At 66.5% G+C, this 744,194-nt stretch carries 724 protein-coding genes, 4 tRNA genes, 1 other RNA gene, 5 pseudogenes and 1 riboswitch; of the genes and pseudogenes, 393 read left to right on the top strand and 341 right to left on the bottom strand.

Annotated features, from left to right (window positions below; all coding sequences use genetic code 11):
• The 4 genes and pseudogenes from AC1DYU_RS05210 to lpdA all read left to right on the top strand — a co-directional run.
• Window positions 1-125: pseudogene (locus AC1DYU_RS05210) on the top strand (succinate--CoA ligase subunit alpha); the annotation flags it as partial.
• Window positions 126-286: 161 nt separating this feature from the next.
• Window positions 287-3,244 (top strand): 2-oxoglutarate dehydrogenase E1 component, encoded by a 2,958-nt coding sequence (locus tag AC1DYU_RS05215; protein ID WP_476790716.1) that lies wholly within the window; start codon window positions 287-289, stop codon window positions 3,242-3,244.
• Window positions 3,245-3,293: 49 nt separating this feature from the next.
• The gene (odhB, locus tag AC1DYU_RS05220) at window positions 3,294-4,586 is read left to right on the top strand and encodes a 2-oxoglutarate dehydrogenase complex dihydrolipoyllysine-residue succinyltransferase (RefSeq protein WP_476790717.1); all 1,293 of its coding nucleotides are present in this window, start codon (window positions 3,294-3,296) and stop codon (window positions 4,584-4,586) included.
• A gap of 135 nt (window positions 4,587-4,721) precedes the next feature.
• On the top strand, window positions 4,722-6,119 hold the full coding sequence (lpdA, locus tag AC1DYU_RS05225) for a dihydrolipoyl dehydrogenase (RefSeq protein WP_476790718.1): 1,398 nt from the start codon (window positions 4,722-4,724) through the stop codon (window positions 6,117-6,119).
• Between the two features lie 123 nt (window positions 6,120-6,242).
• On the opposite strand, the gene folD is transcribed toward lpdA, so the two are convergent.
• Window positions 6,243-7,103, bottom strand: coding sequence for a bifunctional methylenetetrahydrofolate dehydrogenase/methenyltetrahydrofolate cyclohydrolase FolD (gene folD / locus AC1DYU_RS05230; RefSeq protein ID WP_476790719.1), 861 nt, complete (start codon window positions 7,101-7,103; stop codon window positions 6,243-6,245).
• 164 nt (window positions 7,104-7,267) lie between these two features.
• On the opposite strand from folD, the gene AC1DYU_RS05235 reads away from it, so the two are divergent.
• From AC1DYU_RS05235 to AC1DYU_RS05250, 4 genes are all read left to right on the top strand, one after another.
• Window positions 7,268-8,665: a cytosine deaminase gene (locus AC1DYU_RS05235; RefSeq protein ID WP_476790720.1), complete on the top strand. Its 1,398-nt coding sequence runs from the start codon at window positions 7,268-7,270 to the stop codon at window positions 8,663-8,665.
• A complete protein-coding gene (locus AC1DYU_RS05240; protein WP_476790721.1) occupies window positions 8,665-9,246 on the top strand; it encodes an NAD(P)H-dependent oxidoreductase in 582 nt (193 codons plus the stop codon). The genes AC1DYU_RS05235 and AC1DYU_RS05240 overlap by 1 nt, the downstream gene beginning before the upstream one ends.
• A gap of 105 nt (window positions 9,247-9,351) precedes the next feature.
• Window positions 9,352-9,834, top strand: coding sequence for a MarR family winged helix-turn-helix transcriptional regulator (locus AC1DYU_RS05245; protein WP_158484514.1), 483 nt, complete (start codon window positions 9,352-9,354; stop codon window positions 9,832-9,834).
• Between the two features lie 208 nt (window positions 9,835-10,042).
• Window positions 10,043-10,900, top strand: a complete 858-nt coding sequence (locus tag AC1DYU_RS05250) for a DMT family transporter (protein ID WP_476790722.1) — start codon at window positions 10,043-10,045, stop codon at window positions 10,898-10,900.
• Window positions 10,901-10,999: 99 nt separating this feature from the next.
• Here the strand turns inward: AC1DYU_RS05250 and AC1DYU_RS05255 are convergent, their stop codons facing one another.
• The 3 genes from AC1DYU_RS05255 to AC1DYU_RS05265 all read right to left on the bottom strand — a co-directional run bounded on the left by AC1DYU_RS05255 (window position 11,000) and on the right by AC1DYU_RS05265 (window position 14,964).
• Window positions 11,000-12,979, bottom strand: coding sequence for a potassium transporter Kup (locus AC1DYU_RS05255; protein WP_158484512.1), 1,980 nt, complete (start codon window positions 12,977-12,979; stop codon window positions 11,000-11,002).
• 121 nt (window positions 12,980-13,100) lie between these two features.
• Window positions 13,101-14,375: a flavodoxin-dependent (E)-4-hydroxy-3-methylbut-2-enyl-diphosphate synthase gene (ispG, locus tag AC1DYU_RS05260; RefSeq protein ID WP_476790723.1), complete on the bottom strand. Its 1,275-nt coding sequence runs from the start codon at window positions 14,373-14,375 to the stop codon at window positions 13,101-13,103.
• A gap of 28 nt (window positions 14,376-14,403) precedes the next feature.
• The gene (locus tag AC1DYU_RS05265) at window positions 14,404-14,964 is read right to left on the bottom strand and encodes a Fur family transcriptional regulator (RefSeq protein ID WP_476790724.1); all 561 of its coding nucleotides are present in this window, start codon (window positions 14,962-14,964) and stop codon (window positions 14,404-14,406) included.
• A 118-nt stretch (window positions 14,965-15,082) separates the two neighbouring features.
• Between AC1DYU_RS05265 and AC1DYU_RS05270 the strand changes: the two genes are divergently transcribed.
• The 3 genes from AC1DYU_RS05270 (at window position 15,083) to AC1DYU_RS05280 (ending at window position 17,546) form a co-directional block, all read left to right on the top strand.
• On the top strand, window positions 15,083-15,868 hold the full coding sequence (locus AC1DYU_RS05270) for a 3-hydroxybutyrate dehydrogenase (protein WP_476790725.1): 786 nt from the start codon (window positions 15,083-15,085) through the stop codon (window positions 15,866-15,868).
• The gene (locus AC1DYU_RS05275; protein WP_476790726.1) at window positions 15,865-16,935 is read left to right on the top strand and encodes a patatin-like phospholipase family protein; all 1,071 of its coding nucleotides are present in this window, start codon (window positions 15,865-15,867) and stop codon (window positions 16,933-16,935) included. The genes AC1DYU_RS05270 and AC1DYU_RS05275 overlap by 4 nt, the downstream gene beginning before the upstream one ends.
• Window positions 16,936-17,129: 194 nt before the next feature.
• Window positions 17,130-17,546 (top strand): DUF3830 family protein, encoded by a 417-nt coding sequence (locus tag AC1DYU_RS05280; protein ID WP_158484508.1) that lies wholly within the window; start codon window positions 17,130-17,132, stop codon window positions 17,544-17,546.
• 132 nt (window positions 17,547-17,678) lie between these two features.
• Here the strand turns inward: AC1DYU_RS05280 and ybaL are convergent, their stop codons facing one another.
• From ybaL to AC1DYU_RS05295, 3 genes are all read right to left on the bottom strand, one after another.
• Window positions 17,679-19,403, bottom strand: a complete 1,725-nt coding sequence (gene ybaL / locus AC1DYU_RS05285) for a YbaL family putative K(+) efflux transporter (RefSeq protein WP_476790727.1) — start codon at window positions 19,401-19,403, stop codon at window positions 17,679-17,681.
• Window positions 19,404-19,509: 106 nt separating this feature from the next.
• Window positions 19,510-19,830 carry a polyhydroxyalkanoic acid system family protein gene (locus AC1DYU_RS05290; RefSeq protein WP_158484506.1) on the bottom strand — a complete coding sequence of 107 codons (321 nt, stop codon included), beginning with the start codon at window positions 19,828-19,830 and terminating at the stop codon, window positions 19,510-19,512.
• 161 nt (window positions 19,831-19,991) lie between these two features.
• Window positions 19,992-20,204, bottom strand: coding sequence for a hypothetical protein (locus AC1DYU_RS05295; protein WP_158484505.1), 213 nt, complete (start codon window positions 20,202-20,204; stop codon window positions 19,992-19,994).
• A 218-nt stretch (window positions 20,205-20,422) separates the two neighbouring features.
• Between AC1DYU_RS05295 and AC1DYU_RS05300 the strand changes: the two genes are divergently transcribed.
• The gene (locus AC1DYU_RS05300; RefSeq protein ID WP_158484504.1) at window positions 20,423-21,052 is read left to right on the top strand and encodes a hypothetical protein; all 630 of its coding nucleotides are present in this window, start codon (window positions 20,423-20,425) and stop codon (window positions 21,050-21,052) included.
• Between the two features lie 124 nt (window positions 21,053-21,176).
• On the opposite strand, the gene AC1DYU_RS05305 is transcribed toward AC1DYU_RS05300, so the two are convergent.
• Together AC1DYU_RS05305 and AC1DYU_RS05310 are read right to left on the bottom strand one after the other, a co-directional pair.
• The gene (locus tag AC1DYU_RS05305; RefSeq protein ID WP_158484503.1) at window positions 21,177-21,476 is read right to left on the bottom strand and encodes a hypothetical protein; all 300 of its coding nucleotides are present in this window, start codon (window positions 21,474-21,476) and stop codon (window positions 21,177-21,179) included.
• Window positions 21,477-21,636: 160 nt separating this feature from the next.
• On the bottom strand, window positions 21,637-21,897 hold the full coding sequence (locus tag AC1DYU_RS05310; RefSeq protein WP_158484502.1) for a hypothetical protein: 261 nt from the start codon (window positions 21,895-21,897) through the stop codon (window positions 21,637-21,639).
• Between the two features lie 295 nt (window positions 21,898-22,192).
• Here AC1DYU_RS05310 and AC1DYU_RS05315 point away from each other — a divergent pair, with 295 nt between their 5' ends.
• From AC1DYU_RS05315 to AC1DYU_RS05350, 8 genes are all read left to right on the top strand, one after another.
• Window positions 22,193-23,167: an NAD-dependent epimerase/dehydratase family protein gene (locus AC1DYU_RS05315; protein WP_476790728.1), complete on the top strand. Its 975-nt coding sequence runs from the start codon at window positions 22,193-22,195 to the stop codon at window positions 23,165-23,167.
• A gap of 10 nt (window positions 23,168-23,177) precedes the next feature.
• Window positions 23,178-23,939, top strand: coding sequence for an SDR family oxidoreductase (locus AC1DYU_RS05320; protein WP_476790729.1), 762 nt, complete (start codon window positions 23,178-23,180; stop codon window positions 23,937-23,939).
• Window positions 23,940-23,962: 23 nt separating this feature from the next.
• Window positions 23,963-25,390, top strand: coding sequence for an FAD-dependent oxidoreductase (locus tag AC1DYU_RS05325; protein WP_476791301.1), 1,428 nt, complete (start codon window positions 23,963-23,965; stop codon window positions 25,388-25,390).
• A 194-nt stretch (window positions 25,391-25,584) separates the two neighbouring features.
• Entirely contained in the window at window positions 25,585-27,192 is a 1,608-nt protein-coding gene (locus AC1DYU_RS05330; RefSeq protein ID WP_476790730.1) for an ABC transporter substrate-binding protein, read from the top strand.
• Window positions 27,193-27,371: 179 nt separating this feature from the next.
• The gene (locus AC1DYU_RS05335) at window positions 27,372-28,403 is read left to right on the top strand and encodes an ABC transporter permease (protein WP_476790731.1); all 1,032 of its coding nucleotides are present in this window, start codon (window positions 27,372-27,374) and stop codon (window positions 28,401-28,403) included.
• On the top strand, window positions 28,400-29,248 hold the full coding sequence (locus tag AC1DYU_RS05340) for an ABC transporter permease (protein WP_476790732.1): 849 nt from the start codon (window positions 28,400-28,402) through the stop codon (window positions 29,246-29,248). The genes AC1DYU_RS05335 and AC1DYU_RS05340 overlap by 4 nt, the downstream gene beginning before the upstream one ends.
• A gap of 4 nt (window positions 29,249-29,252) precedes the next feature.
• On the top strand, window positions 29,253-31,010 hold the full coding sequence (gene nikE / locus AC1DYU_RS05345; protein WP_476790733.1) for a nickel ABC transporter ATP-binding protein NikE: 1,758 nt from the start codon (window positions 29,253-29,255) through the stop codon (window positions 31,008-31,010).
• Between the two features lie 101 nt (window positions 31,011-31,111).
• Complete coding sequence (locus tag AC1DYU_RS05350) at window positions 31,112-31,432, top strand: hypothetical protein (RefSeq protein ID WP_476790734.1); 321 nt, start codon at window positions 31,112-31,114, stop codon at window positions 31,430-31,432.
• Window positions 31,433-31,546: 114 nt separating this feature from the next.
• Here AC1DYU_RS05350 and AC1DYU_RS05355 read toward each other — a convergent pair whose 3' ends face one another.
• From AC1DYU_RS05355 to AC1DYU_RS05380, 6 genes are all read right to left on the bottom strand, one after another.
• Entirely contained in the window at window positions 31,547-32,533 is a 987-nt protein-coding gene (locus AC1DYU_RS05355) for an OmpA family protein (protein WP_476790735.1), read from the bottom strand.
• 178 nt (window positions 32,534-32,711) lie between these two features.
• Window positions 32,712-33,509, bottom strand: a complete 798-nt coding sequence (gene iolB, locus AC1DYU_RS05360; protein WP_476790736.1) for a 5-deoxy-glucuronate isomerase — start codon at window positions 33,507-33,509, stop codon at window positions 32,712-32,714.
• A 155-nt stretch (window positions 33,510-33,664) separates the two neighbouring features.
• Window positions 33,665-34,549 (bottom strand): myo-inosose-2 dehydratase, encoded by an 885-nt coding sequence (gene iolE, locus AC1DYU_RS05365; RefSeq protein WP_476790737.1) that lies wholly within the window; start codon window positions 34,547-34,549, stop codon window positions 33,665-33,667.
• A 161-nt stretch (window positions 34,550-34,710) separates the two neighbouring features.
• Complete coding sequence (gene iolD / locus AC1DYU_RS05370; RefSeq protein WP_476790738.1) at window positions 34,711-36,561, bottom strand: 3D-(3,5/4)-trihydroxycyclohexane-1,2-dione acylhydrolase (decyclizing); 1,851 nt, start codon at window positions 36,559-36,561, stop codon at window positions 34,711-34,713.
• 172 nt (window positions 36,562-36,733) lie between these two features.
• Window positions 36,734-38,668 carry a bifunctional 5-dehydro-2-deoxygluconokinase/5-dehydro-2-deoxyphosphogluconate aldolase gene (locus AC1DYU_RS05375; protein ID WP_476790739.1) on the bottom strand — a complete coding sequence of 645 codons (1,935 nt, stop codon included), beginning with the start codon at window positions 38,666-38,668 and terminating at the stop codon, window positions 36,734-36,736.
• 123 nt (window positions 38,669-38,791) lie between these two features.
• Window positions 38,792-39,655 carry a MurR/RpiR family transcriptional regulator gene (locus AC1DYU_RS05380; RefSeq protein ID WP_476790740.1) on the bottom strand — a complete coding sequence of 288 codons (864 nt, stop codon included), beginning with the start codon at window positions 39,653-39,655 and terminating at the stop codon, window positions 38,792-38,794.
• Between the two features lie 226 nt (window positions 39,656-39,881).
• On the opposite strand from AC1DYU_RS05380, the gene AC1DYU_RS05385 reads away from it, so the two are divergent.
• Window positions 39,882-40,628, top strand: coding sequence for an aspartate/glutamate racemase family protein (locus tag AC1DYU_RS05385; protein WP_476790741.1), 747 nt, complete (start codon window positions 39,882-39,884; stop codon window positions 40,626-40,628).
• Window positions 40,629-40,794: 166 nt separating this feature from the next.
• Here AC1DYU_RS05385 and AC1DYU_RS05390 read toward each other — a convergent pair whose 3' ends face one another.
• The 3 genes from AC1DYU_RS05390 to AC1DYU_RS05400 form a co-directional block, all read right to left on the bottom strand.
• A complete protein-coding gene (locus tag AC1DYU_RS05390) occupies window positions 40,795-41,598 on the bottom strand; it encodes an SDR family NAD(P)-dependent oxidoreductase (RefSeq protein WP_476790742.1) in 804 nt (267 codons plus the stop codon).
• A 160-nt stretch (window positions 41,599-41,758) separates the two neighbouring features.
• Entirely contained in the window at window positions 41,759-42,778 is a 1,020-nt protein-coding gene (locus AC1DYU_RS05395) for a TRAP transporter substrate-binding protein (RefSeq protein ID WP_476790743.1), read from the bottom strand.
• A 95-nt stretch (window positions 42,779-42,873) separates the two neighbouring features.
• Window positions 42,874-44,742: a TRAP transporter large permease gene (locus tag AC1DYU_RS05400; protein ID WP_476790744.1), complete on the bottom strand. Its 1,869-nt coding sequence runs from the start codon at window positions 44,740-44,742 to the stop codon at window positions 42,874-42,876.
• Window positions 44,743-45,082: 340 nt separating this feature from the next.
• Here AC1DYU_RS05400 and AC1DYU_RS05405 point away from each other — a divergent pair, with 340 nt between their 5' ends.
• From AC1DYU_RS05405 to AC1DYU_RS05415, 3 genes are all read left to right on the top strand, one after another.
• The gene (locus tag AC1DYU_RS05405; protein ID WP_476791302.1) at window positions 45,083-45,916 is read left to right on the top strand and encodes an IclR family transcriptional regulator; all 834 of its coding nucleotides are present in this window, start codon (window positions 45,083-45,085) and stop codon (window positions 45,914-45,916) included.
• Between the two features lie 207 nt (window positions 45,917-46,123).
• The gene (locus AC1DYU_RS05410; protein WP_476790745.1) at window positions 46,124-47,761 is read left to right on the top strand and encodes an acyl-CoA synthetase; all 1,638 of its coding nucleotides are present in this window, start codon (window positions 46,124-46,126) and stop codon (window positions 47,759-47,761) included.
• On the top strand, window positions 47,758-48,612 hold the full coding sequence (locus AC1DYU_RS05415; protein ID WP_476790746.1) for a PCC domain-containing protein: 855 nt from the start codon (window positions 47,758-47,760) through the stop codon (window positions 48,610-48,612). The genes AC1DYU_RS05410 and AC1DYU_RS05415 overlap by 4 nt, the downstream gene beginning before the upstream one ends.
• A 187-nt stretch (window positions 48,613-48,799) precedes the next feature.
• On the opposite strand, the gene AC1DYU_RS05420 is transcribed toward AC1DYU_RS05415, so the two are convergent.
• Entirely contained in the window at window positions 48,800-50,428 is a 1,629-nt protein-coding gene (locus AC1DYU_RS05420; protein WP_476790747.1) for an acyl-CoA synthetase, read from the bottom strand.
• A gap of 141 nt (window positions 50,429-50,569) precedes the next feature.
• Between AC1DYU_RS05420 and AC1DYU_RS05425 the strand changes: the two genes are divergently transcribed.
• The 3 genes from AC1DYU_RS05425 to AC1DYU_RS05435 are packed head-to-tail and all read left to right on the top strand — an operon-like array spanning window position 50,570 to window position 52,106.
• Entirely contained in the window at window positions 50,570-50,830 is a 261-nt protein-coding gene (locus AC1DYU_RS05425; RefSeq protein ID WP_476790748.1) for an AbrB/MazE/SpoVT family DNA-binding domain-containing protein, read from the top strand.
• Window positions 50,827-51,231, top strand: a complete 405-nt coding sequence (locus tag AC1DYU_RS05430) for a type II toxin-antitoxin system death-on-curing family toxin (RefSeq protein ID WP_476790749.1) — start codon at window positions 50,827-50,829, stop codon at window positions 51,229-51,231. The genes AC1DYU_RS05425 and AC1DYU_RS05430 overlap by 4 nt, the downstream gene beginning before the upstream one ends.
• Window positions 51,228-52,106, top strand: coding sequence for a beta-keto acid cleavage family enzyme (locus AC1DYU_RS05435; RefSeq protein WP_476790750.1), 879 nt, complete (start codon window positions 51,228-51,230; stop codon window positions 52,104-52,106). Before AC1DYU_RS05430 ends, AC1DYU_RS05435 begins: the two co-directional genes overlap by 4 nt.
• A 38-nt stretch (window positions 52,107-52,144) precedes the next feature.
• On the opposite strand, the gene AC1DYU_RS05440 is transcribed toward AC1DYU_RS05435, so the two are convergent.
• Entirely contained in the window at window positions 52,145-52,627 is a 483-nt protein-coding gene (locus AC1DYU_RS05440; RefSeq protein ID WP_476790751.1) for a DUF6678 family protein, read from the bottom strand.
• 127 nt (window positions 52,628-52,754) lie between these two features.
• On the opposite strand from AC1DYU_RS05440, the gene AC1DYU_RS05445 reads away from it, so the two are divergent.
• The 7 genes from AC1DYU_RS05445 to AC1DYU_RS05475 all read left to right on the top strand — a co-directional run bounded on the left by AC1DYU_RS05445 (window position 52,755) and on the right by AC1DYU_RS05475 (window position 58,552).
• Window positions 52,755-53,105 carry a hypothetical protein gene (locus AC1DYU_RS05445; protein WP_476790752.1) on the top strand — a complete coding sequence of 117 codons (351 nt, stop codon included), beginning with the start codon at window positions 52,755-52,757 and terminating at the stop codon, window positions 53,103-53,105.
• 16 nt (window positions 53,106-53,121) lie between these two features.
• Entirely contained in the window at window positions 53,122-53,691 is a 570-nt protein-coding gene (locus AC1DYU_RS05450; protein ID WP_476790753.1) for a hypothetical protein, read from the top strand.
• A 132-nt stretch (window positions 53,692-53,823) separates the two neighbouring features.
• Window positions 53,824-55,191 (top strand): ABC1 kinase family protein, encoded by a 1,368-nt coding sequence (locus AC1DYU_RS05455; RefSeq protein WP_476790754.1) that lies wholly within the window; start codon window positions 53,824-53,826, stop codon window positions 55,189-55,191.
• A gap of 258 nt (window positions 55,192-55,449) precedes the next feature.
• Window positions 55,450-55,950: a 5-(carboxyamino)imidazole ribonucleotide mutase gene (gene purE / locus AC1DYU_RS05460; protein WP_476790755.1), complete on the top strand. Its 501-nt coding sequence runs from the start codon at window positions 55,450-55,452 to the stop codon at window positions 55,948-55,950.
• Between the two features lie 2 nt (window positions 55,951-55,952).
• Entirely contained in the window at window positions 55,953-57,062 is a 1,110-nt protein-coding gene (locus tag AC1DYU_RS05465; RefSeq protein WP_476790756.1) for a 5-(carboxyamino)imidazole ribonucleotide synthase, read from the top strand.
• A gap of 169 nt (window positions 57,063-57,231) precedes the next feature.
• Window positions 57,232-57,465, top strand: coding sequence for a 30S ribosomal protein S21 (rpsU, locus tag AC1DYU_RS05470; protein ID WP_054208533.1), 234 nt, complete (start codon window positions 57,232-57,234; stop codon window positions 57,463-57,465).
• Window positions 57,466-57,688: 223 nt separating this feature from the next.
• Window positions 57,689-58,552, top strand: a complete 864-nt coding sequence (locus AC1DYU_RS05475) for a tetratricopeptide repeat protein (protein ID WP_158484338.1) — start codon at window positions 57,689-57,691, stop codon at window positions 58,550-58,552.
• 82 nt (window positions 58,553-58,634) lie between these two features.
• On the opposite strand, the gene AC1DYU_RS05480 is transcribed toward AC1DYU_RS05475, so the two are convergent.
• The 6 genes from AC1DYU_RS05480 to AC1DYU_RS05505 form a co-directional block, all read right to left on the bottom strand.
• Window positions 58,635-59,489, bottom strand: a complete 855-nt coding sequence (locus AC1DYU_RS05480; protein WP_476790757.1) for an alpha/beta hydrolase — start codon at window positions 59,487-59,489, stop codon at window positions 58,635-58,637.
• A gap of 131 nt (window positions 59,490-59,620) precedes the next feature.
• Window positions 59,621-61,027, bottom strand: a complete 1,407-nt coding sequence (locus AC1DYU_RS05485; RefSeq protein ID WP_476790758.1) for an NAD(P)(+) transhydrogenase (Re/Si-specific) subunit beta — start codon at window positions 61,025-61,027, stop codon at window positions 59,621-59,623.
• A gap of 6 nt (window positions 61,028-61,033) precedes the next feature.
• Complete coding sequence (locus AC1DYU_RS05490) at window positions 61,034-61,471, bottom strand: NAD(P) transhydrogenase subunit alpha part 2 (RefSeq protein ID WP_476790759.1); 438 nt, start codon at window positions 61,469-61,471, stop codon at window positions 61,034-61,036.
• A complete protein-coding gene (locus tag AC1DYU_RS05495) occupies window positions 61,464-62,672 on the bottom strand; it encodes a Re/Si-specific NAD(P)(+) transhydrogenase subunit alpha (protein ID WP_476790760.1) in 1,209 nt (402 codons plus the stop codon). Before AC1DYU_RS05495 ends, AC1DYU_RS05490 begins: the two co-directional genes overlap by 8 nt.
• 33 nt (window positions 62,673-62,705) lie before the next feature.
• Window positions 62,706-63,005 (bottom strand): aa3-type cytochrome c oxidase subunit IV, encoded by a 300-nt coding sequence (locus tag AC1DYU_RS05500; protein WP_158484333.1) that lies wholly within the window; start codon window positions 63,003-63,005, stop codon window positions 62,706-62,708.
• A gap of 194 nt (window positions 63,006-63,199) precedes the next feature.
• Window positions 63,200-63,418 carry a DUF465 domain-containing protein gene (locus AC1DYU_RS05505; protein ID WP_158484332.1) on the bottom strand — a complete coding sequence of 73 codons (219 nt, stop codon included), beginning with the start codon at window positions 63,416-63,418 and terminating at the stop codon, window positions 63,200-63,202.
• Between the two features lie 226 nt (window positions 63,419-63,644).
• Between AC1DYU_RS05505 and AC1DYU_RS05510 the strand changes: the two genes are divergently transcribed.
• From AC1DYU_RS05510 to AC1DYU_RS05525, 4 genes are all read left to right on the top strand, one after another.
• Entirely contained in the window at window positions 63,645-63,833 is a 189-nt protein-coding gene (locus AC1DYU_RS05510) for a DUF465 domain-containing protein (RefSeq protein WP_158484331.1), read from the top strand.
• Window positions 63,834-64,003: 170 nt separating this feature from the next.
• Complete coding sequence (locus AC1DYU_RS05515) at window positions 64,004-65,677, top strand: OpgD/OpgG family glucan biosynthesis protein (protein ID WP_476790761.1); 1,674 nt, start codon at window positions 64,004-64,006, stop codon at window positions 65,675-65,677.
• A 130-nt stretch (window positions 65,678-65,807) separates the two neighbouring features.
• Window positions 65,808-66,068: a GlsB/YeaQ/YmgE family stress response membrane protein gene (locus AC1DYU_RS05520; RefSeq protein ID WP_476790762.1), complete on the top strand. Its 261-nt coding sequence runs from the start codon at window positions 65,808-65,810 to the stop codon at window positions 66,066-66,068.
• A 34-nt stretch (window positions 66,069-66,102) separates the two neighbouring features.
• The gene (locus AC1DYU_RS05525; RefSeq protein ID WP_476790763.1) at window positions 66,103-66,582 is read left to right on the top strand and encodes a YidB family protein; all 480 of its coding nucleotides are present in this window, start codon (window positions 66,103-66,105) and stop codon (window positions 66,580-66,582) included.
• 31 nt (window positions 66,583-66,613) lie between these two features.
• Here AC1DYU_RS05525 and AC1DYU_RS05530 read toward each other — a convergent pair whose 3' ends face one another.
• Window positions 66,614-68,242, bottom strand: coding sequence for an acyl-CoA synthetase (locus AC1DYU_RS05530; RefSeq protein WP_476790764.1), 1,629 nt, complete (start codon window positions 68,240-68,242; stop codon window positions 66,614-66,616).
• Between the two features lie 108 nt (window positions 68,243-68,350).
• Window positions 68,351-69,106 (bottom strand): sulfite exporter TauE/SafE family protein, encoded by a 756-nt coding sequence (locus tag AC1DYU_RS05535; RefSeq protein WP_476790765.1) that lies wholly within the window; start codon window positions 69,104-69,106, stop codon window positions 68,351-68,353.
• Window positions 69,107-69,301: 195 nt separating this feature from the next.
• Between AC1DYU_RS05535 and AC1DYU_RS05540 the strand changes: the two genes are divergently transcribed.
• The 3 genes from AC1DYU_RS05540 (at window position 69,302) to AC1DYU_RS05550 (ending at window position 72,266) form a co-directional block, all read left to right on the top strand.
• Window positions 69,302-71,218 (top strand): propionyl-CoA synthetase, encoded by a 1,917-nt coding sequence (locus AC1DYU_RS05540; protein WP_476790766.1) that lies wholly within the window; start codon window positions 69,302-69,304, stop codon window positions 71,216-71,218.
• Between the two features lie 496 nt (window positions 71,219-71,714).
• The gene (locus tag AC1DYU_RS05545; protein ID WP_476790767.1) at window positions 71,715-71,975 is read left to right on the top strand and encodes a type II toxin-antitoxin system ParD family antitoxin; all 261 of its coding nucleotides are present in this window, start codon (window positions 71,715-71,717) and stop codon (window positions 71,973-71,975) included.
• 6 nt (window positions 71,976-71,981) lie between these two features.
• Complete coding sequence (locus AC1DYU_RS05550) at window positions 71,982-72,266, top strand: type II toxin-antitoxin system RelE/ParE family toxin (RefSeq protein ID WP_476790768.1); 285 nt, start codon at window positions 71,982-71,984, stop codon at window positions 72,264-72,266.
• Window positions 72,267-72,303: 37 nt separating this feature from the next.
• Here AC1DYU_RS05550 and AC1DYU_RS05555 read toward each other — a convergent pair whose 3' ends face one another.
• Complete coding sequence (locus AC1DYU_RS05555) at window positions 72,304-73,026, bottom strand: DUF1013 domain-containing protein (RefSeq protein WP_476790769.1); 723 nt, start codon at window positions 73,024-73,026, stop codon at window positions 72,304-72,306.
• A gap of 217 nt (window positions 73,027-73,243) precedes the next feature.
• Here AC1DYU_RS05555 and AC1DYU_RS05560 point away from each other — a divergent pair, with 217 nt between their 5' ends.
• A complete protein-coding gene (locus AC1DYU_RS05560; RefSeq protein ID WP_158484321.1) occupies window positions 73,244-73,444 on the top strand; it encodes a DUF1192 domain-containing protein in 201 nt (66 codons plus the stop codon).
• Window positions 73,445-73,753: 309 nt separating this feature from the next.
• Complete coding sequence (gene rcdA, locus AC1DYU_RS05565) at window positions 73,754-74,284, top strand: protease adaptor protein RcdA (RefSeq protein WP_476790770.1); 531 nt, start codon at window positions 73,754-73,756, stop codon at window positions 74,282-74,284.
• A gap of 116 nt (window positions 74,285-74,400) precedes the next feature.
• On the opposite strand, the gene rpmE is transcribed toward rcdA, so the two are convergent.
• Entirely contained in the window at window positions 74,401-74,637 is a 237-nt protein-coding gene (gene rpmE / locus AC1DYU_RS05570) for a 50S ribosomal protein L31 (protein WP_158484320.1), read from the bottom strand.
• 131 nt (window positions 74,638-74,768) lie between these two features.
• Between rpmE and AC1DYU_RS05575 the strand changes: the two genes are divergently transcribed.
• Window positions 74,769-76,565 (top strand): ABC transporter transmembrane domain-containing protein, encoded by a 1,797-nt coding sequence (locus tag AC1DYU_RS05575; RefSeq protein WP_476790771.1) that lies wholly within the window; start codon window positions 74,769-74,771, stop codon window positions 76,563-76,565.
• Between the two features lie 118 nt (window positions 76,566-76,683).
• On the opposite strand, the gene AC1DYU_RS05580 is transcribed toward AC1DYU_RS05575, so the two are convergent.
• The 8 genes from AC1DYU_RS05580 to AC1DYU_RS05615 all read right to left on the bottom strand — a co-directional run bounded on the left by AC1DYU_RS05580 (window position 76,684) and on the right by AC1DYU_RS05615 (window position 83,998).
• Window positions 76,684-77,538: an urea carboxylase-associated family protein gene (locus AC1DYU_RS05580; protein ID WP_476790772.1), complete on the bottom strand. Its 855-nt coding sequence runs from the start codon at window positions 77,536-77,538 to the stop codon at window positions 76,684-76,686.
• A 34-nt stretch (window positions 77,539-77,572) separates the two neighbouring features.
• Complete coding sequence (locus AC1DYU_RS05585; RefSeq protein ID WP_476790773.1) at window positions 77,573-77,899, bottom strand: c-type cytochrome; 327 nt, start codon at window positions 77,897-77,899, stop codon at window positions 77,573-77,575.
• 8 nt (window positions 77,900-77,907) lie between these two features.
• Window positions 77,908-78,927, bottom strand: a complete 1,020-nt coding sequence (locus AC1DYU_RS05590) for a peptidoglycan -binding protein (RefSeq protein ID WP_158484315.1) — start codon at window positions 78,925-78,927, stop codon at window positions 77,908-77,910.
• Window positions 78,928-79,096: 169 nt separating this feature from the next.
• Window positions 79,097-80,107: a flagellar motor protein MotA gene (locus AC1DYU_RS05595; RefSeq protein WP_476790774.1), complete on the bottom strand. Its 1,011-nt coding sequence runs from the start codon at window positions 80,105-80,107 to the stop codon at window positions 79,097-79,099.
• 134 nt (window positions 80,108-80,241) lie between these two features.
• The gene (locus tag AC1DYU_RS05600) at window positions 80,242-81,027 is read right to left on the bottom strand and encodes an inositol monophosphatase family protein (protein WP_158484314.1); all 786 of its coding nucleotides are present in this window, start codon (window positions 81,025-81,027) and stop codon (window positions 80,242-80,244) included.
• 222 nt (window positions 81,028-81,249) lie between these two features.
• Window positions 81,250-82,197 carry a tetratricopeptide repeat protein gene (locus tag AC1DYU_RS05605; RefSeq protein ID WP_476790775.1) on the bottom strand — a complete coding sequence of 316 codons (948 nt, stop codon included), beginning with the start codon at window positions 82,195-82,197 and terminating at the stop codon, window positions 81,250-81,252.
• Window positions 82,194-82,847: a thiamine phosphate synthase gene (locus AC1DYU_RS05610; RefSeq protein WP_476790776.1), complete on the bottom strand. Its 654-nt coding sequence runs from the start codon at window positions 82,845-82,847 to the stop codon at window positions 82,194-82,196. Before AC1DYU_RS05610 ends, AC1DYU_RS05605 begins: the two co-directional genes overlap by 4 nt.
• Entirely contained in the window at window positions 82,844-83,998 is a 1,155-nt protein-coding gene (locus AC1DYU_RS05615) for a benzoate/H(+) symporter BenE family transporter (protein WP_476790777.1), read from the bottom strand. The genes AC1DYU_RS05610 and AC1DYU_RS05615 overlap by 4 nt, the downstream gene beginning before the upstream one ends.
• A gap of 219 nt (window positions 83,999-84,217) precedes the next feature.
• Between AC1DYU_RS05615 and AC1DYU_RS05620 the strand changes: the two genes are divergently transcribed.
• The gene (locus AC1DYU_RS05620; protein ID WP_476790778.1) at window positions 84,218-86,221 is read left to right on the top strand and encodes a PhoX family protein; all 2,004 of its coding nucleotides are present in this window, start codon (window positions 84,218-84,220) and stop codon (window positions 86,219-86,221) included.
• 223 nt (window positions 86,222-86,444) lie between these two features.
• On the opposite strand, the gene fba is transcribed toward AC1DYU_RS05620, so the two are convergent.
• The 6 genes from fba to tkt all read right to left on the bottom strand — a co-directional run bounded on the left by fba (window position 86,445) and on the right by tkt (window position 92,842).
• Window positions 86,445-87,527 (bottom strand): class II fructose-bisphosphate aldolase, encoded by a 1,083-nt coding sequence (gene fba, locus AC1DYU_RS05625; protein ID WP_476790779.1) that lies wholly within the window; start codon window positions 87,525-87,527, stop codon window positions 86,445-86,447.
• Window positions 87,528-87,617: 90 nt separating this feature from the next.
• Complete coding sequence (locus AC1DYU_RS05630; protein ID WP_476790780.1) at window positions 87,618-87,854, bottom strand: hypothetical protein; 237 nt, start codon at window positions 87,852-87,854, stop codon at window positions 87,618-87,620.
• Window positions 87,855-87,907: 53 nt separating this feature from the next.
• Window positions 87,908-89,101: a phosphoglycerate kinase gene (locus AC1DYU_RS05635; RefSeq protein ID WP_476790781.1), complete on the bottom strand. Its 1,194-nt coding sequence runs from the start codon at window positions 89,099-89,101 to the stop codon at window positions 87,908-87,910.
• Window positions 89,098-89,565: a RagB/SusD family nutrient uptake outer membrane protein gene (locus AC1DYU_RS05640; RefSeq protein ID WP_158484304.1), complete on the bottom strand. Its 468-nt coding sequence runs from the start codon at window positions 89,563-89,565 to the stop codon at window positions 89,098-89,100. The genes AC1DYU_RS05635 and AC1DYU_RS05640 overlap by 4 nt, the downstream gene beginning before the upstream one ends.
• Before the next feature lie 132 nt (window positions 89,566-89,697).
• Window positions 89,698-90,708, bottom strand: a complete 1,011-nt coding sequence (gap, locus tag AC1DYU_RS05645; protein WP_476790782.1) for a type I glyceraldehyde-3-phosphate dehydrogenase — start codon at window positions 90,706-90,708, stop codon at window positions 89,698-89,700.
• Between the two features lie 136 nt (window positions 90,709-90,844).
• Window positions 90,845-92,842: a transketolase gene (tkt, locus tag AC1DYU_RS05650; protein WP_476790783.1), complete on the bottom strand. Its 1,998-nt coding sequence runs from the start codon at window positions 92,840-92,842 to the stop codon at window positions 90,845-90,847.
• Between the two features lie 344 nt (window positions 92,843-93,186).
• Here tkt and AC1DYU_RS05655 point away from each other — a divergent pair, with 344 nt between their 5' ends.
• The 6 genes from AC1DYU_RS05655 to AC1DYU_RS05680 all read left to right on the top strand — a co-directional run bounded on the left by AC1DYU_RS05655 (window position 93,187) and on the right by AC1DYU_RS05680 (window position 96,694).
• On the top strand, window positions 93,187-93,582 hold the full coding sequence (locus tag AC1DYU_RS05655; protein ID WP_476790784.1) for a DUF4164 domain-containing protein: 396 nt from the start codon (window positions 93,187-93,189) through the stop codon (window positions 93,580-93,582).
• Between the two features lie 18 nt (window positions 93,583-93,600).
• Window positions 93,601-93,969 carry a cell division protein ZapA gene (locus AC1DYU_RS05660; RefSeq protein ID WP_158484301.1) on the top strand — a complete coding sequence of 123 codons (369 nt, stop codon included), beginning with the start codon at window positions 93,601-93,603 and terminating at the stop codon, window positions 93,967-93,969.
• Window positions 93,970-94,012: 43 nt separating this feature from the next.
• A non-coding RNA gene (gene ssrS / locus AC1DYU_RS05665) (6S RNA) lies at window positions 94,013-94,169 on the top strand.
• Between the two features lie 7 nt (window positions 94,170-94,176).
• The gene (locus tag AC1DYU_RS05670; RefSeq protein ID WP_476790785.1) at window positions 94,177-94,758 is read left to right on the top strand and encodes a 5-formyltetrahydrofolate cyclo-ligase; all 582 of its coding nucleotides are present in this window, start codon (window positions 94,177-94,179) and stop codon (window positions 94,756-94,758) included.
• A 236-nt stretch (window positions 94,759-94,994) separates the two neighbouring features.
• Window positions 94,995-95,819, top strand: coding sequence for a TIGR00282 family metallophosphoesterase (locus tag AC1DYU_RS05675; protein WP_158484299.1), 825 nt, complete (start codon window positions 94,995-94,997; stop codon window positions 95,817-95,819).
• 128 nt (window positions 95,820-95,947) lie between these two features.
• Window positions 95,948-96,694 (top strand): YebC/PmpR family DNA-binding transcriptional regulator, encoded by a 747-nt coding sequence (locus AC1DYU_RS05680; RefSeq protein ID WP_158484298.1) that lies wholly within the window; start codon window positions 95,948-95,950, stop codon window positions 96,692-96,694.
• A gap of 117 nt (window positions 96,695-96,811) precedes the next feature.
• On the opposite strand, the gene AC1DYU_RS05685 is transcribed toward AC1DYU_RS05680, so the two are convergent.
• Window positions 96,812-97,552 carry a sulfite exporter TauE/SafE family protein gene (locus tag AC1DYU_RS05685; protein WP_476790786.1) on the bottom strand — a complete coding sequence of 247 codons (741 nt, stop codon included), beginning with the start codon at window positions 97,550-97,552 and terminating at the stop codon, window positions 96,812-96,814.
• 233 nt (window positions 97,553-97,785) lie between these two features.
• Here AC1DYU_RS05685 and ruvC point away from each other — a divergent pair, with 233 nt between their 5' ends.
• The 8 genes from ruvC to ybgC all read left to right on the top strand — a co-directional run bounded on the left by ruvC (window position 97,786) and on the right by ybgC (window position 102,338).
• The gene (gene ruvC, locus AC1DYU_RS05690) at window positions 97,786-98,298 is read left to right on the top strand and encodes a crossover junction endodeoxyribonuclease RuvC (protein ID WP_476790787.1); all 513 of its coding nucleotides are present in this window, start codon (window positions 97,786-97,788) and stop codon (window positions 98,296-98,298) included.
• Window positions 98,299-98,311: 13 nt separating this feature from the next.
• Window positions 98,312-98,929, top strand: a complete 618-nt coding sequence (gene ruvA, locus AC1DYU_RS05695; RefSeq protein ID WP_476790788.1) for a Holliday junction branch migration protein RuvA — start codon at window positions 98,312-98,314, stop codon at window positions 98,927-98,929.
• Window positions 98,926-99,414, top strand: a complete 489-nt coding sequence (locus AC1DYU_RS05700; protein WP_476790789.1) for a GNAT family N-acetyltransferase — start codon at window positions 98,926-98,928, stop codon at window positions 99,412-99,414. The genes ruvA and AC1DYU_RS05700 overlap by 4 nt, the downstream gene beginning before the upstream one ends.
• Window positions 99,411-100,457: a Holliday junction branch migration DNA helicase RuvB gene (gene ruvB / locus AC1DYU_RS05705; RefSeq protein WP_476790790.1), complete on the top strand. Its 1,047-nt coding sequence runs from the start codon at window positions 99,411-99,413 to the stop codon at window positions 100,455-100,457. Before AC1DYU_RS05700 ends, ruvB begins: the two co-directional genes overlap by 4 nt.
• Before the next feature lie 35 nt (window positions 100,458-100,492).
• Window positions 100,493-100,717, top strand: a complete 225-nt coding sequence (locus AC1DYU_RS05710) for a type II toxin-antitoxin system HicB family antitoxin (protein ID WP_476790791.1) — start codon at window positions 100,493-100,495, stop codon at window positions 100,715-100,717.
• A 5-nt stretch (window positions 100,718-100,722) separates the two neighbouring features.
• Window positions 100,723-101,268 (top strand): YqhG/Tai3 family protein, encoded by a 546-nt coding sequence (locus AC1DYU_RS05715; protein ID WP_476790792.1) that lies wholly within the window; start codon window positions 100,723-100,725, stop codon window positions 101,266-101,268.
• A gap of 91 nt (window positions 101,269-101,359) precedes the next feature.
• Window positions 101,360-101,923 (top strand): DUF3828 domain-containing protein, encoded by a 564-nt coding sequence (locus tag AC1DYU_RS05720; protein WP_476790793.1) that lies wholly within the window; start codon window positions 101,360-101,362, stop codon window positions 101,921-101,923.
• 10 nt (window positions 101,924-101,933) lie between these two features.
• Complete coding sequence (gene ybgC / locus AC1DYU_RS05725; RefSeq protein ID WP_476790794.1) at window positions 101,934-102,338, top strand: tol-pal system-associated acyl-CoA thioesterase; 405 nt, start codon at window positions 101,934-101,936, stop codon at window positions 102,336-102,338.
• 1 nt (window position 102,339) lies between these two features.
• On the opposite strand, the gene AC1DYU_RS05730 is transcribed toward ybgC, so the two are convergent.
• Window positions 102,340-103,038 carry a hypothetical protein gene (locus AC1DYU_RS05730; protein ID WP_476790795.1) on the bottom strand — a complete coding sequence of 233 codons (699 nt, stop codon included), beginning with the start codon at window positions 103,036-103,038 and terminating at the stop codon, window positions 102,340-102,342.
• A 117-nt stretch (window positions 103,039-103,155) separates the two neighbouring features.
• On the opposite strand from AC1DYU_RS05730, the gene AC1DYU_RS05735 reads away from it, so the two are divergent.
• Entirely contained in the window at window positions 103,156-103,812 is a 657-nt protein-coding gene (locus tag AC1DYU_RS05735) for a TetR/AcrR family transcriptional regulator (protein WP_476790796.1), read from the top strand.
• 27 nt (window positions 103,813-103,839) lie between these two features.
• Here the strand turns inward: AC1DYU_RS05735 and AC1DYU_RS05740 are convergent, their stop codons facing one another.
• On the bottom strand, window positions 103,840-103,977 hold the full coding sequence (locus tag AC1DYU_RS05740) for a hypothetical protein (protein WP_476790797.1): 138 nt from the start codon (window positions 103,975-103,977) through the stop codon (window positions 103,840-103,842).
• Window positions 103,978-104,151: 174 nt separating this feature from the next.
• On the opposite strand from AC1DYU_RS05740, the gene AC1DYU_RS05745 reads away from it, so the two are divergent.
• From AC1DYU_RS05745 to ftsH, 9 genes are all read left to right on the top strand, one after another.
• Window positions 104,152-104,607 (top strand): DUF2852 domain-containing protein, encoded by a 456-nt coding sequence (locus AC1DYU_RS05745; RefSeq protein WP_158484287.1) that lies wholly within the window; start codon window positions 104,152-104,154, stop codon window positions 104,605-104,607.
• Window positions 104,608-104,932: 325 nt separating this feature from the next.
• Complete coding sequence (tolQ, locus tag AC1DYU_RS05750) at window positions 104,933-105,643, top strand: protein TolQ (protein WP_158484286.1); 711 nt, start codon at window positions 104,933-104,935, stop codon at window positions 105,641-105,643.
• Between the two features lie 12 nt (window positions 105,644-105,655).
• The gene (locus AC1DYU_RS05755) at window positions 105,656-106,105 is read left to right on the top strand and encodes an ExbD/TolR family protein (RefSeq protein ID WP_158484285.1); all 450 of its coding nucleotides are present in this window, start codon (window positions 105,656-105,658) and stop codon (window positions 106,103-106,105) included.
• Between the two features lie 28 nt (window positions 106,106-106,133).
• A complete protein-coding gene (gene tolA, locus AC1DYU_RS05760; RefSeq protein WP_476790798.1) occupies window positions 106,134-107,339 on the top strand; it encodes a cell envelope integrity protein TolA in 1,206 nt (401 codons plus the stop codon).
• A 2-nt stretch (window positions 107,340-107,341) separates the two neighbouring features.
• A complete protein-coding gene (gene tolB, locus AC1DYU_RS05765; RefSeq protein WP_158484387.1) occupies window positions 107,342-108,682 on the top strand; it encodes a Tol-Pal system beta propeller repeat protein TolB in 1,341 nt (446 codons plus the stop codon).
• Between the two features lie 225 nt (window positions 108,683-108,907).
• Window positions 108,908-109,423: a peptidoglycan-associated lipoprotein Pal gene (gene pal / locus AC1DYU_RS05770; RefSeq protein WP_476790799.1), complete on the top strand. Its 516-nt coding sequence runs from the start codon at window positions 108,908-108,910 to the stop codon at window positions 109,421-109,423.
• A gap of 132 nt (window positions 109,424-109,555) precedes the next feature.
• Complete coding sequence (gene ybgF, locus AC1DYU_RS05775) at window positions 109,556-110,506, top strand: tol-pal system protein YbgF (RefSeq protein WP_476791303.1); 951 nt, start codon at window positions 109,556-109,558, stop codon at window positions 110,504-110,506.
• On the top strand, window positions 110,503-111,555 hold the full coding sequence (tilS, locus tag AC1DYU_RS05780; protein WP_476790800.1) for a tRNA lysidine(34) synthetase TilS: 1,053 nt from the start codon (window positions 110,503-110,505) through the stop codon (window positions 111,553-111,555). The genes ybgF and tilS overlap by 4 nt, the downstream gene beginning before the upstream one ends.
• Window positions 111,556-111,666: 111 nt before the next feature.
• Window positions 111,667-113,592 carry an ATP-dependent zinc metalloprotease FtsH gene (gene ftsH, locus AC1DYU_RS05785; protein WP_158484281.1) on the top strand — a complete coding sequence of 642 codons (1,926 nt, stop codon included), beginning with the start codon at window positions 111,667-111,669 and terminating at the stop codon, window positions 113,590-113,592.
• A 251-nt stretch (window positions 113,593-113,843) separates the two neighbouring features.
• Here ftsH and AC1DYU_RS05790 read toward each other — a convergent pair whose 3' ends face one another.
• Both AC1DYU_RS05790 and AC1DYU_RS05795 read right to left on the bottom strand, forming a co-directional pair.
• Entirely contained in the window at window positions 113,844-115,604 is a 1,761-nt protein-coding gene (locus tag AC1DYU_RS05790) for a sensor domain-containing diguanylate cyclase (RefSeq protein ID WP_476790801.1), read from the bottom strand.
• Between the two features lie 116 nt (window positions 115,605-115,720).
• Entirely contained in the window at window positions 115,721-117,394 is a 1,674-nt protein-coding gene (locus AC1DYU_RS05795) for a formate--tetrahydrofolate ligase (RefSeq protein ID WP_158484279.1), read from the bottom strand.
• Between the two features lie 307 nt (window positions 117,395-117,701).
• Between AC1DYU_RS05795 and AC1DYU_RS05800 the strand changes: the two genes are divergently transcribed.
• Window positions 117,702-119,210 (top strand): sensor histidine kinase, encoded by a 1,509-nt coding sequence (locus tag AC1DYU_RS05800; RefSeq protein WP_476790802.1) that lies wholly within the window; start codon window positions 117,702-117,704, stop codon window positions 119,208-119,210.
• Window positions 119,211-119,240: 30 nt separating this feature from the next.
• Here AC1DYU_RS05800 and AC1DYU_RS05805 read toward each other — a convergent pair whose 3' ends face one another.
• The gene (locus tag AC1DYU_RS05805) at window positions 119,241-119,927 is read right to left on the bottom strand and encodes a glutathione S-transferase family protein (protein WP_476790803.1); all 687 of its coding nucleotides are present in this window, start codon (window positions 119,925-119,927) and stop codon (window positions 119,241-119,243) included.
• 51 nt (window positions 119,928-119,978) lie between these two features.
• The gene (locus AC1DYU_RS05810; protein WP_476790804.1) at window positions 119,979-120,725 is read right to left on the bottom strand and encodes a haloacid dehalogenase type II; all 747 of its coding nucleotides are present in this window, start codon (window positions 120,723-120,725) and stop codon (window positions 119,979-119,981) included.
• A 104-nt stretch (window positions 120,726-120,829) separates the two neighbouring features.
• Here AC1DYU_RS05810 and gpmI point away from each other — a divergent pair, with 104 nt between their 5' ends.
• A complete protein-coding gene (gpmI, locus tag AC1DYU_RS05815) occupies window positions 120,830-122,344 on the top strand; it encodes a 2,3-bisphosphoglycerate-independent phosphoglycerate mutase (RefSeq protein ID WP_476790805.1) in 1,515 nt (504 codons plus the stop codon).
• Between the two features lie 74 nt (window positions 122,345-122,418).
• Here the strand turns inward: gpmI and AC1DYU_RS05820 are convergent, their stop codons facing one another.
• The 3 genes from AC1DYU_RS05820 to AC1DYU_RS05830 form a co-directional block, all read right to left on the bottom strand.
• Entirely contained in the window at window positions 122,419-123,273 is an 855-nt protein-coding gene (locus AC1DYU_RS05820; protein WP_476790806.1) for an outer membrane protein, read from the bottom strand.
• A 401-nt stretch (window positions 123,274-123,674) separates the two neighbouring features.
• Entirely contained in the window at window positions 123,675-125,018 is a 1,344-nt protein-coding gene (glmM, locus tag AC1DYU_RS05825) for a phosphoglucosamine mutase (protein WP_158484273.1), read from the bottom strand.
• 174 nt (window positions 125,019-125,192) lie between these two features.
• Window positions 125,193-126,230, bottom strand: a complete 1,038-nt coding sequence (locus AC1DYU_RS05830; protein ID WP_158484272.1) for an L-idonate 5-dehydrogenase — start codon at window positions 126,228-126,230, stop codon at window positions 125,193-125,195.
• Between the two features lie 148 nt (window positions 126,231-126,378).
• On the opposite strand from AC1DYU_RS05830, the gene AC1DYU_RS05835 reads away from it, so the two are divergent.
• The gene (locus tag AC1DYU_RS05835) at window positions 126,379-127,146 is read left to right on the top strand and encodes an SDR family NAD(P)-dependent oxidoreductase (protein WP_476790807.1); all 768 of its coding nucleotides are present in this window, start codon (window positions 126,379-126,381) and stop codon (window positions 127,144-127,146) included.
• Between the two features lie 164 nt (window positions 127,147-127,310).
• On the opposite strand, the gene AC1DYU_RS05840 is transcribed toward AC1DYU_RS05835, so the two are convergent.
• From AC1DYU_RS05840 to AC1DYU_RS05880, 9 genes are all read right to left on the bottom strand, one after another.
• A complete protein-coding gene (locus tag AC1DYU_RS05840; RefSeq protein ID WP_476790808.1) occupies window positions 127,311-129,299 on the bottom strand; it encodes a hypothetical protein in 1,989 nt (662 codons plus the stop codon).
• A 54-nt stretch (window positions 129,300-129,353) separates the two neighbouring features.
• On the bottom strand, window positions 129,354-129,779 hold the full coding sequence (locus AC1DYU_RS05845; RefSeq protein WP_476790809.1) for a low affinity iron permease family protein: 426 nt from the start codon (window positions 129,777-129,779) through the stop codon (window positions 129,354-129,356).
• Between the two features lie 111 nt (window positions 129,780-129,890).
• The gene (locus AC1DYU_RS05850) at window positions 129,891-130,190 is read right to left on the bottom strand and encodes a hypothetical protein (RefSeq protein ID WP_158484268.1); all 300 of its coding nucleotides are present in this window, start codon (window positions 130,188-130,190) and stop codon (window positions 129,891-129,893) included.
• A 50-nt stretch (window positions 130,191-130,240) separates the two neighbouring features.
• Window positions 130,241-131,074 (bottom strand): S-formylglutathione hydrolase, encoded by an 834-nt coding sequence (fghA, locus tag AC1DYU_RS05855; RefSeq protein WP_476790810.1) that lies wholly within the window; start codon window positions 131,072-131,074, stop codon window positions 130,241-130,243.
• Window positions 131,075-131,265: 191 nt separating this feature from the next.
• On the bottom strand, window positions 131,266-132,378 hold the full coding sequence (locus tag AC1DYU_RS05860; protein ID WP_476790811.1) for an S-(hydroxymethyl)glutathione dehydrogenase/class III alcohol dehydrogenase: 1,113 nt from the start codon (window positions 132,376-132,378) through the stop codon (window positions 131,266-131,268).
• 24 nt (window positions 132,379-132,402) lie between these two features.
• Window positions 132,403-132,687 (bottom strand): metal-sensing transcriptional repressor, encoded by a 285-nt coding sequence (locus AC1DYU_RS05865; RefSeq protein WP_158484265.1) that lies wholly within the window; start codon window positions 132,685-132,687, stop codon window positions 132,403-132,405.
• 118 nt (window positions 132,688-132,805) lie between these two features.
• Entirely contained in the window at window positions 132,806-133,063 is a 258-nt protein-coding gene (locus tag AC1DYU_RS05870) for a hypothetical protein (protein ID WP_158484264.1), read from the bottom strand.
• 118 nt (window positions 133,064-133,181) lie between these two features.
• The gene (locus AC1DYU_RS05875) at window positions 133,182-134,084 is read right to left on the bottom strand and encodes a hypothetical protein (RefSeq protein ID WP_476790812.1); all 903 of its coding nucleotides are present in this window, start codon (window positions 134,082-134,084) and stop codon (window positions 133,182-133,184) included.
• Between the two features lie 185 nt (window positions 134,085-134,269).
• Window positions 134,270-134,836, bottom strand: a complete 567-nt coding sequence (locus tag AC1DYU_RS05880) for an NUDIX hydrolase (RefSeq protein ID WP_476790813.1) — start codon at window positions 134,834-134,836, stop codon at window positions 134,270-134,272.
• Window positions 134,837-135,182: 346 nt separating this feature from the next.
• Between AC1DYU_RS05880 and AC1DYU_RS05885 the strand changes: the two genes are divergently transcribed.
• From AC1DYU_RS05885 to AC1DYU_RS05900, 4 genes are all read left to right on the top strand, one after another.
• Window positions 135,183-136,175: a TRAP transporter substrate-binding protein gene (locus tag AC1DYU_RS05885; RefSeq protein WP_476790814.1), complete on the top strand. Its 993-nt coding sequence runs from the start codon at window positions 135,183-135,185 to the stop codon at window positions 136,173-136,175.
• 60 nt (window positions 136,176-136,235) lie between these two features.
• Complete coding sequence (locus AC1DYU_RS05890; protein WP_476790815.1) at window positions 136,236-136,754, top strand: TRAP transporter small permease; 519 nt, start codon at window positions 136,236-136,238, stop codon at window positions 136,752-136,754.
• Window positions 136,751-138,070 (top strand): TRAP transporter large permease, encoded by a 1,320-nt coding sequence (locus AC1DYU_RS05895; protein ID WP_476790816.1) that lies wholly within the window; start codon window positions 136,751-136,753, stop codon window positions 138,068-138,070. The genes AC1DYU_RS05890 and AC1DYU_RS05895 overlap by 4 nt, the downstream gene beginning before the upstream one ends.
• An 829-nt stretch (window positions 138,071-138,899) precedes the next feature.
• On the top strand, window positions 138,900-139,253 hold the full coding sequence (locus tag AC1DYU_RS05900; protein WP_158484258.1) for a response regulator: 354 nt from the start codon (window positions 138,900-138,902) through the stop codon (window positions 139,251-139,253).
• Here AC1DYU_RS05900 and AC1DYU_RS05905 read toward each other — a convergent pair.
• Window positions 139,250-140,245, bottom strand: a complete 996-nt coding sequence (locus tag AC1DYU_RS05905) for a sensor histidine kinase (protein WP_476790817.1) — start codon at window positions 140,243-140,245, stop codon at window positions 139,250-139,252. The genes AC1DYU_RS05900 and AC1DYU_RS05905 overlap by 4 nt on opposite strands.
• Before the next feature lie 174 nt (window positions 140,246-140,419).
• Entirely contained in the window at window positions 140,420-140,695 is a 276-nt protein-coding gene (locus AC1DYU_RS05910) for a hypothetical protein (RefSeq protein ID WP_476791304.1), read from the bottom strand.
• 91 nt (window positions 140,696-140,786) lie between these two features.
• Between AC1DYU_RS05910 and motA the strand changes: the two genes are divergently transcribed.
• Window positions 140,787-141,650, top strand: coding sequence for a flagellar motor stator protein MotA (gene motA / locus AC1DYU_RS05915; protein ID WP_158484256.1), 864 nt, complete (start codon window positions 140,787-140,789; stop codon window positions 141,648-141,650).
• A gap of 22 nt (window positions 141,651-141,672) precedes the next feature.
• Entirely contained in the window at window positions 141,673-142,530 is an 858-nt protein-coding gene (locus tag AC1DYU_RS05920) for a flagellar motor protein MotB (RefSeq protein WP_476790818.1), read from the top strand.
• A gap of 72 nt (window positions 142,531-142,602) precedes the next feature.
• On the opposite strand, the gene aceB is transcribed toward AC1DYU_RS05920, so the two are convergent.
• Window positions 142,603-144,222, bottom strand: coding sequence for a malate synthase A (aceB, locus tag AC1DYU_RS05925; RefSeq protein WP_476790819.1), 1,620 nt, complete (start codon window positions 144,220-144,222; stop codon window positions 142,603-142,605).
• 315 nt (window positions 144,223-144,537) lie between these two features.
• Between aceB and AC1DYU_RS05930 the strand changes: the two genes are divergently transcribed.
• Together AC1DYU_RS05930 and AC1DYU_RS05935 are read left to right on the top strand one after the other, a co-directional pair.
• Window positions 144,538-145,818 (top strand): TadE/TadG family type IV pilus assembly protein, encoded by a 1,281-nt coding sequence (locus AC1DYU_RS05930; protein WP_476790820.1) that lies wholly within the window; start codon window positions 144,538-144,540, stop codon window positions 145,816-145,818.
• Window positions 145,819-146,021: 203 nt separating this feature from the next.
• Window positions 146,022-147,296, top strand: a complete 1,275-nt coding sequence (locus AC1DYU_RS05935; protein ID WP_476790821.1) for a TadE/TadG family type IV pilus assembly protein — start codon at window positions 146,022-146,024, stop codon at window positions 147,294-147,296.
• A gap of 24 nt (window positions 147,297-147,320) precedes the next feature.
• Here the strand turns inward: AC1DYU_RS05935 and AC1DYU_RS05940 are convergent, their stop codons facing one another.
• The 3 genes from AC1DYU_RS05940 to ygfZ are packed head-to-tail and all read right to left on the bottom strand — an operon-like array spanning window position 147,321 to window position 149,451.
• Window positions 147,321-147,923 (bottom strand): YfbR-like 5'-deoxynucleotidase, encoded by a 603-nt coding sequence (locus AC1DYU_RS05940; RefSeq protein ID WP_476790822.1) that lies wholly within the window; start codon window positions 147,921-147,923, stop codon window positions 147,321-147,323.
• A 2-nt stretch (window positions 147,924-147,925) separates the two neighbouring features.
• Window positions 147,926-148,570, bottom strand: coding sequence for a DNA-3-methyladenine glycosylase I (locus AC1DYU_RS05945; RefSeq protein ID WP_476790823.1), 645 nt, complete (start codon window positions 148,568-148,570; stop codon window positions 147,926-147,928).
• Complete coding sequence (ygfZ, locus tag AC1DYU_RS05950; protein ID WP_476790824.1) at window positions 148,567-149,451, bottom strand: CAF17-like 4Fe-4S cluster assembly/insertion protein YgfZ; 885 nt, start codon at window positions 149,449-149,451, stop codon at window positions 148,567-148,569. The genes AC1DYU_RS05945 and ygfZ overlap by 4 nt, the downstream gene beginning before the upstream one ends.
• A gap of 154 nt (window positions 149,452-149,605) precedes the next feature.
• Between ygfZ and AC1DYU_RS05955 the strand changes: the two genes are divergently transcribed.
• The gene (locus AC1DYU_RS05955; RefSeq protein ID WP_476790825.1) at window positions 149,606-150,943 is read left to right on the top strand and encodes a dihydroorotase; all 1,338 of its coding nucleotides are present in this window, start codon (window positions 149,606-149,608) and stop codon (window positions 150,941-150,943) included.
• Window positions 150,944-151,416: 473 nt separating this feature from the next.
• On the opposite strand, the gene AC1DYU_RS05960 is transcribed toward AC1DYU_RS05955, so the two are convergent.
• Window positions 151,417-151,926 (bottom strand): 2'-5' RNA ligase family protein, encoded by a 510-nt coding sequence (locus AC1DYU_RS05960; RefSeq protein ID WP_476790826.1) that lies wholly within the window; start codon window positions 151,924-151,926, stop codon window positions 151,417-151,419.
• Window positions 151,927-152,048: 122 nt separating this feature from the next.
• Between AC1DYU_RS05960 and AC1DYU_RS05965 the strand changes: the two genes are divergently transcribed.
• From AC1DYU_RS05965 to AC1DYU_RS05980, 4 genes are all read left to right on the top strand, one after another.
• A complete protein-coding gene (locus tag AC1DYU_RS05965; RefSeq protein WP_476790827.1) occupies window positions 152,049-153,161 on the top strand; it encodes an ABC transporter ATP-binding protein in 1,113 nt (370 codons plus the stop codon).
• A 22-nt stretch (window positions 153,162-153,183) separates the two neighbouring features.
• On the top strand, window positions 153,184-154,314 hold the full coding sequence (locus AC1DYU_RS05970; protein WP_476790828.1) for an ABC transporter substrate-binding protein: 1,131 nt from the start codon (window positions 153,184-153,186) through the stop codon (window positions 154,312-154,314).
• 170 nt (window positions 154,315-154,484) lie between these two features.
• Entirely contained in the window at window positions 154,485-155,315 is an 831-nt protein-coding gene (locus AC1DYU_RS05975; RefSeq protein WP_476791305.1) for an ABC transporter permease, read from the top strand.
• Window positions 155,312-156,127 (top strand): ABC transporter permease, encoded by an 816-nt coding sequence (locus AC1DYU_RS05980; protein WP_476790829.1) that lies wholly within the window; start codon window positions 155,312-155,314, stop codon window positions 156,125-156,127. The genes AC1DYU_RS05975 and AC1DYU_RS05980 overlap by 4 nt, the downstream gene beginning before the upstream one ends.
• 111 nt (window positions 156,128-156,238) lie before the next feature.
• On the opposite strand, the gene AC1DYU_RS05985 is transcribed toward AC1DYU_RS05980, so the two are convergent.
• Complete coding sequence (locus AC1DYU_RS05985; protein ID WP_476790830.1) at window positions 156,239-157,297, bottom strand: sugar phosphate isomerase/epimerase family protein; 1,059 nt, start codon at window positions 157,295-157,297, stop codon at window positions 156,239-156,241.
• A 209-nt stretch (window positions 157,298-157,506) separates the two neighbouring features.
• Between AC1DYU_RS05985 and AC1DYU_RS05990 the strand changes: the two genes are divergently transcribed.
• From AC1DYU_RS05990 to AC1DYU_RS06030, 9 genes are all read left to right on the top strand, one after another.
• Entirely contained in the window at window positions 157,507-158,733 is a 1,227-nt protein-coding gene (locus AC1DYU_RS05990) for an ROK family protein (protein WP_476790831.1), read from the top strand.
• Window positions 158,730-160,241: a sugar ABC transporter ATP-binding protein gene (locus AC1DYU_RS05995; protein ID WP_476790832.1), complete on the top strand. Its 1,512-nt coding sequence runs from the start codon at window positions 158,730-158,732 to the stop codon at window positions 160,239-160,241. The genes AC1DYU_RS05990 and AC1DYU_RS05995 overlap by 4 nt, the downstream gene beginning before the upstream one ends.
• A complete protein-coding gene (locus AC1DYU_RS06000) occupies window positions 160,228-161,241 on the top strand; it encodes an ABC transporter permease (RefSeq protein WP_476790833.1) in 1,014 nt (337 codons plus the stop codon). The genes AC1DYU_RS05995 and AC1DYU_RS06000 overlap by 14 nt, the downstream gene beginning before the upstream one ends.
• A gap of 26 nt (window positions 161,242-161,267) precedes the next feature.
• Window positions 161,268-162,233: a substrate-binding domain-containing protein gene (locus tag AC1DYU_RS06005; protein WP_476790834.1), complete on the top strand. Its 966-nt coding sequence runs from the start codon at window positions 161,268-161,270 to the stop codon at window positions 162,231-162,233.
• A 234-nt stretch (window positions 162,234-162,467) separates the two neighbouring features.
• On the top strand, window positions 162,468-163,646 hold the full coding sequence (locus tag AC1DYU_RS06010; RefSeq protein ID WP_476790835.1) for a Gfo/Idh/MocA family protein: 1,179 nt from the start codon (window positions 162,468-162,470) through the stop codon (window positions 163,644-163,646).
• Window positions 163,647-163,836: 190 nt separating this feature from the next.
• Entirely contained in the window at window positions 163,837-164,637 is an 801-nt protein-coding gene (gene modA, locus AC1DYU_RS06015; protein WP_476790836.1) for a molybdate ABC transporter substrate-binding protein, read from the top strand.
• A 12-nt stretch (window positions 164,638-164,649) separates the two neighbouring features.
• Window positions 164,650-165,348, top strand: a complete 699-nt coding sequence (gene modB, locus AC1DYU_RS06020; protein ID WP_476790837.1) for a molybdate ABC transporter permease subunit — start codon at window positions 164,650-164,652, stop codon at window positions 165,346-165,348.
• Window positions 165,345-166,433, top strand: a complete 1,089-nt coding sequence (modC, locus tag AC1DYU_RS06025; protein ID WP_476790838.1) for a molybdenum ABC transporter ATP-binding protein — start codon at window positions 165,345-165,347, stop codon at window positions 166,431-166,433. The genes modB and modC overlap by 4 nt, the downstream gene beginning before the upstream one ends.
• 52 nt (window positions 166,434-166,485) lie before the next feature.
• Window positions 166,486-166,860 carry a winged helix-turn-helix domain-containing protein gene (locus AC1DYU_RS06030; protein ID WP_476790839.1) on the top strand — a complete coding sequence of 125 codons (375 nt, stop codon included), beginning with the start codon at window positions 166,486-166,488 and terminating at the stop codon, window positions 166,858-166,860.
• Window positions 166,861-166,870: 10 nt separating this feature from the next.
• Here AC1DYU_RS06030 and msrA read toward each other — a convergent pair whose 3' ends face one another.
• The 5 genes from msrA to AC1DYU_RS06055 all read right to left on the bottom strand — a co-directional run bounded on the left by msrA (window position 166,871) and on the right by AC1DYU_RS06055 (window position 170,919).
• On the bottom strand, window positions 166,871-167,620 hold the full coding sequence (msrA, locus tag AC1DYU_RS06035; protein WP_476790840.1) for a peptide-methionine (S)-S-oxide reductase MsrA: 750 nt from the start codon (window positions 167,618-167,620) through the stop codon (window positions 166,871-166,873).
• A gap of 39 nt (window positions 167,621-167,659) precedes the next feature.
• Entirely contained in the window at window positions 167,660-168,151 is a 492-nt protein-coding gene (gene msrB, locus AC1DYU_RS06040; protein ID WP_476790841.1) for a peptide-methionine (R)-S-oxide reductase MsrB, read from the bottom strand.
• Window positions 168,152-168,328: 177 nt separating this feature from the next.
• Complete coding sequence (locus AC1DYU_RS06045) at window positions 168,329-169,825, bottom strand: DUF1236 domain-containing protein (protein WP_476790842.1); 1,497 nt, start codon at window positions 169,823-169,825, stop codon at window positions 168,329-168,331.
• Between the two features lie 103 nt (window positions 169,826-169,928).
• Entirely contained in the window at window positions 169,929-170,354 is a 426-nt protein-coding gene (locus tag AC1DYU_RS06050) for a DUF1236 domain-containing protein (RefSeq protein ID WP_476790843.1), read from the bottom strand.
• 490 nt (window positions 170,355-170,844) lie between these two features.
• Window positions 170,845-170,919, bottom strand: a tRNA-Gln gene (locus tag AC1DYU_RS06055).
• A 183-nt stretch (window positions 170,920-171,102) separates the two neighbouring features.
• On the opposite strand from AC1DYU_RS06055, the gene AC1DYU_RS06060 reads away from it, so the two are divergent.
• Window positions 171,103-171,179: transfer RNA gene (locus tag AC1DYU_RS06060), tRNA-Pro, on the top strand.
• A 203-nt stretch (window positions 171,180-171,382) separates the two neighbouring features.
• Window positions 171,383-171,520: a hypothetical protein gene (locus tag AC1DYU_RS06065; RefSeq protein ID WP_476790844.1), complete on the top strand. Its 138-nt coding sequence runs from the start codon at window positions 171,383-171,385 to the stop codon at window positions 171,518-171,520.
• 95 nt (window positions 171,521-171,615) lie between these two features.
• Here AC1DYU_RS06065 and AC1DYU_RS06070 read toward each other — a convergent pair whose 3' ends face one another.
• Window positions 171,616-172,242 carry a biotin transporter BioY gene (locus AC1DYU_RS06070; protein WP_476790845.1) on the bottom strand — a complete coding sequence of 209 codons (627 nt, stop codon included), beginning with the start codon at window positions 172,240-172,242 and terminating at the stop codon, window positions 171,616-171,618.
• Between the two features lie 177 nt (window positions 172,243-172,419).
• Between AC1DYU_RS06070 and AC1DYU_RS06075 the strand changes: the two genes are divergently transcribed.
• The gene (locus AC1DYU_RS06075; protein ID WP_476790846.1) at window positions 172,420-173,334 is read left to right on the top strand and encodes an MBL fold metallo-hydrolase; all 915 of its coding nucleotides are present in this window, start codon (window positions 172,420-172,422) and stop codon (window positions 173,332-173,334) included.
• A 3-nt stretch (window positions 173,335-173,337) separates the two neighbouring features.
• Here AC1DYU_RS06075 and AC1DYU_RS06080 read toward each other — a convergent pair whose 3' ends face one another.
• Window positions 173,338-174,114 carry a DUF1499 domain-containing protein gene (locus AC1DYU_RS06080; RefSeq protein ID WP_476790847.1) on the bottom strand — a complete coding sequence of 259 codons (777 nt, stop codon included), beginning with the start codon at window positions 174,112-174,114 and terminating at the stop codon, window positions 173,338-173,340.
• Window positions 174,115-174,293: 179 nt separating this feature from the next.
• Between AC1DYU_RS06080 and AC1DYU_RS06085 the strand changes: the two genes are divergently transcribed.
• Window positions 174,294-174,695 (top strand): MarR family transcriptional regulator, encoded by a 402-nt coding sequence (locus AC1DYU_RS06085; RefSeq protein ID WP_158484380.1) that lies wholly within the window; start codon window positions 174,294-174,296, stop codon window positions 174,693-174,695.
• A 27-nt stretch (window positions 174,696-174,722) separates the two neighbouring features.
• Here AC1DYU_RS06085 and AC1DYU_RS06090 read toward each other — a convergent pair whose 3' ends face one another.
• Window positions 174,723-175,244, bottom strand: a complete 522-nt coding sequence (locus AC1DYU_RS06090) for a YkgJ family cysteine cluster protein (protein ID WP_476790848.1) — start codon at window positions 175,242-175,244, stop codon at window positions 174,723-174,725.
• Between the two features lie 184 nt (window positions 175,245-175,428).
• Here AC1DYU_RS06090 and AC1DYU_RS06095 point away from each other — a divergent pair, with 184 nt between their 5' ends.
• Window positions 175,429-176,808, top strand: coding sequence for an aspartate aminotransferase family protein (locus tag AC1DYU_RS06095; RefSeq protein WP_158484225.1), 1,380 nt, complete (start codon window positions 175,429-175,431; stop codon window positions 176,806-176,808).
• Between the two features lie 523 nt (window positions 176,809-177,331).
• Complete coding sequence (locus AC1DYU_RS06100; protein WP_476790849.1) at window positions 177,332-178,192, top strand: metallophosphoesterase; 861 nt, start codon at window positions 177,332-177,334, stop codon at window positions 178,190-178,192.
• A gap of 18 nt (window positions 178,193-178,210) precedes the next feature.
• Here the strand turns inward: AC1DYU_RS06100 and AC1DYU_RS06105 are convergent, their stop codons facing one another.
• Window positions 178,211-178,807: a L,D-transpeptidase gene (locus tag AC1DYU_RS06105; protein WP_158484223.1), complete on the bottom strand. Its 597-nt coding sequence runs from the start codon at window positions 178,805-178,807 to the stop codon at window positions 178,211-178,213.
• A gap of 249 nt (window positions 178,808-179,056) precedes the next feature.
• Between AC1DYU_RS06105 and AC1DYU_RS06110 the strand changes: the two genes are divergently transcribed.
• From AC1DYU_RS06110 to ribB, 5 genes are all read left to right on the top strand, one after another.
• Window positions 179,057-179,986, top strand: coding sequence for a histone deacetylase family protein (locus tag AC1DYU_RS06110; RefSeq protein WP_476790850.1), 930 nt, complete (start codon window positions 179,057-179,059; stop codon window positions 179,984-179,986).
• Between the two features lie 254 nt (window positions 179,987-180,240).
• Window positions 180,241-184,257: a Pls/PosA family non-ribosomal peptide synthetase gene (locus AC1DYU_RS06115; RefSeq protein ID WP_476790851.1), complete on the top strand. Its 4,017-nt coding sequence runs from the start codon at window positions 180,241-180,243 to the stop codon at window positions 184,255-184,257.
• A gap of 49 nt (window positions 184,258-184,306) precedes the next feature.
• Complete coding sequence (locus AC1DYU_RS06120) at window positions 184,307-184,741, top strand: hypothetical protein (protein WP_158484220.1); 435 nt, start codon at window positions 184,307-184,309, stop codon at window positions 184,739-184,741.
• A 194-nt stretch (window positions 184,742-184,935) separates the two neighbouring features.
• Window positions 184,936-186,054 (top strand): chorismate synthase, encoded by a 1,119-nt coding sequence (aroC, locus tag AC1DYU_RS06125; RefSeq protein ID WP_476790852.1) that lies wholly within the window; start codon window positions 184,936-184,938, stop codon window positions 186,052-186,054.
• A gap of 195 nt (window positions 186,055-186,249) precedes the next feature.
• Complete coding sequence (ribB, locus tag AC1DYU_RS06130) at window positions 186,250-187,527, top strand: 3,4-dihydroxy-2-butanone-4-phosphate synthase (RefSeq protein WP_476790853.1); 1,278 nt, start codon at window positions 186,250-186,252, stop codon at window positions 187,525-187,527.
• Between the two features lie 22 nt (window positions 187,528-187,549).
• Here ribB and AC1DYU_RS06135 read toward each other — a convergent pair whose 3' ends face one another.
• Entirely contained in the window at window positions 187,550-188,146 is a 597-nt protein-coding gene (locus tag AC1DYU_RS06135) for a histidine phosphatase family protein (protein ID WP_476790854.1), read from the bottom strand.
• A 150-nt stretch (window positions 188,147-188,296) separates the two neighbouring features.
• On the opposite strand from AC1DYU_RS06135, the gene folP reads away from it, so the two are divergent.
• The 3 genes from folP to folK are packed head-to-tail and all read left to right on the top strand — an operon-like array spanning window position 188,297 to window position 190,027.
• The gene (folP, locus tag AC1DYU_RS06140) at window positions 188,297-189,142 is read left to right on the top strand and encodes a dihydropteroate synthase (RefSeq protein WP_476790855.1); all 846 of its coding nucleotides are present in this window, start codon (window positions 188,297-188,299) and stop codon (window positions 189,140-189,142) included.
• Entirely contained in the window at window positions 189,139-189,513 is a 375-nt protein-coding gene (gene folB, locus AC1DYU_RS06145) for a dihydroneopterin aldolase (RefSeq protein WP_476790856.1), read from the top strand. Before folP ends, folB begins: the two co-directional genes overlap by 4 nt.
• Window positions 189,503-190,027 carry a 2-amino-4-hydroxy-6-hydroxymethyldihydropteridine diphosphokinase gene (folK, locus tag AC1DYU_RS06150; protein WP_476790857.1) on the top strand — a complete coding sequence of 175 codons (525 nt, stop codon included), beginning with the start codon at window positions 189,503-189,505 and terminating at the stop codon, window positions 190,025-190,027. The genes folB and folK overlap by 11 nt, the downstream gene beginning before the upstream one ends.
• A 79-nt stretch (window positions 190,028-190,106) precedes the next feature.
• Here the strand turns inward: folK and AC1DYU_RS06155 are convergent, their stop codons facing one another.
• From AC1DYU_RS06155 to AC1DYU_RS06170, 4 genes are all read right to left on the bottom strand, one after another.
• On the bottom strand, window positions 190,107-190,310 hold the full coding sequence (locus AC1DYU_RS06155; protein ID WP_476790858.1) for a hypothetical protein: 204 nt from the start codon (window positions 190,308-190,310) through the stop codon (window positions 190,107-190,109).
• 9 nt (window positions 190,311-190,319) lie between these two features.
• Window positions 190,320-191,162: an enoyl-ACP reductase FabI gene (gene fabI, locus AC1DYU_RS06160; RefSeq protein WP_158484212.1), complete on the bottom strand. Its 843-nt coding sequence runs from the start codon at window positions 191,160-191,162 to the stop codon at window positions 190,320-190,322.
• 142 nt (window positions 191,163-191,304) lie between these two features.
• Window positions 191,305-192,222, bottom strand: a complete 918-nt coding sequence (locus AC1DYU_RS06165; RefSeq protein ID WP_476790859.1) for a DnaJ C-terminal domain-containing protein — start codon at window positions 192,220-192,222, stop codon at window positions 191,305-191,307.
• A gap of 158 nt (window positions 192,223-192,380) precedes the next feature.
• Complete coding sequence (locus AC1DYU_RS06170) at window positions 192,381-192,842, bottom strand: RT0821/Lpp0805 family surface protein (RefSeq protein WP_476790860.1); 462 nt, start codon at window positions 192,840-192,842, stop codon at window positions 192,381-192,383.
• 129 nt (window positions 192,843-192,971) lie between these two features.
• Between AC1DYU_RS06170 and pdxH the strand changes: the two genes are divergently transcribed.
• The 12 genes from pdxH to AC1DYU_RS06230 all read left to right on the top strand — a co-directional run bounded on the left by pdxH (window position 192,972) and on the right by AC1DYU_RS06230 (window position 201,774).
• On the top strand, window positions 192,972-193,586 hold the full coding sequence (gene pdxH / locus AC1DYU_RS06175) for a pyridoxamine 5'-phosphate oxidase (RefSeq protein WP_158484209.1): 615 nt from the start codon (window positions 192,972-192,974) through the stop codon (window positions 193,584-193,586).
• A 14-nt stretch (window positions 193,587-193,600) separates the two neighbouring features.
• Complete coding sequence (locus AC1DYU_RS06180; protein ID WP_476790861.1) at window positions 193,601-194,377, top strand: SDR family NAD(P)-dependent oxidoreductase; 777 nt, start codon at window positions 193,601-193,603, stop codon at window positions 194,375-194,377.
• Window positions 194,358-194,876, top strand: coding sequence for an NUDIX hydrolase (locus tag AC1DYU_RS06185; protein WP_476790862.1), 519 nt, complete (start codon window positions 194,358-194,360; stop codon window positions 194,874-194,876). Before AC1DYU_RS06180 ends, AC1DYU_RS06185 begins: the two co-directional genes overlap by 20 nt.
• Window positions 194,873-195,295 carry a TIGR02301 family protein gene (locus AC1DYU_RS06190; RefSeq protein ID WP_476790863.1) on the top strand — a complete coding sequence of 141 codons (423 nt, stop codon included), beginning with the start codon at window positions 194,873-194,875 and terminating at the stop codon, window positions 195,293-195,295. Before AC1DYU_RS06185 ends, AC1DYU_RS06190 begins: the two co-directional genes overlap by 4 nt.
• A 215-nt stretch (window positions 195,296-195,510) precedes the next feature.
• A complete protein-coding gene (locus AC1DYU_RS06195; RefSeq protein WP_476790864.1) occupies window positions 195,511-195,780 on the top strand; it encodes a hypothetical protein in 270 nt (89 codons plus the stop codon).
• A gap of 35 nt (window positions 195,781-195,815) precedes the next feature.
• A complete protein-coding gene (locus AC1DYU_RS06200; protein ID WP_476790865.1) occupies window positions 195,816-196,472 on the top strand; it encodes a hypothetical protein in 657 nt (218 codons plus the stop codon).
• A gap of 44 nt (window positions 196,473-196,516) precedes the next feature.
• Window positions 196,517-196,731, top strand: a riboswitch (cobalamin riboswitch).
• Window positions 196,732-197,035: 304 nt separating this feature from the next.
• Entirely contained in the window at window positions 197,036-198,058 is a 1,023-nt protein-coding gene (locus AC1DYU_RS06205) for an ABC transporter substrate-binding protein (protein ID WP_476791306.1), read from the top strand.
• On the top strand, window positions 198,055-199,092 hold the full coding sequence (locus AC1DYU_RS06210) for a FecCD family ABC transporter permease (RefSeq protein WP_476790866.1): 1,038 nt from the start codon (window positions 198,055-198,057) through the stop codon (window positions 199,090-199,092). The genes AC1DYU_RS06205 and AC1DYU_RS06210 overlap by 4 nt, the downstream gene beginning before the upstream one ends.
• The gene (locus tag AC1DYU_RS06215) at window positions 199,089-199,874 is read left to right on the top strand and encodes an ABC transporter ATP-binding protein (RefSeq protein WP_476790867.1); all 786 of its coding nucleotides are present in this window, start codon (window positions 199,089-199,091) and stop codon (window positions 199,872-199,874) included. Before AC1DYU_RS06210 ends, AC1DYU_RS06215 begins: the two co-directional genes overlap by 4 nt.
• A gap of 144 nt (window positions 199,875-200,018) precedes the next feature.
• Window positions 200,019-200,312: a GNAT family N-acetyltransferase gene (locus AC1DYU_RS06220; protein ID WP_476790868.1), complete on the top strand. Its 294-nt coding sequence runs from the start codon at window positions 200,019-200,021 to the stop codon at window positions 200,310-200,312.
• 38 nt (window positions 200,313-200,350) lie between these two features.
• Window positions 200,351-200,659, top strand: a complete 309-nt coding sequence (locus AC1DYU_RS06225; protein ID WP_476790869.1) for a hypothetical protein — start codon at window positions 200,351-200,353, stop codon at window positions 200,657-200,659.
• Window positions 200,660-200,901: 242 nt separating this feature from the next.
• The gene (locus AC1DYU_RS06230) at window positions 200,902-201,774 is read left to right on the top strand and encodes a hypothetical protein (protein ID WP_476790870.1); all 873 of its coding nucleotides are present in this window, start codon (window positions 200,902-200,904) and stop codon (window positions 201,772-201,774) included.
• 60 nt (window positions 201,775-201,834) lie between these two features.
• On the opposite strand, the gene AC1DYU_RS06235 is transcribed toward AC1DYU_RS06230, so the two are convergent.
• Window positions 201,835-202,566, bottom strand: a complete 732-nt coding sequence (locus tag AC1DYU_RS06235; RefSeq protein ID WP_476790871.1) for an N-acyl amino acid synthase FeeM domain-containing protein — start codon at window positions 202,564-202,566, stop codon at window positions 201,835-201,837.
• A 152-nt stretch (window positions 202,567-202,718) separates the two neighbouring features.
• A complete protein-coding gene (locus AC1DYU_RS06240; RefSeq protein WP_476790872.1) occupies window positions 202,719-205,052 on the bottom strand; it encodes a putative bifunctional diguanylate cyclase/phosphodiesterase in 2,334 nt (777 codons plus the stop codon).
• Window positions 205,053-205,245: 193 nt separating this feature from the next.
• Here AC1DYU_RS06240 and AC1DYU_RS06245 point away from each other — a divergent pair, with 193 nt between their 5' ends.
• The gene (locus tag AC1DYU_RS06245) at window positions 205,246-205,530 is read left to right on the top strand and encodes a hypothetical protein (RefSeq protein WP_476790873.1); all 285 of its coding nucleotides are present in this window, start codon (window positions 205,246-205,248) and stop codon (window positions 205,528-205,530) included.
• 54 nt (window positions 205,531-205,584) lie between these two features.
• On the opposite strand, the gene pepT is transcribed toward AC1DYU_RS06245, so the two are convergent.
• The 6 genes from pepT to AC1DYU_RS06275 form a co-directional block, all read right to left on the bottom strand.
• Complete coding sequence (gene pepT / locus AC1DYU_RS06250) at window positions 205,585-206,811, bottom strand: peptidase T (RefSeq protein ID WP_476790874.1); 1,227 nt, start codon at window positions 206,809-206,811, stop codon at window positions 205,585-205,587.
• Between the two features lie 39 nt (window positions 206,812-206,850).
• Window positions 206,851-208,473: an ABC transporter ATP-binding protein gene (locus AC1DYU_RS06255; RefSeq protein ID WP_476790875.1), complete on the bottom strand. Its 1,623-nt coding sequence runs from the start codon at window positions 208,471-208,473 to the stop codon at window positions 206,851-206,853.
• Window positions 208,470-209,300, bottom strand: a complete 831-nt coding sequence (locus AC1DYU_RS06260) for an ABC transporter permease (protein ID WP_476790876.1) — start codon at window positions 209,298-209,300, stop codon at window positions 208,470-208,472. Before AC1DYU_RS06260 ends, AC1DYU_RS06255 begins: the two co-directional genes overlap by 4 nt.
• A gap of 4 nt (window positions 209,301-209,304) precedes the next feature.
• Entirely contained in the window at window positions 209,305-210,282 is a 978-nt protein-coding gene (locus tag AC1DYU_RS06265; protein ID WP_476790877.1) for an ABC transporter permease, read from the bottom strand.
• Window positions 210,283-210,322: 40 nt separating this feature from the next.
• Window positions 210,323-211,921: an ABC transporter substrate-binding protein gene (locus AC1DYU_RS06270; RefSeq protein ID WP_476791307.1), complete on the bottom strand. Its 1,599-nt coding sequence runs from the start codon at window positions 211,919-211,921 to the stop codon at window positions 210,323-210,325.
• 100 nt (window positions 211,922-212,021) lie between these two features.
• Complete coding sequence (locus AC1DYU_RS06275) at window positions 212,022-212,876, bottom strand: VOC family protein (protein WP_476790878.1); 855 nt, start codon at window positions 212,874-212,876, stop codon at window positions 212,022-212,024.
• A 324-nt stretch (window positions 212,877-213,200) separates the two neighbouring features.
• Here AC1DYU_RS06275 and AC1DYU_RS06280 point away from each other — a divergent pair, with 324 nt between their 5' ends.
• The gene (locus AC1DYU_RS06280) at window positions 213,201-214,529 is read left to right on the top strand and encodes an NAD(P)/FAD-dependent oxidoreductase (protein WP_476790879.1); all 1,329 of its coding nucleotides are present in this window, start codon (window positions 213,201-213,203) and stop codon (window positions 214,527-214,529) included.
• On the opposite strand, the gene AC1DYU_RS06285 is transcribed toward AC1DYU_RS06280, so the two are convergent.
• The 3 genes from AC1DYU_RS06285 to pdxR form a co-directional block, all read right to left on the bottom strand.
• Window positions 214,526-215,929 (bottom strand): amidase family protein, encoded by a 1,404-nt coding sequence (locus AC1DYU_RS06285; RefSeq protein WP_476790880.1) that lies wholly within the window; start codon window positions 215,927-215,929, stop codon window positions 214,526-214,528. The two genes, AC1DYU_RS06280 and AC1DYU_RS06285, sit on opposite strands and share 4 nt — an antisense overlap.
• Before the next feature lie 33 nt (window positions 215,930-215,962).
• Window positions 215,963-217,993 carry a molybdopterin-containing oxidoreductase family protein gene (locus AC1DYU_RS06290; RefSeq protein WP_476790881.1) on the bottom strand — a complete coding sequence of 677 codons (2,031 nt, stop codon included), beginning with the start codon at window positions 217,991-217,993 and terminating at the stop codon, window positions 215,963-215,965.
• A gap of 159 nt (window positions 217,994-218,152) precedes the next feature.
• Window positions 218,153-219,715 (bottom strand): MocR-like pyridoxine biosynthesis transcription factor PdxR, encoded by a 1,563-nt coding sequence (pdxR, locus tag AC1DYU_RS06295; protein WP_476790882.1) that lies wholly within the window; start codon window positions 219,713-219,715, stop codon window positions 218,153-218,155.
• A gap of 298 nt (window positions 219,716-220,013) precedes the next feature.
• Between pdxR and AC1DYU_RS06300 the strand changes: the two genes are divergently transcribed.
• From AC1DYU_RS06300 to AC1DYU_RS06370, 15 genes are all read left to right on the top strand, one after another.
• Window positions 220,014-220,787 (top strand): ferredoxin--NADP reductase, encoded by a 774-nt coding sequence (locus AC1DYU_RS06300; protein ID WP_476790883.1) that lies wholly within the window; start codon window positions 220,014-220,016, stop codon window positions 220,785-220,787.
• Between the two features lie 35 nt (window positions 220,788-220,822).
• Window positions 220,823-221,611: a YggS family pyridoxal phosphate-dependent enzyme gene (locus AC1DYU_RS06305; protein ID WP_476790884.1), complete on the top strand. Its 789-nt coding sequence runs from the start codon at window positions 220,823-220,825 to the stop codon at window positions 221,609-221,611.
• A 113-nt stretch (window positions 221,612-221,724) separates the two neighbouring features.
• Window positions 221,725-223,224: a M81 family metallopeptidase gene (locus AC1DYU_RS06310; RefSeq protein WP_476790885.1), complete on the top strand. Its 1,500-nt coding sequence runs from the start codon at window positions 221,725-221,727 to the stop codon at window positions 223,222-223,224.
• Window positions 223,225-223,253: 29 nt separating this feature from the next.
• Window positions 223,254-224,414 (top strand): M20 aminoacylase family protein, encoded by a 1,161-nt coding sequence (locus tag AC1DYU_RS06315; protein ID WP_158484185.1) that lies wholly within the window; start codon window positions 223,254-223,256, stop codon window positions 224,412-224,414.
• Between the two features lie 5 nt (window positions 224,415-224,419).
• Window positions 224,420-225,574: a M20/M25/M40 family metallo-hydrolase gene (locus AC1DYU_RS06320; RefSeq protein ID WP_476791308.1), complete on the top strand. Its 1,155-nt coding sequence runs from the start codon at window positions 224,420-224,422 to the stop codon at window positions 225,572-225,574.
• A 92-nt stretch (window positions 225,575-225,666) separates the two neighbouring features.
• A complete protein-coding gene (locus AC1DYU_RS06325; protein WP_476790886.1) occupies window positions 225,667-227,235 on the top strand; it encodes an ABC transporter substrate-binding protein in 1,569 nt (522 codons plus the stop codon).
• 33 nt (window positions 227,236-227,268) lie between these two features.
• The gene (locus AC1DYU_RS06330) at window positions 227,269-228,210 is read left to right on the top strand and encodes an ABC transporter permease (protein WP_476790887.1); all 942 of its coding nucleotides are present in this window, start codon (window positions 227,269-227,271) and stop codon (window positions 228,208-228,210) included.
• A complete protein-coding gene (locus AC1DYU_RS06335; protein WP_476790888.1) occupies window positions 228,207-229,133 on the top strand; it encodes an ABC transporter permease in 927 nt (308 codons plus the stop codon). The genes AC1DYU_RS06330 and AC1DYU_RS06335 overlap by 4 nt, the downstream gene beginning before the upstream one ends.
• Entirely contained in the window at window positions 229,130-230,770 is a 1,641-nt protein-coding gene (locus AC1DYU_RS06340) for an ABC transporter ATP-binding protein (protein WP_476790889.1), read from the top strand. The genes AC1DYU_RS06335 and AC1DYU_RS06340 overlap by 4 nt, the downstream gene beginning before the upstream one ends.
• A gap of 43 nt (window positions 230,771-230,813) precedes the next feature.
• On the top strand, window positions 230,814-231,593 hold the full coding sequence (locus tag AC1DYU_RS06345) for an enoyl-CoA hydratase/isomerase family protein (RefSeq protein ID WP_476790890.1): 780 nt from the start codon (window positions 230,814-230,816) through the stop codon (window positions 231,591-231,593).
• Window positions 231,594-231,689: 96 nt separating this feature from the next.
• Window positions 231,690-232,751 (top strand): dTDP-glucose 4,6-dehydratase, encoded by a 1,062-nt coding sequence (rfbB, locus tag AC1DYU_RS06350; RefSeq protein WP_476790891.1) that lies wholly within the window; start codon window positions 231,690-231,692, stop codon window positions 232,749-232,751.
• 31 nt (window positions 232,752-232,782) lie between these two features.
• Complete coding sequence (rfbC, locus tag AC1DYU_RS06355) at window positions 232,783-233,340, top strand: dTDP-4-dehydrorhamnose 3,5-epimerase (protein ID WP_476790892.1); 558 nt, start codon at window positions 232,783-232,785, stop codon at window positions 233,338-233,340.
• The gene (gene rfbD, locus AC1DYU_RS06360; RefSeq protein WP_158484179.1) at window positions 233,340-234,248 is read left to right on the top strand and encodes a dTDP-4-dehydrorhamnose reductase; all 909 of its coding nucleotides are present in this window, start codon (window positions 233,340-233,342) and stop codon (window positions 234,246-234,248) included. The genes rfbC and rfbD overlap by 1 nt, the downstream gene beginning before the upstream one ends.
• Window positions 234,245-235,132, top strand: a complete 888-nt coding sequence (gene rfbA, locus AC1DYU_RS06365) for a glucose-1-phosphate thymidylyltransferase RfbA (RefSeq protein ID WP_158484178.1) — start codon at window positions 234,245-234,247, stop codon at window positions 235,130-235,132. The genes rfbD and rfbA overlap by 4 nt, the downstream gene beginning before the upstream one ends.
• Before the next feature lie 5 nt (window positions 235,133-235,137).
• Complete coding sequence (locus AC1DYU_RS06370) at window positions 235,138-235,674, top strand: D-glycero-alpha-D-manno-heptose-1,7-bisphosphate 7-phosphatase (protein WP_476790893.1); 537 nt, start codon at window positions 235,138-235,140, stop codon at window positions 235,672-235,674.
• A 14-nt stretch (window positions 235,675-235,688) separates the two neighbouring features.
• Here AC1DYU_RS06370 and AC1DYU_RS06375 read toward each other — a convergent pair whose 3' ends face one another.
• From AC1DYU_RS06375 to AC1DYU_RS06395, 5 genes are read right to left on the bottom strand one after another with little or no spacing between them, the layout of a single operon-like run.
• Window positions 235,689-236,978, bottom strand: a complete 1,290-nt coding sequence (locus tag AC1DYU_RS06375) for a four-carbon acid sugar kinase family protein (protein WP_476790894.1) — start codon at window positions 236,976-236,978, stop codon at window positions 235,689-235,691.
• 8 nt (window positions 236,979-236,986) lie between these two features.
• A complete protein-coding gene (locus tag AC1DYU_RS06380) occupies window positions 236,987-238,276 on the bottom strand; it encodes a ribulose-bisphosphate carboxylase large subunit family protein (RefSeq protein ID WP_476790895.1) in 1,290 nt (429 codons plus the stop codon).
• Window positions 238,277-238,283: 7 nt separating this feature from the next.
• A complete protein-coding gene (locus AC1DYU_RS06385) occupies window positions 238,284-238,823 on the bottom strand; it encodes a VOC family protein (protein WP_476790896.1) in 540 nt (179 codons plus the stop codon).
• 34 nt (window positions 238,824-238,857) lie between these two features.
• A complete protein-coding gene (locus AC1DYU_RS06390; protein ID WP_476790897.1) occupies window positions 238,858-240,744 on the bottom strand; it encodes a TRAP transporter large permease in 1,887 nt (628 codons plus the stop codon).
• 55 nt (window positions 240,745-240,799) lie between these two features.
• Window positions 240,800-241,816 (bottom strand): TRAP transporter substrate-binding protein, encoded by a 1,017-nt coding sequence (locus AC1DYU_RS06395; RefSeq protein WP_476790898.1) that lies wholly within the window; start codon window positions 241,814-241,816, stop codon window positions 240,800-240,802.
• Between the two features lie 153 nt (window positions 241,817-241,969).
• On the opposite strand from AC1DYU_RS06395, the gene AC1DYU_RS06400 reads away from it, so the two are divergent.
• Window positions 241,970-243,028, top strand: a complete 1,059-nt coding sequence (locus AC1DYU_RS06400; protein WP_476790899.1) for a LacI family DNA-binding transcriptional regulator — start codon at window positions 241,970-241,972, stop codon at window positions 243,026-243,028.
• A gap of 212 nt (window positions 243,029-243,240) precedes the next feature.
• Complete coding sequence (locus AC1DYU_RS06405; RefSeq protein ID WP_476790900.1) at window positions 243,241-243,498, top strand: hypothetical protein; 258 nt, start codon at window positions 243,241-243,243, stop codon at window positions 243,496-243,498.
• A gap of 71 nt (window positions 243,499-243,569) precedes the next feature.
• On the opposite strand, the gene AC1DYU_RS06410 is transcribed toward AC1DYU_RS06405, so the two are convergent.
• On the bottom strand, window positions 243,570-244,829 hold the full coding sequence (locus tag AC1DYU_RS06410) for a WcaI family glycosyltransferase (protein ID WP_476790901.1): 1,260 nt from the start codon (window positions 244,827-244,829) through the stop codon (window positions 243,570-243,572).
• Window positions 244,830-245,453: 624 nt separating this feature from the next.
• On the opposite strand from AC1DYU_RS06410, the gene gmd reads away from it, so the two are divergent.
• The 4 genes from gmd to AC1DYU_RS06430 all read left to right on the top strand — a co-directional run bounded on the left by gmd (window position 245,454) and on the right by AC1DYU_RS06430 (window position 249,039).
• Window positions 245,454-246,530, top strand: coding sequence for a GDP-mannose 4,6-dehydratase (gene gmd, locus AC1DYU_RS06415; protein WP_476790902.1), 1,077 nt, complete (start codon window positions 245,454-245,456; stop codon window positions 246,528-246,530).
• Entirely contained in the window at window positions 246,520-247,482 is a 963-nt protein-coding gene (gene fcl / locus AC1DYU_RS06420) for a GDP-L-fucose synthase (RefSeq protein WP_476790903.1), read from the top strand. The genes gmd and fcl overlap by 11 nt, the downstream gene beginning before the upstream one ends.
• A gap of 87 nt (window positions 247,483-247,569) precedes the next feature.
• A complete protein-coding gene (locus tag AC1DYU_RS06425) occupies window positions 247,570-247,923 on the top strand; it encodes a hypothetical protein (protein WP_476790904.1) in 354 nt (117 codons plus the stop codon).
• A gap of 9 nt (window positions 247,924-247,932) precedes the next feature.
• Window positions 247,933-249,039, top strand: coding sequence for an SGNH/GDSL hydrolase family protein (locus tag AC1DYU_RS06430; protein WP_476790905.1), 1,107 nt, complete (start codon window positions 247,933-247,935; stop codon window positions 249,037-249,039).
• 108 nt (window positions 249,040-249,147) lie between these two features.
• Here AC1DYU_RS06430 and AC1DYU_RS06435 read toward each other — a convergent pair whose 3' ends face one another.
• From AC1DYU_RS06435 to rfaE1, 3 genes are all read right to left on the bottom strand, one after another.
• Window positions 249,148-249,330, bottom strand: coding sequence for a hypothetical protein (locus AC1DYU_RS06435; protein WP_476790906.1), 183 nt, complete (start codon window positions 249,328-249,330; stop codon window positions 249,148-249,150).
• Between the two features lie 252 nt (window positions 249,331-249,582).
• Window positions 249,583-250,557, bottom strand: a complete 975-nt coding sequence (rfaD, locus tag AC1DYU_RS06440) for an ADP-glyceromanno-heptose 6-epimerase (RefSeq protein WP_476790907.1) — start codon at window positions 250,555-250,557, stop codon at window positions 249,583-249,585.
• On the bottom strand, window positions 250,554-252,029 hold the full coding sequence (gene rfaE1 / locus AC1DYU_RS06445) for a D-glycero-beta-D-manno-heptose-7-phosphate kinase (RefSeq protein WP_476790908.1): 1,476 nt from the start codon (window positions 252,027-252,029) through the stop codon (window positions 250,554-250,556). Before rfaE1 ends, rfaD begins: the two co-directional genes overlap by 4 nt.
• A 381-nt stretch (window positions 252,030-252,410) precedes the next feature.
• On the opposite strand from rfaE1, the gene AC1DYU_RS06450 reads away from it, so the two are divergent.
• The 3 genes from AC1DYU_RS06450 to AC1DYU_RS06460 all read left to right on the top strand — a co-directional run bounded on the left by AC1DYU_RS06450 (window position 252,411) and on the right by AC1DYU_RS06460 (window position 256,732).
• Window positions 252,411-254,219 (top strand): acyltransferase family protein, encoded by a 1,809-nt coding sequence (locus AC1DYU_RS06450; protein ID WP_476790909.1) that lies wholly within the window; start codon window positions 252,411-252,413, stop codon window positions 254,217-254,219.
• A gap of 171 nt (window positions 254,220-254,390) precedes the next feature.
• Window positions 254,391-255,257: a hypothetical protein gene (locus tag AC1DYU_RS06455; protein ID WP_476790910.1), complete on the top strand. Its 867-nt coding sequence runs from the start codon at window positions 254,391-254,393 to the stop codon at window positions 255,255-255,257.
• Between the two features lie 581 nt (window positions 255,258-255,838).
• Window positions 255,839-256,732 carry a glycosyltransferase family 2 protein gene (locus AC1DYU_RS06460; protein WP_476790911.1) on the top strand — a complete coding sequence of 298 codons (894 nt, stop codon included), beginning with the start codon at window positions 255,839-255,841 and terminating at the stop codon, window positions 256,730-256,732.
• Window positions 256,733-256,753: 21 nt separating this feature from the next.
• Here the strand turns inward: AC1DYU_RS06460 and AC1DYU_RS06465 are convergent, their stop codons facing one another.
• The 3 genes from AC1DYU_RS06465 to AC1DYU_RS06475 all read right to left on the bottom strand — a co-directional run bounded on the left by AC1DYU_RS06465 (window position 256,754) and on the right by AC1DYU_RS06475 (window position 261,169).
• Window positions 256,754-257,389 (bottom strand): thermonuclease family protein, encoded by a 636-nt coding sequence (locus AC1DYU_RS06465; protein WP_476790912.1) that lies wholly within the window; start codon window positions 257,387-257,389, stop codon window positions 256,754-256,756.
• A gap of 84 nt (window positions 257,390-257,473) precedes the next feature.
• On the bottom strand, window positions 257,474-258,898 hold the full coding sequence (locus AC1DYU_RS06470; protein WP_476790913.1) for a mannose-1-phosphate guanylyltransferase/mannose-6-phosphate isomerase: 1,425 nt from the start codon (window positions 258,896-258,898) through the stop codon (window positions 257,474-257,476).
• Between the two features lie 831 nt (window positions 258,899-259,729).
• Window positions 259,730-261,169, bottom strand: coding sequence for an exopolysaccharide biosynthesis polyprenyl glycosylphosphotransferase (locus tag AC1DYU_RS06475; RefSeq protein WP_476790914.1), 1,440 nt, complete (start codon window positions 261,167-261,169; stop codon window positions 259,730-259,732).
• 259 nt (window positions 261,170-261,428) lie between these two features.
• Between AC1DYU_RS06475 and AC1DYU_RS06480 the strand changes: the two genes are divergently transcribed.
• Complete coding sequence (locus AC1DYU_RS06480) at window positions 261,429-262,559, top strand: AGE family epimerase/isomerase (RefSeq protein WP_476790915.1); 1,131 nt, start codon at window positions 261,429-261,431, stop codon at window positions 262,557-262,559.
• 36 nt (window positions 262,560-262,595) lie between these two features.
• Here the strand turns inward: AC1DYU_RS06480 and AC1DYU_RS06485 are convergent, their stop codons facing one another.
• Entirely contained in the window at window positions 262,596-263,156 is a 561-nt protein-coding gene (locus AC1DYU_RS06485; protein ID WP_476790916.1) for a hypothetical protein, read from the bottom strand.
• Between the two features lie 305 nt (window positions 263,157-263,461).
• Between AC1DYU_RS06485 and AC1DYU_RS06490 the strand changes: the two genes are divergently transcribed.
• Together AC1DYU_RS06490 and AC1DYU_RS06495 are read left to right on the top strand one after the other, a co-directional pair.
• Window positions 263,462-264,673, top strand: coding sequence for a polysaccharide biosynthesis/export family protein (locus AC1DYU_RS06490; protein WP_476790917.1), 1,212 nt, complete (start codon window positions 263,462-263,464; stop codon window positions 264,671-264,673).
• 399 nt (window positions 264,674-265,072) lie between these two features.
• A complete protein-coding gene (locus tag AC1DYU_RS06495; protein ID WP_476790918.1) occupies window positions 265,073-266,569 on the top strand; it encodes an O-antigen ligase family protein in 1,497 nt (498 codons plus the stop codon).
• On the opposite strand, the gene AC1DYU_RS06500 is transcribed toward AC1DYU_RS06495, so the two are convergent.
• From AC1DYU_RS06500 to AC1DYU_RS06520, 5 genes are all read right to left on the bottom strand, one after another.
• Window positions 266,562-267,395: a glycosyltransferase family 2 protein gene (locus tag AC1DYU_RS06500; RefSeq protein WP_476790919.1), complete on the bottom strand. Its 834-nt coding sequence runs from the start codon at window positions 267,393-267,395 to the stop codon at window positions 266,562-266,564. The genes AC1DYU_RS06495 and AC1DYU_RS06500 overlap by 8 nt on opposite strands.
• A 56-nt stretch (window positions 267,396-267,451) precedes the next feature.
• Window positions 267,452-269,497, bottom strand: a complete 2,046-nt coding sequence (locus AC1DYU_RS06505) for a right-handed parallel beta-helix repeat-containing protein (protein WP_476790920.1) — start codon at window positions 269,495-269,497, stop codon at window positions 267,452-267,454.
• A gap of 29 nt (window positions 269,498-269,526) precedes the next feature.
• The gene (locus AC1DYU_RS06510) at window positions 269,527-270,669 is read right to left on the bottom strand and encodes an acyltransferase family protein (protein ID WP_476790921.1); all 1,143 of its coding nucleotides are present in this window, start codon (window positions 270,667-270,669) and stop codon (window positions 269,527-269,529) included.
• A gap of 7 nt (window positions 270,670-270,676) precedes the next feature.
• On the bottom strand, window positions 270,677-271,264 hold the full coding sequence (locus tag AC1DYU_RS06515; protein ID WP_476790922.1) for an LbetaH domain-containing protein: 588 nt from the start codon (window positions 271,262-271,264) through the stop codon (window positions 270,677-270,679).
• A gap of 98 nt (window positions 271,265-271,362) precedes the next feature.
• The gene (locus tag AC1DYU_RS06520; protein ID WP_476790923.1) at window positions 271,363-272,577 is read right to left on the bottom strand and encodes a glycosyltransferase; all 1,215 of its coding nucleotides are present in this window, start codon (window positions 272,575-272,577) and stop codon (window positions 271,363-271,365) included.
• Between the two features lie 391 nt (window positions 272,578-272,968).
• On the opposite strand from AC1DYU_RS06520, the gene AC1DYU_RS06525 reads away from it, so the two are divergent.
• From AC1DYU_RS06525 to wzy, 4 genes are all read left to right on the top strand, one after another.
• Window positions 272,969-273,988: a glycosyltransferase family 9 protein gene (locus AC1DYU_RS06525; RefSeq protein WP_476790924.1), complete on the top strand. Its 1,020-nt coding sequence runs from the start codon at window positions 272,969-272,971 to the stop codon at window positions 273,986-273,988.
• 47 nt (window positions 273,989-274,035) lie between these two features.
• Window positions 274,036-275,295: a lipopolysaccharide biosynthesis protein gene (locus AC1DYU_RS06530; protein WP_476790925.1), complete on the top strand. Its 1,260-nt coding sequence runs from the start codon at window positions 274,036-274,038 to the stop codon at window positions 275,293-275,295.
• 98 nt (window positions 275,296-275,393) lie between these two features.
• Complete coding sequence (locus tag AC1DYU_RS06535) at window positions 275,394-276,251, top strand: sialate O-acetylesterase (protein ID WP_476790926.1); 858 nt, start codon at window positions 275,394-275,396, stop codon at window positions 276,249-276,251.
• Between the two features lie 109 nt (window positions 276,252-276,360).
• Window positions 276,361-277,797, top strand: a complete 1,437-nt coding sequence (gene wzy, locus AC1DYU_RS06540; protein WP_476790927.1) for an O-antigen polysaccharide polymerase Wzy — start codon at window positions 276,361-276,363, stop codon at window positions 277,795-277,797.
• 44 nt (window positions 277,798-277,841) lie between these two features.
• On the opposite strand, the gene AC1DYU_RS06545 is transcribed toward wzy, so the two are convergent.
• A complete protein-coding gene (locus AC1DYU_RS06545) occupies window positions 277,842-279,986 on the bottom strand; it encodes a right-handed parallel beta-helix repeat-containing protein (RefSeq protein WP_476790928.1) in 2,145 nt (714 codons plus the stop codon).
• Between the two features lie 169 nt (window positions 279,987-280,155).
• On the opposite strand from AC1DYU_RS06545, the gene AC1DYU_RS06550 reads away from it, so the two are divergent.
• Complete coding sequence (locus tag AC1DYU_RS06550; RefSeq protein WP_476790929.1) at window positions 280,156-281,520, top strand: hypothetical protein; 1,365 nt, start codon at window positions 280,156-280,158, stop codon at window positions 281,518-281,520.
• Between the two features lie 37 nt (window positions 281,521-281,557).
• On the opposite strand, the gene AC1DYU_RS06555 is transcribed toward AC1DYU_RS06550, so the two are convergent.
• Window positions 281,558-282,235, bottom strand: a complete 678-nt coding sequence (locus tag AC1DYU_RS06555; RefSeq protein WP_476790930.1) for a transglutaminase-like cysteine peptidase — start codon at window positions 282,233-282,235, stop codon at window positions 281,558-281,560.
• Window positions 282,236-282,493: 258 nt separating this feature from the next.
• Between AC1DYU_RS06555 and AC1DYU_RS06560 the strand changes: the two genes are divergently transcribed.
• From AC1DYU_RS06560 to AC1DYU_RS06580, 5 genes are all read left to right on the top strand, one after another.
• A complete protein-coding gene (locus AC1DYU_RS06560) occupies window positions 282,494-283,243 on the top strand; it encodes a metallophosphoesterase family protein (protein ID WP_476790931.1) in 750 nt (249 codons plus the stop codon).
• Between the two features lie 127 nt (window positions 283,244-283,370).
• Window positions 283,371-283,970: a hypothetical protein gene (locus tag AC1DYU_RS06565; RefSeq protein WP_476790932.1), complete on the top strand. Its 600-nt coding sequence runs from the start codon at window positions 283,371-283,373 to the stop codon at window positions 283,968-283,970.
• Window positions 283,971-284,179: 209 nt separating this feature from the next.
• Window positions 284,180-284,791: a hypothetical protein gene (locus AC1DYU_RS06570; RefSeq protein WP_476790933.1), complete on the top strand. Its 612-nt coding sequence runs from the start codon at window positions 284,180-284,182 to the stop codon at window positions 284,789-284,791.
• Window positions 284,792-284,952: 161 nt separating this feature from the next.
• Window positions 284,953-287,151: a polysaccharide biosynthesis tyrosine autokinase gene (locus tag AC1DYU_RS06575; RefSeq protein WP_476790934.1), complete on the top strand. Its 2,199-nt coding sequence runs from the start codon at window positions 284,953-284,955 to the stop codon at window positions 287,149-287,151.
• Entirely contained in the window at window positions 287,148-287,942 is a 795-nt protein-coding gene (locus tag AC1DYU_RS06580) for a hypothetical protein (protein ID WP_476790935.1), read from the top strand. The genes AC1DYU_RS06575 and AC1DYU_RS06580 overlap by 4 nt, the downstream gene beginning before the upstream one ends.
• Window positions 287,943-287,963: 21 nt before the next feature.
• Here the strand turns inward: AC1DYU_RS06580 and AC1DYU_RS06585 are convergent, their stop codons facing one another.
• A complete protein-coding gene (locus tag AC1DYU_RS06585; protein ID WP_476790936.1) occupies window positions 287,964-289,088 on the bottom strand; it encodes an acyltransferase family protein in 1,125 nt (374 codons plus the stop codon).
• A 154-nt stretch (window positions 289,089-289,242) separates the two neighbouring features.
• Here AC1DYU_RS06585 and AC1DYU_RS06590 point away from each other — a divergent pair, with 154 nt between their 5' ends.
• Complete coding sequence (locus AC1DYU_RS06590) at window positions 289,243-290,610, top strand: lipopolysaccharide biosynthesis protein (RefSeq protein WP_476790937.1); 1,368 nt, start codon at window positions 289,243-289,245, stop codon at window positions 290,608-290,610.
• A gap of 54 nt (window positions 290,611-290,664) precedes the next feature.
• Here AC1DYU_RS06590 and AC1DYU_RS06595 read toward each other — a convergent pair whose 3' ends face one another.
• Window positions 290,665-291,792 carry a glycosyltransferase gene (locus AC1DYU_RS06595; protein ID WP_476790938.1) on the bottom strand — a complete coding sequence of 376 codons (1,128 nt, stop codon included), beginning with the start codon at window positions 291,790-291,792 and terminating at the stop codon, window positions 290,665-290,667.
• A 397-nt stretch (window positions 291,793-292,189) separates the two neighbouring features.
• Here AC1DYU_RS06595 and AC1DYU_RS06600 point away from each other — a divergent pair, with 397 nt between their 5' ends.
• Window positions 292,190-293,461, top strand: coding sequence for a hypothetical protein (locus tag AC1DYU_RS06600; RefSeq protein WP_476790939.1), 1,272 nt, complete (start codon window positions 292,190-292,192; stop codon window positions 293,459-293,461).
• Between the two features lie 289 nt (window positions 293,462-293,750).
• Entirely contained in the window at window positions 293,751-294,260 is a 510-nt protein-coding gene (locus AC1DYU_RS06605; protein ID WP_476790940.1) for a WecB/TagA/CpsF family glycosyltransferase, read from the top strand.
• A 23-nt stretch (window positions 294,261-294,283) separates the two neighbouring features.
• Here AC1DYU_RS06605 and AC1DYU_RS06610 read toward each other — a convergent pair whose 3' ends face one another.
• Both AC1DYU_RS06610 and AC1DYU_RS06615 read right to left on the bottom strand, forming a co-directional pair.
• Window positions 294,284-295,738 carry an undecaprenyl-phosphate glucose phosphotransferase gene (locus tag AC1DYU_RS06610; RefSeq protein ID WP_476790941.1) on the bottom strand — a complete coding sequence of 485 codons (1,455 nt, stop codon included), beginning with the start codon at window positions 295,736-295,738 and terminating at the stop codon, window positions 294,284-294,286.
• Window positions 295,739-296,003: 265 nt separating this feature from the next.
• Window positions 296,004-296,369, bottom strand: a complete 366-nt coding sequence (locus tag AC1DYU_RS06615; protein ID WP_476790942.1) for a hypothetical protein — start codon at window positions 296,367-296,369, stop codon at window positions 296,004-296,006.
• Between the two features lie 240 nt (window positions 296,370-296,609).
• Here AC1DYU_RS06615 and AC1DYU_RS06620 point away from each other — a divergent pair, with 240 nt between their 5' ends.
• On the top strand, window positions 296,610-297,359 hold the full coding sequence (locus AC1DYU_RS06620) for an aspartate/glutamate racemase family protein (RefSeq protein ID WP_476790943.1): 750 nt from the start codon (window positions 296,610-296,612) through the stop codon (window positions 297,357-297,359).
• 108 nt (window positions 297,360-297,467) lie between these two features.
• On the top strand, window positions 297,468-298,862 hold the full coding sequence (locus AC1DYU_RS06625) for a DUF2793 domain-containing protein (RefSeq protein ID WP_476790944.1): 1,395 nt from the start codon (window positions 297,468-297,470) through the stop codon (window positions 298,860-298,862).
• Between the two features lie 18 nt (window positions 298,863-298,880).
• Here AC1DYU_RS06625 and AC1DYU_RS06630 read toward each other — a convergent pair whose 3' ends face one another.
• Window positions 298,881-299,630 (bottom strand): FkbM family methyltransferase, encoded by a 750-nt coding sequence (locus tag AC1DYU_RS06630; RefSeq protein ID WP_476790945.1) that lies wholly within the window; start codon window positions 299,628-299,630, stop codon window positions 298,881-298,883.
• A 187-nt stretch (window positions 299,631-299,817) separates the two neighbouring features.
• On the opposite strand from AC1DYU_RS06630, the gene AC1DYU_RS06635 reads away from it, so the two are divergent.
• The 4 genes from AC1DYU_RS06635 (at window position 299,818) to AC1DYU_RS06650 (ending at window position 302,981) form a co-directional block, all read left to right on the top strand.
• Window positions 299,818-300,741, top strand: a complete 924-nt coding sequence (locus AC1DYU_RS06635; RefSeq protein WP_476790946.1) for a transporter substrate-binding domain-containing protein — start codon at window positions 299,818-299,820, stop codon at window positions 300,739-300,741.
• Between the two features lie 85 nt (window positions 300,742-300,826).
• Entirely contained in the window at window positions 300,827-301,492 is a 666-nt protein-coding gene (locus AC1DYU_RS06640) for an amino acid ABC transporter permease (RefSeq protein ID WP_476791309.1), read from the top strand.
• Between the two features lie 20 nt (window positions 301,493-301,512).
• Window positions 301,513-302,178: an amino acid ABC transporter permease gene (locus AC1DYU_RS06645; RefSeq protein WP_158484163.1), complete on the top strand. Its 666-nt coding sequence runs from the start codon at window positions 301,513-301,515 to the stop codon at window positions 302,176-302,178.
• Window positions 302,179-302,195: 17 nt separating this feature from the next.
• On the top strand, window positions 302,196-302,981 hold the full coding sequence (locus AC1DYU_RS06650) for an amino acid ABC transporter ATP-binding protein (protein ID WP_476790947.1): 786 nt from the start codon (window positions 302,196-302,198) through the stop codon (window positions 302,979-302,981).
• 16 nt (window positions 302,982-302,997) lie between these two features.
• On the opposite strand, the gene araD is transcribed toward AC1DYU_RS06650, so the two are convergent.
• The 3 genes from araD to AC1DYU_RS06665 all read right to left on the bottom strand — a co-directional run bounded on the left by araD (window position 302,998) and on the right by AC1DYU_RS06665 (window position 306,488).
• Entirely contained in the window at window positions 302,998-304,728 is a 1,731-nt protein-coding gene (araD, locus tag AC1DYU_RS06655; protein WP_476790948.1) for an L-arabinonate dehydratase, read from the bottom strand.
• 148 nt (window positions 304,729-304,876) lie between these two features.
• Window positions 304,877-305,791: a dihydrodipicolinate synthase family protein gene (locus tag AC1DYU_RS06660; protein WP_476790949.1), complete on the bottom strand. Its 915-nt coding sequence runs from the start codon at window positions 305,789-305,791 to the stop codon at window positions 304,877-304,879.
• On the bottom strand, window positions 305,784-306,488 hold the full coding sequence (locus AC1DYU_RS06665; RefSeq protein ID WP_476790950.1) for a GntR family transcriptional regulator: 705 nt from the start codon (window positions 306,486-306,488) through the stop codon (window positions 305,784-305,786). The genes AC1DYU_RS06660 and AC1DYU_RS06665 overlap by 8 nt, the downstream gene beginning before the upstream one ends.
• 221 nt (window positions 306,489-306,709) lie before the next feature.
• Here AC1DYU_RS06665 and AC1DYU_RS06670 point away from each other — a divergent pair, with 221 nt between their 5' ends.
• From AC1DYU_RS06670 to AC1DYU_RS06685, 4 genes are all read left to right on the top strand, one after another.
• Entirely contained in the window at window positions 306,710-307,681 is a 972-nt protein-coding gene (locus AC1DYU_RS06670) for a Bug family tripartite tricarboxylate transporter substrate binding protein (RefSeq protein ID WP_476790951.1), read from the top strand.
• A 161-nt stretch (window positions 307,682-307,842) separates the two neighbouring features.
• A complete protein-coding gene (locus AC1DYU_RS06675; RefSeq protein ID WP_476790952.1) occupies window positions 307,843-308,556 on the top strand; it encodes a ribonuclease activity regulator RraA in 714 nt (237 codons plus the stop codon).
• A gap of 150 nt (window positions 308,557-308,706) precedes the next feature.
• Window positions 308,707-309,798, top strand: a complete 1,092-nt coding sequence (locus AC1DYU_RS06680; protein WP_476790953.1) for an SMP-30/gluconolactonase/LRE family protein — start codon at window positions 308,707-308,709, stop codon at window positions 309,796-309,798.
• Between the two features lie 165 nt (window positions 309,799-309,963).
• Entirely contained in the window at window positions 309,964-311,517 is a 1,554-nt protein-coding gene (locus AC1DYU_RS06685) for a methyl-accepting chemotaxis protein (protein ID WP_476790954.1), read from the top strand.
• On the opposite strand, the gene AC1DYU_RS06690 is transcribed toward AC1DYU_RS06685, so the two are convergent.
• The 12 genes from AC1DYU_RS06690 to AC1DYU_RS06745 all read right to left on the bottom strand — a co-directional run bounded on the left by AC1DYU_RS06690 (window position 311,518) and on the right by AC1DYU_RS06745 (window position 324,341).
• A complete protein-coding gene (locus tag AC1DYU_RS06690) occupies window positions 311,518-312,555 on the bottom strand; it encodes an NAD-dependent epimerase (protein WP_476790955.1) in 1,038 nt (345 codons plus the stop codon).
• Window positions 312,556-312,715: 160 nt separating this feature from the next.
• The gene (locus AC1DYU_RS06695; protein WP_476790956.1) at window positions 312,716-313,681 is read right to left on the bottom strand and encodes a 2-hydroxyacid dehydrogenase; all 966 of its coding nucleotides are present in this window, start codon (window positions 313,679-313,681) and stop codon (window positions 312,716-312,718) included.
• Between the two features lie 57 nt (window positions 313,682-313,738).
• Window positions 313,739-315,415 carry a gamma-glutamyltransferase gene (gene ggt, locus AC1DYU_RS06700; RefSeq protein ID WP_476790957.1) on the bottom strand — a complete coding sequence of 559 codons (1,677 nt, stop codon included), beginning with the start codon at window positions 315,413-315,415 and terminating at the stop codon, window positions 313,739-313,741.
• A 13-nt stretch (window positions 315,416-315,428) separates the two neighbouring features.
• Window positions 315,429-316,109 carry an RraA family protein gene (locus tag AC1DYU_RS06705; RefSeq protein ID WP_476790958.1) on the bottom strand — a complete coding sequence of 227 codons (681 nt, stop codon included), beginning with the start codon at window positions 316,107-316,109 and terminating at the stop codon, window positions 315,429-315,431.
• A 10-nt stretch (window positions 316,110-316,119) separates the two neighbouring features.
• Window positions 316,120-316,908, bottom strand: coding sequence for an ABC transporter permease (locus tag AC1DYU_RS06710; protein ID WP_158484152.1), 789 nt, complete (start codon window positions 316,906-316,908; stop codon window positions 316,120-316,122).
• Window positions 316,905-317,747, bottom strand: a complete 843-nt coding sequence (locus AC1DYU_RS06715; protein WP_476790959.1) for an ABC transporter permease — start codon at window positions 317,745-317,747, stop codon at window positions 316,905-316,907. Before AC1DYU_RS06715 ends, AC1DYU_RS06710 begins: the two co-directional genes overlap by 4 nt.
• On the bottom strand, window positions 317,744-318,799 hold the full coding sequence (locus tag AC1DYU_RS06720; protein ID WP_476790960.1) for an ABC transporter ATP-binding protein: 1,056 nt from the start codon (window positions 318,797-318,799) through the stop codon (window positions 317,744-317,746). Before AC1DYU_RS06720 ends, AC1DYU_RS06715 begins: the two co-directional genes overlap by 4 nt.
• 129 nt (window positions 318,800-318,928) lie before the next feature.
• Window positions 318,929-319,987 (bottom strand): extracellular solute-binding protein, encoded by a 1,059-nt coding sequence (locus tag AC1DYU_RS06725; RefSeq protein WP_476790961.1) that lies wholly within the window; start codon window positions 319,985-319,987, stop codon window positions 318,929-318,931.
• 177 nt (window positions 319,988-320,164) lie between these two features.
• Entirely contained in the window at window positions 320,165-320,992 is an 828-nt protein-coding gene (locus AC1DYU_RS06730) for a creatininase family protein (protein ID WP_476790962.1), read from the bottom strand.
• 31 nt (window positions 320,993-321,023) lie between these two features.
• Window positions 321,024-321,827 (bottom strand): ABC transporter permease, encoded by an 804-nt coding sequence (locus AC1DYU_RS06735; RefSeq protein WP_476790963.1) that lies wholly within the window; start codon window positions 321,825-321,827, stop codon window positions 321,024-321,026.
• Window positions 321,828-321,840: 13 nt separating this feature from the next.
• On the bottom strand, window positions 321,841-322,797 hold the full coding sequence (locus AC1DYU_RS06740; RefSeq protein WP_476790964.1) for an ABC transporter permease: 957 nt from the start codon (window positions 322,795-322,797) through the stop codon (window positions 321,841-321,843).
• Window positions 322,794-324,341, bottom strand: coding sequence for an ABC transporter substrate-binding protein (locus AC1DYU_RS06745; RefSeq protein WP_476790965.1), 1,548 nt, complete (start codon window positions 324,339-324,341; stop codon window positions 322,794-322,796). The genes AC1DYU_RS06740 and AC1DYU_RS06745 overlap by 4 nt, the downstream gene beginning before the upstream one ends.
• A 219-nt stretch (window positions 324,342-324,560) precedes the next feature.
• Between AC1DYU_RS06745 and AC1DYU_RS06750 the strand changes: the two genes are divergently transcribed.
• On the top strand, window positions 324,561-325,256 hold the full coding sequence (locus tag AC1DYU_RS06750) for a GntR family transcriptional regulator (RefSeq protein ID WP_158484147.1): 696 nt from the start codon (window positions 324,561-324,563) through the stop codon (window positions 325,254-325,256).
• A 5-nt stretch (window positions 325,257-325,261) separates the two neighbouring features.
• Here AC1DYU_RS06750 and AC1DYU_RS06755 read toward each other — a convergent pair whose 3' ends face one another.
• Window positions 325,262-325,954, bottom strand: coding sequence for a flavin reductase family protein (locus AC1DYU_RS06755; protein WP_476790966.1), 693 nt, complete (start codon window positions 325,952-325,954; stop codon window positions 325,262-325,264).
• Window positions 325,951-326,658: a GntR family transcriptional regulator gene (locus tag AC1DYU_RS06760; protein ID WP_158484146.1), complete on the bottom strand. Its 708-nt coding sequence runs from the start codon at window positions 326,656-326,658 to the stop codon at window positions 325,951-325,953. The genes AC1DYU_RS06755 and AC1DYU_RS06760 overlap by 4 nt, the downstream gene beginning before the upstream one ends.
• 251 nt (window positions 326,659-326,909) lie before the next feature.
• Here AC1DYU_RS06760 and AC1DYU_RS06765 point away from each other — a divergent pair, with 251 nt between their 5' ends.
• The 8 genes from AC1DYU_RS06765 (at window position 326,910) to AC1DYU_RS06800 (ending at window position 335,786) form a co-directional block, all read left to right on the top strand.
• Window positions 326,910-328,520, top strand: coding sequence for an ABC transporter substrate-binding protein (locus AC1DYU_RS06765; protein WP_476790967.1), 1,611 nt, complete (start codon window positions 326,910-326,912; stop codon window positions 328,518-328,520).
• Window positions 328,521-328,669: 149 nt separating this feature from the next.
• A complete protein-coding gene (locus tag AC1DYU_RS06770) occupies window positions 328,670-329,662 on the top strand; it encodes an ABC transporter permease (protein WP_476790968.1) in 993 nt (330 codons plus the stop codon).
• Window positions 329,652-330,587, top strand: coding sequence for an ABC transporter permease (locus AC1DYU_RS06775; protein WP_476790969.1), 936 nt, complete (start codon window positions 329,652-329,654; stop codon window positions 330,585-330,587). The genes AC1DYU_RS06770 and AC1DYU_RS06775 overlap by 11 nt, the downstream gene beginning before the upstream one ends.
• A gap of 160 nt (window positions 330,588-330,747) precedes the next feature.
• On the top strand, window positions 330,748-331,944 hold the full coding sequence (locus AC1DYU_RS06780) for an amidohydrolase family protein (RefSeq protein WP_476790970.1): 1,197 nt from the start codon (window positions 330,748-330,750) through the stop codon (window positions 331,942-331,944).
• The gene (locus AC1DYU_RS06785; protein WP_476790971.1) at window positions 331,941-333,446 is read left to right on the top strand and encodes an amidohydrolase family protein; all 1,506 of its coding nucleotides are present in this window, start codon (window positions 331,941-331,943) and stop codon (window positions 333,444-333,446) included. Before AC1DYU_RS06780 ends, AC1DYU_RS06785 begins: the two co-directional genes overlap by 4 nt.
• Entirely contained in the window at window positions 333,443-334,426 is a 984-nt protein-coding gene (locus tag AC1DYU_RS06790) for an ABC transporter ATP-binding protein (protein ID WP_476790972.1), read from the top strand. Before AC1DYU_RS06785 ends, AC1DYU_RS06790 begins: the two co-directional genes overlap by 4 nt.
• The gene (locus AC1DYU_RS06795) at window positions 334,419-335,435 is read left to right on the top strand and encodes an ABC transporter ATP-binding protein (protein WP_476790973.1); all 1,017 of its coding nucleotides are present in this window, start codon (window positions 334,419-334,421) and stop codon (window positions 335,433-335,435) included. Before AC1DYU_RS06790 ends, AC1DYU_RS06795 begins: the two co-directional genes overlap by 8 nt.
• Before the next feature lie 168 nt (window positions 335,436-335,603).
• Window positions 335,604-335,786 (top strand): hypothetical protein, encoded by a 183-nt coding sequence (locus tag AC1DYU_RS06800; protein ID WP_476790974.1) that lies wholly within the window; start codon window positions 335,604-335,606, stop codon window positions 335,784-335,786.
• A gap of 77 nt (window positions 335,787-335,863) precedes the next feature.
• On the opposite strand, the gene AC1DYU_RS06805 is transcribed toward AC1DYU_RS06800, so the two are convergent.
• Entirely contained in the window at window positions 335,864-336,862 is a 999-nt protein-coding gene (locus AC1DYU_RS06805) for an MBL fold metallo-hydrolase (RefSeq protein WP_158484137.1), read from the bottom strand.
• A gap of 270 nt (window positions 336,863-337,132) precedes the next feature.
• Between AC1DYU_RS06805 and AC1DYU_RS06810 the strand changes: the two genes are divergently transcribed.
• Window positions 337,133-338,095 carry a LysR family transcriptional regulator gene (locus tag AC1DYU_RS06810; RefSeq protein ID WP_476790975.1) on the top strand — a complete coding sequence of 321 codons (963 nt, stop codon included), beginning with the start codon at window positions 337,133-337,135 and terminating at the stop codon, window positions 338,093-338,095.
• Window positions 338,096-338,115: 20 nt separating this feature from the next.
• Here AC1DYU_RS06810 and AC1DYU_RS06815 read toward each other — a convergent pair whose 3' ends face one another.
• Genes AC1DYU_RS06815 through AC1DYU_RS06825 form a run of 3 tightly spaced genes read right to left on the bottom strand, consistent with a single transcriptional unit; the run spans window position 338,116 to window position 341,283 of the window.
• Entirely contained in the window at window positions 338,116-338,958 is an 843-nt protein-coding gene (locus AC1DYU_RS06815) for an HTD2 family dehydratase (RefSeq protein WP_476790976.1), read from the bottom strand.
• A gap of 14 nt (window positions 338,959-338,972) precedes the next feature.
• Window positions 338,973-340,130: an acyl-CoA dehydrogenase family protein gene (locus tag AC1DYU_RS06820; protein ID WP_476790977.1), complete on the bottom strand. Its 1,158-nt coding sequence runs from the start codon at window positions 340,128-340,130 to the stop codon at window positions 338,973-338,975.
• A 22-nt stretch (window positions 340,131-340,152) separates the two neighbouring features.
• Complete coding sequence (locus AC1DYU_RS06825) at window positions 340,153-341,283, bottom strand: CaiB/BaiF CoA transferase family protein (RefSeq protein ID WP_476790978.1); 1,131 nt, start codon at window positions 341,281-341,283, stop codon at window positions 340,153-340,155.
• Window positions 341,284-341,532: 249 nt separating this feature from the next.
• Here AC1DYU_RS06825 and AC1DYU_RS06830 point away from each other — a divergent pair, with 249 nt between their 5' ends.
• The 6 genes from AC1DYU_RS06830 (at window position 341,533) to AC1DYU_RS06855 (ending at window position 347,801) form a co-directional block, all read left to right on the top strand.
• Window positions 341,533-342,837, top strand: coding sequence for an ABC transporter substrate-binding protein (locus tag AC1DYU_RS06830; RefSeq protein WP_476790979.1), 1,305 nt, complete (start codon window positions 341,533-341,535; stop codon window positions 342,835-342,837).
• A 161-nt stretch (window positions 342,838-342,998) separates the two neighbouring features.
• The gene (locus tag AC1DYU_RS06835) at window positions 342,999-343,904 is read left to right on the top strand and encodes a branched-chain amino acid ABC transporter permease (RefSeq protein WP_158484131.1); all 906 of its coding nucleotides are present in this window, start codon (window positions 342,999-343,001) and stop codon (window positions 343,902-343,904) included.
• The gene (locus tag AC1DYU_RS06840) at window positions 343,904-344,857 is read left to right on the top strand and encodes a branched-chain amino acid ABC transporter permease (RefSeq protein ID WP_158484130.1); all 954 of its coding nucleotides are present in this window, start codon (window positions 343,904-343,906) and stop codon (window positions 344,855-344,857) included. Before AC1DYU_RS06835 ends, AC1DYU_RS06840 begins: the two co-directional genes overlap by 1 nt.
• Window positions 344,854-345,603: an ABC transporter ATP-binding protein gene (locus AC1DYU_RS06845; RefSeq protein WP_476790980.1), complete on the top strand. Its 750-nt coding sequence runs from the start codon at window positions 344,854-344,856 to the stop codon at window positions 345,601-345,603. Before AC1DYU_RS06840 ends, AC1DYU_RS06845 begins: the two co-directional genes overlap by 4 nt.
• Before the next feature lie 3 nt (window positions 345,604-345,606).
• Window positions 345,607-346,308, top strand: coding sequence for an ABC transporter ATP-binding protein (locus tag AC1DYU_RS06850; protein WP_476790981.1), 702 nt, complete (start codon window positions 345,607-345,609; stop codon window positions 346,306-346,308).
• Window positions 346,309-346,367: 59 nt separating this feature from the next.
• Window positions 346,368-347,801 (top strand): aldehyde dehydrogenase family protein, encoded by a 1,434-nt coding sequence (locus AC1DYU_RS06855; protein WP_476790982.1) that lies wholly within the window; start codon window positions 346,368-346,370, stop codon window positions 347,799-347,801.
• A 103-nt stretch (window positions 347,802-347,904) separates the two neighbouring features.
• Here AC1DYU_RS06855 and AC1DYU_RS06860 read toward each other — a convergent pair whose 3' ends face one another.
• On the bottom strand, window positions 347,905-349,029 hold the full coding sequence (locus tag AC1DYU_RS06860; RefSeq protein WP_476790983.1) for a zinc-dependent alcohol dehydrogenase family protein: 1,125 nt from the start codon (window positions 349,027-349,029) through the stop codon (window positions 347,905-347,907).
• A gap of 341 nt (window positions 349,030-349,370) precedes the next feature.
• Between AC1DYU_RS06860 and AC1DYU_RS06865 the strand changes: the two genes are divergently transcribed.
• Window positions 349,371-350,471, top strand: a complete 1,101-nt coding sequence (locus AC1DYU_RS06865) for a calcium-binding protein (RefSeq protein ID WP_476790984.1) — start codon at window positions 349,371-349,373, stop codon at window positions 350,469-350,471.
• Between the two features lie 460 nt (window positions 350,472-350,931).
• Window positions 350,932-351,254 (top strand): annotated as a pseudogene (locus AC1DYU_RS06870) (cysteine hydrolase family protein); the annotation flags it as partial.
• Window positions 351,255-351,321: 67 nt separating this feature from the next.
• On the opposite strand, the gene AC1DYU_RS06875 reads toward AC1DYU_RS06870, so the two are convergent.
• Window positions 351,322-352,281 (bottom strand): cupin domain-containing protein, encoded by a 960-nt coding sequence (locus AC1DYU_RS06875; RefSeq protein ID WP_476790985.1) that lies wholly within the window; start codon window positions 352,279-352,281, stop codon window positions 351,322-351,324.
• Window positions 352,282-352,539: 258 nt separating this feature from the next.
• Here AC1DYU_RS06875 and AC1DYU_RS06880 point away from each other — a divergent pair, with 258 nt between their 5' ends.
• The 9 genes from AC1DYU_RS06880 to AC1DYU_RS06920 all read left to right on the top strand — a co-directional run bounded on the left by AC1DYU_RS06880 (window position 352,540) and on the right by AC1DYU_RS06920 (window position 361,882).
• On the top strand, window positions 352,540-354,906 hold the full coding sequence (locus AC1DYU_RS06880; protein WP_476790986.1) for a xanthine dehydrogenase family protein molybdopterin-binding subunit: 2,367 nt from the start codon (window positions 352,540-352,542) through the stop codon (window positions 354,904-354,906).
• A 231-nt stretch (window positions 354,907-355,137) separates the two neighbouring features.
• The gene (locus AC1DYU_RS06885; protein ID WP_476790987.1) at window positions 355,138-355,581 is read left to right on the top strand and encodes an Lrp/AsnC family transcriptional regulator; all 444 of its coding nucleotides are present in this window, start codon (window positions 355,138-355,140) and stop codon (window positions 355,579-355,581) included.
• A gap of 342 nt (window positions 355,582-355,923) precedes the next feature.
• A complete protein-coding gene (locus tag AC1DYU_RS06890; protein ID WP_476791310.1) occupies window positions 355,924-356,226 on the top strand; it encodes a thiamine pyrophosphate-dependent enzyme in 303 nt (100 codons plus the stop codon).
• Window positions 356,227-356,250: 24 nt separating this feature from the next.
• Window positions 356,251-357,378, top strand: coding sequence for a saccharopine dehydrogenase family protein (locus tag AC1DYU_RS06895; RefSeq protein ID WP_476790988.1), 1,128 nt, complete (start codon window positions 356,251-356,253; stop codon window positions 357,376-357,378).
• A gap of 84 nt (window positions 357,379-357,462) precedes the next feature.
• Window positions 357,463-358,314: a transporter substrate-binding domain-containing protein gene (locus tag AC1DYU_RS06900; protein WP_158484119.1), complete on the top strand. Its 852-nt coding sequence runs from the start codon at window positions 357,463-357,465 to the stop codon at window positions 358,312-358,314.
• 201 nt (window positions 358,315-358,515) lie between these two features.
• Window positions 358,516-359,178 (top strand): amino acid ABC transporter permease, encoded by a 663-nt coding sequence (locus tag AC1DYU_RS06905; protein WP_476790989.1) that lies wholly within the window; start codon window positions 358,516-358,518, stop codon window positions 359,176-359,178.
• Between the two features lie 10 nt (window positions 359,179-359,188).
• The gene (locus AC1DYU_RS06910; RefSeq protein WP_476790990.1) at window positions 359,189-359,986 is read left to right on the top strand and encodes an amino acid ABC transporter ATP-binding protein; all 798 of its coding nucleotides are present in this window, start codon (window positions 359,189-359,191) and stop codon (window positions 359,984-359,986) included.
• Window positions 359,986-360,741, top strand: coding sequence for an SDR family NAD(P)-dependent oxidoreductase (locus AC1DYU_RS06915; RefSeq protein WP_476790991.1), 756 nt, complete (start codon window positions 359,986-359,988; stop codon window positions 360,739-360,741). The genes AC1DYU_RS06910 and AC1DYU_RS06915 overlap by 1 nt, the downstream gene beginning before the upstream one ends.
• A 13-nt stretch (window positions 360,742-360,754) precedes the next feature.
• Window positions 360,755-361,882: an enolase C-terminal domain-like protein gene (locus AC1DYU_RS06920; RefSeq protein WP_476790992.1), complete on the top strand. Its 1,128-nt coding sequence runs from the start codon at window positions 360,755-360,757 to the stop codon at window positions 361,880-361,882.
• A gap of 39 nt (window positions 361,883-361,921) precedes the next feature.
• Here the strand turns inward: AC1DYU_RS06920 and AC1DYU_RS06925 are convergent, their stop codons facing one another.
• From AC1DYU_RS06925 to AC1DYU_RS06945, 5 genes are all read right to left on the bottom strand, one after another.
• On the bottom strand, window positions 361,922-362,779 hold the full coding sequence (locus AC1DYU_RS06925) for an ABC transporter permease (RefSeq protein WP_476790993.1): 858 nt from the start codon (window positions 362,777-362,779) through the stop codon (window positions 361,922-361,924).
• Complete coding sequence (locus AC1DYU_RS06930; protein WP_476790994.1) at window positions 362,776-363,696, bottom strand: ABC transporter permease; 921 nt, start codon at window positions 363,694-363,696, stop codon at window positions 362,776-362,778. Before AC1DYU_RS06930 ends, AC1DYU_RS06925 begins: the two co-directional genes overlap by 4 nt.
• A gap of 39 nt (window positions 363,697-363,735) precedes the next feature.
• Entirely contained in the window at window positions 363,736-365,385 is a 1,650-nt protein-coding gene (locus AC1DYU_RS06935; RefSeq protein ID WP_476790995.1) for a hydantoinase B/oxoprolinase family protein, read from the bottom strand.
• 3 nt (window positions 365,386-365,388) lie between these two features.
• Entirely contained in the window at window positions 365,389-367,470 is a 2,082-nt protein-coding gene (locus AC1DYU_RS06940; RefSeq protein WP_476790996.1) for a hydantoinase/oxoprolinase family protein, read from the bottom strand.
• 92 nt (window positions 367,471-367,562) lie between these two features.
• Entirely contained in the window at window positions 367,563-369,071 is a 1,509-nt protein-coding gene (locus tag AC1DYU_RS06945) for an ABC transporter substrate-binding protein (RefSeq protein WP_476790997.1), read from the bottom strand.
• A gap of 197 nt (window positions 369,072-369,268) precedes the next feature.
• On the opposite strand from AC1DYU_RS06945, the gene AC1DYU_RS06950 reads away from it, so the two are divergent.
• Window positions 369,269-369,955 (top strand): GntR family transcriptional regulator, encoded by a 687-nt coding sequence (locus AC1DYU_RS06950; protein WP_476790998.1) that lies wholly within the window; start codon window positions 369,269-369,271, stop codon window positions 369,953-369,955.
• A 22-nt stretch (window positions 369,956-369,977) separates the two neighbouring features.
• A complete protein-coding gene (locus tag AC1DYU_RS06955; protein ID WP_476790999.1) occupies window positions 369,978-371,045 on the top strand; it encodes an NAD/NADP octopine/nopaline dehydrogenase family protein in 1,068 nt (355 codons plus the stop codon).
• Window positions 371,046-371,050: 5 nt separating this feature from the next.
• Here AC1DYU_RS06955 and AC1DYU_RS06960 read toward each other — a convergent pair whose 3' ends face one another.
• Together AC1DYU_RS06960 and AC1DYU_RS06965 are read right to left on the bottom strand one after the other, a co-directional pair.
• Entirely contained in the window at window positions 371,051-371,626 is a 576-nt protein-coding gene (locus tag AC1DYU_RS06960; RefSeq protein ID WP_476791000.1) for a peroxidase-related enzyme, read from the bottom strand.
• Window positions 371,623-372,117: a CMD domain protein gene (locus AC1DYU_RS06965; RefSeq protein ID WP_476791001.1), complete on the bottom strand. Its 495-nt coding sequence runs from the start codon at window positions 372,115-372,117 to the stop codon at window positions 371,623-371,625. The genes AC1DYU_RS06960 and AC1DYU_RS06965 overlap by 4 nt, the downstream gene beginning before the upstream one ends.
• 91 nt (window positions 372,118-372,208) lie before the next feature.
• Between AC1DYU_RS06965 and AC1DYU_RS06970 the strand changes: the two genes are divergently transcribed.
• From AC1DYU_RS06970 to AC1DYU_RS06990, 5 genes are all read left to right on the top strand, one after another.
• Window positions 372,209-373,204 (top strand): LysR family transcriptional regulator, encoded by a 996-nt coding sequence (locus AC1DYU_RS06970; RefSeq protein ID WP_476791002.1) that lies wholly within the window; start codon window positions 372,209-372,211, stop codon window positions 373,202-373,204.
• Window positions 373,201-374,676: an NAD(P)-binding domain-containing protein gene (locus tag AC1DYU_RS06975; protein ID WP_476791003.1), complete on the top strand. Its 1,476-nt coding sequence runs from the start codon at window positions 373,201-373,203 to the stop codon at window positions 374,674-374,676. Before AC1DYU_RS06970 ends, AC1DYU_RS06975 begins: the two co-directional genes overlap by 4 nt.
• An 86-nt stretch (window positions 374,677-374,762) precedes the next feature.
• Window positions 374,763-375,725 carry a tripartite tricarboxylate transporter substrate binding protein gene (locus tag AC1DYU_RS06980; protein ID WP_158484105.1) on the top strand — a complete coding sequence of 321 codons (963 nt, stop codon included), beginning with the start codon at window positions 374,763-374,765 and terminating at the stop codon, window positions 375,723-375,725.
• Window positions 375,716-376,204: a tripartite tricarboxylate transporter TctB family protein gene (locus AC1DYU_RS06985; RefSeq protein ID WP_476791004.1), complete on the top strand. Its 489-nt coding sequence runs from the start codon at window positions 375,716-375,718 to the stop codon at window positions 376,202-376,204. The genes AC1DYU_RS06980 and AC1DYU_RS06985 overlap by 10 nt, the downstream gene beginning before the upstream one ends.
• Window positions 376,201-377,685 carry a tripartite tricarboxylate transporter permease gene (locus tag AC1DYU_RS06990; protein WP_158484103.1) on the top strand — a complete coding sequence of 495 codons (1,485 nt, stop codon included), beginning with the start codon at window positions 376,201-376,203 and terminating at the stop codon, window positions 377,683-377,685. Before AC1DYU_RS06985 ends, AC1DYU_RS06990 begins: the two co-directional genes overlap by 4 nt.
• 148 nt (window positions 377,686-377,833) lie before the next feature.
• On the opposite strand, the gene AC1DYU_RS06995 is transcribed toward AC1DYU_RS06990, so the two are convergent.
• The 3 genes from AC1DYU_RS06995 to mnmA form a co-directional block, all read right to left on the bottom strand.
• Window positions 377,834-377,910: transfer RNA gene (locus tag AC1DYU_RS06995), tRNA-Met, on the bottom strand.
• 72 nt (window positions 377,911-377,982) lie between these two features.
• Entirely contained in the window at window positions 377,983-378,654 is a 672-nt protein-coding gene (locus AC1DYU_RS07000; RefSeq protein WP_476791005.1) for a class I SAM-dependent methyltransferase, read from the bottom strand.
• A 48-nt stretch (window positions 378,655-378,702) separates the two neighbouring features.
• Window positions 378,703-379,887, bottom strand: a complete 1,185-nt coding sequence (mnmA, locus tag AC1DYU_RS07005; RefSeq protein WP_476791006.1) for a tRNA 2-thiouridine(34) synthase MnmA — start codon at window positions 379,885-379,887, stop codon at window positions 378,703-378,705.
• 400 nt (window positions 379,888-380,287) lie between these two features.
• Between mnmA and AC1DYU_RS07010 the strand changes: the two genes are divergently transcribed.
• From AC1DYU_RS07010 to flbD, 8 genes are all read left to right on the top strand, one after another.
• Window positions 380,288-381,685: a flagellar hook-length control protein FliK gene (locus tag AC1DYU_RS07010; RefSeq protein ID WP_476791007.1), complete on the top strand. Its 1,398-nt coding sequence runs from the start codon at window positions 380,288-380,290 to the stop codon at window positions 381,683-381,685.
• 16 nt (window positions 381,686-381,701) lie between these two features.
• Window positions 381,702-382,367 (top strand): flagellar hook assembly protein FlgD, encoded by a 666-nt coding sequence (locus AC1DYU_RS07015; protein WP_476791008.1) that lies wholly within the window; start codon window positions 381,702-381,704, stop codon window positions 382,365-382,367.
• A gap of 106 nt (window positions 382,368-382,473) precedes the next feature.
• Window positions 382,474-382,749, top strand: coding sequence for a CtrA inhibitor SciP (sciP, locus tag AC1DYU_RS07020; protein WP_038359348.1), 276 nt, complete (start codon window positions 382,474-382,476; stop codon window positions 382,747-382,749).
• Window positions 382,750-383,395: 646 nt separating this feature from the next.
• The gene (gene fliF, locus AC1DYU_RS07025) at window positions 383,396-385,069 is read left to right on the top strand and encodes a flagellar basal-body MS-ring/collar protein FliF (RefSeq protein WP_158484098.1); all 1,674 of its coding nucleotides are present in this window, start codon (window positions 383,396-383,398) and stop codon (window positions 385,067-385,069) included.
• A 104-nt stretch (window positions 385,070-385,173) separates the two neighbouring features.
• Window positions 385,174-386,163 (top strand): flagellar motor switch protein FliG, encoded by a 990-nt coding sequence (gene fliG, locus AC1DYU_RS07030; protein ID WP_476791311.1) that lies wholly within the window; start codon window positions 385,174-385,176, stop codon window positions 386,161-386,163.
• A 1-nt stretch (window position 386,164) separates the two neighbouring features.
• Complete coding sequence (locus AC1DYU_RS07035) at window positions 386,165-386,770, top strand: FliH/SctL family protein (RefSeq protein ID WP_158484096.1); 606 nt, start codon at window positions 386,165-386,167, stop codon at window positions 386,768-386,770.
• Window positions 386,767-387,117 (top strand): flagellar motor switch protein FliN, encoded by a 351-nt coding sequence (gene fliN, locus AC1DYU_RS07040; RefSeq protein ID WP_158484095.1) that lies wholly within the window; start codon window positions 386,767-386,769, stop codon window positions 387,115-387,117. The genes AC1DYU_RS07035 and fliN overlap by 4 nt, the downstream gene beginning before the upstream one ends.
• A gap of 44 nt (window positions 387,118-387,161) precedes the next feature.
• On the top strand, window positions 387,162-388,526 hold the full coding sequence (gene flbD, locus AC1DYU_RS07045) for a sigma-54-dependent transcriptional regulator FlbD (RefSeq protein ID WP_158484094.1): 1,365 nt from the start codon (window positions 387,162-387,164) through the stop codon (window positions 388,524-388,526).
• A gap of 15 nt (window positions 388,527-388,541) precedes the next feature.
• Here flbD and AC1DYU_RS07050 read toward each other — a convergent pair whose 3' ends face one another.
• From AC1DYU_RS07050 to AC1DYU_RS07060, 3 genes are all read right to left on the bottom strand, one after another.
• Window positions 388,542-388,835, bottom strand: coding sequence for a hypothetical protein (locus AC1DYU_RS07050; protein WP_158484093.1), 294 nt, complete (start codon window positions 388,833-388,835; stop codon window positions 388,542-388,544).
• A gap of 122 nt (window positions 388,836-388,957) precedes the next feature.
• Window positions 388,958-390,436 (bottom strand): MFS transporter, encoded by a 1,479-nt coding sequence (locus tag AC1DYU_RS07055; protein WP_476791009.1) that lies wholly within the window; start codon window positions 390,434-390,436, stop codon window positions 388,958-388,960.
• Window positions 390,437-390,550: 114 nt separating this feature from the next.
• Complete coding sequence (locus tag AC1DYU_RS07060) at window positions 390,551-390,844, bottom strand: hypothetical protein (protein WP_158484092.1); 294 nt, start codon at window positions 390,842-390,844, stop codon at window positions 390,551-390,553.
• 263 nt (window positions 390,845-391,107) lie between these two features.
• Between AC1DYU_RS07060 and flhA the strand changes: the two genes are divergently transcribed.
• The gene (flhA, locus tag AC1DYU_RS07065) at window positions 391,108-393,231 is read left to right on the top strand and encodes a flagellar biosynthesis protein FlhA (protein ID WP_476791010.1); all 2,124 of its coding nucleotides are present in this window, start codon (window positions 391,108-391,110) and stop codon (window positions 393,229-393,231) included.
• Window positions 393,232-393,317: 86 nt separating this feature from the next.
• Window positions 393,318-394,205 (top strand): DMT family transporter, encoded by an 888-nt coding sequence (locus AC1DYU_RS07070; RefSeq protein WP_476791011.1) that lies wholly within the window; start codon window positions 393,318-393,320, stop codon window positions 394,203-394,205.
• A 62-nt stretch (window positions 394,206-394,267) separates the two neighbouring features.
• Here the strand turns inward: AC1DYU_RS07070 and AC1DYU_RS07075 are convergent, their stop codons facing one another.
• Window positions 394,268-395,314, bottom strand: a complete 1,047-nt coding sequence (locus AC1DYU_RS07075) for a lysylphosphatidylglycerol synthase transmembrane domain-containing protein (RefSeq protein ID WP_476791012.1) — start codon at window positions 395,312-395,314, stop codon at window positions 394,268-394,270.
• Between the two features lie 24 nt (window positions 395,315-395,338).
• Here AC1DYU_RS07075 and AC1DYU_RS07080 point away from each other — a divergent pair, with 24 nt between their 5' ends.
• Window positions 395,339-395,584, top strand: coding sequence for a hypothetical protein (locus AC1DYU_RS07080; RefSeq protein ID WP_476791013.1), 246 nt, complete (start codon window positions 395,339-395,341; stop codon window positions 395,582-395,584).
• A gap of 169 nt (window positions 395,585-395,753) precedes the next feature.
• Window positions 395,754-396,368 carry a GNAT family N-acetyltransferase gene (locus AC1DYU_RS07085; RefSeq protein WP_476791014.1) on the top strand — a complete coding sequence of 205 codons (615 nt, stop codon included), beginning with the start codon at window positions 395,754-395,756 and terminating at the stop codon, window positions 396,366-396,368.
• Here the strand turns inward: AC1DYU_RS07085 and AC1DYU_RS07090 are convergent.
• Together AC1DYU_RS07090 and fliJ are read right to left on the bottom strand one after the other, a co-directional pair.
• Window positions 396,365-396,679 (bottom strand): hypothetical protein, encoded by a 315-nt coding sequence (locus AC1DYU_RS07090; RefSeq protein WP_476791015.1) that lies wholly within the window; start codon window positions 396,677-396,679, stop codon window positions 396,365-396,367. The genes AC1DYU_RS07085 and AC1DYU_RS07090 overlap by 4 nt on opposite strands.
• A gap of 76 nt (window positions 396,680-396,755) precedes the next feature.
• The gene (fliJ, locus tag AC1DYU_RS07095) at window positions 396,756-397,160 is read right to left on the bottom strand and encodes a flagellar export protein FliJ (protein WP_158484086.1); all 405 of its coding nucleotides are present in this window, start codon (window positions 397,158-397,160) and stop codon (window positions 396,756-396,758) included.
• A gap of 234 nt (window positions 397,161-397,394) precedes the next feature.
• On the opposite strand from fliJ, the gene AC1DYU_RS07100 reads away from it, so the two are divergent.
• Window positions 397,395-398,624 carry an MFS transporter gene (locus AC1DYU_RS07100; RefSeq protein ID WP_476791016.1) on the top strand — a complete coding sequence of 410 codons (1,230 nt, stop codon included), beginning with the start codon at window positions 397,395-397,397 and terminating at the stop codon, window positions 398,622-398,624.
• On the opposite strand, the gene fliI is transcribed toward AC1DYU_RS07100, so the two are convergent.
• Window positions 398,611-399,951, bottom strand: coding sequence for a flagellar protein export ATPase FliI (gene fliI, locus AC1DYU_RS07105; protein ID WP_476791017.1), 1,341 nt, complete (start codon window positions 399,949-399,951; stop codon window positions 398,611-398,613). The genes AC1DYU_RS07100 and fliI overlap by 14 nt on opposite strands.
• A gap of 344 nt (window positions 399,952-400,295) precedes the next feature.
• Between fliI and ctrA the strand changes: the two genes are divergently transcribed.
• Window positions 400,296-400,997, top strand: coding sequence for a response regulator transcription factor CtrA (gene ctrA / locus AC1DYU_RS07110; protein WP_054209758.1), 702 nt, complete (start codon window positions 400,296-400,298; stop codon window positions 400,995-400,997).
• Between the two features lie 169 nt (window positions 400,998-401,166).
• Here ctrA and AC1DYU_RS07115 read toward each other — a convergent pair whose 3' ends face one another.
• From AC1DYU_RS07115 to chpT, 6 genes are all read right to left on the bottom strand, one after another.
• Window positions 401,167-402,057, bottom strand: coding sequence for a CheR family methyltransferase (locus AC1DYU_RS07115; protein ID WP_158484083.1), 891 nt, complete (start codon window positions 402,055-402,057; stop codon window positions 401,167-401,169).
• A complete protein-coding gene (gene cheB / locus AC1DYU_RS07120; protein WP_158484082.1) occupies window positions 402,057-403,169 on the bottom strand; it encodes a chemotaxis-specific protein-glutamate methyltransferase CheB in 1,113 nt (370 codons plus the stop codon). The genes AC1DYU_RS07115 and cheB (AC1DYU_RS07120) overlap by 1 nt, the downstream gene beginning before the upstream one ends.
• A gap of 95 nt (window positions 403,170-403,264) precedes the next feature.
• Window positions 403,265-403,630 (bottom strand): response regulator, encoded by a 366-nt coding sequence (locus tag AC1DYU_RS07125; RefSeq protein ID WP_108047913.1) that lies wholly within the window; start codon window positions 403,628-403,630, stop codon window positions 403,265-403,267.
• Between the two features lie 30 nt (window positions 403,631-403,660).
• Window positions 403,661-404,170 carry a chemotaxis protein CheW gene (locus AC1DYU_RS07130; RefSeq protein ID WP_158484081.1) on the bottom strand — a complete coding sequence of 170 codons (510 nt, stop codon included), beginning with the start codon at window positions 404,168-404,170 and terminating at the stop codon, window positions 403,661-403,663.
• Window positions 404,167-406,797: a hybrid sensor histidine kinase/response regulator gene (locus AC1DYU_RS07135; RefSeq protein ID WP_476791018.1), complete on the bottom strand. Its 2,631-nt coding sequence runs from the start codon at window positions 406,795-406,797 to the stop codon at window positions 404,167-404,169. Before AC1DYU_RS07135 ends, AC1DYU_RS07130 begins: the two co-directional genes overlap by 4 nt.
• 111 nt (window positions 406,798-406,908) lie before the next feature.
• Complete coding sequence (gene chpT / locus AC1DYU_RS07140; RefSeq protein ID WP_158484079.1) at window positions 406,909-407,550, bottom strand: histidine phosphotransferase ChpT; 642 nt, start codon at window positions 407,548-407,550, stop codon at window positions 406,909-406,911.
• 135 nt (window positions 407,551-407,685) lie between these two features.
• Here chpT and AC1DYU_RS07145 point away from each other — a divergent pair, with 135 nt between their 5' ends.
• The gene (locus AC1DYU_RS07145; RefSeq protein WP_476791019.1) at window positions 407,686-408,552 is read left to right on the top strand and encodes a 3'(2'),5'-bisphosphate nucleotidase CysQ family protein; all 867 of its coding nucleotides are present in this window, start codon (window positions 407,686-407,688) and stop codon (window positions 408,550-408,552) included.
• A gap of 24 nt (window positions 408,553-408,576) precedes the next feature.
• Here AC1DYU_RS07145 and AC1DYU_RS07150 read toward each other — a convergent pair whose 3' ends face one another.
• Window positions 408,577-409,110: a YHS domain-containing (seleno)protein gene (locus tag AC1DYU_RS07150; protein WP_158484077.1), complete on the bottom strand. Its 534-nt coding sequence runs from the start codon at window positions 409,108-409,110 to the stop codon at window positions 408,577-408,579.
• 282 nt (window positions 409,111-409,392) lie between these two features.
• On the opposite strand from AC1DYU_RS07150, the gene AC1DYU_RS07155 reads away from it, so the two are divergent.
• The 4 genes from AC1DYU_RS07155 to AC1DYU_RS07170 all read left to right on the top strand — a co-directional run bounded on the left by AC1DYU_RS07155 (window position 409,393) and on the right by AC1DYU_RS07170 (window position 413,323).
• Entirely contained in the window at window positions 409,393-409,983 is a 591-nt protein-coding gene (locus tag AC1DYU_RS07155) for a DUF1134 domain-containing protein (RefSeq protein ID WP_158484076.1), read from the top strand.
• Between the two features lie 159 nt (window positions 409,984-410,142).
• Window positions 410,143-411,399: a coiled-coil domain-containing protein gene (locus AC1DYU_RS07160; RefSeq protein ID WP_476791020.1), complete on the top strand. Its 1,257-nt coding sequence runs from the start codon at window positions 410,143-410,145 to the stop codon at window positions 411,397-411,399.
• Window positions 411,400-411,500: 101 nt separating this feature from the next.
• Window positions 411,501-412,463, top strand: coding sequence for a sugar kinase (locus AC1DYU_RS07165; protein WP_476791021.1), 963 nt, complete (start codon window positions 411,501-411,503; stop codon window positions 412,461-412,463).
• Window positions 412,463-413,323 carry a TIGR01459 family HAD-type hydrolase gene (locus AC1DYU_RS07170; protein WP_476791022.1) on the top strand — a complete coding sequence of 287 codons (861 nt, stop codon included), beginning with the start codon at window positions 412,463-412,465 and terminating at the stop codon, window positions 413,321-413,323. Before AC1DYU_RS07165 ends, AC1DYU_RS07170 begins: the two co-directional genes overlap by 1 nt.
• Here the strand turns inward: AC1DYU_RS07170 and AC1DYU_RS07175 are convergent.
• From AC1DYU_RS07175 to ribA, 3 genes are all read right to left on the bottom strand, one after another.
• Window positions 413,304-413,582: a hypothetical protein gene (locus tag AC1DYU_RS07175; RefSeq protein WP_476791023.1), complete on the bottom strand. Its 279-nt coding sequence runs from the start codon at window positions 413,580-413,582 to the stop codon at window positions 413,304-413,306. The two genes, AC1DYU_RS07170 and AC1DYU_RS07175, sit on opposite strands and share 20 nt — an antisense overlap.
• Before the next feature lie 52 nt (window positions 413,583-413,634).
• Entirely contained in the window at window positions 413,635-416,028 is a 2,394-nt protein-coding gene (locus AC1DYU_RS07180) for a glycosyltransferase family protein (protein ID WP_476791024.1), read from the bottom strand.
• Between the two features lie 63 nt (window positions 416,029-416,091).
• Window positions 416,092-417,219, bottom strand: a complete 1,128-nt coding sequence (gene ribA, locus AC1DYU_RS07185) for a GTP cyclohydrolase II RibA (protein ID WP_476791025.1) — start codon at window positions 417,217-417,219, stop codon at window positions 416,092-416,094.
• 267 nt (window positions 417,220-417,486) lie between these two features.
• Between ribA and AC1DYU_RS07190 the strand changes: the two genes are divergently transcribed.
• Window positions 417,487-418,068 (top strand): cytochrome b, encoded by a 582-nt coding sequence (locus AC1DYU_RS07190; RefSeq protein WP_476791026.1) that lies wholly within the window; start codon window positions 417,487-417,489, stop codon window positions 418,066-418,068.
• Between the two features lie 13 nt (window positions 418,069-418,081).
• On the opposite strand, the gene AC1DYU_RS07195 is transcribed toward AC1DYU_RS07190, so the two are convergent.
• Genes AC1DYU_RS07195 through AC1DYU_RS07215 form a run of 5 tightly spaced genes read right to left on the bottom strand, consistent with a single transcriptional unit; the run spans window position 418,082 to window position 421,919 of the window.
• Window positions 418,082-418,921, bottom strand: coding sequence for a class I SAM-dependent methyltransferase (locus AC1DYU_RS07195; protein WP_476791027.1), 840 nt, complete (start codon window positions 418,919-418,921; stop codon window positions 418,082-418,084).
• Window positions 418,921-419,985 carry a glycosyltransferase family 4 protein gene (locus tag AC1DYU_RS07200; RefSeq protein ID WP_476791028.1) on the bottom strand — a complete coding sequence of 355 codons (1,065 nt, stop codon included), beginning with the start codon at window positions 419,983-419,985 and terminating at the stop codon, window positions 418,921-418,923. The genes AC1DYU_RS07195 and AC1DYU_RS07200 overlap by 1 nt, the downstream gene beginning before the upstream one ends.
• Window positions 419,982-420,383 carry a 6-pyruvoyl trahydropterin synthase family protein gene (locus AC1DYU_RS07205; protein WP_476791029.1) on the bottom strand — a complete coding sequence of 134 codons (402 nt, stop codon included), beginning with the start codon at window positions 420,381-420,383 and terminating at the stop codon, window positions 419,982-419,984. Before AC1DYU_RS07205 ends, AC1DYU_RS07200 begins: the two co-directional genes overlap by 4 nt.
• Window positions 420,384-420,414: 31 nt before the next feature.
• Window positions 420,415-420,873: a bleomycin resistance protein gene (locus AC1DYU_RS07210; protein ID WP_476791030.1), complete on the bottom strand. Its 459-nt coding sequence runs from the start codon at window positions 420,871-420,873 to the stop codon at window positions 420,415-420,417.
• A complete protein-coding gene (locus AC1DYU_RS07215) occupies window positions 420,870-421,919 on the bottom strand; it encodes a zinc-dependent alcohol dehydrogenase (RefSeq protein WP_476791031.1) in 1,050 nt (349 codons plus the stop codon). The genes AC1DYU_RS07210 and AC1DYU_RS07215 overlap by 4 nt, the downstream gene beginning before the upstream one ends.
• Before the next feature lie 66 nt (window positions 421,920-421,985).
• On the opposite strand from AC1DYU_RS07215, the gene mdoH reads away from it, so the two are divergent.
• The 6 genes from mdoH to AC1DYU_RS07245 all read left to right on the top strand — a co-directional run bounded on the left by mdoH (window position 421,986) and on the right by AC1DYU_RS07245 (window position 428,544).
• Window positions 421,986-423,821 (top strand): glucans biosynthesis glucosyltransferase MdoH, encoded by a 1,836-nt coding sequence (gene mdoH / locus AC1DYU_RS07220; RefSeq protein WP_476791032.1) that lies wholly within the window; start codon window positions 421,986-421,988, stop codon window positions 423,819-423,821.
• The gene (locus tag AC1DYU_RS07225) at window positions 423,818-424,576 is read left to right on the top strand and encodes an FkbM family methyltransferase (protein WP_476791033.1); all 759 of its coding nucleotides are present in this window, start codon (window positions 423,818-423,820) and stop codon (window positions 424,574-424,576) included. The genes mdoH and AC1DYU_RS07225 overlap by 4 nt, the downstream gene beginning before the upstream one ends.
• 6 nt (window positions 424,577-424,582) lie before the next feature.
• A complete protein-coding gene (locus AC1DYU_RS07230) occupies window positions 424,583-425,557 on the top strand; it encodes a hypothetical protein (RefSeq protein ID WP_476791034.1) in 975 nt (324 codons plus the stop codon).
• Window positions 425,558-425,648: 91 nt separating this feature from the next.
• Window positions 425,649-426,455: a 2-oxo-tetronate isomerase gene (otnI, locus tag AC1DYU_RS07235; protein ID WP_476791035.1), complete on the top strand. Its 807-nt coding sequence runs from the start codon at window positions 425,649-425,651 to the stop codon at window positions 426,453-426,455.
• Window positions 426,455-427,453, top strand: a complete 999-nt coding sequence (locus AC1DYU_RS07240; protein ID WP_476791036.1) for a glucokinase — start codon at window positions 426,455-426,457, stop codon at window positions 427,451-427,453. Before otnI ends, AC1DYU_RS07240 begins: the two co-directional genes overlap by 1 nt.
• A gap of 47 nt (window positions 427,454-427,500) precedes the next feature.
• A complete protein-coding gene (locus AC1DYU_RS07245; protein WP_476791037.1) occupies window positions 427,501-428,544 on the top strand; it encodes an acyltransferase family protein in 1,044 nt (347 codons plus the stop codon).
• Window positions 428,545-428,553: 9 nt separating this feature from the next.
• On the opposite strand, the gene AC1DYU_RS07250 is transcribed toward AC1DYU_RS07245, so the two are convergent.
• On the bottom strand, window positions 428,554-428,892 hold the full coding sequence (locus tag AC1DYU_RS07250) for a hypothetical protein (protein ID WP_476791038.1): 339 nt from the start codon (window positions 428,890-428,892) through the stop codon (window positions 428,554-428,556).
• Between the two features lie 133 nt (window positions 428,893-429,025).
• Here AC1DYU_RS07250 and AC1DYU_RS07255 point away from each other — a divergent pair, with 133 nt between their 5' ends.
• Both AC1DYU_RS07255 and AC1DYU_RS07260 read left to right on the top strand, forming a co-directional pair.
• Window positions 429,026-430,834, top strand: coding sequence for an ABC-F family ATP-binding cassette domain-containing protein (locus tag AC1DYU_RS07255; protein ID WP_476791039.1), 1,809 nt, complete (start codon window positions 429,026-429,028; stop codon window positions 430,832-430,834).
• Between the two features lie 174 nt (window positions 430,835-431,008).
• Window positions 431,009-431,755, top strand: a complete 747-nt coding sequence (locus tag AC1DYU_RS07260; RefSeq protein WP_476791040.1) for an SDR family oxidoreductase — start codon at window positions 431,009-431,011, stop codon at window positions 431,753-431,755.
• Between the two features lie 125 nt (window positions 431,756-431,880).
• Here the strand turns inward: AC1DYU_RS07260 and AC1DYU_RS07265 are convergent, their stop codons facing one another.
• Complete coding sequence (locus AC1DYU_RS07265) at window positions 431,881-432,774, bottom strand: metallophosphoesterase family protein (RefSeq protein ID WP_476791041.1); 894 nt, start codon at window positions 432,772-432,774, stop codon at window positions 431,881-431,883.
• A gap of 445 nt (window positions 432,775-433,219) precedes the next feature.
• Here AC1DYU_RS07265 and AC1DYU_RS07270 point away from each other — a divergent pair, with 445 nt between their 5' ends.
• Both AC1DYU_RS07270 and AC1DYU_RS07275 read left to right on the top strand, forming a co-directional pair.
• Window positions 433,220-433,621 carry an NUDIX domain-containing protein gene (locus tag AC1DYU_RS07270; protein ID WP_476791312.1) on the top strand — a complete coding sequence of 134 codons (402 nt, stop codon included), beginning with the start codon at window positions 433,220-433,222 and terminating at the stop codon, window positions 433,619-433,621.
• A gap of 184 nt (window positions 433,622-433,805) precedes the next feature.
• Complete coding sequence (locus tag AC1DYU_RS07275) at window positions 433,806-434,315, top strand: GNAT family N-acetyltransferase (protein ID WP_476791042.1); 510 nt, start codon at window positions 433,806-433,808, stop codon at window positions 434,313-434,315.
• Between the two features lie 105 nt (window positions 434,316-434,420).
• On the opposite strand, the gene AC1DYU_RS07280 is transcribed toward AC1DYU_RS07275, so the two are convergent.
• Genes AC1DYU_RS07280 through AC1DYU_RS07295 form a run of 4 tightly spaced genes read right to left on the bottom strand, consistent with a single transcriptional unit; the run spans window position 434,421 to window position 441,334 of the window.
• Window positions 434,421-436,520 (bottom strand): hypothetical protein, encoded by a 2,100-nt coding sequence (locus AC1DYU_RS07280; protein ID WP_476791043.1) that lies wholly within the window; start codon window positions 436,518-436,520, stop codon window positions 434,421-434,423.
• A 20-nt stretch (window positions 436,521-436,540) separates the two neighbouring features.
• On the bottom strand, window positions 436,541-439,378 hold the full coding sequence (locus tag AC1DYU_RS07285) for a DUF4159 domain-containing protein (RefSeq protein WP_476791313.1): 2,838 nt from the start codon (window positions 439,376-439,378) through the stop codon (window positions 436,541-436,543).
• 6 nt (window positions 439,379-439,384) lie between these two features.
• Entirely contained in the window at window positions 439,385-440,299 is a 915-nt protein-coding gene (locus tag AC1DYU_RS07290) for a DUF58 domain-containing protein (protein WP_476791044.1), read from the bottom strand.
• A 12-nt stretch (window positions 440,300-440,311) separates the two neighbouring features.
• Window positions 440,312-441,334, bottom strand: coding sequence for an AAA family ATPase (locus tag AC1DYU_RS07295; protein ID WP_476791314.1), 1,023 nt, complete (start codon window positions 441,332-441,334; stop codon window positions 440,312-440,314).
• Between the two features lie 287 nt (window positions 441,335-441,621).
• Between AC1DYU_RS07295 and AC1DYU_RS07300 the strand changes: the two genes are divergently transcribed.
• Genes AC1DYU_RS07300 through AC1DYU_RS07315 form a run of 4 tightly spaced genes read left to right on the top strand, consistent with a single transcriptional unit; the run spans window position 441,622 to window position 444,370 of the window.
• Window positions 441,622-442,203 carry a DUF1285 domain-containing protein gene (locus AC1DYU_RS07300; RefSeq protein ID WP_476791045.1) on the top strand — a complete coding sequence of 194 codons (582 nt, stop codon included), beginning with the start codon at window positions 441,622-441,624 and terminating at the stop codon, window positions 442,201-442,203.
• Window positions 442,203-442,847, top strand: coding sequence for a CoA pyrophosphatase (locus tag AC1DYU_RS07305; protein ID WP_476791046.1), 645 nt, complete (start codon window positions 442,203-442,205; stop codon window positions 442,845-442,847). The genes AC1DYU_RS07300 and AC1DYU_RS07305 overlap by 1 nt, the downstream gene beginning before the upstream one ends.
• Window positions 442,848-442,868: 21 nt before the next feature.
• The gene (locus AC1DYU_RS07310) at window positions 442,869-443,126 is read left to right on the top strand and encodes a DUF6111 family protein (protein WP_476791047.1); all 258 of its coding nucleotides are present in this window, start codon (window positions 442,869-442,871) and stop codon (window positions 443,124-443,126) included.
• Window positions 443,123-444,370 (top strand): CCA tRNA nucleotidyltransferase, encoded by a 1,248-nt coding sequence (locus AC1DYU_RS07315; RefSeq protein WP_476791048.1) that lies wholly within the window; start codon window positions 443,123-443,125, stop codon window positions 444,368-444,370. The genes AC1DYU_RS07310 and AC1DYU_RS07315 overlap by 4 nt, the downstream gene beginning before the upstream one ends.
• Before the next feature lie 5 nt (window positions 444,371-444,375).
• Here the strand turns inward: AC1DYU_RS07315 and hemF are convergent, their stop codons facing one another.
• Both hemF and AC1DYU_RS07325 read right to left on the bottom strand, forming a co-directional pair.
• Complete coding sequence (gene hemF / locus AC1DYU_RS07320) at window positions 444,376-445,299, bottom strand: oxygen-dependent coproporphyrinogen oxidase (RefSeq protein ID WP_476791049.1); 924 nt, start codon at window positions 445,297-445,299, stop codon at window positions 444,376-444,378.
• The gene (locus AC1DYU_RS07325; RefSeq protein WP_476791050.1) at window positions 445,280-445,792 is read right to left on the bottom strand and encodes a tRNA (cytidine(34)-2'-O)-methyltransferase; all 513 of its coding nucleotides are present in this window, start codon (window positions 445,790-445,792) and stop codon (window positions 445,280-445,282) included. The genes hemF and AC1DYU_RS07325 overlap by 20 nt, the downstream gene beginning before the upstream one ends.
• Before the next feature lie 141 nt (window positions 445,793-445,933).
• Between AC1DYU_RS07325 and AC1DYU_RS07330 the strand changes: the two genes are divergently transcribed.
• The 9 genes from AC1DYU_RS07330 to AC1DYU_RS07370 all read left to right on the top strand — a co-directional run bounded on the left by AC1DYU_RS07330 (window position 445,934) and on the right by AC1DYU_RS07370 (window position 455,476).
• Window positions 445,934-447,799 (top strand): ABC transporter ATP-binding protein, encoded by a 1,866-nt coding sequence (locus AC1DYU_RS07330; protein WP_476791051.1) that lies wholly within the window; start codon window positions 445,934-445,936, stop codon window positions 447,797-447,799.
• 193 nt (window positions 447,800-447,992) lie between these two features.
• Window positions 447,993-448,544 (top strand): ubiquinol-cytochrome c reductase iron-sulfur subunit, encoded by a 552-nt coding sequence (gene petA, locus AC1DYU_RS07335; protein WP_476791052.1) that lies wholly within the window; start codon window positions 447,993-447,995, stop codon window positions 448,542-448,544.
• Between the two features lie 53 nt (window positions 448,545-448,597).
• Complete coding sequence (locus AC1DYU_RS07340; RefSeq protein ID WP_476791053.1) at window positions 448,598-449,881, top strand: cytochrome b; 1,284 nt, start codon at window positions 448,598-448,600, stop codon at window positions 449,879-449,881.
• Window positions 449,882-449,889: 8 nt separating this feature from the next.
• The gene (locus AC1DYU_RS07345; protein WP_476791054.1) at window positions 449,890-450,774 is read left to right on the top strand and encodes a cytochrome c1; all 885 of its coding nucleotides are present in this window, start codon (window positions 449,890-449,892) and stop codon (window positions 450,772-450,774) included.
• 139 nt (window positions 450,775-450,913) lie between these two features.
• The gene (locus AC1DYU_RS07350) at window positions 450,914-451,792 is read left to right on the top strand and encodes an S-methyl-5'-thioadenosine phosphorylase (protein ID WP_476791055.1); all 879 of its coding nucleotides are present in this window, start codon (window positions 450,914-450,916) and stop codon (window positions 451,790-451,792) included.
• 19 nt (window positions 451,793-451,811) lie between these two features.
• A complete protein-coding gene (locus AC1DYU_RS07355; protein ID WP_476791056.1) occupies window positions 451,812-452,339 on the top strand; it encodes an adenine phosphoribosyltransferase in 528 nt (175 codons plus the stop codon).
• Window positions 452,340-452,352: 13 nt separating this feature from the next.
• A complete protein-coding gene (mtnA, locus tag AC1DYU_RS07360) occupies window positions 452,353-453,462 on the top strand; it encodes an S-methyl-5-thioribose-1-phosphate isomerase (RefSeq protein WP_476791057.1) in 1,110 nt (369 codons plus the stop codon).
• Window positions 453,459-454,103, top strand: a complete 645-nt coding sequence (locus AC1DYU_RS07365; RefSeq protein WP_476791058.1) for a class II aldolase/adducin family protein — start codon at window positions 453,459-453,461, stop codon at window positions 454,101-454,103. Before mtnA ends, AC1DYU_RS07365 begins: the two co-directional genes overlap by 4 nt.
• Window positions 454,104-454,168: 65 nt before the next feature.
• A complete protein-coding gene (locus AC1DYU_RS07370; RefSeq protein WP_476791059.1) occupies window positions 454,169-455,476 on the top strand; it encodes a sensor domain-containing diguanylate cyclase in 1,308 nt (435 codons plus the stop codon).
• 49 nt (window positions 455,477-455,525) lie between these two features.
• On the opposite strand, the gene AC1DYU_RS07375 is transcribed toward AC1DYU_RS07370, so the two are convergent.
• From AC1DYU_RS07375 to AC1DYU_RS07405, 7 genes are read right to left on the bottom strand one after another with little or no spacing between them, the layout of a single operon-like run.
• A complete protein-coding gene (locus tag AC1DYU_RS07375; protein WP_476791060.1) occupies window positions 455,526-456,461 on the bottom strand; it encodes a dihydrodipicolinate synthase family protein in 936 nt (311 codons plus the stop codon).
• Window positions 456,462-456,520: 59 nt separating this feature from the next.
• Window positions 456,521-457,732, bottom strand: a complete 1,212-nt coding sequence (locus AC1DYU_RS07380) for a M24 family metallopeptidase (protein ID WP_476791061.1) — start codon at window positions 457,730-457,732, stop codon at window positions 456,521-456,523.
• Window positions 457,733-457,791: 59 nt separating this feature from the next.
• Complete coding sequence (locus tag AC1DYU_RS07385; protein ID WP_476791062.1) at window positions 457,792-458,511, bottom strand: GntR family transcriptional regulator; 720 nt, start codon at window positions 458,509-458,511, stop codon at window positions 457,792-457,794.
• A 13-nt stretch (window positions 458,512-458,524) separates the two neighbouring features.
• Window positions 458,525-459,379 (bottom strand): ABC transporter permease, encoded by an 855-nt coding sequence (locus AC1DYU_RS07390; protein ID WP_476791063.1) that lies wholly within the window; start codon window positions 459,377-459,379, stop codon window positions 458,525-458,527.
• A gap of 1 nt (window position 459,380) precedes the next feature.
• The gene (locus tag AC1DYU_RS07395) at window positions 459,381-460,424 is read right to left on the bottom strand and encodes an extracellular solute-binding protein (protein WP_476791064.1); all 1,044 of its coding nucleotides are present in this window, start codon (window positions 460,422-460,424) and stop codon (window positions 459,381-459,383) included.
• 58 nt (window positions 460,425-460,482) lie between these two features.
• Window positions 460,483-461,583 (bottom strand): ABC transporter ATP-binding protein, encoded by a 1,101-nt coding sequence (locus tag AC1DYU_RS07400; RefSeq protein WP_476791065.1) that lies wholly within the window; start codon window positions 461,581-461,583, stop codon window positions 460,483-460,485.
• Window positions 461,583-462,449, bottom strand: coding sequence for an ABC transporter permease (locus tag AC1DYU_RS07405; protein ID WP_476791066.1), 867 nt, complete (start codon window positions 462,447-462,449; stop codon window positions 461,583-461,585). The genes AC1DYU_RS07400 and AC1DYU_RS07405 overlap by 1 nt, the downstream gene beginning before the upstream one ends.
• Before the next feature lie 309 nt (window positions 462,450-462,758).
• Here AC1DYU_RS07405 and ggt (AC1DYU_RS07410) point away from each other — a divergent pair, with 309 nt between their 5' ends.
• On the top strand, window positions 462,759-464,366 hold the full coding sequence (gene ggt, locus AC1DYU_RS07410) for a gamma-glutamyltransferase (protein WP_476791067.1): 1,608 nt from the start codon (window positions 462,759-462,761) through the stop codon (window positions 464,364-464,366).
• A gap of 72 nt (window positions 464,367-464,438) precedes the next feature.
• Here ggt (AC1DYU_RS07410) and AC1DYU_RS07415 read toward each other — a convergent pair whose 3' ends face one another.
• The 7 genes and pseudogenes from AC1DYU_RS07415 to AC1DYU_RS07445 form a co-directional block, all read right to left on the bottom strand.
• On the bottom strand, window positions 464,439-465,542 hold the full coding sequence (locus AC1DYU_RS07415) for a TRAP transporter substrate-binding protein (RefSeq protein ID WP_476791068.1): 1,104 nt from the start codon (window positions 465,540-465,542) through the stop codon (window positions 464,439-464,441).
• Window positions 465,543-465,677: 135 nt separating this feature from the next.
• Window positions 465,678-466,574, bottom strand: coding sequence for a ketopantoate reductase family protein (locus AC1DYU_RS07420; protein WP_476791069.1), 897 nt, complete (start codon window positions 466,572-466,574; stop codon window positions 465,678-465,680).
• On the bottom strand, window positions 466,571-467,752 hold the full coding sequence (locus AC1DYU_RS07425; protein ID WP_476791070.1) for an alpha-hydroxy acid oxidase: 1,182 nt from the start codon (window positions 467,750-467,752) through the stop codon (window positions 466,571-466,573). Before AC1DYU_RS07425 ends, AC1DYU_RS07420 begins: the two co-directional genes overlap by 4 nt.
• A 150-nt stretch (window positions 467,753-467,902) precedes the next feature.
• Window positions 467,903-468,916: a MaoC family dehydratase gene (locus tag AC1DYU_RS07430; protein ID WP_476791071.1), complete on the bottom strand. Its 1,014-nt coding sequence runs from the start codon at window positions 468,914-468,916 to the stop codon at window positions 467,903-467,905.
• Between the two features lie 35 nt (window positions 468,917-468,951).
• A complete protein-coding gene (gene ychF, locus AC1DYU_RS07435) occupies window positions 468,952-470,049 on the bottom strand; it encodes a redox-regulated ATPase YchF (RefSeq protein WP_476791072.1) in 1,098 nt (365 codons plus the stop codon).
• 9 nt (window positions 470,050-470,058) lie between these two features.
• Window positions 470,059-470,505, bottom strand: coding sequence for a PIN domain-containing protein (locus AC1DYU_RS07440; RefSeq protein WP_158484011.1), 447 nt, complete (start codon window positions 470,503-470,505; stop codon window positions 470,059-470,061).
• Between the two features lie 121 nt (window positions 470,506-470,626).
• A pseudogene (locus AC1DYU_RS07445) lies at window positions 470,627-470,725 on the bottom strand (ribbon-helix-helix domain-containing protein); the annotation flags it as partial.
• Between the two features lie 153 nt (window positions 470,726-470,878).
• Between AC1DYU_RS07445 and AC1DYU_RS07450 the strand changes: the two are divergent.
• The gene (locus tag AC1DYU_RS07450; RefSeq protein ID WP_158484010.1) at window positions 470,879-471,481 is read left to right on the top strand and encodes a DUF5666 domain-containing protein; all 603 of its coding nucleotides are present in this window, start codon (window positions 470,879-470,881) and stop codon (window positions 471,479-471,481) included.
• Window positions 471,482-471,661: 180 nt separating this feature from the next.
• Here the strand turns inward: AC1DYU_RS07450 and pth are convergent, their stop codons facing one another.
• From pth to AC1DYU_RS07485, 7 genes are all read right to left on the bottom strand, one after another.
• A complete protein-coding gene (gene pth / locus AC1DYU_RS07455; RefSeq protein ID WP_476791073.1) occupies window positions 471,662-472,276 on the bottom strand; it encodes an aminoacyl-tRNA hydrolase in 615 nt (204 codons plus the stop codon).
• A 74-nt stretch (window positions 472,277-472,350) separates the two neighbouring features.
• The gene (locus tag AC1DYU_RS07460) at window positions 472,351-472,983 is read right to left on the bottom strand and encodes a 50S ribosomal protein L25/general stress protein Ctc (protein ID WP_476791074.1); all 633 of its coding nucleotides are present in this window, start codon (window positions 472,981-472,983) and stop codon (window positions 472,351-472,353) included.
• A gap of 473 nt (window positions 472,984-473,456) precedes the next feature.
• Window positions 473,457-475,322: a putative bifunctional diguanylate cyclase/phosphodiesterase gene (locus AC1DYU_RS07465; RefSeq protein WP_476791075.1), complete on the bottom strand. Its 1,866-nt coding sequence runs from the start codon at window positions 475,320-475,322 to the stop codon at window positions 473,457-473,459.
• A gap of 98 nt (window positions 475,323-475,420) precedes the next feature.
• Window positions 475,421-475,999: a VUT family protein gene (locus AC1DYU_RS07470; RefSeq protein ID WP_476791076.1), complete on the bottom strand. Its 579-nt coding sequence runs from the start codon at window positions 475,997-475,999 to the stop codon at window positions 475,421-475,423.
• On the bottom strand, window positions 475,992-476,714 hold the full coding sequence (queC, locus tag AC1DYU_RS07475) for a 7-cyano-7-deazaguanine synthase QueC (protein ID WP_476791077.1): 723 nt from the start codon (window positions 476,712-476,714) through the stop codon (window positions 475,992-475,994). Before queC ends, AC1DYU_RS07470 begins: the two co-directional genes overlap by 8 nt.
• 19 nt (window positions 476,715-476,733) lie before the next feature.
• Complete coding sequence (locus tag AC1DYU_RS07480; protein WP_158484004.1) at window positions 476,734-477,678, bottom strand: ribose-phosphate pyrophosphokinase; 945 nt, start codon at window positions 477,676-477,678, stop codon at window positions 476,734-476,736.
• Window positions 477,679-477,867: 189 nt separating this feature from the next.
• On the bottom strand, window positions 477,868-478,449 hold the full coding sequence (locus AC1DYU_RS07485; protein WP_476791078.1) for a hypothetical protein: 582 nt from the start codon (window positions 478,447-478,449) through the stop codon (window positions 477,868-477,870).
• A 204-nt stretch (window positions 478,450-478,653) separates the two neighbouring features.
• On the opposite strand from AC1DYU_RS07485, the gene AC1DYU_RS07490 reads away from it, so the two are divergent.
• From AC1DYU_RS07490 to AC1DYU_RS07515, 6 genes are all read left to right on the top strand, one after another.
• The gene (locus tag AC1DYU_RS07490) at window positions 478,654-478,908 is read left to right on the top strand and encodes an accessory factor UbiK family protein (RefSeq protein WP_476791079.1); all 255 of its coding nucleotides are present in this window, start codon (window positions 478,654-478,656) and stop codon (window positions 478,906-478,908) included.
• Between the two features lie 343 nt (window positions 478,909-479,251).
• Window positions 479,252-479,758: a YbjN domain-containing protein gene (locus tag AC1DYU_RS07495; RefSeq protein ID WP_158484002.1), complete on the top strand. Its 507-nt coding sequence runs from the start codon at window positions 479,252-479,254 to the stop codon at window positions 479,756-479,758.
• A 160-nt stretch (window positions 479,759-479,918) separates the two neighbouring features.
• Complete coding sequence (gene proC, locus AC1DYU_RS07500) at window positions 479,919-480,740, top strand: pyrroline-5-carboxylate reductase (protein WP_158484001.1); 822 nt, start codon at window positions 479,919-479,921, stop codon at window positions 480,738-480,740.
• A 65-nt stretch (window positions 480,741-480,805) separates the two neighbouring features.
• On the top strand, window positions 480,806-481,561 hold the full coding sequence (locus tag AC1DYU_RS07505) for a TetR/AcrR family transcriptional regulator (RefSeq protein WP_476791080.1): 756 nt from the start codon (window positions 480,806-480,808) through the stop codon (window positions 481,559-481,561).
• 99 nt (window positions 481,562-481,660) lie between these two features.
• The gene (locus tag AC1DYU_RS07510) at window positions 481,661-483,646 is read left to right on the top strand and encodes a methyl-accepting chemotaxis protein (protein ID WP_476791081.1); all 1,986 of its coding nucleotides are present in this window, start codon (window positions 481,661-481,663) and stop codon (window positions 483,644-483,646) included.
• Window positions 483,643-484,011, top strand: a complete 369-nt coding sequence (locus tag AC1DYU_RS07515; protein WP_476791082.1) for a tRNA-binding protein — start codon at window positions 483,643-483,645, stop codon at window positions 484,009-484,011. Before AC1DYU_RS07510 ends, AC1DYU_RS07515 begins: the two co-directional genes overlap by 4 nt.
• On the opposite strand, the gene AC1DYU_RS07520 is transcribed toward AC1DYU_RS07515, so the two are convergent.
• The 4 genes from AC1DYU_RS07520 to AC1DYU_RS07535 form a co-directional block, all read right to left on the bottom strand.
• Complete coding sequence (locus tag AC1DYU_RS07520; protein WP_476791083.1) at window positions 484,012-484,707, bottom strand: alpha/beta hydrolase; 696 nt, start codon at window positions 484,705-484,707, stop codon at window positions 484,012-484,014. It abuts the gene before it with no gap.
• An 85-nt stretch (window positions 484,708-484,792) separates the two neighbouring features.
• Window positions 484,793-486,181 (bottom strand): ATP-binding protein, encoded by a 1,389-nt coding sequence (locus AC1DYU_RS07525; RefSeq protein ID WP_158484351.1) that lies wholly within the window; start codon window positions 486,179-486,181, stop codon window positions 484,793-484,795.
• 65 nt (window positions 486,182-486,246) lie between these two features.
• Complete coding sequence (locus tag AC1DYU_RS07530; RefSeq protein WP_158483998.1) at window positions 486,247-486,975, bottom strand: response regulator transcription factor; 729 nt, start codon at window positions 486,973-486,975, stop codon at window positions 486,247-486,249.
• 56 nt (window positions 486,976-487,031) lie between these two features.
• Window positions 487,032-487,553 (bottom strand): MarR family winged helix-turn-helix transcriptional regulator, encoded by a 522-nt coding sequence (locus AC1DYU_RS07535; protein WP_476791084.1) that lies wholly within the window; start codon window positions 487,551-487,553, stop codon window positions 487,032-487,034.
• A 202-nt stretch (window positions 487,554-487,755) separates the two neighbouring features.
• Here AC1DYU_RS07535 and AC1DYU_RS07540 point away from each other — a divergent pair, with 202 nt between their 5' ends.
• Window positions 487,756-488,643, top strand: coding sequence for a branched-chain amino acid aminotransferase (locus AC1DYU_RS07540; RefSeq protein ID WP_476791085.1), 888 nt, complete (start codon window positions 487,756-487,758; stop codon window positions 488,641-488,643).
• 30 nt (window positions 488,644-488,673) lie between these two features.
• On the opposite strand, the gene AC1DYU_RS07545 is transcribed toward AC1DYU_RS07540, so the two are convergent.
• The 6 genes from AC1DYU_RS07545 to AC1DYU_RS07570 form a co-directional block, all read right to left on the bottom strand.
• Window positions 488,674-489,768, bottom strand: a complete 1,095-nt coding sequence (locus tag AC1DYU_RS07545) for a DUF1176 domain-containing protein (protein ID WP_476791086.1) — start codon at window positions 489,766-489,768, stop codon at window positions 488,674-488,676.
• A gap of 42 nt (window positions 489,769-489,810) precedes the next feature.
• Window positions 489,811-490,899, bottom strand: a complete 1,089-nt coding sequence (locus AC1DYU_RS07550; RefSeq protein ID WP_476791087.1) for a DUF1176 domain-containing protein — start codon at window positions 490,897-490,899, stop codon at window positions 489,811-489,813.
• Window positions 490,881-491,360, bottom strand: coding sequence for a molybdenum cofactor biosynthesis protein MoaE (locus tag AC1DYU_RS07555; RefSeq protein ID WP_476791088.1), 480 nt, complete (start codon window positions 491,358-491,360; stop codon window positions 490,881-490,883). Before AC1DYU_RS07555 ends, AC1DYU_RS07550 begins: the two co-directional genes overlap by 19 nt.
• A gap of 142 nt (window positions 491,361-491,502) precedes the next feature.
• Window positions 491,503-491,802, bottom strand: a complete 300-nt coding sequence (gene moaD / locus AC1DYU_RS07560; RefSeq protein ID WP_158483992.1) for a molybdopterin converting factor subunit 1 — start codon at window positions 491,800-491,802, stop codon at window positions 491,503-491,505.
• The gene (pgsA, locus tag AC1DYU_RS07565) at window positions 491,799-492,416 is read right to left on the bottom strand and encodes a CDP-diacylglycerol--glycerol-3-phosphate 3-phosphatidyltransferase (RefSeq protein ID WP_158483991.1); all 618 of its coding nucleotides are present in this window, start codon (window positions 492,414-492,416) and stop codon (window positions 491,799-491,801) included. Before pgsA ends, moaD begins: the two co-directional genes overlap by 4 nt.
• 68 nt (window positions 492,417-492,484) lie before the next feature.
• Entirely contained in the window at window positions 492,485-493,216 is a 732-nt protein-coding gene (locus tag AC1DYU_RS07570) for a hypothetical protein (RefSeq protein ID WP_476791089.1), read from the bottom strand.
• 26 nt (window positions 493,217-493,242) lie between these two features.
• On the opposite strand from AC1DYU_RS07570, the gene AC1DYU_RS07575 reads away from it, so the two are divergent.
• Window positions 493,243-493,920 (top strand): hypothetical protein, encoded by a 678-nt coding sequence (locus AC1DYU_RS07575; RefSeq protein WP_476791090.1) that lies wholly within the window; start codon window positions 493,243-493,245, stop codon window positions 493,918-493,920.
• A 10-nt stretch (window positions 493,921-493,930) separates the two neighbouring features.
• Here AC1DYU_RS07575 and uvrC read toward each other — a convergent pair whose 3' ends face one another.
• Genes uvrC through AC1DYU_RS07590 form a run of 3 tightly spaced genes read right to left on the bottom strand, consistent with a single transcriptional unit; the run spans window position 493,931 to window position 497,424 of the window.
• The gene (gene uvrC, locus AC1DYU_RS07580; protein WP_476791091.1) at window positions 493,931-496,057 is read right to left on the bottom strand and encodes an excinuclease ABC subunit UvrC; all 2,127 of its coding nucleotides are present in this window, start codon (window positions 496,055-496,057) and stop codon (window positions 493,931-493,933) included.
• Window positions 496,058-496,079: 22 nt separating this feature from the next.
• Complete coding sequence (locus AC1DYU_RS07585) at window positions 496,080-496,973, bottom strand: sigma-70 family RNA polymerase sigma factor (RefSeq protein ID WP_476791092.1); 894 nt, start codon at window positions 496,971-496,973, stop codon at window positions 496,080-496,082.
• Entirely contained in the window at window positions 496,960-497,424 is a 465-nt protein-coding gene (locus AC1DYU_RS07590; RefSeq protein WP_476791093.1) for a carboxymuconolactone decarboxylase family protein, read from the bottom strand. The genes AC1DYU_RS07585 and AC1DYU_RS07590 overlap by 14 nt, the downstream gene beginning before the upstream one ends.
• A gap of 206 nt (window positions 497,425-497,630) precedes the next feature.
• Here AC1DYU_RS07590 and lgt point away from each other — a divergent pair, with 206 nt between their 5' ends.
• From lgt to pgeF, 3 genes are read left to right on the top strand one after another with little or no spacing between them, the layout of a single operon-like run.
• A complete protein-coding gene (lgt, locus tag AC1DYU_RS07595; RefSeq protein WP_476791094.1) occupies window positions 497,631-498,470 on the top strand; it encodes a prolipoprotein diacylglyceryl transferase in 840 nt (279 codons plus the stop codon).
• The gene (locus AC1DYU_RS07600) at window positions 498,467-499,558 is read left to right on the top strand and encodes a class I SAM-dependent methyltransferase (protein WP_476791095.1); all 1,092 of its coding nucleotides are present in this window, start codon (window positions 498,467-498,469) and stop codon (window positions 499,556-499,558) included. Before lgt ends, AC1DYU_RS07600 begins: the two co-directional genes overlap by 4 nt.
• Window positions 499,559-499,588: 30 nt before the next feature.
• Complete coding sequence (gene pgeF / locus AC1DYU_RS07605) at window positions 499,589-500,353, top strand: peptidoglycan editing factor PgeF (RefSeq protein ID WP_158483983.1); 765 nt, start codon at window positions 499,589-499,591, stop codon at window positions 500,351-500,353.
• A 6-nt stretch (window positions 500,354-500,359) separates the two neighbouring features.
• Here the strand turns inward: pgeF and AC1DYU_RS07610 are convergent, their stop codons facing one another.
• Together AC1DYU_RS07610 and AC1DYU_RS07615 are read right to left on the bottom strand one after the other, a co-directional pair.
• Window positions 500,360-500,578, bottom strand: a complete 219-nt coding sequence (locus tag AC1DYU_RS07610; RefSeq protein ID WP_476791096.1) for a type II toxin-antitoxin system RelE/ParE family toxin — start codon at window positions 500,576-500,578, stop codon at window positions 500,360-500,362.
• A gap of 72 nt (window positions 500,579-500,650) precedes the next feature.
• Window positions 500,651-500,902 (bottom strand): type II toxin-antitoxin system ParD family antitoxin, encoded by a 252-nt coding sequence (locus AC1DYU_RS07615; RefSeq protein WP_476791097.1) that lies wholly within the window; start codon window positions 500,900-500,902, stop codon window positions 500,651-500,653.
• Window positions 500,903-501,030: 128 nt separating this feature from the next.
• Here AC1DYU_RS07615 and AC1DYU_RS07620 point away from each other — a divergent pair, with 128 nt between their 5' ends.
• Window positions 501,031-501,660 (top strand): DsbA family protein, encoded by a 630-nt coding sequence (locus tag AC1DYU_RS07620; protein ID WP_476791098.1) that lies wholly within the window; start codon window positions 501,031-501,033, stop codon window positions 501,658-501,660.
• 5 nt (window positions 501,661-501,665) lie between these two features.
• On the opposite strand, the gene AC1DYU_RS07625 is transcribed toward AC1DYU_RS07620, so the two are convergent.
• Window positions 501,666-502,412: an SDR family oxidoreductase gene (locus tag AC1DYU_RS07625; RefSeq protein WP_158483979.1), complete on the bottom strand. Its 747-nt coding sequence runs from the start codon at window positions 502,410-502,412 to the stop codon at window positions 501,666-501,668.
• Window positions 502,405-503,208 carry a glycosyltransferase family 2 protein gene (locus AC1DYU_RS07630; RefSeq protein ID WP_476791315.1) on the bottom strand — a complete coding sequence of 268 codons (804 nt, stop codon included), beginning with the start codon at window positions 503,206-503,208 and terminating at the stop codon, window positions 502,405-502,407. Before AC1DYU_RS07630 ends, AC1DYU_RS07625 begins: the two co-directional genes overlap by 8 nt.
• A 360-nt stretch (window positions 503,209-503,568) precedes the next feature.
• Between AC1DYU_RS07630 and AC1DYU_RS07635 the strand changes: the two genes are divergently transcribed.
• A complete protein-coding gene (locus AC1DYU_RS07635; protein WP_158483977.1) occupies window positions 503,569-504,228 on the top strand; it encodes an outer membrane protein in 660 nt (219 codons plus the stop codon).
• 104 nt (window positions 504,229-504,332) lie between these two features.
• Here the strand turns inward: AC1DYU_RS07635 and AC1DYU_RS07640 are convergent, their stop codons facing one another.
• From AC1DYU_RS07640 to AC1DYU_RS07655, 4 genes are read right to left on the bottom strand one after another with little or no spacing between them, the layout of a single operon-like run.
• Window positions 504,333-504,938, bottom strand: coding sequence for a glutathione S-transferase (locus tag AC1DYU_RS07640; RefSeq protein ID WP_158484350.1), 606 nt, complete (start codon window positions 504,936-504,938; stop codon window positions 504,333-504,335).
• 29 nt (window positions 504,939-504,967) lie between these two features.
• Window positions 504,968-505,819, bottom strand: coding sequence for a 23S rRNA (adenine(2030)-N(6))-methyltransferase RlmJ (locus AC1DYU_RS07645; protein ID WP_476791099.1), 852 nt, complete (start codon window positions 505,817-505,819; stop codon window positions 504,968-504,970).
• 31 nt (window positions 505,820-505,850) lie between these two features.
• Entirely contained in the window at window positions 505,851-506,522 is a 672-nt protein-coding gene (locus AC1DYU_RS07650; protein ID WP_476791100.1) for a ribonuclease T2 family protein, read from the bottom strand.
• Between the two features lie 14 nt (window positions 506,523-506,536).
• Window positions 506,537-506,995 (bottom strand): hypothetical protein, encoded by a 459-nt coding sequence (locus AC1DYU_RS07655; RefSeq protein WP_476791101.1) that lies wholly within the window; start codon window positions 506,993-506,995, stop codon window positions 506,537-506,539.
• Between the two features lie 205 nt (window positions 506,996-507,200).
• Between AC1DYU_RS07655 and AC1DYU_RS07660 the strand changes: the two genes are divergently transcribed.
• Window positions 507,201-507,836, top strand: a complete 636-nt coding sequence (locus AC1DYU_RS07660; protein ID WP_476791102.1) for a pyridoxamine 5'-phosphate oxidase family protein — start codon at window positions 507,201-507,203, stop codon at window positions 507,834-507,836.
• A gap of 66 nt (window positions 507,837-507,902) precedes the next feature.
• Here the strand turns inward: AC1DYU_RS07660 and AC1DYU_RS07665 are convergent, their stop codons facing one another.
• Complete coding sequence (locus tag AC1DYU_RS07665) at window positions 507,903-509,003, bottom strand: TRAP transporter substrate-binding protein (protein ID WP_476791103.1); 1,101 nt, start codon at window positions 509,001-509,003, stop codon at window positions 507,903-507,905.
• A gap of 120 nt (window positions 509,004-509,123) precedes the next feature.
• A complete protein-coding gene (locus AC1DYU_RS07670) occupies window positions 509,124-510,254 on the bottom strand; it encodes an iron-containing alcohol dehydrogenase (protein WP_476791104.1) in 1,131 nt (376 codons plus the stop codon).
• Window positions 510,255-510,395: 141 nt separating this feature from the next.
• Here AC1DYU_RS07670 and AC1DYU_RS07675 point away from each other — a divergent pair, with 141 nt between their 5' ends.
• On the top strand, window positions 510,396-511,097 hold the full coding sequence (locus AC1DYU_RS07675) for a FadR/GntR family transcriptional regulator (protein ID WP_476791105.1): 702 nt from the start codon (window positions 510,396-510,398) through the stop codon (window positions 511,095-511,097).
• 2 nt (window positions 511,098-511,099) lie between these two features.
• Here the strand turns inward: AC1DYU_RS07675 and AC1DYU_RS07680 are convergent, their stop codons facing one another.
• A complete protein-coding gene (locus AC1DYU_RS07680) occupies window positions 511,100-512,005 on the bottom strand; it encodes a DMT family transporter (RefSeq protein ID WP_158483970.1) in 906 nt (301 codons plus the stop codon).
• A gap of 147 nt (window positions 512,006-512,152) precedes the next feature.
• Here AC1DYU_RS07680 and AC1DYU_RS07685 point away from each other — a divergent pair, with 147 nt between their 5' ends.
• Entirely contained in the window at window positions 512,153-512,470 is a 318-nt protein-coding gene (locus tag AC1DYU_RS07685) for a metalloregulator ArsR/SmtB family transcription factor (RefSeq protein ID WP_158483969.1), read from the top strand.
• Window positions 512,470-513,051 (top strand): SRPBCC family protein, encoded by a 582-nt coding sequence (locus AC1DYU_RS07690; RefSeq protein ID WP_476791106.1) that lies wholly within the window; start codon window positions 512,470-512,472, stop codon window positions 513,049-513,051. The genes AC1DYU_RS07685 and AC1DYU_RS07690 overlap by 1 nt, the downstream gene beginning before the upstream one ends.
• Window positions 513,052-513,127: 76 nt before the next feature.
• Here AC1DYU_RS07690 and AC1DYU_RS07695 read toward each other — a convergent pair whose 3' ends face one another.
• From AC1DYU_RS07695 to AC1DYU_RS07710, 4 genes are all read right to left on the bottom strand, one after another.
• Window positions 513,128-513,658: a winged helix DNA-binding protein gene (locus AC1DYU_RS07695; protein WP_476791107.1), complete on the bottom strand. Its 531-nt coding sequence runs from the start codon at window positions 513,656-513,658 to the stop codon at window positions 513,128-513,130.
• A gap of 274 nt (window positions 513,659-513,932) precedes the next feature.
• Window positions 513,933-514,847 (bottom strand): TRAP transporter substrate-binding protein, encoded by a 915-nt coding sequence (locus AC1DYU_RS07700; RefSeq protein ID WP_476791316.1) that lies wholly within the window; start codon window positions 514,845-514,847, stop codon window positions 513,933-513,935.
• Between the two features lie 115 nt (window positions 514,848-514,962).
• The gene (locus AC1DYU_RS07705; protein ID WP_476791108.1) at window positions 514,963-516,273 is read right to left on the bottom strand and encodes a TRAP transporter large permease; all 1,311 of its coding nucleotides are present in this window, start codon (window positions 516,271-516,273) and stop codon (window positions 514,963-514,965) included.
• A gap of 6 nt (window positions 516,274-516,279) precedes the next feature.
• Complete coding sequence (locus tag AC1DYU_RS07710; RefSeq protein WP_158483964.1) at window positions 516,280-516,828, bottom strand: TRAP transporter small permease; 549 nt, start codon at window positions 516,826-516,828, stop codon at window positions 516,280-516,282.
• A gap of 219 nt (window positions 516,829-517,047) precedes the next feature.
• Here AC1DYU_RS07710 and AC1DYU_RS07715 point away from each other — a divergent pair, with 219 nt between their 5' ends.
• Window positions 517,048-520,647 carry a hydantoinase B/oxoprolinase family protein gene (locus AC1DYU_RS07715; protein WP_476791109.1) on the top strand — a complete coding sequence of 1,200 codons (3,600 nt, stop codon included), beginning with the start codon at window positions 517,048-517,050 and terminating at the stop codon, window positions 520,645-520,647.
• Between the two features lie 24 nt (window positions 520,648-520,671).
• On the opposite strand, the gene AC1DYU_RS07720 is transcribed toward AC1DYU_RS07715, so the two are convergent.
• Together AC1DYU_RS07720 and AC1DYU_RS07725 are read right to left on the bottom strand one after the other, a co-directional pair.
• Window positions 520,672-521,097 carry a type II toxin-antitoxin system VapC family toxin gene (locus tag AC1DYU_RS07720; protein WP_476791110.1) on the bottom strand — a complete coding sequence of 142 codons (426 nt, stop codon included), beginning with the start codon at window positions 521,095-521,097 and terminating at the stop codon, window positions 520,672-520,674.
• Window positions 521,094-521,336 carry a type II toxin-antitoxin system VapB family antitoxin gene (locus AC1DYU_RS07725; RefSeq protein ID WP_476791111.1) on the bottom strand — a complete coding sequence of 81 codons (243 nt, stop codon included), beginning with the start codon at window positions 521,334-521,336 and terminating at the stop codon, window positions 521,094-521,096. The genes AC1DYU_RS07720 and AC1DYU_RS07725 overlap by 4 nt, the downstream gene beginning before the upstream one ends.
• Window positions 521,337-521,492: 156 nt before the next feature.
• Here AC1DYU_RS07725 and AC1DYU_RS07730 point away from each other — a divergent pair, with 156 nt between their 5' ends.
• Window positions 521,493-522,188 (top strand): SDR family oxidoreductase, encoded by a 696-nt coding sequence (locus tag AC1DYU_RS07730; protein WP_476791112.1) that lies wholly within the window; start codon window positions 521,493-521,495, stop codon window positions 522,186-522,188.
• 5 nt (window positions 522,189-522,193) lie between these two features.
• Here AC1DYU_RS07730 and AC1DYU_RS07735 read toward each other — a convergent pair whose 3' ends face one another.
• Window positions 522,194-522,811, bottom strand: coding sequence for a LysE family translocator (locus AC1DYU_RS07735; RefSeq protein WP_476791113.1), 618 nt, complete (start codon window positions 522,809-522,811; stop codon window positions 522,194-522,196).
• 91 nt (window positions 522,812-522,902) lie between these two features.
• Here AC1DYU_RS07735 and AC1DYU_RS07740 point away from each other — a divergent pair, with 91 nt between their 5' ends.
• Window positions 522,903-523,487 carry a GNAT family N-acetyltransferase gene (locus AC1DYU_RS07740; protein ID WP_476791114.1) on the top strand — a complete coding sequence of 195 codons (585 nt, stop codon included), beginning with the start codon at window positions 522,903-522,905 and terminating at the stop codon, window positions 523,485-523,487.
• A gap of 6 nt (window positions 523,488-523,493) precedes the next feature.
• Here AC1DYU_RS07740 and AC1DYU_RS07745 read toward each other — a convergent pair whose 3' ends face one another.
• A complete protein-coding gene (locus AC1DYU_RS07745; protein WP_476791115.1) occupies window positions 523,494-524,372 on the bottom strand; it encodes an alpha/beta fold hydrolase in 879 nt (292 codons plus the stop codon).
• 61 nt (window positions 524,373-524,433) lie between these two features.
• Window positions 524,434-524,691: a hypothetical protein gene (locus AC1DYU_RS07750; protein ID WP_476791116.1), complete on the bottom strand. Its 258-nt coding sequence runs from the start codon at window positions 524,689-524,691 to the stop codon at window positions 524,434-524,436.
• Between AC1DYU_RS07750 and AC1DYU_RS07755 the strand changes: the two genes are divergently transcribed.
• The 4 genes from AC1DYU_RS07755 to AC1DYU_RS07770 all read left to right on the top strand — a co-directional run bounded on the left by AC1DYU_RS07755 (window position 524,654) and on the right by AC1DYU_RS07770 (window position 528,299).
• The gene (locus tag AC1DYU_RS07755; protein WP_476791117.1) at window positions 524,654-526,336 is read left to right on the top strand and encodes a methyl-accepting chemotaxis protein; all 1,683 of its coding nucleotides are present in this window, start codon (window positions 524,654-524,656) and stop codon (window positions 526,334-526,336) included. The two genes, AC1DYU_RS07750 and AC1DYU_RS07755, sit on opposite strands and share 38 nt — an antisense overlap.
• A 95-nt stretch (window positions 526,337-526,431) precedes the next feature.
• On the top strand, window positions 526,432-527,523 hold the full coding sequence (locus AC1DYU_RS07760) for an ATP-dependent DNA helicase (RefSeq protein WP_476791118.1): 1,092 nt from the start codon (window positions 526,432-526,434) through the stop codon (window positions 527,521-527,523).
• Between the two features lie 79 nt (window positions 527,524-527,602).
• Window positions 527,603-527,959 (top strand): hypothetical protein, encoded by a 357-nt coding sequence (locus AC1DYU_RS07765; RefSeq protein ID WP_476791119.1) that lies wholly within the window; start codon window positions 527,603-527,605, stop codon window positions 527,957-527,959.
• On the top strand, window positions 527,949-528,299 hold the full coding sequence (locus tag AC1DYU_RS07770) for a type II toxin-antitoxin system PemK/MazF family toxin (protein WP_476791120.1): 351 nt from the start codon (window positions 527,949-527,951) through the stop codon (window positions 528,297-528,299). Before AC1DYU_RS07765 ends, AC1DYU_RS07770 begins: the two co-directional genes overlap by 11 nt.
• A 3-nt stretch (window positions 528,300-528,302) precedes the next feature.
• Here the strand turns inward: AC1DYU_RS07770 and AC1DYU_RS07775 are convergent, their stop codons facing one another.
• Complete coding sequence (locus tag AC1DYU_RS07775; RefSeq protein ID WP_476791121.1) at window positions 528,303-529,049, bottom strand: anti-sigma factor; 747 nt, start codon at window positions 529,047-529,049, stop codon at window positions 528,303-528,305.
• Complete coding sequence (locus AC1DYU_RS07780; RefSeq protein WP_158483953.1) at window positions 529,046-529,606, bottom strand: sigma-70 family RNA polymerase sigma factor; 561 nt, start codon at window positions 529,604-529,606, stop codon at window positions 529,046-529,048. The genes AC1DYU_RS07775 and AC1DYU_RS07780 overlap by 4 nt, the downstream gene beginning before the upstream one ends.
• Before the next feature lie 195 nt (window positions 529,607-529,801).
• Here AC1DYU_RS07780 and AC1DYU_RS07785 point away from each other — a divergent pair, with 195 nt between their 5' ends.
• The 3 genes from AC1DYU_RS07785 (at window position 529,802) to AC1DYU_RS07795 (ending at window position 533,517) form a co-directional block, all read left to right on the top strand.
• Window positions 529,802-530,614 carry a DUF4394 domain-containing protein gene (locus AC1DYU_RS07785; protein WP_476791122.1) on the top strand — a complete coding sequence of 271 codons (813 nt, stop codon included), beginning with the start codon at window positions 529,802-529,804 and terminating at the stop codon, window positions 530,612-530,614.
• A 198-nt stretch (window positions 530,615-530,812) separates the two neighbouring features.
• Window positions 530,813-532,264: a DUF1800 domain-containing protein gene (locus tag AC1DYU_RS07790; protein ID WP_476791123.1), complete on the top strand. Its 1,452-nt coding sequence runs from the start codon at window positions 530,813-530,815 to the stop codon at window positions 532,262-532,264.
• A gap of 5 nt (window positions 532,265-532,269) precedes the next feature.
• Window positions 532,270-533,517, top strand: a complete 1,248-nt coding sequence (locus AC1DYU_RS07795; RefSeq protein WP_476791124.1) for a DUF1501 domain-containing protein — start codon at window positions 532,270-532,272, stop codon at window positions 533,515-533,517.
• Between the two features lie 109 nt (window positions 533,518-533,626).
• Here AC1DYU_RS07795 and leuD read toward each other — a convergent pair whose 3' ends face one another.
• The 11 genes from leuD to AC1DYU_RS07850 all read right to left on the bottom strand — a co-directional run bounded on the left by leuD (window position 533,627) and on the right by AC1DYU_RS07850 (window position 539,545).
• Window positions 533,627-534,229, bottom strand: coding sequence for a 3-isopropylmalate dehydratase small subunit (leuD, locus tag AC1DYU_RS07800; protein ID WP_476791125.1), 603 nt, complete (start codon window positions 534,227-534,229; stop codon window positions 533,627-533,629).
• 244 nt (window positions 534,230-534,473) lie between these two features.
• The gene (locus AC1DYU_RS07805; RefSeq protein WP_476791126.1) at window positions 534,474-534,950 is read right to left on the bottom strand and encodes a DUF6644 family protein; all 477 of its coding nucleotides are present in this window, start codon (window positions 534,948-534,950) and stop codon (window positions 534,474-534,476) included.
• A 6-nt stretch (window positions 534,951-534,956) separates the two neighbouring features.
• Window positions 534,957-535,301: a DUF6152 family protein gene (locus AC1DYU_RS07810; protein WP_158483947.1), complete on the bottom strand. Its 345-nt coding sequence runs from the start codon at window positions 535,299-535,301 to the stop codon at window positions 534,957-534,959.
• 145 nt (window positions 535,302-535,446) lie between these two features.
• On the bottom strand, window positions 535,447-536,082 hold the full coding sequence (locus AC1DYU_RS07815) for a LysE family translocator (RefSeq protein WP_476791127.1): 636 nt from the start codon (window positions 536,080-536,082) through the stop codon (window positions 535,447-535,449).
• The gene (locus AC1DYU_RS07820; RefSeq protein WP_476791317.1) at window positions 536,083-536,550 is read right to left on the bottom strand and encodes a metallopeptidase family protein; all 468 of its coding nucleotides are present in this window, start codon (window positions 536,548-536,550) and stop codon (window positions 536,083-536,085) included.
• Between the two features lie 17 nt (window positions 536,551-536,567).
• Window positions 536,568-536,807, bottom strand: coding sequence for a hypothetical protein (locus AC1DYU_RS07825; protein ID WP_476791128.1), 240 nt, complete (start codon window positions 536,805-536,807; stop codon window positions 536,568-536,570).
• Between the two features lie 2 nt (window positions 536,808-536,809).
• Entirely contained in the window at window positions 536,810-537,076 is a 267-nt protein-coding gene (locus tag AC1DYU_RS07830) for a DUF2442 domain-containing protein (protein ID WP_476791129.1), read from the bottom strand.
• On the bottom strand, window positions 537,048-537,293 hold the full coding sequence (locus tag AC1DYU_RS07835; RefSeq protein WP_476791130.1) for a DUF4160 domain-containing protein: 246 nt from the start codon (window positions 537,291-537,293) through the stop codon (window positions 537,048-537,050). The genes AC1DYU_RS07830 and AC1DYU_RS07835 overlap by 29 nt, the downstream gene beginning before the upstream one ends.
• Before the next feature lie 44 nt (window positions 537,294-537,337).
• The gene (gene leuC / locus AC1DYU_RS07840; protein WP_476791131.1) at window positions 537,338-538,756 is read right to left on the bottom strand and encodes a 3-isopropylmalate dehydratase large subunit; all 1,419 of its coding nucleotides are present in this window, start codon (window positions 538,754-538,756) and stop codon (window positions 537,338-537,340) included.
• A 102-nt stretch (window positions 538,757-538,858) separates the two neighbouring features.
• Complete coding sequence (locus AC1DYU_RS07845; RefSeq protein WP_476791132.1) at window positions 538,859-539,032, bottom strand: hypothetical protein; 174 nt, start codon at window positions 539,030-539,032, stop codon at window positions 538,859-538,861.
• 60 nt (window positions 539,033-539,092) lie between these two features.
• Window positions 539,093-539,545: a GNAT family N-acetyltransferase gene (locus AC1DYU_RS07850; protein ID WP_476791133.1), complete on the bottom strand. Its 453-nt coding sequence runs from the start codon at window positions 539,543-539,545 to the stop codon at window positions 539,093-539,095.
• 159 nt (window positions 539,546-539,704) lie between these two features.
• Here AC1DYU_RS07850 and AC1DYU_RS07855 point away from each other — a divergent pair, with 159 nt between their 5' ends.
• Entirely contained in the window at window positions 539,705-540,103 is a 399-nt protein-coding gene (locus tag AC1DYU_RS07855) for a hypothetical protein (protein ID WP_476791134.1), read from the top strand.
• 200 nt (window positions 540,104-540,303) lie between these two features.
• Here AC1DYU_RS07855 and rplS read toward each other — a convergent pair whose 3' ends face one another.
• On the bottom strand, window positions 540,304-540,699 hold the full coding sequence (rplS, locus tag AC1DYU_RS07860) for a 50S ribosomal protein L19 (protein ID WP_476791135.1): 396 nt from the start codon (window positions 540,697-540,699) through the stop codon (window positions 540,304-540,306).
• Between the two features lie 216 nt (window positions 540,700-540,915).
• Between rplS and AC1DYU_RS07865 the strand changes: the two genes are divergently transcribed.
• The 3 genes and pseudogenes from AC1DYU_RS07865 to AC1DYU_RS07875 all read left to right on the top strand — a co-directional run.
• Entirely contained in the window at window positions 540,916-541,704 is a 789-nt protein-coding gene (locus tag AC1DYU_RS07865) for an SDR family NAD(P)-dependent oxidoreductase (RefSeq protein ID WP_476791136.1), read from the top strand.
• Window positions 541,705-541,889: 185 nt separating this feature from the next.
• A complete protein-coding gene (locus AC1DYU_RS07870; protein ID WP_476791137.1) occupies window positions 541,890-542,360 on the top strand; it encodes a peptidoglycan-binding domain-containing protein in 471 nt (156 codons plus the stop codon).
• A 140-nt stretch (window positions 542,361-542,500) separates the two neighbouring features.
• Window positions 542,501-542,623 (top strand): annotated as a pseudogene (locus AC1DYU_RS07875) (SDR family oxidoreductase); the annotation flags it as partial.
• A gap of 771 nt (window positions 542,624-543,394) precedes the next feature.
• Here AC1DYU_RS07875 and AC1DYU_RS07880 read toward each other — a convergent pair.
• A complete protein-coding gene (locus tag AC1DYU_RS07880) occupies window positions 543,395-543,793 on the bottom strand; it encodes an Imm8 family immunity protein (RefSeq protein WP_476791138.1) in 399 nt (132 codons plus the stop codon).
• A 63-nt stretch (window positions 543,794-543,856) separates the two neighbouring features.
• Here AC1DYU_RS07880 and AC1DYU_RS07885 point away from each other — a divergent pair, with 63 nt between their 5' ends.
• From AC1DYU_RS07885 to AC1DYU_RS07900, 4 genes are all read left to right on the top strand, one after another.
• Complete coding sequence (locus tag AC1DYU_RS07885) at window positions 543,857-544,597, top strand: contact-dependent growth inhibition system immunity protein (protein ID WP_476791139.1); 741 nt, start codon at window positions 543,857-543,859, stop codon at window positions 544,595-544,597.
• Between the two features lie 983 nt (window positions 544,598-545,580).
• Window positions 545,581-547,665: an elongation factor G gene (locus AC1DYU_RS07890; RefSeq protein ID WP_476791140.1), complete on the top strand. Its 2,085-nt coding sequence runs from the start codon at window positions 545,581-545,583 to the stop codon at window positions 547,663-547,665.
• A gap of 156 nt (window positions 547,666-547,821) precedes the next feature.
• Window positions 547,822-549,531 (top strand): AMP-binding protein, encoded by a 1,710-nt coding sequence (locus AC1DYU_RS07895; protein ID WP_476791141.1) that lies wholly within the window; start codon window positions 547,822-547,824, stop codon window positions 549,529-549,531.
• Between the two features lie 120 nt (window positions 549,532-549,651).
• Window positions 549,652-550,764 (top strand): sulfite oxidase, encoded by a 1,113-nt coding sequence (locus tag AC1DYU_RS07900; protein ID WP_476791142.1) that lies wholly within the window; start codon window positions 549,652-549,654, stop codon window positions 550,762-550,764.
• Between the two features lie 3 nt (window positions 550,765-550,767).
• On the opposite strand, the gene mtaB is transcribed toward AC1DYU_RS07900, so the two are convergent.
• On the bottom strand, window positions 550,768-552,042 hold the full coding sequence (gene mtaB, locus AC1DYU_RS07905) for a tRNA (N(6)-L-threonylcarbamoyladenosine(37)-C(2))-methylthiotransferase MtaB (RefSeq protein WP_476791143.1): 1,275 nt from the start codon (window positions 552,040-552,042) through the stop codon (window positions 550,768-550,770).
• The gene (gene dapF, locus AC1DYU_RS07910) at window positions 552,042-552,926 is read right to left on the bottom strand and encodes a diaminopimelate epimerase (protein WP_476791144.1); all 885 of its coding nucleotides are present in this window, start codon (window positions 552,924-552,926) and stop codon (window positions 552,042-552,044) included. The genes mtaB and dapF overlap by 1 nt, the downstream gene beginning before the upstream one ends.
• Before the next feature lie 144 nt (window positions 552,927-553,070).
• Between dapF and AC1DYU_RS07915 the strand changes: the two genes are divergently transcribed.
• Window positions 553,071-553,970 (top strand): GyrI-like domain-containing protein, encoded by a 900-nt coding sequence (locus AC1DYU_RS07915; RefSeq protein ID WP_476791318.1) that lies wholly within the window; start codon window positions 553,071-553,073, stop codon window positions 553,968-553,970.
• A gap of 155 nt (window positions 553,971-554,125) precedes the next feature.
• Here the strand turns inward: AC1DYU_RS07915 and AC1DYU_RS07920 are convergent, their stop codons facing one another.
• The 5 genes from AC1DYU_RS07920 to AC1DYU_RS07940 form a co-directional block, all read right to left on the bottom strand.
• Window positions 554,126-555,184, bottom strand: coding sequence for an MBL fold metallo-hydrolase (locus tag AC1DYU_RS07920; RefSeq protein ID WP_476791145.1), 1,059 nt, complete (start codon window positions 555,182-555,184; stop codon window positions 554,126-554,128).
• Window positions 555,185-555,231: 47 nt separating this feature from the next.
• Complete coding sequence (locus AC1DYU_RS07925) at window positions 555,232-555,831, bottom strand: class I SAM-dependent methyltransferase (protein WP_476791146.1); 600 nt, start codon at window positions 555,829-555,831, stop codon at window positions 555,232-555,234.
• A 17-nt stretch (window positions 555,832-555,848) separates the two neighbouring features.
• The gene (locus AC1DYU_RS07930) at window positions 555,849-556,475 is read right to left on the bottom strand and encodes a LysE family translocator (RefSeq protein WP_476791147.1); all 627 of its coding nucleotides are present in this window, start codon (window positions 556,473-556,475) and stop codon (window positions 555,849-555,851) included.
• Window positions 556,476-556,559: 84 nt separating this feature from the next.
• Window positions 556,560-557,135 (bottom strand): CAP domain-containing protein, encoded by a 576-nt coding sequence (locus AC1DYU_RS07935; protein WP_476791148.1) that lies wholly within the window; start codon window positions 557,133-557,135, stop codon window positions 556,560-556,562.
• 75 nt (window positions 557,136-557,210) lie between these two features.
• Window positions 557,211-557,639, bottom strand: coding sequence for a hypothetical protein (locus AC1DYU_RS07940; protein ID WP_476791149.1), 429 nt, complete (start codon window positions 557,637-557,639; stop codon window positions 557,211-557,213).
• Between the two features lie 375 nt (window positions 557,640-558,014).
• Here AC1DYU_RS07940 and ffh point away from each other — a divergent pair, with 375 nt between their 5' ends.
• The 7 genes from ffh (at window position 558,015) to trmD (ending at window position 562,538) form a co-directional block, all read left to right on the top strand.
• Window positions 558,015-559,607 (top strand): signal recognition particle protein, encoded by a 1,593-nt coding sequence (gene ffh / locus AC1DYU_RS07945; RefSeq protein ID WP_476791150.1) that lies wholly within the window; start codon window positions 558,015-558,017, stop codon window positions 559,605-559,607.
• Complete coding sequence (locus AC1DYU_RS07950) at window positions 559,604-559,867, top strand: hypothetical protein (RefSeq protein ID WP_103875756.1); 264 nt, start codon at window positions 559,604-559,606, stop codon at window positions 559,865-559,867. The genes ffh and AC1DYU_RS07950 overlap by 4 nt, the downstream gene beginning before the upstream one ends.
• An 8-nt stretch (window positions 559,868-559,875) precedes the next feature.
• The gene (locus AC1DYU_RS07955) at window positions 559,876-560,136 is read left to right on the top strand and encodes a hypothetical protein (RefSeq protein WP_476791151.1); all 261 of its coding nucleotides are present in this window, start codon (window positions 559,876-559,878) and stop codon (window positions 560,134-560,136) included.
• Between the two features lie 14 nt (window positions 560,137-560,150).
• On the top strand, window positions 560,151-560,510 hold the full coding sequence (rpsP, locus tag AC1DYU_RS07960; RefSeq protein WP_476791152.1) for a 30S ribosomal protein S16: 360 nt from the start codon (window positions 560,151-560,153) through the stop codon (window positions 560,508-560,510).
• A gap of 150 nt (window positions 560,511-560,660) precedes the next feature.
• Window positions 560,661-561,188 carry a ribosome maturation factor RimM gene (gene rimM / locus AC1DYU_RS07965; protein ID WP_476791153.1) on the top strand — a complete coding sequence of 176 codons (528 nt, stop codon included), beginning with the start codon at window positions 560,661-560,663 and terminating at the stop codon, window positions 561,186-561,188.
• Window positions 561,178-561,855, top strand: a complete 678-nt coding sequence (locus AC1DYU_RS07970; protein WP_476791154.1) for an HAD family hydrolase — start codon at window positions 561,178-561,180, stop codon at window positions 561,853-561,855. Before rimM ends, AC1DYU_RS07970 begins: the two co-directional genes overlap by 11 nt.
• Window positions 561,852-562,538, top strand: a complete 687-nt coding sequence (trmD, locus tag AC1DYU_RS07975) for a tRNA (guanosine(37)-N1)-methyltransferase TrmD (protein WP_476791155.1) — start codon at window positions 561,852-561,854, stop codon at window positions 562,536-562,538. Before AC1DYU_RS07970 ends, trmD begins: the two co-directional genes overlap by 4 nt.
• A 122-nt stretch (window positions 562,539-562,660) precedes the next feature.
• Here trmD and AC1DYU_RS07980 read toward each other — a convergent pair whose 3' ends face one another.
• Entirely contained in the window at window positions 562,661-563,083 is a 423-nt protein-coding gene (locus AC1DYU_RS07980; RefSeq protein WP_476791156.1) for a rhodanese-like domain-containing protein, read from the bottom strand.
• Window positions 563,084-564,286, bottom strand: coding sequence for a pyridoxal phosphate-dependent aminotransferase (locus tag AC1DYU_RS07985; RefSeq protein ID WP_476791157.1), 1,203 nt, complete (start codon window positions 564,284-564,286; stop codon window positions 563,084-563,086).
• Between the two features lie 159 nt (window positions 564,287-564,445).
• Here AC1DYU_RS07985 and AC1DYU_RS07990 point away from each other — a divergent pair, with 159 nt between their 5' ends.
• Entirely contained in the window at window positions 564,446-565,396 is a 951-nt protein-coding gene (locus tag AC1DYU_RS07990; protein ID WP_476791158.1) for a hypothetical protein, read from the top strand.
• Window positions 565,397-565,488: 92 nt separating this feature from the next.
• On the top strand, window positions 565,489-566,301 hold the full coding sequence (locus AC1DYU_RS07995) for a transglutaminase-like domain-containing protein (protein WP_476791159.1): 813 nt from the start codon (window positions 565,489-565,491) through the stop codon (window positions 566,299-566,301).
• Between the two features lie 74 nt (window positions 566,302-566,375).
• Here AC1DYU_RS07995 and AC1DYU_RS08000 read toward each other — a convergent pair whose 3' ends face one another.
• From AC1DYU_RS08000 to AC1DYU_RS08015, 4 genes are all read right to left on the bottom strand, one after another.
• Entirely contained in the window at window positions 566,376-566,573 is a 198-nt protein-coding gene (locus AC1DYU_RS08000; protein WP_476791160.1) for a hypothetical protein, read from the bottom strand.
• Window positions 566,570-566,698 carry a hypothetical protein gene (locus AC1DYU_RS08005; RefSeq protein WP_476791161.1) on the bottom strand — a complete coding sequence of 43 codons (129 nt, stop codon included), beginning with the start codon at window positions 566,696-566,698 and terminating at the stop codon, window positions 566,570-566,572. The genes AC1DYU_RS08000 and AC1DYU_RS08005 overlap by 4 nt, the downstream gene beginning before the upstream one ends.
• A gap of 502 nt (window positions 566,699-567,200) precedes the next feature.
• Window positions 567,201-567,434 (bottom strand): hypothetical protein, encoded by a 234-nt coding sequence (locus tag AC1DYU_RS08010; protein ID WP_158484610.1) that lies wholly within the window; start codon window positions 567,432-567,434, stop codon window positions 567,201-567,203.
• A gap of 14 nt (window positions 567,435-567,448) precedes the next feature.
• Window positions 567,449-567,667 (bottom strand): hypothetical protein, encoded by a 219-nt coding sequence (locus AC1DYU_RS08015; RefSeq protein ID WP_476791162.1) that lies wholly within the window; start codon window positions 567,665-567,667, stop codon window positions 567,449-567,451.
• A gap of 129 nt (window positions 567,668-567,796) precedes the next feature.
• Here AC1DYU_RS08015 and AC1DYU_RS08020 point away from each other — a divergent pair, with 129 nt between their 5' ends.
• The 4 genes from AC1DYU_RS08020 to AC1DYU_RS08035 all read left to right on the top strand — a co-directional run bounded on the left by AC1DYU_RS08020 (window position 567,797) and on the right by AC1DYU_RS08035 (window position 571,710).
• Window positions 567,797-568,291: a YaiI/YqxD family protein gene (locus AC1DYU_RS08020; RefSeq protein WP_476791163.1), complete on the top strand. Its 495-nt coding sequence runs from the start codon at window positions 567,797-567,799 to the stop codon at window positions 568,289-568,291.
• 98 nt (window positions 568,292-568,389) lie between these two features.
• Complete coding sequence (locus AC1DYU_RS08025; RefSeq protein WP_476791164.1) at window positions 568,390-569,364, top strand: Bug family tripartite tricarboxylate transporter substrate binding protein; 975 nt, start codon at window positions 568,390-568,392, stop codon at window positions 569,362-569,364.
• 147 nt (window positions 569,365-569,511) lie between these two features.
• Window positions 569,512-570,480, top strand: coding sequence for a phosphatase PAP2 family protein (locus AC1DYU_RS08030; RefSeq protein WP_476791165.1), 969 nt, complete (start codon window positions 569,512-569,514; stop codon window positions 570,478-570,480).
• 105 nt (window positions 570,481-570,585) lie between these two features.
• Window positions 570,586-571,710, top strand: a complete 1,125-nt coding sequence (locus AC1DYU_RS08035; RefSeq protein WP_476791166.1) for a PQQ-dependent sugar dehydrogenase — start codon at window positions 570,586-570,588, stop codon at window positions 571,708-571,710.
• Window positions 571,711-571,864: 154 nt separating this feature from the next.
• On the opposite strand, the gene AC1DYU_RS08040 is transcribed toward AC1DYU_RS08035, so the two are convergent.
• The 3 genes from AC1DYU_RS08040 to AC1DYU_RS08050 all read right to left on the bottom strand — a co-directional run bounded on the left by AC1DYU_RS08040 (window position 571,865) and on the right by AC1DYU_RS08050 (window position 573,369).
• Entirely contained in the window at window positions 571,865-572,629 is a 765-nt protein-coding gene (locus AC1DYU_RS08040) for a class I SAM-dependent methyltransferase (protein ID WP_476791167.1), read from the bottom strand.
• A 79-nt stretch (window positions 572,630-572,708) separates the two neighbouring features.
• Window positions 572,709-573,065 carry a DMT family protein gene (locus AC1DYU_RS08045; RefSeq protein ID WP_158484624.1) on the bottom strand — a complete coding sequence of 119 codons (357 nt, stop codon included), beginning with the start codon at window positions 573,063-573,065 and terminating at the stop codon, window positions 572,709-572,711.
• A 43-nt stretch (window positions 573,066-573,108) separates the two neighbouring features.
• Entirely contained in the window at window positions 573,109-573,369 is a 261-nt protein-coding gene (locus AC1DYU_RS08050; protein WP_476791168.1) for a SemiSWEET family sugar transporter, read from the bottom strand.
• A 130-nt stretch (window positions 573,370-573,499) separates the two neighbouring features.
• Here AC1DYU_RS08050 and AC1DYU_RS08055 point away from each other — a divergent pair, with 130 nt between their 5' ends.
• From AC1DYU_RS08055 to AC1DYU_RS08080, 6 genes are all read left to right on the top strand, one after another.
• The gene (locus AC1DYU_RS08055) at window positions 573,500-574,684 is read left to right on the top strand and encodes a lytic murein transglycosylase (RefSeq protein WP_476791169.1); all 1,185 of its coding nucleotides are present in this window, start codon (window positions 573,500-573,502) and stop codon (window positions 574,682-574,684) included.
• A gap of 125 nt (window positions 574,685-574,809) precedes the next feature.
• On the top strand, window positions 574,810-575,199 hold the full coding sequence (locus AC1DYU_RS08060) for a RidA family protein (protein ID WP_476791170.1): 390 nt from the start codon (window positions 574,810-574,812) through the stop codon (window positions 575,197-575,199).
• Window positions 575,200-575,283: 84 nt separating this feature from the next.
• Window positions 575,284-576,393, top strand: a complete 1,110-nt coding sequence (leuB, locus tag AC1DYU_RS08065) for a 3-isopropylmalate dehydrogenase (protein ID WP_476791171.1) — start codon at window positions 575,284-575,286, stop codon at window positions 576,391-576,393.
• A gap of 180 nt (window positions 576,394-576,573) precedes the next feature.
• Window positions 576,574-577,530 (top strand): protein-methionine-sulfoxide reductase catalytic subunit MsrP, encoded by a 957-nt coding sequence (gene msrP / locus AC1DYU_RS08070; protein WP_476791172.1) that lies wholly within the window; start codon window positions 576,574-576,576, stop codon window positions 577,528-577,530.
• Between the two features lie 163 nt (window positions 577,531-577,693).
• Window positions 577,694-578,260 (top strand): methylated-DNA--[protein]-cysteine S-methyltransferase, encoded by a 567-nt coding sequence (locus tag AC1DYU_RS08075; RefSeq protein WP_476791173.1) that lies wholly within the window; start codon window positions 577,694-577,696, stop codon window positions 578,258-578,260.
• 82 nt (window positions 578,261-578,342) lie between these two features.
• Entirely contained in the window at window positions 578,343-578,897 is a 555-nt protein-coding gene (locus AC1DYU_RS08080) for an NADPH-dependent FMN reductase (RefSeq protein ID WP_476791174.1), read from the top strand.
• Window positions 578,898-579,338: 441 nt separating this feature from the next.
• Here AC1DYU_RS08080 and AC1DYU_RS08085 read toward each other — a convergent pair whose 3' ends face one another.
• The 3 genes from AC1DYU_RS08085 to AC1DYU_RS08095 all read right to left on the bottom strand — a co-directional run bounded on the left by AC1DYU_RS08085 (window position 579,339) and on the right by AC1DYU_RS08095 (window position 582,436).
• Window positions 579,339-580,229, bottom strand: a complete 891-nt coding sequence (locus AC1DYU_RS08085) for a LysR family transcriptional regulator (protein ID WP_158484637.1) — start codon at window positions 580,227-580,229, stop codon at window positions 579,339-579,341.
• 143 nt (window positions 580,230-580,372) lie between these two features.
• The gene (trxB, locus tag AC1DYU_RS08090) at window positions 580,373-581,338 is read right to left on the bottom strand and encodes a thioredoxin-disulfide reductase (protein WP_476791175.1); all 966 of its coding nucleotides are present in this window, start codon (window positions 581,336-581,338) and stop codon (window positions 580,373-580,375) included.
• Between the two features lie 75 nt (window positions 581,339-581,413).
• A complete protein-coding gene (locus AC1DYU_RS08095; RefSeq protein WP_158484641.1) occupies window positions 581,414-582,436 on the bottom strand; it encodes a mitochondrial fission ELM1 family protein in 1,023 nt (340 codons plus the stop codon).
• A gap of 58 nt (window positions 582,437-582,494) precedes the next feature.
• On the opposite strand from AC1DYU_RS08095, the gene AC1DYU_RS08100 reads away from it, so the two are divergent.
• The gene (locus tag AC1DYU_RS08100; RefSeq protein WP_158484643.1) at window positions 582,495-582,959 is read left to right on the top strand and encodes an Lrp/AsnC family transcriptional regulator; all 465 of its coding nucleotides are present in this window, start codon (window positions 582,495-582,497) and stop codon (window positions 582,957-582,959) included.
• Window positions 582,889-583,419 carry an N-acetyltransferase family protein gene (locus tag AC1DYU_RS08105; RefSeq protein WP_476791176.1) on the top strand — a complete coding sequence of 177 codons (531 nt, stop codon included), beginning with the start codon at window positions 582,889-582,891 and terminating at the stop codon, window positions 583,417-583,419. The genes AC1DYU_RS08100 and AC1DYU_RS08105 overlap by 71 nt, the downstream gene beginning before the upstream one ends.
• Here the strand turns inward: AC1DYU_RS08105 and AC1DYU_RS08110 are convergent.
• The 4 genes from AC1DYU_RS08110 to AC1DYU_RS08125 all read right to left on the bottom strand — a co-directional run bounded on the left by AC1DYU_RS08110 (window position 583,404) and on the right by AC1DYU_RS08125 (window position 589,416).
• Entirely contained in the window at window positions 583,404-583,913 is a 510-nt protein-coding gene (locus AC1DYU_RS08110) for a hypothetical protein (RefSeq protein WP_476791177.1), read from the bottom strand. The genes AC1DYU_RS08105 and AC1DYU_RS08110 overlap by 16 nt on opposite strands.
• A 200-nt stretch (window positions 583,914-584,113) precedes the next feature.
• Window positions 584,114-584,590 carry a transcription elongation factor GreA gene (gene greA, locus AC1DYU_RS08115; RefSeq protein WP_158484649.1) on the bottom strand — a complete coding sequence of 159 codons (477 nt, stop codon included), beginning with the start codon at window positions 584,588-584,590 and terminating at the stop codon, window positions 584,114-584,116.
• A gap of 101 nt (window positions 584,591-584,691) precedes the next feature.
• On the bottom strand, window positions 584,692-588,054 hold the full coding sequence (gene carB, locus AC1DYU_RS08120; RefSeq protein WP_476791178.1) for a carbamoyl-phosphate synthase large subunit: 3,363 nt from the start codon (window positions 588,052-588,054) through the stop codon (window positions 584,692-584,694).
• Between the two features lie 147 nt (window positions 588,055-588,201).
• Window positions 588,202-589,416 (bottom strand): MFS transporter, encoded by a 1,215-nt coding sequence (locus tag AC1DYU_RS08125; RefSeq protein WP_476791179.1) that lies wholly within the window; start codon window positions 589,414-589,416, stop codon window positions 588,202-588,204.
• Between the two features lie 109 nt (window positions 589,417-589,525).
• Here AC1DYU_RS08125 and AC1DYU_RS08130 point away from each other — a divergent pair, with 109 nt between their 5' ends.
• Both AC1DYU_RS08130 and AC1DYU_RS08135 read left to right on the top strand, forming a co-directional pair.
• Window positions 589,526-589,939: an ArsR/SmtB family transcription factor gene (locus tag AC1DYU_RS08130; RefSeq protein ID WP_476791180.1), complete on the top strand. Its 414-nt coding sequence runs from the start codon at window positions 589,526-589,528 to the stop codon at window positions 589,937-589,939.
• Window positions 589,940-589,999: 60 nt separating this feature from the next.
• Window positions 590,000-590,404: a GtrA family protein gene (locus tag AC1DYU_RS08135; protein WP_476791181.1), complete on the top strand. Its 405-nt coding sequence runs from the start codon at window positions 590,000-590,002 to the stop codon at window positions 590,402-590,404.
• Window positions 590,405-590,423: 19 nt separating this feature from the next.
• Here AC1DYU_RS08135 and AC1DYU_RS08140 read toward each other — a convergent pair whose 3' ends face one another.
• The 5 genes from AC1DYU_RS08140 to AC1DYU_RS08160 form a co-directional block, all read right to left on the bottom strand.
• The gene (locus AC1DYU_RS08140) at window positions 590,424-591,281 is read right to left on the bottom strand and encodes an Ivy family c-type lysozyme inhibitor (RefSeq protein WP_476791182.1); all 858 of its coding nucleotides are present in this window, start codon (window positions 591,279-591,281) and stop codon (window positions 590,424-590,426) included.
• Between the two features lie 118 nt (window positions 591,282-591,399).
• Window positions 591,400-592,092: an aspartate/glutamate racemase family protein gene (locus AC1DYU_RS08145; protein ID WP_476791183.1), complete on the bottom strand. Its 693-nt coding sequence runs from the start codon at window positions 592,090-592,092 to the stop codon at window positions 591,400-591,402.
• Window positions 592,093-592,103: 11 nt separating this feature from the next.
• Window positions 592,104-592,823 (bottom strand): class I SAM-dependent methyltransferase, encoded by a 720-nt coding sequence (locus AC1DYU_RS08150; RefSeq protein WP_476791184.1) that lies wholly within the window; start codon window positions 592,821-592,823, stop codon window positions 592,104-592,106.
• Window positions 592,824-592,916: 93 nt separating this feature from the next.
• Complete coding sequence (locus tag AC1DYU_RS08155; RefSeq protein ID WP_476791185.1) at window positions 592,917-593,255, bottom strand: hypothetical protein; 339 nt, start codon at window positions 593,253-593,255, stop codon at window positions 592,917-592,919.
• Between the two features lie 29 nt (window positions 593,256-593,284).
• Window positions 593,285-593,548 carry a PilZ domain-containing protein gene (locus AC1DYU_RS08160; RefSeq protein ID WP_476791186.1) on the bottom strand — a complete coding sequence of 88 codons (264 nt, stop codon included), beginning with the start codon at window positions 593,546-593,548 and terminating at the stop codon, window positions 593,285-593,287.
• A gap of 148 nt (window positions 593,549-593,696) precedes the next feature.
• Between AC1DYU_RS08160 and AC1DYU_RS08165 the strand changes: the two genes are divergently transcribed.
• Window positions 593,697-594,950, top strand: coding sequence for a class I SAM-dependent methyltransferase (locus tag AC1DYU_RS08165; RefSeq protein WP_476791187.1), 1,254 nt, complete (start codon window positions 593,697-593,699; stop codon window positions 594,948-594,950).
• Between the two features lie 4 nt (window positions 594,951-594,954).
• Here the strand turns inward: AC1DYU_RS08165 and AC1DYU_RS08170 are convergent, their stop codons facing one another.
• The 4 genes from AC1DYU_RS08170 to AC1DYU_RS08185 form a co-directional block, all read right to left on the bottom strand.
• Entirely contained in the window at window positions 594,955-595,473 is a 519-nt protein-coding gene (locus AC1DYU_RS08170) for an N-acetyltransferase family protein (protein WP_476791188.1), read from the bottom strand.
• On the bottom strand, window positions 595,466-596,020 hold the full coding sequence (locus tag AC1DYU_RS08175; RefSeq protein WP_476791189.1) for a DUF1697 domain-containing protein: 555 nt from the start codon (window positions 596,018-596,020) through the stop codon (window positions 595,466-595,468). Before AC1DYU_RS08175 ends, AC1DYU_RS08170 begins: the two co-directional genes overlap by 8 nt.
• A 101-nt stretch (window positions 596,021-596,121) precedes the next feature.
• Window positions 596,122-596,535, bottom strand: coding sequence for a VOC family protein (locus tag AC1DYU_RS08180; protein WP_158484673.1), 414 nt, complete (start codon window positions 596,533-596,535; stop codon window positions 596,122-596,124).
• A gap of 56 nt (window positions 596,536-596,591) precedes the next feature.
• Complete coding sequence (locus AC1DYU_RS08185) at window positions 596,592-596,927, bottom strand: cupin domain-containing protein (protein ID WP_158484675.1); 336 nt, start codon at window positions 596,925-596,927, stop codon at window positions 596,592-596,594.
• 160 nt (window positions 596,928-597,087) lie between these two features.
• Here AC1DYU_RS08185 and AC1DYU_RS08190 point away from each other — a divergent pair, with 160 nt between their 5' ends.
• Window positions 597,088-597,648: a MarR family winged helix-turn-helix transcriptional regulator gene (locus AC1DYU_RS08190; RefSeq protein ID WP_476791190.1), complete on the top strand. Its 561-nt coding sequence runs from the start codon at window positions 597,088-597,090 to the stop codon at window positions 597,646-597,648.
• A gap of 34 nt (window positions 597,649-597,682) precedes the next feature.
• Here AC1DYU_RS08190 and AC1DYU_RS08195 read toward each other — a convergent pair whose 3' ends face one another.
• On the bottom strand, window positions 597,683-598,582 hold the full coding sequence (locus AC1DYU_RS08195; RefSeq protein ID WP_476791191.1) for a DMT family transporter: 900 nt from the start codon (window positions 598,580-598,582) through the stop codon (window positions 597,683-597,685).
• An 89-nt stretch (window positions 598,583-598,671) separates the two neighbouring features.
• Between AC1DYU_RS08195 and AC1DYU_RS08200 the strand changes: the two genes are divergently transcribed.
• Window positions 598,672-599,604 (top strand): LysR substrate-binding domain-containing protein, encoded by a 933-nt coding sequence (locus AC1DYU_RS08200; protein WP_476791192.1) that lies wholly within the window; start codon window positions 598,672-598,674, stop codon window positions 599,602-599,604.
• A 3-nt stretch (window positions 599,605-599,607) separates the two neighbouring features.
• Here the strand turns inward: AC1DYU_RS08200 and AC1DYU_RS08205 are convergent, their stop codons facing one another.
• From AC1DYU_RS08205 to carA, 4 genes are all read right to left on the bottom strand, one after another.
• Window positions 599,608-600,036 (bottom strand): group III truncated hemoglobin, encoded by a 429-nt coding sequence (locus AC1DYU_RS08205; protein WP_476791193.1) that lies wholly within the window; start codon window positions 600,034-600,036, stop codon window positions 599,608-599,610.
• Window positions 600,037-600,284: 248 nt separating this feature from the next.
• Window positions 600,285-601,907, bottom strand: a complete 1,623-nt coding sequence (locus tag AC1DYU_RS08210; protein WP_476791194.1) for an ABC-F family ATP-binding cassette domain-containing protein — start codon at window positions 601,905-601,907, stop codon at window positions 600,285-600,287.
• Window positions 601,904-602,767, bottom strand: a complete 864-nt coding sequence (locus tag AC1DYU_RS08215; RefSeq protein WP_476791195.1) for a prephenate dehydrogenase/arogenate dehydrogenase family protein — start codon at window positions 602,765-602,767, stop codon at window positions 601,904-601,906. The genes AC1DYU_RS08210 and AC1DYU_RS08215 overlap by 4 nt, the downstream gene beginning before the upstream one ends.
• Window positions 602,768-603,120: 353 nt before the next feature.
• Entirely contained in the window at window positions 603,121-604,329 is a 1,209-nt protein-coding gene (carA, locus tag AC1DYU_RS08220) for a glutamine-hydrolyzing carbamoyl-phosphate synthase small subunit (protein WP_476791196.1), read from the bottom strand.
• A 153-nt stretch (window positions 604,330-604,482) separates the two neighbouring features.
• Between carA and AC1DYU_RS08225 the strand changes: the two genes are divergently transcribed.
• The 5 genes from AC1DYU_RS08225 to rpoD all read left to right on the top strand — a co-directional run bounded on the left by AC1DYU_RS08225 (window position 604,483) and on the right by rpoD (window position 610,500).
• On the top strand, window positions 604,483-604,944 hold the full coding sequence (locus tag AC1DYU_RS08225; RefSeq protein ID WP_476791197.1) for a GatB/YqeY domain-containing protein: 462 nt from the start codon (window positions 604,483-604,485) through the stop codon (window positions 604,942-604,944).
• 32 nt (window positions 604,945-604,976) lie between these two features.
• Window positions 604,977-605,792 carry an RNase A-like domain-containing protein gene (locus AC1DYU_RS08230; protein ID WP_476791198.1) on the top strand — a complete coding sequence of 272 codons (816 nt, stop codon included), beginning with the start codon at window positions 604,977-604,979 and terminating at the stop codon, window positions 605,790-605,792.
• A 10-nt stretch (window positions 605,793-605,802) separates the two neighbouring features.
• Window positions 605,803-606,087: a contact-dependent growth inhibition system immunity protein gene (locus tag AC1DYU_RS08235; protein WP_476791319.1), complete on the top strand. Its 285-nt coding sequence runs from the start codon at window positions 605,803-605,805 to the stop codon at window positions 606,085-606,087.
• Between the two features lie 257 nt (window positions 606,088-606,344).
• On the top strand, window positions 606,345-608,255 hold the full coding sequence (gene dnaG, locus AC1DYU_RS08240) for a DNA primase (RefSeq protein ID WP_476791199.1): 1,911 nt from the start codon (window positions 606,345-606,347) through the stop codon (window positions 608,253-608,255).
• Between the two features lie 205 nt (window positions 608,256-608,460).
• A complete protein-coding gene (gene rpoD, locus AC1DYU_RS08245; RefSeq protein WP_158484686.1) occupies window positions 608,461-610,500 on the top strand; it encodes an RNA polymerase sigma factor RpoD in 2,040 nt (679 codons plus the stop codon).
• 57 nt (window positions 610,501-610,557) lie between these two features.
• Here the strand turns inward: rpoD and AC1DYU_RS08250 are convergent, their stop codons facing one another.
• Together AC1DYU_RS08250 and AC1DYU_RS08255 are read right to left on the bottom strand one after the other, a co-directional pair.
• Window positions 610,558-611,040, bottom strand: coding sequence for an SRPBCC family protein (locus AC1DYU_RS08250; protein ID WP_476791200.1), 483 nt, complete (start codon window positions 611,038-611,040; stop codon window positions 610,558-610,560).
• Window positions 611,037-611,381, bottom strand: coding sequence for an ArsR/SmtB family transcription factor (locus tag AC1DYU_RS08255; protein ID WP_476791201.1), 345 nt, complete (start codon window positions 611,379-611,381; stop codon window positions 611,037-611,039). The genes AC1DYU_RS08250 and AC1DYU_RS08255 overlap by 4 nt, the downstream gene beginning before the upstream one ends.
• Before the next feature lie 267 nt (window positions 611,382-611,648).
• Here AC1DYU_RS08255 and AC1DYU_RS08260 point away from each other — a divergent pair, with 267 nt between their 5' ends.
• From AC1DYU_RS08260 to AC1DYU_RS08280, 5 genes are all read left to right on the top strand, one after another.
• Complete coding sequence (locus tag AC1DYU_RS08260) at window positions 611,649-611,900, top strand: hypothetical protein (RefSeq protein ID WP_476791202.1); 252 nt, start codon at window positions 611,649-611,651, stop codon at window positions 611,898-611,900.
• A 1-nt stretch (window position 611,901) separates the two neighbouring features.
• Window positions 611,902-612,513 (top strand): LysE family translocator, encoded by a 612-nt coding sequence (locus tag AC1DYU_RS08265; RefSeq protein ID WP_158484691.1) that lies wholly within the window; start codon window positions 611,902-611,904, stop codon window positions 612,511-612,513.
• A gap of 11 nt (window positions 612,514-612,524) precedes the next feature.
• A complete protein-coding gene (locus AC1DYU_RS08270) occupies window positions 612,525-612,950 on the top strand; it encodes a secondary thiamine-phosphate synthase enzyme YjbQ (protein WP_476791203.1) in 426 nt (141 codons plus the stop codon).
• 84 nt (window positions 612,951-613,034) lie between these two features.
• On the top strand, window positions 613,035-613,322 hold the full coding sequence (locus AC1DYU_RS08275; RefSeq protein ID WP_476791204.1) for an HlyU family transcriptional regulator: 288 nt from the start codon (window positions 613,035-613,037) through the stop codon (window positions 613,320-613,322).
• A gap of 93 nt (window positions 613,323-613,415) precedes the next feature.
• On the top strand, window positions 613,416-614,015 hold the full coding sequence (locus tag AC1DYU_RS08280) for a type 1 glutamine amidotransferase domain-containing protein (protein WP_476791205.1): 600 nt from the start codon (window positions 613,416-613,418) through the stop codon (window positions 614,013-614,015).
• A 59-nt stretch (window positions 614,016-614,074) separates the two neighbouring features.
• Here AC1DYU_RS08280 and AC1DYU_RS08285 read toward each other — a convergent pair whose 3' ends face one another.
• Complete coding sequence (locus tag AC1DYU_RS08285; RefSeq protein ID WP_476791206.1) at window positions 614,075-615,061, bottom strand: quinone oxidoreductase family protein; 987 nt, start codon at window positions 615,059-615,061, stop codon at window positions 614,075-614,077.
• Between the two features lie 114 nt (window positions 615,062-615,175).
• On the opposite strand from AC1DYU_RS08285, the gene AC1DYU_RS08290 reads away from it, so the two are divergent.
• The 6 genes from AC1DYU_RS08290 to AC1DYU_RS08315 all read left to right on the top strand — a co-directional run bounded on the left by AC1DYU_RS08290 (window position 615,176) and on the right by AC1DYU_RS08315 (window position 621,485).
• On the top strand, window positions 615,176-615,541 hold the full coding sequence (locus tag AC1DYU_RS08290) for an ArsR/SmtB family transcription factor (RefSeq protein ID WP_476791207.1): 366 nt from the start codon (window positions 615,176-615,178) through the stop codon (window positions 615,539-615,541).
• A 102-nt stretch (window positions 615,542-615,643) separates the two neighbouring features.
• The gene (locus tag AC1DYU_RS08295) at window positions 615,644-616,906 is read left to right on the top strand and encodes an MFS transporter (protein WP_476791208.1); all 1,263 of its coding nucleotides are present in this window, start codon (window positions 615,644-615,646) and stop codon (window positions 616,904-616,906) included.
• A 126-nt stretch (window positions 616,907-617,032) separates the two neighbouring features.
• Complete coding sequence (locus AC1DYU_RS08300; protein WP_476791209.1) at window positions 617,033-618,058, top strand: methionine synthase; 1,026 nt, start codon at window positions 617,033-617,035, stop codon at window positions 618,056-618,058.
• Between the two features lie 90 nt (window positions 618,059-618,148).
• Entirely contained in the window at window positions 618,149-618,562 is a 414-nt protein-coding gene (locus AC1DYU_RS08305; RefSeq protein ID WP_158484699.1) for an acyl-CoA thioesterase, read from the top strand.
• A 311-nt stretch (window positions 618,563-618,873) separates the two neighbouring features.
• Window positions 618,874-621,276, top strand: coding sequence for a methyl-accepting chemotaxis protein (locus tag AC1DYU_RS08310; protein ID WP_476791210.1), 2,403 nt, complete (start codon window positions 618,874-618,876; stop codon window positions 621,274-621,276).
• Between the two features lie 133 nt (window positions 621,277-621,409).
• Window positions 621,410-621,485 (top strand) — tRNA-Ile (locus tag AC1DYU_RS08315).
• A gap of 35 nt (window positions 621,486-621,520) precedes the next feature.
• On the opposite strand, the gene AC1DYU_RS08320 is transcribed toward AC1DYU_RS08315, so the two are convergent.
• Genes AC1DYU_RS08320 through AC1DYU_RS08340 form a run of 5 tightly spaced genes read right to left on the bottom strand, consistent with a single transcriptional unit; the run spans window position 621,521 to window position 627,210 of the window.
• Window positions 621,521-622,603 (bottom strand): ABC transporter ATP-binding protein, encoded by a 1,083-nt coding sequence (locus tag AC1DYU_RS08320; RefSeq protein ID WP_476791211.1) that lies wholly within the window; start codon window positions 622,601-622,603, stop codon window positions 621,521-621,523.
• Window positions 622,603-624,111 carry a lyase family protein gene (locus AC1DYU_RS08325; RefSeq protein WP_476791212.1) on the bottom strand — a complete coding sequence of 503 codons (1,509 nt, stop codon included), beginning with the start codon at window positions 624,109-624,111 and terminating at the stop codon, window positions 622,603-622,605. Before AC1DYU_RS08325 ends, AC1DYU_RS08320 begins: the two co-directional genes overlap by 1 nt.
• Window positions 624,112-624,130: 19 nt before the next feature.
• On the bottom strand, window positions 624,131-624,982 hold the full coding sequence (locus AC1DYU_RS08330) for a carbohydrate ABC transporter permease (RefSeq protein WP_158484703.1): 852 nt from the start codon (window positions 624,980-624,982) through the stop codon (window positions 624,131-624,133).
• 1 nt (window position 624,983) lies between these two features.
• Window positions 624,984-625,916 carry a carbohydrate ABC transporter permease gene (locus AC1DYU_RS08335; protein WP_476791213.1) on the bottom strand — a complete coding sequence of 311 codons (933 nt, stop codon included), beginning with the start codon at window positions 625,914-625,916 and terminating at the stop codon, window positions 624,984-624,986.
• A 10-nt stretch (window positions 625,917-625,926) separates the two neighbouring features.
• Window positions 625,927-627,210, bottom strand: coding sequence for an extracellular solute-binding protein (locus AC1DYU_RS08340; RefSeq protein ID WP_476791214.1), 1,284 nt, complete (start codon window positions 627,208-627,210; stop codon window positions 625,927-625,929).
• Between the two features lie 153 nt (window positions 627,211-627,363).
• On the opposite strand from AC1DYU_RS08340, the gene AC1DYU_RS08345 reads away from it, so the two are divergent.
• The gene (locus AC1DYU_RS08345; protein ID WP_476791215.1) at window positions 627,364-628,485 is read left to right on the top strand and encodes a substrate-binding domain-containing protein; all 1,122 of its coding nucleotides are present in this window, start codon (window positions 627,364-627,366) and stop codon (window positions 628,483-628,485) included.
• A 70-nt stretch (window positions 628,486-628,555) separates the two neighbouring features.
• Window positions 628,556-629,641: an aldose epimerase family protein gene (locus AC1DYU_RS08350; RefSeq protein ID WP_476791216.1), complete on the top strand. Its 1,086-nt coding sequence runs from the start codon at window positions 628,556-628,558 to the stop codon at window positions 629,639-629,641.
• Window positions 629,642-629,656: 15 nt separating this feature from the next.
• On the opposite strand, the gene AC1DYU_RS08355 is transcribed toward AC1DYU_RS08350, so the two are convergent.
• Window positions 629,657-630,967: an aspartate aminotransferase family protein gene (locus AC1DYU_RS08355; protein ID WP_476791217.1), complete on the bottom strand. Its 1,311-nt coding sequence runs from the start codon at window positions 630,965-630,967 to the stop codon at window positions 629,657-629,659.
• A 60-nt stretch (window positions 630,968-631,027) separates the two neighbouring features.
• Here AC1DYU_RS08355 and AC1DYU_RS08360 point away from each other — a divergent pair.
• From AC1DYU_RS08360 to AC1DYU_RS08370, 3 genes and pseudogenes are all read left to right on the top strand, one after another.
• Window positions 631,028-631,914: pseudogene (locus AC1DYU_RS08360) on the top strand (LysR substrate-binding domain-containing protein); the annotation flags it as partial.
• A gap of 370 nt (window positions 631,915-632,284) precedes the next feature.
• On the top strand, window positions 632,285-632,713 hold the full coding sequence (locus tag AC1DYU_RS08365; RefSeq protein ID WP_476791218.1) for a MerR family transcriptional regulator: 429 nt from the start codon (window positions 632,285-632,287) through the stop codon (window positions 632,711-632,713).
• Window positions 632,685-633,068, top strand: coding sequence for a carboxymuconolactone decarboxylase family protein (locus AC1DYU_RS08370; protein WP_476791219.1), 384 nt, complete (start codon window positions 632,685-632,687; stop codon window positions 633,066-633,068). The genes AC1DYU_RS08365 and AC1DYU_RS08370 overlap by 29 nt, the downstream gene beginning before the upstream one ends.
• Before the next feature lie 21 nt (window positions 633,069-633,089).
• Here AC1DYU_RS08370 and AC1DYU_RS08375 read toward each other — a convergent pair whose 3' ends face one another.
• From AC1DYU_RS08375 to AC1DYU_RS08400, 6 genes are all read right to left on the bottom strand, one after another.
• Window positions 633,090-634,763 (bottom strand): hydantoinase B/oxoprolinase family protein, encoded by a 1,674-nt coding sequence (locus AC1DYU_RS08375; protein WP_476791220.1) that lies wholly within the window; start codon window positions 634,761-634,763, stop codon window positions 633,090-633,092.
• A 13-nt stretch (window positions 634,764-634,776) separates the two neighbouring features.
• Window positions 634,777-636,828, bottom strand: a complete 2,052-nt coding sequence (locus AC1DYU_RS08380) for a hydantoinase/oxoprolinase family protein (protein WP_476791221.1) — start codon at window positions 636,826-636,828, stop codon at window positions 634,777-634,779.
• A 62-nt stretch (window positions 636,829-636,890) separates the two neighbouring features.
• Window positions 636,891-638,252 carry a TRAP transporter large permease gene (locus AC1DYU_RS08385; RefSeq protein ID WP_476791222.1) on the bottom strand — a complete coding sequence of 454 codons (1,362 nt, stop codon included), beginning with the start codon at window positions 638,250-638,252 and terminating at the stop codon, window positions 636,891-636,893.
• Window positions 638,249-638,890, bottom strand: a complete 642-nt coding sequence (locus AC1DYU_RS08390) for a TRAP transporter small permease (RefSeq protein ID WP_158484713.1) — start codon at window positions 638,888-638,890, stop codon at window positions 638,249-638,251. Before AC1DYU_RS08390 ends, AC1DYU_RS08385 begins: the two co-directional genes overlap by 4 nt.
• The gene (locus tag AC1DYU_RS08395) at window positions 638,887-639,951 is read right to left on the bottom strand and encodes a TRAP transporter substrate-binding protein (RefSeq protein ID WP_476791223.1); all 1,065 of its coding nucleotides are present in this window, start codon (window positions 639,949-639,951) and stop codon (window positions 638,887-638,889) included. Before AC1DYU_RS08395 ends, AC1DYU_RS08390 begins: the two co-directional genes overlap by 4 nt.
• A 150-nt stretch (window positions 639,952-640,101) precedes the next feature.
• Window positions 640,102-641,082 carry a LysR family transcriptional regulator gene (locus tag AC1DYU_RS08400; protein WP_476791224.1) on the bottom strand — a complete coding sequence of 327 codons (981 nt, stop codon included), beginning with the start codon at window positions 641,080-641,082 and terminating at the stop codon, window positions 640,102-640,104.
• A 427-nt stretch (window positions 641,083-641,509) separates the two neighbouring features.
• Here AC1DYU_RS08400 and AC1DYU_RS08405 point away from each other — a divergent pair, with 427 nt between their 5' ends.
• The 9 genes from AC1DYU_RS08405 to AC1DYU_RS08445 all read left to right on the top strand — a co-directional run bounded on the left by AC1DYU_RS08405 (window position 641,510) and on the right by AC1DYU_RS08445 (window position 649,095).
• Window positions 641,510-642,013: a hypothetical protein gene (locus AC1DYU_RS08405; protein WP_476791225.1), complete on the top strand. Its 504-nt coding sequence runs from the start codon at window positions 641,510-641,512 to the stop codon at window positions 642,011-642,013.
• A gap of 16 nt (window positions 642,014-642,029) precedes the next feature.
• Window positions 642,030-642,665 carry a L,D-transpeptidase gene (locus AC1DYU_RS08410; RefSeq protein ID WP_476791226.1) on the top strand — a complete coding sequence of 212 codons (636 nt, stop codon included), beginning with the start codon at window positions 642,030-642,032 and terminating at the stop codon, window positions 642,663-642,665.
• A 73-nt stretch (window positions 642,666-642,738) separates the two neighbouring features.
• Window positions 642,739-643,746: an amino acid ABC transporter substrate-binding protein gene (locus AC1DYU_RS08415; RefSeq protein ID WP_476791320.1), complete on the top strand. Its 1,008-nt coding sequence runs from the start codon at window positions 642,739-642,741 to the stop codon at window positions 643,744-643,746.
• Window positions 643,747-643,845: 99 nt separating this feature from the next.
• On the top strand, window positions 643,846-644,598 hold the full coding sequence (locus tag AC1DYU_RS08420; protein ID WP_476791227.1) for a cupin domain-containing protein: 753 nt from the start codon (window positions 643,846-643,848) through the stop codon (window positions 644,596-644,598).
• The gene (locus AC1DYU_RS08425) at window positions 644,598-645,461 is read left to right on the top strand and encodes a GNAT family N-acetyltransferase (RefSeq protein ID WP_476791228.1); all 864 of its coding nucleotides are present in this window, start codon (window positions 644,598-644,600) and stop codon (window positions 645,459-645,461) included. The genes AC1DYU_RS08420 and AC1DYU_RS08425 overlap by 1 nt, the downstream gene beginning before the upstream one ends.
• 14 nt (window positions 645,462-645,475) lie before the next feature.
• The gene (locus AC1DYU_RS08430; RefSeq protein ID WP_476791229.1) at window positions 645,476-646,402 is read left to right on the top strand and encodes a 2-hydroxyacid dehydrogenase; all 927 of its coding nucleotides are present in this window, start codon (window positions 645,476-645,478) and stop codon (window positions 646,400-646,402) included.
• A gap of 232 nt (window positions 646,403-646,634) precedes the next feature.
• Window positions 646,635-647,054, top strand: coding sequence for a helix-turn-helix transcriptional regulator (locus AC1DYU_RS08435; protein WP_476791230.1), 420 nt, complete (start codon window positions 646,635-646,637; stop codon window positions 647,052-647,054).
• 47 nt (window positions 647,055-647,101) lie between these two features.
• Entirely contained in the window at window positions 647,102-648,496 is a 1,395-nt protein-coding gene (locus AC1DYU_RS08440) for an aminotransferase class III-fold pyridoxal phosphate-dependent enzyme (RefSeq protein ID WP_476791231.1), read from the top strand.
• Between the two features lie 122 nt (window positions 648,497-648,618).
• A complete protein-coding gene (locus AC1DYU_RS08445) occupies window positions 648,619-649,095 on the top strand; it encodes an Lrp/AsnC family transcriptional regulator (RefSeq protein WP_476791321.1) in 477 nt (158 codons plus the stop codon).
• Window positions 649,096-649,246: 151 nt separating this feature from the next.
• Here AC1DYU_RS08445 and AC1DYU_RS08450 read toward each other — a convergent pair whose 3' ends face one another.
• Window positions 649,247-650,122, bottom strand: coding sequence for a GNAT family N-acetyltransferase (locus AC1DYU_RS08450; RefSeq protein WP_476791232.1), 876 nt, complete (start codon window positions 650,120-650,122; stop codon window positions 649,247-649,249).
• Between the two features lie 195 nt (window positions 650,123-650,317).
• On the opposite strand from AC1DYU_RS08450, the gene AC1DYU_RS08455 reads away from it, so the two are divergent.
• A complete protein-coding gene (locus tag AC1DYU_RS08455; protein WP_476791233.1) occupies window positions 650,318-651,595 on the top strand; it encodes an NAD(P)/FAD-dependent oxidoreductase in 1,278 nt (425 codons plus the stop codon).
• Between the two features lie 157 nt (window positions 651,596-651,752).
• Here AC1DYU_RS08455 and AC1DYU_RS08460 read toward each other — a convergent pair whose 3' ends face one another.
• The 6 genes from AC1DYU_RS08460 to AC1DYU_RS08485 all read right to left on the bottom strand — a co-directional run bounded on the left by AC1DYU_RS08460 (window position 651,753) and on the right by AC1DYU_RS08485 (window position 657,823).
• Window positions 651,753-652,541: an ABC transporter permease gene (locus tag AC1DYU_RS08460; protein ID WP_476791234.1), complete on the bottom strand. Its 789-nt coding sequence runs from the start codon at window positions 652,539-652,541 to the stop codon at window positions 651,753-651,755.
• The gene (locus AC1DYU_RS08465) at window positions 652,541-653,404 is read right to left on the bottom strand and encodes an ABC transporter permease (RefSeq protein WP_476791235.1); all 864 of its coding nucleotides are present in this window, start codon (window positions 653,402-653,404) and stop codon (window positions 652,541-652,543) included. Before AC1DYU_RS08465 ends, AC1DYU_RS08460 begins: the two co-directional genes overlap by 1 nt.
• A gap of 162 nt (window positions 653,405-653,566) precedes the next feature.
• Window positions 653,567-654,631 (bottom strand): ABC transporter substrate-binding protein, encoded by a 1,065-nt coding sequence (locus AC1DYU_RS08470; RefSeq protein WP_158484726.1) that lies wholly within the window; start codon window positions 654,629-654,631, stop codon window positions 653,567-653,569.
• A 37-nt stretch (window positions 654,632-654,668) separates the two neighbouring features.
• Window positions 654,669-655,982, bottom strand: coding sequence for an NAD(P)/FAD-dependent oxidoreductase (locus tag AC1DYU_RS08475; RefSeq protein ID WP_476791236.1), 1,314 nt, complete (start codon window positions 655,980-655,982; stop codon window positions 654,669-654,671).
• Window positions 655,983-655,986: 4 nt separating this feature from the next.
• Window positions 655,987-656,688 carry an HAD-IA family hydrolase gene (locus AC1DYU_RS08480; RefSeq protein ID WP_476791237.1) on the bottom strand — a complete coding sequence of 234 codons (702 nt, stop codon included), beginning with the start codon at window positions 656,686-656,688 and terminating at the stop codon, window positions 655,987-655,989.
• Window positions 656,689-656,737: 49 nt separating this feature from the next.
• The gene (locus AC1DYU_RS08485) at window positions 656,738-657,823 is read right to left on the bottom strand and encodes an ABC transporter ATP-binding protein (protein WP_476791238.1); all 1,086 of its coding nucleotides are present in this window, start codon (window positions 657,821-657,823) and stop codon (window positions 656,738-656,740) included.
• Between the two features lie 227 nt (window positions 657,824-658,050).
• On the opposite strand from AC1DYU_RS08485, the gene AC1DYU_RS08490 reads away from it, so the two are divergent.
• The gene (locus AC1DYU_RS08490; RefSeq protein WP_158484730.1) at window positions 658,051-659,001 is read left to right on the top strand and encodes a LysR family transcriptional regulator; all 951 of its coding nucleotides are present in this window, start codon (window positions 658,051-658,053) and stop codon (window positions 658,999-659,001) included.
• 10 nt (window positions 659,002-659,011) lie between these two features.
• On the opposite strand, the gene AC1DYU_RS08495 is transcribed toward AC1DYU_RS08490, so the two are convergent.
• From AC1DYU_RS08495 to AC1DYU_RS08515, 5 genes are all read right to left on the bottom strand, one after another.
• Window positions 659,012-660,481 (bottom strand): aldehyde dehydrogenase family protein, encoded by a 1,470-nt coding sequence (locus AC1DYU_RS08495; RefSeq protein WP_476791239.1) that lies wholly within the window; start codon window positions 660,479-660,481, stop codon window positions 659,012-659,014.
• A 4-nt stretch (window positions 660,482-660,485) separates the two neighbouring features.
• The gene (locus AC1DYU_RS08500) at window positions 660,486-661,154 is read right to left on the bottom strand and encodes a haloacid dehalogenase type II (protein WP_476791240.1); all 669 of its coding nucleotides are present in this window, start codon (window positions 661,152-661,154) and stop codon (window positions 660,486-660,488) included.
• Between the two features lie 156 nt (window positions 661,155-661,310).
• A complete protein-coding gene (locus AC1DYU_RS08505; RefSeq protein ID WP_476791241.1) occupies window positions 661,311-662,633 on the bottom strand; it encodes an NAD(P)/FAD-dependent oxidoreductase in 1,323 nt (440 codons plus the stop codon).
• 72 nt (window positions 662,634-662,705) lie between these two features.
• Window positions 662,706-664,049, bottom strand: a complete 1,344-nt coding sequence (locus AC1DYU_RS08510; protein WP_476791242.1) for an amidase — start codon at window positions 664,047-664,049, stop codon at window positions 662,706-662,708.
• 70 nt (window positions 664,050-664,119) lie between these two features.
• Window positions 664,120-665,448 carry an NAD(P)/FAD-dependent oxidoreductase gene (locus AC1DYU_RS08515; protein WP_476791243.1) on the bottom strand — a complete coding sequence of 443 codons (1,329 nt, stop codon included), beginning with the start codon at window positions 665,446-665,448 and terminating at the stop codon, window positions 664,120-664,122.
• Between the two features lie 231 nt (window positions 665,449-665,679).
• Here AC1DYU_RS08515 and AC1DYU_RS08520 point away from each other — a divergent pair, with 231 nt between their 5' ends.
• The 4 genes from AC1DYU_RS08520 to AC1DYU_RS08535 are packed head-to-tail and all read left to right on the top strand — an operon-like array spanning window position 665,680 to window position 669,988.
• The gene (locus tag AC1DYU_RS08520; RefSeq protein WP_476791244.1) at window positions 665,680-667,383 is read left to right on the top strand and encodes a peptide ABC transporter substrate-binding protein; all 1,704 of its coding nucleotides are present in this window, start codon (window positions 665,680-665,682) and stop codon (window positions 667,381-667,383) included.
• Window positions 667,384-667,416: 33 nt separating this feature from the next.
• On the top strand, window positions 667,417-668,373 hold the full coding sequence (locus AC1DYU_RS08525) for an ABC transporter permease (RefSeq protein ID WP_476791245.1): 957 nt from the start codon (window positions 667,417-667,419) through the stop codon (window positions 668,371-668,373).
• Window positions 668,370-669,260, top strand: a complete 891-nt coding sequence (locus AC1DYU_RS08530; protein ID WP_476791246.1) for an ABC transporter permease — start codon at window positions 668,370-668,372, stop codon at window positions 669,258-669,260. The genes AC1DYU_RS08525 and AC1DYU_RS08530 overlap by 4 nt, the downstream gene beginning before the upstream one ends.
• Window positions 669,257-669,988, top strand: a complete 732-nt coding sequence (locus AC1DYU_RS08535) for an MOSC domain-containing protein (protein WP_476791247.1) — start codon at window positions 669,257-669,259, stop codon at window positions 669,986-669,988. The genes AC1DYU_RS08530 and AC1DYU_RS08535 overlap by 4 nt, the downstream gene beginning before the upstream one ends.
• 9 nt (window positions 669,989-669,997) lie before the next feature.
• Here the strand turns inward: AC1DYU_RS08535 and AC1DYU_RS08540 are convergent, their stop codons facing one another.
• The 3 genes from AC1DYU_RS08540 to AC1DYU_RS08550 form a co-directional block, all read right to left on the bottom strand.
• Window positions 669,998-671,980: a hydantoinase B/oxoprolinase family protein gene (locus tag AC1DYU_RS08540; RefSeq protein WP_476791248.1), complete on the bottom strand. Its 1,983-nt coding sequence runs from the start codon at window positions 671,978-671,980 to the stop codon at window positions 669,998-670,000.
• Between the two features lie 2 nt (window positions 671,981-671,982).
• Entirely contained in the window at window positions 671,983-674,034 is a 2,052-nt protein-coding gene (locus tag AC1DYU_RS08545) for a hydantoinase/oxoprolinase family protein (RefSeq protein ID WP_476791249.1), read from the bottom strand.
• A gap of 90 nt (window positions 674,035-674,124) precedes the next feature.
• The gene (locus AC1DYU_RS08550) at window positions 674,125-675,036 is read right to left on the bottom strand and encodes a LysR family transcriptional regulator (RefSeq protein WP_476791250.1); all 912 of its coding nucleotides are present in this window, start codon (window positions 675,034-675,036) and stop codon (window positions 674,125-674,127) included.
• 492 nt (window positions 675,037-675,528) lie between these two features.
• On the opposite strand from AC1DYU_RS08550, the gene AC1DYU_RS08555 reads away from it, so the two are divergent.
• From AC1DYU_RS08555 to AC1DYU_RS08580, 6 genes are all read left to right on the top strand, one after another.
• Window positions 675,529-677,115, top strand: coding sequence for an ABC transporter substrate-binding protein (locus tag AC1DYU_RS08555; protein ID WP_158484743.1), 1,587 nt, complete (start codon window positions 675,529-675,531; stop codon window positions 677,113-677,115).
• 190 nt (window positions 677,116-677,305) lie between these two features.
• Window positions 677,306-678,319 carry an ABC transporter permease gene (locus tag AC1DYU_RS08560; RefSeq protein ID WP_476791251.1) on the top strand — a complete coding sequence of 338 codons (1,014 nt, stop codon included), beginning with the start codon at window positions 677,306-677,308 and terminating at the stop codon, window positions 678,317-678,319.
• 13 nt (window positions 678,320-678,332) lie between these two features.
• Entirely contained in the window at window positions 678,333-679,265 is a 933-nt protein-coding gene (locus AC1DYU_RS08565) for an ABC transporter permease (protein WP_476791252.1), read from the top strand.
• A gap of 153 nt (window positions 679,266-679,418) precedes the next feature.
• Entirely contained in the window at window positions 679,419-681,122 is a 1,704-nt protein-coding gene (locus AC1DYU_RS08570; protein ID WP_476791253.1) for a dipeptide ABC transporter ATP-binding protein, read from the top strand.
• 162 nt (window positions 681,123-681,284) lie between these two features.
• Window positions 681,285-681,665 carry an oxalurate catabolism protein HpxZ gene (gene hpxZ / locus AC1DYU_RS08575; protein WP_476791254.1) on the top strand — a complete coding sequence of 127 codons (381 nt, stop codon included), beginning with the start codon at window positions 681,285-681,287 and terminating at the stop codon, window positions 681,663-681,665.
• 95 nt (window positions 681,666-681,760) lie between these two features.
• Entirely contained in the window at window positions 681,761-682,447 is a 687-nt protein-coding gene (locus tag AC1DYU_RS08580; RefSeq protein ID WP_476791255.1) for a GntR family transcriptional regulator, read from the top strand.
• Between the two features lie 42 nt (window positions 682,448-682,489).
• On the opposite strand, the gene atzF is transcribed toward AC1DYU_RS08580, so the two are convergent.
• The gene (gene atzF / locus AC1DYU_RS08585) at window positions 682,490-684,361 is read right to left on the bottom strand and encodes an allophanate hydrolase (protein WP_476791322.1); all 1,872 of its coding nucleotides are present in this window, start codon (window positions 684,359-684,361) and stop codon (window positions 682,490-682,492) included.
• A 269-nt stretch (window positions 684,362-684,630) separates the two neighbouring features.
• Here atzF and AC1DYU_RS08590 point away from each other — a divergent pair, with 269 nt between their 5' ends.
• The 4 genes from AC1DYU_RS08590 to AC1DYU_RS08605 all read left to right on the top strand — a co-directional run bounded on the left by AC1DYU_RS08590 (window position 684,631) and on the right by AC1DYU_RS08605 (window position 688,687).
• Window positions 684,631-685,317 (top strand): cysteine hydrolase family protein, encoded by a 687-nt coding sequence (locus AC1DYU_RS08590; RefSeq protein ID WP_476791256.1) that lies wholly within the window; start codon window positions 684,631-684,633, stop codon window positions 685,315-685,317.
• A gap of 156 nt (window positions 685,318-685,473) precedes the next feature.
• Complete coding sequence (locus AC1DYU_RS08595; protein ID WP_476791257.1) at window positions 685,474-687,078, top strand: regulator; 1,605 nt, start codon at window positions 685,474-685,476, stop codon at window positions 687,076-687,078.
• Complete coding sequence (locus tag AC1DYU_RS08600; RefSeq protein WP_476791258.1) at window positions 687,075-687,299, top strand: DUF4089 domain-containing protein; 225 nt, start codon at window positions 687,075-687,077, stop codon at window positions 687,297-687,299. The genes AC1DYU_RS08595 and AC1DYU_RS08600 overlap by 4 nt, the downstream gene beginning before the upstream one ends.
• The gene (locus AC1DYU_RS08605; RefSeq protein WP_476791259.1) at window positions 687,296-688,687 is read left to right on the top strand and encodes an AtzE family amidohydrolase; all 1,392 of its coding nucleotides are present in this window, start codon (window positions 687,296-687,298) and stop codon (window positions 688,685-688,687) included. The genes AC1DYU_RS08600 and AC1DYU_RS08605 overlap by 4 nt, the downstream gene beginning before the upstream one ends.
• A 142-nt stretch (window positions 688,688-688,829) precedes the next feature.
• On the opposite strand, the gene mbfA is transcribed toward AC1DYU_RS08605, so the two are convergent.
• Window positions 688,830-689,822 (bottom strand): iron exporter MbfA, encoded by a 993-nt coding sequence (gene mbfA, locus AC1DYU_RS08610; RefSeq protein ID WP_476791260.1) that lies wholly within the window; start codon window positions 689,820-689,822, stop codon window positions 688,830-688,832.
• A gap of 155 nt (window positions 689,823-689,977) precedes the next feature.
• Window positions 689,978-690,724, bottom strand: a complete 747-nt coding sequence (locus AC1DYU_RS08615) for a superoxide dismutase (RefSeq protein ID WP_158486261.1) — start codon at window positions 690,722-690,724, stop codon at window positions 689,978-689,980.
• Between the two features lie 271 nt (window positions 690,725-690,995).
• Here AC1DYU_RS08615 and AC1DYU_RS08620 point away from each other — a divergent pair, with 271 nt between their 5' ends.
• The 14 genes from AC1DYU_RS08620 to AC1DYU_RS08685 all read left to right on the top strand — a co-directional run bounded on the left by AC1DYU_RS08620 (window position 690,996) and on the right by AC1DYU_RS08685 (window position 704,165).
• Window positions 690,996-692,450, top strand: a complete 1,455-nt coding sequence (locus AC1DYU_RS08620) for a methyl-accepting chemotaxis protein (protein WP_476791261.1) — start codon at window positions 690,996-690,998, stop codon at window positions 692,448-692,450.
• Between the two features lie 95 nt (window positions 692,451-692,545).
• Entirely contained in the window at window positions 692,546-693,013 is a 468-nt protein-coding gene (locus AC1DYU_RS08625) for a response regulator (RefSeq protein WP_476791262.1), read from the top strand.
• A 225-nt stretch (window positions 693,014-693,238) separates the two neighbouring features.
• On the top strand, window positions 693,239-693,520 hold the full coding sequence (locus AC1DYU_RS08630; RefSeq protein ID WP_158486258.1) for a hypothetical protein: 282 nt from the start codon (window positions 693,239-693,241) through the stop codon (window positions 693,518-693,520).
• A 5-nt stretch (window positions 693,521-693,525) separates the two neighbouring features.
• On the top strand, window positions 693,526-693,885 hold the full coding sequence (locus AC1DYU_RS08635; RefSeq protein WP_054210774.1) for a response regulator: 360 nt from the start codon (window positions 693,526-693,528) through the stop codon (window positions 693,883-693,885).
• A 12-nt stretch (window positions 693,886-693,897) separates the two neighbouring features.
• On the top strand, window positions 693,898-696,276 hold the full coding sequence (locus AC1DYU_RS08640; protein WP_476791263.1) for a chemotaxis protein CheA: 2,379 nt from the start codon (window positions 693,898-693,900) through the stop codon (window positions 696,274-696,276).
• Window positions 696,273-696,788: a chemotaxis protein CheW gene (locus AC1DYU_RS08645; RefSeq protein ID WP_158486256.1), complete on the top strand. Its 516-nt coding sequence runs from the start codon at window positions 696,273-696,275 to the stop codon at window positions 696,786-696,788. The genes AC1DYU_RS08640 and AC1DYU_RS08645 overlap by 4 nt, the downstream gene beginning before the upstream one ends.
• 72 nt (window positions 696,789-696,860) lie before the next feature.
• Window positions 696,861-698,810, top strand: a complete 1,950-nt coding sequence (locus tag AC1DYU_RS08650) for a methyl-accepting chemotaxis protein (RefSeq protein ID WP_476791264.1) — start codon at window positions 696,861-696,863, stop codon at window positions 698,808-698,810.
• Window positions 698,811-698,815: 5 nt separating this feature from the next.
• Window positions 698,816-699,682: a CheR family methyltransferase gene (locus AC1DYU_RS08655; RefSeq protein WP_158486254.1), complete on the top strand. Its 867-nt coding sequence runs from the start codon at window positions 698,816-698,818 to the stop codon at window positions 699,680-699,682.
• The gene (locus AC1DYU_RS08660; protein ID WP_158486253.1) at window positions 699,679-700,272 is read left to right on the top strand and encodes a chemoreceptor glutamine deamidase CheD; all 594 of its coding nucleotides are present in this window, start codon (window positions 699,679-699,681) and stop codon (window positions 700,270-700,272) included. The genes AC1DYU_RS08655 and AC1DYU_RS08660 overlap by 4 nt, the downstream gene beginning before the upstream one ends.
• A 5-nt stretch (window positions 700,273-700,277) precedes the next feature.
• Window positions 700,278-701,360, top strand: coding sequence for a chemotaxis-specific protein-glutamate methyltransferase CheB (gene cheB, locus AC1DYU_RS08665; protein WP_476791265.1), 1,083 nt, complete (start codon window positions 700,278-700,280; stop codon window positions 701,358-701,360).
• Window positions 701,361-701,370: 10 nt separating this feature from the next.
• Window positions 701,371-701,760, top strand: coding sequence for a response regulator (locus tag AC1DYU_RS08670; protein WP_158486251.1), 390 nt, complete (start codon window positions 701,371-701,373; stop codon window positions 701,758-701,760).
• 160 nt (window positions 701,761-701,920) lie between these two features.
• Window positions 701,921-702,493, top strand: a complete 573-nt coding sequence (locus AC1DYU_RS08675; protein WP_158486250.1) for a glutathione peroxidase — start codon at window positions 701,921-701,923, stop codon at window positions 702,491-702,493.
• A 96-nt stretch (window positions 702,494-702,589) separates the two neighbouring features.
• The gene (locus tag AC1DYU_RS08680; RefSeq protein ID WP_476791266.1) at window positions 702,590-703,519 is read left to right on the top strand and encodes an N-carbamoyl-D-amino-acid hydrolase; all 930 of its coding nucleotides are present in this window, start codon (window positions 702,590-702,592) and stop codon (window positions 703,517-703,519) included.
• Window positions 703,520-703,523: 4 nt separating this feature from the next.
• Window positions 703,524-704,165, top strand: coding sequence for a flavin reductase family protein (locus AC1DYU_RS08685; RefSeq protein ID WP_476791267.1), 642 nt, complete (start codon window positions 703,524-703,526; stop codon window positions 704,163-704,165).
• Between the two features lie 14 nt (window positions 704,166-704,179).
• Here AC1DYU_RS08685 and AC1DYU_RS08690 read toward each other — a convergent pair whose 3' ends face one another.
• The 5 genes from AC1DYU_RS08690 to fliK form a co-directional block, all read right to left on the bottom strand.
• Window positions 704,180-705,163, bottom strand: a complete 984-nt coding sequence (locus AC1DYU_RS08690) for a tripartite tricarboxylate transporter substrate binding protein (protein ID WP_476791268.1) — start codon at window positions 705,161-705,163, stop codon at window positions 704,180-704,182.
• Window positions 705,164-705,326: 163 nt separating this feature from the next.
• The gene (gene mog / locus AC1DYU_RS08695; RefSeq protein ID WP_476791269.1) at window positions 705,327-705,872 is read right to left on the bottom strand and encodes a molybdopterin adenylyltransferase; all 546 of its coding nucleotides are present in this window, start codon (window positions 705,870-705,872) and stop codon (window positions 705,327-705,329) included.
• A gap of 75 nt (window positions 705,873-705,947) precedes the next feature.
• On the bottom strand, window positions 705,948-707,093 hold the full coding sequence (locus AC1DYU_RS08700) for a GNAT family N-acetyltransferase (protein ID WP_476791270.1): 1,146 nt from the start codon (window positions 707,091-707,093) through the stop codon (window positions 705,948-705,950).
• A 2-nt stretch (window positions 707,094-707,095) separates the two neighbouring features.
• Window positions 707,096-707,395 (bottom strand): EscU/YscU/HrcU family type III secretion system export apparatus switch protein, encoded by a 300-nt coding sequence (locus tag AC1DYU_RS08705; protein WP_158486245.1) that lies wholly within the window; start codon window positions 707,393-707,395, stop codon window positions 707,096-707,098.
• Window positions 707,392-708,912, bottom strand: a complete 1,521-nt coding sequence (gene fliK, locus AC1DYU_RS08710; RefSeq protein WP_476791271.1) for a flagellar hook-length control protein FliK — start codon at window positions 708,910-708,912, stop codon at window positions 707,392-707,394. Before fliK ends, AC1DYU_RS08705 begins: the two co-directional genes overlap by 4 nt.
• Window positions 708,913-709,146: 234 nt before the next feature.
• Here fliK and AC1DYU_RS08715 point away from each other — a divergent pair, with 234 nt between their 5' ends.
• Window positions 709,147-710,160 (top strand): aldo/keto reductase, encoded by a 1,014-nt coding sequence (locus tag AC1DYU_RS08715; protein WP_476791272.1) that lies wholly within the window; start codon window positions 709,147-709,149, stop codon window positions 710,158-710,160.
• A 90-nt stretch (window positions 710,161-710,250) separates the two neighbouring features.
• Window positions 710,251-712,068 carry a monovalent cation:proton antiporter-2 (CPA2) family protein gene (locus AC1DYU_RS08720; protein ID WP_476791273.1) on the top strand — a complete coding sequence of 606 codons (1,818 nt, stop codon included), beginning with the start codon at window positions 710,251-710,253 and terminating at the stop codon, window positions 712,066-712,068.
• A 15-nt stretch (window positions 712,069-712,083) separates the two neighbouring features.
• Here AC1DYU_RS08720 and AC1DYU_RS08725 read toward each other — a convergent pair whose 3' ends face one another.
• Both AC1DYU_RS08725 and AC1DYU_RS08730 read right to left on the bottom strand, forming a co-directional pair.
• Window positions 712,084-712,413 (bottom strand): hypothetical protein, encoded by a 330-nt coding sequence (locus AC1DYU_RS08725; protein WP_476791274.1) that lies wholly within the window; start codon window positions 712,411-712,413, stop codon window positions 712,084-712,086.
• A gap of 124 nt (window positions 712,414-712,537) precedes the next feature.
• Entirely contained in the window at window positions 712,538-713,362 is an 825-nt protein-coding gene (locus AC1DYU_RS08730) for an MBL fold metallo-hydrolase (protein ID WP_476791275.1), read from the bottom strand.
• A gap of 160 nt (window positions 713,363-713,522) precedes the next feature.
• On the opposite strand from AC1DYU_RS08730, the gene AC1DYU_RS08735 reads away from it, so the two are divergent.
• Both AC1DYU_RS08735 and ettA read left to right on the top strand, forming a co-directional pair.
• Window positions 713,523-714,068 carry a hypothetical protein gene (locus tag AC1DYU_RS08735; protein ID WP_476791276.1) on the top strand — a complete coding sequence of 182 codons (546 nt, stop codon included), beginning with the start codon at window positions 713,523-713,525 and terminating at the stop codon, window positions 714,066-714,068.
• 130 nt (window positions 714,069-714,198) lie between these two features.
• A complete protein-coding gene (gene ettA / locus AC1DYU_RS08740; protein WP_476791277.1) occupies window positions 714,199-715,851 on the top strand; it encodes an energy-dependent translational throttle protein EttA in 1,653 nt (550 codons plus the stop codon).
• 3 nt (window positions 715,852-715,854) lie between these two features.
• Here ettA and AC1DYU_RS08745 read toward each other — a convergent pair whose 3' ends face one another.
• The gene (locus AC1DYU_RS08745) at window positions 715,855-716,763 is read right to left on the bottom strand and encodes a LysR family transcriptional regulator (RefSeq protein WP_476791278.1); all 909 of its coding nucleotides are present in this window, start codon (window positions 716,761-716,763) and stop codon (window positions 715,855-715,857) included.
• Window positions 716,764-716,850: 87 nt separating this feature from the next.
• On the opposite strand from AC1DYU_RS08745, the gene AC1DYU_RS08750 reads away from it, so the two are divergent.
• From AC1DYU_RS08750 to AC1DYU_RS08765, 4 genes are all read left to right on the top strand, one after another.
• On the top strand, window positions 716,851-718,191 hold the full coding sequence (locus AC1DYU_RS08750; protein ID WP_476791279.1) for an acyclic terpene utilization AtuA family protein: 1,341 nt from the start codon (window positions 716,851-716,853) through the stop codon (window positions 718,189-718,191).
• Between the two features lies 1 nt (window position 718,192).
• Entirely contained in the window at window positions 718,193-718,573 is a 381-nt protein-coding gene (locus AC1DYU_RS08755) for an AtuA-related protein (protein ID WP_476791280.1), read from the top strand.
• On the top strand, window positions 718,570-719,526 hold the full coding sequence (locus tag AC1DYU_RS08760) for a Bug family tripartite tricarboxylate transporter substrate binding protein (protein ID WP_476791281.1): 957 nt from the start codon (window positions 718,570-718,572) through the stop codon (window positions 719,524-719,526). The genes AC1DYU_RS08755 and AC1DYU_RS08760 overlap by 4 nt, the downstream gene beginning before the upstream one ends.
• A 220-nt stretch (window positions 719,527-719,746) precedes the next feature.
• Window positions 719,747-720,916: a hypothetical protein gene (locus AC1DYU_RS08765; RefSeq protein WP_476791282.1), complete on the top strand. Its 1,170-nt coding sequence runs from the start codon at window positions 719,747-719,749 to the stop codon at window positions 720,914-720,916.
• Window positions 720,917-720,946: 30 nt separating this feature from the next.
• Here the strand turns inward: AC1DYU_RS08765 and AC1DYU_RS08770 are convergent, their stop codons facing one another.
• Window positions 720,947-722,104, bottom strand: coding sequence for an alpha-hydroxy acid oxidase (locus AC1DYU_RS08770; protein ID WP_476791283.1), 1,158 nt, complete (start codon window positions 722,102-722,104; stop codon window positions 720,947-720,949).
• 122 nt (window positions 722,105-722,226) lie between these two features.
• Window positions 722,227-722,856, bottom strand: a complete 630-nt coding sequence (locus tag AC1DYU_RS08775) for a DUF6198 family protein (protein ID WP_476791284.1) — start codon at window positions 722,854-722,856, stop codon at window positions 722,227-722,229.
• Window positions 722,857-723,051: 195 nt separating this feature from the next.
• On the opposite strand from AC1DYU_RS08775, the gene AC1DYU_RS08780 reads away from it, so the two are divergent.
• The 3 genes from AC1DYU_RS08780 to AC1DYU_RS08790 all read left to right on the top strand — a co-directional run bounded on the left by AC1DYU_RS08780 (window position 723,052) and on the right by AC1DYU_RS08790 (window position 726,283).
• Window positions 723,052-725,289: a glycoside hydrolase family 3 N-terminal domain-containing protein gene (locus AC1DYU_RS08780; RefSeq protein ID WP_476791285.1), complete on the top strand. Its 2,238-nt coding sequence runs from the start codon at window positions 723,052-723,054 to the stop codon at window positions 725,287-725,289.
• A 133-nt stretch (window positions 725,290-725,422) separates the two neighbouring features.
• Window positions 725,423-725,626 (top strand): cold-shock protein, encoded by a 204-nt coding sequence (locus tag AC1DYU_RS08785; protein WP_158486232.1) that lies wholly within the window; start codon window positions 725,423-725,425, stop codon window positions 725,624-725,626.
• 48 nt (window positions 725,627-725,674) lie between these two features.
• Window positions 725,675-726,283 (top strand): MOSC domain-containing protein, encoded by a 609-nt coding sequence (locus AC1DYU_RS08790; protein ID WP_476791286.1) that lies wholly within the window; start codon window positions 725,675-725,677, stop codon window positions 726,281-726,283.
• Window positions 726,284-726,285: 2 nt separating this feature from the next.
• Here AC1DYU_RS08790 and AC1DYU_RS08795 read toward each other — a convergent pair whose 3' ends face one another.
• Window positions 726,286-727,149, bottom strand: a complete 864-nt coding sequence (locus AC1DYU_RS08795; protein ID WP_476791287.1) for a DMT family transporter — start codon at window positions 727,147-727,149, stop codon at window positions 726,286-726,288.
• A gap of 112 nt (window positions 727,150-727,261) precedes the next feature.
• Between AC1DYU_RS08795 and AC1DYU_RS08800 the strand changes: the two genes are divergently transcribed.
• The 6 genes from AC1DYU_RS08800 to AC1DYU_RS08825 all read left to right on the top strand — a co-directional run bounded on the left by AC1DYU_RS08800 (window position 727,262) and on the right by AC1DYU_RS08825 (window position 735,441).
• Window positions 727,262-728,704 carry an aminotransferase-like domain-containing protein gene (locus AC1DYU_RS08800; RefSeq protein WP_476791288.1) on the top strand — a complete coding sequence of 481 codons (1,443 nt, stop codon included), beginning with the start codon at window positions 727,262-727,264 and terminating at the stop codon, window positions 728,702-728,704.
• Between the two features lie 51 nt (window positions 728,705-728,755).
• Window positions 728,756-729,769, top strand: coding sequence for an ArsR/SmtB family transcription factor (locus AC1DYU_RS08805; protein ID WP_476791289.1), 1,014 nt, complete (start codon window positions 728,756-728,758; stop codon window positions 729,767-729,769).
• On the top strand, window positions 729,769-730,680 hold the full coding sequence (metF, locus tag AC1DYU_RS08810) for a methylenetetrahydrofolate reductase [NAD(P)H] (protein WP_476791290.1): 912 nt from the start codon (window positions 729,769-729,771) through the stop codon (window positions 730,678-730,680). Before AC1DYU_RS08805 ends, metF begins: the two co-directional genes overlap by 1 nt.
• 171 nt (window positions 730,681-730,851) lie before the next feature.
• Window positions 730,852-734,607 (top strand): methionine synthase, encoded by a 3,756-nt coding sequence (metH, locus tag AC1DYU_RS08815; RefSeq protein WP_476791291.1) that lies wholly within the window; start codon window positions 730,852-730,854, stop codon window positions 734,605-734,607.
• 80 nt (window positions 734,608-734,687) lie between these two features.
• Window positions 734,688-735,005 (top strand): alkylphosphonate utilization protein, encoded by a 318-nt coding sequence (locus tag AC1DYU_RS08820; protein WP_158486225.1) that lies wholly within the window; start codon window positions 734,688-734,690, stop codon window positions 735,003-735,005.
• 10 nt (window positions 735,006-735,015) lie between these two features.
• Complete coding sequence (locus AC1DYU_RS08825) at window positions 735,016-735,441, top strand: N-acetyltransferase family protein (RefSeq protein WP_476791292.1); 426 nt, start codon at window positions 735,016-735,018, stop codon at window positions 735,439-735,441.
• Between the two features lie 68 nt (window positions 735,442-735,509).
• Here the strand turns inward: AC1DYU_RS08825 and AC1DYU_RS08830 are convergent, their stop codons facing one another.
• Window positions 735,510-737,222, bottom strand: a complete 1,713-nt coding sequence (locus AC1DYU_RS08830; protein ID WP_476791293.1) for a Na/Pi cotransporter family protein — start codon at window positions 737,220-737,222, stop codon at window positions 735,510-735,512.
• Between the two features lie 322 nt (window positions 737,223-737,544).
• Here AC1DYU_RS08830 and AC1DYU_RS08835 point away from each other — a divergent pair, with 322 nt between their 5' ends.
• Entirely contained in the window at window positions 737,545-738,114 is a 570-nt protein-coding gene (locus AC1DYU_RS08835; RefSeq protein WP_476791294.1) for a flavodoxin family protein, read from the top strand.
• Between the two features lie 187 nt (window positions 738,115-738,301).
• Window positions 738,302-739,087 carry a fumarylacetoacetate hydrolase family protein gene (locus tag AC1DYU_RS08840; RefSeq protein ID WP_476791295.1) on the top strand — a complete coding sequence of 262 codons (786 nt, stop codon included), beginning with the start codon at window positions 738,302-738,304 and terminating at the stop codon, window positions 739,085-739,087.
• An 18-nt stretch (window positions 739,088-739,105) separates the two neighbouring features.
• On the opposite strand, the gene AC1DYU_RS08845 is transcribed toward AC1DYU_RS08840, so the two are convergent.
• The 4 genes from AC1DYU_RS08845 to gstA all read right to left on the bottom strand — a co-directional run bounded on the left by AC1DYU_RS08845 (window position 739,106) and on the right by gstA (window position 741,509).
• Window positions 739,106-740,056, bottom strand: coding sequence for a diguanylate cyclase domain-containing protein (locus AC1DYU_RS08845; RefSeq protein WP_476791323.1), 951 nt, complete (start codon window positions 740,054-740,056; stop codon window positions 739,106-739,108).
• 206 nt (window positions 740,057-740,262) lie between these two features.
• Window positions 740,263-740,487 carry a tautomerase family protein gene (locus tag AC1DYU_RS08850; RefSeq protein WP_158486218.1) on the bottom strand — a complete coding sequence of 75 codons (225 nt, stop codon included), beginning with the start codon at window positions 740,485-740,487 and terminating at the stop codon, window positions 740,263-740,265.
• Between the two features lie 24 nt (window positions 740,488-740,511).
• Window positions 740,512-740,892, bottom strand: a complete 381-nt coding sequence (locus tag AC1DYU_RS08855) for a nuclear transport factor 2 family protein (protein WP_476791296.1) — start codon at window positions 740,890-740,892, stop codon at window positions 740,512-740,514.
• A 5-nt stretch (window positions 740,893-740,897) separates the two neighbouring features.
• Window positions 740,898-741,509: a glutathione transferase GstA gene (gene gstA, locus AC1DYU_RS08860; RefSeq protein WP_476791297.1), complete on the bottom strand. Its 612-nt coding sequence runs from the start codon at window positions 741,507-741,509 to the stop codon at window positions 740,898-740,900.
• 121 nt (window positions 741,510-741,630) lie between these two features.
• On the opposite strand from gstA, the gene AC1DYU_RS08865 reads away from it, so the two are divergent.
• Complete coding sequence (locus AC1DYU_RS08865) at window positions 741,631-741,996, top strand: winged helix-turn-helix transcriptional regulator (RefSeq protein ID WP_476791298.1); 366 nt, start codon at window positions 741,631-741,633, stop codon at window positions 741,994-741,996.
• Between the two features lie 4 nt (window positions 741,997-742,000).
• Here AC1DYU_RS08865 and AC1DYU_RS08870 read toward each other — a convergent pair whose 3' ends face one another.
• Together AC1DYU_RS08870 and AC1DYU_RS08875 are read right to left on the bottom strand one after the other, a co-directional pair.
• Window positions 742,001-743,233: an ABC transporter permease gene (locus AC1DYU_RS08870; RefSeq protein ID WP_476791299.1), complete on the bottom strand. Its 1,233-nt coding sequence runs from the start codon at window positions 743,231-743,233 to the stop codon at window positions 742,001-742,003.
• Complete coding sequence (locus AC1DYU_RS08875; RefSeq protein WP_476791300.1) at window positions 743,230-744,018, bottom strand: ABC transporter ATP-binding protein; 789 nt, start codon at window positions 744,016-744,018, stop codon at window positions 743,230-743,232. The genes AC1DYU_RS08870 and AC1DYU_RS08875 overlap by 4 nt, the downstream gene beginning before the upstream one ends.
• Window positions 744,019-744,194: the final 176 nt, after the last annotated feature.

The raw sequence follows: 744,194 nt of genomic DNA on the forward strand, positions 1-744,194 counted from the left end.
CGATCATCTCGGGCGGCAAGGGCGGCGCCGAGGACAAGATCGCCGCCATGGAAGCCGCCGGCATCAAGGTCTCGCCCTCGCCTGCGCGCCTTGGAAAGACCTTGGTCGAAGTGTTGAAAGGCTGAGGCCAGCCACGGGCGTCGTGGTCGGGTTTGACCCGGCCATTTCATCCCGGCCCAGCCACCCCCAGATAGGGTCGGACCCAAGCCCGACCACGACGGACAGACAAGCGATGCCCGGGACAGGCCCGGGCATGACGCGGTGACAAGACAGGACGGATCAAGCCATGGCTCGCCAGGACATCAACGAGGCTCTCGCGCAGACGGGTTTCCTCTATGGCGGCAACGCGGCCTATATCGAGGATCTCTACGCCCGCTATCAGGCCGATCCGAAGTCGGTCGACGAGCAGTGGCAGGGTTTCTTCGCGGGCCTGAAGGATGAGGGCTCGGCCATCATCCAGAACGCCAAGGGCGCGTCCTGGACCAAGCCGAACTGGCCGGTCCATGCCAATGGCGAACTGGTCTCGGCGCTCGACGGCAACTGGGCCGTTGTCGAGAAGGTCGTCTCCGACAAGCTCAAGGGCAAGGCGCAGGCCGCCGGCGCCGCGATCAGTGCGTCCGACGTGCAGCAGGCGACGCGCGATTCCGTGCGCGCCATCATGCTGATCCGCGCCTACCGCATGCGCGGCCATCTCCACGCCAAGCTCGACCCGCTGGGCATCGAGACCGTCGACAATTCCGACGAGCTCTCGCCGGCCGCCTTCGGCTTCAGCGAGGCCGATCTCGACCGCAAGATCTTCATCGACAACGTGCTCGGCCTCGAATTCGCGACGATCCGCGAGATGACGGCGATTCTGCAGCGGACCTATTGCAGCACGGTCGGCATCGAGTTCATGCACATCTCGGACCCCGAGCAGAAGGCCTGGCTGCAGGGCCGGATCGAGGGGCCGGACAAGGAGATCGCCTTTACCAAGGAAGGCAAGAAGGCGATCCTGAACAAGCTCGTCGAGGCCGAAGGCTTCGAGAAGTTCATCGACCTGAAGTACACCGGGACCAAGCGCTTCGGCCTCGACGGCGGCGAGTCGCTGATCCCGGCGCTGGAGCAGATCATCAAGCGCGGCGGCGCGCTCGGCGTGCGCGACATCGTCTTCGGCATGGCCCATCGCGGCCGCCTCAACGTGCTCACCCAGGTGCTGGGCAAGCCGCATCGCGCGCTGTTCCACGAGTTCAAGGGCGGCTCGTTTGCGCCCGATGACGTCGAGGGCTCGGGCGACGTGAAGTACCATCTCGGTGCCTCCAGCGACCGCGAGTTCGACGGCAACAACGTCCACGTCTCGCTGACGGCCAACCCGTCGCATCTCGAGATCGTCGACCCTGTCGTGCTCGGCAAGGTGCGCGCCAAGCAGGACCAGTTCGGCGACATCGTCGAGCGCTCCAAGGTGCTGCCGCTGCTGCTGCATGGCGACGCCGCCTTCGCCGGCCAGGGCGTGGTCGCGGAGTGCCTCGGCTTGTCCGGCCTGAAGGGACACCGCACCGGCGGCTCGATCCACTTCATCATCAACAACCAGATCGGCTTCACGACCTATCCGCGCTATTCGCGCTCCTCGCCCTATCCGTCCGACGTGGCGAAGATGGTCGAGGCTCCGGTCTTCCATGTGAACGGCGACGATCCGGAAGCGGTGGTCTTCGCCGCCAAGATCGCGATCGAGTTCCGGCAGAAGTTCCACAAGCCGGTCGTGGTCGACATGTTCTGCTATCGCCGCTTCGGCCATAACGAGGGCGACGAACCGGGCTTCACCCAGCCGCTGATGTACCGCAAGATCCGCGCGCACAAGACGACGCTGGAGCTCTATTCCGCCAAGCTGGAGGCCGAAGGCGTGCTCCAGCCCGGCGAACTCGACGAGGCCCGCGCCGCCTGGAAGGCCAAGCTCGAGGTCGAGTTCGAGGCTGGCCAGGCCTTCAAGCCGAACAAGGCCGACTGGCTCGACGGCCGCTGGGCCGGCATGAAGGCGATCCGCGCCGACGAGGACGATCCGCGCCGCGGCGCCACCGGCGTCGATGCGACCGTGCTCAAGGAGATCACCGAAAAGATCACCTCGGTGCCGCCGGGCTTCAACGTCCACAAGACGATTCAGCGCTTCCTCGACAACCGCCGCAAGGCCGTCGAGACCGGCAAGGGCATCGACTGGGCCACCGCCGAGTCGCTGGCTTTCGGCTCGCTGCTGCTCGACGGCAACCCGGTGCGCCTGTCCGGCCAGGACAGCGAGCGCGGCACCTTCTCACAGCGCCATTCGGTGCTGATCGACCAGGAGACCGAGGCCCGCCACACCTCGCTGAACCATATCCGCGACAACCAGTCCCGCTACGAGGTCATCAATTCGATGCTCTCGGAGGAGGCCGTGCTCGGCTTCGAATATGGCTACACCCTGTCGGAGCCTAACGCCCTGACCTGCTGGGAAGCCCAGTTCGGCGACTTCGCCAATGGCGCGCAGGTGCTGTTCGACCAGTTCATCTCGTCGGGCGAGCGCAAGTGGCTGCGCATGTCGGGCCTCGTCTGCCTGCTGCCGCATGGCTATGAGGGCCAGGGTCCCGAGCACTCCTCGGCCCGTCTCGAGCGCTTCCTGCAGATGTGCGCCGAGGACAACATGCAGGTCGCCAACTGCTCGACGCCGGCGAGCTACTTCCACATCCTGCGCCGGCAGCTGAAGCGCGACTTCCGCAAGCCGCTGATCCTGATGACGCCGAAGTCGCTGCTGCGCCACAAGCGCTGCGTCTCCGATCTGTCGGAGTTGGCCGAGGGTTCGACCTTCCACCGGGTGCTGCATGACGACGCCGAGCGCGGCAACTCGACCACCAAGCTGGTCAAGGATTCGAAGATCCGCCGCGTCGTGCTGTGCTCGGGCAAGGTCTATTTCGACCTGCTGGAGGAGCGCGAGAAGCGCGGCATCGACGATGTCTATCTGATGCGCGTCGAGCAACTCTATCCGTTCCCGCTGAAGTCGCTGGCTCAGGAGCTGGCGCGCTTCAAGGGCGCCGACGTCGTCTGGTGCCAGGAAGAGCCGAAGAACATGGGCTCCTGGACCTTCGTCGAGCCCTATCTCGAATGGGTGCTCGGCCATGCCGGATCGAAGTCGAAGCGGCCGCGTTATGTCGGGCGTCCGGCTTCGGCTGCGACCGCGACCGGCCTGATGTCGAAGCATCTCGCCCAGCTCAACGCCTTCCTGGACGAGGCCTTCGCGGCCTGACCGTCCAGCCACCTGACCGCCAGACAAAGACACGAAACAGAGGCCTGACATGGCGACCGAAATCCGCGTACCCACCCTCGGCGAATCCGTTTCCGAGGCGACCATCGGCAAGTGGTTCAAGAAGGCGGGCGACGCCGTGAAGGCCGACGAGCCCTTGGTCGAGCTCGAGACCGACAAGGTGACGCTCGAGGTCAACGCGCCGGCGGCCGGCGTGCTTGGCGAGATCGTCGCCAAGGAGGGCGACACGGTCGGCGTCAGCGCGCTGCTGGGCATGATCACCGCCGGCGACGGCAAGGCCGCCGCGGCTGCCCCCAAGGCCGAAGAGAAGAAGGCCGACACGGCGGTGGCGCAGGCCTCCGGCAAGGCCGGCGAGTCGACCTCGGCCGCCGCCGAGAAGAAGACCGGCGAGGTTGCCGGCGACACCCCGATCAAGCCCGCGACCAAGGCCGCCGATTCCGGCCCGGCGGTCTCGCGCCTGGCCGCCGAAAGCGGCGTCGATCCGTCGACCGCCAACGCCTCGGGCAAGGATGGTCGCGTTACCAAGGGCGACATGCTGGCCGCGATCGCGACCGGTCCCGCCGTAGCCACCGCTGCTCCTGCCGCCCCGGTTCAGGTCCGCGCGCCGTCGGCTCCCGACGACGCCTCGCGCGAAGAGCGCGTCAAGATGACCAAGCTGCGCCAGACCATCGCGCGCCGCCTCAAGGAAGCCCAGGCGACCGCCGCCATGCTGACCACCTTCAACGAGGTGGACATGTCGGCGGTGATGGCGCTGCGCAACCAGTACAAGGACGTGTTCGAGAAGAAGCACGGCGTGAAACTCGGCTTCATGGGCTTCTTCGTGAAGGCCTGCGTGCAGGCGCTGAAGGAGATCCCCTCCGTCAACGCCGAGATCGACGGCACCGACATCGTCTACAAGAACTACTACCATGTCGCGGTCGCGGTGGGCACCGACAAGGGCCTCGTCGTGCCCGTCGTGCGCGATGCCGACCAGCTCTCCATCGCCGGCATCGAGAAGGCGATCGGCGCGCTCGGCAAGAAAGCCCGCGAAGGCGCCCTCAAGATCGAGGACATGCAGGGCGGCACCTTCACCATCTCGAATGGCGGCGTCTATGGCTCGCTGATGTCGACGCCGATCCTGAACGCGCCGCAATCGGCGATCCTGGGCATGCACAAGATCCAGGAGCGCCCGATGGTCGTCGGCGGCCAGATCGTGGTGCGCCCGATGATGTATCTGGCTGTTTCCTACGACCACCGCATCATCGACGGCAAGGAGGCGGTGACCTTCCTCGTCCGCATCAAGGAGGCGCTGGAGGACCCGGCGCGTCTGGTGCTGGATCTCTGATCGCTTTTAACCGGCGGTCCATTCAGGCGTCATGCTCGGGCTTGTCCCGAGCATCCACGACTTTCCTACCGGCCATCCGAAGACGTGGATGGTCGGGACAAGCCCGAACATGACGGGCATTGCGAGGCTTTTTAGATGTCCTACGATCTCGTCATCATCGGAACCGGCCCCGGCGGTTATGTCGCCGCCATCCGCGCTGCCCAGCTCGGGCTCAAGGTCGCCGTCGTCGAGAAGCGCAAGACCTTCGGCGGCACCTGCCTGAATGTCGGCTGCATACCCTCCAAGGCGCTGCTGCATGCTTCCGAGATGTTCGAGGAGGCTTCGCACACCTTCCCGGCGCTCGGCGTGATCGTCGGCAAGCCCAAGCTCGATCTCAAGCAGATGCTCGTCCACAAGCAGGAGACGGTCGATGCCAACGTCAACGGCGTCGCCTTCCTGCTGAAGAAGAACAAGATCGACCCCTTCATGGGCACGGCCAGCATCCCGGCCGCCGGCAAGGTCGTGGTCACCGCCGAGGACGGCAAGACGCAGGAACTGGAAACGAAGAACATCGTCATCGCCACCGGCTCGGAGGCCACCGGCCTGCCCGGCGTGACGATTGACGAGAAGACGGTCGTGACCTCGACCGGCGCGCTCGAACTGACCTCAGTTCCCAAGGAATTGCTGGTCGTCGGTGCCGGCGTGATCGGGCTCGAGATCGGCTCGGTCTGGAGCCGGCTCGGCGCCAAGGTCACGGTCGTCGAATATCTCGACCGCATCCTGCCCGGCATGGATGAGGAGATCGCCAAGCAGTTCAGCCGTATCCTTCAGAAGCAGGGTTTCGAGTTCATCCTCGGCTCGAAGGTGACCAAGGTCGAGACCGGCAAGAAGGGCGCGACCGTCACGGTCGAGCCGGCGGCCGGCGGCGAGGCCAAGACGCTGTCGGCCGACATCGTGCTGGTCGCGATCGGCCGGCGGCCGAACACGGACGGGCTCGGGCTCGATGGCGCCGGTGTCGCGATGGAGCGCGGGCGCGTCGTCATCGACGACCATTTCAAGACCAATGTCGCGGGCATCTATGCCATCGGCGACGTGGTGCGCGGGCCGATGCTGGCGCACAAGGCCGAGGATGAGGGCGTCGCGGTCGCCGAGATCATCGCCGGCAAGGCCGGGCATGTGAACTACGACGCGATCCCGAGCATCATCTACACGGCGCCGGAAGTCGCCGCGATCGGCAAGACCGAGGAAGAGCTCAAGGCCGCAGGCACCGCCTACAAGGTCGGCAAGTTCCCCTTCACCGCCAATGCCCGCTCGCGCGCGATCCGGCACACGGAAGGGTTCGTGAAGTTCCTGGCCGATGCCACGACCGACCGCGTGCTCGGCTGCCACATCATCGGCCCCCATGCCGGTGACCTGATCGCCGAGGTGACGGTGCTGATGGAATTCGGCGGCTCGTCGGAAGACCTCGCCCGCACCTGCCACGCCCACCCGACCCTGTCGGAAGCGGTCAAGGAAGCGGCAATGGCGGTCGACAAGCGTCAGATCCATATGTGAGGAGCGCCACGCGGCGACAGAAGCGTCATTCTCGGGCTGCGCGCAGCGCGGACCCGAGCATCTCTTTCAGGAGTAAGCGCCTTCTCGTCCTGAGATGGTCGGGTCAAGCCCGACCATGACCTCCTAGCCGCCCCGCCTTGCCTTGAACGCCGTCAGCGTGTTGCGAAGCAGGCAGGCGATGGTCATCGGGCCGACGCCGCCGGGCACAGGCGTGATTGCACCGGCGACCGCCACTGCCTCGGCGAAATCGACGTCGCCCGCGAGCTTGCCGTCGGGCATGCGATTGATGCCGACATCGATCACGGTGGCGCCGGGCTTGATCCAGTCGCCCTTGACGAAATGGGGCCGGCCGACGGCGGCGACGACGATGTCGGCGCGGCGGACCACGGCGGGCAGATCCTTGGTGCGGGAATGGGCGATCGTCACGGTGCAGTCGGCCTGGAGCAGCAGTTGCGCGACGGGGCGGCCGACCAACTCGGAGCGGCCGATCACCACCGCCTCCAGCCCCGAGAGCGCGGGCAGCACGCTCTTCAGCAGCAGCATCGAGCCCAGCGGCGTGCAGGGCACAAGCCCCTCCTTGCCGCCCGCCAGCAGCCCGGCATTGATCGGATGCAGGCCGTCGACATCCTTGGCGGGATCGATCGCGTCGATCACCGCGGCGGTGTCGAGATGCTTCGGCAATGGCAGCTGCACCAGGATGCCGTCCACCGCGTCGTCGGCGTTGAGATCAGTCAGCTTTGCCAGCAGCTCGGCCTGGGTCGTCTGCGCCGGCAGGCGGTGGGCGACCGAGTTCATGCCGACCTCAACCGCCAGTTTCTCCTTCGAGGCGACATAGACGCGGCTTGCCGGATCGTCGCCGACGAGCACGACATGCAGGCCGGGAACGAGGCCACTTGACTCCTTGATGCCGGCGATTTCGGCGGCGATCTGCGCGCGCAACTGCGCGGCAATGGCCTTGCCATCGATCAGGGTGGCCTGCGGCATGGGACGCGTCTCCATCGGTGGAGCCGCCCTCATGCGCGATCGTCGCGCGCGCGACAAGCCCGGATGCGACGCGAGGATGCCGAAGCGCGCCGTCACTGCCTTGCCCGCGGTCGTGGCGGCCGGTATCCATCGTGCATGGCCTTGCCGATGGAGACACACACCCCGTGACGCGCGGATTCGCCCCGATTCCGAACATCCCGCGCTACTGGATCACCGGGGCGCGATGCCCTGCGTCGCTGATCACAGTCCCAAGCTCGGAATATCAGCTTGATGACGATGGCCTAGCCCGGATCGATCTGCTGATCGAGAACGGGATGATATCCGCGATCGAGCCGGGCTGGTGGGGGCTGCCGCAGGACATGGATGGTAGAATCGAGAGCTATTACCATCTCGATGGCGGCATCGTGCTGCCCCGCCTCGTCGATTGCCATGTCCATCTCGACAAGGGCCATATCTGGCCGCGCCAGCGCAATCCCGATGGCAGTTTCATGGGAGCGCTCAACAGCGTCATGGCCGACCGCGAGGCGAACTGGTCGGCATCCGACGTGCGGGCGCGGATGGATTTCGGCCTGCGCTGCGCCTTTGCCCATGGCACGGCTGCGCTGCGGACCCATATCGACTCGCTCGGCAAGCAGATCGGGATTTCCTGGCCGGTTCTGGCGGAACTGCGGGCGGAGTGGGCGGGGCGCATCGCCATCCAGGCCTCGCCGCTGTTCGGCATCCAGTTCGCGCTCGATCAGGCCCATATCCGCGATGTCGTCGCGGCGGTGAAGGCGCATGGCGACGGGATCTTCGGCTGCGTCAGCTACATGATCCCGGAGCTGGACGCGGCGCTCGACATTGTCTTCCGCACGGCGCTCGAGAACGGCTTCGATCTCGACTTCCATGTCGACGAGACCAATGATCCCGCCGCCCGCTCGCTGGAGCACATCGCCGATGCGGCGATCCGGCATCGCTTCGCGGGCAGGATCCTCGCCGGCCATTGCTGCTCGCTGGCGTTGCAGGAGCCCGACGTCGAGGCGCGGATCATCGCCAAGGTGCGGGAGGCCGGGATCGCGGTCGTCAGCCTGCCGATGTGCAACATGTATCTGCAGGACCGTGCCCCCGGCCGCACGCCGCGCTGGCGCGGCGTCACGGCGCTGCATGAGCTCAAGGCAGCTGGCGTGCCGGTGATGATCGCCTCGGACAACACCCGCGACCCGTTCTACGCCTATGGCGATCTCGACCTGATCGAGGTTCTGCGCGAGGGCACCCGCATCCTCCAGCTCGACCATGCCGGAACGGACTGGGCCAATGCGGTGGCGCGCACGCCGGCCGCGGTCATGGGGCTGGAGGGCAAGGGGGCGGAAGGTCTGGGCGTGCTGTCGCCCGGCGGCCCGGCCGATTTGATCCTGACCCGTGCCCGCGATTGGACCGAGTTCTTTGCGCGACCCCAAGCCGACCGCACCGTGCTTGTCGAGGGCCGCGCCATCGACACGACGCTGCCGGATCATCGCGAGCTCGATCATCTCGTGGCTGCTGCCAGTTTCGTCCCGGTCGATTCCGTGTCCGAGGCACCCTGATGCGCGTGCTGGTGCTCTATGCGCATCCCAACCCAGAGAGCTATGGCGCGGCGCTGCACCAGGCGGTCGTCCAGAGCCTGCGTGAGGGCGGCCATGAGGTCGATGACTGCGACCTCTATGCCGAGGGCTTCGATGCCGTGCTGAGCCGCGAGGAGCGCCTTGGCTATCATGACCTTGCCGGCAACACACTCCCCGTTGCCGGCTATGTCGCGCGGCTGCGTGCTGCCGAGGCGCTGGTGCTGTGCTTCCCGGTCTGGAATTTCGGCTATCCCGCGATCCTGAAGGGCTTCTTCGACCGCGTCTTCCTGCCCGGCGTTTCGTTCAAGCTGGTCGACGGCAAGGTCGCGCCCAATCTCTGGACGATCCGCAAGCTCGTGGCGGTGACGACTTATGGCGGATCGCGCTGGCGCGCCCTGCTGATGGGCGATCCGCCGCGCAAGCTGGTCTGCCGGGTCCTGCGTGCGGTCTGCCATCCCACCGCGCGGCCGCGCTACCTGGCGCTCTATGACATGAATCGCGCGACGCCGGAGCGCCGTTCCGCCTTCCTGATCTCCGTAGCGGAAAAGATGCGCTCTCTGTGACACCGCTCGCATTCATGTCATCACGTTGTCATCTTGGCGGGCGAACAGCCAGCCGGCGAAGCGTCTTCCTTATCCGTCCAAGCATCTAGCCAAGGATCGAGCGAGATGACCAAGGCACTCGAAAAGAGCGTAGGTCGAGCCTTGCTCGTCACGGCGAGGCTGCACCGCGCCCGCATGGGCGAGCGGCTGAATGCGCTGGGATTGTTTCCAGGGCAGGAGCAGGCGCTGAAGGCGCTGCAGCCGGCGCCGATGACGATGGGCGAGCTTGCGACGCTGCTGCGGGTCAAGCCGCCGACGGTGTCCAAGACGATCGGCCGGCTCTCCCTGCAGGGGCTGGTGACGCGCGAGGGCGGCGGCCGCGACGGCCGGCTCGTGCAGGTCGCGCTGACCGAAGCCGGCCACAAGACGTCCATGGCGCTCGACGCCGTCTGGACCCAGGTCGAGGAAGAGCTGCTCGACAAGCTCGACGGCAAGGAGCGCAAGCAGCTGCGCCGGCTGCTGCGCAAGGCGGCCAAGGGCCTGTCGAAGGCCGGCGTCGAGATCGACGATCCGGAAGCCGACGGCGACGAGATCGACAGCGACGCCTGAGCCGCTACCGACTCCTGATCTTTCGCTCCATGCCGTCCAGTTCATGCCCTGACGGGCGCATGGAGCTCATGCGTTCGGCCGCTGGTCAGAGGCGGTAAATCGTTTAAATCTGCCATTGTCATTCTCCCCGCGCATGACGGGATCTGCCTTGGCCGTCGCTTCGTCCCATCTTCCGGAAACCGGACGGTCGCGCCTTGCCGCGATCGGTTTGATCTGTAGCGCCGTTCTGTTCTTCGCCCTTCTGGACACCAGCGCGAAATGGCTGTCGGGCTATATGGACCCGGTGCAGGTCGTGTTCGCGCGCTATGCCGGCAGCATGGCGCTCGTCCTGATGCTGCTCAACCCGTGGAGTCATCCCGGCGTCCTGCGCACCAAGCGGCCCTGGCTCCAGGGCGTCCGCTCGCTGCTGCTGCTGGGCGCGACGGCGCTGAACTTCGTCGCGCTCCAATACCTGCAGCTCGCGGAGACGGTTTCGATCATGTTCGCGGGACCGCTGCTCGTGGCGCTCGTCGCGGGACCGATGCTCGGCGAATGGCCCGGCCCGCGCCGGCTGGCGGCGATCGGCGTCGGCTTTCTCGGCGTGCTCGTGATCACGCGCCCGGGCATCGGCGGCATGCATCCCGCCGCCCTGCTCTGCGTCTTCGGCACCGTCTGCTACAGCTTCTATGCGCTGGCCACCCGGCGGCTCGCGGCCTATGACAAGCCGGAGACGACGATGGTTTATTCCGGCGTCGCCGGGACGGCGGCCGTGCTGCCTCTGATCCCGTTCTTCTGGACGACGCCGCAGACGCCGTTCGTCTGGCTCGTGATGTTGGGCACCGGCCTGTTCGGCGGCTTCGGGCACTGGCTCCTGATCCTGGCGCACCGGCTGGCCCCGGCGACCGTGCTGGCGCCGTTCATCTATTCGCAGATCGTCTGGATGATCCTGCTCGGCTGGTTCGTCTTCGGGCAGTTCCCCGATCGCTGGACCTTCGTCGGCGCGGCGATCGTGATCGCGTCGGGGCTGTACCTGCTCTATCGCGAGCGGGTGCGGAACGTGCCCGAGGGCTCGGCGCGGATCGATTGAGACCTACGGTCATTCTCGGGCTTGACCCGAGAATCTCTTGCAGGAAATGCGCTGGTTTCCGAGATGCTCGGGTCAAGCCCGAGCATGACGGTCTCTGCCTTACACCGTGACCTGCGTCCCGACCTCGACGACCCGGCCGGTCGGGATCTGGAAGAAGCTCGTGGCGTCCGTCGCGGACTTGGTCAGCGAGATGTAGAGATTGTCCTGCCAGACCGGCATGCCCGATTGCGGCGAGGCCTTGATCGAGCGGCGCGACAGGAAGAACGAGGTCGACATGATGTCGAACTTGAAGCCCTGCTTGCGCAGGATCGCGAGCCCCTTGGGCACGTTGGGGCTCTCCATGTAGCCATAGACCAGATCGACCCGCCAGAAGTCGTCGGTGATGCGCGAGAGGCGCACGCGCTCCTCCTCGGCGATGCGCGGCGTGTCGGCCGAGCGCACGGTCAGGATAACGTTGCGCTCGTGCAGGACCTTGTTGTGCTTGAGGTTGTGCAGCAGCGAGGCCGGGGCCGTCTCGGGGTCGCTCGTCAGGAAGACGGCCATGCCCTTGACCCGGACCGGCGGGCTCTTCGAGAGCATGCCGACGAGTTCGAGCAATGGCACGTCGGTCTTGCGCGTCTTGTCGAACAGGATCTTGGTGCCGCGCACCCAGGTCCACATCAGCATGACCAGCGCGATCGCCAGCAGCACCGGCATGTAGCCGCCGCTGAACAGCTTCAGCATGTTGGCGGCGAAGAAGGCGACGTCGATGATCAGGAAGGGCAGGATCAGGGCTACGGTCGCGGTCAGGCTCCAGCCCCAGACGCGGCGGATCACGATGAAGGCGAGCAGCGAACTCACCACCATCGTGCCGAAGACCGCAATGCCATAGGCGTGCGACAGGTTCGACGAGGTCCGGAAGGACCAGACCAGGATCAGGACGATGACCAGCAGCAGCCAGTTGATGCGGGGTATGTAGATCTGGCCGGAGGTATGCTCCGAGGTGTGACGGATCTCCAGGCGCGGCAACAGGCCGAGCTGGACCGCCTGCCGCGTCAGCGAGAAGGCGCCCGTGATCACCGCCTGGCTCGCGATGATGGTGGCGATCGTCGCCAGGATGACCAGCGGCAGGATCAGGAAGTCCGGAGCGAGCTTGTAAAACGGGTTGTCGATGGCGGTCGGGTCGGAAAGGATCAGCGCGCCCTGGCCGAGATAGTTCAGCCACAGCGAGGGGAAGACCAGCCAGATCCAGGCGCTGCGGATCGGCCCGCGGCCGAAATGGCCCATATCCGCATAGAGCGCCTCGGCGCCGGTCACGGCCAGGCAGACCGAGCCGAGCACGGCCAGCGACACCGTCGGATGGTCGATGAAGAAGCGCAGGGAGTAATACGGGTTGACCGAGGTCAGAACGCTCAGATCGTCGGCGATATGGTAGATGCCGAGCCCGGCCAGTGCCAGGAACCAGACCAGCGTGATCGGGCCGAAGAAATTCGCGACCCTCTCGGTGCCGCCGCTCTGGACCAGGAACAGTGCGATCAGGATGACGGAGGCGATGGTGACGACATAGTCGTTCAGCAGCGGCGTCACCAGCTTGATGCCCTCGACCGCGGAGAGCACCGAGATGGCCGGCGTGATCACCGCGTCGCCATAAAACAGCGCCGCGCCGGCCATGCCAAGGAACAGCACGACGCCGCCGCGCGCCCGCCCGAGGCCACGCTGGGCCAGCGCGACCAGCGTCAGGATGCCGCCTTCGCCATTGTTGTCGGCCCGCATCAGGAGCAGGACATATTTCAGCGTGACGACGATGACGAGCGACCACAGGATCAGCGAGAGCACGCCGATGACGATGTCGCGCGGCACCGGCGCGCCGACAACCGCGGCGCTCAGCTCGCCATGGGCAGCGGTCGCCGCCAGCACGGTCTCGCGCAGCGCATAGAGCGGGCTCGTGCCGATATCGCCATAGACGACGCCCAGCGCGCCGAGCGCCAGCGCGGCATAGCTGCCATGGCCGTTCTTGGCCTCGGCGGCATGGCCGTCATCGATGCCGAAACGGGAATCCTCCGTTTTTTGAGCCGGGGGATTCGTCTGGTCATGCCCCATAGGGGATCTCCGCGCGCGCTGCGGTGCAGCGAAAGGCCGGGGCCTCTAACACAATGCCGTCAGCACGCAAAGGCGCTGCCATGTGTCCGCTGCGGGGCCACGCAACGCAAGGTTGTGAAATTCACTCGGCCGCATCGGCGCGCCTGCCGTAACGCTGCGCCACATAATCATCGACCATGGTCTTGAATTCGGCGGCGATGCCGGGCCCGCGCAGGGTCTTGACCTTCTTGCCATCGACGAAGACGGGAGCCGTCGGCTCCTCGCCGGTGCCCGGCAGGGAGATGCCGATATCGGCGTGCTTGGATTCGCCGGGGCCGTTGACGATGCAACCCATCACCGCGACGTTCAGCGCCTCGACGCCGGGGTAGCGCGTCTTCCAGTCCTGCATCGAGCCGGCGATCCAGTCCTGGATGTCGCGGGCGAGTTGCTGGAACACGGTCGAGGTGGTGCGGCCGCAGCCGGGGCAGGCGGCGACCTGCGGCACGAAGGCGCGGAAGCCCATGGTCTGGAGCAGCTCCTGCGCCGCCTTGACCTCGAGCGTGCGGTCGCCACCAGGCTCGGGCGTCAGCGAGAAGCGGATCGTGTCGCCGATGCCTTCCTGCAACAGGATGCCGAGCGCGGCCGAGGAGGCGACGATGCCCTTGGAGCCCATGCCGGCCTCGGTCAGGCCGAGATGGATGGCGTAGTCGGAGCGAGCGGACATCATCCGGTAGATCGTGATCAGATCCTGGACGCCCGAAACCTTGGCGGAGAGGATGATCTTGTCCCGGCCGAGCCCGATCTCCTCGGCACGCCCGGCCGAGAGCAGCGCCGACTGCACCATCGCCTCGCGCATGATGGCGCGGGCATCGAGCGGGCGAGGCTGCAAGGCATTCTCGTCCATCAGCGTGGTCAGCAATTCCTGGTCGAGCGAGCCCCAGTTGGCGCCGATGCGCACGGCCTTGCCATGCTTGATCGCGAGTTCGACGATCTGGCCGAACTGGCGGTCCTTCTTGTCTTTGAAGCCGACATTGCCGGGGTTGATGCGGTATTTCGCCAGCGCCTCGGCGCAAGCCGGATGATCGGTCAGCAGCTTGTGGCCGATATAGTGGAAATCGCCGATCAGCGGCACGTCGACACCGATGCGGTCGAGCCGCTCCCGGATCTTCGGCACCGCGGCGGCGGCCTCGTCGCGGTCGACGGTGATGCGGACGAGTTCGGACCCTTGCCGCGCCAGTGCCGCAACCTGCGCGACCGTGCCGGCGATGTCGGCGGTGTCGGTATTGGTCATCGACTGGACGACGATCGGCGCGCCGCCGCCGACGGCGACGTTGCCGACCATCACGGGAACGGTGAGGTGACGCGCCAGCGGGCCGGAATGCTCCGCTGTCAGGCAGGGGAAAGCCCGCTCGTTCATCGGATGCGCCCCAACTCGTCTTTGCCGATCATGCGCTTGCGTTCCGGCAATGCTCGCAGCGGCCGACGATCTCGACCACCTGATGGACGGGGGAGAATTGCCTGACCTGGGCGATCGCCGCAACGGCCTTCTTCATGGCCGGCGAGGAATCCTCATCGACGCCGCCGCAGACCTCGCAGATCAGGAAGGCGACAACCTCGTCGGCGCCATGGCCGTGCAGGCAGGCGACATAGGCGTTGCGCGAGGAGAGCCGGTGGACGAAGCCCTGCTCGACCAGGAAATCGAGCGCGCGATAGATCGAGATCGGCGCCAGCCGCCGGCCACCGGCCGGCGAAATCCGGTCGGCGAGGTCATAAGCCCCGACCGGGCGATGGTCGGCATGGAGCGCCTCCAGCGCCTTGGCGCGGATCGGCGTCAGGCGCAGGCCGCGCTCCCGGCAGATACGCTCCGCCCGCGCCAGCGCCTCGGCGGCGTGGATGCGGTGGTCATGGGCGTGCCGGCAGCCGCTCTCGCCGCCAGCGTCGTGCGCGTCATGCACATGCTCGTCATGGGCGCCATGCGCGTGTAGGTTTTGCTGCATTGTGGTCATGTTGCGCTGCAATAGGACATCGGGCAACGTGCCGCCATGGCCTTGATGTGGTGGCGGCATTGCCCTGTTCGGACCCGAACCTAAGCATTTTCTCATCGATTGTCAGGAGCCTTAGCCGATGTTCCTCAAAGACCGCGCGGCCGCCATCACAGGATCGACCTCCGGCATCGGGCTTGCCTATGCCCGAGCGCTGGCCAAGGAAGGCGCCCATCTCGTCGTCAACGGCATCATGCCTCCCGCGGAAGCCGAAAAGCTCCGCTCGGACCTCGCCAGCGAGTTCGGGGTCAAGGTGCTGTTTTCAGCCGCCGACATGACCAAGCCCGCCGAGATCGCGGATTTCATCGCGCAGGCCGAGGCCGAATTCGGCGCGGTGGACATCCTCATCAACAATGCCGGCATCCAGTTCGTCTCGCCGATCGACGAGTTCCCGATCGAGAAATGGGACCAGATCATCGCGATCAACCTGACCTCCGCCTTCCACACGACGCGTGCCGCGCTCCCGAAGATGAAGGCCAAGGGCTGGGGCCGCATCATCAACACGGCCTCGGCGCATGCCTTCGTCGCCTCGCCGTTCAAATCGGCCTATGTCGCGGCCAAGCATGGCATTGCCGGGCTGACCAAGACGGTGGCTCTCGAAGTCGCGACCAAGGGCATCACCGTCAACGCCATTGCGCCGGGCTATGTCTGGACGCCGCTGGTCGAAAAGCAGATCCCCGACACGATGAAGGCGCGCGGCATGACCAAGGAGCAGGTCATGAACGACGTGCTGCTGACGGCACAGCCGACGAAGGAGTTCGTCACCGTCGAGCAGGTCGCGGCGCTCGCCGTGTTTCTGTGCACCGACTCGGCGAAGTCGATCACCGGCACGACGCTGCCGATGGATGGCGGCTGGACCGCCGCGTGACCGGGCGCAAGAAGGCGGCCCATCATCTGCTCGGGCTCGCCGGCCCGAAGGCGGAGAAGTCCGTCTCGCTGGCCTTGCAGGGCGGCGGCGCGCATGGCGCCTTCACCTGGGGCGTGCTCGACGCGATCCTGGAGGATGGGCGGCTCGCGATCGAGGCCTTGTCGGGCACCAGCGCGGGCGCGATGAACGCGGTGGTGCTGGCCGAGGGCTGGATCGAGGGCGGGGCAGATGGGGCCCGCGCCAAACTCGAGGCGTTCTGGCGGGCGATCAGCGTCGATGGCAAGTATGGCGGCTCCGAGCGCTCGCTGATCGACACGCTGCTGGGCGCCTGGGGCGGTTCGAATGGCGTCCCGCCCGGCATGCTCTGGTTCGAGATGTTCTCGAAAGTGGCGAGCCCCTACGACGTCAACCCGCTCAACATCAATCCGCTGCGCGGCGTGATCGCCGACCTCATCGATTTCGACAAGGTGCGGGCCTGCACGCAGCTGAAGCTGTTCATCGCCGCGACCAATGTCCGCTCGGGCAAGATCAAGCTGTTCAACGGCCCGGAGCTGACGGCCGATCATCTGATGGCCTCGGCCTGCCTGCCGATGCTGTTCCAGGCGGTCGAGATCGGCAAGGAGGCTTACTGGGACGGCGGCTATATGGGCAATCCGGCGCTCTACCCGCTGTTCTACGAGGCGGCGGGAGATGACATCCTGCTGGTTCAAATCAACCCGCTCTTGCGCCGGGACCTGCCGACCAAGGCGCGCGATATCCAAGACCGGGTCAACGAGATCACCTTCAACGCCTCGCTGCTGCGCGAGCTGCGAGCCATCGACTTCGTCAACCGTCTGATCGACGGCGGCAAATTGCCCAAGGACGAATACAAGCGCGTGCTGATGCACCGCATCGACGGCGGCCCGCCCTTGGCCGAGATGACCTCGTCGTCGCGGCTGAACTCGGACTGGGATTTCCTGCTGCAGCTGCGCAATATCGGCCGGGCGGCGGCCAAGCGCTGGCTGAAGCGCAATTACGAGGCGATCGGCAAGGTCGGGACGCTCGACCTGAAGGCGGCGTTCTCGTAGATAGCGCGGCGATATCTCTCCAGCCCTCATCCTGAGGAGCGGGCAAAGCCCGCGTCTTGAAGGATGCTCCAGATGGTTCCGGCGCCTCCTGGAGCATCCTTCGAGACGCCGCTTCGCGGCTCCTCAGGATGAGGGCTCAAGATCACATCCCATTCGCCTTATCCGGTCTGGCGAACTACGCGAAAGGTCGTCCCATGTCCCAGCAGCTCATCGTCACCGCAGGCCCGTTCACCTTCGAGGCCAAACTGGAGCTGGAGGCCGCGCCGAAGACGTGCGCCGCCTTCCTTCGCCACATGCCCTTCGCCAGCAAGATCGTGCATGTGCGCTGGAGCGGCGAGGGCGTCTGGATGCCGCTCGGCGAGCTTGATTTCGGCGTCGGCTACGAGAACCATACGAGCTATCCGGCACCCGGCCAGATCATCCTCTATCCCGGCGGCATCAGCGAGACCGAGATCCTGCTCGCCTATGGCGGCGTGCATTTCGCCAGCAAGATGGGCCAGCTCGCCGGCAACCACTTCATCACGCTGACCTCGGGGCTGGAGAACCTCTACACGCTCGGCCGCAGGACGCTCTGGGAAGGCGCGCAGGACGTCAGGTTCGAGCTGGTCTGATCTGGTTCGCGACTGAACCACCGTCGTCATGCTCGGGCTTGACCCGAGCATCTCGCAAACCAGCCACCTCTCGTCCTGAGATTCTCGGGTCTGCGCTTCGCTTCGCCTGAGGACGCGCGTTCCCGCGCGTCCTCAGGCTGGCTGAGGCTCCGCCGCCGGAGGCGGCTCCGGGGCTGCGCAGAGGGCCAGCATCGCGCGGGCGATCTCGGCCTCGCCCATGATCGTCAGCGTCGCGCCGCATTTGGTGAGATGCTCGACCTCGGCATCGGAATGGGCGCGGGCGACGATCGGCAGCGCCGGATTGTCGCGGCGCGCCTGCTCGCAGACCTGCCCAGCCTCGAAGCTCTGCGGAATGGCAACGAAGAGCCGCCGCGCCCGGCCAAGACCAGCGGCCGCCAGCACGGCGGGATCGGCCGCATTGCCGAGCAGGAGCTCGGCGCCGTGACGCTTGGCCGCGGCAACCGCATCGCCCTGTTCCTCGATGACCAGGACCTTCTCGCCGCGCGCCAGCAGGCCGGCGCCGAGCAGTGCGCCGACCCGGCCATAGCCGACGACGACCATGTGGTCGGACAGTGCTGTTGGCACGATGTCGAGGTCGGGCTTCGTTTCGGGGTCGGCTGCGCCCGGCGTCGGCTTGGGTTTCGCCATGCTCGGCTCGCCGATAAAGTGGTCGACCAGGGCAAACAGCACCGGGTTGAGCAGGATCGAGAGGATGGCGCCGGCCAGGATCAGGTCGCGGCCCTGCTGCGGCAGGATGCCGAGCGAGACGCCGAGGCCTGCCAGGATGAAGGAGAATTCGCCGATCTGGGCGAGCGAGGCCGAGATCGTCAGGGCCACGCCATTTGAGCGCCCATAGGCGCGCATGATCAGCCAGGCGGCGAGCGACTTGCCGATCAGGATGATCGCCAGCGTCGCGAGCAGCGGACCGGGCGCGCGCAGCAGGATCGCCGGGTCGAACAGCATGCCGACCGAGACGAAGAACAGCACCGCGAAGGCATCGCGGAGCGGCAGGGATTCCTCCGCGGCGCGCTGGCTCAGCGGCGATTCGCTCAGGATCATGCCGGCGAAGAACGCGCCGAGCGCGAAGGAGACACCGAACAGGGTCGCGGCGATGAAGGCGACGCCGAGCGCCACCGCGAGCACTGCCAGCCGGAACAGCTCGCGCGAGCCGGTATGGGCGACCCAGTGCAGCACCCAGGGGATGACGCGGCGGCCGACGACGAGCATGAAGGCGATGAAGGCGACAACCTTCATCAGGGTCAGGCCAAGCACGCCCCAGAGGCCGAGATCGAACTGGCCCGAGAGCGGCGACGGTACGCCGGGGCGCGCGCCGTTGAGCGCGTCGGCGACGGCCGGGATCATCACCAGCGCCAGCACCATGGCGAGGTCCTCGACGATCAGCCAGCCGACCGCGATCTTGCCCTTCTCGCTCTGGACGAGCCGGCGCTCCTGCAGCGCGCGCAGCAGCACGACGGTGCTGGCGACCGAGAGCGCCAGGCCGAAGACGACGCCGGCGACCCAGTTCCAGCCGAGTGCAAGGCCAAGACCCGTGCCGAGCAAGGTCGCCGCCGCGATCTGAACGAGCGCACCCGGCACCGCGATCGCCTTGACCGAGAGCAGATCCTTCATCGAGAAATGCAGGCCGACGCCAAACATCAGCAGGATGACGCCGATTTCGGCGAGCTCATTGGCGAGGTTCTGGTCGGCAACGAAGCCCGGCGTGAAGGGCCCGACGGCGACACCGGCGACGAGATAGCCGACGAGAGGGGAGATGCGGAGTTTCTGGGCGAGCGCCCCGAAGACGAAGGCAAGGCCAAGGCCCGCGACGAGGATGGCAATCAGCGGGCCGTGATGCATGGTTCTCCCGGATGGATGCGCGATGAAAGCGGACGGCGGAGCGTGCCAGACCATGCCGGCTGCGCCTCGTGATTTCAACCGTGGGGCTGTCGCAGAGAGCCTCTGCTCAGGCCTTGGGCTTCTCCAGCAGGATCTGGCCCTGCTTCTCGACGCCGATCTTGAGCTTCTCGGCGAAGACGGCGAGCACCCAGGGCAGTTGCATCTCGACGCGGACCAGCGATGGCTCGACATCGAGCCGGCCGCGCACGGTGTAGCCCAGCGCAGCCACGCCGAAATGCAGGCTGTCGCCCTCCCAGCGTTCCTCGACGAGCTGCATCTTGACCATGCCGAGGCGGTCGCGGATGCGGTCGATGCCGTCCCGCAATCTTGCGACTGCGCCCTCGCGGCCAAGATCATGCGAGACGGTGATGCTGACGGGCTTGGCCATGATGCTCCCTGAGCGGGTCGAATTGCGATCAGGTTCAGAATGGGGACGGGGGAAGCGGATTTCCAGATTGCCATCGGCCGCAGGGCGCCAGCCAAAACGAAACCGGCCGGCGCGATGGAACGCGGCCGGCCGGCGGTGTTGGAGAATGACTCGAACTCAGCTCAGCAGTCGCGGTCGTGCAACCTGCGCTGGCCGCGCTCGGTGATGTGCCAGCGCTCGCCGGTAGACTCGACGAGGCCCCGGCCCTTGAGGATGTGGAGCACCGACACGTCGAAAACGAAGTGGTTGGTCTGCTCGTCAATGCTTTCGAGAGCGATCCATTCCGGATCCGACATCACGCATGGATGTTTGATCAGGAGTTGCTGGGCTTCCATGAGCGTCTCCTTGGTCAGCGGATGAGAAGGTGAATCGCATCCAATCTTGGCCGTGTGATGGCTGCGGGAGGCGGATCGATGGCCGAATGGTTTCCGGTTTTCGCCGGCCGCAGCTTTCTCGGCCCGGCGCGGAACTCTCGTGGCGGTGCCTCGTTCACTCTCATGAGAATTCAGTGAGCTCCAAGCTCACGACCGCGCTTGCAAATGGAGACTTCGCGATGGCGACCATGAACACTTTCCCGCCTGACGTGCCCAAGGATTCCGACGAGGCCCGCGACGAGATCGCGAACGCCGCCGGTACGGTGCGCGCCAAGGCCTCCAATCTCGCCGAGAAGGCGACCGAGACCGTCCGTGACGGCTACTATCGAGCCAAGGATGCGATCACCGAGACCGATCCGGTCGAGCTGGCCCGCGAGGGCGGCGAGGCGATGCGGAGCGCCGTCGAGCGCCATCCGCTGGCGGCCTTCGGGCTCGGTGCGCTGAGCGTCGGCTTGATCGCCTGGGCCAGCCTGCGCGGCTCCTCGACCTCGCGCTTCGAGCGCTATGAGCCCGATTACGGCCGGCTGCGCAGCCTGTTCAACAGCTACCGCAGCGAGGCCGCCGATACCGGCGAGAGCGCGTTGAAGAGCGGTGAGAAATGGCTGCGTGCCAACAGCGATACGGCCCGCGACTATGCCGGGCAGGCGCGCGACTATGCCGATTATGGCAGCCGCCTGCTGGCAAAGCGTGCGGAGCGCGAGCCGATCGCTGCCCTGCTCGGCGTCGGCATCGCGGTCTATTTCATTGGGTCGCTGTTGACCTCGTCGAGCGAGCCGGCCCCGGCGCGCAAGCGCGTGGCCAAGCGCTGAACAGTCAGGCGGAGCAACCTACCGCAGCGCGGGCGACCGCCTGACACAAAAAAGCCCTGCCGCATCGCTGCGGCAGGGCTTTCTGGTTGTGCGTGGTGCCGCGAGCGGCGACCGCGCCGAAATCTCAGTACCAGTAGCCGCGGCGGCCGTAGTAGCCACGGCCATAATAACCGCGATCGGCCGAAGCCGCGATCGCGCCGCCGATGACGCCGGCGGCAACACCTGCGGTCACCGCGCTGGCGGTCTCGTTCGAGGTGCGGCGGTTCTCGACATAGTTCGCCGAACGGCACTGCTGATAGGCGCGCGTGCCGGGGCGGAAGCCCTGCGATTCGCAGGTGACTTCGGCATCGGCGAGCGACTCCTGCGCAGTCTGGCAGCCGGCCAGCACCGCCGCCAAGGCTCCGACGATCAGAATGGTACGCATTTGTGGTCCCTTTTTGCAGCCTCCCAATGGCTGTCCCGGACTAAAATGCAGGAGGCATGGCAGGTCAAGCAAAACAGCGGCGTCTGGGTTAAATCCATGTGCGAAGATGCTGCAAAACCGCATCAATCGACATGAGTGCCAACCCGTTTGACAGGTGGGCTCAGCCGAATTTGCGAGCCGGCTTTTCGATAGCCTTGGTACCCGAGCGCTCCAGCGAGACGATATCGAGCGGCGGCATGCCGGATTTCTCGGCAATTAGGCGATCCTGCTCCATGATGGCGTCGCGCGCCGGCTCGTCGCCGTCGAGGCCGCCGAGAAGAGCCGTCGGGACGCGGCGGTTGGACCGGCGCGAGCCGTCGGCATAGACGACATCGAACATCACGAATTCGGCATCGAGGGGCTTGGATTTCTTGCGGGCCATGATCGGCTCCTTTTCGACGTGGCAGAACCGGTGTCGCCCGGCGAGATCGCGACGGCGTCTCGCGGGGCATGGCGCGAGGCGGAGGCGAAAAGCGGGCCCGGAGGATGATGCCGCGACGCCTAGACCATGGGCGGTCGCTGTGCAATGCGGCATGTCCAGCCGAAATCGCAGTCGATCCTGCAGGTTCCGGGCTTGCCGAAGCCTGCGCGAGGCTCTTTGCTCGTGCGGATCGGCCCATCGGGCAAGGTGCCGTTCCTGCAAATCCTGAAATGCGTCCTGCCTTGAAAGCCCTGTCGTGAAAGTCCTGATCTTCGGCGGCGCCGGCTTCGTCGGTCTCAACATCGCGGAGGCGATGCTGGGTGCGGGGCATGATGTCGTAGCGTTCGATCGCGTGCCGGTGCCGGATGCCGCAGCCAAAGCCTTTGCCCAGCTGCCCGGCCGGTTCGAGACCATTCTCGGAGATGTGACCGATAAGGCGGTGGTGACCGAGGCGGTTCGCCCCGGCACCGATCTCGTGGTGATGGGCGCCGCGATCACGGCGGGGCGCGAACGCGATGCCAGCGAGCCAGGGCGGATCCTCGAGGTCAACCTGCTGGCGCAGGTGCCGATTCTGACGGCTACGCGGGCGGCCGGCGCGCGCCGCGTGATCAATCTGAGTTCGGCTGCGGCCTATGGAGCTGCCGGCGAGCGTGTCGATGAACTCGCCGAGGAGATTCCGGGCGATCCGGTCGGGCTCTATGCCATCACCAAATGGGCGAGCGAGCGGGTCGGCGCGCGGCTGGGCTCGCTGTGGGGGCTCGACATTGTCAGCCTGAGGCTCAGCGGCGTCTTCGGCCCGTGGGAACGCGCCACAGGCGTGCGTGACACGCTTTCCCCGCATTGCCAGATCCTCGCGGCTGCCGTCGCGGGCGAGTCCGCGATCCTGCCGCGGCCGGGCCTGCGCGACTGGATCTATGCGCCCGATGTCGCGGACGCGGTGCTGGCGGTGGCCGGCGCATCGACGCTCGGGCACGGCGTCTACAATGTCTCGACCGGCCGGCGCTTCACCCTGCTGGACTGGGGGACGCGGCTGGCGGCCTCCTTCCCCGGCTTCGTCTGCCGGCTGGCGGAAGCCGGCGAGGCGGCGACGATCGATTTCCACGGGCCGTCCGACCGGGCGCCGCTGACGGTTTCGCGGATCGCCAGCGATCTCGGCTGGTCTGCGAAAACCGACGGGCTGGATTCTGCCGACCGGCTCGCCGCCTGGTGGCGAGCTGACGGGCGAGGATGAGGAGATCGTGATGAAGCTCGAAGGCAAGATCGCGCTGGTGACCGGCGCCGGTTCCGGGATCGGGCGGGCGATCGCGCAGCTTTTTGCCGGCGAGGGCGCGCGCCTGGCGCTGGTCGATCGCGACGAGGCGGGCCTGGCCGAGACGGCGGCGCTGATCGCGGCAGCGGGTGGGGAGGCGATTGTCCAGTCGGGCGATGTCGGGCTGCCGGGCTTCGCCGATGCTGCCGTGCAGGCCTCCGCGACTCGCTTCGGCGGCGTCGACGTGCTGGTGACGGCGGCGGGCTTCTCCTGCGGCGGCACGGTGACGACGACCGCGCCCGAGGATTGGGACGCGGTCTTCCGCGCCAATGTCGGTGGCACCTTCCTGTTCGCGCGGGCGGCGATCCCGCTGATGCAGGCGCGCGGCGGCGGCGCGATCGTGACCTTCGCCTCGCAGCTCGCGCTCGCCGGTGGGCGCGGCAACAGCGCCTATATCGCCGCCAAGGGCGCGATCCTCTCGCTGACGCGGACGATGGCGCTGGACTATGCGGCCGACGGCATCCGGGTCAACGCGATCGCGCCCGGCGCGATCGACACACCGATGCTGCGCCGGAGTTTCGCCCGCCATGCCAATCTCGAACCGCTGCGCGAGGCTTCGCGCAACCGGCACGCACTGAAGCGTTTCGGCCGGGCCGAGGAGGTCGCGCAGGCGGCGCTTTATCTCGCCAGCGATGCCTCCTCTTTCAGCACCGGCACGACGCTGGTCGTCGATGGCGGCTGGCTGGCGGCATGAACGCTGCATCGGACGCGGCCATGATTCACGATGGCCTTTCCGTCCTCGAAAGCCGCATCGCGGCCGATCTGACCCGCACGGCGCATCCGCGGGCGCCCTGGCTGAAGCCGGTGACGGGGCCCGACGGCACGCCGGCCCATGACGTCATCATCGTGGGCGGCGGCCAGTCGGGGCTTGCTACCGCGTTTGGCCTGCTGCGTTCGCGTGTCGACAACATCCTGGTGCTCGACAGGGCGCCGGCGGGCCAAGAGGGGCCGTGGCGCTCCTATGCGCGGATGCACACGCTGCGCAGCCCGAAGGACTTCACCGGCCCCGATCTGGATATGCCGAGCCTGACCTACCAGTCCTGGCACGAGGCGAAATTCGGCATCGAGAGCTGGGACGAACTCAATCTGATCCCGAAGGGGCATTGGGCGGATTATCTCGCCTGGTTCCGCCATGTCGTCGGTATCCCCGTTCGCAATGAGGCGGAGGTCATCGACATCGCGCCTGCAGACGGGCTGCTGGCGCTGACAGTGCGCGAGGGCGGCGGCGTCTCGACGCTGCGTGCCCGCAAGCTGGTGCTCGCGACCGGTCAGGAGAGCATGGGCAACTGGAGCGTGCCGGCCCCGCTCTCCTGCCTGCCGGTTTCGCGCCGCGCGCATTGCGCGGAAGCGATCGATTTCGACGCGCTCGCGGGAAAGCGTGTCGCGGTGATCGGGGCGGGCGCCTCGGCCTTCGACAATGCCGCGACCGCGCTCGAGGCGGGGGCGGCGAGCGTGCATCTGCTCTGTCGCCGGCCGCAGGCGCAGGTGGTGCAGCCCTATCGCTGGCTGACCTTCCGCGGCTTCCTGCGCCATCTCGGCGATCTCGACGATGCCTGGCGCTGGCGCTTCATGAGCGCGATCATGGCGCTGCGCGAGGGCTTCCCGCAGGCGACCTATGATCGCTGTGCGACCCATGCCGCCTTCCGCCTGCATCTCGGTGCGCCGGTGCTGAGCGCGATCGACGGGCCGGACGGGATCGAGCTCGTCACACCGGCCGGCCCGGTGGTGGCCGATTTCGTGATCTGCGCCACCGGCATCGACATCGATCTCGCGGCGCGGCCGGAGCTTGCGCGCTTTGCCGGCAACATCGCCTCCTGGGCCGATCGCTACACGCCGCCCGCAACCGAACGGGACGAGAGGTTGGGACGCTTCCCCTATCTCGCCGACGACTACGCGCTGTGCGAGCGCGTCGCGGGCGAGACGCCGTGGATGGCCGACATCCATCTGTTCAGCATCGCCTCGACGATGAGTTTTGGCGCGTCGGGCTCCTCGATCAACGCCATGACGACCGCCGTGCCGCGGTTGGTCTCGGGGCTGACGCGCGGACTGTTCCGGGCCGATGCCGGGCGGCTCTGGGCGGAATTCCAGGCCTATGACGAGCCGCAGGCTGTGGTGCGGAAGCCGGCATGCGAGCCCTCATCCTGAGGAGCGAGCCCGCAGGGATCGCGTCTCGAAGGATGGTTCAGGAGGCTCCCGAACCAGCTGGAGCATCCTTCGAGACGCCGCGTGCCGCGGCTCCTCAGGATGAGGGCTGAGAGGGCACATGGCACCACGCTTGCATCCTGTCCCGTTCGGAACCAACCTGTCGATCGCGTTCAAAAAACAATGAGGGGAAAAGCATGACCATCGTACGGACGGCCTGCCTTGCGGTGGCGCTCCTGGCCTCGACGGCCCTGCCGGCGCTGGCCCAGACCCGCGCCGAGACGCTGCGCCATGTCACCGGCGCCGCGATCAACACGCTCGACCCCAACATCCCCGGCTCGACCCGCGAGGCCTTCGGCCTGTCGCTTCTGACCTATGACCGCCTGCTCTCCTTCGGCAAGAAGCAGCTCGACGGCAAATGGGTCTTCGATCTCGACAGCTTCAAGCCGGAGCTCGCCGAGAGCTACACGGTCAGCCCCGACGGGCTGAAGATCACCTTCAAGCTGCGCCAGGACGCCAAGTTCCATGACGGTACGCCGGTCACGGCCGATGACGTCAAGTGGTCGCTCGACCGCGCCGTCACCGCCAATGTGCTCGGCAAGGGCCAGCTCCTGACGGGATCGCTGACCTCGGCCGACCAGTTCAAGGTGATCGACGCCCACACCTTCGAGGTGACGCTCCCCAAGCCCGACAAGCTCGCGCTCGCCAACCTCGCCGTGGTCTATCCGGTGATCTTCAACTCCAAGCTCGCCAAGTCGAAGGCCACGGCGGAAGACCCCTGGGCGCTGGCTTGGCTGAAGGAGAACACCGCCGGCTCCGGCGCCTATATCATCGAGAGCTTCAAGCCCGGCGAGACCACGATCCTGCGCCGCAACCCCGACTGGAATCGCGGCTCGGCCGAGAAGCCCGCGAGCTTCAAGCGCATCATCACCCAGACCATTCCCGAGGCCGCGACCCGCGCCAATCTCGTCGAGAAGGGCGATGCCGACATCGTCATCGACCTGCAGGCGACGGATGCCGCCGAGCTGGAGAAGAAGGGCAAGCTCAAGGTCATCTCGACGCCGCAGTACAACTCGATCACCTTCGTCTCGTTCAACAACCAGACGCCGCCCTTCGACAAGCTCGAGGTGCGCAAGGCGATCGCCTATGCGCTGCCCTATGACGACATGTTCAAGGCGGCGCTGTTTGGGCGCGGCGCGGCGCTCTACGGCGCCAACTGGGCGGACGGCAAGGCGCCGACCGGCGCGACCTTCCCGATCCCGCAGCCGCTGAAGACCGATCTCACCGAGGCCAAGAAGCTGCTGACGGCGGCGGGTTTCCCCGAGGGCTTTTCGACCACCTTCTCGTTCAATGTCGGGCAGGCCGGCACGGCCGAGCCGATGGCGGCGCTGCTGAAGGAATCGCTCGCCAAGATCGGCATCAAGGTCGAGATCCAGAAGCTGCCGGACGCGCAGATGTCGACGCTGATCAACGAGAAGAAGGTGCCGTTCTTCACCGAGGGCATCGTCGCCTGGCTGCCCTCGATGGATTACTTCTACCGCAACTTCTACATCGGCCCGATCCGCTGGAATTATTCGTCGCTGAATGACGAAAAGATCACGGAATGGGCGCAGGCGGCTCGTTTCGAGCCGGACATGGCGAAATACGCCGCGCTGGGCAAGGACCTGAATATGCGGCATTTCGAGCTGATGCCGCAAATCCCACTCTGGCAGCCCTCGCAGGACGCGGTGATGGCGTCCTCGATCGACGGCTACGTCTATCAGTTCCACCGGCAGATCGATTTTCGCGATCTGAGCCGGAAGTGATGAGCCTCCGCCACTGACACCGAACCACCTGCCGTCATCCCGGGCGCAGCGCAGCGAAGACCCGGGATCCATGCCTGACCATTTCGGGATAGGCTCCGGCATGGATCCCGGATCGGCGCGGCTTCGCCGCTTGTCCGGGATGACGGCGCGGGTTTGAAGCAGGGCGAGCGAGACAACTGATGTCCCAACTCTCCACCACCGCGAAACGGGCCGGCTGGCGCTTCGCCTCGTCGCTGCCGGCGCTGTTTGGCGTGCTGGTTTTCACCTTCCTGCTGATGCGCGTGCTGCCGGGCGATCCGGCGGTGTTCTTTGCGTCTGGCCCCAGCGCCGGCAAGGAGGAGATCGCGATGATCCGCCAGCAGATGGGGCTCGACAAGCCGGTGCCGGAGCAACTCGTGCGTTATCTTGGCGATATCGGCTCGGGCAATCTCGGCCGCTCGCTGACGACCGGGCAGCCGGTGCTGGCCGATCTCAAATCGCGGCTGCCGGCTTCGCTGGAGCTCACTTTCACGGCCCTGCTGATCGCCCTCCTGACCGCGATTCCGCTCGGCGTCGCGGCGGCGCTGCGGCAGGGCTCGTGGATCGACCATGTCGTGCGCTTCATCTGCGCGCTCGGGGTCTGCGTGCCGACCTTCGTCTCGGGGCTGCTGCTGATCTATGCCTTCTACTACCTGCTGGGGATCGCGCCCGACCCGACCGGCCGCGTCGATATCTTCACCTCGCAGCCGCCGCGGGTGACTGGCTTCCTGCTGATCGATTTCGCTGTTGCCGGCGACTGGGAGGGTTGGCGCGCCGCTGCCTCGCAGCTCGTGTTGCCGGCCTTCACCATGGCGCTGTTCGTGGTCGCGCCGCTGGCGCGGATCACGCGCGCCGCGATGCTTGCCTCGCTCGGCAGCGATTTCGTGAGAACGGCGCGCTCGCTCGGCCTGCCGCCGCGCAAGGTCATCGTCACCTATGCGCTGCGCAACGCGCTTCTGCCGGTGCTGACCATTGCCGGCATCGTGTTCTCGACCATGCTGGGCGCCAATGTGCTGGTCGAGAAGGTGTTCTCGTGGCCCGGCGTCGCCTCGTACGCGCTCGATGCGCTGCTCGCCTCGGACTATGCGCCGGTGCAGGGCTTCGTGCTGCTGATGGCCTCGATCTTCGTCGTGGTGAACCTGACGGTAGACGTGCTCTACGGCATCGCCGATCCCAGGGTGTCGGTGGAATGACCTCCGCAACCCTCCGCCACACCGTCTGGATCCTGCGCGGGAACCCGGTGACGGCCATTGCGGCCGCCGGCGCGTTCATCCTGTGCCTGCTGGCGATCATCGGCCCGTGGATCGTGCCGTTCGATCCGATCGCATCCGACGTGCCCAACGCGCTGCAGCCGCCGAGCGCAAAGTACTGGGCCGGGACCGACCAGCTTGGCCGCGACGTGTTCAGCCGGCTGATCGTGGCGGCGCGGCTCGACCTCGCCATCGCTGCCTCGGCGGTGACCTTGTCGTTTGCGCTCGGCGCGGTGGTCGGGGCGCTGTGCGGCTATACCGGCGGCCGGCTCGACCGCTATGTCGGGCGCTTCGTCGATGTGCTGATGGCATTTCCGCTGTTCGTGCTGGCGATGGCGATGGTGGCCGCACTCGGCAACCGGGTCGAGAACATCGTCATCGCGACTGCGATCATCAACCTGCCCTTTTATATCCGCTTCGCGCGGGCCGAGGTGAATGTGCGGCGAAATGCGGGGTGGGTGGAAGCTGCCCGCGCGTGCGGCGACAGCCATGTCTCGGTCGTGCTGCGCTTCCTTTTGCCCAATGTGCTGCCGGCGATGGCGGTGCAGGTCTCGCTCAATCTCGGCTGGGCGATCCTGAACGCGGCGGGCTTGTCCTTCATCGGGCTCGGCGTTTCCGCGCCGACGCCGGAATGGGGGATCATGGTCGCGGAGGGAGCGCGCTTCATCTCGACCGGGAAATGGTGGCTGGTCGCCTTTCCCGGTCTGGCGCTGATGCTGACCGTGCTGTGCTTCAACCTGCTCGGCGACGGCCTGCGCGACATCCTCGACCCGCGCATGCGGACGTGAACGCATGACCATGGCTGAAGGCGGGCCGCTGCTCGCGATCGAGGATCTGCATGTGACCTTCTCGACCCGGCGCGGGCTGGTCGAGGCCGTGCGCGGCGTGTCGTTCTCGGTCGCCGCCGGCGAGACGCTTGGCGTCGTCGGTGAGAGCGGGTCCGGCAAATCCGTGACGGCCTTCGCGGTGACGCGTCTGCTCGACGCCTCGGGCCGCGTCAGCCAGGGCCGCATCCGCTTCGGCGGCGAGGACATCACCAAGGCTTCGTCGAAGCAGTTGCGCGCTCTGCACGGCGCGGCAATCTCGATGATCTTCCAGAACCCGCGCGGCGCGCTGAACCCGATCCGCACGGTCGGCCAACAGATTGCTGATGCGCTCAGTGCGCATGAGCGCATCTCGGCGGGCGAGGGCCGGGCGCGGGCGCTCGATCTGCTCAAGGCGGTGCTGATCCGCGATCCCGAGCAGCGCCTCGACGCCTATCCGCATGAATTGTCGGGCGGCATGTGCCAGCGCGTCATGATCGCCATGGCGATCGCCTGCGCGCCCAAGCTCCTGATCGCCGACGAGCCGACCACGGGTCTCGACGTCACCACGCAGAAGACGGTGATGGACCTGCTCTCGAAGATCACCGCCGAACGCGGCATGGCGATGATCCTGATCACGCATGATCTCGGCCTCGCCTCGCGCTACTGCCAGCGCGTCTGCGTGATGGAGCAGGGCAAGGTCGTCGAGGAGGCGCAGCCGCTCTCGCTGTTCAGCGCGCCGCAGCACGCCTATACGCGCCGCCTCGTCGCCGCCTCGCCGACCGCGACCTCGACGATTGCTGACCTCGCGCCTGAGACCCTCAGCCCTCATCCTGAGGAGGCCGCGTCAGCGGCCGTCTCGAAGGATGCTCCAGTGCGCTCTGAAACATCCTTCGAGACGAAGCCTGCGGCTTCTCCTCAGGATGAGGGCTCGGGTGGGGAATCGAAAAAGCGCGCGCCCGGCACGCCGCTGCTGCTCGAGGTCCAGAACCTCGTGAAGCGCTATGACCGCGGCGTCGTCGCGGTGAACGATGTCTCGTTTGCGATCCGGGCCGGCGAGAGCCTCGGTCTCGTCGGTGAATCCGGCTCGGGTAAGAGCACGATCTCGCGGCTGGTTTGCCGGCTGATCGATGCCAGCGAGGGCGAGATCCTGTTCGACGGGCAGGCGATCGGCACGCTGCCGGCGCGCGATTTCCACCGTTCGGCGTTCCGGAAAGATATCCAGATCGTCTTCCAGGACCCGACCGACAGCCTCAACCCGCGCTTCAGCGCCTTCGACTGCATCGCCCATCCGCTGCGCCGCCTGCTCGGCATGAAGGACGGCGCGGCGCTGACCGCCCGCGTCAGCGAATGCGCCGAGCGTGCCGGCCTGCCGAGCGGATTGCTGGAACGCTTCCCGCATCAGCTTTCGGGCGGGCAGAAGGCGCGTGTCGGCATTGCGCGGGCGATCGCCTGCCGCCCGCGCCTGCTCATCCTCGACGAGCCGACGGCGGCGCTCGACGTCTCCGTGCAGGCGGTGATCCTGCAACTGCTCGACAGGCTCAGGCGCGAGGACGATCTGGCGCTGCTCTTCGTCAGCCACGATCTCAACGTCGTCAGGATGATGTGCGAGCGCACGGTGGTGATGCAGAACGGCCGAATCGTCGAGCAGGGCGAGAGCCTGGCACTGTTCGGCGCGCCGCAGACCGATTATGCGCGCACGCTGCTGGAAGCCGTGCTGCATTTGGGTGGGCCGACGGCACGCTGAGGTTCGGCGCATCGAGATTCGGTTGGCGCAGCCTTGAATTTGCGGCAAAGCGGTCGATCATGGCGCCTGCCGCTTTTGCCATCATTCGAGGACAGTTCCCGATGCCACGACATCTCCTGCTGCCCGCCTTGATGATGCTGGCCCCGGTGCTGGGCGCCTGTGCGATCGCGACCTCGCGTTCGAACATCGTGGTGTTGACCGACAACAAGGCGGTGATCGAGCCCTGCACCAAGCTCGGCGAGATCGATGGCGCCGCCGAGCTCCATTCGATCCTGGTGCTCGACAAGGCGCGCGATGCGACGATCGCGCGGCTGAAGATCCGGGCCGCCGATCTGGGCGGAACGCATGTCTTCACCACGGTCGCCGACATCAAATGGAAGGGGCCGTCGACTGCCGGCACGGTGTACAAATGCGGGACGTGAAGGGGCCGACGCGTCATCATGGTCGGGCTTGACCCGACCGTCTCGTGACGAGCTAGCCAATCGGTCATGAGATCCTCGGGGCAAGCCCGAGAATGACGCCTTTGCTCAGGCCGCTCAGCGCCGGACCAGCTCGACCCTGCGGTTGAGGGCGCGGCCGGCTTCGTCGGCGTTGGAGGCGACGGGCTGGTCGAGGCCCTTGCCGAGCGGGTTCAGCCGGGCGCGGTCGATATTATAGCGCAGCGACAATTCGGCGACGACCGAGAAGGCGCGCATGTCCGACAGCTTGAGGTTGTAGCCCGCCCCGCCGTGGTTGTCGGTGTGGCCGACGACATCGAGCTTGAGGGCCGGATTCCTGGTCAGAAGCTCAGCGATGGCGGCGAGCTGCGGCTGCGATTCCGGTTTGACCTCGGCCTTGTTGAAGTCGAACAGGATGCCGTAGACATTGGTGCGGCCCTTGTCGTTCAGGTCTCGGCCGAGCTGGCTCGCATCTGTGACCTTGATCATGCCGGTGTCCATCTTGCCGGTCTCGATGATCCGGGCGATCACGACGCGGCCGCGGTTGGCATCGTCGGAAAAGGCCAGGCTGGCATGGACGACGCCGCCCGGCCGGTTCAGCCGGGCATAGAGATAGCGGCCATTGCCGTTGCCGAAATAGTTGCGGACGACATCGCCGAGCTGGAGCTTGGGCATGTCGGTCTTGCCGTCGAGCGCCAGACCGAGGAAGATGCCGGGATAGCCTTGGCCTTCGGTGAAGCAGTTGCCGGCTTCCGTCGAGCAGGTGAAGGCGATCTCGAAGCCGTTGTTCTTCAGGCTCGCTTCGTAATTGCGCAGTGCCTCCAGGCTCGAGCGGCCGTCCGGCAGCCTGTAGTAGAGCGTCGTGACCTTGCCCTCGACCAGGGTCCAGCCCGGCCCCTGCTGCTCCGTCTTGGTGCGCTCGTCGAAGGGGCCGGTGATGATGCGGGCTTCGTCATAGGCATCGACCTTGTAGCCGACCTGCTTCGAGTCGGCGTAGCGGCCGAGCAGGGGATGGTCCTGGGAGGAAGCCGCGACCGGCGCGAGCCATGACAGCGCGAAGGCAAGCAGAAGAGAGGTTGTCTTCATCGGAGTTTCCGCATGCTTGCGGGACGGCCGCCTGCGACCTCAAACGGCGTCCCGAACTTGAGCTGCGGCGACGATGGCAAGGGTGCCCGCCCCTCGCATCATTCATTTGGGGGAGCAGGGTTTGTCGCGCCGGTCTGAGGAGCCCCTTAGGATGAGGGCTCAATTGTGGCCCGGCTTCTCAGAGCTTCATCAGCCACTCATGCTCGGGCGCATTGTGGAATTTCCAGATCCGCTTCGGCCCGGCCATGACGTTGAGATAATAGAGGTCGTAGCCATGGCAGGTGGCGCAGGGGTGGTAGCCCCTCGGCACCAGCACGACGTCGCCATCCTCGATCGCCATGGCTTCGTCGAGGCTGCGGTCGTCGGTGTAGACGCGCTGGAAGCCGAAGCCCTGCGGCGGGTTGAGCCGGTGGTAATAGGTCTCTTCCAGATAGGATTCGCGCGGCAGGTCGTCCTGGTCGTGCTTGTGCGGCGGGTAGCTCGAGGTGTTGCCGGCCGGCGTGATCACCTCGACCACGAGCAGCGAATCCGCTGGCTCGGTCTCCGGCAGGATATTGGTGACGTGGCGGGTGTTGCTGCCCTTGCCGCGCACCTCCTGGCCGAGATCGTCGGGGGCGATGACGCGCACCGGCAGGCCGCCGCTTCGGCCGGGCGCTGTACAGACCGCGAGTTCGAGATCGGTCGTGGCGGTGACCGACCAGTCCGAGCCCTGCGGGACATAGACCGACCAGGGCTTGCCCTCGAAGGGCGACATGCGCTGGCCGAGTTCGCCCAGAGCCTGCCCGCCAGCCGTGACCTCGCCCTTGCCGGTGACGAAGACGAGGCAGGCCTCGCGATCGCCGGTTGCGGCGGAGACCGTCTCGCCCGACTTCAGGCGATGCAGATCGAAACCGACATAGGTCCAGCCGGCACTCTGCGGCGTGACATGGCTGACATGGCCATGGACGCCATTGGGCTTGATCAGGAGGTGGGACACGGGTCTTCCTTCGAAGCGTTTTCAAACTCAGCCCTCATCCTGAGGAGCGCTCGTAGAGCGCGTCTCGAAGGATGCTCCAGATGCTTCCGCAACCTCCTGGACCATCCTTCGAGACGCCGCTTCTCGGCTCCTCAGGATGAGGGCTGTGGATGGGATCAGCCCAACTCCGCTTCCTTGATGAAGCGCGTCAGGTTGGCGTGACCGAGTTTCGCGTACGTCGCCGGCTCCGCCTTCTTCGGGTCCTGCTCGGCCTCGACCACGATCCAGCCGGAATAGCCCTGAAGCTCCCGGAGCACGCGGACATAGTCGATCAGGCCGTCGCCCGGCACGGTGTAGACGCCGGCGAGCACGGATTCGAGGAAGGACCAGTCCTCCTTGTTGGAGCGCCACATCACATCCTCGCGGATGTCCTTGCAGTGGACATGGTGGATGCGCGGCTTCCAGTGGCGGGCGATGCGGGCCGGGTCGCCGCCGCCCCAGGTGGCGTGGCCGGTGTCGAGCAGGAGGCCGACGGGCTCGCCCGTGACGGCCATGAAGCGGTCGATCTCGGACTCGGTCTGCACGACCGTACCCATATGGTGGTGGTAGACGAGCTGCAGGCCGTATTCGGCCTTCAGGCTTTCAGCAAAATGGGTGTAGCGCGCGCCGAAATCGGCCCAGCCTGCCTTGGCCAGCACCGGACGGGCCGAGAGCGGCACGGCGATGTCGGAATGGATCGCATTCGAGGTTTCGGCCGCGATCAGCACCGAGCAGCCCATGTCGCGTAGCAGGGTCGCGTGGGGTTTGACCGCGGCCATCTCGGCGGCGACGTCGCGGATCAGCAGTTCGGTCGAATACCAGCCGGAGACCAGCGCGTGGCCATGGGCGTCGAGGATGGGCTTGAGCTTGCTCGCCTCGCGCGGAAACTTGTTGCCGAGCTCCATGCCGGTGAAGCCGGCGGTGCGGGCCTCGCTCAGGCAGGTTTCGAGCGGGGTGTCGCCGCCGATCTCCAGCATGTCGTCATTCGACCAGCCGATGGGGTTCGCGCCGATGCGGATCATGTCGTTGTTCCTTCAATCAATCTCAGCCCTCATCCTGAGGAGCGCTTCGCAGAAGCGCGTCTCGAAGGATGTTCCAGAGGCGTCGGAGCTGACTGGAGCATCCTTCGAGACGCTGCCTTCGGCAGGCTCCTCAGGATGAGGGCTCGAAAACAAATCTCAGTTCACTCACCGACGCGCTGCCTCTTCCGGCTTGTCTCGTAATTCGCCCGTGCCGCGCGCACCTGCGCCCGCTCGCTGACCTCCGGCACCGCGACATCCCACCAGGTGCCGCCGGCCTCCGTCGAGATCAGCGGATCGGTGTCGATGACGATGACGGTCGTGCGCGGATTGCTCTTCGCCTGCGCCAGCGCGGTTTCCAGTTCGGCGATCGAGGCGGCTTTGGTCGCGATGGCGCCAAGGCTCGCGGCATGGGCGACGAAGTCGATCTGCGGCAGAGTCTCGTGGCGGGCGTCCTTGAGGAGGTTGTTGAAGGAGGCGCTGCCCGTGGCGTTCTGGAGGCGGTTGATGCAGCCATAGCCGCGATTGTCGAGCAGGACGATGGTGAGCTTCAGGCCCAGCATCACCGAGGTCGCGATCTCGGAATTCAGCATCAGATAGGAGCCGTCGCCGAGCATGACCACGACCTCGGTGTCGGGCCGCGCCATCTTGGCGCCTAAGCCCCCGGCGATCTCGTAGCCCATGCAGGAGAAGCCGTATTCGCCGTGATAGGAGCCGGGCGGGCCGGCCTGCCAGAGCTTGTGCAACTCGCCGGGAAGGCCGCCCGCCGCATGCAGCAGGATGATGTCGGAGCCGAGCGTTCTCTGGACCGCGCCGATGACCTGCGCGTCCGAGGGCGGGGCGGCGTTGGTCGCGGCGGTGACAGCATCGGCGGCCTTGCGCCAGTCGGCCTTGCCGGTCTTTGCGTTGTCCGTCCAGCTTTCCGGCGCCTGCCAGTTGCCGAGCGCGGCGAAGAGTTCGGTCAGGCCCTCACGGGCGTCGGCGACAACAGGCAAGGCGCGATGCTTGCCGGCGTCGAAGGGCTGAACGTTGAGGCCTATCAGCGTCTTGTCGGTAGCGCCGAACAGGGCCCAGGAGCCGGTGGTGAAATCCTGCAGGCGCGTACCGACGGCGAGGATGACGTCGGCCTCGGCGGCGAGCCGGTTGGCGGCCGTGGTGCCGGTGACGCCGACGGCGGCCATGTTGAGCGGGGCGTTGTCGGGGAGCGCGGACTTGCCGCCTTGCGTCTCGCAGACCGGGATGCCGGTCGCGGTCGAGAAGCGGGCGAGATCGTCGCAGGCGCCGGAATAGAGCACGCCGCCGCCGGCGATGATCAGCGGCTTCTTCGCTGTCTTGAGCGCTGCGGCTGCCGTTGTGAGCTCGCTCCGGTCCGGCCGCGGGCGGCGCGGGCACCAGAGGCGCTCCTCGAAGAAGCTCTCGGGATAGTCGTAGGCTTCCGCCTGCACGTCCTGGCAGAGCGCCAGCGTCACCGGGCCGCATTCGGCCGGGTCGGTCAGGACTTGCATGGCGCGGGCGAGCGCCGGGATGATCTGTTCGGGGCGGGTGATGCGGTCGAAATAGCGCGAGACCGGCCGGAAGCAGTCATTGGCCGAGACCGTGCCGTCGCCGAAGGCCTCGACCTGCTGGAGCACGGGGTCGGGGATGCGGTTGGCGAAGACGTCGCCCGGCAGCAGCAGCACGGGCAGGCGGTTGACATGGGCAAGCGCCGCGGCCGTGACGAGATTGGTCGCGCCGGGGCCGATCGAGGTCGTCGCGGCCATGAAGCGGCGGCGCATGTTGGCCTTGGCATAGGCGATCGCGGCATGGGCCATCGCCTGCTCGTTATGGGCGCGGAAGGTCGGCAGGCGCTCGCGCTCGTGCCAGAGCGCCTCGCCGAGGCCCGCGACATTGCCATGGCCGAAGATCGCCCAGATGCCGCCGATGATCGGCAGGCGATGGCCGTCGATTTCGGTGAACTGGCGGCTGAGGAAGCGCGTCAGCGCCTGCGCCATGGTGAGGCGGATGGTGGCGGTCATTTTGGATTCCGAATCTCTGCAGCATAACCAGATGTCATCCCGGGCGACCGAAGGGAGACCCGGGATCCATTCCGGAACCTCTCCGGCAAGCGTTCCGGAATGGATCCCGGATCGGCGCCGCTGACGCGGCTTGTCCGGGATGACCCGCGCTGGGCGATCGGCCGCATGGAAGCTATGCCGCCTTGCGGCCGCGCGTGGCAAGCCAGAGGCGGGTGAGCGCCTCGAAGCGCCGGGCCATGTCGGCGATGGCCGCCTCGTCGGTCAAGCTGCCCGACAGCCAGCCTTCGGCGGCGGTCATGAAGATGGTCCGGCCGACCGCGAAGCCCTTGACGATGGGGCTCGACGCAGTCGCGACGAAGCCGGCTTCGAGCTCCGCCTGTGGTGCGTCGAGGCCGAGCAGGAGCACGCCGCGGCACCAGGGATCGTTGTCGATGATGACGCCCTCGATCGCGGCCCAGGCAACGGGTGAGGCCTGCGGTTCGAGCTTCCACCAGTCCGGCTTGATGCCGAGCGCGTAAAGCTCCTGCATGGCGCGGGCGATGGTGTCGTCGCGCATTGGGCCGTTCTTGCTCGCGATGATCTCGATGAGCAATTCGCGGCCGACCTTGCGGGCGGCCTCGAACAAAGCGCGCAGCTTGTCCTGCTGGGCCTGCTTCAGCTCGGGCGCGTCGTCGGGGTGGTAGAAGCACAGCGCCTTGATGCAGTGGTCGACCGGCCATTCCGGCAGGAGCGACCCGATGTCCTGGCTGGTCTCGAAGCGCAGCGGCCGCGAGCCCGGCAGTTCGACCGGGCGGCCGAGCCAGGAGAAGGGGTGGCGGGCGAATTCGAACATCGCCTCGCGGCCATGGGTTTCGTCGAGCAGCATGCCGTAGCCCGGCCGGCCGGCGGCGACGCGGGCCGCGGCCTTGACGGCGAGCACCTTGAAATCGCGGATGCGGGCGGGATCGGCACCAACCTTCTGCGCAACGTCCTCCAGTTGCGAGCGATGGTCGCAGGCGAGCGCCATCAGCGAGGGGATGTCGCGGCGGCGCGTCGTCGCCCAGTGGACGTGATTGATCGCCTCGTCCTTGCGCAGGGCGCGATGCGAGCTGCCGTTCTTGAGGAAATACTGCAACTCCTCGAAGGTCGGGCTTTCCGGCGAGCAGAGCAGGCGCGAGACGGCGAAGGCGCCGCAGGCATTGGCCCAGGTCGCGGCGGTCTGCAGGGTCTCAGCCCCGAGCCAGCCGCGCAGGAAGCCGGACATGAAGGCATCGCCCGCGCCCAGCACATTGTAGACCTCGATCGGGAAGCCCTTGCCGATGATGCCGGCCTCGAGATCGTCGGAGATGTCGCCGTCATAGACGATGCAGCCCATCGGGCCGCGCTTGAGCACGATGGTGGCGGAAGACAGCGCGCGGATCGTCTTCAGGGCGGGCAAAAGCTCGCTCTCGCCGGATGCGATCAGGACCTCTTCCTCGGTGCCGACGATCAAATCGCAGTCCGGCAGCACCGTCTTCATCCGGGCCGAGACGTCAGCCGAGGCGATGTAGCGGGTGTCGCCTTCGGCATGGCCGGCCAATCCCCAGAGATTGGGGCGGTAGTCGATGTCGAGCACGACCTTGCCGCCCTGCGCCCGCATCAGGCGCATCGCCTTGCGCTGGGCGGCCTCGGTGTTGGGCTTCGCGAAATGGGTGCCGGTGACGACGACCGCGCGGGCAGTGGCGAGGAAGGCCGCGTCGACGTCGTCCTCCTCCAGCGCCATGTCGGCGCAGTTCTCGCGGTAGAACAGCAGTGGGAAGCTCTTGTCGTTCTCGACCGAGAGGATGGCGAGCGCGGTGAGGCGGGTCGGATCCGTCTTGAGTCCGTCGAGATTGACGCCCTCGCGGCCGAGTTGCTCGCGCAGGAAGCGGCCGAACTGCTCGTTGCCGACGCGGGTCAGCAGGGCCGAGCGCAGGCCGAGGCGGGCCGTGCCGATGGCGATATTGGCGGGGCAGCCGCCGACCGATTTGGCGAAGGAGGTGACGTCCTCGAGCTTTGAGCCGATCTGCTGGCCGTAGAGATCGACCGAGGCGCGGCCGATGGTGATGACGTCGAGCGCCTGCGATGGTCCGCCTTGCGATCCCGTCATATCGTCCTCCCGGCTGTCCATGCCCATGCCCCACCGGTTGCCCGATGGCTCCGGCGGTGTCGTGCTTATGAAATGATAATTCTACCGAACAGTCAATTCGGAACGTCTGTTCCTGATCGCCGTTCAGCCTCGGCGGTCCTTGCCGGGCTTGCGGTCGCGGCGGGCGTCGCCGATGCCCACGGCCAGCGCCATCGACAGGGCCATCGTCGCGGACAGCGTGCGGAAGCCGCCGAAATCGGCCTCCGCGACCTCGAACCAGATCCTGGCGAACTGGACCAGCGGCGAAAAGGCGCTGTCGGTGATGGCGATGACCGGGACATTGCGCTCGCAGAGCACGCGCGCCTCGTCGATCGTCTCCGCCGCATAGGGCGAGAAGCTGACCGCCAGCGCGATGTCCCGCTTCGTGGCGAAGGACAGGATCTCGGGGCTGAGACCCGCCGCCGATTCGACGAGCTGGTAGCGAACGCCGAGCTTGCCGAGCGCATAGGCCATGTAGCTCGCGACCGGGTAGGAGCGGCGCCGCGCGAGGATGTAGATCGTCTCGGCGCTGGCCAGCGCCGCAATGGCGCGGTCGAGGGCCGCTTCGTCGAGGGAGCGCGCCAGCAGGTCGAGCGAGGTGCCCGACGCGGTCAGGAAGCCTTCGAGGATGCGGTGGTTGGCGCCGTTGCCGCCGACATCGGCGCGAAGCTGGCTGAGGCGCTCCTCATAGCTCGAATTGCGCTCGCGCAGGCGCTCGCGGAACACCGTCTGCAGGCTGGTGAAGCCGTCGAAGCCGAGATGCTGGGCGAATCGCACCAGCGTCGAGGGCTGGACGCCGGCCGCGATCGCGATGCTGGCGGCGGTCCCGAAGGCGATCTCGTCGGGATTGTCGAGTGCGTAGGCCGCGACCTGGGCAATGCGTTTCGGCAGCGACTGGCGGCGGCTGAGGATCAGCGCCCTCAGCCCGTCGAAATCGCGCGGGAGCCCGGGGGCCGTCCCGTCATCCATCAGAATGCGTCTCCCGGTCTCCGGAATGTCCATTGCCGTTCTGGCAGCGCGGGCGGAATGGATCAAGTGTTCCATGGCTGGAATATCGCTCGCGGCCTCGGCGGCCTGTCCGAGCCGGCGGAGCCGGTTATGGCACGCAAGCTGCTACTCTCGCGCGCAAGCGTGGCACGGTGTCTGTCGTGGCGCGGACAGCCGGCACCGGCCGGCTCGCCATGGACGGTGACCGATGAAGATCCTGCTGCTCAACCCCAACACCAGCGAGAGCCTGACCACGCTCCTCGTCGACGCGGCCGCGCAGGTTGTCGCGCCGGGCACGGAGATCGTGCCGGCGACGGCGCCGCGCGGCGTGCCCTATATCTCGACGCGGGCGGAGGCGCAGATCGGCGGCGCGATCGCGCTGGAGATGCTGGCCGAGCAAGCGGGAAGCTATGACGCGGCGGTGATTGCCGCCTTCGGTGATCCCGGGTTGATGGCGGCGCGCGAATTGTTCGAGGTTCCGGTCGTCGGCATGGCGGAGGCGGCGATGCTGACCGCCTGCATGCTCGGGCGGCGCTTCGCCATCGTCACCTTCGCGACGGCGCTTGGGCCCTGGTACCAGGAATGCGTCGAGATGCATGGCATGGCCGATCGTTGCGCCGGCATCCGCATGCTGGACGGCGCCTTCCGCTCGATCTCCGATGTCCAGGAAGAGAAGGAGGAGCTGCTGGTGTCGCTCGCCAACGACGCTGTCGCGAGCACGCAGGCTGATGTGGTGATCCTGGCCGGCGCGCCGCTGGCGGGGCTCGCCGCGAAGGTACGCGAGCGCATCTCGGTGCCCGTGATCGACCAGGTCCAGGCAGCGGTGAAGCAGGCCGAGACGCTGGCGCTGCTGCGCCCGCTCAAGGCGCGCGAGGGCAGCTTCAGGCGGCCGGCGGGCAAGGAGAGCACGGGGTTGGCGGGGCCGCTGGCGGACTGGATCGCTCGGCGGGGGTGAGGCCAGAAACTGGCTCGGAACCTCGCCGTCATCCTGGACGAGCCGCGCAGCGGCGCAGCTCCGGGATCCATCAAAGGGCAATGTCGATCCCTATGATGGATCCCGGGACGACCTCCGGTCGCCCCAGGATGACGGCGTGTTTCAGAGCGTCAATTGAAGCCGAAACCTACCCCATGACCCCGATCGAGCATGTCTGGCCGCCATCGACGGGCAGGCAGACACCGGTGATGAACTTGGCCTCGTCGGAGGCCAGGAACACCGCCGCATTAGCGATGTCCCAGGCGGTGCCCATCTTGCCCATCGGCACCAGCGCGTCGCGGGCGGCGACCATTTCGTCGGCCGAGGCGTATTGCCCGGAAATCTGCTTGTAGATCATCGGCGTGTCGATCAGCCCGGGCATGATGCAGTTCGCCCGGATGCCCTGTCGGGCATATTGCATCGCGAGCGCGACCGTCGCCTGGTTCACCGCCGCCTTGGTGGCGTAATAGGCGAAATAAGGGTAGCCGACCCAGCGGATCGCGGCGATCGAGGAGATGTTGACGATCGCGCCGCCGCCGCCTGCCAGCATATGCGGGATGACGGCCTTGGAGCAGCGATAGACCGGGCCGAGATTGAGGTCGATCGCCGCCTTGAACTGCTCCTCGGAGAGTTCGACCGGCCCGCCCATATGGGTCACGCCGACATTGTTGTGCAGGATGTTGATGCGGCCGAAGCGCGTCATCGTGGCGGCGACGACGGCGTCGATCGAGGCTTGCTGCGTAACGTCCGCCGCCAGCGCGATGGCAACGCCGCCCTCGCCATTGATGATCGCGGCGGTCTCGTCGGCGGCTTCCTGGCTGATGTCGATGCAGGCGATGCGGGCGCCTTCGCGGGCATAGGCGACGGCCGCCGCCTTGCCGTTGCCCCAGCCTTCGCCGGAGGAGCCGGCGCCGAAGACGATGGCGATCTTGCCCTTGAGCCGGTCGGCCATGGTGCAGTCTTTCGTGTCGTGGTGGAACCGAGCCGTCATCCTGGGCGGCCGCAGGCCGTCCCGGGATCCATCATAGGGTGCCGACGTCGCCCTATGATGGATCCCGGAGCTGCGCCGCTACGCGGCTCGTCCAGGATGACGGCGCGGGTGTTCAAAAGCCTCAGCTCAGCGAGCCGCCGACGGCCTTTTCCAGGATTGCCCAGGCCTCGTCGCCATACTTCTTCTTCCATTCGGCGTAAAAGCCCGCCTTGCGCAGGGCGTCGCGGAAGGGATCGGCCTTGGTGTCGTTGAAGACCATGCCCTTGCCCGTGAGTTCCTCGCGCAATCCGGCGTTGAGCTTGGCGACATCGGCGCGTTCCAGCTCGGCGGCGTCGTTGAGGTTCTTCGCCACGATCGCACGCAGATCCTCCGGCAGACGCTCCCAGGCGCGCTTGTTGCCGAGGAACCAGAAGCCGTCCCACATGTGGTTGGTGACGGAGAGATATTTCTGCACCTCGAACAGCTTGGCGGTCGAGATGATCGCGAGCGGGTTCTCCTGGCCGTCGACGATCTTGGTCTGCAGCGCGGTGTAGACCTCGGCGAAGTTGATCGAGGCGGGAGCAGACTGGAAGGCGGTGAACATCGAGGTCCAGAGCGGCGAGACGGGCACGCGGATCTTGAAGCCCTTCAGGTCGTCGGGCGTGTTGATCGGGCCCTTGGACGAGGTCATCTGGCGGAAGCCGTTGTCCCAGATCTTGTCCATGACGACGAGGTTGGCCTTGCCGATCTGGCCGCGAACATAGGCGCCGAGTTCGCCATCCATCGCCTTCCAGACGGCGTCATAATTGGGGAAGGCGAAGCCGATGCCCGAGACCGAGGCGTTGGGCACGAGCGTCGAGAGGATCAGCGGCGAGAGCGTGAAGAACTCGACGCCGCCGGAGCGGACCTGGCTCAGCATGTCGGTGTCGGAGCCGAGCTGGTTGTTCGGGAAGATCTGGATCGCGACGCGGCCCTTGGTCTGCTCCTTGATCTTCTCGACCGCCTCGTTGGCGCGGATGTTCATCGGATGCGCGACGGGCAGGTTGTTGGCGTACTTGTAAGCGAACTCGGGCGTCTGCGCGGAGGCTGAGCCGATGTGGAAGGTCCCGATCGCGGAGGCTGCGGCTGTGCCCTGCAGCAGGGTGCGGCGTGAAATGGTCATGGTCGTTTCTCCCGGAAATGCGTTGTCGTTCGTGAATCCACCCGGTCGTTGCCGGGAAGTGGTTGTTCGGGTGCCGTCGGTGTCGCGTGTCTCCGTCACAGCACCCAGGTCGAGATGCCCGGCACCACCGCGATGATGACGAGGCCGGCCAGGAGCGCGATCAGATAGGGCCAGATCGCGCCCATCGCCTCGTCGGGCGAGACGTTGCCGATCTTGCAGGCGATGTAGAAGCCGATGCCGATCGGCGGCGTCATCAGGCCGATATTCATGGCCGTGACCACCACCATCGAATAATGCACGTCGTTGATGCCGAGGTTCTTGGCGATCGGGAACATCAGCGGCGCCATCAGCACGATGGCAGGTAAGCCCTCGAGCACGCAGCCGAGGATCATGAAGACGACGATCGTCACCGCCATGAAGGTCAGCCAGCCGCCCGGCAGGCCCACCATGAAGTTCGCGAGGTCGCGGGCAAAGCCGGTCTGGGTCAGGGCCCAGGCCATGGCGAGCGCGGTGCCGAGGATCATCAGGATCGCGCCCGACAGCGCGGCGGTCTCGACGAACATCGCGTAAAATTTGCGCCGGCTGATGCCGCCATACAGGATCATGCCGATGATCAGCGCGTAGAGCACCGCGATGGTCGAGACCTCGGTGGCGGTGGCGACGCCGCCGCCGACCGCGCCGCGGATGATGAAGGGAAGGACGAGCGCCGGGCCTGCGATCAGCGCGGTCTTGCCGATGACGGCCAGCGAGACGCGGCGCACGCCCTGCATGTCCTCCTTGCGCGCCTTCCAGCGGGCGAGCACCGCCAAGGCCAGCAGCAGCACCATGGCGATGGCGAAGCCGGAGTTGAACAGGCCGGCTATCGAAACGCCGGCGACCGAGCCGAGCACGATCAGCACGATCGAGGGCGGCACGGTGTCGGCCATCGCCGCGCCGGTGGCGAGCAGGGCGATCAGCTCCTTGGGCTGGTAGCCGCGTCGCTTCATCTCGGGGAAGAGCGCGGGCGCGACCGTCGCCATGTCGGAGACCTTCGAGCCCGAAATGCCCGAGACCAGGAAGAGCGAGCCGAGCAGCACATAGGACATGCCGGCGCGAACATGGCCGAGCATCGAGGCGAGGAAATCGACGATCGCCTTGCCCATGCCGGTGGCATCGAGCACGCAGCCGAGCAGCACGAAGATCGGCACCGAGAGCAGGATGATGCTCGACATGCCTTCATCCATGCGGCCGACCATGACGATCATCGGCACGCTGGTGGAGAAGGCGAGGAAACAGAGGGTGCCCATGCCGAAGCAGAAGGCGATCGGCACGCCGGCCACCAGACAAAGCGCGACGACGCCGAGCAGGAAGATCAGGATGTTGCCGTAGCCCAGCCCCTTGAAGGTCGGCGTCAGCAGCCAGAAGGCGATGCCGATGGCGACGACCAGCGCAGTCGCCAGCACGAGATCGCGCAGGGTCGAGGTCCTGATCGCATGCCGTATCGCCAGCAGCGTCATCAGGATGATGCCGGTGGCCAGCGCCGAGACGCGCCAGCTATTGGGGATGTTCAGAGCCGCCGAGGTGACGAAGCTCTCCTCGATCGCATAGTCGATCGCCGGATAGACCATCGCCAGCAGGAAGGCGGCGATGACCAGCAGCGCAAAGGTGTTGGCGAAGCCGCGCAGGCGCTCCGGCATCATGCCGACGAAGAGCGTCAGCCGCAGATGCTCGTTGCGGTCGATCGCGATGGCCGAGCCGAGCATGGCGAGCCAGAGAAACGAGATCGAGGCGACCTCGTCGATCCAGATCACCGGCAGCGAGAAGACATAGCGCGAGGTGACGCCGAGCAGCAGCACGCCGATGATCAGCGCGACCAGTACCGCGGCGATGAACTCGACCGGGCGCATGATCGGGGAGCCGGGACGGACATCCTCGATATCCGCAAGCCCTTCGGGCAGGGCGATCCTGTCGGCGACGTCGACCATCGTCCGGCTCAGCCCCGAGCGATGGCGCAGAGCGTGCCGACCATCAGGTCAGCCAGCGGCGCAGTGGTGGCGGGCACGGAGCCGGCGCCCTTGCGGGTTGCCTGCGTCGACATCGGTTCATCCTCCCATGCGCGCCGATCTTGGGTGGCTTGTCGAGCAGCCGTCGGCGCGGTCCATACTGTGACCGAGATCACATCAGGTTGGCGCGGAGATTACACGACAGGCACCGCATTGCAATCCGCAAAGGGGCGATCTAGGCTTCAGAAACAAGAACAAGGTCCATATCGTGGATCGGCTTTAGGAAGCCAAGGTGGAAGCCATCAACCAGCCGCGCGCCGCAATGTCCGGCTCGCAGAGCGTCGACCGCGCCCTGCGGCTGCTCGCGCTGATCGGCCGCGAGCCGGCTGGCGGGCTGCCGCTGGCCGAGATCGTGACCGGCAGCGGGCTCAACAAGCCGACGGCGCGACGGCTGCTGCTGGCGCTGATGCGGGCAGGCTTGGTCGAGCAGGAGCCGCAAACGCGGCATTACTGCCTCGGCGAGGAGGCTTTCGTGCTCGGCGTGCTGGCGGCGCGGCGGCACGGTCTGCTCGAACTGGCGATGGAGAGCCTGCGCCGGCTCTCGACTGTTACCATGGATACGAGCTTCCTGTCGGTGCGGCGCGAAAACTACTCCGTCTGTCTGCATCGGGAGGAGGGCACCTATCCGGTGCGGACCCATGCGCTTCAGGCCGGACTGCAGCATCCGCTCGGGGTCGGTGCGGGTTCGCTCGCCATGCTGGCGGCGCTGCCCGACGATGATGTGGACCGGATCATCGCCGCCAATGCGCCGGTCCTGCTGACGCGTTATCCGGGCTTCGCGCCGGAGCTGATCCGAGGCGATCTTGGGCTCGCGCGGCAGCGCGGTTTCGCGGTCAATCCGGGCCGGCTGGTCGCCAGTTCCTGGGGTATCGGCGCGGCGTTCCGCTATCCCGACGGGCGCGTCGCTGGTGCGCTGAGTCTGGCCGCGATCGACAGCCGCATGCAGCCGGAGCGGCAGCAGGAACTCGCCGGTCATCTCGCGCAGGAGGTCGCCCGGATGGAGCGGTTGCTGGTCGAGATGTTCGTGTCGGGGCGCAAGACGACGGGCGGGATCGGCCGGCCCGCGGCTGTGCCGATCGAGGCAAGGCGGGCATGACGGGGTGGAGCGTATCGGTTCGAACCGCTGCCGGGGCTGGACCCAAAGCGCGAGTCATCCCGGGCGACCGCAGGGAGACCCGGGATCCATTCCGGAACGGTTCAGGCATGGATCCCGGATCTCCGCTTCGCTGCGTCCGGGATGACGGCGCGGTTGTTCGCGATGGCTGGGCTGAGCTGAAGCAATTTCGACATGGGAGCGCCTGACATGGCTGAATCGTTGTCTTCAACCGTTCCGCCCGGCGGCGTCATCCCGATGACGCGGCGGGTGATGAATCTTGGCCATATCGCGGCGCAGAATGCGCGGCGGTTCGCCGGGCATCCGGCTTTCGTCTGGGGCGACCTGACGCTGGGCTGGGCTGATCTCGACGCGCAGGTCTCGGCGCTAGCCGCGGGCCTGCGGGCGCGCGGCATCGGCAAGGGCGACCGCATCCTGGTTCACTCCAAGAACTGCGACGCGATGTTCGTGTCGATGTTCGCAACGTTCCGGCTGGGCGCCGTCTGGGTGCCGACGAATTTTCGGCTGCTGCCCGACGAGGTCGCCTATCTCTCGACCTCGTCGGGGGCGAAGGCCTTCCTCTGCCATGGCGACTTCCCGGACCATGCAGCGGCCGTCGCGGCCGCTTCGCCTGCGCCGGAGTTCACCTGGCGGATCGGGCCGGGCGGCTTCGGCGAGGACGAGGTCGGCGCCGTGATCGCGCGTCATCTCGGCGAGCGCGTCACGGATGTGGCGGTCGAGCATGACGACCCTTGCTGGTTCTTCTTCACCTCCGGCACGACCGGGCGCTCCAAGGCCGCCGTGCTGACCCATGGCCAGATGGGCTTCGTCATCACCAACCATCTCTGCGATCTCGTTCCCGGAACGACCGAGGCGGATTCCTCGCTGGTGGTGGCGCCGCTGTCGCATGGCGCGGGCGTGCACCAGTTGATGCTGGCGGCGCGCGGCGCGGCCTCGATCCTTTTGCCGACGGAGCGTTTCGACATCGACGAGGCCTGGCGGCTGATCGCGCGCCACCGCGTCACCAGCCTGTTCACGGTGCCGACGATTCTGAAGATGCTGGTCGAGCATCCGGCGGTCGACATGCACGACCATTCGTCGCTGCGCTATGTCATCTATGCGGGAGCGCCGATGTATCGCGAGGATCAGAAGCGGGCGCTGGCGAAGCTCGGCCCGGTGCTGGTGCAGTATTTCGGGCTGGGCGAGGTCACCGGCAACATCACGGTGCTGCCGCCTTCGCTGCACGATGCGGAGGACGGGCCGCATGCGCGCATCGGCAGCTGCGGCTTCGCGCGCACGGCGATGCAGGTGCAGATCCAGGACGAGGAGGGCCGAGAAGTCGAGCCGGGCGTCCAAGGCGAAATCTGCGTCATCGGGCCGGCCGTCTTCGCGGGCTATTACGACAACCCGGAGGCCAATGCGAAGTCGTTCCGCGATGGCTGGTTCCGCACCGGCGATCTCGGCCATGTCGACGGGCAGGGCTTCGTCTACATCACCGGGCGCGCCTCGGACATGTACATCTCCGGCGGCTCGAACATCTATCCGCGCGAGATCGAAGAGAAGATCCTGACCCATCCCGCTATCGCCGAGGTCGCGGTGCTGGGCCTGCCCGATCCGGTCTGGGGCGAGATCGGGGTGGCCGTCTGCGTCTGCCGGGGCGGTGCGCAAGCGAGCGAGGCCGAGATCGCCGGCTTCCTCTCCGAGAAGATCGCCCGCTACAAGATGCCCAAGCGCTTCTTCTTCTGGGACGCCCTGCCGAAATCGGGCTATGGCAAGGTGCCCAAGCGCCTGGTGCGCGACGAACTCGAGGCGCGCGGACAACTGGACTGGCTGAGGAGCGCTTCTTGAGACGCATCGAACAGCCCGGTCCCGCAGCGCCCGAGCGCATCGTCTTCGTCGAGAGCCATGGCCTGCGGTTCCAGATGACGCTTCAGGCCGGCCTGCCGCTGCTCGAGGCGATCAGGCGCAGTTTCGCAGCGGCGGGTTTCACCAGCGGCGTCGCACGGATCGACGGTCTTGCGCTTGGCCCCTTCGCCTATGTCATGCCGGCGCTGTCGAAGACACCCGAGCACGCCGCCTTCTACAGCGAGACCTTCCGCCCGCCCGGCATCACGCGCGTCGAGGCGGGAGCGCTGACCTTCGGGCTACGCGACGATCTGCCATTTTTCCACTGCCATGCCCTCTGGAGCGAAGCCTCGGGCAAGCGCAGCGGCGGCCATATCCTGCCCGAGGAGGCGATGGCGGCGGAAGAGATCACGCTGGAGGCCGTCGGTCTCGATGGCGCGGGTTTCGTGGGCGAGCCCGACCCCGAGACGAATTTCAAGCTGTTCGGCCCGGTGCTGGCGCCGCTGCTCGGCGCGACGCGGGAGGGACGTTTCTTCGCGCTGCGGGTCAGGCCGAACGTCGACCTCGCGACCGCGCTGGAGCAGTTCTGCACCGAGCGCGGCATTCGTCGCGCCACGATCCATGGCGGCGTCGGCTCGACCATCGGGGCACGGTTCGAGGATGGCCGGGTGGTCGAGAACTTCGCCACGGAGGTCGCGATCACCTCGGGGCGTGTCGCGGATGATGGTCAAGGCCTGCAGGCCGAGATTGACGTGGCGCTGGTCGATTTCACCGGGGCGACCGCGAGCGGGCGCCTGAGCCGCGGCGACAATCCGGTGCTGATGACGTTCGAGCTGGTGCTGGAGGTGGGGTAACTGACCGCTTGTTTGTGAGGCGCGGGGAACCCTCTCCCGGAGGGAGAGGGCAGGGTGAGGGGTCGGCCGTTGGACACAGTGGCCGAGACCTCACCGCCGCGTCGTCGCGAAGCGCTTTGCTGGTCCAGGGGCCGACACTTCCCCCTGCCCCTCTCCTTACAGGAGAGGGGTTCCCCGCGCTTTTCCTTCAGTCTTCCAGTTTCCTCTCGATCTCCATATCCCGCAAATCCTTGCGCCTGATCTTCCCCGTCGCCGTCATCGGCAGTTCCGTCACGAATTCGACCTCGCGCGGGTACTGGTAGGCCGCCAGCCGCTCGCGGACGAAGGCCTGGATTTCGGCCGCCAGTGCGTCGGAGGGCTCGACGCCCGGCTTCGGCAGGACGAAGGCCTTGACCAGCTCGGTCCGCACCGGATCGGGCACGCCGATGACCGCGACCATCAGCACGGCGGGGTGGCGGATGATGCAATCCTCGATGTCGCCGGGGCCGATGCGGTATGAGCCCGAGGAGATGATGTCGTCGTCGCGGCCCTTGAACCAGAGATAGCCGTCCTCGTCGCAGGTGCCGGTGTCGCCGGTGAGGAGCCAGTCACCGGCGAATTTCGCAGCGGTGGCCTCGGGCTGACGCCAGTATTCCAGCATCATCACCGGATCGGGCTGCGCGACCGCGATCAGCCCGGCCTCGCCGGGCGGCAGGATATCGCCTTCGGGCGAAACGACCGCGACGCGATGGCCCGGCACGGCGCGGCCCATCGAGCCCGGCTTGATCGGGAAGAGATCGGCGCAGTTGGCAACCAGCAGATTGGCTTCGGTCTGGCCGTAGAACTCGTTGACGGCGAAGCCGAAGGTGTCGCGGCTCCAGTCCAGCATATCGGCGCCGAGCGTTTCGCCGCCGCTGCCGATCGAGCGCATGGCATAGCCGAAGCGGCGGGGATCGCGGACCTGGCGCATCAGCTTCAGCGCGGTCGGCGGCAGGAAGGCGTTGCGGACCTTGTGCCGTGCGATCAGGTCGAAGGCGGTTTCCGGATCGAATTTGCGGGCGCGCGAGGCCAACACCGGCACCCCGCAATACAGGCTGGGCAGCAGCACATCGAGCAGGCCGCCGATCCAGGCCCAGTCGGCAGGCGTCCAGAACAGGTCGCCGGACTGCGGGAAGAAGGCCTGCGGCATCTGCACGCCCGGCAGATGGCCCAGCAGCACGCGATGGGCATGGAGCGCGCCCTTCGGCTTTCCCGTCGTGCCGGAGGTGTAGATGATCACGGCCGGATCGTCGGCGCGGGTATCGACCGGCATAAAATCGTCGGAGGCCTTCGCCATTTCGGTCGCGAGATCGAGATGACCGCCTGCGCCATCGACGACGAAGATCATCCGCAGATCAGGCAATGCGTCGCGGATCGCCTCGATCTTGGGGAGGTTTTCGGCATCGGTGATTAGGGCTGCGGCGCCACTGTGCTGGAGCCGGTGTTCCAGCGCCTCGGGGCCGAACTGGATGAACAGCGGCAGCGCGATGGCGCCGAGCTTGTAGACGGCGAGATGAGCCATCGCCGTCTCGGGCCGCTGCGGCAGCAGGATGCCGACCCTCTCCCCTCCCGCAACGCCATGGCCGCGCAGCATGTTGGCGATGCGGTTGCTGGCACGTTTCAGGTTGTCGAAGCTGAGCGTCGCGACGCCGGTCGCCTCGTCCTCATAGATCAGCGCAGACTTAGCCGTGCCGTCGGCATGGCGGTCGCAGCAGGCGACGCCGATGTTGAAGCGCTCGGGAATCTGCCAGCGGAAGCTGTCGAAGGTCTCGGCATAGGTCGCGCGGCGTTCGAGCATCGGCTTCTCTGACTCATGAACGAGGGTGATTAGACGTGCGACAGGATGGATTGGCAACGGTGGGAGAATGCGCCACGCCAATCATGACAAGTGCCATCTTGTCGTGTTATACGTTATGTATAACCTGTTTGGAGGAGTGCCGTGAACGAGATCACCAAGCCGGAAACCGACGCCGCCGCCATCCTGCAAATTCGCAAGATAGGGAATTCACTCGGGCTAATCCTGCCTAAAGAACTGCTGGCGCAACTCGAATTTTCCGAAGGCGATAAGCTGCAGGTCATCCTGCAGCCGGGAGGTGGTGTCCGCCTGAAGCACTACGATGATCTGCATGCGCGCACGATGGCGATCGCGCGCAAGGCCATGAAGCAATATGCGGGAGCGCTGCGCGAACTCGCAAAATGAACGCTGCGTCCGAGCCCATCTGGCTCGTGCTGGAGGCGGTTGTCGATATCCATACCGAGCAGCTTGCTCTGTTCGGCGGGCCTGACGGCGTTCGTGATGTCGGCCTGCTTGAATCCGCGCTAGCGCGCCCAATGAACCGCTTTGCTTACGGCGAAAGCGAACTTGCGGCGCTGGCGGCAAGCTATGCCTTTGACATTGCTCGCAATCACCCTTTTTTCGACGGCAACAAGCGCGTCGCGCTGCTTGCCATGGTCACCTTCCTCGGTCTGAACGGTGTCGCTCTTGCCGTTTCGAACGCGGATGCCGCCGCCGCCATCCTCGCGCTCGCTGCCGGCGAGGTCGATGAGGACGGGCTGACGCGCTGGCTTCGCGACAACTGGCCCAAGGATGCGCCGGCATGAACAAGCCGATCTGGATCGAGGCCGCGATCAACGGGCCCTGGGGCAAGGCGCGCCAGCCGGGCATTCCGATCGCGATTCCCGACATCGTCGCGGACGGAATCGCGGCGGTCGAGGCCGGAGCAGCGATCGTGCATCTGCATGTCTACGACGTCGAGACCGGCCGGCAGCGCGACGACTGGGAGCTTTATGCGCAGGCGATCGAGGGCATCCGCGCGAAAGTCGACGCCATCATCTATCCGACGATCCCGATCCTCGGCTCTGCTTACGCCGGCGACATGATCGGCTCGGGCCGCTATACCCATCTGGAGGAGCTTGCGAAGCGCGGGCTGGTCGAATGGGGCGTGCTCGATCCCGGCTCCTGCAACTGGACGACCTTTGCCGGCATTCCCGAAGGCGAGCCCGGCTTCATCTACCAAAACCCCGGCGAGCATATCCGCGAGGGCATGGCGGTGGCGCAGGCCCACAAAATCCATCCGAGCTATGCGATCTACGAGCCCGGCTTCACCCGGCTGGGCGCCGCGCTGGCCAAGGCCTATCCCGGCCTGCCGGTGCCGATCTACCGGCTGATGTTCTCGGATGCCTTCGCCTGGGGCTTTCCGCCGCGCGACTGGGCGCTCGACGCGCATCTGAAGCTGCTGGCGGAGGACGCGCCCGATGCTCCGGTGATGATCGCGGGGCTCGGCGTGGATCTGACCTGGCTGATTCCGGCGGCGGTGGCGCGCGGGGTGCATGTGCGGGCGGGGCTGGAGGATGCGCCGTTCGGCTGCGGGCTGACCAATGCGGCGCTGGTGGCGGAGACGGTGCGGTTGGTCGAGGCGGCGGGCGGGCGCGTGGCGACGGTGGCGGAGGTGCGGGGAGAGTTGGCTGGGCGGTAGGGGTGTCGAGGGCCCGGTGGGTAGCGACGCTGATGCGCTCAGCGGCTATATCCCATGATCCGGATTCCGCCCTCCACCGGCACGACGTGACAGCCCAATTGCCCGGCGACCTTGGCGACGATCTCGACGTCCCGCCGAACCACGCGCGCCGGAACGTTGTTTGGCCGGGGGATGCTGATCTCGGCCGCGAACTCCAGCCATTCGATCGATCGTAATGGTGTCTGGCCGTACTGCGTTTCGACCCATGCCCACGGTGGGTGAAGGAAGGGCAGTTCGATCGGCATCGGCTCGGGATTTGTGACAAACTTGGCGATAAACTCACTTTCCCTATGTGCTTTGCTGAAGCCCCAGCATTGCCGGAGCGCGACAAACAGCTTCCGCCATTTCGTGTCGGACATATGGGCGTGCGAGAACTCCCGCCGCGCGATGGCGGAATGCCGCGCCAAGTCGTCCGGCCCATGCACGCGTGGCGACGGATAGCGACGCTTTCGGAGTTTGGTCGGCTGACTTGTTTCGGTCATCTCGCGGCTTGCGTGGCTCCGTTACGATGCGCGCGCATCTTGCCCGTTCTGCCGCCATCTCTCAACATGCACATTACCGACTAAAAGTCGGTCGCTTGGTGGCATCGGTGCAACGGAAGGCCGTCGCTTGGCTAAAATCCTCTATTGCTGGCGATGCCGGGCCGACATTCCGATGCTCAACGAAGCGGAATGGGCGCAAATTCATCCCCTGCTGATGTGGCACGTCGAGAACATCCAACGCTATCGGGCCAGCCATGGCGTCGATCTCGCCGAAGCGCGGCGAAAGGTTCCCGACAGCGATGCGCTGGACCGCTATTTCGAACTGACGGGCGTTCGGGAAAGCGACGTGGACGCGATCTGGCATCACAGGATAAGCCGCCATGGGCCTCCCTGTCGCGTATGTAGCAAGCCCTTGCGCAGCCCACAGGCCAATTTCTGCGCGGCCTGTGGCGCCAGCACTGAACCGGCAGATCACTAATTGAGAGCAGGACGCGATGACATCGCTCATGAATGTGCGTCGTTTGCAGACCGCCGCGCTTCTCTTGCTCGCCGGCGCTGTCCCGGCGCTCGCGCAGATGAAGCCTGTACCCTGCCAAAGCGAGACCTGGCAGGTCTGGCGCGGCTATACCATTCCGACGCTGACAGGGAAGGCGCCGATGGAACTGGACGTGCCAGGTGGCCGTCTGGTCGGCATGGACAGGGGAGAGTGGATCGGTCGGCTGCTGTTTCGCGGGCTCGATGGTCAAGAGTTCAAGATTGCAGACGGCAACGTCAAAGGGATCTTGCCCTGGGACGACGGCGTGATCGTTCTTTTCGGTTTGACCCACCGCAATGTGGATTCCGGCCATGCGATGTTCTTCAAGGAAGAAGCTGGACGATGGTGGTCGAAATTTATCGGGGATCTGGGAGGCGCCCCACGCGCCGTCACCGTCATCGACGATAAAACGATCGCTGTTCTGGCAGGCCACGGCTTCTGGAGCCCGATAACCGTCAGAGTCCAGAGCATACGTGGCTTCGATGCTGCGATCTGCGTCAAAGCATCCGCTGTGCGGCCAGAACGCTAAGAGCGGTTGTTCCGCGCTGCTGGCGTCGGGTCGCAGCCGGCCGTCATCGCCTGCGAGACCCTCCGTCACATTGGCCCCGCGCCAGCCCGATCCTACATAGGAGACTGGCCCGACCAGAAAGCGCCCAGCCCCATGTCCGAGCACGACTCCGAAGCCAACCGCTTTTCCGCCCGTGCGGCGCGCTATGCGCGTGTCGGGGCCAATGTCGGTGGGGTGGCGGCCCGGATCGCGGGTGCCCGGCTGTTCGGGATGGAGGGGCGCAATGCCTCCAATGCCGAGGCGCTGGCCAAGGCGCTGGGCGGGCTCAAGGGCCCGATCATGAAGGTGGCGCAGCTCGTCGCCACGATCCCCGATGTCGTGCCGCCGGAATATGCCGCCGAATTGCAGAAGCTGCAGTCGCAGGCGCCGCCGATGGGCGCGGCCTTCGTCAAGCGCCGGATGATGGCGGAGCTAGGCGCCAACTGGCGCGAGCGCTTCGGCAGCTTCGAATTGCAGCCGGCGGCGGCGGCGTCGCTGGGTCAGGTGCATCGCGCGACCACGCAGGACGGCGCGGCGCTCGCCTGCAAGCTGCAATATCCCGACATGGAATCGGCTGTCGAGGCCGATATCTCGCAGCTCGACATCCTTTTTGCGCTGCATCGCCGGATGGACCCGGTGATCGACACCAGCGAGATCGCCAAGGAGATCGGCGCCCGCGTCCGCGAGGAGCTCGACTACCAGCGAGAGGGCAAGCATATCGCGCTCTATCAGGAGATGCTGGGCGATACGCCCGAAGTGCGCGTACCGGCGCTGGAGGCCTCGCTGTCGACGCGGCGGCTCCTGACGATGCGCTGGCTCGAGGGCGACGGCATCCTGACCCACAAGCAGGACGAGCAGCAGGCGCGCGACCGGATCTCGACGGCGATGTTCAAGGCGTGGTGGCGGCCCTTCAGCCATCACGGCGTCATCCATGGCGACCCGCATCTGGGCAACTACACCGTGTTCTCGGAAGGCGGCGCGGCTGAGGGCATCAACCTGCTCGACTATGGCTGCATCCGCATCTTCCCGCCCTCCTTCGTCGGCGGTGTTGTCGATCTTTATCGCGGCCTGCTGGAGGGGGACGATGCCCGCGTCGTCCATGCCTATGAGACCTGGGGCTTCCAGGGGCTGACCAAGGAGCTGGTCGATACGCTCAACATCTGGGCGCGCTTCATCTACGGGCCGCTGCTGGAGGATCGCGTCAGGCGCATTGCCGAGGGCGTCAGCCCGGCCGAATATGGCCGGCGGCAGGCCTTCGAGGTGCATCAGGCCCTGAAGAAGCGCGGGCCGGTGAAAGTGCCGCGCGAATTCGTCTTCATGGACCGGGCCGCAATCGGGCTCGGCGGCGTCTTCCTGCATCTCGATGCGGAGCTGAACTTCCATCGCCTGTTCGAGGCGGAGATCGAGGGCTTCAAGGTCGAGACCGTGGCGGCGGACCAGGCCTCTGCGATGGCGCGGGCGGGGCTGGTGGCGACGGGTTAGTCATCGCTGCTTGTCGTAGCCGCGCCGTCGTCCCGGACAAGCTGCGTAGCAGCGCCGATCCGGGATCCATTCCTGAGCCTTTCAGGAGTAGCGTTCCGGAATGGATCCCGGGTCTCCGCTTCGCTGCGCCCGGGATGACGGCGCGGGGTTCTTTCTGGTTCATTCAGGGCGCCAGACCTGATTCGGCGCTTGCCTGTGCGGCATCGAGCAGTCTAGATCGCGCGCTTCCTCTCCAGCGTTCCGGAAGCGCTTACCGTCATGGCCACCACATCTGCGCCCGTCGCCATCATCATGGGCAGCCAGTCCGACTGGGCGACGATGCGCCATGCCGCCGAGACGCTCGACGCGCTCGGCATCGGTCATGACGACCGCATCGTCTCCGCCCACCGCACGCCGCAGCGCATGGTCGAATTCGCCACCGGCGCGAAGGCTGCGGGTTTCAAGGTGGTGATCGCGGGCGCCGGCGGCGCCGCCCATCTGCCGGGCATGACGGCTTCGCTGACGCCGCTGCCGGTCTTCGGCGTTCCCGTCGAATCCAAGGCGCTGTCGGGGCAGGACTCACTGCTCTCGATCGTGCAGATGCCGGCCGGCATCCCCGTCGGCACGCTCGCCATCGGCCGGGCCGGGGCGGTCAATGCGGCCCTGCTCGCGGCCGCCGTGCTGGCGCTGTCGGACGAGGCGCTGGCGGAACGGCTCGACGCCTATCGCGCCCGCCAGAGCGCTGCCATCGCCGAGCGCCCGGCCAAGGACGAGGCGTGAGCATGCCGGCCTTCGAGGGCGTGCCTTTCGAGGGCATGGCGCCCGGCGCCGTCCTCGGCATCATCGGCGGAGGGCAGCTCGCCCGGATGATCGCGCTGGCAGCGGCCGATCTCGGCATACCCTGTCATATCTTCGCGCCCGAGACCGAGAATCCTGCCTTCGACGTCGCGGCGGCACGAACCGTCGCGGCCTATGAAGACGAGGCGGCGCTGGCCCGCTTCGCCGATGCCGTCGATGTCGTGACCTACGAGTTCGAGAACGTGCCGGCCGCGACCGCAGCCTTCCTCAGCCAGCGCAAGCCGCTGCATCCCGGAGCGCGGGCGCTGGCGGTGACGCAGGATCGGCTCAGCGAAAAGAGTTTCGTTGCCGAGCTCGGGCTTGCTGTCGCGCCGTTCCGTGCCGTCGATTCGCTTGATGATCTGGAGGCAGCGGTCGCCGCGCTCGGCCGCCCCAGCGTGCTGAAGACGCGCCGCTTCGGCTATGACGGCAAGGGCCAGGTCAAGATCCTTGATGGCACCGATCTCGCGGAGGCCTATGAGGCGATCGGCCGCCAGCCTGCCGTGCTCGAAGGTTTCGTCACCTTCGCGCGCGAGGTCTCGGTCGTCGCGGCGCGCGGGCACGACGGGGCTTTTGCCGCCTTCGACCTCTGCGAGAACGAGCATCGCGACCACATCCTCGCCTTTACCCGGGTCCCCGCACAGGTTTCGGCCGCGACGCAAGTCGCCGCGATCGAGGCGGCCCGGTGGATCGGGGAAGCGCTTGGCTATGTCGGCGTCTTCGCGGTCGAGCTGTTCGTGGTCGGCGAGGGCGCGACCGAGCGCGTCGTCGTAAACGAGATCGCGCCGCGCGTGCATAACTCTGGACACTGGACCAGCGAGGGTGCGCAGACCTCGCAGTTCCACCAGCATGTCCGCGCCGTCTGCGGCTTTCCGCTGGGGTCGGCGGCGCGGCGCGGCCGCATCGAGATGGAAAACCTGGTTGGCGAGGCGGCCCTGCGCTGGCGCGAGCTGCTGGCCGAGTCCGGCGCGCATCTGCATCTCTACGGCAAGCGCACGGCGCGGCCGGGCCGCAAGATGGGTCATGTCACGCGGGTTTGGCCGGAAGCTGGCTGAGCCTCGCTGGTAAAACGTGGCGGGCACGTCGTTTTCAGCGATTTTCCGGCTTTTCCAGCGTGGACAGCCAGACTGAATTCTGGTATCCGCACGATCCTTCGGAAGGCCTGCGTCGCAGTGTCGCCCGCCCAAACCATTTAGACCAACCCGCTAAAGACGGACACTCACGGTGCAGGTTCTCGTTCGCGACAACAACGTCGATCAGGCTCTCCGCGCGCTCAAGAAGAAGCTGCAGCGCGAGGGTGTTTTCCGCGAGATGAAGCTTCGCGGCCATTACGAGAAGCCCTCCGAGAAGAAGGCCCGCGAGAAGGCGGAAGCCGTCCGCCGCGCCCGCAAGCTGCACCGCAAGAAGCTCCAGCGCGAAGGCCTGCTGCCGGCGCCGGTGAAGCCGAAGCGTCCCTGATTTCGATCGTTTAGCGGCGGCGTTTCAGCCACGCGGCGAGAGCATAAGATTTGACCGCGCCTGGAGTTCGCTCCGGGCGCTGTTGCTTTTCCGGCGGCGTTAACCAACTCTTGGCACAAAGCGGGCGTTCTCTTTCGAGGGGCGCTGTCGGCTGGGGAGCGCGAATGATGCGGCGGCGGTCCAGCTTCGGGCGACGGCGCAGATGAGGCACGGAACCGGACCGATGGAACAGAGCATGATGCGTGGCAGGAACTGGCTGGCGGCGGCGGGCATGGCGCTCGCGCTCGCAGGTTGCGATACCCTTTCCAGCGTGACAGGCCAGCAGGCGGTCGCGGAACTCGATACCGCCTCGGCCGCGGATGCCAGCGTCAATATCGGCTCGCTCTCGGAAGTGATCAGCCGCAACCCCAACGATCCCGGCGCCTACAACACGCGTGGCAGCGCTTATGCCCGCGTCGGCCGCTTCTCGGATGCGATCGCCGATTTCACCAAGGCGGTGCAACTCAATCCCAACCTGGCCTCGGCCTATACGAATCGCGGCCTCGCCTTGCGCCAGAGCGGCCGCAACGACGCGGCGCTGGCGGATTTCAACAAGGCGACCACCGCCTCCCCGAACTACGCCCCGGCCTATATCGCGCGCGCCAACTTGCTGCGCGCCCAGGGCAACAGCCAGCAGGCGCTGGCCGACCTGAACACCGCGATCCGCCTGAACCCGGAATCTGCCGAGGCCTTCCATGCGCGTGGGTTGGTCTACCAGAAGGAAGGCCAGCACCAGTACGCGATCTCGGATTTCGACTCGGTGATTGACCGCAACCCCTACAACGCGCCGCCCTATATCGCGCGCGGCCAGAGCCTGAACGTGGTCGGCAAGTTTGACGCCGCGCTCGAGGATTTCACCGCCGCGCTCAATGTCGACAACCGCAATGCCGATGCCTGGGCCGGTCGCGGCTTCGCGCAGGAGAAGCTCGGCAAGAAGACCGAAGCGAGCGAGAGCTACCAGCGCGCGCTCAGCCTCGACGGCAACAACGCTGCCGCGCGCTCCGGCCAGGCGCGCATGGGCGGCGGCGGCGGGCTGTTCCGGAGTTGAGGCCAAGGGCCGTCATGCTCGGGCTCAACCCGAGCATCTCTTGCCGGAGATTCTCGGGTTGAGCCCGAGAATGATGGATGGTTCACTCCCCCACAACCCGGCTCTCGGACCCTGACGTTCCGCCCCTTGCGACCTCGGCGAGGAAGCGCCTGATCTCCGGTACGGAGCCATGGGCGGGGAGATCCTCGTGCCCGCCGCGCGGAAACCGGATGAAGCGCTTGGGGTCGTTTGCAAAGCCGTAGAGCGCGAGGCCATGGGCGAAGGGGACGACCCCGTCGCGTTCGCCATGGATGACGAGCAGCGGCACGCGCACGCTGCCGATCACCGTGTCCGAGCGGAACTTGTCGTGCATCAGCAGGCCGATCGGCACGAAGGGATAAATCTCCTGCGCCACGGCGGCGGTGGAGAGATAGGGTGCCTCCAGCACGAGCCCTGCGAGGGGAACCTCGGCTGCGAGCTTCAGTACGACGCCAGTACCGAGCGATTCGCCATAGCCGACCAGCCGGCCCGCCCCGAAGCGCTCGACGGCGCCGCCATAGGCGGCGCGGGCATCGAGATGCAGCCCGTCCTCGGTCGGGCTGCCGGTCGAGCCGCCATAGCCGCGATAATTGACCGCGAACAGGCCGGTGCCATCCTCGGTCAGCGCCTTGAAGCGTGCCTGCCGGATCGGCCTGCCGAAATTGCCGGCATTGCCATGGAAGAACAGCAGCACGGGCTTGCTCTCGCGCGGCGGCACCACCCAGGCGACCAGCCGTTCGCCATCGGCGGCTGTCAGCGTGACCTCCTCCAGAGCCGGAAGATCGACGCCGGCAATCTCGGCGCGGGCGGGATTGCGCGGATACATCATCTCGCGCTGCTTGACGTAGAGCATGGCCAGCACGCCGAGATAGGTGCAGAGGCTGGCGATCAGGCCATATCTCGCGATGAGCGCGATCATGGCAGGTCCCTAGTGGGAAACGGGGAGGAATGCTTTTTCGTCGGAGCCATGTCCGAATCCACCGCCACAAACGAAAAGGGCCGGCATCAAGCCGGCCCTTTGCAGCGTTCTGATGACGGAGCGAAAAGGCGTCAGTGCGCCATCGCCTTGACGATGTCGTCGGTGACCTTCTTGGCGTCGCCGAAGAGCATCATCGTGTTGGGCCGGAAGAACAGCTCGTTCTCGACGCCGGCATAGCCTGCCGCCATGCCGCGCTTGATGAAGAGCACGGTCTTGGCCTTCTCGACGTCGAGGATCGGCATGCCGTAGATCGGCGAGGCCTTGTCGGTCTTGGCGGCCGGGTTGGTGACGTCGTTGGCGCCGATGACGAAGGCGACGTCGGCCTGGCCGAATTCGGAGTTGATGTCCTCGAGCTCGAAGACCTCGTCATAGGGCACATTGGCTTCCGCCAGCAGCACGTTCATGTGGCCCGGCATGCGGCCTGCCACGGGGTGGATGGCGTACTTCACTTCGACGCCTTCCTTCTTGAGCAGGTCGGCCATCTCGCGCAGCGTGTGCTGGGCCTGCGCCACCGCCATGCCGTAGCCCGGCACGATGATGACCTTGGCGGCGTTCTTCATGATGTAGGCGGCGTCGTCCGCCGAGCCCTGCTTGACGGGCCGGGCTTCGACCGCGCCGCCAGCGCCGGCAGCCGCATCGTCGCCGCCGAAGCCGCCGAGGATCACGGAGATGAAGCTCCGGTTCATCGCCTTGCACATGATGTAGGACAGAATCGCGCCCGACGAACCGACCAGCGCGCCGGTGATGATCAGCGCCATGTTACCGAGCGTGAAGCCGATGCCGGCGGCGGCCCAGCCCGAATAGGAGTTGAGCATCGAGACGACGACGGGCATGTCGGCGCCACCGATCGGGACGATCAGCAGCACGCCGAGCGCGAAGGACACCAGAACGATCAGCCAGAAGACGACATGGCTCTCGGTCTTCAGGAAGATCAGCAGCAGCACGACCAGCGCGATGCCGAGCCCGATATTGATGCCGTGGCGCTGTGGCAGCATGATCGGCTTGCCGCTCATGCGCCCGTCGAGCTTGAGGAAGGCGATGATCGAGCCGGTGAAGGTGATCGCGCCGATGGCGACGCCGAGCCCCATCTCGAACAGGCTCGCGCCGCTGATGCGGCCGACATTGCCGATGCCGAAGGCGCTCGGCGCATAAAGCGCGGCCGCTGCCACCAGCACGGCGGCAAGGCCGACCAGCGAGTGGAAGAAGGCGACGAGCTGCGGCATCTGCGTCATCTGCACGCGCTTGGCCATATAGGCGCCGATGCCGCCGCCGATGGCGATGCCGCCGATGACCAGCAGCCAGCCGGAGAAGCCTGACGGTGGGAAGAAGACGATGGTCGTGGCGATGGCGATGCCCATGCCGACCATGCCGTAGAGATTGCCCTGGCGGGACGTCGTCGGATGCGACAGGCCCCGCAGGGCCATGATGAACAGGACGCCGGAGACGACGTAGAGAAGGGCAGACAGGTTCGCGGCCATCGGCGCTCAGCCCTTCTTCTTGTACATGGACAGCATCCGCTCGGTGACGAGGAAGCCGCCGAAGATGTTGACCGAGGCGAGCACCAGCCCGATGAAGCCGAAGATCTTGGCCCAGACCGGCCCGTCGCCGAGCGCGGGTGCCGCCTCGACCCCGACCGCCAGCAGCGCGCCGACGACGATGACGGAGGAGATCGCGTTGGTGACCGACATCAGCGGGGTGTGCAGGGCCGGTGTCACCGACCAGACGACGTAATAGCCGACGAAGACGGCGAGCACGAAGATCGCGAGGCGAAACACCGTCGGATCGACGTAGCCACCGGTCGCGGCGCTGGCGCCGGCGGCGAGGCTGTCGGCGTGCTGGGCGGCCAGCTCGGCGGCCTGTCGCGTCGCGGTGGCGAGGGAACGCGCCTGGTCGAGCGCCTGATCAGGTGTCGCATTAGCCATTGGTGACGCTCCCCTCGACGACAGCCACGGGCTCAGGCGCGGGCTCTGGTGCAGGCTTGGGCTCGGCCTTGGCCGCGAAATTCGGATGGATCACGGCGCCGTCCCTGGTCAGGGCTGTCGCCTTGACCAGCTCGTCGTCCCAGTTCACCGCAAGCGTCTTGGCGGTCTTGTCGATCAGGGTCTCGACGAAGGCGAAGAGGTTCTTGGCGTAGAGCTGCGACGAGGTCGCAGCCAGACGGCCGGGCACGTTGAGATGGCCGACGATCTTGACGCCATTGGCGGTTACCGCGATCTCGCCGGGCTTGGCGAGTTCGCAGTTGCCGCCGCGCTCGACCGCGAGATCGACGATGACGGAGCCGGCCTTCATGCTCTCGACCATCGCCGCCGAGATCAGTTTCGGCGCGGGGCGGCCGGGGATCAGCGCGGTGGTGATGACGATGTCCTGCTTGGCGATGTGGCTGGCGGTCAGTTCCGCCTGCTTGGCCTGATATTCCTTCGACATTTCCTTGGCGTAGCCGCCGGCCGTCTGGGCCTGCTTGAACTCGTCGTCCTCGACGGCGAGGAACTTGGCGCCGAGCGATTCGACCTGTTCCTTGGTCGCGGGGCGGACATCGGTGGCGGTGACGATCGCGCCCATGCGGCGGGCGGTGGCGATCGCCTGCAGGCCGGCGACGCCGACGCCCATGATGAAGATGCGCGCGGCCGGCACGGTGCCCGCCGCGGTCATCATCATCGGCAAAGCGCGGCCATACTCGGCGGCGCCGTCGATCACGGCGCGGTAGCCGGCGAGGTTGGCCTGCGAGGACAGCACGTCCATCACCTGGGCGCGGGTAATGCGCGGCATGAACTCCATGGCGAAGGCGGCGACACCGGCCTTCGACAGCGCCTCGACGGCGGCCTCGTTGCCATAGGGGTCCATGATGCCGACGACGAGCGCGCCCTTGGGCAGGCCGGCGATCTCGGCCTCGGACGGCCGGCGCACCTTGAGCACGATGGCGGCGCCCGCGAGCGCTTCAGCCGCATTGGCGGCGATCGTCGCACCGGCGGCCTGGTAGTCGGCGTCGCCGATGCCGGATGTGAGGCCGGCACCCGTCTGGACGACGATCTCGGCCCCGAGGCCTAAGAACTTGCGGACGGTTTCCGGCGTCACGGCGACGCGGGTTTCCGCCCCTTGCGTTTCGGCTGGCACGGCGATGCGCATGGCGGCGTAACCTCTCGAACGCTTGGAGCAGATTTAGTGGGCTGCGGGCAGGAGCAGCAGCGCGGCCATCAGCAGCCCGAAGGGAACCGCCGGCGCACGCCAGCCGATCGACTTCGAGGCGATGCCGACACCGGTGCCAACCAGTGCCAACAGCGTGCCGATGATCGCGAAACCCCAGGCGTGCTTCAGGCCGCCGACGGCAAGCGCCGCCACGAAGGCGAGGCAGGCGACGGTGCCGACCTCGGCGAAATGCACGAAGCCGACATAGGTGCGTTCATGCTCCGCATAATCCATCTGCGGAATATCGTCGGCGTGGTGTCCGTGGCTGGCCATGGTCTGATCCCAAGAAAGCATCTCTTACGTTGCCTGTAGCGCACCTGCGGAAGGTCGGCAACGGAGTGCCGCAAGAGCCCTTCCGCAAGGGGACGTCGCGCATAGGGGCGGTGGGGCTCTACCGCGCGTTTAGGGCGATGTAAATCGATTTAGATGGATAAAATCGTTCTCCGATGCCGAGGATTGAATAGCTATCACGCTATAATGTCGGGAGTCAGCGCGTCCTCGATCTGGGCGATACGGTCCTTGAGATAGAGCTTGCGCTTCTTCAGCCGCTGCACCTGGATCTGGTTGATCGTGCCGACGCGTTCGAGCGCGTCGATGGCGCTGTCGAGGTCGCGGTGTTCCTCGCGCAGGCGTGCCAGTTCCGTGGTGAAGGCCTCGACCTCGTCCGGGCTCAACTCGAATCCCATTGCCGTCCCATCATTGCCGCGATTGGCCGCGACTATGCGGAGACGCCGGGCGCCCCGCAAGTGCGGGAACGACCGGCGCCTGCGCGGTGTGTCGTATTCGCGCTGTCGCGGAAAGGGGCCGGTTACGATCACAGAATGTCATGCGGCACTGCGAGACAGCCCCGCAGACGTGAAGCCGGCTCTATGTCACACTCGCTTCTGTCAACCGCTCATCAGGAGGATCCAGATGTCGCTGCAGACCCATCTCGTCGAACTCGAACGCAAGCATCGTCAACTCGAGGAAGCCATCGCCCAGGCGGCGGCCCGACCCTCGTCGGACGATCTCACCGTGGTCGAGATGAAGCGGAAGAAGCTGCTGCTGAAGGAAGAGATCGAGCGGGTGCGGCAGACGATGCCGGACCGAACGCTGCATTGAGGGCGTCAGCGGGCAAGATGCGGCCCGTTTCTGTTGCGTGAGTTCCGCCGGTCCCGAAAGGGGCCGGCTTTTTTGTCGCATATGTGGGATGGCGTGGTGACGGGCCTTGGCGTTTCGCGGGAACTTCTGACGCGGGGCCTTGTTGGGCCTGCGCAGGCACAGGAGCGACCATGCGAAGCCACATCATCGAGCGCCCGATCGGGGCAGGGGAGGTCGTCAAGGTCTCCAACGCCCCCGCGCCCGCGGGCCGTTCGCGCCGGAACGCGCTGGCTCTGTTGCTGTCCTCCTGCGCCATCGGGCTGTACCCCGCCGCCGCGCAGACCCCGCCGGCAGGTGGCACGCAGCCCAAGAGCTTCGGCTATGACGATGTGGTGCGGCTGGCGCGCGTTCTCGGCGAGCGGCCGTTCGACGCGGAAAGCGCCACCATTCCCGCCGAGCTGTCGAAGCTGACCTATGACAGCTATCGCGAGATCCGGTTTCGACGCGACAAGGCGATCTGGCAGGAGGGAGGCTCCGATTTCCGGCTGCTGCCGTTCCATCTTGGCTTCCTGCATGACAAGCCGGTGCAGTTGCACGTCATCCGCTATGGCGCGGCGATGCCGATCCCGTTCACCACGGGGCTCTACGAATACGGCAAGGTGCCGGTGCCCAAGCAGATCTCGCCGTCGCTCGGCTTCGCTGGCTTTGCGATCACGACCAATCTTAACGATCCGAAGGTGCAGGACGAGGTCATCTCCTTCCTCGGCGCGAGCTATTTCCGGCTGATTGGGCGCGGCCAGCGCTATGGGCTCTCGGCCCGCTCGCTGGCGCTCGATGTCGGCGGCGAGCAGCCGGAGGAGTTCCCGTTCATGCGGGCGCTCTGGGTCGAGGAGCCGTCGCGGGATTCCACCGAGCTGGTGATCTATGCGCTGCTCGATTCGCCCTCCGTCGCCGGCGCCTATCGCTATGTCGTGACGCCCGGCCAAACGACGAATGTGGAGGTCACGGCGACGATCATCCCGCGCAAGGGCATCGCGCGGCTCGGCATCGCGCCGCTGACCTCGATGTTCCAGGCCGGCGAGGGCGATTTGGCGCTGCGCACCGATTTCCGGCCCGAAATCCATGATTCCGACGGGCTGATGATGCAGACCGGCAGCGGCGAGTGGATCTGGCGCCCGATCAAGAATCCCAAGGCGCTGCGCGTCTCGAGCTTCGGTGACAAGAACCCAAGGGGTTTCGGCCTGATGCAGCGCGACCGCGAATTCGGCCATTACCAGGATCTCGAGGCACATTATCACGCGCGCCCGGGATACTGGGTCGAACCGCATGGCGAGTGGGGCGAGGGGCGCGTCGAGCTGATCGAGATCCCGACCGACAACGAGGCCTTCGACAACATCGTGGCCTGCTGGACGCCGAAGGACCCGCTGCCCGCCGGCAAGCCGGCCGAGTTCAGTTACCGCATCACCGCGCTGTCGACGACGGACCGCCTCCATGCCTACGCCCAGACGCAGAACAGCTTCAGTGGCTCCGATATCGAGGACGGGCATGCCGACGGGCTCGGCAAGAAGCGCTTCATCGTCGATTTCGCCGGCGGCGACCTGCCCTATTTCCTGTCCGATCCGGGCCGCGTCGAGATCGCCGCGAACACGACGGGCGGAACGATCACCGCGACGATCCTCTCGCCCAACCCCGATGCAAAGGGCTTCCGTGCCATCGTCGATGCGACGCTGCCCGATGGCCAGACGGCAGAGCTGCGCATGTTCCTGAAGGCGCGCGGCCGGACGCTGTCGGAGACTTGGACGAGCACCTGGTCGGTGCCGGGCGCGCCGGGGGCAGGGTCGCCCGCCAAGGCGATCAAGAACTGAGGCGACGGTTTCGCGCGACCCTCTGTCGTCGAGGCTTCATGCCTTTGCGGTACGTCTTCTCGCCTCGGGCGGAACCTTGGGGCTGCGCTGGCGGTTCAGCAGGCTGGAAACTCGGCTGCGGAGGGACATCATGGGCATTCTCGGGACAATCATCATCGGATTCCTGGCGGGCATCATCGCCAAATTCATCACACCGGGCTCCAACGAGCCGTCCGGCTTCATCCTGACGACGATCCTCGGCATCATCGGCGCGTTCGTCGCGACCTATCTTGGCCAGGCGATGGGCTGGTACGGACCGGGCGAGGGCGCAGGCCTGATCGGCGCCGTCGTCGGCGCGATCATCGTTCTCGTGGTCTGGGCCGCGCTGTCGAACCGCAAGAGCACGGTCTGATCCGTTTTCATCTCGACCATCAGGAGTCATGTCCATGGACAACAACTCGAATAGCGGCTTTCCGTCGCTGACGGCGCTGCTCGGCCTGCTGGCCGTCGCCGGCTACCAGAACCGCGACAAGATCGGCGAATGGCTTGGCGGCGTGACGCAGACCAATAGCGGCGCCAATGCCGCGCCCGGCCAGACCGGCGCACCGGCAAGCCAGGGCGGCATTCTCGGCAATCTCGGCGGCATGCTCGGGGCCGGCGGCATCGGTGGCATGGTCGGCGAACTGGTCGACCGGTTCCAGCGGGCAGGCCAGGGCGAGAAGGCCGATTCCTGGGTCCGGCAGGGTCCAAACCAGACGGTCGAGGCCCCCGAAGTCGAGCAGGCGCTCGGCCCCGATCTCATCGAGGCATTGACCCGGCAGACCGGCCTCTCGCGCGAGGATCTGCTCGCGCGGCTGTCGCGGGTGCTGCCGCAGGCGGTCGACAGCTCGACGCCCGACGGCACGCTCAGGCGCGCCGGAGCCTGACGCTACTGCGTCACGAAGATGGCGCGGTGCGTTAGAGCGCCCGCGCCATCTCGCGCAGCCGGAATTTCTGGATCTTGCCCGTCGAGGTCTTGGGGACTTCGGTGAAGACCACCGTCTTCGGGCATTTGAAGGCGGCGAGATGCTGCCGGCACCAGGCGATGATCTCGGCCTCGGTCGCGGTCTTGCCCGGCTTCAGCTCGATGAAGGCGCAAGGCGTCTCGCCCCATTTCTCGTCGGGCCTCGCCACCACGGCGGCGGCCTGGATGGCGGGGTGCTTGTAGAGCGCGTCCTCGACCTCGATCGAGGAGATGTTCTCGCCGCCCGAGATGATGATGTCCTTGGAGCGGTCCTTAAGCTGGATGTAGCCGTCGGGATAGCGCACGCCGAGATCGCCGGTGTGGAACCAGCCGCCGGTGAAGGCGGCTTCAGTCGATTTCGCGTTCTTGAGATAGCCCTTCATCACGACATTGCCGCGCATCATGACCTCCCCCATCGAGGTGCCGTCGCGCGCAACGGGCACCATCGTGTCGGGGTCGAGCACGTCGAGCCCTTCCAGCGCGGGATAGCGCACGCCCTGGCGAGCCTTCAGCGCCGCCTGCTCGGGGCCCGGCAGGGCGTTCCAGTCGTCGTTCCAGTCATTGACCACGGCTGGGCCGTAGCATTCGGTCAGGCCGTAGAGATGGGTGACCTCGAAGCCGGCCTGCTTCATGCCGGCCAGCACCGCCTCCGGCGGCGGGGCTGCGGCGGTGAAGAACGAGACGGTCTGCGGGAAATCGCGGCGTTCGTCCTCAGGCGCGTTGAGCAGGGCCGACATCACGATCGGTGCGCCGCAGAGATGGGTCACGCCATGGTCGGCGAGCGCGTCATACATCGCCTTGGCCCGGACCTGGCGCAGGCAGACATGGGTGCCGGCGACGATCGAGAGCGACCAGGGGAAGCACCAGCCATTGCAGTGGAACATCGGCAGCGTCCAGAGATAGACCGGGTGCCTGCCCATGTTGCCCGTGATGATGTTGGAGGTCGCGAGAAGATTGGCGCCGCGATGATGGTAGACCACGCCCTTCGGGTCGCCGGTCGTGCCGGAGGTGTAGTTCAGCGCGATCGCATCCCACTCGTCGGCCGGCATCTGCCAGTCGAAACCGGGGCCGCCGCCGGCGATGAAGTCCTCGTATTCGATGCTGCCGAGCCGCTCGCCGGGCCCGTCATAGACCGGGTCGTCATAGTCGATGACCAGCGGCTTCGCCTGGCTGAGCTTAAGCGCCTCCTGCATCGTCTTCGAGAATTCGCGGTCGGTGATGACCACCTTGGCCTCGCCATGGTCGAGCGAGAACGCGATGATCGCGGCATCAAGGCGGGTGTTCAGGGTGTTGAGCACGGCGCCGCACATCGGCACGCCGTAATGGCATTCGAGCATGGCCGGGGTGTTGGGCAGCATGGCGGCGACGGTGTCGTTCTTGCCGATGCCATGGCGGGCAAGCGCCGAGGCCAGCCGGCGCGACCTTGCATAGAACTCCGCATAGCTGCGCCGCAGCGGCCCATGGATGATCGCCGTGTGGTTCGGGAAGATGGCGGCTGCCCGTTCGAGGAAGGGCAGCGGCGTCAGCGGCTGATAGTTCGCCGGGTTGCGGTCGAGATCGGTGTCGTAAGCTGAAATCGTCATGCGGCTCGTCCCCCTCGCGCGGCAGGCTTAGCCTCTGCGGGCTTTCACCGTAATCCATCCCTTTGTCCGATGGTGCGCAAGGGCGAGCGCTTTGGGCGCATCTGAGGACTAGAGGAGGCTGCGCACTCCATCGACGATGAGCTTGAGGCCGACGGCGAGCAGCAGCCAGTAGATGATCGTGTAGAAGCGTTCGGCCGGCACGCGACGGACCAGCCAGACGCCGGCCATGGTGGAGGCGATGGCGACGGGAAACAGCGCCAGCGACGCCGTGAGGTTCTGGGCCGAGAACTGGCCGAGGGCGATATAGGGGCCAAGTTTGATCAGGTTGATCAGCGCGAAGAAGATCGCGCCGGTGCCGACGAAGACGCCCGGCGGAAGGCGCTGCGGCATGATGTAGATCTGGAAGGGCGGCCCGCCGGCATGGGCGATCATGCTGGTGAAGCCCGACACTGCTCCCCAGAACGTGCCGGCGCCGTAGCGGGCGCTCGCGACGGGTCCCGATGTCTTGCCACTGGCCAGCATGCGCCGCAGGGCGAAGCCGATCGAGATGACCCCGACCGCGAAGCCGACGGCGGCGTCGGAGACCCTGGCCGCGAGCAGGTAGCCGGCGAGAATGCCGAGGATCGCGCCGGGCAGCAGGGTCGCGAGGTTGCGGCGGCTGAACTCGCGGCGATAGGACCAGACCGTGACGACATCCTGCGAGATCAGCAGCGGCAGCATGATCGCCGCAGCCTGGATCGGCGGGACGAGGAGCGCCATCAACGGCAGCGAGAGCAGGCCGAGGCCGGAGAAGCCGCCCTTGGCGAGGCCCATCAGGATGACGGCTGGCACCATGACGGCGAAGAAGGTCAGGTCGAATGTCACGGCTGGAGACAGTTCGACGGCGCGTCATGACGACGCGGGGACCGGCCGCACGTGCTCCCGCTGGGCGAAAGTCTGACAGCCTGGCGCTTGCGCCTGCAGGGTCGAACGACCACGATCCCGCGCAAAATGAGCCTCCGTCGCTGCCGGTTCCGGAGCGCGGTGTAGGCCAGAACGCACGCAAGAGGAACGCCGCCGATGAATGCCCTGCATGCACATGGCTATATCTCGACCTATGCGCGCTGGCAGGCCGATCCCGAGGCGTTCTGGCGCGAGGCGGCCCAGGCGATCGACTGGATCAAGCCGCCCGACGCGATCTTCGATGCGAGCCAGGGCGCTTATGGCCGCTGGTTCCCGGACGCGACCTGCAACACCTGCTTCAACGCGCTCGACCGCCATGTGGCCGCCGGGCGCGGCGGGCTGCCCGCGCTGATCCATGACAGCCCGGTCACCGGCACCAAGACGGTCTACTCCTACGTGCAGATGCTCGACGAGGTCGCGGCGCTCGCCGCCGTCCTGCAGGATCTCGGCGTGGCCAAGGGCGATCGCGTCATCATCTACATGCCGATGATCCCCGAGGCCGCCTTTGCCATGCTCGCCTGCGCGCGGATCGGAGCGGTGCATTCGGTGGTGTTCGGCGGCTTTGCGGCCAAGGAGCTGGCGACGCGGATCGAGGATGCGGAGCCCAAGGTGATCCTGGCCGCGACCTGCGGCATCGAGCCGAGCCGCGTGGTCGAATACAAGCCGCTGCTGGACACAGCGATCTCGCTCTCCTCGCACAAGCCGGAAGCCTGCCTGATCCTGCAGCGCCCGCAGGTCGAGGCCTCGATGCATGCGACGCGTGACAGGAACTGGCGCATGCTGGTCGCCGCCGCCAAGGCCAATGGCCGCAAGGCGGAGTGCGTCGAGGTTGCGGCGACCGACCCGCTCTACATCCTCTACACCTCCGGCACGACGGGACGACCCAAGGGTGTGGTGCGCGACAATGGCGGCCATCTCGTCGTGCTCAAATGGACAATGGACAATCTTTACGGGGTGAAGCCCGGTGAGGTGATGATCACGGCGTCGGATGTCGGCTGGGTCGTCGGCCACAGCTACATCGTCTATGCGCCGCTGTTCCAGGGCGCGACCTCGGTGCTCTATGAGGGCAAGCCGATCGGCACGCCCGATGCCGGTGCCTTCTGGCGGCTGATTGCCGAGCACAAGGCGGTGGTACTGTTCACGGCGCCCACGGCCTTCCGCGCCATCCGCAAGGAGGATCCCGACGCGAAGCTGCTGGCGGGCCATGACCTCCAGCATTTCCGCGCGCTGTTCCTGGCCGGCGAGCGGGCCGACCCCGACACGCTGGTCTGGGCGCAGGACATCCTCAAGGTTCCGGTCATCGACCATTGGTGGCAGACCGAGACCGGCTCCTGCATCGTCGGCAACCCGATCGGGCTGGAATTGCTGCCGGTGAAGCCGGGCTCCCCGACGGTGCCGATGCCGGGCTACGAGATCGCCTGTCTCGACGAGGGCGGGCAGTCGGTTCCGGCGGGCACGATGGGCGCGATCGTGCTCAAGCTGCCCTTGCCGCCCTGCGCGTTGCCGACGCTGTGGCAGGCCGACGAGCGCTTCGCCGAATCCTATCTCGCGGCGTTTCCGGGCTACTACAACACCTCGGATGCCGGCTTCATCGATGCCGACGGCTATGTCTTCATCATGGGGCGCACCGACGACATCATCAATGTCGCCGGCCACAGGCTCTCCACCGGCGGCATGGAGGAGGTGCTGGCCTCGCATCCGGCCGTCGCCGAATGCGCCGTCGTCGGCATCCGGGATGCGATCAAGGGCGAGCAGCCCTGCGGCTTCGTCGTGCTGAAATCCGGCGTCACGCAGAACCCGGATGTGATCGAGCGTGAGCTCGTGGCGCTGGTGCGCGAGAAGATCGGCCCGGTCGCGGCCTTCCGGCTGGCGCTGACCGTCGGGCGCCTGCCGAAGACACGCTCGGGCAAGATCCTGCGTGCGACGATGAAGAAGATCGCCGATGGCGAGGATTACGCTATGCCGGCGACGATCGAGGATGCGTCGGTGCTCGACGAGATCGGTGTGGCGGTGAAGGCGAGGGGATTGGGCTGACGATTGTTGCGCTCAGCCTTGGTATAACGAGGAGCCGTCATGGGAATTATCACTCTGATAAAATTTCGGTTCACTTGCGATAATTGCGCGAGTGAGTCCGATTTCTTGGCGCAGTCTAGAACGCCGAAATATCACAGTCCAGACAGGGTGCGGTCCGATGGGCGGGATGATTTTTATCAAATTGGCGATGTCATGGAATGGCATGACGATGCAGAAAGCGAAATGGACTGGCCAAGTGACTATGCATTTGTTTCAAGACTCCAGGGATACGCTGTTTATGTAATCGAGAAATGCTGGGGCCAGTGCCCGGCATGCCGATCGTGCTATAATTTCTACTTCTATATCAAGGATCGGCAGATCATGCGGCTGATTGGGCATGAATCCGCAGACTTGAACTATAACTCGATCGTGACAAGAGACCCCGTCGCCTCAGCGCCTATGCGTTCTTGTGAGGGATTGTGAGGTTTGCTAGATTGCGGCCATGAAACATGATGCCATGCGCCCCCTCACCATCTCTCTGTCGCCGAAGCAGTTGTCGCGGCTGAGCCAGGCCGTCGAGAGCGGCGCCTATGCCTCCAACAGCGAGGTCGTGCGCGACGCGCTGCGTCTCTGGGAACAGCGCGAGGAGATTCGCGCGCTGGAGTTGGCGCGGTTGAAGCAGGCCTATGAGGAGGGAATCGCGAGCGGGGAGCCGGTCGATGGCGACGAGGCCTTCGCACGCATTCGCGCCAATGTGTTCGGCATGCGGGACGCGTGACCAACGATGGGCTTTCGCGTTCTGCCGCAGGCGATCAGCGATATCTCGGCGATCGCAGCCGGCATCAATGTCGATAGTCCTTCAGCGGCACGGCGCTGGATCGACGCGGTCTACCGACGCTTCGCAAATCTTGGCGATATGCCGGGCATGGGCACGTCGCGGCCGGAGCTTGGCCAGCGGGTGAGACTGTTTCCGCTCGGCCATTATGTGATTTTGTATCAGGACGCGGCGGACGGGGTCGATATCGTCCGCGTCGTCCACGGAAAGCGCGATCCGGAGACCTGGCTCTAAGCGCCAGGCCTCAAATGCAAAGCCTCCGGGAGCAGTCTCAGGCCTCGTCGTCCTCGGCCGGACGCTTCATCTGCTTCAGCTTGGAGAAGACGGAATCGACGTCGATCGCCGCTTCTTCCTCGCGCTTGGGCTTGCCCATGTCGGCGAAAGTCTGGTTGAGCGGCGCGGGCTCCGGCGCCGTGGTCTCCTCGGCCGGAAGCAGGGTCGAGCCGGTATCGACGATCGCCGCCGGGCGATCCTTGGCGGCGCGGCCGACCTCGAAGTCGAGATCGATCTGCGAGCACAGACCGAGGCTGACGGGGTCGATCGGGGTCAGGGTCTGGGCATTCCAGTGGGTGCGGTCGCGGATCTGGGCGATGGTCGACTTGGTGGTGCCGATCAGGCGGATGACCTGCGCATCCTTCAGCTCGGGATGGTTGCGCAGCAGCCAGAGGATCGCGTTGGGACGGTCCTGGCGCTTCGAGACCGGGGTGTAGCGCGGCCCCTTGGTGCGCTTGATCTCGGGCACCTTGACCTTGCGCTCGGCGAGCTTGAGGTGATGGGCGGGGTTGGCCGCGGCACGCTCGAGCTCCTCGCGGGTGAGCTGCCCCGAATTGATCGGGTCCAGGCCCTTGATGCCGGCGGCGACTTCGCCATCGGCGATGCCGCGCACTTCCAGCGGGTGGAGTTTGCAGAACTCGGCGATCTGCTCGAAGGTCAGGGACGTGTTCTCGACCAGCCAGACCGCGGTGGCCTTCGGCATCAGCGGGGGATTCGACACGGACTGTCTCCTGAATGTCGCGGACAATAGCTCTCGGACGCCGACCGGCCTTTTCGGCCGGCCATCCAAATCATCGACGATGAACAGGATGGCGCGGCTTATAAGCGAGGGTACAGCGGCTGTCCAAGAAAAAGCACGTCGCTTCGTCTGGGGCCGGCAGTGGCGCCACGGCGCCATCGGCATTAATCTGCGCGCTCTTGCGCAGATGGAGGCGAGGATGTCGCTCTTTTCCGACGATGACCGTCCGAAGCCCAAGACGGTCCACGAGATCGGGCAGGATCTGTCGATGCTGTCGCTGGCGGAGATCGACCTGCGGGTCGCAGCGCTGCAGGCTGAGATCGAGCGCCTGGCCGAGGCGCGGCTCAAGAAGACGGCGTCGCGCTCGGCCGCGGATTCGTTTTTCCGCAAGCCCGACTGAAAACGGATGCTGACTAAAAATGCGGCCGGCCTGGCCGGCGTTAAGGGGTCATTAACGATTCCAATGTATGAATCGAGGCGTCCAGATTGTCTGGATGTGAGTGGCTCCTGCCCGCTCTGTTTGACGCCTCCCTGTTGACCTTCGAGCCGCCTCCGGGCGGCTCTTTTTTTGTGGTCTGTATCTCCGTTAAGGTTAACCACACCTTACCGGCGCGGGAGCAGCCCATCGGCGCTATCCTTGCGACATAGGCGGCATGAACCGTGACGCGTGCCATGTGGATACGGGGTTGTGCCGATGGGAGACACCGCAATGAACGACGTGCTGATGCTGGAGCGGAATGCCGAAGAGGGCGCGATCTCGTTTGCGCGTGGCTTCGTCAAGTCGGATGCCTTCATGGCGCTGTTTCGCGAGGGGATGGGGCTTGTCGAGCAGACGGCGGCCTATCTCGACGGCGACGGCCGCAAGGAATCGGCGGCGCTGCCGCGCGAGGTCGCGTTGTCCTATGCGACCGAGAGCATGCGCCTGACGACGCGGCTGATGCAGATCGCATCCTGGCTTCTGGTGCAGCGGGCGGTCGCCGAGGGCGAGATGACCGCCGAGCAGGCGCGGGCCGAGAACGACAAGGTCAGGATCCCCGAGCCGATGATGCCGCCGGCCCAGCCCGAGGCGGTGCTGCTGCCGCAGGGCCTGCGCGACCTGATGGACCATTCCTTCCGGCTGCAGGGCCGGATTCGCCATCTCGAGGGCCAGATGTCGGGCAAGGCGCCCGCCACCGAGCAGGCCAATCCGGTCCAGGACCAGCTTGCGAGCCTGAAGGCGCGGCTCGGCGTGGCGCTCTGAGCGGTCTGCGACGAAGCGCCGCCCCTCCAGCGACAGCTCAAAACACGAAAGGCCCGGTCGCTTCGACCGGGCCTTCTTGATTCAGATCAGTGCGGGCGAAACCGCCCGCTGCCAGATCACTTCTTGCCGAGCGAGCCGATCGCGGCGAAACGCGTGTTGAAGCGCGAGACGCGGCCGCCACGGTCCAGCATGTGCTGCGTGCCGCCGGTCCAGGCCGGGTGCGTCGTCGGGTCGATGTCGAGGTTGAGGGTGTCGCCCTCCTTGCCCAGCGTCGAACGGGTGAAGTATTCGGTGCCATTGGTCATGACGACCTTGATGGTGTGGTAGTCGGGGTGGATGCCGGTCTTGGCCATGGCTAAATCCTCAAACGTCGATAAACGGGCGTGGGCGACAAGCAGGCAAGCCTGCCCGGCCCGTCGAATAATTCGTATGAGCCTGTCGTGAAGTCGCGAGCACATATCTCACAGCGGCCGACAGCGCAAGCATGACAGGACAAAGACGCGTGGCCGTTGCCGAAAAAGACGAGAAGACCCCGAGGGCCGATCTGCGCCTGCTGGCATCGTTCTGGCCCTATGCGCTGAAGCACAAGGGGCGCATCGGGCTGGCGCTGCTGGCACTCGTCGTCGCTTCGGTCGCGACGCTGGTTCTGCCGGTGGCGGTGCGTCGGGTCATCGATGTCGGTTTTTCGGCCGGCGAGCAGAGGCTCGCCAACAGCTATTTCATCCTGCTGATCGGCGTCGTCGCCGTGCTGGCGCTGGCGAGCTCGGCCCGGTTCTACCTGGTCATGACGGTCGGTGAGCGCATCGTTGCCGATCTGCGCTCGGATGTGTTCGCGCATCTGACGCGGCTGGAGCCGGCCTTCTTCGATTCGAGCCGGGCGGGCGACCTGGTCTCGCGGCTGACCGCTGATACGACGCAGATCAAGTCGACCTTCGGCTCGACGGCCTCGATCGCGCTGCGCAACGCGATCATGACCATCGGCGCGCTGGGGCTGATGATCGTCACCAGCCCGCAATTGTCGGCGATCGTGATCGGCGCGATCCCGCTGATCGTGCTGCCGCTGGTGTTTTCGGGCCGGTCGGTGCGCAGGCGCGCGCGCGCGGCGCAGGACCGGCTGGCAGACGCCTCGGCCTTCGCCGCCGAGGCGGTCGGCGCGATCCGCACGATGCAGTCCTTCGGGGCCTCCAGGCAGACGGCCGCGCGCTTCGCCTCCGCATCGGACGAGGCCTATGACGCCTCGCGTGCGGCGACGGCCTCGCGCGCGCTTCTGTCGGGCGTCGCGATCTTCCTGGTCAGCGCCAGCGTCGTCTGGGTGCTCTGGACCGGCGCGACCGAGGTCTTCGAGGGACGCATGACCGGCGGGCGGCTGTCGCAGTTCGTGCTCTATGCCGTGCTGGCGGCGAGCTCGCTCGGTCAGCTCTCCGAGGTCTATGGCGAGATTTCCGCCGCTGCCGGCGCCGCCGGCCGGCTCGGCGAGATCCTGGCGATGACGCCGGCCATCGCCGCTCCACCCCATCCCAGACTGATGCCGGAGCCGTTGCGCGGCGAACTCGCCTTCGAGAACGTCTCGTTCAGCTATCCCGGCCGCAGTGTCGGGGCCTTGTCGGAACTGAGCTTCACGGTGCGGCCGGGCGAGCGCGTCGCGCTGGTCGGGCCATCCGGCGCCGGCAAGAGCACGGTGCTGCAACTAGCCCTGCGCTTCTTCGATCCAGCCTCCGGCCGCGTCGTCGTCGATGGCGTGGCCGGGCCGGAGGCCGATCCGGAGGCCTGGCGGCAGCGCTTCGCGCTGGTGCCGCAGGAGCCGACGGTGTTCGGCGTCTCGGTCCGCGACAACATCGCCTATGGCCGTCCCGACGCCTCGCAGGCCGAGATCGAGGAGGCTTCACGGCTGGCGGCTGCCGACGATTTTATCCGTGCCCTCCCCAAGGGCTACGACACGATCGTCGGCGAGCGCGGCGTGACGCTGTCGGGCGGACAGCGCCAGCGGCTGGCGATCGCGCGGGCGGTGTTGAAGGACGCGCCGATCCTGCTGCTCGACGAGGCGACGAGCGCGCTCGATTCCGAAAGCGAGCGCGCCGTGCAGGATGCGCTCGATGCGTTGATGAAGGGCCGCACCACGCTGGTCGTGGCGCATCGGCTGGCGACGATCCTCTCGGCCGACCGCATCCTGGTGATGGAGGATGGCCGCGTCGTCGAGGAGGGCACCCATGCCGAGCTCAAGGCGCGCGGCGGGCTTTATGCCCGGCTGGCGGCGCTGCAATTCGGGCTGGAGGCGGCGTAGAGCGCGCGAGTCCGTCATGCTCGCCCTTGTGGCGAGCATCCACGTCTTGGTCACATCGCTCTACGACGGGTGACGTGGATGGTCGGCACAAGGCCGCCCATGACGGAGAGGGCTTCGTTCACCCCGTCATCCCATGCGTGCGTGGATAGGCGCTCGGCTCCGGCGACACCCAGCCCGCCAGCAGCTCCGGCTCGGTTCGATAAATCTCGACCTTGAGCGGGTGGCAGGCGGCCGCGTCGCTGGAATGCGTGGTGCTGCAATCGCCGCCGGGGCAGGCGGAGAGTGCGCCGAGCAGGTCGATCTCGGCGAAGAGTTCGAGATAGTCGCCCGGGCGGACCGGGCTCGCCTTCATGAAGTACTGATGCGTGTCGCGGGTGAAGCCGGTGCACATGAAGACGTTGAGCACGTCATGGACATGCATTTCGGCCTCCTTCACCGGCATTCCCTTCGCCTTGGCAAGCGCCCGCGTCAGGTTGGAATGGCAGCAATGGTGATAGTCGCCGCCTGAAAGCAGGCGATTGGTGTAGGGGTCGCAGCGCGTGCCGATGACATCGTGGATGCCGCCGCCATCGTCGTCCCAGCCATACCAGCCGAGCGTGTCATGCGTGATCGTCGCCATCGGCCGTAAGCAGGGCAGGCTGCTCCAGAGCCGGTTCCCGGTCGTGACATGGGTCGCGTGCAGGGCACGGGTCTTGCCGCTGAAGAAGCGCTCGGAAAGGTCGTTAGCATTCCAAAGATTGAGATCGCCGACCTGCGGACCCTCGACGCTGACGATGCGGACGAAATGCCCCTTCGGCACATGGAAGGCCGAGGCATCGCGCGGCGCGACGACGACCTCGTCGATCTTCGTCAGGTGCTGCCGGGCGCGCCCGAGCAGCGCCATGTCCGGCGCCGGCAGGGTCTCGACGGGGTAGCAGACCGTCAGGGGCATGGCCCGGCGTTGCGCGGCGTCGGCGGGTTCGGTTGTCGGCATGGCATCTGTCCCCGTTTCTCGTGGTGGCCGCGGCTCAGCGCGGCGGCAATGCCGCATAATAGGCGGCGAGTGCCGCGATCTCTTCGGCGCTCATATTTCGCGCCATGTAGCGCATCTCCTTGTGGACGCGCTTGCCGGAGCGGAAGGCCATCATCTGGTTGAAGAGGTAGCGCTCGTTCTGGCCGGCGAGGTGGGGCACCTCGGTGTCGCGGGCGATGCCGTCCTCGCCATGGCAGCGGGCGCAATCCTCGACGGTCGAGACGCGCGGCTCGGCAAGCGCGGGGCCGCCGGCAAGGGCGAGCATCAGCGCCAATACCTTCCAGCGGGGGGAGCGCCGGCGATGGCCGCGATCGTCAGGCATCAAGTGCCTCACCGCTCGGTGATCTTGAACTCGATGCGGCGGTTGCGGCGCCAGGCGTCGTCGGTGTTGGCGACGTCGAGGGGCTGGTTGTCGCCGAAGCCGGTGGCGGCGATGCGGTCGGCCGGGATGCCCTTGGTAATCAGGTACTCGACCACCGCGATGGCGCGCCCGGACGAAAGGTGCCAGTTCGACGGGTAAAGCGGGTTGTTGCGGATCGGCCGGTTGTCGGTGTGCCCATCGACGCGCAGGATCCAGGGGATGTCGGGCGGCATCTCGCGGCCGAGATCGGCGATGACGGTGCCGAGCTTGTCGAGCTCGCCGCGGCCTTCCGGCTTCAGCACGGCCTGGCCGGCATCGAAGAAGACCTCCGACTGGAAGACGAAGCGGTCGCCGACGACGCGGATGTCGGGCCGCGTGCCGAGAACCTGGCGCAGGCGGCCGAAGAAGTCCGAGCGGTAGCGCGCCAGTTCCTGCACGCGCTGGGCCAGCGCCACGTTCAGCCGCGAGCCGAGCTCGGAGATGCGCGCCTGCTGCTCCTTGTCCTTGGCCTCGGAGGCGCCCAGCGCCTCCTCCAGCGCCGCGAGCTGGCGGCGCATCGCGACGATCTGCTGGTTGACCATGTCGACGGTCGATTGCGCGCGGGCCGAGAGCTGCTTTTCGGCTTCGAGCGCCTTCTGGGCCTCGCCGAGCTGGGCGGCCGTGTTGCCCGGCTGGGCGTTCAGCATGTCCTGGATGCGGCCGCGCTCGCTCTGCTCGCGGGTCAGCGAGGATTGCAGCAGGGTCAGGTTCTCCTGCGCCTGCCGGTTCGAGGAGCGCTCCAGCGCCAGTAGGTCGGTCAGCTCGGAGATCTGGCGGTTCAGCCGGTCGAGCGCGGTGTCCTTGCCGGTCAGCTCCTGCGAGAGGAAGAACTGGCCGAGCACGAAGACCGAGAGCAGGAAGACGATGCCGATCAGCATCGTCGACAGCGCATCGACGAAGCCCGGCCAGAAATTGACCTCGTCGCGGCGGTGGGAGCGGGAGAGGGCCATGGTCGTTCTCTCTCCTAGAGCCGCGCCCGGCAGTTCAAGCACGCCGTCATCCCGGGCGAAGCGTAGCGCAGACCCGGGATCCATTCCTGAACTGTTCCGGAATGGATCCCGGGTCTCCCTGCGGTCGCCCGGGATGACGGCACAGTCGGGGCAGGATGGAGAAGCACGATCATGGCTCCATCACGTTGTCGGCGGTAAGACGTTCCAGCAGCCGCTTCAGATCCTTCTCGCGGCCGGCCTGCGCCTCGACCCAGTCGCGGATGAGCTGCTGCTCGGAGCGCATGTGCTGGACGAGGCCCTGGATGCCTTCGGCCAGGCTGGCGAGCGCCTGGGTCGCGGCGCGGTTGTTGGCGCCGCTCTCGGCCATCGCGGCACCGAGCCGGTCGAGCCTGTCGGCGAGCGGGTCGCCGGTGAGCGGCTGGAGCCCCGAGCCGGCGAGGGTGGCGATGCGGGTGCCGAGCCAGCTCTCGACCTCGTTGCGGAAGCGGCGCTGGGCCTGTGCCACCTGCAGGTCGAGGAAGCCGAGGATCAGCGAGCCGGCGATGCCGAAGAGCGAGGACGAGAAGGACAGGCCCATGCCGGCGAGCGGGGCGGCGAGGCCGGCCTTGAGTTCGTCGAACAGCACGCCGGCCTCGGCGCCGGTGCGCAGCGACTTGATGACGTTGCCGATCGAGGAGACCGTGTCGAGCAGGCCCCAGAAGGTGCCGAGCAGGCCGAGGAAGACCAGAAGCCCGCCGAGATAACGCAGCACCTCGCGCCCGTCGTCGAGCCTGATCGCAATCGATTCGAGCACGGTCGCGGCCTGGGACGGTGCCAGGCTGCGGGTCTCAAGCGACGCCAGGACGGGGCCGAGCGGCGCGATGACCTGCCCGCGCCTGATCAGCGCCTGGGCCGGCGCTGCAGCCAGCCGCGTCACGGCGCGCGCTTCCGAGTGGATGCGCCAGAGTTCGCGCAGCGCGATCAGCACGCCGACCAGCAGCGAGCCGAGGATCAGGCCGTTCAGGCCCGGATTGGTCATGAAGGCCGTGACCAGCCCGGCCTGCAGGATGAAGCCGAGGAAGCCGATCAGCGCGAGAAACAGAACCGAGCGGATGACGTAGCGCAGGGGCCGCGAGAAGCGGGTCTCCTCCCGGGCCGGCGCGACCGTTTCTCTCTCGGCCGCAAAGTCCTCATTCGCCATGCTTCGTCTTCCGTTCGCCACCCTGCCGGGTCGGGACTGTCGCTTCCCATGCCGCGATGATCAAGCGCGAAAGATCAAAGACATATGACGAGATGTCGACGGCGCGGCGTTCGGCGGCGTCGCAGCCGCGCCGTTCAGGCCGTCTTGAGTGCCGCCCGCAGGGCCGGCTCGCCGATCTCGTTGCCGCAGATGATGTCGCGCGCCATCGTCGGCTGCTTGCCGTCGAGCGTGCCGAAAGTGCCGCCGGCCTCGCGGATCATCACCGCGCCCGCCGCGAAATCCCAGGTGTTGAGGTCGCGCTCCCACCAGGCGTCGAAGCGGCCGGCGGCGACATAGGCGATGTCGAGCGCGGCGCAGCCCATGCGCCGGACATTGGAGAAGCGCGTCATCACGGCACCGAGCTCGCGCAGGAAGAGCGGGTGGCCGCCCTTGCCGATATGCGGCACGCCCATGCCGATCAGCATCTCGGTCGGCTCGCGGCGGCCGGAGACGCGCATGCGGCGGTTGTTGACATAGGCGCCCTTGCCCTTCTCGGCGATGAAGAGCTCGTCCTTGGCGGCGTCGTAGATCACGCCGGCGATGAACTGGTTGTCGCGCTCGAGCGCCACCGAGATGTTCCAGTGCGGGATGCCGCGCAGGAAGTTGTGGGTGCCGTCGAGCGGGTCGATATGCCAGCGGTTGCTCTCGTCGGTGCCGGCGACGCTGCCGGCCTCCTCCATGACGAAGCCATAGCCCGGACGCGCCTTCTCCAGCGCGCCACGGATGATCTCCTCGGCCTTGGTGTCGGCCTTCGAGACGAAGTCGCCCGGACCCTTGGCGAGGACCTGCAGGTTCTCGACCTCGCCGAAATCGCGCTTCAGCGAGCGGGACGCCTTCATCACGGCGTCGGTCATCACGGTCATCAGAGGGGAGCGGATCATCAAAAACCTCGTTCGCGCCCATCAGACGCCCCGGCCGGTCTCTCTGCACGAGATGCCGGCCATAAAATCGAGCCCTCATCCTGAGGAGCCGCGAAAGCGGCGTCTCGAAGGATGCTCCAGATGATTCCGGAGCCTCGGCGAGCATCCTTCGAGACGCGATCCCTGCGGGCTCGCTCCTCAGGATGAGGGCTTTTCATGTTCAACCGGTCACTTGCTCGCCTGTCAGGGCGACGTCAAGGCCGCACCCTCGATGCGGTCGGCGGCGAGACGGGCGGCGCGGCTCTGCTGCTCGGGTGTGAGGCGGTCGAAAAGCTGTCCCAGCGCCGGGTCGTCGAGGCCGCGCGCCCGTGCCGCCAAATGCCAGGCCGCGGCCTCGATCGAGTCCGGCGGGATGCCGCGCCCGATCTGGTAGAGCCGCGCGATGCGGTTTTGCGCGATCGGGTTGCCCTTGCCTGCGGCGCGCAGGAAGAGCCTGGCGGCGGCGGTCTCGTCGCGGGCGACGCCGGTGCCGTTGAACAGCATGATCGCGTATTCGACCTCGGCAGGGATGTTGCCGGTCTGCACGGATTTCGCCATCCACTCGGCAGCGACGACATCGCTCTTGGGCAGGCCGCGTCCCTGTTTGGCGAGCGTGCCGAGCGCATACATCGCGTCGCCGATGCCTCCCTTCGCCGCGATCTCGAGGCTTGCCACGGCGCGCGAGTCATCCTCGGCCTGCCCGGTGGCGAGCAGGGCCAAGGCGAGATTGTAGTTGGCCGCGGCATTGCCGGCGGCGGCCGCCTGCCGCAGCAATGTGCCGGCGCGGGCCGGGTCGCGGCGGCTGCTGGCGTCGTCGAGCAGCGCGATCGCCAGGGCATAGGTGGCGTTGATGTCGCCGCGCGCGGCGGCGCGCTCATACCATTCGGTCGCGACCTTCTGATCGGCCGGCACGCCGAGCCCCTGTCGGTAGATCTCGCCGACCAGCGTCATCGCGGCGGCGTCGGTGCTGTCGGCCTCGATGCGCTTGAGGGCTTCGGACAGCGCGCGGCGGTAATGGCCGGTCTGGTAGGCGGCATAGGCAAGATCGCGCTCGGCGGCGGTCGCAGGAAGTGTCAGCGAAGAGAAGCCGGCGAGCAGCAGCAGGCCGCTCGATAGCAGACGGCTTGCGAGGCCGCGGCGCGCGCGCCTCATCTGGCTGCTTTTCGCGCGACGCGGGCTGCGATGGCCTCGTTCGCCTCCGCGACGAGGGCGCGGATGTCGCGGCTCTCCTCGAAGGCCCAGGCCCCGAGCGCGACGAATTCGGCGCCGGTCTCGACCAGGGCGGCGACGGATTCAGGGTCGGGCGCATAGGCGACGCAAGGGGTCTCGAAGATTTCGGCCCACCAGCCGGCGCGCTCGATCACAGCCGCCAGCGGCGGCAGGCTGCCGTCCGGCCGCGGCTCGCCGAACATGACATAGTCGACGCCTGCCTCGCCGATATCCATGGCGTCGTGGCGGGCGCGAATGCCGCCGGCGCCGATGATGCGCTCGCCCTTCAGGCTGGAACGCGCCTCGGCGATGGCCTCGGGGCCGCCGGTCAGGTGCACGCCGTCGGCGCCGCCGCGCGCGGCGACCATCGCGGAGGCCTCGACGACCAGCGCGACATTGGCGGCCTGGACCGGGCCGGCGAGCCGCTTGACGCGCTCGATGCGGCTGCGCTCGTCGCCTTCGGTCAGGCGCAGGAGCACGGCTGCGAGATCGCCGCCGGCCTGGGCCTGCATCAGCTTGAAGGCCATCGCATCGGCATCCGCCACAGGCGGGGTGACGAGCATCAGGCGGGTGGGTGGGTTCTGTGTGGTCATGATGATGCGCGCAAACGGCCCGCGACCGCGTCCAATGTCAAGACGCCGAGGCCGGCAACGAGGCTCCAGAAGGCCGATCCCACCCCAAACAGCGTCAGGCTGGAGGCGGCGACGGCAAAGGCGATGACGGCGGCGAAGCGTTCCCTGTCGGAGGACATCGCCTGGCCGAGCGCGCCGGTGAGCGAGCCAACGAGGCCCAGCCCTGCGACCGCGACGATCAGCGCCTTGGGCATCGCGACGATCAGGGCGAGCAAAAGCCCGGCGCAGGCGGCGACGGCGAGATAGGCTAGCCCATAGAGCACGCCGGCCTTCCAGCGCTGGGCCGGATCGGGATGCGTGTCGGGTCCGGTGCAGATCGAGGCTGATATCGCGGCCATATTGACCATATGGGCGCCGAACGGCGCCGTCAGGAAGGAGGCGAGGCCCGTGACGAAGAGGCTGGCCGCTGTCGGCGGCTGATAGCCAGCCGCACGCAGCACGGCAAAGCCAGGCAGGTTCTGCGCCGCCATGGTGACGAGATAAAGCGGAATACCGACGCCGAGCATGGCTGCCATATCGAGGCGCGGTGTGACGAATTCGAGGCCGCTGAGTGTGAACGCGCCGGCAGGCCAGCTCGCCAGACCGAGGCCGAAGCTCAGGGCAATGCCGGTCAGGAGCGCCGCGATGACACCAAGGAACGGGCTGATCAGCCGCGCCACCAAAAAAACCGCGAGCAGGGGCAGGACGAGGCCGGGCGAAAGCCGCATCTCGTCGAAGACCGCGACAACGAAGCGGAAGATTACGCCGGCGAGCATCGCGGCGGCGACCGGCATCGGAATCCGCTCGATCAGCGCGCCGAGCGGACGGAAGGCGGCGGTCAGCATCATCAGCACGGCCGCCAGCAGGAAGGCGCCGACGGCGGCAGCCATGTCGAGCCCGCTCGTCGCGGCGATCAGCGCGGCGCCCGGCGTCGACCAGGCGCAGATGATCGGCATCCGATAGCGCCAGGACAGCCAGATGCCGGCGCCGGCCTGGGCAAGAGCGAGGCCGGCGATCCAGGAGATCGCCTGGGCGGGCGTCGCGCCGACGGCTTGCGTCGCGGCCAGCACGACCGCGACGGAAGCCGAGAAGCCGACGAAGGTCGCGACCAGCGCTGAGAAGACGATCGACATGCAAGACCTATCGACAGGCAAGACTTGCGGCGGGAGCAGCGGTAAGCGGCGAGGCGGGTGCCCCTTCAATCAGAAAGCGCCCCCGGCCGGAAGGGCCCTGGCGGAAGGCCGGCATGTCGGGCGCGCCTTGCGGCGGGAATTGTCACCGCAGCGTCACCGCTGCCTCCTATCGCTGGATTTCCTCCAATGCCAATCTGAAGCTTCGTCAGGAACGACCCCATGAGCGACGAGACGCAATACGAATCGACCTTCGGCGCCAGCATGCTGGAGCACGAGGATGCCGAGCCACGGAACCTGAGCGACAACGCGACGATGGGCGAGCTGATCTCGCAGCGCTTCTCGCGCCGCGGGCTGCTCAAGGGCGCGCTCGCGGTTTCGGCGATCTCGGCGACGGTGGGTACGCTGGCGCTTGAGACAGCCGATCAGGCGCAGGCGCAAGGTGCGAAGTCCGCCTTCGCCTTCAAGGAGGTCGAGGTCGGCGTCGATGCCGACCACCATGTTGCCGAGGGCTATGACGCCGATGTGCTGCTGCGCTGGGGTGATCCGATCACGGCGGATGCGCCGGCCTTCGACCCGGCAAAGCAGACGCCGGAGGCCCAGGCCAAGCAGTTCGGCTACAACAACGACTTCGTCGGCTACCTGCCGATGCCGGGCGCCGCCGACCCATCCGGGCATGGCGTGCTCTTCGTCAATCACGAATACACCAACCCGCATCTGATGTTCCCCGGCGTCGTCGAGATGAAGGACGGCAAGCCGGTGCTGAAGAACGCGACGCCCGAGCGCTTCAGGATCGAGGCGATGGCGCATGGCGCCACCGTCGCGGAGATCCGCCGCACCGACGGAAAATGGGCGCTGGTGAAGGATTCCAAGTACAATCGCCGGATCACCGTGGCGACCGAGATGCAGCTCTCGGGGCCCGTCGCCGGCCACGACCGCGTCAAGACGAGCGCCGACGCCAGCGGCCGCAAGGTCTTCGGCACGCTCAACAACTGCTCGGGCGCGATGACGCCCTGGGGCACCTTCGTCACCGGCGAGGAGAACGTGCATGGGTATTTCTCCGGCAAGCTGCCGGACGGCCATCGCGAAGAGGCCAATTACAAGCGCATGGCGATTCCGTCGGCTCCCTATGCCTGGGGCCGATTCGAGGAACGCTTCGAGCTCTCGAAGGAGCCCAACGAGGCCAACCGCTTCGGCTGGGTCGTCGAGGTCGATCCCTTCGATCCGAATTCGGTGCCGAAGAAGCGCACGGCGCTCGGCCGCTGCAAGCATGAAGGCGCCGACAATGTCGTGGCCAGGGACGGGCGGGTGGTCGTCTATCTCGGCGACGACGAGCGCTTCGACTATGTCTACAAATTCGTCACGACGGGGCGCTTCGACCCGAACAACCGCGCCGCCAATCTCGACCTGCTCGATTCCGGCACGCTCTACGTCGCGAAATTCTCGGCCGACGGCGCCGTGGAGTGGCTGCCGCTGGTCTTCGGCCAAGGGCCGCTCACGGCCGCCAACGGCTTCCAGAGCCAGGCCGACGTGCTGATCGAGACCCGTCGCTCCGGCGACCTGCTGGGCGCCACCAAGATGGACCGCCCGGAGGACATCACGCCGAATCCGATCACGGGCAAGGTCTATGTAATGCTGACCAACAATACGAGCCGCAAGGACGAACAGATTGACGCGGCGAACCCGCGCGCGAAGAACGCCTTCGGCCATATCATCGAGATCAGCGAGGATGGCGGCGACCACACCGCGACCAAGGGGCGCTGGGAGATCCTGCTGAAATGCGGCGATCCGGCTGTCGCGACAGTCGGAGCCAGTTTCTCTACCGACACGACGAAGAATGGCTGGTTCGGCATGCCCGACAATGCCGTGGTCGATTCCGCCGGGCGGCTCTGGGTCTCGACCGACGGCAACGGCCCCGACGTGACCGGCCGCACCGACGGGCTCTGGGCGGTGGATACAGACGGCGCTGCGCGGCGCACCTCGAAGCTATTCTACCGCGTGCCCCACGGCGCAGAACTCTGCGGACCTTGCTTCACGCCCGACGACACGACGGCCTTCGTGGCCGTGCAGCACCCCGGCGACGACGGCCCGGACTGGCCGGCCTTCGGCCGCCGCTCCTATTACGAGGATCTCTCGACGCGCTGGCCCGACTTCAAGCCGGACATGCCGGTGCGGCCGTCCGTGGTGGCGATCACCAGGAGGGGCGGCGGGAAGATCGGGGTTTGACGCGGCAGGTCTTGTCGTTGCGCCTGTAAGGTCGAGCGCGAGGAACCCTCTCCCATAGGGAGAGGGTAGGGTGAGGGGACGGCCGTTGGCCGCTTTGACCGTGACCTCGCCGCCTCTTGTTTTCGGGGCAGGGATCACACTGGTTCAGCGGCCGTCACCTCTCCCCTGCCCCTCTCCTTACAGGAGAGGGGTTCCCCGCGCTCTAACCGCGATGTGTCGTGCCTCAAGCCGCCTTCGGCGAGCCGAAGGTCGGGTTAAGCTCGCCCTTGGCGTAGCGCTTGGCCATTTCGGCGGTGGTCGCGATGCGCTTGATCTTGCTGGCCTGGCCGGCGGTGTTGAATTCCTTGAGGCGCAAGCTGCAGAGCTTGGTCATCGCCTCCATGGCGGGCTTCAGGTACTTGCGCGGGTCGAACTCGCCGGGGTTCTCGGAGAGGATCTTCCGGATCTGGCCGGTCATCGCCATGCGGTTGTCGGTGTCGATGTTGATCTTGCGGACGCCGTGCTTGATGCCGCGCTGGATCTCCTCGACCGGTACGCCCCAAGTCTGGGGCATCTTGCCGCCATACTGGTTGATGATGTCCTGGAGATCCTGCGGCACCGAAGACGAGCCGTGCATGACGAGATGCATGCTCGGCAGCTTCTTGTGGATCTCCTCGATGACGTTCATCGCCAGGATCGCGCCGTCGGGCTTGCGGGTGAACTTGTAGGCGCCGTGCGAGGTGCCCATGGCGATGGCGAGCGCATCGACCTTGGTCTCGGCGACGAACTTCACGGCTTCGTCGGGGTTGGTCAGGAGCTGGTCGTGGGAGAGCTTGCCCTCGAAGCCGTGGCCATCCTCCTTTTCGCCCTCGCCGGATTCCAGCGAGCCGAGCACGCCGAGCTCGCCCTCGACGGAGATGCCGCCGAGATGGGCCATCTCGACGACCTGCCGGGTGACTCCGACATTGTAGTCCCAGTCGCCCGGGGTCTTGCCGTCGGCATGAAGCGAGCCGTCCATCATCACCGAGGTGAATCCGGCCTGGATCGCGGTCATGCAGGTCGCGGCCTCGTTGCCGTGGTCGAGATGCACGCAGACGGGGATATGCGGGTAGATCTCAGTGACCGCGTCCATCATGTGCTTGAGCATGATATCGTTGGCGTAGGAGCGCGCGCCGCGCGAGGCCTGGATGATGACGGGGGCGTCGGTGGCGTCGGCTGCGGCCATAATGGCCAGCGCCTGCTCCATGTTGTTGATGTTGAAGGCGGGCACGCCATAGTCGTTTTCGGCGGCGTGATCGAGCAACTGACGGAGCGTGATGCGGGCCACGATGGTACTCCCCTTGAGGCAATGGATATGGGGAGCGTTTAAAAGCCAACTGCGACAAAGGTAAAGCGAAAGCGGAAAAGGCCCTTAAAATCAGCGGCCGCGCGCTTCCAGAACCCGCACACGCTCCTCGATGGCTGCCAGTTCCTCGTCGAAATTACCGGTGACGGATTTCGCCATGACGAGGAGGCCGGCGGTGTCGCGGCGCTGCTTGCGGACGAGGTCTTCGAGCAGTGCGAAACGATCATTCGTTTCAACCCTGAACGACGTCAGGTCTGCCTGAACTTTCTTCAGGATTTCAAACATCGCTGTTTGCACATTCTCGCTCATGTGCGAGAACATAGCATAAACACGCCCTACCGCAAGGACAGAGCGAAAGCCCGTCAGCGCTTCCGCAGCGCTTCGACACCCGGGAGGGCCTTGCCTTCCATCCATTCGAGGAAGGCGCCACCCGCTGTCGAGACATAGGTGAGGTCGTCGGCGACGCCGGCATGGTTCATGGCGGAGACGGTGTCGCCACCACCGGCGACCGCGACCAGCGTGCCGGCCTTGACGCGCTTGGCCGCCGCCTTGGCGACGGTGACGGTGGCGGTGTCGAAGGGAGGCAGTTCGAAGGCGCCGAACGGTCCGTTCCAGACTAGCGTTTTCACCGAATTCAGCTTGAGCACGACCTCGGCGACGCTGAGCGGGCCGGCGTCGAGGATCATCTCGTCGGCGGCGATCTCGCCGATCTGGATGACGCGGTGGCCGGGATGGGCCTTGAATTCGCGGGCGACCAGCGCATCGACCGGCAGCATGATCTCGCAGCCGGCGGCTTTCGCCTTCTCCTCGATCTCGCGGGCGGTGGCAGCCAGGTCATGCTCGCAGAGCGACTTGCCGACATCGACGCCGCGCGCGGCGAGGAAGGTGTTGGCCATGCCGCCGCCGATGACGAGGACGTCGACCTTCCGGACGAGGTTGCCGAGCAGCTCGAGCTTGGTCGAGACTTTTGCGCCGCCGACGATCGCCATGACCGGGCGAGCTGGGTTGTCGAGGCCGGCCGAGAGTGCTTCGAGCTCGGCCTGCATCGTGCGTCCGGCGAAGGCTGGCAGCACATGGGCGAGGCCTTCGGTCGAGGCATGGGCGCGATGGGCAGCCGAGAAGGCGTCGTTGACGAAGAGGTCGCCATTGGCGGCGAGCGCTTTCACGAATTCCGGATCATTCTTCTCGTCGCCGGCATGGAAGCGGGTGTTTTCGAGCAGCAGGACTTCGCCGTTCTTGGCGCCGGAAACGGCTTTGGCCACATCCTCGCCGATGCAATCGGACACGAAGGTGACGGGCTGGCCGAGCGCATGGGCGAGCGCCGGGACGACCTGCTTCAGGCTGTTCTTGTCGTCACGGCCCTTGGGCCGGCCGAAATGGGCGAGCAGGACGACCTTGGCGCCCTTGGCCGACATCTCGCGGATGGTCGGCAGGATGCGGTCGATGCGGGTCGTGTCGGTGACCTTGCCGTCCTCCATGGGGACGTTGAGGTCGACGCGGACAAGCGCGCGCTTGCCGGCTAGGTCGGCGTCGTCGAGCGTCTTGAACGCGGTCACGGCAGCAGCTTCGGCATCAGGCCGGGCACGCCGAAGCGCAGCACCAGGATCGTCAGGATGACGGTGAGGACGGCCGTGACGATCGCGGTGGTGAACAGGGTGGCGACGCGTGGGGTCGCATCGACGCGGTCGCGCAGGCTGGCGATCTCGCCGCGGATCGCAGCGAAGTCCATGGTGCCGGCGGCGGCGTCGACCTTGTGAGCGCTGCGCTCCAGCGATGCTTCGGCGCGGGTCAGGACAGCCTCGTAGCGGGCGAACTTCTCCTCGATGCGCGCAGCCTTCTCCTCGATGCGAGACAGCTGGTCGAGCTGGCGCGGATCAGAGGCCGGCGTGGCCTCGCTCGCAGGCGCGACGCTGCCGACGACATAGGGCGTGCCGTAGGTCGGGGCGGTCGGGGTAGGCGTGACGGTCGTCGGTACGGATGCGTCGGCTGTCGATGCGACGGTCGGCTCGATCTTGGCCATGGTCGTTCCGTTCGATTCGAGGGGAGTTGAACGAGGCCGTGCCGCTGCGGCGCGGCCTCGAAAGGCTTTTAGTGTCGAGAGTATTGCCGATGCGAAAAACCGGTTTCCACTTTTTCGCGCAATGCTCTCAGGTCAGATCAGCTTGGCCATGGCGACGGCGGTGTCGCTCATGCGGTTCGAGAAGCCCCACTCGTTGTCGTACCAGGCGACGACGCTGACGAATTTGTCGTCCATGACCTTGGTCTGGTCGAGCGCGAAGGTCGACGAGGCGGGATCATGGTTGAAGTCGATCGAGACGTTGGGCTGGTCGGTGACGGCCAGGATACCCTTGAGGGGACCGCGCTTGCTGGCCTTGACGATCGCCTCGTTGATCTTCTCGACCGTGGTCTTGCGCTTCGAGATGAACTTGAAGTCGACCATCGAGACGTTGGGGGTCGGCACGCGGACCGAGGACCCATCGAGACGGCCCTTGAGCTCGGGGATGACGAGGCCGATCGCCTTGGCGGCGCCGGTCGAGGTCGGGATCATCGAGAGCGCGGCGGCGCGGCCGCGGTAGAGATCCTTGTGCATCGTGTCCAGCGTCGGCTGGTCGCCGGTATAGGCGTGGATCGTGGTCATGAAGCCCTTGTCGATGCCGACGGCGTCATGAAGCACGCGCACGACCGGCGCGAGGCAGTTCGTGGTGCAGGAGGCGTTCGAGACGACGACATGGTCGCTGGTGAGCTGGCCGTTGTTGACGCCGAAGACGACGGTCAGGTCGGCGCCGTCGCAAGGGGCGGAGACCAGGACGCGCTTGGCGCCCGCCGCGAGATGGGCCGAGGCCTTCTCCTTGGTGGTGAAGATGCCGGTGCATTCCAGCGCGATGTCGACGCCGAGCGCCTTGTGCGGCAGATCCTTGGGGTCGCGCACGGCGGTGACCTTGATCGGGCCGCGGCCGACATCGATCGTGTCGCCGGAGACGGTCACCGTGCCGGGAAAGCGGCCATGGACGGAGTCGAAACGGAAGAGATGGGCATTGGTCTCGACCGGGCCGAGATCGTTGATCGCCACGACCTCGATGTCTTTGCGCTTCGATTCGATGATCGCACGCAGGACGTTGCGCCCGATGCGGCCGAAACCGTTGATCGCCACCTTGACCGTCATCTCAAACCTCTCCTTCGCCGGATCACGGCGCTTGCACGCCATTCATGCGGGCAATTCGGCCAAAGCGTGGCCGAACGCAAGCGTTTCTGCAGGAAAATCCGCTCGTTTTGGGAATACCCGTCCCGCTTGGCCGATATCAGCCGTTGTGCTTCTTCATCGCGGCCTCGGCCACGGCGTCCGCCGTGATGCCGAAATGCTTGTAGACCTCCTTGTAGGGGCCGCTGGCCCCGAAGGAGGACATGCCGACGAAGACGCCGTCATGGCCGATCACGGCATCCCAGCCGAAGCGCACGCCGGCCTCGATCGCGATCTTGACCGGGGCTGTGCCGATGACGGCGGCCTGCGTGGCCTCGTCCTGCGCCAGCAGCAATTCGAGCGAGGGCACGGAGACGACGCGCGCCTTGATGCCCTTCTCGGCGAGCAGCTTGCGGGCGGCCACCGCGATCTCGACCTCGGAGCCGGAGGCGAAGAGCGAGACCTGCGCCTTGCCGCCTTCGGCCGCCAGCAGCTCGTAGCCGCCCTTGGCCGAGCGGTTCGTCGCGGTCGCGTCGGTGCGCAGCTGCGGCAGGTTCTGGCGGGAGAGGGCGAGCACGGTCGGGCCCTTGGTATGCTCGAGCGCGAACTGCCAGGCCTCGGCGGTCTCGATCGTGTCGGCCGGGCGGAAGACATGCATGTTCGGCATGGCGCGCAGCGAGGCGATCTGCTCGACCGGCTGGTGCGTCGGGCCGTCCTCACCGAGCCCGATCGAGTCATGTGTCATGACGTAGACGATCGGCAGGCCCATCAGGGCTGCGAGCCGCATCGAGGGGCGGGCATAGTCGGCGAAGACGAGGAAGGTGCCGCCGCCGGTGCGGAAGCCGCCATGCAGGGTGATGCCGTTCATCGCGGCGGCCATGCCGTGCTCGCGGATGCCGTAGCGGACATAGCGGCCCTTGGGGGTCTTGGGCGTGAAGTCCAGGGCGGCCTTGGTGCGGGTGTTGTTGGAGGGCGTCAGGTCGGCCGAGCCCATTACGAGCTCGGGCATGATCGGCGTGATCACCTCCAGCGCCAGCTCCGAGGCCTTGCGGGTGGCGATATTCTGCGGCGCGGCGATCAGCGCCTTCTTGTGGGCGAGGATCGCCTTGTCGAGCTTGGCGGGCACGGTGTGGGCGAGGCGGCGGGCAAACTCGTCGCGCTTACGCTCGGACAGCGCCTCGTAGCGGCCCTTCCAGTCGGCATGGGCGCCGGCGCCGGCCCGGCCGTAGCCGCGCCAGGCCTTGAGGATGTCGGCCGCGACCTCGAAGGGGCCGCCGGTGATGCCGAGGTTCTTCTTGGCGGCGGCGAGTTCCTCGGCGCCCAGCGCCTCGCCATGGGCCTTGGAGGTGCCCTGCTTCTTGGGCGCGCCGAAGCCGATCACCGTCTTGCAGGCGATCATGCTCGGCTTGTTCGACTTCTGGGCGCGGCGGATCGCGGCCTCGATCGCGTCGGGATCATGGCCGTCGACGCGCTCCGCGCGCCAGCCGCAGGCCTTGAAGCGCGCGACCTGGTCGACATTGTCGGAGATCGTCAGCGGGCCGTCGATCGAGATGCCGTTATCGTCCCACATCACGATCAGCTTGTTGAGCTTCTGGTGGCCCGCGAGCGCGATCGCCTCGTGGCTGATGCCCTCCATCAGGTCACCGTCGGAGGCCAGCACATAGGTGTGGTGATCGACGACCTTCTTGCCGTATTCGGCGGCGAGCATGCGCTCGGCCATCGCCATGCCGACCGCCGTGGCCAGACCCTGGCCGAGCGGGCCGGTCGTGGTCTCGACGCCTGCCGTCATGAAGTTCTCGGGATGGCCGGGGGTCTTCGAGTCGGTCTGGCGGAATTTCTTGAGGTCGTCGAGCTCCATGCCGGGCACGCCGGTGAGATAGAGCAGGGCGTAAAGCAGCATCGAGCCATGGCCGGCCGAGAGCACGAAGCGGTCGCGATCGGGCCAGCGCGGATCGGCGGCATCATAGCTCATGACGCGGGTGAACAGCACGGTCGCGACGTCGGCTGCGCCCATCGGCAGGCCGGGATGGCCGGAATTCGCCTTCTCGACGCCGTCCATCGCAAGGGAGCGGATGGCGTTGGCGAGCTTGTCGTGCTGGGCGCGGTCGATCGTGGTCATGATGGTCTCAGGCTCCGTCTGGCGGGAGGACGAGGCCGCGGCCACATCCTGCGTGGGCGGCAGGCCGGGGGCGGTCCGAATTCCGATGTCGCTGTATCGCTTCGAATGGTGGCTCGATTAGGCCGCTGGTCCGCTTCGAGTCAATTCGCCCGGCCGGTTCTCTGTGCGGGGTGCGCTTGCCCCGCTTTCGCCTTGCTGCAAGTGCGAAGACAGCAAGCGGGTCCAAGCCCTTGGGATCGACGGGCATCTTTGCCGCGGCGATTCCCAGCCGATTCCCGTTTTTGGACGACATGGGCTAGGGTCCCGAATCGTGTGAGCCGGCTTCGATCTGAAGGAGAGCGACGGTGGCGAGCCTGATGCTGGAGAATGCCCTGGCGCGTCTCGACGGTGCGCTGGCGCAGCTTGAGGCCGCGGCGCGGCGGCGCGTCGAGGCCGAGCGCGGACGGGCCAATCTGGAAACGGAACTGGCGCTGATGCAGGACGACCGGGCAAGGCTGGCAGCCGAGCTCGACGGGGCGACCGCGCGGCTCGGCGATGTCGAGACGGCGGCCGCCGATGTCGACCAGCGCCTGCAGCGCGCCATGAACGTGATCGGCGCCGTGATCGCTCGTCACCAGCCCGATCCCGACGTCGATGCCGAGCCGCAGGACGTGACCGGCGAGGAACTGGGCGAACCTGAAGAAGCCTATCCGGAGCGGGCCGCAGCCGGTCCGGATATCCGGGAGCCGGGTCTTCGGTAGAATCAAGCGGGGAGCGCCATGCCGCAAGTCAATGTCACCATCGCCGGCAAGGCCTATCGCATGGCCTGCGGGGAGGGCGAGGAGCCGCATCTGGAGGGTCTCGCCCGCGTCTATGACGGCAAGATCCAGGAGATGCGCGAGGCCTTCGGCGAGATCGGCGACATGCGCCTGCACGTCATGGCGGCGCTGATGGTCGCGGACGAAGCCTCCGAGCTGCAGCGCCGCATCGCCAGGCTGGAGGCCGACCTCGCCTCGATCCAGGGCGATGCCGGAGCGGCCGACCGGCGCCTCGGCGAGGTGGAGGACAGGGCGGCCGAGGCGCTGGCGGCGGCGGCCGAGCGGATCGAGGGTATCGCGAAGAGCCTGATTCCGAGCGCGGTAGGCTAAACCGCCACTGGCGCTTTGCCGGCGCATTCCCTACATTGGTCGGGCTGGGCTGCCTGGTGCGTGCGAGGAGTGTATTCCCGGGCCCATACGACTCCCTAGGGAGCTGTCCCTGACTGGGTCCCTGGACCCAGACACACGGCGCCCACCTACTTTAGTAGGTGTCCCGGGATCGAAATCTCCACGGCCAAGGTGGCTCAGCACTTCCCCATGACCGATACCTCTTCCGACAGCGCCGCACCGAAAAAGACCGCCCTGCGCGAGGCCGCGCTGGCGTTGCGCGACCGGCTCGAGATCGACGACAGGCTCGAATGGGATCCGCTGATCGCCGAACGCGTGCTGGCGCTGCCGGTCTTCAATGACGGCGCCGGCCCCGTTTCCGCCTATTGGCCGATGCGCTCGGAAGCCGATCCGCGCCCGATCCTCGAAGCCTTGCACACGCTGGGCCTGCCGATCTGCCTGCCGGCTATCGTCGGCCAGCGCATGCTGTTCCGGCGCTGGGCGCCTTATGAGCCGATCGTGCCCGGCGGCTTCGGTACGCTGGTGCCGCAGCCGGAGCAGCCCGAGGTCGTGCCGACGATCCTGATCGTGCCGCTCGCGGCCTTCGACCGGCGCGGCTACCGCATCGGCTACGGCAAGGGCCATTACGACGCCAAGCTCACCGAACTCGGACCCCTCATCAGCATCGGCATCGCCTATGCCGCGCAGGAGATCGACGCGGTGCCCGACGAGCCGCATGACCGGCGCCTCGACTGGATCGTGACCGAACGCGAGACAATCGCCTGCGGTTGAGGCGGACAAGACGACTTCAAACACTCCGCCGTCATTCCGGGCAAGCGAAGCGCAGACCCGGAATCTATTATAGGGCAATGACGGCGCTCTATGATGGATTCCGGATCGGCGCCGCTTCGCGGCTTGTCCGGAATGACGGCGCGGATGGCGCATAAGGTGGATCATCCGCGCGCTGCGGTTGATTCCCGGCGGCATTCGCGCGACGGAGAGGCTTTGCCGTCTCCGGAATCCCGTTCATGCGTTTGCTTTTCCTCGGTGATGTCGTCGGCCGCCCCGGCAGGATTGCGGTGCAGGATCGTCTGCCGGGCCTGCGCCGTGCCTGGGCGCTCGACTGCGTCGTCATCAATGGTGAGAACGCCGCCGGCGGCTTCGGCCTCACCGAGGCGATCTGCGACGAGCTCCTCGCAGCCGGTGCTGACGCTGTCACGCTCGGCAATCATTCCTGGGACCAGCGCGAGGCACTGGTCTTCATCGAACGCCAGGACAGGCTGGTGCGCCCGGCGAATTATCCGAAGGGGACGCCCGGGCGCGGTGCGGCCGTGATCGAGGCCCGCAACGGCGCGCGCGTGCTGGTCGTCAATGTGATGGGCCGGATCTTCATGGACGCGCTGGACGATCCGTTCGCGGCGATGGAGCGGGAATTGTCGGCCTGCCCGCTGGGCGAGGTGGCGGATGCCGTTATCGTCGATTTCCACGCCGAAGCGACGAGCGAGAAGCAGGCGGCGGGTCATTTCCTCGATGGCCGCGCCAGCCTCGTGGTCGGCACGCATACCCATGTGCCGACCTCCGATACCCGCATCCTGCCCGGCGGCACCGCTTACCAGTCCGATGCCGGCATGTGCGGCGACTATGATTCGATCCTGGGCATGCAGAAGGAGGAGCCGATCAGGCGCTTCCTGCAGAAGACGCCCGGCGCGCGGCTCGAACCCGCCACCGGCCAGGGCACACTCTCGGGCGTCGCGGTCGAGATCGACGATGCCACCGGGCTGGCGAAGGCAGTCTGGCCGGTGCGGCTCGGCCCGCATCTATCCGAGGCGGTGCCGCCCTGGGCCCAGGGCTGAGGCCCGTCGCAGCCGCGCCTCGTTTGCGTCGGCCTCTGTCACAGGCCCGTCTTGCACCGGGGCGGAGGCGACGCCTATAAGGCCCGCTTCCGGAGATTACGCCGCAGCATCAGAGGCAAAGAATACCCATGGCCGGTCATTCCCAGTTCAAGAACATCATGCACCGCAAGGGCAAGCAGGACGCCGTGCGCGCCAAGCTGTTCTCGAAGCTCGGCCGCGAAATCACGGTGGCCGCCAAGATGGGCATGCCCGACCCCGCGATGAATCCGCGCCTGCGCATGGCCGTGCTGGCGGCGCGTGCCGAGAACATGCCCAAGGACAACATCCAGCGCGCGATCAACAAGGCGGCCGGCGGCGAAGGCGATAATTACGACGAGGTCCGCTACGAGGGCTACGGGCCGGGCGGAGCCGCTGTCATTGTCGAGGCGCTGACCGACAACCGCAACCGCACCGCATCGGCCGTGCGCTCCTACTTCACCAAATCGGGCGGGGCGCTGGGCGAGAGCAACTCGGTCTCCTTCATGTTCAACCGCGTCGGCGAGATCAGCTATCCGCCCGAAGCCGGCGATGCCGACACGATCATGGAAGCGGGAATCGAGGCTGGCGCCGACGACGTCATCTCCGACGAGAACGGCCACACCATCCTGTGCGCCTTCGACTCGCTGAACGAGGTCTCGAAGGCGCTGGAAGCCGCGCTCGGCGCGCCGGCCTCCGCCAAGCCGGTCTGGCGGCCGACGACGACAGCCCCGCTCGACGAGGAGAAGGCGGCCTCGATGATGCGGCTGATGGAAGCGCTCGACAATGACGACGACGTCCAGAACGTCTTCGCCAATTTCGAGATCGCTGACGAGGTGATGGCGAAGCTCGGCGCCTGAGGCGTTGCCCTCGTCGTCATGGTCGGGCTTGTCCCGACCATCCACGTCTTCGTTCGGCGAAGGCGGCGTTCAAGACGTGGATGCTCGCCACAAGGGCGAGCATGACGAGTTTGGCTTCTAACGCCCGACCACCGCGTCCCAGAGCGGCAGGCTGACCACCGCGCTGACGAAGATCACCGCATAGGCGATGCGGCGGAAGGTGATCTCGTTCGCCAGCCGGAAGCCATGCGTGCCCGCCCACATGCCGGCGCCATAGACCGCCATCAGCGGCAATGCCATCTTCAGTGCGGTCATCGTCAGGATGTCGTTGCGCCAGAGGATCGCGCCCGAGACCAGCGTCGAGATGCCGAAGAAGGTCTGGAGGTTGGCACGCGTCTTGTGGCGGTCGTTGCGCTGGGCGCCGAGCCAGAACACGGCCAACGGCATGCCGCCGATCGAGGCCATGCCGTTGAACAGGCCCGACAGGACACCGACGCCAAGCGAGAGCGGAATGCCCGGCCGGCCGTGATAGCGCCAGCCCGAGGCCATCACCGCAACGGCGGTGAGGATCAGCCCAGCGAGAATCCAGCGCATCGTCTCGCGGTCGAGCCAGATCAGCAGCCAGATGCCGGCAGGCAGGGCCAGCGTCGCCGTCAGCAGCAGGGGCGCCACCTCGCGCCATTCGGCCTGTTTGGCATTGCCGGCGGCGATCGGCAGCGCGAAGGGCGCATCGATGCACCAGATCAGCCCGAGTGCCGCCACGGGGCCGAGAACCATCGAGGCCAGCGGCATGAACACCATGGCGAAGCCGAAGCCGGTGAAGCCGCGCACGAGCCCGCCGAGCAGCGTCGCCGCCAGCAGCACGGCAAGGCCTGTCATGGAGACGCCGGGAAAGAGGAGGACGAGGAGATCTGACATCGGCCGGAGGAATAAGGGAACGAGGTCCCTGGGAAGGCAGGAGCATCTGCACCAACAACCTGATGCGCGCAGGGGCAACCCCTTTCCTTGTGATGCGACCGATGCGCAGCGCTCATCGATGGCTGTGGGCTGGAGAGGGATCGTTAGGACACGCCATGGAACAAAGCGTGTCCAAGGTTTAGGCTGTGCCCGACATGAACCCACCGATTCGCATTCTCGGCATCGACCCCGGACTTCGGAAGACCGGCTGGGGCGTCGTCGTCAGCGAGGGCAGCAAGCTCGGCTTCGTCGCCTGCGGCTGCGTCGAGAGCGATGGGACACTGCCGCTGTCGGAGCGGCTGCGGCAATTGCATGACGGGCTGTCGCGGATCGTTGCGTCGTTCTCCCCCGACGAGGTCGCGGTCGAGGAGACCTTCGTCAACCGCGATCCGCAATCGGCGCTGAAGCTCGGCCAGGCGCGCGGCGTCGCGCTGGTCGTGCCGGCACTGGCGGGGCTGAGCGTCGCGGAGTATGCCGCCAACCTCGTCAAGAAGACGGTGGTCGGCGTCGGCCATGCCGACAAGAAACAGGTCCAGATGATGATCCGCGTGCTGCTGCCCAAGGCCGAGACCCGGTCGGCCGATGCGGCGGATGCGCTGGCGGTCGCGATCTGCCATGCCCAGCATCGCGGCATGCGCGCGCTGGTGGCGCAGATGCGCGTGGGCTGAGGGGACGAGGACGATGATCGGCAAGCTCAAGGGGATCGTCGATTCCTATGGCGAGGACCACGTCATTCTCGACGTGCAGGGCGTCGGCTATGTCGTACAATGCTCGGCCAAGACGCTGCAGCGGCTTCCCAAACCGGGTGAGCCATCCGCGCTGTCGATCGAGACGCATGTCCGCGAGGATGCGATCCGGCTCTACGGCTTCATGTCCGACAATGAGCGCGACTGGTTCCGGCTGATGCAGGCGGTGCAGGGTGTCGGCGCGAAGGTCGCGCTCGCCATCCTCTCGACGCTGGAGCCCGGCGCGCTCGCGACCGCGCTCGCCACCAACGACAAGGCCGCCGTGGCACGCGCACCCGGCGTCGGCCCCAAGCTGGCGCAACGTATCTGCGCCGAACTCAAGGACAAGGCGCCTGCCTTCGGCCATGTCGATCCGGGCGTGGCGCAGCTCGCCGGCGCTCTGGAGGATCGCAAGCTGCCGCAGCCTGTCGCGGACGCGGTCTCGGCGCTGAGCAATCTCGGTTATCCGCAGGCGCAGGCCGTGGCGGCGGTGGCGGCTGCGGCGCGTGAGGCGGGCGACGGAGCCGGGACGGCGCAACTGATCAAGCTGGGCTTGCGGGAACTGGCGAAGTGAGCCGCAGCGGCGTTTTGACCATCCGCCCGGTCGAGGACAAGTCCGCGTTCCTCGCGCTGATGCTGGCAAGCTGGGGCTCGCACAGCATGATGATCGACCTGACGGTCTATGATTGCGCGGAACTCGATCTGCTGGGAATCGCCGGCAAGGACGGGGCTTTCCTAGCCTATGCGAGCTGGACGATGCATGATGATGTCGCGCTCCTGTGCGCGCTGCATTCGGTCGCGCCGGGGCAGGGCGCGGCGATCCAGCTGCTCGAAGCGGTCAAGGCTGCGGCGCGGGCGCGCGGGGCCGTGAGGCTGAAGGCGATGCTGACCAACGACAACATGCCCGGCATGATCTTCTACCAGAAATGCGGCTTCCGCTTCTCGCGCCTCCACATGGAGGCGATCGACAACTTCCGCTCGGTGGTTCCGGGCATCGTGCGGACGGGCTACATGGATATCCCGATCCATGACGCGCTCGAACTGGAGATCGCATTGTGAGCGATCCCCGCCGCCCCGGGCTGCTCTCCGCCGAGAAGCGCGACGATGACAGCGAGAGCTCGCTGCGGCCGCTCTCGCTCGTCGATTTCACCGGCCAGGCAGCGGCGCGGGCCAATCTCCAGGTTTTCATCGAAGCGGCGAAGTCGCGCGGCGATGCGCTCGACCATGTCCTGTTCGTCGGCCCGCCGGGCCTGGGCAAGACGACGCTGGCGCAGATCGTCGCGCGCGAGCTCGGCGTCAACTTCCGCTCGACCTCGGGGCCGGTGATCGCCAAGGCCGGCGACCTCGCGGCGCAACTGACCAATCTCGAAGAGCGCGACGTGCTCTTCATCGACGAGATCCATCGGCTCAATCCGGCGGTCGAGGAAATCCTCTATCCGGCGATGGAGGACTACCAGCTCGACCTGATCATCGGCGAGGGGCCGGCGGCGCGCTCGGTCAAGATCGACCTGCCGAAGTTCACCCTCGTCGGCGCCACGACGCGCGCGGGCCTGCTGACGACTCCGTTGCGCGACCGCTTCGGCATCCCGATCCGGCTGCAGTTCTACACCGTCGTGGAACTGCAGAGCATCGTCGCGCGCGGCGCGCGGGTGCTGGGTGTGCCGATGTCGGATGACGGCGCCAACGAGGTTGCCAAGCGCTCGCGTGGCACGCCGCGCATCGCGGGGCGGCTGCTGCGGCGGGTGCGCGATTTCGCCATCGTCGATGGCGATGCGATCGTGACGCGGGCCGTGGCCGACAAGGCGCTGAAGTTGCTCGATGTCGATCCGATCGGCCTCGACCAGATGGATCGGCGCTACCTCACCACGGTGGCGATCAATTTCGGCGGTGGCCCTGTCGGGATCGAGACCATCGCCGCCTCGCTGTCGGAGCCGCGCGACGCGATCGAGGAGATCATCGAGCCCTTCCTGCTGCAGCAGGGCTTCATCCAGCGCACCCCGCGCGGCCGCATCCTGACGCCGCATGCCTTCCGGCATCTGGGTCTGCCGGAGCCGACGCGAGAGGGTGCGCAGTTTGGGCTGTTCGGGGATGGGGAGGCGTGAGTGGCCGTGATAACCTCTGCACCGGGGAGGCAGCCATGACCAAGCTCGCGTATCGGATCGTGATCGAGCCCTTGTCCAAGGACGATGGCGGCGGGTATTTCGCGACGGTTCCGGATCTGCCGGGCTGCATGTCCGATGGCGAAACCCCCGAAGACGCCTGGCTCAATGTGCAAGACGCGATCCAGTGCTGGATCGAGGCGGCCCGAGAACTGGGCCGGGACGTGCCGCAGCCGACCCGCACGCTGGCCGCCGCGGAGTGACGACCATGCCCGCGTCGAAGCGCGATTTTGCCGCGTGGCTGATGCTGTCGGCCATGTTCGGCCTCAGCCCCGCATCCGCCGCCGAGCCCTCGCCCGAGGCTCCCATCCGCGAGGCCTACGCGATCACCATCCGGCAACTCGCCGGCATCGATTCGGGCAAGGCGGTGCAGCCGCCCTTTCGGCCGCCGCACCGCCAGCGACTGATGACGAAGGAACTCTCCGCGCTGTTTGCGCGCGACGAGCTGTTCATGAAGGAGAGCGGCGATCAGGGTAATATCGCCGCCGACCCCTTTATCAGCGGGCAGGACGGCGAGGTGAAGAACCTGCGCGTCACGCTTGGCGAGCGAACCGGCGAGCGCGCCACGGTCTTCTCCGATTTCATGAGCTTCGGCCCGGTTCGCGTCACCTTCAGGATGAAGCTGGAGGATGGACGCTGGCGCATCGACGACATCATCAACCGCGTCGACGGCAAGGATCACATGGTTCGCAATTGGCTCTCGCAGCCCTATGAGTGCGGCTCCTTCATGAAGAAGCCCTGCAAGAAGCCATGAATTTTTGGGCGTGAATCGCACCGGGGATCCGCGGCGCATGTGTGCGGCGCGGCAAACGGGGGGGCGTGGTGTCAATTGAGAGCTGATCGTCATGAGCCGACCCAATCATATGACCCTGCGGATGCGACATGCTCTGTACGTTGGATTGGGTGCGCTGGTGTTTGCCGTGACTTCTGTTGCAGAAGCGGCCGCGATCTCTCCAGATGCAATCATCCGCGAAGCCTACGCAGTCAGCATCCGCCAGGTCGCGCCAAATGTGCGTCACGCTCCGCCGCCTTGGGGGGCACCTCATCGCGACAAATTCATGAGCAAATCCTTGGCCGTTTTGTTCTCGCGTGAAGAGCTGTACCGAAGGGAAACCGGCAAGATCGGCAATCTCGATGTCGACCCGTTCATCGGCCGCCGGCGCCATGTCGAGCGCCTGCGCGTGAGGGTGACCGAAAAACCGGCAAACGGGAGGGCGCTCGTGACCGCTTCGTTCGGCGACCCTGAACAACCGGTCAGCGTGCGTTTCCCTATGGTCGAGGAGAGCGGGGCCTGGAGGATCGACAACATCGTCAACCGCTTCGAGGGCAGGGATTATCCCGTGCGGGAGGCGCTGTCGCAGCCCTATGAGTGCGGCTCGTTCATGAAGAAACCCTGCAGGAAACCTTGACCAAGTCGCCATGACCGCCTCTCACAGCCTTCCCGTCCGGGTCTATTACGAGGACACGGATTTCTCTGGCGTGGTCTATCACGCCTCCTATCTGCGCTTCATGGAGCGGGGCCGCACCGAGCTGATCCGCTCGCTCGGCATCGAGCAGCGCGAACTCTTCGACGGCGAGACGGCGCTGGGGTTCGCGGTGCGGACGATGACGATCGAGTTCCTGAGGCCCGCTGTCATGGACGATCTCCTGACCATCGAGACCCGCTCCGTGGCGGCACGCGGCGCAACCATGGATGTCGAGCAGCGCGTGCTGCGCGGCGAGGAGGTTCTGGTCACGGCAAAGGTCAAGGTCGCCTGCGTCGGCGGCGGCCGGGCGCGGCGGATTCCCGATGGCCTGCGGCAGCGGCTGGGGATCGAGGACTGAGCTATTTCTGATTGGTCTTCAGGAAGAAGATCATGATGGTGAGGATGTACATCAGCGAGTTGCCGATGCTGAGGATCATCGTCTTCAAGGCAGTGGCGGCATCGATCTGTGCGGAGACGCCGTTGATGCGTTCCTGAAGCGTGGTGAGCTGCCGGCTGGCATCGGCAATCATGCCGCTCTCGAAGGATTGCAACTGCTGCACCGTATCGGGCTGGTCGTAGTCCTGCTGGACGATTTCCTCATAGGGCGCCATGCGCGTCTTCCAGGCATCCGGATAGAGCGTCGCCGCGACGCGGCGCATCGAACCCTGGGCATTCAGGCGAAACAGCTTGTCGAGGGCGTAGCGCAGCTTCGCATCGCTGTCCTGGCCGGCCATCACCAGCAGAAGCGAGCCGCGGTCGAGCTGGAAGCGCTCGACGTCGCGGGTAAAGCCATCGAGCTGCCGCGAGGTCTCGGTCATCTTGTCGCGCTGCTGGGTCAGGGCCGCGATCTCGGCATCGACCGAGCGCGACATTGCGAATGAGCCGATGGCGGTCAGGATCGCCGGCGAGGACAAAAGGACCGCGCTGAAGGTCGCGCGATTCCAAACCAGACGCCGGAAGGTGAGCCGCGCCGGATTCCAGAGGCGGCGGCGGAATGCGCGCACCACCCGGTTCCAGAGCCGGCGCGGGGCGGAGACCGTGCGGTCTGTGGTAGCCATGGCGAAGTCCCAATTCGGCCGACGGCCGGCCCCCTCTCAGGATGCCCTTGAGGAAGGATGGCGTCGAGATGCCCGGCGCTGTCGACGCCCGCATGGCGCCATGTTAGCGCTCGTCACATGAGCTGGAAACGCGACAAGCCCGAGCCGCCGCCACGCGGCTACCACCATGGCAACCTCAAGGAGGAACTGGTGCGCGCGGCGCTGGGGCTGATCGGTGAGAAGGGCCCCAACGGCTTCACCTTCGCCGAGGCCGCACGGCTTGCGGGGGTAAGCCCGGCTGCGCCCTACCGGCATTTTCGCGACCGCGACGACCTGCTCGCCGATGTCGCGGCGCGGGGGTTTGCCGTGTTCGAGGCGGCTCTGGCGCGGGCCTGGGACCAGGGGCGCCCGGACCCCGAGACCGCGTTCCACCGGCTGGGGCGGGCCTATCTCACCTTCGCCCATGACGAGCCGGCCTATTATTCGGCGATGTTCGAGGCCGGTGTCGCACTCGATGCCAGCCCCGAATTGCGCGCTGCGGCCGATCGCGCCTTCCAGGGCTTGCGGGCGGCGTCCGAGGCGCTGATCGCCCTATTGCCGGCAGGCAAGCGCCCGCCGGCGCTGATGATGGCGCTGCATGTCTGGTCAATGTCGCATGGCGTCGCGGCGCTGTTTGGCCGGGCCGATGGCGGGCGACGGCCATTGCCGATGTCGGCGGCCGAACTGCTCGAGGCCGGCATGCTGATCTATCTGCAGGGGCTGGGGCTCAATTCAACGAAGGATGCGAGCCCGTAAGGTCCAGTCGGGCGCTACCGCGCGATCCTAATGGCAGACGATCCTGATCTTGCCGTTGCGCGCCGTCTCGCTTTCGCAGAGCCCTTGATCGGCGGGCGCGCTGCGCTGCGTGACGCAGCCGGACATAATCAGCAGGCCGAGTAAGGCAGCAAGCATGTGGGTCATGTCGCCATTTTATCGGAGCGGCCGCCGTCCCGCCATGGGGTGGTCGACGCCTGCGCCAGGCACCCTTCACGACCGAACGCCAAGCAATTTTGAGGTGGTTCTTGACAAACCGCCAGCCGTCATCCACTTATGTAAATGTGATTTACATTCACGCTCTGTCATGGTGAGGGAACGATGCCGATCGTCGAGAAGCTTGACGAATATGGGAAGGGAGCCTGGATCGCCTTCGCGGTTCTCGGCTTCATCGTGTTCTGGCCGCTGGGTCTGGCGACCCTGGCCTTTCTGTATTGGAGTGGACGCATGGGTTGCGGATTTGGCGGCGCTGACCGCTACGAACACAGGATGAGCCGCCTGCAGGGCAAGATGGAACGCCTGCGCGAGCGGATGGGTGGCAGCGATCGCGGTTTCGGCGGCGGCGGCTGGCACCGGGGCCCGTCGAGCGGCAACAGCGCCTTCGACGAGTATCGCGCCGAGACGCTGCGCCGGCTGGAGGATGAGCAGAAGGAATTCCAGGGCTTCCTGGGCCGGCTGCGCATGGCCCGCGACAAGGCCGAGTTCGACCAGTTCATGGCTGATCGGCGTAGCGACCGCCCGGCTGGCGATCAATCGTCGCCGCCTAGCGCCGCCTGACGCAGCACTCGACACCGCGCACGATCCAGCGCCCGCCCCGGTCATCCGGGGCGGGCGTTTTCGCATGTCCGGCGGGGCCAACGGTCGCAGGTGCTGCCGCGTATACCCGGCATTAACCTTGCTGGAGGCTTAACTCGATCGCGAGCATGCGTTTCGCAGGAAACCCCGTTTGCGCCCATCTTTCGCCGGATTCAAAGGCGATTGAAGGCCACGGCATTTCCCCGGATCGCGGATCGGGCGGCGTCGCGGGGTCACCCGCGGCGCGTATGGCGGGGCGTTGGCCGGAGAACCGGCCCCGAGTCGCCAGGGCAAAAGGATGACATAGATGAACCCCGCCGACCTCGCGCAGGCCGCGCCGCCGATCGACATGTCGTTCTGGACCCTGTTCTGGCACGCCCATATCGTCGTCAAGCTGGTGATGATGGGGCTGCTCGGTGCCTCGATCTGGTGCTGGTCGATCATCATCGACAAGACGCTGCTCTATCGCCGCACGCGCAAGGACATGGACGCCTTCGAGGAGGTGTTCTGGTCGGGGCGTTCGCTGGAGGAGCTTTATCGCGACCTCGCCGCCAAGCCCGCCAACGACATGGCCGCCGTCTTCGTCGCCGCGATGCGCGAATGGAAGCGCTCCTTTGAGAATGGCGGGCGCTCGGTCGCCAGCCTGTCGCAGCGCATCGACAAGGTGCTCGACGTCACGATCCAGCGCGAGACCGAGCGGCTCGAGAACAAGCTGCTGGTGCTCTCGACGATCGCGTCGTCGGCACCATTCATCGGGCTGTTCGGCACGGTCTGGGGCATCATGCACTCCTTCACCGCGATTGCTGTGTCGAAGAATTCCTCGCTCGCCGTGGTGGCGCCCGGCATCGCCGAGGCACTGTTTGCCACCGCGATCGGCCTGTTTGCCGCGATTCCGGCGCTGATGGCCTATAACAAGCTCCAGGCCGAGGTCGCCAAGGCCTCGAGCCGTCTGGAAGCCTTCGCCGACGAGTTCTCCGCGATCCTGTCGCGGCAGATCGACGAGCGGCTGGCGGCTTGAGGGAACACTGACATGGGCATGTCTGCAGCATCCGGCGCCAAGGCCGGTGGAAGACGCGGCCGGCGCGGCCGCAAGCACGGCGCCATCGCCGAGATCAACATGACGCCGTTCATCGACGTGATGCTGGTGCTGCTGATCATCTTCATGGTCGCAGCCCCACTGATCGCGACCGGCGTGCCGCTCGACCTGCCGCAGACCGGCGCCAAGCCGATCAATGTCGACCAGAAGCCGGTCACCATCGCGATCGACGCCAAGGGCCAGATCTTCCTGCAGGACCAGCCGACGCTGGAACCCGATCTGGTGACGCGCCTCCAGGGCCTCGCCAAGCAGGGCTTCGACGAGCGCATCTATGTACGCGGTGACCGCATGGTCGATTACGGCCGCGTTGCCTCGGTGATGTCGACGATCACGTCGGCTGGCTTCAAGCGGGTCGCGCTCGTCACCGAGCCCGCGGCGCGCTGAACCAAGTGGAAGCGAGGGCTCAAGGGCTGTGAAGCTGACGACCTCCGAACCGGGCATGGTGATGTCGGCGCTCGGCCACGCGACGTTTCTCGTCGCGGGGCTGCTTGCGTTCTCTTCGCCTGCGCCGCTGCCGGAGAACGAGGAGGCGATCGCGGTCGAGATGGTCGATGCGAGCGCGCTGAACCAGGTGACGCGCGGCGAGCGCAAGGCCGAAAAGGTCCAGGCGCAGCCGATCCAGCGCGCCGAGCGCAAATCCGAGATCGTCGAGCGCAAGGAGGAGGGCGAGGCCAAGCAGGACGCGCCCGCGCCGCCGACCCGCCCGGCCGAACTCAAGACCGCCGACGACAATGCCTCGGCGCCGATGCCGCCCTCGCGCGCGGCCAATCTGCCCAAGACCGAGCCGAAGGTGACGCCGCCGGAGCCGGTGAAGCAGCCGCCGCAGAAGACCGAGGCTCAGGCTCAGGCGGAAGCCCAGCAGCGCCGCGAGGAGCTGGCCAAGCTTGCCGAGGATGCCGAGATCGCCTCCAAGGCCAAGCAGGCCGAGGAGCAGGCGAAGGCCGCCGCCAAGGCGAAGACCGAAGCCGAGGCGCAGGCTCGGCAGGAGGCTGCCGCCAAAGCCAAGGCGGAAGCCCAGGCCAAGGCCGAAGCCGCCGAGGCTGCGAAGGAAAAGGCCGAACTCGCCGCCAAGGCGAAGGCCGAAGCGGATGCCAAGGCCAAGATCGCGGCGGCCGCCAAGGCCAAGCAGGAGGCCGAAGCCAAGGCCAAGCGCGAGGCCGAGATCGCCAAGAACTTCAACCCGAGCGACATCTCCAAGCTGCTGCAGTCGAAGGAGCAGGCCCAATCGACGGGTTCCGCCGCGCCGCAGGTGAACCGGACGGCATCGCTCGGGACCGAACGCGGAGCCTCGCAGAAGCTCAGCCCCTCGCTGCGCGGCCAGTTGATCGGCATCATCCAGGACCAGTTGATGAAATGCTGGAACGTGCCGATCGCGCTCGCCAATGCGCGCGGCTCGGTCGTGCCGCAGGTCCGGATGAAGCTGAACACGGATGGCTCGCTCGTCGGGCAACCGGGCGTGGTGAATTCCTCCTCCGATCCGCTGTTCGCGGTGGCCGCCAGTTCGGCGCTGACCGCGACGCGCCGCTGCGCGCCTCTGCGCATTCCGGCTCAATTCGCTGCCTATTATGACGACTGGCGCGATGTCGTCGTCAATTTCGACGCAAGGGACGTCCTGTGACCCTGATCGACCGCAATCCTCTTCCGCTCCTGCCGGCCGCGCCGACGCGCCGCCGGCTGCTCGCGCTTGCCGGCGCCTCGCTGCTCGCGCCTGCGGCGGCCCGGGCCGAACTCGTCATCGACCTGCGCGGCGGCTCGTTCCAGCCGCTGCCGATCGCCATCGCCGATTTCGCCGGCGAGGGCGGGGTGCTGGTTTCCGGTGTCATCACCAACAACCTGAAGCGGTCCGGCTATTTCGCGCCGATCGACAAGGGCCGCCACCCGGACAAGAATCCGCCCTTCGATGCCGCGCCGGAATTCGGCGCCTGGAAGGCTGCCGGCGTGCAGGCTCTCGTGACCGGCCGCGTCTCGCGCGACGGCTCGGGCCGGATCAAGGCCGAGTTCCGGCTCTGGGACGTCACCACGGGCACGCAGACCGACGGGCAGCAGTATTTCACCGACCCGAACAACGCCCGCCGTGTCGGCCACATCATCTCGGACGCGATCTTCACCAAGATCACCGGCGTCGGCGGCTTCTTCGACACCCGCGTCGTCTTCGTCGACGAATCCGGAACGAAGGAGAACCGGCGCAAACGGCTGGCCATCATGGACCAGGACGGCGCCAATGTGCGCTACCTGACCGACGGCTCCGTCTCGGTGGTGACGCCGCGCTATTCGCCGGTGTCGCAGGAGGTCACCTACATGTCGCAGCGCATGGGCGAGCAGCCGCGCGTGCATGTGCTCAACATCGAGACCGGCCAGCGCCAGATCGTCGGCAACTTCCCCGACATGACCTCGAGCCCGCGCTTCTCGCCCAATGGCGCGCGCGTCGTGCTATCCCTGCAGCAGGGCGGCAACGCCAATCTCTATGCGATCGACATCGGCTCGCGCACGACGCAGCGGCTGACCTCGACGGGCGCGATCGACACCTCGCCCTCCTATTCGCCCGACGGCACGCAGATCGTTTTCGAGAGCGACCGGGGCGGCTCGCAGCAGCTCTATCTGATGGGTGCGGGCGGCGGCGAGGGCAAGCGCCTCTCCTTCGGCCAGGGCTCCTATTCGCAGCCGTCCTGGTCGCCGCGCGGCGACCTGATCGCTTTCACCAAGCGCACCAGCGGCGGCTTCGCCATCGGCGTGATGCGCTCGGACGGCTCGGGCGAGCGTCTGTTGACCGAAGGTTTCCATAACGAGGCGCCGAACTGGGCGCCCAATGGCCAGTACATCATGTTCTTCCGCGATCCCGGCGGACAATCCGGCGGCAAGCTTTACATGGTCGACATCACCGGCCGCGTCGAAGTGCCGGTCCCGACGCCGGCCTTCGCCTCGGACCCGACCTGGTCGCCGCTGCTGACGGCGGCGCGCTGAGGCGAGATGACAGCCAAATCCGGTGCAAAAGCGCCACATCGCGCCGAAACCGAACTTTCGCAGGATTTGGTTAACCATATGCCGCAATGCCGCCACTTCGCCTTGTTCTGGCAAGGTCTCGTTTAGGTTGACGCTTCATTGATGAGCGTAAGTTCATCGCAGCCTTCTTCTTTCAACGTCGTCCGTGAAACGCGCCTCGCACAGATCGAACGCCCGGAGTCCATCATGCTCGCCACTCTTTTCGCCGGCGGTCGCGCCATCCGCTTCGCCGCCGCCATCGCCGCCACGCTCGCGCTCGGCGCCTGCGCCAAGGACCAGAACGCCGACGCCAACGGCTTCGGCGCCGGTGGCGCCGCGACGCCCGGCAGCGCCCAGGACTTCGTCGTCAATGTCGGCGATCGCGTCTTCTTCGAAACCGATTCGACCGACCTGACCCCGACGGCGGTCGCGACGCTCGACAAGCAGTCGGCCTGGCTGCAGCGCTATCCGCGCTACGGCTTCACCGTCGAGGGCCATGCCGACGAGCGCGGCACCCGCGAATACAACTTCTCGCTCTCGGCGCGCCGCGCCCAGACCGTGCGCGACTATCTCGCCTCGCGCGGCATCCAGGGCAACCGCATGCGCATCGTCTCTTACGGCAAGGAGCGGCCGGTCGCGGTCTGCAACGACATCTCCTGCTGGTCGCAGAACCGCCGCTCGGTGACGGTGCTGGACGGTGCCGGCGGCGGCGCCGGCGTCTGACGCGCGGCATCAGTAAGACTTGATACAGGGCCGGCGCTTTCCTCTCGGGAAGGCGCCGGCCCTTTCATATTTTGGCCGTGGTCATGACGTGTTATACGGCCAGCCTTCACGCTCAACCCCGGTTCTTAGATGATGCTCCGACAGTCCCGCCTCGATCATTGGGTTCTCCCTCGCAGGGCCCTTGCCGGACTGGCCGCGTTCGCGTTCGGCGCGGTCGTGTTTTGCCTGAGCCTGCCCGCGCAGGCGCAGGACGCGGCCGATCTGGTGGTGCGGACCTCGCGGATGGAGAACCAGATCCGCCAGCTCTCAGGCCAGATCGAGCAGTTGCAGTTCGAGAACAAGCGTTTGAGCGACCAGCTCCGCAAGTTCCAGGAAGATGTCGATTTCCGCCTGAACGAGCGTGGCGGCGCCCGGCCGAGCGGCGCGGCTGCGCCGGGCAATGTCGCGCCGCCCGCTGGGGCCGCGCCGCGGCCTCAGCGCCGGGGCGATGCCTTCGATCCGAGCGTGCAGCAGGGTGCGGCCGGTGCGCCGCGTCCGCTCAATGGCGGCATCAGCGGCATCATCGAGGACGAGTTCGCCGAGGGCGGCGCGGGCCAGGGGCCCCTCGACCTCCAGGGCGTTGGCCGGACGGTGCCGCAGGGCGCGTTGCCGCCGTCCGTTCCGCGCGGCCCGAGCGTCGCCGCGGCCAGTGGCCCGGCGAGCGCCAAGGAGGCCTATGACCTCGCCTATGCCTCGATCCTGCGCAAGGAATACGAGCAGGCCGAGATGGGCTTCCGCCAGTTCCTGCAGAGCTATCCGCGCGATCGCCTTGCCGTTGATGCGACCTACTGGCTGGGCGAGAGCTATCTCCAGCGCAAGCGCTATCGCGAGGCGGCCGAGCAGTTCCTGAAGGTCAGCAACGACGCCCCGAAATCGACCAAGGCGCCCGAAAGCCTGCTGCGGCTCGGCATCGCCCTGAACGGTCTCGGCGCCAAGGACCAGGCCTGTGCGACTTACGCCAAGGTCGGGGTCGATTACCCCTCCGCGCCGAATTCGGTGCGGCAGGGTATCGAGCGCGAGCGGCGGCGTTCCGGCTGCGCTTGAGCGCGGTCCCGCAGACGAATCCGGCTGATCTCCCGGTCGGACGCCGCGAGGCAGCCGAACTGTTTGCAGGTCTGGCCGGGGAGGTGAGGCTGCTCGTCGCGGTCTCAGGTGGGCCCGACTCGGTCGCCCTGCTTGCTTTGCTGGCCGAATGGGCGCGAGAACCGGGCCGCCCGGCGCTTCATGCCGCGACTGTCGATCACGGTTTGCGCGCGGCCTCCGCCGCCGAAGCTGAAGACGTCGCCGCGCTCTGTGCGCAACTCGGCGTGCCCCACAGCATCCTGCTCTGGGACGGAGCCAAGCCTGCGACCGGCCTGCAGGAGCGGGCGCGCACGGCCCGCTACGCGCTTCTGGCTCAGGAGGCGCAGCGGCTCGGCGGTGCGCTGCTGGTCACGGCTCATACCCAAGACGACCAGGCCGAGACGCTGCTGATGCGGATGGCGCGGGGCTCCGGGCCTTCCGGCCTCGCCGCGATGCGGGAGCGCGTTCGCAAGGGGCAGGTGATGTTGGCGCGGCCGCTGCTCGGCATCCCGAAGGCGCGGCTCGTCGCGACGGCGCAGGCGCGGGGCCTGTCCTTCGCGACCGATCCGAGCAATGGCGACCCTCGCTTCGAGCGTGTGCGTTGGCGCGCCCTGATGCCAACGCTTGCCGAAGAAGGTTTGAGCGCGGAGCGGCTGGCGTTGCTTGCCCAACGCATCGCGCGGCTCGACGAGGCCGCGGCGCAGCGGGCGAAGACCCTGCTGCCGGAACTGCTGCTGGCCGACAACGCTCCGGTGCTGCGGCTGCGGTTCAGTGCGCTGCTGGCGGAACCGGAGGAGATTATGCTTCGCGTCGTCGCGCTGGCGCTGGAAGAGGTCGGCGGGGAGGGCAATGCTGCGAACCGGCTTGAACGCCTCGAGGCCTGCGTCGAAGCGCTCCGCGATGCCGCGCGCCAGGCGCTTGCGACGCGGCGGACCTTGGCCGGCTGCGTGCTCTCGCTCGGGGCTGACGGCATCCTGACCTTGCGGCGCGAAGGCCCACGCAGACGCGGTGTTCACCCTGCGATGTCATAGCTTGGGCGTCTTGCCTTGTTTCCCTTGGCAAGGGCCCCTGTCGCACCTAGATTAGTCTTTGCAAACTCTTGGCCTCTTCCGGTTGGTCCGGCAGGCCCGATCGGACTGGTGATGAATCCGAACTTTCGCAATTTCGCCCTCTGGGTGGTGATCTTCCTGCTGGTTCTGGCGCTCGTCACGCTGTTCCAAAGCCCGAGCCAGCGCGCCAGCACGAATGAGATTCCCTACAGCCAGCTTATCAACGAGTCGGATGCCGGGCGCATCTCGAACGTCGTCGTGGCGGGGCAGGAAATTTCCGGCACCTTCTCGGACGGCCGCAGCTTCGTCACCTACGCGCCTTATGGCGATCCGGCATTGCTGAAGACCCTGGCCCAGAAGGGCGTGCAGGTCTCGGCCCGCGCTCCCGCCGAGGGCACGCCCTGGTTCGTGGCGCTGCTGGTCAATTCGCTGCCCTTCGTCATCTTCATCGGCCTGTGGATCTTCATGTCCCGCCAGATGCAGAACGGCGCCGGCCGCGCCATGGGCTTCGGCAAGTCCAAGGCCAAGCTCCTGACCGAGGCGCACGGCCGCGTCACCTTCGAGGATGTCGCCGGCATCGACGAGGCCAAGGAAGACCTGACCGAGATCGTCGAGTTCCTGCGCGACCCGCAGAAGTTCCAGCGGCTGGGCGGACGCATCCCGCGCGGCGTGCTGCTGGTCGGCCCTCCCGGCACCGGCAAAACCCTGACGGCGCGTGCCGTCGCGGGCGAGGCCAATGTGCCGTTCTTCACCATCTCGGGTTCGGACTTCGTCGAGATGTTCGTCGGCGTCGGCGCCAGCCGCGTGCGCGACATGTTCGAGCAGGCCAAGAAGAACTCGCCCTGCATCATCTTCATCGACGAAATCGACGCGGTCGGTCGTCATCGTGGCGCCGGTCTCGGTGGCGGCAATGACGAGCGCGAGCAGACGCTGAACCAGCTCCTCGTCGAGATGGACGGCTTCGAACCGAATGAGGGCGTGATCATCATCGCGGCCACCAACCGGCCCGACGTGCTCGACCCCGCTCTGCTGCGTCCGGGCCGCTTCGACCGCCAGATCGTGGTGCCGAACCCCGACGTCGCCGGCCGCGAGAAGATCCTCAAGGTCCATGTCCGCAAGGTGCCGCTGGCGCCGGATGTCGACCTGCGTATCCTCGCCCGTGGCACGCCCGGCTTCTCCGGTGCGGACCTGATGAACCTCGTCAACGAGGCGGCGCTGCTTGCTGCCCGCCGCGGCAAGCGCATGGTCACCCATGCCGAGTTCGAGGACGCCAAGGACAAGGTCATGATGGGCGCCGAGCGCAAGTCCATGGCGATGTCCGAGGAAGAAAAGAAGCTGACCGCCTATCACGAGGCCGGCCATGCCATCGTCGGCCTGTATGTCCCGGCGGGTATCCCGGTCCACAAGGCGACGATCATTCCGCGCGGCCGCGCGCTCGGCATGGTCAAGTTCCTGCCCGAGGGTGACCGCTACTCGATGAAGTACAAGGAGTTCACCTCGCAGCTCGCGGTCGCCATGGGCGGACGCGTGGCGGAGGAGATGACCTTCGGCCGCGAGAATGTCACCTCGGGCGCGACCGGCGACATCCAGCAGGCGACCAAGATGGCCAAGGCCATGGTCACCCAGATGGGTTACTCCGACGAGCTCGGCATGGTCGCCTATGGCGACAACCAGGAAGAAGTCTTCCTGGGCATGTCGATGGGCCGCAGCCAGAACATCTCCGAGTCCACGGCGCAGAAGATCGATGCCGAGGTCAAGAAGCTGGTCGACACCGGCTACCAGGACGCCAAGAAGATACTCACCGACAATCACGAGCAGTTCGTGGCGGTGGCGGAGGCGCTGCTCGAGTTCGAGACGCTGACCGGCGAGGAAATCCGCGACCTGATCGCCGGCAAGCGCCCGACGCGCGATCTCGACGATACGCCCTCCGCACCCCGCGGCTCGGCCGTGCCGAGCGCCGGCAAGGGCCGCAAGCGCGGCGAGCCCGATGCTGGGCTGGAGCCGCAGCCGCAGGTCTGAGGCGGTCGCGATCGGCCGGACTGGTTCGGAAAGGGCGCCTCGCAAGGGCGCCCTTTTTCGTTGGGGGTTGGCATTCAATGAGCGCGACGTGTTTGCACGCCGAACGCCGTCATCCCGGCCGAAGCGCAGCGGAGCGCCGGGATCCATCATAGGGCAATGCGGAGCCTTATGATGGATCCCAGATTCTGCGCCGCTTCGCGGCTTGTCTGGGGTGACGGAGTGTTTCCCCGGGAAATCAGCACGCTCTAGCGTCAGCGGGTGGCGCTCGGCTCGCCCTGATGCGCAGCAACACCGTCGATGACGAAGGTATTGCGGCCGCCCTGCTTGGCGGCGTAGAGCGCCATGTCGGCATGGCTGGCGGCGTCGGCGAGCGTCGCGCCCTCCGCCACCAGGCAGGCGCCGATGCTGACCGTGACCGGCAGCGACAGGCCATTGGCGAGGCTGACCGGTGCGGCCCGCACGGCCTCGATGATCTTGGCTGCGACCGATGACAGCGAGGCCGGGCCGGCATCGCCGAGCAGCACGATGAACTCGTCGCCGCCCCAGCGTGCGCAGATGTCGTAATTGCGCAGGAGCCCGGTCAGGCGCGCCACGATCTCGACGATGACGGCGTCGCCGGCATGATGGCCATGGGCGTCGTTCACCGGCTTGAAGTCGTCGATGTCGACCAGCAGCAGGCCGGCCTGCCTGGCACTGCGCCGCGCCCGGTTCTGCTCGGTCTCGAAGGCGCGCTCGAAGCCGCGCCGGTTGGAGATGCCGGTCAGCGGGTCGAGATGTGCGAGGCGGTCCAGGGTCTGCGTGCGTTCGCGGACCATCTGTTCGAGCCTGTCGGTGTTGTCGCCGACCGTCCTGGCCATCTCGCTGAAGGCCTGCGAGAGCCGGCCGATCTCGTCGTCGCCGCGATCGGTCGCGACATCGTCGAAGCGGCCGGCCTGGACCTGCTGCACCGCGCCCTCGACGCGCGCCAGCCGGTCGAGCACGCTGCGCTTGAACAGCAGCGTCATCAGCGCCGCCGCGGCCAGCAGCATCACCGCCAGCAGCAGGGCGATCGGCACGAACAGGCGCCGGTCGATGATCTCGTCGACATCCATGATGGTGATGTTGAACCAGCCTAGCCGGTCGAGATAACCGACGCCCACGAGCGCCTGACGGCCATCGATCTGCATGAAGCGCGAGCGGACCAGCGCACCGCCGGCCGCGACCTGTTCCATCATCGCAGCCAGCGCGCTGCGGTCGCGCTCGCGGTCGAGCAGCGTGAAGATTGTGGTCTTCGCCTTCATGTCCTTGGTCAGGCTGTGGAAATCGACCAGCTTCGGGTCGCGATGCGCCTGCACGGCGCCGTTGCGGTCGACGAACATGCTCTGCACCCCGGTCTGCGGGATATCGACGACCTCGCGGATGAACTGGGTGAGATCGACGCCCGTGCCGATGACGCCCAGAACCCGTTCGCCCCGGCGGATGATGCAGTTGATCCAGACCTTGGTGACCTTGAGGTTGTCGTCATTGTCGACATTGAGATGGCAACCCGAACCGAGCGTCACCGTCTTGTAGTACCAGCCGTCCCGGGGGTTATCGCGCGAGAGGACGTAGCGCTTGCGATCGTGCTCGTAGGTGTTGTCCTTGTCGTTGAAATAGTAATTTCCCGTGCCGTCGAGCACGGCGAAATAGCTGCGGTCCTTGAAGGAGAGCCGGTAGTGCTCGAGCTCGGCCAGGCCGCGTTGCGCCTTGGCGGGGTCGGTCTCGTCCTGCGCCCATTCGAGGATGGCCGGCGAACGCGCCACGGTCTCGGCGAGCGAAACCTCGCGCATCAGCGAATCCAGCCCGCGATAGCGGTCGAACAGGATCTGCTTCTCGGCGAAGAGCGTGCCGAGCTTCACGACCGTGGTGTCGACGAGCCAGATGAAGGCGCCTGCCGCCGGCAAGGCGATCGCGATCAGGATCGCCAGCGTCCAGCCCAGCACCCTGGCCCTGAGGCCCCGGGGCAGCAGCGCGGCTGCGGTGGCCGATCCCATCGTCGCGACATCTCCTTGAGGCCGCTGCAAAACCGGTCGAGCCTCCCGGTGGAGAACCCTGTCGGGGAGGACTTAAAAATCCGCCAATATGCAGCGGAGTCGGCGCGGGTTTTCGCTCAGAACAGGCCCTCGATCCGCCCCTGCGCATCGATATGGATGCGCTCGGCAGCGGGTGCGCGCGGCAGGCCGGGCATCGTCATGATGTCTCCGCAGATCGCGACGACGAAGCCGGCGCCGGCCGAGAGCCGGACCTCGCGGACGGACACGATGTGTCCGCTCGGCGCGCCGCGCAAGGTCGGGTCGGCGGAGAAGGAGTACTGCGTCTTGGCCACGCAGACCGGCAGATGGCCATAGCCGGCCGCCTCGAGCTCGGCGAAGCGGGCGCGTACCTTGGCATCGCCGGCGATGCCATCGGCGCCATAGATCTGGCGGGCGATCGTCTCGAGCTTGGACCAGAGCGGCATGGCGTCTGGATAAAGCGGCGCAAAATCCGCTTCGCCGCCTTCGGCTAGCGCGACGACCTTCTGAGCCAGTTCCTCCGTGCCGACACTGCCATCGGCCCAGTGCCGGCAGATCACCGCCTCGACGCCGAGATGGTTGCGGCAGTAATTCGCGATCAGCGCATGCTCGGCCGGGGTGTCGCTGGTGAAGTGGTTGATCGCGACGATCGGCGGCACGCCGAACTTTCTGATATTGCCGACATGGCGGGCGAGATTGGCCAGGCCGGCTTCGAGCGCGGCGAGATCCTCCTGGCCCAGCACCTCCTTCGAGGCGCCGCCATGCATCTTCAGCGCGCGGACGGTGGCGACGATCACAGCGGCGGCGGGCTTCAGCCCGGCCTTGCGGCACTTGATGTCGAAGAACTTCTCGGCCCCGAGATCGGCGCCGAAACCTGCCTCGGTCACCACATAGTCGGCGAGCTTCAGCGCGGTGCGCGTCGCGACCACAGAGTTGCAGCCATGAGCGATGTTGGCGAAGGGGCCGCCATGGACGAAGGCAGGCGTGCCCTCCAGCGTCTGCACCAGATTGGGCATCACCGCGTCCTTGAGCAGCACGCTCATCGCGCCCGTCGCCTTGAGATCGGCGGCCGTCACGGGGCGCTTGTCGCGGGTGCGGCCGACGACGATCTTGCCGAGCCGGGCCTCGAGATCGTCGAGGTCGGTCGCCAGGCAGAAGATCGCCATCACCTCCGAGGCGACGGTGATGTCGAAGCCGTCCTCGCGCGGGAAGCCGTTGCTGGCGCCGCCGAGCGAGGAGACGGTCGAGCGCAAGGCGCGGTCGTTCATGTCCATGACGCGCCGCCAGGCGATGTGGCGGGTGTCGAGGCCGAGGCCGTTGCCCCAGTAGACATGGTTGTCGATGAGCGCGGCGAGCAGGTTGTGCGCGCTGGTGATGGCGTGAAAATCGCCGGTGAAATGCAGGTTGATCTGCTCCATCGGCACGATCTGGGCATAGCCGCCGCCGGCGGCGCCGCCTTTCACGCCGAAGCACGGACCGAGGGACGGTTCACGCAGGGCGATCATGCAGTTCTTGCCGATGCGCGAGAGGCCGTCGCCGAGACCCACCGTCGTCGTCGTCTTGCCTTCGCCGGCGGGCGTCGGATTGATCGCGGTGACGAGGATCAGCTTGCCGTCGGGCCGCCCAGCGAAATCCGGGATCTCATGCGTATCGACCTTGGCGATGAACTTGCCATAGGGATTGAGGGCTGCTGCGGGAATGCCGGCCTTGGCCGCAATGTCCGCGATTGGCTGAAGTGTCGCCGCGCGCGCAATCTCGATATCGGTCGGCATCCATGCCCCTCTGCTGAGCCTCGTCCGGCGGCTGTCATCCGCACGGAATCGTTTTCGCGACACTGCCGCGAAACCGCGCGTGCTGCCACTGCTTTTGCGGCACGCAAGCGTTGTGACGGGAGCGCGAAGCTTTGCAAAGATCGCCATGTCTTTTGATGTGCCTGGAGGCGGCGCGGCCTGCTAGTGCTGCGGGCACGTCGGCACGGGCTTGCCGGGCGCTGCAGAGGCTGGCATCAGCATGCTGGCGTCGCAATGGACTGGACTCGGAAACACCAAGCGCATGTCGGTCGGCTCGGGGAAAAACGGCATGGCTGAGCGATCGTGGCCGGTCGGCGGCGGCGAAGTCGGGGCCAAGTTGCGCGCATGGGCCGGGGGAGAGACCGGGCTCGGCCCGCCCCCGCAATGGCCGGAGCGCCTGAAATCGGCGTTGCAGGTCGCGCTCGCTTCACCGACTCCGATGGTGCTGTTCTGGGGACCGTCGGGCATTCTGCTCTACAACGATGCGTATGGCGTCATCGCCGGCGCCAAGCACCCCGCCATTCTCGGCCGCAGCGTGTTCGATGCCTGGCCGGAGGTGGTCGACCTGCATCGCGAGGTGATGCAGGTCGTCTTCGGCGGCGAATCACGGTCCTATCGAGACCTGCCGCTGGTTCTGCACCGCAACGGCGTGGCGGAGGATGTCTGGCTGAATGTCGATTACAGCCCGATCTTCGACGACAGCGGGGCCGTGCTCGGCGTGCTGGCCGTCGTCATCGAGACGACGACGCTGGTCGGCGCCCAGCGCGAGCGCGACGCGGCCGAGCAGGCGCTGCGCCGCCGCGAGCGGGAACTGGCGCAGGTCCAGAAGATCGGCAAGGTCGGTGGGCTGGAGGTCGATCTCCGCGACGGCTTCCGCAACAGGCGCTCGCCGGAATATCTGCTGATCCACGGGCTGCCGCCCGAAGCCGAGCATGAGAGCCATGAGGATTGGGTCCGCCGCATCCATCCGCAGGAGCGGTCCATGGTCGAAAGCCATTTCCTCGAGACGGTTTCGGGGACGGCGCGGGATTACCAGATCGAGTACAGGATCGTGCGTCCGTCGGACGGGGCGGTGCGCTGGATCTCGGCGCTGGCGCAGATCGAACGTGACGAGAGTGGGCGGGCGACCCGGCTGATCGGAGCGCATCTCGACATCACCGAGCGCAAGGAGGCCGAGGCGCAGCAGCGGCTGCTGATGCAGGAACTGGCGCATCGCGTGAAGAACACGCTGGCGATGATCCAGGCCATCGCCTCGCAGACCCTGCGCGGCGCCACCTCCCTGGAGGCCGCCAACGAGACGTTCAGCGCGCGGCTAGCGGCGCTGTCGCGGGCCCATGACCTGCTCGTCGCCGGCCAGAAGGCCAATGCCCCGATGGCGGGCATCGCCGAGAGCGTCGTCGGTATCCAGGGCGATTCGCAGCGCTTCACGATCGGCGGTCCCGATATCGTGGTCGGCCCGAGGCCCGCGCTGGCGCTGACCCTCGTGCTGCATGAACTCGCGACCAATGCCGTCAAATATGGCGCGCTGTCGAACCAGACGGGCAGGGTCACCCTGTCATGGCGCATCGACGAGATCGAGGGCGTGTCGCATTTCCGCCTGCGCTGGCAGGAGAGCGGCGGGCCGCCTGTCGCCCCGCCGTCCCGGCGCGGCTTCGGCTCGCGCCTGATCGAACGGACCTTCCCGTCGCAAGGGGGTAGGGCGGAGAGCGCCTATCTGCCGACCGGCCTCGTCTTCACCCTCGATGCACCGCTCGACGCCCTCAAGGACGGCGATGGCGAGAACGGGGAGCAGGGCTGACACCAGCGCCTCTGCTCCCGCCGGGGGGCGCTATACAGCGAGATGAGCGTTCTGCGGGAACAGGAACTTGCGCGCCTCGTCGTCGAAATCGGTCTTGAAGGCGAAGGCGTCCTTCAGCGCGACGGCGCGCTGGGCTGCCGGGCGGGTCGAGATCTCGTCGAGATGGCGCTTCACATTCGGGAATTTCGCGGCCCAGTCCTCGCCGACGGCGAAGGACAGCCGCGTCGCCCAGCCCCAGACCGACATGTCGATCAGAGTGTAGGCGTCACCGAGCATGTAGCGGTGCTTGCCAAGCTGCGCATCGATGATCCCCCAGTGACGCTCGGCCTCGCGGGCATAGCGGTTGATCGCATAGGGGAGCTTTTCCGGGGCGAAGCGGGAGAAATGGACGGCCTGGCCACAATAGGGACCGATGCCGGTGGCGACGAACATCAGCCAGGAGAGCATCTCGCCGCGCGCCTTCGGCGTGTTCTCGGGAAGGAACTGGCCGGTCTTCTCGGCGAGGTAGAGCAGGATCGCGTTGCTGTCGAAGATCGTGGCGTCGCCGTCGGTCAGGGCAGGCGTCTTGGCGTTGGGGTTGATCGCCAGGAAGTCCGGCTTGAACTGCTCGCCCTTGCGGGTGTCGACCGGCACCATCTCGTAGGGCAGCCCGGTCTCTTCGAGGAAGAGGGCGATCTTCGCCGGGTTGGGCGAGGGGTGGTAGTAGAACTTGATCATCTGCGGGCTCCTTGGACGGCTGGCTCACCGCAAGACGGCTCATCCTGAAGCTCAGTCGCCGTGAGCGGCGGCATAGGAGACGAGATCGGTCAGGGCGGCAATGGTCAAATCTGCATCGAAGCCCAGCTGTTCGGGCCGCATCCGCAGGGCCTTGAACATCAGGCCGGGCCCGATCGTGCCGGCGCCGTCGAGCTCGCTTTGCAGGGTCCCCTGGGGAATGCGCGCGATTCGGGCGACGCGGAAGCCATGGGCCTTGGCGCCGGCGATGTCGAAGCCGTTGGAGGAGACGAAGAGGATCTCATCGCGCTCCAGTCCCAGCCGCGTCTCGACATGGCGGTAGCCGCGCGGGTCGGGCTTGTAGACGCCGATCTCGTCGACGCTGATCACGGTCTCCAAAAGCTCCGCGATGCCGGCCTGGGCGACGAGCCGCTCCAGCATGGCCGGGCTGCCGTTGGAGAAGATCGCAAGCCGCAAGGGCGCCAGTTGCTCGAGCGCTTGCCGCGCCTCCGGATAGAGCGCCAGCGCGTCATAGGCCTCGGCGATCGTCGCGACGAGTTCCGGCGTCGCGGTCAGGCCCAGCGTCTCCAGCGTATAGGCAAGCGAGTCCTGCGTGATGGTCCAGAAATCCTCGTAGCGACCCATCACGGCGCGAAGCCAGGTGTATTCGAGCTGCTTCAAACGCCAGATCTGGGTGATGACCTCGCCATGGCCGGGGAAGGCGGCAGCGATGACGCCGGCGACCGACTGCACATCGAAGAGCGTGCCATAGGCATCGAAAACCAGAGCCTTGATCGCCATGCCTGCTCTCCCAAGGGGTCTCGCCTGTTTTCTTAGCACTCGCATTCCCGCTCGGCGGCATGATACTCGCACAACAGTTTTCACGAATGCTCACAGGTCGCTCGATGTCGCTTCGCCCCGTCATGCTGATGATCCTCGATGGCTGGGGCTGGCGCGAGGAAACTGAGAACAACGCGGTTCGTCTGGCGCATACCCCGAATTTCGACCGGCTCTGGGCCAGTTCGCCGCGCGCCTTCCTGAAGACCTCTGGGCTCGATGTCGGCCTGCCGCCGGGCCAGATGGGCAATTCCGAGGTCGGCCACCTGAATCTCGGCGCCGGACGCGTGGTGATGCAGGACCTGCCGCGCATCAACCAGGCGATCGAGGACGGCTCGATCGCCGGAGCGCTCGACGCCTCCGGGCTCATCGCCGCGCTCAAGGCGAGCGGCGGCGCCTGCCATCTGCTCGGGCTGGTCTCGCCCGGCGGCGTGCATGCGCATCAGGACCACGCGGTTGCGCTGGCCCGTATCCTGATCGAGCAGGGCATCCCGGTGCGCGTCCATATCTTCACCGACGGGCGCGATACGCCGCCGCAATCGGCGGCCGGCTTCATCGCCGACTTCATCGCCGCGCTGCCGCCGCAGGCGGTGATCGCGACGGTGTGCGGCCGCTATTTCGCGATGGACCGTGACAACCGCTGGGAGCGCGTCGAGCAGGCCTGGCGTGCGATGGTGCTGGGCGAGGGCCACGCCTTCGCCGACGCGCCTGCCGCGATCGCGAGCGCCTATGCCGGAGCCGTCAATGACGAGTTCATCAAGCCTGCCGTAATCGGTGGATATGGCGGCATGCGCGATGGCGACGGGCTGATGAGCTTCAACTTCCGCTCCGACCGCATCCGCGAAATCCTCGATGCGGTGCTGTTTGCCGATTTCGCCGGTTTCGCGCGATCGCGCCGGCCGCTGCTGGCGAAGGCCGTCAGCATGACCTCCTACAGCGCCGAACTCGATACCATGATGCCGGCGCTGTTTGCGTCGCAGACGCTGGCGAACGGGCTTGGCGAGACGGTGGCGAAGGCCGGCCTGGCGCAGGTCCATATGGCGGAGACGGAGAAATATCCGCACGTCACCTATTTCTTCAATGGCGGCGAGGAGACGCCCTATCCGCGCGAGGACCGCATCATGGTGCCGTCGCCGAAGGTCGCGACCTATGACCTGCAGCCGGAGATGTCGGCGCCGGAACTGACCGACCGCGCCGTCGAGGCGATCGAGTCAGGCCGCTACGACCTCGTCGTGCTGAACTTCGCCAACCCGGACATGGTCGGGCATACCGGCATCCTGGCGGCCGCGATCACGGCGGTCGAGACGGTCGATGCCGGGCTCGGACGGATCGCTGACGCGATCGCGCGGGCAGGCGGGGCGATGCTGGTCACCGCCGATCATGGCAATTGCGAGTTGATGGTCGATCCGGTGACGGGCGCGCCGCACACGGCCCATACCACCAATCCGGTGCCGGTCATGGTCGTCGGCAGCGCCGCGGCCGGGCTTGCGGATGGCCGTCTCGCCGATGTCGCGCCGACGTTGCTGGCGCTGCTGGGCATCGCCCAGCCGGTCGAGATGACGGGCCGGTCGCTGCTGCGCTGAGTGCGTTGCCGATCAGCGGAAACGAAAAACGACGCGGACCGGGGTCCGCGCCGTCGGGATTGTCTGCCGTCGTTTCAGTATTTGCGGACGGTCGGCTGAGGCGCGTAGATCGGGCGCTCGACCGGGCCGCAGCAATCCGGATCGCCGAAGTTCCAGCGCATGCCGATCTTGATGTCGTGGCTCTCGATGTCCTTGGCCTTCAGCGGGGCCTGGACCTGCCCGGTAAAGGCATTGATCAGGCGACCGGACTGAGCATCGCCGAGGTTGAGGTAGCGATAGCCGAGTTCGAGCGTGAGGTTCTTGTTCACCTCGTAGCCGACGCCGGCCATGAGCGCCCAGGCGAGATCGGTCTTTGTGCCGCTGTTGGCGTAGCCCAGCGTCGCACCGGAGAAGTTACCCAGCAGCGCGCCCTGATCGGTCAGTCCGCTGATGCGGTTCTGCGTAAAGCCGATACCGGCGCCGATATAAGGCGTCAGGCAATTCCAGGTGCCGAGGTCGAAATATCCGTTGAACAGCGTGACCAGTGAGGTCAGGTTGCCCTTGTAGGTGTTGGTCTGGTTGCCGTTGTTGAACGGGTTGAAGACGATGTCGTTTACCCCGATCGAGCTCGATCCGCGAAACTCGCCGGTCACGTCGAAGCGCAGCCAGTTGTTGAAGCGGTAGCCGACGCCGAGCCCGCCGAAAAAGGCGGCGTTGTCGCTTTTGCCGAAGAAATGTCCGCCGAACTGCGCGACATCGTCCTGATGATATTTTCCGATGCTCTGCGAGCCGACGCCGATGTCGCCGCGCAGATAGACGCCGCTGCTGATCGTGCCCCGCAGTGCCGGCGCCTCGGGTGGCGGCGGCGGATAAGCGAGATCGGCGGCGGTGGCGGCGGACGCCCCGAGCGCCAAGGCGCCTGCCAGCGCAAAAGTTTTCAGGCTGCCCATGGCAGTGTCCCTCGAGTTTGCGCGGCGCAGAGAACGCAGCCCGCGCGTGTTACCGACAGGACAACCATGCTCGCAATTTCTTAAACGAGGCTTAACCTTAGGAATTAACCTCAAGAAAGTCTGAAAGGGCCCCGAATACCTGCTGAGACGCTAGGGCGGACGGGGATGCCGCAGGGGCTTGCGTGCTCGGACGCTATCGCGTCTCGTAAAAGATGCCATCGTCCTGGGCGCGGCCCTCGGGTCCGATCTTTGATCGGCCCAAGGATAAACTCCGCGGAGGTCCGGGAGCCATTCCGGAGCTTTTCTGACAAGGCCTCAGGCATGGATTCCGGATCGGCGCCGCTGACGCGGCTTGTCCGGGATGACCCGCGCTTTTTAAGATCCGCGTGGGGCAGGGCGTATCAGGCCGCCGCCTTCGTTACGGCGTCTACGATGTCGTCGACGGCGCGCATGACCAGGTCGCGATCGTCGCCTTCGGCCATGACGCGGATCACCGGCTCGGTGCCTGAAGGTCGGATGACGAGGCGGCCGCTCTCGCCCAGCATCTGCCGCGCCGCCTCGATGGCGGTCACGACCGGCTTTTCCTTGAGGGGCTGGCCCTGCTTGTAGCGGACGTTCTTGAGGATCTGCGGCAGCGGCTCGAAGGCGTGGCAGACCTCGGAGACCGGGCGGTCCTGGCGCTTGACCGCGGCCATCAGCTGCAGCGCCGCGACGAGACCGTCTCCTGTCGTGCCGAAATCGGAGAGGATGATGTGGCCGGACTGCTCGCCACCGAGATTGAAGCCGTGGCTGCGCATGTGCTCGAGCACATAGCGGTCGCCGACGGCGGTGCGGGCGAGGCTGAGGCCCAGCCCCGAAAGATAGCGTTCCAGACCCAGATTGGACATCACCGTCGCGACGATTCCGGGTTGCGACAGGCGCCCGTCCTCCTGCCAGCTGCGGGCGATCACCGCCATGAGCTGGTCGCCATCGACGACCTGGCCCAATTCGTCGACGATCAGGACGCGGTCGGCGTCGCCGTCGAGCGCGATGCCGATATCGGCGCGCAGCTCCCTCACCTTGGCGATCAGCGCGTCGGGTGCGGTCGAGCCGACATCCTTGTTGATGTTGAATCCATCAGGCTCGACGCCGATGGAAATGACCTCTGCGCCGAGTTCCCAGAGCGCCTCGGGGGCGACCTTGTAGCCGGCGCCATTGGCGCAATCGATGACGATGCGCAGGCCTTCCAGGCTCATATTGCGGGGCAGGGTCCGTTTGGCGAACTCGATATAGCGCGCATGGGCGCTCTCGATGCGCTTGGCGCGGCCGAGCGTCGGCGAGGTCGAGAGGCGCGGCGAGAGGTCGGAATCGATCAGCTTGGAGATCTCGCTCTCGACCTCGTCGCTGAGCTTGTAGCCGTCGGGACCGAACAGCTTGATCCCGTTGTCCTCGTAAGGATTGTGCGAGGCGGAGATCATCACGCCGAGATCGGCACGCATCGAGCGCGTCAGCATGGCCACGGCCGGCGTCGGCATCGGGCCGAGCAGCATCACATCCATGCCGACGGAGGTGAAGCCTGCCACCATTGCGTATTCGATCATGTAGCCCGAGAGCCGGGTGTCCTTGCCGATCACGACGCGGTGGCGGTGGTCGCCGCGATGGAAGGCGAGGCCCGTCGCCTGGCCGACCTTGAGGGCAAGATCCGGCGTGATCACGCCATTGGCGCGGCCACGGATGCCGTCGGTCCCGAAATATTTGCGTGTCATTCTGCTTGTCCAAATCGGGCGGTGAGCCCGTTCCGGCGCGATTTATAGCGGGGAATTGGTTTCTGCCTTCTCACGATTTGTGACGGATCGTAGACGGCGGGGGAGAAGAGGCCTCCGCCTTGCCATTCCGGGCTCTTCGCTGCGCGAAGCCCCGGAATGACGGCGGGGTTAGCTTCACCCGAAGGCGAGCTGCACCTTCATCGCGCGCGACTTGTCGGCAGCGAGGTCGAAGGCCTCGATTGCGCGCTCAACGGGGATCGTGGCGGTCAACAGTGGCGAGAGGTCGATCGTCTTCGAGCCGATCATCGCCACCGCCCAGTCGAACTCCTCATGGAAACGGAACGAGCCGCGCAGGTCGAACTCCTTGGCGACGACGACGTTCATCGGGAGGGTGAAATTGCCGCCGACGCCGATCTGCACGATCGTCCCGCCCGAGCGCAGCACGTCGAAGGCGCCGGTCAATGCGTGCTGGTTGCCCGAGGCCTCGAACATCACGTCGAAGGCGCCTTTCTCGGCGCCGTACTCCGCCTTCAACCGGTCGGGCTCGGCCATGACGTTGATCGCGCGCGTGGCGCCCATCTTCAGCGCGGTCGGCAAGGGTCCATCGACGACGTCGGTCGCGACGATCTCGGCGGCTCCGGCCGCCTTGGCGGCGACAATGGCGAGGATGCCGATCGGGCCCGAGCCGGTGACGAGCACGCGCTTGCCGAGCAGCGGGCCGGCGCGCTTGGCTGCGTGCAGGCAGACCGCCAGCGGCTCGGCGAAGGCGGCTTCTGCCGCCGTGACATGGTCGGCGACCTTCACCGCCTGCCGCTCCTCGACGACCAGCATCTCGCGGAAGCCGCCCTGGACATGGGGGAAGCGCATCGCGCTGCCATAGAACAGCATGTCGGTGCAGTGCTGCTGCAGGCCCATCTGGCAGTAGCGGCAATGGCCGCAGGCGCGGCTCGGATTGACCGCGACGCGGTCTCCGACCTTCACGCGCGTCACCTCGGCGCCGATCGATTCGACGCGGCCGGCGATCTCGTGGCCGAGGATCAGCGGCTCGCGAACCCGGATCGTCCCGAAGCCGCCATGCAGGTAATAGTGCAGGTCGGAGCCGCAGATGCCGCCGGCCTCGATCTTGACGCGGACCTGCTGGGGGCCGGGTTCGCCGATGGCGACCTCGTCGACGCGAAGGTCCTTCTCGGCATGGATGACGACGGCGCGCATGGCGGCTTCTCCCTGAGAGGGGTGGCTGCCGCCCCTCCTCATTGTCCTGGTTCGATTGTCTAATCGTTTGAAAGATGCTTACCGAAAGCAGCGGCTCCGGCGCAAACCCAAACTGCCGCGCACGCATCGTCTCAAGCGAGGATCGGCCATGTCTTTGTCGCTGTTCAGTCTTGAGGGCAAGATCGCCCTCGTCACCGGCTCAGGCCAGGGCATCGGGCTGGCGCTCGCAGACGGGCTGTCGGAAGCCGGCGCGCATGTCGTGCTGAACGGCCGCGACAGGGCCAAGCTGGAGCGGGCGGCCCAGGCGATGTCGGCGGCGGGCCGCAAGGTCTCGGTCGCGCCCTTCGATGTCACCGACCACGCTGCCGTCGAGGCGGGCGTCGCGAAGATCGAAAGCGAGGTCGGGCCGATCGACATCCTGATCAACAATGCCGGCATGCAGATGCGCGCGCCGATCACCGAGTTCCCGGTCGAAGGCTGGCATCAGGTGATGGCGACGAACCTGCATTCGGTGTTCTACGTCACGCAGGCCGTGACCAAGCGGATGGTGCCGCGCAAGCGTGGCAAGGTGATCAGCATCGGCTCGGTGATGAGTGAGCTCGGTCGCGCCACCATCATCCCCTACACCGCCTCCAAGGGCGCGGTGAAGATGATGACGCGCGGGCTCGCCGCCGAACTCGGCAAGCACAACATCCAGGCCAATGCGATCGGGCCGGGCTATTTCACCACCGAGATCAACAAGGCCCTCATCGCCGACGAGGCCTTCACCGCCTGGGTCTGCAGCCGCACACCGGCCGGACGCTGGGGCGAGACCAAGGAACTGGTCGGGGCGGCGATCTTCCTGTCCTCGGCGGCGTCGGATTACGTCAACGGCCATCTGCTGATGGTCGATGGCGGGCTGACGGCGGTGGTGTAGCTCTCCGGCGATCCTTGGTTGGGAAGCTCTTCGTCATCCTGGACAAGCGGCGCAGCCGCGCAGTTCCGGGATCCATCGGAGGGCGCAGCGCTCTACGATGGATCCCGGGACGCCCTTCGGGCGCCCAGGATGACGGGGTGGTTCCGAGGCCAAACGGGGACCGTTCACTGCCTTTTCCCCTGCGGATCGGGGTGACCGTCGATGCGCATCTGGAACAGGAAATAGGTCGGCGAGCAGAAGCCGTAATCCTTGACGACACTGGCCGCGCCCGGCACGTCGTCGGGGATCGCCTGGCACATATAGTCCTCGCGACAGAAGCTGGTCGCGCTGCAGGTGCCGCGGTTGCCGCGCGTTACGGCCTTGGCGAGGCAGGAATCGAAGTCATTGGTCGCGACGCAATCGTCGAAGGCCTTGCCGCCGGCGAGCCCGCAGATTTCGGGCGGGACCTTGCCGCCGGCAAAGCCCGAGAAGCTCCGGTCCGCGGCGCTGCACTGGCGATAGGCCATGCCGCCGGGCACGCCGATCTTCGCGGGGCGGCAGTTGAAGGCGGTCTGCGAGAAGCCGGGTGCAAAAGCGCCGAACTGGCCGGTCTGCGTGTAGCGGTCGAGATAGGGTTTGCCCGTGGCCGTGCTGATCAGACCGGTCAGGCAGGGCTGGCCGGAAAAGTTGCGGGCTTCCTCCAGCCGCAGGCATTGTCCCAACTCCAGCCCGACGGACGGGTTGGCGACGATCGCCTTGCAGGTGGTCCCGCTGCCGCAGGTCCAGCCTTCGCCGAAGGTCGCGCGCGCAGCGTCCGTCAAACAGGGCATGGTCGCCGCCGCCGGACGATAAGAGAAGGCGCGTCCTGGCTGCCATTGCGCCGGCGGGGCGAAGGAGAGCGGGCGGTAGCGATCGGGCTCGCGGCCGGCGGCGACCGCCTCGATATAGGCGGCGCGGCGGAAGCTCTCGGCGTGGGCATGCGGCGAGACGCCGGTCTTGATCCGGTTCAGCGCCGAGGTTGAGGCATCGTCGAGCCCGAACATATGGAAGCCGGCCGTGGCGTTGGCCTGATGGCAGCCAATGCAGGTGCCGTTGTCGAGCCGCTCGATCACGGCTCGCGTTGTCCTGACCAGCCGCGTGCCGCCGAGATCGAGACCGGCCAGCGCATCCGCCGCGAGCGCCTCGGTGAAGGGGTGGTTGGCGAGCCTGGCGCTGCCGAAGGTCGAATAGGAGATTGCCTTCGTCGCGAGGAAACGGTCGGGCAGGAGATAGACGCCCTGGTCGATCGCCGGGATGTGATTGTGGACGTAATCGACGAGGTCGCGGCGCAGCGCCTCGTCGCTTTTGAGGCGCACCACGTCGGGCGTGTTCTCGAGCGACTTCGGTATCAACGTCACAGTGCCGCCCGCCTGCGCGGCCGAAAAGACGCGCATCAGATAGGCCGCCTGCCCGCCGAACTGCGTCTCCATGCCGGAGGGGAAGCGGATGATCTGAGCATTGATCTCGATCTGCTTCAGCCTGAGCCGGCCGGGGGCGAGCGGGCCCTGGGCGAGCGCTTTGGCCTGAGCGGCCGGACCGGCGCCGTCCTGCGCGTGCAGCCAGAGAGCTGCGGCCTCCGCGCAATCCTGCGCAGGGCCTGCCGCCACGGAGAAGACCGCGTTCAGCGTGAAGGGCAGGCGCGAGGCGAGACGGCGTTTCAGCTTCGGGCTCTCGAAACTGTAGGCCAGCCGGTAGATCAGGCGCATCTCGCCGCAGCCCGCCTCGCCGCTCAGTGCTGCTATGTCACGCCGGTCGAGCCGGTTGACGACCGCCGTCAGGCGGAAATGTGCGATCGGCGAGTTCAGCCAGCCGAGATCGATGATGCGGCCGACATTGCCGTCGGTGACCTCATGGAGTTTGCGTCCATTGGCGGCCATCTCGGCCCGCAACGCGGTGACGTCGTCACGTACATGCTGGGCGAGCGTGCGATAGCCGGGACTGCTGCCGGCGAGATCGGCCGTCGTGGCGGCGGTTGGACTGCCGAGGATTGCGCCGAGAGAATAACCGTCGGCCTCGATCCGCCTGAGCGTGTCGGGATCCTGCAGGTCTGTGCGCACGGTGGGCGCCGCCTTCGTGGGTGTGCCCAGCGCACAGAGCGCCGCCAGCACGATCCCCAGCCGTCCCAAGCCGCGCATCCCAGGCTCTCCGCGCCATGGCCGAACCCGCCAGGCGCGCGACGATAGCCGGGGTCAGGAGTTGCCGTCCATAGTCGGTGGCGGGCCGGGATCGACGCCGCTGCGGGCCTTGCCGGCACGCGCCTCGAACTCCTTGCGGATCGCCTCGATCTTGTCCTCGTCGAGTTCTTCCAGATCCATCAGCTCCTCGCGGGCGCCCTCGATCTTCGACAGCAACTCATCGAGCTTGATCTGCATCGCAGCCGTATCGCGATTCTGGCTGTTCTGGATGATGAAGACCATCAGGAAGGTGATGATCGTGGTCGAGGTGTTGATCACCAGCTGCCAGGTGTCGTTGAACCCGAAGATCGGGCCCGAGGCGGCCCAGAGCACGATGACGGACAGCGCCACGAAGAATGTCTGCGGTTTGCCCGCCCAATGCGACGTCGCCTGAGACAGGCGCGTGAAGAGCGAGCGGCGCGGCGATTGCTGATTGGCCATGGCATGTCCTCTGGAGCGCCAGGTCGGCGTGCCGGATCAACCCGTGCGGGGCCGCTTGCGTTCCTCGGGCGGCTCAGGGCGCCATCAGCCGCGCCGAGAGCCTGTGTTCGATCATGACAGGTTGCCACCATAGAGCATCAGGACGCCGATGAAGAAAACGCCGCCGATCGCGGACAGAGCAAATCCGTGGCGCTGCCTAGCCTCGTCCTTATGGAAGCAGGCGATGACCAGGGTCAGGAGCGTCCATGTCCCAATGAAAACAAGCGTCAGGATCGTGACGACCAAGTTTTCGAGATCATATCCGCCACCGCCGATGGAGGGTGGACGAGGGGCTTCGGGCCAATGAACGATCAATGACAGGACAGCCAGCGGGACGACGAGCGTCGATAGCCAGACAAGAAATCCTCTCATTCTCACAACCGAAACTCCCAGACGGCAATTCTTCCAGGCGCACCGGGCCCCTAGCGAAGCCGCTCGGCATGCCAGGCGATGTGCTGGGCCATGAAGGTCGAGATGAAGTTGTAGGAGTGGTCGTAACCCTCGCGCATCTGCAGTTCGAGCGGAATGCCGGCAGTGGCGCAGGCGACATCCAGAAGCTGCGGCCGCAGGCCCTCATCGAGAAAGCCGTCGGCGGTGCCTTGGTCGACGAGCAAATCCCTGACGCGATGGCCGTCGGCGATCAGCAACGTCGCGTCGTAAGGACGCCAGCTGCGTTCGTCCGGCCCAAGATATTTCTCGAAAGCCGGGCGTGACCAGCCGGCGGTCGACGGCTGGGCGATTGGCGCGAAGGCGGAAACCGAGGTGTAGCGCTGCGGGTTCTTCAGCGCGAGCGTGATCGCGCCATGGCCGCCCATGGAATGGCCGAAGATGCCCTGGCGGCCCATATCGACCGGGAAATGCCTGGAGACGAGGTCCGGCAATTCGTCGCGGATATAGCTCTCCATCCGGTAATTCCTGGCATAGGGCTCCTGCGTGGCGTCGAGATAGAAGCCTGCGCCCGAGCCGAACTGCCAGTTATCCGGCTCGTCGGGAACGCCTTCGCCGCGAGGACTCGTATCCGGGCAGATGATGGCGATGCCGTTGGCGGCGGCGGCCGCGCGGTACTCGCCCTTGTCCATGACGTTCTGGTGCGAGCAGGTCAGCCCCGAGAGATACCAGAGCAGCGGAACCGGGCCGTCCTCGATCTGGTGCGGCAGGAAGATCGCGAAGGTCATCGGGCAGGCGCACGCCACGCTGTCATGGCGATAGACGCGCTGCGAGCCGCCGAAGGCTTTTGAGCTGGATAGGAGTTCCATGAGGGTGTCCTTTCGCTGGGCACGCAATCGCACCCTCCACCGTCATCCTGGCCGTAGCGAAGCGGAGTGCCGGGATCCATCATCGGGCTCCGAGGCGCCCGACGATGGATCCCGGAGCTGCGCGGCTTCGCCGCTTGTCCAGGATGACGCCGTGTTTCCGTGCCTTATGGATAAGGCCAGAAAGCGGCGTCTCAGTAGACCACCACGCTCCGGATCGACTTGCCCTCATGCATCAGGTCGAAGCCGGTGTTGATCTCGTCCAGGCTCAGCTTGTGGGTGATCAGGTCGTCGATGTTGATCTTGCCCTCCATGTACCAGTCGACGATCTTGGGCACGTCGGTGCGGCCGCGCGCGCCGCCGAAGGCCGTACCCTTCCAGACACGGCCGGTGACCAGCTGGAACGGGCGGGTGGCGATTTCCTTGCCGGCCTCGGCGACGCCGATGACGATCGATTCGCCCCAGCCGCGATGGCAGCATTCCAGCGCCTGGCGCATCACGTCGGTGTTGCCGGTGGCATCGAAGGAGAAATCCGCGCCGCCGCCGGTGAGATCGACGATCGCCTGCACGACCTTGTCGTTGCCGATCTCGCGCGGGTTGATGAAGTCGGTCATGCCGAACTTCTTCGCCATCTCCTGCCGGGCGGGATTGATGTCGACGCCGATGATCTTGTCGGCGCCGACCATGCGCGCCGCCTGCAGCACATTGAGGCCGATGCCGCCGAGCCCGAAGACGACGACATTGGCGCCGGGCCAGACCTTGGCCGTGTAGATCACCGCGCCGATGCCGGTCGTCACGCCGCAGCCGATATAGCAGATCTTGTCGAAGGGGGCATCCTCGCGAACCTTCGCCAGCGCGATTTCGGGCAGAATGGTGAAGTTCGCGAAGGTCGAGCAGCCCATATAGTGGAAAACCTCCCCGCCATCGCAGGAGAAGCGCGAGGTGCCGTCGGGCATTACGCCCTGGCCCTGGGTGGCGCGGATCGAGGTGCAGAGGTTGGTGCGGCGCGACAGGCAGCTTTTGCAACTCCGGCATTCCGGTGTGTAGAGCGGAATGACGTGGTCGCCGGCTTTCAGCGTGGTGACGCCGGCGCCGACCTCGCGCACGATACCGGCACCCTCATGGCCGAGGATCGCCGGGAACTTGCCTTCCGAATCGAGCCCTGACAGCGTGTAGGCGTCGGTGTGGCAGATACCGGTGGCCATCACCTCGACCAGGACCTCGCCGGCCTTGGGCCCGCCGATGTCGATGGTCTCGATGGTGAGCGGCTTGCCTGCTTCCCAGGCGACGGCGGCGCGGGTCTTCATCGGGTTTTCCTTCTTCTCGCGGCGTTATTTCAAATAGGGGCGGATGATACGCATGATCTGGGCGATTTCGGCGTCGCCATCCGCGATCGCGGCGGATCGATCGGTCGGAGCGTGCAGCGTCTCTCGCAGATGGCTTTCCAGCACCTCCGCCATCAGGCCGGTTGCCGCGCCACGCAGGGCCGCGATCTGCTGGAGCAGCGCGCCGCATTCGGCGCCGGCCTCCACCGCAAGCTCCAGAGCCTGGGCCTGGCCCTTGATCCGGCGCAGCCGAGCGATGGCGCGCCGCTTCTCCGATGGGGTATGGGGCATGGCGTCCCTATACTGGGAGGGAGTATCCTGCCGCAGGTTTAGGGCGTCGGGTCCGCGCCGTCAACGGAGCCTCGCGCAAGTGGTCGCTGCCCGACGCATTGCGATCTCGGCAAAAGGCTCAGCTCTGCCGCCTCGCGTCCAGAAAGGCTTTCCGGCGGCGGTATGATACGAAGGAGCGGGCGGCATAGCCCACCAGAATGCCGGCCGGGAGCAGTAAGAAGGCGCCCAACGGCCGGGCGAGCGCGGCGCCGACGACGATGCCGACCACCAATGTGGCGAACGCGTAGACCATCACCGTCTTGCGGGGATCACCGCCGGCAATGTGCGAGACCAGCGCGATGCGCGTTTGGTCGAGCCAGGTCTTGAAATGCTGCATGCTGCCCTCGGTCGAAGGACAGGCTTCTAACAGGCAGGTCTCGTTACTTCAATTTGGACCTATCAAGATCGTAAAGAGGGCTTTCGTTCAATCGTTGGCAAAAAGCCCTCTCCCATCTTCAGAAGCTGTAGGCCGCTTTCACCTTGACGAGATGCTGGCTGAAATTGGTCAGGTCGAGATCGCCGGGCTGGCCCTTCGCCTTGCCCGCGACCTGGATGTTGTAGGCGGCCGAGATCGCGAACTGCTTGCTCGCCTGCCAGAACACGCCCGGGCCGGCGAAGGTCGCGTAGCCGGCTTCCTTGCTGAAGCCGAGCGTGTTGTGGGCGCGCTGGTGGCGAACCTCGCCACTGAGATAGACGCCGTCGAGCACCTGCCAGGCGAGCGAGCCGCCGATGGTGAAGGTCGAGGAGCGGCCATAGGGGTCCGGACCCGTCCAGGTCAGGTCATGCGAGAGGTTGAGCGCGGCGTAGAGCTTGCCGGGGATCAGCGTCTTGTCGATGAAGAGGCGCAGGCCCGTGTTGTAGGTGGTGAAGCGCCCGGCGCCGTCGGGATCGGCGCGGTTGAAGCTCGGATCGATCACGGCGGTCAGGCCGATGCCGTGCATGTCGCGGCCGAGAATCTTGTATTTGGTCTCGATGCCGGCGCCGAAGCTGCGCTCATCGGCGCTGACGCCGCCGAAGGAGGCGTTGCTCATGCCACCGAGCAGATAGGGCCCGACCTCGAGGCAGGGCGCGAGGCCATAGGAACCCTGCAGCATCAGGCCATGGCTGTTGGAAGAGCCCAGGCGCGTGCCATAGGCGCCGCCATAGGTCAGGCTCGGGCCGAAAGAGCCGGGATCGGCGACGTCCGAGCCGGTGGTGAAGCCGAAGGCGTCGGTCGGGATACCCTCGCTCTCGGTGCAGGCGGAGACGGCCGGCGGCGCGGCTGGCGCCCCCTTGCGCGAGGGCAGGTCGGCGGCGAACGACAGGGTGGCCAGTGATGCCGAGGCGGCGAGAGCAAGGGCGAACGGCTTCAGCGGCATGGTCGGGCTCCAGTTGAGGCAGGCATTCTTATGCTTATGCAAATCATTTGCAATAGCGTCGTCGCGCTTTGATGGAGTGAAGATGCCTCAGAGCGAGGCCGTTCGCGAGAGCCGCGCGGTCGATTGAATGTAATAAAGTTACATGTTGCGGCAGTGCAACATCTCCGGCGCCGCAAGCGGGATCGTCAGGGTGGGCTGATGCCGCGCAGCCTCGCGAAGGCCGTCGGAGCGATTGCGGCGAGTTCGTCGACCGGCTTCCAGGCGGCAGCGTGGACCTCCTCGATCTGGGCGACGAGGGCTGAGGCTGGATCGGCGATGAACAGATATTGCAGGTCGTGATGGATATGGTCGGGCTCGCCCCGCGCCGGCTTGCCCGGCACGTCATGGCTGTCGATGGCGAAGGGCAGATCGCCGCCCCTGTGCCAGGGATGCAGGCGCAGACCTTGTACGCCGGTCTCCTCGACCGCCTCGCGCGCGGCGGATTCATGGAAGGTCGCCGCGTCCTCCCAATGGCCGCCCGGCTGGAGCCAGCGGCCGATCACGACATGGTCGATCAGCAGGATGCGGGCGTGGTCGGGCGAGAGCACGAAGGCGCTGGTCGTGACATGGCCGGGGAAGGTGTCGCGCCGGTCGAGCGCATGACCTTCCGCGATCTGCCAGCGCAGCAGCGAAAGATGCTCGCGCGGGGAGGCGATCTGCGCGCGGTAGCGGGTGACGGCCTCGATCAGGCGCGCGGGGAAGGTTGCGATCATGACTTTCGGGATAGCCGATTCGGCGAAGCCTTGCAGGCTTCCCTGGCTGAAGCCGGTGGATTTGCTTGATTCTGGCCGGGAGTTGTGGCTTTGAGCGCCGCTTGCTTTCAAGGCTACCCATATCCCGTGCCCGAAACCGGCCTCCCTGCCGCAGTCTCCTTCCGCCCGAGAGTCTCGGGCGCTGCGCTTCGCTCCGCCCGCGAACGACGCCCACGCCAAGTAAGTCCGGACGCGAAGTTACGTCTTCTCGGCAATTCCGAGTTCAACAAAGATGGCCAAAGCAGACTCGGTCTGACATTCTATCGGGAGCTCCCATCAGAGGGGCGTCTAGGGAGAGGAATGTGCCATGGAACGCAGAGATTTGCTTAAAGGCATCGGTGCGGTTGCAGCCACCATTGCCGCCCCGGCCATCGGTCGAGCCCAGTCCGTGCCGACGCTGGTCGGCGCCGTGCAGTTTGGCGACGCGCACCCCTTCACCCAAGGGCTGCTCAAATTCGAGGAGCGCGTGAAAGCGCTCTACAACAAGCCGATCAACTTCACGCTGCACAAGGATTCCTCGCTCGGGCTCGAGAAGCAGTATTTCGAGTACATGGCGCAGGGGAAGAACGTCGACTACGCGGTGGTCTCGCCCGCCCATATGTCGACCTTCGCCAAGGCCGCGCCGTTCATCGACGCGCCGTTCGTCTTCCGCGATTTCGCCCATATGGAAGCGGTGGTGAACAAGGGCCTGCTGACCCCGATCGCCGACGAGATCGAGAAGAAGGCCGGCGTGCGGCTGATCGGCTATGGCGGCGGCGGCGTCCGCAACCTGTTTGCCAGCAAGCCTCTGAAGAGCGTCGCGGAGATCAAGGGTCTCAAGGTGCGCGTCCAGGGTGCTCCGATCTGGTCACGCAGCTTCTCGGCCATCGGCATGTCGCCGACCGTGATCGCGTATAACGAGATCTACAACGCCATCCAGAACAACGTCATCTCGGCTGCCGAGAACGAGGCGGCCGGCATCGAGCAGATGAAGTTCTTCGAGGTCGCACCGAATATCCTGATGACCCAGCACGCCGTCTCGGTCAGGCCGATCTGCTTCTCGATGAAGACCATGGCGACCCTGCCCAAGGACCTGCAGGACGCCGTGATCCAGGCCGGCAAGGAAGCGGCGGATTACGAGCGCAAGGTCGAATCCAGCGGCGATTCCGAAATCCTCGTCAGGCTCGAGGCGGCAGGCCGGTTGAAGCGGATTCCGTTCGAGGACCGCGCCACCATGCAGAAGCTCGCCGAGCCGGTCATGCAGGCCTATGCGAAGGAAGTCGACGCCAGCGGCATCCAGACCGCCATCGCCGGCGTCTGAGCCCGTCAGCCCTGGGCGCGGCCGCGTCCGGGGCCTTCCCTTCCTGTGCGGGACCTCTCCATGAATGCCACTCTGTCTGGCAGGCTGAGCCTGTGGCGGCGCATGACGGCTGCCTATTCGCAGTTGCTGTCTGGTGTCGTCGTCTTGTCCGTCGGCATCCTGGTCGTGCCGGTGATGCTGCAGATCGTGTCGCGCTACACCGATCTGATCCCCTCCTATATCTGGACCGAGGAGTTGGCCCGCTTCCTGTTCATCTGGACGGTGATGATCGGCGCGATCCTGGGCGTGCGCGACTCCGCGCATTTCGACGTCGACCTGCTGCCGGATCTCGGCGAGCGCGGCAATGCCCTGATGCGCATCGTCGCGAAGCTCGGCATCCTGGCGATTGCCGTCATCTTCGTGATCGGCGGCATCGAGTTCACCAAATTCGCCTGGAACCGCACCTCGGAGCTCGCCGAGCTGCCGCTTTGGCTCATCCATATCGCCTGGCCGGTCGCAGGGCTGAGCTGGATCGCCTTCCTCGGCGAGCAGTTCCTCGATGATCTCCGCGTTCTCCTCGGAAAGGCCTCTAACCCATGACCGGCAGCGTCCTCTCCTCGGGGCAGGCTGCCTCTATTCTCTTCGGCTGTTTCTTTCTCGGCCTTTTCCTGCGGATTCCCGTCGCCTTCGCGCTGGGGCTCGCCTGTCTGCCGATCCTGATCATCGAGCCGCGGCTCGATACGATGACGCTGATGAGCGAGACGTTCAACGCGTTCAACTCCTTCATCCTGCTGGCCGTGCCGTTCTTCCTGCTGACGGCCAATCTGATGAATGTCGGTGGCGTCACCGACCGGCTGATGAGCCTGTCGCGGGCGCTGGTCGGGCATTTTCCCGGCGGCCTCGCGCAGATCAATGTGGTGCTGTCGATCTTCTTCGCCGGCATTTCCGGCTCCTCGACGGCGGATGCCGCGAGCCAGTCGAAGATCTTCATCGAAGCCCAGCGCAAGGAAGGCTACGACGACAGCTTCTCGGTGGCGATCACTGCCGTCTCGGCCGTGCTGGCGGTGATCATTCCGCCCTCGATCCTGATGATCGTCTGGGGCGGCATCCTGACGACGTCGATCGGCGCGCTGTTCCTCGCCGGCGTCATACCCGGCCTGCTGATCGGCGTCGCGCAGATGGCGACGGTGCATGCCTATGCCGTCAGGCGCGGTTACCCGACTTATCCGCGCTCCACCATCCGGCAGGTGCTGAAGGCGTTCGAGCATTCCGTCCTGGCGCTTCTGACGCCCGGCATCATCATCGGCGGCAAGGTCTTCGGCTGGTTCACCGCGACGGAATCGGCGGCGATCGCGGTGGTCTATGCGGCGTTCCTGTCGCTGATCGTGTATCGCGAGATGAACCTGAAGGGGCTCTACGCGGCCCTGCTGGACACCGGCAAGCTCGCCGGCGTGACGCTGTTCTGCGTCGGCACGGCGTCCGCCTTCGGCTGGCTCATGGCCTATTACAAGATGCCGCAGGCGATCCTGTCCGGCGTCTCCGCCTGGGGCATGGGCTTTTACGAAACCGGCTTCTTCATCGCCGGCATCTTCCTGCTCGTCGGCTGCTTCCTCGATGCGATTCCGGCGATCATCATCGTCGGGCCGATCCTCGCCCCCCTGGCCAAGACGGTGATGATGGACCCGGTCCATTTCGCCATGATCGGCATCGTCAGCCTCGCCTTCGGACTGGTGACGCCGCCTTACGGGCTGTGCCTGATGATCGCCTGCTCGGTGGCCGGCATCAGCATGCGCTCCGCGATCAAGGACACGATGATCATGCTGATGCCGATGCTGGTCGTGCTCGCCTTGATCATCATGTGGCCGAAAGTCTCGCTGTTCCTGCCCAGCCTGATCTCGCCGGAGTTTTTGAACTGATCGCTTAGTCGGGGAGCGAAGGGCGCCGTCATGCTCGGGCTTGACCCGAGCATCTCAGGACGAGAGGGCTCCGGTGCTGCCGCCTCGTCGTCCTGAGATTCTCGGGTCTGCGCTTCGCTTCGCCCGAGAATGACGCGGGCACACCAAATCCCCGCCCGCGCCGTCAGGCGCGGGCGTTCAAGATGAGGGGCAGCGGAGCGCCGCGAGGCGCGAGGGTATCAGTCCGCAACCATTGAGCCAGGCTGCGGCGCGGATGGATTGAGCCACCATCCGCACGCCCCGTGGCGCTCCGCTCATCGGCGATTTCAGTCTCCGGGCCGCGCTTATTAGGTCGGGCGGGCCTGCCCTGCCGTCCTGCGGCCTCAACGCCCCATAGGGTGCGCCACACCGCGGTGTCGGACCTGACCGCTTCCGCCGTCCCGTCCAGCGAGCTCCTCGCACAGGGGCCGTAGTACCCCCAGGGCGGTGCCCCGAAGCCTCCCGAGCCTGGCTTGTAAGACCAGCCGCAGGCGCCGACCCCATCCCCACCAACGGCATACCTCCGGATGGCTGCCCCTCGGGGACGAGGTGGTGGCAGGATAGGGCGAGTTAGAAGGGGCGGGGATATAAAAAGCGGATGGCGTCTCGCGCCAACATCGGGCCATGGGTACGCCATGCGAGTGGCATGCAATTTTCCGTTCGCCGGTGCACCGCCTTTTTGCAGGTGCGTGCATTCGCTTATGACGCGATAAATAAACTGGGAATTTTCGGCTGATCGATATTGTTAGAAATTTTGGCAACCATTCCGCGCGGCGGCAGTTCATCTTGCTCGGCCAACCGAAAGCTCGCAATGACAAAGACCATCCTGGTCGTCGAGGACGAGCCCATCATCCGTATGAACGCAGTCGCTATGATCGAGGACGCCGGCTACGACGTCCTGGAAGCCTCCAACGCGGACGATGCCATTACCTTGCTGGAGACCCGCCCGCAGATTCGCGTGGTATTCTCCGACATCGAGATGCCGGGATCGATGGATGGCCTGAAGCTGATTCACGCTATCCGGAAGCGATGGCCGCCTGCGGTCCTGATCCTGGCGTCTGGCCGCGTCTCGCCATTGGTCGACGACATGCCGGAGCGAACCGTCTTCCTCAGGAAGCCCTATGTCGACAACGACCTATTGAAGGTCTTGGCGGAGGTCGACTAGGCAGAGAGCTTGCCGGCCTTGAGCAGCAGGGTCGCGACCAAGCCTTCCTCTGCCCAGTCGTATTCGATCGAGCCGCCAAGCTGGCCAGAAACGCTGCGCTCGACCAGGCGGCTGCCGTAGCCTGTGCCGCCAGTGCCCTTTTGCACCTGGGGTCCGCCGCGCTCGGCCCACACGATCCTGACATCGTCGCCCTCGGAGCTACCCGAGATATCGAGCGTTCCGGTCTCGGCCGACAGCGCCCCGTATTTGAGCGAATTGGTCGCGAGCTCATGCATGACGAGGGCGAGCGTGGTCGCCGCTCCCTCGCCGACGCCCATGCGAGGCACCGCAACGCGGATGCGGCCGCTGAATGCGCCCAGATCTTCGTAAGGCGAGAGCAGGATCGACAGGAGGTCACCCAACAGCGCGGCCTTGCCCTGGTGGCCGGGGAGCGGACGAACCAGGTCGTGGGCACGCCCCAGCGATGTCAGCCGAGCGGTCAGCTCGACGGCCATCTCCTTGGCCGTGGTCGTGGATCGGGAGGAGATCTGCGTAAGCCCCGAGGCGATGGCCAGCAGGTTCTTGACCCGATGGCTCATTTCACCGGCGAGGAGTTCATGGCCTTCCTCGGCTTGCTTGCGGCCGGTCACGTCCAGGAAAATGCCGTAGGCGAGATTGTCCTGCGCCACGGTGTCATCGCCGATGCCGCGGGCCGAGACCCAGCGGATGTCATCACCAATGATCAACCGGAAATCGATCTCGTAAGCGCCGACGATGGCACGGGTTGCCGTGAAGGCCGCCCTGACCCGATCCCGGTCGGCCGGATGGATGCGGGCCGACAGGTCCTCGAACTTGACGCTCTCGCGCCGCTCCAGGTCCCATAGCTCGAACCCCCGATCGTCCATGGCGAACGCGTCGGTTTCGACGTTCCACGACCACAGGGCGACGCCCGCCGCGCTGATGGCTCGGCGCAGCGCTGTCGCGCTCCACGCGTTCGGGTTCGATGCGGGCACGAGAAAATTCCTGATGGATGGGACAGAACAAGCGTCCTCACTATAGAATATGCTGCGCCTTCACTATGTCTTAAGAGGTTGCTCACCGGAGCGTCTGGATCGAACCAGCCCCGGCGCAAGGCGTGAAACAAAAAAGGCGCCACCTCACGGCGGCACCCTCGAGACCTCAACCCCTCACAGCGTCCCGTAAGCCGGCACGGTCAAAAACTCCTCGAACTCCCGCGCCAGTGACAGCTTTGAGGACAGCTCGATCGCATGAGTGATCATGTTGTCAATCGGCACGGCGTCGCGGCCGCGCAGCCAAGCTTCGAGATAGTGCACGCTGACGCGGATCTTCTCGCGAACGCCCCTTTTCGAGCGGGTGCCCTCGGGAATTTCGAGGAGGTCCCTGGTGGAGACGCTGACATCCTCGCGCCGCGTGTCGAGCTGATTGGCTGTGGTCCGATGAATCTAAACTCGCCGTTAACCCCGATCGGTGATTTGTCGGACCAGTAGTGGCTTCGCGCGGGCTATACCTGCTGCGGCGCAAGAGTGGCAAACCATGCGGCTAATCGTCGGCTCAATCATCGTCTTCGCCTGCGTCTTCGGCAGCTACGTCGCTATGGGTGGCCACCTCGAGGTCCTCTGGCAGCCGTTCGAGTTCGTTATCATCCTCGGTGCAGCGATCGGCGCCTTCATCATCGGCAACCCCGCGCCGGTGCTCAAGGCCGTGCCGGGCATGCTCGGCACGATCCTGAAGGGCTCCAAGTACAAGCAGGAGTGCTATGTCGAACTGCTGGGGATGCAGTATTCATTATACAAACTTGTGAAGCAGAAGGGCCTGCTCGCGGCCGAGCAGCACATTGAGAATCCGAGCGAGTCGACGCTGTTCAATGCCTTCCCGACTTTTGCGGCGAACCATCATGCGGTCGAGTTCGTCTGCGACTACATGCGCATGTTGACGCTGGGCGCCAACAACGTCCACGAGATAGACGCTCTCATGGACGAGGAACTGGAGACGCACCACCAGGAGCAGGAGCGTCTCATTTCGGCCATGCAGTCGCTCGCCGACGGAACGCCGGCGCTCGGCATCGTCGCCGCCGTGCTCGGCGTGATCAAGACGATGGGCGCGATCAAGGAGCCGCCGGAGGTGCTGGGACATCTGATCGGCGGCGCGCTCGTCGGCACCTTCTTCGGCGTCTTCGTCGCCTACGGCTTCTTCGCGCCCATGGCGGCGTCGCTCAAGAGCACCTTCGACGCGGAAGCCAAGTACTATCTTTCACTCAAGGCTGGTCTCCTCGCTCATATCAGCGGCCAGCCGCCGGTGATGGCGGTCGAATTTGCCCGCAAGGCCCTGATGAGCGAGGTCCGCCCGACCTTCAGCGAAGTCGAAGCCGCAACCGCCGCTCTGCCCGCCAACATCTGACCCGATATCCAGCAGGACCTCGATGGACAAGCCCATCCAGCCGATCATCATCAAGAAGGTCAAGAAGGCCGCGCATGCGCACCATGGCGGGGCCTGGAAGATCGCCTATGCGGACTTCGTGACCGCCATGATGGCGTTCTTTCTGCTGATGTGGCTGATCAGCATGACGACGCAGGAGCAGAAGAACGGCCTGGCGGAATACTTCGCGCCGGGGGCTACGAGTCCGACGACCAGTGGCGCAGGCGGCGTCCTGATGGGCACCGCCCTGGACAAGTCAGGCAACAAGTCGGCGGTGCCCCGCGACGCGGCGACGGAGGCCACCGGGCAGGACGACGGGCGCTCGAACTGGTGGGGTAACGCCCGCGACCGCGCGGCCGCCAGCGAGCAGGCCAACCACAGCGCCATAGCCAGCATCCGGCAGGCGCTCCAGAACATGCCCGACATCGCCGAGCTGTCGCGCAACATCGTGATCGAGCCGACGAAAGAGGGGGTGGACGTTTCCCTCGTGGACCAGGACGGCCGCTCCATGTTCCCCGAGGGCTCGGTCGACCCCTACGAGCGCACCCGTCGCGTGCTGGAGGCGATCGCGCCCACCCTGCGCCGGCTGCCCAACCGTCTGCGTGTCACCGGCCACACGTCAGCCTCGCGCCCGGGCTCGATGCGGGCCGGCGAACCCTGGAGCCTCACGACCGGGCGCGCGCTGGCCGTGCGCGATATCCTGTCGGGTGCCGGGCTTCCCAGCGACAACTTCTTCTCCGTGGTGGGACGCGCCGACACCGAGCCGGTCTTCCCCGACAATCCCTACCTCTCGCCGAACCGACGGGTGACGATCACGCTGCTCAATGCGGAGCCGACGCTGCCCCCGAACCTTCTGCGCTGACAACGGACTGCCTTGAAACAAAAAGGCGCCGCCTCGCGGCGGCGCCCTCGCAGCCTCAGAAACCTCAGCCTGTCACAGCTTCCCGTAGGCCGGCACGGTCAGGAACTCCTCGAACTCCGGCGCCAGCGACAGCTTCGAGAACAGCTCGATCGCTTCGGGGAAGCGGCCCTTGTCGTAAGCTTCCGCGCCAACTTCGCCCTTCACCCGCTCCATCTCCTCGGTGAGGCAGCGCTTGAAGAGGTCGGGGGTGACCTTGGTCTTGCCGTCGACCTCGACGCCATAGCTGACGAACTGCCAGATCTGGGCGCGGCTGATCTCGGCGGTCGCGGCGTCTTCCATCATGTTGTAGATCGGCACCGCGCCGCGGCCGCGCAGCCAGGCTTCGAGATATTGCACGCCGACGCGGATGTTCTCGCGGAAGCCCTCCTCCGAGCGGGTGCCCTCGGGGATTTCGAGCAGGTCCCTGGTGGAGACGCTGACGTCCTCGCGCAGTGTGTCGAGCTGGTTTGCCTGCGGCATCAGACGGTCGAACACCTCCGTGGCGACGGGGACGAGGTCGGGATGGGCGACCCAGGTGCCGTCATGGCCGTTGCCGGCCTCGCGCTCCTTGTCGGCCTTGACCTTGGCGAAGGCGGCGGCGTTGGCCTCCGGGTTGTTCTTGACCGGGATCTGCGCCGCCATGCCGCCCATCGCGAAGGCGCCGCGCTTGTGGCAGGTCTGGATCAGCAGCAGCGAATAGGCGCGCAGGAAGGCCTTCGACATCACCACCTGCGCCCGGTCCGGCAGGACATAGGCCGGGTTGCGGGCGAGCTTCTTGATGAAGGAGAAGATGTAGTCCCAGCGGCCGCAGTTCAGGCCGGCCATGTGGTCGCGCAACTCGTAGAGAATCTCGTCCATCTCGAAGGCGGCCGGCAGGGTCTCGATCAGGACGGTGGCCTTGATCGTGCCGAGCTTGAGGCCTAGCGCGTTCTGGGCGGCGACGAAGACGTCGTTCCAGAGCCTGGCCTCGATATGGCTCTCGAGCTTGGGCAGGTAGAAATACGGGCCCGAGCCCGCCGCGATCGACGCCTTGGCGTTGTGGAACATGTAGAGCCCGAAATCGACCAGCGCGCCTGAAGCCGTCTCGCCGTCGATCTCGATATGGGCCTCCGGCAGATGCCAGCCGCGCGGGCGGACGATCAGCACGGCGGGGTTGGGACCGATCTTGTAGGCCTTGCCGGTGTTGGCGTCGGTGAAGTCGATCGCGCCGGCCCAGCGGTCTTTCAGGTTGATCTGGCCCTCGATCATGTTGGTCCAGAGCGGCGAGGAGGCGTCCTCGAAATCGGCCATGAAGACCTTGGCGCCGGAGTTCAGCGCATTGACGATCATCTTGCGGTCGACCGGGCCGGTGATCTCGACGCGACGGTCCTGGAGGTCGGCGGGGATGGCTGCGACCTTCCAGTCGCCTTCGCGGATGTGGCGGGTCTCGGCCAGGAAATCGGGCGTCTCGCCGGCGTCGAAGCGCTTCTGATGCGCGGCGCGAATCGAGAGCAGGCGCTTGCGGGTCTCGTTGAAGCGGCGCTGCAGATCGGCGACGAAGGCGAGCGCGTCATGGCTCAGGATCTCGTCATAGCGAGCGGCCAGCGCGCCCTTGACGACGACGCCTTTCGGCAAGGCCAGGGACTGGGGGAGGTTCAGCGAAGGCTGCGACATGACCGTTTCCTTTTCGAGGCGGTGCCGGTTGCGGCGTTGGCGTGCTTATGCCGCGAAACCGGGCTTCTCGAAATCCGCAAAAGAGTGAGATCACCTTTTCCGATCTGGAACAGGTGAGGGGAGCGAGGTGCGCCGCGTGGTCTGTCGAGGGGCTCATCGCCAGGTTTGCCTGATCGGCGAGGTTTGCCCGACTGGCCAAAGGCTTCGTTCAGCATAAGACAGGGTATTGCGCCCGCAACGGCAGCGATTCACCCGATCGTAACCGTCTGCGGCGCGATGCTGGTATTGGGCTCCGACAGGCGGAGGTCCGGGACGATGGCGATGATCGATATCAAGACAATCGCAGGGCGGCTGGGCGCGTTCGCGGGCGACCGGGCCGGCGGCGTTCTGCCATTCTTCGCCTTCGCGCTGGTGCCGCTGATCGGCCTCGGCGGCGGGTTCGCCGATTATGCCCGGGCCATGTCGGTACGGACCCAGCTCAATGCGGCGGCCGATGCCGCAGCGCTTGCCGCCGTCGGACAGATCGTCATGACGAAGCCGCTCGCGGACGCCAAGGCCGAGGGCGAGCGCTTCTTCGACGGTGATTCCGCCAAGTACAAGAGCATGCTGTCGAGCCGCACGGTCACGGTCACCGCCAACGGGCTGCGCCGCTCCGTCGAGGTGACCTATACGGCGGCGGTGCCGGTCTATTTCATGAACCTGTTCGGGATCACGAAGATCGACGTTGCGGGCAGGGCGTCTTCGACGGGCATGCGGGCGCCCTATATCGACTTCTACCTGATGCTGGACAACTCGCCCTCGATGGGCGTGGCCGCGACGCAGGCCGACATCGACACGATGGTCGCCAATACATCCGACAAATGCGCCTTCGCCTGCCATGACCTGTCGAACGCGAATAATTATTACAAGAAGGCCAAGAAACTCAACGTCCAGATGCGGATCGACGTGGTGCGGCAGGCCTCGCAGCAACTCATGGATACCGCCAAGACGACGGCGACGCTGCCGGGCCAGTATCGGATGGCGGCCTATACGCTCGGACCGTCCTGCGACGGCAAGAAGCTGACCGAGATCCAGCCGATCACCTCCGACCTGACCGCCGCCAAGAGCGCGACGGGCAAGATCGACCTGATGACGATCCCCCATGACCAGTTCGACAAGGACCAGTGCACCGATCTCAACCAGGCGATGACCGCCATGAACGGCGTCATCTCGTCCACCGGCGACGGTTCGAGCCCGGCCTCGCCGCAGAAGGTGATGTATTTCGTCTCCGACGGCGTGGCCGACTATGCCAATCCCCAATGCTCGCGGAAGAAGGTCTCGGGGACACGCTGCCAGGAGCCGATCGACATCAGCTTCTGCAAGGCGATCAAGGATCGCGGCATCCAGATCGCCGTGCTCTACACGACCTATCTGCCGCTGCCGACGAACTCCTGGTACAATGACTGGATCAAGCCGTTCTCGGCCGACATCCCGAAGAAGATGGAGGCCTGCGCCTCGCCTGGCCTGTTCTTCGAGGTCAGCATCAACCAGGGCATCGCAGAAGCGATGAATGCGCTGTTCCAGCGCGTGGTCAGCAAAGCCTATCTCTCAAGCTGAGGCCGCTTCCCTCCGGTGCGGCTCGCCGCTTCTCGCGGCGGCCACGCCGCGCCGGCGGAGCGGTGCCTCCCATCGCGAGGCGTCCGGCGCGAAAAATGCGCAGATTCGGCGGATTGCAACAAATTGAAGGAATTCGTTTCAACCTCGCGAAAGCCCTGCCGATGCTCTCTTGATGGCTGCAAGGTCACAAGAGTATCCAAGCCATGGGTCTGCGACGTTTCCTGATCCGACAGTGGCGTGCGTTCGCATCGAACGAGCGCGGCAACGTCCTGGTGATGTTCGGTTTCGCGATGGTTCCGGTGATCGGGCTGACCGGCGCGACGATCGACTACTCCCGCGCCACGAACGCCCGCCAGGTGCTCAACGCAGCCGTCGATTCCGCCGCGCTGATGGCCGCACGCGATGCCGCCAAGCTCTCGGACACCGAGGTGCGCGATCGCATCAACAAGTGGATCAAATCGAACCTGCGTGGCGACTCCGCCCGGAGCTTCACCTCGGCGACGATCGGCATCAACCGTGTCGCGCGCACGATCACGGTCGAGGCGTCGCTTGCCATCGACACCAGCCTGACGCGGCTGATCGGCCAGGACACGCTGACCATCAAGAGCAGCTCCCAATCGACCTGGGGCACCAACACGATCGAGCTCGCGCTGGCGCTCGACAACACCGGCTCGATGGCGTCCTCCGACAAGATGACCGCGCTGAAGACGGCCTCGCTCAATCTCATCCAGATCATGAAGGACGCGTCCACCGAGACCGACCAGATCAAGATCTCGGTCGTGCCCTTCGCCACGCAGGTCAAGATCGGGACCGCCCTCAAGGACGAGGCCTGGCTGCGCTTCGACCAGACCAAAACCACCTGGACGCAGGATCGGTGGGGCAACTGGATTCCCAATACCGTCACGATCACCAAGTCGACCTGGACAGGCTGCGTCAGCGACCGCGACATGTCCAACGACGTGAAGGACAACGAGACGGTGTCGGCCTATGACACGCTGTATCCAGCCGATTTCTGTGCCCAGTCGACGCTAGCGCCGATCCTGCCGCTGACGGCGGACTGGACGGCGCTGACGAACGCGATCAACGGGATGACGCCGGTCGGCAACACCAACGTCACGATCGGAGCGACCTGGGGCATGGCGACGCTGACGCCCGGCGTGCCCTTCACCGGCGCGCGCGCTTTCGCGACGCCGCGCCTGTCGAAATACATGATCCTGCTGACCGATGGCGAGAACACGCAGAACCGCTTCACCAGCAATGGCAGCCAGATCGACGAGCGCACGAAGCTCGCCTGCCAGACCGCCAAGACGGCCGGGATCAAGGTCTACACCGTGCGCGTCATCGACGGCGACCGCACCCTGCTGCAGAACTGCGCCAGTGATCCGAGCATGTATTACGAGGTCAGCAATGCCGCGCAGCTGACGCCGGTGTTCCAGCAGATCGCGCGCGAGATCAGCCAGGTTCGGCTGACGCAGTAATCCGACTGACACAGTAAGGCACGCTCAACTGGAGCTGAGCGCGGCGAAGCGCTCAAGGAAGCGGTCCTGCGCGGCTTGCGTATCGAGCGGCGCCAGCAGCGCGGTCACGGCCCGCGGCAGGGCCTGCGGGCGGCCGAAATACCGCAACGCCTCCTCGCGTGCGAAGCCGGCAAGCTGCGTCGCCTCGAGGAAGGCGGCGATGGTGTCGGCCTCCTTGGTCTTGCGCTTGAGGGCAGCCGGTGGGGTCGCTGGCAAGCCGAAGCGCAGATGGATCGCGCCGAGCAGGCGCATTTCCACCGCCTTGTAGGCGTCGCCCATCACCACTTTGAACGGCGAGATCATGTCGCCGATGACGTATTCCGGCGCATCGTGCAGCAGCGCGGTGAGGCGCCAGGCATCGGACCAGTCCGGATTGAGATGGCCGGCGATGGCCTCGACCAGCAGGCTGTGCTGGGCGACCGAGAAGGAATGGGGTCCTTGCGTCTGACCGTTCCAGCGCGCGACGCGGGCAAGGCCATGGGCGATGTCCTCGATCTCGACATCGAGCGGGGAGGGGTCGAGCAGATCGAGCCGGCGCCCCGACAGCATGCGCTGCCAGGCCCGGGGCGGTTCGGGAGCGCGGGCCATGCTCAGGCGGCCGGCCGCACATCGCGGGCGAGCGCGGCGCATTCCTGCCAGCGGAAACAGCCGGTGAGATGGTCGTTGACCAGGCCGCAGGCCTCCATGAAGGCGTAGACGATGGTCGGGCCGCAGAAGGTGAAGCCGGCCTTCTTCAGGTCTTTCGCCATCGCCTCCGACAGGGCGGTCTGCGTCGGGACCTCGCCTTGCGCGCGGAAGCTGTTCTGCAGCACGCGGCCGTCGAGACGCCTCCAGAGGAAATCGGCGAAGGGCTCGCGTTCGCTGATGGCGAGATAGGCGCGCGCACTCTTGATCGTGCCCTCGATCTTGCCACGATGGCGGATGATGCCGGGGTCGGCGAGCAGGCGGGCGACATCGGCCTCGGTGAAGCGCGCGACGGCCTCGGGATCGAAGTTCGCGAAACCGGCGCGGAAGGCGTCGCGCTTCCTCAGGATGGTGATCCAGGACAGGCCGGCCTGGAAGCCGTCGAGGATCAGCTTCTCCCAGAGTGCGCGGGAATCGTACTCCGGCACGCCCCATTCGGTGTCGTGATAGGCGAGATAGAGCGGATCGGTGCCGGGCCAGCGGCAGCGGAACTTGCCGTCCGGTCCCTGGATCGCGATGCGCTCCTCGCTCACGGCATTGGCCTCGCTCATGCCGCGACCCCGAAGCCGGCCTCGCCGGGGAAGGGGAAGCGGATGAAATCGGGCTTGGCGAGCGTGAAGGCGAGACCTCCGCCGAGCAGGGGCTCGCCCGCGGCCAGCGCATCGGCGACGCGGTCGAGCCGCAGCATCGCAAGGGCGCGGCCAGCAGCAGCCGAGCCGATCCGGCCCAGCGTCTTGCCGCCGGCCGTCGCTTCGGCTCCCGTTTCCGCCGCGATGCCGTCCGTGAAGACGACAGGGACGATGCGGGTGCGGGCTGTGCCGCGATGCTGCATGCGCGAGACGACCTCCTGGCCGATATAGCAGCCCTTCTTGAACGAGACGCCGCCGAGCTGGTCGAGCAGCGCCTCATGCGGGAAGGCGTCGCCATAGGCGAAGTCGCGCCCGCCATCGGGGACGCCGAACGCGATGCGGCGGACGTGCCAGGCATCGGCTTCAGGCGTCGCGATCTCGGCTGCCCCAGTGCGGTCGGTCATGGCGCGCTGGCCGAGGCCCGGCAGGCGCGGATCGGCATAGACGAGCCCTGCATCATCGGGGAGGGCTGCGCCGTCGGATGAGGCGATCACGGCTGTGGCGTCGGTCAGGTCTTCGAGCGCGATTTTGGCGCGCAGCTTGTAGAGCTTCAGGCGTTTCATCAGATCGGCGGTCTGGAGCAGGGGCGTGTCGAGCAGGAAGCCGCCGCCCTCGCTCTCCGGGACGGCGACAATCAGGAAATCGCAGATGATCTTGCCCTGCGGTGTCAGCAGCGCGCCATAGCCGGCCTGGTCCGGCGTGACGGTGTCGAGGTCGTTGGTGACGAGGTTCTGCAGAAAGTCGCTGGAATCCTCGCCGCTGACGCGGATGACGCCGCGATCGATGAGGTGGGTTGCTGTCATGATGGCGTCCTCGGTCGCCGCCTCTTATCCTCCAGCCCTCATCCCGAGGAGCCGCGTCGGCGACGTCTCGAAGGATCAGGGCTGCGGTTTTCAAGCGGCCTTCGACCCGATAGGTAGGCTGCTTCAGCCGCTTGCTCAACCACCGGAGACCGCCATGCCGCAGACCTTCGACGTCATCCTCAAGGGCGGTACCGTGGTGAACCATGACGGGCGCGTGCAGCGCGACCTCGGCATCACGGCTGGCAAGATCATGGCGCTGGGCGATCTGTCGCAGGCCTCGGCGGGCGAGACCGTGGATTGCACCGGCCTGCATATCCTGCCCGGCGTGATCGATTCCCAGGTGCATTTCCGCGAGCCGGGCCTGGACCACAAGGAGGATCTCGAATCCGGCTCGCGCGCCGCGGTGATGGGCGGCGTCACCTGCGTCTTCGAGATGCCCAACACCAACCCGCTGACGACGAGCGAAGCGGCGCTGGCCGACAAGATCAGGCGCGGCCGGCACCGCATGCATTGCGACTTCGCCTTCTGGGTCGGCGGCACGCATGAGAACGCGAAGGACGTGCCCGAGCTGGAGCGGCTGCCGGGCGCTGCCGGCATCAAGGTGTTCATGGGTTCGTCCACCGGCGACCTGCTGGTCGAGGACGATGCAGGTGTCGCCGAGATTTTGAAGCGGACGCGCCGCCGCGCCGCCTTCCATTCCGAGGACGAGGGCATGCTGCGCGAGCGCATGGGTCTGCGGGTCGAGGGCGACCCGTCGAGCCATCCGGTCTGGCGCTCACCGGAGGTCGCGCTGACCTGCACGACGCGGCTGGTGCGGATTGCGCGCGAGACGGGAGCACGGGTGCATATCCTGCATATCTCGACCGGCGAAGAGATGCTCTTCCTCCGGGATCACAAGGATGTCGCGACCGTCGAGGTGCTGCCCAACCATCTGACGCTGGTTGCGCCCGATTGCTATGAGCGGCTCGGCAATTACGCCCAGATGAACCCGCCGATCCGCGACGACAGCCATCGCCAGCGCATCTGGTGGGGGGTGGAGCAGGGCATCGTCGATGTCCTCGGTTCCGACCATGCGCCCCACACCCATGAGGAGAAGCACCACGCCTATCCCGCCAGCCATTCCGGCATGCCCGGCGTGCAGACCCTGGTGCCGATCATGCTCGACCACGTCAATGCCGGGCGGCTGACGCTGGAGCGCTTCGTCGACCTCTCCAGCCATGGGCCGCAGCGCATCTTCGGCATGGAGGGCAAGGGCCGGATCGCGGCGGGCTACGATGCCGACCTGACCATCGTCGACCTGAAGCGCAAGGAGACGATCACCAATGCCTGGAGCGCCTCGAAATGCGGCTGGACGCCCTATGACGGCGTCAGCGTCACCGGCTGGCCGGTCGGCACCTATGTGCGCGGCAACAGGGTGATGTGGGAGGCTGAACTGGTCACGCCGTCGCAGGGCGAGCCGGCGCGGTTCCTGGAGGCGCTGCCGCGTCCCTGAAAGGGCTTGGGCGAGACGCGCCGGATGCTCAGGGCCGGCGTGTCTCGTCCTGCTGGGCGGCCGCCTTCGAAGCTGCCTCGTCAGCGCTGTCACGTTGGTGCATCGCTGCGGCGAAGGTGACGACAAAGGCGAGCCATCCGACGATGAGTACGAGGCCGGTTGCCCAAAGGGGGGCCAAGACCCAAGGCCAGGGCCAGTCGATGACCCCGCCAAGTCTCATCGTCAGAAGCACGAGGGTCAGCGCTGCTATCGCAGCCGCCACCGCTCTCACCATTTCCTGCCCCGGCTTGCCGCATCTCGCCACGAACGAAGCTGACGCGTGTTCTTATGGGAGCAAGCATAGCCGCTTTTGCACGGCCCGCGATACGTCTCCTTAGTCACATAATGAATGGTCCGCCGGTGTCAGAGGCCGTTACGCTCGATCGCGATCGCGATCTCGAACACGCTGCGCTGCCGCGCCAGCCCTGCTTCGCTCAGGTGAGCCAGGCCGTCTCGACCACGCGCCACTGCTCGATCGGGACGTCCTGGCCGGAGGTGACGACGCAGAGGCGGTCGAAGCGGATGGCGCGGCCGATGAGCGTGCTATCGACCTCAGCGGCGGCCTGCGCCTTCGGCCCGGCGGGGACAGGCCCGTAAAGCAGCGAGACATGCGGCATGAAGGCCTCCGTGGCCTGGCCGTCGAGACGCCGTTTCAGTGCGGCAAGCGGCGGGGTGACGGCAAAACGCGCATAGAACGAGCGGAAGAAGGCCTCGCTCGTCTCGATCGCCGCCACGCTTTCCGAGAAGGCGCTGACCTCGCGCGCCGCCTCCGCGATCGCGGTGGCGAGCGTCGTCACCGGCCTGTCGGTGTCGCCGGCTACCGTCAGATGCGGCGTGAACAGTGGGGTGCCGAAACGGTCCGAGAGGTCCGCGACGAGGCCGGAGAACAGCGCGGCATCCTCAGGCGCAGGCATCAGCCAGATGGAGTGGATCGGCGCTGTCATCAGAGGTTCACAAACCTATTGCACACGGTCGCTGCGGAGCGTTATGTTTGATCCAAGCGTATCGGAAATGGAAGATGTATTCCATTCATTCCGCATAAGATCGCGACCGGGGAGATGGCGTCTTGCCAACGGATTTGCCGAACGGGCCGCGCAGCGGCGCGTCGATTGCGGTGCGCGATCTGCACGTCGCCTATGGCGGCACGCGGGTGCTGCACGGCGTCAGCATCGATTTCACGCCTGGCAGCTTCACGGCGCTGCTGGGCTCGTCTGGCTGCGGCAAGACCACGCTGCTGCGCTCGCTGTCGGGCTTCGTCCCGGTCCAATCCGGGTCCATCGTCGTCGGTGGTCAGGACGTCGCCTCGCTGCCGCCGGAGAAGCGCGGCATGGCGATGGTGTTCCAGTCCTATGCGCTCTGGCCGCATATGACCGTGCTGCAGAACATCGGCTACGGGCTGAAGCTGCGCGGCGTCTCGCGCGCCGAGATCGCGACCAAAGTCTCGGCGATGCTCGCGATGCTCGGGCTCTCCGGCTATGAGGACCGCAAGGTTACGGCTCTGTCGGGCGGCCAGCGCCAGCGCGTTGCGCTCGGCCGGGCTCTCGCCATCGACCCCGGTATCCTCCTGCTCGATGAGCCCCTGTCCAATCTCGACGCCAAGATCCGCATGGTGATGCGCCACGAGATCCGGGCGATCCAGCAGCGGCTCGGCCTCACCGCCGTCCATGTCACGCATGACCGCGAGGAGGCCATGACCATGGCCGACCGGCTGGTCATCATGCAGGCCGGCACGATCGCGCAGGTCGGCACGCCCGAGGAGGTCTATGACCGCCCGGCGAGCGCGTTCGTCGCGAATTTCATGGGTGCGGAGAATGTCCTGCCGTTGCGCGTCGCGCGTTCGGAAGCGGGAGCCTCGCTGAGCACCGGCGATGCGACCGCGCATCTGGCAGCCGGCCCGGCGCAGGCCCTGCCGGCAGGTGAGGCGGTCGCCTATTTCCGCGACGATGTCGCCCGGCTCGACGCCACGGACGCTGCCGCCGGCGCCGATCTGCTGGTGCCCGCGCGGATCGCGGCGCGTGCCTATCCCGGCGGGGTCTATCGCTACCGCGTCGAGGCTGCCGGCCGCCAGATCACGGTCGACGACGCCGACCGCCACGAACTCGGAACCACGATCGGCCTGCGCATTCCGCTGCAGCGCCTCCACATCTTCCCGGCATCCGAGGCCGGGATCGCCGCCTGACAACCGACTAAGGAGCCACCCCATGCGCATCCTCACGATAGCCTGCTCGCTCGCGGCGCTGATGGCGGCCTCGCCGCTCTCCGCACAGACCCTCAACGTGGCTTCGGCCGGCGACCAGAACATGGTCGACTACGTCAAGGACTATCTCGGGCCGATGTTCGAGAAAGCCAATCCCGGCGTGAAGGTCGTTTCGGTGGGCACCGGCGCGGGCGATTCCGGTTCGCAGAAGATCTACGAGAAGCTCGATGCCCAGAAGGGCGCGGCGACCACCGATTTCGACGTCGTCGTGATCCATCAGAAGGCTGCCGGCCTGATGGTCAAGGAAGGGCTGCTCGACAAATACACGGGCAATGTCGCTACCGCCAAGCTGGCGACGGGCGATTCCACGAAGAACGCGCTCGGCACCGACGTCTCGGGCTACGTCATCCCGATGTTCCAGTCGCAGACGGCGCTCGCCTACAACGCCGACATGGTCAAGACGCCGCCTGCGACCTTCGCCGAGCTCGCCGACTGGGCCAAGAAGAACCCCAAGCAGTTCGGCTATAACGGCATCAAGGGCGGCATGTCCGGCGTCTCCTTCGTCGCGGGCTGGGTCTATGCCTTCGGCGGCGACGCCGACAAGCTGATCAAGGGCCCCTATGACGCGGCCACCAAGGCGAGCTGGGACAACGCCTTCGCCGGTCTCAAGGAGTTCAACAAGAACGCCGTGATCACCCCCGGCAATGCCGGCACGCTCGACATGCTGAACCGCGGCGAGATCGCGATCGGCCCGGTCTGGGTCGACATGTTCTATTCCTGGCAGGCCGACGGCAAGCTGCCGCCGAACATGAAGCTCAAGCTGGTCTCGCCCGGCATGCCCGGCCAGCCGATGTATTATGCGGTGCCCGGCAAGTCGTCCCAGAAGAAGCTCGCCGAGGCCTTCATCGCGCTCGCCACCAGCCCGCAGGTCCAGGCCGACGGCATCGTCAAGAAGTTCAACTGGTATCCGGGCATCGACGCGAAGAACCTCGAGGGCAAGCTCGACAAGGCCGCCTGGGACAAGCTCTTCACCGACGTCACCCCGGCCGATCTTGCCAAGAACGGCAAGGCCTTCCCGATCGCGCCCTACTTCAACGACATCCTCGAGGGCTACGAGAAGAAGGTCTCGAACTGAGACTTGAGTTCGATAGCTGGGGTGACGGAATACGCCGTCATCCCGGACAAGCGGCGAAGCCGCGCCGATCCGGGATCCATTCCTGACCCGTTCCGGAATGGATCCCGGATCTCCGCTTCGCTGCGCCCGGGATGACCCGGAACACCTTGAAGAAACGCATTCGAATGAGCCTGTCACAACGCCATCTGGCGCTGATCCTGATCGCTCCCGGCCTGATGCTGGTCGCGGCGCTGTTTCTGTATCCGCTGTGCTTCTCTCTGATCTCGGCCTTCAGCGGTCCCGACGGCTCCTTCACGCTGCAATGGTTCGCCAAGGCGTTCGAGCTCTACTCCACCGACATCGTCTTCACGGTGGTGATCGTGCTGGCCTCCTGCGCGCTGACGGCGCTCGCCGCCATCGTCATCGCTGGCACGCTGACGCTGGGGGAGAACCGGATCATCGTGGGGGTTTTGAAGGCGCTCTATCGCTGGCCGCTGTTCATTCCGTTCATCGTCGCGGCGCAGTGCATGCGCACCTTCCTCGCCAAGAACGGGCTGATGAACAACACCTTCGTCTCGCTGGGGCTGATCGAACCGCTGCAGGCGGTGAGCTTTCTGGACTGGCGCGGCATCATCGCGACCTTCGTCTGGAAGCAGACGCCCTTCGTCGCTCTGCTGCTGGCCGGCGCGCTCGCCTCGATCGACCGGGCGACGCTGGAGGCCGGCCGCAATCTCGGGGCTTCGCGGGTGCGGGTGCTGATCGAACTGGCGCTGCCGCAGGTGATGCCGACGCTGCTGGTGGCGCTGGTCCTGTCCTTCGTGACGATGCTCTCGGTGCTGTCGGTGCCGATGATGGTGTCGGGTTCGCAGCCGACGATGCTGACCGTCGACATGGCGTTCCGGATCAATGCCTATGGCGACTACGCCACGGCCAATGCGCTCGGCGTCATCACCTATCTGATCTCGGCAGGCGCCGCGATCCTCTACCTCAAGCGCGGCATGTCCGAGGGCGCGCCGCGATGACCCGGATCGCTTCCTCCGCGCGCATGGTGCTGGCGGTCTCGCTGCTCGCAGCCTTCGCCTTCGTCCTGATCGGGCCGCTGCTCAACCTCGCGCTCTGGTCCGTAGCCGAGCGTTGGTACACGCCCTACAAGCTGCCGGTGACCTATGGTACGCGCTATTGGGAGCAGGTGTTCCGGCCGACCGGCGATGCGATGGTCTCGCTGGGCACCAGCGTCTGGATCGCCGTGCTGACGGTCATCTTCGCGCTCGCGCTGTCGATCCCGGCCGGCTACGCGCTGGCGCGGCTGAAGCTGCCGATGCGGGCGCTGTTCATGCTGATGTTCCTGCTGCCGCAGGCGTTTCCGTCTGTGGCGATCTATATCAACGTCGCCAGGATCTTCTACCAGATCGGCATCAACGGCACGATCTTCGCCGTCGTGCTGGTCCATGCCGCCCATGGGCTGGTCTTTTCGGTATGGATCGCGGCGGCGGCCTTCGCCGCCGTCGACCGCGATCTCGAGCTCGCGGCGCGCAACATGGGGGCCTCGCCGCTGCGGGCCTTCTTCACCGTGACGCTGCCGCTGGCGGCGCCCGGCATCATCGCGAGCGGCATCTTCGTCTTCCTGGAATCGCTCGACGAGTTCACCGGCACCTTCTTCGTCGGCGTCCCGCAGGTCACGACGCTGCCGCTGCTGCTCTACAATGCGGCGATGGGCGGCAATTATCAGGTCGCCTCGATCACGGCGCTGATCCTGCTCGTGCCGTCAGTGCTGTTCATGCTGTTCATCGAGCGCTTCCTGCGCGCCGACGTGCTGGCGAAGGTCGGCGCGTAGGACCGCTTGAGGTATCTTCAGCCCTCATCCTTCGAGACGCACTTCTGCGAAGTGCTCCTCAGGATGAGGGCTCAAATTCTCAAACGGGTTTTGGGGCGAAAAGAGTTCGGCTTACCGGATCAGGCCCAGCATGCGGCGGGCGAGGTCCGGATCGCCGCCGCCGGCGAAATCGTCGAAGGCGGTTTCGGTGACGCGGATGATGTGGCTGGCGATGAAGGGCGCGCCCTCGCGTGCGCCGTCCTCGGGATGCTTCAGCGCGCATTCCCATTCGAGCACCGGCCAGCCGTCGAAGCCGTATTGCGCGAGCTTGGAGAAGATCGCCTTGAAGTCGACCTGGCCATCGCCGAGCGAGCGGAAGCGCCCGGCCCGCTCGATCCAGGGCGCGAAGCCGGAATAGACGCCCTGCCGGCCATTGGGGCGGAACTCGGCATCCTTCACATGGAAGGCGCTGATCCGCTCATGGTAGATGTCGATGAAGGCGAGATAGTCGAGCTGCTGCAGCAGGAAATGCGACGGGTCGTAATTGATCCGGCAGCGCGGATGCCCGTCGAGACGCTCCAGGAAAAGCTCGAAGGTTGCCCCGTCGAAGACATCCTCGCCCGGATGGATCTCGAAGCCGATATCGACGCCGTTGTCCTCATAGACGTCGAGGATCGGCCGCCAGCGCTTTGCCAGCTCTCCGAAGCTTTCCTGGACGAGGCCGGCGGGGCGCTGCGGCCAAGGATAGACGAAGGGCCAGGCCAGCGCGCCGGTGAAGCTCACCGAACCGGTCAGCCCGAGCCGCCGAGAGGCCTTGGCCGCGAGCTTGAGCTGGTCCACCGCCCAGGTCTGCCGTTCCACCGGGCGACCGTGCAGGGCGGCGGGCGCGAAGGCATCGAAGGCCGCGTCATAGGCCGGATTGACCGCGACGAGCTGGCCCTGCAGATGCGTCGAGAGTTCGGTGATCGCGACGCCGTTCTCGGCCGCGATGCCGGCGATTTCGTCGCAATAGCTTTGCGATTCGGCGGCGCGGGCGAGATCGATGAAGCGGGCGTCCCAGGACGGCAATTGCACGCCGCGATAGCCGAGGCCGGCCGCCCAGGCCGTGATGGACGGCCAACTATCGAAAGGCGCCTTGTCGCCCGCGAACTGCGCCAGGAAAATCGCGGGGCCCTTCATCGTTGCCGGCATCGTCTCGTCCCTTTTCATTTCGCGGCAAGATGGCGCGGGACGAGGCGATCGGTCCAGAGCGGATGGGTGTCGCGGCATGTTCGCCTTCATCCAGACATCTGCCTGATTTAGGCTTAAGTTCGGTCTTGAGGGGCCGGGCGGTTCGCCCCTAGCTTTCGGGCAACGGCCGAAACAGGCCGATCGAGGAAGCGCAGGAGGCCGCCATCGCATTGCCCTGGCACGCTTTGAGTCCCGACGAGCTCGCGCTGCTGGAAGCGGCGTTCTGGGCCGGCGGGGTCGCGCGCCACGCTCTCTCCGACACGCTCCAGTTCTCGCGCAGCAAGACCAACGCGCTTGCCGCCGGTCTGCTCGACCAGGGCCTGCTCGACGAGGCCGGCGTCCAGCATTCGACCGGCGGCCGGCGCCCGGAGACGCTGCGGGTGCATGGCCGCATCGGCGTCCTCGTCGGCGTCGATATCGGCGCGACCAGTCTCGACGTGGCGCTGCTGCGACCCGATCTCAGCGTCATCGCCCGCCACTCGCAGGAGGCCGACGTCCAGGCCGGTCCCGGGCCGATCATGGCGCGGCTGCGCAGCCTGCTGCCCGCCATGCTGGCGCAGCACGGCATCGCGCGCGACCGCGTGCTGGCGGTCGGCATCGGCGTGCCCGGCCCGGTCAATTTCACTGCGGGCCAGCTCGTCAATCCGCCGCTGATGCCCGGCTGGGACAGCTATGCGATCCGCGACGATCTGCGCGAGATCACCGAGGCGCCGGTTTTCGTCGACAACGACGTCAACCTGATGGCGCTCGGCGTGCTCTGGCGCCAGCGCCGCCAGATCGAGAATTTCCTCGTCATCAAGGTCGGCACCGGCATCGGCTGCGGCATCGTCTGCCATGGTGAGCTCTATCGCGGCGCCAGCGGTTCGGCCGGCGATGTCGGCCATATCTGCGTCGATCCCGAGGGTCCGCTCTGCCGCTGCGGCAATCGCGGCTGCGTCGAGGCGATGGCTGCTGCACCCGCGATCGTGGCGATGGGCCGCGAAGCGGCCGAGAGCGGGCGCAGCGCCGCGCTGGCGCAGCGCCTCGCCGAGACCGGGCAGCTCGAGGCCAGCGATATCGGTGCCGCCTGCCGCGCCGGCGATGCGGAGGCCGATGCGATCGTGCGCCGCTCGGGCCGGCTGATCGGGCAGGTGCTGGCGGCGCTGGTCAATTTCTACAACCCGTCGCACATCTTCATCGGCGGTGGCGTCTCGCAGATCGGGCCGATGTTCCTCGCGGCGATCCGCCAGAGCGTGAACCAGCGCTCGCTGGCGCTCTCGACCCGCCATCTCGAGATCACCTCGGCGCCGCTGGGGCCGGAGACCGGGCTGATCGGCGCGGGCGTGCTGGCGATGCGCGAGGCCATGCGCGGCCAGACCCTGCGCAGCCAGACCTTGAACGGTGGAGGCCGGCGATGACCACGCAAGGTCGCGGGCTCTCCGTCGCTTTCGAGGGCATCGTCAAGCGCTTCGGCCCGGTCGAGGTGCTGCACGGCGTCTCGTTTTCGCTGGAGCCCGGCCGCGTCTACGGCCTGCTCGGCGAGAACGGCGCCGGCAAATCGACGCTGATGAAGATCCTCGCCGGCTATGAGCAACCGAGCGAAGGCCGCGTGCTGGTCGAAGGCAAGCCGGTCGCCTTCTCCGGCTCGCGCGACGCCGAGGCGCGGGGCATCGTCCTGATCCATCAGGAGTTCAACCTCGCCGAGGATCTGACGATCGCCGGCAACATCTTCCTCGGCCATGAGCGCCGCAAGGGCTGGTTCCTCGACGAGGCGGCGATGCGGCAGGAAGCGGAGGCCGCGCTGGCGCAGGTCGGCCTGGTGCGGGCGGCCGACACGCCGGTGCGGCGGCTGATCGTCGCCGAGAAGCAGCTCGTCGAGATCGCCAAGGCGCTGTCGCGCAAGGCCCGCCTGCTGATCATGGACGAGCCGACGGCGACGCTGACGCCGTCGGAGGTCGCCAGGCTCTTCGCCCTGATCGAGCGGATGCGCGCCGACGGCGTCACCATCGTCTACATCTCGCACAAGCTCGACGAGGTCGAGCGCATCACCGACGAGGTGATCGTGATGCGCGACGGCAACCTCGTCGGCCGGGCGCCGACGCCATCGCTCTCCCGCCACGACATGGCGACGATGATGGTCGGCCGTGAGATCGCCGATCTGTTCCCGGAGAAGGTGCCGTTCGACGAGGCTGCGGCGCCGGTGCTGGCGGTCGAAGGCTTCACCGTGCCGGGCTGGGCGCAGGGCGTCTCCTTCGCGGTGCGTCCTGGCGAAATCCTCGGCTTCGCCGGGCTCGTCGGCGCCGGTCGGACCGAGCTGTTCGAGGGCATCCTGGGCCTGAGACCGGGCACCGGGGATGTCGAAGTCGCGGGGCGATCGGTGACGTTGCGGACGCTTCGGGACGCGACCCGGCATGGGCTGAGCTATCTGAGCGAGGACCGCAAGGGCAAGGGGCTGCATGTCGACTTCCCGCTGGCGCCGAACCTGACCCTGATGGCGCTGGAGCGCTATGCCCGGCCCTGGCTCGACCACGGCGCCGAGCGCCAGGCCATGGAGCGCGCCGTCGAAGCCTTCGGCATCCGCGCCGGCTCGCTGTCGATGCGCGCGGCCTCCCTGTCGGGCGGCAACCAGCAGAAGCTTGCGCTGGCCAAGGTGCTGCATCCCGAGCCGAAGGTGGTCGTGCTCGACGAGCCGACGCGCGGCGTCGATGTCGGCGCCAAGCGCGAGATCTATTTCCTGATCCAGAAGCTCGCCCAACAGGGGCTCGCGGTCGTGGTGATCTCGTCGGAGCTGATCGAATTGATCGGGCTGGCGCATCGCGTCGCGGTGATGCGGGCCGGCCGGCTGGTCGCGACCGTCGCGGGCGCCGATATGACGGAGGTTGAGATGATCGCTCATGCCACGGGGACGCGCGATGTCGCAGCCTGAACCTGCAGGCGTCGCCGCCGATCTGCGCCGCCCGACCGGCACGCCCTGGGCGGAACGCCTCGCCAGCGTCGGCCCCATCGTCGGGCTCGTGCTGCTGTGCGTTGTCGGTGCCGCCCTGAACGGCGATTTCGCCACGCTCGACAACGCGCTCAATGTGCTGACCCGCACCGCCTTCATCGGCATCATCGCGGTGGGCATGTGCTTCGTCATCATCCTCGGCGGGATCGATCTCTCGGTCGGCTCGATGGCGGCGCTGATCGCCGGCTGCGTGATCATGTTCATCAACTGGGCGGCGGGCTCAGGCGTCTCGCCGCTGCTGGCGGTGGCGGCCGGGGCGGGGCTGGCGGTGCTGCTCGGGGCGGTGTTCGGGCTCGCCCATGGCGTGCTGATCGCGAAGGGGCGGATCGAGCCCTTCATCGTGACGCTGGGTACGCTCGGCATCTACCGGGCGTATCTGACCTATTTCGCCGATGGCGGCGCGCTGACGCTGCAGAACAACCTCGCCGACCTCTATGCGCCGGTCTATTACGGCAGCGTGCTGGGCGTGCCGATTCCGGTCGTCGCCTTCCTCGTCGTTGCGCTGATCGGCGCGGCGATCCTGAACAAGACGGCCTATGGCCGGCATGTCCAGGCGATCGGCTCCAACGAGACCGTCGCGCGCTATGCGGCCGTCAACGTCGAGGGCGTCAAGATCCTGACCTATATGCTGCTGGGCGTCTGCGTCGGCATCGCCACGCTGTTTTATGTGCCGCGCCTGGCCTCGGCCTCGCCGACCACGGGCCTGCTCTGGGAGCTCGAGGCGATCGCGGCGGTGATCGTCGGCGGGGCCGCGCTCAAGGGCGGCCAGGGCAGCATCATCGGCACGGTCGTCGGCGCGATCCTGCTCTCGGTGATCAGCAACATCCTCAATCTGACGAGCCTGATCAGCGTCTATCTGAACGCCGCCGTGCAGGGCTTCGTCATCATCACCGTCGCGTTTTTGCAGAAAGGCCGCCGCTAGGGCGTGCCAATAAAGGGAGAGAACCGATGTCCATGCAGACCAGACGTTCCATCATGCTCACTGCCGCCGCAGCGGGCCTTGCCTTCGCGGCGACAAGCGCCGCCGCCGAGCCCGTCAATCTCGGCGTCTCCATCCCCGCCGCGACGCACAGCTTCATGGGCGGCATCAACTACTGGGCCAACCAGGCCAAGAAGGATCTCGAGGCCAAACACAAGGACCTCAAGATCACGATCCGCACCGCCGCCAATGCGACAGAGCAGGCCAACCAGCTCCAGGATCTAAGCACGGTCAACAAGATCAACGCGCTCGTCGTCTTCCCCTTCGAGTCGGCGGCACTGACGCGACCTGTGGCGAATGTGAAGGCCAAGGGCGCCTATGTCACCGTGGTCGATCGCGGCCTGACCGACACCTCGGCGCAGGATGCCTATGTCGCCGGCGACAACACCGCCTTCGGCAAGGTGCCTGCCGAGTACATCGTCAAGACGCTGGGCGGAAAGGGCAATGTCGTGGCGCTGCGCGGCATCCCGACCACCCTCGATACCGAGCGCATGGATGCCTTCAACGCCGTGCTCAAGGCCAATCCGGACGTCAAACTGCTCGACGCGAAATTCGCCAACTGGAACCGCGACGACGCCTACAAGGTCACGCAGGACTTCCTGACCCGGTTCAAGGAGATCGACGCCTTCTGGGCGGCCGATGACGACATGGCCTTCGGCGCCATGCGCGCGATCGAGCAGGCCGGCCGCAAGGACATCAAGGTGATCTTCGGTGGCGCTGGCGCCAAGGACATGGTCAAGCTGATCATCGACGGCAAGGATCCGCGCATTCAGGCCAATGTCAGCTACTCGCCCAAGTTCATCTACGACGCGGTCAAGCTGACCGCGGAGGCCCGGCTCAAGGGCGAGAAGCTGCCGGCGACGACGATCATACCCTCGGTGCTGATCGACAAGGCCAATGCCAAGGACTTCTACTTCCCCGACTCGCCGTTCTGAGGCGAAAGATCGACTGCGGCTGTCCAGGCGGTGCCCGGACAGCCGCTTCTTCATGTGGCGACTTGATATCTCCCTCAGCCCTCATCCTGAGGAGCCATTCCGCAAGGAATGGCGTCTCGAAGGATGCTCCAGGAGGCTCCTGAAAACCCTGGAGCATCCTTCGAGACGCAGCCTTCGGCTGCTCCTCAGGATGAGGGCTGAGGGGCACCAGGTCTTTCGAAGATTGGACGCATCATGAGCGAGCAAACCCCGCGCCGGCTGCGCTACGCCATGGTCGGTGGCGGGCAGGGCGCCTTCATCGGCGCCGTGCATCGCCACGCCATCGCGCTCGACGGGCTGGCTGAACTCGCAGCCGGCGCGTTCTCCTCGACGCCCGAACGGGCGCTGGCATCGGGCCGCGCGCTTGGCGTGCCCGACGCGCACAACCACGCAAGCTGGCAGGCGCTGCTCGAAGCCGAGCTGAAGCGCCCGGCGGATGAGCGCGTCGATGCGGTGGTGATCGTCACGCCGACCGACAGTCATTTCCCGATCGCGCAGGCCTTCGCGGATGCTGGCTTCAATGTCGTCTGCGACAAGCCGCTGGTGCATACGAGCGAGCAGGCGAACGCGCTGGTGGCGACGGTCGCCAAGCGCGGCACCATCTTCGGCGTGACCTATAACTACACCGGCTATCCGATGGTCCGGCAGGCGCGCGAGATGGTGCGTTCGGGCGCGTTGGGGACCATCCGCAAGGTCGTGGTCGAGTACAATCAGGGCTGGCTTGCCACTGCGCTGGAGGCGACCGGCAACAAGCAGGCCGGCTGGCGCACCGACCCCGCCCGCAGCGGCATCGCCGGCGCGCTCGGCGATATCGGCTCGCATGCGGAGAACCTCGTCTCGACGGTGACGGGACTTGCGATCGAGGAACTCGTCGCCGATCTCGGCGCGCTGGTGCCGGGCCGGGCGCTCGACGACGATGCCAGCATCCTGCTGCACTATGAAGGCGGTGCGCGCGGCGTGCTGATCGCGTCGCAGATCAATGCCGGGCTGGAGAACGATCTGCGCCTGCGCGTCTCTGGTGAGCATGGCACGCTCGAATGGCGGCAGGAGGAGCCCAACCGGCTCGTCCATCATCGCGGCGACGGCCCGACGCAGATCCTGACGCGCGGCGCACCCTGGCTGTGCGAAGCGGCGCGCCGCGCCGGCCGGATTCCGCCGGGCCACCCCGAGGGTTTCATCGAGGCCTTCGCCAATGTCTATCGCGGTGTCTTCGCGGATATCCGCGCCCGCAGCGCAGGCACCGGCGCCGATCCGCTCGACGCGGACTATCCCCGGGTGACCGATGGCGCGCGCGGCGTGCATTTCATCACATGCGCGGTCGCGTCATCCGCCGAGCGGCGCTGGCGGCGTTTCGAGGATCCGGGCAGCGTCTAGACCGTCGCTTATCGCTATAGCTCCTTGAATATAGAGAAGCGACTGTTGCCGGGCCTGCCGGTAGACGGCGAGCTTCAGCTGTGGCGTGTTGAACCTGTCCGGTTTCGCCCCGGGGCACTCGACCTTCCGGCCTGTTGGCTATATCCAATGGAACAGAGCGCAGGGTAAGCCGGGGAGGACGACAGCCGTGATGATCCGCCGCCATGTGATGGGGCTTGCCGCTGGGCTTCTCCTCGGGCTCGCGCCTGCGATCGGCGTGGCCCAGGCCGAGCCGAGGGATCTCGTGATCTTCGCAGCCGCCAGTCTGAAGACCGCGCTCGATGAGGCGGCGGCCTCCTGGGTCAAGGAGACCGGAAAGCCCGCGCCGAAGATCTCCTATGCCGCCAGCAACGCGCTCGCCAGGCAGCTCGAACAGGGCGCTCCCGCCGACCTGTTCCTCTCGGCCGATCTCGACTGGATGGACTATGCGGCCGGAAAGAACCTGATCAGGCCGGAGACCCGCGTCACCCTGCTGGCGAACCGGATCGCCCTGATCGCCCCCTCGGATTCGACCGCGACAATCGCGCTGGCGCCGGGCCTCGATCTTTCCGCCGCGCTGGCGGGCGGCAAGCTCGCCATGGGCAATGTCGATTCCGTGCCGGCCGGCAAATACGGCAAGGCCGCGCTGGAGAAGCTCGGCGGCTGGGACAAGGTCAAGGACAAGGTCGCGCAGGCAGACAATGTCCGCGCCGCGCTGCTGCTGGTCTCGCGCGGCGAGGCGCCGCTCGGCATCGTCTATACCACCGACGCCGCCGCCGATCCCAAGGTCAAGGTCCTGGCGACCTTCCCGCAGGATTCACATCCGCCGATCCTCTATCCCGTCGCGCTGACCAGGGATTCGACCCATCCCGATGCGCAGGCCTTCCTGACCTATCTGCGCGGGGCTGGGCCCAGGGCAGCCTTCGAGAAGCAGGGCTTCACGGTGCTCAACAAGGCCGCAAATGCCAGTTGAAGTCCCGGATCAGTGAGCGACTGGCTCTCTCCCGAGGAATGGACGGCGGTCAGGCTTAGCCTGATCGTCGCGACCACGGCGATGCTGGCGAGCCTGCCTTTCGGCCTCGCCGTGGCGTGGCTTTTGGCGCGCGGACGCTTCTGGGGCAAGTCGATCCTCGATGCCGTTGTGCACCTGCCGCTGATCATGCCGCCCGTCGTTACCGGCTATCTGTTGCTGATCTGGTTTGGCCGGCGCGGGCCGGTCGGGCAGTTCCTGGACGAGTATTTCGGCATCGTGCTGTCGTTCCGCTGGACCGGGGCGGTGCTGGCGAGCGCGGTGATGGGTTTCCCGCTGATGGTGCGGGCGATCCGGCTCTCGATCGAGGCGGTCGACCGCAAGCTCGAGGATGCCGCCGGCACGCTCGGCGCCAACCGGGCGTGGGTTTTTCTGGTGGTGACGCTGCCGTTGTGCCTGCCCGGGATTCTCGTCGGGATGATCCTGTGCTTCGCCAAGGCGATGGGCGAGTTCGGCGCGACGATCACCTTCGTCTCAAACATTCCCGGCGAGACGCAGACCCTGCCCTCGGCGATCTACACCTTCACCCAGGTGCCCAACGGCGATGCTGGCGCGATGCGGCTGACGCTGATCTCGATTGCGATCTCGGTGGCCGCGCTGTTCGTCTCGGAATGGTTGGCGCGGCTGGTCGGACGCAGGATCGCCGTCGAATGAACCCGGTCATCGAGATCGCGGTCCGGCATCGCCTTGGCGCCTTCGAGCTGGATGCGAGCTTCGCTTCGGCTGGCCGGCTGACGGCGCTGTTCGGGCGCTCCGGCTCCGGCAAGACCTCGCTCGTCAACATCATCGGTGGACTGATCGCGCCGACGGAAGGCCGCGTCGTCGTCGACGGGCAGGTGCTGGTCGACACGCAGGCCGGCGTGTTCGTGCCCAAGCACAAGCGCCGGATCGGCTATGTCTTCCAGGAGGCGCGGCTCTTCCCGCATCTCACCGTGCGCCAGAACCTGCTCTTTGGCCGCTGGTTCGCCCCGCGTGACGCCACGACCGGTAGCGAACTGCCCGGCGTGCTCGACCTGCTCGGCATTGGGCATCTTCTGGAACGCCGGCCCGGCGCGCTGTCGGGCGGCGAGAAGCAGCGCGTCGCGATCGGCCGCGCCTTGTTGTCGAAACCGCGCCTCCTGCTGATGGACGAGCCGCTGGCCTCGCTCGACGAGGCCCGCAAGGCCGAAATCCTGCCCTATATCGAGCGGCTGCGCGACGAGATCGGCGTGCCGATCGTCTATGTCTCGCATTCGGTGGCCGAGGTGGTGCGGCTGGCAACGACGCTGGTCACCGTCGACCAGGGCCGGGTCACCGCCTGCGGATCGACCGGCGAGGTGATGTCGCGCCTCGGTGTTGGCGGGCTTTCGGGTGCCGTGGAGGCGGGCTCGATCATCGAGGCGCGCGTCGCTGGCCATGACGCGGACTATGACCTGACGCGGCTTGCGACGCGGGCTGGCACGCTTCAGGTCGCACGCAGCGCGATGCGGCCTGGCGGGCGGGTTCGGGTCCGCATCCTGGCGAGCGATGTGCTGATCAGCCTGGGACCGCCCGTCGGGGTCAGTGCGCTCAACGTCCTGCCCGGCAGGATCGTGGCGATCGGCGAGCGCGCCACGGGCGGCGCCGTCGAACTGCTGATCGATTGCGGCGGGGAAAAGCTGCTCGCCCGCCTGACCGCCAAATCGGTCGATGCGCTGGGTCTCGCACCCGGCAGCGCCGTCCATGCCGTGATCAAGAGCGTCTCGATCGAGGGGCCGTGACGATGCGAGCGCAAAAAATGACCAGACCGGGAGCAAGCCAAGGGACGCCGCCATGCCTGTGACCTCTCCGCAGAAGCCGGTGATCAGCGTCAGGGTCGACCTGGCGCCCGCCGGCCGGCTCGGGCCGGGCAAGATCGACCTGCTGGAGGCGATCGAGGACTCAGGTTCGATCTCGGGGGCGGGACGGGCGATGAAGATGTCGTATCGGCGCGCCTGGCTCCTGGTCGACGATCTCAACCGGATGTTCCGGCAGCCTCTGGTCGAGGCGTCGCCAGGCGGCGCCAAGGGCGGCGGCGCCCGTCTGACGGCAATGGGGCGCGAGGTCGTGGCGCATTATCGCGCCATCGAGAGCAAGGCGCTGAAGGCGGCCTCACTGCACATCGACGCGTTGCAGGACGCCGCTGCGGAACCCGCTCCCGTGTCATGAGCCCTGGACTCTATAACCCGCCGGCCTTGGCGACCAGCGCCGGCTCGGGGCGGTAGAGCGTCGGATAGAGGCGCTTGAGGCTCTCGATCTTCGGCAGGTCGTTGACGACGATATAGGGGTGGCGCGGGTTCTTCGTCAGGAAGTCCTGATGATAGGCCTCGGCCGGATAGAACGGCCGGTCGGGCTCGATCTTCGTCACGATCGCCGCATCGAACGCCTTGGCCTGATCGAGCTGCGCGATATAGGCCCTGGCGATCCGCGCCTGCTCGGCATTGGCCGGGAAGATCGCCGAGCGGTACTGGGTGCCGATATCCGGTCCCTGGCGGTTGAACTCGGTCGGGTCATGCGCCGCCGAGAAATAGATCTGCAGCAGCCGCGCATAGCTGATCTTGCGCGGGTCGTAGGTAATCTTCACCGCCTCGGCATGGCCGGTCCGGCCCGTGCCAATCTGGTCGTAGCTCGCCGTCGCCTTCTCGCCGCCGGCATAACCGGAGACGGCGTTGCTGACGCCCTCGACATGCTGGAACACGCCCTGCACGCCCCAGAAGCAGCCGCCGGCCAGGACCGCGATCTCGGATGTGGCCTGCGGCGCGGGTTCCTCGACCGCTGCAGCGGGGATGGCACGCGGCGCGTTCTCGGCCGTCGATGGCGAGACCCAGACCCCGAATCCCATCAGTCCGAGCACGGCCAGCGCCGCGAGGGCAGGACGGCCGTAGCGCGATGTTGATGGGCTTGTCGTCTTGTCGCGAGCGCGCGTCATGTCCGGTCTCCGTGGGTCGGAAGGTGGTGTGCGCCGGTCTCAGGCCGCCGCTGGCTTGAAGGTCATCGAGACGCCGTTCATGCAGTAGCGCAGCCCGGTCGGCTTGGGTCCATCGTTGAAGACATGGCCCTGATGGCCGCCGCAGCGGCTGCAATGCACGCTCGTTCGCATCATTCCCAACGTGCTGTCGGATTCTGTGCCGACGGCCTTGTCGAGCGGCGCCCAGAAGCTCGGCCAGCCCGTGCCGCTGTCATATTTCGTGGTCGAGGCGAACAGCGGCAGATCGCAGCCCGCGCAGGCGAAATCGCCGCGCCGCTTCTCGTTCAGGAGCGGGCTGGTATAGGGCCGCTCGGTGCCACTCTGCCGCAGGACGGCGTATTGATCGGGCTTGAGCAGGCTGCGCCATTCGGCGTCGCTGCGCTGGACCGCGAAGGTTTCCGTGGAGCGCGCGGCCGGCATCAGCCAGGAGACCGACGACGCGGCGACGCCCGCACCCGCGCCCGCCAGCAGGACATGCCGTCTTGTGATCATGGTGCCGCTTCTCCGCGCCCAACCGCCTTCGCGATCGTTGGTCAAGCTAATGCTTCGACCGCTCGCGTCCTATGGGCGACAGCGCCAACGTGCGACCCTGTGATCGACGCGTGATCGGCCGAGCTACGGCACGGTCCGCCGCTCGGGCCGACCGTGCCGTCACGAGGCGGTCGAGCGTCATTCGATGACGTCGATGATCCGCCGGCTTGTCGGATCGACGATCAGGACGTCGTCGCCCAACAGCGTATAGTGCTGACCGCGCAATTGCGGATCTGCCTCCGCGGCCTCCGCCGGGATCGGCCGCAGGATCATCTGGGAGGGCAAGACCACTCCCTTCAGCCCTTCGACGCCCATGATGTCCCCTGGCTGCGCGTCGTTCAGGATGATCCGGACGATCTGGTGCCGGCTTCCGGAGGCCTGCGGCTGAGACTGGGTGCCAGCCGTTCTTGTGGAACCGGCCTTGTCGACGACTTCGACGACGCGCCGACTCGCCGGCTCGACGATCGCGACCTCATCGCGCTCGGTCATCACATAGCGATAGCCGCGCCAGTTGGGATTGCGCTCCACGATCTCCGGCGGCAGGTCGTAATAGGGGGCATCGTCGGGCAGGACCACGCCTGCCTGGAAAACCACGGTATCGGGCCGCTTCCAGCGCCTGAGATCGCGCCTTTGCTCGAACACCGCATAAATCGTCTGGCTGGCGCCCCGATCGTCGCGCTCGATGACCTCGACGATCCGTCGCGTGGTGGGATCAACGATGACGATTTCCCGGTCGGAGACTGTATAGCGATAGGCGCTGTAGTCCGGCCGGATCGCGGCAATATCGCGCGGGATCGTCTGCAGTTGCACCCGGGCGGGCAATTCCGCTCCAACCGAAACAGTCACCCCGAGGTTCTGGACAGGCCGGATCTCGTTTCGCTGCACGCGTTCACGCACCGTGTCGGCAATGCGCCGCCGATCCGGTTCATCCTGCTGCTGGTCAGCCGGCTGGGCCGTGGTTGCACCGGCTGCCGGGGGCGCGCCTGCGGTATTCGGCGACGGGGCGGCCGGGGCAGAGCCCGGCGCCGCTGCAGCTGGACGCTGGGCCGTCGTGCCGGCCTGTCCGGCTGCGGGAGCCTGGCCAGGTGCCGGCGCCTGTCCAGCCGCTGGAGCCTGTCCCTGCTGCGCTGGCGCGTCAGCCCGCTGCCGCTGCCCCGCAGTGCTGGGCTCATCCTGCGAGCGCTGCGGCTGCGCCGATTGCGGCGAGGACGGACGCGTGGTGTTTCTCTGCTCGTCCGGCGGCCGCCGGGTGTCGGGAGCCTCCGGCCGCTCGCGCTGAGCCTGCTCGCGCTGAGGCCTCTCTACCGGTTGCGACCCTTGCCGCTCGCCACGCGGATCCTGGCCTTGCACGCGCTGCTGCGGCTGTTGCGTCGGCTCGCGGAGACCCTCGCGAGACCTGTCACTGGGCGGGGCGTTCTGAGCTCCGCGCGGCTGCACTCTCGGGCCGTCGGATCGAGGGTCCTGCGCGTCCCGCTGGCTTCCGCCGGACGAGCGCCCTGGGGTCCCCTCACTGGGGGCCCCCCGTTCGGCGCGGCCTCGCGGCATGTCGTCCGAGGGAATCACGACCGTCTGCGCCGTCGCAAGCCCCGATTGGGCAGCGAGCGCGAGCGCTGCAACTCCGATGAAGCGTTTCATGGTTCTCTCCCATTGAACATAAGAACCGGCTCGTCGACGGCGCGCATGGTCGCCGGACTCGAGGGCCTGCCTCCAAGGGCAGGCCCTCGACGTAACGAGCGGATCATTCGATGATCTGGACGATCCTGCGGGTCCTCGGCTCGACCAGGACGGTCTTGTCATTCACGACCGTGTAGCGGTACTCGGTCTTGCCGTAGCGCGCCGGCACCTCGCGATAGGTCACCGTTTCGGGAAGCGTCGTCCCAACCGCGACCTCCTCGCGATACCGGACCGAGGGAACGCGCTGCTGCGTCACATAGGTCCGGAATTCGGTGCGCTGGTCCGCCGCAATGCCGCCGGTGATCGCCCCGGCGGCGGCTCCGCCGACCGCGCCGGCTGCTGCGCCGACCGGCCCGCCGATCACGGCCCCGCCAACCGCGCCTGCCGCAGCGCCGCCCGCGGCTCCGCCGGCGGCCCCGGAACTGGATTGCGCCATGGCGGCGGCCGGCATAATGGCCAGGCTGGCTACCAACACAAGGTTCTTGATCATGGTTGATCTCCTTTTAAAGTAAGCCCCGCACCCAAAACGACGCCACAGCGTCATCGTTCCATGAACGTTTGTTCAGTTGTGCGGCGTTGCCACGAAGCCTTTGAGAATGGGGTGCAATCAGGCGCTGGCAGTGAAGATTTGTTGACCGTGGAGGGATTTGATTGCGGTTCTGCTTACGGTTGTTGTTGCAGGGTCTTTCTTGCCGAGATCGTCGCCACAGCGACAGGGCATATGCGAGCGCGGCGGGTTGATCGTGTGACGGCGTCGGGCATGCCGACTCCGGTCGAAAAGCGCTTCAAGCTGAGATTGCTGCCGCGACCGCGCTACCGGAACTCATCGGTCAAGGCGCCGAGCATGGACGATGCGGCTGCGCTGAACGATATAGGGGGAACGCCCAGCAAGGGCCGTTCTGCAGCGAGCAACCCGGCAAACGGCGTTGCCGACGTGATCAGGGCAGACGAACCGCCGCAATCAGGCGCTTGGGAGAAACTGGCTGGGGCGGGAGGATTCGAACCTCCGAATGGCGGTACCAAAAACCGCTGCCTTACCACTTGGCGACGCCCCAATGCGCCGCGCCTTCTAGAACGCGTCGGGGCCTTGCGCAACCTGTCAGGCGCGCGATGCGGATCCCAAGTTCAGCCGCGCCGGAATGCAACGGTAGCAGGTGTTCCAGATAATTCGTCATCGAGAGGCGCGGCGCCTGTTGCGCGGCGGCGCAGCGCTGGCTATAAGCCCGCCACCAGTCAATCGGAGTGTGGCTCAGCCTGGTAGAGCACCTCGTTCGGGACGAGGGGGTCGCAGGTTCAAATCCTGCCACTCCGACCAAAATTTCCCGCTGATCTTCAAGACCTGCCAAATCAGCCCTTCGGGGCTTTTTTGTTGTCTGGAGCTTGCCGCTGCGCCCCGCCATCGTCGGTCGTGGCGTGAAAGGTCGAGCCCGCACGGCGGCTTGTCGCGACCAGCGAGCCCATGTGGCCATCTCGGCACTTGCCCTCTAGGGTAGGCCAACACGACCAGCGGAATCGATCATGAAGCGCGCCTTGCAACTCCTCGGCATTCTCGGACTGGCGACGCTGCTCGCGGGCTGCGACAAATGCGGCAATCTCGGCCCCTTCTTCAGCGGGCCGCAGCCGACGACCTGCAGCGGTTCCAGCCCCAACGGCTGACGGGCACTTGGCCGACCTGTCTTTCCGACCACACCGGACATGAAAAAGGCCGGGGCGATGCCCCGGCCTGGTGATGGTGTGTCGTGCGGTCGAAATCAGCCGCGGCGCTGCAGCACCGACCAGCCGGCGCGGGCCAGGCAGGCGACCAGCGCGAGCTTGACGATATCGCCGAGGATGAAGGGCTGGACGCCATAGGCGAAGGCCTTGGCGAAGCCGACGCCGGTCGTGCCGGCGGCCATCTGGGCGCCGAAGGCGAGCCAGCCGAAGCCCATCAGCATCATCACGACCTCGGCCGCGACGAGACCGCCGATCAGGCGCGGGAGCGAGGCATCGCGAGCGGCGGCCCAGCCGGCGATGGCGGCAGCCGCCACGAAGCCGACGAGGAAGCCGCCGGTCGGGCCGACGAGATAGAGCGGGCCGGCTGCAACCGGCGGCGTGTTGGTGAAGACCGGCAGGCCGGCAAGGCCATAGGCGATGTAGAGCGCCACCGTCGCCGCACCGAGACGCGAGCCATAGGCTGCGCCCAAGCCGAGCACCGCGATCGTCTGCAGTGTCATCGGCACCGGCCAGAACGGCACCTTGATCTTGGCGGCGAGAACCAGCAGCAGGCTGCCGGCAACGGCGAGGGCGACATTGCGCAGCAGGGCCGCGCGCGAGCCCGAGATGGCAGGCAGGGCCGCCCCGGCCAGCGTCGGGGCTTGAAGGGGAAGCATATCGGCCATGGGCGTGTCGTCCTGTTCGCGAAGGCCGCGCTGCGCGACCGTCTTTTCCGTCTATAGAAAATGCCGCAAAGCCCGACAAGCCGCATGCGCCCGCATGCAGGGGCAGGCCGGGTTGCAGGATCACCCATGAACCAGGATCACCCATGAACCAGGATCGCGCATGAGCCAGGATCAGATATGAGCGACGACATCGCCTTCGACCGCAGCGTGACGACACCGCCGGGCGAGATCGTCAGGCTCTCGCCGCTGGTGCGGCGGCTGATCGCCGGCAATGGCGGGCCGATGACCTTCACCGGCACCTGCAGCTACATCGTCGGACAGGGCACGGTCGCGATCATCGATCCCGGCCCCGATGATGCGGCCCATGTCGCGCGGTTGCTCGCGGCGGTCGGGGGCGAAACGGTCAGCCACATCGTCGTGACGCACACCCACCGCGACCATTCACCGGCCGTGCCGGCGCTCAAGGCCGCCACGGGTGCGACCGTCGTCGGCTGCGGCCCGCACCGCGCCGCGCGCGAATTGGCGGAGGGTGAGGTCAACCGGCTCGATGCCGCCGCCGACCGCGACTATGCGCCGGATTTCGCCATGGCGGATGGCGATGCGATTTCAGGACCGGGCTGGTCGCTTGCCGCCGTCGAGACACCTGGCCACACCGCCAACCATCTCGCCTTCACGCTTGCCGAGGAGGCCAGCCTGTTCTCCGGCGACCATGTCATGGCCTGGTCGACCACGATCGTCGCCCCGCCCGACGGCTCGATGGCGGCTTATATGACCTCGATCGACAAGCTGCGCGGCATGGAGCACGGCGTCTACTGGCCCGGACATGGCGGCCCCGTGATCGAGCCGCAGCGTTTCCTGCGCGGGCTGGTGCAGCATCGCCGCCTGCGCGAGGCCGCGATCCTCGGCCGGCTGCAGGCAGGCGACGAGACCATCGCGGCGATGGTGCCGCCGATCTATCAGGGGCTTCCACCGGCGCTGCATGGCGCGGCGGCGCTGTCGGTGCTGGCGCAGCTCGAGGATCTGGTGCTGCGCGGCGTCGTCCTTTGCGACGGGCCGTTGGCAGGGCTGGAGAGCCGCTACCGGCTCGCGTAAGGGTCAGCGCGTCTCGAGCAGCAGTTCGACCTCGTCGGCGAAGGCCGCGATCCTGTTGGCGTTGACGCCGAGATCATGCGGGCCGATTCGGGAGGCCGAACGGATGTCGATACGGCTGCCATCGGCGCGGGGGCGGACCCGGATGGTGATGTCCTCGGCCGTGCGCAGGATGCGCGAGCGCGCCACGGCCTCGATCCGCCCGGCGCCGCTGCGCCCGCCCGGCCGCGACGATTCGAGCACCTGCCAGCCCCGCGCGAGCGCGGCGCGGCGGGCGATGTCGAAAGCGGTCTCGGCCGGTACCTCGAGCACGATCGGCACCGCCTTGGGATAGGCCTGGCGCTGGAGGCGGCGGCGGTCGGGGGGAACGTCGGGCGGCACACGGCCGGCGCGGGCATCGAGCGCCACGCGCGAGCGGCTGAAGCCCGGGGGATCGTCGATATCGGTCGAGACGTCGGCCAGTGCCGGCCGGGTCGCCAGCCGGAAGCCGACATAAGCAGCGGGTGCCAGCATCAGCATGCAGAGCAGGAAGGCGCCCGAGGCCATGCCGACGCCGCGATGGCCCGACTGCCAGATCCGCATGAAGGCCAGCAGTGCCAGCAGCAGCGCCAGCAGCACGACGACATAAGCCGCGGCCACCGGTGCCAGCCCCTGGAGGCTTGGCTCGCCCATCCGGAAGACCAGAATCGCCAGCAGCAGCACCGCGAGCGAAAACCAGGCCAGCCGCCGGCTCCACACAGCGGCGCGCGAGACGGGCTCCTCGAAGACAAGACGGCGATGCATCGGCCATAGGTGACGCTGCGGCGGGCTTAAGGCAAGACCAAGCGCCGCAGCCCTCGCCTCTGCCGGCGAGATGGTTTAGGCGTGATCTTTCCGTTTCCCGGGGTTTGCGGACCGTGCCAGACTCGAAGACAGCGCAGCGCGCAGACGCGACCGAGCCGGACCGCGTCTGGTTCCGTTTCATGCGGCTGCATCAGCGCATGCTGATCCAGATGACGGCGCGGATTCGCGGACTTGGGCTCTCGATTCCGCAATTCGACCTGCTCTCGACCCTGACCGAGCGCGAGGGCATCAGCCAGAACGAACTGGCAGAACGGCTCTATGTCACCAAGGGCAATGTCTCGGGCCTCGTCGACCGGCTGGTGCAGGCAGGCCTTGTCGAGCGCCGCGCCATCACCGGCGACCGGCGCTCCTATGCGATGCATCTGACGCCCGAAGGCCGCCGGCTGGCGGAAGCCGGCATTGCCGCGCAGCGCGATTTCGTCGCGCAGACGCTGGGCAAGCTGCCGACAGCCGATCTCGTGGAGCTCGACCGGCTCGTCCTCGAGTGGCGCGAACTCGCGCGCGCGGCCGACGAGGCTTAGGGCAGGCCCGATTGTCAGCCGCCTCGCTCAGGCACCGACGCGCAGCTTCTCCACCACCTGGCGCCCGCCGGGCAGGTTGCGCAGGACGAGGCGCTCATCGGCTCCGATCTCGCCCAACGTCGTCTCGCCATTGGTCGTGATCGCGATGGCGAGCTTCCTCACGAAAACGACGACGGGCCGGTTGCCGGCCGCCGCCCAGCGCTTGAGCTGGCTGTAATAGGGCTCCTTGCGCCAGGCCTGCGCGGCACCCGGATCGACCTGCACGAAAATCCAGCGCGTCGTCCCGTCCATGGTCAGGACGAAGCGGGCCTTGTCGGGCTTCCAGTCGGGGCCGAGGAAATCCTGCGTTATCCAGAGGCAGTTGAAGGCGCGGCATTGTTGCGGCCGCACCTCGTAGATCTTGCAGCCACGTCCGGGTTGGCAATTGGGACACCAGTTGCCGGCGGTGGCTCCGGCTTCGGGCACGTCATAGACCTTGCAGCAAAGGGTGCAGCTTCCGCAGGTCCGGCCGGGGGCGGGCAGGCTCGTCATCGTCGCCGGATCGATCATGAAACCTCTCTCACGCTCCGCACCGTGGAGAGCGTGACCGGAAATGGCAAGCGGCTGCCGGCTTGCCGTTTTCGCCCCGTCCTGCGGCAGAGTCTGCGCCGATCCGCGTGAAAATCGCTCAGCGCTTGCGCGGTCGCCGGGCTATGGTCGTATAAGCATTCCATAAAGACCGGGAGCCTGAGCGATGCTGTCAAACCTCGCCGTCCGCGACATCGAGACCCTCGTCCACCCCTATACGAACCTTGCGACCCATCGCGAGGTGGGCCCGCTCGTGATCGAGAGCGGCAAGGGCATCTATGTCTACGATTCCAGCGGCAAGGAATACATCGAGGGCATGGCGGGCCTGTGGTGCACGGCGCTCGGCTATTCCAACCAGGAACTGGTCGAGACCGCCTATGAGCAGATGAAGAAGCTGCCCTTCACCCATATCTTCGGCGGACGCAGCAACGACCCGGCGATCGAGCTGGCCGAGAAGCTGAAGGAGATCGCCCCGGTGCCGATCTCGAAGGTGTTCTATGGCGCCTCGGGCTCCGACGCCAACGACACCCAGGTCAAGATCGTCTGGTACATGAACAATGCGCTCGGCCGGCCGCAGAAGAAGAAGATCATCTCGCGGCTGAAGGGCTATCATGGCGTCACCGTCGCGTCGGCCTCGCTGACCGGCCTGCCCAACAACCATATCGACTTTGACCTGCCGCTGCCCGGCATCCTGCACACCTCCTGCCCGCATCATTATCGCTTCGCCGAGCCCGGCGAGAGCGAGCAGGACTTCTCGTCGCGGCTCGCAGCCGAGCTCGAGGAGATGATCCTGCGCGAGGGGCCCGATACGGTCGCCGCCTTCATCGCCGAGCCGGTGATGGGGGCGGGCGGCGCGATCACGCCGCCCGAGGGCTATTTCGAGAAGGTCAACGCGATCCTGGCGAAATACGACATCCTCTTCATTTCGGACGAGGTCATCACCGGCTTCGGCCGCACCGGCAACATGTTCGGCACCACGACCTATGGCATGGCCGCCGACACGATCTCCTGCGCCAAGCAGATCACTTCGGCCTATTTCCCGCTCAGCGCTGTGATGATGAACGACAAGGTCTATGACGTTCTCGTCGACCAGAGCCGCAAGATTGGCACCTTCGGCCATGGCAACACCTATGCCGGCCATCCGGTCGGCTGCGCCATCGCGGTCAAGACGCTGGAGATCTACCAGCGCGACAAGATCGTCGAGCATGTTCGCGCCGTCGCCCCGACCTTCCTCAGGCGGCTGGACAAGCTCGCCGAGCATCCGCTGGTCGGCGAGGCGCGAGGCGTCGGCCTCATCGGCGCGGTCGAACTCGTCAAGGACAAGCAGACCAAGGCCGCCTTCGAGACCAAGAAGGGCGTTGGCGCCAAGTCGGTCACCTTCGCGCTGGAGGAGGGCCTGATCACCCGCGCCATGGGCGACCGCGTCGCGTTCTGCCCGCCGATGATCATCACCGAGGCCGAGCTCGAGGAAATGTTCGACCGCTACGAGCGCGCGCTGAACAAGACGCTGAATTGGGCCAAGGCGGAGGGTCTGCTCGCCGCCTGAGGGCGAGCCCGGCAGCATGTGTTCCGGCATGGCGGCTTTCGCCTGCCGGAGCGTGCATCTGTGCCGACGCAGCACTTTGTTCATGATTGTGGCGACAGGCTGCAAAGCGACACATATCGCCTTGAACAGATCATGATGGCGCCGCGGCGCCGTCCCGATCGCCGGTCATGGTGCACACATGCCGATGGCCAGGAACCATCGGCATGTGTGCAGCCAACCCAAAACCGGAACCCATGAACCCGTCTCATCCGCGTCGCCAGACGCAAGCGAATGCGAGCTTCCACGATGCCACGGCGAAAGAGGCCTATGCCTCCTGGTTCCGCCCGATCGCCCTGCCGGCCGTTGCCGCCGGAACAAGACGCCCGGCTGCGGCGTTGGATACCCGTACGAAGGATGTACCATCCCGGCCCGCCGGTGTCCTTCGCCACGATTTTGACGACTGACCTCCCTAGACCTCGTTTTGAGACCCTCCATGTTTGACCGGCGCAGAGTTCTTCAAACTCTCGCCGGTCTTTTTTTGGCCATGGCGGGGACGGGCGCCTATGCAGCTGCCTGGGAGCCGGGGCGCCAGCGTCTGACGCGCTATCGGCTGAAGCCGAGAGGCTGGCCGGCAGGCCGCCGATTGCGGCTGGCCGTGATCTCGGATCTCCATATCGGCTCGCTGCATGTCCCGCTCTCGCGCGTCACCGAAATCGTGGCGGCGACCAACGCCCTGAAGCCGGATCTCACCCTGCTGCTCGGCGATTTCGTCGCTAGCCGGAGGCCGGTGGCCTCGGATCCACCGATGCAGGACTGGGCCGCCGAACTGGCGCGGCTCCAGGCCCGCGATGGCGTCTTCGCCGTGCTCGGCAATCACGACTGGTGGCATGATCCGCAGACCCAGGTTGCGCGGGCAGGACCCACCAAGGTCGGGGAGGCGCTGCTGGCGGCGGGCATTCCGATGCTGGAAAACCGCGCGCTCAGGCTGGAGACGGTCGACGGCCCGCTCTGGCTCGCGGGGCTGGGCGACCAGATCGCGTTCCTGCCGCGCTACCGTGGCCGGCCTGCCGGGGTCGATGATCTTGCCGGCACCATGGCCCAGATCGCCGATGATGGCGCCCCCGTGATCATGATGGCGCATGAGCCCGACATCTTCGCGCGGATGCCGGATCGCGTTTCGCTGACCCTGTCGGGCCATACCCACGGCGGCCAGGTCAGGCTATTCGGCTGGGCGCCGATCGTGCCGTCGCGCTATGGCAGCCGCTATGTCTACGGCCATATCCAGGAGGAAGGGCGCGACCTCGTCGTCTCGGCCGGTATCGGCACGAGCCAGCTGCCGATCAGGTTCGGCATTCCGCCGGAGATTGTTCTGATCGAGCTGGGCGAACCCGGCGATCGGGCCTGATCGGAATCGACCGCCTGATCAGGTGACGATCACCTTGGTGCCGGCCGGAACCCGGTTGAACAGGTCGATCACGTCGATATTGCGCATCCGGATGCATCCCGACGAGGCCGAACGGCCGATCGTCTCGGGCTCGTTGGTGCCGTGGATGCGGTAAAGCGTGTCGTGGCCGTTCTGGTAGAGATAGAGCGCGCGGGCGCCGAGCGGATTGTCGGGGCCGCCTTCCATCCCGCCAGCGCGGGGCGCCAGATGCGGCCAGCGCGCGATCATCTCGGCCGGAGGCGTCCAGCGCGGCCACTCGGCCTTGCGCTGGATCACCGCTTCGCCGGTCCAGCCGAAGGCCTCGTCGCCGGTGGCGACGCCGTAGCGGATCGCCTTCTTGTTCGGCAGGACGTAGTAGAGATACTTCTCTTTGGTATCGACCACGATGGTGCCGGGAGCCTGGCCCGTCGGATCGGTGATCTCATAAGGGAGGTGCGTGATCTGATGCTCGAACTTCGGCACCAGTGCGATGTACTCGGCGTCGCGGGCAGACAGAGCCGGAGCGTTCACGCTCTTGTATTGGCAGGCGCCGAGAGCGGCAGACAACGCCAAGGCAAGGATCACGGTCTGTTTCATGCTGTCCACCAGAGCGGCCCGAAGGCGATCTTTATGCTGAATGCGGGGTTAACGCTTCGTATCAACCGGTCCGGCAGGAGCGTCGGCGACATGCCGATGCTCTAGGCCCGAAACAAACATGGCGCAATCAGGTTCCGTTTATGGCGGCGGAATCGGGTATTTCGCAGTGCACCGTGGCATGACGGCCACGCTTCGCGCCCGCCGATCGCTGAACTATCCTTCGATTTTCCAAACCAGAGAGGCCTGCCGGTGACGACCTTGCTGATCACGCATCCCTCAGGCCTCCGGCATGAGACGCCGCCGGGGCATCCCGAGCGCCCCGACCGGCTGCGCGCCGTCGAGGCGGCGCTGGAGGATGAGCGCTTCGCTTCGCTGATACGCGAAAGCGCGCTGCTGGGTACGCTCGACCAGGTGGCGCTCTGCCATCCGCGCGAATTCGGAGAGGCGATCGTCGCCGCGTCGCCGCAGACAGGCCTCGTCCAGATCGACGGCGACACATTGATGTCGCCGGGAACTGTCGAGGCTGTGCTGCATGGCGTCGGCGCGGCGGTGCAGGCAGTCGACGAGGTGATGTCGGGGCGCGTTTCGAACGCCTTCTGCGCGATGCGTCCGCCAGGCCACCATGCCGAGAGCTTCAAGGCGATGGGGTTCTGCTTCTTCAACAACGCCGCCATAGCGGCCCGCCACGCGCAGCGGCAGCATGGCGCGCAGCGCGTGGCGATCATCGATTGGGACGTGCACCACGGCAACGGCACGCAGGAGATCTTCTGGGACGATGCCAGCGTTCTCTACGCCTCGACCCATGAAATGCCACTCTATCCCGGCACGGGCGCGGCCTCCGAGCGCGGACAGCACGGCACCATCGTCAACGCGCCGCTGCGTGCAGGCGACGGCTCCGAGGTCTTCCGCGACGCGATGGAGACGGCGCTGCTGCCGCGCGTCGAGGCCTTCGCGCCCGACCTGATCGTCATCTCGGCCGGGTTCGACGCGCATTGGCGCGACCCGCTCGCCAATCTCAATCTGAAGGAGCCTGATTTCGCCTGGGCGACGCAGAAGCTGATGGCGATCGCGGACCGGCATTGCGCGGGGCGCGTCGTCTCGATCCTCGAGGGCGGCTACGACCTTGAAGGGCTGTCCCGTTCCGCCGCCGCTCATGTGACGGCGCTGATGCGGGGCTGAGTCCAGCCTCGCTCCCCGATGCTCCCGACATCGCGTGGCGTTCATCGCGGGTTCAGTCGTGTCCTCGCATCACAAACGTGCTAGTGGGACGCCGTGTTGCGGCGGGTTGCTCGGCCGGGGGGCTCGGCTCGCGAATCGCATGAGGCTGCGATTCCGGGTTTAAATTAAAGGTGCGTGACAGGTTTTCACCGCATGACGGAGGGCGCGAGGCGGCGCCGATCCTAATGCGCCTGGCCTGGTCGCAGCGGGGCGCGATGAACGACATGAGCAAGCTGTCGGCGACGACAGATATCGCGGCCGCGAATCCGCTCGCCATGCTGGCGGGCGAGAGACGGCCGGACCTGCTTCGCGATGAAGTGCTGGGCGAGATTTTCGCGGCGACTGTTGAGGCGCGGGCTGCGCATCCGGCGCTGGTCGATGCATCGCGGCGGCTGAGCTATGATGAGGTCTGGGCGGCTGCAGGCCGGCAGGCGCGCGGGCTTGCGCTGGCGGGCGTCGGGGCGGGCGATCTGGTCGGTTTGTGGATGCCGCGCGGCATCGATCTTTTGATCGCGCAGATCGCGATCACGCGTGCCGGCGCTGCCTGGGTGCCGTTCGACGCGGAGGCGCCGGTCGATCGCATTGCCGTCTGCCTCACCGATGCCGAGGCCAAGGGCATCGTCACCTCATCAGACTGGCAGGGACGCGCCGCGGCGACGGAACGCACCGTCTGGACGCCCGAGAGCCTGGCAGCCGGCGACGATGGCGTGGACATGCCGGCCCGCGCGGCCAGGCTGACCAAGGACCACCCAGCCTATCTGATCTATACCTCGGGCTCGACCGGCACGCCCAAGGCGATCGTCATCAGCCATCGCAACATCTGCCATTTCCTGCGCTCCGGGAATGCGCTTTACGGCATCGATGGCGACGACATCGTCTTCCAGGGCGCTTCCGTCGCCTTCGACCTGTCGATGGAAGAGATCTGGACGCCCTATCTCGCAGGCGCGACGCTGCATGTCGCCTCGCCGGAGATGATGGGCGACGCCGAGAAACTGCCCGCGCTGCTGACTGAAGCCGGTGTCACCGTGATCGACACGGTGCCGACGCTGCTCGGCATCCTGCCCGCCGACGTGCCCTCGCTGAAGCTGATCCTGCTCGGCGGCGAGGCGTTGCCGCCGGCGATCGTGCAGAAATGGTCGAAGCCCGGCCGCCGTATCCTCAACACCTATGGTCCGACCGAGGCGACCGTGGTTGCGACCGCGACCGAAGTCGTTCCCGGCGAGATCGTCACGATCGGCCGGCCGATCCCGAACTACACCGCCTATATCGTCAACGAGGCGATGGAGGTGGTCGGTCCCGGCGAGCAGGGCGAATTGCTGATCGGCGGCCCGGGCATCGCCAGGGGCTATCATGGCCGGCCTGAGCTCACGGCCGAGAAGTTCATCGCCAACCCGTTCGGCAATCCCTTTGGCTATGGCGACGACCCGATCCTTTATCGCTCGGGCGACGCGGTCAGCCTCGACGGCAACGGCAACATCGTCTTCCACGGCCGCATCGACGACCAGATCAAGATTCGCGGCTTCCGCGTCGAACTGGGCGAGATCGAATCGAAGCTTGCTGACGAGCCCGGCGTCAACCAGGCCGCCGTGGTGCTGCGCATTGATGACGAGATCGAGCGGCTGGTCGCCTTCGTCGTCGCCGAGCCCGGCGTCGCGGTCGACGGGGCAGCGCTGCGCGCCTCGCTGCGCGACCAGCTGCCGCCCTATATGGTGCCTGCGCATTTCGAGGCGGTCGGCTCGCTGCCGCGCATGGTCTCCGGCAAGATCGACCGCCGGATGCTGAAGGCGGCGCCGCTGACCGCACCGAGCGCTGCAGGCGAGCAGGAGCCGCCGCGCAACGCCACGGAAGCCGCGCTGCTGGAGGCGGCCAAGCGCGTGCTTGGTGCATCGAGCCTGCCGCTGGATGCGGATTTCTTCGTCGATCTCGGCGGCCATTCGCTGCTGGCGGCGCGCTTCATCTCGATCGTGCGCGAGACGCCGGCCTTCGCCGGCATCACGCTGCAGGATGTCTATGGCGCGCGGACGCTGCGCGGCATGGCCGCGCTGCTCGACGGGCGCGGCATCGCCGAGACGGAAGACCTCTCCTTCACACCGCCGCCCTTCATGCGGCGCTTCCTCTGCGGGCTGGCACAGGCCGTCGCGCTGCCGGTCATCATCGGCCTGTCGACGGCGCAGTGGCTCGGCATCTTCGTCACCTACATGATCCTGTCCGGCGAGGATCTGCCCCTGCTCGGCCAGATCGCAGCGCTGCTCGGCGTCTATGTCGCCATCACCATCGTCACCGGCCTGATTGCGATCGCGCTGAAGTGGCTCGTGCTCGGCCGCACCAAGCCAGGGGTCTATCCGCTCTGGGGCGTCTATTATTTCCGCTGGTGGTTCGCCGCCCGCGTCGCGGGCCTGGTCCACATCAAATGGCTCCAGGGCACGCCGGTGATGCGGATGTACTGGCGGCTGCTCGGCGCGAAGGTCGGGCGTGATGTCATCATCTCCGATTATGAGGCCGGAGCGATCGACCTGATCGAAATCGGCGACAATTCGACCTTCGGCTCCAAGACCACCTTCGCCAATGGCGAGGCGATCGGCGACAAGCTGATCATCGGCCGCATCACCATAGGCAGCGACGTCTGCGCGGGCGCATCGGTTGTACTCGGGCATGGCAGCGTGATCGGCGACCACGCCGAAATCGGAGACCTGACCGCAATCGCGCCCGACACGCGCGTCGGCGAGGCCGAAATCTGGGACGGCTCGCCCGCCCGCAAAATCGGGATGGTCGATCTGGCCTCCCTGCCTGAGCAGGCCCAGGCCAGCCCGCACCGGCGCGCCGCGATGACGGCGTTCTATGCGCTGATGCTGATCGTGGTGCCGCCGATCAGCCTTCTGCCGATCTTCCCGGCCTTCTGGCTGTTCGACCAGATCGACGACTGGATCTCGAGCTGGTCCGAGATCAGCTATCTCTGGTATCTGCCGATCCTGACCTGGCCGACGGCGATCGGGCTCATCGCCTTCACCGTGCTGCTGATGGCGGGGCTGCGCTGGGCGATCCTGCCGCGGGTAACCTCGGGCTCCTACTCCATCCATTCCAGCTTCTATGCGCGCAAATGGACCGTGGCGCTGGCGACCGAGGTGACACTGGAGACGCTGTCGTCCCTGTTCGCGACGATCTACATGCGGGCCTGGTACCGGCTGATGGGCGCGCGCATCGGCCAGGGCGCGGAAATCTCGACAAATCTGTCGGGCCGCTATGACCTGACCGGTATCGGCGCGGGGAACTTCATCGCCGACGAGGTCGTCTTCGGCGACGAGGACATGCGGCGCGGCTATATGCGCCTCGACATGACCAGGACCGGCGAGCAGGTCTTCGTCGGCAACGACGCTGTTGTGCCGCCCGGCGCGATCATCCCCGACCGCGTGCTGATCGGCATCAAGTCGAAGCCGCCGGCCAACGATCAGATGCAGCCCGGCGACACCTGGTTCGGCTCGCCGCCGATCCGGCTGCCGACGCGGCAGAAGGTCGATCTCGGGGCCGACTGGACCTACAAGCCCTCGCTACGCAAGCAGGTCGCGCGCGGCGTGTTCGAGGCGCTGCACACCTCGTTCCCGGCGATGCTCTTCATCACCTTCGGCACCATCGCCGTCGATCTGGTGCTGCAGCGGAAGATCAACGAGCAGGACTGGATCGGGCTGGTCCTGTCCTTCATGGGCGTCGCGATGCTGATCGCGATCACCCAGGCGCTGATCTGTGCAGCGATCAAATGGCTGATGATGGGCGTCTACAAGCCGGTGATGAAGCCGATGTGGTCGTTCTGGGCCATGCGCACCGAGGCCGTGGCGGTGATGTACTGGGGACTGGGCGGCAAGGTGCTGTTCGACTATCTGCGCGGCACGCCCTTCCTGCCCTGGTTCCTCATGCTGTTCGGCGCGAAATACGGCCGCGGCGTCTGGCTCGACTCGACAGATATCACCGAGTTCGACTGCATCAATGTCGGCGATTTCTGCACCATCAACGCCCATTCCGCCCTGCAGACGCATCTCTACGAGGATCGCGTCATGAAGGTCGGCCGGGTGAAGCTCGGCAAGGGCGTCTGCGTCGGCGCGGGCGCGACCGTGCTCTACGACACCCATGTCGGCGACTACGCGCAGGTCGGGCTGCTGACGGTGATCATGAAGGGCGAGAACCTGCCGGCGCATACGCGCTGGGAAGGCGCGCCCGCCGTGCCGGCGAAGCAACACTGACGAAAGTTCAAGGCTTTCCGGCCGGGGGTGGCTTGCAGGGCATTGTCAGATGACGTCGATTATCTCTTGGGCGGCTTCCGCTCTGGGGGTGATAATGACGACAAGACTTGCTATCGGCTGCGCTTTGCTGGCTACCGTTCTGGCCGGCTGTAATGTCCAGACACGGACGACCAAGGTTAACACACCGGTCCTCCTGCATGCCTACGGGCATTATGACCATCATTGCTCGACATGGGAGCCGCCCGAGGCGAGCCTCTGGTCGCCACCGGCTCATGGCACTGTCACGCACGGCCTGGCCAAAGGGGACCTCGGCCCGGCTGGATTCGGTTGCACAGGCAAAAAGATCGATTACCGCGTATCGGTCTACAAGCCCAATCCGGGCTTCCGGGGACAGGACAAGGTGACGCTCAAATATGATTCGATCACCAATGACGCCGGCGGTCGTGCGACCCGGACCTGGGACTTCATCATCGACGTGAAATGAGGCGTATCGGCCGTGTCGCGAGCGACTGGCTCTCCCGCGACACGCATTTCGCGACATGGCGTCCATTGGGAGCTTTTATGAACAAGCAAGTTGCAATGCTGACGTGGTCGACGTGCAGTGAACGATTCTGGTCAGGGTTCCGCCGCTGACGAAATCTCGCTAAGAGCCTGACGCAACCGCGTCAGGCTCAGTCCATGTCCCATAACAGCTTCGGCCATCTCTTCCGCGTCACCACCTTCGGCGAGAGCCATGGGCCTGCGATCGGCTGTGTCGTCGATGGCTGCCCGCCGCTGCTGCCTTTGAGCGAAGCCGACATCCAGGGCGATCTCGACCGGAGGCGGCCGGGGCAGTCGCGCTTCACCACGCAGCGCCAGGAGCCCGACCAGGTCCGCATCGTCTCGGGCGTGTTCGCGCGCGAGCATGACGGCGTGCAGGTCACGACCGGCACTTCGATCGGTTTGATGATCGACAATGTCGACCAGCGCTCGAAGGACTATTCCGAGATCAAGGACAAGTACCGGCCCGGCCATGCCGATTTCACCTATGACGTGAAATACGGCATCCGCGACTATCGCGGCGGCGGGCGTTCCTCGGCGCGCGAGACGGCCATGCGGGTGGCCGCGGGCGCGATCGCGCGCAAGGTGGTGCCCGGCATGGTCGTGCGCGGCGCGCTGGTGCAGATGGGCCCGCACAAGATTGACCGGGCGAACTGGAACTGGGACGAGGTCGGCAACAACCCGTTCTTCTGCCCCGACGCCAAGGCCGCAGCGCTGTTCGAGGGCTATCTCGACGGCGTGCGCAAGTCGGGCTCGTCGATCGGTGCCGTGCTCGAGATCGTGGCCGAGGGCGTGCCGGCGGGGCTGGGCGCGCCGATCTATGCCAAGCTCGATGCCGAGATCGCGTCGGCGCTGATGAGCATCAATGCGGTCAAGGGCGTCGAGATCGGCGACGGTTTCGGAGCGGCCGAACTCTCCGGTGAGGAGAATGCCGACGAGATGCGCGCCGGCAATGACGGGCGGCCGCTGTTCCTGTCGAACCATGCCGGCGGCATCTTGGGCGGTATCTCGACCGGTCAGCCGATCGTCGCGCGCTTTGCCGTCAAGCCGACCTCCTCGATCCTGGCGACGCGCGCGACCGTGACGCGCACCGGCGGCGAAGCCGAGATGTTCACCAAGGGGCGCCATGACCCCTGCGTCGGTATCCGTGCCGTGCCAGTCGGCGAGGCGATGGTGGCGTGTGTGCTGGCCGACCAGTATCTGCGGCACCGGGCGCAGGTGGGCGTGGTCGAGCCGCGTTGGCCGTTTCAGGAATAGAGGTGCGTCATTCTCGGGCGGAGCGAAGCGCAGACCCGAGCATCTCCCGCCGGAAGAGTCGCCGGCAAGGCCGCCTCATCATCGCGAGATGCTCGGCTCAAGCCCGAGCATGACGGGGTGGCTTGCATTTCAGCAATACTGAAAATGTGCGTGCGCTTCATTGCAACTGAAGCGTTGCCGCATTAGCTTCCCCTTATGAAACTCGACGCCTGGCTCAAGCAGACCAACACCGGCCGCAGCGCCTTTGCGCGCCAGGTCGGCCTGTCGCCGGCGAGCGTGACGGCGCTCTGCAATGACCAGAGCGCCTGGATCTCGCGCGAAAGCGCCGAGCGCATCGCCGCCGCCACCGGTGGTTCCGTCACTCCCAATGATTTCCTCGGCCTTGTCGGGCCGCGCGAGGCTGCCATGTCGAACAACGTCACCGCCACCATCGAAGCCTTCGCTCGCGGCGAGATCGTCATCGTCACCGATGACGACGACCGCGAGAACGAGGGCGATCTGATCGTCGCGGCCTCGCTCTGCACGCCGGAGAAGATGGCCTTCATCATCCGCAACACCTGCGGCATCGTCTGCGCGCCGCTGACATCCGCCGAGGCGCGGCGTTTGCGGCTCGACCCGATGGTGTCGTCCAACGATGCCCCGCTCGGAACCGCCTTTACCATCACCGTCGACGTCAAGCACGGGCTGACCACCGGCATCTCGGCCGAACAGCGCTGCAACACGGTGCGGGCGCTCGCCAATGGCAATATGGGCGCGACCGATTTCGTGCGGCCCGGCCATGTCTTCCCGCTGATCGCCAAGGATGGCGGCGTATTGATGCGCTCGGGCCATACCGAAGCCGCCGTCGATCTGTGCAAGCTTGCTGAACTGCCGCAGGTCGGCGTGATCTGCGAACTCGCCAATGACGACGGCACCGTGATGAAAGGCGCTCAGATCACTGCCTTTGCCCAGAAGCACGGGTTGCAGCAGATCACGGTCGCCGATCTGATCGCCTATCGCCAGTCGCGCGAGAAGCTGGTCGAGCGGGTGCATTCCTTCCCGGTCAAGACCGCCTTCGGCGAGATGACCGGCCATGTCTACATCACGCCCTTCGAGGACACGCAGCACTTCGCCTTCGTCATGGGCAAGATCGGGGATGGCGCCAAGGTGCCGGCACGGTTGCACCGGGCCAATGTCGTGGAGGATGTGCTGGGCGGCGCGCCGTCGATCCAGTGCGTGCTCAAGCGCTTCCAGCAGGACGGGCGCGGCGTCCTGATCTACCTGCGCGACGGCTCGGCCGGCGTGCCGATCAAGAGCGTCGAGGATGGTTCGGATGCGCTGCGCAACCAGCAATGGCGCGAGGTCGGGCTGGGCGCGCAGATCCTGCGCGATCTCGGCGTTGGCTCGATCGTCAACCTGGCCTTGTCGCCGCGCTCCTTCGTGGGCCTGAGCGGCTTCGGGATCGAGATCGCGGACACGCAGCCGCTGGAGTGAGCGGCCGTCGAGGCGGAGTGAGCTAGACCCAGTCGGCCCGGTTGCCAGAGACGACCAGGATCTTGCCCTGCCAGATCTCGACCAGCGAGGCCTTCTGCGGCGGCACCGCGCCGACCAGCGCCAGGATGGCGCGGGCGACGCCGCCGTGGCTGACGATGACGGTCTCGCGCCGGAGTTCCTCCAGCACGGGTCGGACGCGGTCGGCGAGCATGCCATAGCTTTCGCCCCCGGGCGGCACGAAGCTCCATTTGTCGCGCTCGCGGAGTTGCGCCTGCTCGCGCTCGGCCTTGCGGATGTCGCGCCAGGTGAAGCCTTCCCAGGATCCGAAGGTCAGCTCCTTCAGGCGGTCGTCGAGGCGATAGGCTCCGGGCGCCAGGTCCAGTTCGGCGCGCAGGATGTCCATCGTCTCGCGGGCGCGGTGCATCGGCGAGCCAATGAAATCGAGCGTCGCGAAGCCCGGCACGAGGGTGCGCAGCCGATCCGCCGCCTCGGCCGCCTGCTTCCGGCCGAGATCGTTGAGGGGGATGTCCTGCCCGCCCTGCAAACGGCCCTCGCGATTCCAGTCGGTCTCGCCGTGGCGGACGAGGATGAGCCGGTGCGGAAGCGTGATCGGGACCATGGCCGGGCTTCTGCACGCTGCCGGCGGCGGCGTCAAAGCGTCGTGCCGGATCGGGGCCATGCGCCGCGGCCATGGCGCCGGTGTCGTTTCCATTGGCCTGCTGCGGGCGGTCAGTCTATAGGCGGCTCTCCGCCCTTTCGGATGGTCTTCATGCCGCCGGCTCTCACCTTGCCCGATGGTCGCAGGCTCGCCCTCGACGCCGCGCCGCTGCTGATGGGCATCGTCAACATCACGCCGGATTCCTTTTCCGACGGTGGAATGCTGCGCGACGCCGATGATGCGATCGCGCATGGCGAGAGATTGGCCAGGGATGGCGCCGACATCATCGACATCGGCGGCGAATCGACCCGGCCGGGGCATGCCCCGCTCGATGCCGCGACCGAACTTGCCCGGGTGCTGCCGGTGATCACCGGCCTGCGCGAACGCATCGCGACGCCGCTCTCGATCGATACATGGAAAGCCGAGGTCGCCGACGCCGCGCTCAAGGCCGGTGCCTCGATCGTCAACGATGTCTGGGGCGCGCAGCGCGATCCGGCCATCGCCGGCGTCGCCGCCCGGCACGGCGCGCCGATCATTCTGATGCACAACCGCGAGACCATCGATCTTGAGCTCGACATCCTGTCCGACGTGATGCGTTTCCTCGAGCGTTCGATCGCGATTGCGCAGGCTGCCGGCGTGCCGCGCGAGCAGATCGTCGTCGATCCCGGCATCGGGCTGTTCGGCAAGACGCCGGAGCAGTCGCTGCGGCTGATCCGCGAACTGGCGCGCCTGAGCGAACTGGGCTGCCCGATCCTGCTTGGCGCCTCGCGGAAATCGGTGATCGGCGTCATCACCGGCCAGAGCGTCCCGGCCGAGCGCGTCATCGGCAGCGTCGCCGCCCATCTCTATGGCGCGACGCAGGGAGCGGCCATCATCCGCGCCCATGACGTCAGCGAACATGCGCAGGCATTCAAGGTCTGGGCTGCCATTTCACAGCCCCTGGAGTCCCGCTCGTGAGCGAAACCGGCATCATCCTGATCGAGAAGCTCGATATCTATGCCTATCATGGCTTCTTCTCGGAGGAGGAGCGGTTGGGCCAGCGCTTCGTGCTCGACCTCGCGCTGGAAACGGATCTGCGGGCCTCGGCGATCAGTGACGCACTCGCCGACACGGTGAATTACGGCAAGGTCGTCGGTGTGGTGACGGAGGTCTTCACCACGCGCCGCTTCAACCTGCTTGAGGCTGCGGCGCGGGCCGTTGCGCTTGCGATCCTCGACGGCTTCCCGCCCGTCACCCGCGTCGAGGTCACCCTGCGCAAACCGGCCCCGCCAATCCACGCCACGCTTGCCAGCGTCGGCATCACGTTGAGCTACCGGCGTGAAGGTTGAGGCCGCGCTCGGCTTCGGCGGCAATCTGGGCGATCCCGTCGCGGCCTTTGCCGCGGCGCTGACGCGGCTGACGCTGCATCCCGACACCGCCCTGGTGAGACTATCCAGCGTCTACCGCACGGCGCCCTGGGGCAATCTCGACCAGCCCGAATTCCTCAACATGGCGGCGCTGATCGAGACGAGCCTGCCGGCGCGCGATCTTCTCGCTCTGTGCCTGTCCCTCGAACGCGAAGGCGGCCGCGAGCGCCGCGAGCGCTGGGGGCCGCGCACGCTCGACATCGACATCCTGAGCTATGGCAGCGAGACTCTCGACGAGCCCGGCCTGCAAATTCCCCATCCCCGCATCGCCGAGCGCGCCTTCGTGCTGGCGCCGCTAGCGGAAATCGCGCCGGGGCTGGTGATTGGAGGGCGGACGACCGCGGCCCTGCTCGATGCCGTCTCAGACGAAACGATCCGCCGCGACGGTGTCGCGACGGATCGTTTGAAGGCTCTGCTCGGGATCGAAGCCAAGTAGCTTCCGCAAGAACCGGAACGTCATCCCGGACAAGCCGCGAAGCGGCGCTGATCCGGGATCCATCGGAGGGCTCGGAACTCTATGATGGATCCCGGGTCTGCGCTTTGCTTGCCCGAGATGACGGTGCCTTTTCCGATTGATCGTCAGGCACGTCCCAGACGAGATCATGATCGCCGTCGTTGGCGAACTCAGGCCACACCAAAGCGTCATCTTGGGCGGCGGCGAGACGCATGGAGTCCTTGGCCCAGCCCTGGCGCGGTAATGGTGCGTCAGGATCGGCCATCGCGCTACCTCACTCGCCCTTGTCGAGGGTGATGTCGGGCGCGGTCGGGACCTTCATGCCGACGACGTGGTAGCCGGCATCGACATGCAGGATCTCGCCGGTGATGCCGCGCGACATGTCGGAGACGAGGAACACCGCTGTCTCGCCGACCTCCTCGATCGTGACCGTACGGCGCAGCGGCGAATTGTATTCGTTCCAGCGCAGGATGTAGCGGAAATCGCCGATGCCCGAGGCCGCCAGCGTCTTGATCGGGCCGGCCGAAATGGCGTTGACGCGGATCTTCGAGGGGCCGAGATCGGCGGCGAGATACTGCACGCTCGATTCGAGCGCGGCCTTGGCGACGCCCATGACGTTGTAATGCGGCATCCACTTCTCGGCGCCGTAATAGGTCAGCGTCAGCATCGAGCCACCATCGGTCATCAGCTTCTCGGCGCGCTGGGTGACGGCGGTGAAGGAGTAGCAGGAGATCAGCAGCGACTTGGTGAAGTTGGCCTCCGTGGTCTCGACATAGCGACCGGTCAACTCGTCCTTGTCGGAGAAGGCGATGCAGTGGACGACGAAATCGAGCTTGCCCCAGAGCTTCTCGATCTCGGCGAAGACCGCATCGATCGAGGCACCGTCGGTGACGTCGCAATGGCCGACGACATGGCCGCCAAGCTGCTTGGCCAGCGGCTCGACACGCTTCTTCAGGGCATCGCCCTGATAGGTGAAGGCGAGCTCGGCGCCGGCGTCGGCGGCTGCCTTCGCAATGCCCCAAGCGATCGAGCGGTTGTTGGCGACGCCCATGACGAGGCCCCGCTTGCCCTTGAGCAGATTGGCGGTCGGCAGGGCGGCGGCGTTGGAATCAGGCATCTGGGACCCGCGAATTGGATAAAGTTGAGGGTCTCTTAGATCATGACGGCGAAAAGGGGAAACCGGTTTTCGGGGCGCCGAGGCACAGCGTCGTCATTCCGGGCGCAGCTCGGCGCTTGTCCGGAATGACGGAGTGTATGTGTTACTCCGCCCGCGCCTTCATCAGCGCAATGAGCTCCGCATCGCTCTCGGGCATCTCGATGTCGATGGCAACGAAGAGGTCGCCGACCGCGCCGCCCTCGCCCTTGAGCCCCTTGCCGCGCAGGCGGAAGGACCGGGTGGTGCCCGTCAGCGGCGGAATCTTCATCTCCACGGTGCCGGTCAGGGTCGGGACATGGATCGGCCCGCCCAGCACCGCCTGCGCCAGCGGGACGGTGACGCGCGTGCGCAGATCGTTGCCTTCGGTGACGAAGCGCGAATCCGGCTTGACCTTGATCGTCATCAGCACGTCGCCGGCCTGGCCGGAGAACGGATCGGTCTGGCCGAGCCCGCGCAGGCGCATCACCTTGCCGTCGGCGACGCCTTCGGGAATCGTGACCTCGACCTCGCGCCCGCCCGGAAGCCTGACGCGGCGCGATGCGCCGGAGACCGCCTGGGCCAGGGTCACCTCCAGCGTGAAGCTCTGCTCGGGCGGCTTCTGCGCCTCAGGCCGTGCGCGTCCCTGGCGCCGCGCGGCATCGCCGAAGAGCGAGCCGAAGATGTCGGCGGGGTCGAAGCCCGCACCGCCAGCGCCGCCGGCACCGAAGGGCTGGCCGCCGCCCTGGCCGAAATTGAACTCGAAGCCGCCGGCGCGGCCGCCGCGCCCGGCGCCCATGCCCTCGAAACCCTGGAATTTGGGCTTGCCTTCGGCGTCGATCTGGCCGGCGTCGAACTGCTTGCGCTTGGCTTCGTCGCCGACGATCTCATAAGCGCCGTTCAGCTCCGAGAAGCGGTCCTGCGCCTTCGGATCGTCCTGGTTGCGGTCGGGATGCAGATCCTTGGCGCGGCGGCGATAGGCCTTCTTGATCTCCGCCTCGCTCGCCGTGCGGGCGACACCCAGAATCTGATACGGGTCGCGCATTCATGAACCCCATTGGCAATGCTGAAAGGCCGGCTGCGGCGCAGGCGAAGGCCGACCCTGATCTCCAAGCCTTATCTGGGAATGGTGTGGCTTGAACGCAACAGCTCGCGACGCAGGAATCGAGAAATGGCGGCGACCGCGTCAGCTCTTGCCCGCGATCAGCTCATGCCCTTCCAGGGCTCGATATCCTTGACCAGCCATTCTCCGCCCGAGGGCCGGCAGGCGGTGCCCTGCAGTTTCGCGGGCTTGGTCTGCGTCTGGACGCTGGCGATGAAGGCGCGGCAGATTTCGTCGGAGCGCAGGAACGGGCCGCCGACCGGGATGAAGGAGCCCTTCACGCCGCTTTGCGGGTTGTCCCAGGAGACGGCTGCGCCATTGCCCTGCGGATCGAGCGCGACCGCCATCGCGCCATCGGCCCGGCGCATATCCTCGGGGCCGAGTTCGGAGGAGAGCGAGGCCAGTGCGCCCGGCTTGGTGGAGCCCCGTGCCGGCAGGACAGAGGAGGTCGTTACGACCTCGTCCTCGGCCTTGCTGGAGAGCCCCAAAATCGGGAAGGAGACGGAACATCCGGCGCTGATCAGGCCAAGGCAGGCGGCGCCTGCGGCAGCGAGCCGGCGCATGGCGGCAGCGCGCTGCGGAAGGCTTTGGAACGCTCCCGTCGCTGCCCTATATAGACACCCTGACTTGACCAAGTTCACCGACAGCGCTCGCCCAAACGCAAAACCCCAGCTTCTCCAAGGATTAGACACGTGGAACGGTTAACGAGCGGTGACTTCACGGGGGAACAGGACCCTTTCGCGCTGTTTCAGGCCTGGTTCGAAGAAGCAAAGACCTCCGAACCCAACGACCCCCATGCCATGGCGCTGTCGACGGTCGATGCCGAGGGCATGCCCAACAGCCGGATGGTGCTGCTGAACGGGCGCGACGGCGAGGATTTCGTCTTCTACACCAACACGCAGAGCCAGAAGGGCGAGGAACTGCTTGGCCAGCCCAAGGCGGCTGCCCTGTTCCACTGGAAGAGCCTGCGCCGCCAGATCCGCATTCGCGGCCATGTGACGATCGTCAGCGACGAGATGGCGGATGCCTATTTCCAGTCGCGGCCGCGCGACAGCCGCATCGGCGCCTGGGCCTCGCAGCAGTCGCGCCCGCTGGAGAGCCGTTTCGCGCTGGAGAAGGCGGTCGCCGTCCAGGCCGCAAAGTTCGGGCTGGGCACGATCCCGCGCCCGCCGCACTGGACCGGTTTTCGCATCACGCCGGTCTATCTCGAGTTCTGGAAGGACGGCGCCTTCCGGCTGCATGACCGCGTCGTCTTCCGCCGCGCCTCTGCCGGCGAACCCTGGGCGCGCGCGCGCCTTTATCCTTGAGGATCAACAGCCAGATGGCGATGCCAAAATTCGATTTTCCCAAGACCGAGGCGGGCAAGCGCCCGGTCATGCTGCTGACCGGGGCGAGCCGCGGCATCGGCCACGCCACCGTGATGCAGTTCGCGATGGCGGGCTGGCGCATCCTGTCCTGCTCGCGCCAGGCCTTCTCCGACAAATGCCCCTGGCCGTCGGGCGCCGACGACCATGTCCAGATTGATCTCGGCGACCCCGAGGACACGATGCGCGGCATCGCCGAGATCAAGAAGCGGCTCGCGGCCGAGGGCGGCAAGCTCAATGCGCTGGTCAACAATGCCGGCATCTCTCCGAAGGGGCCGAAGGGCGCGCGGCTCGGCGCGGCAACGACCTCGTTCAACGACTGGCACAAGGTCTTCCAGGTCAATTTCTTCGCGCCGATCATGCTGGCGCGCGGCCTGCTCGACGAACTCACCGCCGCCAAGGGCACGATCGTCAACGTCACCTCGATCGCAGGCTCGCGCGTCCATCCCTTCGCAGGCGCCGCCTATGCGACCTCGAAGGCGGCGCTCGCCAGCCTGACGCGGGAAATGGCCTCGGATTTCGGCCCGCTTGGCATCCGCGTCAATTCGATCTCGCCGGGCGAAATCGACACCGCCATCCTCTCGCCGGGGACCGAGAAGATCGTCGCGACCCTGCCGCTCGGGCGCCTCGGCAAGACCGAGGAGGTGGCGCGCGCGATCCACTTCCTGTGCACCGACGCGTCGAGCTACGTCACCGGCGCCGAGCTGCACATCAATGGTGGGCAGCACGTATGAGCCTGGGCTGTTCCCGATGAGCGGCGAGGGCGGCCAGGTCATCCGCTTCCCGGCGACCGGCAAGGCTCCGGCCCGTCCGGTGCTGGCGGCCTCGGTCGCCGTCTTCCGCGACGGCAAGGTCCTGCTCGCGACGCGGACCAAGCCGCCTGCCGACCAGCTCTGGTCGCTGCCGGGCGGCAAGGTCGAGGCCGGCGAGACGCTGGAGCAGGCCGCCTTGCGCGAGCTTGAGGAAGAGGTCGGCGTCACCGCGCGGATCGTCGGCTTCAACCGCCATGTCGAGATCTTCGGCCGCGACGCGGCAGGCGAGATCACGCATCATTTCGTCGTCGCGTCGTTCGTGGGCGAATGGCTCTCGGGCGAACCCCGGACCGGCCCCGAAGCCGGCGCGGTGATGTGGGCCGACCCGCTCAAGCTCGGCGGGCTCGCGACGACGCGCGAGCTTGCCGATGTGCTGCGCAGGGCCCGCACCATCCTGCTTGCGGCCGGGGACGGTGCATGAGGCGCGCTGCGCTGTGCCTGCTCGCGCTGCTGACGGGCGCGCTGCCGGGCGTCGCTCCGGCGCAGCAGCGCCCCCCTGCCGCTGCCAAGCCGGCGGAGCCTGCGCCTGAGCCACCGCCGCCGCCCTATGAGCCGCAGCTTCTGAAGCTCGCCGAGATCATGGGGTCGCTGGCCTATCTGCGCACGCTCTGCGCCGGCAAGGAGGCGCAGGACTGGCGCGACCGGATGACGGCGCTGGTCGAGGCCGAAGGCCGCACGCCGCCGCGGCGCGAGCGTTTGACGGCTGCCTACAACCGCGGCTTCCGGGCCTATTCGCTGACGCACCGCGCTTGCACCGAGGGCAGCCAAGAGGCCTCCACGCGCCTGGCGGGGGAGGGCGAGCGCCTCGCCCGGGTGCTGGCCGGCCGCTATGGCGGATAGGTGACAGAGCGCGCCGAACTGCGGCTTTCCGTGGGATTTGTCCGGCCGCGTTAACCTTTCTTAAACGCGGCGGTAGCGTCCCGCTCTGGCACGGCCTATGATTCAGGCAACGTCGATCGTCGCGAAGCGGGCCGGAAACGGCACGATTCGTGCCAGGAAACCAGCTTCGCGCGACAACAAGCCGATCAAAAGCAAGCCGCAGAGTTCTCGCCTTCATGTCCATCATTTCAGACGACCTGCCGCTTGACCTGGCCATGGCCGAGGACAGCCATGACGCGCGCCGCGTCGCCTATGGCTATGTCGAGGACGCCTTCACCGAAGCGCAGCAGGATGGGCTCGACAGCGACGCGCTGGCCCATGCCGCGCTGTTTGCCGCCTTCCGCACGCTGGTCGAGACCTATGGCGAGGAGGCGACCGCCGTCTTTGCCGAGGGTCTGGCGGACAAGGTTCGCACTGGTGCCTTCAGCAGCGGCACGCGGCACTGAGCCGGACTGCGCAGCGGGCGTAAGGACGCGGCGGGATGGCGTGCCGCATCGCAATCCCGTTCTTCGCATCGGTTCTCGCGTCATTGCCGGCTTTCGTGCAGGCGCAGGAGATCGGGCCGGTCCTGACCTGCGACGGGCCGATCTCGCGACAGGCCAGCCATGCCTCGCTCGCCAAGGCTTTCGGCGCGCGCAATGTCTCGAGCCGGAAGCTCTCCATCGGCGAAGGCGAGACCGAGCAGGGCACAGTGCTCTTCGCCGCCGACCCGGCCCGCCGAATCGAAATCCTCTGGAACGACCGCGCCAAGCGCAGCAATCCGCGCATGGCGATCTTCGGCCGGACCACTGATGCCAGCGCCGCGCCGCCGGCCTATCGCTGGCGGCTCGCAGCCCGCTCCGACGCCAAGCCGCTCAGCCTGCGCCAGCCGCTGACACAGGTCGAAGCGATCAATGGCAAACCCTTCGAACTCGCCGGCTTCGATTGGGATTATTCCGGCACGGTGAGCGACTGGCGCGGCGGGACGCTCGACGCGCCGCCCGGCGGCTGCCGCATGCTGGTGCGCTTCGCGGCGGCGAAGACCGCTCCCGGTGCGGCGCAGGATGCGGTTTCGGGCGATCAGGCCTTCTCCTCGGACGATCTGAAGATGCGTGCCGTGGCTCCGGTCATCTACGAGCTGGGCTTCACCTGGGAGTAGGTGACGCATCGCAACGCGCCCTTGACGGCGGCTGTGAGCGCTCTATCGTCAACGGTGATCAAGGTTCTTCGGTCGTTTTCGGCCGAAGCTAAGAGGGAATTCGGTGAGGCGCCTTGTGCGCCAATGCCGAGGCTGCCCCCGCAACTGTAAGCGGCGAGCTTTCCGCCCATCGTCCACTGGCGCAGCCTGCGCTGGGAAGGCCGGGCGGAGTTGGCGTCGACCCGCGAGCCAGGAGACCTGCCCTGATCGACTGAACGGTCTTTCGGGCGGGGTGTCCTGATCGGTCGTGCGCGAACGGGCCGGATTTCACATCCGCCAATCCGTCGCGCGCGTCCGTCGTGCGCCCCTTAATCATCACGGGGCAAACGATGATGCAGAGATTTTCCACCACCCAGCTTCACCACGGCGCGGCATCGCGCTTGACCCGGCCGTCCACGGAGGGCCATGAAAATTGTGATGTTATTACATTACGGTCTTTCGACGCCGCCATTGCGGTGCCTGCCGTTTCGTTTTCCCGCCGTCCTCACAAGCCGGACCATGCCATGACCATTTCGACCCGCGGCCTGCGCCGTCTTGCGCGCTCCGTCGCGCTCGCTCTTCCGCTGCTGGCTCTCGGCATGGGTTTCGCCAGCGCGCAGGCGACTCGCTATCCGGTGACGGTCGAGAATTGCGGGCACCAGGTCACCTTCGACAAGGCGCCGAAGCGCGTCGTGGCGATCGGCCAGACCCAGACGGAGATCCTCTATGCGCTTGGCCTGGGCGATCGGGTCGTCGGCACGGCCGTCTGGTTCAGCCCGGTGGCGAAGCGCTTCGAGACGGCCAATGCCAGGGTCAAGAAGCTCGCCGACAACGACCCGAGCTTCGAGGCGGTGGTCGCGCAGGAGCCCGACCTCGTCACCGCGATGTTCGAATGGCATGTGGGCCCCAACGGCATCGTCGGCAAGCGCGACCAGTTCGCCAAGCTGAAGGTGCCGGCCTATGTCTCGCCATCGGATTGCGTCGGCAAGGACAACACGGGCGGCGGAGACGGCGTCCGCACCCAGATGTTCACGATGGAACTGGTCTACCGTAACATCCGAGAGTTCGGGCAGATCTTCGATGTCGTGGACCGGGCCGAGGCGCTGGTCGCGGAACTCAAGGCGCGCGAGGAGAAGGCTGTCGCGGCGGTGGCCGGCCGTGCCGCCAGGGACATTCCGGTGACCGTTTGGTTCTCCAGCAAGGACGTCAAGGGCGATGCCTTCCTGGCCGGCAGGAACGGCGTGCCGGCCTATATCCTGTCCAAGCTCGGGGCGCGCAACATCATCGCCACGAACGAGGAGTGGCCGCTGGTCGGCTGGGAGAGCGTGGCGGCCGCCAACCCCGCCGTGATCGTGGTGGTGAAGATGGACCGGCGCCGCTTCCCGGCCGACGACATCGATCTCAAGCTGAACTTCCTCAGGACCGACGCGGTCGCCAGCAAGCTCGACGCGGTCCGCAACAACCGCATCGTCGTGATGGATGTCGGCGCGACACGGGCGGGCCTCGACACGGTCGACGGCATCGAGGCGCTGGCCAAAGCCATCGAGAGCTTCGGGCTGTCCAAGTGAGCCACGCGCCGATCAAGCCCAACTGGCCGGCGCGGATCGCGATCGCGCTGGCGGCGCTGCTGGCGCTGGTGACCGCGATCGCGCTGGCCGTGACCATCGGCGAGATGAAGATCCCGCTGTCGACCGCCTTCCAGGCGCTCGGAAACGGGGTGTTCGATCTCGACTATCCGGTCAGCCCGATCCAGCAGGGCGTCATCTTCGACTACCGCCTGAGTCGCGCGCTGCTGGCGGCGCTCTGCGGGGGAACGCTGGCGCTGTCGGGCGCGATCCTGCAGGCGCTGCTGCGCAATCCGCTGGCCGAGCCCTATATCCTCGGCATCTCGGCCGGCGCCTCGACCGGCGCGGTGGCGGTGATGATCCTCGGCTTCGGCGGGGCTGCGTTGACGATCTCGGGCGGAGCCTTCATCGGCGCGGTGGTGGCGCTGCTGGTGGTGGCGCTGCTGGCGACGGGGGCGGGCGGTTCGAGCGACCGCGTCATCCTCGCCGGCGTCGCGGGATCGCAGCTCTTCAATGCGGCCACCGCGACCATCGTCACGACGCTCGCCAATGCTGAGCAGGCGCGCGGCGTGATGTTCTGGCTGCTCGGCAATTTCGGTGGCGTGCGCTGGCCCGATGTCTGGGTGGCGACGCCGGTGGCGCTGATCTGCTTTGGCGTCTGCATGCTGCACGCCAAGGTGCTCGACGCCTTCGCTTTCGGGGCGGATGCAGCGGCCTCGCTCGGCGTCGCGGTGACGCGGGTGCGGATCGTGCTGTTTGCGACGACGGCGGTGATGACCGCGACCATGGTCTCAATCGTCGGCACGGTCGGCTTCGTCGGGTTGGTCATCCCGCATGCGGCGCGGTTTCTCGTGGGGCCGGCGCATGCGCGGTTGCTGCCGGCCTGCCTGGTGATCGGCGCGATCTTCATGATTCTCGCCGACATCCTGTCGCGCATCCTGGTGCCGCAGCAGATCCTGCCGATCGGTGTCGTCACCGCCCTGTTCGGAGCGCCGGCCTTCGCGCTGATCCTTTACCGAGCGAGGCGCGCGACATGACGCTCGCTGCCCATGACATCCGCTGGAGCGCGGCGCGGCGGATGATCGTCGACGGCGTGACGCTGCGCGCCGAGCCAGGGCGAATCCTCGGGCTGATCGGCCCCAACGGCTCGGGCAAGTCGAGCCTGCTGCGGCTGCTCTGCCGCCTGCGCAAGGTCGAGAGCGGCGTCGTCACGCTCGACGACCGCGACCTCGCCACGATAGCGCGGCGCGATCTCGCCAAGCGGCTTGCCTTCGTCGAGCAGCAGGCCTCGACCGAGGTGCAGCTCTCGGTCTGCGACGTGGTCAAGCTCGGGCGAACGCCGCATCGCGGCGCGCTCGCCTCCTGGACTGACGCCGACGAGGAAGCCGTCGAGGCGGCGCTGGAGCGTGTCGACATGGCTGCGCGGCACGACCAGCTCTGGCATACATTGTCGGGCGGCGAGCGTCAGCGCGTCCATATCGCCCGCGCGCTCGCTCAGGAGCCGCGCGAACTGATCCTCGACGAGCCGACCAATCATCTCGACATCCAGCACCAGCTCTCGATCCTGTCGCTGCTGCGACGGCTCGGCGTCACCTGCATCCTCGCTTTGCACGACCTCAATCTCGCATCGCTGTTCTGCGACGAGATCGCGGTGCTGCATGACGGCAAGGTTGTCGCGTCGGGGCCGCCGCCGGAGGTGCTGACCGAGGATCTGATCGCGCGTGTCTTCGGCGTTGCCGTCAGCATCCGCGAGGGCGCCTCAGGCCGGCGGCATATCGAATATCTGATCGACCTGCCGGAGGAGGGGACTGCGCGATGAGAGGGATGACGCAGGCGGCGTGCCGATGTTCGTGCTGACGGCGCGGGGATAGCGCGCGCCGGGTTGGCCGATGCCGACATCATCCCTATCTGGTGGTGCCTGGAATAAGCGCTGATGCGTGCCGGTTCCCGCCCGGAGAGGATGATGATGGACGTGGATCAGGTCGAGCCCGTAATCGAGAACGTCGCCGGAAACCGGTTCGAGATGGCGTTTCCCGGTGGGACCGCCTTCGCGACTTTCCGCTGCGATGGCGATTGGCTGATCGTGACGCATGTCGAGGTTCCGCCTGCGTTCAATGGCCAGGGATTGGGCTCGCGGTTGGTTTCCGGCATCTTCGAGATGGCCCGGGCCAGCGGCCGCCGCGTCGTGCCGGCGTGTTCCTTCGCCGCCGACTGGGCGCGCCGCCATCCGGAATTCTCCGACGTGCTCGCGCACTGAGCGATGCCATTTCCAATATCGAGACACGGGGGCGGACGATGACCCGGCCGACCGGTCAACAGGAGCTTCGCGCCGCGTTCAAGCGGCTGGAGCGCGACCTGCCGACGCGCCTGGCTTCGGCTCTGCGCTGGCTGCGCCATCCCGCCTCGCGCTGGGCGCGGTTGCCGGCTGGCCTCGCCTTGATTCTCGGTGGCATCTTTTCGTTCCTGCCGATCCTGGGCGCCTGGATGTTGCCGCTCGGCTTAATGCTGATCGCGGCCGACGTTCGGTTCCTGCAGCGGCCGATGGCCCGTTTCACCATGTGGGTAATCGACCGGGTCGAGGGCTTCAGAAAAAGGCGCGGCTAGCGTACCGCCAGTGCGATCGGGCGGCTTTGTCAGGCCGGGCCGCAGTCCGCCCAGTGTGATCGCGCTGTGCCAGTCTATTGGCGCGGAACATCTTGGCCAGCCCTGCGGTTATGCGGCACACGCGCCTCGGCGCTCTTCTGTGAAAAAGGGGCTGTCATGGACAGTATCATCTATCTCGTGGGTCTCGTCGTGGTCGTTCTGGCCATCCTGTCGTTCCTCGGTCTCCGGTAAGGGGTACGCCCATGTCACTTGGCTCAACCGACGTCGTCGTCGTCACCCCTCCCGGCTCCGAAGCCTCGTCAGGATCCTATCTCGAATGGAGCCCGATCCTCGGGGGCGCGGTGGTTTCCGCCGCGATCTCGACGATCATGGCCGCCTTCGGATCGGCCATCGGCCTCTCGCTGGTCTCAGCCGAAACCTCGCGCTCGACCAGCATGGTGGCGCTTGCCATCGCGGCTGCCCTCTGGGCGCTCTGGGTGACCGTCTCCGCCTGCGGCGCCGGCGGCTATCTTGCCGGCCGCATGCGCAAGCCGCTCGCGGATTCCAGCTCGCATGAACGCGGCGTCCGCGACGGTGCCCATGGCCTCGTCGTCTGGGCGCTGGGAGCGCTTCTGGTCGCCTTCATTACCTCCTCTTCGATCATGGGTGCGGCCAGGACGGCCGTGACGGGCGCTGCCGCGGCGGCCGGTGGTGCGGGCGCGCTCATCAGCCAGCAGGCCGACCCGCTCGGCATGGCTCTGGACAATGTGACGCGTTCGACCGGCACGACGCCGGTGACGCAGGGCGAGCGCGAGGAAGCTTCGCGCATTCTCGTCCGCAGCCTGGCGAATGGCAGCCTCGATGCATCGGACCGGCAATACATCGCCTCGCGGATGGCGGCGCGGATGAACATCCCGCAGGCCGAAGCCGAGAAGCGCATCGACGAGACCTATGCGCAGCTCAACCAGGCGAAGGAGACCGCCAAACAGGCGGCCGAGAAGGCGCGCAAGACCGCCGTCATCGTCGCTTTCATGACCGCTGCCGTGCTGCTGGTCGGCGCTGCCGCCGCCTATCTCTCCGCCATGCTCGGCGGGCGTCATCGCGACGAGGAGATCGATCTGTTCGGGCGTGGCTGAGCCACGGCACACATGGTCACGACGTGAAGAAGGCGCCTTCCGGCGCCTTCTGAGTCCTGATCAGACCAGAACCGGCCGGGCCGCCGGAGTGCCGGTGATCGCGGGCAGCCACGCCATTCCGCTTCCGCCGAAGATCGCCGCGCGCTCGCCCTTGCGGGGCCGGAAGAAGGGATAGAGCGCCTCGACCCGGGGCGCCGCCTTGGCATAGTCGAGCTGCGACAGCATCACCGGCTTGGTGAGGCCTGGATAGAGGCGCGGCGGGCTGACGACCGTGTTGCCCCAGAGTCGGCGGTAGAACGGGTAATGCTCTGGCCGCACTGCCGCCAGCATGATGTCGGCGCTGAAATACTCCATCGCCAGCCAGGGCAGGCGCAGCGTCAGATAGGCCAGCTCGGGCAGCTCGCGCGACCAGCGGGCATCGGCGACGAAGCGGGTCGGATCGACGAGCACGCGGCCGGCCTCGATCTGCGGCAGGACGGTTTCCGGGAAGACCTTGGCTGTCGGGACATCTGGCATGCCCGCTCCGGAGATGCTGAGGCGGATGGCGCCTGCGAGTTCGCCATCGGCGTAGACGCCGAACATGAAGCAGTTCGGCTGGTCGTCCACCGGATCGGTGAAACGCTCGTCAGCGCTCGGAGCGATCGCGCCTTCGCGGAGATAGGCATGATAGCGCAGTGCGAAGATGCGTTCGCGATCCTGCTCGGTGACGGCGAGACGGTAATCGATCCGGTCGAGCGCCCGCATCACCCTGTCGGTCAGCGACAAAGTCTGATGAGCGATGGCCTGGACCATGATGCAACCGTAAGCAAAGGTTAATTTAAATTAACCTTTGCTGCCGCGCGGCTGCACCGTCAAGCCGTGGTATGCACAAGAATTAATCGCTGGTCGTTTATTGCAGGCAATGTTGCAGGACGTGGCCTGTCCCTAGCCAGCGGCGGTTTTGGTCAGGGCGCGTGACGGCGCAACGGGATTCGCTCGACTGTCGCGGTGAGCGAGCGCACCGCGAAAGCCTTGATCAGGTCGCGCACAAGGGGCGTCGCCTGGGGGCGGGCGAGCAGATAGCCCTGAACCTCGTCGATTGCCCCCATTCTCGTCAGGCCGTCGAGCTGCTCGACCGTTTCGACGCCTTCGGCCACGACCGTCAGGCCGAGCTCCTTGCAGAGGCGCGCGATCCCGACCAGCAGGGTCTGGTCCTTTTGCGTCTCGCGCCCACCCGAGACGAAGGACCGGTCGATCTTGATCTTGTGCAGCGGGAAGGACTGCAGGTAGCTCAGGCTGGAATAGCCCGTACCGAAATCGTCGAGCGCAATCTGCACGCCGAGATCGCGCAGCCGCGTCAGCGTCGAGAGCGCCTGCGCGTCGTCATGCATCAGCGCCGATTCCGTCAGCTCGATCACGAGCCGGGATGCGTCCAGTCCCGACCTGGCGAGCGCCTGGGCGACATCGTTGACGATGATGTCGCCGCGGAAATGGATCGCCGAGATGTTGACCGCGACGGAGACGCTGGTCGGCCAGAGCATTGCCTCGCGGCAGGCCTTGTCCAGGACCGTGCGGCCGATCTGAGTGATCAGCCCGACCTCCTCGGCTATGCCGATGAAGTCGCCAGGCGCGATGATGCCCTTCTCGGGATGACGCCAGCGCAGCAAGGCCTCGCAGCTCGTGATCCTGCCCGAACCGATCGCGACGATGGGCTGGTAGAACATCTCGAACTGGTCGCTCGCCAGCGCTTCGCGCAGGTCGAGCTCGACGATGCGCCGCGTGCGCGCGGCTTCGATCATGCTGCTGTCGTAGAAGCGCGCGCAGCCACGTCCGCTCGACTTGGCCGCGTAGAGCGCGAGGTCGGCATTGCGGATGACGATGTCGGGGTCGCGCCCGTCATCGGGGCTGATGGCGATGCCGATGCTGGCGCTGCTGACGATGGCGTTGCCTTCAACCTCGTAGGGTTGGATCAGGCTGGCGCTGACGCGCGCGGTGATCTGCTCGAGCGCCCGGCGGTCGACGAGATCGGGAATGACCACCACGAATTCGTCGCCGCCGAGCCGTGCGATCAGGGAGGCCGCATCCAGCAGCGTGGTCAGGCGGCGTGCGATCTCGATCAGCAGGGCGTCGCCATAGGGATGGCCCAGCGTATCGTTGACCTTCTTGAAGTGGTCGAGGTCAATAAACAGGATCGCGAAGCTCTGATCCGCCCCCGCCATCAGGGTCTGCAGATGCGTTTTCAGCAGGCTGCGGTTCGGCAGACCGGTGAGCGGGTCGTAATGCGCGAGCTGGCGGATCGTGTCCTCCTGCAGGCGCTGTTCGGTGACGTCCTCGATTACCACGACGGTGCCGGTAACACCCGATGTCCGGAAGGTCAGATCGAGGACGCGGCCATCGGCCAGGCGGGCATTGAGCCTTGCCTCGCTGTGATCTCGCATGGCGAGGCGAGCGGCCAGCACGAGGCTGCGCAATGGCGCGCGGCCGATCAGCCCTGCGCGTTGGCAGCGAACGAGGAAGCGCCCGATGCCGCGGCCCGGCTCCGCCAGTCCTGCCGGCAGTCCGACGATCGCCGGCAGCCGACGGTTAACGAGCGACAGCTGGCCATCTCGCTCGAACATGCACAGCCCATGCGCCATGTTGTCGAGTGCGGCTTCGAGCCGCGCGGCCAGCAGGCGCTCGCGCTTGGCCGAGACGACGGCCGTGGTCAGGGTCGCGCGGAGCTTGTCGGCGATGCTCTTGAAGCTCAGCAGGAACGGCCCGAGCACACAGGCGACGACAGCGTAGTGCGTGTTGCCCGCAAGCACGAGACCGGCGAGCAGCGGCAGACCCGCGCAGGTCAACTGGGTGGTGACCAGCAGGCGGCTGCCATAGTTGCGGCCGGCGACCCCGATCAGGTTCGCAAGCGTCATCGAGAAGGCGAGGAGCTGGACCGGTGGGCTGGCGGGGATCGCGAAGGTCAGGAAGGACCAGATTCCAAGAACGAAGACATAGATTGAGGCGAAGATGGTGTAGCGCCTCTCCCAGCGCGCCGCGTCGCCACGGTCGCACATCTTGTGTCCGGCCGCCTTGAATTGAGCGACATCGGCGGCCCTGGCCAGCGTCAGGCACAGCAGAATGGCGGCGGACGCATAGAATGCGGGATGGCCGGTCAAGACGGCGCTGAGCACAGCCGCGAGCACGGTCCCGCTGGACCCAATGATCAGGGTCCGCGGGTCGGCGTAGAGCGAGCGCACCAGCGAAATATAGACCTCGTCGCGCAAGCCCTGATCGACAACGCGAGGGGAGGTTTTGGACGGCATCACGAATCCCTTGTAGGGCAGCTTGCGGCAACATCCGCCTTTACCGTTAAGATGTTCTTGTGATCTGGCAGGCTGCCCGTCGTGGCACTGGGTTACGTTGCCGATTATCGCGCAGATAGAATTAACAACCCGGTGAGGCTTGCCGTGCAACGGTTGCCTTTGACGCTGACCGCGGCAAACCGGAACCTGATCCATGCCTGCTTCGACGGAACCGTCCGGGATCCTGCTGGAACTGCGGGCAGGCCTGCCCCGCATCTCAGCTCTGCCCTGCGCGTCATGCCTGTTCGACCTCGGGGGCGCCTCGGGAATGGTGGGCGGCGAGCCCTGTCCGCTCAAGGCGGCGCTCCTGCGCCGATACGCCGGCGAGGGATCGGGTTCCGCCGATCCAGCTTGCGCGGGTTTCGCCCCGGGCTATGCCGAAGCTGGCGACGATTGGGCATCGGATTTTGGCGGCGACGTCACGCGCACCCTGTCCTGATCCGTTTAGCGCCTTCCCGATCGATCCCGCGCTTCGAGGGCACGAGCGTCGCAGTCAGGACGCGGTCGCCCGCAGGCAGATCATGCGCGCGACTTCGAATGACTTTTCGAAAGCCGGGATGGGCAGGAATTCGAAGCGCGAGTGGAAATTGTAGGCGCCGGTGAAGAAGTTGGGGGTGGGGATGCCCCGGGCCGAGAGCGCCGCGCCGTCCGTGCCGCCGCGCATCGGGATCAGTTTCGGTTCGATGTTCAGCGCCGCCATGGCCGACAGCAACAGATCGACGGAGCGGCGGTCGTCGCCGAGGCTGTCGGAGATGTTGCCATAGGTGTCGGTGACGCGGCATTCGACCCGGCCCTTGGGATAGCGCGCCGCGATCAGATCGGCGACCTCGCCGATCCGCCGCTTGCGCTGCTCGAAGCGCTGCCGGTCGAACTCGCGGATCGCAAGCTTGAGGCGGGCCTGGCTGGCATTGGCGGCGATCTCGGTAAACCAGACATAGCCTTCGCGGCCTTCGGTGCGCTCGGGCGTCTCGGCGCGATCGAACTCAGCCATGAAGTCGTGCGCCATCAATAGCGGGTTGACCATCACACCCTTGGCCGACATCGGATGGGCGCTGACGCCGGTGAAGACGAGTTCGCCGGCTGCGGCGTTGAAGTTCTCGATGACGACTTCGCCGACCTCGCAGCTGTCGATCGTATAGGCGAAATCGCAGGGGAAGCGCGCGAGATCGAGCGCCTTGGCGCCGCGCAATCCGATCTCCTCGTCGGGAACGAAGGCGACGAGGATGTCGCCATGGGTGTCATCGGGTGAAAGCGTCGCCAGCAGCGTCATGACGACGGCAATGGCGGCCTTGTTGTCGGCGCCGAGCACGCTGGTGCCATCGCTGAAGATGATGTCCGCCCCGCTCCAGCGTTCGATCTCGGGATGCGCGGCGACGCGCAGCCAGATGTCCTGCTGCGGGTTGAGGCAAAGATCCCTGCCCTCGAAGTGCAGGATCTGCGGGTCGATGACCGGCGACAGGCCTGAATCGACGGTGTCGAGGTGGGCTATGAAGCCGATCCTGGGCGCGCCGGGACGGTTGCCGCGCTTCAGCGCGGTGACGGTCGCATGCTCGTCGATGACGATGTTCTCAAGCCCGAGGCCGCGCAGCTCGTCAGCGAGCAAAGCGGCGAGGCGCTGCTGGCCGGGCGTGCTCGGCAGGGTCGTAGCCCCAGCATCGCTCTGGCTCTCGACCGCGACATAGCGGAAGAAGCGCTCGATCAACTGCTCGCGGATGCTCATGGTCTCTCCGATGCTGTCCGTCGGATCGGCTGTCCTGCGTCAGACGGCCAGTGCCTGATCCCGCATACCGAACTCGCGGCCGGGAATCGAGGCGAGCAACGCCTTGGTATAGGCATGCTGGGGATTCCCGAAGACCTCACCGATCGGACCGGCCTCGACGACCTCGCCATTCTTCATCACCGCGACGAGGTCGCAAACCTGCGCCGCGACGCGCAAATCATGCGTGATGAAGACGATCGAGAGGCCGAGACGCTGGCGAAGATCGGCCAGCAGCTTCAGTACCTGCGCCTGGACGGAGACGTCGAGCGCCGAGACCGGCTCATCGGCGACCAGCACGCGCGGCTCCAGCGCGAGCGCGCGCGCCAGGCCGATGCGCTGGCGCTGGCCGCCGGAAAATTCATGCGGGTAGCGGTCGGTCGCGGCCGGGTCGAGGCCGACCAGCGCGAACAGCTCGCGGGCGCGCGCGAGCGCCTCGGCGCGCGGCGTGCCATGGACGATCAGACCCTGGGCGACGGCGTCGCCCGCCTTGCGGCGCGGGTTGAGCGAAGCGAAGGGATCCTGGAACACCATCTGGATATGGCGCGTCGCGGCGCGAAGCTCGGCCTTGGTCAGGCTGGCGAGATCGGTGCCCTCGATCCGGATCGCGCCGCTTTCGGGATCGATCAGGCGCACGAGGCAGCGCGCCAGCGTCGATTTCCCGGAGCCGGATTCGCCGACGATGCCGAGCGTCGCGCCTTTTGGCAGGGCGAGCGAGACATCCTTGACCGCATGGGTGACGCGCTGGCCGCGTCCGAGGAAGCCGCCGGTGCGATAGGTCTTCGAGACATGCTCGATGGTGAGGATCGCTTCAGGGGCGAGTTCGCGCGGCGGCGGCGCTTTCAGCGCCGGCACGGAGGCGATCAATTGCTTCGTGTAGGCATGCTGCGGGTTGCCGAGTACGGCCTCCGCCGTGCCCTGCTCGACGACGCGTCCCTGGCTCATCACCGCGACGCGGTCGGCGATTTCGGCGACGACGCCAAAATCATGGGTGATGAACAGGACGGCGGTGCCCTTGCGCTTCTGCAGATCGCGGATGAGTTCGAGGATCTGGGCCTGGGTGGTGACGTCGAGCGCGGTCGTCGGCTCGTCGGCGATCAGCACCTTGGGATCGAGCGCCAGCGCCATCGCGATCATGGCACGCTGGCGCTGGCCGCCCGAGAGCTCGTGCGGATAGGCTTTTGCCGCCGAGACGGGGTCGGGGATCCGCACTTCTTCAAGCAAGGCCTGGACCTTGCCCTTGATGGCTGCCTTGCCGAGGTCGGTGTGCAGCTCGAACATCTCCCCGATCTGGTCGCCGATGGTGATCAGCGGGTTCAGCGCCGTCATCGGCTCCTGGAAGATCATGGCAATGCCGGCGCCCCGGACCTTGCGCATCTCGGCTTCGCCGAGGCCTGCGAGATCGCGGCCCTCGAACAGGATGCGGCCGCCATCGATGGCGACGCCGGGCGGCAGCAGGCGCATCACGGCATTGGCCGTCATCGACTTGCCGGAGCCGGACTCGCCGACGACGCAGAGGATCTCGTTGGCCTGGAGCGCGAGCGACACCTCGCTCATCGCATGGGGGCGGTCGGCGTTTTTGGGCAGGCTGACGCTGACCGCGTCGAGGGTGAGGATCGCGCTCATCGGCCCTTCAGTCTCGGGTTCAGCGCATCGTTCAGCCCCTGTCCGACGAGCGACACAGCCAGAACCGTGACGAGGATGGCGACGCCGGGAATGGCCGAGACGTACCATTGCACCCGCAGCACATCGCGACCGGCGCCGATCAGGTTGCCCCAGGAGGCGACGTTGGGGTCCGACAGCTTGAGGAAGGCCAGCGCGCTTTCGAGCAGGATCGCGATTGCCATCACCACGCTGGCATAGACGATGACCGGCGGCAGCGCGTTTGGCAGGATCTCGCCGAATATCAGCTTGGCATCCCTGAGACCCAGCGTGCGGCCGGCCTGGACGAATTCGCGGTTGCGCAGCGATAGGAACTCGGCCCGCGTCAAACGAGCCGAGGCCGGCCAGGAGACGATGCCGATCGCGACCGTCACCGTGGTGATGGTCGAGCCGAAGACCGCGACGAGCACCAGCAGCAGGATGAAGTTCGGCAGGGTCTGGAAGGCCTCGGTGACGCGCATCAGCGCGGTATCGACCCACTCGCCGTAATAGCCGGCCAGAGCGCCGATGGTGATGCCGATGAAGACCGAGATGGCGGTGGCGACCAGCCCGATCAGCAGCGAGATACGGGCGCCGTGGAAGATCTGGGCGGCGATGTCGCGGCCGGAATTGTCGGTGCCGAGCAGGAAGCGCGGATTACTGAGCGGCCAGATCAGTGGTCGCCCGGCTAGTGCCAGCGGGTCGCGCGGATAAAACCAGTCGGCGGTGGCGGCCATCGCCAGGACGAGGATCAGCAGGACGAGGCCGATGATCGCCGGCGGGCTGCGGAAATAAAGTCTGAGGAAGGACATCGCTTCAGCCTCCCGTCGTGATGCGCGGGTCGAGCCGGGCATAGAGCAGGTCGACGATGAAGTTGACGGTGATGACCAGCAGCGCCGAGACGAAGACGATGCCGAGCAGCGTGTTGAGATCGCGCTGGATCACCGATTCATAGGCGAGGCGGCCGAGGCCCGGCAGCGAGAAGACGCTCTCGACCACGACCGAGCCGCCGAGCATCGTGCCGGCCTGCAGGCCGATCAACGTCACCATCGGCAGGAGCGCGTTGCGCAGGACATGGCGCACCACAACGCGCGTCTCGTCCATGCCCTTGGCGCGGGCGGTGCGGACGAAATCGAGCGTCAGCACCTCCAGCATCGAGCCGCGCATGATGCGCAGATAGATCGCCATGTAGAACAGGCCGAGCGTCAGCGTCGGCAGGACGAGGTGGCTGGCGATGTCGAGCGTACGGCGCCAGCCGGTCAGCCCGACCGTGATGTCCTCGAATCCTCCCGCCGGCAGCCATTGCAGGTAGATCGAGAAGACCACGATCGCCATCAGCCCGAACCAGAAGGTCGGCATCGCATAGAAGACGAGGCCGAGCGTCGAGATCAGCGTGTCGGGCCAGCGATTGACGCCGCGCGCGGCGATGACGCCGAAGATCAAGCCGAAGACAAAGGCCAGCGAGAGCGATGCGGTCATCAGCAGGATCGTCGCCGGCAGGCGCTCGGCGATCACGGTCGCGACCGGCTTGCCGTAGATCGCCGAGAAGCCGAGATCGAGCCGGACCAGGCGCCAGAGGTAGTTGCCGAGCTGGGCCCAGGCCGAGACGTCGAGCCCGTAATAGGCGCGCAACTGCCGGGCGGTCGTGGCATCGCCGCCGCCCATCTGCGCCATCAGCGCATCGACGGTGTCGCCCGGCGCGAATTGCAGCAGGACGAAGACCCCGATCAGGATCAGCAGCAGCGTCGGGATCGAGGCGGCCAGACGCCGCCCCGCGAGGGTCAGGATGCGCATAGGGTCCGACTGTAGCAGGCCGTTTCGGAAGGCGAAGCGATCACTCCGCCAACCACAGATCGTGCCAGGAGGATGAGCCCCAGCGCGGCGTGTTGGAGTGGTTGCGTGCCTTGGCGCTGATCGCGGTCAGGAAGATCTGCTCGATCGGCGTCCAGATCGGGATCTCGGTGTTGGCGAGGCGCACGAAATCGCCATAGAGCGCCTTGCGCTTGGCGACATCGACCTCGGTCGCGGCGTCGTCGATGATCTTGTCCATCGCAGGGCTCGTCCAGTCCCACTGGTTGGTCCAAGGCGCGCCCTTGGGCTGGCCCGAGCGATACCAGACCGTGGTCGAGACGGCGGGGTCGTTGCGGTACTGGTGCCAGCCCGTGGCAAGGTCGAAGGCGTGGTCGTCATAGACCTGCTTCAGGAAGCCGCCGCCATCGGTTCTGACGACCTCGACCTTGATGCCGACATCGGCCAGCGACTGCTGGATGAAGGTGGCGAAGAGCGTGATGTCCTCGCCCCAGGGCGCGGGCAGCAGGCGCAAGCTGAAGCGCGTGCCGCCTGCGCCCGCCTTGAAGCCGGCCTCATCCAGCAGGCTGGCGGCGAGCTTTTTGTCGAAGGGATATTGCGGGCCGTTGTCGGCGGGATAGAAATCGGTCGAGACCGAGGGGACTGGGCCGGTGCCGCGCTTGGCGAAGTCGCCGAGGAAATTCTCGATGAAGAACGGGATGTCGAGCGCATGCGCGATAGCGCGGCGCACGCGGATGTCGGCGAGTTCCTTGCGGCGGAAGTTGAACTCGACGGTGTTGGTGCGGGCGTTGCCCTCATTGCCCTTGGTCGAGACGATGAAGCGCGCGTCCTTCGACAGGCGCGCCGAGTCCGAGATCGTCAGTCCCGAGAACGGGCTGTAATGGATCTGGCCGGCTTCCATCTGGGCGGCTGCCGCCGCGCGGTCGGTGACGACGCGCCAGACGATCCGGTCGAGATAGGGCGCGTTCGGGCGCCAGTAATCGGTGTTGCGCTCGGCGATGACGTGCTGGCCGCGCTCATAGGCGACGAACTTGAACGGGCCGGTGCCGATGGGCGCGAGGTTGACCGGGTTCTGGCGGATGTCGCCCTTGCCCTCGTAGAGGTGACGCGGCGAGACATAGCCGAGATCGGGCAGGGCGCGCAGCAGCAGGCCGAGCGGCATCGGGCGCTCGTAGCGGAACACGGCGGTCAGCGGATCGGGTGTGTCGACGGCGGTCAGGAAGAGCTGCAGCGTGGTGCCGTAGTTCAGGATCTTCTTCCACATCTCCATCGCGGTGAACTGCACGTCCGCCGAGGTGAAGGGCTTGCCGTCATGCCATTTCACGCCGTCGCGCAGCTTGAAGGTGATGGTCTTGCCGTCGGGCGCCGCTTCCCAGCTCGTGGCGAGCACGCCGACCGGGTTGCCGGCCGCGTCGAGATCGACGAGCTGCTCCTGGATCTTGCCGCCGATGATGTAGACGCCGGTCGAGGCCTGCAGGCTCGGGTTCAGCTGGCGCTGCTCGGCGCCGTAGTGGACGGTGAAGACACCGCCCTTGCGCGGCGTCTGCTGCGCGAAGGAGCGCATCGGAAACGCGACGCTGGAGGCGATGGCGGCGCTGGTCAGGAGCGCGGCGCGGCGGGTCATGTCCATGGCGGGATCCTCAGGTCGTGCGGTCACGTTAGGGAAACGATGCGGGCGGCGGCGCGGGGCGTCAACGCTTTCGCCGCCTCAAAAACAGGCGTGGTTATGATTGCGGCACGAAGCTGACGACGATGCCGTTGGCCGCGCTCGCGGCGACGCTGACGGTGCCATCATGGGCGATTGCGCGGGTGCCGAGCGCGGCTGTGGCGCGGCCGAGATCGCCGGTTGCCAGAACCAGCCCGGCCGCGCCTTCCGTTGCCGCGCCATCGCGCACGGCTTCAGGATAGCGTCGGGCGAAGCCGGCCGCGTTGTAGAACAGGAAATCGCCGCGCTTGCCGCCCGAGGGCACGCGCCAGCCATCGCCATCGGCATGAACCGGCTCGTCGATCAGGCCGGCCAGATGCTGCGCCGCGGCCTTGGGATCGGCGGCGAGCACCTCGAGGCGCACGATTCGGGTGACGCCATTGGCATGGCTCTGGAGCTCGGGAAACCAGACCGTCTCGCGCGTCAGGTGCTGGCAGGCGAAGATGCGCAAGCCACCCGGGTTCTGGTCGAGCGGCCAGCGGAAGACGTTGAACCTGGCCTCGCCGATACCGCCGCCGGGCAGATCGACCGGCCGGCCGAAATGGATCGGGCCCAGCGCCGCCAGGCCACGGTCCTTGAGTTCTGTGGCGCCGGCTGCGGCATCGTCGGTGGTGAAGGCGGCGCGTTCCAGGCCCTCGCGCTTGGCGAGATAGTCGCGGGTCGGCTTGTTCTGCTCGGTCTCGGTGAGGATGCCGAGCAGTTCGACATAGTCCTCGCCGAACATGATCGTGTAGTTGCCGGTGCCGAGGATCGGCGAATGCGTGCCGCGTGGCGAAACGGTGAAGCCGAGGTTCTTCCACTGGACCGCTGCGGCGTCGAGATCGCGAACGGTGACCACGACATGGTCGAGGCCGAGAATGTGCTTGAGCGGCATGACAGGCCTTTGATCCGAAGTCCGTTGGAGCGCGAGTTCAACCGAAGCCATGGCGCGATGCAATCGCCCGCTCCGCGCTTTCCAGCCGCCCGCTGTTGCGCTGCACACATAGCGGGGCGGGGATGAAAATTCCAAGCGCAGAATGATATATCGCAAGTTTTGGAAGATATTGTTCGCCTCGATGATCTTTAGTGGAAGATCGATCTCCTGCTTGCCGTCAGCGTGGGAAGCTCCTCTTGCCCTGGCCGGACGAGGCGGCAAGGATAGGTTCGAACGGCTCACCTCATCCTGCGCCGGCTGATCTCCATCCGGAAAGAGAACGCAATGCCCGCTTCCGCCTCCGTCACCTGGCCGCCCTCGCTCTGGGCTGCGACGGCCCCGGCCGGTCCCGCGCTCCCTGCGCTGGAGGGCGACATCCAAGCCGATGTGGTGGTGATCGGCGCGGGTTTCACCGGGCTGTCGACGGCGATCCATCTGCGCGAGAGCGGCGTCGGGGTCGTAGTGGTCGAGGCAGCCGAGCCGGGCTGGGGCGCGTCAGGGCGCAACAATGGACAGGTGATCCCGACGCTCGCCGGACACGACCCTTCGGCGATGGTCGCGCGCCATGGCGAGGCGGGCGAGCGCTTCAATGCGGTGCTGCGCGACAGCGCGCAGTACCTGTTTGATCTCATGCGCAAATATGATGTGCCGGCCGAGGCCGAGCAGGCCGGCTGGGTCCAGCCGGTGCATTCGCCGGGGCGGTTCAAGATTGCCGAGAAGCGGGTGCGCGAATGGTCGGCGATCGGGGCGCCGGTCGAACTGCTGGACCGTGCGGCAACGGCAGAGATGACAGGTTCGGACGCCTGGTTCGGCGGCTTCTGGAACCGGACCGGCGGCCATATCAATCCTCTGGCGCTGGCGCGCGGGCTTGCCGAGGTCGCGCGCAAGCTCGGCGCGACGATTTATGCGCGCTCGCCTGTCGCCAGCATGGCGCGCGAGGGCGACCGCTGGGTGATCAAGACTGCAAAGGGCTCGGTGACCGCGCGCGCACTGGTGCTGGCGACGAATGCCTATACCGGCGAGTTCGAGCGCGGGTTGGCGCCCGAGGTGGCCGAGGAGGTCATCCCCGTGCTGTCCTGGCAGATGGCGACACAGCCGATCAGCGACACCATCGCCAAGACGATCATCCCCGGCCGGCAGGCGCTGTCGGACACGCATCGCGAGCTTTATTTCGCGCGTTGGGATGCGCGCAACCGGCTCGTCACGGGCGGCGCCGCAGTGTTCCCTGGAGCCGGCGGGGACAATCTGCGCGGGCCGGTGGCTGAGCGGCTGAAGCGGCTCTGGCCGCAGCTCGGCGGGGTCTCGTTCGACTATGTCTGGTCAGGCTATATCGGCATGACGCCGGACGACGTGCTGAAGCCCCAGGTGCCGGGCTATCCGCGCATCCACCAGCTCGGGCCCAACGGCTTCGGCTGGGTCGGCTGCAATGGCCGCGCCGTAGCGCTCTCCATTTCGCTTGGGCGCGAACTGGCGCAGGCGACGCAAGGGACGCCGCTGGGGACGCTCGGCCTGCCGCTGTCGGAGCCGAAGCCGCAGCCGATGCGCAGTGTCGTCCGGCGGATCGCGCCATTCGCTCTACCGCTCTACCGGGCTCTGGATGCCAAGGAGATTTAGGGAAGAGCTGCGAAGGGCCGCGCGGTCAGGAAGGCGCGCGCGGCCCGCATGACCAGCGGATCGGCGAGGCGCGAGCCGACGATCTGGAGGCCAATCGGCAATCCGTCCGGCGTCAGTCCGCAGGGTACCGAGACGGCCGGGCAATGCGACAGGTTGAAAGGGTAGGAGAACTCGGCCCAGACCAGCCAGTCCCAGGGATGGGCCGGCCAATGATCGGGGACCTGCCGGCCCTGTGGGAAGGCGGCGACCGAGGCCGAGGGAGTCAGCAGTAGATCCCAGCCCTCGGCGAACCAGCGCCCGACCGCGCCGGCATAGGCGTGGCGTTGCGACTGCGCGGTGTGCAGGGCACGCCAGGACGCCTGGCCGGTCTCGCGCAAGCAGGCGACGAAGCCCGGGTCCATCGCGGCCTCGGCCGTGGTATCGGCCGGGCAATAGGGCAGGAGCGGCGGGCCCCAGAGCGCACGGATCAGCTCGGGGCCGAGCGGCCCCCAGGCCGGTGTGACGCGCTCGACGCTTGCGCCCAAGCCTTCGAAGACGCGGGCCGCGGCCTCGACCGAGACGGCGATCTCGGGATCGACGCGGGCATGGCCGAGATCGGGACTATAGGCGATCCGCAGGCCGGTGAGATCGGGGCCAGCGGGATCGCGCCGAAAACCGCCCGGCAGCGTGGTGTGATCGGCGGGGTGAGCGCCCGCCATCACCTCCAGCATCAGTTCCGCATCGGCGGCGTCGCGCGCGATCGGGCCGATATGCGAGAGCGCGCCATTGTTGGGTACGGGCACATAGGGGACCGTTCCAAAGGTCGGCTTGAAGCCGACGACGCCGCAGAAATGCGCCGGCAGGCGCACGGAGCCTGCGCCATCCGTGCCGAGATGCAGCGGGCCGCAACCGGCGGCGGCCAGTGCGGCGGCTCCCGACGAGGACCCGCCGGCGGTATAGCCCTGTTTCCACGGGTTATGGGTCGCGCCGGTCAGCGGGTTTTCGCTGACGGCGGTCCAGCCCTGCTCGGTCGTGGCGGTCTTGCCGAGGATGACGGCACCGGCCGCGCGAAGCCTGGCGACGGCGGGGGCGTCGTCGATTGCGGGGGTGGTGTCGGAAAGCCTGGAGCCCCGCCGCGTCGGCAGTCCCGCGACGGCCTGCACGTCCTTGATCGTGACGGGCACGCCATGCAGGGGGCCGAGCGTGTCCCCGCGCATGACGGCGGCCTCCGCCTTGTGCGCCGCTGTCCGTGCGCCCTGTGCGTCCAGCGCGACGAAGGCGTTGAGGCCGGGTTCGAGGGCGGCGATGCGGGCGAGTACGTCCTCGACGATCTCGACCGGCGAGGCCTGCTTCGTCCGGACCAGTGCCGCCAGTTCATGGGCGGAGAGGCAGGATAGCTGGCCGGTCGTGGTCGTGCTCATCGCCGGCCCTCCGCTTGCCGTTGGCTTCTACCGTCAGGCGCGCTTCTCCCAGGCTTCGACCTCGAGGAAGGTGCTCTGGTAGGAGGCGCCTTCGCCGATATCGGTGAGACGGTCGGAGCAGAGCATGTTGACGGTGCCGTCGACCGCCTCCGTGCCGGGGCGCTGGCCGGGCACGAGGATGACGCCGGGCTGGATCTCGTCTGCGACACGCAGCACGAGGCCGATCGCGGCACGCTGGTTGAACAGCCTGACCTTGGTGCCGCTTTCCAGCCCGCGCCGTGCGGCGTCTTCCGGGTGGAGCACGCAGAAGGGTTCGCCCTCGCGCTTGCGCAGGAAGGAGACGCCGGAGAAGGCGGTGTGCGGCTGGAAATAGGAGGGCGCCGTCAGCAGGCGCAGCGGCCAGGCTCCGGCATCGGCCACTTCCTGCGCGTCGGGTTGCCAGTCGGGCATCGGCGAGACGCCCTGGTCGGCGAGCGCCTGCGAGTAGATCTCGAGCTTGCCCGACGGCGTGCCGAAGTTCTGCCCGGCGGGCGGGGCGACCTTCACCGGCACGCCGTCGAACAGGCTCGTCGGATCGACGGTGGCGACAGCGCCGGTCGAGCCCTTGAAGAATTCCGGCAGGATTTCCTTCTCGCTCTTCGAGAAGATCGGGTCGGTCACGCCCATGCGCCGGGCGAGTTCCTGCGCCAGCCGGAAGTTCGACCACGCCGCGCCCTGCGGCGCGACGGCGGCCGGCGAGTACTGCATGTAGTAGTTGCCGTAACCGCGGTAGAAATCCTCGGTTTCCAGATAGGTCGTCGCCGGCAGGATGATGTCGGCCAAGGCTGCCGTATCGGTCATGAACGGGTCGTGGACGACGGTGAAGAGGTCGTCGCGCGACAACCCCTCGCGGACCTTGCCGGCTTCCGGGCAGGTCACGGCGGGGTTGTTGGCGGCGACGAAGAGTGCGCGCAGCGGCGGATCGCGCATTTCGAGTAGTTCGCGCCCGAGCAGGCTCTGGTTGACGAGCCGCGTCGTGGCCGGCCCCGAGGGCTTGCGCACGGCCGAGAAGTTGAAATCCATCGAGCCAGCGGTCAGCAGCAATGCGCCGCCGCCGGGGCGGCCATAGGCGCCGGTGACGGCGGGCAGCGTGGCCACCGCGCGCAGGGCCTGGCCGCCGCGGGCGAGCCGTGTCATGCCCTCGCCGATGCGGATGAAGGAATGCTTCGCCGCGCCATACATCGCCGCGAGCTTCTCGATGTCGGCGACTGGCAGGCCGGTAACATCGGAGACGTAAGCCGGCGTGAAGCGCGGCACGGTCTCGCGCTCCCACTGCTCGAAGCCCAGCGTGTTGGCGGCGAGATAGGCGCGGTCGCAGAGCCCATCACGGACGAGGATGTGGACGATGCCGAGCGCGAGCGCGGCATCGGTGCCGATGCGGATCGGCAGGTGCCAGTCGGCGCTCACCGCCGTGCGGCTGCGGCGCGGGTCGATGACCACGACCTGGACGCCCTTCTTGCGGATGGTGTCGAGCTTGGCCCAGAAATGCACGTTCACCGCCATCAGGTCGCAGCCCCAGGCGATGACGAGATCGGAATCGACGACGGATTCGGGGTCGGCTCCGCCGACCGGGCCGAGCGTCAGGTCCCAGGCCGTCTCGCAGCAGGAGTCGCAGACCGTGCCGGCCTGCAGGCGACTGGTGCCCATGGCGTAGAACAGGCCGTTGATGATGTGGCGGTTCATCTGGCCCTGATGGGCACTGTAGGCATAGCCCAGCAGGGCGAGAGGGCCGGATTCGGCGATGATCGCCTGCCATTTGGCCGCGATCTCGTCGAGCGCCTCGTCCCAGGTGATCGCCTCGAACTGGCCGGAGCCTTTCGGGCCGGTGCGGCGCAACGGGGTCTTCAGGCGCTCCGGCGAATGCACCAGCTCGGCGTCGCGGTTGACCTTGGCGCAGGCGAACCCGGCGGTGAAGGGCTGGTCCGGATCGCCCGAGATCTTGGTGATCCGGTCGCCTTCGACATGGGCGATGAGGGAGCACATGTCGGGGCAGTCATGGGCGCAGGCCACGCGAACGGTCTTCATCGGACATCCTCGATCGAGCACGGCCCCGGACATATTCCGGACATGCATGCGCTCATCTCAAATACGAACTGGAACAGGTTCAATGACCACTTTGCACAGAGCCGGCGGACCAGTTTTTTGGGTGCCGCGACGAACCCGATACGATGGGCCGCACAAAACCTAACTGCGGATCGCGGCCGGGAGAGATGCTGTTTCGCGAGCGGTGGAGCGCATGACCTCGCTGGTTGCGCCATCACTGATGGCCCGTGCGATGCGGCCGAGTTCGGCTGCGCCGGCGCGCAGCTTGTGGTTGTCGAAGCCGGAATAGCCGAGCACCAGCCCCTGACGTGGCGTCGCGGCAACGTAATGCGGGCTGACCGGCTTGACGATCAGGCCCTGGCGGCGCGCGGCCTCGGCGACGGCGATGTCGGACAGCCCGTCGCGGAAATGGATCACGAGCTGGATGCCGCATTCGGGCACCTCGATGTCGACGAGATCGCCGAGATGCCGGTCGATCGCCTCGACGACGACGTCGCGCGCCTCACGGTAGCGCTGTCGCATCCGCCGGATATGGCTGGTCAGGAAGCCCGCGCGCATGAACTCGGCCGTCATCGCCTGCTGCAGTGTGGGCGGCGAGCGGTCGCTGAGGAAGCGGGCGCCGCGGAAGACGTCGATCAGATGGTGCGGCACCACCGCGAAGCCCAGCCTGATGCCGGGAAACAGCACCTTGCTCAACGTGCCGACATAGACGACGCAGCCGCCGCGATCGAGACCCTGCAGCGAGGCGAGCGGCCGGCCGGCATAGCGAAACTCGCTGTCGTAATCGTCCTCGACGATCCAGGCGCCGGTCTGCGAGGCCCAGGCCAGCAGTTCGAGCCGGCGCGACATGCTCATCGCGGCGCCGGTCGGATATTGGTGCGACGGCGTGATGTAGACGGCGCGGGCCTGGCTCGCGGCCGCGATGCCGGCGGCGACATCAAGCCCGTTCTCGTCGACCGGCACGGGCACGAGCCTGGCGCCCGCCGCCGCCAGCGCCTCGCGCGTCGCGGCGTAGCCTGGATCCTCGACCCAGACCGGGTCGCCGGGGTTGAGCAGCGTGCGGATCGACAGGTCGATCGCCTGCTGGGCGCCCGACAGCACGATGACCTGATCGTCGTCGCACTGGACGGCGCGGGCGGCACGCAGATAGGCGGCAATCTCGCGGCGCAGGGAGGGCTCGCCGCTCGGGTCGGCATAGGACAGGTTGACCGGATCGAACTGGCGCATCTGCTCGGCGCCGATCCGGCGCCAGGCCTCGACCGTCTTGGCGTCGACGGAGCAGCAGCCGGCCGCGAAGGGCAGGCTGCCGGGCGGGACGAGATCCGCCGCGAAGCGGCCATAGCGGGCACCCGCCACGGAGACCTTCTGGCGCGGCGCGGTGCCGTCTGCGCCCGCGACGCGCGCCGGGGTGACGATGGCTGAGGGCACATCGTCGGAGACATAGGTGCCGGAGCCCTCGCGGCCGACGACATAGCCCTCGGCCAGAAGCTGGTCATAGGCCGAGACGATCGAGGTTCGCGAGACTTTCAGGCGCAGCGCGAGGTCGCGGCTGGAGGGCAGCTTACTGCCGGGCGCCAGCGTGTTCGCCACGATCGCCTCGCGCAGCGAGAGGTAGATCTGCTGGAAGATCGGGCGGGCGCTCGCCTGATCGAGCGTCAGATCGAAGAGGTCCGCCCATTTGGCGCGTGACGGCGGTTGTCGCATCGCACTGGCTCCACTGAAACAGTTCCAAGCAACCGCTATGCCATGTCAAGCGGCAGGGCCCCCGAAGTGGTCTGCAAGGAAGCCGGCCAACTGGCTCTTTTGCAATCCACTCGCCCGTGCATGTTTCCGACCCTGATCGATCCCGCTGTCCCCCAGCAGGTCGGCATGGCGGCCATGACGACAAAGAAGGCATGCGACGGCTTGCGTTCGACGCCCGCTTCGCAGAGGAGTGGCCGCGCATCGCCGGGAAGGGCAAGCAAGCGCGGATACGAAACGGGTTGGACTGAAAGAAGCGAGCATGAGCAATCAGTATGTCGAGAAGGTCCTGTCGGTTCATCACTGGAACGACACGCTGTTCAGCTTCCGTACGACCCGCAATCCCGCCTTCCGCTTCGAGGCCGGCCAATTCGCGATGATCGGCCTGATGGTCGAGGGGCGTCCGCTGCTGCGCGCCTACAGCATGGCCTGCGCGCCCTATGACGAGGAGCTCGAGTTCCTCAGCATCAAGGTTCAGAACGGCCCGCTGACCTCGCGGCTGCAGAAAATCGTGCCCGGCGACGAGGTGCTGATCGGGCGCAAGGCGACCGGCACGCTGCTGCACGACAACCTCGTGCCTGGCCGCAACCTGTATTTCCTGTCGACAGGCACGGGGCTGGCGCCCTTCATGAGCCTGATCCGCGACCCCGCGACCTATGAGCGGTTCGAGAAGGTGGTTTTGGTTCATGGCGTCCGGCTGGTGTCGGAGCTCGCCTATGAAAATTTCATCCGCAAGGACCTGCCTGCCGACGAGCTGATCGGTGAGATGGTCTCGTCGCAACTGATCTATCATCCGACCGTGACGCGCGAAGAGTATGTCAATCGCGGCCGCGTCACGGAGCTGTTCGCCTCCGACGACTGGTTCGCGTCGCAGGGCCTGCCGACTGTCGATGCCGAGCATGACCGGGTGATGCTCTGCGGCAGCCCCGCCATGCTTGCCGACATGAAGGTCATGCTGGAGGCTAAAGGCTTCGTCGAGGGATCGAGCTCGACGCCGGCGACCTATGTCGTGGAACGCGCCTTCGTCGAAAAGTGACGCGAGGCGTCGCGGAGCGCTAGGAAGGGGAACCGATGGATCAGGCTGGTGATCTCGACGCGGAGATCCGCTCGCGCTTCGGTGAGGATCCAGAGCGGACGCTGCGCGACAATCTAGCCGCCGTCGAGGAGCGAATCTCGTCAGCCTGCACCCGGGCAGGGCGGCCACGCTCGGCGGTCGAGTTGCTGCCGGTCAGCAAGACCGTCCCGGTCGAGGTCGTCAGGCTCGCCGTCGGCATCGGCATGACCACGCTCGGCGAGAACAAGGTCCAGGAGGCGCAGGGCAAGGCGCAGGCTCTGGCCGGGCTTGGCGTGAGCTGGAGCGTGATCGGCCATCTCCAGACCAACAAGGCCAGGGCGGTGGTCTCCTTCGCCTCGGAGTTCCAGGCACTGGACAGCCTGCGTCTGGCGGGACTGCTGCATGAGAGCCTGGTCGCGGCCGGGCGCACGCTCGACGTCTTCGTGCAGGTCAACACATCCGGCGAAGAGAGCAAATACGGCATCACGCCGGAGGAGGCGGATGCTTTTGTTGGCGAGCTCGGACGCTTCCCGTCGTTGAAACCCAGGGGGCTGATGACGCTGGCGATCCTCAAGGGCGGTCCCGATGAGGTCCGGGCCTGCTTCCGCCGGCTGCATGCGGTTCGGGAGCGTCTGCAGAGAACCCAGCCGGCTTGCGGCATCGATCTACTCTCGATGGGCATGACCAGCGATTTCGAGATCGCGATCGAGGAGGGCGCCGACATCGTGCGCGTCGGGCAGGCGATCTTCGGCAAGCGCCCGACAGCGGATGGGCATTTCTGGCCGGGACTGCTGCCGACCGCCTGAGGCGGCGGCGATGCTGCCGATCGATTGGGCAGCCGGCGAGATTTCGCCCTTGGAGGGCTGGACGGGCCGTGGTTACCTGAGCCGACTCGCTGTCCGGTCGGAGCCTTCGCCTCATGTCGCCACGCATCGCTTTCGGCGGTTTCCTGCACGAGACCAATACCTTCGCACCGAGCAAGGCACCGCTGGACGCCTTCATCCAGGGCGGCGGCTGGCCGGCGCTGGCACGGGGCGAGGCGATCTTCGCCGCGGTCGACAAGGTCAATGTCGGCGCGTCGGGCTTCGTCGAGACCGCGCGCGGGCTCGGCTGGGAGATGGTGCCGACGCTGTGGTGCGCCGCCAGCCCTTCGGCCGAAGTCACCAACGAGGCCTTCGAGGCGCTGCTGGGGGAGTTGGTCGCGGCAATCACCGCCGCGCTGCCGCTCGACGGCGTCTATCTCGATTTGCATGGTGCGATGGTCGCGGAAGGCTTTCCGGATGGCGAGGGCGAGACGCTGCGTCGGGTGCGTGCCGCGATCGGGCCCGATGTGCCGCTCGTCGCCAGCCTCGATTTGCATGGCAATGTCACGCAACTCATGGTCGACAGCGCGGATGGGCTCGTCGCCTATCGCACATATCCGCATGTCGACATGGCGCTGACCGGCAGCCGCGCCACGACCTATCTCGCCGGGCTGATCGGCACGACCAAGCGCGATGCCAAGGCCTTCCGCCAGATCCCCTATCTGATCCCGATCGCCTGGCAGGCGACCGCGATGGAGCCGTGCCGGACGATCTATGGCGAACTCGCCGCGCTGGAAGGCGAGAGCGTGCCGACGCTGTCCTTCCTGCCGGGCTTTCCGGCTGCCGACTTCGCCGATTGCGGGCCGACCGTCGTGGCCTATGGCGCGACGCAGGCCGATGCCGACCGGGCGGCGGACGTGGTTGCCGCTCGGGTGATGGCAAGTGAGACGGCGTTCAACGGCAAGGTGTTCGAGCCCGATGCGGGCGTGCTGGAGGCCATGGCGCTGTCGGCCGGGGCGACGAAACCGATCGTGATCGCCGACACCCAGGACAATCCCGGCGCCGGCGGCGATTCCGACACGATGGGGATGGCGCGCGCGCTCGTTCGCAACGGCGCGATGCGGGCCGCGATCGGGCTGATCGTCGATCCGGCCGCGGCGGCCATGGCGCATAAGGCGGGCGTCGGCGCCACGATCACGGCGTCGCTTGGAGCGAAGTCGGGCATTCCCGGCGATGTGCCGCTGGAGGGCGATTTCGTCGTCGAGCAGCTGTCGGAAGGGCGCTTCATTGCGCCGGGGCCGTTCTTCGGGGGCTCGCGGATGAATCTCGGGCTTTGCGCGGCGCTGCGCATCGGCGGGGTGCGCATCGTCGTGGCCTCGCGCAAGGCGCAGATGGCCGATCAGGCGATGTACCGCCAGGTCGGCATCGAGCCGACCGAGCAGGCCATCCTGGTCAACAAGAGCTCGGTGCATTTCCGCGCTGATTTCGAGCCGATCGCGCATTCCGTGCTGGTCTGCGCCGCGCCCGGCCCGATGCCGGTCGATCCCTCCGTCCTGCCGTGGAAGCATCTGCGGCCCGGCCTGCGTACCGCGCCGCTCGGCCCCGTCTTCGGCTGACCACCTCCCCCTTCCGGAGTTCATCCCGCATGCCCGCGCTTCCCGAGATCGATGCCTTCAAGGATGACCTCATCGCCATCCGTCGCGACATCCACGCTCATCCCGAGATCGGCTTCGAGGAGGTCCGGACCTCGGGCATCGTCGCCGAGAAACTGACCTCCTGGGGCATCGAGGTGCATTGCGGCATCGGCGGCACAGGCGTCGTCGGCATTCTCCATGGCACTGGCGGGCCGGGCCGGCGCATCGGCCTGCGCGCCGACATGGACGCGCTGCCGATGGACGAGACCACGAACCTGCCCTGGCGCTCGACCATTCCCGGCCGGATGCATGCCTGCGGCCATGACGGCCACACCACCATGCTGCTCGGCGCGGCGCGCTATCTCGCTGAGAACCGGGGCTTCGCCGGCACGGCCGTGTTCGTGTTCCAGCCGGCGGAGGAGGGGCTTGGCGGGGCTCGCGCCATGCTCGCCGACAATCTGTTCGAGCGCTTCCCCTGCGACGAGATCTACGGCATCCACAACGCGCCCAATCTCGACCCCGGCCAGATTGCGGTGTTTCCCGGCGCGGCGATGGCGGGTGCCGATTTCTTCGACATCAAGATCACCGGCAAGGGCAGCCATGGCGCGATGCCCCATGTCGGGCGCGACCCGGTGATCGTCGCGATCTCGCTGGCGGCGGCGTTGCAGACGATCGTCAGCCGCAATGCCGATCCGCGCGAGGCAGCCGTGCTCTCGATCACGCAGATTCATGCCGGCTCGGCCTACAATGTGATCCCGGAGGAGGCCGCGCTCGCCGGCACGGTCCGTACCTTCTCGCCGGAGATCGCCAAGCTGATCCGCGAGCGCATGCGCGAGATCGCGGCCGGCATGGCGCTGAGCTTCGGCGTGCAGATCGATGTCGATATCCGCGGCATCTTCGACGTGCTGGTCAACCACCCGGCGCAGGCGGTCGCGACCGCTGCCGTCGCCGCCGAGATCGTCGGCGCGGAGAATGTTCTGACCGAGCCCAAGCCCGTGATGGGCAGCGAGGACTTCGCCGACATGCTGCGCGTGGTGCCCGGCGCCTATGCCTGGGTCGGCCACGCCGGCAGCGTCCCGGTGCACAACCCGGCCTTCGTGCTCGATGACGGCATCCTGCCGGTGGGGGCGAGCCTGCTGGCGCGGCTGGTCGAGACACGGACGGTGGCGTGAACTCGATGACGATGCCTGCCGATTTCCGCCCTGCCGATCTGCCGCTCGATGCCGATACGCTGCTTGCGGGCTTGCGTCCCTGGATCGAATGCGAGAGCCCAACCTTCGACCCCGCCGCCGTCAACCGGATGATGGATCTGGCTGCTGCCGAACTGGCTGCCGCCGGTGCGGTGGTGACGCGCATTCCCGGCCCGCCGGGTCTTGGCGATTGCGTGCGCGGCGATTTCCCGCATCCGCGTCGGAGTGAGCCCGGCATCCTGGTGATGTCGCATCTCGACACGGTCCATCCGGTCGGCACGCTGAAGATGCTCCCGTTCAAGCGCGACGGCTCGCGGTGCTACGGGCCGGGCATCCTCGACATGAAGGGTGGCGCCTATGCCGGCCTGCAGGCGATCGTCGCGCTGGCGAAGGCCGGGGTCGAGACGCCGCTGCCGATCAGTGTGCTCTTCACCAGCGACGAGGAGATCGGCAGCCCCGGCACGCGCGAGATCATCATGGCGGAGGCGCGCAAACACCGCTTCATCCTGGTGCCGGAGCCCGGCCGGCCGGGCAATGGCCTCGTCACCGGCCGCTACGCGATCGCGCGCTTCAACCTGCTCGCCGAGGGCAGGCCGAGCCATGCGGGATCGCAGCTGAAGAATGGGCGCTCGGCGATCAGCATGATGGCGACGCAGCTTCTCGCGATCGAGGCAATGACCGACGAGGACTGCACCTTCAGCGTCGGCGTGATCTCGGGCGGGCAATGGGTCAATTGCGTGCCGACGACCTGCCGGGCCGAGGCGCTGAGCATGGCAAAGAGGCAGGAGGATCTCGACCGTGGCGTCGAGCGCATGTTGGCGCTGACGACGCAGAATGAAGACGGGACGCGCTTCACCGTGACGCGCGGCGTCACCCGCCCGGTCTGGGAGCCGAACGCGGAGACGCTGAAGCTGTTTGGGCTGGCGCGCGGGATCGCCGGCGAACTCGGCTGGACGCTGGAGCATGGCTCGGCCGGGGGTGGCTCCGACGCGAATTTCACTGGCGCCGAGGGCATTGCCTCGCTCGACGGGCTCGGTCTGCTCGGAGCCGGCTACCATACGCTGGAAGAGCATATCGAGGTCGAGAGCCTGGCGCAGCGGACAAGGCTGATGGCCGGGCTGCTGGCGCGGTTGACCGCATGAGTGCTGCGGGCCAGCATGGCTTGCTCGTGGCACAGAGCCTGCATGCATCGGCGGACGAAATATATCACTGAAACGGGTGAGGGGATCGCATCATGGCATGGCGTTTGAAATCACTGGTGGCAGCGGCGGCAATCATTGCCGGCGCCTCGCTCGCACAGGCGCAGACCACGCTGAAGGTGGTGATGCACTCCGACGTCAAGATCGTCGATCCGATCTGGACGACCGCCTATATCGTCCGCAACCACGGCTACATGATCTACGACACGCTGTTCGCGATGGATGAGGCCGGCGCGATCAAGCCTCAGATGGTCGACAGCTTCACCGAGTCACCGGACAAGCTGACCTACAAGTTCACGCTGCGCGACGGTCTCGTCTGGCATGACGGCAAGCCGGTGACGCCGGAGGACTGCATCGCCTCGATCAAGCGCTGGTCCGCCAAGGATCCTGTCGGCCAGAAGCTGATGACCTTCGTCGACACGATCGCGGCCGACGATGCCAAGAGCTTCACTGTGAAGTTGAAGTCGCCGACCGGACTGCTGATCTTCGGCCTCGGCAAGCCCTCGTCCAACGTGCCGTTCATGATGCCGGAGCGCGTGGCGAAGACCGATCCGAACACGCAGATCTCGGAGTTCATCGGTTCCGGCCCCTTCGTCCTCAAGCAGGACGAATGGAAGCCGGGCGACAAGATCGTCTACACCAAGTTCAAGGACTACAAGCCGCGCGCCGAGCCGGCCTCGGGCCTCGCGGGCGGCAAGGTCGCGAAGATCGACCGCGTCGAGTGGCTCGCTGTGGCCGACCAGCAGCAGGCCGTGAACGCCCTGCTTGCCGGCGAGATCGACATGGTCGAGCAGCCGGCTTTCGATCTGATCCCGCTGGTGCAGGGCGATAAAAACATCAAGCTGTGGAACTACAACCCGCTCGGCCTGCAATACACGATGCGCTTCAATCACACCCAGCCGCCCTTCGACAATCCGAAGGTGCGCCAGGCCGTGACCTATGCGCTCAACCAGAAGGACTTCCTCGAAGCGACGGTCGGCAATCCCGACTACTACGACGCCTGCAAGGCGATGTTCGTCTGCAAGACGCCGCTCGCCAGCGAGAAGGGCATGGAGGGATTGCTCGAGTCGAACTTCAAGAAATCGCAGGAGCTGTTGAAGGAAGCCGGCTACGACGGCAAGCCGATCGTGCTCCTGCATTCGACCGACCTGCAGTCGCTGACCAACCTCGGCCCCGTCGCCAAGCAGCTTCTCGAGAAGGGCGGCTTCAAGGTCGATATGCAATCCTCGGACTGGCAGACGGTGGTATCGCGTCGCGTCCGCAAGGACCCGGTCGACAAGGGTGGCTGGAACCTGATGCAGACCTCCTGGGTCTCGGCCGACATCCTCAACCCGGTGATGGCCGGCTTCTTCAATGCGAGCTGCGACAAGGCCGCCTTCGGCTGGCCCTGCGACGAGCAGATGGAAAAGCTGCGCGACGATTTCGCCCGCGAGCCCGATCCGGCCAAGCAGAAGGTCATCGCCGAAGCCGTGCAGATGCGCTGGCGCGAGGTCGTCACGCATGTCCATCTCGGTCAGTACAATGTGCCGATCGCGGCGCGTAAGAACCTGTCCGGCATCCTGACGGCGCCGGCTCCGGTGTTCTGGAACGTCGAGAAGAAGTGAGGTGGCGACGCTGATCGCACGGAACCGGCGCTGATGCTCGGCTACATCCTGCGGCGCCTGCTGGCGACGATCCCGGTCCTCGTGATCGTCGCCGTCCTCGTCTTCCTGATGCTGCGGCTGACGCCGGGCGATCCGGCGGCGGTCATCGCCGGCGACAACGCCACGACCGAGCAGATCGCGCTGATCCGCAACCGGCTCGGGCTCGACCAGCCGATCCTGGCGCAGTTCGCGATCTGGGCCGGCAACCTGTTCCAGGGCAATCTCGGCGAGAGCTTCTTCTTCAAGAAGCCGATCGGGGAGCTCATTGTGGGGCGGATCGAGCCGACCCTGTCGCTCGCCTTCGCGACGATGCTGATCGCGATCAGCGTTGCGATCCCGCTCGGCGTGCTCGCCGCCTACAAGCACGGCTCCTGGATCGACCGCGTCGTGATGGGCTTCTCGGTGCTGGGTTTCTCGGTGCCGGTCTTCGTCATCGGCTATGCGCTGATCTATGTCTTTGCGATCACGCTTGGCTGGTTCCCGGTGCAGGGCTATCAGCCGCTCTCGGGCGGGTTCGGCGGCTTCCTCCAGCGGCTGGTGCTGCCGGCGGTGACCTTGTCGGTGATCTACATCGCGCTGATCGCGCGGATGACGCGCGCCAGCGTGCTCGAGGTGCTCAGCGAGGATTATATCCGCACCGCCCGTGCCAAGGGGCAGGTCGAGCGCAAGATCCTGTTCCGCCACGCTTTGAAGAATGCGGCGGTGCCGATCGTCACTGTGGTCGGCATCGGCATCGCGCTTTTGATCGGCGGCGTGGTGGTGACGGAGAGCGTGTTCTCGATCCCCGGCCTCGGGCGCCTCACCGTCGATGCCGTGCTGGCGCGCGACTATCCGACGATCCAGGCCGTCATCCTGCTGTTCTCGGGCGTCTATGTCGGCATCAACCTGCTGATCGACCTCGCCTACAGCCTGTTCGACCCGAGGATCCGCTATTGAGCGCTGAACCCAGCCTTCTCGCCCCAATCGCGGCCGAGCCGGTGGCTCCGGCCCGGACCGTGCTGATGCGGCTTATCCGCAACCCGGTCGTCGCGATCGGCGGTACCGTGCTGATGCTGATGACGCTGCTCGGCCTGTTCGCGCCCTGGCTCGGCACGCTCGACCCGACCGCGATCAACCCCAGCACGCGCAACCGCGTGCCCGGCTTCGAGCGGACGATCCGCGCCGATGACGGCTCGACGACGACCTTCAAGCACCGCATGGGCACGGATTCGCTCGGCCGCGACGTCTATAGCCGCGTCGTCTATGGCGCGCGGGTCTCGCTGCTGATCGCCGTCTCGGTGGCGTCGGTCTCGATCGCGATCGGCCTCGTGATCGGGCTGATCGCAGGCTATGTGCGCCCGCTGGACGGCGTCATCATGCGCTTCATGGACGGGCTGATGGCGATACCGGGCATCCTGCTCGCCATCGCCGTGGTCTCGCTGTTCCGCAGCGGCCTGACCGCTGTGATCATCGCGATCATCGTGCCGGAGATCCCGCGCGTCGTGCGGGTGGTGCGCTCGATCGTGCTGTCGGTGCGCGAGGAGCCCTATGTCGAGGCTGCGATCATGGCCGGCACGCGCCTGCCCCAGCTGATGGTCCGCCACATCCTCCCCAACACGATCGCGCCGCTGATCGTCCAGGGCACCTTTATCGCGGCCTCGGCGATCCTGGTGGAGGCGATCCTGTCTTTCCTCGGCATCGGCATACCCCCGGAAATCCCGACCTGGGGCAACATCATGGCCGAGGGGCGCAACCTGTTCCGCGTCTTCCCGCACAACATCCTCTATCCCGGCATCTTCCTCGGCATCACCGTGCTGGCGGTCAACATGCTCGGCGACGGCCTGCGCGATACGCTCGATCCCAAGATGGCCGGCCGATGAGCAACGCGCAGACACCCGTTCTCGAGATCGCGGGCCTCAGCATCGCGCTGCCCGGCGGCGGCGACCGCGCACGCGCCGTCGACGACGTCTCGCTCAGCGTCGCGGCCGGCGAGATCGTCTGCGTCGTCGGCGAGTCCGGCTCGGGCAAGTCGGTCACCGCCTTTTCCGTGATGGGGCTTCTGGCCAAGGCGCTGAAGCCGGTCGCCGGCGCGATCAAGCTGGAGGGCGAGGATCTGCTGACGGCGTCGCCGCAGCGGCTGCGGGCACTGCGCGGCGACCGCATGGCGATGATCTTCCAGGAGCCAATGACGGCGCTGAACCCGGTGCTGACCATCGGCGACCAGATCGAGGAGGTGCTGCGCATCCATACCGATCTCGGGCCCGACGAGCGGCGCGCGCAGGTTCTCGCCATGCTGGAATCGATGCGCTTGCCCGAGCCCGAGCGGATGCACGCCTCCTATCCGCACCAGATCTCCGGCGGGCAGCGCCAGCGCGTGATGATCGCGGCCGCGCTCATCCTCGACCCCGCTCTGCTGATCGCCGATGAGCCGACGACGGCGCTCGACGTCACGACGCAGGCGCAGATCCTGCGGCTGATTAAGGACATGCAGAGCCGGCGCGGCACCGGCGTTTTGTTCATCACCCATGATTTCGGCGTCGTTGCCGAGATCGCTGACCGCGTCGTGGTGATGGAGAAGGGCCGCGTCGTCGAGCAGGGGCCGGCCGCAGACATCCTGACCCGTCCGCAGCATCCTTATACGCAGATGCTGATCGCTGCGGTGCCCAGCCTCAAGCCGGCCGATCGCAAGCCGGCGCTTGGGCCGCTGGCGCTGGAGACGGTCGGTCTTGCCAAGACCTACGGCTCCAAGACGCTGTTTTCGAAGGCGCGCATCGTGCATGCGGCAAAGGACGTGGCGATCAGGGTCCGGCGCGGTGAGACCGTCGGCATCGTCGGCGAATCCGGCTCGGGCAAGACGACGGTCGCGCGCTGCGTCGCCCGGCTGATGCCGCCGAGCGAGGGTTCGATCCTGGTGCCGGACATCGATATCGCCAAGCTGTCGGAGGGGCGGTTGCGACCCTATCGGCGCAAGATCCAGGTCGTCTTCCAGGATCCGTTCCGCTCGCTCAATCCGCGCCGCACGGTCGGGGCCTCGATCGTCGAGGGGCCGATGAATTTCGGTCTGGGCGCCAAGGAAGCGATGCAGCGGGCGCGTGACCTGATGGCGTTGGTCGGCCTGCAACCCAACGCGCTTGAACGCTATCCGCATCAGTTCTCCGGCGGCCAGCGCCAGCGCATCGCGATTGCGCGTGCACTCGCCATGGAGCCGGAGATCCTGATTGCCGACGAGGCCGTCTCGGCGCTCGACGTCTCCGTGCAGAAGCAGGTTCTGGCGTTGCTGGCGGATGTGCAGGAGCGCTTCAACCTGGCGATCCTGTTCATCACCCATGACCTGCGGGTCGCGGCGCAGATCTGTGACAGGATCGTGGTGATGGAAAAGGGCGTCATCGTCGAGCAGGGTGCGACCGCGCAGGTGTTTTCCGCGCCGGCGCATGCCTATACGCGCGCGCTGATCGAGGCCGCGCCGGGCCGGGATTTCGCAACCGGCCTTGCGGCCGTTGACGCCGTCCAGGCCTGACCGGATAGTCCCGCTCCTTTCCGGCCCGGGAGAAGCGAGCGCCATGGACGACGAAATCCTCTATTCCGTCGACGCTGGCATCGGCACGATCACGCTCAACCGCCCGCAGGCGCGCAATGCGCTGACCTTTGCGATGTATGAGCGGCTGGCAGCGATCTGCGGCGATCCTGCCGCCTATGGCTCGCCAAAGGTGCTGATCGTCACCGGCGCGGGCGAGCAGGCCTTCGCGGCGGGCACCGACATCTCGCAGTTCCGCGCCTTCGCCACGCCGGAGGATGCGCTCGCCTATGAGGGCGAGATCGAGCGCGTCATTACGGCGATTGAGAGCTGCCCGATCCCGACCATCGCGGCGATCTCCGGCGCCGTGACAGGTGGCGGCGGCAGCATCGCCTGCGCCTGCGACATCAGGATCGCGACGGTGTCGGCGCGCTTCGGCTTTCCGATCGCGCGGACGCTCGGCAACTGCCTGTCGATGGCGAATTATGCCCGGCTCGCGGCGCTGCTTGGGCCGGCGCGGGTCAAGGACATCATCTTCACGGCGCGGCTGGTCGGGGCCGATGAGGGCCATCGCCTTGGCCTCTTCAATGAAATCGTCGCCGATCATGCCGCGTTGATGGCGCGGGCGCGGGAACTCGCCGCGACCATCTCCGGCCACGCGCCGCTGACGATGCGGGCGACGAAGGAGGCGCTCCGGCGGCTCGCGAAGGCCGCAGTACCGGACGATGGGGATGACCTCGTGGTGATGTGCTACACCAGTGCCGATTTCCGCGAGGGCATGGAAGCCTTCCTCGGCAAGAGGCCGCCACAATGGCAGGGCAAGTAAGCTGCAAGCGAGCGCGCTGGCTGCCGCGGCCGCGGTCGGGTTTACGATCAGCGAGGGAATCCCCTATATCCCCGCCGAACGGGAGCGAGAGCGGTATTGCCGGCATCTTTGAGATTTCTGGTCACCGGGGGCGCGGGCTTCATCGGCTCGGCCGTGGTGCGCAAGCTGATCGCGGAGACCAGCCACAGCGTCTGCGTCGTCGACAAGCTGACCTATGCCGGCAACATGGCATCGTTCGCCTCCGTAGCGGGTGATGCGCGTTTTCGCTTCGAGAAGACCGATATCGGCGATGGCGAGGCGATGCGGGCGATCTTCGCGTCGTTTTCGCCCGACATCGTCATGCATCTGGCGGCCGAGAGCCATGTCGATCGCTCGATCGACGGGCCGGCCGCCTTCATCGACACCAACATCGTCGGCAGCTTCGTGCTGTTGCAGGAGGCGCTGCGCCATTGGCGCGGGCTCGAGGGCGAACGCCGCGAGCGCTTCCGCTTCCACCACATCTCGACCGACGAGGTCTTCGGGTCGCTGGGGGCGGAGGGCTTCTTCCGCGAGGACACGGCCTACCAGCCAACCTCGCCCTATTCGGCCTCGAAGGCCGCGTCCGACCATCTGGTGCGGGCTTGGCAGCACACATACGGCCTGCCGACGCTGGTCACCAACTGCTCGAACAATTACGGGCCGTATCATTTCCCCGAGAAGCTGATCCCGCTGATGATCATCAACGGGCTCGAGGGTAAGCCGCTGCCGGTCTATGGCAACGGCGCCAATGTGCGCGACTGGCTTTATGTCGACGACCATGCCGATGCACTGCTGCTCGTCGCCGAAAAGGGCAGACCCGGCGAGACCTATGCAATCGGCGGGCACAACGAGATGGCCAATCTCGATGTGGTCAGGACGATCTGCGCGCTTCTGGACGAATTGCGCCCCGATCCGGCCGGTCCGCATGAGCGGCTGATCACCTATGTCACCGACCGGCCGGGACACGATGCCCGCTATGCCATCGACGCCGGCAAGATCGGGCGTGAACTCGGCTGGGCGCCAAAGCAGAGTTTCGAGAGCGGCTTGCGCCGCACGGTGGAATGGTATCTGGCCAATGCCGGCTGGTGGGGCGATATCCGGTCCGGCGTCTATCGCGGAGAACGGCTCGGCGCGGGCTGAATGGCCCCGGGCCGCCAAAGGAAGGCAAAGCATGCTGCATGTCGAAGCGACCGCGCTGCGCGATGTGAAGATCATCCAGTTGAAGAAGTTCGGCGACCATCGCGGCTTCTTCTCGGAGACCTATAGCCGCAAGGCCTTCGCCGAGGCCGGCATCGACCATGACTTCGTGCAGGACAACCACTCGCTCTCGCCGGTCGTCGGCACATTGCGCGGCCTGCATTTCCAGTCGCCGCCCTTCGCGCAGGACAAGCTGATCCGCGTGCCGCGCGGGCGTATCCTCGACATCGCCGTCGATATCCGCGCGTCCTCGCCGGATTTCGGCAAGGCCGTCGCCGTCGAACTTTCCGCCGAGAACTGGCTGCAACTGCTGGTGCCGGCGGGTTTCGCACATGGCTTCGTGACGCTCGAGCCCGATACCGAGGTGCTCTACAAGGTCAGCGCGCCCTATGCGCCTGCCCATGATCACGGTCTCGCCTTCGACGATCCCGCACTCGGCATCGACTGGCGGCTGCCGGCCGAGCGGCTGACCCTGTCCGACAAGGACCGCAAGCATCCGCGCCTCGCCGATCTGCCGCGGTATTTCGACTGATGACACTTCGCATCGCCGTCACCGGTTGGACCGGCCAAGTCGTCTGCGCCATGCTGGAGCGCGTACCCGTGGGCGTCGAGGTTATCGCGCTGCGCCGCCCGGACCTTGACCTCGCCGTCCCGAAGACGGTCGCGCCGGCCTTGCGCGCGGCCAGGCCCGACGTCATCGTCAACACGGCGGCCTACACGGCCGTGGATCAGGCCGAAAGCGAGTCCGACCTCGCCATGCGCGTCAATGGCGAAGCGGCCGGCGAAGCGGCGCGGGCCGCGGCCGCGCTCGGCATTCCCGTCATCCAGCTCTCGACCGACTATGTTTTCGACGGCGTGCTCGACCGGCCCTATCGCGAGGATGACGCGACCGGCCCAATCTCGGCCTATGGCGCGAGCAAACTCGCTGGCGAGCAGGCGGTCGCGGCGGCCACCAACAATCACGCGATCCTGCGCACGGCCTGGATCTACAGTCCCTTCGGCAAGAACTTCGTCAAGACGATGCTGCACCTTGCCGAAACGCGGGACGAGATCGGCGTCGTCGCGGACCAGGCGGGGTGTCCGACCGGTGCGCTCGACATCGCCGATGCGATCTTCGCTGTTGCGCGCAACCTGACCAGCCGGACGGACGACGCTTCGCTCCGTGGCGTGTTCCATATGAGCGCAGCGGGCGAGGCCGTCTGGGCCGATGTCGCCGAAGCGATTTTCGCCGAACGGGAACGGCATGGCGGCAAGCCGGTTCGGGTCAAACGTATCGCGACGGCCGATTATCCGACACCTGCACGCCGGCCCGCGAATTCCAGGCTGGACTGCCGCAAGCTCGCGCTCGCCCATGGCGTGCGGCTGCCGGAGTGGCAGGGATCGCTGCGGGCTTGCGTGGCGCGGCTTCTCACCGAAGAACGGGCAGGGCAGGGATCATGAAGGGCATCATTCTGGCGGGAGGTTCCGGCACCCGCCTGCACCCGATGACGCTGGCGATCTCGAAGCAGCTTCTGCCCGTCTACGACAAGCCGATGATCTATTATCCGCTGACCACGCTGATGCTGGCGGATATCCGCGAGATCCTGATCATCTCGACGCCATCAGACCTGCCGCATTTCCAGCGGCTGCTGGGCGACGGTTCGGAGTGGGGGCTGAGCCTGAGCTATGCGGAGCAGCCGCATCCGGGCGGACTGGCGCAGGCCTATCTGATCGGCGCGGATTTCGTTTCAGGCGAGCCCTCGGCGCTGATCCTCGGCGACAACCTCTATTACGGCCACAGCCTGACCCAGATGATGCGCCAGGCGCGGAAACGCGAAAGCGGCGCCACCGTCTTCGCCTATCAGGTGCGCGATGCCGAGCGTTATGGCGTGGTCTCCTTCGATGCACAGGGCAAGGCGATCTCAATCGAGGAGAAGCCCAAGGTTCCGCGCTCGAACTGGGCTGTGACCGGGCTCTATTTCTACGACGCGCAGGTCGTCGAGATCGCAGCCTCGCTGAAGCCCTCGCCGCGCGGCGAACTCGAGATCACCGACGTCAACCGGGTCTATCTCGAACGCGGCCAGCTTTCGGTCGAATGCATGGGCCGGGGTTTCGCCTGGCTCGATACAGGCACGCCCGACAGTCTGCTCCAGGCCGGGGAGTTCGTCAGGACGCTGGAGAGCCGACAGGATTTGCGGATCGCCTGCCCCGAGGAAATCGCCTGCCGCCGTGGCTGGATCGATGTCGGCCAGCTCGAAGCACTGGGCTCCAGGCTCGCCAAGAGCGATTATGGCCAGTATCTGCTGCGGATGGCGGCCGAGATCGCCCTGCTGCCGAAGGGCTAGAGGCGATGACGGTGGTTGCCATTCCGGAGGCTGGCGCGCTTGCGCCGATGGTGTTCTTCGACCGCGACGGCGTCCTCAACGAGGATGTCGATTATGCCTTTCGCATCGACCAGATCGTCTGGGTGAAGGGCGCCTTTGCGGCAGTGCGCCGGCTGAACCAGCTCGGTTACCGCGTCGTCGTGGTGACCAATCAGTCAGGCGTCGGGCGCGGCTTCTATACGGAGGAGGATGTCCGCGTTCTCCATGTCGAGATGAACAGGATCATGGCTGAGAACGGGGCGCGGATCGACGCCTTCTACTATGCGCCGCATCATCCGCAGGCGACGGTTCCCGCCTATTGCATTGACCATGAGGATCGCAAGCCGCGACCGGGCATGCTGCTCAAGGCGATGCAGGCATTTCCGACCGACAAGCAGCGCTCCTTCCTGATCGGTGATCGCGCGACCGACCTCGAAGCGGCGCAGGCGGCGGGCGTCGCTGGATTCCTGTTCAAGGGCGGCGATCTCGATGGCTTCGTGCAGGAGTGTCTTGCGAGCCTATGAAGTGCCTCGCCAGCCTATGAGGCGGCGACGGCGTCGAAGAAGCCGACAGGCCCCATCTGACCGCCCTTCAGGACGATGTCGAGACCGTCGAGGCGGGGATCGTCGCTGTGGGTCCGGCAGAGCGGGGCGCCCGGAACCAGCGCGGCGCGATAGGACAGTCCCCAGATATCAAGCGACTTGACCGCAAGGCTCGACGTATCGCCGCCGGCGACGACGAGGCGCCGGATCGCGGCCGTGGTCATGATGCCGCGCAGCAGTCGGCCTGTCGCGAGCGCGACGTTCTCCATGTTGCCCGGTGCCTGTGACGGCCTGTCGGTGACAAGCATGACATGCTGGCCGGCCGAGAGGCGGGCATGCGCCTCCTGCTCCAGCGCGAGGCTGTAGGCCGGCTCCGACAGTAGGCTTGCGGTGTCGATGCCGATGCGCTCATAGGCCGCGGAGGCCTCGACCTGCGCGCGCGTCACCGGCGAGAGACTTCCGACGAGGGCGAGGACCGGGCCGGGACGCGGCGCTGGGGCGTCCGACACGGCTGCAGTCTGCCGGGCGCTAGGCCAGGAGGTGGCCAGCGCCTGGGCGACGCTGCTCGGGCCGATGGCGAGCATCGGGCCATTGTTCATCTTCCGCCGCAGCAGCCGGCCGATGACGGCGAGGTCTTCGGTTCGCGAGACATCCAGAAGGACGGCGTCCCGGTCTGCGGCGAGGCCGGCCACGAGTCCATTCTCAGCGTCCGTGCCCTCATAGCTGCGGTAGTCGATGAGCTCGATCCGCTCCAGTCCCTGAGCCGCCAGATGCCGGCGCAGATCGGCTTCGGCCATCGGCGTGACCGGGTGGACGCTCATGGTCGGGTGGCGGTCGATGCGATGGACCGGGCCGCCGCTGCCGGCGGCCGCGAAGAGATTGCCGAACAGGCAGTAGCGTCCGAGATTGGGCTGGCCGCCGACGATCGGCAGGAAGGGGTTGGCGAAGTGCGGGCGTAGCGCCCGCACGGCCGCGCCGATGCTGCCGACATGCGGGGCGCTGTCGAAGGTCGAGCAGCACTTGTAGTGGAGGATGCCGACGGCCTGATCGGCGAAGAAGCGGCCTGCGGCGCTCAATTCGGCGGTCATGGCATCGGGCGCCATCGAGCGCGTCGCGCCTGCGATGCCGATCGCGTCGAGCGGGCCGGCGGCTGCGAGCTGCTTGCTTGTTGGGATGCGCAGGAAGAGCAGCGCCCGGACGCCGTATTCGGCGAGCGCGGCCAGCGTATCAGTGGCGCCGGTAAAATCGTCGCCATACCAGCCATAGGACGGGCGCGCCGCTGCCATCGTCGGACTCACCCAGTGACCTTGCCGAAGAAATCCAGCGCCTGGCGCAGTTCAGGATGCATGCTAGCGGCGTCCGTCAAGGACTGGCCGGCAGCAACCGCCTCCCAGGCTTGGCGGATGCTGGCGACGCCGGCCGCCGGGCCGCCGGGATGGGCGAGGATGCCACCACCCGCCATGAAGAGCAGGTCGGCATGGCCGATGGCATCAAAGGTCGGCTGTGCCGTACCGGCCCATTGGCCGGACGAGAACGCCGGCAGGACGCGGTCGTCGATGCCTTTGCCGCCGGGGCCTTGGCTCAGCGGCGTGACGCAATCCTTGGCCGAGGACACGACCTCGTCGTCCTCCTGCGCGAATTTCCCCTGCAGGCCATGGACATGCATGTGGTCGACGCCCGCGAGCCGCCAAAGCGTCTGATAGGCTTGGAAGGAGATGCCGAGCAGGGGATGGCGCGATAACGCGCCGAAGCCGTTGCGGTGACCGTGCAAAGCGAGATCGGTCGCGCGGCGCAGTGTCTCGATGGCGGAGAAGCCGCACCAGTTCAGGCTCGCCATGACGCAGGTGCCGCCCTCGCGCGCGACCAGATCGGCGTGGCGTTTCATGGCGTCAGTCTCGTCGGTGATGTTGAAGGCGATCATCACCGCCTTGCCGGTGCGGTCCTGATGCCGGCGCACGACATCCATCACCGCCGGCACGCGCTGCGCCAAGGGGGCGTGGACGGGATCGGCGGAGATCTCGTCGTCCTTGATGAAGTCGAGTCCGGCGGCGCAGAGCTTGCCGACGAGCGCGGCGGTCTCTTCGGGGCTCAGGCCGACATTGGGTTTGATGATCGAGCCGACCATCGGGCCTTCCATCACGCCGGTCAGGGTCCGCGTCCCGGCGATACCCTGGCGCGGCATCGCAAAGCGACTGCGGAATGCGGCCGGCAGGGTGATGGTGTCGAGCCGCAGGCCGGTGACCTCGCCGAGATCGTAGAGATTGCCCGCGACGATCGAGGCCAAAGTCGCGAGATTGGCGCCGACATTGTCCACGGGGAACGAGATCGCGACATGGGCGCGACGCCAGGGGCCGGTGACGCCCTTCTTCGCCAGCCAGGAGTTGGGCAGGCTGGGCGCGGCAACGGTTTCCAGGTCCTCGACGCTTGTCACGACGGCGCGGGTGCGGCTGCGCAACTCGTCGGTCTCGCCGGCGACGCGGGTGAAGGTCCCGCTCGACTGTTCGCCGGCCATGACCTCGGCGACCTTCGCCGGGTCGAGGGGGGTCTCGATCAGATAGGTGGCCTGGAAGCGGTCTGCGGTCATGTCGCCGTCACAGCTTGCTCAGATCCGGGAACGGCCGCACCGGGTCGCTGCCGTCCCAGGTCTCGCTGGCCTCGCGGATCAGCCGGAACATCTCGCCCTTGGGGCCGGCGACCTCGGAGAGTTCGATCACGGTGCCGGGGTGATAATAGGTGTCGAAATAGCAGAAGCGGCCACGCTCGCCGACTTCGCCCGACATCACCACCTTGAAGCCCTGCGCCGTCAGGCGTTCGAGATCGGCATCATAGTCCGAGGTCCAGTAGGCGACGTGCTGCAGGCCCGAATGGCCGGCATCGGTGAAGTCCTTGTACATCGACGGCACGGCGTTGCGGCACTGGATCAGCTCGATCTGGAGCGGCCCGGAATTGGCCAGCGCGACCGAGTTGTGCGGCTCATAAGCCTCGCCCTTGTAGCGGTAGTTTTTGATCGGAACCTTCGGATTGTAGAAGAACGGCCCGACGCCGAGCACGCGGCTCCAATAATCCATCGCCACCTCGATATCGGGGACGACATAGCCCGCCTGGCGGATCTGGCCGAAGAAGCGGCTCATGGCGATACCCTTGTGCTTGCGCGTTGGTGAGACATCAGAATTTCAGGAAGCCGGTCGAGAACCACGGTACGGCGGCGACGACGAGCAGGCCGAGGAACAGCGCCAGCATGTAGCCGCCGATATATTTCAGGCCCTCGTCGGGGTTGACCTTGCTGATCGCGCAGGCGCCGTAATAGCCGACGCCGAAGGGCGGGGCGAAAAGCCCGATGCCCATCGCGAAGACCACGACCATGGCGTAGTGGACCTCGTGGACGCCGATCTGCTTGGCGATCGGGAACAGCAGCGGGCCGAACAGCACGATCGCCGGGATGCCCTCGAGCACGCTGCCGAGGATGATGAAGGCGACGATCGAGATCGCCAGGAAGCCCCAGGTTCCGCCGGGCACGGCCGCCATGGCCCGCGCCAGATCCTGCGAGAAGCCGGACTGGGTCAGCCCCCAGGCCATGGCCGTGGCGCAGCCGACGATGAAGATGATCGCGCCGGTGAGCGAGGCCGTGTCCGCGAGCATGCGCGGCAGGCGGCGCCAGTCGAACTGGCGGTAGAGCAGGAGCCCGGCCAGCACCGAATAGGCGATACCGATGGTCGAGACCTCGGTCGCGGTCGCGACGCCCTCGACGACGGCGGCGCGGATGACGAAGGGCAGGGCGATGGCCGGCAGCGCGATCAGGCTGAGCTTGCCGATTTGGCGCCAGGAATGCCGGACGACATGGCCGAGATCCTCTCCGCGATTGCGCCACCAGACGACGAAGCAGAGCGCGATGCCGAGCACGAGCGCGGGCACCATGCCGCCGGTGAACAGTGCCGCGATCGAGACGCCGGTGACCGAGCCGATGGTGATCAGCACGATCGAGGGCGGGATCGTCTCGGTCTGCGCGCCGGTCGCGGCGAGCAGGGCGACGAGATCGCCGGGCTTGGCGCCGCGCTTCTTCATCTCGGGGAAGAGGACGGGGGCGATCGCCGCCATGTCGGCGATCTTGGAGCCGGAAATGCCCGAGACCAGATACATCGCGCCGACCAGCACATAGGACAGGCCACCGCGGACATGGCCGAGCAGCGAGGCGAGGAACTGGATCATCGCCTTGGCCATGCCGGTCATCTCGATCAGCGCGCCCAAGAAAATGAAAAGCGGAACGGCGAGCAGGATGAGATGGCTCATGCCCTCGTCTAGGCGTCCGACCATCACGATCATCGGCGTCGTCGTGGTGCAGGCGAGATAGCCGAAGGTGGCGAGCGCGAAGGAAAAGGCGATCGGCACGCCGGAGAAGACGTTGAGCGCGACGACGCCGACGAAGAAGACGACGAGGTTGAGCTTGCCGAGCGGCTTGAGTGCGGGGCCGGCGAGCCAGAACAGCAGCACGAGGGCCGCGGTGATGCCGATCGCGAGCAGGACCGGCTTGAGCGAGCCGAAGCGCAGCAGCCGGAAGCTCGCCGCCAGCAGCATCAGCCCCATGCCGACGGGGATTGCCGCTGCGCGCCAGGCATTGGTGATCTCGAGCGCCGGGGTGACGATGAAGCTCTCTTCCTCGGCGTATTCGAGCGCGTGCGGCAGGATGAGAAGGAGAAAGGCGATGGCCGCCGTGATCGCCAGCGCCTCGAGCAGAGCCTGTGTCGCTGGCGAGACGCGGCTGACGAGGCCGGTCATGCGCATGTGCTCGCCGCGCCGGAGCGCGACGACGGCGCCGAGCATCGAGAGCCAGAGGAACAGGATCGAGGCCAGTTCGTCCGACCAGACCAGCGGGGCGTGGAAGACGTAGCGAGCGGTCACGCCCGCCGCGAGGATGCAGATCTCGACCAGGACGAGCGCCGCCGCGATGGCCTCCACGCCAGTGCCGGCGACGTGGTCGAGGCGGTTGGCCATCCGGCCGATCCCGGTCGTCGGGATCGGCGGGGGGGCGTGCAGTGTCGCGGTATGGGCGTCCATGGCAGCGGCGCTTTCGTGTGATGGGTCTTTTGCGCCGTGCAGGCTCGATGAGCGCTCAGGCGAGCTTGCCGACGGCGCCTTCGAGCAGGCCCCAGGCTTCGGCGCCGAAGCGCTCCTGCCACTCCTTGTAGAAGCCGGCATCGCGAAGCTTGGCCCGGAACGTTTCGGGGTTGGTCTTGTTGAAGGCGAGCCCCTTGGACTGGAGATCGGCCTGGACCGTCTCGTTCAGGCTCTTGATGTCGCCGCGCTGCTTGACGCCGGCCTCGTTGATGGCGTCGCCGACGATCTTCTGGATGTCGGCCGGCAGGCCGCGCCAGGCCCGGCCATTGGCGATGAACCAGAAGCCGTCCCAGATATGGTTCGAGACGGCGCAGTTCTTCTGGACCTCGAACAGCTTGGCGACCTGAATGATCGGCAGCGGATTCTCCTGCGCATCGACGACCTTGGTCTGGAGCGCGGAATAGACTTCCGAGAACTGCAGGCTGGCGGGGGCGGCGTCGAGCGCCTTGAACATCGAGATCGAGAGGGGCGAGACCGGCACGCGGATCTTGAGGCCGGCCATGTCCTTGGCGGTTTCGATCGGCTTGCCCGAGGTGGTCATCTGGCGGAAGCCGTTGTCCCACATCTTCTCGAAGGCGAAGAGGTTGACCTTGGAGATCGCCTCGCGGACATGGGCGCCGAGCTTGCCGTCCATCGCCTTCCAGACCTGGTCGTAATCGGCGAAGGCGAAGCCCACCGCGTTGATCGCGGCGACCGGCACCAGCGTCGCGATGACCAGCGCCGAGGGGGTGAAGAAGGTGATGCCGCCATTGCGGACCTGGCTCAGCATGTCGGTGTCGCCGCCAAGCTGATTGTTCGGGAAGATCTTGATCTCGACCCGGCCGTTGGTCTCCTTGGCGATGCGCTCGGCCGCCTCCTGGGAACGGACATTGAGGGGATGGCTGAGCGGCAGGTTGTTGCCGTATTTCAGCTCGAACTCGGCGGCGCGGGCGATGTGCGGCATGCCGATGAGGGGGATCGCCGTTGATGCGGCGAGCGTGTGCAGAACCTTGCGGCGCGTGAATTCAGTCATCGAACCCTCCCTGGATCGCGTTGCGATCTGATTGATTGCCGTCTTCTTGCGCAGACGATAGAAAGGTGCCGTGATGTCCGTCAAACTCAATTCTTGATGCTTTTTGATGTGATTTGAATGGACAACCAGAATCGTCCGCCTTCAGCGGTTGCATTGGACGCGACTTTCGCCGAGGGGGCGCCGCGCCGCCGTGCATCGGCGCGGATCGACGACGTCGCCGCACGCGCCGGTGTCTCGACTGCCACCGTCGACCGGGTGCTGAATCAGCGGACGGGGGTCCGCGCGGTGACGGTGCAGCGCGTGCTCAAGGCCGCCAGCGAGATCGGTTACACGATCGACGACGCCCTGCCGGCCGGGGCGCTCACACCGCTGCGGCTGGCGTTCCTGTTGCCGGCCGGAACGAACCGCTTCCTCACAATGGTTGGGCGCCAGATCGCCGGCTCGCAAGACCAGCTCGCTTCGTTCAACATGCGGGCGCGGGTCGACTATATCGAGAGCTTCAAGCCCGAACTGCTCGCCCAGCATCTCAAGAAGGTCGGGCGCGATGTCGACGGCATCGCCTTCATGGCGCTGGAGCATCCGACGGTGCGCGAGGCGGTGGACTGGCTGGCCGAGCGCGGCGTGCCGGCCGTGACGCTGATCTCCGACATCGCGAACACGAAGCGCGTCGCCTATGTCGGGCTCGACAATCGCTCTGCCGGACGCACGGCGGGCTATCTGCTGGCGCGCTTCATCGGGCCCAGGCCTGCCAAGGTTGCGATGATCGCCGGCAGCCTGAGCTACCGCGCCCATGAAGAACGGGAGATGGGCTTCCTGCACCTGTTCGAGGATCTGTTCCCGGCGATCCAGGTCGTCGGCCTGCGCGAGGGCCATGATGAGGAGGCGCGCAACTACCGCCAGACCAAGACGCTCCTGGCACAGCATCCCGACCTCGCCGGCATCTACAATATCGGCGGCGGGCCGGAGGGCATCGCCCGCGCGCTGAAGGAATCGGGGCGGCAGCACGAGGTTGTCTTCGTCGGCCACGGCCTGACGCCCGATACGCGCAGCCTGCTGATCGAGGGGGCGATGGATGCCGTCATCACCCAGAACCCGCAGGCCTCGATGATGGACTGCGTCTCGATCTTCGCCAATCTGCGCGCCGGCCGCCCGGCCTCGCAGGGCGTCGAGCGGCCGCGCACCGAGATTGTTCTGCGCGAGAACCTGCCGTAGAGGGAGCGAAGAGAGAGTGAGGTCTGACGGCGGCACGAAAGCGGCCGGCGCCTGAACATGCGGCAGATGGTGCGGAAAGATGCGCCCATCTTGAAGTCATCGTGGCCAGGAGAGCCAAAACCGGTCGATCTGTGCCAGATTCAGGCAGCTAAGGTTGGCCCCGATATTGCTGTCTCACATTTTATCGATTGACCGGCAGTGGGGAGCGTTCCATGTCCAGCTTGCCTGCGAGAGCCGAATTCGCCTGTTGCGAATGCGGTTCTCCCTCGATCACGATTCCGGCGGACCTTGCCGACGACGCGCCGGTCTCCTGCGGCGGCTGCAACAACGTCATCGGCTCCTGGCTCGGCTACAAATCCTTCGTCAGCCGTTCAATCACGCTGGAAGCCCATGGCTTTCCGAACACGCCGCTGATCTGCATCGACCCGATCATGATGCAAAGCTTCGAGGATGCGCTGGCCGATCGCTGAGTGTTGGGTGGGGCGGCCGGAGTGCCCTACCGGACCAGGTTCGGTGTTCTGACGGCGTTGGCGTTTAGCCGTCAGCTCTTTGCGGTCACGGGCTGGCTCTTCTCGGCCACGCCGAGATCGACTGTGACCTCGGCCCGGATCTGCTCCAGGCAGACATTGTGGGCGAAGATCTGCGCGAGCTTGCGACCATCGCCAAGCTGGGGATGGGAGCCGCTATCGGCCAGGACGGCGATCTCGCGGGCCATTGCCGCCGTGTCGCCCGCCGGCACCAGAATCGCCGTGCCGTCGAGGACGTCGTAGAGTTCGGTGCCCTTGTCGGCGGTGACGAGCACGGGCTTGCCGCTCGCCAGCATGCCGGCGAGCTTGGAGGGGAGAACGAGATCGGCCATGCCGGCCTGCTGCGGCAGGATGTGGACATCGGCCAGGCTCAACAGCTCTGAGAGCCGCTCGGCCGGTTGCAGCGGCAGGAAGCGGACATTGGGCAGGCTGCCATAGCGCGCGAACAGGCTCTTCTTCTCCGGGCCTTCGCCCGCCACCACGAAGAGGATGTCCGAGCGTTCGGCCAGCAGCTTTGCCGCCTCGAAGGCAACTTCGAGCGCCTGCTTGGCGCCGATATTGCCGGAATAGAGTGCGACCTTGGTGTCGGCGGCGATGCCGAGTTCGGCGCGGTAGCTGTTCTCGCCCTGATGCGGCTTGATCCGGCCGAGATCGACCCAGTTGCGGATGATGGACATACGGTCGCGCGGCACACCCTTGTCGGCGAGCCGGTCGGCCATGCGATGCGAGATCGCGATCACACGGTCGAAGCCCTTCAGCGTCAGGCGCTCGAATAGTCCCGCTGCCTTCTGCAGGAGGCCGGATTTCAGATGGCCGACCGCGAAGGCCGCATCGATCTCGAGATCCTGGACATGCAGGACGAGACGCGAGCCAACGAGCTTGGCGGCAAGGATCGCCGCCGGCGCCGAAAGCAAGGTCGGCTCGACGCAGAAGACCGCGCGGGGGCGCCGCCACAGGATCTGCCAGATGATCACCGGCAGCGACGACACGGCAAAGGAGATCGGTGGGACCAGCCGCCAGAAGCCGCGCATCTCATCGCGCAGCAGCAGCGGGCAGCGGATGACCTTGACGCCGGCCACAGTCTCCGAGGCGTAGCGGGAGGCGGAATGGGGTGCGGCGACGCGCCAGCCGGGGTAATGCGGCGGCGCGGTGACGACCAGCACGTCCTGGCCCTTCGCGGCCAGGAAGGCTCCAATCTCGCCGGAATAGAGTCCGACGCCCGTGGGTTCCGGCGCGTAGTTCATTCCGTAGAACAGCGTATCCAGCCGAGCCATCTTTCACTCCGTCCGGCAGGCAAGACAACCCGCTGACAAGCGCATCGACGCATCTGCCATGGCAGCGCAACGTTCGACCGTCGGGACACATGTCCCGACCCCCTTGCGATGGCTGGCCCAGGCGCGTTTCGCGCTGCACAATTGCAAATCTATCGCCGCTGCCGATTAGTAATGCAAGTCTCGTGCTGGCCCTCCAGGACGTCCCTGGGCCGTCGCAGGCGTTAACTAAATGGCTAAAGTGGCGAGAACCTGACAGCTTCGCGACGGCGATGCCGCTCCCCCTTCTATTGGCGACCATCGCCGGAATATCCCGGATTCGGCCGGATTCTGGCGCACTTCTGCGCCGGATGGCATTGCACGGTCTGACCGCATGTCGCGATATGTCAGCTTCGGGGGCGGTTGCTTTTCCGGTTTGCGGTGGCATGCCGCGCGTGCCGGACGGTAACCCTAATACATCATTACCCATCGGCATTGGGATCAGGCGCCCTAGACGATTGCCTCCCGCAACGGGATATGTGATTTGTGCAATGCAGCGTCAGGCAAGGCCCGATCAACCGGGGCAGCCATCGTTGGCATTGGTCAGGCTCGTGCGCGACTGCGGACCAGCGGAATCTGGAGGACGGCATGGACAGGTCTGGGGTTGGTAAGGTCGCGCTCATCACGGGCGTGACGGGTCAGGACGGCGCGTATCTTTCCGAGCTGCTGCTCGAGAAGGGCTATATCGTCCACGGCATCAAGCGCCGCTCCTCCTCGTTCAATTCAGGCCGCATCGAGCACCTCTACCAGGACCCGCACGAGAAGGATCAGCGCTTCATCCTTCACTATGGCGACATGACGGATTCGACGAACCTGATCCGCATCGTGCAGGAGGTTCAGCCCGACGAGATCTACAACCTTGCGGCCCAGAGCCATGTGCAGGTCTCGTTCGAAACGCCGGAATACACCTCGAACGCCGACGCCACCGGCACGCTGCGCCTGCTCGAGGCGATCCGCCTGCTCGGCCTGACCAACAAGACGAAATTCTACCAGGCCTCGACCTCGGAACTCTACGGCAAGGTCCAGGAGATCCCGCAGAGCGAGAAGACGCCGTTCTACCCGCGCAGCCCCTATGCCGCTGCGAAGCTCTACGCCTACTGGATCGTGGTGAACTACCGCGAAGCCTACGGCATGCATGCCTCGAACGGCATCCTGTTCAACCATGAGAGCCCGCTGCGCGGCGAGACCTTCGTCACCCGCAAGATCACGCGCGCCATCGCGGCGATGCATCTCGGCTATCAGGACAAGCTCTATCTCGGCAATCTCGACGCCAAGCGCGACTGGGGCCATGCCCGCGAATACGTCCGCGGCATGTGGCTGATGCTGCAGCAGGATGAGCCCGACGATTATGTGCTTGCCACCGGCGAGACCACTATGGTGCGCGATTTCGTCAGCCATGGCTTCAAGCAGGTCGGCATCGACATCACCTGGAAGGGCGAGGGCGTCGAGGAGCAGGGCCTGGATGCCAAGACCGGCAAGGTGCTGGTCGAGATCGATCCGCGCTATTTCCGCCCGACCGAGGTCGAACTTCTGATCGGCGATCCGACCAAGGCGCACACCAAGCTCGGCTGGAAGCACGACACCAAATGGCAGCAGCTCTGCGAGGAGATGGTGGCGTCCGACCTGAAGGTGGTCGAGCAGGAGCGCCGCCGCAATGCCGAGTGACGCTTCGCCGAGTCAAGGCGGCTACGATCTCGCCGGCAAGCGCGTCTGGGTCGCGGGACATCGCGGCATGGTCGGCGCGGCGCTGGTGCGCCGCCTGAAGAGCGAGAACTGCGAGGTCGTCACGGCCGGCCGCAGCGACGTCGACCTGATGCGTCAGGACCAGACCGAAAGCTGGCTGGCAAAGAACAAGCCGGACGTCGTGATCGTCGCTGCCGCCAAGGTCGGCGGCATCCTCGCCAACGACACCTATCCGGCCGATTTCCTCTACCAGAACCTGATGATCGAGGCGAACATCGTCGAGGCCTCGCGGCAGGCGGATGTCGGCAAGCTGCTCTTCCTCGGGTCGAGCTGCATCTATCCGAAGCTCGCGCCGCAGCCGATCCAGGAGGATTCGCTGCTGACCGGGCCGCTCGAGCCGACCAATGAGTGGTATGCGATCGCCAAGATCGCCGGCATCAAGCTCGCGCAGTCCTATCGCAAGCAGTATGGCTGCGACTATATCTCGGCGATGCCGACCAATCTCTACGGGCCGGAGGATAATTTCGACCTCCAGTCCAGCCATGTCATGCCGGCGCTGCTGCGCAAGGCGCATGAGGCGAAGCAGCGCGGCGACAAACAGATCACGATCTGGGGGACCGGCACGCCGCGGCGCGAGTTCCTGCATGTCGACGATTGCGCCGACGGGCTGGTGCACCTGCTCAAGACCTATTCCGGCTTCGAGCATGTCAATATCGGCTCGGGCGAGGATGTGACGATCCTCGAACTGACCGAAGCGGTCTGCGACGTCGTCGGCTTCAAGGGCGAGATCGTCAAGGACACCAGCAAGCCCGACGGCACCCCGCGCAAGCTGATGAGCGCTGACCGGCTCCGCGCCATGGGCTGGGCACCGAAGATCGGGCTCAAGGATGGCATCGCCCAGACCTATCAGTGGTTCCTGGCCAATCGCGCCTGAGCACGCCGCTTCCGCGTCACCGAGGGCATCTTATCCCCGTTCTCCCATCATGGCGTAGGCTCGTGCCTCGCTCGACGGGAGAATTTCATGCGCGATTTCTACGAAGCCTTTCCCCATAGCTCGGCACGGCTCGCGCTGACGCCGACCTTCTCGGACCATGTCGAAGACGTCGCGCTCGAAGCGGACGTCCTTGTCCGCGTCGCGCTGCCTGCACGCGCGCGCTTCGTCCTGCTCAGCTTCGATGGCTTCTTTCGTGCCAGGCCCGGCACGGCAACGACGCCGCTTGCCCTGCCGTCCGTCTCGACCGGCGACGGTTCTGGCAGCGAACTCAACCCGAGTGGCCGCCGCATCCCCGAGACGCTCGCCGACGGCTCCACCGTCACCCATCTGTGCCTGCGCGCGCCTGCGGCGTGCAAGGGTTCGCTCGCCTTCTATGCGTGAGGACAAATCATGAACATGTTCAACTGCCAGCCGATTACGGCCCTTCCCGACGCGATTGTCCTGGCCGTGAGCGGACCGGGTCCCCTGATCTACGGCCCGACCAGCAACGCCGTCTGGTTCGATCTGATGAAGCCACTCGTCCTGCCTGCGGGCACGATCCAGCCGGGCGCCGTGCTGGAGTTCGATGCGCTGTTCGATTTCCAAGGGGCCAATGCAGGCCGCGCGCTCAGGCTCAACGTCAACGCAGCCTCGATCGGGCAGTCCTTTCCGACGACCACCAATCTGGCAGGCAACGTCAAGTTCCTGTTCTACGTGGCCAATGACGGCAAGTCGCTGCTGGCCTATTCCCAGAACTTCAATGACGTTCTCTCTCCGACGGCAGGGCAGGGTGCGCCGTTCTCGGTGCATACCAGCGCGGCGCCCAATGTTGTCGTCGATCTGACGGGGGCGGTGACGGTCAGCCTCCAGGCCCGGCCACAGAACGGCGATTCGATCCGTATCCTCGGTCTTTCGCTGGTCCAGCGCCGCATGGCGGCGGGAGCCGGGGCGATTCTTCCCGCCAATGCCGTCTCCTGCTGGGGCGACAGCCTGACGGCTGGCACCGGTTCGTCCTCGCCTTCGGGCGGTTACGTGACCCGCCTGCGGCAGGCGCTGACGGGCCGGGGCGTCAGCAATCTCGGGATCGGCGGGCAGACGTCGCTGCAGATCGTGGACCGGATGCTCGCGGACAAGTCGATGGGGCGCCGCGGCATCATCGTTTCCTGGATCGGGCGCAACGATGTCGGCATCTCGCCTGACCTTCAGGTGACGGTCCTCGCCCAGCATGCAAGGGCGGTCGCCAATCTGGAGGCCGGGACAGCCTATCTGCCCTGCACGATCACGCCGTCGGCGACCGAGACGACGGGAACCTCCAACCATACCGCCATCCTCGCGGCCAATGCGGCGCTAAAGGCGATGTACCCGGTTACCTGCGTCGATCTCTATGCCGCGCTGTCGACCGAGCCCGACGGCACCATCCCGGCCAGCCTCCGGTTCGATGCGGTGCATCTGAACGATGCCGGCTACGAGGTCGTCAAGACCACCGTGCAGGCGAAGCTGACGTCGCTCGGGTTGTGATGCGACGAGCGCCCGCCACAGGCGGGCACCTATGAAAAAGCCATCCGGAACCGCAGGGGACCGGATGGCTCATGATGTCGAGACGGGGCTGAAAGGCGTGCGGCTCGATCAGAGAATGATCAGCTTGACCGCAACGAAGGCAACGAGCGCGACCCAGCCGACATTGAGAACGGCCCCGACGCCGATCAGGGCAACGGCCCAGTTCGGACCCTGAGTGGCCGGAAGTGCTTCCGAAGGGCCGATTTGCGCGGCCTGCGACCAGGCAGAGGCATCCATTTGCGACGTCGTCATGTGAAATCTCCTCTGAGGCCCGACTCGACAGCTTTTGCATCGCTGCCGGGGCGACGGCCCGGATCATTTCAATGCCTGCATCTCAGCAAGTATTGTGCCATGCGGTAGTTGGTTTTGTTGCACTGCAATATGGCGGCTTGATGACGTTTCCGGTCGAAAGCGTTTCCGATGCGGCGCATGCGGCCGGCAGCGCAGCGCAACGGCAGCGTCACTCTGAGCCGGCTCGCGAAGAGAACGTCGGCGAAAGGGAGGTCAGCGATAGGCGTCCGAAGTCAGGAGATGATTGCCGACATAGTCGGCGACGCCCTGTTCCAGCGTCTGAAACGGCTTGTCGTAGCCGGCCTGGCGCAGCTTCCCCATCTCGGCCTGGGTGAAATACTGGTAGTTGGCGCGGATCGAGAGCGGCATGTCGCGGTATTGTACGCTGAGCGGCTTGCCGGCTGCCGCGGCGGTCGCCTCCATCAGATCCTTGAAGGAGCGGGCGGCGCCGGTGCCGAGGTTGAACACGCCGCTCGTTCCGGCCTGCTGCCAGAGCCAGAGCATCACCGCGATGCAGTCGGCGACATAGACGAAGTCGCGCAGCTGCTCGCCGTCGGCATAGCCGTCCTTGTGCGAGCGGAAGAGCGTCACCGGGTCGCCCGCCGCGATGACGGCCGCATTCTTGGCAACGAGGCTCTGCATGTCGCCCTTGTGGTATTCGTTGGGGCCGTAGACGTTGAAGAACTTCAACCCGGCCCAATGCGGTGGGCTTCCGCCGCCGGCCTCGGCGGCCAGCGCCCAGCGGTCGAAGGCGTGCTTCGACCAGCCATAGAGGTTGAGCGGGCGAAGGGCGTCTAGCCTTTCGACGTCGTCGAGGAAGCCTTGGGCGCCGTCGCCATAGGTCGCGGCCGAGGACGCGTAGATCAGCGGCGTCCGCGTCTTGGCGCACCAGCGCCACCATTGCATCGAGGAGCGCAGATTGGTGCGCAGGATGCCGTCGGCGTCGGTCGCCGTGGTCGAGGAGTTCGCGCCCATGTGGAAGACGGCATCGGCGCCGGAGAGCCCGGCGAGGAAGGCCTCGACCTCTTCGGGGAAGATGATGTCGAGGAAGCGGCTCTTGGCGATGTTGCGCCATTTGCCTTCGGTCCCGAGCACATCGACGATGACGATGTCGCTGCGGCCCTGCGCATTCAGCGTCGCGACGAGATTCGAGCCAATGAAGCCGGCGCCGCCGGTAACGATGATCATGCCAGGACTTTCGTCTGCGCCGCGGCGCCGTTCTGTCCGCCGGCCGCGAGCCGGGTGGTGGAGTGGCCGGGCATCAGTTGCGCCAGCACGACGCGGCCGCCGCGCGCCTTGACGATATGGCCGCCGACGACCTGATCCTCGGTGTAGTCGGCGCCCTTGACGAGGACATCGGGCTGCAGCGCCTCGATGATGGCGAGCGGCGTGTCCTCCTCGAACAGGATCACGGCGGCGACGCCCTTCATCGCGCCGATGACCTCGGCGCGGGCCTCTTCGTTTTGCAGCGGGCGGCTCGGCCCCTTCAGGCGCTTGACCGAGGAATCGGCATTCAGCGCCATGATCAGGCGGTCGCAGGAGTTCGCGGCTTGGCGGATCAGCGAGACATGGCCGGGATGGATCAGGTCGAAGCAGCCATTGGCGAGGCCGACGCTGAGGCCCTGCCGCGCCCAGGCGGTGCGCAGCGCGACGGCCTGGTCGAGCGAGAGCGGGCGACCATCGGTGGCGTCCTCAAGGGCGATCGACGGCTCGACGGCCTCACTGATCTCGCGGCGCGAGACCGTCGCGGTGCCGACCTTGCCGACAACGATGCCCGCGGCATGGTTGGCCATCTTCATGGCCGATCCGATCTCGAAACCGGCGGCGAGGCCAGCCGCGAGCACGGCGATGACGGTGTCGCCCGCGCCGGAGACGTCGAAGACATTGCGCGCGACGGTGGCGAGATGGATCGGCGTGCCCGTCACCGGGATGAAGGACATGCCTTTCTCCGAGCGTGTGACGAGAATGTCGGCGCCTGTCGCGGCATGAGCGCGGGCGGCGGCTGTCACGACCTCGCTGTCGCTGTCGCAGGGGAGGCCGGTCGCCTCGCTCAGTTCGCGGCGGTTGGGCGTGAGGATCGAGGCACCGGCATAGATCGACCAGTCGCGTCGCTTGGGATCGACGATGATGCGCCGTCCCTGCGCCCGCGCCGCCGCGATGGCGGCCGCGATCACCGCGTCGGAAAGCACGCCCTTGCCGTAGTCGGAGAGGATCGCGATGTCGCAGGCGGCGATAGCGCTGGTGGCGGCCTCCGCCAGGGCCGCCTCGACCGCAGGCGGCACAGCTCCGGTCTCTTCGTAATCGACGCGGATCATTTGCTGGCCGCCGGCGAGAATGCGCAGCTTGCGTGTGGTCGGGCGGTCCTTGTCGACGACGAGGCCGGAGGTGTCGACGAGGCCTGACATCGCCAGGGTAGCAAGCAGGCTGTCGCGGGCGTCGTCGGCGCCGGTCAGCCCCACGGCCTGAACGCGCACGCCGAGCGAGGCGATGTTGGTCACGACATTGGCGGCGCCGCCCGGCACCTCGCGCTGGTTGCGGGCCCGCACCACCGGTACCGGCGCCTCGGGCGAGATGCGATCGACCGCGCCATGGACATAGCAGTCGAGCATCACGTCGCCGATGACGGCAATGGCGATCTGATCGAAGCGTTCGAGAGCCATTGTTAAACAATCCAAGGAGATGCGGGACCGCCGCGCGATGACGTCTCGTCATCTTCGTATCTACGATTTCGGGCGAAGAGCAAATCCTTCGCACCTGCAGGATTAATGCCGCGCGCCCATGCCGGAGCGTCGCTGCGCCCGGACCTTCCTGTCCTGTGCGGTGCCGCTTAGAGAGGGCACGGGCAGCGCGCGGAGGCCCTTTGTCGGCCAAAAATACTCCATCCCGCCTCCGGCGATAACCATAGCGGCAAGCAGATCGGGGAACGGATCGGGCAGATGTGCTCTGGGGCACGTTGATGTTGCATCGCAGCGCTTTTCGGTTCAGGCAGTCTGTGTGACCGTCCCTGACGCTTGGGCACGTAGCGGTCGCCGGAGGATTCATTGGCGTCGACGCAGTATCGGCGGGATATCGACGGGTTGAGGGCCATTGCGGTTCTCGCGGTCATCGCCGCTCATGCCGGCGTTCCGTCCATGGCCGGCGGAATCCTCGGCGTCGACATCTTCTTCGTGATCAGCGGCTATCTGATCACCGGCATCCTCCAGCGCGAATTCAGATCGGGCCAGTTTTCCCTGATCGGCTTTTATGACCGCCGTATCCGGCGGATCCTGCCGGCGCTGAACGTCATGCTGCTGTTGTGCACGCCGGTCGCGTTCGTGCTGATGCTGCCGGGCGACCTCGAGAGTTACGGTCAATCCCTGGTGGCAACCGTGTTGTTCGCCAACAATATCCTGCTCATGCTGACGGCGGGCTATTTCGACCTCGAGAGCAAGCTCAAGCCACTGCTGCATAGCTGGAGCCTCGGCGTCGAGGAGCAGTACTACATCTTCGCGCCATTGCTGATGTGGGCCAGCTACAGGTTGATGCGGGAGCGCGGCCTGCTCGCCTTCGCCTGCATCATGACGCTGGCCAGCTTCGTGGTCTCGCTCTGGCTGTCGCCGACCCACCCCAACGCGAATTTCTATCTCGTCTTCTCGCGTGCCTGGGAGCTTGGAGCCGGCGCCATCGTCGCCCTGGTCGAGCCCCGGCTGCGGACTTTATGGGGCGGGCATGAGGGACGCCGGGCGGCGCTTATGCTGACCGGACTGGTCGGCTTGCTGGCCTCCATCGTCCTCACCAATCCGACGAACGCGATGCCGAACTGGCAGACTCTCGGGCCCGTGCTGAGCACCTGCATGCTGCTGGCGCTAGGCTCTTCGGCTGGTCTTGCGGGCCGCGTGCTGAGCGCGGGACCGGTCGTTTTCATCGGGCTGCTCAGCTACAGCGCCTATCTCTATCATCAGCCGGTGCTGGTCTTCGCGCGGCTGACCTCCTTCTCGGAGCCGCCGCTCTGGCTGATGGCGTCGCTCTGCGTGCTGGTCTTCGGCCTGGCCTATCTGTCCTGGCGCTTCGTCGAGACGCCGTTTCGCGACCGGCGCCGCGTCCCGTTCCGGCAGGCCCTGGCTTTCGCGGCGATCCCGTCCGTGCTGATCGTCGGGATCGGGCTCTCGATGTATGTCAGTTCGGGCTTCCAGGCGCGCTGGCCGGAGTTGGCGGCCGGGGATCCGCATTTCGGGCCGCGCCAGAACAAATCCTACAACAGCGATCCCCGGCGCTTCATCGGTGCGGCGCTGCCTGCAACAGCGGAGCGCAAGCGCGTGCTGGTCATCGGCAATTCCTTTGCCCGCGACTTCGTCAATATGGGGCTCGAGGCCGGGCAACTGGTTCCGGGCTATCTGAGCTATGTCGAGGATACCGACAGCAGCGACTGCGCGCCGATCTCGGCTTCGGTGCGCGAACTCGCACGAAATGCCGACCTGATCGTCTGGGGGACGGACCTGCATGTCGACCGCATCGGCTGTATTCGCGATCGTGTCGCGGAACTCGATGCGCTCAAGCCCGGCGTGACGCTGGTGCTGGGGACGAAGAGCTTCGGCTGGAACAACAATGCGGTCATGCTCTTGCCGGAAAAGGACCGCTACGCCTACCGCACGCAGCCGTTGCGCGAGGTCGATGAAGCGGACCGGCTCGCGGCGAAGACGTTCGGCAAGCGCTTTATCCCGGTCCTTGACCTGATCCAGGATCAGCAGGGCACGGTTCCGGTGTTCACGCCGGAGAAGATGTTCATCAGTCAGGATACGCGGCATCTGACCAAGGCCGGGGCTCAATATCTCGGCAAGCTGGTCTTCGCGGATCCGAGGCTGCAGTCATGACCGTGCCAGCGCATGGTGCGGTCCGGCCCGGCCGATGCTCGGGCTCCACGGGAGCAGCGCGTGCCGCCGGCGTTGCTGCGACAGCACCGCTGCGGCCGAAAGAGCCGGGCCGATCCGATCAGGGTTTCACCGATCCGGGGGCATGCCTCCGCCAAAAGCAAGGGATTTGAGATGAGTTGGCGCAGCGCGCTTTTACGATCGGTCAACGGCGTCATCGGCGCGGCGGGATGGCAGCTTCAGCCGCGATCCTTCGATTTCGACGATAGGCTCGAGAGTCCGGCCCATCTGGCGGCCATGCATGGCGCGATGGCCGCGCAGATCGCGCCATGGCTCGAGCGGCAGACCCTGTTTGCGGCCAAGCCGCTGCCGGATCTGACGGCGGAGATCGCGGCGTTCTATGCCGCTTTCCTGGAGTCGCCCTTCCGGAGGCAGCTGGGCGAGAGCCGCTACAACAATTGTCTGTGGCTCTATCTTCTCGCCCGCAGCATCGAGCCCGACCTGATTATCGACAGCGGGACCTATACGGGCGCGAGCTCCTGGGCCCTGTCGCGCGGTGCGCCGGCAGCGAAGGTCGCGAGCTTCGACATCGACCTGTCGAACCTGAAACTGCGCCTGCCATCAGTGACATATGTGGAGGCGGACTGGACGACCTTCGACCTTGCTCCCTATTCCGGCAAGACAGTGCTGGTGTATTTCGACGATCATGTCGATCAGGCGCGGCGGCTGCTGGAGGCCCGGGCCCGCCGGATTCCCCTGGCGATCTTCGATGACGATTTCACGCTCGGGGCCTTTCCGGCCATGGCCCATGACGGGGCGGCGCTGCCGAAAGTCGAATTCGTGCTCGACGAGACGCTCCGGGACGGCGAGGAGATCGTCTGGCGCAATCGTGGCCAGCTTGCCCGCTGGCGGATCGACCGTGACTATCTCGACCGTGCCAGGGCGACCGTGCGCGCCACCGAGCGGGTTCCCAATACCTCACTCGTGACCGGGATTCACCAGACTCCCTATCGCATCGTCGCCCTGCATGAGGAGGGGTGAGCGCAGGGGAGGGGCGCAAACCCTTGCGGGACATGGCGGCAGGTTTTCGGGTTGACAGACGACTTGGCTGCCCGCCCGAATGTCACCTTCATGCGACCTTCGTCATTGAGGCGCTAGGATAGCGGGGGCCGCCATCGAACTGAGGACGGGCCGGTTCTTGCATCGTGGCACCGGCCTATGTGAAACGGCGTTGCGTCCATCGGATTGGCGGGGAACATATGGTGCCGCGTCGATGATGGTGGAAATGATCTTGATTGGGGCTTGAGGGCGGCCGCATACCTCTGAAAGATTAGACGTGGTCGTGGATAACAAGATCAGCAGGTACAATTTTTCCGGGGGGAAGAGGGAAACCGTTGGTCTGGCGAGCTTTTTGATGGTTCAACCGGAGCGCTGATGCGGGCCGTGTTTGACGATCTGAGCTCCCCGACGTCGATGTTTGACGTCGGTTCGTTGATGCTGTTTCGAGCTGGGGAAATACAAATGACTGTTATGGGCGAAAAACCCGCAAGGCACGCCCTCCCCGTGGACATGAACCGCGTTTCGCCGAAATGAATCCGTCTTCGTCCAACAAGCTTGCTGTCGTGCTCTTGACCTTCAACGAGGCAAAACACCTGCCGCGGGCCTTGGCTGCCGTTCAGGATATCGCATCCGAGATTTTCATCATCGATTCCGGATCGACAGACGGGACTCGGGAGATCGCACGTTCGCTTGGCGCGACCGTGCTGGAGAATCCGTTCGTCAATTACGCCCAGCAGTTCCAGTGGGGGATCGAAAACGCTCCGATCACGGCCGAGTGGATCATGCGTCTCGACGCTGACGAGATCATCGAGCCGGACCTGGTTGCGGAAATCAAGGCCAAGCTGCCGCAGCTTCCCCCCGAGGTCACCGGCATCAACCTGAAGCGCAAGATCATCTTCATGGGCCGGTGGCTGCGCTATGGCGGGCGCTATCCGCTGATCCTGCTGCGCATCTGGCGGTCGGGAAAGGGTCGTATCGAGCAGCGCTGGATGGATGAGCACATGTTGCTCACCGAAGGCCGTGCGGTGACGTTCACGGGCGGGTTTTCGGACCACAACCTCAACGACCTGACCTTCTTCACCAACAAGCACAATCGGTATGCGACCCGCGAAGCGCTCGACATCCTCAACCAGCAGCTCAACCTGTTCCCGCGCGACGAGGCGCTCGGCAGGGAGAACACCTCGATGCATGCCGCATCGATCCGTTTCCTGAAGGAGCGCTTCTACAACAAGCTGCCCTTCGAGCTCTCGACGCTGGGCTATTTCGTGGTCCGGTATTTCCTGCAGCTGGGCTTTCTCGATGGGCGCGAGGGCGCGATCTATCACTTCCTGCAGGGCTATTGGTACCGCTTCCTCGTCGGCGCCAAGGTCGAGGAACTGCGCCGGGGAATCGCGCATCTCAGCGACCCTGCCGAGATCCGCAAAGAACTGGCGAGCCTGACCGGGCACACGCTCTAAGCTAAAACCGACGGCGCCGGATCACGGGTTCTGCCGGATCTTCCAGCCGCCGTTCCAGAGGCCGGCCTGTGCGTCGCGAGCCTTGCGCATCGCGGCGTCCAGCCGCTCGTCCTGTCCCGTCGGTCGGACCCAGCCAGCGCTGACCAGCGCTTCCGCGAGATCGGCGTTGCCGACGGTGCAGGACGCTTCGAACCGGCCATGGATCGGCGGCAGCCGGACATGGCAGTTGACCCTGCCCGCACGCAGCAGGTTCGAGAGCGCGGCGCGCGCCTGAAGCCCGCAGGCGAAAAGCTCGTCCTTCCGGTCGATACAGACCGCATCGCGATGCGGGCCGAGCACATCCTGGACGGAGATCGCCCATTTCCCTGCAGTGAAACGCTGCCCATCAACAATCATGAAGGGCGGGTCGAGTTCGATGTCGTCGTAGCTGGCCTCCGGTTCAGGCGCAGCGGGAATGCTGTCCTGAAGCTTGGCTGCCTGCTCCTGCGCAGGCGGGCCGGGGGCTGCGAGTTGCGTCGCTTGGGCTGAAGGCGCGGGCGGCGGCGCTTCGACCGGCTGAGACTGCATGACGGAGGCAGCCGGGGGTGCCAGCGCGGCCGGATCGAGCTGCTCAAGAGCCATCACGACGACGCCGGCAGCCAAGGCCGCGATTGCCATGGTTGCCAGCAGCCGAGGCCATCGCCCCCTTCGCCATCGTCCGCCGAATGCCATGCCCAATCCGTCCCGGATAACCGTCTCTGATCAGGCCCGGTTGTAGACATCCTCGAAGCGGATGATGTCGTCCTCGCCGAGATAGCTGCCGGTCTGGACCTCGATGATCTCGACATCGATCCGGCCAGGATTGGCCAGCCGATGAACTGCCCCGCGTGGAATATAGATCGATTCGTTCTCGGAGAGGTCGCGCACGCTGTCATCCACGGTGATGCGGGCTGTGCCCTTGACGACGACCCAGTGCTCGGATCGGTGCAGGTGCTTCTGGAGCGAGAGCTGGCCGCCGGGATAGACCACGATGCGCTTGGCCTGGAAGCGATCCTGCTGCTCCAGCGTGCGGTACCAGCCCCAGGGCCGATAGACGCGCGCATGGTGCGTCGCCTCGATGCGGCCTGCCTTCTTGAGCTGGTCGACCAGGCCCTTGATCTCGCCTGAGCGCGCCTTGTCGGCGACCAGGACGGCGTCCCTCGTCGCGACGACGACGGTGTCGGTCATGCCGAGCACGGCGACGAGCTGGCCTTCGCTCGAAACATAGCTGCCGGTGGTGTCGATGAAGGTGACGTCGCCGGTTGCTGCGTTGAGCGAGCCGTCCTGCGGCGAGACGGCCCAGAGCGCATCCCAGCCGCCGATGTCAGACCAGCCGAAATCGCCGCCGACGACGACGGCATGCGTCGTCCGTTCCATCACGGCGTAGTCGATCGAGATTTTCTTGGCCGTCAGGAAGCTGGCTTCGTCGAGGACCGGCACGCCGAGATCGGTCTTCGCAGCGGCGATCGCGGCGCGAACGCCGGCGACGCTGTCGGCATCATGGCCGGCATATTCGTCGATGATCGTGGCTGGCTCGAACAGGAAGTTGCCCGAGTTCCAGAGATAGCCGGAGGCGACATAGCGCAGCGCGGTCTCGTGATCAGGCTTCTCGACGAAGCGGGCGACCTCGCGAGCCTCGCCGGCGACAGTGGCGCCGGCCTCGATATAGCCGTAGCCGGTGGCCGGGCTGCTGGGGATGATGCCGAAGGTCACGATCTTGCCGGCGCGCGCCGCCTCGATGCCCGATGCCACCGCCGCGCGAAACGCCGGGACGTCGAGCACGACATGATCGGCGGCCAGCACGAGGACGAGCGCATCGGGGCTGTGCTCGGCAATATAAAGGCTCGAGGCCAGGATCGCCGGGCCGGAATCACGCGCCACCGGTTCGAGCAGGATGTCGGCCTCCAGCCCGATCTCCGCGACCTGACGCTCCACCATGAAGCGGTGGATCTTGTTGGTGATGACCAGCGGCCTGCCGAACAGAGCGGGGTCGTTGACGCGCGCCAGCGTCTCCTGGAAGGTCGAGAGCTCCCCGATCAGCGGCGCGAACTGCTTCGGAAACGCCTCGCGCGAAGCGGGCCACAGGCGCGTGCCCGAGCCGCCGCACATGATGACCGGGCGAACCAATCCCGTTGCATTTGAAGCCATCTCTTCTCCTTATCGACGATAGACCGCCGGAAGCGTTTCCAGCGCCGGTTCACGCGAGCCTGACGCAAACCGCGGGACCACTGCCACGGGACATATCACTGGCGCCGCCATGTGACAGGCGGGAGTAGACGAGGTTGCCTCGGAGCGCGATCCGGCAAGAGACATCCGACCTTGTTTTCCGTCACAGCCACGGCACGCAAAGGGCATGTTTCGTGCCACCGACCCCCGCAAACCGTAGGATCGAAGCACCTCCCCGTTTCAAAGGGCGCAGCCGTCGAGACGCGATGGCGCGGCAACGAGGGACCGTGTCGTCGCGTGACCGATCAAATCATACGGTGCTGCCGGTGATGACTGCGGCGAAGCCAGTTCTTTCAAGCTTAAACCTCACAATAAACCAATCGTCAACCTTCATTTGAAGCACTAAATCGTTCGAGTATGTCTAACATTAATCATGCTGCGTCGGATAAGCCAATCGCGACGGTACAGTGAATTATCATTTCGTTTTCCATCGCTAGGCATGCCGAATTCGAGGAGTTATTTGTTAAGTCACGCCGATCTAGTTTCGCCACGTTATTTGACGGCGCGTGGCGCCCGACGAGCCCCGGCGGCCCGTTCGTTCCTCAAGATGCCAGGACGGCGTCATGACTGTGGTGATGTGGTTGGCCATCGTGAATCTGGCCTGCGTGGCGGTGTTCCTGGAGATGGCCGACGCCGCTCCGGCGATCGACTAGATCGCGTCGTATCCGGACGGAATCGTCCGGATACGACAACATGATCGTCGATGCCGGGTGGAGCATAGCGATCGCGAAGAACCGGCCTAGGTGCCGTTTTTCAGTAGGTGTACTTCACGTTCAAAAGCGCCGTGAAGGTCCGCAGGATGATCCGCAGATCGAGCCAGATGCTCGAATTCTCGACATACCAGATATCGAGCCGCACCCGTTCGGCCATGCTGTCGGTCGTCGGCGTCTCGCCCCGGCTGCCATTGACCTGAGCCCAGCCCGTCAGGCCGGGCTTGACGTGCTGGCGATAGGGATAGTCGCCGATCAGCTTCTCGAAATGGGCGTCGTGCGCCAGGGCGTGCGGCCGCGGGCCGACGATCGACATCTCGCCGCGGAGCACGTTCCAGAGTTGCGGCAACTCGTCGATGCTGAGCCGGCGGATCAGCCGGCCGACGCGGGTGACGCGGTCGTCATGGCGTGAGGCCTGCCGGACGACGGCGCCGTCCTCCATCACGCGCATGCTGCGGAATTTGAGAATCCTGAACGGGCGGTTGTTGAAGCCGTTGCGGGTCTGCCGGAACAGGACCGGGCCGGGGCCGTCGAGGCGGATGGCCGCCGCCGTCAGGATCAGCAGCGGCGAGATGAGAAACAGCGCGGAACTGGCGATCGCGACGTCGAGCGCGCGCTTGGCGCCGCGCTCGGCGAGCGTCATCGGCGCGCGATGCATCTCGACGGTGACCAGGTTGCCGAAGCGCTGCGTCGGACGTGAGACGATGTCGCCCAGCCGCTGATCGAGCGCGAGACGGATCGGCAGCGGCAGAATGCGCAGGCCCGCGATGAAGCGGCCGGCGAGGTCGAGGCGGCTGCTGTCGAAAGAGACCACGACTTCCTCGACATTCGAGCCGCGCAGCGACGAGGCGGCCTGGGCGATGAGGCGCTGCACGGTCTCGTCGTCGAGTGGTTCGTCGAGGGGAAGGGCTACGCGGGCCACCACGGTCAGGCCGAAGGGGGCGAGCCGGTGTGCCAGCTTGCCGTCATCGAGATGGGCCGCATCCCCGACCAGCGCGATGCGGCGGGTGGCGAAAGCGCCACTCTCCAGCGCGCGGGCCATCAGCCCGCGCCAGAAGAAGCGCAGGCCGGCGACCAGCGTCGCGCCGCAGACGATGAAGGAGATTGTCGCGCCCCGCGAGACGGTGTGGCCCATCTTCAAGGAGAAGCCGACCAGCATCAGGAAGCCGGCCACGGTCGCCCACAGCGTGAACACGCCGGTGACCTGGCGCAGGGGCTTGAGCAGCTCGATCGGCCGATAATGGCCGCGCAACTGCATGAGGAGGACGAAGAGCGCGGCGAACAGGACGCCCAGCGCCAGAAAATCGCTGACCTCGCCGGCCATATCCGACATCAGTTCGCTATAAGCGACCCCCGTCAGCACGCTGGCACAGACGATCGCGATGATGTCGACGGCGACGACGAACGACCCGATCGAATCGTAGCGAAACCAGCGGCTCCGGGCGCGGCCGGTAGCCGCGGCGGCGGTAAAATCGATCGCCATGGGGCTCCTCAGCAGTGGCCGGTGTTAACGGGTCGTCTACGGTGTTTCGATTTTGCTTTCAACCGCCATGACGTTTCGTCATTCTGTTAACCTTCTAGAAAGTTTCGGCTTCGTGCCTTGCATGAAACGCGCCAGATCGGATGTGCGGCCCAGCCTGTACAGGGCCGATATGGCGGAGGCTTGACCATTTCGCGCGGGCCGCGCCCCAATCACAATCCGCATCGGCAGGCGATGCGGCTGGATGCACAAAGGGATCGCAATGCCTTCGCCGCGTTCGACACTGGCCCGCTGGCTTTGCAGCGATGCGTTGCCGCTCTGGGCCTCGGCCGGACGAGACACGGTTTGCGGAGGCGTGCATGAGCGGCTGCGCTGGGACGGCAAGCCCGATTTCGGCGTTCCCAAGCGCGTCCGGGTCCAGGCGCGCCAGATCTACTGCTATGCTCATGCCTCCGATCTCGGCTGGTTCGACGGGCTCGGGTTTGCCGGCGATGTGCTCGACTGGTTGGTCGACAAGGCGTATGCCGCCGATGGAAGGCCGGGCTTCGTGCATCTGCTCCAGGCGGATGGCAGAGTGGCGAACCCGCTGCGCGACACCTACGACCACGCCTTCGTGCTCCTCGCGCTTGGCTGGTATGCAAAGGCGAGCGGCGACACGCAGGTCCATGGTCTGATCGGCCAGGTCATCGCCTTCCTCGACGAGGCGATGCTGGCGCCGGACGGTTCCTATCGCGAGGGCGTGCCGCCCAGCCTGCCGCGCCGTCAGAACCCGCATATGCACCTGTTCGAGGCGATGCTCGCGCTGCACGAGACCATTGCCTATCCGGGCGCGCTGGAACGGGCACACCGGCTTCACGCGATGCTGGAGACGCGTTTCCTGCAGCCGACGCCGATGCTGCGCGAGTTCTTCGACGATGGCTGGCAACCGGTAGCCGGCGAAGAAGGCCGCATCGTCGAGCCCGGCCACCAGTCGGAATGGTGCTGGCTGCTGCGCCGCTACGAGGTGGCGGCGGGGCTGCCGGCGGGGCCGCTTGCCTCGGCCCTCATCGACGCTGCCGAGGCCGGCAGCGGGACGGGGGGCGGTTTCCTGGTCGACGAGGCGGATGTCGACGGACGGCCGCGGCGGTCTAGTCGCCGGCTCTGGCCCCAGACGGAATGGGCCAAGGCCTGGCTAGCGGAACAGCGGATCGGTCGCGAGGGTGCCGGTGCCAAGGCGCAGCACGCTCTGGCGATGTTGATGGAGGGCTATCTCGGCAAGCCCGTGCCGGGTGGCTGGATCGACCAGTTCGACGAGGCCGGCAAGCCGATGCTCGACACCATTCCGGCAAGCTCGCTCTACCACATCTTCGGCGCGGCCGTTGAGGCTGAGGCTGCCTCACAGGCCATGGCGTGATGGACTTGGTGCCGTTGCGGGAAGCTCGTTGCTGTCCTAGCGCGGCTGCGAGCATTCGGTCTGAAGGCGGGCCAAAGCAGGAGCGGCATAGAGCTTCGCGATGCGTCCGCTGAAGCGCCTGCGGCCCTCGTTGATGACGAAACTCAGATCCGCCATCGTCTTTTCCGGCGCACCGAACAGGGACAGCATGTCGCGCGGCACGAGGAGCCCGGCACCGGAGGGCAGCACGGAGGCTTGCGTCTCGAAACGGAGGCCGCCCAGGTCGATCGCGATCGTCGGTTTCGCTGCCGGGCCGAAAGGCGACAGCACGATGAACAGGGCATCGGTGCCATTCTCGGCGCAACGAAACATCAGCCCCGCCACTTCGACATCGGAGTTGCCGGGATCGGCGGTTCGCAGAATCGAGGCGGTGGCGCCGCCGCCCGGTGCGCTCGATCGGGTCAGTCGCCATCCGACGCTTTCCGCGCTCGCTGGAGCGGCGATGGGTGCGGTGCGGTCCAATCTCGGCTGAGCATGGGCGGCCGTTCGCAGCTGCGGAATCGCGACGGTGGACAGGCAGAGCAGGGCGAGCGTGAGCAGACGCAACTGTCCAAACATGGTAAACATCATCATCGAAGCTGACTAACTTTGAAAATGGCTAATGATCGTGGCGCGGTGCCCCAGGGTGGCCTGCAGGTCGTCTCAATACTGGTGCTGATATGGTAACATTCAATTTTCGAGACTGGAAAATCGAAGGCTGGCATTCGTCGCCTATTTTTTAGGCTGCCAGAGAGGCGTTTGGCGAGCCGATGTTGCCCGAAAGCAACAAATTATTAAGCATAACATTCTATCATGGGATTGTGGTCTCCTTTGCTTGGAGATAGGTCGTTCCAACGGCGGTGCAACATTCGAGTGCGTTTAACATGATCGATATCAAGAGCCTTGCCGTCGCGGCCTTCGTGGCCTCGCTTCTAGGTGCATGCTCGACCCTGCCGAGTTCCGGTCCGACCGCCGCTTCGATGCGGGACGATGACACGTCGACCGATGCCGTCCCATTCGCTTACGTCAATTTGAACCAGAACACCGTCGACACCCTCGGACGCTATGAGCCCAAGGGTCTGGCCGGCGCCTTCACCGACCGGCGTCCGTCGGCCAACATCAAATTCGGCATCGGCGACGTCGTCACCGTCACGATCTTCGAAGCGGCCGCAGGCGGTCTCTTCATTCCCAACGAAGCCGGCGTGCGCCCCGGCAATTTCGTCGCTCTGCCCGAGCAGGCGATCGACAGCGACGGCAACATCAGCGTGCCCTTCGCGGGCTCGATTCCGGCTGCCGGAAAGACCAATGTCGAGGTGCAGCGCACCATCGTCGACCGGATCAAGAACCGCGCCATCGAGCCGCAGGTCATCGTCGCGCTCGGACAGCAGCGCACGGGCCTGGTCACGGTGCTCGGTGAAGTCAACAATCCGGTCCGCTTCCCGGCTCCCGCATCGGGCGCCGGCGACAAGATCACAGACGCGATCACGCGCGCTGGCGGCATCAAGGCCCAGGGCTACGAAACCTGGGTCGTGCTCGAGCGTGGTAAAAAGAGTGCGAAAGTTCCGTTCGAGAACCTGATCGTCAGCCCCGAAAACAACATCTTCCTGCAGCCAAACGACCGGATCTACGTCTACCGTGAAGCACAGAAGTTCCTCGCCTTTGGCGCGGCCGGCCAGCAGGGTGAATTCAACTTCGACGCCTGGCGCATCACGCTCGCCAATGCGGTCGGCAAGGCCGGCGGCCTGCTCGATTCCCAGGCCGATCCCGGTTCGGTGTTCCTCTATCGCCGTGAAAGCCGCGACGTCGCTCGCCGTCTCGGCATCGACGTGACCAAGTTCACCGGCGACCAGATCCCGGTGATCTACGCGACCGATCTGCGCGATCCGAGCGGCTTCTTCGTCGCCTCGAAGATGCAGATGCGCAATGGGGACGTGATCTTCGTCGCCAACGCCCAGTCGGTTCAGGTCACGAAGTTCCTCCAGATCCTCAACCTGGCTCTCTCGACCACGAACGGCGCGGTCTCGACAGGCAACAACGCCCTGATCCTGCGCTACAACGTCCGCAACCTGTCGAGCGCTTCGCCGATCGGTCTGTAAGCCGACTTGCCCGGCGGCCAACGGCCGCCGGGAGCCTGCGAGAAGGTCATGGACGACGCCGAAGGTCAGGCAAAGACTGCGACACAGACGGTGCATCCGGCCGCGAAGCCTTCCGGGGAAGTGCCGCGACCGCGCCGGGCTGGCTCATCGCCTGCCCGGCCATCCAGGCGCAAGCCGGCCAGTGGCGACCAGACGGGCCATCCGCCGCTTCCACTGCCGCGGAGTCCCGAGCCTTCGCTGTCCGCACCTGCGGTCGCTGCCGTTCGTGCCGAGATTGGCGAGCCTTCAGCCATTCCACCGATCGGCAGAGGTCAGCGTCCTCGCAAGGGTGGACCGACCGTCCGGCCGCCCAGGCGCAAGCCGGCAGGCGACAAGCAAGCCATCCCGGCGGCTCCCTCGTTGGCGATCCCGCAGTTCCTGACGTCAAGCCATATGGCTGTGCCGGGGCTCTCCATTCTTCCGGACATCGAGGAGCCCCAGACTCCCGCTCCGGATCGCGGCGCCGAAGCGCTGGTCGAGACCGGGTCCATCTGGCGGCAGCAGGCCTCTCACGCGATGCTGGTCGGCGCGCTGGTGCTGGCGCCTGCGCTGTTCGGCTCGCGTGACGGGGCGACGATCGCGTTCTGGTGCGCCTGGCTTTCGGCTGGAATCCTGATTGCCCCATCAGTGGGGCTGACGCTTCGGGTGGCGGGCTGGCTCTGCGGCGTCATGGTCGTGGTCTGCGCCTGGCTGTTCGTGCTGCACGAGCAGCTGGGCGCCAATCCGCTCCTGGCGACGGAGCATCCTCTCTGGCGGCAAACGGGGATCCTGCTGGACACGCCTTCGCAGGGGTATGTCGGAGTCCAGCGCAACCAGGCCTTCTATGCGGTCGGCGTGCCGATGGCGGCGCTGCTGGCCTTCGTGCTGGGCCTGCTGGCCTGCGGCCAGGAGCGCCAGCGGGAGCAGTTGGTCAGGGCACTCGGCTATAGCGCGGCGGCCTATGCGATCTTCGGGCTGGTCTCGATGATCGTCGATCCCGGCATGCTGCTCTGGCGCGAAAAGATCGCCTATATCGGCGCCGTCACCGGCACCTTCGTCAACAGCAACACGGCTGCGGATTATTTCACGGCCGGAGCTATCGCCTGGCTGGCGGTTCTCGTTCGGCGCCAGGCCCAGCAGCGGCGCGGGTCGTCGCGGAATACCAATGATGCGTGGCGTTGGCGCGTGCGCAGGGGTGATGCGAAAGTCATCGCGGCGGGGCTTTGCTGCGTGCTGGCCGTCATCCTGACACGGTCGCGGCTGGGCGTGGCGTTGGGCGGGCTTGCGCTGGTCGGCACCTATCTGGTGCTGGACCGCAGGCCGGGGGGCTTTCTGCGCCGGCTGGTGGCGATCGCGATCGTCGCCATCGGCCTGCTGCAACTTGTCGGCGCGTCGCTGTTTGCGCGGTTCGACTTTCTCGGCTTCTCCGATGGCGGGCGACTGGAGACCTATCGCAACACGTTGCGGATGATCCTCGATCATCCCTGGTTCGGGGTCGGGCTCGGCTCGTTCGGGGCAGCCTATCCCGCCTATCGCGGCGATGGCGGCCTGTGGTGGATCTGGGATGCCGCGCACAGCACGCCGCTGGAGCTTGCAGCGGAGATGGGGCTGCCGCTGGCGGGGCTGATGATGCTGTGCTGGCTCGTGCTGCTGATCGCGTTGGCGCGCCGATTCGTGGTGTCGCAGGAGACGCTGACGGCGATCGCTTTCCCCGTCGTGCTCGTCGGCGCGGCGCATTCCCTCGTGGATTTCAGCCTGCAGACCGCCGGGTATGCCATTCCAGCGCTGGCGCTTGCTGGCGCGGCGCTGCGCGCCGAGCCAGGCCGCGCGAAGGCTGTTCAGCCAGCCAGCGCCGAACCGGGGCCGGACGTCATCTGAAGTTGGCTGCGACCAGCTTGGCGTAGCGGACGGCGAAGTTCAGCGGCCAGATCGGTCCGCCATGCCGGCGACAGAAATACAGCCATTCGCGCCAGGGCACGCCTTTGGGGTGCAGCAGGATGAAACGCCAGTTCGCGAGAGTGAGCTTCGAGAGCTTCAGCTTCTGGGCTTCGTTGTATTCCTGGAAGCCGACCGGCTTGTCCATCTGGATGATGGTGTATCCGGCCTCGGTGGCGCGCAGACCGTAATCGATGTCGCCGAACGTGTGGCGGTAGTGTTCGCTGAGCAGGCCGAGATCGTCCTGAACGCGCGCCGGCAGCAGGACGAGGTTGCCATTCATCGTCTTGGCGATGGTCTCGTCCTTCCGCAGGCGGCGGAAATGCAGGCGCGACAGGCCCTCCTTGACGTTGAAGCCGCCATAGGTGTCGGTGCCGGTGCTCGGGCTCACGGTCTTCCCGACGATGATGATTTTCTCGCCGTAACGCGCCTTCGCCTGCGCATGGCAGGCGAGCATGTCGGCCAGCGCCGTCTCGTTCATGGCGAGGTCGTCGTTCAGCCAGAGGAAGAAATCGGGCTGCGTCGTCGCCGATGCCGCCTTCCAGGCCGTCAGCATGCCCTGGTTCCAGTAGAGGTTGCCGTCGCCGACGATGATATGGGCGTCGGGAAATTCGGCGCGGACAGCGTCGCCGGTGCCGTCGGTGCTGCCGTCATCGGTCAGGAAGATGTTGGTCTTGACGCCCTCCGGCGTCGCGGCCTTGAGCGCCCGGAGCGCAGACAGCGTCAGCTCGCGGCGGTTGTGCGCGGTGACCACGACGGAGAGCGTCACGGTTTGCGCCACAGCATCGCTATGCCGCGGGTCACGTTCGGTGCTGTCTGCAATCGTCATTTGGGGCCTTGCTGGCTTGTCGCGACCGGCGCGAAGGTGAGGTCGCGCAAGGCGGTGGCCCTGTCGGCGACGACGAGATTGAGGGCTGCGACGGCGGGGCTGGCGGCGGAAAGGGCCTTCAGCAGGTCCGCGGTGCCGGCATCCGGGCTGAGGCCGGTCGGCATCGCGACCTCGATCGTGTCGGTCGCGGACAGGAACGGCCGCGAACTGGCGAACTCGTATTCGATCATGGTCCGGCCGAGCAAGACGTTGCGCTTCACGACATTGTCGACGGGAGAGCCGAGCTGGTTCTCGGGCAGCGTTGCCAGAGTCGGGTAGCGGCTGGCCCAGAGCGGCTGGCGGAAGGGCATGGCGTTCAGCTTGGTATTGAGATCGCCCGTCAGCGTCATCGTCCTGTGCTTGTGCAGGCCGCGATCGTCGAACAGCACGGCGGAGCGCTGCGAGGCGAGGAACGCGTTGCCCTCGACCAGATTCTCGCGCCCGCCGCCGAGTTGGACCGGGACATTGACGCGATGGAAGACGTTGCCCGTGATCGTTGCGCCGCTGAACTGGTCGTCGAGATAGATGCCGATCAGGGCTCGGTGGCCACCACGCTGGCCGCCGCCGATGTCGTGCAGGTAGTTGCCGGTGAAGACGTTGCCGCGCGCGGTGAAGTCGCGGCCCATATAGATCGCCCCGGCGTCGTTGGTCTCCTTCACGACGTCGGAAATCTCGTTATCGGCGACCTTGTGCTCGTTGCCATTGACCAGGATCGCCGAATGGGGGCCGTCGCGGAACAGCGAACCGGTCACGCTGTTGCCGACGCCCTGGATCTCGACGGCAGGCCTGTAGGTCGGAGAATCCTGGCTGAACCGGACGAAGATCGAGTCCGTCACGGCATGGCGCGCAGGCGTCAGCGCCTTGCGGTCGCCGCCGGCGAGCAGCAGGCCGGTTTCCGCGGTATCGGCGATGACGCTGCGCTTGACGACGACGTTGCGGCCGCCGGTGGCAGTGATGCCACGATTGCCGCTGTTGCGAACCAGGCAGTTCTCGATGACGATGTTCGATGCGTTCTCGATCCTGACGGGCGTGCCGAGCGTGCGCTCGAACCCGATATTGCGCAGGACCACGTTCTGCACGGTGGCCAGCACGAGGAGTTCACGCGCCACGGCGACGTCGAATTTGGCGGCGGCTCCAGGCAGCGGAACGATGAAGGCGCGCCGGCCTGCCGGATCGAGGACGTAGCGCCCGGGCGCGTCGAGCTCGCTCATCGCATTGAAGACACGCGCACGGATCACGCGCCTTGTCGGAAGCGGGGCGACGAGCCGGCTGACCAGGAGTTCGCCGGTTTCGGCATCGGCAGATAGCATCGACTGCGCTTCATAGGCCCAGTCCGCGACCCAGTAGCCGGCGATCTGGAGGTCCTTCTGCGCGCGGAAACGCTCGAACATCGGGCGCGGCAGCTTGACGCGGACGCCCAGCGAATTGGGATCGGCCCTCGCCTCGACGCCGTCGGCATAGCCGCTGCGAGGCCAGACCGAGGGGCGGAAGCGGGTGTCGCCCTGGAAAATCTCGAATTGCGAGGTCGGCGTGCCGTTATAGGCGCCGCGCGCCACCAGTCCGAGCGGCTGCGTGCCGCGCGCACCCGACAGGTCCACGACCTGCACCGGCTGCGGCGGCGCTACCAGGCCGGCGAGATCGGCTGCGCTGGCGGGGCGAGCCTCGGCTTCGACCGAGCCATAGATCCGGGTGGAGCCGTCGGCTGCGCCCTCGATCACGAAAGGTGCGTTTGGACGCCCGGAATCGCGCGGCTCGATAATGATCGGCATCTGCAGCCGGTAGATGCCGCCCGACAGCCGCAGGGTCACGGTTTCATTGGGGGTGGTCTGGCGGATCGACCTGACTTCGTTCATGCCCGCCTGGATCAGTTCCGAGGCGGACGGTCCGCCCGGCGCCGGTGCCTTGACCTCGACGACGCGCGCGAGCGCAGCGCCGGGGGCAACCGCCCAGAGCATCAGCAGCAGAGTTGTGACGCGAGCTGCCGCGACCTGTGATCCGAACATGTCTTCTCCTGCTTTACGCGTTTTTCGCGTCAAGCGTGCCTGAGGCCGCCGATGCGTTTCATGCGCCGCACCAGCGGTCCCTCGACCAGCAGATGGATGGCGACCCCGACGACGAGCGCCCCCAGGATCACGCAGACCATCGCCAGCCCCCAACTCACCTGCGGCGCGAAGCGTCGCAGCAGAGACAGCAGTACAAGCATGACCGGAATATGGGTGAGGTAGATCGCATAGGACGCATCACCCACCAGTCTGCCCGCGCTGACGACCGCCCCGCGAGCATCGGGATGTCGGGATGGCACCAGGATGCCCAGTGCAAGCATGATCGATGCCAGAATACCGGCAATGATCGCCGTCCGGATCGTCATGATGTGGAGGTCCAGCGCGTAGCCGGTCGCCATCAGGCCCAGGGAGAGCAGGGCGAGAACCGCCAAGCCCCGGAAACCGCGCAGGAACGGCGCGGCTGCACGCGACCATGAGGCGGCATGGCGCGCCGCCAGGAGCCCGACGGCGACGCCGAAGCCGAACTGGAGGTTGACGGGATTGGCGATGAATTCGAGCAGGTCATGCGCCTTCTCCAGCGTGCCGATCGGGCGGATCGCATTGAGGAGGAGAGGGGACACAGCCCAGAGGGCGAAAACGAGGCGCAAGCCCGGCCGCATGAGGAAGGTCAGGGCGAAGACCGCGTAGAACAGCGCTTCATGCCGCAATGTCCAGATCACGTCCGGCTTCAGCTCGCCCACGGGCCAGAGCAGCATCGCTCGGAGATAGGACATCATCGGGAAATCGGCGCCGCGTCCGGCCAGGCGAAGCAGCGCATAGGCGACGATGCACAGCCACATGAACGGGACGATGCGCATGAAGCGGCGGGCGGCGAAGTCGCGCACCGTCATGATGGCCCTGCCGGTCGCCGGATCGAGCGTGGTGTAGGTGATGATGAAGCCGCTGATGACGAAGAACAGATCGACGCCGAGATAGCCGTAATCGAACAGCGCCGGGCCATGCCGGCCGAGGATGGCGGGGTCGGCGATATTGGCGCTGGCGTGGAAGGCAACCACGAGCAGGGCGGCGAAGCCGCGCAGATACTGCACGCCCGGCAGCGTCGCGCTGTCGGCCGCCTTGACGGCGGCGCCGTGGCGGCTCCCGGCATCCATGCTGGTATCGAGGGCCGCCATGCCCTGCCTAGTGCCCGGCCGCTGGGGCCGTAAACTGCTTCCGCTTGCGCAGCGGCTTGGCCGGGTTGCCGACATAGATCGTCCAGGCTTCCATATCCTTGAAGGCGACGGCGCGGGCGCCGAGAACGGCGCCCGCTCCCGCCGTGACGCCGGGACCGACGAAAGCCTCGGCGGCAATCCAGGCATAGGGCTCGATCCGGATCGGCTTGGCGATCAGCTGGAAATTCGGATCGTCGACATCATGCGTGCCGGCGCAGAGATGGGCGCCCTGCGAGATGACGGCGAAATCGCCGATGGTGATCGGACCCTGGCAGTAGCAGTTCACGCCGGGGCCCATGACCGCGTGTTCGCCCATGACGAGGTTAGACGGCAGCCACACATTCACCGAGCGGTAGACCCGCGCCGTCGCGGCGATCCGTGCCCCGAAGAGCTGCAGGAGGAGGCGGCGCCAGGCATGCAGCGGCGGCGGCGTCCAGGACGCCAGCAGCAGCCAGGCCAGATACCAGACCGCGCGGATCGCCCGGTTGGCGCGGCTGAAGCTGGGCGCGCCGACGACCGAGGATGCAACCGTGGCGTCCAGTGGCTCTGCCGTCATTATGGGAACCTCATGCGAAAGCGCTCATGCCAAAGGAATTCATCTCAGCGGGCCGATGCACAAAATCTGCCGTTGCCCAAAATTTCACGCGCCTGATCTCAGGCGGCGGGCTCGCGCAACGCCTTTGCGATCGCGGCAGTGATCGTCTTCGAGGTGTTCTTCACATCGAAGTTGTTCTCGAAGCAAGCGCGTGCCGCCTTGGCCATATCATCGCGCGCGGCCGGTGACAGGGCGATGAAGCGGCGGATCAGCGACACCGTCCCGTCCACATCGTCGCTTGCTACGAGGCCTGCGCCATCACGCTCGACCTCGCGCCAGATGTTGATCTTGTTGGAGATCAGCACCGGACGGCCGCAGGCCAGCGCCTCGGCGACCGCGATGCCGAAATTCTCCTGGTGGGACGGCAGGATGAAGGCCTCGCAGGCGCGGTAGGCGCCCCATTTTGCCGCACCCTCGACCATGCCGAGCCAGTGGACCCGCTTGTCGATGCCGAGTTGCTCCGCCATCGTCTCGAGGGAGTGGCGCAAGCCCACCTGATCAGGACCGGCGATGACGATGTCCGTATCGGGAAGCCCGTCCGCGATCTGAGCGAAGGCTTGCAGCAACAGGTCGCAGCCCTTCTTTTCGTGGATGCGGCCGAGGAACAGCAGGAAGCGCCGGCCGCGCAGCATCGGCGCGATCGCATCGAAAGCCTGCGCTTGGGCCGGATCGGCCGGCGGCACATCCTCGGTGCCGTAGCTGATGACCTGCTCGCGGACCTTGTAGGGAAAGAAGGTCTGGCGGGCGAGCAGGCGCTCGTCCTCCGTCGTGAAGAACACGGCGCGCGCATTGCGCAGCAGGGCGGCCTCGCTCCACCACCAGAGCAACTGCTTGACCAGATGCTTGAACGGATAGGCCTTGCGGAACCAGGGGTCGAGCATGCCGTGCGGGAAGACGAAATAGGGCACCTTGCTGACCTCGAGGGCCTTTCGCGCCGCGAAGCTGGCATAGTTCCAGAGGCCGTTGACGATCACCGCATCGTATTTCGGGGTGTTCTCGGTGAGCCATGGCACCATGTGGCGGGTATAGCCGTAGCGCTCCCGAAACGGCCCGCCCAGATGGCGGCTGTAGGAGGTCTCGCCGAGCGCGATCACCTCGATCGGACAGCTCTTCACCCAGGGATCGTCGGGAAGGTCGAGGCTCGCGATAGTGCAGGAGAAGCCCATGCTCTCATTGCTGAGCGAGGCGCGCAGGACGCCCTCCATCAAGCCTCCCGACACCGCCGAGGCGGTCGGCAGGATATGCAGGATTCGCATCCCGGGTTGAATCGTCATGGGGCTAGAAGGCGTGGGGACAGGAGGCGTGGAGTCAGAAGCATAGAGACGCCTCAGTTGCGGAACGCGTCGATTATGGCCGGAGGAGCGAATTTCTCGTGAATCATTCTGATTTCTGGTTCCTGCGAGAAATCTGGTCATCATCCGGCGCCTGCCGCCTGCCGTATCTGTCCGAGGTCGATCGGACGGGAGTTTCTGCGCTCATACTTGTGATGGAGCGCTCCAACGTTCCATGCGAGAGCGGTTCCAGGCGCATTGGTTGACTTGTTCTTCGACGGCATTCAGAGGATAGGTATCGTCAGGACGTCAGCCATCCTCAGCATGTTCATTATCTCATTGAAAGCAGGGCAATGGCGAGCGTTATTCTTGAACGAGGTTATCGACTGAAGCGATGAGTGTGCGGCACATCGTCGTCTTTAGGCTGGGCAGTCTCGGCGACGCGGTTGTGTCGTTGCCATGCTGGCACCAGATCCGCGAGCGGTTTCCCGATGCGCGGCGGACGCTCCTGACCAATATGTCGATTTCGGCCAAGGCCGCCGGCGTTCCTGCCGTGCTGGGCGGGGGCGGCTTCATCGACGATTTCGTCGAGTATCCCATCGGCGTCCGCTCCGTGGGCTCGCTTTGGACCCTCGCTTCGCAGTTGCGCGCCCTGCGCGCCGATATGCTGGTCTACATGGCCGAGCCGCGTGGCCTGCCTTCCGTTTATCGCGACTGGGCCTTCTTTCGATTCTGCGGCTTCAAGACCATCCTGGGCCTGCCGTGGCGTGACGACGACCGCAATAGCCGCGTCGATCCGGCAACCGGGCTCGAAGAGCTGGAATGCCTGCGGCTGGGGCGTCAGATGGCTGCGCTGGGGCCGATCGACCCCTCGCTGCCTGGGGCTTTCGACCTGCGCCTGAGCGCCGACGAGATGAGCGTCGGTGCGCAGGCCACCGCCGTCTTCGGCAAGACGCCTTTCGTCGCCATCAACATGGGCGGCAAGGACAAGGAAAAGGACTGGGGCCAGGCGAACTGGGAACGGCTGATCGCCGACTTCGGCGCCGCGGTCCCGGGCACCGGCCTGCTGGCGGTAGGGGCGCCCAGCGACTCCGCACGCGCGCTGTCGCTGCGCCCATACTGGCCCGGGCCGATGGTGGATGCCTGCGGCGTGCTGTCGGTGCGCGAATGCGCGGCGGCGCTTGGGCGCGCCCGGATCTTCATCGGCCATGATTCCGGGCCGATGCATCTTGCCGCGTCGCGGAACGTGCCCTGCGTCGGGCTCTTCGGCGATTTCAACCGGCCGGCCAAATGGCACCCCTATGGCGGCGCTCATCGGATTCTCCACCGGATGGACGGGCTTGCGCAAATCTCGGCCACTGAGGCGCTCGAGGCGGCGACATCCCTCTGGCATCGCGCCGCGACGGCGGCATGACTGCGGCCGCCCCTCGCGAGAGGAACTGGCGTCGTGTCGCGGGCACGATGAGCGCCCAGGTTTCCAACCAGGTCGTCACGGTCGCGACGCAGGTCCTGCTCGTGCCGGTGCTGCTGCATGCATGGGGGGTGGACCGCTATGGCGCCTGGCTGCTGCTGGCGGCGATCCCGACCTATCTCACCCTGACCGATTTCGGCTTCACCGCGATCGCCAAGAACGAGATGACGATGAGTGTGGCGCGTGGCGACCGCGACGCGGCCCTGCGGACCTATCAGAGCGTCTTCGTCCTGTTGTGCGGCATCGGCATCCCGACGATGGCCGTGGTCGCGGTCGTCGCCGATTGGGTCCACCTGACAGCCCTGTGGCCGCTGGCTGGCACGAGCGAGACCGATGCGGGCAGGGTGCTCGTCATTCTCAGTCTCGGCGTCGTGCTGTTCCAGTTCATGCTGCTTGGCACAGCCGGGATGCGCGCGCTCGGGCGTCCGGCCGAGGAGGTGCTGTGGGGCGCGACGGCGCGGCTGACCGAGGCCGCCTTCGCCGGGGCCGCGGCGTTGATGGGCGGCGATTTCGTCGCCGCGGCGCTGGCGATGCTGGCGGCCCGCCTGCTCCTCACCGTGGCGCTGTTTGCCCGCCTGTTTGGTCTGGCGTCCTGGATGATGCCGTGGGGCCGGCATCTTTCGGTGGCCGAGATGTTGCGTCTGCTCGGACCCTCGCTCAGCTACATGTGCTATATCGGCGGCGTGGCGGTGATGGGGCAGGGGCCGGTGCTGGCGCTGGGGGCGATCGGCTCGCCCCGGGACATTGTCGTCTTCTCGGCGACGCGCACGCTGACGCGGCTGGGCGTCGCGGCGGCCAACGTCCTGACATTCTCGCTGTCGCCGGAATATTCGCGGCTGTTCGGCTCCGGCGAGCATCGCCGCTTCGCGCGCTTCGCCCTGGCCGGAATCGGCCTGATCGCCGCGATGGCGCTGGTCTATGTCGGGGCGCTCGAATGGCTCGGTGGCACCATCCTCGCCTACTGGACCTCGGGCGAGATCGTGGCGATCCAGCCTTTCTTCCGCCTGCTGCTGGGGGCGGTGGCCTGCGAAATGATCTGGAGCGCGGGTTTTGCGCCGCTGGCATCGACGAACCGCCATGTCGCGGCATCGCATGCCTTCCTCGCGATCAGCCTGGCCGCGGTCGGGGCCTGCTTCCTGCTGCCGCCGGCATCCGCCCTGACCGGCATCGGCATCGTGCTGTTCATGGTCAATTTTACGATGATTCTCGTTATCGCTTGGCTTGCCCGGCGACATTGGCGCATCAGATAAGCGCCGGCTACGGCGTTTCCTGCGGGTTTGACCGGTTAGCCGGGGCCGGCAAGCGTCTTGCTGGTGGCCGATCTCAGCGAGCCAGCAGCGGAAACGTCATGCGCATCATCTTCATTCTGCTTCTCCTGGCCTCGCTCGGGGCGAATGTCGCGATGGCCGGCTTCATCACCGTTGGCGTCGTGACGCGCGCGTCCTTCACGGACATGATGCGAAAGGGCGCGAAGTTCCTCAAGCTGCCGCCCGTGGGCCGCTGGCAGCCGAACCGGGACTATCAGAGTGTCCAGCCCTGCGACCTCAAGCTGAGTTTCGTCGTGCTGGTGATCGGCCAGAGCAACGGCGCCAACGCCGCCTTTTCCTATACGCGGTCGCAGGATCCCGGCGCGCGCGCCTTCTATGATGGCGCCTGCTACGGCCTCTCCGACCCGGTCGTCGGCGGCGACGGGACCCGCGGGAGCCAATGGCCGATCTTCGCCGATCTGTTCAAGGCTCGCTTCGGACGGTCCGCGACCGTGATCTCGGCAGGGTGGGGCGGATCGGAGATCGCGGATTGGACCGACAAGGGCTATGACCGCTTTGCCCTGTCGCAGGTCCGTGCGCTGCGCGAAGCCGGCCGCAACGTCGACGCCGTGTTCTGGCAGCAGGGCGAGCAGGATTTCGCCACGGATCCGGCGACCTACAAGGCGAAGTTCGCGGTGGTGATGCAGCGCCTGCGGGAGGCCGGGGTGAGCGCGCCGATCTTCGTCGCGCGGGCGACGCTCTCAGCCGGCTGGGTCAATGAGCCGTTGCGCAAGGCGCAAGCCGAACTCGCCGCCCAGCCGGGCTTCGTGCCTGGCCCCGATGCCGACAGCATCACCGAGCGGTTCGACAAATTTCATCTGACGGCGAACAGTGTCGCCGAAATGGCAAGGCTCTGGCTCGATGCGGTCATTGCCTGTGACTGCATCGCCAAGGATTGAATTTTAAGCGCTTCGGGCTTTGAGTGGCGCCATGAGCAGCATTGCGGGGACATGGCGGCGCGGAAGGGCGCGGATCCGGTCGACGGGCCCGAGCGCGGACGACGATGCCGTGGTCGCAGCCGGCCTGATCTATGCGCTGCTCGCCGCCCTGGCCTGGGTGATCCAGAGCGAGCTCGGAATCCGGACGCCCTGGCCGGTCGCGAGCGTGACCGGCCTGTTCGCCGTCCATCTGCTGCTGATCCGGCGATCCCTGAACGATCCGGTCGTGATCTTCGTGATCGTGATGTTCATGTACAGCTATCTGCCGGCGATCGCCGACATCTCGGCGCCGGGATCGACGCTCGGCTTCGATCTCGCACTCGCCCATGACCTGTTCAACGTCGGCCAGATCGCGACCATGGTGGGCGTTGCGATCAGTTGCTCGTTCATGCGGCGCAACGGCCCACCGCCGGCCCCGTTGCCCGTCGATTCCACCGCATGCCTCGTGGGCGGCATCGTCAGCGGCATCCTGGCGATCATTCTGATCTCGGCGGCGATCGCCGCGCGCGGCTTCGTGCTGGGCGGCAGCGTGAGCTATGGCGAAAGCTTCACCCAGCAGACCGAAGCCGGCAACGGCATCTACATGCTGTGCATTCCGTTCTGCCTGGCCTCGATCGGGCTGATCCTCGCCAGCCGCCACCCGCTCTCCGGCTACGTCCTAGCGATCCCGGTGTTCTGCTTCATCGAGATCGCCGTGGGCATCGGCCAGCGCAAATATTTCATCCAGCCGGCACTGTTCATTTTCGCGTTCTACTGGACCTCGAGGCGGCTCTACCAGACCGTCGCGATCATTGCCGCGGCCGTCTTCGGCTTCCTGTTCTTCTGCTATCTCGGCTTCCTGCGGATCAACGCGCTCGGGATCGAGGCGTTGCTCAGCCCCGCCGAATGGAGCAATTTCTTCTCCGAACTCGGCGTCTATGTCGGCAGCGAGACCGTCTATCTCTATGCCACGGCCGCCTCGGCCGTGACCGGGTTCGTCAAGCCGCTCGACTATGGCGCCGATTATCTGATGGCCTGGGCGCTCAGCTTTCCGCGCTTTCTGATGACGGATGCGCTGGCCGACCTCTACACATCCGCGAACGACCGGTTCACCTATACCTATGACGCGCTCGCGGCCGATTTCGGCCAAGGATACGGTTTTTCGTTCCTGGGCGAATCCTATCTTGTCGGAGGGCTTCCGGGGACGGCGCTGATGGTGGTCATCCAGATCTGCCTGTTCCGCTATGTCTATCTGCGTGGCGGGGGAAACAGGCCGACGGGCGTCTGGGGCGCCGTCTCGCTGCTGTCGCTCTATTTCGCCATGTGGACGCAGCGCAATGCGCTCGGCGTCATCATCCGCGAGTTCGTCGTCTTCACCGTCGGCGCCATCGTGGTGATGTATCATGCGGGGCATATCACCAGCCGGATCGTGCTGCCGACGATGGCCAAGATCCATCGCGACACCAAGCGCTCGCAAGACGGCGCCGCAGCGCCGGCCCATGCCCAGCCGACGCGCATCCTGCGCTGAGTTTGCGGCCCTGCTGCTGAAACGGACCGACGGCCGCCTTCAGCTCAATCGAAGACGCGCGGATAGGCCGGCATGTCGGAAAGCAGTTTCTGGTCGCTGGTGCGGCCGGCGCGTCCGGGGTCAAAGACAGGGAAGCCTAGGAGTTTCAGCGCCGGCGAGTCCGGCTTGAGCCGATAGTCGTTGGCGGCGGCATCGACGAAGAGCGGGTCGGCGATGATCGAGTTCACGTCGCGGCCGAGCCGTCCGCGCCAGTCCTGCCATTTGGTTCCGTCGGAGAACTGCGGCGACTGGTCGTTCATCGTCCAGTAGAGATTGCGGTCGGAGCGCAATTCGGAATTGGTCCAGGGGCCGCGAAACAGCGCGCCCTGTCGTCGCCAGACGATGATGTTCTCGTTGATCTGCTGGTCCTTCCGGTACTGTTCCAGCGGATCGACGCCGATCGCCCCGGTGGGACCGGCATTCACGAAGATATTGTGCCGCAACAGCAGCTCCTGCCCATAATGCAGGAAATAGCTCTCATGCGAGGTGTCGTAGACGAGGTTGCGCTCGAACACGATGTTGCTCGACCCCTCGTCGGGGTAGAGCCCCCAGCCGCCATAATCATAGGCCTTGACGTCGTGAATGACGTTCTCGCTGACGACCGAGCCCGGCGAGATCCCCATCGTGTAGATGCCGCCCATGTCGGACAGGACGTTCTGGCCCAGGCCGTGAATCAGGTTGCGGAAGAGCGTGTTGCCGCGGTTATGGCTGACGCCGAAGCCCAGCGTGCCGCCGATCTGGATGCCGGTGTAGAAGGTGTCGCGGATCTCGTTGTTCCTGACGACATTGTAATGGGCATTGGCGATCCAGATCGCTGTGCCGGCGGGGTCGAGGCGCCCGAGCCCGAACATGAGGTTGTTCTCGACCAGGTTGCTCGCCGTGGTCTTGTCGCCCTGGAAGGTCAGCAGATTGGCATAGGCGACCGAGGCGGCGCCGGTCCCGATCTCGATGGCGCCGGCGCCCATGTCGCCGAACTCGCTGTTGACGACACGGCTGAACATCGTGCCCGGCCCGAAGGAGACGCCGTAGCCCGCGGTATTGCGGACGGCGATCCTGTCGAATGTGATGTTGCGCACGCCGGCCATGACAATGACCGATGGCATCCCGGTCGCGCCCGCGCTGTAGGTCGAGCCCTCCGGCGGCGTGACCCAGTTGTTGTGCGCGAAGGTCAGGTTCTCGAAGCGCAGATGCGCGGTGCCGGGCCTCAGGATGATCGCATGCTCGAAGCGCGGGGCGACGACCTCCGTCCGCTGTGGATCCTCGCCGGGCCTGGGGAGGTAGGTCAGGATGCCGGACTGCCGGTCGAGATAGAACTCGCCGGGCTCGGTCAGCGCCTCGCGGACATTGTCGACACGATAGCGGAAGCCCTTCGTCAGCTTGTACCAGTTCTCCCGTGTCTTGCCTTTCAGCCAGATTTCGCCGGTTGCCTCGTCGATCCGGCCGGGTCGGAGCCGCGAGACGCTCCAGTTGTGCAGGATCAGGATCTCGATGTCGGGTGAGTTCTGCCAGGCGGCGCGCAGGTCGCCCCGGGCGAAGCCGAAGCGGTCGAAGCCGCGCCCGCGGACCTCCTCGGACGGCGCCACCTCCCTGTCGATGCGATAATAGCCCTTCTTGGGCAGATGCGGCCGGTTGCGGCGCACGCCATCGACATAGAGCTGGGTGAAGTTCCAGTTCTTCTCGACGACCTCGGGCAGCTTCAGTTCCCAGGTGCCCTGAGGGGACTGCGTCCAGCCGGTCAGCCTGCGTCCGGCGCTGAAGACCGGGCGCTCGCCCGGATAGGCCGTGTAGGTGATCGGCTGGTCCGGCTTGCCGCTATCGGCCGGTGCGAAGACCACGGGCGCGTCGAGATGGTAGGTGCCGCCGCGGATCATCACGGTCAGCGGCCCCGGCTTGCGGTCCATCGCGAATTTTTTGCTGCGCGCGATCTCGACTGCGCGGCCCAGCGTCGCGACCGGGCCATCGGCCCCCTTGGGCGCTTCGATGCTGCCCGACCAGCTGTCATTGCCCTGGGGTGATACGAAGATGTCGGCTGTCGGCGCGGCGCTGACGCCCCCCGCTGGAACCAGAGCGAGGAGCCCTGCGAACAGGAGCAGCCGGGACCCTGCCGAAATTATCCGTGCCGCCTTGCTCTCGCAACTGCGAACGGCCATCATCATCGTCCGGCAGAGGCGCTTTACTGGATTCAACATGATTACCTGGGGATCGAGCCCGTTCGCCAGGCGATAATAGCCGCCGCTGAGCTGTAATTGAAGGGGTGCGGATATGCGTGCGTCTTTCATGTCTCCTGCGCGCCGGCTTCCGCATGTCGTTCTCGATGCAGTGCAGCACGATCTTTCTATCAGGGCCGCACCGTCCCTTGCAGACACTGCCCAAAGCGGGCAGGACGCCACCATGACGATCGCATCCGGTTTCCTGTTCGCCGTCATCGGATTGTCGGCAGCGTTCCTGGTCGCGAGCGGCAACGCGCTCACCGGTCTGCTCCTGATCGCGGCGGCGACGGGCGCGACCTTCGCGCTTGCCGGGCTCAGCTCCCGGGATGCCGGGCGGTTCACCGCTGCCGTCCGCCTGCCCGTTATGGCTGGTGGTGCGCTGGCGGCCTTCTGTCTTCTGCAGAGCCTGCCGCAGCCGATTCTCGTTCATCCGGTCTGGCTGAGCGTTTCGTCGGCGCTGGACCGTGCGTCGGTCATCGGCAGCATCACGATCGATTCTGGAGCGACGCTGCTCGGCGTGTTTCAAATCGCGGGGCTTCTGGCGGCTTTCTGCCTTTCGGCGGCTGTGGCGACCGAGCGGTGGCGCGCACGGGCACTGCTGTATGGGCTGGTGGGGCTATCGGGCCTGATCGTTGCCGTGGCGCTGACGGCGCGCTTCTTTCCCGGGCTGGGGATTTCGGCGCTGGCGGGCGTGCGGGCACGCGCCTGCCTGCCCGCCGCTGCCGTGATCGCGGCGGCAGGGCTTGTCGATGTCATGGTGTTGCGCCGGTTTGAGGGTGAGCTCCGCCGCGAGGCGAGGTATCGCGCTGTCGTGCGCCTGGCTGCTCCATTTTGCGCCGTCGTGCTGGCCCTTGCCCTGATCGCCGGGCTGTCGTCACGTGGCGCGCAGTTCCCGCTCATGGTCCTGGGTGGGGTGACGCTTCTGATCGCCCCTCTGGTGACGCGGGCGTTCAAGCTGGGCGTTCCCGGCTTCGTCGCGCTGATCGCCACGGCCCTGGTCGCAGGCGTCGCGCTCGCACAGCCGGGCGGTTTCGAGACCGCCGGGACCTTCCGCAGCATCGGCGCAGGCGGCAGCGCCACCGATGCGGTCCAGCAGGTGATCCGCGATGCGCCTTGGCTCGGCACGGGGCTCGGCACATTCGACAGTATCGCGATGCTCTACAGCCTGCCCGGCGACCAGACGAGCGCTCTTGGCCACGCCTCCCTGGCCGTTCGTCTGGCCGTGGAACTCGGCTTGCCCGTGTTTCTGGTGTTGATGGTCTGTGCGCTGGCTGCCGCGGCGCGTCTCGCCTGGGGGGCCTTGCAGCGCGGCCGCGATCAGGTTTTCCCGGCGGTCGGGGCGGGCGTCATCGTGACGCTGCTGCTCGATGCCGTGGCCGCACCGGCGATGCCGGGCCTTTTCCCGGCCCTGCTTGTCGCGCTGGTCGGCGGGCTTTCCTTCGCGCAGGCCTCCACCCGTTCCCGGGTGGAGTGAAGCGTCGCGGCCCTCAGGGCTCCGCAACTTGTTTTTGTCAGCTCAGCAGATCGCCGCCGCGCCGCCGGAGCGTCTGCCAGATATGGCCTTCGGTCGCCGACTGCATGCGGACCCAGCGATAGGGCGACTTGGTCCAGTTCCGGACGGCTCCCGACAGATTGTCGAGAACGACGTCCTCGTCGTCGAGCCGGACCACCAGCACGAGATGGTGCTCGCCGGAGGGGATCTGGACTTCGGCGAGCAGCAGCCGGTCCGCCGGCCAGCCGCTCTGGCGCAGCAGCGAGCGCTTGGTGATCGCGTAGTCGTTGCAGTCGCCGGCCTCGGGGGCGATGGTCCAGCTGTCGAACGCTGCCGCTCCGACGTAACGGCGCGGGCTGATCGTGCGGTTGACGAGGCGATTGACCTCGATGAGCTGCGCCTTGCCGGAGAAGTCGGAGACGAACGGGCCGAAGACGTCGGGGGGCGGCGGCTGATCGACGCTCTCGATCTTCTCGACGTTCTCGGCCTTCTCGATCTCCGCCGGAGCCTTGCGGCACTCATCTTCATAGCGCAGGCAGAAGCGGGTATAAGCGAGGGGCGCGAGCGTCGGGGCGTCGAATTCTACACGACTCTGAGCAGTGCTCTTGTATTCGCGATAGGAAGCTTGGCTGTCTTCACTAATACAAAATGCCGCAATCGTTGTCAGAGCTGCGACGAGGATGCGAAATGTCTGCATTGGTTGGCCCCCGACTTCGTTCGTAGGACCGGTTCTACATGAGGCATCATAGGATCACGTTTGCAAATTGCGTCGAATATCGGTATCGCTCTTCACTGGCCGTTCACCATGGTGATTCTCGTTGGGAGAGGTGCGACATTGAGAGTCGTTTTTTCGCGAGAATCCTGTTCTAGCCCTGCTGTGGAAGGCGGTTTCGCCTTCGCGCCGGGCCGTTTTGCGGTCCGGTTCGAGGCTGGCCGGCTCTAGGAAACGCGTCTGGTGTCTTTCTTTCGGAAGTCGGCTCCCGCGCCGGTCGTCGCACGGCAGCCCCGTCTGCCGGCGGGTCTGCGCGTCTATGCCATCGGCGATGTGCATGGCCGTCTCGATCTGCTCGACGAGGCTTTCGGCAAGATCGACCGCATGGAACTGGATCGTCCGAGCGAGCGCAACCTGACGATCCTGCTCGGCGACATGATCGATCGCGGGCCCGATTCCCGGGGTGTGGTCAGCCATGTCATGACGCGCAGCAAGCGCCATTGGATGCTGGCGATGCGGGGCAATCACGAGCAGTACCTGCTCGATTTCCTCGACGACCCCGACATCCTCGAACCATGGGGGCCGCTGGGTGCATTCAATACGCTGTTGTCATATGGCCTGAAGCCGAACCGCGCACCGACGCCGGAGCAGCGCCGCCAGTTGTCCGGGGATCTGCGGGCGGCGCTGCCGCCCGGGCATCTCGATTTTTTCCAGAACCTGCCGATCTCATTCTCGTGCCACGGCTACTTCTTCGCGCATGCGGGTATTCGCCCGGGCGTCGCGCTGGACCGGCAGTCTCCCGAAGACCTGCTGTGGATACGCGATGAATTCCTTGGCCATCGTGGCCCCTTTGAGCGCGTGGTCGTTCATGGCCACACGCCGGTCGTCGCGCCGGAACTCCTGCCGCACCGCATCAACGTCGATACCGGGGCCTATGCGACGGGCCGGCTGACCTGCGCGATGCTGGAAGGGGACGACGTGGTCTTGCTCTGAAGCGTTGGTTGCGAAAACCATGCCGGGCTGTTGGCATGAACTTGGCTTCCGACAACTTGCCGCCGCCACCATGGCTTCGACAGGTTGGACGGCATCTCGCTGGCGATCTTTCGATTTCGGATGGCACATGATTCTGCGCAGGGCGAACGCGGCGGATTTTGGTGTGGCTGCGCTCGGGCTCGGCCTGATCGCCCTGGCGGGGCTTTGGCTGCTGGTCTCGGAGGCCCTGCTGAGCCGGGACAGGCGGGATGCCGGCGGAACGTGGCTTTCGACAACCGTGGCGGGCTTCCGGGGCGACGTCTGGGCAGAGCGGCTGCGCGCGACCCAGACCGGCTATCAGCCTCCGGACATGGCCCGTCGTTTCGCGGTTCGCACGGTCACGCGCTCGCCCATCGCCCCGGAGGCCTGGCTGACGCTGGCTGAGGCAGCGCCGGAAGAGGGCGGGCAGAAGCTGGCCGCGATCGCAATGGCCTGCGCCACCGGGCCGGCCGCCGTGGCTCTGATGATGAGGCGCATTGCACTGGCCGTCTCGGCCAATGCAATCACCGATACGCTCGTCGAGCAATGCGTCCGCAGCGATGTGCGCCACATCCTGCACCGCGAGAGCGGCCTCAGGGCGGCGTTGATGGAGATCGATCGCGCCGCCCCTCCCGCCGGGCGCGACAGGTTGCGCGCGATCATCCGTGACATCGATCCCGCAGTTGCAGCATCGCTTCCGAGCGGCTGAGGAGCACCGGGCGCGCCGACATCTATGAGCTTGGGCTGCCTGCCCAATTTCTGTCATGAGTTCGGGAGATAACCGTAACAGCTGTGCTATAGTGACACGTATATGCCTCTGCAGCTGCCGCCCCCGTTAACGAAATGGCAAGTTTCATGTTGCGCTTGCGAACGAGTGCGGCCAGAGACATACAAGGTGTTCGTTTGAGGTTGCGTGTCATGTTGCATCACCATCGGTGGCTCGTCGCTGCGCTCCTGCTCGGGCAGGTGACGGCTGTATCGGCAGAAGTCTGCCTTCCGCCCAACCAGCCGGCCCCCACGGCTCTCATCAACGCATTCCGCGACAATCCGCGGAAGATGCTTTTGGAAGACACACCGCGGAACATGCTTCAGAGCGTCGTCAACTCGATCGTGGCCGCCGATACGACGCTTGCCCCGCAAGTGGTCGCGTTGTTGTCGGGGCTGCCGGGAGAACAGAGCAGCTCGATCGGTTCGGGCCTCGGCATGGCGGTGCTCGGCTGCCGGCAGAACTATCCGGGGGATCAGACCAAGATCGAGGCGGCGACGCTGGTCCAGCAGGCGCTGGCGGCAACGGACAACACGACCGCGCTCGCCTCATACAACACCGCGGCGCAGAACGTGGCCACGGCGGCCGTCGGTACTGCGGCGGCGGGCGGCGGCCTCGGCAGCGCCAGCAATGGCGGCATTCCGACAGGCGGCGCAAATACGGGTGGGGTCACGTTGGCGGGAGGGACGCGGACGACGGCACCGTCCTTGCTTAATCCTCCAGGCTTTGGCGGATTGTCGATTTTGCCGTCGAGTGCTCGCTGATACGCAATCATCCGGCACTCGCGGATGCTTTTACTGGCCGGGCTTGAGGTGACCTGCACGCGCGCCCGGCGATGCACGATGATGGAGGTTGATCGCAGATGCTGCAATCCAAGATCGATGCCCCGGGATCATCGTTCCCCATCGCCTCATCGCGGGAGGCCTTGGATGCGCTTGTCGGCATCGTCCGCAGGCAGCTGCCGGTCTTCATCATCACGATCGGCTGCATCGGGCTGCTGGCGCTGGCCTATCTGCTGACGACGCCGTCGAAATATGCGGCATCGGGGTTGATGCTGATCGACACCCGCAAGGTGCAGCTCGTGCAGCAGCAGCAGCAGGTCGTCGGCGACGCGCCGATGGACGCAAGCTCGGTCCAGACCCAGATCGAAATCCTGAAATCCGAGAACATCAGTCTCGCTGTCATCAAGAAGCTGAAGCTCGACGAGGATCCGGAATTCACCGGCACGGGCGGTGGCCTGCTGAGCAGCGTGCGGGGCGTCTTCTCCCAGTTCCTGCCTCCTCCGGAAGAGCCCTCGCAGTATCGGCTGCAGCGCAATGCGCTGCGCTATTTCGAGCAGCAGCGGCTGATCGCGCGCGTCGGTCTGACCTATGTGATGGAGCTGCGGTTCACCTCGACCGATCCCGAAAAGTCGGCGCGGATCGCCAATGCCATCGCCGACGCCTATTCAGTCGATCAGCTCGAGGCGAAATTCCAGGCGACGCGCAATGCCAGCGTCTGGCTGCAGGAGCGCATCCAGACCTTGCGTTCCCAGGTCGCGACGGCGGAGAAGGCTGTCGTCGACTTCAAGGCCCAGAACAATCTGGTGTCGTCCAACGGGCGTCTGGTCAACGACCAGCAGCTCTCCGAGATCAATACGCAGCTGGTGACCGCCCAGGCCGCGAGCGCCGAGGCCAAGGCCCGGTTCGACCGCATCCAGGAGGTCCTGGCCAATCCGCTGGCGGAGGGCATCGTCAACGATGCGCAGCGCAACGAAGTCATCGTCAAACTTCGGCAGCAGTTCAACGAATTGCAGAGCCGTGAATCGATCTGGGCCCAGCGCTATGGCCGCGACCACCTGGCGGCGATCAACCTGCGCAACCAGATGCAGGAAATCAGGCGCAACATCAGCGAAGAATACCAGAAGATCGCGCAGGGCTACCGCAGCGACTACGAGATTGCGGCCTCGCGCGAGTTGGCGTTGCGGGCAAGCCTCGCCACCGCGATCGGCGAGACGCAGTCGACCAGCCAGTCGCAGATCCAGCTGCGCGAGCTCGAAAGCAACGCCCAGACCTACCGGACGCTCTACGACAACTTCCTGCAGCGCTACATGGAGTCGGTGCAGCAGCAGTCGTTCCCGATCACCGAGGCGCGGCTGATCAGCCCGGCCGCCGTGCCGCTCGTCAAGAGCGAGCCGCGCACGCTGATCATCGTCGCGATCGCCGGGGCGCTTGGCGTCATTGCCTCTTTCGGCATCGCGTTCCTGCGCGAGTTCAGCGACAGCGCCTTCCGGACGACGGCGCAGGTCGAGGAGACGCTGAAGGCAACCTGCCTCGGCATCCTCCCGGCCCTGTCGCTCAAGGCGGCCAAGCGACCGGCCCCGGCGCCTAAGCCGGACCAAAGGCTGATCTCGCTGGCCGAGCCGATCAACAGCTATGTCGTCGATGCGCCGTTCTCGCCCTTCACGGAGACGCTGCGCTCGCTGAAGGTGAACGTCGATCTTGCGCCCCACCGGCAGAGCAACAGCGTGCTCGGCTTCACCTCGACGCTCCCCGGCGAAGGCAAGTCGACGATTTCGTCGAACTTCGCCGAACTCGTCGCGCATGGTGGCGCCCGCTGCATCCTGATCGATGCCGATTTGCGCAATCCGACCCTGACCCGCAGCCTCGGGCCGCATGCGAGGAAGGGCCTGGTCGAGCTCGTTGCGGGGACCGCCAAGCTCGAGGAGGTGCTGCTGCGCGACGACCGCACGGGCCTGTTCTTCCTGCCGACAGGCGATACCCGCCGGATCGTGCATACCGCCGAGTTCCTGGGCTCGGAGGCCATGCATGCCGTCGTCCAGGACCTCCGCCAGATGTACGACTACGTCATCATGGACCTGTCGCCGATCGCGCCGGTCGTCGATGCGCGGATGACGACGCGGTTCATGGACTCCTATGTGTTCATCGTGGAGTGGGGAAAGACCAAGGCGGACGTGCTGGAGCACGCGATCCAGAACTCGCCCGAGGTCTACGACAAGATCCTCGGCGTCATCCTCAACAAGGCCGACATGCGCAAGCTCGGTCGCTATGAGCGCGGGCGCAGCGACTATTACATGCAGAAATATTACGGCCGCTACGGCTATCTGACCAACGACCAGGCATGACCGCGCCGGCGCTGCCGTGGCCGGCGCGCGCGCTGCTGCGGGCGTTCCTGTCGGGGCTCGCCGTGACCTGCCTCGTCTGGTCGATCGGCGCGTTTGCGGGGTTCTGGACGCAAGGCGGCATCGCACGGATGGCGGAGCAGATCCTGCAGGGCCAGACCTTCCGGCCCGACGCGATCAGGGCCTTGCTGGCGGAGGGGCGGACGCCGCCCTTGCTGCGCGCCGCGCCGCCGCCGCGCTTCGCATCCCGCCCCGATCACCTGCGCAATCTGGCTGTCCTCGAAATGGCGCTGGCCGAGCAGGCCGCTCAAAGCAGCGAGGCGGATCTGCTTGCGGCCCTGCCGCGCCTGCAGCAGGTCACGATGACGGCATTGCAGGCGGCGCCGGGCGATTCCTTCCTGTGGCTGATGCTGTTCTGGGCCAAGAGCGCCTCAACGGGCGTCACCAGCAACACGATTCCCTTGCTGCAGCGTTCCTATGAGCTGGGGCCCAACGAGGGATGGATCGCGCTGAAGCGCATCCGGTTCTCGCTTGCGTCGCTGCAATCCCTGCCGCCCTCGCTCGGCGAGCGCGTCAAGACCGAGTTTCGCGCGCTGGTGGCGTCGGGCTTCGAGCTGTCGGTCGCCGAGATCCTGGCCGGATGCGAGCCTGCGATCCGGCAGAGGCTGGTCGACACGGTGGCCGGCCTGCCCGAGATCAACCGGCGCAAGCTGGCGGAGAACCTCGTCGCCAAGGGCCTCCACGACCTCATCGTGCCGGGGATCGAACGCGCCGAGCTGCGCCCCTGGATGTGAGCTTCTGGACGCGCCGCGCCCTTAGCGAGGCCGCGCCAGCGCCGGACGCAATCGCAGCGCCGAGAGCGCGGCATTGCCCAGCGCGATGCCGGGCAATTCGATCCAGCGATAGCTGAACAGGGCGAGCGGCAGGGTCAGCGCCAGCGTCGCCAGCATCAGGGTGAGAGCCGAAAGCGGCCAGAGGCTGAACGCCCAGAAGCCCAGCATGCCGCCTCCGACGACCGCCACGGCGGCCATCACCGGGAAATGCAGCAGGTAGACGCTGTAGGAGATGTCCCCGAGGACGACCAGCGGGCGGGCGGCGAGCCAGCCGAAGGCCTCGCGCCGCGTCACGACGAGCGCGATCAGGATGGCGGCGGCAACGCCCTCGGCAAGGGCCGGGACGGGGGCGGTATAGGCGATGGCGAAACTCCAGTCGCCGAGCAGGCGGAAGGCCGCCATGACGACCAGGCAGGCCGTGGCGGCGATGCGGGCGTGTCCGACTCCGACACGGGCCAGCAGCCCGATCCATTGGGGGATCGAGGCGCCGATCGCGAAATAGACCAGATAGGTCGCGGTCTCGGCGGCCCGGCCGTTCTGGACCATGACGAGGCTCAGGGCCGCCAGCAGGAGGACTGCGACCAGCATGCGGATCGCCTGGCCGCGGACGAGGAGCGCCAGCGCCACGACGACGAAGGAGCCGATCAACTCGACGGTGATCGACCAGAGCGGTGGCACCAGATAGATGCCATAGCCTGATAGCGAGAGCAGGACGCTCTTCATGCCGCCATTGGCCGGGAGGTAATAGCGCGCGGCCCAGGCCGATTTGCCGGGCACGAGCATGTCATGGTCGAGAACGGCGAGCAGGGCGAGCGACAGGGCGCTGGCGAACCAGACTGCCGGATAGATCCGGAAGCCGCGCCGCAGCAGGAAGCCGGCGATGTCCTGCCCGCTCAGCGTGCTGCGCGTCAGCGAGAGCGTCAGCACATATCCGCTCAGCACGAAGAAGGCGATGACGGCCGCATGCGCGTTCAGCAGCGTCTCGGCCGCCGGATAGAACCCCTGCGGCATGGCAAAGTAGAACAGGCAGTGATGCAGCAGCACGACCAGCGCGGCGATGCCGCGGATCGACTGGAGCTCGGGAAGATGGTGGTGCCGTGCCGCCATTGCGTTCTCGCACTGCAATATGCTTTAGAGGGGTTAGTGATCGAACGCAGGAAAGACAACGCTCCCGCTTCGTCATGCTGCTGTAAAATCTAAATTTTCGTCCTTTCTGCCGTGCCGGCAAAGGTTCGACAGGACGGGCAGGGAGCGACGTTCCATGAGCGCGGGGCTTCGCCAGCAGATCAGACAGACGATCAGGGACAAGATCGTCGCGATTCGTACCTCGCCAGTCGCGCGCACGACGTTCCTCGCCGCGCTGACGGATGGGCTCAATGCGGTTGCCGGACTCGTCTACGTCATCGTGTCGACGGGTTTGCTTTTCCGCTATCTGGGTCCGGCGAAGTTTGGCGTCTGGGCGACGGTCTTCAGCCTGACGGCTGCGCTCGCCTTTATGGATTTCGGCCTCGGGAACGCTGCGATCGGCGCTCTGGCGCGAGCCAAGCGCCGCGGCTCAGCGACCTTGGTGAGGACAGTGCTGATCGCGCTGATCATAGCGTCGATCGGGAGTGGTCTGCTCATTCTCGCGCTGGCGCTCACGGCTCTGCATTTCGGCAGTGTCGATGCGCTGTTCGGCTTCAAGCCGTCAGAGATCAGCGCGGAGCTGCGCGCTTTTATTACGACCTTCGCAGTGCTGCTGGCGGCGAGCTTTCCGATCAACGCCATGGGCCAGGCGATGCGTGGCCTGCAAAAGGCATGGGTTTTCAACTGTTCGCGGATGACCGGCTATATCGCCGCGACCTTTGGGGTATGGCTCGGTCAGTCAGCGGGCGCCAGCCTGATGACGCTCCTGCTGCTCAGTTTCGGTTTGCAGTTGCTGTGCAATGCGCTGGTCTGCTCCGTGGTTCTGGTCTTGCAGACCCGGCACGCAGGACATCTGCGTCTGTCGCGCATCCGGCTCTTCATTCGACGCATGCTGAGCACTGGCGGATCCTATGTGCTCTTCAATCTGGCGCGGACCTTCGGCTGGCTGCTCGACTACGTGCTGGTGATCCGCCTTATCGGTCCCGAGGCGGCAGCAGGACTGGCGATCATCCAGCGGATGTATCAGGTCGTCACGATCGGTTACTCCATTCTCAGCAGCGCCCTCTGGCCGGTCTATGCTTATTTGATCTCAGGCCATGAGTGGCGGCGTCTCAGGACGCTGTTCCTTGCCGGATTCTCAGGCACGGTCGGTTATGCCGTTCTCGCGTCGACGCTGATCTTCACATTCCGGGAGGAGATCGCGCAGGTCTGGCTGCACAACTCGGTTCTGTCGCTGACGACAGCCTATGGGCTCTTTGCGATCTGGTACTGCGTCGAAGCGGCAGGATCATCTTTCAGCGTGCTTCTCAACGCCAAGGGCGTCGTCGCGCGCCAGGCGACGGCCGCCGTCGTCTTCGCCTCGGTTTCGTTTGCGCTCAAGCTCTGGTTCGTGCCGCTTTACGGGCTGACCGGGCTCGTGTCCTCGACACTCGCCGGCTATGCGGTCGGCTTCGTCACGCTGCTGCTGCTGATCCGCAGGATTCCGCTGTTCCGCGGCAAATGAGCCGCTGCGCCGAGCCGGCCCCTCAGTCGTGGCGCGCCTTAGCTCTGGCACATCCTAGGCTGGGCGCGCCTTGGTGCGGAGCATTTCGGCGAGCTTGAGGGCTGCGACGGAGACGTCGTAATTGTCCATGAAGCCCTTATGGGCGGCGACGCCCATCGCAGCCTTGGCGTCCTCGTCGAGCGCCAGGAAGCGGGCGATCAGGGAGGTGATGCCGGCGACGTCGTCATTCTCGACCAGCGCTGCGCCGCAGGCCTCGACCTGGCGCCAGATATTGACCTTGTTGGTGATCAGGACCGGCTTGCCGCAGGCCATCGCCTCGGCCACGACGATGCCGAAATTCTCCTGGTGGGACGGCAGGATGAAAGCTTCGCAGCCGTAATAAGCGCCCCATTTGGCATCGCCCGCGAGCATGCCGGGCCAATGCAGCCGATCGGCGATGCCGAGTTGGCGGGCCCTGCCCTCGAGTTCGGGGCGCCACCCGGATTCGTCGGGGCCGGCGATGACGAGGTGGAGGTCGGTCTTGCCGGCCGCGGCGGCAAAGGCCTCGATCAGGAGGTCGCAGCCCTTCTTCGGGTGGATACGGCTCAGGAAGAGCAGATAGCGGTGGCCGGCAAGGTCGGGCAGCTTGGCCTGGAAGACCTCGTTCTGCCGGGCGGCGACCGGGGGCGACAATGTGCCATAGCCGACGACCTCCTCGGTGTAGCCCTGATGGCCGAGGAAGGAGCCGCGCGCCATGTCGCGCTCTTCCTCGGAGGTGAACAGCACCGCCTCCGCGTCGCGCAGCACCCGGCCCTCGAACAGGCTCCAGAAGACCTGTTTCACGATGTTCTTGGCCGGCTTCGCCTTGCGGAACCAGGGGTCGAGCATGCCATGCGTGAAGACGGTGTAGGGCAGGGCGCCTGCCAGGCCGCGCCAGGCTCCGAAGGAGGCGTAGTTCCAGAGGCCATGCACGACGGCGATATCGAAGCGGTCGCGGTTCGCCTTCAGCCACGGAACCAGCTTGTCGGTGTAGCGGTAGGGACGGGTCCCCGGGCCGAGCGCGTGGACGGGCACCTCGAACAGCGAAAGCCAGGCCGAGCCGGGTTCATCGAGGCAGACGATCTCCGTTTCATGCCCCGCTGCCGTCAGCACGGCCGTGCTGAGCCGAAGGCCCTCGCTGGGACCGCCGAAGCGAGGGTCCACACTGGAGATGACACGGAGAATTCGCACAATCTCATTCCATGGCTGTCTTAAGATGAAGAATCGACGAGCAAGGCAGTAAACCATAGCAGCGTGACACTCGCTGAAACCTGTACTGTACCGGTCTGCGCGCGTCACCTCCCGCCTTCCTGCATTTTTTATGCTATAGGATCCTCAAATTTCCCTTTCGGCGGGTGGCGCCTCATTCACGACCTGTTGACGTGCGACTGGGAGCTTCTCCCGCGTATGCGGGGCAGAGAGAATTTGGTCGGAACGCATCTTTGCTGCGCTGCGGTATCGGGCTGGCATGGATGGCCGGAGTCGGTTAGTTTGGCGTCAATGTCAGCCTGACCATGGAACGCCGCCAGCATCCGGCTGGCCGATGGAGACGGACGAAACCGTGGCATATCTGCTCGCGTTCCTTGTTCTTCCGTTCCTGCAGGTCGGAGTCTCCTTCTACATCTCCGGCATGACAGTCGTCGCACTGCTCATGCTGGTAAAGTTTCGCGGGCAGATCGTCGTGTCGATCCTGACGCATCCGATGCGGACGCTGCTATGCTGCCTGTCCGTCATCATGCCCTTGATGTTCCCGTTCGAGATCGATGGACAGGATATCGGACGCGTTCTGCGCGAAGCGCTGTTCATCCTGCTGATGGTGTCGTCGTTCGGCGTCGTTGCGGAAACCATGGACAGCGCCACCGTCAGGAAGGTGACGAGTTACATCTATATTCTGATCGGCTTTTATCTTTGCCTGTCGCTGGTGCAGACCGCGTTTCTGTCGCGACAGGTCTATTTCGGATTGCCGAGGACGCTGTTCGTCGCCAACGAGGGCACCCTTCCGGGCGATCTGGACCTGCTCTACTCGAAGATTCGTGCGACGGGGACATTCGGCGAGCCGTCCTATCTGGGCTTCGTCCTGACGTCCCTGGCGTTCGCACTGTTCCCGCTGGCCCGGAAATGGGTCGTACCCAGATTGGCGATCATGGTCGTCGTGCTGATCGCCCTGATCTGCCAGAGCCTGTCCTTCTTCATCGCGATAGCCCTGCTCCTGGCCTATGAGCGCCCCGGCTTCAGGGAACTCAAGGTCTCGTATGTGCTGCCCGGCGTCGTGGTGCTATGCGTCATGGGAATCTATTTCTCCGAGGTCATCGAGAACTTTCTGTCCCGTGTCACGTCGCTGTCGAACAGCGCGGCCGAGCCCTCGGGCTTCGTCCGGATCTTCGGTCCGATCTCGATCCTGCCGGACTTTCTGGCCGAGTTTCCCACCGGAGTGCCGTTCTACAAGCTCTATCCGATCCTCGAGGCCTATGTGCCGGTCGGCCTGCGCCCGCTGAGCTTTTACGACAACGGCCTGATCAACTTCGTCCTCGACTTCGGATTCTACGGCTTCCTGTTGCTGTATCTCTACTTCACCAGCGTGAAGGACGGCGCATCGCGGATCTATCTTTTCGCGGCCGGCATCTTCAACGGCGCCTTGCTGTCGCCCGACAAGCTCGGCGTCATGATCCTCGTCTTCTCGCTCTACAACTCCTTCGCCATCTATGTCCGGAACGGCGGCAGGCGGAGTGCTTCAGCCGAGGCGGCCCCGGCCATGTCGTCACCGCGATCACGTGGCAGGCCGGCACCGGCTCCCTCGCAATCACTGCGAACGCGCCGCATTCCCGACGCGTGAAGCAGCGATTTTGCCGGCCCGTCGGGGAGTCTCGCACTGGATGGGGGCTGCGCCGCTGCATTGACCGTCGGTTCGGTTATGGTTAACGTTTTGCTTGTAATTGTCCGTCATGCGGTCGATGTGCCGTTCGTCAGAACGGTTTCGGAGCGGTGGCGCGCGAAGCTTTTCCTGCCGTTCGATATTCTGCGACCGCTCTCGTCGCATTCGGTCTGGAGCCCTCTCCTTGTCACGCAGCAGGTCATCGCCAGACTGTGAATCCGCGGCGGCGCAGAAGCCGCATGACCAGCGTGTGCGGCTCTCTGATCTGCTGGCCCGTTCCCAGGATGCCGGGACGACGGTCTTCTTCTTTGGAAGCGAAGCCCGAATCGTCTACGCCCTGCGCGACAAGGTCGCCTCGGACTTCCCGCGGCTGGCGATCGCCGGCATCTGCGATGCGGATTTCAGCGGGGCGGTCTCGCCTGCAATCGTCGGGTTCATCGCTGCCGCCAAGCCGGGGATGATCATCGTCGATATGGCCGAGCGGGAGTTCTGCGCATTTGCCCGGGCGAACGAACACCGTTTCCCCGATGCGTTGCTCGTTCATCTCGATGGGGCCTTCGGCGCCTATGTACACCGGCAGGGCAGGCAGGCCATTCTGCCGCTCAGGTCGCAGCGGTCGGGTGTGCCACTGCTGCGCTTCGTCGGTCACGGGCTCTCCGCAGCCCGCTTCTGCGGCATCATTCTCGCCCAGGTCCTGCAGGGCGGCATGTCGCGGGTGCGGGTGGCGCGATCGGGCGCGGCGATGCGGCGCGACGGATAAGGCCTTTCGGCGTCCGTTGCAGCTCAACCCGCGTTCATGAAGGCTTTCTTGCTCAGGACAGTCCGGAACAGGATCGCGATGTCGAGCCAAAACGACCAGTTGTCGATGTACCAGTGGTCGAAGGCGACACGCTTGGCCATCTTCTCGTCGGTGTCGGTCTCGCCGCGCAGGCCGTTGACCTGCGCCCAACCTGTGATGCCCGGCTTGACGTTGTGGCGGCGGGCATAGAGCGCGATCTTGCGCTCGAACTCTCGGTCATGGGCCAGCGCATGGGGCCGCGGCCCGACCAGGGACATCTGCCCGGCGATCACGTTGAGCAGTTGCGGCAGTTCGTCGAGGTTGTAGCGCCGCAGCACGCGGCCGATACGGGTGATACGCGCATCGTTGCGCGTCGCCTGGACGATGACGTTGCCATCGTCGGTTGTCGTCATGGTGCGGAACTTGAAGATGCGGAAGGCCTGCTGGTTGAAGCCGTAGCGGCGCTGGCGGAACAGCACCGGGCCCGGCGAATCGAGCCGGATAGCGGCGGCGACGATCAACAGCAGCGGCGCCGTCAGGATCAGGATCAGCGCAGCCGAGACGATGTCGAAGGCACGCTTCAGGGCAATTTCCGCGATCGACAGGGCAGGCCGCGTCAGGCGCAGGCTGGAGAGCGAGCCCGTGCGAACGATATGGGGCGTCTCGAAGCGGTCCATGATCCGCTCCGGCGTCAGATGAATGGCGACGGGCAGGTTCATGAAGGCATCGACGCAGGCGTCAATGGTCTCCTGGTCCGACCAGGGCAGGGCGATGAAGACCGAGTCCGGACGCTTCATCCGGCAGTTGGCGACGGCGTTGGCGAGATCGGCCGCCAGCGCCGCCGCGGGATCGTTGATGCGGCGCTCGTCGCCGCTGCGCAGGAAGGCGACGTCGACGATGGCGAAGCCGATATTCCAGGGCTGATGCCGGGAGACGAAGGACATCACGTCAGGTTCCCTGCCGATCAGGAAGACGCGCTCGCTGGTGATGCGACCGGTCTTGCTGGCCAGCGAGATGGTGCGGACCATCCCTGAACGGGCGAGCGCGATGACTGGAATGCCGGCGAGGTAGCTGGCGAGGATGACGGCGCGCGAATAATGCTCGACGGTCTTGGTCAGGAAGAGAATGGCGATGAAGGCCACCATCGTCACATTCCAGACCGTGAAGGCCGAGGCGATCTGGCCCTTGGTGGCGAGGTAGTTGGCGATCTGGTAGCGGCCGCGCATGGCGTTGATGAAGACGAAGATCGCCGCGAACATCGTCGCCAGCTCGAGCGTGGTCTGGTCGGCCGGGACCCCGCCATAGGCCTGCAGATGATAGATCAGCGAGACCAGCCCGACGGTGGTCATCACGACCAGCGCGTCGGTGGCCGCCGTGACCAGGCCGAGCCAATGCCGCCATGCGTTGGCGCGATCTTCGGTTGCGGCGCCTGCGGCGAGATTCAGTTCGTTCACGGTCATCTTGGCTCGATCGCTCCGCATCGGGCGCAGGCTGGAAGGCCCACACCTCTGTCGGCGCTCCCATCCGGCACAATCGGCCGTGTCGGGGCGCTTCGGGGAGACGGATCGCAAGCGGCATGCCGCTTGGGCATGCTTCAAAATGGGTATGACTGCTGAAAACCCGGCTTGATTCAACGATCGGCGTTGGGCGCCGGGCACCGCGCCATCGTTCTGGAAAGGAGCCGCGTGCCATTTCGGTACAGCTTCGACCCCGCGTCGCGGCGGATCAATGAGCCCGGCGCAGCCCGCGCGAGAGCCTGTCCATCACGACTGCGAAGGCGATCCCTGTGATGGCACCCAGACCCTTGATGACCGCGTCATGGGGCCTTCCGTGGCGCGTCGGCTCCAGGAGTTGGGCGCTCTCCAGGCCGATCACGAGCCCGATCGTCAGGAGCAGGACGATGCCACGGTGCCGCGGGTAGGCGGTCGCCAGCGCGCCCGCCAGCAGAAGGAAAGCGAAGAAGCGCTCGATGTCGGGGCCGGCGTCCGGCAGGTGCGGCCGGCTTCCGATCGGGGCAAGGGTCGCGAATGTGATGATCAGCGCCGCACTCCAGCCGACGGCGATCGCGATCCGTCGGGTGGTTCTGTTCACGTCGTTCAAGTGCTGCGCCTCATTCATGCCGTTCCCGCCCGATGCAACTATCGCACCGCCCCAAAATGGCCCGAAGCGGGCAGGCCGGATCGCTCCGAGCGGGAAGGCCGTCTTATGGGCATGTCGCGCGGGATGATCAATCGGACCGCCTGGCGTGGGGCGGGTCTGCCAGCGGAGCATGGCGCTAGGCCCGCTTCCGCGCTACCTCTCGAAAGCCGACCATCACGAGACGCGCAAGCCATGACGATCACCGCTGTCACCCCTCATAGCCGGCGGATCGCGCGCGGCGGCAAGGCGATTTACGGGGCGCCGCTCGGCATCCTGATGCTGGAGGCCCGGTTTCCGCGCATCCTCGGCGACATGGGCAATGGCGCGACCTGGCCCTTCCCGGTGCTTTACCGTGTCGTCGGCGGTGCCAGCCCGGACAAGGTCGTGCTCAAGGGCGCGGCCGGTTTGCTACCGGATTTCATCGCGGCGGCGCAGGATCTCGTGCGGCTCGGCGCGGAAGCGATCACCACGAATTGCGGCTTCCTTTCGCTGTTCCAGCGCGAGCTTGCTGCGGCCCTGGGCGTGCCGGTCGCGACCTCCTCGCTGATGCAGGTGCCCTGGGTGCAGGCGACGCTGCCGCCGGGCAAGCGCGTTGGGCTGGTCACGGTCTCGGCGGGCAGCCTCACGCCCGCGCATCTCGAAGGCGCCGGCGTCCCGCTCGATACGCCGGTTGCCGGCACGGAGAACGGCAAGGAATTCTTCCGCGTGCTGATCAAGGCGGAAAAGGACGATATGGACATCGACCTGGCCGAGCGGGATGTCGTCAATGCGGCCCTGGACCTCGTGCTGCGGCATCCCGATGTCGGGGCGATCGTGCTCGAATGCACCAATATGCCGCCCTATGCCGCGGCGGTGCAGGCGGCGACGGGGCTCCCGGTCCACGACATCTATTCGATGATCACCTGGTTTCATGCTGGGCTGCGGCCCCGCGTGTTTGGCTAGGACGGAATTGGGCTGAGCGCGGGGACAAGCCGGCGGATTTATCCCCGTCGGGCGGGGCAGGGCGGATAGTACGGCCTTCAACCGCCACCCCGATCTTCGCGAGGCCCCATGACCGCAACGCCGCGGCTATCCCTGCCCCTGCTCGCCGCCGGGCAGGCGCAGAAGCATGTCACCCATAACGACGCCCTGACGCGGCTCGACGCGCTGATCCACCTCGTCGTCGACAGCCGCTCGGAGTCGGCGCCGCCGGCCATACCGACCGAGCTTTCCGCCTATATCGTGCCCGAGGGCGGCAGCGGCGTTTTCGCCGGGCGCACCGACCAGGTCGCGCTGTTCGAGGATGGCGGTTGGAGCTTCCTGGCGCCCCGGCCGGGATGGCAGGCCTGGATCGCCGACGAGGCCGAGCATCATCTCTGGACCGGCACCGAATGGCGGCGCGACAGCCCGCTCAGCGGCCTCGGCGCCACTCTCTGGGGCGTCAACGGCACGGCCGACGTGACCACGCGCTTCGTCGTCCAGGCGCAGGCGAGCCTGTTCAACCATGCCGGCGCCGGCCACCAGATCAAGCTCAACAAGGCGGCTGCCGGCGACACGGCGAGCTTGCTGTTCCAGGACGGCTATTCCGGCCGCGCCGAGATCGGGCTCGCCGGCGACGACGATCTGCACGTCAAGGTCAGCGCCGACGGCTCGGCCTGGGCCGAGGCGATGGTGGTCGACCGGGCCACGGGCGGCGTCTCCCTGCCGGCGACGCGCTGGGCCTGCGCACCGAACCTGCTGGTCAATGGCGATATGCAGATCAACCAGCGCGGTTTTGCCGGGGGCGTATTGGCGGCGGGAACCTATGGTTTCGACCGCTGGAAGGCGGGTCCGGCCGGAGCAACGCTGTCGCTCGCAGGCTATGATCTCACCTTGAGCGCAGGCGCGCTTATCCAGCCGGTCGAGCCGGCGCTGTGGGGCGTCGCTTCCTTCGCCGGCCTGCCGCTGACATTGTCGGTCGAGGGGTTGTCGGGTGGCGATCTCGCGGTGTCGATCGGCAGCGTGTCCGGCACGATTGCGGCCGGGGACGGCCGGCGCGGCGTCACGTTGACGCCGGCCATAGGCGATACCGGCGTGCTGGCGGTCTCGATCGCGCCCGCATCCGGCCCGGTGACGCTGCGGCGGATCAAGCTCGAATTCGGCCATGCCGCCAGCGGCTGGAGCGCGCGTCCGGCGACGCTGGAGGAGGCGCTGTGCGCCCGCTATCACTGGCGGCACGAAGGCGCGCTCGCGCTCGATGCCTATCAGGCGGCGGGTGGCGCGGCGCAGCAGACGCTCGTGCTGCCGACGCGGATGCGGGCGGTGCCCTCGGTGGCCTTCACCGTCTCGGGGACGGTCAATGTTGCGGGCGGCAGCGCGGCAATCGCGGTGCTGTCCCGCCGAGAGGCGAGGGCCAGTGTCTTGGCAGCCGCGACCGGGCGCGTGCAGGCGGCGTTCGGCAGCGTCGCATTCGACGCGGAGCTCTAACTGGAGCGGGGCGCCGCTTCAGTCCTGGTAGATGCTCTTCACATGGGCGTTGATGGCGGCGATCTCGGGCAGGACGCCGCCATTGCGCTCCCTGAGATGGTCCTCATGCCAGTACCAGTCGTCGAAGCCGACATTGAGCCGCTGATAGCCGGCTTCGGCCAGCAGCACGCGCATGGTCTCGCGGCGCGGCTCGACGAAATTATGCTCGATGGTGAAGAGCGCGATCCTGTGCCGGGTGAGATCGATCGTTCTGAGGATGTCGAGTTCCGAGCCTTCCGTGTCGAGGGAGACATAGTCGTAGCCGTCGCCAGCCCGGCCATCGGCTGCATCCATCCCGTCGAAGGTGATGGTCTCGACCGTGATCAGACCGTTCTCGCTGATCGCCTCGCGGCGATGCTGGGCGTAGCCGTCGCTCTCGGCATATTCGGCCAGCGTCCCGATCTCCTGCGAGGCGACGAAGGACAGGAACTGCCCGCCCTCGCGATGCACCGCCCGCTCCAGGCAGGTCGCGCTGCGGCTGGCTGCGAGCTCGGCGAACAGGATCGGATTGGGCTCGACCAGCACGCCGCTCCAGCCGTGATCGCTCTCCAGGAAACAGGTGTTGCTGTGCAGCACGCCGTCGAAGGCGCCGATCTCGGCGAAGCGGCCGTCGCGCCGGCCCAGGCACATCGCCAGAACCCAGCGCTCCTGCTCGATCTGCGAGTTCGTCGGTGTCTCAAAGGCGGCCTGCCAGGAGAGGCGCGGCGAGGGGGGCGGCGTTTGCGGCAAGGCGGTGGTCTCGCGGGTCGAGGCGGTCGGCGGTGCGCGACCATGCCCTGCAGGGGCCCTCCGGTCGAGGGCCGCTCGCGCCCTTTCCAAGTCTCGATGCGAGCTCGGCTGGCCCACTTCTTGCTGAGGTTTTTCGGTGCCGACCTGTCGATCAGCAGGCGCGCGCAGACCGGACATGGAGGGAATCATGGGCGTTCAGGACGACATCTCTTCCACTGAGGATCAGGGCTTGAGCCTCGAGCGGCGCAGCCTGTTCGGGCTCGGCCTCGCAGGGGCAGCGATCGGTGGCGCCGCGGCGGCAAGCCTGCTCGCGCCCTCGGCCGCGCAGGCGCAGACCGTGGCGAAGAGCAAGCTCTACACCATCAAGGAGCGCGGCAAGCTGATCGTCGGCACCGGCAGTACCAACCCGCCCTGGCATTTCCAGGATGCCACCGGCAAGCTCGTCGGCATGGACATCGACCTCGCCCGGCTGCTGGCCAAGAGCCTGTTCGACGATCCGGAGAAGGTCGAGTTCGTGCTGCAGGGCTCGGACGCCCGCATCCCGAGCCTCGTGACCGACAAGGTCGACATCGTCGTGCAATGGATGACCGTGACGGCGGGCCGGGCTCAGCAGGTCGACTTCACCATTCCCTATTACCGCGAGGGCGTCGGCCTGATGCTGCTGGCGCGCGGCGGCAAGTACAAGGACTATGCCGAGATGAAGGCGGCCGGCAAGGCGGTCACCGTCGGCGGCATGCAGAACGTCTTCCTCGAGCAGTGGGTCCACATGGCGTTGCCGGAAGCGAAGGTCGACGCCTTCGACAGCCCGGATTCGGCGATGCAGGCGCTGAATGCGCGTCGCGTCGATGCCTCGATGCAGGACCAGTCGGCAATGCGCTGGCTGATGCAGCAGGCGCCCGGCCGCTTCGCCGATGCCGGCTTCGGCTGGATGCCGAACTCCTATGCCTCGGCAGTCAAGCCCGGCGACCCGACCTGGCTGAACTGGGTCAACACCGTCTACAAGGAGGCGATGGTCGGCGTCGATTTCGACTATTTCGCCGCCTCCTACAAGAAATGGTTCGGCATCGAACTGCCGATCCCCAAGGTCGGCTTCCCGCAAGAGTTCGCCTGATCGTTTCCGCCCTATCCGGGCCGGGCGGGGCGTGCTCCGTCCGGCCCGGCCTTGCGTCGCGTCGGGAACAGTCGCCGCCATCATGATCGACTACCATTTCGACTGGTCCGTCATCGCGCGAAATTCGGGCAAGCTGGGCGATGCCCTGCTGCTCGGACTCTGGCTTGCGGTCGTCTCGCTGCTGATCGGCTGCGTGATCGGGCTTCTGGCGGCTTATGCCCGTGTCTCGGGCAAGAAATGGCTCTCGGCGCCAGTCTGGGCCTATGTCGAGTTCATCCGCTGCACGCCGCTGCTGCTGCTGATCTTCTTTTTGTATTTCGGCCTCCCCGAATTCGACATCTCCTTCCTCGACAAGACGCAGAGCTTCGTTCTGTCGCTCTCGCTCTATGCCGGGGCCTATATGTGCGAGGTGTTCCGCGCCGGGCTCGCCTCGATCCCGAAGCAATATGTCGAGGCGGCGAAGGCGATCGGCATGCGGCCCTGGCAGCGCCAGGTCTATGTCGTGCTGCCGGTGATGTTCCGCATCACCCTGCCGTCGATCGGCAACAACCTGATCTCGCTGTTCAAGGACACCTCGCTGGCGGCCGCGATCGCAGTGCCGGAGCTGACCTTCACGGCGCGGCAGATCAACACCAACACCTTCCGCGTGATGGAAGTCTGGCTGACTGCGAGCGCGCTGTACCTCGCCAGCGCCTATCTCATCGCCATGGTTCTGCGGCTGCTTGAGCGCCGCTACGCGTCGATCCGGTAGGGGCCGCGATGGATTTCTCGATGGCACCCGGCACCTTCCTGTTCGAGGCTTGGCAGGCGCGGCAATCGCTCCTGTCGGGGCTCGGCGTGACCATGCTGAGCTCGGCACTGAGCATCGTCATGGCGACGGTGCTGGGGATCGCGATGGGCGTGGTGCTGACCTTCGGCTGGTGGTGGCTGCGGCTTCTGGCACGGCTTTATGTCGATGTGATGCGCGGCCTGCCGCTGCTCGTGCTGATCCTGTTTACCTATTACGGGCTGGCGCTGTTTGGCATCAACGTGCCCGCGTTCTGGGCCGGGGTGATCGCGCTCGGCGCCTTCGCGACTGCCCATGTCGCCGAGAACTTCCGGGGCGCGGTCCAGTCGGTTCCGGCCGGGCAGATGGAGGCGGCCAAGGCGATCGGGCTGACATTCGGCAAGCGCCTGACCCATGTGATCCTGCCCCAGGCGGTGCGGCGCATGCTGCCGCCCTGGGTCAACACGGCGCTGGAGATCGTCAAGGGCACGACGCTGCTCTCGATCATCGGCGTGGTCGAACTGCTGCTCTCGGCCCAGCAGGCCATGGCGCGCAACTACATGATCATCGATTTCTACCTGCTGACCGCGGCCTTGTATGTCGCGATCAATTTCACGCTCGCCCAGCTCGGCGCCACGCTGGAGCGGCGGTACTCCTATCTGCGCTATTGAGACAGGACGCGCCCGCGATGAACGAGCCAGCCCTTCTGCAAGCCCGCGAGGTGCGCAAGACCTTCGGCCAGATCGAGGTGCTGAAGGGCATCGACCTGATCGTCCAGCAGGGCCAGGTGGTGTCGCTGATCGGCGCTTCGGGCTCGGGCAAGACGACCTTCCTGCGCTGCATCAACCTCTTGGAAGAGCATGATGGCGGCGAGATCCTGCTGGACGGCGATCCGGTCGGCTACACCCTATCCGGCACGCGCCGGAAGCGCCTGAGCGAGACGAAAATCTCGGCGCAGCGGGCGCGGCTCGGCATGGTCTTCCAGCAGTTCAACCTGTTCCCGCATCTGACCGCGATCGACAACGTCATGCTCGGCCTGACCAAGGTGCAGGGCAAGAGCCATTCCGAGGCCAAGGACATCGCGCAGCACTGGCTCGGCCGCGTCGGGCTGGCCGAACGCAGCGGGCATTATCCCTATCAGCTCTCGGGCGGCCAGCAGCAGCGCGTCGCGATTGCGCGCGCCGTCGCGATGCAGCCGCGCCTGCTGCTGTTCGACGAGGTGACCTCGGCGCTCGACCCCGAACTCGTGGCCGAGGTGCTGGGCGTGATGCAGGGGCTGGCCGAGTCGGGCATGACGATGCTGCTCGTCAGCCACGAGATGATGTTCGTGCGCGACGTGTCAAACCACGTCGTCTTCCTCGACCAGGGCAAGGTCGCCGAAGCCGGGCCGCCCTCCGAGATATTCGGCAATCCGCAGAACGACCGGCTCAAGAGCTTCCTCGGCCGGTTTCACGGGCTGTTCGGGCGGGGCTGAAGCGGCGCGGTCTGCCTCAATGAATCTCCGGCTCCGGAATCTTCGCCGTGCCTTCCAGATAATCGAAGTCGCAGCCCTTGTCGGCCTGGCGGATATGGGCGGCGGACATCTTGCCATAGCCGCGTGGATAGTCGCGGTCGGGCGGCGTCCAGGTCTTCAGGCGCTCGGTGATCTCGGCGTCGGTCAGGTTGACCGAGATCGTGCGGGTCTCGACATCGACGCTGATGATGTCGCCGGTCTGCACCGCCGCGAGCGGCCCCTTGATATAGGCCTCGGGCGCGACATGGAGCACGCAGGCGCCGTAGCTGGTGCCCGACATGCGGGCGTCCGAAATGCGCAGCATGTCGCGCACGCCCTGCTTCAGCAGCTTGCGCGGGATCGGCATCATGCCCCATTCCGGCATGCCGGGGCCGCCGACGGGGCCGCAGTTCTTCAGCACCATGATGTGGTCGACCGTGACATCCGTATCCTCGTCGTTCACGGCGCGCATCATCGCGTCGTAGTCCTCGAACACGATCGCGGGACCCGTGTGCTTGAGCAGGCGGGGCTCGGCGGCGGAGGGCTTGATCACGCAGCCATCGGGCGCGATGTTGCCCTTGAGGACGGCGAGCCCATTGGCCGTCGAGACGGCCTTGTCGAGCGGACGGATGACGTTGTCATCATAGACGGTGGCGAGCGCGATCGTCTCCGAGATTGGCTTGCCGGTCACGGTCATGGCGTCGGTGTGGAGCTTGCTCTCCAGCTGCTTCAGCAGCGCCGGCAGACCGCCGGCATAGAAGAAATCCTCCATCAGGAAGTCGCCGGAGGGGCGCAGGTTCGCGATCACCGGGACGGTGCGGGAGAACTTGTCGAAGTCGTCGGGCGTCAGCGAGACACCGGCGCGGCCGGCCATGGCGATCAGGTGGATGATGGCGTTGGTCGAGCCGGCGACCGCCATGTGAACGGTTAGTGCGTTCTCGAAGCTCTTGCGGGTGAGGATGCGATCGGGCGTTAGATCTTCCCAGACCATCTCGACGATGCGCTTGCCCGACGCTGCGGCCATGCGCGGATGGGCGGCGTCGGCGGCCGGGATGGCGGATGCGCCCGGCAGGGTCAGGCCCAGCACCTCGGCATGGCTCATCATGGTCGCGGCGGTGCCCATCGTCATGCAGGTGCCATGCGAGCGGGCGATGCCGCTCTCCATGTCCTTCCATTGGTCGTCGGTGATGTTGCCGGCTTCCTTCTCGGCCCAGTATTTCCAGACATCGGCGCCCGAGCCGAGGATCTTGCCGGCCCAGTTGCCGCGCAGCATCGGCCCGGCCGGCACGAAGATGAAGGGCAGGCCGGCGCTGCAGGCGCCCATGATCAGTGCCGGCGTGGACTTGTCGCAGCCGCCGAGCAGCACCGCGCCGTCGAGCGGGTGGGAGCGGATCGATTCCTCGGTCTCCATCGCCAGGAAGTTGCGATAAAGCATGGTCGTCGGCTTCTGGTACTGCTCCGAGACCGACATCACGGGGATCTCGACGGGAAAACCGCCGGACGCCCAGACCGCGCGCTTCACCGCCTCGGCCCGGTCGCGCAGATGGGTGTGGCAGGGGTTGATCTCGGACCAGGTGTTGATGATGCCGATGACCGGCTTGCCCATGAACTCGTCATGGCCGAAGCCCATCTGCAGCGCCCGCGAGCGATGGCCGAAGGAGCGCAGATCGCTGGCGCCGAACCAGCGCTTCGAGCGCAGGGTGTCGGGCGTCTTGCGGGGGTGGGACATCGGCATTTCCTTACTAGTCTTATTCGAAGGGCCGCTTTCGGGCCATTGACGCGTCATGGTCGGGCTTGACCCGACCATCTCGGAAACCAGCTAGCTGGTCATGAGATTCTCGGGTCTGCGCTTCGCTTCGCCCGAGAATGACGGCTTGTTACTCCGCCGCCGCGCGCTGCGCGCCCCAGCCGGAGACGATCTGGCGCAGTTCGGCTTTTTCGGCTGCGTTCAGCTCCGGCAGGCCGGGCAGGCGGACGGGGCCGACATTGGTGCCGAGCAGGCCGAGCGCTTCCTTGACCACGGTGACATTGGCGCCGTTGCCGTATTTCGTGCGCAGCGTCTCGAAGCCGGCGATGGCGTCGACCTCGACACGCGCGGCGGCATAGTCGCCCTTCTCCAGCGCATGCCAGACGGCCAGCGAGCGCTCCGGCGCGACATTGATCAGGCCGGAGGTGAAGCCGCGGGCGCCGAGTGCATAGAAGGGCGCGGCCCAGCCCTCGGCGAGACCGCAGATCCAGTTGGCTGATGTCCCTTGCGTGGCACGGACGCATTCGGCCAGCAGCATCATGTTGTTCGAGGCGAATTTCACGCCGGCGACGTTGGCGTGCGTCGCGACGCGGACGAGGTCCTTCACGCCGATGGCGTCGGAGCGGATATAGGCGACCAGCGGGATCGTCAGCGCCTCTGCGATGGCGATGATGTAGTCGGCCTGGGATTGTGGGGCGGCGAAGGGGTCGAGCGGGTGGTGGACCATCACCGCATCGCAACCGGCCGTCGCCGCGAGCTTGCCGGTGGAGACGGCCTCGCGCAGCGAGCGCCCGATGCCGGCCGTGACGAGCGCCTTGCCGGCAGCGGCTTCGGCTGCGACCGCATGGCTGCGCACGACCTCGTCCGTCGTCATCGGATAGAACTCGCCGGTGTTGCCGGCCGAGACGATGTTGTGGATGCCGGCCTGCGCGATGCGCGCGACGATCCTGCCCGTCACCGCCCAGTCGGCCTCGCCATCGGCGCTCCAGGCGGTGACATGCACGCCCGAAATGCCGCGCAGGCCGCTGCGAATCTTGTCATTCATCATAGTCCAACCCTTCCGCATCGGCGCCGAACACCTGCCGCACATGGGCTTTCGCCGAGCGGACGATGTGGCGGCGCATCCGTTGTTCCGCGAGCGCCGGCTCGCGTGTCCTCAGCGCGTCGAAAATCGAGCGATGTTCCTCGAAGCCCTGGCCCCGCTCGGAAGGCTCGGACAGTAGCGCGATGCGCTGGGCGTGATCATACATGCGCTGCCCGTCGAGCCTTCTCTCCAGATAGGTGCAGCCCGAAATCCGGTGGATGGCGCCGTGATAGGCCTCGTTCAGGGTGACGAGATCTTCCAGCGCGCTGTGCTCGGTCGCATGCGCCATCTCCTCGACCAGCCGTGCCATCTCGGCGATGTCGGCATCGCTCACCCGGTTGGCGGCAATATGGGTCATGACGCTTTCGAGCGCGGCGCGTCCGAGCGCCATCTCGAGCGCCTGACGGGCCGAGAACTCGACGAAGACGCCGCGCCTTGCCTCGGTGCGGACCAGCCCCTCGCTTTCGAGCCGGCGCATCGCATCCTTCACCGGCGTCGTGCTGACGCCGAGCATTTCGGCGAGATGGCGCTCGTTCAGCTTTTCGCCATTGCGGAAGCGGCCGGCGACGATGGCGCGGCGCAGCCGCTCATGCACATGCTCGCGCAGGGAGCGCAGCAGATGCGGGGCGACAGGTTCGATCAGGAGCGTCTCTGACATCGCGATTCCGGTGGTGGCACCAGCATGAGTCGAATCCGTTGGTGGGCCGCTCGGCCCTGACACCATCACCGCACCAGACACCACAAAGGGCAAGCCGCGACAAGTCTGAAATTTCAGATTTCAAATCTGGAATCCTGTGCTATGCCGATAGCAAGGGTTCGGGAACGGACCACGCCGGCAGCAATACGCCGGCTCAAGGAAACGGAACTGGAGGGAACACCATGACGATGACGCGCCGGGCGATGATCGCCGCCGCATGCCTGCTGAGCGCCCCTGCGGCGCTGGCGCAGGCCGATTATCCAGGCAACAAGGTGGTGACGATCGTCGTGCCCTTCGCCGCAGGCGGCACGACCGATCTGCTCGGTCGCGTGCTGGCCGACCGGCTGGGCGCCCGGCTCAACGGCAAGTTCATCGTCGAGAACCGGCCGGGCGCTGGCGGCAACACCGGGTCTGCCGCGGTCGCGCGCTCCGAGCCCGACGGCTACACGCTGACGATGGGGACGGTCTCGTCCCATGCGATCAATCCCGGCGTCTATGCCAAGATGCCCTACGACCATATCAAGGATTTCACGCCGATCTCGCAGGTCGCCAGCGTGCCGAACATCCTGATGGTCAATCTCGATCTGCCGGCCAAGACGGTTCTGGAGCTGATCGCGCTGCTCAAGGCCAATCCCGGCAAGTATTCCTTCGGCTCGTCGGGCGCCGGCACTTCGACCCATATGGCGGCCGAACTGTTCAAGGTGGAGACCGGGACGGACATGGTGCATGTGCCCTATCGCTCGAGCGGGCAGGTGACGCAGGACCTGCTGTCAGGCCAGATCCAGATCACCTTCGACAACATCACCATCGCCTGGCCGCATGTCGAAGCCGGCAAGATCCGGGCGCTGGCGACGGCGACCCCGGAGCGGCTCGCCGTGGCCAAGGATCTGCCGGCGCTGGCCGAGTTCATTCCCGGCTACGCGGCTGCGTCCTGGCACGGCTTCTTCGCACCATCGGCTGTGCCCAAGGCGATCACCGCAAAACTCTCGGCCGAGGTCCAGGCGATCATGCGCGAACCCGCCGTCGTCGAGCAGATGAAGAAGCTCGGGGTCGATCCGGTCGGCTCGACCCAGGAGCAGTTCACCGCCTACATCGCCTCGGAGACCAAGCGCTGGGCCGAGGTGGCGCGGAAGGCCAACGTTCGCATCGAATGATCGAAGGGCCGATCATCCCGCCAGCGCGGCCGCCTGACGCGGCGGTCTGCGCTTCCGGTGCTGACGGACCGATGTCCGCTCCGCTCCGGTTCTCGACCACCACGCCATTCGTCTCACGCTGACGACATGCTCGACCCTTCGCTGGAGCTTTAGCCAAGATCATGACAGCCCTCACCGACGAAAACCGCGCCAAGCTCAAGCGTGTCTCGACCGCGACGCTGACGACGGCGCTGTTCAAGCGCGGCTTCCGGAACCAGTTCATCCAGGATGTGCGGCCGCTGGGCCAGAAGACCGAGTCGATGGTCGGGGAGGCGTTCACGCTGCGCTATATCCCGGCCCGCGAGGATATCGACCATCTCGGCACCTTCGAGGGCACGCAGCATCCGCAGCGGCGCGCGGTCGAGGACTGCCCGCCGGGCCATGTCATGGTGATCGACTCGCGCAAGGACCCGCGCGCGGCCTCGGCCGGCGGTATCCTGGTGCAGCGCCTGGCGCAGCGCGGTGTCGCCGGCATCGTCACCGATGGCGGCTTCCGCGACAGCCCCGAGATCGCGCAGATGACGATTCCGGCCTATCACAACCGCCCGAGCGCGCCGACCAACCTGATCCGCCACCACGCGCTCGACATCAACGCGCCGATCGCCTGCGGCGATGTCGCGGTCTATCCGGGCGACATCGTCGTCGGCGACGGCGAGGGCGTCTGTGTGATCCCGGCGCATCTCGCCAACGAGATCGCTCCGGAGGTCTATGAGCAGACCGCCTATGAGGATTTCGTCGCCGAGCGTGTACGCGGCGGGCAGGGCATCTTCGGGCTCTACCCGGCCAATGCCGAGACCAAGGCCGAGTTCGCCGCATGGCGGCCGAGTTGGTCCTGACCGCGGGCCGGGCTTTCGGCTGCCCGGCTTTTACCTGAACGACGGCGAAGCCGGCCGCGAGACGGGCTGACCGGGACGCTGCCTTTGCGGCGCGTCCTCGTACGACCAGAATCACAAAAACCAGAATCATAAAAAGATTTGGAGGGAACAATGGTTGAAACGTCGCGTCGTCATGTGCTCGCAGGCGGCCTCGCCGCAGCGGGTGCCGCATTGGCCGGGCCGGCCCTGGGGCAGGCCTTTCCGTTCAAGCCGAACCAGCGCTATCCCGACCCGTCGGTCGAGATCCTCGATCCGAGCTTCGGCAAGTACCGGATCTATTCGAGCACGGTGGAACAGGTCGCCACCGGCATGCGCTGGGCCGAGGGCCCGGTCTATTTCCCGGAAGGCCGCTACGTCCTGGTCAGCGACATCCCCAACAACCGGATCATGAAGTTCGACGAGGCCAAGAACAGCTTCACGGTCTTCCGCGAGAACGCCAACTTCGCCAATGGCAATGCCAGGGACCGCCAGGGCCGGCTGATCACCTGCGAGCATTCGGTGACGCGGCGCGTCACCCGCACCGAGAAAAACGGCAAGATCACCGTGCTGGCCGATGCCTTCGAGGGCAAGCGCCTGAACGCGCCCAACGATGTCGTCGTCAAATCTGACGACACGATCTGGTTCACCGATCCGCTGTTCGGCATCAACGGCGAATGGGAGGGCTCGCGGGCCAAGTCGGAGCAGGCGACCACGAACGTCTATCGCATCGGTGCTGACGGCAAGCTGACGGCGGTGATCACCGATCTGCTCAACCCCAACGGGCTCGCCTTCTCGCCGGACGAGAAGAAGCTCTATGTCGTCGAGTGGCGCGGCACGCCCAATCGCAGCATCTGGAGCTTCGACATCGACGCGCAGGGTAAGGCCTCGAACAAGACGAAGGTGGTCGATGCCGCCGATTTCGGAGCGCTCGACGGCTTCAAGGTCGATCGCGACGGCAATCTCTGGTGCGGCTATGGCAGCAACGGTGCGCTCAACGCGGAAGCCGTCGATGCCGGAGGCCGAAAGGTCTTCAGCTTGAGGGGCAAGCCGGAAGACCTCGACGGCGTGATGGTGTTCAGCCCGGCAGGCAAGCCGCTGGCCTTCATCCGCCTGCCGGAGCGCTGTGCCAATCTCTGCTTCGGCGGCCCCAAGGGCAACCGTCTCTACATGGCAAGCAGCCACTCGCTTTATGCGCTCTATGTCGAGGCGCACGGCGCCGTCTGAGCGGTGCCGAGGCCGGATGCGGCTGCTGTCGCATCCGGCCAGCCATTTGTCCGCGATGCGACACGCGGCGGCGTTAACCGCCGCTTGAGACCTCTCTGCAAGGGTCGAAGCTCATCCATGCGCGCTGGAGTTGAGCGTGGCCATGACGAAGCAGACCCTCCGGCCATGACAGCAGGCGCGACCTGGCCCACGCGCTACGATGCCTGGGTCAACCGCCAATTCGGCATGGCCCGGCTGGACGACGCCGACGCGGCCGCGCTGCGCATGGCGCAGGCGGAGATGTTCGCGCGGGTTCTTCCTGCCATCCTGATGTCCAATCTGCTCTCCGCGGTGCTGGTCGCGATCGCCGCGATGTTCCATGGCTGGCTCTGGTTTCCGCTGGTGTGGAGTGGCTGGGTCGTCGCCAGCGGCTTGCTGGGGATGCTGCGGATCGCGCGGATCAGGGAACGCAGGCGCGAGGATGCGCCCTCAGCGAAGTTCATCGACCGAATTCTGGTCGATACTGCCATCATGGCGGCTCCCTGGGTGGTGATGGCCGTGGTGATCAGTCCCACCGCAGTGCCCCAGATGGAGGTGCTGACTGCGACCCTACTGGCGGGACTGGTCTGCGCCGGCACCTTCACCATGGCGAGCATGCCTTCGGCCGCATTGCTCTTCGCAGGGTTGATCCTGGGAGCGCGCATCATCCATATCGTTCTGTCGCCGCTCGATCATCTGCTGGAGAACCTGGTCTTTCAGGTGATCTACGGCTCGGTCATGCTGGTGTCCTTGCGCAGCATGGCGCAGCTTTTCATCGATCGCGTCCGCGCCGTCAGCAGCGCGCAGATGCTCGGTCTCGAGGCGCAGGCGCAGGCGCGCATCGAGGAGGCGCGGCGCGAGCAAGTCGAGGGACAGGCTGAAGCGTTTCGGCGCGAGATCGGCGCCATTCTCCAGCCTGTGTTCCAGTCCGTCGATCAGATGGGCGGTGCGGCCGAGCAGCTTGTCGCGATTTCACAGAGATCGCAGGACAAGCTTGCCGGCGTGCTGACCAAGGTCGACGAGGCCAGGACCGACATCGTCTCGGTGGAACTCTGCTCGCATCGTCTGACCGAGACCATTTCCCTGATCCGCAATGAAGCGGACCGGACGACCGCACTGGTGCGAACGGCCGCGTCCGACGTCGCGGCCTCGATCGGCGTCAAGACGCAGCTCATACAGGCGGTGCGGGATATCGGAGAGGTCTCGGAGCTAATCCGGGAGATCGCGGCCCAGACGAACCTTCTGGCTCTGAATGCGACGATCGAGGCGGCGCGCGCCGGCGTGGCGGGGCGCGGATTTGCCGTCGTCGCGACGGAGGTGAAGGGGCTGGCGGCGCGGACGGAAGCGGCGACGCAGGAGATTTCGGAGCGTATCGAGGACGTGCGGTCCGCAACCGAGCGCTCGCTCGCAGCGGTCATGAGCATCAGCGTCTCGACGGATGCGATCGTGGGTGCGACCAGCGGAATCGTCGTGGCGGTGGATCAGCAGGCAGATGCCATCCGCACCATGGTGGAGCTGCTCGCGCGGACGGTTCAGGAAACAGAGCAGGCGGCAGGGGCGATCGATCTCGTCGTCGCCGACGCTGCACGCACCATGGACAATGGCCGACAGGTGTCCGAGGCGGCAAACGGCGTCGATGTCTCGGCGCGACGTCTCGACGAATCCGTCGCCCGGTTCTCGCGCGAGATCGTCAGGGGCTGATCACGTGGCCTGCCCGGTGCCGTAGAACTCGCGATACCAGGCGACGAAGCGGGCGATGCCGGTCTCGATCGGGGTGTCGGGCCTGAAATCGACCCTCGCCATCAGATCAGAGACGTCGGCATAGGTCGCGCGCACGTCACCGGGTTGCATCGGCAGATGGCGCTTGATCGCGGCCTTACCGCAGGCCTGCTCGATCACGGCGATGAAGCGGTCGAGCCGAACCGGCGTGTGGTTGCCGATATTGTAGACGCGGTAGGGCGCGGCAGCCGTCGCCGGGTCGGGCGAGGCGGCGTCGAAGCCGGGATCGGCCACGGGCGGCAGCGCTGCGAGCCGGACGATCGCCTCGCTGATATCATCGACATAGGTGAAGTCGCGGCTCATCTCGCCTTCGGCGTAGACGTCGATCGGCTTGCCTTCGAGGATCGCCTTGGTGAACTTGAAATAGGCCATGTCCGGCCGGCCCCACGGTCCGTAGACGGTGAAGAAACGCAGGCCCGTGGCGGGGATGCCGTAGAGATGCGAATAGCTGTGCGCCATCACCTCGTTGGCGCGCTTGGTCGCGGCATAGAGCGAGACCGGGTGGTCGGCGCCGTCATGCTCGCTGAACGGCACCTTGGCGTTGGCGCCATAGACCGAGCTCGACGAGGCATAGACCAGATGCGCCACCGGGTGATGCCGGCAGGCCTCAAGCACTGAGAGGAAGCCGTCGAGGTTCGAGTGGGCATAGGCGCGCGGATTGTCGAGCGAGTAGCGCACGCCTGCCTGCGCCGCGAGATGGATCACGACATCGGGCTTGAAGGCGGCGAAGGCGGCTTGCAAAGCATCATAGTCGGCGATGTCGATCGGTTCGAAGCTGAAACCGTTGCGTGGCAGCAGCTGGTCGAGCCGGGCTTGCTTCAGCGCCGGATCGTAATAGGGCGTCAGATTGTCGATGCCCAGCACGGTCGTGCCCCGGGCCAGCAGCGCCTGCGTGACGTGGAAGCCGACAAAGCCGGCGGCGCCCGTCAGCAGCACGCGTTGCGGTGAAACACTGGTCATGAGGCCCGTGCCGCCCTGTCAGGGGAAAGAGGGCAGGAGCTGCCGAAAACCAACTCCCGCAAGGCCAAATCCAATGTTTCAGATCGCGACGCGTGTCAATCGAGCGGGGTCCGGGCGGCCCTGGGGCGGCCCGGTGCTGCGTCTCCGAGGGCCGCTTGCCTCAGACCACGAAATCCTTCTCCGGGACCGGCTCGCCGCGCGAGACATGGGCCATGTTGGCGAACATACGCGAGACGGTCGGGGCGAAGGTGTCGGCGGCCATTGCGGCCAAGTGGGGCGTGACGACGAGGTTGTCGAGCGTCAGCAGGTCGCTCTCGGGGGGCAGCGGCTCGATCGAATAGACATCCATCGCGGCGCCCGCGATCACGCGATTGCGCAGCGCGACGACGAGCTCGGCTTCGTTGACGACGCCGCCGCGCGCGACATTGACCAGCACCGCGGTCTTCTTCATCGCGGCCAGCGCCTTGGTGTCGATCAGGTTGGTGGTCTCCGGCGTCAGCGGGCAATGCAGCGAGACGATGTCGGACTGGGCCAGGATCTCGTCGATCGAGGCGTAGCGGACGCCGAGGGCTGCTTCCTCGGCAGCACTCAGGGGCTGGCGCTTGGAATAGAGGATCGTGCAGCCGAAGCCCTTGAGCAGCTTGGCGACGTTCTGGCCGATCGCGCCGAAACCGACGATGCCGACAGTCTTGCCCGACAGCAGGAAGGTCTCGCCCGGCATATGTCCCGTCGCCCAATGCCCCTTTTTCAGCTCGGCATGGCCATAGCCGATGAAGCGCAGGGACGAGAGCATCAGCCCGAGCGCGAATTCGGCGACGGCGAGCGCATTGCTGCCGGTAGTGCGCGCCACGCCGATGCCGAGCTCCTTGGCCGTGACGGTATCGATATTGTCGACGCCGACGCCCCATTTGTGCAGCAGCTTCAGCTTCTTCGCCGCGCGCAGCACGTCGCCGGAGACCGCGACCTGGCCGGCGATGGCATAATCCGCCTCGGCGATAATTTCCTTCATGTGCTCGTCGCCGCGCGCGGTGCCATGGGTCAGCACGAAGCCCGGCGGCAGCAAAGCGCGCAGCCTGTCGGCGCGCTCGGGGGTGGTCAGGTCGAGGAGGACGATGGTCTCGGTCATGGGCGGTTTCGTCTCTGGCGTGGTGTCGTTGAAGAAGCGATAGCGGATTGTGCGGTCTCAGATGGTGAAGCGGGCCCCGGCACGGGCGAGCCCGCCCGAGATCGCAACCGGCGTGCCATCGGCGCGCCAGCAGGCGGCGCCGGTCAGCGTGCCATCATCGTTGAAACGGATCGCGTTCATGCCGCCGGCGATGCGCGGCATGCGGATGATGCGATGGCCGCGTGCCCGCAGCGCCTCGGCGACGGCCTCGGGAAAGGCCTCTTCCAGTTCGAGCGCGCCGCCTTCGGTCCAGATGCGCGGCGCCTCGACCGCCTCCTGCAGGCTCATGCCGTGGTCGATCAGGTTGACGATTGCCTGCAGGGCCGAGGGGAAGATGCGCAATGCGCCGGGCAGGCCGAGCGCGAAGGCGAGCTTGCCATCCTTCAGCACGATCATCGGCGCCATTGAGGTGAAGACGCGCTTGCCCGGCGCGATCGAGAGCGCGCGCCCGGGATGGGGATCGAAATTGAACATGTAGTTGTTGGTCAGCATACCCGTGCCGGGGATCTGGGTGCAGGCGCCGAACAGGCCGTTGATCGTCTGCGTCGCGGTGACGACGTTGCCGTCGGCATCGGCGACCGTGACATGGGTGGTGTCGGCGGATTCGCCACCCGAGAGACCGGCCGTCCAGCTTTTGGCCTGATCCATCGCGATGAGCGCCCGGCGCTCGTCCGCATAGGCCTTGTCGATCAGTCTGATGACCGGGACCTTGACGAAGGCGGGGTCGGAGGTCGCCACCGCGCGGTCGGCGAAGGCGATCTTGAGCGCTTCCGCCAGCAGATGGACGCTGTCGGGCGAGCCGAAGCCGAGCCCGCCGATGTCGTAGCCCTCGAGGATGTTGAGCATCTGCGCGATATGGACGCCCGACGAGGCCGGCGGCGGCGGGCCGAGAATCTCGTGGCCGCGATAGTGGCCGCGGATCGGTTCGCGCGTCTCGACCTTGAAGGCGGCGAGATCGTCCTGGCCGATCAGTCCGCCATTGGCGGCCATGAACTCTGTCAGCGCCTTGCCGAGCGGGCCGTCATAGAGGGCGGCGGGACCGCTCGGCGCGATCAGGCGCAGGCTCTTGGCATAGTCGCTCTGGACCAGCCTCGCGCCGGGTTGAAGCGCCTCTCCGCCGGGCAGGAACAGCGCGGCGAGGCCGGGATCGCGGGCGAGGTCGGTGGCGTTGTCGGTGATGCAGTTCGAGAGATAGGGCGTGACGACGAAGCCGCGCTCGGCCAGCACGATGGCGGGTTGCAGCACGTCCGCCAGCGGCAGCGTGCCGAATCGGGCCAGCGCCTCGCACCAGCCGGCGAGCGCGCCGGGCACCGCCACGGCCTTGGGTCCGACGACGTTCTCGCGGTCGCGGACATCGCGCTGCTTGCCGATCTCGTCGGAGAGGCAGTCATACATCTCAGGCGTCGCGCGCAGCGGCGCGGTCGAGAGCCCGTCGAGCACGACATGGCGACCATCGGCCATGCGGATATGGCTCAAGCCGCCGCCGAGGATGCCGACCATCATCGGCTCGACCACGGTGAGGGCGAACAGTGCGGCAACCGCTGCATCGACGGCGTTACCGCCGGCAAGCAGCATCTGCGAGCCCGCTGCCGAAGCGAGCGGATGGTTGGTCACGACCATGCCGCGCGAGCCAGTGGCCGGCTGCTTCTCGCAGGCGAAGGTCGTGAGGCGCGGGATGGGGGCGACGGCATTCATGGTGGGGACGTCCTCAACCGTTCTGCTGCGCGAGCGCGTCGAGCACCATCTTGGTGGCGCCGGAGATGTCGCCGAGCTTTTCGCCCAGGCGGACGCGGTCCTGCGTGCGCTCGCCGCGCTCCTGCCGGGCGATCGCTGCGTCGGCAATGGCCTCGGCCTCGTCGCGCGGCAGCACGAGCACGCCGGATTCGTCGGCGAGGATGACGTCGCCGGCCATGACCGGGACGTTACCGCAGGAGATCGGCAGGTTCAGCGTGCCGCCGAGATTGTAGAGCCGCGTCGTGATCGGCGACATGCCCCGGCACCACATCGGGAAGTCCGAGTCCTCGATCTCGGTCAGGTCGGTGCAGGGGCCGTCGACGATGCCGCCGATCGCGCCGGCAGCCTTTGCCGCGACTGTGACGCCGCCGCCCCAGCAGGCATGCTTGTCGTCGCCGAGCCGATCAATGACGAGGATGTCGCCGGGACGCAGCAGGCCGAGCGTGTGGTGCAGCAGCGTCGAATCCTGGCCGGGAATCGCCAGCGTCACGGCGGCTGCGGCGATGCGCTTGCCGCGCAGCAGCGGCTGTATGCGGCGATCCATGAAGCCCCAATGCCGGGAATGGCCGACGGTCGCCGTCTCGACCTTCTGCAGCTTTTCGACGAGGGCGGCCGGGAGCTGTTCCGGCATGGGGGCGATACGGTAGTCGGGCATTGGTTTTCTCCTATTTGCCGACGGCGCGGGCGACGCCGACAAGGCGTTCGACCGCGACGACGACGATCAGCGTGGCGACGATGAGGACGACGGACAAAGCCGCGATCAGCGGGTCGGTACGCCCTTCGACATAGCGCACCATCTCGACCGGCAGCGTTGCCGCGCGCGGGCCGGAGATGAACAGCGAGATCACGGTCTCGTCGAAGGACAGAAGGAAGGACAGGCAGGCGCAGGCGATCAGCCCCGGCGTCGCCAGGGGCAGCGTCACCCGCCGCACCACGCGCCAGGGCGTGGCGCCGAGCGTCGCGGCGGCGGCCTCGATGTCGTGAGGCAGGTTGGACAGAGCCGTCGTCATCATTCGGATGACGAAGGGCACCGTCACGGTCATGTGGCCAAGCACGAGGCCGGGCAGGGTCGCGGTCAGCCGCAGCGGCGTGAAGAACAGCAGCAGGGCAAGCCCGGTGATCAGGGTCGGCAGCAGCAGCGGCGCCAGGAAGAAGCCGGTCAGCGCGTCCTTGCCAGGGAATTCGCCCTTGGCCAGCGCCAGCGCGGCGGGGACACCGATGGCGAGCGAGAGCAGCGTCACGACGCAGGCGGTCTGCATGCTGAGGCCCAGCGCCGAAAGCAGCGGCGCATGCGCGGCAAGGGCCTGGAACCAGCGCAGCGAATAACCCGAGGGCGGGAACAGGATGAAGCTGTCGGCGGAGAAGGCGAGCATCACCACGACGACGATCGGCGCCAGGATCAGCGCATAGACTAGCGCGGCGAGGCCGGAGAGGACGGGACCGGCGCCGTTCATCGCCTCAGACTCCGGGCCAACAGGTTGGACAGGACGAGCAGGAGGAGGAGCAGGCCGAGCGTGTAAATCGCCAGCACGGCTGCGACCGGCCAGTTGGTGTTGGTCGTCGCCTGCTCGAAGATCTCGGTCGCCAGCACGAAGACACGCCCGCCGCCGAGCAGCTTCGGGGTGATATAGGCGGACATCGAAAGCACGAAGCCCAGCCCCGCCGCGAGCACGATCGCCGGCAGGCTGAGCGGCAGCGTCACGCGCCAGAAGGTGCGGACGGGCGAGGCGCCGAGCGAGCGCGAGGCTTCCTCCAGCGTGCGGTCGAGCTGGCCGAAGCCGGCGAGCAGCGCCAGGACCATATAGGGCATGATGCTTTCAGCCAGCCCGATGGTGACGCCGGTCCAGTTGAAGACGAGCTTGATCGGCGCCGAGATCAGGCCGAGCGACTGGAGCAGCGTGTTGACGAGGCCGCGATCGCCGAGAATGGCGAGCCAGCCGAAGACGCGCACCACGCCCGAGATCAGCATAGGCAGGATCGCGATGACGGCGAGCAGCCCACGAAAACGCGAATCCGTGCGGAACAGGAAGAGCGAGAGCGGGTAGGACAGCACCAGCGCGATCGCCGTCGCACTCAGCGAGAGCTGCAGCGAGTTCAGCGTCAGCTCGAGCGTGAAGCCGTCGGCGAAGGTCTCCGTCGCCGTCTTCAGCGACCAAGCCTCGACCATCGCGCCGGTGGGGCCGACCTCGTTGAAGGCGTTGCGCAGCAGCAGCAGCGTCGGCCAGGCATAGATGGCCAACACGAAGAGCCCGGCCGGCAGCAGCAGGAGCGGACGTCGGCGGGAGCCGGTCATGCCGCCTCGCGTGCGAAGGGCAGGCTGTCGCGCGCCTGCCAGATCACCGCTACCTCGGCGCCCTCGGCCGGCGCGGGCGTGCCCGACGGCATCTCGACGGCGAGCTGTCCGCCCGCGCCCTCGACCAGCACCTCGACATGGTCGCCGACGAAGACGCTGCGCAGGACGCGGCCGGTGACACGTACCGTCTCGCCGCCGGCGGGTTCGGACGCCGGGACGATCCGCATGCGCTGCGGGCGCACGAACAGGTCGAACTCACCTTGCGCCGGGGCCGCGACCGGCTGGGCCGCGCCCCAAAGCAGCACCTTTCCGTCGCTGTTGCGCGTGGCCGGCAGGGCGTTGGCTCGGCCGACGAATTCGGCGACGAAGCGGGTGGTGGGGCGCTCATAGATGTCCTCGGCCGTGCCGATCTGCGCGATGCGGCCGCGATTCATCACCGCGATGCGGTCGCACATCGTTAGTGCCTCGACCTGATCATGGGTGACGAAGAGCGTGGTGATGCCGAGCGAGCGCTGGATCGAGCGGATCTCGTGACGCATCGTGTCGCGCAGCTTGGCGTCGAGATTGGAGAGAGATTCGTCGAGCAGCAGCACCGAGGGGTGGATCACCAGAGCGCGTGCCAGCGCGACGCGCTGCTGCTGCCCGCCGGAAAGCTCGCGCGGGCGTCGGCCGCCGAGGCCGTCGAGCCTGACCAGCGCCAGCCCCTCCTCGACCTGCCGTGCGATCTCGGTCTTGGCGATGCCGCGCTCCTCCAGCCCGAAGGCGACGTTGCGCGCCACCGAAAGATGCGGGAACAGAGCATAGGACTGGAAGACATAGCCCATATTACGCTTGTGGGCCGGCAGCCTCGTGATCTCGGCGCCGTCGACCCTGATCGTGCCGCGATCGGGCGCGATCAGGCCTGCGAGCATGCGCAGCGTCGTGGTCTTGCCGCAGCCGGAGGGGCCGAGCAGGGCGACGGATTCGCCCTTCGCGACCGTCAGCGAGACGTCATCGACCGCGACCGAGCCGCCATAGCGTTTCTGCAGGCCGGCGAGTTCGAGATAGCTCATGGCCAAGAGGTTCCGGGCTGTTCCGTCATGGCCGGGCTTGTCCCGGCCATCCACGTCTTCCTTCGTCGAGGGCGTGTTCGAGACGTGGATTCTCTCCACAAGGGCGAGAATGACGCTGTGGGCCTCTGTTCATCGCGCGGCCGAAATGACTTCGCGGCGCCAGCGGTTGTTCCACTGGTCGCGGACCTTGAGGATGTCGTTCCAGTCGACCGGGATCATGCTGGCGCGGCTTTCCGGTGCTGCTGCCGTGCGCGCCACGGCCTTCGGATCGACCTGCGCCTTGGCATTGGTCGGGGCGTAGAACATCCGCTCGGTGAAGGCTTTCTGCGCCGGCTGCGACAGGGCGTGCTTGACGAAGGCGGCGGCTGCCACGCGGTTCTTCGAACCGGCGGTCAGGTTGATCGTGTTGATCTGGAAGACCGAGCCCTCGGGTGGCAGCAGCGTGCCGATGCGGCCGTTGGACTGGTCGCCATAGAGCTGCGAGCGGGCGTTCCAGCCGGTCGCGACCTTCACCACGCCGTTGAGGATCAGCGAATAGCCGTCCGGATTGGGCTCGAAGGTGTTGACCGAGGGCGCCAGCTCCTTGAGGCGCTTCATCGCCGCGTCGATCGACTTGCGGTGGTCGCCGCCCTCCATCTTCTCGACCATGGCGGTCAGCGCCAGACCCTGGATGTTGGGCGGGGCCGACAATGCGATCTGGCCCTTCAGGTCGGGCCGCCAGAGATCGGCGAGCTTGGTGAGCGGCGGCTTGAGGTTCTGCGTGTCGTAAACCAGCACGAGATGGTCGAAGGTCACGGCGGGGCCGAATTCGCCGCCGGCCGCGCGGGCTTCAGGCGCCAGTTCGTCCAGTACGGGGAATTCGGCGGGGGTGAGCTTCTCGAACAGGCCCTCGATATTGCCGATGCTGGAGGTGGTGACGTCCATGATGGCGACGTCGATCTGCGGATCGGCCTTCTGTGCGCGCACCGACCCCACCATCTGCGCCGAGGTGCCGCCGGGCGCGTAGTTCACCTTGACGCCGGGGTTGGCGGCCAGGAAGGGCTCGATCACGGCCTTGGTGTAGTTGTCCTGGAAGATGCCGGTATAGGACATCAGCGTGATCTGGCCGCTGAGGCTTTGAGCGCGCAGGACGGCCGGCATGGCGATGGTGGCGAGACCCGTCTGGAGAATGAGGCGGCGTGTCGGCATGGGAACCCCTCGTTACTGTTGGGCGCGGCTAGGCGCGGTTGGACAACACATCAAGTTCTCGCCGTCATCCCGGGCAACCGGAGGGAGACCCGGGATCCATGCCGGAACGGTTCAGGCATGGATCCCGGATCTGCGCTTCGCTCCGTCCGGGATGACGGCGCGGTTTTGGCCTTCAAGTCAGGCCGGGACCTTGCTGGCGAAATGCGCGATGAAGCGGGCGCAGATATCGGTCAGCTTCTCGGTCAGTGCGACGCCGGTTTCCGCCGAGCACAGGCGCGGATCGCCCTTGGCGACGCCGAGATTATAGGTCTCGTCATACTCGTTGGGCATCGCGACCTCGTGGCCCTCGAAGCTGGCAAGCCCCAGGCCCGTGAAGGGCAGGTCGAGCACGGGGTCCTTCTTCAGCGGCTTGCCGTCCGGGATCAGATCCTTGCGGATCAGCTCGGGGAAGAGATGCAGGCCGATCGAGGTCAGCGGGTCCGAGCCGTGGCCGGCGACGGCGGCGGCCTTGTCAGCGCCGCCGAGGATGCCCGGCAGCAGGCCGTAGCCGATGCGCCAGAGATAGAGGCTCGGCAGGACGATCTGCTCGCGCAGATAGAGCTCGCGGGCGACCTCCGAGATCGGGCCGACATTGCCGCCATGGCCGTTGATCACGATGATCCGGGTCAGGCCGTTGCGATGCAGCGAGTCCACCATCTCGCCGATGACGGCGGTCAGTGTCGCCTGTGAGATGGCGATGCCGCCGATCATCGAGCCGAACCAGTCGGCGCCGCCGAAGGGCAGGACGGGCGCGACCAGCGTGCGCGTGCCGGCCTTGCTGGCGCGGATCGCGGCCAGCTCGGCGATCTTCTCGGCGAGGAGATAGTCGCCCATGGGGGCGTGCGGGCCCTGGTCCTCCTGGCTGCCCATCGGCAGCAGGATGACGGGATTGTCCTTGTAGATCTCGCGGGCCTCGCCCCCGGTGATCGTGCCCATATGGACGAGTGGATCGGTCTTGGCAGCCATAGGCTTGGTCCTTGCTGTTTTTGATGAAAGATCAGCGGCCGGCGGTGCGCGGATCGAGCGCGTCGCGAAGGCCATCGCAGAGCAGGTTCATGGCGAGAATGGTCAGGGTCAGCGCCGCGCAGGGCCAGACCAGCAGCAGCGGAGCCTGCTCCATGGTGGCACGCGCGCCGCGGATCATCAGCCCCCAGGACGGGGCAGGCGGCACGACGCCGAGGCCGAGGAAGGAGAGCCCGCTCTCCAGCACCACGGCCGCTGCCACCGCGAGCGACAGCTGCACCAGGATCGGCCCGGCGATGTTGGGCAGCACGGTGCGCAGCAGCAGATAGGAAGGCCGGGCGCCCAGCGCCCGCGCCGCCTCGACATAGTCGCGCCCCTTGACCGAAAGCACCTCGGCATGGGTGACGCGGGCGAAGCCCGGCAGATAGAGCACGGAGAGGACGAGGATCAGCGTCGCGGCGCCCGGCCCGAGCAATGTGACGACGAGGAGGGCGAGCAAGATCGGCGGGAAGCAGAGCACGACATCCATGCTGCGCACCGAGAGGAAGGCCGCGGCACCCTTGCCCCAGCCGCCGATCAGCCCAAGCGTGACACCGATGATGCCTGCGACCAGTGCCGAGGCGAAGGCGACGCCGAGACTGGTGCGCGCGCCCCAGACCAGCCGCGAGAACACGTCGCGGCCGAACTCGTCGCGGCCGAGCCAGGAACCGGCCATCGGCCCGGCGAGCCGGTTGGCGACGTCCTGCCGGATCGGGTCGGGCAGGGCAAAGAGCGGGGCGCAGAGCGCGGCCAGCACGATCAGCGCGACGAAGCCGCCGGGGAGCCAGAGCCGCTTCATGAGTGGGCCACCGTCATGAGTGGGCCACCCTTGGATCGAGCCAGGCGTGGATCATCTCGACGAGGAGGTTGATCAGCAGGAACAGCACCGAAATCGTCAGCACGATGCCGACCACCATCGGGTAGTCGCGGCCCTCAACGGCGCGCAGCAGCGGCGTCGACATGCCCGGCCAGTTGAAGACGTATTCGACCAGAACCGTGCCGCCGAGCAGCGTGCCCATATGCAGGCCGAGCACGGTGACGACCGGGTTCAGCGCATTGCGCAGGACATGGACGAAGATCACGCGGTTGGGTGAAAGGCCCTTGGCGCGGGCGGTGCGGACATAGTCGTTGGCGAGCGCGTCGAGCATTGCGGCACGCGTCATGCGGAACAGCACGGCGGCAAGCCCCTTGGCGATGGCGATGGCCGGCAGGGTCAGGAGTTTCAGGTGCTGCGCCGGATCCTGCGAGAAGGCGACGAAACCGCCCGCCGGCATGATCCGCAGGGTCTGTGCGAAGAGCAGAACCAAAAGCGTGCCGACGACGAAGACCGGCACGGCCAGAAGCAGCGCGGTGACTCCCGAGGCGACGCGGTCGAACCGGCCGCCGCGGTCGAGCGCGGCGAAGACGCCGGCGGGCACGCCGATGAGGATGGCGAGAACGGTGCCGGCCGCGATCAATTCGAGCGTGCGCGGCAGCCGCAGGGCGATCTCGCTGAGCACCGGATAATCATCGACCAGCGAGGTGCCGAGGTCGCCGCGCAGCAGATTGCCGAGGAAGGTGCCGTACTGCACCAGGATCGGCCGGTCGAGACCGAGCTTCTCGCGCAGCTCGGCCACGGACGCCGGGTCCGGCGAGACGCCGCCGGTCGAGAGAAGGAGTTCCGCGGGATCTCCCGGCACCATGTGCAGCGCCAAGAAGACGATCGTCGCGACGAGCCAGGCGAGGCCGATCACCGTCGCCAGCTTGCGCGCGAACCAGGCGGCGCTCATCCGAAATAGGTCTCTTCGAGCATGTTGCCCGAGGAGTTCGAGAGTGCGCCGGGCAGGTTGGTGAAGCCCATCACACCCTTGTCCATGCCGTAGCCCTGTGAGCGCCAGGCGAGGCCGACGAGCGGGACCTCCTCGAGCGCGGCGCGCTGCATCTCCTTGTAGATCTCGACGCGCTTGGCCTGGTCGAACTCGGCGCGGCCCTTGGCCAGCGCCGCGATCGTGCGGGGCGCCGCGACCTGGAAGGAACGGCCATGGCTCGGCGACAGCGTGGTGTCGAGCACCACCGTCAGCCCGTCAGGGTCGTTGTTGTCGGAGGAGACGCCGTGGATCGCCATGTCGTACTGGCCCTTCGAGCCGCGCGCGACCCGCGTCGACCAGTCGGGAAGCTGCAATTCGCACTGGATGCCGATGGCGGCGAGGTGCTGCTGGACGATCTCGGCGGTGTCCTTGTGCATGCCGAACTGGGCGGTGGCGAGCAGCGTCGTCTGGAAGCCGTTGCCGAAGCCTGCCTCGGTCAGAAGCGCCTTGGCGCGGGCGGGGTCATAGTTCCAGCCATGGGCCAGTTCCTTGTCCCACCACGGCGTGCCTTCGACGATCGGCAGGCCTTCAAGCACCTTGCCCCGGCCAAAGAAGGCGACCTTGACGATGTCGTCGCGCCTGACGGCATGGGCGACGGCACGGCGCACGCGCGGGTCGTTGAAGGGCGGCTTGGAGCCGTTAAAGAGCACGTCCATGAACGGCCCTTCCTGGTTGTCGAGCTTCAGGCGCGGGTTGGCCTCGACTGCGGCCATCGACTGCCACGGCACGTATTCGATCATGTCGACGTCGCCGGACTGCAGCGCGGCATAGCGCAGGTTCTCGTCGGCATAGGTGACGAACTTGATGCCCTTCAGCTTCGGGATGCCGGGCTTGTAGAATTTGTCAAAGGCCGCGATCTCGACCGAGGAGCCGCGCTCCTGCCCGACGAGGCGGAACGGGCCGGCGCCGATCGGCTCGGTCGGCGTCGACTTCCGCGACAGGATGAAGGTGTTGTAGTTGCCGAACCAGCTCGGCAGCGTCGCCTGCGGCGTCTTGGTCACGAGCCGGATGGTCGTCGGATCGGGGATCTCAATACGCTCCACGCTCTGGAACTGCGCGCGCATATAGGCCGTCGATTTCTCGCCGGCGATCTGCTCGATCGACCACTTCACGTCCTCGGCCGTGACGGGGTCGCCATTGTGGAAGAGGCAGCCCGGTCGCAGCTTGAAGACCCAGGCGCCGTCGCCGTCGAGCGACCATGAGGTCGCGAGCTCGCCGCGCAGTTCGCCACCCGGACCGTAGGAAACCAGGCTGCGATGGATCAGCATCTTGACCGTGCCGGCCGAGGCGCCAGTCGAGACCCAGGGCTGGAGGTTCGGCGGGAAGGCCGACAGCCCATAGCGCAGGATGCCGGCGGCGCGCTGGGCGCGGGCGGGGCTGGAGAGGACCGGCAGCGTCGCCAGCGGGGCGGCAAGGCCGGCTCCGAGCACGGTGCGGCGCGAGATCGTCAGACGTGAGTCACTCATGGGCTTTCTCCTCGCTGGCGTCGTTTGCCGATGCGCTTTGAGCGTCTGTCCGGCGTCCCCGATCTGGCAAGAAAAGCGCCATTCGCGTCCGGGTGCCAGTCCCTCTGCGCATATGTGTCATGCGCCATGTATACGTGGCGGATTTTTGATGTCGGCACAAGAAGGGTTTATGGTCGAAGTCAAGACCAACAGGCGGAAGGCCGCGATCCCGTGAATGTCATGACGCCGCCGCTCACGGCGCAGCAAGCCGAGGCGCGCCCGGCGCGCGAACGCGTCTACGCCTATGTCCGCGAGCAGATCCTGCGCGGCCTCTTCGCGGGTGGCTCCTTCGTCGAGGAGGAGGAAATCTCGTCGGCCATGGGCGTGTCACGCACCCCGGTGCGCGAGGCTTTCCACCGGTTGGAGGCCGAGCGCTTCATCGACCTGCTGCCGCGCCGCGGGGCGCTCGTCCGGCAGGTCACGGCGCAGGAATTGGCCGATCTCTACGAGACACGCCGGATGATCGAGGGCTATGCGGTCGCCCGCATCTGCCGCGAGAAGATCGTGCTGCCTGACAGCATGGATGCGATTCTCGACCGGCTCGACGAGATCGCCGGCAGCGACCATTTCGCCCGCGTCGAACTCAACCGAGAGTTCCACTTCGTGATGGTCCGGGCGCTGGGCAACGAGGTGCTCTCGGAGCTTTACCAATCGCTCGGCGCCCGCCAGCAGCGCGTGGCGATGCGGGCACTCGCGGCCGACCCCGCCCGGATCGAGCGAATCCGCCGCGAGCATCGCGACTTCCTCACGGCGTTGCGTGACCATGACGAGACTCGCGCGCGGGCCGTGCTCGACGAGCATCTGCGCCCGGTCGCGGGCGTGCTCTCGCGGCTGCCGGGCTATGTCCTCACCGGAGGAGCCGACGAACTGGCCTGACCCGCTCAGCGCCGCCGGTTGGCGGCTGCCGGGTCGGCTGCAAAGGCTGCCACCGACAGGCCCGGCAGGTCGAAATAATCGCGGGTCGTCGCATAGCCATGGCCGCCCATCCGGCCGATCGCGTCGAGCGCCGCGGGATCGACATGGAGATTGCCGGTGTCGATCGTGTCGGCCCGGAAATGCGCGTAGACGACTTCGCCCAGGATGATCTCGCGCGAATTGCCGATGCCGAGCGTGGTGTGGTGGCGGCATTCGAAGGCGGCCGGCGCCTGTCCGATCCAGGGGCAGGGCACCTTGACGCCGGGCATCGCGGTCAGCCCGGCCTGCGCCAGTTCATCGACGCCCGGCTCGAAGGGCACGCCGCAGATGTTCATGCCTTCGAGCAGCGCATCCGAGACGATGTTGACGGTGAAGGACAGCGTTTCGCGGACATTGCGGCCGGTGTCCTTCTGCGCTCCGGTCTGGCGGTATTCGACGCCGAGCGCCAGGATCGCGGGGTCGGCCGAGAGGCAGTTGAAGAACGAGAACGGCGCCGCGTTGACGACGCCTTGCGCATCGACCGTGGTCACCAGCGCGATCGGGCGCGGGACGACAGCGCCGATCAGCAGCTTGTAGCGCTCGCGCGGCGTCAGCTTGGCGAAGTCGAAGGTCACGGTCGGCGCCGTGGCAGCGTCGGGGCGGGTCGGCGCGTCGGTCACGGCTGGGTCAGTCCTTCGCTGAGGGCATAGGGCGCCAGGACCTCGCGGATGTCGCGCTCGCCGCGCGGCGTCAGCAGGGCCCGCGTCACCACGGCCTGGAGATGATGGTCCATGAGATGGGCTGCCCGCGCGCCGTCACCCGTCCGCAGCGCCTCGATCAACTGGCGATGCTCGGAGACGGCGCATTCCGAGGAATGCGGCCGGCCATAGATCGCCAGGATCAGCGAGCAGCGCGACGAGACCTCCTGGACATAGCGCAGCAGCAGCGCATTGCCGGTCATCTCGGCGAGCCGGATGTGGAATTCGCCGGCGAGCCGGATCGATTCCGGCCCGTCGCGGCCATGGCTCTTCTCCTCGAGGCCGACATGGGCTTCGAGCTCGGCGGCCTGGGCTCCGGTCAGATTGCCGGCGAGCGTCTCCGCGACCATGCGCTCGAGTCCGCGGCGGACGTCGAAGACATCGCGCGCCTCTTCCAGCGTCGGATAGGCGACCGAGGCGCCGCGGTTCGGCTTCAACTCGACCAAACCTTCGACGGCGAGGCGCCCGAACGCCTCGCGCACCAGCGTGCGGCTGACGCCGAGTTGCTCGCCGATCGAATCCTCCGGCAGCTTCATGCCGGGCTTCAGGGCCTGCTCGATGATGGCGCGGCGCAGGGCCTTGTAGACCGATTGCGCGCGCAGGCCGGGCTGGCGGGTGTCCTTCATCGTCGCTCGTCTCTGCTCTGGTTGTGCCGCTCGCGGCTCACTCCATGTCACGCGCTTCGACCCCGCTCCAGTTTTTCGCTTGTCTTCAATAATCGTATACAATACGCTTCTTATATCGCATGCAAGATTGATTATTAATCGCACACGAACTGGCGTAAAAATCGCCATCTCGATTGAAGAAGCGGCAGCGATGAGGGGTTTTCCGTGAGGCGCCAATGATGCCGCTTCCGGACTGGCAAAGGGAGAGCGCGATGACGAAGGCAAGCCTGGCAACCAAGAGCCGCCTGACGCTCAAGAGCTGCTTGCTGGCGGCGGTTGCTCTGACCGGCGCGGTGATCTCCGGCGCCGCCGAGGCGAAGACCCTGAAATGGGGCGCTGCCCGCGAGATCGCTTCGCTCGACCCCTATTCCTATGGCGACACCTTCACGCTCTCGGTGCTGAACCATGTCTATGAGGGGCTGGTGCGCTACACCGGCGATCTCAAGATCGAGCCGGCGCTGGCGGAAAGCTGGGAGACGGTCTCGCCGACCGTCTGGCGCTTCAAGCTGCGCCAGGGCGTCAAGTTCCACAACGGCAACCCGTTCACCGCCGACGATGTCGTCGCCTCGCTGGAGCGCGTGACGCATGCGGATTCGCCGCTGAAGGGCAATCTGCCGGCCTACAAATCCTCGAAGAAGGCCGACGACTTCACCGTCGAGATCGAGGTCAACGGACCCTATCCGCTGCTGCTGAACGACCTGACCAACATCTTCATCTTCGACAAGGAATGGCTGGTTGCCAACAACTCGCTGCTGCCGACCGATTCCGGTAAGGGCGTGAAGGGCTACGCCACCGACAACGCCAACGGCACCGGCCCTTTCATCGTCGAGAGCCGCCGGGCCGATTCCAAGACGGTCTATGTCAAGAACCCGAACTGGTGGGACAAGCCGCAGCACAACATCGACACGATCGAGTTCCTGCCGATCGCCTCGGCCTCGACCCGCGTCGCGGCGCTGCTCTCGGGCGAGATCGACTTCACCAATGTCGCGCCGCTGCAGGATCTGCCGCGCCTCTCAGCCTCGCCCGACGTCAAGGTGCTGCAGACCAATGAGCTGCGCACGGTGATCTTCGCCTTCAACCTCGGCGACAAGCTGTTCGAGAGCGACGTGAAGGATAAGAACCCGCTCAAGGACATCCGCGTCCGCGAGGCGCTCTACCGCGCCATCGACATCGACGCGGTGCAGAAGCGCGCCATGCGCGGCCTGTCGCGCAACACCGGCGCGCTGATCGCGCCCGCCATTCCCGGCTACGAGCCGTCGCAGGATGTGCGCCTGCCCTTCGATCTCGACGGCGCCAAGAAATTGCTGACCGCTGCCGGCTATCCCGCCGGCTTCAATTTCCAGATGAACTGCCAGAGCGACGGCCTCGTCAACGAGGAGGAGTTCTGCCAGGCGGTCGCGGCGATGTGGTCGCGCGCGGGCCTGAAGCCCAATCTCAGCCTCGCCCCGCGCAGCCAGCAGACGCCCAAGCGCGTCAAGGGCGAGTTCGACGTGATCTCCTTCGGCTGGGCCAACGAGCCGATGATCGACGCCTATTCGATCCTGATCCAGGTGATGCGTTCGAAGAGCGGTTCGGGCGGCGTGTTCAACTGGGGCAATTGGGGCGACCCGCGCATCGACGCGCTGATCGACAAGGCCGGCGTCGAGCTCGATACGGGGAAGCGCATCGCGATGATGCAGGAGGCCCTCAAGATCGCCAAGACCGAGCACCTGTTCATTCCGATGCACCAGCAGCCGATGGCCTGGGCGATGCGCAGCACGGTAGCCCAGACCGTGCAGGCCTCGGACAACAAGCCGCGGCTGTGGCTGACCACGCTGAAGTGAGTTTGGGACCGTGCCGTCATTCTCGGGCGAAGCGAAGCGCAGACCCGAGAATATCGTGACGAGAAGGCAGCACCACCAATCTGGTCCTAGATGCTCGGGTCAAGCCCGAGCATGACGGCGCGGGCAACCGAGAGCTGGAGTTAGCCACCATGCCGGCCTTCCTCCTCAAGCGTCTTCTGAACGCGGCCGGCGTGATGCTCGCGGTGGCGTTCATCGCCTTCCTGATCTTCCGCTTCGTCGGCGATCCCGTCGAGTTGATGCTGAACGAGCAGGCGAGCCAGGCCCAGCGCGACGAACTGCGTGCCCGGCTCGGCCTCGACAAGGGTTTCCTGCTGCAATTTGCGACCTTTGTCGGCAACGCGCTGCGCGGCGATTTCGGCATCTCCTATCGCAACCAGCAGGAGGTTTTCACGCTGATCGCGGAACGCTTCCCGGCGACCTTCGAGTTGGTGCTGGTCGCGACTTTCCTGTCTCTCGCCATCGGCATTCCGCTGGGCGTCTACACCGCGATCCGGCGCGACAGCCTGCTCGCCAAGGCGCTGCAATTCATCTCCGTGCTCGGCGTCTCGCTGCCGAGCTTCGCGCTCGGTATCCTGTTCATCCTGGTGTTTTCGGTGACGCTGCAATGGCTGCCGGCCTTCGGGCGCGGCGAGACCGTGCAGCTCGGCTGGTGGAGCACCGGCCTGCTCACGGCATCGGGCCGCAAGGCGCTGATCCTGCCCGGCGTGACGTTGTCGCTGTTCCAGATCACGCTGGTGATGCGGCTGGTGCGGGCCGAGATGATGGAGACGATGCGGACGGATTTCATCCGCTTCGCCCGCGCACGCGGCCTGACGATGCGCTCCGTCCATTTCCGCCACGCGCTGCGCAACTGCCTGATGCCGGTGATCACCGTCACCGGCCTGCAGATCGGCAATCTGATCGCCTTCGCGCTGGTGACCGAGACGGTCTTCCAGTGGCCGGGCATGGGGCTGCTCTTCGTCCAGGCGGTCACCTTCGTCGATATTCCGGTGATGGCAGCCTATCTGATCGTGGTTTCCTTCATCTTCGTCTCGCTGAACACGCTGGTCGACCTGACTTATGCTTACGTCGACCCGCGCCTGCGCGAGGATGCATTGTCGGGAGCCGCGAATGCTCGCTGAAAAGGTTCGCAAACCCTCGCTGATCGCCCGCTTCCTCGACAGCGACATCGGCTGGAGCTTCCGGCGCACACCCGCCGCATGGCTGTCTGCCCTCGTGCTGGCGTTGCTGATCCTGACGGCGCTGTTTTGCCCGCTGATTGCGCCGCAGAACCCGCATGATCTCGCACAGATCTTCATCGACAAGGCCGAGATCCCGCCGATCTGGGCCGCCGACGGGGAATGGCCGTTCCTGCTCGGCACCGATCCGCAGGGGCGCGACGTGCTGTCGGCCATCCTCTACGGCACGCGGGTCTCGCTGATCATCGGCTTTGCGGCGGTGGTGGTCTCGATGACGCTCGGCGTCACGATCGGGCTCGTCGCCGGCTACCATGGCGGGCGCATCGACAACCTCTTGATGCGGCTGGGCGACACGGTCCTCTCGATCCCGACGCTGCTGATGGCGATCCTGGTCTCGGCGATCTTCCGGGAATTGCTGCCGCCGAACCTGCGGGAGCCTTTTGCCGCCGTCGTGCTGGTGATGTCGATCTCGCTGACCAACTGGGTGCAATATGCCCGCACCGTGCGGGCCTCGACCATGGTCGAGCGGCGCAAGGAGTATGTGCTGGCGGCGCGCATCATCAAGGTGCCGGCGATCCGGATCATGGCGCGCCACATCCTGCCGAACACGCTGACGCCGGTGATGGTGGCCGCCACGCTCAATCTCGGGCTGGCCATCCTGTCGGAGGCGACGTTGTCGTTTCTGGGGGTCGGCATGCCGATCACACAGCCATCGCTGGGCACGCTGATCCGCATCGGCAACCAGTATCTGTTTTCCGGCTCCTGGTGGCTGGTGGTATTCCCCTCGCTTCAGCTCGGGCTGATCGTGCTGAGCGTGAATCTGCTCGGCGACTGGCTGCGCGATGCACTGAACCCGAAGCTGCGGTGAGAGGCGATGGTGCGATGCCATTCCCATCATGGTCGGGCTTGTCCCGACCATCCACGTCTTCGCCCGTCGCAGATGTTCAAGGCGTGGATGCTCGGCACAAGGCCGAGCATGACGAAGCGCCAAGCCCGACCATGACGCACTGAAGAAGGATACGCCTGCGATGACCGCCTCCCTGCTGCTGCGCAATGTCCGTCCCTATGCCGGCCCCGCCGTCGACATGCTGATCGAGAACGGCAAGATCACGCGGATCGCGTCCGGGATCGAGGCGCCGGCCGGCGTCGCGGTCGAGGACGGGCGCGGCGAGATCGTCATTCCCGGCCTGGTCGAGGCGCATACCCATCTCGACAAGAGCCTGTGGGGCCTGCCCTGGTACACAAACGAGGTCGGGCCCAAGCTGCTCGACAAGATCGACAACGAGCGCGAGAACAAGAAGCGGCTCGATATCGACCCGGCGCGGCAGTCGGCGCGGCAGTCGATCCAGTCCTCGCTGATGGGTTCGACCCATATCCGCAGCCATGTCGATGTCGATACCGAGCACGGGCTCTGGGGCGTCGAAGGCGTGATGGCGACGCGCGACGGCTATCGCGACATCGTCGACATCGAACTCGTCGCCTTTCCGCAATCGGGCCTGCTGCGCCGGCCCGGCACGCTGGAGCTGATGGACGAGGCGATGAAGGCCGGCTGCGAGATCGTCGGCGGGCTCGATCCCTGCGCGATCGACCGCGACCCGAAGGGCCATCTCGATGCCGTCTTCGGCCTCTGCCAGACCTATGGCAAGCCGCTCGACATCCATCTGCACGAGCCCGGCGAGATGGGCCTGTTCTCGACGGATCTGATCATCGAGCGCACGCGGGCGCTCGGCATGACGGGCAAGGTCACGATCAGCCACGCCTTCAGCCTGGGTGCCGACCCCGCTCTGGTCGATCCGGTGATCGAGCAGCTTGCCGCGCTCGACATCGCGATCATGACGACGGGGCCGGCCAGCCGCCCGGCGCCGCCGGTGAAGAAGCTGCTCGCAGCCGGCGTGCGCGTCTGCTCGGGTTCGGACGGCATCCGCGACACCTGGGGTCCCTATGGCAATGCCGATATGCTCGAGCGCGCCATGTTCGTCGGCCTGCGCAACAATCTGCGTCGCGACGATGAACTCCGGCTGGCGCTTGATGTCTGCACCAGCGAAGGCGCCAAGGTGATGGAGGTCGAGGGCTATGGCGTCACTGAGGGCTGCGTCGCCGATCTCGTCATCCTGCCCGGCGAGACGGTGGCCGAGGCGCTGGTGACGCGGTCGCCGAATCGCCGAGTCGTCAAGCGCGGCAAGATCGTCGCCCGCGACGGCGTCTCGGTCAGGACAGCGCTGTGACCTTGCGCGCTGCCAAACGCCCGGAAGGCCGCATCCTGCTGACCGCGCGCTGGCTCGTGGGCCACCGCGACGGGCGGCACCGGCTTTACGAGAATGGCGAGATCGTCTTCGAGGATGGCGAGGTCATCTTCGTCGGCCATGGCTTCGACGGCGAGGTGGCGCGCCGAATTGACTATGGCAATGCGCTGATCGGGCCGGGCTTCGTCGATCTCGATGCGCTGTCTGACCTCGACACCACGATCCTGGCCTATGACAACCAGCCGGCCTGGAAGAAGGGCCGCGTCTGGCCGCGCTCCTATCTCGATGCCGGCGCCTATGAGATGTATTCCCGCGAGGAGCTCGCCTTCCAGAAGAAGCACGCCTTCGCGACGCTGATCCGCAACGGCATCACCACCGCCCTGCCGATCGCTTCGCTGTTCTACCGCGCCTGGGGCGAGACCGTGCAGGAGTTCGAGGATGCGGCGGAAGCCGCCGCCGCGCTCGGCATCCGGGCCTATCTCGGTCCGGCCTATCGCACCGGCAACCAGTTGGTCGAAGCCGATGGGCGCATCGTCACGCATTACGACGAGGCGCGCGGTCTGGCCGAACTCGACGCTGCCATCGATTTCGCGCGACGTCACGAAGGTGCAGCCGGTGGCCTGATCCGCGCCATGTTCGCGCCCGATCGGATCGAGACCTCTACCGCCGAGCTGCTGCGCCGAACGGCCGCGGCCGTGCGCGAACTCGACGTGCCGGTGCGGCTGCATTGCTGCCAGTCGAAGATCGAATATGACCTCGTGCTCGCCCAGCACGGCATGAGCCCGCCCGAATGGCTGGCGAGCCTCGGCTTCCTGAGCGAGCGCTGCCTCTTGCCGCACGGGACCTATGTCTCCGGCAGCCGGCATATCGAGCGGCCGGGCCGCGACCTCGAGATCATCCGCGATGTGGGGGCTGCGATCGTGCATTGCCCGCTGGTTTCAGGGCGGCATGGCAACGCGATCGATCATTTCGGCCGCTATCGCGCGATGGGAGTGAAGATCGGCATAGGCACGGATACGAGCCCGCCCGACATGATCATGAACCTTCAGGCCGGGATGATCCTGGCCCGCACCATGGCCGGCAGCGCCGGCGCGGTGCGCTCCGAGGATTATTACGACGCCGCGACTGTCGGCGGAGCCGATGCGCTCGGGCGGCCCGATCTCGGCCGGTTGCAGCCGGGTGCGCGCGCCGACATCACCGTCTTCGATCTCGACCGCCCGCATCTCGGCCAGGTCATCGACCCGATCCAGACCATGCTGCTCGCAGGCCATGGGCGGGATTTCTCGACAGTCGTCATCGACGGGCGCTTCGTCATGGAGGAACGCGTCATTCCCGGTATCGACGAGGTAGCCGACAACGCCCGGGCGCAGGCCCAGTTCGAGGGCGTGATGGCGCGCTATCCGGAGCGGACGCATGGCCATCCCCCGGCGAGCGAGATCTTCTCGTCGAGCTATCCGGTCGAACGGGCGAGGGCGGGGGCATGAGCGGGTCCGCACCGCTTCTGTCGGTCAAGGATCTGCGCATCGTCTTCGACGGTCGCCACGGGCCGCTGACCGCGCTGGACGGCGTCTCCTTCGAGATCGCGCCCGGTGAAATCCTCGGTGTCGTCGGGGAATCGGGGGCCGGCAAGTCGCTGACCGGCACGGCCGTGATCGGCCTGCTCGATCCGCCCGGCCGGATCAGTGGCGGCGAAATTCGTCTCGATGGCCAGCGCATCGACAATCTCCCGCAGGATGCGATGCGCAGGCTGCGCGGCCGGCGGATCGGGGCGATCTTTCAGGACCCGCTGACCTCGCTGCACCCGCTGCTGACGGTCGGCGAACAGATCGTCGAGACGATCACGACGCATCTTCCCGTTTCCCGCAGCCAGGCACGGGGGCGGGCGCTGTCGCTGCTGCGGGAGGTCGGCATCCCCGCCGCCGAAACGCGCATCGACCAGTATCCGCACCAGTTCTCCGGCGGCATGCGCCAGCGCGTGGTGATCGCGCTCGCGCTTTGCGCCGAGCCGAAGCTGATCATCGCCGACGAGCCGACGACGGCGCTCGACGTTTCGATCCAGGCGCAGATCACCACGCTGCTGAAGCGGCTCTGCCGCGAGCACGGCACCGCGATCATGCTGGTGACGCACGACATGGGCGTGATCGCCGAGACCGCCGATCGGGTCGCGGTGATGTATGCCGGGCGCATCGTCGAGATCGGGCCGGTCGAGGAGGTGACGCGCCGCCCGCGCCATCCCTACACGGCCGGGCTGATGGCCTCGATCCCGAGCGTTCATGCCCGACACTCGGAGCTCAACCAGATCGACGGCGCGATGCCGCGCCTCAACGCCATTCCGGCCGGCTGCGCCTTCAACCCGCGCTGCGGCCGCGTCCAGCCCTTCTGCCGAGAGCACAAGCCCGGCCTCCCGCAAGGTGTGCACGGCGCCGCCTGCCATTTCCCGCTGATGGAGCCGGCGCATGCGTGACGCGGCTGCTTCCGTCCTCCTTGATCCTCCAGATGCGACGCGGGAGGAACCCGACACTATCCTCACGGTCTCGGCCGCGTCCTGCCGCTTCGATGTCTCCGCTCCCGCCCTGACCCGGCTGCTGTCGCGCCAGCCGCGCCGCATCCTGCGCGCGGTCGAGGAGGTCTCCTTCACGGTGAAGCGCGGCACGACCTTCAGCATTGTCGGCGAATCCGGCTGCGGGAAGTCGACGCTTGCGCGGATGGTTGTCGGCCTCCAGAGGCCGACGGAAGGGGCGCTGCATTTCCACGATATCCGCCGGGCTAACGGTACGGTCGGTCCGCCGCGCGTGCAGATGATCTTCCAGGACCCCTATGCCAGCCTGAACCCGCGCTGGCGCGTCGGCGACATCATCGCCGAGCCGATCCGCGAATTGAAGCTTCGGCCCGATGCGGCCTCGACGCTGGCGCGCGTCGGCGATCTGCTGGAGATCGTCGGCCTGTCGCGCAGCGATGCGCAGCGCTATCCGCATGCCTTCTCCGGCGGGCAGCGCCAGCGCATCTCGATTGCGCGGGCGCTCGCGACCGAGGCCGATTTCCTGGTCTGCGATGAGCCGACCTCGGCGCTCGACGTCTCGGTCCAGGCGCAGGTGCTCAACCTGATGGTCAGGTTGCAGAAGGAGCTCGGGCTGACCTATCTCTTCATCAGCCACAACCTCTCGGTCGTCCGGCACATGTCGGACCATCTCGCGATCATGTATCTCGGGCGCTTCGTCGAGACCGGCGCGGCCGAGGAGGTCTTCAGCCGGGCGCGCCACCCCTATACGCGGCTGCTGCTCGATACGATCCCCGATGTCGAGAAGCCCAACCGCAACCGCCAGCCGATGTCGGGCGAGGTGCCGAGCCCGATCGCGCCGCCCCCGGGCTGCGCCTTCCACCCGCGCTGCCCGATCGCGATCGAGCACTGCCGCGTCGAGGCGCCGATGCTGCGGCCGATCGACGGCGAATTCGTCGCCTGCCATCTCGCCTGAGACTTACTCAAGACGTGGCGTGCCTGCGGGGTTGGGGGCAGCCGATGGCTCTCGATCCCAACCGCCGCGGCTGGCGAAGGTCAATGTCGATCAAGGATTCGGTAACCAAACGACCGGCTTCGGCTTGCCGTGAGAACCCGCTGTTCCCACCTTTTTGGCATGTGGTATGTGGTGTTGCTCATCGGTTCGGTCGGCCTGGCGCTTTGGCTAGCGCTCACGGACGCGGCGATTTACGCGCTGCCGCTCGTCGTCGTCGCCGCAGGACTTGCGCGCACGATCGTGCGGCGCGTCCAGGGACGACACATCACGGCGGCCAACGTCACCTTGCCGGAACGCGACGCCGAAAGCTGAGCTGGCGCCCGGAACGGCATCACGCCGATGCGCGACGCCGTCATCGTTTCCGGGAGGCCCGATGGCCGCATCGCGCTTCAGCCCGGCAGCATCTGCATCGGCGCCGCGATGTAGCGGAAGCCGTCGCCGGCCTTGGCGAGATTGCCGAAGCCCGGCCAGGCGAAATGATAGGACATCACCGGCGTCTTTTCCTGGGCAAGCATCGTCAGCAGTTTGACGCGCGACTGAACGGCCTGTTTCGGATCGCTGTCATAGGCGAATTCGAGGCGCGGGTTTTCTGTCAGCAGGACGGCGTGATGGGTGAGGTCGCCGAGGAAGGCAAAGGACTTAGCCCCCGAGGCGACCTTGAAGATGTGGTGGCCCACGGTATGGCCGGGCGCGGCGATGGCCTGGACGCCGGGCAGGAACTCCTGCTGATCCTTGAAGAAGACGATGCGGTCTCGCACTGGCAGCAGATTGGCACGCGCGTGCTCGATGAAGGCCTTGAGCGGCGAACCCAGCTTGCTCTCATCCGTCCAGAAGTCGAAATCGATCTGGCTGATATGAATGCGGGCATTCGGGAAGAGCGCCTTGCCGTCTGCCGTGCAGATGCCGCCGATATGGTCGATATGGGCATGGCTGCAGACGATGTCGTCGATGTCGCCGGGCTTGATGCCGGCCTCCTCCAGGCTCTTCTGCAGGCGGCCGGTGGTCGGGCCGAAGGCTTTCGAGAAGCCCATGCCGGTGTCGAACATCACCAGCCTGTCGCCGAAGTTCACGATCGGAATGTTCTGCTCGAGAACCACATTGTCCTTCGGCAGGAAGCTGGCATCGAGCATGCCGTAGACGGTCTCCTTCGGCACGCCGAGGAAGCTCGCCCCGGGATCGCCGAGCGGCAGCGGCCCATCGGAGACCACCGTGACCTCGGCGGTGCCGAGCATGAAGCGGTAGAAATAGGCCGGCTGTGTCCTGGACAACGGGGCCTTCGCCAGGGCCGGGGAAGCGAGCGGAAAGGCGGCTCCGGCGGCCAATGCAGCCGCTGAGCCCAGGAAACCGCGACGGCTGGCGGACGGCAGACTGAACGTGTCGTTCGACATGGCATTTCCTCCCGTGCTGTGGATTCCGACGTTGGCCGCCGGCATGGTGTGGTCGATTGCGATTGGCCGGCTCATGCCCGCCATCCGCCCAGGTGGGACGATGCACCGGCACTGATGCCTGGACCAATATCGGTTCGCTCTAGCGGCCATAACGCAAAGCTGCCGCGACAGGGCCTGTGTTCGCACCTGGCCTCGGCCTAGTCATCGCAGCCTCGCGCGGCTATGGAGGCGGGCGACATCCGCGCAGTCACTGCGAGTTCGAAAACGGCGATGGATCTACGGCAGCTCCGCTATTTCGCGGCCATCGTCGAGCAGGGCTCCTTTTCGAAGGCGGCGACGAAGCTGCGCGTGGCACAGCCGGCGCTGAGCCAGCATCTGCGCCATATGGAGGACGAACTCGGCGTCGCTCTTTTGCATCGCGGGGCACGCGGCGTCCTCCCGACGGAAGCCGGCGAGCGGCTGCTGGCACGCGCCCGCACGATCCTCGCGGATTTCGCGGCGTTGCGTGAATTTGTGCGCGGCGAAGCCGAACTGCCGGGTGGCGAGGTCAGGATCGGTCTGCCGGGAACGGTGAGCGAGCAGTTCAGCGTGCCGTTGATCCAGGCGGCGCGTGAGCGCTATCCGGCGATCCGCATCCGCATTGCCGAGGCTATGAGCGGCTTCGTGCTGGACTGGCTGAGGCGCGGCGACGTCGATCTCGCGGTGATCTACTCGACATCGGACCCCAAGGGGCTCGGTATCCACCATGTCCTGACCGAAGAACTCTGCCTGTTTTCGGCAACCGGTTCGGCTCGCCCGCCCGGGACACCGGGTGCGCCGATCGCGCTCGCCGATGCCGCCGCGCTCGATCTGATCCTGCCCGGCCTGGGACACGGCCTGCGCGACCAGATCGACGAGGCCGCCGGCGAGGTCGGGGCGACCATCCAGCCGGCGGTCGAGATCGAATCCTACAGCCAGATCAAGCGATTGGTGGAGCAGGGTTTCGGCTACAGCATCCTGCCGCGCATGGCCGTGGCGGCGCAGGAGAAAGCCGGGGTTTTCCAGACCTGGCCGATCGCCAATCCGTCGCTCTACCGCAAGGTCTACCTCGCCTATTCGACGGAGCGGCCGATGCCGGCGGCGGCACGCGCGATCGGGCAGCTCTCCTGGCAGATCCTGCGCGGCCTCGTCACGGATGGGAGCTGGACTGCGACATTGGGCGAGGATGGCGGGCCGCCGACGCTCTACGGCTGAGGCGTGTCCGGTGACGCCGCTCAGGCCGCTCGTGCGGTGCCCTCCATCCGCAGGCGCCCGTCGGCGCCCTCGGTCCAGGTCCGGATCGTGCCGTCATCCTGCCGCCGGGCCTTCACGAGAAACGCTCCGCCTGCAGTCAACGGGCTGAGGCCGCGATAGTCGAGCTTCAGCCTCAGGTTGCCGGCCAGCGTCGCCGCGATATTCAGCATCAGCGTGGCCTGGATCGGGCCATGCACGACGAGCCCATCATAGCCCTCCTCGCCGGTGACATAGGGCTGGTCGTAATGGATGCGGTGACCGTTGAAGGTCAGCGCCGAGTAGCGGAACAGCAGCACTGGGCCGGCGTCGATCTCCCAGCTCAGGTCGGCGGGCTGGGGCTCGGCCCTGGCCGCTGCGGGCGCGGCAGCGGGAAGGTTCATGGCCTCGCGATAGACGATGTTATGACGCTCGCGCAGGGCCATGCCGCGCGCGGTCGAAATCTCGTGGTCGACGGCGACGAAGCAGAGCGGTCCGGAGCGGCCGTCCTTGGCGGTGACGTCACTGACGCGCGAGCGGCGCGTGACCAGATCGCCCTCGCGCAGCGGTGCCAGCGTCTCGATGCTGCCGCCCGCCCACATCCGGCGCGGCAGCGGCACGGGCGGCAGGAACCCGCCCTTGGCCGGGTGGCCGTCTGCGCCCAGCGCACTCATCGGCGCGATCGGCGGCGCGAGGCACCAGTGCAGGGCCAGCGGAGCGTCGCCCGCAGGGCAGGGCGCCAGATGCGGGGCGAAGGTGGCGGCATAGCTTGCGATCAGGCGCGGCGTGACGAGGTCCGAAGCTTCCTCGGTGCGGCCGATCCAGGTTCTGAGATGGTCGATGTCCATGGCTGCGATCGTCTTCAATACGAGCGCGGCATGCCGAGCACATGCTCGGCGAGATAGGACAGGATCAGATTGGTCGAGATCGGCGCCACCTGATACAGCCGCGTCTCGCGGAATTTGCGCTCGATGTCGTATTCCTCGGCGAAACCGAAACCGCCATGGGTCTGGATACAGGCATTGGCCGCCTCGAAGGAGGCATCGGCGGCCAGCATCTTGGCCATGTTGGCCTCCGCTCCGGCATTTTCGCCGGCCTCATAGAGACGAACCGCCTCGCGCACCATCAACTCGGCAGCGCGCATATTGGCGTAGGCCTTGGCGATCGGGAACTGGATGCCCTGGTTCTGGCCGATCGGGCGGCCGAAGACCTGCCGTTCCTTGGCGTAGGCCGAGGCCTTGTCGATGAACCATTTGGCGTCGCCGACGCATTCGGCCGCGATCAGGATGCGCTCGGCGTTCATGCCGGAGAGGATGTAGCGGAAGCCCTTGCCCTCCTCGCCGACGAGGTTATCGGCGGGCACGCGGACATTATCGAAGAAGACCTCGGTGGTGGCGTGGTTCATCATCGTGCGGATCGGGCGGATCGTCAGCCCGGCCTGCAGCGCCTCGCGCATGTCGAGCAGGAAGACCGAGAGCCCGTCGGTGCGCTTGGCGACCTGATCGCGCGGGGTGGTGCGGGCCAGCAGGAGCATCAGGTCGGATTGCGCGGCGCGGCTGGTCCAGATCTTCTGGCCGTTGACGATGTAGTCGTCGCCCTCGCGCCGCGCGGTGGTGTGCAGGCTGGTCGTGTCGGTGCCGCTGCTCGGCTCGGTCACGCCGAAGGCCTGCAGGCGCAACTCGCCCGAGGCGATGCGGGGCAGCCAGGCCTGCTTCTGAGTGCCGGAGCCGTGCCGCAGCACCGTGCCCATGACATACATCTGCGCATGGCAGGCGGCGCCGTTGCAGCCCTGACGCTGGATTTCCTCCATGATGACGGCCGCAGCCGAAAGCGGCAGGCCGGCGCCGCCATATTCTTCCGGGATCAGGGCCGAGAGGAAGCCGCTTTCGGTCAGGGCCGCGACGAACTCCTGCGGATAGGCCATCTCGCGGTCGAGCCTGCGCCAGTATTCGCCGGGGAAGCCGGCGCAGAGACGCGCCACAGCGTCGCGGATGTCGGCATGGTCTGAAGCGTGCTGCATGAGCCTTGTCTGTTGTTCCCGATTACAGGCTGGCACCGAATTCCGCCCGGAGCGTCTCGTCATGCTGACCGAGCGCTGGCACGGGCCGCATCCGGACGCGCTGCCCATCGACGATCGCCGGCGGGGCCAGCATCTCGACTGGACCGGAGGATGTCTCGACCGTCAGTGCCGTCGCGGCGGGATGGGTGATGAGATCGCCGACGCTGGAGACAGTGCCATAGGCGATGGCGTAGCGGTCGAGCGCAGCCGTGACCTCGGCGAAGCGCCGTGTCGCGAGCAGGGCCTGCACCTGTCCATCGAGGACCTCGCGCTGCCGGACCCGCAGGACATTGGTCGAAAAGCGCGGATCGTCGGCCAGTGCTTCGCTGTCCAGAACCTCGCGGGCCAGGATCTGCCATTCACGCTCGCTCTGGATCGAGATCAGCAGGTTGCCGTCGGCGGTGGCAAAGACGCCGTAAGGCGCGATCGAGGGATGGGCGAGGCCAAGCCGCGGCGGCTCGATGCCGCCATAGCGCCGCGTCAGATAGGGCACGTTCATCAGGTCGCCCAGCGTATCGAACAGCGAGAGTTGGATCGCGGAGCCTTTGCCGGTCTTCGCTCGCCGCAGCAGCGCTTCAAGGATCGCGGCATAGGCCGCCTGGCCGGTCGCGATGTCGGCGATCGAGACGCCGATGCGGGACGGCCCCGAGGCTTCCGTGCCGGTGATCGCGGCGAGGCCCGATTCCGCCTGCACCAGCAGGTCATAGGCCTTGCGCGTGTGGTGGGGCGTGCCGGGCGAATAGCCAGAGATGTCGCAGGTGATCAGCCTGGGATAGCGGGCACGCAGTTCGGTGGCGCCGAGGCCCAGCCGCGTGGTGGCGCCGGGCGCGAGATTCTGGATGAAGATATCGGCCTGCGCCAGCATCGCCTCGACCATGGTGCGGTCGTCCGTCTGCTTGAGATCGACGCGGCAGGATTCCTTGCCCCGGTTCAGCCAGACGAAATAGGAGGACAGCCCTTTGGCATAGTCGTCATAGCCGCGCGCGAAGTCGCCCTCGGACCGCTCCAGCTTGATCACCCGCGCGCCAGCATCGGCCAGCTTGCAGGTCGCGCTGGGGACGGCCACGGCCTGCTCGAGCGCGATCACCAGAATTCCCTCGAGGGCGTCAGTCATCGTTGAAGGCGGTCCACGTTCCCGTCGCGATAGTGCCAGACCGGGCGGGCAACGAGGTGCGAAGTCAAATAGGGTTTTGCGATGAGGGCCATAGCGAAATCCTCGCTGCGCCCGCGATCTCCATCGATAATCGCTATGGCCCTCATCGTTTTATCCTACTTGTCCTGTTGTGCCGCCCATGCACCCCTCTGCCGCGAGGCAGCGTGCCGCCCAAGAGCGCGCTCCAGAGGAATTCAGGGAGAAGGCACGATGGCAATCAAGGGACCTGCTGCGGTCGCATTCGCATTGGGAGCGCTGATGGCGCTACCGGCGCAGGCGCAAGACAAGCCGAAGGAACTGGTGGTCGGGATCGCGACCTTCCTGTCGGGGCCGGCATCGGTCTTCGGGGTGCCGGGCAAGAACGCGGCGGACCTGTTCTTCGAGGAGATCAACGCCAAGGGCGGGATTCTCGGCGTGCCGGTGAAGCCCGTCTATGTCGACGAGGGCGCCGGCACCAACCAGCTCATCTCCGAATATCGCCGCGTCGTGCAGGATCAGGGCGCGCAAGTGATGTTCGGCGCAATCTCGTCGGGCTCCTGCAATGCGCTCGCCCCCGTCGCCGAGGACCTCAAGGTGGTCAACGTGATGTGGGATTGCGGCACGCAGACGATCTTCGAGGAGGGCAAGTGGAAGTATTCAGTCCGCACCCAGGGCCATGCCGGCTCCGAGATGATGGCGACGCTGCTCTACCTCATGAAGACCAAGCCCGATTTCAAGACGATCGCAGTGGTCAACCAGGACTATGCCTGGGGTCGTGAATCCTGGGCGCTGCTGCAGGCCGGCCTCAAGGCGCTGAAGCCCGACGTCAAGGTCGTGGCCGAGCTGTTCCCGAAATTCGGCGCGCCCGATTTCTCGACCGAGATCACGCGGCTCTCGGCGCTGCGGCCGGATGTGGTGATATCGACCTCCTGGGGCGGCGATCTCGACACCTTCGTCCAGCAAGCGGCGGCGCGCGGATTGCTCAAGCAGTCGACCTTCGTGTTGCCGCTGGCGGAAAGCTCGATGGAGCGGCTCGGTAACGTCATGCCCGAGGGCGTCATCGTCGGCTCGCGCGGCGATCATTACTTCCTGCACCCGAAGTACAAGAACACGCCGGAAATGCAGGGCTTTGTGAAGGCCTACAAGGCGAAGACCGGAGTCTATCCGATCTATCCGACCTTCCACATGAACCAGGCCGTGACCGGGCTGGTGAAGGCCTATGAGAAGGCCGGCGCCGCGGCTGGCGGAAAGTGGCCGACCAAGGAGCAGGTCATCGCCGCCTTCGAGGGGCTGGAATTCAAGTCGCTGACGGGAACGGTCACCATCCGCTCGGACCATCAGGGCCTCGAAGACCAGATGCTCGGCACCACCAAGCGCGTGCCGGAATACCCCTTCGCCGTCTACGACAAGATCGCGCTCTACCCCGGCAAGCTGGTGACGACCCCGGTCGGCGAGAAGTCGCTCGACTGGTTCGCCAAGGTGAAGCCGGAACTGGTCAACGACAAGTCGATCGAGACCTTCGATTATTCGAAATAGTTAGCTCCCCATCCGCCGCCGTCATCCCGGACAAGTCGCGTAGCGACGCCGCTCCGGGATCCATCGGAGGGCACTGCGCTCTACGATGGATCCCGGATCTCCGCTTCGCTGCGTCCGGGATGACGCGGAGAGGTTCAAACGATCTCTGAGAACGGGCCGCAATGCCTCCAGAAATGCTCTTCCTCGCCGCGCTCGACGGCATCGCCTATGGCTCGCTGATCTTCCTGGTCGCGGTCGGGCTGTCGCTGATCTTCGGCGTGCTCGGCGTCCTCAACGTCGCCCACGGCTCGTTCTATGCGATCGGCGCCTATGTCGCGGCCAGCGCCGTGCTCGCGGCGACCGGGATGGGGCTGCCGACCTGGCTCGCCTTCCCGCTGTTCCTCGTCTCCGCCATTCTCGTCGGTGTCGTGGTCGGCGGTGCCGTCGAGGCCCTGCTGCTGCGGCGGATCTACGGCAAGGAGGAGGTGCTGCAGCTCCTCGTCACCTTCGCCGTGTTCATGATCCTGGAGGATGCGCAGAAGGTGATCTTCGGCGTGCGGCCGCTCTTCGCGAACGCGCCGATGAACTGGCTCGGCACGATCGAGGTCTTCGGCATCTACTACACCAACTACCAGCTCATCCTGATCCCGCTGGTGGCGCTGGCCGTGCTTGTCGGCCTGCGGCTGTTCCTGCGCCGGACCTCGTTTGGCCGCGCCATCGTCGCGGTGACGCAGGATCGCGAGGCGGCGATGGCGATGGGGATCAACGCCACCCGCATCTACCTCTTCACCTTCATGATCGGAGCCTCGCTGGCGGCGCTGGGCGGCGCCCTGTCCTCGGCCACCACCTCGCTGACGCCGGGCATCGGCTCGGGCATGATCGTGTTGTCCTTCGCGGTCGCGGCGACGGCGGGGCTCGGACGGATCGAGGGCGCGGCGGTGGCTGCGCTGATGATTGGGCTGGGACGGTCCGCCGCGGTCTATTTCGCGCCGGAATTCGACGTGCTGATCCCCTATCTGATCATGGTCGTGGTGCTGCTGATCAAGCCGGAAGGCCTGTTCACCACACTGCAGACGAGGAAGGTCTGATGTCGCGCCACATCGTCATTGGCGCGGGGCTTCTGATCGCGCTTGTCGTCTTCCCGCTGGTCTCGCCCTGGTCGACGGTCATCCTCACCGTGGCGCTCTGCGAGGGGCTGGCGGCGCTCGGCATCCTCGTCCTGCTGCGGGCGGGGCAGGTCTCCTTCGGCCACGGCCTGTTCTTCGCCTTCTCGGCCTATGTCGTCGCCTTCATGGCGGCAGCCAAGTTCGGCCATGAGGTGCTGCTGCTGGTGCCGATCGCCACCGCCGCCTCGGGGCTCGTCGCCGCGCTGGTCGGGCTCTTCGTCGTGCGCTACCGGGCGATCTTCTTCGGCATGCTCAACCTCGCCATCTCGATGGTGTTTTTCTCGCTGCTGGAGAAGCTGTTCTCGATCACCGGAGGTGCCGACGGCAAGCGCGTGCCGCGCCCGACGCTGGCGGGCATGACGCTGGAGCGCGAGGCCTTCGAGTTCTGGATGTTCTACATCACGCTGGCGCTGGCGATCGTCGCGGCGCTCGGCGTGGCGCGCTATCTCGTCTCGCCCGGCGGCAAGGCGCTGGAGGCGATCAAGTCGAACGAGACGCGGCTGGAATATCTGGGCGTATCGAGCCGCAAGGTGCTCTACGGCGCCTATCTGTTGTCGGGCTTGCTTGCGGGGCTGGGCGGGGCGGTGATCGCGCTGGTTTCCGGCCATGTCACACCGGAGCTGGCCTATTGGGTGCGCTCGGGCGAGTTCGTCTTCATTGCGATTCTGGGCGGAGTCGGCGGCGTCGCCGGTCCCTTCCTCGGGGCGCTGATGTTCCAGATCATCCGCGGCTATGCGGCGGTCTATGCGCCGGAGACCTGGCACGCGGTGCTCGGCGTGATGCTGCTGATCATCATCTTCTTTGCGCCGACCGGGCTCTACGGCCTCATCGCCGGGCGCAAGCGTACTGCCTCGGTCAAGGACGGCGCGCGATGAGCGAGTTCATCCTCGAAGCCCGCAATCTCGAACTGCGCTTCGGCGGCGTGCAGGCCGCCAACGGCGCGAGCCTCACGGTCCGCGCCCATGAGCGCATTGCCATCATCGGCCCCAACGGCGCCGGCAAGACCACCTTCATCAACCTCTGCACCGGCTATCTCAAGCCGCAATCGGGGCGGGTGATCTTCGCGGGCGACGATGTGACGGCACTGTCCCCACGCGCGATCACAAGGCGCGGCATCGGCCGCTCCTTCCAGATTCCGCAACTCTTCAGCGACAACACGGTGATGGAGAACCTGCTGCTGGCGCTGAGTGCGCGCGAGGGCACCTGGTCGCCCTTCCAACGGCTCGACCGCCATCCCAAGCGCGACGAGATGGTGGCGCTGCTCGACAGCGTCGGCCTGCGCGAGACGGCCGAACGCCCGGTCCGAGAATTGCCGGAGGGCATGCGCAAGCTGATCGACATCGCGGTCGCGCTCGCGCTCGATCCCAAGCTGATCTTCATGGACGAGCCGACATCGGGCGTTTCCAGCCATGAGAAATTCCAGGTCATGGACACGCTGACGCGGGCGCTGGATGCCCGCGCCACCACGGCGATTTTCGTCGAGCACGACATGGATGTCGTCGCCCGTTATGCCAGCCGCGTCGCGGTCTGGTCGGGCGGGCGGATCGCGTTGGAGGGAACGCCCGACGAGATCCTGAATCATCCCGAAGTGCGCGAGACCGTGATCGGGGTGGGAGTCTAGGTCATGCTGGAGATGAAGGGACTTTCAGCCGTGATCGAAGGCGTGCAGGTGCTGCGCAAGGTCGATTTCACCCTGGCTGAGGGCGCGACGGTGGCGCTGATCGGTCGCAACGGCGCCGGCAAGACCAGCCTGCTGCGCGCCATCATGGGCTTCATGACGGTGACGGAGGGCACCATCGCCTTCGATGGCCGACCGATCCTGACGATGCCGCCGCATGAGCGGCCGCGGCTCGGCATCGGCTATGCGCCCGAGGATCGCCGCCTGTTCTCGAGCTTCTCGATCGAGGAAAACATCCGCCTGCCGGCCGAGGTGATGAAGGTGCCCGCAGCGGAGATCACCAGGCGGCTCGATGCGATCTACCAGGTGCTGCCCGAGCTTGCCGATCTGCGCCATCGCGCAGCGGCGGGGCTTTCGGGCGGACAGGGCAAGATGGCGGCGCTGGCGCGCGCGCTGATGGTCGGCACCCGCATCATCCTGCTCGACGAGCCGTTCCAGGGGCTCGCGCCGGTTCTGGCCCAGCGCTACGCGACTGCCCTGCGCGCGTTGCGCGACAGCCATCCCGAGATCGCGTTGCTCATCACCGAATCCAATCCCAGTCTGCTGCGCAGCTTCGCCGAGCGCGCCTATGTGATCGAGCGGGGCGAGGTGACGGAAGTGGCCGGTGGCCTCGCGGCGAGTTCGCTCGAGGCGGCGGGGCTGCATTAGTTCGCAAAGGTGGTTTTTGAGACAGAGACCACCAGAGTTGTCGCATTCGGAGAATCCCCATGACCCAGCATTTCATCAACGGCCGCCATGTCGCGGGCCGCAGCGGCGAGACCATGGCGGTGCTGGCGCCGGCGACCGGCGAGGAGTTCACCCGCATCGCCTGCGGCACGGCCGAGGACATCGACGATGCGGTGAAGGCCGCGCGCGCGGCTTATGAAGGCGCCTGGGGCAAGCTGACGGCGGCCGAGCGCGGACGGCTGATCGCCAAGCTCGGCCTCAAGGTTCTCGACCATTTCGACGAGCTCGCCCGCACCGAGGCTGAAGACACCGGCAAGCCGATGGCGCAGGCCCGCGCCGATATCGAGGCGACGGCACGATATTTCGAGTTCTATGGCGGCGCGGCTGACAAGGTGCATGGCCACATCATCCCGTTTCTGAACGGCTACAGCGTCAACGTCATCCATGAGCCGCATGGCGTCACCGGCCATATCCTGCCCTGGAACTACCCGGCGCAGATGTTCGGGCGGTCGCTGACGGCGGCGCTCGCCATGGGCAATGCGGTCGTGCTGAAGCCGGCCGAGGAAGCCTGCCAGACGGCGCTGCGGCTGGCGGTGCTGGCCTCGGAAGTCGGCTTTCCCGATGGCGCGATCAACATCGTCACCGGGCGTGGCCATGAGGCGGGCGCGGCGCTCTCGGCCCATCACGGCATCGATTTCATGTCCTTCACCGGCTCGCCCGAGGTCGGAAAGATGGTGCAGCATGCCTGCGCCGACCATCTCATTCCCTGCACGCTCGAACTCGGCGGCAAGTCGCCCCAGATCGTCTTCGACGATGCCGATTTCGACGCAGCCGTGCCGGTCGTCTGCAAGGCGATCGTCCAGAACACCGGGCAGACCTGCTCGGCCGGCAGCCGCGTCCTGGTGCAGGAGCGCGTCTATGACGACTTCATGGGCGCGGTCGCCAAGGAGTTCACCAAGCTGCGTGCCGGCACGCCCGAGATGGATCTCGATTGCGGCCCGGTGATCAACGCCAAGCAGCGCGGCCGGGTGCAGAGCTTCATCGACCAGGCGCGCGAGGCCGGCATTCCGGTGATCGCGGAGGGCGCAATCGCGCAGGGCGTGCCCAATGGCGGCTTCTACGTCACGCCGACGCTGTTCGGGAAGGTGCCGCGCGGCAACCGCCTGGAGCAGGAGGAGGTGTTCGGCCCGGTGCTGGCCGCCTTCCCGTTCAGCGACGAGGCCGACGCGATCAAGCTGGCCAATGCGACCGAATACGGCCTCGTCGCCGCCGTCTGGACCCGGGATGGCGGGCGCCAGCAGCGCGTCGCCAAGAAGGTCCGCGCCGGCCAGGTCTTCATCAACGGCTATGGCGCCGGCGGCGGCATCGAACTGCCCTTCGGGGGCACCGGCAAGAGCGGCCATGGCCGCGAGAAAGGCTTCATGGCGCTGGAGGAATTCGCGGTGACCAAGACGATCGTGCACAAGCACGGGTGAGGGCGGGCCAGACACGCGCGTCATGCTCGGGCTTGAACCCGAGCATCTTCTGCAAGAGATTCTCGGGTCTGCGCTGCGCTGCGCCCGAGAATGACGCTCGATGTCACATCATGATGACGTGGCGGATGGTGCGGCCCTCATGCAGCGCATCGAAGCCCTCGTTGATGCCGTCGAGCCCGCTCTGGCTGGTCATCAGCCGGTCCACCGGCAGCTTGCCGCGCAAATAGAGATCGACGAAGCGCGGGATGTCGCGCACCGGGATGCAGGAGCCGACATAGGAGCCCTTCAGCGTGCGCTCCTCGCCGACCAGCCGGACAGGCGAGAGCGACAGCGTATGGGCGGGGTTGGCAAGACCCGCCGTCGTCGTCGTGCCGCCGCGCCGCGTGATCTGGTAGGCGAGATCGAGCGCCTTGACCGAGCCCGCCATTTCCAGCCCGTGATCGACGCCGCCCTTGGTCGCGGCGCGGATGGCCTCGACCACGTCGGAGGCGCCGGCATTGAAGGTATCGGTCGCGCCGAGTTCGCGGGCGACGGCGAGTTTTTCCTCCGAGAGGTCGACGGCGATGACGCGCGCCGCGCCGCAGGCGGCAGCCCCGAGCAGCGCACTCAGGCCGACGCCGCCGAGGCCGACGACGGCGACCGTCTCGCCGGCCCGGACCTTGGCCGTGTTCACGGCGGCGCCGACGCCGGTCAGGACTGCGCAGCCGAACAGCGCTGCGATTTCGTAGGGGATGTCGGCCTCGAGCTTGACCAGCGAGTGTCGCGAGATCACCGCATATTCGGCAAAGGCCGAGACACCGACATGGTGATGAACGGGCTTGCCCTCGATGGAGAGCCTGCGCCCGCCGGCCAGCAACTCGCCGACGCCATTGGCGGCGTTGCCGGGTTCGCAGAGCGCCGGCCGCCCCTCGCTGCAGGGCGAGCAATGCCCGCAGGAGGGCACGAACACCATGATGACCCGGTCGCCCGCCTTGAGGTCGTGCACGCCCGGACCGGGCTCCACGACTTCGCCGGCCGCCTCGTGGCCGAGCACCATCGGCACGGGGCGGGGGCGATTGCCGTCGATCACCGAGAGGTCGGAATGGCACAGGCCCGCAGCCCTGACCCTGACCAGAATCTCGCCCGGCCCGGGCGGCGCGAGCTCGACCTCCTCGATCGAGAGCGGGCGGCTCTTCGCATAGGGCGCGGAGACGGGGCTGGCCTTCAGGACGGCGGCGCGGATCTTCATGCAGGCATTTCCTCGGCGAGTGTCTTGGATGGACTTCTTGGGTCCATCGGGCCGCAAATGCCGTGGGCTGTCAAAGACCGAATCGTGATCCGCCCCATAAGCGGACCAGTCGAGGATTTATGGAGTGTGTGGTGAGTGCCGGCAGGGCGCGAATGTTCAGGCCGTCACAGACGCCCGCACGCCCGATGCGTGATTACGAGCGTCGGAAGACATTCATCGTCCTTCAAATGGATGACGCCAAAATAGGTTTCAGCAATTCAGTTGACGGCAGCGCCATTAACCACGATTGCCGCAGGTCCCTTCGCTGATATCCTTGTGTGCCCTTTCGGCAGGAGAATGAAATGACCATCTTCGTTCAGTCGATATCAAGTCAGGCCACGTTCAACCTGGGCGCCGGGGATGGTCTGGTCGTCACCTGGCCTGGCAGCGTGACCACGCTTGCAGACGCGACGCATGCCATCGTCGGGGCGGGCGCTAACGCCCTCTCGGTCGATGGCTTCGTCTCGGCTTCCGGAGCGAACTCCAATGCCGTGCAGTTCAATGGCGGGAACCATACGATTGTGGTCAATGCCACCGGAACACTTCTGGCGAGAAATATCGGCATCAACTTTGCCTCTGGCGGGGATACGCTGATCAACTCCGGTGTGATTTACGGAGGGCTCGAAGGCGTCCAGATTGGCGCGGGCGCGGCCACATCCATCACCAACTATAACAGCATCCTGACGTCAGGCAGTGATGGCATCCTGTCGACCGGGTCGAGGGTCAATCTTTACAATGTCGGCGTCATCGATTCGGCTCAGGACGGCGTCGACACCTTTAGCGCGCAGGGCACTGCCATCATCAATATGGGCTCCATTGTTGGCAGGGGCGACAATGCACTCGATTTGAGCGGCTTTGACGACGTCGTCATCAACAACGGCTACATGCAAGGGGCCAACGGCGTCCTTTTGAACGCCGGCAACGATTTCTTTGACGGCCGTGGTGGCGTCCAGATCGGAACCGTGGACGGCGGCACCGGCAACGACACAATTTACGGCGGAATCTATGGAGACACCTTGTTCGGTTCAAACGGCGTGGACATGCTGTTTGGAGGTGGCGGCGGCGACACGCTGAACGGCGGCGCTGATGGCGACCTCATCGTCGGCGGCGCCGGCGGTGATGTGATGCGCGGCGGCACCGGCGGAGACCTTTTCGTCTTCGCGCTCGGCGACCAGGGCGATTTCATCACGGGCCTGAACGAGGGCGGCATCCGCGACGGCTTTGACCTGCGCACGGTCTTCGACCAGACCGGCTTTGCTGGCACGGATCCGCGCGGCGCTGGGGTCCTCGGTGTTTATCAGAGTGGCGCCGACACCGATGTCTACCTCTACGGCAGCTTCTTCTTCCGCATTCAGGGCGTCGTCGCCGCCGCCATCGACGATAGCTATTTCATCTTCCAGTGAGTGGGTGCCGGGACCGATATCCATCTCGTCGTCTCTCGTGCCGCCGAGCGGATTGTCCATCGGAGGTCGGCAAGCATGCTCTGGATCGCGTGACCACAAGACCATCGCCGGCCGGCAGGTTGGTTTGAGCCGAGGTTGGGGACGATTGAACTGAGATGGTCATTTCGCACTCCTGCAAAGCACACGAGATGTCTTCAAATGGATTCAGTACCGGTGGCTGGTCGCAATTTGACAAGCTGAAGCGCGTAAATTTCTCCGGTCGTCATTCATTTGAATGACATGACGCCGAATTGGCGGCGCAAATATCCGTTGCGCTTTGCAAGTGTCGTTCGTCTCCCAACTACACGTTCGACTGTTGACGCCATCGCTTATGTCGAACGCGTTGGCACTGGCTTCGCCACGAAGTCGGCGAGGGAGTTGCGCAAGCGCCCCGTGAGCATCTTGATCGAAGAGCCTGCCATCGTCGCCTGTGCCGGGACTGGAACCGCAGGCGGGCGACCATGTCGTCGAGAAGTGCCGCATGAGCGCGTGGGAGGCACGCGATTGGAGACGGTGCTGAAGGCGCTCGGCCGCGATGTCGTGATCGTGACCGGCGCATGGACCAACATGTCGATCGAGCACACGGCCCGCACCGGCGCCGACAAGGGCTATTTCATGGTCGTGCCGGAGGATGCCTGCGCGACGATGAACGCCGAATGGCACATTGCCTCGGTCAATTACGCCCTGCAGAACGTGGCCGTGGTGTCGGACGTCGAAACGGTCATCGCTGCAACGCGGACCTGAACGCCATCGCGAGAAGGTCCGGTTTCGGGCAGTTTGCCGAGCAATCCGAGCGAGCGGGAAAACTGCTCTAGACCGAGGTTGCTGCTGACGTGCCGATCTCAAGTACAACCACTTCGCAGACCTCATCGAGCACGGTCGGACAACGTTCGACGCCATGCGGCACGACGATGAATTCGCCTTCTCCGATGACCTCGTCGCGGTCGCGGAACTTCATCAGCAGCCGGCCCTTGTGAACGAAGAAGACCTCGTCCTCTCGGCTGTTGAAATGCCAGCCGGCCTCGCCCTCGAACCGCGCGAGCTTGATCTGCAGGTTGTTGATCGCTGCAGCGAGCCGAGGCGGCCAGCTGTCCGAAAACTGTCCGAAGGCGCTCTCCAGGTTCTCCTTTCGAAACGGCGAGATGTGCCGGTTGAGCATCGCGACGTCGCGGATGATCGTCTTGAGCTGGCTTGGCACATCCATGCCGTCGGCCGGATATTTCCCGTCGAGTGCGGCTGTGCCGATGGTGAAGCCCGCCGCCCCGGCCTCTTTCAAAGCTGCGATGCGGCCCGGGGTGTCGATCGATCCGGCCACATAGACGGGCTTCGAGACCGCGGAACAGACGGCTTCGATGAGTGCCGGGACGTTCTCGTGCGAGCGATAGGCCAGGAGATCGAGGCCGTGCACGCCATCGCGGGCGGCCAGGGCCTGCGCGCTGGCGACGATCTCGTCGATGCTCCCCTCGAGAACGCTCGGATGTCCGGAGATCGTGCCCGGGAAGGGGCAGTACTGGATCGCCGTGCCGGCAATGATCGGCAGCACGTCGTCGACTCTCGTCCCGCCGAGCAGAATGTCGATACCGATCTCGACCGCGGCCTTTGCCGATGCAATCTCGCTGTCGCGATCGAGCGAAACCACCTCGAGATAAGAGGTCGCGCCGCCGGCCTTGATCGCCGTGTCGAGCGCCTTCAGCTTCTCGAGCGGCAGGCCGATATCCTTGAACCCGATATGCCGGACGCCAAGCGCCAGAGCCGTCCGAAGTTGCTCCATCGCATCACCAACCGTCCGGTCGTTGCGTGTGAGCATGAAAATGAAGCGAAGGCCCATCAGGACACCTGTTCCGTTCGGTTCGTTCGGCCTGCGGGGCAAGTAACCGCCATGCCTTTGCGTGTATGCTGGCTCAGTCTATCAGTTTCGCAACCGCTGGGCGCTTGGCGGGGCTGCATTGGGCGCTCTTTAAGCGGATTGGACACCCGTCCTATCAAGGGGGCTGATCCCCGTCTTTCCTTCTGCCACGGCCGGTCCTTCATGAACTCACCTGTTTCCCCTGGCCGCGATCCCGTGGCGTCGGTTGGGATCGGCCAGCCTGTGCCACGCAAGGAGGACGCGATCCTCGTGCAGGGGCACGGCCGCTATACGGACGATCTGTCCGTCGAAGGGCAAGTTTTCGCAGCCTTCGTCCGCAGCCCCCATGCGCATGGCATTCTGCGGGGCGTCGATACGGCAGAGGCGCGCTCGATGAAGGGCGTCGTCGCGGTCTATACGGCGGCGGATCTGAACGGTCGAGGCTACAATGCCATCCTGACGCCGATCGATGTGCCAGGCCGCAACGGGGCCTCGATGAGCAAGCCCCGGCGGGCCGCGTTGGCCGCCGACAAGGTCCGCTTCGTCGGCGATCCCGTCGCGGTCGTCGTCGCCCGCACCGCTGATCAGGCCCGCAACGCCGCGGAGGCGGTCAGGCTCGACATCGATGTCCTGCCTGCCGTCACCGATGCCGAGGCGGCTCTCGGCACCGAGGCTCCGCAGCTCTATGACGACGTCGCCGGCAATCTCATTGTCGATTTCCAGTTCGGCGACAGCAAGAAGGTCGCCGCGGCCTTTGCCGAGGCCGCGCACATCACCCGGTTGCGGATCGTCAACAACCGCGTCGTCGTCAATCCGATCGAGCCGCGCGCGGCCCTTGCGAGCTTCGACGGCAAGTCGAAGCGCTACACGCTGCACGCTCCGAGCCAGGGCGCCTTCGGCATGCGCAACAACCTGGCCGCGGCCATGGGGGTGAAGCCGGCCGAGCTGCGCCTGATTACGGGCCATGTCGGCGGCTCCTTCGGCATGAAGGCCTCCGTGTTTCCCGAATATATCGTCCTCCTCCACGCAGCCCGCATGTTGAAGCGGCCGGTCAAATGGACCGATCAACGGTCGGAGAGCTTCGTTTCGGACCATCATGGCCGCGACATGGTGTTCGAGGCCGAGCTGGCACTGGACGCTCGCGGCCGCTTCCTCGCCACGCGCTTCACGGGCGTGGCGAATATGGGCGCCTATCTCACGCCCGTCGGAGCGATGATGCCGACGATGAATGTGGGGAAGAACTCGGTGGGCATGTACCAGACGCCGCTGGTCGAGATCCGGACGCGTTGTGCGGTGACGAATACCCCGCCGATCGGCGCCTATCGCGGTGCGGGTCGCCCGGAAGGCAACTACTTCATGGAGCGCCTGATCGATACGGCCGCCCGCGAGATGGGAATCGACAAAGCGAGCCTGAGGCGGCGCAACCTGGTTTCGCCCGCCAAACTGCCCTGGGCGACGCCGATGGGAACGGTCTATGACAGCGGCGATTTCCCTGCGCTGTTCGAGCGGGCCCTCGAGGCGTCCGACTGGAAGGGGTATCCAGCACGGATGAAGGCAAGCCGGAAGGCAGGTTTGCTGCGCGGGCGCGGTATCGGCTGCTATCTCGAGGTCACGGCGCCACCGACCAATGAAATGGGCGGAATCCATTTCGAGTCGGACGGCAGCGTCAGCATCGTCACCGGCACGCTCGACTATGGCCAGGGACATTGGACGCCTTTCGCCCAGCTCCTGACCAGTCAGCTCGGCGTTCCGTTCGAGCAGATCAAGCTCGTGCAGGGCGACAGCGACCGGCTCATTGCCGGCGGCGGCACGGGCGGCTCAAAATCGCTCATGGCGAGCGGCTCGGCGATCATCGAGGCGAGCGATCTGGTCATCGAAAAGGGCAAGCTGCTCGCCGGTCATTTCCTGGAGGCCAATGTCGCCGATATCGCGTTCGCTGCTGGTCAGTTCACCGTCGTCGGAACCGATCGTTCGATCGGCATCATGGACATCGCGGCGAGGCTGCGGGGTGATGCCGCGGTCGCGCCCGACTTGCCGCAGTCGCTTGACGTCGATCACGTCTTCAAGGCCGCGCCTTCGGCCTATCCTAATGGCTGCCATATCGCCGAGGTCGAGATCGATCCCGAGACCGGGCATGTCGAGGTCGTGCGCTATGTCATGGTCAACGACTTCGGCACCGTTGTGAACCCGATGCTCGTCGAAGGGCAGCTCCATGGCGGCGTCGTCCAGGGCATCGGCCAGGCGCTGTTCGAGCGGACCGTCTATGACGAGAGCGGCCAGCTGATGACGGGCTCCTACATGGACTACGCCTTGCCCCGGGCGGGGGATGTCCCCTTCTTCTCCTTCGAGAGCCAGGGTGTGCCGACGATGAACAATCGGGTCGGCGCCAAAGGATGCGGCGAAGCCGGTTGCGCCGGTTCTCTGCCCTCGGTGATGAATGCGGTCGTCGATGCGCTGGCGCCATATGGCATCACGCATCTGGATATGCCCGCGACACCTCAGGCGGTCTGGCGGGCGTTTCAGTCAGGACGGATCGGATCAGCAACTTAGGTCAGTGGGCAGCCGCGGCCTGAAGGGCAGAGCTGGCGCAAAACCTGTCAGCACTATGCGCTACCGGAGCGTGTTCGGATCCTTCGACAAGGTCCGGTCCCAGGCGAGGCGCCGACTTCCGCTTCTGCCGCATCGCCCAGAATGGCTTCATACTTGGCAGCGCCGGTTTTCAGCCATCGTTGATTCGTTTACCGTCATTGCCGCGTAAAATGATTGGGAAATGAAGGTCGAATGGCCAGGCCCTCGGACGGTAGAAAAGATCAGGAACTGATCAACATCCTGACGGCGAACGCCCGGATTCCTTTGGCTGAAGTCGCCAAATCGCTCGGTGTCTCGCGCGCGACCGTGCAGGGACGCCTGTCCCGGCTCGAACGGGACGGGGTTATCGTCGGATATACGACCGTCATTGGCAAAGACGAGGTCCATGCGACGACATTATCGGCCGTGATCATGATCGAGCTCGAAGTCAAGCAGCAGGGAAACGTCATCGCTCTGCTTCGAAGGCGCCCCGAGATCATTCAATGTTATACCGTGAGCGGACATTTCGACCTGTTCGTGAAGATCAGATGCATGAATTCGACGCATCTCGACGAGGTCATAGACTCGATCGCGGAGATGGAAGGCGTCCGGCGCACGACCTCCTCGATTCTTCTCGCGCGCAAGTTCGAACGGTGATGCAGAGGCAGGCAATCGCCGCTTCATGCGCAAGCATCGCGCTTCATTCCTAGGCGATTTTGATGGTTTCACTGCTAAACGAGCTATTTCCCATCTAAAGTTCTTTATATTCCGCTTATGGCCAGCGATCTGAAACTTTATGTCGCTCCTAGGACCCCGGATAACCGAAAGGAACCGGGGAGCTTCTGGAATGAACGGCGCGTCAGCCCTTGCGAACATGCTGTCCGACTATGGCGTCGAGGTCATTTTCGGGGTGCCCGGTGACACGAATGTGGCCCTCAGCCCGAAGGTGAAGCCCGCGCCCTTCCCTGCTTCGGCTGGATCAAGGCGCTGCAGCGCATTATCGACCGGGTTCATGCCGGCGGAGCCGATGCGCCGCATGATGGCGGGAACGATCCGAGCTTCGCGGTCGATTTCGGCGCCTACGACATGAGCAAGCTCGCGGCCGTCTATGGCATCCGCGGCTACCGCATCGAGACCCCGGTGCAACTGGAGACGGCGTTGGCCGAGGCCTTCGCGCTGAACGAGCCGGTCTTCCTCGACATCGCGGTCGAATCCATCGCCGACAGGCTACCCCCGGTGTTCTCCTGGCTGAAGAAGGCCGGGGTCGATCCCGAGGCGGTCGGTGTCCAGGCAGCCCTTTAGACGTTCAATACTGGAGACAAGACAATGAAAATCGAACGCAAGCGGATCGCGGTGCTGGGCGCCGGGCAGATCGGGGCGATCATTGCCGGGATGCTGGCGGAACAGGGGCATCAGGTGACGCTGGCCGATGCCTCGCCGGCGCAGCTCGCGCAGGCGGCCGACGGGCGCTTTGCCACCGAGGTCGTTGATGCCGCCGATCTGGAACAGTTGCGCGCCTTCCTCACAGCGCGCGACATCGTCGTCAGCGCCTGCCCGTATTTCCTCAACAAGGGCATCGCCCGCATCGCGGTCGAGACCGGCACGCATTATTTCGACCTGACCGAGGATGTCGAGACGACCGCCTACATCAAACAGATCGGCGCCGGGGCCGGTGTCGCGCTCGTGCCGCAATGCGGTCTGGCGCCGGGCTTCATCTGCATCCTCGGGGCCGACATGGCGGCGCGCTTCGACAGCGTGAAGACGATCAAGATGCGGGTCGGCGCGCTGCCGCTCTACCCGACGAACGCGCTGCGTTACAACGTCACCTGGTCGGTCGATGGGCTGATCAACGAATACTGCAACCCTTGCGAGATCGTCTTCGACGGCAAGCCGATCCTGGTGCCGGCGCTTGAGGGACTCGAAAGCGTCATGATCGACGGCGTCGCCTATGAAGCGTTCAACACCTCGGGCGGGCTGGGCACCCTAACCGAGACGCTGGCCGGCAAGGTCCGCGACATGAGCTACAAGACGCTGCGCTATCCCGGCCATGCCGAGATCATGAAGCTCCTCCTGCGCGGCCTCGAACTCGCGGATGACAAGGAGACGATGCGGCGTATCCTCAGCCATGCGGCGCCCTTCACCCGCAAGGACGTGGTCATCGTCTTCGTCACCGGCATCGGCGAGAAGGCCGGGCGCCTGGAGGAGGATAGCATGGTGCTGCGCTATGACGGCACGCCGACGATGAGCGCGATCCAGCTCACCACTGCCGCCGGCTGCGTCGCCATGGTCGAGCTTTTCCTCAGTGGCAAGCTGCCGCAACAGGGCTTCGTGCGGCAGGAAGACGCTTCGCTCGCCGACTTCCTCGCGACGCGGGCCGGCTCGCGGCTTGCAAGCGAATCCCGTGGCGCCGATGCGGCCAGGAGCGCATATCAGGACACCCGAAATGCCGCTTGATTGCCAAGGGCTTCCAATCGAGTAAGGCAGGCGAGGCCGCAGGCACGCCGCAGACGACCGAAGCACCGATAAAAGGGGATCACCATGATTTCGCGCAGGAACATCGCCACCGCCCTCGGCGCCGCGGCCGCAGGTATCGCCTCCGCCGGTCTGGTTTCGTCGGCCCAGGCGCAGACGGCCCCGAGCGCCGAGACGGCCTTCGAGCGTATCCGCCGCACCAAGAAGCTGCGGATCGGCGCGGTCGCCGGCGCCGCGCCCTACTACAACAAGGATATCGCCACGGGTCAGTGGGGCGGTTTCTACATCGACCTTTCCAAGGCGCTGGCGGAGGAACTCGAGGTCGAGCTCGAGATCATCGAGACGACCTGGGGCAACTCGGTGCTCGACCTGCAGGCCAACAAGACCGACATCTTCTTCGGCCTGAACCCGACGCCGAAGCGCGCGCTGGTGATCGATTTCTCGGTGCCGGTGTTCAACAACGCCTTCACGATGATCGCCAAGAAGGGCCTCGGCAAGAAGACCTGGGACGAGTTCAACAACCCGGCGGTGAAGATCACCGTCGATGCCGGCTCCTCGCAGGATCAGGTTGCGACGCGGCTCTGCCCCAAGGCGCAGATCTCACGCTTCAAGGCGGTGGACGAAGCTGCGACTGCCGTGATGACCGGCCGGGCCGATGCGCAGTGCATCGTGATGATGCTGTCGCTGACCATGCTCAAGAAGAACCCGCAGCTCGGCGAACTCGTTGTCCCGACCCCGGTCTTCGCGACGACCTCGAATGCTGGCTTCCGCCGCGAGGCCGACAAGACCTGGCGCGACTACGTCAACACCTGGCTCGAGTTCAACCGGGGCTTGGGCCTGATCCGCAGCGTCATCATCAAGAACATGGAAGCGGTCGGCATCACCGAGGCCGACATGCCGGCCGGCGTCACGCTCTGAGGGCGCTGGTTTCAGTCCTAACCGCGCCGTCATCCCGGGCGTAGCGAAGCGAAGACCCGGGATCCATTCCGGAGCCCTTCCGATAGAGTTTCCGGAATGGATCCCGAGTCGACTTGCAGTCGCCCGGGATGACGGCGCGGTTTTCCCGGATAGCGTGACGGTCTTGTCACGGCATGTCATCCCTCGACCGGACCTCGCCTCATGTACCAATGGGATTTCAACTTCCTCTGGAGCTATCGCTGGCTATTCCTGAACGGGCTCGGCGTCACGGTCGGCTTTACCGTTGCGATCGTCGGGTTCGGGCTGGTCGCGGGGCTGGCGGCGGCGCTAGCCAAGCTGTCCGCCTTCGCGCCGCTGCGCTGGCTGGCACATGCCTATATCGAGGTCTTCCGCTGCACGCCCGTTCTGGTGCAACTGGTCTGGTTCTATTATGCGCTGCCGATCCTGAGCGGCATCGAGATATCCGCCATCACGGCGTCGATCCTGGCTTTGTCGCTCTATGGCGGCTCGTTCTACGCCGAGATCATCCGCGGCGGCATCGTCTCGATCGACCCTGGCCAGCCGGAAGCTGCGGCGGCGCTCGGCATGACGCCGTTCCAGGCGATGCGGCGGATCATCCTGCCGCAGGCGCTCAAGCGCATGGTGCCGCCGCTGATGAACCAGTCGATCATCCAGTTCAAGAACACCTCGCTGGTCTCGGTTCTGGCGGTGCCGGACCTGCTCTACCAGGGCCAGATCGCGGCCCATGACAGCTATCGGCCGCTGGAGGTCTACAGCGCCGTGGCCGTCGCCTACTTCCTGCTTCTCTTCCCGCTGACGATCGTCGTCCGGCAGGGTGAGAAGAAGCTGTCCACGAGCGATTGAGGCTTTGGCGATGGACACGCAATCGAAGATCGAGATCGCGGGCTTACGCAAGCAGTTCGGGGATTTGGTCGTACTCAAGGACATCAATCTCAGCGTCGATGAGGGCCAGGTCGTCGCGTTGATCGGCCCGTCGGGCTCGGGCAAGTCGACGCTGCTGCGCTGCATCAACCTGCTGGTGACGCCCAATGGCGGCCAGGTGCGGGTCGGGTCTGACAGCTTTGCCTTCGGGCCGGGCACCAAGCTGCCGGGCACGCGCGAACTCGCCCGCTTCCGCGCCGGGACCGGCATGGTGTTCCAGCACTTCAATCTGTTCCCGCACATGACGGCGCTCGGCAATGTCATGGAGGCGCCGGTCACCGTGCGCGGCAAGAGCAAGCAGGCGGCCCGCGAGCACGCCCTGGCGCTGCTCGCCAAGGTCGGCCTCGCTGACAAGGTCGACGAGTATCCGAGCCGGCTTTCGGGAGGGCAGAAGCAGCGCGTCGCGATCGCACGCGCGCTCGCCATGGAGCCCGATGTAATGCTGTTCGACGAGGCGACCTCGGCGCTCGACCCCGAGCTTGTCGGCGAGGTGCTCGGCGTCATGCAGAAGCTCGCCTCGGAGGGCATGACGATGGTGATCGTCACCCATGAGATCGCCTTTGCGCGCGAGGTTGCCGACCGGGTGATCTTCATGCGCGACGGCGTCGTGGTCGAGGAGGGGCCGGCCCGACAGGTCATCGATGCCCCGCGCGAGGCGGCGACGCAGGCCTTTCTCGGCCATTTCCATCGCGGCGGGGCAGCCCAGCCGGTCACCGGCGCGGCATCCTGATGGCGGCTCTTCAACGCGTCTATCTCGTCACCGGCGCGGCGAGCGGCATCGGCCGCGCGGCAGCGCTCGCGCTCGCGGGGCAGTGCATCGGCCTTGTGCTGCATACCGGCTCCAATCAGGCGGGGCTCGACGCGGTCGCCGAGATGGCTCGCGCCGCGGGTGCGACAACCACGACCGTCCTCGGCGACATCGCCGCGAAGGAGACCCTGGAACGGGCCGTCGATCTCGCCAGCGACCATTTCGGCCGGCTCGATGGCATGATCGCGGTCGCCGGCCACGCCCGAAAAGGCGGCATCATGGATTTGCCGGAAGCCGAATTCCGTCAGGCGATGGATGAATCGGCGCTGGGGCTGATGCGCATGGCGCGACTGGCGCGTCCCTTCCTGAAGGCCAGCGGCAGCGGGCGCATCGTCGCGACCTCGTCCTTCGTCGCGCATGCGCTGCGGACCGACATGGCGCCCTTCGCGGCAACGGCGGCGAGCCGTTCGGCGCTCGAAACCACGGTCAGGCTGATGGCCCATGACCTCGCAGGCGACGCGATCACCGTCAATGCCGTGGCGCCGGGCCTCATCCGCAAGGACGACAGCAAGGGGAGCAAGCTCTCGCCCGATGCCATCGCCCGGATGGAGGCGATCATTCCGCTCGGGCGGCGGGGTCTGCCCGAAGAGGTCGCCGCGATGATCGCTTTTCTTGCCTCGCCGGCGGCGTCATACGTCACGGGCCAGACCATTCACGTCAACGGAGGGCTCGTTTGAGCCTGCGGATCCTATGAATACGGCAACGGTCGAACGCATCCGGCTCTTCTTCATCGAGAGCCCGATCAAGATGGCGCGGCTCCAGGGCGTCGGCAACGTCAAGGGCACGGTGAAGCGCGTGCTGGTCGAGCTCACCGCCAGCGACGGCACGGTGGGCTGGGGCGAGGCCGCGCCCTGGGAGGTCTTCACCGGCACGGCCGAGGCCGCGCTGGCTGCCATCGACGTCTATCTGCGGCCGGTGCTGATGGGCCGGCCGGTCCGGCGCATCCGCGAGACCATGGCACTGCTCGACCGGACGCTCGTCGGCCATGCCGAGGCCAAGGTCGCCATCGAGATGGCGCTGTTCGACATCGTCGGCAAGCAAGCCGATATGTCGGTGGCGGATCTTCTCGGCGGGCGGGTGCGCGATACGATCCCGCTGTCCTTCTCGATCGCTGATCCGGATTTCGCCGCCGATCTGGAGCGGATGCGGGTCATGGTTCCCGCCGGGAACGTGATCTACAAGGTCAAGACCGGCGTGAAGCCGCACAAGGAAGACCTCGCCCATCTGGAGGCGATGCGCTCCGAATTCGGCGACGCGATCGATCTGCGCCTCGACTACAACCAGGCGCTCCAGCCGTTCGGGGCGATCAAGATCCTGCGCGACGTCGACCAGTTCAAGCCGACCTTCATCGAGCAGCCCGTGCCGCGCCCGCATCTCGACGCGATGGCGGCCTTCGTCGCCGCGCTCGATACGCCGATCCTGGCCGACGAGAGCTGCTTCGATGCCCGCGATCTGACCGTGATCATCCGGCTCAGGGCGGCAGGCGCGATCTCGGTCAAGCTGATGAAGGCCGGCGGCCTGCTGAAGGCGCAAGCCATCATGGCGATCGCCGACACGGCCGGGCTGCCGGGCTATGGCGGGACGCTGTGGGAGGGCGGCATCGGGCTCGCGGCCGGCACGCAGCTGATTGCCGCGACGCCGGGCATCTCGCTCGGCTGCGAGTTCTACATGCCCCATCATGTCCTGACCGAGGACGTGCTCGAAGAGAAGATCGCCAATCGCGACGGTCATGTCGTCGTGCCGGACGGGCCCGGCCTCGGCATCCGCGTCAGCGAGGCATCGATCCGGGCCAATGCGCGTGTGCTCGCCGAACGCTGATGACAGCTGGGCGACAGGCGGTCGCGAGCCTTCGGGCGCTCAGCCCCGGTCGCTGTGCGGGTCGAGCCAGTCGCGCAGCCAGTCGCCGAGCAGGTTGACGCTGAGTACCGTCAGCATCAGCGCCAGACCCGGAAGGGTGATGATCCACCACGCGCTGGCGATATAGGTGCGTCCATCCGCCAGCATGCGGCCCCAGCTCGGCGACGGCGGCTGGATGCCTAAGCCCAGGAAGCTCAGCCCCGCCTCCAGCACGATGGTGCGGGCGAGCTCCAGCGTCGCCACGACGAGCGCCGGCGTCAGCACGTTGGGCAGGATGTGGCGGCCAAGAATGCGCAGATGGCTGGCCCCCATGGCGCGCACCGCCTGCACGAACTCCCTTTCGCGAACCGTCAGGACCTGTCCACGCACGATCCGGGCGTAGCGGACCCAGCTCGTCAGGGCGAGCACGGCGATGAGGTTGTGCAGACTCGGCCCCAGCGCCGCCACGACCAGCAGCGCCAGCAGCATCAGCGGAAAGGCGAGCTGTATGTCGACCAGCCGCATCAGCAAACGGTCGCTCCAGCCGCCGAAATAGCCGGCGACCAGACCGAGGAAGATTCCGGCGATGCCGCCGAGCACGACCGCCGAGCCCGCGATCGTCAGCGTAACGCGGCTGCCGGCGACGATGCGGCTGAGAATATCGCGACCGAGTTGGTCGGTGCCGAAGGGATGGCTGCCAAGCCCTGCCCAGGAGATTGTCGGCGCGAGCATGCGGGCGCGCAGATCACCGCGGGTGGGGTCGGGGAGACCGAGCCAGGGGCCTGCGATCGCCAGCCCCAGCAGCAGCACGAGCAGGGTGGCGCCGAACAGGCCGAGCCAGTTGGAACGCTGGCTGCGCAGGAACGAGAGCAGCCTCATGACGCTTGCCGGATGCGGGGGTCGATCAAGGTGTAGAGCAGGTCGACCAGGAGATTGACGCCGACGAAGATGGTCGCGACCACCGCCACGCCTGCCTGGACGACCGGGAAATCCTTGGTCTCGATCGCCTGCACGATCAGCCGGCCGACGCCGGGCCAGGAGAACACGGTCTCCGTCACCGCCGCCCCGCCCAAAAGTTCGCCGGCGAGGATGCCGGTCATGGTGACGACCGGGATCAGCGAATTGCGCCCGACATGCCAGAGGAAGACGCGCCGGGGCGGCAGGCCCTTGGCATAGGCCGTGCGGACATAGTCGTCGCGCATCACATCGAGCATAGAGGAGCGCAGCAGGCGCGCGATGCTCGCCGTGGTGAAGCAGGCCAGCGTCACGGCAGGCAGGACGAGGTTCTGCCAGGTGCCGTAGCCACCCGTCGGCAGCCAGCCGAGTTGCACCGCAAACAGCAGGATCAGCATGATGCCGAGCCAGAAGGAGGGCGTCGCCTGCCCCAGCAGGGCGACGAGCAGAACCAGCGCCTCGATGGCCGAACCGCGATGGATCGCAGCCAGCGCGCCGGCCGTGCCGCCGATCAGGATGCCGATCGCGAGCGCGCTTCCCGCCAGCAGCGCGGTTGCCGGCAGGCGTTCGAGAACAACGCTCAGCGCCGGCCGTCCGAACTGGAAGGACGCGCCGAAATCCCCCTTCACGGCGTTGAGAAGGAAGCTCAGATATTGCTGCAGCAGCGGCAAATCGAGCCCGAGCTGTATCCTGAGTTCGCCCATCTGCTCTTCGGTCGCGCCGATCGGCAGCAGCAGCACCGCCGGATCGCCCAGCATGCGCGAGACGACGAAGACGATCGTGACGACGCCCCAGATCGCGATCAGGCCCTCGCCGAGGCGGGAGGTCAGGTGACGCGGCATCGGCAAGCCTCCATCGTTCAAGCCTCCATCGCCACCGCCCTACGGCTTCAGGCCGTAGATCTCGACGGCGGCCTGCCGCGAAATCCGCTCCTCGCGCAGGTCGCGCTCGACCAGGGCGCGGTCGCGCTTTCTGGGATCTCCGAAGCCGCCGCCCCCGGCCGCAACCATTCCGACCCATTCGCCAGGCTGGAGAATGCCGGCGCGCCGGTCGAGCGGCTGGGCTCCGGGCGAGAGCTCGACACGGGCCGTCGAGCCCGGCTCGCCGCCCGCGAGCCCGAAGGGTGGCACGATCGAGTTGGTGCCGCCGGCCGAGATGCGGGCGGTGTGGTCGAGCATCTTGACGCGCCGGCGCAGCGTCATGCCGCCGCGATATTCGCCCGCGCCGCCGGAATCCTGCACGAGCTCGTAGCATTCGACCATGACGGGATGCTCGGTCTCAAGCGCCTCGATCGGCAGGTTGGCGGTGTTGGTGGTGTTGACCTGCACGCCGTCGAGCCCGTCCATGGCCGAGCGCGCGCCCATGCCGCCGCCATGCATCTCGTTATAGACGTAGAAGCGGCCAGTGCGCGGATGCATGCCGCTGGTCGTCAGCAGGGTGCCGCCCGTCGAGGCCGCGGCGATGCGCTCGGGGACGACTTCGGCCAGCGCGGCGAAGATCATGTCGACCAGGCGCTGGCCGATGTCGGTGCGGCTGTAGACGGCGGCCGGCGCGACCGAGTTCAACACGGAGCCGAGCGGCGCCGAGACATGGATCGGCCGGTGGAAGCCGGCATTGGCCGGCAGGTCGGGATCGACGATCGCCTTGACGGCGAAATAGACCGTCGCCAGCAGCGCCGTGTAGACCATGTTGATGGGCGCGCGGACCTGCGTTGGCGCATCGGGGAAGTCGATCGAGATCTCGTCGCCCTTGACCTCGATCACGACCTGAAGGTCCATCACGCCGTCGACCAGATTGCTGTCGAAGTCGTGGCGGAAGCGGTAGGTGCCGTCGGGAATGGTTGCGATGCCCGCCCGCGTGCGGCGCTCGGTGTAGTCGAGCACCTGCGCGCCCGCCGCGCGGACAATGTCCCGGCCGTATTTGTCGCAGAGCGCCTGATAGCGCTGCACGCCGAGCCGGTTCGCGGCCATCTGGGCGCGGAAATCGTTGATGCGCTCGCGCGGTACCTGGCAGTTGAGCAGGATCAGCGACATCAGGTCTTCCTGCAGCACGCCCTCGCGATACAACCTGACAGGCGGGATGCGCAGGCCTTCCTGGAAGATGTGGGCGTGGCCGCGATCGACGAAATCGGAGTGGTGGGCGAGGTTCGTCACCCAGGCCACCAGCTCGCTGCCATGGAAGATCGGCTCCATGAAGACGATATCGTTGAGATGGGTGCCGCCGCCGGTATAGGCATCGTTGCCGACGAAGACGTCGCCGGGCTTCACCGTCGAGAGGTCATGGCTCTTGAAGACGTGCTCGGCGATGCCAAGCAGCGAGCCGAGATGCACGGGAATATGCTCGGCCTGCGCGATGGTGCGTCCCTGCGCATCGAAGAGTGCGGTCGAGCAGTCCTGACGCTCCTTGATGTTGGTCGAATAGGCGGCGCGGATGATCGCCTTGCCCATTTCCTCGACGATCGTGGCGAGCGCGCTGCCGATGACCTCGACGGTGATCGGATCGAGTGTTCCGGTCCTGACTTTGTCCAGCATGGGTCAGCCCTCGAGGATCAGGTTGAGATAGGCATCGACCGTTGCCGTCTGCCCGGGCAGGACGAGGGTGGTCGAATCCATCTGGTCGATGATGGCTGGCCCTGCGACCTGATGCCCGGGGCCAAGCTTCTGGCGGTCATAGATCGGGCAGAGCGTGAAGCCGCCGGACTCCGGCAGCCAGACCTCGCGGCGCTCGCTGATCGCTGCCTCGACCGGATCGGTCGCCGGCGGATACGCCTTGAGATCGGCCTTCGGCACCAGGCCGACCGCCTCGATGCGGAGCGTCGTCACCTGCACCGGCTCCTCAGCTGCGATGTAGCCATAGACCTGCCTGTGAGCCTGCTCGAACGCTTCGCGCAGCTTGACGATCGCGGCCGCATCGATCGGCCCGGCAGGGCAAGGCACGGTCAGCTCGTAGCCCTGGCCGCCATAGCGCATGTCGATCGAGCGGATCAGCGAACGCCGATCGGCGGCGATCGCCTCCTGCGCGAACCAGTCGCGGCCGCGCTCTTCCAGCCCGGCAAAGCCGGTTTCGATGCCCTCAGCACCGGCTTCGCTCAGGGGCAGCAGGCGGGTGAGCGAGAAATTGGTCCGCAGATCGGTCAGCAGCAGCCCGAGCGCGCACATGATGCCCGGATATTTCGGGATGACGAGGCGGGGGATGTCGAGTTCGCGGGCCAGCCGCGAGGCGTGGATTGGCCCGGCACCGCCGAAGCCGAGCATGACGTAGTCGCGCGGGTCATAACCGCGCTCGACCGAGATGACCCGGATCGCCTTGGCCATGTTGGCAATGACGACGCTGATGATGCCCTGCGCTGTCTCCATCACGCCGAGGCCGAGCTTGTCGGCGAGCTTGCCGATCGCGGCCTTTGCGGCGGCCTGGTCGATCTTCATGCGGCCGTTAAGCAGATGCGTCGGGTTCAGGACCTGCAGCACCACATTGGCGTCGGTGACGGTCGGCTCCTCGTTGCCGCGGCCGTAGCAGACCGGGCCGGGATCGGCGGCCGCGGAGCGCGGGCCGACCTTGAGCAGGCCGCCGGCGTCGATGTGGGCGATCGAGCCGCCGCCGGCGCCGACCGTGTGGATGTCGAGCATCGGCAGCTTCAGCGGGTAACCATGGACGTTGGCGTCGTTGGCCATCTGCGGACGGCCGCGATCGATCAGCGAAACATCGGTCGAGGTCCCGCCCATGTCGAAGGTGATGACGTTGTCGAAGCCGGCGAGGCCGCCGACCGAGAGCGCCGCGATGACGCCGGCGGCCGGGCCCGACAGCACGGTGCGTGCCGGGAAGTTCTGCGCCACCTCCGAGGAGATCACGCCGCCATTCGACTGCGTCAGGTGCGGGTGCGCGTGGATGCCGATCTCGGCCAGCCGCGGCTGCAGCTTCGAGAGATAGGACTTCATGATCGGGCCGAGATAGGCGTTCACGACGGTGGTCGAGAGCCGCTCGTATTCGCGGAACTCCGGCGCGACCTCATGCGAGATCGAGACGAAGGCGCCGGGCATCTCCTCGGCCAGGATCTCCTTGACGCGCTTCTCATGCGCCGGCTCGACGAAGGAGAATAGGAAGCAGACCGCCACCGTGGTGATGCCGTCCGCCTTGAGCTTGCGGGCGGCGCTGCGCACCTCGTCCTCGTCCAGCGGCGTCAGGATGCTGCCGTCGAAGAGCACGCGCTCGCTGACCTCGAGCCGCTTGTCGCGGGTGACGAGGATGCGCGGCTTCCGGGTCTGGATGTCGTAAAGCGAGTCGCGTTTCTGCCGGCGCAGCTCGAGCACGTCGCGGAAGCCCCTGGTGGTGATCAGGCCCGTCTCGGCACCGCGCCCGACGATCAGGGCATTGGTCGCGACCGTCGTGCCATGGCCGAAATAGACCACCTCGACAGCCTGCCCGGTCGCTTTGGCGACCTCGGCCACGCCCTGCTCGATGCCGCCGGCGATGCCGAGCGAGGGGTCTTGCGGCGTGCTCGACACCTTCCAGACGTGGATCTCACCCCGTGTCTCGTCGAACATGCAGACATCGGTGAAGGTGCCGCCGGAATCGACGCCGACACGCAGCTTCAGGGCGGTTTGGTCGTGAACGGTCATGACGAGGTTGCGATCCGGTTGATCGGAAAACAGGCAAGGCGATCCAGGCGGCGGGCCTGACTGCCGCCGCCTGGATGGTCGGCAGAGGCTTGTCAGCGCGTCTTGACGTCCATCGCGCGGACCCAGTCGTCGCCGCGCGCTTGCCAGGCGATGCCCTTGGACTGGCCGTAGGTGATCGGGGTGAAGAACAGGAAGATCGAGGGCGAGTCCTCGCAGAGCTGCTTGGTCAACGTCTTGTAGAGCGCCATCCGCTTGGCCGGATCATTGGTCGAGCGGGCCGCCTTTGCCGCATCGGTGAAGCCAGCATTGCCCCAGTAGGATTGGGGGTTCTCGGTTTCCCAGAAGTTCAGCAGGCCACCGGCGTCGAGCGTCGGCCAGCCCAGCCCGAAATAGGCGGAATCTCCCAGATTCTTCCCGACGATGTACTTGTTCATGAAGGCGCCGAATTCCATCTCGCGCAGCTTCACGGTGACGCCGACCTCGCCAAGCTGGGAGGCAACGACCTGGGCGATGTCCGAGGCCTGGATGTAGCGCCCGGTCGGGACCTCCAGCTCCATGGTCAGGCCGTTGGTGAGGCCTGCCTCGGCCAGGAGCTTCTTCGCCTGGACGGGATCGTAAGCGATTGGCTTGAGTTCGGAATTGAAGCCGAAATAGGCCGGCGACAGCGGCTGGCAGGCGCTGATCTCGCCGAGGCCGTCGAGCAGCCCGTCATTGATCGCCTTGCGGTCGATCGCGAGATTGAGCGCGCGCCAGACCTTCGGTGTGTCCTTGAAGGGCGCGCGCAGCGCGTTGAGCTTGATGAACATGCCGCGCGTGCCCGGCACCGATGACGCATCGACCTTGCCGCTCGCCTTGATGCGGGCGATCTCGGAGGTCGGAAAGCCGGTGACCAGATCGACATCTCCGGCGACGAGGGCGGCGATGCGCGAGGAGTCTTCGGGGATGATGCGGAAGGTGACGTTGTCGAAGGCGGGCTTCTCGCCCCAGTAGTCCTTGCGGGCCTTGAGCACGACGCGGTCGCCGCTGGCGAAGCGCACGAGCTCATAGGGCCCGCTGCCGAGCGCCGTCACCGCGGGGTTGTTCTCGGACGTCCATTTCGGCGGCATCAGCAGGAACATCGACATCTGCTCGGGCAGGTCGGGATAGGCGCCCTTGGTGATGAACTCGACCACGCCGGGCGAGACCACTTTCACTTCGCTGATTGATGCGAACCAGGGCTTGTTGCGAGCGGCGGTCTTGGGGTCGAGCACGCGCTCGACATTCCATTTCACCGCCTCGGCATCGAGCGTCTCGCCGTTGGAGAAGGTCACGCCTTCGCGCAGGGTGAAGCGCCAGGCGGTGTCGCCGACGGCCTCCCACTTCGTCGCCAGCCCCGGCCGCAGCTTCATGTCGGGGCCGCGATCGACCAGCGGCGTGTAGATATGCGCGGCGACGCTGAGATCGGTGCCAACCGTCGTCGATTTGAACGGGTCGAGCGTGTTGACGTTGCTGGACAGCGCGATCGTCAGGTCCCGCGCCGCAGCCGGGCCGGCAAGCACGGCGGCGCCCAGACTCAGTGCGAGGAGCCTTGCACGGAATGGGAGAAGCGAAGTGCTGGACATTGACGATCCCCTCGTGTTCGATATTGGCGCCAATCGTGAGTTCGGTATTGGCATCTGTCAATCACCGTTTTGTTCGCAGGGCGGCTCAATCTTTCGGCAGGCGCTACCAACAGTCGCGCGGTTGCCAGGCGAGGGCCATTCGAAGCAGAAGGGTGACGGATAAAAGCGGCCTGAATCGCCTCGGGAATGCAGGACAAATGGCTCTGGTAACGCAGCAGACGGGCGCAACGGGCGCCGAAAGCCAGGACAAACCGACTGCCGGCGGCAGTGCGGTGCGGGCGCGCCAGCTCGCGAAACTGATCGAGAAGGACATCAGTACCGGCCGGCTGAGCGCCGGCTCCTGGCTGAAGCAGGTCGATCTGGAGGCACAATACGGCGCCTCGCGCCTCGATATCCGCCAGGCTCTCGACCGGCTGGAGGAAAAGGGCTTCGTCAAGCTGGAGGCCAATCGCGGCTATCGCGTCGAGACCTTCGACATGCAGCGCTTCCGCAATGTCGTGACCATCCGTGCAATCCTCGAAGTCGCGGCGGCCGTGGAGGTGCTGAAGTATATCGACGAGGCGGGGTTGGCCCGGCTGGATCAGCATGCGGATGGCTTTGCCGAGGCTGTCGCAGCCGGCACCGTGGTCGCGCAGGAGGAGGCGAACTACGTCTTCCACGCGGCCATGCTCGAATTCTGCCCGAACCGTGATCTGGTTTCGATGGTCTTCGACTTGCGCAGCCGCGTGCCGGTGACGCTCACCCGCGAGAAGAACACCGCTACCCTGCTCGCCCGCACGGTCCAGGACCATTACGATATCGTCGAGCGCCTGCGCCGGCGGGACAAGCCTGGCCTCGAACTCATCGTCCACCAGCATGTGCTGGGCGGCCTCGACATCGTCTGACCCTCGCCAAGAAGGAACCTCCATGCGCGTCGCCATCATCGGCTCCGGCGGGATCGGGCGCGGCTATGCCGCCTACCTGAGCACGCAGGGTCACGAGCCCGTCATCTGGTCGCCGAGCGGCGCGGCTCTCGCCGATTTCGCCGGTGGTGCGGCGCTAGCTGTCACCGGCAAGCTCGAAACATCGCTTCCGCTTGGCGTCGCGGTCGACTGTGCCGAGGCCGTGGCGGGGGCGGAGGCCGTCATCGTCGCGGTGCAGGCCAACGGCTTCAAAACCGTGTTCGATGCGTTGGCGCCGCATCTGGTCGCTGGGCAGAGCGTCATCATCAGCGCCCATTGCTCCTTCGCGGCGCTCTACCTGCATCGCCTGCTGACGCAGCGCGGCCTCGATCTGCCGATCGCCTGCTGGGCGACGACGGCGTTGACGGCACGCAAGAGCGGCCCGCGCAGCGTCCACATCTCTGGCGTCCGGGCCAAGCTCGATGTCGCGACGCTGCCGGTGCGCCATGCGCAGGCCGGGCTCGCGGTCTGCCGGGCGCTGTTCGGGGACCGTTTCGAGGTGCGCGACGACGTGCTGGCGATCATGCTCAGCAATCTCAACCCGCCGGCGCATGTCGCCAACATGCTCGGCAATCTGACACGGGCCGAACGCGGCGAGGACTGGCCGAACTACGGTTCGATCACCCGGGGCGTCGGCCGCATCGTCGATGCGATGGATGTCGAGCGGCTGGCGCTGGCACGGGCCTTCGGCCTCTCCGTGCGTAGCGTGCAGGACCATTATGTCCATTCATTCGGCGTGACGCCCGGCCCGGTCGGCGAGATGGCGGCGGCCGTCTACAAGAACCGGCCGGAATTGCTCGGTCCCAAGACGTTGGATACCCGCTTCATCACCGAGGACGTGCCCTTCGGGCTCGCGCCGCTGGAGGTGCTGGGCGGGATCGCCGGCGTCGTCCTGCCGCTGCATCAGGCCGGCATCGCCCTGTTCGATGCGATCTGCGCCCGCGACTTCCGGGCCGAGAACGACCTGCTCCCGGCCCTGAACCTCGCGGCGCTCGACCGCGGAGAGTTACACCGCCAATTGCGCGGCGACTGAAGCGCTCAGTCGGTGACCGGCTCGCCCAGCGTGTGCATCAGCCGGTTGGCCCAGCCAAAGATCGAGGCCGACAGGATCAGGTCGAGGATCTCGATCTCCGACAGGCCGATATCGCGCAGCGCCGCGATCTCGGCCGGCCCGGCTGCCGGCGGCGACTGGGAGAGCTTCACGGCGAAATCGAAGATCGCCTGATGGTGGTCTTCCAGTTCCGCCTCAACGCCGCCGGCGAAGATCGTCTCCATCACCTCGGGGCGCCTGGTGAGCTGGTTGAAGCGCGCCGCATGCACCGCTACGCAATAGACGCAGGAATTGACGATCGAGGCCGCGACCGCGCCGAGCTCGCGCTCGGCCGAGGACAGGCCGCCCTTGCCGTACATGATCGTGTTGAACAGCGGCGAGCGCACCTTCAGCGATTCCGGATCATGCGCCAGCGTCAGCACATAGGGCGAGATGCCCTTGCTCGACGGTGTGATCTGCATCGCGTCGCGCTGCTCTGGCGTGGCCTTGTCGAGCTCGACCGGCGTGACATAGGGCGACCAGCGCGGGACGGTCGCCGTGAACGCATGGACCACCTTGCTCATGCGGTCGCTCCCAGAAGGCGCAGGCCGGCGATCACGCGGGCCTGATAATTGACGAAGGCCGCGAGTTCCGCGAGGCGCACGATGTCCGGCTCGGTGACGCCCGCGGCGATGAGTGTGGCGATGTCCTCCTTGCTTGCATCGCGGGTCCGCCGCGTCAGCAGATCGGCATGGCGGATGATGGCAGCGAAGCGCGGGGCGACCGCCGGGTCAGCGCCCGTTTCACCCGCCGCAACGGCCACCAGGGCGGGGGTCTTGCCGGCTTGCACCAGCAGCTTGCGATAATGCGCAACCAGCGCCCGATCGGCGTTCCAGCCGGACATCCGGGCCGCTAGGGCCGCGCGTTCGGCATGGCTGAGCCCGCCGGGGTCGCGGGGCAACAGCACGGCGTCGTGGCTGGCCTGGCTCAGCCCCATGATCTCGGCCCGTTGCGCGAGCGTTTCGGCCAGCGGGGTGCCGGCCTGCACGTCGGCCAGGTTTTCAATCAGTGTCATCTCGTCCTTCCCGGGCAGGATGGGGGACCAAACAGGCATGCAAGAATGATGCTTGACCTGCATCATGATGTCCATATCATTCGAAATGTGAATGGTGGAATGGATGGACCTGAAGCAGCTCGAGGCCTTCGCCGCAGTCATGTCCGCCGGTAGCATCACCGGGGCGGCACGCTTGCTCGGCCGTTCGCAGCCAGCGCTCACCCGCCTGATCCAGGATCTCGAAACCTCCCTCGGCTTCGGCCTGCTCCACCGCGCCGGCCCGCGGGTTACCCCGACCGAGCAGGGCTTACGCTTCCATCAGGAGGTCGAGCCGGTGATGGCCTGGCTCCGGCAACTGCGCGAGCGGGCCGATGCGATCGCGCTCGACCGGCCGCGCTCGCTTTCGGTCGCCTCGATCGCTTCCTTCTCGGTCGGCATGCTGCCCACGGCGTTGCAGCGTCTGGGAGAATCCGGCCTGCCGGAACAGATCCATATCCGTACGGCACTGGCCGAGCAGGTCGTGCAGGCGGTGGCGACGCAGGTCTCCGAGATCGGCATCACCAGCCTGCCCGTCGACCATCCGGCCCTGGAGATCCACTGGATCGGGGAGGCGCCCTGCGTGGCCGCCGTCGCGGCTGACGATCCCCTGGCCAGTGCCGAGCGCATTCCGCTCTCGGCGCTGGCGGGGCGGCGCCTGATCACCATGGCCAACCCGTTCCGCTGGCGCCGGCGCGTCGATCTTGCACTGCGTGAGCGGGGCGTCGTCCCGGCCTCGGTGCTCGACACCAACACCTCGAACACCGCGATCATGTCGGCACGCGCCGGCCTCGGCATCGCCATCGTCGAGCCGGTCATCGCCTATGGCATGCCGGTGGATGGTGTCGCGATCCGGCCGATCGACGTGCCGATCTCCTTCTTCTGGGCCGTCGTGACGCCCTATGGACGCCCCTCGACGGCGCTCATCGCGGGCCTGATCGACCGGCTCGACGAGATCTCGCGCGAAACCATTCCCGGTTTCGTCAAACACCCTGCGACGGCCCGCGACCGGCTGATGGCGGATGCCTTCGGTCAGGCCGCTGCGCCTTCCATACGAGATATGACGCCATGAACGCCGTCCCGCAGCCGCCGCCCGGACTGCACCAGCTCGAACTCCGGCTGCAGCAGGACCTGTCCTGGCTCGAATGGCCCGCCAAGAGCTGGGTGCCGCCGCGCGAGGTCGGCGGACAGCCTGTGACCGATGTCGTCGTGGTCGGTGCGGGGATGTGCGGCCTGGCCGCTGCGGGCGCGCTCAAGGGGCTGGGCATCGCGAGCCTGCTGGTGCTCGACAAGGCTCCGGCCGGCCGCGAGGGCCCCTGGGTGACCTTCGCGCGTATGGAGACATTGCGCTCGCCCAAGCAGCTCACCGGGCCGGCGCTTGGTCTGCCGGCGCTGACCTTCCGGGCCTGGTATGAGGCGCAGTTCGGGAGCGAGGCCTGGGAGGCGCTCGGCAAGATCCCGCGCCGGCAATGGATGGAGTATCTGGTCTGGTATCGTCGGGTGCTCGACCTGCCGGTGCGCAACGAGGTCGAACTCGTCTCCGTCACGCCCCGCCCCGGCGATCTGCTGACGCTGCGCCTGAGCGAGGCCGGCAGCGAGCGCGTGATCCTGACCCGCCATCTGGTGCTGGCGACCGGCCGCGACGGGCTGGGCGGCTCATGGGTCCCGCCGATCGTCGCCGGCATCGACCGCAATCTCTGGGCCCACAGCGCCGATGCGATCGACTTCGCCGCCCTGAAGGGCAAGCGCATCGGCGTCGTCGGCGCCGGTGCCTCGGCCATGGACAATGCGGCCGAAGCATTGGAGCAGGGCGTCGGCAGCCTCGACCTGTTCGTGCGTCGCAAGGATCTGCCGCGGATCAACAAATTCACCGGCATCGGCAGCCAGGGCGTGGTGCACGGCTTTGCCGGCCTGCCCGACGACTGGAAATGGCGCTTCCTCGACTATGCGATGAAGGCGCAGACGCCACCGCCGCGCGACTCGACGCTGCGCGTCTCGCGCCACCCGCAAGCCCGCTTCCATCTCGGTAGCCCGATCGAAAGCTTGACCGAGCGCGATGGGCATCTCGTCCTGACCACGGCCAAGGGCGCCTATCCGCTCGATTTCCTGATCATGGCGACGGGTTTCTCGGTCGATCTCGGCCTGCGCGGGGAACTGGCCGCCGTCGCGCCCTTCATCCGCTTCTGGAAAGACCGCTACGGGCCGCCTGTCGGCACCGACAATGCCGAACTGGAGAACGCGCCCGATCTCGGCCCGGCCTTCGAATTCCAGGAGCGTGAGCCCGGCACCTGCCCGGCGCTTTCGCAGATCCACTGCTTCAACTATCCGGCCATGCTCTCGCATGGGAAACTCTCCGGGGATATTCCGGCGGTCAGCGAGGGGGCGCAGCGGCTGGCGCGCGGCATCGCGCGGGCCCTTTTCGTCGCCGATCGCAAGACGCATTACGAGGCGCTCGTCGCCTTCGCCACGCCGGAACTTCTCGGCGACGAGTGGGCGGATGCCGACGCATCCGTGACCGAACCGCACGACCACGCACCTGCCTGATGCCGCCGATCCCGATCCATCGCTTTGCCTGAACCTGCCATCACGACCGACCCATCACACCCGTTGCCCCATCCAAGGAGCCGATCATGAAGTTGCTGACGCTAGTAGCCGGTCTCGTTGCGCTCCTTGCCGGCCAGGCGCCGGCTCTTGCGCAGGCCTATCCGGAAAAGCCGATCGAGATGATCGTCGCCTTCGCGCCCGGCGGCGGCACCGATGTCGCGGCGCGTTCGATCGCCCGCTACATGGAGAAATATCTCGGCGGCAATGCCCGTATCGGCGTCATCAACAAGCCCGGAGCGGGTGGAGAGATCGGCTGGACGGCAGTCGCCCAGGCCAAGCCGGACGGCTACACGATCGGCTTCATCAATGCGCCCGCCATTAATGCCCTGGTGATCGAGGGTAAGGCCAAGTTCAAGATGAGCGACTTCCAGCCGGTCGCCAATCTCGTCTACGATCCCGGCGTACTCGTCGTGCCCAAGAACAGCCCCTATACGGCGCTCAAGGACATCGTCGAAGCGGCGAAGAAGGGGGCCGGCGCCGTCGTCATCGGCACCTCTGGCGTGAGTGGTTCCTCCGAGCATATCGCGCTGCTGAACTTCCAGCGCCTCGCCGATGCCAAATTCACGCCGGCCTTCTTCGGCGGTACGGCCCCGGTCCGGCAGGCGGTTCTGGGTGGCCATGTCCCTGCCGCGACGATGAATCTGAGCGAGGCTTTGCAGATCGCACGCGAGGGCCAGATCAGGGTGATCGGCGTGATGAGCGCCGACCGCTCGGCCTATCTGCCGGATGCGCCGACCTTCCGGGAGGGTGGCTACGATGTCGTGGCCGGCGCCACGCGCGGCATCGCCGCGCCGAAGGGCATCCCGGCCGACATCATCGCGAAGCTCGAAAAGGCGGTTGATCAGGCCCTCAAGGATCCGGAATATCTCGACGCGGCGAAGCGTGCCGAGATCCCGCTGCAATATCTCGGCGCGTCCGAATACAAGGCCTTCCTCGACGGGGCCACGCGCGATCTCGAAGCGACCTGGAAGGCGACGCCGTGGAAGTGAGCAGCGCCTCCGAGCCCGGCTCCCGCAGCCTCGCCGAGATCGGCTTCGCCGCCGTCCTGATCGCAGGGGCCATCGTCGTCATCGTCACGGCCTCGGCCTATCCCGGCGAGAGCGCGACCTACCCTCTCGTCATCGGGGTGGCGCTCGCGGGGCTCGGTTGCTGGATCCTGCTGCGCGAGGTCCTTCGCCGCCGGCGGGGCCATGCGATGGCGGGCAGCTTCGCCGAGCATGGGCCGCGGCTGGTGATCGGACTGGCCGCGCTCGTGCTCTATATTCTCGCGGTCAGCCAGATCGGCTTCATCCTGCCGAGCGTTGCGCTCGGGGTTCTGCTGCCCGCCAGCGTCGGCTTCCGGCGCTGGGGCCTGTCCTTCGTCGTTGCCGTCGTTTCGGTCGTGGCGATCCTGCTGATCTTCGTGCTCGCGCTCGAGCGGCCGATCCCGCCCGACATCCTCTCGCCGCTCGGGAGGCTGTTCCGATGATCGATGCGCTGCTGCATGCCGTGCCGCTTGTCTTCGCGCCGATGAACATCCTGGCGATGATCATTGGTGTGATCGCCGGGCTCGTCGTCGGTTGCCTGCCAGGGCTGACCGTTGTCACCGGGCTCGCCGTCCTGATCCCGCTGACCTTCGGGCTCGATCCGCTCTTCGCGCTGGGCATGATGGCCGGCATGTACAATGGCGGCTCCTATGGCGGCGCAATCCCCGCGATCCTGATGCGCGTGCCGGGCACGCCAGCCTCAGTTGCCACCGTGCTCGACGGCTACAAAATGACCCAGAAGGGCCAGGCGGCCTATGCGCTGCAGGTCGCGCTGCTGTCGGGCGTGATCGGCAGTGTCTTGTCCTCGATCGCGCTGATCGTGCTCTCTCCGCCGCTGGTCTCGTTCAGCCTGCTGTTCGGGCCGATCGAATATTTCTGGCTCGGCATCCTCGGGCTTGCGACCGTCTCCTCGCTGCTCGGCGACGATCTTCCCAAGGGGCTGATCGCTTGCGGCATCGGGCTTTTGATCGGCGCCGTCGGCCAGGACATCTCCAACGGCACCGAACGCTTCACCTTCGGCCAGCTCGAACTGCTCGACGGCTTCAGCGCGATCGTGCTGCTCACTGGCCTGTTCGCGGTGCCGCCCGTGCTGCAGATGGTCGAGGAGGCCGTGAAGACCGGCATGAGCGGCGACAAGCTCAAGCTGCACGCGCAGGGCTCGGTGCTGCGGCAGTGGCGCTATTTCATGCCGGTCTGGCTGCGCTCCTCGGTGATCGGCATCATCATCGGTATCCTGCCAGGCGCTGGCGGCAGCATGTCGTCCTTCCTCGCCTATAACGAGGCGAAGCGAGTGGCGCGCGAGCCCGAGACCTTCGGCCACGGCAACCCCGAAGGCGTCGCGGCCTCCGAATGCGGCAACGGCGCCGACAACGCCGCGTCGCTGATCCCGGCCTTGGCGCTGGGAATCCCCGGCTCCGGCGTCGCCGCCGTCATCCTCGGCGGCCTGCTCGTGCATGGCCTGCGGCCAGGCCCGCAGCTTTTCCGCGAGCATCCCGACATCGTCTACGGCTTCATGCTGCAGTTCCTGGTGACCTCGCTCATGCTGGCGGTTCTCGGCGGCCTGGCGGCGACGCGGATCTTCGGGCAGGTACTGAGGCTGCCGCGCATCGTGCTCGCCCCGGTGATCCTGCTCTTCGTCACCATCGGCGTCTATTCGGTCAACAACGCGGTGTTCGACCTCTGGGTTCTGCTGGGCGTCGGCGTGATCGGCTATGTGCTGGAGCGGCTCGATTATCCCAGCGCGCCGATCGTGCTCGGCCTGCTGCTCGGCCCGATGATCGAGAGCCAGTTGCGGCTCGCCCTGACGATCTCCGGCGGACGGACGGCTGCGCTCGTCTCGACGCCGATCGCGATCACGCTGGCGCTGCTCAGCGCGGCGATCCTGCTGACGCCAGCGTGGCGCAAACTGCGGATGTCCGCCTGAAGGGTCACGGAACTTGCGGGCTCGAAAACGAGAGGAATCCGGTGTGAGACATCCCTGTGAGATGTCTCACAGTCCGCAACCGTGAAACGTTCAAGAATAATCGATTTTCATCAAGGACTTGAACGCTATCGGAGGTTCAAGAAAATGTTGGTAGCGGGAGAGGGACTCGAACCCCCGACACGCGGATTATGATTCCGCTGCTCTAACCGGCTGAGCTACCCCGCCCCACAGCCCGGAAGCGTCGCAAGGCGGCGTTCCGTCGTGAGGGCGCGATATAGGGGGCAGGGGATGGGCTCGTCAAGCCTTTGCGGAGGATAGCGTGGTGGAAGAGGGCGTGGCGGAGGCGAGCTTGCGCAGGCGCACCACCTTGAAATAGCCGGAGCCGACATGGACGGTCTCGTAGCGGCCCGTCTTCGCCGCCCAGCCGGTCAGGCGGCTGACCTTGAAATCCGAGCTCCAGCCGATCGCACGGGCCAGCGGAGCCAACGCCGTCCACAACGCCGCGAACCGCGCCCCGTCATCGACGAGCCGGCTCGAAATGATGATCTCGCCGCCGGGCTTGAGCACGCGGTCCATTTCGCTCAGCGCCTGCTCGGCATTGGGCACGAGGGTGATGACGAATTGCGCGGTCACCGCATCGAAGCTCTCAGTCGCGAAGCCGAGCCGGCCGGCATCCATCACCATCAGCCCGCGAACATGTTTCAGGCCCTGGCTGACAACCTTCCGGTTGGCGACCTTGAGCATGTCGAACGAGAGATCCGCGCCGAGCACACGCGAATCGGGCCTGAAATAAGCCAGCGTCAGGCCCGTACCGACGCCGATCTCAAGAATGTCGCGTCCGCAGGCGCAGGCCGCGTCCACTGCCTCGCGCTGGGGCGTGGCCAGGAGCCGCTGGTAGATCTTGTCGTAGATGCGCGCCCAGGCGGCGTAGACGCGCTTCTGGGCTTCGAGATGGTCGGGCACCGGCATGGAGCGGCTCGTCGAATCTGGGATGTGGAAGCGCAGGCGGCGCCGGCTTCAGGAGAGGGCGAGAGCGAGGCCCGGCCGTGATGTCGGCAGGGGCAATTCCGGCCGCAGGATGGTGCCGCCGCCCAGCACGCGGGCGCCGGGTCCGGCATCGGCATAGATGACGCAGGCCTGGCCGGGCGAGACGCCCTCCTCGTCGGTGGCGAGTTCGACCCTCAGGCCGGCTTCGTCGCGCGTCAGCCTCGCCTCGCGCGGGGGGCGCGTCGAGCGCACGCGCACGGCGACGTCGAGCCCCTCGGGCGGCAGCGCGTCAAGCGACATCTCGCCGAGCCAGTTGAGATCGCGCAGCCGAATCTCGCGGACGTTGAGGGCATCGCGCGGGCCGACGATGACGCGGGCAGCATCGGCATCGAGGCGCAGCACATAGAGCGGCTCGGGTGTGCTGAGGCCCAGCCCCTTGCGCTGGCCGACGGTGTAACGCAGCACGCCGTCATGCCGACCGAGCACGCGGCCGTCGAGATGAACGATGTCCCCCGGCCGCGCGGCGCCGGGCTTCAGCCGCTCGATCACATCGGCATAGCGGCCATTGGGGACGAAGCAGATGTCCTGGCTGTCTGGCTTGTCGGCGATGCCGAGGCCGAGCTCGGCCGCGAGCGCGCGGGTCTGCGCCTTGTCGATGCCGCCAAGCGGAAAGCGCAGCAGGTCGAGCTGCTCCTGCGTCGTCGCATAGAGGAAATAGCTCTGGTCGCGATTGGCGTCGGCGGCACGAAACAGGCCGCGATGGCCGTTGTCGAGTTCGCGGCCGACGACGTAATGGCCGGTCGCCAGCGCATCGGCGCCGAGTTCGCGGGCGAGCCCGAGCAAATCGTGGAACTTCACCGTGCGGTTGCACTCGACGCAAGGGATCGGCGTCTCGCCGGCGAGATAGCTCTCGGCGAAGCGTTCGATCACGGCGTCGCGGAAGCGGCTCTCATAGTCGAGCACATAATGGGGAATGCCGATCTGCTCGGCGACGCGGCGGGCGTCATGGATGTCCTGGCCGGCGCAGCAGGAGCCGGCCCGGTGGACAGCCGCGCCATGGTCGTAGAGCTGGAGCGTGACGCCGATGACCTCGTAGCCCTCGCGCTGCAGCAGCGCTGCGACAACGGATGAATCGACGCCGCCCGACATCGCCGCGACGACGCGCGTCGCCGCAGGCGGCTTGGCGATATCGAGGGAGTTGCGGGGCGTCGTCATGGAAGGATGCAGATGTCCAGCGGCAAGGCAGGCGATTGCCGGCTCTATACCGGCTTTGGGGCGCCGCTGCCAGCGGCGATGGGCAAAACCTGCCGCCCAGCCAGGGCAAGGCGGCCGTTCTTGCCGCTGTTTCCGCCGAGGAGGCTGCTTAACGCATTGAAATCTTTGAGCGGGCCGCTGGCTTGGCATTTGCTGGACAGGGTCAGGGGCGCTCTGTGCCCATGTTGCGGATGAACCGATGTCGATTCAGCCAGTACCGAGTTCCTCATTTGGCGCCGAGCCCGCGGTGCAACGCCGGCCTGCGCCCGGGGACGCCGGGGGCGAGCGCGAGAGCTTTGTCCTGCCGCGGGAGGAGCCCGTGCAGGATGCTACCCCACCTGCCCGCGAAAGCCGGCGGGAGATGGCGAGCGACGTTGGCGAGGCGCGCCGCGACGCTGCAGAGGCACGCCGCGACGCGGGGGATGCACGCCGCGCGTCCGAAGAGGCCACCGCCGCGTCCGAGAAACCATCCAATTCCGCAGTCAAGCCCGCCGTCCAGCCGGCAGCCGCCGAGACCGGCGCGAAGGCACCGGCCACCGAGACGGGCAAGCCGGCCGGCAAGGCCAGCGATGCCGCACCGGCAACGCAACCGCCAGCGCCGAACCTGGATATCGCAGCGCTGGTCAGCATCGCGATTGCGGCCCAGGCCGAGAACCAGCCTGCAAAGACCGGCGAGATCGGCGAGGCCAAGGGCGAAACGACCGAGGGCGAAGCCGGCGCCGCTGCCAGCGAGCCGAAAGCCGAGGGCATCGCAGTCGCCGTCACACCCGTACCGCCGGCCGTTTTGCTTGCTCCACCGGTGTCTGTCCCGACCCTTCCGACCAACCTTGCCGCGGCTGCGGCCGACTCTGGCGAGGAGAGCGATTTGCTGTCCGGCAAAAAGGGGGCTGGCACAGCCGCTGCGGCGCTGTCGCTGATGGCGGCGCGCGAGGCTAAAGCGGCGCTTGCGTCAGGTGCGGACGTATCCGCGGCGGCAACGGCGGGCGCTGCGTCCAAAAATGGGTCGTCCAGCCCTGCCAAGACGTTGCCGCTGCCCGTCGGGGCGGATCAGGCGGCAAAGCCCGAGGCCGCGCCGGATGGGGGCGACAAGCTCGCGCAGCCGCTGGCCCAGGCACAGGGCCCGGCCGCGCAGACCGCGCCCCCGTCCGACATCAAGTCGATCGATGCTCTGCAGCAGGCCCTGAACCCGATCGATCTGTCGGCGCTCGGCCTGCAGGGCGGGGCAAAGCCTGAGCCGCTTCGCATCCTGACGATGCCGGATCAGATCGGCGCCCAGCAGGCTGCGGTCGCGACACAGCCTCAGGGCGCGACTGAGGGCCCGCCGACGCCGCTGCATGTGCTGCCGATCGAGATCGGTCTCAGGGCGCTTGCCGGGGCGCGCCAGTTCGATATCCGACTCGATCCCGGCGAACTCGGCCGGGTCGACGTCAACCTCTCGATTTCCGATAAGGGCGAAGTCACGGCGCGCATGGTCGTCGACCGTGTCGAGACGCTGCATCTGCTGCAGCGGGATGCGCGCACGCTCGAGCGTGCCTTCGAGCAGGCGGGCCTGAAACCGTCCGATGCCGGTGTCGACATCACTCTTCGCGATCCATCCGACCAGTCTGGCTTCCGCCAGAACCGGCAGCAGGACGAGGCGCCGCAGCGCGGGCGCGTCTTCGCCAATGGTTCCGAGGCGGGCGACGACACCGCCATTTCAACACAGCCCGCGCCTGCCAGCCGCTTCGTGCGGCTCGGCGGCGTGGATCTCAGCATCTGACCGAAGGAGGAACGCCATGGCCGTCTCCAGCACAAGCAACAGCAACGCAACGACGAACAACCCGACCACGGTCACCGGCGGCGCCTCGATCGCCAACAATTTCGACCAGTTCCTGACCCTGCTGACGACGCAGCTCAGGAATCAGTCGCCGCTCGATCCGCTCGACACCAACCAGTTCACGGCGCAGCTCGTGCAGTTCGCCGGCGTCGAGCAGCAGCTCAAGACCAACGAGACGCTGACATCGCTGCTCAGCCTGAATTCGGCCGGCACGGCGACAAGCGCCGTCGGCTTCATCGGCTCGACCATCACCGCCGATGGTGCGACCACGCGCCTGGAAAACGACAAGGCCGAATGGCAGGTCAACGTTCCCCGCGGCGGTTCCGCGACGATCACGATCAAGGATTCCAAGGGAAGCGTCGTGCAGACGCTGACGAAGTCTCTCGTGGCGGGCGACCAGACCTATAAATGGGACGGCACGACCTCGACGGCGCAAAAGGCGCCTCCTGGCGAATACTCGATCACGATCGATGCGAAGGATACGGCCGGCGCGGTGATGACGGCCACGACGAAGATCAGCGGCGTCGTCGATGGCGTCGACTTCACAGGCTCGATTCCCACGCTCAAGATCGGCGCCATCAGCGTGCCGATCGACCAGGTCAAGAGCGTTGTCCGTAAAAGCTGATCGCGAATCAAAGATGCCGAAAGCCAGCGTCTTCGCCTTAGGCAATTCTTAAAGCCGTAGGCCTATGCTCAGCACAAGTAGCTCTGTTGAGTTGTGTGAGTGTACCATGACCGAGCCTTTGCGACCGCGGGTGAAATACGTGATCGGACCGGACGGAAGTCCGCTGACGATCGCGGATCTCCCGCCAATGAATACCCGCCGCTGGGTGATCCGGCGCAAGGCCGAGGTCGTCGCAGCCGTGCGCGGCGGCCTGCTCAGCCTCGAGGAAGCCTGCCAGCGCTATACGCTGACGGTCGATGAGTTCCTGAGCTGGCAGATGTCGATCGATCAGCACGGCCTGGCCGGCCTGCGCACCACCCGCATCCAGCATTACCGCCAGTAGCCGGGCGCGCTCCGCTTCGTGTTCAAGGCGCCGGTCCCTTGGGACCGGCGCCTTTGTTGTTTTGGCCCTCCGTAGTGCCGCTGCCAGGCCGCCCGGCATGCGGACAGGAAAAAGCCCGCCGAAGCGGGCTTGTTCAGTCGGTCCAGATGGACCTGTCTCGACACGTGTTGTCCCGTGTTTGGCGTAGGCCCTCGCAGCAGGGGTGGCCGGGCAGACCTCATGGCCGCCAGGCGCCGATTGCGAGCTTTCAGTCCAGGGCCGGCGCGCGCTCCACCAAATCGAGAAAGATTGCCGCGCAGCCAAGCCAGAATATTGCAGTCCAGATCAGCATCCTGTCCTCCCAGGTTGCGCCCCACATAGCCGCACACAATACAACTCCGCCGTGCCTCATTATGGACAAATTCTCGCGCCGGATAACCACCTGTTTTCGTTGTTGCGTTGCGAATTTTCGCTCGCAGATGCGAGATTGCCGCGATGGCGGGCGCTGTCGATGCCGCCGCGCGGTACGCGCCGCAGGTGGTTTGGACTGACAATCTTGGGTCGACCCGGCAAAAATTAACCGGGCGCTAACCACGCACCGGGAAAAACTTGCCTAGTGAGCCCGCTTCCAGGCGCGGCCACGATGGCTTTGTGAACGGATAGCGGCGTGAGCGGCATCGTCGAACAGTTCTCGAAATTCGGAGCGGCCCGCCTGGCGGCCATGCTCGCGGTGACGCTTGGCCTCGTCGGCTTCTTCGGCTTCGTCATGCTCAAGATGTCCCAGCCGGCCATGAGCGTGCTGTTCTCCGACCTTTCGCAGCAGGATGTCAGCGCGATCCTGAAGGATCTCGACACGCGCGGCGTGAAGTACGAGTTGCGCAGCGACGGGCAGACGGTGCTCGTCGCCAAGGCCGACGTCCCGCGCCTGCGGCTTGACCTCGCCAGCAAGGGCATTCCCGCCGGCGGTGGCGTCGGCTACGAGATTTTCGACAAGGGCGACGCCTTCTCGTCGACGAGCTTCGTCCAGAACATCAACCATCTGCGCGCGCTGGAAGGCGAGTTGTCGCGCACGATCCGCTCGATCAGCCGCGTCCAGGCGGCGCGGGTCCACCTCGTCATCCCGGAGAAGCGCCTGTTCGAGCGTGACCGCGAGCCGCCGCGCGCCTCGATCGCGCTCAAGCTGGCGGGCGAGCTCGATACCGCCCAGGTCCGGGCCGTGCGCCATCTCGTGGCCTCGGCCGTGGACGGCCTCAAGCCGGAGCGCGTCTCGATCGTCGACGAGCGGGGGCGGCTGCTGGCCGACGGCGCGCAGACCGACAACGGCATTGCCGGCCTCGGCATCGAGGAGCGGCAGGTTGGAATCGAGAAGCGCCTCAAGCTCCAGATCGAGGACATCGTCGCCAGCATCGTCGGTCACGGCCGGGCGCGGGTGCAGGTTTCGGCTGCGCTCGACAGCAACCGGATCGAGAGCCGCTCGGAAACCTTCGATCCCGAAAGCCGGGTCGTCCGCTCCAGCCAGAACCGCACCGAAGCCTCGACGACGTCGGAGAATGGCGGCCCGGTCACGGTCGGCAACGAATTGCCGGGCGCGCAGACGGGCACCGGCGGAACGACCGCCCCGAAGGACGCCTCCTCGAAGAACGAGGAAGTGGTCAATTACGAGATTTCGCGCACGACGCGTACAGAAGTGCTGGAAGGCGGCCGGGTCAAGAAGCTTTCGGTCGCGGTACTGGTCGACGGCACCTATACCCGCAGCCCCAATGGCGATGTCAGCTATCAGCCTCGCAGCAACGAGGACCTCGAGCGCATCGGTCAGCTGGTCCGCTCGGCAGTCGGTTTCGACGACGGCCGGGGCGACAAGATCGAGGTCGTCAATCTGCGCTTCGCCGAGGCCCCTCCGGCGGTGACCGATCTTGTCGAGCAGAGCCTGATGCAGCAGCTCCTCTCCTTCACCAAGGAGGATCTGGTCCGCTTCGCCGAACTCGGTGTCATCTCGCTGTTGACGCTGATCGTGCTGATGGTCGTGGTGCGGCCACTGCTCAAGCAGATCCTGGCGCCCGACCCTGGCGGCGGGCGGCAACTGCCCGGCTTCATGCGCACGATGGTAACAACCGACGCCGGAACCGGCGATCCGGCCGCAGCGCCGCGCGCGCTGGCGCAGGTATCGGATGGACTCCCCATCGACGTGGACGCCCCGTCCGAGCGCATGCTCGCGGTCGCCCAGATCAAGGGCCAGCTCAAGGCCCAGTCGGTCGAGAAGATCGGCCAGATGGTCTCGCAGAATCCGGCCGACAGCGTCGCAGTGCTGCGCACCTGGATCCACGAGAAAGCCCTGGCATGAGGGGGCTCTGAAGCATGGCTGAACCACGCTCCATCGCAACGCGCAATTCGGGCGGCCGCGACGCCATCGAAGGCGGTGGTGGCGGCGTCACGGATATCGACGAGATGACCGGGCCCCAGCGGGCGGCGGTGATCCTGCTCGTGCTGGGCGAGGATCACGGCCGGGCGATCTGGTCCGAGTTCGACGACGAAGAGATCCGCATCATCACCCGTGCCATGGCCGAGCTGGGCACGGTCGATGCCGATGACGTCGAGCGGCTGATGCTCGACTTCGTCGGCAAGCTGTCGAGTGCGGGTGCCGTGACCGGTTCCTTCGACCGCACCATCTCGCTGCTCGAGAAGATCCTGCCCGGCGATCAGGTCGCCATGATCATGGAGGAGATCCGTGGTCCGGCCGGACGCAACATGTGGCAGAAGCTCGGCAATATCGACGCCATCGTGCTCGCCAACTTCCTGAAGAACGAATACCCGCAGACGATTGCGGTGATCCTGTCCAAGATCCGGCCGGAGCATGCGGCCAATGTCCTGCGCCATCTCCCCAACGACCTCTCGATCGAGGTCGTCGGCCGGATGCTGCGGCTGGAATCGGTGCAGAAGGAAGCCCTCGACCACATCGAGAACACGCTGCGCACCGAGTTCGTCGCGACCCTGACCCAGACGCGCCGCCGCGACCCGCACGAGATGATGGCCGAGATCTTCAACGGCTTCGACCGGCAGACCGAGATGCGCTTCCTCTCGGCGCTCGACGCCTCGAACCAGGATTCGGCCTCGCGAATCCGCGCCCTGATGTTCACCTTCGAGGATCTCGCCAAACTCGACCCGGCCGGGCTGCAGACCCTGATGCGTCAGGTCGACAAGGATACGCTGGCGCGGGCGCTCAAGGGAGCCAGCGAGAGCATGCGGGACTTCTTCTTCAGTGCGATGTCGCAGCGTGCCGTCAAGAACATGCAGGACGATATGCAGGGCCTCGGGCCGCTGCGTCTCAAGGAAGTCGACGAGGCGCAGACCAAGCTGGTCACCCTCACAAAGGATCTGGCCGACAAGGGCGAGATCGTCCTGTCCAAGGGCAATTCGGAAGACGAGCTGGTTTACTGAGATGAGCAGCGCGACGAAATTCACGTTCGGCACCGATTTCCGCGAGGGCGGGCGACGGGCTGCGGGCGAGGCCGATATCGCGGCCGCGCATGCTGAAGGCGTGATTGCTGGCCGCGAGCAAGGCCGCCGCGAGGCCGAGAGCCAGCTCAACGGCCTGGTCGCGCAACTGGCGCGTGCCGCCGAACGCCTGGTCGGGCAGGAAGCCGCGCATGCGGCCGAGGTCGAGGCGCAGGCCGCTTATGTCGCCCTTGTCGCGGCCAAGGCATTTGCCGGCGTGGCGCTGTCGGAACGGCCGCTGGCGGCGCTGGAGCATGGACTGCGCGAATGCCTCGCCCATGCGCGCCTGGCGCCGCATCTCGTCATGCGGGTCAATGACGGCGCGGTGGACACGGCGGAAGCCCTGGTCAAGCGGCTGGCGCAGGAGACCGGTTTTGCCGGGCGCCTCGTCGTGCTGGGCGAGCCCGACATCGCGCTTGGCGACGGGCGCATCGAATGGGCCGATGGTGGCTTCGTCATCGAGTCGGAACGGTTGTCGCGGCTGGTGGAGCAGGCGGTCGCAACCGCCTTCCCTGGCTTCCGCGCCCCATACAGTAAGGACGACCGATGAGCGCGGACAACGACCTCAACCTGCCGCCGCTGAACCCGGCCGACCTGTCCTTCGACCATAATGACTCGTCGGTGGCGCGGTCGGGACCGATACCGGTCAAGACGGCCGAGGATCTCGAGCAGGTCTTCGACGTTCCGGTCAACGTCTCGGCAGTGCTCGGCTCCTCCAAGATCGCGATCGGCGATCTGCTCCAGATCGTGCCCGGCGCCGTGATCGAGCTCGACCGGCGCGTCGGCGAGGCGATCGACATCTTCGTCAACGAGCGTCTGGTGGCGCGCGGCGAGGTCGTCGTGGTCGAGGACCGGCTCGGTGTCACCATGACAGAAATCATCAAGGCCGACCGGTGATTTCCGGCCGTCCCGTCACGCATTCACGCAGAAAGGCCTGAGCCATGCGCCTCATCATTGCCGGTGGTCTCAAGGGACAGCTCATTGCGGCCGCGAAGATCGCGATCGCCCATGGCGCCAACGTGACCCATACCGAGAGCCTGGAGCAGACGCTCGCCGTGCTACGTGCCAAGGGCGCCGACCTGCTGATGGTCGAGGTGGCGCTGCCGGTCGGGCAGTTCGTCGCCGCGCTCGAAGCGGAGCGCATCCGCACGCCGATCGTCGCCTGCGGCACCTCGACCGATGCACGCGCTGCCGTCGCCGCGATCCAGGCCGGTGCGCGCGAATATGTGCCGCTGCCGCCCGATCCGGACCTGATCGCGGCCGTGCTGGAGGCGGTCGCCGCCGACCAGTCGAGCCTGATCTGGAAGGATCCCGCCATGGAGCGGGTCGTCCAGCTCGCCTCGCAGATCGCCCGCTCGGATGCGCCCGTGCTGGTCACCGGCGAAAGCGGCACCGGCAAGGAGGTGATCGCGCGCCACCTGCATCAGAAGTCGCTGCGGAAGGACAAGCCCTTCGTCGCCGTCAACTGCGCCGCGATCCCCGACAACCTGCTCGAATCCGAGCTGTTCGGCCATGAGAAGGGCGCCTTCACCGGCGCCATCGCGCGCCGGATCGGCAAGTTCGAGGAAGCCAATGGCGGCACGCTGCTGCTCGACGAAATCTCCGAGATGGATGTCCGTCTCCAGGCCAAGCTGCTGCGCGCCTTGCAGGAACGCATGATCGACCGCGTCGGCGGAACGCAACCGGTCAAGGTCGATCTGCGCATCATCGCGACGTCGAACCGCAATCTCGGCGATGCCGTGCGTGAGGGCTCGTTCCGCGAAGACCTGTTCTACCGGCTGAACGTCGTGCATCTACGGCTGCCGGCGCTGCGCGAGCGCCCGGGCGACATCCTGGCCCTGGCCGACCATTTCGCGCGCAAATATGCCGAGATCAACGGTATGCCGCTTCGGCCGGTGGCGGCGGACGCTCGCAAGGTCCTGCTGGCCAATTCCTGGCGCGGCAATGTCCGCGAGCTGGAAAACACGATTCACCGTGCCGTCCTGCTGGCGAAGGGCGCTGAGATCGGTGCCGAGGCGGTCATGACGCCGGAGGGAGAGACCCTTGGTCCTGCCGGCTCGCGGGACACGGCGGCGCGGGCGGTCCAGACGGCGGAAGCGGTGACGCGTTCGCTGGTCGGCCATACCGTGGCCGATGTCGAGCGCGAACTGATCCTCGACACGCTCGACCATTGCCTGGGCAACCGCACGCACGCGGCCAAGATCCTGGGGATCTCGATCCGCACGCTGCGCAACAAGCTGAGCGAATATACCTCGGCCGGGATCGTGGTCGCCGAGCCGGGTCAGGCGCGCGTCAACGCGCTCTGACCCGGAAGCCGATGCTCACCAACGGCGGCGGTAATAGCGCGGCCGGTAGTAGCGCGGGCGGTAATAGTAGCGCGGCCGGGCGTAGTAGCGGTAGCGCGGCCGACGATAGTAGTAATACTGGCTGAACTCGGCGTCCGTCTTGTCGAGGGCGTCCTTGACCTCGGCGGTCACCGCCTCGTCGTCGCGGGCCGGGACCGGATCCGGCACTGGAACGGCCTTGGGCTGCGCGGCTTCCACGGCGGCTACGCCGCCAATACTGGCGGCAGCCATGCCGCCAATCAGTGTCATGATGAATGAGCGTCTATCCACGACATCCTCCGAGGCTGTTAATCTCCGCATCTTCCATTGTCTTCATACGGCGAAAATGCGGGCGAGGGGTAATGCATTTAAATGATGCTTTGTTCCGTCCGGCATCTTTTTCAGACGTATGGCTAAGATCCGCCTGACGCTGCCGGTGCAGCCGTCACATCGCGCTCATCGACTGCATTCAGCGGCCGGGCGACGCTTTCGAGCGGCCTGCGCTCGGCCCTGACCGCGTAGAGCGCCGCGATCACGGCGGCTGCCAGCATCAGGGCTGCGCCGAACAGATAACCGAGGAAGACGCTGCCGCGCGATCCGGTGTCGATCAGGATGCCGAAGAGCCAGGGACCGGCGACGCCGCCCGCACCCGTCCCGACCGCGTAGAAGGCGGCGATCGCCAGCGCCCGCATCTCGACGGGGAAGGTCTCGCTGACCGTGAGATAGGCCGAGCTCGCCGCCGCCGAGGCGAAGAAGAACACGACGCTCCAGCACAGGGTGAGCTGCTGCGCGGTCAGAACGTCGCGCCAGAAGAGATAGCCGGTCGCCGTCAGCAGGAGGCCCGACAGCGCATAGGTCGCCGCGATCATAGTGCGACGGCCGAGCGTGTCGAAAAGGCGCCCGATGATAAGGGGGCCGAGGAAATTGCCGGCCGCGAAGGGCAGGATGAACCAGCCGATCGCCTGTGACGGAACCTGGTAGAAATCGGTCAGGATCAGCGCATAGGTGAAGAAGATCGCGTTGTAGAAGAAGGCCTGCGAGACCATCAGGGCGAGCCCGACGAGCGCACGCTGCCGATGCGTCACGAAGAGGGCACGGAAGACCTCTCCGAGCGGCGTCACCGCGCGCGGACGCAGATGCGTCAGGGGCAGGTTTTCGTTCGCGCTCCAGGTCACGCCGGCGCGGGCCTCGATGGCGGCTACGATCGCCACGGCTTCGTCCGCGCGGCCATGGCTGATCAGCCAGCGCGGGCTCTCGGGAATCCACTGCCGCAGGACCAGGACGATGAGGCCCAAGGCCGCGCCGATGAAGAAGGCGAGCCGCCAGCCGAGCTCGGGGTCGATCACGGCCGGATTGAGCAGGATGATCGAGCCGACCGCGCCGAGCGCGGCACCGATCCAGAATGAACCGTTGATGACGAGATCGACCCAGCCGCGCACGCGGGCCGGGACCAGCTCCTGGATCGTCGAGTTGATCGCGGCGTATTCGCCGCCGATGCCCATGCCGGTGAGGAACCGGAAGAGGATGAAGCTCCAGAAGCTCCAGGAGAAGGCTGTGGCGGCCGTGGCCGCGAGATAGACCAGAACCGTGATTGTGAAGAGCTTCTTGCGGCCCAGCCGGTCCGTCAGCCAGCCGAAGAACAGCGCGCCCAGGACGGCCCCGGCGATATAGGCGGCGCCCGCCATGCCGACCTCGGTATTGGTGAAGCGCAGTGACGGGCTTTCCTTCAGCGCGCCCGAGACGGAGCCTGCGAGCGTGACCTCAAGCCCGTCGAGAATCCAGGTGATGCCCAGCGCGACCACGACGAGCGTGTGGAAGCGTGACCAGGGCAGCCTGTCGAGTCGTGCCGGAATGTCCGTGGTCACGACCGAGGATAGATTCCGTTGGTCCATGGGCGCGCGCAAGCCTCTTTCCTGCGAGCTAACCTTTCCCGAAGCGATCTGTTCCCCTCGAACGATAAAAGGCGGCGCCCATGAAAGGCGCCGCCTCGGATGTCGCTTGGGAGATCAGCGAACGATGACGCGACGACGCACGACCACCGGACGGCGGTAATACGGGCGCGGGCGCCGTACGACGACGGTGCGACGTACGACGACCGGGCGGCGATAGGGCCGGCGCACGACGCGCTCCCGAATCACGACCTGGCTGAATTCGGCATCGGTCTTGTCGAGGGCCGCTTTGGTGACGGCGTCGAGCTGCGCTTCCGGCAGCTCGGGAGTGGGAACCGTCTTGGGCGAGGCCGCCTGGGCGATCGCGGTGCCACCGAGGCTTGCCGCAGCAAGGCCGCCGAAAAGGCTCATCACAAAGGAACGTCTATCCAAGTCATCCTCCAATAGTCCGGGGTCTGCCAAACCGGTTTTGTCGCCCCGGTGCAGTTGCGCGGTGGAATGCGGCTACAACGCGGCAGTTTGATAACAGCCCGTTCAGACAGCGATCGGCACTGCCTTTTTTCGAATGTCTTAACCACTCGTTCACCATGGACCCGGCAAGAATTGCCGGGTCGCGTTCTCCATGCGCGGCGTTGGAATGGGCTGCGTCTGCGCAGCGGGGAACGGGCTTGTCGATGACCGATGTGACGGCGGGCCAGGGCGGCGGCATGAACATGCCGAGCCGCGGTGCCCTGCAGAAGCTCTTCAACCGGCCCGATCTGTTCCTGGCGATTGGCGTCATGGGCATCCTCGTGGTGCTCATCTTCCCGCTGCCGGCGCTGCTTCTCGACCTGCTGCTGGCGCTCTCGATCATCCTGTCGGTACTCGTGCTGATGACCGCGCTCTTCATCGAGGAGCCGCTGGAGTTCTCGGCCTTTCCGACCGTGCTGCTGATCGTCACGATGTTCCGCCTGGCGCTGAACATGGCCTCGACGCGCCTGATCCTGTCGCATGGGCATGAGGGCGGCGCGGCGGCCGGCCATGTCATCGAGGCCTTCGCCAATTTCGTGATGGGCGGCAACTTTGTCATCGGGGTGATCGTCTTCACCATCCTGATCATCGTGAACTTCGTCGTCATCACCAAGGGCTCGGGCCGTATCGCCGAGGTCGCGGCGCGCTTTGCCCTCGACGCCATGCCGGGCAAGCAGATGGCGATCGATGCCGATCTCGGAGCCGGGCTGATCGACCAGGATGTCGCCAAGGTCAGGCGCAAGGCGCTGGAGGACGAGGCCAACTTCTTCGGCTCGATGGACGGTGCGTCCAAGTTCGTGCGCGGCGATGCGATCGCGGCCCTGCTGATCACCTTCATCAACGTGCTCGGCGGCATCATCATCGGCGTCGCGCAGCAGGGCATGAGCTTCGGCGCGGCGGCCCATAACTACACGGTCTTGACCGTTGGCGATGGTCTCGTCAGCCAGATCCCGGCGCTGATCGTCTCGACGGCAGCGGGTCTGCTCGTCTCCAAGTCGGGCGTGCGCGGCGCTGCCGACAAGGCGCTCGGCAAGCAGCTCTCGGGCTATCCGAAGGCGCTTGGCATGTCGGCGGCAGTGATGCTGCTGATCGCGGTCCTGCCGGGAATCCCGATGCTGCCGTTCCTGGCGCTGGCAGGCGGCGCGGCGTGGCTGGCGCGGCATTTCGGCCGGCTCGCGAAGGCCAAGGAGATCGAGGTCGCGGATGCGGCGCAGGCGGCCTCGCCGCTGTCGGCGGACGGCACGCCCAAGGAAGAGACGCTCAACGACCTGCTCAAGCTCGACGAGCTCAAGATCGAGATCGGCTACGGGCTTTTACCGCTGGTCAATGCGGCCGGCGGGCAGGACCGCCTCACCGACCAAGTGCGTGCGCTGCGGCGCCAGCTTGCGGCCGAACTCGGCTTCGTCATGCCGGCCGTGCGCATCGTCGACAACGTCCAGCTCGAGGCGAACCACTACTACATCAAGATCAAGGAGATCGATGCGGGTCACGGCATCGTCTATGCCGGCCAGTACATGGCGATGGACCCGATGGGCGGCAGCGTGAATCTGCCGGGCCACAATGTGCTGGAGCCGACCTTCGGCCTGCCAGCGACCTGGATCGACGCTGCGCTGCAGGACGAGGCGCAGCTTCGCGGCTTCACCGTGGTCGATGCGGCGACCGTGATCTCGACGCATCTGACCGAGGTGCTGAAGTCGCATATGCCGGAGCTGCTATCGCATGGCGAGGTTCAGAAGCTGCTGCGCGAGCTGCCCAAGGACCACGCCGATCTCGTCAAGGAGATCGTGCCGAGCCAGATCTCGACGACCGGGATCCAGCGTGTGCTGCAGCTCCTGCTTTCCGAGCGTGTCTCGATCCGCGACCTCGCCACCATCATCGAAGGCATCGCGGAGGCTGCCGGCAGTGTCAAGAATCCGCGCGACATCGCCGAGCATGTCCGCATGCGACTCGCGCGCCAGATCTGCGCCCAGTTCTCGAACGCCCAGGGCAACCTGCCGATCATCACGATGTCGCCGGCCTGGGAAAGCATCTTCGCCGAATCGATCGTCGGCCAGGGCGAGGAGCGCCACCTCGCCATGCAGCCCTCGCGGCTGCAGGAGTTCGTGCATCAGGTGCGCGACAAGTTCGAGGATGCGGCCCGCATCGGCGAGATGCCGGCGCTCGTGACGTCGGGCATGGCGAGGCCCTTCGTGCGCCAGATCATCGAGCGCTTCCGCCGTGAGACGCCGGTTCTGTCGCAGGCGGAGATCCACCCCCGTGTCCGGCTGAAGACGGTCGGGACGGTGTGAGGCTTTGCGCCCGGCCCGCATTTCCACGGGTGGGGATTGAGCAGCGCGCAATGGTCGGTGGGGCAGGGCGCGTCTAAGCCTTGCCGATGAACCGCAACGCCCTGCTCTTCGCCGTGATGTGCCTGGTCTGGGGCCTGACCTTCCTGCCGGTGAAGATCGCCACCGGGCATGTGCCGCCCGTCTTCCTCGCCAGCCTGCGCTTTGCTCTGGCTGGCGTCGTGCTGGTCGCCTGGGCCGGACGGGATATCCTGAAGGTGCCGGCGCAGGCCTGGCCCCGGCTCGTCGTGACCGCGCTGCTGGTCAATGCCGGCAACTACTCCTTCATGTTCTGGGGCGCGGCGCATGCGCCGAGCGGGCTTGCCGCGATCGTCAACATGGTGACGATTCCGATCTATTCATTGCTGGCGAGCCGCGTGATCGAGGGCGGGCGCATCGGCTATTCGCAGATCGCCGCGATCGCGCTGGGAACAGCCGGGCTGGGTTTCCTGTTCGCGACGCGGGCGGCCGGTGGGCTGGAGGCCTCGAAGGGCGATCCGCTGGAGCTCTGGGGGCTGGCCTCGGTCGCGTTCGGCACGCTGCTCTATTGCGTCGGCGCCGTACTGGCCCGTCCGATCGCGGCGATAATGCCGACCCTGACGCTGGCCGCGTGGCAGACCGTGTTCGGAGCCGTCGCGCTCGCCGTGGTGGCGCTTGCCATCGAATCGGTCGGCGCGGCGGAATTCCGCGCGGTGTTGTCGTGGCCGGTGCTGCCGGCGGTGCTCTTTCTCGTGGTCGCGGGCTCGCTGATGGGGTTCACCATCTATCTGCGGTTGCTGCGCGACTGGGGCGCCTTCCGGGCCGGGCTTTATGCCTTCGTCAGCCCGGTCATCGCGGTCGCCGCCGGCGTCGCGGTGCTGGGCGAGCCCTTCGGCTGGGCCGAGACCGTCGGCGCGCTGATGATGTTCGGCGCTGCAGCGATCGTGCTGCGACGCTGACGACATCGTTTAAGGAGCGTCGGCTTCATCCGAAAACCGCATTCCACTTTTCGGGCCGACGCTCACGGCGGCGGCGCGATGCGGGTGTTGCGCTTGAGCTGGTCGCGCTCGAAGGCGAGCACCACCGGCAGCGAGATCACCAGCGGCAGGATCAGGTAGAACATCCGCCAGACCAGCAGGGCCGCGAAGACGGCCGGCGCCGGAATGCCGGGCATCACCGCCAGGAAGACCGCCTCCATCACGCCGACGCCACCAGGCACCTGGCTGAGGAGACCGGCGGAGAAGGAGAGCAGGAAGGCGCCGAGCACGATCATGAAGCCCGGATTACCCTGGTCGGGCAGCGCGAAATAGATGATGCCGGCTGCGCCGGCGAGTTCGAGCGGGGCTGCGAGATATTGCCGCGCAACGATCGGCAGGCGGGGATAGATGACCTCGAACTTGCCGATCCTGAACGGCCTGAACTTGAGCCAGGAGCCGATCGTGTAGAGCGCCACGAAGGCGAGCATGCCCACGCCGATCAGACGCGCCGTGCCATCACCAATGGCGAAAAACTTCGATGCCATCGGCAGCCGCGTCAGCGGGCGCAGGATTTCCGGTTCGTAGATCAGCACCAGCCCCATCAGCAGGATCGTGCCGAAGGCGAAGGTGAAGGAGCACAGCGCGACGAGCACCGCGACCTCAGCGGCCGTCAGCCCCTTCGCGGTATAGGCGCGGTAGCGCACCATGCCGCCGGAGAACACCGAGGCGCCGATATTATGCGACAGCGCATAGGTCACGAAGGAGCACAGCGAGATATACGACCAGGAGATGCCCTTCTCCTTGCCGATATGGATCAGAGCGATGCGGTCGTACCAGGCCAGCGCGGCATAGGCGACGAGGGTGGCCAGGGCGGCGTGAAGGAAGGCGTCCGTCGGGATCACGGCGATCTTCTGGCCGATGCGGGTGGCGACGATGCGCAGATTGTCCCAGAAGCTGCCCTGTTCGAGCAGGGCCTCGATGGCGGCGTCCGTGCCGGCTTCCGCCTTGAGCTTGTCCCAGAGCAGGTCGACCGACCAGACGACCGCGACGAGGCCGATGATCGGCCAGAGATAGTCGAGATAGCGTTTCATGAAACCCGCTGGCTGCGAGGAGGCTTGGCAGAGGAGGCTTGTGCAGAGAAGGCTTGCGGCAAAGGCAGGCAGCGTGAACCGCCGGATAGCGAGCACACACCGTCGCCTGTGTGCCAGCGGGCCGACACAAGGGCAAGCGGCGTCGCCGCCGCCTGCAACGAGATCAGCTATTTGGCGACCGGCGATTTTGCCGTTCTTTTTCAGCCAGTCGCGCATCATCGCGATTTCCTTCTCGTGATCGGCGAGAGGACGCTCGAGCGCGTTCAGTGAAAGGCGTGCCCGTGAAAGCGAGTGCGCCGATTACGGCTACGAGCGTCGTCCTGGCGCGTCGTGTCATCGGGGTCGTCCTTGTATCCGGTCGGAAATCATCCGAGCTTTCCGCCGCGATCATGTCATGATCGCGGCATCGCGCCTGCCGCCCAGCCTCAAGAAGCCCCGCATGACATCGACCCTGAGCATCAGCCTGACCGGCACCACCGACCTGCCGCCCGGCAAGATCGCCGCTATCGTGACCTCGCTGGAGATGCACGCGGCCCCCCCCGTGCGGCCCGACCCTCCGGGGCTCGAAAGTTTTACGCTCGAGCGCATCGGCGCGGCGGAGGTCGGGCGCTACCTGGCGATGTATCGCCGGATCGGGGAGCGCTGGATGTGGTTCAGCCGGCTGGTCAAGCCGGTGGAAGAGGTCGCGGCGATCCTGGCGGATCCAGGCGTCGAAACGTTCCTCGTCCGTCACGAGGGGGCCGATGTCGGGCTGCTGGAGCTCGATTTCAGGGTCGGAGGCGAGGCGGAACTCGCTTTCTTCGGCCTGGACGAGAGCGCGCTCGGCAAGGGCGCCGGACGCTGGCTGATGAACCGGGCGCTGGCGCTAGCGTGGGCAAAGCCGATCTCGCGCTTCTGGGTCCATACCTGCACGCTCGACCATCAAAGCGCGCCGGAGTTCTATCAGCGTTCCGGCTTCGTGGTGTTCAAGCGCGGCATCGAGGTTGATGACGATCCAAGGCTGGCGGGGCATATGCCGCGCGATTGCGCCCCGCATCATCCGGTGATCGGCTAGATCCGCCACAGCCGCCAGCAAGCTGCCGTGAACAGGATCAGCCAGGGAAACACCATCAGGTCGAGCCAGTTCGTGCCGGTCTTGCCGGTTCCGCTGCCGGCCCAATAGACGAAGAACAGTCCGCATGCGGCGAATGTGGCGATGGCCAGCATGCCGGCCGCGCGCGCGACGCGCCCGGCTCGTGGCGCCGTGCCTCTCCGCGAAATGGCCAGCGCCAGTGCTGCGATGGCAATGAGGCCATAGATCGCGCCGCCAGCCGCGAGCGCGATCAGCAGGATCAGCCCGTCGAACCGAATGGCGATGTCGCTCATGGCGTGAAGGTATCAGGCGCAGCCCGGTCAGGCAGCAGACACAGCTGCCTGACGACCGGAATGGCCATCATCGGGCTCAGGCGCGTGGACGCAGGCCGATCGAGTCCATCATCGCCTGATCGCGGGCGGCTTCGGCGGCGCGCTCGGTGGCACGCTCGCGGTCGTCGAGAATCTCGACCTTTTTCATGTCCTCGAAGGCCTCCTGCAGCTCGGACTTGGCGTCGTCGAGCTGGCCCTTCAGATTATCGGCGGACTGGCGGAGATTGTCGCGGCGGCCGAGCGCGGCCTTGGCATAGGTCGGATAGGCGAAATGGGCGGGATCGGAAATGCCGGCCCGCGATTCCTCGCTCTGGATCTCACGGTCCAGGTCGGTCGCCATGCGGTGAAAATCGGCGATCATCATCTCGATCTGGCTTACCCGGCGGCGCTTTTCGTCCACCTGGAAGCGTTTGAGACGCAGAAGGGTCTCTCGCGACTTCATGTTGTTTCCAACTCCTGATTACGCATTGGTCGAGCGCCGACCCCTCGGCGCACGACCGGAACTCATTCCGCGAGACAAAAAGCACAATGCCGCAAGGAGGTTGACCGTTCCTTACCGAGAAGGGACGCATTCGACGCATGCGCTCCATCGAAACGCGGCTGCTGACGCCGGCCGGCACTCCGGGCTAATAGGCGAAGGCGGTTCGTTCCCGCCTGCCGATCCGGAAACAGTCCCTTGCCGATCCTCTCGCGTCTTCCCCGGCACGCGCTGCTGATTTGCGGCCTCGTCATCACCCGCATCATCGGCTGGGGCTCGACCTTTTATGCGCTCTCCGTGCTGGGGCGGCAGATCGAGCGGGATCTCGGGCTCGGCAGCGTCGGCGTCTTCGGCGGCATCACCATCTTCCTCGTCACGGGCGCGGCGCTCGGGCCTGCCGTCGGCCGCCAGCTCGACCGCGAGGGGACGCGCCGGGCGATGTGCGTGGGCGCGGTGATCTGCGGTCTCGGGCTCGCACTGCTCGGAGTCGCACAGAGGGCGGCAAGCTATCTGGCGTGCTGGTTCCTGATCGGCATCGGGCACGCGCTATCGCTTGCGAATGTCGGCACGGTCACCGTGGTCCAGATCATGGGCGCGAAGGCACGGCGGACGATCAGCCTGATGATCCTGGCCACCGGGCTCGCCTCCAGCATCTTCTGGCCGCTGACGGCGGCGCTGAGCGATGCTTATGGCTGGCGGGCGATATGGTTCGTCTTCGGCGTGATGCAAATCCTCATCGTCCTGCCGATCCACGCCGCGATCCCGCGCCATCATTGCAGCACCAGTGCGCCGACGGGACTCGCACCGGTGGCGGGCGTGGGCGAGGCCGGCCGCGTGGCGCCCGAGCACCGGCGAGCGGCGTTCTGGCTCGTCGCCCTGATCTTCTCGGTCAGCGGCATCGTGTCATGGGGGCTGCCGCTGCATCTGATCGACATCCTGGGGAATGCCGGCCTCAGCCAGGCCGAGGCTGTCGGTATCGCGGCGCTCGCCGGGCCGGCGACGCTGCTCGCAAGGCTGGCGGAGACGACGATCGGGGACCGTTTTCCCGTCGAACGAGCCGCGCTGGCCGGCCTCCTCGTCGGCCCACTCGCCAATCTGCTGCTGGTCGTCGCCCCGGGTTCGTCGTTCGCCTCGACCGGCTTTGTCCTGGCCTTCAGCGCGGCGATGGGCGTGATTTCGGTGGCACGGGCGACGCTGCCGCTCGCTTTGTTCGGCCGCAACGGCTTCGCATCGACGCTAGGCCGGCTCAACGTGCCGCTCAATCTTGCCTTCGCCGCGTCGCCGCTGCTATTCGCTGCGATGATCGAGTGGGCCGGGCAGCAGGCGACGCTTGCTGCGGCCGCGGCGCTGCAATGCGTCGCCTTCCTCGCCATGCTGGCACTGCTGCGCCTCCTGGCCCGTCCGGCGCTGGCCGTCAGCTCTCCATGATCGCTGCCAGCCTGGCGTAGCACTCGGCCAGGGGGGTCGCATCGTCCTTGGCCTGCTTCAGGAAGCCTTCAAGCGCCGGATTGAGCCGGATCGCCTCGTCGACCTCGGCCGAGGCGCCCTGACGATAGGCGCCGAGGCGGATCAGCTCCTCCATGTCGGCATAGGTCGCGAGCGTGGCGCGCGCCTTCTGGACGACGGGGTAGAAATTCGGGTCGCAGGAGCGCGGCATGGTCCGCGAGACCGATTTAAGGATGTTGATCGCGGGATAGCGGCCGCGCTCGGCGATGGAGCGTTCCATCACGATATGACCGTCCAGGATGCCGCGCACGGCGTCGGCCACGGGCTCGTCATGATCGCCGCCATCGACCAGCACCGTGAAGATGCCGGTGATCGCGCCGTCGCCGACGCCGGGGCCGGCGCGCTCGAGCAGGCGCGGCAGTTCGGCGAAGACCGTTGGGGTATAGCCCTTGGTCGTCGGAGGCTCGCCGGCGGCCAGGCCGATCTCGCGCATCGCCATGGCAAAGCGCGTCACCGAATCCATCAGACACATCACCTGCAGACCCTGGTCGCGGAAATATTCGGCGATCGTCAGCGTGGTCATGGCGGCCTGCTTGCGCATCAGCGCCGGCTCGTCTGAGGTCGCGACCACGACGACGGAACGGGCGAGGCCCTCGGGACCGAGATCGTCCTGCAGGAACTCCTGAACCTCGCGGCCGCGCTCGCCGACGAGGCCGATCACGTTGACGTCGGCGCGAGCATAGCGCGCCAGCATCGAGAGCAGCACCGACTTGCCGACGCCCGAACCGGCGAAGATGCCCATGCGCTGGCCGAGGCAGCAGGTGAGGAAGGCGTTCATCGCGCGCACGCCGAGATCGAGCGGCCGGCCGACGCGGCGGCGCGAATGGGCAGGAGGCGGATCGTTTCGAAAGGTAAAGAGGGCCTCGCCCTGGGGCAAAGGTGGGCCGCCATCGACGGGTCGGCCGAGCGCATCGACGACGCGGCCGAGCCAGGCCGAGGTCGGCTTGATGCCGGGCTGCGCCTTGTCGACATAGGCCGGGCAGCCGCGGCGCACGCCATCAAGGCCGCCATAAGGCATGACCAGCGCCTTTTCGCCCGAAAAACCAATGACCTCGCAGGGAACGCGGCTTCCCGGTGCAATCTCGATCTCGATGCGGCCGCCGAGGCTCATCGCGCCGATCGGGCCTGCAATTTCGACCAGGAGCCCACGCACGGCGATCACGCGGCCGTAAACGGTCACGGAGTCAAGCCCCGCGATCGTGGCGGCGAGTTTCGAGAGGCTATCCTGGGCGCGTGCCGGGCTGTTCATAAGTGTGGCCGTAAACCTTTCATTTACCCGAGTGATTAACACTGTGTTTCGAGGCTGCGTCGCGGCGCGGGGTCATTTCGACCCGGTTCCGCATCGCCGCCTCCGCGAAAGGCAATTTCGCGGGTGAATAGCGAAACGATCCGTGTCAAATTCGACTCACCTCGACAAGGATCGTCGTCTTTCTCCCAGGAAGCGCTTGCGTCGGGGAATCACGGTTTGTTAACCATTTCTTCGTAGCGTGTCGCGTGGCGTTTCATCGGGCAAGTACGTCGTCGTCCTGAGCCGTGGGGGTTCGGACGAGAAGAGCGGTCAGCTTGCCTGCGGGCGAAATTGGGGACGTGGACATGCGGGTTCTGCTGATCGAGGACGATAGCGCAACCGCTCAAAGCATCGAGCTTATGCTCAAATCGGAGAGCTTCAACGTCTATACCACCGATCTCGGTGAGGAAGGCGTCGATCTCGGCAAGCTCTACGATTATGACATCATCCTGCTCGACCTGAACCTGCCCGACATGTCGGGTTACGAGGTTCTCCGCTCCCTGCGCGTCGCCAAGGTGAAAACCCCGATTCTGATCCTCTCGGGCCTTGCCGGCATCGAGGACAAGGTCAAGGGCCTCGGCTTCGGCGCCGACGACTACCTGACCAAGCCATTCCACAAAGACGAGCTCGTCGCCCGCATTCACGCCATCGTGCGCCGCTCGAAGGGCCATGCCCAGTCGGTCATCACCACGGGGGACCTCGTCGTCAACCTCGACACCAAGACCGTGGAAGTCGACGCCGCCCGCGTCCACCTCACCGGCAAGGAATACCAGATGCTGGAGCTGCTCTCGCTCCGCAAGGGCACGACGCTGACCAAGGAAATGTTCCTGAACCACCTCTATGGCGGCATGGACGAGCCCGAGCTCAAGATCATCGACGTGTTCATCTGCAAGCTGCGCAAGAAGCTGGCGAATGCGTCCGACGGCAAGAATTACATCGAGACGGTCTGGGGCCGCGGCTATGTGCTGCGCGAGCCCTCCGAGGTCGAGCAACGCATTCCGGCCTGATGCCGATACGGGCGACCGTCACAGGGCGGTCATCTCCCGATGAGATAAAGCTAGCGGCCTGATCGTCGGATGTACACGACAGGCTGACGGGGACCCCGCCGAGAGGCGGGGTTTTTGTTTGTCCAGACGCTCCGAGCGAATTGGGACTTGGGCGAGCGGGGGCGTTCTGTCAGGCCCGGGAGCGAGAGCCGGCCTGGGCCAGCAGCGGCGTGACCGGCAGGGACATGTTTGCCGCCTGCGCGTGGCTGGAGCGGTGATCGCGATACAGGCCGCGATGCTGCTTGTCGGGGACGATGGCGGTGGAGATCCCGATGACCGTCTCGGCCGCACCGAGAACGACCGCGCCTTCCGGCGCCAGGCGCGGGGCGAGGCCGGCCAGCACCTTCGCCTTGGTCGGCACGTCGAAATAGATCAGCACGTTGCGGCAGAAGATCACGTCGAACTGGCCGAGATGGCTGCTGGGCTCGAGCAGGTTGTGCTGCTTCAGCTCGACCATGGCGCGCAGCCGCTCCGAGACCTGCCATTTGTCCCCATTCTGCTGGAAGTGCCGCAGCAGCATCTGTATCGGCAGGCCGCGCTGGATCTCGAACTGGTTGTAGATGCCGGTGCGCGCCCGCTCGAGCACCTCCGTCGAGATGTCCGTGCCGATGATCTGGACCTTCCAGCCGGACAGCCGGGCGGCCATCTCGTCGAGCACCATCGCCAGGGAATAGGCTTCCTGGCCGGTGGAGACCGCGGCGCACCAGATGCGCAGCGAGCGGCTCGCTGCATTCGAGGCAAGCTTCTCGGGCAGGATCACGTTGCGGAAGAGTTCGAACGGGCTCTGGTCGCGGAAGAACAGGGTTTCGTTCGTTGTCATCGCCTCGACGACAGCATTTTCCAAAGCGGCTTCGCCGCCCTGGCGCAGCCGCTGGACCAGCAGCTCGATGCCCTCGATGCCGCGTCGGCGACACAGGATGCCGAGCCGGCTTTCGGCGAGGTAGCGCTTCTCCAGGCTGAGCGCGAGGCCCGAGCGCAGATGCAGCAGCAGCCGCAGGAAGTTGAAATCGGCGTCCGTCATCAGTGCGGCCATGCACGCACGAGGCCGCGAATCGCGGCGCCGATATCGTCGAGCGGGATGATGGAACTGGCGTGCTGTGCGCGCACGACCGAACCGGGCATGCCCCAGATCGTGCTCGAATGCTCGTCCTGCGCAATCACGGCCGCGCCGGCGCGGCGCAGCGCGCCCGCGCCCTCCGTGCCGTCCGTGCCCATGCCGGTGAGCACCAGGCCGAGCGCGGCGGGGCCGAGATGACGCGCGGCGTCGTTGAACAGAACGTCGACGGCCGGGCGGCAGAAGCGCACGGGCGGGGCATCGCTGATGTTCGCCACGATATGCCCGAGCCGCCGGTCGATGCCGAGATGCCGCCCTCCGGGCGCGACATAGATCGTGCCGCGGCTGAGGCGTTCTCCGTCGAAGGGTTCGCGCGCGGGTATGCCGATATAGCTCGCGATCTGCTCGGCGAAGGAGGCCGTGAACAGCGGGGGCATGTGCTGGACGACGATCGTCGTCAGGTCCTGCAGGCCTTCGCCGATGTCGAAGAGCACCTTGGCCACGGCGCGGGGGCCGCCGGTGGAGGCGCCGATGACGAGATAGCGCGGAACGACCGAGACGAGCTGGCGCAGGCTTGCCGTGCCGGTCGGAGTAAAATCCAGGTCCATGTCCGGCGGCAGCGCGCCCGGACGCATGCGGGACTGCGCGATGTTGCCGAGCTTGAGCAGGAATTCGCTGCGGAAGTCGAGCGAAAGCGTTAGGCCGCTGCGGCTGTCGGGCTTGGAGACCACGTCCATCGCGCCCTTGGTCATGCATTCCAGCGCGATGCGGGTGTTGCGCTCGGTCAGCGTCGTCGCCAGCAGCACGCCGGTATGGGGGCTTTCCTTCAGGATCTGGGGCAGGGCGGTCGCACCATCGACGCCCGGCATGTCGAGATCGAGCACCATCACGTCCGGCTTGAAGCGACCGGCATGGGCGACGGCGGTTTCACCATCTCCGGCGACAGCCACGACATGGAACTGTCCGCTTTCACCGAGCCAGCGCGCGAAGAGGCCACGCACGACGACGGAATCGTCGGCGATCACGACCGTCTTGTGCCTCTGGGCGCCCACGGCGCTGGCCGGAAAGGATCTGCTCATGCGTCACTCATTCCACTGCGCCGCCCTGCCATCTCAACCCCGCGATCGGCAGCGCCGATGACACACACCGGCGTCAGATCGCGTCTGGGCCTCGTTCAAAGCAGTCCGACCTGGTGGAACTTCGAGGCGACGATTTCCTTGTCGAACGGCTTCATGATGTATTCGTCGGCGCCGGCATGCATGGCCCGGGCGATATGGGCGATGTCGTTCTCGGTGGTGCAGAAGACGACTTTGGGGCGCTTGCCGCCGGGCATCTGGCGCAGCGTGCGCAGGAAGTCGTAGCCGTCCATGATCGGCATGTTCCAATCGAGCAGCACCGCATCGGGCATCTCGCCCTTGCAGGCGTCGATGGCGCGCGCGCCGTCCTCGGCTTCCGTGATGCGGAACTGCAGGCCTTCCAGGATGCGGCGGGCGACCTTGCGGATCACGGCCGAGTCGTCGACGACGAGACAATATTTCATAATCAATCTCCAGATCTGTATGGCGACGCGTCAGGCCGCGGCTTGCAGGTCAAGTCTTAGAATGGCATCGACGTCGAGAACGACGAGCAGACGGTCTTCGAGGCGGTGCACTCCGGTCGTGAGTGCCGCCCAGTTCCGGTCGAGATGGACCGGTGTTGGTTCAAACGTGGATTGATCCAGCCGCATCACCTCGCCGACGGCGTCCACGATCAGCGCATAGGCCTCGCCTTCATGGTCGATGCCGACAGCCACCAGTTCCGTCTTGCCTTCCCGGTCTTGCCTGAGGATTGGCGACCGCCCGAGCCGCTTGCGCAGGCAGATCGCGGTGACGATGCGGCCGCGCAGGTTGAGCAGGCCGACGATCTCGGACGGCGCTCGCGGTACGAGTGTGATCTGATTGGTGATGAAGACGTCGTGCACGCGCCCGATCGGCAGTCCCAGGATCTGGTCGCCGATCATGACGGTGACGTAGTCGAGCGAGTCGAAGGCGCCGACCGGAGCGGCGGCGGCAAGGCCACGATCTGTCTGGTCGAGTGTCATGCGGCCTCCTTCAGGCCCGGCCGGCGCTCCGCGAGTTCGCCGAGCAGGGCACGCCGGTCGAATTTGGCGACGACCTCGTCCAGCCGCGCCTGGCTGGCACGCATATGGAGGTCCGGCGTTACCAGCGTCGTCATGCCGATCAGGCGCAGGCGGTCGCTGTCGGGGCCCTCGCGCAGCGCTGCTGCGAAGGCGAAGGCGCTCTCGATGTCGCCGTCGATATCGATCAGGACGGTCGCGATCGTGCCATCGGCCAGATGCTGGCGGGCCGCCTCGAAGCTGGATGCAACCGCGATGCGATGCCCCGAGGCCTTGAGCACGGGCGTGAGCATGTCACGCAGGAAGTCCGAGGGTTCGACCAGAAGGATCTGCGCCGGCGCCGACGATTCGGCGCGCTCGTAGCCTGCATGGCGCCAGCCGCGTTCCTGCATCGGCAGGTAGTAGGCGAGGTCGATGATGTCCGTGGCCCGGCCCCGGATCATGGCCGAGCCGATGATGCCCCTGTCCTGTGCCGTGGCCATCTCGATGTCGAGGACCTCGTCGACGATGTCGACAATCGCGTCGACGGCCAGCGCGACGGTCAGTTCGCCCTCGGAGATGATCACGAGCGGCTGCAGCCCCTCAGTGCGGATCTGCGTCTCGCCGACGGGCACGACCGGGACGAGCCGGTTACGATAATGCAGGAGAATCCGGCCGCTGCCGGTCTGGAACTCCCCGGCATCGACCTCCTCGAGGCGGGTGACCAGCGAGAGCGGCACGGCCCTGACGCCCTCGGGGCCTGCCTTGAACACCAGCACGGTGGTCTTCTCTGCCGTCGGTGCGGCCGCTGTTGCTGCCTCGCTCAGGAACGCTTCGCCGGCCGTCGCGGCGCCGACAAGGCCCGCCACGCCGTTGGGATCGACGATCAGCACCACCGCGCCATCGCCCAGGATCGTGTTGCCCGAGAAGATCGGGATGTGCCGAAGCTTGCTCGACATCGGCTTGACGACGATTTCCTCGGTGTGGAAGACGCCGTCGACCAGGATGCCGAATTGCCGTTCGCCGATCTGCGTAACGACGATGAAGCCGTCTTCGCGTGCCGGCGCATCCGTGCCCATCAGGCCCGACAGCGCGATGATCGGGAGCAGGCGCCCGCGCAGCCGCAGGATCGGCGCCCCGTTGATCTCCTCGATGCGGTGATCGGCGCCGGCCTTCACCCGGACCAGTTCGCGGACCACGATCTGGGGGATGGCGAAGCGCTGGTCGCCGGCGACGACGATCAAGGCGGCGACGATCGCCAGCGTGAGCGGAATCTTGATCGTGATCGTGGTGCCGAGGCCCGGCTTGCTGACGATGTCGATGAGGCCGCCGATGGCATCGACATTGACCTTGACGACATCCATGCCGACGCCACGTCCAGAGATGGCGGTGACGCTGTCGGCGGTCGAGAAGCCGGGGTGAAAGATATAGCGACTGGCCTGGGCGTCGCTCATGCGCCCGAGTTCGGCTTCGGTGGCGAGGCCCTGCTGGATCGCCTTGCGCCGGATGCGCTCGACGTCCAGGCCGCGTCCGTCATCGGTCACGGCGATGGTGACCGAGCCGCCCTCGTGATAGGCGGCAACGCGGATCGTGCCGTGCTCCGGCTTGCCGGCGGCGAGACGTTCGGCCGGTGCTTCGATCGCATGGTCGGCGCAATTGCGGACCATGTGCATCAGCGGATCCTTGATCAGGTCGAGGATCTGCCGGTCGAGTTCCGTCTCGGCGCCTTCCGTGACCAGTTCGATCCGCTTGCCGAGTTCGGCGCCGAGATCGCGGATGATGCGAGGCAGCTTAGACCAGGCGTTGCCGATCGGCTGCATCCGCGTCTTCATGACGCCGTCCTGCAACTCGGCCGTGATCAGCGAGAGGCGCTGCAATGGCACCTTCAGCCCATGGTCGTCCTGCTTGCGCGATATTTCGAGCAGCTGGTTGCGGGTCAGAACCAGCTCGGACACCATCGTCATCAGGTGCTCGATGGTGTCGACATTCACGCGCAGTGTGGCGGGACCGACCTGGCGGTTCTCGCGGGAGACCGGCTCGTCGCCGTGCTCGGATGCCTCCGTCTGTTCGATCCGGCCGTCACGACCCCGCTGCGGACCGGGCGCGCTGCGGAAGATCAGGTCGAGTGCATCCTCGCCCGGCGTTGTGGGGACCGACCCTGCATGTCGGGCGAGATAGGCCGCGACGGGATCGGCGCCATCGGTGGTCTGCTGCGGCCTCTGCTGCAGCTCGGCCTTGGCGTGATCGGTGAGAATGCCGAGTTCGCGGATCAGATTCTCGTCGTTGCCGGGCGGTTCCTCGCCCTTCTCGGCAAGCTCCGACAGGATGTCCTTGACGCGGTCGATCGTCTCGAGAATGGCGGTGACGGCGATGGCGCTGACGCTCGCACCGTCGCGGAACTGGCCGATCAGCGACTCCGCCGCATGGGTCAGCGCTTCCAGGCGCGGCAGGCCGATGAAGCCGCAGGTGCCTTTGACGGTGTGGACCAGCCGGAAGATGTTGCGCAGGATGTCGCTGTTGTTCGGGTCCTGCTCGAAGCGCACGAGTTCCCGATCGACCGTGTCGAGATTCTCGCCGGTCTCCATCAGGAACTCTTGCAGCAAGTCGTCCATGCAGGGACTACCACTCAACGCGACAACACACTGCAACAGACTAAGCAGCAGAAGGGTTTATGATCGGTTTCGATTGGAACGAAAGCCGGTCTTATTCGGCGGCATCTCGCTTCAAGCCGCTTTTTGGGCCGTGATCGTCACGGTGTCGCCCTCGATGGCGAAGGAAATGGCCATGTCGGCGGCGCGGGCAACCATCCCGGCATAGAGCGGCTGGACCGCATGCGCGTCGATCGTCCCGGTCTCGGAGCGCCCGGCGATCAGCTCCTCGACATGGGCCGGAATGCGCGCATGCGAGCCCGTCGCGGTGATCGTGAAGCTGCCCTGCTCGCCTTCCACCGTCGCGCGAGAGACGAGCTTGCCGCCGCGCGGAACGGCCTGGGCCGCGAGGACCAGCAGGTTGAGCAACAGCTTGACCTGGTTCTTCGGCAGCAAGGCGCGCGGCGCCTCCCAGTCGAGCGAGAGCTTCTCGTCGTTGAGAAAGCCGTTGGCGACGTTGCCGGCATCGCCGAGGTCTATCATCGCGCCGGCGGAGCCTGCCGCGCCGAAGGCGAGCCTGGCGAATTGCAGCCGCGAGGAGGCGTTGCGGGCGCTCTTCTTGATGAGTTCAAGCGCGAAATCGCGCATCGACGGGTCGTCCTCCTCCAGAACTTCCAGCGCGTTGACAATGGCCCCAACCGGGCTGATCACGTCATGGCAGACACGGCTGCAGAGGAGCGCGGCCAGATCGAGCGGCTCAAGCGAGATGGCGGTCATGGGGTATGTCCTGGGGTCATTGCTGCGTGGCGCTCGGGGCCGACTGAACACCGTTGTGATGAGATATGGTGGTATCTTGGTTTTCATGTGGTTAAGCCCCCATTTCCAGCAGAGCGGGGCGAAGGACGCGCAGCGGTGACAACCGTCCAAGACAATCCGGGCATTCGCGATCTGCGACTTTCCGATCCGCGCCTGGCCGACCGGAACGATCTCGGCCGGCGGCTCGCGGAAGCGGCGCGGCTCAGCGGCGCGGTGCTTCTCGCCATGCGCGCGGCCCGCGACGTGAAGATCAAGGCGGACGGCTCGCCCGTCTGCTCGGCCGACATGGCTGCCGATCGCACTGCCAAGCGGGCGCTGGCCCGGCTTCTGCCGGGCATTCCGGTGATCAGCGAGGAAAGCGCCGAGGCGGTTGCGACCGCGCCCGTCTTCATCCTGCTCGATCCGCTCGACGGCACGCGCGAGTTCCTCGCCGGCGGCGACAATTATTGCGTTGCCATCGCGGTGATCTGCGGCGACAGGCCGGTTGCGGGAGCGATCGCCGCCCCGGCCAGCGGCCGGTTGTGGTTTGCTGGAACGGACGCCTTTGCGCAGGCGCTCCTGCCGGACGGTTCTCCGGTCGGCGAGCCTAGCCCGATCGCCGTGCGCAAGCTGCCGGCGGCTGGCCCCGAGACGCTGGTCAGCCGCTTTCACTGCGACGCACTGAGCGAGGAGGTTTCCGCCGCGCTGTGTTCGACCACGACGATGCCGATGTCGTCGGCCGTCAAATTTGGTCTGATCGCCTCCGGCCAAGCCGATCTGCATGTTCGCGGCGGCCAGACCATGGAGTGGGATATCGCGGCCGGCGACGCCATCCTCTCCGCTGCGGGTGGCATGATCCTGGCGTTGGATGGAACCGTGCCCCGCTATGGCCGGATGGACCGCGGTTTTCGCAATCCCCCGTTCATCGCGGCCTCGAGCGAGACCCTGGCGAGACGGGCGGTCGCTGCTGCCGGGGCCGACTGAGCGGTTGGCCCGGATCTCGCCTCGTCAGCGGGCGATGCTGCGGGAGATGTCGTTCCACTGCGTGTCGGCCATTTTCAGCAGCCCTGAATCGTCGACGAAGCTGCGGCGGTTCTCCTGCGTGCGGAACAGGAAGAGCCGCGAGCCGACGATGGCGAACTGGCGCGGATCGGTATCGACGGCGCGTCCCTCGGCAACAGCCGACGCGTCGTAGCCCGCGAAGGCCGGCTCGTAGATGTCCGGTGCATCGCGGAAGGCCTCGCGGTTCGCCGCCGAGACGAAGCGCCAGACGGCCCCGTTGTGAATCGTCTCATAGGCCGGATGTCCGGCGATGGCGCGCTTCTCGATCCGATAGGCGACGGGATCATAGCCATGCAGGGCGAGGCCCGATTGGGAATCGCGCTGCATGGCCTCTCCCAATGAGGGGAGCTTGGGCAGCCCCGAGGGCAGGCCGGCCGTATCGGCCGCGACAGGATTGGTGAGTGCAACGATCACCGCGGCAGCTATCGCCAAAGCGCTCGCGGCCGTCGAAATCCCGCGCCGCCATGTTCCAGCCTTCATCGCAGGCAAATCCTGAGTTTGTGTGCTGCCTGGCTGCCCTCTGGCGACCCTGCGATCTTCACGGCTTGGATACACTTTCGAGGGTATCAAACTGGTTACGGAATTGGTTCGCATTTGCGCGGCATCGTGCCTGGAGTTCGGATTTCGCCGGATCGCCCGGGTCCGGCATCACCCTTCCACCGTTTTTGGCGGAGACCTCGCCGGGCTGCCGGCAGCTTTGGGGTCGAGGCGCCGGAGCGGATTGACGGCGCCACCACGCGCCCCACTCGGAGATCCCACCTGATGACTCAAACCCGCCGCAGCCTCATCACAGGTGGTCTCGCGCTCGCCGGTGCCGGTCTCGCCAACCTGCCGGAGCCGGTGCTGGCCCAGCAATCCTATGGCGAGAGCCGGTCGTTCTCGCAGAACGAGCTCGTCGGCTCGGGCCACCAGTTCTTCGGCAATGTCTCGCGCGGGCTCGCGCTGGCTGTCGAGGAGGCGATCAGGCGCTGGGGCGAGCCGAATGGCTATGTGCTCGGCCAGGAGGCGTCAGGCGCCTTCGTCGGCGGCCTGCGCTATGGCGAGGGTACGCTGTTCACCCGCAATGCCGGCGACCGCAAGGTGTTCTGGCAGGGCCCCTCCGTCGGCTTCGATTTCGGCGGCGAGGGCGCCCGCACGATGATGCTGGTCTATGGGCTGCCGGCGGTCGAGGCGCTCTATCAGCGCTTCGCCGGCGTCGATGGGTCCGCTTACTTCATCGGTGGCTTCGGGTTCACGGCGCTGACGGCCGAGGGCGTGACGGTGGTGCCGATCCGCACCGGCGTCGGCTGGCGGCTGGGTGTCAATCTCGGCTATCTGAAGTTCACGCCGCAGGCGACCTGGAACCCCTTCTGAGCACCTCTCCCGTCGCCATGCCGCAACGGTATGCTGCAGCGCCCGGGTTGCGGAAGCCGACGCGCAACAATAGTTGAAGACGGCAGGCACGCCGGAACAGATTTCCGCTTTCCGGCGTGATGTCCTAATCTGGCTGCCCCCGAAGTGGAGCCGCAGGTCTTGATCGAAGCTGTCATGCTCGTCGCGCTCGGCTTCCTGTGCGCAAGCCTGCTGGCTCTGGCGGCGGTGCCGGCCTTGTCGCGCCGTGCCGACAGGCTCGCGCGGAAGCGGGCGGAGGCTGCTTTTCCGCTGTCGCTCGCCGAGATCGCCGCCGACCGCGACCATTTGCGGGCCGAACTCGCGCTGCGGGCGCGCACGCTCGAGCAGGACGCGCAGCGCGGCTTCGCGGCCAAGGCCGCCGCAATGCAGGAGTTGGGCCGGCGCGACATGAAGATCGGCGAACTCGACGTCGCACTGCGCGACCGCGACCGTCGCATCGCCGAGCTGTCGGATGAGTTGGAGACGACGCGTGCCGAGTTGGCGCAGACCCGCGCCGCGCTGGCGAGCGAGACCGCGACGCTGGCCGAGACGACGGCCACCCTTGACAAGCGCGTCGCCGATCTCGCCAGCGTCGAGCGTAGGCTGGCGGAGACGCGCACCTCGCTGACCGGCACCAGCGCCGATCTCTCGGCGCGCGATGCGGAGCTTGCGCAGGCGCGCGAGACGCTCGGTCGGACCCAGGCGCTGCTGGCTGAACGCGAGACGGCGCTTGCGAACCTGCGGCAGGATTACGACCAGCTGCGGGTCGCACAGGTCGAGGACCGCACCAGGATCATGGTGCTCGAAGGCTCGGGCCGCGACCTTGCCGATCGGCTTGCCGCCAGGGAAAGCGCGCTGAATGCGAGCCAGGCCGCGCTGAAGGCGATGACGGTTGACCGCGACAGCGAGCGGTTGCGTGCCGACGCCTTGGCGGCGCGGGCCGAGCAGGCCGAGGCCGGGCTGGCCGCTGCCGATTCCCGCGCTGGCGCGGCTGCCGCCGAAGCGCGGAGGATCGGGGCGCTGCTGGCGCAGGAAACCAAGGAGCGCGGCGGAGAAAGCGAGGCGAGGCAGGCCATGGAGCAGGAATTGACGCAGGCCAAGGCTGCGCTTGCAGCCGAACGGGAGCGCGTATCGCAGGAGCTGACGGGCCTGCGCGAGGATCTGAGGGCGCGCGACGCGCAGCTCGAAACCGTCCATGCCGAGGTGCAGACGCTGCACGGGGCACTCGAACAATCCCGCGCCGAACGCGCCAAATTGAAGCGCGAGGCGGCACAGATGCGCAAGGCCGGGGTGGCGCCGGCGCAGGATCCGGCGGTGCATGCGGCGCTGCGGCAGGAGATCATGGCGGTCGCCGACCGCCTGATGGCGCTGCCGCCCAAGCAGGAAGCGGCGGAATAGCGCGCGGGCGGTCCGAAAACCGCTTTCCGTTTTTCGGACCGATGCTCTAGGAAGACGCGCAGAATCCGCGTCCCGCTTTTGCCCGAGATGGTTCCCGCCCCGTGACAGAACCCCGCTTCGACCTTCTCTGCATCGGCGAGCCCCTGGGCGAGTTCAACGCGACCCGGGCCGAGACCGGCGCCTTCCAGTTCGGCCATGGCGGCGACACCTCGAACTGTGCCATCGCGGCCTCCCGGCAGGGGGCGAAGGCTGCCTATCTCGGCGCGCTCGGCGACGACATGGCGGGGCGGTCGATCCGGGAACTCTGGCAGCGCGAGGGCGTCGATGATGCCCATGTTTCGACGCATCAAAGCGCGCCGACGGGACTCTATTTCGTCGATCACGGCCCGGCGGGCCATGTCTTCTCCTATCTGCGTGCCGGTTCGGCTGCGAGCCTCGTCGGGCCACGCGACATGCCGCGCGACCTGATCGCTTCCGCGCGGATCGTCCAGGCTTCCGGCATCAGCCAGGCGATCTCGGCGTCCGCCTGCGACGCCGTTTTCGAGGCTTTCGCGATGGCGCGTGAAGCCGGCGTGCTGACCGCCTACGACACCAATCTGCGGCTCAAGCTCTGGCCGCTGACGCGGGCGAAAGCGATCATCAACGCCGCCTGCGGCATGGCCGACATCGTGCTGCCCGGCTATGACGACGCGACCCAGCTCACCGGCCTCAGCGAGCCCGACGCGATCGTCGATTTCTATCTTGGTCTCGGAGCGAAGATCGTGGCGCTGACGCTCGGCCATGAGGGCTCGCTGGTGGCGACGCCGGCGCGCCGCGAGCGGCTGGTTCCGATCAAGGTCGAGGCGATCGACGCCACGGGCGCCGGCGACTGCTATGACGGCGCCTTCCTGGCCGAATACATCCGCACGGGCGACGCCTTCGCGGCCGGCGCCTATGCCAATGTCGCGGCCGCCCTCTCGACCCAAGGCTTCGGGGCGGTCGCGCCGGTGCCGCGCCGCGCCGATGTCGAGGCGCGCATGGGCCTTGAGAAGAAGTCGACGCTCGAGGCGAAGAAAGCAAACTGATGGCCGTTCCGGTTCTGGATTCGGCGGGCACGCTGCTCGCCCGTTACGATGTGCTGATCAGCGATGTCTGGGGCGTGGTGCATGACGGCGTCTGGGCGTTGCCGCCGGCCTGCGCGGCGCTGAGCGCGTTTCGCGAGCAGGGCGGGGCGGTGGTGCTGCTCTCCAACGCACCGTCGCCGTCCGAGCAGGTCGCCGAACTGCTCGACAAGAAGCGCGTGCCGCGCGCGGCCTGGGACAGGCTCGTCACCTCGGGCGACGTAACCCGGGCGCTGATCGCCGAGAGCCATCACCGCAAGGTCTTCCATATCGGCTGGCAGAGCGACCGTTCGGTGTTCGAGCGCGCCGATGTCGAGCTGGTCGGGGAAGACGAGGCCGATCTCGTCGTCGCGACCGAGCTCAACGACTACCGCACCGAGACGCCGGAGCAGTACCGGCCCCTGCTGGAGCGCTTCGCGGCGCGTGGCGTGCCCTTCATCTGCGGCAATCCCGATCTCGTCGTCCATGTCGGGCACGACCTCCTGCCCTGCGCCGGGGCGCTGGCCCTGATCTATGAAGAGCTCGGCGGCAGCGTCGCCTGGGCCGGCAAGCCCTATCGTCCGGCCTATGACCTCGCTCTGGAGGCGGCCCGCTCGGCGCGCGGCGGCCATCCGGTCGATCCGGCGAAGGTGCTGGTGATTGGCGACGCGGTCCGCACCGATCTTGCCGGCGCGCGGCTGATGGGCTTCGACAGCCTGTTCATCGCTGGCGGCATTCACCGTGACGAGACGATGCGGGATGGCGTGGTGGACCGCGATGGGCTGGAGACCGTGCTTGCGGGGCATCCGGTGAAGCCCGTGGCGGCTATGGGGGCGCTGGGGTAGGCGAGACCATCCGGCGCTCCAGCATTGTCAGCAGATCGAAAGCAGCCATTTGCGCCTCGGCGAAGTTGCCGCAACCGTCGCGCGTGAACGCGGCGGCAGTCATTCCCGGGTGATGTATGACGGCGCTCCAGCCTGGGGGCTTTTGAAAGATCGTCACGCGGAAGTGTCGAAGCTCGATCTGCCAGTTGCCGGCGCGATTCCGCCGCCAGCTTTTCAGCTTTGGGAACTGCGATCGTCGCCGTTCTGTCCGGTTGTCCATCGTTCAGCGCTCCGGCCATCCGTTCCACTGCGGTCGTCGGCCAGTTTCTAAATCACCTCGCTGAAGCTCTGCGCAGATGCAACCGCTTCCCGACATCCTCGAACAGCCCCCGGAACGGCCGAAACACGAACCGCACCGTTGAACGCCCCGGCGGCACGGCGACGGCGCGGAACAGCACATTGGCGCGCAGCATCTCTGCCGAGGCGCCGTCGATCTCGGCCTGCCACCAATGGTGCCAGACGTCGTTGAGCACCACATAACCGCCCTGCGGAGCATCGACTTTCAGAGACACCTCGGTGGTGCCGTAGGCGGCGATGCGGATCGATCCCGGCTGGGCCGGGCCGGGCGGGCTCCGGCCCGTCACGATGGGCCCGGGCGGCAGCGGAGGGGTGTCGCGGTCGAGCAAGACGCTCTGGCGCGGGTCGAAACCCGCGGGCCATTGCCCGCTCGCCAGGATCGCATCGAAATCGGCCTTGGCGGCCTTCGTCACCAGCAGCGCGCGCGGCAAGGCGCGCGGGTTCTCGTAGACATAGGCGTCGGCCGTGCGCGCGATCTGGGTGAGGTCGCCGGGCTTCAGCGCCTTGTCGATCTGCTCGACGGGGACGCCGGTGGCGATGAAGCGCAGGCCGAGCATGTCGGCGAGCAGCGAGCGATAGCCAGGCATCAGCGGGGAGAAGCTGCGCTGGTCGGGCAGGGCGACATGGTCGCCGGCGCCGGTCGCCTTGCTGTAGAGGCCGAGCCGCAGCGGGTTGTAGCCCAGCGTGTTGTCGAGCCCGTGGACGAGGCTGGCATTGGGCCAGTGGAAGCCGATGCCGGCGAGCTCGATCCGGTCGCGCCGGTCTGGGCCTGCGGTGCGGGCGGTCTCGCGCTTCAGCAGGGCGATGGTCTCGTTGGCGCTGTCGGCGCGCAGCACGTCATAGTCCTGCGAGGGCAAGGCGGTGGATTCGCTGGGGCCATTGTTGACCGAGAGATCGACGGTCAGCGTCACGGCCAGCACCACGGCTGCCGCGAGACCCGCCCCGCGCAGCGCAAAGCCGCGCGCGGCGACCAGCGCGCCGATGCACAGCACGCCGCAGAGCAGCGCGGTGACCAGCGGCACGGCCGCGATGGACAGACGGCCGACCGTCCAGGCAAGCCAGAGAGCCAGAGCCAGTGCAGCCACGAAAATCGCGACCTCGACGATGCGCTGCCAGGGCCGGGCGCGCGGCTCCGCGCCGGTCATGATGAGATGGGTCAGGTAGCCGCCCAAAAGCGCCAGCAGTGCGCCGAGGATGAAGAGCGCATCGGCGGGGCGGCGGTAGAACGAAATGCCGGGAAGCTCGAACAGTAAGCGGAAGCCCGGCGTGAAGCGACCGAGCGCGAAGATCAGCACGAGCAGCGCCGCGACGCTGAGCGCGACAATCTCGCGCCGCAATAGTGCGCCGCGCACGATGCCGATGGTCAGCACCAGTCCCATCGGGATCAGGCCGAGATAGAGCTGGCTCATATTGCGGGCGAGATAGAGGTCCTGCGGGCCGAAGCGTGCCTCGAAGGCCGGGCTCGGCGCGCCCCAGAAATTGTCGAGCGGGCCGGCGGCGCCATAGAGATTGGCGAAGAGACCGGTCAGCAGGGCGGCCGGATGCAGCGAGCCCTTGCCGGCGCCGATCAGGTCGATCGCCGGACGGTTCGATTCCTCGGCGAGGACAGCCGTGAGCAGGATCGGTACCGTCGCGACCAGAACCGCACCGAGCCCGCCCGCCAGCAAAGGCATGAGGCTGGTCCGCAGCGCCTGCCAGGGCTTTCGCGCCATCGCGATCGCCGCGATCACCAGCCAGGCCAGGACGTAGACGCCGAGCAGCGCGACCTGGTCGCGGCCGAGCACCATGAAGCCCGCGACGATGCCGGCGGCGAAGCCATAGGCCAGCGAGCCGCGCTCCAGCGCCCGCGCGATCAGCGCGAGCGTGATGGCGAAATAGCCGAGGCTCAGCACCTGGCCGACATGCTGGATGCGCCAGGCGGCGGCCGCGCCGAATGCGAAGGCCAGCGCCGCGACAACCGCGCCGGCGGGATGCCAGTCGCGGTCGCGGAAGATCACGACGAAGGCGAGCGCACCCGCGAGCAGCGTGCCCAGAACCGCGAAATCGCCCAGCCTGAAACCCGGTACCGGCTCCAGCGCCGCGATCAGCGCGAAGGGTGGCGAGAAGATCAGGGATTGCGGATCGGCGATCTGTGGCGAGCCCGCGAAGACGTAAGGCGTCCAGAACGGCGAGTGCCCGCTGTGCCATGCCTGGGCCAGGAACTGGAGCTGCGGCTGGAAATGCGCCTTGGCGTCCCAGGGGATCGTGACGACGCCCGACAGCCAGGGCCAGGACAAAGCGATCCAGGCCAGGATCACGATGCAGATCACGCTGGCCAGCGGCCAGCGCGGCTTCGAGGCTGCGGATTGCGGGCCGATGGGCTGCGACATCAGGCTGCGGTGCCCGAAGTCATCATCGCGATCAATCCCCTGACAAGGCTAAGGCGTTGAATCTCAGTCTTTCGGCGCGGCACGCGCCATCAGCGCGTCCATGTCGATGAAGTGGCCGGCGCGGTCCCGCTTGGAGGCGAGATAGCGGACATTGTGGACGTTTGGCCGGCCAAGCACGGCTTGCGTCGCTGCAACCTCGACGCCTGCCGCCTTGATGGCGCCGACCTTCAACGGGTTGTTGGTCAGCGCCGTGACGCGGGTCACGCCGAGCTGCTTCAGCATCGTCGCGGCGAAGTCGAAATGGCGCTGGTCGAGATCGAAGCCGAGAACTTCGTCGGCGTCATAGGTGTCCCAGCCCTGGCTCTGCAGCTTGTAGGCGCGCATCTTGTTGGAGATGCCGTTGCCGCGGCCTTCCTGATCGAGATAGAGCAGGATTCCGCCCTCGTTCTCGGCCATCCACTGCACCGTCTCGCGGAGCTGGTCGCCGCAATCACATTTCAGCGAGCCGAACAGGTCGCCCGTCAGGCAAGCCGAATGCAGGCGCACCGGGACCGCCGAGGTGAGATCGGGACTGCCAACGATGATCGCGACCTGATCGCGCAGGCCCTCGCCACCGCGGAACACGACGAACTCGGTCTCGGGCGCGCCTTCCAGGGGAACGGGCGCGCGGCCGACGATGGTCAGCGTCGCGGCCTGGGCGGCGCGATAGCCGTTCACCGCGTCGATCTCGACCTCAATCAGCGGTTCGCCGGCGATGGCCTTTGCGGAGACCGGCACGACGATGGCGGCCGGCAGCACGAGCGAGAGTCGCGCCAGTTCGAGGGCTGCGTCATCGACGGCAGAAGCCGGCGCCACGGGGGCATCGACCTTGCCGTCGGTCTTGAGGGCGAGCATCTCGACGCGCGCCAGATCCAGAGTCGGCATTGCAAGGATGCCGGTCTCTGCCCGGCTTTTGGCGCCGAGCCGACGCAAACGCGCTGCGCTCAGCGCGAGATGAGCCATGCCGCCGGCGAGGCCGTCGAGGCGGCCGACAAGCTCGCCTTCCGCCAGTTCGGCCGAGAGCGCCAGCGCCAGGCTCTCACCGGAGCGCAACAGGACCGGACGACCTGAGCGAAATTCTGAGATGGCCCGATCGACCGCGACGAGGCTCGTCTCGAGCGGGCGTCCGAACAGCGTACGCGACTGAGGCATGGAAGTGTCCGTCAGATTGGGCTTGGCTCAGATGGGCTTGGGCCCGGCGGGAGGTTATGCTTCTACGCTGGTATCGTCGATATAGATCAACGCTGCACAATTTTCCATCAAACGTGCCGGAGGCGAAAGCAGTTCCATCACGCAAACATTCCGCCGAGGCCGGCCATGCCATTCCGTGGAAAGGCCGTATAGGCTTGAGAGCTTGAACGCGCGATGAATGTGGCGACCGGCACCTCAAGCCGGAAGGGGCAAGGCAGGGGAGCGGGGATGACGCAGCATCATGACAGCGTGACCGGGGTTGCGGCAGACCCCGTCTACAGCGCCGCGGCGCGCCACATGCATTGGGCGACGGCGGGCGCCGTCCTTGTGATGGTGCCGCTCGGCCTCGCCATGACCTATCGCGGCAATACGCTGAACATCTGGGACGGGCGGACCGATGCGCTCTACAGCACGCACAAGCTTCTCGGCTTCCTGGTGCTCTGGCTCGTCGCTGGCCGATTGACCTACCGGCTGCTCAAGGGCGCGCCACCGGACGAGCCGACGCTGCTGTGGTGGCAGAAGGCGGGCTCGCATCTGCTGCACTGGCTGCTCTACGGGCTGCTTCTGGTTGTGCCGCTGCTTGGCTGGATTGGGGTCTCGCTGTATCCGTCACTGAAGATCTTCGGGCTGTTCGACCTGCCGGCGCTCGCGACGCCGAACCAGGATCTCGCGGCCTCCATCCTGACGGTCCATGGCAAGCTCGCCATCGTGACGGCGCTGCTTGCCTGCGCCCATATCGGAGCTGCGCTCTACCACCATCTCATCCGCAAGGACGGCGTGCTGCGCCGCATGCTGCCGGGGCTGAGGTAAGCAAGGCGCGCGGTCAGACCGGCCGCGCCCAGAGATCGTGATGGCCGACCAGGGCCGAGGCGGACTGCGTCCTGGCAGCGAGCCAGTCGGCGATCGTCGCGGGATCGACCTGGCCGGTTTCGAGCACGGCATCGGCGATGCCCTTTGCCAGCGTCTGTGCCAGTTCGCCGCGCCGTTCGTCGATCTGCCAGGCGCTGTCGCCGATCGAGACGGCGAAGCCGGATTTGCGGAAGGCTTCCGCCATGAGATCGGTGGCATCGGGGCCGGCTGCGGGGCCAAACCCCTTGTCGCCGCGCTGGTGATGCTTGAAGGCGGCGAGCATCCGGGCGTCGGCGGCGTGAGGCGGCTTCCAAGTCTCGCGGCCATCATAGGTCAGCACGGTGTAGAGCGGCAGCCGCTGGCTCGTCAGCGCCGCGACGAAGCGCTCGATCCAGCGTTTCGAGGTCAGGTCGAACAGCGCGGCGGCGGTGACGAGGTCGGGCTGCCAGCCGAGCACCCATTCGAGGTCCTTGTTCAAATCGGCCTGGCGGGTGTCCACCGTGATGGTGTGGTCGCCCTTCGACAGAACGAGTTCCTCGCCCTGTTCGCGGGCTTCGTCGGCCCAGCCCGCCAGCGTCTTGCGCGTGGCCGCGAGCAGGCCGGCATCGAGATCGACCAGCGTCCAGTGCTGGCGCGCGGGCAGGGCGGCATAGGTGCCGCGCAGGTTCGAACCCGCGCCGCAGCCGAGATCAACGATGGTCAGCGAGGCCTTCGCGGCGAAATGCGCGCCGACTGCGGCCAAAACCTGCGGATTGCGGGCCGCATGATCGGCGGGCTCCCGCAGAGCCAGCCATTCGGGGGAGAAACCACCCATCAGCCTACCTTTCGCCCGGCATCGGGCAGACAAACTCCGGCGACGATCGTCGCCGTATCGCGCCAGCGCGGCAGGCCGGCCGCTGCCGTCCAGGCCGCATCGGCGAGCGCGCTGCGCCGGGCCGGCGCATCAATCAGGCTTGCGATGGCCTTGGCAAGCGCGCCGGTCTCGCCGGGAGCGACTTTCAGCGCGGCGGCGTCCGGTGCGGTGTCGGCCGCTGCACCCCCTGTCGTGCAGACGATCGGCAGGCCGCGCGCCAGCGCCTCGGTCAGCACCATGCCATAGCCCTCGAACAGCGAAGGCATGACGAAGAGGTCGGCGCGGTCATAAGCCGCTGCAAGCGTCGTGTCGTCCACCGCTCCCGCAAGCAAGATGCGGTCCGTGAGCCCGGCTGCGGCGATCTGGCTCGTCAGATCGCGCATCGTCTGGGGTGCGCGGTCGCTGGCGCCGACGATGGTCAGATGCCAGTTTCTATCGCGCAGCGTCTCCAGCGCCTCGACCAGCACATGATAGCCCTTGCGCGGAACGATCGCGCCGACGGCGAGGAGCCGCAGTGGACCCTCTGCTGGTCCTCCCGTGGCACGCGGCGCCGGATCGACGCCGGGCAGGGCGATGGTGATGCGGGCCTCGTCGACGCCGAAATCCGTCGCCAGAATTCGCTTCATAGCAGGGCTGGGCGTCACGACGGCGCGGGCATAGCGCAGGGCCGCTGTCTCGCGTGCCAGCAGGAGCCGCGCCTGCTCGGGTGCAAGCCCGGTCTCCAGGCCGAGCGGATGGTGGACCAGCGCCACGACGCGCCCGGCCAACCCCGCGGCGATGCCCTCGGGAAAGGCGCCATAGGCCAAACCGTCGATCAGCAACGTATCGTCCCAGGGCTGGGACAGGATCGCACGGCCGGTCTGCGACAGGTCGGCCTCGGTCGGGAACGGGAACGAGCCCGGCAAGGCGAGATGCCGGGCCTCGATGCCCATCTCCCGCCATTCCGCCAGCAGCCTGCGATCATAGGCGTAGCCGCCGGTCGGCAGATCGATATCGCCGGGGATGGCGAAGGCGATCGCACTCACGCGAGCGCGCCCTCGAAGCTGGCGCGGGCGAGGTCGGTCTCATGGAGCGTCACGCGGATGCGGGCCAGGCCTTTGCCATCCTCGCCGAGTGCGCCGGATTTGGCCGCGGTCGCCATGGCATCGAAGATATGTTTGCAGAGGAATTCGGTGGTGGTCAGCACGCCGGCGAATTGCGGGAGTGCATCGAGATTCTGGTAGTTCAGGGGCTTGAGCGTCTTGTTGAGCACGTCGAGCGCCGCGCCGATGTCGACCACGACGTTCTGCTTGGTCAGGGTTTGCCGGAAGAACGCGACATCGACGACGAAGGTCGCGCCATGCATGTTCTGCGCGGGGCCGAAGAAGGGATCGGGCAGGGAATGACCGATCATGATGCGGTCGCGGACTTCAACGGAGAACATGCGCGTTCCTTGGCTGTGATTGGGGGCGGGCTCAGTTGGCGAGCGGCCTGCGGCCGAGCGACTGGGAGAGCCTCAGGAGATAGCCGTCCGGGTCCTGGACGAGGAACTGGTGGACGCCGGTCTCCTCGGTGTCGCTGATCTTGTACCAGCGTTCCTCGGGACCGAAGAAGATCGGCCAGGCAGCCCGGCCCAGCGTATCGAGCAGGACGGCGACATCCTTGACCATGATCTCGAAATTGATGCCGCGGCCATAGGGCTTTTCGCGCGCGCCGGTTGCCCAGATATCGCGCCGTTCGGCTGGGCCGGTGTCGTATTCCTCCAGCATGAACTCGACGCCGTCGCGCTCGATGGCCGCAAAACCCTGGTCCGGCCGGTCGTAGAGGACACGGAAACCGAGCAGGTCGCGCCAGAAGGCGAGACTTGCCGGCAGCGAGGTGATGTTGAGTTCCGGCACCAGAGCGGGGCGCGGATGCGAGCGGAGGGCTGTCATGAGGGCTCTCCATAGCAAATCGCGGCGGTGAGACCAGCCGCGCCCGGCGCCAGCAGGGCCGGCAGCCGCCCCGGCGCATCAGTGAAGGGGATCTCGTCGGTGATCAGCGCGTCGAGCCGGTCGTCGGCCAGCAGCGCCATCGCGGCTGCGGAGCGGCGGGCATAATCCCATCGCGCCCGGCGCGAGGACGAGACCTGGCCGACCTGCGAGGAGAGCAGTTGCAGCCGGCGCGAATGGAAGGCGCCGCCGAGCGGGGCCGCCACCGCGCCCTCGCCATACCAGCTCAGCTCGACGATCCGCGCCTCGGGGCCGGCGCAGCCGATCGCCGTTGCGAGACCCGCAGCCGAGGCGCTGGCGTGAAAGACGATGTCGGCATCCTGCGGCGCAGCGTCGGGCCGGGCGAAGCCGAAGCCGAGCCGGTTCGCCACCGCCTGACGGCTCTCGTCGAGATCGACCAGCGTCACCTCCGCACCCGGCAGCCTTGCCGCGAGCCAGGCCACCAGCAGGCCGATCACGCCGCCGCCGACCACGACGATGCGGTCGGCCGGGCCGGAGCCGGCATCCCAATGCGCGTTGAGGGCGGTTTCCATATTGGCGGCGAGGATGGCGCGGCGGGCGGGCACGCTCGACGGAACGCGGGTCAGCCGCTCGGCGGAGGCGATGAAGCGATCCTGATGCGGATGCAAGCAGAAGACGGTCTTGCCGATCAGGTCTGCGGGGCCGGCATCCGCGATGCCTACGGCGCAGTACCCGTATTTCACCGGGAAGGGGAAAGCACCCTGCTGGAACGGAGCCCGCATGCGCTCATATTCAGCCACTGGGACGCGCCCCTCCCAGACAAGGCGCTCGGTGCCGCGGCTGATCCCGCTCCACAGCGTGCGGATCAGGCAGTCCTGTTCGGCAAGCTCCGGAAGCGCTTCGACGTTCAGGGCGCATTCACGCGGCGCGACATACCAAAGCGCCGTCGCGGATGCGCTTGCATTCGACGAACTTGCACTCGACGAAAATGCCGGCTTTAGGTCTTGCGCCGTGTGGTTTTCCGCCATGTCGCCGTCTCCCGTCAGCTCTGCTTTGCCCGCCTCGCCCAGATCGATCGCATGACGGAGACAGCCATGAACCAGCGTCCCGCTCCGACCACGTTCCAGCCGGCGGCGCAAGGCCTTGCCGCTCCGGAAAGGGCGGAGCCATTGCCGGGCCTGACGCCGGCCGGACTGCAGTCGGACGCGGTTCTGGCGAAGCGGCGCCGGCTCGTTCTTGCCCTCAATCTTGTGACGCTGGCGGCGCTGGTCTATGGCCTCGCGCAGGTTTTGGGTGCCGGCGGCTGGACGGCAGCGGATGTCGCGATCTTCGTCGCCTTCCTGTTCGGCGCGCCCTGGACCGTGCTCGGCTTCTGGAACGCGGTGATCGGCTTCTGGCTGCTGCATGGCGTCAAGGACGGGATGGAGCGCGTCGCGCCCTTCGCGGCTGCCGGCGATCAACCGACGCCGATCGCGATCCGCACCGCGATCCTGATGACGTTGCGCAATGAGGACCCGGCCCGGGCGTTCCAGCGGTTGCGCGTCGTCAAGGACAGCCTCGATGCCACCGGCGAGGGCGGCTGGTTCGATTTCTTCGTCCTCTCGGACAGCGATGATCCGATTGTCTCCGCCGCCGAGGAGCAACTCGCTGCCGCATGGCAGCATGAGACCGGTGAGGACGGGCGCATCACGTATCGCCGCCGCAGCGACAATGCCGGCTTCAAGGCTGGCAATGTCCGCGATTTCTGCGAGCGCTGGGGCGGCGACTACGAGGTGATGCTGCCGCTCGACGCCGACAGCGTGATGTCGGGCGAGGCGATCGTGCGGCTGACGCGAATGATGCAGGCTTATCCTAGGCTCGGCATCCTGCAGAGCCTGGTCGTCGGCATGCCGAGCAAGTCCGCCTTCGCGCGTGTCTTCCAGTTCGGCATGCGCCAGGGCATGCGGCCCTACACGATGGGCTCGGCCTGGTGGATCGGCGATTGCGGCCCGTTCTGGGGCCATAATGCCATGGTCCGGATCGCGCCGTTCCGCGACGGCTGCCATCTGCCGGTGCTGCCCGGTGGTCCGCCGCTCGGCGGCGCCGTGATGAGCCACGACCAGGTCGAGGCGACGCTGATGCGCCGCGCTGGCTACGAGGTGCGCGTGCTGCCCGACGAGATGGGAAGCTGGGAGGAGAACCCGCCGACCATGCTAGATTTCGCCAAGCGCGACCTGCGCTGGTGCCTCGGCAATTTGCAATATCTGAAGCTGCTCGATTTGCCGGGCTTGCGTCCGATGAGCCGCTTCCAGCTCGTCTGGGCGATCCTGATGTTCCTCGGCCTGCCGGCCTGGACGCTGATGATCGCGCTCTTACCGCTCAAGGTGGTCGAAGACCGAGGTATCGAAGGCTACCCGTCGGGTCTCGCGGCGGGGCTCTATCTGCTGTTCCTGGCGATGTATCTCTCGCCCAAGCTCGCGGGCTTCACGGACATCCTGCTCAGTCGCGACGGCGCAAAGCGCTATGGCGGACCCTTGCGCTTCGTTGCCTCGGCCGCGATCGAGGTCGTCTTCGCCTTTCTTCAGGGCGCGGTGTCGAGTTTCCGGACCACGCTGTTCATGGTCGGTCTCTTGTTCGGCCGCGCGCGCATCGGCTGGAACGGGCAGGCGCGCGACGCCCGTACGCTGTCGCTCGCCACGGCCTTCGCCGGTTTGTGGCCGCATCTTTTGTTCGCGACCTATCTGTTCGGGGCGCTGATTCTGCTCTCGCCAGCGGTCCTGCTCTGGTCGTTGCCTCTGACGGCCGGCTATCTGCTGGCGATACCCTTCGCCATGGCGACCGCGCTGCCGGGTCTGGGCGCATGGTTTGCCCGCCGTGGACTCTGCGGCATCCCGGAGGATTTCGATCCTCCGGCCGAGCTCGTCGCCATCGCCGATCGGCCGCGCGCATGAACGCTCCGATCTATCCCAGGGGCACCGCCAAGGCGCTGTCGCGTTCGCTGCGCGTCTATCATGGCGATGCGGCCCGCAACGCCGCGATGGATGCGCTCTATGGCCGCTTCCTGCGGCCAGGCGATCTCGCCTTCGATATCGGTGCCCATGTCGGGGACCGTGTCTCGTCCTTCCGCCGGCTTGGCGCCCGCGTCGTCGCGCTCGAGCCGCAGCCTGGTCCGGCGCGGGTACTGCGGCTGATCCACGGCCGCGATGCGCAGGTCACGCTGGTCGAGGCGGCCTGCGGCGACCATGACGGTTCGATCACGCTGCGCATCAACAGCGCCAATCCGACCGTCTCGACCGCGTCGGATGCCTTCATCGGCGCGGCGCACGGAGCCGACGGCTGGGCGGAGCAGGTCTGGGACCACGAGATTGCCGTCCGCTGCACCACGCTCGACTCGCTGATCGCGCGACATGGCCTGCCGGCGTTGCTCAAGATCGATGTCGAGGGCTTCGAGGCTCATGTTCTGGCCGGGTTGACCCGGCCGGTCCCGGTGATCTCCTTCGAGTTCACCACGATCCAGCGCGACGTCGCCGAAGCCTGCCTCGCGCTACTGGAGACGCTCGGCCCCTATCGCTTCAACGTCGCGCTCGGCGAAAGCCAGCGGTTGGAACTGGACGAACCTGCCAGTGCCGAAGCCATCGGCGGCTATCTGCGCGAGCTTCCCCACGCCGCCAATTCGGGCGATGTCTATGCCATTATCGAGAGCTGAGCCGTCATGACCAAAATCGCCGCCTGCCTCCGCATCGCGTTGTTCGCCCTGACTGGAGTCGCTTCCCCCGCCTTCGCGGCAGGGGACATTGCGGTCGAGGTTCGCAATGAATCCGAGCCGGTGCTCTGCGCCGAGAAGGACAACGTCACGATCAAGGCGATCTCGCCCGAGGTGCGTCGCTTCCAGATCGAGGCCGCCCATCCCGCCTATATCGCGGGCCTGCTGCGCGACAATTGGGAGGCCGACTGGACCGCTTGCGACATGACCGGCGATCCTGCCTTCAAGGCGCCGGTGCCGCCGCGCCGCGTCACCTTCTACGAGAGCATCGAATACTGGCTCGTCGGCTACACCTTCCCGACCTTCTGGCGGCCGGCCGATACCACCTTCAAGGTGGGGGACCGCGTCGAGAAAGGGCTGCATCTTGTCCAGCTCTGGAAGCTCGGCAAGACCGGTTCCTACGAGGTGCTCGTGATCTATCCGCAGGACGGCTACTGGCGCACCCGGCCGCTGCCGCCGCCGCAGCTCTCCGCCGCGGCCTATGGTTCCTCCTTCCTGTTCGGGCCGATCGAGCAGGATGGCGGCCGCCCGGTCGTGAACATCAAGGAGATCGCGTTCGACCCCGCGACGCTGTCGTTCAAGCTCGATTTCAAGGACGGCTCGGCCGGCACGCTCAAGCTCGATTCCGTCGATGAGAACCGGATGGTGCTCGACGCCGTGCTCGACAAGCCGGTGACCGGGGGCAAGGCCTTCGTGGCTCTGCGCTCGATGTATGTCACCGAGGGTAACAACGACGTCGCCCGGATCGCTGTGCGCGAGCCCGGCGCCAAGGGCTGGCGCGAGGAGCCGCTGATGCCGTTCACCGGCGGCAAGGCGACCGACATCTGGATGGGCCGCACGACGCATTCGCGCCACAACACCTCCTCGCCCGACATGGTGTTCCGGCATTTCTCGACCGATCCGAACCCGCCGGCGAAGAAGTAGGAACGCATTGCGTTCCTGACGCGTTGCCCCATGACGCGGGCCGCGCATCGCGCTAGCCTTGGCCCAGTTGTCACCCAGCCTCGAGACCGCCATGCCGCGCTTTGCCGCCAATCTTTCGATGATGTTCACCGAATGGGCGTTCCTGGACCGCTTCAAGGCGGCCTCCAATGCAGGGTTCGAGGCGGTCGAGTTCCTGTTCCCCTACGAGCATCCCTCCGAGCAGATCGGGCTGGCCCTTGCCGGCGGCGAATTGCAGCAGGCGCTGTTCAACCTGCCGCCGGGCGATTTCGCCAATGGCGAGCGGGGCATCGCCGCGCTGGCCGGGCGCGAGGCGGAATTCAAGGCCGGCGTCGAGACCGCTCTGGCTTACGCGCATGAGACCGGCGTGAAGCGCCTGCACATGATGGCGGGTCTGGCCGATCCCGAGGACCGGACAGCGCAGGAAACCTACCGCGCCTCGCTGGCCTACGCGGCCGATGCGCTGGCGCCGCATGGCATCGACCTGCTGCTCGAGCCGATCAACGGCCGGGACATGCCGGGCTATTTCCTCAATGATTTCGACCGGGCAGCGGATTATGTCCGAGAGGCCGGCCGGGCCAACGTCAAGCTGCAGTTCGACATGTATCATTGCGAACTGATCCACGGCGACGTCGCCGGCAAGCTGAAGGCGCTCTACCCGCTGGTTGGCCATGTCCAGATCGCCAGCGCCAACGGACGCCATGAGCCCGACAGCGCCGGCCCCGATTATCCGAGCCTTTTCGCCCTGCTCGATGAGCTCGGCTATGACGGTTTCGTCGGCTGCGAGTACCGGCCGAGGGCCGGCACGCTCGAAGGTCTCGGCTGGTTTTCGGAATACCGCAAACCTGAGGGCAAATCCGATCCGCTGGACGCCGCGTGATGACGGGGTTCTCCTATCCGGTGCTGGTCGCCGATATCGGCGGCACGAATTGCCGTCTCTCGCTGGTCGAGAACGCCGGTGCGCCGCACCAGCCGCTGGCGCGGATCGGCACCGGCAGCCACCCGACGCCGGAGGCTGCGCTCGAGTCCGTGCTGACGACGCTGACGCAGCGGCCGCGCTCGGCCGTGCTCGCCGTCGCGGGGCCCTTGGAAGGGCGCAGCGCGCAACTCACCAATGCCAATTGGCATTTCGACGGGCCGCTGATCGGGCGGGCGCTCGGGCTGGAGCAGGGGCTGCTCGTCAATGATTTCGAGGCGCAGGCGGCCTCGCTCGCCGTGCTGGGCGAAGCCGATGTGACCACGGTCGTTTCAGGCGCGCCGGAGCCGGATGGGGTGCGTCTCGTGCTCGGGCCGGGCACGGGCTTCGGCGCCGCGGCCTTGGTCAAGCGCGGCGCGCGCGGCGTGCTGGTGCCGACCGAATGCGGCCATATCGGCGTCGGGCCGGAAGACCCGGCAGAGGAGAGGATATGGCCGGCGCTGAAGGCCGGACTTGCCCGGGTCACGATCGAAGACCTGTTGAGCGGCAACGGGCTGGTGCGCTTCCACCGCGCCGTCGCCAGCGAAGCCGGCATGCTGGAGGCCGATGTCAGTGCGGCCGACGTTACGACGCTGGCGCTCGACGGTGATCCCGCCGCGCTGATGGCGGTGGTCTGCTTCTGGCGGCTGCTGGCGCGGGTGGCGGGCGATCTCGCGCTTGCTTTCAAGGCGACAGGCGGCGTCTATATCTCTGGCGGCATCGTGCCGCGCCTGCTGCCGCTCGCCGACAAGGCGACGATCCACGCCGTCTTCTGCAGCAAGCCGCCGATGGAGGATCTGGCGGCGCGTTTCGCGCTCCATGTCGTCACCGCCCATGACGGCGCCGAGCAGGGCCTGGCGGCCATAGCGGCCGCGCCCAAGCGCTTCGGCCTCGACGATCCCGCCCGGTTGTGGTTTGGCTGAGGCAGGCGCGCCGGCCGGCGGGCTTTGACCGAGCATCTGCCGCGCATTTGTCCATCCTTCCCATCCAGGTGCTGCGCGCGTTCGCGGCCTTCATGGTCGCCGTGCACCATGTCCAGCCCGACGCGGCTGTTCTGGCGTTGCAGGGCGGAGGAAGCTTTGCCCGCAGCGACCTCCTGCCCTGGATGGCCGGCGTCGACATCTTCTTCGTCGTCTCCGGCTTCATCATGGTGCATGCCTCGGGCAAGCTTTTCGGCCGACCGGGCGCGGCGAAGCTCTTCCTGGAGCGCCGGATCGCGCGGATCGTGCCGCTCTACTGGGCCGCAACGACGCTGTTCCTGTTGATCGGGCTTGCTGTCCCGGCTGTGCTCAACTCCGGCGCGCCGGGCCTCGGGCAGATCGCTGCGTCCTACCTGTTCTGGCCGGCGGTCTCGACGCAGGGGCTCGTCCAGCCGGTCTATTCGCTGGGCTGGACGCTGAACTACGAGATGCTGTTCTACGTCCTGTTCGCGGCTGCGTTGATGCTGCCGCGGGCTTCTGTCGTCCCGGCCGTGACAGCGGCGCTTCTGGTTCTGGTGTTCAGCGAACTGCTGGCGGGACCGCTGCCATTGCCCTTCGGCTTCTGGGGCCAGCCGATCGTGCTGGAATTCGCGGCTGGGATGGCGCTGGCGCTGCTGCGGCGGGGCGGCCTGCATCTGGCCTCGCCGCTGCGCTGGGGTATTGCGGCGGGCGGCGTAGCGATCCTGCTATTTGGAGTGCACCTGCAGCTGCCGGCCGGTGCCTGGCGCGATGTCGCCTTGCATGGCTCGGCCGCGTCGCTGCTGGTGCTGGCGGCGGTTTCGGGCGGGGAGGAAGGGGCGCCGTCCGCAGCCATGCAGGCGCTGGCGCGGATCGGCGATGCCTCCTATGCGCTGTATCTCGTACATCCCTTCGTGATCAGGGGGCTGCGGGAGCTGTTCATGCGGGCGGGCCTATATCAGCCGACGCTGTTCATCGTCGTGGCGCTGGCAGGGGCGGTGGTCGCCGCGCTGGCGGCGCACCGCCTGTTCGAGGTTCCCGCGACACACTGGCTGCGGCGGCGGTTCGGTGCCTGACGCTCTGCGCTATGTCAGGCGCTTGCCCTTCAGCGATTGGCCCACGACGCCGCCGGCCCGGCGACGCTCTGCGCGTCTGGCCTTGATCGCCTCGGCATGCTCAGGCTGCGGGTGATAGCCGCGCTCCATGATCTCGAGGGAATATTCCTCATAGGTCAAGCCGAGCGCCTCCGCCTTCTCCTGGCGGTTCAATGCGATGTCGCGCGGCTTCTTCCAGGCCCTGCGGTGGGCAAAGCGCCAGTCGAAAGTGCGGCCGATTGCGCCGCTGCCATTCGCGGAGCGGCGCTTGCGCTCTTTCAGCGGCGGGCCGCCATTATGACCGATTCCGATAGGACGTGGGCGGGGCATGCGTGTTTGACTCTGTTGTGCTGGCATCACGATAAGGGGTGGATGTGTCCAAGCAAGTGACGCGCCACGGCTGCGGGCGTGACAGCGCGGCCGCGCCGGGCTATCCCGCCTGCTTCCCCCTCACGGACACATCATGGCCCCCTTGCTCCATCTGCGCGACGTCGCGCTCACTTTCGGCGGCCAGCCCCTGCTGGAGGCGGCCGAGATCGCCGTATCCGCCGGCGAACGCGTCTGCCTCGTCGGCCGTAACGGCTCGGGCAAGTCGACGCTGCTGAAGATCGTGGCGGGCCTTGTCGACGCCGACAGCGCCGAACGCTTCGTGCAGCCGGGCTGCACCGTGCGCTATCTGCCGCAGGAGCCGGACTTCACCGGCTACAAGACCTCGCTGGCCTATGTCGAGGCGGGGCTCGGACCCGGCGACGACGCCTATCGCGCGCAGTACCTGATCGACGAGCTCGGCCTCACCGGCCAGGAAGACCCCGCCACCATGTCGGGCGGCGAATCGCGCCGCGCGGCGCTGGCGCGCGTGCTGGCGCCGGAGCCCGACATCCTGCTGCTGGACGAGCCGACCAACCATCTCGACCTGCCGGTGATCGAATGGCTGGAGCAGGAGCTGAAATCGCTGCGCTCGGCCATGGTGCTGATCAGCCATGATCGTCGCTTCCTGACCAATCTGTCGCGCGCCACGATCTGGCTCGACCGCGGCCTGACCCGGCGCATGGACCGGGGCTTCGGCGAGTTCGAGGCCTGGCGCGACGAGGTGCTGGCGCAGGAAGAGCTCGACCGCCACAAGCTCGACCGCAAGATCGCCCGCGAGGAAGACTGGCTGCGCTATGGCGTCAGCGCGCGGCGCACCCGCAACCAGCGCCGCCTCGGCGAGCTCCACGGCCTGCGCGAGCAGCGCCGCACGGCGCGCTTCGCCGTCGGCAACGTCAAGCTGGAAGCCAGCGAGGCGCAGACCTCCGGCAAGCTGGTGATCGAGGCGGTCAACGTCGCCAAGGCCTATGGCTCGAATGTCGTGATCAAGGATCTGTCGCTGCGCGTCGCGCGCGGCGACCGGATCGGCATCGTCGGCCCCAACGGTGCCGGCAAGACGACGCTGATCAATCTGCTGACCGGGCAGCTCGCGCCCGATTCCGGCACGGTGAAGCTTGGTGTCTCCCTGAACATGGTGACGCTCGACCAGCGCCGCGAAAGCCTCGACCCGGCGACGCCGCTCGGCGATGTGCTGACCGGCGGCGGCTCGGACCAGGTCATGGTCGGCGACACCCCGCGCCATGTCATCGCCTATATGAAGGACTTCCTGTTCCAGCCGATCCAGCGGCGCACGCCCGTCGGCGCGCTGTCCGGAGGCGAGCGCGGCCGGCTGATGCTGGCCCGCGCCCTGGCGAAGCCCTCCAACCTGCTGGTGCTGGACGAGCCGACCAACGATCTCGACCTCGAGACGCTCGACCTGCTGCAGGAGCTCCTGGCCGACTACAAGGGCACCGTGCTGCTGGTCAGCCATGACCGCGACTTTATCGACCGCGTCGTCTCGGCGACGCTGATCTCGGACGGCGACGGCGTCTGGACCGAGTTCGCCGGCGGCTACACCGATATGGTGGCACAGCGCGGGCGCGGCGTTGGGGCGAAGGCGAGGATCGTCGCCGGCAAGTCGCCGGCGGGTGTGGTTGCGCCGGTTGCGGCCGCACCGGCCCCCGTCAACAGGCGCAAGCTCTCCTTCAACGAGAAGCATGCTCTGGAGACGCTGCCCAAGCGCATCGAGGTCTTGCAGGCCGAGGCCGCCAAGCTGAACGTGGCGCTGGCGGGCGATCTCTACACCCGCGACCCGAAGCTCTTCGCCAAGGCCACCGCGAGGCTGGAGGAGGTGACACGCGAGATCGGGCAGGCGGAAGAGCGCTGGCTAGCGCTGGAGATGCTGCAGGAGGAAATCGGGGCTTGAAGGCTTTCGTTTCAGCCTGACGCTTCGCCTCTTCGTCATGGTCGGACAAGGGCGAGCATGACGGTGAAGTCAGGCCCCGCCATACCTTTTTCGTCTCCGCCCGATCGCGAAAACGCATTTGTTGCGGGGGCTGAATCTAAGCACTGTCGCGGCACAAGAAGGCGAGGAAACGGCATGAGACTGAAGGGCAAGACGGCGCTGATCACCGGCGCGGCGCAGGGGTTTGGGTTCGGCATCGCCGAGACCTTCGTCAGGGAAGGTGCCCGCGTCGCGGTGCTCGACCTCAATGGCGACAAGGCCAAGGAAGCGGCGAAGGCGATCGGCCGCAAGGCCTTTGCGGTGACCTGCGACGTCGCCAAGGCCAAGAGCGTCGACAAGGCGGTGGCGCGCGTCATCGCGAAGTTCGGCCGCCTCGACATCGTCGTGAACAATGCCGGCACGAGCCATCGCAACATGCCGATGATCGAGGTTCCCGAGGATGTGTTCGACCGCGTCTTCGCCGTCAACGTGAAGTCGATCTACCTGATGGCGAAGGCGACCGTGCCGCATTTCCGCGAGCATGGCGGCGGCGTCATCCTGAACATCGGCTCGACGGCGGGCATCCGTCCGCGCCCCGGCTTGACCTGGTACAACGGCTCGAAGGGCGCGGTGAACCTGCTCTCGAAATCCATGGCTGTGGAGCTGGCGCCGGACCATATCCGGGTCAACGCGATCGCGCCGGTCGCGGGCGAGACGCCGCTGCTGGCGACCTTCATGGGCGAGGACACGCCCGAGAAGCGCGCCCAGTTCCGCGCCTCGATTCCCTGGGGCCGGCTCTCGACGCCGCAGGACATGGCCAATGCGGCGCTGTTCCTGTGCTCGGACGAGGCGGAGATGGTGACGGGGAGCGTGCTGGCTGTAGATGGCGGACGCTGCATCTGAGGATTTTCCTCGTCATGCTCGGGCGAAGCGCAGCGCAGACCCGAGCATCTCGGAAACCAGGATCTTCGCGTCCTGAGATTCTCGGGTCGGCGCTTTGCGCCGCCCGAGAATGACGCCGTAGAGGATCACACCGGCTTCGTATGCAGCGCGATCTGCTGGCGTAGCATCACGGTGCCGTCGAGTTCGAAGCCGCGCTGCTCGAGCGTGATATGGGGCGCGGCTGCGTCGCCCTCGATCTGGAACAGGTGCCAGGTCGCCATCTCGCCATGGCCGAGGGGGCCGATCGAGCAGGAGGGCACGCCGACGATCGGCACGTCGCGGCCGAGCCCGGGCCGCCAAGCCAGCGAGAATTTGTGATTATGGCCGTGCAGCACGAGGTCGGCCCCCTTGCGCGCCAGCATAGTCTCGAAGGCGGCTGCATCGACCAGCTCGCGCGAGCGCCGGGCGCCGCCGACATAGGGCGGATGGTGGATCAGCACGACGCGGATCAGGCGCTCGTCGCGGCCACGATCGAGCAGGGCTTCAGTTGCGGCGATCTGCTTGGCGCCGATACGCCCCGTCGCCATCAGCGGCATGGTCGGGATGCCACTGTTCAGGCCGATCAGCGCGACATTGCCTTGCCGGCGATACCAGGGGTAGCCGATCGTGCCGTCGTCGCTGGCGACCCAGGGGCCGAGATGGCTCGCGAGCGCCTTCAGCGAGGAGCGGGCATAGGCGTCGTGATTGCCCGGCACGAAGGAGACCGCCTCGCGCGGGCCGAGCGTGTCGAGGAAGGCGACGGCCGTCTTGAATTCATTGGGCAGCCCGATATGGGCGACATCGCCGGTGCAGGCGATATGATCGGGCCGCTGCGCCTGGATATCGGCGACGATCAGCGCCAGGGTGTCCATATCATGGGCGTGCCGGCGCTTGCGGCGCCAGTTGACGTAGCCTGTCGCGCGCTTGCCCAGCAGTTGATGCAGCGAGAAGCCCGCGAGCGGGCCGAGATGCGGGTCGGACAGATGCGCGAGCTTGAACACAGCCTCAGCGCTTGCCCTCGCGACCAGCTGCCGTCAAGCGCGCAGATGGGTCGAACTCGACGCCATCCGCGCTGCGTGGCCGATCAGTTGGCCGCGCCGGTGAGCTCGGAGACGACGCGCGAATCGGTCAGGGTCAAAGCGGGCTGCCAGACGAAGGCCGGCTTGGCCCGCAGGCGAGCGATGATAAAGGTGAGCAGCATGACGAAATTCCCCAGCAGTGAGCCGGTGGTATCTGCCTCCTTTGCGGCGCGTTTGTGACGTAACGGAACCTAGAATGAGTGTCCGCTATGCGTTATTTGCATAGACAAATCAGAAACCATCGGGAGGCGTCGTCATGGCGGAGAGCGGGGGCGCGAGTGGCGGCAGGGAGCCCGAAGCCGGGCTGACGCGGCTGCAAAGGCTGCAGATCAGGGTGCTGCACACCTATTTCCGCTTCGCGCGCGGCATGACGCTGGGGGTCCGGGCGGCCGTGCTGAACGATGCCGACGAGGTCTTCCTGATCCGCCATACCTATACGCCGGGTTGGCAGCTGCCGGGCGGCGGCGTGGAGGCTGGGGAGACGCTGAACGAGGCGCTGGCGAAGGAGTTGCGCGAGGAGGCCTGTATCCGGCTGACAGGCCCAGCGCAGTTGTTCGGCATCTACTTCAACCGCAAGGTCTCGCGGCGCGATCACGTGGCGCTTTATATCGTCAGGGGTTTCGTCGTCGACGAGGCCAAGAAGCCTGACATGGAGATCGCGGAGGCGCGCTTCTTTCCGCTCGACGAGCTGCCGCAAGGGCTGACGCCGGCAACGCGGCGGCGACTGGCGGAGATCACCGAAGGTGCCGTGCCGGCCACGGATTGGTAAGCGCAACGGGGCGATAGACGCCCGCCCGTCGCTCTGCTACATCGCCGCCATCATGACGAACGGGCACCTCATTTCACTGCTGCGACGACCGGCGCGCTGAACGCGCTTTCCGGCAGGCCTGCGCCTTGCGCGGACCTGCGTTCACATCGTCCAGCATTGTTCTGCCCGCAGGTTTGCCGCCGTCATGACCTCCTTGCCTTTGACCATTCGCCATGAGCTTCCCGTCGATGCGGCCGCGATCGAGCGCCTGCATGAACGCGCTTTCGGGCCGGGCCGTTTTGCGCGCACCGCCTTCCGCCTGCGCGAGGGCGTGCCGCCGGATCCCGCGCTGACATTCGCGGCCCATGTCGGCACGTTTCTGGTCGGCTCGATCCGGGTGACGCCGGTGGCTGCGGGCGGTCGCAAGGCCCTGATGCTGGGGCCGCTGACGGTCGATCCCGCCTTCGAGGGGCGCGGCATCGGCGCTGCCCTGATGAACCGCTCGATCGAAGCGGCGCGGGAGGCCGGTCACGATCTCATCCTACTGGTCGGCGACGCGCCCTATTACGCCCGCTTCGGCTTCAGGGGGATCCCGCCCGGCCAGCTCCTGCTACCGGGGCCGGCCGATCCCGCGCGGTTTCTCGCGCTGGAGTTGGTCGAGGGCGTGCTGGCGCAGCGGCGGGGGGCTGTGACCGCGATCAAGCCAGGCGCATGAGGCTTGCCGCGACGTCATTCTCGGGCTTGACCCGAGAATCTCATGACACGGAAACTCTGGTTTCCGAGATGGTCGGGTCAAGCCCGACCATGACGCGCCAGGCCTTTACGCAGCCGCGTCCGGGCGCCGGTTGAAGCGCCGGCCGCTTTCGCCGATCCAGCCGGCGACGAGCGCTCCGAAGAGCAGGGCGAGGCCGAGCAGGCCGATGAAGAGCGGCGAGATCGAGACGCCGCGCACGATGCCGGAATCGCTGATGCGCAGGCCGATCCAGTCCGTGCCGGCGAACTGGCTGCCCGAACGCACCGGCACGATGCGCGGCACCGAGACGGCGGAGCCGCTCTCCTGGCCGATGCGGCGTGAGGATCCGCCGGTCGCTTCGGCCAGCGCCTGCAGCGCCGTCGGGTTGCTGACGACCTCCATCAGCTCGCGCGGATTCTCCGGGCCGAGGCTGGCGAAAGCGGTGAGATTGTCGCCGGAGATGCGGTGCAGGCCGAACTCGCTGCTCGGAATGCGCGCGGTGAACAGGCCCGGCCGGCCGGGTTCGAGCGGGACGGAGCGGGACTGGCCGTCGGGGCCGGTGACGATGACGGGGGCGGGGTTGTCGCCGAGCGTCTGGCGTTCGACCTCGATGACGCCGCCGCGCGCGACGGCGCGCAGCGCCTCCTCCTCGAGATCTGGCTCCTTCATCAGCCAGTGGCCGAGGCGGCGCAGCAGGTCGAGATGCGGCCCGCCATCGCGGAAGCCGCGCGCCCAGAGCCAGGCATGGTCGGAGAGGAAGAGCGCGACGCGGCCCTTCTGCTCGCGCGCCAGCATCAGCAGCGGGCGATCGCCCGGGCCGGTCATCACGGGCGAGCCGGTGCGGGCGCGGGCGCCGACCATGCGCAGCCATTCGCCCCAGCGCGGCGGCTCGACCTCGGAGCCTGGCAGGTCGCGGGTGACCGGGTGGCGCTTGCCGGGCTCGCTGACCCGGGCGCGATAGGCCTCGTCGATGACCGAGCCGTCGGGCGTGGCCGGCAGGATCTGGCTGAGCGGCGTGCGCGAGAGCGACTGGGCACCGGCATATTCCGGCCCGGCCGCGATCAGCAGCGCGCCGCCCTCGCGGACATAGCGGACGATGTTGTCGAAATAGACCAGCGGCAGGATCGACTGGTTGGCGTAGCGGTCGAAGATGATCAGGTCGAATTCCTTGATCTTGACCTGGAACAGCTCGCGCGTCGGGAAGGCGATCAGCGAAAGCTCGTTGATCGGCGTGCCGTCCTGCTTCTCCGGCGGGCGCAGGATGGTGAAGTGGACGAGGTCGATATTGGCGTCGGCCTTGAGCAAATTGCGCCAGGTACGCTCGCCCGGATGCGGCTCGCCAGAGACCAGCAGGACACGGAGCTTGTCGCGCACGCCCTCGATGGTGATGACGGCGCGGTTGTTGGCGAGCGTCAACTCGTTGTCGAGCGGGGCGGCCTCGATCTCGATGACATTGGGGCCGCCGCGGTCGATCCGGACCGGCACCGACACGGTTTCGCCGACCGTGACCTCGCGGCGCGCGATGATCTCGCCGTCGCGGCGGACGGTGAGGCCGGCACGACCGGGTCCGCCCTTTTCGAGCACGCGCAGGCGCACCGTCTGGTCCTTGCCGACGATGCCGAAGCGCGGCGAATCGACCAGCACGATGCGGCGGTCGATCTCGGCATTGCGGCCGGTCGTCAGCACATGCAGCGGCGCGCGCAAGCCGAGCGCCTCGGCGGTCGGCGGCGCGTCATGGGCCAGCCCGTCGCTGATGACGATAGCGCCGGCGACGCGTTCGGAGGGGACGTCGGCGAGGCTCGCGGCCAGCGCCTCGAACAGGCGGGTGCCGTCGCCCGACCCTTGCGCGTCACGGACCTCGACGATGCGGGATTCGACATTGGTCAGGCCGCGCAACTGGCGCTCAACCTCAGCCTGGGCGGCCTCGGTCTGCGCGGCGCGGTCGGCGAGACGGTTCGAGCCCGAGCGGTCGACGACGACGGAGACGACGTCCTTGACCGGCTCGCGGTCCTCAAAGACCAGCGAGGGATCGGCCAGCGTCACGGCCAACACGGTCAGCGCCAGCGCGCGCAGGATGGCACTGCGGCCGGCCAGCACGATCGCTGCGCCAGCCGCCAGCGCCGCCAGAACGGCAAGGCCGATCAGCAGCGGCAGCGGGACGAGCGGCGCGAAGGAGAGGCTCCACATGGCTTACTGTCCAAACTCTGTCATTGACCGAGCCGCTCGAGCAGGGCCGGGACATGGACCTGGTCGGCCTTGTAGTTGCCGGTAAGCGCATACATCACGAGGTTGACGCCGGCCCGCAGCGCCATTTCGCGCTGGCGCGGATCGGAGCCCGAGAGCGGTACCAGCGGCTCGCCGCGCCGGTTCACCGCCCAGGCCGAAGCGAGGTCGTTCGAGGTGATGACGATCGGTGAGACATTGTCGCCGGCGCGGGCCGGACGACGGCCATCGGCGCCGGCCGGGGGCAGGATCTCGACCCAGGTCGTGCCGGAATCATAGCGGCCGGCAAAACCGTCAAGGATGTAGAAGGTCTTGGTCAGGACGTGGTCGCGCGGCAGCGGCTCCAGCTCGGGGATGTCCAGCGTCTGCAGCATGCGGCGCAACTGCTCGCCCTCGGGCGTGGTGCCGCCGCCGGGCCGGGCGCTCATCGCGTCGCGGGTGTCGAAGATCACGAGGCCGCCGCCCTTCATATAGGCTTCGAGCTTGCGCAGGGTCTCGGCGGTCGGGATCGGCCGGCCGGCGACGATCGGCCAGTACAGCACCGGGAAGAAGGCGAGTTCATCGCGATCGGCATTGACGCCGACGGCTTCGCCCGGCTCCAGCGCGGTGCGGGCACCAAGCACGATGTTGAGGCCAGCCAGCCCGGCCTTCGACATGTCGTCGACCGCCCTGTCGCCAGTGACGACATAGGCCAGCCGCGTCACGGCGCCGGCTGCGAAGAGCTCGCGCGGGATCGGCGGGCGCTGGTCGGGGGGGGCGACGGCCGTCGGTGGGGTGGCTGGCTGCGCCTGTGCGCGTGCCGGTTCGGGCAGCAGCGTCGTGCCGCCCAGAGCCAACGCCAGCAGGATCGCCGCCGGCGCGGCATGGCGGGCCCTGCGGGCGACCGAGAGCCTGCCGCCGAGCCAGAGCGTCGCCAGCGTGTCGGCGACCAGCAGCAAAAGCGCCAGCACCAGCAGTTGCGGGCGGATGTCGAGCGCGACGGGCTTGTCGACCGGCAGGATCGGCGCCCCGAGCGCCGCGAGGTCGATGGCGCGCAGGGTGTCGGTTGGGTTCAGCGCATTCACGGCGAGCGAGCCGTCGGCGGGTCCGTAGATGCCGGGCGGGTGGGCGAGCGTCGCGCGTCCGGTGAAGCTGCGGGCTACGGGCTGGGCGGTGGCCGGGGGACTGCGGAAGGTGCCGCTGCCGTCGAGGACGCGGGTCGGCGACAGGGTTTCCACGCGGGCATCCTCTCCCTGGGGTTCGGCAGGGCCGGTGCCGGCGAGGCCGACGATCTTTCTGAGCATCTCGACGAAGAGGCCCGAGAGCGGCAGGTTCGACCAGGTCGTGTCGGCGGTGACATGCATCATCGCGATCATGCCGTCGCCGCGGCGCTCGCCGGTGACGACGGGCGTGCCGTCCTCCAGCGCAGCCCAGGTCTTGCGGGCCAGATCGGCCTCGGGCTCGGCCAGGATCTGGCGGGAGACGCGGACGTCGTCGTTGATGGCCGTGCCGAAGAAGGGGCTCTCGCGGCTGAAGGGGGCGAGCTTGCGCGGCGTCTCCCAGGACAAGCCACCACCGAGCGTGCGGCCGCCCCGGCGCAGGCGCACCGGCGTCAGCTCGTCGGATGCGGCTGCGAGGCGGGCTCCCGCGAAGCGCAGCAGCACGCCGCCGCGCTGGATGAAGGCGTTGATCTTGCCGGCGGTGTCGCCGTCGAGCGCGCCGATATCGGCCAGCACCAGCACCGAGAGGTTCTGCGTCAGCAATTCGCCGACGGGGTCGGTCGAGCCCGGGCGCGGCTCGCGGATCTCGGCGAAGGGCGACAGCGCGCGCGAGACGTAATAGGTCGGCGACAGCAGTGGCTGGGCAGTGTCTGTGGTCGCGCCCGAGACGATGCCGACGCGGCGGCGCTTGGCGCGGTCGTCGAGCAGCGCGACGGCCGCCGCGCTGCGCTCGCCCACCACCTCCAGACGCGAGACGGAATTGCGCACTTCAATCGGCAGGGTCAGCCGCGCCGTTGTCTGGAGTTCGGAGCCGTTGAAGACGAAGGGGGCGTCGCCGAGCGGCAGGCCCTTGAGGTCGAGCGCGCGGACCTGGCCGCTGGCGGCTGCCGCAGGCGTCGGGCGCAGCACCTTGACGGCGAGAGCTCCGGCGAGGTTCTCGGGCGCCGCCAGCGCGAGCTGGTCGATCGAGCCGGCATGGATCGACATGCGGCCGGCGCTGGCCTCCTGCTTCAACCTGGCGAGGAAGGCGGCGTCGTCCGTGACGGAAAGCCCGTCCGCGACCCAGACGACCTCCGCATCCGGCGCCATCCGCAGGAACGCCTCGATCCGGGGCAGATGGGCGGCGCGGTCGGGCGCATGGGGCTGGAGCGCGAAGGCGCGTAAGCGATCGAGCGCGGCGCGCGGCTCCGACAGCATGATCTCGGCCGGGTTCTCTGCAAGCCCGAGGATGGCGACGGGCCGGCCCTCGCGCGCGGCGGCGGCGACGCGGGATTCCGCGACCAGGAGGCGTTCGGGCCAGTCGGTCGCGGCGCCGAAGCCGTTGTCGACGAGGAGCAGCATCGGGCCGCGCAACGGTCCGGCCTCGCGCGGCGGGTTCCAGACCGGGCCGGCGACCGCAAGGATCGCGAGCGCGGCTACGATCATGCGCAGCGCCAGCAGCCACCAGGGCGTATGCGCCGGCAACTCGCGCTTGGCGACGAGGTCGGCCATGATCTTCAGCGGCGGAAAGTCGATCCGGCGCGGGCGCGGCGGCGTCACCCGCAGGATCAGCCAGAGCGCCGGCAGCAGGGCCAGCGCCGCGAGAGCGAGCGGCGCCGAGAAGGCGAGGGGGAGCGAGCTCAGCACCGGCTATCTCCCCGTTCCGCGCGCAGCCGCGACGAGGCTGGCGATGCGCAGCACGCCCTCGCTGGCGGGCCTGTCGGTGCGGTGGAGCGTCAGGGTCCAGCCGGCCTTGCGGCAGGCCTCCCGGATCGCGTCGCGATGGGCCTCCAGCCGCTGGCGATATTCGACGCCCCAGGAACCGGCATCGCCGACCCGCAGCGACAGCCCGTCCTCGAGGTCGAAGAGCTCGGCCTGGCCGGTGAAGGGGAAGGTTTCCTCGATCGGGTCGGCAATCAGCAGGACATGGCCGCGCGCGCCTGACGACGACATCGTGGCAATGCGCTTGGCGAGCGAAGCGGCTGGCGAGAGTCCGTCGGTAATGATGATCGCGTCGGCGAGGCGGGGCAGCGGCATGTCCGGCGGCAGATCGGTGTCGGTGCCCTTCGCATCAGCCAGGATCGCCTGCGCCAGCGTCTCGACGATGCGGCGCGAGGCCAGGGCCCGCGTCAGGCCGAGATGACCGACGCGCTCGCCGCCATCGACCAGCGTCTCGGCCAGAGCGAAACCCGCGATTAGGGCGCGATCGACCTTCGAGGCCAGGGCCAGCGAGGAGGCGAAGCCCATCGAGGCGGAGCGGTCGATCCAGAGCCAGATCGCGTGCGAGGCTTCCCATTCGCGTTCGCGGACGAAGAGGTGGCCGTCGCGGGCCGAGCGGCGCCAGTCGATGCGCGAGGCGGATTCGCCGGTGACGAGCGGGCGGTACTGCCAGAAGGTCTCGCCCGGTCCGGCCCGGCGGCGGCCATGGATGCCGTGGACGCTGGCCGAGACACGCCGCGCCTCGAGGATCAGCCGTGGCAGGCGCGCCGCGAGATCGAGCGACGCGGTGACGACCGGCTTGGCGGGCTGGCGCTCAGAGGACCCGAGAACGCGCGTTCGCAGCATCGGCGGCGGCCCCTATCCGATCCGTTCCACGAGCTTGCCGATGATGCCCTCGACCGTCTCGCCATCGGCGCGGGCCGCGAACGTCAGCGCGACGCGATGCTTCAGCACGGGAATGGCGAGCGCTACGACATCGTCCACGGAGGGAGCAAGCCGCCCCTCGACCAGCGCGCGGGCGCGGCAGGCCAGCGTCAGCGACTGGCTGGCGCGCGGGCCGGGGCCCCAGGCGAGCTTGTCGGTGATCGCGCCATCGCTGCCCTCGCCGGGGCGGGCAGAACGGACGAGATCGAGGATCGCATCGACCACGTTCTCGCCGACCGGCAGGCGGCGCACGAGGCGCTGCGTCGCCATCAGCGTTTCGGCCGTCATCGCCTGGACCGGCTTGTGCTCGGAGGCGCCGGTGGTCTCCATCAGAATGCGCCGCTCGGCCTCGCGATCGGGATAGGCGACGTCGATCTCGAGCAGGAAGCGGTCGAGCTGGGCTTCGGGCAGGGGATAGGTGCCCTCCTGCTCGATCGGGTTCTGGGTCGCCAGCACATGGAAGGGAGCAGGCAAATCGTAGCGCTCGCCGCCGACCGTGACATGGTGTTCCTGCATCGCCTGCAGCAGCGCCGACTGGGTGCGCGGCGAGGCGCGGTTGATCTCGTCGGCCATCAGGAGCTGGGCGAAGACCGGCCCCTTGATGAAGCGGAAATGGCGCTTGCCGTCGGCGCTCTCGTCGAGAACCTCGGAGCCGAGGATGTCGGAGGGCATCAAATCGGGCGTGAACTGGACGCGGCGGGCGGCGAGGCCGAGCACCGTGCCCATGGCTTCCACGAGCTTGGTCTTGGCGAGGCCGGGAACGCCGACGAGCAGGCCGTGGCCGCCCGCCAGCAGCGTGATCAGCGAGAGATCGACCACCTTCTGCTGGCCGAAGATGACCTGGCCGATTTCGGCGCGCGCCGCGCTGATGGCGCCGAGCGCGGCTTCCGCGGCTTCGACGATCCCGGTATCGAGGCTGATCGGCGGGTTGGCCTCCGCGGCCCGGACTTGCGCCATCATGTCGATCTCCTTCACCCTCTGGGTCGCATCTTCGTCATCGAGCTGCGCGTTCTCGAACTTTCGCTGAACGCACCTGCCTCGAATTCGCCTGGCCTCGGGACGTCTCGAAACCTTGCAACGGCGAACCTTGTTAAGGCCTTGGCCGTTGAGTGTGGACGGGGCGCCATGCCGGCTCAAGGCTAGAATGGCGCGGTGCACAGAACTCGGCTTCACGATTATGTGGAGTTCAAGGCAGAGGCTAAGATGCAACCAATATGCCGCATGCGGCGCCTACGGGTTTTTCGATGAGCGATTCCGGCAATGCCATGGAGCGGATGGTCGCTGCGTTGCGGGGCGGGCCGGGGCGCGGTTTGCCGCCCGTAGAGCGCTGGAACCCCGATTTCTGCGGCCATATCGACATGCGGATCGCCGCCGACGGAACCTGGTTCTATCTGGGGACGCCGATCGGCCGGCCGGCCCTGGTGAAGCTTTTCTCTTCTGTTCTGCGCCGCGATGGCGACGATTACGTTCTCGTGACCCCGGTCGAAAAGCTCGGGATCGTGGTCGAGGACGCGCCCTTCCAGGCTGTCGAGATGGCGGTCGAGGGGGAGGGCGATCAGCGCTCGATCGCGTTCCGGACGCAGGTCGACGATCTCGTGACGGTTGGATCCGAGCATGCGATTCGCTTCGAACGCGAAGCCGGCGACGGGCTGAAGCCCTATGTTCATGTCCGGCGCGGGCTCTGGGCACGCGTCACCCGTGCCCTGACCTATGACCTGCTGGCTTTCGGGGAGGTGCGCGACGTCGATGGCGTCCCCTGGTTCGGGATCGCGGTGGCCGGCGCGTTTTATCCCGCCGTGCCAGCGGGCGAGATCGAAGAGACCTGATGCGTGCGCTGAATTTGACGGCCGAGGAATTCGCCCGCCTCGCGATGGAGCGTTTGCGGCCCGAGCCGCCCGCGCTCGGCGACATGATCGCCCGGCCGCGTGGCGACCATGACATGCAGCCGCAGCCGGTGCCCTTGCCCGATGAGAAGGCCGCGGTTCCCGCCGCCGTTCTGATCGCGATCGTGCCGCGTGCCGAGGGGCCGACGGTGCTGCTGACGCAGCGCGCGGCGGCTTTGCGCAGCCACTCGGCGCAGGTGGCGTTTCCCGGCGGTCGGGTCGATGCCGTCGACGGCTCGCCGGTGATCACGGCGCTGCGCGAGACGGAGGAGGAGATCGGGCTGTCGCGCGAACGCATCCGCACGCTCGGCTTCCTCGACGCCTATCTCACCGGCACGGGCTATCGCATCGTTCCCGTCGTGGCGCTGGTCGAGCCGCCGTTCTCGCTGACCATCAATGCCGACGAGGTCGACGAGGCCTTCGAGGCGCCGTTGTCCTTCCTGCTCGATCCGGCCAACCACCGACGCGAAGGCCGGGAGTGGCAGGGACTCTACCGCACCTACTATGCGATGCCATACGGGGATCGCTATATCTGGGGCGCAACCGCCGGCATGATCCGCAATCTCTATGAGCGGCTCGCCGGCTGAACCGACTGGACGACCACGCCCATGCTGCGCTCGATCATCGAAGAGGTGCTTCTCTTCGTCCTGCCCTTCTGCATCTTTGCCGGGTATCTCGTCATCAAGCGCCGCAACCCGCTCGATGTCGAGCACTGGAGCCGGCACGTCTTCTGGCTGGCGATCGTCGGCCTGGCGCTGGCGATCGCGCTCGTCGCCTATGGCGGCTGGACGGCGCCGCGCAGCAAGGGCGCCTATGAGCCGCCGCATATGGAGAACGGGACGCTGGTGCCGGGCCGCTTCAAATGACCTTGCCGCCGGTGCAGGCCATCGCCGCGTTCCTGGCCCGGCCGGCGCTGGCGGCGGTGCTAACCGCCTTGAACGGGGACGGCGAGGAGACTCGCGTCGTCGGCGGGGCGGTGCGCGACCTGTTGCTGGGCGAGCGGGTGGGCGATGTCGATCTTGCCACCACGGGCTTGCCGCAGGAGACGATCCGGCGCGGTGAGGCTTCCGGCTTCAGGGCGGTGCCGACCGGTATCGAGCACGGCACGGTGACGCTGGTCCGCGACGGCATCGGCTTCGAGGTGACGACGCTGCGCGAGGATGTCGAGACCGACGGGCGGCGGGCCAAGGTGGTGTTCGGACGCGATTTCGTTGCTGATGCGCTGCGGCGCGATTTCACGGTCAACGCGCTGTCGCTCGACCGCAGCGGTGTCGTGCACGATCATTGCGGCGGGCTTGCCGATCTTGCGGCAAGGCGCATCCGCTTCATCGGCGACGCGGGGAGCCGCATCCGCGAAGATTATCTGCGCATCCTGCGCTTCTTCCGCTTCCATGCCCGCTATGGCGCAGGCGCGCCCGACCCCGGGGGTGTTTCCGCCTGCATTGCCGGACGGGTGGGGCTCGCCGGGCTGTCGCGTGAGCGCGTCCGGGCGGAGCTGATGAAGCTGCTCGCCGCACCCGGCGCGGCCGAGGTCGTCGCCGCGATGGCAGGCGCCGGGCTGCTGATGCCGATCATTGGCGGCGTGCCGCATCTGTCGCGCTTTACGGCGATCAGCGCTGATGGCGATGGCGGGAAGGTCTATCCGGCGTTTCGGCTGGCTGCGCTCACCGTCATGGTACGCGAGGACGCGCTGCGGCTGCGGGACGCCTTGCGGCTGTCGAACGAGGAGTTCGACCGGATCGAGCGCATCGCCGGCGCGATGGAGGGACTGTCGGGGTGGGCTTCGCCGCCGGATATCGCGTCGCTGCGCCATCTCGCCCACCGCCTCGGCAATGACGCAGTGGCCGCGGGGCTGGTTTTCCTGACAGCAAACGCCGACGAGGCCGTAAGGCAGCAGGCTCAAGCGATGATCACCGAACTGGCTCGCACGCCGCCGTTCCGGCCGACCGGCAGGGATGCCATGGCGCTTGGCGCGGAGGCCGGACCGCTTGTCGGGCGCGTGCTGGAGACGGCGCGGCGGGATTGGGTAGACGCCGGCGCGCCGGCCGAGGCGGCCACGCAGGCCGCTTTCGTCAAGCGCGCATTGGCGGCGCTGCTGGCCGTGCGCTAAGCCCTTTACGGCCAGCGCACGGTCGGCGGCATCGAGGACAGGATCGAATCGACGTTGCCGCCGGTCTTCAGCCCGAAGATGGTGCCGCGGTCGTAGAGCAGGTTGAACTCGACATAGCGGCCGCGGCGGATTTGCTGCTCGTGGCGCTCGGCTTCACTCCAGGGCTTTCCCATGTTGGCGCGCAAGATCGGCGGATAGGCCTTCAGGAAGGCCTCGCCGACAGCCTGGGTGAAGGCGAAGTCGCCCTCCACGTCGCCCGACCAGACATAGTCGTAGAAGATACCGCCGATGCCACGCGGCTCGTTGCGGTGCTTCAGAAAGAAATACTCGTCGCACCAGACTTTGAAGCGGGCGTAGTCCGAGATCGGGGCGCAAGCGTCGCAGGGCTCGCGCATGGCGGCGTGGAAGGCGATGGCGTCGGGATCGTCCTGGCTGCGGCGGTCGTTCAGCACGGGCGTCAAATCGGCGCCACCGCCGAACCACGGCTTTGTCGTCACCACGAAGCGCGTGTTCATGTGCACGGTCGGCGCATGCGGATTCCAGGGATGGGCGATCAGCGAGATGCCCGTGGCGTGGAAGCGCGGGTCTTCGGCTGCGCCGGGAATCTGGCCGGCGAATTCGGGCTGAAAGGTGCCGTACACCGTCGAGACATGGACGCCGACCTTCTCGAAGACGCGGCCGGACATCATCGACATGACGCCGCCGCCGCCCGGTTCACCGTCATGATTGGTGCGCTGCCAGGGCGTGCGCTTGAAGCGGCCGGGCGCCTCGGTCTCGGGCGGGAAGGGGCCGGTCGCCTCGGCTTCGATCACCTCGAAGGTATCGCAGATGCGGTCCCGCAGCGTCTCGAACCAGGTCTGGGCGCGGGGCTTCATCGCCTCGGCTTGGCCAATCGATTCCGCCAGGGTCTCAGCTTCGTATTCGATCATGCGCTGTCTCCGCGGCAGAGCCGCCATCGTCTGGGCGGGCAAAGCCGCCAACCTGCCGCAGGGCTTCGCCCACGACCATCGCCGCGGCCATCGCGACATTCAGAGAACGCAAGCCGGCCTGCATCGGGATGTGCACTACGGCATCGGCCGCCTCGTAGACATTGGGCAAAACGCCCGCCGATTCGCGGCCGACCATGAGGATGTCGTCGGGCGCGAAGGCGAAATCGAGATGAGACAGCGCCCCGTCGGTCTCGACCAGGATCAGGCGCCGGTTGGCGGCCTTTCGCCAGGCGTCGAAGGCGGCGAAGGAATCATGGCGCGTCACGGCGGCGCGTTCGAGATAATCCATGCCAGAGCGGCGGAAATGCCGGTCGGAGACGTCGAAGGCGGCAGGCTCGACGATGTCGACGGCGATGCCGAGGCAGGCCGCCATGCGGATCATCGTGCCCGCGTTCTGCGGGATGTCGGGCTGATAGAGCGCGAGACGCAACATGATGCTGTCATGAGGTGACGGCCCGACATGCGTCAAGGACGCTGGCTTTCAGCTATGCATCAAGCATGCTGGCCTTCGTTGGCGAAGCGCCCCATATCAAGCCACGTTTTCGTCGCCATGCCGGTCCAAGGGAGGGCGGACATGTTCACCGCCCTGTTCCGCTGGCTCGAGAGCCGGATCGACGTCTTCGCGCCCTTCGACGAGCGCGAAACCCCGCCGCGCGGCGTCTGGCCGTTCATGTGGCACCACATCAAGGGCGTGAAGGGCTGGATGGCCCTGATCATGCTGACCGGCCTCGGCTTCAGCGGCATCGAGGCGGCGATGTATCTGATGGTCGGCTGGTTCGTCGACCTGCTCTCGACGCAGTCTCCCGCGACGATCTTCCACGACTATGGCGCGATGCTGCTGGGGGCGGCCTTCCTGCTCGTCGTGGTCCGGCCGCTGATCTATTTCGCCAACCACGCCATCGTCGATCAGGTCGTGGTGCCGCAGATCACCAACCAGATCCGCTGGCGCAACCATGTCTACACGCTCGGTCACGCGCTCGGCTATTTCCAGAACGACTTCGCCGGCCGGCTGTCCTCGCGCGTGCTCCAGGCCGGCCAGTCGATCCGTGGCGCGACGATCGAGGTCATCGACGACCTCTGGTACGCGCTGATCTTCGCCACGGTCGCGATCGGCTTCTTCGGCTCGACCTCGTTCTGGCTGGCGCTGCCGGTGCTGGTCTGGCTTGCAGCCTATGTCGTGCTGCTGATCTATTTCGTGCCACGCGCCAAGAAGCGCTCGGAGGCGAATTCGCTCGGGCGCTCCTCGACGACGGGGCGCATCGTCGATGCCTACACCAACATCCTGACGGTCAAGCTCTTCGCTCGCGCCGATGCCGAGCGCTCGGCCGTGCGCGATTCGCTGACGCGCTGGAACGCCTCCTTCCTGCATCTGTCGCGGCTGATCACCGGCGTCAGCGTCATCCTGCAGACGATGAACAGCCTGCTCGTCGTGGCCACGGCCTGGCTCTGCCTGTGGCTCTGGAGCCAAAGCGAGATGACGCCAGGCGCGGTCGCGGCCTCGATCGGGCTGGTGCTGCGGCTCGTGCAGATGTCGACCTGGCTGATCCATCTCGTGCGCGGCGTGTTCGAGAACCTCGGCTCCGTGCAGGAGAGCATGGAGACGATAGCCCGGCCACATGACCTGACCGATGCGGCTGATGCCTTGCCGCTTGTCGTCGCGCAGGGCGGCATTCGTTTCGAGAAGCTGCGCTTCAATTATGGCAAGGGCGGCGGGCTGTTCGAGGGGCTCGATCTCGATATCAGCCCCGGCGAGAAGATCGGGCTCGTGGGACCGTCGGGGGCCGGCAAGTCGACGCTGGTGAACCTCCTGCTGCGGCTCTATCCGCTGGAGGGCGGGCGCATCCTGATCGACGGGCAGGACATCGCCCATGTCACGCAGGATAGCTTGCGCGCGCAGATCGGCATGGTGACGCAGGACAACTCGCTGCTGCACCGCTCGATCGGCGACAACATCGCCTATGGCCGGATCGGCTCGACCGAAGCCGAGATCGCTGAAGCGGCGCGCCAGGCCTCGGCGCATGATTTCGTGGTGTCGCTGAGCGATCAGGACGGGCGCCAGGGCTTCGATTCGCGGGTCGGAGAGCGTGGCGTCAAACTCTCCGGCGGCCAGCGCCAGCGTATCGCGATCGCCCGCGTGCTGCTGAAGGACGCGCCGATCCTGATCCTGGACGAGGCGACCTCGGCGCTCGATTCGGAGGTCGAGGCGGCGATCCAGGAACAGCTGACCTCGCTGATGCAGGGCAAGACGGTGATCGCGATCGCGCACCGGCTCTCGACCATCGCCGCGCTCGACCGGCTAATCGTGCTCGACAAGGGCCGGATCGTCGATATCGGCAGCCATTCCGAGCTGGTAGCACGCGGCGGTCTCTATGCCCGGCTCTGGTCGCGCCAGTCGGGCGGCTTCCTGGCGGCTGCGGACCCGGAAAAGCTTTCAGCCTGAGCCCGGCTGACGGACTGCGCGTCATGCGTCTGCGCACCCCGCGCAACAGTAGACTTCGTCCAAACTGCATGCCAAAGAGCGCGACAGTGACGCGCCGCCGCATTGCGGCTGTCACGGCGTGCCCGTAAGACGGGCTCAGGGCTGTAATTTCGAGTTGTTCCAAGACTCGACTGACGTTTTAGAGGGTTGGATCGTGGCGCACGCGACCGATACGAAATCGACCGAAACCACCCGCCGCGATTTCCTCATGCTGGCGACCGGCGCAGTGGGTGTCGTCGGGCTCGGCGCCGTCGTCGTGCCGCTGGTCAGCCAGCTTGCGCCCGACGCGCAGACGGTGGCCGCAGGTGCGCCGATCGATCTCGATCTCGCGCCGATCGCGGAAGGCCAGGCGATCAAGCTGTTCTGGCGCGGCAAGCTGATCTTCGTGCGTCATCGCACCAAGAAGGAGATCGACGAGGCCCGCGCGGTCGATGTCGCGACCCTGAAGGATCCGCAGACCGACGCGCAGCGCGTCAAGGCGGGCCACGACCAGTTCCTCGTCGTCTATGGCAACTGCACCCATCTCGGCTGCGTGCCGCTCGGCAACGCACCGGGCGATCCGAAGGGCGATTTCGACGGCTGGTTCTGCCCCTGCCACGGCTCGCACTACGATTCCTCCGGCCGTATCCGCAAGGGCCCGGCGCCGCTCAATCTGCCGGTGCCGCCCTATGCGTTCAACGCCGACACCAAGATCAGGATCGGCTGAGCGATGCGCTCGACGCTTTTCCGCCTGGATGAGACAGCCCCGAGGCATTCCGCATGAGTGGTCACAGCTCCTACGTCCCGAAGACCGGCATCGAGCGCTGGCTCGATGCGCGCCTGCCGATCATCCGCCTCGCGCATGATTCGGCGGTGTCCTATCCGGTCCCGCGCAACCTGAACTATTTCTGGACCTTCGGCGGCATCCTGATGTTCATGCTGGTGGCGCAGATCGTCACCGGCATCATCCTGGCGATGCATTACACGCCGAACTCGGCGCTGGCGTTCATTTCCGTCGAGCACATCATGCGCGACGTGAACTATGGCTGGCTGCTGCGCTATCTGCACGCCAACGGCGCCTCGATGTTCTTCGTCGCCGTCTATGTCCACATCTTCCGCGGGCTCTATTACGGCTCCTACAAGGCGCCGCGCGAGGTGCTCTGGATCCTGGGCGTCGTGATCTTCCTGCTGATGATGGCGACGGCCTTCATGGGCTACGTCCTGCCCTGGGGCCAGATGTCCTTCTGGGGCGCGACCGTCATCACCAACCTGTTCTCGGCGCTGCCGGTGGTCGGCGAGACGATCGTGACCTTCCTTTGGGGCGGTTTCTCGGTCGACAACCCGACGCTGAACCGCTTCTTCTCGCTGCATTACCTGCTGCCGTTCATGATCTTCGGCGTGGTCATCCTCCATGTCTGGGCGCTGCACCATGTCGGCCAGAACAACCCAACCGGCGTCGAGGTGAAGAACGTCGAGAAGGACACGGTGCCGTTCACGCCCTACGCGACCATCAAGGACCTGTTCGGGATGGTCGTCTTCATGATCGTGTTCTCCTACTTCGTGTTCTATCAGCCCAATTTCATGGGTCATGCCGACAACTACATCCCGGCCAACCCGGCCGTGACGCCGTCGCACATCGTCCCCGAATGGTACTTCCTGCCGTTCTACGCGATCCTGCGCGCCATTCCCGACAAGCTCGGTGGCGTGCTGGCGATGGGCGCCGCCATCGTCGTGCTCGCCTTCCTGCCCTGGATCGACAGCTCGAAGGTCAAGTCGATGAGCTATCGCCCGATCGCGCGGCAGTTCTTCTGGGCCTTCGTGGCGGTCTGCATCGGCCTGGGCTATCTCGGCGCGATGCCGGCGGAGGGTGGCTACGTCACCGCCTCGCAGATCTTTACCGTGCTGTATTTCGGCTTCTTCGTGGCGCTGTTCGTCATCGGCCTGTTCGAGCGGCCGAAGGCGCTGCCGAACTCGATTGCCGATTCCGTGCTCGGTTCGCTCCAGGGCAGCTCGGGTGCGCGCATCGCCACGACTGCTGTCGCCGAACCCAACGCCAAGGGCTGAGACGAAACATGAGCACGCTTTCGTTCCGCCTCGCCCTGACCGGGCTCAGCCTCGGCCTCGGACTTGCCCTGGCTGTTCCGGCCGCCAACGCCGCCGAAGGGCGTGTCGAGCCGCCGGCGCTGAGCTGGTCCTTCTCCGGACCCTTCGGCAAGTTCGACCGGGCCCAGCTCCAGCGCGGCTACAAGGTCTACAAGGAGGTCTGCGCGAGCTGCCACGCCGCCTCGCTGATGCGCTTCCGCAACCTGTCCCAGCCGGGCGGGCCCGAGTTCACGCCGAGCCAGGTCACGGCGCTGGCCGCCACCTATCAGATCAAGGACGGCCCCAACGATACGGGCGAGATGTTCGACCGGCCGGGCCGGGCGGCCGATCCGTTTCCGTCGCCGTTCGCGAATGAGCTGGCCGCCCGCGCGGCTAATGGCGGTGCTTATCCGCTCGATCTCTCGGTGATCGCCAAGGCGCGCACCTATGAGCGCGGCTTCCCCCGCTTCATCTTCGACATCTTCACGCAGTACCAGGAGCAGGGGCCGGACTACATCGCGGCGCTGCTCGCGGGCTACAAGGACCCGCCGCCGGAGGGCGTCACGCTCCTGCCCGGCCAGTACTATAACACCTATATGCCGGGCCATCTGATCGCGATGCCCAAGCCGCTGTCGGACGGGCAGGTCGAGTTCCCCAAGGGCGCCGATGGCCAGCCGCAGGTGCCGGAGACCGTGGCCCAGTACGCCAAGGACGTGACGGCCTATCTGATGTGGACGGCCGAGCCGCATCTCGAGCAGCGCAAGCGCATCGGCCTGCAGGTCATGCTGTTCCTGATGATCTTCGCGGGGTTGCTCTATTACACCAAGAAGAAGGTCTGGGCGCGCATGCCTGACGGCTCGCCGCTGCACCACTGATCGCATACGACATCAGGAGAGAGCCCCGGCGACGGGGCTTTTTTCGTTTCAGGCAGGCTATCGTCTTTGCCGCTACGACTGTTTGATGAGACCGTCACACAACCCTGTTCCCGTCGTTCTTTTGGCCGGAGAATCACGCATGAGCGAAGCCGTTCTCGGAATCATCGGCGGGTCGGGCATCTACGACCTGCCGGGGCTGACCGATCTGCGCGAGGAGCGCGTTGAGAGCCCCTGGGGCGATCCGTCCGACGTGCTGCGCATCGGCCGCATCGGCACGACGAAGATCGTCTTCATGCCCCGCCATGGCCGGGGCCATGCGATTCCGCCCTCCGAGATCAACTACCGCGCCAATATCGACGTGATGAAGCGGGCGGGCGTCACCGACCTGGTCTCGCTCTCGGCCTGCGGTTCCTACAAGTCGGAGCTCTATCCCGGCCTGTTCGTGCTGGTCGACCAGTTCGTCGACCGGACCAGCGGGCGTGCGAGCTCCTTCTTCGGCAAGGGCTGCGTCGCGCATGTCTCGCTCGCCCACCCCGTCGGTCCCGCCCTGAGGGCGCGGATCGCCGACGCCGCCACCACGGAGGGGCTGCCCTTCGTGCAGGGCGGCACGCTGGTGACGATGGAGGGGCCGCAATTCTCGACCTATGCCGAATCCATGACCTACAAGAACCTCGGCTACGATCTGATTGGCATGACGGCGATGCCGGAAGCCAAGCTCGCCCGCGAGGCCGAGATCACCTATGCGACCGTGGCGATGGTGACGGATTTCGACTGCTGGCACGAGGAGCACGGGCCGGTCGATGTTGCCGCCGTGGTCAAGGTGCTGCATGAGAACGCCGACAAGGCCAAGCGGCTGGTGGCGCGGCTCGCGGCCGATTTCCCGGCGCAGCGCATTCCCTGCCCGGCGGGGTCCCACATCGCCCTCGACAATGCCATCATCACCGCGCCGGACTTCCGCGACCCCGCCGTTCTGGCGAAGCTCGACGCGGTGGCGGGGCGTATCCTGAAAGCGACCTGACAGCGATGAAGCGACAGCTATGAATCTGGCCGATACCATCCGCGCGATCCCGGACTATCCCAAGCCCGGCATCATCTTCCGCGACATCACCACGCTTTTGGGTGACGCGCGCGCCTTCCGCCGCGCCGTGGACGAGCTGGTGCAGCCCTTCGCCGGGCTAAAGATCGCCAAGATCGCCGGCATCGAGGCGCGGGGCTTCATCCTCGGCGGCGCGGTGGCGCATCAGCTCTCAGCCGGCTTCGTGCCGGTGCGCAAGAAGGGCAAGCTGCCGCATGAAACGGTCAGCGTGACCTATTCGCTCGAATACGGCACCGACGAGATCGAGATCCACAAGGATGCGGTTGCGCCCGGCGAGCGCGTCCTGCTCGTCGACGATCTGATCGCGACGGGCGGCACGGCGGAGGGCGCGGTCAACCTGCTGTCGCAGTTGGGCGCGGAGGTCGTGGCGGCCTGCTTCATCGTCGACCTGCCCGATCTCGGCGGTGCCGACAGGATCAGGCGGATGGGCGTGCCGGTGCGGACGCTGGTCGCCTTCGGCGGGCATTGAAGCGAGGCGCGTCATGAAGATCCACGGGCAGGCCTATCGCACGATCTGGCTGGCGCAGGATGGCTGGCGCGTCTGCGTGATCGACCAGACGCGGCTGCCCTTCCGTTTCGAGACGGTGACGCTGTCATCGAGCGAGGCGGCGGCGGAGGCGATCCGCAGCATGATCGTGCGCGGTGCGCCGCTGATCGGCGCGACGGCCGCCTATGGCATGGCGCTGGCGATGCGGGCGGATGCCTCCGATGCAGCGCTGGACAGCGCGCTCGACCTGATGCGCGGAACGCGCCCGACCGCGGTCAACCTGCACTGGGCGCTCGGGCGGATGCGACGCGTTCTGATGCCGCTCGATCCGGACCGGCGCGTCGACATGGCCTATTCGGAAGCTGCGCTGATCTGCAATGAGGATGTCGCGCTCTGCCGCGCCATCGGCGAGCACGGCCTGCCACTGATCCGGGACATCGCCGCGCGCAAGCCGGCGGGGCAGCCCGTCAACATCCTGACCCACTGCAATGCCGGCTGGCTCGCTACGGTCGACTGGGGCACGGCGCTGGCGCCGATCTATCTCGCCCATGACGCCGGCATCCCCGTCCATGTCTGGGTCGACGAGACCCGGCCGCGCAACCAGGGCGCGGCGCTGACGGCCTATGAGCTCGGCGCGCATGGCGTGCCGCACACCGTGATCGCCGACAATGCCGGCGGGCATCTGATGCAGCATGGCGATGTGGACATCGTGATCGTCGGCACCGACCGGACGACTGCCACGGGAGACGTCGCCAACAAGATCGGCACCTATCTCAAGGCGCTCGCGGCGCATGACAACGGTGTGCCTTTCTATGTCGCGCTGCCATCCACGACCATCGACTGGTCGATGACGGACGGGCTGCGCCAGATTCCGATCGAGGAGCGCTCGGCGCGCGAGGTCACGCATCTCACCGGGGTGGGCGAGGATGGCGAAGTGCGTGCTTTCCGCGTCGTCGCGCCAGGGAGCAATGCGGCGAATCCGGCCTTCGACGTGACGCCGGCGCGGCTCGTCACCGGGCTGATCACCGAGCGCGGCGTTGCCGCAGCAAGTGCCGAGGGGCTGGCCCGGCTGTTTCCGGAACAGGCGAGGGGAGCCGCGGCATGAGCATGACGGAGCTTGGAGCGGGGATCGTCGCGGTCGCGCAGGCGATCGACAGAGCGGGCTTCTGCCCCTCGAAATCGGGCAATGTCTCGGCGCGGACGAACCGCGGCTTCCTGATCACGCCGTCTGGCTTGCCCTATGCGCAGACGACGCCGGCGGACCTGATCGAATTGTCGCTGGACGGCACGGTGATAGCGGGCGCGCGCAAGCCCTCCTCGGAATGGCCTTTCCATCTGGCGATCTACAAGGCGCGGCCGGAGGCACAGGCGATCGTCCACACCCATTCGCCGCGCGCGACCGCGCTGTCCTCGACGCGGCGCGGCATTCCGGCGTTCCACTACATGATCGCGCTCTGCGGCGGCGCCGATGTGCGCTGCGCCGAGTATGCGACCTTCGGCACGCCGGAGTTGGCTGAGAACGCGGTCAGGGCGCTGGAGGGGCGCAAGGCGGTGCTGCTCGCCAATCACGGCGTGATCGCGCTGGGAACCTCGCTCGCCGGCGCACACCAGATCGTCGCGGAGGTCGAGAATCTTGCCGGGCAGTATCTCGACATCCTCGCGGCCGGGCTCGAGCCGGTCATCCTCGACGCGGCGGAGATGGCGCGGGTCAGCGCGAAGTTCGCGGGCTACGGCAAGGTCGGCTGAACCCGGCGCCACGGGCGCCTCAACGCGTCTTACTGCTTGTTAATGCCTATGCGTCATCAAGTGGCATGATCCTCACGCGGTATCTGCACGACTCGCTGGATATGCTCGGCATCGCCGCATGCGAGTATGATGCGCGTCTGGAGGCTGTGAGCTGGAACAGCACCTTCCTGCAGTTCTTCCCGGAGGATGACGGGGCGATCTACGTCGGCGAGCCTTACGCGGACAATCTGGTGCGCTTCTATCGTGGCCGCCTGTCCCCGGAAGAGATGCCCGAGATCGAACGCTATATCGCGGAGGGTGTCGCGCGCCACGAGAACCAGACGCAGCCGTTCGAATTTATCCATAACGGCCGTCGGCTTCGCGCCTCGTCGCTTCGGGCTCCCAGTGGTGCGCGGGTGCGCCTGTGGCAGCGCCTCGATATCGAAGCTCATGCGAAGGCGGAGGCGGTTCCTGAACTCGTGCTCCCCGTCTTCGAGGCACTTCGCTTCATTCCTGACGGGGCGACCATTCTGGACGGGGCCGATCGCATCATTGCGGCCAACGATGCCTTCCGGCAGCTTTACGGCCTGCCCGGAGACCAGCCCGTCGTCGGCTGCACGCTCGACGAGATCATTGCCGGGTGCTGGCGCGGGGCCTCGCCTGCGGGCGCCTGGCGTGCAGCCATCCGCAATGGCCTGCGTTATGATGGCGCTCCCTTCGAGATCGAGCTGCCGGGCCAACGCTGGCTCAGGGTGATCGCCCGGCACAGTGTCGGCGGCATCGGCTTCTTCACCCATGCCGACATCACCATGGCCAAGCGCCAGCACATCGAGCTCATCGAGGCGCAGGCAGCTTTGCGGCGCGCCAATGCGGAACTGGCGAAGCTTGCAGACACCGACGGGCTGACGGGACTCGCCAACCGGCGCGCCTTCATGGAATTCCTGGCGACTGAGGCCCGGAACTGCCGCCCGCTGTCGCTGCTGGCAATCGATGTCGATCATTTCAAGGCGATCAATGACCGGTTCGGCCATCTCATCGGCGATGCCTGCCTGAAGCTGATCGGCCTGACGATTGCCGAGCAGGCCGGCGGCCCCGGAAGACTGGTCGCGCGCATCGGCGGTGAGGAATTCGGCGTTGTCCTTGGCGGGACCGCGCCCGAGGACGCTCACCGGATGGCGCTGGCGATCCGCGCGGCGCTGGCCCGTGCGCCATGGCGAAGCCTTCACCCCCATCTGGACGCCGCCACGATCTCGGTCGGGCTCTGCTCCAGCGAGGGACCCATCGATGGGGACGCGCTGTACGCTTGCGCCGACGAGGCGCTCTATGCGGCCAAGCGCAATGGACGCGACCGTATCGAGTCGCGCCCCCTGCCGGTCGCGCGCCGGACGGCTTGACCAGTCCGGCGGGAGCCTGAGCGGCGCCGGCTGGCCTCGCCGTGCTGCGTCAAGCCTTGGTCCAGGCCGCGTACCAGCGCTTGAACAGATCAAGCTGGGTCCGGGCGAAATGCTTCTGGCCGGTGCTGAGGTTGTCCGAGGCGTTGAAGTGCAGCTCGTATTCCGGGCTGCCTTCGAGAACCATCAGGTATTTGTAGAACAGCACGAGGTCCGGCCCCTCGTCGAAGCTCGACAGCACGGCAAGCGCGGCGTCGAGTTCAAGCGCTTTGGCGCGCGCCGCGACATCGCCCTTGGCGGCCTGCTCGCAGAGCGCGACCAGATGCAGCACGGGCTTGGGCAGGACGTTGCCGATGCCGGTGATCGCGCCGCTGGCGCCGCAATTGACGAAGCCGTGGAAGACCTGCGTGTCGACGCCGACCATCAGCGTGATGTCGTCCGACTGGCCGGTGATGTTCTCGGCCGCATAGGTCAGGCTCTTGGCGCCGCCGAATTCCTTGAAGCCGATCAGGTTCGGGAACTGCGCACGCAGCTGGAAGAACAGCTCGGCGCGGGTCTCGAAGCCGTAATAGGGGCTGTTGTAGATCACGGCCGGCAGGCCGTTGGCGGCTTGCAGGATCGCGCCGAAATGCGCGGCCTGCGCCGAGGCCGAGGGGCCGCGCGAGAGCACGCGCGGGATCACCATCAGCCCCTTGGCGCCGACCTCGCTGGCGTGTTTCGCAAACGCCGCCGCGCGCTGCGTGTTCTGGGCGCCGGTGCCGACGATCACAGGAATGCCCGCTTTCGTTAGCCGGGCGGTGCCTTCCATGCGTTGCTCGTCGGTCAGCAGCGGCCAGTCGCCCATCGAGCCGCAATAGACCACGGCCGACATGCCGGCTGCGATCAACTCCTGGCCCTTCCGGACAAGCGCGTCGAAATCAGGGGTCAGATCCGCCTTGCAGGGCGTCATGAGGGCCGGGATCGTGCCGGCGAAGACGTTCGAAGGCATGGTGTGTTTCCTCTGGATTTTCTTGTGAAGGCTTGAGTGATCAGGGGGCGGCAGAGCGATCAGGCTTCGTAGCGGAAGGGGTCGTCGACGGTGTGGGCGGGCTGGGTGAACCAGTGGGCGCCGTCTTCCGCCATGTAGGCGATGTCCTCGAGACGAACGCCGAACTCGCCGTAGATGCACATCATCGGTTCGATCGAGAAGCACATGCCGACCTGGAGCGGGGTCTTGTTGCCCTTCACCATGAAGGACTCCTCATGCACGTCGAGGCCAAGCCCGTGGCCGGTGCGGTGCGGCAGGCCCGGTACCTTGTAGCCGGGGCCGTAGCCCGCCGCTTCGATGACGCCACGCGCGCCGAAATCGACGTTTTCGCAGGGCGCGCCGAGCTGGGCGGCCGCGAAGCCGGCGAGCTGCGCCTTCTTTTCGAGGTTCCAGATCTCGCGCTGGCGCTCGGTCGCCTCGCCGAAGACATAGGTGCGGGTGATGTCGGAGCGGTAGCCGCCGACCTTGGTGCCCATGTCGATCAGCACCATGTCGCCTTCGACCAGCGTCTGCTCGTAGGGCACGCCATGGGGATAGGCAGTGGCCTCGCCGAACTGGGCCGCACCGCTGGTCCAGTTCATGCCGAGCTTGCGATGGGCCTGGTCGAGGAACATCTTCACCTGCGCCGTGGTGACGCCGACCTGCAAGGTCCGGGCGGCGGCGCGATGGACCTCCATGGTGATGTCCATGGCGCGCTGGATCAGGGCGATCTCGGCTGTCGACTTCAACTGCCGGCAGACGGCGGTGATGGAGTTGCCATGGGTGAAGGAAAAGCGGTTTCCGGCCTTGCGCAGGCCGTCGACGATGTAGAACGGCGTATGCGGATCAAGCGCGACCTGGCCGCTCTCATAGCCCATGCTGCGGATGGTCTCGATCACCAGCTCGGTCGGGTCCTCATGCTCTTCCCAGCAGCGGACATCGTCGCCGAACTTCATGTATTCGCGCGTCTTCGGCTCCTCGAAGGTCGGGCTCAGATAGGCGATCTCGCCCTCGACCGGGATGATCGCGCCATGCAGCCGCTCGGTCAGGTTGAGCTGCATGCCGGTGAAGTAGGCGAGGCTCGTCGAGGTATCGAGATAGAGCGCCTGCAGGCCCTGCTCGCGCAGCAGCGCTTGCGCCTTGGCGATGCGCGCCTTGAATTCCTTGACCGCGATCGGCTCGATGCCGTCCGTCATCGGCTTCAGCTTGGCGAGTTCTGCCTCGAAGCTCGATCCACCCACTCCGATCGTCATGGTCGCTTATCCCCGTCTGTCAGTCTTGAGAGTTGGTCGGTGTCGAAAACGATGATGGGTCAGGCCGCGGGCGCTTGGGGCTCGGCCAGCCTGTCCTCGTCCGGCTGCAGCAATTGCAGCAGGTCGTGGCGGACGGCCATGACGTGGTCGAGCGTCAGCCTGGCCGCGCCTTCGGCGTCGCCGGCACGGCAGAACTCCAAGAGGGCCGCATGCTCGCTTTTCGCCCGTGTCGTCGCGCCGTCCGACATGGCGAGCTGGACGCGGGTGTAGCGGTCGGTGTTGGCGAGCAGCACCCGCACCAGTTCGAGCGTCTGGTTGCGGCCGGACGCCCGGTAGAGCGAGAGATGATATTCCCGGTTGAGTTCGCCATAGGCCTCGAGGTCGCCCCTCGCGATCGCTGCGGCATATTCGGCAAGGATGGTCTCGGCGCGGGCGAAGTCGTTCTCATCCAGCCGCGGCACGGCGCGCCGGATCAGGTCCGGCTCCAGCATGGCGCGCAGGTCGAAGAGCTCGGCGATATCGAGCGCCGAGAGCGCGGTCACGACCGCGCCGCGATGCGGGTGGAGCGTGATCAGCCCCTCGGCTGCGAGCTGATGGAAAGCTTCGCGGATCGGGATGCGGCTGATGCCGAACTCCTTCGCCAGCGCGTCCTGCCGCAGCGCCTCGCCAGCCGCGACCGAGCCGGAGAGGATGCGCCGGCGCAGTTCCGCCACCGCTGCCCCCGTGACGGTCTGGCGGAACTGCGGCAGTTTCGGACGCATGGAGATGGGCGCGATCATGCGGGTTTCCGGTTCACTGGGCCTTGTAGCGACGCTGGACCAGCAGCCCGGAAACGGCCGTCAGCGACAGCGTCGTCAGCATCAGGATGAAGGCGATCGCCGCCGCGAAGGGCCAGTTGTTGTTCACGGCGAACTCGCGATACAGCATCGGCGCCATCATCTGGAAGCGCGCGCCGCCGAGCAGAAAGGGCGTGGCATAGGCGTTCATCGCGAGGATGAAGACGAGGATGCCGCCGGTGGCTATGCCGGGCAAAGCGAGCGGCAAAACGACATGCCAGAACCGGCGGGTCGGATCGGCCCCGAGGCTGTCGGCGGCTTCCTCAAGCCGCGCATCGATGCCTTCGATTACGCTCTGCAAGGTCAGGATCATGTAGGGCAGGTTGATCGAGAGGATGCCGATGCCGACCGCGAAGGAGGTGTAGAGCAGCGAGATGCCGCTGCCGCCGAGCGCGCCATAGGCCGCATCGATGATGCCGCCGCGCCCCAGCACGCCCATCCAGCCGAGCGCACGCACCGTCGAGCCGATGAACAGCGGCAGGATGATCAGCAGCACGCCGATCGACTTCCAGCGGCTCTGCGAGCGCGCGAGCTTGTAGGCGATCGGGAAGCCCAGGATCAGGCAGAGCAGCGTCGTGACGATGGCGATGCTGAAGGTCGTCCAGAGGACGCCGGTATAGAACGGGTCCGTCACGAAGCGGAGATAGTTCTCCGGCGTGAAGGCATCGATCATGAAGGTGCGGCGGTCGTATTTGTTGAGGCTGTAGCGGGCGAGCAGCGCCAGCGGCAGCACCAGCGACAGCAGGACGACCATGGTCGCCGGCCCGATGAGCAGCGAAGCGGTGAGCCCCTCGGGCCGGCGCGTTTTCATCTCAGCGCCGGTCCAGCAGGCGACGCCACCAGTCGTTCATGTCGTCGCGAACGGCGCTGAGCTGGGGGTAGGGCGCGGGCAGGAGCTTGGCGCCATCGGGCAAAGCGAGGCGCTTGGCGACGTCGCCTTCCAGAGCGGCATTGGTGATGGTCGGGTGGTAGCCCATGCTGTCAGCGAAGCCGCGCTGGGCGCTGGGGTCGAGGGCGGCGTTGATGTAGGCGAACGCACCAGCCTTGTTGGGCGCGTTCTTCAGCACGCACATGCTGGAGACATAGGTCAGGCAGCCCTCAGTCGGGAAGGACGAGGCCATCTCGACGCCGCCCTTGGTCCAGAACAGCACGCGCGCATGCCAGACCAGGCCGACATCGATCTCGCCGGACTTGATCGCCGGTGCGAAGGCTTCGGTGGAGGTATAGGCCCTGGCGCCGGCCTTGATCAGCTTCTCCAGCGTTCCCTTGACCTCGGCGATCTTGCCGGGGTCGCCCTGCTGCTTGAGGGCCGCGGCCATGGCGACCCAGATATAGCTGTTGTCGAGGATGCCAACCTTGGAGCCATAGGCCGCCATCTCGTCGAAGGTCTTCGGCGGCGTCTTCACGCGCTCGGGGCTGTAGGCGATGACCTGCGGGCTGTAGATGTGCGGGATCGAATAAAGGGTCGCGAAGGTCGGCTGGACGTATTTGAGGTTGGGCACCTTGCCCTCGTCGAGCGGCTCGAGCAGGCCGGAATCCTCGAGATCGTAGGCGGCGGGCGCCTGCACGCAGATGACATCGACGCTGCCGCGCGGCAGGCGGCGCTGCGCGATCGACTTGGCGACGCGGGTCGGCTCGGTGCCGGCGTCCTGCACGACCTCGATGCCCTTGGGCTTGAGCAGGGGCTCCTCGATGTTCTGGGTCAGCAGCTTGGCGTAGTCGCCGCCCCAGGTGCTCATGACGCAGCGGCCGGGTTCCTGCGCGCGCAGGATGGTGGGGGCGAAGACGGGCGCGGCGGCGGCGCCGGCTGCCAGTGTCAGGACACGGCGTCGATTGGGTGTGAACAGATCCGTCATCGTGGTGTTCCCCTGGTTTCTGGTTGTTGGTCGGCAGATGCGTCAGGCGGTCGTCGTTTCAGGCGGCGTCCATCGCTGGAATGGTGGTTCCCTTCGCGTCGAACAGGCGTTCGTTGAGTGCGTCCCAGGTGATGGCGATGGTCTCGCCCATGGCGCGCCGGGTTCCACCGGTCGCGCCGGTCGGTTCATGCAAGGCGAGGCTGCTGCCCTCCTCGAAGGAGAGCAGGTAATCGACATAGCCGCCGACATAGGTGGCGTCCTCGACACGGGCCGTCGCGCGCGGCGGTGCGACGTTGCTTTGCGCGTGCAGGCGAACGCGCTCAGGCCGCAATGCGAGCGTATGCGGACCGCGCTGCGTATAGCTGCGGGCGAGCTTCATCACCGCGCCGCCCGGCAGGCGGAAGGTGTCGGCGTCGACCAACTCGCCCTTGATCAGGTTGCTGTGGCCGATGAAGCGCGCCACGAAGGGGTTCAGCGGCTGCTCGTAGAGCTCTTCCTGCGTGCCGACCTGCTGAACCCGGCCCTCGTTCATCAGCACGAGCCGGTCGGCCATGGTCATGGCTTCGTCCTGGTCATGGGTGACCATCAGCGCGGTCAGGCCTGCCGCGCGCTGGAGCTGGCGGATTTCGCGGGCGACCGACTGGCGCAGATTGGCGTCGAGATTGGAGAGCGGCTCGTCGAGCAGCAGCACCTTGGGCCGGATCGCCAGTGCCCGCGCCAGCGCAACGCGCTGCTGCTGGCCGCCCGAGAGCTGGCGCGGATAGCGGTCAGCCATGGTGGTCAGCTTGACCATGTCGAGCGTCTCTTCGAGGCGCCTGTCGATCTCGGCCTTGGGCAGCTTGCGCATGCGCAAGCCGAAGGTGACGTTCTGCGCCACGGTCAGATGCGGGAACAGCGCATAGCTTTGGAAGACCATGCCCATCTCGCGCTGATAGGGCGGCAGGGACGCGATGTCCCGGCCCTCGACCAGGATGCGCCCCCGCGTGGCGGCGACAAAGCCCGCAACCAGACGCAAGGTCGTGGTCTTGCCGCAGCCAGAAGGGCCGAGCAGCACGAGCATCTCGCCCTGGCGGACATCGAGATTGACGTCCTCGACGGCAGCGGCCGAGCCGTAGATCTTTGTCAAACCCTCGATCCGGAGATGGGACGCGGTGTTCATCAGACGACCTTGCTCAGCTTGACGTAGCGGTCGATCGCCAGTAGCAGCGCCGCGATGACCGCCGTCTGGACGACGACGACCGAGGCGACGAGGGGATCGAAGCGGTATTCGAGATATTGCAGCACCGAGATCGGGAAGGTGATCATGCCGGGGCTGATCAGGAACAGCGTCATCTCGATGTTCTCGAAGGAGACGATGAAGGCGAAGAGCGCCGCGGCGACGATGCCCTGCCGCATCATCGGCAGTGTCACGCCCCACAGGACGCGGCCGGGCGAGGCGCCGAGATTGGCGGCGGCCTCCTCGATCGAGCGGTCGAGCTGCACGAGATTGGCGACGCAGAGCCTGACCACCCAGGGCGTCGTGATCAGCAGATGGGCGAGGATCAGGACCCAGTCGGAGCCGATCAGCGGGAATTCCGTGCGGATCTCGATGTCGACCATCAGCACATAGAGGCCAAGCCCGATGACGACGCCGGGCACGGTGAGCGGCGAGAGCAGCAGGACGTTCAGCGCGCTGCGGCCGGGAAAGCTGTAGCGGACCAGCGCGATGCTGGCCGGCACCCCGATCAGCAGGCTGCACAGGGTCGCCATCGCCGCGACCCGCAGGCTGGTGCCGAGTGCCTGGCCGAACTTCGGAAACTCGGCGAGACGACCATACCAGGACAGGGTGTAGGCGCTCGGGGGAAAGGTCACCACGCCATCGGCGAAGAGGCTCATATAGGCCGTCATCAGCAGAGGGATCAGCATCAGCGCGATGCCGATGACGACGAGCAGGCGCACGAGACCGCGCAGCGCCGCGGCGCTGGCCGGGTGGCCGGGCACGGTGATTCCCGGGGCTGCTGCGGCTGAATTCTGCGTAACCGCCAACCGGCTATCTCCTCCTCCAAAGTCGCTTCAGGAGACGGGAGAAAGGACGCAGCTGTCAATTGGATAAAATCGCCAATATGCAATTGCCTGTGCGGGGCTTCTGTGGAACGTTCTGCTTCCCCGCCCGTCCTCGCCGTTCCGGCGCCACCGGGTGCCCTCGCTTTCGAGCCGTTCGGAGCTTCAAGGACGGGCTGGATTGAGACGGCCCAAATGCACATTGAGCCCTCATGCTTCGAGCCGCCGCTTCGCGGCTCCTCAGGATGCGGGCTTCAGTTCCACACGGTCTGGGGATCGCGAAAAGGACAAGCCATGCGTGGAATGATCGTTGCCGCACAGCCTGAGGCCGCCGAGGTCGGGGCCGAGATCCTGCGGCGGGGCGGCAATGCGGTCGATGCCGCGATCGCCTGCGCCTTCAGCCAGGGCGTGGTCGATCCGCAGATGTGCGGGATCGGCGGCTTCGGGACGATGCAGATCTGCATGCCCAGCCGCGGCGTCCACACCGTGCTGGAATTCCTTGCCCGCGCGCCGTTGTCCGCCACTGCCGACATGTGGGCCGACCGCTTCGTCGGGCAGACGCGCGACGGTTTCGTCTTCCTGCTGAGCGATCATGCCAACGAACTCGGCCATCTCGCCGCCGGCACGCCGGGCAACGTCAAGGGCTATTGCGAGGCGCTGTCGCGCTTCGGCACGATGGCGCTCAAGGATGTCGTGGCGCCGGCCATCCGCCAGGCGCGCGACGGCTTCATGATCCGTCCCTACATGCATTACTACTGGGCGATCGACCAGCGCGCGACCGGACAGGTCAACACCGAGGACAAGCTGCGCCTCAGCGAGACCGGCCGGGCGATCTATTTCCACCCGGACGGCAGCCTGAAGCGGCCGGGCGACAGGCTCGCCAATCCCGATCTCGCGCGCACGCTGGAGCGAATCGCGGCTGGCGGCCCGGAAATCTTCTACACCGGCGAGATCGCGCGGGAGATCGCCGCCGACATGGCAGCCGCCGGGGGCCTGCTGACGATGGCCGATCTCGCCGCCTATCAGGTCCGCGACAAGGCGCCGATCTGGGGCGATTATCGCGGCTTCCGCATCGCCGGCAATCCGCCCGCCGCCGGCGGCGCCTCGCTGATCGAACTGATGCAGATCCTCGGGGGCTTCGACCTGTCGGCGCTCCCACACAATGGCTCCGATCATATCCGCATCCTCGCCGAGGCGATGAAGTGGATGACGATCGACAAGGATGCCCATATGGGCGATCCGGATTTTGTCGACGTGCCGCTCGACATGCTGCTCTCGCCGGCTTACGCCGCCGACCGCGCTGCCCGCATCCGGGCCGGCGAAAGGGCCAGCGTGCCGCGCTCCGAACTCGCCAAGGACGCGCCCGACACGACGGTCACCTGCGTCATGGACGAGGAGGGCAATGCGGTGACGATCACGCATACGCTCGGCCAGCCCTCGGGCGCGATCACGCCCGGCCTCGGCTTCATGTATAACGGCACGATGAGCGGCTTCGATCCGCGCCCGGGGCGGGCGGCCTCGATCGCGCCCGGCAAGGCACGCGGCAGCGCCATGGCGCCGACCATCGTGTTCAAGGACGACAAGCCGGTGATCGCGATAGGGGCGCCTGGCGGCACCTTTATCGTGCCGGCGATCGCGCAGGCTTTGAGCAACGTCATCGATTTCGGCATGAGCATGTCGGATGCCGTGGCGGCGCCGCGCATCGTCTGCCTGAGCGACACGATCGACGTCTCCAACCGCGTCCAGCGCGGCGTGACCGACGAGTTGCAGGCGATGGGCTACGGCGTGGCGCGCTCCTACCAGTCCTTCGCCTTCGGCGCGCCGCATGGCGTCAGGGTCGAGGGCGATGGCTGGACAGGCGGAGCCGATCCGCAGCGCGACGGCATGGCGATCGGCGTCTGAGCGAAGCCAGAATACAATGAAGGCGCCCTTGAGAGGCGCCTTCGGATCGTCGGTCGTGCTGTTGGCTTGCGATCAGCCATCGGCCCAGCGCTGCTGCAGCGCCGTGGCCGACATGAGGTCGAAAGAGAGATCCGAAATCTGCCAGAAGCGCGTGCTGTCCTGCTGGAAGGCCCAGAGGTGATCGTAGATCTTCTTGAAGTTCGGATTGGCGGCCGACATCTCGGCGTAGAGATCCTTGGTGTGCTTGTAGCTCGCCTTGAGAATGTCGTTCGGTAGCGGACGCAATTGCGCGCCGCCGGCTATCAGCCGCTTCAGGGCCGGCGGGTTGAGGGCGTCATATTTTGCCTGCATGTCGTGGCCGGCCGCCATGGCGCAGGTCTTCAGCACCTTCTGGTAGATCGGCGGCAGGCTGTTCCACTTCTCCAGATTGATGAAGAAGCTCAGCTCGGCGCAGCCATCCCAGAAGCCGGGGTAGTAGTAGTACGGCGCGACCTTGGCGAAGCCGAGCTTCTCGTCGTCATAGGGGCCGACGAACTCGACCGCGTCGAGGACGCCGCGCTCCAGCGCCGGATAGATGTCGCCGGCGCCGAGCTGCTGCGGCACCACGCCCATCTTCTGCAGCACATTGCCGCCGAGGCCGCCGATCCGCATCTTCAGGCCCTGGAGATCAGCCGCTGACTTGATCTCCTTGCGGAACCAGCCGCCCATCTGCGCGCCGGTGTTGCCGGCGGGCAGGTTGTAGATGTTGAACTTGGCGTAGAACTCGTTGAGCAGTTCGAGCCCGCCGGCGTGGAACAGCCAGGCCTGCATCTGGCGGCTGTTAGGTCCCCACGGAATCACCGTGCCGAAGGCGAAGGCGGTGTCCTTGCCGATGTAGAAGTAAGAGCCGGAATGGCCCATCTCCACCGTGCCGTTGGTCACGGCGTCGGCGACCTGCAGGGCCGGCACGATCTCGCCGGTGGCGAAGACCTGAATTTTGAACTTGCCGTCGGTGACTGCCGACACGGCTTCCGACAGATGAGTGCAGGAGCCGTAGAGCGTGTCGAGCGACTTCGGATAGCTTGAGGCTAGGCGCCAGGTGACCGTGGGCGTGCTCTGGGCGATGGCGGGGGACGCGATGCCGGCGGCGGCGCCGGCGCCGGCACCGGCACCCTTCAGAAAGGATCTGCGCTTCATGGATGTCGTTTCCTGCCCGATTTTTTTGCTTCGCCGTTGTCGGCGTGAGGGCAGCATGGCAGCGCCGGGCATGGGCGACAATGAACGCGGGCGCATGCCGGCATGGCGGCTCGGCGCATCGCGTCGGCGCGGCGTTCAGGAGCGGGCGCGTTCCTCCATTAGCTTGACGACGACGGTCAGCAGGCGGTTGGCCGGTGTCGCAATCCCGAGCTGCGCGCCCATCCTGGCAACATAGCCGTTGAGGTGGTCGATCTCGGTCGTCTTACCGCGCCCGAGGTCGTGGGCGGTGGAGGAGAACTGGTCCGGCATCGTCGAGGCCAACGCGAGCACTTTGTCGAGAATGCTTTCATCGACCTGGATCTTGCTCGCTTTCGCCACGGCGAGGCATTCCGCGACGACGTCGGCCATGCTGGCGAAGACGCCCTCGACCGCGGTCATCCGGCCATAGGGAAGCTGCGGAATGGCCGAGAAGGCGTTGTAGGCGCAGTTGACGATCAGCTTGGTCCAGAGCGCACCGATGACGTTGTCGGAAATCTCCGTGCCGATGCCGGCCTGTCCGAAAGTCTCGGCGATCGTCGCGCTGGAAGGGCCGGGGCCGATGACGAGTTCGCCGCGCCCGTGATGCCTGACATGGCCCGGCTCCGACATTTCGGAGGCGACATAGACCGCGGTCGGGATCACCGGCCGGCCCAGCACCTCCTGCAGGCGCTCGGCATTGTCGACGCCGTTCTGCAAGCTCAGGATCGAGACGCCCGTGGCGAGGTGAGGAGCGATCTCTTGGCCGGCCGAGGACGTGTCACCAGACTTGACGCAGAACAGGATGATCTCTGCATCGGCCACGCCGGAGGGCTGCGTCGTCGCGGTGACCTGGACGGTCTCGGTGAAGGCCCTGGTCTCGAAGACGAGGCCGCGTTCTTTGATCGCCCCAACATGCTGCGGCCGCGTGATCAGCGTCACGGCATGGCCCGCCCTTGCCAGCATGGCGCCGTAATAGCAGCCGACGGCGCCGGCTCCCATGATCGCGATCTTCATCGGTTCGAACCCTGTCTCAGCGAGATTTGGTTTTCTGGCCAGAGATGGTCTCTGCCGAGCTCGGTCGGGTCGGCGCAGCCGAGATGGATGAGCGTGTTCAGGAATTCGGCGCGGAGGATGTCGATGATCGCATCGGGGCCGCGCGCCAGGCCGAGCGCCGCGACTGCAAACAGGAACGGCCGGCCCAGCAGGACGAAGTCTGCCCCAGAGGCGAGACTGCGGGCGATGTCGTCGCCGCTGCGCACGCCGCTATCGAGGATCAGGGTGAGCCGGTCGCCGCAGGCCTCGCGGATCGCCGGCAGGACCTCGATCGAGGAGGGTGCGGAATCGAGCTGGCGGCCGCCATGGTTGGAAACGACGATACCGTCGGCGCCGATGCGCTCGGCCATCACCGCATCCTGCGGGTTGAGGATGCCCTTGATGACGAGGTGATGTGGCCAGGCCTGGCGAATGCGCTCGAGCCGCTTCCAGTCGAGCCCGGCGCTGGAAAGCTGGCGCGAGACGAATTCGGCATGGGCCAGACCGCTCAGCGAGCCCTTGTTCTCGACGAAGTTCGCCATGCCCAGGCGCTCCCCGAACAGGGCGCGCAAGCCCCAAGCGGGGTGCATGGCGACATCAAGCACCGTGCGCAGCGACGGCCGCAGCGGGATGGCGAGGCCGTTGACGAGATCGCGCGGGCGCTTGCCGGGAACGGGAATGTCGATCGTGGCGACGAGGGTCGTGACGCCGGCCTTGAGCGCGCGCTCCATCAAGCTCGCGGCCATGGCCTCGTCGGAGCCCGGATAGAGCTGGAACCAGAGATTGTCCTGCGCGATGGCGGCGATCGTCTCGATCGAGGTCGTCGCGGCCGTGGACAGGACATAGGGGATGTTCTGCGCCTTCGCCGCTGCTGCCAGAGCGCGGTCGGTGCCGGGCCGGACCAGATCGGCAAACCCCATCGGGGCGATGCCGAAGGGGGCGGCGTAGCGGCGGCCGAAGATCGTCACCTCGGAATGGGCGGCGGAGCAATCCCGCAAGGCCTGCGGCATCAAAGCGATCTGCTCGAAGCGGGCACGGTTGCGTGCCACTGCCGTCTCGGAGCCCGCGCCGCCCTCGACGAAATCGAAGATCGCGCGCGGCAGGCGCTTGCGGGCGAGAGCGGCGATCTGGCCTGTCGTGAAGACGCGTCCGGTCGGCACGGCGAAGTCCCCCTCGGCTTTTGCTCGGCCGCTTTTGCCGCGGCCTTGAGGTCCCTTGCCTACAGGCTGATCGGCGATTCCAGAAGCATCGCGGCTGCACAGGCTCCCGGCACGGGAAGCAGGCCGGCAGGTGCTTAGGCCGGCAGATGCTCAGGCGGGTTTCCGCTCGACGAAGACGCAGCCGTCGAAGCTGAAGACCTCGTCGCCGTTCTGGTTCACGCCGGTGTTGTGGTGGAAGAACAGGCCCCATTGCGGGCGCGAGCTTGAGGCGCGCTTGTCCGTCACGGCCGAGTGATAGGTGATGCGGTCGCCGGCGAAGACCGGCTTCGACCAGCGCAGGTTCTTGAAGCCCGGCGAGGGGCCGAGCCGTGGGGCACGACCCTCGCCGAAGGCCGCGAGCTGGCGCCGGCGATGGGTGACCATGGTCGCCATCCAGACGGCGGCCGAATGCCAGCCGGAAGCCGCAAGCCGGCCGAAGGACGAGGCCTTGGCGGCCGCCTCGTCCATATGGAAAGGCTGCGGATCGAAGGAGCGGGCGAAGGTGATGATCTCGTCGGCCGTGAAGACGCAACTGCCGAGCTCGAAGCTCTGGCCGATCTCGATGTCTTCGAAGAAGCGCGCGGGTTCGGTTGGGGTTGTCGGCGGATCGATCGGGCTGGGTGACACGGGCGGCACATAGCGCGGCGGATGGGCGAGCCAGTCGCCCGCAGCCTGCGCGGCACCGGAGCCGCGCCGGCCGAACATGATCCAGTTGACCTGCTCCAGCACCGACTCGCCGCGCTGGTTGACCAACTCGAGCCGGAAACGCACCAGCCCCATGTCGAGCCGCGAGCGCGAGGGCCTGATCTCGATCACGTTGCGGCGGCCATGCAGCACGTCGCCGGGCTGGACGGGCCGCAGCCATTTGACCTCCTCGATGCCGGGCGCGCCCATGCCCGAGGAGGCCAAAAGGAAGCTTTCCGCCATCAACCGCATCAGCAGCGAGCAGCTATGCCAGCCCGAGGCGATCAGCGTGCCGGCGAAGCTCGCCTTCGCCTTGTCGGGATCAACATGGAAATCCTGCGCGTCGAAGCGCGAGGCGAAGGCGATGATGTCCTCCTGCGAGACCGCGATGCTGCCGGTCTCGACCGTCTCGCCGACGATGAAATCCTCGAAATACAGCATCGCGTCGCAGGCCCTGCTCAGTTTGGAGTCTTGGCTCAGTTGGCAAACCGGAAATGCAGGACGTCGCCATCGGCGACGACATATTCCTTGCCTTCGAGCCGGAATTTGCCGGCTTCGCGTGCGCCCGCCTCGCCCTTGTTGGCGATGTAGTCGGGATAGGCGATCGTCTCGGCGCGGATATAGCCCTTCTCGAAATCGCTATGGATCACGCCGGCGGCGGCGGGGCCCTTGGTGCCCTTCTCGATCGTCCAGGCGCGCGCCTCCTTGGGGCCGACCGTGAAGTAGGTGACGAGGTCGAGCAGGGTGTAGCCGGCGCGTATGACGCGGTTGAGGCCGGGCTCCTCGAGGCCGACGGCTTCCAGATAGTCTTTCTGGTCGGCTGCCGGCAGCACCGCGATCTCGCTCTCGATCTTGGCGGAGACGACGACGGCGACGGCGTTCTCCTCGGCGGCGCGCGCCTTGACCATCTGCGAGAAGGCGTTGCCCTTGTCCGCAGCGGCTTCCTCGACATTGCAGACATAGAGCACCGGCTTGGACGAGAGCAGGCCGAGTGTCTCGAAGCTCTTGCGCTCGTCGGCCGCGACCTGGACGAGGCGGGCCGGCTTGCCCTCGCGCAGCAGGACGAGGCAGCGGTTCATCAGGTCGGCCAGTTCCTTGGCGTCCTTGTCGCCGGTCTTGGCCTTCTTCTCCAGCGGCAGCACGCGCTTCTCGAGGCTTTCGAGATCGGCCAGCATCAATTCGGTCTCGATGATCTCGATATCGTTGATTGGCGCGACCTTGCCCTCGACATGGGTGATGTCGCCATCCTCGAAGCAGCGCACGACATGGGCGATGGCGTCGCATTCGCGGATATTGGCGAGGAACTGGTTGCCGAGGCCCTCGCCCTTGGAGGCGCCGCGCACGAGGCCGGCGATGTCGACGAAGGTCAGCCGCGTCGGGATGATCTCCTTCGAGCCGGCGATCCTGGCCAGCTGCTCCAGCCGGTCATCGGGCACCGCGACGTCGCCGACATTCGGCTCGATCGTGCAGAACGGATAATTCGCCGCCTGGGCGGCCGCCGTCTGCGTCAGCGCGTTGAACAGGGTCGACTTGCCGACATTCGGCAGGCCGACGATACCGCATTTGAAACCCATGGTGGTCTTTCAGTCTCGGAGCTTGAAATCGCCGGGAAGAGCGATGAACGGATTGACGATGGTGATGCCGTTTACGACGTGACCGTGCCGCATGTCTTCACTGAGGAAGTGGGAACAACCCAAATTTTGTGCGGCCGCCAGTAGCACGCAATCGAACCATTGATAGCCTGCTGCCTCGCGAATCCGCCAGGCATCGACAAGCGTCTGATGATCGATTGGCGTGTCGCCCCAGATCCTCAAGCCTTCGGCGTCGGCTCTCACGGTGGCAACACCGAGATGCGGAAGCTTACGAAGCGCGGCGTGACAGAATTCGTTGATGACCTGCAGGTTGATCACTGGCGGCTTCGTCTCGACCAGAGCGTTCAGCCAGATTTTCGTGCGCTCCTGCTTTTGCTTCACGCTCGGATCCCGGCTGTAGATCAGCACGTTCGTGTCGAGAAAGAAGGTGCTCGTCATACAATTCCGTCCGGGAAGGAAGTTTGCCGTTTTCGTCCGACAGCGGAAGAGGAGGCCCGGCGAGGAACCTGTCCAGCGCTTCGCGCTGGCTGATCGTTCGACCAACGCGCCGTTCGAGAAGCCCGGCCACGAATTTCGACATGCTTTTGCCGTCCCGAGCCGCCTCGACACGAAGGCGGGCATAAATGTCGTCAGGCAATGTCAATGTCAGATTTTTCACGGCACCGTTCCTCGGGCACCACGATTATCGTGTTTCCGTGTATCCGTGTCAACGTTTCGAGCCGTGCACGGTCACGCGAATGTGCTTGGTGGCAGGCTCGCTGCCAGCGCAGAAAAAGGCATTGCATCACCCTGATCGAACGGACCAAGACCCATGCGTTTCCTGGCCAATGCTCTTCTCGTGCTCGGCGTCACCGTGTCCAGCCTGGCCTCCGCCCAATCCCCCACGACACGCATCCGTGGTGAGGTCGAGACCGCCGAAGGCGGTACGCTGATGATCAGGACGGCCGATGGCGGGTCGGCGAAGGTTGCGCTGGCGTCAGGCTATTCGGTTGGTGGTGTCGTCAAGGCGACGACGGCCGACATCAAGAAGGGCGGCTTCATCGGCGTCGGCGCGCGGCCCCAGCCGGATGGATCGCTGCTGGCGGTGCAGGTCTTCATCTTCCCGGAGGCGATGCGCGGCACGGGCGAGGGACATCGTCCCTGGGGCGTTCTGCCGGATTCGACGATGACGAACGCGACGGTCGCCGAGACCGTCTCGCGCGTCGATGGTGCCAATATCGTGCTGACTTATCCCGGCGGCGAGCAGAAGGTCGCGATCACGCCCGATGCCAACATCATCATGGCGACGCCGGCCGATGCCTCCGAGCTGAAGGCCGGAGCCCAGGTCGCGATGACCGCGACGAAGCAGGCCGATGGCAGCTTCAGCGCGAGCCGGATCACCATCGCCAAGCCGGGCGCGCAGCTTCCTTATTGATCGGGATCCGCTCGGCGGTCATGAGAACCCCGGCCTGATACCCTCCAGCCCTCATCCTGAGGAGCCGCGAAGCGGCGTCTCGAAGGATGCTTCAGGAGGCTCCGGTGCAAGCTCGAGCATCCTTCGAGACGCGCCTGTGGCGCTCCTCAGGATGAGGGCCGGAGGGTGTTCTCGGACGAGTTAATCGCCGGCCTTCTCGCCAAGCCGCTTCACGGCGCCATGGCCGCGGGCATCCATGAACAGGTGGACCTTGTTCTGGAAGCCGGCATCGTCATGGGCCGCCAGCAGCGCGGCATTGTCGGCGCAGGCGGTGCAGAGATCCTCGACCCAGGGCTGCTCGGCCTTGCCGAAATCGCTCAGCACATAGGCGTGGACGAGTTCCTTGAGGCCGGGATGGCCGATGCCCATCCGGACGCGGCGATATTCGTTACCGATCGTGGCGGTCGTCGAGCGCAGGCCGTTATGGCCGGCATTGCCGCCGCCAAGTTTCATCCGGAGCTTGGCGGGAGCGAGGTCGAGTTCGTCATGGAAGACGATCACATCGGCGGGTTCGACCTTGAAGAAGCGCGCCGCCTCGCCGATCGCGCGGCCGGATTCGTTCATATAGGTCTGCGGCTTGAGCAAGACGACCTTCTCGCCGCCGATCGTCGCCTCGCAGGCCTGCCCCTGAAAGCGTGAACGCCAGGGCGAGGCGCGGTGCACCCGTGCGATCTCGTCGAGCGCCATGAAGCCGATATTGTGGCGGTTGCGGGCATAGCGCGTGCCCGGATTGCCGAGGCCGGCGAAGATCAGCATGACGGTCTGGCCTCAAAGCAAGACGGCCGGGAAACCCGGCCGTCCGTATTCTCTCATTCGTATCGATCCGGGGATCAAGCCTTCGGCTTGGCCTCGGCGGCCGGAGCTGCAGCCGCCTCGGCCGGAGCCTCTTCGACTTCCTCGGCCATCGGCGGAACGATGGTGACGATGGTGGCGTCCGCGCCGATCGCGAGCTTGGCGCCCTTGGGCAGCTTGACGGCGCTGGCTTCGAGCGAGCCACCGATCTCCAGGCCCGCAACCGAGACCTCGAAGAATTCCGGGATGAGCTCGGGCTCGACGGTGATCTCGAGCGAATGCTCGACGATCTGCACCGCGCCGCCGTTCTTGACGCCCGGCGAGGCGTCCTGGCCGACGACATGCACGGGAATTTCGACCGTCACGGTCTGGCCTGCGGCGACGCGCAGGAAGTCGACATGGATCGGGAAATCCTTGACCGGGTCGAGCTGGTAGTCGCGCGGGATGACCCGCTGCTTCTTGCCGCCGACATTGATCTCGAACAGCGTGGTCAGGAAATGGCCGCCATAGATCATCAGGCGGGTCTTGTTGGCGTCGAGCGCGATTGCTTCGGGAGCGGCGCCCCCGCCATAGATCACGGCGGGTGTCAGGCCTTGACGACGAACTGCACGGGCGGCCCCCTTGCCGACCTGTGCGCGCGCCGAAGCCTCGATTTGCTTCACGGCGGTCATGGTTTTAGTCCTTGCTTCAAATGACAAGGCCGCCTCAAGGCGGCCTCTTTGCGGTTCAGCGCCCGTGCCTCCAAGGGTGTCAGTCGGGCGCTGGCAGGCTCATAAGCGAAATGCGCCGCGATCTCAACCCCGCAGGTGTTTGGGGTGGGGTAGTTCGATTCCGCTTCCGACCTTCATTCTGGGAGCGAAATACGGCGCGCAAGTTCGGTCTCAAGGTGGTGAAGGCGGCTAAGCCTCAATTTGCGAAGCGAGGATTTGAGTTGAGGTAGGACTTTCAGTTGCATCCTAACTCGCTCGATCTCCTGACGAAGACCATCGTCGTCGTAGGACGCAGGCTCGTTACCTCGGTTTTTTGTCCGCGATCCCATCTGCGGCTCCAAACCGCGCGCAAGTGATATTGCCTCGCGAGACGAATGGCAGCTTACCACCCCCGAGCAGAAATTCGAACTGGTTCAGGACCGGCGTCGCGTGGCTCAGGCGGCGCTCGCCCTCAGATCCGCCCGCGGCAGGGCGCCTGCATCCTGCTTCTGCCCAAAACGCTGCAGCAGCTCCGTGACGATTCCGGCCGGCACGGCAGGAGAGTAGAGGAAGCCCTGGCCGAGGCGGCAGCCCATGGACTGCAGCCATTCCGCCTGTCCTTGGGTCTCGATGCCCTCGGCGATGATCTTCATGCCGAGCCGGTTGGCGATGTTGACCATGGCCTCGACGATGACGCTGCTTTTTGTGCTGCTTTGGGCTGCCGCAATGAAGGAGCGGTCGATCTTGATGATGTCGACCGGGAAATCCAGCAGATGGGTCAGCGAGGCGAAGCCGGTGCCGAAATCGTCCAGCGCCACTGGCATGCCGCGCTGGCGCAGCGCCTCGATCGTGCGGGCGATGCCGTCCTTGCGCCCGCCCATGAAGACCTGCTCGGTGATCTCGATGACGAGATGTTGCGGCGGGACCTCGACCCGCTCGAGCGCCCTGACGACGCGCTGGACCAGATCGCCCTTCTGGAAGTCGGCAGAGGTGACGTTCAGGCCGACATGCTGGAAGTTGACGCCGGCGCGCCGCCAGGCGGCCATGTCGGTTGCGATCGCACCGAGCATCTGCCCGGAAATGCGGTGGGCGACCTTGGGGTCCAGCATGGCCTCCTGGAACTCGCCGGCCGAGGCGACCCGCCCGTCCGGCATGCGCATGCGGGCCAGCGCCTCGAGACCGACGATCTCATCGGTGTCGATGCGGATGACTGGCTGATAATAGGCGGTGATGCGCCCGTCGGTGAGCGCCTCGTCGACGTCGCGCCTGGTTTGGAGACGCCGGGTCATGGAGGTGCGCAGGCCGTCCTTGAAGCGGACATAGCCGCCGCGCCGCGTCTCCTTGGCGTGGTACAGCGCGAAATCGGCGTTCTGGCGCAGCGTGACGCTGTCCTCGCCATCCTCGCCGGCCAGCGCCGCGCCGATGGTGACGCTGGGAACGATGCCGTGCCCGTCATGATCGAGCGGGGCTGCCATCGCCGCCAATATGGCGCCGGCGGTGGTCCGCATCTGGGCCGCCTGGGTGCAGTTCGGCAGCAGGACGGCGAACTCGTCTCCGCCGATCCGGCAGGCCATCCCGTCGCCGATCACGGCGCGGAGCCTCGCGCCGACGGCGGCAATCAAGGCGTCCCCGGCGGCATGCCCCATGGTGTCGTTGATCGCCTTGAGATGGTCGATGTCGATCAGCATCAGGCCGAATTCGAAGGGCGGTACGGCGCTGATGCTGGTGATCGCGTCGTTGAAGCTGACGCGGTTGGGGAGGCCCGTCAGCGTGTCGTAATAGGCGAGCCGGTGATTGCGCGACCGCACCTCCTCATGCTCGATCGCAATGGCGCAGAGATGGACGCAGGTCGCGACGATCTGGCGTTCGAGCTCGTCGGGGCCGCGCTGCCGGTCGTAGTAGAAGGCGAAGCTGCCAACCACGCGTCCGTCGCGGGCCTTGATCGGGCTCGACCAGCAGGCGCACAAGCCAAGCGGCAAAACGAGGTGCTCGAAGCCCTGCCACAGCGGATCGGTGACGATATCCGTGACGCAGACGGGCTCGCCGCGATGGATCGCCGTGCCGCAGGAGCCGACGCGCGGGCCGATGGGGATGCCCGTGAGGGCAGCCGAATAGGTCTCCGGCAGGCTGGGGGCCGCCAGCGCCACAAGCCGGTTCTCGTCGTCGACGGTCACGACCGAGCAGATGACGCCCGGCGTGATCGCCTCCGCCCGCAGGCACAGGCGCTCCATGATCGTGCGCAGAATCTCGCCACGCGCGATTGCCTCCAGAATCTCGTTCTGAAGGGCTTGCAGGCGTTCGGCGGAGCCGCTTTCACGCATCTCGGGACTCTCAATGACGAAGCGGCAAGCTATGTCAGTGGGGCGTGAAATCGCAGTTTCGGAGATGGGTCAAATTGTCCGCAACTGGTGTTGCGGCATCAGGCGGGCGCGAGTCCCAGCCTCTCGTCGCGGCGGCGCAGCAGATGCATCAGCGGCAGCGCCAGCAGCACCATCCAGGCCTTGCCGATGATCTGGCCGGACAGAAAATCGAGGCTGCCGAAGGCGAGCTGCAGGAAGACGATCGAGTCAATCACGAGGCCGACGAGGCTGGAGGCGACGACGGCCGTCACGAAGCGGCGCTTCTGCAGCGGGGTGTAGACGGCGAGATCCGCCAGCTCCGAGAGCAGGAAGGCGGCGACGGAGGCGACGACAATCGCCGGCGGCGCAAGGAAGCCGGAGATCGCGGCGCCGACGACGATCGCGCCGAGGCCTGCGACGGCGCCGAGCCTGCGCTGGACGATGTCGCGCAGCACGAGCGCCAACCCGATCATCAGCACGCCGCTCGGCGCCTTGATGCCGGGCCAGACTGGCACGAGGCAGGGACCATTGGGCACGCAGACGGTGCCGGCATTGCCGATCAGCCAGTTCGCGGCGGGGATGGTCAGGGCGAAGAGGACTAGCGCGACGAGGCCTTCGATCCGGCGCTGGCGGTCGAGAGCGATGGGGTGGTCAGTCATGGGATGGTCCGCTGTCGTCGGGAGATGTCAGGTAGGCGGCATAGCCATGGCTACGCAGCTCGCAAGCCGGGCAGTGGCCGCAGCCATAGCCCCAAGCGTGGCGCATCGAACGCTCGCCGAGATAGCAGCTATGGCTCTCCTCCACCACCAGATCGAGCAGGGGTTGACCACCCAATGCCGTTGCCAGCGCGAAGGTCTGGGCCTTGTCGCGCCACATCAGCGGCGTATGGAGCACAAGCCGGCGGTCGAGCCCGAGGCCCAGCGCGACCTGCATCGCCTTGATCGTATCGTCGCGGCAGTCCGGATAGCCGGAGTAGTCGGTCTCGCAGACACCCAGCACGATGTGCCTGGCATCGCGGCGATAGGCCAGCGCGGCGGCGAAGGTCAGGAAGATCAGGTTGCGGCCGGGCACGAAGGTCGTCGGCAGGCCAGTCTCGGCAAAGGCGATCTCGCTGTCGCGGGTGAGGGCGGTTTCCGAGATCGCGCCGAGCGCCGCCAGATCGATCAGATGGTCAGGGCCGAGCCGTTCCGCATAGAGCGGCGACAGCGCCGGCAGCTTCTCGCGGATGACCTTCCGGCACTCCAGTTCGACACGATGGCGCTGGCCATAGTCGAAGCCGACGGTCTCGACCTCCTCGAAGCGCGCCAGCGCCCAGGCCAGCGCAACGGTCGAATCCTGGCCGCCGGAGAAGAGGACAAGGGCGCGGGAGGTCATGACGGGCGCAGTCCGGCCGTCAGTCGAACAGGCTGGAGACGCTCGATTCGCTGGCCGTGCGCTCGATCGCCTCGCCCATCAGCTGCGCGATCGAGATGACGCGGATGTTGCGCGCCACCTTCACGGCCTCGGTCGGCATGATCGAATCGGTGATCACCAACTCCTTGAGCTTGGAGTTGGCGATGCGTGCCACCGCGCCGCCCGAGAGCACGCCATGGGTGATGTAGGCGTAGACCTCGTGGGCGCCCTGGTCGAGCAGCGCCTCGGCCGCGTTGACCAGCGTGCCGCCGGAATCGACGATGTCGTCGAGCAGGATGCAGGAGCGGCCCTCGACGGAGCCGATGATGTTCATCACCTCGGATTCGCCCGGCCGGTCGCGGCGCTTGTCGACGATGGCGAGCGGCGCGTCGATGCGCTTGGCGAGCGCGCGGGCGCGCACCACGCCGCCGACATCGGGCGAGACGACCATGGCGTTCTTGTAGTCGAGCCGTTCTCTGATATCGCGCGACATCAGCGGCGCGCCGAAGAGGTTGTCGGTGGGGATGTCGAAGAAGCCCTGGATCTGGCCGGCGTGCAGATCGAGCGTCAGGACGCGGTCGACGCCGGCATGGGTGATCAGGTTGGCGACGAGCTTGGCCGAGATCGGCGTGCGGCCCGAGGCGCGCCGGTCCTGCCGGGCATAGCCGAAATAGGGGATCACCGCCGTGATGCGGCGCGCCGAGGAGCGGCGCAGCGCATCGGTGATGATCAGCAGTTCCATCAGGTGGTCGTTGGTCGGGAAGGAGGTCGACTGGATGATGAAGACGTCCTGGCCGCGGACGTTCTCCTGGATCTCGACGAAGACCTCCATGTCGGCGAAGCGCCTGACCGAGGCCTTGGCGAGCGGGATTCCGAGATGGGCGCAGATCGCTTCCGCGAGCGGCCGGTTGGAATTACCGGCAACGACTTTAAACGAAGAAGGCATGCCGTGGCGCACCGTTGAAGCAGGGCTGGGCGGGCCTGCGCGAAGCCGGCTCGGTTCGCAGGGCTCTTAACAGCCGTGTGACGGCGAGTCGACCGCTGCACTGCGAAAGGCGCGTGCAAAACGCACGCGCCCGACACAAGGCATGATAGCGGTCAGATGCAGCGGGTGTGCGCTGCGCCTTGACGCCGCTCAGAGCTTCTTGCTGCCCGAAGCGGTGGCCGTCTTCGCCGCGACGGCATCCTTGGCATTGGCCGGCTTGCCCGCCGTCTTGGTCTTGTCGGCCGGCAGAACCGTTTCCACGGCCGGCGTCGTCACCAGGAAGCTGGCGATCGCATCCATCGATTCGGCTGCCGCTTTGGCGACGATGGTCTGGTCGACGCCGGACCATGGGTCGGAGGTGCCACCGCGCCGACCGAGGCTTTCGCCCTGGACGCGCTGGGCGCGTTTCTTGGTCTCGTCATAGACGTCCCAGACGAAGGCGAGCGAGGTCTGGCCGTCCTCGGTCGGCTGGGCGGTCAGGTATCCGCGAACGCGGAAGCGGGCTGGCTTGTCGCCGGGGACGATCTCCATGCGCCGCTCGGCCGCGGCCTCGCCGAGCAGGCCGGCAAAACGGGTCGTCACCGCATCGGGCGCCCCGGAAATACTCTGCACGGATACCGGCACGCCCGGCGCATCGACGCGCGGACGCGCCGCGGTCGTGGTCTCCTGGCAGCCGGCAAGCGCAAGCGCAACGGCCGGCCCCAGGACGAGGCCGTTCAAACGATTAATCATGACGCCTCCCGCTTGTCTTTGAGCGTACGGGTTGGAGTGTTTTGCGTAGTCCCTGCGCGGTCTTTCTAGGCGTAACGGATCGGAAGGTCCAGATCGTGCCGATTGCGCGCCATCGCCCTGACCTTCGCGGCGATTGCGGGTTGCCGCGTGCTGGCCCATATATCCGGGCGTGCGGGCTCGGGAGGCCCGGTTTCGGAGAGTCCCATGGTCACGACCAGCAGCCGTATCCTCGACGACATCGCCCGTCTCGCCACCGACGCCGCCGGCGCGGCGCAGGGCGTGCGCCGCGAGGTCGAGACCGTGGTGAAGACCCAGATCGAGCGCCTTCTGCGCGATCTCGACGTGGTCACGCGCGAGGAATTCGAGGCCGTGCGCGAAATGGCGCTGCTGGCGCGCGAGGAGAACGACAAGCTCGCGGCACGACTCGCAGCGCTGGAGGCCGGGCAGCCCAAGGCTTGAGCGGGACGGGGCGTGCTGCGCTCACCGCATGCTTTCACCTCCCTCGCTCGACCGCGTGTCCACAGCCATGTGCTGTGGACAGGGCTCCACGGGGATTGAGCCCATACCCGAATCCGTCGAGCGTCACTTCGTGTTGGGAGTGTCACAGCCCCTGCGCTAACGTCGGTGGAGAAATTGATTCGTCGGTCCAACCTCTTAGGGGGAATCGACGGAACGTGGCGCCCGGTTTTCGGCCGGCCGGCACCTGTTGGGTTGCGTTCCCGTCAGCTTTCCCGTCGCCGTGTTCCCATTCTCGAACGCGCCGGACCGCGTCCTGCGGCGCCCGGCAGTTGGACCCAAGGGCATGATGGATCTCGACCTGGACGCCGAGCTTGAGCGGCCTTCCAACCCTCTCGACCTGATCGAACGACTCGCTGCCCTCAACAACTGGACCTTCGACCGCGACAGCGACGACGAATTGTCGGTCGCCGTCACCGGCGGCTGGTCGGACTATCATGTCGCCATCACCTGGCTGACCGAGGTGGAGGCGATCCATATCGCCTGCGCCTTCGACCTCAAGGTGCCGGAACGGCGCCGGGGCGAGGTGCTGCAACTGGTCAGCCTGGTCAACGAGCAGCTCTGGCTCGGCCATTTCGACCTTTGGAGCTCCGAGAACGTGGTGATGTACCGCCATGCGCTCCTGCTGTCGGGCGGGGCGGAGCCGACCGACGAGCAGGCGGCCGCGTTGATCAAGGCGGCGATCGATGCCTGCGAGCGCTATTTCCAGGCCTTCCAGTTCGTCGTCTGGGCTGGGAAGACGGCGAAAGAGGGCCTTGAAGGCGCCATGCTGGAGACGGTCGGCGAGGCTTGATCTGATCGGTTTCGTAAGGCTCGGTCTTGACCCGGGCCTGGACCTGCGCGTCATGGTCGGGCTTGACCCGACCATCTCCAGCCGGAGAGTTTCCGGTCATGAGATTCTCAGGGCGCGAGCCCGAGGATGATGCCTTGTCCCAAAGCCGCGAGAGACGCCCATGACCAGCCCCCTGCCGCAATCGCTCGTGCTCCTCGGTGCCGGCAAGATGGGGGGCGCCATGCTGGAGGGCTGGCTGCGCATCGGCATGAACCCGGCCGGCATCAGCCTGATCGACCCCAAGCCGTCCGACGAGATGGTGACGCTCGCCGCAGAGAAGGGCATGGCGATCAACCCGGATCCGCGTTCGCTCGGGCCCGTCGAGGTGCTGGTGCTGGCGACCAAGCCGCAGACGCTCGACACCGCCGCTCCCGCCGTGCAGGCCTTCATCACGCCGAAGACGCTGCTGATCTCGATCCTCGCCGGCAAGACCCTGGGCGATCTCTCGGCGCGCCTGCCGAATGCGACCGCGATCATCCGTGCCATGCCGAACCTGCCGGCCTCGGTGCAGCGCGGCGCCACTGCGGCGGCGGCGGGGCCGGGCGTGACCGGTGCGCAGCGCGCCATGGCCGATGCCCTTCTCGGCAGCATCGGCAAGGTCGAATGGCTCGACAGCGAGAACCTGATCGATGCCGTCACCGGCGTGTCCGGCTCGGGCCCAGCCTATGTCTTCTATCTGGTCGAGTGTCTGGCCGCCGCGGGCAAGGCGGCGGGCCTGCCCGACGACATCGCCGAGCGGCTGGCGCGGGCGACGATCGAGGGCGCCGGCGAGATGCTCTATCAATCGCCGCTTTCGCCGGCGACATTGCGCCAGAACGTCACCTCGCCCGCGGGCACGACGGCCGCGGGGCTCGAGGTGCTGATGGCCGAAGACGCGCTGAAGCCGCTGATCATCAGGACGGTGGCTGCCGCCAAACGTCGCGCCGGCGAGCTTTCGGGCTGAACGGCCTTCCATAGGCCGCGATCGAGGCCTAGCTTCTTCTGACTGCGTCGCGAAGGAGACATCCCATGGCCCGCACACCGCTTCCACCTGAATCCGCCGCTCCTGAATCCGCTACCGCCCTGCCGCCGGCCGACCCGCGCAAGCAGGTCGTCGAGGCGCTGATGCGGCTCGCGGCGACCCGCCGCTGGGATGAGATCGAACTCGGCGATATCGCCACCGAGGCGGATGTGCCGCTGGCCAAGCTGCGTGGCCTGTTCCCGTCCAAGCTTGCGATGCTGGGCGGCCTGACCCGCATCGTCGACGATGCGGTGCTGGCGGGGAGATCGGATGATTTGGCCGCGGAGCCGGTGCGCGAACGGATGTTCGACCTCGTCATGCGCCGGCTCGATGCGCTGGCGCCTTACAAGGCGGGACTTCGCAAGATCGCGCCCGTGATCCGCCGCGACCCGCTGGCGATGGCCGCGCTCAACCGCGGCGCCGTCAGTTCCTGGCGCTACATGCTGGCCTCGGCCGGCATCGCGACCGAGGATGCGCTGGGCGGCGTGCGGGTACAGGGTGCGGTGCTGCTGATGGCACGCGTCTCGGAGGTCTGGCTCGATGACGATGAGCCCGAGTTGTCGCGGACGATGGCGCGGCTCGACCGCGAGTTGAAGACCGCCGGCGCGATCATGGCGCGCGTCGAGGATGTGCATCGGCTGACGGCACCGTTGCGCGGCCTGGCGCGGGCTCTCTGCTCCGGCAAGCGCCCGCGTGTCCGCCGCCGCGAACGGTCCGATGAGGGCCTGCGCCGCGAGGGCGAGGACTTCGCACCGGCGATCTAGGCCGGAACGGCTCAACCATGGCCGAAATGCGACATCGTTAAGCGACTCTTAGCGATTTGGCCCGACTCTGCGGAATCTTCCATCCCGCAGGGGTTCCGTATGTCCTGGACGAAGAAGCTTGCTACCCTGTCGATCAGCCGCTCCTTCGCGCTGATCGCCATTCTCGCTCTCGTCATCGCGGCCGGTGGCGTCGGGTTCACGCTCCACGTCGCGCATGACGATATGATCCAGCTCAAGCGCGCCGAGATGAAGAATGCGGTCGAGGCTGCCGCTTCAACGGTCAACAGCTATCTGGCGCGTGCGGAAAAGGGCGAGCTGAAGGAGGCCGATGCCAAGAAGATGGCGATCGATGCCATCTCGAATGCCCGCTTCGACAACGGCAACTACTATTTCGTCATCGATTACAACGGCATCAGCGTCTCGCATGCCAACAAGAAGATCGAGACGACGGATATGACGCCGCTGAAAGACGCGACGGGCAAGTTCTTTGTCCAGGACATGATCAAGGTCGCCAAGGGGCCAGGCGCCGGCTTCATCGACTATGGCTGGACCAAGCCGGGCGACAAGGAGCCTTCGCTGAAGATCTCCTATGTCGCCGCCATTCCCAAGTGGCAGTGGACGATCGGCTCGGGCCTTCACGTCCAGGACGTCGATGCCGCCTTCCTGCGGATGATCGGCGACGTCGCCAAGGTGCTGGTGCCGCTCGGGCTGGTCATGTTCGGGCTCGTCTTCTTCCTGAGCCGCCGCGCCTCCGGCATGCTGTCTTCGCTCGCCGGCACCATGAACGGGCTTGCGGCCGGGGATCTGCAGAGCGAGATCAAGCATCAGGACCGGCCCGACCATATCGGCTCGATGGCGCGCGCATTGGTCGTCTTCCGCGACGCGGCCTTGGCCAAGGACGCGATGGAAGCCGATAAGGCGCGCATGGAGCAGGAGGCGGAAGGCCATCGCGATGCGGCCGATGGCCAGCGCCGGCGCAGCGAAGCGGAGAGGGCCGAGCAGGCCCGCGCACAGGAAGAGGTCGTCCATGCGCTCGGGACTGGTCTCGAACGCCTCGCCGAGGGCGACCTGACCTATCGCATCACCGAAAGCTTCGGCTCCGACTACGCCAAGCTCCGCGACGATTTCAACGCCGCGATCGCCAAGCTGCAGGAAACCATGCGGCAGATCGCGACCAACACCGAGAGCATGAAGGCAGGTTCGGTCGAGATCAGCCAGGCGGCCGACGATCTCGCCGGGCGTACCGAACAGCAGGCCGCCTCCGTCGAGGAGACCGCGACGGCGCTCGACGAACTGACCGCGACGGTCCGCCAGACGGCGGAGAGCGCCCGCCTCGCCAGCCAGGCGACGACGCAGGTCAAGTCGGAGGCCGAGCAATCGACCACCATCGTTCGCGACGCCGTGCTCGCCATGGGCGGGATCGAGAAATCGGCCGACGAGATCTCCCAGATCGTCGGCGTGATCGACGAGATCGCCTTCCAGACCAACCTGCTGGCGCTCAACGCCAGCGTCGAGGCGGCGCGCGCCGGCGACGCCGGCAAGGGCTTTGCCGTCGTCGCCTCCGAGGTGCGTGCGCTCGCCCAGCGCTCGGCCGAGGCCGCCAAGGAGATCAAGGGCCTGATCGCAGCCTCGAATGTCGAGGTTGAGAAGGGTGTCACGCTCGTCGGCCAGACCGGCAGCGCGCTGCAACGCATGGCCGAGGAGATCACCCGGGCGACCGCACTCGTCGCCGAGATCGCGGGCGCCGCCCAGGAACAGGCCTCGGGGCTCCAGGAGGTCAATACCGCCGTCGGCGAGATGGACCAGTCGACGCAGCAGAACGCGGCCATGGCCGAGCAGTCGACGGCCGCCGCGCACTCGCTGTCGCAGGAGGCGGACCGACTGTCCGCCCTGGTCGCGCGCTTCCAGCTCGGCGGCGACGTCGCCGGGCTGAAGGCGATTGCGCGGACGATGCAAGCCGCCGTCGCGCCGGCACCGCGTCCGGCGGCCCCGCGTGCCGCTCAGCCGGTCGCGCGCTCAGGCGGTGCAGCGACGGCCCGCAAGGCAGATCCGAGCGCCCATGACAAGGGTTGGGAGGAGTTTTGAGCGCTCCATCCGATCCGGCAGGACAGGCCGGCACGATCGGCTTCGATGATTTCATGAAGGTCGACATCCGTGTCGGCACGATCGTCGAAGCCGCCCCATATCCCGAGGCCCGCAAGCCCGCGATCAAGCTCGTCATCGATTTCGGCGGCACCATTGGGCTGAAGAAGTCCTCGGCGCAGATCACCCGGCACTACCGGCCGGAGGACCTTGCGGGGAAGCAGGTGCTGGCGGTGGTGAACTTCCCGCCGCGCCAGATCGGCAAGTTCATGTCCGAGGTTCTGACGCTGGGCGTGCCCGACGCCGATGGCGAGGTTGTGCTGATCGGCCCGAGCCTGACCGTGCCGGATGGCGGGCGGCTGTTCTGATCAGCGCAACGAGCCGGCGAAGCTGCTGATCGCCTGAACGACGGCGCCCTCGCGGCCGATGAAGCCGTGATAGGCGCGCGCCTGGCAGGCATCACCCGTGGACGAACCACCGTCGATCCAGAGCAAGCGAGCGCGACCGCCGGCTCTCTGCTGGAATGCCTGCGCCGATTCCGGCAGCGTGACGCGACAGCTGTCCTGGCGATGCTGGATGATCAGCATTGGCGGCAATTGCGAGGGGTCGCCGAGGGACGACGACGCAGCGTCGAGCATCGCCGACGCGAAGACGATCCCGTCCGGCCGCTGCGCCAGCGTCCCTGCGACCTTCAATGCGCCCCGGCTCATCGCGACGACGATGACGCGCGGAGCGATCGTGCGCATCAGCTCGACGGCTTTGGCAGCGTCGGCGCCGGCATCGAGCGTGATGCTGGCGATGCCGCTGCGCAGATAGGCGGTGCGGGTCCGCACGATCCAGTTGCCGCTGCGTGCCACGCTGCCGTCGCTGCCGATGCCGATATTGCCATCGCCGCCGGTCAGCAGCACGAGCCCGGCGCGGGCTTTGCCTGCAGGCTTGTTTAGAAGAGCCTTGCCGCCGCCGAAAAAGCCGCCGCCGAGATCGACGACCTCCTCCGAGCGTGCCGGGGCAGTGAGCGCTGCCAAAGCCAACGCGGTGAGCAGACCTAGGGCCGAGATCTTCATGACGCTTCCCCCTGTCGTATTTTTTATCGTTGGGGCGACGCTAGCCCCGGCGCTCGGGGCTGTCCATCGCGGTTGTCCTGCGTCGCTATACCGGCAGCCGCACGGTTGCCCGCAATCCGCCCAGCGGTGAATCGGCCAGGATGATGTCGCCGCCATGGGCGCGGGCGATGTCGCGGGCGATCGCTAACCCGAGCCCCGTGCCGCCGGAATCGACGTTGCGGGCCTCGTCGAGGCGGAAGAAGGGTCGGAAGACGTCCTCGCGTTGCTCGGGTGCGATGCCCGGCCCGTCATCATCGACCATGATGATCAGATAGCGTGCATCATGGGTTGCGCGAATGGCGATGCGGTCGCCGAAGCGGGCGGCGTTGGAGACGAGATTGGTCATCAGCCGGCGGAAGGCGTCGGGCCGGATCACCACCAGCGGGTCGCCGGCCACCGTCAGTTCGGTCTGGTGACCCTGACGCTCGGCGTCGGATTTCAGCTCTTCCAGCAGCGCGCGGATGTCGGTCTCGACCGCCGCCTCGCCGGCGTCGCCGCGCGCGAAGGCGAGATAGTCCTCCAGCATGCGGCTCATCTCGTCGACGTCTTTTTCAAGCGCGTCGATCTCGGACGAGCGCTCCAGGAGCGCTAGCGAGAGCTTGAACCGGGTCAGGATGGTGCGCAGGTCGTGGCTGACGCCGTTCAGCATGGTCGTGCGCTCGCCGACCGCGCGCTCGACCCGGCGCTTCATCTCGATGAAGGCGTTGCCGGCCCGGCGGACCTCGCGCGCGCCGCGCGGCCGGAACTCGGCGTCGCGGCCCTTGCCGAACGCTTCGGCCGCGTCGGCGAGCTTGAGGATCGGGCGGATCTGGTTGCGCAGGAACAGGACCGCAATCGTCAGCAGGATCAGCGAGGTGCCGAGCATCCAGAGCAGGAAGATGTGGCTGTTGCTGGCGTAGGCCGAATTCCGCCGCGTCAGGATGCGCATCACGTTCTTACCGAGCTTGATCCGGATCTCGATCAGGCTGGAGCGGCCGACCGTGTCGAGCCAGAACGGGCGGGCGACTTGGCTGGCGAGTTCGGTCGAGAGCGCGCTGTCGAGCAGGGAGAAGAACGGCCGCGGACCTGGCGGCGGCAGGTCGGAATCGGGGATGATGTCGACATCCATGCCGAGGCGATCGGCGGCGATGCGGGCGAGAATGCTGGCATCGGCATCCTGCGGATAGCTCTCATAGACATCGATCATCATGGCGATGTCGGCCGAGACGGCGGAGGACAGGCGCTGCGTCACGGTCTGCCAGTGCCGCTCCATGAAGACATAGGCGATGACCGACTGCAGCAGCACCACCGGCGCGATGACGATGACCAGCGCGCGCGGATACAGGCCCTTGGGCATGTAGCGGGCGATGATGTGCAACGGCCGACCCGCCCATTTGAGCAGGGGCTTCAGCCGATTGTTGAGGCTCGCGCTCCAGCGAGCGCCGGCCGCGCGCATCCGCGCCATGCCCGCGCCGATGGCTTTCGCCGGGCCCGCGCCACGCCGACCCGGTTGGACCTGCGTCACGTCCGGTCCGTCACGAGGCGGTAGCCGACGCCGCGAACGGTCTGGAGATAGAGCGGATCGGCAGGGTCGCGTTCGATCTTGCGGCGCAGACGGTTCATCTGCACGTCGACGGTGCGGTCATTGGCGGCGGTGCCCTGGGCCGCCAGTTCCTCGCGCGGCACGACCTCGCCGGCGCGCTCGGCCAGCGCGGTCAGGATCTCGCGCTCGCGCTCGGTCAGGCGGATCGGCTCCTCGCCCTTGCGCAATTCGCCGCGCGAGAGCCCGTAGAGGAACGGCCCGAAGCGGACGAAATCGGGCCGCGGGCCGGATTGAGCGGTGTCGACGACGATGGTCCGCTTCAGGATATTGCCCAGCCGCAGCAACAGTTCGCGCGGCTCGAAGGGCTTGGCGAGATAGTCGTCGACGCCGATCTCGAGGCCGTTGATGCGGTCCTTGCCGTCGGCGCGGGCCGTCAGCATCAGGATCGGGACGGTGGAATCGATGCGGAAGCGGCGGGCGAAGTCGAAGCCGTTCTCGCCGGGCATCATGATGTCGAGGACCATGGCGTCGAAGACGAGGCGGGCGAGCTGCAGGTCGGCATCCGCCGCATTGGCGGCCGTGGTCACGCGATAGCCGTTGTCGCCGAGGAAACGCGCCAGCAGGTCGCGCAGGCGGCGATCGTCGTCGACCACGAGGATGTGGGGTGCCTCGTCGGGGAGCGGCTTGCGCGCCGGCTGTGCGGCCATGTGTCTTCCGCCCTTATGTTCCTACGCCGTGACGTCGGTCGTCTTGTGCTCGCGCCTCACCGCGGCGCGGCGAGGAAGCCTAGCACCTTGTGGCGTTCGGCGGGATCGATCAACCCTGCGAGGTAGAGCGCGACCGTTTCCGCCGCTTCCGGCGCGAGGTGCCCCAGCGCCTCGTTGATCCGCTTCGCCTGCAACTGGACGAGGCGCAGCGCCAGATCCTGGCCCGAGCGGGTGGCGTGCAGATGACGCTGGCGCTTGTCCTGGACGCCGGTGCGCTGCTCGACGAAGCCGGTCTCGACCAGCTCCTTCAGCACGCGGTTCAGGCTCTGCTTGGTGATCTTGAGAATGTCGAGAAGTTCGGCGATGGTCAGGCCCGGTCGTCTCAGGACGAAATGCAGGACGCGGTGGTGGGCGCGGCCGAAGCCGTATTCGGCGAGGATCAGATCGGGGCCGCCGACGAAATCGCGGTAGGCGAAGAACAGAAGCTCGATGAGGTCGTAAGGCACGCTTCCGGATACGGCTTCGCCCGGCAAGGCGGGCCCGGTTGCGTCGTCGGGTCGGGGCTGCGTCTGGGCCATCGCATCCGTCCTGAAATTTATGTCAGTGATGTTGACATATCTCAGACGGAAGATTACCGGTCAAGCGCGCTGGACGACGGAATATGTCGCAAGACGATGTTGCAGCGCAGTATAATTTCGGCCCTTTGCCCCTCCCGCCATGGTGACGGTTGCGGGGGCTCCAACGGTTCAACCGGGCCGGACGTGCAAGAGGAGCACTCCCATGTCAGTCATTCCTTTCGACCAGCGCGACGGCGTTATCTGGTTCGACGGCAAGCTCGTGCCATGGAAGGACGCGAAGGTCCACGTACTGACCCATGGGCTGCATTACGGCTCCTGCGTGTTCGAGGGCGAGCGCTCCTATGACGGCGTGATCTACAAGGGCACCGAGCACTCGAAGCGCTTCCACAAGTCCGCCGAGATCATGGATTTCACGATCCCCTGGTCGGTCGCCGAACTCGATGCGGCGAAAGAGCTCTGCCTGAAGGAGAACGGGCTGAAGGACGCCTATATCCGCCCGGTCGCCTGGCGCGGCTCGGAGATGATGGCGGTCTCGGGCATCAACAACACGATCCATACCGCGATCGCGGTCTGGGAGTGGCCGAGCATGTTCGACATGGCGCAGAAGCTGAAGGGTGTGCGCCTCGACGTCGCCGCCTATCGCCGGCCGGACCCGGCCTGCGCGCCGGTTCATGCCAAGGCGGCGGGTCTCTACATGATCTGCTCGCTCTCGAAGCATAAGGCCGAGCGCGCCGGCTATGCCGATGCGATGATGCTGGACTGGGAAGGCAATGTCGCCGAATGCACCGGCGCCAACATCTTCTTCATCAAGGACGGCGTCATCCACACCCCGCAGGCGGACCGCTTCCTCAACGGGCTGACGCGCCAGTCGGTGATCGAGCAGTGCAAGAAGCGTGGCTTCGAGGTGATCGAGCGGCGCATTCGCCCGGAAGAGCTGGAGACCTTCAACGAGTGCTTCATCACCGGCTCGGCCGCCGAGGTGACGCTGGTCTCCGAGATCGGGCCCTACTCCTTCATCACCGGCAATATGGGCAAGGTGATTATGGAGGACTATTCGGACGCGGTGAGGCCGAAGTCGAAGGCGGCGTAAGGCGCATCATCGGGATCGCGGATAGCCCGGCTATTTCGCGGTCCTGACCTCGCTGCGCCAGAGTACGAGCCAGTCGTCGGGGAGCAGTCCCCGGCACTGGCTCATCTCGGCATAGCGCGTTAGCACGAAGGCCCTTCCTGTCCAGGCGTAGTTGCCCATGCTGCCGCAATCGCCGGGGCCGCGGCCCTTTTCGAGGAACTCGATCTGGCCCGTTGCCGGGTCATAGGCCGCGTTGACGAGCATGTTTCCGGGAGCCTTGCCGGGCCGCTGGAAGGCGGGCTTGCGCGCCTTGGCGGTGTCGCTTCCAGGCACGATCCAGAAGCCGGTGGTGTAGTTGTAGGCGCCGCCCCTGCACAAGATCATGACAAGGGTTTCGCCGGGCGCGATCGGCACGGCGCTGTCCATCTCGCGCAGGCTTTCGGTGTCCTCGCAATCCGGCTCGGTCGAGCCGATCCGCTTGCGCAGTGCTGCGGTCAACGCCTTGGCGCGGGGCCGCGGCAGGGCAGGGAGCGTAGTGGTGGCAACCGGCACAACGACCGGCAGCGGCGGGATGGCAGCAGTTTTGGCCAGGGTGATTCCTTTGCGGATCAGGGCTGTCGGCGTGCCCAGCCGCCCCTGCTGCGCGTCGAGCCAGAGCAGCGCCGCGACCGCGCCGGAAAGCGAGATCTCGTAGCGCTCGCCCAGCATGCTCGCCTCGATCTTGGTCGCCTTGCGCGCCGACTCGATCAGCGCCTCCGCCTCTTTCGCGGGAAAGCGGATGCGCGCCGTTTCGAGATCGACGATCTCGGCGGGCGGCAGCCGCTCGGCGCCGGGCAGGGGCTGGCCGTCGAGGGTCAGTGTGACAACCGGCGGCGGTGCCTTCAGCGTGTCGGCCTTGAGGACGAGCGCAAGGACGGGCGGGCTTGTGGCGCCGGACGCGCGTTCCAGTATCAGGCTCGCGCCGAAGCTCGCGGTGTCGTCGGGCAGAGAGCGGGCGACGCAGCGGCCGAGATTGTCGCAGCCCGCGATCCATTCGCGAAAGACCTTCGCCTGCGGCTCGGCCGCGATGGCGCCTTGTGAGAAGAGCGAGACCAGCCCTGCGAGGGCGGCGTAGGTGAGGTTCCCAATCGTCCCGTGTCCCGGCATCGGTTCCCCTCGCGGTCTCGCGCCTCGCTGGCCGCAGCCGCGCTACTTCGCCACTTTCACGTCACTGCGGAACAGCGAGACCCATTCGTCCGGCGGCAGGCCGGCGCAGGGCCTCATCGCGGTCAGGCGCGTGCGGACGAAGCCGGTGCCCGTCCAGGCATAGCTGCCGGCGCTGCCGCAATCGCCGATACCGCGATCCTTCAGGAAGAAATCGACGTCTCCCGCCTCGGGGTCGTATTCGGAATTGACCAGCACATTGTCGCGCTGGCCGGGAAAGACGACCGGTTTGGCGCTGGCGGCAGTCGGTCCGGTGGCGATCCAGTAGGCTCGCGTGACGTTGTAGGCACCGCCATGGCAATACATGCCGATCAGCACGCGCTTGCCGTCGAGCGGCCAGACCTTGTCGTTGCCGACGCGCACCTCTCGATCCTTCTCGCAGAGATCGGAGGCGGGCGCATCGAGCTGGCGGCGGATGGCGTCGATCAGCGTCTTGGCAGTTTTTGCGTCCGGCGCCGCCAGGGCGTTGGTGGCGCGGGCCGTGATCACGGGCAGGACGGCCGGCGCCGGGACGCGCGAGGCCGGTGCCTCGCCCTTGCGGATCAGGGCGGTGACCGTGCCGATCCGCCCCTGCTGCTCGTCGAGCCAGAGCAGGGCTGCGACCGCACCCGCAAGCGACAGGGTATAGGTTGCGCCGGGCCGCTTGATCTCCAGCTTGGTCGACTTGCGCGCCGCTGCGATCAGGGCCTCGGCATCGGCGGTCGCCAGTTCGAGATCGCCGACCTCACCGTCGGATGAGGCGGAAGCCGCGAGCCTGCCCGCAGCGGGTGCGAAAGGCGCGCCGTCGAGGCTGAGATCGATCGGAAACTCCTTCGGCAGCTTCTTGTCGCGGATGTTGAGCGTCAGCTTCGCCGCGGCCGCAGCGGTGCCGGTGCGTTCGAGCCTGAGATAGGCGATGCTGTCGCTGATATCGCCGGGCATCGAGAGCGCGGTGCATTGCCGGAGATTGTCGCAACCCGCGACCCAGTCTCGGAAGACCTTGGTGCTCAGATCCGCGGCGTGGCCACCAGCCGGTAGTGTGAGAAGCCCGCCGATCAGGGCCAATGACAATCGGTTCAGGTACCCGTGTTCCATCGTTCCACTGCTTCGTCGTCGCTGGCCTTCGCCTCGACCCAGCCGCCGATGGTGCCGTCAGAGAGGTGTTCGCGCTTCCAGAACGGGGCGCGGGTCTTGAGGTAGTCCATCATGAAATCGGCGGCTTCGAAAGCAGCGCGGCGATGGGCGGAGGTTGCGATCACCAGAACGATCTGTTCGCCTGGTTTCACCAACCCATAACGATGGATCGCGAGAAGCCCCATCAACGGCCAGCGCGCGGTGGCTTCCGCGGCAACGCGGGCGATCTCCGCCTCAGCCATGCCGGGGTAGTGCTCCAGTTCGAGCGCGGCCAGCGTTCCGCCCTCGTCGCGGCAGAGCCCTGTGAAGCTGACGACGGCGCCGATGTCGCGGCGGTCGGCCGAGAGCGCCGCGATCTCGGTGGTGAGGTCGAAATCCTCGCGCTGGATGCGGATTGTCGGGGTCAACGTCGTTGCTCCCATCGCGCCGTCATCCCGGACGCAGCAAAGCGGAGATCCGGGATCCATTCCGGAGCATATGCAAGAGAGGTTCCGGAATGGATCCCGGGTCTCCCTCCGGTCGCCCGGGATGACCCGCGTTTTTCAGCGAAGGTCATCGTCTGGCTCAGCCGCCCGTCATCGGCGGGAAGAAGGCGATCTCGCTGGCGCCTTCCAGGCTCGCGCCCGGCTTGACATGGGTCTGGTTGATCGCGGCGCGCACCAGCGTCTCGTTCTCGAAGGCGGCGGCATAGCCCTCGTCGCGGGTCTTCAGCCAGCGCACGAGGTCGAGCACCGTGCGGGTGCCGGCAGGCAGCTCGACCTGTTCCTCGGCCATGCCGACGCGCTCGCGCACCCAGGCGAAATAAACCAGCCTGACGCTGCGGGCCTGAGTGGCCGGAGCCGATGTCGCGAGAGCCTGCGTCATGGTTCGCGCGTGTCCTCCTCGACCATGTGGCGGATGCCGGCGTTGAAATAGTCCCAGCCCGTATAGATGGTCAGCGCGGCCGCGACCCACAACATGACGATGCCGATCTGGGTGTTGGGCGGCAGCACCTTGTCGCCGGCCGGTCCTGCGACGAGGAAGCCCAGCGCCAGAAGCTGCGCCGTCGTCTTCCATTTGGCGATCTGGCTGACGGGGACGCTGACCTTCAGCTCGGCCAGGAACTCGCGCAGTCCCGAGACCAGGATCTCGCGGCAGAGGATGACGATCGCCGCCCAGAGCGACCAGCCATGGATGGTGCCGTCGGCCACCAGCATGAGCAGCAGCGCGCAGACCAGCAGCTTGTCGGCGATCGGATCGAGCATGCGGCCGATCGCCGATTGCTGGCTCCAGGCGCGCGCGATCCAGCCGTCGAGGAAATCGGTAACCGCCGCCATGACGTAGATCGCGAGCGCGATCCAGCGGACCCAGTCGTCTTTGGGCCAATAGAGCAGCGCGACCAGGGCCGGGATCGCGAGGATCCGGCCGTAGGTAAGGAGGTTGGGCAGCGACCATGGGCCGCGCCGCCTGATGGCATCTGGAAGAATCGTCACGGTCATCACCAAAGCAGCGCCTTTGCGACAGCGTCAACACGCAATGCTGGCAGGAGCGAGACGGGCTGCCGACTTCAGCGCCTGAGCCCCGTGATATCGCTGCTCGAGCGCCGAGGCGGGCCGCTTGGGATATAGACCGGTCGCGACGGAGCTGCGCTGCGGGCCGGGGCATAGGCGCGGCCATAGGAAATCGAACGGGCGGGATACATGCTCGCCGCCATCGAGCCGATCTGCAATCCGAGCATCATCGCGTCGGCAATGGTCATGTCCTGGCTGGGGTCGCGCCGGCGCGCGGTGGCGATACCTTCGAGTTCTCCGGAGCTTTTGCCCGCGAGGCTGCGATAAAGATCGCCGCCGAGTTGCCCGGTCGCGGGCTCATGCGCCCGGGCCGGCCGGTCAAGTCGGACATTGGCCGCGGCTGCGACCGCGCGTAGCTCCGTGGGGCATCTGGACTTGATCCGGTCGTAGAGTCGGCGGGAGACTTGGCCGTCTCCACGGGCGGAAGCCTCTTGCCAGTCCTTGAAATACCCGCCGCAGCGTTCGGCTTGGGTATCGCGCTGGAGATAATCGTTCTGCGTCGCGAACTCCTTGGTGACGCAGCACACCGGCGTCGCTCCGGGAGGCACACTGACATGGACGCCCGAGCCGCCATAGTCGTCCTGGCCGCTGGCCTGGCGCATCTTTTTGCAAATGGCGCCCTCGAGCCGATAGGGATAGACGGGCCCGCAGGACGAATTCGCCGCCGGTTCCTGCGACTGGGCCTGACTTTGCGGCATGGCCATGACGAAAAGCGCTGTGAACGCCATGGCGAGCCACTTTCGTCCGCTCGTGATTGCGCGCATCATCGCCCCCGGAAGACTGCAGCAGTGATCGTCGTATCATAAATCGACCTGTTGCCCGGCGCCATGGGGGGAATATGATCCAGTTCAGCAGCCGCAGGCGAATATTCGTGCTTTGCGTGACGCCGTTACTTGCCGCGATTGCCGGCTGCGTTGCCTATGAGCCGCCCAAATACGACGACGCGGCGCTCGGCACGGGGCGCTCGCTCGGGTCTTCTGGTTCCGCTCCCAGCACCGGGCGGATCGGGCTGGTCGTCAACGCCAATACCGAGCGCTCATTGCAGGATTCCAAGAAGATTCACGAAAGCTTGGGAAGCTTCGTGCTCGTCAACACCGCCGCGCAGCAGGACATCGATCCGACCTATCTCCATGCACGCCTGATCGCGGCGCTGAAGCGGCGCTATCCCAGCGTCGATGTGGCGAAGGACTTGTCGTCGTCGATCGCGGCGGGGCATGCGAGCACGGCCGTCGTCGATGTGCGTACGCGTGCCGGCAAGGTCAGCGGCGACAAGTCCACGGTCGAGATCAACATCGTGTTCTTCGACCGGGCCAGACGGCCGACGGCGCGCCTTGTCGGCAACGGCGCCGGCACCATTCCCTATCCGGCCTGGGATTTCGGATTGCAGAACGCGGCCGACCAGGCAGTCGAGCAGATCGCCGCGAAGCTCTGAGGCTGCGCCGTCAGTGTTCGTGAAAATGGTCGTGCACTGCCTTGGCCGTGGCGGCATTGACGCCGGGCGTGCGCATCAAATCGTCGAGCTTGGCGCGCTTGATCGCCTTGACCGTGCCGAAGTGCAAAAGCAGCGCTCTTTTCCGCGACGGGCCGATGCCGGGGATCTCGTCGAGCGGGTTCGTCATCGTGTCCTTCTTGCGCCGCGCCCGGTGCGTGCCGATGGCGAAGCGGTGGGCCTCGTCGCGCAGGCGCTGGATGAAATACAGCGCCGGATCGCGCGGCTGCAGCTTGAACGGCTCGCGGCCGACCATGTGGAAGGTCTCGCGCATGGCATTGCGGTCCTCGCCCTTGGCGATCGCGACGAGCGGGACGTTGGCGGCTCCGAGTTCGGCCATGATCCGGCGCGCCGCCTCGAACTGGCCCTTGCCGCCGTCGACGATGACGAGATCGGGCCGCGAGGGGAAGGCGTCGTCATCCTCGTCGCGTGGCGCAACTCCGCCCATCCCATCCGAGCCCTCATCCTGAGGAGCGCCGTCAGGCGCGTCTCGAAGGATGGTCGCGGAGGCTCCGTCGCTGGCTGGAACATCCTTCGAGACGCCGCTTTGCGGCTCCTCAGGATGAGGGCTCGAGGGTAGAGAAACGCCCGCCTCCTTCGCCAGCCTTGCAAACCGCCGCTGCAGCACCTCCCGCATCATGCCGAAATCGTCGCCGGCGATGGTGTCGGAGGAGATGTTGAAGGTGCGGTAGTGGCTCTTCATGAAGCCGTCGCGGCCCGCCACGATCATGCCGCCCACCGCGTTGGTGCCCATGATGTGCGAGTTGTCATAGACCTCGACGCGGCGCGGCGGCTTGGCCAGACCGAAGGCGGCGCCGAGCGCCGCCAGCAGCGAGGTCTGGCCGGCATTGTCGGCGAGCTTGCGCGACAATGCCTCGCGGGCGTTCTTGCGGGCGTGCTCGATCAAATCGACCCGCTCGCCGCGCTTGGGGTTGGCGACCTCGACCTTGCGGCCGGCCCGGGCCGAGAGCGCCTCCGCGATCAGCTCGATCTCCTCGACAGGGTGGGAGAGCAGCACGAGCCGCGGCGGCGGCTTGTCGTCGTAGAACTGGGTCACGACCGAGGCCAGCACCTCGGCGGGCGTCAGGCTGCGGTCGGCGCGCGGAAACAGGGCCCGGTTGCCCCAGTTCTGCTTGTTGCGGAAGAAGAAGATCTCGACGCAGAACTGCCCGGCCTGCTCGTCGATGGCGAAGACATCGGCCTCCTCGACGCCTTGCGTGTTGATGTCCTGCCCGGCCTGCACGGCGGACAGCGCCGCCAGACGGTCGCGGTAGCGCGCCGCCTTCTCGAATTCGAGCTCCTCGGCCGCCTCCTGCATGCGGGCGGATAGCAACTGCTTCACATTGGAGGAGCGGCCCGAGAGGAAGTCCCGCGCCTGGCCAGCCAGCGCCTGATAATCCGGAATCGTGATCTCGCCGGTGCAGGGGCCGGAGCAGCGCTTGATCTGGAAGAGCAGGCAGGGGCGCGTGCGGTTCTCGTAGAAGGAATCGGTGCAGGAGCGCAGCAGGAAGGCTTTCTGCAGCGCGTCGATGGTGCGCTCGACCGCCCAGACCGAGGCGAAGGGACCGAAATAATCACCCTTGCGCTGGCGCGAGCCGCGATGCTTGGCGATCTGCGGCGCCTCGTGATCGCCGCTCAGCAGGATATAGGGGAAGCTCTTGTCGTCGCGTAGCAGCACGTTGTAGCGCGGCCGGAGCTGCTTGATCAGGTTGGATTCGAGCAGCAGCGCCTCGGTTTCCGTGCCGGTGGTGACGAATTCCATGTTCGCCGTCTCGGCGACCATGCGGGCGACGGCATTGGTATGGGCCATGCCGCGGGCATAAGCTGTGACGCGGTTCTTCAGGCTCTTGGCCTTGCCGACATAGAGCACCTCGCCGGCGCGATCGAACATCCGGTAGACGCCGGGCTTGTTGGGCAAATGCTTGGCGAAACCGGCAATGACCTCGATGCCGTGCTTCAACGCGCCGGGCGCGGTCTCGCCGAGATCGAGCGCGGGAGCGGCCGGAAGAGTGTCCTCCACCTCGGGTTCGATCTCGGTCTGCGGCAGGTCGTCGTTCGGTGGGCGATTCATCAACCCCATGTAGGACGAGATCGGCGTTTCGTCATGTCAGGAGCGGCGGGTCCTGCTGCTGCGCCTGTGCGATGCGCTGGAGCTTGTCGGGGTTGCGCGTGATGTAGATTCCCGTGATCAGCCCGTCCTCGATCGCCAGCGCGGTCGTCTGGAGGACTTCGCCGCGCTCATAACTGACATAGCCCGGAAGCCCGTCGATCCAGAGCGGCTGGACCATCGAGGCCCAGCCATCGCCGAACTTGCGGTTCAACCCGGCAAAGAGGCGCAGGATCCGGGCAGCGCCGAGGATCGGCCGGCGGAAGGCGAGAACCTTGCCGCCGCCATCGGCCTGCAGCACGACGTCGCGGGCGAGGAGTGCCTGCAAGGCGCCGAGATCGCCGCTGGTCGATGCGGCGAAGAAGGCGGTGGCGATGCGGTCGCCATCGGCGCGCGCCACCGGATAGCGCGGGCGGGCGGCCTGAACGTGCCGGCGCGCCCTGACCGCGAGCTGGCGAACCGCCGCAGCGTCGCGATCCAGCGTGGTGGCGACCTCGTCGAGCGCCACGCCGAAGACGTCATGCAGCAGGAAAGCGGCCCGCTCCAGCGGCGAGAGACGCTCGAGCGCGAGCATCAGGGTCAGCGTCAGGTCGTCATGATCAGGCTCGTCGGGTGTCATGACGAGCGGTTCGGGCAGCCATTCGCCGACATAGGTTTCGCGGCGGGCGCGGGCGGATTTCATTTCGTCGAGGCAGAGCCGCGTCACGATCCGCGAGAGGAAGGCAGGAACCGAGCGGACCTCGCCGCGATCGACCTGCCGCCAGCGCAGCCAGGCGTCCTGAACGACATCCTCAGCCTCAGAACGCGAGCCCAGCATGCGATAGGCGAGGCGCAGCAGCCGCGGCCGCTGCGCCTCGAAGATATCGGCCGGAGCCTCAGGCGGCGACACGGGGAGCGTCCACCGGGTGAACCGCGCGAAGCCCCACCTGCAGCCGGTTCCACAGGTTGATCGCGCCGATCAGCAGCGTCAGATGGACGATCTCGGTCTCGTTGAACTGACTCTTTAGCGCCTCGTAGTCGGCATCGGGCGCGCCGGTCTGCGGCAGCAATGTCAGCGCCTCCGTCCAGGCCAGAGCCGCACGCTCGCGCTCGCTGTAGAACGGCGATTCCCGCCAGGCCGTCAGCATATAAAGCCGCATTTCGCTTTCGCCATGGTTGCGCAGGTCGGTGGCGTGCATATGGATGCAGAAGGCGCAGCCATTGATCTGCGAAGCCCGCAGCTTCACCAGTTCGATGAGAATGTGATCGAGGCTCTCGATCTTCAGGCTGGTTTCCAGCGCCATCATCGCCTTGATGCCTTCAGGCGCGACCTTGAAGGGGTTTTTCACACGCGGCGTCATCATCGTTCTCCTTCATGCACCATGCATGTGCAGGCAAGACGAGACAGGCGTGCAGAATGTGACATGAGCCCAGAAAAAATGTCGTGCGAGGTGCACGCGCGGTCCGGCTGGTCGCGCCTCACGCATTCGCGCCTCCCCAAGCTTGGACTTGACCCTGCCCGCATCCGGTGGCCATCACCTTGCGCCCGCCACCGGACGCCTCGCCCATGCCAACATTCGCCATTGCCTTTCCGGTGATCGATCCGGTCGCGCTGCAGCTCGGGCCGCTCTCGGTCAAATGGTACGGGCTCGCCTATGTCGTGGGCCTGCTCGGCGGCTGGTGGTATGCGCGCCGGCTGGTTTCGGCCGAGCCGCTCTGGGCCGGGCGGGCGCGGCCCAAGGCCGATGAGCTCGACGATATGCTGCTGTTCGTGGCGCTCGGCGTCGTGCTCGGCGGGCGGCTCGGCTTCGTGCTGTTCTACGATCTGCAGCGCTATCTCGCCCGGCCGCAGGATATCGTCGCGATCTGGCAGGGCGGCATGTCCTTCCATGGCGGCTTGATCGGCGCCGCGACGGGCTTGTGGCTGTTTGCGCGCCGGCGCGGCTGCCCGGCGCTGTCGGTGTTCGATCTGGCTGCCGCGGTGGTGCCCATCGGGCTGTTCCTCGGCCGCATCGCCAATTTCATCAAACCTGAGCTCTGGGGCCGGCCTGCGCCGGACGTGTCCTGGGCCGTGGTGTTTCCGGATGGCGGGCCGCTGCCGCGCCATCCGAGCCAGCTCTACGAGGCGCTGGGCGAGGGCATCCTGCTGTTCATCCTGCTGTCGCTGCTGGTGCGGGCCGGCGGGCTGAAGCGGCCGGGGCTCGTCGCCGGCGTGTTCGGCATGGGCTATGCCGTTGCCCGCATCGTCTGCGAGTTCTTCCGCGAGCCGGATCCGCAGCTCGGCTTCCTGTTCGGTGCCTCGGTCGATGCGCTGTCGGGTGGCGTCACCATGGGCATGCTTTTGTCGCTGCCGCTCTTCGTCGCCGGGCTATGGCTCGTGCTGCGCGCCAGAAGAACCGTCGCGTGAGCGGGTTGAAGGCGGAACTCATCCGCCTGATCCGCGACGAGGGGCCGATGTCGGTCTCGCGCTATATGGCGCTCTGCCTCGGCCATCCGCGCCATGGCTACTACATGACGCGCGATCCCTTCGGCGCGCAGGGCGATTTCACCACTGCGCCCGAGATCAGCCAGATGTTCGGCGAGATGATCGGGCTCTGGGCGGCCCATCTCTGGCAGGCGATGGGCGCGCCGCCGCGTTTCGGGCTGGTCGAGCTCGGCCCCGGACGCGGCACGCTGATGGCCGACATGCTGCGCGCCACGCGGATTGTGCCGGGTTTCCACGCGGCGGCATCGGTGCGGCTGGTCGAGACGAGCCCGGTGTTGCGGGCCGTCCAGGCCGAAACGCTCGCCGGAACGACCGAGCCGGTCTGGCATGACGAGATCGGCCGCGCGCTGGACGGACCCGCCATCGTCGTCGCCAACGAGTTCCTCGATGCGCTGCCGCTCGACCAGTTCGTGATGACGCCACAGGGCTGGCGCGAGCGGCTGGTCGGTTTGGGTGGCGATGGCGAGCTGATCTTGGGGTTGGCGGCTGCCGATAGCGGGTTGTCGCTGGCCGGAACCCAAGGCGACGTCTTCGAGCAGCCGAACGTTGCGCTGGATATCGTCGCCAGGATCGCCGGGCATGTCGCACAGGCGGGGGGCGGGGTGCTCCTGATCGACTACGGCTCTGTTCAATCGGGCCTCGGTGATACGCTGCAGGCGATGAAACGGCATGCTTTCGTGCCGGTTCTGGCCGAGCCCGGTGAGGCCGATCTCACCGTGCATGTCGATTTCGCGCGGATGGGACAAGCGGCGCTGCGGGCGGGCGCGGCCCTCCATGGGCCGGTGACCCAGGCCGGTTTCCTGCTCGCGCTGGGCCTGGCCGAGCGGGCTCAGGCGCTGTCGCGCAAGGCGCCGCCGGACCAGGCCTACGCGATCGGCGTGGCTTTCGACCGTCTGACGCAAGCCGGCGCGACCGGTATGGGCGATTTGTTCAAGGTTCTGGCATTATCGCATCCGGCTCTGCCGCCGCTGCCCGGATTTGACCTTCATCGGCTGCCAGAGCAGGGCTGACGACAGCCCTGCCGCGAACCGGACGACATCATGGTCATTCTCTCTCCCGATCTCGCCGCCGAGCCCGGCATCCGCCACGCCTTCTTCACCCGTGAGGGCGGCGTCTCGACCGGAATCTATGCCTCGCTGAATGGCGGGCTCGGTTCGGCCGATTCGCCCGAGGCAATCGTCGAGAACCGCAAGCGCATGGCGGCGCATATGGTCGTCGAGCCGTCGCATCTGGTCAGCCTCTATCAGGTGCATTCGGCGGATGTGGAAATCGTCAGCGGGCCGTGGCAGGCGGAGCGGCCGAAGGCCGACGCGATGGTCAGCGTCGCGCCGGGTGTCGCGCTCGGCATATCCACGGCCGATTGCGGGCCGATCCTGTTCGCCGACAGCGAGGCGCGGGTCATCGGCGCGGCCCATGCCGGCTGGAAGGGTGCGTTCACCGGCATCGTGGCCTCGACCGTGACCGCGATGGAGAAGCTCGGCGCTCGGCGCGAGCGCATCCTGGCTGTGCTCGGCCCGACGATCAGCGCAGGCGCCTATGAGGTCGGGCCGGAATTCATCGAGCGCTTCAAGGCGGCGAACCCGACCTATGGCCGGTTCTTCACCGCTTCCGAGCGGGCGGCCCATGCGATGTTCGACCTGCCGGCCTTCATCGGCCTGCGCGCGCAGGAGGCGGGCATCGGCCGCTTCGTCGATCTGTCGCTATGCACCTATGGCGACCCGGAGCGCTTCTTCAGCTATCGCCGCACGACGCATAATAGCGAGCCGGATTACGGCCGGCTGATCTCGGCTATCGCGCTGGACTGAGGCCTGTCACAGAAGGTGGCGGCCGGCGTCCATGCGCTGGTGGAGAATGCGGACGACCTCGATGCGGTCTGGGGCGAGGCGATAGAAGATGGCGTGCGAACCGACACCATAGCGTCGATAGCCCGCACGAAGATCGGTGCATTCGACTCCGAGGTCGGGCATGTCTTTATAGCCGCGATAGCGAGTTTGCGAGGCTTGCCAAGTAGATTTTGGCGCGAGCCACACCCCATTCCTGCTTCGAGTAATGGGCTATCTGCCGCAGATCGGCTTTGGCTGCTGGCCTGAGGAAAAGCCGCCTCATTTCGCGGGAGCTGTTTCGGGGAACTCCTCGGCCATGAACGATTCGGGGTCGAATTCTTCGGCGTCTCCGCTTCGCTCGCCTTCAAGCAAAGCGGCTCGCAACGATTCCAGGCGCGTCTCGTTTTCCTCCAGCAACCGCAATCCGGCCCGAACGACTTCGCTGGCGGAGCCGTAGCGGCCCTTCTCGACCTCGGTTTCGATAAAGGCGACGAAATGCTCGCTCAGGCTGATCGAGGTGTTCTTGCCCATCGCATCGTCTCCTGCGTTACCAAAGCTTGGTATATAGCGCGCCGTCGCGCCTGTCATGCGCAACGATGCGTGACGCCGCCGAGGCAAATCTCCTACGATGGCTTTGTGCCGCGATCGGAAAGACCACGATGCCCCGCTCCATCGACTATTATTTCTCCCTGCACTCGCCCTGGACCTATCTCGGTCACGCCACCTTCCTCGACATCGCCGGGCGGCATGGCTGCACCATCGTCTACCGCCCGGTGCCGCTGCGTGCGGTCTTCGACGAGACCGGCGGCTTGCCGCTGCCCAAACGCCATCCCGTGCGCCAGCGCTACCGGCTGATGGATCTGCAGCGCTGGCGCGAGCGCCGCGGCGTGCCGCTGGTGCTGCAACCGAAGCATTTTCCGTTCGATCCGGCGCTGGCCGATCGCTTCCTGATCGCGATCGTGCAGGCGGGCGGCGACCCCGGCCGGTTCATGGGAGAGATCATGGCTGGTGTCTGGGCGCGGGACGACGACATGACGCAGCCCGATGCCGTCGCCGCGGTGGCGCAGGCGACGGGCTTCGACGCGCACGCGCTCGCCAAGGTTGCCGAGAGCGACGCGGTGCGGCAGCGTTACGAGGCCACCATCACGGCGGCGATCGAGGCTGGCGTCTTCGGTGCGCCGAGCTATGTGCTCGATGGCGAGGTGTTCTGGGGCCAGGACCGGCTCGAACTGCTGGACAGCGCTCTCACGAGTGGCCGCGCGCCTTATCGGCCCGACGCCAGCGCCTGAATCGGTCAGCCGATGATGTCGGGCGTGCGCCAGCCGAGATGTTGGCCGGCATCGACGGCAATCATCTGGCCGGTCACCGAGCGCGCCTGCGCCAGATAGAGCACCGCATCGGCGATCTCGCTCGCCTCGACCTTGTGCCGCAGCAGCGTGGCGGCGGCTTCCTGCGCCATGGCATCCGCGCCGTCATGGGAGTTCGGCAGCGTCGGGCCGGGGCCCACCGCATTGACGCGGATGCGTGGCGCCAGCGCCTGCGCCATCGTCTTGGTCGCCGTCAGCAGGGCCGCCTTGGTCAGGGTGTAGGAGTAATATTGCGGCGTCAGCTTCCAGACGCGCTGGTCGATGATGTTGACGATCGCGCCAAAGCGCCCCTCGGGAAGCCGGTTGGCCAGCGCGCCGGCGAGGACCGATGGCGCCCGCAGATTGATCGAGAACTGGCGGTTCCAGGTTGTGACGTCGATCGCGGTGACATCGTCGATCAGGAAGCTCGAGGCGTTGTTGACGAGCAGGGTGACGGGGCCGAGCGCCGCTTCCGCTGCCGGCACGAGCGCATCGACGCCAGCCGGATCGGCCAGATCGGCGCTCACCACCGCCGCGCGGCCGCCGCGCCGTTCGATTTCCGATGCCAGCGCCTCGGCCTCCGCCCGCGCGCTGCCGCAATGGATCGCGACCGCGTAGCCGGCCCCGGCCAAGCGCTCGACGATGGCGCGGCCGATTCGCCGCGCGCCGCCCGTAACCAACGCGACCTCAGACATCGCGCTTGTCCGGTCCGGACGCGCCCGCGCGGCGCTGAAGCCGTCTCTCCCAGTGCTTGGCGACCCGCAGATAGCGATAGAAGGCGTAGTTCATCGCGGTCATGAAGCCATAGACGCCGCGCAGCGCATGACGGCGGCCGATATAGGCCTTGATGAAGTTCGCCGGAAATTCGACGACGAGGCGGAAGACGGAGAGCGACATGCCACGCTTGTCGAGATCGTCGGCCTGGGCGTCGCTGTAGCCATTGAGCTTGGCCATCTGCTCACCGAGCGAGCGCACCGAATAGTGGTGCACGGTGCCTTTGAGCCGCGCGATTCGTGCCTGCGGTTCGAGATCAACGCGGTCATGGACCGGCGAGGGCGAGTAGCGACCCTTGTCCTTGCGATAGAGTCTGACCGGAGCCAGGGCATAGGCGAAGCGATGCGGCGCCGGCTCTCCAGGGAAAATCTCGGCGATTCGCAGTTCATAGGCGTCGGCCGCCGGACTGCTTTCGGCGAAGAGGCTCGCGATCTCTGCCGCGAGGTCTGGCGGCACGACCTCGTCGGCGTCGAGATTGAGGAGCCAATTATGGCGGCATTTCTCTTCGGCGAAGCGCTTCTGCGGGCCATAGCCGGGCCAGGGGTTGAAGATCACCCGCGCGCCGAGCTTTTCGGCGACCGCCTGGGTGCCGTCGGTCGAGCCGGAATCGATCACGACGATATCGTCGCTGAGCCCGCGAACCGCTTGAATCGTGCGTGCGATGCGGTCGGCCTCGTCGCGCGCGATGATGAAAATCGAAAGGTGCGGCACCCTCAGCTCTCGTTTTTTACGTGGTCCATCAAGGCTTAAGCACGCGTCAGAAGGGGCTGCAAGCAGCCCTGAAGAAAACGTGGCGAGAGTTGGAACCTTAGGGGAGGGACGGCGTTTTTCTCGCGGGCTGATGCGAGGCGTAACGGCTTTATTAGTATTCGATTTACCATTCAGCGTGCTTTAACAATCATTAATCTGTCTTTACTCATTTGCCTCAGTCATCCTATTCGTGCCGCATTTCTGCCGCGGTCTGCAAGGCAGATGTGCTTCCGACGCAACAGACAAAGCCGGCTTCTGGTCTTATAACCCTCTCATCGACATCACCCGCCGGTCCCGCCGGCAAAAGCGACACCTAGGAGTTCCATCATGAAGAAGTTTCTGCTCTCGAGCGTTGCGGCGATCGTCCTCGTCGGCGCTGGTGCCGCCTCTGCCGCCGATCTGCCGTCCCGCAAGGGCCCGGTGATGGCGCCGGTCTATGCTCCGATCTTCACCTGGACCGGCTTCTATGTCGGTGCCAACGCCGGCTACGGCTTCGGTAACGTCAATGCCGGCACCGTGTTCGGTGGCCGCACGGTCTCGATCGGCGATCTCGACGGCTTCGTCGGCGGCGGCCAGGTCGGCTATAATTACCAGGTTGGCCAGATCGTCCTCGGCGCTGAGGCCGACTTCCAGGGCGCCGATCTGAGCACCGGCTCCAACGCCTTCGGCGACAGCGTCCGCACCGAGTATTTCGGCACGGTCCGCGCTCGCGTTGGTTTCGCCTTCGACCGGTTCCTGCCCTATGTCACCGGTGGTTGGGCTTACGGCAATGTGAAGACCACGATCGGCGGCCTCGGCTCGACTGACAAGACCCACACCGGCGGCTACGCCATCGGCGCTGGTCTGGAGTACGCCTTCACCAACAACTGGAGCGCCAAGGTCGAGTATCTCTACGTCGATCTCGGCGAGAAGAACGTGTTCAACTCGGGCGTCAAGGTCGGCACCGATTTCTCGGTCGTTCGCGCTGGCCTGAACTACAAGTTCTAGTCTGCCTCCCCTCCCGGGGATCTCATGAACCCGGTGGCTTCGGCCACCGGGTTTTTTGTTGTCGAAATGCCTTGTTGGTCGGGATGATCGGGCGGCGGGCCGGCTCAGCCCTTGAAGCGCGTCGTCTCGAAAGCCGGGACCTTCGCGGCGAAAGCGTCGAGCCAGGCGACGAGGCGGGGATGGTCGGCGCGCCAGGTCCCGGCGAAGCGCAGGTCGAGATAGCCGAGCGCGCTGGCAAGCGCGATCTCGCCGATGCGGGGCCTGTCGGGATAGGCGGGCGGGGCTGCTTCGAGAGAGGCCAGGGCACGCGAGACCTTGCCGGCCTGGTTGGCGACCCAGGTGGCGTTGCGGCCATCTTCAGGCCGGAAGCGGGTCTCGTAGACCTGAAGCAGGGCCGCGTCGCAGAGTCCGTCGGCCAGCGCCTGGAGGCGAAGCTGCGCGAAGCGCTCGTCACCGGCGGGAATCAGACGGTCACCACCGGCGAGATGGTCGAGATAATCGACGATGACGCGCGAATCGAACAGGGTCGTGCCGTCCTCCAGCACCAAAGTCGGGATCTTGCCGAGGGGGTTCTGCTGGCGCAGCGGTTCGGCCGGGTCGTTGGTGTCGGCGGCGACGATCTCGATGCGGTCCATCAATCCGAGTTCGAGCGCCGCGATCTTGACCTTGCGGCCGAACGGGGAAGCAGGGGAGGAGCGCAGGATCAGCATCGGCATGGCCTCAGGCAAGAGCGGGTGGTTCAGCCGTCCGGGCGGATCGGCTCGCATAGATAGCGCGGGTGCGGGCCCTGGGCGAGGCGCTCCGTCAGCGCCGGCAGCAGAATCCGTGCTTCCTGCGCCAGCAGCCAGGGCGGGTTGACCACCAGCATGCCGGTGGCGCTGAGACCGCCGGCGGCTTCCGGCCGGTCGACGTCGATCTCGAGCCGCAGCAGGCGGCCGATTCCGGCGACCGTGATGCCCGCGATCAGATTCGCGACGGCGAGCTTGTCCTTGACCGGATACCAGAGCGCGTAGATTCCGGTCGGCCATTTGCGATGGGCGGCGATCAACTCCGCCTCCAGCGTGGCGAACTCGTCCTTTTCCTCGAACGGCGGATCGATCAGCACGAGGCCGCGCCGTTCCTTGGGCGGGACGTTGCCGCGCAGGGCGTTCCAGCCGTCGATCGCCAGCGCCTTGCAGCGCTCGTCGCGGCCGATGGCCTGGACGAGTTTCTTGTGGGTGTGCTCGTGCAGTTCCGCGGCGATCAGGCGGTCATCGGGACGCATCGCGTGGCGGCAGAGCCAGGGCGAGCCCGGATAGGCATCCGGACCATACAAGGCCCGCGCGCCCGAGACCGCGTCGCGCCACGGCTTGAGCAAGGCTTCGACGGGCGCAGATAGAGGCGAGCGGTCGATTCGCGCGACGCCGTCTTTCCATTCATGCGTGCGCAGCGCCTCCTCGGAGCCGAGGTCGTAGCGGCCCGCTCCGGCATGGGTGTCGACGACGCGATAGGGCGTCGCCTTGCCGTTGAGATGGGTCAGGATGCGCATCAGCACGACGTGCTTGAGGACATCGGCGAAGTTGCCGGCATGGAAGCCGTGGCGGTAGTTCATCCCGCGCTCTTACGCGGCTTTGCAGCGGATGTCAGCGCGGTGCGACGACGGTGATGTCGCGGGTGCGGCAGCCGGAGCGGTCGACCTCCCCACACATGCGGAAATCGCGCAGGTCCTTCGAGAGGCAGATGCGGACCTCTTGCAGCACGCCGCGCTTGCAGGCGACCGACATCATGTCGGTGCGCAGGCCGGGATTGGCGGCGGCGAAGGCGCGTTCGAGATCGATCGCCGTCCAGTTCTGGTCGCGCTCGGCCTTGGCCAGGACGGGGGGAATCACGATCTTCTCGCGGGCGCGCCTGACATCGGCGAAGTAGTCGCTCGGGCTCGACCCCGAGCAGGTGCCGTGCTTGCGCCATTCGTAGCGGGCGAGGCCCTCGGTAGGGAACAGGCCCTTCGCCTGGTCGAGCGCGATTCGCGAGGGCGTGCGGCCGGACGGGCCGCATTCGCTGGGATAGCCGCGCTCGTTCTGCGGCCAGAGGCCATGCACCACGAAGCGCAGGCCGGCGCCCCCGGCGCATTGCTCGCGGTTGCGCTCGCGGTCGCCGTCGAGTTCGCAGAAGCCCGGCGACCATGACAGTGCCAGGACATAAAAGTCGAAATCGCCGGGTTCGCCGCCGCGCTGGTAGCGGCCTTGCGCCGTGACCTCGCCGATCAGCAGGCCGAACAACGCCGCGACGAACAGACCGATGCGGGCGAGGGTCATGGCGCGGCCCGCGCTCAGGGCCGGGCCATCTTGCAGTCGGGGGCGTAGCTGCGGTGCCGGTCGAGCCCGCTGACGCACCAGTTGACGTTCCAGGTCAGCCCGAACAGGCCGAGATTCTCGCGTACGGAATAGTCGACGCGATGGAGCGTGCCGTCGTTCAGCGCGATGCGGCCGCTGCAGAAGCGGCGCGGAATGAAATCGTCTCCGAGCGGGCGGAAGGCGACCGGCCTGATCCTGTCATAGGCGACGGCCTGGAGCGGACCCCAGAACTTCGCCTCGCGCGAATTGAACCAGCTCGTGATCTCCCCGAGCACCGCCGGGTCGTCGCAGGCGGGCAGGTTGCCATACATCGGGACGATGCGATTCTCGGCAATGTCGGCCGGATGCACGCGGCGGCCCGAGGCCTCCGCGGACAGCGCGGCGGTCAGGACGGCGAGGGAGGCAAGGGCGGTTCGCAGCAAAACGCGGCGCATGGGGCAGGCCTCGTGCAGAGGATACGGACGGGATGGAGCACGATGGCGACGGCGACGGTGGGGGTCAAGGCGCATGGCGCGGGATCGATGCATCGGCGCGCGGGCTGTGGCATTTCGATCCGGCGATGCATCGGCGGCATGACGGTTGGGCTGGCGCGGCGCGACACAATCACGGACACTCGCGACGGCTTTCAAGGAGGATGGCATGACGACGCAACCCAACGATCCCGCGACTCTCATCGACGCTCCGGCGGATTTGCGGGCGCATATGGGTGCGGTCAATCCGCTGGCCGAACGCAAGGTGCTGGACCGGCTCGACGGGTTCTGCCGCGACTTCATCGCGCTTTCGCCCTTCCTGGTCCTCGCCACTGCCGATGCGCAGGGCCGGGCGGATGCGAGTCCGCGCGGCGATGGTCCGGGCTTCGTTCAGGTGCTGGATGACCACACGCTGCTGATTCCCGACAGGCGCGGCAACAACCGCGTCGACAGCTTCGGCAATATCCTGGCGGCACCCGGCGTCGGGCTGATCTTCATGGTGCCGGGCATCGCCGAGACGCTGCGGGTCAATGGCCGGGCCCGGCTGACGCGCGATCCGACCCTGCTCGAGCCCGCGACCGTGCAGGAGCGGACCCCGACGCTCGGCCTTCTCGTCGATGTCGATGAGGCCTTCTTCCATTGCGGCAAGGCGCTGATCCGCTCGAAGCTCTGGGATCCGTCCTCGCAGGTCGAGCGCGGCAGCTTCCCGACGCTTGGCCGTATCGTCGCCGAGCAGACCAAGGCCATCGGCGTCGCCGAGGCCGAGGCGACGATGGAGGAGGGCTACCGGACGCGGCTTTACTGAGCACGGCCGTACGCACTATCGAAAACCGGGCCGCCACCAGCGGCGGCGACCCGGCGTAGGGGTGCGTCAGCGCCGGGTGCGCGAGCGGATCTGGTAGGCGTCGTAATTGAACTCGGCGACCTGCTGCCAGAGCAACTGCTCGTTGCGATAGGCCATCATGTGGTCGTGCAGCTTCTTGAACATCGGGTTCTTGGCGCCGATTTCCTCGTAGAGTTCGTTGGATGCTTTGGCGCAGGCATCCATGATCTCGGGCGAAAAGGCGCGCAGCTGCGTGCCCGAAGCGATCAGGCGCTTGATCGCGGCCGGATTGACGTCGTCATACTTGGCGATGGTCATCGAATGCGCCTGATGAGCCGCCGCGGTGAAGATGGCCTTGTCGGTGGCGCTGAGCTCGTCCCACTTGCTCCTGTTGATCATCAACAGGATGGCCGACGAGCCCTCCCACCAGCCGGGGTAGTAGTAATAGGGCGCGACGCGGCTGAAGCCGAGCTTTTCGTCGTCATAGGGACCGACCCATTCGGCCGCATCGATCGTGCCGCGCTCCAGCGCCGGGTAGATGTCGCCCGCGGCGATCTGCTGGGGTACGGCGCCAAGCTTCGCGATGACCTGGCCGGCGAGCCCGCCGATCCGCATCTTGAGGCCCTTCAAATCGTCGACCGTCTTGATCTCCTTGCGAAACCAGCCGGCCATCTGGGCGTTGGTGTTGCCGATCGGCAGACCGACCACATTGTACTGCGCGAGCAGTTCGTTGAAGAGCGCGAGGCCGCCGCCCTGGAAGAACCAGGCGTTCTGCTGGCGAGTGTTGAGGCCGAACGGCACCGCCGCACCGAAGGCGAAGGCGGGATCCTTGCCGATATAGTAGAAGGCGGCGGTGTCGCAGCATTCGACGGTGCCGTTCTGGACGGCGTCGAGCGCCTGGAGTCCGGGCACGACCTCGCCGGCGGCGAAGTGCTGGAGCTGGATGCGCCCGCCGGTCATGTCCGATACGGCCTTGAGGAAGGTGTCGCCGGCGCTGAAGACGGCGTCGAGCGCCTTCGGGTAGCTCGAGGTCATGCGCCACTTGATCGGGGCGCCGCCCGTCTGGGCTGCGGCTGGCGTCGCGCCGGCGGCGATGGCGGCTCCCGCGCCGGCGAGGCCGCCCTTCAGCATCGTACGTCTGTCGGTCATCTGCGTCTTCTCCCTGTCATTTTTGATTTACGGGCCCAGTCAATCTCGCGTCGGCGGGCCCTGTGCTCGACGGTGCGCGGGCAGCCGCCCGCGCCTTGGTGGATCGCGGTCAGTTGGCGATCAGAACGACGCCTCCAGCATCGCCGCATAGTCGGCGGCCGTGGCGGGGCGCGGATTGCTCGCGGTCGAGTGGTCCTTGACCGCCGCTTCCGAGATCGCAGCAACGACACTGCGCGGCACGCCCATCTGCGTCAGGCTGCCGGGCAGGCCGAGCCGGCCGACCAGCGCTGCGATCCAGGCTGCGAGGTCGGCGTCGGCGGCAAGGCCGAGGGTCTTGCGGATCTCGGCATATTTAGCCCGCGCTTCCGGCTCGTTGAAGCGCAGCACGGCCGGCAGCAGCACCGCGTTCAGCGTGCCGTGATGCAGCGAGACCTCCTTCAGCCCGCCGAGCGGGTGGGAGAGCGCGTGCACGGCGCCGAGACCCTTCTGGAAGGTCAGGCCGCCCTGGAGGGCCGCCATCATCATCTCCTTGCGGGCCTCGCGGTCGGAGCCGTCCTTGACCGCGCGCTCGATGAAGGCGGCGGCGCGTTTCAAGCCATCGAGCGCGATCGCATCGGCGGGGGGGTTTTCGCGCGGGCTGAGATAGGTCTCGATGCAGTGAGTGACAGCGTCCATGCCGGTCGCAGCGGTCAGCCAGCCGGGCAGGCCGAGCGTCAGTTCGGGGTCGCAGATGGCCAGGCGGGGGATCAGATAGGGCGAGATGAAGCCGAGCTTGCGGCCATCCCTCAGGGAGATCAGCGCGGCGCGACCGACCTCGCTGCCGGTGCCCGAGGTCGTGGGCACGGCGATCACCGGGGCGACCGCGGAGGTCACCTTCGGGACGCCGCCGAGGATCGCGGCATAGGTTTCGAGCGGGCCAGGATGCGTCGCCAGCAGCGCCACGCCCTTGGCGAGGTCGATCGGCGAGCCGCCGCCGATGGCGACGAGCCCGTCGCAAGCGTGCTCACGATAGATGACGAGCGCGGCCTCGACGGCGTCCTCGGTCGGATTGGTCGGCGTGCCGTCGAAGACGGGCGCGGACGCCAGGGCCGGGGACAGCGCCTGCACGGTGGCGATGATGCCGGCCGCGACGATGCCCTTGTCGGCAATGATGAGCGGCTTCTTGACGCCGAGGCCGGCCAGATCCGCCTCGATGCCGGCGATCTCGCCGAAGCCGAATTTCACGGTGGTCAGATAGGTGATCAAAGCCATGATGTTCCTCGCCTGCTGCCGACGACCATGCGGCTGGTCAACACCGCTCATCTGGATCTTGGTCTTACCGGTATGGCCACGAGTTGACATGAGCCGCCGGAGCCGTCAACGGCTATGATGGGACGGTGGGGGTCGAGGTTCATGCACGTCGAGAAGGACAGGCGACCGGTCACCACGCAACTGGTCCAGCAGATCCGGCGCCTGATGACCGAGACCGGGCTGAAACCGGGAGACCGCGTGCCGCCGCAGCGTGAGCTGGCGCAGCGTCTCGGGGCGAGCCGGCCGACCGTTCGCGAGGCCGTGCTCCAATTGGAAGGGATGGGGCTGATCCGGATCGAGCCCGCCCGTGGTGCCTTTGTCGCGGAGGGTTTCGACCGTCCCGAGGCCGATCTTACGGGCTGGACCTTCGAGCAGCGCTTTTCGGAGGTGGAGGTCTACCAGCTTCGCTTCGCGCTGGAGGGGTTCACCGTCCAGCTCGCAGCGCGGCACGCCTCGCAGGACGATATCGCCCGCCTGTCCGATTTGAACGAAGCGATGCGGACGGCGATCGAGCAGACACGCTTCCGGGACGCCATGGAAGCGGATTTCGCGCTGCACATGGCCATCGCGGAAATCGCGGGGAACCGGGCCATCCGCGACATCATCGGCCTCTATCGGCCGATCATCACCCGCAGCCAGCGGCCGCCAGTGCAGGAGCCCGCCCGGCTGCAGGAGGCATTTGTCGAACATGGCGCGATCCTGCGCGCCCTCAGCCGGCGCGACGGCGAGACTGCCGCCGTCGCGATGCGGCACCACATCGTACAGTCCTCGGACCGGATGAAGGTGCCCTTTATCGCAAGCTGAGATCAGGGCGCTGCGGAGCGAACGCCGGCCTCTCCGGTGATCGGCCGCGTCGCCGCACGGCGTTCGAGCAGGAGCAGCGCAAGGCCTGCGGCTACGATCAGGGCCGAGCCTGCTAGCATCGCGGTCGTCGGCCAATCGCCGAAGACGAGCCAGCCGAAGACCAGCGCCCAGACGATGAGCGTATACTGGTAGGGCACGACGACAGACGCCTCCGCCAGCTTGAGCGAGCGCGTGACGCAGAGATGGGCGACCATCGCGACGATGCCGAGCAGGCCGAGCAAGCCTGCATCCGCCCATGTCGGCGCGACCCAGCCGAAGGGCAAAAGCACGAGCCCCATCAGCAGCGCGCCGAGCGTCTGCCAGGCGACGAGGGTGACATCGGGCGTGCCGCGCAGCTGACGGCCGGCGATCATCATGCCCGCGAACAGGATGCTGCCGAGCAGAGCCAGCAAAGCGGGCATGGACAGGCTGGCGCCGGTCGGAGCGAGCGCGATCGCGACACCTGCGAATCCCGCCGCAATCGCGATCCAGCGCCCGACCTCGACGCGCTCGCCCAGGAGCAGCGCGGCCAAAAGCGCCGCCCAGACCGGCGCGGCCAACCAGATCGTCATCGTGTCGGCCAGCGGCAGATAGGAGACCGCGAGGTAAAACAGCGCGACCTCGCCGGAGCCGAGGGCCACGCGCAGGATCTGCAGGCCGGGCCGCTCCGGCCGCAGCGTGCGCATCACGCCCTGCCGGATGACGAAGGGCAGCAGCACCGCCAGCCCCGCCGCGCTGCGCAGCAGCAGCACCTGGCCGACCGTATAGGTCGCGACCAGCCATTTCCCCATGACGTCGTTGAGCGAGAACATCAGGATGCCCAGCAGCATCATGCCGATGCCGGCGAGAGTGGCGTTTCGGGTGGGCATGCGTCGCAAGGTTACCGTGGCGGGGGCCTTGGCAATGGCCGAGCCCGACCTTGCGATCAAGCGCGCCAGCCGCGCAGCGGGCAGACCCGAAGCGCCGCACAATATTTTTGTGTTGACTTAATTAAGTGAATAACGAATTATATGGCCATGGACAGTTTCACCGCTCTCGCCGACCCGACCCGCCGCCGCATCGTCGAGATGCTGGCGCAGGGCGCGCTGTCGGCCGGCGAGATCGGCGAGCGGTTCACGGTGTCGGCGCCGGCGATCTCGCAGCATCTCAAGACGTTGCGCGAGGCCGGGCTGGTCAAGGTCACGGTCGCCGGCCAGCGGCGCATCTACACGCTCGACCCCGAGGGCATCGACGCCTTCGACGACTGGGTCCGGCGGGTGCGCGCCTTCTGGCCCGATCGTCTGGCGGCTCTCGAAGCCGAGTTGTTGAAGCCCGAACCGGGCGAGGAGGCGTGATGCAAGCGAATACGAGCCAAGCAAATACGGGCCATGCGACTGCGAACAAGGAATACGGAACCGTGCTGGAGAGCGGCGCGGTGCGCTTCGAGCGGCTGCTGCCGGGGCCGATCGAGCGGGTCTGGTCCTATCTGGTCGAGGGCGAGAAGCGCGCGACCTGGTTCTGCGGCGGCGATGCCGAGCCGCAGGCCGGGGGCAAGCTCGACCTGTTCTTCATGCACTCGCGGATCACCAAGGAGTCGCCGCCCGAGAGCGCGCGCAAGATGAACGATGAGGGCTGGGCGTCGGGCGGCACGGTCACCGCCTTCGAGCCGCCGCACCGCTTCGCCTTCAATTGGGTCGGGATGGGCGAGCCCGATTCCGACATCGAGTTCGTGCTGTCGCAGGCCGGCGACAAGGTCCGGCTCGTGCTGACGCATCGCAGGCTGGTGACCAAGGATCGCATGGCGATGGTCTCCAGCGGCTGGCACCTGCATCTCGGCCTGCTGGAAGACCAGCTGCTCGGGCGGGAACCGCGCGGCTTCTGGTCGGTGCATGAGGCGCTGAAGGCCGAGTATGTCGAGCGGCAGCGCGACGCCTGAATTCAGACCGAATATGGTTCGATCGTGCCGCCCTGTTACAGCGACGGATAAGGCAGGCCGTGCGTTCCGGGGCGGCCTACAGGCTCGCCGCCGCGCGCGCCGCCTGGTCGTACTGGCCCGAGAGCGAGCGCATCGCGGCCGCGATTTCGGAGAGGCGCCTGGGGTCGAGGCCGGTTGCGACCACCGATTTGACCAGGAGCTGCTCGCGGATATGGGCATAGCGCCGGCAGGCATCCTCGCCGGCCGGGGTTACCGCGACGGTCTTTTCCTTGCCCTTGCGGCCGGATTTCAGCAGCTTGAGGCGTTCGAGCTTCTTCAGTGCGTAATTGACCAGATGCGTGTCCTCGATGTTGAGGACGAGGCAGATATCGGCCAGGCGCTTGGGCTTGGCCCGGTGGTTGACGTTGTGCAGCACCAGCACGTCGAGCGGCGAGAGGTCGGGCACGCCGGCCGCCGCGATGCAGCGCACCATCCAGCGCTGGAAGGCGTGCACCGTCATGTTCATCGCGAATTCGAACTCCGACAGCGCCGGCATCGCACCTGCGGCCAGATGACCGGAGGAGACGATAGGGCCGAGATCATCGGGGAGGGGTTCGTTTTGGGACATCTGCGCTTTAACGGGAGGGCACGGGGAACCCTCTCCCATAGGGAGAGGGCAGGGGTGAAGGGTCGGCCCGTAGTCGCTTTGGCTGTGCCCTCACCACCGCTTTGCGGTGAGTTTGCCGCTTTGCTCGTCCAGGGGCCGACCCCTCACCCCTGCCCCTCTCACTGATCTCGGGCATGCCCGAGATCAGCACTCAGCGTGTTGAAGTCGGGTAGACCCGACTTCAACACGGGAGAGGGGTTCGGCGTCGTGGTTCGTCGGCGTTGCTGGATAACGCTCACATCTTCTTGTAGGCGTCGACGATGGCCTGGCCATCCGCGCCGGCCTTCTTCAGCCAGTCGGAGGTCAGGGTGTCGCCGGCCTTCTTGAAGCCTGCGGCGAGATCGGCGCTCGGGGCCTGCACCTTCATGCCCTTGGCCTTGAGCTGGTCGAGATACCAGCCGGCCTTCTCCTGCCACATCTTCCAGCCGCGCTCTTCGGCGGCGGCGGCGGATTTCAGGATTGCGTCCTGCGTCGGCTTGTCGAGGGCCGCGAAGGCGGCCTTGTTGACGAAGGTCGCGTCCTTCGGGATCCAGGCCTGCACGTCGTAGAAGTGAGTCAGCGACTCCCAGACCTTGGAATCATAGCCCGTTCCGCCCGACGACATGAAGGAGTTGACGACGCCCGTCGCCAGCGCCTGCGGCAGCTCGGCTGCCTGGATCGTGACCGACTGCATGCCGAGCAGCTCGCCGAGACGCGTCGTGCCGACATTGTAGGAGCGCCACTTCAGGCCCTTCATGTCCTCGACGCTGTTGATGTCCTTCTTGGCGTAGACGCCCTGCGGCGCCCAAGGGATCATGAACAGCAGCTTGACGCCCTGGCTGTCGAGCTTCTTCTCGACGGCGGCCTTGGACGCCGCATAGAGCTTCTTCGAATCGGCGAAGGAGGTCGCCAGGAACGGCACGACGTCGATGCCGAAGATCGGATCCTCGTTCTCGTGGATCGACATCAGCACTTCGCCCATCTGGGCCTGGCCGGTCTGGACGGCGCGCTTGATCTCAGGTGCCTTGAACAGCGAGGCGTTGGGATGGACGGTGATCGTGAGCTTGCCGCCGGTGGCCGTTTCGACGTCCTTGGCGAAGAGGGCGAGGTTTTCGCTGTGCGGATTATCCGCCGGATAGGCCGCCGGCAGGTTCCACTTGGTCTGCGCCATGGCACCAGTGGTGGCGAGCGCGAGCGTGCCGGTGGCGACGCCGATGGCCAGAAGGCCCTTGATGAAGTCGTTACGCGTCATGTCTTTTGTCTCCGTTCCCTGTTGTTGAGCTCGTCTACTGCGGCGGAAAGGCCATCTGCGGCAGCACCATTACGATCCAAGGAAAGATCGTAATGATCGCGACGGCGGCGACCAGCAGAAAAAAGAAGGGCAGCGCTGCGAGCGCGACGGTGTTGGAGTCCTTGCCCGACATCGTCTGCAGCACGAAGAGGTTGAAGCCGACGGGCGGCGAGACCTCGGCCATCTCGACGATCAGCACGAGGAAGATGCCGAACCAGACCAGGTCGAAGCCGGCGGTCTTGATCATCGGGATGACGATCGCCGTGGTCAGGACGATCATCGAGATGCCGTCCAGCGCCGTGCCGAGGATGATGTACATCACCGTCAGGGCCGCGATCAGCGCGTAGGGCGAGAGGTGCAGCGAATCCACCCAGGCGGCCAGCGCCAGCGGGATGCCGGTATAGGCCATCGAGGTCGACATGAAGGAGGCCCCGGCCAGGATCAGCATGATCATGCCGGTGATCCGGGTCGTCCCCATGACGCTCTGCCAGAAGGTCTCCTTCGTCAGACCGCCCGACCACCAGGCGATGCCGAAGGAGCCGAGCACGCCCCAGGCGGCGCATTCGGTCGCCGTCGCCCAGCCCAGCAGCAGCGACAGGAAGACGAGCGCGATCAGCAGCATGCAGGGGATGAGCTGCGCCGATTCCTTCAGCTTCTTGCGGAACGGCATTTTCGGTTCCGCCGGCGGCGACTTGTCCGGATTCAGCAGATGCCAGACGACGATGTAGCCGGAATAGAGCGCCATCACGAGCAGGCCGGGCAGGAAGCCGGCGAGGAAGATCTGGATGATCGAGACGTTGGCGGCGACCGCATACACCACCATGGTGATCGAGGGCGGGATCAGGATGCCGAGCGTGCCGGCACCGGCGAGCGAGCCGAGCGCGACCTTCTCGTCATAGCCGCGCTTCTTCAGCTCCGGCAGCGCGATCTTGGCGACGGTGGCGCAGGTCGCAGCCGAGGAACCCGAGACCGAGCCGAAGATGCCGCAGGCCAGCACGTTGACATGCATCAGCCGGCCCGGAAGCCAGTTGAGCCAGGGCGCGAGGCCGCGGAACATCTCCTCGGAGAGCTTCGTCCGGTAGAGGATTTCGCCCATCCAGATGAAGAGCGGCAGCGCGGCCAGCGTCCAGGAGGCGCTGTTGCCCCAGATCGTGGTCGCAAGCACGGCGCCGGCGGGGATGCCGCCTGCGACGAACTGCATGGCGACCCAGCCACAGGCCATCAGCGAGATCGCGATCCAGACGCCACCGGCGAGGAAGGTGATCAGCAGCAGCAGGAGCAGGCCGGAAATCTCGATCATGGCCATGGCGTTTCAGACTCCGCTCGCCATGGCGCGCTCGACGATTTCCTCGTCGGACTGCGCGGGGGGCTTCTCGTAGCGCGGCTCCTGACGGCGCAGCACGACGTGGACGAACTCGTCGAGGAAGGCGATGAACAGGATGACCAGACCGCCGGAATAGCCGAGCTGCGGGATCCACATCGGCATCGCCACGACGCCGCCGGCGACGTCGTTGAACTCATAGGATTGCCAGGTCATCACGACGGCGTGCCAGGCGAAGAAGCCGACAAAGCCGAGGCCGAGCACCAGCGAGAAGACCTCGAAGCACCAGCGCGTCTTGCCCGTGAAGCGGTCGATCAGCAGGCCGACGCGGATCATGTCGCCGGATTTGAAGGTGTGGGCGAGGCCGAGGAACGCCATCGCGGCCATGCACCAGGAGGCGAAATCGTCGCCGGCCGGGATGTTGAGGCCGATCTCGCGACCCAGCGACAGGCTCATCATCAGCAGGAAGATGATCACGAGGAAGACGCCGGCAGCATAGCCGGACCAGAGATAGAGCGCATCGAGCGAACGGCGGATCATCGACGCTGCCCTTGTGAAGCGGCGCGCCAAGCGCCTGCGTCTACCAAGACTGTTCCCGTCATCGTATCCTCCATATCGTGACCGTCCGGCCCCTCAGCCATGTTCCGGTCACAATTGCGATCGTATCGCCCGAATCCGTCTTGTCAACAAGACATCGACAATTTATCGATGAAACGTCAGCGACGACTTGGCTGGCGCTGAACGAGAGGGATGTTGGGGATGTCGTCTTCGCGTTGGGACTTCTGGATCGACCGGGGCGGGACCTTCACCGATGTGATCGGCCGGGAACCCTCAGGCAAACTTCACGCCAGAAAGCTCCTCTCCGAGAATCCCGGCGCCTATCGCGACGCCGCCGTACAGGGAATCCGCGACCATCTCGGCCTGAAGACCGGCGAGCCGATCCCGGCCGGGCTGGTCGGCGAGGTCCGCATGGGCACGACGGTGGCGACCAATGCGCTGCTCGAGCGCAAGGGCGACCGCACGCTGCTGGTGACGACGAAGGGTTTCCGCGACGCGCTACGCATCGGCTACCAGGCGCGGCCCGATATCTTCGCCAAGGAGATCATCAAGCCCGAGCAGCTCTATGACGAGGTCGTCGAGATCGACGAGCGGGTGCTGTCGGACGGGGTGATCGAGCAGGCGCCAGACGACGCCGCGATCCGCTCCGCGCTGCAGGCGCAGTACGATGCCGGCTTCCGCGCCGTCGCGATCGCCTTCATGCATGCCTATCGCTATCCGGCCCATGAGCAGGTTGCAGCGAAGATCGCCCGCGACATCGGTTTCCCGCAGGTTTCCGTCAGCCACGAGGTTTCGCCGCTGATCAAGCTGGTCGGGCGCGGCGACACCACCGTGGTCGATGCCTATCTCTCGCCGATCCTGAGCCGCTATGTCGCGCAGGTCTCGGAGGAGCTCGACATCGCCCGCACCGGTGCGCGGCTGATGTTCATGATGTCCTCTGGCGGCCTCACCGCCGCCGAGCTGTTCCAGGGCAAGGACGCGATCCTGTCCGGCCCCGCCGGCGGAGTGGTCGGCCTTGCCGAGACCGGGCGTTCGGCCGGCTTCGACCGGGTGATCGGCTTCGATATGGGCGGCACCTCGACTGACGTCGCCCATTTCGACGGCGAATATGAGCGCGCCTTCGAGACCGAGGTCGCGGGCGTGCGGATGCGCGCGCCGATGATGCTGATCCACACGGTCGCGGCCGGTGGCGGCTCGATCCTGCATTATGACGGCGCGCGTTTTCGCGTCGGGCCGGATTCGGCCGGAGCCAATCCGGGGCCGGCGGCCTATCGGCGCGGCGGACCGCTCGCCGTCACCGATGCCAACGTCATGGTCGGCAAGCTGATCCCGGCCTATTTCCCGCCGATCTTCGGCGAGAAGCGCGACCAGCCGCTCGATGTCGAGGCGGTCAAGGCGAAGTTCGCCTCGCTGGCGGCAGAGGTCGGCGACGGCCGCAGCGCGGAGGAGGTCGCCGATGGCTTCATCCAGATCGCGGTCGCCAACATGGCCGAGGCGATCAAGAAGATATCGGTGCAGCGCGGCTACGACATCACGCGCTATGCGCTGAACTCGTTTGGTGGCGCCGGCGGGCAGCATGCCTGCCTCGTGGCCGACGCGCTCGGCATCAAGACGGTGCTGCTGCATCCGTTCTCCGGCCTGCTCTCGGCCTATGGCATGGGGCTCGCCGAAATCCGCTCGACCCGGACGGCGGCGCTCGACGTCGCCCTCGATGGTGGCGCTCCGGCGGCGGTCGAGGCTGTCGCTGCGGGCCTTGCCGCCGAGACGAAGGCGGAGGTGTCGGGGCAGGGCGTGCCGGAAGGCGACATCGTCATCCTGACCCGCGCCCATGTCCGCTATGCCGGCACAGACACCGCGATCGCGGTTGCAGCCGGCCCGACGGAGACGATGAAGGCCGCCTTCCAGGCGGCGCACAAGGCTCGCTTCGGCTTCATGGACGGGACCAAGGCGCTCGTCATCGAGGCCGTCGAGGTCGAGGCGATCGGCGGCGGTGCGAAGTTCGAGGAGGCTTCCGCCTCCGAGCATGGCGGCGAGCCGGCGGTGGCCGAGCGGACGCGCGTGTTCTCTGGGGGGCAATGGCACGAGGCGGCGATCGTCCGGCGTGAGGCGATGAAGCCCGGCCAGGGCGTCGCCGGTCCGGCGATCATCATCGAGGCCAACCAGACGGTGGTGGTCGAGGATGGCTGGCAGGCCAAGCTGACGGCCAAGGACCATCTGGTGCTGGTGCGCTCCAGGGCGCTGGTCCAGAACGCCGCGATCGGCACCAAGGCCGATCCGGTGATGCTGGAGATCTTCAACAACCTGTTCATGTCGATCGCCGAGCAGATGGGCGTGACGCTGCAGAACACCGCCTATTCCGTGAACATCAAGGAGCGGCTCGACTTCTCCTGCGCGGTCTTTGACCCGACCGCGTCGCTGGTGGCGAATGCGCCGCATATGCCGGTGCATCTCGGCTCGATGGACAAGTCGGTCGAGACGGTGATCCGGAACAACCCGGTCATCAAGCCGGGCGACGTCTACTGCCTGAACGCGCCCTATAATGGCGGCACGCACCTGCCCGACATCACGGTCTGCACACCGGTCTTCGATGCCGACGACAAGGAGATCCTGTTCTGGGTCGCCAGCCGCGGCCACCACGCCGATGTCGGCGGAACGGCCCCGGGCTCGATGTCGCCCCTGGCAACCGTGATCGAGGAGGAAGGCGTCTATATCGACAACTTCAAGATCGTCGATCAGGGCCGTTTCTGCGAGGATGAGCTGGTCGCGATCCTGACGGGTGCGCGTTATCCGGTGCGCAACGTCGTGCAGAACGTCAACGATCTCAAGGCGCAGATCGCCGCCAATGCCAAGGGCGTCGCCGAACTCGAGAAGATGATCGCATCCTTCGGGCTCGACGTGGTGCAGGCCTATATGGGCCATGTCCAGGACAATGCGGCCGAGAGCGTCGCGCGGCTTTTGACCAAGCTGCATGACGCCGAGTTCACCTATCCGATGGACCAGGGCTGCGCGATCAAGGTCAAGATCACCATCGACCGCGAGAAGCGCGAGGCGACGGTCGATTTCACCGGCACCTCCGAGCAGCGGCCGGACAACTTCAATGCCCCGGCCCCGGTGACGCGGGCGGCGGTGCTCTATGTCTTCCGCGTCATGGTCGACGATGCGATCCCGATGAATGCCGGGTGTCTTAGGCCGATCAGGATCATCATCCCCGATGGCTCGATGCTCTCGCCGCGCTATCCCGCAGCCGTCGTTGCGGGGAATGTCGAGGTCTCCCAGGCCGTGACGAACACGCTGTTTGGGGCGCTGGAGGCGATGTCGGCCTCGCAGGGCACGATGAACAACCTGACCTTCGGCAACGACCAGTACCAATATTACGAGACGATCTGCTCGGGCTCGCCGGCCGGGCCGGGCTTCCACGGCACCTCGGGCGTGCATGTCCACATGACCAATTCGCGCCTGACCGATCCGGAAATCCTGGAGACGCGCTTCCCCGTCGTGCTCGAGGATTTCCACATCCGCGCCGGCTCGGGTGGGCGCGGCGAGTGGAATGCCGGCGACGGCACGAGCCGCACCATCCGCTTCCGCAAGGCGATGGACTGCGCGATCCTGGCCTCGCACCGCAAGGTCCGCCCCTTCGGCGTGAAGGGCGGTGAGGCCGGGCAAGTGGGCCGGACGCTGGTGCGCCGGCTCTCCGGGGCGGTCGAGGAGTTGAAGCCCTCCGACCAGACTTGGCTGGAAGCCGGCGAGGCAGTGACGGTGATCACGCCGACGGCGGGGGGATATGGCAAGGCGAAGGGATAGAGCGGCTGCCGTCACGGCGCGCGCTCAGCCCAGATCGGTCTGCGCGAAGTCGTTGCCTTTGTAGAGCAGGGCGGCGCCGTGTTCGCTGGCACAGGCATAGGCGAAGCAATCCCCGAAATTCAGCGCAGCGGGACTGCCGACGGCCCGCCCATAGCGCTTGGCGGCTTCGATTGCGGCCTGCCCGATGGCCGGGGTGATCGTCACCTCGGTGGCGGCGATATCGGCCATGAACTGCGCGACACTGGCTTGGGCCTCCGCGATCAGGGCCGCATCCAGGATCCTGCGCGTATCGCGCGACTTCTTCGAAGCCAGCGAGACAACTGCTTCAAAGACGCCTGGTGGCGACACCAAGAAAGGGCGTGTCGAAGCCTCCAGCCGTCGCACCACGCTTTCACGGTCGTTTTCTCGCCCGAGGATGGCGACGATGACCGATGCATCGAGATAGGTCATGTCTCCCACATCTCGTCGGTGAACGCCTTCATGTCGAAGTCGCTTTCACCTGCGCCCATGGCATCGGCAAGCGCCATGCTTCTGGCGATCATCTCCTCGAGCGGCCGCGCGGCTTCGAGCCGGCTGATCTCCCGTTCGAGCGCCTGGCGCACGACCTGGGTTTTAGTCGTTGTCCCAATCAGATTTTGGAGCTTGGTCGCTAGTTCATCGACCTCATCGTCACGGATGTAGAGTGGCATGACCATCCTCCTCTCGAATATTCATATGCGAAAAATGAATATCCATCAATTGGTGTCTCGCCTTGATCGTTGTCGCGGGGCAGCCTTGCGCAGGCAGTGTTCCAAGGCAGGCTCGTCTCGCTTAAAACCGCAGCCTCAACGACGAAAGACACCCCCATGCCCCAGACTTGGATGATCACCGGCGCCAATCGCGGCATCGGGCTTGCGCTGACGATGGAACTGGTGCGGCGGGGCGACCATGTCATCGCTGCCGCACGCGACCCCTGGGGCGGTGCGCTGGCCGAGTTCGCGGCCGAGCATGTCGGCGGGATCACGCCGCTGGAGCTCGACGTGACCTCCGACGAGAGCGTTGCCGCTGCCAAAGCTGCCCTGGAAGGCCGGCCGATCGACGTGCTCCTGAACAATGCCGGCGTTTATGGCCCACGCGACCGGCAGAACGCCTTCGACATGGATTTCGACGCCTGGCGCGAGGTCTTCGAGGTCAATGTCTACGCGCCGCTTCGGATCGCGCAGGCCTTCCTGCCGAATGTCGAGGCCGGGACCGGTCGCAAGATCGCGACGATTTCAAGCCGCATGGGCTCGATCGGCAGCAATCCGTCCGGCAACATCGCCTATCGCTCGTCGAAAGCGGCGGTGAACATGGCGATGGTGCTGTTCGGCGATGCGGTGAAGGAGCGCAATGTCAGCGTGCTCCTGTTCCACCCCGGCTGGGTCCGCACCGATATGGGCGGCGGCGGGGCCGACATCGCGCCGTCCGAGAGCGCCGCGGGCCTGATCGCGACGATCGACCGCTCCGGCATGGCGCAGACCAAGAGCTTCCGGACCTGGCAGGGCGAGACGATTCCCTGGTGAGGGCGTCAGTTCGACCGCGCTGAGGCCAGCCATAATCCGCCGCCGATCATGACGCTGCCGCTGACGCGCGACAGCAGGCGCACGCGCTTTTGCGACAGCAATTGCCCGGCCCGGCCGGACAGCACGGCATAGGCGCTGTCGCTGACCGCGGCGAAGAGCATCGCCGTCGCGCCCATGATGGCGATCTGCGTGACATGGTCGCGGCCCGCATCGAGGAACTGCGGGAAGAAGGCGCCGAAGAAGAGCAGCGTCTTCGGGTTGCTGAGCGCCACCAGCGCGCCCTGCAGGAAGAAGCCGCCGCGCGGCGGCCTTGCCGATGCTGAACCGTCCCCGCCGGCGCTGGCGGCGCGGAACATCTTCCAGCCGAGCCAGATCAGATAGGCGGCGCCGGCGAGCCGCACCCAGTCGAACCAGTGTCCCAGCGCGGCGATGACCGAACTCAACCCGATGCCCGCAACCAGGATCATGATCGCCAGCCCAAACTGCGTTCCTGCCACGTTCAGGAAGCCGGCGCGGGTACCGTGCTTCAGGCTGTTGGCGATGATCAGGGTCACGGTCGGGCCGGGCACGATGACGATGACGAAGCAGGCGACGAGGTAGGCGGCGTAGAGTTCGATGGACATGACAGAGGTCTCCGGCTCGATCCTCAACTAGTCTCCTCCCGCAGCGCGCGAGTCGAGCCCCGGAGATCGTTTTTGCGAAAGGAAGGTGGCGATGGCGAAGACCGTTTTCGATGTTCTGCCCCTGACGCCCGAACGCTGGCCCGATCTTGAAAACCTCTTCGGGCCGCAGGGCCCCTGCTATGGCTGCTGGTGCAATCATTTCCGCATGCCGCAGAAGCAGCGCATGCCGCTGCTCGGGGAGGGCGCGCGCAGGCTCTTCGAGGAGCGCGTCAGGACGGGGCCGCCGCCCGGCGTTCTGGCCTATGACGCGGATATGCCGGTCGGCTGGCTGCAGGTCGGCCCGCGCGCCGACATCCCCGAATGGAACAATCCGCGCCGGGCGTCGACGCCGCTGGCCGATGGGCCTGCCGAGGACAAGCGCAACTGGGCGGCATCCTGCTTCTTCGTGCGCAAGGGTTTTCGCGGCAGGGGCGTGACGGCGGCCTTGCTGGACGGAGCGATCGGCTTTGCGCGTGAAAGCGGCGCGAGGCTGCTCGAGGCCGCGGCGATGGATCATGAGTTCAAGCGCAGCAGCGAGGGGCTCTATGTCGGGCCCGAACGGGTCTTCCTGCGGGCCGGCTTCACCGAGGTCGCGCAGCAGAAGCCGGGCCGGCCGCTGCTGCGGCTGGCCTTGTGAGGTTGGCTACGGGGTTGCCAGAATGAAATCGCGGATGGTGGCGAAAGCCGCTTCCGGATCATCCGGCACGATGGCGTGGCCGGAGCGCGGGAAGCGCTCGAAACGGACCAACTCGGGCGGCAGGCTCGCCGCGATCGTCTCGCTGAAGGCGATCGGCATGATCGGATCCTCCTCGCCGCCCATGACGAGCACGGGGCACTCGACCCGGGCGAGGGCTTTGCGGAAATCCATCCGCCCCTGCTCGTTGGCGGGGCCGTTGAAATGGACGCCGGTGTCGTTGCGCATGATGACGCGCTGCTTCCAGTCGGCCGGCCCGGCTTGCGACCGGGCGTTGTAGAGCGGCAGGCAGAGTTCGAGATAAGGCGCGCGCGTCTCCGGGGAGGGGGCCGACCAGTAGGCCCGCGCCACCGCGCCCGCTGTGGCACCGCCGATCCGTTCGAACGCCGCATAGATCGCCTCAAAATCGACCCTGGCGGCCGTGGTGACGAGGATCAGCTTTCCGGCATGGCCGGGGTGGCGCGTCGCATAGGCCTGGGCGACGAAACCGCCGAAGGAGGTTCCGAGCACGATCGGCTTCTCAATGCCGAGCGTGTCGCAGAGCGCTTTCAGATCGTCGCCCCACTGCGCCAGCGTCCAGCTTTCGCGCGGACCGTCCTCGCTGCGCCCGCAGCCACGATGGTCGTAATAGACGATCTGGCAGATGTCGCTCAGGCACGAGAAGGCCGGCTTGTAGAGGCTATGGTCGGCGCCGGGGCCACCATGGACCAGAACCAGGGTCGGCTTGCGACGCATGACGGGACCGTCGGGGACCAGGCCCGCGCCCTCGATATCGACGAAGAGGCTGATGCCATTGACGTGGATATGCATCGCGACACCTGCGCTCACGAGTGGCCGATTCAACCGAGCCGGCGGGTCGATTCCCTCGATCCTAGCCTCGATTTTCACCTCATGCTGAAGGCTTTCCGGCACGGGAATGGCCGGCGATGGTCTCGTCCGTCTCCCGGCCTGGCAGCGTGGGAGCGTTCGCGCCATGCCGCCTGAGCAGCGGCAAACCCGACCCGGTCGATAACCGGCTAATATATTGAATTGTATAGAAATTCCTGATGCCGTTAACCTGCCGTTCGCTCGCATCTGCGAAACAGCCGACACCTTCGACGATGGCGGCCATGACGATGCGTAGACTGGGTTTGACGGCGAAGATCATCCTGCTCTTCGCGCTTCTGAGCCTGGCCGCGGGGGCGGGTCTCGTCAGTGCCGTGCGCGGTCTCGACGCCGTTCACGGTATCGACGAGGAAGCTCTCGACGCTCTCGAACTCGCCAACCGGGCCGCCCTGCTCACCAACCGCGTGACCTATGCCTCGCTGCTCAGCCGTTTCGACGAAGGCGCCAGCGCACGCGATGTCGAGAGCGCGCTCGACCAGCTGGACGGCGCCGTCGACCTGGTCGATTCCGCCCGCGCCAATCTGCTGTCGTCCCTGCCGCCCGAGATGCGGCAGGCGCATCCGACCCTGGATTCGCGCATCAGGACGTTCATCGCCTTTCAGCGTGACATCGTCGACATCGGCCGGCGCATCTCGGCCAAGGCCGCCTTGCTGGAAGCTGGAGCCGACGAGGCGCAGCAGAATGTGCGCCAGATCATCGTGACGACGACGAGCATGCGCGACGCACTGACCCGCATGGCCGGAGACGCAAGAGCGAGAGCCGCCGAGCTTGCCGCCAATGTGCGCCAGAGGACGATCGCCCTGGCATTGCTTTTGCCTTTTGCCGGCGGCGTTCTGGTCTTCTTGCTGCTCCGGACGCATCTGACGCGGCCCCTGCGGGACCTGATGGCGGCGATCGCGCGCGCGACCGCGTCGGATACGCTGATCGAGGTGCCGCATCAGGGCAGGGCGGACGAGATCGGACAACTGGCCCGCACCGTCAGGACGTTCAGCGAGGTCCGGGCGACCCTGGTGACGCGCGAGGCCGAGGCCGATCTGGCGCAGCAGCACCGGCAGGCGCGGACGCAGGATCTCGAGCGCATTGCGGATGAATTTGAGCTCAGGCTGGGGACGTTGCTCGGCGAGATCGCTGATTCCAGCGAGGTTCTGCGCGCCGCGCTGCAGGACTCGGCCGTGCGGATTCATCAGGTCTCGAAGAGCGCCGCGACGGCGGCCTCTTCCGTGAAAGGCGCCGGCGTCGATGCCCAACACAGCACCGACGCCGCCTTGCGGCTGGAGCATGTGATCGGGCTGATCAATGCCGAGGTCCGGCGGGTCTCCGTGATGGCCACCGCCGCGACGCAGGAGGCGGCGGGAACCTCGGCGCTCGTCGAGCGCCTGACCGACAATGCCTCGCAGATCCGCGACGTCGTCGGGATCATCGAGGCGATTGCGCGCCAGACCAACCTGCTGGCGCTCAACGCCACGATCGAGGCGGCGCGGGCCGGCGCGCATGGCCGCGGCTTCGCGGTGGTTGCGAGCGAGGTCAAGGATCTGGCGAGCCAGACAGGCGAGGCGACGGCCAAGATCGTCTCGCGCATCGCGCTCGTCAACGAGGCGCTGTCGCATGCCGCAGGGGCGGTCTCGGCGATCGCGAGCAGCGTCGGCGCGGTGGAGCAGACCAGCACCGAGATTTCGACGATGGTCGGGTCCCAGGCTGAACTGCTCGGCTCGCTCGGCGAGACCGTGTCGCGCATTTCCGACGTGACAGGAACCGCCGCCGGCGCGATGTCGGAGATCGCCGTGGCCAATGCCCAGAGCGTTGCCCAAGCCGATATGGGAGCGGCCAGCGCGCGGGCGCTCGACGAGCGCATCGGGACGCTCCAGCGCGAGGCCTTCGATTTCGTTCGACGGCTGCGCGCCGCCTGAACCGGTTTGGCGCCATCGCGCTCGTCATCTCTCTTGCCTTCGGCGCGCGACTCGTCCCCATCTGCGGGCATGTCTCCGAACACGCCCACCCCAGCATGACCTGGTCGCCGCAACAGGATGCCGCGCTCAGCGCGGTCGCGCGCTGGCTCCAGGCCGGCGAGCCGCAGCTGTTCCGGATGTTCGGCTATGCCGGCACCGGCAAGACCACGCTGGCGCGCCATATCGCCGAGGCCGTCGATGGCGATGTCGTCTTCGCGGCCTTCACCGGCAAGGCGGCGCTGGTGCTGCGCAACAAGGGCTGCGTCGGCGCGCAGACGATCCATTCGCTGATCTACCGCTCCCGCGGCGTCGACGAAGAGAGCCCGACCTTCGTGCTCAACCGCGAGAGCACGGCAGCCAAGGCCAAGCTAGTCATCATCGACGAGTGCTCGATGGTCGATGAAGACCTCGGCCGTGACCTGCTCTCCTTCGGCACGCCGGTGCTGGTGCTGGGCGACCCGGCGCAGCTCCCCCCCGTCAAGGGCGGCGGCTTCTTCACCGAATCCGAGCCCGACATCATGCTGACCGAGGTCCACCGCCAGGCGGCCGACAACCCGATCGTGCGGATGTCGATGACCGTGCGCGAGGGCGGGCGGCTCGATGTCGGCGAGTACGGGCCCAGCCGCGTGATCCGGCGCAGCGAGGTCGATCCGCAACTGGTGATGAGCGCCGACCAGGTGCTGGTCGGCATGAACAAGACGCGGCGCAACTACAATGCCCGGATGCGCCAGATCATGGGCCGGACCGAAACGGTTCCGGTCGCGGGCGAGAAGCTCGTCTGTCTGCGCAACGACAAGAGCAAGGGCCTGCTCAATGGCGGCTCATGGATCGTGCAGGAGCTGAAGACCTCGAAGAAGGGGCTCGTCACCATGCGGGTGACGCCGGAGGACGACCCTTCGGCCAAGCCGGTGAAGGTCTCGGTGCTGCCGAACTTCTTCGATGGCACCGAGGACGAAATCCCCTGGGAGCTGCGCAAGCACACCGACGAATTCACCTTCGGCTACGCCCTGACGGTCCACAAGGCGCAGGGTTCGCAATGGAACGACATCGTGCTGTTCGACGAAAGCTTCGCCTTCCGCGAGCATCGGGCGCGGTGGCTGTATACCGGGCTGACGCGGGCAGCGGAGACGATCACGGTGGTGGTTTGAGGGGTGGGCTATATGCCCCCCTTGCGCGTTAAGCTGGGGTGGGCTATACACCCCCTGCGGCTTGGCGCGGGAGGGTTAGATGGCTCAGATGATTGTCAGCGATCACACGATTTGGCTTAAGCATATCGATAGCGTTCATATTGTTGGTAAAATTACTGGTTTGAAACAGAACGCAGCAATTGCCTTGCGTGTCGATGGCAAGCCCATGCTGTTTCGAAAGATGCGAGATGGGGGGGATGGTAGGCCCACCCCAGGCATTCGCCCTGACGAGGCATTCAAGGACTACTGGAACCGGATCTATCGTGAGCGCCGAGGTGAAGCGGTCGAGATTGAGTTGGACGATACGCCTTCGACCGATCCCTATCTCGCAGCGGTGTCCGAACTCATGACGGAGTGGACCAGCAAGGCCGATGCGGACGCGTATGATGACCTCTGACGATCTGGACCTGGATCGTTGGGACATCGTCGTCGCGCCGTTTCCTTTCACGGATATTGCTTATGGGAAACCACGGCCCGTGGCCGTTCTTTCCAACGCGGCGTTCAACAAAACTCATGGTCATGTGATTACGACGATGATCACGACGGGTGCTGGCAGCCGATGGGAGAGCGACCACGTCATCGTCGATTTGTCACCGACAGGCCTCAAGCACGCCTCCCTGCTGCGGTGGAAGCTTGTGACGCTTTCGCTAGCGATCATCCCGCGAAAGATCGGAACCCTCGGTCAAGTCGACCGAGGGTTGCTGACGGCGAAACTGGCCGGGATACTGTTCGGCTGAAGCTCACAACGCCTGCGATGTGGTTCCCTTCGCGACGATCGGGCCGGTTGGCCGCCCTGTCGGCGAGCCTGTCGCGTTCTCGATCGTGATCTCGAAGAGCTGGTCCCTGCCGAGCGGCAATTGATCCAGCCGCAGGGGCGTCGTGCGAGCGCGGTCGATCAGGCCGACGGAGCGGGGGCCGACAGCGCGGTCCCACAGCGTCCAGATTTCGAGCGCCTTGCCCTCGGGCACGGCGATGTTCTGCAGCGGCACCATCTCGACGCGGCCATTGGCGAAGGTGTTGACGACCGCGGCCGCCACGTTGGCGTCCGTCAGCAGCACCGCCACCATCAGCGGCTGGCGCCTGGCGCGGTCGAGCGCGCCGTTCAGGCCGATGGCGAGCAGGATCGCCGCCAGGGCGCCGGCGAGAGCCGCGCCGCGCCAGATGAACAGGCTGTTCCACCAGTCGGCCAGCGTATTGCCAGCCTTGAGCGCCTTGAGCCGTCCGCGCTCGGCGGCAGGCAGGATCGCCGCGATCTCGGCCTCGATGCGGGGCCAGAGGCCGGGCGAGGGCGGGATCGGCCGCGCGGTCGCGTCGATCGCGGCAAGGTGGCCGCGCCAGCTCTCGACGGAGGCCGCCAGCGCCGGCTCGCGCTCGATGCGCTGCTCCAGAGCCGTCCGGTCGGCGCCTTCTACGAGGCCGAGGACATATTCGCCGGCCAGCGCGTCGCGCTCCTGCGGCGTTCCGTTCAGATCCGTCGAGGGGCTCATCCGAGGCACTCCTTCAGGGACATCAGCGAGCGCCTGATCGAGGATTTGACGGTGCCGATCGGCAGCTTCAGCCGGCCTGCGATCTCGCCATGGGTCAGGCCCTGGACGAAGGCGAGCAGCACGAGGCCGCGCCGCTGCGGCGGCAGGGTCTCGAGGCAGGCGTGCAGCGCCTTGGCATCCGACAGTTTCGACATGACCGTCTCGGGATCGTCCTCTTCGCTTGCCGCCTCTTCGGAGACAGGGGCATCGCTCGTTTCAGTCCGCTTCTCGTCGCGCAGGATCGAGAGAGAGCGGTTGCGCAGGATCGCATAGATCCAGGTCAGGCCGGCGCCGCGCTGCGGATCGAACCGCGCGGCATGCCGCCAGATCAGGACGAAGGCATCCTGCACCGCCTCCTCGGCCAGCGCGCGGCGCTTGAGCAGACGCTGCGCCACACCGATCATACGCGCCGACTCGGCATCATAGATGCGGCGGAGCGCGGATTTATCTCCCGCGGCGCACGCCAGGAGCGCCGCCTCGATCTCTCCTGCCTTCTGTGTCAACGCGCCCCCCGCCATCCCCGTCTCCTTCCGGCGTCAGCCCGAGAGACCGATCGCCAACCCCGGTCTACGCGGCGGGTTCCCGTTCGGATGCGTATTTCTTCTTTATTTTTCAGCCGGCATCCGGCCCGCCCAGCCCAGCATATCCGCTGCGAGTGCCGCGGCCGCCAACCGCCAGAGCGGTACCTCTACGATGAAACGGAGGACAACGACATGACCAGGATCACACGCCTCGCCAGAACTACGCGCCTCGCGCTGATCGCCTCGACCATCCTCGGCAGCTCTTTCGCAGCATCCCTCTCCGCCCAGGCCGGCACGCTCGCCGCGCTGACCGGCGACGACACCCTCACCCTGATCGACACTGCGACCCAGAAGGCCGGCAAGTCGATGAAGGTCACCGGCCTTTCCGGAAAGATCGCCGGCATCGACGTCCGCCCTGCCGACGGCATGCTCTATGCGCTGACCACCGACGGCACGATCTACACCGTCGACAAGGACGGCAAGGCGACGATGAAGTCCAAGATGGACACCGTGCTCGCCGCCGGCGCCATGGCGACCGTCGATTTCAACCCGGCCGCCGACCGCCTGCGCGTGATCGGCTCGGACGGCACCAATCTTCGCGTCAATGTCGAGGACGGCAAGACCACCGTCGACGGCAAGCTGAAATTCGCCGAGACCGACATACACAAGGGCGAGGCCCCGATGATCGTCGCCGGCGCCTACAGCAACTCCGTCAAGGGCACCAAGGAAACGGCGCTCTACGACATCGACGGCAAGATCGGCGGTCTGATCAAGCAGGCGCCGCCCAATGACGGCGTGCTTGGCGCCATCGGAAAGCTCGGCGTGATGCCGAAGGTGATCGCCTTCGACATCGAGACCGCCGCGGATGGCACGAACACTGGCTGGCTCCTCGCGGACGGCGCCTTGCACAAGGTCGACCTCGCCACCGGCAAGGCCTCGATGGTTGGAAAGGTGACCGGGCTGAGCGCGCCGGTGCGTGATCTCGCGGTGCTTCCGGCGATGTGACCAGCCCGATCCTGACCGACGATTCGGGAACCGCCGCCTCGCAAGGGGCGGCGGTTTTTCCTTGATTGGAGGCCGATTTCGGCTCCGTCGGTTGCGGCCGATCCGGCGAAACGTCAGATTCTCGCGTTTCGCTTCTGGTTTTCGCCACAGTTCTGCGGCCAATCTGCGTCCGCCCGACAAACGAGCGGAGACGACCGCATGGCGAGCCCGTCCGATGCACGCAGCGACAGCGTGGGATTGCAGCGTTTCGGACTGGGCTTCGCGCTGGGCCAGAGCGGCGACATACGGGCGAGCGCACGCGACCGGCTGCTTGCCGAAATCGAGCGGCGGGGGCTGCCGCAGCCGGCCGGCGTGCCGTTTTCGGGCGCGGCCGAGATCGGCGCCGCACTCTATGCCTTCGAGGATCGCGAAAAACTCGAGCGCGAGGCGCGCCGGGCGGTCGAAACCAAGGTCGCAGCGGCGCCGCCTCTGCCTGCCCCACCTGCTCCGGGGACAAGCCAGAACCAGATGGCTCAGCCCAAGCCCGCGAACGAGCCGGCGCTGCCCTACCGGACCTATCGCGACGAGGTCCTGGCGCGGGTGCGTCTCGCGCTCGACACCGAGACGGGCATTGGCGAGCGGCTCGTCCAGTTCTGGTCCAACCATTTCTGCATTGGCGCGACCAAGAGCAACATGACGCGGATCATGGCGGGCGCCTATGAGCGCGAGGCGATCCGCCCGCATGTCTTCGGCCGCTTCGAGGAGATGCTGGTCGCCGCAGAGAGCCACCCGGCGATGCTCGAATTCCTCGACAACCGGCTCTCGATCGGCCCGGCTTCGCCGGCCGGCAAGCGGCGCGGGCGCGGCCTGAACGAGAACCTCGCCCGCGAGATCCTGGAACTGCACACGCTGGGCGTCTCCGGCGGCTATGCCCAGGTCGACGTCACCAACCTCGCCCGGATCATCACCGGCTGGACGGTGGTGGGACGCGAGGCGGTGCTCGGCTTTCCCGGCTCGTTTGCCTTCAATGCCGGGCTGCACGAACCCGGCGCCCCGGCCATGCTCGGCAAGCATTATGGTCAGCCCGGCAAGGCGCAGGGATTGGCCGCGTTCAGCGATCTGGCGAATCATCCCGCCACGGCCGATTTCATCGCGCTCAAACTCGTCCGGCATTTTGTGGCCGACGATCCCCCGCCCCAGCTGGTGAGGGATCTCTCGGCGGTTTTCCGCAGCAGCGAGGGCGATCTGGCAGCTGTCTCGCGCGCCCTGATCGAGTCGAATGCCGCATGGCGCGCGGAGCCGACGAAAATCCGCTCGCCGCAGGAATTTCTCCTCGCCGCCTTCCGGGCGCTTGGGCGAAAACCCGATTTCGGCCAGATCATCGGGCCACTCAATGCAATGGGCCAGCCCTTCTGGCAGCCGTCCGGTCCCAACGGCTATCCCGACAGCAACGATGCCTGGGCTTCGCCCGAGGGCGTCAAGACACGGATCGACGTCGCTGCCGGCTGGGGCCGGCAGGCCGCGGGCAGCGTGCCCGATCCCCGCGCGCTGGCAGAGGAAATCCTCGGCCCGCTCATGTCTGCGCAGACGCGGCAGGCGGTCGCGCGGGCCGAGAGCAAGCCGCAGGCGCTGGCGCTGCTGCTGATGTCGCCCGAATTCCAGCGGAGGTGATGCCGATGCGCGATGACGACGACGATTGCGAACGGATGACGCCCTCGCGCCGCGCCGTGCTCGGTGCGGCCGGGGCGCTCTTCGCCTGGTCCTTCGTGCCGAGATTCGCCTATGCGGCGGCGGGTTCGCGCGATCCGCGCTTCCTGCTGGTGGTGCTGCGCGGCGCGCTGGACGGGTTATCGGCGGTGCCGCCGATCGGCGATCCCGATTATGCGGCCCTGCGCGACGATATCGCGCTGACGCGGGACGGCCCCGATGCGGCGCTGCCGCTCGATGGCTTCTTCTACCTGCATCCGGCCATGCCGAATCTCGCGCGCCTCTATGCCTCGGGCCAGGCTTCGGTGGTGCATGCGGCTGCCACGGGTTATCGCGAGCGCTCGCATTTCGACGGGCAGGATGTGCTCGAAAGCGGGCAGGCCGGGCCGGGCAAGACGGAGAGCGGCTGGCTCAACCGGCTGATCGCGAGCCTGCCGGTGGGAGAGGGCATTTCCCAGCGCGGCGTGCTCGGCGTCGGCGTCGTGCCGCCTCTGGTGGTGCGGGGTGAGGCACCGATCCTCGGCTGGGCGCCGCCGCGCATGGCCCGGGCGGGCTCCGACCTGATCCAGCGGCTGGAAGATCTCTATGGCCAGCGCGATCCGGGACTGGCCCGCGCCCTGGCTCAGGCGAAGCTGACCGAGGAGATCGCGCAGCGGCGCGGCATGAGCGGCGAGGCCAAGGGCGGTGGCGGCCCCGACAGTGCCGACGGCATGAAGCGGATTGCAGAGGGCGCGGCCGCGCTGGTCGGCGCCGATGACGGGCCGCGCATCGCTGCGCTCGCCTTCGAGGGCTGGGATACGCATGCGAATGAGGGCGGCGCCAAGGGCCGGCTGGCGCAGTTGCTCGGCGGCCTCGACGGCGCGCTGGCTGCCTTCGAGCAGGGGTTGAAACCGGTCTGGAAGGATACCGTCGTGATGGTTGTGACGGAGTTCGGCCGCACCGCGAAGGTCAACGGCACGGTCGGCACCGATCACGGCACCGGCACGGTCGCCTTCCTCGTCGGTGGCGCCGTGAATGGCGGACGGATGATCGTCGATTGGCCGGGGCTGAAGCCGGAACAACTCTACGAGAAGCGCGACCTGAAGCCGACCACCGATATCCGCGCCGTGGCGAAGGGCGTGGTCTCTGAGCTGTTCGGGCTGTCGGGGCCGGTGCTGGCCGAGCGGGTGTTTCCGGGCAGCGGCGCGCTTGCGCCGATGGCGGGGCTGGTGGGGTAGCCCGTCCCGTCATGCTCGGCCTTGTGCCGAGCATCCACGTCTTGAACACCGTCCCCGCCCAAGGAAGACGTGGATGGTCGGGACAAGCCCGACCATGACGAAAGAGCGGTCAAGCCCAGGCGCGCTGCTTCAGCTTTTCCTCATAAGCCGCGATCTTCGGGGCCTTCTCCAGGGTCAGGCCGATGTCGTCGAGGCCGTTCATCAGGCAGTGCTTGCGGAACGGGTCGATGTTGAAGGTTACGGTGCCGCCATCGGGACCGGTGATCTGCTGCTTGGCGAGATCGACCGTCAGGGTGGCGTTCGAGCCGCGATCGGCGTCGTCGAAGAGTTTCTCGAGGTCTTCAGGCGACACCACGATCGGCAGGATGCCGTTCTTGAAGCAGTTGTTATAGAAAATATCGGCAAACGAGGTCGAGATCACGCAGCGGATGCCGAAATCAAGCAGGGCCCAGGGCGCATGCTCGCGCGAGGAGCCGCAGCCGAAATTGTCGCCGGCCACCAGAATCTCGGATTTGCGATAAGCTGGCTGGTTCAGCACGAAATCGGGGTTCTCCGAGCCGTCTTCCTTGTAGCGCATCTCGGCGAAGAGCGCGGTGCCAAGACCGGTGCGCTTGATCGTCTTGAGGAACTGCTTGGGGATGATCATGTCGGTGTCGACATTGATCACCTTCAAGGGCGCGGGGGTCGAGGTCAGCGTGGTGAAGGGCTGCATGGGAGAACTCCTGATCGACAGTCCTTTAGCCGAACTGCGCGGCGCGGAGAACCCTCAAATCCGCGTAGCCGATACCCCAGGCCGGCATTCGGACATCTCGATCGATACCCACAGCCCTCATCCTGAGGAGAAGCCGCAGGCTTCGTCTCGAAGGATGCTCCAGATATCTCCGGATCCTGCTGGAGCATCCTTCGAGACGCCGCTTCGCGGCTCCTCAGGATGAGGGCCGTGGGGGATATGGCCATCAGATATAGGCGATGTAGCGTCCGGCTGCGGCGACGCCGAGCCAGATAACGAGAGAAAGCGCGGCGGGAACCCGCGCGGCGCGCGCGGTCATGCCGGGATAGCCGCGCTTCAGCGCCCGCTCCATCCAGAGCACGTTCAGCAAGCCGACCGCGATCAGCGCCAGCTTGATCTGGAAGGAGGGGTTGCGGATGATCGCGCTCGCCTCCGGCGTGAACAGGACGATGCCACTGGCGAGAAGCACGCAGAAGGCGCCGATCGCGACCGGGCGGAAGCGGCGGATGACCGCCTCCGTCGCGTCGTCGCGCAGCGCGCCGAGGACGCGCAGATCCATGATCGCGACGCTGGCGAAGAAGACCAGCACCGCCAGCACATGCACGACATTGGCGATCGGATAGATCAGCACGGCGTCACGGATGGCGAGCCCGAAGGCCGAGCGCTCGAGCGTTTGCAGGATGGCGATGCCGGCATGCTCCACGCCGGCTCACCTCAGCTCGAAGCGCTTGCCGGCGACCTCGATCCATTCCGCCCGCATCTCACCCTGCCTGACGCGGCTGGGATAGCCATAGGCCGTGACGGTGGTGCCGACCTTGATCAGATCCTGCAGGGCGCCGCGTGCCTGCATGCGCGAGGGCGGCGCAAAGGTCAGCTCCCAGTCCTTGCCGTCGGCGGTGATGTCGGCATGGACATGGGGGTTGCCGTATTCGAGCGTCTTGATCGGCCCGGTCAGGGTCACCGGGTTCTGGGCGTCATAGGAGCCCCAGCCGTGATGGGCGAAGGCGGCCGCGGGCAGGGCCACAGCAAGGGCGGCGAAGGCGAGGCGGCGCATGGTCGGTCTCCGCGTTCGTGTTTCCAGGCGAAGGTTAGAGCCGTGTGAGGCGGCGTCAATGAGGCGATACCGGCGCCGCCGCATTCACGGATGTGTCAGCGCTCCGGCTGCATGGCCGCGCCCGCTGCCATAGCCGAGGCAGCCCTCAGAGTTGGGCCGTCAGCAGCTTGAAGCTGGCGAAGACGAAGAAAGCGGCGAGGACCGCTTCGGCCTTGCGGCGGATGCGGCGATAGCCCGAGATCATCGAGGCGGTGGAGAACAGCACCGCGTAGAACTGGTTGATCCCCAGCGAGATCAGCATGCAGCCGATGATGATGGCGTAGAGCACGACGGGCGGCGTGTCGGGGCGCAGGCCCAGCGCGATGATCGCCGTCCAGCTCAGGATCGCCTTGGGGTTGGTCAGGTGCATGAGATAGCCGCGCAGGAAGGCGCGGCGACCGGACACGGCGGCTTTCGGCGGCGGCATCTCGACCCGCATCGCCGAACGCGCCGAGCGCCAGGCCAGGAACAGCAGATAAAGCCCACCGACGATCTTGATGCCGTAGAGCGCTTCGGGATGCGCGACGATCAGGCCGGTGACGCCGATCGCGGCCAGGATGCCCCAGGTCAGGGAGCCGGCGGTGACGCCGAGCGCCAGGGTCGCGCCGGCGCTGCGGCCGCGCTCCATCGCGGTCGCCATGACGACGAGATTGCTCGGGCCGGGGCTGGCCACCGCCAGGAAGAACGCGGCATAGGTCAGCGCCAGATCGGGCAGATGGCTGATCAGATCGTCGAGCATCATCTAGCGCTCCGCCTCAGCGTCCACCTGGGCTTCGATGGCTTCCATGTCTTCGTCGGAGAAGCCGAAATGGTGGCCGATCTCGTGGACCAGCACATGGGTGACGATGCCGCCGAGCGTCTCGTCATGCTCGGCCCAGTAATCCAGGATCGGGCGGCGGTAGAGATGGATCGTGTTGGGCATCTGGCCGGTCTGCGGGGCATAGCCCTGCTGCGGCAGGCCGATGCCGGTGAACAGCCCGAGGATGTCGAAGGGGCTGTCTGCTTCCAGCTCCTTGCAGACATCATCATCGGGAAATTCGGTGACATTGAAGATGACGTCGGCGCAGAGCGCGCGAAACGCCTCCGGCAGCCGGTCAAAGGCGGCCTGCGCCAGTACCTCGAAGGCGTCGGCGGAGGGCGCCTTGATGCCGTCCCAGTCGATCTCCACGGAATCCTGCGGCTGGATTCCCGCATCGACGGATGCGCGCATCTCGGGAACGCTGCCCATCACCAGACCTTTAACTGATGGCCGAGCCACCAGGCCAGCACGATGACGCCGACCAGCGAGAGCGAACGGCCGATGCGCCGGCCCCAAAGCTCGATCTTGTCGCCTTCGGGGGCGTCGCCGCCGGAAAAATGCTCGGCGGCGCGGCCCATCGAGGAGCCGAGCAGGCTTTCGCTGTCGCGCTTGACGCGGTCGAGCGCAGCTTGCGCCTCGGCGGCGCGGGCGGCTTCGCGGGGATCCATGCTCATTTCACGACGCCGGGAGCGGCCCAGCCCATCAGAAGGCCCTTGACGCTGAGGTCTTCGTCTATCTGCGGCCAGTGAACGCCGTAGCCGGCGCCGGCCAGTTGCCAGTCGGCGCGCTGGGCTGCCGTGGCATTCAGCAGACGCGGATACCAGCGGATCGGCACGGACAATTCGCGCCCATCCGTGAGATCGACGATGAGACGATCGTCCGTGCAGCGCACGCTCTGAACACGCGCTTCAATCAGAAGCTCTTCCGCAGTGCTCATGCCAAACCTCCAGGCAACGGTCACGATTGTCCCTGACCAGTCGCTCGATGTCACGCAGTTCGTGCCGTGAGAACCCGATCTGGCTGGCTAGCCGGAAAGGCTGCAGCCAGAATTTCGCTGTCGCCATATCGCGATCCACATGAACATGCGCCGGTTCCCGGCAGTCGTGGCTGACGAAGTAGATGCGATAGGGGCCCGCTTTCAGAATCGTCGGCACCGGCGTCGCTCCCTTCTAGCAGTCGCGACGCCGGGTTGATCGTCTCAGCCTAACTGCCTCACATCGACGAAGTGCCCCGCCAGCGCGGCGGCGGCGGCCATCTGCGGCGAGACCAGATGCGTCCTGCCCTTGAAGCCCTGGCGGCCCTCGAAATTGCGGTTCGAGGTCGAGGCAGCGCGCTGGCCCGGCTTGAGCTGGTCGGGGTTCATCGCCAGGCACATCGAGCAGCCCGGCTCGCGCCATTCGAAGCCCGCCGCGAGGAAGATCTTGTCCAGCCCCTCTGCTTCAGCCTGCTGCTTCACCAGCCCGGAGCCCGGCACGATCATGGCGTAGTCAAGCGAGCCGGCAATCTTCTTGCCATCGACGATCTTCGCGACGGCGCGCAGATCCTCGATGCGGCCGTTGGTGCAGGAGCCGATCCAGATCACGTCGAGCGGGATGTCGGTCATCTTCGTGCCGGCGGTCAGGCCCATATAGTCGAGCGCGCGCTGCTTCGAGGTGCGCTTGGTCTCGTCCTCGATCAGCGCCGGATCGGGAACGGCGCCTGCGACCGAGATCACGTCCTCCGGGCTGGTGCCCCAGGAGACGATCGGAGGCAGGTTGTTGGCGTCGAGCCTGACGATGCGGTCGAAATGCGCGCCCTCATCGGTGTAGAGCGTCTCCCAGTAGCGCATCGCCTCGTCCCAGGCCGCGCCCTTGGGCGCCTTGGGCTTACCCTTGAGATAGGCATAGGCCTTCTCGTCTGGCGCGACCATGCCGGCGCGGGCACCGCCCTCGATCGACATGTTGCACAGCGTCATGCGGCCTTCCATCGAGAGCGCGCGGATCGCGTCGCCGGCATATTCGATCACCGAGCCGGTGCCGCCCGCCGTGCCGATCTCGCCGATGATCGCCAGCGTGATGTCCTTGGCGGTGACGCCCTTGGCCAGCGTGCCGTCCACCTGGACGAGCATGTTCTTGGCCTTCTTCTGGATCAGCGTCTGGGTCGCCAGCACATGCTCGACCTCGGAGGTGCCGATGCCATGCGCCAGCGCGCCGAAGGCGCCATGGGTCGAGGTATGGCTGTCGCCGCAGACGATGGTGGTGCCCGGCAGGGTGAAGCCCTGCTCGGGGCCGATGATGTGGACGATGCCCTGGCGGATATCGAGCTCGTCGAAATACTCGACGCCGAACTCCTTGGCGTTGCGGGCCAGCGCCTCGACCTGGATGCGGCTCTCCTCCTCGACGATGCCCTTGGAGCGGTCGGTCGTCTGGATGTTGTGGTCGACGACGGCCAGCGTCTTCTCTGGGGCATGGACCGTGCGGCCGGTCATGCGCAGCCCCTCGAAGGCCTGCGGGCTCGTGACCTCATGAACGAGGTGGCGGTCGATATAGAGCAGGCAGGTGCCGTCGTCCTGCTGGTCGATGATGTGGTCGTCGAAGATCTTGTCGTAGAGCGTGCGGGGGGCGGAGGTCGCGGTCATGGCGTGAAGCCTTTGGGGTGTCGAAAGCGGATCGGAAAATCTTGAAAGGCGCCGGTGCGCTGGCAACCGGGCGTCGGCCTGTCGCCTGCGCGAGCGCAGGTCTCAGGCGCGCGTAAGCCCTACGAGCGACGCCGTGAAGCGGCCGAAGAAGCGCCAGGGCAGGCGGGCATGGTCGTGCAGCGCGGCGAAGCCTTGCGTCGTCGGAATGCGGCGCATGTTCACCTCGCGGCGAACGATGCATAGCCTCCCATCCTCGATTGCGCGGACTGCGATCATGGCGCTGTCTCTACCAGTTCCAGACTGCGGCGGCAACGAAGCCGATAGGCTCGCAACGCCTCAGGCATTGCGTTGTGGGAGGGGGCGCCATTCGTAATAGACGTCCCACTCGTCCTCGCCGACCGGCGCGAAGCCGTGCCGCGCATAGAACCGCCCGGCCTCGCTCTTCTGGAGCACGCTGAGGCGCACGGCCAGCCCGGCTGCCTGCGCCTCTTCGAGCAGGCGCAGCAGCACCGCCGAGCCCAGCCCCCGGCCCTGCGCGGCAGAGGCGATGTAGAAATGCTCGAGCAGCAGTCCATCGGTGTCCGGGCCCAGCGCGACGCAGCCGGCCAGCGCGCCGTCATCGGCGATGATGAGCCGGGTATGGTCGGGTCGGAAGCTTCGGCGAAACCGCTCATGGGCGCGTTGCGGGTCGAAGCGGCCGATCCGCTCCAGACTCGGGCGCATGGTTTCGATCCGGAGCGCGAAAAGGCGCTCGAAATCCTGTTCCGAGGCGGTCTCGAAGACGAACACGTCGCAGTTCTCCGGCAAGGGCGGGCACGAGCTACCCGCAGACAGGCGGTCCCGGCAATCCCCGATGCTGCAATGACGTCGCGTGCCGCGTGCGTGCGTCCCGCGCTGCTGCTATGGAGATGGCGGCGTGCGAGGCGCCAGCAACCGGACGGTGACGCGATGCTGAGGTTCTTTCCCTTCATGGTTCTGGCGATCGCCGCCTATGCCGTCGCCATCCAGGTCATGGGGCTGTCGCTGGGCGCCGAGCTGCTCGGCTTCAACCTGCCCTCGGGTGCGCGCTTTGCCCTGACGGTGAGCGAACTCCTGCTCGCGATTTCGACCATCGTGCTGTTCTTCGAGATCATGAACGCCGCCAGCGCGAAATCCACCTCGATCCTCAATCACGGCCTGTCGATGCTGGTCTTCATCGGCTGCTTCGTCGGCTTCCTGCTGGTTCCGGCCTTCGGCACCGGCACCTTCCTGATCATCACGCTGATGGCGCTGGTCGATGTCGTCGCGGGCTACTCGATCAGCATCCTGACCGCGCGCCGCGATATGACCTTCGGCAATCAGGAGTAGAGCGGGCCTCCAGTGTTCAGCCCTCATCCTGAGGGCAGCCGAAGGCTGCGTCTCGAAGGATGCTCCAGCGGTCTCGGGCGCCTTCTGGAGCATCCTTCGAGACGCCGCTTTCGCGGCTCCTCAGGATGAGGGCTTGAGACAACAAAAAAACGCGGCCCCGAGGGACCGCGTTTGAAAACTCTCTTGCCTGAAGCCGGAGCTTACTTGGCTTCGGCCTTGGCGCCCTTGGCCGGACGGGCCTCGACGCGCTCGGCGATGCGGGCCGACTTGCCGCGACGATCGCGCAGGTAATACAGCTTGGCGCGGCGCACCTTGCCCTTCCGGATGACCTTGATCGAATCGAGGTTCGGCGAAAACAGCGGGAAGACGCGCTCGACGCCCTCGCCATAGCTGATCTTGCGAACGGTGAAGCTCTGGTTGAGGCCGCCGCCGTTGCGGGCGATGCAGACGCCTTCATAGGCCTGAACGCGGCTGCGCTCGCCTTCCTTGACCTTCACATTGACCTGGACGGTGTCGCCGGGCTGGAAGTGCGGGATCTCGCGACCTTCGCTGAGCTTGGCGATCTGCTCTTTGTCGAGCTGTTCGATAATGTTCACGGGTATCTCCAATTGCCGCTGTCGCGCTTGATCTGCGCGGGCGTTCGGCACGCTGTTTTCAGTTGAGTGCGCGGGCCATACAGGAGATGGCGCCGCTTGTCGAGCGCAGGCCTTTCGCAGGAGCGGCCCGGCGGGGAAGGCGCCGCTTGGCGTCCACGCGTCGCGCATGCTTAGGCTGGCACCAACAGGAATGACAGCCACCGGGTCGGAAAAGCCATGCCTCAGGACATCACCAAGGTCGCCCTCGTCACCGGCGCCGCGCGCGGCATCGGGCTTGCCACCGCGAAACGCTTCCTCGCCGAGGGCTGGCAGGTCGCGCTGCTCGACATCGAGGCGGCCACGCTCGCTGCCGCCGTCGCCGGGATCGGCCGGCCTGACGCGACGCTGGCGCTGCCCTGCGACGTGTCCGATCCGGTTGCGCTGGAGACTGCCTTCGCGGCGCTCACTGCGCGCTTCGGGCGGCTCGATGCGCTGGTCAACAATGCCGGCACGGCGGTGTTCAAGCCGCTGCTGGAGACCAGCCTGGCCGAGTGGAACCGCGTGCTGGCGGTCAACCTGACCGGGCCGTTCCTGACGACGCAGCTCGCAGCCCCGCTGATGGCCGATGGCGGCGGCGGCGCCATCGTCAACATCACCTCGATCTCGGGCCTGCGCGCCTCGACCCTGCGCGTCGCCTACGGCACCTCGAAGGCGGCGCTCGGCCATCTCACCAAGCAGCAGGCGGCGGAACTTGCGAGCCTCGGCATTCGCGTCAACGCGGTCGCGCCGGGTCCGGTCGAGACCGCCATGGCGGCGGCGGTGCACTCGCCCGAAATCCGCGCCGACTACCGCGACGCGATCCCGCTCGCCCGCTACGGGCTGGAGGAGGAGCTGGCCTCGGCGATCTTCTTCCTGTGCAGCGAACAGGCGAGCTACATCACCGGCCAGACGCTGGCGGTCGATGGCGGCTTCGACGCGGTCGGGATCGGGCTCGCGACGCTGCGGGGGGAGAGACGGAATCTGTGAGGGGGAGGGCGCTGCTTGCATGATCCAGGCAGCGACGATCAACGCCTTGTTTTCACAGAGTGTCGCTGTGTCGCCGTCTAGGAGGCTGTAACGGCCCGTTCCGCCGGGAACAGCGCCGGTGACAGTTCGCGCCTATCCATGATCGCACGGGGCGGCGCTGGGCTTTCCCGTCATGGGAGGCGATCATGGCCAAGGTTGTGGATTACGTCGACGACTCCACCTTCTTCGTCGTCGAGATGGGTGTCGGACCCGGACGCGCCAATAATCGCGACGATGTCGCGCTGGTTCAGTATCTGCTGAATCTCTGGTTCAAGCACCCCGCCAATGCCGGTGCGCGCGCCGCTGCCGGTGGCGCCTCCGGCGCGATGCTGACGGTGGACGGGCTGATCGGTCCGAAGACGAAGGCCCGGATCAAGGCTTTCCAGACCGCGATGGTCTCGCGTGGCATCACGGTCGTCAGGGACGGGTGCATCGACAAGATTAAAGATGTCAACTGGATGTTTGTCGATGGCGGCAGCATGGCTATCTATACGATTTTCTACCTCAACATCCAGATCAAGGAACTTTACGAGTATGAGCTGGTCCGGCTGCATTTTCGGGCCGACTTTCCCGAGCGTCTGAGGGAGATGCTGTACAAATACATGGCCCAGATCTGAGCCAAAGAAATCTGAGGCCGAGGTTGCCAAAGGTGGTCGAACACTTGTGTCCGTCTCGGCTTGCCCTTTTCGTCGTTCGCCATCTTGCCGAGCCATCGCGTAAGCTCGCTGTCTCCGGACAATGGCAGCAGCGTCCAACGATCATCTTCCTGTGCAGCGAGCAGGCGAGCTACATCACCGGCCAGACGCTGGCGGTCGATGGCGGCTTCGACGCGGTCGGGATCGGGCTGGCGACGCTGCGGGGGGAGCGGCGGAATCTGTGAGGGGGTGGCTCGGGTCCGCTTCCGACCCATAGCCGACATGCTCCGCTGCAGCCATCACCCCTGCTGCGGGTGCGGGCTGGGAATCCACTCTATTCATAGCAGGCACTGTCCGTCGGCGAGCTATGCAGGGCTATGTGAGCTGATCGTACCCAGCCTTACGTATGATAGAAGCCTCTTCGACAGCCTCGTGCCTTAGAGTGGCAGCCAAGTATATCGACATCAAGAGAGATAAAATAGCTAATAAGGCAGGACCTAAAAGTACGATAAAAAGCAGAAAATTGCCAAAGTGCGCGGCATCATAATCAGGATAACGGCGCACTAAATAGTACACTATTATCGAGATATAGCATATTATAAATTTGTACGCTCCAAATTTAAGAAGAAGATTTGAGTTTATAAGGAATATCAACGCGAATGTTTTCATACGAATTCCGAGTCGAGATCGCGTCAACAGCGGGGCAGCGCGCTTAAGCATTTAACGATATGCAATCTTCCCACGCCTGGGAAGAGGACAAGGGTCGAACAGGTGACGAAGCCGCCAACGTACGACGCATAGGCCGACATCGATATGTTGGCATCGCACCCCTGCTGCAGGTGCGCGGTCGAGCATCCGCTTCCGACCCATGGCCGACATGCTCCCCGCCGAGCCAGCTCCCGTGCTGCAGGTGGAGGCGTGGTTCGCTCCCCCTGGAGCCTACATTTCGCAGATCGGTCCCGGCGGGTTCTGGATCAGGTGTCGCCGCCGGACCTGCTCAGCCCACATGGGCGGGCCTATACCTTTAGGACGACGTAGTCTTCAAACTCCCAATGAAAATATCTTGCTAGGCGCCCAGCCAGTTCTGGCCAGTCATGTCCCGATTGCTTATCGATGAAATCAGCAACGAACCTCTTTATTTCATCTTCATCAAAGGTAGCAAAAAATAGAAAATTCCTACCAAATTCAGCCCTGACAACCTGCTCATGGCTTTCATGCTTCTTTTTTGGCAACAAGACATTGTTGTGGAACCATGACGGCGAGCAGGCGATTGCGTGAAAGTAATCACCCCCGCGGCTTCCTACCGGGCCGATGCTCATTTCAATGGATGCGCAAAATTCTGTGAGGTCATCGGGAAAATATGCTTGGAGGTATTCAGGGTCGCAAACTGCGATATCAAATACCTTGGCCTTCATCGATTTTCGCGCTCTTCCGCCAATATTCTCGACAATCTGGCACGAGAACGTTTTGCGCGCCAGATGACCGCTTTCGGCCCGTTGCGGACCTCAGACACATATGCTCCGCTGCGCGTTATGCAAAGCGAACGCACCGATCTGTCATCGACGTTGGAGCAGTTAACCGGCGATCTCGTGCCAAGGCCGGAAGACGCGCCGACCCCTATGATTAAGACTATCTACGGTGCTCACAAGAAGCCGCTCAGAGAGCTCTCAGACTGGGAAATTGGGCGCCTCATAAGCCAGCAGGATGGTTTTCCTTATGTGCTGGATTTGGTGTGGCCCAGGCTTGAAGAAAGTCCCCTCCTTAATGGCGGCATGTTCCCCGGAGACATTCTGGCAAGCTTGCTGAGAGCGAATGATCGAGTGTGGGACGATCGGCCAGAGTACAGGGCCCGCTTAAATTCGCTGTGCGACCGCGCTTTGGCTCACCCATATTACGAGACTGTCGAATTTCGAGAGATGTCGGGCCTTGTCCTTGAGTTGCCACCGGATCAAGGCGGCGAGTGGCGTGCGGCTGGTTCGCGTTTGGGCTTTGAGGTTGTAAGCCCTTGTAGACTAATACTGAGCAGTGGACTGGTCGTAGAAGCGACAGCACTTCTAAAGATCGGGCCGTCAAAGGGAATTGTCGTCGACCCTAACTGGAACGTCATAGAGCCCTTCTTCAAGGAACTTTTGGCGGACGGTTTTTTCTTCTCGTCCATTTCTATCACTGGGAATGACGCCGACTTGGTGGACGTCATTCGGAACTGGAAAGGCGAGTGACAGCTGGCGCCTTCCGCTATCGACCCATAGCGGCTACTGCCGCCGCACTTATCCCCGCTCTCGACAGCGCCCTTATCCTCCCACCACCTCATCCCCGAGGGGCAGCCATCCGGAGGTATGCCGTTGGTGGGGGTGGGAGCGGCGCCTGCGGCCGGGTTTGCACCCCGGACTCGGGAGGCTTCGGGGCACCGCCCTGGGGGTACTACGGTCCCTGTGCGAGGAGCTCGCTGGACGGGACGGCGGAAGCGGTCAGGTCCGACACCGCGGTGTGGCGCACCCCATGGGGCGTTGAGGCCGCAGGACGGCAAGGCAGGCCAAGCCTCTCCCTATAAGCGCGGCCCGGAGACTGAAATCGCCGATGAGCGGAGCGCCACGGGGCGTGCGGATGGTGGCTCAATCCATCCGCGCCGCGACCTGGCTCAATGGTTGCGGATCTCTACCCTCGCGTCTCGCGGCGCTCCGCTGCCCCTCAATCGACAACGCCCGCGCCTGACGGCACGGGCGGGGATTTGCTGTGCGTCTTTGAGGCGAAGCGCGGGGAACCCCTCTCCCGTAGGGAGAGGGGCAGGGGTGAGGGGTCGGCCGTTCGAAGGTTCAGCGAGCCCTCACCGCCGCGCCGTTGGGTTTTTTACGCAATTGGTCCAACGGCCGACACCTCACCCTGCCCTCTCCTTACAGGAGAGGGTTCTGCCGCGAGGCTCCGCGCCTCCCCACGAGGGGGAGAAGGTTCCCCGCGCCTGTTTCGACGACGCCAGCGCTGTCCACCGCACCGCAACACATAATCCCCTTGCGCCCAGCCCCCATCGGCGCGAACCTGCCGGCACGACCCTCTTCGACGGCCGCCCGACCTTGTCGGGGCGGAGCGACCGCCGCCCGACCGGCGTGGGCGCCCCTCATCCTGTCCCCGCTGGCCTCATGCCGCGCCGGAGCCCGCAGGCTGATCGCCTTGCGTCCTTCGCGGCCAGACCCGAAGGAGGACAACCATGCCCGCACAAGCGCGAACCGAAGGACCGGCGAACGGCGTCAGACGCGCGGGGCCGCGATGCATCGCCATCGTCGGCCCCTTCCAGAGCGGCAAGACGACCTTGCTGGAAAGCATCGTCGAGCGCTGCGGAGGGCTTTCCCGGGCCGGATCGGTCAAGACCGGCAACAGCCTCGGCGATACGGCGCCCGAGGCCCGCGCCCACCAGATGAGCACGGAGCCGAACATCGCCGGCGTCGAGTTCCTCGGCGAGCGCTTCCAGTTCATCGACTGCCCCGGCTCGGTCGAATTCCTGCACGAGATGCGCCATGTCCTCCCCGTGGTCGATGCCGCGGTCGTGGTCTGCGAGGCCGACGACAGGAAGGCGCCGGCGCTCGAACTCGTGCTGCGCGAGCTCGAAGAGGCCGACATCCCGCGCTTCCTGTTCCTGAACAAGATCGACACGGCGGCGCGGCGGGTGCGCGAGACGCTGGCGATCCTGCAGCGGGCCTCGCGGACGCCGCTGCTGCTGCGCCAGATCCCGATCTGGCAGAAGGGCATCGCAGTCGGCTTCATCGACCTCGCTTTGGAGCGGGCCTTCATCTATCGCGAGCATGCGGCAAGCGAGGTTGTGCCGCTCGCGGCGGACGAATCGGAGCGCGAGAAGGACGCCCGTTTCTCGATGCTGGAGACGCTCGCCGATTACGACGACGCGCTGATGGAGGATTTGCTCGGCGACATGGAGCCGCCGCGGGACCGCATCTTCGACGACCTCGCCCGCGAATTGCAGGATCGCCATGTCGTGCCGGTGCTGATCGGCTCGGCCGAGCGCGGCAATGGCGTGACCCGGCTGCTCAAGGCGCTGCGGCACGAGGCGCCGAGCCTGGCCTCGACACGCGGGCGCATTGGTGTCGTCACCGAAGGCGCGCCGCTGGCCCAGGTGATGAAGACCTGGCATTCCAGCCATGGCGGCAAGCTCTCGCTCGCGCGTGTCCTGCGCGGCCGGCTGGCGGAGGGCGATGTCGTGACCTCGTCGGGCGGGGTCGAGACGCGCATCGCCGGCGTGATCGAATTGAAGGGCGCCGAGCAGACGCGAAAGCCGGCGGCCGAGGAGGGCGAGGTCGTGGCCTTCGCCCGGCTGGAGGGCGTGGCGACGGGCGAGTCGATCGCACCCGGCAAGCAGCGCGCCACGCTGGTCAGCGCGATCGCGCCGCCCGAGGCGGTTCATGCGCTCGCCGTCGCGGTGAAGGACCGCAAGGACGATGTCAGGCTGACATCATCCTTGGCGCGGCTCGCCGAGGAGGATCCGGCGCTGAGCGTCGCGCATCTGCCGGAGCTTGGCGAAATGCGCCTGTCGGGCCAGGGCGAGATGCATCTGCGGGTGACGCTGGAACGGCTGTCGGGCCGCTATGGCGTCGCGGTCGAGAGCCGGCCGCCGCAGATCGGCTATCGCGAGACGATCCGCAGCCGCGCCGGGGCGCGCGGGCGGCATCGCAAGCAGAGCGGCGGGCATGGCCAGTATGGCGATGTGGTGCTGGAGGTGTCGGAGCTGCCGCGCGGCGAGGGCATCCGCTTTGTCGACCGCATCGTCGGCGGCGCCGTGCCACGGCAGTACATCGCCTCGGTGGAGGCGGGGGTCCGGGATTTCTGCCGGAATGGGCCGCTCGGCTTTCCGCTGGTCGATCTGGAGGTGACGCTGACCGACGGCTCCTATCACAGCGTCGATTCCTCCGACATGGCCTTCCGCCAGGCGGCCCGGATCGCGATGGCGGAAGCCGTGCCGCAGGCGAAGCCGGTGCTGCTCGAGCCGATCCTGGCGGTCGAGGTGGTGATCCCCTCGGAGGCGATGTCGCGGGCCTCGGCCATCCTCTCGGCCCGTCGCGGCCAGATCCTCGGCTACGACGCGCGGCCGGGCTGGCGTGGCTGGGACCAGATCAACGCGCTCCTGCCGGAGGCGGAGATGGCGGGGCTGATCGTCGAGCTGCGCTCCGCGACCTCGGGCGTGGGTTCCTTCAGCGCGCGCTTCGACCATCTCGCCGAACTCGCGGGCAAACCGGCCGATGCGGTGGTCTCGGCGCATGCCCATGCCCTGGCGCAGGCGCGTTGAGGGCGCTTGCCTAATAAGTTCACATGTAAACCTTTAGGAGGATAAAGATCGGCGGGCGCTTGCGCCCGCCGCCGCTGTTCAGCAGTGTAGGGTTACGAAAAAAGCACCGGCTGACCCGTCACAGGGGCGAAAGCCGGGCGACATGGGAGGACGACCATGACTCCGAGCAGCGCCCTGCAGGCGACGCCCGACGCTCGGCCCTGGCTGGGCCACTACCCGCCGGCGGTGCCGCCGCAGATCGGAGAGGCCGGAACGCTGGCCGATCTGATCGCGGGAGCCTGCGAGACCTATGCCGCGCGGCCGGCCTTCGAGAGCTTCGGCAAGTCGATCAGCTTTGCCGAGACGGGCGCAGCGGCGCGGGCCTTCGCCGCTTGGCTCCAGGCGCGGGGCTGCCAGAAGGGCGATCGCATCGCGCTGATGATGCCGAACATCCTGGCCTATCCGGCTGCGATCTTCGGCGCGCTGCTCGGTGGTTTCACCGTCGTCAACGTCAATCCGCTCTACACGGCGCGCGAGCTCACGCACCAGCTCAACGATTCCGGCGCCCGCGTGCTGGTCGTGATCGAGAACTTCGCCCATGTCGTCGAGGAGGCGAAGCCCCATCTGAAGCTCGACACCATCATCGTCGCGACGGCGGGCGACCTGATGGGCTTCAAGGGGCACATCGTCAATTTCGTCGCGCGCCGGATCAAGAAGGTGGTCAAGCCCTTCGACCTGCCGGGCTTCGTTCCGCTGCGGACGATCCTGGCGGGACCTGACGCGATGGCGCCGGTCACGGTGACGCCCGACGATGTCGCCTTCCTGCAATATACCGGCGGCACGACCGGCATCGCCAAGGGCGCGACGCTGACGCATCGCAACGTCGCCTCCAATGTCGAGCAATGCGGGCTCTGGCTCGGCTGGGCGCTGGAGCCCCCGCTGGGACGCAGCGACTACCAGCATGTCATGGTGACCGCGCTGCCGCTCTACCACATCTTCGCGCTGACCTGCTGCTGCATGTTCATGCTGCGCATCGGCGCCAAGGGGTTGCTGATCGCCAATCCGCGCGACATCTCCGGCTTTGTGAAGACCTTGAAGGCGAGCCGCTTCACCCTGATCTCTGGCGTCAACACGCTCTACAACGCGCTGGCCAACCATCCCGAATTCGCCCAGGTCAATTTCGACGAACTGCGCTTTGCCGTCTCCGGCGGCATGGCCACGCAGGCTGCCGTCGCCAAGCACTGGAAGCAGGTCACCGGCCGGCCGATCATCGAGGGCTACGGCCTGTCGGAGACCTCGCCCGTCGCCTCGATCAACCGGCCCGACATCTCCGAGTTCAGCGGCACCGTCGGCTTCCCGCTGCCCTCGACCGACATTGCCATCCGCGACGCCGAGGGCAACGACTTAGCCATCGGCGAAGCCGGCGAGATCTGCATCCGCGGCCCGCAGGTGATGGTCGGCTACTGGAACCGCCCCGACGAGACCGCCAAGGTGATGACGCCGGACGGATTCTTCCGCAGCGGCGATATCGGCGTCCTGCAGCCGGACGGGCAGGTCCGGATCGTCGACCGGATGAAGGACATGGTTTTGGTCTCGGGCTTCAACGTCTATCCCAACGAGGTCGAGGACGTTCTCGCGATGCATCCCGGCGTGCTGGAATCGGCGGTGATCGGCCTGCCCGACGAGCATTCCGGCGAGGCCGTCACCGCCTTCGTCGTCCGTAAGGACGACATGCTGACGGCCGACGATTTGCGTGCCTTCTGCAAGGAGAGCCTGACCGGCTACAAGGTGCCCAAGCAGATCTTCTTCCGCGAGAGCCTGCCGAAGACCAATGTCGGCAAGGTGTTGCGGCGGGCGCTGCGCGAGGAGGTTGCGAGCAAGGTCTAGCGGCGGGCGATGCGCGGGGCGCCATCGCCTTCGCCTCCCGGCTGGTCTAAGCTCGCCGGGATGAGATCGCGGCCGGGACCCTCCGGTGCGGTCGTGCCTGCGCCAACGGAGAGTGGCTGTTTGCCTCGCCCCCTGCTCGAACTGCCGCTCCTGCGCCGTCTCAAGCCAGGGCTCTATGTTCATGACGACGCCGCGCTGAATGCCGAACCGACGCTCGACCTGCTCCGCGATCCGATCACGCCGGTCGATGCCTTCTTCATCCGCAACAATGGCGACGTGCCGCAGATCGACTCCGGCCGCGACTGGACGCTGACCATCGACGGAGAGGTCGAACGGCCTGCCGTCTGGACCGTTTCCGCGCTGCGCGCGCGCTTCGAGACGGTGACTCTCACAGCCGTGCTCGAATGCGCCGGCAATGGCCGCTCGCAATTCTCGCCGGCGACGGACGGGCTGCCCTGGCGGCTCGGAGCGGTCGGCTGCGCGCGCTGGACCGGCGTGCGGCTGAGGGATGTGCTGGAGCATGCGGGGGTGCGGCCCTCGGCGGTCTATACCGGGCATGATGCGCCCGACCGGCTGATCGCCGATCCGGCGCGGCCGGCGTTGTCGCGCGGATTGCCGATCGCCAAGGCGCTGAGCCCTGAGACGCTGATCGCCTTTGCCATGAATGGCGAGCCGCTGCCGCGCCTGCATGGCGGCCCGTTGCGGATCGTCGCGCCGGGCTTCCCGGGTTCGGCCTGGCAGAAATGGCTCGACCGCATCGCGCTGTGCCCTCACGAGCATGACGGTGCGAAAATGCGCGGCACCGATTACCGGATGCCGACAGAAGCAGTTCGCCCTGGAGAGCCGCTCGACGAGAGCCTGTTTGCTGTGATCACCGACATGCCGGTGAAATCGCTGATCACCGGGCCGGAGCACGGGTTCACGGTCCCGGTCGGCGGGGTTCTCGGCGTATCAGGCTTCGCCTGGAGCGGGGCGGTGGCGCTTGCGGGGGTGCGCGTCTCCTGCGACGGCGGCGCGACCTGGCGCGAGGCCGTACTTGAGGAAGGCGAGGGGCCTTTCGCGTGGCGGCGTTTTACCGCCGATTTTGCGATCGAGAGCCCGGGACCTCTGGCCGTGCTGGCGCAGGCGCGCGATGTCGGAGGGAACGCGCAGCCGCTGGGGATGGAGTGGAATCCGCGAGGCTACTGCAACAATCAGGTGCAGAGGGTCTGCGGCGCGGCGCAAGCCGAGTGAGGATCAGGCCGCCAGCAGCGCCCGCTGGTCCGCCGCGCCAGCCAGGACCTGCACGATCTCACCCGCCGCGATGTCCTGCCCGAAGCGCACCAGCGTGAAATCCTCGGCGCGGCCGGTGTTGCCGCGTTCGGTCAGCACGCTCAGGGGCTTGCCGAGGCGTGCGCCGAGATGCGCCGCATGGGCCGCGGCGGCGGCTTCGCGCAGCCGGCCCGCACGCTCCGAGACGATCTCGCCCTGAAGCTGCGGCATCCGGGCGGCCGGCGTGCCGGGGCGTGCCGAATAGGGGAAGACGTGGACGAAACTCAGCCCGCATTCGACGATGAGGTCGAGCGAACGGGCGAACATCGCCTCGTCCTCGGTCGGGAAACCGGCGATTAGATCGGCGCCGAAGGCGATGTCCGGGCGCAAGGCTCGCATCTCCGCGCAGAAGCGGATCGCGTCGTCGCGGCCATGGCGGCGCTTCATCCGCTTCAGGATCACATCGTCGCCGGCCTGCAGCGAGAGGTGCAGATGTGGCATCAGCCGGGTTTCGGTCGCGATCGCCTCGCGCAAATCGTCATCGACCTCGACGGCGTCGATCGAGGAGAGGCGCAAGCGCGGCAATTCGGGAAGCGCGCGCAGGATTGCGCGGACCAGAAGGCCGAGCGTCGGCGCGCCATCGAGGTCGCGGCCATAGCTCGTCAGATCAACGCCGGTCAGGACGATCTCGCGTGCGCCGGCCTCGCTCAGCGCCCGGCATTGCGCCACCACGCTGTCGATGGGTAGCGAGCGCGAATTGCCGCGGCCGAAGGGAATGACACAGAAGGTGCAGCGATGGTCGCAGCCGTTCTGGACCTGGACGAAGCCGCGCGTCTGGGTGGCCGAGCGCCCATTCTGGACAGCTCCCAGCATGGTTTGCGCCATGATGTCGCCGACGGCGATCTTCTCGGCGGCAGGGCCGCCGGTCGCGGCTGCAAGGCTGTTCGAGCGGGCAAGCGCCGTCCAGGTCGCGCCTTGCATCTTCTCGGCATTGCCGATGACGCGGGCCGTCTCAGGCATCTCCGCGAAGCGACCGGGTTCGATCTGGGCGGCGCAGCCGGTGACGATGACGGGCCGGTCGGGACGTTCGCGCCTGAGCCGGCGGATGGCCTGGCGCGCCTGGCGCGTCGCCTCGGCGGTCACTGCGCAGGAGTTGACGATGGCCATGTCGGCGATGCCGGCTGTCTCAGCCTGGCGCCGGATCGCCTCACCCTCGACGATGTTGAGGCGGCAGCCGAAGGTGACGACCTCCAGGGTCATCAGGCGGCGGTCTCGAACAGCTCGGGCGCGAGCGTGCCCTCCCATTCGAATTCGACCGGGCCGGTCATCAGGACGTGGTCGTCGCTCTCGCGCCATTCGATGGTCAGGTCGCCGCCCGGCAGGCTGACCACGGCCTTGCGGGCCGACAATTCGCGGCGGACGGCGGCAACCAGCGCTGCGCAGGCACCCGAACCGCAGGCCTGGGTGATGCCGGCGCCGCGCTCCCAGACGCGCAGCACGATATGGTCGGGCGCCATCACTGCGGCGAGCTCGATGTTGGCGCGGTCGGGGAAGATCGGGTGGTTTTCGAGCAGCGGGCCGATCTGCGCGAGGTTGAAGCGGTAGGGGTCGTCAACGAAGAAGACGGCGTGCGGATTGCCCACGTTGACGGCGCAGGGCGTGTGCAGGATCGGATCGTCGATCGGGCCGATCTGGAGCTCGAAATGGGCCGTGTCGTGGAAGGGCTCGGCCAGCGGGATGTCCTCCCAGGCGAGCTTGGGCTCGCCCATGTCGACGGTGAAGACGAGGTCGCTCTCGCGCCGCGCCGGCAGCAGGCCGGCCTTGGTCTGCAGGGTCAGCACTGTCTTGCCGGGATCGCCCATCATGGGATCGGCCAGCATCGCCCAGGCGACGCAGCGCGTGCCGTTGCCGCAGGCGCCGGCTTCCGAACCATCGGTGTTGTAGATGCGGATAAGGGCATCGATTCCGGGGACCGGCGCGTCATGCAGGACCATGAGCTGGTCGAAACGGGCGCGGGGCTCGGCAGCGATGGCGCGCGCATCGCTCTCGCTGACGCGCAGCTTCGTTCCGCGCAGATCGAGCACGGTGATCTGGTTGCCGAGACCGTTCATCTTGAGGAACCGGCGATGGGCCAGGGCGTTCATTCTGTCACACATACCCCATGAAGTGCGGCTCTATGACGGAGGCGACGTGAAAAAGCCACCCTTGGCGGCGTTCCTTGGCCTAGGTGGACATTCTATGTTGCGCCGCAAGGGCGCGATTCGCTTTCGTTGGACAGGACCGTGACGATGCGGCATTCCCGGATTGCTGTTGTGGCGCTGGCCGCGCTGTTGGGCACAGCCCTGATCGCCATGGCCCAGACGCGTATCGCCCCACCCACTGCCGTCGAATCCGTGCCGCTGGCGCCTCCGCCGGGAGCGGCGGTTCCCGTTCAGGCTCAGCCGGCGCCGTCCTTGCCCGCGCCTCCCGCGCCGGTGCCGGACGCCGTGCCAGGCCCACAGCCGGTTCAGCCCGCCCCAGCCCCGCAAAGGCCGGTGACGCCCGAGCCCATGCAGCCGGCGCCTGCACCGCAGGTTCCGCTCGATCCGCAGCCGGTCCAACCGCCGCCGACCTTGCCGCCGCCGGGAACGATGCAGCCGGTTCAGCCGCCGAACCTGCAGCAGCAGACGGGGACGACCAACGCCAACGAGACGCTGGCCGGCAAGCGTGGCGATCCGAGCGATGTCGATTCGGTGCTGCTCGTCGCCAAGCCGGTGCTGATGCTGTCGGGCCAGTCGAGCTGGGACGAGGGCTTCAAGCGCCTGAACGAGAGCTTCCGCATCCTGCGCCAGGAGGCCGACAGGGCGCAGCTCCCGATAGCCGGGCGGCCGCTGACGCTCTTCCTGGAGACGGACGACAACGGCTTCCGCTACGAGGCGATGCTGCCGGTCGGCCAGGCCCCGGCCGGAGACCGGAGTTCAAGCTTCGGCAGCGGGGTCAGGCCGGGGCTGTCGCCGGCGGGGCCGTCGCTGCGCTTCGTCCATGTCGCGCCCTATGACGACATCGATTCGACCTATGAGACGATCACGGCCTATCTCGAGGCCAAGAGCATCACCGTGAAGGATGCCTTCCTCGAGGAGTATGTCGGCGAGCTGAGCGACCCGGCCGATCCCAATCTCGAGATCAACGTCTACGTGCAGCCGAAATAGGCAGGGTTTCCATGACAGAACCGTCATGCTCGCCGTTGTGACGAGCATCCACGTCTTGAACACGACCTTCGATCAGAGAAGACGTGGATGGTCGGGACAAGCCCGACCATGACGGGGAGGGCTACACCCCAACACCCTGAGCCGCCGCCTTCGACTCAAGCCGTCCAGCTCAACCCTGGCCGCATCGGCCTGAAGCGCTCCTCAGGCAGGCCGGCCTGCGCCAGTGCTGCAGCCAGGGCCGCCGGCGGGTGCTCGATGCCCTCGTCGGTGAGCTGGAAGGTGCCCCAGTGGTGGCCGATCGCCTGCTCGGCCTTCAGCGCCAGCATCACCTTCACGGCCTCGTCCGGGTTCATGTGGTTGTCGGACATGAACCAGCGCGGCTCATAGGCGCCGATCGGCAGCACGGCCAGGCGGAACGGGCCGTGTTCGGTGCCGAGCCGCTCATAGAGCGAGCCGTCGTGATAGCCGGTGTCGCCGACGTGGAAGACCTTCGTTCCGGCGGTCTCGATGACATAGGAGCACCATAGCGCCATGCGGCGGTCGAAGGCGCCGCGTGCCGACCAGTGATAGCTCGGCACAAGCGTCAAGGAGACGGCATCCGACAGCGCCACGCGGTCCGCCCAGTCATGCGCCTGCGTGCGGGCATCGGGAATGCGGGCCCTGACGATGGTGTCGTTGCCGAGCGGCATGATCATGCGCGGCGCGTCGCGCTTGTGCAGGCGTGCCAGCGTCTCGATGTCGAGATGGTCGTAGTGGTTGTGGGTGATCAGCACCGCATCGATGCGGGGCAGATCGGCGAAGGCGACGCCAGGCTCGTTGACGCGACGCGGGCCGATGAAGGAGAGCGGGCTCGCCCGCTGCGAATAGACCGGGTCGATCAGCAAGTTCAGCCCCGCGACCTGATAGAGAAACGAGGCGTGGCCGAGATGGACGATGCGAACGCCATCGACGCTGGCCGGCGGCTTGTCCTGCTGTGGAGCCGGATAACTCCGCGGAAAGGCCTCGCGCTCGCGCTTCGAGGTCTGCCAGCGGAGTACGTCGGCAAGGCCCTTGGTCACGGGCCGGCCGTCGGTGAACATCACGCCGTCGAAATTCTCGGTGACCGGTCCCTGGTAATAGGGATTGCGGGAACGGGAGATCGCTGCCCAGGCCGCGCCGGTCGAGGCGAGCAGGGCGGGGATCCCGAGGAGGGAGAGCAGCTTGCGGCGGTTCATGCCGGAGAAGATGGGGCGCCGCGAAGTGCGGTCAAGTCCGTCGGCCTTCACGGTCGCTTGACGGCGCTCGCATGCAGCCAGCGTGTCGGCTCGCCATCATAGCCGCCGCCGAGATCTTCCTCGACGGCGAGCGTCCGCCAGTGATCGGCGCCATAGGCGCTCTTGAGCCAGTCGGGCGAAGGATAGTTGTAGTAGCGACCGAACCGGTCGCGGCCCTCCTCGGTTCCGGCCTTGAAGCTGGCGTAGAACACTCCGCCCGGCTTCAGCGCGGCATGGACGCGCAAGAGAATGCCCGGCAGCGCGCTACGCGGGACATGCAGCAGGCAGGCATTGGCCCAGACGCCGTCGAAGGCTTGCTGCGTGTCGAGATCCTCGAACAGCAGAACTGTCACGGGCCTTCCGAGCCGCAGGCTCGCCTGTGCAGCCAGTTCCGGCGAGCCGTCGGTCGGCATCAGGTCAAGCCCGTGCGCCAGCAATTCCACGCTGTCATGACCACCGCCGCAGCCGAGCTCAAGGACGCGCGCCCCGGCGGGCAAAGCGGCGGCGAAGGCCGCGATCCGCTCATGCTCGGCCTCGCGCGCCCGGCCGGCATAGGCTTGCGCCTCGGCGGCATAGAAATCGAGGGTGACGCGATCGCGGCTGCTCATGCGTATCGGCTTCGTCGTCAGCGCGTACTGGTTCGCATGGCGACGGTGGCGATGCCGGCCCCGATCAGCAGGGCGCCACCGGTCTTGTTGATGACGCTGAGTGCACGCGGGCTTTTCACGACATTGCGGGCGCGCGAGGCGACCAGCGCGTAGCCGAAGGCGTTGGCGGCGGCGAGCGTCACGAAGGTCGCCTCGAAGATCAGCATCTGCGTCCAGAAATCAGCCTTCGGATCGAGGAACTGCGGCAGGAAGGCAACGAAGAAAGTGATGCTCTTGGGGTTCAGCGCCGTCACCAGCCAGGCATGGCCGAGCATCTTCAGCGACGAGACGGCATCCTCGCGCGGCTTGGCATCGAGCGTCCCGCCGGCGCGAAACAGCTTGATGCCGAGCCAGATCAGATAGGCCGCGCCGGCCCATTTGAGCGCCGTGAAGACCGTGGCCGAGGTCGCCAGCAAGGCGCCGACGCCCAGCATCGACAGTGTCATCGCGGTGAAATCGCCCAGTGCCACGCCTGCAGCGGTCGGCACCGCCGTGCGCCAGCCCTGGCCGAGCGCATAGGAGACGACGAGCAGGATCGTCGGCCCCGGGATCACGAGCAGGACGGCGGTGGCGGCGGCGAAGGCAGCCCAGGTTTCAAAGGTCATGGTTGGCTCCGGAGTTGGCTGCGGCGAGCCATCCCCAAGGCCGAGGGTTTGTAAAGGGCTCCGTCAAGCGAGGGGACTGTCGTCTCAGCGCGGTCGCGGCAGGTTCGAGCCGAAATAGCCGACCGGTCCGGCCGACATCTCGATGCGTTTTTCCGGCTCGCCTGCGATCACCAGCGCCCACCAGGCGCGGTATTGCGTCTGCGGGTCCTTCGCGAGCGCGATGCCGAAGCGGGTCGCCTCCTTCATCCGCAGATTGGCGTCGTGGCCGGCCGAGGCGCGCCAGCCGGCAAAGGCCTCCTGCGTGGAGTAGTAGCCGCCGCCGAGGTTTTCGGCCGCGCGCGCCGCGTCGAGCCCAGCCGCATGGACGCGCGACGCAAAGCTGCCGCCGGCATCATGCGAGAGCGCATTGCCTGCCGCCATCGCGTCGGCCTGGCGCTGCGCCATGCCGGTCAGCGCCGGATCGAGCCTGACCGGGCCAAGACCCTGGCTGGCGCGGTAAGCGTTGAAGATGCGGTTTGCCTCAGCCGAATCGAGCCTGACCGCGGCGAGGCGCTCAGCGGCGCGCGGATCGAGCGGCGTCGTGCGACGCGGCTCGCCGGCGCAGCCGGCCGCGAGCAGGGCAATGGCGAGCAACGCCAGGCGGGGAATCAGTGGGGTCATCGTCGCCTTTCACGAGAGCAGGCCGACGATGTGCCCCGCGATCCGGGCGCTTCTGCGACAGAAGCCGCGCGTGGCTCAGCCGCGTCCGCCGGCGATGACGCGGCAGAGTGCGTCGCGAACATAGCCTTCCGGCGCGACCTGTCCGGCCTGCACGACGAAGACCGCATCGACGCGGGTCGCCGGTCCGCTCTGGCGAGCCGTGACGCGCAGGGTCTGCGGCCGGCCCGAGCCGCTGGTCTCCTGGATCGCGGCGACGGAGCTCGTGGCGTTGTCGACGCGGATGCCGGCGAAGCCTTCGGCGGCGACTGCGGCGGCGAGATTCTTCAGGACGGCGGCCGGTGCCTTGCCCTTGATCAGGTCCCAGCTGCGATAGGTGATGCCTGTGACCATCGGTACGCCGTCAGCCTTGAAGTTGCCGGGGCAGGCCTGCGCCATTGCCTGGGAGGTGCCCAGAATCACGGCGCCAATTCCGAATAAGCAGCTCTTGATGGCTCTGGCGGTCATTATCGATCTCCGGTTGAGCAGGGCCGATGTGTATAGCGGAGCCGCCAAAGCTCTCAAGTCCCGGGCATTCGACTCCTGGGCATTCGACGGTTGGTTTCGTAGGCTTTCGGGCTGCAACCTTGACTTCCACCACAATCTCCGGCTTTAACCCGGCCATCCGTTTCGCCGACATCGTCGAGACCGCATCAGCCGACCGGGCCGCGCAAGCGCGCTTCATGAGCCCGGAGGTCAACGCCCGACAGCGCGTCTGCGCCCTCGGGCGCGAAACCGTTTGGCGATAGGTCTCCTGATATCGGCTTATTTTGAGCATGAAGTGGGCCGAAAACCGGTTTCCACTTTCGGCTTCATGATCGTAGGCAAGGCAAGCAGGTCCGCATGTTCGGCACGCTCAGCGACAGGCTATCCGGCATCCTCTCGGGGCTGACCCGCAGGGGTTCGCTGACCGAGGAGGACGTCAACGCCGCACTGCGCGAGGTGCGCAAGGCGCTGCTCGAGGCCGATGTCGCGCTCGAAGTGGTGCGCTCCTTCACCGACAAGGTGCGCGAGCGGGCCGTCGGCGCCGAGGTGCTGAAGTCGATCACGCCCGGCCAGCAGGTCATCAAGATCGTCAACGACGCGCTGATCGACATGCTCGGCGGCGAGGGCGAGGGCATCACCTTCGATGCCGTGCCGCCGGTGCCGATCCTGATGGTCGGCCTGCAGGGCTCTGGCAAGACGACCTCGACGGCCAAGATCGCCAAGCGCCTGACCACGCGCGACAAGAAGCGCGTCCTGATGGCCTCGCTTGATACGCGCCGCCCGGCCGCGATGGAGCAGCTTGCCATCCTCGGCAAGCAGGTCGGCGTCGAGACGCTGCCGATCGTGGCGGGCCAGTCCGCCGTGCAGATCGCGCGCCGTGCGGTCGAGGCCGCGAGGCTCGGCGGCTTCGACGTGGTGATGCTCGACACCGCCGGCCGCGTCACGCTCGACGACACGCTGATGGCCGAGGTCGCCGAGGTGAAGGCGGCCACCAATCCCCATGAGGTGCTGCTCGTCGCCGACGCGCTGACGGGTCAGGATGCGGTCAATACAGCGCGCGCCTTCGATGCCCGCGTCGGCCTGACCGGTATCGTGCTGACCCGCATGGACGGCGACGGGCGTGGTGGCGCGGCGCTCTCGATGCGGGCCGTCACCGGCAAGCCGATCAAGCTCGTCGGCACCGGCGAGAAGGTCGATGCGCTGGAGGATTTCCATCCCTCGCGCGTCGCCAACCGTATCCTCGGCATGGGCGACATCGTCGGCCTGGTCGAGCGCGCGGCCGAGACGATCGACGCCGAGCAGGCGCAAGCCGCGACGCAGCGCATGGCCAAGGGGCATTTCGACCTCTCGGACATGCGCATGCAGCTCCAGCAGATGGAGAAGATGGGCGGCATTGGCGGCGTGATGGGCATGCTGCCCGGCATGAAGCAGGCTCAGGCCCAGCTCGCCAGCTCCGGCGTCGGCGACAAGATGTTCAAGCGGATGATCGCCGCGATCGATTCGATGACGCCGGCTGAGCGCCGGAATCCCGACCTGCTCAAGAACAGCCGCAAGAAGCGCATCGCAGCGGGTTCGGGCACGACGCCGGAATCGATCAACAAGCTGCTCAAGATGCATCGCGGCATGGCCGACATGATGAAGCAGATGGCCAAGCAGAAGGGCGGCATGCTCGGCAAGCTCGGCTCGATGTTTGGTCTTGGCGGAGGCGGCCTGCCGGCCGGCATGCCCGATCCGTCGAAGATGGATCCCGCGCAACTTGCCGAGCTCCAGAAGCAGTTCGGCGCGGGCGGCGGTATGCCGGCAATGCCGCCGGGCGGCTTTTCGGGTTTGCCCAAGGGCGTCACGCCGCCTGCCGGCATGATGCCGAAGCTGCCCGGTCTGGGCGGGATGCCGGGCCGGGGTCTTCCGGGGCTGGGGGGCTCCAACCCCTTCGGAGGCAAGAAGAAGTGACCAAGCCCACCGAAATGCGCGTCGGCATGTTCGACGTGTTCAAGCAGGTCAAGGCGCGTCTCGACGACGCCAACCTGTCCTATGAGACGTCGTCCTACCGGGACGACGCCTTCTCGTTCTTCGTGCATGCGCCGGGAGAGTACTGGGAGATCGACGTTCTGGAAGACGGTTCGATCGATCTCGAGATCTTCACCTCGACCGGTATGAAGGATGACCCCTGGGCCGCGATCGACCAGCTGGTCGACGACAACAAGGCATAAGCAAAATCATGAGTTTCAGCGCCGCGGATATGCTGGCCAAGATCTGGTCGATCCAGCAGGCCTTGGAAGATGCGGGTATCGATCACTCGCCCACGATCTACCGGGACGACGCGATTTCCATCGTGGCGAACCCTCCCGGCGAGAAGTGGGAGATCGATGTCTGTGAAGACGGAAGCGTGGACTTCGAGGTGTTCAAGTCGACGTCGATGCAAGGAGAGGCGGAGCTGCTCGCGGCCATCGCCACAGTGAAAACCGAAAACGAAGCTTAAAAGGAAGAACGAGAATGTCCCTCAAGATCCGCCTGACCCGTGGCGGCGCCAAGAAGCGCCCTTACTACCGCATCGTCATCGCCGATGCCCGCGCGCCGCGCGATGGCCGCTTCATCGAGAAGATCGGCTCCTATGATCCGATGAAGGCGAAGGATTCGCCCGAGCGCGTCGTTCTCGATCTCGAGAAGGCCAAGGAGTGGCTCGCCAAGGGCGCCCAGCCGACCGACCGCGTGCTGCGCTTTCTCGACGCCGCCGGCATCTCCAAGCGTCCCGCCCGCAGCAACCCCAATAAGGGTCTCCCGGGCGACAAGGCCAAGGAGCGCGCCGAGAAGAAGGCCGCCAAGAGCGCAGCCCCGGCCGAAGCCGAGGCGTGATGCCAATCGAGACCTGCGATGCCGGTCGTCATGGTCGGGCTTGTCCCGACCATCCACGTCTTCGCTGGTCGCGAGTGGTGTTCAAGACGTGGATGCTCGCCACAAGGGCGAGCATGACGGCGAGAGCGTTCTTGCCCGGTGGTGCACGCCATGGCTGCTGACGACACGCTCGTCCTGCTCGGCGTCATCGGCGCCGCGCATGGCATCAAGGGCGAGGTCCGGATCAAGGCCTTCACCGGTGATCCGCTGGCGATCGCCGAATACGGCCCCCTGTCCGACGAGAAGGGGCGGTTGTTCGAGATCGCCGAGATCCGCCCCGCCAAGGAGGTGGTGGTCGCCCGGCTCAAGGGCATCACCAGCCGCGAGGCGGCCGAAAGCCTCAACGGCGTGCAGCTCTTCGTTGCGCGCGACAAGATTCCGGCGCCCGATGACGAGGACGAGTTCCTGCAGGCCGACCTGATCGGCTGTGCCGTCATCGGGCCTGATGGGGCGACGCTGGGCACCGTCACGGTCGTGGCGAATTATGGTGCCGGCGACCTGCTCGACATCGCGACGCCCGATGGCCGCTCGGTGCTGATGCCCTTCACCAAGGCGTTCGCGCCACGCATCGACATCGCTGCCCGGCGGATCGAGGCGGTTCCGCCCGAGGGGCTGTTCGAGATCGACGATGACGAATGAGACACCTGCCCGCGCCCTGATCTTCGACATGGACGGGACCATCGTCGACAATATGCGCTTTCATGAGAATGCCTGGGGCAAGCTGCTCGCGGCCCATGGCCTGCCCTTCGACGCCGACGAATTTTTCCACCGCACGGCCGGCATGGCCTCCGACGAGATCCTGAGGCCGCTCTTTCCGGCGGCCAGCGCCGACGAGATCACGCGTCTCGGCCACGATAAGGAACTGTTCTACCGCGAGGCCTATCGGCCCCACATCGCCGTCCTGCCTGGCCTGCTCACGCTGATGGCCTGCGCCGACGCGGCCGGCGTGCCGATGGCACTGGCCTCGGCGGCGCCTCCGGGCAATATCGATGTGGTGATCGACACGCTGGGGATGCGCTCGCGCTTCGCGACGATCATCGCGCCAAGCCAGGGCTTTCGCGGCAAGCCGAACCCGGACCTGTTCCTGGGCGCCGCGGAGCGCATGAAGATCGCGCCCGAAGACTGCATCGTCTTCGAGGACGCGCCCAACGGCATCGAGGCGGCGCGCCGTGCCGGCATGCGGGCGGTCGCCATCATGACGATGCTCGACGAGAAGGCCTTCGCCGGCTTCGACAATGTCATCGCCAGCGCGAAGGATTTCACGGCGCTGGACGGGCTGCCGGCGCTGCGCTTCTCTGCGGCATGAGCTTCCGCGCCAGCGTCCTGACCCTCTACCCGGAGATGTTTCCCGGCCCGCTCGGCGTCTCGCTGTCGGGTGAGGCCCTGCGCAAGGGGCTGTGGTCGCTGGAGACGCACCAGATCCGCGATCACGGCATCGGCCGGCACCGCAATGTCGACGACAACCCGGCCGGCGGCGGGGCCGGGATGGTGCTGCGCTGCGACGTGCTGGGCGCGGCGATCGATGCCGCCGTTCCCGCCGGCGACACGCGTCCGCGCCTGCTGATGTCGCCGCGCGGGCGGCCGCTCGCGCAAGCCCAGGTGCGCGACTGGGTGGCGGGCGAGGGCGTCGTCATCGTCTGCGGCCGGTTCGAGGGTGTCGACGAGCGGGTCATCGAGGGGCGGGGGCTGACCGAGGTGTCGATCGGCGACTATATCCTGTCGGGTGGCGAGATGGCGGCGCTGGTGCTGCTCGACGCCTGCGTGCGGCTGATCCCCGGCGTGATGGGCAAGGAGCTTTCGGGGCAGGACGAGAGCTTCGAGAACGGCCTGCTCGAATATCCGCACTACACCCGGCCGCGCGAGTGGGAGGGCAGGGGCCTGCCGGAAGCGCTGCTGTCCGGCGACCATGCCCGCATCGCGAAGTGGCGGCGGGACGAGGCGGAGCGGATCACGCGGGAGCGACGACCGGATTTGCTCAAAGAGCTCTGAGAACCGTCGCACGTCATGCTCGGGCTTGACCCGAGCATCTCATGACCAGAAGCCTCCCGCGCTTCATCCTGCCTGAGATTCTCGGGTCTGCGCTTCGCTTCGCCCGAGAATGACGCCCGTCATCAGGGATAAGCCACCACCGGCAGCTTTTCCGCCAGCCATCCGCCCGGTCCGAGCATGCCGCCGCGCACCGCGACGATCTCGCGCCAGCCGCGGCCGGCGAGCTTGTTGCGCAGTGATGAGCTCAGCCCGCCCGAGCGGTCGATCAGGGCGATGCGCTTGGCGGGATGGTCGAGCCGCAATCCTGCCAGCCTGACCTCGAAGCCCGGCGTCTCGGCGTCGAGCGCGATCGCGCCCTGGGCTAAGCCGGTGTCGCGCCATTCCTCGGGCGTGCGGATGTCGATCAGGACGAGAGTTCCGGCTCGGGCGACATCATAGGCTTCGCGCGCCGACAGCGAGGCCGTCATCTGCCCCGAAACGAAATTGGCCGGGAGCGTGAAGCTCCCGGCCAGGAATAGCCGACGCGGCAGGCCGCGCGGGATCACTCAGCGCAATTCGGCGCAGAAGCGCTGGATGCGGCGGCAGGCCTCTTCCAGCTTCTCGTCCGAGGTGGCGTAGGAGATGCGGAAGTTGGGGCCGAGCCCGAAGGCCGAGCCGTGGACGGCGGCGACCGCCTCGTTCTCCAGAATGCCCATGACCAGATCCTCGTCGGTCTCGATCGTCTTGCCGTTCGGCATGGTCTTGCCGATCAGGGCCGAGCAGTCGGGATAGACGTAGAAGGCGCCCTCGGGCTTGGGGCAGACCAGGCCGCGGGTCTGGTTCAGCATCGAGACGACGAGGTCGCGGCGGCGCTCGAAGGCCTTCTTGAAGACCGGCAGGTGGTCCTGCGTGCCGTCCAGCGCCTCGACGGCCGCCCATTGCGAGATCGCCGAGGTTCCGGACGTCTGCTGGCCCTGGACTAGGTCCATGGCGTTCATCAGATGCTGCGGGCCGGCCGCGTAGCCGATGCGCCAGCCGGTCATGGCGTAGGACTTCGAGACGCCGTTCATGGTCAGCGTGCGGTCATAAAGGCCCGGCTCGACCTGGGCCGGCGTCACGAACTCGAAGTCGCCATAGACCAGGTGCTCGTACATGTCGTCGGTCAGCACCCAGACATGGGGGTGGCGCATCAGCACGTCGGTGAGCTTCTTCATCTCGGCGCGGCTATAGGCGGCGCCCGACGGGTTCGACGGTGAGTTCAGGATCACCCATTTGGTCTTGGGCGTGATCGCGCGCTCGAGCTCTTCCGGCTGGAGCTTGAACTCGTTCTCGATCTTGGTCTCGGCGAAGGTCGCCGTGCCGCCGCAGAGCGCCACCATCTCGGGATAGCTGACCCAGTAGGGCGAGACGCAGATGACCTCGTCGCCCGGGTTCAGCGTGGCGAGCAGGGCGTTGTAGATGACGTGCTTGCCGCCGGTCGAGACGATGACCTGGTTGGCCTTGTAGTCGAGGCCGTTCTCGCGCTTGAACTTGCGGGTGATCGCCTCGCGCAGCTGCGGGATGCCGGAGACCGGCGTGTACTTGGTCTCGCCGCGACGGATGGCGGCGATGGCCGCTTCCTTGATGTTGTCGGGCGTGTCGAAATCGGGCTCGCCGACGGAGAGCGAGATCACGTCCTTGCCCTGCGCTTTCAGGTCGCGCGCCTTCTGCGTGATGGTGATGGTCGCAGAGGGCTTCACGCGCTTCAGGGCGTCGGCAAGGAAGGCCATGGGAGGTTCTCCGGATTTCGGACAGGGCACGCCGTTTTGGCAGGCGCGGGCGTGGTTTAGGACTCATGAGGCCCCATCGCAAGCGAGAGTGCTTGATCAATCCCAGCAACGGCGCGAATTTGATCGTGATCGGGAGCATCTGGCGGGAGCGCTGGCGCGATGTCGGAGGAATGGGTCCGCAAGCATGGCTTCCAACTCGGCGTCGCGGGCTTCATCGGCCTGTGCTTCCTCTACGGTGTCGGCCGGGCGGGCTGGTATCGCTTCGTCACGGCGAAATCCGTCGAACCAGCACAGACCGACACCTGCGCCATGGGTTCGCTCGACGCGGCGGGATTCCGCAATCTGGTCGCGCGCATCGAACGCGAGGGCGAGAGCGGTGGGGGTGGTTGCGGCGATGCGAGTTCGCCCAACTCCTGTCTCAAGGATCTGCTGAAGCGGCGCATCGACGGCTATACGAGCGTCGCCGGGCCCGACATGGTCGGACGAATGATGGCGATGCATGCGGTGATGCGTGCCAACAAGGCGGTTCTGCTCTCGCAAGCGACGCTGCCGCCGCGCCCGACGCCGAGCTGGCAGATGTTCGAGTCCTATCGGAAGGCATTCCCGGATCGCGTCGAGAAGCCGCTGGTGAGGCGCGCCGAAACCTTCGTCTATGCGCTCGACCAGCGCGCGGTCGGCATGTCGGGGCCGGCGCTGGTCGGCGGCGGTTCCGGCCGTTCGGGCGCCTGGAGCTACGATACGGGCCGAACCGGTTTCCCGACCGGACTCTACGGCATCGCGGAGGTGGTGATTACCCTGTCGGACCCGGCGCTGCAGTATCCTCGGGATAGCGATTCGGGCGCCGTGGCCGAGGAGATCGGCTATACCGAGGCGGCCTGGAGTTCGCGAAAGGCCTATGAGGGGCTGGCACCGCGCTACCGGGCGCCGCTGCCGGCGAACTCCGTCTACGAGATTCCCTCGCTCTGCCCGCGACGCCCAGCCTGGCTCGATGTGCCGGCGGCTCCGACCCGGCCAGCGGGCGCGCTGAGCGAGGCCGAGCAGCGGCGCCGAATGTTCCAGTGGGCCGACCAGATGCGCAACCAGCCGGGCCGGCCCGTCACACCACCATGAGACGCGCGGGATTGGCCGGAAACGTGCATGATGACCAAACCGGCTGAGGGGCCCCCCATCACCAGCGCGCTTCGTCGCGCGGAAGGCATCGCGTGAAACTCAGGATCGGCTACGAGCTCGACTACGATTTCCCGCAACCGACGCCGCTGATCCTGCTGTTGAACGTGCATTTCAGCCGGTTCTCGGATCTCCAGACGCCCGACTACATGCGCATCCAGCCCTCCGTGCCGATCAGCGCCTATCGCGACAGCTTCGGCAACTGGTGCACGCGTCTGCTGGCGCCGCAGGGGCCGATGCGGATCACCGCCGATGCGGTCATCTCCGACAGCGGCCTGCCGGAAGCCTTCGACCGCAGCGCCGGCCAGGTTCCGGTTGAGCAGCTGCCGGAGGAGGCCATCGTCTTCCTGCTGGCGAGCCGCTTCTGCGATTCCGACCGCCTGCTCGATCTCGCCTGGGAGCTGTTCGGGCATACGCAGCCCGGCGCGCCGCGTGTCCAGGCGATCTGCGATTTCGTCAACCAGCGGATCGCCTTCAACTACAACGATGCCAGCGTGACCCGTACCGCGTCCGACGCCTATCGCGAGGGCAGGGGCGTCTGCCGCGACTACGCCCATCTCGCTGTCGCCTTCTGCCGGGCGATGAACATCCCGGCGCGCTACTGCACCTGCTATCTCGGCGATGTCGGCACGCCGCCGCCCTGGCCGCCGGGCGACTTCGCCGCATCCTTCGAGGCCTATCTCGAAGGCGGTTGGCAGATGTTCGACCCGCGCAACAATGTGGCGCGCATCGGCCGGGTGCTGATCGCGCGGGGGCGCGACGCGGCCGATGTCGCCATCGCCACGACCTTTGGGCCGAACACGCTGACGAGGTTCAGGGTCTGGACGGACGAGGTGGCGGAGGGGTGAAGCCAACCGCCCGTCATTCCGGGGCAGCGCTTCGCAGCGCCCGGAATGACGGCGCTCTGTGTTGACGCTTTTGCTCAGTCCCGGAACAACCGCGCTGCATCGGCCTTCTTGGCCCGCAGCGGCGCCTTGCGGGTCAGGCCCTTTTTCGCGGCTGTCGGCTGATCGTCATCCGCTTGCTCGGGTGTCGGCGGCACGATGACAGGGGTCGCTGGGACGGGCTTCTCCGCCGGCTTGACCTGCTCGGCCGGGTCGATCGTCTTGAAGCGGATCATTTCTTCTTCGGCCCGGCTGCCTTGGCGACGACGGCTGCGAAGGTCGAGGGCGCGGCGGCCGTGGTCTTCGGCTTGTCCTTCTTGGGCTTCTTGGCTTCGCGATTGCTGCGTTGTTCTTTTGCCATCGTCCGGCTCCTGTGGTTGAGCGGCGCGGGAATCGCGCCCTCGGTGATCGTAGGACGTGCGTCGGCGCTGCGATTCGTCAGGCTTGGCCCGGATCGCGAGCGGCGTTGGGATAAAGACTCCGGCGAGGGTCGATCATGGGGGCGGCTTTCGCCTGCCGCGGCCGGCCCGGCGGAACCCGGACCTCGTCATGTCGAAGCAGGCCACAAGCCTAAGGCAGAGCCGGCGGCGGCGCACGCGCTTTCTTGCGGCTCGCGAGGCTCGCCCACATCAACTTCGCAGGCTCTCCGACGCAGGAGGTTCGTCACGGCGGCGGCGGTCCAGCGGGCGCGGCCGAAACAGGGAAAGCCGCGTCGGTTGAGCCGGCGCGCGATGTCGGCTGGATCCTCGATTCCGACCGAATGAAGCTGGTCGATCAGGGCGCCGGCCGCCGCGATCAGGATGGCGTGGAGATCCCTGTCCAGCCGCCGGGCTTGCGCCGCCTCCGGTGCGTGCCGCGCCGGCTCAGCGCGCGATCCGGCCAAAGCTGGGCTCGACGTCATCTGGCGAAAGCATCACGGCATTGGCGTGTCCGCCTTCGGACAGAGCGAAGCGGATGGCCGCCTTCTTGTCACGAAAGATGCCTTCTGATTGCCCCTCGAGGTCGCGGGCGATCCAGAGGCCCGCCTGCGAGCGGCCGACGAGGAAAAGATGGCTCGCGCTGCCGAGCCGTGTCTGAAGCGGGCGATGCTGGCCCATGTCGTGCCGCGCCTTCAGAGCTGGGGTACGTGGAGCCAGGCGCGCAACGCGATCACGCCCACCACGACGAGCAGAAAGACGGCCAACATTGCCAGTTCCGCGAGCAAAGGGCCCGCGCCATCGATGCCGTTGGCGCGCGTCGTCCGCAGCGTGCCGTAGACGGCGCGCGCACGGCGAGCTTCTCGGGCATGCGGGATCTGGCGGCTATGGGCGGGTGCGACAAGCATGGTCATGAGAACCTCCATCGATGGAGGTGATGTAGGTTCGACCCGCGTAGGAATGCCATTCCGGGCGCGATGCGAAGATATAAGGGCAGCATAGGGATGTTGCGTCGCGGTTTCGGGCCTGCCATGGCTGCGCCGATGGACCGTTCACCTGTCGCCAAAAACGCGCCGATCGCGATCTATGTCGATGCCGATGCCTGCCCGGTGAAGCCCGAGATCTTCAAGGTCGCCGAGCGCCATCGCTTGCGGGTCTTCGTCGTCGCCAACAGCTTCATGATGCTGCCGCGCGAGCCCTGGATCGAGCGCGTCGTGGTGACGGATGGCTTCGATGCCGCCGACGACTGGATCGCGGAGCGGGTCGCACGCGGCGCGATCGTCGTGACCTCGGACATTCCGCTGGCCGACCGCTGCATCAAGGCCGGTGCCGAGGTCATCGGGCCGACCGGCAAGCCCTTCACCGAAGCCTCGATCGGCATGGCGCTGGCGACGCGCGACATGATGGAGGATCTGCGGGCGATGGGCGCGGCGAGCGGCGGCCCGAAGCCGTTCTCACCCAAGGATCGCTCCGCCTTCCTGCAGGCGCTCGACCTCGCGATCCAGCGCTTGAAGCGGGCAGGCTTCACAGCCGGCTGAGCGGCGAGGCATTTCCTGCAAGCGCTTTACGCAGAACGCTTTTCTCCCTAAAGCTCGCGCCAAGCCTGTCGCAGATCAGGCCGCCCGGGAGGAATTTCATGTCGTTGACCCGCCGCTCCACGCTCGGCCTGATGGCCGGCGCCGCTCTCGCTCCGTCGCTTGTCGCGGCGCAGAGCTTTCCGTCCAAGCCGATCACCATCGTCGTGCCCTATCCGGCGGGCGGACCGACGGATGCGATCGCGCGCTTCGTAGCGCAGGACCTGTCGGCTTCGATCGGCCAGAACGTCGTGGTCGACAACCGGGCCGGTGCATCGGGCGCGGTCGGCACGCGCGCGGTGGCGCATGGCGCGGCCGATGGCTACACCATCATCTTCGGCAACAACCAGACGCATGGGAACAACATGTTCCTGCTGAGGGAGCCGGGCTATGACGCGGTCAAGGATTTCGCGCCGCTCGCCGGCGTCGGCGCCTTCGAGCACGCCTTCGTCGTGCGCAAGGACCTGCCGGCCAAGGACATCAAGGAGCTGATCGCGCTCGCCAAGGCCGATCCCGACAAGCTCAATTATGGCTCGACCGGCGTCGGCTCCGGCTCGCATCTGGCGATGGAGCTGTTCATGGCCCGCACGGGCATCAAGATGACGCATGTGCCCTTCAGAGGGGCAGCGCCACTGGTGCAGGAGATCATCGGCGGGCGCATCGACATCGCCAATTCGACGCTGCCGAGCGTGCTCGAGCAGATCAATTCCGGCAATCTGCGGGCGCTCGCCTTGGCGAGCCCGGAGCGCAACCCGCGCGCCAAGGACATCCCGACGCTGCGCGAGCAGGGCGTCAGCAATGCCGACGCCGATTCCTGGGCAGCCTTCTTCGCGCCGGCCGCGACGCCGGCGCCGGTGCTCGACGCGCTCTCGCAGGCGATCCTGGCCTCGCTCGGCAAGCCCACTGTGACTGAGCAGATCCTGAAGCTCGGCTTCACGATGAAGCTGCGCGACCCTGCCGCGTTCCGGCCCTATCACCTCCAGGAGATCGCGACCTGGGAAGCGATCATCAAGGCCTCGGGCGTCAAGCCGGAGTGACACCGCGAGCTCACCGTCCGCAAACAACGCGGGCGGCGTTTTTCCAGGCTGCTTTCTTCAATACCGTGATCTTTAACCAATCGCGTTGACCTGACGCAAACGCCTGTAGGCGACAGTGGCGCCCGTGGCGATGCGGAGCGGCGACGGATGCTGGGCGGGACGGGTGAACTGGAGACGAGGCGAGCGTCGGCGATCGTCTGGGGCGCGATTCTCGGCGTGCTTGCCACCTGCCTGTTCGCAGTGCCGTTCACGCGGGTGACGATCGAGCCGCTGCCGTTCATGGCGCCGCTTTCCGTCGGCTTGGCGCTCGCCGGTGCCGGCTGGTACTATGGCAACCGGCGCTGCGAGCCGAAGCTCGCCGCTGCTTTCGACTGCATGGGCCAGAGCCTGGTGTTCCCGCTTGCCGCGGCGCTCGGCTCATATCTCGTGATCACGATGGGTTTTCCGATGCAGGACGCGGCCCTGCACCGACTCGATCTCGCCTTGGGGCTCGATTGGGTCGCCTGGCTAGGCTGGCTTGATCGCCACGCCTGGCTCGCCCCGCTCCTGACCTTCGCCTATAACAGCTACATGTTTCAGGGGTTGATCCTGACGCTGGTCCTGTGCTTCAGCGGCCACGCCATGGCAGCGCGCAGCATGATCCTGGCGATGCTCGTCGCAGGAGCCGTGACGGTCGTGATATCCGGCCTGCTGCCGGCGCTTTCGACCTTCGAATATCTCAAGCTCTCGCCGGCGGACTATCCCAATCTTCGCCCGGCGGCCGCGTTCATCCATTTGCGCGATCTGCTGGCGCTGCATGCGGGCGATGCCTTCGTCTTCGATACGACGCGGACGCAGGGGATCATCACCTTCCCGTCCTATCATGCGGCGCTCGCCCTCATCCTCCTCTTCGCGGGCTGGAGCCATCCGCTGCTGCGTTGGCCGTTCGTCGTGCTGAATATCGGGATGATCGTGGCGACGCCGATCGATGGCGGACACTACTTTGTCGATGTATTCGCAGGCTTGGGGATCGCTTGCGTCGCCCATGTCGTCGCCCGGCGTGTGTTGGCGCCGCGCCCTGCGGAACGCTACGAGCTGCGCCCGGCCGGCCAGTCGCAAGTCTTCGCCAAAACCTAAATCCAGCCGGTTGCGTTTGCGCCGGATGATGCGGGTTACGCGGTTGGCGCCCGGCCAAAGCGTGCCTATCTCGGAGGCGAGCGTTCAGCCTGCGGGAGCCCGGCCATGCGGATATCCACCCCCATCCTGACATTCGCCGTCGCGCTGGCGGCGGCGGCGCCCGTTGCCGCCCAGCAGCGCTTTCCGTCGAGCGCCGGTGAGCTTTCGGTCGAGACGGTGGCAAGCGGGCTCGAGAATCCCTGGGGCCTGGCCTTCCTCCCGGATGGGCGCATGCTGGTGACCGAGCGGCCGGGACGTTTGCGGCTGGTCGGCACGGATGGCCGGCTGTCCGCGCCGATCACCGGCGTCCCCAACGTGGCTGCGCGCGGGCAGGGCGGTTTGCTCGACGTCATCATCGATCCGGGCTTCGCGCAGAACCGGACACTCTACCTCTCCTTCTCGGAGCCGCGGGCGGGCGGCAGCGGCACCAGCGTCGCCCGTGCCCGACTGAACGAGCGTGGCACGGCGCTGGAAGGCACGAAGGTGATCTTCCAGCAGATGCCGACGATCAGCAGCACCATGCATTTCGGCTCGCGGCTGGTCTTCGACCGGACCGGCGCGCTCTTCGTCACGGTCGGCGACCGCTACAGCCAGCGCGACCAGTCGCAGAATCCGGCCAATCATATCGGCAAGCTGATGCGCATCCGCCCCGAGGGCGGCGCGCCGGAGGACAATCCGAAGATCGCGGGCTGGCAGCCGGAGATCTGGTCGATCGGCCATCGCAATGTGCAGGGCGCGGCACTGCATCCCGAAACCGGCCAGCTCTGGACGGCCGAGCATGGCGCGCGCGGCGGCGACGAGGTCAACACGCCCAAGGCCGGCCGCAACTATGGCTGGCCGGTGATCACCTATGGCATCGACTATTCCGGCGCGAAGATCGGCGAGGGCACGACCAAGGCCGGCATGGAGCAGCCGCTGTTCTACTGGGATCCGTCGATCGCGCCTTCGGGCGCGGCCTTCTACACGGGGGCGGTCTGGCCGGCCTGGAAGAATTCGCTCTTCGTCGGGGCACTCGCCGGCCAGATGCTGGTCAGGCTCTCGACACAAGGCGAGACGGTAACGGGCCAGGAGCGGCTGCTGGAGGGGCTGGGCCTGCGCATCCGCGATGTCCGGCAGGGACCGGATGGGTTTATCTACCTGCTGAGCGACGAGACCGAGGGCAAGGTGCTGCGTGTGCGGTCGGCGCGGTAGCCGTCATTGTCTCCTTTCGAGCCCTCATCCTGAGGAGCCGCCGCAGGCGGCGTCTCGAAGGATGCTCCAGGAGGATCCGCAGATATCTGGATCATCCTTCGAGACGCGGGCTTTGCCCGCTCCTCAGGATGAGGGCTCAGGAGACAAGCTGATTTTATACGATCTCAGCCAGCCGCGTGTCCTGCGACAGCACCAGGCACCAATGCGGCTCGAAATCGGCGCCGAGCGGCCAGATCCAGTCCTTGAAGATCTCCAGCAGGTGCGTCTGGTAGCGCTCGAACCAGGCCCGCTGGCAGAGCACGAACTTGGTCGCACCGACGATGGTTTCGCGGTCGATGACGCAGAGCGGAACGATGTCGGGATTGGCCTCGAGATAGGCCTGTACCGCGACCATCAGCGTCGGGTAGCCGGGGTGCAGCATGTCGTCGAGGACGATCAGCCCACCCTCGCTCAGACAGGCGGTGGCAAGCGCGAGGTCCTTGGACAGGGCGCTGCGCGAATGTTCGCCGTCGATGTGAATGAAGCGCAGCCGCTCGCCGCCGGCATGGGCGAGAAGATCGGAGGGCGCCATCATGCCGGCATCGCCCTTGATCGTCCTGCGGCGCTCCGGGCCGATGCCGTGCCTGGCGCAATTGGCCTCGAAGCGCTGCTCCACGCCCGGGTCAGGCCATGCGAAGATGTCGAGCGCGAGCCCGATCTCGCCCGGTTCCAGCGCATGGGCCAGCGCGATGAAGAAGCGACCCTCGAAGGCGCCGATCTCGGCGATCGGGCCGGCTACACCTTCCTGGGTCTGCAATCGCAGCAGCCTGGCGCAGATGGCGGCGGCGAAGCGCGAGGACATGCCGACGACGCGCTCATAGCCATCGGCGAGATAGGCCTCGACCTCCGGATGGCCGGGGGAGGGGATGTTGGCTTTCATGTCCTGCTTCATCCCCGAAAGTGTCCGCGAGTGTCAGGCGTCGATGCCGTTCTGGATCAGGCTTGGATCAGGTCTTGGCTCAGGTCTTGGCCTGAAAGATGAAGAATGCGCCTGCCGCGATCAGCGCGAAGCCGATGGCGTGGTTCCAGGTCAGGGATTCCTTGAGCCAGAACACCGAGAAGCCGGCGAAGACGGTCAGGGTGATGACCTCCTGCATGGTCTTGAGTTCGGCGGCCGAATAGACTGCCGAGCCGATGCGATTGGCCGGCACGGCCAGCATGTATTCGGGCAGCGCGATCATCCAGCTCGCCAGGATCGCGAGCCAGATCGCCGTGCTCTTGTAGCTGAGATGCCCATACCAGGCGAAGGTCATGAAGACGTTCGAGCCGACCAGCATGGCGATCGGCAGGACATGGGCGGTGGTGATCGAGGGCATTCTGGGACTTTCGCTTGGGCTTGGGTTGTGGGCGGCGGATGTTCTAGCCGAAGCGCAGCTTCATCATCACGATCAGCAGAACCAACACCAGCGTGAGCGCATTGGCGGCGATGACAGGCCAGGAGCCGATCTGCAGGCCGTAGCTCAGCCAGAGTGCCGTGCCAGCGGCAAAAAGAGACTGCGTCCAGAGCGAAATCGCGCGTGTATCGCGGGTGCGGATCGTGCGCCAAGCCTGGGGCAGCCAGCACAGGCTGGTCAGAGCGGCGGCGGCGAATCCGAGAATCTCGATGGCGACAGGCGACATGGACGGTTCCGGTTTGGACGGCACCCCCTCTTAATCGGATTCGCCCGCTGGCGCTGCCCATCTGCGATGGTTAACCTCCCTTAACTCCTGCGCCCTAGTTTCGCGTCTTTCATGCGATTCGGTGGAGACCATGCGCGCAACCACATTGGCCCTGCCCCTCATCCTGCTCGCCTCGGCTGCCTCGGCGCAGGCCGGTTTCCAGGCCTGCCTCTCGGGGCTCCGTTCCGACGCGGCCGCCAAGGGCGTTTCGACCGCGACCTTCGACCGCGCCATGGCCGGCGTCGAGCCGGACATGAAGGTGATCGAGGCGATGAACAACCAGCCGGAGTTCAAGACTCCGATCTGGGACTATCTGGGCACGCTGGTCGATGACGAGAAGGTCACTGAGGGGCGCAACATGCTGCGCCAGCATGCCTCGACGCTGGCCGCCGCCGAGCAGCGCTTCGGCGTCGATCGGCACACGATCCTTGCCGTCTGGGGCGTGGAGAGCGATTTCGGCAAGGCGCGGGGCAAGATGCCGCTGGTCCAGGCGCTCTCGACCGGCGCGTGTCTCGCGCCGCGCCGCAACGCCTTCTTCAAGGGCGAGCTGATCGCGACGCTGCAGATCATTCAGCGCGGTGATGTCCGGCCCGAGCGGCTGTTCGGCTCCTGGGCCGGCGCCTTCGGCCACACCCAGTTCATTCCCTCGACCTATCTCAGGCTCGCGGTGGATGGCGATGGCGACGGGCGGCGCGACCTCGTCGATTCGATTCCCGATGCGCTGCATTCGACCGCGAACTTCATGGACAAGGCCGGCTGGGTCACCGGCGCGACCTGGGGCTACGAGGTGCGCGTGCCGTCAGGCTATTCCGGCCCGACCGGGCGCAATCCCAAGCAGCCGGTCTCGTCCTGGGCGGCGCGCGGCATTATCAAGTTCGACGGTTCGGCGCTGAGCGGCTCGGGTAATGCCGGGCTGCTGATGCCGGCGGGGCGCGAGGGCCCAGCCTTCCTCGTCTTCAAGAATTACGACGCCGCCTACAGCTATAACGGCGCGGATTCCTACGCGCTGGCGATCTCGCTTTTGTCCGACCGCATCCGTGGCCGGCCGGGCGTGCAGGGCGACTGGCCGACCGACGATCTGCCGCTCTCGCGCGAGCAGCGCCGCGAACTCCAGCGCCTGCTGATCGCGCGCGGCTTCGATGTCGGCGAGCCCGACGGCGCGGTCGGCGCATTGACGCGGGCCGCGATCAAGCAGATCGAGGCCAAGATCGGCATGAACCAGACGGGGCGACCCGGCGAGAAAGTGCTGCGGGCGCTGAAGAGCGGGCGGGTCTAGCCTCCGCGTCATGCCTGGGCTTGACCTGGGCATCTCCGGCAGGAGACTCTCGGGTCTGCGCGGAGTTTATCCTTGGGCCGATCGAAGATCGGACCCGAGGGCTTTGCCCGAGAATGACGGAACCCATGACCCGCCGCCTGATCTCCACCGAATCGCCCTTCGAGACCGCCTTCGGCTATTCACGCGCGGTGATCGACGGCGATCTCGTCTTCGTCTCCGGCACCACCGGCTACGACTACGTCACCATGACGCTGCCGGAGGAGGCGGCCGAGCAAGCGCGCAACATCTTCCGCACGCTCGATGCCGTGCTGACGGAAGCGGGCTCGTCGCTGGCCCAAATCGTGCGGGCGCAGTATTTCGTCACGGATCGGAGCTATTGCGAGCCGGTCCTCGGCGTCTGCGGCGAGGTGTTTCGCGAGATCCGTCCGGCTGCGGGAATCTATGTCGTCGCAGGCTTGCTCAAGCCCGAGATGAAGGTCGAGATCGAGGTCACGGCGCGGTTGATGCGGCCCTGACATCGCGCCCGCGACGCTTGCGCCTCGCCGCGCCGCGCCCTAATCAGCCGCCACGACAGTCCAAGAAGCGGCGAGGCGACGACCATGGCGACCCACAAGCTCCTGATGCTTCCCGGCGACGGCATCGGCCCCGAGGTGATGGGCCAGGTCGAGACGATCGTGTCCTGGTTCGGCAAGCAGGGCCTCGCCTCCTTCGAAATCGAGAAGGGTCTCGTCGGCGGCGCGGCCTATGACGCGCACAAGCAGGCGATCTCGGAAGAGGACATGAAGCTCGCGGGGGAGGCCGACGCCGTGCTGTTTGGCGCCGTCGGTGGGCCGAAATGGGCGGATGTGCCCTATCAGCACCGCCCCGAGGCCGGGCTGCTGCGGCTGCGCAAGGATCTCGGCCTGTTCGCAAACTTACGCCCCGCGATCTGCTATCCGGCGCTGGCCTCGGCCTCGTCGCTCAAGCCGGAGGTGGTCGAGGGGCTCGACATCCTGATCGTGCGCGAGCTCACCGGCGGCGTCTATTTCGGCGAACCCAAGGAGATCGTCACGCTGGAGGACGGCAGCAAGCGCGGCATCGACACGCAGGTTTACACCACGCCCGAGATCGACCGGATCTGCCGCGTTGCCTTCGAGCTGGCGCGCACACGCCGCAACAAGGTCTCCTCGGCCGAGAAGCACAATGTCATGAAGACCGGCGTGCTCTGGAAGCAGACGGTCACGGCGCTGCATGCCAAGGACTATGCCGACGTCGAGCTCGAGCATGTGCTGGCCGACAACTGCGCCATGCAGCTCGTGCGCTGGCCCAAGCAGTACGATGTCATCGTCACCGACAACCTGTTCGGCGATATTCTGTCGGACGTGGCGGCGATGCTGACCGGCTCGCTCGGCATGCTGCCCTCGGCTTCGCTGGGTGCGGAAGATCCCGTCACCGGCAAGCGCAAGGCGCTCTACGAACCCGTCCACGGCTCGGCCCCCGACATCGCCGGCAAGGGCCTGGCGAACCCGATCGCGATGATCGGCTCGTTTGCGATGGCACTGCGCTATTCCTTCGGCGCGATCGAGGCGGCCGACCGACTGGAAGGCGCGATCGCCGATGTGCTGGGTTCGGGCACCCGCACCAAGGACATCGCGGCGCCGGGCGCCAACGCCGTCTCGACGACTGAGATGGGCACGGCAATCGTCAAGGCGCTGGAGGCGCGGGGCTGAGGCTTTGCCGCTATGGTCGGGCTTGACCCGACCATAGGCAGGAGGCCGCTTCGGAACGACATGCTCGGGGCAGGCCGAGCATGTCGGCGGCCACGGATTTCCCTCGCTGCCTCGTGAATTGTGTATGGCGCTCTCCCATGCGCTAGACTGCCGGCATCTGAAACGGAGCATGTCCGTCCGATGCTGATCAAGAACCGTCCTGGCTGGGAAATGCCCGAGAGCCAGGCCACGCCTGAATCCGTCTTCGTCACCCGCCGCAGCTTCATGGCAGGTGGTGCCGGCCTGATCGCGGGCAGTGCCTTGCCGCAGATCGCCGCCGCTCAAGGCGCTGACCCGACGCTGGATCTCTACCCGGCCAAAAAGAACGCCGCCTACACGCTCGACCGTCCCGTGACGGAAGAGAACCTCGCGGCCAACTACAACAACTATTACGAGTTCGGCACCTCGAAGGAGGTGGCTGCCTCGTCGAAGCGGCTGGTGTCGCGGCCCTGGACCATTGCCATCGACGGCATGGTCGAGAAGCCCTTCGAGATCGGCTTCGACGATCTCGTCCGCAAGCTTCCGCTGGAAGAGCGGCTCTATCGCTTCCGCTGCGTCGAGGCCTGGTCGATGGCGGTTCCGTGGACCGGCATTCCGCTGAAGGCCTTCGTCGATTTCGCCAAGCCGCTCTCCTCGGCGAAATACATCCGCTTCGAGACCTTCCTGAACCCGCGCATGGCGCCGGGTCAGTCGCAGCGCTGGTATCCCTGGCCCTATACCGAGGGTTTGACGATGGCCGAGGCCGGCAACGAATTGCCGCTGCTGGTGACGGGGATCTACGGCAAGCCGATCCCGTCGCAGCATGGCGCGCCGATCCGGCTGATTACGCCGTGGAAATATGGCTTCAAATCGGTCAAGTCGATCACCAAGATCAGCTTCGTCGCCGAGCGCCCCAAGACCTTCTGGGAGGGGCTGCAGGCCTCGGAGTATGGCTTCTGGGCCAACGTGAACCCGGAGGTTCCGCATCCGCGCTGGAGCCAGGCGAGCGAGCAGGTGCTGGGCACGCGCGACCGCCAGCCGACGCAGCTGTTCAACGGCTATGCCGAGCAGGTCGCAGGGCTCTACAAGGGGCTGGAGGGCGAGAAGCTCTATATGTGAGGGCGAATGCTACTGCCGCGGCCGTCTGGCGCGACCATCTGCGCTTCCGGTGCTCACGGACCGAAGTCCGTTCCGCTCCGGTTCTCGACGATCGCACCAGCCGACTCCCGGCAGCGCATTCGCCACAGCCGTTTTCGGCGGCAGGAGTAGCTCGGTGCCAGCCATGCCTCACTTCATCCTCTTCGAGACCGCGATCGGCGCCTGTGCGCTGATCTGGGAGGCCGATCGCATCATCGGGGCGCAACTGCCGGAGCATGATGCCGAGACGGCACGCCGGCGCCTGACGAAGCGCGCTCCCGACGCTCAGGAAAGCAGTGCCCCGCCGGCCTTTATCGAGGCCGCCAGGGCCGACATCGTGGCGCTGCTCTCGGGCGAGCCGCGTGATCTCTCGCATCTGCCGATCGACCTCACTGCCGTGCCGGCCTTTAATCGGAAGGTCTATGAGGTGGCGCTCGCCATCCCGCCCGGCGAGACGCTGACCTATGGTGAGGTCGCGCGCCGGATCGGCGATCCCGGCGCGGCACGGGCTGTGGGCGTCGCGCTGGGGCAGAATCCGTTCGCTCCGATCGTGCCCTGTCATCGGATCCTGGCGGCCGGCGGCAAGACCGGTGGATTCTCCGCCGATGGCGGCGTCGAGACCAAGCTGAAGATGCTGACGATCGAAAAGGCTCGCACGAGCTCGATGCCCGGCCTGTTCGATGCCCTGCCGCTGGCGGCACGGCCGCGCTGAGCGCAACGGGGAATCCGTAGGCCGTTCCGGCGCGTTGCTTATGCACCCGCTTCCCAATCTCCCTTCAACCGAGGTTCTCTTCATGGCTCCGTTCAAGCTCGCCATCATCGTCGGCAGCAACCGCAAGGCGTCGATCAACCGCAAGCTCGCGCAGGCGCTTGCCAAGCTCGGCGCTGCGTCGTTCACGCCGCATTTCGTCGAGATCGACGATCTGCCGATGTACAACCAGGATCTGGAGGCGGCCGCCTGGCCGGATATGGCGACCCGGTTGAAAGCAGAGATCGCGGAGGCCGACGCGCTGCTCGTGGTCACGCCGGAGCACAACCGTTCGATTCCCGCCGTGCTCAAGAACGCGATCGACTGGGCGGCGCGACCTTCCGGCAAGGGTGTCTGGGGTGGCAAGGCCGTGGCGATCATCGGTGCGAGCCCCGGCGGCGTCGGCACGGCCTGCGCCCAGCAGCATCTGCGCGACATCCTCGGCAATCAGGGCGCGCTGGTGATGGGCGGCCAGATGTTCATCACCTGGAAGGACGGGCTCGTCGATGACGCAGACGCCGTCACCGTCGATGCGACCCGCGCATTCCTGCAGAAATTCCTCGACAAGTTCGCCGCGCTGGTCGGGAAGCTGGCTGCGTAAGGGCGGAGCCCAAGCCAAAAAAAAGCCGGCGTCCCGTGAGGGAGCCGGCCTTGAAAGTTTGAAACATCCGGCGCAAGCGCCAAACATCTCAGAGGGGAACGGCTGAAACGAACTCGATGCCGGGAGGAGTTAGCAGAGCCCGTTCCGAACAACCGTGATTGCTATATCGGGCAGCACATGCCTTTTTGCAATGCAGCATAGCTTGGGTCCGCCATGCGCTATCTGCATGCGTCGTGTTCAATTGCTGCTATTTGAGCCTAAATCATTGATAAATATGCGCGTAGCGCAGTCGTCGAGACGTTAGCACGAGGCGATTTTGTTAAGATCGGCTCTGCCACGGAGCCTTTCCGAGCGTCGGCTGCCGCCTCGTCATGCATATGAAGGACGCGACCGGCGGATACCTTCCGCCGGTCGATTGCGTCGCGATTCCGGCCGCCGTTGTCAGTAGGTCCAGCGCTGGGCCTTCTGGATCAGGAAGTCGCGGAAGACCTGGACGCGCGCGACCGACTTCATCTCTTCCGGATAGACCAGATAGCTCTCGAGATGGGGCATCTCGGTCTCGCGCATCAGCTGCACCAGCGGCGAACCGGTCTCGATCAGATAATCCGGCAGCACCGCGATGCCGGCGCCCGAATCGACCGCCCGCTTCATCGCCGTGATGTTGTTGACGGTGAGGTGGATCGGGCGCGGGTTGCGGGCGTCCCGGCCGAGCGTGGCCAGTTGGTGCACCGCCGTCAGGTAAGACGGCGAGGTGCCGCCGAAGGTCAGCAGGCGGTGGTTGTCCAGATCCTCATGGCTCTTGGGTTCGCCGAAGCGCTTCACATAGGCCGGTGAGCCATAGACGTGGAAGTGGACGGTGAAGAGCTTGCGCTGGATCAGGTCCGGCTGCTGCGGCTGGCGCAGGCGAATCGCGATGTCGGCCTCGCGCATCGACAGGTCGAGTTCCTCGTCGGTGAGGATCAGGTCGACCTTGATGTCGGGGTAGAGATCGAGGAATTCAGCCAGGCGCGGCGTGAGCCAGTGCCCTCCGAGGCCGCGGGTCGCGGTGACCTTGAGTTCGCCCGATGGGTGCTCGCGCGTCTCGGACAGCTGAGAACGTGTCCGTTCGAGGCGTTGCGTCATCTCACGCGCGGCCCGCCACAGCAACTCGCCTTGCTCGGTCAGGATCAGACCGCGCGTATGGCGATGAAACAACGGCGCCCGGAGCTCGCGCTCAAGCGCGCCAATCTGCCGGCTGACGGCGGATTGACTGAGACCGAGAACATCGCCAGCTTTGGTGAAGCTGCCGGACTCGGCCACCGTATAAAAGATCCTGATGCGGTCCCAATCCACCGCTGTCCCCCCGTTATGCGTTTCACGCATGTTGGGGACTAAAGCGATGGAACGTCAACGCCTGCGTAGCAAGACAGCGCTGTTTTCGCACTGAATCTGGTTACTAAACCCATCAGATTCTGTGATGGATTGCGGATCCGCTCTTATTCCGCCGCCTTCAGGTGCTCAAGCTCGTTGGCCTGCAACCAGCGCTCGGCGTCGAGCGCGGCCATGCAGCCCATTCCGGCTGCGGTCACGGCCTGACGGTAATGCTCGTCGGTGACGTCTCCTGCGGCGAAGACGCCGGCGATGTTTGTCTCGCTCGTGCCCGGCGTGACGTCGAGATAGCCGGTTTCGTTCATGGCGAGCTGGCCAACAAAAAGTTCGGTCGCGGGCTTGTGCCCGATGGCGATGAAGACGCCATCGGTCTTCAACTCGCTTTCGGCGCCGGTCTTGAGGTCGCGCAGGCGCAGATGGGTGACGTTGGGGGGCTGCGTGCCGCCGCAGATCTCAGCGATCTCGCTGTTCCAGACGACCTCGATCTTGGGGTGCTTGAACAGGCGATCCTGCATCACCTTCTCGGCGCGCAGGCCGTCGCGGCGATGCACCAGCGTGACCTTGGCGGCGAGATTGGCGAGGTAAAGCGCCTCCTCGACGGCCGTGTTGCCGCCGCCGACGACGACGACCTCCTTGTTGCGGAAGAAGAAGCCGTCGCAGGTCGCGCAGGCCGAGACGCCGAAGCCCTGGAAGGTCTGCTCGGAGGGCAGGCCGAGCCATTTGGCCTGGGCGCCGGTGGCGATGATGAGCGCGTCGCAGGAATAGGTCTCGGCGCCGTCGCCCCAGAGCCGGAACGGGCGCTGCGAGAGGTCGACGCGGGCGATGTGATCGGAGACCATGCGGGTGCCCATGTGCTCGGCCTGCGCACGCATCTGCTCCATCAGCCAGGGACCCTGGATGACGTCGGCGAAGCCGGGATAGTTCTCGACATCGGTCGTGATCATGAGCTGTCCGCCGGCCTGCATGCCGGAGATCAGCACCGGTTCCATCATGGCCCGGGCGGCGTAGATCGCGGCGGTGTAGCCGGCCGGGCCCGAACCGATGATCATCACGCGGGCATGGGTGTGGGCCATGATCTGAGTTCCTGTTCCTGCAGCCTTGTCACATACGATGCCGGTGCGCCGATGCAAGCGTAGCCGACCTCAAGATCAGGCGAGATCGAGCTGCTGCCTGTGCATAAGCCAACGTTGCCTCAGGGCGTCGGCGATCGCTTGTGTCGAATCGACCGGCTCGTAGCTGGTGCCAGCGAGACGCCCCTCGAAGTGATGCACAGCGCCTTGCGCTTTGAGCGCTTCGAGGAATTTCGCCAGCTTGCCATGGCCGCCATGGGGCTCGAAGACCAGGATCGGTGCGCCCGTCGCCGTCGCCTCGCCAATCATGTTGGTTGAATCGGCCGTGGCGACGATGGCGTCGGCATTGGCGAGCAGCGCGACATAGGGGTTTTCGCCGCTGCCGTCCCACCACCAGCCGCCATGGCGGGAAAAGACCGCAGCCACCGCCCTGTCGAGCTCGGGCGTGGTGCGTCGCGAGCGCGAGCCCATCAGCGCCACGCCGGAGCGGGCGAGCGCGTCGAGCCGCTCCGTGAAGCGGGCGATGTCGTCGGGCCGGAAGCGGTGATGGCGGCTGTCGCCGCCGACCAGCACGGCGACACGGGGAGAGGAGAGGGCTGCGATAGCAGCCGGCGGGTGTTGCCTCGCCTGCGCCAGCCGCTCGGGTGCGAGCCGATGCGGTGAGGTCGTCGTGACCAGCACGTTTGGCCCGCGCAGGCGGTCATGTTCGGCCACCCAGATGAAGTCGGCCGCGCCGGCGCCGGTGCGCGGGTCCTTCAAGATGACGGTGAAGGTGCGCCCGTTCGAGGCCTTCTTGACCGCGCGGACGTAAGGAACGGCGCGCCGCCCCGAGGCGATCAGGATGTCGGGGAAGGGCGGGCGGATCGGGCTGTCTCGACGTTCCGGCCCTTCGTGCGGATCGATCGGCCCGCGCGGCATCAGCCAGGCCCAGGGCTTGCGCGGCGCGACGCGCCTGATCTCCGGCACGACGCCCAACCGTTCGGCAACGCCTATGCATTGGGGCTCATCGCCGGCTTTGCCGTCGGTCAGCGTCCAGATGGTCGGCAGGATGTCTGCGGGCGAGGAATCGGCAGGCAAGGCGGTCTCCGTGGCGCGGCACATGCCTTGTATCGCGCGGTGCCGACGTCTACACCAGCGCGACCTTTCTCCGGGGCCCCTTGTGCGATCCAAACTCGACGATATCGACGCGGCGATCCTGCGCGAGCTGCAGGCCGACGGACGCATGACCAATGTCGAGCTGGCAAGCCGGGTTGGAATCTCGCCGCCGCCCTGTCTGCGGCGGGTGCGCGCGCTGGAGGAGGCCGGGTTGATCACCGGCTACCGCGCCCAGCTTGATGAAGGCAAGCTGGGGTTCGATGTCGTCTGCTTCGCTTTCGTGCATCTGGCGAGCCAGGCCGAGGCCGATCTCGAGGCGTTCCAGGCGCGGATCCGGGCCTGGGCGGCCGTGCGCGAATGCTGGAAGCTCTCGGGCGACATCGATTTCGTGCTGAAATGCGTCGCGCCCGACCTGAAGGCCTTTCAGGATTTCGTCGGCGAACTGACCGGACTGCCCAATGTCCGCAATGTCCGCACGGCGCTGGCACTCGACCGGGTCAAGGACGAGCCGATCGTGCCGTTCGAGTGAGCGGATGGGCCTTGTTCGCCTCGCATGCGCCGAGGATCTTCCCGCGATCCTGTCGCTCTATGCCCAATTGAATGGGGGCGACGCTCTTCCAGATGCGACGTCGGCCGGCGAGACTTGGCGTCGCATTCTCGCGAGCGAGATGATGAGCGTTCATGTCGCCGATTTCGAGGGTGCCGTTGCCGCGACCTGCGTGACGATTATCGTCCCAAACCTGACCCGCAGTCAGCGCCCTTTCGCATTGATCGAGAACGTTGTGAGCGATGTGAAACTTCGCGGCCGCGGCCTCGGCAAGGCAGTGGTCCAGGCGGCGATCACGCATGCCTTCGCACAGGACTGCTACAAGGTGATGCTGATGACGGGACGCAGCGATCCAGCCGTGCTCGGTTTCTACGAAGCCTGCGGGTTCGAGCGTGGCAAGACGGCTTTCCAGATCAGGCAGCCCGCTCACCCGCCGAGATAGCGCTTGATCCAAAGCGAATTGTTCTCGATCAGCGCGGCGACGCGGCGCTGATCGACATCGGGCCGGTACCAGGCCCCGCCCGAGCCGGAATCGACGACCGAGAGGATCGGGAACGTCTGCAGCACCTCGCCGCGCGGGCCGAGCACCGTGATCTCGCTGTCGAAATTGTCGTTGCTGCCACCACCGCCCGTCGGCTTGCCGCCGCCGCTGCCGCCGGCGAAGCTCGACAGCCAGACGCCCTTGACGAGGACATGGAGCGTCGCGCCCTGGCCGCGCCGATAGAGTGGGCCAAGCGTTTCGGCGAGCTGGCGCTCCATCGCGACGCGGATGCGGTCTGCGTTCTCGCCCCAGCCCTGCCGGGCGATGAGCGAGGTATCGACGCGGATCGCGCCGATGGTGCGGGCCTGGGCGAGGGCGGACGTGACGAGCGGCGGCGAGAAGGCAAGCGCTGCGCCGGCCAGTCCCAGCGAGAGGAGGTTTCGACGCGTCGTCATCGGCTTGCTCCAGCGATCCTGCCGAAGATGTAATCCTCGCCTCGTCTTTGTCCAAGGGCCGGCCTTTGTAGCGCTCGTCATGGTCGGGCTTGTCCCGACCATCACCGTCTTCGTCCATCGAGAGCGGTGTTCAAGACGTGGATGCTCGCCGCAAGGGCGAGCATGACGGTGTAGGCCGGTCTATGGAGAAGCCGGTTGTCTCAGCGGAAGACGACGCTGACGACCTCGTAGGACTTGCCGCCGCCGGGCGTGTTGACCTGCACGGAATCGCCGACCTTCTTGCCGATCAGCGCGCGCGCGATCGGCGAGCCGATCGAGACCTTGCCGGACTTCACATCCGATTCCGGTTCGCCGACGATCTGGTAGTTCTTCTCTTCCTCGGTGTCGTCGTCGATCAGCTTGACCGTCGCGCCGAACTTGATCGTGTCGCTGCCGGCGAGCTTGGAGATGTCGATGATATCGGCCCGGCCGATCAGAGATTCGAGCTCCTGGATGCGGCCTTCATTGAGAGCCTGCGATTCCTTGGCGGCGTGATATTCGGCGTTCTCCGAGAGATCGCCATGGGCGCGCGCCTCCGAGATCGCCGCGATGATGCGCTGGCGCTGCACCTGCTGGCGATCCTTGAGCTCGGCCTCCAGAGCGGCAAAGCCGCCGGCGGTCATCGGAACCTTTTCCATCGTCTCGTCCCATCATCCGAAAGCGGGTGCGCACCGGCAGCTGCTTTGCTGCCCGCGCCCCGCTTCCTGTCGTTTGTAGAACTTCGTCGGCGCCGCGCTTTTCAGGCTGCGCGCACGAAGTAGGATTGCAGCGACCGTACTTCGAGATCGCCGCTGCAATAGGCCTTGATGCCTTCCGCAGCGGCGATCGCTCCGGCCAAGGTGGTATAATAGGGGACCTTGTGCAAGAGGGCCGTTCGGCGAAGGGAGCGCGAATCCACCAGCGCCTGCGGACCGTCGGTTGTGTTGAAAACGAGCTGGATTTCGCCGTTCTTGATCGCGTCGACAACGTGGGGGCGGCCCTCCAGCACCTTGTTGATCTTCGAGGCCGGGATGCCCTCCTCCTGGAGGAGGCGCAGCGTGCCGCCGGTCGCCAGCACGCGGAAGCCGAGATCGGCCAGAATCCGGACGCTTTCGACGATGCGCGGCTTGTCCTGGTCACGCACGGAGACGAAGACGGTGCCCTTGACCGGGACCTTGGAGCCGGCGCCGAGCTGGCTCTTGGCGAAGGCGATGTCGAAGGAGCGGTCGAGCCCGATGACCTCGCCGGTCGAGCGCATCTCGGGGCCAAGCAGCACGTCGACGCCGGGGAAGCGGGCGAAGGGGAAGACGGCTTCCTTGACGCCGACATGACCAAGCGGCTCGGCCTTGAGGCCGAAGCTCGCCAGGCTCTCGCCGGCCATGATGCGCGCGGCGATCTTGGCGACGGGGATGCCGACGACCTTGGCGACGAAGGGCACGGTGCGCGAGGCGCGCGGGTTCACTTCGAGCACATAGATGTCGCCGTCCTTGATGGCGTACTGGACGTTCATCAGCCCGCCGACGTCGAGCGCCAGCGCCATTGCGCGGGTCTGGCGCTCCAGCTCTGCGATCATCGCGGGCGAGAGCGAGCGCGGCGGCAGCGAGCAGGCCGAATCGCCGGAATGGATGCCGGCCTCTTCGATATGCTCCATGATGCCGGCGATGAAGGCGTCCTTGCCGTCGGCCAGGCAGTCGACATCGACCTCGATCGCGTCCGAGAGATAGCGGTCGAACAGCAGCGGGTTCTTGCCGAGCACCGTGTTGATCTGGCCGGTCTTGTCGTTGGGGTACTTGGCCTTGACCTCGGAGGGGATCAGCGAGGGCAGGGTGCCGAGCAGATAATCCTCGAACATGGCCTCGTCGCGGATGATCGCCATGGCACGACCGCCGAGCACATAGGACGGCCGCACGACGAAGGGCAGGCCGAGCTCGGCCACGATCATGCGGGCCTGCTCGACCGAATAGGCGATGCCGTTCTTCGGCTGCTTCAGATGCAGCTTGTCGAGCAGGCGCTTGAAGCGGTCGCGGTCCTCGGCGAGGTCGATCGCGTCAGGCGAGGTGCCGAGGATCGGGATGCCGGCCTGTTCCAGCGCATTTGCGAGCTTCAGCGGTGTCTGGCCGCCGAACTGGACGATGACGCCGTGGAGCGTGCCGTTCTGCTTCTCGGTCTCGAGGATCTCAAGCACGTCCTCGGCGGTCAGCGGCTCGAAATAGAGCCGGTCGGACGTGTCGTAGTCGGTCGAGACGGTCTCGGGATTGCAGTTGACCATGATGGTCTCGTAGCCGGCATCGCGCAGCGCGTAGCAGGCATGGCAGCAGCAATAATCGAACTCGATGCCCTGGCCGATGCGGTTGGGCCCGCCACCGAGAATGACGACCTTCTTCTTGTCGGAGGGGCGCGCCTCGTCGGCGGCCTTGCCGGCGAAGGGCATGGCGTAGGTCGAGTACATATAAGCCGTCGGCGAGGCGAACTCGGCGGCGCAGGTGTCGATGCGCTTGTAGACGGGGCGGACGTCGAGCGACTTGCGCAGCGCTTTGACCTCGGCCTCGGTCTTGCCCGCGACGGCAGCGAGGCGCTTGTCGGAGAAGCCCATCGCCTTGACCTGCCGGAAGGCGCCCGGCGTCTGCGGCAGGCCGAATGTGCGCACCTTCTCCTCGGTGTCGACGATGCCGCGCATCTGTTCGAGGAACCAGGGATCGATCTTGCAGCTTTCGTGAATCTGTTCGTCGGTGAAGCCGAAGCGCATCGCCTGGGCGACCTGCAGGATGCGGTCGGGTGTCGGCGTCGAGAGCGCGGCCTTGATCGCGTTCTTGTCGTCGCCCTTGCCCATGCCCTCGACCTCGATCTCGTCGAGGCCGTCGAGCCCGGTTTCAAGCGAGCGCAGCGCCTTCTGGAGCGATTCCTGGAAGGTCCGGCCGATCGCCATGGCCTCGCCGACCGACTTCATCGCGGTCGTCAGGGTCGGCTCGGCGCCGGGGAACTTCTCGAAGGCGAAGCGCGGAATCTTGGTGACGACATAGTCGATCGTCGGCTCGAAGGACGCCGGGGTCGCGCCGCCGGTGATGTCGTTCTCGATCTCGTCGAGCGTGTAGCCGACGGCAAGCCGCGCCGCGACCTTGGCGATCGGGAAGCCGGTCGCCTTTGAGGCGAGAGCCGAGGAGCGTGAGACGCGCGGGTTCATCTCGATGACGATCATCCGGCCGGTCTCGGGGTCGACCGCGAACTGGACGTTGGAACCGCCGGTCTCGACGCCGATCTCGCGCAGCACCGCCAGCGAGGCGTCGCGCATGATCTGGTATTCCTTGTCGGTCAGCGTCAGCGCCGGCGCCACCGTGATCGAATCGCCGGTGTGGACGCCCATCGGGTCGATGTTCTCGATCGAGCAGACGATGATGCAGTTGTCCTTTTTGTCGCGGACAACCTCCATCTCGTACTCCTTCCAGCCGAGCACGCTCTCCTCGATCAGGACCTCGCTGGTCGGCGAGGCGTCGATGCCGCGCTCGACGATGTCGATGAACTCGCCCTTGTTGTAGGCGATGCCGCCGCCGGTGCCGCCCATGGTGAAGGAGGGGCGGATGATCGCCGGCAGGCCGATGTCGTCGAGGGCATCGAGCGCCTGGCCCAGCGTCTTGATCTGATGCGAGCGCGGCGTGTCGAGGCCGATCTTGGTCATCGCGTTGCGGAAGAGTTCGCGATCCTCGGCCTTGTCGATGGCTTCCGCGGTCGCGCCGATCATCTCGACGTCGAATTGCTCCAGCACGCTGATCTTGCTGCCGTCGGGTTGAACGATCGACTTCTTGTTGAGCGAGAGCGCGCAGTTCAGCGCGGTCTGGCCGCCCATGGTCGGCAGCAGGGCAAAGCCGCCGGGGAGCACGTTGCGTTCCTTCTCGATGATCTTGGCGACGATCTCGGGCGTGATCGGCTCGACATAGGTCGCGTCCGCCAGATCCGGATCGGTCATGATCGTGGCCGGGTTCGAATTGACCAGCACGATGCGGTAGCCCTCGGCCTTCAGCGTCTTGCAGGCCTGGGTGCCGGAATAGTCGAACTCGCAGGCCTGGCCGATGATGATGGGGCCGGCGCCGATGATCAGGATGGTCTTGATGTCTGTGCGCTTGGGCATGGGGCTCGGCTTTTGTCTCGGGCAGGCGCACGCCAACTGCCGTCCGATCGAGCGAGCGGGCCGGTGCGAGCGCCTGAGATGAATGCTAGGCGCTCGCTATAGAGGGGAGGAGCGGCGGGGGGAAGCGGAAACCGCTCCCGGCCCGCCTCAGCGCACAGGCTGGGCGGTCTGCTGCAGCGGCTCGACCTCCAGCACGCGGCGCGTTGGCCTGCGCCGACGCATGGCGACGAAGAGCACCGCGAGCGCGAGGACCTCGCAGGCGGCACCGACGAATCCGAGCCAGGCGGTGTCGCCGAGGCGCAGGGTCTGCTGGCCCAGCGCCGCGCCGGCCGCGATACCCAGATAGAGCGCCGAGGCATTGAGCGAGAGCGCCACGACGGCTGTGTCGGGCGCCATCGCGGCGAGCCTGGACATCTGCGAGGGGTGGCCTGCCCAGCCCGCTCCGCTCCAGACCAGCATCACCACGGGTATGACGAAGATCGCCGTCGCCGGCGGCAATGTGACCGCCACGAGCGAGGCGGCAATCAGCGAAAGTGCCAGCACGGTCAGCACCACCACCAGCGTCCGCTCCGGGCCGAATCGGTCGCTGGCGATGCCGCCGATCTGGTTGCCGAGCGCCGAGCCGATGCCGGAGACGATCAGCGCCGCACCGAGCCAGGGACCGGTGATGCCGGCATGGGCGGCGAGGAAGGGCGCGATATAGGTGTAGAGCGTGAAGGCGCCGGTGGTCCACAGCATGGTCGTGGCGAGCGCCAGCAGGATATCGCCGCGCCGCGCGACGGCGAGCCGCTCGCGCAGGGAGTTGGTGCCGCGCGGCAGGCCCGATGGCAGCTTCACCAGGAGGCCGGCGAGCGCCAGCGCACTGAACAGGGCGACCAGCAGGAAGGCGAGATGCCAGCCGCCGAAGCCGACGATGGCTGTTCCGAAGGGCACGCCGAGAATCAGCGCTACCGTCATGCCGCCGGTGACGAGCGCGATGGCGCGGCCGCGCCGCTCGGGCGGCACCAGCGCAACCGCAACCGCATTGGCGGCGGGCATGTAGACACCGGCCGCCAGCGCCATGACGACGCGCGCCACCATGACCGAGGTGAAGTCGGTTGCCAGCGCCGCGCCGAGATTGGCAAGGCCGAAGACCGTCATCGCGCCGGCCAGCACGAGCTTGCGGTCGACGGTGCCGAACACGGTCGAGAGCACCGGCGAGCCGACCGCATAGGCCAGCGCGAAGATCGTGATCAGCCAGCCCGCGGTGTCGACCGAAACGCGCAGGCCCGTCGAGAGATCGGGCAGGATGCCGGTGATGATCAGTGTGCCCGTGCCAATGGCGAAGGCGCCGCCGGCAAGCCAGAGGAGACGTGTATCCATGGCAGCGCCCTCGCTTGAGCAGAGGCGCGAGATGTCGCCGCGCCTCGGGAATTTCAACGAACGTTGAATTTAGGTCGGTGTCGCCTCGCGTCAAGGCTAATTTCAACGAATGTTGAATATTGTCAGGAGCGCGTCGATCTCCTATCTGGGATGGATGAAGCCGGTCTTTCACCCCGATATGGACACCGTCGAGCCGGCAGCGGTCTTCGCCGCGCTGGCCGATCCGATCCGGCTCGGCATCGTCGTGGCGCTCGCCGACGGCACGGAAGTCGAGGCGCGCTGCGGCAGCTTCAACGGCCTCGCCTCGCCCTCGCTGCTGACTTACCACTTCACCAAGCTGCGCGAGGCCGGCGTGACCCGTGTGCGGGTGGAGGGAACATCGCGCCTCATCAGCCTACGCCGCGAGGAGTTCGACCTGCGCTTCCCCGGCCTGCTCGACAGCGTCATCGGGGCGGCGCGGCGCGACGCCAACCTGCCGCGAATCCCCTGCGTGCAAGCTGTCGAAGATGGGCTGCCGGCCTGACGCCGGCTTTCTCAGATTCGTTCAGGCTTCGTTGGGGCAAGGCCTGTATAAGCTCGGGCCATGCCGCTTCGCCGATACCCGCGCCAGTCGCGCCAACTCCTGGCCTATGTTTTCTCCGGCGGCATCACCGCCGTGGCGCATTACGGTGTGCTGGTCGGGCTGGTCGAGCTCGCCCATGTCGATCCGGTGCCGGCGACGCTGGCGGGTTTCGTCGTCGGTGCGGTCGTGTCCTACATCCTCAACCGCTGGCTGACTTTCGACGCGAGCCACAGCCACGCGCAGGCGACCTGGCGCTTCGCCCTGATCGCCGCCGGCGGCTTTGCGCTGACCGGCGTGCTGATGCATCTGTTCGTGGCGCGGGCGGGCCTGCCCTATCTGCCAATGCAGTTCGTCACGACGGGAATCGTGATGGTGTTCTCGTTCCTCGGGCACAAGTTCTTCAGCTTCGCCGATCGGGCCGCGTGACTGATCAACCTCGTTGCGTTCAGCGTGCGTACCAGTCCTGAGGGTCGATGCCTTTGCGGGTCATGCCGGGCGGCACGGCGACGATGATCGGCTTGTGGGATTTGCAGGATACGTCGCCGCCGCAGACGACGTATTCGGAGTAGTAGGCACGCCGGCCCGGTGCATCCTTGGTCTGGGCGAAGACAAGGTACTCGCCGGGCGGCAGCGACAGCATGTAGCGCGTGCCGCCGCGCTGGCGTGTCTTGCGCGAGGAGCAGGTCAACTGCTTCGAGCCGATCTCTTCGCCGCAGACCTGCATGTCGGGCGGGATGTAGTCGCTTGGATAGGAGAGTTCGCCTTCGACGGTGCCGTTGGATCCTGCGGGTTGGGGCATCGTCTGAGTTGCGGCAGGCGAGAGGGTAAGCGTCGAAGCACCGCTCGTCGCGGCCCTGGGTGGAGGGGCCTGCGGCACGGAGGCTCGGGCGAGTTTTCCGGCCAGCGCTGCGCGCAGCAACTCCTGCATCGGCGCGTCAGGACGACCGAAGAAGCGTTCACGGGTTGGGTTGGCCGTTTTTTGAAGGGCCCACACCGCTTGGCCGGAACGATCGATCAGGACGACGAGTTTGTTGTCGGCACAGTCATGCGGCTGGCAGAGTTCCGCGACCGTCCATTCCCTACCGCTTGCATCGCGTTGGACTTCGGGTGCGGAAGCAACGCCGTCGAGGCCCGGAATCCAGGAATCCCAGCGTTCAAAGCGCTCGCCCTTGAGAATCTGGGTCCAGGCCGCCTTGATCCACGATGTCTTGAGCAGACCCTGCGCGTGCTCCTGGGCCGACGCGTTGGTCAATGTCAGCGTCGAAAACGCGATCGCGATTGCAGCTGAGCGCCATGCCTGCATCACCCGAATTCCCGTCCGCGTTTATCTATCCCAGCTTAGTATCGGCTACAGGTCCGGCGGTTCAAGCGGTGATCGGGATCGGCGGGTCTTGCGATTCAGTGAGTACACGCCGCCCGTATCATGAGATGTCGCCCAGGATTTTGCGTCCCGCAGCCAGATCGGCCAGCAGCGCGACGTGCACGTCGAGCGCGTCGATGACCGGATAGCCGGGGCTCTGCCCTTCGAAGGCCAGGTTGAGGTCGGTGCCGGCGAGGACGACGGCGTCGGCTCCCGTGGCGATCATGCGCCGTCCGGCATCGAGAAAGCGCTCCCGTTGCTCGGTTGAGCAGGTGCCGGCGACGGCGACGTCCTGGTAGGCCTGACCGAGGATCTCGATCTCGTCGTCGAGCGCGATTGCTTCCGTGCGCGCGAGTTGGCCGTAAAGGCGCGTACGCATCACCACCCGCGTTCCCAGCAGTCCGATCCGCTTGATGCCCTGCGCGACGAAATAGGCATCAAGCGGGGCGACGGCGGAGACGATCGGCAAGGGCGACAGCGCCACCAGCTCATCCAGGCAGAAATGCGCCCCAAGCGAAGACAGGGCGATGCAGTCGCAGGCGGCGTCGTTCAAACGCTGGACGAGGGGCAGGAAGGCCTGCGCCTGCTGCTCCCTGCGGTCGGCCAGATTGTTGCGGATCAGCTCCTGAATCTCGCCATGAACGATCGTCAGCTCCAGCCGTGCCACGCCACGCGCTGCCGCCGCAGCCGTCAGGCGCTGATAGTAGACGATCGTTGCCGCAACGCCGATGCCGCCGATCAGGCCGATATGCATGGGAGATGTCCTTACAGGGGCGCCGACGACGGGCTGGGCTCTGCCGGCTTCGTTCCCGCGAACGTCATCCGGTGCGGGTTGTGGCCGAAATTGCGCTGACGCTGCACGTCTTCATAGCCGGCGGCGTGGATCATCCCGGCGATGTCGGCCTCGGCATAGGTCGAGAGGCCGTATTGCGCCCGGAGCTTGCGGTACTCCGAGAAGACGGTGCGGACGAGGCCGGCGAGCGCAGCGATCAGGAAACCGCCACGCCAGGCGAAGGCCAGAAGCTGCGAGGCGTCCGTCAGGGGGCTGACATCGGGCGGGATCACATCGGCGACGACGAGCTTGCCGCCGGGCTTGAGCTTGCCGCGCCAGAGCACCAGCAGGGCTTCGAGCTCGCTTCTGGAGAGATACTGGATCAACGAATTGGCAACGACGAGATCGAAGGTCGCCTCGGGCAGCGCCTCGACTTCCTCGGGCGAGACGACCGAGACATTGGCCTTGCCGCCGAGCATGGCGCGCAGCTTCTCGCGCACGCTGGGCGCGGCCTCGCAGAGATAGAGTCGGCCACAGGCGGAAGCGACGCGGGCGGCATCGAGGGCCTCGCCGCAGCCATGGTCGAGAACGACGGCATCACGCGTTGGGATATGGCCGATCAGGTCGGTGGCGATCTGGCGGTAATGCAGGGCCTTGTGGCGCGGCGAGACATAGATTGCGTGCTCGCCGTTCCAGAAATCGCGCCAGGACATCGTCTCGCCGTTCCCCAGGGATCGCGCCCAAGCCTGCGGCGCAGCGGCGAGCACTATGACGAGGGTTAGCTCCTTAGCAAGCCGTGCCGCGGCTCAGAGCGGCGAGACGACCCGTTCGTCATGGCTGTGGATGAAGGTGAGCGCGGCGCCTCGGAACATGGTCCAGGCCGGGACCGCATCGTCGGGAGATTTCGGCTGTGGGAGAGGCTTTGCCTCTTCGGCATCGAGTTGGTCGGCGGTGAGAACGCTGTCGGGATCGATCCTCGCCGAGCGGCACAAAGCGCGGGCAATTCGGGTAATTCTCTCGTCTTCCATGGCAGGCTCCGGCAAAGTCCAGCGCTTAAACGCCGATCCCGCCCGCCGGTTCCGAGCGACGCGATTTTTCCTGATCACATCCGATCGCTGTTTCGCCGCCACTGGCATGCAGCCCATCCCCCGATCTCCTGCGTCATGGACTGATCTCACTTGGCATCCGGGTCCTGTGCGAAGCGGATGCCGATCTCGCCGTTGCGGACCCAGACGATCGTCGCGACCGCCGAGAAATCCATGGCGTCGTCGCAGAGATGCAACTGCATCGGCAGGGGGCGATCGTTTTCCGGCTTCAGCCTGGCGCCGGTCGCCGACAGGTCAAGGATGCGGCACTCGACCAGGAAGCGCCGCGAGCGGTCGAACAGCTTCGCCATCCGCAGATGCGACCGCCACCGTTTCGAGGCTCGCTTATCCATCCCGCCGTCCATCTCGCCCTAAGCTTTCCGAGGGGCACGCTAAGGGCCGAGGATGGAGCGAGGCTGGCGTTGCAGGGAGGGCATTCCGGCAGCGGTTCCCAGCGTGGAGCGAGATGCTCTAAGGTCAGCTCGAATCCAGAGGGCTGCGATGTTCCTGCTACCGCGTTTGCTGAAGAACTTCGTCAGGCTGGGGCGCCTGACAGTCATCACGCCCGACAACAAGCGCCATGTCTTCGGGCCGGGGCCGGGCGAGTTGCTGTTCGCCGGTGTCGTCAAGACCGCGCCGGCGGTGACGGTACGCTTCCATGACGACCGTATCGAGCGCGAGCTTTTCCTCAATCCCGAGCTGGCGCTGGCCGAAGGCTATATGGATGGCCGGATCGATTTCGAGGAAGGCTCGATCCACGATCTGCTGACGCTGTTCTGGCTGCAACGCAAGGAGTTGCGCAAGCATCCGATCCAGAAGGTCATCCGCAATGTCCGCTTCCGGATCAGGCGCTTCCGGATGCACAATCCGCTCGGCGTCGCGGGCAAGAAGGTCAAGCACCACTACGACATCCCGACCGAGTTCTACAGGCTCTGGCTCGACGAGACGATGACCTATTCCTGCGCTTACTGGCATTCTCCGGATGTCGGATTGGAGAACGCGCAGCAGGCCAAGCTCCGGCATATCGCCGCCAAGCTGAATATCGAGCCGGGGATGACCGTGCTCGATATAGGTTCGGGCTGGGGGCAGCTCGCGATCTATCTCGCCAAGGCCTGCGGCGCGAAGGTGACCGGCTTGAACGTTTCGCCCGACCAGATGGCGGCGGCGCAAAAGCGCGCCGATGCCGCTGGCGTCGGCGATGCCGTCACCTTCATCAACAAGGATTATCGCGAGCTCGGGGGCCGCTTCGACCGGGTCGTCTCGGTCGGCATGATGGAGCATGTCGGCGTCGCGCATTACCTCGAATATTTCGAAAAGATCCGCGACCTGCTCACGCCCGACGGCATTGCGCTGGTGCATTGCATCGGCCGTGTCGGCCCGCCGGGCTTCACTGGCCCGTTCTTCGACAAGTACATCTTCCCCGGCGGCTATGCCCCAGCGTTGTCGGAGGTGTTCGCGGCGGTCGAGCAGACCGGGCTGTGGTCGTCCGATTGCGAGTTCTGGCGCCGGCACTATCACTGGACGCTGGAAGCCTGGCGCGAGCGCTTCATGGCGCACCGCCCTGAGGTCGTCGCGATGATGGGCGAGCGCTTCGCGCGGATGTGGGAGTTCTATCTCGGCGCCTGCTCGGTCTCCTTCGACATCGGCGGCGACATGGTGTTCCAGCTCCTGCTCGGCCCGCACAAGAGCGCCGTTCCGGTGATCCGCGACTACATAACCGATGTCGAGAAAGCACTGGAAGTGCGCGGCTTCTGACCGTTCAGATGGTGAAATCCAGCGCCAGCATCGTCTCGTCATGGAAGACGCCATCTATGCACAGTGCCTTGGGCTGGATGCCGTAGCTGCGGAAGCCGAGCCCTTCGTAGAGGCGCTGCGCCGGATGGTTGTCGACGCCGACATCGGCGTGAAGCATCCGCACATGTTCGCGCGCATGGGCGATGACGGCCGCGACCAGCGCGGTCGCGATGCCGCTCCCGCGCCCGGCCGGCGCGACATAGACGCCCCAGAGCAGGCCGATATGGCGCTTTTTCTCGCCGCCATAGGCCAGGAAGCCTGCCATCCCGATGAGGGCATCCTCCTGGAAGGCGCCGTAGATGCGGCTCGGTGGCTGCGGTGTGATCCGCGCCGCGAACCAGGCGAGCAGCTGTGCCGCCTCCTCGTCATGGCTCGCGCCGAAGGCTTCCGGCGTCTCGGCAAGTGCGCTCAGGCGCAAGCTCCGATAGGCCGGCGCATCCTCTGCCGTGAGTAGCCGGATCGTCGCGGTGGTCAGCTCAGTCATGCGCGGCGATCTCCCCGGCGAGCGCTGCGAGCTTCGTCACCGTGTTCCAGTTCCGCGCCGTGCCCTTCACGCCGAGACGGCGCTCGATCAGGGCGTTGGTGAGCTTCGAGCGGCCTACGCCTTCGGCGTAGTAGACGAACAGGTCGCGACCACACAGCGCGATCGTCTCAGGGCCGTCGTAACCCGAGGTGAGGCGTTCGAGCGCTCCGACTTCTGGCGTCGAGGCCAGGGCGATGTATTGGAGGAACTTCGGATCCTGTCCGGCCGAGAGCGGTAGCGGATTCTCGGCGATAGCCTCGGCGAGCGCGCTCCGGCTGCGGGCGATCACGTCGGGTGCATAAGGGAATTCCTTCGCCAGGGCAGCCTTCAGCCGGGCGGCAGCCTCGCCGGTGTCGCCATCATGGCTGGCGACGAGGTTTCCGCTTTGCAGCAGCGTCGTCGGGTGGCGGAAGCCCAGCGCCGCGGCGATGCCGCGCAGGGCCTCCATCCTGATCGTCGTGGCGCCGCCGACATTGACGGCGCGCAGGAGGAAAATCGTCACGGGCATGGCGGCGACTATCGCAGTCGCGTCCCGTGGAAGGAAGCCCGCGCCTCAGCGCTTCAGGTTGACGAGCACGACGCCGCCCAGCGCCATGGCGCCTCAGCCTGCTATTCGGCTGCGGACGCTGCCGCCATGTCGGCCCAGACCGCCTCGAACATATGGCCCTCGGTGTCCTCGAAGGCGCGAGTGTAGAGCCAGCCCATATCGTTGGGCGCCCGCGGGTCGGCCTTGCCGCCCGCGACGGCGGCGGTCTCCACGATGGCATCGACTTCGGCGCGGCTGTCGAAGGTCAGGGCCAGCAGGACCTCTGTTGTCGCATGGGCATCAGAGATCGGCTTGGGCGTGAAGGTCGCGAAATAGTCATGGGCGAGCAGCTGGAAGGTGATCGCGTCGGACCAGACCATACTCGAGGCCTGATGGTCGCTGAACTGTTCGTTCTTCTGGCAGCCGATCGCCTCGTAGAAGCCCGTGGCCGCGACGATGTCCTTCACGGGGAGGTTCACGAAGATCGTCTTGGTCATGGCAATTGGTCTTTCTCTTTGTGCTTCAAGGTTTTGCGGGGTGAACAGGTTTCCGATCAGAGAAATTCCTGCTGGATCGTGTCGTTCGGATGGATGCAGACGAGCTCGAGCCGGCCGTCTCCGACATTGCAGAAGCGGTGCGGAAACCCAGCGGAAGCGACGACGATGTCGCCGGGAAAGGCGCGGGTCTTGTCGTCGCCGACGGTGAACTCGGCCTCGCCTTTCCTGACGATCCAGGTCTCGGGATAGGGGTGGACATGCAGGCCTACCCCGCCGCCGGGCTCGGCATCGACGAGGAAGAACGAAGCGTTGCTGCCGAACTGCCGGCCCTCGAAGCGGACTGTCCGGCTCTGGCCGGGCTGCGGTTCCTGATGACGGATGATTGCGAACATGGCTGCCTCCTGATTGGTGCGGCTGAGGTATCTTGACGAGAAGATATCTACACGGCAGGTATCTTCCCGTCAAGACATTTCTCTTCCTGTCGAGATATTTTTGCCGGCGGCATTCGGGCGGTGTATGTTTCGCCTGTGGAATCAACAGCCAAGGCGGGCCATGACGGGCGGAACTGACGGCAAGGGGGCGCGCATCGACGACCATGTCGATCGGCTGCGGCGGCAATGGGCGCGGGAATTGCCCGACCTCGACACCGAACCGATGGCGGTGCTGGGCCGGGCCTTTCGCCTGTCGAACCTGGTTCGCCCTAGCATCGAGGCGACCTTCGCGGGCTTCGATCTCGACCGTGGCGAGTTCGACGTGATCGCGACCCTGCGCCGCTCCGGGCCGCCCTACCGGCTGACGCCGACGGAGCTGTATTCCTCGCTGATGATCTCCTCAGGCGGCCTGACCCACAGGCTCGACCGGCTGGAAAAGGCCGGGCTGATCCGGCGCGAGAAATCGCCGCATGACGGCCGCAGCGTCCAGGTCGCGCTGACCGAAACCGGAGCCCTGCGTGTCGAGGAGGCTTTTCGCATGGATATGGCGAACGAAGCCGTCTTCCTGCAGCCGCTCGATGCGGAGGAGCGCGAGGCGCTCGCCGATCTGCTACGAAAGCTGATCATCGGCATCGAGGCCGGATCGAAGGGGAGCGGCCGGCCGAACCCCGATCGAGACTAGGCCGGGGACGCGGCCAGCGTATGCGCCTTCTCGCTCAGCGCTTCAGGTTGACGATCACGACGCCGCCCAGCGCCATGGCGCCGCCGATGATGCCGAACAGGGTCGGGATTTCGCCGAGCCAGAGGAAGCCCATCAGCGTCGCCATCGGCGGCACGCAGTACTGGAAGTTGGCGGCGCGGCCGGCCGGCAGGCGCGACAGCGTGATCGCCCAGGTGCCATAGGCGATCAGGCTCGGCACCACGGCGAGATAGACCACGGACCAGAACGAGACGCTTGGAGCGATTTGCGCCTGCGCTATCGCGGCCGGCAGGAAGGGCAGCAGGACGAAGCCGCCGATCGCCTGGTTCCAGGCCGCCACCGAGAGCGGCTTGTAGCGGGCGAAGAGCGGCTTCTGCACCACCGTGGTGATGGCGTTGCAGAAGGCCGCGCCCAGGATCAGCAGGACGGACAGCCCGATCTCGACATCGAGACCCTTGCCGAGCGCGATCAGCCCGATGCCGGCGAAGGACAGCGCGGTGCCGAGCCAGGCCGTCAGGCTGAAGCGCTCGCCCAGCAGCATCATGGCGAGCACGGCGGTCATGATCGGGTTGGTGTTGATGATGAAGCTGGCGGGTCCCGCCGGCACGATGCGCTGGCCGAAATTCAGCAGCACGGCGTAAGCCGCGATGAAGACGACGCCGCCGACGAGGAAGCGCCAGATATCGGCGCGCTCCGGCAGCTTTGCGCGCGTGGCGAGGAGGAAGAGCGCGGCGGCGCCCCCGGCCATGGCGAAGCGCAGCGAGGCCATTTCGGCGGGGCCGAAGCCGGCGAGCCCCGCCCGGATCGCCGGGAAGGACGAGGCCCAGGCGGTGACCGTGAAGGTGATCGTAAAAAGGAGTGTGCCGTCGAGCCGGGCGGCTGGTGCGGGCGCGGGGCAGGTGGTGGCGGTCGACATGGCGGGGCTCCGTCGAAGCTTGCGACCACGCCCATAGATACCCCGTCGAGCTGATTGACAAACGACCAATTCGAGCATGAGCTGTGAGCGTGGATCACAGCTCAACCTTGCCGCCCTTGGAGTCGCTGCGGGCTTTCGAGGCTGCTGCTCGTACCGGCAGCTTCTCGGCGGCCGCCGCCTCGCTGAACCTGACCCATGGCGCGGTCAGCCGGCAGGTGGCGCGGCTGGAGCATTGGCTGGGCCTGCGCGTCTTCCAGCGCCAGGCGCGCGGCGTCGCGCTGACCTCGGAGGGGCAGCACCTGCTGCAGCGCACGCAGGAAGCCTTCGCGCTGATTGCCGACACCTCGGACCGTTGGCGCGAGCAGCGCGGCGCGGCGGTGGTGCGCGTCAGCGCGCCGCCCTCGGTTTGTTCGCTGTGGCTGATGCCGCGGTTGGCGACACTGGAAGGGCAGGAACCGGCGCTGCGCCTGGCGCTGCAGGCTGAGCACCGCAGGGTCGATTTCGAGGAAGAGGGCGTCGATCTCGGCATTCGCTGTGGCCGGGGCGGTGCACCGGGCCGGATCTCGCTGAAGCTGTTCGAGGAGTGGTGTTTTCCGATCGCCTCACTGAGGCTGGCTGCTGCGATCGGGGAGGGGGAGCCGCAGCGCCTGCTGGCGCATCCGCTCATCCATGATTCCGATGCCGCCGGCTGGCGCGCCTGGTTTGCGGCGCAGGGACTCGACTACCGCCCGCGCCCGCAGGATCGCCGCTTCGACGATTACAACATCGTGCTGGATGCGGCTGCCCACGGGCTTGGTATCGCGCTCGCCCGGCCGCCTCTGGCGCAGGAGCAGATCGAAAGCGGCCGGCTGGTGCAGGTGGACCAGCGCACCGCGCTCAACCCGGTGGCCTATTGGCTGGATCGGCCGCTCGGCGCCCCGCGCACGGCGGCGGCGACCCTGGCAAGGCGGATCACGACGGAAGCCGGCACAACGGCCGAGGCGCTCGCGGCCTTCCTCGATCCGCAGGCGCCGGCAAGCTGAGGATCAGCTCAGGCTGTGGCGTGGGCGGGCGATCTCGCCGCGCTGGCTGGCGCGCGCCATCTCGAAGCTGTCGGCGATGCGTCTGGCCCGGACGATGAAGGCCTCGGCGATGTCGGGCGCACCGCAGACCTCCGCGGCGGTCTCCTCGAACAGGGCGAGCCAGCGGTCGAAGTGGTGCGCTTCCAGCGGCAGGATCAGATGCGGGCGCATCGGCCGGCCCTGATAGCGCCCGGTGCGCAGCATCACCGAACTCCAGAAATCGGTGATGTTGGCGATGTGCTCGTCCCAGTCATGCACCGCACCCATGAAGATCGGCCCGATCAGCGCATCCTCGCGCGCCCGCTCGTAGAAGCGCCGCACCAGCGCCGCGATCATCGCATCCGTGATCGCGGGGTGGGCGGCACCGGGCTGGGTCAGCGGATTGTCGGTCATGGGCAATGGGCTCGTGGTGGATCATTGGAAGGAGTGCTTATCCAGTTCGGCCAACCCGTTCCTTGATCTGTATCGCCGCGGCATCCAGCGAAACTCCGGTGAAGGAGGCCGTCATTGCGAGCGAAGCGAAGCAATCCAGTGGGGGCATAGAGCACTGCCGCTCCTGGATTGCTTCGTCGCGAAGCTCTTCGCAATGACGAAAAGCGGTCGGCATTCAAGGCGTAGTCTTGTTTTCTCAAGTGACGTGGCTAACTCCGCAGGCCCGGCGCTTCCTGGCCCGTGCGCGCGACATACTCAGTATAGCCGCCGCCAAAGGCGTGGACGCCCTCGGGCGTCAGTTCCAGCGTGCGGTTCGACAGGGCCGCCAGGAAATGACGGTCGTGGCTGACGAAGAGCATCGTGCCCTCATATTGCGCGAGCGCATTGATCAGCATCTCCTTTGTGGCGATGTCGAGATGGTTGGTCGGCTCGTCCAGCACAAGGAAATTCGGCGGATCGTAGAGCATCGTCGCCATCACGAGGCGGGCCTTCTCGCCGCCCGAGAGCACACGGCAGCGCTTTTCGACATCGTCGCCGGAGAAGCCGAAGCAGCCGGCGAGCGCGCGCAGCGAGCCCTGTCCGGCTTGTGGGAAGCGGTCCTCCAGCGACTGGAAGATCGTGCGGTCGCCCTCCAGCACTTCCATGGCGTGCTGGGCGAAATAGCCCATCTTGATGCTGCCGCCGAGGGCGACCGTGCCGTCATCGGGCGCGGTCGATCCGGTCACCAGCTTCAGCAGCGTCGACTTGCCGGCACCGTTGATGCCCATCACGCACCAGCGTTCCTTACGGCGGACCTGGAAGTCCAGCCCCTCATAGATCGAGCGGCTGCCATAGCGCTTGTGCACGCCCTTGAGCGTGACGACATCCTCGCCGGAGCGCGGCGCCGGCTGGAACTCGAAGGAGACGGTCTGGCGGCGCTTGGGCGGCTCGACCTTCTCGATCTTGTCGAGCTTCTTGACGCGGCTCTGGACCTGCGCCGCATGCGAGGCGCGCGCCTTGAAGCGCTCGATGAAGGCGATCTCCTTGGCGAGCATCGCCTGCTGGCGCTCGAACTGCGCCTGCTGCTGCTTTTCCGATAGCGCGCGCTGCTGCTGGTAAAACTCGTAGTTGCCGGAATAGCTGGTCAGCGCGCCGCCATCGATCTCGATGATCTTGCCGACGATGCGGTTCATGAACTCGCGGTCATGCGAGGTCATCAGCAACGCGCCTTCATAACCCTTCAGGAACGATTCCAGCCAGATCAGGCTCTCGAGGTCGAGATGGTTCGAGGGCTCGTCGAGCAGCATGGCGTCGGGTCGCATCAATAGGATGCGGGCGAGCGCGACGCGCATCTTCCAGCCGCCCGACAGCGCGCCGACATCGCCGTCCATCATCTCCTGACTGAAGCCGAGGCCGGCGAGAACCTCGCGGGCGCGCCCGTCGAGCGCATAGCCGTCCAGCTCCTCGAAGCGACCCTGGACCTCGCCATAGCGGGCGATGATCTCGTCCATGTCGTCGGCGCGATCGGGGTCGCCCATCGCGGCTTCCAACTCGCGCAGTTCGGCAGCGACGGCGCTCACCGGGCCGGCACCGTCCATCACGGCCGAGGCTGCGCTCATGCCCTTCATGTCGCCGACATCCTGGCTGAAATAGCCGATGGTGACGCCGCGATCGACCTGGACCTGGCCCTCGTCGGGCTGCTCCTCGCCGGTGATCATGCGGAACAGCGTGGTCTTGCCGGCGCCGTTGGGGCCGACGAGGCCGACCTTCTCGCCCTTGAGAAGCGAGGCCGAGGCCTCGATGAAGACGATCTGCTGGCCGTTCTGCTTGCCGATATTTTCGAGACGGATCATGGTTCTGCGTGGGCTTCCTGCGTGATGCTGCGCTGCAATAGGGCAGGAATGCCCGGCGTGGAAGGGCCGGCGGCATTGGCTGCGGCAGCGGGCCGCGGCTGGTCATGCGCCGCATCCAGCGCCGCCGTGATCTCGCGGGCATGGGCGAAGAAGCGCTCGCGCACCGCCCGTGCATGGGGATTGGCGCGCTCGATGGCGTGGAAGACGGATGGTGCGTCGTGCCGGACCATCTCGGTTGCCTGCATCAGCAATTCGAAGCTGCGGGTCGTCATCCGGCGCGGCAGGGGGCCCATGCCGATCAGGATCTTGGCGACGAGATGGGTCAGGCCCTGCACCATGGCCATGTCGCGGTCATGGGCGTCCGGCGTCGTCAGGATGACGTCGAGCTTCAACCTGCGCCGCAGGAAGGCAGCGATCCGCTCGGCGCTGCTGCTTCTGATCGGGCACAGCGCGAGCTTCAGCCCAGCAATGCCGTTGCGGGCGCTTTGCGGGCCGAACAAGGGATGGGTGCCGATGATCTCGACGTGATCGGGCAGACCGGCGAGGAGCTGTCGGGCGGGCTCGATCTTGACCGATCCGACATCGAGCACGATCGCCCCGGTTCGCAGATGCGGGCGCAGGGTCGCGATGGCGTCGGCCATGGCGTCGACCGGCACGGCCAGGATGACGATGTCGCAGGCCGCAACCTCGGCGATGCCGCCCGGCACGAGGCCGCGGCCGGATGGGGCGGGCTCGGGTGGCCGAGCCGGATCGAACACGACCAGCGGCAGATGCGGCTGGAGATGGCGCGCCATCAGCCGGCCGAAGGCGCCGAAGCCGAGCAGGCCAATGGAGGAGAAGGATTTTCGTTTGGTCGACATCGTCCTGGTCCCTGAGAGGGCCGCGATGCCGGGTGACTGCCAAATTTCAACCGCCAGCGCGGCGGTTGAGCATGAGAATGCGACCCGCCTTATGAGGACGGGGCGTAATAGTTCCGGGCGAGGCAGATCGCTTGGCTCATGGCCTGCTTGAAGCGCAGGTGACGGGCGCCGTCAACGCCAGCGAGCAGCCTTGATCCTCTGGCGCAAAGGCTCGGTCATTCCGGACAAGCCGCGAAGCGGCGCCGATCCGGAATCCATCGGAGGTCTCAGGAGCCTTACGATGGATCCCGGGGCAAGCCCGGGATGAGGTCGAGGTTCGGAGCCGGGGCGTATGGCCTGCAAAGAACGCCGCCTCAGGCCGCCGTCTTCGCCTTTTCCTTGTCCATCATCTCGACGAAGCGCTTGAAGAGATAGTGGCTGTCCTGCGGGCCGGGCGAGGCTTCGGGGTGGTGCTGGACGCTGAAGGCAGGGCGGTCGGTGAGTGCGATGCCGCTGTTCGAGCCGTCGAAGAGCGAGACATGGGTCTCGACCGCATGGGCCGGCAGCGAGGCCGGATCGACCGCGAAGCCGTGGTTCATCGAGACGATCTCGACCTTGCCGGTGGTCTTGTCCTGGACCGGATGGTTCGCGCCGTGATGGCCCTGCTTCATCTTCATGGTCTGGCCGCCGATGGCGAGCGCCATCATCTGGTGGCCGAGGCAGATGCCGAAGGTCGGGACCTTCCTGTCGAGCAACTCCTTGATGACCGGCACGGCGTATTCGCCGGTCGCGGCCGGGTCGCCCGGGCCGTTGGAGAGGAAGATTCCGTCCGGCTTCAGCGCCATGATGTCGTCGGCGCTGGCGGTCGATGGCACGACGGTGACGTCGCAACCCGCCTTGGCCAGCAGGCGCAGGATGTTGCGCTTCACGCCGTAGTCGATGGCGACGACCTTGTGGGCGACGCTTTCGCGCTTGCCGTAGCCGACCGGCCACTGCCAGGGCGTCTCGGCCCAGTCATAGCGCTGGGCCGAGGTGACCAGCGGCACGAGGTCGAGGCCGGCCATATCAGGCAGATCGGCCGCAAGCTTCTTCAGGCGCGCAACGTCGAAGACTCCGTCCGGCGCATGGGCGAGGATCGCGTTCGGCATGCCGTTGTCACGGATCAGCGCGGTCAGCGCGCGGGTGTCGATGCCGCAGATGCCGACGATGTTGCGCGCCTTCAGCCAGGCATCGAAATGCCGGTTGGCGCGCCAGTTCGATGGCTCGGTGATGGCGGCGTGGAGGACGACGCCGCGCACGCCCGACGATGCCGCGGCGTTGACGGTTTCGGTGTCCTCCTCGTTCACGCCGACATTGCCAACATGGGGGAAGGTGAAGGTGATGATCTGTCCGGCATAGGACGGGTCGGTCAGGATTTCCTGATAGCCGGTCATCGCCGTGTTGAAGCAGACCTCGCCCGGGGCCTCGCCGGTGGCCCCTAAGCCGAAGCCCTCCAGCACCGTGCCGTCGGCCAGCACGAGGAGCGCGGTCGCGCGCGGTTCGCTCCAGCCGGCTTCGGCGGGGTTTCCTTCGTGTGCGGTCATGTCTATGTCTCGGTCCAGGCCGCGAGAGCTGCGGCAATGCATGGGCGGCAGCGGTTTCGCTAGCCGTCGTCTGGAGCGCGAGCCTTAAAGACGCGCTTCCATGCCGTCAATCGATGCGGGCGCAAACCCGCGACACAAAAAGGGAATACCCACATGACCAGCCTGCGCGAGCGCTTCACGGCCGATCTCAAGGAGGCGATGAAGGCCGGCGAGAAGGGCAAGGTCTCGACGATCCGCCTGATCACCTCGGCGCTGAAGGACAAGGACATCGAGGCGCGCGGCCTCGGCAAGGGCGAGACCACGCCCGACGAATTGCTCGCCCTGCTGCAGAAAATGATCAAGCAGCGCCAGGAATCGATCGCGATCTACGAGGCCAATGGCCGCCCCGAACTCGCCGCCGGCGAAAAGGCTGAGGTCGAGGTGATCGCGGGCTACATGCCCAAGCAGATGTCCGACGACGAGGTGAAGGCTGCGATCGCTGCCGCCGTCACCGAGAGCGGTGCGGCCTCGGTCAAGGACATGGGCAAGGTCATCGCGATCCTGCGCGCGAACCACGCCGGCCAGATGGATTTCGGCAAGGCGAGCGGCATGGTGAAGGCGGCGCTCGGCGGATAACATGATCTGACGAGCAGAGGCGGGAGGCGGTCGTGTCGGACAGCGACGAGATTGGATTGAGCATTGCGCTATCGCCGATTCAACTCGCCGCCGTTCTCGACGGTACGACGCTGAGCCGGGAGGATAACGCGAATCCGCGCTTCTGGGCGAGCGTCCAGTTGCTCGGAGGCGCCCTTGAGCTCGTCGGGGCCGCCGCTTTGATACTGGTGCCCGAACCGACGATGGCGACGAAAGTCGGCGGCGGAGCGCTCGCCGTTCACGGCTCCGACACGATCTCGACGGCACTGCAACAGCTCTTCACGGGCCGTACCCAGACCACGATCACCGCCCGGACGGCGGAACTCGCGGCGCGTAGCCTCGGCGTCGATCCACGGCACGCAAGTACTGTCGGGGCAGTGGTCGATATGGCGATCCCCTTTGCGGCGGGCTTCGCCGGTGCAGCGCGCATCACGGCTGTCAGGCGCGGGTCGATCAGCCTCGCGGCCGAGGAGCGCGCCGGCGGCCACACCATCGAATGGCATGTGGAATTGACCGAAGCCCGGCTCAGGAGCCGGCTGGTGGAGCAGAAAAACCTGAAAGTGGCGTCCTCGTTCCGAAACCTGAATGAGGCCGAGCAGTTCATCTCCAAGGCGCTGCGGATGAAGCGGGACGAAATCCTTCACTGGTCGGCTTCGGCGACGCCGGGCATGCGGCGCGGCTTCGATTTCGCGGCGGGAGAAAATGTGGGTTACGGCGTTGTTCGCGCGACAGGAGAGATGGTCAATATGCAGACGATTCGAGTGGTGCTGGAGAAGACCTCGGTCGGCGACAAGGTCTATTTCATTTTGACCGCTTATCCGAAACTCTGACGTGACCGCGATGCGACGAGACTACCCGACATTGCGGAACCTCATCAGCGGCTGGTTCCATCAGGATTTCGACCTGGCCGGCGACAATCTCGAGGCCGTGATGGCCAATTACGGCCGCACCGCCTCGTTTGAAGAGCGCAAAGAACTGGGAGCCGAAATCCGGGCCTTACTCGAGACCGAAGACGCGACGATCGAGGAAACGCTGGATCGCTCGCTCGGGTTTGAACTGGATCCGGCGGGCTGGGGCCTGTCATCGCGCGGTTTCCTCGAATGCATTCTCGCCTGCTTGGGCTAAGGCGCCCCGTCCTTGTCGGGCTCGGATCCCACTGCTCGGCGGTTCGCTTCCGCCAGGCCGAGTCCAAGCCGCCTGCCCGGCATCGGTACGCCCGCCCGTTTATCAGCCTCCCGGATGTCGAGAACCATCGCTCTTTTCCTCCCGGCTGATCGCTGCGCCGATTTTCTTTACGACAGCACTGTGGATAGCGCAGATAGACCCGGGTCTCGCGACATCACAGATTGGCTTTGAACGCGTCTGAGCCCACATAGGCAGGAATGAAGTTCCCGCCCTCCATCCTGGAAGAAATCAAGGCAAGGCTGCCGGTCTCGGCGGTCGTGGGCAAGCGCGTGCGGCTGGCCAAATCCGGCCGCGAATGGAAGGGGCTCTCGCCCTTCAACGCCGAGAAGACGCCGTCCTTCTTCGTCAACGACCAGAAGGGCTCGTTCTTCGATTTCTCCTCGGGCAAGAACGGCGACATCTTCAAATTCGTGATGGAGACGGAAGGGCTGTCCTTCCCCGAGGCCGTCGAGAAGCTCGCCTCCGAGGCCGGCGTCACGCTGCCGAAGATCACGCATGAAGCGCAGGTCCAGGAGGAGAAGCGCAAAGGGCTGCACGAGGTGGTGGAGCTTGCCGCGCGCTTCTTCGAGGCCGAGTTGATGGGCGAGCGCGGCGGCGCGGCGCGGCGCTATCTGGCTTCGCGTGGGCTCGATGGCGAGGCGCGCACGCGCTTCCGGCTGGGCTATGGCCCATCCGATCGCTTCGCGCTGCGCGACCATCTCGCCGGCAAGGGCGTCAGTGCCGAGTTGATGATGGAGGCGGGACTGCTCGTGCATGGCGAGGAGATCGCTGTGCCTTACGACCGTTTCCGCGACCGCATCATGTTTCCGATCCATGATTCGCGTGGGCGGCCCGTTGCCTTTGGCGGGCGGGCAATGAGCTCGGAGGTTTCGGCCAAATACCTGAACTCGCCGGAGACGCCGCTCTTCCACAAGGGCTCGCTGCTGTTCAACCACCACAATGCCCGCAAGGCGTCGCATGACACCGGGCAGGTCATCGTCGTCGAGGGCTATGTCGACGTCATCGCCATGTCGCTCGCCGGCTTCCCGCAGACGGTGGCGCCGCTTGGTACGGCGCTGACCGAGGACCAGTTGACGCTGCTCTGGCGCATGGCTGACGAGCCGGTGATCTGCCTCGACGGCGACAAGGCCGGGCGCAAGGCTGCGAGCCGCGCGATCGACATCGCCCTGCCGCAACTCGAGCCCGGCAAGTCGCTGTCTTTCGCATTGCTGCCGGACGGACAGGACCCCGACGACCTGGCCCGATCCGGTGGCAAGGTCGCGATCGCGGAGGTTCTGGGCGCGGCGCGGCCGCTGGTCGACATGCTGTGGACGCGCGAGGTCGAAGCCGGCCCGCTCGATACGCCCGAGCGCCGCGCCGCCTTCGAACGGCGGCTGAAGGAGCCGCTCGGCCAGATCAAGGACGAGACGACGCGCAGGCACTACCGCCGCGAGATGGAAGAGCGGCTCGCGCAGCTCTTCGCCAGCGCGTCGCCGGCGCGTGCTGAGCGCGGACGCGACGGGGCCTTCCAGCGCGGTCGTGGCGCAGGCGGTGGTGGCCGTGGCGGATTCCGTGGGGGCTTCCCGCAGGCCGCGCCCTGGGCGACGGGTCCGCTGAAGGCGTCGAGCCAGCTCACGCGGACCAAGATCATGGCACAGGGGCGCGGTGAGGATACGCGCGAGGCCTTCATCCTGCTGGCGCTGGCCTCCCATCCCGGGTTGATCCTCCGCTGCGCCGACGAGATTTCCGAATTGTCGCTCGACGGGGCCGCCGCCGAGCGCTTCCGGCAGGCGCTGCTTGATGCGGCGATGGAGGGCGTTCTCGACGAGGAGGTGCTGGCGAATCGGCTGGAACAGCCTCGCGTGCGCGAGGCGCAAGCCCATCTGATGGCGGTCACCGGCCCTGCCGAGCGACTGAAACTCGCGCAAGAGGCTGATCCTGAATCGGTTTTCGACTCGATTCGTCAGGCTATTGTCTTGCATCAGCGCGCGCGGACGCTACATAGCGAGTTGAAGGCAGCCGAGCGCGCATTGGCTGACGAAGCGACCGAAGCCAATTTCGCCTGGATCAAGGACGTCAAGGCTCGCCTCGAGACGATCGAGGGGACCGAGGCGATGTCCGGGGATTGATGGCATAAGTGCCCGGTGCTCTGCGTTCTGGCATGCGCGCCGGTTCAGGATGGTTTACGGTTCATCAATGATGAGCGGTGCCATCTCGCCGAAGTGATTTGGGTGGGGTGAGCGCGCCGGACCTGCGGCCGCGCCGCCCTTTTATGCGTCTGCGTATGGCTTCTTCCCGAGCCGGAGGCGACGCGAGAGTGCGGAGCGCTGATTGATGGCGACGAAAACGAGCGAACGGGACAAGACCGATCAGGTCGCGCCGGAAGCCCCCCCGAGCTCCGATGGACCGTTGCTCGATCTGACGGATCAGGCCGTAAGGCGGATGATCAAGCTCGCCAAGAAGCGCGGCTATGTCACTTATGATGAACTGAACGAGGTTCTGCCCTCGGAGGAGTTTTCCTCCGAGCAGATCGAGGACGTGCTCGGCCAGCTCAGCGAGCAGGGCATCAACGTCGTCGACAATGAAGACCCCGAGGCTTCGGGCGAAGAGCGCGCGGCTGCGCGCACCGGCACCAACGGCGCCGATGAGGAAGAGGCCGAGGGCGGCGATCTGGTCGATGCCTCGCGCTCGGCGCTGCCCGTCGAGGTCAAGCGCAATCTCGAGCCGACCGAGCGCACCGACGACCCCGTGCGGATGTATCTTCGCGAGATGGGCTCGGTCGAGCTGCTCTCCCGCGAGGGCGAAATCGCGATCGCCAAGCGCATCGAGGCCGGCCGCGAGGCGATGATCGCCGGGCTCTGCGAGAGCCCGCTGACCTTCCAGGCGATCATCATCTGGCGCGACGAGTTGAACGAAGCCAAGATTCTGCTGCGCGACATCATCGATCTCGAAGCGACCTATGCCGGGCCTGACGCCAAGAATCCGCAGGTTGCGCCGGGCGAGGGCGGCGAAGGCGTGCCCGTCGAGGGCGCTGCTCCCGCAGCCGAGGCCGAGGTGCCCGAAGGCGAGCTGCCGTCCGATCTCGACGACGACGATATCGAGAACAACGTCTCGCTCTCGGCCATGGAGGCCGAACTCAAGCCGCGCGTGCTGGAGACGTTCGACTCGATCGCCGACAACTACAAGAAGCTGCGCCGCCTGCAGGACCAGGACATCGCCAACCGGCTGGAGAACACCAAGCTCTCGCCGTCGCAGGACCGCAAATACAAGAAGCTCAAGGACGACATCATCACCGCGGTGAAGTCGCTCTCGCTCAACAACAACCGCATCGAGGCGCTGGTCGAACAGCTCTACGACATCAACAAGCGCCTGATCGGCCACGAGACCCGCCTGCTGCGCCTGGCCGAGAGCTATGGCGTTGGCCGCGAGGACTTCCTCAAGCAGCATGTCGGCGGCGAGCTCGATCCGAAATGGGTGCTGCGCGTCTCCAAGCTGGGCTCGCGCGGCTGGCGTGAATTCGTCGGTGCCGAGCTGGAGCGGATCAAGAGCCTGCGCGAGGACATCCATACGCTGGCGTCCGAGACGGGCCTGGAGATCCAGGAATTCCGCAAGATCGTGCTGATGGTCCAGAAGGGCGAGCGCGAGGCCAGGCAGGCGAAGAAGGAGATGATCGAGGCCAATCTTCGCCTCGTGATCTCGATCGCCAAAAAGTACACGAACCGCGGCCTGCAGTTCCTCGACCTGATCCAGGAAGGCAATATCGGCCTGATGAAGGCGGTCGACAAGTTCGAGTACCGCCGGGGCTACAAGTTCTCGACCTATGCGACCTGGTGGATCCGCCAGGCGATCACGCGCTCGATCGCCGACCAGGCCCGCACGATCCGCATCCCCGTCCACATGATCGAGACGATCAACAAGATCGTGCGGACCTCGCGCCAGATGCTGCACGAGATCGGCCGCGAGCCGACTCCGGAGGAGCTGGCCGAGAAGCTGGCCATGCCGCTGGAGAAGGTCCGCAAGGTCCTCAAGATCGCCAAGGAGCCGATCTCGCTGGAGACCCCGATCGGCGACGAGGAGGATAGCCATCTCGGCGACTTCATCGAGGACAAGAACGCGATCCTGCCGATCGACGCGGCGATCCAGAGCAACCTGCGCGAGACGACGACGCGCGTGCTGGCCTCGCTGACGCCGCGCGAGGAGCGTGTGCTGCGCATGCGCTTCGGCATCGGCATGAACACCGACCACACCCTCGAAGAGGTCGGCCAGCAGTTCAGCGTGACCCGCGAGCGCATCCGCCAGATCGAGGCGAAGGCGCTGCGGAAGCTGAAGCATCCGTCACGGAGCCGGAAGCTCAGGAGCTTTCTGGACAACTGATACAAAAGCCGGCCTCGCGGCCGGCTTTTTTTATTGCTTGCAGGGAATTGGTGAAGCTCAGAGCGTCTTCGCCAACGCAACGAGCTGGTCTAGCGCCGTGCTCCAGCCCTGGTGGAAGCCCATCTCCTCGTGCTGCTTCCTGGCAGCTTCGTCCTTGTGCAGGGCGCGGGCGGTGTAGAGCGTTCCGGTCGCGGTCGGCTCGATCTGAATGGATGCGGTCATGAAGCCGCCACCCAGCGGGCGGTAGCCGGGGCCGAGCGCGTCGGTGAAGACCAGGAGCTTTTCGGGCACGATGAAGAGAAAGCAGCCGGTGTTGTCGTGCTTCTCTCCATTGGGCCCTTCCATCACGGTGCGAAACCTGCCGCCGGGCTGAAGGTCCATCTCGCAGGCCGTTGTCTTCCATGGCGCCGGCGTGAACCACTGCTTCAGCAGCTCCGGTTCGGTCCAGGCGCGCCAGACGAGCCGAGGTGCGACAGCGACCTCGCGCTTCAGTTCGAGATCGAGCGTCGGGTCGAAAACGGCGGCGGGCAGGGCGGTCATGGGGTCTCCTCCGTGTCTTTCAGTTGCAGCACAAAGTCGTCGAGTTGGTCGAGCCGCCGGGTCCAGAGCGAGCGCTGGGCCTCGAGCCAGTGCCCGGCGGCGGCCAGCGGCTCCGCCCGCAGCGTGCAGGTGCGCACCCGCCCGGATTTGGCGGTGCTGACCAGGCCTGAATCCTCCAGAACCTTGAGGTGCTGGAGGAAGCTCGGCAGGGCCATTTCAAAGGGCTTGGCAAGCTCGCTCACCGAGGCCGGCCCGCGGCCCAGCGCCTGGACGACTGCGCGCCGGGTCGGGTCGGACAAAGCGCGGAAGGTCTGATCGAGGGCGGGCTGGGCTGCGGTCATGGGGCGATCCAACAGCATGGCATTAGTTAGGTCAATGCCTAACTAATTGATCGAATCCATCAGCGACGCTGATCGAGCGGGAGCGGGCCCGTCGGGTAGAGCAGGCGGTATTCGGGCTGGACATCGGACCGGTGCCGCATCCGAGCGCAGTCGCGGGAGCCAAGGCGTTTCCAGCACGATTGAGGATATCGACGCGCGGATTTCGCGGGCCGTCTTTATTAATGGCCCGGGATGATGGCATGATGATGCCGATCACGGGAGGCAGCGATGACCCACACACCTGATCTGGCGGAGATCGACGCTGCGGTGCAGGCCGCGCGGGCGCAGGCCGAGCAGCAGAAGCAGCAGCAACAACCCGCCGCCGCAAGCGACACCGGCAGCACGGCGACGGATGGCGTCGGCGACGTCATCGCCGCTGCCCTCGACGGCACGTTCGAACTGGCAGGCAGCGTGATCGCCGGCGCCGGCGAGGCCGCGGCCGCCGTCATTGGCGGCCTTTTCGACGGGCTTGGATCCTGAGATGTCCCTCGAATTCCTGCTGACCTCGCTCATCATCGTCGCCTCGCCCGGAACCGGCGCGCTCTACACCATCGCGGCGGGCCTGACGCGTGGATCACGGGCGAGCGTGCTGGCCGCCTTCGCCTGCACGCTGGGGATCGTGCCGCATCTCCTGGCCGCCATGGTCGGGCTCGCGGCGGTGCTGCATGCCAGCGCGCTCGCCTTCGCGATCGTGAAATATGCCGGTGTCGCCTATCTGCTGTTCATGGCCTGGCAGACGCTGCAGGAACACGGTGCGCTCAAGGTCGAGACGAAGGCCGATCCGCGTTCCGCCTGGCGCGTGCTGCGCGACGGCATCGCGATCAATGTGCTCAATCCGAAGCTCTCGATCTTCTTCGTCGCCTTCCTGCCGCAGTTCATCGTCGCCGACGAGGCCGCGCCGCTGGCGCGCATGCTGGAGCTGTCGGGCGTGTTCATGGCGATGACCTTCATCGTCTTCGCCCTCTACGGGCTGTTCGCGGCGGCGATGCGCGACCGCGTCATCGGCCGACCGCGCGTCATGGCCTGGCTGCGGCGCAGCTTCGCGGCGGCTTTCGTGGCGCTTGGAGCGAAGCTCGCCGTCACTGAACGATAGGCGAGGCGAGGATGCCGTCGCAGACCATCCTCGCGATCGAAACGCGTGGGCCGGGGCTCTATGAGTTCACCTCCCGCGCCGAGGACTTCGTCGCGCAGAGTGGCGTGGAAGCTGGGTTATTGACCCTGTTCGTGCGCCATACCTCCTGCTCGCTGCTGATCCAGGAGAACGCCGATCCGGATGTGCGTGTTGATCTCGATGCGTTTTTCCGTCGGCTCGTGCCATCCGCCGATGATCCGGCGATGGCTTACCTCGTCCATCGGGACGAGGGTCCCGATGACATGCCGGCCCATATCAAGGCGGCGCTGACGCCGGTGTCGCTGTCCATACCTGTCATGGACGGGCGCGTCGTGCTCGGCACCTGGCAGGGCATCTACCTCTTCGAGCACCGCGAGAGGCGGCACCGGCGCGAGGTCGTGCTGCATTTGGCGGGGTGAGCAGCCGGGGCCAGCAGCTTGGCATCAACGGCAAGGGCGGGTAGTTCTCCTGCCGCCCTTGCATCTCGCGCCGGAGAAAGCCCGATGTCCTTCCTGAAATCCCTGTTCGGCGGCCGCAAGGCGGCGGATGACAAGCCGGCCGGCCCGGTCAAGAGCATCGAGCATAACGGCTTCACCATCCATGCGACGCCCTATCAGGAGGGCGGCCAGTGGCAGCTCTGTGGCCTCGTCGAGAAGACGGTCGACGGCGAACTCAAGAGCCATCGTTTCGTCCGCGCCGACCGTTTCCCCGGCGTCGCCGAAGCTGCCGATTTCACGCTGGTCAAGGGCCAGCAGCTCGTCGATCAGCAGGGCGAGGCGGTGTTCCGGTAGCCGCGACGGCGGTAGGCGCGACCTTTCGTCCGGGAACGCTTCGCGGGCTTGGTGGTTTTTCCGGGCATCATCCCCGGAAAAAGGAGGCTGCCCATGAGCGCCGTATTCACGACGAACAGCCCTGCAGCCAAGAGCAGTCTTGCAGGCAAGAGCATTCTCATCCTCGCCACCAACGGCTTCGAGCAGTCGGAGCTCGACATCCCCCACACCAAGCTGAAAGAGGCCGGCGCGACCGTCCATGTCGCCTCGCCCGAGGCCGGCGAGATCACGGGTTGGGATCAGAAGGACTGGGGCAAGGCCGTCAAGGTCGACCGGACGCTCGATGAGGTCAGTGCCGACGCCTATGACGCCATCGTCCTGCCCGGCGGGCAGATGAACCCTGACACGCTGCGCGGCAATCCCAAGGCGCTGAGCCTGATCAAGACCTTCTTCCAGCAGGGCAAGGTCGTGGCGGCGGTGTGCCACGCGCCCTGGTTGCTGATCGACACCGGCATTGCCGAGGGGCGCAGGCTGACCTCCTACAAGACGATCCGGCAGGACATGATCAATGCTGGCGCGCAGTGGGAGGATTCCACCGTTGTAGCGGACAACGGCGTCGTGACCTCGCGCAATCCCGGTGATCTTCCCGCCTTCGTCGCCAAGATCATCGAGGAGGTCAATGAGGGCCGCCACGAACGCCGGGCTGCGGCCTGAGCTGGACGGAGCCTGGACAGACGCGCCCTGACGGTCGGAGCGCGTCTTGTCGCTCGGGCTCAGGGCTGGATGACGATCGCGCCGGTCGTGGCGCGGCCTTCGGCCGTTCTGTGCGCCGCGACGATGTCGTCGAGCTTGAAGCGCGCTCCAATGTCGATCCTGACCTTGCCGTCCGCAATCGCCGCGAAGAGGTCGGCGGCATTGGCGCGGAAGGTCGCCGGGTCGGCATTGTGCGGGAAGACCGAGGGGCGGGTCAGGAACAGGCAGCCCTTCTTGTTGAGCAGATCAGGCGCGATCGCGGGGGCGGGACCCGAGGCCGCGCCATAGGAGACCACCAGACCGAAGGGGGCGGTCAGATCGAGCGAGTGCAGCAGCGTGTCCTTGCCGACAGCATCATAGACCACGCGGGCCTTGCGGCCGCTGGTCGCCGCGAGCAGGGCTTCCGGCCAGCCGGGCTTCGAATAGTCGATCGCAATCGCGCAGCCGGCCTGTCTGGCGATCTCGCATTTCTCCGGCGAGCTTGCGGTGCCGACGACCTCGGCGCCAAGCGCCTTGCCCCACCGGCTCAGGATTTGCCCGACGCCGCCGGCGGCCGAATGCACGAGGATCAGGTCGCCGGGCTGGACCGCATAGGTCCGCCGCAACAGATATTGCGCCGTCATGCCCTTGAAGAGCAGCGATGCTGCCGCTTCGTCACCGATCGCGTCGGGCAGAACCACGAGCTTGTCAGCGGCGACGTTGCGGCGATCCGCATAGGCACCGACGCCGGCGTTCATATAGGCGACGCGGTCGCCGGGCTTGAGCGCGGTCACGCCTGACCCGACCGCCTCGACCACGCCGGCAGCCTCGAAGCCGAGCCCGGTCGGCGTCGGCAGAGGATAGACGCCGCTGCGCTGGTAGATGTCGATGAAATTGAAGCCGATTGCGGTCTGCCGCAATTGGGCCTCGCCCGCCGCCGGGGCTCCGATGTCGATCGTCTCGACCTTCATCACCTCGGCCCCACCGAAGCCGTGCAGCTGCACCGACCTTGCCTGCGTCATCGTCATCGTCTCCGAAAGCGTTGCATGGGAGCTGGCTGAGAACGGCCGGCCATGTCATCACGGCTGCAGGATAGGATCGATCCAGGTATGATGTAAATCGTACCTTTGGAGCTTGTGACGATGCCTGACGCCGAAGGGCACCCCTTTGTCGAGGACATGGAGCTGGGCGCGATCTTCGCCGCGCTGGCCGATCCCCTGCGCCGGCGCGTGGTGCAGATCCTGGCCTGCGAGGCCCAGGACGGCACACGGCTTTGCAACAGCTTCGGCCTGCCGGTCTCGAAAGCGACGCGGACCCACCACTTCCGAATCCTGCGCGAGGCCGGCCTGATCCGGCAGACCGATCTCGGGAACGGGCGCTCCAACCGGCTCCGGCGGGAGGAGCTGGAGGCGCGCTTTCCGGGCCTCATCGCGCTCGTGCTTGCTGGCGGCGAAGCTGCGGTGGCACCTCTCTGCGTGAGTGCCTCAGCCGAGCCCGACACACGCTGAAGGCCGTGCCGCCCTGCGGTGGCAAGGCTTGTCGAGGGGGATCGTGCCGCCTAAGCCTCGTTTCAGAGAAAACCGCTCCACAGAAGCGGCGAGCGAGGAAACATGGTCGTCGAGACAGCGCCTGTCGGGCCGGATGCCGCCCGCTACGCACCCGATTCATCCTATGCGTGGCTGCGGCTGGCGGTGTCGCTGCTGGTCGGCACCGCGGCCTGCGTCGGCACCTGGTCGGTGGTCGTGGTGCTACCCTCGGTGCAGACCGAGTTCGGCACGCTGCGGGCCGGCGCGGCGCTGCCCTATACCTGCGTGATGCTCGGCTTCGGCTTCGGCAACATCGCCATGGGCCGGGTCGCCGATCGCTACGGCATCATCGTGCCGATCGTGCTCGGCGCGCTGCTGCTCGGCTCCGGCTATATCCTGGCCGGCATGGCGCAGACGCTGTGGCAGTTCGCGCTGGTCCATCTGCTGCTGATCGGGGTCGGCGGCGGCGCGGGCTTCGCGCCGCTGATCGCCGACCTCTCGCACTGGTTTCGCCGGCATCGCGGGCTCGCCGTCGTCTTCGGTGCCTCCGGCAGCTATATCGCGGGCGTGATCTGGCCACAGGTCATCACCTGGGGCCTGACTCATCATGGCTGGCGCGCGACGCATATCGGCATCGGCATCGCCGTGCTCGTCATCATGCTGCCCCTGGCCACCTTCTTCCGTCGCCGGCCTTCGGCCGAGAGCATCGCGGCCGACGAGGCCGCGAGCGCAGGCGCACGCGGCGATCTCGGCCTCTCGGCCAATCAACTGCAGTGGCTGCTGGCCGTCGCGGGCTTCTCCTGCTGCGTCGCGATGGCGATGCCGCAGGTCCATCTCGTCGCCTATTGCGGCGACCTCGGTTACGGCGTGGCGCGCGGCGCCGAGATGCTGTCGCTGATGCTGGGCTTAGGCATCATCAGCCGGATCGGCTCGGGCTTCGTTGCCGACCGGATCGGCGGGGCGGCGACGCTGGCGCTGGGCTCGCTGATGCAGGGGCTGGCGCTCTTCCTCTATCTCTGGTTCGACGGGCTGACCTCGCTGTTCATCGTCACCGGCATATTCGGCCTGTTCCAGGGGGGCATCGTGCCGATGTATGCGGTGATCATCCGCGAATACCTGCCGGCGCGCGAGGCCGGGATGCGCATCGGCATCGTGATGTCGGCGACGATCCTCGGCATGGCCTTCGGCGGCTATGTCTCGGGCGCGATCTTCGACGCCTTCGCCTCCTATCGCGCCGCTTTCCTCAACGGGCTGGCCTGGAACCTCGTCAACCTGACCGTGGTCTGCTGGCTGATGATGCGGGCAAGGCGGAAGACGCCTGAGCATTCGACTCCGACGGCCGCCTGACGGGACTTCCCGTGCAAGGCGTCATTGATGTTTCCTTGTTCTCGTTGGGCTTGACGCCAGCCTGCGGCACGTCAGAAGTCGGCGCAACCACAAGCCGCCCGCACAAGCCGCCCGAGGATTAAGTCCATGCTCCTGACCACCATCGCCGGTAGCCTGCCCAAGCCGACCTGGCTTGCCGAGTCCGAGCGGCTCTGGGCACCCTGGAAGCTCGAGGGCATCGCCCTGCAGGAGGGCCGGCGCGATGCGACCATCCTGTCGGTCAAGCTGCAGGAGGATGCCGGGATCGACATCGTCGGCGACGGCGAGCAGGCGCGGATGCATTTCGTCCATGGCTTCCTCGCCAATCTCGGCGGGATCGATTTCGACAAGAAGACGATCATGGGCATCCGTAACAACCGCTACGACGCGGAGGTTCCGACCGTGACCGGCGCGATCCACCGCAAGGGGCCGGTCCACAGCATGGAGGCGCAGGCCGCCCGCGCCCACACAACCCACAAGCTGAAGTTCACGCTGCCCGGCCCGATGACGATCGTCGATACGATCGCCGACGAGCATTACGGCCGGCGAGAAGACCTCGCCATGGCGTTTGCCGCCGTGCTGAACGAGGAGGCGCATGAGCTTCAGGCGCTCGGCGTCGACGTGATCCAGTTCGATGAGCCGGCCTTCAATGTCTATATGAAGGAGGTCCCGGACTGGGGCATCGCCTGCCTGGAGCGCGCCGCGCAGGGCCTCACAGTCAAGACCGCCGTCCATATCTGCTATGGCTACGGCATCAAGGCCAACAACGACTGGAAGGCGACGCTCGGTGCCGAGTGGCGCCATTACGAGCAGACCTTTCCGGCGATCGCCAATAGCTCGATCGACCAGGTTTCGCTGGAGTGCCGCAACTCGAAGGTACCGCTCGACCTGATCAAGCTGCTCGACGGCAAGGACGTGATGGCCGGCGCGATCGACGTCGCCTCGACAGCGATCGAGACGCCCGAGGAGGTCGCTGCCACGATCCGCGCCGCACTCGCCTTCGTGGCGCCCGAAAAGCTCTATCCCTGCACCAATTGCGGGCTCGCGCCGATGACCTCCGAGGTCGCCTATGGCAAGCTCGCGGCGCTGGCGGCGGGCGCAGCCCTGGTGCGCAAGGAACTGGGCGCGGCGTGAGCACCACGCCTTGGCCGCTGTTCGTTTCGGTCTGGCGGACGCGCCTCGGGCCATGCTCCAATGTCGGGGAAACGATGAGGGGGAGAGCCAATGACGACCGAAGCCGGAGTTGCCCGTGACGAGGCACCACGCGGCAACCTGACGGTTCGCATCAATGCGATGCCGGCCGACACCAACGCCAATGGCGACATCTTCGGCGGCTGGGTGATGTCGCGCATGGACGCGGCCGGCGGCATCGCCGGCGTCGACCGGGCGCAGGGGCGCGTCGTCACCATCGCGGTCGATGCGATGACCTTCATCCGGCCGGTCAAGGTCGGCGACGTGCTCAGCGTCTATACCGAGGTCGAGGCGGTCGGGCGCACCTCGATGAAGATCCATGTCGAGGCCTGGGCGCGGCGCTTCCGCACAACGATCCACGAGAAGGTCACGGATGCGACCTTCACCTTCGTGGCGATCGACGAGGAGGGGCGGCCGCGGCCCGTCCCGAAGCCGCCCGAAGACTGAGCCGATCTGGTCGCCGGCCGGCCGTACCTCAAGCCGTATCCTAACAAGAGATGAAGCCGCCTTCCGCTCCGGTGATTCAGAAGAATCCGCTGGCTTAAGCGTTCTTTAAGCGCATTTGACCGATCTTGAATCCGAACAAGGATCTCGCTGACCGGCAGGTTGAGGCGCGGGCCGGTTCGGGGGCTTGTCTGTCGTTTGCCGTGTCGCGCGGCGAGGACAGCCGGTTTTGCGCGGTCGATGGCCTGTGGCCGGCGCGCATGCCTCGCACCAGTGTGCTGCCTTATGTGTCGTGGCGCATTCGGAGAGCATCGATGACGAAGGCCACCAAGCCCTCCCGCCAGCGCAAGACGGCGCGCATCGGTATCGGTGCCCGCATCTATGCGGCGCTGGGGCTGATGACCGCCCTGACCATCGTCGCCTCCTGCGTGGCGTGGTTGTCCTATGGCCGGATCGGCCGAACCGTCGAGGAGCTTGTCGGGCAGAAGATGCCGATGGTCGAGCTCGCTCTGGAGCTGTCCCAGGCAGCCACGCAGTCAACGGCGCTTGCACCGCGCTTCATGGATGTCGAGAACGTCCAGCAGCGCGCGTCCCTGACCAATGAGCTCGACAGGATCGAGGCTCGCCAGTTCGACCTGATCCGCCGCATCGGTTCGCTGAGCGGCATGAACATGAAGCCGACCCAGACCGCGGTGGATGAGCTGTCGCGCCATATCAACGAAATCAACGATCTGACCGGCGCGAGGCTGCGCAACGTGGCGGCGATGAATGCAACGCTTGAACGGTTGTCGAAGGCGGCCGGCGGCTTCACGGGCGTTGTCGGCTACGAAGGCGAGGAGGCGCGCTTCGGCCTCTCGATGGGGATCGAGAGCCTCAAGGGTCTCGCCGGGGCCGAACTGGAGGCGGCGGTGACGACCCTCGGCAGCAGCCAGCTTCCGTCCTTTGATTTTGTGCGCAAGCTGGAGGCGCAGGTCAACGAACTCGTCGGCACGCTGCGCGAGACCGCACAGATTCCAGATCAGGCACGCCTGACGGTGGCGAGCGCTCGCGTCAAGGCCAGCCTCGTTAACATTCGTGGGGATCTGGCGGCCGCCAACCAGATCCTGCCGAGCGCAGTCCGCAACGAAGCGGTCGACGCCGTCATCAAGGTCGGTGAGGGCAGCGACGGCGTCGTCAGTATTCGCCAGCGCGATCTCACCACGCAGCAGGCCATCGCGCGTGGCCTGAAGGAGGTCGACAGTGCGGCGGTGGCCCTGCGCGGGCAGGTCGAGACGCTGGTTCAGGGCGCCCGCGGCGAGGCCGTCGCGGCCAGCGCCTCGACGGCGACCCTGATCGAGCAGAGCAAGATGTGGCTGGGCGCTATCGGTGTCGGATCGTTGCTGATCGCGCTGTCTCTCTCGCTGTTCTATGTCCGGCCAGTGATCGTCGGCCGCCTCAACCGGCTCTGGGCGGCCACACGCGCCATCGCCGACGGCCAGCTCGAAACCGTCGTCGATGCGAAGGGCAACGACGAGATTGCCGACATCGCCAAGAGCGTGCTGCTCTTCCGCGACAACGCCGTGGCGCTGCGCGCCGCCGAAGCGGCCAAGATCGAGGACGACGCTCTGGCGCAAAGTCAGCGCCGCGAGATGATGGCTGAACTCGGAGCCGCCTTCGGCGAGGTCGTCGCCGCCGCCGCGGCCGGCGATTTCAGCCGTCGCGTTCAGGCGAACTTCGCCGATGCCGAGCTGAACGCGCTCGCCGGATCGGTCAACGAATTGCTGGAGACGGTGCAGGGCGGGCTGAAGGAGACCTGCGATGTGCTGGCGGAGCTGTCAGCCGGACATCTCTCGACCCGCGTCGAGGGCATCTACCAGGGCGCCTTCGCCGAGCTGAAGCACGGCACCAACGGCCTTGCCGACGAGTTCGAGAGTACGCTTGCCAAGCTCTCCGAGACGGTCACGGCGGTGCGCAGCGCCACGACGGAGATCCTCGACGGCGTCACCGATCTCGCCCAGCGCACCAGCGAGGAAAGCAATGCCGTCTCGATGGCGACCAACCAGCTCGGCGCCTTCGCCGGTACGGTGAAGAAGACCGCGTCGGAAGCCGCCCAGGCGACCGGCATGGCCGAAGGCGCCGAGAGCCAGGCCCAACAGGGCGAGAAGGTGGTCGCCTCCGCGCTCGAAGCGATGCAGCGCATCCGCACCTCCTCCAACAAGATCTCCGAGGTCATCGCGATGATCGACGAGATCGCCTTCCAGACCAATCTGCTGGCGCTGAACGCGGCCGTCGAGGCAGCGCGCGCCGGCGATAGCGGGCGCGGCTTCGCCGTCGTCGCGACCGAGGTGCGCAGCCTGGCCAAGCGCTCGGCCGACGCCTCCAACGACGTCAAGAAGCTGGTCGAGGCCGCCCATGGCGACGTCAAGGTCGGCGTCGGGCTGGTCGAGGAAACGGCTGCGATGTTCGAGGCGATCGTGTCCTCGGTCAACGACTTGACCGGGCTGATGAACGGCATCTCGCTGACGGCGAAGAACCAGGCCAGCGACGTCTCGGCGATCAACACCGAGATCGACGGTATCGGCACGATGGCGCACCAGAACGCGGCGCTGGTCGAGGAGACCAATGCGGCGCTGGCGCTCACCGACGAGCAGACCCGCGCGCTCAGCGAGCACATCGCCCGCTTCCGCTTCCGCGAGGGCCATGTCGCGGACGAAGAGCCGGTCGCCAGGGCCGCCTGAGGCGCTGGCGGCCTGCTCGCGGGATACAGCTAGCTTTCCATATTCAGGCCCCGCCGTCGCAGGACGGCGGGGCCTTCGCATTTCGACGGGTGGAGCCTTGCTTGACCGGCTCCGGCGGTGTTACGCGGAGTGCGGGCCGGTAGCTCAATGGTTAGAGCTCGCTGCTCATAACAGCGCCGGTGCCGGTTCGAGTCCGGCCCGGCCCACCAATCGCTTGTGCCAGCTGGCGGCTGCAGCGGCAGCTTCAGGCAACCCGTCTTTCGCTCGCCTTGTCGAAGATGCGCAGGCTGTCGGGATGGGCGCCGAATGCGACGCTGTCGCCGGGCCGCAGGATCGTGGTTGCGGGAGCCCGCGCGACGATGTGGCCGGTCGGCAGGTCGACCAGCACGAAGGTCTCCGGACCCTGCGGTTCGGCGACGCGGACCTTGCCTTCGATCCTGATCGGGAAATCGTCCTGCCCATCGGTCAACAGGGTTAGTTCCTGCGGCCGGATGCCAAGCACGACCGCGCGCCCGGCGTCGGTTCGTGCCGGGAGGCTGGTCAGGCGCAGCGCGGGGTTGTTCGGGCCTGCGTCGAAGCCGGCATTGGTGACCGTCGCGTCGATCATGTTCATTTCCGGCGTGCCGATGAAGCGCGCGGTGAAGATGTCGACGGGGCGGTTGTAGAGCTCCATCGGCGCGCCGACCTGCAGGATCCGGCCCTCGCGCATCACCACGATGCGGTCGGCGAGCGACATCGCCTCGACCTGGTCATGGGTGACGAAGACGATCGTGCTGCGCAGGCGCTGGTGCAGTTGCTTGATCTCCAGCCGCATTTGCCCGCGAAGCTGCGCGTCGAGATTGGAGAGCGGCTCGTCGAACAGGAAGGCGACGGGATCGCGCACCATCGCTCGGCCGATGGCGACGCGCTGGCGCTGGCCGCCGGACAGCGCCGCCGGCCGCCGTTCGAGATAGGGTTCGAGGCCGAGCATCTTGGCGGTCTCGGCGATGCGCGCCTGCTTCTCGGCCTTGGAGAGCTTCGAGGTGTAGAGCCCGAAGCCGATGTTCTGGGCGACCGTCAGATGCGGGTAGATCGCGTAGTTCTGGAACACCATCGCGATGTTGCGGTGCTTGGGCTCGTGATTGTTGACCACTTCGCCGCCGATGCGCAGCGTGCCGCCGGAGATGGCCTCCAGCCCGGCGATCATGCGCAGGGTCGTCGATTTTCCGCAGCCCGAGGGGCCGACGAGAACGACGAATTCGCCGTCCTCGATGGTCAGGTCGATGCCGTGGACGGTCGCGATATTGCCGTAGCGCTTGGAAATCTTGTCGAGTTCGATCCTGGCCATCATCCGCCTCGTGCGATGTCGAGAATGCGGCGGTCGAGTTCAGCGGCCGCGTCGGCCTCGTGCTGCCTCGATGCCTCGGCGCGTGTCTCGAAGCCCGCCAGCGCCGCATCGTAGCCCGCCAGCGCTGCGTCCATGGCCGCAGGAGCAGGGCCGCCGAAGCGGTCGCGGACGCTGACGAAATGTTCGGGCGAGACCATGCGGGCGAACTCCGCCGCATCGGCCGCGGGCTTGCGGCCGACATGGTGCTCGAAGGCTTTCAGGAAGACCGGATAGCCGTCGCTGGGCAGATCGCCGGCCATCGCCACCACGCCGCGTGCAACGTCCGCCGCGATCTCGTGGCCGAGGCGGAAGGAGAGCCCTTCGCTGCGCACCAGCCAGTCGGCGAGTTCGGTGATGGTGGCGCAGGAGCGGCTGAGATTGACCGCGACCCGCTCGGGGTCGATCCGGCCCGCGCTGATCGTGGCGGTGAGCAGGTCGAGCACGCGATGGCCGACATCGAAGACCTGGTAGCCCATCTCGTGGGTGTCGGCCTCGCTGTCGGTCATGTCGGTGAAGGGCGTGTTGTGCATCACGTCGATGACGGCGCGCGAGCGGCCCACCGCCTGGCTGGAGAGATGTCGCAGATGCTCGAACGGCACCGGATTGCGCTTCTGAGGCATGATCGAGGAGATCTGCACGAAGGCGTTGGGCAGATAGAGCTGCCCGACCTCGAAGCTCGACCAGAACTGGAAGTCCTGCACCGCCCGGCCGAGATGCAGGAAGATCAGCGAGATCGCGCTGTAGACCGAAGTCAGGTAATCCGTCGCGGCGATGCAGGAATAGGCGTTCTGCAGCGGCGCCGAAAAGCCGAGCAGGGCTGCGACGCGGTGCCGGTCGATCGGGAAGCCAGAGGTGGTAATGGCGGCCGCGCCCATCGGGCAGAGATCGACGATCTGGCGGGCCGCCTCCAGCCGCTCCATGTCGCGGATCAGCACCTCGATGATGGCTGCGAGATAATGGCCATGGGTCGTCGGCTGGGCCGGCTGGCCATGGGTGTAGGCGACGATCAGCACATCGCGGTCGCGCTTCGCCACCGCGATCAGCGCTGCCAGAAGCCCGCGACAGGCAGTGAGCATGCCGTCGATGCGGGGCTTGAAGCCGAGCTTCAGGAAGGTGTGGTCGATGTCGTTGCGCGAGCGCGCCGTGTGCAGCCGGCCGCCGATATCCGTGCCGGCGCGGGCCTTCAGCTCCCGCTCCATGTAGAAGAAATAGTCCTCGACATCGCCGCCATAGGCCAGAGCGGCGGGGTCGATTTCGCGGGCCATGGCGAGCAGGGCGTTGGCGATCGCCGCGCCCTGGGCGGCGTCCAGGATTCCCGTCTCGACCAGCATGACCAGATGGGCCCGGTCGATCTCGCGCAGCGCCCCGGCATGGTGGAGCCTGGCACCGTCGAAGAGCGGCTTGAGCACCGTCGCCCGATAGACCGGATCGGGGAAGCGCGTGTGGTCGTTGGCCTGCAGAATGCCCATCTCTTGCCCTTGAAGCCGTCTAGCCCTTGACGCCCGCGAGCATGACGCCGCGCACGATGTAGCGTTGGAAGAACAGGAAGATCATCAGCGTCGGGATCGTCGCGAGAGAGGCCCCCGTCATGATCAGCTCCCACTGGATGGATTGCTCGACGGCGAAGCTCGATAAGCCCACCGGCAGCGTGTAGAGCGCGGAATCCGTGGTCACGATCAGCGGCCAGAAGAAGGCCGTCCAGTTGCCCAGGAAGGTGAAGATCGCCAGTGCCGAGAGAGCCGGCGTCACCAGCGGCAGGGCGACCTTCCACCAGATCGCGAATTCGTTGAGCCCGTCGATCCGGGCGGCTTCGAGGAAATCATCCGGCACGGTCTCGAAGAACTGCTTCATCAGGAAGACGCCGAAGGCGGTGATCAGGCCGGGGAACATGATGCCCCAATAGGTGTCGACCCAGCCGAGCTTGCTCGCCATCAGATACCAGGGAATGACCAGCATCTCGGTCGGGATCATCAGCGTCGAGAGGATCGCCAGGAAAACCACCTGCCGGCCGGGAAAACGGAACTTCGCCAGCGTGTAGGCAACGAGGCTGTCGAAGAACAGGCAGGATAGGGTGACGATTGTAGCGATGCCGACGGAGTTCAGGAACCATCGGCTGAAACGTCCGTCCGAGAGCACCTTGATGTAGTTGGCGAAGCTCGGATCGGTCGGGATCAGCTTGAGATCGTAGACCTGTCCCGCCGATTTCAGCGAGGTCGAGAACATGAAGAGGAGCGGCGTCATCATCACGACGCCGCCGAGGAAGAGCACAGTCCAGGCAACGATGCGGCCGGGCCGGATGTTGGAATGGCGCCGTGCGGGCTGGGCGGGTTGATCGACCATCTCAGCGGCTCCTCAGGATCCAGAGCTGCGCCATCGAGATGGTGAACAGGATGGTGAACAGCACGACGGTCTGGGCCGCCGCATAGCCCATCTGGTAGGACGAGAATGCGGTCTGGTAGATCATCAGCACCAGCGGCTTGGTCGAGTTCAGCGGTCCGCCGGGGTCGTTGCTGGTCATGTTGTAGACCTGATCGAAGATGCGCAGGAATCCGATCGAGGAAAACACCACGAGGAAGACCGTGGTCGGCTTCAGCAGGGGAATCGTGATGCGCCGCAGGATCGCGCCCTCGCCGAGACCGTCGATGCGCGCCGCCTCGTAATAGCTCGTCGGGATGGCGCGCAGGCCGGCCATGAAGATGATGATCTGGAAGCCGAGATGTGCCCAGATCGCGGTCGCCATGATCGCCGGCAGGGCCTGCTCGATCGAGCGCAGGAAGGGCTGCGTCGGTAGGCCGACCGAGGCCAGCATGCTGTTGATCACGCCGATCGGCACCGGCTGGTAGAACCAGCGCCAGACCCAGGCCATTGCGGCTGCCGTGGTCAGATAGGGCAGGAAGTAGAGCGCCCGGATCGTGCCGTGCAGGACCGTCACCCGGTCGAGGTAATAGGCGATGGCGAAGGACAGCACGATCGCGATCGGCGTGCCGAAGATCAGATAGGCGAAGGTGTTGCGGAAGACCTGCCAGAACACCGGATCGGCGAAGAGCCGGCGGTAATTGTCGAGGCCGACGAATTTGGCCTCGTTCAGCAGGTCCCAGTCCGTGACCGAGATGTAGAAGGCCTCGATCGTCGGATAGAAGCGCACGACCGTGAAGAAGATCACCGGGAGCGCGAGGAACGCCCAGGCCCAGATGATCTGCTTGGTCGAGATCGGCAGCCGCCCCCAGGCGCTCCCCGAGCCCGTGCCCGGGGGTCGATATGTCGCCGCGGTCATGATGGCCGCCTTACTTGGCCTTGAACTTGTCGAGGATCGCCTGCTCGCGATCGGCCGCGACCTTCAGCGCGTCCTTGATCGGGATATCCTTGAGCAGGACGCCGTTGATCATGTCGATCGAGACCTGGCGCTGCTGCGCTTCATCGACCATCGGCGGCGTCGAGGCATAGGAGAGGGCGCGGATGAAGGGGCCGTAGATCGGGTCGTTGACGTTGGCGTCGGTCATCGCCACGGCGCGGCGCGCCGGCAACTCGCCGACCTTCTCGAGCCAGACTTTCATCGCCTTCTCGGACGAGATGAACTGCAGGAACTTCTCAGCCGCGGCCTTCTTCTCGCCGGTCGCGGAGGCCGCGATGGCATTGGCGAAATAGCTGCCGAAATTGGCCTTCTTGCCGTCCACGGTCGGCAGTTCGGCGACGCCCCATTTGAAGGACTGGATCGTCTTGTAGGAGGCGACGCGGAAGGTGCCGTCGACGACCATGCCGGCCAGCCCCGCGCGGAAGGCGGCCTGGCCCTCATCCATGAAGCTCTCCTGGCCGACGCGATGGACCTTCTGAAGGCTGGTGTAGAACTCCAGCGACTTGGCGCCGGCCTCGGTGTTGTAGGCGACCTTGCTGCCATCCTCGGAATAGGATTCGCCGCCATATTGGCGCACGAGGATCTCGCGCCACCAGTTGTGGTCCTGCCGGGCGATGTCGAGCGCGATGCCGACCTGCTGGTAGTTGCCGCCGGCATCGCGCTTGGCAATCGCCTTGGCGGCCGCGACAAATTCGTCCAGCGTCTTGGGCGGCTTCTCGGGGTCGAGGCCGGCCTTCTGGAACAGGTCCTTGTTGTAGAACAGCGCCATGGCGCGCACCGCGGTCGGCAGGCCGTAATACTCGCCATTGCGCTTCATCGCCGAGACGATCGGGAAGAAGTCCTTCTCGATCTCGGCGTCCTTGAACGCCTCCTTCGAGAGCGGCTGCACCAGCTTGCCGGCGATGAAGGTGTCGAGCCAGCCATAGAAGAGCTGCATCACCTCGGGGCTGCGCCCCGCCGCCTTGGCCGCGATCAGACGGGTCTGGTAGTCGGCATAGGGGAAGGTGACCTGTTTGACGGTGATGCCGGGGTTCTCAGCCTCGAACTGCTTGATCACCTCGGTCATCGCCTGGACGCGGGTGTCGAAGACATATTGCCAGTACTGGATCTCGACGGCCTGGGCGCGACCGGCGCCGCCGGCGAGAACGCCGAGGGCCAGGGCCGCGGCCACAAGCGGCCTGTGCAACGAACGACGGGTGATCGTCATCAAGTTCATCAAAACCTCCTCGGAGTGCCCGCTGTTGCCCAGCGTTCTTGTGTGCCTGGCATTCTTGTGCAAGCGCTTGCATGCTATGCCGCATGTGGTGTTTGTCAACACTGTGAGGCGGGGATAACTCTGATGCCAATCTGCAGCGCAACGAGCTGAGCGATGGACCGCGTCAAGGCGCAGGACGAGACGAGCGACGAGGGCAGGGGTAGCGAAAGCGAGCGCTTGCACAAGGCCGCGCCTGATCTGAAAGCGCTGGCGATCGCACTCGGATTGTCGCAATCGACCGTCAGCCGCGCCCTGCGCGCCCATCCCGGCATCCCCGAGACGACCCGCAGCCGGGTTGCGGCTGCCGCTGAGGCGATGGGTTACCGGCCCAATGCCCGCGCACGGAGCCTCGCGACCGGCCGGGCCGAGGCGATCGGGCTCGTCTTCCCGCTCGAGCGGCTGCAACTGCCGGAGACCAATTTCGTCGAGGTTCTGTCGGGCATCTCGACGGTGGTGACGCGCCGCAATTACAGCCTGCTGCTGGCGCCGTTCGAGGATGACGAGGCGGCTGTCCTGCGCAAGCTCGCCGCGTCGAAGACCGTCGATGGCGTCATCATCACGCGGCCGCTGGTCGACGATCCCCGCATCGCGCTTTTGAACCGGCTCGGGCTGCCCTTCGTCGTGCATGGCCGAAGCGAGGTCAGCGAACCCTTCTCCTTCGTCGATACCGACAACGACGCGGCTTTCGAGCGCCTGACCACGCTGCTGCTCGACCACGGCCACCGCAATATCGTGGTGGTGAACGGGCTCGAACGGTTCCGCTATGTCGCGGCGCGCGCGCGAAGCTTCCTGCGCGCCTTCGCGGCGCGTGGCCTGACACCCAAACCCGATGCCATCGAGTTCGTCTCGATGACCGAGGTGACCGGTTATGAGACCGCGATGCGCCGTCTCGACGGCCCGGAGCCGCCCACGGCCTTCCTCTGCGGCTCGGTGTTTCAGGCGCGCGGGGTCTATCGCGCGATCGCCGAGCACGGGCTTCGCGTCGGAGCAGACATCTCCGTCGTGTGTCACGACGACGGCGTGCGCGGCATCAACGCTGGCGATTTCGTACCGCCGCTGACCGCGACCGCGACCTCCATCCGCCATGCGGGCGAGGCGCTTGCCATGATGCTGATCGATCTGATCGAGGGCGCGCAGCCGGCGCCGCTGCGCAAGATCCTGCCTTTCGATCTGATCCTGCGCGAGTCGGTCGGCCTGGCACCGGGCGGGCTGCCGAAGGCTCTGCGGGCCGGCTGATCTTGCGGCGGGGCCTCACAGCCTATGATGTGGTTCCCGGACGGCGCCCGTCGAGTCGTGGAGGATCAGCATGAGTGCTGTCGCAGCATCCGGACCCATCATCCGCGACGTCTTCGGCCGCTTGCCCGATGGGCGTGCGGTCGAGCGCCTGTTTCTGCGCGGGGCCGATGGTTTCGAGGTCGCGATCATGACCTATGGCGCCGCGATCCAGGCGCTTCATGTGCCCGATCGCGCGGGCAAGATCGCCGATATCGTGCTTGGTCATGACCGGCTCGCGCCCTATCTGGCGAGGCGCGATTTCTTCGGCGCGAGCATCGGGCGCTACGCCAACCGCATCGCGGGGGCTGCCTTCACGCTCGACGATGTCCGCTGCCGGCTATCCGCCAATGACGGCGGCAACGCCCTGCATGGCGGCGTCGGTGGCTTCGACCAGGCGCTCTGGGCCGTCGAGGCTGTCGGGGGAGGGCCGGAGCCTTTTGTCACGCTCCGGCATGTCAGCCCCGATGGCGCGGACGGCTTTCCCGGCACGCTGACCACGCGGCTGACCTATCGGATCACCGCCGCGCAGGAGCTGACGCTTTCCTTCGAGGCCACGACCGACCGGCCGACGGTCGTCAACCTGACCCATCACAGCTTCTTCAATCTCGGCGGAGTCGCGGAGCACCGCGACGTGCTGGACCATGAGCTGACGCTCCTTGCCGAGCACGTCTTGCCGATCGATGCCGGGCTGATCCCGCATGGCGAAGCCATGGCGGTGGGCGGCACGCCTTTCGATTTCCGGTCGCCGCAACCGATCGGCGGTCGCATCCGCGAGGCTCATGAGCAATTGCGGCTGGCGCGCGGCTATGATCATTGCTTCGTGCTGGGCAACGAGCGAGCCCCTGCGCCGCTGCTCGCAGCGCGCGTGGTCGATCCGGCCTCTGGCCGGATGCTCGAGCTGCTGACGGACCAGCCGGGCCTCCAGTTCTATTCCGGCAATTTCCTCGACGGCACGGTCAAGGGCAAGTCCGGCCGGCTCTATCGCCAGTCGGATGCTTTTTGCCTGGAGCCGCAGCTCTGGCCCGACGCGCCGAACCGGCCCGACTTTCCGTCATCGCGGCTTGATCCGGGCCAGACCTATCGACACGTCTCGGTCTTCCGCTTCTCCACGATTTAGAGGGAAGCGCCGGGCTCAGTGTGTGCCGAGCGCGGCGTCGATCGCATCCGACATGATGTCCAGGCCGAGATCGATCTCGGCATCCGAGACCGTCAGCGGCGGCGCGATGCGGAATACGCCGCCCATGCCGGGCAGCTTGACGATGTTCATGCTGAGTCCCCGGTGCATGGCCTCTTCCATGACCTTCGCGCCGAGTTCGAAGCCCGGCGCCTTGGTCTGCCGATCGGTGACGATTTCCAGCCCGAGCAGCAGGCCGCGGCCGCGCACATCGCCGACGCATTCGAATTTCTGCTGCAGCGACATCAGCCCGCTGCGCAGTCGTTCGCCGCGCGCCACCGCCTGGGCGACCAGCCCGTCGCGCTCGACCACGTCGAGCACCGTCACGCCGACTGCGGCCGGGAGCGGGTCGGAGACATGGGTCGTGTAGAATAGGAAACCGCGCTCATGCGCCTTCTCCTCAATGGCCGCCGTGGTCATCACCGCGGCGAGCGGCAGGCCGGCACCCAGCGTCTTCGACAGCGTCATGATGTCGGGCGTCACGCCATCGCGCTGGAAGGCGAACATGTCGCCCGTGCGGGCGACGCCCGTCTGCGCCTCGTCGAGGATCAGCAGCATGCCGCGCTCCTCGCATTTGCGCTTCAACGCGGCGAGATAGCCCGGCGGGAGTTCCAGGATGCCGCCGCTCGATAGGATCGGCTCGGCGATGAAGGCGGCGAGATTGCCGGTCGACTGGTTGTCGATCAGCTTGAAGGCGTCGTCGAGCTCGGCCTGCCAGTCATTCGAGCCGTCCGGATGCGTGAAGCGCGGGCGGTAGGAATTGGGCGCCGGAATGACGAAGGAGCCTGCGGCTGCCGGTCCATAGCCCTTACGGCCGGCGCTGTAGGTGGCGGAGGCGGCCGCGCCCGTCATGCCGTGCCAGCTCTGCGCGAAGGCGACGATCTCGTGCCCGCCGGTGACGAGCTTGGCCATGCGAATGGCGGCCTCGTTCGATTCCGCTCCGGTGGTGAGGAGCTGTACGCGGTCGAGGCCGGGAGCGAGCGCGGCAAGACGCGAGGCCAGGTCGACGACCGGGCGCGACAGCATTCCGCTGAAAAGATGGGCGACCGAGCGCATCTGCCGGTCCACCGTCGCGACGATGTCGGGATGGGTGTGGCCGAGCACGGCGCTCATCTGGCCGGAGGTGAAGTCGAGGATCGCACGGTCATCGGCATCGTAGACGAAGCTGCCCTCGGCCCGCTCGACGATGATCGATTCGAAGTCGGGCCCATAGCGCGTCAGATGCGTGTTCGCGGCGGCCCAGAAGGCGGGATCGGCGTTCAGCGACATGGCATCACCTCGAAGAATGGCTGTCCGGAATGGTTATCCGCGCGTGCTGCACTGCGCAAATTGATAGTCTTTCAAGCCGATATCGATTATTTTGATGCCCCATGCGGACGCTCGACCTCGCCTTGCTCAGGAACTTCGCTGTCATCGCGCACACGGGCTCGATCAGCGTCGCCTCCGCGCAGGTCGGGCGGACGCAGTCGGCCTTGAGCATGCAGATGCAGCGCCTGGAAGCGCTGACGGGGCAACCTCTGCTGCATCGCAGCGGATCGGGCGTGCGGCTGACCACCGCCGGCGAAAAGCTGCTGGCGCATGCCGAGTCTCTCCTGGCTAGGCATGACGACATCCTCGCCGATATGCGCGGGACCGGGCTGAAGGGATCGGTCAGCCTCGGCTGTCCCGAGGATTATTCGATCGCCTTCCTGCCCGAGTTGCTGCGCGGCTTTTGCGCGCTGCATCCCGACGTCGAGCTGCGCATGGTCTGTGCACCGACCTCGGAACTGCGCCCGCTGCTGCATCGTCGCCAGATCGAGATGGCGTTGGTATCGCTGCCGGACCCGGCCGGCGCCGAGGTCATCCGCAGGGAAAACTTCGTCTGGGTCGCGGACGCGGCCGAGCCGGGCATCCTCGACCAACCCGTCCTCCCGCTGGCGCTGTCCGCCCCGATGACGCTCGATCACCGGGCCGCTTGCGACGCGATGCGGGCGGCCGATCGGCGATATAGGGTCGCCTTCGCCAGCAACAGCCTGGCGGGGCTCATCGCCATTGCCCGTTCCGGCCAGGCCATCAGCGTGCTGACCCAGACGGCCGTCCCGCCGGATCTCCATGTCGTCACGGCCGGATTGCCGCCGCTTCCGGCGATCGGAATCGCCCTGGAGTTCGCCGAGTTACGGCCATCATCTGCCGCAAAAGCGCTGGGCGATCATATCCGCAGCGCGCTGCCCGCCCTGAGAAGCGCCGGAGGCTCCGTGTCATTGCCGACCCAGTCTCCGGCAGGTCAGGTCTTGGCTGGAGCGGACGCGCTCGCTGGCCATGCCGAAAGGGCCTGCTCGGCGACGTCCTCCAGCATCTCGCAGGTGAACCCGGCCTTGGCCTGAACCGTCATGGCCGCCTCCGGCAGATCGCCCTCGGCCTTCGCCCGCTCGAAGCGTTCGCGAAGCCGCGCCTGACCGGCGGCGAGAAAATCGATCAGCGCCTGCCGCACAGGTTCTGCTTCCCCTGGTCGCGACGTCGTCACGGAAAGCCTGCTCAACAAGCCGCTTGACTGAGAGTGCGCTCGAACCCCTAGCCTCCGATGCGTCGTGACGAGAGCGGGTGCTCATGAAGATCGGTGAACTGGCCAAGCGTAGCGGACTGAGCGCGCACACCATCCGCTATTACGAGCGGATCGGGCTCTTGCCCTATGCCGACCGGAATGGATCGCGCCACCGTGACTACGACGCATCGATCCTGCGCTGGATCGATTTTCTCGGTCGCCTGAAGACGACCGGAATGCCGATCCGGGAGATGCTGCGCTACGCAACCCTGCGGGAGCGCGGCGTCGGAACGGAAAGCGAGCGTCGTGAGCTTCTGGAAGAGCATCGTGAGCGTGTCCGCGCTCACCTTGCCGATCTGGAGGCCTGCCTTCTCGTCCTCGACACCAAGATCGCCGGATATCCCGGCCTTGAACAGAGGATGCAGGATTGTGACACAGCTCTCCCCGAACGCCGGCGAAAGCCGATTGGAGCGCGGCAAGCGCGCGCTCGCTGAGATCGACGGCGAGGCCGGCCACAAGGTCGTCGCGGCACTTGCCGACATCGCGCCCGATTTCGCCCGCTACATTTTCGAATTCCCTTTCGGCGACATTTACAGCCGGCCAGGCCTCGATCTTCGGTCCCGCGAGATCGCGACCATCGCCGCGCTGACAGCGCTCGGCAACGCCGCCCCGCAGCTGAAGGTGCATATCGAGGCCGGACTCAATGTGGGCGTGACCCGCGACGAGATCACTGAAGTGATCATGCAGATGGCGGTCTATGCCGGGTTTCCGGCGGCTCTCAATGGTCTGTTCGCGGCCAAGGAGGTCTTCGGCCAGCGCGCGGCCGCCGCACGGGAGGAGGCGGCATGAGACGGATCGCCATAGGCCGTTTCACCCCGCGTAGCGGCAGATGCGGTCGCGCTCCAGCCCCGCCGGGTTGCGCTCACTGGGCGGGCCGTAGCCGCCGCCGCCGGAGGTTTCGAGGCGGATGATGTCGCCCCGCACGAGCGGCAGGTTGTTGATCTTCGAGCCGAGCGCTTGCCGCTCGCCATTGCGGATCAGCCAGAGCTTGCCCGCGCGGCCGGGCTCACCGCCTTCCAGGCCGTAGGGCTGGAACTTGAAGCGCTCGAGATTGGCGGTGAAGACGGCTGCAGGGCTGTCCACACGCCATTCGCGGAAGAGGCCGAGCCCGCCGCGATGGCGGCCGGCGCCGCCCGATCCGTCGATCAGGCCATAGGCCGTCACGGTCAGCGGCACGTCGGCCTCGATCATCTCGATCGGGATCGAGGCATTGTTGTGCATGCCGTAGGAATAGGCACTCAGGCCGTCCTGGTCGTCATAGGCGCCGGTACCGCCGATCTCGATCTCGACGAGGACGCCGCGCTCGCCCCTTTCGCCGATGGTCTGGAACGAGCACACGTAGGAGACGCCGTAATAGGCCGCCGGCACGCGCCCCGGCACGGCCTGGTGCAGCGCCCCGAACATCGTCGTCGCCAGCCGGTGCGCGACCGCGACGCGGTTGGCGACGGGGGCGGGGTGGGACGGATTGACGATCAGCCCGTCGGGCGCGATCACCGTGACCGGCCGGTAGCAGCCGGCATTGGCGGGGATGTCGCGGTCGGCGATCGCCATCACCGCGTAGTAGATCGCCGAACCCGAGGAGGCGAGGGTGGCGTTGATCGGGCCGGTCGCCTGTTTGCCGCAGCCGGAGAGATCGACGGTCATCTCCTCGCCCCTGACCTCGATGGCGGTGTGGATGCGGATCGGCTCGGGCACGATGCCGTCATCGTCGAGAAAATCCTCGAAGCTGTAGCGCCCGTCGGGAATGCGCGAGATCATGGCGCGCACGGCGCGCTCGGAGCCGTCGAGCAGGCGCTTGCAGACCTCGACGATGGTTGCCGGCCCGAAGCGCGCGGCCAGACGTTGCATCGTGCCGTGCCCGACCGCGAGCGAGGCGAGCTGCGCCTGCAGATCGCCCATCAGCATGTCGGGCCGGCGGACGTTCTGGCGCATCATCGCCAGCACGTCCTCGTTCATCACGCCGCCGCGCACCAGCTTGAGCGGCGGGATGCGCAGGCCTTCCTGGAAGATTTCGGTCGCGGTCGCGGCATAGCTGCCGGCCGCCATGCCGCCCATGTCGAGATGGTGGCAGAGCGTGCCGACGATGGCGATGCGCTGGCCCTCAACATAGACCGGGCGGTAGGCCAGGATGTCTGGGATGTGCTGGCCGCCGCAATAGGGATCGTTGGTGATGACGACGTCGCCCTCCGCCCATTGGTCGAGCGGAAGGAAGTCGCGTACGATCGTCAGCAGGCCGGCGCTCATCGAGTTGAGATGGCCGGGGATGCGGGCCGATTGGGCGATGTTGTAGCCGTCGCGGTCGAAGACGGCGGTGGAGTAATCCAGCATCTCGCGCACGATGGTCGAGCGGCTGGTGCGCCAGACGGTGACGTCCATTTCGGCTGCCGTGGCGGTGAAGGCGTTGCGCAGGACCTCGATGGTGACGGGGCCGAGATCGGCGGTTGCTGCGAGGGACGTGGTGGCGGTCATTGCGATGGCGGTCATCATCGTCTCCCGGTCAGTTCTTGCGGGCGATCAGGGTGCCCATCGGGCCGGGCGCGCAGGCCCATCCGACGGTGAGCAGGATCGTGGTGTATTCCTCCTCGACGAGCGCGGGGCCGACGATCTCGCCGGCAAGCGCGCTGCGGCGGAACACGGCGACGTCGCTCCAGGCGCCATCGAGCAGGACAGGCCGCGTCTCCATCGCCTCGGAGGTTCCAGAGGCTGGAGCGGTCGCGGCGCTTGCGGTGCCGCCCGAGAGCATGCCGACGGCCGCGAGCCGCAGCGCCACCATCTCGACGGCCGCATTCTCATCGGCATAGGAGAAGCGCTGGGCGTGGCCTTCGTGGAAATCGGCGATGACGCGGGCCAGCGCCTCCTCCGTTGCCTCCGCATCCGCCCATGGCACGACCAGTTCCGAGGCTTGGCCCTTGTAGCGAAGGTCGGCCGAGACGGCGTAGCGGCGCGCCTCGACGGGTACGCCGTCCGCGATCAGTTGTGCTTCGCCCTGCGTCCTCAGCTCGGCCAGCATGGTCGCGATCTGGGGCAGGCTCCCGGCCGTCGCCGGCATGACGCGGCTGCGGGCGAGGTCATGGACGATGTCGGAATGGAGGATGCCATAGGCCGAGAAGGTCGAGGCGTCCGCCGGGAACACCACCTCGGAGACGCCGAGTTCCTCGGCGACGGGGATGGCGTGCAGTCCGCCAGCGCCGCCGAAGGAGACCAGGCTGAAATCGCGGGGGTCGAGCCCCTTCTCGAACAGGCTGAGGCGCGCGGCGGCGGCGAGGCTGGTGTTGGTCACGGTCATCATGCCGTCGACGGCTGCCGTCATCGAGAGGCCGAGCGGCTGCCCGACCTTGGTCTCGATGGCGCTGCGGGCGCCGTCGAGATCGAGCTTCATGGCGCCGCCGAGGAAATAGCGTGGGTCGAGCCGGCCCATGACCAGATTGGCGTCGGTGACGGTCGGCTCCGTGCCGCCACGGTCGTAGCAGACCGGTCCCGGGCGTGAGCCGGCGCTGCGCGGACCGACGCGCAGGCGCCCGGCCTCGTCGATCGAGGCGATCGAGCCGCCGCCGGAGCCGATGGTGCGGATCTCGATCATCGGCAGGCGCACCGGCAGTTCGTCGATCTCGCCCTGCGTCATCTGGGTGACCGTGCCGTCGCGGACGACACAGACGTCGAAGCTGGTGCCGCCCATGTCGACGCCGAGCAGGTTGGGCCGGTCGAGCGCCTGCGCCATGCGGAGCGTGGCGAGCGCTCCGCCGGAGGGGCCAGAGAGCAGGAGACGTGCCGGCTGGCGCTTGGCGACATCGGCACTGCAGACGCCGCCATTCGACTGCACGAGCAGCAGGCGCGCGCCGATTCCCGCCTCGGCGAGGCGGGCTGTGAGCCGGTCGAGATAATTGCCGACGACCGGCAGCAGGAGGGCGTTCAGCACCGTGGTCGAGGTCCGCTCGAATTCGCGGATCTCGGGGCTGATGTCGGAGGAGAGCGAGACGGGAATCTCCGGGAAGCGCTGCGCCAGCCAACCGGCGAGCGCCTTCTCATGCGCATCGTTGCGATAGGCGTTCAACAGCGAGACCGCGATGCTGGCGGGGGCGGCTGCCGCAATCTGTGCCGCGAGAGCGTCCAAAGCGGCGAGATCGAGCGGCGTTTCGATGGTGCCGTCGGCGCGCATGCGTTCGACCACGCCGAGGCGCCGGTCGCGCCGGATCAATGGCTCCGCCCGCTTCTGGCGGGCGCTGTAGATGTCGCGGCGGTTGTGGCGGCCGATCTCGAGGACATCCTCGAAGCCGGCCGTCGTGATCAGCAGGCCGGCGGCGAATTTGCGTTCGAGCACGGCATTGGTGGCGATGGTCGTGCCGTGCAGCAGGATGCGGATGTCGGGCAGGGAGAAGCCGAAGCGCTCGCCTGCCTGCTGCAAGCCGATGAGCAGGCCGATCGAGGGATCCTCCGGCGTCGTCGGCGTCTTCAGGCTGGCAAGCGCGCCGGTGGTTTCGTTCAGGATCTGGAGATCGGTGAAGGTGCCACCGATGTCGATGCCGATACGGATGAAGGGAGAGGCAGTCACGGTTTCTCCAGTCGTCATGACGAGCGCGGGAAAGATCGGGCGATGAGAGGTGAAGCTTGCGATCAGCGCATCAGGGCCGGCAGCCAGAGCGCGGTGGCGGGCCAGATCATCAGCACGCCGACCGCCAGCAGATAGGCGGCGAGGAAGGGCATGACGCCGGCGAAGACGTCGGTGATCGGTCCGCCTTTCGGTCGCATGCCCTGGAGCACATACATCACTGTGCCGTCGGGCGGGCTGATCTGCGCGATCTCGACCAGCATCGTCACGATGACGCCGAACCAGATCGGGTCGTAGCCGAGGCCGACGACGATCGGGAACACCACCGGCACCGTGGTGATGATCATGGAGAAGCCCTCCATGAAGGTGCCGAGCGCGAAATACATGCCGACGATCGCCAGCATGATCGCCCAGGGCGGGACCGGCAGGTTGGCGATCATGCCCGCGACCGCCTGGGGAACGTTGATGATGGTCAGCACGTAGTTGAGCAGATAGGCGCCCATGATGATCAGGCCGAGCAGCGCCGTGTTGCGCGCCGTGGTCAGCGCCGAGGCATGGACCATGGCGAAGGACAGCCGGCCCTCGATCAGCGCGAAGACCGCGGCGCCGACGACGCCGAGCGCGGCTGCTTCGGTCGGGGTGGCGTAGCCCGCATAGATCGAGCCGAGCACCAGAACGATCAGCACGAGAGTGGGGACAAGGTCCGACAGCGCCTTGAGCTTGACTATGAGCGGCAGCGCCGGCGGCTTCTCCATCGGGTTGCGCAGGCCGTGCATCACGATGATCGCGACGAAGAAGGCGGTGACGATGACGCTGGGGATGATCGCCGCGATATAGAGCGCGCCGACCGAGGTTTCGGTGATCAGGCCGTAGACGATGAAGGTGATGCCGGGCGGGATCAAATTGCCCATCGCGCCACCCGCCGCGAGCGAGCCCAGCACCATGCGCGTATTGTATTTCGTGCCCTCGAAATAGGGCAGGGCGACCGAGCCCATCGTCGCGGCGGTCGCGACCGAAGAGCCCGAGATCGCCGAGAACAGGGCGCAGGCGGCGATGTTGGTGTGGAGCAGCCCGCCGGGCAGGCGGTTCAGCCAAACATTGAGGGCCTTGTAGAGCCGGTCCGAGAGGCCGGCGCGCAGCAGGATCTCGCCCATCAGCAGGAAGAGCGGCACCGCGATCAGGACGAAGTTGCTCGACGGTCCCCAGAAGGTCTGCCCTGCGAAGCCCCAGAACGGCCGGTCGGAGAACATCAGGCCGGTCAGGACGGCGAGGATGCCGAGCACCGCGGCGATATGCACGCCGGCGCCGAAGAAGACGATGAAGATCGCGACCAGCGCCAGGATTTCCGCGATCGGCAGGGCCTGGCCGCCCGAGGCCGCGAAGAAGACCAGCGCGAGCAGGCCGAGCAGGAAGGTGATCGCGATCATGCCACCGTCTCCTTGCGGGACATGGCGACGGCTTCGAGAGCCTCTTCCGCCTCGTCGTCGATGCTGCGGGCGCCGAGCAGTGCGACGATCTCGTCGTAATGGCCGCAGAACAGTTCCAGCGCGGCCTCGAACATGAGCACGGCGATCATCACGAGGAAGGCCGCCAGCCCGAAGGCCCAGATGCCCTGCGGGATGTCCATCGGGATATGCAGGGCGCTGTTGTCATGGGCGTCGAACATCATCGATTCCTGGAGGAGGTCGAGGCCGGCCCAGGCGAGGAAGGCCGAGAACAGTCCCAGAAGGACCAAAGCGAGCAGGTGCATCAGGGCGCGCGGGCGCAGCGGCATGCGGTTGACGAGGATGTCGACCCGGATATGCGCGCGCTCGGCCAAAGTGTGGGCCAGCGCCCAGGAGATGCCGCAGGCCAGCATGTAGCCGCTGATCTCGACGGTCGCGGCGCTGGAGACCCCGAAGGCCGAGCGGCCGACGATGTCTGCGGTGATGAAGAGGGCGCAGAGGACGTAGTTCCAGCCTGCCAGATAGGCCATGCCGGTGGCCGCGCGATCGACGCCCTTGCGCAAGGCCCGGGCGAAGCGCAGCGGCGCCGGGGCGGTGGCCCCGGCGGCCGCCCCGGTCAAGGCTTGAACTCCACCTTCGAGATCGGCGCGATGACCTCGTTGTAGACGGTTCCGCAGCGGGCGCCGCAGCGCTTGACGAAGCCGGGCAGGACCGTGCTCTCCATGATCTGGCGCACGAGCGCCTTGTCGGCCTCGCTCGCCTTGACCTCGACCATCGGCTTGGCGGCGAGCGAGTGGATCTTGCAAGCGTCCTTGTTGCCGATGTTGCAGTCGATGCCGTCGCGCGTGGCGGCATCGCCGAGCTTCCAGAGCGCGTCGGTCATCTCGGCGAAGGTCTTCTCCAGCAGGGTCTTGGTGCCGGCGTCGAGCTTGTTCCACCAGGCGACATTGACCATGTAGCCGGCCACCGCCCAGGACAGCGGCAGGTCCGAGATGTGACTCGCGACCTCCGGCCAGCGTGCGGCGGCGCCGGAGCCCGTTCCGGTGACGGCGCAATCGACGACGCCGCGTTCCAGCGCGCTGTAGACCTCGGGGAAGCCGATCGAGACCGGCTGGCCGCCGATGGTCTGGACGAGATCGACCAGCGAATTGCCGAAGGTGCGGATCTTGCGGCCCTTGAGGTCGGATAGCGTCGTGAAGGGCTGGCGGCAGAACAGCACCTGAGCCGGGAACGGATAGGTGATCACGAGGCGCGTGTTGAAGCGCTCGAGTTCCTTGTTGGCGAGCGGCAACATCGCATCGGCGATCTTGCGGGCCATGCCGATGTCGGGGCTCAGGCCCGAGAGATCGATGCCGTCGAGCAGCGGCACATCGCCCGACAGGGTGGAGAGCGTGCCGGCGCCGATATCGACCTGGCCGGAGCGGACGAGACGGACGATCTCGGCGCCGCCGAGATTGCGCTCGGCATGGGAGGAAAGCTGGACCGTGAACTGGCCGTTCGAGGCCTTGGGCAGCCCCTCGCGCAGGAAGGGAATATCGACGAGGGTGAACTGCGCGCTGGTGGGCAGCGGCTGCGTCACCGCCGAGATCGTCAATTTCGGCAAGGCGGTCTGCGCCGATGCCATGCCGGATGCCGCGAGAGACGCAAGCAGCGCTCCCCCGATCAAAATGCTCTTCTTCATCGCTGTGAGCCTCGGTTGTTATATTTCCCCTGATGGCCCCGCGCTTATGGCTGTCTCGCTCCCCAGCTCGCCTGTGATCGGCGATTCCTATCCTGAAATGACGGCCCTCCCTTTGCCCGGTCTCCTCCCGGAGCGCCGTTCGGGCCGTTCTCAGAGGTTGATTTGAAGGCCATTGGCCCCGGACTGTCGAATTGTGTTTTTGGATCGGGGTGATCGGAAATTGCGATCAGGCCGCGTCCGTTCCTCCAGCGTCTTGCCGATCTGGCAGGCGTGCCTGGCCACCAGCGCTGCCAGGAAGTTGTTGGGCTTGCGCAGATAGGCGACCTGGAAACCGTTGGGCGGCAGGCTCACGCCCTCGACCTCGACCCGGCGCAGGCGGCCGCGTTCGATCTCCTCGCGCACCAGCGCCAGCGGCAGGATGCAGCTTCCCATGCCGTCGAGCGCCATGCGGATCATGATCGTCAGCGAGGCGCTGCCCCAGAGCCTGACCTGCTCGCGTCCTTCGCCGGCGAGCGCCCGCTTGATCTCCTCCGCCAGCGGGCTCGAATGCGAGAAGCTGATGATCGGCCATTGCGCCAGCCGCGCCAGCGTCAGCGGGCCGTCGCCGATCGGAAGCTCCGGGCTGACGACCCAACCCAGCGGCAGGTGGCAGAGGCGCTGGTTGACCGCGCGCGGATCGGCGAGGGGGCCGACCTGCATGCTGAGATCGATCTGTCCGCGCAGAAGCTGTTCGGAGAGCACATTGGTCGTGTCCACCACCATGTCGACGACGAGTTCGGGATAGTTGGCGTTGATCACCGAAATCAGCTTCGGCATCAGGCTGTGGACCAGCGTCTCGGCGACGCCGAGCCGCAGCACGCCGCGCACCGCGTCGGCACGCGAGACGACGGCGCGGGCCTCCGTCATGATCGAAAGCATGCGCTCGGCATATTCCAGCAGCACCGTGCCCTCGCGGGTCAGCGTCGTGCGCCGTTGCGGCGGTCCGAACAGCACGGTGCCGAAATGGCTCTCCAACTGGTCGATGCGGGCCGAGATCGAGGGCTGGGTGGTGTTGAGATGGGCGGCGGCGGCCCGAAACCCGCCCAGGCGCGCGACCCAGACGAAGGTCTCCAGGCATTTGAGATCGTTCATGCGCCGCTCCGCCCTGCCGGGACGCGGCCGGACAGCAGGATCGGTCTGTGGAAAGCGGGACGAGAGACGCTGTGCGATGGAACCGGCATGTCGATGTCCAAGCCTCGCTGCTGGATCGCCATGCCTGTTTCTGAAGGAGGCACCGGCGCTGCCGTGACAGGCTAGCATCATCCGTGCCGGGAGGCCGATAAGGCCTTGCAGGTCTCCTGCGCGCGACTTTGGCGAGTTCGCCGTCGGTCGCGGCTCCCGATCGGCGGCAGCGCGACAGGGTTTCTCGCCTGCTCCAGCGAGAGACGGCGCCTACGAAGAACCGAGGGTCGCGGCCCGGGCCGCGGCTGCGATTGCCCCGCGGCTGGAACCATGCGCTAATTCCCTGGCGATTGACCGGAGCGGCGCGAGCAACAGCGCGAAATTTTGGGGGTGGACCGTGGCCAGCAAACGCACTCAGCGACATCGACGGGTCGCTTTCGGACCGCTCGCTGCGATCGGCGCTGGCCTCGCGCTCGCGGGCTGCCTGTCCAGCGGCGATGGTGAGCGCGCCGCGCAGACACAGGTCGCCGCCGCGATCACCGCACCGAGCAATATCGGCCCGGACAAGCTGATCGGCCGCTGGGGCATCGCCTCCTTCCATACCGAGAAGGACCGCAAGCGCACCGAGGCGCAGGCCAGCGCCGGCTGCAGCCAGCCCTATGTCATCACAAAGGGCCCCGAAGACGGTGTCATGATGCATGTCGCCGACGACCCCAAGCTCTATGAACTCAGGCTCAAGGCCGGGCCGGGCGGGCGCACCTATCTCGGCTTCGAGGCGCCGCCCGGCGATCTGCAGGACCGCGAGATCCTGTCGGCGACGGGCTCGATGCTGGTGATGCGCTTCGTCGATCCCGATGCGCATCGCCGCTACGGCACCTTCATTTATGTGCGCTGCCGCTGAGCGGGGGAGGACAGACATGACATCCAGGATGACGACGCCCGCACGGGCGGGATTGTTCGCAGGGGCACTTGTCGCCGCCCTGTCGATCACGCAGACGGTCTTGGCCCAGCCGCGGCCGCCGGCTGCCGTGCAGGAAACCATGGATATCGGCGACGAGCCAGGCCGGGTCTCGACGGAGGAGGTCAGCATCACCGAGGGGCCCTTCGCCCGTCAGATGGTGCTGTTTCGCTCCAATGAACCGCCCGGCACCGTCATCATTCAGTCGGCCGAGCGCTTCCTCTACGTCGTGCAGGGCAATGGCCGCGCGCTGCGCTATGGCATCGGCGTTGGGCGCGAGGGCTTCCAGTGGTCCGGCCAGGTCCAGGTCAGCCGCAAGGCGGAATGGCCCGACTGGCGCCCGCCGCCGGAGATGCTGCAGCGGCAGCCCTACCTGCCGCGCTTCATGGCCGGCGGACCGGGCAATCCGATGGGCGCGCGGGCGCTCTATCTCGGCTCGACGGTCTTCCGCGTCCACGGCACCAACCAGCCTGAAACCATCGGCGAGGCGATCTCGTCGGGCTGCTTCCGGCTCGCCAATGGCGACATCGCCGATCTCTACGAGCGGGTGCCGCTCGGAACCAAGGTGATCATCCGCCACAAGGCGACGCTGTAAGGCGACATCCGGCACAGGTACGGCATCGAACGGGGGAATAGCCATGTCGAAGGCTTCATGGGTTGGCCGGCGGATGCGCGGCGTCGCCGCCGCCGGGGCGCTGGTCGTCGTTTTCGCAGCGCCGGCTGGTGCGGGGATGCTCGAGACGGTTAAGCAGCGCGGCACGCTTGCCTGTGGCGTCAGCGAGGGGCTGGGCGGCTTCTCGGACAAGGATGCCCAGGGCAACTGGAGCGGGTTTGACGTCGATTTCTGCCGCGCCCTGGCCGCGGCGGTGCTGGGCGATCCGCAGAAGGTGAGCTTCACGCCGCTCTCCGCCAGCCAGCGTTTCGAGGCGTTGAAGTCGGGCAAGGTCGATCTGCTCTCGCGCAACTCGACCTGGACGCTCGGGCGCGAGGCGGAACTCGGCCTCGCCTTCGCAGGCATCACCTATCATGACGGGCAGGGTTTCCTGGCGAAGCGCTCGCTTCGCGTCGATGGGGCGCTTTCGCTCGACAAGGCGAAGATCTGCGTCGAGTCCGGCACGACGTCGCAGCTCAATCTCGCCGATTTCTTCCGCGCCAATTCGATGAGTTACGAGGAAAAGGCCTTCCCGAATGCGGCGGACGCCTTCGCCGCCTTCCAGTCCGGCCAGTGCGACGTGCTGAGCCGCGACCAGTCGGCGCTCTATGCCGAGCGTCTGCGGCTGACGAAGCCGGCTGACGCGGTCGTGCTGCCCGACGTGATTTCGAAGGAGCCGCTCAGCCCGGTCGTGCGCAATGACGATTTCCCCTGGTTCAACGTCGTGAAATGGGTTCACTACGCCCTCGTCAACGCCGAGGAACTCGGCATCTCCAAGGCGAATGTCGACGACGCGCTGAAATCGCAGAAGCCGGATGTGCGGCGCTTCACCGGCGCTGAGGGCGGCTTCGGCAAGGCGCTCGGGCTCGATCCGGACTGGGCCGTGCGCGCGGTCAAGGCGACCGGCAGCTATGCCGAAATCTACGAGCGCAATCTCGGCGTCAGCTCCAAGCTCGGCATCCCGCGCGGCCTGAACCAGCTCTGGAACATGGGTGGCGTGCTCTACGCACCGCCGATGCGTTGAAGCCGTCGGCTCGCGCATCCGAAAAGATAGTCCAATCCAGCGGGCCGGGTTTGGCTTAGCGGCATAGCGTTCCGAAACGAAACGATCGAACGCCACGCCATGACTGCGATACCCATGACTGTCTCGCCGCCGACAGCTCCAGCGCTTGTGATGCTGGATCGCGCCTCCGGCGCGTCGCTGCCGCCATCGATCGCTGGCGCGACGCTGGGCCCTGCCGATCCGTTCGCTGCGGGTCGCGAGGTGGCCTGGGCGATCCCGGCTGCCGCAGCAGGCCGCGTCGGTTTCGCTGGCGTGGTCGATGTCGAGTCGTTTCCTCATACCGAAACGATGATCGTGCTGGCCGGCGCACTGACGCTGTCCATCGACGGGGCGTCCGCGCATACCGTTGCGCCGGGCGGCGGCGTGGTCGTGGCGTGTGGCACGCGGCTGCGGATCGAGGCGGCGGCCGGCACGCGCTGGGCTTTCTATGCCGGGACCGCCGGGACGGTGGCCGCGCCGGGCGTGACTCTCTTGGATGCAGATGCCGCGCTTGCACCATCGGCCGCCCCGCCGGCCGAAGTCCTGATCGGACCCGCTCCCGCCTGCCGCAGCTTCAACGCGTTCACTGAGGAAGGCTCGAACCTGCGCGCCGGGCTGTGGGATTCGACCCCCTATGCCCGGGTCTCGCGTCCGCACAAGCTGAGCGAACTGATGCATATCCTGCAAGGCTCGGTCGATCTGACGGCTGAGGACGGGACCGTCTTCACGGTCGGGCAAGGCGATACCGTTTTCGTTCCGCAGGGCGCGCCTTGCGCCTGGGACAGCCGGGTTCACGTCGCCAAGTTCTATGTCGTGCAGGAGGCCGGGGCCTGATGTCCGACAACCTGCTTCGGGAGCCCGCGGTGCTCCGTGACATCGCCCTTGGCGACGCTGCGGCCTGCATGGCGTTGTCGCAAGCCGTCGGCTGGCCGCACCGGGTCGAAGATTGGGAGATGGCGATCGGGTTGGGTGGCGGCGTCGTCATCAGCCTCGGCTCGGAGATTGTCGCGACGGCGTCCTGGTGGCCCTATGGCGACACGCATGCCACGCTCGGCCTGATCGTCGTTTCTCCCGAGCATCAGGGTGCCGGGCTCGGGCGGCGCCTGATGGAAGCGCTGTTCGCGCAGACGCAAGGACGTTCGCTCCTGCTGAACGCGACGGTTGCCGGCACGCCCCTCTATGAGCGTTCCGGCTTCGTGGCGTGGGGCGGCGGCATCCGCCAGCACCATGGCAAGGTTCTCGCGGTCGCGGCACCATCGCTCGACGAGGGGGCAGTGCTTCGCTCTGCGTGGGCCTCCGATCTGCCGGCGCTGGAGCGGCTCGACCACGCCGCGACGGGCCTGCCGCGCGGGGCCTTGCTGCGCGCCGTGATGGAGCGCGGCGATGGCGTCGTGCTCGAGCGCGGCGGCAAACCGGCCGGCTTCAGCATGCTGCGCCGCTTCGGCCGCGGCTTCGTCGTCGGCCCGGTTGTTGCTGAGGGCGACGCGGATGCCAGGGTGCTGGTGGCGCATTGGCTGCAAGGGCGGCAGGGCGAGTTCCTGCGCATCGATCTTCCTGCAGACTCTGCGCTTTCGGACTGGCTCGTGTCGTGCGGCTTGAAAGCTGTGGACGGCGTGACGAGCATGGTGCGGGGCACGTTGCCGCTCGCGCAGGGCCCGGTGCAGTTGCATGCGCCGGCCAGCCAGGCTCTTGGCTGATCGAAGAGGTTACCATGGCACTGCTCTACAAGTCCGACCCGTCGCGCGGTGCCGAATGGGCGAAGATCCTGGCGCAAAAGGCCCCTGACCTGTCGTTCAGGATCTGGCCGGAGATCGGCGATCCCGTCGATATCCGCTATTTCGCCGCCTGGATGCCGCCCGACGACCTGATGACGCAGTTCCCCAATCTGGAGCTGCTGATCTCGGTCGGCGCAGGCGTCGATCATCTGGACCTGTCGAGACTGCCGCCGAACCTCCCGGTGGTCCGTATGGTCGAGCCCGGCATCGTCGATGGCATGGTCGAATACGTCTCCATGGCCGTGCTGGGCCTGCATCGCGACCTGATCGACTATGTCGCCCAGCAGCGGGACGAGATCTGGAAGCAGATCCGGGTGCGCCCGGCGGCGACGCGCCGCGTTGGCGTGCTGGGCTTAGGCATGCTCGGCGAGGCCTGCTGCACGATGCTGAACAATTTCGGTTTCCAGATCGCCGGCTGGAGCCGCTCGCGCCGCGAGATCGAGGGCGTGACCTGCTTCGCGGGCGCCCAGGAATTGCCGGACTTCCTGGGGCGCACCGACATCCTTGTCTGCCTGCTGCCGTTGACCGACGAGACGCGCGGCATGCTCGGCACCGAGCTCTTCGCGCAGCTGCCGAGGGGGGCGAAGCTGGTGAATACAGGCCGCGGCGGGCATCTCGACCAGGATGCGCTGCTGGCCGCTCTCGACAGCGGCCAGATTTCGGCGGCGTGGCTCGACGTCACCACGCCGGAGCCGCTGACCAGGGGCCATCCGCTCTGGAGCCATCCGCGCGTTCTGGTCACGCCGCATATCGCCAGCATGACCCAGCCGGAGACGGCTGTGGAGGTGGTGCTGGAAAACCTGCGCCGTCACCACGCCGGCGAGCCGTTGATCGGTCTGGTCGATCGCAAGCGGGGCTATTGAGGCCCAGCCATTGCAGCCCCAGGCGCGCCACCCCGCCGAAGCATGATCTGCCGCCGGGGGCGGCCAATAGGGCAGGGGATGTCATGGCGGGCCGTCAAGGCCGTGCCGATGGTCGTGCCGGCCGTTCTAACCTTTGCCGAGGCGAAGACGCCGTCTGCGGAGGTCGAAGCGGTCCATGCATGAGCGAACCTTGCACGAGCGAGTCCTGCGCAAAGCAGCCCTGTACGAGCCCATGGCCGCGAGTGGAACGGCGCTGCCGCAGCGTGCCGGGCAGGGCATCGCGCGCGCGCTTGGCCATATCGAGCGGAACTTCACCGATGCGATCTATCTCGAGGAGCTTGCGGCACTCGCTGGCTTGAGCGTCTGCCGGTTCGTGACGGTGTTCCGGCGACAGGTCGGCCTGACGCCGCATCGCTTCATCTGCCACCGCCGCATCGGCCATGCCAAGCTGCTGCTGCGCGAGGGCGTCCCGATGGCGCTGGCGGCTTCGGAGGCGGGCTTCTTCGACCAGAGCCATTTCTCGCGCCATTTCAAAAACATCTGCGGGATCACCCCCGGGCGTTACCTGCGCGAGCTGAATCAGGCTGCGCCCCGACGCGCCTTGCCCGAGCCGCACGCCTTGCCCGAACCCCGTGTCCAGAACGCTGCCTGAACGGCGCGGGCTCACGAAATCGACAACCTCCAGCAGGATCGTCCACCATGACCGTCAATTCGCTCGAAGCCCTCGACCGCCGCCACTGGGTCCACCCTGTCGCCAACTGGGCCGGCCATGAGACGCGCGGCGTCACCATCATGAAGTCGGCGAAGGGCGCCTTCATCACCGATGCGGACGGCCATGAGCTGATCGACGGCTTTGCCGGGCTCTGGTGCGTCAATGTCGGCTATGGCCATGAGAGCATCGTCGAGGCCGCGGCGGCGCAGATGCGCGAACTGCCCTATGCGACCGGCTATTTCAGCTTCGGCAGCGAGCCGACGATCCTGCTTGCCGCGAAGCTCGCCGAGATCACGCCCGGCGATCTCAACCACATCTATTTCTCGCTCGGCGGCTCGGACGCCATCGACGGCGCGCTGCGCCTGATCCAGTTCTACTACAACGTCACGGGACGGCCGACGAAGAAGGCGATCATTTCGCTGGAACGCGGCTATCACGGCTCCAGCTCGACGGGCGCCGGCGTCACCGCGCTACCGGCCTTCCACGCCAATTTCGATTTTCCGGCGCATGTCCAGCATTACGTCGCGGCGCCCTATTCCTATCGCAACCCGACCGGCTCCGACGACGCGGCGGTGATCGCGGCCAGCGTCGCCTCGCTGCGCGCCAAGGTCGAGGAACTCGGCGCCGATAATGTCGCCGCCTTCTTCTGCGAGCCCGTCGTGGGTTCGGGCGGCGTCATCGTGCCACCGAAGGGCTGGCTCAAGGCGATGCGCGACACAGCGACCGAGCTCGACATCCTGTTCCTCGCCGACGAGGTCATCACCGGTTTCGGCCGTACCGGCCCGATGTTCGCCTGCGACGCCGAGGGCGTGGTGCCCGACCTGATGACGATGGCCAAGGGCCTGACCTCGGGCTACGCGCCGATGGGCGCGCTCGCGATCGGCGAGAAGATCTATCGCGGCATCAAGGACAATGCGCCCGAGGGCGGGCCGGTCGGCCACGGCCAGACCTATTCCGGCCATCCGGTTTCGGCTGCCGTCGCGCTCGAAGTGCTCCGGCTCTATGACGAGGGCGGCATCCTCGCCAACGGCCAGCGCGTCGGCGCCTATTTCGAGACAAGGCTTGCGACGCTCGCCGATCATCCGCTCGTGGGTGAGGTCAGGGCGCGCGGCCTGCTCGCGGGTATCGAGCTTGTTGCCGACAAGGGCAGCCGCGAGAAGTTCCCGCGCAGCGTCAAGCTCGCCGACCATCTGTTCGCGCGCGGCTATGCGAACGGCGTGATCTTCCGCGCCTTTGCCGACGACATCATCGGGCTGGCGCCGCCGCTGTGCTGCAGCGAGAGCGAGATCGACCTGATCGTCTCGCGTCTGCGCCAGACGCTCGACGACATGCTGGACCTTCCGGAGGTCCAGGCCGCGCTGGCGACCGCCAGAGCGGCGTGAAGGCGGCGTGATCCTTGCTTTGCCGAAGGCGGCTAACCGTCTAGGTTGTCGCGAGCGCTGCGGCCCATCCCCGGGCCTGGGGCGGCGGGCGTTGGGGTGAGGCTTTCGTCGTGACACCGGGCTTGCGGCTCGACCGCATCGATATGAAAATCCTGATTGAACTGCAGGGCAACAGCAGGATGACCAACGTCACCCTGGCCGATGCGGTCGGGTTGTCGCCGAGCCCGTGCCTTCTCCGGGTCAAGCGGCTCGAACAGGCCGGCTTCATCTCCGGCTATTGCGCGACGATCAACCTGCAGAAGCTCGGCGAGACGATCACGGTCTTCACCGAGGTCACGCTGGCCGACCACACCAAGGAGTATTTCATCCGCTTCGAGACGGCGCTGCGCCGGGTCGACGAGGTGGTGGAATGCCATATGGTCAGCGGCGGCTACGACTACCTGATCAAGTTCGTGACGCGCGGGCTGACGCATTACCAGTCGCTGATCGAGACCCTGCTCGACCGCAATATCGGCATCTCCAAATACTTCAGCTACGTCGTGATCAAGTCGCCGATCCAGAAGCCGGGCTACCCGCTGCCGGTGCTGTTCGACGTCTGAGGGCGTTTGCAAATCCGCTGGAGCCGCGTTCTGACGCCGTCTTCTGCGCTTCCGGTGCTCACGGACGAAAGTCCGCTGCGCTCCGGTTCTGGATTGCGACGCCAGCCCACTCGCCCCAGCAGATTTTCAAACACCCTCAAGAGCGCGCTGGTTAACCCAGAGCTTGTGTCGCAAGGCCGAAGGTCCGCGCCGCGCCGCTCGGAGCATGATGGCGGCCCCGGATCATCGGCGTGACCGAATCGAAGATCGTCATGCCGCAGGATTCGAGGAATCCCCCGAAGCGGCCCTGTTCCTGCGCCGTGTCGACCCGAAGAAAGCTGCCCTGATGGGCCTCGACATGGGGGGTGACCAGGGCGACGGCCATATCGTCGTCCTCCGCCACGACCGGGCCTACGACATGGCCGCGTCCGAAGGCACGACAGAGTGCGAAACCCACGATCTCACCGTCACGTTCGACGACCGTCCCGACCGAGGCCGCCATCAGCGCCGCGATGACGCGGCTGCGGTCGGCGCCATAGGCGCTGGCGTCGAGGCGCGCGAGTGCATCGAGATCTGCCGCGACAGCGGATCTGAGGCCGGGCATGGCCGGAGCGGGGGCTGGTAGCACTACGGTGCGTCCCTGATGCTGGAAGATCCGGCCGATCGGCTCGAAGCCGAGCGAGCGATACAGGCGATAGCCGGCCTTCGTCGCGCTGAGGCGCAGGTCGCGATCGCCGGATTGCTCGAAGATGATTTCCATCAACTGCCGGCCGGCCCCCTGCGCTTGCAGGCGCGGCGAGGTGATGACCATGCCCACTGACGCGAAGCTCTCGCCGAAGGGCCACCACATCGCCGAGCCAAGCGCCCGGCCGATCGTGTCGCAGGCGACGAAGCCCCGGCCGACGCTCATGACGAGCCGCCAGTCCTCCGGCCGATGCGGCCAGCCGACGCCGATCGACAGCTGATGCATCTGGCCGAGATCGGCTTCGCTCATCGGCCGGATGTCGATCTCGTAGCCGAGTCGGCGCTTTGCCGTGTTGTAAGCCAAGGCGTCTGGCCTCATGGGGAAGGATGCCCGACTATAGGCGCGCCGGGACCGTTCGAGAATAGCATAATTCATACAATACATGGGCTTAGGATGGTGCAAGCTGCGAGGTCTGGCCCCTGCGGCGCTTCGGTCCCCGTGGCCGGCGGAGGGGCAACGCGCCCGTTTCCCGACCTGCGACGCCGAGGCTGCCCTGCGATGAAGCTCGAACCCTATTGGCTGGACTCCGCGCCGCGGTTTTCGTCCGCCTCGTCAGTGCCGATCGAAGGCAAGGTCGATGTCGCAATCGTCGGCGGCGGCTTCACCGGCCTGTCGGCGGCACGCACGCTGGCGAAGGCCGGCGCGAGCGTTGCCGTGCTGGAATCCGGGCGCGTCGTCGGCGAAGCCTCGGGCCGCAATGGCGGGCATTGCAACAACGGCCTCGCGCATGATCTGGGAAGCCTCGCCGCCAGCCTCGGCATCGAGCGTGCCAGCGCGCTCTACCGCGCCTTCGACGCCGGCGTGGACACAGTCGAGGCGCTGGTCGCCAGCGAAGGCATCGACTGCGACTTCATCCGCACCGGCAAGATCAAGCTCGCGGCCAAGCCGGCCCATTTTGCCAAGCTGCAGAAGAGCGCCGAATTGCTGCAGGCGACGGTCGAGCCTGATCTGGCCGTGGTGAAGCCGGACGATATCCGCAGCGAGATCGGCTCGGACGGCTTCCATGGCGGGCTCGTCTTTCCGCGCGGCGCCCATATGCATATGGGTCGCTTCGGCGTCGGGCTGGCCGAGGCGGCGGCTCGGGCCGGAGCCGCGATCCATGAGAACGCAGCCGTGACCGGCCTGGAGCGGCTGGCCGGTCAGGCGCATCGCGTCGTGACAATGCGCGGCACGCTGGAGGCTGGGCAGGTGCTTCTGGCGACGGGAGCATCGCGGCAGGGGCCGTTTTCCTGGCTGCGTCGGCGCATCGTCCCGGTCGGCAGCTTCATCATTGCGACCGAGCCGCTGTCAGCGGAGCTTGCGGCCTCGATCATGCCGACGCGCCGCACGGCGACGACGACAATGAATATCGGCAACTATTTCCGGCTGACGCCCGACAACCGGCTGATCTTCGGCGGCCGGGCGCGCTTTGCCCTGTCGAGCCCGACTTCGGACGCCAAGAGCGGCGCGATCCTGAAGGCGCGCATGCTCGAACTCTTCCCGCAATTGTCTGGCATAGGGATCGATTATTGCTGGGGCGGACTGGTCGACATGACCGCCGACCGCCTGCCGCGCGCCGGTGAGCGCGACGGCGTCTTCTACGCGCTGGGCTATAGCGGCCACGGCACGCAGATGTCGGTGCATATGGGGCAGATCATGGCCCGGGTGATGGGCGGCGACGCGGCCGCGAACCCGCTGGCCGGGCTCGACTGGCCGGTGGTGCCCGGCCATTTCGGCCCGCCTTGGTTTTTGCCGTTCGTCGGAATGTATTACCGCTATCAGGACTGGCGGCACTGAGGCCGTGTCCAGATGCTACTCGGGCGGACGTCTGACGCAGCTTTCTGCGCTTCCGGTGCTCACGGACATGACGTCCGCTCCGCTCCGGTTCTCGAAAGCCACGCCAGCCGCCTCCCCGGAGCGCATCTGCACGCGGCCTCGGGTCCGCGCGTGAGGGCTACTGCGCCGTCCGCTTCTGCCCACTCGTCGCCAGCAGCACCAGGATGAACGACGCCGCCGTCAGCAGGGTCGAGATCGAGGCGATGGTCGGGTCGATCTCGTCGCGCAGCGCGGTGAACATGCGCTTGGTCAAAGTCTGGTACTGCCCGCCCGAGACGAACAGCGCGATGATGGTCTCGTCGATCGCCGAGATGAAGGCGAAGATTCCTCCGGCGAAGACGCTGGCTTTGATCTGCGGCAGCGTCACCGTGAGGAAGGCCCGGAAGCGGTTCATGCCGAGGCTGCGCGCCACCATCTCCTGCGTCTTGTCGAAGCTCTGCAGGCCGGCGACGACCGAAGTGATGACATAGGGCAGACCGAGCATGACATTGGCCAGGACGAGCCCGGTCAGCGTCTGGATCAGGCCGAGCTTGGCGTAGATGAAGAAGATGCCGATCGCGATGATGATGATCGGCACGATCAGCGGCAGCATCAGCATCATGTGCAGAGAGCGCATCAGCTTCGTCTGCGAATTGCTGATGGCGTAGGCGGCAGCCGTCCCCAGCGGCGTCGCGACGATGACGGTCAGCACGCCGATCAGCAGGCTCATCCGCGTCGCCTGCATCCAGTTGGGATTGCCGAAATACTCGGCGTACCAGCGCAGCGAGAGGGCCGGCGGCGGGAAGGTCAGGAAGCGCGTCGCCGAGAACGACATTGGCACGATGATCAGCAGCGGCAGGATCAGATAGATCAGCACCAAGCCGACGAAGGCGCCGAAGAGCAGGCGAGGGAGAAGCGGCTGTTTCATCACTTCTGCCCCAGCATCTTGTCGAGCGGGATGATGCGGCCGACGAGCGCGAAGACCGCCATCACCGCGACCAAGAGCACGACGCCGACGGCGCTGGCCGCGCCCCACTGGTTGTAGAGTTCGACATTCCGGCTCACGACCATCGAGATCATGATGGTGCGGCCGCCGCCGAGCAGCTCCGGCGTGATGTAGAAGCCCAGCGTCAGCACGAAGACCAGCGTCAGCCCGGCGACGACGCCGGGCAGCGACAGCGGCAGGAAGACGCGCAGGAATGTGTGCAGCGGACCGCCGCCGAGGCTGGCGCCGGCCAGCATCAGTTCGCGCGGGATCTTCTGCATGGTCGAATAGAGCGGCAGCACCATGAAGGGCAGCAGGATGTGCACGGTCGCGATGACCGTGCCGAGCTCGTTATGGACCAGTGCCAGGGGCTCGCTGATCAGCCCGAAGCGTTCGAGCATCTGGTTGGTCACGCCGGTGCGCTGAAGCAGGACGAGCCAGGCATAGGCGCGCACCAGCACGCTGGTCCAGAACGGCAGGATGACGAAGCTCAGGATCAGCACGTCCCAGGGCCGCTTCACATGGGCGGCGGCATAGGCGACGGGGTAGCCCAGGATCAGCGTCAGCACCGTGACCATCAGCGCGATGCGGAAGGTCAGCGTGAAGCTGCGCCAGTAGATGTCCTCGCTGAAGATGCGGCGGTAGTGCTCCAGCGTGAAGCCGTTGTCGTAGACCGACTGCGTCATCAGCCAGCCGACCGGGATCACCACCAGGGCGACGATGACGATCACCGCAGGCGAGGCGAGCAGGAGCATCAGCCCCTGCTCGCGGCGCCGGTATCGGAGGGACGGGTCGATGACGCTCATGGTGTCTTTCCTACCCACCGAATTTCTCTCGCTCCGGTCATCCCGGGCGACCGCAGGGAGACCCGGGATCCATTCCTGAACATCACTGTCCTGCGCTCAGGCATGGATCCCGGATCTCGCTGCGCTACGTCCGGGATGACGGCGCGGGGATGGATGAGCGGCTCACTTCTGCGCGAAGGAGAGCCAGCGCTTCTCGGCGGCTTCGCCGGCGGCCGAGGTCCACCAGGCATAGGACATCAGGGCCTGGACCTTGGCGTTTGCCGGCGCGCTCGGCAGTTCGCCGACGCGGGCTGCGGGAATGACGCCGGTGTCGTAGGCCTTGGGGTTGGCCGGGCCGTAGTCGATATGCAGCGGCAGATTGGCCTGATGCACGGGATCGACCGCCTCGTTGAGGAACTTGATCGCGGTCGGCAGGTTCGGGGCGCCCTTGAGCACGCACAGCGAGGTGCTCTGCAGGATGCCCTGGTTGTAGGTGTAGGCGACCTTGGCGCCTTCCTTCGTCAGCGCTGAGATGCGGCCGTTCCAGGCCATCACCATGTCGACCTCGCCGTCGTTGAGAAGCTGGGCGGACTGGGCGCCCGAGGTCCACCAGACCGTGATGTGCGGCTTGATCTCCTCGAGCTTCTTGAAGGCCCGGTCGACGTCGAGCGGGTAGAGCTTGTCGGCCGGGACGCCGTCAGCCATCAGGGCTGCTTCCAGCGTGGCGAGCGGGTTGTTGCGCAGCGAGCGCCGGCCGGGGAACTTCTTCACGTCCCAGAAATCGGCCCAGGTCTTGGGCGCTGTCGCCGCATCGGGGAATTTCTTCAGGCTGTAGCCCATGACGCTGGAATAGAACTCGTAGGCGACCGAATAGTCGCTACGATATTCCGCCGGCATCGCGGCTGCGTTGGGGATCTTGCTGAAGTCGAGCTTCTCGAGGATGCCCTGCTCGCCGCCGCGCAGGCAGAAATTGGTGGCGACATCGACGACGTCCCAGCTCGGCTTGCCCGTGGCGACCTGCGAACGCATGATCGGCCAGGCGTCCGGCACGCTGTCCTGGTTGATGGTGATGCCGAGCTTCTTGGCTGATGGATCGAGGATCGCGATGGTCTGCGCCTTCTGGTAGGCGCCGCCCTGCGAGACGAACATGATCTGTTCGGCGGCTTGGGCGGAGAGTGGGCTCAGCAGAGCCAGGGACAGGCCGGCAGTGGCGCAGGCGGTCCGGAAGGTCAGGCGTCTTTGCGGCATGGTTCTTATCCCCTGTTGTTGGATCGGATCTTCGAAGCTACCGTCCGATCGCGTCTAGAAACTGGTACCAGCCGGCGACCATGCGGACGGCCGGCTCTCGAAGCGGGTAGAACGGCACGGTCCGCATGCGGCTTGCGTCGAGCAGGCCGACATCTGGCCGCTCGCCCCGGGCGAAGGCTGCGAGATAGCGCCCCATCAGGCTCGACATCGCGACGCCCGCGCCATTGTAGCCCATGGCGAGCATGACCCGGTCGTCGATGCGGCCGACATGCGGCACGGAATCGAGCGTCATCGCCACGAGCCCCGACCAGCGATAGGCGAGGCTGATATCGGCGACCTGCGGGAATATGCCGACCATCGCCTTGCGCAGGGTTTTGAATGCGGCCGGCGAGTCGGTCTTGCCGAAGGCGCCGCGCCCGCCGAAGACGATGCGGTCATCGACCATGCGGAACCAGCGCATCATCCGCTTGGTCTCGGTGTAGGTGCGCCGCGTCGGCATCACGCTGGCGGCGAGATTGGGCGAGAGCTTTTCCGTCGCGATGATCGCGCTGCGGAAGGGGATTAGCGTGCGCTGATAGGCTTTCGTCGCCGGCGTCAGGTCGGAATAGCTGTTGGTGGCGATGATCGCCTGCTTCGCTCGAACCATGCCGCCGGGCGTTTCGACCAGGATGCCGTCGCCCTCCCGGCGCAGGCGCAAGGCGGGCGTTTCGGCATGGATCGGAATGCCGCGCTTGGCGACGCCCTCAGTCAGTCCGTGCAGGTAGTTCAGCGGGTGAATGCCGCCGGAGCCGGCATTCAGCACGCCGCCGACGAAGCCGGACGAGCCGGTCTCCTCGCGAACCTGCTCCGCACTGAGCACAGACATAGTGGTGTCGCCCAGTTCGGTGCGCAGCCAGTCGGCTTCCTTCACCGCATAGGCCAGCGTCTCGTGGTTGTGGGCTGCCTTGACCTGGCCGGAACGGGTCAGGTTCGCGGCGGCGATGCCATGGGTTTCGACCAGTTCCGAGACGATGTCGGTGGCCTCCAGCGCGATTTCGTACATGCGCCTGGCCATCGGTTTGCCGTGGGCGGCGGCGATGGCTGGGAAGGACAAGCGGAACTTCGCGGTGATGACCCCGCCGTTGCGGCCGCTCGCGCCCCAGCCGGGGCGGTTGGCCTCCAGCACGATCGGGGACAGACCGCTTTCGCCGAGATGATGCGCCGCTGACAGGCCGGTATAGCCGGCGCCGATGATGACGACATCGGCCTGGGCATCGCCTGCCAAGGCTGGCAGCGCGCGCAATGGCGTCGCCGTCGCGCCCCATAGCGAGGGGGCGGCCTCCAGCGACTGCCAGGCGGGGGCGCTGCTCAAGGGCTCAGGCTCCGGCCTCGACCGCGTCGGCGAGCGCCGCCAGGGTCGGGAAATGATAGTCCGGCTTGGTCAGTTCGGGTACGGCCGGCGTGCCGCCGAAGCCCTTCTGGCCCTGGCGCCGCTCGATCCAGCAGGTGGTGTAGCCGAGCGATTTCGCGACACCGATGTCGTGATACTGGCTCTGGGCGACGTGCAGGATCTCCTCCTGCTTGTAGCCAAAGGCGGATTGCCGGCCGCGGTTGAAGGCGAAGAACAGCGGATCAGGCTTGGGATGAACAGCCTCGTCGGCGGTGACGCTGTCGTGGAACGGGTTGCCCAGTGTGTGCGAATAGAAGGCGAAGGTCGATCGGTCGGCATTGGTCATCGCGACCAGCCGGAAATGCTTGCGCAGCCGCGCTAGCGCCTCGACGGAATCCGGGAAGGCCGGGTGCTGCAGGATGGCGTATTGGAAGGAATCGGCCGAAGCCTCGTCGGCGGGCAGTCCGAGTTCGGGAGCGAGGTGGAGATAGACCCGCTTCATCGCCTCGCTGGAGCGATCGTAATTGAGCTCGCGTCCCTTCAGATAAGGTCCGAATATCTCGTCGTCGGTCAGCTTGGCGGCGGCCGCGCCGCCGATGCGGCGGACCGCGTTCAGGACGCCGCTCTCGAAATCGATCAGCGTGCCGACGACGTCGAATGTGAGAACCTTGAAGTCTTTGAGAGCCATGGTCGATTTCTCTTGTGGCTGAACAGGTCGGGAAGCCGATGGCGGAACGTCAGCCGTCTGCCTTCGGCACGATGATCGTGTCCTGCGGGTGGAGGCTGATCTGGACGGTCTCGCCAATCGGAGGGATGCGGCGGGCTGCTTCGTAATGGCTGGGCTGGCGCAGGCTGAGCGGCGTGCCGTCCTCGAGCGCCAGGAAGACGCGAAGGCTCTCGCCCTGGAAGACGATGTCGGTGACGCGGGCCGAGAAGCGGTTGCGCTCGGGCGAGTTGGTGCCGTCCTCGATCAGAAGCTTCTCGGTCTGGATCGCCAGCACGAGGTCGCCTTGGGGCGGAAGCGGGCGGCTGGTCCTGAGGATTGCGCCGCCAAGCGAGACGCTGTCGCCGCTGAGGCGCTCAACCGGCAGTAGCGTCGCCTCGCCGATGAAGCTCGCCACGAAGGCGTTGGCGGGGTGGTCGTGCAGGCGCTCGGGCTTGTCGATCTGGACGAGCTTGCCGTCCTTGAGGATCGCGACCCGGTCGCTCATCGTCAACGCCTCGCGCTGGTCGTGGGTGACGTAGATGATTGTGGCGCCGAGCCGCTTGTGGAGCTGGCGCAGTTCGATCTGCATGGTCTCGCGGAGCTGCTTGTCGAGAGCCGAGAGCGGCTCGTCCATCAGGATCAGCCGTGGCTCGAAGATCATGGCCCGTGCGAGCGCGACGCGCTGGCGCTGGCCACCCGAGAGCTGGCCGATGCCGCGTTCCTCGTAGCCGGCGAGATCGACCATCGCGAGCGCCGCCTTGACGCGCTCGGCATAGGTCGATTTCGGCAGGCGGCGCGCCCGCAAGGGGAAGGCGACGTTCTCGCCGACGCTCATATGCGGGAAGAGCGCATAGTTCTGGAAGACGATGCCAATGTCGCGCTCGTGCGGCGGCGTGAAGGTGACGTCCCGGCCACCGAACAGGATGGTTCCGGCTGAGGGCTGGATGAAGCCGCCGAGGATGCCGAGAAGGGTCGTCTTGCCTGAGCCGGAGGGGCCGAGCAGCGAGACGAATTCCTGAGGCGCGATGTCGAGCGAGACGTTGTCCAATGCCCGCACCGATCCGTAGATCTTGCTGGCAGACCGGATCTCGACGCGTTCGCCGCCACTCTTCGCCATTGCCTGCTCCCGTTGCGATACAGCGACACCGCGCAAGCGCGTGGGCAAAGACCGATCTCGGGCCCGACCATAAGTCGCTCTTATGGGGCTGGCCTTTTGACCGATCCGCCGACAGTGCGGACCTCTGTGTGCCCATCACCGCAAGCTGCATTCGACAGGGCCATCAAACGGGATTTCACCCAATGGCGGCAATTGCCAAATAATCAGGAGAAACATAACTTGATGTCATGTCTGAGCTGCGACGCATGGTGTCTTCGAGCAATGCGCTCTTCGTCTTCGAAGCGGCGGCGCGCAGCGGCAGTTTCACGCGGGCGGCGGATGAGTTGAACGTCACCCAGCCCGCGGTGAGCCGGATGTTGTCGCGCTTCGAGAGCTATCTCGGCCTGCGCCTGTTCGAGCGCAGCGGCAAGGGTGCGGTGCTCACGCCCGAGGGCGAAATCCTCTACCGGCGCGTCGCCGACGGCTTCCGCAGCATCGAGGCCGGCCTGCGCGAGGTCGAGCAGTTGCGCGGTGGCAAGGAGACGGTGACGATCTCGGTGTCATCCGCTTTCACGACGCATTGGCTGATGCCGCGCATGGATCGCTTCCAACAGCGCTTCCCGAGCGTCGATCTGCGCTTCCAGATGATCGCTGGGTCGCTCCGCGGCGTGGTCGAGAATGTCGATCTCGGCATGCGCTTCGTCGCGACCGACGAGCCTGTTCCGGCCGAGGCGCTGATTGTCCGCGAAGTCATGCTGCCGGTGTGCAGCCCGGGCTATCGCTGCGAGCCGGGCGCCGCCGAACCGGCCGCCAGCGGCAACACCGTGATCCAGCTGACGGATTCTCCTTCCGACTGGGCGAGCCAGTATGCGCCCTTCGACACCGGGCGCGCAGGGCCTATCAAGGCGCTGACCTTCTCGGACTATGCGGTGGTGGTGCAGGCGGCTCTGCTGGGGCAAGGCATTGCCTTCGGCTGGATCACCGTCGTCGCCCATGCCCTGATGTCAGGTGCGCTGGTTCCCGCGGCAGACCGGCTGACCATCGGCGAGCGTCTCTGCGTGCTGCTGACGCCGCGCAACCGGCCGGCGCGGCCGATCGTGCGCGAGATCCGCGACTGGATCATCGCGGAATTGCGGGCGGAGATTGCGGCCATCGACCGGCTGCACCCGGCGCTGGGGCTGAAGGCGGCGGTGGCCTGAGCGGGCCCGTTCAGCCGCCGATGTCGATCAGCACCGTCTTGTGCCGGAGGTTGGCTTCGACCGCCTGCCGGCCGAGATCCTTGCCGATGCCGGAGCTCTTGTAGCCGCCTGTCGGCAGGATAAAGTCGAGCGTGCGGCTGTAGCGGTTGATCCAGACCGTGCCTGCCTTGAGCGCGCGCATCGCCCGCAGGCCACGGCCGAGATCGGCGGTGTAGACGCCCGCCGCCAAGCCGTATTCGGGATGGTCGGCCAAAGCCAGGCCCTCTTCGTCATCGTCGAAGGCCTGGATCGTCAGCACCGGGCCGAAGATTTCCTCGCGCACGGCGGCGGTTTCTGCGGTGACGTTGCCGAGCAGCGTCGGCTGGTAGAAGGCGCCGCCATATCCCTCGATGCGGCCGCCTCCGAGCAGGCATTCGGCGCCCTGCCGGCTGCTTTCGGCGAGGATGCGATCGATGCGGCGGGCCTGCGTTTCCGAGATGATCGGAGCGTAGCCTGTCGCAGCCTTCCAGGTCGGGCCCGGCGTCACAGTCGCGAGCTTGCCCTTCAGCCGCTCGACCAGTTCGGCCATCACGGCGCGCTGCACGATCAGGCGCGAGCCGGCGACGCAGGCCTGGCCGGCATTGCCGATGAGCGAGCCGGCGATGCAGGCGGCGGCCTTGTCCAGATCGGCGTCGGCGAAGACGAGCTGCGGGCTTTTTCCGCCGAGCTCCAGCGTCACCGGCTTGATGCCGCTTTCCGCCGCCGCCTTCATCACGGCGATGCCGGTGTGCGTCGAGCCGGTGAAGGAGAGCTTGGCGATGGCGGGATGGCGCGAGAGCGCGTCGCCCGTGACCATGCCGTTGCCCTGCACGACGTTGAAGATGCCAGCGGGAATGCCGGCCTCGACGGCGAGTTCCGCCAGTCGCACCGTGGAGAAGGGCGTCAGTTCCGAGGGTTTGAGTACGATGGCGTTGCCGGCGGCCAGCGCCGGTCCGACCTTCCATGAGGCCATGCTGAGCGGAAAGTTCCAGGGCGTGATCGCGCCGACGACCCCATAGGGCTCGGAGACGATCAGGCCGAGATGGTCGTGGCGGGTCGCGGCCACGTCGCCGCCGAGCTTGTCGGCCCATTCCGAGAAGAAGCGGATGCCCTCGGCAACGCTGGCGACGTCGCCGGTCACGGCTTGGGCGATCGGCCGGGTCGAACCGACAGCCTCGAGCCGGCCGAGCTCGACCGCGCGCTCCTCGATCAGATCGGCCCAGCGGCGCATGGCGCGAGCGCGCTCGCGCGGAGGCTGCGTCGCCCAGCCGCTGCCTGCCACGGCCCGGGTCGCGTCGGCGACGGCGCGGTCGACGGTCTCGGCCGTGGCGACGGGGAGATCGGCATAGTCGACAAGGTCGGAGGGCCGAGCGACGGGGATGCGCTCGCCCTCCGAGACGTTTCGGCCGCCGATGTAATGGCCGGTCGAGAAGGTAATCGAGTCCGGCGCGAAATCGCTCATCGGCTCAGAGCCCGACCAGACCTGGCAGCTGCGCGATGCTGGTGATCTCGGTGTAGTCGTAGCCGCCGACGCCGGGCTCATGGCCGCGGTTCACGAGGACGCGTTGGCCGACCTTCATGTCATAGGCGGTCATCAGGTCGTAGCGCAGGCTCGACGAGCAGTGCATTACATCGGCTGGCGCGCAGCCGAGGCTGTCGAACATGTATTCGAAGGCGCGCTGCAGCGGCTTGTAGGCCTGTGCCTCCTGCGCCGTATAGGCAGCATGGAAAGGCGCGCCGAGCTTGACCATCGAATACGGGATCAGGTCGATCATCGAATTCGAGAGGACCACGAGCGGGATCGTGCCGCCAATCCTTGCAAGGCCGCCGGGCACGTCGGGATGCGGGATCCAGCTCGGAATCTCAGCATAGATCGCCGCCGCATCGGCCGGATCGAAGGGGATGTTCCAGACCTTGCAACTCCGCTCGACGGCATTCGCGATCACCTGATCGAAGGGCTTCCAGGCGCCGAGAACCTCGTCGAGGCGATAGCCGCGGAAACTCTCGACGAAACCGTCGAGCACTGGGAGTGAGAGCCTTTCGCCATAGACGCGGCGCGCGGCCGGGCCCATCTGGAAATCGATCAGCGTGCCGTAGCAATCGAAGGTGATGAATTTCGGCCGCCAGATGGTCATGATCCGCTCGCTTCACTGCAGGGCGGAGGATACCGCCGATGAGACAAGGCTAGCCGTGTGGCGCGGTGGCGGGCGCGGATTTGCGGGCGGGGTGCCCAAGATTATGCCGATGGCAACCGCCCTGGCGGCATGGATTGCCGCCTTGGTGGCGCCGCGTCAGAACTCGCCGACTTCGCCCTGCGACCCGTCGAGCAGGCGCGCATGCCGGAAGGGGCGGGGATCGACGATCGGCGTGTCGCCGGTGGCAAGGTCGGCCGCGAGATGGCCCGCGCCGGGGCCGAGTCCGAAACCATGCCCGCTGAGGCCAGCGGCCAGGACAAGGCCCTTCAAGCCCACCGTCGGCGAGATCACCGGCACGGCGTCGGGCGTGGAATCGATGTAAGCACCCCAGCTTTCGCGGATGGCGATGCCGCGCAATGCGGGAACGAGCGCCTGGGCGCGTTCCATCAGTCTCGTGACCGCATTGCGGCTCGGCGCGGGGTCGAGCACGCGAATGCGCTCGAACGGGGTTTCCTTGTCCAGGCTCCAGCCACCGAGCGCTTCCGGCCCGTTGAAGAAGGAGGAGCCGATGCCGAACTCGACAGCCTTGAGCCGCTTGATGAACATCGGCATGAACTGGCGGGCATAGCGGATACCCTGCGGCGTCAGCTCGAGCGTGCCCCGGCCGCTGATCGCGATGGTGTAGCTGCCGTCGAGGCGGCGCGTCAGGGCGATCTCGGGCGTATAGAAGGCGTCGAGCCAGGCCGGCGCGATCTCGGTGCGCAGGCTGGTCGCCCGGATGCTCGCCTGCGGAAAGACGATGCCGTGATGGCGGCAGAAGCTGGATGCCCAGGCGCCGCCCGACAGGATCACCGAACCGGTGCGGATCACGCCCTTTTCCGTGACCACGCCGGTCACCGCGCCATTGGTGATGTCGAGGCCGCGTGCGGAGCAGCCCTGGTGGATGGTCGCGCCATGCTTGCGGGCGCCCAGTGCAAGAATTGGTGCGGCCAACGCCGGCTCGGCCTTGCCGTCGGTGATCGAATGCACGCCGCCGAGCCATTCGCGGCCGGTGCCCGCCGTCATGGCGGAAGCTTCCGCTCCGGTCAGCATGCGGGTCTCGACGCCGAACTGCCTGGCCGTCTCGCGCCAGCGCTCCCATTGCGCGATCTGGGCGACGTCGTTTGTGGCGTAGACCAGACCGCAGCGGCGGAAGCCTAAATCCTCGCCGATCTCTCCGGCAAGGCTATCCCATAATTCCATCGAGCGGATCGCCAAGGGTAGTTCGCGCGCGTCGCGGTTCTGCTGGCGGCACCAGCCCCAGTTGCGGCTCGACTGCTCGCCGCCGACCACGCCCTTCTCCACAAGGGCGATGGAGAGGCCGCGCTTCGCCAGAAAGTAGGCCGCGGCCGCGCCGACGATGCCGCCGCCGATCACGACGACATCGGCTTCGGCCGGCAGGCGCGCATCGCTGTCGATGCGCTTGATCGTCGGGCTCATGAAGGTTCTCCGGCAGGTCCTGGCCGGATGCTTTAACCGGCTGCCGGGCCGCTGCCTTGGATCATTTTCGCATCATGCGGCCAGCGCCGCCTCGATGCCGGCCGCGATCGCGAACAGGGCATGGTCGCCGCCGGTCTCGCCCACCAGCATCAGTCCCACGGGCGCCTCGCCTGCTGTGTTGCAGGGCAGGCTGATCGCGCAGCGGTCGAGGAAATTGCCCAGGCTGGGGTTGCGCAGGAGCATCGCGTTCAGCCGGAAATACTCGGCGTCCTCCGCCAGTTCCGCGATACGCGGCGGCACGATCGGGCAGGTTGGCACCAGCAGCGCGTCGAAGGGGGCGGTGAGCACGTCCATCGCCGCTATGATGCGCCGGCGTGCGGCGGTCAGCGCGACATAGTCGGCGGCGCTCATCGTCGCGCCGGGTTCGATCCGGCTGCGGACGCGCGGATCGTAGAGGTCGCCCTTCCGGGTGAGGAGGTCTCGGTGCCAGTCATAGGATTCCGGCCCAGTAAAGCCGCCCCGGCTCATGGCGCGGCCGATGTCGAGCAGCGGTTGGAAGGAGACCTCGACGATGATGGCTCCCTTGGCCTTCAGCGTCGCGACCGCGCCTTCGAAGGCAGCAGTGACGGTCGCGTCCATGCCGTCGCGCATGATCTCGCGGGGGATGGCGAGCCGGAGGCCAGCCAGCGGGCGGGGCGTAGGCAGGACGGGGTCTTCTCCTGCCAGGATCGCATCGACGATCGCACAGCAAGAGACACTGGCGCCGAGCGGGCCGAGCGAATCGAGGGTCCCTGAGAGCGGCACGACGCCATCGAGCGGTACGCGGCTGGCGGTGGGCTTGTAGCCGACGATGCCGCAGAGCGCGGCCGGGATGCGGCACGAGCCGCCGGTGTCGCTGCCGAGCGCGACAACCGCCATGCCGTCGGCGACCGCGACCGCCGAACCCGAGGAGGAGCCGCCGGGGATGCGGGCCGAGGCACGGTCCCACGGGCTGAGCGGCGTGCCGTAATGCGGGTTGGCGCCGATTCCGGAATAGGCGAATTCGGTCATGTTGGTCCGGCCGATGGGGATGAGGCCGGCGGCGAGCATGCGCGCGATCGTTGGCGCATGGGCCGTTGCGGGGGCGGCATCGGCAAGCGCGCGCGAGCCGGCGCGGGTCTGCTCGCCCGCGACGTCGTAGAGATCCTTCACCGCGAAGGGGATGCCGGCATAGGGCGAGGGCTGACGGCCGGCGCGGCGCAGGGCGTCATGGGCATCGGCGGATGCGCGCGCAGCCTCGGCCGAGACGGAGATGAAGGCGCGGGAGCCTTCGCCTGCGGGGTTTGCGATCGCGGCGAGGCATTCCTCGACCAGGGCGCGCGCGGTCACGGCTCCCGTCGCGAGGTCTTGGGCACAGCCTTGCACGGTCCGCAGCATGATCGTCTCTCCGCTTTCGCTCAGATATCCGGCTTATCGCCGGATGCCGACGAAAGCCATGGAGCGCTCGTCACATCAGGCCGGGTTCGCCGAGGTCGGTGCCATCAACGAGGCGGCTGTAGCGGAAGGGGTGAGGATCGACGATGGGGGCGTCGCCGGCGATGATGTCGGCGGCGAGCTTGCCTGCGGCCGGGCCGATGCCGAAACCGTGCCCGCTGAAGCCGGCGGAGACGTGCAGGCCGGGCAGCTTGTCGATCGCCGAGATCACCGGCACCCAATCCGGCGTGAAGTCGATCAACCCGCCATATTTATGCATGATCTTCACATCGGCGAGCTGCGGATAGATCTCGCCGATGCGCTTCATCGCGAAGCGGATCAGCTTCTCCTGCGGCGGCGGGTCATAGGAGCGCATGCGCTCGAAGGGCGAGACGCTGTCGTTCGTCCAGCGCATCAGCGCCTCGGGGCCGGCGAAGAAGGTCTTGTCGGCCGTGATGGACAGGAGCCTGTGGCGCTTCTTGAAGGTGCGCCAGAACGGCTTGGCATACATCATGCCCTGAGGGCTGAGCCGGAGCAGGCCGCGCCCGCTGATGCCGATCGTATAACCGCCATCGAGGCGCCGCCTGAAAGTGACGTCGGGCGTCGAGATGCCGCCTGTGGTGACCTCGGGCGCGGGTGCGGTGAAGAACGAGGTCGACTGCACGCCGGCAAGCGGCATGTCGATGCCGTGATGGCGGCAGAACATCGAGGTCCAGACGCCGCCGGCGACGAGGACCGTGCCGGTCCTGATCGTGCCCTTCTCGGTGACGACGGCGGAGACTCTGCCCGCCGAGGTTTCGAGTCCGCGTGCCGCGCAGTCCTGATGGATGGTGACGCCGAGCCTGCGGGCCGCTTCGGCGAAGGCCGGGACCGCCAGCGCCGGCTCGGCCTTGCCATCGGTTGGCGAATGCACGCCGCCGACCCAGGCTTCGGTCGAACCCGGCGACATCGCCTTAGCCTCGGCGGCCGAGAGTACGCGGCTGTGCATCTGCATCTCGCGTGCCTTGTCGATCCAGTTCGACCAGGCGTCGAGATCGTCCTGCTTGGTGGTCACATAGACCAGGCCGGTGCGGCGGAAGCCGGTGTCGGTGCCGAGTTCCTCGTTCAGCCCGTTCCACATCTCGACGGCGCGCTGGGCAAGCGGCAATTCGCGGAGGTCGCGATTTTGCTGGCGGCACCAGCCCCAGTTGCGGCTCGACTGCTCGCCCGCGACATAGCCCTTCTCGACCACGGCGACGGAATGGCCCTTTTTCGCCAGATGGTAGGCGGCGGTGATGCCGGCGATGCCGCCACCGATCACGACGACATCGGCGGCAGGAGGCAGCGTCTCGTCGCTGCGGATACGGGTGACCGGGGGCGACATCGGTTATCAGAATCCTTCGGCATGGGCCGGTGACGGGACTCCGATACCATCGCATCCCGACAGAAGCCTATGCCGAAGGCGCCGGTTGAATCGGCATATTCTGTGCAGCTGCCGCGGACGATCGGCGTCGGATACCGCCGAGGCTGCCTAACCTGAGGGGAAGGCCGATCAATCGGCCAACCGCGATCGCCTGCTGCAGAGCAGGATCTCGCTCATAAAGAGGGGTTTCCGATGACGAAGAATTCTGACGGCCGTTCGGGCAGCACATCGAGCCTGGCCTTGCCGATGCCCGCCATCCATCGGCGCGATATGCTCGCGCTCGGCGCGGGCGGCCTCCTTGCAGCCTCCGGCTTCAGCGGCGCCCGCGCCCAGACCAAGGCCGCACCGCCTCCGCCGTCCAAGCCGACCGGTCAGGTCGTCGTCGGCCTGTCGCAGGAGCCGGTCGCCTTCAACCCGCTGATGCCGGGCATCGAGGTGGATGAGACCGTCTGGATGCAGATCTTCAACACGATGTGGCTGGCGCAGCCCGACGGCTCGCTCGTCGCGGACCTCGCAGCCGAGATTCCCAGCGAGGCCAATGGCGGCATTTCCGATGGCGGCCTTGCCTGGAAGGTCAAGCTGCGCGAGGGCGTGACCTGGCATGACGGCACGCCGTTCACCGCCGAGGACGTGAAATACACGCTCGAGCTGATCAATGCGCCGGGATTCAAGGCGCGCACCCGCGTCGGCCATGCGCTGGTCAGGGACATCAAGGTCTCCGGACCGCTGGAGATCTCCTGGCGCATGGAGAAAGCCTACGCGCCCTATCTCGCGCTGCTCTCCAACACCTTCATCGTCCCCAAGCATCTTCTGGAGAAGGCTGCCGACCCCAACACCGCGCCCTATAATGCGGCTCCGGTGGGGACCGGCCCGTTCAAATGGGGCACGCGCACGCCGGGCGACAACATCCAGCTCGTCGCCAACGAGAAATATCACGGCAAGGGCCCCTATCTGGAGCGCGCCGTGCTGAAATACGTCCCCGACCAGACGGCGCTCTACGCCCAGTTCCGGACGGGGCAGGTCGACCTGATCATCGGTACCGGCATTCCCGCGAACTTCTATGCCGAGGCGGTCAAGCTGCCGGGGCGCAAGGTCATGAAGATCCCGAGCGCCTCGCTCGAAATCCTGATGCCGAACCTCGAGCACCCGGTTCTGAAGGACAAGGCCGTCCGCCAGGCGCTCTACGCCTCGATCAACAAGCAGGCGATCATCGACATCATCTATTACGGCACCCACACGCCGACCGAATCCTTCGCGCCGCAGGAATCCTGGGCCTACAATCCCAAGTTGCCCAAGCAGCAGTATGATCTCGCCAAGGCCAACAAGATCCTCGACGACGCCGGCTGGAAGCGCTCGGGCTCCGGGACGCGCATGAAGGACGGCGTGCCACTGACCTTCGCCGTCTCGACCACCACGGGCGCTGCGCTGCGCGAGCAGGCCCAGCAGCTGATGATGCAGGACTGGCAGCAGGTCGGCGTCAAGATGACGATCAACAACATGCCGGCCGCCGTGATCTGGGGTGATTTCTATACCCGCTCGAAATTCGACTCGCTGGTCGTCGGCACCGCCTTCCGCACTGTGATCGATCCCGATCCGGCGCATCGCTTCGGCTCGGACGCGATCCCCGCCAAGTCCGGCAACGGCGCCAACCAGATGCAGTGGCAAAACGCCGAGGCCGACGCGCTGATGAAGGAAGGCCAGACGACCTTCGATCAGGAGAAGCGCAAGGCGATCTACTTCAAGCTTCAGGAACTGGTCCGCGAGGAGCTGCCGATCCTGCCGATCTTCCAGTACGCCCCGATCGAGGGTTACAAGGAAGGGCTGGTCGGCTTCGTGCCCAACGTCAATGCCCGCCAGAACACCTGGAACATGGGCAGCTGGTACTGGGCGCGCTGAGGCGATGACCGCTCTCGCGGGGATGTTCGCATCATGAGCTCGTTTCTTCTACAACGGCTGATGCAGGCGCTGCTGTTGCTGCTCATCGTCTCGATGATCGGCTTTGCGATCCTGCATCTGGCTCCCGGCGGGCCCATGTCCCAGTTCGCCGCCGGCGGCGACATGTCCCAGGAGGATCTCGACCGCATCGCCGAGCAGCTCGGGCTCAACCGGGCTCTTCCTGTGCAATATGCCGAGTGGCTCTGGCGCATGCTGTCAGGCGACTGGGGCGTGTCCTATCGCGATCAGCAGCCGGTCCTGCACATCATCGCCGGCCATCTCGGGCCGACGCTGGAGCTGATGCTGACCTCGACGCTGCTCGCCATGTTCATCGGTGCGTGGATCGGCATCTTCGGCGCCGTCAATCGCTATTCGCTGTTCGATGGCATCGCGACGATCGGCACGATGATCGCGCTGTCGATCCCGACCTTCTGGTTCGGGCTCGTGGTGATCTATGTCTTTTCGGTCGGGCTCGGCTGGCTGCCCTCGGGCAATCGCTTCACCATCGGTGACGGCTCCTTCCTGAATCGGCTGCATCACCTGATCGGCCCCTGCGTCGTGCTGGCGCTGGTCTCGACGGCGGTCTGGAGCCGCTACATGCGCTCCTCGATGCTCGACGTGATCAACCAGGATTTTGTCCGCACGGCGCGTGCCAAGGGCGTGCCGGAGCGGCGCATCCTGATGACGCATGTGCTGCGCAATGCGCTGCTGCCGATGATCACCATCACCGGGCTGCATGTGCCCTCGCTGCTCTCGGGCGCGCTGGTGACGGAAACGGTCTTCACCTGGCCCGGCATGGGCCGGCTCTTCCTGGATTCGATCAGCTACCGCGACTATCCCGTCGTGATGGGCATCCTGATGTTCACGGCCGTCATGGTGCTGCTCGGCAGCCTGCTCGCCGATCTGCTCTACGGCGTCGCCGATCCCCGCATCTCAGGGAGCCGCCGATGAGCCTCGAACCGACCTTCGACGCCGCGCCCGTCCGCGAGGACGGCTTCTGGAATGGGCGCGCGATGCGCCGCTTCCGTCGGCACAAGCTCGCGGTTTTTGGAGCGATCGTGATCGTACTGATGACACTCGCCTGCGCCATCGGGCCGTTGCTGCTGCCCTATAGCGACACCTTCATCGATATCCGCCAGCGCTTCGCGCCGCCCTTCGGTGGCCCGCACATCCTTGGGACCGACCCGCTTGGACGCGACATCCTCGCACGGCTCCTGATGGCGGGCCGGATTTCGCTGGCGGTCGGTTTCTGCGCGATGGTGATCTCGATGGGCATCGGAATCATGGTCGGGCTCGCGGCCGGCTTCTACGAGGGCGTCATCGGGGCGGCGCTGATGCGCTTCGTCGATGCGATGCTATGCTTCCCCTCGATCTTCCTGCTGCTGGCGATCTCGGCGCTGATCCAGCCCTCGGTGCCCTCGATCGTGCTCTTGATCGCGATGACCTCCTGGATGGAGGTGGCGCGCGTCGTCGAGGCGCAGATCCGCTCGCTGCGGACGCGCGAATTCGCGCAGGCGGCGGTGGCGATGGGGTCGAGTAATTTCCGCATCATGACGCGCGAGCTCCTGCCCAATGCGATCGCGCCGATCGTGGTCGCCGCGACCCTGAACGTCGCCCATGCGATCCTGGCCGAGAGCTACATCTCCTTCCTCGGCTACGGCATCCAGCCGCCGACCCCGAGCTGGGGCAACATGCTGGAAAACGCCCAGAGCTATCTGACCAGTGCGCCGTGGCTCGCGATCATTCCGGGGGCCGCGATCACATTGGCCGTGACGAGCTTCAACTTCATCGGCGATGGCCTGCGCGACGCTTTCGATCCGCGAATGGACATGCCGTGACGGACACTGCCGTGACGGGGGCGGTCTCGGCGCTCTGGCGCTATCCGGTCAGTTCGATGGGCGGCGAGCGGCTGGAGCGCGCGCCGGTCACGGCGTCAGGCGTCGCGGGGGACCGGATCTGGGGCCTGCTCGATGCCACTGACGCCCGCATCGCGTCGCCCGGGCGCGAGAAGCACTTCGTCAAGGTGCCGCATGGCCATGCCCGGTTCACTGGCGAGAGCGTCGAGATCTCGGCGGATGGTGTCTCGTGGGCTGCTCCGGATGATACCCCGGCCCTGCAGGACCTGTCGGAGCTTTTCGGCTTCGTGCCGACCCTGAAGCCGTTCGTGCCTTTCGGCGGGGAGGGCTTCCGGCCACGCTACGAGCATGCGCCGATTCATCTCCTGACCACGGCTGCGATGCGCAGCTTGGGTCGCGACATGCCCGGCAGCGTCATCGACGAGCGCCGCTTCCGGCCCAACATCGTCGTCGACTGGCCCGATGGTGCGCATCCGATTCCGGAAGCCGACTGGATCGGCCGCAAGATTCGCATCGGCGATGTCGTGTTGAAGGGCCGCGAGCCCTGCGCTCGCTGTGGCTTCATTACGTTGGAGCAAGAGGGGTTGCCGCTCGACGTCGATCTGCTGCGCACTGTGGTGAAGCGCTACGGGCGCAATTTCGGAATCTATTGCGACGTGTTGACGCCGGGCGAGATCAGTCCCGGCGACGCTGTCAGCGTCGCCGGCTGAACTTGCCGTTCAGGCCGCCGTCAGCATGACCTGCGGGACCTGCGGATAGTCGCGCCGGACGGCTGCGAAAGCGGTTTCGACATCGCCTGCGTTGGCCGCATCGCGGATCGCGGCGAAGATCTTGGTCTTGACGAAGAAGCGCCAATGCACGGGCAGAGCCGAGAGAAGTCCTGTCAGGTCGCCATAGTTCCGCGCATGCCAAACCTGCTCGAAGGCGTCGCGCTCAGGGCCGAAATGGAAATGCGTCGTGTGGGCGTTTGGGCGCAGCGTCGCCCGCAGTGCCGCTGTGGCGTCCAGATCGACCGCGCCTTCGACAATGACGACGCCGTAGCGGGTCTTTGCCATCTCCGCGCTGACATAGCCGCGCTCGACATCGAGCAGCACGCGCTCCGGTTCGCGGTCGAGGGCCGAGCCGCGTCCGCCGCCGCCGGGCGAATGGATGTGGATGATGTCGCCGGGCTCGGCGATGGCGATGTCGGTATTGCCCAGCACGCGCTCATTGGCGGCGCCGGGGTTGATGATGAAGTTCGAGGTCTCGGCTGAGAGCCCGCCGAGCGTGCCCCAGGGCCGGAAGATCGAGCGGTCGCGGTTGCGCACCGTGATGCGCGAGTTGGGCGAGAAGACCTTGAACTCCATCACGGTTGCCAGACCACCGCGCCAGCGCCCGGCGCCGCCGGAATCCGGCAGCAGCCCGTAACGCACGAACTGGATCGGCACCTCGGTCTCGGTAATCTCGATCGGCGTGTTCTTGAGATAGGCAGCGTCCGCGCCCGAGCCGTTGGGGCCGTCGCGATGCGGCATGCCGCCGCCGCCGCCGACGACGGGGTTGATCGCCGCGATGACGCTGCGATGGGTGCGCTCGTCGGTGGTCATGACGTTGACGATCGAGCTGGAGCCGGCGGGCGCGGCGGGCATGCGCTCGGGTATGGCGAGGCTGAAGGCGCCGAAGACCAGGCTGCGCAGCCGGGCGCAGGTGAGGCTGCGCATGCCGACCGCCGCTGGGAAGGAGGGGTTCAGCACCGTTCCCTCAGGCGCGATGCAGGTAAAGGGCCGGGTCAGGCCGGAGTTCAGCATCAACTGCGGGTTCAGCGTGTAGAGGACGTAGTAGACGCCGACGAGCAGCAGCGTGTGGCGCGGATCGGAGCCTGTGGGCACATTGAGCGAAGAGCCGAGCTGCGGGTCGGAGCCGGTGAAGTCGAGGACCGCCTCGTCGCCCTTGATGGTCAACGTCAGCTTCAATCGGCAGGGATTGCCGTCGACGCCGTCCTCGTCGGCATAATCGGCGAAGACATAGTCGCCATCGGGCATCGTGCGCAGGATCTCGCGGGCCTGATGCTCGGCATAATCCATCAGCCCGTCGAGCCCGTCCATGAAGCCCTTGGCGCCGAACTTCCTGACCATCGCCAGGATCTTGCGCTCACCGGTGTTGAGCGCGCCGGCGAGCGCCTTCAGGTCGCCCATGTTGAGGTGCGGCTTGCGGACGTTCATCGACATGATCGCCAGCACCTTCTCGTCGAAGACGCCGTCGCGCATCAGCGTCATCGGCGGGAAGCGGATGCCCTCCTGATGGATTTCGGTCAGCGAGCGCGAGAGGCTCGCAGGCACCGCGCCGCCCATGTCGGTGTTGTGGACATGACCGCCGACGAAGCAGACGATCTCGCCCTCGTGGAAGATCGGCTTCCAGAGATGCGTGTCGGGCGCGTGGGTCGCGAGATAGCCGCTATAGGGATCATTGGTGAAGGCGATGTCGCCCGGCCGGTATTCGTCGACGAGGTCGATGGCGCGGTTGTAGTTCATGCCCGGATACCAGGTCGCGCCAAGATCCATCGGCACGGCGACGACGCGGCCGGTCTTGTCCATCACCATCACGGTGAAGTCCTCGGTTTCCTTGACGAAGGTCGAGTGCGCCGTGCGGTAGAGCGTGTAGGCCATGTTTTCGGCTGCGGCCCGGCAATGGTTCGCCAGAACCTGCAATGTGACCTTATCGACCATGCTCAGGCCTCCGGACGCAAAGAGAGGTGAAGGTTGAGCCAGGCGTCGACTTGCGCCTCGAAGCCCTCGGGGATGCAGACGGTGGTGTCCTGCTGCGCGACCACGGCGGGACCGGCGAAGCGGTGACCGTTGCGCAGGGCGTCGCGGTGATAGAGCGCGACTTCGCGCTTCGCACCGTCGAGCCAGACCTCGATCATGCGCTCCGGCGTGGCCGTGGCGGTCTGCGCCTCGGCTGCCGGCGCGAGGTTCGGGCGCGGGGTGGCGCCACTGACGACGAGGCGCAGGTTTACGATCTGCACCTCGGCCGCGACGTCGTTGAAGTCGTAGATCGCCAGATGCTGGCGATGGAAGGCATCGGTGATCGGGGCGAGGTCGCCATCCGCGAGCCAGGTCTCCGAGAGCGGCACCTCGATCTCGAAGGACTGGCCGTGATAGCGCATGTCGGCGGTCAGGATCTCGACCACGGGGCCGGCGAAGCGCTGGTCGTCCCTGATCCAGGCGAGCCCGTCCGTTTTCAGCCGCGCCAGCGCCTCGCGCAAGGCGGGCAGTGAATCCGGCACCGCTGCGGCAAAGACCGTCTGGATGAAGTCGCCCTTCACATCGGCGATCAGGCCGCCCAGCGCGCTGACCACGCCGGGGCGGTGCGGTACCAGCACGCGGGGGATGCCGAGTTCGCGCGCCAGGAAGCAGCCGAGCATCGGCCCGGCGCCGCCGAAGGGCATCAGCGCGAAATCGCGCAGATCGACGCCGTAGCGTGCGACCAGCTTGTTGACCTCGACGAACATCTCGGAGACCGCGACCGCGATGATCGCCTCGGCGGTGGCCTGCGGGGTCTGGCCGAGTTTGGTGGCGAGCTCGCCGATCACAGCATCCGCGCGGGCGCGGTCCATGCCGATCTGGTTGTAGGCGAGGGGGGTGTGGCCGAGGAAGCCGCTCGCCGCCATCGCGTCGGTGACGGTGGCGCGGGTTCCGCCGCGCCCGTAGCAGGCCGGGCCCGGCGTCGAGCCGGCGCTTTCGGGGCCGACCTTGAGCACGCCGAAATCATCGGCCCAGGCGATCGAGCCGCCGCCGCTGCCGATCGAGGTCACGGAGACGCTGGGCAGGAAGAGCGGGAAGTCACCGACGACCTCGCCGGTGCCGAACTGCGGCTGGCCGTCGATGATCAAGGCGAGGTCGGCGCTGGTGCCGCCGATATCGAGCGTCAGCACATTGCGGACGCCCGCCTGCTCGGCGAGCCAGGCCGCGCCGATGACGCCCGAGGCCGTGCCCGAGAGCAGCATGTTGACGCAGGCGCGCTTGCCGGTCTGCGCGTTCATCACGCCGCCATTGGACTTGGTCAGCATCGGACCCGCCGGCACACCACGCGAGGCCAGCGCAGCCTCCAGTGCCGTCAGATAGCCGGCGACGCGCGGATGGACATAGCCGTTCAGGATCGCGGTGGTGGTGCGCTCATATTCGCGGATCACCGGCCAGACCTCGCTGGTGGTGAAGACGAAGAGTTCCGGCGCCAGCTCCGTGATCAGGGCACGGGCCTGCGCCTCATGGACGCCGTTGCGATAGGCATGCAGGAAGGAGACGATGACGCCGTCGACGCCCTTGGTGCGGATGGCCTCGACGATGCCTGCCAACGCGTCCGTGTCGAGCGGCTCGGCGATCTCGCCGCTGGCGAGCTGGCGCTGCCGGACGCCGTAGATCCTGTCGCGCGGGATGAGCTGCTCCGGCCTGGCGCAGAACAGCGAATACATCTCGGGCATGCGCAGCCGCGCCAGCTCGATGACGTCCTCGAAGCCGGCCGTGGTGATCAGGGCAAGCTGGCTGCCCTTGCGCTGGATGATGGTGTTGATGCCGACCGTGGTGCCGTGGACGAAGGAGGCGACCTCTTCCGGCGCGACGCCGTGGCGCTCGTGCAGGAGGCCAAGTCCGTCGAGCAGTTCCTTGCCGGGCTCGTCGGGCGTGGTCAGGACCTTGATGGTCTCGAAGCGATTGGTCCCGGTCTCCAGCGCGCAGAAATCGATGAAGGTGCCGCCGATGTCGACGCCGATACGCCAGCTCATGATCCGCCTGTGTGCGAGAGGTCGGCGCAGTGTCGGGGCTGCGAAGGGCTGGCGTCAAAGAGTAAGGCTCCCTGATCGCATAAGTCTGCCTTATGGATGTCGGGGCGCTGACTGGTCGAGGCCGAGTTGTCGGCACGCGGTGCGCAGATGGGTGCGTAGCAGGTCGTGGCTGCGCGACAGCGGACGGCGCGCGCTGGTCAGCAGGCAGAGCGGCAGCGAGACCTCGGGCAGGAAAGGCCGCGTCACCAGCCCGGGAAAGCTGTGCCAGGGCAGGAGGCCATCAACCACCGCGAGTCCGAGCCCCTGCTGGACGAAGGCGAGCGCGATGATCGAGACGTCGATTTCCATCTCCGGCTGGAAGGCGATGCCCTCGCGTGCCAGCGCATCGCGCAGCAACTGGCCGGGCAGGGAGGCGGCTCGATAGGAGATCAGCGTCTCACCCTCGAGGTCGGAGGCGCCGACCGTATCCTGGCCCGCGAGGCGATGACCGGATGGCAGCACGCAGACGATGCGGGTGCGGCCGATGATCTCCGCGTCGATCCCCGCAATGGCCTGATCGGTCATGGCGATGCCGAGACCGGCCTGGCCGTCGTCGAGCATGCTCATGACGATCTCGGCCGGCACGACATGGGACAGGATGCGCATGTCGGGATGGGCGGCGCGGAAGTGGCGCAGCGCCTCCGGCACCAGCGACAGCGAGGGCGGCGCCGAGGCGGCGAGGCGCACGATCCCGGCCTTGCCGTGACGGAGATCGCCGGCCCGGCGCCGCAATGCTTCGAGATCGCCGAACAGGCGCTCGACCTCGGGGTAAAGGTCCTCGGCCTCGGGCGTCGGGATCAGCCTGCCCTTGACCCGCAGGAACAGCTTGAAGCCGAGCTCGTCCTCGGTGTGCAGCAGGATCTGGCTCAACGCCGGCTGGGACGCGTTGAGTGCCTCGGCGGCGCTGGTCAGCGTGCCCAGGCGCATCACCATCCTGAAGACTTCGATCTGCCTTGCGCGCATTGCTTGTCCGTGCCGGCTTGGCCGCTTCCATCTGTGCCAATCGACACAGCGGCTTGATTCGTCGCGATGCAAGGGGCGAGCCTCGCGGCGTGGATCCTGGCCCCGGGGCACGGCTGCGCCTTTGCGAGGCGGCCACCTGCGTTATGATCATTTATTAGTCAATAATGCACGCATGCATACATCTTGCATGCGTATTGGTCATCCGCCCGTCTAGGTGCGTCGAAAATGCCAAGCAGAACAAAGCCATAGAGTTGGCACACTCCCTGCTAGCGAAGAGCGGTCACGCCATGGTGCCGACGGGGGATGCGATGCATCGCTGCAAGGGTTTCAAGCTGCCTTCCCTCGCCTATGCGGCGCCGAATACTCGCTTGCCGAGCAGCCTATCGACGACCTGCGGCACGCCGCATGCATGAAGGCCGGACCGATCCCGCCCGCCTGCCGGGTCAGCCGGCGCCAGCCTCACTCTTCAGCCCTGCACATAAGGACACTTCGATGATCACGCGCCGCACCGCCATCGCCGCCGGCCTCGCCGCTCCCTTCGTGGCGAAGGGCAGCGCGCAGGCGCAGGCGCCGAGCCGCAACGAGACGCTGCTGCTCGTGCAGGAATACGGCCCCAACAGCCTCGACATGCAGGGCATCGGCTCGTCGCAGCCGGTCAATGGCGTCGCGCTGAACTGCTATGACCGGCTGCTGCGCTTCAAGCCGGTGCCGATCCCCGGAGGCGGCGGCAACATGGTCTCGATGGGCGAGCTCGAAGGCGAGTTGGCCGAGAGCTGGCAGGTTGCCTCCGACGGCATGAGCGTGACCTTCAAGCTGCGCGACGCAACCTTCCATTCCGGCCGCAAGGTCACCGCGACGGACGTGAAATGGTCGCTCGACCGGGCCTGCACGATCGGCGGCTTCGCCACGACGCAGATGAATGCCGGCTCGCTGGAGAAGCCCGAGCAGTTCGTCGTCGTCGACGAAAAGACCTTCCGGATCGACTTCCTGCGCAAGGACAAGATGACGCTGCCGAACCTGGCCGTCACCATCCCCTTCATCTTCGACTCCGAACTCGCCATCAAGAATGGCGGCGGCGATCCGCATGCCAAGGAATGGCTGAAGAACAACATCGCTGGCTCGGGCGCCTACAAGGTCGAAAGCTGGAAGCCCGGCGTCGAGACGATCTATGTCCGCAATGACGACTGGAAATGCGGAAAGCTGCCGCAGCTTCGCCGCATCATCGCGCGTGACATCGCCTCGCCCTCGACCCGCCGGGCGCTGATGGAGCGCGGTGACGCCGATGTGTCGTACGGGCTGCCGCCGAAGGACTTCAAGGACCTGCTCGATGCCGGCAAGGTCAATGTCGTCGGTGTGCCGATCCCCAACGGGGTCTGGGGTTGCTATCTCAACACCCAGGTCGGCCCGTTCAAGGATGTCCGCCTGCGCCAGGCCGTGGCCTGGGTGATGCCCTATGACAAGATCCTGCAGGCCTCGCTGTTCGGCCGCGGCGTGTCCATGGCCGGCGGCACGACGCCCAAGGTCGCCTGGCCGCAGCCCTTCCCCTACACGCCCGATGTCGCCAAGGCCAAGGCGCTTGTCGACGCGGCCGGTGGCCCGTTCTCGACGACGCTCTACTTTGATGCCGGCAACGCGACCGTCGCCGAGCCGATGGCGGTGCTGATGAAGGAAGCGCTGGCGACGATCGGCATCACCGTCGAGATCAACAAGGTGCCGGGCGCCAACTTCCGCACCGAGATCGCCAAGAAGACCAATCCGATGGTGCTCAACCGCTTCGCCGGCTGGCTCGACTACCCGGATTACTACCTGTTCTGGACGATGCACGGCAACAACTCGATCTTCAACATCGCCGCCTACCAGAACCCGGCGCTGGACAAGCTGGTTGATGCCGCCCGCTTCGCGCCCGACAAGGCGGCCTACGACGCCAACGTCGTCGACTTCATCAAGCTGGTGAACAACGAAGTGCCGATGGTGCCGATCAACCAGCCGACCCATGACGTCGCCCTGCAGAAGTCGATCGGCGGCTACCAGTTCCAGCCCTGCCGCGAGCCCGACTTCCGCTACCTGACGAAGGCGTGAGCCTCATTGTCTGACCCCGGAGACACCCCGTCATCCTGGACAAGCCGCGTAGCGGCGCAGATCCGGGATCCATCGAAGGGCACCGTCCTACGATGGATCCCGGCACTCCGCTTCGCTACGGCCAGGATGACGGTGTGGTTCCGAGGCTCTCACCTTCCGGTCATGCGTTCCAGGACATGAGGACGACGCCATGCTGAAGATGATCGGCCAGCGGCTGATGACGACGATCCCCTCGGTGATCGGCGTCATCATCGTCACCTTCCTGCTGACGCGGGTGCTGCCGGGCGATACGGCGGCGTATTTCGCCGGGCCGGCGGCCTCGCCCCAGGCGATCATCGAAATCCGCAGCAAGCTCGGGCTCGACCAGCCGCTGCCGGTGCAGTTCGTCTCCTATGTCACGGCGCTGGTGAAGGGCGATCTCGGCCAGTCGCTGACCACCGGCCAGCCGGTGACGAAAGACCTCGCGGCTCGCCTGCCGGCCTCGGCCGAACTGACGCTGGCCGGGCTGATCCTCGCCATGGCGGTGGCGCTGCCGCTCGGCGTGCTGGCCGCCGTCAGGCAAGGCTCCTGGATCGACCATCTTTGCCGCGTCGTGGCGACGGCCGGCGTCTCGCTGCCGGTGTTCTTCACCGGGCTCCTGCTGGTCTATGTCTTCTATTTCATCCTGGGCTGGTCGCCGGCGCCGCTCGGGCGGCTCGACGTCTTTGCGTCCGAACCTGCGCGCATCACCGGGCTTTATCTGGTCGATTCCCTGCTGGCCGGCGATGTTGCGACGTTTCGCGCGGCCTTCGCGCAACTGATCCTGCCGGCGCTGACGCTGGCGATCTTCTCGCTGGCGCCGATCACGCGCATGACGCGGGCCTCGATGCTGGCGGTGCTCGGCGCCGACTTCGTGCGGACCGCGCGGGCGAGCGGGCTGTCGAACCGCAAGGTCATCGGCACCTATGCCTTCCGCAATGCGATGCTTCCGGTCGTGACCACGCTTGGCATGGTGTTCTCCTTCCTGCTCGGCGCCAATGTGCTGGTCGAGAAGGTCTTCGCCTGGCCAGGCGTCGGCTCCTATGCGGTCGAGGCGCTGATCGCCTCCGACTACGCGCCGATCCAGGGCTTCGTGTTGACCATGGCGGTCATGTATGTCGCGCTGAACCTCATGATCGACGTGCTCTACGGCGTCATCGATCCCCGCGTCAGGCTGGAGGGCTGAGGCCGTGAACGACATGAGCCAGGTCCTCGCGAAAGACCCCGAACTGATCCCCGCCGCAGTGCCTGCGGAGCCCGCGCCGCTGCGCTTCGACGCGCCGCCCTCGACCAGCCTGCTGGCGCATGCCCGCCACATCGTCGCGGAGAACCCGGTGACGGGGCTGGCCTTCGGGCTGTTCGCGCTGATCGTGATCGCGGCCGTGCTTGGCCCTTCGCTGGTGCCCTATGATCCGCTGGCGAGCAATACGAACTCTGCGCTGCAGGGCCCGAGCGCGGCCCACTGGTTCGGCACGGACCAGCTCGGGCGCGACATCTTCAGCCGCGTGATCGTGGCGACGCGGCTCGATTTCGCGATCGCGATCTGCTCGGTGGCGCTGGTCTTCGCGATGGGCGGTCTGGCGGGCGTGATGGCCGGCTTCTATGGCGGCTGGGTCGACAAGCTGGTCGGGCGCATCGCCGACACGATCATGGCCTTTCCGCTCTTCGTGCTGGCGATGGGCATCGTGGCCGCGCTCGGCAACAGCGTCACCAACATCGTCATCGCGACCGCGATCATCAACTTCCCGCTCTATGCCCGCGTCGCGCGCGCCGAGGCGAATGTGCGGCGCGACGCCGGCTTCGTGCAGGCGGCCAGGCTTTCTGGCAATTCCGACTGGCGGCTGCTGCTGACGCAGATCGTGCCCAACATCATGCCGATCATGGCCGTGCAGATGTCGCTGACCATGGGCTACGCCATCCTGAACGCGGCGGGCCTCTCCTTCATTGGGCTCGGCGTGCGCCCGCCGACGCCGGAATGGGGCATCATGGTCGCGGAGGGGGCGAGCTTCATCGTCTCGGGCGAATGGTGGATCGCCTTCTTCCCGGGGCTGGCGCTGATGACCGCCGTGTTCTGCTTCAACCTGCTCGGCGACGGCGTGCGCGACCTCGTCGATCCGCAGCGGAGGAATTGAGATGGCAACTCCCGCTGTCATTCCGGGGCGCTGCGAAGCAGCGAACCCGGAACCCACGGGCAGGGGCGCGACCTGTCCGATCTCCATGGCTCACCCCGTCGTGGGTTCCGGGTTCTCGCTGCGCGAGCCCTTGAATGACAACGGGAGTGGCCGATGACCGCTCCCCCACTGCTCGACATCAAGAACCTCACCGTCGAGTTCGCGACGCGGCGGGGCGCCGTGCAGGCGGTCAAGTCGATCGATGTCAGCGTCGCCAAGGGCGAGACCGTCGCCATCGTCGGTGAATCCGGCTCGGGCAAGTCGGTGACGTCCTATGCGGTCGTGCGCATCCTCGACCGTGCCGGCCGAGTGGCTGAAGGCTCGATCACGTTCTCCGGCATGGACCTCGTCACCGCGCCGGAGAGCCAGATGCGCGACCTGCGCGGGCGCGAGATCTCGATGATCTTCCAGAACCCGCGCGCGGCGCTGAACCCGATCCGCAAAGTCGGCAAGCAGATCGAGGACGTGCTGCTCGAGCATGTCCAGGCGACGCGGGCGACGGCGCGGGAAAAGGCGATCGAGGCGCTGACCAAGGTCAAGATCGCCCGGCCCGAGGAGCGCTACGACGCCTATCCCTTCGAGCTTTCGGGCGGGATGTGCCAGCGCGTCGTGATCGCGCTCGCGCTCGCCTGCCAGCCGCAGCTCCTGATCGCCGACGAGCCGACCACCGGGCTCGACGTCACCACCCAGAAGGCAGTGATGGATTTGATCGTCGAGCTGACGCGCGAGCGCGGCATGTCGACGATCCTGATCACCCATGATCTCGGGCTTGCGGCGGCCTATTGCGACAAGGTAGTGGTGATGGAGAAGGGCAAGGTGGTCGAGACCGCCTCCGCCGCCGACATCTTCCGCAACCCGCAGCACCCCTACACGCGCAAGCTGATGCAGGCGACGCCACGCATCGGCATGTCGCTCGCCGATCTGCTGCCCGATGCCGCCAAGGGTCCCGCCGCGCAGGCCGCCGCGCCGCGCCCGGCGCCGGTCGCCGGGGCCGAGCCGCTGATGCGGGTCGAGAGCCTGGTGAAGGAGTATCCGCGCCCGGAGACCGGCGCCTTCTTCGCCAAGCTGATGGGCAAGGCCGAGGAGCCGAAATCGGCCTTCCGCGCCGTCGACGGCATCAGCTTCACCGTGGCGAAGGGTGAGACGCTCGGGCTCGTCGGCGAATCCGGCTGCGGCAAGTCGACGACCTCGATGATGATCACGCGATTGATCGATCCCAGCGGCGGCAAGATCATCTTCGACGGCACCGATATTGGCGCGATTCCGGCCAAGCAGTTCGCGGCCTCAGCTCATCGCCGGCGCATCCAGATGGTCTTCCAGGACCCGACAGACAGCTTGAATCCGCGTTTCACGGCCGAGCGCGCCATCGCCGACCCGATCATGCGGATGGGCACGATTTCCGGCCGCGATGCGCTGCGGGCGCGTTGCGAGGAGCTGGCGCGGCTTGTCGGTTTGCCGGTCGAATTGATCGACCGCTTTCCGCACCAGCTCTCGGGCGGGCAGAAGGCGCGCGTCGGCATTGCGCGCGCGATCGCGCTCGATCCCGATCTCGTCATCCTCGACGAGCCGACGGCGGCGCTCGACGTGTCGGTCCAGGCGGTGGTGCTCAACCTACTGGAGGAGCTGAAAGGCCGGCTCGGCATGAGCTACCTCTTCGTCTCGCACGACCTCAACGTCGTGCGCCTGCTCTGCGACCGGGTCATCGTGATGAAGACGGGCGCGATCGTCGAGCAAGGCACGGCCGAGGAGGTGCTCGGCAACCCGCAGGCGGAGTATACCAAGGAACTGCTGACGGCGATTCCGCATCCGCCGCTGTGATTGTGTATGTCGTTCGCGGGCACGGGTTTGCGCGTCATGCTCGGGCTTGACCCGAGCATCTCGAAAACCAGCGTCTTCTGGTCATGATATTCTCGGGTCTGCGCTTCGCTCCGCCCGAGAATGACGCCGCGGTTCAATGACGAACGAAGTCGAGAAAGCCCAATGAAGATCAACGACCCTGCCGTCATCGCCGAAGTCGAGGCCGCCTTCATGGCCTATGAGAAGGCGCTGAACGAGAACGACGTCGCGATGCTGGATGCCTCGTTCAAGGATGCGCCCGAGACGATCCGATACGGCATGGGCGAGAATCTCTACGGCTTCGGCGAGATCGCGGCCTTCCGCTCGGCGCGCTCGCCGGTCGGTTTGCTGCGCACGATCGATCGCACGGTCATCACCACCTATGGCGACGCCATGGCCACCGCCAACACGCTGTTCCGGCGCGAGAGCATGGCCGGCAAGGTCGGGCGCCAGAGCCAGACCTGGGTCAAGTTCCCGGAAGGCTGGCGGGTGGTCGCCGCCCATGTCAGCGCGATCGCCGAATGAGCGCGCAGACCCGATGATCCTGCCGCCGCAGCCTGCTATTCAGGTGGCAGCGAATCCTCACCCGATGTTTTGCCTCGCCTGACGATTTTGAACCCATGCAGCGCCACGCCGCCACTGCCAGGACAGACAAGCCGATCGGGGCGCCGCTGACGCGAACCGAGAGCTTGCGCCTGCAGATCGCCGACGAGATCGTCTCCGGGGTGCTCGAGCCCGGCACGCCGCTCGACGAGCAGGAGCTTGCCACCCGCTTCGGCGTGTCGCGGACCCCGGTGCGCGAGGCGATCCGCCAGCTCTCGGCATCGGGGCTGGTCAGCGTGCGGCCGCATCGCGGAGCGGTCGTCGCGCTGCCGACGCCCGCCCAGCTCAACGACATGTTCGAAGCGATGGCGGAGCTGGAGGCGCTCTGCGCCGGGATGGCCGCCCGCAACATGACGGTGCCGGACCGGCGCGGGCTTGAGGCCCTGCACAATGATCTCCGGCTGCTGGTGCATGAGGGCGATCCGACCAGCTATCACGAGAAGAACGAGGCCTTCCACGCCGCGATCTATTCAGGCTCGCATAACGGCTATCTGGCGGAGCTGACCCTGATGACGCGCACCCGCGTCGCGCCCTTCCGCCGCGCCCAGTTCCGCGCAACGGGCCGGCTCGGCGGCTCCTATCAGGAGCACGACCTGATCGTTCAGGCGATCCTGCGTGGCGACCAGCAGGGCGCCATCGAGGCGATGCGCGCCCATATCGGCATCGTCAGGGACGCGTTCCGGAGCTATGCCGAGACGCGGTGAGGGGCGGGTCGCTACGGTACCGACCTTATCCACTCCGGCCGTTCAGGTCCGCGGCGGAATGTCTCCGGGCTCGCCAGGAAAAGTGGCTAGGAGCTCGCCAAAGCTTGGCGGCGCTGCCGCTGCCGTTTGCGCGCCCACATAAGCCCGCCAGCCGCCGAACTCCGTGACGTTGCGGGCGCCTTCCGTCGCGATGGTCTCGCAGAGGAAGCCTTTCACCTTCGTGCCGTCGGCCAGCGCCAGCGTGCCGATGCCGAGCGGGGAGGGGATGCCGGCGACGAAGCGGCCGAAACCTTCTGGCGGCAGCGACCAGACTTCCAGCGCGATGGTGGCGCCTGCGCCCTCCGCGACGCGCAGGAGTCCGGGACGGGCGGGCGGGCCGCCGGGCAGGGCGAAGAGGCGATAGTCCGGCGTCGTCGTGGTGGCGCGCAAGAAAGTCGCGCCGAGGCGGGTCAGTTCGCCGTTCAGCGGCATGCCGGAGAGATGCGCGCCGACGACGGCTATCTCGATCGCGTCGGGCGCCGCGCGAAGCGGCAGCGCACCGGGGGCAGGGTAGGGCAGGCCGGTTGCGCCGAGCGGCAGGCCGGCGGCCGCATGCAGCGCCCGGCCGAGGCCGGCGAGCACCGCATCATGGCCCGACGGCGCGATCAGCGTGACGCCTGCCGCCGTGCCGTCCGCCGCCAGGCTCACCGGGATCGCGAGAGCGCAAAGGTCGAGCAGGTTGACGAAGTTGGTGTAGCGGCCGAGCAGCGAGTTCATGCCGATCGGGTCCGCCGCCATTTCGGCCAGCGTCACCGGGCGCGGTGCGGTCGGTACCATCAGCGCGTCGATGCCCTTCAGCGCGGCCTTCGCGGCCAGTGCCAGTTCGGCGACGCGGTAGCGTGCCGCGAAGGTCGCGGCCGCATTGGGCAGGGGCTTGCCGGCGATGACCTCCCGAATCACGGGCAGGATGGCATCGGGATCGCGGGCGAGCAGGTCCTGAATCGCGAGGTATCGCTCGGCCACCCATGGGCCGTCATAGAGCAGGCGCGCGGTCTCGTAGAGCGGCGCCATGTCGAGCGGCACGATCTCGGCGCCGAGTGCCTGTGCGCGCTCGACCGCCAGCGCGAAACTCGCCGCGGCCTCGGCATTTCCGGCGACATCGAGGTCTTCCGGATGCGGCACGGCAATGCGGATTTTCGGCGGCACGGCGCCGGGCTGGCCGAGTGGAACCAGGCGCGAGAAGGCGTCCGTGGCATCGGGGCCGGCGGTTACTTCTAGGACCGCCCAAGCGTCCTCGACCGTCAGCGCGAAGACCGAGACGCAGTCGAGCGTGCGGCAGGCGGGGACCACGCCGGCTGTCGGGACGAGGCCGAGGCTGGGCTTGAGGCCGACGAGGTTCTGCAGGCCGGCCGGCACGCGGCCCGAGCCCGCCGTATCGGTGCCGAGCGACACCGGCACGATGCCGGCGGCGACGGCGCTGGCCGATCCGGAACTCGACCCGCCGGGGACGAGGTCGGCGCGCAGCGTATTCAGCGGCACGCCATAGGGCGAGCGCGTGCCGTTCAGGCCGGTGGCGAACTGGTCGAGATTGGTCTTGCCGATGATGATCGCACCGGCCGCCCGCAGCCGCGCGACGACGCTGGCATCCTGCGTCGGTTGATAGGCGAAGGCCGGGCAGGCCGCCGTGGTCGGCATTCCGGCGACGTCGATATTGTCCTTCACCGCGACCGGGATACCCCAGAGTCGGCGGCCTTTCGGGCCTTCCGCCTGCAGGATTTCGGCCTCCGCCAGCACCTCGGTTTCCGGCCGCAGCGTGATGAAGATCGCCGCATCGCCATGGGCGCGGCGGCGGGCGTAAGCCGCCGCGATGGTCTGCGAGATTGTGGTTGCGCCATCCAGATGGGCGGCAAGCAGGCTGGTCAATGTCGGCACGATGGCCCTCTCAATAAGCAGGCCCAATGAATGGGCAGTTTTTCTCACCATGCATACAAAGATTATGCAATCGCGATTGCAGGCCGGCCTCCTGAACGGCGGGGCGGCCGCTCTTCAACGAAGCTGAGATTTCGCTTCCGGACGATTTCATCGCGATCTCAAGGTCCTGGCTGTCGTTCCTCAGAAGTCGATTCCGCGAGGCTCGCGTGACTCGGTCTCAGGCACAGCCCTTGCAAAGCCTGTTCCGTTCGACCGCGATCGGGGGCCAAGCCGTGAGCCGCTTCGAGATTTCAGCTAAGCCTGCTCCGCTCAGCGTCGATTTCGCGCGCACGGCGCTCATCATCATCGACATGCAGCGCGACTTCCTCGAGCCCGGCGGTTTCGGCGCGGCGCTCGGAAACGACGTCTCGCGGCTGGTCGCGGCGGTCGAGCCCTGCCGCGCGATTCTGGCCGGAGCACGCGCGGCCAGCATGCTGGTGATCCATACCCGCGAAGGCCACCGCCCCGACCTTTCCGACGCGCCGCCCGCCAAGGTGGAGCGCGGCCCGGCCGACAAGCGTATCGGCGCCTGCGGGCCGATGGGGCGTATCCTGATCCGGGGCGAGGCCGGGCATGACATCATTCCCGCGCTCGCGCCGCTGCCAGATGAGCCGGTTATCGACAAGCCCGGCAAGGGCGCCTTCTACCAGACCGATCTCGACCTGATGCTGCGCAACCGCGGCATCGAGACCCTGATGGTCACGGGCGTCACCACCGAGGTCTGCGTCCACACCACCGTGCGCGAGGCCAATGACCGGGGCTATCGCTGCCTCGTGCTGGGCGATGCCTGCGCCTCGTATTTCGCCGAGTTCCACGAGGTCGGGCTGCGGATGATCGCGGCGCAGGGCGGGATCTTCGGCTGGGTCTCGACGACGGGCGACGTGCTGGCGGCGCTCGCGGCCACGGAGAAGGCGGCGTGAGATTCCCGCGAGCCCTCATCCTGAGGAGCGGGCAACGTCCGCGTCTCGAAGGATGTTTCAGGAGGCTCCGGAGACCGCTGAACCATCCTTCGAGACGCGCCTGCGGCGCTCCTCAGGATGAGGGTTGAGCGAGACGGGAAACAGGGGGAGATGGCTATGGCAACGGCGACGACGACTTCACCGAAACTCTGGACGCCGGGCGACTGGAACGCCCTGTTCGGCTTCGGCACCAACATCCTGGTCAATTTGCTGGTGCTGACCGGGCTGCTGCAATTCGTGCTGAAGATGCCGAGCGCGATCGTCTTCGGGCGCATCCTGCCGGCACTCGGACTGATGATGCTGCTCTCGACCGGCTATTACGCCTGGCTCGCCTGGAAGCTCGCCAAGGAGACCGGACGCGACGATGTCTGTGCCCTGCCGTCGGGCATCAGCGTGCCGCATATGTTCGTCGTCACCTTCGTCATCATGCTGCCGATCGCGAGCATGACCGGCGATCCGATCAAGGGCTGGGAAGCCGGCCTGGTCTGGGTCTTCTTCCAGAGCTTCATCCTGATGCTCGGCGGCTTCATCGCGCCCTATATCCGCAAGATCACCCCGCGCGCGGCGCTGCTCGGCACGCTGGCGGGCGTCTCGATCGCCTTCATCTCGATGCGGCCGGCGCTGGAGATATTCCTGACGCCGGCGATCGGCCTGGTGTGCCTCGCCATCATCCTGGTGAGCTGGTTCGGCGGGGTGCGCTATCCCAAGGGCATTCCGGCCGGACTGGTCGCGATCGGCTTCGGCATGATCATCGCCTGGGGCTCGACCCTGTTCGGGCTCGATGTCGGTGGGCTGTCGCTGGCGAAGCTCGGCGCGGCCTTCTCGACCTTCGGTTTCTCGCTGCCGCTGCCGGCGGTCGACCACGTCTTCTCGGGTTTTTCCTATCTCGGGATCATCCTGGTCACGGCGATCCCCTTCGGCATCTACGACCTCGTCGAGGCGATGGACAATGTCGAGAGCGCCGAGGCTGCCGGCGACCACTACCCGACGACGCGGGTGCTGACGGCCGACGGCGTCGTCTCGCTGATCGGCTGCCTGATGGGCAACCCCTTCATCAACGCGGTCTATATCGGCCATCCCGGCTGGAAGGCGATGGGCGGTCGTATCGGCTATTCGGCCGCGACGGGTCTGATCGTCGTGGTGCTGTGCTGGTTCGGCATCATCGCGCTCCTGCTGGCGCTGATCCCGATCGTCGCGATTTCGCCGATCCTGCTCTATATCGGCATGCTGATCGGGGCGCAGGCCTTCCAGACCACGCCGACGAGCCATGCTCCGGCGATCGTGCTGGCGATCACGCCGCATCTCGCGGCCTGGGCCAAGGTGCTGATCGACGGGGCGCTCGGCGCAGCCGGCACCAATGCGGCGGCGGTCGGCATCGACAAGATGGCCAATATGGGCGTGCTCTATCACGGGCTCGAACTGATGGGCGGCGGCGCGATCCTGTCCGGGCTCGTGCTCGGGGCGATCGGCGTCTTCGTGATCGAGAAGCAGTTCATGCAGGCGGCAGCGTTCGCGGCGGCCGGTGCCGTGCTGACCTATTTCGGGCTGATGCATGGCGAGGCCATCGGCATCGGCAAGGGGCTCGGCGTCACGCCCTCGATCAGCCTCGCCTACGCGATGGTCGCCGGCTTCCTCTACTATTGCGCAACGTCCCTGGCGGCAGAGACCACGGTCAAGACGATGACGACCGAGCCGCATGCCAAGCTGGAGCCGGCCGAATGAGCAAGACCGATCCGGCGGGCGGCTTCGATGCCGCCCGCCATCTCGAGACGATGGCGCCCACGCTTGGCCTGACGATCACTGATGAGCAGCGGCCGATGGTGCTGCAGTTCCTGGCCATCGCCCATGGCATGTCGAAGGTCGTGCTTGCCGTGCCGCTCGATCCGGCCTCGCTGGAACTGGCGCCAGTGTTCCGGCTAGGTGCTGTGGAGCAGGCCTCGTGAGCATCGATGTTTTTGCTCCGGCCCATAAGATCGCGGCGCAGGTCAGGGATGGCGAGGTCACGGCGGAAGCCGTCGCCGAGGCCTTTCTCGCGCGGATCGCGCGGGTCAATCCGGTGGTCAACGCCTATACGGACGTGACCGCCGCGCGCGCGCTGGAACAGGCCCGCGGGATCGACACCGCGCGTGCCGCTGGCCAGACGCTCGGCCCGCTGGCGGGCGTGCCCTTCGCGGCGAAGAACCTGTTCGACATTGCGGGCCTGCCGACCAAAGCGGGCTCGAAGATCAATCGCGAGCGGGCGCCGGCCGCGCGCGACGCGGTTCTGATCGAGCGGCTGACGGCTGCCGATGCGGTCCTGCTCGGCGGGCTCAACATGGGCGAATACGCCTATGACTTCACCGGCGAGAACGCCCATGACGGCGCGTGCCGCAATCCGCATGATCGCGACCGGATGGCCGGCGGCTCCTCCTCGGGCTCGGGATCGGCGACGGCGGCCGGGCTGGCGCCGCTCTCGCTCGGCTCCGACACCAATGGCTCGATCCGGGTGCCGAGTTCGCTATGTGGCATCTTCGGGCTGAAACCGACCTATGGCCGGCTGCCGCGCACACGCAGCTTCCCATTCTGCGACTCGCTCGACCATCTCGGGCCGTTCGCGCGCGACGTCACCGATCTGGCGATGGCCTATGACCTGATGCAGGGCGGCGACGCGCATGACCCCGCCTGCGCGCAACGGTCGGTCGAGCCTGTGCTTCCGACGCTGCCGCAAGGGACGAGTGGCCTGAGGATCGCCATTGCTGCAGGGCATTTCTCGACGGACGGGATGCCCGAGGCGCAAGCGGCCGTGGCGGCGGTGGCGAAGAGCCTCGGAGCGACACGGACGCTGGAACTGGAAGGCGCCGGCATCGCGCGCGCCGCCGCCTTCCTGATCACCAACGGCGAGAGCGCGACCTTCCATCTCCAGCGACTGCGCGAGCGAGCCGATGATTTCGACCCCGAGACGCGCGACCGTTTCCTCGCCGGGGCGATGCTGCCGGCGGCGTGGTATATTCAGGCGCAGCGGGCGCGGCGCTGGTTCCATGACGAGATGATGCGGGTGTTCGGGGGCGTCGACCTGATCATCGCGCCAGCGACGCCCTGTCCGGCGCCGCTCGTCGGCCAGAAGACGCTGGAGCTGCGCGGAGAAACCGTGCCGCTGCGGCCCAATCTCGGCCTGTTCGCCCAGCCGATCTCCTGCATCGGCCTGCCGGTCGCGGCGGTGCCGGTGTTCGGGCTGGGCCTGCCGATCGGCGTGCAGATCATCGCTGCGCCCTGGCGCGAGGATCTCTGCCTGCGCGCGGCTTTCGCGCTCCAGCAGGCCGAGGTGTGCGAGGCGAGGGCGCCGGTGCTTTGACAACCCTCCTGCCCTCATCCTGCGGAGCGCCCGCAGGGGGCGTCTCGAAGGATGCCCCAGATGTCTCCCGAGCCCCCTGGAGCATCCTTCGAGACGCTGCTTCGCGGCTCCTCAGGATGAGGGCTGAGGTGGTGACTAAGATTCACGCCCCGCCGATCAATATCCCCGCCGCCAGCACGAGTCCGCCGCCCAGGACGATCTGGAAGGCGGCGCGCAGGAAGGGTGTTTCCATGTAGCGGTTCTGGATCCAGACGATGGCCCAGAGCTCGACGAAGACGACGATCAAGGCGACCGTCGTGGCGGTCCAGAAATGCGGGATGAGATAGGGCAGTGCGTGGCCAAGCCCGCCCAGCGCGGTCATCACGCCTGAGGCCAGTCCGCGTTTCCACGGCGCGCCGCGACCCGACAATTTGCCGTCGTCATGAGCGGCCTCGGTGAAGCCCATCGAGATGCCGGCACCGACCGAGGCGGAAAGGCCGATCAGGAAGGTGGTGCGCGGGTCCTGCGTCGCGAAGGCGGTGGCGAAGATGGGGGCGAGCGTCGAGACCGAGCCGTCCATCAACCCGGCGAGGCCCGGCTGGACCCAGGTCAGGACGAACTGACGCTTGGCGGCAAGGTCCTCCTCGCTGCGGGTCTCGCCATCGAGGTGCTCGGCGGTCAGGGCCTGCGCCTTGGCCTCGTGCCCGGCTTCGGCGGCCGCGAGCGCGCCCAGGAGCGCGCGCGTATCGACATCGGTCGAGCGGCCGGCGGCTGCCACATAGAAGTCGCGCGCCTGCCTTTCCATGTCTTCGGCCTCCGCGCGGATCTGATCGAGACCGAGATTCTCGACGAGCCAGACCGGCTTGCGGGCGTAGAAATCGGCGACGTGCTCGCGCCGGATCGGCAGGACGACGTCGCCGAAGCGCTGCCGGTGCAGCGCCAGAAGGCGCTGGCGATGACCGTCCTCCTCCTGCGCCATGCCCTCGAAGATCGCGGCCGAGGCGGGATAGGCGGCGCGCAGTTTCTGCGCATAGATCGCGTAGATTCGGCCATCCTCCTCCTCGGAGGAGATCGCGAGAGCGAGGATTTCCTTCTCGGAGAGCGTGTCGAAGCGGCGCTTGCCGCTGAATCCGGGCAGGGAGAGGCGGGTGAGCATGGCAAGGATCTCTTGTTTAGATTATTTCTAAACTAGATGTATCGGTGCAGCTTCGCAATGGCGTTGCCTGTCGGGCCGCCATGCCGCGGCTGCGCTCGAGACAAAAATGCCCGGCCTGAGGCCGGGCATGATGAGCGCAATCGAATGCGAGCGCGTCAGACGGTCAGCTTGCCGGCCTTCGCGGCGGCGTAGCGCTCGTTGACCTTGGCCCAGTTGACCACGTTCCACCAGCTCTTGAGGTAGTCGGCGCGGCGGTTCTGGTACTTCAGGTAATAGGCGTGCTCCCAGACGTCGTTGCCCAGCAGGACCATGTGCTTGTCCATCAGCGGGCTGTCCTGGTTGGGCTTGCTGAGTAAGGCGAGCTTGCCGGCCTTGTCGACGGTGACGAAGACCCATCCCGAGCCAAAGACGCGCAGGCCCGCGGCCTCGAAATCGGACTTGAACTTGTCGAAGCCACCGAGATCCTTGGTAATTGCGGCTGCGACGTCGCCGGTCGGGGCGCCACCGGCGCTCGGCCCCATGATCTCCCAGAACATGCTGTGGTTGGCGTGGCCGCCGCCTGCATTGCGGACCGCGACGCGCACGGCCTCCGGCAACTGCCCGATATCGGCCAACAGTTCGTTGAGTGGCTTGGCGGCGAGGACGCCGTGGTCCTTGGCGGCATTGTTCATGCCCGCCACATAGGCGGCATGGTGGCGGCTGTAATGGATGTCCATCGTCGTGGCATCGATATGCGGCTCCAGCGCCGCGGCCTCATAGGCGCGCTTGGGCAGGGAGAACGGGCCGGCAGGCGCAGCGGGGGCCGCGGCCTGCGCCCAGACCCTCGGGGCAGCCGCGACGGCGATGGCGGCCGCGCCGAATCCGAGGAGGGAGCGGCGGGAGAACGAATTCGTCGTGATCATGGGAATCCTCCAGTGGCGGTATCGGCTTCGACGCTATCCTAACGTTATGCGGGAGCGATGTCGGCAGATGCAACAGGATACGGTTTTGTGCGCCTGGCGGTTCCCCGGCCGCGCGATTTTGTCGTGACGATCGACCCGGCGGCACTGGCAGGGCAGGCAGTCCGGCTTGCCGTGTGCGCTCGCTACGCCCCCAAGTTGCATTAACAGTCGATTTACCGCGTTTTGCTAGCGTCAGGTTGGATCACTGAGGCCCGAAAAGGACCCGCCGACCATGCATGCGCTCGCGCTGAAGGCCCCTGAGCCGGCCAATGAGGACCTGCCGACCGAGGCTGGGGCCGAGCGCGCGGTGCGCGAGATCGCCGAACGCTTCGGCAAGCTCGGTGTGGAGATCACCGACATCTCCGGCCGCATCGGCGACGTGACCCGGCAGCTCGAAGGACAGACGGACGGACTCCACCGGGTCGTGACGGCTGTCGAGCAGGTCTCCCGCGCGAATCGCGCGATCCAGCAGGCAGCGGAGGGCGCGCAGACGACGGCCTCCGTCGTCCGCAGCGGGCTCGAGCGCGTCACCGGGGCCGTCAAGCTCGGACTGAATGCGGCCCAGGCCGATATCGAGGCGTTGTCGCAAGGTGCGCAGTCGATCTCGCAGGCGCTGTCGCAGGCGGTGGCCGATGCCCATAAGGTCAGGGCTTCGAGCGACGCCATCCAGTCGATCACCCGCGAGATCCAGCTTCTGTCGATCAATGCCGGCGTCGAGGCGGCGCGCAGTGGCGCGGCAGGACGGGGCTTTGCCGTGATCGCCGCTGCGGTCAAGCATCTGGCTGAACAGACCCGCGAGGCGACGGCGCTCAGTGCAAAGCAGCTCGAAGCGCTGGTCAAATCCGTCGATCTGCTCGCAATCAAGAGCGATGAAAATGCATCGACCGCGCGGCGCGCCAGCGACGAGAGCCAGAATATCTCGCAGCAGTTCGGCGAACTCGACAATTTCAGCCGCTCGGTCGTCGGGCTGATCGGCGACATCGATGCGATCTCGAATCCGACGCGGGAGAACGCCGTCGCCTGCGCCAAGGTCGGCGAGGATTTGCGGACGCTCGTCGATGGCGTCGACCATTCCAGCGAGAACCTCGACAAGGCGGCCCAGCGCGCCGATGCGCTGGTCTCGATCAGTGAGGGCATCCTCGGCGCGATCGCCGCCTCGGGCGTGCGGACCGCGCAATCGGAACTGATCGCGACGGCGATGGAGACGGCCGCGAAGATCGGCGCATTGTTCGAGCAGGCGCTGGATCGCGGCGAGCTCAGCCTGGCCGATCTCTTCGACGAGAGCTACCAGCCGATCGCAGGCAGCGATCCGGTGCAATACATGACGCGCTTCGTGACGCTGTGCGACCGCGTGCTGCCGCCGATCCAGGAGGCGCTGCTGACGTCCAATCGTCGGATCGTGTTCTGCGCGGCGGTGGACCGCAACGGCTTCCTGCCGACGCATAACCGCAAATACTCCCAGCCGCAGGGTCTCGATCCGGTCTGGAACAACGCCAATTGCCGCAACAGGCGCATCTTCGACGACAGGACCGGGCTCGCGACGGCGCGCAACCGCAAGCCGTTCCTGCTGCAAACCTATCGCCGCGACATGGGCGGCGGCCAGTTCCTCGTGATGGAGGACCTCTCGGCGCCGATCATTGTCAGGGGCCGGCATTGGGGCGGCTTCCGCTTCGGCCTCAACGTCTAGAACGGGGCCGTCCAGAGCAGGTCCCGGGCGGATGCGGAACCTGATGTTGTGTTGGTGTTGTCGATTTCAGTTGAGTGAGTTGTCGAGCCCGCGTCATGCATATAGCGCCCTCATTCCCCAATCTCTCGGTGCTGCTGATCGATTCCAGCCCGCACTACAGGCGCATCGTCCGCACGATGCTCTATCAGGCGCAGTTGCACCGCATCTTCGAGGCATCCGATCTGGCATCGGCGGCGACGATGTTCATCCAGAAGCAGCCCAATATCGTGATCCTCGACTGGGACATGCCCGATAACGGCAGCACGAAATGCCTCGCTGCGATCCGCTCGTTCAAGACCTCGCCCTTCGCCAAGGCGCCTGTCCTCGTCATGATGGAGCGGCCCGACCGGCGCTCGGTGGTGCAGGCAGCCAAGCTCGGGGCGCATGAGATCATCACCAAGCCGATCTCCCCCAACAATCTTTGGTTGCACCTCTCCGGCGTCATCAACATTCCCCGCAAGTACCGCGAGTCGAGCGGCAGCATCACGCTGGTTCCGCGCGCCATCAGCAACAGCATGTTCTGACGATTCCCGGCTGCATCCGTCCGTGCGGCACTTTCCCGGACGAGCGCCATCGCGGTTGCAGCATGCGTCCGACGCACGCCGCCCGGCTCTCGGGGCGTGATTGCCGCTCGCGGCGCGGCGTTCCGCCACGACTTCGCCCAAAACATTGACGCAACGTCCTCCGGTTAGGGAAATTTTTACCAGTCTGACGCGATGTTGATTGGCGCAATCCTGGGTCGTGTCTCCATGGTCATCACCGTCTCGCTCCCCGCCTTTCTGGGCCGCACTGAAGCGGCAACCTTCCGTAACCAGCTGCTCGTGGCGCTGGAGCAGAAGGAGAGCATAGCCGTCGAATGTGCCGAGGCCGGGCCGCTGCCCAGCCTGTGGATCCAGCTGCTCCACTCCGCCGCCGTCAGCGCGAAGGCGCGCGGTCTGTCGGTCTCGCTCAAGGCGGCATCTTTAGAGTGCCGCGATTCGCTGCTGGCGATCGGTTTCGATCCCGCACACAGCGCTCTCGTTCTGGAGTGATATGAATGCGCATTCTGGCCATCGACGACACCAAGACGCTGCTCAGCCTGCTGAGCCTGACTTTGCGCAATGCCGGCCATGAGGTCGCGGAGGCGGAGAACGGCGAGGATGGGCTGGCGAAATTCGACCAGTTCAAGCCCGATCTCGTGATCACGGACCTCAACATGCCGTTGATGGACGGGATCGAGTTCACCAGGGCCTGCCGGGCGCGACCTGCCGGGCAGAACACGCCGATCATCGTGCTCACCACGGAGAACGGCGCGGAAATCAAGGCGGAGGGCCGGCGCGCCGGTGCCAGTGCCTGGATGGTCAAGCCTTTCGAGCCCAATACCCTGCTCGGCCTCGTCGCCCGCTACCAGAACTGAGGCTTAGCGTCCATGGATCCGTTGGCGGAACTCAAGCAGACCTTCTTCCAGGAGTGCGAAGAGCTCCTGGGCGCGCTCGAACAGCGCCTCCAGGCGCTGGACGAAGGATCGACGGATCCCGAAGACGTCAACGCGGCCTTCCGGGCGATCCACTCGATCAAGGGCGGTGCCGGCGCCTTCGGCTGCACCGAGCTCGTCGCCTTCGCACACGTCTTCGAAGCGTCGCTCGACCATCTGCGCTCGGGCCGCGTCGCGGTCGAGGATGCGCCGTTCGCGCTCTTCCTGCGCTGTTCGGATGCCGTGGCTGATCTGGTGTCGGCTGCGCGCAACGATGAGCCCGCCCGTCCGCGTCCGGATCTTCTCGAGGCGCTCGAGCAGGTCGGCAAGCCGGCCGGCGCCGCCGCGCCCCCGGCTGCCGCGCCGGCCAAGCCTGCTGCCCCCGTGCCGGTTGCCGCTCCCGCTCCCGCTGCTCCTGCCGTTTCTGCGGGCGATGCTCCTCCCGGCATCGCCGCCCTTGGAAACCTGCTCGCGATGGTCGAGGCCAAGACCGGCGTCGGCGCTCCGGCTGCCGATACGGGTTGGGACGATGAGCCCGCGGCCAAAGCCGCTTCGAAGGGCCCTGCCTCGGGCAAGCCCGGTCGCGATGTCGTGCTGAAGATCTCGCCCGAGAACGATCTGTTCCGCCGCGTCATCGAGCCGCGTGTCGTTTTCGCCTCGTTGCCGGCCGACGACATCGTCTCGATCGCCTGCGATCTGAGCCATGTTCCGCCGCTCGAGACGATCGACGTTTCCGATTGCTGGATGCGCTTCGTCGTGACGATGCGGACCGAATTGTCGATCGAGGAGATCTACAGCCGCTTCGACTTCACGCTCGCGGCTGAGGAATTCGAGATCGAAGTGCTTGCCGGCGAGCCGGCCAATGACGACGCACCTGTTTCGCCGCCCGTCGCGGCGCCGGTTGCCGCCGCTGCTCCGACGTCCGAGGTTTCCGGGTCCGTCGCGGCCGATCTTTCCGCGATTCTGGCCAAGCTCGGCCCTGCACCGGCTGCAACCTCTGCGCCCGATATCCAGCCGGTTGCCCCGGCCGTGATGCCGATCGCAGCCCCGGCTCCAGTCGTTGAGGCTCCCGCCGCTGCGAGGGCTGCCGCACGCGCGCCGGCCAATGACGCCGCCGCCGCGCGCCAGCGCCAGGCCGTCAGCGTGCGCGTCGATCTCGACCGCATCGACAAGCTGATGAACCTCGTCGGCGAGATCGTCATCACCCAGTCCATGCTGGTCGAATGCGTCCGCTCGCTGCCCTACGACGTCCACGCCGCCAAGACGGCGGAGGGCATCCTGACGCTGTCGCGCCAGACCCGCGAACTGCAGGACCATGTCATGGCGGTCCGCGCCCAGCCGGTGAAGGCCGTGTTCCAGCGCATGCCGCGCCTGGTGCGCGAACTGGCGCAGACGCTCGGCAAGGAAGTCCGCCTGGTGCTGGAAGGCGAGAACACCGAGGTCGATAAGACGATCATCGAGGAGTTGGCCGACCCGCTGACCCACATGATCCGCAACTCGATGGATCACGGCGTGGAGACGCCGGACGAGCGCATTGCCGCCGGGAAGCCACCGGAAGGCGTGATCAAGCTCGTTGCCGAGCACCGCGCCGGACGCATCGTCATCTCCGTCACCGATGACGGGCGCGGCATCGGCCGTGACAGGCTGCTTGCCAAGGCGAAGTCCCGCGGTCTGGTCGGCGCAGACGAGAAGCTCGCTCCCGAGGAAATCGACCAGCTGATTTTCGCCGCCGGTCTCTCCACCGCCGAGGTCATCAGCGACGTCTCCGGCCGCGGCGTCGGCATGGATGTGGTGCGCCGCAACGTCGAGTCGCTTGGCGGGCGCATCAGCGTCGATTCCGAGCCGGGCAGGGGCTGCAAGTTCACGCTGGCCCTGCCGCTGACCCTTGCCGTCCTGGAAGGCATGGTCATCCGCTGCGCAGAAGACCGCTACGTCATCCCGATCGCCAGCGTGATCGAGACGCAGCATCTTGCCTCGACGCCGATCGAGCACCTGACCTTCGGCCAGGAAGTGCTGCGCTGGCGCGGCGAGATTACGCCGCTGTACCGCCTCGGCTCCGTGATGGGTTCGTCGGGCACGCCCAACGAGAACATCATCATCATTGCCGAGACAGAGCGTGGCGACAATGTCGGCATCGCCGTCGACGAGATCGTCGGGCAGCAGCAGGTCGTCGTGAAGAGTCTCGAAGGCAATTACGGCACGGTCAACGGCGCCTCTGCCGCGACCATCCTCGGCGACGGTCTCGTCGCGCTGATCCTCGACGTCGACTCCATGCTGCGCCTCGCCGCTACCGGCGAGCGCCCCCCCGCAACCGAACTGAAACTGGCTGGATGACCATGACCCTGCAACTCGGCGAAAAGCATTTCTCGTCGGCGCAGCCGGAATCCGCGGCGCGCCGGATCGTCACCTTCAAGGTGGGTGATCGGACCTTCGGCATCGATGTCGGCATGGTCCGCGAGATCAAGGGCTGGCAGGCGACGACGCCACTGCCACATGCGGCCCCGCATGTGCGCGGCGTGTTGAACCTGCGCGGCGTGATCCTGGCAGTCTACGACCTGCGCACCTCGATCGGGCTCGGCACCACCGATGCGACCGCGACCCATGTCATCGTCGTCGTCGACATCGAGGACAAGGTCGCCGGCCTGCTGGTCGACTCTGTCTCCGACATCGTCGACGTGCCGGTCAGCGCGGTGCGCCCGGCCCCCGATCTCGAGCGCGACGAACACGGCCTGATCGAGGGCCTCGTGCTGCTCGACACCGATATCGTGGCTCTGCTCGACCTCGCGGCCGTTATCCGCGACGGCGGCGCCGAGACGCCGATCGCGCGGGTCGCCCGAGCAAGCTGAGTTAGCAACGACAAAGGCCCGAGGAGTCGCGTTGGGAAGAGCGCGGGCCAGAAAAAGAAACGAATACCATCAATGGGCAGCGTCTACGGTCCCCTCACGCGACTCTCGTTCAAGCTGCCGCTCATGCTTGCCGCAACGGCTCTCGTCGCCGGGGGCGCGGCGGGGACCGTTGCCTACCACGCTGCCCTCGGGCGGCTGGACGGGACGTCCCAGCTTGGCCTGAGCCTGGTCGGCCTCGGTTGCGTGGGGCTTGCGGCCTGGCTCGCCGCGCGTCGCATCCATCGGCCGATCGCGGCGATGGGTGATGCGGCCGGCCGTCTGGCAGCCGGTGAGGACGCCGCCATTCCCGGCCTTGGCCGTGGCGACGAGATCGGCGACCTGGCCCGCGCACTCAAGACCATCCACGATACCAGCGTCGATGCGGCTCGCATCCGGGCGGCGCTCGACGGTTGCCGGACCAATGTCATGGTCTGCGACAGCGAGGGCCGCGTCGTCTACGTCAACGCGTCGCTGCTCAGGTTCTTCGGCGAGGCGCAGGAGGATTTCCGCGCCGCCTTCCCGGGCGCGTCCGCCAAGGACATGCTCGGCCGGGTCATGGCGAGCGTCCAGGGCCAGGCGGGGCTCCAGCCGGGCCAGCAGCGGGCCGTCCGCTTCCCGCTCGGCCGGCGCACGGTGTCGTTGTCGCTCTCGCCGGTGATGCATGCCGATGGGCGCCGGCTCGGCACTGCCGTCGAATGGCTCGAACTGACCGACGAACTGGCTGCCGCGGCGGAAGTCGCGGAGATGGTCGCAGCCGCCGTCGAGGGCGACTTTTCGCGTCGCGTGCCGCTGACTGGCAAGCCCGACGCGCTGCAGCGCATCGCCGGTGGCATGAACGAAATCAACGCGCTGGTCGAGAACGCGGTCGGCGAATTTGCCACCGTGGTCGGCGGCTTGGCCGAGGGCGACCTGACCCAGCGCATGACGGGCACCTATCGCGGCCGCCTCGCCGAACTGAAATCCAGCCTGAACACGGCGTTGGCGCATCTTGGCGAGACCGTCGCGACGATCCAGGGCACGGCCAGTAACGTCGCGCGCTCGGCGACCGAGATCAATTCCGGCGCCGGCGATCTCGCTCAGCGGACGGAGCAGACGGCGGCCAATCTGGAGGAGACGGCCGCAACGACCGAACAGCTCGCCGCATCGGTCAAGCAGAGCGCCAGCCGCTCGCGACAGGCGACAGAGCTCGCCAACGAGGCAATGGGCGTCGCGCAGGATGGCCAGCAGGTCGTCGCGCAGGCTGTCGGCGCAATCGAGCGGATCGAGAGTTCCTCCGTACGCATTGCGGAAATCGTCTCGGTCATCGACGACATCGCCTTCCAGACCAATCTGCTGGCGCTGAACGCCGCCGTCGAGGCCGCGCGCGCCGGCGATGCGGGCAGGGGCTTTGCGGTCGTGGCTTCCGAGGTGCGCGCGCTGGCGCAGCGTTCGAGCCAGGCCGCCAAGGACATCAAGGGGCTGATCGTCAGCTCCAATGAGCAGGTCGGCGAGGGCGTGCGTTTCGTGCGCTCGACCGGCGACGCGCTCGAGCGGATCGTCACGGCCGCCGGCAAGGTCTCGGCCACGGTCGTCGAGATTTCGCAGGCCGCCGCCGAGCAGGCGCATGGCATCGGCGAAATGAGCCGCGCGGTCGCCCATATGGACGAGACGACGCAGCAGAATTCTGCCCTGGCCGAGCAGAGCGCGACCTCCGCGACCGAGCTGATGACCGAGATCGGTACGCTGCGGAACCTCGTCTCCTTCTTCCGGGCCGATGCAATTTCGCGTGCCGATGCCGCGCCGACGCGGGCTGCGCCTCGCGCCCTGGTCGAGCCGGTGCGGCTGCCGCAGAGACAGGCGGCGACCGCTCTGCCGACAGCGTCGCCGCGGCAGGCCCAGACCCTCAACGAAACACGCCGGTCCGAGCCGGCGACAAAAACATGGCAGGAGCCCCGTCGGCGTGTCGCCGGCGGCGGTCGCGCCGATGACTGGGCGGAGTTCTAGTGGCCATGTCGAGACCCGGTACTGCCCTTGCCCAACCGCAACTCGCCGACGTCACGCTGACGCGCGACGACATGGGCTTCATCTCCAAGCTCGTCTACGAGCAGGCCGGCATCGTCATCCGCGAGCACAAGGAAGCGATGACGCGCGGGCGTCTGGCGCGCCGCGTCAAGGCGCTGGGCCTGAACTCGGTCAGCGAATACTGCGCCTTCCTGAAGACGCCGGCTGCGGCCGACGAGATTCCGGAGCTGATCAATGCGGTGACGACGAACCACACCTCGTTCTTCCGCGAGCGCCATCATTTCGATCATCTGCGCAAGGAGGTGCTGCCGCGCCTGCTGCAGGAGCGAGGCGGGCGGCGTGGGCGGATCCGGATCTGGTGTTCGGCGGCGTCCTCGGGCGAGGAGCCCTACAGCATCGCCGCCGTCTCGCGCGACGTGCTCGGTTCGCGCAGCGACGTGGACTTCAAGATCCTCGCCACCGATATCGACACCGACATCCTGATGAAGGCCGAAGCTGCGGTCTATGCGAGCGACCAGTTCGATCGCCTGCCGGCCGACGTCAAGCCGCTGCTCAAGCTGGAAGCCCATTCAGGCAGGGGCGAGGCGCGCATCAGCGAGGATCTGCGCCGCATGATCGCTTTCAAGCGGCTGAACCTGATCGAGCGCTGGCCGATGAGCGGCCCGTTCGACATCATCTTCTGCCGCAACGTCTTCATCTATTTCGATACGCAGACCAAGGCCTCGATCCTCGACCGTTTCGTCACGCTGCTCGCTCCGGGCGGGTTCCTCTATCTCGGCCACTCGGAATCGCTGCCCCAGCCTCACCCTCAACTGCGGCTGATCGGCCGCACGATCTATGAGAGACTGCCATGAGCGTCGCGCGTTCCTCCCGTCGCTATTTCGATCCGCGTTTCGAGGCGACGATCATCACGGTCGCGCCCGGCGAGCATGAGATCACCTCCGCCAAGGACGAGATCGTCGCGACGGTGCTGGGCTCCTGCGTCTCGGTCTGCCTGCGCGATTCCCATAGCGGGGTTGGCGGTCTCAACCATTTCCTGCTGCCGAAGAACAACGGCAGTGCCGATGCGAGCGCCGGCGAGCGTTATGGCGACACGGCGATGGAAGTGCTGATCAACGGCCTGCTGAAGCGCGGCGCCAAGCGCGCCAATTTCGAGGCCAAGGTGTTCGGCGGTGCGCGCGTGCTGTCGGGCGCGACGATGCTTGCGATCGGCGACGGAAACATCGCCTTCGTGACCGAGTTTCTCGCGCGCGAGGGTATCCAGACCGTGTCCAAGGATGTCGGCGGAACACGCTCGCGGCGCATCCACTACCAGCCCGCCACCGGCCGGGCCTGGGTCCAGCACGTCCAGTCGAGCCAGAAGAGCGCCGAGCACGAGCAGGAAGTCGCCTATCTCAACCGCCTCAAGACCCAGCCCGTGGCCGGCGAAGTCGAAATCTGGTGATGAGCATGCAGAACTCTTCCGCAACGCCAGTTAGGGTCCTCGTCGTCGACGATTCGATCCTGATGCAGAAACTGATGACGCAGATCATCGACGGAGCCCCGGGCTTCAAGGTGATCGGCGTGGCCGGCAGCGCCGAGGAGGGCTGGGACGCCATCCAGGAACTGCGCCCCGATGTGGTGACGCTCGATCTGGAGCTGCCCGGCCGCCATGGGCTGAAGCTGCTGGCGCGCGTGCTGAAGCAGGATCCGCTGCCGGTCCTGATCGTCTCGGCCTTCGGCGGGCCGGGCGCCGACAACACCATCCAGGCACTCGAGCTTGGCGCGATCGACTTCATCGAGAAGCCCGACGGCACGCGGCATACGCTCGAAGGCTTCATGAAACATCTGGTCGGCGCGCTGCAGCGCGCCTCGGCCAGCCGCAGGATGTTCGCGTCGCGGCGCGAGACGGCGCCAGCGCGCGTCGCAGCGCCGCGCGAGTCGGCCCGCATGAGTGGCAAGGCATCGTTCATCGCGATCGGCGCTTCGACGGGCGGCGTACCCGCAATCCAGGTCGTGATGCGCGATCTCGCCCATCTGCGCCTGCCGATCGCCGTCGTGCAGCATATGCCAGCCGGCTATACGGCCAAATTCGCGGCACGGCTTGCGACCGCGACGGGGCTCGATGTGCGCGAGGCCAGCGATGGCGACAAGCTGAAGCCGGGCATGGCTGTGGTCGCGCCGGGCGGTCCACGCCATCTCGAGATCGAGGAGCGCCGGGGCGAATTCGTCTGCGTCTTGCGCGAAGGACCCCTGGTTAGCGGACATTCGCCCTCGGTCGATGTCATGTTCCACTCCGTGGCCCGCAGCATCGGCGCGCCCTCTATCGGCATCCTGCTCACGGGCATGGGACGCGATGGCGCAGAGGGTTTGTTAGCCATGCGCAAAGCAGGCGCCGAGACGTTAATCCAAAGTGGTGAAACCTGTGTGGTAAACGGGATGCCTAAAGCGGCATTCGAGATCGGTGCCACTGAGCGGGTTGTCGCGCTCGACCAGATCGGCGCTGCCGTCAGCAACTTGCTCGGCGAGCGTTCGCATCTGCGAACCGCGTGAGGAGAACGAGATGAAAGCGAGAAGCGAGTACAGGATCCTCGTGGTCGATGACCAGAAGAGCATGCGCGGACTCGCGACGTATTTCCTGAAGCAGATCGAGTTTCAGGATATCGACGAGGCTGAGAATGCCCGCGAGGCCCTGATGAAGATGCAGAGCAAGCGCTATGACCTGCTGCTGCTCGACTGGAACATGGACGGCATGAGCGGTATCGACCTGCTGCGCGCCATCCGCTCGGTGCCCGAGCTGAACCAGATCAAGATCATCATGGCGACCTCCGAGCGCTCGGTCGACAAGATGGACGAGGCGACGACCAACGGCGCCGACCACTACGTCGTGAAGCCCTACGAACTCCGCGATCTCGAAGTGCGCGTTAAGAAGGTGCTGTCGCTCAGCAACTGAGCGGCATCCGCACCGGGACAAATTCTCCTCGTTTGACGTTTGATCGCCCCGGGCCGAAAGGCCGCGGGGCGCATCCGTTTTTGCATGCCCGTCGTAGATGCGATGAGGATATAAGCTCGTGACAGGCGAGCCATATCCGTTCGAAGCGAGGGATCTTGCCATGACCATGCAGCGTCGAGAGGTCTTGGGTCTGCTGGCGGGCGCCTGCGCGGTGCCAGTGCTGGGTGGGCATGCGGCGGCGCAGGAGGGCGCGGCTTCGGCCTCGACCTTCGCCTTCGCCCGGGCCGGGGGCGGGATGTATCCGCTTTCGGCCTATCAGGGAAAGCCGATCCTGATCGTCAACACGGCGACGAATTGCGGGTTTGCCGGCCAGTTCGCGACGCTGGAGCAGCTCTGGCAACGCTATTCCGCCCGCGGCCTGATGCTGCTTGCGGTGCCGAGCAATGATTTCGGCGGGCAGGAGCCGCTGGACGGCGCAGCCATCGCGGAAGCCGCGCGACAGAGCCATGGCGCGACCTATGCCTTTGCCGAGAAGACCGTGGTGAAGGGGCCCGACGCGCATTCCTTCTATCGCTGGGCCGCGGCGCAGCGACCCTGGGAGGTGCCGATGTGGAACTTCCACAAATACCTGATCGGCCGCTCCGGCGAACTTCTGGGCGGTTTCTCGGCCATGACCGACCCGCTGGGTCCACAGCTCGTGCGGGCGATCGGGCAGGAATTGCAGACGGGCTGAGCGTCAATGTCATAGGCGGCTGGCACCGTTTTCGCTAAGCCGCTGGTGAGGCTGTGCCCGTCGCGGTGCAGCCTGACACCGCCTGCCGAGGTTTTCATGTCCCGCATCCTGACCGTCGCCGCCGCCCAGCTCGGGCCGATCCAGAAAGCCGAGACAAGGCAACAGGTCGTCGCCCGGATGATCGCGCTGATGGAGGAGGCCAAGGCCAAGGGCGCCGATTTCATCGTCTATCCGGAGCTGGCGCTGACGACCTTCTTCCCGCGCTGGTATCACGAGGATCGCGCCGAGGCCGATCCGTGGTTCGAGGCCGCGATGCCGAACCCCGAGGTGCAGCCGCTGTTCGACAAGGCGCTCGCATACGGCATGGGCATGAGCTTCGGCTATGCCGAGCTGACGCCTGAGGGCCGGCATTTCAACTCCTCGATCATCGTCGACAAAGCCGGCGCGATCGTCGGCAAATACCGCAAGATCCATCTGCCCGGCCATGTCGACTACGATGACAGCCGCTCGCACCAGCATCTCGAAAAGCGCTATTTCGAGCCGGGCGATCTCGGCTTCCCGGTCTGGCGCACGATGGGCGGGCTGATCGGCATGTGCATCTGCAATGACCGGCGCTGGCCCGAGACCTATCGCGTGATGGGGCTGCAGGGCGTCGAGATGGTGGTGCTCGGGTTCAACACGCCCTCGGTCAACTCGCAGAAGGGCGGGGAGGGCATCGCGCAGCGCCTGTTCCACCACCGGCTGTCGGTGCAGGCGGGCGCCTATCAGAACTCCTGCTGGGTCGTGGCCGTGGCCAAGGCCGGCGACGAGGACGGCAACCACCTGATGGGCGGCACGCTGATCGTCAATCCTGATGGCGAGATCGTCGCCGAGCTCGAAGGCGAAGCCGACGGCATCATCGTCGTCCCTTGCGATCTCGACGCGACGCGCTTCGGCAAGGAGACGATCTTCGACTTCGCCAGGCATCGCCGGATCGAGCATTATGGTGCGATCACGGCCCAGGTCGGCGTGGTCGAGCCGGAATGAGACTATGAGCGCCTTCACCGTCGCCTTCGCGGAGATCGCGCCGCGTGAGCGCTACAAGCTGCTCTGCGCCAGCGTGACGCCGCGCCCGATCGCGCTCGTCACCACCATCTCGGCGGAGGGCGTGGTCAACGCCGCGCCGTTCAGCTTCTTCAACGTGTTTTCGGAGGACCCGGCGCTGATCGTGCTGGGCCTCCAGCACAAGCCGGACAACGACCCCAAGGACACAACGCGCAACATCGCCGCCGCCGGCGAGTTCGTCGTCAACCTCGTCGACGAGCCGCTGGCCGAGGCGATGAACATCTGCGGCATCGATTTCCCGCCGGAGGTCAGCGAGATCGAGGCGGCGGGGCTTTCGCTTCTGCCGGGCGTGACGATCGCGGTGCCGCGCATCGCGGAGGCGCCGTTCGCGCTGGAATGCCGCAAGACGCTCTCGATGGCATTCTCGCCGACGCGCGAGTTGCTGATCGGCGAGGTCGTCAGGCTGCATGCCCGCGAGGGGCTAGTCGATCCGGCGACGCTGCGGGTCAGCATGCGCGACTACAAGCCGGTGGGGCGGATGTTCGGCGACGGCTACTCCCGCCAGAACGACCGCTTCGACATGAGGCGCGGGACTTACGCCGACTGGCTGGCGTCGCGCGGAGGCTGAGCCTCGCAGGAGCGCTATTCGACCTTGCCGATCTTGCGCGTCGCCTCGATCAGGCGCGCGCTGTCGGCCTCGACGAAGCGGATGAACTCCGGCGTGTCCTGGTAGGCGGGCGGGCTGCCGGCCTTCTCGAAGATCTGCAGCACCTCACGGTCGGCCATCGCGGTTCGCATCGCCTCGCGGATGCGGGTCGCGATCAGCTCCGGCAGGTTGCGCGGCGTAAATAGCCCGGCCCAGATGTAGAATTCGACATCCGCGTAGCCGAGTTCGCGAAAGGTCGGCAGCTCGGGGAAACTCGGCACGCGCTCTGCGCCCCAATTGGCCAGCACGCGCAACGAGCCGGACTCGACATGGGGCTTGAGCACGCCCGGCGCGGAAGCGAGCGCCTGGAGCTGGCCGGAGAGCAGATCGGTGAGCGCTGGCCCGGCGCCGCGATAGGGCACATGCAGCAGCTTGAGGCCGGCCGCTGTCGCGAACATCTCCATCGCGACATGCAGCGTGCCGTAGGAGCCCGACGAGCCATAGGGAATGACACCGGGCCGCGCCTTCGCGTCATCGACGAAGTCCTTCAAGGTCTTCCAGGGCGAGGCGGCCGGCACGGCGAGCAGCGTCGGATCGGCGAGGACGCGGGCGACGGGCGCCAGCTGCGACACCTCATAGGATGGCGCGCGGGCGAAAAGACGCGAGGATTCCGGCAAGACGGCCAGCGAGGAGAGCGTCATCAGCAGCGTGTAGCCATCCGGCTCGGCCCGCGCGACGGCGGCGTTGCCGAGCGCACCGCCGGCGCCACCGCGATTGTCGACGATGACGGGTGTCTTCAGCAGCTTCTCCAGCGCCTGGGCGATGGGCCTCGCGGCGAGGTCGGCCTGTCCGCCGGGCGGGAACGGCACGACCATGGTGATGGGGCGGGAGGGCCAGGCAGGCTGTGACCGGCCCGGCTGCGTCAGAAGGGCCCCGGCCGACGCAGCAGCGAGGCCAGCGAGCATGTCGCGGCGTTTCATTCGTCAATCCTCCCGGTGCCGGCTCTTTTCGGCCGGTCGCTATCGGGCACTTTCCGGCAGCGCCTCACGGGCAGGATGATGGACGATCCCAGGAGAGTTTGCACCCCTGCCGGCGCATGATGCCTCTGCATCAAGCCGCGCCGAGAAAGGTCGTTGGCGCGCGTCAGGGCTTGGGCTTCTGCCCCGGTCGGAAGGCGACGATCACGGCCGGATCGGTCTCCAGATAGGGGCCCTCGATCAGGTCGATGCAGTAGGGGATCGCCGGCATCACTGCGTCGAGGCATTCGGCGATGGCGCGCGGGCGGCCGGGCAGGTTGACGATCAGGCTTTTGCCGCGAATGCCGGCGGTCTGGCGCGAGAGGATCGCGGTCGGGACCTTGGCGAGGCTGACCTGGCGCATCAGTTCGCCGAAGCCCGGCATCGGCTTCTCGATCACGTCCTCCGTCGCCTCGGGCGTGACGTCGCGCGGTGCCGGGCCAGTGCCGCCGGTGGTGACGACCAGGCAGCAGCCCTCGTCGTCCGCGAGCGCGATCAGTGTCTGTGCGATCAGCACTCGGTCGTCGGGAATGACGCGCGCGACCGGTGTCCAGGGTGAGGCCAGCGCCTTGTCGAGATAGGCCTGGATCGCCGGGCCGCCCTCATCCTCATAGATGCCGGCCGAAGCGCGGTCGGACACCGTGACGATGCCGATCCTGATCGCGGTGCTCATCTGATGATCCTCGCCGTGACGTCCCGGCGCAGATGTGGCCGATCGCCGGGGCGGACGCCACCGAATTTTCCGGCGTCAGCGCCGCAGTCGCGTCCGGGCGAGGCGCAAGCCCTGACGCAACCGCGCGGCGACTTCGGGCAGGCCCGGCGATGCGCTGCCGAGCCTGATGATCGCGTTGCCCATCGCGCGGCGCTCGCCCCAGACATAGGTGCCGGCATCGACGCCGTCTCCGGCACCGCTGTCGAAGAGGGTCGGCGGCGCCCCGGCGAAATCGGCCTGGAGCATGGCAATGGTCAAGGCGCGCCCCGGCGAATGGCGCGCCTGGCTTTCATCATAGGCGATCTTGAGGAAGTGGCGGGTGCCGGCGCTCTCGACCAGAAGACCCATGGCGAGCGGGCGGCCGTCGAGCAACAAGGTCTCGATCTGCAAGGCGTCGGCGGCGGCGTAGAGCGTGACCATGCTGTCGAAATAGGCCGAGGCCTGCGGCAGGCGGGCGATCGCCGTGCCGGCCTGCCCCTTCCAACCGGCGGCTTCCAGTGCGAGGAAGTCCGGAAACGCGGCCCGCGCCTCCTCGCCGCGCAGGCGTTGGAGGCCGACATCGCCATGGCGGGCGATGGCGCGGAACTGCTGCATGCGCTTCTTGTAGCTCTGTCCCAGCGTGCGGCGCAGATAGTGCTCGGCATCGTCGCCGGGCTGCGGCCGCATGACCGGGCGCTGCCAGCGTTCGCAGATGCGCAGACGGCTGCCGGTGACGCGGCAGGCTTCCTCGAGCGCCAGGAAGGTCGGCCCCTCCAGCGGCAGCACGGGCAAGGCGAGCGTGCGCGGCAGGTCGCCGGCCGCCAGCAGATGGCGCAGCATCGCCTGCATCGCGTCCTGGCCATGGTCTGCGTCGAGAACGGGCAGCGAAGAGACCTCATAGAGAGGCAGGATCGGGGAGGTCAGAGCGGCAGCAAAGCCTGTGCGCCAGTCACGCTGGCGGCGCAGGGCCCAGATGCCGGCGAGACGCTCGGAGCCCAAAGCCTCGCTGAGCCAGGCGGCGAGGATGACGATCCGGTCCTCCGGCACGACGACGCGGGCGGCCATGACGGCGGCTGGCGACATATGCGGATTGGGTTCGAGCGCGCGCGCGGCCAATTCGGCGAAGGCCGGGACGTAGTTGGCGTAGTCGGAGGGCCGGATACGCCGGACGACGACGCTCGCGTTCAGGGCGATCTGGTTCAAGATCAACCGCCGTCGCGCTGTTGGCGGCGCATTTCGCCGCGCAGCGAGAGCACGAAGGCGATCACCTGGGCGGTCGCGCGGTAGAGCTCTTCCGGGATCTGGTCGTCGAGTTCGACGGCCGAGAGCGCCTGCGCCAGCACCGCGTTCTCCTCGATCGCGACGCCATGCTCGCGGCCCTTATCGATGATGCGCTGGGCCAGTTCGCCCCGACCCTTGGCGGTGACGCGCGGCGCGCCCTGCCCGTCATATTCGAGCGCGACGGCGATCTGGCGCGGGGAGGGCCGGTCGGAGGGCGTCGTCATGACATACGGTCGAGGAACTGGCCGGCGGTCGGCTGGGCGACGCGTGGCTGGCCGGTGTGGATGTCGATCGTGCCGTTCTCAAATTGCGCATCGATGAGCGCGGCCTCCAGACCGGACGAGGCGCCGCGCAGCAGCCGGCTGGTCTCCTCGCGCTCGGCCCACAGCGTAATGCCGACGCTGCGGCCCTGCAGGGTGACGACGCCCTGCAGCGGCCCCATCGGCTCGACGTCCAGTGCGAAGCGGACGCGCCAGAGCGGGCCGGAAACGCCATCGGCGTCGCGCTTGGGCGGCTCCTTCTCGATCTGCAGCGGCAGCATCGCGGCGCCGTTGTGGAAGGCCAGTGGAAGCTCCGTCAGCCAGCGCTGTCCCTGCTGGGCCTCCGTGCGCGGACCCTCCGGCGGCAATGAGGCATACTGTGCGAGCTTGATGCGGTCGAGCGCGGCGTCGGTCTGCTGCAGCAGTGTCTCGACGACGGCAAGCGGCTTGTCGCCGGCAGACAGGCTCGGCTCGGCGATCGGCTGAGCCACGAGCGCACCGTCGCGGCGAGGCGGAGCCGGCCTTGCCGCCTGATCCGAAGCGGACTGCGGCAGATTGGCGTCGGCAGGTGGTTTGGCGGCCTGGGGCAAGGAGAGGGCCTCGACCAGCGGCGCGAGGCTGTCGCGCAGGGCCTGCAGCCCGGCCTTGAGGTCTGTGCCCGGCAGCACCGGCAGGCCCTCGGCCTGATGCGCTTCGAGGAACAGGCCGGAGTTCTGCACGGCCGTCTTCAGCGCCTGGGCCGTGACAGGCCTTCGGTCAACGGGGATCGCCTGGGCGAGAACCTGATCGATCAGCGTCAGCAACGGCCTGGGCAACACCATCGAGACCGAGCCATTGGCCAGGCCGCGCATATTGGCGAGAAGCGGTGCGAGGCTGTCCTGCCGTGCCAGCGCCGGTCCAAGCAATGGTCCGGCCAGCGTTCGGGGCGATGCTGCCTGGGAGAGCGCCTGCGTGCCGGGCTGCGGCGACAAGGTGGAGGCGGGCGCAGCCGACATCTCGACTCGCAGCGTGGCCGGCTGCGTCGCGGACGTCGCCTGTGCGGTGGTGCCAGGCGGGATCGTGGACGGAAGGGCGGCGGCTTGCTGGCCTGGCAGGGCCGGTGCGGGCGTCACTGCCGTCTGCACCGGTGCGCCGGGTGGCGGGCTTTGTGTGGGAGTCTGGTTTGGCGTGGACGGCTGACCTGGCGTGGAAGGCGGGCGGACCTCGACCAGCGTCGCACGCAGGCCCGCACCCGGCTCCTCGGCGGCATCGAGCCTCAGGACGAGGGTGGCGCCAGGCTGAAGCGCGGCCTGCTTGGCGGCCGGACCTGCTAGGACGAGCGCGATCATGTCGGCCCCGACCTGCGCCGTCGCTGTGCCGTCGGTGGCGAGCGCGATCAGGCGCGCTTCGACCGTCCTGCCCGGCACAAGCTCGCTTGCCGGCGCGAGCGCCTGCAACAGCGTGGCCAGGGCCTGGCTTTGGGCGAGCGTGGCGAGGTTCATCGGCTCCGACCAGAAGGGCAATGCCGAACCCTGACACGAAAGGTTAAGCATTTCCTTGCGGCCCGGCCGCCGAGGACGGGCACAGGTCTTTCGGGCGCGCGCCTTGCAGGGTGCGGCTGCGCGCATGGTGGTGGCGCGGCAGGTAGGGCTGGGGCAGGTTCGGCTGGCTTTGACTTGGACAGGTCTGGACTCGGTTGGGTCTGGCCGTGCTGCCCGACGACATGGAGTGTTTCGATGGAATATCGCCAACTCGGCCGGTCCGGCCTCAAGGTGTCGCCGCTCTGCCTGGGGACGATGATGTTCGGCGGCGCGACCGACGAGGTCGCCTCGCGCGCCATCGTCGATCATGCGCGCGAAGCCGGAATCAACTTCATCGACACGGCGGACGTCTACACCGAGGGGCGCTCCGAGGAGATCACCGGGCGTGCCATCGCGGCCAGCCGGCATGACTGGGTGCTGGCGACCAAGCTCGCCAATCCGATGGGCTCCGGCCCCAATCAGGGCGGGCTTTCGCGCAAATGGGTGCTGCAGGCTTGCGAAGCGAGCCTGACCCGGCTCGGCACCGACTTCATCGACATCTACTACCTCCACAAGGAGGACCACACGACGCCGCTGGCCGAGACGGTGCGCGCCATCGGGCAGCTCGTACAACAGGGCAAGATCCGGCATTTCGGCGTCTCGAACTACCGCTCCTGGCGGGTCGCCGAGATCTGCAGGCTCTGCGACGAACTCGGCATCGATCGCCCGGTCGTCAGCCAGCCCTATTACAACGCGATGAACCGCATGCCCGAGGTCGAGCATCTGCCGGCCTGCGGCTATTACGGGCTCGGCGTCGCCTCCTATTCGCCGCTGGCGCGCGGCGTGCTGACCGGGAAATACGAGCCGGGCGAAGCGCCGCAACAAGGCACGCGCGCCGCGCGCGGCGACAAGCGGATCATGCAGACGGAATGGCGCGAGGAGAGCCTCGTCATCGCCCAGACGATCAAGCGCCATGCCGCCGAGCGCGGCCTGACGCCGATCCAGTTCGCGGTCGGCTGGGTGCTCAGCAACAAGCTGCTGACGGCGGCCATCGCCGGCCCCCGGACGATGGAGCAGTGGCAGGCCTATCTTGCTGCGCTCGACATCGCCTTCACGGCCGAGGACGAGGCGCTGGTCGACGCGCTGGTTCCAGCCGGCCACCCTTCGACGCCAGGCTATAGCGACCCGGCCTATCCGGTCGAAGGACGGCCGGTGCGGATCGGCTCCTGACTGGACGGCAGGGAATTTGCCTTGCCGGTGCGGCGTACCTAACTGAGCGTGGCCGCGTCGTGCGGCCGCGCTGGGCTGGAAGGGGAGTGGATGGCCGTCGAAGGCGTCACGGGCGATCTGATCAAGGTCGTCAGCCTGCTGGGTGCCGGCGTCGTCGCGGTGCCGCTGTTCAGGCGCCTCGGGCTGGGCTCCGTGCTGGGCTATTTCACGGCAGGCCTCGCCATCGGGCCGTATGGGCTCGGCCTGTTCGACAATCCTGAATCGGTGCTGCACGTCGCCGAATTCGGCGTCGTGATGTTCCTCTTCATCATCGGGCTCGAAATGCAGCCGTCTCGGCTGTGGAACCTCCGGCGCGAAATCTTCGGTCTCGGCGTGGCGCAGGTCATGCTGTGCGGGGCGCTGCTGACGGGCGTCGGCTATGCCTATGGCCTGCCGCTGCCGGCCGCCTTCCTCGTCGGCATGGGCTTCGTCCTGTCCTCCACCGCCGTCGTCATGCAGATGCTCAACGAGCGCGGCGAGACCTCGACGCCACAGGGTCAGCAGGCGGTCTCGATCCTGCTGCTCGAAGACCTCGCCATCGTGCCGCTGCTGGCCATCGTGGCGCTGCTCGCCCCGGTCAAGGATCCGAACGCCGAGGGCTGGCTGTCATTCGGGATCGGCGTCGCCTGCGTCGCCGGGCTCGTGATCGCCGGGCGCTATCTGCTCAATCCGATGTTCCGGCTGCTCGCTTTGGCGCAGGCGCGCGAGGTGATGACGGCAGCCGCGCTGCTCGTCGTGCTGGGTTCGGCGCTGGCGATGCAGCTGGGCGGTCTGTCGATGGCAATGGGTGCGTTCCTGGCCGGTGTCCTGCTGTCTGAATCGAGCTTCCGGCACCAGCTCGAGGCCGATATCGAGCCGTTCCGCGGCATTCTGCTCGGCCTGTTCTTCCTGGCCGTCGGCATGTCGCTCGATCTCGGCGTCATCGTCCAGCAATGGGTGCTGATCGGCGGAGCCGTCCTGGCCTTCATGTGCGTCAAGGCGCTCGGCATCTTCGTCGTGGCGAAGCTGTTCCGCTCGACCACGCGGGCGGCGATCACGCGCGTCGCGCTGTTCTCCCAAGGCGGCGAGTTCGCCTTCGTTCTCTACGGAGCGGCGCTCTCGGCCGGCATCTTCGATGCGCAGATCAATGCGGTGGCGAGCGCGACCGTGATCATCTCGATGGCCCTGACGCCGCTCCTGGCGATTGCCCTCGACCGCTTCATGCCTCCGGAGGAGGCCTCGCTCGATGGCATCGATCTGGCCGATGGCCTTAATGGCCGCTCGCTGATCATTGGTTTCGGCCGCTTCGGCCAGGTCGCCAGCCAGGCGCTGCTGGCGCGCGGCTTCAGCGTCTCGATCATCGAGATCGACGTCGAATTGATCAAGGCCGCCGCCGATTTCGGCTTCAAGGTGCATTACGGCGACGGCACCCGCCCCGAGATCCTGCATGCATCAGGGGCGGAACGCGCCGAGGCGATCCTGGTCTGCGTCGACAACCGCAACACGGCCGATCGCATCGTCGCGGTCGCGCAGGAGACGTTCCCGCACGCCAAGCTGTTCGTGCGCGCCTATGATCGCGGGCATTCGATGGATCTGATCCGCGCCGGCGTCGCGTTCCAGATCCGAGAGACCTTCGAATCGGCGATGGCCTTTGGCACGGCTGTGCTGCTCGGCATGGGCGTGCCGCAGGAGGAAGCGCTCGAGATCGCCGAGGATGTCCGCCGCCGCGACGAGGAGCGGCTCGACCTTCAGGTCGCCAGCGACATCAACGCAGGCATCGACCTGGTCCGCGGCAACGCACCCGTCCCGGCGCCGCTGACGAAGCCCAAGGCGGCGGGCAGGATTCACGGCAACATGCCCGACGATCTCAGCGATATCGGATCGTCCTGAGAGCTCGCAAGACAGCTAGTTGATGACGCAGAAGCCGCCGACGACCATTGCGCCGCGGCACCAGGCCTTCGGCGCGTCATTGGCGGTCAGCCGCAGCAGGGTCGGCGCGGTGGCGTTGGCGGGCGGAAACGGGACGCGCTCGGGCGCGGTCGCGGTGGTGGCGGATGTCGCCGGGCGGGATGAGCGCGAGATTCCTGGCACCACGGCGACGCCGCCGCTGCCCGCATTCGAATGCACATCCGATGTTCGTTTGCCGCCGCCGAAGCGGAGCCTTGCTGCCTCGGCGCTGGCCGGCAGGATGAAGGCGATGACGAGCAGGCTTGCAGTCAGGCGCGCGCGGTTCATGGATCACACTCCCGTCTTGTGGAAGCATGCCATGCTGTGCGTCTGCCGCAACGGAAGTCCGCGATCAGGCTGAGCGAGCCGTTAATGTTGTTGTCCGGGAGGGCGAGGGGGAGCGGTAACGGACCTAGTGCCCCGGCAGCACGATCACGGTGGGCTTCGTCGGCAGGCCGGCCTTGGTGACCGTGATCACCGGCTGTTCGCGGCGCTCGACCGGCCAGAGGTCCTGCGAGCGGGCGAGGAAGCGGTTCAGTGTGCCGCCGCCGAAGAAGTGCATGGGGATCATCACCCGTGCCTGCAGCGACTTCAGCACCTCCAGCATGCCCTCCTGGTCCAGCGTGTAGCTGCCATCGACCGGAAACAGCACGACATCGACGCGGCCGAGCGCACGCAGGTGGCCGGGCTCCAGCGGATGGTGCAGATGGCCGAGATGGGCGATGCAGAGTTCGCCGATCTCGAAGACGAACATCGAGTTGCCGTCGAAATCGGTCGAACCCGAATAGGAGCGGATGTTGGTCGGGACGTTGCGCACGCGCAGATCGCCCATGGTGATGTCGTGCTTCGCCGCGCCTGCGCCGGTCGGGTCCCAGCCCGGGAGAACCTGCTTGATGGCGGGGTCGGGGCTGCGCGAATTATGGGTCGAATGTGCCTTGTTCATCGTGGCGATGTCGGGCGTCTCGCGCGGACGGACATAGTCGTTGTAGTCGGTCGCGACCTTGATGCCGCCGGGCGTCTCGATCAGGAAGGTGGCGTGCCCTACGAAGGTGAGGCGGACCTCGCCCTTGGCCAGGTTGGCAAGAGAAAGGTTGACGCGCTGGATCGGCAGACGCAGCGACGCCATCTCCGGTCGGCAGCCGGGTTCGTCGGATTGAGCGCGGGCGGGCGCGGCGATGACGGGCATCACGGCGGCAATGACCAGTGCCATGCGCTTCAGGGTCGATGACGGCTTCATGCGACGCTCCCGTGTTCTCCCAGCGGCATGAGCTTAGGCAAAAGGCGGGCCGGCGGAAGAGGCTGGCGCCGCGATGGCGGTTTCGTGAGAGCGAGCGCTCCGTGCGTGGACAGGCCGGCCCGGCTGCGCTACGAGCGCCGCCTGCTTTTAGGAGGGCACGATGTCGATACCCAACCGCCTCAGGCTGGTCTCGCTGATCTTCTTCGCGGGCGGGGCAATTGCCTTCTTCTACGTCGCCAGGATCGCCGGCTGGGAGCGTGTCGATGGCGGCTCGCGTTTCGTCGTGCCCGATAGCGGCGGCCAGCAGCACGTCAAGGCCGAGATCCTGCCGCTCCTGGGGCAATATGGCGGCATCGCCATCGGTTTGGGCGTGGCGCTGGTCCTTTGCGCGCAGGTTTACGCGATGCGCCAGCGGCGTGCGGTTGCGCAGGGCAGGCCGATCCCGGTCCCCGTCAGGATGGGCCCGCTCCGGACGATCGCCTTGCTCGTTTTCGCCATTGCCGCGGGCCTCGGCATCACCCTCGGCTACCGCTGGTACGACTATGTCGCCAATGCCACGAGCCCCTATGACGAGGTCGGGATCGAGATCAACAGCCGCCTGCCCGAGAGCCTGCGGACCTGGGGCTGCGGACGGCTGAAGGAGCGCTTTTCGCGTGCGATCCCGCCTTATGGCTGCAGCGACGCGACTGGCCGGAACTGGCGCTGAGGCATAGGGGCGGGCGAATACCGCCGCTTCGTGACAGCGTGCGGTTGCGGGCATCGGCCAGCCTCGCTACATACGCGCCAGATTTCCCGACACGCCCGACCGTCATTCCGCAAGCGGAGCCCGCACGCCCATGTCCCGTCAGTTCATCTACCATATGCGCGGCCTGTCGAAGACCTATCCGGGCGGCAAGCAGATCCTCAAGGACATCCACCTGTCCTTCTACCCGGACGCCAAGATCGGCGTGCTCGGCGTCAACGGCGCCGGTAAATCGACGCTGCTGAAGATCATGGCCGGCTTCGACAAGGAGTGGACCGGCGAGGCCTGGGTCGCCGAGGGCGCGCGCGTCGGCTACCTGCCGCAGGAGCCCAAGCTCGACGAGACCCTGAATGTCCGCGACAACGTCATGCTCGGGGTCGCGCCGCAGAAGGCGATCATGGATCGCTATAACGAACTCGCGATGAACTACTCCGACGAGACCGCCGACGAGATGACCAAGCTGCAGGACGAGATCGAGGCCAAGGGCCTGTGGGATCTCGATTCCAAGGTCGACCAGGCGATGGACGCGCTGCGCTGCCCGCCCGACGACTGGGAGGTCTCGAAGCTCTCGGGCGGCGAGCGCCGCCGCGTCGCGCTGTGCAAGCTCCTGCTGGAGCAGCCGGAACTGCTGCTGCTCGACGAACCGACCAACCATTTGGACGCCGAGACCACCGCCTGGCTGGAAGGGCATCTGAGGACCTATCCGGGCGCGATCCTGATCGTGACCCATGATCGCTACTTCCTCGACAACGTCACGAGCTGGATCCTCGAGCTCGATCGCGGCCAGGGCATTCCCTATGAGGGCAACTACTCGGCCTGGTCGGTGCAGAAGCAGAAGCGCCTCGCCCAGGAAGGCCGCGAGGACGTCGCCCGGCAGAAGACGCTGGAGCGCGAGCAGGAATGGGTTCTGGCCTCGCCCAAGGCGCGCCAGGCCAAGAGCAAGGCCCGCATCCAGCGCTATGACGAGCTCGTGCAGAAGGCCAATAACAAGGGCCCTGACGGCGCGCAGATCATCATCCCGATCGCCGAGCGGCTCGGCAATAACGTCGTCGATTTCGAGAATCTGTCGAAGGGTTTCCAGGACAAGCTGCTGATCGACGGGCTCAGCTTCAAGCTGCCGCCGGGCGGGATCGTCGGCGTGATCGGCCCCAACGGCGCCGGCAAGACCACGCTGTTCCGGATGATCACCGGCCAGGACAAGCCCGATTCCGGCACGATCAAGATCGGCGAGAGCGTCACGCTCGGCTATGTCGACCAGAGCCGCGACTCGCTCGACGACAAGAAGAACGTCTGGGAGGAAATCTCCGGCGGTAACGACATCCTCTATCTCGGCAAGCGCGAGATCAATTCGCGCGCCTATTGCTCGACCTTCAACTTCAAGGGCGGCGACCAGCAAAAGAAGGTCGGCTCGCTCTCCGGCGGTGAGCGCAACCGCGTCCACCTCGCCAAGATGCTGAAGGCGGGCTCCAACGTCCTCCTCCTCGACGAACCGACCAACGATCTCGACGTCGATACGCTGCGGGCGCTGGAAGAGGCGCTGGAGGATTACGCCGGCTGCGCCGTGATCATCAGCCATGATCGCTGGTTCCTCGACCGGATCGCAACCCATATCCTCGCCTTCGAGGGCGAGAGCCATGTCGAGTGGTTCGAGGGCAATTTCGCGGAGTACGAGGAAGACAAGAAGCGCCGGCTTGGCATCGACTCCACCATTCCGAAGCGGATCCAGTACAAGAAGTTCTCGCGCTGAGGCTCAGGCGCGGCCGTCTATCGGCTTGGCCAATGCTCGCTTCAACTCCGCCAGGAACAGCATGCTCGCCGGTGGCAGCGTGCGGCCGGTGCGACGGATGACCGTGATCGTCCGCACGCAGGCGGGCGAGGTGATGCGCCGCGATCCCAGATCCGGCAAGGCGCGGACCTCCTGCGCCGATCCGGGCAGGATCGCTGTGCCGAGCCCGGCTCGCACCATCGCTGCGGCGGTGCTCATATAAGTGGCCTCGGCGGCGACCAGAGGCCGCAGGCCGGCTGTGACGAAGGCCAGATCGACGACCTGCCGGACACTCGTCGCGCCGTCCATCAGGATCAGCGGGTGGACGGCGAGGTCCGCAAGGGCAATGTCACCCGGCGCGTCCAGGGCATGGCCCCGCGGGAAGACGGCATGCATGTGATCGCGCGTCGTCAGCAGCGCCTCGAGTTCCGGCGTGTCGAACAGCCCGCCGGTAATGCCAAGGTCGACCTCCTCGGCCAGGGTGGCGGCATTGACGGTGGCCGCGATGGCATCGCGCAAGACGAACAGGATGTCCGGATGGGCGGTGCGGAACCGCGCGATGACGTCGGGAAGGACGCCTGACGCGATCGAGGGCAGCACGGCGAGCCTGACGACGCCCCGGCGCGCGCTCGCCTGCTCGCGGCTGTCGGCTACGACCGTGTCGAGTTCGCGGACCAGGCGGCCCAGCACGGGCAAAAGATCGCGTCCGGCGCGGGTGAGCGCGACGCTGCGGGTGTTGCGGTCGAAGACGCGCAAGGACAGCGCCTCCTCCAGCTTGCGAATCTGCACGGTCAGCGCCGGCTGGGACAAGGCGAGTTGGCCGGCGGCGCGGGTGAAGCTGCCCGTCTCGGCGACGGCGAGGAAGGCCCGCATCTGGCGGATGTCGATATTCATAGCCTTAGATAATCACTGAGATCGAATTATTTCAATTGTTCGATCGCTGCCGGAATGTTCCCTTGGCGACGCGGCAGGAGGCAGCGCGTGCGACAGGTTCGGCTTGGGGCGGGAGCAGGGTTCTCGGGAGACCGGATCGATCCGGCCGTGGAACTCGCCGAGCACGGCGATCTCGACTATCTGGTCTTCGAGTGCCTGGCGGAGCGGACGATCGCGCTGGCGCAACAGGCCCGGCGCCGCGACCCAGCGGGCGGATTCGACCCGTTGCTCACGGCACGGTTCGAGGCAGTTCTGCCGGCCTGCCGGGCGCGCGGCACGCGCATCGTCACCAATATGGGCGCGGCTAATCCTCTCGCGGCCGCAGAGCGTGTGCGCGAGATCGCCCGCCAGCTTGGGCTCGGGGCGCTCCTCATCGCGGTCGTCACCGGCGACGACGTCCTGGCGGAACTCGACGGCGACACCGTCCTGGACGAGACCGGCCAGCGCGTCGGCGAGCTCGGAGACACGCTCGTCTCGGCGAATGCCTATCTTGGTGCGGAGGCCATCGCGGCGGCGCTCGCCGGCGGCGCGGACATAGTCATCACCGGCAGGGCGGCCGACCCCTCGCTCTATGTCGGGCCGCTCGTCCACGCCTTTGGCTGGGCCTTCGACGATTGGCAAAGGCTCGGCCAGGCGACGCTGGCGGGCCATCTGCTGGAATGCGCAGGTCAGGTGACCGGCGGCTATTTCGCCGATCCCGGCTACAAGGACGTGCCCGATCTCGCCCGGCTCGGCTTTCCGATCGGAGAATTCGCCGAAGATGGCGAGCTTGTCGTCACCAAGGTCGCCGGCAGTGGCGGGCGCGTATCGCCCGCGACCTGCAAGGAGCAGATCCTCTACGAGGTCCACGACCCGGCGCGCTACCTGACGCCCGACGTCACAGCGGACTTCTCGCAGGTCGCGGTCGAGCAGATCGGTCCCGATCGCGTCCGTGTGGTCGGCGCCGGCGGGCGGGCGCGGCCGGACGGACTCAAGGTTTCGCTCGGGCTGATGGAAGGCTTCACGGGCGAGGGGCAGATCTCCTATGCAGGCGCGGGGGCGGTCGCACGCGGTGCGCTTGCGCGCGACATCATCCGCGAGCGTCTGGCGCGGGCCGGGTTGCCGCAGCAGGAGGTGCGCTGCGACCTGATCGGTCTCGATGCTCTTCATGGTGAGGCTCTGGCGCGTAGCGGCGCCGCCGAGCCCTATGAGGTGCGCCTGCGCGTCGCGGCCCGCACCACCAGCGCCGCCGCCGCGGCGCGCATCGGCGAAGAGGTCGAGGCGCTCTACACCAATGGTCCGGCGGGTGGCGGCGGCGTCAGCCGGCAGGTGCGCGAGGTTCTCGGCGTCCGCTCGGTGATGATCCCGCGCGAGCGCGTGCGCCCGGCCATCACCTGGCTGGAGGCGTGAAATGAAGCTGCGCGCCATTGCCCATTCGCGCTCCGGCGACAAGGGCGACATCTCGAACCTGTCGCTGATCGCCCATGATCCGGCGGATTATCCGCTGCTGCTGCGCGAGGTCACGGCCGAACGGGTCAGGGCGCATTTCGGCGAGGTCGTCGCCGGCAAGGTGGTCCGCTACGAAATTCCGAGTCTCAGCGCCCTGAACTTTGTGATGCGCCAGGCACTGGGGGGCGGCGTCACACGATCTCTCGCGCTCGACACCCACGGCAAGAGCCTGAGCTCGGCCCTGCTCGATCTGGATATCGATGGCTCGCAGGGGCCGTCCGCCGATACGGTCCCTGGCAGAACCCATTCACTGCAAGAAAAAACAAGGGAGGACAGACAATGAAGACGCTCATCACCCTCATCGCCGCAGGGCTCGCTCTGGCGCTGCCGGCCCAGGCGCAGGAATTCCCCAGCCGAAACATCAAGTTCGTGGTGCCTTTCGCTGCCGGCAGCGCCACCGATTCGGTCGCCCGCATCCTTGGCGAGCATGTCGGCAGGACCTTGGGCAAACCGGTCGTGGTCGAGAATCTGGCCGGAGCCAGCGGCGTGATCGCGGCTCAGAACGTCGCGCGCGCCGAGCCCGACGGGCACACGGTCCTGATCACCACCAACACCACGCATGGCGCCAACCAGAGCCTGCTGAAGACCGTGCCCTACGATGCCGTCGACGGCTTCGAGGCGATCGGGAAGATCGGCACGATCACGCTGGCGCTGACCACGAATCCCTCCGTCCCGGCCAAGACGGTCGCGGACCTCGTCGCCTATGCCAAGGCCAATCCCGGCAAGCTGACCTTCGGCGCAGGTTCGAGTTCGTCGCGGATTGCAGGCGAGATGCTGAAATCGCTCGCCGGTCTCGACCTGACCTATGTGCCCTATCGCAGCAACCCCCAGGCGATCACCGATCTGCTCGGCGGGCAGATCCATATCGTCTTTGCCGACATCTCGACGACGATGCCGCAGGTCCGCGCCGGCAAGGTCAATGGTCTGGCGGTTTCGACCGCCAAGCGCAGCGCGCTTGCCCCGGAACTGCCCACGATGATCGAGGCCGGCGTTCCCGGTTACGATCTCGCCGCGTGGTTTGCCGCTTTCGCGCCTGCCAAGACACCCAAGCCCATTGTCGATGCCTTGCACAGGGCGCTCATGGCCGCGATGGCGGACAAGGCGACGCAGGATCGGCTGCTGGCCGCCGGCATCGAGCCCGAAACCAGCACGCCCGAGGAACTCAAGGCTTTCGTCGTGGCGGAGATCGGCAAGTGGGCCGACGTCGTCAAGAAGGCGGGAATCCAGCCGGAATGACGTGAGGACACGGAAGACAAGAAGCGCCGGCCCCGGGATCGCTTCCGGATTCCGAAGCGGATCCAGTACAAGAAATTCTCGCCCCGAGGATCGCACCGGGCGCGAGGTTGCTCGCGTCCGGTGCAAGTCTAGAGGGCGTTATTGACCAAGCGTAAGGGCGCGCTTGTCACGCCGCCCATGATGTCGTCTACTCCACGATGATCGTACGGAGAGACGAGAGATGGTGCCTGAACTGTTCGGTTCCGTCGGACGACCGAAGTCGGACAACCTTCCCACCGATGTGGCGCTCGTCCAGAACTTCATGGGCGCCTGGGTCGGCAGCATCAGGAGCCCGATGATAGGCATTGCAGCCGTTTGGCTGCCGATGGTCTATGATGACACGCTCGGCGATGTGATCGTTTTCTTCCAGAAGCGGCGCAAGCTGCCGGTCGCCGACGGGCGCATCTCCAGAGGCGGACGGACCTGGCGCGAGATGCTCGCCGTATTCCGAACCATGATCGGTATCGACATCCCCGGCTGGAGCCCCTCGCGGGTGCTCGATCTCGGCATTCTGAGCATGCAGCAGACGCTGGACAAGACAAGGCCGGACTGGGACGAAGCCCTTGCGATCACGCCTGCCAGCGTCATGCCCTTCCTGTTCCGACCACGCCCCAAGAACGCGATGCTCGCGGCGAATAACGTCACGGGGCGCGTGTCGGAATTCCTGTTCAGGATCGAGAAGAACGGCTCGATTTTCTGGGTCGGTGCCGCGGTTCCGGACGGAACCGTGGATTTCTCGCGGTGCTATATCTTCTTTCATCCCGACACGATCTCGGCCACCGACGACGCGCTGTATCCGAGCTTCAGCGGGCGCTGGATCAACAGCGTCAAGAACTACGTTTTCTATCTCGGTACGCAGATGGCGGCGGTCAAGAAGATGGTTTTGCTGGTGCCGTTCATGACCTACGCTTCTCGCAGCAACAGTTCGACCACCAATCTCTTCGCCGACCGCGGCAGCACGACGCTCGACGCGATCATGTCGGGCATTGAGTCGACTATGGGCGTGCGCCGGCCCCGCGGCCTGGTGTCGAGCGTCGGCGTCGCGAGTTACAGCTCCGGCGTCAACCATCTCTGGCGTTTCGCTGAGATGGTCGGCGGCATGGGCATCATCAACGAGCAGATCGATTTCGACAGCGCCTATATGAAGACGGCGCACAAGACGATGCCGGTGCTGCCCAACGCCGCGAACTGGAACGTCACGCAGTCGCCGCCGAAGGTGCCCGGCACGATCGGCTGGCTGCACCTGCCACACGAAGCCTTCCAGAAGGTCGTGAGCGGGAACCTCGATACCCATGGCAAGATCGGCAACATGATGTTCAACACCATGATGACGATAAGCCGCATTGCTTGAGCCCGGCGCTTCGAGCGGCGCCGCCCGCGCTTACGTCCGCCGCTGCCGGTTGCCGTCGACCAGAATGCGCCCGTCGACATCCCGCACATCGCGCAACCCGCACAGCGCCATGGTGATGTCGAGCTCCTTGCGGATGATGTCCAGCGCCAGCGTCACGCCCTTCTCGCCCATGGCGCCGAGCCCGTAGAGGAAGGCGCGGCCGATGAAGGTGCCGTGGGCGCCGAGCGCCAGTGCCTTGATCACGTCCTGGCCGGAGCGGATGCCGCCGTCGAACAGGATTTCGATACGGTTGCCGACCTGCTCGACGATCGCCGGCAGCGCCGCGATCGAGGACAGCGCGCCGTCGAGCTGGCGGCCGCCATGGTTGGAGACGATCAGGGCGTCGGCGCCGCTGTTGGCGGCGAGTTCGGCATCCTCGGGGTCGAGGATGCCCTTGATGATGAGCTTGCCGCCCCACTGGTCCTTGATCCACTTGACGTCGTCCCAGCTCAGGGCCGGGTCGAACTGGCTGGCGGTCCAGGACGACAGCGAGGACATGTCGGCGACGCCGGTGACATGGCCGACGATGTTGCCGAAGCCGCGGCGCGGCGTATCGAGCATCTTGAGGCACCAGCGCGGCTTGAATGCCAGGTTGATCAGGTTGGCGAGCGTCGGCTTGGGCGGCGCGCTGAGGCCGTTGCGAATGTCCTTGTGGCGCTGGCCGAGAACCTGCAGGTCGAGCGTCAGCACCAGCGCCGAGCAGCCGGCGGTCTTGGCGCGCTGGATCAGGCGCGCGATGAAGTCGCGGTCCTTCATCACATAAAGCTGGAACCAGAACGGCGAGCCGGTGTGGTTGGCCACATCCTCGATCGAGCAGATGCTCATCGTCGAGAGGGTGAAGGGCACGCCGGCCTTGGCTGCGGCCTTGGCGGCGAGGATCTCGCCGTCGGCGTGCTGCATGCCGGTCAGCCCGGTCGGCGCGAGTGCGACCGGCATGGCGACTTTCTGGCCGACCATGGTCGATTCCAGCGTCCGGTTGGTCATGTCGACCGCAACGCGCTGGCGCAGCTTGATCGCTGCGAAATCAGCCTCGTTGGCGCGGTAGGTGCCCTCGGTCCAGGCCCCGGAATCCGCATAATCGTAGAACATGCGCGGCACGCGGCGCTTCGCCAGGATGCGCAGATCTTCGATGGTCAGGGGCTGGGCCATGGTGTCGAGCCTCGATGCGTTTGATCACCCGGCGCGGTTGCTCGCATGCCGCGCGGCGGGGCGCAAGACCGGGCTCTGCCGCCGAGTCGTCTGCGTCGGCGGCGGGATGTGTGATCCCGTGTTCAGGACACCGCCGTATAGCGCCCTGGCTTGTGGTTCATGCCGAGCACCGCGTTGAGCACCAGCGTGCCGATCAGCGAGACCGCGAGTCGGTCGAGCGGCAGGACGAACAGGGCGCCGGCAAAGATGCCCGCGTCGATGGCGAGCTGGGTCCAGCCGGCGCGCCAGCCGCGCTTTTCCTGCAGATAGAGCGCGAGGATGTTGACGCCGCCGATCGCGGTGCGGTGGCGGGCGAGCGCGAGCAGGCCCAGCCCCATCGTGCTGCCGCCGGCGAGCGCGGCGTAGATCGGCTGGACCGAGGCGATGTCAAGCCAGAGCGGCGTCGCCTGCACCAGCACCGAGACCACGCCGACCGCGACGAAGGTGCGCAGCGTGAAGCGCAGGCCCATGCGCCGGAAGGCGAGCCAGTAGAAGGGCAAGTTGATGACCGAGAAGAGCAGGCCGAACTCGAGCCCGGTGGCATATTGCAGCAGCAGGGCGAGGCCCGCCGCCCCGCCGGTCATGATCATCGCCTTGGAGAACAGCGCGATGCCGATCGACACCATCAGCGTGCCGAGCAGGATCGCCAGCGCGTCCTCATAGAGGCGGTGCCGCTCCGTCGACGAGGCGAGGGGGGCGGTGGTCTGCGACATGGCGGGGGCTTCCAGTTCAGGCGGTGTTCAGGCCATGCCTGCGATGCAACGGGCGAGCCAGCCCAAGGTTGCGCCGTCCAGCGCTTCGACGCCGCCTCAAGGTTGAGCCAGCCCGGCCATTCCTGTAGGGCGGCGGTCGACGTTCGTCACGCGTCTTCCACCGACGTCCTGCCCGCTCACGACCTCCGCCGAAAGATGTCCTTCATGATCCTGCGGCTCGCCGCCACACTTCTTGCCTGCTGCCTTTCCGTTGCGGCCTCCGCCCAGCCGGTTCCGGTTCAGACGGCGCCGGGCCAACAGGGCGTCGGCTGGAAGACCGGGCGGGAGGCCGCCGCGATCGAGCGCCGCATCGACGGCCTTCTCAAGCAAATGACGCTGGCGGAGAAGGTCGGCCAGCTGCATCTGTCGGGGCGCGGCGACGGCTTCGACATCAATCAGATCAAGTCCGGCCGGATGGGCGCCGTGATGAACTTCGTCGTGCCGGCCGAGGTTCTGGAGGTCCAGAAGGCGGCGCGCGCGACGCGGCTGAAGATTCCGCTGATCATCGGGCTCGATGCGGTCCACGGCTTCTCGACCTATTTCCCGCTGCCGCTCGGCCAGGCCGCGACCTGGGATCCCAAGTTGATCGAGGAGGCCACCTACTGGACCGGCCGCGAGGCGTCGGCTGCCGGCATCAACTGGACCTTCGCGCCGATGGTCGACATCTCCCGCGATCCGCGCTGGGGCCGGGTGCTCGAGGGGGCGGGCGAGGATGCCTATCTCGGCTCGGTCGTGGCGGCGGCGCGCACGCGCGGCTATCAGCGCGGCGGCGTCGCGACCTCGGTCAAGCATTTCGTCGGCTATGGCGCGGGCGAGGCGGGGCGCGACTACAATTCGACCTGGATTCCGACGAGCCAGCTTTTCGACCTCTATCTGCCGCCGTTCAAGGCCTCGTTCGATGCGGGATCGATGACCGCGATGGCCGCCTTCAACGCGCTGAACGGCATGCCGGCGACGGCGCACAAGGGCATGCTGACCGATCTCCTGCGCGGAAAATGGGGCTTCAAGGGCTTCGTCACCTCCGATTTCGGTTCGATCACCGAGCTGCGCCTGCACGGCATAGCCAAGGATGACGCCGAGGCCGCGCGCAAGGCGCTGCTGGCGGGCATCGACATGGACATGATGGGCGACGTCTACCACAAGCACCTCGCCGCCGAGGTCACGGCCGGGCGCGTGCCGATGAAGGCGCTGGACGAGGCGGTGCGGCGGGTGCTGCGGGTCAAGTTCCATCTCGGCCTGTTCGAGCGCCCCGATGTCGATCCCACGGCGGCGCCCGCGCTGATGCAGACGCAAGCCGCGCGCGAGGTCGCGCTCAAGGCCGCACAGGACGGCGCGATGCTGCTCAAGAATGCCAACGAGACGCTTCCTATCGGGCCTGCCGTCAAGTCGGTCGCGGTGATCGGCGCGATGGCCGTGCCTGAGGACGAGCGCGTCTGGACCGATCCGGCCGGGCTCGGCCGCCGCGTCGTGCAGGCGCTGCCAGAGGCACTGAAGCAGCGGCTGCCGGCGGATGTCGCGGTTGCCTATGAGCCGGCGTTCACCAAGGCCTGTGGCACGGAGTTCGCCGACAAGGCCGCCGCGATCCGCGCGGCTGCCGCCAGCGACCTCGTCGTCGCCATGCTGGGCGAGGATTGCGAGTTCATGGGCGAGGGCGCCTCGCGCACGAAGCTCGACCTGCCGGGCGTGCAGCAGGAACTGCTGGAGGCGCTGGTGGCGACCGGCAAGCCGGTCGTGCTGGTGCTGGCGACGGGGCGGCCACTCGTGCTGACCTGGGCCGACGCGCATGTCGCCGCGATCCTGCAGACCTTCCATGGCGGCACCGAGGGGCGTACGGCGATCGCCGACATCCTGACCGGCAAGGTCAATCCGTCTGGACGGGTGCCGATGAGCTTCCCGCGCTCGGTCGGGCAGATTCCGGTCTACTACGACCAGCTTCCGACGGGGCGGCCGCAGAAGGTTCGCCAGCGCTATGAATCGATCTACATGGATGAGGCCAACGAGCCGCTCTACCCCTTCGGCCATGGGCTGTCTTACAGCCGCTTTACCTACGCCAATGCCCGCGTCTCGAAGCCGAGCATGGCGTTGAACGGCACGGTCGAGGTCTCCGTGGACGTCACCAATGCCGGCGCGCGCGACGGGCAGGAGGTCGTGCAGCTTTATATTCGCCAGCCGGTCGCGAGCCGGTCGAAGCCGCTGCGGCAGCTGAAAGCCTTCGACAAGGTCATGCTGCGGGCCGGCGAGACGCGCAACGTTCGCTTGCGGCTCGATGCCGCGCAGCTCGGCGGGCATGACGAGGAAGGCCGCTACAAGATCGAGCCAGGGCTGATCGAGATATATCTCGGTGGTTCGTCACAAACTTCGGTCATGACGCAAGTGCTTCTGACCACGTCTTGATCGTTTTCACCTTTCGCCTGCCTGTCGTTTGGTCTCGACAAGCATCACGTTTCGGTCAATTCTTTGTCGGCGCGCCCTGCGGACGCTTGCATCCGTCGGCCGCGAAGACGCTTTGGCTTCGAGGGATGCGGCGATGGCGACCGGAACCGTCAAATGGTTCAATACTGAGAAGGGCTTTGGTTTCATTCAGCCCGCGGATGGTGGCAAGGACGTGTTCGTGCACATCACTGCCGTAAAGGAAGCAGGGCTGATGACGCTGACGGAGGGACAGGCCGTCTCGTTCGAACTCAAGACCGAACGCGGGAAGACGGCAGCGGGCTCGCTGCAGTTGATGTGAGCCCTTCGGCTTCTTGACACGTCCGGCGCGCGCAGCCATGCCGCCGGCATGAGGGATGCGTGTGCCAAGGGCGTCGTCGCCGGCGTCTTCATCGCGAGGAATGGCGCCCCGTCTCCGCATGGCTTCGTCACGGTTCCTGCCGACGTTCTTCAGCTGGATCACTCCGGCATTCCCGGCGATCTGCACGCTGGCCTGACACGGCGTTCAGGGCCGCGCGAGCCCTGGTTGCCGCGAGGCCTGCGCCTGCGCAACGACCGCCAGCTTTCTGCGCTCTGCCCGCTCGAACTGACGGAGATCGCCGGTCACCTCGATCTGCCGGCGCTGCCGCCGGAATGGCTCGGGGGCAATCTCCTGATCGAGGGGCTGGCCGGCTTCTCCCGGATTGCGCCCGGCAGCCGGCTCGCCTTCGGCGGAGACTGGAGAGGGAAGGGGCGCTTCGACGGCCGTGCGATCCTGCGGGTCGAGGCTTACAACATGCCCTGCCGGCGGGCCGGACGGGTTGTCGCCGCCGCGACCGGCCGCAAGGGGCTGGAATTCGCCTTCGTCAAGGCCGCGGCAGCCCTGCGCGGGCTCGTGCTGTCCGTCGATCTCGCCGGGCCGATCTCGCCCGGCGATGCTGTGGTGCTGGTCCCGCCGGTCGTGCCGAAAGGCGGTTGAGGCTAGCGCGCGAAACGCTTCGCACCGGCGACGCAGGCCGCGACGGCTGCGGAGACCGCAAGCATCTGCCAACTGACCGTCTCGCCCAGCAGGAGCGCCGCCAGCGCCAGCCCGAAGAAGGGCTGCAGCAATTGCAACTGCCCGACGGCGGCGATGCCGCCCTGGACGAGGCCGCGATACCAGAAGACGAAGCCGATCAGCATGCTGAACAGCGAGACATAGGCGAGGCCGAGCCAGGCCGGCGTGCCGACACCGGCCACCGAACCCGGCATCGTCGTCAGAGCGAGCCCGACCGTCACCGGAAGCGACAGGACCAGCGCCCAGCAGATCACCTGCCAGCCGCCGAGCCGGCGTGACAGGGCCGCACCCTCGGCATAGCCCAGCCCGCAGACGATGATGGCCGCCAGCATCAGCAGGTCGCCGATCGGCGAGGCAGCGAAGCCCTGCATCCAGGCGAAGCCGACGACGAGCGCGCTGCCGAGACAAGAGAACAGCCAGAAGGCCGGGCGCGGGCGCTCGCCGCCCCGAATGACGCCAAACAGCGCCGTCGCAAGCGGCAGCAGGCCGACGAAGACGATCAGATGCGCCGAGGTGACGTGCTGGAGGGCGAGCGCCGTCAGCAGCGGAAAGCCGATCACGACGCACAACGAGACCACGATCAGCGGGACGACGTCCCGCGGCTCGGGACGCTTTTCCCGGAAGACGAGCAGCAGGCCAAGCGCGACGAGGCCGGCGATGGCAGCGCGTGCCAGCGTCAGGAAGACCGGGTCGAAATCGGCGACCGCAACGCGCGTCGCCGGCAGGGAGCCGGCGAAGATTACCACGCCGAGAAAGCCGTTGATCCAGCCGCTCGTCTTCTTGTCCATCATCGTCGCTCCATCTTGCCCTGCATCGGCGCGCCAGCGAGCAATTGCCAGAGACAGTTCAGGACAGTTCGGGCAAACTGTGCTGCTCAAGGCAGCAGTACGGTGATCCCAAATGGACGGTGTGGACGGACAGGATGGGACGCGGGCCGGGCTCGTCATGCAGGCGATCCGCACGCGCATCGCCGGGCGTGAACTGGCCGCGGGCGCCAAACTGCCGTCGATCAGGCGCTTCTCCGAGACGATGGGCGTGTCGAAATCGACGGTGGTCGAGGCCTATGACCGGCTTGCGGCCGAAGGCGTCATCCAGGCGCGCCGCGGCTCCGGCTTTTATGTCGCGGGCCATGCTCCGCCTTTCTCAGTCGCCGATCTCGGACCCCGGCTGGAACGCGCGGTCGATCCGTTCTGGGTTTCCAGGCAATCGCTCGATGCCGGTGAGGGTGTGCTGAAGCCAGGCTGCGGCTGGCTGCCGGCCGACTGGCTGCCGCAGGAGGCTTTGCGCCGGGCGCTGCGGGCGGTATCGCGGGCGCCCGACGAGACGCTGGCGGACTACGGCACCCCGCTCGGCCTATTGCCGCTCCGGCAACTTCTGACCCGACGGCTGGCGTTGCATGGCATAGAGGCCGCGCCGGATCGGATCATGCTGACGGAGTCCGGAACGCAGGCGCTCGACCTCGTCTGCCGTTTCCTGATCGAGCCGGGCGACACGGTCCTCGTCGACGACCCCTGCTATTTCAATTTCCACGCATTGCTGCGGGCGCATCGCGTCCGCATCGTCGGCGTGAACTATACGCAGAACGGGCCGGATATCGCGCAGTTCGAGCAGGTCCTGGGCGAGCACCGCCCGCGCCTCTACATCACCAATTCGGCGCTCCACAACCCGACCGGCGCGACGCTGTCGCCGCTCGTCGCCCACCGCCTGCTGAAGCTCGCCGACCAGTTCGGGCTGACCATCGTCGAGGACGACATCTTCGCCGATTTCGAGCCGGAGCCGGCAGCGCGGCTTGCTGCTTTCGACGGCCTGGACCGGGTCGTCCAGATCGGCAGCTTCTCGAAATCGCTCTCGGCCTCGGTGCGCTGCGGCTACATCGCAGCAAAGCGGGACTGGATCGAGGGACTGATCGATCTCAAGATCGCGGCCTCGTTCGGCACCGGCAGCCTGGCCGCCGAAATGGTGCTGACCATCCTGAGGGATGGCAGCCATCGCAAGCACATGGACGGTTTGCGCGCCCGCCTCGCGCGCGCCATGGGCGAGACCTCGGCGCGGCTGCGGGCGATGGGGATCGTGCCCTGGATCGAACCGCGCGGCGGCATGTTCCTGTGGTGTGCTTTGCCGGAGGGGCTGGATTCGGCTGTGATCGCCCGGCAATTGCTGGCCGAGGACATCGTGCTGGCGCCCGGCAATGTCTACAGCCTGTCGCAGACGGCGAGCCGGTTCCTGCGCTTCAACGTGGCGCAATCCGGCGACCCGCGCCTGTTCAGCGCGCTCGGGCGGGCGATGGCTTCGGCGGGGAGGAGCGGGACGAGCAGATCGGACTTGCGCGAAAGCGGTTCCTGACATAAACATATCTTTATATGTTTTTCTTCGTGTTTTGTGGAGTTCTCGCTGTTGCGCCAGCCGGCTACGCTTTCTTCGGATGTCCTGCTTGCGGCGCTGCGGGCCGCGGGTGAGGAGACGCGTCTTCGGATCCTGGCGCTTTTGTCGGAGGGCGAGTTGTCGGTGTCGGATCTGACCGACATTCTCGGGCAGTCGCAGCCGCGGATCTCGCGCCATCTCAAGCTGCTGACCGAGGCTGGGTTGATCAGGCGCTCGCGCGAGGGGGCCTGGGCCTTCTTCCGGCTCGACGAGACCGGCGCGGGAGGCGCCTTCGCGGCGTCGCTGGCGACCTGGCTCGATCGCTCGGATGCCGTTCTGGCGGCCGACCGCGAGCGGCTTGCCGCCGTGCGGGGAACGCGGGCCGAGGTGGCGCAGAGCTATTTCGCCAGCGTCGCCCGCGACTGGGACCGCCTGCGCTCGCTGCATGTTCCCGATGACGCTGTGGAGGCTGCCGTCGAGGCCGCCGTCGGCACGGGCACGCCCGGCAGCGTGCTCGACCTCGGCACCGGCACGGGCCGCATGCTGGAGCGCATCGCCCCGAAGTTCGGCCGCGCGGTCGGCGTCGATGCCAACCATGCCATGCTCGCGGTCGCGCGCGCCAATCTGGAGAAGGCCGGTCTGTCCCGCGTCGAACTGCGCCAGGGCGACATCTATGCGCTGCCGTTCCCGCGCGGCGCCTTCGACCTCGTGATCATCCACCAGGTGCTGCACTTCCTCGACGATCCCGGCCGCGCGGTGCGCGAGGCGGCTGCGATGCTGAGTCCCGGCGGGCGCCTGATCGTGGTCGATTTCGCGCCGCACGAGATGGAGTTCCTGCGGACGGAGCACGCCCATCGCCGGCTCGGCTTCGCGCGGGCCCAGATCGCCGGCTGGTTCTCCGAAGCCGGGCTGATCTGCGATCTGTCCGAGGAAATCACGCTCGCCGGCGGCGGCTCCGGCCAGCTGCCGGTGATGCTCTGGCGGGGAGGCGACCGGCGCGTCCAGTCCGACCCGCCGGTGCGGCAGAACAATCTAGAGGTGGCCTGATGAATGCGTTTCGCCCCAGCCGACACGGCTCGCGCCGTCCGAAGGTGTCCTTCGAGTTTTTTCCACCCAAAAACGACGAGATGGAGGTCGCGCTCTGGGAGAGCGTGCGCCGGCTCGAGCCGCTGGGCCCGTCTTTCGTCTCGGTGACATATGGCGCTGGCGGTTCGACGCGCGAGCGTACCCATGCCACCGTCAAGCGCATGGTCGAGGAGACCGGCTTCAAGCCAGCCGCGCATCTGACCTGCGTCTCGGCATCGCGCGACGAGGTCGACGAGGTCATCCGCGCCTATTGGGATGCAGGCGTGCGCCACGTCGTGGCGCTGCGTGGCGATCCGGCCGGCGGGCTCGGCACGGCCTATGAGCCGCATCCGCAGGGCTATCACCAGACCTCGGATCTGGTCGCGGGTCTCAAGCGCATCGGCGATTTCGAGGTGACGGTCTCGGCCTATCCGGAGAAGCATCCGGAGGCCGCTTCGCTCGATGCCGATATCGACGCGCTGAAGAAGAAGGTCGATGCCGGCGCGACTCGGGCGATCTCGCAGTTCTTCTTCGATAACGACGTCTATTTCCGCTATCTCGACAAGGTGCGGACGGCGGGCATCGACATCCCGATCCTGCCCGGCATCGTGCCGGTCCAGAACTTCAAGCAGACCGCCAATTTCGCCCGCAAGACCGGGGCGAGCGTGCCGCAATGGCTCGCCGACCGGTTCGAGGGGCTGGAGGAGGACGCCGCGACGCGTCGCCTCGTGGCGGCGGCCGTCTGCGCCGAACAGGCGCTCGACCTGATCGATCGCGGCGTCAGCGACCTGCATTTCTACACGATGAACAAGGCCGACCTAGTCTATGCGATCTGCCATCTGGTCGGGGTCAAGCCCGAGAAGACAGAGCCGCAGGCTGCGGCGGCGCAGTGATTTTAATCAGCCATCATCCTGATGAGCCGTCGAAGGCGGCGTCTCGAAGGATGCTCCAGGAAGCTCCGGAGACATCTGGAGCATCCTTCGAGACGCACTTCTGCGAAGTGCTCCTCAGGATGAGGGCTGAGGGACTATTCGGGCTGATCCGGGTTCGATGAAAGCGTAACGATGACCGATTTTACCCCCACACCCGTCGACGGCGCCGAGATCCAGCGCGCGCTGCGCCAGTCCGCGTCCGAGCGAATCCTCGTGCTCGACGGCGCGATGGGCACGCAGATCCAGAACCAGAAGTTCTCCGAGGCCGATTTCCGCGGCGAGCGCTTCAAGGGCTGGAACCACGACCTCAAGGGCAACAACGACCTGCTGGTGCTGACCCAGCCCGAGGCGATCCGCGACATCCATCTGGCCTACTTCCAGGCCGGTGCCGACATTGTCGAGACCAACACCTTCTCCTCGACCCAGATCGCCCAAGCCGATTACGGCATGGAGGCGCTGGCCTATGAGCTCAACGTCGTCTCGGCGAAGCTCGCCCGCGAGGCCGCCGCGATCGCGCAGAAGGCCGATGGCCGCCGCCGCTATGTCGCCGGCGCGATCGGCCCGACCAACCGCACGCTCTCGATCTCGCCCGACGTCAACAATCCCGGCTTCCGCGCCGTGACCTTCGACCAGGTGCGTGAATCCTATGCCGAGCAGGTCAAGGGCCTGATCGACGGCGGCTCCGAGATCATCCTGGTCGAGACGATCTTCGACACGCTCAACGCCAAAGCCGCGATCGTCGCGATCGAGACCGTCTTCCGCGAGAAGGGCCTGCGCCTGCCGGTGATGATCTCCGGCACGATCACCGACCTGTCGGGCCGCACGCTGTCGGGCCAGACCACGGAGGCGTTCTGGAACGCCGTGCGTCATGCCGCGCCGCTGACGATCGGGTTGAACTGCGCGCTCGGCGCCCGCGAGATGCGCGCCCATATCAAGGATCTGTCGCGCGTCGCCGATACGCTGATCTGCGCCTATCCCAATGCCGGCCTGCCCAACGAGTTCGGCCTATATGACGAGAGCCCCGAGGCGACGGCTGAAATGTTGGCCGAGTTCGCCGATGCCGGGCTGGTCAACGTCGTCGGTGGCTGCTGCGGAACGACCCCCGACCATATCCGCGCCATCGCGCAGGCGGTGGCCGGCAAGGCGCCGCGCCAGATTCCGGTGATCAAGCCCTATCTGCGGCTGGCAGGCCTGGAGCCCTTCACGCTCGACGAGACCATCCCCTTCGTCAATATCGGCGAGCGCACCAACGTCACCGGCTCGGCGAAGTTCAGGAAGCTGGTCACCTCGGGTGACTATGCCGCCGCGCTCGACGTCGCGCGCGACCAGGTTGCCAATGGCGCGCAGGTCATCGACATCAACATGGATGAGGGCCTGCTGGATTCGCAGGCGGCAATGACCGAGTTCTGCAATCTGATCGCCTCGGAGCCGGACATCTCGCGTGTACCGATCATGGTCGACTCCTCGAAGTTCCACGTCATCGAGGCCGGGCTGAAGACGATCCAGGGCAAGCCGATCGTCAATTCGATCTCGATGAAGGAGGGCGAGGCCGCCTTCCTCGAGCACGCCCGGATCTGCCGCAATTATGGTGCGGCCGTCGTCGTCATGGCCTTCGACGAGACCGGGCAGGCCGACACCTATCAGCGCAAGATCGAGATCTGCACGCGCGCCTACAAGCTGCTGACCGAGGAGATCGGGTTCCCGCCCGAGGACATCATCTTCGACCCCAACATCTTCGCGGTGGCGACGGGCATCGAGGAACACGACAACTACGGCAACGACTTCATCGAGGCCACGAAGACGATCCGCGAGACCCTGCCGCATGCCCATATCTCGGGCGGCGTCTCGAACCTGTCCTTCTCGTTCCGCGGCAACGAGAAGGTCCGCGAGGCGATGCATTCGGTCTTCCTGTACCACTGCATCAAGGTCGGCATGGATATGGGCATCGTCAATGCGGGCCAGCTCGGCTCCTATGACGGGCTCGATCCCGAATTGCGCGAGCTCTGCGAGGACGTCGTCCTCAACCGCCGCAAGGATTCGACCGAACGCCTGCTCGACGCCGCGCCACGCTTCAAGGGCGACGGCTCGGTCGCGGTCTCCGGCAAGGACATGGCCTGGCGCGAGGAGGTCGTCGAGAAGCGGCTGGAATATGCGCTGGTCAACGGCATCACCGCCTTCATCGACATCGACACCGAAGAGGCGCGGCTGAAGGCCGAGAAGCCGCTGCATGTCATCGAGGGCCCGCTGATGGCCGGCATGAACGTCGTCGGCGACCTGTTCGGCGCCGGCAAGATGTTCCTGCCGCAGGTGGTGAAGTCGGCCCGCGTGATGAAGCAGGCGGTCGCCTATCTGATGCCGTTCATGGACGAGGAGAAGCGCCTGAACGGCGGCGGCGAGCGTTCTGCCGCCGGCAAGGTGCTGATGGCGACGGTGAAGGGCGATGTCCACGACATCGGCAAGAACATCGTCGGCGTCGTGCTCCAGTGCAACAATTACGAGGTCATCGACCTCGGTGTGATGGTGCCGACGCAGAAGATCCTCGACGTCGCGCGCAAGGAGAAGGTCGACATCATCGGCCTGTCCGGCTTGATCACGCCCTCGCTCGACGAGATGGTCACGGTCGCCTCCGAGATGGAGCGCGAAGGCTTCGACATTCCCCTGCTGATCGGTGGGGCGACGACGAGCCGCGTGCATACGGCGGTGAAGATCCATCCGGCCTATGAGCGCGGTCAGACTGTTTATGTCACCGACGCCTCGCGCGCGGTCGGCGTGGTGTCGAGCCTGCTGTCGGCTGATCAGAAAGGGCCTTACGTGGCGGGCATCCAGGCCGAATACGCCAAGGTCTCGGCCGCGCATCGCCGCTCGGAGGCCGACAAGCAGCGGCTGCCGCTGGTCAAGGCGCGTGCCAACGCCTTCAAGGCAGACTGGTCGAACTACATCCCGCCCAAGCCGAGCTTCCTCGGGACCCGCACCTTCCGGACCTATGATCTCGCCGATCTCGTGCCGGTGATCGACTGGACGCCGTTCTTCCAGACCTGGGAGATGAAGGGCCGCTTCCCGGCGATCCTGCAGGACGAAAAGCAGGGCGAGGCGGCGCGCGCGCTGTGGGACGATGCCCAGGCGATGCTGAAGCGCATCGTCGACGAGCGCTGGTTCAACCCCAAGGCGGTGATCGGCTTCTGGCCGGCCAATGCGGTCGGCGACGACATCGCGCTCTACACCGGCGAGAGCCGTCAGGAGCGTCTCGCGACGCTGCACGGCCTGCGTCAGCAGCTCTCGAAGCGCGACGGCAAGCCCAACATGTGCCTCTCCGACTTCTTCGCGCCCGAAGGCATCGAACGGCCCGACTATGTCGGTGCCTTCGTGGTCACGGCCGGCGCCGAGGAGGAGCGCATCTCGGAGAAGTTCGCGCGCGACAACGACGATTATCGCTCGATCATGGTCAAGGCGCTGGCCGATCGCTTCGCCGAGGCGCTGGCCGAGCGCATGCACCAGAAGGTCCGCACCGAATTCTGGGGCTATGCGCCCGACGAGACCGTCTCGAACGAGGATCTGATCCGCGAGGAGTATCGCGGCATACGGCCGGCGCCGGGCTATCCGGCCCAGCCCGACCATACCGAGAAGGCGACCCTGTTCGAGCTCTTGCAGGCGGAGGCCCGAGTCGGCGTGAAGCTGACCGAGAGCTTCGCGATGTGGCCGGGCTCGTCGGTCGCGGGCATCTATCTCTCGCATCCGGACGCCTATTATTTCGGCGTCGCCAAGGTCGAGCGCGACCAGGTCGAGGATTATGCGGCGCGCAAGGGCATGAGCATCGTCGAGGTCGAGCGCTGGCTGGCGCCGATCCTCAATTACGAACCGGCGAGCTATCGGCTCGAAGCGGCGGAGTAGGGTGCTCAAAGGTTCCACAGCTCGCGCTTGTTGAATTCCCGGCCCGGCTCGTATAGGCGAGCCGGGCCGGGAGAGCCGGCATGGCGATAGGGGCGGACATGGCCGACGACGATTACGTCTATGACGAGGTGACGGGCGAGTGGCGCCCAGCTTCGGAGATGGCCGCCGCGGCCGCTCCCGGGCGTGCCGAGGTTCGCGATGCCGCCGGGAACGTGCTGGCCGATGGCGACTCGGTGGTCCTGATCAAGGATCTGAAGGTCAAGGGGGCCGGCCAAACGCTGAAGCAGGGCACGGTGATCAAGTCGATCCGCCTGACCGACGATCCCGAGGAGATCGACTGCCGCCATGAGGCGATCAAGGGGCTCGTCCTGCGCACGGAATTCGTCCGCAAGCGCTGAGATGGTGCTGATGTCCTTTCTCATCCGCAAGGCGACCGCGGCGGACCAGCCCCGCATCCACGCGATCCGGATGGGCGTGAGCGAGAATGTCCTCTCCGATCCGTCGAAGGTGACGGATGAAGAGGTCGCCTGGTATCGCGAGCAGGCCATTTTCCTCGTTGCCGAGGTCGATAATGTCGTCGTCGGTTTCACCTGCGCCAATCACCAGACCGGGCTGGTCTGGGCGCTGTTCATGGACAAGGATCATGAGGGGCGCGGGCTCGGCCGGGCGCTGCTCGATGCGGCGCTCGATCGGCTTTTGGCCGCCGGACACGCGCAGGCCTGGCTCACGACCGGAGCGGGAACCCGCGCCGAGCGCTTCTATCTCCGCCATGGTTGGCAGGATATGGGCCGCTCGCGCGACGGGCAGATCGTCTTCGTGAAAACGCTCGGCTGAGGCCTGACGCAAAACGGGCCGCCCCGAAGAACGGCCCGCCGAAGGGATGATCGAAGCCGTATCCGAGTTCAGGCCGGAACGGCCGCGCCGCCGAAATCCTCGCTGGGGCGCGTCTGGCCCTGGACCGCCGCCGGCACCGAGCGCGAGACCGAACGGCGTTCGGAGTCGATCCGCTCGATCAGATAGAAGGCACGTTCGGCACTACCGAGCAGGGCCAGGATCGCGCCGCGCTCGACCCAGGGAAGCTCGGCGCCCAGCCGCAGGCAGCGCTCGCGCAGTTCGAGCAGACCCCTGAGGCGCGGTTCCGCATCGGCGGTGACCGGCGGGTTGACCTGGTCGATCGGGATGATCGCGCGCAGCGCGTCGGCGACCTGATCGACGAGCGTGTCGATGAGGCCCCGGCCGACGGTGCCGAAGGGCTGGCGTTCGATCCGGCGTGCGATCTGGTAGAGCGCCTCGCCGAGGCTGGCGGTCTGGTCCTCTTCCTCGATCAGGCTGGCGACGAGATCAGCGCGGGCATAGGGCATGTCGGCCTTGAACATGCCCGAAGTGTAAGAGCGGATCTCGCGGTTGAGGATGTCGATCGCGGAATAGTGCTCCTCGATCTTCTGGGGCGCGTCGGGCGAGGCCTTGGCGATGTCGAGGAACTTGCGGGCGGCCTCGAGATAGCGGCCGGTCTCGCGCTGCACGGCGGGAACCGCGGTGACCGGGTCGCTCGCGGCGGCAGCCGAGAGATACATCGGCTGGGTGTAATCCTCCTCCTCGTTCGTGGCGGTGGCGCCGACCTTCATCAGGACCCGCTCGAAGACCCCCAGGAAGGGGAACAGGATGGCGGTGTTGAAGATGTTGAAGAAGGTCGAGTACAGGCCGATCGCGACCGGGATGAGCGGGAAGGTTTCCTTGCCGCCGACGATGACGGGCACGCCCGGATCGCCGCCGAACCACTGCATCGCCCAGGTCAGGATATCCATCGAGACGAAGAACAGGGGTATCGTGATGGCGACGCCGATGATGTTGAAGGAGATGTGGAAATAGGCCGCCCGCTTGGCGTTCTTGGTCAGGTTGAGCGAGGCCATCCAGGAGGTGATGGTGGTGCCGAGATCGGCGCCGAGCGAGAAGGCGACGGCGGTCTTCCAGTCGAGGATGCCGGCGGCGCCGAGACCCATGACGATGCCGATCGTGGCCGAGGAGGAGTGGATCATCGCGGTGATGCCCGCCGCGATCAGCACGCAGTAGAGCAGGCCGAGATAGTTGTCGGCGCGCAGCGACGAGATCACGCCCATGACTTCCGGCATGGCGCGCAGAGGGCGCAAGCCGCCGGTCATCAGGTTCAGGCCGTAGAAGATCAGCGCGAAGCCCATGCAGGCCAGCGAGATGTTCTTCACCTTGTCGGTCTTGGCGAAGATGTGGATCAGGGCGAAAATGCCGGCGAGGAACAGGCCCAGCGGGCCAAGCGGCAGCGCGATCAGGCCGTTGCCAAGCGTCGTGCCGATATTGGCGCCCATGATGACCGAGATCGCGGGCCTGAGGCCGATGACGCCGGCATTGACGAGGCCGACGACCATGACGGTCATCGCGGTCGAGGACTGGATGACGCCGGTGATGAAGGTGCCGGCGAGCACGCCCTTGACCGGGGTGCCGGCGATCTTGGCCAGCAGCGCGCGCATCTTGTTGACGGCGAGGTTCTGGATGCCGTTGCTCATGAATTCGAGCCCGAGCATGAATATGCCCAAACCGCCGATGACCGGCACGATGACCTGCGTGAAGATGTCGATCTGCATCTGGGCTCTCCGCCAAACGGACGCTGCGGGCGCCCGACTAAGCTTGTGGTCAGGGCAGCCGTCCGCGAGTCCGAAACGATGCCGGAGCCGGGTTTAGGCTGCAGTTGGCTAGCAATTGATCGATGTGGTTCTAAGACTTCCGCTGCGACAGGCGTGTGACTGTGGAGCCGCCCGGGCGGGCGCTGCGTGTGGGCACCGTGATCATTGCCCCGGCGCCAGACCGATCCTGCGCATTCGCAATGTCTCAGCCATTGTGGACGTCGCGGCGTTGCAACATCTTTGCGGCATCAAACGGTTTCATCCCGACAAAAAGGCTTCGACCATGACCAAGATCGCCATCGTGTTCCATTCCGGCTACGGCCACACCAAGAAGGTCGCCGAGAGCGTGCAGGCCGGCGCGGCCGCGACCGGCGCCAGCGTCGATCTCGTCACGATCGATGCAGAGGGCAATATTCCCGATGCCGGCTGGGAGACGCTCAAGGCCGCCGACGGCATCGTCTTCGGCTCGCCGACCTATATGGGCATGGTCTCCTGGCAGTTCAAAAAGTTCGCCGATGCCTCGAGCAAGCCCTGGTACACGATGGACTGGAAGGGCAAGGTCGCTGCCGGCTTCACCAATTCGGCGACGCTGAACGGCGACAAGTTCTCGACGCTGGCCTATCTCTCGACGCTCGCCGCGCAGCACAAGATGCTCTGGACCGGCACCGGCATGCACCCCTCCAATGCCAAGGCCCACACCCGCGACGACCTCAATAATCTGGGCGGCTATCTTGGGCTGATCACGGCCTCGCCGTCCGATGCCGGTGTCGACGAGATGATCCCGGGCGACCTCAAGACCGCGCAGGCCTTCGGCAAGAACGTTGCCGAGGTGGTCGCGAGCGTGAAGGGCTGAGCCCTTCGCATCGCCTCTCTAGCTTGAGCCGGCTTGCAGGGCCGCGATCCCCAGGAGGGATCGCGGCCCTTGCCTGTTCGACCGGGGCGTTGTTGTCTGGCTCCCTGATCCGGCCTGGCGGAGATCGATCCGCCGGGCGGACTGAACACGACCTCGACAGAAGGTCGGCAACTCAGGGAGAAAGCGCATGACCCTTACACGTCGCGTCGTATTGGGCTCCGGCGGAGCTGCCGCCACCTTGGCTGCAACCGCCTCGCAGGGCCAGCCAGTTGCCTCAGCCAAGACGCCCTTCGACGTCGCCCGGACCACGATCCCGATCGTCGGCTCGCAGGAGGTATTTCCGGTTCGCCGAATCTATTGCATTGGTCGCAACTATGCTGCCCACGCCCGCGAGATGGGCTCCGACCCCACCCGTGAGCCGCCCTTCTTCTTCCAGAAGCCGACCGATGCGATCCAGTTCGTGAAGGCGGGCGAGGTCGGCGACCATCCCTATCCTTCGCTGACGAAGAACTATCACTATGAAGTCGAACTCGTCGCAGCCTTGAAGTCGGGAGGCCGCAACATTCCGATGGACAAGGCTCTCGACCATGTCTTCGGCTATGCGCTCGGCCTCGACATGACCCGGCGGGATCTGCAGCGCGCGCTGGGCGACGAGAAGAAGCCATGGGAGATCGGCAAGAGCTTCGACCGCTCCGCGCCGATCGGGCCGATCCATCCGGTCGGGACTGTCGAGCACTTCACCAAGGGTACGATCTCGTTGTCCGTGAACGGGACGGTGAAGCAGAACTCGAACCTGACCCACATGATCTGGTCGGTGGCCGAGCAGATCTCGAAGCTCTCGGAGGCCTTCGAGCTCAAGGCCGGCGACATCATCTATTCCGGCACGCCGGAGAATGTCGGCCCTGTGGTCAAGGGCGACGTGATCCTGTGCAAGATCGACAATTTGCCGGATCTGTCGATCAGAATCGTCTGAGGCGCCTTGCGCGCCGGTTCAGCCGGCGCGCAAGGATGCAGCCTGCTGGCATTGCGTCTGAGCTGCGGGTTGCGCGACCATGCCGTCGAATACGCGGACACGGTTTGCGCCCGCGGCTTTCGCGACATAGAGCGCGGCATCCGCCTCGGCGAAGAGCTTCTTCGGTTCGTGCCGGTGGCCGGGTTTCAGGATGGCCGCCCCGACGGAGATGCCGATCCCGATGGCCTGCGCACCGCGCGGGATCGGGCGGGCAAGCAGCCTGTGCGCGCCTTCCAGGGTCGCCGCCAAGGCGGCATTGCCGCCGGGGACGCGCAGCAGCAGCGCGAATTCGCAGCCGCCGATGCGCGAAACCAGGACGGCATCCGGGAAAAGCCGAGCCAGCCGCTCGCCGATGCAGCGCAGGCATTCGGTCGCGCCGGCGTGGTTATGAACCTCCCGGATCGTCTCGAAATCATCGACAGACAGCACGGCCACGGCAAATCCATGCAGTCCGTCGGCATGACGGCTGAGTTCGCGGGACGCCTCCTCGAAGGCGCGGCGGTTGGCCAGTCCCGTGAGCGGATCGTTGCCTACCAGCGTAACGAGCCCATCCCACATCTTCTTTTCGGCGGTGATGTCCTGCTTCGAGCCGAAGATGCGGGTAGCCCGTCCCAGTTCGTAGCCGACGCCGACACGCAGGCGCATCCAGCGGCTCTGCCCGGTCGTGCGGATCTGGCAGTCGAGAGAGAAGCCCTTGCCCGTCGCGATTGCGGCGGCGCGCCGCTGCTCCATCTCGCGGCGGCTCTGGCTCTGATAGACGTCGAGCGTGGCGGCGCGTTCCAGCTTCGCGCCGCGTGTCATGCCAAAGAGATCATAGACCTCGTCCGTCCAGGACAGCGTCTGATTGCTCAGATCGCAGGCCCAAGCGCCGATCGCGCCGGATGTCGCCTGCTCGTAGAGGCGGCCGGCGGTGAGGGCGGGGCTTGGCATTTGGTTCAACAGATTTCCCCCCCGGGATCGACAATTTCGCGTTGCGGCCGATGCTAGCCACCGCGGGTTAAGCGACCCTTGCAAGCGAGGTTCGGAATGCCGCGGTCATTCTCTCCGCAGCGCCTCGATCGGGTCGAGCCGCGCGGCCTGCCTTGCGGGGTAGAAGCCGAAGAAGATGCCGATCATCCCGGAAACGCCGATCGCGATCAGCCGTCTCGACCGAGACGACCGAGGGCCTGCTTGCGATAGGCTTCAACCGGTAAGCCTCCGACGCCCCAATCTTCGAGCGCGACCTCATCAATGACGACGAAGGTCGTCGCAGGATTCTTGTTGAGAACCTTGGCGAGAAGATCGGTCGCGCCGGCGATCAGCGCGGCTTTCTGCTCGGGGGTAGCGCCCTCGCGCGTGATCTTGATGTTGACATAGGGCATCGGCAACTCCTGAGGCCGCGAACGTCACGATGACGCAGCGATGTCAAAATGGAAGACCTTGGCGATGATGCGCCACTGCCCGTCGAGCCTGACGAAACTCAGCAGGTCGGTGAAGCGCTTTTCGCCGATCGCGCATTCGACCCGTGCCAGCGCCGTGACCGGACCGGCGAATTCGATCGACAGGATGCGGTCGCGCCGCCCCTCGCCGCGGCTTGCCGGCGAGGCGCGGTTCGCGACCATGGGCAGATAGGCTTCCATGGTCAGATGCGTGAGCCCGCCCTCGCTGGCGCAGGCATAGACCGCCTGCTCGTGGAAGACGCGGCCGAGTTGACCTGCGTTGCTGTCGTACAGGCCATCGAAATAGAGTCCGAGGGTGTCGACGATCTCGGTGAAGCGCGGGTCCATCGCCGCTACGCCGCTAGGCCTTCGGCCTGCATCGCCTGCCGGACGGCCTCGCGTCGGCCGACGCGCTCCAGCAGTGCCTGCAGCCTTGGCCAGGGCGCGAGCGGGATATCTTTGGCCTTGGCCCAGTTCACGACGACGAAGAGGTAGATGTCGGCGACGCTGTAGTGCTCTCCGAGCAGGTAGGCGCGCCCGTCCGCGAGCGTCTTCTCGATATGGCCGAGGCGTTGGGCGATGATTGCGCGCGCCTCGCTGCGGCCATCCGCGCTGGTGGCGGGGCGGAACAACGGCGAGAACGCCTTGTGCACCTCGCTGGCGATGTAGTTCAGCATTTCCTGCAGGCGCGCCCGCTGCAGCGTCGCCGGCTTCGGCGCAAGTCCAGAATCGGCTGCCAGGTCGGCGATGTACTGGACGATCGCGGCGCCCTCGGTCAGGACTGCACCATCGTCGAGCGCGAGTGCCGGGACATAGCCCTTCGGGTTGATCGCGCCATAGTCGGCGCCGGTCGCGGTCCGGCCGGTCGCGAGATCGACCTGTTCGAGAGTGAAGGGCAGACCGGCTTCGCGCAGGGCGATATGCGGCGAAAGCGAGCAGGCTCCAGGGGCGAAGTAAAGCTTCATGGCAGGGGCTCCGGGCGTTGGGATGAGGCACGGCTAGCCCCGCTCGGTAACATCTGTATACATCGTAACTTGTGGTAACCCCATTTTCCGGTATCCTGACGGTAACCGGAGGAAACGTGGCATGGCTTTGAAATTGCGAAGGAACCGGTCGCCCAAGCCGCCATTGACCTGCGATATCGGCACCTGCATGCAGGTGCTCGGCGGGGCCTGGACCCCCAACATCGTCTGGTTCCTTTCAGGTGGGCCGCGCCGCTTCGGCGAGCTCAGGCGCGACATCCCGACCATTTCCGCCAAGATGTTGAGCGCGCGCCTCAAGGCGCTGGAGAGCAGGGGCGTGGTGACGCGCCGCGTGGCGCCGACCTCGCCGCCCTCGGCCGAATACAGCCTCAGCGATCTCGGCCGGGATTATGTGCCGGCGATCATGGCGATCGCCGAGGTCGGCGCCAGGCTCAAGGCCAGAGCCGCGGCCGAGGCCGAGGCCGCATAAGACGCTATTCCCGCCGCAGCGCCTCGATCGGGTCGAGCCGCGCGGCCTGCCTTGCAGGGTAAAAGCCGAAGAAGACGCCGATCATGCCGGAGACACCCACCGCGACGAGGATCGTCTCGATCGAGACCACGGACGGCCAGCCGGCGATGTTGGCGATGGTCAGGGCCGAGCCGATGCCGAGCGCGATGCCGACCGCGCCGCCGATGGTGGCGAGCGTCGTCGCCTCGATCAGGAACTGCGCCAGCACGTCGCGCTGCCTGGCGCCGACCGCAAGCCGCAAGCCGATCTCGCGGGTGCGCTCGGTCACCGAGACCAGCATGATGTTCATGATGCCGATGCCGCCGACGAGAAGCGAGACGCCGGCCACCGCCGCCAGCAGCCAGGACAGGGTGGTCGCGGCTTGCGTCGCCGTGTTGGCGATCTCGGTCAGGTTGCGAACAATGAAGTCGTCGTCCTGATCGGCCATCAGCCGGTGGCGCTGGCGCAGAAGCGCGCCGGTCTGCTCGATGCCGGGCGCGATCGCGCCCTCATTGGCGAACTTGACCATGATCGTCTGGACCGAGCGGTCACGGGCATAGTTGCGGCCGATGATGCGGCGCCGGCCGGTATCGAGCGGCACAAAGATGACGTCATCCTGGTCCTGGCCGAGCGCGGACTGGCCCTTGGGCGCCATCACGCCGATGACCTTGAAGGGCACGTTGCGGATGCGGAACTGCTGGTCGAGCGGGTTCTGCTCGCCGAACAGGTTCTTCGCCACGGTCTGGCCGATGATCGCGACGATCTCGCCCTTGCGAAGCTCTTCCGGCTCGAACAGGCGGCCTTCCGCGACATCCCATTCGCGCGCCGCGAAGAAATCGAGATCGGTCGCCGTGATCTGCGTCGACCAGTTGGCGCCGGCATAGACGGCCTGGGCGCGGGTGAAGATCACGGGCGCTGCCGCCAGCACATCCTCGACCTCCTTCAGGATCGCGCCCGCATCCTCGTCGGTCAGCGTCGAAGAGGCGCCGGCGCCGAGCCGCGCGCCGCCTTGCGTGACGTTGCCGGACTGGATGATGGCGAGATTGGCGCCGAGCGACTTGATCTGCGAGGTGACGCGTTCGCGCGCACCCGAGCCGATCGCCACCATCGCGATCACGGCGGCGACGCCGATGATGATACCGAGCATGGTCAGGGCCGAGCGCAGCGCGTTGGCACCGATCGCGGTCAGGGCCGAGCGGATGGCTTCGAAGATGCTCATGGCAGGGCCTCTACCCGGCGCGCGGTGTCAGCGTGGAACTCCGTCTCCGGATAGACCGGCGGGGCCGCGTCGAGTGCGGCCAGCGCCGCGCGGGCATCGGCCGGCTGCTGGCGCTGGTCGCTGAGGAGGTGGCCGTCGCGGAAGCGGATGACGCGGCGGGCATGGCGCGCCACTTCGGCGTCATGGGTGACGAGGACGACGGTGACGCCCTCGCGGTTGAGGTCCTGGAAGAGTGCCAGGATCTCCAGCGCGGTGCGGCTGTCGAGCGCGCCGGTGGGCTCGTCGGCCAGCAGCAGGCGCGGCTCGTTAACCAGCGCACGCGCTATGGCGACGCGCTGCTGCTGGCCGCCGGACAGCTGCATCGGGCGGTGATGGGCGCGCTCGGCGAGGCCGACGCGACCCAGCGCCGCCAGCGCCCGTTCGCGCCGCGCCTTGCGGTCGGCTCCGGCATAGACCATCGGCAATTCGACATTGGCGCAGGCATCGACGCGCGGCAGCAGGTTGAACTGCTGGAAGACGAAGCCGAGCTTGCGGTTGCGGAGTTCCGCCAGACCGTCACTGCCCAGCGTTTCGACCGCGACCCCGTCGAGCCGGTAATGACCGCCCGTCGGCCGGTCGAGGCAGCCGATCAGGTTCATGAAGGTCGATTTGCCCGAGCCCGACGGCCCCATTACCGCGACAAGTTCGCCCGCCTCGATGTCGAGCGAGACCCGGTCCAGCGCCGTGACGCGGCCGGAGTCGAGGTCATAGACGCGGGAGAGTTCGCGGGCTTCGATCAGGGGCATGGGGCGCGCTCCGCGTGGTGCGGTGAGAGCGTCATTCTCGGGCGAAGCGCAGCGTAGACCCGAGAATCTCCTGACCAGAAGCAACTGGTGTCCGAGATGGTCGGGTCAAGCCCGACCATGACGCCCGTGGTGCCGGCGCGGTCCTTGGCCATCAGAACAGCCGCGGGCCGCGCACC

It is taken from the genome of Allobosea sp. P2_B12, assembly GCF_056404835.1.

Excerpts from the sequence above, each read along its gene's own strand:
- AC1DYU_RS05970 (WP_476790828.1), top strand. The coding sequence starts at position 153,184 with ATGCGCATCCTCACGATAGCCTGCTCGCTCGCGGCGCTGATGGCGGCC.
- AC1DYU_RS07440 (WP_158484011.1), bottom strand. The coding sequence starts at position 470,505 with ATGACGAGCACCTTCTTTCTCGACACGAACGTGCTGATCTACAGCCGG.
- AC1DYU_RS07385 (WP_476791062.1), bottom strand. The coding sequence starts at position 458,511 with ATGATCGCGCCCATCTCCATGCGTCCGAAACTGCCGCAGTTCCGCCAG.
- AC1DYU_RS07340 (WP_476791053.1), top strand. The coding sequence starts at position 448,598 with ATGAGTGGTCACAGCTCCTACGTCCCGAAGACCGGCATCGAGCGCTGG.
- AC1DYU_RS08075 (WP_476791173.1), top strand. The coding sequence starts at position 577,694 with ATGCCTCACTTCATCCTCTTCGAGACCGCGATCGGCGCCTGTGCGCTG.
- AC1DYU_RS08150 (WP_476791184.1), bottom strand. The coding sequence starts at position 592,823 with ATGTCCTGGCGCGATTTCTGGAACGGCGAGCACGCAATCTATGTCTCG.
- AC1DYU_RS06860 (WP_476790983.1), bottom strand. The coding sequence starts at position 349,029 with ATGAAGATCCGCGCCGCCGTCCTGAAGGCCAGCCCCGTCTCCGCGCCC.
- AC1DYU_RS08435 (WP_476791230.1), top strand. The coding sequence starts at position 646,635 with ATGGCCGCGAGTGGAACGGCGCTGCCGCAGCGTGCCGGGCAGGGCATC.
- AC1DYU_RS08415 (WP_476791320.1), top strand. The coding sequence starts at position 642,739 with ATGCGCGGCGTCGCCGCCGCCGGGGCGCTGGTCGTCGTTTTCGCAGCG.
- AC1DYU_RS06090 (WP_476790848.1), bottom strand. The coding sequence starts at position 175,244 with ATGATCGATCCGGCGACGATGACGAGCCTGCCCGCCCCCGGCCGGACC.
- AC1DYU_RS06245 (WP_476790873.1), top strand. The coding sequence starts at position 205,246 with ATGCCTGCTTCGACGGAACCGTCCGGGATCCTGCTGGAACTGCGGGCA.
- AC1DYU_RS05290 (WP_158484506.1), bottom strand. The coding sequence starts at position 19,830 with ATGGCCAAGCCCGTCAGCATCACCGTCTCGCATGATCTTGGCCGCGAG.
- AC1DYU_RS08350 (WP_476791216.1), top strand. The coding sequence starts at position 628,556 with ATGAGTGCTGTCGCAGCATCCGGACCCATCATCCGCGACGTCTTCGGC.
- AC1DYU_RS05885 (WP_476790814.1), top strand. The coding sequence starts at position 135,183 with ATGGAACGCAGAGATTTGCTTAAAGGCATCGGTGCGGTTGCAGCCACC.
- AC1DYU_RS08385 (WP_476791222.1), bottom strand. The coding sequence starts at position 638,252 with ATGATCGCGATCACCTTCCTGCTCGGCCTGCTCGCGCTGGTCTTCTTC.
- AC1DYU_RS07655 (WP_476791101.1), bottom strand. The coding sequence starts at position 506,995 with ATGCGCCGCGTTTTGCTGCGAACCGCCCTTGCCTCCCTCGCCGTCCTG.
- AC1DYU_RS08460 (WP_476791234.1), bottom strand. The coding sequence starts at position 652,541 with ATGAAACAGCCGCTTCTCCCTCGCCTGCTCTTCGGCGCCTTCGTCGGC.
- AC1DYU_RS05550 (WP_476790768.1), top strand. The coding sequence starts at position 71,982 with ATGGGCTTTCGCGTTCTGCCGCAGGCGATCAGCGATATCTCGGCGATC.
- AC1DYU_RS07795 (WP_476791124.1), top strand. The coding sequence starts at position 532,270 with ATGCGCGATGACGACGACGATTGCGAACGGATGACGCCCTCGCGCCGC.
- pgeF (WP_158483983.1), top strand. The coding sequence starts at position 499,589 with ATGGTCATTCTCTCTCCCGATCTCGCCGCCGAGCCCGGCATCCGCCAC.
- AC1DYU_RS06940 (WP_476790996.1), bottom strand. The coding sequence starts at position 367,470 with ATGACCGTTCACGACCAAACCGCCCTGAAGCTGCGTGTCGGCGTCGAT.
- nikE (WP_476790733.1), top strand. The coding sequence starts at position 29,253 with ATGACCATGGCTGAAGGCGGGCCGCTGCTCGCGATCGAGGATCTGCAT.
- AC1DYU_RS08560 (WP_476791251.1), top strand. The coding sequence starts at position 677,306 with ATGCTGAAGATGATCGGCCAGCGGCTGATGACGACGATCCCCTCGGTG.
- AC1DYU_RS06280 (WP_476790879.1), top strand. The coding sequence starts at position 213,201 with ATGCCCGCTTCCGCCTCCGTCACCTGGCCGCCCTCGCTCTGGGCTGCG.
- AC1DYU_RS08550 (WP_476791250.1), bottom strand. The coding sequence starts at position 675,036 with ATGCGCGCAAGGCAGATCGAAGTCTTCAGGATGGTGATGCGCCTGGGC.
- AC1DYU_RS07195 (WP_476791027.1), bottom strand. The coding sequence starts at position 418,921 with ATGGGTGGTTTCTCCCCCGAATGGCTGGCTCTGCGGGAGCCCGCCGAT.
- AC1DYU_RS06795 (WP_476790973.1), top strand. The coding sequence starts at position 334,419 with ATGCGTGACGCGGCTGCTTCCGTCCTCCTTGATCCTCCAGATGCGACG.
- AC1DYU_RS08395 (WP_476791223.1), bottom strand. The coding sequence starts at position 639,951 with ATGAAGAAGAGCATTTTGATCGGGGGAGCGCTGCTTGCGTCTCTCGCG.
- AC1DYU_RS05730 (WP_476790795.1), bottom strand. The coding sequence starts at position 103,038 with ATGGCTACCACAGACCGCACGGTCTCCGCCCCGCGCCGGCTCTGGAAC.
- AC1DYU_RS08060 (WP_476791170.1), top strand. The coding sequence starts at position 574,810 with ATGACCCGCCGCCTGATCTCCACCGAATCGCCCTTCGAGACCGCCTTC.
- AC1DYU_RS08155 (WP_476791185.1), bottom strand. The coding sequence starts at position 593,255 with ATGGGCTGCATGCCAGTGGCGGCGAAACAGCGATCGGATGTGATCAGG.
- AC1DYU_RS06260 (WP_476790876.1), bottom strand. The coding sequence starts at position 209,300 with ATGTCCTTCCTCAGACTTTATTTCCGCAGCCCGCCGGCGATCATCGGC.
- AC1DYU_RS07250 (WP_476791038.1), bottom strand. The coding sequence starts at position 428,892 with ATGCCCCGCCCACGTCCTATCGGAATCGGTCATAATGGCGGCCCGCCG.
- AC1DYU_RS08325 (WP_476791212.1), bottom strand. The coding sequence starts at position 624,111 with ATGGGCATTCTGCAGGCCAACGACCACACGCGCTTCCCCGATCCGGTC.
- AC1DYU_RS05960 (WP_476790826.1), bottom strand. The coding sequence starts at position 151,926 with ATGACAGCGCCGATCCACTCCATCTGGCTGATGCCTGCGCCTGAGGAT.
- AC1DYU_RS07760 (WP_476791118.1), top strand. The coding sequence starts at position 526,432 with ATGACCTGGTCGCCGCAACAGGATGCCGCGCTCAGCGCGGTCGCGCGC.
- AC1DYU_RS08790 (WP_476791286.1), top strand. The coding sequence starts at position 725,675 with ATGAGGGATGCGTGTGCCAAGGGCGTCGTCGCCGGCGTCTTCATCGCG.
- AC1DYU_RS05615 (WP_476790777.1), bottom strand. The coding sequence starts at position 83,998 with ATGTCGATCGTCTTCTCAGCGCTGGTCGCGACCTTCGTCGGCTTCTCG.
- rpsP (WP_476791152.1), top strand. The coding sequence starts at position 560,151 with ATGTCCCTCAAGATCCGCCTGACCCGTGGCGGCGCCAAGAAGCGCCCT.
- AC1DYU_RS05835 (WP_476790807.1), top strand. The coding sequence starts at position 126,379 with ATGTCTTTGTCGCTGTTCAGTCTTGAGGGCAAGATCGCCCTCGTCACC.
- AC1DYU_RS05350 (WP_476790734.1), top strand. The coding sequence starts at position 31,112 with ATGCCACGACATCTCCTGCTGCCCGCCTTGATGATGCTGGCCCCGGTG.
- AC1DYU_RS08300 (WP_476791209.1), top strand. The coding sequence starts at position 617,033 with ATGCTCCTGACCACCATCGCCGGTAGCCTGCCCAAGCCGACCTGGCTT.
- AC1DYU_RS08425 (WP_476791228.1), top strand. The coding sequence starts at position 644,598 with ATGTCCGACAACCTGCTTCGGGAGCCCGCGGTGCTCCGTGACATCGCC.
- AC1DYU_RS07720 (WP_476791110.1), bottom strand. The coding sequence starts at position 521,097 with ATGACCTATCTCGATGCATCGGTCATCGTCGCCATCCTCGGGCGAGAA.
- AC1DYU_RS06990 (WP_158484103.1), top strand. The coding sequence starts at position 376,201 with ATGATCGATGCGCTGCTGCATGCCGTGCCGCTTGTCTTCGCGCCGATG.
- AC1DYU_RS06590 (WP_476790937.1), top strand. The coding sequence starts at position 289,243 with ATGAGCGCGGGGCTTCGCCAGCAGATCAGACAGACGATCAGGGACAAG.
- AC1DYU_RS08280 (WP_476791205.1), top strand. The coding sequence starts at position 613,416 with ATGAGCGCCGTATTCACGACGAACAGCCCTGCAGCCAAGAGCAGTCTT.
- trxB (WP_476791175.1), bottom strand. The coding sequence starts at position 581,338 with ATGGCCCACACCCATGCCCGCGTGATGATCATCGGTTCGGGCCCGGCC.
- AC1DYU_RS06265 (WP_476790877.1), bottom strand. The coding sequence starts at position 210,282 with ATGCGCATCCTGACCCTCGCGGGGCGGCGTCTGGCCGCCTCGATCCCG.
- gap (WP_476790782.1), bottom strand. The coding sequence starts at position 90,708 with ATGACGGTCAAGGTGGCGATCAACGGTTTCGGCCGCATCGGGCGCAAC.
- AC1DYU_RS07690 (WP_476791106.1), top strand. The coding sequence starts at position 512,470 with ATGCAAGCGAATACGAGCCAAGCAAATACGGGCCATGCGACTGCGAAC.
- AC1DYU_RS08570 (WP_476791253.1), top strand. The coding sequence starts at position 679,419 with ATGACCGCTCCCCCACTGCTCGACATCAAGAACCTCACCGTCGAGTTC.
- AC1DYU_RS08215 (WP_476791195.1), bottom strand. The coding sequence starts at position 602,767 with ATGTCGACCAAACGAAAATCCTTCTCCTCCATTGGCCTGCTCGGCTTC.
- AC1DYU_RS06680 (WP_476790953.1), top strand. The coding sequence starts at position 308,707 with ATGGTTGAAACGTCGCGTCGTCATGTGCTCGCAGGCGGCCTCGCCGCA.
- pgsA (WP_158483991.1), bottom strand. The coding sequence starts at position 492,416 with ATGACCGTGACGATTCTTCCAGATGCCATCAGGCGGCGCGGCCCATGG.
- ribA (WP_476791025.1), bottom strand. The coding sequence starts at position 417,219 with ATGCCTCAGTCGCGTACGCTGTTCGGACGCCCGCTCGAGACGAGCCTC.
- AC1DYU_RS07820 (WP_476791317.1), bottom strand. The coding sequence starts at position 536,550 with ATGCGCGCATCCGTCGATGCGGGAATCCAGCCGCAGGATTCCGTGGAG.
- AC1DYU_RS07695 (WP_476791107.1), bottom strand. The coding sequence starts at position 513,658 with ATGTCCCAAAACGAACCCCTCCCCGATGATCTCGGCCCTATCGTCTCC.
- AC1DYU_RS06950 (WP_476790998.1), top strand. The coding sequence starts at position 369,269 with ATGGCTCTGGTAACGCAGCAGACGGGCGCAACGGGCGCCGAAAGCCAG.
- AC1DYU_RS06315 (WP_158484185.1), top strand. The coding sequence starts at position 223,254 with ATGCCCGCGCTTCCCGAGATCGATGCCTTCAAGGATGACCTCATCGCC.
- AC1DYU_RS07415 (WP_476791068.1), bottom strand. The coding sequence starts at position 465,542 with ATGAAGCGCAGATCCTTTCTGAAGGGTGCCGGTGCCGGCGCCGGCGCC.
- AC1DYU_RS08620 (WP_476791261.1), top strand. The coding sequence starts at position 690,996 with ATGCATGCGCTCGCGCTGAAGGCCCCTGAGCCGGCCAATGAGGACCTG.
- AC1DYU_RS07680 (WP_158483970.1), bottom strand. The coding sequence starts at position 512,005 with ATGCCCACCCGAAACGCCACTCTCGCCGGCATCGGCATGATGCTGCTG.
- AC1DYU_RS08510 (WP_476791242.1), bottom strand. The coding sequence starts at position 664,049 with ATGCTGCGGACCGTGCAAGGCTGTGCCCAAGACCTCGCGACGGGAGCC.
- AC1DYU_RS07615 (WP_476791097.1), bottom strand. The coding sequence starts at position 500,902 with ATGGGCAAGAACACCTCGATCAGCCTGAGCGAGCATTTCGTCGCCTTT.
- AC1DYU_RS08345 (WP_476791215.1), top strand. The coding sequence starts at position 627,364 with ATGGACCGCGTCAAGGCGCAGGACGAGACGAGCGACGAGGGCAGGGGT.
- AC1DYU_RS08845 (WP_476791323.1), bottom strand. The coding sequence starts at position 740,056 with ATGCCAAGCCCCGCCCTCACCGCCGGCCGCCTCTACGAGCAGGCGACA.
- AC1DYU_RS08865 (WP_476791298.1), top strand. The coding sequence starts at position 741,631 with ATGGCTTTGAAATTGCGAAGGAACCGGTCGCCCAAGCCGCCATTGACC.
- AC1DYU_RS05995 (WP_476790832.1), top strand. The coding sequence starts at position 158,730 with ATGACCACGCAAGGTCGCGGGCTCTCCGTCGCTTTCGAGGGCATCGTC.
- AC1DYU_RS07480 (WP_158484004.1), bottom strand. The coding sequence starts at position 477,678 with ATGCCTTCTTCGTTTAAAGTCGTTGCCGGTAATTCCAACCGGCCGCTC.
- AC1DYU_RS06410 (WP_476790901.1), bottom strand. The coding sequence starts at position 244,829 with ATGGCTCGGCTGGATACGCTGTTCTACGGAATGAACTACGCGCCGGAA.
- AC1DYU_RS06880 (WP_476790986.1), top strand. The coding sequence starts at position 352,540 with ATGAACTCACCTGTTTCCCCTGGCCGCGATCCCGTGGCGTCGGTTGGG.
- AC1DYU_RS08135 (WP_476791181.1), top strand. The coding sequence starts at position 590,000 with ATGCCGCTTCGCCGATACCCGCGCCAGTCGCGCCAACTCCTGGCCTAT.
- AC1DYU_RS05935 (WP_476790821.1), top strand. The coding sequence starts at position 146,022 with ATGGGTCTGCGACGTTTCCTGATCCGACAGTGGCGTGCGTTCGCATCG.
- AC1DYU_RS06885 (WP_476790987.1), top strand. The coding sequence starts at position 355,138 with ATGGCCAGGCCCTCGGACGGTAGAAAAGATCAGGAACTGATCAACATC.
- pth (WP_476791073.1), bottom strand. The coding sequence starts at position 472,276 with ATGCTGATCTTCGCCGGCCTCGGCAATCCGGGCACGCGCTATGCCCGC.
- AC1DYU_RS08720 (WP_476791273.1), top strand. The coding sequence starts at position 710,251 with ATGGCCGTCGAAGGCGTCACGGGCGATCTGATCAAGGTCGTCAGCCTG.
- AC1DYU_RS07985 (WP_476791157.1), bottom strand. The coding sequence starts at position 564,286 with ATGGCCTTCCTTGCCGACGCCCTGAAGCGCGTGAAGCCCTCTGCGACC.
- AC1DYU_RS06925 (WP_476790993.1), bottom strand. The coding sequence starts at position 362,779 with ATGAGGCTGCTCTCGTTCCTGCGCAGCCAGCGTTCCAACTGGCTCGGC.
- AC1DYU_RS06320 (WP_476791308.1), top strand. The coding sequence starts at position 224,420 with ATGACGATGCCTGCCGATTTCCGCCCTGCCGATCTGCCGCTCGATGCC.
- AC1DYU_RS07670 (WP_476791104.1), bottom strand. The coding sequence starts at position 510,254 with ATGGCTTTGATCACCTATCTGACCACCGTGAAATTCGGCTTCGGCGAG.
- AC1DYU_RS08430 (WP_476791229.1), top strand. The coding sequence starts at position 645,476 with ATGGCACTGCTCTACAAGTCCGACCCGTCGCGCGGTGCCGAATGGGCG.
- AC1DYU_RS06750 (WP_158484147.1), top strand. The coding sequence starts at position 324,561 with ATGACGCCGCCGCTCACGGCGCAGCAAGCCGAGGCGCGCCCGGCGCGC.
- rpmE (WP_158484320.1), bottom strand. The coding sequence starts at position 74,637 with ATGGCCAAGACCGGCATCCACCCCGACTACCACACCATCAAGGTCGTC.
- AC1DYU_RS08670 (WP_158486251.1), top strand. The coding sequence starts at position 701,371 with ATGAAAGCGAGAAGCGAGTACAGGATCCTCGTGGTCGATGACCAGAAG.
- AC1DYU_RS07175 (WP_476791023.1), bottom strand. The coding sequence starts at position 413,582 with ATGGACAACCGGACAGAACGGCGACGATCGCAGTTCCCAAAGCTGAAA.
- AC1DYU_RS05300 (WP_158484504.1), top strand. The coding sequence starts at position 20,423 with ATGGCGACCATGAACACTTTCCCGCCTGACGTGCCCAAGGATTCCGAC.
- AC1DYU_RS07355 (WP_476791056.1), top strand. The coding sequence starts at position 451,812 with ATGAATCTGGCCGATACCATCCGCGCGATCCCGGACTATCCCAAGCCC.
- AC1DYU_RS05520 (WP_476790762.1), top strand. The coding sequence starts at position 65,808 with ATGGGCATTCTCGGGACAATCATCATCGGATTCCTGGCGGGCATCATC.
- AC1DYU_RS06545 (WP_476790928.1), bottom strand. The coding sequence starts at position 279,986 with ATGGCCGTTCGCAGTTGCGAGAGCAAGGCGGCACGGATAATTTCGGCA.
- AC1DYU_RS06960 (WP_476791000.1), bottom strand. The coding sequence starts at position 371,626 with ATGAGCAAGGTGGTCCATGCGTTCACGGCGACCGTCCCGCGCTGGTCG.
- ispG (WP_476790723.1), bottom strand. The coding sequence starts at position 14,375 with ATGAACGAGCGGGCTTTCCCCTGCCTGACAGCGGAGCATTCCGGCCCG.
- AC1DYU_RS08320 (WP_476791211.1), bottom strand. The coding sequence starts at position 622,603 with ATGGCCAGGATCGAACTCGACAAGATTTCCAAGCGCTACGGCAATATC.
- AC1DYU_RS05580 (WP_476790772.1), bottom strand. The coding sequence starts at position 77,538 with ATGCCGACAACCGAACCCGCCGACGCCGCGCAACGCCGGGCCATGCCC.
- AC1DYU_RS07885 (WP_476791139.1), top strand. The coding sequence starts at position 543,857 with ATGACCGCTTTCGGCCCGTTGCGGACCTCAGACACATATGCTCCGCTG.
- AC1DYU_RS06830 (WP_476790979.1), top strand. The coding sequence starts at position 341,533 with ATGGCAATCAAGGGACCTGCTGCGGTCGCATTCGCATTGGGAGCGCTG.
- AC1DYU_RS06115 (WP_476790851.1), top strand. The coding sequence starts at position 180,241 with ATGAACGACATGAGCAAGCTGTCGGCGACGACAGATATCGCGGCCGCG.
- AC1DYU_RS06685 (WP_476790954.1), top strand. The coding sequence starts at position 309,964 with ATGACAGCAGGCGCGACCTGGCCCACGCGCTACGATGCCTGGGTCAAC.
- AC1DYU_RS07940 (WP_476791149.1), bottom strand. The coding sequence starts at position 557,639 with ATGACCGCCAGAGCCATCAAGAGCTGCTTATTCGGAATTGGCGCCGTG.
- AC1DYU_RS07090 (WP_476791015.1), bottom strand. The coding sequence starts at position 396,679 with ATGAGCGACATCGCCATTCGGTTCGACGGGCTGATCCTGCTGATCGCG.
- ruvA (WP_476790788.1), top strand. The coding sequence starts at position 98,312 with ATGATCGGCAAGCTCAAGGGGATCGTCGATTCCTATGGCGAGGACCAC.
- AC1DYU_RS05720 (WP_476790793.1), top strand. The coding sequence starts at position 101,360 with ATGAGCCGACCCAATCATATGACCCTGCGGATGCGACATGCTCTGTAC.
- AC1DYU_RS06690 (WP_476790955.1), bottom strand. The coding sequence starts at position 312,555 with ATGACCAGTGTTTCACCGCAACGCGTGCTGCTGACGGGCGCCGCCGGC.
- AC1DYU_RS05660 (WP_158484301.1), top strand. The coding sequence starts at position 93,601 with ATGCCGCAAGTCAATGTCACCATCGCCGGCAAGGCCTATCGCATGGCC.
- greA (WP_158484649.1), bottom strand. The coding sequence starts at position 584,590 with ATGGAAAAGGTTCCGATGACCGCCGGCGGCTTTGCCGCTCTGGAGGCC.
- AC1DYU_RS05385 (WP_476790741.1), top strand. The coding sequence starts at position 39,882 with ATGAAGATCCTGCTGCTCAACCCCAACACCAGCGAGAGCCTGACCACG.
- AC1DYU_RS07830 (WP_476791129.1), bottom strand. The coding sequence starts at position 537,076 with ATGAGCACTGCGGAAGAGCTTCTGATTGAAGCGCGTGTTCAGAGCGTG.
- AC1DYU_RS06155 (WP_476790858.1), bottom strand. The coding sequence starts at position 190,310 with ATGGCCGATCCTGACGCACCATTACCGCGCCAGGGCTGGGCCAAGGAC.
- AC1DYU_RS08275 (WP_476791204.1), top strand. The coding sequence starts at position 613,035 with ATGTCCTTCCTGAAATCCCTGTTCGGCGGCCGCAAGGCGGCGGATGAC.
- AC1DYU_RS06635 (WP_476790946.1), top strand. The coding sequence starts at position 299,818 with ATGGGCGTTCAGGACGACATCTCTTCCACTGAGGATCAGGGCTTGAGC.
- ggt (WP_476791067.1), top strand. The coding sequence starts at position 462,759 with ATGCGTGGAATGATCGTTGCCGCACAGCCTGAGGCCGCCGAGGTCGGG.
- AC1DYU_RS08730 (WP_476791275.1), bottom strand. The coding sequence starts at position 713,362 with ATGAAGCCGTCATCGACCCTGAAGCGCATGGCACTGGTCATTGCCGCC.
- AC1DYU_RS08595 (WP_476791257.1), top strand. The coding sequence starts at position 685,474 with ATGGCAACGGCGACGACGACTTCACCGAAACTCTGGACGCCGGGCGAC.
- AC1DYU_RS05215 (WP_476790716.1), top strand. The coding sequence starts at position 287 with ATGGCTCGCCAGGACATCAACGAGGCTCTCGCGCAGACGGGTTTCCTC.
- AC1DYU_RS05745 (WP_158484287.1), top strand. The coding sequence starts at position 104,152 with ATGCCGATCGTCGAGAAGCTTGACGAATATGGGAAGGGAGCCTGGATC.
- AC1DYU_RS06435 (WP_476790906.1), bottom strand. The coding sequence starts at position 249,330 with ATGACGACGTCGCAAATGGATGCCTCTGCCTGGTCGCAGGCCGCGCAA.
- AC1DYU_RS06945 (WP_476790997.1), bottom strand. The coding sequence starts at position 369,071 with ATGTCCAGCACTTCGCTTCTCCCATTCCGTGCAAGGCTCCTCGCACTG.
- AC1DYU_RS07675 (WP_476791105.1), top strand. The coding sequence starts at position 510,396 with ATGCACGTCGAGAAGGACAGGCGACCGGTCACCACGCAACTGGTCCAG.
- AC1DYU_RS07525 (WP_158484351.1), bottom strand. The coding sequence starts at position 486,181 with ATGCGCGCGGCCGGCGCTCGCTGGAGCGCGAGCCTCAACAATCGGCTG.
- AC1DYU_RS07060 (WP_158484092.1), bottom strand. The coding sequence starts at position 390,844 with ATGAGCCTTTTCGGCGGCCTTGCTGCGGCAAGCCTCGGTGGCACCGCG.
- AC1DYU_RS06305 (WP_476790884.1), top strand. The coding sequence starts at position 220,823 with ATGGATCAGGCTGGTGATCTCGACGCGGAGATCCGCTCGCGCTTCGGT.
- AC1DYU_RS05430 (WP_476790749.1), top strand. The coding sequence starts at position 50,827 with ATGAACGCTGCGTCCGAGCCCATCTGGCTCGTGCTGGAGGCGGTTGTC.
- AC1DYU_RS05410 (WP_476790745.1), top strand. The coding sequence starts at position 46,124 with ATGGCTGAATCGTTGTCTTCAACCGTTCCGCCCGGCGGCGTCATCCCG.
- AC1DYU_RS05920 (WP_476790818.1), top strand. The coding sequence starts at position 141,673 with ATGGACAAGCCCATCCAGCCGATCATCATCAAGAAGGTCAAGAAGGCC.
- AC1DYU_RS05505 (WP_158484332.1), bottom strand. The coding sequence starts at position 63,418 with ATGGGATTCGAGTTGAGCCCGGACGAGGTCGAGGCCTTCACCACGGAA.
- AC1DYU_RS07190 (WP_476791026.1), top strand. The coding sequence starts at position 417,487 with ATGACGCAGCATCATGACAGCGTGACCGGGGTTGCGGCAGACCCCGTC.
- AC1DYU_RS05985 (WP_476790830.1), bottom strand. The coding sequence starts at position 157,297 with ATGCCGGCAACGATGAAGGGCCCCGCGATTTTCCTGGCGCAGTTCGCG.
- AC1DYU_RS05955 (WP_476790825.1), top strand. The coding sequence starts at position 149,606 with ATGCCGCAGACCTTCGACGTCATCCTCAAGGGCGGTACCGTGGTGAAC.
- AC1DYU_RS08005 (WP_476791161.1), bottom strand. The coding sequence starts at position 566,698 with ATGGCAAAAGAACAACGCAGCAATCGCGAAGCCAAGAAGCCCAAGAAG.
- AC1DYU_RS08205 (WP_476791193.1), bottom strand. The coding sequence starts at position 600,036 with ATGACCGACAATCCGCTGACCCAGCCCGGTGCCGCCCACCCCGCGATC.
- AC1DYU_RS07710 (WP_158483964.1), bottom strand. The coding sequence starts at position 516,828 with ATGATCCGCCGTTCGCTCGATGCGCTCTATCTCTGGTCCGGCTATGCT.
- mtaB (WP_476791143.1), bottom strand. The coding sequence starts at position 552,042 with ATGACCCTGGAGGTCGTCACCTTCGGCTGCCGCCTCAACATCGTCGAG.
- AC1DYU_RS07880 (WP_476791138.1), bottom strand. The coding sequence starts at position 543,793 with ATGAAGGCCAAGGTATTTGATATCGCAGTTTGCGACCCTGAATACCTC.
- AC1DYU_RS06670 (WP_476790951.1), top strand. The coding sequence starts at position 306,710 with ATGACGATGACGCGCCGGGCGATGATCGCCGCCGCATGCCTGCTGAGC.
- dnaG (WP_476791199.1), top strand. The coding sequence starts at position 606,345 with ATGAAGTTCCCGCCCTCCATCCTGGAAGAAATCAAGGCAAGGCTGCCG.
- AC1DYU_RS06565 (WP_476790932.1), top strand. The coding sequence starts at position 283,371 with ATGATTCTGCGCAGGGCGAACGCGGCGGATTTTGGTGTGGCTGCGCTC.
- AC1DYU_RS08160 (WP_476791186.1), bottom strand. The coding sequence starts at position 593,548 with ATGGATAAGCGAGCCTCGAAACGGTGGCGGTCGCATCTGCGGATGGCG.
- AC1DYU_RS08850 (WP_158486218.1), bottom strand. The coding sequence starts at position 740,487 with ATGCCCTATGTCAACATCAAGATCACGCGCGAGGGCGCTACCCCCGAG.
- rfbD (WP_158484179.1), top strand. The coding sequence starts at position 233,340 with ATGACACTTCGCATCGCCGTCACCGGTTGGACCGGCCAAGTCGTCTGC.
- AC1DYU_RS08530 (WP_476791246.1), top strand. The coding sequence starts at position 668,370 with ATGAGCCTCGAACCGACCTTCGACGCCGCGCCCGTCCGCGAGGACGGC.
- AC1DYU_RS05845 (WP_476790809.1), bottom strand. The coding sequence starts at position 129,779 with ATGGCCAATCAGCAATCGCCGCGCCGCTCGCTCTTCACGCGCCTGTCT.
- AC1DYU_RS06485 (WP_476790916.1), bottom strand. The coding sequence starts at position 263,156 with ATGTTTGGACAGTTGCGTCTGCTCACGCTCGCCCTGCTCTGCCTGTCC.
- AC1DYU_RS06980 (WP_158484105.1), top strand. The coding sequence starts at position 374,763 with ATGAAGTTGCTGACGCTAGTAGCCGGTCTCGTTGCGCTCCTTGCCGGC.
- AC1DYU_RS08780 (WP_476791285.1), top strand. The coding sequence starts at position 723,052 with ATGTCCTTCATGATCCTGCGGCTCGCCGCCACACTTCTTGCCTGCTGC.
- AC1DYU_RS06475 (WP_476790914.1), bottom strand. The coding sequence starts at position 261,169 with ATGGCGATCGATTTTACCGCCGCCGCGGCTACCGGCCGCGCCCGGAGC.
- AC1DYU_RS08470 (WP_158484726.1), bottom strand. The coding sequence starts at position 654,631 with ATGCCGCAAAGACGCCTGACCTTCCGGACCGCCTGCGCCACTGCCGGC.
- AC1DYU_RS08030 (WP_476791165.1), top strand. The coding sequence starts at position 569,512 with ATGCTGGGCGGGACGGGTGAACTGGAGACGAGGCGAGCGTCGGCGATC.
- AC1DYU_RS05530 (WP_476790764.1), bottom strand. The coding sequence starts at position 68,242 with ATGACGATTTCAGCTTACGACACCGATCTCGACCGCAACCCGGCGAAC.
- AC1DYU_RS07650 (WP_476791100.1), bottom strand. The coding sequence starts at position 506,522 with ATGACCCTCGCCCGCATCGGTCTGTTCGTCGCGGCGTTGTTCGGCCTG.
- AC1DYU_RS05340 (WP_476790732.1), top strand. The coding sequence starts at position 28,400 with ATGACCTCCGCAACCCTCCGCCACACCGTCTGGATCCTGCGCGGGAAC.
- AC1DYU_RS05590 (WP_158484315.1), bottom strand. The coding sequence starts at position 78,927 with ATGGCCCTCTCCCGCTCCCACCGCCGCGACGAGGTCAATTTCTGGCCG.
- AC1DYU_RS05755 (WP_158484285.1), top strand. The coding sequence starts at position 105,656 with ATGGGCATGTCTGCAGCATCCGGCGCCAAGGCCGGTGGAAGACGCGGC.
- AC1DYU_RS07210 (WP_476791030.1), bottom strand. The coding sequence starts at position 420,873 with ATGACAGCCCTCCGCTCGCATCCGCGCCCCGCTCTGGTGCCGGAACTC.
- AC1DYU_RS05850 (WP_158484268.1), bottom strand. The coding sequence starts at position 130,190 with ATGAGAGGATTTCTTGTCTGGCTATCGACGCTCGTCGTCCCGCTGGCT.
- AC1DYU_RS07125 (WP_108047913.1), bottom strand. The coding sequence starts at position 403,630 with ATGAAATATTGTCTCGTCGTCGACGACTCGGCCGTGATCCGCAAGGTC.
- AC1DYU_RS07315 (WP_476791048.1), top strand. The coding sequence starts at position 443,123 with ATGACCTTGCCGCCGGTGCAGGCCATCGCCGCGTTCCTGGCCCGGCCG.
- AC1DYU_RS07570 (WP_476791089.1), bottom strand. The coding sequence starts at position 493,216 with ATGGCGTTCACAGCGCTTTTCGTCATGGCCATGCCGCAAAGTCAGGCC.
- AC1DYU_RS08690 (WP_476791268.1), bottom strand. The coding sequence starts at position 705,163 with ATGAAACGCCGCGACATGCTCGCTGGCCTCGCTGCTGCGTCGGCCGGG.
- fliJ (WP_158484086.1), bottom strand. The coding sequence starts at position 397,160 with ATGAAGTCGCGAGAGACCCTTCTGCGTCTCAAACGCTTCCAGGTGGAC.
- AC1DYU_RS06515 (WP_476790922.1), bottom strand. The coding sequence starts at position 271,264 with ATGACGGCAGAGCCACTGGACGCCACGGTTGCATCCTCGGTCGTCGGC.
- AC1DYU_RS06310 (WP_476790885.1), top strand. The coding sequence starts at position 221,725 with ATGTCGCCACGCATCGCTTTCGGCGGTTTCCTGCACGAGACCAATACC.
- AC1DYU_RS07765 (WP_476791119.1), top strand. The coding sequence starts at position 527,603 with ATGGCTCAGATGATTGTCAGCGATCACACGATTTGGCTTAAGCATATC.
- AC1DYU_RS08855 (WP_476791296.1), bottom strand. The coding sequence starts at position 740,892 with ATGGACCCGCGCTTCACCGAGATCGTCGACACCCTCGGACTCTATTTC.
- AC1DYU_RS06255 (WP_476790875.1), bottom strand. The coding sequence starts at position 208,473 with ATGAGCGCGATCCTCACCCTCGACGCGGTCAGCGTCAGCCTGCCCAAA.
- AC1DYU_RS05320 (WP_476790729.1), top strand. The coding sequence starts at position 23,178 with ATGAAGCTCGAAGGCAAGATCGCGCTGGTGACCGGCGCCGGTTCCGGG.
- AC1DYU_RS08835 (WP_476791294.1), top strand. The coding sequence starts at position 737,545 with ATGACCAAGATCGCCATCGTGTTCCATTCCGGCTACGGCCACACCAAG.
- fliK (WP_476791271.1), bottom strand. The coding sequence starts at position 708,912 with ATGAACCTCGCCACGCTCGCCCAAAGCCAGGCCCTGGCCACGCTGTTG.
- AC1DYU_RS07545 (WP_476791086.1), bottom strand. The coding sequence starts at position 489,768 with ATGCCGGGACACGGGACGATTGGGAACCTCACCTACGCCGCCCTCGCA.
- mbfA (WP_476791260.1), bottom strand. The coding sequence starts at position 689,822 with ATGCTCACCCGCCTCTCCCTGCCCGGATTCAGCGGCAAGCGCCGCTTC.
- AC1DYU_RS07955 (WP_476791151.1), top strand. The coding sequence starts at position 559,876 with ATGAGTTTCAGCGCCGCGGATATGCTGGCCAAGATCTGGTCGATCCAG.
- fliN (WP_158484095.1), top strand. The coding sequence starts at position 386,767 with ATGAGCGCGGACAACGACCTCAACCTGCCGCCGCTGAACCCGGCCGAC.
- AC1DYU_RS08645 (WP_158486256.1), top strand. The coding sequence starts at position 696,273 with ATGACCATGACCCTGCAACTCGGCGAAAAGCATTTCTCGTCGGCGCAG.
- AC1DYU_RS08015 (WP_476791162.1), bottom strand. The coding sequence starts at position 567,667 with ATGACCATGCTTGTCGCACCCGCCCATAGCCGCCAGATCCCGCATGCC.
- AC1DYU_RS07495 (WP_158484002.1), top strand. The coding sequence starts at position 479,252 with ATGATGGATCTCGACCTGGACGCCGAGCTTGAGCGGCCTTCCAACCCT.
- uvrC (WP_476791091.1), bottom strand. The coding sequence starts at position 496,057 with ATGGGGTTGATGAATCGCCCACCGAACGACGACCTGCCGCAGACCGAG.
- AC1DYU_RS06390 (WP_476790897.1), bottom strand. The coding sequence starts at position 240,744 with ATGGACGCCCATACCGCGACACTGCACGCCCCCCCGCCGATCCCGACG.
- AC1DYU_RS08045 (WP_158484624.1), bottom strand. The coding sequence starts at position 573,065 with ATGCCCTCGATCACCACCGCCCATGTCCTGCCGATCGCCATGCTGGTC.
- AC1DYU_RS08745 (WP_476791278.1), bottom strand. The coding sequence starts at position 716,763 with ATGAATATCGACATCCGCCAGATGCGGGCCTTCCTCGCCGTCGCCGAG.
- AC1DYU_RS08295 (WP_476791208.1), top strand. The coding sequence starts at position 615,644 with ATGGTCGTCGAGACAGCGCCTGTCGGGCCGGATGCCGCCCGCTACGCA.
- AC1DYU_RS08340 (WP_476791214.1), bottom strand. The coding sequence starts at position 627,210 with ATGAACTTGATGACGATCACCCGTCGTTCGTTGCACAGGCCGCTTGTG.
- AC1DYU_RS08095 (WP_158484641.1), bottom strand. The coding sequence starts at position 582,436 with ATGTGCCGCGCCACGGAGACCGCCTTGCCTGCCGATTCCTCGCCCGCA.
- AC1DYU_RS08235 (WP_476791319.1), top strand. The coding sequence starts at position 605,803 with ATGCGACGAGACTACCCGACATTGCGGAACCTCATCAGCGGCTGGTTC.
- AC1DYU_RS06010 (WP_476790835.1), top strand. The coding sequence starts at position 162,468 with ATGAGCGAGCAAACCCCGCGCCGGCTGCGCTACGCCATGGTCGGTGGC.
- AC1DYU_RS05820 (WP_476790806.1), bottom strand. The coding sequence starts at position 123,273 with ATGGGCAGCCTGAAAACTTTTGCGCTGGCAGGCGCCTTGGCGCTCGGG.
- AC1DYU_RS05330 (WP_476790730.1), top strand. The coding sequence starts at position 25,585 with ATGACCATCGTACGGACGGCCTGCCTTGCGGTGGCGCTCCTGGCCTCG.
- AC1DYU_RS06230 (WP_476790870.1), top strand. The coding sequence starts at position 200,902 with ATGTCACTTGGCTCAACCGACGTCGTCGTCGTCACCCCTCCCGGCTCC.
- AC1DYU_RS07815 (WP_476791127.1), bottom strand. The coding sequence starts at position 536,082 with ATGATGCTCGACGATCTGATCAGCCATCTGCCCGATCTGGCGCTGACC.
- AC1DYU_RS07770 (WP_476791120.1), top strand. The coding sequence starts at position 527,949 with ATGACCTCTGACGATCTGGACCTGGATCGTTGGGACATCGTCGTCGCG.
- AC1DYU_RS08190 (WP_476791190.1), top strand. The coding sequence starts at position 597,088 with ATGACGGGCGGAACTGACGGCAAGGGGGCGCGCATCGACGACCATGTC.
- AC1DYU_RS05895 (WP_476790816.1), top strand. The coding sequence starts at position 136,751 with ATGACCGGCAGCGTCCTCTCCTCGGGGCAGGCTGCCTCTATTCTCTTC.
- AC1DYU_RS07705 (WP_476791108.1), bottom strand. The coding sequence starts at position 516,273 with ATGGCCATGATCGAGATTTCCGGCCTGCTCCTGCTGCTGCTGATCACC.
- AC1DYU_RS06835 (WP_158484131.1), top strand. The coding sequence starts at position 342,999 with ATGCCTCCAGAAATGCTCTTCCTCGCCGCGCTCGACGGCATCGCCTAT.
- AC1DYU_RS08000 (WP_476791160.1), bottom strand. The coding sequence starts at position 566,573 with ATGATCCGCTTCAAGACGATCGACCCGGCCGAGCAGGTCAAGCCGGCG.
- AC1DYU_RS08875 (WP_476791300.1), bottom strand. The coding sequence starts at position 744,018 with ATGCCCCTGATCGAAGCCCGCGAACTCTCCCGCGTCTATGACCTCGAC.
- AC1DYU_RS06270 (WP_476791307.1), bottom strand. The coding sequence starts at position 211,921 with ATGACCCGCCGCGCCGCGCTCCTGACCAGCGCCGCCATCGCCTCCAGC.
- AC1DYU_RS08765 (WP_476791282.1), top strand. The coding sequence starts at position 719,747 with ATGGTGCCTGAACTGTTCGGTTCCGTCGGACGACCGAAGTCGGACAAC.
- AC1DYU_RS08170 (WP_476791188.1), bottom strand. The coding sequence starts at position 595,473 with ATGACTGAGCTGACCACCGCGACGATCCGGCTACTCACGGCAGAGGAT.
- dapF (WP_476791144.1), bottom strand. The coding sequence starts at position 552,926 with ATGAACGCCCTGGCCCATCGCCGGTTCCTCAAGATGAACGGTCTCGGC.
- AC1DYU_RS07640 (WP_158484350.1), bottom strand. The coding sequence starts at position 504,938 with ATGCTGATCCTGCGCTCCTCCCCTGCTTCCCCGTTCGGCCGCAAGGTC.
- AC1DYU_RS05560 (WP_158484321.1), top strand. The coding sequence starts at position 73,244 with ATGTCGCTCTTTTCCGACGATGACCGTCCGAAGCCCAAGACGGTCCAC.
- hemF (WP_476791049.1), bottom strand. The coding sequence starts at position 445,299 with ATGATCGAATACGAAGCTGAGACCCTGGCGGAATCGATTGGCCAAGCC.
- AC1DYU_RS05380 (WP_476790740.1), bottom strand. The coding sequence starts at position 39,655 with ATGGATGACGGGACGGCCCCCGGGCTCCCGCGCGATTTCGACGGGCTG.
- AC1DYU_RS06215 (WP_476790867.1), top strand. The coding sequence starts at position 199,089 with ATGACGCTCGCTGCCCATGACATCCGCTGGAGCGCGGCGCGGCGGATG.
- AC1DYU_RS08265 (WP_158484691.1), top strand. The coding sequence starts at position 611,902 with ATGTCCCTCGAATTCCTGCTGACCTCGCTCATCATCGTCGCCTCGCCC.
- odhB (WP_476790717.1), top strand. The coding sequence starts at position 3,294 with ATGGCGACCGAAATCCGCGTACCCACCCTCGGCGAATCCGTTTCCGAG.
- AC1DYU_RS06905 (WP_476790989.1), top strand. The coding sequence starts at position 358,516 with ATGTACCAATGGGATTTCAACTTCCTCTGGAGCTATCGCTGGCTATTC.
- AC1DYU_RS05510 (WP_158484331.1), top strand. The coding sequence starts at position 63,645 with ATGTCGCTGCAGACCCATCTCGTCGAACTCGAACGCAAGCATCGTCAA.
- AC1DYU_RS05675 (WP_158484299.1), top strand. The coding sequence starts at position 94,995 with ATGCGTTTGCTTTTCCTCGGTGATGTCGTCGGCCGCCCCGGCAGGATT.
- AC1DYU_RS05490 (WP_476790759.1), bottom strand. The coding sequence starts at position 61,471 with ATGGCTAATGCGACACCTGATCAGGCGCTCGACCAGGCGCGTTCCCTC.
- AC1DYU_RS06660 (WP_476790949.1), bottom strand. The coding sequence starts at position 305,791 with ATGAATGACAAGATTCGCAGCGGCCTGCGCGGCATTTCGGGCGTGCAT.
- AC1DYU_RS08465 (WP_476791235.1), bottom strand. The coding sequence starts at position 653,404 with ATGAGCGTCATCGACCCGTCCCTCCGATACCGGCGCCGCGAGCAGGGG.
- AC1DYU_RS07890 (WP_476791140.1), top strand. The coding sequence starts at position 545,581 with ATGCCCGCACAAGCGCGAACCGAAGGACCGGCGAACGGCGTCAGACGC.
- AC1DYU_RS08420 (WP_476791227.1), top strand. The coding sequence starts at position 643,846 with ATGACTGCGATACCCATGACTGTCTCGCCGCCGACAGCTCCAGCGCTT.
- AC1DYU_RS07310 (WP_476791047.1), top strand. The coding sequence starts at position 442,869 with ATGCTGCGCTCGATCATCGAAGAGGTGCTTCTCTTCGTCCTGCCCTTC.
- gstA (WP_476791297.1), bottom strand. The coding sequence starts at position 741,509 with ATGAAGCTTTACTTCGCCCCTGGAGCCTGCTCGCTTTCGCCGCATATC.
- rimM (WP_476791153.1), top strand. The coding sequence starts at position 560,661 with ATGGCTGCTGACGACACGCTCGTCCTGCTCGGCGTCATCGGCGCCGCG.
- AC1DYU_RS07715 (WP_476791109.1), top strand. The coding sequence starts at position 517,048 with ATGTCGTCTTCGCGTTGGGACTTCTGGATCGACCGGGGCGGGACCTTC.
- AC1DYU_RS08050 (WP_476791168.1), bottom strand. The coding sequence starts at position 573,369 with ATGTCGCCTGTCGCCATCGAGATTCTCGGATTCGCCGCCGCCGCTCTG.
- AC1DYU_RS07540 (WP_476791085.1), top strand. The coding sequence starts at position 487,756 with ATGTCAGTCATTCCTTTCGACCAGCGCGACGGCGTTATCTGGTTCGAC.
- AC1DYU_RS06845 (WP_476790980.1), top strand. The coding sequence starts at position 344,854 with ATGAGCGAGTTCATCCTCGAAGCCCGCAATCTCGAACTGCGCTTCGGC.
- AC1DYU_RS07375 (WP_476791060.1), bottom strand. The coding sequence starts at position 456,461 with ATGCCTTCGAACGTCTTCGCCGGCACGATCCCGGCCCTCATGACGCCC.
- rfbA (WP_158484178.1), top strand. The coding sequence starts at position 234,245 with ATGAAGGGCATCATTCTGGCGGGAGGTTCCGGCACCCGCCTGCACCCG.
- cheB (WP_158484082.1), bottom strand. The coding sequence starts at position 403,169 with ATGAGCAGATCCTTTCCGGCCAGCGCCGTGGGCGCCCAGAGGCACAAG.
- AC1DYU_RS06290 (WP_476790881.1), bottom strand. The coding sequence starts at position 217,993 with ATGAAGACCGTTCGCGTGGCCTGCGCCCATGACTGCCCCGACATGTGC.
- AC1DYU_RS05435 (WP_476790750.1), top strand. The coding sequence starts at position 51,228 with ATGAACAAGCCGATCTGGATCGAGGCCGCGATCAACGGGCCCTGGGGC.
- AC1DYU_RS06935 (WP_476790995.1), bottom strand. The coding sequence starts at position 365,385 with ATGCTGGACAAAGTCAGGACCGGAACACTCGATCCGATCACCGTCGAG.
- tkt (WP_476790783.1), bottom strand. The coding sequence starts at position 92,842 with ATGACCACGATCGACCGCGCCCAGCACGACAAGCTCGCCAACGCCATC.
- AC1DYU_RS06730 (WP_476790962.1), bottom strand. The coding sequence starts at position 320,992 with ATGGCTGCCAAGACCGATCCACTCGTCCATATGGGCACGATCACCGGG.
- AC1DYU_RS08830 (WP_476791293.1), bottom strand. The coding sequence starts at position 737,222 with ATGCAGATCGACATCTTCACGCAGGTCATCGTGCCGGTCATCGGCGGT.
- AC1DYU_RS08185 (WP_158484675.1), bottom strand. The coding sequence starts at position 596,927 with ATGTTCGCAATCATCCGTCATCAGGAACCGCAGCCCGGCCAGAGCCGG.
- AC1DYU_RS06520 (WP_476790923.1), bottom strand. The coding sequence starts at position 272,577 with ATGACGATTCAACCCGGGATGCGAATCCTGCATATCCTGCCGACCGCC.
- AC1DYU_RS08680 (WP_476791266.1), top strand. The coding sequence starts at position 702,590 with ATGTCCCGCATCCTGACCGTCGCCGCCGCCCAGCTCGGGCCGATCCAG.
- AC1DYU_RS06490 (WP_476790917.1), top strand. The coding sequence starts at position 263,462 with ATGATCGATATCAAGAGCCTTGCCGTCGCGGCCTTCGTGGCCTCGCTT.
- AC1DYU_RS06190 (WP_476790863.1), top strand. The coding sequence starts at position 194,873 with ATGAGGCGCGCTGCGCTGTGCCTGCTCGCGCTGCTGACGGGCGCGCTG.
- AC1DYU_RS06070 (WP_476790845.1), bottom strand. The coding sequence starts at position 172,242 with ATGGCCGATATGCTTCCCCTTCAAGCCCCGACGCTGGCCGGGGCGGCC.
- AC1DYU_RS06970 (WP_476791002.1), top strand. The coding sequence starts at position 372,209 with ATGGTGGAATGGATGGACCTGAAGCAGCTCGAGGCCTTCGCCGCAGTC.
- AC1DYU_RS08195 (WP_476791191.1), bottom strand. The coding sequence starts at position 598,582 with ATGTCGACCGCCACCACCTGCCCCGCGCCCGCACCAGCCGCCCGGCTC.
- AC1DYU_RS08705 (WP_158486245.1), bottom strand. The coding sequence starts at position 707,395 with ATGACGACGCCCTCCGACCGGCCCTCCCCGCGCCAGATCGCCGTCGCG.
- ybgF (WP_476791303.1), top strand. The coding sequence starts at position 109,556 with ATGCTCCGACAGTCCCGCCTCGATCATTGGGTTCTCCCTCGCAGGGCC.
- AC1DYU_RS07015 (WP_476791008.1), top strand. The coding sequence starts at position 381,702 with ATGGCCGTCTCCAGCACAAGCAACAGCAACGCAACGACGAACAACCCG.
- AC1DYU_RS07700 (WP_476791316.1), bottom strand. The coding sequence starts at position 514,847 with ATGGCGCAGACCAAGTGGAACCTGCCGGCGGCCTATCCGGCGGATAAT.
- AC1DYU_RS06585 (WP_476790936.1), bottom strand. The coding sequence starts at position 289,088 with ATGGCGGCACGGCACCACCATCTTCCCGAGCTCCAGTCGATCCGCGGC.
- AC1DYU_RS08225 (WP_476791197.1), top strand. The coding sequence starts at position 604,483 with ATGACCAGCCTGCGCGAGCGCTTCACGGCCGATCTCAAGGAGGCGATG.
- AC1DYU_RS07590 (WP_476791093.1), bottom strand. The coding sequence starts at position 497,424 with ATGACGCCGCGTGTGAAAAACCCCTTCAAGGTCGCGCCTGAAGGCATC.
- AC1DYU_RS07665 (WP_476791103.1), bottom strand. The coding sequence starts at position 509,003 with ATGACCGACAGACGTACGATGCTGAAGGGCGGCCTCGCCGGCGCGGGA.
- AC1DYU_RS05305 (WP_158484503.1), bottom strand. The coding sequence starts at position 21,476 with ATGCGTACCATTCTGATCGTCGGAGCCTTGGCGGCGGTGCTGGCCGGC.
- AC1DYU_RS06895 (WP_476790988.1), top strand. The coding sequence starts at position 356,251 with ATGAAAATCGAACGCAAGCGGATCGCGGTGCTGGGCGCCGGGCAGATC.
- AC1DYU_RS06430 (WP_476790905.1), top strand. The coding sequence starts at position 247,933 with ATGAACATGTTCAACTGCCAGCCGATTACGGCCCTTCCCGACGCGATT.
- queC (WP_476791077.1), bottom strand. The coding sequence starts at position 476,714 with ATGACCTCCCGCGCCCTTGTCCTCTTCTCCGGCGGCCAGGATTCGACC.
- sciP (WP_038359348.1), top strand. The coding sequence starts at position 382,474 with ATGACCGAGCCTTTGCGACCGCGGGTGAAATACGTGATCGGACCGGAC.
- AC1DYU_RS05800 (WP_476790802.1), top strand. The coding sequence starts at position 117,702 with ATGGCTGAGCGATCGTGGCCGGTCGGCGGCGGCGAAGTCGGGGCCAAG.
- AC1DYU_RS07750 (WP_476791116.1), bottom strand. The coding sequence starts at position 524,691 with ATGATCTTCGCCGTCAAACCCAGTCTACGCATCGTCATGGCCGCCATC.
- AC1DYU_RS08490 (WP_158484730.1), top strand. The coding sequence starts at position 658,051 with ATGTCTGAGCTGCGACGCATGGTGTCTTCGAGCAATGCGCTCTTCGTC.
- AC1DYU_RS07625 (WP_158483979.1), bottom strand. The coding sequence starts at position 502,412 with ATGTCTGAGGTCGCGTTGGTTACGGGCGGCGCGCGGCGAATCGGCCGC.
- AC1DYU_RS07290 (WP_476791044.1), bottom strand. The coding sequence starts at position 440,299 with ATGCTGCGAACGCGCGTTCTCGGGTCCTCTGAGCGCCAGCCCGCCAAG.
- AC1DYU_RS06120 (WP_158484220.1), top strand. The coding sequence starts at position 184,307 with ATGACGTCGATTATCTCTTGGGCGGCTTCCGCTCTGGGGGTGATAATG.
- AC1DYU_RS07300 (WP_476791045.1), top strand. The coding sequence starts at position 441,622 with ATGAGCGATTCCGGCAATGCCATGGAGCGGATGGTCGCTGCGTTGCGG.
- AC1DYU_RS07520 (WP_476791083.1), bottom strand. The coding sequence starts at position 484,707 with ATGAAGATCTCGGCCCTAGGTCTGCTCACCGCGTTGGCTTTGGCAGCG.
- AC1DYU_RS08760 (WP_476791281.1), top strand. The coding sequence starts at position 718,570 with ATGAAGACGCTCATCACCCTCATCGCCGCAGGGCTCGCTCTGGCGCTG.
- AC1DYU_RS05575 (WP_476790771.1), top strand. The coding sequence starts at position 74,769 with ATGACAGGACAAAGACGCGTGGCCGTTGCCGAAAAAGACGAGAAGACC.
- AC1DYU_RS08260 (WP_476791202.1), top strand. The coding sequence starts at position 611,649 with ATGACCCACACACCTGATCTGGCGGAGATCGACGCTGCGGTGCAGGCC.
- AC1DYU_RS05600 (WP_158484314.1), bottom strand. The coding sequence starts at position 81,027 with ATGATCCGCTCCCCTCTGATGACCGTGATGACCGACGCCGTGATGAAG.
- AC1DYU_RS06840 (WP_158484130.1), top strand. The coding sequence starts at position 343,904 with ATGTCGCGCCACATCGTCATTGGCGCGGGGCTTCTGATCGCGCTTGTC.
- AC1DYU_RS06045 (WP_476790842.1), bottom strand. The coding sequence starts at position 169,825 with ATGAAACGCTTCATCGGAGTTGCAGCGCTCGCGCTCGCTGCCCAATCG.
- AC1DYU_RS07215 (WP_476791031.1), bottom strand. The coding sequence starts at position 421,919 with ATGGCGGAAAACCACACGGCGCAAGACCTAAAGCCGGCATTTTCGTCG.
- AC1DYU_RS07645 (WP_476791099.1), bottom strand. The coding sequence starts at position 505,819 with ATGAACTACCGCCACGGCTTCCATGCCGGCAACTTCGCCGATGTCCTC.
- AC1DYU_RS08055 (WP_476791169.1), top strand. The coding sequence starts at position 573,500 with ATGCGCGCAACCACATTGGCCCTGCCCCTCATCCTGCTCGCCTCGGCT.
- AC1DYU_RS08600 (WP_476791258.1), top strand. The coding sequence starts at position 687,075 with ATGAGCAAGACCGATCCGGCGGGCGGCTTCGATGCCGCCCGCCATCTC.
- iolD (WP_476790738.1), bottom strand. The coding sequence starts at position 36,561 with ATGACCGCCACCATCCGCCTCACCATGGCGCAGGCGCTGACGCGCTTC.
- AC1DYU_RS05245 (WP_158484514.1), top strand. The coding sequence starts at position 9,352 with ATGACCAAGGCACTCGAAAAGAGCGTAGGTCGAGCCTTGCTCGTCACG.
- fliI (WP_476791017.1), bottom strand. The coding sequence starts at position 399,951 with ATGAACAGCCCGGCACGCGCCCAGGATAGCCTCTCGAAACTCGCCGCC.
- AC1DYU_RS08520 (WP_476791244.1), top strand. The coding sequence starts at position 665,680 with ATGACGAAGAATTCTGACGGCCGTTCGGGCAGCACATCGAGCCTGGCC.
- AC1DYU_RS08175 (WP_476791189.1), bottom strand. The coding sequence starts at position 596,020 with ATGCCCGTGACGATTTTCCTCCTGCGCGCCGTCAATGTCGGCGGCGCC.
- pal (WP_476790799.1), top strand. The coding sequence starts at position 108,908 with ATGCTCGCCACTCTTTTCGCCGGCGGTCGCGCCATCCGCTTCGCCGCC.
- AC1DYU_RS07470 (WP_476791076.1), bottom strand. The coding sequence starts at position 475,999 with ATGACTGACCACCCCATCGCTCTCGACCGCCAGCGCCGGATCGAAGGC.
- AC1DYU_RS06725 (WP_476790961.1), bottom strand. The coding sequence starts at position 319,987 with ATGCCGACACGCCGCCTCATTCTCCAGACGGGTCTCGCCACCATCGCC.
- AC1DYU_RS06455 (WP_476790910.1), top strand. The coding sequence starts at position 254,391 with ATGAGTTGGCGCAGCGCGCTTTTACGATCGGTCAACGGCGTCATCGGC.
- AC1DYU_RS08355 (WP_476791217.1), bottom strand. The coding sequence starts at position 630,967 with ATGTCGCTGAACGCCGATCCCGCCTTCTGGGCCGCCGCGAACACGCAT.
- AC1DYU_RS06285 (WP_476790880.1), bottom strand. The coding sequence starts at position 215,929 with ATGAGCACGACCACGACCGGCCAGCTATCCTGCCTCTCCGCCCATGAA.
- AC1DYU_RS08540 (WP_476791248.1), bottom strand. The coding sequence starts at position 671,980 with ATGGTCGATAAGGTCACATTGCAGGTTCTGGCGAACCATTGCCGGGCC.
- AC1DYU_RS06675 (WP_476790952.1), top strand. The coding sequence starts at position 307,843 with ATGACAGCCCTCACCGACGAAAACCGCGCCAAGCTCAAGCGTGTCTCG.
- AC1DYU_RS07280 (WP_476791043.1), bottom strand. The coding sequence starts at position 436,520 with ATGTGGAGCCTCTCCTTCGCGCCGCTCGTCCCGCTGCCGCTGCTGATC.
- AC1DYU_RS07130 (WP_158484081.1), bottom strand. The coding sequence starts at position 404,170 with ATGACACTCGACCAGACAGATCGTGGCCTTGCCGCCGCCGCTCCGGTC.
- AC1DYU_RS06915 (WP_476790991.1), top strand. The coding sequence starts at position 359,986 with ATGGCGGCTCTTCAACGCGTCTATCTCGTCACCGGCGCGGCGAGCGGC.
- AC1DYU_RS06030 (WP_476790839.1), top strand. The coding sequence starts at position 166,486 with ATGCCTGTGACCTCTCCGCAGAAGCCGGTGATCAGCGTCAGGGTCGAC.
- AC1DYU_RS07725 (WP_476791111.1), bottom strand. The coding sequence starts at position 521,336 with ATGCCACTCTACATCCGTGACGATGAGGTCGATGAACTAGCGACCAAG.
- AC1DYU_RS06965 (WP_476791001.1), bottom strand. The coding sequence starts at position 372,117 with ATGACACTGATTGAAAACCTGGCCGACGTGCAGGCCGGCACCCCGCTG.
- AC1DYU_RS08555 (WP_158484743.1), top strand. The coding sequence starts at position 675,529 with ATGATCACGCGCCGCACCGCCATCGCCGCCGGCCTCGCCGCTCCCTTC.
- aceB (WP_476790819.1), bottom strand. The coding sequence starts at position 144,222 with ATGTCGCAGCCTTCGCTGAACCTCCCCCAGTCCCTGGCCTTGCCGAAA.
- AC1DYU_RS07365 (WP_476791058.1), top strand. The coding sequence starts at position 453,459 with ATGAGCATGACGGAGCTTGGAGCGGGGATCGTCGCGGTCGCGCAGGCG.
- AC1DYU_RS07555 (WP_476791088.1), bottom strand. The coding sequence starts at position 491,360 with ATGGGAGCAACGACGTTGACCCCGACAATCCGCATCCAGCGCGAGGAT.
- AC1DYU_RS08515 (WP_476791243.1), bottom strand. The coding sequence starts at position 665,448 with ATGTCGCCCCCGGTCACCCGTATCCGCAGCGACGAGACGCTGCCTCCT.
- AC1DYU_RS06865 (WP_476790984.1), top strand. The coding sequence starts at position 349,371 with ATGACCATCTTCGTTCAGTCGATATCAAGTCAGGCCACGTTCAACCTG.
- AC1DYU_RS08870 (WP_476791299.1), bottom strand. The coding sequence starts at position 743,233 with ATGAGCATCTTCGAAGCCATCCGCTCGGCCCTGACCGCGATCGGTGCC.
- AC1DYU_RS07350 (WP_476791055.1), top strand. The coding sequence starts at position 450,914 with ATGAGCGAAGCCGTTCTCGGAATCATCGGCGGGTCGGGCATCTACGAC.
- AC1DYU_RS07510 (WP_476791081.1), top strand. The coding sequence starts at position 481,661 with ATGTCCTGGACGAAGAAGCTTGCTACCCTGTCGATCAGCCGCTCCTTC.
- AC1DYU_RS06480 (WP_476790915.1), top strand. The coding sequence starts at position 261,429 with ATGCCTTCGCCGCGTTCGACACTGGCCCGCTGGCTTTGCAGCGATGCG.
- AC1DYU_RS05805 (WP_476790803.1), bottom strand. The coding sequence starts at position 119,927 with ATGATCAAGTTCTACTACCACCCCTCGCCCAACCCGGCGAAGATCGCC.
- AC1DYU_RS06220 (WP_476790868.1), top strand. The coding sequence starts at position 200,019 with ATGATGGACGTGGATCAGGTCGAGCCCGTAATCGAGAACGTCGCCGGA.
- AC1DYU_RS08365 (WP_476791218.1), top strand. The coding sequence starts at position 632,285 with ATGAAGATCGGTGAACTGGCCAAGCGTAGCGGACTGAGCGCGCACACC.
- AC1DYU_RS05945 (WP_476790823.1), bottom strand. The coding sequence starts at position 148,570 with ATGAGCGAGGCCAATGCCGTGAGCGAGGAGCGCATCGCGATCCAGGGA.
- AC1DYU_RS06665 (WP_476790950.1), bottom strand. The coding sequence starts at position 306,488 with ATGTCAGAGACGCTCCTGATCGAACCTGTCGCCCCGCATCTGCTGCGC.
- AC1DYU_RS07390 (WP_476791063.1), bottom strand. The coding sequence starts at position 459,379 with ATGAAAACGCGCCGGCCCGAGGGGCTCACCGCTTCGCTGCTCATCGGG.
- AC1DYU_RS07400 (WP_476791065.1), bottom strand. The coding sequence starts at position 461,583 with ATGAACACCGCGTCCCATCTCCGGATCGAGGGTTTGACAAAGATCTAC.
- AC1DYU_RS08040 (WP_476791167.1), bottom strand. The coding sequence starts at position 572,629 with ATGAAAGCCAACATCCCCTCCCCCGGCCATCCGGAGGTCGAGGCCTAT.
- AC1DYU_RS07270 (WP_476791312.1), top strand. The coding sequence starts at position 433,220 with ATGACGCTGGGGGTCCGGGCGGCCGTGCTGAACGATGCCGACGAGGTC.
- AC1DYU_RS06105 (WP_158484223.1), bottom strand. The coding sequence starts at position 178,807 with ATGAAACAGACCGTGATCCTTGCCTTGGCGTTGTCTGCCGCTCTCGGC.
- AC1DYU_RS07370 (WP_476791059.1), top strand. The coding sequence starts at position 454,169 with ATGATCCTCACGCGGTATCTGCACGACTCGCTGGATATGCTCGGCATC.
- AC1DYU_RS07225 (WP_476791033.1), top strand. The coding sequence starts at position 423,818 with ATGAACGCTCCGATCTATCCCAGGGGCACCGCCAAGGCGCTGTCGCGT.
- AC1DYU_RS06425 (WP_476790904.1), top strand. The coding sequence starts at position 247,570 with ATGCGCGATTTCTACGAAGCCTTTCCCCATAGCTCGGCACGGCTCGCG.
- AC1DYU_RS07180 (WP_476791024.1), bottom strand. The coding sequence starts at position 416,028 with ATGTCGCAGCCCATCGGCCCGCAATCCGCAGCCTCGAAGCCGCGCTGG.
- AC1DYU_RS07740 (WP_476791114.1), top strand. The coding sequence starts at position 522,903 with ATGGCGAAGACCGTTTTCGATGTTCTGCCCCTGACGCCCGAACGCTGG.
- AC1DYU_RS05670 (WP_476790785.1), top strand. The coding sequence starts at position 94,177 with ATGACCGATACCTCTTCCGACAGCGCCGCACCGAAAAAGACCGCCCTG.
- AC1DYU_RS05640 (WP_158484304.1), bottom strand. The coding sequence starts at position 89,565 with ATGGCCAAGATCGAGCCGACCGTCGCATCGACAGCCGACGCATCCGTA.
- fabI (WP_158484212.1), bottom strand. The coding sequence starts at position 191,162 with ATGCCTGATTCCAACGCCGCCGCCCTGCCGACCGCCAATCTGCTCAAG.
- AC1DYU_RS05620 (WP_476790778.1), top strand. The coding sequence starts at position 84,218 with ATGAGCGACGAGACGCAATACGAATCGACCTTCGGCGCCAGCATGCTG.
- AC1DYU_RS08770 (WP_476791283.1), bottom strand. The coding sequence starts at position 722,104 with ATGGCCCAGCCCCTGACCATCGAAGATCTGCGCATCCTGGCGAAGCGC.
- AC1DYU_RS08270 (WP_476791203.1), top strand. The coding sequence starts at position 612,525 with ATGCCGTCGCAGACCATCCTCGCGATCGAAACGCGTGGGCCGGGGCTC.
- AC1DYU_RS06955 (WP_476790999.1), top strand. The coding sequence starts at position 369,978 with ATGCGCGTCGCCATCATCGGCTCCGGCGGGATCGGGCGCGGCTATGCC.
- AC1DYU_RS08635 (WP_054210774.1), top strand. The coding sequence starts at position 693,526 with ATGCGCATTCTGGCCATCGACGACACCAAGACGCTGCTCAGCCTGCTG.
- AC1DYU_RS06790 (WP_476790972.1), top strand. The coding sequence starts at position 333,443 with ATGAGCGGGTCCGCACCGCTTCTGTCGGTCAAGGATCTGCGCATCGTC.
- otnI (WP_476791035.1), top strand. The coding sequence starts at position 425,649 with ATGCCGCGCTTTGCCGCCAATCTTTCGATGATGTTCACCGAATGGGCG.
- AC1DYU_RS08715 (WP_476791272.1), top strand. The coding sequence starts at position 709,147 with ATGGAATATCGCCAACTCGGCCGGTCCGGCCTCAAGGTGTCGCCGCTC.
- ggt (WP_476790957.1), bottom strand. The coding sequence starts at position 315,415 with ATGAATGCCGTCGCCCCCATCCCGCGCCTCACGACCTTCGCCTGCGAG.
- AC1DYU_RS06625 (WP_476790944.1), top strand. The coding sequence starts at position 297,468 with ATGACCGCAACGCCGCGGCTATCCCTGCCCCTGCTCGCCGCCGGGCAG.
- folP (WP_476790855.1), top strand. The coding sequence starts at position 188,297 with ATGCCGCCGGCTCTCACCTTGCCCGATGGTCGCAGGCTCGCCCTCGAC.
- AC1DYU_RS07055 (WP_476791009.1), bottom strand. The coding sequence starts at position 390,436 with ATGGACCAACGGAATCTATCCTCGGTCGTGACCACGGACATTCCGGCA.
- AC1DYU_RS08785 (WP_158486232.1), top strand. The coding sequence starts at position 725,423 with ATGGCGACCGGAACCGTCAAATGGTTCAATACTGAGAAGGGCTTTGGT.
- iolE (WP_476790737.1), bottom strand. The coding sequence starts at position 34,549 with ATGATCCGCATCGGCGCGAACCCCATCGGCTGGTCGAATGACGACATG.
- AC1DYU_RS05740 (WP_476790797.1), bottom strand. The coding sequence starts at position 103,977 with ATGACCCACATGCTTGCTGCCTTACTCGGCCTGCTGATTATGTCCGGC.
- AC1DYU_RS06745 (WP_476790965.1), bottom strand. The coding sequence starts at position 324,341 with ATGAGTGACTCACGTCTGACGATCTCGCGCCGCACCGTGCTCGGAGCC.
- AC1DYU_RS07780 (WP_158483953.1), bottom strand. The coding sequence starts at position 529,606 with ATGGCGGGGGGCGCGTTGACACAGAAGGCAGGAGAGATCGAGGCGGCG.
- AC1DYU_RS05295 (WP_158484505.1), bottom strand. The coding sequence starts at position 20,204 with ATGGAAGCCCAGCAACTCCTGATCAAACATCCATGCGTGATGTCGGAT.
- chpT (WP_158484079.1), bottom strand. The coding sequence starts at position 407,550 with ATGACCGCCATCTCGCTTGAGCCGCTCGATCTGGCCGCGCTCCTCTGC.
- motA (WP_158484256.1), top strand. The coding sequence starts at position 140,787 with ATGCGGCTAATCGTCGGCTCAATCATCGTCTTCGCCTGCGTCTTCGGC.
- AC1DYU_RS07790 (WP_476791123.1), top strand. The coding sequence starts at position 530,813 with ATGGCGAGCCCGTCCGATGCACGCAGCGACAGCGTGGGATTGCAGCGT.
- AC1DYU_RS05450 (WP_476790753.1), top strand. The coding sequence starts at position 53,122 with ATGACATCGCTCATGAATGTGCGTCGTTTGCAGACCGCCGCGCTTCTC.
- carA (WP_476791196.1), bottom strand. The coding sequence starts at position 604,329 with ATGACCGCACACGAAGGAAACCCCGCCGAAGCCGGCTGGAGCGAACCG.
- AC1DYU_RS08250 (WP_476791200.1), bottom strand. The coding sequence starts at position 611,040 with ATGACCGCCCTGCCCGCCGCCGTTTTCGACCCGACGCTCGATCTCGAA.
- ettA (WP_476791277.1), top strand. The coding sequence starts at position 714,199 with ATGTCCCGTCAGTTCATCTACCATATGCGCGGCCTGTCGAAGACCTAT.
- AC1DYU_RS07730 (WP_476791112.1), top strand. The coding sequence starts at position 521,493 with ATGCCCCAGACTTGGATGATCACCGGCGCCAATCGCGGCATCGGGCTT.
- AC1DYU_RS08725 (WP_476791274.1), bottom strand. The coding sequence starts at position 712,413 with ATGAACCGCGCGCGCCTGACTGCAAGCCTGCTCGTCATCGCCTTCATC.
- AC1DYU_RS06805 (WP_158484137.1), bottom strand. The coding sequence starts at position 336,862 with ATGTCGAACGACACGTTCAGTCTGCCGTCCGCCAGCCGTCGCGGTTTC.
- AC1DYU_RS05500 (WP_158484333.1), bottom strand. The coding sequence starts at position 63,005 with ATGGCCAGCCACGGACACCACGCCGACGATATTCCGCAGATGGATTAT.
- AC1DYU_RS06275 (WP_476790878.1), bottom strand. The coding sequence starts at position 212,876 with ATGCCGCTCAAGCACATTCTCGGCCTCGACCATGTCGTGGTCACCGTT.
- AC1DYU_RS08580 (WP_476791255.1), top strand. The coding sequence starts at position 681,761 with ATGCAGCGCCACGCCGCCACTGCCAGGACAGACAAGCCGATCGGGGCG.
- AC1DYU_RS06765 (WP_476790967.1), top strand. The coding sequence starts at position 326,910 with ATGACGAAGGCAAGCCTGGCAACCAAGAGCCGCCTGACGCTCAAGAGC.
- rfbC (WP_476790892.1), top strand. The coding sequence starts at position 232,783 with ATGCTGCATGTCGAAGCGACCGCGCTGCGCGATGTGAAGATCATCCAG.
- AC1DYU_RS08180 (WP_158484673.1), bottom strand. The coding sequence starts at position 596,535 with ATGACCAAGACGATCTTCGTGAACCTCCCCGTGAAGGACATCGTCGCG.
- pepT (WP_476790874.1), bottom strand. The coding sequence starts at position 206,811 with ATGAGCATCCGCGAGCAGTTGATCGAGCGCTTCTTCCGCTATGTCGCG.
- AC1DYU_RS07035 (WP_158484096.1), top strand. The coding sequence starts at position 386,165 with ATGAGCAGCGCGACGAAATTCACGTTCGGCACCGATTTCCGCGAGGGC.
- AC1DYU_RS07530 (WP_158483998.1), bottom strand. The coding sequence starts at position 486,975 with ATGGCCGCACAGCCGGCGCGCAAGCCGCTCCCCGACGAGGCACCCCAC.
- tolQ (WP_158484286.1), top strand. The coding sequence starts at position 104,933 with ATGAACCCCGCCGACCTCGCGCAGGCCGCGCCGCCGATCGACATGTCG.
- AC1DYU_RS08410 (WP_476791226.1), top strand. The coding sequence starts at position 642,030 with ATGACATCCAGGATGACGACGCCCGCACGGGCGGGATTGTTCGCAGGG.
- AC1DYU_RS07070 (WP_476791011.1), top strand. The coding sequence starts at position 393,318 with ATGAACCGCAACGCCCTGCTCTTCGCCGTGATGTGCCTGGTCTGGGGC.
- fcl (WP_476790903.1), top strand. The coding sequence starts at position 246,520 with ATGCCGAGTGACGCTTCGCCGAGTCAAGGCGGCTACGATCTCGCCGGC.
- AC1DYU_RS05405 (WP_476791302.1), top strand. The coding sequence starts at position 45,083 with ATGTCCGGCTCGCAGAGCGTCGACCGCGCCCTGCGGCTGCTCGCGCTG.
- AC1DYU_RS08820 (WP_158486225.1), top strand. The coding sequence starts at position 734,688 with ATGGCGATAGGGGCGGACATGGCCGACGACGATTACGTCTATGACGAG.
- AC1DYU_RS07870 (WP_476791137.1), top strand. The coding sequence starts at position 541,890 with ATGGCCAAGGTTGTGGATTACGTCGACGACTCCACCTTCTTCGTCGTC.
- AC1DYU_RS08110 (WP_476791177.1), bottom strand. The coding sequence starts at position 583,913 with ATGACGACGCGTCGAAACCTCCTCTCGCTGGGACTGGCCGGCGCAGCG.
- AC1DYU_RS05980 (WP_476790829.1), top strand. The coding sequence starts at position 155,312 with ATGACCCGGATCGCTTCCTCCGCGCGCATGGTGCTGGCGGTCTCGCTG.
- AC1DYU_RS08495 (WP_476791239.1), bottom strand. The coding sequence starts at position 660,481 with ATGAGCGATTTCGCGCCGGACTCGATTACCTTCTCGACCGGCCATTAC.
- AC1DYU_RS05270 (WP_476790725.1), top strand. The coding sequence starts at position 15,083 with ATGTTCCTCAAAGACCGCGCGGCCGCCATCACAGGATCGACCTCCGGC.
- AC1DYU_RS06650 (WP_476790947.1), top strand. The coding sequence starts at position 302,196 with ATGAACGAGCCAGCCCTTCTGCAAGCCCGCGAGGTGCGCAAGACCTTC.
- msrB (WP_476790841.1), bottom strand. The coding sequence starts at position 168,151 with ATGATCACAAGACGGCATGTCCTGCTGGCGGGCGCGGGTGCGGGCGTC.
- moaD (WP_158483992.1), bottom strand. The coding sequence starts at position 491,802 with ATGACGCAGGCTCTCGCGACATCGGCTCCGGCCACTCAGGCCCGCAGC.
- ffh (WP_476791150.1), top strand. The coding sequence starts at position 558,015 with ATGTTCGGCACGCTCAGCGACAGGCTATCCGGCATCCTCTCGGGGCTG.
- rfaD (WP_476790907.1), bottom strand. The coding sequence starts at position 250,557 with ATGATCATCGTTACCGGCGGCGCCGGCTTCATTGGCTCGAATCTCGTC.
- AC1DYU_RS07430 (WP_476791071.1), bottom strand. The coding sequence starts at position 468,916 with ATGCTGTATTTCGAGGATTTCATCGTCGGCGAGACGGTCGAGACCGGC.
- AC1DYU_RS06930 (WP_476790994.1), bottom strand. The coding sequence starts at position 363,696 with ATGCCGCGTCACCTGACCTCCCGCCTCGGCGAGGGCCTGATCGCGATC.
- AC1DYU_RS05475 (WP_158484338.1), top strand. The coding sequence starts at position 57,689 with ATGGAACAGAGCATGATGCGTGGCAGGAACTGGCTGGCGGCGGCGGGC.
- AC1DYU_RS07990 (WP_476791158.1), top strand. The coding sequence starts at position 564,446 with ATGTCGGAGGAATGGGTCCGCAAGCATGGCTTCCAACTCGGCGTCGCG.
- ctrA (WP_054209758.1), top strand. The coding sequence starts at position 400,296 with ATGCGGGTTCTGCTGATCGAGGACGATAGCGCAACCGCTCAAAGCATC.
- AC1DYU_RS08080 (WP_476791174.1), top strand. The coding sequence starts at position 578,343 with ATGGCTCCGTTCAAGCTCGCCATCATCGTCGGCAGCAACCGCAAGGCG.
- AC1DYU_RS07260 (WP_476791040.1), top strand. The coding sequence starts at position 431,009 with ATGAGACTGAAGGGCAAGACGGCGCTGATCACCGGCGCGGCGCAGGGG.
- fliG (WP_476791311.1), top strand. The coding sequence starts at position 385,174 with ATGACCGGGCCCCAGCGGGCGGCGGTGATCCTGCTCGTGCTGGGCGAG.
- lpdA (WP_476790718.1), top strand. The coding sequence starts at position 4,722 with ATGTCCTACGATCTCGTCATCATCGGAACCGGCCCCGGCGGTTATGTC.
- AC1DYU_RS06330 (WP_476790887.1), top strand. The coding sequence starts at position 227,269 with ATGCTCGGCTACATCCTGCGGCGCCTGCTGGCGACGATCCCGGTCCTC.
- AC1DYU_RS06715 (WP_476790959.1), bottom strand. The coding sequence starts at position 317,747 with ATGACCGGCTCCCGCCGACGTCCGCTCCTGCTGCTGCCGGCCGGGCTC.
- AC1DYU_RS07460 (WP_476791074.1), bottom strand. The coding sequence starts at position 472,983 with ATGACCGCCGTGAAGCAAATCGAGGCTTCGGCGCGCGCACAGGTCGGC.
- AC1DYU_RS08020 (WP_476791163.1), top strand. The coding sequence starts at position 567,797 with ATGGACCGTTCACCTGTCGCCAAAAACGCGCCGATCGCGATCTATGTC.
- AC1DYU_RS06920 (WP_476790992.1), top strand. The coding sequence starts at position 360,755 with ATGAATACGGCAACGGTCGAACGCATCCGGCTCTTCTTCATCGAGAGC.
- AC1DYU_RS07305 (WP_476791046.1), top strand. The coding sequence starts at position 442,203 with ATGCGTGCGCTGAATTTGACGGCCGAGGAATTCGCCCGCCTCGCGATG.
- AC1DYU_RS08485 (WP_476791238.1), bottom strand. The coding sequence starts at position 657,823 with ATGGCGAAGAGTGGCGGCGAACGCGTCGAGATCCGGTCTGCCAGCAAG.
- AC1DYU_RS06770 (WP_476790968.1), top strand. The coding sequence starts at position 328,670 with ATGCCGGCCTTCCTCCTCAAGCGTCTTCTGAACGCGGCCGGCGTGATG.
- AC1DYU_RS06075 (WP_476790846.1), top strand. The coding sequence starts at position 172,420 with ATGAGCGACGACATCGCCTTCGACCGCAGCGTGACGACACCGCCGGGC.
- AC1DYU_RS06395 (WP_476790898.1), bottom strand. The coding sequence starts at position 241,816 with ATGACTGAATTCACGCGCCGCAAGGTTCTGCACACGCTCGCCGCATCA.
- AC1DYU_RS06180 (WP_476790861.1), top strand. The coding sequence starts at position 193,601 with ATGGCGATGCCAAAATTCGATTTTCCCAAGACCGAGGCGGGCAAGCGC.
- AC1DYU_RS07010 (WP_476791007.1), top strand. The coding sequence starts at position 380,288 with ATGGCGAGCGACGTTGGCGAGGCGCGCCGCGACGCTGCAGAGGCACGC.
- AC1DYU_RS05865 (WP_158484265.1), bottom strand. The coding sequence starts at position 132,687 with ATGCCCCATACCCCATCGGAGAAGCGGCGCGCCATCGCTCGGCTGCGC.
- flbD (WP_158484094.1), top strand. The coding sequence starts at position 387,162 with ATGCGCCTCATCATTGCCGGTGGTCTCAAGGGACAGCTCATTGCGGCC.
- AC1DYU_RS06005 (WP_476790834.1), top strand. The coding sequence starts at position 161,268 with ATGTCCATGCAGACCAGACGTTCCATCATGCTCACTGCCGCCGCAGCG.
- AC1DYU_RS08650 (WP_476791264.1), top strand. The coding sequence starts at position 696,861 with ATGGGCAGCGTCTACGGTCCCCTCACGCGACTCTCGTTCAAGCTGCCG.
- AC1DYU_RS08335 (WP_476791213.1), bottom strand. The coding sequence starts at position 625,916 with ATGACCGCGGCGACATATCGACCCCCGGGCACGGGCTCGGGGAGCGCC.
- AC1DYU_RS08630 (WP_158486258.1), top strand. The coding sequence starts at position 693,239 with ATGGTCATCACCGTCTCGCTCCCCGCCTTTCTGGGCCGCACTGAAGCG.
- AC1DYU_RS06300 (WP_476790883.1), top strand. The coding sequence starts at position 220,014 with ATGAGCAATCAGTATGTCGAGAAGGTCCTGTCGGTTCATCACTGGAAC.
- AC1DYU_RS06340 (WP_476790889.1), top strand. The coding sequence starts at position 229,130 with ATGAGCAACGCGCAGACACCCGTTCTCGAGATCGCGGGCCTCAGCATC.
- AC1DYU_RS07895 (WP_476791141.1), top strand. The coding sequence starts at position 547,822 with ATGACTCCGAGCAGCGCCCTGCAGGCGACGCCCGACGCTCGGCCCTGG.
- AC1DYU_RS07450 (WP_158484010.1), top strand. The coding sequence starts at position 470,879 with ATGCGTTTCCTGGCCAATGCTCTTCTCGTGCTCGGCGTCACCGTGTCC.
- AC1DYU_RS07775 (WP_476791121.1), bottom strand. The coding sequence starts at position 529,049 with ATGAGCCCCTCGACGGATCTGAACGGAACGCCGCAGGAGCGCGACGCG.
- glmM (WP_158484273.1), bottom strand. The coding sequence starts at position 125,018 with ATGACACGCAAATATTTCGGGACCGACGGCATCCGTGGCCGCGCCAAT.
- AC1DYU_RS05715 (WP_476790792.1), top strand. The coding sequence starts at position 100,723 with ATGCCCGCGTCGAAGCGCGATTTTGCCGCGTGGCTGATGCTGTCGGCC.
- AC1DYU_RS06780 (WP_476790970.1), top strand. The coding sequence starts at position 330,748 with ATGACCGCCTCCCTGCTGCTGCGCAATGTCCGTCCCTATGCCGGCCCC.
- rfaE1 (WP_476790908.1), bottom strand. The coding sequence starts at position 252,029 with ATGGCTCTCGAACGCTTCGATCAGATCGCCATTGCCGTCATCGGCGAC.
- AC1DYU_RS07660 (WP_476791102.1), top strand. The coding sequence starts at position 507,201 with ATGACGACGCAACCCAACGATCCCGCGACTCTCATCGACGCTCCGGCG.
- AC1DYU_RS07855 (WP_476791134.1), top strand. The coding sequence starts at position 539,705 with ATGCTGAGGTTCTTTCCCTTCATGGTTCTGGCGATCGCCGCCTATGCC.
- AC1DYU_RS05465 (WP_476790756.1), top strand. The coding sequence starts at position 55,953 with ATGCCGGCCTTCGAGGGCGTGCCTTTCGAGGGCATGGCGCCCGGCGCC.
- AC1DYU_RS08285 (WP_476791206.1), bottom strand. The coding sequence starts at position 615,061 with ATGACGATGACGCAGGCAAGGTCGGTGCAGCTGCACGGCTTCGGTGGG.
- AC1DYU_RS07240 (WP_476791036.1), top strand. The coding sequence starts at position 426,455 with ATGACGGGGTTCTCCTATCCGGTGCTGGTCGCCGATATCGGCGGCACG.
- AC1DYU_RS08500 (WP_476791240.1), bottom strand. The coding sequence starts at position 661,154 with ATGACCATCTGGCGGCCGAAATTCATCACCTTCGATTGCTACGGCACG.
- AC1DYU_RS06855 (WP_476790982.1), top strand. The coding sequence starts at position 346,368 with ATGACCCAGCATTTCATCAACGGCCGCCATGTCGCGGGCCGCAGCGGC.
- AC1DYU_RS08305 (WP_158484699.1), top strand. The coding sequence starts at position 618,149 with ATGACGACCGAAGCCGGAGTTGCCCGTGACGAGGCACCACGCGGCAAC.
- AC1DYU_RS06900 (WP_158484119.1), top strand. The coding sequence starts at position 357,463 with ATGATTTCGCGCAGGAACATCGCCACCGCCCTCGGCGCCGCGGCCGCA.
- AC1DYU_RS06695 (WP_476790956.1), bottom strand. The coding sequence starts at position 313,681 with ATGACCGAGACCATCGTCCTCCTCGACCTGACCACCCCCGAGCGCGCC.
- AC1DYU_RS05900 (WP_158484258.1), top strand. The coding sequence starts at position 138,900 with ATGACAAAGACCATCCTGGTCGTCGAGGACGAGCCCATCATCCGTATG.
- AC1DYU_RS06050 (WP_476790843.1), bottom strand. The coding sequence starts at position 170,354 with ATGATCAAGAACCTTGTGTTGGTAGCCAGCCTGGCCATTATGCCGGCC.
- metH (WP_476791291.1), top strand. The coding sequence starts at position 730,852 with ATGACCGATTTTACCCCCACACCCGTCGACGGCGCCGAGATCCAGCGC.
- purE (WP_476790755.1), top strand. The coding sequence starts at position 55,450 with ATGGCCACCACATCTGCGCCCGTCGCCATCATCATGGGCAGCCAGTCC.
- AC1DYU_RS05940 (WP_476790822.1), bottom strand. The coding sequence starts at position 147,923 with ATGGCCCGCGCTCCCGAACCGCCCCGGGCCTGGCAGCGCATGCTGTCG.
- AC1DYU_RS06405 (WP_476790900.1), top strand. The coding sequence starts at position 243,241 with ATGTCCAGCTTGCCTGCGAGAGCCGAATTCGCCTGTTGCGAATGCGGT.
- AC1DYU_RS06385 (WP_476790896.1), bottom strand. The coding sequence starts at position 238,823 with ATGAGCCGCTTCTTCGGCCAGATCCGCCAGGCGGGCTATGTCGTCCCC.
- AC1DYU_RS07785 (WP_476791122.1), top strand. The coding sequence starts at position 529,802 with ATGACCAGGATCACACGCCTCGCCAGAACTACGCGCCTCGCGCTGATC.
- AC1DYU_RS07115 (WP_158484083.1), bottom strand. The coding sequence starts at position 402,057 with ATGACGGACGCCGATTTCAACTTCCTGCGGCTGCTGCTGCATCTGCGC.
- AC1DYU_RS07685 (WP_158483969.1), top strand. The coding sequence starts at position 512,153 with ATGGACAGTTTCACCGCTCTCGCCGACCCGACCCGCCGCCGCATCGTC.
- AC1DYU_RS08105 (WP_476791176.1), top strand. The coding sequence starts at position 582,889 with ATGTCCGCAATGTCCGCACGGCGCTGGCACTCGACCGGGTCAAGGACG.
- AC1DYU_RS05630 (WP_476790780.1), bottom strand. The coding sequence starts at position 87,854 with ATGAGCGAGAATGTGCAAACAGCGATGTTTGAAATCCTGAAGAAAGTT.
- AC1DYU_RS05480 (WP_476790757.1), bottom strand. The coding sequence starts at position 59,489 with ATGATCGCGCTCATCGCGAGATATGGCCTGATCGCCAGCCTCTGCACC.
- AC1DYU_RS06095 (WP_158484225.1), top strand. The coding sequence starts at position 175,429 with ATGCTGTCAAACCTCGCCGTCCGCGACATCGAGACCCTCGTCCACCCC.
- AC1DYU_RS08035 (WP_476791166.1), top strand. The coding sequence starts at position 570,586 with ATGCGGATATCCACCCCCATCCTGACATTCGCCGTCGCGCTGGCGGCG.
- ychF (WP_476791072.1), bottom strand. The coding sequence starts at position 470,049 with ATGGGTTTCAAATGCGGTATCGTCGGCCTGCCGAATGTCGGCAAGTCG.
- AC1DYU_RS05875 (WP_476790812.1), bottom strand. The coding sequence starts at position 134,084 with ATGCCGCTGAAGCCGTTCGCCCTTGCTCTCGCCGCCTCGGCATCACTG.
- AC1DYU_RS08625 (WP_476791262.1), top strand. The coding sequence starts at position 692,546 with ATGCATATAGCGCCCTCATTCCCCAATCTCTCGGTGCTGCTGATCGAT.
- AC1DYU_RS05400 (WP_476790744.1), bottom strand. The coding sequence starts at position 44,742 with ATGGTCGACGTCGCCGACAGGATCGCCCTGCCCGAAGGGCTTGCGGAT.
- AC1DYU_RS06720 (WP_476790960.1), bottom strand. The coding sequence starts at position 318,799 with ATGAGCTATCTCGAACTCGCCGGCCTGCAGAAACGCTATGGCGGCTCG.
- AC1DYU_RS05440 (WP_476790751.1), bottom strand. The coding sequence starts at position 52,627 with ATGACCGAAACAAGTCAGCCGACCAAACTCCGAAAGCGTCGCTATCCG.
- carB (WP_476791178.1), bottom strand. The coding sequence starts at position 588,054 with ATGCCCAAGCGCACAGACATCAAGACCATCCTGATCATCGGCGCCGGC.
- AC1DYU_RS06740 (WP_476790964.1), bottom strand. The coding sequence starts at position 322,797 with ATGAGCGCCGCCTGGTTCGCGCGCAAGCTGGCGACGGTGATCGGCCTC.
- AC1DYU_RS06530 (WP_476790925.1), top strand. The coding sequence starts at position 274,036 with ATGAGCGCCCAGGTTTCCAACCAGGTCGTCACGGTCGCGACGCAGGTC.
- AC1DYU_RS07230 (WP_476791034.1), top strand. The coding sequence starts at position 424,583 with ATGACCAAAATCGCCGCCTGCCTCCGCATCGCGTTGTTCGCCCTGACT.
- AC1DYU_RS07330 (WP_476791051.1), top strand. The coding sequence starts at position 445,934 with ATGTTCACCGCCCTGTTCCGCTGGCTCGAGAGCCGGATCGACGTCTTC.
- AC1DYU_RS06200 (WP_476790865.1), top strand. The coding sequence starts at position 195,816 with ATGGCGTGCCGCATCGCAATCCCGTTCTTCGCATCGGTTCTCGCGTCA.
- gmd (WP_476790902.1), top strand. The coding sequence starts at position 245,454 with ATGGACAGGTCTGGGGTTGGTAAGGTCGCGCTCATCACGGGCGTGACG.
- AC1DYU_RS07845 (WP_476791132.1), bottom strand. The coding sequence starts at position 539,032 with ATGATCGCAGTCCGCGCAATCGAGGATGGGAGGCTATGCATCGTTCGC.
- AC1DYU_RS08310 (WP_476791210.1), top strand. The coding sequence starts at position 618,874 with ATGACGAAGGCCACCAAGCCCTCCCGCCAGCGCAAGACGGCGCGCATC.
- AC1DYU_RS08400 (WP_476791224.1), bottom strand. The coding sequence starts at position 641,082 with ATGAACGATCTCAAATGCCTGGAGACCTTCGTCTGGGTCGCGCGCCTG.
- AC1DYU_RS07735 (WP_476791113.1), bottom strand. The coding sequence starts at position 522,811 with ATGTCCATCGAACTCTACGCCGCCTACCTCGTCGCCTGCTTCGTCATC.
- AC1DYU_RS07620 (WP_476791098.1), top strand. The coding sequence starts at position 501,031 with ATGCCCCGCTCCATCGACTATTATTTCTCCCTGCACTCGCCCTGGACC.
- leuB (WP_476791171.1), top strand. The coding sequence starts at position 575,284 with ATGGCGACCCACAAGCTCCTGATGCTTCCCGGCGACGGCATCGGCCCC.
- leuC (WP_476791131.1), bottom strand. The coding sequence starts at position 538,756 with ATGACCGCGACCTCCGCCCCCCGCACGCTCTACGACAAGATCTTCGAC.
- AC1DYU_RS06000 (WP_476790833.1), top strand. The coding sequence starts at position 160,228 with ATGTCGCAGCCTGAACCTGCAGGCGTCGCCGCCGATCTGCGCCGCCCG.
- AC1DYU_RS06705 (WP_476790958.1), bottom strand. The coding sequence starts at position 316,109 with ATGCCCGACTACCGTATCGCCCCCATGCCGGAACAGCTCCCGGCCGCC.
- AC1DYU_RS08675 (WP_158486250.1), top strand. The coding sequence starts at position 701,921 with ATGACCATGCAGCGTCGAGAGGTCTTGGGTCTGCTGGCGGGCGCCTGC.
- rcdA (WP_476790770.1), top strand. The coding sequence starts at position 73,754 with ATGAACGACGTGCTGATGCTGGAGCGGAATGCCGAAGAGGGCGCGATC.
- AC1DYU_RS07485 (WP_476791078.1), bottom strand. The coding sequence starts at position 478,449 with ATGATTAATCGTTTGAACGGCCTCGTCCTGGGGCCGGCCGTTGCGCTT.
- AC1DYU_RS05335 (WP_476790731.1), top strand. The coding sequence starts at position 27,372 with ATGTCCCAACTCTCCACCACCGCGAAACGGGCCGGCTGGCGCTTCGCC.
- AC1DYU_RS08615 (WP_158486261.1), bottom strand. The coding sequence starts at position 690,724 with ATGATCACGACGAATTCGTTCTCCCGCCGCTCCCTCCTCGGATTCGGC.
- AC1DYU_RS07325 (WP_476791050.1), bottom strand. The coding sequence starts at position 445,792 with ATGTTGCGTCTCGCGCTCTATCAGCCCGACATCCCGCAGAACGCGGGC.
- AC1DYU_RS06510 (WP_476790921.1), bottom strand. The coding sequence starts at position 270,669 with ATGGCGGCCCTCGATACCAGCATGGATGCCGGGAGCCGCCACGGCGCC.
- AC1DYU_RS07085 (WP_476791014.1), top strand. The coding sequence starts at position 395,754 with ATGACATCGACCCTGAGCATCAGCCTGACCGGCACCACCGACCTGCCG.
- AC1DYU_RS05610 (WP_476790776.1), bottom strand. The coding sequence starts at position 82,847 with ATGACCACACAGAACCCACCCACCCGCCTGATGCTCGTCACCCCGCCT.
- ruvC (WP_476790787.1), top strand. The coding sequence starts at position 97,786 with ATGAACCCACCGATTCGCATTCTCGGCATCGACCCCGGACTTCGGAAG.
- AC1DYU_RS06815 (WP_476790976.1), bottom strand. The coding sequence starts at position 338,958 with ATGGACATCGACCATCTCAGAACCTGGATCGGCCGCACCGAGGAAGCT.
- modC (WP_476790838.1), top strand. The coding sequence starts at position 165,345 with ATGAACCCGGTCATCGAGATCGCGGTCCGGCATCGCCTTGGCGCCTTC.
- AC1DYU_RS05265 (WP_476790724.1), bottom strand. The coding sequence starts at position 14,964 with ATGACCACAATGCAGCAAAACCTACACGCGCATGGCGCCCATGACGAG.
- AC1DYU_RS06235 (WP_476790871.1), bottom strand. The coding sequence starts at position 202,566 with ATGGTCCAGGCCATCGCTCATCAGACTTTGTCGCTGACCGACAGGGTG.
- AC1DYU_RS05890 (WP_476790815.1), top strand. The coding sequence starts at position 136,236 with ATGAATGCCACTCTGTCTGGCAGGCTGAGCCTGTGGCGGCGCATGACG.
- AC1DYU_RS06875 (WP_476790985.1), bottom strand. The coding sequence starts at position 352,281 with ATGGAGCAACTTCGGACGGCTCTGGCGCTTGGCGTCCGGCATATCGGG.
- AC1DYU_RS06085 (WP_158484380.1), top strand. The coding sequence starts at position 174,294 with ATGCGGCTGCATCAGCGCATGCTGATCCAGATGACGGCGCGGATTCGC.
- AC1DYU_RS06345 (WP_476790890.1), top strand. The coding sequence starts at position 230,814 with ATGGACGACGAAATCCTCTATTCCGTCGACGCTGGCATCGGCACGATC.
- AC1DYU_RS06465 (WP_476790912.1), bottom strand. The coding sequence starts at position 257,389 with ATGGCAATCGCGGCCTTGGCTGCCGGCGTCGTCGTGATGGCTCTTGAG.
- AC1DYU_RS08255 (WP_476791201.1), bottom strand. The coding sequence starts at position 611,381 with ATGACCGCAGCCCAGCCCGCCCTCGATCAGACCTTCCGCGCTTTGTCC.
- ftsH (WP_158484281.1), top strand. The coding sequence starts at position 111,667 with ATGAATCCGAACTTTCGCAATTTCGCCCTCTGGGTGGTGATCTTCCTG.
- AC1DYU_RS06570 (WP_476790933.1), top strand. The coding sequence starts at position 284,180 with ATGTTGCATCACCATCGGTGGCTCGTCGCTGCGCTCCTGCTCGGGCAG.
- AC1DYU_RS07295 (WP_476791314.1), bottom strand. The coding sequence starts at position 441,334 with ATGGCGCAAGTCCGGGCCGCGGAGGCCAACCCGCCGATCAGCCTCGAT.
- AC1DYU_RS06165 (WP_476790859.1), bottom strand. The coding sequence starts at position 192,222 with ATGCGCGACCCGTATCAGATTCTGGGTGTCGCCCGCACGGCGAGCGAG.
- AC1DYU_RS05355 (WP_476790735.1), bottom strand. The coding sequence starts at position 32,533 with ATGAAGACAACCTCTCTTCTGCTTGCCTTCGCGCTGTCATGGCTCGCG.
- AC1DYU_RS07635 (WP_158483977.1), top strand. The coding sequence starts at position 503,569 with ATGAAGAAGTTTCTGCTCTCGAGCGTTGCGGCGATCGTCCTCGTCGGC.
- lgt (WP_476791094.1), top strand. The coding sequence starts at position 497,631 with ATGCCAACATTCGCCATTGCCTTTCCGGTGATCGATCCGGTCGCGCTG.
- AC1DYU_RS06645 (WP_158484163.1), top strand. The coding sequence starts at position 301,513 with ATGGCACCCGGCACCTTCCTGTTCGAGGCTTGGCAGGCGCGGCAATCG.
- msrP (WP_476791172.1), top strand. The coding sequence starts at position 576,574 with ATGCTGATCAAGAACCGTCCTGGCTGGGAAATGCCCGAGAGCCAGGCC.
- AC1DYU_RS07170 (WP_476791022.1), top strand. The coding sequence starts at position 412,463 with ATGGCCGTTCCGGTTCTGGATTCGGCGGGCACGCTGCTCGCCCGTTAC.
- AC1DYU_RS06610 (WP_476790941.1), bottom strand. The coding sequence starts at position 295,738 with ATGACCGTGAACGAACTGAATCTCGCCGCAGGCGCCGCAACCGAAGAT.
- mnmA (WP_476791006.1), bottom strand. The coding sequence starts at position 379,887 with ATGACGACGCCCCGCAACTCCCTCGATATCGCCAAGCCGCCTGCGGCG.
- AC1DYU_RS06505 (WP_476790920.1), bottom strand. The coding sequence starts at position 269,497 with ATGTTCGGATCACAGGTCGCGGCAGCTCGCGTCACAACTCTGCTGCTG.
- AC1DYU_RS06370 (WP_476790893.1), top strand. The coding sequence starts at position 235,138 with ATGACGGTGGTTGCCATTCCGGAGGCTGGCGCGCTTGCGCCGATGGTG.
- ybgC (WP_476790794.1), top strand. The coding sequence starts at position 101,934 with ATGACCGCCTCTCACAGCCTTCCCGTCCGGGTCTATTACGAGGACACG.
- AC1DYU_RS05860 (WP_476790811.1), bottom strand. The coding sequence starts at position 132,378 with ATGAAGACCCGCGCCGCCGTCGCCTGGGAAGCAGGCAAGCCGCTCACC.
- AC1DYU_RS08455 (WP_476791233.1), top strand. The coding sequence starts at position 650,318 with ATGAAGCTCGAACCCTATTGGCTGGACTCCGCGCCGCGGTTTTCGTCC.
- AC1DYU_RS06760 (WP_158484146.1), bottom strand. The coding sequence starts at position 326,658 with ATGAAGGACACCCGCCAGCCCGGCCTGCGCGCGCAATCGGTCTACAAG.
- ybaL (WP_476790727.1), bottom strand. The coding sequence starts at position 19,403 with ATGCATCACGGCCCGCTGATTGCCATCCTCGTCGCGGGCCTTGGCCTT.
- AC1DYU_RS07150 (WP_158484077.1), bottom strand. The coding sequence starts at position 409,110 with ATGAAGGCTGGAACATGGCGGCGCGGGATTTCGACGGCCGCGAGCGCT.
- AC1DYU_RS08140 (WP_476791182.1), bottom strand. The coding sequence starts at position 591,281 with ATGCAGGCATGGCGCTCAGCTGCAATCGCGATCGCGTTTTCGACGCTG.
- AC1DYU_RS07935 (WP_476791148.1), bottom strand. The coding sequence starts at position 557,135 with ATGACCCCACTGATTCCCCGCCTGGCGTTGCTCGCCATTGCCCTGCTC.
- AC1DYU_RS08775 (WP_476791284.1), bottom strand. The coding sequence starts at position 722,856 with ATGTCGCAGACCACCGCCCCCCTCGCCTCGTCGACGGAGCGGCACCGC.
- AC1DYU_RS05735 (WP_476790796.1), top strand. The coding sequence starts at position 103,156 with ATGAGCTGGAAACGCGACAAGCCCGAGCCGCCGCCACGCGGCTACCAC.
- AC1DYU_RS07395 (WP_476791064.1), bottom strand. The coding sequence starts at position 460,424 with ATGACGGATCTGTTCACACCCAATCGACGCCGTGTCCTGACACTGGCA.
- pdxR (WP_476790882.1), bottom strand. The coding sequence starts at position 219,715 with ATGCGACAACCGCCGTCACGCGCCAAATGGGCGGACCTCTTCGATCTG.
- AC1DYU_RS08505 (WP_476791241.1), bottom strand. The coding sequence starts at position 662,633 with ATGAGCCCGACGATCAAGCGCATCGACAGCGATGCGCGCCTGCCGGCC.
- AC1DYU_RS05280 (WP_158484508.1), top strand. The coding sequence starts at position 17,130 with ATGTCCCAGCAGCTCATCGTCACCGCAGGCCCGTTCACCTTCGAGGCC.
- AC1DYU_RS07490 (WP_476791079.1), top strand. The coding sequence starts at position 478,654 with ATGGTCACGACCAGCAGCCGTATCCTCGACGACATCGCCCGTCTCGCC.
- mog (WP_476791269.1), bottom strand. The coding sequence starts at position 705,872 with ATGAGCACCGCGATCAGGATCGGCATCGTCACGGTGTCCGACCGCGCT.
- AC1DYU_RS08640 (WP_476791263.1), top strand. The coding sequence starts at position 693,898 with ATGGATCCGTTGGCGGAACTCAAGCAGACCTTCTTCCAGGAGTGCGAA.
- AC1DYU_RS07930 (WP_476791147.1), bottom strand. The coding sequence starts at position 556,475 with ATGACCTTTGAAACCTGGGCTGCCTTCGCCGCCGCCACCGCCGTCCTG.
- AC1DYU_RS05710 (WP_476790791.1), top strand. The coding sequence starts at position 100,493 with ATGACCAAGCTCGCGTATCGGATCGTGATCGAGCCCTTGTCCAAGGAC.
- AC1DYU_RS06135 (WP_476790854.1), bottom strand. The coding sequence starts at position 188,146 with ATGGTCCCGATCACGCTTCCGCACCGGCTCATCCTCGTCCGCCACGGC.
- AC1DYU_RS06535 (WP_476790926.1), top strand. The coding sequence starts at position 275,394 with ATGCGCATCATCTTCATTCTGCTTCTCCTGGCCTCGCTCGGGGCGAAT.
- AC1DYU_RS05840 (WP_476790808.1), bottom strand. The coding sequence starts at position 129,299 with ATGCGCGGCTTGGGACGGCTGGGGATCGTGCTGGCGGCGCTCTGTGCG.
- gpmI (WP_476790805.1), top strand. The coding sequence starts at position 120,830 with ATGTCGCTTCGCCCCGTCATGCTGATGATCCTCGATGGCTGGGGCTGG.
- AC1DYU_RS06850 (WP_476790981.1), top strand. The coding sequence starts at position 345,607 with ATGCTGGAGATGAAGGGACTTTCAGCCGTGATCGAAGGCGTGCAGGTG.
- AC1DYU_RS08130 (WP_476791180.1), top strand. The coding sequence starts at position 589,526 with ATGTTGAATATTGTCAGGAGCGCGTCGATCTCCTATCTGGGATGGATG.
- AC1DYU_RS06170 (WP_476790860.1), bottom strand. The coding sequence starts at position 192,842 with ATGCGCCGGCTCGCTGCCGCAGGCGCCGCCTGCCTTGGCCTGATCAGC.
- AC1DYU_RS08210 (WP_476791194.1), bottom strand. The coding sequence starts at position 601,907 with ATGATCCGTCTCGAAAATATCGGCAAGCAGAACGGCCAGCAGATCGTC.
- AC1DYU_RS08735 (WP_476791276.1), top strand. The coding sequence starts at position 713,523 with ATGTCGATACCCAACCGCCTCAGGCTGGTCTCGCTGATCTTCTTCGCG.
- AC1DYU_RS06975 (WP_476791003.1), top strand. The coding sequence starts at position 373,201 with ATGAACGCCGTCCCGCAGCCGCCGCCCGGACTGCACCAGCTCGAACTC.
- trmD (WP_476791155.1), top strand. The coding sequence starts at position 561,852 with ATGAGCTTCCGCGCCAGCGTCCTGACCCTCTACCCGGAGATGTTTCCC.
- msrA (WP_476790840.1), bottom strand. The coding sequence starts at position 167,620 with ATGACGCGCGCTCGCGACAAGACGACAAGCCCATCAACATCGCGCTAC.
- mdoH (WP_476791032.1), top strand. The coding sequence starts at position 421,986 with ATGAACCAGCGTCCCGCTCCGACCACGTTCCAGCCGGCGGCGCAAGGC.
- AC1DYU_RS05515 (WP_476790761.1), top strand. The coding sequence starts at position 64,004 with ATGCGAAGCCACATCATCGAGCGCCCGATCGGGGCAGGGGAGGTCGTC.
- AC1DYU_RS07420 (WP_476791069.1), bottom strand. The coding sequence starts at position 466,574 with ATGAAGATCGCGATCATGGGAGCCGGCGCCGTCGGCTGCTATTACGGC.
- folD (WP_476790719.1), bottom strand. The coding sequence starts at position 7,103 with ATGCCGCAGGCCACCCTGATCGATGGCAAGGCCATTGCCGCGCAGTTG.
- hpxZ (WP_476791254.1), top strand. The coding sequence starts at position 681,285 with ATGAAGATCAACGACCCTGCCGTCATCGCCGAAGTCGAGGCCGCCTTC.
- leuD (WP_476791125.1), bottom strand. The coding sequence starts at position 534,229 with ATGCAGCCCTTCACCACGCTGACCTCGACCCCCGCGCCCTTGAAGGTG.
- AC1DYU_RS06820 (WP_476790977.1), bottom strand. The coding sequence starts at position 340,130 with ATGCAGCACGCTTCAGACCATGCCGACATCCGCGACGCTGTGGCGCGT.
- AC1DYU_RS07535 (WP_476791084.1), bottom strand. The coding sequence starts at position 487,553 with ATGGCCCAGACGCAGCCCCGACCCGACGACGCAACCGGGCCCGCCTTG.
- AC1DYU_RS06080 (WP_476790847.1), bottom strand. The coding sequence starts at position 174,114 with ATGCATCGCCGTCTTGTCTTCGAGGAGCCCGTCTCGCGCGCCGCTGTG.
- AC1DYU_RS06580 (WP_476790935.1), top strand. The coding sequence starts at position 287,148 with ATGACCGCGCCGGCGCTGCCGTGGCCGGCGCGCGCGCTGCTGCGGGCG.
- AC1DYU_RS06100 (WP_476790849.1), top strand. The coding sequence starts at position 177,332 with ATGGCGGGGACGGGCGCCTATGCAGCTGCCTGGGAGCCGGGGCGCCAG.
- AC1DYU_RS06825 (WP_476790978.1), bottom strand. The coding sequence starts at position 341,283 with ATGACTGACGCCCTCGAGGGAATTCTGGTGATCGCGCTCGAGCAGGCC.
- AC1DYU_RS06810 (WP_476790975.1), top strand. The coding sequence starts at position 337,133 with ATGGATCTACGGCAGCTCCGCTATTTCGCGGCCATCGTCGAGCAGGGC.
- AC1DYU_RS07970 (WP_476791154.1), top strand. The coding sequence starts at position 561,178 with ATGACGAATGAGACACCTGCCCGCGCCCTGATCTTCGACATGGACGGG.
- AC1DYU_RS08755 (WP_476791280.1), top strand. The coding sequence starts at position 718,193 with ATGAAGCTGCGCGCCATTGCCCATTCGCGCTCCGGCGACAAGGGCGAC.
- AC1DYU_RS06555 (WP_476790930.1), bottom strand. The coding sequence starts at position 282,235 with ATGCAGACATTTCGCATCCTCGTCGCAGCTCTGACAACGATTGCGGCA.
- mtnA (WP_476791057.1), top strand. The coding sequence starts at position 452,353 with ATGAAGATCCACGGGCAGGCCTATCGCACGATCTGGCTGGCGCAGGAT.
- AC1DYU_RS08525 (WP_476791245.1), top strand. The coding sequence starts at position 667,417 with ATGAGCTCGTTTCTTCTACAACGGCTGATGCAGGCGCTGCTGTTGCTG.
- AC1DYU_RS08795 (WP_476791287.1), bottom strand. The coding sequence starts at position 727,149 with ATGGACAAGAAGACGAGCGGCTGGATCAACGGCTTTCTCGGCGTGGTA.
- AC1DYU_RS05455 (WP_476790754.1), top strand. The coding sequence starts at position 53,824 with ATGTCCGAGCACGACTCCGAAGCCAACCGCTTTTCCGCCCGTGCGGCG.
- cheB (WP_476791265.1), top strand. The coding sequence starts at position 700,278 with ATGCAGAACTCTTCCGCAACGCCAGTTAGGGTCCTCGTCGTCGACGAT.
- AC1DYU_RS07275 (WP_476791042.1), top strand. The coding sequence starts at position 433,806 with ATGACCTCCTTGCCTTTGACCATTCGCCATGAGCTTCCCGTCGATGCG.
- AC1DYU_RS07075 (WP_476791012.1), bottom strand. The coding sequence starts at position 395,314 with ATGAAACGCTATCTCGACTATCTCTGGCCGATCATCGGCCTCGTCGCG.
- AC1DYU_RS07505 (WP_476791080.1), top strand. The coding sequence starts at position 480,806 with ATGGCCCGCACACCGCTTCCACCTGAATCCGCCGCTCCTGAATCCGCT.
- AC1DYU_RS05790 (WP_476790801.1), bottom strand. The coding sequence starts at position 115,604 with ATGGGATCGGCCACCGCAGCCGCGCTGCTGCCCCGGGGCCTCAGGGCC.
- AC1DYU_RS05680 (WP_158484298.1), top strand. The coding sequence starts at position 95,948 with ATGGCCGGTCATTCCCAGTTCAAGAACATCATGCACCGCAAGGGCAAG.
- AC1DYU_RS08290 (WP_476791207.1), top strand. The coding sequence starts at position 615,176 with ATGCCTGACGCCGAAGGGCACCCCTTTGTCGAGGACATGGAGCTGGGC.
- AC1DYU_RS05810 (WP_476790804.1), bottom strand. The coding sequence starts at position 120,725 with ATGGCGATCAAGGCTCTGGTTTTCGATGCCTATGGCACGCTCTTCGAT.
- AC1DYU_RS08800 (WP_476791288.1), top strand. The coding sequence starts at position 727,262 with ATGGACGGTGTGGACGGACAGGATGGGACGCGGGCCGGGCTCGTCATG.
- AC1DYU_RS05540 (WP_476790766.1), top strand. The coding sequence starts at position 69,302 with ATGAATGCCCTGCATGCACATGGCTATATCTCGACCTATGCGCGCTGG.
- AC1DYU_RS06240 (WP_476790872.1), bottom strand. The coding sequence starts at position 205,052 with ATGCCGTCCAAAACCTCCCCTCGCGTTGTCGATCAGGGCTTGCGCGAC.
- araD (WP_476790948.1), bottom strand. The coding sequence starts at position 304,728 with ATGTCCCACCCCCGCAAGACGCCCGACACCCTGCGCTCGAAGCGCTGG.
- aroC (WP_476790852.1), top strand. The coding sequence starts at position 184,936 with ATGTCCCATAACAGCTTCGGCCATCTCTTCCGCGTCACCACCTTCGGC.
- AC1DYU_RS06195 (WP_476790864.1), top strand. The coding sequence starts at position 195,511 with ATGTCCATCATTTCAGACGACCTGCCGCTTGACCTGGCCATGGCCGAG.
- ygfZ (WP_476790824.1), bottom strand. The coding sequence starts at position 149,451 with ATGACAGCAACCCACCTCATCGATCGCGGCGTCATCCGCGTCAGCGGC.
- AC1DYU_RS07920 (WP_476791145.1), bottom strand. The coding sequence starts at position 555,184 with ATGAACCGCCGCAAGCTGCTCTCCCTCCTCGGGATCCCCGCCCTGCTC.
- AC1DYU_RS08125 (WP_476791179.1), bottom strand. The coding sequence starts at position 589,416 with ATGGATACACGTCTCCTCTGGCTTGCCGGCGGCGCCTTCGCCATTGGC.
- AC1DYU_RS07465 (WP_476791075.1), bottom strand. The coding sequence starts at position 475,322 with ATGCGTGAAAGCGGCTCCGCCGAACGCCTGCAAGCCCTTCAGAACGAG.
- AC1DYU_RS05830 (WP_158484272.1), bottom strand. The coding sequence starts at position 126,230 with ATGCGCGCCGTCGTCATCCATGCCGAGAAGGACCTTCGCGTCGACGAG.
- AC1DYU_RS07810 (WP_158483947.1), bottom strand. The coding sequence starts at position 535,301 with ATGCGCCGCCTCGCCTTCGCCGCCCTTGCTGTGGCCCTGCCCGCGGCC.
- AC1DYU_RS08840 (WP_476791295.1), top strand. The coding sequence starts at position 738,302 with ATGACCCTTACACGTCGCGTCGTATTGGGCTCCGGCGGAGCTGCCGCC.
- AC1DYU_RS05585 (WP_476790773.1), bottom strand. The coding sequence starts at position 77,899 with ATGCCTGACGATCGCGGCCATCGCCGGCGCTCCCCCCGCTGGAAGGTA.
- ribB (WP_476790853.1), top strand. The coding sequence starts at position 186,250 with ATGAAACTCGACGCCTGGCTCAAGCAGACCAACACCGGCCGCAGCGCC.
- AC1DYU_RS05310 (WP_158484502.1), bottom strand. The coding sequence starts at position 21,897 with ATGGCCCGCAAGAAATCCAAGCCCCTCGATGCCGAATTCGTGATGTTC.
- AC1DYU_RS05870 (WP_158484264.1), bottom strand. The coding sequence starts at position 133,063 with ATGCAGCATTTCAAGACCTGGCTCGACCAAACGCGCATCGCGCTGGTC.
- AC1DYU_RS06775 (WP_476790969.1), top strand. The coding sequence starts at position 329,652 with ATGCTCGCTGAAAAGGTTCGCAAACCCTCGCTGATCGCCCGCTTCCTC.
- AC1DYU_RS08330 (WP_158484703.1), bottom strand. The coding sequence starts at position 624,982 with ATGGTCGATCAACCCGCCCAGCCCGCACGGCGCCATTCCAACATCCGG.
- AC1DYU_RS05255 (WP_158484512.1), bottom strand. The coding sequence starts at position 12,979 with ATGGGGCATGACCAGACGAATCCCCCGGCTCAAAAAACGGAGGATTCC.
- AC1DYU_RS05880 (WP_476790813.1), bottom strand. The coding sequence starts at position 134,836 with ATGATCGCAACCTTCCCCGCGCGCCTGATCGAGGCCGTCACCCGCTAC.
- AC1DYU_RS06735 (WP_476790963.1), bottom strand. The coding sequence starts at position 321,827 with ATGAAGCGGCTCTGGCTCCCCGGCGGCTTCGTCGCGCTGATCGTGCTG.
- AC1DYU_RS06710 (WP_158484152.1), bottom strand. The coding sequence starts at position 316,908 with ATGAACGGCGCCGGTCCCGTCCTCTCCGGCCTCGCCGCGCTAGTCTAT.
- proC (WP_158484001.1), top strand. The coding sequence starts at position 479,919 with ATGACCAGCCCCCTGCCGCAATCGCTCGTGCTCCTCGGTGCCGGCAAG.
- AC1DYU_RS05930 (WP_476790820.1), top strand. The coding sequence starts at position 144,538 with ATGGCGATGATCGATATCAAGACAATCGCAGGGCGGCTGGGCGCGTTC.
- AC1DYU_RS07380 (WP_476791061.1), bottom strand. The coding sequence starts at position 457,732 with ATGACGATCGGAGTGGGTGGATCGAGCTTCGAGGCAGAACTCGCCAAG.
- AC1DYU_RS05495 (WP_476790760.1), bottom strand. The coding sequence starts at position 62,672 with ATGCGCATCGCCGTGCCAGCCGAAACGCAAGGGGCGGAAACCCGCGTC.
- AC1DYU_RS07255 (WP_476791039.1), top strand. The coding sequence starts at position 429,026 with ATGGCCCCCTTGCTCCATCTGCGCGACGTCGCGCTCACTTTCGGCGGC.
- AC1DYU_RS07915 (WP_476791318.1), top strand. The coding sequence starts at position 553,071 with ATGCGGCATTCCCGGATTGCTGTTGTGGCGCTGGCCGCGCTGTTGGGC.
- AC1DYU_RS05240 (WP_476790721.1), top strand. The coding sequence starts at position 8,665 with ATGCGCGTGCTGGTGCTCTATGCGCATCCCAACCCAGAGAGCTATGGC.
- AC1DYU_RS08545 (WP_476791249.1), bottom strand. The coding sequence starts at position 674,034 with ATGAGCTGGCGTATCGGCGTCGACATCGGCGGCACCTTCATCGATTTC.
- AC1DYU_RS08440 (WP_476791231.1), top strand. The coding sequence starts at position 647,102 with ATGACCGTCAATTCGCTCGAAGCCCTCGACCGCCGCCACTGGGTCCAC.
- AC1DYU_RS08145 (WP_476791183.1), bottom strand. The coding sequence starts at position 592,092 with ATGCATATCGGCCTGATCGGCGGCATCGGCGTTGCGGCAACGATCGTC.
- AC1DYU_RS08565 (WP_476791252.1), top strand. The coding sequence starts at position 678,333 with ATGAGCCAGGTCCTCGCGAAAGACCCCGAACTGATCCCCGCCGCAGTG.
- AC1DYU_RS05420 (WP_476790747.1), bottom strand. The coding sequence starts at position 50,428 with ATGCTCGAACGCCGCGCGACCTATGCCGAGACCTTCGACAGCTTCCGC.
- AC1DYU_RS05375 (WP_476790739.1), bottom strand. The coding sequence starts at position 38,668 with ATGACGGGATCGCAAGGCGGACCATCGCAGGCGCTCGACGTCATCACC.
- fghA (WP_476790810.1), bottom strand. The coding sequence starts at position 131,074 with ATGGAACTCCTATCCAGCTCAAAAGCCTTCGGCGGCTCGCAGCGCGTC.
- AC1DYU_RS06910 (WP_476790990.1), top strand. The coding sequence starts at position 359,189 with ATGGACACGCAATCGAAGATCGAGATCGCGGGCTTACGCAAGCAGTTC.
- AC1DYU_RS07925 (WP_476791146.1), bottom strand. The coding sequence starts at position 555,831 with ATGAGCAGCCGCGATCGCGTCACCCTCGATTTCTATGCCGCCGAGGCG.
- AC1DYU_RS05525 (WP_476790763.1), top strand. The coding sequence starts at position 66,103 with ATGGACAACAACTCGAATAGCGGCTTTCCGTCGCTGACGGCGCTGCTC.
- AC1DYU_RS07155 (WP_158484076.1), top strand. The coding sequence starts at position 409,393 with ATGACTCAAACCCGCCGCAGCCTCATCACAGGTGGTCTCGCGCTCGCC.
- AC1DYU_RS07345 (WP_476791054.1), top strand. The coding sequence starts at position 449,890 with ATGAGCACGCTTTCGTTCCGCCTCGCCCTGACCGGGCTCAGCCTCGGC.
- AC1DYU_RS07135 (WP_476791018.1), bottom strand. The coding sequence starts at position 406,797 with ATGGACGACTTGCTGCAAGAGTTCCTGATGGAGACCGGCGAGAATCTC.
- AC1DYU_RS05395 (WP_476790743.1), bottom strand. The coding sequence starts at position 42,778 with ATGACCATTTCACGCCGCACCCTGCTGCAGGGCACAGCCGCAGCCTCC.
- AC1DYU_RS08025 (WP_476791164.1), top strand. The coding sequence starts at position 568,390 with ATGTCGTTGACCCGCCGCTCCACGCTCGGCCTGATGGCCGGCGCCGCT.
- AC1DYU_RS05485 (WP_476790758.1), bottom strand. The coding sequence starts at position 61,027 with ATGGCCGCGAACCTGTCTGCCCTTCTCTACGTCGTCTCCGGCGTCCTG.
- AC1DYU_RS08685 (WP_476791267.1), top strand. The coding sequence starts at position 703,524 with ATGAGCGCCTTCACCGTCGCCTTCGCGGAGATCGCGCCGCGTGAGCGC.
- AC1DYU_RS07865 (WP_476791136.1), top strand. The coding sequence starts at position 540,916 with ATGCCTCAGGACATCACCAAGGTCGCCCTCGTCACCGGCGCCGCGCGC.
- AC1DYU_RS06225 (WP_476790869.1), top strand. The coding sequence starts at position 200,351 with ATGACCCGGCCGACCGGTCAACAGGAGCTTCGCGCCGCGTTCAAGCGG.
- AC1DYU_RS06065 (WP_476790844.1), top strand. The coding sequence starts at position 171,383 with ATGAAGCGCGCCTTGCAACTCCTCGGCATTCTCGGACTGGCGACGCTG.
- AC1DYU_RS07000 (WP_476791005.1), bottom strand. The coding sequence starts at position 378,654 with ATGCCGGTGCCCGACCATCTCGAAGCCCAGAAGCGCGTCTACGCCGCC.
- AC1DYU_RS05595 (WP_476790774.1), bottom strand. The coding sequence starts at position 80,107 with ATGGCGAATGAGGACTTTGCGGCCGAGAGAGAAACGGTCGCGCCGGCC.
- AC1DYU_RS05605 (WP_476790775.1), bottom strand. The coding sequence starts at position 82,197 with ATGAGGCGCGCGCGCCGCGGCCTCGCAAGCCGTCTGCTATCGAGCGGC.
- AC1DYU_RS05390 (WP_476790742.1), bottom strand. The coding sequence starts at position 41,598 with ATGGCCGACCGGCTCAAGGGCAAGATCGCCATCGTCTTCGGCGCCGGC.
- AC1DYU_RS08375 (WP_476791220.1), bottom strand. The coding sequence starts at position 634,763 with ATGACCGCCATCGCAATGACCGCCACCACGTCCCTCGCAGCAACCGCC.
- AC1DYU_RS06185 (WP_476790862.1), top strand. The coding sequence starts at position 194,358 with ATGGTGGGCAGCACGTATGAGCCTGGGCTGTTCCCGATGAGCGGCGAG.
- AC1DYU_RS07550 (WP_476791087.1), bottom strand. The coding sequence starts at position 490,899 with ATGGAACACGGGTACCTGAACCGATTGTCATTGGCCCTGATCGGCGGG.
- metF (WP_476791290.1), top strand. The coding sequence starts at position 729,769 with ATGAATGCGTTTCGCCCCAGCCGACACGGCTCGCGCCGTCCGAAGGTG.
- AC1DYU_RS05795 (WP_158484279.1), bottom strand. The coding sequence starts at position 117,394 with ATGCCGACCGATATCGAGATTGCGCGCGCGGCGACACTTCAGCCAATC.
- AC1DYU_RS07755 (WP_476791117.1), top strand. The coding sequence starts at position 524,654 with ATGACGATGCGTAGACTGGGTTTGACGGCGAAGATCATCCTGCTCTTC.
- AC1DYU_RS05545 (WP_476790767.1), top strand. The coding sequence starts at position 71,715 with ATGCGCCCCCTCACCATCTCTCTGTCGCCGAAGCAGTTGTCGCGGCTG.
- AC1DYU_RS06325 (WP_476790886.1), top strand. The coding sequence starts at position 225,667 with ATGGCATGGCGTTTGAAATCACTGGTGGCAGCGGCGGCAATCATTGCC.
- AC1DYU_RS06375 (WP_476790894.1), bottom strand. The coding sequence starts at position 236,978 with ATGGCAGCGGCGCGCCCGTCCTATGGCTGGTATGGCGACGATTTTACC.
- AC1DYU_RS08825 (WP_476791292.1), top strand. The coding sequence starts at position 735,016 with ATGTCCTTTCTCATCCGCAAGGCGACCGCGGCGGACCAGCCCCGCATC.
- AC1DYU_RS08010 (WP_158484610.1), bottom strand. The coding sequence starts at position 567,434 with ATGGGCCAGCATCGCCCGCTTCAGACACGGCTCGGCAGCGCGAGCCAT.
- AC1DYU_RS08660 (WP_158486253.1), top strand. The coding sequence starts at position 699,679 with ATGAGCGTCGCGCGTTCCTCCCGTCGCTATTTCGATCCGCGTTTCGAG.
- AC1DYU_RS06380 (WP_476790895.1), bottom strand. The coding sequence starts at position 238,276 with ATGACCGCAGACCGCTTCCAGGCCACCTATCTGATCGAGACCCCCCTC.
- AC1DYU_RS07205 (WP_476791029.1), bottom strand. The coding sequence starts at position 420,383 with ATGTTCTCCGTTGAAGTCCGCGACCGCATCATGATCGGTCATTCCCTG.
- AC1DYU_RS05685 (WP_476790786.1), bottom strand. The coding sequence starts at position 97,552 with ATGACAGGCCTTGCCGTGCTGCTGGCGGCGACGCTGCTCGGCGGGCTC.
- AC1DYU_RS07825 (WP_476791128.1), bottom strand. The coding sequence starts at position 536,807 with ATGGATCCCCGCGAAGCCGCCCGCGCCGCCGAGGCGCAAGCTGCGCTC.
- flhA (WP_476791010.1), top strand. The coding sequence starts at position 391,108 with ATGACCGATGTGACGGCGGGCCAGGGCGGCGGCATGAACATGCCGAGC.
- rpoD (WP_158484686.1), top strand. The coding sequence starts at position 608,461 with ATGGCGACGAAAACGAGCGAACGGGACAAGACCGATCAGGTCGCGCCG.
- AC1DYU_RS08165 (WP_476791187.1), top strand. The coding sequence starts at position 593,697 with ATGTTCCTGCTACCGCGTTTGCTGAAGAACTTCGTCAGGCTGGGGCGC.
- AC1DYU_RS06620 (WP_476790943.1), top strand. The coding sequence starts at position 296,610 with ATGACGATCACCGCTGTCACCCCTCATAGCCGGCGGATCGCGCGCGGC.
- AC1DYU_RS06470 (WP_476790913.1), bottom strand. The coding sequence starts at position 258,898 with ATGGCTTCAAATGCAACGGGATTGGTTCGCCCGGTCATCATGTGCGGC.
- AC1DYU_RS08655 (WP_158486254.1), top strand. The coding sequence starts at position 698,816 with ATGTCGAGACCCGGTACTGCCCTTGCCCAACCGCAACTCGCCGACGTC.
- AC1DYU_RS08480 (WP_476791237.1), bottom strand. The coding sequence starts at position 656,688 with ATGGCTCTCAAAGACTTCAAGGTTCTCACATTCGACGTCGTCGGCACG.
- modA (WP_476790836.1), top strand. The coding sequence starts at position 163,837 with ATGATCCGCCGCCATGTGATGGGGCTTGCCGCTGGGCTTCTCCTCGGG.
- AC1DYU_RS06525 (WP_476790924.1), top strand. The coding sequence starts at position 272,969 with ATGAGTGTGCGGCACATCGTCGTCTTTAGGCTGGGCAGTCTCGGCGAC.